A 918,718-nucleotide genomic window follows, 5' to 3' on the forward strand; every position below is an offset into this window, starting at 1 on the left:
GACACGCTGGGGGCGCTGCTCGGCCCGCTGGCCGCGCTCGCCGTCCTGGCCGCGACGGGCGGCGCGTACCGGGCGGTCTTCGGCGTGAGCTTCTGCGTCGCCGTGTTCGGCGTCGGCGTGCTGCTCCTGCACGTCCGGGACAGTCCACAGCGGACCGAGGCACCGGGTCCGATGTGGGCGATCCTGCGCGACCGGTCGCTGCGGCGAATCTGCCTGGCCGCGGCCGGCCTCGGGCTGTTCACCGTCAGCGACTTCTTCGTCTACCTCCTCCTGCAACGCTCCGGCGCGGTGCCCATCCACTATTTCCCGCTGCTCCCGCTGGGCACGGCCGCGATCTACCTCCTGTTCGCGGTACCGCTCGGCAAGCTGGCCGACACCCGTCGCGTGCGGGTCCTGCTCGGCGGCCATCTCGCCCTGGTCGCCGCCACTCTCCTGCTTGCGGGTACGCCCAGCGCAGCGGTCGCGCTGGTCGGTGTGCTGGCCCTCCATGGGCTCTTCTACGCCGCCACCGACGGAGTGCTGATGGCGTTGGCGGCTCCGCAGTTGCCCGCCGATGGGCGTACCACTGGATTGGCGCTGATCCAGACGGTGCAGGCGGCCGCCCGGTTCGTCTCGTCGCTCGCGGTCGGCGCGTTGTGGACCGCGTGGGGTGAGCGGACGGCGCTGCTGGTGATGGCGGTCGGCCTGGTCGGCGCGATCGCGGGCGCGGCGCGGGTGCTGCGATGAGGCGGGCCTGGATCACGGCGGCCGTCGCGCTCGTCCTCGCGGGCGGAGCGACCGCGTATGCCGTGAGCGTCCGGCAGCCCGCCGCTCCGGCTGGGTCCACCGCGTTGGCCGGCGACCGGATCTTCTTCCGGGACTCGGCGGGCCAGGTCGCCTCGGTACGCGCGACCGACCCGAGCGGCCCCAGGCAACCGCTCGGCCTGCGGTGCGACCGCTTCGCCGCCGCCGCGACCAGCGCGATCTGCCTGACCGGGGAGGTCGGCGCGAGCCTGCCGACGGCCACCGCGCTGATCCTGGACCAGGAGCTGCACGAGACCCGGCGCATCCGGCTTGCGGGCGTGCCGAGCCGGGCGCAGGTGTCGCGCAGCGGGCGGATGATCTCGTGGACGGTGTTCGTGACGGGTGACTCCTACCGCACGAGTGGGTTCTCCACCTGGACCGGCATCCTCGACACCCGCACCGGGTACCTCGTGGTCAACATGGAGAACATCCATCTCTATGTCGATGGGCGTCGGTATTACTCCCCCGACGTGAACTACTGGGGCGTGACGTTCGCCGCCGACGACTCGACCTTCTACGCGACGGTGTCTACGCGTGGCCGGACGTACCTGGCCCGGGGCGACTACACGAAGTGGGAAGCGCACACCGTCACCACCGGCGTCGAGTGCCCGTCGCTGTCGCCGGACGGCACCCGGATCGTCTACAAACGACGGGACGACGTCGCGCCGGGAGCGCCGTGGCGGCTGGCGGTGCTGGAGTTGGCGGGCCTGCGGTCGGTCGACCTGGCCGAGACGCAGGGCGTGGACGACCAGGCGGTCTGGCTCGACCCCGCGACCGTGGCGTACGCCCGGGGCGGCCGGATCTTCGCCGTCCCCGCCGACGGCACCGGTACGCCACACGAGCTGATCAGTGGCGGGACGTCTCCGGTACGGCTCCGAGCACCCGGGTGATCCCCTCCGCCTCGACCCGGCTCGCCACCAGGGCCGGGTCGAGGTTGGCGCACAGGACGACGGACGCGCCGACGGTCATCGGGGCCAGCAGCCACTTCACCGGGTGGTCGTGCTCGGCCGCGTCGATCAGCACCCGGTCGCCGGGCTGAATGCCCATCGCCGCCGCCGTTCCCCGGGCCAGCTGTTCCCAGGCCCCGTACGTCGTGCCGTCGACGCTCGCCGGGTCGTTGCCGAGGATCTCCTGATAGGCCGGCGTCACCGCGTCGCGCTGCTCGACGAGCGCGACGAAGTCCAGGTAGCCCTCCGGCACGGGCGACCCGACGACGAACTGCCAGTTCGCCTCGGGCACGTCCTCCAGGATGCTGCGTACGCGATCCGGGGCGGCGAACACGACGTCGTAGGGACCGCCGGGATCACCGAGCCCGGCGGTCGCGTACCCGCGATAGTCGACGCTGACCCCGACCGACCAGACTCCCAGCAGCACGGCGGCGGTCAGCCAGTGCGGTGGGAGCAGTACGCCGGCCCGGTCGCCCCGGCGCAACCGGCACTCGCCGGTGAGCAGATCCGCCGTACGCCCGGCCCAGACCCCGAGGTCGGCCGCCGACAGCGAGACCCGCTCACCGGACTTGTCGTCGTAGTACGTCAGCACATCAGACATCGTCCCACTTGAAGAGCAGGGCGGCCGCGCCGGTCACCACCACGGTGAAGCCGAGGAGGATGCCGATCGCCGGGAGGGTCACCGACGGCGACTGCCCGCGGACCATCACGTCCTGCATCGAGGTGACCAGGTGCTTCAACGGCAGCAGGTTCGAGACCGTCTTCAGCCAGCCGGGCGCGGAGTCGAGCGGGAAGAAGGAGCCCGACAGGAACGCCATCGGCAGCACGACCAGGTTGGCGATGGCGCTGGCCGACTCCGGCGTCTTGGACACCGCCCCGGCGAGCAGCCCGATCGAGAGGAACGCCAGCGTGCCCGCGATCATGATCGGGATGAAGGCCCACCAGTAGGACGACAGTTGTAACCCGAAGACCGGTAGCAGCGCGACGCCGATGAAGATGGCCGACTGGAGCAGCGCGATGCCGATGCTGACGCCGACCCGGGCAGTGACGATCGACGCGACCGAGACCGGCGACAGCCGCAGCCGCCGCAGGATCTTCTTCTGCCGCCAGGACACCAGCGTCAGCGCCGCGCCGAAGGTCGCGCCGCTGGCGATCGCCCAGCCCAGCAGGCCCGGCGTCATGTACTGGATGGCTTTCATCGACTTGTCCTCGACCGGTTCGGCCGACAACGACAGCGCGGGCGTCGAGACCCCGGCCGCGGCCAGGTTGCCCTGCTGGACGATGCTCTCCATGATCCCGCGTACGGTGGCCGCCTTGACCTGGTCGGCCGCCGAGTAGTGCACGACGACCTTGCCGCCCTGCTGCTCGATGGCGGCGTCGGAGTCGCCGGCGCGAACCTTCTCCAGTGCGGCCGCCAGGTCGTCCGTCTTCGTGATCTTGAGAACCTGGTCCACGTCAGCCCGACCCTCGGCCGGGATCTGGTCCAGCAGCGCGACCGAGCCGACCTGGAGCACCTCGGTCTTCGACGTCCCGGTGTCCTTGAACAGCGCGCCGAAGACGATGAGGAACATCAGCGGGAACAGGATGGTGAAGAAGGTGGCGGTCTTGTCGCGCACGAAGCCGAGCGCCATCGCCTTGGAGAGGCTGACGAAACTGGTCACGCGCGGTACTCCCGTCCGGTCAGGTTGAGGAAGACGTCTTCGAGGGTCGCGCCGCGGACGGACAGCCCGCGCAGGGCGTCGCGCTCGGCGAGCGCCGCGAGGATCGGGGCGGGCTGCCGGGTGGCGAACGTCAGCGAGACGCCGTCGTCGTCCAGCTCGGCCCCGTTGGCCAGCGCCTGCGCCTCGGCCAGCGTGATGATGCCGCTCTCGATGGCGATGCGAGTCGGCGCGTCCAGCTCGCGTACCAGCACCGCGGGCGGCCCCGACTGGAGGATCTGGCCGTGGTCCATGATCGCGACCCGGTCGCAGAGCGACTCGGCCTCGTCGAGGTAGTGCGTGGTCAGCACGACCGTCCGGCCCTGCTCGTTGATGCCGCGCAGGACGTCCCACAGATTGCGGCGCGCCTGCGGATCGAGGCCCGAGGTCGGCTCGTCGAGGAACACCACGTCGGGACTGTGGGCCAACGCGCACGCGATCGACAGCCGCTGCTGCTGACCGCCCGAGAGCTTCTCGTGCGGCAGGTTGCCCATGTCTTCGAGGCCCACGATCGCCAGCCACTCGTCGGCCTGCTTCGCCGATACGCCGTACAGCGAGGCGAAGGTCCGGATCTGCTCCCGCGCGGTCAGCCGCTCGAAGAACGCGCTCGCCTGGAGCTGTACGCCGATGCGCGGCAGCAGCTTCGGGTTGCGCGGCCAGGGGCTCTCGCCGAGGACGGCGATCCGGCCGGAGTCCGGCTCCCGGAGACCCTCGATCATCTCCAAGGTGGTGGTCTTGCCAGCGCCGTTCGGGCCGAGGATGCCGAAGAACTCCCCCGACTGGACCTCGAAGGAGACCCCGTCGACGGCTTTCACCTCGCCGTACGCCTTTCGAAGGTCGCTGACCTCGATGGTGGGTGTTGACATGCGGTGCACTCTACTGACTTTGAGCAAACGTTGATCTTTAGAGTGGTGCGGTGCATCTTGAGCTGATCGCCCTCATCGTGGCCGAGTACGACCCGGCCATCGACTTCTTCGTGAACGTGCTCGGATTCGACCTGGTGGAGGACGTTCCTTCGACCACAAACGACGGTCGGCCGAAGCGCTGGGTCGTGGTACGCCCACCCGGTGCGCGTACCGGGATCCTGCTCGCCCAGGCCGACGGCGAACGGCAGGCCGCCGCCGTCGGCGATCAGGTCGCCGGGCGCGTGGGGTTCTTCCTGCGCGTCGACGACTTCGACTCGGCGTACGCCCGCATGACGGCGGCCGGCGTCGAGTTCGTGACGGTGCCGCGCGACGAGGCGTACGGGCGGATCGCGGTGTTCCTCGACATCGCCGGGAACCGCTGGGACCTCCTCGGCCCTAGCTCCCCGAGCGGAGCGTCAGCAGGGTGATCTCGCTCGGCGCGAACACCCGGAACGGCGGTCCCCAGAACCCGGTGCCCCGGCTGGTGTAGAGCTGCGTACGCTCGCCGTGCCGGCTCAGCCCGGCGACGGCCGGCTGGTCGACCCGGACGAGGTAGTGGAACGGCCAGATCTGGCCGCCGTGCGTGTGCCCGGACAGCTGCAGGTCGACGCCGTGCTCGACGGCGTGCCGGATCTGCTTCGGCTGGTGGGCGAGCAGCAGCACCGGCAGCGCCGGGTCGGCCCCGGTGAGGGCGGCGCCGAGGTCCTCGCCGTGGCCCGGTAGCCCCGAACCGGCGGCGGTCACGTCGTCGACGCCCGCGATCACCAGCCGGTCGCCGTCGCGCTCGACGACGACGTGGCGGTTGCGCAGCGCCTCCCAGCCCAGCTCCCGCATCCGCTCGACCCAGCCCTGCGCCTGGCTGTAGTACTCGTGGTTGCCGGTGACGTAGGTGCGCGCCAGCGCAGCGCGGATGCGGCCGAGCGGTTCGGACTGCTCCCGCCGCGCCTCGGCGGTGCCGTCGGCGATGTCGCCGGTGTGGCAGACGACGTCCGCGTCCAGCGCGTTGACCGCCTCGGTCACCCGGCTGGACCAGCGCGCCCGGTCGATCGGGCCGTAGTGCGTGTCGGTGATCAGGACGACCTTGGCCCCGTCGAACCCGGCGCCGAGCCGCGGGATGGCCACGTCGACGCGGCGCACTCGGGGCACGCGCATCGCTTCGGCGTACCCGTAGAGGAGAAGCAGGAGCGCGACGGACGCGACCGACCCGGCGACCACCCGCGCGCCTGTCTGGCTGTCGATCCCACCGAGCGAGAGTGCTCCGCGCAGCAGCGTGCCGAGCACGGACCAGGTGAACAGCACCCAGATCACGCCGAGCATGACGTCGCCGGCGCGGGCGGCCCAGTCGCGGCCGCGGCCGTGCCCGAGGAACATGAAGCCGGGAAACGCCGCGAGCGCGACGACGAAGACGACGCTGCCCAGCACCTCGACCGGAGTCGACCAGCCGGGCGCGGCGACCAGGGTCCACCACGGTACGCCGAACAGCAGCGCGAGCACGACGACCAGGGCGGACACGAAGAAGAGGGCGCGCGAGGACCGGCGGGGCTCGACGGCGGCTTCGCCTGCGGTCATGAGGGCAGCTCCTTAGCGATCAGGTCCCTCGATTGTGGCCGCCTTCGGCGCGATCGCCCACTAAGCCGTCGCCCGATTCCAGTCGAAAGCGCGGACGGGGTCACCCCATCCGCGCCTTCGGCGGGGAGGACTAGCAGCGGTAGGGGCTGCCGTTGTTCTTCAGGTGGTTGTCCCAGATCCAGCCGGAGAGGTCCCGGCCCTTCACCTTGACGTGGGTCCACGTGTTGCCGTAGCTGTTGGTGATGAAGCAGTGGTAGTTGAGCGCCGTCGACGTCGACAGGGTCGTGATGGCCGAGCAGTCCTCGTATGGGCCCGTGCGCAACGGCGCGGACTCTTCGGTGTACTCGTTCGCGTCCGCGGGGTCCTTGTCCGACCACGAGTGGCTGCTACAGGCGGCGGCCGCCGGCGAGCTCACGGCGAACACGACTGCCGTGACGACGGCGGGCACCACGGCCAGGGCGGCGCCGAGCTTTCTTCCGAGCATCGATCCTCCTCGTCAGTGTGGGCGATCACCGACCACACTCACAGCCCGGAGTACATACCACCTACACGAGACATACATATCTGCATGTCTGATCTTGAATCGAGGCGTCGGTCACGGTGACACGGCCAAGACCAGGTACGCCGCCAGGATGGACAGGTGCACCCCGCCCTGCAACGGCGTCGCCCGGCCGGGGATGACGGTCAGCGTCCCGACGACGACCGTCAGCGCCAGCAACACGATGTGCGTCGAGCCGAGCCCGAGCAACAGCCGGTCGTTCAGCCAGAACGAGGCGACCGCGACCGCCGGGATGGTCAGGCCGATGCTGGCCATCGCCGAGCCGAGAGCCAGATTGAGACTGGTCTGTACGCGATCCCGCCGGGCGGCGCGGACGGCTGCGATACTCTCGGGCAGCAGGACCAGCATGGCGATGACGATGCCGACCACGGACGCGGGCAGCCCGGCTTCGGCGACGCCGGACTCGATCGCGGGCGAGATGGACTTGGCCAGGCCGACCACCGCCACCAGGGCGACCAGCAGCAGAACCAGGCTCAGCCAGGTCTGCCGGACGGTCGGCGGCTCGGCATGGCTCTCCTCGTCGATGACCTCGCCCTTGGACGTGATCGGAAGGAAGTAGTCCCGGTGACGGACCGTCTGCGTGGTGACGAACAAGGCGTACAGGATGAGGGCCGAGCCCGCGGCGAAGACGAGTTGTGCGGTCGAGAACTGCGGCCCAGGAGCGCTCGTGGTGAACGTCGGCTCGACCAGGCTCAGCGTGGCCACGGTCGCGACGCTGGCCAGGGCGGCGCCGGTGCCTTCGGGGTTGAAGACCGCGACCCGCCGCCGCAGCGCCCCGACGAGCAGGCACAGCCCGAAGATGCCGTTGCAGGTGATCATCACGGCGGCGAAGACGGTGTCCCGGGCCAGCGCGGCGTTCTTCTCGCCGCCCCCGATCATCAGCGAGATGATCAGCCCGACCTCGATGATCGTGACCGCGACCGCCAGGACGAGCGACCCGAACGGCTCCCCGACCCGGTGCGCGATCACCTCGGCGTGGTGCACCGCGGCCAGGACCGCGCCGGCCAACACCAGTGCGGCGAGTGCCACGGCGAACCCCGGCAGGTCCCGGTGCCACACCCCCGCCAGGACGACGATCGCCACTGGCGGCATGAGCAGCGTCCAGTACTCCATCAGCCGGGTGAACATGCTCCCGAGTCTGACGGATGATCTGCGCCAATTGTGGCAGAAAGGCCGGTAACGAGCAGGTCGAGGCCACCCACGAAAGCCCCCCGGGCGGTCGCCTCCAGCGAGTAGGGCTGGACGTCACGCGTACTGAGCCAGACCGACTCGGGGAACCGGGCGGCGAAGTCGGGCACCTCCGCCAGGAGGCGGGCGCTGCGGGCCGACCACCACTGCTCGTCGGGCGTACCGGTGACCTCGGCGGCCTTGCGGGCCTCGGTGATCGTCTGCGCGCTGCCGCGGACGAGGTGGTAAAGCGCGGTCACCAGCGGGCGGCACCGATCGGCCGGCAGCCCGGTGGCGCGCAGGATCGTCGCCAGGTTCTCCAGCACGACCTGCTCGTTCGGCCCCAGCACCGGCCGGGCGAACGAGACCTGCACGGTCCACGGATGGCGGAGATGGAACTCCAGCAGGTCGCCGGCCCAGGCCGTGATCGCGGTACGCCAGCCGCCGGCGAGGTCGTAGGCGACCGGCAGCTCCGCGTGCGCCCCGTCGTACATGACGTCGATCAGCTCGTTCTTGCCGGGGACATAGGTGTACAGCGACATCGCCGTCCGGCCGAGCCGCTCCCCCACGGCCCGCATCGACAGTCCGGTGAGGCCGTCCCGATCGGCGATCTCGGTCGCGGCTCGCACGATCTCGTCCAGGCTGATCGCCCGCTTCGGACCAGGCTGCGTACGCGCGACCGGCCGTTCCCGCCACAGCGCGGAGATCGACCACGCCGGATCGCCCTGGCCCGCGTACACGCCCACTTGCATCTCCTTACGCCGTAAACTAATCTGGAACACCTTACAGGATAAGGAGATCTTGCCATGGTCGCGTACGAGGTGCACGGAACCGGCCCGGCCGTGCTGATGCCGGTGAATCCGCAGCCCGTCGAAGGAACGCAGGCGGACGAGATGCGCGCCTGGGGCGTGAACCCGGCCAACGGCCGCGATCTCATCGCCGGGCTGACCGACGCCTACCGGGTCGTCGCGTTCGACTACGAGGGGCACCGGCTCGCGCATCCCGTACCGCTGACACCCGATCGCCTGGCCCACGACATCTTGGCGGTCGCCGACGCGGCTGGCGTGGAGCGGTTCGCGTACTACGGCTATTCGTGGCTCGCCCTCGCCGGCCTCCAGCTGGCCTTGCGGACCGACCGGCTCACCGCGCTGGCCATGGGCGGCTTCCCGCCCCTCGACGGCCCGTACGCGTCGATGCTGGCCGTCACGAAGGCGACCCACGACCTAGCCGTCGACCCCTCCTCCCAGCCACCCGCGTCGGACTCGGACTCGGTCTGGGACTCGGCCGAGCTGACCTTGTCGCCCGAGCAGACGGGCCAGTTCGTCGTGCTCTACGAGGCGTTGCAGTCGTTCTCCGACGCCGCCGTCTCACTGTCGGTGCCCCGGCTGTGCTTCGCCGGCTCGAAGGACGTCATCGAATACGGCCCGAAGTGGGGCGGGGTGACCGTCGACATCGCCGGGCCGCTGCTGCGCCGCGGCGACGACCTCGCCACGGCCGGCTGGGACGTACGCGTCCTCGACGGGCTCGACCACACCGGCGCGATGCAGGCCGCGAACGTCCTGCCCGTGCTGCGCCCGTGGCTCGACTCCGTCCTGACGCCCACCCCGCCATCATGATCGTCGGCCGCCGCCATTCATCGGGCTGAGAGCGCCTTGATCGTCGGCCGCCGCCGATCAAGGCACCACCGACCCCCAAGATCGTCGACCACCGCCATTCATCGCGCTCAGAGCGCCTTGATCGTCGGCCGCCGATGATCAAGCGCCGGCAGCTCAGCGGTCGTTCGATCGTTTCCAGGGCACCTTTCCCTCGATCTCGATCTGGAGGGAGAAGCTGAGGAAGGTCCGGATCAGCACGATGATCCCGAGTACCGCCACGTTCTCCACCGTCGGCGACACCGCGACGGTCCGGATGAGGTCGGCGGCGACCAGGATCTCCAGGCCGAGCAACAGCACACCGCCGAAGGTCGCCCGCACCTTCTGGTACGCCGCCGCCCCGCCCTCGCGCCGCCAGGCGTCCACGGCCACCACGACCGACCACAGCAGACCGGCGCAGAGCACCCCGACGCCGATGTACTCGAAGATCTGGGCGACCAGCTCCATCCGGGTCAGCCCAGCAGACGGGCTTTCGCCGCGGCGAACTCCTCATCGGTCAGCGCACCGGCGGTCGCGGTTCCGGCGACGAGGTCCAGCGGTCCTCTGCTCATCTCGGTCCTTCCGGTCAGGCGGTCGGCCGCGGCGCGACGGTCAGCGCCCAGATCACGAAGACGTCGAGCGCGATGATGACCAGCGCCCAGATCGGGTAGTACGGCAGGAAGAAGAACTGCGCGATGGCGGAGAGCACCGCGAGGCCGATGCCGACGCCGCGCGCCCAGTCCGCCCCGGTGAACAGGAAGAAACCGGTGACCGCGACCAGGGCGCCCAGGATCAGGTGGATCCAGCCCCAGGCGGTCGTGTCGAGCTCGTACACATAGTTCGGCGCGACCACATAGAACGAGTCCTTGATGATCGCGGCGAGCCCCTGGAAGAACTGCATGACGCCCAGCAGGACCATCATGCAGGCGGCGAACACCATGCCACCTTCCGACCAGGCCCGCTTGCTAGAGGACATTTCCGTCATTGGCCCACCGTACGGAAATATCTCTCGGGTCGTCGGCGGTTTCGCCAAGATCTGGCAGCATCCCCGAGCATGGAGATCCGTCCTGCCACGACCGCCGACCTCGATGGGCTCTACCGGCTGGCCCAGTCCTTCGACGCGCTCGGGACCCAGCCGACCGCACCGCGAGCGGCGTACGAGGACCGCATGTGCGACCTCTTGAGCGACGCGAACCACCTGGTCCTGCTGGCGGTCGAGGACGCCGCCGAAGCCGGGTACGCCCTCGCCCAGGACTACGGCGCGAACCCGAGACGGCAGTTCACGGTGGGCCGGCTGCACGATCTGTTCGTGGTGCCCGAGCGACGACGGCACGGCATCGCCCGACTGCTGATGGCCGGCGTGACGGAATGGTGCCGTCGGCGGTCTCTGCCGATGATCCTGGACTGGCAGGCCCGCCTCGAGGCCGTGCCGTTCTACGAATCCCTGGGGTTTGTCGCCGACCACATCGGAGACCAGCGCGAGTTCCCCGGCTTCTGCCTCGACCTGCGCGACGGCTCGGCCGGACGGGACGTCCGGGCCACCCGCGACGCCCCAGCCACCCGTGACGCCCGAGCCACCCGTGACATCCACGGCCGCACACGTGACGTGCCCGCGACGCCGGAGTGAGTGAAAGCGCCACGATTCACGGTCGCGATGCTATTCACCGGCGCGCGCCAATGGTCTACTTACAGTCAGTAAGGCGCGACGGTCGGTGATTCACATCGGCGCGGGGACTCTGACAGGGGCGCTTGCGATGACCGATTACGACGGACCCCCGGTCCCGGCCTGGGACCTCGACGGCACCTGGCTGTTCGTCGGCGACGAAGTCGTGCTCGCCGACCATGGCGTGGAGGCGTACGGCCGCATCGTCGGGGTGGACCCCGACGGTTCGGGCCTGCCGATCGTGCTGATCCTGGCGGGGCAGGGCCGGGGCGGCCAGGCCCCGCTGCCGCTGGCCCGGATCAACGGCAAGCGGGTCCCGGCCGACGCCGCCGCGCGGGCGGGCGGCGGCCGGGAGGATCGACTGTGGAGCAGCAGCCTGCGCGACAACGAGGGCCGCGGCTGGCTGTGAGTCAGTCTTCGTCCGGCTCGACCAGCAGCCGGGCGTAGTTGGCCATGGACCGCTGATAGCGCGGCAGGTGCTTGGCGAGCGCGCCGACCGCGAGCGACACCGCCTCGCGTTCCCGGCCGACGCTGGTCAGCGCGAGGGCCAGCGTGGCGCTGAGCGCGTCGTCCAGTTCGTCGGAGCCGCGCGTACGCTCGGCGGTCAGCAGCCGCACGCTCTCCTCGGCCTGCCCCATGTTGCGCAGGGAACTCGACATCTGGATCACCGAACGCCGCCGCCGGATGCCGTCGAGGCCCAGGTCCAATGCCTCGCGGTACAACGGAATGGCCCGGTCGGAATGCCCGGTCGAGTCCCACGCGCAGGCCCGTTCGAACGCGGCGACCGGGTGGCCGGGTCCGAGTTCGTCGGCGAGGTCGCCGACCCGGGCGCGGAACTCCTCCTCGTCCCACTTGTCCGGCGCGGCGTTGAAGTCCGCCCAGAGGGCGTCGCTGCGCTGCTCCCAGTCCCGATTCATCTTCGTTCTCCTCGCTGTCGTTCGTGCGGTGATCACTGTGCGGGGAGGGCTAGAGTGGGCGCCAGTGATTCGGCGATCACCGAATGTCTGCCGGATGTCTGGAGGTCAGAGTGGCGGTCACGCTTCGGTTCAGCCCGGACGACCTGCTGCGCTGCCGCTTCGCCGTCTCGCCCATGCTGGAGACGGTCTCCGCGGTCCGGCTGCTCTCGCCGTCCGAGGACCCCGGGCCGCATCGGCGTTGGCTCAGCACCGTCGACCGCCAGAGCCTCGACCTGCGCCCGCTCCACCTGCTCCTGCCCCGCCGCGGCTACGCGCCGGACTTCCTCTCCCCACCGCCGAGCGGGCGGGCGGCGCGATTCGCCGACGAGCTGCGGGCCGTGGCCACCACTGATCATCAACAGATACGCCGAGAGCTGCGCCGGTCGCTGGCCGACACCCCGGGCGCGATGGAGTCGCCGACCGGACGGCTGCTGCTGGGCGAGCCGGCTCGCGTACTGGCGATGCTGGTCGAGCTGCTCCGGCGGGCCTGGGAGGTGCTGGTCGAACCGGTGTGGCCCCAGGTACGCGGGCTGCTCGACGCCGACGTGAGCTTCCAGTCCCGGCGGCTGGCCGAGGGCGGCCTCGACCGGCTGTTCGCCGAGCTGCATCCCCGGCTGCGCTGGGGCAACGGCGTACTGACCCGGGAGTACGGCGACGACGACCACCGAGATCTGCAGGGTGAGGGCCTGATCCTGGTCCCGAGCGCGTTCAAATGGGATCAGGTCGTCGTCATCGTCGATCCGCCGTGGCAGCCCGCCGTCGTCTACCCCGCCCGCGGACTCGGCACCTTGTGGCAGCCCCCGGCCTCGGATCGGCAGGCCGCGCTCGGCCGGCTGATGGGCAAGACCCGGGCCGCGCTGCTCGCCGATCTGGGCTCACCCACGAGCACGACCGTGCTGGCCCACCGGCACGCGCTGGCCGCCGGGACGATCTCCGAGCATCTGACGGTGCTCCGCGACGCCGGATTCGTCGTCGGCGAGCGGCACCGGCACGAGATCCGCTATCGGCGTACGCCGCTCGGCGAGGACTCGATCGGCTGACGTCCGGTGACGAGGCCGACCGCCTCGGCCAGACTCCTCGGCCGGCGGACCGCCTCCGGCAGGCGTACGCCGTCCCAGCCCGGTCCGCCGGCGAGCACCAGCTTGGGCGCGGGCCGGGCGGCGAGGACGTCGGCGAGCTGGCCGACGTGGGCCGTCTCCCGGGTCTGCGACCACAGCACGACGATGTCGGGCCCGGCTCGGCGGACGGCTTCCCGGAGCGCGTCCGGCGGCACCCGGGCGCCGAGCAGCCGGGTCGCGACGCCGGCTTCGGCGAGGGCCGCGGCCAGCGCTTCCAGTGCCAGACTGTGCTGTTCCTCGTCGGTGCACGCGAGCAGGATCCGGGCCGCCGACGACGGCCACTCGGTCGTGGCCAGTCCCACCGAGATCTCCTTCGAGATGAGATGTTCCACCTCGACCAGTGCGCCGGTCGCCGCATGCTTGCGTCCGATGTGGATGAGCGCGGGCGCCAGCAGCTCGGTCCACGTCGCGAGGACGCCGTCCTGGGCGAGCGCGCCGCCGATGATGCGGCGCAGTTCGGCCGCGTCGAGCCGCAGCGCGGCCCGGGTCAGCCCGCGCACGGCCGGGCCGGCGGAGCCGACCGCCACCGCGTGCCCGCCGCCGTCGCGCCGAGCCGCGGGGATCGGCCGGCCGAGGACCCAGGCGGCGGCCTGCGCCGGTGCCACACCCTGCCCGACGAGGCGCTGCATCTCGGCCAGCCGCCGCAGGTCCGCCGGCCCGTACCGGCGGTGTTTCCCGGTTTGGCGGCTCTCCGGCCCGAGGCCGTAGCGACGGTCCCAGGTACGCAGCGTAGTGACGGCGACGCCGACGAGCCGGGCGGCCTCACTCGCCGTCAGGGCCTCCTCTGCCACCACGCCTCCTCTGCCACCACGATTTCCCCTCTTCAGCCGTTCTGCCAGCCGTTCTTCCAGCCGTCCGGCCGGCTGCCGATCGGGTCGGCGGCCGTGCGCGCACGGAGGAAGCCTAGTTGCCCGCCCGCCGCCGGAATTCCGCTCCCCCGTCCCCTTTTTATGATGCGGATTTCGATGCAACTGATACCGTTAAGAGTATGCGATGCCTGGTCACAGGGGCTACTGGATACATCGGCGGCCGACTGGCACCCCGGCTGCTAGAGGCCGGGCACGAGGTCCGCTGCCTGACCCGATCGGCGACCCGACTGCGCGACGTTCCATGGGCCCGGTACGCCGAAGTGGTCGAGGGCGACCTGCTCGCCGCCGAGTCGCTGACGGACGTCTTCGCCGGTGTCGACGTCGCGTACTACTTGGTGCACTCGCTCGGGACGCCGGACTTCGAGGACCGCGACCGCCGGGCGGCGCGCGCCTTCGCGGAGGCGGCCGCGGCGGCGGGCGTACGCCGGATCGTGTATCTCGGCGGCCCGGCCGTCACCGGCGACTCCGCGGCGTCGGCGCATCTGCGATCGCGATCCGAGGTCGCCACGGTCTTGGCCTCGACCGGTGTGCCGACCGTGACGCTGCGCGCCGCCGTCATCCTCGGCTCCGGCTCGGCGTCCTTCGAGATGCTGCGCTACCTGACCGAGCGGCTGCCGGTGATGGTGACCCCGCGTTGGGTCGGCAACCGCATCCAGCCGATCGCCGTCCGGGACGTGCTGCACTACCTGACCGGCTGGGCGACCGTTCCCGACGAGGTCAGCCGGTCCTTCGACATCGGCGGCCCGGACATCCTCACGTACGCCGCGATGATGCGCCGGTACGCCCGGGTCGCGCAGCTGCCGCCCCGGGTCATCCTGCCGGTGCGTACGCTGTCGCCCTGGCTCAGCTCTCAATGGGTGGGGCTGGTGACCCCCGTTCCCGGAGCGATCGCGAAGCCGCTGGTGGAGAGCCTGATCCACGAGGCGGTCTGCCACGATCACGACATCGCCGACTACGTGCCCGACCCGCCGGGCGGCCTCAAGGGGTTCGACGAGGCGGTACGCCTGGCGCTGGCGAAGATCCGCGACGCTGACGTGGAGACGCGCTGGTCGACGGCGGAGTGGACGCGGGCCCCGGCCGACCCGTTGCCGACCGACCCGGACTGGTCGGGTGGCACGGCGTACGTCGATCGGCGCGAACGCCCGGTGCAGGCGTCGTCCAGCTCGTTGTGGCGGGTCGTCACCGGCATCGGCGGCGAGACCGGGTGGTACTCGTTCCCGCTGGCCTGGTCCGTCCGGGGCTGGCTCGACCGGGCCCTCGGCGGGGTCGGGTTGCGCCGGGGCCGCCGCGACCCGGAGGAGCTTTTCGTCGGCGAAGCGCTGGATTTCTGGCGGGTCGAGGAGATCGAACCGGGGCGGCTGCTGCGGCTGCGCGCCGAGATGTTGTTGCCCGGCCGGGCCTGGCTGGAGATGGCGGTCGACGGCGACGGGTCCGACAGCGTCTACCGCCAGCGCGCGATCTTCCTGCCACGCGGCCTGTCCGGCCACCTCTACTGGCGCGCGATCTCCCCGTTCCACGCGGTGATCTTCGGCGGGATGGCGCGCAACATCGCGAGCACCGCCGAACGGACCGATCATCCGGACTGAGCCCGGGGACCGGTGATCCGCTGGGCGGCGAGCTTGCCGGAGATCAGCACCATCGGTACGCCGACCCCGGGCGTCGTCCCCGACCCGGCGAACACCACGTTCGCCAGGCTCGGATGCCGATTCGGCGACCGGAAGGGGCCGGTCTGCGCCAGCGTGTGCGCGGCGGCGAACGGCGTTCCCGCAGCCATTCCGTCAGCCGCCCAGTCCGCCGGCGTGACGACCTGCCGGGTGACGATCGAGTCGCCGAGTCCGGCGTACCCCCGGGTTTCGAGCACGTTCACCAGCTCGTCGGCGTAGCGCTCGGCCAGGCCGCCCCGCCAGTCCAGCGGGCCGGCGGTCAGGTTGGGCACCGGGGCGAGCACGTAGTACGCCTGCCGAGCGGCGGGCGCCACGGTCGGATCGGTCCGGCTCGGGTTCGTGACCAGCAGCGACGGGTCGCTCATCAGCTCGCCGCGCCGGATCACCTCGGCGAAGGTACGCCGCCAGGCGTGCCCGAAGTGGATGTTGTGATGCGCCGTGTGCGCGTACGCCCGGGTGGAGCCGATGTGCAGCACGACGCACGACGGCGAGTACCGCTGAACCCGCCGCGGACCCGGCCCGGGCAGCAACCGGTACGCCGCCTCGGTGTCCGGGTTGAGGACGACCGCGTCGGCGGGGAAGCGCCGCCCGTCGGCGGTGTGCACGGCGACCGCCCGGCCCGCCCGGACCTCCACTTCCGTCGCCTCGGTCTCGTAGTGGAACTCGACCCCGTGCTTGTCGGCCGCGCCCGCGAGCGCGATCGGCACCGCGTGCATCCCGCCGGCCGGGTAGTACACGCCCGCGATGGTGTCCAGGTACGCGATGACGGCGTACAGCGCCCGGGCGTCCTGCGGGGCGAGCCCGGCGTACATCGCCTGGAACGAGAAGACGCGCCGGGTGCGCTCGTCGCGGAAGAACCGGTCGACCCGGCGCTGCAGCCCGCCGAACGCGCCCTGTCCGAGCAGCCGCAACAGGTTGAGCGTCACCAGGTCGCGCGGCCGGTCGAAGTTCCGGTCGATGAAGTCGGCCCGTTCCAGCTCCCACAGGCGCTGGGCGTACGCGGCGAAGCGGCGGTAGCCGTCGGCCTCCCGCGGCCCGCAGACCCGGGAGATCTCGGCCGCCATGCGATCGGGCTCGGCCGTCACGTCGAGCCGGGAGCCGTCGGCGAACCACGCCCGGTACGCCGGATCGAGCGGCGTCAGGGAGAGCCAGTCCGCAAGGTTCTCACCGACCGCCGCCAGGGGCTCGGCGATCAGGTCGGGCATGGTGAGCACGGTCGGCCCGGTGTCGAAGTCGAACCCCGCCGCCGACCGCCGCCCCGCCCGGCCGCCGGGCTGGTTCGCCTTCTCCAGCACGGTCACCTGGCGACCGGCTCCGGCGAGATGCAGCGCAGCGGCCAGGCCGCCGAGCCCGGCTCCGATGACGACCACGCGATCGGTCGGACCAGTGATCCGCGGGGCGCTCATGCCGACCGCCAGGCGGCCGCGTACGCCAGCGAGGTGAGCGCGGACCGGGCCTCGTCGGTGATCGGGGCCGTGGACAGCGCCTCGACGCCCGTCGTCACCCGCTCGGTGATCATCTCGCGGACGCGCTCGGGCGCCCCGGTGGACTCGATCAGTTCCGTCAGTCGCCGGAGCTGATCGGGGTCCGGCGGAGCTTCGCCTCGGCAGCGGCCGAGCAGGGCGTCGATCTCGGTCCGGCCCGGTCCGCTCGCGGCCGTGCGGGCGAGCTGGATCAGCACCGTGGGCTTGCCCTGGGCCAGGTCGTCCCCGGCGGGTTTGCCGGTCCGCGCCGGTTCCCCGAAAACTCCGAGCAGATCGTCGCGCAGTTGGAACGCCTCGCCGACGGCCACACCGTACCGGCTGAAGGCGGCCGCCGCCGACGAGTCGAGCCGCCCGGCCAGTCCCCCGCCGAAGTGCAACGGACGGACGACGGTGTAGCCGGCGGTCTTGAGCCGGGCGACCCGCAACGCCCGGTCCACCGTCCACTCCGGAGAGTGCTCGCCGAGGACGTCCAGGAACTGCCCGGCGATCGCCTCGACCCGCATCAGGTCGTACGCCTGCCGTGCGGCGGCCAGCGCGGTCGCGGGGACCAGCGCCTGCGCCATCAACCGGTCGGCCCAGACGAGACAGAGGTCGCCGACGAGCACCGCGGTCGAGTCGCCGAACCGCTCCGACGCCCCGGTCAGCCCGGACCGCTCGTGAGCGGCGGCCAGCGCGCGATGGGCGGTCGGCCGGCCGCGCCGGGTCGCCGACCGATCCATGACGTCGTCGTGCACGAGAGCGAACGCGTGCAGCAGCTCGAGCGCGGACAGCGCCGGGAGCACCCGCTCGGTGGGCTCCTGTCCGCCGCAGGCCCGCCACCCCCAGTACGCGAACACGGGCCGCAGTCGTTTGCCGCCGCCCAGCACCGCGTCGCGGGCCGTCGAGGCCAGCAGGTCGAGCCGCGGATCCAGCGCGACGAGCGCCGCCGACTCGGCCGCGATGAAGGCGGCGAGCCGCTCGTCGACGGCTTCGGCGAGCGTCGCGAGCCAGGTCGGACCGGCCGGTCGGGCGACGGTCAGCGTGAGAGTCTCTTCGGCCACCCTCCGAGATTAGCCGATGTCGCAAGTTGCGTCGATTGCTGCGTCGAATTAGCATGAGCGGACGCCTGCGAGAGGGGAAGATCGTGGACGAGCGCCTGGCCGCCGCGTACGAGGAGTGCCGAAAGCTCCATCGCCGCCACGGCCGGACCTACTACCTCGCGACCCGGCTGCTGCCGGCCGAGCTGCGCCCGCACGTGCACGCGCTCTACGGCTTCACGCGCTACGCCGACGAGATCGTCGACTCGACGCCCGACCTGACCGTCGCGCAGCGGGCGTCGCGACTGCGGGCCTGGAGCGCCTCGTTCGCCCTCGGCCTGTCCGGCGCGCCGGTCGACGATCCGATCCTGCCCGCCGTCCTGCATACGATCGCCGTCCAGGACCTCGACCGCACGGACTTCACGGCGTTCCTGCGCAGCATGGAGATGGATCTCGACGTGGCGTCCTACGCCACCTACGCCGACCTGCTGGAGTACATGGAGGGGTCGGCCGCCGTGATCGGCACGATGATGCTGCCGATCCTCGGACCGGCCGACCCGGCGGCGGCCCGGGAACCTGCCCGTCAGCTGGGCCTGGCCTTCCAGCTCACCAACTTCCTGCGGGACGTCGGCGAAGATCTCGATCGCGGCCGGATCTACCTGCCGAAGGACGACCTCGACCGGTTCGGCGTCACCGAGGCCGACCTCGACCACGCCCGCGAGACCGGCCGCAGCGGCGACCGCATCCGCGCGCTCATCCGGTTCGAGGCCGGCCGCGCCCGGCGCCACTACGCTCTCGCCGCGCCCGGCGTACCGATGCTCGCGCCGGCCGCCCAGGCCTGCATCCGCACGGCGTTCCACCTCTACTCCGGCATCCTCGGCGAGATCGAACGCCAGGCGTACGACGTGTTCGCCCGGCGGGCGGTGGTACCCCGGCGTACGCGGGTAATGGTCACCGCACGGAGTCTGCTGACGCCGACCGGCCGGGGCGTCGCCCTGGCGCCCCACTCGATCGCCCTGGGGGCCTGATGCGTACCGCTGTCGTGTTGTTCACCCGCGATCTGCGGGTCGCCGACAATCCCGCGCTGCACGCCGCGTGCGAGATCGCCGACCGGGTCGTGCCCCTGTTCGTGGCCGATCCGAGCGTGCCCAGCTCGCCCTATCGGCAGCGGTTCCTCGCCGAGAGCCTGGCCGACCTCCGGGAATCGTTGCGCCACCTGGGCGGCGAGCTGGTGATCCGGGAGGGTGATCCGGTCACCGAGGCCGTCAAGCTCGCCCGGGAGACGGGTGCGTTCGGCATCGGGCTCGCGGCCGACGTCAGTGGCTTCGCCGCCGCCCGCGAACGCCGGTTGCGCCGGGCCTGCGACGACGAACGGCTGGCGCTGAAGCTTTTCGACTCCGTCACCGTCGTCCCGCCCGGCGCCCTGCGTCCCTCCAGCGGCGGCGATCACTATCGCGTCTTCACGCCGTACTGGCGTGCGTGGCAAGGATTCCGGCACCGGCCGGAGCTGCCCGTCCCTCGAAAGGTATGCATGCCCGGCGGTATCGCGCCCGGACGGCTGCCCGCGGGCGGCGCGGCGACCGGGCTGCTCCCCGGCGGCGAGACCGAAGGCCGTGCCCGGCTGTCGGCCTGGCGCAAGACCAGCGCCGAGTACGCCGAGATCCACGACGACCTGGCCGCCGACCGGACCAGCCGGATGAGCCCTTATCTGCACTTCGGCTGCGTGTCCCCGATCGAGGTGGCGCGCCAGATCGGCGACGTCGAGGCGTACGTGCGACAGGTGTGCTGGCGCGACTTCTATCACCAGGTACTGGCCTACTTTCCCGACCTGCCCCACAAGGCGTATCGCCGGAATGCGGACGAGAAGTGGGCCGACGACCAGCGCGCGCTGGACGCGTGGCGCGAGGGGCGCACCGGCGTGCCGATCGTGGACGCGGGCATGCGGCAGCTCGCGGGCGAGGGGTGGATGCACAATCGCGCGCGACTGATCACGGCGTCGTTCCTGACCAAGCACCTGGGTCTGGACTGGCGCGCGGGCGCCGCCTGGTACGCGAGCCTGTTGCTGGACGCCGACGTGGCCAACAACAACGGGAACTGGCAGTGGGTCGCCGGGACCGGCAACGACACCAAGCCCTATCGGCGGTTCAACCCCGTGCGGCAGGCCGAGCGGTTCGACCCGACCGGCGACTACGTCCGGCGCTGGGTGCCCGAGCTGGCCGGCCTGCCCGGCAAGGCGGTGCATCAGCCGTGGCTGCTGCCGGAGCCCGAGCGGCGGGTGCTGCGCTACGCGGACACGCTCGCACCCGATCCGGGGCGGACGTGATGGACCGCTGGCAGTACGCCGCTGTCCTCGCCGCCTGCGTGGTGATCACACTCCCGCTGGAGGTGATCCTGGGCGCGCGGGTCTATCGGCGGCCCGCCCGGCTGGCGCTCACCCTCGTCCCAGTCGTCCTCGTGTTCGCCGTCTGGGATCTGCTGGCGGCGCGACGCGGCCACTGGTGGTGGAGCCCGGATCAGGTCGTCGGGGTACACCTTGCCGGCCTGCCGATCGAGGAGTTGCTCTTCTTCCTGGTCGTGCCGATCTGCGCCGTGCTGACCTACGAGGTCCTCGGCTCCGGGCGGGAGACCCCGCGTGGCCGCTGAGTACACCATCGCCGCGATCGCCGCGCCGGCCGCCGTCGTCGCGCTCGAACTGCTGATCTTCCGGACCGGCCTGTTCCGGCAGGCGCGCTATTGGATCACGCTCGCGATCGCCCTGGCCTTCCAGCTCCCGGTCGACGGCTGGCTCACCCGCGCCGGACGGCCGATCGTGCGGTACAGCGCCGCCGCGACCTCTGGGCTGCGCTTCCCGTGGCACATCCCGGTCGAGGACTTCGGGTTCGGGTTCGCGCTGGTCACGCTGACCTTGCTGCTGTGGCGACGGCAGGCGGTCCAAGCGGAGCACGACCGTGGCTGACCCGCTCGCCGGCGTCCTGACGACGGGCTTCGACCGGCTGGTCCGCGGCGGCCTGCGCGGCGTCTGGCTGCGCGGCCGCCTGCCCGCCGGACCGTTCGTCTGGGCCGCGAACCACCACAGCTGGTGGGACCCGTTCGTGGCCTCCGCGCTGCTGCGGGACGCCCGGCGAACCGCCTGCCTCGTGATGCTCCAGGACAACATCCAGCGGTACGCCTGCACGCGGCGACTGGGCGTCTTCGGATCGAGTGAGGTACGCACGGGACTGCGGTACCTCGCCGAAGGCCGGGTGTTGGTGGTCTACCCCGAGGGTGAACTGCGTCCGCCCGGACCGCCCGGCCCGCTCGCCGACGGAGCAGCCTGGTACGCCCACCGCGCCGGAGTGCCCCTGGCCGCCGTCGCGGTCCGGGTGGTGCTGCGCGGCCAGCAGTTCCCGGAGGCGTACGTGTCGATCCGCTCGCTTCGATCGACGGTCCCCACGGCGGCTTCCGGCGTGGCTTCCCGGGCTTCCGGCGCGGCTGCCGCGGCCGCTGACGTGGGTGTACTGACTGGCGTGCTCGCTCGGACGCTCCGGGATGAGCTGTCTACAATGGACCTTGAGCTGGCGATGGCCGAGCCGCGGACCGGGCCGACGGGATTCCGTCTTGTCCTGCCCGGCCGGCGCAGCTGGGACGAGCGCATCGACGCGCTGACGAGGCGGCTGCCATGGCGGTCCTGAGCGCGGTCGTCGCCGCCTATCACATCGTCAAGACAGCCGGCCTCGTGATCAACACGGCCAGCTTCCCGGTGCTCCGACCCCAACGTGCAGCGCCGTCGCTTTCGGGGGCCGCGCGGTCTCCGGGCGCTGACCCGGCAGCCTTCTCGCGGTCTACCGGCAATGGCCCGGCAGCCCACTCGCGGTCTCCGGGCGACGGTCCGGCAGCCCACTCGCGGTCTCCGGGCGACGGTCCGGCAGCCTATTCGCGGTCTACCGGCGCTGGTTCGGCGCGGCCTCGGGTGTCGGTGCTGGTGCCGGCTCGGGACGAGGCGCGGCGGTTGCCGAAGCTGCTTCCCGGGCTGCTGGCCCAGCCCGCCGACGAGATCCTCGTCCTCGACGACCAGTCGTCCGACGGCACCGCCGACGTCGTCTGCGCTTATGCCGACCCACGGCTACGGCTGATCCCAGGCCGGCCTCGGCCGGACGGCTGGATCGGCAAGAACTGGGCCTGCCACCAGCTAGCCGAGGCGGCCACCGGCGAACTGCTCGTGTTCTGCGACGCCGACGTGGTGCTCCGGCCGGGCGCGCTGGACGCGATCCTGCACGAGGCGCGGCGGCAACGGGCCGACGTCTTCTCCGTCTTCCCTCGACAGCTCACCGGGAGCCCAGGGCTGGGTGAGCGGCTGTTGGTGCCGTTGATCGACGAGACGCTGCTGGCCTTCCTGCCGCATCGGCTGCTCGACCTGCCCGTTCCCTCGGCGGCCGCAGCCAATGGTCAGCTGCTCGCGTTCTGGCGGGAGGCGTACACGACCATCGGCGGCCACGAGGCGGTCCATGATCGGATCGTCGAGGACGTGGCCCTGGCCCGGCGCGCCCGACGGCTGGGGCTGAAGCTCGGCCTGGCCCTGGGCGGTGATCTGGTCCAAGCCCGGATGTACGACGACTATCGGCAGACCGTGGCCGGGCTGGGCAAGAGTCTGCGCGCGGCCCATCTCAGCAACGACGCGGTGGTGCTGGCGAGCGCCGCGTTCCACGTCACGGCGTACACGGTGCCGTGGTTGCGCTGGCGACACGGGCGCGCCTGGCGGATCGCGGCGGTGCTCGGGTTGGCCGAGCGGGTCCTCGCCAACGCCAAGACCGGGCGCGGTGCGTACGCCGAGGCCGCGTTGGTGCCGATCACGCCGCTCGCGGCGCTGCCGGTGTACGCGACCGCGCTGCGCCGGAAGGCACGGTGGAAGGGCCGGGTCTATCCGTGATCCGCGACCTGTGGCGGTGGGTACGCGACCCGGTCGCCCTGTTGACCGAGCGAGCCGCAGTCGCTCCGGCGTTCGAGCTGAGCCTCTGGCGGCGCGCCGTCGTCGGCTACTGTCCAGAGTGGAATCGGGTGGTCCTCGGCGACCTCGCCACGTTCCGGGCGGCCGGGAGCCTGAGCGGGCTGACCCCTTATCTGGCGGGCGGCGTGGTGCACTCCGACGTCCCCGAGCACGACGAGCGACGGCGCGACCTCAACCCGAGTTTCCACAATCGATCGCTCGCCGTTCTGCTCGATCGGCTGGACGACGTGGCCGCCCGGTGCGCCCCAGCCGCCGAGTTCGAGGCGCTGGCGTGGGCGAGCGACGTCGTCCGACACCTGCTGAACGCCGCCTTCTTCGGGGGACGGCTGCCCGACCGGCTGCTGCGCGCGTTCCTGAGCCCGTTGCATCGGCCGATGCCACATCCGCTGCTGCCCCGCCCTCGGCTGTTCCACCGGATCGACCGGCACATCGAAGCCGTCCTGGCCGACGCGCCACCCGGTACGCTCGCCGCCGCTCTCGCGGGGATGCCCGGCGCTGCCGAAGAGATCCGGGTCGCCCTCGCGGCCGGCTACGACACCACGGCGCACACCTTGGCCTGGGCGGCTTGGCATCTCGCGGGCGCACCCGAGTGGCGTACGCCGGACGTCCTGCCAGCGGTGCTGGACGAGGTGCTCCGGCTCTATCCGGCGGGCTGGATCGGCAGCCGGGTCGCCGCGGCCGACGTCACCGTCGCGGGGACGGACATTCCGGCGGGGACGCTGGTGCTCTACTCCCCCTACCTGACCCATCGCGATCCCGGACTATGGCCCGATCCCGAGGTGTTCCGTCCCGAGCGGTTCACCGCCGCCGGGCCGGGCCGGCCGCCCTGGGGGTTCCTGCCGTTCAGCGCTGGACGGCGTACGTGTCTCGGGGCGCACTTGGCTCGCGCGATGCTGCGCGCCGCCCTGCTGCCCTGCCTGGACGGCCGGCTCACGCAGCTCGGCGGCGATCCGACGCCGCGAGCCGGGCTGACCCTGCGACCGCGCGGTCCCCTGCGCATAGCTCACAACCGGACCTAAGCGGACCTCACGGCAGCCCGACTATCTCGGTACGCGAGATGGCCGGTAGCTGCGGTTATAGTGATCCGCGTGACGGACAGCGTGTTCCAGCGGGCCGACGACCCCCGGGCCAGGCTGATCAGCGAAATCATCAGCGAGCTACGGCTCTACTCGACGCACTCGCAGCACATCGGGGACGCCTTCGCGGCGCGTAACCAGCTCGGTCCCGCCGACCTGCATGCGCTGATCCTGATCATGGAGGCGGAACTCGCCGGGCAGCCGATCACTCCGGGCACCCTGCGGGAGGAGCTGAACTTCTCGTCCGGCTCGGTCACCGGCGTGATCGACCGGCTGGAAGCGGCGGGCCACGTCTACCGCGATCGCGACACCGCCGACCGCCGCAAGATCTTCCTCCGGTACGCCGAACCCGGCGCCGCCGTGGCCCGCGAGTTCTTCCGTCCGCTCGCCGGGCGTACGCAGGACGTCATGAAGCAGTTCACCGACGAGGAACTGGCGACGGTGCATCGCTTCCTCGCCGGGATGGTCGCCGAGATGCGGGAACACCGCGACGAACTGCGTGCTGGCTAGTCCGTCGTCTCTTAGTCCGTCGTACGCGGCCAGTTCTGTAGTAGGAAGTGCAGCGAGTCGACGATGCGCCCCCACGAGTCGTCGAGCCCCCGCGGGTGGTGGAACGCCCCGGACGCCTCCAGGTCGGCGAAACCGTGGAAGAAGCTGCGCAGGAGCCGGACGGCGTCGGTCTGGTCCGGCTCCGGCAACGCGTACGCCCGGAGGACGGCGGCAGTCGCCTCGATGAGCCGGCGAGGGCCGGACGACCGTTCGAGGACGGCCGGTTCGAGCGGCATCTGCGAAGCGGCGTACCGGCCGGGGTGGTGCACCGCGAAATCCCGGTACGCCCCGGCGAACGCGGCGAGCGCGTCGCGCCCGGCCCGGCCGGCGACCGCCGCCGCGATCCGGTCGGCGAACTCCTCGCTGGCCTTCAAGGCGACTCGTTCCCGCAGATCCTGCAGGTTCTTGACGTGCGAGTAGAGGCTGGCGTCCTTGACGCCGAAGCCCCGGGCCAGCGCGGAGACGGACACGGCGTCGAAGCCGACCTGGTCGGCCAGGTCGGCGGCGGCCAGGACCACCCGTTCGGTGCTCAGACCAGCTCTCGGCACTCGGTGCTCCGTTCCTCGGCCGCTGTTGGGCCAGTGTCGGGTCGTTGGTGGGCCGCCATCGGTCAACCTAGAGGGATAAGTCAGTTGCCTAGTATCATACGGTAGAGGCATGAGATCCCTAGCCGAGGCCGAGATCCGGTCGTCCTTCGTCAACTGCACCAAAGGCGAGGCCGTCCGCCTCTCCCTCCCCCGCGACCTCGGCGACCGGCCCTGGGCAGACCTCGACTTCCTCGCCTGGCCCGACATCTCCGCGTCCGATCGGGCGTACGTGGTCACCGAGACCGAGCCGACCGAGCCGACCGAGCCGGCCGCGCCGTCCTCGGCGACGACGCCGGACGGGCAGCTCGTCGGGGTGGCCCTGCGGCTCGCCGCGCAGAAACGCGGGCTGCTGCATCGCAGCATGTGCTCGCTGTGCCTGACGACGCATCCGGGCAACGGCGTCTCCCTCATGACCGCGCGCAAAGCCGGTGTCGCCGGGCGGCAAGGGAACTCCGTCGGCGTCTACATCTGCACCGACCTGGCCTGCTCCCTCTACGTACGCGGACTCAAGAAGCCGCACACCGGCGGGCGGCTGGACGAGACGCTCAGCGTGGACGAGCAGGTCGAGCGGCTGCGCGGCAAGCTCGACGGCTTCCTGGCCAAAATCCTCACCTGACGCGGAGTGGCCTGGCGCCCGAAGTCGATCATCGAGTTACGGAAGTGATCAGGGCGGCGGGGACGCGACACGCCGGTCGATCATGGCCGAAGGTTCATGATCGACGGGATAGTGCCCGCGGGGGCGGAGGGGCGAGCGCGAGCGTGAGCGAGCGGCGGGCGAGCGGCGGGGGCGGGGGTTAGGCGAGGAAGGTGCGGAGGGCTTCCTGGGTGGCCTGGATCAGCGCCACCAGGTCGGGGGTTATCCGGGCCGGGTGCCAGACCAGGGCGTACGTGAGGTGCAGCCGCGTTTCGAAGGGCACGAAGACCACGTCGGGCCGACGTACGGTCTCGGCCAGCAGTCGCGGGACCGGCAGCACTCCGCGTCCGGCCGCGACCAGGTCGCAGCCCGCGTACAGGTCGTCGTCGACGACGGTCACCCGGGGCTGGTGGGGTCCGGGGAACGCGGCGAGCATCGCCGACCACAGCATGCGGGGGATGAGCATCTCGTGACCGAACAGCTGCTCTACGCGTATCCCTGAGGCTGTCGCGAGGCGCTCCCCCGCGCGGACCGCGACGTGCGTCACGGGCATCCGGAAGCGGGCCGCGGACGCGAGGCCGGGCGGGAACGGTGTGGTCATGAGGGCCGCGCCGACGGATCCGCCGGTGAGCGCGGTGGTGGCGGGCTCCCAGTGCGCCGGGACCAGGGTGACCGGTACGCCTGGCTTGCGCTCCCGCAGCCGCCGGGCGATCTTCGCCGCGAGCCCGCCGACGAGCGGCGCATAAGCGAAACGAATAGCGTCCGCGTCCGGGGTCGCGAGCCGGGCGGCGTCGGAGACGAGCAGGTCGGCCTGTTCGAGCAGGGCTTCGGCCCGGGTGAGCAACGCCCGGCCCGCCTCGGTGAGCGTGACCCCGTTGGCGCGGGTCAGCAGGGTCACGCCGAGCGTGCTTTCCAGACGGGCGATGGCTTGGCTCACCGCCGGTTGGGAGATTCCCAGCTCGGCGGCGGCGGCCGAGAACCCCGCGCGGCGCGCGACCACGGTGAAGCACCGGATGTCGCGGAGCGTCGGGTCGGTGCGCACGCCCCAGTATCACTGACCGCACTGCTGGCGGCTCGGGCAAGCCCTCCCCGGCGATCGGAACATAAGCGCAGCGAATAGTGCCGACACCACCGGCCGTGACGCGGTTATCACTTTCGGCATGACTGATTTCCCGGCCTCGACCGTCCTCGGCTATCCCCGCATCGGCCCCCGGCGCGAGCTCAAACGCGCCTTGGAGTCCTATTGGGACGGATCATCCGATCGTCTTCAGGCCACGGCGGCGCAGCTCCGGGCGCAGACCTGGCTGCGGCTGCGGGAACTGGGGTTGGCGGGCATCCCGTCCAACACCTTCTCGCTCTACGACCACGTGCTGGACACGGCGGTGCTCGTGGACGCCGTGCCGGAGCGCTACCGGCATCTGCCGGAGCTGGACCGGTACTTCGCGATGGCCCGAGGCACGCAGGAGCTGCCGCCGCTGCGGATGACGAAGTGGTTCGACACCAACTACCACTATCTCGTGCCGGAGATCGACGCGACCAGCCCGTTCCGGCTCGCCTCCGACAAGCCGGCGGCGGAGTACCGCGAGGCGCTCGCACTCGGCGTCGACACCCGCCCGGTGCTGCTCGGCCCGATCACGTTCCTGCTGCTCGCACAAGCCGCGCCCGGTTCGCCGGAGGGGTTCACTCCACTGTCCCGGTTGGACGATCTGTTGCCGGTCTACACCGCCGTCCTGGCCGAGCTGGCCGAGGCAGGGGCCACCTGGGTCCAGCTCGACGAGCCCGCACTGGTCACCGACCTGACCCCCGGCCAGCTCGCGGCGGTGCGGCGGGCGTACGACCAGCTCGCGTCGGCCGGGCCGAAGATCCTGGTCGCGGGCTACTTCGGCGACCTGGGTGAGGCGTTGCCCGCGTTGTCCGCCGTGCACGGGATCGCGCTCGACCTCGTCCGGGGCGGCCTACCCGACCTGTCGCTGCTGCGCGGCAAGACGGTCGTCGCGGGCGTCGTGTCCGGGCGGGACGTGTGGCGTACCTCGCCGGACGTGCTCACCCTCGTCGACCGGTTGCGCCCGCACGCCGCCGAGGTCGTCATCGGCAGCTCGTGCCCGCTGCTCCACGTGCCGTACGACGTCGAGCAGGAGACCGACCTCGATCCGGATCTGCGCGATCGGCTCGCCTTCGCCGAGCAGAAGGTCCGCGAGATCGTCGCCCTCTCACGCGGGTCGCTCCTCGCGGGCCCGATCTCCGCGCCGGTCCCGGCCGGTTTCGGGATCACAGCCACCGCCACCCGGTCTCCCTATGCGATACGCGCAAAGGCGCAGGCGAGGCTCGGACTGCCGCCGGTGCCCACGACGACGATCGGATCGTTCCCGCAGACGGGCGATCTCCGGGAGGCCCGGGCGGCGCTGGCCGCCGGCACGGTGGACGTGGCCGAGTACGAGACCCGGGTACGCGCCGAGATCGAGCACGTCATCCGGCTGCAGGAACGGCTCGGGCTGGACGTCCTCGTCCACGGCGAACCCGAGCGCAACGACATGGTGCAGTACTTCGCCGAGCACCTCGACGGCTGCGCGGTGACCCGGCACGGCTGGGTTCAGTCGTACGGCTCCCGCTGCACCCGGCCGCCGATCATCCACGCCGACGTCAAGCGCGCCGAGCCGATCACCGTACGCTGGGCGACCCACGCCCAGTCGCTGACCGACCGCCCGGTCAAGGGCATGCTCACCGGCCCGGTGACCATCGTGGCCTGGTCCTTCGTCCGCCGGGACATCCCGCTGCGGGACGTCGTCTGGCAGCTCGCCGACGCGTTGCGGGGCGAGGTCGAGGACCTGGAGGCGGCCGGGATCGGGATCATCCAGGTGGACGAGCCCGCCCTGCGGGAACTGCTGCCACTGCGGCAATCCGCCCAGCCCGAGTACCTCGAATGGTCGGTCGGGGCGTACCGGTGGGCGACGTCCGGGGCGTCGGACGCCACGCAGATCCACACGCACCTGTGCTACTCGAACGCCGGCGAAGTGCTGGCGGCGATCGACGCCCTCGACGCCGACGTCACCACGATCGAGTCGGCCCGGTCAGGCGGGACGCTGCTGACCGCCCCCGGGATCGCCGACTACAGCCGGGGGCTGGGGCCCGGGGTGTACGACATCCACTCGCCCCGCGTCCCGGACGTCGCCGAGATCGAGGAGCACCTGCGGAAGATCCTGCGAGTCCTGCCGGCCGACCGCGTCTGGGCCAACCCCGACTGCGGGCTCAAGACCCGGGCGTACGCCCAGGTGGAGGCGGCACTGGCCAACCTGGTCGCGGCGGCCGCTCGCGTACGCGGCTGATCAGAGGGCGGCGCGGGCGTGCTCGGCGTACGCCCGCGCCGCCGGATCACCCGACGCCGCTGCCTCCACCGACGCGTACGCCGTGACGTAGTCGAGCAACCCGACGATCAGCAACAACCGAAGCAACGCCTCGTCAGCTCCGGCCAGGCGAAGGAATCCGCCCCGGGCGGTGCACGCCTGCTGTGTCGTGATCAGACTGGACAACCCGATGGAGTCGCAGAACCAGAGTCCGCGCGCGTCCACCACGATCCGGGCCCCGCCGTCGCGGACCACCCGGGTCAGGCATTCCCGGAACGCGGGCGCGCTGTCGATGTCGAGCTCCCCGGCGATCTCGACCACGGTCACCCCGAGGTCGGGGCGCTTCACGATCCGCACGCTCATCCGGACAGTCTAGGGAGGACCGGCCGAACCCGCCCGGCTACCGTGTGCCCCATGACCGCTGATCAACGGCTCGACCAGGCTCGTTCCGCGTACGAAAAAGGCACCTTCGGCGGGGATGTCGGTGACCTCGACGCCGCCGAACGAGGTCTCGACGCGCTGGAGGCCGACACCGCGCTGGCGCGTGGCCGCCTGCTGAACGTGCGATTCTTCGCCGACGGGGTCGAGGACCCCCGTGAGCTGGAGCTGTTCGAGCGGGCCGCCTCCCTGTACGCCGGCCTCGGCGACCAGCGCGGCGAAGGCGAGGCGCTCTTCTGGATCGGCATCGTCCACCAGGTCGTCCGCGACGACCGCGCGGCGTCGCTCCCCTGGTTCGAGCGATCGCTGGCGCTGGCCACCGCGACCGGCGACAAGCTGACCCAGTCGTACGCCCTGCGCCACCTCGGCGTGGTGGCGCACGCCGACGGCCGGCTCGAGCAGGCCCGGGAGTTCCTGGAGCAGTCCTCCGCGCTGCGCCGCGAACTCGGCTTCCTGTCCGGCGTCGCGGCGAACCAGGTCGGGTTGGCGTACCTCGCGTTCGGCGATGGCCGGCGCGCCGACGCGCTGTCCATCCTGGACGACGCTGCGGCGCTGGCGCGAGACACGGGCGCCGACGCCATCGCCCGTCAGGTCGCCGAAGCCCGAGCAGTCATCGCCCCCTAGCCGCCGCTCGCCCCCTTCACCGCGCCTCCGGCGCGTTTGGGCGCTGGATCAAGGTTCTGGGTCGGATCTTTCCTCAAGATTCGACCTGGAACCCTGATCCAATCGGGGTTCGGCCTCGGGCCGGCGCGCCCGGGGTGGGCGCACCGCCCGGGGTGGCCGTGGGGGACGGGGTGGGCGTGGGGGACGGGGCGTGGTCCGGCGACGGCTCGGGCCGATGAACACGCCGACCGCCACGAAGAGGTAGCCGGCCCCGGCCAGCCCGGCGCCGATCCCGGGCCGGCCGATCTCGGCGACCGCCGTGAGGAGCGCGCTGACCGCGACGGCGCACGCCATCGTGGCCAGCGTCCGATGCACCCGTCGCCGCTGACCGTAGCGGGACGGCCAGGTTCCGCGTACGCCGAAGATCGCGACCAGCATCATCAGCAGCAGCCCCAGGACCGAGAAGTACAGGTCGGCGAAGGTCTGTGCGGCGACGTCGATCGCCTGCGACATGAGGTCGGCGTACGTGACCGGCGCGGCCGACTCCGCCGAGGCCACCGGGGCCGCCCACGGCAGGGTGAAGGTGCCGATCGCCACGAGCAGCAATCCGGTGAGGACGAAGATCAGCCCGATGGGCGGATCACGGCGAGCCTCGGGCATCGTTCCCTTATACCATCAGGCGGCCGGTGCATTCACGGTGAGGAATTCGGCGATCTTCGCGCGCAGCGGCTGGACGCCCACCGTCGGGTCGCTCAACCAGAGCCCGTGGTTCGCCGAGGCCTCCCCGAGCAGCAGCGTACGCGGAACGCTCTTGGGCGTGGCGTCGTAGAGCTGCTTGGCGGCGTCGGCGAAGGTGCTCTCGTACTCGCCCGCGCTGTAGAACACCGGGCTGGCGAGCTTGCCCGCGCCCGCCAACGCGTCGTCGGCGGCGAACGTCGTCGGGGCGGACAGGCTCACCACGGCCTTCGGCGGCGGGGTGAGCTGCGGGGCGGCGGCCACGGAGGCGGTCGCGCCCATCGACCCGCCGATGAGGACGATGTCGGCCGCGCCGTCCTTACGCAGGAAGGCGGCGGCCGCGACGACCTGGCGCGCCTGCGGAACGGCGGCCGACGCCGGCGACGCCCCGAACCCGGCGAAGTCGAAGACCATCGCCCGGTAGCCGCGTCCGGCCAACTCCTTCGCGTACGGCATGCCCTGGCAGACGTCGCCGCCGTTCATGTGGGCGATGACGATGCCGGTCGAGCCCTCGCCGAAGACCAGCCCGTACAGGTCGGCGCTCTCCTCGGCGCCGAAGTGGACGGCCCGCCCGGCGGCGGCCGCCTCCTCGCAGTTGGCCCCGGCGCGAGGACCGGACGGTTCGGCTGCGGGCTTCGCGCCGCCGCCACAGGCCGCAGCCGCCAGCACCGACAACAGGGCGGCGCAGGAAAACACCTTGGTGAGCTTCATGAGCGAAGGACGCTGGAAGCGCTCCCAGAAGTTGCGTCCACTGCCGAGAATCCCACGATCCGGAACATCAGGCGTTGGCGTGGGCCCGGATGTCCGGCGCCTTGGGCGCGGGCAGTCCCGCCGCGGCCGAGACGAACAGCCGCAACGCCGGGTGGAACGTCCAGCCGTGTTCCTGCCACAGGCGCTGGAACACCGGCGTGTACAGCTGCCGGAGCAGCATGTTCGTCCACTGCTCGGCGGTCGCCGGAGCGATCCCGCCGGACTGCTCGTGCAGCAGCACGGATTCGTGCCAGGTCAGCAGGATCGTCCAGGCCTGCGTCACCCGTACGCGGGAATCGTCGTCGAGCGCGTCCAGGTCTTCGCCCTCGAAGAGCACCCGATGGATGTACGGATATCGGGCGACCAGCTCGTGGTAAGGCTCCCGCGACCGCAGCACCGCCTGATGATTCGCCGTACGCAACGCGCGGCGTACGCCCCGCACATGCAGGGCGAGCAGCACGAGTGCGGTGCTGACCACCACGACCCAGGTCAGCATCAAGAACACGGCCTCTGTCGTCAGCCTCATCCCGGCGTCACCCCCATCGGTGCCACACGATACGACGACCGCACAACGCGCCGCACCGGTGGAGCGTACTGTCGGCAGTCATGACGGACGTGTGGTCGGCGGGCGACGCGTACGAGGCTTATGTGGGCCGCTGGAGCCGGGCGGTCGCTGCGATCTTCGTGCCCTGGCTGGGCGTACGCCCGAACGCCCGATGGCTCGACGTCGGCTGCGGAACGGGCGCGCTGACGGCGGCGGTGCTGATCCTGGCGGAGCCGGCGAGCATCGTCGGGGTGGACTCGTCGGCGGGATTCCTGGGCACCGCCCGGAATCGGGTCACCGACCCCCGGGCGGAGTTCTACCTGGGCGACGCCCGCGAGCTGCGGCTGGCCAGTTCGGCGTACGACGCGGTGATCAGCGGGCTCGCGATCAACTTCGTGCCTGAGCCGGGCGCGGCGCTGACCGAGTTCGCCCGGGTCGCCAAGCCCGGCGGGGTCGTGGCGGCGTATGTCTGGGACTACGCCGAGGGCATGGAGCTGATGCGGCACTTCTGGGCGGCCGCGACCACGGTCGATCCCGGCGCCGAGCGGTTCCATGAGGGCTCCCGGTTCGCGCTCTGCCATCCCGATCCGCTCCGGGCACTGTGGACCGGCGCGGGCCTGAGCGACGTCGTGGTCGACTCCATCGAGATCCCGACCGTGTTCCCGACCTTCGCCGACTACTGGCAGCCCTTCCTCGGCGGGCAGGGCCCCGGCCCCGCGTACGCCATGTCCCTCGACGAACCGCGCCGAGCCGCTCTGCGCGATGAGCTGCGCAGCCGGCTCGGCGAGGGTCCGATCGAACTCACCGCCCGGGCCTGGGCGGTCCGCGGAACCCGCTAGTCCGCGCGTCTACTCCTCCCAGTCGCACTGGATGCGGCGGACGCTCGGCGCGGAGACGAGTTGGGTGCCCGGCCGCCCCGGCACGCGCACGTTGACGAACCCGCCCTCGACCGCGAATCGGATGTCCTCCAGCCGGTCCACCGGCTGGCCGGCCTTGTCGAGCAGGGCGTACCCGCCGACCAGTTCGATGCTGCCCCGTCGCCATTGCCGCTTCATCGCACGACCTCCTCAGCCCGATCCGCCGCCGCGAGCACCGTCGGGAAGTCCGATCCGGGCGCCGCCACGGAGTCCAATGCCGGCGCGGCCGGGAAGTCCAGCTCCGGCTGCGCCAGGTGGTTGAAGTAGTTCGACAGGACGTTGAGCGCGACGTGGGCGACGACTTCGGCGACCTCGGCGTCGGTCACCCCGGCCGCCCGGATCTCGGCGAGGGTCGCGTCGTCCACCTTCCCCCGCGTACGCATGACGTCCCGAGCCAGGCGCAGCACCGCTTCGGCGTGCGGGTCGGCGTCCTCGGCCACCCGGGTGGCCAGCAGTTCGCCGTCGGTCAGCTTCATCAGCTTGCCACGGAAGGTGTGCGCGGCGACGCAGTAGTCACAGCCGTTCTCCTCCGCGACCAGGAGGGCGAGCTGTTCCCGGAGCCGGGCGGTCAGCTTGCCCTTGACCAGGTGGCTCCGTAAGGCGAGGTAGCCGTCGAGCGCCGCCGGGCCGTTGGCCATGGTGGCGTACAGGTTGGGAACCCGGCCGAGCTGTTGACGGACCTTGTCGAGCAGGCCGGTCGGGTCGTCGGTGACTTGAGTCAGACGCGGCATCGCGTGCCTCCAAAACGGTACTGAGTGGTTCCGTTTGCAAGACGGTACTGACCGGTTCCGTTTTCGTCAAGATCCGGTTATGCTCGTCTCATGCCGACCCGAGCCCGCGAACGCCTTCTCGACACCGCGGAGGACCTCTTCTACGCCGACGGCATCCGCGCGGTCGGGCTGGAACGCATCCTGACCACGTCGGGCGTCGGCCGGGCGTCGTTCTATCGGCACTTCACCGGCAAAGACGAGCTGGTCGTCGCGGTGCTCCGACGCCGGGACGAACGATGGCGGCAGTGGCTGACCGAACGAGTGGCGGCTTTGGGGGGCGACCCGCTCGCGGTCTTCGACGCGCTCGCCGAACGGTTCGCCCACGCGGACTTCCGCGGTTGCGCCTTCATCAACACCATGATCGAGACCGCCGACCCGGACAGCCCGGCGCATCAGGTCGCCGCCGAGCACAAGGCGAAGGTGACGGCGTACGTCGAGGGGCTCCTGCGCGAACACGGCGTGGCCGACGCGAAGACCAAGGCGCCGCAGTTCGTGCTGCTCATGGACGGCGCGACGGTGACCGCCCTCCGCGAACGCACGGCCGAGCCCGCGGACCAGGCTCGCGCGCTGGCCCGCGGGCTCGTGCCAGACCTCAGCAGGTCCCGTTGACCGTCCCGTTGCTGCCGGTCCAGATGAAGGCGTCGCTGATCCAGGTGCCGTCGGTGAGCTTGTTCCAGAGGCTGGTCGTGCCCCACCGTCCGGTGTGGCTGGTGCCTGACGCCGAGCACGCGATCGACACGGTCGCGCCGTCGGCCACGCTGCCCACCACGCCGTAGCCCGTGCCAGGCCCGGAGCGCTTGTTGACCGTGCCGCCGCCGTTGGCGTCGATCACGCCCTGGGTCAGGCCGAGCGCGCCGTAGTTGTACAGCGCCCCGCCGACACCGACCTGCGCGCTGCCGTGCAACGCAGACCCCTGGTAGACCGCGCCGCCCGCGCGGATCACCCATTTGCCGAAGTTGTGGTCCGCGATCGGCACGTAGGCGCTGTTCTGCCGCAGGGCGAAGTGCACGTGCGCGCCGGTCGCCGAGCCGCCGCAGGAGACGTCGGTGCCGATGTTGCCGAGGAACGTGCCCTCGCTCACCGACAGCCCGTTGGCCGAGATGTTGTTGAACAGGTGGTAGTAGTCGGTCGAGTAGCCGCGATCGTGGATCACGCGGATCCAGCCCCGGCCGCTGCTGCACATCGTGTAGGCCAACCCGGCCCGCGGGGCCAGCACCCGCCCGTCGCCGCCGGACAGGTCGACCGAACTCCACGGGGCCTCACTGCCGCCCCACCCGTGCGGGCCACCGGTCAGGCTCCAGGACTGGCCGACCGCGTACGGCAGGCGCATGCCCGTCCGGAAATCGCCACCTGCGTACTCCACTCTGGACGGAGTGGTGAAGACCTGGCGCTCGGTCGTCGAGAGAACGGCCGCGCCGCCCGCGAGGTCGGTGAAGCCCTGATCGCCCTCCAGCTCCACGCGCCAGCCGCCGGCTTCGCGGTGAGCCAGGAAGAGCCAGCCCAACGGGTACGCGTCGGGCTGCGCGGACGCCGTCAAGACGGCGCTGCCGAAGGCCCAGCCGGAGCCCTCCCGCCGTTGGACGGTGACCTGCGCGCGGCTCCGGGCGGTCGCGGCCGACGTCGCGGGTGCATGTCCGAGTAGGACGGTCGTGACGGCATCCGACAGCGACGACGCGCTCGCCGGCGCGGCCGCGGCCGGTGCGCCGGACAGCACGCCGCCCAGGACGATCGCGATGAGCAGGGGGTACGCCTTTGCCATGTGCGCTCCTCGGGGACGACCGCCGCAGCCTGGGGTCGGTCGCCCCGGCGGTCTTCTCAGCATCCAGCCCGGATCACGGGGCTGGCCAGGGTGCCGATGTCCATGGACAATCTCGATACCTCGATCTTTGCTGCACGCATCTGGCGGAGGAGCCATGGGACGCGCCGAACGCCCGCTGGACCCGGGCAGCGGCCTGCTCGGCCGGTTCGCCGCCGAACTACGGGAGCTGCGTACCGCCGCCGGCCGCCCGAGCTACCGGACGATGGCCGGGCGCGTGCACTTCTCCCGGTCCGCGCTCGCGCAGGCGGCCGGGGGCCGGGTGCTGCCGACGCTGCCGGTGTTGCTCGGCTACGTCCAGGCGTGCGACGGCGACCCACAGGCTTGGCGTACGCGCTGGGCCGAGGTGCGGGCCGGACTGGAGGTCACGGCGCGGCCGGTGACTCCGGAGCGAGCCGCCTCACCGTGGCCCTACCAGCCGCCCGACGACGGGGTCGATCCCGACGCGGCCGGCTGCGGGCCGGACGCCGTCACCGCACACGCGCGCAAGATCGCCCTCGTCGGCACGCGGACGATTCTCGGCCGGGTCGAGTTGCGGTACTCCCCCACCTTCGGTGCGGCCTGGTCGCGGTTCTGGGGCTTCGGCCCGCTCGACCATCTGGCATCCGAGCGTACGGTCGAGGTCGAGGTGGTGGCCTGCCGGGTCAGCGACGGTGTGGCGGTCTCGTTCCGCACCGAGTACTGCTACGACTACCACTGGAGCGACCTGCTGCGCACCGGCGCGGGTCCGGTGTACGCCCAGGCCCGGCTCTATTGCGACGGCGGTCTGGTCGCGGCCGGCGAGAGCGACCGCATGCCGTTACCGTGACCAGTCGCGCCGCCGCCGCCCGACGATCAGGAAGGCGGCTCCTGCCATCAGCAGGCCGAGGCTTGTAGCTCCGATGTAGACGACCGGCTGCCCGGTGTCGGGCAGCGTCGGCCCGCTCGGCGACGGGACGGGCTCGCTCGAACTCGACCCGCTCGGGATCGGCCCGCTCGAACTCGGCGTGACGCTGCCGCTCGGGGTGGGAAAGTGGCTGGGGGTCGGGCCGGGAATGATGCTGCCGCTGATGGTGGGGCTCGGCGTCGGGCTGACGTCCTCGCATTCGATCGTCGCCGCGAACGGGAAGAGATGCACTTCACCGCCATCGACCCGGCCACTGCCCATGACCAGGGACTTCACCACCACCGCACCCTCGATGTTCGACGGATCCAGGTCGACGAAGTCAGCACGGGGCGCGTACAGCGTGCCTTCGAGCGAGTCTCCGCCGACGTGCTGGAGACTGGTCGCGTCGGGGAAGTTCCACAAGATGTAGGGAGCCTGCAAGCTGTCCACCCCGGGGAGCGTCGGCGAGTCCCAGGCGAAGTCGCCGCCGACGCCCGTGGTGTCCACGTTGACGATCAGCGGCGTATCGGCGGTGGGCTGATTGGTGAAAGTGAGCTCGGTGACGTTGTTCAGGTCCGCCGCCGACACGTTCCAGATGTTCGCCTCGCCCGGCGTCAACGTGACGAACGCACGCGTGCCGGGCGCGTACGGGCTGGTCAAGGGGTTTCCTGCGGAGTTGGTCGGGGTGACGTTCTCCGGGCAGATCGTGGCCAGCTGCGTGGAGATGCTGCGATAGGTCGGAAAGAGACCCGCGACGTCCAGCGGCACCGTCGGCCCGACCGACGACGCCGGTTGATGCACGGCGACCTCGACATCCGGCTTGGCGTTGTAGTCGTCGGCCGGAACGAGCCTCGTCAGCGCCGAGGCGTTGTTGTTGTCGGTGTCCCGGACGACGACTCCGCTCAGATCCCCGATCTTCATGTATCCGCCGCCGGTCACGTGCATCTCGACGCCGGCCGTACTGTTCGCGAGGTCGACCTTGCCGTTGACGATCAACGCGGTCGGCGCGCCGTCACCGGGAATCGTGAACGGGTTGGTGCTCTGGGTCAGCGTGGTGAAGTTTCCACCGACGAGCAGGTCACCACCGACGGCCACGGTGCCCTCGACCTCGTGGGCCCAGAACTGGGCGTCCTGCTCGACGAGCACGAGGAAACCCTCGTTGCCCACCAGCGGATCGATGACGGTGGCGGCCTGACTGCCGGTAGCCGTGAGGCCCAGCATCAGGCCCGCGGTCGCCACGACGACCAGCCGACTACTTACGCGCATGGGTCATTAGTAGCAAAATGCTCATTTCGCGTACTCCAGGCGCGCCGCCGGAATACTCGGTTGTCACTCGCGTACGCCGTCTGATTCGCTGATCTGCGTACCCGTTGCCGAGATTCTGGAGATCCGATGCGAGCTGCGTTCATGTCCATTCAGCTGCCCTTGCCGTTCCCGCAGAAGGACATGCCAGTTCGTGCCTACTCTTCGTCCCACTCTCAATCTCGGAATCCTGGCGCATGTCGACGCCGGTAAGACCAGCCTGACCGAGCGGCTGTTGCTGTCGGCCGGGGTGATCGACGTGCTCGGCAGTGTCGACTCCGGCAGTACGCAGACCGACTCCCTGGAGCTGGAACGCCGCCGGGGCATCACGATCAAGTCGGCGGTGGTGTCGTTCACCGTGCACACACCGGCCGGTGACACGGTCGTGAATCTGATCGACACTCCGGGGCATCCGGATTTCATCGCCGAGGTCGAACGGGTCCTCGGTGTCCTCGACGGTGTCGTGCTGGTCGTGTCGGCGGTCGAGGGCGTGCAGGCGCAGACGCGGGTGTTGTTTCGCACCGTACGCCGCCTCGGCCTGCCGGTGATCGTGTTCGTGAACAAGACCGACCGGGCCGGCGCGGACGTACCGGCCGTGCTGGCGCAGATCCGGGCCCGGCTCGGTGCGCCGGTCGTGCCGATGCCCGTGGGCGACTGCGCTGTGGACGTGCTCACCGGCCAGGACGACGACCTGCTCACGGCGTTCGTCGACGGCAGCTTGTCCGATGCCATGGTGCAGGGGTCGTTGCGGCGGCAGTCACGGGCCGGGACGGTCCTGGCGGCGTACGCGGGGTCGGCGATCACCGGCGACGGCGTGGACGCCCTGCTCGCGGCGTTGCCGGGGTTGCTGCCGTCGCGGTGCCCGACCGTGGACGCCCCGCTGTCGGGGGTGGTGTTCAAGGTCGAGCGCGGCGGCAACGGCGAGAAGATCGCGTACACGCAGATCCTCGCGGGAAGCCTGCGGGTCCGCGACCGGATCCCGGTGCGCGGAGCCGACGCGAAAGTGACCGCGATCCAGGTGTTCGACGACGGCGCCGCGGTCCCACGGAACTCGGTCGAGGCCGGACGCATCGCGAAAGTCTGGGGCCTGACCGACGTCCGCATCGGCGACGCGATCGGCACGGATCCGGCATCGAGCGGCGGCCATTTCGCGCCGCCCACCCTGGAGACGGTGGTCGTTCCGGTGGATCCGGCCCAGCAAGGCCGCCTCCACACCGCGCTGACCCAGCTCGCCGAGCAGGACCCGCTGATCAACCTCCGCAAGGACGACGTACGCCAAGAGTTCTTCCTGTCGCTGTACGGCGAGGTGCAGAAGGAGGTCATTCAGACCACCCTGGCCGAGCAGTACGCCCTGGACGTCGCGTTCCGCGAGACCACCACGCTGTGCATCGAGCGCCCGGTGGCGAACGGAGAATCGGTGGAGTTCATCGCCAAGGACCCGAACCCGTTCCTGGCCACCGTCGGCCTTCGCGTCGACCCCGGCAAGCCCGGCAGCGGCGTGACCTTCCAGCTCGGCGTCGAACTCGGCTCGATGCCCTACTCGTTCTTCAAGGCGGTCGAGGAGACCGTCCACGAGACCCTCGAACAGGGCGTGCACGGCTGGCCGGTGACCGACATCGTCGTGACGATGACGCACTCGGGCTACTGGGCGCGCCAGAGCCACGCCCACGGGTCGTTCGACAAGAGCATGTCGAGCACGGCCGGGGACTTCCGCAACCTCACCCCGCTGATCCTCATGGCAGCCTTGCGGCAGGCGGGAACGGAAGTCCTCGAACCGGTGCACCAGTTCGACCTCGAGTTCCCGGTGGACGTGCTCACCGCGGTCCCGGCCACACTGGCCCGGCTCGGCGCGACCCCCGGTACGCCGTCCCTCCGCGGCGACACCTGCGCGCTCGACGGCGAGATCCCCGCCGCACGAGTGCACGAACTGCAGCTCGCGCTGCCGGGCCTCACCCGAGGCGAAGGCGTGCTGGAGTTCGCGTTCTCCCACTATGAGCCGGTACGCGGCCCGGTCCCCGACCGGCAGCGAACCGACCACAATCCGCTCGACCGCAAGGAGTACCTGCTGCACGTCCAGCGCCGCGTCTAGATGTCCGGAACCGTCCACTCCGGATCCGGCCGCCAGTGCGTCCAGACCTCGCTGAAAGCCCAATGCCCGCCGGCGTACGCCTGCTGCGCCAAGACGGCGCGGGAGCGGATCACCTCGGCCTCTGCTGAGGTGAACCGGCCCGCGCCGGTCGCGGCGACGAGTTCGTCCTCGTCCTTGAGCTGGGCGACGCCGTCGGGTTCGATCCAGACGTCGAGCTCGTGATCACACGTCCAGGTGTCGGCCGCCTCGCGCCGATGCGTCTCCTCCAGGTTGACATACCATCCCAGGAAGTCACCCGACTCCGACCAGAACAGCCATACCGACCAGGGCGTATCGGTCGCGGCGATCATGAGGATGCCGGGACCTCGCCAGCTGACCCGAGCCAGCTCGCGCGGAGATCCGAACAACTCGTCCAGCGGCAGCGAGCGCGGATCACCGCCGCCCGGCAGGAGCGGCACCAGACGGGGTGTACCGGGCGCCAGCCAGACGACGAGGCCCGCTGAGTCGTCCTGGACAACCCGCACCGGCGTGACGCTCCATGGGCTGCCTGGCTGCCAGTCAGGCGCGCGCTCCTGCCACCGGATCACTTCACCGGTACGCCAGAAGGGCGCCTCACCCGCTGCGCGGCTACCGGCCGGAAGCGAATGCCGAATCACGGTTCGCACCATACCTCCCATGAGCGGGGTTCATGGGAGGGTGCGATGCATGAGCGTGCGGGGCTGGGATCGGCCGCCCGCGCGGCCTTAGCGTGGCCACATGCGAGCGATTCACGTACGCCGGTTCGGCGGTCCCGAGGTGCTCACGGTCACGGAGCTGCCGGATCCGGTGGCCGGGCCGGGGCAGCTGTTGGTGCGGGTGCTGGCGGCGGGGGTCAACTATGCGGACACGCATCGGACCGACGGGTCGTATCGGGCGCAGCAGGCGTTGCCGTTCGTGCCGGGGACCGAGGTCGTCGGGCTCGACGCGGACGGGCGGCGGCTGCTCGCGCCGGTGTTCCCGGGCGGCGCGTACGCCGAGCTGGCGGTGGTCGCTGAGGACCAGGCAGTCGAGGTGCCGCCGGCGGTGTCCGACGGGGCGGCGCTGGCCTTGCTGGTGCAGGGGATGACCGCGTGGCACGTGCTGCGGTCGTCTGCGCGGCTGGCTCCGGGCGAATCGGTCGTGGTGACGGCCGCAGCGGGCGGCGTCGGCTCGCTTGCCGTGCAGTTGGCTCGCCGATTCGGGGCCGGGCGGATCATCGCTGCGGCGTCCACGGCGGACAAGCGAGCGCTCGCGGCCGAGTTCGGGGCGCACGCCACGGTGGACAGCTCGCCGGACGGCTTCGCCGATCGCGTGATCGCGGCCAACGGCGGGCGGCCGGTGGACGTCGTCCTGGAGTCGACCGGCGGCCCGCTGTTCACGGAGTCGCTGGCCGCGCTTGGCGCGTTCGGCCGGCTGGTGACCTTCGGCAACGCGTCCCGGCAGGGCCGGCCGCCCGTGGACCCGGCGGTGCTGGCCGAGCACAACCGCGCGGTCGCCGGGTTCTGGCTGCGGCCGGTCCTCGACGACCGGCGTCCGCTGCACGAACTGTTGGCCTTGGCCGCCGACGGAGCGATCCGCCCGGCCATCGGCCGCGAGTACGCCCTCGCCGACGCCCGCCAGGCGCACGAAGACCTGCTCGCCCGACGCACCGTCGGCAAACTGGTTTTGCGGCCCTGACCACGGCTCATCGTGCGCCTCAAGCGATGAGCTCTTGTCCGATTAGGAACATCGGCGTACCGTCGCGAACATGATTGTTCCGACTCGGACGTTGCTCGACATCGCGGCCGAAGTTCTGGTGACTGATCCGGCGGCTTCCCTCGCGCAGGTCGCGCGGGCGGCCGGGATCGGGCGTACGACGCTGCACAAGCACTATGCCACCCGGGACGACCTTCTTTACGCGGTCGCACATCGGGCGCTGGAGCTGTGGGAGGGCGCCGTTTCGTCCATTCCGGACGGTCCGGACGGCGGACTGCGTACGCTCGCCGAGGCGATGATCCCGATCGGGCCGCAGCTGGAATTCCTATGGCGTACGCCGGCCTTCGACCACGTCGTCGAGATCAACGACCGGTGGAAGGCCGTCGAGGCCAGGGGGCTGGCGGTGCTCCAGCGCGCCGAGGCGCACGGCGTGCTGCGTACGGCGCCGCCGTGGTGGCTGCTGCAGACGTTCTACTCCCTGATCTACGTGGCCGCCGAGAGCGTCCTGAACGGCAAGCTCGCCCCGGCCGACGCTCCCGACCTCGTCCTGTCCACCTTCCTGACCGGCCTCGGAAAGGATCCCGCATGAATGCCCTCGCCTTCGCCGCTCAACTGTGGCGGCAACGGGCCGACCTGGTCGCCGCCGGATACCTCAGGCGCGATCCGCTGGCCCGGCTTCGGTTGCGGCCCGGCCGGGAGGACCCGTACGCGATCTACGAGCAGATGCGGGCGGCCGGTCCGCTGCTGCCCACCCGGTTCGGCAACCTGTCGACGACCAGCCACCGGATCTGCGACTCGGTGTTGCGGGACCGGCGGTTCGGCGTACGCCCGGTCGAGCGGGTCGACCGCTACGACGACTTCGATCTGTCCTTCCTCGACATGAATCCGCCGGACCACACCCGGCTGCGGCGGCTCGCCCAGCCCGCGTTCAGCCCGAAGGCGACCGCCGGATATCGCGAGCGCGTCGAGCGCACCGTGCACACGCTGCTGGACCGGGCGGGCGACGAGTTCGACCTCGTCTCGGCGTACGCCGCTCCCCTGCCGATCGCGGTGATCACCGACCTGCTCGGGGTGCCGGACGCGAACGCCGAGGAGTTCGCCCGGTACGGGATGGTCATCGGCAGCGCCCTCGACGGCATCCGCGGACTGCGGCACGCCGCCCGGCTGGAGGCCAACGACGCCAAACTCCGGGCGCTCTTCGAGCACCTGATCGAGCTGCGCCGCCGCGAACCCGCCGACGACATCGTGAGCCGGCTCGTCGCAGTGGAGGGCGATCAGATCAAACCAGCGGAGGTTCAGCCGATGTGCGTACTCTTGCTGATCGCCGGTTTCGAGACCACGACGAATCTGATCGGGAACGCGGTGCTCGCGCTGCAACGGAATCCGGACCAGTGGCGCGCGTTGTGCGACGACCCCGCGGGCCTGGCGCCGAAGGCGGTCGAGGAGGCGCTGCGCTACGACCCGCCGGTGCAGCGGACCTCGCGCGTCGCGCTGGAGCCGGTCGATCTGGACGGCCAGGTCATCCACAAGGGACAGTGGGTGTTCACGCTGATCGGCGGGGCGAACCGGGATCCCGAGGTGTACGACCGGCCGGCCGAGTTCGACCTGGAACGCGAGCGATCCGTCGACCACCTCGCGTTCTCCAGCGGCATCCACTACTGCGTCGGCCAGCCGCTGGCCCGGCTGGAGGCCACGATCGCACTGCAGGTCCTGGCGGAACGCCGTCCCGGGCTGCGCCTGGCCGGGCGGGTACGCCGCCGCAACGCGACGACGATCCGCGGACCGCTGCGGCTGCCGGTGGCGGGCTGAGGCTCAGCCGATGGAGTGGGCACGCAGTTCGTCCATGACCTCGGCGGGCGGCCAGCCGTCGACGCGGAACCGCACCGGTGCGAGCAGCGGCTCGGGTTCGAGGCCGACGCGGTCGACGACCACGTCCCACGGCACCAGCGGGCCGGGTTCGTCGGCCCGCTGGAACAGCACGTAGTGCGCTCGCGGCAGCAGTTGGGCGATGCCGTCCGACCAGGTCGCCACCGTGATCGCGGGCGACTCCGGACGTACGTCGGCGAGCAGGCCGCTGACGAAGACCTCGATGCCGGCGTTCGCGTACTGCGAGCCCAGCCAGGCCGTCTGGGCGGCGTACTCGGTGACGGCGAGGATCACCTCGGCCCGCCGGGCGGGCAGGTGATCCGGCTCGTCCGGCGCGGGCGCGTACGGCACGACCCGGCCGTAGTCGTCGGCGACATAGCCCACCGGCGACAGGCTGCGGACGGCGTCGCCGTACTCCTGCTCGACGATCTCGTAGAGCCGGCCGATGGCGCCGCTGCCGACCGGGCACAGCACCATGTTCGTGTAGTTCGGCACGAACGCCACGACCTTGTCCCCGGCTCGGCGGGTGATCTCGGCGAGCCAGCCCGGCGACAGGAGCAACGAGGTGAAGTAGCCGTCGCCGCTGTCCACCATCCGGATCAGCGCGCCCGCCTCGAACTCGCCGCGCAGCGTACGCTCGGCCAGCGCGGCCAGGTTCTCGTGGGCGGCCCGGAAGATCTCCTCGACCGAGACACCCCAGCGTTCGACGCTCGCGGGCGACACGTACGCCATCGAGTCGGGCATGTCGACGACGATCAACTCCCGCAGATGGGGCAGCGCAGCGCGCGAGATCGGCGGCTGCATCCCCGGCGTACCGGCCTGGCCGAAGGTGGCCGCTCGCAACACCGGGCGCAACCGCGGCCGCACCGCTTCCCAGGTGTCGGGGACCTCGGGCGCGCCTGTGACACCGCGGACGACCATGAGCAGCGCGCGACGGCGTTCGGCCCGGGTCGCGCCCTGCGTCTCGGCGTACACGTTGGCGAGGTAGATCCAGGTCGGGGTGCGCCGGGCGGGACGCTCGACGACCACGGCGAACTGCGCCCGGTCGTACCGCACGCGGGTGACGCCAGGCACTCGCCGCGCGATCCGCACCGCCTTGGCGGCGAACCTGTCCCGCGGCGCTCCGACGAGCCGGTCCAGCAGTCCCATGGGCTCACACCGTAACTCATCTCGCCCAGGGCGCGACCCGGGAGAACCCCCGAGCTTCAGACGCACGGATTCGGGGTCGTCACGGCCGTCGTGCTGGCGCTGCGGCCGTCGGCGCTGGTCACCGTGACCCACCAGGTGATCGGTGCGCGCGGCTTCGCCGACCACACCTCGGTGTACGCGGTGGCCTGGTCGACCGGCATCGTCGCGACGCGGGTGTCCCCCGCCCGCCAGGTCAACGTCGCCGACCGGAGATCGGCGTCGGCCGCCACGGTGACGGACAACACGAACCGGCCCTTATCGCCGCAGGTGGCGCTCTCGGCAGCGCCGACCGTCAGCGGCGGCCGCACGATCGTCGGTGACGGGGACGACGCTGGGGACGACGTCGGCTCCCGCTGCGGCTGCTCGCCGGCTGGGCCACCGGGTGACGGGCTGCCCGGCAGAATCGGCACGACCGCCGGTGAGCCTGTCACGGATCCCGTCGGCGAAATCGAGGCCGACGGCGACGCAGAACCGGCCGCGCTCGGTGTCGCCGTCGCATCCGGCGAGGATGACGCCGACGTCAGCGGCGTCTGCTGCGCGGTCGCGCCGGCCGGCGGACCCCCGGTGAGCCGCAGCGCGCCGCCGGCCAGCCCGATCGCGGCAGCCAACGCCGTCGTCGCGACCAGCACGCGCCGGGTCCGGTTGACCGGCGGCTGGGGAAAACCGGTGCTCCGGCTCCACCGCGGCTCCCAGTCCGGCGTCGCACGGAGCGCCAGCCAGGTCGACGCGTTCACGAACGGCAGGCTCGCGTACTTGGCGAGCAGGTTCGCGCCCGACGGCAGCTCCCGGCGGAGCGCCCGGCAGGCGCCACAGTCCGCCACGTGTTCGACCACCCGGCGGATCCGGTGTCGGCTGAGCGGGCCCGACCAGCCCGACAGGCTGTGCAGCAGGCGGCACCGGCCGTCGGACACCGCGATCAGCGCGTCCACTGCATCTTCCAGGTGCGCCCGCGCCTGCTTCGCCTGGTCGTACGCCCGAGTCGGCGAGATGGACAAGACCGCGCCGATCTCGGCCGCCGCGAGTCCGTGCCGCACCGACAACTCCACGACCTCGTGCTCCCGGCTGGTCAGCGTCGCCATCGCCGTCCGGACGAGTTCCACCGCGTACGCCGATCGCGTGGCGGCAGCCGGATCGATCCCGTCCGCCTCCAGCGGCCGCAGCTCGCCCCCGGCCTGATGAGGCAGCGTACGCACGCGCCGCCGGCACTCCAGCCGGACGATGGCGTAGAGCCAGGCCCGCAGCCGATGCGGGTCGCGCAGCTCGTCGGCATGCCAGCCGACCTGGTCGAACGTGTCCTGGACGACGGCGTCCACGGCCTCGGTGTCGCCGAGCAGGCGCCAGGCGTACGCCTGCAGTCGGCCGGCGTACTTCCGGTACGCGGAACTCAGCGCCTCTCGGTCACCTCGCGATAGCGCCGTGACCAGCGCAGATTCGTCCACAGCGAGCACGGTAGGCCGGGGCCGCCGATGATCGGTACCGCCGTGCGGCCACGCAGGGAGTCGGGTTCCAGCATCGTCCGGATACCCTTCCCCGAATGGGGGAGCCGCCTACGCCGATCCTCGGGCCGGCCCGGACCCGGCTGATCCTGGTACGCCACGCGATGCCGGCCTACGGGCCGGATCAGCCGGCCGAGGAGTGGCCGTTGGACCCGGCCGGGCAGACGGCTGCGATCGCCCTCCGGCGACGGCTCCCACCTGGGGCTCTGCTCGTCGCCAGTGCGGAACCGAAGGCCCGCCAGACGCTGGAGCCGAGCGGCGGCGTCACGGTGGACCCCCGCTTCGGCGAGGTACGCCGGGACGAGCCCTACGACGGAGACTTCCGGGCGCGGCGGCTCGCCTACGTTAAGGGCGTCGCGCATCCGGGCTGGGAGTCGCCCGCCGACGTCGTCACCCGATTCGGTGACGCCGTGGCGGACTGGCGAGCCCGGGCGGGTTCTCGGCCGCTTGTCGTGGCGAGCCACGGCATGGCGCTGACGCTCTGGCTCACCGCCGCGATCGGGCTCGCCGACCCCGGCGGTTTCTGGTCGGCGCTCCAGTTGCCGGACGCCTTCTCGGTGGACCTCACGACACGGCAGGCGGACCGTCTCCCGCCAGCGCCGTAGGCGGGTATGACGCAGCGGGCGGACCGGCTCCCGCCGGAGCGGTAGCCGGGCGTCAGGCGAGTTCGGCGAGGTCGGCGTCGGTGAGGCGGACCCCGGCCACGGCGACGTTCTGGTCCAGATGCGTCAGGTCGGAGGTACCCGGGATCGCCAGCACGTGCTCGCCCTGGTGGAGGGTCCACGCCAGGCGTACCTGATGAGGTGAGAGACCATGGCGGGCCGCGACCGCCGCCACCGCCGCGCTGTGCTCGGACGTCGCGCCGCTCTCCCGCGCGGAGCCGGCGATGGCGAAGAACGGCACGTACGCGACGCCGCGCGAGCCGCAGACCCGCAGCAGCTCGTCGTCACCGTGGTTGTCGATCGCGTAGTTGTTCTGGACGCAGACCACCGGCGCGATCGCCTGGGCCTCGTCGAGGTGATCCACGCGGACGTTGGAGATGCCCAGCTCGCCGATCAGACCTTCGGCCCGCAGCTCGGCCAGGGCGCCGAAGGACTCCGCGATCGAGTCGCGGCCCGGACGCCGGACGATGCGCAGGTTGACCACGTCCAGCCGGTCGCGGCCGAGGCGGCGCAGGTTGTCCTCGACCTGCTCGCGCAGCGCCGCCGGGCTGTTCGCCTCGTGCCAGTCGCCGGCGTCGTCGCGGAAGAAGCCGACCTTCGTCGTGATGACCAGCTCGTCCGGGTACGGCGAGAGCGCAGCCCGGATCAGTTCGGTCGCGTAGTGCGCGTCGAAGTAGTACGCGGCCGTGTCGATGTGGTTGACGCCCAGCTCGACCGCCCGCCGCAGCAGGCCGATCGCCGCTTGCGGATCCGGGTCGGCGGTGAGCCGCATCGAGCCGAAGCCGAGCCGGTTCACGACCCGGTCGCCGAGGGTCCAGGTGCCCGCGTCCGCCGCGTTCACCGCTGAGGTATCCACCATGCCGTGCCTCCCCGTGTCTCCCATGATCGCCAGTCAATCACGCTGGAACTGTCCGATGTTGCCACGGCGTCATCGAGGACGCTTACGGCCAGGCAACATCACCTCCGGTCGAATGGCCGCATGGCAACCTTTCCCATCGTGGCGGCGTACGCGCCGAGCGGGCCGCACGGCTGGCCGGTGACCCCCACGCAGACCGTCGGCGGGCACGTCACCGAGGCCGAAGGAGCCGAACTGGCGGAGCTGGCGTACTCGCAGATCCCGGACGACGAGTTCCGTGCGACGCTGGACCGGGCCTTCCCCGACTTCTCGTTCTTCTACCTCGGCGGGCTGCTCGGCCACTACCGGTTCAAGGTCCGGTCGCACAGCGTCGCCGACGGGCGCGCCGACCTCTACGTCGTGCTCGACGCCGACAAGGAGACCCTCGACCCGGCCACCCTGCGCTGGGTGCAGATCGCCGACGGAACCGTGGACAACGCCGGGCGGTCGCATCCGTTCTACGCCACCGGCGGACTCGCTTCCGACGGGCTGGTCAGCTTCTACGCGACGTGGTCCGGCGTACGTACAGCGAAGGCGTACCTGGCGCATGACACCGGCCATCGCGACCGGATCGGCCGGGACATCGTGACCGTGCTGGGCGGCTTCGCCTACGGCTCGACGCCGGTGGGCGCGCGTTCGGCCAGCGCGGCGACGATCGGGGCCAGCTCGGCGTAGGTGATCCCGCGTTTGGCCAGCGCCCCGATCCGCTGCGCTTCGGCGATCGTCGGCAGCACACCGGCCAGCAACGCCGGGAGGATCGCCCGTCGCGTGAGCACCTCGGTCGGCGAATGGGCGTGCGCCCGGCGTACGACGGCGACGTTGACGCGGATGGCGTGCTCGTTGCCCGGCGGTACGCCCGCCCGGTCGACCTCGATCGCGGCGTACCGGTGGCCGTCGGCCAGATCGCAGGCGGGACAGCCCGCTGGGCCCCGGCTCCACCGGCTCCCGCAGTCGGGGCAGGTCAACCGGTCGAACGCGGCGTCGACGACCCGCCACGGATGCCGGTCCGGCTCCTCCGCGACCATCGCGGCGACGGCGTGCTCGTCCTCCGGCCCGAAACCTGGTCCGAAGCCGGACTCGATGAGGAACCGCTGCCAGCCGTCGGCCACGAGCGCGTCCACGAGGGCTGCGCAACGAGCGCAGTCCGGCGCTCCGGCGTACTCCCAGCAGCCACACTCGGGGCACGTCCGGGTGGTCACGACCAGCCTCGGCGGCCGCTCAACCAGCGCAGAGCGACCTCTCCTTGGGCGCGCTGGAAGTCGCGCAGGGTCGGTAGCAGCGGTACCGGCGGCAACACCGCGCGGGCCAGGAAGTACCCCGCGAGCCCGGCGAGGACCGCGTCGACTGCCTCCGGATCGGGTTCGCGGCTCAGCGGATGCGCCGACCACAGCGCCTCAGGGTCGCCGCCACCGTGCATGGCGACGCTGGGCAGGCTCACGATCAGGTCGAGCCAGCGTGCGCCCAGGCACGCGGCGGGCCAGTCGACCACCACGAACCCGGTGGTCGTGAGCAGGAAGTTGTCGGCACGCAGGTCGCCGTGCAGCAACGCGTCGCCTTCGGTCGCCGCGGCCCAGCCGAACTCCAGCTCGGCCAGTTCGGCCTGCCGGGGATGGGTCAGGTTCGCCCAGTTCTCGGCGAAGTCGGCGTCCTCGGCGAGGGCGGGGGCGTGGAACGGCGCCGGGGTGAGCGAGTCCGCGAGCACGGTCGCCGCGTCGAGGAATCGGCGCAGCTCGTCCGGCTGCCACGGCTGCGCCGGCGTCCAGCCGTCGACGGCCTCGGTGACCATGATCGCCCAGTCGCCGGCCTCGTCGATGTGGTCGCCGCCCCAGATCAGCGCGGGCGAGGGCACCTGCGGCGGCAGTCCGGCGAGGATGTCGGCCTCGCGGCGGATAGCTGCGGCGGCGTACTCGCTGCGTTCCTCGGTCACCGCCTTGGCGAACACCGTGTGTCCGTCCGCCAGCGTCAGCACCGACGCCATCGCCGGGGAGAATCCGCCCGGCTGGCTGACCGCCCCGATCACCCGCGCGCCCGCCGCCTGCTCGATCACGGCGCGAACGCTCTGCGGCAGGTCCTCCCAGCGGGCGCGATTGCCGCCCACGGCCAGCGGTGACGTCATGCGACGATCATGCCCGACCGCTGCGGGAGGGTCAGCTCGTTTTCGCCGTGAGGGCGCTCGCCTGCGCCGCTCGCGCCACGCTCTTCCGCTGCCCGCGCAACGTCAGCAGGTACGCCAAAAGCACGAGCGCGGTGCTCCACGCGGCGGTCAGCAGATGCTCCGCCTCCCCGTACGCCACCGCGGTGATGACGCCCGCACCGAGCCCGGCCGCTGCGATGATCGGGACGAACGCCTTCGCGGCCGCGTACGCCGAGCGGGCCCGGCCGGGGGACGCCCCGGCGGTCAGCCCGATCGCCGCCCAGGCGAGGACGGCGAAGCCGACCGCGCCGATCCCGCACACGAGCAGGGGCGCGATGAGGCCGCCGGGCTTGACGTCGGCGTACGCCGAGGAATCGGTCGCGCCGGTGATCGCGGTGCCGCCGAGGAGCACGACGAAGATCACGGCGACGATGCCGCGCAGGATGTCGCGCATCAGCGCACCCACGCAGGCGAGCCGGCCGGAGAATCAGCCGGGAAGTCGACTCGGAAGTCGTGACGGAGGCCGCCGTAGATATCGAAGAACTGCGCCATGCGTGCGACCGTAGGCGACCTCGGCCGCCGCCGGTACCCCCTGTGGACAACTCGGCCCGAACGCCGATGATCAGCGCGCGACACCACGGCCGAATCCCGCCAGCCATCCGGCCGTGGCAGCCATAACGTTGAAGCATGATGAAGACGCAGAGCACGATGGACAGCCCGCTCGGACCGCTGACCATCACCACCGAGGACGGCGCGCTGATCCGGATCGGCTTCGGTTACCACGGCGAGGCGGCGACTGCGGGCGCCCCCGCCATCGGCACACCGGACGACGTGGTACGGCAGCTCACGGCGTACTTCGCGGGCGACCGGACGACGTTCGACCTGCCGTTCGCCCCGGCCGGAACGGAGTTCCAGCAACGGGTGTGGGCCGCGCTCGACGAGATCGCGTACGGGCAGACGATCAGCTACGGGGAGCTGACCGAGCGGGTCGGCGTACCCCGGGACCGCGTCCGCGCGGTCGCCGCCGCCGTCGGGGCGAATCCGCTGCTGGTCGTACGCCCCTGCCACCGCGTCATCGGCGCGGACGGCTCGCTCACCGGGTACGCCGGCGGCCTGGACCGCAAGCGGGAGTTGCTGACGCTGGAGGGGGCGCTGCAGCCGGCCCTGCTGTAAGGGATCATGCGGGCATGGACGAACGGCTCACCCCGGCCCCACTCGTGCCGAGCTTCGGCGACCGCGTACGCGACCTCGCCGGAGTCGTCGGCCTCTACGTCGGCGGATCGCTGGCGTTCGGGGACTACCGCCCCGGCGTCAGCGACCTCGACGTGATCGCCGTCGTCGACCGGGATCTCGACCGGACTCGCCGCCGTCAGGTGACCGAGCTGCACGAGGCGATCGACGACGAGAAGCTCCACTGTGCGTACCTGGTCCGGGACAAGGCCGCCGACCTGGACCGGAAGCACCACTACTGGGCGTACGGGGAGCTGTATCGGCGGGCGGTCAGCGGGGTCGCCCGGGCCGAGTTGCTTCGCGGCGGGATCACCGTCTACGGTCCCCCGCCGGCCGAGGTGATCCCGCCGGTCGACGACGCCGCGCTCCGGGCGGCCGCCCGCGCCGAACTCACCGGCTACTGGAGCCGGGCGGTCACCAAACCGAAACTGTGGCGGGAAGACCTCTACGTCGACCTCGGGCTGATCACCCTCGCCCGGGTCGAGGCCACCGTCACGGAGAACCGGCTGATCACCAAGCGCGAGGCGATCGAGCGGCTCGCTGCTTTCGGCGTACCAGATGATCTGCGCGAACAGATCGCGCGGCGGCGCGCAGGCGAACCGGTGACCCTGACCGAGGACGAGCGTGCTGCACGCGCGGAACTCGCGCGTGGCCTGATGACCGCCGGTATAGCCGGATTGACCGGCTAGGCGGCCTTGCGCTGCTGGACGATCGCGTTCTCCAGCTCCTGCCGGTTCATCGACGAGCGACCGGAGATGTCCAGGTCACGGGCGATGTCGAGCAGCTCCGCCTTGCTCATGTCCGCCAGCGGCACCTCCGTCGACGCGTCGGGCTCGGCTGAGCCGGAGCGGTCCTTGCGCGCCTTCTCGACGCTGCGGCGCAACGCGTCCATGAGGTCGATGACGTTGGTCGCCTCCGGCGCCTTGGCCTCGGAGACCACCTCGGCCCCGGATCGCTTGGCCTCGACGAGGTCTTTCACCCGATCGGTGTACGTGTCGCGGAAGTCGCCGGCCTGCCACTCGCCGGTCATCGAGTCGATGAGCTGACCGGCCATCCGTAGCTCCTGCGACGTGCTGCGGACCTTGCCGGGTAGCCGTTCGATCACCTCGGCCGGGGCGCGGACCTCGTCGGCGAAGTACATCGTCTCCAGGACCAGCAGATCCTTGTCGACCCGGATCGCGGCCAGGTACTCCTTGCTGCGCATGACGAGGGTGGCGATCGCCGCCCGATTCGTCTCGGCCATCGCATCCCTGAGCAGGGCGTACGTCTTGATCGTCTCGTCGCTGCCCGGCCCGAGGTAGTAGGTCTTCTGGAAGAAGATCGGGTCGATCTCGTCGAGGTCGACGAACTGGTGGATGTCCAGGATCTTCGACCGGCCGGGCGCGATCTCGTCCAGCTCCTTCTTCTCGATCAGGACGTACTCGCCCTCGCCGACGTCCGCGCCCTTGACGATGTCGCCGTATGGCACCTCCTCGCCGGTCCGCTCGTTGACCCGCAGGTAGCGGATCCGGTCGTTGGTGCCCCGCTGGAACTGGTGGAACGAGACCTCGTGCTCCTTGGTCGCCGAGAACAACTCGACCGGGACGGAGACCAGGCCAAAGCTGATGACACCGGTCCAGATGGCACGCGCCACATCGATCACCCCCAAAGGCCCGTGACGGGCCTTCATCATTGTGACCATGATCCTGCGACGATGGACAGCATGAAATCTTGCCCGTGCGGCCTCGGCCCGGCCTACGCCGACTGCTGCGGGCGCTGGCAGCACGCCGACGCGCCGACCGCTGAGCTGCTGATGCGGTCCCGGTACACCGCCTTCGTCCGCGGCGACACCGCGTATCTGCTGCGTACCTGGCATGCGAGCAGCCGGCCGCGACGATTGGACCTGACCGGCGGCCCGCGCTACACCCGGCTGGAGATCCTCGGGCAGACCGGCGGATCGCTGTTCGAGACCACCGCGACCGTGCATTTCAAGGCGCACTACGCCGGTGGGGTTCTGGAGGAGAACAGCGAGTTCCGGCGAGAAGGCGGACAATGGTTCTATCTTTCTGAGCTTCCTTTGAGGTAGAAGGCACAGGTTTCTGAGATGACCGCCCCTGAAGAACCCACCCCGGCCGCCGCCGAGGCACCGGCTCAGCCCGCACCGCCGGCTCAGCCCGCACCTCCGGCCGCGCCCACTCGCTCGCCGCTGCTCGCCAGCCGTCCACTGCAATTCGCCGCGATCGGCGTCGCCGGGCTCGTCCTCGGCGGTGTGATCGGCGTCGGCGTCGGCTTCGCCGCCGGTCATCACCTCGGCGGCCGCGACGACCGGTTCGACCGGCACCACTCCAAGTTCGACGACCGCCACGACCGGCACGAGCGCCAGCGCCAGCGCCGCGACCAGCCGCGCAACGAGCAGCGCCAGTGGCCGCCCGCCCAGCCGACCCAGCCGGCCTCGCCGACGCTTCCAGCGCCGTCGGCTTCCGCGTCCTGACCACCCCGGGCGGGCCGCGCCGATAGGCTCGGTTGCGTGGCTGACCAGGTCGAGAATGCCTCGGCGGTACGCACAACGAGCGACTGGATGGCGGTGATCCGTCACCGGGAGTCCACCGAACCCGACGCTTACCTGGTCGACCCGTACGCCGAACGGCTGGGCGGCTCCGAGGCGCTGGTGGCGTACCTGGCGAAGCTGGGCGGCCCGAACGAGGTGGTGATCACCCGGGGGCGCTTCGGCGACGCCGTGATCGCCGAGGCGCTCGGCTCGGGCGTCGACCAGGTCGCGATCCTCGCCTCCGGTTCGGACACCCGGCCGTGGCGGCTGCCGATGCCGGGTGCCACGGTGTACGAGGCCGACCTGCCGGGCCAGGTCGAGACGAAGATCGCGACCTTGGCCCGGGCCGGCGTCAGCCCGGCCGGGCAGGTCGCGGTCGACGTCGATCTGCGTACGCCGTGGGCGGGGCGGCTCACCGAAGCCGGGCTCGACCCGCGCCGCCCGGCGGTGTTCCTGGTGGAGGGCCTGTTCTACTACTTCCCGGCCGATGAGGCGGATCTGCTGCTCGACCGGCTCGGCTCGATTGCCGCCGAGGGTTCCCGGCTGGCCTTCGACATCCCCGACTCGGCGTACGCCGACGAACCGGCCAACGCGGAGTTCCTCGCGTACATGCTGGACCGGGGTTCGCCGTTCGTCGGGGCCAGTGCCGATCCGGTGCGCTGGCTGGCCGGGCACGGCTGGGACGCGTCGGCGTACCTGGCCGCCGACCTCGGTTCGAGCGGGCTCGTGCCGGCACCGCCGGCTCGGCTGGTCCGGCCCGACCGTCCGATCTGGCACGTCGGTGCCCGCCGCCGGTGATCGCCTCGCTTCCGTGGTCTGTTTGTTATGACGATCTCCGGAAGGCTGGATACCCCACCGCTGCAAGATCAGGTGTCGGGCACTCCGGAGATCCACACCGCACCCGCGGCACGAACTCACCGATTCGCCAGACAAATCGGCAAGTGGCCGAGACACTCGACAGCATGCGGCTGATCTTCGACAACGTCCGTGTCTTCGACGGCGTACAGGAGAACCTGTCAGCGCCGGCACGGGTAGTCGTCGAGGACGGCCTCATCGCCGAGGTCACGGGGCTCGACGCCGCCGACGCCGGAAGCGGTCCGGCTGGGACGGTGATCGACGGCGGCGGCCGGGTGCTCATGCCCGGCCTGATCGACGCCCATTGGCACGCCATGATGGCGAGCCTGCCGATGGCGCAGCTGGCCACGGCCGACCTCGGCTACATCTACCTGGCGGCGGGCCGGGAAGCCGAGCGTACGCTGTTGCGGGGGTTCACCACGGTCCGCGACGCGGGCGGGCCGAGCTTCGGCCTCAAGCAGGCCGTCGACGACGGGCTGATCCACGGCCCCCGGATCTATCCCAGCGGCGCGTTCATCAGCCAGACCTCCGGGCACGGCGACTTCCGTACCCCGCACGACCTGCCCAAGCATGGGCTGACCTTCATCGAGACGGCCGGTGTCACGGCGATCGCCGACGGCGTGGACGAGGTGCTGCGGGCAACCCGGGAACAGCTGATGCGGGGCGCCAGCCAGATCAAGCTGATGGCGGGCGGCGGCGTCGCCTCCCCGCACGATCCGCTCGACGTCACGCAGTTCACGGAGGCCGAACTGCGGGCGGCGGTGGAGGCGGCCGAGAACTGGGGCACCTACGTCATGGTGCACGCGTACACGCCGCGCTCGGTGCAGCAGGCGATCCGGGCCGGGGTGCGGTGCATCGAACACGGGCACCTGCTGGACGACGAGACCGCCGCGCAGATGGCGACCCAAGAGGTCTGGTGGTGCCTGCAACCGTTCCTCGACGACGAGGACGCCATTCCGATGGCCGACCCGGTGAACCGCGCCAAGCAGCTCACCATGGTGCAGGGCACCGACACCGCCTACGAACTCGCGCGCAGGCACGGCGTACGCGTCGCCTGGGGCACCGACACGTTGTTCGACCCGAAGCTGGCCACTCGGCAGGGCGCGCAACTGGCCAAGATGGGGCGCTGGTTCACCCCGGCCGAAGTGCTGCGCATGGCGACCTCCGGCAACGCCGAGCTGCTGGCGTTGTCGGGCGAGCGCAATCCCTATCCCCGGCCGCTGGGCGTGATCGAGCCCGGGGCGTACGCCGATCTGCTGCTCGTCGACGGCGATCCACTCGCCGATCTCGCGGTGCTCGCCGATCCGGCCAACCTCACCGTGATCATGAAGAACGGGGAGATCATCCGCGACGCGCGTACGCCCTGACTGTCGTGGTCCCGGCAGCACTGTCGCGACTGGACACCGCGGGCGATAGCATCCCACGCGGCGGTTCGCCGCCGACCCCGTGAACCACAACGTAAGGAGAGATCCCTTGCTGGGACTCGAGAAGAAGCTCATGAAGCAGTGGGAGGGCAAGAGCGCGCAGGAGCTCGCCGACGCCCCCGTCACCGCGCTGGAGGGTCTGACCAAGGAGGACGCCGAGTACCTCGACAAGGCGTTCGGCATCAAGACGGTCCGCGACCTGGCCAAGCAGAAGCACTTCAAGTGGGCGCAGGCGATCGTCACCCTCGCCGACTGAGGTTGTAGATAGCTCACGCAGCAGGCCCCGCCGATCGGCGGGGCCTGCTGCGTCGTCCGCTGGATGCGGTGTCCGGTGGATGCAGTGTCAGCGTGCCCCGGCGGGCACCGCCTCGGCGGGTTCCCGCTGGCCGCCGACGGCCGGGGCGAGCGCCCGCAGGATGTCGTCGACCCGCTGCTTGGCGTCGCCGAACAGCATCTGCGTGTTCTCCCGGAAGAACAGCGGGTTCTGCACGCCCGCGTACCCGGTGGCCATCGAGCGCTTGAAGACCACGACGTTGGCCGCCTCCCATACCCGCAGCACCGGCATCCCCGCGATGGGGCTGCCCGGGTCGGCCGCGGCCGGGTTGACCGTGTCGTTCGCGCCGATCACGAGGACCACCGTGGTGTCGGCGAGGTCGTCGTTGATCTCGTCCATCTCCAGCACGATGTCGTACGGGACATGGGCCTCGGCGAGCAGCACGTTCATGTGGCCGGGCAGGCGGCCGGCGACCGGGTGGATGCCGAAGCGCACCTCGACGCCGTGCGACCGCAGAATCCGGGTCAGTTCCGCGATCGGGTACTGAGCCTGTGCCACCGCCATGCCGTACCCGGGCGTGATGACCACGGAGGACGCGTTGCGCAGCAGTTCGGCGACCTCCTCGGCGTTCGTCTCGCGGTACTCCCCCAGATCCTCGTCGCCGCCGGTGGCCGCCGCCACGCCGAAGCCGCCCGCGATCACGGAGATGAACGAGCGGTTCATCGCCTGGCACATGATGTAGGACAGGTACGCACCCGACGAGCCGACCAGCGCCCCGGTCACGATCAGGAGGTTGTTGTTGAGCAGGAATCCCGAGGCGGCCGCGGCCCAGCCGGAGTAGCTGTTCAGCATCGAGACCACCACCGGCATGTCCCCGCCGCCGATCGAGGCGACGAGGTGCCAGCCGAGCGCCAGCGCGAGGACGGTCACCGCGGTCAGCAGCCACACGTTCGGGCGTACCACGAAGACGACGGTGAGGACCGCGAACGCGACCAGCGCGCCCAGATTGAGCACGTTGCGGGCCGGGAGCATGAGCGGCGCGGACTTGATGCGGGCGGACAGCTTGAGGTACGCCACGATCGAGCCGGTGAAGGTGACCGCGCCGATGAACACCCCGATGAACACCTCGCCGTGGTGGATACGCAGCAGCGCGCCGGTCATCCCCTCGTGGCCCTCGCCGGACTCGACGCCGAGGTAGCCGTTCCAGCCGACGAGGACGGCGGCCAGGCCGACGAAGCTGTGCATCACGGCGATCAGCTCGGGCATGCCGGTCATCTCGACGACGCGGGCCCGCCAGATGCCGAGGCCGCCGCCGACGAGCAAGGCGACCGCCAGCAGCGCGACGCCCATGGCGCTGATGCTGCGGGAGGCGAGCCCGACGGTGGCGACGAGCGCGATGGTCATCCCGGCGATGCCGAACGCGACGCCGTTACGTGACGTCTCGTGCTTGGACAGTCCGGCGAGGCTCAACACGAAGAGCAACGCCGCGACGATGTACGCCGCCTGCGCGGCGGTGACAGCATTCATCTCGATCAGCCCTTCGAGAACATGCTCAGCATGCGCCGGGTGACGGCGAAGCCGCCGAGGATGTTGACGCTGGCCAGCAGGACGGCGACGAACGACAGCCCGGTGACGACGGCGTCACCCTGGCCGATCTGGAGCAGCGCGCCGACCACGATGATGCCGGAGATCGCGTTCGTGACCGACATCAGCGGGGTGTGCAGCGCGTGGTGGACCTTGCCGACGACGTAGTACCCGATGACGACGGCGAGCGAGAAGACGGTGAAGTTGCCGATCAGCTGGTTCGGCGCGAATGCCGTGACCAGGAACAGCGCGGCTGCCGCCACCCCGACGAGGGTGTAGACGCGACCGGTCGAGACGGGCTTCTTCTCGGGAGCGGCGACGACGGCCACCGGCGCGGCGACCGGGGCCGCCGAGACCTGGACCGGGGGCGGCGGCCACAGCTTCTCGCCGTCGCGCACGACAGTCATGTTCCGCTGCACCACGTCGTCGAAGTCGAGGGTGAACTGGCCGTCCTTGCCGGGCGTCACGAGCTTGAGCAGGTTGACGAGGTTGGTCCCGTACAGCTGAGAGGCCTGCGCGGGCAGCCGGCCCGGCAGGTCGGTGTAGCCGATGATGGTCACGCCGTTCTCGGTCACGACGACCTCGCCGGCCTTCGTCCCGGCGACGTTGCCGCCCTGGGCCGCCGCCATGTCGACGACGACGCTGCCCGGTTTCATGCTCGCCACGTGCTCCTCGGTGAGCAGCCTCGGCGCGGGACGGCCGGGGATCAGCGCGGTGGTGATGACGATGTCGACCTCGGCGGCCTGCTCGCCGTAGATCTCGGCGGCGCGGCGGTCGTAGTCGGCGGAGGTCGCCTTGGCGTACCCGTCCGAGCTGATCTCCTGCTCCACGGTGACCTCGAGGAACTCCCCGCCCAGCGACCGGACCTGCTCGGCGACCTCCGGTCGCGGGTCGGTCGCACGCACGATCGCGCCGAGGCTCTTGGCGGCCCCGATCGCAGCGAGGCCGGCGACTCCGGCGCCGGCCACGAGGACTTTCGCGGGCGGAACCTTGCCGGCGGCGGTCACCTGCCCGGCGAAGAACCGCCCGAAGGCGTGCGCGGCCTCGACGACCGCGCGGTAGCCCGCGATGTTGGCCATCGAGCTGAGCACGTCCATGGACTGCGCCCGGGAGATCCGCGGCACGGCGTCCATCGCCAGCGCGGTCACCGGACGGGCCGCGAGCGCCTCCACCAGCTCCGGCCGCAATGCCGGGCTGAGCAGGCCGATCAGCGTCGCACCGTCTCGCAGTTCGGCGATCTCCGTCTGGGACGGGGCGTTCACCTTCACCACGATGTCGGACTGCCAGCAGTCGTCGTGGCTGCCGATCTTCGCGCCCGCCTCGGCGTACGCGTCATCGGGGAAGCTGGCGCGCGCGCCCGCTCCGGCCTCGACCATGACCTCGTATCCGAGGTTCACGAGCTGGCGCACAGTCGCCGGCGTCGCGGCGACCCGGGTTTCCCCGGCGTCCGCCTCCGCCACCACACCGAGCCGTTGACCCATGTCCGCTCCTGTCTGTCACGCGAAGGTGACCCTTCCGCGAAAGTTACAACAGGTTAGGTCAATCACGCTCGATCGTGAAGCGGGTCGGTGCAAGGTCCACGGCCTGAGAACGCGCAGCTCACGCCGCCAGCAGGCGGGGGGCGCCAGGGTGAAATTGCCCACACGTGCCAGGGACGGCTAACATCAACCTCCAGCGATGCCTCCTCAGTGGAGCGGGTTCGAGGCGTCGCCGACGACACCTGTCAAGCAGGTGCAACCGCACTGGGCAGCGGGCTGCCCCTGCGCGCCCTGCGAAAGGACCCGCATGTCCCGACCCGCTCCGCGCGCGGCGATCGCCGCCGCGCTGGCCGCGCTCGTCGCGCTCCTCGCCGCGATGCTGCTGCATCCGGCCGTCTCCCAGGCCGCCACCCCGGTACGCGTCATGCCGCTCGGCGACTCCATACCGGCTCGCCGGGCTGCTGGCGGGCGCTGCTGTGGAATCGCCTGCAGTCCACCGGGTACACCGACATCGACTTCGTCGGAACGCTGCCGCCGCAGGGCTGCGGAGTGGCGTACGACGGCGACAACGAAGGGCACGGCGGCTATCTCGCCACCAACATCGCCAACCAGAGCCTGCTCCCCGGCTGGCTCAGCGCGACCCAGCCGGACGTCGTCCTGATGCACCTCGGCACCAACGACGTCTGGAGCAACATCCCGCCCGCCACCATCCTGGCCGCGTTCAGCACGCTGGTCGACCAGATGCGGGCGAGCAACGCCTCGATGCGCGTCCTGGTCGCGAAGATCATCCCGATGAACCCGTCGAGCTGCACCGAGTGCGCTCAGCGGGCGATCGACTTCAACGCCGCGATTCCGGCCTGGGCGGCCGGGAAGACGACGGCCCAGTCGCCGATCGTCGTGGTGGACCAGTGGACCGGCTTCAGCACCGCGACGGACACCTACGACGGCGTCCACCCGAACTCGGCCGGCGACCAGAAGATGTCCGACAAGTGGTACCCGCCGCTGATCGCCCAGCTGGGCGGCGCGACGTCGTCGCCGTCGGCGAGCGCCACGGCGTCGGCCAGCACGTCGCCGTCGGCGAGCACGTCGCCGTCGGCCAGTGTTTCGCCGACCGCGTCCAGTGGGAAGAAGTGCACCGCGACCTACCGCGTGTCCAGCCAGTGGCCGGGCGGCTTCGGCGCCGAGGTCACCGTCGCGAACACCGGGACCGTCGCCCTCACCGGATGGACGGTCGTGCTGGTGTTCCCTAACGGCCAAATCGTGACGCAACTCTGGAATGGGACATTCACTCAGAGCGGCGGCACGGTGACGGTGAAGAACGTGAGCTACAACGGCTCCGTCGCACCCGGCGGCACCGCCGGGTTCGGCTTCAACGCCAGCTGGAACAACAGCGTGAACTCTGCGCCAACGGTGAGCTGCACGCCGGTCTGACGCTCGGGATCGCCCGGCTGCCGACGGTACGGTGGCCGGGCGACACGTCCGCCGACCTGCACCTTTACTTGATCGGGCGGGGCGAATAGTACGCTCGGGTGTCCGAGAACAGCCGCCCATCGGCGATGACCGACCAGACGAAGGTGGACATGACCAGCGCGCCCAAGATCACTGTCGTCGTGCCGACGTACAACGAGCGCGACAACCTGCCCAAGCTCGTCAGCCTGCTCGCCGGCCTGAACCTCCCCGAGCTGCACGTCCTGGTGGTCGACGACAACTCCCCCGACGGCACCGGCGAGGTCGCCGAGAAGCTTGCGGTCGAGGCCCCGATCCCGGTCGGCGTGCTGCACCGCACGGTCAAGGACGGGCTCGGCCGGGCGTACGTCGCCGGCATGACGCGCGCGCTCGACGAGGGCGCCGACATCGTGGTGCAGATGGACGCCGACCTGTCGCACCCGGTGACCGCCATCCCGGTGATGATCGACAAGCTCGCGACCACGGACGCGGCCGTCGTCCTCGGCTCCCGCTACGTCGCGGGCGGCGCTACGGCCAGCGAATGGCCGTGGCACCGCAAGGCGCTGTCGGCCTGGGCCAACTTCTACGTCAACACGATCCTGCAGTTGCACGTCAAGGACGCCACCGCCGGCTTCAAGGCCTGGCGCGCCGAGACCCTGCGGGCCATCGACGTCGCGTCCGTGCAGAGCAACGGGTACGCCTTCCAGGTCGAGATGAACTATCGCGTGGTCAGCCGGAAGATGCGGATCGCGGAGGTGCCGATCCGGTTCGAGGAGCGGGTCGAGGGCGCGTCGAAGATGAGCCTCGGCGTACAGCTCGAATCGGCGCTCGTGCCGTGGAAGCTGCGCTTCGGCAAGCGCTGAGCCCGCACGGCCATTCCACTATAGCGGAATTCCGCTATAGTGGATTCCATGATCGCCGACTTGGGCGTACGCGTCCGCGAGGAACGCCGCCTTCGTAACCTCACGCTGGACGAGCTCGCCGCCGCCAGCGGCGTCAGCCGGAGCATGCTGTCTGAAGTGGAACGCGGCAGCCGTACGCCGACCGTGCTGGTCCTCGACCGCATCGCCACCGGCCTGGGCACGAGCGTCGCCCGGCTGCTGCGGCCGGAGTCCCCCGATCGCCGGATCCTGCTGCGGCACGAGAAGCAGGACGTCGCCCAGGCCGACGGCTGGCAACGCCGCATCCTCAGCCCGGTGGTGCCCGGCGTCGAGTTCGAGTTCATGCGTACGGTGATCGAGCCGGGCGTGGACGCCGGAGTCTTCACCCCGCACGGGCCCGGCACCCGGGAGTACCTCGCGGTCGAGTCCGGGACGCTGCGGCTGTCGCTGGACGACGAGGTCACCGAGCTGGAGGCCGGGGACAGCGTCTACTACGCCGGCGACTGCCACCACGGGTTCGCCAATCCCGGCGCCGAGCCCTGCGTCTACTACCTGGTCATGGACGTCCGATGAGCGAGCCGATCACACCCGCCTGGGAGTGGGACGCCGACGAGGTACGCAGCATCGGCCACCGCATCGCCGATCTCGTCGCCGACCACCTGACGGCTTTGCCGGGCAAACCGGTGTGGCAGCCCTATGAGGCCACGGTTCCGCCGGCCGACGGCGGCCCGGTCGGGCTGGACGAGGTGCTGGACGAGATCGCCGAACGCGTCCTGGCGTACCCGTTCGGCAACGGCCATCCCCGGTACGCCGCCTGGGTCAACTCGCCACCGCACGTGCTCGGCGCGTACGCCGAGACGCTGGCCGCCACCCTGAATCCGAGCGTCGCCGGGGGCGACCACGCGGCCGTCCACGTCGAGCGCGAGGTGATCCGGGTCTTCCGCGAGCTGGCGGGCTTCCCCGACACCGGTATGGGTCTCCTGGTGAGTGGCGGTTCGATGGCGACGCTCACCGCGCTCGCGGTCGCCCGGCACCGCGCGGCCGAGCGCCACGGCCTCGACGTCCGGGAGCACGGCCTCGCCGGTCGAACCTTCGTCCTCTACTTGGGAACCGAGGGCCACGGGTCCGCCCGCAAGGCCGCGGAGCTGCTCGGCATCGGCTCGGCGAACATCCGCCTGATTCCCGCCGACGCCGATCACCGGATGCGCCCGGATCTGCTGCGGCAGCAGGTCGAGGCCGATAAGGGGGCTGGCGTCGTCCCCGTCGCCGTCATGGCGAGTGCCGGAACGGTCAACACCGGCGCGATCGATCCACTGACCGAGATCGCCGGAATCTGCGCCGAGCACGAGCTGTGGCTGCACGTCGACGGGTCCTACGGCGGCCCGGCGGTGCTGCTCCTCGACGACCACGCACCGGTCCGGGCAGCTCTGTCCGCTGTGGACAGCATCGCCCTCGATCCCCACAAATGGCTGTACGCCCCGGTCGACGCGGGCCTCGTCCTGCTGCGCGACGCCCAGCTCGCCCGCGACGCGTTCAGCCTTGTCCCGCCGTATCTGCGTACCGACGACGAGCCGTGGTTCAGCGAGTTCGGCTTCGATCAGACCCGCCCGTTCCGGGCCCTGAAGGTCTGGGCGCAGCTGCGGCATCTCGGCCTCGACGGCTACCGGCGGCTGATCGCGCGGGACATCGCGGTCGCCGGGCGGCTCGCGGCGGTCGTGGAAGCCGACCCCGAGCTGGAACTGCTCGCCCATGGGCTGAGTGTGGTCTGCTTCCGCAGCGCCGGGTTGGCCGACGAGCAGAACCGCGAGGTGCTGACCGAGGTTCAGCACGCCGGGCGGGCGTTCCTGGCCGGGACCACGGTGAACGGCGTCTTCGCCCTGCGGGCCTGCGTCGTCAACCCGCGTATGGGCAGTGCCGACGCCGAGGCGATCGTCGCCGAGGTTCGCCGCGCCGCCGGCCTCATCCGGCGGCGAGCGCCACGCCGACCTCCTCCTCCACCAGATCCCCGTTGATCACCATGGCGGCCGCGGCCCCCGCGGCGGCCGCCATCACCACCGAGGCCATCGGCAGCACCACGTTCCCCGCGGCCCACACCCCAGCCACCCTGGTACGCCCGAACGAGTCGACCTGGACCAGCCCGTTCTCGACCGCGCACCCCAGATCGCGAAGCAGCCCGTCGATCGGGACGAAGCGGGGCGCGACGAACAACGCCGACCGCTCCACGATCCGGCCGCTGCGCAGTTCCACGCCCCGGAGCCGACCGCCGTCGATCGTGAGACCGGCGACCGGCCCTTCGATGACGGCGACCTTCCTTGCGTCGAGCTTCCGTCGATCCTCCGCCGTCAGGGCGTACGCGTGCGCGAAGAAAACGACGTCGTCACTCCACTGCTTGACCAGCAACGCCTGGTGCACCGCGCGCTCATCCGTCGCCAGTACGCCGATCGCCTGGTCGCGTACTTCCCAGCCGTGGCAGTAGGGGCAGTGCAGGACGTCGCGGCCCCACAACTCCGGCAGGCCGGGCAGTTCGGGGAGCTCGTCGGTCAGCCCGGTCGCGACCAGGACGCGGCGGGCCTGAAGCGTCGACCCGTCCGTGAGCCGCACGGTGAAGCCCGGCTCGCGCTGATCCCTGTCGATCCCGGCTACCCGGCCGGAGATGATCTCCCCGCCGTATCCGGTGACCTCGGCTCGGCCCACCGCCAGCAGCTCGGCCGGGGGCACCCCGTCTCGCGAGAGGAAGCCCTGCAGGTGGGCGGCGGGTGCGTTGCGGGGCTCGCCCGCGTCCACCACCGCCACCCGGCGGCGGGCCCGGCCCAGCACCAGCGCGGCGTTCAGCCCGGCCGCCCCGCCTCCGATCACCACCACGTCGTACGCGTCCATCGCGCTCACCTCCGCCTCCGATGGTGCGGCGGCCCGTGCGATCTCGACAACCTTTGTTGCCGAAACCGGGATGGCGAGCTGCAATGGACGGGTGGACGAGATCTCGAAGACCCTGGCCCAGGTCGGCCCCCGCCTCCAAGAGGTACGCAAGAAGCGCGGGGTGACGCTGTCCGCCCTCGCCGAGGCGACCGGGATCTCCAAGAGCACCCTGTCCCGCCTGGAGACGGGGCAGCGCAAGCCGAGCCTGGAACTGCTGCTGCCGATCGCCCAGGCGCACAACGTCCCGCTCGACGAACTGGTCGGCGCGCCGGCCGTCGGCGATCCCCGGATCCGGCCGACGCCCATCCGGCAGGGCGGCCGCACCATGATCCCGCTGACCCGGCAACCGGGCGGGCTCCAGGCGTACAAGCTGGTGCTGCCGCCGGGCGAGGAGCCGGACCTGAAGACGCACGAGGGCTACGAGTGGCTCTACGTGCTATCTGGGCGGGCGCGGCTCCGCCTGGCCGAGCACGACCTCGTGCTGCCCGCCGGCGAGGCAGCCGAGTTCGACACGCGGCTGCCGCACTGGTTCGGCAGCGCGACCGACCGGCCGGTGGAACTGCTCAGCCTCTTCGGCCGCCAAGGCGAACGGCTGCACGTCCGCGCGCGCAGCGTGCGAAAGTGAGGGCATGCCGAAGACGCAGTACTACACGGCGACGACGATCGACGGGTTCATCGCCGATCCGGACGACTCGCTCGACTGGCTGTTCGCGGTGGCGGAGGGCGAGAACAGGTTCGCCGAGTTCTTCGCCGGGGTCGGCGCGTTCGCGATGGGCGCGACGACCTACGAGTGGGTCCTCGCCCACGACGACCTCCTCGAGCACCCCGAGAAGTGGAAGTCGTACTACGCCGACGTTCCCTGCTGGGTCTTCACCCATCGCGAGCTGCCACCCATCCCCGGCGTGGATCTGCGGTTCGTGCGGGGCGACGTACGCCCGGTACACGAGCAGATGAGCCGAGCGGCCGGGGAGACGAACATCTGGCTCGTCGGCGGGGGCGAACTGGTCGGCGCCTTCGCCGACGCCGGTCTCCTCGACGAGCTGATCCTCGGCCAGGCCCCGGCGACTCTCGGCGCGGGCAAGCCGCTGCTCCCCCGTCGCCTCGGACCCGACCGGCTCGAACTCGTCTCGGCCGCGCAGAACGGTCAATTCGTGCAGATCACCTACCGGGTGAAGAGCTGACGTCGACCGGCGGGCGACGGCCGAACGCCCCGATGCCGGCGTGGAACAGTCCCATCAGGAGTACGCCGGCCGCCGCGGCGGCGAAGGCCGCGACCGGATGGTCCGCCACGTGTGCGGCGTACGCCACGACACCGGCGAGGACGAACATGATCCAGCCGCTGAGCAGATTGACCACGGGGCCATAGCCGAACAGCGATGGATAGGTGCTCTTCGTGATCCCTCGGACGAAGTGCGGTACGCCGTTCGCTCCCAACACCCCGGCGAGGAAACTCAACAAGACCGTCGATACCACGGGAACTCCTAAGCGGACAGACCTCGGACGACGAGGTCGACGAGCTGACGCAGACGACGGCGAGCCGTTTCGGCGTCCGGCTCCTGGGCGATGCCGGGCAGTGCGTCGGTCAGCACCAACGCCACGTCGCGCGGGCCGATCGTGCGGCCGAGCCCCGGCAGACCGGATTCGGCGAGGACGCGTTCCACGAGGTCGGCGTACCGGTCGTGGAAGCTCGCGATGACGTCCCCGGCGAGCTGCCCGGCCTCGGCGAACAACTCGGCCTTGAAGCCGGCCCCGATGGCGCCGCCGAACAGGTCGAGTTTCTGGGCCAGCACCTCGGTGAGCCGGTCGGCGACGTCGCCGGAACCGGTCGCACCCGCTCTGGCCGCCGCGGCGAGCACCTCGTCGGCGATCTTCTGCCCGACCGCCCGGAAGACGGCTTCCTTACCGGGGAAGTACTGGTACACGGCCGGTCGGGAGATGCGGGCGGCCTGCGCGATCAGGTCCATCGAACTGCGGCGGTAGCCGTAGCGCCCGAACACTTCCAGCGCGGCTGTCACTATCTGGCCTCGGCGATCCTCTGACACGCTGACAATCTAGGCGTATTTTGTCAGACCGTCAACGGTTAAGGTGAGCGCGTGGACGAGATCTGGGGTGAGCTTGCCGTGCCGGACGCCGCGTCGGCTCCCCCGGCCGGGGTCTGCCACCTCTGGCCCATTCCGGTCGCCGCGCGTACAAGTTGGATCTCCGATTGGATCTCCGACGAGGAGCGGGCCCAGGCGGACCGGTTCCTGGCCGAGCACGCCCGCCGGACGTTCCTCACCTCGCGCAGCGCGCAGCGCGAGGTGGCCGCGCGGTATCTGGGCGTGAGGCCGGACGCCGTGCCGATCGACCGGACCTGTCGCCGGTGCGGCGGCCCGCACGGGCGCCCGACCGTCCCCGGGCCGATCGACCTGTCCGTGAGCCACACGCGGGAGTGGGTCGTCCTCGCCGTCGTGGGCGCGGGCCGGGTCGGAGTGGACCTGGAGCACGAGGCCACCGCCCGCGACCTCGACTCCCTGATCGGTACGCTCACCGCCGCCGAACGGGCCGAGTTCGCCGAGGTGCCGCCACCGGACCAAGTGGGGTGGTTCCTCCGTCGGTGGACCCGCAAGGAGGCGGCCGTCAAACTGACCGGACACGGCTTGGCCGTACGCTTCGACGCCCTCGACACTCGCGGGGCGCTCGCGATCGCCGACGGCGTGGCACCGGACTGGCCCACAGAGGACATTCACCTGACCGACGTACGCGCCGGCGGCGGCCTTGTCGTCGCGCTCGCGACCACCGTCCCCCTGCGCTCCGTTCTCCTGTCCGGCCTTTCCGCGCGATCATGAACCATCGGCCATGATCGACCGGCGTGTCGTGTCCCGACTGCCCTGATCGACTCTGCGACGGCGTGATCACCCACCGGCGGGCTAGCGATGGGTACCCGCCGGCGGGTCGGGATCGGACGCCACGGCGACGAACGCCGCCACGCTGATCCCGGCCGCGAGGACGAGCGCCACCGCCGCGACGACCAGGATGGCGACGCGGCGGTGGTTGTACGGCGGCTCCGGGCTGCGGTGCCGGCCCGGAGCGGGTGGTGCGACGGTCGAGGTGGGTGGGGTCACCGGGGTCCTGCCCGGTGCCGCCCGGCGCGGGCGTACCCCTCGATGACGTCGAGGTGACCGCGCCGGGACGGCACCGTGGTCGTGGCAGGACGCCACGGGATCGTCTGCAGGACCTGGGTCACCTCGAACCGCAGGGCCTCGGCCGTCAGGATGTCGTCGGTCATCCGGGGCAGGACGGCCGTCTCGGTCAGATCCTCCTTGGACGGCGTCCACCAGGCGTACACGACCGGCGCCTCGGGCACCTCCTCGAAGCCGTCGGGCAGCGGGTTCAGCGTCGGCAGGGCCCGCCGTTCGGGCCGGGCGTCGGCCCAGCGCCGGATGTGCTCGGCCTGCCGCCGGATCTCACGGTGACGAATGTGGACGACGAACGACGTGGTCACCACCGTCACCAGCGCGGCCGCACCACCGGACAGGCACAGCAGGCCGACCGTCACGTTGTCATGCAGGCTCACCGGGTTCTCCTTCGCGGGGCGGTGCGGAAATTGGGTACGCGAGCCGCCCGCGCGATCGCGACGACCCGGCTGGGCGAGAGGTCGCCGAGGGCGGCGACACCGTGCACGCGGAGTGCTTTGACCTCGCCGGCCGGCAGTTGCACCGCCTGCCGGTAGGGGCCTCGGTCCGGCGGCGGGATCACCGCCCACCCCGGCCGGGGCCCGCCGCCGATCAGCGGTCCGATGGCACGCAACATGGTGCTCACCTCGCCAGGGCGGTGCGTTCGACGCCGACGCTCAGCCGACGGGCCATGGTCCGGCGGGCGCGCATGTTGAGCGCCTTCACCGCGTCCTCGGTGACGCCCATCCGGACAGCCGCCTCGGGACAGGTCAGCCCGGCGAAGTAGGTCAGGGTGATGGCCTGTCGCTGGGCGGATGACAACTCCTGGACCGCTTGGAGCACGATGGCCGACTCCAAGCGGGTTACGGCGATCTGCTCGATGTCGGCGGAGTCGTCGATCTGACCCATGTCCCGGGTCGCGTCGCTGAGCACCTCCATCCGGAATCGGCCCGACCGGAAGTGGTCGATCGCCCGGTTGCGGGCGATCGTCATCAGCCAGGCCAATGGGGGCGCGCCGCGGTAGTTCAGCCGGCCGATGCCGCGCAACGCCCGTTCCCAGACGTCGCCGGCCAGGTCCTGAGCCAGCTGGACGTGGCCGCAACGCTGCCACAGGTAGCGGAAGACCTCGGCGTTGTAGCGCGCGTACAGCTCGCCGAATGCGCTGAGGTCGCCCTGTTGGGCCCGCTCGATCAGCGACCACGGGTCGCCGTCGGAATCGGGCTGGGCCGCCCGGTCGCGTACGCGGCCGGAACCGGAGGGGTGATCGACGGTGCGGGGTGCGGGGTGACGAATGTTCCGCAAGGTCACCTCGTCACCACCGGGCTCAGAAGAGCGTTCTTGTGTTCACGCACGCATGCATAGTAAAGTCATGCATGCATGGATCATATCCACCGTTCGAGTGATACCAGCCCGGGATAACCCGAAATGTCCTGCACACGTGCAAGAAATACGTCACGCTGTCGTGACGAGCGTCTGACCTGGGGCGTAAGATCTTGCATGTGAGCAAGAAGCGCCGTGACCCGCAGACACCCTTCGGGTGGTACCTCCGGGCCCTTATGGAGGCCCACGGTTTCGCCTCCGACGGCGAATTGGCCGCGGCGACGGGCGTCTCCGCTTCGCTCATCTCTCGTTACCAGTCCGGCGACATCGAGCCGAGCGTGCAGAATCTACGGCGGCTCGCCCCCTATCTCGGGGTCAGCCTGGGCGAGCTGATGGTCGAGGCCACGCTCGCCACCTCCGAGGAACTCGGGATGGTGCCGCGGGCGACGGCGACGACCAAACTGGACGCCAGCCTGGCGGAGGCGCAGCGCCTGCTGTCCGACCCCACGCGGCCGGACTCCGCCAAGGAATACCTGCGTGACACCCTGCGGGGGGCTATCGCGTTCTGGCGTCAGCAGACCGGTCTCAAGGCGCCGGCCGAGCCGAGCGCGGCCGACCGTGCCGCCGGCCGCGGCGTACGCGCCGCCTGACTCTTTGGTTGACAGAGCGTTAGCACGTCGTCGCGCGTACGTGTTCACCCGTTCGGCCCATTAGCACCTGGCCGATCAGAAATCCCGGAATGGAACTTCCACGGACGCCACGCGAGTTCTGCCGGTCACGTCGTCCCTGACGTCATGATTCGACGATTGTCCATGCACGCACGTGCGACGCTGGCTTGCAATGTGGAACTTGCATACGCGGCCAACCGGGTACGGAGGCCCGCCCGAAAGTACGATGTCGCACCGGTCCTCTCGTGACGGACTGTGGCTACTCGATCGCGTGGCGGATGCGAACCTTGGCACGAGGGACCGGACGCATCAGTCACGCCGCCGGGAGGAGCCGCTATGGCGGAGGAGCGTAAGGAGTCTTGGGCCGGCGTCGGGCCGGTCATCATCACCCAGGCCCCGGATGTCTCGGGGCGCAGCAGCACCGACACGATCATGCGGATCGCGTACGGAATGGTCTCGGCCGTGGTCGTCAGCCTGGTCTGGATCATCGCCAGCGCGGTCGATCCCGTGGTCAAAGCCTGGTCGGTGATCATCGGACTGTCCGTGACCGCGGCTCTGCTGGCCGGGCACGCCTTGATGGAAGTGGGCCGGGTGCGACGCGAGATCGTCGTGGCCGAGGCCCGCATGCAGACCGCGGTCGCGGCGGTGGCGCACACCGTCTCGGCCCACGCGAGCCTTGTCGCGCCGCAGCAGCGACGGCCGAACCGTCCCCGGCGCCGGCGCCGGACGGCCCAACGGCGTCCGGACGCCGGCACCCCAGGACAGATCCTCTCCGAGGAGTTCCAGATGTACCTGCAGGGGCGCGATTCCCGCTTCAACGAGCCCTGACCGCGCCCTGAGCACCATCGCGAGCCAGGCTGACTCGGAACCCGAGCCGAACCGCGAGCTAGGCAGAACGACGAGTTGAGATGAGAACCGCCGAGTCGGTCAAGCGGGTCTGTCCGACAGACTCTCCTGACCCTGCTCGGTCCCCAGTTGCCGCCGGGACCTCCGTCCCGGACCGACGTCGATACGGCCCCGGCCGAACGCGTCGATCTGGCCCCAGCGGCCGGGGATGTCGAGCAACGCCAGATGGCCCATGCCGGCCGGTAGCGCCGGATCGACCACCAGATGCTCCCCCAGCGGTTCGAGCCCGAGCATCGTACGCAGGAACAGCAGCGGCGCCCCCGTGGACCACGCCTGCGGGCTGCACGCCGTCGGATATTGCACCGGATAGCGGGTCAGGTCGCGTTCGTATCCGCCGAACGCCTCCGGCAGGCGGCCCTCGAAGTACGTCGCGGCGTCCAGGATGCCCGCCGCGATCCGGGCCGCCTCCCGCTTGAATCCGTACCTGCGCAGGCCCCAGGCGATGAACGAGTTGTCGAACGGCCACACCGTGCCGGTGTGGTAACCGATCGGATTGAACCGCTGGGCGTCCGTGGCCAGGGTGCGGACGCCCCAGCCGGAGAACAGCTGTGGACTCATGAGGTGCCCGGCGATCGCCTTGGCCTTGCCGTTGTCGACGATCCCGCTCCACAACAGGTGCCCGATGTTGGACGACAGCGCGTCCACCTGGGAGCCGTCGGCTTCCACCGCCAGGGCGAAGTACTTGCCCTCGGCCACCCAGTAGTCCCGGTTGAACCGCTTCTTCAGATCCGCCGCGGACTTCTCCAGCCGCTCGGCCAGCGCCGGATCGTTCCACACGGTCCGGGCCAGCCGGGCGCCCCGCACCTTCGCGTCGTACGCGTACCCCTGCAGTTCGCAGGTGGCGCGCGGAAAGCCGGGCAGCCGGCCGTCCTGGTAGGAGATGGAGTCCCAGGAGTCCTTCCAGCACTGGTTCTCCAGGCCGGTCTCCTCGTTGCGCCGCTCGTAGGAGATGTACCCGTTGCCCATCAGGTCGGCGTACTCGTCGATCCAGTCGAGCGCGGCGCGGGCCTGGAACTCCAGCGCCTTCACGAGCTTGGTATCGCCCGTCCACCGCTCGTACTCGTCCAGGAGCACCACGAACAGCGGAGTGGCGTCGGCATTGCCGAAGTACGGGCTGTGCGGCTGTTCCTCGAAGGCGGCCGACTCGCCGTACCGGATCTCATGCAGGATGCGTCCGGGGTCCTCGTCCCGGAAGTCGTCCGTCCGGGTGCCCTGCCGGGCGCCGAGTTCCTTCAGCGTCGTCGCCGCCAGCTCCGGCTCGAACGGCAGCGCCTGAAGACTGGTGAAGATGCTGTCCCGGCCGAACATCGTCATGAACCAGGGCAGCCCGGCCGCGGGCAGGCTGCGCCCGCCCGAGGTGAGCGGGGAGAACCGCAGCGCGGCGAGGTCGGTCAGGCTGCGCTGGTAGATGTCGGCCAGCGGCCGCCAGTCGCATTCCGTCCGCGGCGCCTGCCGGATCCAGTGATCGAGGTCCTTCTCGAGGTCGGGCTTGCTCCGATCGCGGGCCAGCGTCGCCGGATGGCCGCCGGGGCCGACGATGGCCGCCGCCAGGTGCAGATCGGTCGTCCACTGCTCGTGCGGCGCGATGTGCAGGAAGAACGACATCCCGTGGTCGTCCACCACGGCGGGGACGGTACTGGAGATGATGGTCTCCCGGTGGTAGGTGTCGCGTTCGTAGCCGCACACCAGCCGGTCGCCGTCGAGGCGCGTGTAGAGCTTGCCCTTCTTCTCCTGCGCGTTCTTGACGTCGAACAGGTCGGCGAAGTCGCACGCCACGTCCATCCGCACGGCGAGGTCGACCGCCTCGTCCGCGTGGTTGAGCAGGGTCAGCTGCTCGTCGAAGCCGCTCGGCGTCACCGTACGCCGCCGGATGACCGACAGCTTCGCGTCGACGTACACCGTGCCGGTCTCCGGAACCAGGAAGAACCGGGTCTCGAAGTACTGCATGTCGTCGGTCGACAAGGCCTGCAGCCGCTGCCCGTCGACGGTCAGCACCCAGCGCGACAGAAACCGGGTGTCCCAGGCGAACAGCCCGTCCGGCTCGGTCGGGCTCGCCTCGATGTCCCCGCGGTCGTCGCTGACCACGAAGGTGTTCCCGTGCAGGATGCTCACGCTCATGACGCACTCCCGCTCGCCTCGAGCGCGGAGACCCGGGAGGCCGGCGGCCCCGGGAAGATCCGCTGCAGTTGGATGGGCAGCTCGATGTCGCCTTGGATGGCCATCGCGCCGCGCAGCACCGAGGCCATCCCGTTGGCCTCGCCGGTGACGAGGCGGTCGAGCAGGTCTTGCGAGATCTGCACGACGCAGTCCGCCGGAGCCTTGCCCCGGGCCACCGCCACTTCGCCGTCGCCGAACGTGATCAGCCAGTGCCCGGCCGGCTTGCCGGACAGGTCGCCATCGGTGTGGACGTCGATCCGCAGGGCGCCTGAGGCCCCGGCCAGTCGCGGGTCGTGCCCGCGATCGGCCAGCTCCGTGAAGAACTCTTCCGTCGGATTGGTCATGCGGTCATCGTCCGAGGATCCCGACACGCGGGTCTTCGCCCGCCATGGGTGAGACACGCCCACATCGTCGCAGGAACAACGCCTCGACCAGGGCCATATCGGCGATCTCGGCCGGATCCACGCTCTCGTCCGGCTCGTGCCGGCGGGCCAGCGGCTCCTCCACCCCGATCAGGAGGATCTCGGCGTCCGGGAAGTGCTCGGCGAGCCCGACACAGAGCGGGTTGGTGCCGCCCCGGCCCAGCTGGGCGGGTTCCTCGCCGTAGACGTCGCGCAGCGACTCCGTCAGGGCGGCGTACGCGGGGCCGCCGGCGCGCGCCAGGAACGGCGGGACGGCGGACTCGCGGTCGACGCGTACGTGGGCTCCCCAGGGCGCGACCGCGTTCAGGTGGCCGACGAGCGCCTGCGCCGCCTTCACCTCGTCCACATGCGGCGGTACGCGCAAGTCCAGCCGAGCCCGCGCCCACGGCTGGATCATGCCGTGCTCTCCGCGTACGGGATAGTCGATGTCGAGCACGGTGATCGCCGGGCGGGCCCACAGGCTGTCCGCGATCCCGCCGTTCCCCAGCAGCGCCACCCCGTCCAGGACGGCCGCGTCCTCCCGGAACCGGGCCGGTGCGTAGATCGCGCCCGCCCACGAACTCATGTTGTCCAGTCCGAGGACGTTCGTGTTGCCGGCCGCGTCCCGGAAGCTCGCCAGCATGAGCAGCAAGGCCGCCAGCGCGTCCGGCGCGGGTCCACCGTACGGGCCGGCCTCGCGCGGTTCGGTCAGCGTCTCCACCGTCACCGACAGCGCCACGTGGCCGCGCAGGCTCACCGTGACGGCCGGTACGCCCACCGCCAGGTTGCCGGCGTCGCCGATGACGAAGACGTCGGCCGCCAGCAGCGACGCGTACTCCCCCAGCGACCGGGCCAGGCTGCCCGCACTCCGTTCGGCCGAGCCCTCGACGACGACCTTCAGGTTCACCGGCAGCTCGTCGCCCAGTGCCCGGATGGCGGTCAGGTGCATGAGCAGGTTGCCCTTGCAGTCGGACGCGCCGCGGCCGTACCACCGGCCGTCCAGCTCGGTCAGCTCGAACGGCGGCGTCTTCCAGACGTCCTCGTCCGGGGCCGGATGAACGTCGTAATGGGCGTACAACAGGACGGTCGGCGCGTCCGGTCCGGCGTCGGAGCGGTCGGCGTAGACCGTCGGACCGGCCTCCGGCACGGGCAGCAGCCGGACATGCGGGAAACCCGCCCCCCGCAACGTTTCGGCCACCCATTCGGCGGCTCGCACGCACTCGGCGGCGGTACGGTCATCGGCTCCGGCCACCGACCGGATGGCGATGAGCTTGGCCAGGTCATCGTGGGCCGACGACATGAGGTCGTCCACCCGGGCGCGCAACTCGACGGCGTTCACTCGCCAACCTTCGCCGTCCGAACGGGTGCCGGCGTCACCCTCGTCAGGTGAAAAAGGTTGTGCAGTAACCAAGTCGAGCAGGCCCCGGCTGGGACCGGATGCGAAAACGCATGACCGGAGTCGCCCACGAAGACGTTTATTTTGGGCTTATGCTACGAAAGCGCCCAGGCTTGGAGCCCGTCGGACTCTTCCAGCCGGGCGGTTTCGCTCCCGCGGGGGGTCGGGGACACATGACTCACGTCATCGACAACGTGGCGCCAGCCACTGTGGACACTTGGCTGCCGCCCGTCGCGGGCGGTCTGCTCCGGCGGCGGCTGCACGAGGCGTTCGACCAGGGGCGTTCCGGAGATCTGCTCGTGGTCACGGGTCCGGCCGGATCCGGGAAGACCACCGCGCTGGCCATGTGGGCCGCCGACGCCGCCGGGGCCGCGCGGATCGCCTGGGTGAGCCTCGGCCCGCTCGACGGCGATCCGGCCGTCTTCTGGACTTCGCTGACGACGGCCGTCCACCGGGCGACGGGCACCACCGGGCGACCGGAGACGGTCGGCCTGCTCGCCCGCTCGTTGGAGCAGCTGGATGAGCAGCTCATCATCGTCCTCGACAACGGCGAGCATCTGCGCCGGTCCGCCGGCATGGTGTCCGCGCTGCTCAGCCACGACATGCCGCAGGTGCGGGTCATCTTCGCCGCGCGCGAGGCGCCGGCCGCGCAGCTGAGCCGGCTGCGGCTCATCGGCCGGCTCACCGAGGTGGGCCCGGACGACCTGGCGTTCAACCCGCGCGAAGCGGCCCAGTTCTGGTCGCTGCGCCAGCGCACCCTGACCCCGACCGAGGCGACCGCGCTGGTCGACCGCACCGGCGGGCTGGCCGCCGGAGTCTGCGCACCCGACGTCCACACCGCCGGATTCACCGACGTCCTCGCCGACTTCCTGCGGGCCGAGCTGCTCGGCCGCCTCCCGGCCGAGCATCGGGACTTCCTGCTGCGGTGCAGCCTGCTCGACGACCTCGACGCGCGGTCCGCGGAGGCGGTCACCGGCCGCCGCGACGCCGCCCGTCTGCTGGATCACCTGCGCCGCGAACATCATCTGCTGGTACGCCCAGCGGAGGAACCGGAGCGGTTACAGCTGCGGCGGCCCTACGCCGCCTTCCTTCGCGACGAGGCGCGGCTGGTGATCGCCGAGCACCTTCCGGACGTGCACGCCCGAGCCGCCCAGCATTACGCCGAGCGCGACCGGCCCGAGGCCGCCCTGCGGCACGCGGCCGCCTCCGGCCGACCCCAGCTGGCCGCGGAGGTGGGCGTACGCGTCGCCGCACCGCTCGTGCTGGGCACCGCCCGGGAGGTGTTCCTGGGCCTGCCCGCCTGGGTTCCCGCCCGCGACGCGGTCCGTCATCCGGAGACGGCGACGGTCCTTGCGCTGGCGGCGGTCGCCCGGGACGACGAGCACACCGCCGGGGCGTACGCGAGACTCGCCCGCGAGCGCTTCGGCGAGGTCGCCACGGAACGCCGGCTGCCCATGCAGGCCGCGTTGTGCCTCGGCGACCTGCTGCTCGCCCGGCAACGCGAGGACGTCGAGGCGATCGGCCGGACGATGACGACCCTGCTGGAGGTGCTCGACGCCACCGTCCCGGGCCTGGTGCCCGCCGCGGACGGGATGCGCGCGATCGCGGCCGAGTGCCTCGGGTACGCCGCCCTATGGACCGGCGATCTGACGCTCGCTCGGTCCAGCCTGGAGGCCGCTGCCGTCCACAGTGGTCAGCAGGAGCTGACGCTGGCCTCCGGAGCGGCGCTGGGCGGGCTCGCCCTGGTGCACGCACTGCGCGGGGACGTCGGGCAGGCCGCCCAGCTCGCGTACGCCCGCGATCCGGCCGCCTCGGACGTGCCGGAGGCGTACCGCCGGCCGGCCCGGCTGGCGCGCGGCTTGGTGCTGTGGCTGCGGGGGGCGGCGTCGGACGCGCTGACCGTGGTCGGCGCCGAACCGGGCGACCGCGACGACCGGCCGAGCGCGTACGCCACTGGACTCGTCCGAGCCCGGATCCTGCTGACGCTCGGCGACGTGCCGGCTGCGCGCGAGGCGCTGGCCGCGGCCGGACCGGCGACCGGACCGTCCCTTCTGGACGATTGGCGCGCGGTGACCACCGCCGAACTGCACCTGGCGGAGGGCCGCCCGGCGAAGGCGGTGACCGCGGCCGGCTACGCCATGCGCGACGGCCGTACGCCGCTGGACAGTCACGCGTGCATCGTGGCGGCCCGCGCGCATCTGGCCGGGGGTGAGCTGAACGCCGCCTCCCGGATCCTGGAGGCGGTCCACCGGACGAGCGCCACGGCCGGTCCCTGGGCGCAGGTGAACGCGTGGCTCGCGGAGAGCCTGATCGCCGACCGGCTGGGCCATGAAGGAGCGGTCCGGATCGCGATCGGGACCGCACTGGTGATCGCCGACGTCGACGGCCTCGTGGCGCCGTTCGGCGAGGTGGGCGGGGAAGCCCGAGCGCTCCTGGACCGCAACCGCGATCTGGTGGCCGACTATCCCCTGCTGAGCGTCCGCCTGGACGCCGTACGCCCGGTCGCCTCGGTCACCGTGAGCGACCGGCTGCTGGAGGATCTGACGGACCGGGAACTGGCGGTGCTGCGCTACCTGCCGAGCCTGCTCACCGTGCGGGACGTGGCCGCCGAACTGTCTGTCTCGCAGAACACCGTGAAGACCCACGTCCGCAGCATCTACCGCAAGCTGTCCGTCGGCACCCGGCGGGACGCCGTCGGACGGGCGCGCCGCCTCGGGCTCCTGTAGAACCCTAGGCGGCGCGCCCGTCCGAATTGTTCACGGCCAGATCATCCCCATCCCGTCGGCCTCCGCCAACGCCTCGATCTCCGAACGGAGGTACCGGCGTTGTCCGCCCAAAGTCCGGCCGCATTGGAACTTGCCCTTCTGCGCCCAGCGGATCACCGTCGACGGGTCGACCCGGAACAGCCGGGCGACCTCGCCGGTACGCATGAGCGGATGCGCGTGGTGCGGCGTCTGCTCGAGCGTTTCTAGCTCCATCATTCCTCCTCCCCCGCCGGTTCCGGCGGGCCGTCGTTCGGGGCGGTGTCATTCGGGGCGGTGTCGTTCCGGCTTTCGCCGTCCATGGCTTCGCCATTCGAGGCGTCGCCGTTCAGGGCCTGCGCATGCGGGGCTTGTCCGTCCGGCGCTTCTCCGTCCGGTGCCTTTCCGTCCGGAGCTTTGCCGTTCGGCGCTTTTCCGTCCGGCGCTTTTCCGTCCGGTGCTTCTCCGTCCGGGGATCCGCTCGGGGACTTGCCTTGCGAATCGGTCAGGAACGCCGGATCCAGCCCGGGCGGCGGCCCGATCGGATCGCCCGCGCCGCTGCGGAAGGCGTACGCGGCCAGATCCGCGGCCGCCACGTCGGCGGCGGCGATGAGCGAGCGCAACGGGCTCAACTCCGGGCAGATGCTGGTCTCCCGGACCGTCTGCATGTACAGGGGCACCGACGTGTCGAAGATGGCGACCGCGTTGCGGCGGCTGCCGGCAAGCTCCTCACGTTCGGCCTGGCCCCGGTCCTCGAGATGAGGCTCCCGGGGCGGCGGGATCTTCGGCTTCCCCCGGGAAGCCGCCGCCGGCGATCCCGCCGCGCTCTTTCCCGTGCGTTTCACGGGAGACTTGCGTTTCCGGCTTTCCGGTGGAGGTGCGGCTGCGGCGTCGGGAGCGCTCGACCGCACCTCCACCTTGCGTACCGCATTCGGCGGGAGAGCCTTCCGGCGGGCCAGATGGGTCCGCTTGGCCGCGCGCGCCGCGCCGCCGGACCGTCGCGCCCGGCTCATCGCAGCGCCGCCCGGTGCCGTGCGGCTTGCCGCGGGTCACTGACCCGGCGACGATCCGGCCCGTGCGGTACGCCGTCCATGAAATTCGAGCCGGCAAGGTCGTCGTCGACCCCGGCCCAGCGGTTGACGTACGTGTACAACTCTTGAATCTCCCGGCCCCGCACATGGGCCAGGAGGGCGGTGGCGGTCGCGACGATGACGACGATCGCGATGAGCGCCAGGCACAGCTGACCGACGGTCAGCGAGGTCAGCCCGTTCACGGCGTACCTCCGGTGAGCATCGCCGCCAGCTTCACCCGGCCGCGTTTGGTCAGCGCCTGAACCATCGCCGGCGTACGCCCCATCACGGCGGCCGCGTCGACCTCGTCGAGCCCGCAGAAGAACGTCAGCGCGATCGCCTCCTGTTGCGGCGGCGACAATCGGCGTACCGCCGCCAGCAGTTCGCGTCCGTCGTCCTCAGGCCCCCGCAGCTCCCCCAGCTCGACCAGGCCCAGCCGATAGCGGCGGGAATGGAAGTGGCGTACCGCCCGGTCCCGGGCCAGGCCCAGCAACCAGCACAAGGGAGAGTCGGCGGTCGCCCGCAGCCCGCCGATGAGCCGCAGCGCCCGGTCCCAGACCTCCCGCACCAACTGCTGAGCGAGCTTCTCCTCACCACACCAGAGCCAGATGTACTTGTAGACCTCCGTGTTGAAGCGGTCGTAGAACTCGCCGACCGCCTCGACATCGCCCCGCTGGATTCGCACCACGAGCTGCCAGGCTTCGGTCCGGCCCGCCGCCGGCGCGGCCCGGCCCCGCCCCGCGCCGGCGACCACGGGCCGGGGCCGCGGACCACCGTTCGGCCTGCGGTGCCGGGAGTCTCCGCCGATCAGGCGGTAGGACCCCGTGGTGCACCTGACCCAATCACTCACGTTGATTGCCTCTCCTTCGAAGTCTCGGCGGCTTCGCCGTCGGTGAATGCGCGCATCGCCTCACCTCCCGCGCCCAGCGCGATCGCCATGCCGGTGAAGATCAGTGCGGCGGCCCACGGGTCCAGCAGTGTCGTCACGACTGCTACCGCGCAGATCGGCACCATCAACAGCAAGACGAGGAGGTGGCGGCGCAGCGCGCGCCTCACCTGGGTCGGCCCACCGCAACCGTGAAAAGCCGGTCGAACCGGGTGTGCTCGGCGGGCAGGCCGCCGAGCTTGGGTTCGGACTTCATCGCGTGCAGCGCGCTCGCGACGAACTGCCCGCCTGGGATCGAGACGCCGCGCCGGATGCGGTTGAAGCTGCTCTCCGCGATGCCCAGGAATCTGGCCTTCTCGGCGTCGGTACGGAGACCCAGCAGCTCGAAGATCTCGTCGAACGCTTTTCCGTTGTACGCCAGGCGTGGAAGCTTGCTAAATTCGTGCACGCATGCACTATAGAGCCATGCATGCACGACGCCTAGTCGCCCGGATGGGTGACAGCCTTCGAACCATTTGGAGGAGCTCCTCTTTCACGGACGCACGAACGGGGCGCACCGCGCCGACCCGGCGGCCCTTACCGGTCGGTACCATGGGATCCGTGAGTCGCCGCCGGAGAGAGCCGCAGAGTCCCTTCGGGTGGTATCTCCGCCGACTCATGGACAGCAATGGATTTCTGTCGGACGGCGATCTCGAAGCGGCCTCGGGCGTGTCGGCCTCGCTGATCTCGCGCTATCAAGCCGGCGAGATCACCCCGACGCCGGACAACCTGCGCAAGCTCGCCCCCGTTCTCGGCGTACGCCTGGGCGAGTTGATGGTCGAGTCCGGACTGGCCACCCGGGAGGAACTCGGCATGGTCGCGCCGCCCTCCCCGAAGCCTCGCGTCGACCCCGTGCTCGCCGACGCGCAGCGGCACCTCGCCGATCCGCGTCTGCCCGGTGACGTTAAGGACTACCTGCGCGCGACCGTCAAAGGCGCGATAGCGTACTGGCGGCAGCAACTCGACCTGAACAGCGTCCCGCCCGAGCCACCGGCACCGGAGCCGGCGCGGATCGCCGTCGCCGTCCGGCCGAAGCCTTCCGGGGTCGGCCGAAGGTAGCCTCGTCCACGACCTATGCCGCCTGGCCGTGCGCCCGGCGGCTGGTTGTGATACCCCAGTCACGTTGACCGATGAGTCAGTACGGAGGCCGGCCATGGCGGAGAGCGACTCCGAACAGGTGCCGCCGATCGTCGTGCCGCCGTCGCGTACGCCGACCGGCCGCGGTGGCGAGTTGCTGATCCGGGTGGCCATCTGCGCCGCCTCCGGGCTGGTGGTGAGTCTGGTGTGGATCCTGGCCGGGCTCGGCGACGGCCACCTCAAGACGGCCAGCCTCGTGATCGGGCTGTCGGCGGCCGCCGTCCTCGCCCTGGTGGTCGGCTACGTCCGGTTCGAGGTGGCCCGGGTCCGTCGGGAGTTGACCGAGACCGAGACCCGGCTCGTCGCCACCGTGGAGACGGCGTTCGCCGGCCTGCAGGCCCAGCTCCACGCGCCGCAAACGCCTGCTCCCGCGTCCCGCAACGGCAAGCGGTCCCAGCCGGTCCAGCGGGGCCTGCGCAAGCGGGAGAAGGACGTCGACTCGGCGATCGCTAACGATCTGCGCATCTTCCTCCAGGGCCGCGAGTCGGCGTACGAGGACGACGACGGGGTCTGACCAAGCCGCCAAATATCGCGAAAGTTCGATAATGTGCCCGTCATGGGTGAGGACGGCGACGTAGCGACACTCCTGGGGACGGCGCTCTGCGCGCTGGCCGCATTCGTCTTTCTCTGGGTGCTGTTCGGCGGCGTCCGGATCGTCAATCAGGTCGAACGGGGCGTCGTCTTCCGGTTCGGCCGGGCCCGGACCCGCGTACGCCCGCCCGGCCTGGCCGTGGTCCTGCCGTTGGTGGACCGCCTCCGGAAAGTCAACGTGCAGATCGTGACGCTGCCGGTCCCCTCGCAAGAGGGCATCACCCGCGACAACGTCTCCGTCAAGGTCGACGCCGTGGTCTACTTCCGCGTCTCCGATCCCTACAAGGCCCTGATCGAGGTGCAGAGTTACATGATCGCGGTGGAGCTGCTGGCGCAGACGTCGCTGCGATCGATCATCGGCAAGAGCGAGCTGGACGACCTGCTGTCCAACCGGGACGAACTGCACCGGGAGCTGCGGCTGCTGCTCGACGCCCCGACGCAGGACTGGGGCGTGCACGTCGACCGGGTCGAGATCAAGGACGTCCAGCTACCCGAGCAGATGAAACGCGCGATGTCCAAGCAGGCCGAGGCCGAACGGGAACGACGTGCCCGGGTCATCACCGCCGACGGCGAGTTCCGCGCCGCACAGAGCCTCGCCGACGCCTCCACGATCATGGCCGAGACGCCCGGCGCGATGCAGCTGCGCCTGCTGCAGACGGTCGTCGAGGTCGCGGCCGAGAAGAACTCGACGCTGGTCATGCCGTTCCCGGTTGAGCTGCTGCGGTTCTTCGACCGGCTGGCGCAGTCGGAGGCCGACACGGGCCGGGTCGGGCGCGAGCCGCCCATCCCGCCGGAGATCCCCCACTCGCGTCCGGCCAGCGACTGACCCACCCACGACGGATTTCGCGCGAATTCGGACTTCGCCGGGAACCGGACCGGACCTTCCGGCGACCTGCATGGCGCACCCTCGCCCGTTCCTGGGCCGAGGGCACGTCGCATGGGATGAGGTCCGATGAGAAGTCTCTTCAAGCGCGCGCTCGTGACGCTGGCCGTCGCCACGGCCGCGGTCGCCGTCTCGGCGAGCGCAGCGTCCGCGCACGTCACGGTGAACCCGAGCCAGGCGGTGCAGGGCGGCTACACCAAGCTGACCTTCCGGGTGCCGAACGAGAAGGACTCGGCCACGACGACAAAGGTGGAGGTGGTCCTCCCGGTCGAGCAGCCCATCGGGCACATCTCGGTCAAGCCGGTGCCCGGCTGGACGGTGGCCACCGAGAAGACCAAGCTCCCCACGCCGGTGCAGGCGGGCGAGAGCACGATCACCGAGGCGGTCACGAAGATCACCTGGACCGCCGCCGGCGACGCCGCGATCAAGCCCGGCCAGTTCCAGGAGTTCGACGTGTCGGCCGGACCGCTGCCCCAGGCCGACCAGATCGTGTTCAAGGCGCTCCAGACCTACTCCGACGGCGACGTCGTCCGCTGGATCGAGGTCCCGGCGGACGGGAAGGCCGAGCCCGACCACCCGGCCCCGGTCCTCAAGCTCACCGGCAAGACCGCGGCCTCGCCGTCCGCTGCCACGGTCGCCGTCGCTTCTGACGACTCCGCCGGCACCGGCCTCGCCGTCGCGGCCCTGGTCGTAGCCGCCCTGGCCGCGGTCTTCGCCGGGCTCGCCTGGCGCCGCCGGCCCTCGGGAAACTGACGAAGATCGCTGCAGTACGCCTGCCCGCCGCCTGCCGCCCGGCTGAACGCACCACCGGACGGAACGGGCGGCGGGTCATGAAACGGGCGGCTGATTGACCGATCTTTGTGGCTCCCATGAGGTTGACCGGGTCGTTCCTTGAGATTTCGCGGCCAGCTTCGACGGCTCACCGATCGCGAGGAGGCGAAGAACATGGTGAAGCTCTCGAAGAAGATGATGGTGACGCTGGGAGCGTCGGGCGTACTGGCGCTCGGCATCGCGACCCCGGTCGCCGCGTGGGCGGCCGACGGATCCCCCAAGCCGACCGGCTCGGCGTCGTCGTCGAGCCAGTCCGGCAAGCCGAAGCCCGCGGAGCACGGCAAGTCCGGTGTGGACCGCACTGCGAAGCTCAAGGAGCGGCTCGACGCCGCCGTGAAGGCCGGCAAGCTGACCCAGGCCGAGGCCGACGCCGTCCTCAAGGCGGGCAAGCTCGGCCTGCTCGGCGGCGGCCCCGGCCGCCACGGCACCCCGCCGTCCGGCACCCCGTCCACCCCCGCCAAGTAAGGACCTACCCACCCTCGCCCCTCAGGGGGTGGGGGTGGGGTCCAGGTAGACGTGACGGATCACCGGATACTTCTCCCGCAAGCGGTTCGCCGCCGCGTCGGCGGCCGCCTCGATCTCGGCGCCCGTGGCCGTGTCGGACACGTCGACCTCGGCCGCCACCAGCACGCTGTCCGGGCCGAGGTACATGGCGTTGAGGGTCAGCACCCGCTGGATCACCGGATCCGCTTCCAGCTCTCGGCGTATCGCCTGTTGCCAGCGCGGCGAGGGTGCCTGACCGACGAGCAGGGACACGTTGGCGCGCGCGAGCGTGAGCGCCACGACGGCCAGGAGCAGCCCGATGGCGACCGAGGCCGCGCCGTCGTAGAACGTGTCGCCGGTGAACTCGGTCAGCAGCAGGCCGATCGCGGCCAGGCCGAGGCCGATCAGCGCGGCCGCATCCTCCAGTACTACCGCCTTGACCGAGGTGTCGGGCGTGAGCCGCAAGTACGCCAACGCCCGCAAGTGCAGCCGGCTCGCCGAACCGCGCACCTGGCGCACCGCCCGAATGAGCGAGGTCCCCTCCAGCACGAACGACACCGCGAGCACGATGTACGCGACGGTGTAGTCCCCCATCTCCTCGCCGTTGCGGATGGTGTGCAGCCCGTGCGTGACGGCGAATCCCGCACCCGCCACGAGGGTCGCCATCGACGCGAGGAAGGCCCAGAAGAATGTGGACTTCCCGTAGCCGAACGGGTGCTCGGCGTCGGCCTCCCGGTCGCCGCGGATGAGCGCGGTGAGCAGCAGCAGTTCGGTGACGGTGTCGGCGACCGAGTGCGCGGCCTCGGAGAGCATGCCGGCCGAGCCCGAGATGATCCCGGCGATCGCCTTGGCGACGGCGATGGCGAGGTTCGCCAGGCCCGCCACGATGACGGTGCCGACGCTCTCCCGCTGGGCCGGGGCGACGGAGTGGTCGGCCTCCGTCATGCCACCGGGTACGCCGGCGGCACGTTTCGCCCGGCGCTCGCGGCGGCGGTCGTGGAGAGCATGACGCCGATGGTCACCCCGACGATCAGGTTGACGGCGGCGGTGGCGAGCTGAACCTCGAACGGCGCGCTCTTGGTGAACGGCACGATCACCGCGATCGCCGTGAGGACGCCGATGATCCAGCCCAGGAAGAAGCGCGGGCGCGGCGTCGTGATCAGCAGGAGATGGGCCAGACCCGTCAGCAGCAAGGTGGCCGCCGCCCCGCCGAAGGCGTACCCGAGCATCGAGGGCAGGAAGACGCCACCGGAGAGGTCGACGCCCAGGACCGGGATGTCGAGGACTCCGCGCACGATCAGAAAGCAGGCGACCACCACGCCAGCGACCACGATCGCGGCGACAACGCCGCCGGTCCACAGTCGGCGCGGATCGACCAGCGGCCGTGCGTGATACACGGACATAGGCCCACGATAGCCGTGATCACGGTTCGATGCGGCCGAACAGGGCGTTGCCCGGCGCGGCCGGATCGCCGCTGGTGAAGAAGTCGACGTACGCGTTGGCGAACTGCGTCACCGACACCATGCCGTCGTGATCGGTGTCAAGCCGGGCGAACGCGGCGGCGCCCTGATCGGGATGCGCGCCGGAGAGCGCCTGCAGGCGGATGAAGGCGGGCTCGTAGAAGTCGCCTTCAGCGCCCGCCACGGCGGCCACGGCCTCGGCGCAGGTCCGCACGAGTTCCGCGAGAAGCCCGGGTTGCTCGGCTTCCCGGAGCCAGGCGTCGACGTACTGCCCCCGGCTGATCAGCCCGTCACGATCGGCGTCGAGCTGGGACAGCTCGCTCCACAGACGGGCGTACGCCCGGCGCAGCGCGACCGCGGTCGGCGCGTCCAGCGGCACGTCGAAGCCCGCGGCGATGCCCATGGCGAGATCGTCCAGCTCCCGTTCCCCGAGGTGGCCGTCGCCGTCCACATCGAGCAGGTCGAACCGGCGGTCCAGTTTGGCGGTCAACAGCCGCCGGCCCTCGGTCGTGAGCATCGCGCCCTCCCGGCGGCGAAAGCAGTCGTCGGGTACGACGCTAACCCGTCGGGGCGGCCGAACCGCCTTAAACCTGTAGATTCTCCTCGATCGTCTTCAGGCTGCGGCGGGCGGGCGCCAACCTGCCCACGGCGATTCCACGACGACGATCGGCAAGGCGGTGCTGACGGCGAGGCGCGTAGCCGCCTAGCACGCCCAGGAATCGCACGTCCCGTCCGTCATCGCGTCACGCCATTGACCAAGTCCATAGTCTCGGGTCTATAAAACCCTCTCCGTTCGACTGACGGCCCGTCCCCGCACGCGCGATCTACCGTGTTGGCGCGACAGGGTTGTCCGTCCGCTGTCCCACCGATGCATCGACATTGAGCACATCGATGCGGCCGACTATAGCCGCGATCCTTGTATCGAGTCACCGTTCGGTAGGGGTTTTGGATGTTGGAGATTTCTCTGCTCGGGCCGACCGAGGTCCGGGTTTCGGGAGTCAGCGTGTCGCTGTCGCCGCTGGAGCGGAACCTGCTCGCGGCGCTGGCCTTGGTCAAGGGAACGGTCGTCTCCACGGAGAGGATCATCGACTGCCTGTGGGACGATCGGCCGCCGGCCTCGCCTCGCTCGCGCGTGCAGGGGCTGGTCTCCTCGTTGCGCCGCAAGGTCGGTGAGGCTCTGGAGACACGCCATCCCGGTTACCTGCTCGTGGTCGAGGAGGTGCGGGTCGACCTCGACGAGTGCGAGGATCTGGCCCGGCGCGCCAGACAGGCCGCGACGCCCGACGCGCGGGCCGCGTGCCTGCGTCAGGCGCTGAGACAGTGGCGCGGCGCGCCGTTGGACGGGGTGACCGCGCCCGGCATCGAGTTCGACCGGGTACGCCTGACCGAGCTGCGTCTCGGATTGCTGGAGGAACGCTTCGACGCCGATCTGGAGCTGGGCCGGCACGCCGAGGTCGTCGCCGAGCTGACCGCCACCGTCTCCGCCCACCCACTGCGGGAACGGCTGGCCGGTCAGCTCATGCTCGCCCTCTATCGCAGCAACCGGCAGGCGGACGCGCTCAAGGCGTACCACTCCTTGCGGGAGCGGCTGGCCGACGAACTCGGCAGCGACCCGTGCGCGGATCTGCGCAATCTGCACGCCACGATCCTTCGGGGCGAGCCGCGCCGAACCGCCGAACCGGCGGTGGAGGCGGGCGAGCCGGGCCCCCGGCATCCCGCGCAGCTGCCGGGGAGCGTCGGGCATTTCACCGGCCGCGACAGCGAGCTGGCCGCGCTGACCCGTGCGATCAGCCGACCCGTCGACGAGCCGCGCGTGCTGATGGTGTCGGGCGCGGGCGGGATCGGCAAGACCGCCCTGGTCGTACGCTGGGCGCACAGCGTCGCCGACCGTTACCCCGACGGGCAGATCTTCGTGCGCCTGCACGGTGAGCGGGTCTCCACCCGCGACGCCTTGGGCTCGGCGCTGGGTGGGCTCGGGGTGCCCCAGCCGGACGTCCCCTCCACCGTGGACGAACGGGCGTCGCTGTACCGGACGCTGCTGAGTGGACGCCGGGTGCTGGTCGTGCTCGACGACGCCGGGGCGCTCGACCAGTTGCTGGCGTTCGTGCCGCCGACGACGGTCAGCCAGCTCGTCGCGACCAGCCGCCGCCGGTTCCTCGCACTCGCCGCACACCATGCCGTCCAGGCGCTTCGGGTCGAACCGATGACACCCCAGGCGACCGCCGATCTGCTCACCCGCATCGTGGGTGCGGACCGGATGCGCGAATCGGCCGCCGAACGCGTCGTGCACTGGTGCGGCGGCTGGCCGCTGACCACCCGGCTCGCCGGGACCAAACTCGCCGCCCGGCCGTGGCAGTCGCTGTCGTCGTTCGCCGACGAACTCGATGAGCACGGCGACCGGCTGCTCGACGACGATCCGCGCAGCGTACGCGCGGCGCTGGTCAGCGCGCACAAGACGCTCAGCCCGGCGGCGGCGTACCTGTTCGGGCGGCTCGGCCTGAACCCGTCGCCGTCGCTGAGCCTCGACGACGCGGGCGGGGCCGGCAGCTCGCTCCGTCGGGTGCGGCGATTACTCGACGAACTGATCTCGGCGCACCTCGTCGTGGAGACCGGTCCCGATCGCTTCCGCCTCTACGACGTGGTACGCCGCTTCGCCCGGCAATGTGGCGCTGAGTTGCTGCTCACCGACTCCGACGTGGAGCGCGTGGCGGATTCGTACCGGATCTGAAGTGAGTTCGCAGTGATCGCTGTGAAACTCCACTCCCACCAACGGCAGCGGTTTGAGGGTGGGATGTGGACACAGACGATCTCGGGGCGGCGTTCCGCCGGGCGGTCACGGCGCATGGCGCCCGGCCGGCGGTGGTGGCCGGGCCCCGCACACTGACGTACGCCGAGCTGGGGGTGCTGGCGCGGGAGACCGCCCAGCGCCTCGGGCCGTCGCCGGGGACGGTCGGCGTACTGGCCCGGCACGATCCCGGAACCGTCGTCGCGATGCTCGGCGTGTGGCTGGCCGGCGGCGCGTACTGCCCGATCGATCCGGCCTTCCCGACCGATCGCCGCGCGGCGCTTCTCGCCCACTGTTCCTTCCTACTGGACCCGGTTTCCGGACTCGTGGACCCGGTTTCCGGACTCGTGGACCCGGTTTCCCGACTCGTGGACCCGGTTTCCCGGCAGATCACGGATCTGGGTCGAATCTTGGCCCAAGATTCGACCCAGATCCCTGATCCGGTCGCTTCCGAGCCGGTGGACCGCGAGCCGGTGGCATACGTGCTGTTCACGTCGGGCTCGACGGGTACGCCGAAGGGCGTGCTGACCCCGCAGCGAGCGATCACCGCCGCCGTGCGGTCCTTGACGGAGCTGTTCGAGATCACCCCCGAAGATCGCGTACTGCAGTTCGCATCGCTCAACTGGGACACCTGTTTCGAGGAGATCCTCCCGACGCTCACCAGCGGTGCGGCCCTCGTCTTCCATCCCGACGCGCACTCCGGCTCGTTCCGGCGCTTCCTGCGGCTGCTGGAGACCGAGCGGATCACGGTGATCGACCTGCCGACGGCGTACTGGCACGAGCTGGTCAACCACCTGACCGAGGAGGAAGCCGCGCTGCCGGAGTGCGTACGCCTCGTGGTGATCGGCGGCGAGGCGGCCAGCCCCGCCCGGGTCGCCGACTGGTCGGGTCCCCGGACGAAGCACGCCCGGCTGCTCAACACCTACGGCTGCACCGAGACCACGCTGATCACGCACGCCGTGGACCTCGACGGGACCGACGGCGTGGTCCCGATCGGCCGGGCGCTCCCCCACGTCGTCGAGCGGGTCACCGAGGACGGCGAACTGGTCGTCGGCGGCCCATCTGTGGCGCTCGGATATCTCGGTGTGCAATCTGAACGCTTCGCCGGCGGCTTCTTCCACACCGGCGACCGGGTCAGCCGCCGGCCCGACGGCGTACTCGTCCACGAAGGACGGATCGACGACGAGATCAAGATCCGGGGCGTACGCGTCCATCCGGCCGAGGTCGAGGCGTACGTCGCCGCCCATCCCGCCGTCGCCGCCGTGGCCGTCGCAGGCGTACGCGTCGCCGACCACACCGCGCTGGTCGCGTACGTGGTGCCCCGGCCGGGTGCGGCGACCACGACGTTAGCCGCCGACGTCCTCGCCCACCTGCGAGGCACTGTTCCCAACCATCTCATCCCCAGCCGCGTCCAGGTCGTCCCGTCGCTCGCCCACACGGCCAGCGGCAAGGTCGACCGGCGGCGAACCAAGGAGGCCGCAGCCATGCCCGTCGACGGAGTGTCCCAGATCTTCGGCCGTGTCCTGGAGCGGCCCGAGGTCGCCGCCGACGCCGACTTCTTCGCCCTCGGCGGCGATTCCCTGCTCGCCACCCGCGTGCTCAGCGCGGTCGCCCGCGAGTACGGCGTGGAGCTGACCTTCGAGGACTTCCTGCTGGCTCCGTCGCCCGCCGCGCTGGCCGGGCGAATCGCGGGCGTGGCCCGATGACCGCCGCCCGGGTGGTGGTGATCGGCGCCGGGCTGGCCGGGTTGACCGCCGCCGACACGCTCCAGCAGCAAGGGGTCGACGTCACCGTCCTGGAGGCGCGCGACCGCGTCGGCGGGCGTACGCACGGAGTCGAGGTCGCGCCGGGCAGCTTCGCCGACGCCGGGGCGGCGTACCTGGGCGAACGACACACCAGCCTGCATCGGCTGCTCGGCCGGCTCGGCCTGAAGACGACGCCGACGACGACCGCCGGGGCGAGCCGGTTCGCCTTCCCGGATCTGTCCGAACAGTCCGGCCGCTTCCCGCCGCTCAACGCGGTCGCGTTGGGCGACCTGTTCGACCGCCTCGACGACCTGACCCGCCGCGTACGCCCGGAGCAACCGTGGGCGAGCCCGGACGCCGAGACGCTCGACGCCGAGACGGCCGCGGACTGGGCCGAGCGGAACCTGCGGCATCCCGACGCCCGCCGGTTCTTCCCGCTGTTCTTGGGCGAGATGATGGCCGCCGACCCGGCCGCGGTATCCGTCCTGCACATGGCCTTCTACCTGCGCTCCGGCGGTGGCCTGAACTACCTCAACGCGTTCGAGGGCGGCGCGCAGGCCGACCGGGTGGACGGCGGCGCGCACCAGATCTGCGTCCAGCTGGCCGCCGGGCTGGACGTGCGGCTCGGCACCTCCGTCGACGCCGTGCACCAGGGCCAGGACACCGTGACCGTCCACAGCGGCGATACTGCATGGGCCGCCGACGCCGTGATCGTGGCGATCCCGCCGCTTCTCGCGGACGCGATCGACTGGCAGCCGGGCCTGCCCGCGCCCCGCGCCGGTACGCGAACCGCGCCGGGCTCGGCGGTCAAGGTGCACCTGGTCTACCCGTCGCCGCTGTGGCGGGCGCACGGCTTGTCGGGCTGGTCGGTCAGCGAACGCGGGCCGCTGCTGTCGACCGTGGACGACTCGCCGGCGGACGGCTCGGTCGGGGTGCTGACCGGATTCGTCACCGGGGCCGAAGCCCACCGGTACGCCGCGCTCCCGTTCGCGGCGCAGCGGGCCGAGGCGACCGAGCAGGCCGCCGCGCTGTTCCCGCAGCTACCGGCGCCGATCGCCGTCCACGTCACGGACTGGGTCACCGACCCGCACAGCCGGGGCTGCTACGCCGCCCTCCTCGGACCGGGCGACTGGATCCGGAACGGCCCCCACCTGACCCGCCCGCACGGCCGCGTCCACTGGGCCGGCACCGAGACGAGCACGGAGTTCTTCGGGCTCATGGAAGGCGCGATCCGCTCCGGGCACCGGGCGGCCGCGGAAGTAATTCACCCCTATTGATCCCACCCTTGGAGGGTCGCGATGAGCGACAGTCCGATCGCCCCGCTCGCGGTGCGCGAGCAGTTCATGACCGAGCCCGGCCTCGGCGCCGGCAACTTCCTCGAGTACGCCGTCCGGCACAACCCGAACCGGGCGGTGCCGGTGGTGTACAGCCACACCACCGATCATCGCGGCGCGGTGGTCCTGCGCGGGCACAGCCTGCAGGACCTCGCCACCCTGCGCGACCGGTACGCCAAGTGGTACCACGCCAACGGCGTACGCCCCGGCGAGCCGGTCGGCATCGTGGTCGCCGAAGGACTGGAACCGTTGCTGCACTACCTGGCGTTGACCGCGCTCGGCGCGATTCCGGCCGCGATCAACGACGCGATGCGGCCGGACGTCATGATCCGGTACCTGAACCACGTCGGCGTGGTCGGCATCGTGGCCGACGACACCACCCGGCTGGCGACGGCGTACCGGGCGGATCCGCAGCGGCGGCCGCGCTTCCTCGCACTCGCCGCCGAGGTCGCCGCGTTCGACGCGGACTCCGTCGCGCTGCCGGAGGCGTACCCGTATCAGCACCAGCCCGACGACGTCTGCGCGTTGATCCACTCCTCCGGCACGACCGGCACGCCCAAGTCCACGACGCTGAGCCACCGCAGTTTCTGGGACGGCAAGCAGGACCGGATGACCCGGTTCCCGGCCGAGCCGTACGACCGGCTCATGTCGCTGATGCCGCACACGCACGCAGGCGGGCTCAGCTACTTCCTCACCGCCGTCCTGATCGGGCTGCCGACCGTGGTCATGGGCGACTGGCGGCGCGCCGCCGTCGAACCCGTGATGGAGGCGTTCCAGCCGACCATGCTGGCCTCGTTCCCGCGTACCTTCGTCGAACTGGCCACCGGTGAACTGCCGGTCAAGGGTGCGGCGAAGGTGCACTCGTGGTTCAACACCGGCGACTCCGCCCACTTCGGACACATCCGCCGCCTGGTGACCCTCGGCGAACGCCCGGCCGGGCTGATCAAGCCGTGGCTGCTGCCCAAGGAGGCGGCCGACGAGGCGGCGCTGCCCGGCTCGCAGTTCGTCGACGGGCTCGGCTCCTCGGAGATGGGGATGGCGCTGTTCGGCGGGCTGTGGACGCCGGAGACGCCCCGCAACGACCGCTGCGTCGGCAAGCCCCAGCCCGCCGTACGCCACGCCACGGTGCTCGACGACGACGGAGCCGAGCTGCCGGTCGGCACGGTCGGGCTGCTGGCCGTCCAGGCGCCCTCGATCACGCCCGGCTACTGGAAGAACGACCGGCTCACCGACAGCTTCCGGCTCAACGGCTATTGGCTGACCGGAGACGTCGCGCGGGTGGACGCCGACGGCAACTTCTATCACCTCGACCGCACGGTCGACGTCATCGACACCCTCGCCGGCCCGGTCTACAGCCTTGGGCTGGAGGAGGTGCTGCTCGCCGACTGCGCCGACGTGGTGCTCGACTGCTCGGTCGTCGGCGTGCCCGCACCCGAAGGCGGCCAGCGCCCGATCGCGGTGGTCCAGCTCCAGGCGGACGCGGACTCGACCGCCGAGGCCCTGCTGGAGAAGGCGAACAAGGAACTCACGGCAGCCGGGCTTCCGCCCCTGGCGGCCGTGCTCATCGCCGACCCGGCGGCCGGCTTCCCGCTCGGACCGACCGGCAAGGTGCTCAAGCGCGAGCTGCGTACGCGGCACGCCACATTGCTCACCGCATGATCCGCACGTCTCCCACCCCCTGACTGGTCAAGGAGGACCAACCATGTCTCGTTACGACTGGGGCGACACGCACCCCGGCATCGAACGACTGAAGGCCGCCATCACCCCCGCTCGCGACAAGGTGGTCGGCCACCCGCTCTACGCGGCGCTCGACAGCCACGCGGCCATCACCACCTTCATGACGCACCACGTGTACGCCGTGTGGGACTTCATGTCGCTGCTCAAGTCGCTCCAGCGGCAGCTCACCTGCGTCGACCTGCCCTGGGTGCCGACTGGCCCGACCGGCAGCCGCCGCCTCATCAACGACATCGTCCTCGTCGAGGAGAGCGACGAGCTGCAGGGCGGCTTCATCAGCCACTTCGAGCTCTACCTCGGCGGGATGTCCCAGTCCGGCGCCGACCGCACCGCCATCGACGCCTTCATCGAGCTGTTGCGCGACGGCAAGGACGTGCTCGACGCGCTGGAGGCGGCCGACGTGCCCGCCTCGTCGGCGGAGTTCGTGCGGACCACCTGGAAGTTCATCCAGGAGGCGCCGGTGCACTGCCAGGCCGCCGCGTTCGCGTTCGGCCGCGAGGACCTCATCCCCGACATGTTCGAGCAGGTCGTGAAGGTCAACGCGCACCAGGACGGCAAGCTGGACACCTTCGTGGACTACCTCGCCCGGCACATCGAGGTCGACGGGGAGGAGCACACCCCGATGGCCATGCAGATGCTCGCCGACCTGTGTGGCGACGACGACACCAAGTGGGCCGAGTGCGCCGAGACGGTGAACAACGCGCTCGCCGCCCGGGTCCGGCTCTGGACGGGAATCCTCGCCGCCATCAAGTAACGCACACCGAAACGGGCTCCGGCAGAACGCCGGAGCCCGTTTCCGTAGGCGGCAACGTCAGCGAAGCCAGGAGCCGGTGAGGTCGAGGATGCTGGCGCCGGACGGGTCGGCGAGCTTGCGAGCGACGTACCGCCGCGCGTACTCGCTGGTCTGGATCCGCAACGGAGGCCGCTCGCAGGTGAGGACGTCGAGCACGACCGATGCGACCTCCGCGGCCTCCTGAGCGCCTTCGATCGCCCCGCTCGCCACCCACCGGCGGTACGCCCGGAACGCCTCGGCGTAGCAGCCGGACCGGGCGAGCAGGGCGAGCGGATCCGCCCCGGCGCTGGCGACGAACGCCGTGTCGAGCACCGCGGCGGGTTCCACAAGGGACACCGCTACGCCGACCTCGGCGGCGACCGGGGCCAGCGCCTCCATGAAGCCTTCGACGGCGAACTTCGCGGCCGAGTAGCACTCGTTGAACGGCTGCCCGATCACGCCCCGGACGCTGCTGATGGTGACGAGCCGCCCCCGGGTGGTACGCAGATGCGGCATCGCCGCGCGGCTGACCGCGACGACGCCGAAGAAATTCACCTCCATGCTCTGCCGCAGGTCGTCGGGCGTACCGAGTTCGAGGGTCGGGGCGATGGCCGCGATCCCGGCGTTGTTGACGACGGCGTCCAGCCGGCCGTGCAGGGCGATGACGGATCGGACGCATTCGGTCACCGACTCGGGGTCGGTCACCTCCAGGCTGACCACGTCGACGCCGACGCCGGCCTGCTCGGCCGCTTCCCGCAGGGCGAGGTCGCCGTCGGGACGGCGGACGGTGGCGACGGTGGCGAACCCGGCCCGGGCGGCGGCGATGGCCGTGGCCAGGCCGATCCCGGAGGACGCCCCGGTGACGAGGACGGTCTTCATCAGGCGCTGGCCTCCACGGTGGAGCGCTGCGGCGGGGCGGCCGCCATCGGCGCGGCGGTCGACAGCAGGCGTTGCATGCCGCCGAGCGGCACGATCGAGGCGATGCCGATGACGGTCGCGGCGAGCATGGCGTACTTGGCCGCGTCGAGGACGCCGATCTGCGCGGCGAGCCGGGTGACCGCCCAGCCGCCGACGAAGGTGCTGATCGGGATGACGCCCCAGGTGATCGTCCGGTACGCCCCATGGATGATCGCCTGGTCGGCGACAGGCACCCGGGCTTGGCGTACGGCCGCGCTGTTGATGTTGTACCAGGCGAAGAAGAAGCCGTACGAGGTGAGCGTCGCCGCCAGCACGATCGCGCCGGGGAACCGGGGCACGAACAGCAGCCCGAGCCCGGAGGCGGAGTGCGCGACCATCGACAGGGCCAGCATCCGCCCTGAGCCGACCCGTCGGCTGACCTTCGGGGCGATCAGTGCGCCGAGGATCGAGCCGCAGGCGGCGACCGACATCACCGCACCGAAGACGCCGGCGCTCATGTGCAGCCCCTGGTACGCCAGCACGGGCATCTGGGTGACGAAGATCGGCCCGCCGATGTTGGCCAGAAGGGTGCCGGCCGTGCTCCGGCGCAGCACGGGATCGCTCCAGTTGCGCCGCATCCCGGTCACCGACCGGGCCAGGATCCGCTGATGCGGACGCTCCCGCTGGGCGAACGGGCGCATCGCCCGGATGGTGACCGCCGACGCCAGGTAAGTGGCCGCGTCCACCAGCAACGAGAACACCCCGAGTCCCTGGTAGAGGGCGCCGGCCAGGGCGGGTCCGCCCAGCTCCGACACCGTACGGCTGGCTTCCATGCGGGCGTTCGCGCGTACCAGCTCGCCTTTGTGGACGATCGTGGCGACCGCGGGCATGTAGCCGATGTTGAAGAAGACCGTGGCCGCGCTGACCACCGCGACGCAGCCGAACAGGAGCGGGACCGACAGCACCCCACGCCAGTACGCGACCGGGATCGCGGCGATGGCCGCGAACCGGATCAGGTCGCAGGCGATCAGCATGCGGCGCATGTCCCACCGGTCCGCCAGCGCGCCCGCGACCAGGCTGAGCAGCGGAATCGCGAGATACTGCGCGGTGCTGACCAGACCGACCTGGAACGCCGACGAGCCGAGCAGGAACACCATCGTCGCCGGGACGACGAACATGGTGACCCGGTCGCCGACGTAACTGACCGTCTGACCGGACCACAACAGGTGGAAGTCCCGGCTCAAGCGAGCCGGGACCTCGACGTCGGCGGCGGACATCAGGCTCGCACCACGAGATCGGAGATCTTTCCGGTGCGATCGTTGCCGATGAGCTTGTCGACGACGGCCACCTCCAGCGCATGCGGATTGCGCTGGAACACGATGCTCGGCCCGAACGCCGACCCGACGACGTGCTCCCGGACCCGGTCGGCCAGCCCGGCGGTCTCCGCCGCGGGCAGGACCAGCACCTCCAGCACCGGCCCGTTGTCCGTCTCGGTGACCATGAGCTGGGCGCGGGCGACGCCCGGCAGCGCGCCGAGGTCGCCGACGAAGTCCGCGACGTTGAGCAGATGTCCGCGGAACTTGATCAGCCCGTCCCGGCGGCCGAGCACCTGGACCGCCGCCCGGGGATCGCCACACGAGCACGTGACGATCCGCCCGGCGTCGCCGGTCCGGTAGCGCAGCACCGGGTTGAGCACCTCCGGGTTGAGGCAGGTGAAGTCGAGCAGGTCGTCCTCGCCGATGCCGACGAGCTGAGTAGGCAGCGGATGCCAGGTGTCGGCGGCGCACTCCGGCGTGTTCGTGCCGATCACCCAGGTCTCGGTGCTGCCGAACATGCCCCACCGGCGCGCGTTCGGCGCGACCACCGGCAGGTCCTCGTCCAGCTGCTTGTCCCAGCCCTCGCCGAGCCACAGCACCGACTTCAGATCCGGCAGCTTGATCCCGGCCTCGCGGGCGTGGCCGAAGACCAGGCGCAGGACGCTGGGCGTACCGCCGAACGAGGTGACCTTGCGCTGGGCGAAGAACTCCAGCCAGGGGGTGTACTCGTCCTTGGTCATCGCGCCGAGGTTCATCGCGACGCACCCGGCGTGGTCCACATAGGAGTTCACGAGGAAGTGCGCGCCCCACATCTTTCCCGCACTCCAGCCGTTGACGAACACGTCGTCGGGGCCGAGCGCCTTCCACTGGGCGTACACGTCGTGCATGTAGAGCCCGGTCGGGGCGTAACCGACCTGCGGCGATCCGGTGCTGCCGCCGCTCTGGAAGACCCACGTCGCGCCGCTCGCGGCGCGCGGCTGAAGCTGCCGCAGGGCGACCTGAAGGTCCTCCTTGAGCATCACCGGAACGCTCTCCAGCTGCTCCAGCGTCGCCACGCTGCTGACACCCCGGTAGCGGGACGCGAGCGGCTCCACCGACCGGAGCTGGGCGACCAGGTCCGCGATGCGGTCCTGGTGCGCGCCGGTCAGGCCGTCACTGACGAACTCAGGCATGGGTGACCTCCTTCAGCTTGTGGCCCAGCCACCTCGTGTGGCCACGCCGGTACGCGCGGAAGCGCGCCTCGATGATCGAGCGCTGCCGGCGGACCACCTGAGGCGAGTCGTGATCCGGGCAGACGATGGCGGCGTCCGGTTCGATCTCGGAGAACCAGAAGCGCTTCCCGTCGTGGAGGAAGTCGACCGCCAGGAACGGGATGGGCACCCGGTCGGCGAAGTACTCCATGGCATCGGCCAGTTCGGTCGGCAGCGGCACGTACTCCTGCCGGCCGCCACGGCCGTAGTTGGCGACATATGTGCCGCTCGCGGGCGTACGCCGGGCGACGGTGTGGGGCTTGCCGTCGATGAGGTAGACCCGGTAGTCGATGGTGTTCGCGCCGAGATAGGGCTGGAGGGCCAGCGTCGTCTCACCGCCCTGCGCCAGCGACAGCAGCCCGCGTAGATCCTCCAGGTTGTGGGCCATGCAGATGCCCCAGCCCGCACACCAGCCCGTGGGCTTGACGATCACCGGAAAGGTCAGGTTCGCCAAAGCCGCCTCGTGGAAGCCGTGCCCCAGATCGCGTCCGGTGCCGATGCGAACGGTGGGAATCGGCGGGATCGGCGAATCCTTGAGATGCATCAGCGTCGCCAGCTTGTCGTTGACCGTCGCCGACAGCCACGGCGGCGACGGCAGGTAGAACCCGGAGTTCTCCAGAACGGCGTAGAGGGCGTACTGGTTGAAGACGTCCATCGCCTGATACGGCAGCGAGTACAACGACGTCACGAACAGCGTGTCGGCCGGCGTCACCGGCTCCCCCGCCACGAACACGCGAAGGTTGCCCGGGTCCGTCCCGTCGACCGCGACGTCGTCCGGCGGATGCGACTCCCAGCTCAGCCCCAACTCGGCGGCGACCTCGGCGTACGCGTCCCAGAACGCCCGGTGCCACTTGGGCGTCGCCCGGGTCGACTCCCGATCCGGGAACAGCCACACCATCCGGCGCAGCGTGCCTTGCTCGTCATGCAGTTCCATCCTCGTCCCCTCTGTCCCTCTCGGACGGCTGTCGGGGTACTACGGGCAGTTGGATGCTCTGCCCGCGGAACTCGGCGACTACCGGTCCACCGAGGCGGCGAACCGTGCAGTCGTAGACCCCCGTACGCCCCTGCCGGGCCCGCTCGACCGCCTCGGCCTCCAGCACGTCGTCCGCGTACGCCGGAAGCAGGAACGTGATCTGGGCGTGCTGCGCCAACGCCACCGGTCCGTGGCTGTTGGCGGCGTACGCGAAGGCGGCGTCGGCGAGCAGGAAGATGTATCCGCCATGGACCACGCCTTGGCGGTTGAGCATGTCGCCCGTGGTGCCGAGACGGAGCCGGGCGTGCCCGGTCCCCAGCTCGATCAGCTCGACACCGAGCGACCGGCCGACCGGGTCCAAAACGTCGGTACGCGACATCGAGCCTCCCCACACCACGTCTCACACGGGTGCGGGGAGTCTCACCGGGAGCGCTACGGATTCACTGCGAATCCGCTACGAAAGCGCAAGAATCCGCATGGGTCAGCCGAACAGGACGCTGACCGACTCGCCGTTGTGGATGCGGCGCATCGCCTCGGCGAGCGCGGGCGCGACGGAGATGACGGTCAGCTTCGGGATGCGCTTCTCCTTCGAGATCGGCACCGTGTTGGTGCAGACGATCTCCTCCACCCCAGGCTCCTCGGCCAGCCGGTCGACGGCGCCCGCCGTGAACAGACCGTGCGTGCAGGCGATCCGGATAGTCCGGACGCCCCGCTGCCGCAGGTGCTTGAGCAGCTCGATGGTCGTGGTGCCCCGGGCGATCTCGTCGTCGAGGACGATCACGTCCCGGTCGGCGACCTCGCCGATGATGGCGCTGATCTCCACCCGATCGTCGCTGAAGCGCTGCTTCGCGCCCGTCGCGACTGGTACGCCCAACAGCCGGGCGAACGCCGCCGCCTCCTTGGCGTTGCCGAGGTCGGGCGAGACCACGACGGTGTTGCTCAGGTCGTAGCCCTGGAAGTGCCGGGCCAACTCCCGAAGGGCGTGCAGATGATCCACCGGCACGCTGAAGAAGCCGTGCACCTGCGGAGAGTGCAACGCCATGGCGAGTACGCGGCTCGCCCCGGCCGCGACGAGCAGGTCCGCCACGAGCCGTCCCCCGATGGAGATCCGCGGCGCGTCCTTCTTGTCCGACCGCGCGTACGCGTAATGCGGGATGACCGCCGTGATCCGGCTCGCCGAGGCGCCCCGGGCGGCGTCGATCATCATCAGCAGTTCGACGAGGTGATCCTGGGTCGGCGGGACGAGTGGCTGGATGAGGAAGACGTCGCGTTCGCGGACGTTCGCCTGCAACTGCACTTCGAGACAGTCGTTGGCGAACCGGGCGAGGCGGGACGGCAGCAGCGGCACTTCGAGTTGATCACAGATCTCCTCGGCCAGCTCGGGATGGGCACTTCCGGAAAAGACCGCGATGTCGCGCACGAGGCCAGCCTAACCGGCGGGCGTACCCCGGTTGAGCAGGACCACCGTGTCGAGGACGCGATGCCAGTCGAGGTCGCTCAGCGGCCGCCCGGCGAGCGCGCCAAGCCCCGCCATCGCGCTCAACAGCCGCTCCCGGGCGGCCGGCGGCAGCTGTCGCGCCTCGGCCCGGAACCGCGGCCCCTGAGCGAACTCGACCAGCGACGACGGCAGCCCAGGGCCGCCCTCATGTTCGTCCTCGACCAGGTCGATTCGAAGCTTCGTCCCCAAGGCCGAGGCCAGCGACGCGATCGCCGACAGCGTCGGGTTACCCCGGCCGTTCTCCAGGTTCGCGATATACGGCACGGACAACCCGGCGTCGGCGGCGACTGACGCGATCGTCCGCCCACCAGCCGCCCGCCGGGCTCGCAGTCGCCCGCCCAGCTCTTCTATCTCCACAAGACATATCTTGCCACAGACTGTCTTGTGAGAATACCCTCCCGGTTATGCGACCGCTCCTCACGCGGCACCCCGGCTTCCGTCTCCTATGGACCTCAGCCACCGTCTCCGCGCTCGGCTCCTGGCTGCTCACCATCGCCGTGCCCGTCCAGGTCTACCGCCTCACCGGCCAGGCGAGCGCGACGGGCCTCGCCCTAGCCCTGGAAGCGGCACCCGCCGTCCTGCTCGCCCCCTGGGCCGGCGTCCTCGCCGACCGCTTCGACCGCCGGCGCCTGCTCGTGGCGGCCCACCTCGCCGCCGCCCTCGCCGTCCTGACGATGCTGCTCCCCGGCGGAACGACCCCGATCTACATCGGACTCCTCCTGGAGACGTCGGTCGTCGCCTTCCTCCAGCCCGCGATCCGCGCCCTCACCCCGCAGGTCGTCCCGGCGGACGCCGACCTGATCGCGGCGACCGCCACGACCTCCGTCACCCAGTCCGTCCTGCGCCTGGCCGCGCCCATGCTGGGCACCGCATTGCTGACCCAGGGCGCGTTCGGCCACGTCGTCCTGCTCGACGCCGCCAGCTATCTCGTCGCCGCCGCGCTACTCGCCCGCCTGCGAGTCAGGTCCGCATCGCCTGCCGTCTCCGGCCCGGTCGGCCTTCGCACTGGTCTCGCCTACCTTGCTCGTACGCCATTGCTGCGGGGCTTGGCGGTGACGACGTGGGCGTACTGGACGGCGAACGCCGCCCTCACGGCATTGCTCATCCCGTTCCTCGCCGAACTGCTCGGTGAACCACCCCAGACGTTGGGCCTCCTCGTCACCGGCCTCGGCCTCGGCTACCTCCTCGGCTCAGCGCTCTCCGGCCGGCTGCTCCCCCGCTACTCCACGCGTACGCTGCTGACGTCCTCTTATCTGGTGGTCGGGGTGTGCTTCCTCATCCTCTTCACCGCACCGAACCTGCCGATCGCGCTCGCTGCCATCACCGCGGCGGGAATACCAGGCGCGATCGCCGTGACGGCCACCCACTACCGGCTCCAAGCAGCAACCCCCGACGCCGTACGCGGCCGGGTCCTCGCGGCGTTCTACGCCACCGACTCCCTGGCGGCCCTGACCGGAGCACTCCTCGGCCCGCTCGTCGTCACTTGGACGGGGCTGTCCGGCGCGCTGACGATCTTCAGCGTCGCGGTGCTCCTGACCACCCTCCTCGCCGCAATCACCCTGCCGGGCGCGGGTCGTCGCGGAGGCGGCTGTAGAGGTAGCCGTCGTGCCATGCGCCGGCCCGGAACTCGCACGCGCGAACGATCCCTTCCAGCTGGAATCCCGCCTTCACCAGGGAGTTCTGCTCCGCCAGGTTCTCCGGATGCGTACCGGCCTGAATGCGTTGCGCGGGAGTGTGAGTGAACAGGTAATCGCACAGCTGCGCTTGGGCGCGCCAGCCGATTCCCTTGCCGCGCCATTCCGGCAGCAGCGCGATGCCGATCTCCCAATACGGTGCCCGGCCGCCGTAGATGCCGGATCGATAGCTGACGAATCCGGCCGTCTTGGCGTCGAACGCTTCGACGATCAGCCGGCCGTCGTGTTCGCCGAGGTAGGAGTCCAGGGCGAAGCGGCGGGCCGGGGCTTCGGGGTCGCGGAAACCGGCCCAGTCCAGCCCGATCAACCCGGGCTCCAGGCAGAACCGCCGGAACATCGCCAGGTCGCCTGCCGCGACCGGGCGTAGGCTCACGTGGGGGTCGCTCATTCTGCGACCGTACGCCGAAAGCCGGGCTCCGCCCGGTAGCCGGGAAATACCGCGTACTCGCGGCTGAACAGGCCGGTAACATCTCCCGCCATGCGCAGCAAGATCGAGCTGGACACCGCGATCCGCCAGGACCGGCGGACGGTGCTGCTCGTCAACACCCGATCCCGTCGGGGACGCGACCACTTCGAGCAGGTCTCGCGCCATCTCGACGAGGCGGGCTTCCAGCTGCTCGCACGGTTCGGCTTGGAGCGGCCGGAGCGGCTGCCGGAGGTGCTGTCCGACGCGCTGGCGCTGGGCCCGGACCTGCTGGTCGCCGGGGGTGGCGACGGGACGATCAGTGAGACCGCGCGGCATCTGGCGCACCGGGATGTGGCGATGGGGCTGCTGCCGCTCGGTACCACCAACAACTTCGCCCGTACGCTCGGCGTGCCGCTCGACGTGACGGGCGCGTTGGCTTTGCTCACCGAGGGCAAGGTGGCCGACGTCGACCTCGGCGAGGCGGCGGGGCGGATCTTCACGAACCTCGTGTCGGTCGGGCTGTCCGCGCAGGTCGCCGAGCATGTCCCGCACCGGCTCAAGCGGCGGCTCGGCCGGGTGGCGTACCCGTTGACCGCGTTGACACGGCTGCCCGCGCACCGGCCGTTCGACGCGGTCGTGACCGCGGGCGGGGAGGTTCGCCGCGTCCGTACGCATCAGCTCAACATCGCCAATGGCAACTCGCACGCGGGCAACCCGATCGCCCGCGACGGAAGTGCGGACGACCGGCTGCTGATGGCGTACGCGCTGGGCCGTCACGGGCGGCGGCATCTGCTCGGGGCGACGCTGCGGCATCTGGTGACCGGTCGGCTTCGGACGGTCGAGGGGTCGCCGTTCCTGGCCGCGCCCGAGGTGCTCGTCGAGACCGATCCGGCGCTCCCGCTGGACATCGACGGCGAGGTGCTGGGGCGTACGCCGGTGCGTGTCCGCATCCTGCCGAACGCCCTCCGCGTCATGGTCGCGCCCGACTTCCCCGACCGCTGATCCCCTTCGCCGTCGCCACACCTCTGGCGCTGCGGCGTTTTGCGCTGGATCAGGGTTCTGCGTCGAATCATGGAGCAAGATTCGACTGAGATCCCTGATCCAGCGCTGAGCGAGCGGGAGGCGGCCCGCGGAGGTCAGGAAGAGGCGAGGTTGCGGGTGGCGGTGTCGCCCGCGTCGTTCGCCCGGGCGAGGAAGTCCGCGATCAGTTTCAGTTCCGCCTCGCTGTAGCCGGCGCAGATGTCGTCCATCGCGGAGTTCATGCCGCTGAACAGGCGGAACATCTCCCGGCCCCGGTCGGGCAGGGCACGGAGGGTCACCGCCCGGCGGTCGGCCGGGTCCCGTTCGCGGGCGATCCAGCCTGCCTTCTCGAGCCGGTCGAGGATGCCTGTCAGGGTGGCCGGGTGCAGCCCGGCGCGGCGGGCGAGCGTACTGGGGGTCAGCGGGCCGTTCCGGCTGATCAGGTCCAGGCAGTCGAGGTCGATCTCCTTCAGCTCGACCTTCCCGCTCACCTGCCGGTTCAGCATCGCCAGCTGATTGCGCAGGTCGCGCAGCGAGTCCTTGACCTGTGCGGTCAGCCGTCGCCGCGTACGCCCCTCGCCCGCCGGCTCGTCGTCGGCGGGATCTTCGCCGCCCGTCCGGGAGCGAGATGTTACGTGACTCATATTGTCTGAACCTCAAACTCAACTAGTATGGTTCTCATATGATACGCCGATGAGAGGAAGTAGCAGCGATGTTCCTGGTCACTGGAGCAACCGGCGTGGTCGGCCGCGCGGCGGTCCGGCTCCTGGTCGAGCGCGGCGTCAAGGTCGCGGCGGTCACCCGCGATCCGCACGCCGCTCTGCCGTCCGAAGCTCAGCTCGTCCATCCTGATGAGGTTACGGCGCTCGGCGGGGTCGACGGCGTCCTGCTCAGCCCTCGTGCCTTCGGCGACCGGCTGGCCGACGTCGCCGCCCTGCGTCCTGAGCGGATCGTCGTCGTCTCCTCGCTGACGATCCCCTACCCGGCCGGGGAGGCCCGGTTCCGCGAGCACTTCATCGCCACGGAGGACGCCGTCCGGGCGATGGGTCCGGAGTGGACGATGCTGCGCTGCGCCGACTTCGCGGCGAACACGTTCGCCTGGGCCGGGCAGATCAAGGCCACTGGCACCGTGCGTGGGGCGTACGCCGCCGCGCGTACCTCGACGGTGGATGAGCGGGATCTGGCCGAGGTCGGCGTGCTGGCGCTGACCGCCGACGGGCACACCGGCGAGGCGTACGTGCTCACCGGCGAGCAGTCGCTGAGCCAGGCCGACAAGGTCGCCGCGATCGGCGCGGCCGTCGGCCGGGAGCTGGCCTTCGTCGAGATGGAACCGGAAGCGGTCCGGCAGGGGATGCTCGCCGCCGGGCTGCCCGCCGAGGTCCCCGCCCGCCTGCTCGGCTCGCAGGCCGACTATGCCCGCGAGGCCGGGCCGACCACCGACACCGTCCGCCGGCTGCTGGGCCGTCCGGCTCGCAGTTTCCAGACTTGGGCCGCGGATCACGCCGCAGCCTTCACCGCGTAGGGGGCACCCGTGAAGCTCACGATCATCGCCGCCACCGGCGGAGTCGGCCGTCACCTGGTCGAGCAGGCCGTCGCGGAGGGCCACGAGGTCACCGCGGTCGCCCGGCGGCCCCGGGATCTGCCGGCGGGCGTACGCACGATGGCAGTCGACTTCGAGCGCCCGGATCCGGTCGCGCTCCGGGCCGCGGTGCGAGGCGCCGACGCCGTGGTGTCCGGTTTGGGTCCCCGCGATCCGAGGGCGGACGCCGGGATCACCTCCCGGGGCACTCAGGCGATCGTCGACGCGATGGCGGCCGAGGGCGTACGCCGCATCGTCGTCGTCAGCGCCGCACCGGTCGGCCCGGTGCCCGTGCCCGGTCAGCGGGTGCTGCCCAAGCACGACCCCGGCGACGGGTTCTTCATGCGGCATGTGGGCACCCGGATCGCGCGTACGCTCTTCGGCACGCACTATGCCGATCTGGCGGTCACCGAGCAGATCCTGCGGGACAGCGGTCTGGAGTGGACGGTGTCCCGGCCGCCGAAGCTGACCGACAAGGCGCTCACCGGCGAGTATCGGACGGCGTTGAACCGCAACGTCCGGGGCGGCTTCTCGATCTCCCGCGCCGACGTCGCCCACCATATGCTCCGCCTGGTCGATCAGCCGGAGACCGTCCGGCAGGTCGTCGGAGTGGCGCACTGACCGTGGCCGCCTACGTCGTGTTCACCCTGCTCGCCGTGGTCGCCAACGGCTGCTCGGCCGTCCTTCATGGAACGCGGCCGGGTGCCGCTGTCCTGGATGACGCCGCTCGGTGCCTGAGTCTGGGCGGCCTGGCGGTAAGCGGCCTGAGCCGGCGTGGCGGATACTGATGCTCATGGAAGCGTTGGCCCGCCTCAGCGGAGTCGCCCTGGAGTGTCGCGATCCTCGCGCGCTCGCCCGGTTCTATGCCCGCCTGACCGGCTGGCGGCTCGTCTACGAGTCGGACGACTGGTGTTCGCTGGGCGAGGACGAGGCGTCGGCGTTCCACCTGTCGTTCCAGCGGGCACCGGGGCATCGGCCGCCGGTCTGGCCCGATCCGGCCTCCTCGATGCAGTTCCACCTGCATCTGCGGGTCGCCGACCTCGACGCGGCCGAGCCGGTGGTGCTCGCGGCGGGCGGGAAGAAGACGGCGTACCAGCCGAATCCGGCCGGGTCGAGGGTGTTCCTCGACCCGGCCGGTCATCCGTTCTGCCTCGTCCGCTGACAGAGCTACTTCAGGGTCAGCGTCCAGGAGTCGATCTTCCCCGTCGAGCCGGACTCCAGGTCGGTCGCCTCCAGCGACCAGGTTCCGTCGGCGGTCTGGCCGGACAGGTCCAGGGTGTAGATCTTGTCGATGTTGTTCATGTCCGCACCGTCGCGGTCGTGAATCGTCACCGCGCCGCCCGGTCCGATCAGCCGGAGTTGCAGGTCACCGATGTTGGTGTGAGCGATGTGGACTTCCAGCCGGGCGGATGCGTTGGCCATCGGGCTCACGAGGCTTCCGCACCCGGCGATGGTGAGCGAACTGGTCACGGGCGTGCCGTCGTCGGGGATGGCGACGTCGGTCGCGTTCGCTCCCTGGCAGGCCGCTGATCCGGTGACCACGATGGTGACCGGAGCCGTCCGCACCGTCCCCGCTGTTCCGTCCCCCCGGACCACGACGGTGTACTCGCCGGGGGTCGTGGTCGCCGCGGTGGAGAACGAGATCGTCTGCGCCGACCCGTCGGTCGGGATCGAGCCCAGCCCGAAGATCGGCGTCATCCCGGCCGGCGCCCCGGTGGCGGTCAGCGAGACCAGCTGGTTCGCGCCAGTCGTCTTGGTCGCGGTGATCGTCGTGGCGACCGTGCCGCCCTGGGCCACCACATAGGTCGCTCCCGGAACGGTCAGCGTGTAGTCGTCGGCCACCGCGCAGTACGTGTTCTCCTTCGAGATCGACCGATAGGGGCAGTCGGCGTACTGGGCGAGCCGGATCAGGGCCTGCCGGTTGCGGCTGGTCTGCGCCGGGATCACCGAGGCCGGCGGATAGAACTGCTCGAACAGGTCCGACCGCTTCGGGTACATCTCGAAGGTGAAGCTGAAGATCTTCTGGTCGGCCCACATCCAGTCGCTGATGATGCCGTCCGCGATGTAGAGGCCGCTGGCCTGGCCGGGCCAGTAGCCGTTGAGGTCGGCCATCTCGGTGCCGATCGCGCGGTGCGCGGCGTACGCGTCCGCGGTCAGCGGAGCCACCACGGTGCTCGTGGTGTACCCGAACGGCCACAGCACCAGCTGCGAGTACGTGTGGATGTCCAGGTGCTCGGTGATCTGCTGGACGCCGGCGACCCGGCGGCTGAGCACGAAGTCCCGGATCACCTGGGTCTCCTTGGCCGAGAAGGCCGCCGACCCCCGGTAGGTGTCGTTCGACTTGACCCCCGACGATCCGGCGCAGCAGCCCCACTTGTAGCCCCAGTTGCGGTTGAGGTCGGTGCCGATCGCCGTGGAGCCGGAGTTCGGCTGCCGGTTCTTGCGCCAGTAGCTGCTGGTGGCGAAGTCGTACGTGGCGCCGTCCGGGTTGGCCATCGGGATGATCCAGATCTCCCGGTTGTCCACGATCTTGGTGATCGCCGGGTCGCTGCCATAGTCGTTGAGCAGCATGTTCGCCAGGTACAGCGCCATGTCCACGGTGAGGTGCTCGCGGGCGTGCTGGTTCGCCGTGAACAGCATCTCCGGCTCGGTCTCGTCGACTCCGACGTTGTCGGAGATCTTGAGGGCGACGATGTCCTTGCCTTCGAAGGACTTGCCGATGACCTGCTGGGAGGCCAGCGTCGGGTAGAGCCCGACGAGCCGGGCCACCTCGGCCTGCATCTCGGGATAGTCGGTGTAGCCGGGATCGACCGGACCGAACGTCGCCGCCAGCGCCGTGGCCGTCATCGTGTCCACTTTGAGGCCCTGCTTGCGCAGTTTGGCCGCCTGATCCGGGCGAGCCTTGACGTACACCGCTCCTTCGTCCACATCGGTCACGACGGCTCCGGCCCGGTCCAGCAGGATCTCCTGGCCCGGCTCCAGTCCGCGTACTCGATAGGTCTGCGCGGCGGGTGCGCCGGCCGCGGGCGTGCTGAACAGGCTGAACGCGGCGCCCAGGGCGAGCACCGACAAGGCGGACGCGACTGTTCGCCGCATTGATTACCTCCGCGAGGGATGGGGTGGCCGGTGGGCGGGGTCCGCCCACCGGCCGTGAGGGTCAGTCGGTGCAGGAGACCGGGTCGGAGAAGTGGCCGGGCGTGCCCGGGTACGCCTTCCCCGCGCCGTGCCCACCGGTGTCGCCGACGTAGGTGAAGGCGAGTTCGCCGAAGGCGGAGGTGCCCGCCGTGCCCACGTCGGCCGCCGTACGCCCGGCGCCGGACGCCCAGGCGAGCCTGGTCAGGAAGTCCTGCATGGCCGGGCTGTGCTGGCGGATGTCGTTGTAGCCGCCGTAGGACGCATTGCAGTGGAGGTAGAGGTTGTAGGCGCCGTTCCAGTCGAACAGCCGGTCGCCGGCGTTCGGCCCGTTCTGCGCCACGTCCGCTTCCAGGACGTCCCGGTCCCAGCCGCCGTAGATCCAGTCGGTGCCCTGGTGGTGCTGGTTGTCGGCGTCCGACGCGTCGGCCATGTCGGTCATCTGGAACCACAGGCACGGGTCCCGGGTGATGCCGTTGACGTCGGTCGGCCACCGGCCGGGCTGGCAGTCCGCGACCACGCCGCGCGGCTTGACGTCGAGCACGTCGGAGCCGAAGCCCTCGTCGTCGCTCTCCCCGGAGCCGCCGAAGACGTGGTCCACGAAGCGGTCGTTCGTGCCCCGGGACGAGGCGGTGAACACCCCGTTGACGAGGCAGTCGGGCGTCGCCGCGTCGAGGGTCGGGTCGCAACCCTTGCCGCCCCAGAGGACGTCCGAGCCCGCCGCGCCGAAGATGTCGTCGCCGCCGCTGTCGCCGTTGATGACGTCGTCGCCCCAGCCGCCGTGGATGTCGTCGTTGCCCGAACCACCGCGGATCAGGTCGAAGCCGCCTTCGGTCAGCCCGTTGTGCGGCATCGCCGGGTCCGTCGGCGACCCGATCCAGACGTCGCCATCGGTGTCGTGCCGCAGGTCCGCCCGCCGGTCGTACGCGCCGAGGCGGAAGCCGGTGAACGTCTCCTGCGGAACACTGGACAGCGTCATGGTGAAGCCGAGCGCAGCCACGTCGTCGGCGTTGAGGTACTGGTTCATCAGGCCACCGCGGTCGCCGACGATGGCGTCCTCACCGGCCTCGCCGTAGATCGTGTCCGAGCCCAGCTCGCCGAACAGGTCGTCGTCGCCGGAGCCGCCCCAGACGGTGTCGTCGCCGTCCTGGCCCCAGATCCCGTCGTTTCCGCCGTCGCCGTAGAGCTGGTCGGCACCCCAGGCGCCGTTCGGCTCACAGGTCGGCTGGGCGGTGGTGCAGAACCGGGTGGACGGGCCGGGCAACGCCGGGTCGTGCGTACGCACCACGGTGGCGTTGGTCAGGTCGGAGCCGGTCGCGTAGCGCTCGGCGTACACCTTCTCCTTGCCGTTGAGCACCGTCCGGATCAGCGACCCGTTGTCGCCGAGGACCACGTCGTCGCCGCCGTCGCCCTCGACCACGTCGGCCCCGTCCCGGAAGCCGGCCGCCGAACTACCGCCGATCAGGTCGTCCTGGCCGTCGGGCGTACCGGTGCCTACGAGGTCTCCGGCCGCACCGGCCGCACCCGGCCACGGCTGCGCCGGCAACGGAGTCACCGTGCTGTGCCCAGCCGCTCCGAGCGGGAGGTCGCCCCGCAAGGTGTCGGTGCCGCCGTTGCCCTCGAGGTAGTCGGCGTCGCCGTCACCGGTGATCGCGTCGTCGCCGTCCTGGCCGTACGCGAGGTCGGCGCCGTCGCCGCCGCTGATCCGGTCACCGCCGTGGCGTACCGGATCGGCGTTGCCCCGGTCGAGCAGCGAGATGATCCTCGGCAGGTACGCCGACCCGTCGGCGTTGAGCCGGCCGGTCACCGCCGACGCCGCTTCCCCGGCCAGCGGGCGCAGGATCGCGCCGTTGTCGCCGAGGATCACGTCGGAGTTCGGCCCGCCGAAGAGGGCGTCCGCCGCGTCCGGCTGACCGGTTCCGCTGACCGCGTTGTCCACGGTGGAGGAACCACCGACCAGATCGTCGTCGCCGAGGTCGCCCTCGACCCAGTCGCTGCCCGGCCCGCCCTCGGCGTAGTCCGCGCCCGCGCCGCCCAGCACGCGGTCCGCCCCGCCCTGCCCGAGCAGGACGTCGTCGGAGCCGAGCCCGGCGAGGTAGTCGCCGGCGCTCGTCCCGGCGGCCGGGGTCAGGCCGAGGTCCAGCAGCACGATGGCGCGCTGCGGAACCGCTCGGCCGGCCACGATCCGGGCGGGCGTGCCGTCGGTGAACCTGGCGTTGTCCCCGGCGATCAGGTCGTCGTCGGCGTCGCCGATCAGCCGGTCGGAGCCGTCGGGCCGGCCCACACCGGGCGACGCCTCTTGCGAGGAGCCGCCGATGATCTGGTCGTCGCCGTCACCGCCGCTGACCGTGTCCGCGCCGTTGTTGCCCTCGATGACGTCGGAGTCGCCGTCGCCGGTGATCAGGTCGTCGCCCAGGCCGCCGTAGATCCGGTCGTCCTGCGCGCCGCCGTGCAGCACGTCGCCCGCTCCGGCGGTCGGGGTGGTCCCGTTCAGATCCAACGGGTACGCCCCGGAGCCGCCGTCGGCCGGCGTGCCGTTGTCGCCGACGATCTGGTCCGCGCCCTCCTCGCCGTAGACGTAGTCGGTGCCCTGGTCGGTCTCACCGGCGGCCCGGCTTCCGCCGTAGAGGACGTCCGCGCCGTCGCCGCCGTAGATCTGGTCACCGCCGTCGTCGCCCTCCACGGTGTCGACGTCGCCGCCGCCGTAGAGACCGTCGTTGCCGGCGTTGCCGTAGACGGTGTCGAGCCCGGCGTCGCCGAAGATCTGGTCGACGCCGTCGCCGCCCCACGCCTTGTCGTCGTCCCCGCCGAGGGCGAGGATGTCGTCGCCGAGCTGGCCGCAGGCGCGGTCGGCTCCGCTGCCGAGGTCTGTGCGGTCGTCACCGCCGCCGGCCGTCACCACATCGGCTCCGGCCCCACCCAGGATCAGGTCGGCCGAACCCTGCACGGCCGGAACCGGCTGGGCGAAGGTGGCGCTGTCGGCGCACGCCTCGGCGGTCAGGTGCTTGTCGCCGAAGATCGTCGCGCCGCCGTCGCCGCCGATGATGTGGTCGCTGCCCAGGCCGCCGACGAGCAGCTTGGTCTGCGACTGCGTACCGGCGGGCAGCGGGTGGTGGCTGACCGGGCGGAACGGCCCGTAGCCGTCGGTGCCGTCCGGTGCGCCGACGTCGGAGGGCTCGGCGATGAGGTAGTCGTCGCCGGGGCCGCCGAAGATCTGGTCGGTGCCGTAGCCGCCGATCAGCACGTCGTTCGCGCCGTAACCCTTGATGGAACCGGTCTGGCCGTTGGCGGAGTGGGAGACGACCAGGTCGACGCCCGCGCTGCCGTAGACCTCGTCCTGACCGCCGCCGGTGTCCACCATGTTCGTCAGGCCGCTGTCGCCCACGCCGTCGGCGTCCGGGTCGGACGGCACGCCTTGGGCGTACGTGTAGATCTTGTCAGGACCGTTGCCGCCGTTGACGCTGTCGGAACCGGCCCCGCCGACCATGACGTTCGTCCCGTTGGTCTTGGTGTCGTCGACCATCGCTGCGAGTGTGTCGTCGCCGCCGTTGCCGTAGACGGTGTTGCCGCCGTGGCCGACCGTCACCGTGTCCACACCCGACCCGCCGTCCGGGTCTTCCGCGGGCGGGGTCAGGCTGGCCCAGTTCACGACGCCGGTGAGGTTCTTGCCGCCGGCGCTCACGTTCTGGGTGGTGTAGCCGAGGCCGTTGTCCCCGGCGACCGTGCCGGTGCCGTCGCCCGTGGTGATGGCGTCGTTGCCGGGACCACCGGCGACCCAGGCGGTCGCGCCGGGCGCCTCGGCGGTGACGATGGTGTCGTCGCCGGGGCCGCCGTCCACGTACGCCGGTCCGGTGCCGGTGCGGATCTGGTCCTTGCCGTCCGAACCGAACACGACGGCGGTCTTGTCGAACGGAGACGCCGTGCCGTTGCCGGACGGGTCGCCGTCACCGAGGAAGATCACCGACATCGCGGTCTTGTCGGCGTCGCTGACCGAGTAGCCCCGGCCGTCGACGACCACCCGCTTCAGGTTCGGGTCCAGGAACTGCTGCGTACGCCCCAGCGCCTCGACCGCGAACCCGTCGAAGTCGTCGCTGCCGCCCGGCTCGTTGGCATCGGCGTAGTGCAGCGCGTACACCTTGACCACGTCACCGGGGTAGGTGCCGGCGGTGTTGTCCCAGGCCGCGTGCCCACGCTCAGCGGACTTGCCGAACTTGCCCGCGAAGACCACCAGGGTGTCCCCGGTGACCCCGCCCAGTTCGGGCGGCGGCGGTGAACAGTCGGGTTGTGCCCGGAAGTCGAGCAGAACCGCGTTGACCAGTGTGAAGCTCCACGTCTTGGAGAACAGGAACAGGTCGATGGTGATGTAGACCCGCAGGAACACCGACAGCTGGCCGCTGGTGGTGAACAGGCAGATCGGGTTCGTCAGCAGGGCCTGCAGGAACTCGCTGAGGCGGAACTTCCCGTCGTTGTCCGGGTCGTTCCAGGCGAACCCGACCGTCAGGCGTACGCCGCCCTCGATGCCGGCCTTCACGATCAGCAAGGTGACCTCGGCCCCGGCCGCGATCTCGCCGCGGAGCGTCACGACGGGAACGGTGACGCCGTTGGCATCGGTCGTCTTGAAGTACAACCCGTCGAGCAGGCTCACGGCATTGATCGCAGTGCCGTCGGTCGCCGCCTCGATCGCGTGGCGGATGCCCTTGGTGTCCAGTCCGGCCATGAACCGGGCGGTCACCGAGGCGCTGCCGGACAGCGTGATCATCACCGGCGGCGGGGCGTACACCGGGCCGAACGACTGGCGCCAGGAGAAGCCCAGCTCCAGCGGGCCGGAGTCGAACCCGACCAGCTCCACGTCCTGGCCCAGCAGCAGGCCGAACAGCGACCCGGGGTTGTCGAAGATCGGGAAGGTGAAGCCGATCTTCGCCGCGTTGCTCTTCTGCCCGGCCGGGGCGTCGAACAGCTTGGCACCGTTGGACGCGCCGTCGACCTTGGACTTGACCTCCTGTGCGCTGACCGGCTGCGGGTTGTCGATCAGGCTCGCCGCCGACGCCGGGGAGGCGAGGGTGGTCAGCGCCTTCGCCGGGTTGACGAAGAACGCGCCGATCGGGATCTTGCAGCTGGCCGTGCAGTCCGGAATGTGGTTGATGAAGTCGATCACGGCCCGGACGGTGTCCACGAAGTCGAGGTTCGGGCCGCCGTTGAGGGTGCTGAACGTCTTCGCCAGCCAGATCAGGGTGATGTCCGGGCCGCCGGCCGCCTTCGAGAGGTCGGACAGGACCGGGATCGGCGCGTACAGGGTGTCGATGACCGGCTGGAGCGGCCCGGTCACGGACTTCACCTTGTCCAGGACCGGCTTCAGGATCTTGCTGAAGAACGCGCCCGCGTCGATGGCGATGTCGGAGAACTCGATGTTCAGGTTGCCGGGCACCAGTTCGCCGGTGTGGTTGCTGATCCCCCAGCCCAGCTTGAACCGGGCGCTGATACCCGGCAAGGCCGAGCCGACCTCCGTGCTCGGATCGACCTTGGCGGTCAGCTGCCAGTCGATGGCGATCGTCGCGGTGAGGTTGGTCTTCATCAGCGAGCCGAGGTCGCCCAGCTCGGACAGGGTCAGCTTGGCGTTCGGGTCGGCGGTGCACGGGCTTGCCGCGAAGCAGCTCTCCTCGCCCGCGGAGCCCTTCAGGTCGATCGCGAAGTACGCGCTCGCCAGCGGCGCCGTCGACTTCTTCTCGGCGAGCACCTGGATGAAGGCCAGCTGCGCCTCCAGGTCGTCCGCGTCGAACTTGGCGCCGATCTGCAGTTCCGGCGACAGATCGCCGCCGGAGTGGGTGGCCACGTAGAAACCCTCGGTTCGGTCGAGGACCAGGTCGAGGTGCAGCTTCCAGCCGAGCGCCACGTGCACGCCGCCGGTGTCGCCCTTCTTCGCCTTCAGCGCCAGCCCCGGTACGCCCAGGTCGAGCGGGACGTCGGTGCCCAGGCAGTCAGGTCCGGTACAGCCGTCCACAGCGGACGGGCTGCCGCGTTGCGTGGTCAGCTGGATGCGTACCGACTGGACTTCGGCGAGCGAGCACGGCTCGGCCACGCCCTGACGGCAGGCGACGTCGACGGCGAGCGCCGGATCGAGTTGCTGCATCGCCGCGGTCAACGCGGTGTCCAGCCCGTCGCTGTTGGCCGGGGCGTTGGCGAGCACCGGGCCGATGGCGGCCTTGATGTCCTCGCGCAGTTGATGGATGAACCGCTGACCCTGCTGGAGGTCGTCACCGACCAAGGGCAGTTTGCCGTCGAAGCTGGCCAGCCGCAGCGCCTCCTCCAGCTTGGCGAGGTAGCCGTCGATGCCGACGTTGAAGTCGGTCAGCTTGAGCACCAGGCTTTGGAGGCAGGGCCCGAGGTCGGGCAGCTGCGGGGTCAGGTCGAAGTCCTTGGTCGCCGTCAGCGACAGCACGTTGCTGCCGGCCGGCGGGTCGCAGTCGTTGAGGAAGATCGGCGCCCGGGCGCACAGGGCGATGTTCGCGCCGCCGACGCCGTTGCCGCAGTCCACGCCGTCGGTGGTCAGCTCCGGGCTGAGCCCCAGGAACCCGTCCAGCACCGGCTTGTCCTCGTCGCCGCCGGTGCCCAGGCCCACCTTCAGGTTGCCCTGGACGCTCGCGTAGTCGCCCGGCTTGCCGAGTTCGAGCGCGAGCGGCCCGACGCGGGCGGCCAGCGCGACCTGGTTGGCGGCGACCGAGACGGTCACCCCGGCGTGCGAGGAGTGGTCGAGCAGCGGGGCCGCGTCCAGCGACAACGGCAGCAGCAGGCCGAGGCTCGCCTCGCCGGTGACGTCCAGCGCCACCGTGCCCGACGAGTCGAGGCTGACCAGGTCGCCCGCACCGGACCAGGCGAAGGTGAGTGGCGCGCCGGTGTGGAACTTGCGCTTCCAGTCCAGCCCGATCCGCAGGTACGGGCCGCCTTCGCGCTGGTCGAGGGCGAAGCTCAGGCCGCTGCCCTCGCCGATGGTCTTGTTGACCATGTCCAGCGCGTCCTGCAGCGTCTCCGGCGGGTTCGCCAACAGCCGGTCGACCGCCTCGGCCAGTTCCGGGCGGACGGCGTACGCCGCACCGGCCTCCGGCGTCGCCGACCCGGCCGCGGCGATCCGCAGGGTCTGGTCGTCGACGACGTCGAGGATCCGGTACGCCTTCGTCCCGATGACGACGGTCCGGTCCTTGAGCCGTTGCGGGAACGCGGAGTTCGCATCCCGGCTCTCGTCCTTCAGCAGGAAGTTCGAGTTCTCCGCGGTGTAGCTGACCGAGGTGCCGACGCCGCTCTCGTCGCTGCCCATCATCTCGCGGGGCGACTTGCCGAGCAGCGGGATCTTCTGGTCCATGATGCCGCTGCCGCCGTTGGCCGCCGCGAGCGCCTGGTTGATCAGCTTGATCGCCTCGACGACCGTGGCGAACAGGGCGTTCGGGTCGTCGGCGTTGAAGTCCAGCGAGTAGAGCCCGTCGAGGTTGGTCGCGTTGATCACCGGGTCGCCGCCGGCGGTCTGGCTGAAGGTGGCGCTGATGCCCTCGCCGAGGATCCCGGTGTCGCCCGGGACGGTCAGCCGCACCGATCCGGTCGTCCGCACGGACGACGTGACGTCGAGCAGGCTCGCCGGGTCGGTCTGCAACTTCTGGAACAGCGCGCCCAGGCTGAGATCCTGGGCCTGCTTGAACTTCACGCTCAGCATGGCGGGCGCGGCCGCGGCCTTGCCCACGGCCAGCGAGCCGTTCACGCGTACCTTGAGGAAGCCGACCTTCGTGTAGAAGTCGATCGCCGAGGTGATCGGGAAGTCGGCGGTGAACAGCGGGGTGTTCGGGTCCGTCCGCAGCAACACCCGGTCGGCGTTCGCGGTGGCGTCGCCGACGTTGTCCCGCAGATCGAGGACCAGCGTGATCGCGGCGGTGTAGGCCGGCTTGACCTGGGCCAGGCTCGCCTGTGCGTTCGCCGTACGCAGACTGGTCTTCTTGCCGTCGTCCAGTGTCTGGGTGAAGGAGTCGCCGAGCTGCACGGCCCCGATGTGCGGGTCGGAGCTGCTGATGACCCAGCTGCTGTCGTCGCCGGGGCGGCCGCCGATCCATTCGCCCGTCAGGGTCACCGTGGTCGCCGTGTTGTCCGCCACGGTGCCGGCGGAGGTGCCGGCCACCACCCGCTGGCCCTTCAACGCACCCGGCGTGAACCGGTTGGTGGGCACCGAGAAGCCGCTGGGGGTGAACGTCGCGCCCTTGCCCGAGACGCTCGCCGCACCCGGGTCCAGCGCGACCGCCGAGCCCGGCGTACGCGCCAACGCAAGCGAGAAGGCGAGCTTGTCCCCGGCGAACGACATCGGCGTCGAGCCGAGCAGTCCCTCGTCCGACAGCAGCTTCAGCAGTTGCTGCAACGAGGTGAACCGAGGCTGGCCCGCCTTGGCCGGATCGTCGGTGCCCGGGACGAAGTCGGGGTCTTCCGGCTTGGGATACGTGTGCTTCTTCAGGAACGCCGTGACCTTCTCGTTGACGGCCACCGCGTCGGCGTACGTGCCGCGCAGGAACGGCAGGTTGAGGTTGCCCGCCGCCTTGCTGCCCTGCACGCCCGACAGGAACGTGGCGAGCTGGGCCAGTCCGGCCGCCAGGTCGAGCGGACTCATGTTCTTGAACTTGGCGATCGTGCCGTCCAGCCCGGACGTGCCGACGGTCGGCTGCCCGGTGCTGACGTCCGGCCAGGCGACCGTGACGGTCGCGTCGAGGGTCGGCAGCCCGACCGGTGCGCCGCTCGCGGCCGCTCCGAGTTTGATCGTGGCGTTGATCGAGCCCGGTCCGGCCTCCGTCGCGTCGTCGGAGATCTTGCCGCCGCCGGCGCCGTCCAACGCCGCCGTGACCAGACCGGTCAGCGAACCGGGAGAGCTGAGTTCACCGCCCGTGCCGAAGGCGAGCTTGCCGTCGCCGTTCGGGTCGTTCACGCGTACCAGTAGGTGTGCCGAGGCAGAGAGCGTCGTGCCCGGCTGGAGCGCGACCTCCAGGATGCCCACGGACGCCGTCGCCTTGTCCAGATCGGGCCGGAAGTGGGCGACGGCGTCGATGTCCAGCCGCGGCGCGTCGGCGTCGCGGACCAGATAGGTGGTCGTCCCGTCGGAGCGGGCTTTGAGCCGCAGCGTGGCCCAGCCGGTGACGGTGACGGCCTGCCCGGCGGTGATCCCCGCGGCCGCGAAGTCCTTCCCGGTGACCTCGCGCTTGGCGGAGAGCTGGAGATCGAGTTCGTGAACCCCGTTGGTCTCGGTGACGGTGCTCGTCAGCCGGACGCCGCCGCCGAGATCGCGGTCGCTGTTGGTCAGCCCGTACGCGGTCAGCCCGTCCGAAGCGGACTGCACCAGGTGATCGGCGTCCACGAGAGATCCCGCGCTGACGCCGAGCATGGGCAGCGGCTGTGCCAGCTGCCCTACCTTGCTCAATCCGTTCGCCCAGCCGGCCGTGTCGGTCACGACCTGCCGGAGGCCCGTCTCCCAGGCGGGTGGATCCGCGTGCGCGGGCGCACCGGTCACCACCACCGCCACCGGAGTCACCAACACCAGTGCCAGCGCCGCCCGGATGGCACTGGCCAGCCGGGATCTGCTCCCCATCCCCATTGTCGACCCGTCCGATCGCCCGCCGGCCAGACAGGACAGTCCACTGAGGCCGGTCAATTCAGTGAGGCATGTGTATGCCTTCGGCGGATCAGATCATCGGCGCGTCGCTGGGAGCCAGCTCCGTGTCGGATGAGAGACAGCAGAACGCGACGTTCGGACCACTCTCTGTCATGACTACTCTCCGGAAACAGGCGGCCGCTCTCTCGAAACAGACGGCCGTCTTCCCGGATCAGACAGTGAAGTCGAACCGGATCAGACGGCGGGGTCGAACCGGTCAGGTGTCAAGGTCCGCCCGACTGGGTACCGGTCGGCCAGCACGGGGGCCGTTCGCAAGAGAGGAGTGCGTCGTGGGTATCGGTGCCAGCATCTTCCTGCTCGCCGTAGGCGCGATTCTGACCTTCGCGCTGGATGTCAGAATCGCCGGAATAGATCTCGACGCCGTCGGCTGGATCCTCATGGCGGCCGGCGCCCTGGGCCTGGTCATCACGACCATCTTCTGGAGCAACCGCCGGTCCCGGACGACGGTGGCCGAGGAGCCGGTCGAGTACCGCCGGGTCGAGGAACGCTCAGACGTTCCGCCGCCTCCGATCAGGTGACGAGGGCGATCCACCGACCGCGGCCGGCGTACCTCGAGGGGAGTGCGCCGGCCGCATCACGTCATCGCTCCGACGTCCCCTCCATACAGGGTGCTCCGAGCGTGTTCGTAGTGTGCCCGTCATGCCACCCGGTCCCGAGCAGTCGTTCCGCGACTACGTGCACGCGCGCGTCGCGGCGCTGTCGCGGTCGGCGTACCTGCTCACCGGCGACGCCCATCTCGCCGAGGATCTCGTGCAGCAGACCCTGGTCCAGGTGGCGTCACGCTGGGAGCGGATCGTCGCCGGCGGCGACCCGGACGCGTACGTGCGGCGGGTCCTCTATCACCAGCACGTGTCCTGGTGGCGGCGGTGGCGGCGGGAAGCCGTACCGGTCGACCGGTTGCCCGACACCGCCGGGCCGCTCCCCGACGTCGCCCTGACCGTCGCCGTCCAGCAGGCCCTGGCCAAACTCACCCCGAAGCAGCGGGCGGTGCTCGTGCTGCGCTACTTCGAAGACCTCACCGAGACCCAGGCCGCCACGGTTCTCGGCGTCGGCGTCGGCACCGTCAAAAGTCAGACCCGCGACGCCCTCGCCCGGCTGCGCGTCCTCGCCCCCGACCTGGCCGAGCTGCAGGAGGTGGCCCGATGACGACCCGGCTGACGCAGGCGCTCCACGACGCCGCGGGCACGGCTCCCGGCGTACGCCTGCCGGACGACCTGTGGCGACGCGGACGGCGTACCCGGCGACGCCGGCGGGTCGTCGCGAGCATCCTCTGCCTGCTCGTGCTCGCGGGCCTGGCCTGGCTCCCCGTACGCGGCCACACCGACACCGGGTTCGCCGGCGGCGGACCGGACGTGCTGCCGAGGTCGGTGGCCGAGCCGTACCTGTGGCAGCAGACCTTCGACGCCGACCCGAACGGGCCGGTCAAGCTCGCCTTCACCACCGGGCACAGCCTCAACTTCGAAACCGCCGTCGTGCTGGTCGGGCGAGACGACTCGTATCGCCTGATCTACCTCAATCCCGGTCAGGACGCCGGCAGCCTCTCCCCCGACGGGCGCTACCTGCTCCGGCAGAACCTGCTGGACCTCACGTCCGGCAAGGTCCGCATGGTGTCGGAGCCGATCTGGGCGCTGAACCTGACGCCGGTCTGGGCTCCGGACAGTCGCACTGCGGTCGCGGTGATCGACCGTGACGACGGTGTCATCACCTACGGGCCGAACAACGAGCAGCTCAACGACCCCTCGCATGCCGACGACATCGTCCTGGTCGACGTCGCGACCGGAAAGCTGCGTACGCTCCTCACCGCCGACACCGATGCCGCTTGGCGAGCGTCGTTCTCGCCGGACGGCCGCCGGATCGCCATGGTCCTGGGCAAGGCGGGAAAGGACTATCGCTTCGTCGTCGTCGACGTGGCCACCGGCGCGTTGCAGGTGGACCTGCCGATCAACGACCGGCAAACGCTGGCCGGGCCAGCCGCGTTCAGCCCGGACGGCTCCTTCGTCTACCTGGCGTACGGTGAACAGTGCGGCTGGTGGATGTACTGCGGCAACCAGACCTTCCACCTCCAGCGGCTGGACCTCGCCGACCGGCGGATCTCCGACGAGGCCGCCCGGTTCACCGGCTGGCCCAGTCTGGTCGCCTGGCGCGACGGTGCGCCGTTCCTGACCACCACCGACGTCGCCACCGACTCCTGCCAAGCCGTCCTTCTCACGCCCGGCCGAGCGCAGCGACTCCCCCTCGCGGTCGCCGGGCACGGCTGCGGCGATTGGGCACGTGACCTGCTCGAACACGGGCGGCTCGACGGTCCCGCCATCGCACCGTCGCCCTGGGCGGCCCAGTGGTGGGCGTACCTGCCGGTCGCCGTCGGCGGGCTGATCCTGGGCTTGTGGTGCTATCGGCGGTACGGCCGCCGCCCGTGGTCCGTCGCATTGAGCAAGTCGCCACGGGACGGCCAGGAACCGACCTGAGGAAGCTGACGCGTTCAGTCCTGGACGGCCTGCGGCCAGGCCCCACCGGGAAACTTGCTCTCGTCCACCCGGTCGGACACGATCTGGCGCACGTTCTCGCCGGCTTCCACGATCCGCGTACCGATCCCGGCCAAGTTGTCCATCCCCGACTGCACCAGCGTCTTCACGATCGAGGCCAGATCCGAGATCGCGAACGGTATGTCGATGACGGTGCCCGCCTTGACGGCCGCCTGCGCGACGTCCCCCGCGATCGCGCTGATCACCTCGGAGAACTTGGCGGCGTACTCCACGTTGGCCTGCGCGATGGCGTACAGCCATTCACTGATGAAACCGGCCTTGGCCGCCAGCTCCCCGGCCGCGCCGACCTGTGGGGGCAGGACCTGCTGTTTGTAGTGATTGGCGGTGCCACCCTCCCAGTAGGCGAGGTTCTCGGTCGCGTACTGCTGGATCATGGGGACCATGCCGGAGACGGGCTGTTTGACGGCGGTCAGCCAGTGGAAGCTGATATTGATCAAGGAGATCACCGGGGTGTAGTGCGCCAGCACCTCCCCCGCGATGTCCAGCACCGCGTCGAGTTCGACCCGGATCTCCTGCAGCGTTTCCTGGAGCAGCCACACCGCGGTCGCGCCGATGACAGGGGTAAGCCACACCACGTTGTCGGCGAACTGCTGGATCAGCGAGTCGAAGTCTTCCACCAGTTGGTCGGCGGTCTCCTCGATCTGCCGGACGGCGGTCTCGACTGCGCTCGTGTGCTGCGTCGGATCGCCGCTGGGCTCACCTGGACTAGTCACTCTGCTGTCCTCCTGCCTGTCCCGTGGGCGGCGGACCCTGCGCGCCGTTCGTCGCCGGTTCGGTGTAGACGGCCTCGAGGTCGGCCTCCGCCGTCTGATCGGTCCGGTCGAACTCGTCGGCCATCCGATCCAACGCCTCCCCGAGTTGCAGCCACTCCTCCTTGGCGCCGCGGATCAGATCCTGGACCTCCGCGTAGAAACCGTTGTAGGCCGAAGAATGCAGTGCCGTGGCGACGAGCTCGGTCGGCCCGATGAAGAACGCGCTGAGGCCGAGCTTCAGCCCGTCGTTACCGACGGGGTTCGAGTCGACGGCCGCCATCTCATCGGACAGGTCCCGCCACTTGTCGGCCTCCAGTCGGAGATTGTCGGTGACAACCTCAGTGGTCGCCGGGCTGGTCATCGGGCGGCCTCCTCTTCGCGCCGCTCGGCCTGCCGGAACAGCTCCAGCGCCAGGTGGCGCAGCTGTTCGGTGTCGGCTCGCGGTGCTCGCATCGCATCGGCGGTGACGCTCACCAGGGTGTGGCCCGCGCACTGGCCGCTCAGCAGTCCCAGCGGGCCGCCGACCGACCGTGGGCGTGCCTCCGCGGCGGCTCGGGCCGCCTTCTGCCGGCGGTAGCGCCGGTCTTCGTTGTCCGACAGCCGCTGCCACACCTGCTCGATGCTCAGTGGTTCGGCGTACGGCACCGGTCGCCACTCGCCGTCGGGATCGGGGCCGGGGGCTGCCACGCGTTCGCGTTCCGCCAGCGCGGCGAGGCCGTGGGCGCGCGCCATCGCGGCTGCCGCGTTCTTCCGGGCCGCCAGCAGGGCTGGGCCTAGTCCGCTCGAGCCGAGCCGATCGCACCAGTCCGAGCTGATGTGGACGTCGACGACCTGGCCGGCCTGATCCACCGCCACCCGGACCAGACCACTGGCGTCGGCCTCCTCCTTCACGACCGGCGTTCGGTAGTCACGGCCCCCGGCTTCGGCCAGTTCGGCCAACGCCTCCTGCCGCAGCTGCGCCCGGTCCCCACCCAGATCCACATCGCTCAATCGCCAGCGGTCCCGGCCTTGCCTGTACATGTCACATTCTCCCTCGTAAATGATCTCCACCTGCACATCCGATGCGGCGGAGGCGGGCCTTGGATGAAGCGCCGCCAGCGTGGCAGGGGCGCCTTGCACCGCGATTGAACAAACCTTGAATCCGCTGGTACCGCCCCGGAGTGCGCTACCGCACACCTCCCGGAAACCCCTGGTCGTCCGGCTCGGCGACAGGCTACAATGATCAGGTTCTACTGCCGTCCCGAGGAGCGCGATCAGTGCTGATCTGAGATCGAGACACCACGACGTCGAGTCGTGCGCCGATCCAGATCGCCCGCCCTTGTGAGCCGGCCTTTTCTCCGCCTGGCCCATCCCGTGGTGTCTCTCCGCATCCCCCGCCGGATCGACCACTGTGGAGTCGCCCTGTGTCTAGTTCCCTTGTCGTACAAGATCTCGGATTCGCCTGGCCCGACGGCGACCGTGTCTTCGACTCCCTCTCGTTCACCGTCGGCCCGGGGCGTACCGGGCTCGTCGGGCTCAACGGCTCCGGCAAGTCGACCTTGCTGCGCCTGATCGCCGGCGTGCTGCGGCCGGCTTCGGGCACCGTGCACACCGCGGGCAGCCTCGGCTACCTGCGGCAGGATCTGACCCTCGACACCCAGATGCCGGTGGACGAGCTGCTCGGCATCGCCGATACCCGGCGGGCGTTGCAGGCGATCGAGCGCGGCGAGACCGACGTGGCGCACTTCACCGCCGTCGGCGACGACTGGGACGTCGACGAACGGGCGCGCGCGGTGCTCGACCGGCTCGGGCTGACCCACGTCGACCTCGACCGGCGCATCGGCCAGGTCTCCGGCGGGGAGGCGATCCTGCTCGGGCTCGCCGCCCAACTGGTCCGGCGACCCGAGGTGCTGCTGCTCGACGAGCCGACCAACAACCTGGACCGCGCTGCGCGTACCAGACTGTATGAAGCCGTCGCGGCGTGGCCGGGAGTCCTGCTCGTGGTCAGCCACGATCGGGCCCTGCTGGAGCTGGTGGACCAGATCGCCGAGCTGCGCGACGGCGAGATCCGATTCTTCGGCGGCGGCTTCAGCGACTACGAGGCCGCCGTCGAGGCCGAGCAGGAGACGGCCGAACGCCTGGTCCGGGTGGCCGAGGCGGACGTCCGGCGGCAGCGCCGGGAGCTGATCGACGCCCGGACGAAGCTCGACCGGCGCGTTCGCTACGGCCAGAAGATGAACGACACCAAGCGCGAGCCGAAGATCGTGATGGGCAACCGCAAGCGCGCGGCGCAGGTGTCCGCGGGCAAGCACAAGACCATGCACCAGGAGAAGCTGGAGCAGGCGCGAGAGCGCCTGGTCGAGGCGGAGGAGGCGGTCCGCGAGGACGACACCATCCGCGTCGATCTCCCGGCCACCGAGGTGCCGGCCGGTCGCACCGTGCTGACGGTCCACGCCCGGCTCGCGCACGTGGGTCATCAGGTGGATCTACTGGTACGCGGACCGGAGCGCATCGGATTGGTGGGCGCGAACGGCGCCGGGAAGTCCACATTGCTCCGGACGGTGACGGGCGAACTGGCTCCCGCCGAAGGTTCGGTGGACGCCGCGGTTCCGTTGCGCTACCTGCCGCAGCGACTCGACCTGCTCGACGATCGGCTGACCATCGTGGAGAACGTCGCCCGGGTGGCGCCGGACGCCACGCCGAATCAGATCCGGTCGCGGCTGGCCCGATTCCTGTTCCGGGGAACGCGAGCCGACCAGGTCGCCGGTACGCTCTCCGGCGGCGAGCGCTTCCGCGCGACGCTGGCTGCGCTGCTGCTGGCCGAACCGGCACCGCAACTGTTGTTGCTGGACGAGCCGACGAACAATCTCGACTTGACCAGCGTCCGGCAGCTGTCGCAGGCGTTGGAGGCCTATCGCGGGGCGCTCGTCGTGGCCAGCCACGACGAGCCGTTCCTGGAGTCGATCGGGATCACCCGCCGCGTAACCCTCCCCACCTGACCGCTTCGCTTTTTGCGCGCTGGCTGCTTTGCGCGCTGGATCAGGGTTCTGGGTCGAATCATGACGCCTGATTCGACCTGGAACCCTGATCCAGTGGGAAGTCTGGGGCGGGCGGCCCGGCGGGACGGCGCTTCGGGGGGTCTGCTGGCGAGGTCAGCGGGACATGCTGCGGCCGCGCGACCGCCAGAGGTCGTTGCTGGGCCGGATCAGGTCCGTCAGTTCGTTGTCCCACCCGTTGTCCACGGCGACGCCCGCCTGGCCGCAGGCGTCGCGGGCGACCTCGATGCTGGTCGTCGGCAGCTGCGTCTCCTCGCCGTCGGCACCGGTCACGATGACCAGTGCGCCACGTTTGCCGAGGTACTCCACGGCGGCTTTGCCTCCGCCGTGCGCCGAAGCGAACGTCTTGACCGCCGCCACTAGGTCCTCAGTGGACAGCAGGATGTTCGCGTTCCGATCTGCCATGAGGCTATTTCTACCGGACGCGCGAGCGCGCGGGAGGGCTCGTCACCCTTTCGCTATCCCGGCCGCAACCTTTTCGCAATCTGTTCAGCGCGTTCACTGAACAGATTGGGCGGTGATCGAGGCAGTAAGCGACGCCCGGCCGGGTGCGCACGGGGGAACACATCCGGAACGGGCGTCGCAGCGCTGAGAGTACTCCGGTTGGTAGGGTTTCGCATCACCCACCGGTGACGCCCGCGCCGCTACAGACCCATCAGCTCGGGCTTCGTCGCGAGGGCGCGGAACCGCCCCGCCGGGTCGGTGACCAGCCGACGCGCGGTCAGGTCGAGCAGTCCGCCGACCCCGGTCAGCTCCGCCACCGGCGTGCCGTCGGGCCGGCGCAGATCCTGCCGGATACGGAAGGTCTTTCCCGCACCCCACTCGAACTCGCAGGTGACGTCGACCACGTCGCCGCCCCGCAGCTCCCGCAGGTATCGCACGGTGACCTCCAGGGCGACCGGCCCGACTCCGCTGGCGATCAGCCGGTCCTGGGACAGCCCGGCCGCCCGCAGGCACTCCCACCGGGCGTGCTCGCCGTATTGCAGATAGACGGCTTGGTTGAGGTGTCCCTGGGTGTCCAGCTCATAGCCGCGCACGGTGACCTGGACCGAGAAAGGCTCCACGTGATCGAGCCTACTCAGCCCCTGTGACAGGTGAGGCCGTTGAGGCGTTTTGCAGCTCGCCCCCAGCGTAAATCACTATCAGTAATGTTTTGTGTTCGCAGGGTGTGGACAACCGGCGTGACCTGCGGTTATGGTCGTAGGCACAAGCGCATATCGCTCGCAGCACCTATCGGGTGCGGACGCCTGGATCAGCAGGTCCCGCTGATCACGTGAGCGCCGGGCACAGCGCATATAGGGGATGGGTGGATGCCTACCGTCAACGGGGGAGGTTGGCGCCGCTCGTCAAGACCGATCGGTCGGCCTCGGCGCTTATGGGGGTGAGCGCCTGAGATGCCGGCCGATCGGCCTGTCCGGAATCTTCTCCGCCACCGGGCGCGGTCTCCGATTGCCCGCAAACGACGCGTGGTCCGCGCCGATCCGGGAAACAATCACCCCATGGCCGCCAACACGAACACCGACGCGCCCGTTCCCGACATCCTGGCCCATGCCGCCGAGACCGCCTCGGCCGCGCCCTCGATCCACAATTCCCAGCCATGGCGCTGGGAGGTCGACGGCGACCGCCTGGAGCTGTACGCCGAACGCTCCCGCCAGCTCACCGCGACCGATCCGGAAGGCCGCATGCTGACGATCAGCTGCGGCACCTCCCTGCACCACGCCCGGCTGGCGTTGGCCGGCTGGGGCTGGCAGGCCGAGGTCGACCGCTTCCCCGACGGCGACGGCGACCTGCTGGCCCGCATCCGGCTGGCGGGCGCGATCCCGATCACGGCCGAGGCCGAGCAGCTGCTCCGAACGATCGGGCATCGGCATACCGACCGGCGGCCGGTCGCGAACCGCCCGGTGCCCTCCGACGCCCTGCAGGCCCTCGCCGCGGCGGCGTACGCCGAAGGCGCCCGGCTCCAGCTGCTGCACGTCGAACAGGTCGACGACCTGGCGAGCGCGACCGCCCACGCGGCGGAGATCGACGCCGCCGACCCGACGATCCAGAACGAGCTGTCCGAGTGGACCGGCGGCGAGCGCAGCCAACTCGGCCTCCCCGACGAGGTCATCCCCTCCCGGCCGCCGCAGACCAACGTCCCGAGTCGGGAGTTCTCCGGTTCGGGGAGCCTCCAGATCGGCGACAACCACGACAAGTCGGCGTCCTACGGGTTGCTCTACGGCGACGAGGACAATCCGCTCGGCTGGCTGCGCGGTGGCGAGGCACTGTCGGCGCTGTGGTTGACCGCCGTCCGCCTCGGCCTCGGGATCATGCCGATCAGCGAACCGGTCGAGGTTCCGGCGGGCCGTCAGATCCTGCGCCGGACGCTGTCCTACCTCGGCTGGCCGTACCTCGCCGTGCGCGTCGGCGTACCGGCGGACGAGACGGAACCGGAGGCGACGCCCCGGCTGCCCGCGTCGGAGACGGTACACAAGCACTGATCATCGCGCCGGCCATGCGCCTTCTCGCGGCGAAATGTCCGCCGAACCAGCATGGCCGGCGCGATGATCAAACGCGGCTGCGGAAGACCTTGCGGTAGGTCTGCGGCGAGACGCTGGTCGCGCGACTGAAGTGCTGGCGCAGGTTGGCCGCCGTGCCGAAGCCGACCGCGCCGGCGATCCGCTCGACGGGCTGGTCCGTCGTCTCCAGCAACTGCTGGGCGAGGCGTACGCGTTCGATGGTGAGCCAGCGCAACGGGCTGGTGCCGGTCGTCTCGGCGAACCGCCGCACGAACGTACGCTGCCCGAGCCGGGCGCGTTCGGCCAGGTCGGCCACGGTCAGCGGGTCGGCGAGGTGTTCCCGGGCCCAGTCCAGCACCGGCCCGAGGCTCGCCTCCCCCGGCGGGACCGAGCGCGTCGCCTGGACGTATTGCGCCTGACCGCCGTCCCGATGCGGCGGCACGACCATCCGGCGGGCCACCGTGTTCGCCACCGTGGCCCCGAAGTCGGTGGCGACCATGTGCAGGCAGAGGTCGATGCCGGCCCCGGTGCCCGCCGAGGTCAGGATCTGGCCGTCGTCGACGTAGAGCACGTCCGGGTCGAGTTTCACCGCCGGATACCGGACGCCGAACTCCTCGGCGTACATCCAGTGCGTGGTCGCCGGGCGGTCGTCGAGCAGGCCAGCCTCGGCCAGCGCGTACGCCCCGCTGCAGATCCCGGCGAGCCGGGCGCCCCGCGCGTACGCCTCCTGCAGGGCGGTCACCAGCGACGGCGGCGGCGTCACCTGGAACGGCCGGTGCATCGCGGCGGCGATCACGGTGTCGGCCGCGACCAGGTCGTCCAGCCCATATGGCGTCTGCACCACCAGGCCCTGCGCCGTGCGGATCGGCCCCGGATGCGCCGCGCACAGCCGGAAGTCGTACCAGGGGTCGGCCAGGTCGGGCCGGGCGATGCCGAAGACCTCGCAGAGGATTGCCAGTTCGAAGATCGGCGCGTGGTCGGTGACGGCCACCGCGACGACGTGCGGTTTGCCCATGGCAGAAATCTATCGCACTATGGCATTCCTGTCACTGGTCCGGCCTGACCAGCGGGCGCGAGGCTGTGCGGGTGACGCTCACCGAAACCAAGGCGGCCCCGGCGGCGACCCCGACCGGCCACCTGTCCACCGTCCAGGGAATCGCCCTCTACGTCGGCGCCGTGCTCGGCACCGGAGTCATCGCCCTGCCCGCCCTCGCCGCCCGGGTCGCCGGGCCCGCGTCGCTGCTGGCCTGGCTCGGCCTGGTGCTGGCATCGATCCCGCTGGCCGCCACGTTCGCCGCGCTCGGCGCGCGTCATCCGGACAGCGGCGGAGTCTCCACGTACGCCCGCCGCGCGTTCGGCCCTCGGGCAGCCGCCCTGGTCGGCTGGTGGTTCTACGCCGCCACCCCGGCCGGCGCGCCCGCCGCCGCTCTGTTCACCGGCGGCTACGTCGAAGCCGCCTTCGGCGGTGGCCGCGTCACCGTGTACGCCACCGCCGTCGGCCTGTTCGCCGTCGTCGGCCTGGCCAACTACTTCGGCGTACGCGTCTCCGGCCGGATGCAGCTGATCCTCGCCGGGGTGTTGCTGACCCTGCTGCTCGTGACGGCCATCGCCGCGCTGCCGCACGCCAAGCTGAGCAACCTGACGCCGTTCGCGCCGCACGGCTGGTTCGCCGTGTTCCCCGCGGCCGCCCTGCTCGTCTGGAGTTTCGCTGGCTGGGAGGCGGTGACGCACCTGGCGGCCGAGTTCCGTAACCCGGCGCGGGCACTCCCCCGCGCGACGGCGGCCGCGATCGTCATCGTCGGCGGCGTCTACCTCCTGATCGCCGCGACCGTGGTGCTGGTTCTGGGCGCGGCGGCGGGCGCGAACGAGGCTCCCCTGTCCGCGCTGCTGGCCGTCGGGTTCGGCGGACCGGCCAAGGCCGCGGCGGCCGTCGTCGCGGTGTTGCTGACCCTCGGCGTCATGAACACGTACACCGCCGGATCGGCGAAGCTCGGCGCCGCGCTCGGCCGTGACGGGGCACTCCCGGCATGGCTGGCCCGGGGCAGTCAGTCGGGCGAGGTGCCCCGCCGCAGCCTGTTCGTGACGATCGCGCTCGGGCTGGGCGGATTCGGTATCGTCGCCGCGACCGGTGTCGGCACGGCGCCGCTGGTGCTCGCGACGACGGGCTGCTTCGTCGCCGTGTACGCCGTCGGCGCGGCGGCGGCGCTCCGGTTGCTGCCGCGGCGTACGGGCGTCTGGTGGACGGCCGTCGTCGCACTGGTGACCGTCCTCGGCCTCAGCCTGACGACCGGGCTCTACCTAGCCTGGCCCCTGCTCGTGGCGCTCGCCGCCCTCCTCTACGTCCGCCGCGTGGCCAACCGCCGCCGCGAGTCCACCCCCGACACAGGCCGGGAAGCGGCCACCGAGCCACAGCCGACTGGCGATATCGCCCGCGTCACTGCGTGACAGTCACCGCGGCGACGGTCAGATCGACCGGCAGCTGGGGTGCGCTGATGACCGACGCCAGCCGTTCGGCCTCCGCCTCGGTGAAGGAGCCGCTGATCACGGCGTCGCCGGTCAGCACCGAGATGATCTCGGGCGCGGAGATCACCTTGTTGTCCAGCACGATCGCGACCAGGCAGTTACCGCTGCCGCCGAGGGCGTCCTGCGCGCACGCCGGCCAGCCCGAGTTCCCGACCGCCTCGCGGCTGAGATCGGTGAACTTGGCCTGGCCGCTGCCGGTGAACTTGATCAGAACGGTCTGCTGCCCGGTCTGATCCCGTTGGTAGGTCGCCGAGGCCACATCGGAGTGGACGACCTTGGCGACGTCGAGGCCGTACCCCACGCCGTCGGCGTCGCACGCGATCATCGACTCGCCGGGCGGGCTGGCCTTCGGCTGCTTGCCGCAGTCCTGGCTGGCCGGCGTCCGGACGACGACCTTGCGGAACTCCAGTACGCCCGGCGCGGTGAGCTGGGCGAAGTCCACCTCGTGCCGATCGCCGGGGACGGTCATGACCAGTCCCTCCGCCGTCCAGGCGAACCCTGGCTTCGGCATCCCCGCCCCGGTGACCCGGTTGCGCAGGATCGTCTCCACCGTCGAATGGTCGGCGTCGCCGCTCACCGACAGGGTGACCCGGGTCTTCGTCTTGTCGCCGAACGGCAGCGAACAGCCCGCCACCGTGGTGGCGGCCAGTACCAGGATCACCAGTACGCGGGCACGCATCATGCCGCGAATCCTAGGCACCGGCCGCCAGCTCGGCAGCGCATCCGACGGCCCCGTCAGGAAAGACCGAGCCAGGATCGGGCCGCCGTCTGCACGGCCGATCCGTCCACGTCGGCCAGCTTGCGGCTCGCGTACTCCTTGGCCCAAGTGCTGGTGAGGACGCGCAGCGGGGGTCGGGGATCGGACAGCGATTCGACGACCACCTCGGCGACCTCGCGCGCGGTCTGCGCGCCCGGATATCCGCCGCTCGCCACCCAATCGAGGTACGGGACGAGGACGTCGGTGTAGGGCCCGCAGTCGGCGATGAGCGAGTCCCGGGTGATGCCGGTGTTCGCCCCGAACGCGGTCTCCAGCACCGGTCCGGGCTCCACGATCGTGACGGTGACGCCCATCCCCGCCGCGGTCGGGGCGAGGCTCTCGAGGAAGCCCTCGACGGCGAACTTGGCCGCCGAGTACGCCTCGTTGAACGGCTGCCCGATGAGTCCACGGGTGCTGCCGAGGGTCACGACGCGGCCTCGGCTGGCCCGCAGGTGCGGCAGCGCGGCCTTCGTCATCGCGACCACGCCGAAGAAGTTGACCTCGATGTTCGCCCGGTACGCGTCCAGCGACGCCATCTCGATGGTCGGCACGGTGTTCCCGACGCCCGCGTTGTTGACCACCGCGTCGAGCCGCCCGTACTTGTCGACGACGGCGGCCATGCAGTCCTGAATGGACTCCCACGAGGTGACGTCGAGTCGCCGGACGTCCACCTCGACCCCGGCCGAAGACGCCGCGTCGAGCAGCGCGTCCTGACGCGAGAGGTCACGCATCGTGGCCACCACGGTCCAGCCCGCCTGCGCCGCCGCCACGGCGGTGTGCAGGCCGATCCCGGTCGAGCAGCCGGTGACGAGCACGATCATGCCGCTTTCACCTTCTCCTGTACTCCGACGGTGGGCTCATCGGTGTCCGCGGCGGCTGCCGCCGTGACCAGTCGATGCACCGCCCACAGCGGAACCGCCGCGAAGAAGGTGCCGATGAGCGTGCCGAAGACCATGGTGATCTTCGTGGCGGCGAGGATGCCGAACCCGTCGTCGAGCAGGTCCACGAGGACGCCGCCGACGAACACGCTCACCGGGATGATGCCCCAGGTGATCGTGCGGAAGGCGGCGTGCGAGACGGCCTGGTCCGAGACCGGTACGCGAGCCTGCCGGACGGCGGCGGTGCTGACGTTGTACCAGACCATGAAGAACCCGTACGCCGCCAGCGTCGCGCCGATGACGATCGCGCCGGGCAGGAGGGGTGCGGCGAGGATGCCGAGCCCGACGAGCGAGTGCAGGAAGATCGACCACGGCATGACCCGGGCCGCCCCGATCCGGCGGCTGATCCGCTGGGCGAAGAAGGTCCCGACGACCGCGCCGACGGCGGCGACCGACATCGCCGCGCCCATCGCGCCGACCGACAACCCCAGTCCCCGGTACGCGAACATCGGCATCACGGTGACGTAGATCGGCCCGCCGATGTTGGCCAGCAGGGTGCCCTGGACCGTCCGGCGCAGCACCGGATCATGCCAGTTCAGCCGGACGCCCTGCTTGAGCCGGGTCCACATCGACTCCTTGCGCTCGACGGCCGAACCGTAGGGCTGCATGGTCCGGATCGCCCCGGCCGACACCAGATACGTAGCCGCGTCGATGACCAGCGACGCCACGCCCAGGAGTTGGTAGAGCACCCCGGCGATGGCCGGTCCGACCACTTCGGACGCCGTCCGGCTGGTCTCCAGGTTCGCGTACGCCTTGACCCGCCCGTCGCCGGGCACGATCGACGCGATCGTGGCGGTGTAGCCGATGTTGAAGAAGACCGAGGTCGCGTTGAGCACGGCGACGGCGGCGAACACCAGCGGGATCGACAGCACGTCGAGCCAGTACGCCACCGGCAGCGAGAGCACGACGATCAGCCGGATCAGATCGCAGGCGACGAGGGTGGCCCGCAGGTTCCACCGGTCGACCAGCATCCCCGCGACCAGGCTGAGCAGCGGGATGGCGAGGTACTGCGCCATCCCGACCAGGCCCACCTGGAACGCCGAGGCGTGCAGCAGCAGGATCATCACCGTCGGCACCACGAACAGGGTGATCTTGTCGCCGACGTTGCTGACCGTCTGCCCGGCCCACAGCAGGTTGAACTGCCGCCCGAGCTTCATGAGCGCCCCTGAGACAGGAATCGGGCGTGAGCGCGCCGGTAGGCGAGGAACCGCGCCAGGATCGTGTCGTGCTGCACCTGGACCCAGTCCGGCCCTGGGCACATGATGGCCCCGTCGAATTCGATCTCCGAGAGCCAGAACCTCTCGCCGTCGTGCAGGAAGTCGACGCACAGGTACGGCACCGGGAACTTCTCGGCGAAGTACGCGACGGCCTCCTCCAGCTCCGGCGGAGTATCCACGTAGGACAGCTTGGCACCGGTACTGAACTGAGGGTAGGGCGCGCCCGGTCCGGGTTGGCGTACCAGGACGGCGGCCACCTCGCCGTCCACCAGGTGCAGCCGGTAGTCGGTGGTCCCGTGGCCTAGGAACGGCTGGAAGACCAGCACCGTGTCGCCGCCCTGGGCGAGGCTGAGCAGTCCGCGTACGTCGTGCGAGTCGCGCGCGATGTTGATGCCGCGCGACGTCGCCCAGCCCGACGGCTTGGCGATCGCCGGGTACGGCAGATCCTGAGTGGCCACTTCGTACTCGTCGTAGACGAGGTCACGACCCGATCCGATGCGGACGGTCGGGATCGGCGGCACGGGCGAGTCCTTGAGCATCAGGATCGTCGCCATCTTGTCGTTGCAGACCGCCGCCAGGTTCGGCGGATGCGGCAGGTAGAAGCCGCCCTGTTCGAGGACGGCGTACAGGGTGAACTGGGTGAAGACGTCGGCGGACTGATAGGGCAGGGAATAGATGGACGAGATGAACAGAGTGTCCTCAGGAGTCACCCGCTCACCGTCGATGTAGAACTTCGCGGCCGTCGGTTCCAGCGCGTCGACGGTCACCGCCTCCGGCGCCACCCGATCCCACGACAGGTCCAAGCTCTTGGCCACGTCGACGTAGGCGTCCCAGAACGCCGCGCCCCACTTGCCGCTCATCCGGGTCGACTCGCGATCCGGGAACAGCCAGACCAGCCGGCGCAATGTGCTCGTGTCAGTCATGGCGGCAGTGTGGAGATCACCGCCATAGATTCACTGCGAATTCGCTCCGGAAGCGGCGACCTCCGCGCGTCTCGCGCTCAGGAAGGCCCGCTCGGTCGGCTGCGTCACCAGGCTCAAGGCCATGTCGTACGCCGAAAGGGCGGCCCGCTTCTGATCGAGCCTTCGCAGCAGATCGGCACGGACGGCGTACCAGAGGTAATGACCGGACAGCGGCAGCGAGTCGATGATGGACAGTGCGACGCGCGGGCCGTCGGTCTCGGCGACCGCAACGGCCCGATGCAGCTCGGCGACGGGGCTGGGCGCGACGATCAGGAGCTGATCGTAGAGCTGGACGATCTGCCGCCAGTCGGTCTGGCCCGCGGTACGCGCGTCACTGTGGACGGCGTTGATCGCCGCCTGGATCTGGTACGCGCCCGGCTGATTCCGCCGCAGGCAACGCCGGACGAGGTCCTGTCCTTCCGCGATCAGCTCGGCGTTCCACAGCCGACGGTCCTGGTCGGGCAGCGGTACGAGCCGATCGGCGCGGGCGGGCCGGCGCGCCTCGGTGAGCAGCATCAACGCCAGCAGCCCGAGCACCTCCGGCTCGTCGGGCATCAGCTCGGCGAGCAGCCGCCCGAGCCGGATCGCCTCGGCGCTCAGCTCGGGCCGGCCGAGGTGGCCCTCGGTGTAGATGAGATAGACGACGGCGAGCACCGACCGCAGGCGATCGGGCAACTCGGCGTCCCCCGGCACCCGGTACGGGATGTGCGCGTCGCGGATCTTGCCCTTCGCCCGGACGAGGCGTTGCGCCATCGTCGGCTCCGGGACGAGGAACGCGGTCGCGATCTCGGCCGTGCTGAGCCCGCCGAGCAGCTTCAGCGTCAACGCGACCTGCGCCGGTTCGGCGAGCGCCGGATGGCAGCACGTGAAGATCAGGCGCAGGCGGTCGTCGTCCACCGGACTCCCCTCTTCCCACTCGTGCTCCGTCCCGGAATCGGCGTGCAGCAGCGCCGCCTCGGTGTGCTTGGCGTCGCGTTGAGCCTCCCGGCGTACGCGGTCGATCGCGCGGTTGCGGGCGGTGGTGATGATCCAGCCGGCCGGGCTGGGTGGCGTACCCGTCTCCGGCCAGCGCCGCACGGCCTCCGCGAACGCGTCCTGCACGGCCTCCTCGGCGAGGTCGATGTCGCCGAAGGCCCGGACGAGAACGGCCACCGCGCGGCCGTACTCCGCCCGGAAGACCGCCTCGACGTCGGCCACTACTTCTCTTCGAACGCGATCGGCCGGACCTCGACGGGCAACGTCAGCACCGCCGCCATCCGCCGGCCCCAGCTCAGCGCCTCGTCCAGGTCGGCGGCCCGGATGACGGTGAACCCGCCGACGTGCTCCTTGCCCTCGGCGTACGGGCCGTCGGTGATCAGGTTCTCCCGGGGCCGCACGACGGTGGCGGAGCTCGCCGGGTGCAGACCCATCGCGAACACCCAGACACCCGTACGCCGCATCTCGTCGTTCAGCGTCGCGAGGTTCTCCATGATCGGGTCGAGCACCTCCGGCGGCGGCGCCTCCCCGTCGGGCTGGTAGATGCTGAGCAGGTACTCCGGCATGTTCGATCACCCCTTCGTGGTTCTTCCTACCCCCTACACGAACGGCGCTGCGGCATTTCGACAAGCCGCGGCATTTCGACGATCAGCGTGCGTACGCGAGCCGGGTGAACTCGGCCGTGCCACCCAGGAGGTAGAAGTCGGCGACCTGGCTCAGGGCGATCCCGATCGAATCCTTGTGCGGATCGGTGAACCACACCGTGCCGGAGCCGCCCTCCCAGCCGTACCGTCCGGGGGCGTCCGTGGCATCGTCCGGCGCCACCGTGACCGACATGCCGTAGCCCCAGCCCCGGCCGCCCAGCAACATCCCCGCCGAGCCGAGTTGTTCGGGGGTGAGGTGGTTCGTCGTCATCCGGCGGACGGAGTCGGCCGACAGCAGCCCGTCGCCGTTCCGGCGCAGCATCTGGGCGAAGGCGAGCAGGTCCGGTGCAGTGGAGAGCAGCCCGGCCGAGCCGGACGGGAAGGCGGGCGGTCGGGTCCACTCGGCCGCACGTGACAGCGGCGACTCCTGCAACGGTCCGCCCTGCAGGTCGCTCAGGTAGGCCGCCGGAATGCGGTGCGCCTCCTCCTCCGGCAGCCAGAATCCGGTGTCGGGCATGTTCAGCGGCGCGAAGAGCCGTTCGGCGAGGAAGTCCCCCAGCGGCTTTGTGGCCGCCCGCGCCACCAGTACGCCGAGCACCAGCGTCCCCGTGTTGTAGCGCCAGCGCGTACCGGGCTGATCCATCAGGGGCAGTTCGCCGAACCGCCGGATCCACTCGTCCGGGTCGAGCGGCGTACGCGGATCGGGCACGTCCAGCACCAGCTCCGCGTCCCGGGCCGCCTCGATGATCGGGTACGCGGGCTGGAACGACGGCTCGGTGATCATCCCGTGCCCGAGCCGGAAGGTGAGCAGGTCCTCCACCGTGATCGGCCGCTCGGCCGGGACCGTGTCGTCGAGCGGCGCGTCGAGCGTACGCAGCACCCGCCGGTCGGCCAGTTCGGGGAGCAGCCGGTCGACCGGCTCGTCGAGGGCGATCGTGCCGTCCTCGACGAGCAGCATCGTGGCAGCCGCCAGAACGGGCTTCGTCAGCGACGCGATCCGGAAGACCGTGTCCGTCCGCATCGCAGTACCGCCGAAGGCGGTGTCACCCATCGCCGTCACCTCGACGTCGTCCCCGTACGCGAGGGCGGTGACCAGGCCAGGCAGCTCCCCCCGGGCCACCCGGCCGGTCATCGCGGCGGTGAGTTTCTCGTTCAGCGGGCTCGCCATGATCGCCTCCAGTCGTGAGTCTTCACCAAGGCGTCGCACGACGGACCCGGGATACGACATCCGCCCGGAATTTCTTCGGCCTCAGTCCGGCAGCCGGGCCTCAGTCCGGAAGATCGGCGATGAAGTCGGAGACGTCGAGGCTCGCCAGCCGCTCGGGGTCGGCGAGGATGTCGATCGCGACGATCCGCCCGTCGACGACGGTCATCCCCATGACCCCGTAGAGCTGGCCGGACGGCGGGATGTTGATCACGCCCATCGCGCCGTTGACCAGCGCCGGGCGGGCGTACTGGGCCATCTTCGAGAACATGAGCGCCTGGCGGGCGACCGCCTCGGCCCCGCGCACGAGCCGGGCCACGTCGAACGGGGCCGCGCCGTAGTCCGCCCGGAGCACCACGTCGGGGTCGAGCAGCGCCACCAGCGCCTCGAAGTCGCCACCCCGCGAGGCCGCGAGGAACGCCTCGACCACCTCCCGCTGCCGGGCCAGGTCGCGGTCGGGAGCCGGGGCGCCACCCTGGATCCGCCGTCGGGCGCGGCTGGCGAGCTGCCGCGTCGCGCCCGGCGCCCGGCCGACGATCGGGGCGATGTCGTCGAACGGCAGCGCGAACATGTCGTGCAGCACGAAGGCCAACCGCTCGGCCGGGGTGAGGGTGTCGAGCACGACCTGCAGGGCCAGCCCGACCGAGTCGGCGAGCATCGCCTCCTGCTCCGGGTCGACGCCGTCGGCCGGGGCCACGATCGGATCGGGCACGTGCACGTCCAGCGGCTCCTCCCGGCGGGAGGTACGCGAGCGCAGCATGTCCAGGCACACTCGGCCGACCACGGTGGTCAGCCAGCCGCCCAGATTGCGTACCTCGGCGGCGTCGGACCGGTTGAGCCGGATCCAGGCTTCCTGAACAGCGTCGTCGGCCTCGGTCAGCGACCCCAGCATCCGGTACGCGACCGCGCGGAGGTGCGAGCGGTGCCCCTCGAATTCGTCGGCGAGCCATTCGGTGTCGTTCATGATCACATTCTTCCTCTCCGTTCATCACCCTGACGAACGGAGCGGCGCGAATGTGACCGGACTACTCGTGCTTGCCGGCGATTACTCGTAGTCGTCGTCCAGCGGAACGACCTGGGCCTGCTCGACGGCGTCGGCCTCGGGCACGTCGTCGCCGATCGCCGGCTCCACGGCGTCGTCGTCCTCGTCGAAGTCGTCGAACACGACGGGGAGGTCCTGTTCCTGGCGGTCGGCGTCGGGCACCTCGGTCACCTGGCCAACGTACCGAGAGTTGCGCCCGGCGTCGCGGCGAACCATCCGATTTCCCGGATCCGGTTGACACGCGTACGCGACCGGGCCCATACTCAACTCATCGGTTGATTAACCGGTCGGTTGAATAAGGTGGTCACGGTGGATCAGCTCAGCACGGTGTTCGCGGCGCTCGCCGACCCGACGAGACGGGCCATCCTCGCCCGGCTCGCCGAGGGCGACGCGACCGTGAACCAGCTGGCCGAACCGTTCCCGATCAGCCTCCAGGCGGTCTCCAAGCATCTGAAGGTGCTGGAGCAGGCCGGGCTGATCACCCGGGGTCGTGACGCTCAATGGCGGCCATGCCGCTTGGCGCCGGCTCCGCTACGGGACGTCACCGAATGGGTAGAGACCTACCGGCGCTTCTGGGAGGCGCGCTACGACCGGCTCGACGATTACCTGCAGGAACTCCAGCAGACACCGAAGGAGAAGTGAGATGTCCTCGAACGCCGTTTTCCAGGTGGCCCCGCGCGGTGACCGTGAGATCGTCATGACCCGCGTCTTCGACGCTCCCCGTGAGCTGGTCTGGGCCGCCTTCACCGATCCCGAGCACCTGAAGCACTGGTGGGGCCGAGGCAATCCGATGACGATCGAGATGGACGCCCGCGTCGGCGGCCGCTACCGCTTCGTCGAGCACTCGCCCGAGGGCGACGAGGCGTTCCGGGGCGAGATCCTGGAGCTGGTTCCGAACGAGAAGGTCGTGCAGACCTTCGAATGGGAGGGCCTGCCCGGCCACATCGCCACCGACACCATGGTGATGACCGAGGAGGGCGGCAAGACGCTCGTCACGACGACGTCCATGTTCATGAGCCAGGAAGACCGGGACGGCATGATCGCCTCCGGCATGGAGACCGGAGCCCGGCAGTCCTACGAGGCGCTGGACGCGTACCTGGCGAAGCTCTGAACCGGCTGGGAGCCGGCCGCAAGTGTGCCGCTCGTCACCGGAAAAGACTTTGCAGAGACTGAAAGATCACTTGTAGCTTCGGCGGGGTGTCCATCACCCCGCCGAAGCCGTCGCTGGGCCGTCGCGATCTCAAGAAGCAGCAGACCCGTGAGGCGCTGCTCACCGTGACGCTCCGGCTCGCCGCCGACCGGGGTCTCGAACACGTCACCGTCGAGGAGATCTGCGCCGAGGTCGGCGTCTCCTCGCGGACGTTCTTCAACTACTTCGCCGCCAAGGACGACGCCGTCCTGGACGACAACGCGGCCGCCGCCGAGGAGATGCTGCGGCGGCTGACCGAAGTGCTCACCGAACTGCCGGTGCTCGCCGCCGTGCACGCGTCCCTCGCCGCGATCATCGGCGAGATGGAGACCGATCGGGACCGCTGGCTGCTGCGGCTCACCGCCATCGAGCGCAGCCCATCGATGCTCCCCCGGCTCATCGCGACCAGCGTGAAGACCGAGCAACAGGCCGCCGAGGTCATCGGCCGGCATCTCGGCGTACCGGCGGACGGCTATCCGGCCCTCGTGATCGGGGTGGCCGGCGCGGCCTTCCGATCCGCGATGCAGCGCTGGGCGGCCGGCGACGGCTCCCGGCCGCTCGCCGCCTTTGTAGACGAAGCTTTCGCAGCCCTGGCCAACGGGCTGGCTGACCCTCAGCAACAACTAGAAGGAAGAGAATGACCACAACCACCGCGCCTGCGGACTCCCCCGAGACGGGCGCCGCGCCGCAACCCATGTCGCGCCGTGAGGTGCTGCAGGCGCTGTCCGGCCTCATGCTGGGCATGTTCGTCTCGATCCTGGCCTCCACGATCGTGTCGAACGCGCTTCCGCGCATCATCGCCGACCTGAAGGGCAGCCAGTCGGTCTACACCTGGATCGTCACGACCGAACTGCTCGCGATGACGGCCACCGTCCCGCTCTGGGGCAAGATGGCCGACCTCTACAGCAAGAAGCTGCTCATCCAGCTGTCGCTGGGCCTGTTCGTGGCCGGCTCGCTCATCGCCGGGTTCACCCCGAACGTCGAGATCCTGCTGCTGAGCCGCGCCGTGCAGGGCGTCGGCGCGGGCGGCATGACCGCGCTCGCGATGATCGTCATGGCGGCCATGATCCCGCCGCGTGAACTGGGCCGCTATTCCGGCATCTTCGGCGCGGTCTTCGGCGTCGGCACCATCGCCGGCCCGCTGATCGGCGGCGTCCTGGTCGACACCTCCTGGCTCGGGTGGCGCTGGTGCTTCCTGATCGGGGTCCCGTTCACCTTGACCGCGATCTTCCTGCTCCAGAAGACCCTGCACCTGCCGGTCGTACGCCGCCAGGTGAAGATCGACTATCTGGGCGCCCTGCTCATCATCGCCGGCGTCTCCACCCTGCTGATCTGGTCGACCCTGGCCGGGCAGAAGTTCGAGTGGGCCTCCGGCTGGACGGCGATCCTCGTCGGGGCCGGCGTGATCCTGCTGGCACTGGCGGTCTTCGTCGAGGCCCGCGCGGCAGAGCCGATCGTGCCGCTGGCCATCTTCCGCCACCGCACGGTCAGCCTCACCGTCCTGACCAGCATCTTCGTCGGCGTCGCGATGTTCGGCGGCACCGTGTTCCTGTCGCAGTACTTCCAGATCTCGCTCGGCAAGTCGCCGACGGTCGCCGGCCTGATGAGCCTGCCCATGATCTTCGGCCTGCTGGTCTCCTCGACCGTCGCCGGTCAGCTGATCACCAAGTACGGCCGCTGGAAGATCTTCCTGGTGGCCGGCGGTCTCGTGATGACGGTCGGCATGCTGCTGCTCAGCCGGATCGACGCGCACACGCACGTCGTCGTGCTGTCGGCGTACATGGCGGTGCTGGGCGTCGGCGTCGGCATGCTCATGCAGAACCTCGTGCTGGCCGCCCAGAACGACGTGCCCGCGCAGGATCTGGGCGCGACGACCTCGGTGCTGACGTTCTTCCGGAGCATGGGCGGCGCCATCGGCGTCAGCGCGCTCGGCGCGGTCCTCGCCAACCGGGTGACGGACATGTTCACCGAGAAGTTCGGGCCGATGGCCGGTGGCGGCGAGGCGGCGGTGCCCGACCTGAAGACGCTCGACCCGGCGATCCTGAAGATCGTGCAGCAGATCTACGGCGACGCCACGGCCGACCTGTTCCTCATCGGTACGCCGTTCGCCGTGCTCGCCCTGCTGACCGTGCTCTTCATCAAGGAGAAGCCGCTGCACACGCTGAGCGGCACCGACCGGCTGGCCCAGGAGCAGACCGACGCTCCGCCGCCGATCGCGGTCCACTAAGGATTCACCAGGAACGCCGCCGGGGCTGCCCCGGCGGCGTTTCACGTTTCCAGGAGCCAGGTCAACAGCGACCCGTCCCGGCCGACGAAGGTCGCTGCGCCGAGCGTACCGTCAGCTTGAAGGCGGCGGATGGTCCGCGCGGCCGGCTGGTTGCCCGCGAGCACATGGGCCAGGATCTTTCCACTGGCCGTGACGGCCAGGCGGTGCGCGAGCAGAGTTCCGATGCCGCGGCGCTGCCAGGCGTCCTCTACCAGGATCGCAGCCTCCGCCGGGTCGCCGGCGAGGCTGGCCATCGCCACAAGCCGCCCGTCGTGTACGCCGCCGGTGGCGACCGCGACGATCGTGCCCGCCGTGAGCAGTCTCGCGAGCAGCGCGGCCGGCGGCGTGCCCGCACCGGAGACGTAGCGGCGGTAGAGGCTCTCCCGTGAGCAGCGACGATGCATCGCCAGCACCTCGTCGAGATCGGCGGCGGTCGCCTCGCGAACCGTCACCACCACCGGTTCTATGTCGAGCATCATAATGCGATCGTGCGTTATGATGGCCGTCATAGTCAAGGGGAGCGAGATGACGACCGACAGCCGCGAAAAGATGATCAAGACCGCCGCCTTCCTCTTCGGCGAGCGGGGCTACGCGGCGACCTCCTTCCAGGACGTCCTCGCGCGCTCCGGAGCGCCGCGCGGCTCGATCTACCACCACTTCCCCGGCGGCAAGGAGCAGCTCGCGGCCGAGGCACTGCGGTGGTACGCGGGCCGCACCCGCGACGCGATGGCCGCCGGCACCGCCGACGGGCCGACCGTGGAAGCCGTCGCGGGCTACTTCGCCGCCACCGCCGCCTGGCTGAAGAAGAGCGACTTCCGCGGCGGCTGCCCGATCGGCAGTGTCGCGCTGGACATGTCCGGCGACGAGCCGCTACGCGAGATCGTGGCCGAGGCCTTCGCCGACTGGCGGCGCATCGTCGAGCGGTCGCTGCTGTCGGAGGGCTGCGCGCCGGACACCGCCCGTTCGCTGGCGGCACTGGTCATCGCCGCGTCCGAAGGCGCGCTGATGCTGGCCCGGACCTCCCGCGACCTGCGCGACTACGAGTCCGTCGCGACTCAGGTGCTCGCCCACCTCCGCACCGTCCTCACCGCGGCCTGACCCGCATCGAGTCCAGCCGTCGCGGCGTCGGACGCGACGGCGGGGCATTGATGGGAGTCTTGTCGCGGGAGCGCTCCCATGCCACACTGTAGCCCCGAACCACCCTCCCCTTGCCTGATCTCCCACCGCCCGGCGAGGTCCCGCCCAGGAAAGGTCGAGGCCACACATGAAACGTGTCGCCCTGGCGAGCATCGCCCTGCTCGCCCTCGTATCGTCCACTCTGCTGACGGCCCAGCCCGCGTACGCCGCCACCGGTCTGCACATCAGCGGCCGGAACATCGTCGAGGCCAACGGCAGCGCCTTCGTGATGCGTGGCGTGTCCCACGCGCACACCTGGTACCCCACCCAGACCAACTCCTTCGCCAACATCAAGGCACTCGGCGCCAACTCCCTTCGCGTAGTGCTCAGCGGCGGGCGCTGGACCCCGAACGCCGCCTCCGACGTCGCCAACGTCATCAGCCTGTGCAAGGCCAGCAAGCTCATCTGCGTACTGGAGAACCACGACACCACCGGGTACGGCGAGCAGAGCGGCGCGTACACGCTGGACCAGGCGGTCGACTACTGGATCGGGCTGAAGAGCGTCCTCGTCGGCCAGGAGGACTACGTCGTCATCAACATCGGCAACGAGCCGGTCGGCAACAACAACGCCGCCCAGTGGACCGACGCCACCAAGAACGCCATCACCCGGTTGCGCAGCAACGGTTTCCAGCACCTCATCATGGTCGACGCGCCGAACTGGGGACAGGACTGGCAGTTCGTGATGCGCGACAACGCCGCCTCGGTGTTCGCCGCCGACACGGCCCGCAACACGGTCTTCTCGATCCACATGTACGGCGTCTTCGACACCGCGGCTGAGATCACGGCGTACCTCGACGCCTTCCAGACGGCTGGGCTACCGCTGGTCATCGGCGAGTTCGGGTTCAACCACTCCGATGGCAACCCGGACGAGGACACGATCATGGCCCAGGCCGTCTCCCGCGGCGTCGGTTATCTCGGCTGGTCGTGGAGCGGCAACGGCGGCGGCGTCGAGTACCTCGACATGGTCACCAACTTCAACCCGAGCGCCCTGACGAGCTGGGGCCAGCGCATCTTCAACGGCGCCAACGGCATCGTGGCGACCGCCAGGGAAGCGGCGATCTACTCCGGCGGCACCAGCGACACCGTCGCGCCCACCACCCCCGGTACGCCCACCGCGTCCGGCGTCACCGCGACCGGCGCCACGCTCAGCTGGACAGCCTCGACCGACAATATCTCGGTCACCAGCTACGACGTGCTGAACGCGTCGAACACCGTCGTCGCGTCGTCGTTGACGAACTCCGTCACGCTGACCGGGCTCACCCCGTCCACCCAGTACGCGCTGCGCGTACGGGCCCGGGACGCGGCCGGCAACCAGTCCGCCGTGTCGAGCGCCGTCACCTTCACCACGACGACCGCCCCGACCGGCACCTGCAAGGTGGTCTACACGGCCAGCCCGTGGACCGAGGGCTCCGGGACCGGCGGCTTCACCGCCAACATCGCCGTCACCAATACGGGCGCCAGCGCGATCTCCGGCTGGACGCTCAAGTTCACGCTCCCTAGTGGACAGACGCTGACCGCGCCGGGCTGGAGCGCGACCTACACCGTGAGCGGGCAAGCGGTGACCGCGACGAACCTCTCCTACAACGGCAACCTCGCCGCGGGCGGCTCCACCGGCATCGGCTTCAACGGCCGCTGGAGCGGCACCTACAGCAGCCCGACGTCGTTCACCCTGAACAACAACCCCTGCACGACGTCCTGACGGCCGGCGGGCGGGCGCGCGACCGGCGAGGGTTTCGCGTCCGCCCGCTTCCGGGTACGCCCATGTCATGACCGATGACCAGACGACCGAGACGGTTCCGACGCGCGGCGACGGCCATGACGAGATCCTCGCGCTCGACACCAACGGGGACGGCAAGCCGGACCTGTGGGCGATCGACACCGACGGGGACGGCAAGCCCGACCTGTTCCAGTCTGATGTGGACGGTGACGGTCAGGTCGAGGTCACCATGGTGGACCTCGATCAGGACGGCACGATGGACATCAAGGTCGACGGCGACGGCGGCCATCCGCCGGTCTAGCGCACCAGCGGCCGGCCCGAGGACCGGGCCGGCCGCTGTTCGACTTCAGGATCAGCCGAGGGTCAGCCTTGCGATCCGGCCGGCCGCGCCGGAGGCCCAGCAGGCGCCGTCGTTCGTGCACTGCACGCCGTGCAGGCTGCCGGTCTCGAACCGGTGCCAGCTCCGGCCGCCGTCCCAGGTGATGTCGCTGCCGGTCGGGCCGACCGCGACGGCCACGCCCGGCACCTTGGTCCAGGCCACTCCCGATCGATACTCCCCTGGTACGCCGTCGGCCGCGACCCAGGTCCGTCCGCCGTCGGCAGTCCACGCCGCCCCGTTCGGCGCCGAGGTCGGGGCGGCGAAGTCGCCGCCGACCGCGATGCCGTGATGCGCGTCGCGGAAGGCCACCGAGTAGACGCCCGCGCTGGGGCCGCTCGGGATCGGCGAATCGGTGACCGTCCAGGTGCGACCCCGGTCGGCGGAGCGGAACACGCGGGCGGTCGCGCCGCCGCCGGTGGCGAACCAGGAGTCCCGCCCGGCGGTGCTGACGATGCACGTGCCGCTCGCGGCGAACGCGAACTCCCCGGCCAGCGCGGCCGGCATGCCGTCGCCCGGCACGATCGACCAGCTACGGCCGCCGTCGTCCGTGGACAGCAGCCGGAAGCGGCCGTCGACCGGGTCGGACAGGGCGAGCCCGTGCCGGTGGTCGAAGAACGTCATGCAGTCGTAGAACGCCGCCGGTTCGGCGTTGCGGAAGCTCTCGGTCCAGCTGGCCCCGCCGTCGGCGGTGGCGTAGATCCGGGAGTCGGTTCCTTCGCCGATCGACAGGATCACGGCGTGGTCGGCGTCGAACGCCTGGATGTCGCGGAACTGCAGTTCGGCCGTGTCCGACGGGCCGACGTGCTGCCAGGTGCGCCCGCCGTCCACGGTACGCAGGACTTCCCCGCCGCTGCCGCTGGCCCAGGCGATCCGGCGGCTGACCGGGGACAGCCCGCGGAGGCTGGACGTGGAACCGGTCGCGAAGTCCTGCCAGCCCGGCTGCGGCCGGTGGCCGCCGGAGGCGTACGCCGAGCCGGGAGCGAGGGAGGTGGTGAGGGTGGCCACCGCCACCAGGGAAACGATCGTCGTCAGACGTCTCATGAACGCCGAACCTACCGCCGGTGATCGAATCCCGCGACCGCCCGGCTCCCCAGACTCAGAGGGGTTTGATGGCGACGCCGCCCCAGAACGCGTCCGGAACCTGCTCCGGCTCCCCGTCCGGCCGCCACTTCGCCACCGGGACGATGCCGTCGATCCGCCATTCGCCGAGCAGCCGGCCGAAGTCGCGGGGATCGCGCATGTGGAACCCGGGACCCATCATGGCCAGCGCGTCCGGGTACGCCGTCAGTTCCAGCCCGTCGAAGTCGACGATGAGGAAGCTGCCCGTCTCGACCTGGGCGTACAGCTGGGACAGGGCGTCGGCGAGCTGGCCGTCGTCGAGGAACGCGGCGAGGCCGAGGAAGACGACGCCGACCGGCCGGACACCCCACCCCGGCAGGTACGCCGAAGGGTCGAACCCGCGCAGCGCGGTGGCGTCGGCCTCCGCGTAGTGCGCGTTGTCGGCCATGGCGAGCAGCGCCGAGCCGTGCGCGACGATCTTCGGGTCGGCGTCGGTGTAGAGGACGTGCGCGTCCGGGACGATCTGGTGGACGTTGCCCTGGCTCGGGATGCCGGCCCCGAACACCAGGAAGTCGGTGATCCCCTGGTCGGCGACGAATCGGACGGTCCGGCCCAGGTAGGCGCGCAGCGACCGGAAGATCTCCGCGCACGGCCCGTACGCCTGCTCGAACGCCTCGGCGGCGGCGATGTCGACCGGAAAGTGGTCGTACCCGCCCAGCCAGAAGTCGATCATGCGGGCGGTGCTGGGCGTCGATGGCTGGACGGTCATAAAAGGCAACCTACCCGGCCAACGCCAGTCATGGAGTGTCCTGTCCCGGCACAATGGAGGCATGAGGCCGGAGGAACCGGAAGACCGCTTCGTCGGCGCCGCCCGGGTGCCGTCCCGGGCTGTCGACCCGGTGACCGCCGTTCCCGCCCCGGCGGCCCGGCCGCCGCGGCCCAACCGGGCGCTCTGGTTCGCTGGAGCGGGCGCGGTCGCCGTCATCGTGCTGTCGATCGGCGTACTGGTGGGGTATGCGCTGCGCCCCGCTCCCGTGGCGAGTCCCGGTGCGGCGGCGAAGACCTCGGCGTCGCCGAAGCCGCCGCCCCGAGACTCCCCCAAGACGGTGACTCAGCGCTATCTGGACGCGGTCGTCGCCGGGGACAAGACGAAGAGCGACAAGGAGCTGTGCGGTCTGTTGCGGGGTACGCCGCAGAACCAGGCCGATCTCTCCCAGTACCACGTCAACGACCTGGTCACGCTGGAGGCCCAGGAGGGCAAGGTCGACGGCAAGCGGGCCACGGTCGAGGTGAAGGTCGCGGTGCCGATCCTGGGCTCGACCAGGTTCACCGTCGATCTGGTCGACGAGAAGGGCGTCTGGAAGGTCTGCGGCTTCGGCGCAGGTCAGTGACGACGGGGTTGATCAAATACGCCGACGGGCGCAAGATGACGCCATGTCCGAGACGACGGGGGTCAAGCCGCCCAGCCTATGGCGGAACAAGGCGTTCACCCTGCTGTGGAGCAGTCAGGCGTTATCCGATCTAGGCAGCTCGATGTCGAGCCTGGCGATGCCGCTGCTCACGCTGGCAATCACCGGCTCGCCGATTCAAGCCGGCGTGGTGGGCACCTCGGCGGCGGTCGTCCGGCTGGTCTGCCAACTCCCGGCCGGCGTCGTCACCGACCGCATCGACCGGAAACGGCTCATGCTCGTCGCCGACGCGGTACGGCTTTGTGCGTACCTGTCGCTTGGCATCCTGGTGCTGGCCGACCGCGTGTCGCTGGCGTGGATCGTGGCGATCAACATGATCGTGACGGTTTTCCATGTGGCGCACGAGAACGCACAGTTCGGCGCGGTCCGCAACGTCGTGCCGCTGGACCGCGTGCCGGAGGCGACCGCGCGGAACGAGGCCCGCGGGGCGGCGGTCTCGCTGATCGGGCCGCCGATCGGCGGCGCACTGTTCGGCCTGGCCCGCGCCTTGCCGTTCTTCACCGACGCGGTGTCCTATCTGCTGTCGTTCATCGGCGTCTCGCTGATCCGTGAGCCGATGCAGCAGGAACGCTCCGAGCCGCGCGAGCACCCGGCCAAAGAGCTGATCGAGGGCGTGAAGTTCACCCTGTCCGAGCCGTTCCTGCGCGCGGTGCTGCTGATCGCGCCGCCGATCAACCTGGCCTTCAACGGCATGATCTTCGCGATGGTCGTCATCTTGCAGCAGCGGGGCACACCGCCCGCGCTGATCGGCACGGTCGAGACCATCATCGGGGCGGGCCTGCTGTTCGGCGCACTGATCGCGCCGAGACTTGCACAGCGCGTTCCGATGCGGCGGCTCATCATCGGGATCACCTGGCTGGGCGCCGCGCTCATGGCGAGCGCCGCGCTGCTGACCGGCTCGATCCTCGTCGCCATTCCGGTGGCGCTCGCGATCATGCTCGGCCCGGCCTGCAACGCGGCACTGTTCGGCTACCAGGCCGCGGTCACGCCGGACCGCATGCAGGGCCGCGTGATGTCCGTGATCATCCTCGTCGCCACCAGCCTCGCCAGCCTGTCCGCACTGCTGGGCGGCTCGCTCGTGCACCTGGCGGGTGGTCCGGTCACGGTGCTGGTTTTCGCGGGACTCATGGCTGTCGCGGCGGTCGCGGCCACCATCAGCCAAGGGGTACGCGGAATGAAGCCGCTGTCGGAGCTGCAACCGGCGACCTAGTTCTGCAGCACTGGACTTAACGGGATGGCGTGGTCCCGACGCGCCTGAGGATCACGCCATCCCGGTCTCACGGCAGCTGTCTCATGGCAGCTGTTTCATGGCAGCTGCCAGACCTGGTTGGCCGAGGCGTAGCAGGTCCAGATCTGCAGCCGGGTGCCGTCGGCCGAGCTCGGCCCGGTCGCGTCCAGGCACTTGCCCGAGTTCGAATTGACGAGGGTGCCGTTGGACTGGGCCTGCCAGACCTGGGCGCCCGTGCCGTTACAGTCCCACAGCTGGATCTTCGTACCGTCCGCCGTGCCCGCGCTGGTGACGTCCATGCACTTGCCGAGCGCCCGGACCGTCCCGTCGGAGCCGACCGTCCACCGTTGAGCATTGGTGCCGTTGCAGGTCCACAACTGGATCGCCGTGCCGTTGGCCGTGGCCGCACCGGAGACGTCGACACACTTGCCGCCATAGCCGGTGATCTGCCCGGTACGCCCAGTCGGCGGAGTGGTGGTGCCGCCCGCCGCGTCGAAGATGGCCGAGACCAGCGACGTCGAGCCGGTGGTGTCCTGGGACAACTCCCAGTTCATGATGCCGCCGGCGTTGGCGACCGCCCACTGCGTCTTCCGCTTGATCGTGGGGATGCCGTTGTAACACTGCTGAGCGCCGCCGACCGTAGTGCAGTCCCGGTTGGCGTTCGCCGGGTCCATCGCCACGAGCTGGGCGTACGTGTAGTAGCCGGGACGGCTGTAGAACGGCACGCCGAGCACGGTCTTCGAGGCCGGCAGACCACGCGACTTCCAGAAGTTCGCCGCCGCGATCGACCAGTCATAGTTGGCGTGCGGGCTCCCCCCGTCGTACGCCATGATGTTCAGGAAGTCGACGTACCCGAAGACGGCCGTCTCCACGCCGTAAGCCGTCGAGCCTTCCGACACGACCGCAGCCGTGAGCAGCTTGCCCCGGCTGTGCATCGCCGAACTGAGCGCCGACATCAGCTGGGTGTAGTTGCTCGCCGAAGTGCCCGGATCGGGGTACTCCCAGTCGATGTCGACGCCGTCGAGAGCGTACTGGTTGATGAGGTTGACGACGCTGTTGACGAAGGTCGTCCGGCCGGTAGAGCTGCCGGCCAGGGTCTCGAACGCCGAGTCGTTGCCGTCGTTCCAACCGCCGATCGAGATCGACACCTTGACGCCGTTGGCGTGCGCCGACGACACCAGCGAGGACAGCTTCGCGGCGTTGTCCACGGCACCCAGCGTGCCGTTCGAGTTCGGCAGGACGAAGGCGTAGTTGATATGCGTCAACTTCGAGTACTGCACGGCGCTGACACTGCCCGACCACGACGGCAGGTAGCCGACGCTCCGGAAACCGGCGGGCAGCGCTGCCTGCGCGGGCGTGGGGGTGGCCAAAGCCGTTGTGGCCAGCGCCGTCGTGACTACCGTCAGGGCTGCGGTGGCGCAGCGGCGCCACCAGGGGACGGATGTGGGCATCGAGGGTTCCCTTTCGCAGAGGGCCGGTGGGGCCGGCGGTCTGAGCGAGAAGCCTCTAAATATTAGGAAACCTTAATTAAAGAATCAAGTTAAGCCCTGAAATAAGTCTCTACATGCGTGTCGTGGTGCGCTTTCGCTCGGCGGCGCTTCGCCTCCGCAGGGCGGCGTCCGCGTACGCCGGGCGGTGTAGCTCCTACGCCGCGCGTTCGCGGGCGGCACCACGCTGTCGCGGAGTGGCGTCGCTCGTTCGCGGGCGGTCCGGGCACCACTGGAACGCTGTGCACCTATCAGCAGTCGTGTTAGGTACCTGGCGTTCCGGAGATCACGGCGCGAGCCCGCGGCACCCGCCGGGCGGTCCGGACGTTCGCGGGCGGCGCCGCGCCATCGCGGGACGGAACCACGCTGTCGCGGGACGGCACCACCGCGGGGCGGCACCACGCGTCGCGGAGCAGCACCACGCGTCGCGGGGCGACGCCACGCACCACTGGAACGCTGTGTACCTATCAGCGGTCGCGTTAGGTACATGGCGTTCCGGAGATCGCGGTGCGAGCCCGCGGCACCCGCCGGGCGGTCCGGACGTTCGCGGGTGGCACCACGCCATCGCAGGACGGAACCACGCTGTCGCGGGACGGCACCACTCTGTCGCGGGGCAGCACCACGCACCACCGGAACGCTGTGTACCTATCAGCGGTCGCGTTAGGTACATGGCGTTCCGGAGATCGCGGTGCGAGCCAGAGGCGCCCGCAGGCGCGAGCTCCTGGCACCTCGCGGCGTGAGCCGGAAGCGCCCGCGGCGGCTGCGACGTGAGCGGGCGGCGCACGCCGCCTGCGAACGCGCGGGCTCAGCGGGGCGGGCGCGCCCCGAGGTTCGGGGGCACGCCCGCCGGCGCTCGGCGTACGACGGTTATTCGGCGGCGACGTGCGGCTGGAGTCCACGCTGCGTCGGGATGAGCCGGCCCAGTTCGTCGCGGTTCGGCCCGTCCTCGTCGGCGGGCAGTTCGTCGTCGGCCAGCTCGGCGTCGACCGTCTCTTCCAGATCCTCGACCTCGTCCACCAGCGCCTCGATGACGGCGGCGGACTCCCGGAGGTCGGCGAGTTCGTCGGTACGCGCAGGGTCGTCCCGGCGCGGCAGCTCCGGCCGGGGTGCGCCCTCGGGCACGACCGCTACGGCGTCGGCAGCCTGCGGTTCGGCGGCGCGTCGGCCTGCGGTGAAACCGTCGAAGGCGTCGCGGTCGAACAGCAGCCGGTCCCGGCCGTTGCGTTCGGCCCCAGCCGGAGCGTGGTTGCCGTTGCGCTCGGAGAACAAACTCGACTCCGGTACGCGCGGCCGTTCCATCGCCCGCTGCTCCGCACCGCCTGGAACGCGTACGTGCTCCTCGGGGGTGCTCTGTACGCGCGGGTGCTCCTCGGTCGGCGCGAACGCCGCGGCGGCCGGCGAAACGGGCGACTCCGCCAGGGGCTCGGCGACCGGCGCGGGCGTGTCGACCGGAATCGTGGTGCCGTCGGGCCGCATCGCGACCATCTGGTACTCGCCGGTCTCGGCGCTCATCGCGGCGGCGGCCATGACCGCCTGCGCGGCGCGGTCGGCCATCCGCTTGGCTTCCCGCTGCAAGCGCGCCCGCACCTCTTCGGCGTGCCGCTCGGTGGCGTCCGCCTCGCGGCGGGCGTCGTTGAGCCGGTTCAGCTCGCTGGACAGCTCTTGCTTCACCTCGACCAGGCGGCGCTGCAACTCGGTCAGCTCGTTCGCGGCGACCGAACCCTGCTGGCGCGCCTCGCCCAGGCGCTGCTGGGCGTTGTCCAGCGCGGCCTGGAGTTGGGCCAGTCCCTGCTGGCGTACCTCGATCTCCTGTTGCACGGCGGCGAGCTGCTGCTGGTGTGCGGCGTTCTGCTCGCCCGCCTTGCGGCGCAGCTCGGAGGCGTATTGCTGGGCTTCTGCCTGCAGGCCGGCGTTCTTCTGCTCGGCCTCGTTGCGCAGCCGGGCCAGATCGGCCTCATGCGCGGTACGCGTCTCGGTCAGCTCCTGCTGAGTCTGCGCACGGGCGGCCTCGATCTCCTGCTGCAGTTCCTTACGCGCCTGCTCCGCCTCTTCGAGGCTGTTCTCGCGGGTCTGCTGCGCGTCCTGGTCGGCCTGCTCCCGCGCCGCCTGGGCGTCGGACCGGATCTTGTCGGCCAGTTCCCGCGCGTCGGCCACCGTCTTGTCGGCCTCGGCCTGGTGATCGGTGGCGCGTTGGGCGGCGGCGTTGACGATCGCTTCGGCCTGCTTCTCGGCCAGTCCGATGATCTGGTCGACCATCGTGCCTAGGTGACCGAACGAGGCCCGCTCGAGTTGTTGCGGCCGCTGGTGCAGCTCGCTCAGTTCCACCCGGGCCTGCTGCAGCTGATTGTTCAGCCGCTGGACCTGGTCGAAGGCGCGCTGCCGCTCGGTGGACAGGGTAGCGAGGTCGCCGGCGACCTGTTCGACGTAATAGTCGACCTGGCGCTTGTCGTACCCGCGCATGACCTGCGCGAACGACGGACGGGACGGCCCATCGCCTCGGTACGACTCCTCGTTCTGGGACATTGCGCGCCACCCTCCCAAACGGCCACGAGCCCGCCGCGGGGTCGTCGGTGGGCTCGGCGACGGACTATACCGCCCGCCTGCGGTTGCGCAACGTTACCGCCGACCGGCGGGACGCCAGCACCCCCCACCCGGACATCATCTCCGCGACTTTCGCGCCCGGCCGCCGGATCGCGTTGCGCTGCGGTGCCGGCCGGACAACGTGGCACACGCCGATCCGCGTACCCCTCGTAGGATGCCCGAGGTGCGCAGACTCGCCCTCCTCCTCTGTCTGTCCCTCGCCGGCTGCGGCTCGGCCGACCCCGCAACGACCTGGGTCGAGTCGAGCGGTTCGCCGTCGCCCGGCGCCGTGACCGCGACTTCGGCGGCGGCCTCGCCGTCGCCGTCGAAGCCGGTCGCCGCGTTCAGCGCGGGTAATCCGAAGGGGACGGCCAAGGTGCCCGCCGAAGCGAAGGCGGTCGACACCGGCAAACCCGATCGGGTGATCGGCAACGGCACCGCGGCGAGCTGCACCTCCGAGGCGGTGGTCGCGGCCGTGGCCAAGGGTGGCGTCATCACCTTCTCCTGCGGCTCCGCGCCGCTCACGATCACCATGAAGAGCACCGCGAGGGTACGCAACACGAGCGCGAAGGTGGTGCTCGACGGCGGCGGCCTGGTGACCCTCAGCGGTGGTGGCAAGCGCCGCATCCTCTACATGAACACGTGCGACAAGTCGCTCGTGTGGACCACGTCGCACTGCAACGACCAGGCCTCGCCGCAGCTGACCGTGCAGAACCTGACCTTCGCCGACGGCAACTCCACTGGGGACGCGACGGAGGGCGGCGGCGGAGGTGCGATGTTCGTCCGCGGCGGCCGGGTGAAGGTGGTCAGCTCCCGTTTCCTGCGGAACAGATGCGACACCACGGGACCGGACCTGGGTGGGGCCGCGCTCCGGGTGCTCGACCAGTACCAGGACAAGCCCGTCTACATCGTGAGCAGCACCTTCGGCGGCGCGTCCGGGCAGGGCGGCGTCTGCTCGAACGGTGGCGCGCTGAGCAGCATCGGCGTGTCCTGGGTGGTGCTCAACAGCCTGCTCACGCACAACCGTGCGATCGGCAAGGGCGCGAACCCGGCCCGCCCCGGTACGCCCGGCGGCGGCAGCGGCGGCGCGATCTACACCGACGGCGACCGGTTCACGGTGACCATCGCCGGCAGCATCGTGCAGGACAATCGGGCCGCCGAAGGCGGTGGAGCCGTGTTCTTCGTCAGCAACGACCGCACCGGGACGATGACGATCGAGAACTCGACCTTGCGCCGCAACAAGAGCGACGGGTTCGAGACCTACCCCGGGATCTTCTTCCTCGGCGCCAAGCCGCCCACGATCATCGGTCCGAAGCCCGCACGCTGACGTCGGTGAGCCCGCGAGCGGCCAGCCGGGCGTCGCGGTCGGCCTGCTGCAGCCGCTTCCGGGCGGCCTGCACCGCGCGGTCGGCCTCGGCCCGTCCCTCGTACGCCTCGTCGAGCCGCTGCCGGAGTGCGTCCACTGTGTCTCGTGCGGTGCGGAGGAGGGCTTCGGCGTCGGCAAGCTCGGCCTCGGCCTGCTTCCGGGCGGCCTCAGCCGCCGCTTGCAGTCGTTTCTCCGCCTTGCGTTCGGTACGCTCCGCCGCCGTTTCCGGCTTCGCGGACTCCCCCGCGACGGCCGCCGCCTTGGATCGCGGCTTGCCCGCCGGCGCGCCCTGCGTACTGGTGTCGACCGCGTCGTCGGTGGGGACTGCGCTGAGCAGGCTGGTGAAGCCGATCCGGGACAGCCCTTCGGACAGCTGCCCGGCGAGCAGTTCGTCGGCGGCGGCCGGGTCGGCCAGCGCGGATCGCAGGGTCTGCTCCAGCCCGCGTTCGGTCGCGTCGGCCACCGGGCGGTCGGCGAGTTCGTGCGCCTGGCGTACGAGGTCGGCGACCACTTCGTGCTGCCGGGTGGACAGCCGCCGGAGCTGCTCGCCGTCGAGCCGCGTGGTGGCCGCACGCAGCTGATCGCCGAGGTCGACGAGCTGCTCGACGGCCTCCCGCCGCTGCCGGACGAGCTGGTTGGCCAGCCAGGCGACCGCGTTCGGCTTGCGCAGCTTGGCAAGCCGGGCGGCCAGCATCTTGTCGCCGGCCGCCTTCGCGTCGCGGGCCGCCGCGTCCCGGGCGGCGGTGAACTCCGCCTGTGGCAGGCCGTAGAGGTCGTCGGCCGGGTCGGTCACGCCTGCCGACCGTCCCAGGACCAGCGCGGCATCGGCGCCCCGGCCGGGACTTCCGCGTCGCGGCTCATGTGGTCCATGACGTTGTCGACGGCCCACCGCATGTACGCCGCCAGCGCGCCCCGGAACTCGGGATCGTCCGGCAGCCCGGCGTCGTCCATCGCCTGGACGAAGCACTCGTAGAACCGCTCCCCCATCTCGGTGGGAGCCTCGTTGCCGCAATGGATCCCGAGCATCTGGGCCTGCCCGCCGAACGGGGTGAACCCCGCCGGGCCGCCGAGCACCTCGGCCCAGTACGCCGCCAGCCGCTCGACGTGCTGCGGATGACCGGGGTGGGAGAAGGGGTGGTTGAGCACGGGATCGTCAAGACACCGCTGATGGTGAGCGGCGGCCAGCGCCAGGATCGCGGGGCTGCCGCCGGCGTACTCGTAGAGGGAGGGCCGGGCCATGCCTGCGACTATTCCACTCCGACCGTGCCGTAGGTGGGATCTCCCGCAAGATCAAATATCCGCGGCTGAACGGCGTCCACCAGACGAGCACCGATTAACGTCGAACTCATCGGTCGCTTGCCGACATTTCCCACTTTCGCGGCGGCTTCGCCCCGTACCGTCGATCTATGACGATGACGCAGGTCAGCGGCTGGCGCAGCGCCACCCCCGCCGGAGCGGTCACCTCGATCGTGCTGGGCCTGGTGCTGCTGGTGTGGCCCGGCCAGACGCTGGAGGTCTTCGGCTGGCTGCTTGCGATCGCCCTGTTCCTGCTCGGGCTCGCCCGAGTCCTGACCGGCGTCACCGGGCATCGGACCGGTCGCGGCCGGGCGTGGCGGATCGTCACCGGCCTGATCTACCTCATCGCCGGGGTGGTCGTGGCAGCCAACCTGCCCGGCTCGATCCGGACGATCGTCGTGCTCGTCGGCATCGGGTGGATCGTCGCCGGGGCGGCCGAGATCGTGGCGGCCTACCAGAATCCGCCCGGCGAGCGGTCCGTGGCCATCGTCATCGCCCTCATGAACGCGTTCTTCGGCCTGATCCTGCTGGTCTTCCCCGAGCCCAGTCTCGTCTTCGTCATCTGGATCGCGGCGATCTGGCTCATCCTGACCGGGGTCCTCCAGCTCGCCTTCGCCTGGTGGCTGTCCCGCTCCGCCTCCCGCTGACCTTCCCCTGACGGCGAAGTCGATCATGCCGTCAGGGGAACGATCACGAACTCTGGTACGCGACACGCCGGTCGATCATGGCCGAAGGTTCATGATCGACCCGACAGGGCGGTGGCGGGGGCGGGGGCGGGGGCCGGGGCCGGGGCTGGGGCTGGGCGGAGCTTGGGTAGCAGGACGGCCGCGAGCACTGCGGCGGCCAGCGAGAAGCCGACGGCGGCCCACGAGCCGAACGACATGGCCTTGATGAAGGCGTCGCGGGCGATGGCGGCGAGCCCGGCGTCGTTGAGCGAGAGCGCGCCCGCGAGTGATTCGCGTGCCACCGCGGGCGCCTCGTCGGGCATCCGGGAGGTGTAGACGCCGGCCAGGACGCTGCCGAGGACCGCCACCGACAGCGCCATGCCGACCTGCTGGACGGTGTCGTTGAGGGCCGAGCCGACGCCGGCGTGTTGCTGCGGGACCGCACCGAGAAGCGTCGCGTACGCCGCCGGCCCGGCGAGGCCGCCGCCGACGCCCATGATCATGAGGCCGGTGATGAGCGCGCCGTAGCTGCTGGACGCGTCGAGGAAGGCGATGACCACGAAGCCCACGGAGATGACGGCCAGCCCGACCATGATGAGCACCTTGTTGCTGACCTTCTGCCCCAGGGCCGCCCCGACCGCGTTGAACAGCGCGGCGGCGACGGCATAAGGCAGCAACGCCAGTCCGGCCTTGATCGGCGTGTAGTCGTGCACGAGCTGGAGGTACTGGGTGAGCATGAGCAGCAACGCGCCGGTGCCGAAGGACAGCAGCACGATCGAGAAGCTCGCGCCGCTGAACCGGCGGTCGCGGAACAGTTCCAGCGGCAGCATCGGCGACGCGCTGCGGGTCTCCCAGAACACGAACGCGCCCAGCCCCAGCACCGCGAGAGCGACGGCGACCAGCACTCTGGGTTCCGACCAGCCGTCGGCCGGCCCGGCGATGATGGCGTACACCAGGGCGGTCATGCCCACTGTGGACAGCACGACGCCGGCCGGGTCCAGCTTGCGGGCCGGGCCGCGCGACTCCGGCATGAGCAGCACCGCCGCGAGGATGGCGACCGCGGCGACGGGCACGTTGAGCAGGAAGATCGAGCCCCACCAGTAGTGGTCGAGGAGGAACCCGCCGACGGTGGGGCCGGCGATGACGCCCAGCATCGCGACCGCGCTCCAGGCGGCGAACGCCTTGCGGCGTTCATGTTCGTCGAAGACCGTGATGAGGATCGAGAGCGTGCTCGGCATCAGCAGCGCGCCGCCCACGCCCATCAGCGCGCGTACGCCGATCAGCTGCCACGGCTCGGTGACGAGCACAGCGAGCGTCGACGCGCCGCCGAACAGGGCGAGCCCGAGGAGCAGCAGCCTGCGGCGGCCGAACCGGTCGGACAGCGAACCTGAGGTCAGCAAAAGCCCGGCGAAGACCAGGATGTACGCGTCCAGCACCCATTGGATGTCGGCGGGGGTCGCCTTCAGGTCGGTCATCAGCGCCGGGATGGCGAGGTTGAGCACGGTGTTGTCGACGACCAGAACCAGCAGGCTGAGGCAGAGGACCGCCAGGATCCACCAGCGCCGCGGGTCCCGCTCGGCCGGGACAGCCGTCTCTCGTACAGTGTTCGAGTCCATTCGCACACTGTACGACAGACTCGCACAGTGTGCGAGACCGATTATGCTTAGGTCCATGCAGACTCCGGTGACCTCGGTGTGGACGCGCGAGAAGCGGCCCGCCAAGTCCTCGAACCTCGACCGCGCCCAGATCGTCCGGGAGACCCTCGCCCTGCTGGACGAGGAGGGACTCGACGCGTTGAGCATGCGGCGCCTCGCCGCCCGGCTCGGCTCCGGCGCGACCAGCGTCTACTGGCACGTGGCGAACAAGGACGAGCTGCTCGAACTCGTGCTCGACGAGGTCTACGGAGAGTTCACCGTCCCGGTCGGCGACGACCTGCGCTGGCGCGACGTGGTCCAGCGGTACGCGTACTCCATGTGGGACACGCTCATCCGGCATCCGTGGGCCGTCCCCCTCATCGGCACGCGCCCCGCCATCGGGCCGAACGCGCTGCGCTCGATGAGCCGGGTCACCAGCACGCTGACCGGAGCCGGGTTCGTCCGCTCGAACATCGACTTCGCGTGGGCGGCGGTCTTCTCCTACGTGCTCGGCACCGTCACCTCCGAGGTCGCGTACCGGGCGATGGTCGCGAAGTCGGGCGGCGACCCCCAGGCTTTGCAGCTCAAGATGCGGCCGCTGCTCGTCGAGGCCGCGGCCGACCACCCCGAGCTGATCGACCGCTACGACTCCTATGAGGACGAGGACCCGGCGGTGGCGCGGGCGCTCAGCTTCGACTTCGGGCTGATCAGCCTGCTCGACGGGCTGACGCTCCGGCTGGAGCGCCAAGAGCGTTGACATCGATCGCACTAGGGGTACAGTGGGGTTATAACCCCACTCTAACCCCAGAGGAGCGGTCGTGATGCCGAAGATCAACGTCTACCTCTCCGACGAGCTGGCCGACGCGGTGAAGCAGGCCAACCTGCCGATCTCCGCGATCTGCCAGCGCGCCCTGGAGCAGGCGGTCCGGCGGGTCACCGCCATGCACGAATCCCTCCACGACGAGGTGGACCTGGAGGCCAACGTGCAGTTCAGCCGATTCACCAAGCGGGCGCAGACCATCGTCTCGCTCGCCATCGACGACGCGCGGGCCGACAACCGTCCCGCCACGACCGCCGACCTGCTGGCCGCCATCGTCGACGAGAACGAGAACCTCGCGTTGCGCGTACTGCGGTCGATGGACATCGAGCCCCAGGAGCTGAGCGCCGCCCTCGCGGCCCGCCACGCGCGGCCGGCCGAGCCGTCCGACCAGCGGTACGAGGACGCCCTCAAGGAGGCGCTGCGCCTGGCGGTCACCGAGGCCATGGGGCTCGGGCACAACTACGTCGGCTCCGAACACCTGCTGCTCGGCTTGATCGCGGAACCTGCCGGCTCCGCGGGCCATCAGCTCCGCAGCGCGGGCGCCGACCTGCGGCTGACCCGTCGCGCGGTCGCGGCCGTGCTGGCCGGCTGGGCCGCGCGCAACGAGTCCGCGGCCACCCCCACCGCCGACGTGGTCACTGCCTTGACCTCGGCGGTACGCGAACAGCTGATCCCGATCACGGAACGCCTCGACCGCCTGGAACAGCGCCTCACCCCCTGACCCCCTTCGCGTTGATCATGGAGTTGACCGCGGTGTCGGTGGCATGTCGCGACCGGAAATCCCATGATCAACGGCCGCGGTTGGGCGGCGCGATAGGGTCGGCGGATGTCGCGCGATCTACCCCGCCCGCCGCTGCCGGAGTTGCTGGCCGGCGGCCAGGCCGGAGCGCTGCTGTTCGGCATCACTCCGCCGCGCAGCAGCGCGACTCCCGAGCAGATCAGTGAGATCGCCGCGGTGACGACCGCCCGGCTGGCCGAGCTCGACGTCGACGGGCTGGTCCTCTACGACATCGACGACGAGAGCGACCGGAATCCGGCCGAGCGGCCGTTCCCCTACCTGCCGACGATGGATCCCGCCGCGTTCCACGCCGAGCATCTGGCCGGCTGGGATCGTCCGGTCGTGATCTACCGCTGCGTCGGCAAGTACGCCGAGGACGAGTTGCGAGGCTGGCTGGCCGACGCGGACCCGCAGCGCGTACTCGGGGTCTTCGTGGGCGCGTCGTCCAGCCAGAAGGCCGTCCGCACCGGGCTGCCGCAGGCGCAGAAGCTTCGCCGCGAGGTCCGGCCCGATCTGCTCCTGGGCGGCGTCGCCATCACCGAGCGCTACGTCGGCGGCCGCGACGAGCACCACCGGCTGCTGGCCAAGCAGGCCGACGGCTGCACCTTCTTCATCTCGCAGGTCGTCTACGACGTGGACTCGACCAAGAGCATGGTGTCCGACTACTTCTACGCCTGCGCCGAGCAGGGCGTCGCGCCTCGGCCACTGCTGTTCACCCTGTCCGTCTGCGGATCGCTGAAGACGCTGGCCTTCCTGAAATGGCTGGGCGTCGGCATCCCGCGATGGCTGGAGAACTCGCTGCGGCACGCGCCCGATCCCCTCGCGGAGTCCTACCGGCACTGCGTCGCGGCCGCCCGGGAGCTGAGCGAGTTCTGCCGGCGGCTCGGCATGCCGTACGGGTTCAATGTGGAGAGCGTGTCCATCCGCAAGGTCGAGATCGAGGCGTCCGTCGCGCTCGCCGCCGAGGTGCGTACGCTGCTCTGACCGACGCCGGCTCTGATCCGGCGCGGCAACGCCCGCCCGGCGGGCGGATACGCCATGATCATGGGGTGGTTCTGGCGGAAGACATCGACACCTCCATCCTCACTCCGCGGCAGCGCGGCATTCTCGGCGTGATCCGGGACTGGGTGGTCCGGCACGGCTATCCGCCGACCGCGCGGGAGATCGCCGACCGCGTCGGACTCAGCTCTACGTCCACGGTCGCGAAGCACCTGCGGGACCTGGAGGACCGCGGGTATCTGCGACGCGGCCGCGCGGCCACCCGGCCCGTCGACGTCCGGATGTTCCTGCAGCCCACCGGGTCAGACGCGCCGGACGCGTCGCCGCCCGCGATGGTGCCGCTGCTCGGCGCGATCGCCGCGGGCGGCCCGATCCTGGCCGAGGAACACCCCGAGGAGATCCTCGCGCTGCCCCGCGAGCTGGTCGGCCGGGGCACGCTGTTCTGCCTCCGGGTCCGCGGCGAGTCCATGATCGACGCGGCCATCTGCGACGGCGACATCGTGGTGGTACGCCAGCAGCCCGACGCGTACAGCGGAGACATCGTCGCCGCGATGATCGACGGCGAGGCGACCGTGAAGGTCTATCGCAAGCGGGGCGGCCATGTTCTGCTGGAACCGCAGAATCCGGCGTACGACGTGATCGACGGCGACGAGGCCGTCATCCTCGGCAAGGTCGTGTCCGTCATGCGGCGGGTCTGACCCTCACTTGTAGCGCGGCACCGCCGTCTTGCGGCCCTTGGCCGAACCAGCCATCTTGGCGTTCCGCAGCCAGAGGAAGCACCGTACGCCCTTGCGCCCGGCGGCGAAGTTCTCCGAGGCCGTGCCCGCAACGTCGAGGTACCGGTCGTCGGCCTGCGAGTAGGACACTCCGACGTACTTCGCCACCAGGCCCATGCACCGGTCGTGGAGCGCCTGCCAGTCGTCCTTGGACACCGGGGGCTGCGTCGCGGTCGCCACGAAGGAGCCGACGTACTCCGTGTTGTGCGTGCTAGCGCAGGCGATCTCGGTCAGGTCGGCCGTGCTGCCGTTGACCTTCGTCTGGTAGCAGCCCATGCGGAGCGCCGAGTCCGGTTTGAGGGCCGCGTCGCGCTTCGAATATGTCTCGTCCTCGTACGACGTCGGTTGCAGCAGGTCGCAGCCGTACCAGCGGGCGCCGCCCAGCCACGCCTCCGCCGTCGGCAGGATCAGCCGCAGCTCCAGCAGGAAGTCGAGCCACGAGGAGCCGAGGAGTTGATCGGCCCGCCCCGAGCACTCCGTGTACGCACCCGCCAGCGCCGGGTTCGTCGCCAGCGGCAGGGACTTCTCGTTCGCGATCGCGCCCGACAACTGCCCTACGTAGATCGTCTCCGACACGTGGGACTCGGCGCACTCGACGACGGCGTAGTCCTTCCGGGAGGCGTTCTCCGCGACCGCTCCGGTGTGGCAACCCAGCTCCGGCACGAACGCTGCGGCCGACGGCATCGGGCGCCAGTCGTCGGCGAGGTCCCCGTCGCCGCCCACCGTGCCGCAGCCCGCCAGCGTCGCCGCCAGTGCCATCGCCACCACCACTGCGGCGCTCTTCCTCATCCGACCATTGTGGATCAATTCCCGCCCGGCTGGATCAGGGTTCCAGGTCGAATCTTGCTTCATGATTCGATCCGGAACCCTGATCCAGCGCACCCTGGGGGACGAACGGCTACTCGGTACGCAAAGCGGTCGCCGTCCGGATCCGCGCCGCCCACCCGGCCGGCAGCAGCGCGCCGACGATCGCGATGACCAGACCGCCCAGCGCCAGCAGCCCCATCAGCCAGGGCTGATAGACGTCCAGGAGCGCCGGAGGCAGGCGTACGCCCGCGCTGTCGCCCATCGCGGGCACCATGACGCCGTGCAACGCCATTCCGGCGGGCACCCCGGCGATGCCGCCGACGAGCCCGATCACGACGACCGAGGCGAGCACCACGGTGACGGCCTGCTTCGGGGTCATCCCGATCGCCTTGTGCACCCCGAGTTCGCGTACGCGTTCCCGGGTCTGCAGGACGACCGCGTTGAGCACGCCGAGCGCCGCCACGGCGACGAGCATCACGGTCAACAGCGCGGTCAGGGCGTTGAGGGCGGCGAGGGTGCTGCTGTTGCCCCCCGGGTTGACGTTGGCGTGGAAGCCGAACGGCTTCAACGCCGTCTCCAGCGAGGTGGCGTACGCGTTCGCGTCGGTGCCCTCGGTCAAACCGACGTAGTACTCCGACGGAGTCACCTGCGGCATGACCGACGTGAGCGTGGCGATGTCGGTGAAGACCTGCATCCCGTTGTTCTGCGTCGAGAAGATCTCGCCGACGACGCGTACGGGGATGTGGAAGTTGTTCACCGTCACCGTGATCGTGTCGCCGATCTTCGCCCCGGTCGCCGTCAGCATCGGCGTCGGCAGGATCGCCTCGCCGGCGCCCGCGTACCAGCGGCCCTCGGTCATCTCGAAGCCGGCCCACCGCGGGTCACCCCGGTACGCGAGCACGTCGACCTCGCCGGTGATGCCGGCGACCGTCGCGGGCGCGGTCAGTAAGCCGTAGCTTTCCTTGGTGCCGGTCACTCCGGCGATCGCCGAGGTCACCGCGGCGGGATCGGGGCCGCCCGCGTCGAACGGGCCGGGCGGCGGCCCCTGGTTGATCGGCGGCGGGCCGGACTGCTCTGCGCCTTCGGGCGGTCCCATCATGAACGGCCCGACGAGGATCTGGGCCTTGTCGTGCGAGCGAGCGGTCTCGACCAGGGTGAGTGACGCGGTCAGGCCGATGGCCAGCGCGACCGAGGCCGCCCCGAAGATCACCGTGGCGAGCATCGCCGCCATCCGGGCGGGCCGGGCGAACGGCTGGGCCAGCCCGAGGCTGACCGGACGCGGCAACGGCAGCCGGGACGCGAGCGAGGCGGCGAACCGGCCGCGGCCGGCAGCCGGTGCTCGCCCGACCGCGAGCGCGTCCACGGTACGCAGCCGCCCGGCCTTCGCCGCGGCGATCAGCGCGGTCAGCGCCACGATGACGAGCGCCGCGACCACCACCAGGACGTCGACCCAGGGCTGCACCGCCGACGGGGCGGTCTCGTAGACCTCGTCCGACTCGGCGAGCACCGGGATGGCCAGCAGGTTGCCCGCGACGACGCCGAGGACGACGCCGACCGCAGCCGGAATGAGCGCCTGCAACACGTACGCCCGGACGACTTGGGCCGGAGTGAAGCCGATGGCCTTCAGCACCCCGATCCGGAAGGTCGCCGCACTCACCGCCCCGGCGACCACGCCACCGACGCTCAGGATCGCCATGATCAGCCCGAGGAGCCCGAAGGCGATCAGGAACGGCACGAACAACGCGGCGGTGCGGTCGGCCCCCTCCTTGACGGTCAGCCAGGACTGGCTGCCGAGCAGCGATTCGCCCGGCGCGGCCGCGGCGATCGCCGCCTTCGCGGTGTCCATGTCGGACGCTGTGGCGGCCGTCGTGAACCGGTAGAGCATCTGGTATTCCGGTTTCGCCCCGGCCGGGGTCAGCGAGGCGATGGCGGCCGGCAGCACCCACGCGTCGGCGGTCCGGCTGACCGACCGGGCGTGCCCGACGACGATGAACGTCGGGCTGCCGGGCAGCGCCTCGAAGGTCAGCTTCGTGTCCAGCGGGATCTGGTCGGTCAGCACGATCTCAGTGGCCGAGGTGGGCCAGTGCCCGTCGCTGAGCGACACCTTGTCTACGCCGGAGGCCGGCTGGGCCCGCCCGGCGATCGTCAACGGTTGCAGCTCGTGCCCGCCTTGGTCCCCGCTGCCACCGAACCGGGGCGTCTGGGTCACGACCTGGAAAGGTCCCGAGCTCTCGGCGACGCCGGACGCGCTCGCCGTGGCCGCCGTCTGGGCCTCGGTCGCCCTGGACCCGTCGAAGAGGGCGCTCAGGTGGGCGCCGTGCTGCTCGGCGAACCCCCGGTCGAACGGAGCGGTCGACACCACGAGCAGCGACCCGGCCAGCACCGCCGCCGCGACCGCCATGAACGTGGCCAGCCCGACGACGGCCGTCTGCACCCGGCGGCGGCCCACCCCGGAGCGCACGACCTTGCTGAGTCCGCTCACCGCGCGGCTCCCATCCGGGTGCGGGTGTCGGAGTCGATCCGTCCGTCCACCAACCGGACCGTACGCGTGGCGCACGCGGCGGCCAGCGACTCGTCGTGGGTGACGAGGACGAGGGTCTGCCCCTCCCCGTTCAGCTCGGTGAGCAGCTTGCGTACGTCGTCGCCGGAGGCGCTGTCGAGGGCGCCGGTCGGCTCGTCGGCGAGCAGCAGCGTCGGCTTGTTCATCAGCGCGCGGGCGACCGCGACCCGCTGACGCTGGCCGCCCGACAGCCGTCCCGGGTACGCCCCCGAGTGGCGGCCGATGCCGAGCGCCTCCAGCAGGGTGGCCGCCCGCTTGCGGGCCTCCGACCGGCTCATCCCGGCCAACTGCGCGGGCAGGACGACGTTGTCGGCGACGGTCAGGTCGTCGAGCAGGTTGAAGAACTGGAAGATCATCCCGACGTGCGCGCGCCGATACCGAGCCGTGGCCGCTTCGCCCAGTTTGTCCAGCCGGACGTCGGCGACCGACACCGTCCCCGCGTCGGGCCGGTCGAGCCCGGCGATCAGATTCAGCATCGTCGACTTGCCACTGCCGGACGGGCCGAGGATGGCGACCGCCTCGCCCGGCTCGACGGTCAGCGTCACGTCGTCGAGCGCGGGCGGTCCCTGGTCGTACCGGCGGCTGACGCCGCGCAGTTCGATCACAGCCATGGTGTGCTCCCTCATATCGAGATCAAGTGACGTCACGGTAGGAACCGGATAGGCCGGCCCGCGTCCGCGTGCGGAGCGATATCGCGTACGCCGCTGGGCGGGGGTCATCCTCGCGGCGTAGTCCCCGGGCTGATGGCAGCGCCGGGACCAGCACGGATAATGGCCGCGTGGCGGAACCCCCGGAGCGTGAGCTGATGGAGCGCGTACGCGCCCTGCTGCGGCCCAGCGGGCCGGCGTGGCCGATGACGGCGCGCAACCAGCTCTTCGACATCGCGCTCGCGCTGGTCTGCGCGTTCGGCGGGCTGGACTACGTCTTCGACAAGGTCTCCGACGAGCCGGCCTTCCTCGGCGCGGACGGCGTGATGCATCTTCGCCAGGAGGGCCCGAACCGGGGCGGTCTGATCTTCGTCACCCTGCTGGCCTGCGTCATCCTGACGCAGCGGCGACGGTACCCGCTGGCCGTGCTCTGGATCATCGCCGCACTGACCGTCCCGGTCATCGACTACGTGCCCCGGGTCTGCTACTACGGCTGCGTGATCGCGGCCTACAGCGCGGCCGCGTACAGCCGCTATCGGGTGCCGACGTTCGCCAGCGTCGGCGTGCTGGCCTTCCTGACCTGGCGCTCCACCAGCCAAGGCATGCCGTCCGTGCCGGATCAGTACGTCGGCATCGTCGTGCTGGCGATGCTGGTGCTCGCGGGACTCGCCCTGCGACTCTGGCGAGCTCAGAGCGACGAGAGCCGGCGCCGACTCGCCGCCGCCGACGAGGAACGGGCCACCGCCCTGCGCCGGGCGGTCGAGTCGGAGCGGTCCCGGATCGCCCGGGAACTGCACGACGTGGTCACCCACAACGTCAGCGTCATGGTCATCCAGGCCGGGGCGGCCCGGCGTACCCTCGACATCTCGCCGGCGCAGTCCCGGCAGGCGCTGCTGGCGGTCGAGGGCGCCGGGCGTACCGCGATGGCGGAGTTGCGGCACGTCATGGGGTTGCTCGCGCCGGCCTCCGGCGAGGCCCCCGACCTCGCCCCGCAGCCCGGTCTCGACCAGTTGGAGACCTTGGTCGGCCGGGTCCGGGACACCGGGATGCCGGTCGCCCTCTCGGTCACCGGCACGGCGCGCGCCGTCGCCAGCGGCGAGGCGCTCGCGGCGTACCGGGTGGTGCAGGAGGCGCTGACCAACGCGGTCAAGCACGCCTCAGGCGGCGCGGCCACCGTCTCGGTCCACTATGGAGAAGAGGAGCTCAGCATCGAGGTCACCGACACCGGCGGCCGGGCATCGGGCGACGGCGGCTCCGGCCGCGGCCTGCTCGGCCTCCGCGAACGTCTCGCGGTCTACGGCGGAACCCTGCGGACCGGGCCGCTGCTCACCGGCGACGGGTGGCGGGTCACCGCCGTCATTCCCATGAGTACGCCATGAGCGCCCCCCGCGTCGTCATCGCCGACGATCAAGCACTGGTACGCGCCGGGTTCCGGATGATCCTCGCCTCCGACGGGATCGAGGTGGTGGCCGAGGCGGTGAACGGGGTCGAGGCGGTGCAGGCCGTCCGGCGTACGCGCCCGGACGTGGTGCTCATGGACATCCGGATGCCGGAGATGGACGGGCTGGAGGCCACCCGGCGCATCCTGACCGGCGACAGTCCGGACCAGCCGCGCGTGGTGATCCTGACGACCTTCGACCTCGACCAGTACGTGTACGCGGCGCTGGCCGCCGGGGCGAGCGGCTTCCTCCTCAAGGACGTGACGCCGGAGCAACTGGTCGCCTCGGTACGCCTGGTGCGGGCGGGCGACGCGCTGCTCGCCCCGAGCATCACCCGCCGTCTCGTGGACCGGTTCGCCCGCCGGGACTCCCCGGCCGCCACGGCCCACCGGGACCTGGCCACGTTGACGCCACGGGAGTTGGAGGTGCTGACCCTGATCGCGCACGGCCACACCAACGCCGAGTTGGCCGGGCAGCTGCACCTGTCGGAGGCGACCGTGAAGACGCACGTCGCCCGGATCCTCGGAAAACTCGGTTTACGCGACCGCGTGCAGGCCGTCATCCTCGCGTACGAAACGGGGATCGTCGGCCCCGGCCGGACCGAAAGCGAGTGACATGCCCGCACCGAGCGGATTCGACTACGTGGTACGCGCGGACGGCACCGTGGTGATCACCCACCACGGCCGGGCCGCCACCACCTTGCGCGGCGGCCGGGCCGCGGAGTTCCTGGCCGAAGTGGACGAGGACCCGCAGGAGATCATGGCCCGCTGGACGGGCAACTATCGGCGCGGCAACGAGCGCACCGCCCGCAACCACCCCCGGAACCGGAGTTAGGGAACGTCCGCCCAGGGACCGGGATGCTGCAGGTCCGGCGGGATGGGCTCGGTGGGCCGGTAGACGGCCGGCGCCTCACCGTCGGCCAACGCCGCCGCCGCGTCGGCGAGCCCGAAACGGTCGCGTACGCGGCCCAAGAAGGAGAACTCGCCGACCCGGGCCAGCCGGGCGGACCGGGGTGCGGCGTACACGGAGACCCAGTCGCCGGGTTCGAGCACGCCACGCAGCTGACCGTCCACTGTGACCGCAACCCGGCCGGACCGTTCGAGCACCAGTACGCCGACGCGCTCCCGCCGGGCGTCCAGCAGGATGCTGCGGTTGAACGCCATGTGCGGGGCGACCGGGGTGAAGACCAGGGCGTCGATGCCGGGTGACACCACCGGCCCGCCCGCCGCGAAGCTGTACGCCGTCGACCCCGTCGGCGACGCGACCACCAGGGCGTCGGCCGAGTACGACGCGAAATGGCGGCCGCTGACGTAGACGGCGACGCTGGCCAGCCGGTCGCGCGCCAGCTTCTCGAAGACGACGTCGTTGAGGGCGGTGATGTCGAGCGCGACGCCCCAGCCGACCTCTTCCGGCGTACCGAGGCGCGGCTCGGGCGGCGGGAGCATCGGCCCCCTGCCGAACTTCAGGTAGGACTTGATGTCGGGCGGGATCGCCAACGGGCGCGAGGCGCGCATCGTCAACGTCAGCCGCTCCTCCACCTCGACGTGCCCCGCATACACCGCGTCGAGCGCCGCGACGACGTCCTGGGGGCGTACCTCGGTGAGGAAGCCGACCCGGCCGACGCTGACGCCGAGCACCAAGGCGTCGGCGTGCATCGCGACGCGTACGCCGCGGAGGAAGGTGCCGTCGCCGCCGATGGTGACGATGAGGTCGGGGTGCCCGGCGCGGGCCGCCTCCTCGGCGCTGTGCAGCCGCCCGTCCCCGGGGGCCGCGTTCCACACGTCGACCTCGACACACGGTATGCCGTGCTCCCCCGCCCAGGCGCGGACCTGAGCGGCGGTGATCGCGGCCTGCTCCCGTCCACCGTGTACGACCAGCCCGATCCGGCTAATCATCGGCCACCCCCTCGGGTCGAGCCTAGGTGACCGGTGGCCGCCGACCGCCGGAACGACACCTATAGACACAGTAAGGAAAGTTTATTAATAATGCACGCATGAGAAAGCTTCGATTCATCGCGCTCGCCCTGGTGCTGGCCGGTTCCCTCGCCGTCGAAGCACAACCGGCGTACGCGGCCAACCTGCTCAGCAATCCCGGATTCGAGACCGGCGCCCTGTCCCCCTGGTCGTGTTCGGGCGGACTCGGCTCGGTCGTCAGCACACCCGTCCACAGTGGCAGCAAGGCGTTGGCCGGAGCCGCGTCGGCCGCCGACAACGCCCAGTGCACCCAGACCGTCACCGTGCAGCCCAACACCGCGTACGCGCTCACCGGCTGGGTCCGGGGCAGCTACGTCTACCTCGGCGTGGTGGGCGGCGCCTCGACCTGGACGCCGTCGGCGGCGGCGTACACCCAGCTCACCGTGAACTTCACCACCGGCGCGTCGCAGACCAGCGTCCAGGTCTTCCTGCACGGCTGGTACGGGACCGGCACCTACTACGCCGACGACGTCTCGCTCGACGGCCCCGGAGGCGGCGGCGGTACGCCCACCGGCCCGGCGACGCCGACCGGCTTGGCCGTCACCGGCACCACGAGCAGCTCGATCTCGCTCGGCTGGGCCGCCTCGACCGGCGCGACGGGCTACCGCGTCTACGAAGGGACCACCCTGCGCGGCACCGTCACCGGCACGACGGCGACCATCAGCGGCCTGGCCACCTGCTCCAGCCACAGCTATGGCGTCGCGGCGTACAACGCCGACGGGGAGTCCACGGCCAGCGCACCCGTGTCGGCCAGCACCTCCGGCTGCCCGACCGCGCCCGGCCTGCCGACCGCGCCCTACGTCGACCTGGGCGCCTGGCCGACTCCGCTGCTCACCGACCTGGCCGGCGGCAGCACACTGAAGAGCTTCACGCTCGCGTTCATCACAGCGTCGGCGTGCAAGGCGATGTGGTTCAACGCGTACGACCCGCGGCTGGCCTGGAACCTCGACCAGATCCAGGCGATCCGGGCAGCCGGCGGCGACGTCAAGGTCTCCTTCGGCGGCGCGACCGGCATCGAACTGGCCCAAGCCTGTTCCACGGTCGCCGCGCTGCAGGCCGAGTACCAGGCCGTCGTGACCGCGTACAACCTGAAGTACATCGACCTCGACATCGAGGGCTCGGCGACCGCCGAACCGACCTCGGTCGCCCGGCGCTCGCAGGCGCTGGCGGCGCTCCAGCAGGCCAATCCCGGCCTCAAGATCTCGCTGACGCTCCCGGTGCTGCCCGAGGGCCTGACCGCCGACGGCCTGAACGTCGTCCGCTCCGCTCGCGACGCCGGGGTCGACCTCGACCTGGTCAACGTGATGGCGATGGACTACTACCGCGCCGGCGACTACGGCGACCTCGCGGTCCAGGCCGCGAACTCGACCTTCGCCCAGCTCAAGACGCTCTATCCGGCCAAGACCGACGCCCAGGTCTGGAAGATGGTCGGGGTCACCCCCATGCTCGGGCAGAACGACGACGGGCACGTCTACGACCAGGCCGACTCGCGCCAGATGGTGACCTTCGCCCAGTCGAAGCATCTGGGGATGCTCTCCTTCTGGGAGACCACCCGCGACCGCAACGACTGCACCGGCGCGCTCTACCGATGCACGAACGTCGCGCAGGCGCCCTACGAGTTCAGCAAGATCTTCGCGGGCTATACCGGCTGATCAGTCACCGGCTGATCGGTGACCGCGGCGGTCGAGTCCTTTCCGCGTACCAGTGTGGAAACCAGCTCGACCGTCGCGACCGTCAGCAGCGCGAGACCCGCGCCCACCCCGGTGATGGCGCTGGGTTCGACGTCGGTCGTCAGGCCGACGATCAGCGCGACCACCGCGACGGCCGTGACGACCACGCCGAGCGGGACCAGGAGCCGGTCCTTGAGCACCGGCGCGAGCGGGATGAAGTGCACGCCGACCACGGCGCAGATCCACACCGGGATGTACGCGGCCTGCCCGGTGACGCCGAGGATCGCGGCACCCACGCCCGCCAGGCCGAACTCGATGCCGACGATGATGCCGTAACGCTTGCCGGACTCCCGGTCGCGGATGGCCGCGGTCGACTTGGGCGCGCGGAAGCCGACGATCGCGCCGACGACGGCGACGGCCAGCGAGACGTAGCTGGCGATGATGAGCAGCGGAGTCAGCCACCCGGGCGGGTTGGCGCCGCCCCAGCTGAACCAGGCCGATCCGAAGAAGCCGAGGACCAGCGCGGTGATGCCGGCGTCCCGCCGTGACTGTTGTTGCATGATCGCCAAAGTACCTCAGCGTTGCATCAGCGTTTGCTGGACTAATTAGCGTAGGTTCACGCCTTGTGTACACTATCTGCCGGATTCGCCCCATCGCTGCCAGCGGGCTCGCCGGGTTGGCGCTGGCCCTGACCATCGCGACGGCGGCGACCGCCGACACCGTCCACAGCCTGCCGGGCGGAAACTGGAGCGTGCTGCCGGACACGACGGCCGGCGGATCGGTCACGATCGTCCCCGGCCCCGGTACGCCGCCCGCCGGAACCGGCAGCCTCAAGCTGCACGTCGACGCGACCACGGACCGGGCGCTGGCCGGGACGGAGTTAGGCGAGCTGACCACCCGGCCCTGGTCGGCACTCTCCGCGTCCTATTCGACCTATGTCGCCGACGGTGATCCGGCGGGCTTCACACCGACCCTCCGCTTCGCCGGGTTCCAGGTCGTGACGCCTTCCCCGGCGAACTTCACCACGTTGAGCTTCGAACCTCGGCACAACGGGACCGTCACACCCGGCCAGTGGCAACAGTGGCCCCTCGGGCCCGACTCGATCGTCTGGCAGTCCAACACCACCGACGGGTTCTGCGTACAGGCCACCCGGTGCACCTTGGCCGAATTCGTCGCCCGATATCCGGCCGGGGCGTGGGGCCAGGCCCAGCTGGGCCTGGGCTCGGGCGTCGCCGGACCGGCCGACGGGTACGCCGACGCGGTCACCATCACCGACGGCGCGACCAGCCAGTTCACCGACTTCGACCCAACCCCGGCACCGTCGGCCAGCCCCTCGGCGAAGCCGTCGCCGACCGGACCGAGCCTGCCGGACACCGGCCTGCGCGCGAGTACGCCGACCCTGGTCGGAGCGGCGCTGCTCGCGGTGGGCGCCGCGCTCACCATCGGCCTGCGACGCCGCCGCCTGCGGTAGCATTTCCGCCCGAGGTCGAGCCGGGCTGGCGGACGCCACCTGGGTAGACGTCAGTTCGCCCAGACGGCGATCTCTACCGTGGCCACCGCCGGCGACGTTCCGGCCGGTGGGCGTACGTCCTGGACGGAGATCATCGCGACCTTGCCCTGGGCGAGGAACAGGCAGAACTGGAAGTGCGCACCCTTGCGCATCTTGGGCAACGCCTTCTCGCGGTTGGTCCACGCTTCCTCACAGGCGGACCGGGTGATCGGGACACCGGCCGAGACCTCTCCGCTGGTGGCACCCGTGCCGATCTCGCCGTCGTAACTCCACCCGACGTCCCGGATGTCTTGCCAATCGCCGCGCTTGGCACCCCAGTTCGCGGCGGACGAATCGAGGTCGATCGCATCTGTCGCCTTCCAGGCGTAGACGTCTCGGCGAATTGGCGCGGGACCGTCGTCACCGCCTTCGGAAACACTCGGGCTGGGGCTCGGACTGTCGCTCGGGCTCGCGGTCAGACCGGCGGACCGGCTGCCCGAGGGATCGGCCGTGACCTTCGAATCCGCGCGGAACGCCACGACTCCCGTCACCAGTGCTCCGACCAACAGGAGGACACCGACGGTCAACGCGACGCGCATCATCCACCGCTCGGCCTCGGGATGCGTATCCAGCCGTCGCTTGAACCAGAAGCCCAGGACGGGTACCGCGAACCCGGCGAGCGCCAAACCGATCGTCAGCCAACTATCCACCGGCGCAGGTTACTGTCGAGAAGGGACTGATCACCTCACGTGACCGGGTGACGCCCGCCGTCCTGACGGGCGTCGTTCCCGGCCACTCAGCGATCCTCGCCGCCGCTCAGCGGACGGCGGACGCCGCCGCTCGGCGAGTTCGGCCGCCGCTCAGCGCACGACGGTCGCCGAACTCTCGATCACCGAGGCGGGGATCTCCGGCGCGGCCGGCAGCTCCAGCGGCTTACGGGCCTTGGTCACCAGCTCGACGACACTGCGGGACAGCTGCTGCGAGCTGGCCGACATCGACTCCTGCGCGGTGACGATCGCGGTCACCACCTCGGCACGGGCCTGCTGGCCGAAGCGTACGGCCTCCTCGATGCCCTTGGCCTGGGCGTCGATGGAGGCGGCCACCTCCAGGATCGTCTCCGGCCGGACGGTCGGGGTCTGGATGATCCGGGCGATCTCCGGGACGGCCTTGCCCGACGCCGACGCGTACGCCGAAAGCACCTCGTTGGCCCCGTCGGCGACCGCCTGCTGCATCTGCGCGGCCTGGTTGGCCTGCAGGAGCAGCCCCCATTGGGCGATCGTCAGCTTCATCGTGGGGATGGTCAGGTTGACCAGCAGGGCCAGCCGCTGCCCCAGCCCGTAGTTGAGCAGCCGGATGTTGCGGACCTGCGGCGACGTCGACCACGCGACGAACAGGCGCTGCTGGTATTCGTTGATGCGTACCTCGATCGCCTGGACGAACTCGGTGACCCGCGACAGGCGCTCTTCCTTGTCGCGCTTGTCGACGTCGTTCGGGTCGATCACGATCGACCGGGCCTCGGCCACGGCGAGGTCGCGTACCAGTTCCATGACGGCGATGGCCCCCACGAGCTGGCCGATCGCGGCCTCGTTGGCCCGGTAGAGCTCGTCGCAGAGCACGACGTTGCGCTTGAGCTGGTGCTGCTTCTCGACCAGCGTGCCGGCGATCCGGTCGAGCTGTTGCTCGACCGAGCGGGCCTCCTCGAAGAGCATCTCGACGAGGTCGCGGCCCTTGCGGAAGATGCCCTTGACCGCGTCCATGAACTTGTCGAAGGTCTCGCGGAGCTTGGGGTCGGTCGGGTCGTACTTGTGCCGGAACTCGCGCATCCGGTCGTTGATCTCGTGCATGATCGCGGTCAGCTCGGGGATCTTGACCGGGCCGACCTCCCGGAAGATTCGCGAGACCTGGGTGTTCACGCCGTCGATCGCGCCGGAGCCGAAGTTCGCCAGCTTGTCGGTGTCGGCGAGCATCTGCGGGTAGAGCTGCTTGGCCAGGGTGGCCGCCTGCTCCCGCTGGCCGGGGGTGAGCATCTCGGCGCAGACCAGCTGCTTCGGCTCACCCGTCGCGACCAGCGCGGTGATGGCCTGATCGGCGGCGCCGACGGCGGGCTCGGCCGGGCCGCCGACGATGCTGCCGAAGTCGATCGCGAGCTCGGTGGGCTGGGACATCAGGAGCACTCCTTCGCGTCCTTGACGCAGGCGAGCAACGCCAGGGTGACCTCGGCGTTGGGCGGGGTGGTGGTACGGATCTGGTCGGCCAGCGGCAGATCCTTGAAGACCGCCGGGTCGTTGATCCCGACCTGGACGCTGGACCGGAAGCCGTACTTCTGCCAGGCGATCTCCTGGATCTGCCGGTCCTTCATCGCGTCGATGAATCGCCCGGCCGCGGCGTCCAGCGCGAGGATCGGGTGATCGCTGTAGATGGTCGGGTCGGGGTAGAGGATGCGCACGTTCTTCAGCACGCCGGCGCTCGACGCGCCCATCTGCACGACCTGCTGGATGAGCTGGTTCTCGTAGCCGGCGTAGAGCGGGGCGTGGAACTCCGCGCCCTGGGTCAGCCACTGCCGGAAACCGGCGTCGGAGCTGGCCGCCTGCAGACCCTGTGCGTCGTACAGCGCGCGGATGGTCGGCAGCACGCTCTTGGCCTGCGCCAGGCTGGGCGCCTGGAAGACGTCGGCCGTGGCGATGATGTTCAGCTCCAACTGGGTCAGCGTGAAGCCGCTGTTGGACCGGGCCGGGTCCGTGCTGGACACGGTGATCGGCCCGTGCAGGTCGGCCGCGCCCAGCGAGTCCCAGGTCTTGCGCTTCAGGACGTATTCCAGGAGCAGCTTCTTCAGGTCGACGATGTAGTACCGCTCCGACCGCTTCACCACCAGCCCGGCCTTGACCAGCGCCTCGGTTCCCTGCGGACCGGCGTACACGACCTCCGGGGACTGGAGCACGGTCTCGGCTCGGTATTCGCCGAACGCACCGGTGTGCTTGGTCTCGAAGACGTTCTGTGCACTGGCGCTGGACGGCCACAAGCAGTCGATCTTGCGGCTCTTCAGGTCCTCGGTGCCCAACTGCACCTGGTCGTAGGAGCCCTGCGGGTTGAATCCGACCGTGACGCCGTACGTGTCCTTCAGGATGCGCTTGACGTCCGGGTCGGCCATCAGCTCGGTCTTCTCCGAACCGCCCACGCAGTTGACGGTGACCGCCTCCGGCGTACCGCCGCCGGTGCCGCCGCCGTCGCCCCGGGTCAGGACCCAGGCCGCGGCGACGCAGACGACCAGGACGAGCACGAGCCCGATCAGGAAGCGGGGACTCGGCATTCTCACTTTCGACAGCTCCTTAGGGTCACAGTGTCGGCAGCTTGGGCGGGGCGACGGTCTCCAGGTTCGCCTGGTACTGGGCGATGTCACCGGAGTTGACCAGCCGGAGGCTGTCCAGAGTGAACTGGGCGAACCGGTCGAACGCCGCCTCACCGCCGGACATCAGGGCCGCCGGGTCGGTGTAGAAGGACGGGTTCCGCTGGATGTCGAGGTACTGCGTGAGCACCCCCGACAGGCTGGTCAGGTGGGCGCCCAACTGGCTGGCGCTGGAGTAGAGACTGTTCGGCGACCGCGCCTTCACCCGGGCCAGCAACTCGGGCACCTGCTCGCAAGCCTGCTGCAGGAGATGCTTCGCGGTCGGCGAGGCCACGTCCTTCAGGCCACGCCGGATCTCCCGGATCGTCCGCAGCGCCTCTTCCATCTTCTTCTCGGCGTCGGCGGCGTACTCGTCGTCGGAGACCTCACTCGGCCGGCGCGAGTCGACCATCAGGTAGAGTCCGACCGCCCCGGCCGCCGCCAGCAGCGGCGACCAGAGCAGGCTCCGCGTCACGACGAAGACTCCGACGAAGATGCCGACCGCGGCCACGAGCGCGGCCCCGGCCGCCAGCTTGCCTCTCACTTGTAGCCCGCCGCCTGCCGCAGCGCGGCCACCAGGTCGTTCTGCTGCACGAACGTCCCGCCGGTGGCGGCCGAGACCTCCTTGAGCTGGTCCGGATCCGCGTCACTGCCGAACGCGATGGAGATCACTGGTACGCCCAGCGCCTTGACCGCGTCCAGTGCCGGTCGCCGGTCGCCACCGCTGTCGGACTTCCCGTCGGACATCACGATGATCAGGCGTTTGCGGCCCGAGTCGGTGATCTTGCCCAGTTCCTCGGCCGCCCGGCGCAGGCAGGCGTACATGTTGGTGCCGCCGCCCGGCGAGTAGTCGGTGATGTGCGTGGTCAGCTCGTGCAGCTTGCCCGCGTCGTTGCCGTCCACACTCCATGGACCCTCGGTGACCTTGCTGTTGAAGATCGCCACGGTGGTCCGGTCCAGCGGCCCGGTCTGCAGGAAGTTCAGGGCGGCCTGGTCGGCGTCGAACACCTGGTGCGCGGCGTCCTGGACGCCCGTCCAGCCGTTGTTGTCCTCCATGGACCCACTGCCGTCGAGGCAGTAGTACGCGTCGACCGGCTTGCGATACTGCGTCTGGTACCGCTCCAGTGCCGCCACGATGACGGCCGCCGAGGGGTACTGGATGCCCTGCTCCTTCAGGTTCGCCTGAATCCCCCAGTCCGGGTTGAACACCGTCAGGTCGGGGTTGTCCAGGGTCAGCCCGATGCTGCTCGCCGGCCGGCGGCCCAGCTGGAGCAACTGCTTCTTGGCCTGCTCGTCGCTCAGCAGGTACGCCTGCAGCTCGGTCAGGATCTGCCGCTTGCCCGCGTCGGCGTCGTTGTCGTGCGGCAGGAAGCCGAGCGGGGCGTCGCTGATCGCGAGGGCACCCCGGGGATACACCGCGTACAGGGGCTCCTTGTTCGCCTTCACCAGTTCCTGGTTCTTCTCGATCACCAGGTCTTCGTAGGTGAACATCGTCCGGCAGGTGTCCGGGTGCGCGACACACTCGTTCATCATCGTGCCGGTCGACGGCGGGGTGGCGTCCATCGCCCGGATGAACCGGGTGATGCCCTGCGCGACCCCGGGCGAGTCGAGCTGCGCCTGAGTGAGCGCCTGGCCCGTGCCGTTGCCCGCGAAGTGGTTCATGAAGGCGAACAACGCCGTCGCGCCCGAGTTGGACTGCGTCGGGTTCGTCGCCCACACCTTGGTCTGTCCGGACTCGACGGCGGTCAGGATGTCGCCGATCTTCACGTCGGGCTTGCCGACGAAGCCCAGCTTCTGCATCTCGCCGCGCCAGCCCGCGTACACGATGGGGGTCAGGAACATCGGCTTGACGTCCTGCAGCGTGCTGGACGCGTCGCCGATCTGCGAGAAGACCGAACTGGCGAACCAGTACGCGTCGTAGTCTTTGTCGCCGGCCTTGAGCAGCCGGGCCTGGTCCACCGAGCCCTTCAAGGTGAACCGGCAGTCGTAGCCCTTGCCCTTGCACCACGGCACGACCACGGTGTCGAGCACCTTCTGCTGCTCGGATCCCGCGACGATGCTCAGCACCTTCGGGTCGGCCGAGTAGCCGTCGCCTTGGGACTCCTTCTCGTCGCCGGTGCACCCGGTCAGCGTCAACGCGGCCACGACCGCTGTGATGAGCAGTGCCCTGAGTCGCACCTGCCACCCCTCCCCATGTCTGCTCGAACGATTCCCTTGGTAGCAGGCCCTGACAAGGGCAAACATGGTGAACGCATAGTGAACGGCAGATGAATCGACACTAGTCACGCGCCCTCACCCCGGACCTCCCTCGGGGCGTTGATCATGGAGTTAACTGCGGCCTCGACGGCGTGTCGACACCGGAAACCCCATGATCAACGCGGCAAGCGGGCGGGCGTGATGTCGAAGCCCTCCTTGAGCGAGAGGATCCTGCGCCGGGCGTTCTCCGTGAGCGCACGTCCGTCCGATGTGGTCATCGGCTTGCCGGACTCGAATCGGGCCATGATCGCGCCGGGCAGCAGGGTCACGCCGCGCTCAGGCAGTCCGCTGACGCCGGGCGGCGGCTCGGGCAGGTCGTGCACCACCCCGGCCGGGCCGTCCCACCGCAGCAGCAGGTGGCTGCCGGGGCGTACCGGGTCAGGCTGCCGAAGCGAGGCACCGAGCGGCACTCCCAGCAGAGCCTCCACATGCGACACCAGGCAGGGCTCGTCCTGAAGCTCGCTCAGCAGCCACGAGGAGCCCTGCACCCGGGGATTGATCTCCAGCAGCGCGAGCTGCGACCCGCCGACCGCGATGTCGATCCCGAAGACGCCCCGGTGACCGAGCGATCGAAGCCACTCCCCCACCACGGCAGCGGCTTCGATCGCGGCGGCCTCCACCGCGCTCTCCGCCAAAGAGCCGAAGGTGCTCCCGCAGTACGCACCGAAGCCGAACCCCAGCTCCCGGATGCCGCTGGACTGGGTGGACACCGGCAGGAGGCGTACGCCGTCGGCGTGGACGACGCCGGCCGCGTTGATCGTCATGTCGCCGGCGTACTGGGAGAACAGCCAGTGCGAGACGTGGGGCTGGCCGGTGAGCGCCTTGGTCACGGCGGACTCGGCCGACACGAGATAGGTGCCCTGCCCACCCGCGCCGCTCGGCGCCTGCATGACGAACGGCGTCCCGAGCTTGCGGGCCACCGTCGCGAAGTCCACGTCGGACGCGTCGAGGATCAGCTCCTCGGGCACGGGCAGGCCCAGCTCACGCAGCTTCGACCGCACCAGGATCTTGTCCTCGGCGATCGGCTCGGCGACCCGCATCGGGCTGGCCGCCAGGCGTACGCGGCCGGGCCAGGCCGTCGCGGCCGACTCCCAGGCGAGGCTGGCCCGGGGTGGGATCAGCAGCACCGGGCGGTCGTCGTCAGCGCTGGTGGCCAGCACCTTCGGGACGAAGTCGGCCAGCCGGGCGACGTCGCCGAACCGCCACCGGCGGCGTACGCCGTCCAGCCGTTCCAGCGACAGGCCCGTCGTTCCCGGGGTGACTCCGGCGTCGCCGGACAGGACGCAGATGCACGACGGGTGCCGGGTCAGCGGCGCCATCATGCCGGGGTACGCACTGGCGGTGACCAGCCGATAGCCGGCCAAGCCAGGACCTGGACCAGTCGATCCAGGGCCGGGACCACTCGACCCGAGGCTTGGGCCACGAAGATCCGATGTCATGGGCGAACTGTGACGCAGACCGCCCCCGATCGTCATCGCAGGTGGGTTGACGACAGGTGAACATTCGCCATCCGGAGGCGGACATTTCGGTCCCGCTTTCGCCGCCGCCGGGTCACCTCGGGCGGGGGTAGAGTCGATCTTCATGGAGCACCGTCACCTGGGCCGAAGCGGCCTGCAGATCAGCGCCATCACGTTCGGCAGCTGGCTCACCCACGACTCGTCGGCCGCCGACTCGGCCAAGGCGACCTTGCGTACGGCGCTCGACGCGGGGATCACCACGTTCGACACCGCCGACGTCTACGGCCGCCCGGAGTTCGGGGCCGCCGAGGAACTGCTCGGCGACACCCTCCACGGCGTACGCCGAGAGTCGCTGGAGATCCTCACGAAGGTCTGCCTGCGTACCGGGCCGGGGGCCAACGACGAGGGCCTGTCCCGCAAGCACATCCTGGAGAGCTGCCACGCCTCGCTGCGCCGGTTGCGCACCGACTACGTGGACCTCTATCAAGCTCACCGGTTCGACCCGAGGACGCCGCTCGAGGAGACCATGACGGCCTTCGCCGACCTGGTACGCCACGGCAAAGCGCTCTACATCGGCGTCTCGGAGTGGACGGCGGCGCAGATCGAGGCGGGCGCGGCGCTCGCCCGGGAGTTGCGCGTACCGCTGATCTCCAACCAGCCGCAGTACTCGATGCTCTGGCGGGTGATCGAGGCCGAGGTCGTTCCGGCGGCCCAGACCGCCGGGCTGGGCCAGATCGTCTTCTCGCCCGTCGCCCAAGGTGTGCTGACGGGCAAATACCTCCCCGGTACGCAGCCGCCCGCCGACTCGCGCGCGGCCTCCGCGAAGGGCTCCGCCTTCGTCGGCCGATACATGTCGGACCCGGTGCTGGCCGCGGTGCAGCGACTCAAGCCGATCGCCGACGAGTTCGGCGTCACCCTCGCCCAGCTCGCCGTGGCCTGGGTGCTGAGCCGGCCAGGTGTCAGCGCGGCGATCATCGGCGCGTCCCGGCCCGAGCAGGTCGCCGAGAACGCGGCCGCCGTCGAGGTCAAGCTCGACGACGACGCGCTCGCGCGGATCGACGCGGCGCTCGTGGACCCCGTCCACGGCGACCTCGTCGAACGCGACCCGGCCAAGACCGCCCGGCCGTTCGACGTCATGCCCGCCTGGCGCTGACCCGAGCGCGCTTCCCCACCTGACGGACTCCTGCAGATCACGGTTATCCATGCCTCAACCGGCGTCGGAAGCATGCGTAACCGTGATCTGCACCCCTACATGAAGGTGCGGGCGGCGGCTTCGACGCGATCCCGGTAGCCGGCCCAGAAGCCGGCGTCGGTCGTCGGCAGGTTCGACACGTCGGCCCGTAGGCCCACCGCGCCGTCGATCAGCTCGCGGACGAGGTCGGCGTGGCCCGCGTGGCGCTGCGCCTCGGCGGTCATGTGGCAGAGGATCTTGTGCAGGGTGACGGCGTTGGTCGCCGGGTTCCACCAGGGCACGTGCCCGATCGCGGTCAGCGGCAGCTCGGTGATGGTGCTGTCGGCGTGCGCCCAGGCCCGCTCCCACAGGCCGAGGATGTCGGCCCGGCTCTCCTCGGGCGTGACCCACATGTCGGCGTTGTCCTCCATGTCGTCGCTCAGCCAGGGCGCGACCTCTGGGAACGGCCGGTCGAAGGTGTTGCCGAAGTATCCGGCGGTGATGATCGCCACGTGCTTGACCAGGCCGAGCAGGTTGGTGCCGGTGGGCACGAGCGGCCGTCGCACGTCGTACTCCGTCAGGCCGTCGAGCTTCCAGATCAGCGCGTCACGGGCGGCGTACAGGTAGTGGACCAGGTCATCCTTGGGGTCGCTCATGCCGACAGCATAGGTTGCAACCGTTCGGGCACCGGACCCGTGTCCATCGGCGAGAAGATCCCTACGGACAGGCGGTACACGTGGATTTCGTCGAGTTCTACCGGGCGACCTCACCCCGGACCCTGCGCTACGCGTACGGTCTCACGGGTGATCTCCCCCAGGCCCAGGACGTGGTCCAGGAGGCTTACGCCCGCGCCTGGCAGCGCTGGCGCAAGGTCAGCGGGTATGACGACGCCGAGGCGTGGTTGCGCCTGGTGGTCACGCGTCTGGTCTTCGACTGGTGGCGGCACTTGGCGGTACGCCGAAAGGCGCCGGCGGCTCGCGTAGGCGTCGTCCCACCGCCCTCCGAGGACACGGTCCTGCTGACCACCGCGCTTCGGCAGTTGCCGGAGCCGCAACGGCGCGCTCTCGCCCTGCATTACCTGCTCGACCTGCCCATCGGCCAGATCGCCGCCGAGACCGGGGTGGCCGAGGGCACGGTGAAGTCGTGGTTGTCGCGGGGCCGGGTGGGGCTGGCCGAGGCGCTCCGGGAGGAGTCCGACGCGGCGAAGATCCCGCCCGTCGAGGACGTCACGCGCCGGGCCCGCCGCCGTACGCGTACCCAGGTGGCCACCGCTGCGGGCCTGGCCGTGCTCGCGATCCTGGTGCTCGCGACGGTGATCTTGCGGGGCACTGCCGCCGACCCGAACCCGCCGCAGCCGGTCGCGCCGACCACGAGCCCGGTCGCGTTCCGCAAGCTGGAGCAGGTCGGCGACGTCGCGGTGACGATGCCGAGCGGCGTCGACTTCGGGATGGCCGAGATCGTGGGCGATCGGGGATTCGTCGCCTGGCGCGGGCCGACCGGGCAGCTCGGCCTGGGCGCGGTCGACGTGCGGACCGGCAAGGCGCTGTGGCCGGTGCGGACGCTGCCGGGCACGTTCGGCGACTGGAACGGCATGATCGCGCTGCCGAACGCGATCGTCAGCATCGGCGAACACGACGACGGCACGAGCCCGGACAAGGAGATGTTCGTCGTCGACCCGGCGACCGGGAAGCTGCGTTGGCATCGGGGCATGGACGTCAACGGGTTCGACATCCTGGCCTACCCGGACGTGATCGTGCTGGCCGATCACGACGCGAAGAAGACCACGGCCTACGACTGGGTGACCGGGCAGCCGAAGTGGAGCTTCGACCGGGCGATCAGCACCACCTTCGGTACGCACACCGCCGGGGATCTCACCTCCCCCGCCGGCTACCGATCCGGGCCGTTCGCCACCCTGGAGAGCGGCAGCACGCTGCTCCAAGTCGACGACGCCGGAACCCTCACCGAGTACGCCGTCGCCACCGGCAAGCCGACCGGGCGCTCCTGGCCGGGTGCTGAGGGCGGCACCGGAACCAACGCCGGCTTCATGGCGTACGACGGCAAGGTCTACACCGTGTCCGGCTCGTCGCTGCGGGTGCTCCGGCTGGAGGCAGGCCAGCAGTGGCAGCCGCTCTACACGGCCGAGGTGCCGGTGGCGTCGCCGGACAACGGCAACCGCCTGCAGAACCTGACTCCGTGCAGGCGGGGACTGATCTGCGTCCTGGACGGCGACCTGTTCCAGGCAGACGTCGTCGCACTCGACGGGTCCAAGGTCGTCTGGCGTACGCGGATCGCCGGCGCCGAGACGATGCTGCCCGCCGGGGAGTACGTCTCCGTCTCGGGGAGCAGCGAGAAGGGCCCGCACAGCGTGCTGCTGGACGGCCGCGGCAAGGACGTGCTGACCGACGCCGAACGGGCCGGGACGGTGACGCGCGTAGCCGGGAACGCGGTGTTCCTCTACCACGACGGGCACCTGTTCGGGCTGGACCTCGGCACCCGGCGCCGGACCGATCTCGGCGCGTTCGAGCAGGCCGGGCTCGGCCCGGGGGTCGGCTCGAAGGTTCTGATCACCCAGTCCGGCAGCGGCTTCAAGCTCTACCGCTTCGCGGGGTGAACCGGCTGACCCGGCTGAGCGGCCTGACCCGGCTGAGCGGCCTGAGCCGGGTGAGTTCCGTCAGGCGGTCCGCGATCCGGCCACCGAGCGGCGGATCAGCGCGCTGAGCCCGGCCCGGGTGCCGACCACGGTCAGTCGATCGTTGGTCCGCATCCGGCGGGCCGGTGCGGGCCGCCACAGCGGCCGGGGTTCGCCGAACTCGTTGAGCGCGATCACCCGTAGGTCGCCCGGATCGTCGGCGTCGGCGATCCGGGCGCCGTCCAGATCGGACCCGGCCGCTACGACCACCTCTGCCAGCAGCAGCACCCGGCGTTCGACTGGGATGGTGCCGATGACCTCGCGGTCCATCAGCGCCTCCGCGAACGCCGGAGCGGCCAGGTAGGAGACGCTGTGCGAGTAGGGCAGGTTGAACGTCCGGCGTACGCGCCGGGCCAGGTCGCCGTCGAACAACCGCAGCACGACGTGCAGGCTGGCGCGCAGGTTCCGCGCCCGCAACGCGGTCTCCAGGTTGGACGCGTCGGAGTTGGTGATGGCGAGCAACGCCCGCGCCTGGTCGACCCCGGCCGCCCGGAGCGTCGACTCCCGGCCGGGATCGCCGATCACGAGCGGAATGCCGAGTTCCCGGGCCAGCGGCACGCCCCGGGACTTCTCCTCGGCGGCGATGGCGACCATGCGTACGCCGCGATCGTGGAGCAGCCGCAGGACGCGGGTTCCCACCCCGCCCAGCCCGGCGACGACCAGGTGGTCGGCGTGCGGCTGGCGCAGGCGTACCTCGGCGACGGCCAGCCGGGCGCGCACCATTCCCTCGACGACCAGCGCGGTGATCAGCGGCACCAGGGCGAGCCCGGCGACGCCGAGGATCAGCTGCAACGTCTTCTGCCACGGCGAGTAGCCGTCGGTCGCCTGTGGTCCACCTAGGACGGTTGCGAGCGCTTGGTAAGACGCCTCGCCGGGGCCGACCTTCAGGCTGACGGCGAGGGCGGCGGTCGCGACGACGATCAGGCCCAGCACCACGCTGATGGCGATCCGGGACTTGCGGGAGACCAGCGTGCCGAGGAACGTCCTGGCGACGCCGATCCGGCGGCCCTTCGCGGGCGCGGGCCGAGCGCCCAAAGTGGACTCCAGGTCGGGGATGCCGCGCAGATCGGCGAGCACCAGATCGGCGGCCTGCTCGTCCCGGGGCAGCATCCGCGGTCCGCCGTCCGCGGCGGTGTCGGCCAGACCGCAGATCACATACCGGTCGCTGACGTCGGCCCGTCGGACCACGACGAGCGTACGCTGCGCGACCTTGACCGGGTTGGCGGCGACCTCCCGCAGCGCGGAGGCGACCAGGGCCGGGGCGGCGATCTCGGAGTCCGACAGCACCTTGCAGTCGCCGAGCAGCGGCTCGATGCTGTGCGCCAGGCTGCTGTTGTACATCCGGATCACGATGCGCATCCGGGCGGACTGCTCCCGGGCCTGCAACGCCAGATGGATGTTGCCGACGTCGTCCTGGGCGGTCAGGGCGAGCCCGGCCGCGTCGGTCAGCCGGGCCAGCTCCAGCGCCTTCTCACTGACCCGTTCGACCACCAGGACGCGTACGCGGTCCAGCTCGGCGAAGTCACGGGCGCCGGGCTGGTGCTGCTGCTCCTCCGTCATGACCACCACGACGTCGGTGTCGTACCGGGTGGTGAGCTGTTCGGCCAGCCGGTACGCGAGACCGTCGAAGCCGCAGACCACGAAGTGCGCCGAGACCGGGGTGCGTTGCGCCGGGGTGGGAAGGGTCACGAGGGGATCGTATAGAGCCCTGTCCCCTCCCGCCCGGCCACACTGGACCGATCTCAGTTGGTCGGCGGGGCACCGCTCGGCGGGGTACCGCCACCGCCGGGAGCACCGCTGGGCGGGGTGCCGCCCGGCCCGCCGGGACCGCCCTCACCGCCGCCGGGCGGGGCCTGACCGCCACCGCCCGCCTTCGTGCCGGTGTCCACGCCGACGTTCAGCGACACGGCGTACCCGCTGGTCACGTCGCCGGTCACCGTGCCGAGCTGCAGCGCGCCCGAGTCGTCGCCGAAGACGTTGTCGGTGCTCAGGCTGACCTTCGACATGTTGGTCACCGACTGCTCGTAGCCCTTGGTCGCGTACGCCGTCTTGCAGACGTCGGCCGGCAGGGCTACCTGGGAGGTCGCGATGGCCTTGGTCGAGTCGGTGATGCTGGCCTGGTCCGGATAGACCTCGAAGTGGATGTGCGGCCACCGCCCGTCGTAGCAGGCGGGAAAGATGCTGGTGTACTTCACCTTCCCGGCGGCGTCGGTGACCTGGACCCCACGCAGGTAGTTCTGATCCGTGATGCCCTCGGAGTACAGCGAGTACCTGCCGTCACGGTTGGCGTGCCACACGTAGACCGCCACGCCCGCGAAGGCGGCGCCTCCGTTGGCCAGGTCCTTGATCGTCAGTTCCAGGGTCATCGGGATGCCCTCGGCGGTCGCGTCGCCGGTGCCGAAGCTCGACCGGATGTCGCTGCGGACGATGCCGCTCTGCTCCAGGACGTCCGGTCCGTTCGAGCCGTCGCCCGGGTAGGGGCCGGCCGTCTCCTCGGGGATCTCCCCGGCCGAGGTCGAGGTGTTCTCGGCCGATGTGCCGCCCGAGCCGCTGTCGTCGGACTTGCCGCACGCGGCGAGCCCGATCCCGGCCACGCCCAGTCCGAAGGCGGCCAGCAGCTTGCGGCGGCCGAGCAGCGTCTGCATGTCGAAGCGCAGACCTTGGTCGTAGATGTCCTCGTCGGGCTTGGCCAGCGGGCGGCCCTCGTAGGTCGGCGGCTGCGCTGACGGCCCCGATGGCGCTGTCTTGCCCATCACACATCTCCTCGTCGTCGGAAACTCTCGCCGGATTCCCAAGTCGGAGTCCTTCGTCGGATATCTCGGCGTTCACCCCATCCTGGGAGCCGTTCCTCGGCGGGGGCCGTGACGAATCTCGAAGCAGCCTGTGAGTCCGCTGCTCAGGCGATGTGCGTACGCGTCAGCGTCGGCGAATTGGCGAGCACCGCCACTCCGGTGCAGATCAGCAGCCCGGACGCGGTCAGCCCGGCGAGCGCGGCGGGCGTCGTCGGCGGGACGGCATCGAACAATACGGCACCCCATAGCCAGGCCGCGATCGGGTCGGCGACGGTCATCGCGGTGAGCGCCGCCGGAAACGAGCCGCTGGCGTACGCGTCCTGGGCGAGGATCGCCGCGACGAGCCCGGACAGCGGCAGGACGTAGGTCGGCCAGCTGGTCAGCGCGGTGGACAAGGAGTGCGTGGTGACCACGATCAGGACGGCGGTGAGGCTGAACCCGATCCCGGCCGCCGTGCCGATCAACGCCGTACGCAGTGTGCTCCGCGCGACGTGGGCCACCCCGACGAGCACCCCCATGAGCACGGCCACGATCACCACGACGTACGGCAGCAGGCGCAGCCGGTCGAAGGTCTGCGGTACACCGCCCCGCGCGGTGACCAGCGTGATGATGCCGAGGCAGGCGGCCGCGCTGCCGAACCAGTCCCGGACCAGCGGGGCGCGCCGCAGTTTCGCCGTCGCGAACGGCAGCGCGAACATCAGCTGTACGCACAGCAGCGCCTGCACGATCGAGATCGACCCCAGGTGCAGGGCGCTGGCGTGGCAGGCGAAGCCGAGGACGTTGAAGAGCATCCCGGTCCACCACAGTCGTGACCGCACGATGCGGGGCAACAGGGCCAGCACCGGAACCACCCGGGCGATGCGATGGGTCGGCGGCTCGGCGGCCACCGCGATCGCCCGGGTCGCGGTCGACTGGGCGGCGGCCGCGGTGGCGAAGGACAACGCGGAGGCCAGCGCGAGAAGGATGCCGGTCAGCATGCCCGCATGATCCAGGGGGTGGGCGGCCTCCTTCCGGCCGTCCGATGAACGCGACGCGAACGGTCCCGATGCGGGACCGAGGCGGAGCGGTAACCGGCGCATCATGCGCGGCTCACCGGCGGGCCGTCCGGCGGTCACGAAAGGCTGGCACCCTGCCGGGGTGCTGACGGCGGGGGAACCAGAGCTGCGGGCGTGGAAGCTGGACGCGGTCACCGGCTACCGCCTGCTCGGAGTAGCGGGTGCGATCCTGGTCGCGGGCACCGGCTGGGCCGCGGGCGCGTTGCCGGTCGAGAACGCGGGATCGTGGCGCGACCACGCCCTGTCGGCCGTCCTCTTCGGATACTGCGGCATCACGATGCTGGTGGCGGCTTGGATCTGGGCCGGGCGCACCCGCGACCGCGCCACTCCGCGCAGTCTGCTCGTCACGCTCGTGCTCTGGTCCGCCCCGCTTGTCGCCGGGCCGCCGCTGTTCAGCCGGGACGTGTACGCGTACCTGGCGCAGGGCGCGATGGCGGTCGCCGGGCTGGACGTCTATTCCAGCGGCGTCGGCAGCCTCGGCGGAATCCTGGGCGCGCAGGTCCCGGCGATGTGGCAGGACACTCCGACGCCGTACGGGCCGGTCTTCGTGGTGCTGGCCGCCGGGATCGCCGCCCTCGTCGGGTCGAAGCTGATCGCCGGGCTGATCGGGATGCGGCTGCTCGCCCTGGCCGGCGTCGTGCTGATGACGGCCTGCCTGCCGACCGTCGCCCGGCGCTGCGGCGTCGACCCGGCGGCGGCGCTCTGGTTGGGCGCGCTCAACCCGCTCGTCCCCCTGCACCTGGTCGCCGGGGCGCACAACGAGGCGGTGATGCTCGGCCTGCTGATCGCCGGGATCGCGCTGGCCCTGCGCGGGCGATTCGCTTTCGCCGCCGTCCTGGTGACCTTGTCCGCCCTGGTCAAGGCCCCGGCGGTGGCCGGGTTGGCGGTGGTGGCCGCGCTGTGGTGGCAGCACCTGCCCGGACGTACGCGTCATGTGCACGCCGTTGTGCGTACAACTGTGATCGGAGCGGTGACGTGCGTGGCCGTGACCGGCGCGACCGGCCTGGGTTACGGCTGGATCGCCTCCCTGAGCACCCCGATCTCGCCGCAGAGCTGGTCGGTGACCAGCGCCCTGGGTCGTGCGTCGCGGCTGGTGCTGGACGCGGACGGCCCGGCGGTGATGCGGTTCTGGGCGTGGTGCGGGCTGGCCGCGACGCTCGCCGTGGCCGCGTGGAGCTGGTGGCGGCGTGACCGGTTCGGGCCGGTGACCGCGGCCGGCCTGAGCCTCGGCGCACTGGCGCTGCTCGGCCCGGCGACCCGCCCCTGGTACGCCCTCTGGGGCCTGGTCCTCATCGCGGCCGCCGCCCCCGCCGGACGAGTACGCCGCTGGTCCGCCGCGACGTGCGGAGTCCTCGCGTTCGCCGTCCTGCCGAGCGGATTCGGCCCGGACGGACCCCAAGCCCTGTACGCCGTCGCCGGAGTCGCGCTCGCGTGCACAGGGCTGATTCTGTTGCGGCGGTTGGCATCGTGAAGCGGTTCCTGCTCGTTCTCGGCCTCGCCATCGGCATCGGCGTCGTCATCGGGGTCGCACCCGGGCATCGCGGCTGGTTCGACATCAGCGTCTACCACGGCGCGGTCGACTACTGGGTCTCCGGCGGCGACCTGTACTCCTACCTGCGGCCGCGCAGCACCTACGGCTTTACCTATCCGCCGTTCGCGGCCGTGTGCATGCTGCCGATGACGCTCGTCGGCTGGCATCCGGCGATCGCGATCAACCTGGTTCTGACCCTGATCGCTTCGGCGTTCCTGCTGTGGTTCTGGGTCGGCCCGGTGACACGGCACTTCGGCTGGCCGCGCTGGTACGCCTTCGGCCTCACCGCGTGCGCGTTCGCCGCGCTCAACCCGGTCCGGGACACCGTCAGCTTCGGCCAGATCAACCTGCTGCTCGTCGCCCTCGTCTACCTCGACCTGCTTTTCCTCACCGGCTTTCGGCTCACCGGCTTTCGGCTCACCGGCTTTCGACTCACCGGCTTTCGGCGGCCCGGTCGCCTCGGTTCTCTCCGCTGGATCAGGGATATGCATGCGATCTTGGGCCGGTTTGGCATGCATAACCGTGATCTGCTGGTAAGAAACCGCGTGGCGGGAGTCGGCATCGGGTTAGCGGCGGCGATCAAGCTGACCCCCGCGATCTTCGTGCTCTATCTGGTGGTGACCCGGCAGTGGCGGGCGGCCGCGACCGCGGTCGGGACCGCGACGGCGGCCACACTGATCACCGCGCTGGCAGTGCCGGACGCGAGCCGGGCGTACTTCACCGACGCGGTCTGGAACACGAGCCGCATCGGGAATCTGGCGTACGTGTCGAACCAGTCGCTGCTCGGGCTCGTGTCGCGGCTGCACCTGGCGCACTCGGTGTGGCTGCTGCTCGTGGTCGCCACGCTGGCGGTGTGGGCCTGGCGGTGTGCCCGCGCCAAGGATCACGTCCACGGCTTCGCCCTCACCGGGGTGGTGTCCTGCCTGATCAGCCCGATCACCTGGGTCCATCACCTGGTGTGGGCGCTCCCGGCGCTCGTCTTGTTCCTCTATGGACGCCGTCGGCTCGGGATCGCCTGCTTCGTGGTGCTGGTCAGCGGACTGGTTTGGCTATGGTCGGTGAACCCGTCGTTCGCCGGGCCACTGGCCGTACTCGGGGCCAATGCGTACGTGCTCGTCACGCTGGTGCTGTTGGTCGCAGCGCCCGTCCCGGCGCCGTCGCCGAACTCGCCAGGCGCATCCGCTCCAGCACCGCCTCGACCTCAGCGGCCGCCCGCGCTTCCCGCTGCGCCGCCTGCCCCCGCCGCGCCAACCGCCACTCGTGCGCCGCGAGACTCACGAGTTGGGGCAGCAGATCGGTAGACCGGCGAAGCACCCATCGCAATCCATCCACGGTGGTACCCAGAAGGCCGCCGACTGCGTCCAGATGGAAGTTCCCCGCAGCGTGACGTCAGCGCCGACGAGGACGAGCTCGAGGTACTTCACGGCAAGTCCTCGTGCACCCGGAGGAAGCCCCGGACGGCGGCCGCCCAGCTGAACTCCTCGGCGCGTCGCCGGGCCCGTTCGCGGGCGTCGGGACGGCCGAGCAGGCTGAGCACCTCGGCCGAGAAGTCCTCCCCCGGAGCGGACGCGCCGGCCGAGCCGAGAACGCCCGAAAGGGCGCTCGAGGCGCTCGCCACGACGGGCGTACCGCAGGCCGATGCCTCCAACGCGGCCAGCCCGAACGTCTCGATCGGCCCGGGGGCGAGCACCACGTCGGCGGTCGCCTGCAACGCCGCCAGCTCCGCCCGGTCACTGATCCATCCCGTGAACGACACCGGCAGGCCCTCCGCCGCCTTCGTGAGCCGGGTACGCAGGGGTCCGTCGCCGACGATCACCAGCCGAGCGGGTACGCCCCGTGCCCGCAACGCAGCCAGCGTCGTGAGCGCCCGCTGCGGCCGCTTCTCCACCGACAACCGTGTCGCGCAGACGAGCAGGATCTCGTCCGGCTCCGCCAACGAGGTACGCAGCTCGGCCGACCGGCGGCCGGGATGGAAATGATCGAGGTCCACGCCGAGGGGAACCTGGACGACGTTGGCCGCCCCGGCGTGGTGGAACTCGTCGGCGGCCCATTCAGTGGTGCAGACGATCCGGTCGTATGCCCGCGCAGTGGCCCGGTTCAGGCTGGTCGCCAGCCTCCGGCGTACGCCACCGGGCAGCCGGGTGACCCGGAGCAGCCCGTTGAGGCTCTCGTGGGAGACCATGACCGAGCCGATCCGCTGCTCTTGCGCCCAGGCCCCGGTCCAGCGCAGCGTCGTCCGGTCGGAGACCTCCAGGCTGTCCGGCTTCAGCTCGGTCAGCGTGCGTACCAGTTCTTTCTTGTTCAGCAGGACGCGGTAGCCGCCGAGGCCGGGCACGACGGGGCCGGGCAGCGTCACCACGCGGCCCTGCGGGTGCTGCTCGTCGGCGGCCCGCTCGCCCGGCACGACCAGGATCGGCTCGTGACCTGCGGCGGCGTAGCCGACCCCCAGCTCGCGCAGGGCGGTACGCAACCCGCCCGAACGTGGCGTGACGAAGTTCGCCAGCCGGACGATCCTCATCGGACAGACTCCTTGACGGCCGTCTGCCCCGCCGGGACCTCATGCCGTGGAGCCTCGCGCCGTGGGACCTCATGCCGTTGAGCCTCGTGCCGTGGAGCCTCATGCCGTTGAGCCTCATGCCGTTGAGCCTCATGCCGTTGAGCCTCATGCCGTGGAGCCTCGTGCCGTTGAGCCTCGCGCCGTGGGACCTCATGCCGTGGGGCTTTGTGCTGTTGGGCGTCGTGCGCCGGGACCGGCCGGCCGAGCACCGCCGAGTAGTGCCCGATCAGCTCGTCGCCCAGCGCCGCCCAGGTACGCTCGGCGACCGCCACCCGAGCCGCCAGCCCCATCCGCTGCCGCAGACTGGGACTGGCCGCCAGCCGGGCCACCGCCTCGACGATCGCGCCGCCGTCGTCGGGCGGCACGAGGAAGCCGGTGACGCCCGGGTCGACGAGATCGATCGGGCCGCCCGAGGCCGGCGCGACGACCGGGACCCCGCTGGCGTGCGCCTCCTGGATCGTCTGGCAGAACGTCTCATGCGGTCCGGTGTGGACGAACACGTCCAGCGCGGCGTAGATCATCGCCAGGTCGAGGCCGCTCTTCGGGCCGAGGAACAGTGCCCGGGGCAGGGCACGTTCGACGGTGCGCCGCGTCGGGCCGTCACCGACCACCACCACGCGTACGCCCTTCATCCGGGTCACCTCGGCGAGCAGGTGCACCCGCTTCTCCTGGGCGAGCCGGCCGACGTAGCCGACGATCAGCTCTCCGTTGGGGGCCAGCAGCTCCCGCAGTTCGTCCGACCGATGCGACGGATGAAACAGTCCACTGTCGACACCTCGGCCCCACAGCTCGACATCGCGCACGCCGTGCGCGGTCAGCTGCTGGGCGGTCGCCGACGAGGGCGCCAGCGTACGCGCCGCCCGGCCGTGGACGGCGGCGATCCAGCGCCAGGCCGCGTCCTGCACAGCGCGTACGCCATAAGCCTCGGCGTAGCCGGGCACGTCGGTCTGGTAGACCGCGACCGCCGGGATCCGCAGCGCCTGGGCCGCGCGCGCACCCCACGCGCCGAGCACGAACGGGCTGGCCAAGTGCACGACGTCGGGTCGGAACTCCCGCAGCGCGGCGGCGATCAGACCGCTCGGCGGCGCGATCCGCACGTTCGTGTAGCCCGGGAACGGCATTGAGGGCACCCGGAACACGGGATACTCGTTCGTGGGCGCGTGCTGCAGCAGCCGGCGGCGCGGACGCGGCGCGACGACCATCGGCTCGTGGCCGCGCGCGAGGAGATGGTCGCAGACCCGCAGCACCGAGTTCGCGACTCCGTTGACGTCCGGGGCATAGGACTCCGTGATGATCGCTACCCGCATGGCCGCAGGCTACGAAGATCACCTGACGGTCAGGAGGACTGCGAGCATCCATCAGCTTCCCTTTGGATGCCCAACAGCCGTCAGGTCGTGGGGAACGGGTCGTCGGGGAAGACCACCGCCCACACCACTTGCTGCTGGTCGCGTACGGGGGAATCGCCGGAGGTCCCGACCGCAGCGCACCACTCCTCGACGCGGTACGCGCCGTCACGGACTGCCTGCGCGAACTCGTCACGGAACCACTGATGCCGACCGGACGCGATGGCGCCCCGCAGATCGGCGAGCGTATGCGGATCGAGGTCGTGGGCGTAGACGCGGAGCACCTGATCGAGGCGGAGACTGACGCCCGCGTGCGAGAACTGCTCAGAAGAGATCATGATTATCGCCGTGAGGGGTCGGCGCCACCGGCGGTACGGCGGCGGAAGTGGCCGGTCCGTAAACGTCCGGTGACACCCTACGCACAAACCCCCGTCTCACGGCAAGACCCGTACGCAAACGGGGTCGCCCGACAGGCCACCTCCCCTTCCGACACCGCTCTACCCGGCCCCTATTCCCAGCGGATCAGGGATATGCCGGGAATCTTGGGCCGGGATCGCAGGCATATCCGTGATCTGCCGCTCAAAGGGCGGCACCGCAAGCGCGAGGGCGGCGGCTCAGGAGGCGGCAGCGAGCCAGGCGGTGACGACCGCGAGCCCGAGCAGCACGATGTTGAGCCCGATCAGCCGCGCCTCACCCCGCGACAGGTGCAGGGCGATGCCGCCGACCTGGATCAGGGCGAGCCCGATCGCCGCCGCGATCGCCAGGCCGGGCAGGATGCCGGTCAGCTTGGGCAGGACGAGACCGATCGCGCCCAGCACCTCCAGCGTCCCGATCGTGCGGACGAGCGGCAGCGGCAGCTGGTCGACCCAGCCCATCATCGGCCGCAGCTGATCCGGCGACTGCGCGATCTTCTTGCCACCGGCGTACGCGTAGAACAGGGCGAGCAGCCCGGCCAGGATCCAGTAGGCGACGTCCATGAGGGGCCCTTCCAGGATGGTTACCGTTGGTAAGTAGCCTCATGATGCGTCAGTTTCGTCAGGCGTACAAAAGGCACACGCATGTACGTAGGGCACAACGCCGTCAGAATCAAGCGGTCAGCATCAGGGAGCGCAATGTCGGACTACGAGCACACCTGCCTGATTCGGGGCGACGGCGGAGCGACGCTGCGCGAGATCCTCGACCAGATCTGCAACAAGTGGACGCTGCTCGTGGTCGCGACGCTCGACCAGGGGCGGCTGCGGTTCACCGATCTGCATCAGCAGATCCCGGGGATCTCGCAGCGCATGCTGACCCTGACGTTGCGCAACCTGGAGCGGGACGGGCTGGTGGCCCGGGAGGCGTACGCCGAGGTGCCGCCGCGCGTCGAGTATTCGCTGACCGCCGTCGGCAAGAGTCTCATCCCGCCCGCGCTGGCGCTGGCCGGCTGGGCCATCGAGCACGTACCGCACATCGAGGCGAGCCGCGCGGTGTACGAGCCCAGAACCAAAGCGGCACAACGAAGCTAAGGCATTCGTACGCTTCGCCGCTACTCTGTGCCGGCGCGTCTGTCCACAGTGATCGCCGAGGTGCTGCTGGGCGCTCGTGAATTCAGCTGGGGTGGATCGCGCAGAACAGTACGCCGTCCGGCGCAGCGAGCACGGTCCATCGATGCGGCTCGTAGACCTCCCAGGCGACCTGCGCCCCCGCATCGATCAGCGCCGGCAACTCGGCCAGGTCGTCGAGACGGATGTCGAGATGCACGAGTCCCCGGCCGCGATCAGGATCACTGGTCGGGCTGATCCACACATCCGGCTGACGGCCGTCCGGATCGCGCAACAACACCGACTCGCCCTCTGCCAGCGTGCGATTCCGCAACGCCGCCGCGTCCTCCGGCACCGGCGGCAAACCCAGCGCCAGCGACCAGAACGGCCCTGCGGCGTACGCGTCCCGGCAGTGGATCACAATCGAGTTCAGCCTGCTCATGGCCGGTCATCGTCGCACATCCACCTCCTCACTACCCGTCATTTATCAGGAGCTGTTTCGCGAATACGACGGGCACGCTGTGACGTCCGTCGCTTGTGGACAGCACGACTGTTGATCGTGGCACATTCTCGTGACCTTGACCCCCTGGAAGGCGCCGGACGGTTGTTCTAACGTTGACTCTGTGAACGGGGTGTTGGCACAGGTGGAAGCAGGTGTGGCCGAGCTGGCCACCGGTCCCCTGTGGACACTTTCGGACACCGAGATCACCGACGAAGTACGCCGTGTCCACGCAACGATCCAAGCCCTGTCAGGCCGGTTCCTGACGTTGATCGGAGCGGCCGACAGCCGCGACATCCCGCACAACGCGGGCGCGACCGGCACGGCGAACTGGCTGTCGTATCTGCTGGCGATGCGCCACCGCGACGCACAGGCGTGGACGAAACTGGCCGGAATGCTGCCCGCGGTCCCGGTGGTCGAAGCGGCCCTGGCAGACGGACGCGTGAACGTCGAACAGGCCCGGGTGATCGCCAAGACCGTGCACGACCTGCCCTCCGGAGTGGGTGAGCTGGGCAAGGCGAAAGCCGCCGAGGTGCTGACCAAACTCGCCACTGATGACCGACTGCTGCCGGAAGTGCTGGAGAAGCATCAGCGGCAGATCCTGGAGACGGTCGCGCCGGAGATCGCCGATGACAAGCTCCGCAGGGATCTGGACCGCGCCGAACGCTCCGCCTACGACCGCCGTGACTTCACCCTCATCCCCTACGGCGAAGGCGAATACCGAGTACGTGGCATCCTCGACACCGAAGCAGCCGCGATCGTGCGCACCGCGCTGGATCCGCTGTCCGGGCCGCGCAAACCCGCCCCGACAGTGGCCGCCGCGATCGGCGCAGATGCGTGCGGCGGTTCAGATGCGGTGAACGATGATTGCGCTGCCGCCCGCGTGGTGCCGGGTGAGCCAGACCCGCGCTCGGCCGGAGCCCGCCGTGCCGACGCCTTGGTCGAGGTATGCCAGCGGATCATGGACGCCGGTGAGCTGCCCGACAACGGCGGCGAGAAGCCACACCTGACGATCACCCTGCCCTGGGACGCCCTCCAAGCCAAGGTCGCCGCAGGACTGCTCGACACCGGCGACCTGCTCACCCCGGAAACCGTGCGACGGCTCGCGTGCGACGCGATGATCATCCCAGCCGTGCTCGGCGGCGACGGTCAGGTCCTCGACGTCGGCCGCGCCCGACGGCTGATCGACGGGCCGTTGCGCCGCGCACTGGTGTTGCGGGACAAGGGCTGCGCCTTCCCCGGTTGCGAGAGACCACCGCAGTGGTGCCACGGCCACCACCTCAAGGCTTGGGCAGACGGCGGAACCACCTGTCTCGCGAATTCCGTGCTGCTTTGCGGCTTTCATCATCGCGAGATCCACCACGGACTCTGGGAAGTCCGCATGAGACCCGACGGTCTCCCCGAATTCCTCCCACCGGCCTTCGTCGACCCGCTCCGAAGAGCAGTCCGCAACACCCTCCACCGGCGCTGCTGAGGTCAAGTGGCTTGAGTGACAAGTACCTGCCGCGACGACACGTGTCGTCAGCCGCGGCGGTCGTACAGCCGGTCGACGTGGCGTACTGCGCCGATCAGCATGCCCGCGAGCAGCCAGCAGCCCGCGCCGAAGAGCACACCCGCCGGGAACTCCATGAAGTAGGCCAGCCCCGCTCCGACCACCAGGAGCAGCAGCGTGTCGAAGACGAGCAGGCTGCGCAGCACGATGAGGGCGTACACGCTCACGCTGACAGGATGCGGCTTCGGGAAACGCCGTGGGCTCAGAGTTTCCTCAGAGCGTGCGATGATCATCGGTATAGCCTGTGACCTATGATCAGCGCACAGGACGAGACCCTGCTCCGGCGGGCCATCGAGATCGCGGCGGAGGCCGTCGACTCAGGCGACGCACCCTACGGTTCGCTGCTGGCCGATGAGAACGGCACGATTCTCATCGAGGAGCACAACACGGTCAGGCGGGACAACGACATCAGCGCCCATCCGGAGTTGAAGCTCGCCCGTTGGGCGGCTCGCGAACTCGACCCGGAGACGGCGGCGCGGACGACGATGTACACGAGTTGCCAGCCGTGCGGCATGTGCTCCGGCGGCATCATCCGGTCCGGGCTCGGCCGCGTCGTGTACGCCCTGTCCGCCGAGCAGCTCGTCGAGTTGAACCCGGGTTCGGCGTGGCCGACGGTGCCCCAGGAGGGCCCAGCTCTCTTCGAGGCGGCCCGCGTCCCGATCGAGACCTATTACCAGTGAGTCAGGGGGCGGCCGGGGCGACCCGGCCGCCCACCCCCCGTTCGACCCGCTAAATGATCTCATGGCCGGCTGGTCAGGGCATCGCTACTAAGATCGACTTCGGCATACCGCAGAAGTTGTAGTCGGGGTAAACCTAGGCTGTAATCCCCTCGGGGGTGGGCAGTGTGAGCACCACCTGAAAACCGCCGCCGGGGCGCGGCCCAGCGGCCAGGCTTCCGCCATAGAGGCGCGCCCGTTCGCGCATGCCGATGAGGCCGTGACCCTCGTGGGAGTTCCCCGGATCCTGCCGAGTGCTCGCCCCGTCGTCGGCGACCGTCGCCAGGAACTCCTCGCCCCGGAAGTCCAGCGTGACCGTGGCGCTGGCCTCGCCGGCGTGCTTGAGCACGTTCGTCAGCGACTCCTGGATGACCCGGTACGCGCACAGATCCAGCCCGGCGGGCAGGGAGCGGCGCGGGCCGAGCACCTCGACCTCGGTGGGTACGCCGGCCGCCCGCATCCGGTCGGCGAGCCGCTCGACCAGTTCGACGCCGGGTGCGGCCTCTTGCGGCGGTTCGGTCGCCCCGGCCGTCGGCGCCCGCAGCAGGCTGAGGATGCGGCGCAGCTCCTCGTTGCCTTCCCGGGCCGCCCCGGCGATCACCGACAACGCCGAGCGCGCGGTTTCGGGTTGGCTGTCGAAGACGTACCCGGCCGTCCCGGCCTGGACGGCGATGACCGACATGTGATGGGCGACGATGTCGTGCAGCTCCCCCGCGATCCGCATCCGCTCGTCCGCCACCGCTCGCCGGGCCCGATCGGCCTGCTCGCGGTGGAGCCGTTCGGTGACCGCGGCCAGCTCGACGTTACGCAGTGTGAGTTTGCGGGCGTTGTCGCCGAACTTCCAGACGGCCATGAAGATGACGACCGCCATCACCATCACGGTCGCCATCGACGAGTCCGGCGTCCGCAGGCCGGAGTAGACCCAGACACCGGCCAGCGCGACGGCCGAGGTCAGGCCCATCCATCGGGGCCGGTCGGCCGTGACGGTGTAGAGCGCCACCAGACTTCCGTACGCGTTGAGCGCCGGAAAATAGCCGAGCCCGATGAAGATCAGCCAAGACAGCCCGCAGACGATCACCACGGCCACCGGGAACCGCCGCCGGAACGCCACGGGCAGGTTGGCCAGCCCGGTCAGCACGTAGCCGGTCGTGTCCAGCGACAGCCACTCGTTGTGCTCCTCGCGCCCGATGAGCACGGCCAGCGTGGTGTAGCCGACCGCGAGCAGGACATCGAGCAGCGGGGGGAACTGGGGCAGCCGAGGAATCGTGAGGCGGCGCCGGGAGCGGGCGTCAGGCACGGCCGAAGCCTACTCGCGGGTCTACTACAGAAGTTGCAGACGATGCGACTCCGCACGGTACTATCCTGCGCGTGGTCCGGGTCCTCGTCGTAGATGATCAGATTCTGATCCGGGCCGGCTTGGTAGCTCTGCTCAACGCCGCTCCGGGGATGGAAGTCGTCGGCGACGCCGCCGACGGCAAGCAGGCGATCGCGATGGCGGCCGAGCACAGTCCCGACGTGGTCGTGATGGACGTGCGGATGCCCGGTCTCGACGGCATCTCCGCGACCCGCCAGATCGTCTCGCAGGGCGACCCGCCGCCGCGGGTCCTGATCCTGACGACGTTCGATCTCGACGAATACGTCTACCAAGCGCTTCGCGAAGGGGCCAGCGGCTTCCTCCTCAAGGACACGCCGCCCGAGCGCCTCCTGGCCGCGGTCACCACGGTCGCCGCGGGCGACATGCTTTTCGCGCCGACCGTCACCCGGCGGCTCATCGAGGCGTACGCGCCGTCGGGGGTGCCCGGCGCCGGCGAGTATGCCGACCAGCTCGCCACGTTGACCGCGCGGGAACTCGAAGTCGTCCGCTGGGTGGCCCGCGGCCTGTCCAATCAGGACATCGCCGATCAGCTCGTCGTCTCCGAGGCGACGGTGAAGACGCACCTCAACCGCGCCATGGTCAAGCTCCGCCTGACCAACCGCGCTCAGGCCGTCGTGTACGCGTACGAGGCGGGCCTCGTGACGCCACGTCGCATGCAGGCGCCCTAGAGCAACCGGCCCGGCCCGAACTTCACCGGTACGCCCGGCGAGTAGAGCACGCTCACCGGCGGCCCGTCCGGCACCGGTACGCCGCTCGCCTCGCGCAGGCCGTCGTCGAGGTCGAGGAGTTCGGCCCGGTGCAACGGCCATTCGGGATGCTCGTTGGGCAGGTAGAGCGTACGGCCGTACCAGGACACGTGCAGACCCCAGCGCGCGGTGACGAACCGCTCCAGCGGACTCGGCTCGGCGATCGGCGCGCCGATCCGTACCGTCACCCGGCTCGGCAGCCCACGCGGGCCGGGCCAGCGGCGGCGAGAGGTGTAGGTGATGAGGTCTTCCGAACGCTGGATGCGCATCGACGACCAGATGTACGGAAGCCGCAGCGCGGCCCGGCCACAGAGGACCGGGATCAGCCGTGCGGCGTCCAATGATCGGAACACCACCCCACGGCGGCCCGCGTCGTCCACGGAGTACAGGCGTACGTTGGTCTCGGGGAACGTGCCGAGGTAGGGCAACCCCGGTCCGGCCAGCAGCCCGACGCGGTACATCTCGAAAGGCACCAGCCCCACGTAGGTGACGCCGTCGAGGGTGTCCGGGCGCGTACCGGCAGGCAGGAGTCCGGCGACCAGCGCGGGGTCGATCGGCCAGTGCAGCAGGGTCAGCCGCCGCCACTCCTGGACCAGCAACCGGCGGCGTACCGGTCGCGGGGTCAGCGGGGTCACCGGTTCGACGGCCACTGCCACGGCCACTCCTCAGAACACGACGTCAGTACACGACGTCAGAACACCACGTTGAGCAGGACGGTCAGCAGGATCGACAGCCCGATCGAGACGGCGATCATGATCAGGCAGCCTGTCGCGCCGCCGAGCGGCCGCACGTCCCAGTTCCCGATGCGCACCCTTTGATCCTCTCACCGATCAGGCCGCCCCGAGGAGGTCGCGGCGTTCCTGTTCCAGCTTCGCCGCCTTGTCGGCCGCCGCGAGCCGGCGGGCATCGAGCCGACCGCGTACCTCGCCGACGGCGTCCGCACAGAGTTCGAGGTCCATCCGGGCTTCCCGGATCTGCTCCCGCACCTTCAGATCGGTGAAGATGTTGTCGAACCAGACGTCGAGGAAACGGGTCATGCCGTCGACGGCTAGATTCGGCAGCTGGACGCGGAACCCGGAGACGTCGTCGAGCTCGGTCCGCAGGACGGCCAGCAGCTCACTCGCCTCCCCCACCGCGCGGGCGGCCGCGTCGAGCCGATCGTGCTTCATCGTGCTGCTGAGCGCGCCGCCGCCGAAGAACGTGTCGTAGGTGGACCAGCCCGACGCGCTGCTCAGCAACGATTGTGCGGCGGCCAGCGCCTGGGCGGCCGCCTCGGCCGCGTCGATCGCCTCGGCCAGCTCCGTGATCTCCCCGTCGAGCCGTCCGCGGTCCGCCGCCAGCGTCAACAGGCGGCGTCCGGCTGGTCCGCCCGCCCGCGCCAGGAGTTCCTCTTTCTCGTCGAGGATCTGCTCGTACGCGTACCGCGCGTCGCCAAGGTCGAGCAGCCGAGCCTCGGCGGCCGAATGTTCACGGTCGACCGCGGCCAGCCTCGCCTCCGCGTCGGCGAGCTTGAACGCGGCGGCCACGGCTTCGGCCTGTTCCCGCGCCAGCGCCTCGTCCCGGCGCCCCCGGAGCGTGGCGAGCACCGAACTCAGCGACAGCCGCCCGAGCGCGTCGACGTCCCGCTGCTCCGTCGTCGCGCGTACGCGCAACTCCGCTACTTGATCGTGCAACGCCTTTTGGCGTACCAGTAGGTCTTCGCGACGGGCCTCGGTGACCTCTTGCTCGCTCAGGGCCGCGGCGGCCGCGGTCAGGCGGGTCTCGATCTCGGTCAGCATTCGGCCAGTGCAGCACGTGTCCGCAAGCGCGGGGGGGTGCGCCGGGGACCGGTGGGCCCGATCCCCGGCGCGGACGCTCACCAACCGACGGCGACCAGAAGGTACTGGGGATTGCCGTGGGAGACGAACGACGACTGCCCTGCGTAGTCGTCGTAGGGGAACCCATACGCGAGCCGGTCGATGGCGTGGTCGTGCCAGAACTTGGCGTAGTAGTTGGCCGGTCCGGCCTGGTAGTACAGGCTGGGCGTCGACCATTGGGCCTGCGGCAGGTGCGCGACGTGCCGGTTCAGCGCCGAGCACATGCCGGCGTCGTTGGCCAGGACGCCGGCGCAGCCGAAGATGTCGGACGTGGGCGCGGAGACCCCGACCGTATTGGCGTAGCTGGTGAAGTAGGCGGCGTTGACGCCGCCGGTCCGGAAGCTGGGGTCGCTGCCGGGTGCGATGATGCGGTAAGGCGCCTGGGTCTGCGCCAGTACCTTGAACTCCTGCGGTACCTCGTTGATGAACTTCTGGAAGGTGACCGCTCGGTCCTCGGCGAAGGTGGCCTGGTCCTCGCCGACCGACACGTCGTACCCGTCGTGAGCGTGCAGGCGCATCGCGAGTTTGACGCCGAACGCGTCGACGCGGGTGGTGTTGCCGTTGAAGACCGACGCGCCCACGGTGAACTCGATGAAGTCGTAGTACTGGCTGGTCGGCGAACCGAGGTAGAAGTACATCCGGCCGGCCGAGTTCACGGGCATGTCGAGGTAGGGCTGCTCGGCGATGGAGTGGGTCTGCCCGTTGAAACTCCAGTACACCTGACTGTCGGGGTACTTGCCGTTGGTGCGGTTGAGCACCTTGACCATGACGACGTTCGTGGCGGGCGGGATGGTGCTGGTGTCGCCCCAGAACGAGTCGCTCGTCGGCGACGGGGTCGGCGTCGGGCTCGGCGAGCTGGTGGATCCCGTCGTGCGGACCGTGAACTCCCACAGCGAATAGCCGTACGCCGTCGCGCGAGCCGTGCCGTAGACCCGGATGTAGCGCCCCGAGCCGTTCACGGTGAGGGTCTGGGTTCCGCCGGTGCCCGTGGTGGTGCTGTAGACGGATGTCCAGGGACCGCTCCCCGAGGCCGCCACCTGCACCTGGTACGCCGTCGCGTACGCCGCCTCCCAGGTCAGCGTGACCTGGCAGACGGTCTGCGTCGAGCCGAGGTCGACCTGGAGCCACTGCGGGTCGGCGAACGCGCTCGACCAGCGCGTACCGGTGTTGCCGTCGACCGCGGCGCTCGCCGGGGTTCCGGCGTTCTCGGTGGAGGAGGCGGTGGCCGGCTTGCTGAGTGCGGCGTTGCCGGTGCCGCAGGCGGAGGTGGTGAACTCCCCGTAGACCTGGAACTCCCACAGCGAATAGCCGTACGCGGTGGCCCGCGCCGTGCCGTTCACCCGCACGTACCGGCCGGAGCCGCTCACGCTCAGGTTCTGCACCCCGCCCGTTCCGGTGGTGGTGCTGTAGATCGTCGTCCAGGGACCGCCTGCGGCGGCGGACACCTGGACCTGGTACGCCGTCGCGTACGCCGCCTCCCAGTTCAGCGTGACCTGGCTGAGGGTCGCGGTGGCGCCCAGGTCGACCTGGAGCCACTGGGGATCGCTGAACGCGCTGGACCAGCGCGTACCGGTGTTGCCGTCGACGGCGGCCGACGCGGGGAAGGTGGCGTTCTCTGTGGACGACGCGGTGGCGGCCTTGCCTTGGGAGATCAGGGTCGGCGCCGCCCCGGCGCGGGTCGCGAGGCCGACGGCCGTCGTCAGCCCGAGCACGAGGGCGAGGGAGGCGAGGAGAGCAAACGTTCTCCGAGAGCGGGCAGGCATGAGCGGCTCCCTGGGGACGGTGGGCAGGACGCGGCGGTGCGTCCTGCCGGGGGACGGATGAGAGAGCGCTCTCTGGCAAGAGACTCGCGACCATCCCGGTCGATGTCAAGACATCGACGCGCGACCGCGCCAACTTGGCACGGCCGCGCATCGGCTCAGCGACGGCTCACTGATAGCTGCGGATCACGGTTACGCAGGCCAAATCAGCCCACCGAAGCATGCACAACCGTGATCCGCAGGGAACCCTCCGGGAGGACCAGGGTCAGCAGCGCCCGAGGTCTTCCCATTGCGCCGTCCAGCCCGGCTCCGAGCCCTGGGTCCACCAGCGCGCCCGCCACAGGTGCAGGCCGTCGCCGGACTTCGGCCCGGACGGGTCGCCGTACTTGCTGCGCTCGTGCACCACCCGGTCGCCGGTGTATCCCTAGTGGACGAAGCTGCCACGGAACTGCTGCGTACGCTCGACGAACTCGGCGCGCCGGCCGGACCGGTGGTCCTCGCCGGCGGCCTGCTCACCGGGCGTACCGCCGTAACCGCCGCCCTCACGCGCGCCCTCACCGAGCGCGGCGTACCACACTCCGTGGCAGGCGACCCCGCCCTATCCGCCGCCCTCCTCACCCTCCCCACCCCGTCGACCCACCACCCCACCCCTCGCGCCGTTGATCATGGAGTTTCCGGAGACGACACACCGGCGACGCCACAGCTAACTCCATGATCAACACGGCTCGCCCCCGGCCCGGAGCGGGCGTCGGGAGCGAGGGCTGGAGCGGGATCGGGAGCGGAGGCGGGGGTCGGGGCGGAGGGGCGGGTGACGAGGGCGACGCCGCCCAGCACCAGGAGCAGGCCGAGTCCCGCGCCGATGGACAGGCGTTCGCCGAGGAACAGTGCGCCCCAAGCCGAGCCGAACACCGGCACCAGGTAGGTCACCGTGAGCGCGCCGGTCGAGCCGAGCTGGGCCACCAGCCGATAGAAGAGCACGAAGCCCAATGCCGTGCACGCCAGTGCCAAGGCCAGCACCGCCGCTGTCACGGACGGGCCGGGCAGCTCCGCGGGCGGCAGCGCCGCCGCGAGTGGCAGCAGCAGCACGGCCGCTGCGAGTTGTTGGCCGGTGGCCACCGAGATGGGCGCGACGCCGCTGAACCGGGTCGCCGCGTAGATCCCGCCGGCGGCGTAGAGCAGGGCGGCGACCAGGCTGGCCGCTACGGATGCCCAGAGGACCGGGCCGGGGTCGATCGGCCCGAGCCCGACGAGCACCGCCACCCCGAGTACGCCGACCATGACCCCGGCCAGTTTGCGTACGGTGAGCGGCTCGCGGAGCCACCAGGCCGACAGCAGCAGGCTGAACATCGGCGTGGTCGCGTTGAGGATCGCCGCCAGGGACGCCGTCAGGTGGAGTTCGGCCGCCGCGATCAGAGTGAACGGGGCGGCTGCCGACAACAGTCCGAGCATCAGGTAACGCCACCGATCGCGCCAGGACGGACGCCGCCGCAGGACAGTGACGATCGCGAGCAACGCCAGGCCGGCGAGGGCGACCCGGGCTTCGATCAGCGCGACCGGGCCGAGATCGCGTACGCCGATCCGGATGAACAGGAACGACGCGCCCCACAGCGCGGCGACGGCGATCAGGGTGAGCAGGCTGGACCGGCGAGGCATCGTCACGCGCATTACTGTGCGGGGACGGGCTAGAACAAGTCCAACATGTACAACTCTGGGAAGCATGAGGCTGAGTCATGAACCTGGCGCAGTTGAGGGCACTGGTCGCGGTCGCCGACGCCGGTGGCTTCACGAAGGCGGCCGTGACGCTCGGCCTGACCCAGTCCGGCGTCAGCCACGTGGTCGCCGCGCTCGAACGGGAGCTGCAGCTGCCGCTCGTCACGCGTACGCGGGGTGGTGTGCGGCTGACCGTGCACGGGCAGCTGATCATCGGGCACGCCCGAGAAGCCGTCGCCCGGGTCGAACGGATCAGCGAAGTCGCCGCCACCGCCACCCGGCGACGCCGACGCCGGATACGCGTGGCCGCCTTTCCCAGCGCGGGTCAGCTCCTGCCCTCGCTGATCGCCGCGTACGCCGTCCGCCTTCCCGAGGTGGCCGTGGTTCTCCTGGAGGGCAGCGACGCCGAGGTCCGGACGTGGCTCGACGACCGGCTCGTCGACGCTGGGGTGGTGGCCGACCTCGACGGCGACCCAGCCGCTGAGGCGTCCGGCGTGGTGCTGCATCGCGATCGGATGCTCGCCGTCGTCGACCCGGGCCATCCGCTCGCGGGGCAGCCGTCGGTCCAGCTCGCCGAGCTGGCCGACGATCCGTTCCTGTTGTCCGACAACGGATGCGAGCCGCTCTTGCACCGTCTGTACGCGGACGCGGGCGAGCCGCTGCGACCGCAGCGCCGGATCCGTGACATGGCGACGTTGCTCGCCCTCGTCCGGGAGCAGCTCGGGGTGACGGTCGTTCCCGAGCTGTCCCTGACCGGAGCCGAGGGCCTGGTCGCGATCCCGCTCGATCCACCGGCGCACCGTGTCCTACGACTGGTCCCGGCCGACCCGGACGACGCAGACCTCGCCGTCCGCACCCTGCTGACGGTCGCCACGGCAACAGCCGTCGAGCAACCTGGCCACTTCGGCAGCGACCGGCCGAAAAAGACCCGGCGACGACCGGACAGCGAAGCGGCCGCCCGGCTGGACGACACGGTCGACCAGCCGGCGGCAGAGAGCTGCTAGACCACCTCGAAGTTGGCCATCATCATCATGTCCTCGTGTTCGAGGTTGTGGCAGTGCAGGACGTACTTGCCGCGATATCCCGCGAACTTCACGAGCAGTTCGGCCCGGCCGCCGTTGTCGAGGTTCACGGTGTCCTTCCATCCCTGCTCCGAGCCGTTCAGGAGTTGGAATCCGGCCAGGTGGATGTGGAACGGGTGCTCGACGTTCAACGCTCGGATCGTCCACTTCTCGACGGTGCCGAGCTTGGGGCGCGCGACGACGTAATCCTCGCTGAACGGCCGGCCGTTCACCGTCCACAATGTCATGCCGTTCATCTCGGCTCCGCCCCGCGCGAAGACGATCTGCCGTTCGGCGACTGCCTGGTCCGGGCTGAGCTGCTCGCGGGCGGCGAGCTTGTCCGGGATCCGGCTGTCGTCCGACGCCGTACGCGTGACGACGAACCGCATCACGTCCGCCGTTCCGCCCCGGCCGTTTCCGTTGCGCAGAGTGATCTGCTTGCCGAGCGGGAAGCCGGAGAAGTCCACGATGACGTCGTACCGCTCGGCCTGGGCTATCTCGATCGTCTTCGTCCGGACGGGACGTTCGAGCAGGCCGAGGTCGCTGCCGATCTGGACGAAGGACGCACCCCCATCGAGGGTGAGCTTGTATCGCCGGGCGTTGGAGGCGTTGAGGACGCGGAACCGGTAGCGAGCCGCCTCGACCTCCAGCACCGGCCACGGAGCCCCGTTCACCAGTACGCAGTCCCCCAGTACGCCGCTGACGTAGTCCTTGGTGACGCCGGGGGTGTTCGCCAGCGACGGGTCGACCGAGGGATACCGGAAGGAGCCGTCGGCTTCGAACGCGCGGTCGGCGATCATCAACGGGATGTCCCGATCGCCGGTGGGCAGCCCGAGCGACTCCTCCAGATCGTCGCGGATCAGGTGGAAGCCTGCCAGCCCCCGATAGACCTGCGGTCCGGTGAAGTCCATGCGATGGTCGTGATACCAGAGCGTGGCGGCCGGCTGGTCCAGCTCGTAGACATAGTCCCGGGGGCCGGTGGTCATCCGCCCGCTGTGACCGTCATGCGGGCCGGTGCCCATGATGAGGTCGGTGGGATAGCCGTCGTGCTCCGGAGCCACCTTGCCACCGTGCAGGTGCACCGACACCGGCACCGGCAGCTCGTTGCGATGGGTGACGACGGTACGCCGGCCGGCCCGGGAAACGAGCGTGGGTCCGGGGAAGATCCCGTTGTAGCCCCACACCGTCGTCGAGACGCCGGGCAGGATCTCGGCCTTCGCCGCCTTCTGCGTGATCTCGTAATAGTCGGTGGTTCCATCGGTGCGTACCGGCTTCAGCACGGGCGGGATCGGCAACGGGACCTGGAACCGGCCCGGCAGATCGAGCTTGCTGGTCAGGAGGCTGCCCGCACTGCCCTGCGCGCTGTTGTTGGCGCCGCCGGAGGCGATGATGCCGTCACATCCGGCGAGCCCAGCCCCGGTGAGGGCGGCGCCACCGGCGGTCAGCAGGGCACGGCGGGAGATGCGGGAGGTCATCGCAGCCCCCGCAGCCGCTGGACGAGCAACGCGAGCAGGCCGGTGAGCGCGCCCCAGATCCCGTTCGTGAGCAGCACCGGAATGAGGGCGAACCCGAGGAGTGACGGGTCGAGCCCGGCCCCCGGGTCGTCGGCGAAGACTCCCACCACGCCGCCGATCGCCAGCTCGATCAGCCCGTACGCTGCCCCGGCCGCCGTCAGTGTGAGTACCGGCCGCTCGATCCGGCTCAGGCCGACGACCGCGATCCAGATCGCCGAGATCGCGGCGAGGACGGACAGGTGGGTGACGGCGTCGCCGAAGGTGTCGGCGAGCCCGGTCACGCTGACCAGCGGATGCACGAGGGCGAGCCCGCCGAGCCCGAGGATCAGTGGCCACGGCAGCCGCCGGAGCCCATCGTTGAACTGCTTGACGTCTTCCATGCGGCCAACGCTAGGAACGAACGGGCGCCCGGCCATCGGACCACGATCGCGACTCTCGACCGGCCTCGCCGCCCCTAAGGGTCGTCACCGGTTGACCCCGGAAGTCGTCGTCAGGCGACGTTCAGCAGGTCGCGGGCGGCCTAGCATCGGGACCATGGAGCAAGCGCGGGCCGATCATCCAGTCGCGCCCTGGGTGGTGGACCTGCTGTTCGGGGCCTTCGTGACGCTGGCGATCGCGCTGATCATCGCCACCGACCGGGTCGACCGGGCGGCGGGGGTCATGCCCGGGATCGCGGCGTACGCGTTCGCGGTGGGCTTCGGCGCGCTGATGCTCATCCGGCGGCGTACGCCCAGGGCGGTGCTCGTCGCGACGACGCTGGGCCTGTTCGCGTACTACACGATGGGGTACCCGGCGATCGGCGTCGCGGTGCCCGTCGCCGCCGCGCTCTATTCGGCGGCCGAGCTGGGGCTGCTGCGGCCCGCGATCGTCACCGCGGTGGTGGTGGTCTCGGTGTCGTGGTACTTCCGCTTCCGCGGCGGCGAGCCGGCCGCGTACCTCCTCGGCTATGAGCTGATCTCCAACGTGGCGCTCCTGGCGGCGGCCATCGCGCTCGGCGACGGCGTACGCTCCCGCCGGGTGATCCGCCGCGACGAACAGGAACGGCTGACCAGGGAGGCCGAGCACCGGATGCAGCGGCAACGCGAGGCGCTCGCTCGCGACCTGCACGACTCGATCGGGCACACGATGTCGGTGATCGCCTTGCAGACGAACGTAGCCGCCGAGGCGATCGAACGGGGCGACGCGGCGGTCGCCGCCAAGGCGGTCGGCATAGTCCGCGACACCGGCGAGCAGACGATGCGCGAACTGCGCGGCACCGTCCGCCTGCTGAGCGCAGACGACCGCGCCACCGACCCGAAACGCGACGGCGCAGACGACCGGGCAGACGACCACACTAGAACCGCTGTCGTGTCGCTGCGCGATCTCGACGGGCTGATCGCGTCGGCAGCGGCGGCCGGCCTCACCATACGCTCCGATGTAGACACCCAGCTCGATCGGATCTCGCCGGCCATCGACGCGGCGGCGTACCGGATCGTCCAGGAGGCGTTGACCAACGTGATCCGCCACGCCCACGCCCGGAACGTCCACATCGCACTGCGTCAGGACGGTGGCACGCTGCGACTGGCGGTCACCGACGACGGCCGGGGCGGGCCGATCGCACCGACCGGCCATGGCATCCGGGGCATGAGCGAACGCGCCCGCCTCCTCGGCGGCAGCGTCACGGCGGCCGAGGAGAAGGCCGGGTTCACCGTGTCCGCCACGCTCCCGGTGAGGCTGACGTGATCCGGATAGTGATCGTCGACGATCAGGAACTCGTCCGCGCCGGTCTGCGTACCCTTGCCGAGAGTGAGGGGGACATCGCGGTCGTGGGCGAGGCCGCGACCGGGAGCGACGCGGTGTCTCTGGTAAGACGAGAGCGACCTGACGTGGCGCTGATGGACATCCGCATGCCCGGCCTGGACGGGCTGGAGGCGACCCGGCGCATCGTCGCGGACCCGGAGCTGCGCGACGTCCGGGTCCTGGTGCTGACCACATTCGACGAGGATGAGCACATCGCGGCGGCGTTGCGGCACGGCGCGTCCGGCTACCTGCTGAAGGACATCCGGCCGGGCGACCTGCGGCACGCGATCCGGGTGGTGGCCGGGGGCGAGGCGCTGCTCTCACCGGCCGTCACGCGCAAGGTCATCGCGAGCTACACGAGCGTACGCACTCGGCCTGAGCTCCTCGGCACATTGACCGACCGCGAACGCGACGTGCTCCGCGAGATCGCCCTGGGCCGATCGAACGCCGAGCTGGCCGCGCGGCTGCACATCAGTGCGGCGACCGCGCGGACCTACGTGAGCCGGCTGCTGGCCAAGCTCGCCGCCCGCGACCGTGCCCAGCTGGTCGTCCTCGGCTACGAGAGCGGGCTGGTGCGGCCGGGCGAGCTGAGCGCCTTGGCGTAGCAGAGGCTCAGCTCCCACTGGTCGTAGGGCGGGTAGTTCGGGATGCGGACGAAGCCCGCCCGCTCGTAGACCGCGATCGCCTCCGGCTGCCGGGGTCCGGTCTCGAGCCGCATGCTTGTCAGTCCATTCGCGACAGCCAGGTCTTCGACCGCGCCCATCAGGCGGCGGCCGATCCCGAGTCCACGGTGGCCCGGCCGCACGTACATCCGCTTCAGCTCCGCGTCGCCGTCGCCGAGCGCCTGCAGCGCGCAACAGCCGGCCGCCTGCCCGTCGACCAGTGCCAGCAGGAACCGCGCCCGTTCCCTCACCTGCGGGTGATCGAACTCGATCTCCTCCGGGTAGCGGGCGTCCAGCTCCGCGCGCAGCTCCCGCACGAGCGGCTCCACCCGCGCGTCCTCGGCGTAGGTCTCCACGATCTCTACAGTGGTCATTCGATTCCCATCCACAACAGACTCAGGTGGGTGTCCAGGACCGCCACGATGAGGTCCGGTGGGTACATCTCAGGTGTGGCGACGGCGCTGAGCGACAGCCCGTCCACCACCGCCACCAGGGCTCGCACGCGCCGTTCCAGATCGCGGGGCACCAGTCCCCCATCCGACTGGTACGCCTGACGCAGCAACCCGGTCAGCCGGGTGAGCCAGGACTGATGGCGTACGTCGTGTTGCCGGCGTAGCTCCGGATCGGTGCGGGCGGCGAGCAGGAAGTACGCCCACACGGTCGAGCCGAGCCGGCGGTCCTCATCGAGCGGCAGCCCTTCCAGCAACACCGACCGCAGATGCCGACGGGGATCGTCGTGCTCCGGCAGCTCGTCGATCCGGGCCGCCATCCGCCGGTGCATGACGTCCCGCGCGTGGATCAGCAGCGCGTTCTTGTTCTCGAAGTAGTGCGCCACCCGCCCGGTCGTGCACTGCGCCGCGGCCGCCACCGTACGCAGTGTCAGCCCGTCGAGCCCGTGGGCGCCGACGACCTCCCAGACCGCGCGGGACAACTCCTCGCGGCGCTGCGCGTGGTCGACCTGCCGGGGCACGCTCACCTCTTTTTCATCACGCCCGTTACGTAACGCCCGTGACGCTACCCCGCCCCCATTACGCCCGCGTTACATGCCTCGCTGGGGCTTTCCGCTGGGCTGCAGATCACGGCTACGCATGCCGCCTCGGCCCGGTTTCGCATGCGTGTCCGCGATCCGCAGGGAATGGAGCCCGGCCGAGGGCTCTGCTACATTAGGGCAGCCTAACCTAAGAGACCGAGAGGCGAGCGTGATCGAGATCTACCGGGACGCCTGGGGCATCCCCCACGTCCGCGCGGGCGGCCATGCGGAGCTGGCCTTCGGGCAGGGTCAGGTGACCGCGCTCGACCGTGGCCCGCAGCTCGAGGTCGAACGGCGGCGCGCCGAGGGCACGAGCGCCGCGCTGCTCGGGCCGGACGCCGTCGAGTGGGACGTCTTCGCCCGGCGTGCCCGGATCGCCGCCACCGCCCGGCGCTGTTTCGACGCCCTCGACGCGGCGACGCGTACCTGGGTTAGGGCCTATGTGGACGGTGTGAACGCCGGTCTGCCGCAGCCGACGTGGCAGCAGTGGACGCCGCTGGCGGTCTGGCTCGGCGGGCACGTCCTGTTCACCGGGCTGCCCGCGAAGCTCTGGCGTGGCCTGGTCCGCGAGCGGATCGGCGAGCACGCCGTCGACCTGTTCGCCATGGACGGCCCCTATGTCGCGGGCAGCAACGGCTGGCTCGCGCGTACTGCGGAGGGGACGACCATCGCCGGGGATCCTCATCGGATCCTGGAGGATCCCGGGGTCTACCAGCAGATTCAGCTGGCCTGTCCCGAGTATGACGTGATCGGGCTGGCCATCCCGGGCTGTCCGGGCATCGGCCACTTCGGACACACCGGCTCCGTCGCGTGGGCCGTCACCAACGCAATGGCCGACTATCAGGACCTGTTCGCCGAGCAGCTCCGGCGCCGCGAGGGCCAGGTCGAGGCGCTCGGCCCCGAAGGCTGGCGCGCGGCCGATGTGCGTACCGAGGTGGTCGAGGTCGCGGGCGGCGATCCCGTGGTGGTCGAGACGATCGAGACCGACCGCGGGCCCGTGGTCACCGCCGAGTCCGCGCCGCTCAGTCTCCGCGATCCCGCGATGGTACGCACAACGATGGGCTTCGCCGCGCTGCCCGCGCTGCTCCGCGCCCGGACGGTCGAGGACGTCGACCGAGCCCTGGACGACTGGGCGTTCCCGGTCAACGTGGTGCTGGCGGCCGACACCGCAGGTGGCACGCTGCATCGCGTCGCGGGCCTCGTGCCGCAGCGCCCGGAGGCAAACCGCCGCTACGTCGTCCCCGCTGACGAGGGCGCGTACGCGTGGACGGGCTGGCAGCCGATGCCGAGCGCCCCGGTCGGTGACGTCGCCGTGATGGCGAACCAGCGCGGGATCGCCGCCGAGCTGGGCGTGGAGTTCGCGCCGGCGCACCGGGCCGACCGCATCCGATCGCTCATCGAGTCCGGGGCAGCCGTCGCCGAGATCCACACCGACACCCACCTGGCCTCGGCCGAGCCGCTGCTGTACCTGGTCGCCAAGCTCGACAAGCTATCCCTCGGCGCGGCCGAGGCCCAGCATCGGCTCGTCGGCTGGGATCGGCGGATGGCGGCCGACAGCACCGACGCCACCCTGTTCGCCGCCGTCCGCGGAGCGGTCGTCAACGGCCTCGCGAGGCATCCGGAGCTGGCCGCCCTGAGCGCGCCGAACGACCACCCCGCGATCTTCCAGCCCTGGCTGGCCGCCCGCCCCCGGATCGCGTACGCCCTGGAGCACCTGCTGCGCAGCGACCTGATCCCGCCGGGCGACCTGCTGGAGATCGTCCGCTCGGCCGTCGAGGACGCCGCCGCCCAGGACTATCCAGTGTGGAGCGCTGTGCACCGGATCGCACCCTGGCAAGCCGTTCCGACTGAGGAGGACTGGCCGGGGGTGGCCGGCGACCACGACTGCGTCCTGGCGACGTCAAGCGTGCCCGGGGTGACCGAGCACTGCTTCCGCGCCCCCGCCGCCCGGTACGCCTGGAACGTGGCCCGCCGCGAGGACAGCGGCTGGGTCGTCCCGTTCGGGTCGTCCGGCGATCCCGGTTCCCGCCACTACCGCGATCAACTGCCGTCCTGGCTGGCCGGGAACCTGCTGCCGGTAGTCGCCGACTGGCGAGAACTGCGCTCGGGACGAGGTACGCGATGACGGTCTTCACGCAGGAAGTGCCCGGCTTCGGCGAGGTGGGTCTGCGTACGGTCGAACCGGTCGCCGACGCTCCCCTGCTCCACCGGTGGGTCACCGAGGAGCGGGCGCGCTTCTGGGGCATGGGCGACGCCGACCTCGCCCGCGTTCAGGAGATCTATGAGTACCTGGACTCGCTCGACACGCATCACGCGTACCTGGCGGTGCTGGGCGGGCAGCCGGTCGCGCTCTTCCAGACCTATGAGCCCGACGCCGACCCGGTCGGCGAGTGCTACCCGGTCGAGCCCGGCGACATCGGCGTACATCTGCTGATCGGGCCACCCGTCGACGGCCGCCGGCCCGGCTTCACCGGAGCGCTCCTGAGCGTCCTGCTCGCCTACCTGTTCGCCGACCCGTCGCGTACGCGTGTCGTCGCCGAGCCCGACGCGCGCAACACCAAAGCGCACGAGCGGCTGATGCGGGCCGGGTTCGTCCTCGGAACCGAGGTCGACCTCCCGGAGAAGCGGGCCCGGCTGGCCTTCCTCACGCGCACTGGATGGGCGCTCTGATCAGAGCGCTGTCAGCCTTTGACCGCGCCCTGCATGATGCCGCCGATGATGTGGCGGCCCAGGATGCCGAACAGCGCCAGCAACGGCACGGTGGCGATGAGCGTGCCGGTCAGCGACAGCGAGTAGTCCTGGACGTAACCACTGGCCAGAGTGGACAGTGCGACCTGCACGGTCGGGTCTTCCGGGGTGAGCACGACCAGCGGCCAGAAGAAGTCGTTCCATGCCGTCATGAAGGTCAGCATGCCCAGGACGGCCGCGGCCGGTCGGGACGCGGGCAGCACGACGTGCCAGAAGATGCGGATGGTGGAGCACCCGTCGGCGCGGGCCGCTTCGAGGAGTTCGGTCGGCACCGCCTCGCGCAGGAACTGCGTCATGAAGAAGACTCCGAACGCGCTCACCAGCGACGGCGCGATCACGGCGTACATCGTGCCCGCGAGATGGGCCTTGATCATGATCAGGTAGAGCGGGATGATGCCGAGCTGCGTCGGCACCATCATCGTCGCCACGATCATGAGCAGCAGCGCATTTCGGCCCCGGAAGCGCAGTTTGGCGAAGGCGAATCCGGCCAAGGTGGAGAACAGGACCACGCTGACCGTGATCGCGCCGGAGACGACGAAGGAGTTGGTCAGCGCGCGCAGGAACGGCACGGTGCCGAAGGCACGGTCCAGGTTCTCGAACAAGTGGCTGCCGATCCCGAACGGCGGCGGGACCGCCCCGAGCACGGAGTTGTCCTGCGAGGCGACCACGAGCGACCAGTAGATCGGGAAGCCGGAGAAGACGGCGAGCCCGGCCAGCGTCAGGTACGCCAGCTTCCCCGGCCGCCGCTCGGCGCGATAAGGCTTGCGGCGTACGCCCCGGACGACGGCGACCCGAGAGCCGGATCGGGTGGGCGTGAACGTCGTCATCAGGACCTCCGCAGACGGCTGGTGAGGAAGTAGTTCGCGATGGCGGCCAGCACGATCACGCCGAACATGGCCCAGGCCGCCGCCGCGGCGTACCCGAAGTCGAACCGGGTGAAGCCGGCCTCGTAGAGATAGAGGCCGAGGGTCTGGAACTGCCGATCGGAGCCGCCGGTGGTCGAGGAGCCGCCGAACAGCAGGGGTTCGGCGAGCACCTGCATGCCGCCGATGGTCGAAACGATGACGGTGAAGATGACGGTGGGCCGGATCGCGGGCAGGGTGATCCGCGTGAGCTGCTGGAAGCCGCTCGCGCCGTCCAGTTCGGCGGCCTGATAGAGGTCGCGCGGCACGGCCTGCATCGCGGCCAGGTAGATGAGGGCGTTGTAGCCGGTCCACCGCCAGATGATCATCACCGAGATGGCCACCTGGGACGACGCCGTCCCGGCCTGCCAGTCGATGTGCCCCGCGCCGAACAGGCCGAGCACCCAGTTCACCAGGCCGTACTCCTTGCCGAAGACCTGGCTGAAGATGAGCGCGACGGCGGCGACCGAGGTGATGTTGGGGAGCAACGCGGTCAGCCGCCAGAACGTCGGTGCTCGCAGCCGTTGGTTGAGGGTGTTGGCGAGGAACAGCGCGGCGACCAGTTGCGGGACGGTCGACAGCACCCAGATCTGGGCGGTGTTGCGCAGCGCGTTCCAGAAGCTGGAGTCGGTGAACAGCGTCGTGTAGTTCGCCAGGCCGATCCACGGGTGGTCGTCTTCGAGCAGGTTCCACTCGTGCAGCGACACCCATCCCGTGTACGCCAACGGGAACAGCCCGAAGCTCGCGAAGATCAGGAAGAACGGCACGACGTACAGGTAGGGCGAGCCCTTGACGTCCAGCCGATACAGGAAAGACCGCATGCGGCTCCTTCGGAGTGAATCGGAGAGCGCTCTCCGAGCGAGCATGCGACGGCTCGCTCCCCCTGTCAAGAGGGCGTCAGGCGGACTGCCGCACCACGAGAGTGGGTTCGAACACGACGGACGTCGTCCGCGCGGCGGGATGCTCCAGGTGGAACATGAGCATCCGGGCCATCTCCGCGGTCATGTCCTCCACCGGCTGGCGTACGGTCGTCAGCGGCGGGCGGCAGGACGAGGCGGCGCTGCTGTCGTCGAAGCCGACGACGGCCACGTCCTCGGGGACGCGCCGGCCCGCCTCGCGCAGCACATGGACGGCTCCCTGCGCCATCACGTCGCTGGCCGCGTACACCCCGTCGAGTTTCGGGTGCTTCTTGAGCAGGCGCTGCATGGCCTGTTCAGCGCCCTCCTGGGTGAACCCGCCCTCCTCGGCGGGCACGTCGGCGATCCCGTGGTCGGCCAGCGCGGCCCGGAACGCGGTCAGCCGGTCGTGCCCGGCCGGCATGTCGAGCGAACCGGCGACCGACACGATGCGCTTGCAGCCCCGGGTCAGCAGGTGCTCGGCGGCGAGCTTGGCGGCCGCGTTCTGGTCGACGTCCACGTAGTCGATGGCGGTCGGCAGCGACGGCCGTCCGAACAGGACTGCCGGGGCCTTCGCCTCGGCCAGCTGGCGCGGCAGCGGGTCCTGCGGCTGCAACGAGATCACCAACGCGCCGTCGAGCTGGCCGCCCCGCAGATCGGAGATCAGCTTGCGCCGGGCGGCGGCAGAGCCCACCAAGGTCAACGGCACGTGTACGCCCAACGGCGCGAGCACGCTGAGCGCCCCGCCCAGCACCCGGCCGAAGAAGGGGTCGCCGAGGAACCGGCTGTAGAAGGGATCGTCGGCGGTCCGGTTCTCGGCCTCGGAGACCACCAGCGCGACGACGTCGGTCCGCCGGGTGACCAGCGATCGGGCCGCCCGGTTGGGGACGTAGCCGGTGGCGGCCACGGCGTCCCAGACGACCGAGTGCAGCGCCGGGTCGACGTTGCGGGTGTTGTTGACGACGCGCGAGACGGTGGCCCGGGACACGCCGGCCACCTTCGCGACGTCCTCCAGCGTCGGGGCGCGCCTCCCCGTGGGCTCTCCCAAGGCCATGCGGTCTTTATAGCATGAGTGGAGAGCGCTCTCCATCGCACTCTCCGACGCGGTCGAGTACGCGGGGGCGCCCGGGCAGGAGCGCCCCCGCGACGGGAGTCACGGCTTGTAGACGCCGAGCTCCCAGAGGGAATAGCCGTAGGCGGTGGCCCGGTCGGTCCCGTTCACCCGGACGTAGCGAGCCGAGGCGTTCAGCGCTATCTCATCGAACCCGCCGTCGCCACTCGTCGTCGAGTAGACGGTGGACCAGGTGCTGCCGTCGGTCGACACCTGCACCTGGTACGCCTTGGCGTACGCGGCTTCCCAGCCCAGCTCGACATGGTTGATCGCGGTGACCGAACCGAGGTCCACCTGGAACCACGCGGTGGCCACCCATTCGGAGGCCCACCGCGTACTCCAGTTCCCGTCGACGGCGTAGGACGGCAGCTGCGGCCCGTTCGCGCCCGTCGGCTGGTAGGAGGAAGCGGTCGCGGTCTTGCCGAGTGCCACGTTCGTCCCCGGGATCGTCGGCGGCACCACCTTGACCGAGCGCTGCTCGATCCCGACGTTGCCGTGGCCGTCGAAGGCGTACACGTAGATCTTCCAGACGCCCAGCGACTCCGGGGCGGTGACGGTGAACTGGCCGTTGCCGGTCTGGGTGAACCGGAGGTTGGTCAGCCCGGTGCCACCGCTGATGTGCTTGTCGCTCGCCATCAGGTTGTACCGGATCGCGTCGCCTTGTGGATCGCTCGCCGCGACGTTCACGGTGAACGTGCCGCCCGCGGGCACGGCGGTCTGGTTCGCCACGGTCATCGAGGTGATCTCCGGTGGCGTGTTCGCCGCCGTCGCCCCGGTGTACGCCTTCTGCAGCGCGTAGAACCCGAGCCGATGCCAGCCGCCGGGATAGGTGTTGAGCCACACTCCGCCGAAGTCGTTCTCCAGTCCGTAGTGGAACTCGGTCGCGCCGAGCGCCACCCCGGGATGGGCCTTCACGGCGGCCCAGCTGGCCGTGTACCCGTCTCGTTTCTGCAGGTCGGACGGCTCGGTCGGGACGCCGTTGACGTCGTTGGGCACCTCCCACTCCCCGGCCGGTCCGCCCTCCGTGATGATGTACGGCTTGGTGTGACCGCCATCGATCCACGCCTGCTTCACGCCGCCGATCGCGCCGTAGGAGTTCACCGCGAGCAGGTCCAGCGCCGGGGCGTACTGCTTGTAGTAGGGCCACGCGCCGGTCCAGGCGTCGGTCGAGGTCACGGGGTGATTCGGGTCCGCGGCATGGATCGCCACCGCGACCTCGTTCACGAACTGGGCGTACGCGACGCGCCGTGCCTCGACCTCGGCGGCGGGCAGGCCGTGGTCCTGCATGGTCAGGATCACCTCGTTGCCGACGTCCCACAACAAGACGCCGGGGTTGTTCTTCAAGGCGTTGACGCGGTTGACGATCTCCGCCTTCGTGTTCGCCTTGTAGGTCGCGTCGTTGACGTAGTCCGCGCCCTGGTTGAGCCAGTGCCCGACGACGACCTTCAGACCTTGCCGAGCCGCCGTGTTCAGCAGCGTCGGCGTGTTGGCGTCGTCCACTCCCCATGTACGCAAAGTGTTGACCCCGGCCGCCTTGAGATCTCGGACGTAGCCGTCGGCCGCGCCCTGCGGCGGCCCGTAGGTCAGCCCGCGTACCTCCCAGGGGGATCCGTTGACCTGCAACTGCCAGTTCCCTTGCGTGCCAACCACTTTGACGACGCTCGGCCCGGCCGGGATCGCCGGATCGGTCATCGCCGGGGCGGACGCGCCGGTCTGCTTCTGCACGGTCACCGAGTCGACGGTCATGACGCCGCCCGACGTCGTGTCCGGGGTCGGCACCGTACGCCCGGCCACCGCGCTCGGCCACGCGCCGCCGATCGGCAACTCCAGCCGGAGGTAGAAGCCGTGGTGGACGGCGGCGTCCCAGGCGGCCACGCCGACCTGGCTCTGTTTGACCACCCACGTCTGCACCCCGTCGAGGTAGAACCGGATCTCCTCGTCGGTCTTGGTGCGGTCGACGACCTGGGCGTACTCGTGCAGGCCGGTCTGGCAGCCGGCACAGGTCGCCAGACCGCTGCTGCGGCCGGTGTACTCGCCGCAGACCCCGTCCGGCGCGGTACCGCAGTGCAGGGTCTGGGCGAGCTGGCTCCGCCCGTTGACCCCGGCCATGATGTCGGTCTCCCCGACTCCCGGCCAGTTGGTGTAGTTCCCGCGGTACGCCGCCCCCGTCGCCCGGAACGCGGGCCAGTAGCCCAGCGCGTTGGCCACATTGGGCTGCTGGATGACGGCGGCGAAGCGGACGAGTTCACCAGGGTTGGCCGCGAAGTCGGTGCGCTGAGTCTCCAAGCGCCCGGAGGTCCAGTTGCCGGATCCGTCGCGGATCGCCTTGATGGCCAGCTTCCCGGTGCCGTCGAGCGAGACGTTCGCCGTCGAGGCGCTGGCCGTCTCGACTTCGCCGGTTCCCCAGTTCGCCGCGCCGCCGGGGTACTGCGTACCGGTGCGGAGCAGCCAGTTGGCCGAACTCGGCGAGGTGTCGGCCGGCCCAGTGAAGTCCTCGCTCCACATGGTGGTCCACGTCCCGCTCGGCGACGTGCTCGGCGTCGGGCTCGGGCTTCCGGTGCCGCCGGAACCGGTGAAGACCTGAAGCTCCCAGATCGAGTAGCCGTAACCGGTCGCCCGGGCGGTGCCGTAGACCCGCAGGTAGCGGCCCGATCCGGCGACGTCGAGCGGCTGGGTGCCGCCGGTGCTCGTCGTCGTGGAGTAGAGCGTCTGCCAATTCGTGCTGCCGTCGGCCGACACCTGCACCTGGTACGCCGACGCGTACGCCGCCTCCCACTGCACGACGACCCGGCAGATCGACTGCGTGCTGCCGAGGTCGACGCGCAGCCATTGTGGATCGGCGAACAGGCTCGACCAGCGGGTGCCGGCGTTGCCGTCGACGGCGGCGGTCGCCGGGTTGGCCTCGTTCTCGGCCGAGGAGGCGGTCGCCGGCTGGTTCAACGCCCGGTTCGTGCCGGTGTCGCAGGCGGACCCGCCGAGCGTGCCGTAGACCTGGAACTCCCACAGCGATACGCCGTACCCGGTCGCCCGGGCGGTCGTGTAGACGCGGACGTACCGGCCGGAGCCGGAGACCGTGAGGGTCTGGGTGCCGCCGGTGCCCGTCGTCGTGGAGTAGATCGTCTGCCAGTTCGTGCTGCCGTCGGCCGACACCTGCACCTGGTACGCCGACGCGTACGCCGCCTCCCATTGGAGGACGACCCGGCTGATCGCCGCGGTCGCGCCGAGGTCGACCCGCAGCCATTGCGGATCGGCGAACAGACTCGACCAGCGGGTGCCGGCGTTGCCGTCGACGGCGGCCTCGGCGGGCGTACCGGCTCCCTCGGCGGACGAGGCGAGCACCGGTCTGCCTTGGGAGAGCAGGGAATCCGCCGCGCTGGCGCGCAACGGGATGATCGCGATCGCGGCGGCCAGCATGGTGGTCAGCGCTGCGGCGGCCACGGATATCAGGGGGATGCGGAGGTTCACGGGCGATCACCTACCGGGATTCGGTGCGTTGATCATGGAGTTTCCGGTCACGACACGCCGCCGAGAGCACGGTCAACTCCATGATCAACGCGCTTGGATGTGGGAGAGCGCTCTCCGTTCGTACGCCGATGTTTCGGCCTTGTCAAGGATCGATGTCTTGACAACACCCCGGATCAGGCGGAACGCTGTGCCCCATGAATGGAGAGCGCTCTCCGGCAGCTGCGGCCGGACCAGCGGAACACTTCCCGGCCGGCTTCTGGTGGGGTGCCGCCACCGCGGCGTACCAGATCGAAGGGGCCGTCGCCGACGACGGGCGTACTCCGTCCATCTGGGACACCTTCTGCGCCCGGCCCGGCATCGTCGCCGACGGGCACACCGGCGAACGCGCCGCCGAGCACTACCACCGGTACGCCGACGACGTCGCACTGATGGCCGAGATCGGGCTGAACGCGTACCGCTTCTCGGTGTCGTGGCCGCGCGTGGTGGCCGACGGGACCGGCCCGGTGACCGAGGCCGGGCTCGCCTTCTACGACCGCCTCGTCGACGCGCTCTGCGACCGCGGGATCATGCCCGTCGCGACCCTCTACCACTGGGACCTCCCCCAGGCGCTGGAAGACCGCGGCGGCTGGCTCGAGCGGGACACCGCGTCCCGGTTCGCCGAGTACGCCGAGGTCGTCGCGAATCGGCTCGGCGACCGCGTCGGCCTGTGGTGCACCCTCAACGAGCCCTGGTGCTCCGCGTTCCTCGGCTACGGCTCGGGCGCGCACGCCCCCGGGCGGGCCGACGGCGCGGCCGCCTTCGAAGCCGTGCACCACCTGCTGCTCGGCCACGGTCTGGCCACGCAGGCGATCCGGGCAGCGGCCCCAGGCTCCCGGGTCTCCGCCGCGCTCAATCAGGGCGCCGTCCGTCCGGTCTCCGGCGATCCGGCCGATCTCGACGCGGCTCGCCGCATCGACGGGCTGCTCAACCGCATCTTCGCTGACCCGATCCTGCGGTGTGCGTACCCGTTGGATGTGCTGGGGGACACCGCGGGCGTTACCGACTGGCGGTTCGTGCGAGACGACGACCTGAAGGTCATCGGTACGCCGATCGACCTGCTGGGCGTGAACTACTACCAGCCGGACCTGGTCGGAGCCGCCGCCGAACCGGCGACCGGGTCGTGGCCGTTCCCCAGCGCGGAGCGGGTGGCGTTCCACAAGCCGCCGGGCCCGGTGACCGCGATGGACTGGACCGTCGACCCCAGCGGGCTCACCGAGATGCTCGTCCGCGTAACCCGCGAGTACGACATCCCGATCGTGGTGACCGAGAACGGCGCCGCTTACGCGGACGACCTGGTCGACGGGCGAGTGCACGACATCGAGCGGACGTCCTATCTGCAGGCGCACGTCTCGGCGCTGACCGAGGCGATGGCGGCGGGCGTGGATCTGCGGGGTTACTTCGTCTGGTCGCTGCTGGACAACTTCGAGTGGGCCCTCGGCTACGGCAAACGATTCGGCATCGTCCACGTCGACTACGCCACCCAGCAGCGGGTGCTGAAGGACAGCGCCCGGTGGTACGCGAACCTGATCGCGCACCACCAAGCGGTCACTCGCCCAGCGGACGACGCATCAGCGCGTTGATCAGCTGACGGTATCGCGCGGCCACGTCCGGCCAGCTCGCGATCGGAGCGGCCGCCGCGTTGTGAGCGCTCATCGCCTTCGCCAAGGCCGGCTCGGAGAGCACGCGGACCAGCGCGTCGGCGGTCGCGGCGGCGTCGCCGGGCGGGACCAGCAGCCCACCGCGCTCACCGTGGAGCACCTCTCGCGCGAACACATTAGACGCGCAGACCAGTGGACGCGCGACGGTCATCGCATCGGCGAACACCGACGAGAAGGTCGGATCACTGCCGCCCTGCGGGAGCAGGACGGCGTCGGCGCCATGCACGAGCGCGGCAAGGCTCGCCGAACCGAGCCGGCCGATGTGGAACTCGACCCGGTCGCTGATGCCCAGGGCACCGGCCAGTTCGAGCAACGAGTGCCGATACCGATCACCGTCCACGGTGCCGAGACTGGGATCGAGCGGCCCCGCGATCGTGTATCTCGGCGCGTGGCCCAGCTTCCCGGCGAGCGCCAGCGCGTGCAGTCCGGTTTCGATGCCGCGGCCCGGGCCGAGCAGCCCCCAGGTGAGAATGTTGGTGCGACGCCGGGGCCGGTCCGGCCGCATGTCCGGTACCGAGGCCGCGGTGAGCTGAGCGCCGTGCCGGATCGTGCTGAGCTTGCGGGGCTCGACGTGATACTGGTCGAGAAGGAGGCGCCGTCCGGTCTCCGACAGCGTCACCACCGCGTCGGCCGAACTCGTGAGCAGTTCCGTGATGAACCGTTGCCGGGCCGTCGGCTGCTGATGAAGATCCTGGATGATCACGATGACCGGGCGGGTGATCCATTCCAGGACGTCCAGGACCTGGTCGCCCTCAGTCCCGCCGTAGACACCGTCCTGGTAATGGATGATCGCGGCATCACCCTGATTCATCACCGCGGCGGCCGCCCGTGCACCGTCCACACCGTCGGCCAGACGATGAACGATCTCGGGCGACGTGGCCCCCTCCGGGGCGGCGAGCGCCTGCACCACGTTCACCGTGAGGTCGGGGCGGTCGGCGAGCAGACCGGCCCGCAGCCCGCCCGCGAAGGTCGACAGGCCACCGATGTCGGCGGCGTAGCCCGCGAGCAGGGTGACCGAGGTCGCGGTCGCCGGCGCGCTGGTCGATCGAGGGGCGAACATGCTGGCCAGCCGGCGGTCCGGCATGGCCGGTCCGGTGTACGGCGACGACGAGGTCCGGGCGCGGATCATGGAGAGGTCTCCGATCGATCAGCCGAAACGACGGGCGTCATGTCGCACCACGACACCCCCGCCGGATGTCGAAACCACCCGGGCGCGCCTCGCAGACGGCTTACCCTCGCCCTGCCGGCACCGGAGAAGTGCTGGGATCGCCGAATGCGACACCGCTTCCGCCGGGCTGCCTCAACCCTACACGAGCACTCGGAATTACCTTGATCGTGCGTGTCCTCCTGATTCGCCGGAAGGATGGGGCCCCGGCGGCCGAACTCGCCGGCCGCCGGACGACCGAGGGGGCGGTTGCCTCAGCAGGAGGTCAGCATCGAGGTCAACGCGGACTTCTCGGAACTGTCGACGGTCAGGCTGTAGTACCACTTCGCCTGGATCCAAGACTTGGCGTAGGTGCACCAGAACGAGGTGAGCGACGGCTTCCAGTGCGCGGGGTCCTGATCGCCCTTGGCCTGGTTCACGTTGTCGGTGACCGCCCACAGCTCGGGACCGCCGAGGTCGTTGGCGTACGCCTGACGCTGCGCGGTCGTCCACGCCCACGCGCCGGAACGCCAGGCCTCGGCCAGCGGCACCATGTGGTCGATGTCGATGTCGGCCGGGTCCGTCCAGGTGGCCCCGTCATACGGGCTGTACCAGGAACCGGAGGTCGGGTAGCAGCTGCTATTGACGACCACGTTGGTACCGTCCCGCTTCAGGACCTGCTCCCGGGTGTTGCAGGCACCCGTGATGGTGATCCAATGCGGGAACAGGTCCCGGTCGTACGTGGACTGATGCGACTCGGCGGCTACGGTGAGGGCCGCGAGGCGGCTGACCGCGTTGGCGTACGTCGGGATGTTGGGCGGGGTGGCCAGCGCCGGCGTGGAAAGGGCGACGACCGTCCCAGCCGCGACGGTGAGAGCGGCTGCCGTGGCGAGCACGGCCCAGAGTGATCTGCGCACGAGGGTTCTCCTGCCTGTCCGCGTACGCGGCCGGGCGGGGGTCTCCGGCAGGGGCGCGACACACGGGTGCATTGATTGTGCGAAATATGTCAGGCTCCCGCACCTTGTCGCCGCCGGCCGTCCGGTGAACTGCTTTCCGCGCGATCATGAACTAACGGTCGTGATCGACCGGCGTGGCGTGTCCGCCAGGTCCTGATCGACTCCGCAGGTCCCTGATCAACTTCCCTTCGGAACGAGCGCGGACCCCACCGTTCGATTGATCCACATGTCACATCCGTGTCACGGAATGGCCCAAAGCTGTGGCTACTGCGTCACCCGGGCAGCCGAAAGATCAGGTCGCCATAGGTGATCACGGCGATAGCGTCAACGGTCTGCGGCCCACCACATGGGAGTGCGGGGCCGCGACTCTCAGGAGGTATACCCCCGTGAATCTCCAGCGCCAGGCGGCCCACCGGCTCGCCGTGGGCGCGCTCGCCGTGGTCACGATGGCCGGTCTGACGGTCATTCTGAACGGCAGCGCCACCGCGGCTCCGGGCGGCGCCACCGACACCGCCACGTACATCATCCAGACGGCCGGTCAGCCGATCGCCACGTACGCCGGTGACCGTACCGGGTTCAAGGCGACCAAGCCCGGCAAGGGCAAGAAGGTCGACGCCCATTCCCCCGAGGCCAAGGCGTACGCCCAGCGCCTGTCGAGCGACCACGACGCCGCGCTGCGCGCCGCCGGGGTCAGCTCCACCCGCAAGGGTTACGACTACCAGACGGTCTTCAACGGGTTCAGCGCGCAGCTGACCAAGGCTGAGGCCGCCCGGCTGGCGAAGACCTCCGGTGTGACCGCCGTGTGGGCGGACGAGACCGTGTACGCCGACACCGTCACCACCCCGTCGTTCCTCGGCCTGACCGGCAGCGACGGCGTATGGCAGCAGCAGTTCGGCGGGACCGGGCACGCGGGCGAGGGCGTCATCGTCGGCATCATCGACTCCGGCGTCTGGCCGGAGAACCCGGCGTTCGCCCCGCTGGCCGAGCCCCGCCCCGACTCCGCGACGATCGCCGCCAAGTGGCACGGCACCTGCGACGCCGGCGTCACCGGTACACCGGTGACCTGCAACAACAAGCTGATCGGCGCGCGGTACTACAAGGCGGCCGGCCAGGGCTCGATCCAGCCGGTGGAGTTCTTCTCCCCGCGCGACTACGACGGCCACGGTACGCACACCGCGTCGACGGCGGCCGGCAACACCAACGTGCCCGCCTCGATCAACGGCAGCCCGGTCGGCTCGATCAGCGGCATGGCCCCGGCGGCTCGCATCGCGGTGTACAAGGCGCTCTGGGAGAACCCGCCCGGCTCCAGCGCCACCGCGGGCGGCAGCTCCGTCGACCTCGTGGCCGCCATCAACCAGGCGGTCGCCGACGGCGTCGACGTCATCAACTACTCGATCTCCGGCTCGACGACGTCGGTCGTCAACGCGGTCGAGGTCGCGTTCTTCAACGCCACCGCGGCGGGCGTCTTCGTCGCCACCTCGGCCGGCAACGAGGGTCCGGGCGCGAGCACCGTGGCGCACAACGCGCCCTGGACGGCGACCGTCGCGGCCAGCACGCACCCGCGGGGCAACCAGAAGACGGCCGTCCTCGGCAACGGCGCCCGATACACGGGTGTCGGCGTCGTCAACGCCGCCGTGCCCAGCTCGCCGCTGGTCGACTCGGCGGCGATCCCGGCGTCCGGCCGGACCGTCGCGGACGCCACGCTCTGCCTGCCCGGCTCCATCAATGCGGCACAGGCCGCCGGGAAGATCGTCATCTGCACCCGGGGCAACAACCCCCGGATCGAGAAGGGCCAGGTCGTCAAGGACGCCGGCGGCGTCGGCATGATCCTCGCCAACACCACGGCCGCGCCTGGCCTGGTCGGCGACTTCCACGCCGTCCCGACGGTCCAGGTCGAGGCGCCCGCGGGCGATGCCATCAAGGCGTACGCGGCGACGGCGGGCGCCACGGCGTCGCTGACCGAGACCGACCCGACCCCGGTCCAGGCCCCGATCATGGCCGGATTCTCCTCGACCGGACCGGCTCTGGCCGGTAGCGGCGACCTGCTCAAGCCGGACATCACCGCGCCCGGCGTCGACGTCATCGCCGCGATCTCCCCGGCGAAGGACGGCAACAACTTCAACGCCGAGTCCGGCACCTCGATGTCGAGCCCGCACATCGCCGGCCTCGCCGCCCTGCTCAAGAGCGCCAACCCCGGCTGGGACCCGATCACCATCAAGTCGGCGCTCATGACGACGGCGTACCAGCTCGACAACAAGGGCAACCCGATCCAGACCGCGACCGGCACCGCCGCGACGCCGCTGAACTTCGGTGCCGGGCACGTCCAGCCGGCCTCCGCGTTCAACCCCGGCCTGGTCTACGAATCCGGCCCGGTGGACTGGCTGGCCTACCTGTGCGCCATCGGCCAGGGCGCCGCCGTCGGCCTCGACTGCTCGGCGCTGCCGGCGATCGACCCCAGCGACCTCAACTACCCGTCGATCTCGGTCGGCGACCTGGTGGGCTCGCAGACGATCACGCGTACGGTCACGAACATCACCAACCGTGACTCGAAGTACACGCCGACCGTCGTCGCCCCGGCCGGCGTCACCGTCTCGGTGAGCCCGTCGATCCTCAAGGTCGACGCGGGCCAGAGCGCCACCTACAAGGTGACGCTGACCCGGTCCACGGCCGCCCTCGGCAGCTGGGCGTTCGGCTCGATCAGCTGGTACGACAAGGCCACCGGTCACCGCGACCACACGGTTCGCAGCCCCATCGCGGTCCGGCCCGTCGCGTACGCCGCGCCGACCGAGGTCGTCGGCACGGGTTCCGCGACCATCCCGGTCAAGGTCGGCTACACCGGTACGCTCAACGCCTCCCTGGCCGGCCTTGTCCCCGCGACGGTCACCACCTACCCGTTGGACATGAGCGGCCCGTCGTTCGTGTCCACCAACCCGGCCGCGTCCTCGCGTACGGCGAAGGTGACGGTCACGGTGCCCGCCGGCTCCATCGGCCGGTTCGGCACGTACGCCGCGGACTACTCCGACACGACCGACCTCGACGTCTTCGCGTACGCCGCGGGGACGAAGACGCTGGTCGGGCAGGCGGCGGACGGTGACTCGGAAGAGCTGATCACGCTCGGGCCGGGCACCTACGACGTCTACTACGACCTGTTCGCAGGCGACCCGATCACCAACGTGAAGGGTCACGTCTACCTGCTCGGGTCGACCGCGACGGGTAACGCGACCATCAGCCCCGCCAGCGTGGGTGTCACCACGGGCCAGACGGTCACCGTGACGGTCGCCGGCAGCGGGCTGACCGCCGGCCTGCGTTACCTGGGCCGCGCCACCCTCACCGACGGAACGTCCACGCTTGCGCGGCCGTTCGTCACCATCACCGGCTAACTCCTCAACCCCATCGGAGCGGCCCGCGAGGTTCATCCTCGCGGGCCGCTCCTCTTTCCGTTCCGACTGCTGTCATGATCGTCGGCTGCCGCCATTCTTGGCGCTCTGACGCTGCTGATCGTCGGCTGCCGCCGATCTTGGATGTCGGCCGGCCCATGATCGTCGGCTGCCGCCGATCATCCCGCTCGAAGCAACCTGATTGTCGGCTGCCGACGATCTTGCTCAGCGCTGCGAACGTCACTTGCGAACCTCGTACCGCAGGTGAGTCACCCGGTCGCCGGGAACGATGGACACTGGACCGTCGAGCAGCACCGGGGCGGTCCCGAGCTGCTCGAAGAACGGCGTACCACTGCCCAGCAGGACCGGGACGAGGTCGACCCAGACCTCGTCGAGCAGCCCGGCGTCCAGGCATTGGCGCGCGATGGTCCCGCCGTTGACCCCGACCACCTGGTCCCCCGCGATCTCGGCCGCCTTGGCGACCGCGGCCTCGATGCCTTCGGTGACGAAGACGAAGTTCTCGTCAGCCGGTGCCCAGCCCTCGGGGACGCTGTGGGTGAGGACGACGACCGTCCGGTCCAGCGGATGCCGCCCACCCCAACCCTTGACCAGGTCGAACAACCGGCGCCCCACGACGAGCGAACCGGTCTGCGAGATGTAGCCGGTGAGATAGTCGGCGCTCGCCCGGCTCAGCTTGAATGTCATGTCCGAGGCGGTCGGCACCTCGACGTCCCCGTTGAAGTACCACTCGAAGAGATGGTCGAAGCCGCTCTCTCCCGGACCGGCGATGTAGCCGTCGAGGGACATGCTCGCGCCGGTGTAGACCTTGCTCATCTCATTGCTCCTTCGGTGTCACGGTGCCTATACCCATGCGTCGGACAGCGCCCGCCGGAAACGACACCCGGGCCGGACTTTTTCCCGGCCACGCCTCACCAGGAGGCAGGCACCGTGCACCAGGCGTCAGGGCCACCGGAACCGGGTGGCAGGCCGCCGTCGCCGAGTCGAGCCGCGAACCGCCGGAATCGGCGACTCCCCGCGTACGCCGCCGGTCCTAGCATCGGCGCATGCAGATGGGCTGGGCATGACCGCGCCCGCCGGTTCACCCTGGCGATTCAATCCGCCGCCGGGCTGGCCGGTGCCGCCGTCGGGCTGGACGCCGCCCCCGGGCTGGAAGCCGGACCCCTCGTGGCCGCCCGCGCCCGCCGGCTGGGCGTTCTGGATCCCGATGCAGCGAGCCCCACTGGCCGCGGCACCGCCGGTCCCCCAACCGCCGCTTGCCGCGCCGCAGACCCCGATCGTCGCCCCGCAGATCCGCCAGGTCCCGTTTGCCGCGCCCCACAGTCCGCCGGCTCCAAAAGCGGCGCCGCCGATCCGCCAAGCCCCGCCGGCCGTCACCTACACGCCCACCACCTACACCTCACCGCGCAAATCGGGGCTCAGTACCGCCGTCAAGATCCTCGCCGGGTTCATCTCCCTGGCAGCCGCGGTCGCCTCGGTCTGGTTCGGCTACCAGGCACTGCCCGAGAAGTACACGGTCGAACAGTGGCGGCAGAAGGCGATGGCCACCTGTGAGCGGGACTTCGCCGACGTCCGGTTCTCCGTCAACGGCGTACTTCTCAAGGTGGGCGCGTCGATGGCGAGCCTGCCGCCGCCCGGTCAGGTGAACCAGGGCATGACAGAGGCGGCCACGGCACTCGGCGACCTGGCCAAGGCGCTGCGCCGGTTCAGCGCCGACCTCCGGGAGATCAAGGTCCCGGAGGATCTGCGGCGGACCGATCTGGACGCGTACCTGACGCTGACCGGGCAGCTGACCGGAGGCATCGAGCAGATGGCCGACCTCCTGGTGCAGTACCAGATCGGCAACGCGACACCGGAGATGATGCAGCAGACCATGACCACCATGGACACGATGTCGCAGACCACGATCCCGCAATGGGGCAAGGCCGCGCAGCGCCTCGGTCTGGATACGTGCGTCCCCACCTCTTGACCACAAGGCGGCAATAATCTTCAATGTGTCTCTGCCGGATGAAATCTGGCACCGTCCGTCAAGGACGGCATCGCGCAACTCCGCCCGCAACCCCCCGGAACAAGGAGTCAACGATGCTCAGACACGCCCTCAAGCTCCTCACCACGCTCGCCCTGGCCGCCGGGTTCTCCGTCACGGCCCTCGTGTTCACCGGCGCGCCCGCACACGCGGACGGCTGCTACACGTGGGGCCGGACGCTGTCGCAGGGAATGTCCGGTGAGGACGTACGACAGCTCCAGATCAGAGTGTCCGGTTACCCCGGCTACGGAGCGGTCATCTCGCTCGACGGCTCGTTCGGGCCGGCGACCGCCGCAGCCGTCACCCGCTTCCAGCAGGCGTACGGGCTCTCCGCGGACGGCGTCGCCGGACCGCAGACGTTCTCGCAGATCTACGCCCTGCAGGACGACGACTGCACACCGATCCACTTCACCTACGGCGAGCTGAACAACTGCAACTCGGACTGGTCGGGCGGCGCCGTCTCAGCGGCTACCGCCAAGTTCAACGCCCGCGTCACCATGTGGAAGCTGGAGGCGCTCCGCAAGGATCTGGGCACTCCGCTGTACATCAGCAGCGGCTTCCGCAGCTACTCCTGCAACTCGGCGGCCGGCGGCTCGTCCACCAGCCGCCATCTCTACGGCGACGCGGCCGATCTGACCGGCGCGCCGTCGTTCTGCACCATGGCTCAGCGCGCTCGCTACCACGGGTTCGCCGAGATTCTCGGTCCCGGCTACCCGGACCACAGCGATCACACGCACGTCGCGAACCGCGCCAGCCAGTTCTGGTCCGCGTCGGTCTGCGGCATCTGATCGCTCGGGTCAAGCAAAGGAGCGGCGGCGCCAGGCCGCCGCTCCTTTCATCATCTAGTACGCCTGACGCCACGGCCCGCCCGGCTGATGCGGCTGGGGGCTGGCCGGCTCATCGGCCGGCACATCCGACTCGGCGGAATCGTCCGCCTCGGCCGCGGGCGGCTGAGCGGGCTGCGGCACGACCGGAGCGCCGTAGACGCCGCCGACCGGAACCGGACCGCCGCCGTGCACCGGAGCGGCCTGGCCGCCGCCATAGACCGTCGGAGTCGGCCGGTACGCCGCCGGAGCAGCACCACTCGGGAAGCTCGGCGGAGTCGGCCGCGCGCCGGGCACCGAAGCGGTCGCGACATACACACCGGTAGCCTTCTCGCCCGGCGCAGCGGACTCAGCCTGCTCACCGGTCTCAGCCTGCTCCGCGGTGTCGGCGATCTCAGCCTGCTCCGCGGCGTCGGCGGTCTGAGCCGGCTCAGCGGTGTCGGCGATCTCAGCCGCGACGGCGGCGTCGCCGTCCCCCTCGGCGGCGGTCTCCACCGCCACCTCCGCGGCCGCTGGCGCGGCCGCGGTGCCGCCAAAATGTGCAGCCTCACCGTCCGTCGAATCCTCGTCGCCAGCCCCGGCGTCTACCGCAACGGGCGTGGCAGCCACTCCCTCAGCCACCTCGCCCTCGCCGGCTACGTCGCCGACTTCCTCACCGGCTTCCGCAGCAGCACCGGCAGCCTCGTCGGCCTCGGCGACCACCTCGGCCTCGGCGTCCTCAGCGTCGTCGCCGTCCGCATCCTCCGCCGCCTCAGTGTCCACTGCTTCAACGGACTCGTCGCCTACCGCAGCCTCGTCAGCCTCCGCGAGCACCTCAGCGTCATCGCCCTCAGCGTCATCGGCGGCCTCGGCGTCATCGGCCGCCTCAGCGTCCACCGCTTCAACGGCCTCATCGCCAGCCTCGGCCTCCTCAGCCACCGCGACCACCTCGGCCTCGCCGTCCTCGTCGGCCTCGCCATCCTGGTCCGCAGCAACGTCATCGGACTCATCGCCTTCAGCCGCATCGGCCTCCGCGACGACCTCAGCGGTGTCACCCGACTCCTCGTCGCCGCCCTCAGCGTCGTCAGCGTCCACTGCCTCAACAGCTTCGTCGCCGACCTCAGCCTCGTCAGCCACCGCGACTACCTCGGCGTCGCCGTCCTCGTCACCCTCGTCGCCCTCAGTGTCACCGGACTCATCACCCTCAGCGGCAACGGCCTCCGCAACGACCTCGGCGGTGTCACCGGACTCTTCGTCGTCACCGTCAACGTCGTCACCTTCGGCGTCATCGGCGGCCTCAGTGTCCACTGCCTCAACAGCTTCGTCGCTGACCTCAGCCTCGTCAGCCTCCGCGACTACCTCGGCGTCGCCGTCCTCGCCGCCTTCGTCGGCCTCAGTGTCACCGGACTCATCACCCTCAGCGGCAACGGCCTCCGCAACGGCCTCGGCGGTGTCACCGGACTCTTCGTCGCCTTCGGCGTCGTCGACCTCAGCGTCATCCGCCTCCGCGACAACGTCAGCGGCGTCATCGGATTCCTCGCCTTCACCGGCGTCGGCTTCCGCGACGACCTCGGCCGCGCCGTCCGACTCATCGGCGTCGTCCTCGCTCTCCTCGACGGCGTCCGTAGCTTCCGCGTCCACCGCTTCAACGGCGGCGTCGTCGGACTCGTGGGCGTCCTCGTCGGCGTCATCGTCAGCGGCGTCGGCTTCCGCGACCAGTTCGGCGTCCTCGTCTGCTTCGGCGGCCACGGCTTCCGCGACGACGGCCTCGGGTGCTCCCTCGAAGTCTTCGTTCGCGTCTTCGTCCGAGGCGACGGCGGTGTCGGCCACCGCATCGGCGGCGAGCTCGGCCGCGCTGTCGATCGCCGGGTCGGACTCGGACGCGGCGGCCTCCTCCGTGGTGTCGGACTCGTCGTCGGCGGCGTCCACAAGGGATGCGACAACGACGGAGGCAGCCACGGGGGCGGCGGCGGCTGCGGCGGTCACGGCGGTGGAGTCTTCGGAGGCCGGGGACTCGGCGGCCTCAGTGGATTCGTCCGATTCGGTGTCCTCGGCGGAATCGCCGGACTCGGCGTCGATTCTGCCCCAGGTCACCTCGATCTCGATGGAGGTCTCCGAGCCTTCGCTCTCGATTTCCAGTTCACAGTGGACGTTGTCGGCGACGGACACGGTGCCACCGGCACCGAAGAACACCTTGCCGCCCGAGTCCAGCTGGTCAGCGATAGCCCGCAACCAGGCTGCCAGATCATGCCGTGAGATGACGCGCGAGTCCTCGAAGATCTCCATGGCGAGCATGCTTGCACAACCGTGCACGTACCGCGTCCACCCAGCGGAGGAACCATGACTGAACAACACGGGACGGCACGATCATGGGGAAACGGGCGCGATCATGAACTGGGGGCGGCGACACACCGTCGAGAGCCTCCATAAGTTCATGATCGCGCCCCAAAGCCCCACAAGCCCAACCGTTAGAGCGGTACGCGTACGATCTGGCCGCCGCCGGCGCACACGCCGCAGTCGCTGATGTAGGCGTACCCGTTGTGGAGAGCGAGACCACCGGGGAGGACGAGGCCGCCGACGATCGTGACCGGCGACCGGCCGGGGCGGATCTTGAGCAGGCGGCCGGACGGTACCGGGCTGAGCAACCCCTCGTGGGCGATCTCCAGGGCGTAGATCGTGCCGTCCGGCGCGACCGCGACGTCGATCAGGTCGGTCAGGCCTTGCGCGACGATCTGCGGCTGCCGGCCGGGGACGACGCGGTAGACGCGCGCCGCGCCGTTGGGGAAGGGGAAGCCGGTGAGCTGTCCGACGTAGTACGCGCCCTGGTGGTACGCGACGCCGGTCGGTACGGCCTGGAAGCCGTCGCGTTCCGGGAAGACCGCGAGGGTCTTGATCGCGCCGGTGGCTGAGATGCCCAGCAGGCTGTTGCCGCCCGCGTCGGTGACGGCGAGGCCGCCCGGTCCGGGCACCACGCTCTGTGGGTTCGAGTCGGTCTCGCCGCCGTCCGGGTTGTGCGCCTTCTCGTACGCCGAAACGTCCGCCACCCGCTTGAGCGTCGGCGTGGTCGAACCAGGGACGAAGGTGTAGAGGCTGCCGAGCTGCTTCCCCGCTGCCGGCAGCTGAGCGCGCAGGTCGGGATTCGCGCCCAGGCCCGTGGTGAGCAAGCCGATCCCGAGGAAGCTGACGTCGGACGGGCCGATCGCACTGGAGCCGTCCGGGGCGGCCAGGGACGGCAGGCCGGTGACGACCCGGGACAGCGTGCCGTTCTTGATTCGGGCGAGCGCGCCGGTCGGGCCGAAGCAGGACTCGCCGCCCTCGGGGCCGGGGAAGCAGGGGCCGGCTCCGCCTTTGCCCGCCTCGGCGACGTAGAGCGCGCCGTCTGGGCCGAACGCGAGTCCGCGAGGATTGTTCAGACCCTGTACGACCACAGTGGCCGGGGCCGCCATCGCGGGTGTGGGGGCGAGCGCGGCCGCCAAGGCGACCGCGCTCGCGACGAGTACGCGCACGAAGTTCCTCTGGGATGTCAGGCCCGCCGGTCCGCAGGCACTATCCCGGATCAAATCGCACTAAAAAGGACTAAGCGCGTCACCACGCCGAACCGCGTCAGCAGTCGTAGAGCGAGTTCGGGTGGATCTTCTCGCAGTACCGGATGTGAATGTGGTTGTCGTGCCCCTCGTACGCCGACGTCAGCCCCTCGCTGATGAGCGTCGGGTCGTTGAACCAGATGGCCATGATGTGGCCCGGCGCCGCCGCCCGGATCATCTGGACGAGCTGCCGGGTGGCCGCCCGGTCGTAGGTGGACGATTGCCAGGTGATGCGCCCGGCGGTGCACTGGGCGTCGTCGGCGCGGATGGGCCAGACGTCGACGTCCAGCCCGACCTCGTGGCTCGCGTGCCCGGCGATGTCGCCGCCGTGCTCGAACCCGGCGTCGCCGAGCGGCAGCTTGCCCTGACCGGTCGCGGCGAAGTCGGCGGCCGCCTTCTCCACCTGGCCGATCGCGGCGGCGGTGGCCCAGTTCGCCGCCGTGCCGTTGCCGTCCGGGTCCTGGTCGCACAGGTTCGTGAAGGCCGGATAGTCGTAATGCCAGACCAGGTTCTTCCAGGTGATCGGCCCGGCGATGCCGTCGACGCCGATCCCGGCGTGGGACTGGAAGGTGCGTACGGCGCTGTCGGTCGCGGCGTCGAACGAGCCGCTGACGGTCAGCGAGAGGTTGCGCTTGGCGTTCAGCTCGACCTGCAACGCCTTCACCGCGTCGCTCGTGGTGCCCTGGCCGATCTGCACGACGAGGGCGCCCCAGGTCGCCGGGCCGACGATGCCGTCGACTCCGAGCCCCTTGGCCGCCTGGAAGGCCTTCACCTTCGTGACGGTCGCGGAGTCGAAGACACCGGTCAGGGTGGTCGCCTGCCCGTGGTACGCCAGCAGGTGCTGGATCGCCAGCACGTCCGCGCCGCGGTTGCCGCTGCTCTGCGTCGGGAAGAACGCGCCGGCGTACGCCTGCGCCGGGGCGGCCGCCGTCAAGGCCGCCGGGACTGCGGCGACGAGCGCCGTCAGGAGGAGAAGGAAGCGTCTCATGGGAGGGATTTTCAGCTCTACTCAACGATATGTAAATGCATAACATTGACGGATGTTTCGGTGCTGGATCAGGGTTCTCGGTCGAGTCCTGGGCCGAGATTCGACCTGGAACCCTGATCCAGCGCCCACGCCGACACACAAGCTCAGGAATCTGCCAGCGACACGCGGTCGCGACGAGCCCTCGATCCGCAGATCGTATGGCTACGATCCACCGCCAATGCCCGATTTGCGAATATCGCACCGGGAGCCGAAGACGCCCAGCCCAAAGGGGGCGTCCCACACGGGGGTGGACATGTCCTTACGAAGAGAGTTCCTGGCGGCCGACCTGCCGGCGTCGATAACGGTGGCGCTGCTGGCGGTGCCGTTGTCGCTCGGCATCGCGGCGGCGTCGGGCGCGCCGCCGATCGCCGGGCTCGTCGCGGCGGTGGTCGGCGGCATCGTGGCGGGCGGCTTGAGCGGCGCGCCCTTGCAGGTCAGCGGCCCGGCGGCGGGGCTGACCGTGATCGTGCTCGGGCTCGTGGGCGACTACGGCTGGGCGACGATGTGCGCGATCACGCTGCTGGCGGGTCTGGTGCAGGTGGCGGCCGGGTTCACCCGGCGTGGCCGGTTGGCGCTGAACCTGCCGCCGGCCGTGGTGCACGGCATGCTCGCCGGGATCGGCGTCGTGATCGTGCTGTCGCAGCTGTGTGTCGTGCTCGGCGTACCGGGGAAGGAGACGCCGCTGCAGAACCTGGTGAGCCTGCCGACGGCGCTGAGCTTCGACCGGATCGAGTCCGCCGCGGTCGGGGCGATCACCGTCGGCGTGCTGCTGGGCTGGCCGCGCCTGCCGTACGTGCGGCGCGTCCCGGCTGCGCTCGTCGCGGTGGCCACCGCGGCCGCTGCGGTGGCGTTGTTCGGCTGGCAGGTGCCGCGCCTGAATCTGCCGAGCGACCCGTTCGCCGCGCTGACCCGCCCGGTGCTGCCGACCGGCGACTGGGGCGGCATCGCGCTCGCCGTCCTCACCGTCGCGCTCATCGCGAGCGTCGAGACCCTGCTGTCGGCGGTCGCGGTGGACAAGCTGCACAGCGGACGGCATGCCGACCTCGACCGCGAACTGCTCGCCCAGGGCGCGGCGAACACGGTCAGCGGGTTGGCCGGCGGGCTGCCGGTCACCGGGGTCATCGTGCGCTCCTCGGCCAACGTGGCCGCCGGTGCGCGTACGCGGGCGTCGACGATCCTCCACGGGGTGTGGGTCGCCGCGTCGGCCCTCGCCGGGGCCGGTCTCCTGGAGCTGGTGCCGCTCGCGGCGTTGTCGGCGTTGCTGGTGGTCGTCGGGGTGCGCCTGGTGAACCCGGGGCACCTGCGCGAGCTACGCCACCATCGGGAGATCCTGCCCTACCTGGTCACAGCGGTCGGCGTGGTCGCGATCAACCTCGTCGCCGGGGTCGCCCTCGGCGTCGCGACGGCGGCGGCGCTCGGGCTCTGGCGGCTCAGCCACAGTCAGATCAGCCTCGACGGCGACCATCTGAAGATCAGCGGCAGCCTGCTGTTCTTCACCACCGCGCGGCTGACTCGCGTACTGCGGGACATCCCGCCCGGCCGCAACGTCCACCTCGATCTGCGGGCGGACTTCCTCGACCACGCGGCGCAGGCCGCGCTGAGCGGCTGGGTCGCCGACTACCGGCGGCGGGGCGGCAACGTCGCCGTCACCGATCCGAGCCACCATCTGACCGCTGGGCGACGGCCCGCCCGCCGCAAGCCGGTGCACCGCTGGCTCGCCCCGCATCACGTCACCCCGCGGCTGGAGACCGGGCTGCGCTCCTATCACGCCCAGCACGCCCCGCCCGCGGTACTCGACCTCCTCTCGGGCGGTCAGCAGCCCAGCCACATGTTCATCGGCTGCGCCGACTCGCACATCGTGCCGCACCTGATCACCGGCAGCGGCCCCGGCGACCAGTTCTGCGTGCGCAACATCGGCAACCTCGTGCCGCGTCACGGCGAGGACCCCGGCATGGACACCGCCGTGGACTACGCCGTCAGCGTCCTCGGCGTGACCACAGTCATCGTCTGCGGGCACTCACCCTGCGGCGGCATCCGCGCCGCGCTGCGTACTCGGCACGGCTGGCTGCGGCACGCGGCGCTCGGTCCGTCCACCTTGGATGACGCGGCGCGGCTCAACATCGTGGCCCAGCTGGACAACCTCGCGACCCATCCGGCCGTGGCCACCGCCGGCTCCGCCGGGCGACTGCGCTTGATCGGCTTGTACGCGGACACCGTGGCCGCGACGGTCGCGCGCGTCGGGCCGGACGGCGTACTGCTCGATCCCGAGCCGCTGCACTAGCGGGGCGCGCACGGGTGGCCCACCGCCAGTGGGTCACCCCGCCGATGTGACGTCGCTCTCCCGCTCCTGGCGGTTGGTTGAATCCTGAACAAAGCTGTACGCATGACGACCTCCGCCGACATGTGGTTCGACCCCGTCTGCCCCTGGGCCTGGATGACCTCGCGCTGGCTGCTGGAGGTGGAACGCGTACGCGACGTGCGCATCCGCTTCCACGTGATGAGCCTGTCGGTCCTCAACGAGGGCCGCGACCTGCCGCCGAAGTACCGCGAGCTGCTGGACGACGCGTGGGGTCCGGTGCGGGTGGCGATCGCCGTCGCCCAGCAGCACGGGGACGAGGCGGTGCGGGCGTTCTACACGGAGATCGGCACCCGCATCCATCTGGAGAAGCAGGAGCGCGGACGCGACCTCTACGTCGCGTCGCTGACCGCCGCCGGGCTGCCCGCGGAGCTGGCCGACGCCGCCGACGACCCGGCGTACGACCAGCCGTTGCGGGTCAGCCACCACGAGGGGATGGACCCGGTCGGCGACGACGTCGGCACGCCCGTCATCCACGTGCCCGGACCGGACGGGCAGCTCATCGCGTTCTTCGGCCCCGTGGTCTCCCCCGCCCCGCAGGGCGAGGCGGCCGGGCGGCTCTGGGACGGCGTCCTGCTCGTCGGCGGGACCGACGGCTTCTTCGAGCTCAAGCGGACGCGTACACGCGATCCAATCTTCTAAAGCAGCCGATCTTCGGCGTACCATCGCGACGTGCTCGACGTAACGATCTTGGGGACGCTGAAGATCTACGTCGACGGCGAGCCGGTCCGCCTGGCTCGCCGCCAGCAACGCCGCATGCTCGGCGCGCTGCTCCTGACCCCGTCCGTGGAGATTCCGGCCGATCGGCTGGCCGGAATCCTCTGGGAGGACGCCGAACAGCCGGTCTCGCCGGCCGCCACGATGTCCACGTACGCCTCCCGCATCCGCCGCGATCTCGGCTCGGCCGGGCCGGTGCTCGGCTCGGGGCCCGACGGCTACGTGATCCGGGTCGATCCGTCGCGAGTGGACGCTAGCCGTTTCCTCGACCAGGTACGCCAGGTGTCGACGGTGGACGATCCCGAGCATCGGGCCGGCCGGCTCCGGCAGGCGCTCGGGCTCTGGCGCGGGCCGGTGCTCGCGGACGCCTTCGACGACCGGTTGCGCGACCGGCTCTGCCTGCACCTCGACAGCGCCCGCGCGGCGGCGTACGAGCTGCTCTTCGAAGCCGAACTCGCCCGCGGCCGGCACGCGGAGGTGCTGGCCGACATCGTCTCGGCGAGCGAGCTGTACCCGGACTCGGAGCGGCTGGTCCGGCACCGGATGGTCGCGCTGGCGCGCTGCGGGCATCGGGCCGAGGCGCTGCGGGTCTACCGCGACACGCGGCAGCGGCTGCGCGACGAGCTGGGCCTCGATCCGTCGGCCGAGCTGGAGCGGCTGCACGAGCAGTTGCTCCGCGAGCAGCCCGCCGACCAGCGGCCGGTGCCCCGGCAGTCCGCGCCCCAGGCCGGGCGGCTCTACGGACGCGGCGGGGTGCTCGGCGAGATCGATGCCTATCTGGATCGGCATCGGGCCGCCGACGACGTGACCGGTCCGGCGGCGATCCTGCTGACCGGACCGCCCGGGATCGGCAAGACGGCGGTGGCACGGGCGGTCGCCGAACGGCGGCGCGCCGCCTTCCCCGACGGCGTCCTGTATGCCCGCCTCACCGCCGCCGATGCCCGGCCGGTCATCGCCGACACCGTGTTGCGGCAGTTCCTCCGCGATCTGGGCTGGCCCGCCGAGCTGCCGATGAGCCGGGCCGAGCTGGCCGAGCGGTGGCGGACGGTGACGGCCGAGTCGGCGATCCTCGTGGTGCTGGACGATGTCCTCGCCGCCGAGCAGGTGCGCGATCTGCTCCCGGGTGGCCGCGGCGGCGCGGTGGTGGCGACGAGCCGGGAGGACTTCGGGCGCCACGATGGAATGCGCGTCGTACCGATGACGCCGCTCGATCCGGCCGCCGCCGCCGAGATGTTGCGCGATCTGGTCGGCGAGGCCCGGCTGCCGAGCGAGACGATCGACGACCTGGCCACGGCGTGCGGACGGCTGCCGCTGGCGTTGCTGACCACCGGGGCGGCCGTCGCCTCCCGTCCGCAGTGGACGGCCGAGGAGGTCCGCGCCCGGCTCGGCCCGCCCGCGCCGTTCGTCCTCGGCGACGCCCTGTCGCGCAGCGTTTCCGGGCTCTCCGGATCGGCCGCCCGCGTCCTGCGCCGGCTGGCCGAACTTCAGTGGACCCGTTATCCGGTGTGGCTCGCGCCGCTGCTCGCGCCCGACACCGCGCGTACGCCGGACGGCGCGTGGCAGGAGCTGGTCGCGGCGAACCTGCTCGACCCGGCCGGGTTCGTCTGCGGCACCCCGACCTACGAGATGCACCCCGCCGTACGCCATTTCGTCCTCGACCGCGGCGACCGCAGCGAGCTGACCGACGCCATCCTCGCCGTGGTGTACGCCACGCTGACCTGGTCGGTGGCGGTCGCCGACGGAGGTTTGACCGCACGGCACTTCCCCACCCCGGTGGTGTCGGCGTACCCGATCGCGGCGGACGAGCGCCAGCTCGCGGCGGACCCGGTGAGCTGGCTCGACGGTCACCTCCCGGCGATCCAGACCGGGCTGGTCCAGCTCGCCAGCCGGGGCCGGTACGCCGACGCGGCCGACCTGGCGACGGTCGCCGTCAACTACGTGACCACTCGTGGCGGCCCGGACGAGTTGCTCGTGCTGACCGAGGCCGCCCAGGAGGCGGCGGCCCAGCCCGGGGTGCCCACGGGGACCCGGGCCGCCGCCATGCTCGCGTACGCCGGGGCGCTGCGCGGCAAGGAGCAGTACGCCGACAGCATGCGAGCCGCCCGATCGGCGCGCCGGATGTACCTGCGGCTCGGCGATCGGCATCGGGCCGCCCTGGCTGCCTCCACAGTGGGCAGTTGCGCCCGCGTACGCGGCGATCGGCGTACCGCGTTGGCCGCCGGAGCCGCAGCGGTGGCCGGGCTCGCCCCGCACGTCACCGGCCAGCACGGCTCGGTCTGGGTGGCGCTGGCCAACTCCGGCCGGGAGTTCGGAGCCGACCCGGCGGCCGTACGCCAGCTGCTCGACGTGGCCGTCTCCGCCTTCCACCTCGGCGGCGACGTCGCCGGGCAGGCCAATGCGCTGGCCGTCGCGGCGGTGATGCTCCTGCACGAGGAGCGGGCCGACGACGCGGTCAAGGCCCTCGAATCCGCCCACGACCTGCTCGCCCCGAGCGGCGACCGGGTGAACCTGCCGTTCATCGCGATGTACCTGGCCGAAGCGCTGCTCGCCGCCGGACACCCCGACCGCGCCCGCCGGTACGCCATGACCGCGCGGCAGCACTTCACCCGCATTGGATTCCACATGGGACTGGCGCGGTGTCTCGGCGTACTGGGGCAGGCCGAGCTGGACCGGGACCGGGCGGATCTGGCGCTGCCCCAACTCCGTCAGGCCCTCGACCACGCCGAGATCGCCGGGAACGCGCACATCATCGGCTGGACACGGTTCCAGCTGGCCCGCGGGCTGCTCGCGGCCGGTTCGCCGGCCGAAGCCCGGACGGTCGGCGAAGCGGCGCTCGCGACGCTGCGCGCGATCTCGTCGTTCCGCCTCCCCCGCGTCGAAGCCTGGCTGCTCACCCTCCCCCCACCTCCTTTGGCGCTGGATCAGGGTTCCCGGTCGAATCTTGGTCCAAGATTCGACGCAGAACCCTGATCCGTGCGAAACCTAGCGGGTGGGGCGGTAGGCGCGCAGAACGCGGCCGAGCGCGGCGCCCTCGGGGACGAACCCGAAGTGCCGCGAATCCAGGCTGCGCGGGTTGTCGCCGCGCACGAGGAAATACCCGGCCGGCACGGTGGCTCCCCACTGCGCGAGGTCCGGCGGCACCGGTTGCCCGGCCGTGGCGACGACCCGTTTGACCAGCCAGTCGACGTCCGTCGGCACCGGTGACGGGCCCTCAGCCGCGGGGACCTCGAAGACGACGGGGGCACCGGCCCGGGGTCGCGAACGCACCACGAGCAAGCGGTCACCGTCCAGATAGGTCGGTTCCATGCTCATGCCGCGCACGGTCAGCCACCGCAGCCGCGACCGGCGGAAGACCAGCAAGAACGCCAGCGGGATCACGCGGGCTCCAGGTAACCGGCCGCCTGCGCGGTGAACAGCTCGGCGTACCGGCCGTCCGCCGCGAGCAGCTCCGCGTGGGTCCCGGCCTCGGCGATCCGGCCGTCCGCGAGGATCACGATCTGGTCGGCGTGGCGCAGGGTCCCCAGGCGGTGCGAGACGAGCAGACTGGTACGCCCAACGGAGTGCTCGCGTACGCGACGTTGGAGGTCCTGCTCGGCGAGCGCGTCAAGCCCCGAGTTGGGTTCGTCGAGGATGAGCAGGTCGTGCGACGTGCGCATCATCGACCGCGCGAGGGCGACCCGTTGCCATTGGCCGCCCGACAGGGACACGCCGGGGTCGGCGTCGTCGTCGAAGAAGATGCGGCTCAACATGGTCCGGGCCCCCTTCGGGAGTCCGTCGACGACCTCCGCCGCACCGGCCGCGTACGCGGCTGCCGACACCGCGGCCTCGTCGTCCACTCGGGACGGATCGCCGATGCCGATGTTCTCCCCAGCGGTCAGCTCGTAGCGGACGAAGTCCTGGAAGGTGGCCCCGATCCGGTTGCGCAGCTCGTCCGGGCGCAGCGCCCGAAGGTCCACGCCGTCCCACAGGACGCTCCCCCGGGTCGGGTCGTACGCCCTGGTCAACAGCTTGACCAGGGTGCTCTTCCCCGCGCCGTTCAATCCGACCAGGGCCGTCGTACGCCCGGCCGGCAGGAACAGGTCGACCCCGCGCAGCACCCACGGGCCGTCGTCGGCGTACCGGAACCACACGTCGCGCAGCTCGATCCCCTGGCGCAGTGGTTCGACGGGGTGTTCGCCGACGGGCAGGTCCGGTGGGGCAGCCATGATCTCGCGGTAGTCGCGGAACAGCAGCATCGCCGCGCTCGTCTCGGCGTACTGGCTGAGCAGGCCGGCGATCGCGCCCTGTACGCCGACGACCGCCGCGGTGAACAGGGTGAGGTCGCCGACCGAGAGACGGTGGTCGAGGACGCCGCGTACGGCGACGATCGTGCCTGCGGCGGCCACTGCGGCGCTGAGCACGGCGACGCCGAGCGCGGCGCGGTTCTGGGTACGCTGCGCCGCCCGGTGCAGCGACGCGGTGGCGGTCAGCCCGTCGAGCAGGCGGGACCGGAGCAGCCGGCCGGAGCCGTAGAGCCGGATCTCGCTCGCCGCCGAGGCGGTCGTAAGCACCTCGGTCAGGAAGTACGCTCGCCGCGCGGCGGCTGCCGAGTCGGTCACCGCCCGCGCCGATCGCCGGGCCGCGTTCCGATAAGCGACGTACGCCGGCACGGCGGCGGCCACCACCACGACGGCCATCGGGGGCCAGAGGGCCAGCAGCACTGAGGCGTACCCGATGGTGGTGACGAGGGCCTGGCCGCCCTCGACGAGCATGGCCGTGGCCGCGGCGGGGGCCTCCTGAGCACCCTGCGCCGCGATCCGCAGTTTGTCCTGAAAGGACGGATCTTCGAACGGCCGGAGCCCGACGAACCGATCGACCCGCGCGTAGAGCGCGTCCTGAGTACGCAACGCGATCCGCTGGCGCGCAAGGAGTCCGGCGTACTCGCCCACCTGCCGCAGCGCGACCATCGCGACGGCTGCGACCGCTCCGGCTGCCGCGAGCCCGATGGCGTGCCGCGCGGTCGTCCCGGCGACGAGCGCCTCGATGAGCAGCTTTGCCAGCCACGCGACGACGACCGGCAGCACTCCGGACAGCAGCGCGACCAGTCCGAGCACGACGGTCGGACCGGCCGCGTGCCGCAGTGCCAGGCCGAGCGCCGCCTTCATGTCAGGCCGCGACCAGCGCCGGGGCGACCGCGTCGACCGATCGGCCCGCGGCGGCTACGACGCCGCCGGCGATCCGGAGCACGGTCGGGAAGCTGGCCACGTCGCCGAACGCCGCCGTGACCTCGCCGCCCTCGGCGACGACGGCGACTCGACCGGCGACTGTGCCGACCTTGCGGGTGAGTTCCTGGGTGGCCTCGTCGGCGGCGTCTCCGGCGACGAACGCCGTCAGCGCACCGACCCGGCGCTCGGCGAGCGCGGCGATCAGCTCGGCGCACGGGCCGCAGCCTGGCATGACGAACAGGACCGTGCTGTCCTCCACATCGGACCTGCCGAGCGGGGTGGCGTCGAGGTCGACGGCGTGGAAATCGGCGATCGCGGTGCCGACCTCGGGCAGCGTGGCTTCGGATCCGGCCAGGCGCTCCTCGATCGCCCGCAGCCGGCGTACCACAGCCGACAGCATGAGCAGGCAGATCGCGGTGAGGACGGTGAGGACGACGACGGCGCCCGTCAGGACGGCGGTCATGGTGTTACCTCCACGGGGGTACGCGAACAGGGAGGTGGGGCCGTCCTACCACGGCCCCACCGGTGTGCCTTGTCAGCAGGCGCCGCGCTTCTTGCTGACGCAGCTCGCGCCGCTGCACGAACCCGTGCAGCTGATGGTGCCGCCGCTGCAGTAGGTCTGGAAGAAGACACCACTCGAACAGTGGCCGTCGCTCTTCCAGTAGCTGCAGGAGTTGCCGTGCTCGGGCACGCAGGCGCCGGCGGTGCCGGTGCCGAGAGCCCGGCTGAGCAGACGGTCGCCCCACTTGCTGATGGTCTTCATCGCGCCTCCTTGTGGCTTTGCGGTGAACTGCCATCAGCCTGGCGGGCGTGCCTTTCCACCGGACTTCCATCCACTGTCCACGCCCGTGTCACGTAGAAAGCGCCGGCTGCCACAGGGAAGGAGTCATACGGACAGCGCCGCGCCCACGATCCCGGCGTCGTTGAGCAACTCGGCCGCGACGATCTCGGTCCGCAGCTTGATGCGCGGCAAGAACTTGTCGGCCTTCTTGCTCACCCCGCCGCCGACGACGATCAGGTCCGGCCACAGCAGCCGCTCGACGAGTTCCAGGTACGCCTGGAGCCGCCGGCTGTACTCGCCCCAGGACAGGTCGTCCTCTTCGCGTACGGAGGCGGCGGCCCAGTCCTCGGCGTCCCCGTGGTGCAGCGGCAGGTGACCGAGTTCGGTGTTCGGCACGAGCGCCCCGTCGACGAACAACGCGCTGCCGATGCCGGTCCCGAGGGTGAGCATGAGGACGACGCCGCGCTTGCCGTGCCCCCGGCCGAAGCGCATCTCGGCGATCCCGGCCGCATCGGCGTCGTTGATCACCGTCACCGTACGCCCGGTCGCCTGCTCGAACAGCTCGACCGCGTTCGTCCCGATCCACTTCTCGTTGATGTTCGCGGCCGTCATCGCGATGCCCTGGCGGACGACGGCGGGCAGGGTGATCCCGACCGGGCCGGCCACGCCGAGCTGATCGAGGACCTGCACGACCGTTTCGGCCACCCCCTCGGGGGTCGCCTTCTCCGGCGTGGGCAGCCGTACGCGGTCGGCGGAGAAGTGCCCGGCGGCGAGGTCGACGGGTGCGCCCTTGATGCCCGATCCCCCGATGTCGATGCCGAGGGCCTGACCTGTCCGGTTCTCAGTCACCATTCCATTCTGGCGCGAACTCGTGCAGGCGTGGGGAAAACCGTCAAGCGCGCGCGAGCGCCGCCTCGATGACGGGGATCGGCGCCGGGGTGCCCGCCGGATCGCTGATCGGGCCATAAGGCAGCCCGTACGCGGGGGTGCCCACCTGGAAGCGTCGGCCACCCTCGCCGAGCGGCCCCGCGTCGACCGCGTCGTAGCCCAGCTCGGCGAGGAAGTCGCTGACGACCTGCTTGGCGAGCCCGTCGTCGCCTGCGATGGGCAACGCCGTCCGATCGGGCGAGCCGGCCGGACGAGGCAGCGACAGCAGATGCCGGAAGTTGATGTTGTTGAACACCTTGACGACCTTCGCCCGGCCGAGGTGCCGTTGCAGCAGCTCGCTGCTGGTGGTCGACCCGTCGTCCAGGGCGGCGATGTCGCCGTCGCGCTGCGGGTAGTAGTTGTTGGTGTCCATCACGGGCTTGTCGGCCAGCGGCTCGACCGGCACCGTGGCGTACGCCCGCAGCGGAATGCTGACCAGTACTAGTTCGCCCCGGTCGGCCGCCTCCTCGACGGTTCCGGCCGAGGCGAGCGGGCCGAGGTCGGCGACCAGGTCGGCCAGCGTGTCCGGGCCACGCGAATTGCTCAGGACGACTTCGTGTCCGGCGGTGACGGCGAGCCGGGCGACGGTGCCGCCGATGTTGCCGCTGCCGATGAGTCCGATGATGGCCACGTTCCCTACGCTATCGCCCGTTTCCTCCCGCCGCGCTGGATCAGGGTTCTGCGTCGAATCTCGGCGCGAGATTCGACCGGGAACCCTGATCCAGCGCCAAAGGCTGAGCGCGGCCGTAGATTTCGCAGGTCAGGCGGAGCAGGTCCGCGAGCAGCTCCGGCGGATCGTCCTTCCACCAGGCGAGCAGGACCGGGATCGGCTGGGCGTCCCGGACCGCCCGGTACGCCACTCCCGGCCGCGGGTTCTGGTGGGCGGTCGCCTCCGAGGTCACGCCGACGGCCTGGCCCGCCGCGATCAGGGTCAGCCACTCGTCCACTCCGTGCGTGGGGCGTACCGAGGCCGGGGCGGTGCCGGGCGGCCAGAGGTCGAGGGTCGTGGTGCCCGTGCGGTCGTCGATCGCCACGGTGTAGCGCGCCAGCTCGGCCAGGCGCACGCTGCGCCGCCGGGCCAGGGCGTTGTCGGTCGCCACCGCCGCCACCCGGGATTCGACGCCGACCAGTGCGGTGGCGAATCGGGGGTCGGTGAGCGGGCGGCGCACCACCGCGACGTCGGCCAGCCCCTCGCTCAGCCCGGCGGTGACCGAGCCGGACTGCACGAAGACGAGCGGGGTCTGCGGATGCTCGGCTGCCCAGGTCTTCTGCAGTCGCCGGGTGTGTTTGCCGAGCGCCGCCCAGGCGTACCCGACGCGCAGTTCGGTCCGGGCCTGCTCGACGAGCCGCTGCAGGTGCCCGACCTCCTCCAGTACGCGTCGCGCGCCGGCGAGCACCTGGACTCCGACGCCGGTCAGCCCGACCTGCCGGGTCGTCCGCTGGACCAGCCGCGTGCCGAGCGCGGCTTCCAGCGCGGCGATCGACCGGGACACCGCGGCCTGCGAAACACCCAGGTCGTAGGCGGCGTCGGTGAACGTGCCGGCGTCCGCCACGGCGACCAGGACCGCGAGATGCCTCAGCTGGAGATCGCCGCGTTCACTCATACGCTCATCGTATAAGTGATGCGGTTGATGCATTTCTCGTATGGACGGGCCGCTCCCACACTGGTCGGCGTGAGTGCACGCAAGGTGATCGGCGGGCTTGCGACGATGGTCGCCAGCGCGGCCAGCAATCAGGTCGGCGCGGCCGTCGGAGCGCACGCCTTCACCGCCATCGGCCCGGCCGGCGTCGTGGCGGTCCGCCAGTTCGTCGCGGTCGCGGTCCTGCTGCCGGCGGCCCGGCCGAACCTGCGCCGATTCACCTGGTCCCAGTGGTGGCCGACGATCCTGCTCGGGCTCGTCTTCGCCACGATGAACCTCAGCCTCTACACCGCGATCAGCCGCGTCGGCCTCGGGCTCGCGGTCACGCTGGAGTTCCTCGGCCCGCTGGCCGTCGCGCTGGCCGGCTCGCGTACCCGGGTGGACCTGCTCTGCGCGGCAGGCGCCAGCCTCGGCGTCTACGTCCTCGTGCTGCCCGACCCGTCCAGCGACTACCTCGGCATCGGGCTCGGTCTGCTCGCGGCCGCCTGCTGGGCGGCGTACATCCTGCTCAATCGCATGATCGGGCAACGCCTGCCCGGCCTGCAGGGCCCGGCGGCGGCCACGTCGGTGTCGGCTCTGCTCTATCTGCCCGTCGCCGGGTTCCTGATCGCGCAGGGCCGGCTCACCGGAATCGCCATCTGGTACGCCGTCGGCGCGGGTGTGCTGAGTTCGGTCGTCCCGTACGCCGCGGACCTGATCGCCCTGCGGCGGGTGCCGACGAAGTTCTTCGGCGTCCTGATGAGCATCCATCCGGTGTTGGCGGCACTGGCCGGGCTCGTCCTGCTGGATCAGGTGCTCGCTCCGCACGTATGGCTCGGCATCGGCATCGTGGTCGGCGCGAACGCCCTCGCCGTCACCGTCGCCACCAGGACGACGACCCGGCTAGCGGCGGACGTTCCAGGCGAAGGACTCGGGGGATCCGGTGAAGAGCGCGCGCGTGAGGGTGTCGAGATACGCCTGAGCGGGCCGGTCGGCGCGGCGGGCGACGGCGACGCCGATGTGCCGGGCCGGGCGCGGGGCTTCCAGCGGCACGACGGCCAGCCCCGGCGGGAGTTGGTCGAGGGCCACCTGCGGAATCAGCGAGACCCCGACACCGGCCGCGACCAGCGAGGCGGCGAAGAAGTAGTCGGTGGCGCTGCACGAGACCCGCAGCTCGAAGCCGGCGAGGGTGGCGTACCGCTGGAGGAGGTCGGCCGTCTTCAGGCAGCCGAGCACCCAGCGTTCGGCGGCTAGGTCGGCCAGGTGCACGGCGGGGGCGTCGGCGTACTTGTGGCCGGCGGGCAGCACGAGCCACAGCGGGTCCTCCGCGAGCGGCGTCCAGATCAGGCCGGAGCGCTCGCCCCGGCCGGGCGGCGGCCCGTCGAAGTGGTACGCCAGCGCGACGTCGGCCCGACCGGATCGCACCAGCGGGAGACTGTCCTCGGGTTCCCGTTCGAGGATGGTCAGCTCGACCTCGGGATGCGCGGCGCACACCTCGGTCAGCGCGGGCGGCAGCAGCCGGCGGCCGCCGCTGGCGAAGGTCGCGACGGTGAAGCGCACCGAGCCGCTGGTGAGCCGGTCGATCCGGGCACGGGCGTGATCCAGTTCGGCCGTGATGTTCTCGGCCGCCTCGACGAGCAGCCGGCCCGACGCCGTAAGCGTGACGCCGCGGGTGCTGCGCTGGACGACCGGCGTACCGAGCGTGCGCTCCAGTGCGGCGATCTGCTGCGACACCGCCGACGGGGTGCAGCGCAGCGCGGTCGCGGCGCGGTTGAAGCTGCCGTGCTGCGCGACTTCGTGCAGTACGCGCAGCCGGTGGACGTCGATCATCAGTTCTCCTTACAACCGGGTTAGCCGATGATCACTTCTGCTGGCGACTGTGGCAAGGCACCGTGAACGGCATGATGGACGTCTTGGTGATCGGCGGCAGCCGGTACTTCGGGAAGCACGTGATCGAGCAGTTGTTGGCCGCGGGCGTACGCGTGACGGTGGTCAACCGCGGATCAGCGGCCGCCCCGGCGGGCACCACCCATCTGGTGGCCGACCGGGACGACGAGGCGGCCCTGCGGGCGGCGCTCGGGTCGCGAACGTTCGACGCCGTGCTGGACCAGGTCTGCTACACCCCGCGGCAGGCCGACATCGCCGCCCGGGTGTTCGACGGGCGTACGGGACGGTAAGTGATGACCTCGACGATCGAGGTCTACGACCCGCTGTCCAGCGCCTGGCTGCTCCCCGCGCCGCTCGGCGTGCCGGTGGCCGAGGAGACGATCGACCTCTCGACCTGGCCGGTCGACCTCAGCGAGCCCTGGTCCGACCCCGCGTTCCGCGATTCGGCGTACGGCGAGGGCAAGCGCCAGGCCGAGGCGGTCCTCGCCGGGGCGGCCTTCCCCGTGGCTTCTGTCCGTTGTGGACATGTGGTCGGCGGTGCGGCAGCCGACTTCACCGGCCGGCTGGCCTACTACGCCGATCGGCTGCGGCGGGACGAGCCCATCGAGGTCCCCACGACCGCGTACGTGTCGTCGTTCATCACGGATCGGCAGATCGCCGACGTTCTGACCTGGGCCGTCGGCGCGGACTTCACCGGACCGGTCAACGCGGCGTCCGCGCGGTTCGACGTCTACGAGCTGTGCGCGGCGCTCGCTGGTGCAACCGCGCCGCGCTACACCTCCGGCACGTCCCCGTACGCCTTCGACCGCTGGTACGCCATGGACACCTCCCGGCTGTCGGCCCTCGGGATGAAGCTGCCGGACGCGGCGGCCTGGCTCCCCGCGGTCGCAGCGGAAGCGATGGCCGCGTGATGCGTACGCGCCGGACCGGAGACATCGAGGTCAGCGCGGTCGGCTTGGGCGCGATGCCGCTGTCGATCGAGAACCGGCCGGACCGGGCTCGGGCGATCGCGACGATCCACGCCGCGCTCGACGCGGGGATCACGCTGATCGACACCGCCGACTCGAACCACTGGCACGCCGACGAGGTGGGCCACAACGAGGAGTTGATCGCCGAGGCGCTCGCCTCCTATGGCGACCCGAGTCATGTCCTGGTGGCGACCAAGGGCGGCCGAGGCCGGCCGGGCGACGGATCATGGACGGTCAACGGCGACCCGAAACACCTGCGGCGGGCTGCCGAAGCCTCGCTGCGCCGGTTGGGCGGCGACACGATCGGCCTCTACCAGTTGCACAAGCCCGACCCCCACATCCCGTATGCCGACTCGGTGGGCGCGCTGCGCGACCTGCTCGACGCGGGAACTGTCCGGACAGTGGGACTGTCCAACGTCGACAACACGCAGATCCTGGAGGCCCGGCAGATCCTCGGCGACGGACTGGTGAGCGTGCAGAACGAATACTCACCCGCCGTACGCGAGTCCGCCGACCAACTCCGGCTGTGCCAGGCGCTCGGACTGGCCTTCCTCCCGTGGAGCCCGCTCGGCGGGGTCACCCGCAGCTCACTCGACGGACCCGCGACGCCACTCTCGGCGTATCCCTTGTTCGGCGAGATCGCCGCGGCGCGTGACGTGACCCCCCAGCAGGTGTGCCTGGCCTGGCATCTGGCCCAGGCGCCAGTGGTGATCCCGATCCCCGGGGCCAGCCGCCCGGAGTCCGCGCGCGGCTCGGCACTGGCGGCGGGCCTGGACTTGACCCCGGCGGAGCTGGCCAGCCTCGGCTGATCGTCCATCGAGGCGGTGGCGGTATTCTTCTCGGCCATGCACGACGGAACGGCGACGCCAATGTGGTTCGGTGTGCTCGGTCCGCTGGAAGTCCGCGTGGGCGAGCATCAGATCACCTTGCCGCGCGCACAGACTCGGGCGTTGCTCGCGCTGCTCGTCCTCGAGGTCGGTCGCGACGTGCCGACCGCCCGGATGATCGAGGCGCTGTGGGCGGGAGCGGCCCCGGCCACCGCCACCACTCAGATCCACAACGGCATCTCCGTGGTACGCCGGACACTTCGCGAGGCGGCCGGCCGGGATCTGGTGCTGCGGCAACCCGGCGGCTACCGGCTGGACGCCCCGGACGAGTGCGTCGACCTCGCCGTTTTTCACGAGCTGACGGCCCGGGCTCGCCGGCAGGCAGGTGCGGAAGCCGCGCGAACGTTCCGCGAGGCGTTGAGCCTGTGGCGCGGCCGGCCGTTGAGCGGGATCAACGGGGCCTTCACGGACCCGGAAGCCGACCGCCTCGCTCAGCTGCGGGCCGACGCGTCGGAGGCGTTGTTCGAGATCGAGTTGAGTCTCGGGCGGCATCGCGAGCTTCAGTCCGACATCGCGGCGCTGCTCAGGGAGCATCCGCTGCGGCAGAAGCTCGCCGCCCAGCTCATGCTCGCGCACTATCGCAGCGGCCGCCAGCCCGAAGCTCTCGCCGTATACCGTGACCTGCGGCAACGGCTCGCCGACGAACTCGGCACCGAGCCGGTCCCCGACATCGTCGTCCTGCATCGCCAGATCCTGGATTCGGACGTCCGGGTCGCGGCGGCGCCGGCCGAGCCTCAGCGCCGGTACTTGCCTCGGGACCTGCCCGACTTCACCGGCCGTGCCGAGGAGATGGCCGAGCTCGACCAGGTGACCGCCGCCGCGGCGGGCGGCGGAGCCGTGGTGATCAGCGCGGTCGCCGGAGTAGGCGGGGTCGGCAAGACGACGCTCGCCGTCCATTGGGCGCATCAGCACGCCGCCGACTACCCCGATGGTCAACTCCATGTCGATCTGCACGGATTCGGGCAGGGGCCACCGACTACCCCGGTGGCCGCACTGAGCGCGCTGCTCCAGGCGCTGGGGGTGCCGCCGGAGAAGATCTCCGCCGATCTGGACACCACTGCCGCGCTGTATCGCGCCACCACCGCCGACCGGCGCCTGCTGGTGATCCTGGACAACGCCCGTTCGGCCGATCAGGTACGCCCGCTGCTGCCGACCGGACGCGGTTCGCTGGCCGTCATCACGAGCCGTGACAGCCTGGCCGGGCTGGTCGTCTCCGACGGCGCTCGGCTCCTGGCCCTGCGCCCGCTGCCGGACGACGATTCGATCGCTCTCCTGACCGCGATCCTCGGGCCGAGCCGGATCGCCGGGCAGGCGGCCGCAGTGGCCGACCTCGCGGCGCTCTGCGGCCACCTGCCACTCGCGTTACGCATCGCGGCGGCGAACCTGCTCGCCGATCCAGCCCGGCCGATCGCCGACATGGCCGCTGAACTGCGTAGCGCCGATCGGCTGCAGCTCCTGTCGCTGGCCGGCACCGACACCTGGGCTGTGGAGGCCGTCTTCGAGCAGTCCTACAGAATGCTCGACGAGCCCGATCAGCGAGTCTTCCACCTGCTCGGGCTGCATCCGGGCACAGACGTGACGGCTGAGGCCGTGGCGGCGTTGACCTCGATCCCGATGGACGAGGCCGAGGCGGCGTTGGGCCGCCTCGTGCAGGCGAGCCTCGTCATCGAAACCTCCCCCGCGCGCTATCTGCTGCACGACCTCGTCAAGGTGTACGCCGCGGCGGTCGCCGACCGGGAGCGAACGCCCGCCGAGCGCGCGACGGCTTTTCGCGCACTCGCCGACTTCTACATCGATACGACCGCCTCGGCCGCGGAGCTGGTGACGCCGTGGTACACGTTCCTCACGATGGCGACCCACCGAAACCCCGCGCACATCGATGTGGCGAGCGCCATGGGATGGATTCAGTCCGAACAGGACAATCTGGTGACGCTCGCCCGGCACACGGCCGACCACGGGCCGGCCGACGTGGCCTGGCGACTGGCCGACTTGTTGCGCGGCTATTTCGTTCTCCGGCGAGATCACGCCGCCTGGCAGGTCATGGGGGCGGCCGGGCTGGCGGCCGCAAGCGCCGAAGGCCACACCGCAGCGCAGGCCGCGATGCATCTGGGTATCGGTACCGACCTTCGGCTCGAAGGCCATCTGGAAAAAGCCGTCGCGCACCTCACTGAGGGCCTCCGACTGACCCGTGCCGCGCGCTGGCGCGGGGGCGAGCTCAGCGCCGTCCTCGCCCTCGCCACCTACTACGGGCAGCATGGAGACCCGCAAGCTGCCATCGAACTGCTGGAGTCGGTGGCGACATCGTCGACGTCCGAACACCCGGCGTTGATGGCCGTCGCCCTGGCCAACCTCGGCGCGATGCGGTTGACCGCCGGTGACCTGCGGCGGGCGGCTGGCGACATGGAACGGGCGCTCGCGCTTCTCGAGGCGACCGGCAACAAGATGGGTGTGGCGTTCACCCGCACCAATCTGGGGCTGGTCCAGCTCGACCTGGGCCGGTTAGACACGGCGGAGACGTACCTCGAACAGGCCATCGCGCTGGACGAGGAGATCGCCAACCCATCCGGGCCGTTGCCGGCGATGGCCGGACTGGCCGACCTGCAGCTGCGGTCGGGGCGACTGCGCGAGGCCGCCCAATCCGCCCGGCGCACGCTCGCGCGAGCCGAGCGCGAGGGAATCCATCGATACCGGTGCGTCGTCCTGATCATCCTCGCACACGTCGAACGGCTGCACAGCCGCCTCGCCGAGGCGCGCAAGCTGGCCGAACAGGCGCTTGAGATCGCACGGGAGATCTCGACCCCATACATGGAAAGCGACGCCCTCGACGCCCTCGCCCAGATCTACCAGGCCCAAAACCGACCGCAGTCGGCGCGCGAGCACGCCCAGGAGTCGCTGGCCATCGCCGAGGCCGAGAACGCTCAGGCGCTCGTCGCGAAGGCACTCACTACCCTGGCCGAACTGGACCTCGCCGCCGGGCGGCGCGATTCGGCTGCCGAGTACGCCCGACGGGCCCGGAAGATCTGTGACGACACGGGCATCGAGCAGTGCCGGCCGCGGCTGACCGCAGTTCTGAGCCAGTGACCACTCGCGTGTGGGTTGTGTATGGGCGGCCGGTGCGAACATGCCCGTGCGGTCGGACGCCACGGGGGCGGCCCGCCCGCACCGACCGGCGCCGGCCGATGCTTCGGGCGGCGCCGGATCATGGTCGGCTGATCAGGGCTCACCGTCGGCTGATCAGGCGAGCGGCAGCACCCGCGCGATCTTGATCGTGGTGCTGCCGCTCCCGGCCGGATAGGCGACGCTGCCGTCGGCGTACGCCTTGAGCGCCAGGTAGTCGTGGTCCTTGACCCCGATCGTGAACCGTACGCCCACCGTCTTGCCGGTGCCGGAGTCATAGACCTGCGCGGCGAGCGATGAGCCGGAGGACCAGGCGAGCAGCATGCGACCGCCGCCGTAGCTCACTAGATGCGGATGCCGGGTGGACGCGGACGTCTTCACGGTCGTGTCGGACGCGCCGGTGGTGAAGTGTTCGAGGCGCGCTTGGCCGCCCTGGCTCCACGCGGTCCAGTAGCCCTTGGACTCGGCGAGCACGAGGTCGCCGCCGAACAGGGTGCCGTCACAGGTTCCCTTGGCGATCGTCCGATAGGGGTTCGGCCGGGCGATGCGGCAGTCGTTGTCGGTGGCGCACACGGTGACGAAGTGGCTCGTCCGCGGATCCCAGACGATCCGGGACGTCCACGCGTGACTGCAGCCGACCTCGAAGCTGTCGTGCCCGGACAGCAGCGACCCGGACGGGCCGACCACCTGCATCCGGTCACCTTCGTGGATGTCCACACAGGAGCCGTTTTGGACGGTGATCGCCACCCCGAAGTACGCCGCGTAGTTCTTGCCGTCCGAGGCCAGCCGCCCGTGATGCTGGTACCACCAGACGAACCGGGCGCCGTCGTCGTACCCGCCACGACTGCCGGTCAAGTTGGTGACCTGCCGCTCCCACACCTGCTTGCCGTTGTTGTCGAAGCGGATCATGTGCATCGTGTTGCACGGGCTCGACGTGCCGCCGCACAGCGGTCCCGTCTTGCAGTCGCCGCGCCGGGTCAACAGCAGTACGCCCCCGGTAGCGTCCGCCTGGACGTCCTGCAGGTCGATACCGGTGAAGCTGGTCGGCGTACCGATCAGTTTGTCGTCGCAGCCGAGCTTGCCCAGGTAGATCTTGCCGTTCGTGCCCAGCCAGGCGAGCCATGACCCGCCCGAGGGGGTCGCGGCGATCGCCATCGGCAACGGCTCGGTGTCCCCTTCGCCGCCGTAACCCTTGACGGATACGCCGACGTTCACCGTCGTGACCTGCACGACCGGCTTCGCCGACGCCACCCGGCCGCACGGACCCGTGCTCGCCGCCGCCGACGGGCTCGGGTTCACTGCGGCGCTCGGGCTCTGGCCAGGGTCGAGCGTTGGCGCGTCGCTCGTCGGGCTCGTCGCACCCTGACTGTCGGAAGCCGGCGTGGCTGCCCCGGACAGCGCTGCGACCAGGGCGAACCCGGTGATGGTAGCGACGGCGGTGGCGGCCAGCGCGAGGAGAAGGGGCTTGCGTACCGGTCGGCGATGCTTCATGCCTGCCTCAAGTCGGTCGACCAACAGGGACGCGGTTCCCGGTTCCGCGTCGGCCACCCTACCGGAAGCGCTCCCACGCGGTCGCTTCCGGCCCGCTCGGCGCCGCGGAGTTGATCTAGGCGGGAAAGGGCGGTCAGAGCAACCGTTTCCCGCCTAGATCAACTCCGCACCAGGAGTGCTAGCCTCGTCGACTATGCCGTCGTACCTCGAAGACCTGTTCTCGCTGGCCGGACGTACTGCGCTCGTCACGGGCGGCAGCTCCGGCATCGGCTTCGCCATGGCGGAGGCCATGGGCCGCGCCGGTGCGGACGTGGTCCTCGTAGCCCGGCGGGAGAAGGAACTGGCGTCGGCGGCAGAGCAGCTCGTGAGCGCCGGGGTCCAGGTGCGCACGATCAGCGCGGACCTCGCGGAGCGTACGGGGGTCGACCGGGTCACGAACGCGGCGCCGGACACGGACATCCTGGTGAACTGCGCGGCGAACAACATCCGCCGCCCGATGGACACGCTGACCGACGCCGACTGGGACGTCTCGGTCGCGCTGAACCTCACCGCGCCGTTCCGGCTCGGGCAGCACTACGGTCCGCGGATGGCCGCGCGTGGCTGGGGCCGGATCGTCAACATCGGCTCGCAGCAGACCATCGCCGCGTTCGGCGACAGCGGCGGCTACGGCGTCACCAAGGCCGGCATCGCGGGCCTCACCAGGTCGCAGGCCGAAGCGTGGAGCCCGCGCGGGGTCTGCGTCAACACGCTCATCCCGGGCTTCGTGGTCACCCCGCTCACCACGCCCGCCATGGCGATTCCCGGCCGCGCCGAAGAACTCGCGCAGCGCTCGATGGCCAAGCGCAACGGGCTGCCGCCGGACTTCGCCGGCGCCGCGGTGTTCCTGGCCGGTGGGGCGTCGGCGTATGTCACGGGGCAGATCCTCTACGTGGACGGCGGCTTCTCCGTCCATTAGCGACTTGTACGCGGTGCCGCGCCGCCCAGCCCTGGCGGGCCGGGCGGCGCGGCGCAGGTCACGGCGTCGGATAGTCCGTGATGAAGACGGGCTGGCCGATCCGGGTCGTGTCGGCCGGACCGCCGACGCCGTTGACGACGTGGTCGATCGTCCCGGCGCTGAGGTTGACGGTCATGATGTGGTGCAGCCGTACGCCGGGCCGGTCCGGCACCTCGAACCCGTTCTCGGTGTGGATCGACGGGTTGTTCTGGTTGAAGACGTAGACCCCGGCGCCGTACAGGTTGTGCGTACGCACGTGGTCGCCGACCTTGTATCCGGCGTAGCCCTCGACCGTGCCGTTCATCCAGTCGGCCTGCGTAGGCGGGTCGTAGGGCAGCTCGTTCTGGTACAGGATCGTCGTGCCGCGCTCGCCGTTCCAGACGGTGTTGTACCGCTGGAAGTGCTCGACGAACAGGCCCGTCGCGGTGACGTCGTCGCCGTTGATCACCGCGCCGTACCGGCCGGTGTTGGTGTTCCAGCGCTCGGTGTCGGTGAAGCCCTCGACGCCGTGGTCGCCGCGCCACACCCAGGTGTGGTCGATGAGCACGTGGTCGCTGTTGACCTCCAGTGCCGTGTCCGTCTTGCCGACGTGTGGCCCGCCCACCCGGAAGTACACATCGGACAGCGTGGTCGGGTCGGCCGCCGAGCCCTTGCTGTGCCCGTGTGGCTTGCCGACCCGCAGCAGCACCGGCGACTCGGTGAGTCCGGCGTCGATGGTGACGCCCGCGACGATCACACCCGGGACGTCGGCGACGTCGAGCGGGATCGCCCCGTCGACCGCCGTGAGGGTGGCGTGCCCGAGCCCGAGGACGACCGTGCCGGGGCGCTTGATCTCGATGCTCCGCGCGATGTCGTAGACGCCCGGCGTGAGCAGCAGGTTCTGGCCGCGGGCCAGGGCGTTGTTGATCTCCTTCACGGAGTCGCCGGGCCGGGCTACGAAGAAGTTCTTGAGCGACGTCGTCCGGCCCGGGGTGATTCCGTCGGCCCACGAGATCCCGCTGCTGTTCGTCCGCGCGGCCGGTACGCGTACCTGGAGGCGGCCCCGCGAGTCCGTGAACAGATAGGGCTTCTCGCGGCTGACCGGAGTGGCCGCCAACGTCGTGTACGGCGGGTCGGGGAATCCGGCCTCGGCGGGCGCGCCGACGACGCCGGAGAAGACCTGGTTCCATACGCCGTTGGACCAGCCGGCGACCTCGCTGTCGCGGATCAGCCACTGCTGCTGCGATCCGTTGACGACGAAGGGCAGTCGCGAGTCGGCGATGAATCCGCCGCTGGCGTACTGGGGCCCGGCGGTGCAGTAGTCCATCAAGGACAGATTCGCGCCGCTGATGTTCAGCCGCCGCATCGAGACCGCCTGGGACACCGCCCAGAAGTCGGCCGACGCGCGGCAGCCGTCCTGCCCCGCCGAGTCGATCGACAGCGACAGGTTCGACAGCGTACGCCAGAAGTTGACCAGGGCCAGGCAATTGCCGGTCCCACCGTCGGCGAGGCAGCGGTTGTAGACCTCGACCTTGCCGTTGATGACGACGTCGGACGGGGACGCGCCGAGGCCGGCGATCTCGGTGTAGTACCCGACCTTGATCTGCAGCGGCTGCTCGGCCGTGCCGTAGACGCCGGGCTGGAACAGGAACGCGTACCGGTCGGTGGTCATCTCGGCGTCCACCTGGGCGGCATGGACGGCGTCGAGGGTGGCCTGGATCTGGCTCACCGGCATGTCCGGGGTGAAGACGGTGACGTTCGGGCCGAGCCAGCCACCGGTCGATCCGGCGGCGGGGGCGGCGGACGCGGTCGCGGCGACCGCGGCCAACGCCGCGAGGCCGAACGCCAGTCTCCGGCGGAGCGGACGTGTGCTCATGGATTCCTCTCTAGTGGACAGCAACGCTCTCTCAGCCGGTGGGCAGGTCAGGACGGCTCGACAGGAGAGCGCTCTCTTGCGAGGGACTACTGGTCCGTGCGACAGGTTCGGGCGGTGTGAATATTTGTACCTTGAGTGGTCGCCTCGCGCCATACGCTGTCGCCGCAAACAAGCGCGTGGCGCAGCTCTCACCGCTCCTCCCCCGAGTGAATCGGATCGCCCGGAGGCGACTACCCTCTGGAAGGATGTCCCCCTCCCCCGCCGAGCCGCGTACCATCGCCGGCCGCTATCGCCTGGAAAACGCTCTCGGCCAGGGCGGCATGGGGCGGGTCTGGAGCGCTCGCGACGAGGTCCTGGGCCGCGACGTGGCCATCAAGGAGATCGTCCCGCCGCCGGGCCTGACCGACACCGAACGCCAGGAGATGCGGGAACGCTCGCTTCGGGAGGCCCGCGCGATCGCGCGGCTCAATCACCCCAATGTGGTACGCGTCTTCGACGTCGTCCGGCCTGATTCCGACGGCGCCAACGGCGATCCGTGGATCGTCATGGAGTACGTGCCGTCGCGGTCCCTTCAGGACACCATCAGCGCCGACGGTCCCCTGTCGGCGGCGCAGGCCGCGCACGTCGGACTCGAAGTCCTGCACGCCTTGCAGGCGGCGCACCGGGCCGGGGTGATGCATCGGGACGTGAAGCCCGGCAACGTGTTGCTCGGCGAGGACGGCCGCGTCGTACTCACCGACTTCGGGCTCGCGACCGTCCCGGGCGACCCCAACGTGACGCGTACCGGACTGGTGCTCGGCTCGCCCGCGTACATCTCGCCGGAGCGGGCCAAAGAGGGGACCTCAGGCCCGGAGGCGGACCTGTGGTCCCTCGGGGCCACGATCTTCGCCGCGGTCGAAGGCCAGTCGCCGTACGCCCGCGCGACGGCGATCGCGACGCTGACCGCACTGGCCAGCGAACCGCCACCACCGCCGAAGAACGCGACGGGCCCGCTGAAGACCGTGCTGACCGGGCTGCTGCGTAAGGACCCGGCCAAGCGGATGACCGCCGAGCAGGCCGAACGGCTGCTCATCCGGGCGGCCGCCCAAGCGGCCCGAGCCGCCGTGCCCGCCGTCGCGGCGCAGCCGGAGCCGACCCGGCTGGACCTGCTGCGCCTCAACCCGGAGACGTCCACTTCAGATGATCCGCCGACGCCTGCGCCACCGGTCACCCCGCCGGTCGCGCCGAAGCCACCGCGGTTCACCCCTCGCCAACGCTGGTACGCCGTCGCCGCGAGCCTGCTGATCGTGCTCGCCGTCGCGGTGGCGGTGCCGATGCTCCGGGACCGGGACAACCCGGCCGGCGCGAACGGAAACCCGTCCGCCACCCCGAAACCGTCGCGGACCGCCTCAGCCTCGGCATCGCCGTCGGCAGCCTCCCCCTCGGCGGCGTCTCCTTCGGCGGCCTCCCCCAGCGCCGCGTCACCCAGCCTCACGGCGTCCGAAAGCGGCGAACTGCCGACGGGGTGGCACCTGTTCAGCGGCGAGGGCTACTCGATCCCCGTACCGGACGGCTGGTCCAAGTCGACCGACGGCGGCATGATCCTGTTCCGCGAGCAGGACGGCCTCGGTCGCGTCCTCAGCGTGATGAGTTCTGAGGTCACCACGAGCGATCCGAAGGCGGCCCTGGCCGAACAGGAAGGCGAGCAGAGCAGCAAGTCGGGGTACGACAAGCTCAAGCTGGACACCGTGGATTATCGCGGCCTCCCCGCCGCCGACTGGGAATGGCTGTACACCACCGGTAACGGCACTCACATGCACGTCCTGCGCCGGGGCGTCATCGCGAACAACCGCTTCTACACCTTCTCCTGGTATGTGCCGGCCGACGCATGGGCCGCCAACCAGGACGGACTCGGCGTCATCGCGGGTGGATTCCAGCCTCGCGGCTGACCCGAGCCAACCCTTCAATGCCCCTTACGCGTTTCTTCTCGGGACGGCAACGGACCGAGAGGAGCCCATGACCAGACGTCGCAAGCCGATCGCGCTCCGCGAACACGCCCGGCTGCGCTCGCCCGAGACTGATCACGTCCTGGTGAACGTCTCCGTCGGCCCGTCCGGCGAGGCGATCGCGCTGTGGTCGTCGGCGGCCGGGCGGGAGGCGCTGACCGCCCGCGTCACCGAGCCGAGCGGGGCGTCGTTCCCCGTCACGACCTCACCGCACGGCGTCCGCGCTCGCGTCATCGCGTACGCCCCGGAGCCGGCGCTCGACCTCACCGTGGCCGACCTGCGGCTGGCCCACTGCCACGTCCAGCCACTGCCGGGCGACCGGATGCTGTTCGTGGCCGCCCGCTGCCGCCTCGGCTCCGAGGGCGCCGAGCCCAACGCGATGATCGTCACCGCCGACGGCCAGGTGGAACGCACCGGAGTCCTCGGCGACGGCATCGAGCACGTCCAGACCACGCCGGCCGGCAAAATCTGGGTCGGCTACTTCGACGAGGGCGTCTACGGCGGCAACGGCTGGCACGCCGGCTCGGTCGAACCCGTCGGCGCGGCCGGGATGGTCCGCTTCAGCGCCCGCCTGCGCCCCGAATGGCGGTTCACCAACGGCGCCGACCCGATCGAGGAGTGCTACGCGCTCAACCTCTCCGGCGAGACCGCGTGGAGCACCTACTACTCCCGGTTCCCCATCGTCCGGGTGGACGGCGACCGGGTCACGTCCTGGCCCGGGACCGGCAGCGCCGCCCAGGCCATCATCGTCGACGGCACCCGCTGCGCCCTCCTCGGCGGGTACGCCGCCGACCGCGACCGCCTCCTCGCCGGCGACCTGACCCGGGGGCACTTCCGGGCGTACCAGCTGATCCTGCCGGGCAACCGGCGCCTGCCGGGCAACGCGTGGGTGATCGGCCGCGGCCCGCACCTGCACGTCTTCGCGGATTCGGTCTGGTACCGCCTCGACCTCGACGACCTCCACTGAGCCTGCTGGATAGGGTTGGCCCATGCGGTTGGCGGTGGGGTGCGCGATGTGGACGCACAAGGCGTGGCAGGGCCATCTGATGCCGGCCGGCGGGGACCGGCTGCGGGCGTACGCGAGCTGGTGTGACGCCGTCGAGGGCAACACCACGTTCTACGCCACCCCGTCCCGGGCGACCGTCGAGACCTGGGCTCGCCAGGTCGGCGAGGATTTCCGGTTCGTGGTGAAGCTGCCGAAGACGATCACGCATGAGCGCCGGTTCCACGGCGTCGACGAGGAGCTGCGCGGGTTCCTGGACGCGATCGAGCCGCTCGGCGGGCGTACGCACGCCTTGTGGTTGCAGTTGCCGGGTTCGTTCGCCCCAGCCGACGTGCCGGCGCTGGAGAGCTTCCTGCGCCGGCTGCCGCCGGATCATCGGTACGCCGTCGAAGTCCGCCACCGCGCCTTCTTCGAAGACGCTCGCGCCTCGGCGGCGCTGGAGGGCGTACTGGCCGGGGTGGACGCGGAGTGGATCCCGTTCGACACGACGGCCTTCTTCCAGGCGGCGCCGACGAGCGAGGCGGAGCGGGACGCGTGGGGGAAGAAGCCGCGGATGCCTAAGCGGGAACGGGCGCTGACCAGCCGTCCCGTCCTCCGGTACCTCGGCCGGGACGACACCGAGCGGACCGTCGAGGGCTGGCAGCCGTGGCTCGACGTGGTCGCCGGGTGGTTGCGGGAAGGCCGGTCGCCGACGGTGTTCCTCCACACGCCGGACAACGCCGACGCCCCCGTGCTCGCCCGGCGTTTCCACGACGAGGTACGCGCCCGCGTACCAGGACTGGAGCCGTTGCCGGAAGCGGAGCCGGTCGAGCAGGGCACGCTGTTCTAGCCTCAGGTGTTTATCTAGCCTCAGGTGTTTACTGAACGCATGCGTACCGGCCCTCAGTTTCCGCCCGAACAGCATGAACCGTCACGTCAGACCGGTGGCGCGCGCTGCTCCTGCGGACATGGAGTCGGATCGCACAGCGCCGCCTCCGGCTCCTGCGAGGAGGTCACCGCGCACTGGCAGGACAGCCACTGGGCGGAGGAGTACGCCGCGACGCCACCGAAATGGGTCGGTGACGAGCCGTGCGCGTGCAGCGGTTATGACGGCCCGGGACTTGATCTGCGGGAGCTGGGGTCCGGTGCCGATCGTCGATCGCCCAGATCCGGCTAGGCTCGGGGCATGGCTCTGACAACGCACGACGTCGACCTGTTCGAGGCGGCGCGGCCGCGGCTCGGGGCCATCGCCTACCGGATGCTGGGGTCGGCCGCTGAGGCCGAGGACGCAGTGCAGGAGACCTACCTGCGGTGGCGGACCGTCGACGTCGACCGCATCGAGGTGCCCGAGGCCTGGCTGACGAAGGTGTTGACCAACATCTGCCTCAACCTGCTAACCTCCGCACGGGCTCGCCGGGAGACCTATGTCGGGCAGTGGCTGCCCGAGCCGCTGCTCGCGGGGGACCCGATGCTCGGCCCGCTCGAGACCGTCGAGCAGCGCGAATCCGTCTCGTACGCCGTCCTGACCTTGATGGAGCGGTTGTCGCCCAACGAGCGCGCGGTGTACGTGCTGCGTGAGGCGTTCGACTACTCACACCGGGAGATCGCCGGCATCCTGGACCTCACCGAGGCCGGCAGCCAGCAGCTGTTCCACCGGGCGAAGCAGCACGTCGCCGAGGGCAAGGCCCGGACGCGGGTGGACGACGCGACCGCCCGGCGGATCGTCGACGAGTTCCTCGCCGCCGCGACCAGCGGCAAGACCGAACCGCTGGTGAAGCTCCTGACGCAGGACGTGGTCTCGATCGGCGACGGCGGCGGGAAGGTCCCTGCCCGGGCGAAGGCGTACGAGGGGGCGGTCGCGGTCGCGAAGTTCCTGCGTGGCCTGTTCAAGCCGAGCCAGGGGATCCGGACCGTGCTCGGCGGCATTCCCGACGTGTACGCGTCGCTGGCGAACGGCGCACCCGCCCTCGTCGCAGTACTCGACGGCCGGGTCATCGGCGTCATGTGCCTGGACGTCACGGCCGACGGCATCACCGCCGTGCGCAACCAGGTGAATCCCGACAAACTGGTCCGCGCGACGGCCCGGTTCACCACGTCCGACCACGGCGAGGCGGCGCTCTGATCATCGTGTGACCTGCTTCACACGGCGTACCTGTCAGGAAACGGCGAGCTGCCCGGTTCAGGGAGCGAATCCGAATCAGACAGGAGCAAGGACATGCAGCATCGCATCGTCGTCCTCGGCGCCGGCTACTCCGGCGCCATCGCCGCCGGCCGCCTCGCCAAGCGGCTGCACCGTGACGAGGTGGCCATCACACTGGTGAACGCCGAGCCCGACTTCGTCGAGCGCGTCCGGATGCACCAGGTCGCGACCGGCCAGACCCTCAAGCACCGGCCGTTCCGCGAGATGTTCGCGGGCAGCGGCGTCGACCTCAAGATCGCCAAGGTCACGAACGTCGACGTCGACCGCAGGACCGTGTCCGTCACCGGCTCCAGCGGCGTCGAGACCCTCTCCTATGACACCCTCGTGTACGCACTGGGCAGCGGCTGGAACGCGCAGGGCGTACCGGGGACCACCGAGTTCGCTGAGGAACTCGCGAGCCGGCCGGGCGCGCTTCGCCTGCGCCAGCGGCTCACCGCGCTCGGGGCCGGGCAGCCCGTCGCAGTCGTCGGCGGCGGCCTGACCAGTGTGGAAGCGGTCACTGAGATCGCCGAGGCTCGGCCGGACCTGGACATCAGCCTGGTGGTCCGGGGCGCTCTCGGCGACTGGCTCTCGGCGAAGGGTCAGGGCCATCTGCGGAAGGTCCTCGGCAAGCTCGGCATCACCGTGCACGAGCACGCACAGGTCACCCAGGTCGCAGCCGACACCGTCGCGACTGCCGACGGACGGTCGATCCCGGCCGCCGTCACCGTGTGGACCGCCGGGTTCGCCGTGCACCCCATCGCCGCGGCGTCCACGCTCGACGTCACCGAGACCGGTCAGATCGTGGTCGACGACACGATGCGCTCGGTCTCCCACCCCGACGTGTACGCCGTCGGCGATGCCGCGTACGCGATGGGCGTGGGCGGCAAGCCGCTGCGCATGTCCTGCGCCTCCGGTTCCCCGATGGCCTGGCAGGCGGCGGACTCGATCGCGGCCCGGCTGACCGGCGGGAAGATGCCGCACGCGCCGCTGAAGTACTTCAACCAGTGCATCTCGCTCGGCCGCAAGGAGGGCCTGATCCAGTACGTCACGGGCGACGACCGGTCGGTGAACGCCGTCCTCACCGGCCGAATCGCCGCCGTGTACAAGGAACTCATCTGCAAGGGCGCTGCCTGGGGCGTGGCGAACCCGATGCTCGGTATGCCCACCCGGCGTCGCCGCCTCGTCCACGAGGCGATCTCGGACAGCCTCGCCGAAGCCCTCGCCTGACCGAGTTGATCATCTGGTGACGGAGTTGATCAGGGCGCTATGGCCACGACACGCCGGTCGATCATGGCCAATAGTTCATGATCGCGCGGAAAGCGGGGTGGGGAGGGGGCGGTGGTGGAGCACGACGAGTCCGGCCACCGCCCGGGTGAGGGACACGTAGAGCCGGGCGTACCCGCGGGGTTCGGCTGCCACGATGTCGGCCGGTTCGACCACCACGACGTGGTCGTATTCCAGGCCCTTGACCAGGCTGGCCGGCACCAGCGCCACCCCGTCCGGGACGACCGGCGCCAGGACGGGAAGCGACGCGTCGGCGGCGATGACGGCCACCGTGCTGCCCTCGGGCGCCGCCGCGACCGCCTCGCGTACGCCGTCCGCCAGGTCGCCGACGGGCTGGATCGTCAGCGATCCACCGTCGCGATAGGACTGTGTCGGGGCGATCCCGGGCGCGAGGAAGCCCGCGGCGTACGAGGAGATCGCCTCCGGGACCCGATATCCGGTGTTCAGCTCCAGGGTGTGCGCCTCCCGGCGGCCCAACCGGAGCAGGAGGTCCGGCCAGGTCGGCGCGGCCAGCGGATGGGTCGCCTGGCCGAGGTCGCCGACGATCGTCATCGAGGCGTACTCGGAGCGGCGGGCGATCATCCGGCACTCCATCGGCGACAGATCCTGCGCCTCGTCGAGGATGACGTGGGCGTACGGCGGTTCCACCGGAGCCTCGTCCGCCTCCTGGACGGGCAGCGGATCGGCGAGCACGGGAACGTAGCCGTCCTCGCCGTACGGGTCGAAGCCGTCGATCCAGCTGACGACCTTGTGCCCCTCGCGCAGAACGACCGCCTCGGCCCAGCGCTGGGCGGCCAGGACCGCGTCGTTGTCGATGCTCGGCCCGGCGTTGGCGATCGGCGTCGGATGGCCTGGGGCGTACAGGTTCCAGCCGTCGTTGAGGCTGATGCTGAGCACGAACGTCTCGACCACCTGCGGTCCCGTGGTCAGTTCGCGCAGCCGGGCGGCGGGCGCGGCGGGCCGAGCCTTGCGCGGCGGCTCACCGAGCATCAGCGACAGTTCGTCGAGCAGCGGGACGTCGTCCACGGACCAGTCGTTGTTCACGTGGTAGGACTCGGACAACGTCGCCGCTTCGGCCGGAGTCAGCCCGGTGATCCGCTCGACGTCGAGCAGCCAGGACAGCACCGGGGCCGGGCGCAGCGGCGGCCACCACGCCGCCAGGAACCGCTGGAACTCGGGCCGGTCGACGACGTCTTCTCCGAAGAGGTCGCGCTCCAGCGCGGGCATGTCCAGTTTGGACCATAACGCCGCCGCCAGCTCGGCTGACGCGATGGCGGCCGCGCCGTTGGGCGGCACCGACTCCGCTTGCCCCTGTCGGCGTACCCGTTGGCGAACGGTATCGAGTTCCGCGGTCGTGAGAGTCAGCACCTGGCCGGAGTAGACGAGTTTGAGCCGGTCGGGAGCCTCGGGCGGGGCCTGCCACATGAGATCGGCGAGGACCGCGAGCATCCGCACGTCGCCCTTGACCGCCGCCACCGCCGCGTTGTCGCGCCGCGTGGCGGTGACCCCCGGGGCCAGCTCGCCCAGCGCCCGCAGATGAACGCTGTCTTCACCCAACGCGGGCAGGACACGGCTGATGTAGTTGGTGAACACAGTGGACGGGCCGACCACCAGGACGCGCCCGTCGGCGAACTTGCCGCGATCGGTGTAGAGCAGGTACGCCGCGCGGTGCAGCGCGACCTGTGTCTTGCCGGTGCCGGGACCGCCGGTGATCAGCGTGACGCCGCGCGCGGGCGCCCGGATCGCCTCGTCCTGCTCCTTCTGGATGGTGGTGACGATGTCGCGCATCTGCGGCCCGCGCGATCGGCGCAGCGCCGCGAGCAACGCGCCTTCGCCGAGTACACGCAGGTCACCGGCCCGGTCGGGGGTCAGCACGTCGTCGTCGAGATCGATCACCTCCGAGCCCCGGCTGATGATCACCCGACGACGCACGACGCCGAGCGGGTCGCCGGTGGTCGCCCGGTAGAACGGCGCGGCCGCCGGGGCGCGCCAGTCCACGAGCAGCGGTTCCATGTCGTCGTCGCGCAGGCCCAGGCGACCGATGTGGTACGCCTCGCCGTCGTCGAAGTCGAGCCGGCCGAAGACCAGCCCTTCGGCCTCGGCGTCCAGTGAGCGCAGTTGCGCGCTGGCGCGATGGACCATGGCGTCCCGTTCGACGAGGCCGGTCTTCGGGCCGGCAGCGGCTCGGCCGTACGCCTCGTGCTCCAGTTCCTTGGCTTGGGCCCGGACGAACTCGACTCGTTCGTAGACCCGATCGACGTGCTTCTGCTCGGCTTCGATCTCCAGTGTTCTGGCGTCAGGCACAGTGCTCCCCGGTGCTGAGATTGCGGGACCTGACGAGCATATGGGCAGTTCACGCGCTAAAAATCGTCATTCGGGGCGATTCGCGAGGCCGCCTCCCTCCCATATACTGAAAAGGGCAGAGGGGATCGCTACCCCCTTTTCACTGCTCGGACGACCGCGTCGTGGAGGGTCACTTCGTTCCCGTCGGGATCGGTGAACGGGCGTCCCGGATTGGTCGCCTCGATCTCCCACTCGTCGGCGTCGAGCGTCGTCGCCAGCTGCTCGGCGGTGTTCATCAAGACGGCCACGTGCGCCGGACGCTGGATCGCCTCGATGTCCGACGGGTGATGCCCGACGATCAAGATCGTCCCGCCCGGCTTGACCGCGTCCGCCAAGCGCCGGTGCAACGCCTGGAGGTCCTCCCACGGCAGGTGTACGAAATGCGCCGCCACCAGGTCGTACGCCGCCTTCTCCGGGGCCCAGGTGAAGATGTCGGCCTGCTGCCAGGTGAGCTGGTCGGCCAGGTCGGGACCCGCCGCCTCGGCCGCCCGTCGCAACGCGACCTCGGAGATGTCGACGCCGGTGACCTGCCAGCCCTGGCGTGCGAGCCAGATGGCGTCGGCACCCTCGCCGCTGCCGACGTCCAGCGCGGTGCCGGGCGTCAGGTCGGACGCGACGGTGACGAGGTGCGGGTTCGGGTTCCCGCTCCACACGCGGTCGGCCGAGCCGTACCGCTCGTCCCAGTACGTCGCCGTGAACATCTCGGCGTGATCGTGATCATGGTCCTGCTGATCGTGATCGTGCCGGCCGTGGTCGTGCTGGCCGCGGTCGTGGTCGTGGTCGTGGCTGTGATCGTGCTCCATGTCTTCAGCGTGCCTGGACCGGAGCCGCCTCGCCACGATTGTTGCCGATTCGGCAACGCAGCCCCTGGAATTCTATTTCGGTCTAGTCCACAACGCCTACGAATGCGTTGACGCGTGCAGTCTTCGGTATTACGGTCATGTCCCAAAATCACATTGGAGGGACGCATGAGGCGTATTGTGGCGCTGATCCTGCTAGCCGGACTGGTGGTCGCCCCAACCCAGGCGGCCGCCGCGGCGTCGGCCTGCGATCCACCGGGGTATCAGACGTTCGGGCCGGCCTCCGTCACCGGCGCCATCGTCGGCGCTGCTGTCCAAGATGGACACGCGTACGTGGTGACCCGGGGACTCAAGCCGCCGATCGTCGCCGAGATCGATCTCGCCACCCGGACGGTGGTCCGCCAGTCGGCGATTCCGGACGGGCCGGCGACCGGCGAACCGGAGGGTGCGTGGGCGACCACCATCTCCGGCGGGCAGCTCTACATCGGCACGTATCCGGTGCCTGACCTCTACCGGATGGACCTGGCGACCGGCGTCGTGACGCGGCTCTTCTCGCTCGGGGTCAACGGCGGCTTCATCTGGAGCCTGACGACCGCACCCGACGGCAAGGTGTACGCCGGAACCTACCCCGACGGCAAGGTCTGGGAGTACGACCCGGCGACCGGGGCCGCGCCGCGGAACTTCGGCGTACTGGCGACGGGTGAACGCTATGTCCGGGCTGTCGCCGCCGACGCCGGCAGCGTGTACGCCGGCCTCCTCGACAAGCACAAGCTGGTGGCGATCGACCGGGCGACCGGGGTGTCCAGGGTGCTCGCCGACGGTGGCACCGGATTCGGCGCGGTCGCCGTGGCCGGGGATCGCGTCCTCGGCGCGAGCGGCGGCGTGCTCTTCGATGTGCGTACCGACGGAGGCGACCTGAGGACCACGGACCTGGCAGCGCTGGGCCTGGACTCGATCGACTCGATCGCGATGGACAGCGACGGCAGCGCGGTGGTCTCCACCCGCCCGAACGGCGTGATCTACCGATACCGCGCGGGCGCGCTGACCCCGATGGGCACGCCGCGGCTCGGCGAGGAGACGCGACTGTTGGTCCCCTCCGCCGGTACGCTCACCGGCTTCTCGGGCAGCGGCGGCTTCTGGACGATGGACCCGGCCACCGGGGCGACCCAGTTCACCGACCTGATCGAGGCGGGCCTGACGCCCGGCTCCGAACGACCGCAGTCGATCCTGCTCCAGCCGAACCGGTACCTGTACGTCGGCGGCCATTTCTCGATCACCGTTCGCGACCTGCGAACGGGCTCCCAGCGACGCGTCTGGGTGCCCGGTGAGCCGAAGGCGCTGGCCCGCCGGGGCAATGAGGTGTTCGCGGCGATCTACCCCAGCGGGCAGCTCATCGCGCTCGATCCGCGCGACGACTCGATCCGGAGCCTGGGTTACCTCGGCGACGGCCAGAAGCGGCCCTGGGACCTGGAGTACGACCCCAAGACCGACAAGCTGCTCGTCGCGACCGCACCGCTGGGCGCGGAACTGCAAGGCGCGCTGTCCATCGTGGATCCCGACACCGGCGAGAAACAGGTCTACAAGAACGTCATCCCGGACGAGAGCCTCTACAGCCTGACCGTCGACTCCGAGGCCGGCATCGTCTACCTCGGCGGGGACGTCCTCGGCGGCGGCGGTACGCCCGCCACGAAGACGGCCGCCTCGGTCGCCGCGTTCGACCTCACCACCCGCAAGGTGCTCTGGCAGGTCGACCCGGTGGCCGGCTACAAGACCCTTCAGGACATCAAGGTCTACGACGGGGTGCTGTACGGGGTCTACAAGCGTACGACCAGCTGGTTCGCGATGGATCTGGCGACCCGGACGGTCATCGGATCCGGGCCGCTGACCACGTACGGCGAGATCGAGGTGCATCGCGGACGGGTGTTCGCCAGCACCTTCAACGCCCAAGGCGCGGGCGAGGTGCACCTGCTCGGGACGACCTCCGCCACCAAGCTCGCCAGCGGGCTCGGAATGGAGTGGTACACGAACCCGCAGCTCGCCTTCGAGCCCGGATCGTGGGACGCCTGGACGCTCGTCGGCCGGGATCTCGCGAAGGTCCGCCTCGACCCCGCCTGCCCCACGTTCACCCCGTAAGCCGCTCCCGCGCTCACCCTGTGAGCCGTGCAGATCACGGTTACGCATGCTACAAACGCCCAAGATCGCATGCGTAACCGTGATCTGCCGGTCACGGCCGAACCCAATCGAAGGCTGCGGCGGCGGGCCGATATCGAGCGACGTCAACCGTGACAAGAGGTGCCCGCCATTAGGGGCTAGATTCGGACCGGACCGTAAGTTACAGTGCCTCCACACCACCCGAGAGGACGCGACATGCAACTTCGCAAGGCTGTGTCGGCCGTCGCCGTCGCATCGTTGACGGCGCTGCTGGCCGCGTGCGGCGGCGGAGGCGACTCCGGCGACGACAAGGCCACGGTCACCATGTGGATCTACCCCGTCGTCGTCGACGAGACCCAGCACCGCGCGTACTGGTCCCAGACGGTCGACGCGTTCAAGGCGCAGAACCCGAATATCGACGTCAAGGTCGAGATCTTCCCGTGGGCCAACCGCGACGAGTCGTTGACCACGGCGATCGCCGGGAACAAGGGTCCCGACGTCGTCTACCTGATCCCGGACCAGATCCCCAAGTACGCCACCGCGATCGAGCCGATGGACTCGCACCTCGACGCCTCGGCCAAGGCCGACTACCTCGAGAACGTGACCAAGTCGGTCACGATCGACAACAAGCTCATGGGCGCGCCGATCCTCACTTCGGCGTTGTCGTTGCTCTGCAACAAGAAGGTGTTCGCGGCGGCCGGGCAGACGGCGTACCCGAAGACCTGGGACGACGTGAAGGCGATGGCCCCGGCGTTCAAGGCCAAGGGCTACGACATGATCTCCTACGACGGCGACGTGAAGACCACCCTGAACGTGACGTTCTACCCGCTGCTCTGGCAGGCCGGCGGGGACGTCTTCGCCGCCGACGGCAAGTCGGTCGCCTTCGACCAGGCGCCCGGCGTACAGGCCCTCACCTTCCTGAAGGACATGGTGGACGGCGGATACATCAACAAGGGCCCGGTCACCACCAGCCCGGCGATCGAGCAGAGCCGGCTGGCCCAGAACAAGGTGGCCTGTTCCTGGAGCGTCACCCCGGCCGACGTCACGAAGTTCTGGGGCAAGGACAACATCCAGGTCCTGCCGCCGCTGACCAACGCCAAGCAGGTCACCTACGGCACCGTCGGCTCGCTGGTGATGCTGAAGGGGTCGAAGAACAAGACGGCCGCGGCCAAGTGGGTCAACTTCGCCACCTCCGCCGCCAACGTGAAGACGTACGACACGGCGTCGGGCTTCTTCTCGCCGATCAAGTCCACCGGCGCCCTGTACGCCAACGACCCGGTGCTCGCCGAGGCCGAGAAGAACACGCAGTACGCCACGGTCGGCCCGCTGCAGGTGAAGTCCCGGGACGTCATGGGCGCCCTGGCCCCGGAGATCCAGGCCGCGCTGCTGGGCCAGAAGACTCCGGAGCAGGCGCTCAAGGACGCGGCGAAGGCCGCCAACGCGATGCTGGGCTAACCGGATGACCACCACCGCCTCGGCGCGCGAGCCTGTCGCGACGAGCCCCGCCCCGGCGCGCAAGCGCGCCGGGGCACGGTTCTTGCGGCCCGAGGCACGCAACGGCCTGCTGCTCGTGCTCCCCGCTTTCCTGCTGTTCGTGCTCTTCCGGTTCGGCCCGGCGATCGCCGGGGGCATCCTGAGCTTCACCGACTACACGCTCGGCGGCGAGACCGAGTGGACCGGTCTGGCCAACTTCGAGCGGCTCGTCCACGACGATCGGTTCTGGGACTCGCTGCGGGTCACCGTCGTCTACTCGTTGCTCGCCGTGCCCGGTTCGATCATCGTCTCCGTCGCGATGGCGATGCTGGTCCGCCGGACCTTCCGGGGCGTACGCCTGTTCCGGTCGATCTTCTTCCTGCCGGTGGTCACCAGCCTGGTGCTCGCCGGCATCATCTTCACCTGGATCTTCAGCGAGGACGGCCCTTGGTCGTCGCTGCTGCGCGCGGTCGGCTTCGAGGGCGGCTCGTGGCTGGCCGACAGCGTCCTCGTGTTGCCGGCGCTGGTCGTGGTCAGCATCTGGACCCGGTTCGGCTACGGCATGCTGATCGTCCTGGCCCGGTTGCAGGACATCCCCCGGGAGCTGGAGGAGGCCGCGCACGTCGACGGGGCGGGCCCATGGCAGACCTTCCGGCACATCATCCTGCCGCAGCTCAAGCCGGCGCTGTTCTTCCTGGGCGTGCTGGAGACGACGGTCGCCTTCCAGGCGTTCGACACGATCTGGGTGATGACCGGCGGCGGCCCCGGCCGGGCCAGCCGGACCCTGGTCATCGAGCTGTACGACCAGGGCTTCCGCAACTTCGACCAGGACTACGCGGCGACCATCGGGGTGGCGCTGTTCGTGATGACCCTGATCGTCGCGCTGATCCAACGCCTGATCATGGGGAGGGACAAGTGAGCGGACTCCGCAAAGCGGGACGGGCGACCGTCCTGTTCCTCGCCGCCGTCGTGACGCTGTTCCCGTTCTACGCGATGCTCGTGCTCTCGTTCAAGCCGATCGGCCCGGTGACGCTGCCGGGCAGCCTGTTGCCGGGCGGGCTGTCGCTGGAGGCGTACGAGCAGGTCCTGGGCACGGCAAGCCTGGCGCGCTGGCTGCTCAACACCGCCGTGTACGCGATCGTCTCCGTGGTCGGCGTCCTCGCGTTGTCGATGCTCGCCGGGTACGCCTTCGCGAAGAAGCGCTTCCCCGGCAAGGAGACCATGTTCTGGTCCTTCGTCGCGATGCTGATGGTGCCCTATCACGTGACCCTGATCCCGCTGTTCATCCTGATCGCGGACTGGGGCGGGGTGGACACCTACTGGGGTCTGATCATCCCGACGCTGGCCAACGCGCAGGCCGTCTTCCTGATGCGCCAGTTCATCAGCACGCTGCCCGACGAGTTGTTCGAGGCGGCCCGCCTCGACGGCTGCGGCGAGCTGCGCATCCTGTGGTCGCTGGTGTTGCCGCTGACCAAACCGATCCTGGCCACCCTCGGCGTGTTCGTCTTCCTGTGGCACTGGAACGACTATCTGTGGCCACTGGTCATCGGGCAGAGCGAGGAGATGCGCACGCTCACCGTCGGCATCGCCTCGCTGCAGGCCGAACGGGTTCCGCTGAACGTCGTCATGGCCGGATCGGTCGTCGCGTTCGTGCCGATCTTCATGGCGTACCTGATCGGGCAGCGGTATTTCGTCGAGGGTGTCACGACCACGGGCATGAAGGGATGATCGCCGTCGACGTCCCGCCAGGACTTCGGGAGCTGTTCTTCCCCGACGACCTGTGGGCTCGGCTGCGCGCGCTGGGGCCGCTCACCGATCGACTCACGGCCGACACGACGGTCGCGGTGACGAGCTGGCCGTCGCCGCCGATCTCGGCCGAACTGCTCGCAGCGTCGCCGCGACTGGGCCTGGTCGCGCATACGGGGGCGACGCTGCGGCCCTACGTCACCGACGAGGCGTTCGCCTACGGCGTGCGCTTCACCCAGGCGGGGGCCGCGATGGCCCACGCCGTCGCGGAGCAGGCGCTCGCGCTCACCTTGGCGCTGCTGCACCGCGTGCACCGGTTCGACCACGCCCTGCGTACCGGGGTCGCCTGGACGGCGGCCAAGCAGGCCCCGCCTCGCCGCGAGCTGCGGGACTGCCCGGTGGGCGTGATCGGAGCGTCGCGCACCGGCCGGGCTTACGTCCGGCTGGTGCGCGCGCTCGGCGCCCGGGTCGTGGTCACCGATCCGTATCTCGGTCCGGCTGAGGCCACCGAGCTGGGCGTGCGGGTGGTTCCGCTGGACGAGCTGCTGACCGGTTCGCGGGTGGTCGCGCTCCACGCTCCCGTGCTCCCAGAGACCCGGGGCATGCTCGGCGTCCGCGAGCTGTCCCTGCTTCAGTCCGGCGCGGTGCTGGTCAACACGGCCCGCTCGGCCTTGGTGGACATGCCGGCTCTCTATCACCTGGTACGCACAGAGCACGTGGACGCGGCGCTGGACGTGTTCGACGAGGAACCCCTGCCGGTGGACCATCCGCTGCGCGGGCTGCCGAACGTGCTCCTGACCCCGCACGAGGCGGGCGGCACCCTGGAAGCCCGGCGGCGGGCGGGCGAGATCGTGATCGGCGAGATCACCCGGTTCCTCGGCGGCCGGCCACTGGAGCACGAGGTCACCTCGGCGGCCCTGGCCCGGATGGGGTGATCGACCAGGCTCGGGCGGGCAGGTAGCGTCGCACCGTGATCGCTCTCGCCGGGCTGGCCACGAGCCACCCCTACACCGACGCCCGTACGCTCGCCACCCGGTCGGCGCTGGCGGTGTGGGAGCCGGACGCGCAGCGACTGGCCCGCTTCCGGGCCGAGCATCCCGACGCCGAGGTCTTCGACGACCTGACGGCGTTGCTGGACGCGAAGCCGGACGGGGTGGTGCTGACGGTGCCGACGCCGCAGGTCGCTCCCGCGCTGGCCGCGGTGCTCGACCGGGACCTGCCGTGCTTCGTGAACAAGCCCGCCGCGGCGACGGCCCGGCAGTTGGCCGTGCTGGATCCGGTCGTCTCCCGGGCGCCGCACCGAGTGCTGTCCAGTTCGGTCCTACGGTTCGCTCCCCAGTTCGAGGAGTTTCGTGCCCGGTACGCCGGCGACTCCGCCGCGATCCTGTCGGTACGCGCGACGGTCCGGCATTCGGTCCAGCCGTGGGCCGAGGGGCTCAATCCGTGGCAGGACGACCCCGCCGAGGGTGGCGGAACCCTGGTCACCATGGGCATTCACGGCGTCGAGCTGCTGGTCGCCCTGCTGGGCCCGGAGGTGACCGTGGCGGGGGCGGTGTCGGCCGTCCGCCGTTATCGGTCGCTGCGCTCGGAGGACACCGGGCTCATCGCGCTGGGCTGGCCGGGTGGCCCGGTCGGCGCGATCGAGGTGCTCGGCGTGACCGACGACGAGGCGTACGCCGTGACGGTGGAGACGGCCGAAGGCCCGCACACCATGACGCTGACCGGCGGTGACGATCCCGAGACGGCGCTGGGCTATCGGGGCACGATCGCGGCGTTCCTCAGCATGGTCGCGGGTGAGCCGAGTCCGGTGCGCTGGACCGAAACCCGGGCGGTGCTGTCGGTCCTGGCGACCGCTCGCGCGATGACCCGGTAGGAAACTTTCGGCTCCCATTGACGGCAGCCACACACTGAGGTTACGGTCGGGACCGTTAATCGGTTGAGGGGAGCGCCATGCGATCGCTGACGGAACTCGAGGAACGGCTGTCGCGGCCGCGCGACGGGCTCGTGGAGGACCTGCGCAAGCTCGACGGCGACCTGCTGATCCTCGGTGCGGGCGGCAAGCTCGGCCCGAGCCTGGTCCGGCTGGCCCTGCGGGGCGTCGCCGCCGCCGGGACCGGCGCCCGGGTGATCGCGGTGTCCCGCTTCACCGAACCCGGTCTGGCCGACGCGCTGCGGTCCGAGGGGGCCGAGGTGATCCCGGCCGACGTCGCCGACGACGCGGCCCTGGCCGCGCTGCCGGACGCCGCCAACGTCGTGTTCCTCGTGGGCGCGAAGTTCGGCACCTCCGGGCGCGAATACGCGACCTGGGCGACGAACGCGTACCTGCCGGGGCGGGTCGCCCAGCGCTACGCCGGATCGCGCCTGGTCGCGCTGTCCACCGGCAACGTCTACCCGCTCGTGCCGGTCACCTCCGGCGGCTGCACCGAGGACACCCCGGTCGACCCGGTCGGCGAGTACGCCATGTCCTGCCTCGGCCGCGAGCGCGTGCTGACGCACTTCGCGTACGAGCACGGCACGCCGACGGCGCTGATCCGGCTGAACTACGCCGTCGAGACGCGGTACGGCGTACTGGTGGACATCGCGCGGGCGGTGCACGCGGGCGAGCCGGTCGACCTGACCACCGGGCACGCCAACATCGTCTGGCAGGGGTACGCCAACGAGGTGACCCTGCGGGCGCTGCACCACACCGGCGTACCGCCGTTCGTGCTGAACGTGACCGGGCCGGAGACGGTCTCGGTCCGCCAGGCCGCGCTAGACCTCGGTACGCGCCTGGGCCGGGAGGTCCGGTTCACGGGGACCGAGTCCCCCACGGCGTTGCTGTCCAACGCCCAGCGCTGCCACGGCCTGTTCGGCTACCCCGACGTGCCGCTCGCCGAATTGCTCGACTTCATCGCCGACTGGGTCGTCGAGGGACTGCCACTGCTCGGCAAGCCGACCCATTTCCAGACGCGCGACGGCAAGTTCTGACCACGAACGGGGAACAAGTGCTCACCGAAACCTCCACCACGTCGACTTCGGTTGCGGCCCAGACCGCGCTCGACGCCTTCCGGCGCGGCTGCGTCATCCCGGCTCATCCGCTGGCCCTCGACGAGCGGCGGACGCTCGACGAACGCCGCCAGCGGGCGCTCACCCGCTACTACCTCGACGCCGGAGCCGGCGGGTTGGCGGTCGGCGTACACACGACGCAGTTCGCCATCCACGATCCGGCCGTCGGGCTGCTGCCGCCGGTGTTGGAGCTGGCCGCCGAGACGGCGAAGGGCGCGGACCGCGAGGTCGTCCTCATCGCGGGCGCGTGCGGCCCGACCGCGCAGGCGGTCGCCGAGGCCGAACTGGCCGCCTCGCTCGGCTACCACCTCGTGCTGCTCTCCCCCACCCCCGAACTGGACGAGGACCAGCTCATCGAGCGAGCCCGCGCGGTCGGCGAGGTGCTGCCGGTCGTCGGCTTCTACCTCCAGCCGGCCGTCGGCGGGCGGACGCTGTCCCGCGACTACTGGACTCGGCTGGCCGCGCTGGACTCGGTCGCCGGGATCAAGGTCGCGCCGTTCGACCGCTACCGCACCCTCGACGTCCTGCACGGTGTGGTGCGCGCTGGCCGCATCGGCGACCTCGCCCTCTACACGGGCAACGACGACCACATCCTGGCTGACCTGATCACGCCGCACCGCGTACGCGTGGACGGCCGGTCGGTGCAGGTCGAGTTCGTCGGCGGACTGCTCGGGCAGTGGGCCGTCTGGGTGCACCGGGCCGTCGAGCTGCTCGCCGACGCCCGCGCCGCCCGGCACGGCGACGATGTGGCGCTGCGCCGGCTGCTGAGTCTCGACGGGCACCTCACCGACGCCAACGCGGCCATCTTCGACGCCGCCCACGGCTTCCACGGCTGCATCCCCGGCATCCACGAGATCCTGCGCCGCCAAGGTCTGCTGGACGGGCGCTGGTGTCTCGACCCCGCCGAGGACCTCTCCCCCGGCCAGCTCGACGAGATCGATCGGATCTGGGCGGCGTATCCGCATCTGAACGACGACGAGTTCGTCGCCGCGAACCTGGACCGATGGCTCGCCTAGAGGGTCAGCCGGTAGAGGGTGAGCGGGCGGCCGCTCGCACCGGACTGGAGGTGGCCCAGCCGCTCGGCGAGCCCGGCCAGCTCCAGCCGGTGCAGCATGCGCCGGGCGGTGCGCTGCTGGACACCCAGCTGCTCGGCCACCTCGCGGGTGGTCAGCGGCTCGGCCCCGGCCGCCGCCTTGACCTCGCGCAGACGCTCCAGTGTGGACACCGACAGGCCGACCCGCTGGGCGATCACCGCCGCCGTGGTACCGCCGCCGGCGCGGGCGGGCGCCTCGGATTCGAGCACCACGTCCATGTCGCTGCGCAACGACAGGACGGCCGCGACCGGACCGATCCGGCGGGCCCGCGACAGGGCCCGGCGAGCCAGGCTCTCCGCCTCGGCGGCGCTGCGGCCGAGGCCGAAGCCCACCCGGACGGTCTCGTGCCGGTCGGCGAGCCGCCGCAGCATCGGCAGCGCCGAGAAGCCCGCGGTCGCGTCGGCGAGCGGACCCCGCGTGGTCACCAGGAGATGTGTGCCGCCGGTGTAGCGCGCGACGCTGCCGCCGAGGGTCGCCGCCTCCCGCATCAGTCCCTCGTCCTCACCGGAGACCTCGACCAGCCCCAGCGCGATCTGGGCGTCCTCGTGCGCCTGGTTGTCCGCCGTCAGCAGCAACTGCCGCAACGCCGTACGCACGGAGTGGGTCGACGGTGCGAGCCGCAGCACCGGCATGTGGGCGTGCAGCGCCTCGTAGACGGAGCGGACGCAGGTGACCGCGACGGTGGTGCCCTGTGGCCCCCGCGCGCTGCGCTTGTGGAACGCGACCAGGTCGTCCGAGGTCAGCCCGGATCGGTACGGCAGCACCTTGATCCGGTCGACGGGCAGGCCCGCCTCGATCAGGGTCGCCGCGACGTCGGCGTTCGGCAGGGTGTCGACCGACATCCGGGTCGGGTCGTGCCCGTCGCGCAGGAGGCGTACCGCCGCCTGAAGGAGCGTCGCGCCCGTGTAGTCGACGAACGCGGCCGGCCGGGACGCCGCCTTGGCCTCCTTGGCCAGTGTGTACGGCACGATGCCGGTGAACAGCCAGGCCCCGATGTGCGCGTCGTGGGCGGCGACCAGACCGGGCGCCTGGGACTCGTGGTCGTAGTCCAGCCGCCGGGCGGTCACGCCGGGCTGCTCCTCGCAGGTCGCCGCGACGTCGTCCACCAGGTCGTGCGGGCCTACCACGCCGATTTCGATCGCCACCGGTCCTCCTTGCCGTTCGCAGCACTACCAGATTACGGTCAGGTCCGGTATTTCGTATGACCCGGGAGGTCACAATGTTCCCCAGCATGGCCGACGCGGCCGGCCGGACGCTCGGCGACGAGGAGATCGCCGCCGTCACGCGGGTGCTCCGCTCGGGCATGCTCAGCTCGGTCTGGGGCACCGAGGTGCGGGCGCTGGAACGGGAAGTGGCGGACCTCCACGGCGTCGCGTACGCCGTCGCGGCCAGCTCGGGGACGGCCGCGTTGCACCTGGCGGTGGCGGCCGCCGCACCCGATCCGGGTGACGAGATCATCACCTCGCCGATCAGCGACTTCGGCACCGTCGCCCCGATCCTGGCGCAGAACGCCGTCCCGGTCTTCGCCGACGTCGACCCGTTCACCGGAAACCTCGACGTCGACGCGGTGGCGCGGGCGATCGGGCCGCGTACGCGCGCGATCCTGGCGGTTCACCTGTTCGGCGCGCCCGCGCCCGTCGCTGAACTGCGGGAGCTGGCCGACCGGCACGGGCTGCTGCTGATCGAGGACTGCGCCCAGGCCTGGCTGACGAAGCTGCCGAACGGGCGGCTCGCCGGCACCGCCGGGTCCATCGGCTGCCTGAGCCTTCAGCAGTGGAAGCACATCACCTGCGGCGACGGCGGGCTCACCCTCACCGACGACGCCGACCTGGCCCGGCGGATGCGGCTGTTCGCCGACAAGGGCTGGCCGCGCGACGTCGGGCGGCACCATGTGAGCTTCGGGCTCAACTACCGGATGACCGAGCTGGCCGGAGCGGTCGCCCGAGCACAGCTCGCCAAGCTGCCCAAGGTGCTGGCCGACCGGCGGCGTACCGCCCGGCGCCTGCTCGACGCCCTCCGCGACCTGCCGGTACGCGTACCGCCCGCCGATGTGGACAGTCATGCCTGGTGGCTGTTCCCGCTGGTGCTGCCGGACGGGGGCGCGCCGGAGGCCGCCGCCAAGCTGCAAGCGGCGGGCATCCCGGCTCGGGCGGGTTACCTCCAGGAAGGGCTGCACTGCGCGCCCGCGCTGACCGAGGCGCCCATCTACGGCGGCTCCCGGTTCCCGCTGACCAGCCCGCCCGCGGATCGGGAACCCCGGTACGGGCGCGGCGCCTGCCCGGTCGCCGAGCGCATGATCGACGAGACTCTGATCGTGATCGACTGGAACGAGAACTACACCGACGACCATGTCGACGCGATCGCCGACGCGATCCGGGGAGTGTTCAGATGATCGACAGCCGGGCGGCGCAGCTGCGGGATCGGCTGCGGGGGCAGCTCGTCGCCGCGACCGCTACTCCGATCGGGCCGGACGGCCTCGACGCCGGGGTCCTCGCCGGCTACCTCGGCGGACTCGTCGCCGACGGCGCGGGCGGGCTGGCCGTGCTGGCCCACACCGGCCGGGGTCCGTTCCAACCCGACCCCGTACGCGACGAGGTGATCCGGATCGCGCTCGGGACCGGCGTACCGGTGATCGTGGGCGTGACCGACGTCCTGCAGGCCGAACGGGCTGCCGAGCTGGGCGCGGACGGGCTGCTCGTCTTCCCGCCCGCACCGGACGAGGCGGTCGCCTTTCACGAGACGCTGTGGCAGGCGGCCGGGGTGCCGCTGCTCGCCTTCGACCTCTACCTGCGGCCGTATCCGCTGCCGGTCCTGCGCGACCTGGTCCGGCTGCCGGGCGTCGCCGGGCTGAAGGTCGCGCTGCTCCGCGACGACGCCGCCTGCAAGGACGCGATCGCGTCGACGGCCGCCGCCGACCGGCTGGCGATCACCGGCGAGGACCTGATGTTCGTGCCGTCGGTGACCTGGGGCGCACAGGCGGCGCTGGTCGGGATCGCGGCGGCCGCGGTTCCGGCGACGGCCCGCGCACTGCGGGCGGCCCTCGCCGGCGAGATCGGCGACACCACCGCCTTCGACCGGTACGCCGAGACGATCTTCGGCGATCCCGTCGACGGTTACGTGCAGCGGATGCTCTGGGTGGCGGCCGCCGAAGGCCGCATCCCACCCGAGTACGCCGTCGACCCGCACGGCCCGGAGTTGCCGGCCGGCGAACGCGAGCGAGTACTGGAGGTCGTCCGTGCCCTTTAGGCAGATCGCGGCGCAGTTGGCGCAGCTGCGGATCACTTTCGATGTCGATGCGCTGCTGGGTGCGTACCCGGGGAAGGAAGGCGGGATCACCGACCCGGGTGAGCTGGGCGCGGTCTTGCGCGGCGCGAACACCGAAGCGGCGGCGGTCGCGAGCCTGCGCGCGGCGCTGTTCGACGTGCGAAGCGGCAATGACGAGGTGCTGGCGACGGGCTTCACGCCGGTCGGCGGACTGGACCTGCGCGACGCGCTCGGCGCGGAGCGGGAGCTGGACCGGCTGGCCGGCCTGGGGGTACGCGCGATCCGGCTGTTCCCGGAGGAACAGCACGCCGAGCCGGACTTCCCGGCCGTCCGGCATCTCGCCCGCCGGGCCACCGAGCTGGGGTTCGTCCTGCTTGCCGGCGGTGACGTACGCCGATTCTGGAAGCCGCTCGCGGGGCTGGGCGCGACCGTGGTCTTCCTGGACACGCACTTCTACCACCTCGGCGACTTCCTGGTGGCGGCCCGGGAGGAGGCGGGGTTCCACACCTCGACGCGGCTGCTGAACTCGCCGGACGCGGTCGAGACGGTCGCCTCCGTCGTCGGGGTCGACCGGCTCGTCTACGGCTCGCGCACCCCGTACGCCGAGTCGGCCGTGCCCCGGCTGCGGCTGGCCCGCTGCGGGCTGAGCGCCGACGAGATCGCCCTGGTCGCCGGGGGCACCGCGATGCGCCTGTTGGGAGTGAAGCCGTGATCATCGACGTGCACGGGCACTGGGGTCCGTGGTTCTTCACCATGGAGATCGGGTCGGTCGAGGCCAACCTCGCCGCGATGGACCGGTACGGCATCGACCTCGCCATCGTCTCGGCCACCGAGGCGGTCTGCTACGACGCCGTCTCCGGCAACGCCGCGATGGCCGCCGCGCTGGCGGACACCGACCGGCTCTACGGCTACGTGACGGTCAACCCGCGACGGCTCGACGACGCTCGGCGGGACCTGGAGCGGTACCTGGGGAACGGCCGGTTCGTCGGCGCGAAGCTGCACACCGACTACACGGAGTCGCCGATCGCCTCGCCGCAGACCCAGGACGCCCTGACGATGCTCGCCGAGCTGGACTGCCCCGTGCTCGTGCACACCTGGGGGCGTACGGTGCTCGACCTGGCACAGGCGTGTGTGGATCGGCCCCGGCTGCGGGCGATCGCCGGGCACATGGGCGCCGACGGCTACCGGTACGCCATCGAAGCGGCCCAGTCCTGCGATCGGCTGTACCTGGAACCGTCGTGGTCGCAGGCCCCGGCCGGGCGTCTTGCTGAGGTGATCGCCGCGGTGGACGACCGCCAGCTGCTGTTCGGCACCGACTCGACCCTCATCGACCCGGCATCGGCGCTCGGCGCGGTCCTCGCCTCCGGCGTCGCCGACCTCACCGCCCCCTCCGCCCCCGCCCACCCGGCCGCACCCACCGCCCCCTCCGCACCCACCGACCCGGCCGCGCTCACCGCCGAGCGCCTCGCTTGGCGCAACGCCGCCGCCCTCTTCTCCCTCCCCACTCCCTGACCGCCCCGCTCGCTCCCCACCCTTCCGGCGATGATCGTCGGCAGCCGCCGATCTTGCGCGGCCCGCCGACCATGATCGTCGGCAGCCGCCGATCGTGGCGATTCGCGCCGCGATGATCGTCGGCAGCCGCCGATCGTGGCCCTCTACGCTCCATGAACGTCGGCAGCCGCCGATCTTGCGCGGCCCGCCGACCATGATCGGCGGCAGCCGACCATCAGCGCTGCGGACGGTGGGTCGTTGGCGAAGCAAGGCCAGCCCGCACTGATCGGCGGCGGCCCGCAACGGCAGGCGAGCCTTGCCGCACCCACCTCCCGCTGGATAAGTTGCGGGAGTGCCATACGTCGATGTCCGGCGCCCAGGTGCCCCGCCGTGCTGATCAGGCTGCTCGGCCCGGTGGAGGTGGAACGGGGTGGCCTGGTCCGGCCGGTACGCCCGCCGCAGGTCGCGTTGGCCCTGGCCGCATTGGCCTGGGAGGCCGGCCGGGTGGTGCCGGTCGACGCGCTGCTCGGCCGGGTCTGGGGTGAGCAGGTGCCGCCGGGGGCACGGCGTACGCTCCAGACCCTGATCACGCGCATCCGGCATGAGGTGCTGGCCGACGACGGGACGGTGATCGGCCGGCTCGGCGGTTACCTGCTCGACGTGGCGGAGTCGGCGGTCGACCTCCTGCGGTTCCGGGAACTGGCCGAGCGTGCCCGCGGCGAGCCCGATCCCGCGTCGACGTTGACCGAGGCGTTGCGGCTCTGGCAGGGCGATCCGATGTGCGGGCTGCCCGGCGAGTGGCCCGACCGCGTACGCCAGCGGCTGCGGGACGAACGCAAGGAGACGCTGCTGCGCTGGGCGCGGGTGTCGACGGAACGGGACGCGGGCGCGGTCGTCGCCGCGGTGACGCCGCTGGTCGCGGAGTATCCGCTGGACGAACCGCTGGCGGCGGTGCTCGTCGCGGCGCTGCACGCGAACGGCCGGACCGCCGAGGCACTGGCCGCCTTCGCCCGCGTACGCCGGACGCTGGTCGACGAGCTGGGCGTGGAACCGGGCAGCGTCCTGCGGCAGACGCATCAGGTGATCCTGCGAGCCGACCACGCTCCGGCGGAGCCGGTGCCGTCGCAGCTGCCGGGCGCGTTGCGCGGGTTCGCCGGGCGTACGGCCGAGCTGACGAAGCTCGATTCGCTCGCCGGCAGCGGAGGGGTCGGGCTGATCTCCGGCCCGCCCGGCGCCGGCAAGTCCACTCTGGCCGCTCAGTGGGCCGCCGGGCAGGCCGCCCGCTTCCCGGACGGGCGGCTGCACGCCGATCTGAGCAGTGCCGATCCGGGCGCGGTCCTTCCCCAGTTCCTCGGCGCGCTGGGTGTGCCGCCGGATCGGGTGCCGGCCGGCCTCGCCGCGCAGACCGGCCTCTACCGCAGCATCCTGAGTGGACGCCGGGTGCTCGTCATGCTCGACGACGCCCGGTCCGAGGAACAGGTCCGGCCGCTGCTCGCCGTCGCGCCCGGCTGCCTGACCCTCGTCACGAGCCGGCTCGATCTGTCCAGCCTCACCGTCACGACCGGCGCGGAGCTGATCCGGCTGGACGTCCTGCCCGAAGGGGACGCGTACCAACTGCTGGCCGCTCGGCTCGGCATGGCGAGGCTGGCGGCGGAACCCACCGCGACCAGCCAGATCGTCCAGCGCTGCGGTCGGTTGCCGCTCGCCCTGGCGATCGTCGCGGCCCGGCTCGCCGCGCATCCGGACCTGCCGCTGTCGGACGTGGCGTCACAGACGGCCGACGCGAACCTGGAGCCCTTCCGGCACAGCGATCCCACTGTGGACCTTCGCGGCGTGTTCGGACGGTCCTATCGCGATCTGTCCACACCGGTCGCCCGGCTGTTCCGTCATCTCGGCTGCCATCCAGGCCCGCACCTGTCGCTGGCCGCTGCGGCAAGCCTTGCCGCCACCACTGTGGACCGCACTCGCGTGGGCGTGCTGGAGCTGGATCGGGCCAACCTCGTCGGGTTGCGGCCCTCCGGCCGGCTCCAGCTGCACAGCCTCCTGCGGGCCTACGCCGCCGAGCAGATCCGCGGCCCCGAGCGCCGCGCGGCACTGCGGCGGCTGCTCGATCACACCCTGCACACCGCTTGCGCGGCCAACGCGCTCTGCTATCCGCATCGCGATCGGCTCAAGATCCCGGCCCCCGCGCGCGGCACGGTGATCGAGCCGCTCACGCCCGGTTCCGCTCTCCAGTGGTACGCCGATGAAGCCGCCCTGCTTCCGGGACTGGTGAGCGCCGCGACCGAGGCCGGTCAGGATCGCCACGCCTGGCAGATCGCGTGGGCGTTCGCCGAGTTCCTCCAGCGTCGCGGGCAGTGGGAGGAGATTCTGCGGGTGCACGCGGTCGCGGTGGCGGCCGCGGAGCGGCTGGCCGACCGGCTGGCCCAGGCCCGCTGCCACAACAGCATCGCCCGGGCGTACGCGAAGCTGGGCCGGGACCACGAGGCGGTCCAGCACTTCGACCGGGCCGTCGAGCTGCACCGCGACCTCGACGAACCAGCTCTGCTGGCGCATGTCTACCTGGGCGCGTCCGGGCCGATGAGCCGGGTCCGGCCAGGCGAACAGATCAAGCAGGCCGTTCGGGCCGGGGAGCTGTTCCAGCGGGCCGGCGACGAGTTGGGCGAGGCCCGGGCGCTGAACACGGCGGGCTGGTGGCGGGCCGAGGCCGGGCAGTACGAACAGGCGCTGGCCGACTGCGGGCGCGCCCAACGCATCCTCGCCGAACTGGGGTTCGCCCAGGGCGAGGGGCACGCCTGGGACAGCATCGCCTACATCCACCACCGCCTAGGCGAGTACGCCGCCGCAGTGGCCGGTTACGAGCGGGCCGCCGAGTTGCTGCACGGTTCCGACGATCTGCACGCCGCCGCGGAGACCCTGGTACGCCTCGGCAGGACCCAGCTCAGCGTCGGCGACACGGCCGCCGGGCTGGACGCCTGGAAGCAGGCGGCCGAGTACTACGAGGTCGTCGGCGACACCCGGGCGGCGACCGGCGTACGCGAGCGCATCGCCGCCCAATACATCGACCGTTGACATTTCATTAAGAATTCACGCAGACCGATACGCCACGCTGCGGCGAGCGGCCGGACGACGGTGTGGGCCGGCGTACCGCTGCCGCTCCGCGCGGGCGTGGTGTCCGCCGGACACGCGAAAGGACGGTTCGATGCGCGTCGTCACCAGAATCGCCGACCGGCTCCTCGAGCTCGTCGCGCCGCACACGGTAGCCCGGGCCACCGACTGCGACTACCAGTGCTGCGGGACCAACAAGTGGAAGTACTGCTGCTACTACCCCAACGGCACCTCGCACTGCGGCAGCTGCATCCAGAGCTCCAGCAGCGAGCAGTGGTGCTGACCGGAGACACCGGCCGCTGAACACCCAGCCCCACCGGCTTCCGCCGCCGTTGGGGCTGGGTCGTCCCGTCCAGATTCGGAGGTCACCCATGCCCGTCCTGATCGCGATCGCCACTTTCGCCGCCGTCCTCGGCCTGCTGAACCTGCTGCTCCTCCTGGGTGTCGTCCGCCGCATCCGGGAACACACCAAGCTCCTCGACGCCCTGTACGAGGTAGTCGGCGCCACTCCTGGCCTGACGAGCCAGGTCGCCGCGACCGCCGTCGGGGACGTCGTCGGCGCGTTCGGCGCCACCGCGACCGACGGCGCGCCGGTCAACCGGGAACTCATCGCCGACGGCACCGTGGTGGCCTTCCTGTCGCCGGACTGCCAGGCCTGCCACGAGCAGCTGCCCGACCTGGTGGCGTGGGCCGCCGCGCAGGACCGCGACCAGGTGCTGGTGGTCGTCGACGGCCGGTCGGGCGATCCGGAGCCGCTGGTCACCATGCTCGAACCGGTGACGCGGGTGGTGGTCGACGACGCGGCCGCGCCATTTGCCGACGCGTTCGGCGTACGCGCGTTCCCGACGTTCTTCCGGCTCGACGCGGGCGGCCGGGTGACGGGCCGCGGCACCCGGCTGTCCCGGTTGCCGGCCAGCGCCGCGGCATGACCGGCGTACCCCGGGCCGGTCTGCTCCGCTCGGCGGCTCGGGCCGCCGGCACCGTCTGGCGGGCGGCCCCGTTCCATGTCACCGGCTATCTCGCGGTGACCCTGGTCGGCGCGGCCACCCCGGTCGCGCTGGCCTGGCTGACCAAGGCGGTCCTCGACGGGGTCGCCGGTGGCCACACCGATGGGCTGCTGTGGCTGGCCGTGGCGGTCGCGGTGGTCGGGACCGCCGCCGCGACCGCCACCCACGCCGGGCAGTATCTACGGGCCGAAGTGGACCGCCGGGCCGCGATGCGTACCAAGGACGAACTGTTCGCAGCGGTGTCGCGGGCGCCCGGACTCGCCCGGTTCGAGAATCCCGCCTTCCTCGACCGGCTGCGGCTGGCCCAGCAGAGCGCCCGCAATCCCGGCCGCCTCGTCGACACCGCGTTGAGCGCCGCCCGCAGTGCGCTCACCCTCGCCGGATTCCTGGCCTCCCTGGCGGTGATCAACGCCGCCTTCGCCGCGATCGTCGTCGCGTCTGCGGTCCCGGCGGTCCTCATCGAACTGCGGCTCTCCCGCCAGCGGGTCACGATGATGTGGCGGATCGGACCGGCCGAACGCCGGGAGATGTTCTACGCCCACCTGATGGCCACCGTCGACGCGGCCAAGGAGATCCGGCTCTTCGACCTCGGCGGATTCCTTCGTGGACGGATGCTCGCGGAGCTGCGTACGGCGAACCGGGAACGCCGCCGGATGGATCGGCGGGAGTTCGCCGTGCAGGCGAGCCTCGCCGGGATCTCCGCCGCCGTCGCCGGCGCCGGGCTCGTCTGGGCGATCGTGGCGGCCGCCGACGGCAGGATCGGCGTCGGCGACGTCTCGATGTTCGTCGCCGCCGTAGCGGGGGTGCAGTCCGCGCTGAACGTGCTGGTCTCGGCCGGGGTGATGGCGTACGAGCAGCTGCTGGTCTTCGGCCATCACGTCGAGGTCGTCACGGCCGGGGACGATCTGCCGGTGGCCCGACCGGGCCGGGCGCTGCCGCCGCTACGCCGGGGCATCGAGTTGCGCGACGTGTGGTTCCGATACGGGCCGGATCTGCCCTGGGTGCTTCAGGGCGTGAACCTGGTCCTCCCGCACGGCCAGACCGTGGCGCTCGTCGGCCACAACGGCGCGGGCAAGAGCACCCTGGTCAAGCTGCTGTGCCGGTTCTACGACCCGACTCGGGGCACGATCCGCTGGGACGGGGTCGACATCCGGGAGATCGCTCCGGAGGAGCTGCGGAAGCGGATCGCGGCGGTGTTCCAGGACTTCGTCGCGTACGAGCTGACCGCGGCGGAGAACATCGCGGTCGGCGACCTCACCGCCGAGCCCGATCGCGTCGAGCAGGCGGCTAGGGACGCCGGCATCCACTCCGTGCTCAGCGCCCTGCCCACCGGGTACGCCACGATGCTCAGCCGGGGCTTCACCGCCGAACCGGCCGAGGACGGCGACGACCCGGCGACGGGGGTGCTGCTGTCGGGCGGCCAATGGCAGCGGCTGGCGCTGGCCCGGGCGTTCCTGCGGCAGGACCGGGATCTGATGATCCTGGACGAGCCGAGTTCGGGTCTCGATCCCGACGCCGAGTACGAGGCGCACCAACGGTTGCGGCGGCTGCGCGCCGGGCGTACCGGGATCTTGATCTCGCACCGGCTCGGCGCGGTCCGGGACGCCGACCGGATCGTGGTGCTGGCCGACGGCAGGGTGTCGGAGGACGGCACGCATCCGGTCCTGCTGGCCAACGGCGCGGCGTACGCCCGCCTGTTCACCCGGCAGGCGGCCGGCTACCGGGACGAGGTCTCGGCGTGATCGCCGTCGCGGCGGCGGTCGTGCTGCTGCTGATCGGCCTCATCCTCCGAGCGCGCCGCCGGCACGTGGTCGTGACGGTGGTCGGCGACAGTATGCTGCCCACGTATCACCCCGGCGATCGGCTCCTCGTACGCCGCGTCGCGCCGGACTCCGTGCGTATCCGCCAGGTCATCGTCCTCAGTGGACTTTCGCGCGAGGGCTGGATCGTGAAGCGGGTGGCCGCCGTGCCGGGGGACCCGATCCCCCGCGACGTGCCCGCGTTGCGGACCGCCGTCGGCGACCGGGTCCCCCAGGGACAGCTGGTCGTACTGGGCGACAACCCCGCCCGCTCGCACGACTCCCGGCACTCCGGCTACTTCGGCGCCGACCGGCTGCTCGGCGTGGTGGTGCGGACGATCTCCGCGCCGAGAGCGCGCTACTTGTCGAGGGCGCGCCCGAAGATGGGCGACCACTCGCGGACGGACACGACGGTCACCCCGGGCGCCCGGTAGTACCCGTCCTCCGCGATGATCTGGTCGGCGCGGGCCCGGTCCACGTCGAAGATCAGCAGCGCGCCACTGTCGTCCGGGAACGGGCCGGACGCCACCACGACGCCTTCGGCGTGCAGCGCGGCCAGGTACTCCCGGTGCGCCGGCCGGGCGGCCAGCCGATCCGGGTTCCCGTCGAAGGAAAGCTCGATCACATGCATGATCGGATGCTAACCCGCCCGCCGAAACCGCTCCCGGGCCGCCGGAGCGCCGATACGCTGGCCGCATGCGGATACTGCTGTTCGGAGCGACCGGGACCCTCGGCAGCCGGATCGCGACCGAACTCGCCGACCGGGGCGAGCGGGTGACCAGCGCCAGCCGGACCGGGCACAGCCCGTCGCCGGACATCCCGGCCGTCACCGTCGACGCGACCGACTCGGACTCGGTCGCCGCCGCGGCCGAGGGCTACGACGTGATCGCCTCGGCCCTGCACATCGACCCCGACAACGTGGTCCCGGTGACCACCGGCCTGCTCGACGGCGCTCGCAAGTCAGGCGTACGCCGCATCGTGTTCGTGGGCGGCGCAGGCAGTCTGAAGGTCCCCGGTGGCGGGGACCTCGTCGACACCCCGACGTTCCCCGCCGAGTGGAAGCCGGTCTCGATGGCGCACCGGGACGCCCTGAACCTCATCCGGAAGGTCGACGACCTCGACTGGTCCTACCTGTCGCCGTCGGCGGCCATCGCGCCCGGTGAGCGTACGGGGAAGTTTCGGATGGGCGGGGACGACCTGCTCGCCGACGCCGACGGCACCAGCTTCGTCAGCGCCGAGGACTACGCCGTCGCGTTCGCCGACGAACTCGAAGAGGGCAACGCGATCCGGCGCCGGATCACCGTCGGCTACTGAGGATCACGCGACGGCCAGAGCCGCGTACCGGCCGCCTCCGGAGATCAGCGTCTCGTGCTGCCCGGCCTCGGCGACGTGCCCGTGGTCGAGCACCACGATCTGGTCGGCGTCGCGAACAGTCGACAGCCGGTGCGCGATGGTGATCGTCGTCCGGCCCTCGGTGAGCCGGTCGAACGCCCGCTGCACGGCCCGCTCGGTCTCGGTGTCCAGCGCGCTCGTCGCCTCGTCGAGCACCAGGATCTTGGGATCGCGCAGCAGCGTACGCGCGATGGCGATGCGCTGCTTCTCCCCGCCGGAGAAGCGGTGGCCCCGGGAGCCGACCACGGTGTCGTAGCCGTCCGGCAGCGACATGATCAGGTCGTGCACCTGGGCGGCCCGGGCGGCGTCGACGATCTCGGCGTCGGTCGCGTCCGGCTTGGCGTACCGCAGGTTCTCGCGGACGGTCGTGTGCAGCAGATAGGTCTCCTGACTGACCACGCCGACGATCCCGGCCAGGTCGGCCAGCGCGATGTCGCGCAGGTCGACGCCGTCGATCATGACGCGGCCGGCGGTCGGGTCGTGCAGGCGCGCGATCAGTCCGGCGAGGGTGCTCTTGCCGGATCCGGTCTCCCCCACCAGGGCCAGCGAGGTGCCCGCCGGGACGTCCAGATCGACTTCGGCGACGGCGTCGGCCGGACTGTCGGCGTACCGGAAGGAGACGTTCTCCAGGCGCAGGTGACCCGCGGGCCGGGACAGCCGGACCGGCTTCGCCGGCTCCCGGATGTCGATCGGCAGGTCCAGGTACTCGAAGATGCGGCCGAACAGCGCCATCGACGCGGTGACCGTGACACCCACGTTGAACAGGCCCATCAGCGGCCGGAAGAGGCTCGACTGCAGGGCGGTGAAGGCGACCAGCGTGCCGATCGTCAGGCGCGACCCGGGCAGCCCGGCGGCCAGGTAGATCACGGCCGGGATCGCCGCGAACACGACCGACATCGAGGCCATCCGCCAGCGCCCGGCCAGCTCCGACCGCAGTTCGAGGTCGATGAGGCGGCGCGAGGAGGAGGTGAACCGGTCGATCAGGGCGGCCGAGGTGCCCATCGTCTTGCTCAGCTGGACGCCGCTGATCGACAGTCCCTCCTCGATGGTCACGTTGAGGTCGGCCAGCTCCCGCTGGCGTTCGGCGGTGATGGCGCGGCGCATCCGGGCGACCCGCCGGGTCAGGTAGATCGCCGGGGGCAGCACGACCAGCGAGACGAGCGAGAGCTGCCACGACAGGGCGGCCATCGCGACGGCGGTGGCGACCACGGTGGTCAGGTTGGCGGCGATCGACGTGGCCGTCGAGGTGACCACGGATTCCATGCCGCCGATGTCGTTGGTGATGCGCGACTGGACCTCGCCGGTCCGCGTACGCGTGAAGAAGGCCATCGACTGCCGCTGCAGGTGGCTGAAGACCTCGGTCCGGAGCCGGTGCATGATCCGCTGGCCGACGGCGGTCGAGATCCAGGTCTGGAGGACGCCGAGGACGGAGGTGACGGCGGCCACGGCGACCATGCCGAGCACGAGCCAGACCAGCAGCGTCAGGTTGGCGTGCGGCAGCGCGACGTCGATGACCTCGCGCAGCAGGAACGGGGAGGCCATCGAGATGACCGAGCTGGCCACGATGATCGCGACGACGACGGCGAGCTTGCCTCGGTCGCCGGTGAACAGGGCACCGACGCGGCGCAGGGACACGGACTGGGCCTGGGCCTTCTCAGCCGCCTTCTCGGCGGCGCTGAGCTTGCCGGGCCTCCGCTGCATGCCGCCACCCCGGCGGCCGGTGTCTACGGGGAAATCCAAGGGGTTGCCTCTCTTCTCAAAGCTCTAGTACTGAGGTTACCACTTACTGAGGCTACCCCACCATGAGGGTGCCGCGCTAGTCGCTGGTACGCTGGTCCCGTGGACTCGGAGAGCCTGTCTGACCTGTTCTGGGCGGTCGCGCGCCAGATGCGGCATCTGTCGAAGCTGGCGCTCGAGCCCTGGAACATCTCCCCGTCGCAGTGGCGCGCGCTGGCCACCCTGCATCGGCACGGTGAGCTGCGACTCAGCTCACTCGCCGACCACCTGCGCATCGCGCCCCGGTCGACCACCGAGGTCGTCGACGATCTGGAGAGCCGTGGCCTCGTCAGCCGCCAGCCCGACCCCACCGACCGGCGGGCCGTCCTGGTCACGCTGACCGACGCGGGCAAAGCCGTCGCCGATGGCGTGGACCGGGCCCGGCAGGCTGAGGGCGAGCGGCTGTTCTCCGCGCTGGACCCGACCGACCGCGCCGACCTGGCCCGCGTACTGCGGAAACTGCAGGACTAGCCGGGGTCAGCCGCCCTGGACGGTGTCCACGAACGCCTTCAAGATCGGGTCGGCGGCCGAGGCGCGTGGCCAGACCAGCGCCCACTCCGTGAGCGGCGCGTCCTCGATCGGCACGAACCTGATGCCGGGATAGCTGTAGTACCGGGAGACGTGCGCGTTGAGCGGGCTGACCAGCCGGCCGGCGGCGATGTGCCCGAGCACCTCGTGGAAGGTCCGGGCCACCTGCCCCCGCCGGATCACCCGGCCCTGCGGCGTACGCTGCGGCAGCATCGACTCGATCCAGTACGCGGGCACAGCGGTCCCCGGATCCAGCACGACGAGGTCGCCGAGGTCCTCCAACGTGACCGAGGCCCGGTCGGCCAGCGGCGACGTGCCGGCCACGGCCAGGACGCGCCCCTCGGTCAGCAGCGACGGGCCGTGGACGAGGTCGGGCTCCCGGATCGGCAGCCACATCAGCTGGACGTCGACTTCGCCCGTGCGCAGCCCGCCGAACGGGTCACTGAAGTGGAACTCGCTGATCAGCACGTCGCATTCGGCGTACCGGGCCTCGAACTTCTCGATGACGGGACGCAGCTCGTTGCCGAGCGCCCCCATGACGCCCAGCCGCAGCGTCCCGTGCAGACCGCTGCCCGCCGCGGCGGCGCGCGCCAGACCGCCTTGGATCAGGTCGTACGCCTGCCGCAGGTCGTCGCGCAGCTTATGCCCGATCGGGGTCAGCTCGACCCGGCGGCTCGTGCGGTCGAACAGCGGGGAGCCGATGCGCCGCTCCTGCTTCCGAATGGCTTGACTGACCCGGGCCTGGGAGACGCGCAACCGTTCCGCCGTCCGCCCGAAGTGCAGCTCCTCGGCCAGCGTCAGAAAGATCTCGATGTCCCGCAGTTCCACGACCAGCCCCTCCATCCGATAACCGGCCGATTATCGGTGTGGCGGCAAATTCTATGTTGTTCATCGGGCGCGCCACCACCAGGCTAGGAGCCATGCCCCCGTACGCGTTGAGGATCTCCGGCCTGCACAAGGTGTTCGGCCGGCAGACCGCGGTCGACCGGCTCGACCTCGAAGTGCCCGCCGGCTCGTTCTTCGGCTTCGTCGGGCCGAACGGAGCGGGCAAGACCACGACCCTGTCGATGGCGGTCGGCCTGCTGCGTCCCGACGGCGGCACGGCGACGATCTTCGGCCACGACGTCTGGCGGGAACCGGCCGAGGCCAAGCGGCTGCTAGGCGTACTGCCGGACGGGGTCGCCCTGCCCGAGCGGCTGACCGGGCGGGAGATGCTGACCTACCTCGGCCTGCTGCGGGGACTGGACCGGCGGGTGGTGGCCGAGCGCGCCGACGAGCTGCTCACGCTGCTGGAACTGGACGGCGCCGACGGCACTCTGGTGGCCGACTACTCGACCGGCATGCGCAAGAAGGTCGCGCTCGCCGCCGCGCTGCTCCACGCGCCCCGGCTCGTCGTGCTGGACGAGCCGCTGGAGGCGGTGGACCCGATCTCGGCCGCGACCGTCAAGACGATCCTGCGCCGGTTCGTCGAAGGTGGCGGGACGGTCGTCTTCTCCAGCCACGTGATGGCCGTCGTCGAGCAGCTCTGCGATCACGTGGCGGTCATCGGCTCCGGCCGGGCCCTGGCCACCGGCCCGGTCAGTGAAGTGACCGCGGGGATCAGTCTCGAAGACCGGTTCGTGAGTCTCGTGGGGGCACCGGAGGCGGCGTCGAAGGGACTGGCATGGCTGGCGTCCTGATCCGGATGAAGCTCGCCGTCCTGCGGAACAGCCTCGGCGGCAAGCAGGCCGAGAACCTGATCGGCGGGCTGTCGGCCGGGCTGCTGCTCGCCGCGGTGACGCTCTACTTCGCCACCCGCGCCGACCTCCTCGGCATCGCCCTGGCGTTCTGGGTGCTCGGCTGGATGATCGGACCGGCGATGTTCGGCGGGGGCGACGACACGCTGCGGCCGGAGATCTTCGCCCAGCTCCCGGTGAGCCCCCGGCGCCTGGCCGCCGGACTGCTCGGCGCGTCCTTCGTCGGCGCCGCCCCGGCCGTGTCGCTGGTCGCGTTCGCCGGCCTCGTCGTGCTGGCGTCCAGACTGGGCACCGTGGCGGTCGTCGTCGCCGTCCCGGCGATGCTGCTCCAGCTGACGCTGGCCGTCCTATTGTCGCGGGTCACCACCGGCGTGATCAACCGCGTCATGCGTACGCGGGCCGGGGCCGCCGCAACCGCGGTGTTCAGCGCCATCGTGATGGCATTGACCGGGTCGGGCTGGGCATTGTTCCCGGCGGCTGGCTCGGTTGCCGGGGCGGGCCTGCCGGACGCGGTGTCGGCTTCGCTTCGGCTCCTGCCGTCGGGCTGGTCGCTGGCGGCCGTCGAGGCGGCGGGCCGGTCGGACTGGCTGATCGTGGCCGTGGCGTTGAGCGGCTTGCTCCTCCTGTGCGGGCTGCTGCTCTGGGCCTGGGCCGCTTTGCTGCGCCAGCGGATGACGACTCGCCCCTCCACCACCGGTACGCGTCGCCGGGCCGAACGGGAGTACCGCGCGCGGGGTCCATTGGCGGCCGTGTTCGTGAAGGAGACCCGAACCTGGCTGCGCGACTTCCGGCGGGTGCACTTCGCCGTCTTCGCGTTCCTCTACGCGGTGTTCTTCTGCGTACTGCCGCTGGCCGCCGGGTCGTCCGACTTCCTGCCGTGGACGGGGCTGCTCTTCGTGCTGATCGCGGCGGCGATGTCGGCCGGCCTCTACGGCGAGGACGGCACCGCGCTGTGGATCACGCTCACCGTCCCGGGTGCGTCCAGTGTGGACGTCCGGGGCCGCCAGCTGGCCTGGCTGGCACTGGTCGCGCCGCCGGCCGTCGGGCTCACCGTGGCGCTGACCGCCGCGACCGGCCACCACGATCAATGGCCGTTGCTGCTGGCGCTCGTGCCGGCCGTGCTCGGCGGCTGCGCCGGACTCGTGGTCCTGTTGTCGCTGGTCCGGCTCGTGCCGATCACCGACCCTCACAAACGGTCCGGCAACCTCCTCGAGAACCCGACCGACTTCGGGCAGGTCCTGCTCTGCCTGGTGCTGGCGGCTGCCGGCGCCGGGCCGGCGTTCCTCGTCGCGCAGCGTGACCCGGTCGGCGGCATCATCACGGGCGTCGTCTCCGGCATCGGACTGTTCTGGCTGCTGGGCCGGCTCGCTCAACGGCGGCTCGACACGCACGGGCCGGAAGTGCTGCACCTCATGCGGTCCGGGCCGACGCGCCGGGTCGCCCCGCCCCTTCGCCCCCTTCGCCCCCTTCGCCCCCTGCATCCGCTGCGCCGCCCGGCTCCGATCAAGACCGCCGGTACGCGTACGGCGGCGATGTTCCTGCTCACGGTCTGCTGGATCCCCCTGTTCCCGCAGGGCCTCGTCCCGATCGTCATGCTGCTGACGGGCAAGGTCGAACGGTCCTGGTTCCTCGCGCTGCACCTGCCGTCGGCGTACCAGTGGCCAGTAGCGCTCGGCATGACCGTGCTCGGCCTGATCATCGCCGGAACCGGCGTGGTCCTGAAACGACGGTCGAGCCCGGCGACGGCCTAGCCGCCGGTCCGATCGCCGGTCAGCCGGGCCACGACCTCAGCCGACCGCCGCCACCAATAGTCGTACCGGCCGGGGAACCGGTCCTTCAGCTCGGTGAACCTCGCGTACGCCTCCTGTGCGTACGCGAGGTCGTCCTCGGCGTCGCCGATGAGCAGGCAGACGTTCGCCAGCGAGCCCGCGACCAGGTCGGGCAGCTCGTCGGCGTACTCGCGCATGATGGGCTCGGCGAGCCGGGCCGACCGGGCGGCGTCGGCCTTGCGGCCCAGCGCCAGCAGGATCTCCGCCTCCGTCGACAGCGGAATCCCCCAGCGGCGGCGCTGGAACGCGGTCGCCGGTTCGCCGTCGATCTCCCGCAGCACGCCCATCGCCGCCCCGACCGAGTCGAGCGCCTCGTCGAGGCGGCGCATCCGGGTCAGTGTGGTGGCGTAGTTGTTGAGGGCGGCCGCCAGCAGATGCCGGGCGGCCCGGCTGGACTGGGCGCGGGCCAGCGTGATCGCCTCGGTCTCGTCCTGTTCGGCCTCGGTGAACCGGCCGAGCAGGGTGTTCGAGGTGCCGCGCAGGACCAGCAGCTCGACTTCCAGCTCCCGGTGGATCGTGCCGCTGGAGCGCAACAGGTCCAGCGCCAGTGTCAGCGGCGTGACCGACTCGGCGGTACGCCCGATGTCGGCCAGCGCCGCGCCCCGGTTGAGCAGGATCGGCACGCGCCCGACGGCGGACAGCGCCTCAGGCGCGACGGCCTCCAGATCGGCGAAGAACAGCAGCGCCTGGTCGGCGGCGGCGATGCTGTCGGCGGCCCGGCCGACCTGCCGGAGCACGAAGCTGCGCAGCGACATGAGTTCCGCGCCGAGCAGGTGCACCATCTCCGAGCGCTGGACGATCGGCGTACGCCAGGTCTGCTCGGCCGCGTCGAGCACGGCGAGCGCGGCCCGCCGGTCCGGCTGCCGTTGCACGGCGAGCCAGCGCGCCAGGTTCAGGCGTACCCAGAGCAGATTCGTCGCGGCTTCGAGATCGTCCGGCGCGGTCGGCGCGTACGCGTCCTCGGCCTCGCGGGCGAGCCGAATGGCGGCGGCGAAGTCGCCGCTGCTCGCGTACTCCTGAGCCCGCGCGAGTGGATCCGGCTGCACAAGGTCATCGTCGCACACCTGGCTGGTCGCCACGCCACGGGAGCAGCACAGACGAGGCGATCAGGAGGACCGAGTACACGATCAGGACGGTACGCGCGCTGGTGGCCGCGGCGAGCGCGCCGGCGGCGGCGATGAAGATCGGCTGAGCGATCTTCGTGCTGATCGACCAGGCCACCGCGACCCGGGACATGTGCTGGTCGTCGGTGGCGTTCATCCGGTAGGTGGCGAAGGTCGGGTTGAACACGCCGACGAACAGCAGCAGCAGGAACTCCGAGACCGTGATCAGGACGAAGCCGCTGGTCCCGGTGGTGGCGAACGGGATGAGACCCAGCCACAGGTTCCGGCCGACTCCGGTGATCAGCAGGACGTGGTGCTGGCTGAACCGGGCCAGGATCGGCTTGACCAGCAGCGACCCGGCGATCCCGGCGATGCCGGACAGGCCGAAGGACACCCCGTACTGCCAGGGTTCGAAGCCGAGGTCGCGCACCATGAAGACGGTGATCAGCGGCGACGTCCCCATGATGCAGCCGCCGAAGAGCAGCGAGTTCCAGAACAGCGCGGCCAGCCCGCGATGATCCAGGATGTAGCGCCAGCCCGCCACCAGGTCCCGCGACCAGCGCTGATCGTGGGCCCGTTGCGGTGGCGGCGGCTCGGGCGTGCGTACGCGACTGACGCCGAACGCGGAGGCGAGGAAGCTGACCGCGTTGACGACCATCGAGGCCGCCGCGCCCAACGCCGAGATCAGCACGCCGCCGACGGGCGGGCCGAGGGTGTACGCCGTCCACAGCGTCGTCTCGAAGCGGCTGTTCGCCTCGGCGCGGAAGGCAGCCGGGACGAGCGTACGCAGATCGGCGGTGCTGGCGGCGTTGAACGCGAGCAGGGCCGCCATCTGCGTGATCGCGACCGCGCAGAGCTGCCAATACGTCAGCCACCCGAAGTACGCCGAGACCGGGATCGAGCCGACGGCCACGAACCGCAGGACGTCGGCCCCGATCATGATCGGCCGTTTGCGGTGGTACTCGATCCACGGCCCGAGCGGGACGGCGAGGATGGCGCTCACCACCGACGACAGCACCGACAGCAGGGACACCCGGAAGTCCGAGGCGTTCAGGACCAGGACGGCGACGATGGGCAACGCCGAGTAGCCGACGGCGCTGCCCGCTTCGCTGGCCGACTGGGCGGCCCACCGCCAGCGGAAATCCCGTCGCCACCGGCCGCTCGTCTCGTCGTCGACCGTTTCCGGAGAGACGAGCGTGCCGGTGATCATTCGGCGTACGTTACACGCGGGCGTCCTCGCGGACGGGCTCCGCCGAAGCCGGGCCGACCGGCGCCCGCCGCCGAACGGAAGCGAGCACCAGGAGCCCAGCTGCGAGGACGGTGATCGCGGCCGCCAACCACGCGGCCCAGTCCCCGATCCGGGTGTACGGCGTGTCGCTCGAACCGGGCCGGACGGGCGCGACCACCACCGTGACGGCGTCGGCCTCGCCCACATGTTCCTCCGCGAGCACCCGGCCGCGCCCGTCGGCGATCATCGCGGTCCCGTAGCGCCCGGCCCAGACGACGGCCAGGCCGTTCTCGACGCCCCGCAGGACCGCGGTGTGGGCATGCTGCCAGCCGTCCTCGTCGTTGTCGGCCGCCGGGATCAGCAGCGTCGTCGCCCCGGCGTCGGCATAGTCCCGAGCGGGGTCGGGGAAGTTCACGTCCCCGCAGATCACCAACGCCGATCGCCCCACACCGCCGTTCGCGCCGGGCACGCTGGGCACGAAGACGAGGTCGTCGCCCAGGACGCTCGTCAGGTCGTGGTGTTTGAGGTAGCTCACCGGCGTCCCGCCGTCGCCCGGCACCGCGAGCGACTCGTTGTACTTGCGGCCGTCCGAGCTGCGCGCGTAACCCACCACGACCGTCGTCCGCCGGCCGGTCGCCAGCGCCGACACCTTGTCCCGCAAGATCGGCAGCGACGCGTCGTCCACCCCGAACGCGGCCTCCGGCAGCACGACCGTGGTCACCTCGGCGGGCAGCGCCGCGATCGCGGCGGCGTACTGGTCGAAGAGGGTCTGACCGTCCGGCGACGTGATGTCCACACCCCACGGTGCGGTGTCGTGGACCATCGCCGCCACGAGCTGCGCCGGGGCCGCCTTGTCGTCGGACAGCCGCAGTACGCCGTACCCGCCGACGGCCAGGGCGAAGGTGAGCAGGACGGCGGCCACGCGGACCGGGGCGAAGCGTAGCGCGGCCAGCAGCGCCGGGCCGAGCATGAGGAGGAACTCCACGCCCCAGGCCCCGGCCACAGCGGCCGTCTGCAGCACGACCGGTACGCCGACCTGCGAGCCGGCGAGCGTGCCGCTGATCCCGGTCGGATTCACCGACGCGGTGAGGTAGAGCAGCGCGACCCAGACCGCCGGGACCGAGAACGCCGCCAGCAGCGGCCACCCGCGTTGCACCCACGCCCGGAACAGCCACACTCCGAGGGCGAAGGCGACGGAGTAGCCGATGCTGATGCCGATGCCCGCCGGCAGCGGCACGTCGTAGGAATGCGCGTAGTACGCCCAGCTGTTCGACGTGCTGACCAGGTACGCCCCGAACGCCACCAGCAGCGCCGTCCGCAGCGAGACCCGCGGTGCCAGCACCAGCGCGGGCAGCGGCGCGAACCAGGTCAGCCAGCCGATCGGCGTCAACCCGGTGCCGAAGTAGAGCATGACGGCCGTCGCCACGAACGCTCCGGCGACGATCCAGCGACTCGGCCTAGCCTCGGATTCCATTCAGGACTCTCCCCACCGTGCGGGCGCACAACGCCCGGAAATCGGCCTCGGGCAGCCCCATGCGGCCGCCGAGGTATTGCTGCACGAGCCCCTGCACGCTGCTGGTCAGGGCCAGCGCCACCTCCAGCGGGTCGTCGGCGCGCAGGACGCCGGTCGCCATCCAGCCGCGGACGGCGGCGACGACCGGATCGAAGGTCGGCGAGCCACCGGCGGCGAAGTCCTCCGGAAACCGGCGCGCGCCGTCGCGTACGTCGGTGAGCAGGAAGCCGTAGAGGTGCGGCTGGCCGAGGGCGAAGTCGAGGAAGTCGTCGAGCATCCCGGCCAGCTGGCTGTCGAAGTCGGACCCGCCGCGCTGCCCCCACTTCGCCGCCACGTCGCGCTGCGCCGCGACGGCGACCGTCCGCAACAGCACCTCGCGGTTCGGGAAATGGCGGTAGGTGGCCATCGTGGTGACGCCCGCGTCGGCGGCGACGCGCCGCATGGTGACGGCCGGCGCCCCCTCGGCGATCAAGATCGCAAGGGCGGCGTCGGCCAGTCGTTGCGCGGTTCCAGAAGCCATGTGTACAACGTACACATCGGCGGCCGTCTTAGGAAGCCCCCACCTCCGCCCGGACCGCCACCCGCTCCACGTCGGACACCGGCTTCCGCGTTCGGAGCAGCGTGTACGCCAAAAGGAAGGCCACGATCAGCAGCCCGGTGCCGATGGCGTACGCGAGGCGGTAGCCGCCCGTGAGCGCCGCCGGCTCGCCGAGCCCGGCGCTCAGCAGATCCCCCGTACGCGCGGCGGCCTGAGTGGACAGCACGGCCACCCCGATCGCCATCCCGATCTGCTGAGTCGTGTTGAACAGGCCGGAGGCGAGCCCGGCGTCGTCGGCCTTCGCGCCGGACATCCCCAGCGTCGTCAGCGCGGGCAGGACCAGCCCGAACCCGGCGGCGAGCAGCATGATCGGCAGCAGGTCGGTGACGTAGTCGGCGTGCACCGGCACCCGGGCCAGCAGGCCGAGCATCACGGTCAACAGCGCGAGACCGGTCAGCAGCACCTTCCGCTCGCCGAACCGGGCGTTGAGCCGGGCGGCCAGGCCGAGCGAGACCGCCCCGATCATCACGGCCGCGGGCAGAATGGCGAGGCCCGTCTCGGTCGCGTCATAACCGGCGACGCGCTGCAGGTAGAGGGCGGTGAGCACCTGGAAGGCGAAGCATGCCGCGACGGTCAGCGCCTGCACCACGTTGGCGACGGAAACCTCACGCGACCGGAAGATCCGCAACGGCATCAACGGGCTCCGTGCGGTCTTCTGGCGTACCACGAAGGACAGCAGCAGCACCGCGGCGAGCGAGCCGGCCCACAGCCAGTGACCCGAGACCACTGCATAGATGCCCAGGATCAGGCCGCCGGTGACCAGCAGCGCGCCCAGCACGTCGGCACCAGCGGCGAGTCCGAGCCCGCGGTCGGCCGGGAGCGTGCGGACGGCGGCGACCAGCGCGGCGACGCCGATCGGCAGGTTGATGAGGAAGATCCAGTGCCAGCCGAGGGCGTCCGTGAGCAGACCCCCGGCGACCTGGCCGATCGCCGCCCCGGCCGCGCCGGTGAAGCTGTAGACGGCGATGGCCCGCGAGCGTTCGCGGACGTCGGTGAACAGCGTGACCAGGATGCCGAGGCTGACGGCGGTGGCCGTGGCGCTGCCGACGCCCTGCAGGAAGCGGGCCGCGATCAGGACGGCCGGGCTGGTCGCGGCGCCCGCGAGCAGCGAGGCCGCGGTGAACAGCGCGATGCCCACGAGGAAGAGGCGGCGACGGCCCAGCAGGTCGCCCAGCCGCCCGGCGAGCAGCAACAGGCTGCCGAAGGCGATGAGGTACGCGTTGACGATCCAGCTCAACCCGGCCGGGGTGAACCCGAGGTCAGCGGAGATGGCGGGCATCGCGACGGTGACGATGCTGCCGTCGAGGATCGTCATGAGCATTGCGGTGGCGAGTACGCCGAGCGCGGTCCAACGGTGAGACATACCTAGGACCGTAGCGGATAGTTCCGTTACAGACAATCTTATTGTGGAGTTTTACTGGCGCGCGCGCCGCGCGGCGTTCTCCACCGGTTGCGCCAGCTGCCCTTCCACCAGGCGTTCCATCGCCCGCAGGAAGACGTCGCGATCTTTGGCGGGCAGCGCGCCGAGCGCCTCCTCGTGCACCCGATCCACGATCTCCTGGCTGCGGTGGGCGAGCTTGGCCCCGGCCGGCGTCACCGCGACGATCCGGGCCCGGCGATCGGTGGACGACGGGCGGCGCTCGGCCAGCCCGGCCTTCTCCAGGGCGTCCACCGTGACGACCATCGTCGTCTTGTCCATGTCGCCCAGCTCCGCCAGCTGGATCTGCGTACGCTCCTCCTCCAGAGCGTGCACGAGGACGCAGTGCATCCGCGCGGTGAGCCCGATCTCCGCCAGCTCGGCCGCCATCCGCGTGCGCAGGACGTGGCTGGTGTGGTCCAGGAAGAACGACAAGTCGGGCGCGGTGCGGTTCGGGGCCATGGCGGTCATGGACCCAGGATAGCCAACTCGATCCGTTGCAGATCTTTTTGCTGCAGATCACGGTTGTGCATGCCTCCGCGGCCCAAGATGGCCTGCAGATCCGTGATCTGCACGGATCAGGTGGCGGGGAGGGTGACGGTGACGCTCAGGCCGCCGCCCGTACGGGGTTCGGCGGTCACCTCGCCGCCGTGGGCGCGCGCCACCGCCCGCACGATCGACAGCCCCAGCCCGAACCCGCGTTCGGCGGTGCGTTCACTGCGTACGCGTTCGCCGCGGAGCCGGCGGAACGGCTGGAACAGCGTCTCGATCTCGTACTTGGGCACGGTCGGGCCGGAGTTGCTCACAACAAGCTGCGCCCGGCCGTCGACCGTCGCCGTGTGCACCGACAGCCAGCCGCCCTCGGCCAGGTTATGCCGGATCGCGTTCTCCACGAGGTTCTGGGTGAGCCGTTCCAGCAGCACCGGATCGCCGGTCGTCGGCGCCGTGCGCAGCTGGGCGGAGACCTTCCGGTCGGTCGGCGGCGCCTGGTCGAGCACGTGCTGGGCCACCTCGGCCAGGTCGACCGGCACGGTCTCCACGATCGCCGTCTCGCTCTCGGCCAAGGTGAGCAGTCCGTCGATGAGGCGCTCGTGCCGTTCGTTGACCGACAGCAGAGACTCGCCGAGCTGACGTGTCTGAGGCACGGTGTCCGGCCGGGCGACCGCCAGCTCCACCAGCGCCCGGTTCAGGGCGAGCGGCGTACGCAGCTCGTGGGAGGCGTTGGCGACGAAGCGCCGCTGCCCGTCGAAGGACCGGTCGAGCCGTTCGATCATCGTGTCGAAGGTGTCGGCCAGCTCCTTGACCTCGTCCTTGGGACCGGCCAGCGCGATGCGTTCGTGCAGCCCGCGATCCGGTGCCGAGGCGATCCGGCGGGCGGTCTCGGTGATCCGGCTCAGCGGCTGCAACGCCCGGCCCGCGACGAGCCAGCCGAATGCGCCCGCGACGACGCCGACCCCGGCCAGCGCGATCGCTCCGCCGGTCACCAGCGAGTCGAGGGTGTCCTTGCGGAACTGCTCCTGCTGGGCGCGGTAGTCGATGATCGCCTGCGGAATGTTGATCTTCTGGCCGTTGACCTCGATCGTGCCCACTCCGTTCAGCTTCTTGGGCAGGACGTCGAGGTTGCCGGCCGACGTTCCCATGCGGCTGTCGAGGCTGCGCTCCACCAGGAAGTAGGTCACCCCGAGCAGCAGCGCCCCGGCGAAGACGAACAGTCCCCCGTAGAGGACCGTCAGGCGTACGCGAAGACTCCAGCGCACCATCACAGCACCCGGTATCCCGCGCCGGCCACCGTCTCGACCAGCGGCGGCTCGCCGAGTTTGCGGCGCAGCTTCATCATCGTGACCCGCAGGACGTTGGTGAACGGGTCGATGTTCTCGTCCCATACCTTCTCCAGCAGGTATTCGGCGCTGACGACGGTGCCCTCGGCCCGCAGCAATTCGGCCAGCAACGCGAACTCCTTGTTCGCCAGTGAGATCGGCTGCCCGTCGCGCCACACCTCCCGCCGCGCCGGATCAAGGCGTACGCCGGACCGGGCCAGCACCGGCGGAGCGGCCGGTCGCGCCCGCCGGGCGAGGGCGTGCACCCGGGCGGACAGCTCGGCGAAGGCGAACGGCTTGGCGAGGTAGTCGTCGGCGCCCAGACGGAGCCCGGCGACCCGGTCACGGACGGCGGCGGCAGCGGTCAGCATCAGAATCCGCGTCGCCGCGTCCGACTCCACGACGGCCCGGCAGACGTCGTCGCCGTGCACCACCGGGAGATCCCGGTCGAGGACGAGCACGTCATAGTCGTTGACCCCGAGCCGCTCCAGCGCCGCGTCCCCGTCGTACGCGACGTCGACCGCGAACGCCTCGCGGCGCAGCCACTCGGCTATGCCGTCGGCGAGGATCGCCTCGTCCTCCACCACCAGAATGCGCATCGTGTCCCCTTTGCCGGACCGGTCGGCCGTCCCCATCGTGCCCGCCCTCCCATAACGCCGCCGTAACGCCCCGGACCCCCACGCTCGCATTCGGGCTCGCGCCGCGATGGCCGCAGATCACGGTTATGCATGCTTCCGACGCCCCGGGAGGCATGCATACCCGTGATCTGCATCCCGAAAGACGCGAGCCCGAAGGGGGCGAGCCCGAAGGGGCGAGCCCGAAGGGGCGAGCCCGAAGGGGGCGAGCCCGAAGGGGGCGAGCCCGAAGGGGGCGAGCCCGAAGGGAGCGGGTTACGCGGGGGTTATCGGGGAGTCGCTCTACTGGCCGGCATGAGACGACTGATCCTGAGCGTGACAGCGGCCGCCGCAATAAGCCTCGCCGCAGTGAGCCTCGCCGCGTGCGGCAAGAGCGACGAGGGTTCCGGCATCGCCACCGTCGGGAACGGCGGTGCGACGCCGACCGCGAGCGCCACCGCGTCCGCCGCCGACATGATGAAGTTCACGCAGTGCATGCGGGACAACGGCGTACCGGTGGGCGATCCGGATCCCTCGACCGGCCGGCCTGAGTTCGGCAAGGACGTGGCGGGGACTCCCCAGTTCCAGGCAGCCGTGAAGAAGTGCCAGGGCCTGTTGCCTGGTGGCGTACTGGGGATGCTGGACGCGAACCAGGTCGAGCAGTTGCGAGTGTTCGCCCAGTGCATGCGCGACCACGGCGTGGACATGCCCGACCCCGATCCCAACGGCGGCTTCGCCGGCGCGATGGGCAAGATCGACCGGAACAGCCCGACGGTCAAGAAGGCCGTGGCGGCCTGCCAGGACAAGCTGACCGCGGTGTTTCCCAGCCTTGGGGCGCGCTCGTGAGCGCCCGACGGCGACGACGCGTACGCACCGCCGCCGGAGCGGGTGGCGTGGCGCTGGTCGCCGGGGTGGCGGTGGCCGCCGCTTTCGGGTTCGGCGGCGGGACGGAGACTCCGGCCGCCGGGGCGCATCAGCCGCCGGCGACCGCCCCGGTCACCCGGGAGACGTTGACAGAGACCAAGACGGTCAGCGGCACGCTCGGCTACGGCGATCCCACGACGGTCAGCGCGAGGGGCGCGGCGGGGACGGTCACCTGGCTGGCCCCGGAGGGCTCCACGGTCGCCCGGGGGAAGCCGGTGTACAAGGTGGACTCCGATCCGGTCGTCCTCCTCTACGGCAGTACGCCGTTCTACCGCACGCTGGCGGCCGGGCTCGACGGCGATGACGTCAATACGTTGGAGAGCAACCTCAAAGCCTTGGGCTACACCGGTTTCACCGTCGACGACGAGTACACCTCGGCGACCGCCGACGCCGTCCGGCAGTGGCAGGAGGATCTCGGCGTACCGGAGACGGGCCGGGTCGAGGTGTCCCGCGTCGTCGTCGCGCCGGGGCAGATCCGCGTCGCCGGGCACAAGACCGATCCGGGCGCGGCGGCCACCGGGCCGCTCCTGGCGTACACGGGGATGACCAGAGTGGTCACCGTGGCGCTGGACGTGGCCGACCAGCAGCTGGTCCACCGGGGGGTGGCCGCCCAGATCACCTTGCCGGACGGCGCGGCGGTGACCGGGACCGTGGCGAGCGTGGGCACGGTCGCGACCAAGGCGACCAGCGGGAGCGGCGCGAGCCAGACCTCCACCACCACGATCGACGTGGTGGTGACCGTCGCCGACCAGCAGAAGCTGGGCGCCCTCGACGAGGCGCCGGTGGATGTCGTGCTGGTCGCCGAGCAGCACCGGAACGTGCTGACGGTGCCGGTCGGCGCGCTCGTCGCACTGCGCGAGGGCGGCTACGGCGTGCTCGTCGTGGACGGCTCCGGCACCCGGTACGCCGCGGTCGAGACGGGGTTGTTCGCGGCTGGGAAGGTGGAGGTGACCGGCGGCGACGTCACCGAGGGCATGACCGTGGGGGTGCCGAAGTGACCGCCACCGCGGATCAGGCGACCTCCGCCGGGGGAGATGCGACCGCCACCGCGGCTCAAGCGGCCTCCGTCGTGGGAGATGCGACGGCCATCGTCGAACTCGACGACGTCTCGAAGACCTATCCCGGCGGCGTCGTCGCGGTGGATCAGGTGAGTCTGCGGATCGATCGAGGCGAGTTCGTGGCGATCGTAGGGCCGTCCGGTTCCGGGAAGTCCACGATGCTGCATCTGATCGGGGCGCTCGACCGGCCGTCGACCGGCGTCGTCGCCATCGACGGTCATCGGCTCGACCAGTTGACCGACCGGCAGCTGTCCGCCTTGCGGGCGCGTACGCTCGGCTTCGTCTTCCAGCAGTTCCACCTCGCCCCCGGAGTGTCCGCTGTGGACAATGTGGCCGACGGACTGCTGTACGCCGGGGTGGCGCTGGCCGAACGACGGCGGCGGGCGACGGCGGCGCTGGTCCGGGTCGGGCTCGGTCATCGGCTGGACCACGAGCCGCACGAGCTGTCCGGTGGTGAGCGGCAGCGGGTGGCGATCGCCCGCGCGGTGGTCGGCGAACCGCCGTTGCTGCTGGCCGACGAGCCGACCGGCAACCTGGACTCGGCCGCCGGAGCCGGCGTGATGACGCTGCTCGGCGACCTGCACGACGCGGGCACGACGATCGTCGTGATCACCCACGATCAGGAGATCGCCGCGTCGCTGCCCCGCCAGGTACGCATGAAGGACGGGCGGGTGGCGGCATGGTGACCCTCGCCCTCTCGCCGGCGCGGCTGCGACCCCGGGACGTACTGCGGGTCGGCGGGGCCGGACTGCGTACGCGGCCGTTGCGGGTGTTCCTGTCGGCCCTCGGGATCGCCATCGGCATCGCGGCGATGATCGCGGTCGTGGGCATCTCGGCATCCAGCCGCGAAGACCTGAACCGGCAGCTCGCCGCCCTCGGCACCAATCTGCTCACGGTCGGTCCCGGGCAGAGCCTGTTCGGCGACGACTCCCACCTGCCGACCGAGGCCGAGGACATGATCGGCCGGATCGCGCCGGTCACCGACGTCTCGGCCACCGGCAGGGTGCCCGGCACGCACGTCTACCGCAACGACAAGATCCCGGCTGGGCAGTCCGGTGGCATCGCGGTGCTCGCCGCGCGTACGGACCTGCCCGCCGCGGTCGGGGCGACGATGTCCGCCGGCGTCTTCCTCAACGACGCCACCGCGGCGTACCCGGCCGTCGTGCTCGGCGCCAAGTCCGCCGAGCGACTCGGCGTCACCGCGCCGGGCGAGCAGGTCTGGCTAGCCGGGGAACGCTTGCGTGAGCCGCCAGGAGTGCAGTCAGCCGGCCAGTGGTTCACGGTGGTCGGGCTGCTCGCCCTGGTCCCGCTCGCCCCCGAACTCGACACGGCCGCCGTCGTCGGGTGGCCGGTCGCGACCACCAGGCTTCACTTCGACGGGTACGCGACCACGGTGTACACCCGCTCGGACGAGCGCTACGTCGCCGAGGTTCAGGCGGTGCTGGCCGCGACGGCGAACCCGGAAGCGCCCAACGAGGTCAACGTGTCGCGGCCGTCGGACGCGCTGGCCGCCAAGCAGGCGACCGACGCCACCCTCAACGGGCTGCTGCTGGGCCTGGGCGCGGTCGCGCTGCTGGTCGGCGGGGTCGGCGTGGCCAACACGATGGTCATCTCCGTCCTCGAACGGCGGGCGGAGATCGGGTTGCGCCGTTCGCTCGGCGCGACCCGGGGGCAGATCCGTACGCAGTTCCTCGCCGAGTCGCTGCTGTTGTCCCTGCTCGGCGGGGCCGGTGGCGTCGTGCTCGGCGTCCTGGTGACCGGGGCGTACGCCGCTTATCAGGACTGGCCGACGGTGGTGCCCGCCTGGGTGTCGCTCGGCGGGGCCGGGGCGACGCTGGTCATCGGCGGGCTCGCCGGGCTCTATCCGGCGATCCGGGCCGCCCGGCTCTCGCCGACCTCGGCGCTCGCCGGCCGCTGACCCTTCGGTGCAGATCACGGTTATGCATGCCTCCGGAGCCCGCGGAGGCATGCATAACCGTGATCTTGTCGTATCGCCATGGCAGGGTGATCCGTATGAGTGACGTGGAAGTACGGCTGGTGCCCTGGTCGGAGCCGGACCTGGAGATCCTCCAGCGGGCGAACACCCCGGAGATGAAGGCGCACCTGGGCGGCCCGGAGACCGAGGAGCAGGTGCTCGCCCGCCACCAGCGCTACCTCAAGCTGGACAACGGCCGGATGTTCCGGGTCGAGCTCGCGCCGGGCGGCGAGGTCGCGGGCAGCATCGGTTACTGGGATCGCGAGTGGGACGGCGAGACCGTCTACGAGTCCGGCTGGCACGTGCTGCCGGAGTTCCAGGGCCGGGGTATCGCGACCGCGGCGGCTCGGGCGATCATCGCCGAGGCGCGGCGCGACGGCCGTCACCGCTGGCTCCACGCCTACCCGGACGTGGACAACCCGCCGTCGAACGGGATCTGCCGCAAGGCCGGGCTCGAACTGGTCGGCCCGGTCGACTTCGAGTTCCCGAAGGGCCGGCCGATGCGCAGCAACGACTGGCGCATCGATCTGACGGCGTAGCGCTCACGCACTGTCGGAGGACTCCGACTGCAGGGCCTTGGCGATCGCGGCCGTCATCCGCCGTTCGGACTCGGCGAGTTCACGGCGGACGTCGGCCGCCGTCAGCAGCACGTGGGCGGCGGTCGTCCCGGTGACGATCAGCAGCGCGGCGGCGACCACGATGCCCCGGACCATGCCGTCCCGGGTCGTGGCGACGATCCAGATCCCGGTCGTCAGCAGCGCGGCGACCACCGCGTACGCGATGCGCAGAGCGATCGTGCGCGCCACCGAACCCCCCAGAAGCAGCCGATCGACAACTACCTTTGTCCATGATGGACATCAGCACCCGCCCGGACCTTCTACAGTGGAGGAACCGGGCGTCCAGAAAGGTTAGTCTGGCAAGCCCGCCGCCTCGATCGATAGGGTCTTAAGTCCCGGCTTGCGCGCCGGGCACGATGACGACCGGGCAGTCGGAGTGGTAGAGCGCCGCCTGACTGACCGAGCCGAGCAGCATCCCCTTGAAGCCGCCGAAGCCCCGGCTGCCGAGCACGATGATTTGCGCGCCGCGCGTCGCCTCCAGGATCGTCCGGCGTACGCGCCCGTGCACGACCTGCGTACGCAGGTCGACGTCGGGGAACTCGGTCCTCCACCTGGCCAGGGCGTCGATGATCAGCCGCTCCTCGTTCTCCCGCGCGACCGACTCGTCGAAGATCAGCGGCTGCATCTCGGTCGCCACGTCGGCCGTCGGGTGCGCCCAGACGTGCAACGCCCACAGCGGCACGTTCCGCAGCGCGGCCTCCTGGAAGGCGAAGCCGACGGCGGCGTCCCCGGCGGGCGATCCGTCCACCGCCAGCAGCACCGGCGTACTCGGGTCGGTCGTGCCGCGGACCACCATCACCGGGCAGGCGGCATGGGCGGCGACGTGGATCGACACCGAACCCGCGAGCAGCCCGGCGAACGCGCCGAGCCCTCGATCGCCCACGACGACGATCGACGCGCCGCCAGACGCCCGGATCAGCGCCTGGGCGGCCGAACCGGTGATCACCTCGCCGGTCACCTCCACCCCGGGCGCGGCGGCCCGCACGGCGGCGACCCCCTCGGCGACGATCTGCCGGGCCTGGTTCTCCAGCCCGCCTTCGGCCGGCCCGAGCGCGGCCGGCCCCAACGGGACGTTGCGCATGGCCGGCCAGATGAATCCGTGCACGATCCGCACGGGTACGCCCCGCAGCACGGCCTCCCGGGCGGCGACCGCGGCGGCGGCCAGGCTCTCCGGCGATCCGTCCACCCCGGCGACGATGGGCAGAGATGTCATGATTTCCCCCTTTACCGTCCCCAACGGTTCCGGGGCTGCCGGGCTACGCCGTCCCGCGCGACCCGTACGCCGGGCCGAACACCACGAGCAGCGCGAGGTCCTCGGTGACGTCGGTGAACCGGTGCTCCTCTCCGGCCGGGACGAAGATCACCGCACCCGGGCCGACCTCGGCCGCGCCGTCCGGGGTGACGATCCGGGCCCGGCCGGCCGTGACGACGTAGATCTCGTCCTCCGTGTGCGGGCTCTGGTCGTCCACTCCCCCGGCGGGAATGCAGTAGGTCCCGACGGACAGGTCGGGCACTCGAAGGTTCTCCACCCAGTCGTTGGCCGTGCCCTGGGCCGGCGGCGCCCACTGCCCCGCTCCGTCGATGATCCGCATCGTCGAAGCGTACGCCGCTGATGATCAGGTGATGATCAACAGGGCGATAGTGTGGACCTCACACCCTGGCGGGCCACGTCGTCGAGCTGACGAGGACCATGCCGGGGAGGGAGGCACCGATGGACCCGAGCGTGCTCATGAGCGAGCGGCGTCAGCTGATCAACCTGGCGTACCGCATGCTCGGATCGCTGGCCGAGGCCGAGGACGTCGTGCAGGAGACGTACGCGCGCTGGTACGGCCTGTCCGCCGCGCAGCAGGACGAGATCCAGAACCCCGCCGCCTGGCTGACCCGGGTGGCCGGCCGGATCTGCCTCGACGTGCTCGGCTCCGCCCGGGTCCGGCGTGAACGCTACGTCGGCGAATGGCTGCCCGAGCCGCTGCCGGAGCAGGCGGACTGGGCGGCTTCGGCCGACCCCGCCGACCGGGTGACGCTGGACGAGTCGGTGAACCTCGCGTTCCTGGTCGTGCTCGAGTCGATGACCCCGGCCGAACGCGTCGCCTTCATCCTCCACGACGTCTTCCGCTACCCGTTCCCCGAAGTCGCCGACATCGTCGGGCGTACGCCGGCCGCCTGCCGGCAACTGGCGTCGTCGGCCCGCCGTCGTGTCCGCGACGCGCGTACGCCCGAGGCCCCGCCGACGTCCCCGGATCGGCGAGCCGACCTCGTCCGGGATTTCCAGGCGGCGTGGGCGGCCAAGGACATCGGCGCGCTGATCGGGCTGCTCGATCCGGCGGCCGTCGCGGTCGCCGACGGCGGCGGGATCGTCACGGCGAAGCTGGAACCGATCGAGGGAGCCGAGCAGATCGCGCGCGGTCTCCTGGAGATCACCACGCAGTTGCCGGGCCTGACGGTCGTCGCCCGGACGGTCAACGGCCAGCCCGGTCTGGTCGTGCAGGAGAACGGCGTGACGACGACGGTGATGGCCTTCGAGTTCGCCGGCGACCGCATCAGCCGCCTCTACGCCGTCCGCAATCCCGACAAGCTGCGCCCGTGGGCCTGACCCGCTGTAGCCGACCTGTAGGAAACGTGTAATCAGCGCACATACATTCCCCTTCATGAGTGCACCGACCGGCGCAACATGAAGGGGAATGTCCTATGAGACGACGGACCCTCGCTGGCGGGCTGGCGATCGCCACGGCCGCCCTCCTGACCGTCCTGATTCCGAGCCCGGCGCACGCCGCGGTCTCCCACAAGTCGCCGTTCGACTGCGGCAAGACGTTCTACGCGAACAACTGGACACCCGGGCACAGCCCGTCGGGCGCGATCGACTGGCAGAGCTACGGCACCGACGCGATCAACCTCGAGACCGTACGCGCGACCGCGGCCGGCACGGCGTACTTCAAGAACGCCGGGAGCACGAGCTACGGCCAGTGGGTGGAGATCATCCACAGCGACGGCACCAGCACCCGGTACGCCCACCTCTCCTCGATGGTGAAGGCGGCCGGCACGAGCATGTCCGTCGGCCAGGGCACGAAGATCGGCAACGTCGGCTCGACCGGCAACTCGAGCGCGCCGCACCTGCACTACGAGCAGCGCACCTCGGGTGGGGCGGTCGACACCAGCCCGACCGTCGAGGGCGTCACCGTGTCGCTGGGCCAGAAGAAGGCCGTCACCAGCACCAACGGCTGCGGCAGCTCGAACCCGTACACCGCCGAGGAGGTCTGCGGCAGCGGGTACGACATCATCGACTCGGCGGCGCTCGGCACCGTGGGCAAGGTCTTCCTGACCTACAACTCGAGCAACGGCTACAACTGCGTCGTCACGCTGAAGTACACGAGCGTCGGCACGGCGAGCGCGGTGTCGGCGTTCCTCGAACCGGAAGGCTCGACGCGGACCACCGACTCCGGCAGCTTCAGCTACTACGCCGGGCCGGTCAAGCGCAGCGCCCCCGGAGTATGCGTGAAGTGGGGCGGCTCCGTCGGCAGCACCAGCTATACCAGCGGTTTCGAGCACTGCGGCTCGTGACGCACACCTTGAGGTAGCGAGGCCGGGCAGGATCAGTCCTGCCCGGCCTCTCGCGGCTCAGTGGTGGAAGTGTTCGCGAACCCCGGGTCGACCGTGCCGAGGAAGTCGAGCCGGTGCAGCCCGCCGTAGGTCACCACCACGATCCCGTCCGCGTTCCAGGAGACGGCCAGGACGGCGTCGGCGAAGCGGAACGCCGCGAGCGGCTGTCTCCCGCGTACGTCCCAGACGGCGACCAGCCCGTAGCGCCCGCCCGCGAGGAGCAGCATCCCGGCCGGGTCGAAGGCCATCGCCACGATCGCCTCGTCGAAGCCTTCGAGGTGACCGCGTCCCTCCGCCCGGGTGAGGTCCAGCCAGACCCAGCCGGCTCCGTCACCCGCCGCCACGATCTCCGTCACCGGTGCGACGGCGACCGCAGTGCTCTCGTACGCGTACGGCCCGTACTCGCCGATGACGGTTCCGTCGAGGCCCACTGCCATCGAAGTGCGATCGGTGGCGGCCAGGAACACCGCCCGCCGGCCGGGGAAGAACGCCGCCGCCGCCACGTCCGGGCGTTCGAATACGAGCTGCCGAGTCTCGCAGTCCCAGACACGCAACCGGGAGGTCTTGTCGACCAGGAGGGCGAGCCGGTGGTCATCGGCGAAACACGCGCGGCCGTCCTCGGCCGTGTCGTCGAGCAGCTCCGGCTCCCCGTAGCCGACGCCGTCCCAGGTCGCCAGCCACAGCCCGGGCTTGTTCCACTTCGTGTAGACGGCCAGCCGCCCGTCGCCGGAGATCGCCAGCGCGTCCGGCCGGCCGAGGTCACGCTGCGACTGCCCCAGATCGGTCGTGTCGTGGACGGTGACCGCGTCGACGAAATGAGTGCCCATCATCGCGGTACGCCCGTCGGGCGAGAGCGCGGCCGACGCGATGGCGTACACCGGCTCGGTTTCCGGCGGCTCAACCGCGGCCCGATCCCAGACGCGTACCGTGCCGTCGACGCTCGAACTGGCCAGCCAGGACCCGTCCGGCCCGACGGCGACGTCGCCCACCCACCGCGAATGTCCACGAAGGACGCCCAGCGGCCGGCCGGACTCGCTCGCCCAGAGCCGGAGCGACCCGTCGTCCCCCGCCGACACGAACCAGCTGCCGTCCGGGGCGAAGGTGATGCAGTAGACGGCGCCACGGTGGCCGGGGAACGAACGGATCTGCTCCCCCGTCAGCGCGTCGAAGCTGCGCAGGCCGCCGTCCAGCGACGCACCGAGTAGAAGGGTGCGGCTGTCGGGCGAGGCCCTGACAGTGGACTCCCAACCGGTGATGCGTGCCCGCTCGGTGGCTGTGGCCAGGTCCCAGACGCGTACCGTCTCATCGCCGCCGACGCTGGCCAGCCAGGTGCCGTCGGGCGCGACCGTGAGCTGGTCGACCCCACCGGTGTGCCCACGCAACGCCGGCTGCTGCCACGGCGTCGGAATCGCCGAGAGCCGGACCTCGCCGTTCGTCCGGCCGAAGGCGAGACGGCCGTCCGGCAACGCCGCCAGGGCGGTGACACCGGTACCCCGCAACAGCACCCGGCCGGTCAGCGGATCCCAGGCCCGCAGCACGTCGTCCACGTCGCACGTCGCGACCCAGCGGCCACCCAGATCGACGGCCAAGTCCCGAATCCGCGCCGCGTGCCCGGTGAACACCGCGATCGGCTGACCCGACGCGACATCCCAGACCCTCGCCGAACCGTCGGCGTACGCGGCGGCGATCCAGCGCCCGTCCGGGCCGATCTGCATCGGCGTGACGAAGTGCTCCTCGTTCGTGAGGGCGGCCCGTTCGAGCCCGGTCGCGGCGTCCCAGACGCGCACGACCCGATTCCGGGCGGCCGCCAGCCACGTGCCGTCCGGGGCGATGCCCAAGGCGTACACGATGGTGCCGGGCCCGGTGAGCGCGAACCGCAAGCCGGGCGGGGCCGGCGGGAACGGATCCCGCAGCCGAAGCCGCGGCCGGTCGGCCCCGCCCACCTGGAGCGTCGCGGCCTGATCCGCCCAATCGGGGTCGGCGGCGAGGATTGCGAGCAGGACGTCGCTCACCGACGCCGGCGGCTTGGTCGGCGCGAGCAGATGGGCGTTGTGCCCCCAAACCTCGCGCATCCGCAGCGCCCGCGGCGTGCCGGCGGTGACCAGGTCCGCCTGCGGCGCCTCGGCCCCGGACCGCAGCAGCCGCGCCGTCGCCCAGCGCAGATCGGTGGCCACCTTCTCGGCCGCCGCCGGCCCGGACGCGCCCCGCACGTGCTCGACCACGTGATCCCACAGGTAACGGTGCTGATGATCGAGCTGCCACCAGGCCGGCTCACCGTCGATCCGAGCCAACTCGGCCGAGACGATCTCCAGCAGCCGCCCGTGCAACCGGGCGAGTTCGTCCGACGCCATCGACTGACGCAGATAGTCGCGCAGCACGTCGTGCATGCCCACCCGACCGCCGTCGTCGGCGTCGAGCGTGATCAACCCGAGCCCGGCCAACCGCCGGCACAAGGCACGAGTGTCCATCTCGGCCAGTCCAGCGCCGACCGCCCACAACCGTCCGATCAGGTCCAGCGGGATCGCCTCGTCCTCGGCGAAGATCGTCAACTCCCGCAACCGCGCCAGCTCGTCGGGCTCCAGCAGCTCGGTACTAGCGGTCACGGTGGCCTGCACAGCCTCCGCGCGCTGCCGCGAGTCGGACACGTCCAGCCCGCGCGCCCCGTCACCGACCGCGTCGACCGCTGCCGGTCCGCGACTCTCGATCCGCGCGCAGAGTTCTGACGCGTACGCCGAAAGATCGCGTACGCCGGTCTGCTCGGCGCTGGCCAGGATGCGGTTGACCAGACTGAGCAGCAGCGCCCACCGGCCCGTCGCGGCCAGCAGCGCGTCCTCGACCGGACCGCCGAGGGGAGCCGTCAGGCCCCCGACGAGCAGCCGCCGAGCCTGCGCGTCGGTCATCTGGTCGACCTTCACCGACAGCCCCCGGCCGACCATCAACTCCTGGTTCCGCGTCGTCACGAGGCGTACGCAGTGCTTGGCACCCAACAGGAAAGGCTCGAGCTGCCGCAGCCGCCACACGTCGTCGATCACCAGCAGCCGGGGCGGTCCCTGCGACAACACGGACGCCAACTGCCGGCCCGCCTCCCCAGCGTCCGACGAGGCGGCGACCACGTCCGGCGGCCCGACCTGCGCGATGACCTCGTTCACCTTCGCGGCGAGATCGCCGGAACCGGCGACGTCCCGGCCGAGCGTCACCCACGTGACATGCTCGCCGAACCGCGATCGGATCCGCGGGTCGGCGCACACCATCCGCGCCAGCGTCGTCTTGCCGAACCCGCCCGCACCGTGCACCCCCGTCGTCAGGCCGACCGTCGTGGCAGCCTTCCCCGCCGGTGCGGGGCCGACCAGACCGGCGACGATCGCCTCCAGCTCGTCCGGCCGCTCCACAGTCGACTGCGTACCGGGTTGGAGCGCCATCGCCTGACGTCGCGCGTACGACCGCCGCCACCGGTCGGTCTCCGCGAAGACCGCCGCCGCGAGGCCGATCGGGCCGAGATCGCTGACCCAGTCGAGCACCAGGCGTACGCCCCGACCAGGGATCATCAGCCCCACGAGGTCCAACCAGATCGGCAGCCACAGCACCGCCGCCACCCCGATCACGACCGACGCCGTAAGGGGGAACGCCCGCTGGATCAGCCAGTGACCGGCCGCTCGCATCATGTCCCGAGTCTGAGACTCCCTTGAGGACGGCGGTACGCCCGGACGCCGCACACCGCGTGGCTGATGCGGTGACGGGCTTGGCCGATGCGGCGACGGCGTCCGGTCGCTCGGCGCTGTCTATGGGCCTGCGGGCGAAATCGCGCATCCGACACGACGCGCACATCCCCTACGGCGTCCTAGGCTACTTGTGTATTGACAAGTCTCTTTCCAGTGGGAGACCATGCCGTGAGAGCGCTCTCATGACCTCCGTCCCTACTCCCGGAGAGGCGCCTTCATGGCCACTCACCTTTCTCGCGTACGGGCCGGCGCGGCCGTCCTCGCGCTGGTCGCCGCGACCCTCGTGTCGGGCTCCGCGGGCTCCGCGACGGCCGCGGCGCACAGAAGTTCGCCCTGTCCTGACCCCTGACCCGTTCCCTGCGGATCACGGTTGTGCATGCCTCCCATGGGCTCGGAGGCATGCACAACCGTGATCCGCAGCCAAAACATCCGGCTGATAGTGTCTAGACAGCTAGATTGGGTGGGAGGAAGGGGGCGGCGGGGAAATGAGCGGGGGCGTGCAGACCGTGCTGGGGACGGTCCCGGCGGACCGGTTGGGCCGAGTCGACGCCCACGAGCACCTGTTCCTGCGTACGCCCGCGCTGCCAGGCGACGAGTTCGACGACCTGGACCGGATGGTCGAGGAAGCCGGCGACGTGCGCTCCGCCGGCATCGGCACGATCGTCGACCTGACCCCGATCGGGCTCGGCCGCGATCCGGTCAAGCTCGCCGCGCTCAGTGAGCGTACCGGGGTGCATGTGGTCGCGGCGTCCGGCTTCCACCGCGACGCCCACTATCCGGCGGGCCACTGGGTCTACCGCGAATCCGTGGAGGTCCTCGCCGAGGTGGTGACGGCCGACCTCACCACCGGCATGGACGCGCGGGACTGGCAAGGGCCGCGCCCGGCGCCGACACCGCATCGGGCCGGCATCGTCAAGCTGGGCGCTTCCTACCAGCGGATCAGCCCGGCCGAAGCACGCCGGCTGGAGGCGGGTGGGCAGGCTGCGGCGCGGGCGGGCGTGCCGGTCGCGGTGCACTGCGAGATCGGCACCATGGCGTACGCGATCCTCGATCGGCTCGCCGCGACCGGGGTTCCGGCTTCTCGCGTACTCCTGGCTCATCTGGATCGGAATCCCGATCCGGAGTTGCACGCGGACCTGGCCGCGCGCGGAGCCTGGCTGCTCTATGACACGGTCGGGCGGGTCAAGCACCGGCCGGAGTCGGCACTGCTGGACCTGATCGAGGCGATGGCCGCGACCGGGCACGGCGATCGGCTGCTGCTGGGCACCGACGTCGGACGGCGGGGCATGCTGCGCGCCTACGGCGGCGGGCCAGGCATGGCGGTGCTGGGCGAGCAGTTCTTGCCGCGCCTCGCCGCGCGACTCGGAAATTCCTTTGTGGAGCAAGTGATGGTCGCGAATCCAGCGGTCGCGCTCGTTCAGTCCTGACGTAGCAACTCGATGTCGAAGCGATAGCGGTCGCCGACGTAGCGCGACTCGGTGTACTCGACCGGCGTGCCGTGCTGGTCCAAAATGGTGCGCTGCTCCACCAGCAGCGGCGCGCCCACGGCGACGTCGAGCTGCTTGGCCTCGGTCGTCCCGGCGGGCGCGGCGGTCAGCGTGCCGAGCGCCCGCGTCGGCACCCGGCCGAGCCCTTCGAGCGCGGTGAACAGCGAGGTCGTCGCCAGGTCGGCGGACAGCACAGCGGCGCAGACGGCGGGCAGCCGCACGTCCTCCACGGCCATCGGGACGTCGTCGGCGAAGCGGATCCGGCGAAGCGTCGCCACCTGCGCCTTGGCCGGCAGTTGCAGGGCACGGCTCTCCTCGTCGAGCGCGGCCCGGACGCCGGAGTCGATGATCTCCGACCGGGCGGTCAACCCGCGGCGGGCCATCTCCTCGGTGAACGACAACAGGCGGTTCATCCGCTGGTGGACGGGATCCTGCGCGACGAACGTGCCCCGGCCGGAGACCCGATAGAGCAATCCCTCGGCGGCCAGCCGCTGCACCGCCTGCCGGGCGGTCATCCGGCTGACCCCGAAACGTTCGCACAGCTCCGCATCGGACGGCAGGGCATCGCCCGGCTGCGCGTCCCGGATGATCCGGCGCAGCTCCTGCTCGATCACGAGGTACGCGGGTGTAGCGGCTCGCATGAGACTCCATCTTGACGGACCGGGCCTGATTCTCAGTAGTCTAGCAGTCTAGACAACCTGCTTGCGCTGGACGGCCGGTTCGCGGCGTACTGGCGGCAGCGGGAGCAGGCGGCCGGGTGGATGCTGACGGCCGCCCGAACCGTCCCGCCGTCCGGGCGGCCGCAAACGCACTCAGAACGTGTACGGCGTCAGGTACTCCGGCACGAGGATGCGCGTACGCGGGGCATTCGCGCGGACGGCTGCGACGAAGAGGTCTAGCCGCCGACGGTCGCTCTCACTGACCGTCGGCGGGTTCTGCAACGCCGTCTCGAAGTCGTCCCAGTGCACCGGGACCACGACCGGCGGATAGTCCAGCGCCGCCAGCAGCCGGGGCACGTACGCGTGAGTCACGTCGGTCGCCGGCACGGCCAGCATCGCCACATCGGGGGCGAGCCCGGTGAGGTTCCGCTCGGCGAAGTCGCTGGCGCCCATGAAGAACACCTTCGGGCCGCCCGCGACGCTCACCTGGTACGCGAGGGTGTCGCCCTCCGGCAGATCCTGCACGGTCCGCGGCCGGGGCGGCACCGCCACGCGTACGCCGGGGAAGGCCAGCGAGTAAGAACCGTTCCGGCTGTGCAGCGAGCCGGCCACCTCCACTGTGTACGCGCCGAAGTCCATCACCTCGCCGCCCTTGACCGGGCTCAGCTGCCCAGCCGGAACCTGGTAAGCCAGCCCGAGGTGGTACGCCGTCAGGGTGCCGAACACGCGGGCGCCGGACCGCTGAGCGATGTGCGGGACGTCGTTGTAGTGGTCCCAGTGCGTGTGGGTGACGAGGATGGTCTCCGGCGTGCCGGGATGGTCGCCGATCCGCCCCTCGTCCACGATCAACTCGGTCGCCGGATCGAAGTGCCCGTCGAACAGGCCCGTCGAGTACCGGCTGAGGTAGGGGTCCACCAGCACCGTCTTGTCTCCGACGTCGATCCGCCAGCCGGAGGTGCCCAGCCAGCGGAACGTCGCCTTCGCTGAAGCGCCGGTCGCGCCGGCGGTACCGGGTGCGGTGCGGCGGGCGGGTGACGGGGCGGCGGCGGCCGGAGCGCCCGCGCCGGTCAGGGCGGCCCCGGTGCCGACGAGGGCGGCGGATCCGATGAACCTGCGGCGAGAAGAAGTCGAAGAAGCCATGGCCCCAGGCAAGCATCGCCGTGGCGGGCGGGTCCAAGACGATCGAACCGCGGCCACGATATCCGTACGCGTATCGGCCCAGCGCCGTCGCGGTGTGCGTACCAGTCGATGAGGCCCTGATCACACGGAGCGCAAGGTGTCGACGGCTGTGCGCGCGGCCTGGCCGATCGCCAGGTCCACGTCGATGCCTCGGGTGTCGGGCCGCCGGGTGCGGGCCCCGATCGCGACCGCGTAGCGCCCGCCGTCGGGGTATTCGACGACGCCCGCCTCCAGGTGCAGGCCGGGCAGGGTGCCGGTCTTGCCCGCGACCCGGACGGAGGGCGGGAAGCCGGACGGCAGCCGGGTTCGCGACAGTTGCCGGGACATCCAGTCACGGACCATCGCGCAGGCCGCCGGCGGTCCGGCCTGGTCGTGCCAGATCAGCGTGAGCAGCCGCGTCAGCTCGCGAGGCGTGCTGGAGTTGGTCCGGGCGGGATCGTAGACGCGCAGCGCGCGGATCTGATCGTCGGGCAGGTCGCCGAAGACGCGCGCGAACTCGTCGGCGTCACGCGCGCCCACGTCGGCGAAGAGCGATTCGAGGACCTGCCGAGGGCTGCCGATGACCTGGGTCCGAGGCAGCCCCAGTTCGGCCGCGAGCACCGGCAGCAGGTCCGGGCCGACCCGCTGGGCGAGGAGGTCGGCGGCGGTGTTGTCGCTGACCGACATCGCGAAGTACGCCAGATCGCGCAGCGACAGCTCGACGTCGTCCGCACAGCCGGCGGTGCCCCAGCCGCCGAGCCGGTCGGCGGCCCGGACGACGACCCGTTCGGCCGGATCGAGCTGGCCCGCCGCGACCTGCCGAGCGAACTCCAGGACCAGCAGCACCTTGACGATCGACGCGATCACCACCGGATCGTCGGCGCCGAACCCGATCTCGCGGCCGGTGCCGAGGTCGACGGCATGCAGCCAGGCGTCCACGTCGAGCTTGTCGAAGATCTCCACCGACGTATTGTCGGGGAATGGATCTCTTCCGGCATCTGCGGTACTTCGTGGTGACCGCTGAGGAGATGCACTTCGGCCGGGCCGCCGACCGGCTGGGCATCGCCCAGCCGCCGCTCAGCCAGTCGATCCAGCGGCTGGAACGGGAGCTGGAGGTCGAGCTGTTCGACCGGTCGCGCCGCCGGATCGAGCTGACCGCGGCCGGCCGGCTGCTCCTCGACGAGGCGCGTACGCTGCTCGCCGGGGAGGAGCGGCTGCGGTCGCTGATGCGGCTGGCCCGCGACGGCCACCTCGGTACGCTGCGCGCCGGAGTGCAGCCGGACACCCCGCCGGCGACGTTGCAGGCGTTGCTGCGTGAACTGAGCGAACAGGCGCCGGGGCTCGACGTCGACCTGCAGGAGCTGACGACCGGCGAACAGGTTCGGCTGCTAACCGAGGCCCGGCTGGACGTCGGCCTGATCAGCCATCCGGTCGACGCGCCGGATCTGCGGTTCGGCCCACCGGTCACGGTGGCGTTGGGTGTACTGGTGCCGCGGTTGTCGCCGCTGGCCCGGCTCGGCACGGTGCGGCTGTCCGATCTGGCCGGTCAGGATCTCGTCCTGCCGCCGCGGGCGACCGCGCCGGGCTGGCACGACCACGTGCTGGAAGTGTGCCGGGACAACGGCTTCGTCCCGAACCGCGTACGCCACGCGAGCAACTCGGAGTTCCTGCTCGGCCTCGTCCTGGCGGGCCGAGGGGTCGCGATCGAGCCCGAGTCGGCCGCCCGCCGGGAACCTCGCGTCGTCTGGCGCGCCCTGGACGGCAGCCCGCTGCGGCGTACGGTGTCGGCGGCCTGGCCGGCGCAGTCGCCGCATCCGGCGGCCGAACGGTTCGGCCGCGTGGCGGCGGAGACGCTGGCGGGGCCGTCCCCGACGGCACAGATCGGGCCGGTCACCGCGCCCCGGCCGTGGACCGTGGTGTTCACGCCGTCTTATCGTTAAGACTATAACCAATTTAGAAATACAAAGTTATCAGTTTCATTCCTAGATTCCAGGAATGGTCAACAGATCCAAGCTGACAACATGTCTGATCGCCGTGGCGGCGGTGGCCGCCGCCATGGTGATCACGTCGGCGGCTGCCGCCGGTCCGGGCGCGCCCGCAACCGTGCCGGTCGCCGCCGACCGCAGCATGGTCGAGCAACTCGCCCGCACCCTGGGCGTCAGTCCCGACCAGGCGCTGGCCCGGCTCGGTCGCCAGGCGGCGTTCGCGCGGGCCGAGGAGCGCCTGCGCCTCGGCCTCGGCGACCGGTTCGGCGGCGCGTACCTCAACGAGGACGCCTCGGTGCTGACCGTCGGCGTGACGAGCGCCGCCGACAGCGCTCGCGTCCGGGCAGACGGGGCCGTCCCCGTCGTGGTCGACCGCAGCGAAGCCCGGCTGCTCACCTACGCCGGGCGGCTTACCGGCCGCGCGGCGTCGGCGCCCAACCAGATTCCCGGCTGGTACGCCGACGTGCGTACCAACCGTGTCGTCGTGCTCTACCGTGACGGCGGCCTCACCGCGGCCCGTGCCTGGGCGGCGGCCAGCGGCGTACCGGCGGACTCGGTGCGCTTCGAGTCCAGTGTGGAGCAGCCTCGGCCGCTGATCGACGTCATCGGCGGCAACGCGTACTACATCGGCGCGGGCACCCGATGCTCGGTCGGGTTCGCGGTGACCGGGGGCTTCGTGTCGGCCGGGCACTGCGGCACGACGGGCGCCACCACGACGCAGCCCAGTGGCACGTTCGCCGGATCGAGCTTCCCCGGCAACGACTACTCGTGGGTGCGTACGGCGGCGGGCAACACGTCGCGGCCGCAGGTCAACCGGTACCCGGGCACGGTCTCGGTGGCCGGTTCGCAGGCCGCCGGGGTCGGCGCGACGGTCTGCCGGTCGGGTTCGACGACCGGCTGGCACTGCGGCACCATCAACGCCCTCAACGCCTCCGTGACCTACTCCCAGGGGACGGTCACGGGGCTGATCCGCACCAACGTCTGCGCCGAGCCCGGCGACTCCGGCGGCTCCCTCATCGCCGGTGACCAGGCGCAGGGCGTGACCTCCGGTGGTTCGGGCGACTGCACCTCCGGCGGCACGACCTACTTCCAGCCGGTCAACGAGATCCTCCAGACCTACGGCCTCACGTTGACCGTCACCGGCACCACCCCGCCGACGAGTTCGCCGACCACCGGTCCGACCGGCGGCCCGACGACTCCGCCGCAGGGCTGCGGCGGCCTGCCCGGCTGGAGTTCCACGACGGGATACGCCCCCGGCGACGACGTGTCCTACAACGGCCGTCGCTGGGAGTCGACCTGGTGGTCCACCGGAGCCGAACCCGGCGCGCCCGGCTCCTGGGCCGCCTGGGCCGACCGCGGCGCCTGCTAGAGACCTCACGGTTTCCTCCCCCCTGCCGGCCTGGGCGTCCACCAGCGCCCAGGCCGGCATCCCCCACCCCCAAAAGGAGAACAACCCCGTGAAGCCCATCCCACTTCGGATCACCCTCGCGGCCACCGCCGCGGTGGCGGGTCTGGCCCTGGTCATGCCAGGCGTCTCGCTCGCCAGCGCCCGGCCGCAGGCGCAGCCGGCGGCCCAGACGGCGTCGACGGCTCAGTCGGCCGCGCTCGCCGCGACGGCTGCCGACCGGGTCGCCGACGGCGGCCTCGACGCGCTGGCCAAGGGTCCGAACGAGTCCTTCGTACGCCGGGACGTCGTCGCCGGATCCGGCGGCCTGCAGTATGTCTCCTACGAACGCAGCTTCCGCGGCCTGCCGGTGCTCGGCGGCGACGCCGTCGTCGTGACCGACAAGGCCGGCACCGTGCGGGACACGGCTTCCGCGCTCGGCCGGGGCGTACGCCTCGCGTCGGTCACGCCGAAGGTCTCGGCGAGCCGGGCGACCGCCGTCGCCCGCAAGCAGCTCAGCAAGATCGAGCAGGCCACCCCGGCGCGGCTGGTCGTGTTCGCCACCCCGAGCGGCGATCGGCTCGCCTACGAGGTCGTGCTGGAGGGCGTACGCGCGAACGCGCCGAGCCGCCTGCACGTCGTCGTGGACGCCGCCGACGCCCAGGTGATCGACCTTCGGGACGACGTCCGGGAGGGCTCCGGCAACGGCTACTACAACGGCCAGGTGACCCTGACGACCAGTGGTTCCGGCAGCTCGTACTCGATGACCGACAACACCCGACCGGGCCTGCAGTGCGGCGGCCAGACCGGCGGCGCGTACACCGGCACCGACGACTCGTGGGGCAACGGGACCGGCACCAGCCTGGAGACGGCCTGCGTCGACGCCCTGTACGCCGTCCAGCGCGAATGGGACATGCTCGGCGCGTGGCTCGGCCGCAGCGGCATCAACGGCAGCGGCGGCGGCTTCCCCGCCCGCGTCGGCCTGAACGAGGTCAACGCGTACTGGAACGGCAGCTACACCAACTTCGGCCACAACCAGTCCAACACCGGTCAGGCCACCTCGATCGACGTCGTGGCGCACGAGTTCGGCCACGCGATCTTCCAGACGACCCCGGGCGGGGCCGGTTCCGGCAACGAGAACGGCGGCCTCAACGAGTCCACGGGGGACATCTTTGGCGCGCTGACCGAGGCGTACGCCAACAACCCGAACGACCCGCCGGATTTCCTCGTCGGCGAAGAGGTCAACCTCACCGGCGCGGGCCCGATCCGCAACATGTACAACCCGTCCGCGCTCAGCGACCCGAACTGCTACTCGTCGGCCATCCCCAACACCGAGGTGCACTCGGCGGCCGGGCCGAACAACCACTGGTTCTACCTGACCGCGATCGGCTCCGCCGGGGGCGGCGGCAACCCGTCGAGCCCCACCTGCAACGGCGGGTCCGTCACTGGCATCGGCATCCAGAAGGCCGGCCAGATCTACATGGGGGCGCTCAACCTGAAGACGTCCGGTTGGCGGTACGTCAACGTGCGTACGGCGACGCTGCGCGCGGCAGTCAACCTGTTCGGGGCGTCGTCGGCCGAGTGCCGCACGGTCAAGGCGGCGTGGGACGCCGTCAGCGTGCCCGCGCAGAGCGGTGAGGCCCAGTGCTCCACGGCCACCAACGACTTCTCGGTGTCGGTCAGCCCGGCCAGTGGCACCGTCCAGCGTGGAGCCACCGGGAGCACGACCGTCTCGACCGCGACGACCTCGGGCAGCGCCCAGTCGGTCGCGCTCTCGGCCAGCGGCCTGCCGTCCGGGGTGACCGCGACGTTCTCCCCGGCGACGGTGACCTCCGGCGGTTCCAGCACGCTGACACTGGCCGCGAGCGCGTCCGCCGCGCTCGGGTCGGCGACGGTCACGGTGACCGGAACCGGCTCGAGCGCGACCCACACCGCCTCGTACACCGTGACGGTCACGAGCCAGCCGGGCGGGAACGACTTCTCGGTCTCGCTCTCGCCCTCGTCCGCCACGGTCGCGCCGGGCAACTCGGCCACCGCGTCGGTCGCGACGGCGACCACGTCCGGGAGCGCCCAGTCGGTGGCCCTCTCCGTCACTGGTACGCCCACCGGTGTCACCGCGTCGGTGAGCCCTGGCACGGTGACCTCGGGCGGCAGCGCGACGCTGTCGATCGCGGTCGCGGCCGGCGCGACGGCGGGCACCTACTCCCTCACCGTCACCGGTGTGGGCACGTCGGCGTCGCACAGTGCGGTGTTCACGCTGACGATCAGCGGCGGCGGTGGCGGCGGCTGTGGCGGCCTGCCGGAGTGGACCGCCACCACGCCGTACGCGCCGGACGACCTCGTGTCGTACAACGGCCACCGCTGGAAGTCGACCTGGTGGTCGACGGGTGCCCAGCCCGGCGCGCCCGGTTCCTGGGCGGTCTGGTCCGACCAGGGCGCCTGCTGAACCGCCCCGGGGACGGTTGCCGCCGGCGGCCGTCCCCGGTCCCCCCTCCCAACCACCGCGAACGGAGAAGTGATGAGCGACGAAGAAAGCCGCACCGAGGAGCCCCGGCCCACCGGAGTGTCCCGGAAGACCCTGCTGCGCGCGGCGATGATCGCGCCCGCCGTCCCGCTGCTGGCCGGCGTGCCCGCCCTCGCGCGTACGCCGTCCGGGCAGCCGCTGGCGGCCACGCCCGAGTCGTGTGACGACGACGATCTCACCCCGCCGCAGATCGAAGGCCCCTACTTCAAGCCGGGATCGCCGCTGCGGACCTCGATCGCCGACGGTCCGGGCACCGCGCTGACCCTGACCGGCTACGTCGTCGGGCTGGCCTGCCAGCCCATCGCCGGGGCGCTGCTGGACTTCTGGCAGGCCGACAACGGCGGCAACTACGACAACGTGGGCAACCGGTTCCGGGGTCACCAGCTCACCGACACGCAGGGCAAGTTCACCCTGACCAGCATCGTGCCGGGGCTGTACCCGGGGCGTACCCGGCACATCCACGTGAAGGTGCAGGCGCCGGGCCGCCCGATCCTGACCACCCAGCTCTACTTCCCGAACGAGCCCCGCAACTCGACCGACACCCTGTACGACCCGGCGCTGCTGATGAACGTGCAGATCGTCGGATCGGGCCGGCAGGCCACGTTCGACTTCGTCCTGAACATCCAGGGCACGCCACCGTCGCCGTCGCCCACTCCCACGAAGACCACCAGTCCCACTCCGCCGACCGGCGGCACCTGGGCGCCCTATGTGGCGTACGCCCTCGGCGCGCAGGTCACCTACGGCGGGCTGAGCTACGCCTGCCAGATCGCGCACACCTCGCTGCCGGGCTGGGAGCCGCCGAACACGCCCGCCTTGTGGCGACGCGTGTAGGACTCTGATCCCGTCAGATTCCTGCTGATCCCTGGGGAGATTCCGCCGTCGACGTCGTGCCTGGCGATGTCGGCGGCCTTCCCGTGTTCATCCACAGGCGACGGTCAGCCGATTGCCGTCCATCGACACAGCTAATACCTTGGCTGCGGACTGTCCGAGTACGGGGGACACGGGGAGGGCTCATGGGATCGAAGCGATCCGTCGGCAAGCTCGCCGGGGAGGCCGCTGAGGGGCTGATGCGGCCGCTGGCGAAGCTCATCAAGAAGGGCGACCGGCTGCCGTCGGTCTCCCGGGCGGTGCGTCCGCCGGTGCACGCGCATCCGGGACTGCACTCCCGCTCCGGCGCGCTGACCAACCGCGAGGTGATGGAGCAGGGCGTCGGCCTGCCGCGGACGCCGGAGACGGTCGACCACTACTCCCGGCTGGCCGGAGTGGACATGCGCGGCAAGCCCGTCGACATCGTCGAGGCGCCGGACGACATCGCGTACCTGGACTATCAGGGAGCCGTGGCGCGGACCGACGACCTGGGCGTCCAGCTCGGCCCGGCCGCGTTCCAGGACGAGGAGACCCTCGTGCGGACCCTCGGCCACGAGAGCGTGCACGTGAAGCAGTACGAGGACGGCCGGGTATCGTCCATGACAGGGCCGCTGGAGGACGAGGCGTACGCCGCGGAGGACGCCTTCGTCGACACCTGGAGGAGGAACACCCGATGAGTTCGCAGCTCACCGTCGAGCGGACGTTCAAGCTGACCGGCCGCCCCTGGCTGCTGGTGACCGGGCGGCTCGACGGCGAACCGCTGAACATCGGCGACCAGGTGACCATCGCCGATCCCGGCCGGCCGGCGGTCGCCGGGGTGGTGCGGTCGATCGAGCTGCACAGCGCGCCCGGGACGACCACCATCGCCGTCGACCTCGAGCTGGACGACCGGATCCAGCCGGGCACCGTCCTCTCCCGCGCCGAATAGATCACGGGACCAGTACGCTCTGTGGGGATGATCGAGCCCGGGATCGACCCCTCCTCCGCCACCACCGCCGCCGAGTTCGTGGAGCTGCTGCGGCGCGTCCGGATCAGCTCCGAGCTGAGCTACCGGCAGATCGCGCAGCGCGCCCGCGCACACGGCGTCGCCCTGCCGATCAGCACTCTCGCGACCGCGCTGAACCGGGATACGATGCCCCGGCCGGAGGTCGTCACGGCGATGCTGCTGGCCTGCGGCTGCAGCCGGGAAGAGCTGGCCCGGTGGCTGACCGTGCGCCGCCGGATCGTCCTCGGCCCGCTCTCCACTGCGGACAGACCGGAGCCGGACCGCGCCGAACCGAACCCACCATCGCCCGATGAAGTGAAGCCCGACGAGGCGGAGTCCCGGGAGACGCTCGCCACGCCGGTCGCGATGGACCTCCAGAACCGATGGCGGCGGCTGCGGGCTCGCGTACCCCTATGGGCGATCTTGGCGGTCGCCATCGCGGTCAGCGCGGGCGGCGCCTTGTGGTCCGCGGACCGCACGCACCATGCCGCGACCTCGCCGCCGGTCGGCTCGCCCCCGGCGACCGGCTCGCCCTCGCCGATCATCGCGGCGGAGTCCATCCGGGTACGCCCGATGACCGGCGCCGGATGCCTGAGCGAGCGCAGCGGAACCACCGGATACCTGTTCATCGAGCCGTGCGAGCAGGCGTTCCCGGCGCTGTCGACGGAGCCCGCCGACGGCGGCGCGTTCCGGATCCGCACCGATCACCCCGAGTTCGGGCCGGGGTGCATGGGCGTCGACCCGGTCGCGACCGACGACCGGCCGTCCGACGGCTACTGCCCCGACGTCAAGCATCAGCTCTTCACGCTGATCGCGGCGGGCGGCGGGATGCTGGTCCGCAATGTCGAACTCGGACAGTGCCTCGTGGTACGCCCGGAGGCCGGATCGCGCGCGGTGATCTTCGCGGACTGCTCGGGTGACGACCCCGCGCAGCTGTTCGTCATCGACCGAGTCTGATCGAGCACACGGCCCTTCACCTGCGCGAACGTTCGGGTCGAACGCCTTCGAACGATGCCGAACGCGTTCAGCGTTGACCTCGATCAACTGCCGCGGCTAACAATCGACCCCGGGACCGCCGGGTTCCGCCGGCCGGCGGTCCCCACATACGGGGGGTGCACACGATGACGATTCTGCTGACCGGGGGCAGCGGGGCTGTGGGCGCGGCCGTGCTGGGGAAGGTGGCGGCCGGAGGGCCGAAGGAGCGAGTCGTCGCGCTGGTGCACCGCGGTGATGTCGCCGCCGCGACTGTCGCAGGCGACATCACCGCACCCCGGCTGGGCTTGGCCGCCGACGTGTACGCCCGGCTCGCCGGACAGATCACCACTGTCGTCCACTGTGCTGGGGCGACCGAGTTCACCGCCGCGGACGAGGTGATCCGGGCGCTGAACGTGGACGGCACCCGGCATGTGCTGGAGTTCGCGGCCGACGCCGGGGCGCGGGTCGTCTTCGCCTCGACCGCGTTCGTGGTCCGGCGGGAGAGCGCCGCGCCGCTGACGCAGTCCTATCTGGAGACCAAGCTGGCGGCCGAGGATCTGGTCCGCTCGGCGGGGCTGCCCGCCTCGATCGCCCGGATCGGCGTCGTCATGGGCGACGCCCGGACCGGGCGGATGAGCCGCTTCCAGGGTCTGCACTCCACCGTGGACGCCGTCCTGCGCAACCTGTTGCCGGTGCTCCCGTTCGCCCGGGACGCCGTGATCGACGCGCTCCCCCGCGACATCGTGGCCGACGAACTCCTCCGGCTCTGCGCCACCGACGACGCGACCGGTGACGGCGTAGCGGGCGCGGCTCACGATGCCGGGGTCGGCGAGCATTGGATCACCGCTGGACGGGACGCGCTCACCATCGGGCGCATGGTGGAGCTGATCGCCGAGCGGGCGCCCCACCTGGGGCGGACCGTCCATCCGCCGCGCTTTGTACGCCCGGCACTCGTCGACCGGGTGGTACGCCCGGCGTACATCGATCCGCTGCCCGCGGCCCAACGCCGCAAGTTCGCCAATCTCATGGCTCTGGCCTCGCTGTTCGACGACGTGCCCGCGTTTCCGAGCACGCTGACGGACCCACCCACCACTCAGCAGCTCGAGGACGCGTTCGTCGCCACCGTCGACTACCTGGCCGCGAGCAAGGGCCTCGTCGCCGCCTGACCGAGTTCCGCCGCCTGACCGAGTTCCGCCGCCTGACCGAGTTCCGCCGCCTGATCGCCTTGGCAAAGCGTCGCCTGACCAACCTGGGGAGTTGCTCATGACCGCCGAAGCACCGTTGTCCTATGCCCAGCAACTGCTCGCCGCGTTCGCCGTGCACGACGGCGGCAGCGTCTTCGGCGGCGGATTCGTCAACTGGTGCGCCCACGAGCTGACCGGCCCGGTCGAGCCGGAGCTGCTCCAGGAGGCGCTGGACGAACTGGTCGTGCGGCACGGCGGGCTGCGTACGGTGGTGGTCCGGGACGAGGGTTTCCCGTTCCAGCGTGTCGTCGCGCCCGCGCCGGTTCCGTTACGCGTCCACGACGCCGCTGTGTCCATACCGGACGAACGGGTCCGCGCGACCGCCCGGATCACGGCCGAGGCCCTGGCCCGGCCGTTGCCACCCGGCCAGGTTCCGTTGATCGCCGCCGACCTCGTCCGGTTCGGCCCGGACGAGTCGGCCCTGATCCTGCTGATCCACCGCACCGTCGCCGACGGCTGGACGATGCAGGTCGCCATCCGCGACGTCGTCACCGCGTACGAACGTCGTCGCCGGGGTTCGGCCGACGCCGTCGAACCACCGCCCCAGTACGCCGATCACGCGCTGACCGAATCCTCCCCGGAACGGGAGAAGCGGATTCAGGAAGCGCTGCCCTACTGGCGGGAGCAGCTGTCCGGCGTACGCCGGGTGGGCATCCCTGCCGACCGGCCCCGCCCGGACGCTGCCGCAGACACCGGTCGAGAGAAGGCGCTGCACACCTTCGAACTGCCCGACGCGGTCGTCGCCGGGCTGCGCGCCCGGGCCCGGACGCTACGGACCACCGAGTTCACCCTGCTGCTGACCGCGTACGCCGTCGCCCTGGCCGGGCACGCGGGCCAGCCGCGGATCGCCCTGCCGGTGCTGTCGGCCGGACGCGGTGCCGGGGACTGGGACGGCATCGGCTTCTACCTCAACGGCCACGTGCTCCGGCTGACCCTGTCCGGTGCGATGACGGCGGCGGAGGCGGCGGCGCACGTGCACCAGGTCAACGCCGAGGCGCTTCAGCATGACGTGCCGCTCATCCGGGTCCTGGAGGAACTGCCGGAGCTGGCCGAGGCGGCGTTCGACGCCCGGGACATCGTGCCCGCGCCGATGCAGTTGTGCCGGCCGATCCCGCGCGCCGACGATCCCGGTGCGGCCGTCCACTATCGACGGCTGACGCTGCCGCCCGACGTCGTCCGCGAGACGCCGGTCATGCCGGTGGACTTCCTCTGGGTGATGGAGCCGTACGACTCCTTCGTCGTCCGGGTGACCTACGACCCCGCGATGTTCGAGGCGGCGTCGGTGGACCGGATCGCCCGCCGGTTCCGTGCGACCGCCGACAGGCTCGTGACCTCGCCGAACACGCCGCTGGCAAGTCTGCTGGCGGCCACACCCGAGGAGGTAGGCGGATGAACCGCCAGGCGCTGGAGCTGAGCACCGACTACACCGCGCCGCGGGACGCGGTCGAACAGCAGCTGGCCGAGTTGTGGTCGGCTCGCCTGGAGGTCGAGCCGATCGGCGTCCACGACGACTTCTTCGAGCTGGGCGGGGACTCCCTGCTCGCCGCCGAGCTGCAACTGGCGATCGACCGGATGTTCGGCGTCGAGGTGCCCACGTGGACGTTGTTCCTGAGTCCCACCGTGGCCGAACTCGCCGCCACCATCGTCGCCGAGCTGGCGTCGGCGTGACCGGTCTCGTCGACCTCGCCGATCCGGGCCTGTACGCCACGGGCGAGGCGCACACGGTGTTCCACGCCTTGCGAGACAGCGACCCGGTGCACTGGCAGCCCCCGGCGGGCGACCGGCCCGGGTTCTGGTCGGTGACCCGGTACGCCGACGTCGACCGGGTGCTCTCGGACTACGAGGCGTTCACCAGTGAGCGCGGTACGCTCCTCAATCTGCTCGGCCGTCCCGATCCGGCCGCCGGACGGCAGCTCGCCGCGACCGATCCGCCCCGGCACGACCGGATGCGCGCGCCGGTGCAGCAGGCGTTGAACGCCCGGGCCGTCGACCGCCATATGTCCGCTGTGGACGCCGCGGTGGACGCCGTCCTCGAACCGGTCCGGGCGTCGGCCGGGTCGGTTGTGGACCTGGTGGAGGTGTTCCGGCTGCTGCCGCTGGCCGCCGTCGGGCCGCTGCTGGGCGTACCGGAGTCGGATCGCGCGCGGCTGGCGGAGCTGGCAGCGATGTGCGCCGCCGAGGACGATCCCGACGTGCGGCTGCCGGGCGGGGTCGCCGCGACCCTCCAGCGCGGCCATCGGGAGCTGTTCGCGTACTTCGCCGACCTGGTCCGCCAGCGGCTCCGGCGGCCCGGCGGCGATCTGCTCAGCGTGCTGGCCACGATGCGGTTCGAGGGTGCTCCGCTGCCCGTCGGAGCCGTCATCGCCAACGCGTACAGCCTGCTCCTCGGCGCGGCGGTGACGCTGCCGTGCGTGCCGGCGGCCGTGCTGGCCCAGGTGGCGAAGACCGGCGCCTTCCGGGTCTGGGCCGAGCGGCCGGACCTGCTGGACAGCGGGGTCGAGGAGGCGTTGCGGTTCGCCACTCCCGGCATGCATTTCGTCCGGCACGCCCGGCGGCCGGTCCGGCTTGGAAACCATTACATCGAGTCCGGCCAGCCCGTCGTCGCATGGCTGACCGCGGCCAACCGCGATCCGGCGGTGTTCGACGACCCGGACGGGTTTCACCCGGACCGGCGGCCCAATCGGCACCTCGCCTTCGGCAGCGGTCGGCATTACTGCATCGGCTCCCACATCGCCCGCCGGACATTGCGCCTGCTCTTCGGCCGGCTCCTCGCCGAGGTGGCCGACCTCGACCTGGCAGGTCCCGCGGTCCGGGTCCACTCGGCGTTCCTCGCCGGATTCAAACACGTGCCGGTCGTGGTCCGGCTGCGCGGAGGTCTCGCATGATCCCCCTCACCTACGCCCAGGAGCTGCTCGACCTGCTCGAACGGCACGATCCGGGCCGCACCACCGGCGATCGGTTCGTCGTCGAACAGTCCTTCCGAGTGACCGGGACGGTCGAGCAGGAGACGCTGCGGGCGGCACTCGGCGACGTGGTGTTCCGGCACGAGGCGCTGCGCAGCGTCCGGGAGCCCGGCGGCAGCCGGGTCGAGCCACCGAGACCGGTCACCGTGGACGGTTACGCCGATCCCTTCCCGGCCGGCGAACTGCCCGCGCTGCGGGCTCGGCTGTGCGACGACCGGCTCGATCTGGCCGCGCACCACAGCGCGGCCGATCCGTGGTCGCTCGCCGTGATCGCGCGCGATCTGGCCACCGCCTATCACGCGCGGCTGCGGGGCGACCGGCTCTCCCCCAAGGTCATGCAGTACGCCGAGATCGCCGCCGACGACCGCTCGCCGCAATGGCAGCAACGCATCGCAGAGGTGCTGCCGAACTGGCGCGCACGGCTGGCCGGGCTCGACGCGGCGGAGCGGCCCGAGTGCGGTCCGGTCGCCGGCCGGTACGCCGAAGTCCCGTTCCGGCTCGGCGACGATCTCTGGCAGGCCGTGGTGGGCAGCGCCCGGCGCGCGCGGAGCACACCGTTCACGGTGCTGCTGTCGGCGTACGCGGCGACGCTGTATCCGGCGGGACGGACGCCGGAGGCGCTGCTGCCGGTCATCACGCCGGGCCGGATCCCGTCGGAGTGGGACACCGTCGGCTTCCTGCTCAACGTGCTCACGATGCGGGTGTCGATCCCGGCCGCCGACGATCCGCCGGAGCTGCTGCGGCGCGTCGACGTGGCGTGCCGTCAGGCGTACGCCGACGACATCCCGCTCGTGCCGGTGTTGGGCGAGGTTCCGGCGCTGCTGACCGCGCTCACCGGTACGCGAGCCGCCCCGGCCTTCCGGTTCGTCGCCCGGCCGTCGATGACCCCGCCGCCCGTCCAGCCACAATGGACAGCTGCGCCGGTCGGGCCGGAGACGTCCCCGTCGGTGGTCCTCGGCTGCCCGCTGCTGTTCACCGTCCATCCGGGCGGCACCGGGATCGTCACGTACGACACCGGGGCGTACTCGGCGGACCGGATCGGCGACCTGGTCTCGGCGTACCTGTCGCGGGTGCCGTTGTTCGCCGGAGCCCGCTGATGTGGCCCGACCATATCCTCAGCCTGGTGGAGCCGCACCTGTTCGGCGACGCTGTGGCGGTCCGCGACCGGGACGGGCAGCTGTCCTATGCCGACCTCGGCGACCTCAGCGCCCGGGTCGCGGCAGCCGTGATCCGCGCGGGGGTGGCCGAGGGCGAGCCGGTGCTCGTGCACGCGAGCCTGTCACGGTGGGCGATCGCCGGCATGCTGGGGGTGCTGCGCGCCGGAGCCTGTTACGTGCCGATCGACGCCGCCTTCCCGGCAGACCGCCAACGCCAGTACGCCGAAGCGTCTGGAGCGCAGGTGGTGCTCACCGAACCTGGGCTGCCGCGGTTGCGGCCTGAGCTGACGCCCATCGACCTGACCACACTGCCACCCGGCCGGGCGGCCCGGCACGGGCGGCTCGCATACACCTGTTACACCAGCGGCTCCACCGGCACACCGAAACCGGTCACCGTGTCGGCGGCGGCGTTGGCGTACTCGACGGCCGCCCGGCTGCGGTACTACCGGGATCGGGTGGGCGGATTCCTGCTGTGCTCGTCGATCTCGTTCGACAGCTCGGTCGCCGGGATCTACTGGACGCTGGCCAGCGGCGGGGCCGTCCTCATCCCGAGCCCACGGCCCGGCGACCTGGTCGCGCTCGGCCGGACGGCCCGGGCGTACCGGCCGACGCATCTACTGCTCGTGCCGTCCCTGTACGCGGTCGCGCTGCGCGGCGGGCTCGCCGACGACCTGCGGAGTCTGCGTACCGTGGTCGTCGCGGGCGAAGCGTGCCCGCCCAGCCTGGTCGGCGAGCACTTCGCGCGGCTGCCCGGCACCCGCATGTTCAACGAGTACGGCCCGACCGAATGCACCGTGTGGTGCACCGTCCACGAGTGCACGCCCGAGGACGCCGGGCAGCGCTCGGTGCCGATCGGCCACCCCATCCCCGGTACGCGCGTCGCCCTCCTCGACGGCGTACTGCACGTGAGCAGTCCCGGCCTGGCCGAGCCGGACACCGTCACTCGGACCACAGTGGACGGCCTTCCGTACTACCGAACCGGCGACCTGGTGACCCAGCGTGCCGACGGGGCGCTGCTGTATCACGGACGCGGCGACGACCAGCTGAAACTCGGTGGGATGCGGATCGAGCGGGCCGAGATCGAACACGCGCTCGCCGGGTCGCCCGGGATCGCGTACGCCGCCGTGGGCATGGCCGGCGGCCACCTGGTCGGCTTCCTCGTCACCGCCGAAGACGCCGTCGACCGCCGGGCCGTACGGCACCATCTGCTGGCGGCGCTGCCCGCGGCCGCGCTGCCGGCGCAGTTGATCGAAGTCGACGAGGTCCCGTCGTTGCCCAACGGCAAAGTCGACCACGGCGAACTGGATCGGCGTGCCGCCGCCGCGCTGGCGGCGCTCACCGGTAGCACGTCGTTGACCTATCGGGTGGCCGGATAGGTCGGCTGCGTACCACCCGCTCGACGCATCAGCCGCGGCCCTGGGCCCTCGCCGCCCAGCACGTCCCGGGGATTCGTCAGGTGGCACGCCCGCAACGACAGGCAGCCGCAGCCGATGCAGCCGGTGAGGTCGTCCCGCAGTGCCTGGAGCTGGGCGATGCGCTCGTCGAGGACGGCCCGCCACCCGCTCGACAGGCGCACCCAGTCCTCCCGGGTCGGCGTCCGTTCGCTGGGCAGTTCGTCGAGGGCTTCCCGGATCGCCGTGAGCGAGATCCCGACGTTCTGCGAGGCCCGGATGAAGGCGACCCGGCGGAGCGTGTCCCGGCTGTACCGCCGCTGGTTGCTCGCCGTCCGGGTGCTGCTGATGAGGCCCTTGCGCTCGTAGAAGTGCAACGCGGAGACGGCCACCCCGCTGCGGTCGGCGACCTGGCCGACGGTCAGCTCGTGGAACGTGGTGCGGGCCCTCGGCATGCCACCGACCGTAGCACTTGACCTGAACCAAGGTTGAGGCCAAAGAATCGCGACGTCCATCACTGCGATCAGGGTCGGCGCTTTCGGGCGCTGGATAAGGGTTCTCGGTCGAATCTTGACCCATGATTCGACCCGGATCCCTGATCCAGCGCTCAGGTACGGGCGAGATGGGGCGAACCGGTCAAAGGCAGATCCAGACGTACATCGCCCGGTCTTCGACTGCGGCCCGCGCCACCGCTCGCAGCTCCGGGATCAGTTTCTCGAGCCAGTCGGGTTCGGGAGCCATCCACTCCTCGGCCTCGCTCCATGTCGCGGCGAGAGCCGGAACACGCTCGTCGGGAATGCCCGCGATCGCGGCCCGGCACTCCTCCCGGATTCGGATGATCCACGGGCCTTCCTCGTCGGCTGGTTCGAGCATCTCGTCGTCGCCGTGGTGTTTGTTCACCTTGTACTTGACCCCGTCGACCGCCGCCCACAACTGTCCGAGCAGGATCGTCGGCTCCAGCCACTTGGCCGCCACCTTCGGCAGTTCGGTCGGAAGCGGGCCATGCTCCCGGCAGGCCGCCGCCTCGGCCGGGGTGGCGGCGAAGTAGTCCGTCAGGATGCCCATCGGCCGACCCTAGCGGCGACCACCGACAGCAAGCCCGACCGGCGAGCCCCACCGACCGACGTCCTCGCCGCTACCGCGCCCGATCAGCTTTACGGCTGGTGGAGCGGCGGTGGCGCGTTCGTCCAGGCGCCCGCGCATCCGCCGATTCTGTCGGATCTGCCGGAGGGCGCTCGCGTCGCTGCCCGTGCTCGCACCGTTCGGTGTGGACAGTCGGCTCGTCGGCGCGGTCACCGCGATCTGGCAGCGCCGGCGACGAGCCCTGACCGCCCCGAACGGCCGAAAACGCAGCCAGAATCCAGATTCAGCTGAGCGCGTTGAAGACCGCCTCGGCCTTGTCGCGCTTGGTGTACAGCTCCCAGGCCGCCTCGGCGAGCTCGTCGGGGTCGAGGATCGGCAGGCCGCCGGTCGCCTGGGCGCTCATGAACGTGTGGATGTCGCCGCGTTCGATCAGGCCGCCGATGGTCAGCGTGCTGGCGTACACGCCTTGGTCGGCGAGCGCGGCGTGCAGGGTCACCGCGTAGTTGCGCAGCGCCGCCGAGGAGAGGGCCAGGCTGCCCAGGGCCGGCATCGGCACTACGGAGCTGAGTCCGCCCGCGAACAGCAGACCGCCGTCGCCGCGCTCGACCATGCCCGGCAGCACCGCGCCGACGAGGTCGACGGCCGCGTAGACCCAGCCCATCGCGTCCCGCACGGAATCGCTGCCGGCCTGGGTGAGAGGCGTCGGCCGGTCGAGCCCGGCCGGGCCGTAGTACACGATGTCCGGTGCGCCGAATCGGTTGGTGATGGCGTCGACGGCGGCGATCAGCTGCGCCCGGTCGCGTACGTCGGCGGTGAAGGCGTCCGCCTCGATGCCCGCCTCGGCGAGCGACTCGAGATATCCGGCGTGCCGGTTCGCCGTACGCGAGACGAGCGCGACCCGGTGGCCCTCCCGTCCGAAGCGGTGCGCGATGGACATGCCGAGCCCGGGTCCGACGCCGAAGACCGCCAGTGTTCCCACGCTTCCTCCTAAAATGAGGTCTCCCTCAGATTGTCTCGACCGTAGCACGAACCTGAGGTGGCCCTCAAGTTTGTAGGATGGTGGGGTGACCACGGGAACGAAGCCGCTCCGGGCGGACGCCGCGCGCAACCGCGACCGGCTCCTCGCCGCCGCGGAACAGGTGTTCGCCGAACGCGGCCTGGACGCGCCGCTGGAGGAGATCGCCCGCCGCGCGGGGGTGAGCATCGGCACGCTCTACAACCACTTCCGCACCCGCGACGACCTGTTCGACGCGATCTTCCCGGCGCGGATGGCCGTGCTGGACGCGGCGGCGGCGAAGGCGGTCGCCGATCCGGACGCCTGGGCGGGATTCGCCGCGTTCACCGAGACGCTGTTCGCGCTGCACGCCGAGGACCGGGGGCTCAACGACGCGCTGGCGCAACGCGTACCGCTGTCACCGGGGGTCGTCGAGGCCTGCCACCGCTGCTTCCGGCACATCGAGGACCTGGTGGCGCGCGCGAAGCAGAGCGGGCAGCTCCGCGACGACTTCGAGGTGGCCGACTACGCCGCCCTGATCTGGGCGATGTCGCAGATCATCCGGGAGAGCGCCGGGGTCGCGCCGCAGGCGTGGCGACGGAGTCTGGCCTTCTTCCTGGACGGGCTGCGATCCGGCGCCGCGCATCCGCTGCCCGTCCCGGCGCTCACCGCGAAGCAGCTCGCGGCCATCATGGCCGCGCCACCCGACTGACGCTATCGAGTCGCTGCGTCCTCGCGTACCAGCTGAAGATGTTCTTGAGGATCCCCGCCCGTGACGAAGGCGCGGCGCGGGTGCTGGACCGAGGCGAGCGAGACGATGTCGCGGCCGAACAGCGCGGCGGTGAGCCAGATCGCCGCGACGCGGACCTTGCGCTCCCAGCTGGGCACGGCGAGCACGTGATACCCGCGATGCATGAACCAGGCGAGCAGGCCGGTGATCACGATGCGGTGGTACTGGAAGATGCCGCGGCCCAGCCCCAGCGTGGCGATCGTGCCCAGGCTGTGGTGCACGTAGGGCTTGGGCGTGCGGCCCCGCAGGCTCGCGACGATGTTCTTGGCCAGCAGCTTGCCCTGCCGGACCGCGTGCTGGGCGTTCGGCACGGTGACCGCGCCGTGGCCCAGCGCCAGGTCGGGCACGGCCGCGTCGTCGCCCGCGCCCCAGGCGTCCGGCACCGGCTCGGCCTCCGTGCCCACGCGCAGGTCCGCACGGACCACGAGCAGGCCCCGGTCGTTGATCGGCAGGTCGGTGTGGCTGCGGACCATCGGGTTCGCGCCGTTGCCCGCGGTCCAGACGATCAGCCCCGAGTCGAACTCCTCGCCGGTCGACAGCACCACATGCCCGCCGGTCGCCGACTGCACCTGGGTGTTCAGATGCACGTGGCCGCCGCGCCGCTCCAGCGAGCGCACGACCCACTCCCCCGGCCCATCGGTGACCTCGGGCAGAATCCGGCCACGGGCCTCCACCAGGTGGAAGGCCAGCTCAGTCTGCTTGATCTCCGGGTACGCCTTGAGCAGCGACGTGGCCAGCGAGAGGAGTTCGCCGAACCCTTCGACTCCCGAGAACCCGCCGCCGACGAAGGTGACGGTGAGCAGCCGCTGTCGTTGCGGTCCCGGCGGCAGCGCCGACGCGCGGTCGAACGAGGTCAGCAGGCGGTCCCGGATGGCGACCGCCTCCTCGACGTGCTTCATGCCGATCGCCTGCTCGGCGACCCCGGGGATGGCGAACTTGCGGGTCACCGCGCCGGCGGTGACCACGATGACGTCGTACGCGAGCGGGAACGGCTCGCCGTCGACCGGCTGCACCGTGACGGTCCGCTCCGCGTGGTCGATCCGGTTCACCGAACCGGCGATCAGCCGCGTCCGGCGCAGGTGGCGCCGCAGCGACACGGCGGCGTGCCGGGCCTCGACCGAGCCGGCCAGCACCTCGGGCAGGAACGGCTGGTAGGTCATGTACGGCCGGGGGTCGACGACGATGATCCGGGCCTCGTCACGCCGGAGCTTCTTCTCCAGTTTCCAGGCGGTGTAGAAGCCGGCGTATCCGCCGCCGACCACCAGAATCGTTCGCATGCGGTCCTCCGAAGTGATGCCGTGTCGCGCAGTCACCGCATAGACCGGACAGCCCTCGGTTTCGTGACAGGAACCGGGCCGGTTGTGACGGACACCGCGTTGATCTTCGACGAGCAGGCCGTGCCCTGCGATGCTGTCACAGACGCCGCCGCCGCGTTGTCTTACCTGGAGGCCGGCGTGAGCCGGCGCCATCGCCGAATCAGGCGCGATCAAGAGGGGCAGGGTGCATGAGAACCAGTCGGCTGGAAGCCTTCAGCGACGGAGTGCTGGCCATCATCATCACGATCATGGTGCTGGAACTGAAGCCGCCGGCCGGGCACAGCCTGTCCGACCTCGTCCACACCACCGGCGTGGGCCTGCTGACCTACCTGCTCAGCTTCGTCTACGTCGGCATCTACTGGAACAACCACCACCACATGTTCCATCTGGTCCAGCGGGTCACCGGCGGCATCCTGTGGGCGAACCTGGCGCTGCTGTTCTGCCTGTCCCTCTTCCCCTTCACCACAGCGTGGATGGACGAGTCGGACTTCGCGCACACCCCCGTCGTGATCTACGGCGTGAACCTGCTGGCCGCGGCGATCGCGTACTTCGTCGTGCAAAATGTGATCATCCGGCACCAGGGTGCTCACTCGCCCCTGCGCAAAGCCGTCGGCCGCGACCTCAAAGGCAAGATCTCCCCGATCTTCTACCTCGCCGGGATCTTCAGCGCGGTGCTCATCGACCCGCACGGCAAGATCGGCGTCGCGATCGCCCTGGCCTGCTTCGTCGCCGTAGCGATCATGTGGATCATCCCCGATCGCCGCATCGACCGGGTGGTCCACCAAATCGAGGAACACTGAGTTCGCGGAACCTCCCAGTCCGTATCAACGCCGAGTTCTAGGGTCGGAACCATGAACAAGCTCTCACTGCTGGCCACCGGACGCGAGCAGCTGGACCGCGCCCAGCGATCCGGGGCCGGCCGGTCCGCCGCCACGGTGTACGGCGGCCACGAGCACGTCCTACGCCAGACGGTCATCGCCATCGCGGCCGGAGCCGAACTCGCCGAGCACGCCAACCCCGGCGAGGCGACCGTCTTCGTCATCGACGGACGCGTACGCCTGACCGGCGCGGCCGCCTCCTGGGAGGGGCTGGCCGGGGATCTGCTGATCGTGCCGGACGAGCCGCATTCGCTGAGCGCGCTGGAGGACGCCGTCGTCCTGCTGACCGTGGCGAAACTCGGCTGAGGCGGACTCAGTGGACGCGTACGCCCTGCTGCCGTTCGACTTCCAGGTCGAGGCGTACGCGTAACTCCGGCCGGTCGAGGGCTTGCCGGGCGTGCGCCACGGCATCTCGCTCGACGCGGTCGCGGATCGCGGCGAGGTCAGCATCGAGGTCGGTGCCCACCCGGAGAGTCAGCACCGGATCGTCCGCTTCGCCGACCAGCCGAGCGCGGACCGACCGCACTCCGCGATAGGTCTCCACTTCGGCGCGGACGGCGTCGCTGACGGCGGGCGCGGCCAGCGTCACCCGGTCGCGGCTGCCCTCGGTTCGCAGCCGCAGGCTCCGGAGCCGATCGGTGCCGAACAGGATGGCGATGAGCCAGCGCACCGCCAGCGCGAGGACGACGAGGGCGAGCACCCCCACCACCGGCCAGAACCAGCGCCCGTTGTCACCGGCGAAGGTCCAGACCCGGTTGGCGGTCAGCAGGCGCCCGGCTCGGGCGTCGCCGAAGCCGCCGAAGGCGGTCAACGCCACGATCACACCCCCGGCGAGCAGCAGGAAGCCGATGATCGTCAGGATGACGCGGTTCGTGCGATCGGCGTGCATCACGTCCTCCGATCGACGGTGACGGACAGGCGTGGGCGGCGGGTCAGCCGGAGCCGGTCGAGATGCGTACCCGCCGTTTCGGCCACTTCATCCCGGAGCCCGGCCTGCTCCGGACCGGCGTCGCGGGCGGTGGCGAGCACCCGGATCTGATTCCGGCCGACCTTGACCCGGCCGGGCGTCACGCCTTCGACCTCCCCGGTCGCCGCCGTCAGATCCTGCGCCACGCCTCGGCGCGTCACGGCCGCATCCATATTGGAATCGGCGCTCTCGACGGGTAGGCGGCGTACGCGCGACGGCCACAGCTCGAACACCAGGAGCCCGAGTCCGACCACGGCGAGCAGCAGCCCGGCCGCCTTCAGCGCGGTGTCGTCCCAGCGCGTACGCCGGGCCCAGTCCAGCGCGCCGGACCAGTCGACCAGCACCGGCGACGCCCCGGCCGCGGCGGCGACGACCTCGACGAGGACCACCACGGAAGCGGCGATCAGCGCCAGGGCGATGACGACCCCGAGCAACCGGTTGACGACCTTCCTCATCGCGATCCCTCCACCTAGGAAACTCTCGCGTGCGGCGCGGCCGTGATCAGGTCGGACACCTCGATCCGGATCTCGCCGACCTCCAGCCCGGTCAGTTCGCGTACGCGTGTGCGCAGGTGCTGCCGCAGGTCGGCGGTCACCTGACCGACCGACGCGGGCCAGCGGACGCTGGCCGTGACGTCGAGGTACGCCTGGCCGCCGTCGACGCGGGCCGACACGGCCGGTCGCCGGTGCAGCTCCGCCCGGCCGCCGATGTCGGGCACCTCGGTCGCCAGGTACGCCGCGAGCTTCGCCACGACGTTCTCCTTGATCTGGATGACTCCGAGTTCCCGGCGATCCCGGCGATCCCGGGTCGGCGCCTGGCCCTGGACGGCATCGAGATCCCGGGTCGGCAGATCCGCGGTGTCGGCCTCGGCGGTCACCGCGTGCTCCGCCGCTGCTGTCCGATGCTGCTCAACGCGCTGAGATCCAGCTCGCGGCCGAGCACCTTGGCGACGGCCCAGCCGATCAGCGCGAACAATCCCACGATCAGCATCTGGCCGAAGCCGACCAGGACGACGACCAGGCCCAGGATCAGGCCGACGGCCGTGCCGAAAATCGTTCTCGTCATCGGGTTCATCGCGTGCCCCTCCCCTTCCGTCCCCCAGCCGAGCCGCCTTCTGGTCCGCTCGGTTCGCTGTCTGATTCGCTGGGCTCGCCGACGAGGTCGGCTACCAGGACGTCTACCGGCCGTCCGCCCGCCAGGGGCGCGACGGCGGTGCGTACCGCCGCCGCGATCTCCGGGATCGGCCGGCCCCAGCGCACTTGGATCTGCACCGACACCGCCGACTCGGCGACGCGTACGCCCACCACGCGGCGACCCGGCAGATACGTGGCCAGTTCGGCCGGCGATCCGGCGTACAGGTCTTCGACGCCCGGGCAGCGGCGTACCGCCTCCGCGATCGCGTCGACGTCCACGTCGTCGGTCAGGTCGCCCGGAGCCACGGCCGGTGCGGTCATCACGACACCCGGGCGGGCGTGCTCTGCTCGTCGTCGGGCAGGTGGACGTCGTCGACGTTCACGTTGACCTCGACGACCTCCAGCCCGGTCATCCGCTCGACCGACTGCTTCACGTTGCGCTGGACGCTGTGCCCGAGTTCGGCGATGCTCGCCCCGTAGTCGACCACGATGTCGAGGTCGACCGCCGCCTGCGTCTCGCCGACCTCCACGCCGACGCCCTGGGAGACGTTGGGCCCGGAGCTGCCGGGGATACGTTCCCTTATGGCGGCGAACGCCCGGGTCGAGCCGGTGCCCATCGAGTAGACCCCGGCGACCTCCCGGCAGGCCATACCGGCGATCTTCTGGACTACCCCTTGCGCCACGTGGATCTTGCCTTCTTGGGTGGTGAGGCGGTCGCTGCCGGCCGTCGGCTGCGTGCCGGTCTCCGACGGGCGGGTCGACGGCCGTTCGGTGGTCTGAGTCATCGCTCGCGCTCCTTCACTCCAGGTGACGGCATGACTACATGTCGTTTACCTGGAACTCGGCAGCCAAACCTCCTCGCCACCGCCACCCGGGCCGCCTGGAGTCGACAAGTACCCGTCTAGGAGCCGTTGTCTCGTTTGAACCATTTATGATCACCCGGGTTTCCGGGCCACCACCAGTTCCCAGGCCGACGGCAGCACCTCGACATGATCGAACCCGGTCTTCTCCAGCAGCTCGGTATAGAACGACACGTCACGGAGCCGGCTGACGCAGCTGTCCACCCCGATCAGGAAGTACGACCAGAAGAACTGCATCGCCAGCCGGTCGGGCGTCCGGAACTCCTCGCAGATCACCAGTCGGCCGCCCAGCTCCAACGCCGCGTACGCCGATTCGACGAGTCGCCGGGCGACGTCGGCGGGCCAGTCGTGCAGGACGCGGACGAACGCCATCGTGTCGTACCCGCCGGGCAGCGGCTCGGCGAAGAAGTCCCCCGCGACGAAGCCCAGCCGGGCCGGATCGGCACAGCGCGTACGCGTCTGCTCGACGAGCGGGCCGACGGCGGCCAGGTTGTAGACGTCGGCGTGAACGTGGGGCGCGTCGGCGACGACGCTCGCGGCCAGCGTCCCCGCGCCGCCGCCCACGTCGAGGAACCGGCGGCGGCCGTCCCACAGGCGGTCGGCGTACCGGTGGAATACCTCCAGCACCGGGCCCAGCCCGAGCGACATGCTGCTCTCGAACGACGCCGTCTGCTCGTCGGTCTGGGGCGGCCAGGCGAAGTCGTCCTCGGTCATGCCGACTTCGCCGCGCAGGCTGTCGGCCAGCCGCCCATGCAGCACCCGCCACGGATACGTGTCGCGATCCCGTTCGATGGCGTCCGGCCCGAGCGCCGCCACCACCGCGTCCCGCAGCCCCGGCACCGCCCGGTACTCGGTGTCGGCTAGGTCGTCGCCGTGATCCTCCCGGCGCAGCATGCCCAGACTCTCCAGACAGTCCAGGAACTTGTACAGCCGCAACGGTTTGAGCCCGTGCCGCTCGGCGAGGTCGGCCAGGCGTACCGGGCCGGGTTCCAGCTCGTCGAGCAGGCCCAGCTCCAGCGCCGTCTCCAGGACGTCAACCGCCTTGGCCCCGTTGAAGAGCAGGCTCATCAGCGCTCGGGGGGACATCTCCGTCATCGGTGCCACTCCTGTTCCAAGGCGTCCATGAACTCGTCGATCTCGTCCAGCGTGTTGTAGACGTGCGGGCCGATCCGCAGGTAGCCGCGCCAGCTGCAGATCAGGTTCCGCTTGGCCAGCCGGTACTTCACCGCCTCGCCGTCCGGAACGTCCAGGCACACCACGCCGCCGCGCTCGGGCCCGGCCGGGCTGACCACCGGGATCCCGGCCGCCGCGGCCCGTTCCAGTACTCGGCCGGTCGCCGTCAGCGAATGGGCGCGGATCGCCTCGATGCCCACGCCGGCCAACAGGTCCAGGCCGACCCGCGAGACGAGCGCCGTAAGCGGGAACGGGGTACCGCCCGCGAAACGCTGCGCGCCGGGCGCCCAGGCGGTCGCGGGCTGGAACGACAACGCGTGTTCGCCCGCCTGCCAGCCGGTCGCGGTGGGCTCCAGCCCGTCCGCCAGCTCCGGCCGCACGTACAGGAACGCGGTGCCCACGCCGCACATCCACTTGTGCGAGCCACCGAGCACGAAGTCCACTCCCAGGGCGGTCACGTCCAACGGCATCACGCCCACGCTCTGGAAGGCGTCGACGATCACCAGCGCGCCCACCTCGCGGGCCCGGCGGACCAGACTCGCCAGATCCAGCGTCGCGCCCGACGAGAAGCTCGCGTGGGGCACGCAGACGATAAGGGTACGCTCATCGATCCGTCGTTCCAGCTCGGCCTGGTCGATCACGGGACCGCCGTCGCCGACGATGTCGACCTCGGCCCCGAGTCGTTGCTGCGCCTGCCAGACGAACGGGATCGTGGGGAACTCGCGGTCGGTGATGACCACGCGGTTCCGGTGCGGCCGGAAGGCGAAGCACGACGCGACCCGGGACAGCAGCGTACTGAGGTTGGCGTCGGTGACGACGCTGCCCGGCGTGGCCCCGATGAACCGCTCCAGAGTGGACACGTACGCGTCCAGCTCCTCGTGCCAGCCGAGCCAGGCGTCGTCGCGCCAGCTTCGCAGGGTGTCCCAGTAGCGTTCCAGCACCGTCTGCGCCCCGCGCGGGATCGCGCCCGTCGAGTTGCTGTTGACGTAGACGCAGCTCTCCAGCAGCGGGAACTCCTGGCGCAGCGAATGACTCACGAGGACTCCTCCTGCTGGGGCTCGAAGACCGGAATGTCCCGGACGGCGGCCAGATACGGGGTGCCCTCGGTGTAGCCGGTGCCGGGACGCGTACCGAGCATTCGCACCGCGATCCGGTAGTGCGTCTGCCGCCATTGCAGCAACACCGTGCTGAACTCGGTCATCCGGCGGTCGAGCAGGTCCCGCTGCGGTCCGGTCAGCTCGGCCGACCCGTACGCCTCGGCCACCGACGGCTGACCGGCCAGCACCGTATCGCGGACCTCCGGCACCGACCGGTACGCCGTCGAGTCGAGCCGGGGCTGGGCCGGCATCCGGCACAGCGACTCGACCCGCTTGTACGACCGGGATTGGATGGCGCTGGCGCCTTCGGTGTAGACGCGGAACGTCCGAAAGGACTCCGGCTGCACCGTGGCCATCAGGGAGAACAACGGAGCCGCCCCGTCCAGCAACTGCCGGGCGTACGCGAGCCGCTCCGCCGCCGAGTCGGCCTGCCCGGTCGTCACGTCCTCGACGGCCTGGCCCAGTTCGGTGGCCAGCGCCGCGAAGGTCGTCTCGTAGCCTTGCAGGACCCGGATGAACAGGTACTCGTCGTGCACCTGGTCGACCGGCAGCATGCTCGCGTCGAGCGCCCGTCGTTCGGTGGTGTCCTGCCGGGTGAGCGCCACCTCGCACAGCTGCGCCGCGGCGGCGGCCGGGTCGGGAGCGGCCGTGGTCAGCAGACCCAGCCGGCTCAGCGCCGGGGCGAACGCCCGGACGCCCAGCCGATACCGCTTGGTCACGAGTGTCACGGCGGGCCGCTGCCGGGGCAGCAACTTGGTCGCGCCCGACGCGGCCGCCAGTTCGAACCGCAGCGCGTCGGCGATCAGCTGCACCGTCAGCTCGTCATGACGACGGCGTACGGTCGCCGGGTCGTCCGGCAGCCGGATCAAGCTCAGCGCCAGATAGGTCTGGTAGTCGTAGCGCCCGTCGTACTTGTCGAGCGTCACGTCGAGGAAATCACGCAGGAAGCGATCGGCCGACTGCGCGCCGGCCGGGGCCACCGCGGTACGCCGGGCCTGGTCGAGCAGCACCAGCAGGTCTTTGGCCACGAAGTGCTTACCGGTTCGCTGGAACTCCGCCACGACGGCGTCATAGGGGAACCTGTCCGGCCGGCGGTCGCCGGACAGCCACGACGCCAGCTCACGCACCCGCGTGGCCGCCCAGCACCCGCAGCTGCCAGAGTTCGGGGAAGAAGCGGTAGTCGATCAACTTGGCCAGCCAGTCGGCCGGACTGTTCGGGGTGCCGATCATCCCGTGCCCGCCGATGCGGATCGCGATCGTGTAGTGGCGTACGCGCCACAGCGCGACCTGTTCGTCCCACTCGATCATGGCCTCGGCCAGCCGGTACGCCGAATCGGTGGCGACCCCTGGATACAGCGTCGCGGGATCGATCTCGCGTTCGCGGAGGTGGGCCTGGAAGGCCAGACCCAATCGGCGGCTCGCCTTCTGCGCGTCGCGCCAGCCTGGCGATTCCGCGCCCGATCCGTTGCCCAAAGCCGGTTTCATCGCCTCGAAGTCGGCCGGCTTGAGATATCGGAACATGTCGAGCTGATCGGTCACCAGCCGGATGGCCAGCGACGCCCGGCCCAGCAGCAGCTCCGCGCCGGGCAGATCGTCCTTGCCGACCAGGACGGCCGCCTCGTCGATCTCGGCGACCGCGAGTTTGAGCCAGAGTTCGCTGGACTGGTGCACTACTTGGAAGAGCAACTCGTCCCGGTGAACCATGTCGTCGGGGTGCCGTTGCAGGCTGAGCAAGGTGTCGAGCCGCATGTAGCGCGCGTAGTCGGTGTCGCCTTCGCCGGGCAGTTCAGGTGAGGTGTGCTTCTTCACCGAGCGTCCTTCCGTCAATCCGGGCGGTTACCCCGGCCAACGTAAGGACACATAGGATCATCGACGTGTCTGCATGTCAACCTTACGGAAACGGTTGTGTTATCAACGATCTGCGTCCGGGTCGCCCGCGGTCAGCCGGATCGTGAAGCCGGTGGCGTCTCGATGCATGCTGACGTGGTCGCACAGTTGGTGGCTCAGCCACAGGCCAAGTCCGCCCGGATCGGCCTCGGCCAACGGCAGCAGCCCGGCGAACGGATCCTTCGGCCCGGCGCCTTGATCGGTGACGGCGAGCACCATCCGCTGTGACGAGATCCACAACCGTACGCGGATCGGCCCGCGGCCATGCCGGAGCGCGTTGGTGACGCCCTCGCTGACGGCGACCATGAAGCCGCCGAGATCGGCGCCCGTCGAGGTCAGCGTGGCCGGGGCGGCGCTGCGCACCGCCTGCCGGACGGCGGCCGGCGTCGGGTCGACCAGGGTCCACGCCGGGGCCTGCCGCAGCAGTGGGTCGGCCGGGGCGGGCTGGGGCTCGCCGAGATAGCTCACCGGGTCCAGGTAGGTCTCGTTCGGGGTGTGCTCCCCGTTCGGCCCGGCCGTCCGGGGATGCGTACGCAGGACGTCGGCCATCACCCCGGGCGGCGTCGTCGCCGTCTCGTACGCGCACATGCTCCACAGCGGGAACTCGTCGTACGCGTGGTTGATCGCCGATTCGTAGCGCGCCCACCAGTCCCAGGTCGCGCCGAACGCCGAGGCGGCCAGCTCGCCGATGATCCGGATCTGCTGCGCTCCCTCGGCGACGAGCCGGGCCAGGAGCTTGCGGTATTCGGCGATGGCCCCGGCGGGGCGGGCGTACATGTCGCCGCCGGCCAGGTAGATGATGCCGGGATCGTCGGCGGTGGCGCGCCGGATCAGGTCGGCGTGCGGACCGCTGAAGGCGACCAGCGTCGGCTCGCCCGCGGCCACCCCGCCGAGCAGGAACGGCACCGCGATGTCGAGCAGCTCCCGTTCCGAGGAGTAGACGGCGGCCTCGTGGAAGTAACCGGTGTGCCCCGCAGCGGCTCCGGTTCTCACACGATCACCTCCAATCCGGCGTCGTTCAGGCTCAGCATGTCGGCCAGGCGCTTGGCCACGGCCGGGCCGCCCCGCAGCACGATCCGGCCGCCCGATTCCTGGGCCAGCCGGGCCAGCGCCACGAGCCCGGCGTGGTGGACGTAGTCCAGACCGGCGCCGTCCAGTTCCACCGCCGATCCGGTGGCCGGCAACCCCATCGACCGCAGCACCTCCGTCAGCAACTCGACGTTGTCGTAGTCGATGTCGCCGGCCAGCCGCAGGCCGCCGGACTCGGCGTACACCCGAAACGGAGCATAACCGGGGCTGGAACTGGGGTGCCGGCACGCCAGCCGACGCAGGTCGGCGGGCGCGATCGCCGCCCGGTCATAGCCGCACATGCCCCGGAACGGGTGGCCGTCCATGTACCCGTCGACGAGGTGCTCGTAGCGGATCAGCCGATCCATCGCCGGGGGCGGCCCGGCGAGGCCGGTCGCGTCAGCGAACGCGCGGAGGCCCCGGAAGCCGTCGCGGATCGCTCGATCGGTCGCGTCGCGATAGACGTCGACCTGGTCCGACGGGTCGGCCAGGTCGTCGGCGTACGCCGTCTTCCGGTGCAGCAGCTCGGCGCGGCCGCTGCGTAAGGCGGCGCCGAGGACGTCGTCGGCTTCCCACCAGCAGTCCTCCCCCGGGTCGGCCACCATCAGCACGCGCTGCTCGGCGGCCAAGCCGGAGACCGCGAACGACCTCGCCGCGGCGCGCCACTCGGCTCGCTCGGTGTAGACGAAGCAGACGTGGTCGTGCGCGCCGACGGAGTCCACCTCGCCGATCACCCCAGTCCGCCGCATGCGGCCCCACCTACCCCGATGCCCGCCGTCGTCAAACAACATCAACAACGGATTCATGATCTCCGCGTCTACGGCGGCACCACCAGCGTCGGAACCCACTCCAGGCGCGCACGAAGGGCGCCCGATGGTCCGGGCGCCCTTCGCGTGACTGCGTCGCCTGCTACCGGCCGACGTCCGACCGTGCGGCGGCGGACACGACGGCATCCTTCTCGGACCCGGTCAGCACCGTTGTGCGTACCAAATCCTCGGTGACCTGGGCGACGTGCGCGACGAACGCGCCGTGGCCCGGCCAGTCCGCCTCGTCGCGGATGAGGTCGTTGACGGTGCAGCCGCTGCCCGCGTAACGATTGGCCACAGTGGAGTCGATGCCGCCGATCGTGACGTGGGCGCGGAGGTCCGAACCCACGCAACTGTCCGGTTCCGGCACGTACCGCAGCAGGTGGGAGCCGTACTGCACCGCGCCGTTGGCCGCCTTCACCCCGTTACGGAACCACAGATTGCCCTGCGAGTCCTGGGTGAGCCGGTAGGTCTCGGCGTCCCGCAGCACCCGGACCTGCCTCGACAGCGGGTCGATCTGCAGCAGGTTGCCGTCGAGTGAGGCGTAGACGTGTTCGTCGGCCGGGTTGACGACCAGCTCGTCCTGGACGCCCGAGGCGCGGCCCGGGATGTCCTGCCGGTGCACGACCGCGCCGGTCGCGGGGTCGAGGATGAACAGCTCGCCGTCGGCGAGGCCCCAGATGAGGCCGTCGGGCCCGGCCACGATCGACGAGATCGAGTCCGCGCCGGGCACCGGGGTGAACTCGTCGAGTTTCTCGCCCGTCGCGAGGTCCGCGGTGAAGACCTTGGCCTCGGTCGCCTTGGGCGTCGTGCCGCCGCCACCGCCGATCGTCGTGCCGGCCCACAGCCGGTCACCGGCCACCGCCAGCGCGATCACGCCCTGGTCCGCGACGATGTCCTTCCTAGTGGTACGCGTGCCGGTGGCAGTGTCGTAGACCGTCAGGGCGCCACCCCAGAGCCCGTAGTCGGGGGTACTGCCGAGGTAGACCTTCGAACCGTTCGCGGCGAACGCCAGCGGCCGGTTCTGTCCATCCGGCTGCAACCGGAACAGCTCGCGTGGGTTGGTCCCGAAGACGTACGCCTTCGCGGGGTCGTATTCCAGCACGCCGCCGTAGGGGTAGACGCCCTGGTACATCTTGCCGTTCAGCCAGCCGAAGCCGTCGGCCTGGCCGAGCCGCCCGAGGTTGGTGGGCGTGCCGGTGGCCGGGTCGAGGACGGACAGGTTTCCGTTGATGTAGAGGTTGGTGTAGATCCGGCCGTCCGGCCCCGCGCTGATGCTGTTGATGTCCAGCGCCTGCGGCGGGAACGGCAGTCGGTACTGCTCACTCGACTTGGTCGCCGGGTCGTAGGAGAGGGCCTGACCGGCGTAGTTGCCGATGGTGGCGTAGAGCCGGTCGCCGAGGAAGCCGAAGCCGATCCCGGCACCACCGGCGGCCACGGGCGATCCGTTCGCGCTGGTGACCGGACCGTAGGCGTCCGTCTGGACGTCGTACCGCCAGAGCTGGTTCGACGTCGAGGTGAAGTAGACCGAGCGGCCGTCCGGTGCCAGCGGCGAGGTGCCGCGCGAGCTGATCACGAAATCGTCGGCCAGGACCGCACCGGTGTCGGGGTCGAGCACCAGCGCCTCGAGCTTGCTGCGCTTGACGAACAGCCGTCCCCCGGCCAGGTTGATGTCGTAGGGGTAGCTGGCGTCGCCGCGCAACGCCGCCGGGAGGATGTCGCGTTTCTCCCCCGTGGTCAGGTCCAGCCGTACGAGGTGCCCGTGGCTGCCGATGGCCGCCCAGAGCACGTTGCGGACCGGGTCGACCGCCACGTCGACGGCGTACTGCTCGCCGGGGAACATCGCGCCGTAGTCGCGGAACCCTTCGGACGGCGAGTACGAGAAGACGTGCGCGCTGGGGTAGGTGCCGCCGTAGATCCGGCCGTCCGCACCCGGCCGCAGCCCGTAGAGGACGGTCTGGTCCGGCACCGGCGCGCCGACGTCGGTCGTGGTCCTCGTCAGCGGGTCGTACGCGTAGATGTGGGCGTTGGGGTAGCTGCCGGCGTACACGGTGCCGTCGGTCGCCTGGGTGATGCCCCACGCGCCGGACGAGTCGGGCAAGTACGCCGTGTCGACCAGTTCGCGGGTGACGGGGTCGACGACGCTGAGCACGCCGGGCGATCCCATTTGGACGCCGTACGCCACCGCGCGGTCGCCGGCGGTGCCGTAGTAGGACTCGAACACGGTCAGGGCGGTCTGCTGCACCCCGAAGTCGGTGACGGTCCCCGCGGTCTTACCGGTCTCCGCGGCGTCGGCTGCGGCTGGGGCGGTGATCGTTGCGGCGGCGAGGGCGAGGGCTAATCCACTTCGGACGATACGGCCGGTCATGTGGCCTCCGATCGGGCAAGGGGTTTCGCCGACTCTATTACGGGTCCGTCCGAAACTCCACCACTCGACGTAGCTTCCCGAATGTGGTGAGCTAGATCCTCATTACGGATCAGGCCGAAATTGAACTCACCGTATCGGAGGAACCGTTGCGACGCCGAACCCTGCCCCTGATTCTGACTTCCCTCACCCTGGCCACCTCCGCGATGGCCGTACCCGCCAATGCCGTGCCCGCCGACGCTGTGGCCGCCGGTGCCGTGGAGCCGACGGCCACGGCTGCCCCGCCCGGGACGGTGACCGATCTGGGTCCCGCCTCCGAGGTCACCTCGGTCAACGGGGCCGAACTGATCGACGGCACCGTCTACACCGCCACCGGCGGCGTCTCGCCGACCATCGTCGGCGCGTACAGCCTGGACAAGCAGACGGTCGACCGGCGCTACGAGCTGCCGACCGGGGGTGGCGCGTGGGCGACCGCCGCCGTCGGCACGGATCTGTACGTCGGCACCTACACCCCCGGTGACCTCTACCGGATCGACACCACCTCGACCACGGTGACGAAGGTCGCCAGCGTCGCGCCCGACTCGTTCATCTGGGCGCTGGCCTCGTCGCCGGACGGCAAACTGTACGGCGGCACCTATCCGAGTGGCCGCGTCGTGGAATACGACCCGGCGACCGGCAAACTGCGGGACTACGGTGCGGCGGTGGCGGGCGAGCAGTACGTCCGCAGCATCGCGGTGGACGCCACGACGATCTACGCCGGCGTCGGCTCGCACGCCCACCTCATCGCCATCGACCGGGTGACCGGGGCGAAGCGGGAGATCCTGCCGGCCGCGTACGCCGACCGCACGTTCGTCGCCACGCTGGCGCTGGAGAACGGCATCCTCGCCGCCGGGCTCTCGGCGACCGGGACGATGCTGCTGATCGACACCGCCGACCCGACGCGGTACGAGGTCGTGCAGACCGCGGACAACTACGTCACCGCGATCGCCGTCGACTCGGCGCGCAACGACGTCTACTTCGGCACCCGGCCGTCTGGCACGCTGCGGAAGTACGACCGCGACACCGGCGAACTCAGCACCCTGGCGATCCCCTACGACGGGGCGGCGTTCGGCCGGATCTTCGTCACCGGCGACAAGCTGCGCGGCGTCGTCACGAACACCGTCGTCACCTACGACCTGACCACCGGCGAGCTGAGCGGGGTCGACCTGACCCAGGCCGGCATGCCGCCCGCGCCGGAGCTGGCCATGGCGATAGCGACCGACGGCCCGCGCGTCTACGTCTCCGGCAAGGCCGGCGTCCAGGTGCACGACCTCGTCGCCGGCACGTCCGAGCGGCGTTTCCTGCCCGGTGAGGCCAAGGCGATGACACCGATCGGCGGGGACATCTGGATGTCGGTGTACACCTTGGCGTACCTGTTCAAGATGGCTCCGGAAGGCGATCCGGCGCGGGTCGCCGCGATCGGGCACGATCAGACCCGCCCGCTCGACGCCGTCTACTCCCCCTCCGACAAGCTCCTCATCGTCGGCACCGAACCGGAATACGGCCGCTACGGGGGCGCGGTGGCGCTCTACGATCCGCGGACCGGTGCGCTGGACGCGTACCGGGATGTGCTCACCGACCAGTCCGTGCGATCGGTCGCGGTCAAGCACGGCACGGCGTACCTCGGCGGGAGCATCAACAACGGCTTCGGCACCACACCGCGTACGACGGAGGCGCACCTGGCCGGATTCGACCTCGCCACCCGGACCAAGACCTGGGACATCGTCCCGGTGCCCGGCGCCACCCAGATCGTGAGCCTGATCGCCACCGGCAACCGCGTCTACGGGCTCACCGAGACCGGCGTGCTGTTCGCCGTCGACCCGGCGCGGCGGACCGTCGTCGCGACCACCACGGTGGCGCCCGGCCAAGGGCGCATGGTCCAGGTCGGCGGCGTCTTCTACGGCACCAGTGGCAAGGACATCTGGCGGTTCGACCCGGCCACGATGACGGCGACCACCTTCGTCGCCGGGCTCAACGCCCAGTGGTACGGCGGATCCGCCCTGCTGACCGCCTCACCTGATGGGTCCGCGCTGTACGCGCTCCGCGGCCGGAACCTGGTCCGCATCCAGCTCTGACCCGCTGTCCCGCCTCTGATGGGCGCTGGATCAGGGATCTCGGTCGAATCTTGGGGAAGATTCGCCTCGGATCCCTGATCCAGCGCCCGTCTTCAGCTGACGGTGACTCGGAAGACCTCGGGGCCGTCGCCGAGGAACAGCCGCCCGTCCGGGTGGACGGCCAGGAACTCCGCCGAGCGGTCCAGCAGCAGCGTGGGCGTACCGGTGGCGAGGTCCACCCTGACGAGCAGGTGACCGTTGACCAGTGCGTACATCACGTTGCGGGTGGCGTCGTAACCGAGGCGGCCCCGGCTGTCGGCCACACCGGGCGCGAGCTGGATGCGCTGCACGACCGTCCGCGAGGCGACGTCGACGGCGAACAACTGCCCGCCGGCCAGACCCCACAGCCGTCCCGCGCCGTCCAGCGCCAGCGCCGGGATCGCGGTCGCACCGGGCACCGGCACGAACTCGAACGCCTTGCTGTCACTGGCGACGTCCCAGCCGAACAGCCGCGCCTCGGTCTGGGTGGGCGGCGGCACGCTGTAGCCGCCGTCCTTCGAGGTGCCGCCCACGATCAATCCCGACTGGTACGCCAGACTGACGATCGAGGAGTCCGTCACGACTGGACGGTGCACTGTGGAGGCACCGGTCGCCTTGTCCACGATGGCCAGCACCCCGCCGAGCGTGGTGTTCGGCATCGTCCCGTACGCCACCTTGTCCCCCGCGTCGGTCAGCGCCCGGGCGCGTACCTGGTCGTAGGACTTGAGGTCGACGAGCTTCACGGGGTTCTCCGGGGTCCCAGCCGGACCGGGCGAGTACTCAGAGCTGCTCCACGCCTTGCCGAGGTCGTACCGGTAGAGCCGCGAATCAGGGTACGCCCCCAGGTACACCTGATCGCCGACTTCCAAGACGCTCTCCACCTGCGAGAACCGCTGGAAGTCGGCCTTGCCGGTGTCGGGGTCGATCTTGGCCAGCCCGCCGTTGAGGTAGCCGCCGGCGTACACGGTGCCGGAGGCTCCCGCGCTCAGCGCGGCGAGCGGGATCGGCTCGCCGGGGACGTCGGTCCGCATGACGTCCGACCGGCCGGTCACGGGGTTGTACCGGAACATCTCGCCACGCCAGAGCAAGCCGACGAGCGTACGCCCCGGCCAGTCCCGGTCGGCCAGCGTCACCCAGCCGATGCCGCGGTTGTTGACCACTCGCCCGGCGAACGACAGTCCGGTGTCGACGAACGTGCGGGTCGCCGGCTGATATCCGGTCAGGTGACCGGCCCGGGTGAGGTAGACCATCCCCTTCGGACCCGGCTCGGACACGTCGAGCCCGGCGACGTCGGGGATCAGGTCGGTCCAGCGACCGGCCCGGGTGTCATAGACGCCCAGCTGGCCGTTGATGGCCGAGCCGTACCGGGCGTACACCCGGCCGTCGTACGCGTTGAGGTCGTAGACCGTCAGACCGGTGCCACTGGCGAGCCCGTCCGGCAACGGCAGCTCCCGGCGCGTACCGGTGACGGCGTCGATCTCGAGCAGATGGGCGTCCGGCTGCGTACCGGCGTAGATCTTGCCGTCCGCGACCGCGATGCTGCGGACGTACTGCACGCCAGGCAGCACCTGGCCGTAGTCGCGGGTGGCGCCGGTCGCCGGGTTGTACGCGAACACGCGAGCCCCGGGATAGGTGCCGCCGTAGACGATGCCGGCCGAGTCCACCGACAGCCGCCAGATGTACGTCTCGGACGGCAACGGGCGGCCGAGGTTCTCGATCGGACTGTTCTTGCCGGGCTTGCGCCGGTAGAGGTCGCCCGTGCCGTACGCGCCGACGTAGATCGTGCCGTCAGGGGCGGCCGCGACCGCGTACGAGCCGGGTGCCCCGGTCAGTTCCTGCACCGACACCGTGGTTCCGGTGGCCGGGTCGATCGCGGCGAGGTGGGCCGGTTCCCCGGAGACGGCCGACCAGAGGACCGGGCGTCCGTCCGGACCGGGCGCGACGATGCCGCCGATCATCAGCACGTCGCGCAACGGGATGCCGAGGGAGTCGACGGTGACCGCCGCCGCGGCCGTGACTGTGCTGGTGGGACTGGCTTGCGCGGCCGGCGGGCCGCCGAGGGTGAGCGCTGTCGCTGCCACCGCCGCGAAGGCGGTGAACCGGCGAACGAGGGACATGAGGGTGCCTGCTTCCTGCCGGTAGGGCCGGCGGCACATGCCGTCGGCTCGGGTTGAGGGCTTTTCCGATATCTGCCGTACGGAGCTGGCCGCAGGTGATCTGTGCACGTGATCGCCATTACGGCCCTGGCCGTAATCAGACTAGCCGCCGGACGCAGACCTGTCGATCATCAGCGGCCGGCCCCGGCTGGTGAGCACCGGGCCGATTCCGGGTAACCGGCGATCATGCCCAACAAGTACGAGCTGAACCCGGACGCGGTGACCTTCGCCCGCGAGCTGATCGACTCCCGCCGGTACGTGCTCGACAGCGACTGGGGCGCGGTCCAGCCGAAAGCCGACGCGCAGAACGCGTACCTGGACAAGCACGACTGGGACGAGTACGCCGCCTGGCACCTCGGGCTGACCGTCGGCGCGGCCGACGAGACCAAGGCCCGGTACGCCTTCGTCTACGGCGACTTCCGGCGGCTGCACCGGACGGGGTTGATCGCCTGCGTCTACCGAGCCGCCGAGTACCGGCACAAGGACGTCGAGCTGGCCGCCCACGACCTGCTGCAATACCTGGACTCGAACAGCGGCTAGTCCAGCAGACGAGGCAGGCCGAACGTGGTCACGTGGCGTCCGCCGACGAACGCGTTGACCTCGGCGATCCGCCCGTCCACGATCCGGAGCACGTCGACCACCAGCGCGTCGTACCGCGATCGGCCCGGCTGGCGCAGATAGTTCGCCGCCGCCGCCCGGCCGTTCGCCGTGACGGGGAACGTCCGCCAATCGAGCGGCCGGGTGAGGAAGGCGGCCACCGCGTCACGCCCGATCACCGGCTCGTCCGGCGGCATCGTGAGGCGTACGTCGGCGGCGAGGAGTTCCCGCATCTCGTCCGGATCGGTCGTGCTGAGGTAGCGGCTCAGGATCTCCTTGTCCGCCTCGGTCAGGTGCGGCCGCCGCCAGTCCGCCGGGTCGGCCGGGGCGTGGCGCCGTACGGTCTCGCGGGCCCGCTGAACGAGACTGTTCGCGGCCGGGACCTCGACCTCCAGCGCCTCGGCGATCTCAGCCGGGGTCCAGCCCGACACGTCCCGCAGGACGAAGGCGGCCCGCTGCCGAGGCGGCAGGTGCATGAGGGCGGCGATGAGGGCCAGTTCGACGATCTCGGCACCGGCCTGATCGGCTTGCGGATCGCCGTCGAGCAGCGTGTCGGGATACGGCCCGATCTCGGTGCACCACTCCAGCGCGTCACCGACCGGCTGCGTACGCCGCTCGGCCGCCTTGCGGCTGTCGAGGAACACATTGGTCGCGATCCGGTAAAGCCAGGTCCGGACGGACGCGCGGCCCTCGAAGGCGTCCCGCGCCTTCCACGCCCGCAGGAACGTCTCCTGCACGAGGTCGTCCGCGTCGGCCACGTTCCCCGCGAGGCGATAGCAGTGCGCGTGCAGCTCACGGCGGTGATCGTCGTACGCGCCCGTCAGCCAGTCGCCGGAGCCGGTCATCGTTCCACGGTAGCGGTCGGCCGACCTCGATCCATGACGGTCCGATGACGGTTGCCGTCGTGTGTCGTCAGTACTCGGGACAGTCCCACTTGAGGAGGAACGATGACCGCACTGCCCGAGATCGTCGACCGAGACATCTGGCTGCGCCGACGCGCCGAGTTGCTCGTCCGGGAGAAGGCGCACACCCGGGCCGGTTCGGCGCTCGCGGCCGCCCGGCGACGGCTGCCGATGACCGAGGTGGACGGAACCGTCGAGCTGACCGGCGTACGCGGGCCGACCCGGGTGCTGGACATGTTCGAGGGGCGTGATCAGCTCCTCGTCTGCAAGCACATGTGGAGTCTCGGCCGGCCGTTCGAGGACCAGTGCCGGGGCTGCACCGCGACCGTGTGGAACTTCCAGGACGCGACCTATCTGGAGGCGCGCGGGGTCACCTTCGCTGTCTGGTGCCAGGGCCCGTACGCCGAGTTCGCGCCGTTCCGGGAGTTCATGGGGTACCAGGCGCCCTGGTATTCGGTGCACGGCGTCGACGCGCCCGGCATCTCCGACGGTTGGATCACCTGCTACCTGCGGGTGGGCGACCGCGTCTTCCAGACCTACGAGACCGACGGGCGCGGGGTCGAGGCGATGATGCCGGCGCTGCAACTGCTCGACCTGACGGTGTACGGGCGTCAGGAGGATTGGGAGGACTCCCCCGAGGGCTGGCCGCAGGACCCCGCCCAGAGCTGGTTCCGGCGGGACGGCCGCCCGATCCCCCAGTGGAAGGTGCTTAAACCCGTCGTGGAGGAAGCCTCACCGGTAGACTTTGTGCGTTAAGTTGACTTGTTCCAGTTAATTCCGTTTCATGCGGTGATCCGCCAACTCGGAGGAAGCAATGAGCGACACCCACGGCAGCGAGAGCGAGAACCCGGCCATCGACTCGCCGACCCCGAAGACCGGCGGCCGTCCGCGTACCAACCGGGACTGGTGGCCCAACCAGCTCGACCTCTCGGTGCTGCACGCCAACTCGTCCAAGAGCAACCCGCTGGGGACGGACTTCAGCTACGCCCAGGAGTTCGCCAAGCTCGACGTCGAGGCGCTCAAGCGGGACATCACCGCGGTCCTCACCACCTCCCAGGACTGGTGGCCGGCCGACTTCGGCCACTACGGCGGCCTCATGATCCGGATGAGCTGGCACGCAGCGGGCACCTACCGCATCCAGGACGGGCGCGGCGGCGCGGGCGAGGGCGGTCAGCGGTTCGCCCCGCTCAACAGCTGGCCGGACAACGCCAACCTCGACAAGGCCCGGCGGCTGCTGTGGCCGGTCAAGCAGAAGTACGGCCAGCAGATCTCCTGGGCCGACCTGCTCGTGCTCGCGGGCAACGTCGCCCTGGAGTCCATGGGCTTCCAGACGTTCGGCTTCGGCTTCGGCCGCGAGGACGTCTGGGAGCCCGAGGAGATCTTCTGGGGACCTGAGGACGCCTGGCTGGGCGACGAGCGTTACGTCTCCGAGAAGGAGATGATCGGCGGGGTCGGCGCGACCGAGATGGGCCTCATCTACGTCAATCCCGAAGGCCCGCAGGGCAACGGGGACCCGGCCGCGGCCGCGCCGTTCATCCGCGAGACGTTCCGCCGCATGGCGATGAACGACGAGGAGACCGTCGCGCTCATCGCCGGTGGGCACACCTTCGGCAAGACGCACGGTGCCGGGGTCGCGGCCGACCACGTCGGCCCGGAGCCCGAAGCCGCTCCACTGACGGCGCAGGGACTCGGCTGGCTGAGCACCAACGGCACCGGCAAGGGCGCCGACACGATCACCAGCGGGCTGGAGGTGACCTGGTCGGACCGGCCGACGCAGTGGAGCAACCGGTTCTTCGAGATCCTCTTCGGGTACGAGTGGGAGCCGTCCACGAGTCCCGGCGGGGCCAAGCAGTGGGTGGCCAAGACCACCGACGCGATCGTTCCCGACGCGTACGATCCGGCGAAGAAGCACCTGCCGACGATGCTCACCACCGACCTGTCGCTGCGCTACGACCCGGTGTACGAGCAGATCTCCCGCCGGTTCCTCGCGAACCCCGACGAGTTCGCGCTGGCCTTCGCCAAGGCCTGGTACAAGCTGCTGCACCGGGACATGGGGCCGGTCAGCCGCTTCCTCGGACCGTGGGTGGCCGAGGCACAGCTGTGGCAGGACCCGGTGCCCGCGGCCGACCAGCCGCTCGTCGGCGACGCCGACATCACCGCCCTCAAGGCGAAGGTGCTGGACTCTGGGCTCTCCACGGCGCAGCTGATCTCGACCGCGTGGGCGGCCGCCGCGAGCTTCCGGTCCACCGACAAACGCGGCGGTGCCAACGGCGGCCGGCTCCGCCTCGACCCGCAGCGCGGCTGGGAGGTCAACCAGCCGGCCCAGCTGGCGACTGTGCTGTCCACTCTGGAGGGCATCCAGCAGGAGTTCAACCAGGCGGGCGGCGTCCGGATCTCGCTCGCCGACCTGATCGTGCTGGCCGGCACGGCCGCCGTCGAGAAGGCCGCCAAGGACGCCGGAGTTCCGGTCACCGTGCCGTTCCGGCCGGGGCGTACCGACGCGACGCAGGAGCAGACCGACGTCGAGTCGTTCTCGGTCCTCGAACCGCGGGCCGACGGGTTCCGCAATTACCTGCGGCCGGGCGAGAAGACCATGCCCGAGGTGCTGCTGATCGACCGGGCCTTCATGCTCGGCCTGACCGCCCCCGAGATGACCGTCCTCGTCGGCGGTCTGCGTGCGCTCGGGAACAACGTCGGCGGCAGCACGCACGGCGTCCTGACCGACCGGCCGGGCGTGCTCACCAACGACTTCTTCGTCAACCTGCTCGCGCCGGGGGCGAAGTGGCAGGCGTCGGCCTCCGACGACCAGGTCTACGAGATCCAGGACGTCGGCTCCGGCCAGGTGAAATGGACCGCCACCGCGGTCGACCTGATCTTCGGCTCCAACTCGCAGCTGCGGGCGCTCGCCGAGGTGTACGCCAGCGGGGACGCGCGCGAGAAGTTCGTCCGCGACTTCGTGGCGGCCTGGACGAAGGTCATGGAACTCGACCGCTTCGACCTCGCCTGAGTCCAGCCTCGGCCCGCTCGGCCCGCTCGGCCGGCTCGGGCACTGGATCAGGGATCTAAGTCGAATCATGCGCCAAGATTCGACCCGGATCCCTGATCCATCGCCAAAGGAGCGTCTGAACGGGAGTCAGCGGCTGAGGACCCAGGCTTCGGTGGTGGCGAGTAGGTCGCGCAGGGGCTCCTCGCGCCAGGCTCCGGCGGTCACCGGGCCGGCGGCGCGGTCGAGGCCCAGCCGCTCGGCCTGGTCCCGGAACCCGACCGGCGCGGGCAGGCCGAGCGGTGTGCGTACGCGATCCCAGGCGTCGGCCAGCCGCTGGGCGGCGGCGGAGTCGCCGAGGTCGGCGGCCAGCGACGCGGCGGTGAGCACCGACGGCGTGGTCCACGAATACGTCGTCCGTGTCCGGGCGGTCGCCAGCCCGTCCCGCAACCCGGCCAGGGCGGCGCCGAGGTTCCCGGCCCGCCGCTGTGCTTCGGCGAGGAGCAGGCGCAAGGCGTACGCCCGGGACAGGGCGGGCGGGTTGGCCTCCGACACCGCCTCGATCAGTCCCGTGATGGTCACCGCTGCCGCCGGTGGCGACTGGGTCACCAGGGCGTACAGGGCCAGTGAGTAGGCCGGGGTGTTGATGGTCAGATAACCGGGCTGGACGAGCTTGTCGCGCAGCCGCCGAGCGGTGACGGCCGCTTCGGTCAGCTCCCCCGCGCCCAGCTCGTTCAGCAGCCGGATCGACCGATACCGCATCTCGTCGCCGTCGTCGAGCACCGTGCGGAGCAGGTCGTCGCCGTCCCACAGGGCGAGTGCCGCCTCGTCGTGCCCCCACTGGTTCAGCGCCTCGGCCGCCATCGTCAGGCTGTGCACGCGAGTGTGCTTGTCGTCCACCACTTGCAACTTGTCGTGCAGGATCGGCGCTTCGTCCGCCGCGGCCGGGTCGAGCAGGTGCACTCCGTTGCGGACGTTGCAGAGGCGGGCGTCGTAGTACATGAGCGTGTGCACCGCCGCCAGGTCGTCCATGATCGGCCGGGCCAGGGCGAGTGCCCCGGCGGGGTCGTCCCGCATGGTCAAGTGGTGCGAGCGGCTCATCTCACCGAGGCACCGGATCGAGGGCGGGCAGTTGGGCAGGTGCGGGGTCAGCTCGTCGAGCCAGCGGCCCTGTTCGGCGTACGCGTTCACCGCCGTCAGGCAGTCGAGCATCATCAGGGCCAGCTCGACCGCTTCGGGGATCCGGTCGGTGGCGTACCCGTCGCTCGCGGCGGCCCGGAGGTCGTCGAGGTCGGCGGCGAGCCGGGTCCAGGCGGCGAACTGCTCGTCGACGTGCGGCCGGGCCATGATCTCCCGCGTCACGTCGAGCCAGTACGCGACGTGCCGCCCGGCGACGGCGTACCGGTCGCCGGATTCGGCGAGCTTGGTCTCGGCGTACTGGCGGACCACTTCGAGCAGCCGGTAGCGCTGGCCGTCCGGGGCCGGATAGGGCTGGACCAGCGAACGGTCCACCAGAAGATTCAGGAGCGACGGTTCCGCACCGCACACCGCTGTCGCGGCGGACGCGGTGAACCCGCCCCGGAAGACGGCCAGCCCGGCGAGCAGCTGTTGTTCGTCCGCGCTGAGCAGCCGGTAGGACCAGTCGATCGTGGCGGCGAGGGTGTTGCCGTGCGATTCGCCGGCCGAGTCCGGCCCCAGTACGCCGAATCCCTGGTCCAGCTGTCGGGCCAGCTCGGGCAACGACAGCGTACGCAGCCGCGCCGCGGCGAGTTCGAGGGCGAGCGGCAGCCCTTCCACCCGGCGGCACACCCGGTCGACGGTGTCGAGATCGGACGCCGACGGGACGAAGCCCGGCACCGCACCGGCTGCCCGGCGCAGGAACAGTGTCGCGGCCGGAGACCCCGGTATGCCGTCCCCCGGCCCGGCGACGCTCAACGGTTCGAGCCGCCACACCGTCTCTTCGGGCAGGTTGAGCCGTTGCCGCGAGGTGGCCAGCACGACCAGTCGCGCACTCCGGGACAGCATTCGGCGTACCAGTTGAGAGATCTCCGTGACCAGGTGCTCGCAGTTGTCCAGGATGAGCAGGTGCGGGCTCTCGGCCAGGCGGCTCTCGACGGACTGGCCGACCTCGGCCATGGTGGCGCCCCCGACGCCGAGCACGCCGGCCAGGGTGAGCACGACGTCGTCGGCGTCGCGCGCGGTCGCGAGCGCCGCGACGACGACCGGCGGTCCGTCCACGATCGCCTCCGCCGCGTGGAGTGCGAGCGTGGTCTTGCCGACGCCGCCGGCGCCCACGACGGTGACGAGCCGATGGTCGAGCAGGAGCCTGGTCAGCTCGGCGACCTGGCGTTCGCGCCCCACGATGCTGGTCAGGTGAGAGCGCGGCCCGCGCCACACCGAAGCCGGCGCCGCAACGGCCAGCGCGGAGGACGGCGGGGCGAGCGGCGGCGAGCCGACGCCGAGCGACGGGTCGTGACTGAGGATCGCCTGTTCGAGCCGGCGCAGGTCGGGCCCGGGTTCGATGCCGAGGTCGTCGATGAGCATTCGGCGCGCGGCCCGGAAGCGTTCCAGCGCCTGCGCCTGCTGGCCGGACCGGTAGAGCGCGAGCATGAGCAGGCCGACGGACCGTTCTCGCAACGGGCGTTGGGCGGCCAGCGCGGTCAGCTCCCCGATCACCTCGCGATGCCGGCCGAGGGCGAGATCGGCCTCGATCCGGTCCTCGGTCGCCGTGGTCCGCAGCTCGTCCAGCCCGACGCAGATCCGTTCGCGGACGCGCTGGGTCGCGACGTCGGCCAGCGCCGGTCCTCGCCACCAGGCCAGCGCGGCGGCGAGCCCGTCGGCCGCGGCGGCGGCGTCGCCCGCCTGCATGGCCTCGCGGGCCTGAAGGACCCGCCGCTGGAAACGATGAAGGTCCACCCGGTCGGGTGGGGCGTCGAGCAGATACCCCGGCCCCCGCGTCACCAGCCGTACGCCGTGCGCCTCGGCCCCGGCATTGCGCAATGTGGACCGGAGTCGCGAGATATGAGTGTGCACGATGGACCGCGCCCGCTCCGGAGGCTCGTCGTCCCAGAGCAGCTCGACGAGGCGGTCGAGCGGCACGACCCGTCCGAGTTCGACCGCGAGGACCGCCAGCAGGCATCGTTCCTGCGGGCGGCCGAGGGGAACCGGAGTTCCGGCGACGGTGCAGTCCACCGGGCCGAGTAGGGAGAACTCCACGAACGAACGCTAGCCGGATCATGCTGCCTGTCAAGCGCCCGTCAAGCAGGTGGCAAGTGCCCGGTGGGCCGCAGGCCGCAAGGTGTCCGCATGTATCCCCCACAGTGGAATCAACGGTCGCGCCGGCGGATGGCGGTCGCGTACGCGACGGCCGTCGTCCTCGCGATCGGCGGCGGGGCGAGCCGGGCAGCGGGCTCGCCCTCTTCGGTACCGGTGCCGGGGCTGGACAAGCTGGCCGGGACCGCCCGGCAGCAGGTGCAGACCCTCACCCTCATCACCGGCGACACCGTGCGGCTCAGCCGCTCCGCCGCTGGTCAGTACCAGACTCAGGTGCGGCTCGCCGCGCGGGCCGACGGGCGTACCGTGACCGTGCGGACGCTCGTCGACTCCGAGCATGTCTATGTGTTTCCGTCCGACGCGCTGGACCTCGTCGCCGCCGGGAAGCTCGACCGCCGCCTCTTCGACGTCCGGGGCCTGGTGGATCAGGGGTACGCCGACGCGGCCACCGCCACCCTGCCGGTCATCGTGTCTTACGGGCGCACCGCACCGGTGAAGACCTTGACGGCCCGGTCGAAGGCCAAGGCCGACCTGCTGGCCCGGGCGAACCGGCTGCCGGCGGGCAAGTCACCTCGGGCGCTCACCGGCATCAACGGCGCGGCCACGGGTGTGACCAAGAAGGACGCGGTTGCGTTCTGGTCGGCGGTCCGGCCGTCGGCGAAGCCGGCCCTGTCCGGCGGGCTCACCAACATCTGGCTCGACGCCAAAGTCAGCGCCTCGCTGGATGTCAGCGTCCCGCTGATCGGTGCGCCGCAGGCCTGGGCCGCCGGCTTCGACGGCGCCGGGGTCAAGGTCGCGGTGCTCGACACCGGCCTCGACGCGACGCATCCCGACTTCGCCGGGAAGACGATCGACAGCAAGAGCTTCATTCCCGGCGTGACGTCCACAGCCGACGGTCACGGGCACGGCACCCACGTGTCGTCGATCGTGCTGGGCTCCGGCGCGGCTTCGGGTGGCCGGTACAAGGGCGTGGCACCCGGCGCTCAGCTCGCCGTGGGCAAGGTGCTGAACGATGCCGGTTCCGGCGAGACGTCCTGGATCCTCGAGGGGATGGAGTGGGCGGCCGTCACCGAGGACGCCGACGTCGTCAACATGAGCATCGGCAGCAACTCCCCCGGCGACGGCACCGACCCGATGAGCCTCGCCGTCGACGAGCTGACCGCGAGCACAGGGGCGCTGTTCGTGATCGCCGCCGGCAACAGCGGTCCGGGCGGCCGGACGGTCACCGCGCCCGGTGCGGCCGCGTCCGCGCTGACCGTGGCCGCCTTCGACAAGCAGGACCACCTCGCCGAGTTCTCCAGTCGTGGCCCGCTGACGGGCAACTACGCACTCAAGCCGGACATCGCCGGGCCGGGCGTCGCCATCGCGGCCGCCCGGGCGGCCGGCACGGAGATCGGCGGCGACGTCGGCAACGACGCGTACACGTCGCTCTCCGGGACCTCGATGGCCGCTCCGCACGTCGCCGGGGCCGCCGCGATCCTGGCTCAGCGGCATCCCGACTGGACGCCCACGCAGCTCAAGGCCGCGCTCACCAGCACCAGCTCCGATGGCGGCTACTCGGCCTACGAGCAAGGCGCGGGCCGGGTGGACGTCGCGGCGGTGGTGGGCGCGTCGGTCGTCGCCGCCACCTCGCAGGCCGACTTCGGCCGGCTGCGCTATCCGCAGACCGGCCCGGCGGTCACACGTACGGTGTCCTATCGCAACACCGGCACGACCGGGGTCACGCTCACGCTCGGCGTCTCGCTGAAGACCAGTGCCGGTGAGGCGGCGCCCGCGGGCATGCTGCAGGTCTCGCCCTCCACTCTGGAGATTCCGGCGGGCGGCGTCGGTGAGGCGGTGCTCACCCTCGATCCGACCATGGGTACGCCCAGCGCCTACTCCGGCGCGGTGACCGCCACGGCGCCCGGCGTCTCGTTACGCATCCCGGTCGGCGCGTACAAGGAGCCGGAGGGCTTCGAGCTCACCACCCAGGTGATCGAGCCCACGACCGCCGCGGCGACCGTGCTGACCCCGGTGGTCATCCGGCGGACGGACAGCCCGGACGGCGATTGGGTCTTCCTCGCCCCCGGCGCGTCGGCTCACCTGGACAAGGGTGTGTACGACGTCAGCACCGGGGTGGTCTGGGCGGATCTGCCGGGGGCGTACGACAACTCGGCGACGCTGGTCGATCCACAGGTCGAGCTGACCGCCGACACGACCGTCACCCTGGACACCAACCAAGCCAGGAGGATCGTGCTCGACACGGGGCGACCGACCGAGCACTACGGGGCCACGTCGAACATCTGGCACACTCCGGCCGGTGCGACCACTCCGTTCGGGGTGATCAACTCGATGCCGTACAACGTACAGCCGTGGGTGACGCCGACCCAGAAGGTCACCGTCGGCAAGTTCTACTACGACCACAGCCACGAGGTGGGCACACCGCAGGTGACCGCGTCCGCCGGCGCGCTCCGGCTGTCCCCGCAATACCAGGACTACTCGGTGCTGGTGGCCAAGCTGTCCGGCCGGACGGAGCTGAAGCTGGTCGACGTCGGGCGCGGCACCGAGGCGGACTTCGCGGGCAAGAACCTCAAGGGCAAGGCGGTCCTGCTCGACATCGGCGACGCCGCCATGCAGTCGGACTACTGGCTGCCGAGCGATCCCTATCAGCTCGCGCTCGGCAAGGGAGCGGCGGCCGTGTTCGCCTACAGCGACGTCGGCCGGGCTCGCGTCCGCCCCGGCGTCGGCGGCCTGCCGAATCTGTGGCCGTTGCCGATGCTGGCGATCACCGCCGCCGAGGGCGCTGCTCTCAAGGCACGCGTGGCCAAGGGGCAGACGACGGTACGCGTCGAGTCGCAGCCCACGATTCCGGAGCTGTTCTCCTTGTCCTATCTGGATGCGGATCAGGTCCCGGCCGATCTACGTTTCCCGATACGCACCAAGGACCTTGTGCAGATCCGACACGAGAGTCACGCGAACGTCGCGGTCGGTCAGTCGCAACTGTGGTCGACGCGATACCCGGTGAAGCTGCCGATCGACGACTTCGCGAACACCTTCCGCTCTCTCTCGCTCTACGATCTGGCCGGCCCGCTGGAGCGGACCGAATACGTCGGGCCGGTAGGCACGGACGCGACCTGGTACCGGTACGTCAACATGGACACCGTTGCCGGGCTGCAGCAGGGTTCGGGCCACACCGTCGACACGTTGTACTCGTACTTCGCCACGCAGGACGTGTTCGGCAAGCCGGGGCGGCGTACCGAGACGTGGGGCAAGGCGCCCACCGTCCCCGGCACGCTGTCGCAGCCCGCCGACGTGCTCGCGATGGGCCCGGAGTACGCCGTCGTCTGCTCGGTGTGCCGCTACACCGGGCTGTTCCCGGGCGGCGACATGTTGTCGTTGTTCACCTTCACCTCCGACAGCGACGGGCACACCGGCGAGCTGACGACCTTCTCGGAGGCCCTGGAAGGGTTCCCCAGCAACGGGCACGACGAGTGGCACCTGTACGCCGGTGACACCGAACTCCCGCAGTCGTACCTCGGTTCGGGGCCCGGGTCGATGCCGTACTACGTGTTGCCCGCGGGCACCCGGACGTATCGGCTGACCCAGGACTTCCGGAACCGGATTCCGGTCGCCGGTACGCCCGGGACGACGTCGAGTACCACGTGGACGTTCACGAGCGCCGATCCGACGGTGAACGACCTCCCGGCCGGGCACAACGGGCTCGGGCTCTGCGTCGACAAGTGCCGTGTCGAACCGCTGCTGTTCCTGCGGTACGACCTAGACGTGGACGGGTTCAACCGCTCGGTCGCGCCGGGGGTGCAGCTGTTCACCGTGACCGCGTACCGGGACGGGTCGACGGCTCGGATGCCGGGAATCGCCGGGATGAAGGTGTCGGCCAGCTTCGACGGCGGGAAGCGGTGGACCTCGGTTCCCCTGGTGCCGCTCGGCAACGGCAAGTACGCCGTCCTGCTCGCTCAGCCCAGCGGCTCCGGTGCGGTCAGTCTGCGTACGGAGGCGTGGGACACGGCCGGGAACCGGGTCGTGCAAACGGTGCCGGACGCGTACCAGTTGATCCGCCGCTGAACCGACCGGCCGGTCAAGCCGGCGGCCCGGGGTGCGCAACGGCGCGCGCCCCGGGCCGCTTCGGCCGCTTCGGCGGGTCGGTCAGCTGGTGATCAGTGCCCCGACGATGGCCGTCGCCTGCTCGATCGCCGCAGGCCCGACGTTGCCGAACGGGTCGCCGAGCGCGGACACCGGAAGCCACTGCACCAGTTCCGGCAGCAGTGTCCCCGGTGGATCGGGCACCGGGACGACCAGCGGAAGGGTGTCATCCGCGACGGTTCCCGGCACGTAGGGACAGCAGACGACCCGGCCGGTGCGGGCCTGCAGGTGCATCGAGTTGGACAGCACCGCAACCATGAGTTCGCTGGTGGTGTCGGCACGGGGCATGCCCCGGCCGCTCTGGTGTGGTCAGGCGTAGGCGACGGTCACCCGGCGCCGGTCGAACCGGCCGGTCTCGGCGGCGTCGACGACGGCCGCGGCGAAGTCCGGGACGCTGACCCGGCTCTCCCCGCTCGCCCCGACGATCGGGGTGTCCCGGGCCTCGACCAGATAGTCGCCGGTACGCGGCCCGTCGACCAGGTGGACCGGGGGCGGGCTGATGTAGGTCCAGCTCACCGGGTCGGCCGACGCGCGCAGCACCTCCAGGGCCTCGGCCTGGTCCCGGGCCGTCTGCAAGTAGATCGCCGGGAACTGGGGCGAGTCCACGAACCGCTGTCCCGACGGATCCTGCAGACTGCCTCCGCCGCCGACGAACACGAGGCGGCGTACGCCCGCCCGGCTCAACCCGTCGAGCAGTGCCTTCGCGCCTCGGGGCACCAGCGAGTCGTCGCCCTTGATCGCGACGACGACGGCGTCGTGCCCGGCGACGGCCGCCGCGATCGAGTCCGGATCGGTGACGTCCATCGTGGACCGTCCCAGCGGAGTGAGCCGGTGTCCGCGCTCGGCGACCTCCCGGGCGACCGCTCCACCGAGCCGTCCGCCCGCGCCGACGACCGCGATGCGCCGGGGCAGCTTAGCCAGGAAGCCGCCGATCAGCGGCACCACCTCGGGCAACGCCTCCTCCAGCGCGAAGTGCCCGGTGTCGAACACGTGCACCTCGGCATCGGGCAGGTCGGCGAGGTACGCGTACGCCCCGGCCTCGGGGAAGAACGCGTCGTTGCGTCCCCAGAGGACGAGCGCCGGAGGCTGGTGGTCCCGCAGGTACTGCTGCCACCGCGGGTACGCCTCGACGTTGCTCCAGTAGTTCAGCGCCAACGCGATCTGCGCCTCCTCGCGCCCTGGCTGGTCGAGGAAGTACTGGTCGAGCGTCCAGCCGGCCGGGTCGACGAGCGAGACGTCAGTGGTGCCGCCTTCGTACTGACCCCGGGTCACCGCGAGGGTCAGGATCCCCCGGACCTGGTCCTCGGCCCCGGGCACGCCCGGCCGGTTGGCGATCATGCCCTGGGCCAGTTCCGACAGGCCGTCGGCGTACGCGTTGGCATTCTGCACGATCAGCCCGGTGACCCGCTCCGGCCGCCGCTCGGCCAGCCGCAGCCCGACGGGGCCGCCGAAGTCGAACAGGTAGAGCGCGTACCGCCGCAGGCCCAGGACGTCGGTGAACCGCTCGACGGTGTCGGCCAGCCCGTCGAAGCTGTACGCGTAGTCCGCGGGCGCCTCGGTGAAGCCGAAGCCGGGGTAGTCCGGGGCGACGACGTGGTAGCGGGCGGCCAGTGCCTCGATGAGCCGCCGGTACTGATGCGAGGCGCTCGGGAAGCCGTGCAACAGCAGCACTGTGGGCGCTTCGGCCGGCCCGGCCTCGCGGTAGAAGACGGTGACTCCGTCGACGTCGGCGTACCGGTGGTGGACCTGCGGGGGGATCGCCAGAGCGGTCATGGCTAATGCCTCTTTCTCGTTGTGATGCATTAGATCCTCGAGCCGCACTACCTAATGCGTCAAGAGGCTGAGGTACCATTAGTCGTGTGATCGAGACGACACCGCCGCCCCTCGTCGGGGAGCCGCTCGCGCTGGACCTGGTCAACACGCTGGCCACCCGGCCGGATGGCGTACCGGTGGATCTGCTGAGCGAGCCCGCGTCGGCTGCCGGCTGGCTCGCCGCCCAGCACGGCCTCGGCCGCCTGGCCGCCGTCCACCCCGGCGACCTGAACCTGGCGGCGCTCCGGACGCTGCGTACGCACGTCGCCGACTGTGTCGAGGCCGCCCGCCACTCGACCGCCCCTGGTCCGGCGGCGCTGGCCGCGCTCAACGACGCGGTCCGGGCGGCTCCGGCGTACGCCCAGCTGAGCTGGCAGGACGGCACGCTCATCCGCCGGACCGAACGCAGTGGCGTACCCGGTCGCGATCTGCTCGCCGAACTGGCCGAAGCCGCCGTGGCCCTGGTGACCGATCCCGCCGTCGTCCGCGTACGCGGTTGCGAGGGTGCGCAGTGCCGGCTGTTGTTCCTGCCCGCCCACCCGCAACGCCGCTGGTGTTCCCCGGCGACCTGCGGCAACCGGGCCCGGGTCGCCCGGCACTACCAACGCCGTCACGGCTGAGCGCCACTTCGATCTGCTGGAGCTAGGTACACCCCAGCGGGTAGCCAGCTGCATTCTGCGAAGGCGGCGTGGGCGGCATCGTCGACCGCATGAAGATCGTCTTCCTCCTCGTCGCGTTCGTCGGCGCCGGTCTGCTGGGCGCCGTCCAGCCCGCCACCGGCCTGCCCACCGAGATCCTTCAGCTCACCCAGTTCGGCCCGGCGCTCGGCGTCGCCGTCGCGCTGATCTTCTGGCCCACGCGGGTCAAGGCGCTGCTCGCCGGAGCCTTCAGCGGACGCGGCGGTACGCGTACCGGGCTGGCGCTGGCCGCGACCGCCGTCGTCGTGGTGACCGGTGCGGCCGCGGTCTACGGCCTGATCGGCGGCGACGCCGGCCCGACGATGCCGCAGCACTCGCTGCTCGTGATCGCCGTCGCGCAGTTCGTCGGCGCGTGTGGCGAGGAGATCGGCTGGCGCTGCTTCCTGCAGCCCGCGGTGCGTACGCGGTGGGGCGTGCTCGCGTCGTCGACGGCGGTCGGCCTGATCTGGGGACTGTGGCACCCCGTGTTCGCCGAGGGCTGGGCGTACGCCACCGCGTTCGTCGTCGCGACGGTGTCGATGTCGATCGTCCTCGGCGTCGCACTGGACGGCGTCCGGGCGCACCGGCTGTGGCTGGCCGGGACCTTCCACACCCTGGTCAACCTCGCCATGCTGCTGTTCATGGACGAGGAGTCCGGCGCCGTCGTGCCGATGGCGCTGCTGGCCGCGACCTGCGCGGTGGCCGCGGTTGGCTGGCTGGCGAGCCGCGCGACTAACATGCCCCGGGTGGAAAGTCAGGCGGGATGAGCTGGGCGGCCGCCGGTCGGAGCCTCGCCCGGGGCGGCCTGGTCGCGGTGACCTGGCTGCTCGGGGCGTACGCCGTCGTCGCCGTCGGGCTGCTGCCGACCGGGCTCGGCTTTCTGCTGCTGCCGTCGGCGGCGAGCGGGCTGCGCCGCTGGTCCGACCGGGCCCGGGGCTGGGTCCGGTCGGAGACCGGCGAGCCGCTCGCTCCGGCTGGACCATCGCCGGCCCGTGGTTCCGCCGACCCGGCGTCGACCGCTGATGCAGCGTTGCGGCGTCCGGTATGGACTACCCGGCTGATTCTGGGCGAGGCTGGTTTCTGGCGCGACCTCCGCTGGGCGATCCTCGATCCGCTGGCCGGCGGCCTGCTGCTGGCGGTTCCCAACGCCTTCCTCCTCTACGGGGTATTCGGGGCGCTTGTCCAGCCGCTGCTCTGGCGGCGGCTCGACGACGGCAACTGGTACGCGTTCATCCCCGTGACCAGTACTACGACGATGCTGCTGGCCGCCCTGCTCGGGATGGGTTTCGCCGTCCTCGGGGCGGTCCTCGCCGCCCCCGTCCTGCGGCTGCACGCGCGCTGGACGCGGCTGCTGCTCACTCCCGGCCGCGTCGAGCTGACCCGCCGCGTCCGCCAGCTCGCCGGCTCGCGCGCCGAGGTGCTCGACGTCCACGCGGCCGAGGTACGCCGCATCGAGCGGGATCTGCACGACGGAGCCCAGGCGCGGTTGGTCGCGCTCGGCATGACCCTCGACGTCGCCACTCGGCTGGTCGAATCCGATCCGGCGCGAGCCCGGCTGCTGCTCCTCGAAGTACGCGAGAACTCCGAACGCGCCCTGCAAGAACTGCGCGACCTGGTCCGGGGCATCCTGCCGCCGGTGCTGGCCGATCGCGGCCTGCCCGACGCCGTACGCTCGCTGGCTTTGGAGAGCCCGCTCGACGTGCACGTGGACTCCACCGTCGCCGGGCGGCCACCCGCGCCGGTGGAGTCCGCGGCGTACTTCGCCGTCGCCGAGCTGCTGGCCAACGCGGGCAAGCATGCCGGCGCGCGTACTGTGACGATCCGGTTCGGCCACGACGGCACGCGGCTGCGAGCCGAGGTGGCCGACGACGGCCGGGGCGGCGCCGACCCCGGCGGGGGCAGCGGACTGCGCGGCATCCTCGGCCGGCTGGCCGCCTTCGACGGCACGCTCGCCCTGCACAGTCCGCCGGGCGGCCCCACCACTGCGACGTTGGAGATCCCGTGCGCGTTGTCCTCGCCGAAGACCTCTTCCTTCTCCGCGACGGGCTCACCCGGACGCTGACGGAGCACGGCTTCGACGTCGTCTCGGTCGACAACGGCCCCGCGCTGCGGCAGGCGCTGCTCGACGAGCGGCCGGACGTCGCCGTCGTCGACGTACGCCTGCCGCCGACCTTCACCGACGAAGGTCTCCAGATCGCGCTGGAGGCCCGGCGGCGGCAGCCCGGCCTGCCCGTCCTCGTCCTGTCGCACTACATCGAGCAGTTGTACGCCAACGAGCTGCTCGCCGGCGGTGAGGGCGCGATCGGCTACCTGCTCAAGGACCGGATCACCAACACCGAGCAGTTCGTCGACGCCGTACGCCGCGTCGCCGCCGGCGGCACCGTGATGGATCCGCAGGTGATCGCCAAGCTCCTCACCCGCAGCGACGCCCGCGGCCGGATCAGCGACCTCACCGCCCGCGAACGGGAGGTGCTCGACCTCATGGCGCAGGGCCGGTCCAACTCCGCCGTCGCCGCCGCCCTGCACTTCAGCGAGAGCGCGGTCGCCAAGCACATCGCCGCCATCTTCGCCAAGCTCCGGCTCGACGCGTCGGACGACGACAACCGGCGGGTGCTCGCGGTGCTGGCGTACATCAAGGGCTGAGCCGCTGTGATCGGATTGTGAACCCCGCGGCCGATCATCCTCCGATGAGGACTTTCCGGGGTGCGGCCGCCGTGTTCGCACTGCTACTTGTGCTGTCGCCACCACAACCGGTCTTCGCCGCGGCCGACGACCCGTGTGTGGCCGCCGAGCACGCGGGCAGCGAGGCCGAGCGCGGCGAGATCCTGGCCGCGATGCCCGACGAGGAGGGCTGCGACGGCCCGATCACGGTGTGGGCCGACCCGACGGTCAGCCCGAAGACCGAGCCGTTGCCGGGATTCGAGCGGGGCACCACCCGCCCGGTGGCCGCCATGCGTGACGCGGACGGCGTGACCACCGAGTTCGTCGAGGACGAGATCGTGGTCGGCTCGGCCGACGAGAGCAAGGTGAAGGATCTCGCGGAGCGGTGGCGGGGCACGATCCTGGCCCAGGCGCGGGCGGACAAGTCCGACATGGCTACCTACACCATCCGCGTGCGCCCCGAGCTGGCCGACCCGAAGTCGCTGAGCGACGACCTGGCCAAGCTCAACGAGGGGCGGCGGAAGGCCGACTCGCTCGCGGTGTCGAGCAAGGAGGCGCTGGGCCTGCTGACGATCGCGGCCCGGGAGGCGGTTGACGCCGACGGCATGGCGGTCGGCGTCAACTGGCTCTTCCGGTCGGCGTCGTACGCCACCCGTTCGCTCGCCGAGGCGAGCTACGGGCCACCCGGGTTCACCGCCGCCGGCCCGTACAACCGCGACCCGTACACCTGGAACTTCTTGAACAACGGCAGCGTGCAGGACATCGGGGTGACCGAGGCGTGGACGCAGCTGGACTCGGTCGGCCTGCTCGGCCCGAACCGCGTCGACATCGCCATCCTCGACAAGGGCTTCTCCCCCGTCGTCAACGGCGACATCCCGCCCGGCTACACGATGAAGAGCATGGTGCCGTTCGCCGACCCGGGCGATCCGTCCCCGGAGTCGTGGGCGCACTGGCACGGCACGAACGTGGCCAACGCGGCGGCGGGCGTGCCCGGCAATTTCTGGGGCGGGGCCGGCCCGGCCGGTCCGGTGGGCCGGATGACCCTGACCTTCACCGGCCAGGATCTGTTCACCATCTCGTCCGCGCTGCTCGGCTCCTGGAACGTCCAGCTGATCAACTTGAGCCTCTACAAGGAGGTGCACTGGTCGTTGTCGTGGACGATGTCGCCGATGGAGAACGTGACCGCCTTCCTGCGGCTCACCGCCAATGTGCTGATCTTCGCCGCGGCCGGCAACGAGGGTGACGACGTCGACCGCGAGACCTGCTTCGGCCTCTGCTGGGAGAAGTACCTCTGGGCGCCGTGCGAGCTGGCCGGCGTCACCTGCGTCGGCGGGCTCAAGAACAACTCGCTCGACCACCATCCGGACTCCAACTACGGCCACGAGGACGTCGACATCTTCGCGCCGTGGACGGTCCTGGTCGGCCCGGACCCGGTGAACTCGGCGAGCGCGACGGCGTTCACAGCCGACGGCACCAGCATGGCCACGCCGTACGCTCTCGGCGTCGCGGCGCTGATCTGGGCGGCCGACCCGGGGCTGGACAACGACGAAGTGCTGGACATCCTCCTCCGGCACATGCGGAACAGCCCTGATCCGAACGTCAAACGGAAGGTGATCAACGCGCTGACCGCCGTCCTGGACGCGATGCCGGCGACGATCCACATCACCACCCCGCATACCGGCTCGATCCTGCCCGCCGGATCGCCGAGCCAGTTCACGGCGACGGTGTTCACGGACGGCAACGGCACCCCGACGGTGACCTGGCGCGCCAACGGCTCCTATCTCGGCACCGGCTCGTCGATCTTCGCGACGCCGCCGCTCGGCGTACAGACGATCACGGCCAAGGCGGTGTTCCCGAACGGCGTGCAGGCGACGGACTCGGTGACCGTGACCGTCTACAACGGAGCGCCGACGATCAGCATCACCAACCCGACGACCGGCTCACCCGCTTTCGGGGTGTCGGAGCCGATCCCGTTCCACGCGGTCACCAACGATGAGGGCGGCCCGCTGGCGGACTCGGCGGTGCAGTGGTTCCTCGACAGCGCCACGACTCCGTTCGCTACCGGGCACAACCCGACCGTGGTCACCGGCGGCGCAGTCGGTACGCACACCGTCAAGGTCCGCGGCTGCGACCCGTACAACGTGTGCGTGTTCGCCACCGTGCCGATCACCCTCGTCACCAACCCGGTGAACCAGCCGCCGGTCGTGCACATCACGAGCCCGGCCAACGGCGCTCACCTGTGGGTCACCGGCCTGGACTCCGCCGGGTACTACTGGTCGGGGACGCTGGCCGGCACCGCCACCGATCCCGAAGGCTTCGCGCTGACCACCCGCTGGTACGACAACGGGACCCTCATCGGCACCGGCACCTCGGTGACCGCCCGGCTGACCGGCGGCTGCGGCATCTCCAGCCACGTGCTGACGCTCACGGCCACCGATCCGGCCGGGAACACCCGGCAGGACACGATCAACACGACGGTGGAGATGGTCTGCTGATCTTCGCCCGGACCTCCTCGGCGCGCGCGTGGCCCAGGCCCTCCAGCCGGTCCACCGCGCGCCGCCAGGAGCGGTCGGCGGCAGCGGTCTCGCCGAGCCGGGCGTACGCGTCGCCGAGGTGGTCGGCGACTTCGGCTTCGTGGTAGGGATCGCCCAGCTCGACGAGCATCGCGACGGCGTGTTCGAGGCAGTCGATCGCCTCGCGTACCTCGTCGAGGGCCAGGTAGGCGTAGGCCAGACTGTCCCAGGTCAACGCCTCGGTACGCCGATCGCCCAGCCGGCGCAGCAGGTCCAGCGCCGACCGGCAATGGGTGACCGCGTCCCACGGCCGTCCCAGCAGGCACTCGTACCAGCCGACGGCGTTGAGCGCGCGGGCCTCGCCCGGTTCGTCGCCGCACTCCCGGAACAGGTGCAGCGCCCAGGCGCTGTGCCGCAACGCCAGGTTCAGGTCGCCGCCCTGCTGTTCGTGGAGGTAGCCGAGGTTGTGGTGGGTACGCGCCAGACCGTCGCGGTCGCCGATCTCCGCGTACCGGGTCAGGGCTTGGCCGAGCCGGTCGTGGGCTTCCTCCCACGCCTGCCGCCACATCGCGGCCCGCCCCGAGCCGGCCAGGCAGCGTGCCTCGGCGGCCCGATCGCCGAGCCGGCGGGCGGCGGCCAGCCCGATCTCGTGCGTCGCCGACCAGTCCTCCCATCGGCCCAGCCGCTCGAACACCTCGGTCAGCACACACGCCAGCTGCCAGGCTTGTCTGTCCAAACCGGACTCGGCGGCGGCCGACACCGCGTTCACCAGGGCGGCGTACTCGTCGGTGAACCAGGCCAGGGCGGCCGCGTCGTCCGGCATGACGTCCAAGGTCACCGCGTCGACCGGCGGCGGCACCGCCACCGGGTCCCGGAACACGTCGAGGACGGCGGCGTTGGCGTTCGCGCTGTGCAGATAGTGATCGAGCAGCCGATGCCGGGCGGCCGATGCGTCCGCATCGGACTCGGCCAGCTCCGTGGCGTACAACATGAGCAGATCGTGGCTGGTGAAGCGCGGGCCGTGACTGAGCAGCTGCGCGGTGCCGAGTTCACGCAGCAGCCGCTGCGCGTCGGCGAGCGGAAGCCCGGCGGCGCTGGCGGCGGCGGCCGCGCTCACGGACGGGCCGGGCCGCAGCCCGAGCAGTCGGAACATCCGCCGCGAAGGCTCGCTCACCGCGCGATACGACCAGGACAGCACCGCCCTGACGTCGGCCGCCGGATCGCCGCCGTCGAACCCGTCCAGGTCGGCCAGGTCCGCGGCCAGCACGCGCAGCGGCAGACCGGTGGTCGCGGCCCGCGCGGCCACCACCGCCAGCGCGAGCGGCAACCGCGCGCACGCGGCGATCAGCTCGTCGGCCGCCCGCGGCTCGCTCTCCACCAGGTTCCCCAGCCGGTACGCCAGAAGCAGCCGGGCGTCGTCCAGCGACGGAAGATCGAGCGGGACGGGGCTCGCACCGTCGACCGCCACGAGACCGGTGAGCCGATGACGGCTGGTGACGAGCACGAAGCACCCCGGCGCGCCCGGCAGCACCGGCCGGACCTGGTCGGCGGCGGCCGCGTTGTCGAGGACGATCAGCATCCGGCGGCCCGCGAGGCGGCTGCGCAACGCGGCGGCCTGCGCGTCGGGTCCGGCCGGATGCGCCACACCGAGCGCGCTGAGGAAGTCGCGGACGACGTCGGCGGCGGGCACCGGACCGGCGGCGTCGAAGCCACGCAGGTTCGCGTGCAGTACGCCGTCCGGGAAGCGATCGGCGACCCGATGCGCCCAGTGCAGTGCGAGCGAGGTCTTGCCGACGCCGGCCGTCCCGCTGATCGCGGCGATCCGCGCCCCTTCGTCGAGCAGCTTGTCGAGAATGGACAGCTCCTCGGCCCGGCCGGCGAACCCGCTGATCGCCGCCGGGACCTGCATCGGCTTGCGCTGCGGCAGATCGATCTGCGGATCGCGGAGGAGGATCTGCTGGCGAAGCCGCCGCAGGTCGGAGCCGGGATCGAGGCCGACCTCCTCAGCGAGCGCCCGCTCGACACCCGCGTACGCGTCCAGCGCCTCCGGCGCGCGCCCGGCCCGATAGAGCGCCAGCATCAACTGCCTCGCCGGACGTTCCCGCAGCGGATCGGCGGCGACCGCCGCGGACAACTCCTCCAGCAGCTCGCCGTGGCGACCCAAGCGCAGCAGCGCGTCGGCCCGATCGTCGGCCGCCGCGATTCGGGCCTGTGCCAGCCCGAGGCAGAGCTGATCGCGTACCTCGGCGGGGACCACCCCGGCCAGCGCCTCCCCATGCCACAACGACAGCGCCTCATCGAGCAGGCGTACCGTCTCGGTGTCGTCGCCGGTCTGCGCGGCCTGGTGGACGAACTGCCGGAAGCGGTACGCGTCCACGGCCAGCGGATCGGCCCGCAACAGATAGCCACCGCCGCGCGCCTCGATCTCAGCCCAGCCCTGCAACGCCGTACGCAGATCCGACGCACACACCCGGACGGCGTGCACAGCCGTCCGCGGCGGAGCCACCGGCCACATCAAGTCGACGATGCGCTCCACCGGCAGCGCCCGGTTGACCTCCAGCGCGAGCAGCCCGAGCAGATAACGTCGTTTGCGCGGGCCCAAGGGGATCGCCGTGCCTTCGGCGTACGCCGCCACCGGCCCGAGCACGCGGATCTCCATACCCGAGATGGTGCCGCAGACCGCACGGCTTCGGCAGGGAAGACCAAGATTCCGGACATCAGCCGACTCTTCCCTTCCCTCGCGCCCGCGCGTTCGGCACGCTGTCTGCGACGGGGTTCTTCGGGGAGGGAGACGGCGATGAGCCGGGTGTCGGACGCGATCGCGGCCGGTGGGACGTGGCGGCGATTCTGGTGGCACTACCTCCAGATGGTGATCGCCATGATGATCGGCATGGCCCTGGCGCCACTGGCCCGGATGCTGTTCACCGCGCTCGGCGCGGAGGACGCGTACGCCCGCGCCGACGTCATGCTGCTCGTCATGGCGACGACCATGGTCATCGGCATGACCGTGTGGATGCTGATCCGCCGCCACGGCTGGCGCCCGATCGCCGAGATGGCGGCGGCGATGTACGTCCCGTTCCTGGTCCTGCTGCCGTTCCTGTGGACCGGCCTGATCGACCGGATGATCCTGTCGACGGCGGGCCACGTGCTGATGTTCCTCGCGATGGCGGGTGTGATGCTGCTGCGCCCGGCGGAGTACATGCTCCCGCACGGCGCACACCATCACGCCGGGCACTTGGAGCACGCCGCTCACGCCGAGCACGCCCCTTCCACCGAATCCTGAGCCACCGCCGGGGCAGCCCGCCGGGAGACGGTGCGGTTGAATCACACGATGGGGACGGCCAAGATTCGCCGGCTCGCCGAGCGAGCCCATCGGGGACAGCTGTACGCGGGCGGCGGGATGTTTGTCCCACATCTCGAACGGGTCGCCCAGTTGGTCGCCGGGCACGGCGGCAGCACGGCCGCGGTGCAGGCCGCTTGGCTGTATGGCATCCCCACGATGGGCGTCTCCACGGACGAGCTTCTCCGGCAGGGCGTTCCGCCTCGAGTCGTCGACATCGTGGACGCGCTCCAGCGGCGTCGCGAGTCTCCATCGATGTTCACCGACCGGCTCCTCCCCAATCGATCAGCGGCGCTGGTGCGGTATGCCGTCCTCGCCGAAATGAGCCAGCACCTGGCGAAGGAACACCGTTACGCGTACTTCCGCGAGCAGCATGTACGCCTGAGCGATCACCTCGGCTTGCCGCGGCCGGCTCAGGTCGACCAGCCACTTGCGCGCGATCTCGGCGACCTGCTCGGGTGGCGGCCCGCAGCCGACGAACACTGGGGTTCATTCGCTCGACAGCTCGCCGTGGATCAGGGGCCGGACGCCTTACCGATCCTGCTCACCGCGTACCGGGAGCGAGCCGACGCCGGACTGGCCGAGTGCTGTGTGCGCGCCGTCATGAGCGCGATCTACCAGATCGCCAGCGCGCCCAAGGATGTCCCGGTCGACCAGCTGATCGACCTCGGCAACCAGTGGTGGTCGTCGGCGGACACCTGGGAGGAAAGAGCGGCCGTCGCGGCCAGGGCGGCCACCGGCGAATCGATGGACTGGGCGACCCTACTTCCCAAGATCGAGGCCGATGACCCGTGGGTCGCCGTCGCCGCGATCAAGTGTCTCACCGGCCATGGCGAGGATGACGAAATCGCGGTGCTCGGTCGTATCGTGGCCAAGCCCGATCCAAAGTGGCGATGGGCTCATCGCGCGGCCGTCCAGCGGCTGATCCAGATCGGCGGCCTCGCCGTCGACGGCGTACTCGATCAGGAGTACCTACACCCGGCGGAGCCACCTTGGCGTCGCGATCCCGACTGGCTTCGCCGTCACGCGACAGGGTTGGTGCCGCTGATGATCGAACGGCTCGCCGACCCCGCCTGGTCCTTCGAAGCGCCTTACCTCCTGGGAAAACTGCGGGCCGAAGAAGCAATCGGTCCCCTCTGCGAAGTTGTCGCCACACGAGATTGGGCAACGCCGCACATCGAGGCGCTCGGCAGGATCGGGCACCCCGATGCTGTCCCGGCACTGCTCGTGAGGACCCGCCATGCGCGATACGAGGTACGCGACGCGGCGCTACGGGCGCTGAATCGAATCGGCGATCTTCGTGTGATCGACGCCGCCGTCGAAGCGTTGGACGATCCACACCCCGCTGTACGCGATCGAGCAGCGCGCGTACTCATTCGCCGGCCTCACGAGCTGACGGTGCCGCAGCTGATCCGGCTTTGTGACGGCCGGCACGCCGCCGGTGCGGCCGAGGCGCTGGCTCGGGTCGGCGACGAACGCGCGGTGCCGACCTTGTGGCAGCTGTTTCGCACCGCACCCGATCGACGGACCCGCCACGCGGCCGGCCGTGCCCTGGCCCGCATCGACGGGCCGCAGTCGTACGTCTTCGGTGACGACATCCGGGTTCGGCGGGCGTACATCTGGCTGCTCGGCCACAAGCCGGAATGGCATCGGGCCTCGATTCTCCGATCAGCCCTGACCGATGAGGACGCCTTGATCCGGGCAAGAGCCGCCGAAGCACTCGCCCGCCTCGGCGATGCCGCCGAGCTGGAGCAGATCCGGGCCCTGCTGACCGACCCGGACCACCGCGTACGCGCCACAGCCGCGACCGCACTGCGCCGGCTCGACCCGACTCCCCATGGCTAAGAGCCTCTCGGTGAGCGACGGTCGCATCCTGATCGGCTCGATCAAGTGCCCGTGGTCTGCGTTTCGACCCCGATTTCGGTGATCATGCGCCTGTCATCTGCGCGGAGAGGCTGTTTTCCGAATACCAACGGCTCACGATCTTGGAAATCGGCCGAAAATCGCAGACAGAGGGCGCACTGCGCCGGAGCCGGGGGCGCTTCAGCGCGGGGGCGCGGTCGAGGCGCGTACCACCAGCTCGGGCTGGAACCGGATCTCGCGATGGTCGTGATCCGGCGCTGACTCCGCCAGCAGCAGTTCCGCCGCCGCCTTACCGACCGAGTACGGGGGCTGCCGCACCGTGGTCAGCGGTGGGGTCAACCGGCGGGCGAAGCTCAGGTCGTCGTAGCCGACTATCGACAGGTCCTGCGGTACGCGTACCCCTTCGGTCTCCAGACCGTCGAGCAGGCCGAGGGCGGCGGTGTCGTTGAGGCAGACGACCGCCGTGACCTCGGGTGAGGCGGACAGGATTTCGCGGGCGGCAGCGGCCGCGGCGTCGACGAGCGACGGCGGGCGCATCCGCAGGCGCAGGTCGAGCAGCGCATCGGCGGGGTCGAGCCCGGCGGCGATGATCGCCTGCCGCAAGCCTTCGCGGCGGCCGGCGACCGGGGCTGGGTCCACTGTGTCCCCCAGGTACGCGATCCGCCGGTGGCCGAGGGCGAGCAGGTGTTCGCCGGCCAGTTGCCCGCCGAGGACGTCGTCGACGGTGACCGCGCAGAGGTCGAGGTCACCGCGCGGGTGGTCGATCAGGACGACCGGCGTGCCTTGGCGGCTCAGCGTCAGCAGCCGAGTCGGGTCGACTTCGATCGGGGAGATGATCACGCCGCGGACGGCCTGGGCCTGGAGCAGCTTGAGTAGCCGGGTCTCCTTGTCCTCCCGCAGGTCGGTGCTGCACGCCAGCAGGAGGCAGCCTTCGGCGGCGAGCCGGTCCTCGATGCCCCGGTTGACCTCGGCGTAGAACGGATTCGCCAGATCCAGCGTGACGCTGCCGACGATCGGACTCGGTACGCCCCGCAGCTGCCGGGCCGGTCCGTGTGGGACGTAGCCGACCCGATTGATCGCCTCCTCGACCCGGCGCCGGGTCTCCGGAGCCACAATGGACGGACGGCTGAGCACGTTGGCCACTGTGGAGACGGAGACTCCGGCCGCTCGCGCGACCTCGCGCATTCCACTGCGACGGCTGCGGTCGCTCATGGCACCTCCCCCGATTGCCACTGGAGAACATAGAAGCGTATCGTTCACGGTCTCCATGGATTTACAAACGTTACAACCGTCGAGGAAGGGTCATGAAGAAAGCACTGCTAGCCCTCAGTGCCGCTGCGCTCACAGCGGCCGCGTCGTTGTTCGTCTTCGCTCCGCCCGCGTACGCCGCCACTGGGCTGCACATCAGCGGACGGAACGTCGTCGAGGCCAACGGCCAGAACTTCATCATGCGCGGGGTCAACCACCCGCACGTCTGGTACACCAGCCAGACCAGCTCGTTCGCCAACATCAAGGCCCTGGGCGCCAACACCATCCGGGTGGTGCTCGGCAGCGGCAAGCGCTGGGGCCCGTCGAGCGACGTCGCCAACGTCATCAACCTCTGCAAGCAGAACAAGATGATCTGCGTCCTGGAGGTGCACGACACCACCGGGTACGGCGAGGACGGCGCGGCCGCGACCCTCGACGAGGCGGTCAACTACTGGATCACGCAGAAGAGCGTGCTGGTGGGCCAGGAGAACTACGTCATCATCAACATCGGCAACGAGCCGATCGGCAACACCAACCCGAGCCAGTGGATCGACGCGACCTCGAACGCCGTGAAGAAGATGCGCAGCAACGGGTTCGAGCACATGCTGATGGTCGACGCCCCGAACTGGGGCCAGGACTGGCAGAACGTCATGCGCGACAACGCGCAGACCATCTGGAACGCGGACACGCTGAAGAACACGCTGTTCTCGATCCACATGTACAGCGTCTACAACCAGGCCGCGACCATCACCTCGTACTTCGACGCCTTCCAGACCAAGGGACTGCCGCTGGTGATCGGCGAGTTCGGCTGGCAGTTCAGCTCCAGCGAGGTCGACCACGAGACGATCCTCGCCCAGGCGCAGGCCCGCGGTCTGGGCTATCTGGGCTGGTCGTGGAGCGGCAACACCGATCCGATCCTGGACATGGCGACCGGCTTCAACCCCGCCACGCTCACCACCTGGGGTCAGCGCATCTTCAACGGCGCCAACGGCATCAAGGCCACCGCGAAGGAGGCCGCCATCTTCAGCGGCACGACGTCTCCGACGTCGTCGACCTCGGCCTCGCCGTCCATCTCGCCGTCGACGTCTCCCTCGGCCTCGACGTCTCCGTCGACCTCGCCGACGACGTCACCCACGTCGGGCGGCGGAAAGACCTGCACGGCGACCTACACGATCGTCAACTCGTGGCCGGGTGGCTTCCAGGCTGACGTCAAGGTCACCGCCGGCAGCGCCGCGATCAGCGGCTGGGCGGTCAGCTGGACGTTCGCCAACGGCCAGACGGTGACGCAGATGTGGGGCGCCACCCCGACCACCAGCGGGGCCACCGTGACCGCCCGGAACGTGAGCTACAACGGCAGCCTCGCCGCGGCGGGCAGCACGAGCTTCGGGTTCCTCGGGTCGTGGAACGGCACCAACACCGCGCCGACGCCGTCCTGCTCGGCGAGCTGAACAGCTCAGCACCACCCTGAACGGCCTGGGCCGGGAGCCATCGCGCACCCGGCCCAGGCCGTTCGCCATCGTGGACGCCGCGTTGGTGAGAGAGTACTCTCTCACCATGACTCACCCCGTCACCGTCCACACGCTCCCGTCCGGCGTACCGGCGCCTGAGCGCCGCCGCTGGCCGGTGCTGGCGCTGATCAGCGTCGCGCAGTTCATGCTCGTCCTCGACATCACCGTCGTGAACGTCGCGCTGCCCGACATCGGCACCGGCCTGACCCTGCCCCGCTCCACCCTGACCTGGGTCGTCACCGCGTACACGGTGTTCTTCGGCGGGCTGATGCTGCTGGGCGGCCGGCTCGCCGACGCGTTCGGCGCCCGGCGGCTCATCCTCACCGGCCTCGCCATATTCACCGCGGCCTCGCTCGCCTCCGGGCTCGCCGGCTCGGCCGGCCTGCTCATCGGCGGCCGGATCGGCCAGGGCATCGGCGCCGCACTGCTGTCACCCGCCGCGCTGGCCACCGTCACCACGACCTTCCACGGCGCCGAACGCACCAAGGCCCTCGGCGTCTGGGCCGCGCTGGGCGGCGCCGGCTCCGCGATCGGCGTACTGGTCGGCGGGGCACTGACCGCGGGCCCCGGCTGGCGGTGGATCTTCTTCGTCAACGTCCCCGTCGGGCTCGCGCTCCTGGCGACGCTCCCGGCCGTGCTCCCCCGGCATCATCAACGGGTACGCACAACGATCGACGTCCCCGGCGCACTGCTCGTCACCAGTGCCACGGCAGCGTTGATCTACGGGATGGTGCGCGCCGGCGACACGGGCTGGTCCGATTCACTGACGCTGATCGCCTTGTCCGCCGCGGTCCTCCTTTATGGCGCGTTCGCGGTCGTTGAGCGTACGGTGGCGACCCCGTTGATCAAGCTGAGCCTGCTCGGCCGGCCGGCCGTCGCCGGTGGCGCGTTCCTGATGTTGGCCGCGACCGGGCTCTTGATCGGCCAGTTCTTCCTCGGCTCGTTCTACCTGCAACATGTACGCGGCTACGGCGCGTTCGGCACCGGCCTGCTGTTCCTGCCGGTCGCCCTCGGCATCGGCCTCGGCGCGCACCTGGGCAGCCGGTTCGTCGGGCACCTCGGCGGCCGGACCACCTCCGTCGGCGGCCTGGTGATCGCGGCGGCCGGGCTGGGCCTGCTCACCCGGCTGGGCATGACCGGCAGCGTCTACACCGGACTGCTCCCGGGGATGACCGTCGCCTCACTCGGCCTGGGCGCGGTCTTCGTCGCCGCCACGACGACCGCGCTCGCCACCGTGGAGCATCACGAGTCCGGGCTGACGTCAGGGCTGATCAACACGTTCCACGAACTCGGCGGGGCGATCGGCGTCGCCGTGCTCTCCACGATCGCGGCGGCCGGGCTCACCGGCGGCAACGTGGCCGGTTTCGCGGACGGCTTCTGGGCCGCCACCGCCACCGCCGCAGTGGCGGCCGTCGTCGCCCTGTTCCTGATGCCCAAGGGCCGGCTGGCGGTGCCCGCCGGGCTACCCGTCCACTGAGAACGCGGACGCGGTCGGGGCCTACGCCGTCAGGGCGGCCGTCCCGACCGCGACCCACGCCTTCAGGAAGCGATCCTGGTCCACCCCGGCCTCCGGCTCGCCCAGCAGGACGCGATAGATCGGATAGTAGGTCAGCGAGCCGACCAGCACGGCCGACGTCGCCTGCGCGTCCACCGCCGGTACGCGTCCCGCCGCCGCCTGCTGCGCGAGCCAGTCGGCGACCTCGGCGTACAGGGGGCGCATCAACCGGGCGTGCAGGATCTCCAGCAGTTCCGGAAACTGGTCGAGTTCGCGGAACGTGATGCGGATGTTCTCCACGCTCAGGTCCAGCCTGGCCAGCACCACGCGGCCCAGCCGCTCGAGCACCGCCGACACATCGTCCAGCCCGTGCACCTCGCCGGACGCGGCGAACGGCAGCGTCTTCTCAGCCTCGTAATGCGCCACATGTTCGTCGACGACCGCGCGCAGCAGCTCTTCCTTGGACCGGAAATGCTTGTACAGCGCACCCGATCCCCCGGTCAGCCCGACGGCGGTCTGGATGTCGGCCACGCTCGTCTTGGCGTACCCGCGCTCGGCGAACAGGCGCGACGCCGCGGCGATGATGCGCTGCCGGGTAGAGGTCTCAGGCATAGCGAGAGAGTACTTACTCCCAGGCCCGGCCCGCTCCGCCGGGCACGGCGGTCGCGAGCCGGACTGGGCCGGACGAAGTCAGGCAGCTTACTGGCAGCAGATGTTGTAGCCGCGGTTCATCCAGAACGTCGTCGGGATCGGGTTGCTCAGCGTGGGGTCGCCGACGCTGACCGCGGCCAGTTCGTGCCGCCCCGGCCGCATCTCCACATGGGTGTGCGCGGCGCTCGCACCCCGGGACGCCTCGGTGGCGATGCGCTGCCCCTTGTCGACGTGCTCGCCGACGCTCAGCCCGTCGAGCGGGTCGGTGTGCAGGTAGATCACGGTCTTGTCCAGCTCGGCGTTGTAGATCGACAGCGTCGACAGCCCGCCGCCGCCCTCGTTCTTGTAGATGACCGTTCCGGCGGTCAGCGCGTACACGGCCGACCCGGCGCTGCGGGCCAGGTCGATGCCCTCATGCCGGCCCGAGGTGTTCAGATACCCGTCGAAGTACGCCGAGATGGCCCCGGCGTCGTCGTGGTAGAGCCCGAACTCGAGGCGGTCGTTGCCGGCCTCGCCGACGACGTGGCTCGCGTTCTCGTTCTTCAACTCCGCTCGCAGGTTGCCCTTGGCCCCGGCGACGAACGAGTCGACCGCGCCGGACCAGTCACTCTTGTAGAAGATCGTGACCGGGACGGACTTGCGGTTCCAGACCGACGCCGCGTTGTTCTTCACGCACTGGCCGCGGCCGTTGCCCGAACTGATGAACGTCACGCAGCCCGAGCCGGTGCCGTAGTCCTGGATCGACCCGGCGAAGTCCACCAACGACCCCGCGTTGTCGCTGTTGTAGTAGAGGCAGACCTCGCCGTCCTCGCACACCCCGTTGCGCGCCGTCGCGGCCTGCGCCGGAGCCGCGCCGATCACGCCACCCAACAGGACGGCGGTCGCCGCCACGATGAGAATCCTCTTCACCGTCACCCTCCTCGGTACGCTCAGCGCCCCATGCGCTGCGACCGAAGGTAGGGCGGTGCCATACATTCGCCCTACACGATCGTTACATGCAAGTTGAGCGATGCTGTCAGGCGGGGTCGACGCCGGTCAGCCGGTCGACGAGGGGCTCGGGGCGGCTGAGCGCCACGAGATGCCCGCCGGGGATCTCCTCGAGGTCGAGGCCCAGGCGCCGCCGGACGATCCGGCGCTGGAACTCCAGCGGGAAGAACCGGTCGTCGATCCCTTGCAGGAAGGTGGTCGGCACGTCCGGCCACGCGTCGAGCGGCCAGGGCTCGGTGAACAGCGTCTCGGACGGGCCGGTGGGCGGACCGGCCGTGGCTTCGGCCGTGACGTCGGCGGGTACGTCGTGGAAGAAGTCGTCCAGCAGGTCGAAGTCCTTGCCGCCCCGGGCTTCGGCGTGCCCGACGTTCGCCCACCATTGCCCGGCGGTCTCCTCCGGCGCGGGCACCATCGCGTTGACGAGCACGATCCGGTCGACCGGCGTACGCGCGGCGACGACCGGCGCGAGGAAACCGGCGAGCGACTGCGCCACCAGGACCGGATTCGGGCGACCGGCGGTGGCACGGAGGACGGCGTCGGCGTACTCGTCGTAGCCGGCGTCGTCCGACTGCGGAAGGTCGACGGCGATCGCGTAGTGCCCTCGCTCGCGCAGCAACGGCACGACGCGATGCCAGTACCAGGCCCGGCCGTCGGCCCCTGGAATGAGGACGAAGTCGGTCATGACAGCGCCGCCGGAAAACGGCTGACGAAGTCGAGCGTGCCGACCCAGTCGGGGACGAGCCCGACGCGCACCATCTTCCGCCCCGACTGTGCCACGTCGGCGATGTTGCGCGCGCCCTGCTCGGGCCCGTAGTAGTGGTGGTGCGCCGCCGCGTACTCGGGGAGGATGCCGTCCACGTCGGTCACCGTGGCCTGGCCGCGGAGCAGCAGCACTTCCGGCGGTGGACCGGCGGTGTCGATGGTCAGCGCGACTGCGGGCCGGGTGCGCAGCGCGGCGATCTTGGCGCTGCCGGCGAAAGTGCCGAACACCAGCTCGTCGCCGGTCCAGTGGAACATCACTGGGAACACCCGGGGCGTGCCGTCCTTCGCCACGTACGCCACCCGTGCCAGCTCGGTCGAGCCGAGCAGCCGCCGGGCGAGGTCGGTCTCCAGCAGCCTGAGGTCTCCTTGCTTCAACTCCATACTCCTAAATTAGGAGTGACTGCTACCAGAATGCAAGAGGAAGACCTATGATTTCTCGGTGGCCGGCAAGCGAAGGTTCGACGATCCGTGCGGCGTGGCGCGCGCGCTCGAGGTCGTCGGTGAGAGGTGGGCACTGCTCGTCGTGCGCGAGCTGCTGCTGGGACCGAAGCGGTTCACCGAGCTGAGCCGGGGCCTGCCCGGCATGAGCCAGAACGTGCTCTCCCAGCGGTTACGCGAGCTGGAGGAGTCCGGCGTCGTACGCAAACGGCGGCTCGGCCCGCCGGTGAGCGCGACGGCGTACGAGCTGTCGGAGGTGGGCCGCCTGCTCGATCCGGTGCTGATCGCGCTGGCGACGTTCGGCAGCCGGTTGCCGTTGCCGCCCACGGATACGCCGATGAGCGCCGACGCGTTCGCCCTCGCACTCCGCACGACCTTCGATTCCCAGACCTCGACGGACGGATCCGTCGAACTGCGGATCGACGACGACGTCTTCCACGCCTCTGTCCACGACGGCCGGTTCGAGATCGCACGCGGATCGGCTACGCAGCCGGATGCCACCCTCACGGGCAGCGTCTCGGCGTTGCGTTCGGCCGTCTTCGGCGGCCGACCCCTCACCGAGGACATCCGGGTTGACGGCGACCGGCGGGCCGCCGAGCGGTTCGTCCGCCTCTTCCCCCGGCCTCAGCCGATGCCCGGCCCGTAACCGGTGGTCGGCCCGCAATCCTCTTGACGTTGGATCAGGGTTCCGGGTCGAATCATCCTTCAAGATTCGACCCGGAACCCTGATCCAACGCGGTAACGCAGCGCATGAAGGCGGGAGCAGGGAGCGGCGAAAGGGGTCCACTGTGGGGCGGCGACAACGCGGGCAGCGGCCCACCCCGGCGGCTCGTACGCCGTACCGCGGTCCGGGCTGGAAGCAGCATCCGACGCTCGGCGTCGACGTCGGCGGCGTGATCGTGGCGCTGGCCGGGCGCGAGGAGGACACCTCGTTCTTCGGCACCCGTCCACTGGAGACGCCCGCGACCGTCGGGGTGTTCGACGCGCTGGCGAAGTTGACCGAGTCACCGTTCGGTGGTCGGGTGCATGTGGTGTCCAAGGCCGGCCCGAAGGTCGAGGCGAACACCCGGGCGTGGCTGGCTCACCAGGACTTCTTCGGGCGTACCGGGGTCGATCCGGGCAACGTGCACTTCGTCCGGGAACGCCGGGACAAGGCCCCGGTGTGCGAGCGCCTGGGCATCACCCACTTCGTGGACGACCGGCTGGACGTGCTGGCGTACCTGGCGACCGTCGACCATCGCTACCTGTTCACCGCCGGGACAGCAGAGGGGGCCGACGGGGAGCTGCCGGACTGGGTCACTGCCGTGGACTCGTGGCCTGCACTCACCGCCCTGCTCGGCGGCGATGCCGGGTCACGATAGCTTCGAGCAGAGCCAGCGCAACTGGCGCCGCACGTGTACGGCCTCGCCGCCCTCATGATGGTTGAACGGGTACACCTGGACCTCGTGCTCGGCGGCGTACTGGTTGGCGGCGGCGAACACCGTGCTCGGCGGGCAGACCGTGTCGCGCAGCCCGACGCCGAACTGCGCTGGGGCGGTCGCGCGCCGGGCGAAGGCCACGCCGTCCATGTAGGACAACGTGCGCCGGACATCGTCCTCGGCCTCCCGGTGGATGGCGAGGAACCGGACGATCTCGGCGTACGGCTCGGCGTCGGTGATGTCGATCGCCCGCTGGACGTGGCACAGGAACGGCGCGGTCGACAGCACCGCTGAGAGGTCGGCGACCAGACCGGCGACGGCGAGGGCCAGCCCGCCGCCTTGGCTGTTCCCGGCGACCGCCACCCGGCTCGGGTCGACGCCTGGCAGCGCGCGTACCGCTTCGACGGCGCGGACGGCGTCGGTGATCAGCCGGCGGTAGTAGTACTCGGCGGGGTCGAGCAGGCCCCGGGTCACCGGCCCGGGTCCCCCGTACGCCGAGCCGCCCGGATCGGGGGTGTCACCGCCGGTGCCGTACTGGCCGCCTTGGCCGCGACTGTCCATCAGCAGGTGGGCGTAGCCGGCGGCGGCGTAGGTCGGGCGCTCGTGGGGCAGCCCGCGTCCTCGGCCGTAGCCCAGGAACTCGACCACGGCCGGAAGCGCCTCGGATCGCCCGGCGGGGCGCGAGTACCAGGCCCGGATCGGGTCGCCGCCGAAGCCGGCGAAGGTGACGTCCCAGCAGTCGATCAGGGCGAGGTCCGACGGCTCCGGCCGGACGTCGATCAGCACGGGCTTGGCTGCGGCCGAGCCGAGCGTCGTCGCCCAGAACTCCGCGAAGTCGGCTGGTTCGGGCACTTCGGGCGCATACCGGCGAAGCTGGTCGAGCGGAAGGTCGAACAAGGCCATGAAACTTTCCCCACGCCGTTCGGAAGTTTCGGGGAACTGTAGCACCCTTGGCAGCATCCTATGTGGTGTCCACATCCTTGGACGGAGTACAGAAGTCCTTGACACTGCAGACTCGGGACGCCTACTGTGCCGCCAAATGTAACGGGCAATTTTCGGAAAATTTTCGAGGATGCGATGGCTGCGCGGACCTGGCGCCAGGCGATACGCCGCGACTGGCAGCTCTACTCACTGGCGATCCTGCCCCTGCTCTTCTTCGTGATCTTCCGCTACCTGCCGATGGTCGGCAACGTGATCGCCTTCCGGCGCTACCAGCCGGGCGGCGACATCTTCGGCGAGCGGTGGGTCGGGCTGCACTACTTCCAGATGTTCTGGGACGACCCGACGTTCTGGCAGGTCTTCACCAACACCCTGATCCTGGGCGCGCTGACGCTGGTGGTGCTGTTCCCGCTGCCCGTCGTGCTGGCCCTGCTGCTCAACGAGGTACGCACCGGCGCGCTCAAGCGTCTGGTGCAGACCGTCTCGTACCTGCCGCACTTCCTGTCCATCGTGGTGGTGGCGGGCATCGTCTTCCAGGTGCTCTCGGTCGACGGCATCGTCAACCAGGGACTGAAGGCGCTCGGCGAACAGACGGTGCCCTTCCTGCAACAGCCGGGCTGGTTCCGCACCATCTACGTGACCTCGGAGGCGTGGCAGACCGTCGGCTGGGGCACCATCCTCTACCTCGCCGCGCTGACCACGATCGACCCGGACCTCTACGAGGCGGCCCGCATCGACGGGGCGAACCGCTGGCGGCAGACCTGGCATGTGACTCTGCCGGGCATCCGCCCGACCATGGTGACGCTGCTGATCCTCAACATCGGCACGTTCATGGCGGTCGGCTTCGAGAAGATCCTGTTGCTCTACAACCCACTGACCTATCCCACCGCCGACGTGGTCTCGACCTACCTCTACCGGGTCGGCGTCGTCTCCGGAAGTTTCAGCTACGCGGCCGCGATCGGCCTGTTCGAGTCGGTGATCGGGCTGATCCTGGTGCTGTCGGCCAACGCGATCTCCCGCCGCACGGTGGGGACGAGCCTGTGGTGACCGTCGAGGCGCCGAAGCGGGACGTGACGCCGACGCCCGCGCGACGGAATCGGGGGCAGCTCACGAGCCGGGGCTACCGCGTCTTCCAGACGGTGAACGCCCTGGTCCTCACCGGCGTGGTCGTCCTGACGCTGTATCCGCTGGTCAACATCGTCGCGCGGTCGTTCAGCGCCGAGGACTACATCCGGTCCGGCCGGGTCAACCTGTGGCCGCGCGGCTTCAACCTCACCACGTACCACCGGGTGATGTCCGACCCGACGTTCTGGACGAACTACCGCAACACCGTGGTCTACACCGTGGTGGCGACCGCGATCTCCATGGTGCTCACGGTCTGCTACGCGTACGTGTTGTCCAAGAAGAACCTGCGCGGACGCGGCGCCCTGGTCGGCATCGCCGTCTTCACGATGTTCTTCAACGGCGGCCTGATCCCCAACTACGTCCTGATCAGCGGGCTCAGCCTGCGTAACACGATCTGGGCGGTCGTGCTGCCGAACGCGATCAGCGTGTTCAACCTGCTCGTCATGAAGTCGTTCTTCGAGTCGATGCCGGCCGAACTGGAGGAGGCGGCGGCCGTCGACGGCCTCAACACGTACCAGACCCTGCTGCGGATCGTGCTGCCGCTGTCGAAGGCGATGCTCGCCACGATGGTGCTGTTCTACGCCGTCTTCTTCTGGAACTCCTGGTTCTCGGCGTACCTCTACCTCGACCGCTCGGAGATGTTCCCCGTCACGATCTATCTGCGCAACCTCATCGCCGGGGCGACCGGCGGATCAGACGTCGGCACGGCCAGCGAGGCCGCGCTGCAGATCGCCGCCAACATCCAGTCGGTGACGATCGTCCTCACCGTTCTACCGATCATGCTCGTCTATCCCTTCATCCAGCGCTACTTCGTCTCCGGCGTGATGCTCGGCGCCGTCAAGGGGTAGCGCCCGACCCGCACGCCTCCACGGACCACACCCCATGAACGCCCCATGAAATGGAGTGACCATGTACCAGCTCTCCCGGCGCCAGGTGCTCCTCGCCGCCGGCGCCGCCGCCTCCACGCTGGCCCTGGCCGGCTGCGGTGACGACGACGAAGGCGACCAGGACCTCTCCGGCAAGAAGGCCGGCGCGATGGACAAGTACGCCGCCGGCGACCAGTTCAAGGCGACCGAGGCGGTCAAGTTCTCGATCATGCTGCTGAGCAACGCCGGATACCCGTACAAGGCCGATTGGCTGTTCTGGTCGGAGCTGACCAAGCGGACCAACGTCACCCTGGAGCCGACGGTCATCCCCGGCAGCGACTACAACCAGAAGCGCAGCGTCATGGTCAGCGCGGGCGACGCACCGATGATCATCCCCAAGACGTACCACCCGGACGAGGAGGCGCTCATCGCCGGCGGCGCGATCCTGCCGGTCAGCGACTACCTCGACCTCATGCCGAACTTCAAGGACAAGGTCGCCAAGTGGAAGCTGGACAGCGACCTCGACACCTACCGGCAGGAGGACGGCAAGTTCTACCTGCTGCCGGGCATCCATGAGACGGTCTACGTCGACTACTCGCTCGCCGTCCGGACCGACATCCTCGCCAAGCTGAACCTGCAGGTCCCGAAGACCTGGGACGACCTGCACGCCGTGCTGAAGGCGATGAAGACGGCGTACCCCGATCAGTATCCGATGTCCGACCGGTGGTCCACGCCGCCGCAGCCCGGTGGCAACAACCTGCTCGCCCTGCTGAGCAACGCGTACGGCACCGGCGCGGGCTGGGATTACCAGAACGCCTGGTTCGACAAGTCCGCCGGCAAGTTCGTGCTCACGGGCGCGATGGATCAGTACAAGCAGATGCTGACCTTCGCCAACACGCTCGTCTCCGAGAAACTGCTCGACCCGGAGAGCTTCACCCAGCAGGACGACCAGGCCCGGCAGAAGTTCGCCAACGGCAAGTCCTTCGTGATCAGCTGCAACGCGCAGACCTTGGTGAACGAGCTGCGTAAGGACATCGCGAAGATCCCGGGCGCGACCGTGGTCAAGATCCCGCGGCCGATCGGCCCGAACGGCGCCAACCGGCCCGGCACCGCCCGGCTGGAGAGCGGCATCATGATCTCCAAGAAGGCGTTGGAGAGCAAGAACTTCGTCGCGATGATGCAGTTCATCGACTGGCTGTGGTACTCCGACGCCGGCCAGGAGTTCGCCAAGTGGGGCGTCGAGGGCACCACCTTCACCAAGGACGCCGCCGGCAAGCGCACGCTCACGCCGGACGTCAACGTCGTCGGGCTGAACCCGTCGGGCTCCAAGCACCTGCAGGTCGACTTCGGCTTCTACAACGGCGTCTTCGCGTACGGCGGCAGCACCGAGTTGCGGGAGTCCTTCTACTCCGACGAGGAGAAGGAGTTCCAGAAGGAGATGAACAGCCGTGAGGCGCTGCCGGTGCCGCCGCCGAAGCCGTTCAGCGTCGATGAGCGGGAGCGGGCCACCCTCTGGGAGACCGGGATCAAGGACTACGTCTTCCAGCAGACCCTGAAGTTCATCCTCAACCAGCGGCCGCTCGGCGACTGGGACAAGTACGTGGCGGAGTTGAAGGGCAAGAACGCCGACCAGTACGTCGAGCTGGTGAACAAGGCGTACGACCGCTACAAGAAGGCGCACCCCTGATCATGGGTGACCACGTTCCCGAGCAGCCCGTCGGTTCGCTCAGCGACGCCTGGCGCTACTGCGTCGGCACCGGGGAGTTGCCGCTCGCGCTGCGGCGGGACTACCAGGACTCGCTGGCGCTGATCCAACGCGAGATCGGCTTCCGGCACATCCGCGGCCACGGGCTGCTCGGGGACGCCGTCGGAGTGCACCGGCCCTACGAATGGGCCGGCCGCCGCGACGTCCGGCACGTGTTCACCTACGTCGATCAGGTCGTGGACGCGTACCGGGAGCTGGGCATCGCGCCCTTCGTCGAGCTGGGCTTCATGCCGTCCACGTTGGCCTCCGGCACGCAGACGATGTTCTGGTGGCAGGGCAACGTCACCCCGCCCAGCTCCTACACCGAGTGGGCCGATCTCGTCCTGGCCACCGTGCGGCACCTCGTCGACCGCTACGGCCTCGACGAGGTGCGTACCTGGCCGATCGAGGTGTGGAACGAGCCGAATCTGAAGGACTTCTGGCTCGACGCCGACGAGGCCGCCTATCACCACCTCTACGAGGTCACCGCGACCACGATCAAGGAGATCGACGCCGGGCTGCAGGTGGGCGGCCCGGCCATCTCCCCCGGGTCGGACGACTGGATGGCGCGCTTCGCCGAGTTCTGCGCCACCCGGGACGTCCCGGTCGACTTCGTCAGCCGGCACGCGTACAGCTCCGGGCCGGCTCAGCACGTCCCCTTCGGCGTGCACCAGACGCTCGCGCCCGCCGCGACGCTCCTCGAACAGTTCGGCAAGCCCCGCGAGCAGCTGCGCGGCACGCCGCTCGCCGGCCTGCCGGTCCACATCACCGAGTTCAACTCGTCCTACCGGCCCGACAACGCCATCCACGACACCGCCTTTCACGCCGCGTACCTCGCGCCGGTGATCGCGCGCGGCGGCGAGCACGCCGACTCGTACTCCTACTGGACGTTCAGCGACATGTTCGAGGAGGCGGGGGTGCCGGCCGCGCTGTTCCACGGCGGCTTCGGGCTGCTCACGCACCGTCAGATCAGGAAACCCACCTTCCACGTGTACGCGTTCATGCGGCGACTCGGCAGCGCGATCCTGCGCCAGGACGACGACTACCTGGTCACGCGGGACGACTCCGGCCGGATCACGGTGCTGGCCTGGGCGCCTGTGGACGTCACCGGTCCGGTCGGCGGCATCGCCGGGCACCGGATCAGTCTGTCGCTTCCCATGGCGGACGCTTCGGCCGACGGCGCGGCGTTCCTGCTTCGGTCGTCGGTCAGCGAGACCATGGGCAACGCCTGGGCGGCCTGGGGTGAGCTGGGCCGCCCAGCCTCCCCCACGGCACGGCAGCTCGACATTCTCCGCGAGACCGCCGAACCCGTACGCCGCCATGCCCGGCTGCCGGTCGTCGGCGGGCGGGTGGAGCTGGACCTGGTGCTCGACGCGAACGAGGTCACCCTCGTGGAACTGAGCATGGTCGCCGACGAGACTCCACAATGGTGGGACGAGCGCCGCTTGCTCGGCGGTACGCCATGACGGTCAGCGCGCGACGCGAGTTCGGCGAGGGTCCGCTGTCGCGGATCACCGCGTTCGTCTACACCGTGCTGGCCGTCGAGGGACTCCTGCTGCTCAGCATCGCTCCCGGGTACGCCCTGCTCATGCTGTTGGACCGGGACGCCAGCAACCTGCCGCTGGCCGCGCTCTGCGCCCTCCCGATCGGACCGGCCGTCGCGGCCGCCCTGTATGCCTTGCATCACCGGCGCGGCGACGTCACCGATCTGCGCCCGGCGGCGGCGTACTGGCGGGGGTTTCGGGCCAACGCGGGCGGCGTGCTGCGCTGGTGGACGCCGCTGCTGGCCTGGCTGACCGTCTTGGGAGTGATCGTCACGCACCGGGCGGCGGCCGGGGTGCCGATCTGGTGGGCGGTACTGCTGCTGGCCCTGGCGGCGATCGCCGTCGCGTGGAGTGTCAACGCCCTGGTGATCACGTCGCTGTTCGCCTTCCGGGTACGCGACGTCGCCCGGCTTTCGGCGTACCACTTGATCAAGAACTGGCGTGGCACGCTGTCGCAGCTGAGCCTGCTGGTCTTGGCCCTCGGCGTCACGATCTTCTTCTCCGAGGCGGCGCTGGCGCTGACCGGGAGTCTGTTCGTGCTGGGCCTGTTGCGCGCGAGCCGCGCGATGACCGACGAGATCCGCGAGGAGTTCACCGAGTGAAGATCCGGTACGGCGGCGACTACAACCCGGAGCAGTGGCCGAAACAAGTGTGGGAGCAGGACTACCGGCTGTTCGACCTGGCCGGCGTCGACACGGTGACGCTGGGCGTGTTCGACTGGGCGCTCACCCAGCCCGCCCCGGACGTCTACGACTTCTCCACACTGGACGCCGTGGTCGGCAAGGCCGTCGCCGAAGGCCGTCGGATCTGCCTCGCGACCGGCACCGGTGCGCACCCGGCCTGGCTGGCCAAAGCCCATCCCGAGGTGACCCGGGTCGATTTCGAGGGGCGCCGGCACCGGTTCGGGCAGCGGCACAACTCGTGCCCGAGTTCGCCGGTCTTCCGGCGGCTGTCGGCCGAGCTGGCCCGCCGGATCGCCCACCGGTACGCCGGGACCGAGGCGATCACCGAGGCGATCCCCGAGGCGATCGTGGCCTGGCACGTCGGCAACGAGTACGGCGGCGCGTGCTACTGCGACCTGTGCGCGGCCGGTTTCCGTGCCTGGCTGCGGACCCGGTACGGCGATCTGGACCGGCTCAACGACGCCTGGTGCACGACCTTCTGGGCGCACACCTTCACCGACTGGGACGAGATCGAACCACCGTCGGCGCTGACCGAGCACTGGCGCGGCCCGGACCACACCGCGTTCCAGGGGATCACCCTGGACTATCTGCGGTTCATGTCGGACGCGATGCTCGCGAACTTCGTGGACGAGAAGGCCGCGATCCGGGAGTCCGATCCGGACACTCCGGTGACGACGAACTTCATGGGCATGTACCGGCCGATCGACTACCACCGCTGGGCCGCGCACCTGGATTTCGTGTCGTGGGACAACTACCCGCCGGACGACAAGTCGGCCGCCCGGATGGCGCTGACCCACGACCTGATGCGCGGGCTGAAGGACGGGCAGCCGTTCTGGCTGATGGAGCAGACCCCGAGCTTCACCGCGAGCCGGGACGTCAACCCGCTCAAACGGCCGGGCGTCCTGCGGCTCTGGAGCTGGCAGGCGGTCGCGCACGGGGCCGACGCCGTGCTGTTCTTCCAGCTGCGGGCCAATCGGGGCGCGTGCGAGAAGTACCACGGCGCGGTCATCGGGCACGCCGGTCGCTCCGACACTCGCGTGTTCACCGAGGTCGCCCAGCTCGGCGCGGAACTCGCCCGGCTCGGCGACGCGACCTTGGGCGCGCGTACGCCGGCCCGGGTCGCGCTGCTGTTCGACTGGGACAGCTGGTGGGCGCTGGAGTTGTCGGACGGGCCGTCGCGGCTGGTGCGCTACCAGGAGGTCGTGCTGGCGTACCACCGGGCGCTGTGGGATCTCGGCGCCGACGTCGACGTGGTCGCGGTCACCGCCGACCTGTCCGGCTATGACGTCGTGCTCGCCCCGGCGTTGCACATGGTCAAGGACGACCTCGCCGCGCGGCTGGAGTCGGTCGCCGAACGCGGCGGCACCGTCGTCACGACGTTCCTGTCCGGCCGGGTCGACTCCGACGACAACGCCTTCCTCATGGACGTCCCCGGTCCCTTGGGCGGACTCATGGGCGTACGCGTGGACGAGTGGGACGCGCGGGAACCGTCGATCGTCAACCCGGTGCTGCTGCCGGACGGTCTGTCGGTCGAGGCCCGGCTGCTCTTCGAACTCGTCATCCCGCAGGGCGCCGAGGTCGTCGGCACCTATCAGGCCGACTGGTACGCCGGCACTCCGGCGGTCACCCGCAACGCGTTCGGCGACGGTCACGGCTGGTACGTCGCGGCCGGGCTGGACCAGGCGGGCGTGTCCTGGGTCGTGCGGCAGGTGCTCGACCGCCATGGCTTGATCGGCCCGTACGCCGAGTTCCCGGATGTAGAGGTGGCGCGCCGGGTGGCCCCCGACGGCACGCCCATGGTGTTCGTGCTCAACCACTCCGGCGACGCCGTCGACCTGCCCGCCGTCGCCACCGGCGTCGACCTGCTCACCGGCGTACGCGTCGAGCACGGGTCACCGCTGCGACTGGAGCCCGGCGGGGTGCTCGTCCTCGCCGAGCCGCGCTCAGGCCCCTGATACGCCCGGCGGCGGGGCTTTCTTGGTGGCCCGCCGGTGACGCTGGATACTGGACGGATGCGTAACCGAGACACGGCCGAACCCGTCGACCGCTCCCCGCGGGAGTCCTTCATCACCGTCTACGGCCGCATGCCGGTGCTGGAGGTTCTCCAGAACCGGGACCTGCAGGTGGACAAGCTCGTCGTGGCCGACTCCGCGCGCGGCGACAACCTCGACCGGATCCTGGATCTGGCCGACCGGCGCGGCGTGCCGATCCAGCACGCCACCGCCCACCGGGTGAAGGTGCTGGCCGGCAACGGCAAGCACGACCAGGGCATCATCGCCGACGTCGTCGCGCCGCGGATGCGCAACATCGCCGAGTTCGCCCGCGACTCCGGCTCCCGGCGGACCAGCCGGGTCCTGGTCCTCGACGGCGTCAACAACCCGTCCAACGTCGGAATGATCATCCGCGCGGCGACCGGAGCCGGGATGTCCGGCATCGTGCTGCCCCGGGTCGGCTCCCCCGGCATCGACCCCCTCGTCATCAAGGCGTCCGCCGGGGTGGCGTACCGGGCGGCAGTGATCTGGGCCCGGACCGGCGCGGAGTCGGTCGAGACGCTGCGGGAGGCCGGTTTCCGGATTTACGGACTCGCCGGGGACGCCCGCCGCAGCCTCTACGACGACCGGGTGTTCGCCCCGAAGGCCGCGTTCGTCCTGGGCAACGAGACTGAGGGGTTGTCCCGGGCGACTGCCGCGCTCGTCGACGAATGGGTGGCCATCCCGCTCGAAGGCGGCGTCGAGTCGCTCAACGTGGCGACCGCCGCCGCGGTGCTCTGCTTCGACCTGCTCCGCCGCAAGCACGCCCCGGTACGCGCGGAGCAGACCGCCCGGCCGCCGAAGCGTCCCCGGTCCCGGTGACGTGGGCTAATAGATACGGCGGCCGCGGGCGTCGGGGACGCCGGACTTCCGGTAGAAGTACGTGTTGACCTGGTCCCGCCATTCCTCGGCCGACCGCAGCTGCTGGGCCAGCCGCTCGTTGATCCGGGCCGCGACCGCCTCGTCGACCAGGCCCGAGACCTGCTGCCAGCGCAGGATCATCGCCTCGACGCGTTCGACCCCGGCGAAGTGCGTGTCGTAGATGTGCTGGACGACGGTCGCGCCGTTGCGCAGCACGTGCGCGTACGGGACGTGGTGGAAGAACAGCAGCAGCTCGTCCGGGCAGTCGGCGAGCGACTCGTACAGGTCGCGCCACGGCGACGGGTACTGCCCGGTGAACCCTGTCCCGGTGGCCCGCGTCCGGTCGACGCCGATGCCGTCGCGGTCGGCGAAGTGGTAGGTGCCCCACGGCGTGTACTCGTAGCCGTCGACGTCCGGCCCGTAGTGGTGGCCCGGCCGGACCATGAAGCCGACGCCGAGCGGCGCGGTGTAGCGCTCGTACGCCTGCCACGACTCGTCCATGATCGCCCGTAGCGCCTCCCGCAGCGCCGGATCGTGACCGGGGAAGGTCAGCGCGATCCACTCGTCGAGCAGGGCGAGCGGATCGAGGGCGGGGTTCCAGCCGAGCCGCGCGGCGGCGTACAGGTTGGCCTGGGCGAGCGGATGCCCGGTCCAGAACGGGTCGTCGCCGACGTTGGCCACGGTCACCATGCCCTGAACGAGGCCGGCCACCGGGCGCCCGAACGGGAAGCGCAGCACCTCGCTCCACATCGGACCGAGATAGCACACGTGCCGCTGCTGGCCGGTGTACTCCTGCGTCGCCTGCACCTCCACCGCCACCGGGGTCGACGGCATCGCGCCGAGCAGCGGCGACACCGGCTCGCGTACCTGGAAGTCCATCGGGCCGTGCTTGACCTGGAGGATCACGTTCGGGGCGAACCGGCCGTCCAGCGGCGTGAAGTGGTCGTACGCCGCCCGCGCCCGATCGGTCGAACGGTCCCGCCAATCCTGACGGTGGTTGTAGACGAACGCCCGCCAGTGCACGACGCCCCCGAACGGGGCCAGCGCCTCGGCGAGCAGGTTCGCCCCGTCGGCGTGGCTGCGGGCGTACGCGGACGGCCCCGGCTGCCCCTCCGAGTCGGCCTTCACGACGTACCCGCCGAAGTCGGGGATGCGCGCGTACACGGCTTGGGTGGCCTGCGCCCACCAGGCCCGAACGCGCTCGTCCAGCGGATCCGCGGTCGGCAGCCCGCCCAGCGTGATCGGGGCGGCGAAGTCGACGCTCAGGTGCACCCGGATCCCGTACGCCCGGAACTGCTCGGCGAGCGCGGCGACCTCCCCGATCCGGTCGGTCAGCAGGTGCGCCTCGGCCTCGTGCACGTTGACGTTGTTGATCGCCACCGCGTTGATCCCACCGGCGGCCAGCAGCCGGGCGTACGCCCGCACCCGGCTCAGGTCCTCGCGCAGGCGGCCCGCCGACCAGAAGATCGAGCCACCGGCGTACCCCCGCTCGACCTGGCCCATCACCGGATGAACGTCCACATTGTCCCAGTGGGACACCAGCCGGATCGGCAGCGCCGGAGCGTGCCGCTCGTCGAAGTCCCCAGCGAACGCGCGCTCACCCTGGCGGACGACGTGGAAGAACCCGTGCAGCAGCCCGGCCGGATCGGCCGCGCGTACCACGGTCACCCCCTCGCCCCGGGCGTAGGTGAACTCCTCGGGTGCCAGGTCGGCCTGCGACGAGACGGCGAACGACACGTCACACAGGCCGGTGTCGGCCGGGGCCCCGCCGAACCGGCGGCACGCGGCCGCCACCTCGGTGCGTACCGTGTCGAGCAGGAGACCGTCGCCGCGGACCTGGACCCGCCGGGAGCCGAGCGCGCGGAAAGCCTCGGCGGGCAGCCACGCCGGATGGAAGTCGGAGATCATCGCCCGGCAATCTACCGGAAGAAGCTAGACCGTGACGGTTTCGGCCGGAGCTTTCGGCTCGGCCTCGACGACGACCGGGCGCCCACCTCGAGGGCCGGATCGGCTGCGCTGCAACAGATACATGAGGCCGCCCGCGACCAGTCCCCAGAACGCCGCGCCGATGCCGAACAGGTTCATCCCGGAGGCCGTCACGACGAGCGTCACGATCGCGGCGTCGCGGCCCTCGACCGGAGTCACCGCGGCGACGAGCGCGCTCGCGAACGCGCCGAGCAGGGCCAGCCCCGCGACCGCCTCGATGAGGACCGCGGGCGACACACTGACCAGCGCCATCGCGAGTCCCCCGGCCAGGCCGAGGCCGATCATGCCCGCTCCGGCGGTGGCCGACGCGATCCAGCGACGCTTCGGATCGGGGCCGGCTTCAGGACCGGCCGCGAGCGCGGCGCTGATCGCCGCCAGGTTGAGCGCGTGCCCGCCGAACAGGGCCGCGCCCATGCTCGCCGCACCGGTCGCGGCCAGCAGCGGGCGTACCGGCGGGTGGTAGCCGAATCCGGCGAGCACCGCGATGCCGGGGATGTTCTGCGCGGCCATCGTGACCAGGAACAGCGGCAAGGCGATGCTGACCAGCGACGCCACCGTGAAGGTGGGCGTGGTGAACACCGGTTCCGGCCAGAGCCCGCCCGAGAGCGGCCGGTCGGTCCCGGTCACCGCGATCGCGACGATCGCCGCGACGAGCGCTCCGGGGACCGCCCACGGCCGCGCCAGCCGGTAGAGCAGGGCCCAGACCAGCACGACGGGCAGGGCCAGCCGGGGCACCTGCACGATCGCGTGGGCCGGGGCCAGGCAGAGATCCAGCAGTACGCCGGCCAGCATGGCCGACGCGATCGGCCCGGGAATCGCCGTGACCCAGCGGCTGAGCACCGGGAACAACGCCGCCACCACGATCAGCGCCCCCGCGACGAGGAACGCGCCCTCGGCGGCGGCGAACCCGCCCGCGACCGGCCCGGTCGAGACGAGCAGCGCGGCGCCCGGTGTCGACCAGGCGATGGTGATCGGCATCCGGCGGCGCAGGGAGAGCAGGATCGCGGTCACCCCGATGCCGACGCACAACGCGAACAGGCCGGAGGCCGCCTGCCGGTCGTCGGCGCCGACCGCGCGCAGCCCGGCGAGCACGACCGCGAAGGAACTCGCGAAGCCGACCAGCGCGGTGACGACTCCGGCCAGCAACGGCTGCACAGACTTCGTCAAGACTCCACCCCTCACCTTGCGTCCAACACTTTCGTTGTTCCGTATACGGAACGCACGACTCTGGCACGATAGCGGCATGACCCCGCCGTCCGCCAGCCCGGACCCGACGAACGTCGCCGTCGGGCAACGTCTGCGGCGGCTACGCGAACAGCAGGGGCTGTCACTGTCGGCCCTCGCGCGGGCGGCCGGGATCGGCAAGGCCACGCTGTCCGGGCTGGAGAACGGCACGCGCAACCCCACCCTGGAGACGCTGTACGCGATCACTGCGCAGCTCGACGTGCCGCTGGCGGCGCTGCTCACCGATCCGGCCGGGCGACAGGCTCCGGCGTTCATCCCCGGCGCGGCCGTCCGGGGGACCCTGCTGGAGGTGTTCACCGATCCCGGGGTCACCTCCGAGCTGTACCGCCTCGAAGTGCACCCGGGCCGGACCCAGACCTCCCCCGCCCACCCTCGGGGCGTCACCGAACACCTCACCGTGTACGCGGGAACGCTGCGTACCGGGCCGGCGGACGATCCCCGCGAGGTCCACGCCGGGGAGCACTTCTCCTGGGTGTCCGACGTGCCTCACGTGTACGCCGCGATCGGCGGCGAGATCGTGCTGGCCGCCCTCCTGATCCGGTATCCCCGGGTCCGCTGAGGAGCAGGGGCGTACGCGCAGCCGCCCGGCGCCCCAGCAGTGCCGGGACACCGGGCAGCCGATGGGTCACACCGTGATACGTCCCGCCCCGGCGCCACCGGTGACGCTGGCCTTGACGTTGCCGGAGGACTCGACCGGGTAGGAGTACGGCAGGCTGCCGCACGCGCTGCCACCGGCCTGCCCGCTCCCGGAGCCGACCAGCGTGTTGTTCCGCGCCGTCAGGCTGCCGGCGGGCGAGTCGCCCTCACCTCGGTGGTAGGGGTCGTCCGTGTTCTCGAAGTAGTTGCCCTCGACGATGACGCAGGCCTCCATGGTGGACGCCACGCCGTAGGAGCCGATGTCGTTGTAGTAGTTGTTCACCACGTGCACCGGGTTGCCGAAGCGTACGCGCGGGTGCCGCTGGTTCGAGCCGTCGAACCAGTTGTGGTGGTACGTGACGCGCAGGTGGCCACGGTCCTCCGCGCCGTTGCCGTCGTCGTGACCGAGGAGCATCGCCTTGTCGTGGCTGGAGATGCGGTTCCAGGAGACGGTCACGTAGTCCGAGGCGCGCTTGATGTCGATGGCGCCGTCGTAGCCGTTCGACAGGCTGTTGTGATCGATCCACACGCGAGTCGAGTACTGCACGTTGATCGCGTCGTCGTTCCAGTCCCGGAACGTGAGGTTGCGGATGATCACGTTACTGGCGTTGGAGACGTTCAGGCCGCAGCCGGCGATGACCGCCCCGGAGTTGCCGAGGATCGTCTTGTTGGAGCCGACGGTGATCATTCCCGAGCACGAGATGGTGCCCGAGACGCGGACCACCCGCGCGGTCGTGCCGGACACGGCACTGGACAGCGCCGAGGAGCTCGTCACGGTCGTCGCCGCCGCGCTTCCGCCACCGGTCGTGCCGCCGCCCTGGGTCGCCCAGCCGGCCAGCCCGGTGGTGCTGCCACCGCCGCCGCCGCCGACAGTCGCCAGCTGCCACTGCTGGTTCCAGCCGTCGAGGTCGGCGTACTGCGAGATCATGGCGCCGTCCGCGGTGGACCACTGCCACACGTCGAGCGCCTTGTTGCTGTGCCGGCTGATGAACCTGACGTAGCCGCTGTCGGAGTCGGCCAGCCGGAAGTGCTGCCGGGTGTTGCCGCCGGCCGCCGCGTTCTGCACCAGCTGCACCCCGTCGTTGGCGTTGGGCAGCTCCAGGACCTTGCCGCTGAACACGGACCGGATCTGGTAGTAACCGCTGCCCACGTCGACGAACTGCCACTGCTGCACGGCCAGGTCGTTGCGGGTGAACTGGTTGATCGGGGCGTTGTCGGCCGTCGCCCAGTTGTACACGTCCATCGCCTTGCCGCTGTTGCGGTTGACGAAGACGTAGACGGCGCTGGTGCTCACCGTCGCGGCGTCGGCGGACCGGGCCATCACGGCGGTGGTCGCGCCGGCCGTCACCAGGGCCAGGCCCGCGGTCAGCGCCAGGCGCCAGCGGCGCCTGAGGTGACGGCTCTCGTGGAGGTGGGACATCGGGCTTCCTCTCGATGGGAGTTCGCCGCGCGGCTGAGGTCTAGGAGGAGACCACTGGGCGAGCCGCCTCGGCATGCGCTTGGAAAGCGCTTACCGGCAAGGTAGACCCAGCTTCGAGCCATGTCAATGTATTCATGCCTTCGGCTGGTTTGCTGGTGTCGACCTCGTAAGATCGTCGCCGTGACGAACCCGGGCCCCATCGAATACGTCGGCCAGCAGCCCCCGAAGAAGCCGAAGTACCCGAAGACTCCGAAGAACTCGAAGACTCCGCAGACCCCGCGGTCACCGAAGAAGCCGTCGCGGTTCGCGGTGCTGGGCGGGATCGCCGGCATCCTCGGCTTCATGGCGGCACTGGCGGCGTACGCGATGCTGGGCCGGGTCGTCCCGTCGACGATCGCGGCGTACGCCTGCGACGCGACGGCCTGCTCGACCGAGGGCATGGTGGTCGCCGGGTGGCTCGTCATCGCCCTGCCCGCCGTCTTGATCGGGGCCACCGCCGCAACGGCCAAGCACGTCGACCGGACGACCCGGCGGATCCTCATCACGCTGTCCGTTCTCGCCGGGCTGGTCGCGCTGATGTTCATCCCGGGCCGTCATCGGGACATGTCCGACGTCGTCCAGGGGCCGGGAGCGGATCAGTTCATCGACGGGATGGGGTGGGCGCTCGGCGCGCTGGGCGCATCCGTCGCGGTGGCGTTGCTCCTGGCGATGATCGGCCGGAAGGCACCCGCCGTCGAACGGCACTATTCGGTCGTCCTCGGGGTCGCGGCAGCCGTGCTGCTGCTGGCCGCCGCGCCGGTGGCGATCGCGAAGACGGGTCCCGGCAGCATGAGCGCCGAGGACGTCTTCCCCGCCGTCCTGGAGATGAACGACGACATCTTGACGCGTACGGCGGTCGGGGATCAGCGGGGCTGCACGGGTGTGCTGGCCGACGAATCGCTGCTCAACCGGGAGAACTGCGTCCTCACGCTGCACGCGGCGTACCGGACGGACGACAGCGACGCGGTCGCCAGCCTGTGGGCGGTGCTCTACCTCGACGACGACACCGCCGACTCCGTACGCGACGGCCTGCCGAAGGTCACGTCCGACACGGCGCTCACCGTCTTCTCGACCTCCCGCTCCTGGGTGCTCGTCGGAATCAGCGAACACGCCGACGGGGCCACCATCACGTCAACGGACCGGCCGTGGGTGATGTGGCCCCTGCGTCAGGTGGCGTACCGGTTCATCGGGTATCAGGGCGGGCTGCTCATCGACCCCGACCCGGGCGACGACATCCATCCCCGGACCGCCGCCTGAGGCGACCGGCCGCGATTGTCACGGTCGCGGTGCCGGGATGGTGCGCTCGATCAGGTCCACCGTCGCCCGCGGATCGTCCACCTGCACGATGAGGCGGGCGTACCGCTCGTCGCGCAGCTCGATGACGACCGCCTTCGCCGGGTCGCGGACATCCCAGAAGATCCGTTCACCGTCCACCCGGAACGTGCCGGCGGTGATGACGCCCGGCATGTAGGTGCCGGCGGTGCGGATGCCCCTGGACTCGCGGACGACGCCGGGATCGGCGGTCGCGCCCCGGACGTTGGCCAGCGGAATCTCCAAGCGGCTCTTGAGCGCCCACAACTTGTCCATGCCCTCGATCTCGACGACCAGGTTGCCGGCGTCGACACTTACCTGTGCCATGGGTCCCCTCACGGTTGTGCCTGAATCTGGTGCAGGAGGACGGCTCCGGCCTCCGGCGGGACGCCACCGGCCCGGGCCCGCAGGCGCAGGCCCAGGATCGTGGCGGTCAGCGCCACCGCGATCGCGTCGTCGGACGGCTGCCCGGGCAGCGCCTTCGCCACGGTGGCGTCCAGGTCCCGGAGCACTCCCCCGACGAGGTCGGCGACCTCCTCATCGACCGGGGCCCGCTCGACCACCGCCAGGAGCAGCAGGTCGAGGTCGTGCCGGTCGACGCCGCCGAGCAGGTCCCGCAGCTCGGCCGCCGGGTCCGGCCCGCTCCGCAGGCCGGCCAGCATCGGCTGGACCCGCTCGGCCAGGTACCAGCGCAACGCCGCCAGATACAGGCCCCGTTTGCTGCCGAACACCTTGTAGAGGCTGTTGCGGTGCACTCCCAGGCTGGTCACCAGGTCGTCGACGGAGACGCCGTCGTAGGCCCGGCCGGCGAACAGCTCGGCCGCCGCCTTGATGACCTCGGTCTCGTCGAACGCTCGTGGCCGTCCCATGCCACGACGGTAGCAAGATTAGGAACGATCAGTCAAGAACGACCGTTCCTCAATTCGGGAGTGGGCGCCGACGGGTGCGGGGTGCCGGCCGTCCACGAGATCGCCCAAGCGCTGGAAGTCCTCGTCCCCGGCGTCCGCGAAGTAGTCGTCGGGCCGGGTGGCGTCCCGCCCGCCCGGTACGCCGATCGCCCGCAGTGCGACGGTCAGGCCGACGGCGACGCCCAGGTTCACGGCGAGCGCCAGCAGTCCTACGTAGACACTGGCGGCCGAGTCGAGGCCGAGCCACCGCAGCGGCCAGCTCGACCCGCCGAAGTGGGCCTTGAGCACGTGACCGTCGGCGGCGCGTTGCGGAATCAGGTAGAGCATCAGCACGCCGGAGCCGAGTCCGGCCAGCAGGCCGGCGATGAGGGCGGCGCGATGCAGCCAGGCGGTGTACAGCCCCAGGAGGGCGGCCGGGACGGTCTGCAGGATCAGGACGCCGCCGATCAGCTGGAGGTCGATCGAGAACGCCGGGTCGAGCAGCAGGATGAACAGCGCCGCGCCGACCTTGGCCAGCAGCGACAGGTAGCGGCTCACCCGCGTCTCCTCGGCCGGTGTCGCGTCCGGTCGCAGGTACTCGCGATAAATGCAGCGGGTGAACAGGTTGGCCGCCGCGATCGACATGACCGCCGCCGGGATGAGGGCGGCGACGGCGATGGTGGCGTACGCGATGCCGGCGATCCAATTCGGGAACACGTCGTGGAAGACCTGCGGGGTGATCGTGTTGACGTCGCCGTCGTGCGGGACGACGCCCTGGCCGATGGCGTACACCCCGAGGAGGGCGAACAGGCCGAGGGCGAGGCAGTAGACCGGGGACGCCGCGGCGTTGTGCTTGATCGCGGTGCGGTCCTTGGCGGCGAGGATCACCGTGACGGCGTGCGGGTAGACGAAGACGGCCAGCGCCGACCCCACGGCCAAGGACAGATACCCGAGGTACGCGTTCTCCGGCAGCAGCAGGTTGCTGACGGCGGACGCGTCCGTGGCGTACCGCTGATTCGCCGCCGTGAACGCGGACTGGAACCCGCCCGTGAGCGCGATCATCGCGAGCATCATGAGGACCAGCCAGACGAGCAGCAGGTCCTTGAGGATGGACAGCAGGGTGGGCGCCCGCAGTCCGGACTTGAACGTGGTGACCGAGGCGACGGTGACCGCGACCAGGAGCGGCCACTCGCCGGAGAAGCCGATGGTGGCGAAGGTCGCCTTGAGGGCGACCAGCTGGACCGCGATGTACGGCATGGTCGCGGCGATGCCGGTGAGGGCGACCAGCGCGCCGAGAGTACGCGAGCCGAACCGCGCGCGGACGAACTCGGCCGAGGTGACGAACCCGTGGGCGTGCGACACCGACCAGGTACGCGTGCTGAGGAAGTACATGAGCGGGCCGCAGACGACGGCGAACGGCACCGCGAAGAAGCCGATCGCGCCGGTGCCGTAGACCACGGCCGGCACGGCGATGTACGTGTACGCGGTGTACATGCTGCCGCCGAGCAGGAACCAGGTGACCCAGTTGCCGAAGGCGCGCCCGCCGACGCCCCACTCCTCCAGCGCGTCGACGGTCTTGGGGCGTCGCCAGCGCGCGGCGTTGTAGCCGAGGGCCAGCATGCCGCCGAGCAGGAGGGCGAACAGCGTGATCTCGGTGATCCGGTCGGCGGTCATGTCAGCGCCGCTCCTTGCCGAGCCGGTGCACGAGGCTGATCACGCCGATGGCGAGCGCGGCACACGCGATCTGGAACCAGTAGAAGAACGGGACTCCCCAGAGCGTGGGGTCGACCCGGTTGTAGAGCGGGATCAGCAGCGGAACGACGATGGGGATCGTGAGCAGCCATTCGGCACGGTTACGGGGACGGAGGCGGGGCGGCGTCACCAACTGTTCCCTTCCGACGGAGGTCTAGGGAGTGAATGTTGATGAACGCCGCGCGCCGCGCATCGGCGAAATCACCAGTCTCGTGCCGGCGTCACCCGTTGAGGTCCGTCGGAAAGCCGACTGTCCTCGGTGCACCGAACGGGCGGGGCGGTATTGCGCTCGGATCGGCGCATGCCGTTTGATCACCGGGTGCCCGAGAAGCAGTCCCGGTTCCTGACCTTCTTCACGACGTTGCCCGGTGTGATCACCGCGGTGGCGACGCTCATCACCGCCGTCGGTGGACTGCTGGTCGCGATCAACGAGTTCGGCGACAACAAGCCCGCCGGCGCCGCCGAGTCTCCCCAGTCGCGCCCGTCGGCTTCCGCGCCGTCGCCGAGGTTCTCGCCGTCACCCTCGTCCCCGCCGTCGCCAGCGGTTTCGACGGCTCCACCGGTCGAGCTGAACCTGGACCTCAGCGGAGCGATCGTGCAGAAGACCATGACGGTGCACCTCAACGACATCGTCTATCTGTCGGACGGAAGCACCGGCTCCGAGTGGGCGAACGGAGACTTCAAACTCGACAGTTCGGATGCCACCGTCTTTCTTCGACTGTATGGCGGACGGCCGATCCTGGACGAGTTCGCTCGCGTCACCGACACCGTGAGCAAGCAGTCGTGCGCCACCGCGCTGAAGCATCCGGCCGGTGAGTTCCGGGCCAAGTCGTCCGATGAGGGCGGCTGGGTGTGCGTCCTCCGGCCAGATGCCTACAACGGTACCTATGGCGCGATCCACTTCGACTGGGTGGATCTCGCCAACCGCCGGCTCACGATCTCCTATGTGATCTGGCGCTGAGGTCGCGCTAGACGAACCGCCACAGGTGGTCGTTGGTGCCGTTGTCGTCCCAGATCACGACCTGCGCGCCCGCAGTGGTCGAGGCGCCGGAGACACCCAGCACCCGGCCGCCGTTGACGCACTGGATGCGGAAGTAGCCGTTCGCGCCGTACCGCAGCCGCCAGCGATGGTCCGTGGTGCCGTTGTCCGCCCACTGCAGCACTCGCGCGCCGTTCGCGGTGCTCGCGCCCTCCACGCCGAGAACCTTGCCGCTGTTGGCGTTGCGCAGCCGCAGATACCCCCCGGTGTCGACGACCGCGGTCCACAGGTGGTCGGCCGTGCCGTTGTCACCCCCTTGCACGACCAGCCCACCGTCCGCAGTGGACATGTTTTGTACGCCGAGGACGAGCCCGCTGCCGAGATTCTGGATGCGCCGAGCGCCGTTGGGAACGAACCGCCACAGGTTGTCGGCCGTGCCGTTGTCCGGGTCCTGGACGGCCTGCGCACCGTTGCCGGTGGAGCCGTTCAGAATGCCCAGCAGCTTGGCGCTGTTGGCGTTGCGGAGCTTGTGCGTACCGTCGCCATTGTCGACGATCGTCCACCGGTGGTCGGCGGTGCCGTTGTCGGTCCACTGCAACACGATCGCGCCGTCGGCTGTGGACATGTTCTGTACGCCGAGCACCTTGCCGCTGTTGATGTTGCGCAGGCGTACGGCTGAACCGTCGACGATCAGCTCCCAATTGTGGTCGGCGGTGCCGCTGTCGGTCCACTGCAAGGCGAGGCCACCGTCGGCGGTCGACATGTCCCGCACGCCGAGCACGAGCCCGCTGGCCGCGTTGACGAGGCGATAGCTCGCGGGGTCCGTACTCCAGTAGACGGTGTAGTTGAAGCCGTGGGCGTCGGAGAACGGGCCGAGGTTGACCGTGGCGCCGTTGGCCGTCGCGGTGAACGCCAGCGAACTGGTACTGGTACGCGTGACCGACGCGGTGGTCAGCGCCGGAAGGGCCGGGAGCGTCGTGCTGCCGTAGTTCCCGGCCAGCACCGACGGGCCGTAGGTCAGCGCGACCACACCCGCGTTGTCGTTCGCCGGGCGTACGGCGAGCTGCATCGGCAGGCGTACGGTCACCGTGTCGCCGGACGTCCAGGACCGGGTGATCGTCGCGTACGCGCCAGGGGTGACGGTGATGTTCTGGACGGTGCCGTTGACGCTGACCGTCGCGCCCGACGCCCACGCCGGAATGCGTACGCGCAACGACCAGGAGCCGCTGACACTGCCGGTGACGGTGAGCGTCGTGGTGTCGCCGACGGGGTAGGTCGTGGTCTGGGTGACCGTGATGCCGCGCTGCGACCAGGTCAGCACGGACGGGACGAACAGGTTCACCGTGAGCGTGGTGCCGTTGTAGAAGTAGATCGAGTCCATCAGCTTGGTGTTGACCTCGACGCCGGTGCCCTGGCAGCACCAGAACGTCGTGTAGTCGGTGCTCCAGGTGCCGCCGCCCCAGGCCGGGCCGACTCCTCGCCGGCCACCGGGGTTGAGCGGGGTGAAGTAGGTGACGTGGCCGTGGCTGTCGGCCGGGTTCTGCGCGCCGACGACGTGGTTGAGCAGGACCCGTTCGAAGAAGTCGAAGTACGCCGCCTGATCCGGGTACAGCTGCCACAGCTCCCGGGTCAGCTTGAGCATGTTGTAGCTGTTGCAGTGTTCGCAGGTGTCCTGGTTCAGGTACGCCGCGATGGCGTTCGCGGGCCGGAAGTGCTCGGCCTGGCTGTTGCCGCCGATGACGTAGCTGTGCGCGGTGACGGTCATCGCCCACGCGTTGACGGCGATGTCGCGATACCGGGTCGTGCCGGTGGCCTTGTACTCCCGGGCGGCCCCGATCCACTTGGGCACCTGGGTGTTGGCGTGCAGGCCGTTGAGCTGATCGGTGTTGGCGGCCAGCGGGGTGAACACGGCGGCGTGGTCGAACCGCTGGGCGGCGGTGAGCCAGCGGCCGTCGCCGGTCTGCTGGTACAGATCGGTCAGGACCTCGTTCATCCCGCCGAACTCGGTGTTGAGCACCGACTGCAACTGCGTCGAGCTGAGCCGCGCGGTACGCGTGTCGACCCAGCCGGCGAGCGCGAGCAGGACGTCGCGGGCCTGCGTGCTGCCGAGGCAGCGCCACACGTCGAGCAGCCCGGCGAGGGTCTTGTGGATGACGTAGTACGGCACGTTGCCGTTGGACAGCGTGCCCGCCTCCAGCGCGGTGAAATCCGACTCCGGGAAGCCGGACAGGTAGCCGGCGGCGAATCCGGCCGTGCCGTTGTTCGCCTGGCACTTGGCCAGTTCGGCCACCATGTACGCGGCCTTGTCCCGGCAGGTCGGGTCGCCGAGGACGGCGTACGCCTGCGCCCAGGCGGTCAGGAAGTGGCCCTGGACGTGGGTGCGGAACGGGAACGTCGGCGCGTCCCAGCCCCCGGTGGCGGCGGCGCCGTTCGTCGAGAGCTTGTGGTTGGCCCGGAAGTTGTACAGCAGCCGGTCGACGTCGACGAACCGCAGATAGGCCAGCGTCCGGTTCTGGTTGTCGAGCAGGCGGCCGGAGGTCAGCTGCACCTGGCCGAGGTCGAAGGCGTACGCGCCGACACCGATGTCGGAACGCGCGGGCGGCACTGTCGCGGCGTGGGCTGCGGTCGCGGCCAGGGCGGGCACGGCGGCGACGGCGGTCACCCCGGCGGCCTGGAACAGACCCCGGCGACTGAGCGGGAACGAGGGCATACGGGAGTGTTAACGCTCACATCCACATCCGTCAACCCCCTTGTTTCGTCGGTACGCGGCTTTGGGCGCTGGATCAGGGTTCTCGGTCGAATCTTGCGCCATGATTCGACCCGGATCCCTGATCCAGCGCCCGGGTGGGGCGGCCGGCGGGTCAGCTGGAGTAGCGGCGGATGCGGAGGAGGCAGAATCCGGCGAGGATCAGCGACAGGCCGCCGAAGAGGATCAGCTCGATCCACTGGAACCGCCAGTACCGATCGGCCGGATGGTACGTGTAGCTGAAGTGGATGTTCTGCGCGACCGTGCAGGCCATGTCCTCCTGCTGGTTGGTCCCATGGCACTTCTCGGACTGCGCGGCGGTGTAGGGCGTACCGTCGGCGCTGTAGAGCTTGCTCGTGGTGGTCAGCGACCACGCCCCCGGTGCGGTGTAGCCGTCGATCCGGGCGCCGTCGGGTCCGACGCCCATGAAGTCCGAGCGCTCCATCGCCGTCTGGTCCAGCTGGACGGTCGTGGTCACCGGCGACATGAGGTGCTGGCGTACGGCGATCGGCAGGACGACCTGGACGACGGCGAAGACGGCGAGGGTCACCGCCATGGCGGGCAGCGTACGCCGGACGAGCAGGCCGATCGTCGTGCCGAGCAGGAACGCGAAGACGGCGTACCCGATGGGCACCAGATTGCGCGACGCGAACGTGAGCGCGGCGAAGCGGCCCCCGATGAGCTGGTCGTAGCGGCTGGCGCTCCAAGTCAGCAGCAGGCTGTAGAGCCCGGTGACCGCCATGCTCGCCAGCGCGAGGAGGGTGAGTTTCACCGCGAGCCAGCGCGTCCGGGTGATGCTCTGGTTCCAGACCATCCGGTCGGTCTTCTCCTCCAGCTCACGCGTGATGAGCGGCGCGCCCCAGAACACCCCGATCAGCGCCGGTACGCCGAGGAGCAGCGCGCCGATCAGCGCGACCGGGGCGCCGTACGCGTCCTCGAAGTCCCGCCGGGCCGCCGTGCACGCCTCAGGCAGGCAGCCGATGATGTCGGCGGTGTACGCGTGCCGCATCTGGTTGCCGAGGATGACGAGATAGATCGCCAGTGCCGCCAGCGCCGCGACCGCGACCGTCGCCTGGGTGCGGAACTGCCGCCAGGTCAGCCAGATCATCGCCGGACCCCCGTTTCCGCCGTTCCCCGGACGGACGCCATGGCCGCCCGGGTCATGTACGCCAGCCCGACGTCTTCGAGGTCGGCGTGGGCCGCGCCGTCGATCGGCTGGGAGCTGCGAACCACGACGGCGGTCTCGCGCGCCGAGTCGTCGGCGTGGACGATCTCCGCACCGGCCGGCAGCATCGCCGGATCCGCTTGGTCGGCGGTGAGCCGGTAGTGCTCGGCGAGCAGGTCGCCGACGTCCCCGGCGAGCTGTACGCGACCGGCGGCCAGCACGATGAGGTGGTCGCAGACCCGTTCGAGGTCGCCGAGCAGGTGCGAGGACAGCACGACGCTGACTCCCAGTTCGGCGACGAACTCCAGCAGATCCCGCAGGAAGGCGCTGCGCGCCAAGGGATCCAGCGAGGCCACCGGCTCGTCGAGGATCAGCAGTTCGGCGCGCTTGGCGGCGGCCACGGTCAGGGCGAGCTGGGCGCGCTGGCCGCCGGACAGCCGGCCCGCCTTCTGCGCGGGGTCGAGGCCCAGCTGTTGCACGCGCCGCTGGGCCAGGCCCATGTCCCAGCGCGGATTGAGCTTCCGGCCCAGCTTCAGATGGTCGGCGACGGACAGCCCGGCGTACACCGGGGCGTCCTGGGCGACGAAGCCGACCTTGGCGAGCTGCGCCGCTCCGGCGGCGGGCCGGTCGCCCAGGACGGCGATGGTTCCAGTGGTGGGGGCGAGCAGGCCACAGGTCAGCCCGAGCAGGGTGGACTTCCCCGCGCCGTTCGGGCCGACCAGGCCCACGATTCGCCCAGCCGGTACGCGCAGCGTGCAGTCGGTCAGCGCCGCCTTGTGGCGGTAGCGCTTGCCGAGATCCCGCGTCTCGATGATGGGTGTCATGGGAGCAGTTCTAGACAGCGGGCGGTCACAGCACGGTCCGCGCCGCTGTGACCGCGTTGTGACGGCCACCCCGATAACCTCGGACGATGAGGGTGCTGGTGGTCGAGGACCAGACGGAGCTGGCCGACTCGGTGGCGCGGGTGCTGCGGCGCGAGGGCATGGCCGTCGACGTCGCGTACGACGGCGCGGCCGCACTGGAGCGCACCGGCGTCGTGGACTATGACGTCGTCGTCCTGGACCGGGATCTGCCGGAGGTCCACGGGGACGACGTCTGCCGCGCCCTCGTCGACCGGGCGGCGCCGACGCGCGTCCTGATGCTCACGGCGTCGAGCACGATCGCCGAACGGGTCGAAGGGCTGGGCCTCGGCGCCGACGACTACCTGCCCAAGCCGTTCGCGTACGCCGAACTCGTGGCCCGCATCCGGGCGGTGGGCCGGCGGACCGCCCCGGCCGCGCCGCCGATCCTCGTGCACGGCGATCTGCGGCTCGACCCGGCGCAGCGCATCGCGACCCGGGCCGGTGCGCGGCTGTCGTTGAGCCCGAAGGAGTTCGCGGTGTTGGAATACCTGCTCACGGGCCAGGGCCGGGTGATCTCGGCGGAGGAGTTGCTCGACCGGGTGTGGGACGAGGCGGCCGATCCGTTCACCACGACCGTGAAGGCGACGATCAACCGGTTGCGGGCCAAGCTCGGCGACCCGCCGGTGATCGAGACTTTGAACCGTTCCGGCTACCGGGTGTCATGACGCCCCGGCACCGGCTTCGCCGCCGCTTCACCGTGCTCTACGGCGTCATGGCCGTCCTGTCCGGCGTGATCCTGCTCGGCATCGTCTTCGTCCTGGCCCAGGACCTGCCCCCGGCGGACGCTCCCGCCCCGGCCGGCGCCCCGCCCGCCGGGTCGGGCCCGATGGGCGTACCACCGGCCGTCTTCCTCGACTTCCGGGCCGACCTGGTACTCGTGTGCGGGATCGCGCTGGCGATCATGGCCGTGCTGTCGCTCGGCCTCGGCTGGCTGTACGCGGGCCGGATGCTGCGGCCGGTGCGGCAGATGACCGGACGCCTCCAGCAGATCTCCGGATCCAATGTGCACGAACGGCTGGCCCTGGCCGGTCCGCGCGACGAGTTCACGGAGCTCGGCGACACCATCGACGGCCTGCTCGCCCGGTTGGAAGCGGCGCTCGACGGGCAGAAACGGTTCGTCGCCAACGCCGCGCACGAACTGCGTACGCCGTTGACGGTCGAGCACGCGCTGATCGAGGAGCCGCTGATCGACCCGGACGCCACCGTGGAGGCGTACCGGGCGAACTTCGAACGCCTGCTCGCCGTCAACCGGCAGCGCGGGCGGCTGCTGGAGTCGCTGCTCACCCTCGCCAGCAGCGAGCACGGACGCGGACCCGGCGGCGGCCCGGACCATGCCGAGCCAGTCGATCTGGCGGCGATCGTGACGCGCGCGATCGAGGACCGGACCCGGCCCGCCGAGCTTCGAGGGCTGCGGATCAAATCCTCCGTCCGCCCGGCTCGGCTCGTCGGCGATCCGGCGCTGCTGGCGCGGCTGGTGGCCAACCTGTGCGACAACGCGTTCCACTACAACGTGGCGGGCGGCGTGATCGAGGTCGCGACGCGGACCGACACCGGGCTGGCGGTGCTCGTCGTCTCGAACACCGGGCCGGTGATCCCGCCGGACGAGGTGCAGCGCCTGTTCGAGCCGTTCCAGCGGCTGCACCGGATCGCCGACGACGATCGGCATGGGCTCGGCCTGTCGATCGTCCGCGCGATCGTGGCCGCGCACGACGGGCAGCTCACCGCGTCCGCGCGACCCGGTGGCGGGCTCATGGTCGAGATCGCGTTCCCGTCCGCCGAGCCGGCGGATCAGCTTTCCGGGCCGTAGACGCGGATCGCCGCCAGGTGCGCCCGTGGTACGCCGTTCGTCGCGGTGACCTCGATCCGCAGCGCGTCGGTGACGATCGCCTCCGGCAGGTCGTACGCCTGACGGCGCTGCCGGTTGCCGGTGACCTCCACGATCACCTGCCACTCGCCGGCCGCGTTCCGCGCCTCGATCCGGTAGTCGCGGACGAGCGTCGGCATGATCGCGTCCGGAGTGCGGTGATGGTGCAGGTTGATGAGGTCCACGTTGACGTCGTCGTCGGCGAGGACGTCCACGCGGGCGACCGTGATCGGCTCCGGCCAGTCCAGCGTGAGCGAGGCGGGCAGCTCGGCCGAGACCCACATGTGCGGGCCGCCGAACGGCCGCTGATAGCCGTCGACCGCCTTCTCCGGCGCGTACGCGGTCGTCGGGCCGGCGTCGACGCAGAAGTGCGGGGCGTCGGTCCACTCACGGAGCAGCTGCGGGGTCTCGTCCTGCGGGCGCAACGGGACTCGCGTCAGGCACAGCACGCCCGGTGTCGGCGTACCGGCCGACCAGAGCGAGACCGCGGGATTCGCCCCGACGACGAGGAACGCGTTGCCGGGTGCGTCCGGCCGCCAGGCCAACGGCACGTCCACCCACTGCTTCTCCCCCGCCGCCACGACAACCTGCGCCGCGGTGACCAGCCGGCGCGGCACGTAGTTCTGGCCCAGCTCCGGGTCGTGGAGTTCCACCCGCAGCTCGGTCGCCTCGGTCGCGGAGACGAGCAGCCGTACGCCGTCGAACGCCGGATCGACGGGGACGACGATCCCCGCGTCGGCAGCGAGCGCCCACGGCTCACCGGGATCGGTTGTCGCCACTGTGGACAGTGTCGAGGAGGCCGTCACCGAAGCGGTGCCCTGCAGCCCGTCCCCCAGGAGCGGCAGGCCCATGATCGAGGCGTCCGCCCGCAGCAGGGTCCGCTGCAGCAGTCCCCGATCGAGCTGCCGAGGACCGACCCCGTCGGCCACGCACAGGGCGGCCGCGGTCCCCGCCGCCTGACCCAGGGTCGCGCAGGTCGCCATGACCCGCGTCGACCCGAACGCGACGTGGCTGGCCGAGATGTCCCGCCCGGCGAACAGCAGATTCGTCGTGTTCACCGAATACAGGCTGCGGTACGGGATGTGGTAGACGCCGTCGGCGTACCGCTGTTTCGCGCCCGCCTCGGTGGCGTACATGCCCTGCGGCGGGTGCAGGTCGATGGACCACCCGCCGAAGGCGATCCGGTCGTCGAAGGGCGTCTGGCCGAGGATGTCGTGCTGGGTGAGCACGTAGTCGCCGACGAACCGGCGGTACTCCCGCTTGCCGGGCAGCGCGCCGACCCATTCGAGGGTCATCGTGTCGGCGTCGAACTTGCCGGAGTTCTTGATGTAGTCCCAGATCCCGTAGATGACCGACCACAGCTCGTCGCGGATGCGGTCGTTGTCGTGCACGGTGTCCAGCTCGCCGCCGTACTCGATCCACCAGTACGCGCAGCCGTTGTCCCCGGCCTTGATGATGCGCCGCTCGGGGATGGAGGTCGTGGTGATGTCCTTGGCGAACGACGGCGGGACGTAGCGGACCGGTTCCCCCGCGTCCTTGGTGTAGAACAGCAGCGTGCTGCCGAGGGTGATGTCGTCGGCCACCTCCGGCGCCCACGGCTCGCCGTACTCGGCGCGGCTCTCGCGGCCGATCCGGTACCGAGCCCCGGCCAGGTGCCCGACGAGACCGTCGCCGGTGCAGTCGAGGAACACCGGCGAGGTGAACCGAATCAGCCGTTCCGAGCCCATCATCCAGCCGGTGACCGCCTCGACGACCCGGGTGTCCTCGGGGCCGCTCGCGTCGACGAGGCGTACGTCGGTGTTGAGGTAGAGCGAGATGTTCGGCTCGGCGCGCACGGCGTCGAGCACCACCGCGTCCCAGAAGTACGGGTTGCCCTCCGGGTTGCGGTACTGGTTCTCCAGGAACAGCTCGCCCATGATGCCGCCCTCGCGGGCGTAGTGGTTCTTGCCGTGCCCGGTGGCCCCGACCACCCACACGCGCACCTCGCTGCTGGAGTTCCCGCCCAGCACCGGCCGGTTCGTGACCAGCGCGACGGTACGCCCGAGCCGGGCGGCGGCGATCGCGGCGCAGACCCCGGCCAGACCTCCCCCGATGATGGTGACGTCGTGGTGCGCGTGTTCGTTTCGCATGATCAGCAGTCCTCACCGAGGTTCGTGCAGAGTCCGTAGTACAGCCGGGGCGCGCCGTCGAGGACGACGCTGACCCGGCCCTGGGTCTTGGGCAGCAGGGTCTCCCGGCCGACGCAGTCGACCTGGCGGACGTGCGTACGGGTGGCGGCCAGCTGCACCGTGGTCTTGGTCTGCCACGTGTCGACCCATGTCTCCTGGGCCGCGTACGCGCTCGTCCCGGCGGCATGGTCGGCGTTCAAGACGTACCCGTCCTTGCGGCTCCACAGCACGTACATCGGCCCGGCCGGGGTGCTGAAGGCCAGCCCGTGCAGGTCCGGATCGTCGAAGGCCACCCAGCGGTCGAAGGTCGCCTCGTCGAGCGCCCGGGCGGCGGTCGCGTACGCCAGCAGCGAGGGCTTGGCGCTGGTGTCGCGGTTCATGAGCCCGTGGTGGAACTCGCCGTTGGCCGGTTCGGCCGCCTGCGGGTGATGGATCGTGCTGTCGTGCAACTGGTACCAGTTGACCCCGCGGACGCCCTCGGCCTTGGCCAGCGCCAGGGACAGCAGGACGTTCTCGGCGGCGTGCCGATAGGTGTCGTTCCACCAAGCGTTGGGCTTCGTGCACGCGTACGCCTCGGTCAGCCACAGCTCGGTCGGCGTCGTCTTGCCGGCCGCCGCGTCGTACTCCGCGACCAGCTCACGCGCCTTGCGGATCGAGCCGAGGAAGTTCCAGTAGCTGCCGGTCGAGCCCTGCGTCCAGGTCGACGGGTCGGGCGCGTAGTCCGGGGTGAAGTTGCCCCGGCCCGGGTGGAAGGCGAGCGCGTCGATGCGCGGCCAGCCGCCGGCCGCCTGGAAGTTCGCCAGCCAGTTGTAGTCCAGCCCGCCGAGCCCGCAGTTCATCACCTTGAAGGTCGCGCCCGTATCGGCCATCGCGGCCCGCAACGGGATCAGCGCGTCGTCGGCGTACTGGGCGGCGCCCTGGCCGGACATCCACGGCTGGTTCAGCTCGTTGCCGGCCTCGTAGTAGCGCGCGCCGGCGGCGGTGCACAGCGCGGTGATCTCGGCCGCCCAGGCCGCCTTGGCCTCGGCGGTGCCGCCGATCGGGATGCCGCCCTTCTGTACATTGTGGAAGATCCCGAGGTCGTCGAGGTCGGCGACCGGGATGCCGGGCGCGCCGTCGTAGGCGATGCGGATCCACTTGACGCCGATGCGCCGCAACAGGTTCGCCACGTCGGCCTGGCTCGGGGCGAGCAGCCACGGGTAGTTGGCGATGCCGAACATGCTGTCCTGACCGGCCTGGTAGGCGTACGGCGGCAGGACCGCCAGCGTGGTGCGGGCCAGCGCCTCGTCCGCCCCGGCCGTCGCGGTGACCTCGGTGAGCAGGATGCCCTGCGGCGGCGCGGTCACCGTGAAGTCCCCGCTCCACGCGGCCCCGGCGGCCAGGTCGGCGGTGACGGTCTGGCTCGCGACCAGCGCACCGTCGAAGTCGCGCGCCCAGAACCCGATGGTGACCGTGCGCGCGGTGGTTCCGCCGTTGACGACCTGCGCGTGCACGGCCATCGGCTGACCGGCCGCGTCCCACAGATTGAAGGCCTGGTCGGTCCAGATCTCCGCGCCCAGCGCGCTCTGATCGGCGACGGTCGCCGCGGCCTGCGGCCGCAACTCCCCCAGGACCAGGGTCGCCTCGGTGGTCGCGCTGCTCGTCCCGGTCGCGGTGCCGGGGGCGTGCAGCCAGGTCGCATTCGTGTACGCCGGCGTAGTGGCCGCCAGCCGGAAGTAGCCGCGGGCGCCGGACCAGGTCTCGGCGTACAGCCCGCCGGCGTTGACCTCGTAGGGGATCCCGCCGCCGGCATCGCGGGTCCAGCGTGTCAACGCCGTGTACGCCTCCGCGGCGGTCGGACTCAGCACGGTACGCCCGATCATGAACCCGGTCGGGGTGAGGGTGGCCGAGCCGCTGACGTCGTACCGCAGGTGCGCCCGATGCCCGGTCACGTCGAACGTGCCGGTGATCGTGAGCGCGGACGCCGACGCGGGCAGCTTGTACGCGACCTTGATGGCCGGGCGGCCGTCGGGCAGCGTGATCAGCGACGGCGTACCGCCGAAGGTGCGCTGGGTGCCCAGGACGGCGTCCTTGAACAGGAAGTGGGTCAGGGTGATCCGGTCGGCGCTTCCGTCGTCGACGGTGATGCTGCCGTCGGCGTTGGCGGTGAGGGTGATGCCGTCGGCGGAGACGGTGATCGGATCGGCGTGCGCGGCGACGGCGGGCAGCACCGCGCCGGTCACGCCGACGGCGGCGCCTTGCAGGAGGGTGCGGCGACGAAGCATCGCTGGTTTCCTTCCAGGGGGACGGCGACTCTTACGGGGACTTTCCTGAGTGGTGCGTCAGCCCTTGACGCCGGTGAAGCCGAGTCCGGCGACGACGTACTTCTGGGCGAAGGCGAACACGATCACCGGCGGGAGCAGCGCCATCGCCATCGCGGCGATGAGCAGGTCCTGTGGCGCCTGTTCGGCGAGGTTGACCAGGGCGACGCTGATCGGCTGACGGGCCGGGTCGGACAGCACGACGAGCGGCCAGACGAAGTCCTTCCAGCTGTGCACCACCGCGAGCAGGCTGATCACGGCGAGCACGGGCCGGCTCATCGGCAGGACGATCCGGCGCAGCAGGGTCCAGGTGGACGCGCCGTCCACCCGGGCGGCGTCGAACAACTCGGCCGGCAGCGCGTCGAAGAAGCGTTTGGCCAGCAGGACGTTGAAGGCGTTGGCCCCGGCCGGCAGCCAGATCGCCCAGTAGGTGTTGGCCAGGTTGAGGTGGAGCACCGGGACGTCGATGACGGTCAGGAACAGGCTGACCATCGACACCGTGTACGGCACGAACATCGTGGCCAGGATGGCGGCGTATACGTAGCGGCCGAAGCGGGGCCGCAGCACCGACAGGGCGAAGCCGGCCGTCACGGCGACGAACAACTGCACCGCCCACGAACCGGCGACGATCCAGAACGTGTTCGCCAGGTACGCGCCCACGCCGAGGTCGCTCAGCGCGGTGCCGAAGTTCTCCGGCCGCGCGTCGGCCGGCCACAGCCGCAGCGGGTCGGCCGACAGCTCGGCGGGCGGCGACACCGCGCCCTTGACCGTCCAGTAGAGCGGGCCGAGTCCGAACAGGACCAACGCCAGCAGGGTGAGCAGCTGGATCGTTCGCAGCCCGAACCGGGTGCCCGGCCGCCGCCGTTCGTGGGTGGAGATGAAGGTGGTCGTGCTCACGAGCGGCTCCAGCTTCGGGTGGCGCGCAGGTACACCGCCGACAGCACGGCCAGCGCGATGGCGAGCAGGAACGACAGCGCGGCGGCCTGGCCGTACGCGCCGTTCTGGAAGGCGTACCGGAAGATCAGCAGCAGCACGGTGACCGTCGAGTCCTGCGGTCCACCACCGGTGAAGACGTAGGGCTCGGTGAACACCTGGATCGTGCTGATCAGCTGCATCAGCAGCAGCAAGCCGATGGTGGGGCGCAACTGGGGCAGCGTCACGTGCCAGATCCGCTTCCAGATGCCGGCGCCGTCGCTCTCGGCCGCCTCGTAGAGTTCGGCCGGGATGCCGACCATCGCGGCGAGGTAGATCAGCACCGCGCCGCCCATGCCGGCCCAGGTGGACTCCAGGACGAGGCTGAGCATCGCGGAGTCCGGCGACTGCAACCACGGGAACGGGCCGAGCCCGACCAGCCCGAAGACCGCGTTGAACAGGCCCGATCCGGGGTCGTAGAACCACTTCCACAGCAGCACCGACACCACCGGCGGGATGACCACCGGCAGGTACGCCAGGAAGCGGTAGATGCCGCCGGCCCGGCGTACCGTCGACATGATCGCGGCGAGGATCAGCGGCGCGGGGAAGCCGATCAGCAACGCCAGGCCGACGAACAGCAGCGTGTTGCCGGCGGCCTTGCCCAGCAGCGGGTCGGCGAAGATCGCGTGGAAGTTGTCCAGGCCGACCCAGCGGGCCGGCTCGACCAGATTGGTCTCCTGGAAGCTGATCAGCAGGCCCCGGATGATCGGCCACCAGGAGAACAGCCCGAACACCACGAACGCCGGGATGAGCAGGACGAACGCGACCGCGTCGGCCCGCCACGCCGACCGGCGGCGCGACCGGGCCGCTCCGGCGGCGATGGCGCCGCCGGAGCGTTCGGTGGACCGGGCCGGGACCTCGGTCAGGTCGGCACTCATTTCTGGGCGGCGGCGAGCTTGGCGTTCACGTCGGACTCGGCCTTCGCCAGCAGGGCGTCGACGTCGGCGTTGCGGTCGGTCAGCACGGCCTGGATCGCGGTGTCGAGGGCGGCGTAGATGGCCTGGGCCTGCACCGCCGGCTCCGCGCGCAGCGCCAGCGCGGGCGTCCCGGTCAGGTACGGCGCGAAGTGCGGCAGCTCGACGTTGACGTACGGCTGGATCGCGGCCGTGATCTTGTCCTGCTGCGCCTGGTTGAACAGCGGCAACGTGGGTACGCCGACTGCCGCCTTCGGGTCGGCCGCCAGCGCCTTGGCGTTGGCCGCGGCGACCGCCGGGTCATACTGCGGCTGGGCGTACGCGAACAGCAGCCACTTGACCGCGGCGGCGCGCTTGGCCGCCGACACCGACGCCGGAACCATGTAGATCTTGCCGCCCGACAGCGTGGCGTTGCCGCCCGCCTGGGGCATCGCGCCGATGCCGTAGTCGCCGGTGTTCGTCATGCCGTAGGTGACCTTGGCCAGCCGGTAGGTGCCCGGCGTGCCGAGGAACATGCCGACCTGGCCGGCGGCGAACGCCTTGATCACGTCGTTCTGGTTGTTGAGCAGGTTGCGGCCCAGCGAGTCGTCGGTCCACCGCATCGTCTTGAGCAGGTTCAGCGCGCTCTTGGTCGGCGCGCTGTTGAAGTCCGCCACGTACTTGCCGTTGTCGAGGCGCTCCATCGAGCCGCCGTGCGCGTACGTGATCATCGTGAGCTGCCAGCCGCCCTGGTTGTCCTTCGACTCCTGGACATAGCCGGGCTTGCCGGTCTTGGCGGCGATCTGCTTCGCGTACGCCTGGACGTCGGCCCACGTCGTCGGCGGCTTGTCCGGGTCGAGCCCGGCCTGGGCGAACAGCGCGCGGTTGTAGACCAGGCCCAGCGCGAACGGAGCCTCCGGTACGCCGTACACCTCGCCGGCGGCGTCGCTGATCGGCTTGAGGACCTGCGGGTTGAACTCCTGGTAGTGGTTCCACCCGCGCAGGTCGCCGGTGATCGACGAGACCTGCTTGCGTTCGATGAGCCCCTGCGGCTCGGTGAGCGGGACGCTGATGACGTCCTCGATGCTGCCGCCGGCCAGCTTGGCCGAGAAGGTCATCGAGTCCCAGACGTTGGTCGAGCCCTCGATCTTGATGCCCGGGTTGGCCTTCTCGAAGTCGGCGACCAGCTTGGCGAACTGGTCCAGGCTCGCCTTCTCGGTGGCCGGCGGCATCCCCTGCACGCGGAGGACGATCGTGTCGCCCGTGCCGTCGCTGGTGGGCTTGAGCGAGTCGCAGCCGGTCAACGCGGCCACCGCCGCGCCGCCGAACAGCGCGAGGGCGGACCGTCGGGTGGTTCTCATGTCGCACTCCCAGGGGTGGGGCGTCCGTACGCGGGACGCGAAGGGCTGCCGGCTCGGGGCCGATGGCCCCTGCCGTTGCGGATGTTCAGATGTCAGGCGGCGGCCGGACCGGTCGACGCCCGGGGAATGAGCCGCGATCCGATCTCGACCTTGCGGGCGGGCTGATCGGGATCGGCGACGGTCTCGGCGAGCAGGTCGCCCGCCTTCGTGGCGATCTCCTCGGCGGAGATGCGGATGGTGGTCAGCGACGGGGTCGCGGTGGTGGCCAGCAGGGTGTCGTCGATGCCGATGACGCTGACGCGGCCGGGCACGTCGATGCCGAGCCGGGACAGTTGGTGCAGGATGCCGAGGGCGACGAGGTCGTTGTGGGCCACGACGGCGGTCGCCTCGTTGGCGGCGACCAGAGTCGCGGCGTGGACGCCGGTCTCGAAGCGCGGTTCGTAGGGGCCGAGTTCGATCAGGGCGAGGTCATGCGCGGCGAACGATTCCCGGATGGACTTGCCCCGCGACAGTTCGGGGCGGGACCCGTCGACGAAGACGCACCGGCGATGCCCATACGCCCGCAGGTGCTCGGCGGCCTGAGTCAGCCCGGCGGCGAGCGACACGTGCACCTCGCTGATCCCGTCGACGTGCCGGTTGCCCAGCACCAGCGGCACCTGCCGGGACAGCTCGACGAGCCGGTCGTCGGGCAATGTGGACGCCCACAGCAGCAGCCCGTCGACCTTCTTCACGACCGCCGCGATCGTCTCGATCTCGTCGGCCTCACGCTCGTCGCTGTCGGCGACCAGCAGGGTGTAGCCCTGACGGCGGGCGCGGGCCTGCATCGCCTTGAAGATCGGCGGGAAGAACGGGTTGGCGATGTCGGGGATGACCAGACCCAGCGTCCCGGTACGCCCGCCGCGCAGCGACCGCGCCGCCGGGTTCGGCGAGTAGCCCAGCCGGGTGGCCGCCTCCAGGATGCGCTGCAACGTACGCTCGCCGACCTGGTCCGGGGCGGTGAACGCCCGCGAGACGGTGGAGATGGATACTCCCGCCGCGCTGGCGACCTCACGAATGGTGACCGCCACCCTCACCCCTCCTCGCATGATCCGATGCCCGAGGATCGTTGCAAACCTTCCCGCAAGTGTCAAGGGCGTTACGCCACGGAAAAATCCCTGCTGTTGACGCCGATCAAGGCTGCCGTTTACCTTGTTCCGCGAACGCTCCCATGATTTGCGGGAACGTTTTCATAGGCGCTCATGGGCCCTCACGGGCTGTCTGGGGAGGACACGGCATGAAGATCACGGGGTGGGAGATCCTGACCCTGCCCGATCACGGCGACAGCATGATGCTCGTCGTGGTCGACACGGACGAGGGCGTCTACGGACTCGGCGAAGTCGGCATCCGGTCCCGGCAACGGGCGGTCGCCGGTGGGATCGACCACCTCGGCGAGCTGCTGATCGGCGAGGACCCGATGCGCGTCGAGCACCTGTGGCAGGTCATGTTCCGCCGCGGCTTCTTCCCGGCCGACCGCATCCTCGGCGCGGCCATCGCCGCCCTCGACGTCGCGCTGTGGGACATCCGGGGCAAGGCTTTGGGCGTACCGATCTATCAATTGCTGGGCGGCGCGAATCGCGACTTCGTGCCCTGCTACACCCACCTCGGTGACGACGTGTCCGTGCTCCTGGACCGGGCCGCGGACCTGGTGGCCAAGGGCTGGCGGCACCTGCGCTTCGCGGTGCCGCAGGAGGGCGACCAGCTGGACCAGCGCGCGAGCATGCGCGCGGGCATCGAGCTGTTCCATCGAGTACGCGACGCGGTCGGCGACGAGATCGAACTGATCCTGGACGTCCACACGCGACTGGATCCGCCGGAGGCGGTGACCCTGTGCCGGGAGATCGAGTCGGCGCGACCGTACTTCGTGGAGGATCCACTTCGGAGCGAAGGGCTGGACAGCTATCGCATGCTCCGGACGCGCACCGGCGTGCCGTTGGCGGCCGGCGAGCAGTTCGGCTCCAAATGGGAGTTCCAGCGGCTGCTCGAACAGGATCTGATCGACTACGCGCGGGTGGACGTCGGCGTGGCGTCCGGGCTGACCGAGGCGAAGAAGATCGCCGCGATGGCCGAAGCCCACTACATCAAGCTCGCCACCCACAATCCGCTTGGGCCGGTGACCGCCGCCTCGTCGCTGCACCTCAATCTGGCCTGCCCGAACGTCGGCGTTCAGGAGCACCAGAACGATCCGGAACCGGTCACCGCGGCGGTCTTCACGCAGCGGCCGGAGGTGCGTCCCGGCCGGGCCGAGATCCCCACCGCGCCGGGCCTCGGCGTCGACATCGACCGGGCCGCCGCCCGGGAGCTGCAGGCGCGGGCAGCCGAACGCCCGCATCTGCGCGCCACCGACGGCGCCTTCACCAACTGGTGAGAGGCTTAGCCGCATGACAATCTCGCGCGTACTGGTGACGGGCGCGGCCGGGCGGATCGGCCGGGCGGTGCTCGCCCGGCTCGCCGAGCAGGGGGTCGCCGCGCACGCCCTGGTCCTCGATGATCCCGGCGACCTGGCCGCCGACCGCGTCTTCACCGGTTCGGCCGCCGATCCCGCGCGCGTGCGTACGGCGCTGGACGGGGTGGACGGCGTGATCCACCTCGCCGCGATCCCGACCCCCGAACGCAACGAGGCGCTGGAGGTGTTCACCGCCAACGTCTCGGCGACCTTCGCCGTCCTCGAGGAGGCGGGCCGGGCCGGCATCCGGCGGGCGGTCATCGCCAGCAGCTACGCCGCGACCGGGCTGCCGTTCGCGCGTACGCTGCTGCATCCGGCGTACGTGCCGATCGATCCGGCGATGCCGACCGAGATCGAGGACCCGTACGCCCTGTCTAAGCAGACCGACGAACTCACCGCGGCGATGATGGCCCACCGACACGGCATGACCGTCGTCGCGCTGCGCTACCCGTTCGTCGGCGGCTTCGACGAACGCCTCCCCGGCTGGGCCGCGAAGATCGCCGAGCGGCCGGAACTGGGCGCCCGGGATCTCTGGTCCTATCTGGAGACGGGGGACGCGGCCCGTGCGGCGCACCTCGCCCTCGGCGCTCCGGTGTCCGGCGCCCCGGTGTTCTACGTCGCCGCACCCCGGACGGTGGTCCCCTACTCGACCGCCGAGCTGCTCGACCGCTTCCATCCCGGCGTACCGCGCCGGGCGGACCTGCCGGGCCGGACCGTGCCGATCGATCTGCGGCCCGCCCGCGAGGTGCTGGGTTTCACCGCCGCATACGAACTCGACCTCGGCGACTGATCACGGGCGAGGTACGCGTCAGCGGGCGATCAGGGTACGCAGGACGGGGCGGGCCGCTTCGACGGGATCGGCGTCCGGCGGCATTCGTAGCGCGCCGCTGATCCACAGGCTCGCGAAGCCGTGTGCGATCGACCACGCGGCCAAGGTGGCGTCCGCCGGCCGTGCCGCCGCGCCCGGCACGGCGACCGAGCCCTTGCGCAGCACTTCGGCCGCCCGGATCTCGGCCGCCTGGAGGGCTTCGTCGTCTTGCCGGTAGAGGGCCGGTTGGAACATCACGGAGAAGTGCACCGGGTGGTGGACGGCGAATCCCACGTACGCCACCCCGGCCGCGAGGAAGTCCGTCTCCGCGGCTTCCAGCGCGTCCGCGAGCAGGCCGAATCCCTCGGCGGCGATGGCGGTGAGCACGCCTGCCTTGTCGCCGAAGTGGTACGCCGGAGCCGCGTGGGAGACCCCGGCCCGGCGGGCCAGCTCCCGCAGGCTCCACCCGTCGAGACCGGATTCGCCGATCGCCGCGACGGCGGCGGTGACGATCGTGCGGCGGAGGTCTCCATGGTGGTATCCGGCCTTGGTCACGGCGTTCTCTCCTCGACATCGACTCAACTTGTCATTGACAAGATAGCGTACCGGAGCTAGTTTTTTCGACCATATCTTGACGTTGACTAGTTCCGGAGGTCCGCCATGACAATCCTCGTCCTGCTGATCGCGCTCGCCGTGTTTCGCGGGCTCGGCGCGCTCGGCGTACGCCGCTTCGCGACCTGGCCCACGGCTGCGGCCCACGCCCTAGCGATCATGCTGTTCATGACGTCCAGCGCACACTTCGTCCCCGGCGACGTCACCGTGATGCCGACCCACGACGATCTGCTGGCGATGGTCCCGCCGGTCGTGCCGTTCCCGTCCGCCATGGTCTACCTCACCGGCGTACTGGAGTTCCTGGGCGCACTCGGCCTGATCATCGGCCGCACCCGCCGGGCGGCCGGATACTGCCTCGCCCTGCTGTTCGTCATCATGCTCCCCGCCAACGTGTACGCCGCCGTCGCCGAAGTCCCGTTCGACGGCGCCCCGGCGACTCCGTTGTGGCAGCGCATCCCGGAGCAGATCCTCTACATCGCGGTGGCGCTGTGGCCCACCCGCGGTGCGCTGCCTCTGCCACGCCTGCCGATGCGGTCGCGCCGTCAGGCGGCCTGACGAGGATCCAGCCGGATGACCGGCAGTACGCGGTCGGTCCGCTCCTGGTACTGCGCGAAACGCGGGGCAGCCGCGACGATCTGCCGCCAGGCGTGCTCGCGTTCGTCACCGTGGAGTTGGCGGGCGACCACCTCGATGGTCCGGCCCCCGACCTCGATCCGGACCTTGTCGGGGTGGGCGGAGAGGTTGTAGTACCAGGCGGGGTTGTCGACAGCGGCATTGGCCGAGGCGACGATGATGCGGCTGCCGTCGGGACCGGGAAACCAGCCGACCGGGTTCGCCCGTTCCTGGCCGCTGCGGCGGCCGACGGTGGTGAGGACAAGGGCGTTGAAGCCCATCATCGTGCCGGTGCCGGACCGACGCAGGCGCCTGGTCATCATCGTGTTGACCCAGCGAAAGAACCGCCCCTTGGGCTGGCGCCGGCCGCGGGTTCCCCGGCGAGTGTCGAATGTCATGGGGCAGCCTCCGATGTCGAGGGGTCCGGTCAGCAGGTGTCGGCCCGGACGGCGGGGGACGTGCCGTCGCCGTGCAGTCGCTCGAGCAACGGGGTCAGCGTCTCGCGCTCGCCGTCCGTGAGCCGATGCAGGATCATGTTGCGCTCGGCCACCGCCTCGGCGATCCGGCCTCGCACCGCCGCCCCCTCGTCCGTCAGGGCGAGCATCTTGACGCGGCGGTCCTCGCCGGGAACCCGGGCCACGAGGCCGCGCTCCTCCAGCTGATCGGCCAGGCTCGTGATGTAGGACCGATCGCAGTGCAAGCGCTCGGCGAGGTCCCGCATCGGGGCCGGGGTGGCCAGCAGCACGACCGCCCGAGCGAGCGGCACGGACAGACCCAGCGCACCGACCGTGGCGGCGAAGTCCACCTTGGCCTGCTCCACGATGCCGACCAGCAGCTCCGCCAATCGGCCCGCCTCAGCGAGTCGCGCCTCCCGATCTGTCATGCGCCCCACATTACTACACAAACTCAATAGTTGACGAACTCATGTATTGCGCTACGGTGGATGCGTGACCCGCTCAACTATCTGGCGGGCCAACGAATGCCTTCGGGAGCGGACAACGATGAACACCCCATTTGAACCATTCGACCTCGGCGGTACGCGGCTGGCGAACCGCATCGCGATGGCGCCGATGACCCGCAGCCGGGCGTACGGCCCCGGCGGCACGCCGACCGATCTCATGGCGACCTACTACGCACAACGGGCGGGCGCCGGACTGATCGTGACGGAGGGCATCCAGCCCTCGGTCGTCGGTCAGGGCTACCCCGACACGCCGGGCCTGCACTCCACGGAGCAGGTCGCCGCCTGGCGAACAGTCACCGACGCCGTCCACGAGCGCGGCGGGGTGATCTTCGCCCAGCTGATGCACACCGGACGGGTGGGCAACCCCGACCTGCTGCCCGGCGACCTGACGCCGGTCAGCGCGTCGGCGGTGGCCGCCCAGGGCCAGGTCTACACGCACGATGGCCCGAAGCCCTTCCCGACGCCACGGCCGCTGACCGAGGCCGAGATCACCGAGACCATCGCCGACTTCGCCGACGCGGCACGCAACGCGATCGACGCCGGGTTCGACGGCGTGGAACTGCACGGCGCCAACGGCTACCTGATCCACCAGTTCCTGTCGTCCAACGCCAACCAGCGCACCGACGGGTGGGGCGGCACGGTCGAGGGCCGGATCCGCTTCGCCGTCGAGGTCACGACGGCGGTGGTGGCCGCCGTCGGCGGCGACAAGGTAGGCCTGCGGATCTCGCCCGGCAACACGCTGCACGACATCGTCGAGGACGACGTGGACCAGACCTACAAGTCGCTGGTCGGCGCGATCGCCGAGCTCGGGCTGGCGTACCTGCACATCATGGAGGCTCCGGCCAAGCGGGAGCTGACCACCGCGCTGCGGGCACAATGGCCGAGCGCCTTGATCCTCAACCCCAACACGTATCCGGAGCCGACCGGGCTCGACGCGCTGTCGCTCCTGCGGGACGGCACCGCCGACCTCATCTCGTTCGGCGCGCTGTTCGTGGCCAACCCCGATCTGCCCGACCGACTGGCCGCCGGCGGTCCGTTCACCTCGCCGGACCGCGGCAGCTTCTTCGGCGGCGACCACCGCGGGTACACCGACTACCCCACCCTCCCCTGAAAGGCGGTCCGGGGCGGCGTCCACCATCGCCTCGGACCGCCCTCGCCCATCGACGTCTCATCTGGAGCAGACATGGCTTTCACCGAAGAAGAGATCGCCTACCTGCGGTCCCAGCCGCTGGCTCGGATCGCCACCGTCGCGGCCGACGGCCAGCCCGACGTCGTCCCGGTGGGCTTCGAGTTCGACGGCACGTACTTCTACATCGGCGGCTTCGACCCGGGCAAGACGCGCCGCACCAAGAACGTGCGAGCGGGCAACATCAAGGTCGCTCTGGTCATCGACGACCTGGCCTCGGTACGCCCATGGTCCCCGCGATACGTGCGTGTGTACGGCACCGCGGAGATCATCGAGCGCCGGACCCGGTTCGGCACGGCCCCGATCCTGAAGATCACTCCGGAGGTCTCCTGGAGCATGAACCTCGGCGGCGAGTGGCATCGCGACAGCGGCGAGCTCACTCCACACAAGACTGTCCACGAACCTCCGGCAGCATCGAGCTGATCACGGTCACGGCTTTCGGCGTACCAGCAGGCCATCGACGCGCTGATGCGGGCGATGGCCGGGTTCGCCCTCGACCGGAAGCGATCCGCCCGCCGGCGATCGCGATCGTCGAAGGCGGACCGGCTACCGGCGGCGCCGGAACGGCGTAGGGGCTCCCTCGACCACGTGGCGCCGGCGGAACGCCGCCCAGCTGATGCCGTCCGGCCGGGCCTCGCGCGGGCCGCCGGTGGAGTCGAAGTGGTAGGGCCCACTCTCCCGCTCGCCGACGAAGCCGTCCATGAACGCGCTGGCCTCGGCCTCGGCGGCCTGGAACGCCTCCTCGGTCGGATAGTCCGCCGAGCGGAGGTGGAAAGCCAGCTGAAGCTCGTCGTACGCCTCGCCCCAGTAGAAGTGGTAGAGCGTCATGTCAGAAGAACGCGCCGGCCACCCCCTCCGGTTGGGCGAAACTCAGGCGAGTGACATGAACAACTTCTCCATCTGCGCGATGTCGGCCGCTTGGTCGGAACCGTCGTTCTTGCCCGACATGCACTGCTGGAGCCCACTGGCGACGATCTTGAATCCGGCCCGGTCGAGGGCGCGGGACACGGCCGCGAGCTGGGTGACCACGTCCGCGCAGTCGCGACCGTCTTCGAGCATCGCGATGACGCCCCGGATCTGGCCTTCGGCGCGGCGTAGGCGGCGAACCACGTCGCCGACGGTGTCGCCTTCGATCTGCATGCGCTTCCCCTCCCGAACCAGCTGCTTGAACGATACATCGGGGGGTATCGGGGGCCGCTATGGCGATCGGCCGTCCAGCCGGGCTATTGTTCCTGGTAGCAATACCCCCGGGGGTATCAAATCAGAGCTGGAGGGAACCACATGTCCGAGATCGATATGTCCGAGATCGATCTGGCGGCCTTCACCGCCGCCCACGCCGCCGGAGCGGTGGTCGTCGACGTCCGCGAGCCGGAGGAGTACGTGCGCGGCCACGTGCCCGGCGCCCGCCTGATCCCGCTCGGCCGGCTGCCCCAGCAGGTCTCCGAGCTGCCCCTGGCCGAGCGGATCTACCTGATCTGCGCGGCTGGCAATCGCAGCAAGGCGGCCGTGAGCCTGCTCACCCGAGCCGGCTTCGACGCGGTCTCGGTCGTCGGCGGCACCAGCGCCTGGCAGCGCGCGGGCCGGGCCACGGTGACCGGCAGCCAGCCGGGCTCGATCTGAGCACGAAGGAGGCCCCGCATGAGTATCACCAAGTGGCTGACCGGCCTGTTCGCCAAGCCGTACCGGACGGTCAGTGCGGCCGAGGCCCAGCAGTTGCAGAGCGGCGGAGCGATCCTGCTCGACGTACGCGAGAAGCACGAGTGGCGAGCGGGACATGCGCCGAAGGCGCGCCACATCCCGCTCGGCCAGCTCTCCGCGCGGTCGTCCGAGCTGCCCGCGGGCCGAACCGTCGTCACCGTCTGCCAGTCGGGGATGCGCTCGGCCCAGGCCGCCCGATACTTGGCCGCCGAGGGCCGGGAGGTCGCCAACCTGTCCGGCGGGATGCACGCCTGGTCGCGGGCCGGGCTGCCGGTCACCCGCTGACGCCCACCGCCGAAGTCGCGACGAAATGACGTCCGGTACGCGTGTTCCCCACCGTTCGCACGGGAGCAACCCCCTAATGTGGGCATATGCGACCAAATCAACCGGAATCAATCTCACGTCCTCGTCGCGTCCTGGTCGGCGGCATCGCGGTGGCGATCGCCGTCCTGACCGGTGGCGGAGTCGGCTGGGCGGCTCCGGCTGAGGGAACGCTGCTGGTGGACGAGCCGTTCACCGGCGCGGCCGCCGACGCCCGGTTCGCCGGGTACGGCTCCGCCTGTCTCACCGGAGCGCCGCCGGTCACCGGCATCGGCGACGGGCCGCATCCGCTGGGCGGTTGCGGGTCCGCAGTCGGGCCGGTCCCCCCGGCGGGCGGGGCGCCGTTCGGTTTCCTCCGGCTCACCGACGACCTCAACGACCAGTCCGGCGCAGTCCTCTTCGAGCAGGCCCTGCCCGCCTCCGAAGGCATCGAGGTCACGTTCGATCAGTATCAGTACGGCTCCACGACCCCAGCGACTCCAGCGGACGGGATCTCGTTCTTCCTCGTCGACGGGTCGGGTGGGCTCAGCGCCCCCGGGGCGTTCGGCGGAAGCCTCGGCTACGGCAAGAAGCTGCCGGACGACGACCCGGCCAACCCGTTCCTGCCCGGCGTCGACCACGGCTACCTCGGCGTCGGATTCGACGTCCTCGGCAACTACTTCGGCGACTGGGAACACCGCGGCAGCGGCTGCGCCCAGCAGTCCCCGGCCGGCACCCCGTTCCGCATACCCGGGCCGGGTCAGAACATGGTGACCGTGCGAGGGCCGGGCAACGGCACCGAGGGGTACTGCTTCCTGACCGCGACGACCAGCAACTTCACCACCACCGGCCCCTGGCCGTCGACGCTGCCCGGACAGTTGCAGGGACCGCTGACCGCGTTCCCGCCCGGAACGACCGCCGAGCAGGCCGCCCAGCTGCTCCAGCCGTCCAAGCGAACGGTCACCATCCAGCTCAGCCCGGGTCCCACACCGCACGTCACCGTCGACATCGACTTCAACGACGGCGCGGGCGCGCGGCGGGTGCTGGACTTCGATGCGCCGACCCCCGTTCCGGACACCTACAAGTTCGGCTTCGGCGCGTCCACCGGCCTGTTCACCGACATCCACCTCATCGGCAACGTGACGGTGCGATCCATGCAGCCGCTCGCGATGCTGGATCTCGCCAAGTCGGCGGACACGAGCCGGGTGTACCGCGAAGGCGACACCGTCGAGTACACCTACACCGTCACCAACGTCACCGGCGTACCGGTGCCGGACATCAAGGTGGCCGACGATCGGGTCACCGGCGTCGTCTGCGAGAGCACCTCGCTCGCCCCGGCCGGGTCGCCCGGCGACAGCACGACCTGCACCGGAAGCTACCTGGTGACGGCCGAGGATGTGCTGGCCGGGACCATCACCAACACCGCGACCGCCACCGGCGACGACGGACGGGTCGTGTCACCCGAGCGAGCCGTGACGGTGGAGACCGAACCCACGCCGTCACCGTCGCCGTCGCTCTCACCGTCCAGCTCACCAGGCCCGGCCGTCTCGCCCGCGCCGTCCGGACCGGCCCTGGCGAACACGGGAACCTCGCTGTCGCCGATGCTCTTCTTCGGCGCGGCCGCGATCCTGCTCGGCGTCATCACGCTGCTGATCAGCCGGCGGCTTTACGGCTCCCGCCACTGAGCGACGCCTTGGCAACCAGGGCTATCCGCGCTCGTCGGCCGAATCGGGCGGCGGCCCGTGCAGCCGCTTCTGAAAGTCGGCCGCCACGCGGGGCAGTCGTTCACCGGTCGCCGGATCCGACGGCGCCAGGTCCGCGCGACCGTGTTCGCGATACTCGAACAGCCAGCGGTGACACGTGCCGTCCTCAGCCTCCGCCCAGTGAATGGCCCGCAGCACCACCGGCCGATACACCAGCTGCGCCCGGAAGCCGCCGAGGTACTTGGCCTTGATGTGCGCCTTGACGGGGCTCCGGCGGCGATGGGCGTACCCGAGAACGGTCAAGGTCTCGTAGCCCATGCCAGCGAAGCCGCCCAGCACGTAGAGCTTGGCTCCGGCCGGAAAGATCTTCTGACTGCGCAGCTCGGCCTGCGGCCCGGTCGGGCTGTACGGGTACGGCAGCAAGGTGCCGACGACGCACCACTCCGGGCCGAGCTCAGTCATCCTGGCCCGCCCGACGGGCCAGCCAGTCCGACGCCCGGCGGGCCGAGGCTCGGGCCAGCCAGGCGTCCTGGACGACCTCGGCCAGCTCGGCCCGGGAGATCTCCCCGAGTCGGCCGGCCCGGATCAGGACCGACGGGTGCCCGTTGAAATGCGGCGTCGTGAAGAACGGCGACTCCTCGTCCTGGACGAGCGCCTGCTTGTCCGCGTCGGAGCCGACCCAGAAGACGATCACGTCGGCGTAGCGCTCCCCGGTCTCCGGGTCGTACGCGTCCGGCCGCGGGTTCCGGAAGAAGATGAACGACTTCCCGCCCACCTGGTAGATCGGATTGTCGCCGGTGCCGTTCTCGACGGTCACGTGCGGCATCGCCAGCGCCAACTCGTGCACGTCGTCCACCTGGGCGGGGCGGCTTTGGTCAACCATGACCTCAGCGTAGGACGGACGCCGCCTTCGCGCGGTCGAATCGCAACCTTCCAATGTAGAGCCATCGTGGCACATTCTCGTGACCTTGACCCCCTGGAAGGTGTCGGACGGTTGTTCTAACGTTGACTCTGTGAGCGGGGTGTTGGCGCAGGTCGAGGCGGATGTCGCCGAGCTGGCGACTAGTCCCCTGTGGACACTTTCGGACACCGAGATCACCGACGAAATCCGCCGGGTCCACGCCGTGATCCAGCAGCTTTCCGGTCGGCTGCTGACGTTGATCGGCACCGCGGACAGTCGCGAGATTCCGTACAACGCGGGCGCGACCGGCACGGCAAACTGGCTGTCCTACCTCCTGGCCATGCGGCACAAGGATGCTGTCGGTTGGACGAAGCTGGCCAAGCTGCTGCCTGAGACTCCGGTGGTCGAGGAAGCCCTCGTTGCGGGGCGGGTCACCGTCGAGCAGGCGCGGGTCATCGCCAAGACGGTGGATGATCTGCCGTCGGCGGTGGGTGCTGTCGGCAAGGCGAAAGCCGCCGAGGTGCTGACCAAGCTTGCTGTGAACGACCGGTTGCGGCCGGAGACGCTGGAGAATCATCGGTCGCAGATCCTGGAGCTGGTCGCGCCGGAGATCGCCGAGGAACGGCTGCGCCGCGACCTCGAGCGTGCCGAACGGTCGGCCTACGACCGGCGCGACTTCACCCTCATCCCCTACGGCGAAGGCGAATACCGGGTCCGCGGCGTCCTGGACGCTGAAATGGCGGCGATCGTGCGGACCGCGTTGGATCCGCTGTCCGCGCCGCGCAAGCCCGCGCCCACCGCGACCGCTGCGGCTGGGCTGGCTGGGGGTCAGGAAGCCGCAGACGGCTCCCACGCGTCGGGCGGCACGGGTGTGGACGCAGCAGACAGCTTCACCATGGCAGGCTGCGCGGGCGCGGGCTGCGTGGGTGTGGACGCAACGGGCGGATTCACCATGGCAGGCTGCACGGACGCGGGCTGCGCGGGCGGGTGCGCGGATGCGAGCGGCGCGGGCGGGTGCGCGGATGCGAGCGGCGCGGGCGGGTGCGCGGATGCGAGCGGCGCGGGCGCGGGACGTGGCGCTGATGCGGCAGACGGCGGTCGCGTTGCAGCCCGGGTGCTGCCGGGGGAACCGGATCTGCGTTCGGCTGGCGCTCGGCGGGCCGATGCGCTGGTCGAGATATGCCAGCGGATCATGAACGCCGGTGAGCTGCCGGACAACGGCGGCGAGAAACCGCACCTGACGATCACCCTGCCGTGGGACGCGCTCCAAGCCAAGGTCGGCGCAGGGCTGCTCGACACCGGTGACCTGCTTACCCCGGAGACGGTGCGACGGTTGGCATGCGACGCGATGATCATTCCCGCGGTGCTCGGCGGCGACGGGCAAGTCCTCGACGTCGGCCGCGCCCGACGCCTCATCGACGGGCCGCTGCGTCGTGCGCTTGTGTTGCGGGACAAGGGATGCGCCTTCCCTGGCTGCGAGAGGCCGCCGCAGTGGTGCCACGGGCATCACGTCCGATCCTGGGCAGACGGTGGTGACACCTGCCTCGCGAACTCAGTCCTGCTCTGCGCGTTCCACCACCGCGAGATCCACCACGGGCACTGGGAAGTCCGCATGAGACCCGACGGCTTCCCCGAATTCCTGCCACCCGCTTTCGTCGACCCACAACGAAGACCGGTACGGAACACTCTCCACCGACGATGCTGATGCGGTGAGCCACGGCGCGCGCCGCAGGCGGCCCATGCGCCCTGCCTTCGCGAACTCAGGCCGGTTCGAGCCGACAATCGCCCTCCGCCTGCGCGAAACGACCGCCGCGCAGACCACGGCTGCGTGAGTCGACCGCCGCACGAGACGACCGCCACGCGAGACGACCGCCACGCGAAACAACCGCCGCGCAAGACGACCGTCATGCGAAACAACCGCCGCACACCGCTGCACGAGACGACCGCTGCACGAACGAGCGACCCGCGAACGACCCGCCCACGAAACGACCGCTGCGCATGCGGAGGGCGAATGACCATCGAATTCCGCGGTTAGACCGCTCGGTCAGCCGGCCACGCGCACCAGCAGGAGGCGGGATCGAGGTAGGGCTGGATCAGCTCGGACAGCTCTGGATGGCTCGACCGGAGCGGGCCACCAGAGGCGATCTTGCGGGTCACCCCGGCGAGGACGTCGGCGACCTGGACGCGGGGCTCGGTACGCGAGTCCGTCTGGCGGAACTGGAGGAACCGGCCTTGGGCAGGCGGGCGAATCAGTTCCAGCGGCGGTTCGGCCAGCACGTGTTCCAGTCGCTGGATCCGTCGTTCGGTCAGCGCCGACTGCTCGTCGTGGACGATTGCGATGGGCTGCGTACCAGCGCTCCAGTGCAGGACGGTGCGCGCCAGCGCCGGGAGCAGCGGCTCCAGCACGGGTTGCAGGACGTGGTTCTCGATCAGCCGGATGCGCGCCGCGTAGCCGCCGGGCCGGGCGTCGGCCAGGTCGCCGAGCAGCCCGGCGAGCCAGCCGTCGGCGGTCGTGCCCACCGTCGCGCGGAGGGCGTCGACCTGGTCGAAGAAGGCGTCCACCGGCCCGTGCACCTTGGGATGGCGGTTCTCGCGCAGCACAAGATTGGTGGCGGACAGGAATGCCTGCCACCGATCGCGGCCGAAGATCTCCTGGCCGGATCGGCACAGCGCGGTCGCCTGGGCCGCCAGCCGTGGATCGGGCCGCAGGCCCAGGCTGACCGTGTCGGCGAAGTCTCCGAGGAAGATGTCGAGGACGCGGCCGATGATGAAGCAGGATTTGTGGGTCAGATGGACCCTGGCCCGGCCGTGCACGGGACCGTCCTGGCCGAGGAACGCGGCGAGGCCGGCTCCGTCGGTGTTCCGGATCAGATGGCCGGCCTTGAATTCGTGGTGCTGCCGTTCGGTTCGGCCGCGCAGCAGCCGTACGCACGCCTCGGCGTCGTCGACGGACAACCGGACGCTGGCGTACGCGATGACGTCGGAATTCGCGGCGGCGAAGTTGCTACCTTCCCAGCCTGACTCGTCGCAGGCGATCTCCAGGGCAGGGTGGCGCGATATGTCTGTGGGGTTCAAAGTCTCTCCTGGCAGTCCAACGGATACGTCGACGGGTGATCACCGAACGACGATCACGTTCACGGAGCTGCCAGTGGTAGTCATAGAGCCATCGTGCCCGCTCGGCCGGGAACGCGCCACCGCTTATCGCGCCTGATGCCGCAGCTCCGTGTACGCCGCGTGCACGCCGAGGACGCGTTGCAGCTCGTCGACGCTGGGGGCGAAGTACTCGGCGCGGTCGTCCGGATCGCTCATCCCGTTGACCATGAAGTTCATCCCGCCGAACCCGGCCAGCAGCATCGCCAGTTTGAACATCGCCAGCGGCTGCCCCGGGAACAGCTTCGAGTACGCCACGGGCGCGTCGATCCACTTCTGGGCGATCGCCGGGTAGACCACGACGAGGCCGAAGACCATGAGGATCGCGAACAGGCCCGCCCCGACGATCGCCGCCCGGACGAGCTGGCGTACGGCGAGGACGAACAGCACGTTGATGCGCTGCCGGGGACGCAGCGGGATCGGGGCCAGGCCGCTGATGCTCGTCGCGCGCTGGGCGAGCGGCGTACCCCGGCAGGCGTCGGCCACTCCGGCCGGGGTGAAGTCGTGTTCGATCCGCGCCGCCTCCTGATTGAGGCGTACGCCGACGGCGAGGCTGGCGATCAGCGCGAACACCCCGACCAGCAGACCGATCCTTGCCCAGCCGAGACGGTTACACGCCTGCCAGAGTTCGTTGGTGAAGAACAGGAACAGGGTCGCGAACATCACCACCGGCAGCGCCCGGCCTTGGAGCCGAACCGTCTGGCGCAGGTCATGCCCGGCATGCCGCAAAGCTCGTAGCGTCAACGCGAACAACCCGTTGCTGGTGATCACGTACCCGATCGCGATGAGCGCCGCGTCGAGGAGCACCCAGGTGGCCGTCACCGTGAGCACGATCGCCCGGAAGTCCGCGTCCGTGAAGTCCTCGTCCGCGCCCACGGTGACCTCGACCAGGCCGCCGAGCAGGGACAGGTTCACCTCGATCCAGCCGAGCATCGCGGCGAGCAGGAACATGGCGGGGGGAATCAGGGCGTGGGCCGCCAGCACCATGACGGCGGTCCGGGTGGAGAGCCGCGGCGAAGGCCGTCGGCCGAACCGGGTCAGCCAGCCCCACACCGCCAGTGCCGCGATCGCGCCGATGAGCCCCGCGATCCACGGGCTGATCGCGGCGAACATGTCCAGCCAGAGCAGCGCGGTGAACGCCAGGAACGGCAGCATCCGCGCGACGACCTGGCGGAAGTCGTAGCCCTCGATGAGTTGCGGCAGGCCCTGCCGGAGGAACCACCGTTCGGTCCGCCACAACAGCCGATCGTCGGCGCGCATCCGTCCCCCGAAGTCCGCTCGCGCGCATCACGACGCGCCCACCAGGGCCAGCATGCGCCCCGGCCGTGCGGCCGACCGGGCCGACACGCGGGCGAACGAATTCGTTCGGCGTCGCTCTTGCATCCGGTACCCAGGTACAGGTTTGCCGTGGGACCATGACCGATCAGATCCCCGCTGACCTGGGGTGGGTTCCGGAGGCGTGCACCTTGCCGACCGCCGAGCAGCCGTTGCGCCTCGCGGAATTCGACGCGCTGTTCACCGGCTCGGTCCGCGCCGGCGACCGGCTCGCGCCTCGGCGCCTGCGCGTCACCCTGGCCGGCGATGCCGGTCTCGCCCAGGTGGTACGCGATCTCGTCGACCGTGAGACGCGATGCTGTTCCTTCTTCACCTTCACCGTCGACACACCCGAGCCAGGAGTGGTACGCCTCGACGTCGAAAGTCCCGGCCGGCTCGCAGATGGCACCTTGTGGTTCTGTTGGTCCTAACAAACCGCCGTCATGAAAGGCCTGGAGCGTCACACGGTGACGAGGACGTGGGTCCAGGTCGCCGTCTCGATGAAGCCGAGCTTCGTGTTCACGGCGATCATCGCCGCGTTCGTGGCGTCGTTGCTGGTGGAGACGGTGGTGACCGCTGGATGGTCGGCGACGAGGAGACGGAGCGACTCGTACTTCACGGCTTGGGCGAGCCCTCGGTTGCGATGCTCGGGGAGCACGGCGGTGTCGTCGACCATCGCCTGAGTGCCGGTCACGCGTAGATCGGTGAAGCCGGCCACCGTTCCGTCGGCGGTGAGGGCGGCGGTGACCCTTACTTCGTTGCCACGGTCGGCGGCGGCTTGTTCGACTTCGCGGAGGCGTTCGGGCGTCCAGACTTCGTCGTCGATCGCGGCGTCGCGGGGCGCGTCGTTGATCGCCGCTCGGGCGCGGACGAAGGAGTCGAGCAGGCCGTCCGGCGTCGCGCCGATCCACGATCGCAGGTGGTAACCCGCTGGCAGGTCGCGGCGCAGGTCCGGGTCCAGCGGCGGGTGCCAGACGCTGCGGCGGCTGCGATTGGACTCGCGCCCGCCGAGGGCGGTGACGAAGGCGCGGCCGGGCTCGGTGAGCACCGAACCGGCCACCGAACGACAGCCCCTGCTTTCGGCGTACCCCTTGACGAGCGTGAACAGCGCGCGGCCGTGCCCCTGGCGGCGGTGCTCAGGCGCGACGATCAGGTCCGAGACCCAGACGGTACGCGCGGAGTGGAGCACGGCCCAGGCGAACGCCACGATATCGCCGGTGGGGGCGCGATGGGCCCAGGCGGCGGCGTGGGCCGAGGGCGGCAGGTGGCTGAGCCGGGCGCGGTAGTCGGCCTCGGTGGTGATGGACTCGGCCGGCGCCGCCTGGGTGCGATGGTTCGCGTGCAGCCGGTAGACGTCCGCCCAGTCGGTGTCGGAGCCGGTCGTCAGATCGAAGGGCGTCATAGCCGCAGCGTAGGTATGCGGACCGCGCCGTGCCAAGGACTTGCGGCGCGTCCTGAGTGGAACTCGTTGCGCGCTCGTCGACATCGAACTCGTTGACGCAGCGCCCCGGCGACACTAGTCTCCAGAAACTATCGGACCGATGTCGAGAAAGTTTCCAGGCATTCTGCCCTAACTGGACACAACGTCGTGCCCCTCGATCGTCCGAAGCCGAGAAACGCCCATTTCTCGTTTGGGAGGCCCCATGTCCGGCTCCACGAACCTCCGAAGGTCCCTCGCTCCCGCCCTCGCCGTCCTGACGATCGCCGCCGGCGCCGCTGCCGCGGTCACGCTGCCCGCCGCCGCCGCGACGGCCGCGACCGTGTCGGTCAACGCCGGCCAGCGGCTGGCCACGATTCCCACCGAAGCCGTCGGCATGAACGTGGCCGTGTGGGACGGCCGGATGAACGATCCGGAGACGACCCAGCTGCTCGCCAACGCGGGCATGAAACTGGTGCGCTACCCCGGCGGCGGGTACGCCGACGGATATCACTGGCAGACGCACACCGTCGAAGGCGGTGGCTACGTCGCGCCGAACACCGAGTTCGACAAGTACGTCGCCACCGTGAAGGCGGCCGGCGCGCAGCCGATCATCACCGCGAACTACGGTTCCGGCACGCCGCAGGAGGCCGCGGACTGGGTGCGCTACGCCAACGTCACCAAGGGCTACGGCATCAGATACTGGGAGATCGGCAACGAGCTGTACGGCAACGGCCACTACGGCGCGCAGTGGGAGACCGACAACCACGCGGACAAGAGCCCGGCGGCGTACGCGACGAACCTGTTGCAGTTCATCACCGCGATGAAGGCGGTCGACCCGACGATCAAGATCGGTGCGGTGCTGACGACGCCGAACAACTGGCCCGACGGAGTGATCGGGTCCGGCGACACGATGGACTGGAACCACACCGTCCTGTCGATCGCCGGGTCCCGCATCGACTACGTGATCGTGCACCACTACCCGTACAGCACCAGCGAAGCCGAGCTGCTCGGCAAGCCGCAGGCGGAGATCCCGGCGATGACGAGCACCCTGCGTGCGCTGATCACCCAGTACGCGGGCACGAACGCGCCCAACGTCGGCATCGCGGTGACCGAGGGCAACTCGCAGTACGCCGTCGACACCTCCCCCGCCGGGCTGTACGCCCCGGACACCTACCTGACCTGGCTGGAGAACGGCGCGTTCACCATCGACTGGTGGAACCTGCGCAACGGCACCGACTGCAGCAAGGTCACCACGATCCAGGGCGCGACCGACTACAACGACGGCGGGGTGGTCTCCAGCGGCGCGTCCTGTGAACCGGCGGCGAACACGCCGTTCGCGCCGTACTACGGCATCCAGCTGATGACGAAGCTGTTCAGTCCGGGCGACTCGCTCGTCCAGGCCACCAGCTCGTCGTCGCTGTTGTCGGCGCACGCGGTCAAGCGGGTCAACGGCGACCTGTCGGTCATGCTGATCAACAAGGACCCGAACAACGACGTGTCGGTGGGCCTCGCCTACAGCGGGTTCACCGCGGCGGCGGGCAGCCCGACGGTCTACTCGTACCTGAAGAACGCGTCCGGCATCGGCTCGGCCACGACCGGCAGCTCCGGGACGCAGACCGTGCCGGCGTACTCGATCGTGGTGGTGCAGTTGCACCCGGGGACGGGGGCGAGTCCCAGCGCGTCGGCGTCCGCGTCCGCGTCGGCATCTGCATCTCCGAGTCCGAGTCCGAGTCAGGGTGGCTCGTGCCGGGTCGCGTACGTGAAGTCGAGCGAGTGGCCGGGCGGCCTCGTGGCGAACGTGACCGTCGCCAACACCGGGAGCAGTGCGGTCACCGGGTGGCGGCTCACCTGGACGTTCCCGGGCGACACCCGGGTCGGCAACGCGTGGAACGCCACGGTCACCCAGTCCGGGGTCGCGGTCACCGCCGTCAACGCCGCCTACAACGCGACCATCCCGGCCGGCGGCTCCCAGTCGTTCGGCTTCACCGGCACCTGGTCCAGCAACGACGCCAGCCCGACAAGCTTCGCCCTCAACGGCGCACTCTGCACGACCGGCTGAACCTCACGGCTCGCCCAGCCAAGTGAGCCAAGCCAAGTGAGCTAAGGCCGACCTCCTCAGCTGCCGGTGGCGGCCCGGCTTGGGTCTTGCCAGGCCGCCACCGGCTCCCCCTCTTCCTCAAGGTGGTTCCCATGACGTCGTTTCCCGAAGCAACGCGACTCTCCCGGCGGGCCGTCCTCACCGGTGCGGCGGCCGCCGCCGGTGCGCTGGCGAGCGGCGGTCTGACCGCCTGCGGTCCGGGCGACAAGACCAACGCCCCCGGCACGACCGGCGCCGACGCGCTCAAGCGGGCCCTGCCCAAGTACATCCCGAGCACCTCGGTCACGCCGGACATCCCCAGCGTCACCGGCGCCACCGGCGCCGCGTCCGATCCGGCCTTCCTCAGCTATCCCGCCACTCCGGCCCAGACGGTCGCCGCGAGGCCCGGGTCCGGCGGCGTCTTCTCCACGCGTACGCCGTTGTGGGGAGCCATTCCACCGTCGAGTGGCAACACATACTACGACGCGGTGAACGCCGCCCTCGGTTCGACGATGACGATGCAGCCCGCCGACGGAAACACCTATGTGGACACCCTGCCGGCGTTGTTCGCGGCGGGCAAACTGCCCGATTGGCTCCAGATTCCGTCCTGGGGCAACCAGAAGCTGAACCTCGGCACGGCGGTCGAGCAGTTCGTCGACCTGACCCCGTATCTGTCCGGCGACAACGTCGCCCAATACCCGAACCTCGCCAACATCCCGTCGGCGGCGTGGCAGGCCGGAGTGTGGAACGGCAAGCTCTACGGCATCCCGTCGTTCTCCTCGCCGAACAACTTCCCGGGGTATCTGTTCTACCGCAAGGACTTGCTTGAAGCCGCCGGAGTCTCGCCGGACGTGAAGTCGGCCGACGACCTCTTCGCGGCCGGTAAACAGCTGACCAATGCGAACGCGGGCCGCTGGGCCTTCGACGACCTGTGGCCGTTCCTGCTGTTCCCGTACGGCGTGGTCAGCACCTGGAATCCCGGCCCGGATGGCAAGCTGGTCCACCAGTACGAGACCGACGGGATCGTCGAGGCGATGTCGTTCGCGGCCCGGCTCGCCAAGGCCGGGTACGTCCACCCGGACGCGCTCGCCGGCAACACCGGCAACGGCCAGCAACGGTTCTGGAGCGGCAAGGTCGCCATCGGCGCGGGCGGCACCGGCGCGATGGACGGCGACGACCACAAGGGCGGCACCGCGGCGAATCCGGCCTACAGCCGCCAGCTGGTCAAGGTCTTCAGCGCCACCGGCGGTACGCCGCAGATCCAGCTCGGTCCCGGCGCGGGCTGGTTCAGCTACCTGAACAGGAAGCTGTCGGACAAGCAGATCCGCGAAGCGCTGGCCATCGCGAACTTCCTCGCCGCGCCGTACGGGTCGAAGGAGTATCTGCTGGTCAACTTCGGTGCCGCAGACGTGGACCATACGATGACCGGCGGCAACCCGGTACTGACCCAGCAGGGTTCCAAGGACGTGGCGACCAGCTACCAGTTCCTCGCCAGCGGGCCGCAGGTGTCGCTGGTCAAGAACGGGTTCACCCAGGTCGTCAAGGACTACGCCGCTTGGCAGGCGGACGCGGTCAAGCACGCGGTCCGGCCGATGTTCTTCGCGATGAACGTCACCGAGCCCGCCCAGTACGCCTCGATCGGCCAGCAGGTCGAGGACACCATCAAGGATGTGCGGTCGGGTCGCAAGTCGATCGACGACTACCGGGCCGCCGTCGCCGCCTGGCGCAAGCAGGGCGGCGACGACCTTCGGAAGTTCTACGAGGGCGTCCGCGAGAAGCACGGCACCGGACAGTGAAAGGAACCCTGCGCGTGAGTTCTACGCCCCAGCCGGCCCCGGCCCCGGCCGTCGCCGCTACCGCGAGCGACTGGCCCGACGAGACCTTCGCGAACCCGGTCATCGCCGGGTTCCACCCCGATCCCAGCGTCTGCCGGGTCGGCGACGACTACTACCTGGCCTGTTCGAGCTTCGAGTACTTCCCGGGCGTACCGGTGTTCCACAGTCGCGACCTGGTGCACTGGGAGCAGATCGGCAACGCCCTGGACCGGCCGAGCCAACTCGTGCTGACGGCGGAGATGCCGTCGTCGGCCGGGGTGTACGCACCGACGCTACGTCACCACGACGGCCGGTTCTGGCTGATCACGACCAACGTCGGGGTCGGCAACCTGCTCGTCACCGCGACCGATCCGGCCGGACCCTGGTCGGAGCCGACGCTGCTGCCCGGCGTGACCGGGATCGATCCCGATCTGGCCTGGGACGAGCAGGGCCGCTGCTTCTGCACCGTTGCCGGGGTGGCGCAGGTGCGGCTCGACCCGGCGACCGGGCAGGCGATCGGCGAGCCGATCCGCTTGTGGTCCGGTACGCCGGGAGCCCAGGCGCCGGAAGCCCCGCATCTCTACCGGATCGGCGACTACTGGTACCTGATGATCGCCGAGGGCGGCACCGAGCGGGGACACGCCGTGTCCATCGCCCGGGGCCCCGCGCCGGACGGGCCGTTCGAGCCGTGCCCGGCCAATCCGATCCTGACGCATCGGGGCACCCACCGGCCGATTCAGAACACGGGCCACGCAGACCTCGTCCAGGCCGCCGACGGGTCGTGGTGGCTGCTGCTGCTCGGCGTACGCCCCCGCGGCGGGACACCCGGGTGGCATGTGCTCGGCCGGGAGACCTTCCTCGCCCCCGTGACCTGGGTCGACGGCTGGCCGGTGGTCGGCGAGGTCGCCCCGGCGACGGCCGTCCCGCCGTGGCCGCCGTCGCCCGTCCCCGAGCCGCCCGTCCGGGACGACTTCGACGCCGAGCGGCTGCACCCGCGCTGGGTGTCCGTACGCTCCCGGCCGGCGGCGTACTGGTCGCTGGCCGAGCGGAGCGGCTGGCTCACGCTGCGAGCCCGAGGCGATTCGCTGGACCACCCGGAGGTGATCTTCGTCGGCCGCCGCCAACAGCACCTGTCGTGCCGGGCGCGGACCCTGATCGACACCGCGGACGGCCGCGGCGGCCTGGCGGTACGCCTGGACGAGCGGCACCACTACGAGATCGAGGCGGGCGACGGCCAGGTGAGCGTGCTCGCCCGGCTCGGCTCGGTACGCACCACCGTCGCGTCGAAGGCCGTGCCGGGCAAGGAGGTCCGGCTGCGGGTCGACGTGCTCGCGACCGACCCGGCCGACTGGAACCCGTGCAAGGAGCCGGATCGGCTACGCCTAGGTGTCGAGTACGCCGACGGCGCCTTCGACGTGCTGGCCGAGCTGGACGGCCGCTACCTGTCGACGGAGGTCGCCGGTGGCTTCACCGGCCGGGTGATCGGCATGTACGCCGCCGCCGGGACGGTGCGGTTCGACTGGTTCGACTACGAGCCCACCGCCGAGCCCACCGCCGAAGCGGCCTAGCGGGGACCGCTTGGCAGTATCCTTTGCGCCGTACGCCGGTCCGCCGCGCAGCCGCGTTCACGAGGACGCCGGCCGGGTGGACCGGTGCACGGCGCGGGAAGGAGGAGAGCCAGGTGCCCGACGCCGAGGATGACGCCCGCCCGGTGACGATCTCCTACATCGCCGAGTCGGCCGGGGTGTCGATCCCGACCGTGTCCAAGGTCATCAACGGCCGCCGGGGCGTCGCGGCCGACACCCGCGCCCGGGTCGAGGCCGTGATCAGCGAGACCGGCTATCGCAAGCCCAGCCTCGGGCCGAACCCGAACAAGCTGATGGAGCTGGTCTTCGACGAGCTGGAACACCAGTGGGGCCTGCAGATCATCCACGGTGTACAGCGGGTCGCCCGGAAGCACCGCATGGGCGTGGTGCTGACCGAGTTCGGGCCGCATCGGGGCGCCATCCGGTACTGGATCGACGATGCCCTGGCCCGCCGTCCGTCCTGTGTGGTCACTGTCGCGCAGCTGTCCGGCGAGCAACGCAGTCAGCTCAAGGCGCAGGGCATCCCGTTCGTGGTGTTCGACCCGAGCGGCGAACTGCCCGAGGACGTGCCGTTCGTGGGAGCCACCAACTGGAACGGCGGGCGTACGGCGACGCGCCATCTCCTCGAACTGGGCCATCGCCAGATCGGCATGATCGCGGGGCCTGGTGACCAGCTCTACTGCCGCGCCCGGCTCGACGGCTACCGCGCGGCGCTGGAGACGGCGGGACGGCTTCTCGTGCCGCATCTGGTGGTGCACGCCGAGCTGACCCGCGAAGGCGGCTACACGGCCGCGCAGACCCTGTTGAGCCGGCCCGACCGGCCCACCGCGATCTTCGCCAGCAACGACCTGCAGGCGCTCGGCGTCTACCAGGCCGCCCGGGTGGCGGGGTTGCGCGTACCGGCGGATCTCAGCGTGGTCGGCTTCGACGACCTGCCGATCGCGGCGCTGACCGATCCCCCGCTGACCACGATCCACCAGCCGCTGACGGAGATGGCGGTCGCCGCGACCGAGTTGGCGCTCGCGCTCGGCCGGGGGGAACGTACGCAGCAGGTCGGGCTCGAACTCGGCACGACGCTGACCGTACGCGAAAGCACCGCCCCGCCCCCGCAGTGATCCTTCAGACGTCGAGATACTCGCCGACCCGCAGGACGTGCGGCCGGACTCCGGTGCCGTAGAGCGCCTCGGCGAACAGCGGCCCCGGCTGAGTCAGCACAGATCCCATGAATCGCCGCAGTCCCAACGGATGCAGCGTTCCCCAGTGCACGGGGATCGCCTGCGACGCCCCGGACAGCACGGCCGCCCGAGCCGCCGTACGCGGATCCATGTGGCCGGGCCCGAGGGTGGGACCCCAGCCCCACACCGGGACGACCGCCACGTCGAGCCGTCCGGTGCGGGTGGCGTACCGGAGATCACGGAAGGACTGGTGCAGCCCGGTGTCGCCGGCCAGCCAGACCGACCCGTCCGGGGTGTCGACGACATGGCCGACGGCCTCGGCGGACGGTCCGCGCGGTTCGCGGCGACCCTGGTGCTCGGCGTGAACAGCGGTGACAGTGACTCCCGCGCCGAGATGCGTACCGTCGCCCACGGTCGCTTCGATCACGCCGTCGACGCCCTGGCGGCGCAGCCACGCGCCCGATCTCGGCGGCGCGAGGACGACCGGCGCACGCAATGCCCGCAAGGACGGCAGGTCGCAGTGGTCGTGATGCAGGTGGGAGACGAGCACGGCGTCGACCGGCGGACCACGCCGAGCCAGGTGCGCCGCCACCTCCGGCAGGGGCTTGGCCCGGACGAGTCCGCCGATCCGGCGGCGGACCAGCGGATCGGCCAGCAGGCGCAGACCGGGGACTTCGATGAGTACCGCCGAGTGCCCCAGCCAGGTGATCCTCATGACTCGTCCGGCTTGGCGCGTACTCCGCACCGTTCGAGCCAGCGCACGAGTTGCCGGTGCACGAGGTCCGCGCCGTAGAGGACGGCCTCACCGTCGACGGACCGGTCCAGCAGGTCGTCGTCCAGCGGCCAGTCGGCCGGGTGCACGAGCGCGGCCCGGTTCTGCCAGCCGCCTAGGCCGCCGTGGCAGCCGACCAGTTCCTCGAAGGCGTGCACCTCGCCGGTCCGCTCGTCGAAGGTCGAGTGGACGATGATGTCGGGCGCGGTCGACATGGCCGCAACCCGGGCAAGGTCCGCGGCGGCGCGCGGCCCGAACGGCACCAGCGGGTCGGTCCCCTCGATCACCGCGTCGGTCAGCACGTGGACGCCCGCGGGTCCGATCGCCAGCGGACCGCGCTCGCTGTCCACGACCACGAATCCGATCCCGGGCTCGGTGAGCAGTCCCGGCACGAGGCCGGGGAACTCGCGCTCCAGCGTCCGCCACGGCACGCGGCCCGGCAGCCGCGGAAACCAGACCAGCCCGAGGTTGCCGGACCCGGCCACCACCAGCTCCGGGCGGCCGATGGCGCTCAGATCGTGGCGAGGTCCGAGCACCATGCCCGCGCCGCCCGCCTGCTGTTCGCGGCGGGCGCTCCACTGCGAGGTGGTACGCGTGACGCTGAGCACCTGAGTGAGCATGGCGTTGACCGGACCCCACGCCTCCACCGCCTGGGTCTCGTCCACCGTGGCCGACGGGGTGGCCCCGATGCGCTCCCGCACGGCGGCTTCGAGGGTTCGGCCGGTGAGTTGGAGGAAGGTGGCGCCCTGGCTCTGACCGTGGTCGGAGAGAACCACGAACCGATAGCGCCGCGGCGCGGCCGCCGCGACCTGCTCCAATGTGCTCAGTACGCGGTCCACCCCGCGCAACGCCGCGAGCGACTCGGCTCGGGCGACCCCGGCGTGGTGGGCGATCTCGTCGTAGTCCACGAAGTCGACATAGATCACGGGCGCGCCCGCCATCATGTGCTCGGCCACCAGCGCCACGTTCAGGTCCCGCAGCACGGCGTTGGTGGCGCCCCGCAGCGCGACGTAGGAACCGTGCCGGCGGATACGTGGTTCGACGCCGCGCAGGCGTTGCTGGCGTCCCTGGTACAGCTCCTTGATCATCTCTCCGACGGTCAGCACCAGCGCCCGGGCGAAGACGAAGGGGCTGGCGAAGAACCGCAGGTATGCCCGGCCGGGGCCGAGGCCCTGCGTACCGGAGACGCGGCTCATCACCATGAGCGAGGTGGCGGCGTCGCCGCTGAACATGTTGGACACGCTGACGCCGCCGCCGGCGAGCAGTCCCCGCCCGTCCGACAGCCGCGACTCCACCAGCGCCGCGTCGGCCGGGCGATTGGTGACCACCAGCCGCCCCAGTTCCTTGTCGTACCAGCGGAAGGCGCAGATGCCGTCGTTGGTGCCGTGCAGGAGAGCGGCCTGGCTGGCCGGCGTCGTCGACGGTACGCGCGCCCACCACTGCGTCATGTCGTGGCTGCCGGACCGGACCCAGCGGGCGAGGGTCGGCAGGTCGCCGGAGAGCACACCGAACCGCAACACGGGATAGGGCATCCCGTCGATCTGCACCACGACGACGCCCTCCGTGTCGTCACCGGAGTCGGTGGGATGACGTCGCCTACCGCGCCGGATCAGGTCCGAGACCAGATAGGAGCTGTCGTTCACGCCGAGCAGCCAGCGGGTCACCGCGAGGATGATCGCCACCACGAAGAACGTGCCGAGGAACGCGCCCACGCCGCTCATCGACGCGCCCGGGACGATCAGCACGGCGACCCAGAGCACGAGGAGCTGAACGACGAGGCCGACCGTGAGCGCCATGACCGCCCCGGCCTTGCCGGCCAGCAGGCGCAGCAGCGGCCGGGCGACCGCGTCGACCACGCCCGTCGCGGCGGCCAGGACGATCGCGGCCCACCACGGAGCCAGCTCGAAGCCCTCCACCAGCCACGACGCCACGAGCAGCGCCACCGCCGTCGGCACCAGGCCCAGCAGTGCGTCGCGTACGTCGCGGGCGCCCGCGCGGTAGCGGAGTCGTCGGCTGGGGTCGGTCACCTCCATATCTTCTCAGCAGATGAGCAGATATACGGCTTATGACCGCAAAGCGGAGGATCAGGCGGCCCGTTCGCGCCCCTCGAACCAGCGCCGCTCGGCCTCGGCGTGCATCTGCTCGGCGTACGCCAGCCCGGCCCGGCTGAGCATGCGGCAGGCCAGGATGTAGCGGCGGTACCCCGAAAACAGCAGGACCAGCATGATCGGGACGGCGACCAGCCACCACCGCGACTGGACCGCCGACAGATACCCGGCCAGCGCCGCCAGCGGCCAGGGCGCCGCCGCGAAGATCTGGACCTGCGTGCACATCCAGCGGAAGTCGTCGACGAACGGGCCGAGGCTGTACAGCTCGGGTGGCACCACCCCGTGCACCACGTATTCGGTGGTCGGCTCCTCGCGGAAGTTGCCGTAGGAGGGTCGCCGGTCGCCCAGCTCCGGCCGGCGCAGATGGATCTCTCGGACCTCCTTCGGCACGGGCAGCACCCGCAGCCCGATCATCACCAGCCAGATCGTCGCCCAGCCGAGCCCGAACGCGATGATCGTCCCGGCGACGAAGCCGAGATATTTGCCCATCGTCTGGGCGACCTCGTAGAGGACGCCGACGACGCCGGTGGCCGCCGACAACGACGGCAGGCCGGGCCGCGCCATGAGGTAGACCAGCACGAGCCAGCTGTAGCCGATCACGATCGGCGCCGCGATCCTCCCGAACGCCCGCGAAAGCACTGTCACGCGAGCCATCGAACGCCGTCATGCTTCACGCGGCCATCCCCCGGGCGGCGGACGGGGCGTCGGATTGCCGATAGTGGATTCCCGGCGGTCGGCTAAGGTCCCCGCCATGGAGCAACCGGACGAGTTCCGGCAGCTTGCCGACTATCTCGGGACGGACAGCGCCGACGCCGTCCGCGGCTGGTGCCGGGCCAACGGCCATCGCGTACGCGTTCCGCGGCCGCCCTGGCGTTCGTCGGACGGCTACTCCGGCGCCTGGCTGCACAGCCTCCTGGTCGACCGGGGCCGGGTCTCCTACAAGGTGCTCGTCAAACGCATCCCGCCGTGGCCGGAGAACCCGTCCTCACCGGGCTGGCCGACGGGCGAACCCGCCCGGCATCGGTTCTTCCTAGACGACGACCCCACTGGTTTCGCCCGGGATCATCTGGTGGGCCAGCGGTTCGACGCGCTCACGACTCAGTCGGGCCATGTGCTGATGTTCCAGGATCTGGCGGCCGACGGCGGCACGACCGTCCCGCTGGCCGAAGTCCCACCCGAGCGCCTTGCCGACGCCTGCGCGCTCGTGCTCGGCGGAGTGACCGGGTCCTGGAACGACTACCGGTTGTCCCGGCCGTCGGTCTCGGTCAGCCGGTTCCTCCACGATGAGGTCGGCGCCACCGTCGCGTCCGGCGGAACGCTGAACGGCTGGGCCCGGCGAGCGGGACTGCTGGACATCCGCGACGCCTGGCTCATGGTCGATCCGGCCGGACCGGTCCTGCCCAATCCACTGCCGTCGGCCGCCGGGCACTGGTGGGACGGGACCCCGCCCCCCATCGACGTGCTGAGCGGGCGTACGCACGGCGACCTGCATCTGCTGAACGTCCTGATCCCGGTGACGCCGGACGGCGTACCCGATCTCGGTGCGTATCGGATCATCGACCTCGCGACCGCCCGGGAGACGGGATCGCTGACCCGGGATCTGGTGACGATGCTGCTGTCGGCCATCGGCGGCGGGCTGGACAGTCTTCCCGAGGACCGTTGGCAACCGCTGATCCGGCATCTGCTGGACCTCGGCCGGGGTGACGGACCGGAGCCGCCGTTCGCGGTGACGACGGCGTTGTGCGAGACCTTCGCCCGGACGGTGTCGCGCACCCGGACCGGGTCCACCGGAGCGTGGCAGCTTCAGTACTGGCTGAGCCTGCAGGCGCTTGGGCTCGCCTTCACCGCGTACGCACGCTTCCGCCCGGCGGTCCGCTGGTGGTTCTTCCAGCTGGCCGCGTACGCGGCGGGCGCGGCGTTGCGGGTGCTGGCCCCCGGCCGCGTCGCGCCGAGAACCGCTCGCCTGGTGCCGAACCCGTTCCAGGTTGGGCAGACCGCGACCGACCAGACCGGTACGCCGCTCTCGGCGTACGACCGGAAGATGCCGGAACCGGACGACGAGGCTGGACTCGTCGCGCTCTTCAACGAGGCGGTCCGGCTGGAGGCGACCGACACCGCGCTGGCCTTGCGGCGGTATCAGCAGGTGTTCGTGCGGGCCAGGTCGGTGCTGGGCGCGGACCATCAGGTCACCGTGCGGGCCGAGGCGGCCCTGCGACGGTGGGATCTGCGCCGCTAGCCTTCCAACGGGTCGAGCTCGCCCCGCTCGTAGAGTTCCAGGGTCTGGTCCACACTGGCCATCAGCTCCTGGTAGGTCATGATCTCCAGGCCCACCAACCGGCTGCTGAAGGTACGCAGGGTGTTGCGGACGCCGTCCTTGACCTTCTCCGTCGCGTAGGCGGGATGTCCGATCAGGACGGTCGCGAGCGCCCGCTTGGACTCGACGCCGAGCTTCTCGCGGATCAGCCCTTCCTGGGCCTCCACCGTGTGCAGGTGGTTCATCGTCTTCTGCACCAGGCTGTCCACCAGCGGCCCGACCCGTAGACCGTCGTCGGCGCGGCCGATCAGGTCGGGCACGTTCGCCGGGCCGATGGTGACGAGGTGGATCGCGCCGTCGGAGCGCATCAGCGCGAGGTCGACCGTCGTCAGGATGTCGATGTCCTGCAGGTCGACCGGCGGCATGTAGCGACCGCCGAAGACCCAGGGCTGCGCGCGGATCGCCGCCCGCATCTCGTCGGCCGTCCGCGTCGCGTCGTTGACCGCCTGATGCAGCGCCTTGGCGCCCTTGCGGCGCCGGGCCAGCTCGATCAGGCTGCCGAACCTAGTCGCGCCCTCCACTTCGGCCAGTGCCTTGGCCAGCGAGTCGTTCTCCACGACCGCTCCGAGGAAGCGCTGGAGCACCGGAAGGTCGCCTCGGCTCGCGGATTCGGCGAGCTGCTGGGTGAGCCCGTGGACGAGATCGGCCGCCGCGCCGTCGCCACCCGGGCCGCCGCCGCTCTGCCCGGTCGACTCGGTGCTCAGCAGGGCCTGCAATCGGCGGATCTCCGGATCGCGCAAGCGATCCACGCTGTCCATTCGGCGGTCGGCGTACCGGCGTCTCCCGGCTCGCGCCGCAACGCCGGGCGGGTCGATCGGAATCATGATTGTCTGCGCGCGCACATCTCCCGGCTGGCGAGGCATGGGCCGCACTCTAGAGCAGAATTCCGCATTCTCTCCAGTCGTCATCACGACTCGCCGCCGCCCCGCCGGGACGAGTGACGCGGTCTACCATACGCGTCGGCATGAGCGTCACCGACGTTCTCTCGGAAGCAGGTTCTCGATGTCCGAAGCAGACCGCGGCCGCGTCCGGATCGGGACCGCCGACGGCTCCCCGTACGCCGCCGCGGGCGTACTGATCGCCCCGCGCATCGTTCTGACCAGCGCGGATGCCTGCCCTCCGGGCGCCGCGCCGACGGTCACGCCGGCCGGCTCGGACCACCGGTACGCCGCCGAACGGATCTGGCCGCGCAGCGGCGCGGAATCCGCGGTCGCGCTATTAGAGATCATCGATCACGAATGGGTGAATAGTGCGTTCGTCACCCGATGGGGCGTACTCACGAGTAGTGACCAATGGATCACGTCGGAGGTGGACGGAGATCATCCGGTCGCGATCGAGATCAATAATTCGGCCACCCTTCCGGACGGTTCGCGAGAATGCCGGCCCGCTCTCACCGATCAATTGCCCGCCGGTACTGCTGTATATAGTGGACAGATCTTGGTGGGCGTGCTGGCCCGCCCCGGTGAGCCCGGGCGCCGGCCCCTGGTGCGGCCGGTCGCCCCGCTCCTGGCCGACGAGGACTTCCGGGCGATCGTCGACCAGGCGGCCGGACGGCGGATCCGCGTCGAACCCGTCGAACTCGCCGGGACGATCCGGCGCTGGCGACCGGACCTGGACGCCAGCCGGGCCGCCACGCTGCTGCTGCCGGAACACGAGGTCGTCCCGCTGCACGGCCGGGAACTGCTGACGCACCAGATCCTTCAGTGGTGCGCCGAACGGCGTCCCAGCTCCGCCGCCCTGCTGGTCGGGCCGGCCGGGCAGGGCAAACGGCGGCTCGCCCGCCACGTCGCGGACAGCCTGCGCGACACCGGGTGGGCCGTGGGCGAACTCGCCGACCGGCCGGCCGAGGATTGGCTGGAGGGCGTGGCGCACTCCCGGATGCCGGTGTTCCTCATCGCCGACGCGGATCGGCACCTGCCGGCGATCACCGCGCTCGCCCGGACGGTGCTGCCGACGGGCGGCCGGGTGCGAGTGCTCCTGCTGGCCGCCGATCCGTCGCTGCCACCCGATCCGGCCCTCGACATCCTGTTCGAGGACCGGGTGCACCGGCTCGACCCGATCGCCGCCGACGCGGAGGCGATGGCGCAGCGGCTCACCGAGGCGACCGTCGCCTTCGGCGGCTTGCTGTCCCTGCCGCCCGAGCCGTGGCTGCCCGGACCCGACGGCTGGCTCGTCGCCGGCGCACGCCGGTACGCCACCACCCCCGACGCCGGCGACGCGCTCCAGCTCCACGTGGCCGCGCTCGCGAGCCTGCTGACCGGGGCGCCGGACGATCGGCGCTCGGCGGTCGGCGTACTGCTCGACGAGGAGGAGTTCCGATGGCGACAAGCGACCGAGACGCTCCCGGCCGACGCGAAGACGTCGTGGTCCGCGGCGTTGGCGGCGGCTCTGCTGTTCGGGGCGGCCGACGAGGCGACCGCCGTGCAGACCCTGCGGATGACGATGCGTGGAGTCGCGGAGTCAGCGATCGGTGAGACGGCGGCCTGGATTCGCGGGCTCTATCCGCCCGACGACGCCGACGGAACGTTCTGGGGCACGCTGCGGCCCCGGCCGCTGCTGCTGGAACACATCGCACAGAGCTGGACGGGGTCGTCGCTGCTGGAGGCGATGCTGCCCTCGGTGGAACCCGAGCAGGCCCGCCGGGCGTTGTCCCTGCTGTTGGCCACGGAGGACGCCGCGTTGCTCGACCGGGTGGCCAAGCTCGCCGGCGACCGCGTACGCGAACTCGGCCCCGCACTGATCGAGGCGGCGTACGCACAGCCGGCCGCACTGACCATCGTGGAGCGGATCGTCGACGACCCGGACAGCGATCTCACCGACGACCTCTGCCGGACGCTGCTCGACCGGGTGCCGCCGACCGCCGGGCCGCTCGCCGAGGTCGCCCGGCGGCTGCACGAACGGCTGATCGCGGCGTACGAGGTCGCCGTGGAGGAGGGCCAGGATCGGGTTCGGCCCGCGCTCGCTGCACAGCTCGCGGCGTACGCCGTGCTCCGATCCGAGGTCGGTTCGGCGACGGCTGCCGCAGATCTCGCCGGTCGGGCCGTCGAGCAGTATCAGTGGCTCGTCGAATCCGGCGACCGCGGCGCGGGCTACGTGATCTCGTTGGCCGAGAGCCGTCAGTTGTACGCCCGGCTGCAGGCCGGGGCCGGGCGGCCGATCGCTGCTGCGGACCTCGCCGGGCAGGCCGCCGGCGTCTACCGCACGCTCGCCGAGGCGACCGGTACGCACGGACGCCCCGAGCTGGCGGACGCGTTGACCACGCAGGCCGCGTACGCCGTCCAGGCAGGCGATCTGCCGGGTGCTGAGGCGGCGCTGCGGGAAGCGGTCGGCGTACTGGATGTGCTGGTCGACGGCGAGTCGACGGCCGACGCACGGTTCGACCTTTCGGGCCGGCTCGTGGACGCCGCGTCCCAGCTGGCCGAGGTGCTCTGGGACGACGGGCAGGCCACAGCCTCGCTGGCCGCGCGCGAGGACGCCGTGCGGGCCGCCCAGCGCATGTACGCCGTCGAACCCGCCACGGCCCGGCCGCTGCTGATCGACTGCCTGGACGCGGTCGCCCGGGCACAGCTCCAGCTGCGGGGAGCCGAAGCCGCCCTGGACGCGCTGCGGCGGTCGCTGCGGTTGTGCCGTGAAGCGGCCGAGGCGGATCCCGCCACGCAGCTGCCGGCCCTGGCATCGGCGGCGATGGCGCTGTCGGTCCGGCTCAGCGAGGCCGGGCAGCCCGCCGCCGCGCTCGACGCCGCCACCGAGGCCATCGAGGCACTGGCCCAGGCGAACAAGGCCGCCCCGGGTTCGGTCCTCGCCGAACTGGCTTTGGCCCAGCACACCTTGAGCCTGCGGCTGGCCGAGGCCGGTCGCTGGCGGGAAGCCGCCCACTCCGCTGATCAGGCGCTGACGGCGTACACCCGGGCGCTCCACGATGGACGGACTGAGCTCCGGACCGAATTCGCCGCCGCACTGGTCAACCGGGCCGCGATCCACGCCACCCGCGACCAGCACACCGAAGCCGCCCAGATCGCGCAGCAGGCGATCGGGTTGCTGTCGACGCAGTCGGCCCCGGGACGGCCGGGCGACGGCGGTGCGGCGAACCGGATCCTGGCCGCCGCCTATACCAACGCGGCCGTGGCGCTCAGCCACCTCGGCCGGCGCGACGAGAGCCTCACCCTCGTCTCCCGCGCGGTGGAGACAGATCCGGCGGACATCCCGGCGACGGACCAGGTCCGGGCCCTCAGCCTGCACCGGGATCTGCTGATGGGCGCGAACCGGCCGAAGGACGCGGCGGACGTCGCGGCCCGAATCGTCGTCCTGTACGACCAGTTCGGTCCCCGCGAACCGGACGTCTACCGAGGCCCGTACGCGGTCGCCCTGCACGAGGCCGCGCGCTGCTTCGCCGCCTTCCGCAACTGGGATACCGCCATCGCGTACGCGCGCCGGGCCACCACCGAGTACGCCGCCGATCAGCGCCCGGCCCGACCGTGGCTCGACGAGCGGACCGCGGTCGCCATGCTCCTGTGCACCTGTTACGCCGAGACGAACCGGGGCGCGGAGGCGGCCGCCGCCGCCGAACGGGCGGTCGCCTTGCATCGGGAGGCGACCGGCGACGGGGACGCCCGCGATCCGGCCGACCTGGCCGACACCCTCGACGCGGTCGCCGATCTGCCGACCGACGCGTTGGGCCGCGACCTGGCCCGCTCGTACGCCGAGCAGGCGGTCGCGCACCGTCGACCGGTCGCGATGGGCGGCAACCCCGAGCAGATGCGCAAACTGGTCCGGGCGTTGCGCCGGTCGGCCAAGCGGCAGGCCGAGGCAGCCGGAGCCGAGGAGGCGTTGCCGGCGGCGCAGGAGTCCGTGGCGCAGGCCCGGCTGCTCAAGGAGTTCTCCCGGGTCGACGGCATGGCGGAGATCGCGGTGTGCCTGCGGGACCTGTCGGAGTACCTCGCGAGCAGCGGCCGTGAAGCGGCCAGCCGGGACGCCGCCGCGGACGCCGCGCGCGAAGCCGCCGACGAGTACCGGCTGCTCGCCGCCGACGACCCGGCCCGCTACCTAACCGAGTACGCGGGTGCGCTGCTCGACCTGTCCCACCGGCAGGCCCGGCTCGACGCGTGGACGGATGCCCTGCTGTCGGCCGAGGCGGCCGCCGAGGCCCTGGAGCGCGTACCACCGGCGACGGTCGCCGACCGGGCACGGCTCGGCCAGATCCTCCTCCAGGCCGCGCTGTGCCTGAACGAGTTGCACCAGAAGGAACGGCAGTACGAGGTGACCCTGCGCCTCGTGGGACTCTACGACTCGATGGCGCGGGACGACCGGCGGTACCAGCACGATCACGCCGTGGCCCTGCGCAACCTCGCCGAGGTGCGCGCCGGCCGCAAGACCCTGCCCGACCGTCGCGATGCGGCCCGGCAGGCCGTCGAGCTCCACCGCATCCTCGCCGAACGCGACTCGGTCCGCTATGACGCGGAATTGAAGGCATCCCGGCGGACGCTGGAGACCCTGCGCCGCTGACCGGCCTACTCATGGATCTGGAGACGCGGTTGACCACACAGCAGCCCACGATTCTGGCTCGGCAGAAAGATCCGGAGATCCACGCCCTGCTCCGGGCGATGTCCGTGTCCCACAAACGGGCGCAGCGGCTCGACCTCGCCCAGACCGTGCTGTCCCTGGGGATCGCGGCGTCCAGCCTCGCCGCCACCTTCGTCGACGTCGCCACCGCCCTCACGATCATCGGCGCGCTGTGGGCCGTGATCTATTCGGTGGGCCTGGTCTCCTGGGCCGACAACGAGTTGCGCCGGGCCGCCGTCCTGCAGGAGATGCTGGACGTACGCCTGTTCCGGCTGCCCTGGAACCCGGTCATCGCCGGCGACCAGGTCGGCCACGAGGAGATCAATCGGCTGAGCACTCGGTATCGGGGCCGCCAGGACATGATCGAGCACTACTACGAGGTCCCCGACCTGCCCGCCCCCTACGACGTGGTGGCCTGCCAGCAGCAGAACCTGGGCTGGGGCATCCGAGTCCGCCGCCGGTACGCGTACGTGGTGCTCAGCGGGGTCGTCGCGTGGTCCGTCCTCGGCGTCGTCATCGGCGCCTGGACCGGGCTGACCGTCGGCGACGTCGTGCTGCGGTGGTACGTGCCGTCGCTGGGCGCGATCCTGCTCGGCCTCGACATCTTCCGCAGCCAGCGGGACGTCGCGGAGGAACGGGGCCGGGCGCTGCGCATCATGCGCGACCGCGTCCGCGAGTCCATCCGCACGCCCGGCGTCGACCTCGCTGGGTTCGCCCGGCAGGTGCAGGACGTCATCTACCTCACCCGGCAGCGGACGCCGCGCGTACCGGACTGGTTCTTCCTGCGGTACCGGGCCGGCGACCGCGCCGATTTCAAGGCGATGATGGACGAGCTGGCGGGCACCCTCGCCACTCGCGTCCCGTAACGCGACCGGGCTGCGTACGATCTTGCCGTGAGCGAGACCCCCACGCCCGCGTACCGTCACCTGCGCATCAGCTTGAGCATCGCGGCCCTGGCCGCGTCCGTGGCTGCCACCGTCGGAGTCGCCCTGGCGGCCGACGACGTCGCCGCGCTCCGCGAGGCCCGCGAGCGATGGCAGGACGTCGGCTTCCTATTGATCAGCTGGTACGCGTTCGCGGTGCCGGTCGGCACGCTCGCGCTGTCACCCTGGGCGCGCCGAGTGGGCCGGTCGGCGCGGCTGGGCTGGCGGAACGCCGGCCTCGTGCTGGGGCATGGGGTGCTGGTGGCCGCGCTCGCCTGGTTCTTCGGCGACATCGTGGCCGACTACTTCAGCGGCAATCGGGGCGGCGGCTCGAAGGGCGCATATCTGACCTGGTTGATCGCGACGCTCCCTGCTTTCGCCGCCGTCGCGCTGGCGGGCGGGCTGTTCCCCCGCCCCGCTGCCCCTAGAACTCACGGCGTCGTCGCCGGAGTCGCCGCCGTGAGCTGGATCTGCGGCGCGCTCCCCTTCCTCTTCCTCATCGTCTACGCCTTCGCCGAGTTCGCGTGATCATTGCGCCAGCCACGTTTCGGGCGGCGATTCGTCGGCCCAAGCAGCATGGCCGGCGCAACTATCACGGTGCTCGCGGCGGCTCACGGTGCGAGCGCGTGGCGTTGGGCGGGAGTGAGGCGGTCCGGTCGCGGGATGAGCGAGTAGGTGGCCCCGATCGCTTGCAGCGCAAAGGGATCGGCGATCGCGGGTTGCCCGTCGATCGCGTCGAGGGCGGCGGTCGCCCGCTCCGGCGGCCAGCCGAGCGCGGCGGCGAGGTCGGCCGGAGTGAGCGGGCGGGCGGCGTACATCAGGGCGGCGAGCACGGTCAGTGCGTCGTAGACGACGGACTCGGCGAGCGTGCTGCCGCTCATGTGCTCGCTGAGGCGGCCGAAGAACTGGCCCATCCGGGCTAGCCGGGCCCCGGCCGTCGTGCCCTCGCCGAAGATCTCGATGCCGCGCCGGGTGGCGGTCGCGATCTCGGTGTGCGCGCCCGTGTCGGCCTGCCACGCCCTGAGCCAGACGTCGTCGTCGATGCCGTACCGCTCACGTCGGCCGCTGACGTCTGGTCGGCGGACGACGAGGTCCATGGTTTCGAGGTAGGCGATCGACTTCGACACCGAGGCCGGGCTCACGTGCAACCGGGCGACCAGGTCCGCCGAGGTCAGACCGGCAGCGTCCGCGGTGAGCAGGCAGACGAACACCCGCGCGGTCATCCGTGGCAGTCCGGTCGCGGCCAGCAGGACCGCGAACTCGTCCACGAACTCGCGGGCTGGTTCCGTCCCGGCGGCGGTGGGCTCGGGCGGTCGCGCGGGCTTGCGCCGCCGCGCCCGGTCGCCGGCGGCTTCCTGCGCGTGGTCGGCCAGATAATCCCCGGGTACGCCGTTGCGCGCGACTTCGCGGCTGATCGTGGAGGTCGGGCGGCCGAGGCGGCGGCCGATCTCGGCGTACCCGAGGTCGTCGGCGAGCCAGAGCGCGATCTGGCGGCGGTCCTCCGGCGTCAGCCTGGCTCCCGGCACTGGCGTCCCCTCTCGTGCGTTCACTCACAGTACAGTGCAACGGCCGTGGCTTGATGTTGCGTTCATCGACAATTCTGTTGCAATGATTGGCTTTCAGCAAGGCTTTTCTTGCTTCCCTGCGTTGCTCACTCCTGAAACGCAACGTAGCTTTTCCGTAGCCGGAAACCTCCGGGGGGAACGTCGGAAAGGAAACCATGATGCATGTGATGGCCGTGTCGACCGTCTCGGACGACGCCAAGTTCTGGGGCGCGCTGAAGAAGGCGCACTCGAAGCTGCCCAAGGGTGCGAAGTGGGTGCTGGCGGTCGCCAGCAAGGACGGGGCCAAGGCGGTGAACGTGATCACGCACGATTCCGTCGCCGGCGTACGGGACTTCTTCGAGAGCTTCACCGGTGCGTACGCGACGACGGAGTATGCCGAGGCGGACGCCGCGAACGCGGTCGGGCTCCCCCGATGACGATCGACCTGCCCGGCCTGTCCGCCCGGATCGGCGACCTGCTCACCGCGTACGCCATCCCGAGCGCGGCGATCGGCGTACTCCGCGAGGGCGAGCTGACCGAGTTCGCGGTCGGCGTCAAGAACGTGGTCACGGGGGAGCCCGCGACGGCGGACACCGTCTACCAGTGCGGATCGATGACGAAGACCTGGACCGCGCTGGCCTTCCTGCAACTCGTCGACGAGGGCGCGGTGGACCTCGACACCCCGGTACGCACCTACCTGCCCGGCTTCGCGGTCGCCGATCCCGAGGTCAGCGCCACGGTGACCCCGCGGCACCTGCTCCAGCACACCAACGGGATCGAGGAGGCGTACGGCGATCCCGGCGAGGACGACGACGTCTACGAGCGAATGGTCGATGCGATCGCCGATGCGCCGCAGGTCTTCCCGCTCGGTCACACGCACGGCTACAGCGCTGCCCTGGGGTACGCCGTCCTCGCCCGCATCCTGGAGGTCCACGACGGCAAGCGCTGGGATGACGTCATGCGCGACCGGGTCTTCGGTCCGCTGGGGCTGACCGGTACCGGCAGCCGGCGCGAGCAGGTCGACGAGAGCCGGGCGGCGACCGGTCACCTCACCGTGTCGTTGACGGAGGACCCGATCGTCACGCCGGTGGACTACCTGCCGCGCGCCTTCGGCCCCGGCGGCAACGTCACCTCGACGGTCCGGGAGGTGCTCGCGATGGCGCACGTCATCCTCACCGAAGGGTTGGCGCCCACCGGAAAGCGCATCCTCTCGGCGGAGCGCGTCCGGGAGATGAAGGAGTCGCGGGTGCCCGTGCCCGACCCCTACATGTTCGGACCGGAGTGGGCGCTCGGGCTCATCGTGTGCGACTGGCACGGCCAGACCGTGTACGCCAGCGACGGCAGCACGATCGGGCAGAACTCCCGGCTGCGCATCCTGCCCGAGGCGGACACGGCCATCGTGCTGCTGACCAACGGCGGACCCCGGGAAAGCTTCTACCGCAAGGCGTTCACCGAGATCCTGGCCGACCTCGGCTTGCCAGGCGTCCCGGATCTCCCGGCCCCCGACCCGGCGCTGATCCTCGACCCGACCCGGTACGCCGGGGTCTACGAGCGCCCCGGCGCGCGGTTCGAGGTGACCGCGGAGGACGGCAGGCTCCACCTGACCCTCGGGATCGATCCGATGCAGGCGGAGTTCCTCGGCAAGCCCGATCGGGTCACGTATGAGCTGCTGGCCGTCAGCGAGACGCATTTCCTGATGCCGCCGACCGACGAACTGGAGGACACCCAGACGGTCGCGATCTACGACTTCGCCAGCGGTACCGGTAGAGCGCAGTACCTGCACACCAACTGCCGGGTGCACCCGCGCGTCGAGTGACTCAGGCTCCCGAATAGGGCTCAGGCCGCGGGAAGCCGACTGTGACGGTGAGCCCACCGTCCGCATTGGGGCGAACCTGGAGGTCGGCGCCGTGGCTGCCGGCGATGGCACGGACGATCGCCAGTCCCAGCCCGGAGTTCGCGGTCTGCGGACGATCGGCCGGCTGCCGATCGGCCTGAAGATGGGGGCTGAGGCGCTGGAACGGCTGCATGATCCGGCCGACCGCGTCGGGCGGCACGATCGGCCCGGTGTTGGCGACGGTGAGGACCGTACGCCCGGCGGCGAAGCGAGTGGCGAGGTCGATCCGACCACCGGCCACGTTGTAGGTGACGGCGTTGTCGAGCAGGTTGCCGATCAGGCTGGACAGCTGGGTCGGATCGGCCCGGGACACCAGTGCCGGCTGGATGTCCGTGCGTACGGTGAGGCCCCGGCTCTCGGCGGCGGAGCGGCGGGCGGCCACCGCGTCGGCGACGAGCCGGGCCAGGTCGACCGGTTCGGCGGCCACCGGGCGCTGCTCTCCCTGCGCCAATGCCAGCAGGGCCCCGACGAGCCGCTCCTGCTGGTCCCCGAGACGGAGCACCTCCTCGCACACCGCGCGGAGGGACGTCGCGTCCGCTTCGGGGTCGGCGAGCTTGACCTGGATCAGGGCACGTTGGACGGTCAACGGCGTACGCAGCTCGTGGGAGGCGTCGGCGACGAACCGCCGCTGGGCGGCGTACGCGCTGTCCAGGCGGGCGTACAAGCTGGTCAACGTGGCGGACAGGTCGGCGTACTCCTGGTATTTGCCGAGTTCGCCGTGGCCGGGCAGCCGATCCGGGGCCGCGCCCCCGGCGGCGGTGGTGAGTTCGTGGAGCGGGCGGACCGCGCGGCCCGCGAGCAGCCACCCGATGGGACCGGCGGCGAGGGCGACCACGAGCAGTCCGAGCAGCGCGGCGAGGAGCACGGCCAGGGTGTTGTCGGGGGGTCCGGGCGGAGCGCCGTATTCCCGCGTGGAGCCGCCGGACCAGGCGCCGAGGCCGGCGACGGCCACCGGTCCCGCGCCGAGGACGACGGCGGTCAGGGCATAGAGCACTGCGAGCCGCGTACGCAGCCGCGGCCGGTCAGCCTGCACGGTAGCCGCCTTCCCGGATCGTGGTGATGATCGGCGGCGGGCCGAGTTTGGCCCGCAGCCGGCCGAGCGTGGTCTTCACCGTGGTGGTGAACGGGTTGGCCGCCTCGTCCCACACGTGGTCGAGCAGTTCCTCCGTGGACACCACCCGGCCGGGCCGGGCCATCAGGTACGCCAGCAGCGTGAACTCCTTGGCGGTGAGCGGCACCGGTCGCCCGGACCGGGTGATCGTCCGGCGGGCCGGATCGAGTTCGACGTCGCCGATCCGCAACACCGGCGGCACCGGCGCGACGGAGCGCCGGCCGAGCGCGCGGACCCGGGCGACCAGTTCCGGGAAGTCGAACGGCTTGGTCAGGTAGTCGTCGGCGCCGAGGTCGAGCCCGGCGACGCGGTCGGTGAGCGTGCCCGCCGCAGTGAGCATCAGGACGCGGGCGGGCAGCCCGCGCGCGCCGACCTGGCGGCAGACGTCGTCGCCGGAGACGACCGGCAGCCCACGGTCGAGCACCAGCACGTCGTACGCCGTGGCGGCCAGCCGGTGCAGCGCTTCGCCGCCGTCGGTCACCACGTCGACCGCCATGCCCTCGCGGCGCAGCCCGGTCCCGATCGTCTCGGCGAGCAGCCGGTGGTCCTCCGCGACCAGTACGCGCATCGGCCCAGCATGCCAGCCCGCAGGTGACACCGAGGTGACAGCGGCCGTGTGACCGGGCTGTCACCCGGCTCCGCGTAGAACTCGACGGCATGATCCTGGAAACCGAGGCCCTCGCCAAGCGTTACCGGCGGCGATGGGCGTTGCACGACTGCACGCTGGCCGTGCCCGAGGGTGCGATCGTCGGTCTGGTCGGGCCGAACGGCGCGGGCAAGTCCACCTTGTTGCAGCTGATCGTCGGCCTGCTGCCGCCGACGTCAGGCGCGGTCCGGGTGTTGGGCGGCCCGCCCGCCACGGTGATGCGCTCCGGCCGGGTCGGGTTCGTCGCGCAGGACGCGCCGACCTACGCCGGCCTCACCGTCGCCGACCACCTGAACCTGGGCGCCGGGCTGAATCCGCACCGCTGGGACGCCGTCGCCGCGGCGAGCCGGATCGACCGGCTGGGTCTGCCGCTGCGGCAGCGGGCCGGCGGGCTCTCCGGAGGTCAGCGGGCTCAACTGGCCCTCACCATCGCCCTGTCGAAACGGCCCGACCTGCTGATCCTCGACGAGCCGGTGGCCGCCCTCGACCCGCTCGCGCGACGGGCGTTCCTGGACGAGACCGCGGCCGCCGCCACGGCCGCGGGCACCGCCGTCGTGCTCTCCACGCACCTGGTCGCCGATCTGGCCCACGTCTGTACGCAGGTCGTGGTGCTCGCGGGCGGCCGGGTTCGGCTTGCCTCCGCCATCGCCGAGCTGTGCGGATCGCCGGCCGAATTGGAGCGCATCGTGCTCGACCAGCTCACCCAGGCCGCCGCGGAAAGGACGCCGAACTCATGATCAGGCTCGCCCTCCGACAGTTCCGCGCGTCGGCGTGGACCGCCGCGATCGGGCTCCTCGCCGTCGCCGCCCTGGTCCTCGCAACGCGGTCGCACCTGGTCGCCGCGGCCGCCGCCGCCCAACGGGCCTGCGGAGACGACCCCGACTGCCCGGCGCTGCTCACCTTCGTGCACGGCAACGCACCGTTGAGCACGGCGGTCGGGCTCATCGTCCTCGTGACGCCCGCTCTGATCGGCGCGTTCTGGGGCGCGCCGATGGTGGCCCGCGAGGTCGAGACCGGTACGCACCGGCTGGTCTGGACGCAGAGCATCAGCCGGACGCGGTGGCTCACGGTGAAGCTGGGCGTCGTCGGGGCCGCGACCGTCGTGCTCACTGGACTGCTGAGCCTGCTCGTCACATGGTGGGCGGAGCCGCTGGACAAGGCGGCAGCCGCCGTCTACGGAACCTTCGACCAGCGCGACCTCGTGCCCGTCGGGTACGCGATGTTCGCCCTCGCCATCGGCCTGACGCTGGGACTGGCGACGCGCCGGACGCTGCCGGCCATGGCCCTGACGTTCGGCGGCGTACTGGCCGTGCGGATCGCGGTGACCAGCCGGATCCGGCCGCTGGCCGCCACGCCGGAGAAGACGGCGTTCGCCCTCGACCCGGATCGCACCGGCTACGGCTCCGGCGGCAACATCCTCCTCGGCATCCCGAAGGCGAGTCTGCAACCGCCGCCACCGGACCTGCCGAACGCGTGGGTCCGGTCGGCCGACGTGGTCGACGGGGCCGGCAAGCCGCTCACCGACGCAGTGTTCCGCTCGACCTGCCCGACCGTTGGACAAGGCGGCGGCGGCAAAGCAGCGGGACCGGTCCCGGCCGAGGCGGCCCAGCAGATGCACGACTGCGTCGTCCGGCTCGGCCAGACCTACCACCAGGCCGTCGCGTACCAGCCGGGCGATCGCTATTGGACGTTCCAGTGGTGGGAGTTCGGCGTGTACGCCGGCATCACGGCCGTGCTGTGCGCGTACGCGTTCCATCGGCTGCGCCGCCACGGCGGCTGACGGTTCTTCTCGCCGGGTCGGACGCTGACCCGACCCGGCGGGCTCAGCCACTCTGGCGCGGCCATCCATTGATCCACTACAGTGCTTCAATGTTGATCTCCCGCCGATCTGTCCTCAACGGACTGATGGCCGCCCCGATCGCCGCCGCCGCCGGAGCCCTGATCGTGCCCGGCTCGGCCGCCGCCGCCCCCGCCTCCATCGACCGGACCGCTTTCAAGCTGCGCCGCCGCGCCGGTGCGTACGCCACCGCCATCGCCGGACTGGACGCCGCCCTGCCGAACGTCACCGTCCAGCACGTCCTCGACGACGCCAACCGCACCGCCACCCGGATCACCGCGAGCGAGGGCGCCGGGCTGGTCACCAACTTCGCCGCGGGATTCCACTTCGACAGCGGCGACGACGGCACCGCCGAGTGGACCCCGCAAGGGATCACGACCAGCTCCGACGCGTACGCCGACGGGCTCTACGAGGACCGCAAGGCGGTGCTCGTCAGCTGGTACTCCACCGGCGTGGACGGGGAGAAGGGCGTACGGGTCAGCTTCGTCGACCGCACCGACCCGCTGACCCCGAAGTATCGCCACGTGCTGCTCGTCGAGCCCTACACCTCGGGCGGCGTGCACTCCTTCCGCGCGATCAACGTGCACGCGGGCGGCATCTTCTGGTACGGCCACCACCTCTACATCGCCGACACCACGAAGGGGCTGCGGGTCTTCGACCTGAACCACCTCTGGCAGACCTCGACGTCCAGCTCCACCGCGTGCGGACGCCAGTCCGACGGCAGCTACCAGGCCTACGGGTACAAGTACGTCCTGCCGCAGGCGCTGGCGTACGACCAGGTCGGGTCGGCCTCGCTGACGTTCTCGTTCGTCTCGCTGGACCGCACCACCGCGCCGGACAGCATCCTGGTCGGCGAGTACGCGTACCCCGGCGCCGGAACCCGGCTGGTGCGGTGGAACATCGACTACACCGATCGCGAACTCGCCTACGACAGCGGTTCCACCACCGACGCGACGGCGAGCTGGGCGTACCGGGTGGACGTCACCTCGATGCAGGGCGCGCTCAGCCTCAACGGCAAGTACTTCCTGTCCACAAGCGACGGCGACGCCAACGAGGGCGACCTGGCGACCTGGAAGCCGGGCGGATCGGTGGCGATGAACTACGACTCGCTGCCGATCGGCAACGAGGATCTGACCTACCGCAGCAGCACCGACGAGCTGTGGACGGTCACCGAGTACGCCGGCAACCGGATGGCGATCTCAGTCACCGCCGGAGCCTTCTGACAGGGTGGTGAGGTCGGTGAAGAGGCGGCGGGCGGCGGCTGCGCACGCGGGCGAGACGAGGTCCATCGTGAGGAACCCGTGGACCAGCCCGGCCTCACACCGGTGCAGGGTCGGCACCCCGGCGCGCTGGAGGCGGTCGGCGTACTCGTCGCCCTCGTCGCGCAGCGGATCGTGTTCGGCCGTGACCACGATCGCGCGCGGCAGCCCGTGCAGATCCGCGTACAGCGGGCTCACCCGCGGGTCGGCCCGCCGCGCGGGGTCGGGGACCCACAGCTCCGCGCCCCACGCCACGTCGTCGGTGGCCAAGGCCCAGCCAGCTGCTTTGGTACGCGTACTGGGCCGGCTGAGCGTGAGATCCGTGTTCGGGTAGGCCAGGATCTGGGCGTCCGGCAACGCGGCGCCCTCGTCCCGCAGCCGCAGGCAGGCCAGCGTGGCGAGGGTGCCGCCCGCACTGTCGCCCATGACGAACACGGGTCCGCCCGCCTCGATCGCCTGACGCAGGACGGTCACGACGTCGTCCACCGCCGCCGGCCAAGGATGCTCTGGTGCGCGGCGGTAGTCGACGGCGATCACCGTCGCGCTCGTGGCCTCGGCGAGCAGCCGGCACGCCCGGTCGTGCGATTCCAGGTCGCCGATCACCCACATGCCGCCGTGCGCGTACACGATGGTGGCCCGGGACTCGGCCGGCCGGTAGACGCGGACGGCGACCTCGTCGATGTTCCGGTCGGAGACCTCGGCCAGGTCCGGGCCGGCCGGCCGGGCGGCGGCCCGCTGCCGTTGCCCGCTGCGGATCGCCGCCGCCCCGGCCGTCCGCGCGGGCGACCCCGGATTCTCCCGGAAGGCCGCCAGCCAGGCGGCGAGTTCGGCGTCGGCGAGCTGATCCATTCGGCCCATCCTGCCACCCGGATCTGCCGCCTTGATCCGTACCACCTGGATCACGGCGTGAAGCGGTACCCCATGCCGGGCTCGGTGAGCAGATGGCGCGGTCGCGACGGATCCGGTTCGAGCTTGCGGCGCAGCTGCGCCAGGTATTGCCGCAGATACTGGGTCTCCGTCGCGTACGTCGGGCCCCACACCTGCTGGAGCAGCTGACGCTGGGTGATCAGCATCCCGGGATTGCGGACCAGGGCCTCCAGCAGCAGCCACTCGGTCCGGGTGAGGTGCACCGTGTCGCCGGTGGCCGCGTCCGTCACGGTGTGGGCGGTCAGATCCACCTCGTACGCACCGATGCGCGCGGTCGCCGGAGCCTCCGTGCCGCCGAGCCGCCGGGTGACGGCGCGAAGGCGGGCAAGCAGCTCATCCATGTTGAACGGCTTGGTGACGTAGTCGTCGGCCCCGGCGTCGAGGGCGTCGACCTTGTCCGCGCTGCCCGCCCGGCCGGACACCACGATGATCGGCACCGGCGACCACGTACGCAGCTTACGGATCACCTCGACGCCGTCGACGTCGGGCAGGCCGAGGTCGAGCACGATGAGATCGGGGTGTTCGTTGGCCGCCGCGTGCAACGCCTGGGTGCCGTCGGCCGCCACCACGACCTCGTACTGCCGGGCGGTCAGGTTGATCCGCAACGCCCGCAGGATCTGCGGCTCGTCGTCGACGATGAGGACCCGGGTCACATATCCCCCTGTGGAAGCGCGATAGGCAGGCTCACGATCATCGTGACACCCCCGCCCGGGGTGGTCTGCGGTTCGACGCTGCCGTCCATCGCCTCGGCGAGTCCACGCGACAGCGCCAGGCCCAGCCCGACGCCGGTGGTGTTGTCCCGGTCGCCCAGCCGCTGGAAGGGCTGGAAGACGTTCGCCCGGTCCTCCGCCCGGATGCCCCGGCCGTGGTCGACGACCCGGATCTCCACCCGGTCGTCGTACTCGCTGGCGTGGACCGACGGCGGCCGGTCCGGCGGGCTGAACCGCAGCGCGTTGGCGAACAGGTTGGCCAGAATGCGTTCCAGCAGCGCCGGGTCGGCGGCGATCTCGGGCAGGTCGTCCGGCAGGTGCACCTCGACGGCGGCGGCAGAGGGGCCGAGATCTCGCAGGGCCAGCCCGGCGACCTCGCCGACGCTCGTCGGCTGAACGGCCATGCCGAGCGCACCGGCCTGCAACCGGCTCATGTCGAGGAGGTTGTCGACGAGCCGGGTCAGCTTGTCCAGCGACTCATCGGCGGCGGCCAGCAGCTCCCGCCGGTCCTCGTCGGCGAACTCCACGTCCGGGCTGCGCAGGCTGCCGACCGCTGCCTTCGCGGACGTCAACGGCGTACGCAGATCGTGGCTGACGGCCTGGAGCAGCGCCGTGCGTACGCGGTCGGCCTCGGCGAGCGGTCCGGCAGCGGCGGCCTGCGCGGCGAGGCGCTCCTGCCGCAGGGCGGTCGCGGCCTGCGCGGCGAACGCCTCCACCACTCGCTGGTCGCCCGCGTCGAGGGGATGTCCCTTGAGGACGAGCGCGAGATCGTCGTCGACCGGCACGTCCACGTCACCGTCGGCCGGGCTGACCGAGGGCTCGTTGCCGACGCTCGCGGCGACCTGCCACTTGGCCGGATCCCGGCGCATGTCCGGGGCGCTGGGCGTGTCCGGGCGGCGTTCCAGGAGGGTGACGCTGGCCAGGGTGAACGTCTCCCGCAGCTGCTCCAGCAGGGCCGGCAGCGGTCGCTCACCGCGCAGGACGCTCCCCGCGACGGTGGCCAGCGTCTGCGCCTCGGCTCGGGCGCGCGCCGCCTCAGCCGTACGCCGGGCGGCCAGGTCGACCGTGGCGCTCACGGCGACGGCGACGAGCACGAAGACGAGCAGCGCGAGCAGGTTCTCGTGCTCGGCGATCGTCCACTCGTGGATCGGCGGAGTGAAGTAGTAGTTGAGCACCAGGAAGCTGGCGACGGCGGCGACCACTGCGGGCCAGATCCCGCCGACGAGGCCGATGAGCACGACCGCCGAGAGGAAGATCAAGATCTCGCTGGGCAGGGACAGCACGCTGCGGGACTCGTCCAACGCGAAGGTGAGGATCGGCATCAGCAATGCCGTCAGGACGAAACCCGCGACCCGGCGTCGCCACGTCAACCCGCTGCCGAAGGTGAGTCGTCCGGAGAATCGGCGGCGACCGCGCTTGGTCTCCTCGTGGGTCACGAGGTGGACGTCGATCGGCCCGGACTCGGCGGTGGTGGTGACGCCGACGCCGGGTGAGAAGATCTGGGCGAACCGGCCTCGGCGGCTCGCGCCGAGCACGAGCTGGGTGGCGTTGACCGCCCGGGCGAAGTCGAGCAGGGCCGTCGGGATGTCGTCGCCGATGACCTGGTGATAACTGCCGCCGACCCCCTCCACCAGTACGCGCTGCCGGGCGAGGTTGGCCGGATCGGTTCCGGAGGCGAGCCCGTCGCTGCGGGCGACGTGGACGGCGAGCAGTTCGGCGCCCTTGGTCCGGTCGGCGATCCGCCCGGCCCGCCGGATCAGGGTGTCGCCTTCGGGGCCGCCGGTCAGCGCCACGACGACCCGTTCCCGGGCTTCCCAGACGCCGCCGATGTTGTGCTCGGCCCGATAGCGTTCGAGCTGGTCGTCCACCTTGTCAGCAAGCCACAGCAGGGCCAGTTCCCGTAGTGCGGTGAGGTTGCCGACCCGGAAGTAGTTGCCGAGCGCGGCGTCGACCTTCTCCGGCCCGTACACGTTGCCGTGGGCCATCCGGCTGCGCAGCGCCTCGGCCGTCATGTCGACCAGCTCGATCTGGGCCGCCTGCCGGACGACGGCGTCGGGGACGGTCTCCTGCTGATGGATCTTGGTGATCGCCTCGACGACGTCGTTCAACGACTCGATGTGCTGGATGTTGAGCGTGGTGATCACCGAGACGCCCGCGTCGAGCAGCTCGGTGATGTCCTGCCAGCGCTTGGCGTTGCGGCTGCCCGGCACGTTGGTGTGGGCGAACTCGTCGATCAACGCGACCGCGGGCCGCCGGGCCAGCACGGCGTCGACGTCCATCTCGGTGAACGTCGCCCCGCGGTACGCCATGGTCTTGCGCGCGACGACCTCCAGGTCGCCGATCATCGCCTCGGTCAGTCTGCGGCCATGCGTCTCCACGAGGCCGACGACGACGTCGGTCCCCCGTTCCCGGCGCCGGTTGCCCTCCTCGAGCATCTTGTAGGTCTTGCCGACCCCCGGCGCGGCCCCGAGATAGATCCGCAGGGTTCCGCGTGGCACCTGATCCTCCTTCTCATGATCATTGCGCCGGCCATGCCGCTTCAGCGGACGTTTCGCCGCGCGAACCCACATGGCTGGCGCAATGATCACGCTACTGCGGGTATGGGTAGTTTGCGTCTAGGGCGAGGTTGAGGAGGAGGACGTTGACGGCGGGTTCCCCCAGGAATCCCAGGGCACGCCCGGTGGTGTTGTCGTCGACGAGCTTCTGCACCTCGACAGGCGTGATGTTGCGGGCCTGGGCGACCCGGCCGATCTGCAGCTTCGCGTACGCCGGGCTGATCTGCGGGTCCAGGCCGCTGCCGCTGGCCGTGACCGCGTCCGCCGGGACCGCCGAGTCGGCCGGGGCGTCGCCCCGGATCGGCACGAGCACGCCCCCGGAGTAGTCCTCGCCGAACGTGGCGCACTCCACGGCCACGCCCTCGTAGGACGAGCGGAAGGGCGTCGCGGGGCAGCGCTGGTTGACGCTGACCACGCGGGTGACCTTGCCGGTCAGGCCGTCGCTGTGAAAGACCCGGAGCACCGCGCCGAGCCCGTCGGCGGTGCAGTACGGCCGGCTGCCGTCCACGCCTTCCAGCTCGCCGACGGCCTTGCTTCGCGAGCAGACCTGCGACAACAGGCTCAGCGAGCTGCCGTCACCGGCCTCGGAGTTCGGGTCCAGGGCCGGGTCGCCGAGGGTGTCCTCGATCGATTCCGGGCCGAGGTTGCTCGCACTGGTCGAGTCCGGGTCGTAGCCGTCGCCCGCGGCCGACGGCCGCGACTGGAAGTACTGCTTCAGCGCGTTGCCCTGATCGTCGGTGAACAGCTGCCCGACGATCTCGCTACCGACCGGCTTGCCGTTCGCGGTCACGACCGAGCCGTTCGCCTTGTCCCGCAACCCGGGCAGCTGGGCCACCCCGGTCACCACCAACGGGTACGCGATGCCGAGGAGCACGGTGAAGGCGAGTACCGCCCGCAGTGCCGCCAAATGTTGTGAAACCCATGAAGGAAGTCGCATTGCCTTACATCCCCGGCAGATTGAGCCAACTGGAGAGGCTCTGAATGAGAAGGTCGATGAGTTTGATGCCGATGAACGGCGCGACGACGCCGCCCAGGCCGTAGATCCACAGGTTGCGCCGCAACATCTCCGCCGCGCCACCGGGCCGATACCGCACACCGCGCAGGGCGAGCGGGATCAGCAGCACGATGATGATGGCGTTGAAGATGACGGCCGACAGGATCGCCGACTGCGGGCTGTGCAGCCGCATGATGTTCAGCGCGTCGAGGGACGGGTAGACCGCCGCGAACATCGCCGGGATGATCGCGAAGTACTTGGCGATGTCGTTGGCGATCGAGAACGTCGTCAGGGCGCCCCGGGTGATCAGCAGTTGCTTGCCGATCTCGACGATCTCGATGAGCTTGGTCGGGTCGGAGTCGAGGTCGACCATGTTGCCGGCCTCTTTCGCCGCGGACGTGCCGGTGTTCATCGCCACCCCGACGTCGGCCTGCGCCAGCGCCGGCGCGTCGTTGGTGCCGTCACCGGTCATCGCGACGAGCTTGCCGCCCTCCTGCTCCTTCTTGATCAGGGCGAGCTTGTCCTCGGGAGTCGCCTCGGCGAGGAAGTCGTCCACCCCGGCCTCGTCCGCGATCGCCCTGGCGGTCAGCGGGTTGTCGCCGGTGATCATGACGGTGCGGATGCCCATGGCGCGCATCTCGTCGAAGCGCTCCCGCATGCCCTGTTTGACGACGTCCTTGAGGTGGATGACGCCCAGGGCCCGGGCCGGCTGCCCGTCGACGTGTTCGGCGACGACCAATGGCGTACCGCCGCTGCCGCTGATCCCGTCGACCATGGGGCCGACCTCGTCGGTCGGGTGGCCGCCGTTATCGCGTACCCACTTCATGACCGCAGTCGCGGCACCCTTGCGGATGCGCCGCGTGGAGCCGTTCTCGGTCACGTCCACGCCGGACATCCGGGTCTGCGCCGTGAACTCCACCCACGTCGCGTGGGTCAGCTCGCCCGGCTCGCGCTCGCGCAGGCCGTACTGCTGCTTGGCGAAGACCACGATGGACCGGCCTTCAGGCGTCTGGTCGGCCAGGCTGGACAGCTGGGCGGCGTCGGCGAGCAGGTCTTCGGAGACGTCGGTGACCGGGGTGAACTCGCCGGCCTGCCGGTTGCCCAGGGTGATGGTGCCGGTCTTGTCCAGCAGCAGGGTGTTGACGTCGCCGGCGGCCTCGACCGCTCGGCCGGACATGGCCAGCACGTTGCGCTGTACGAGCCGGTCCATGCCCGCGATGCCGATCGCGGACAGCAACGCGCCGATCGTGGTCGGGATGAGGCAGACCAGCAGCGAGACGAGCACGATGCCGGTGACGCCGTCGGCGTTGATCGCCAGGGTGTCGGGTGCGGCCCCCTGCCAGTTCTTGGCGTAGATCGCCATCGGCTGCAAGGTGACGGTGGCCAGCAGGAAGATGATCGTCATCGCGGCGAGCAGGATGTTCAGCGCGATCTCGTTCGGCGTCTTCTGCCGGTTGGCCCCCTCGACCAGGGCGATCATCCGGTCGATGAAACTCTCCCCTGGCTTCTGGGTGATCTTCACGACGATCCGGTCCGAGAGGACCTTCGTGCCGCCGGTGACGGCGCTGCGGTCTCCGCCGGACTCCCGGATGACCGGGGCCGACTCGCCGGTGATCGCCGACTCGTCGACGCTGGCGATGCCCTCGACGACGTCGCCGTCACCGGGGATGATCTGGCCCGCCTCGACGACCACGAGGTCGCCGAGCGTCAGGGCGGTCGCGGCGACCGCCTCTTCGCGGGTCTCCGTCTGGCCGGGCTGCCAGCCGATGAGCTTGCGGGCCATCGTCTGGGTCTTGGCCTTGCGCAGGGTGTCGGCCTGCGCCTTGCCTCGGCCCTCGGCGACCGCCTCGGCCAGGTTGGCGAAGACGACGGTCAACCAGAGCCATACGACGATCGCCCAGGCGAAGAAGCTCGGGCCGGCCAGCGCCAGCACGGTGGTGAACACCGCGCCGATCTCGACGATGAGCATGACGGGGTTACGCCACAGCGTGACCGGGTTGAGCTTGCGCAAGGCGTCCGGAAGGGAGTTCAGCATCTGCCGGGGGTCGAGCAGACCGCCGGAGACGCGATTCTTAGCAGACACGGGGTTTCCTTGAAAGCACGGGTGTGGAAGGGAAGGCCGTCAAGGCCTGACCGGTGCGGCGGGAGCAACGGGCGGAACCACCGCGATGGCACGACATGATGTTGATGATCATCAGCGGAGTCCTTCCGCCAGCGGGCCGAGGGCCAACGCGGGGAGGAAGGTGAGCGCGACGAGGATGATCGTCACGCCGGCCACCATGCCGATGAACAGCGGTTTGTGGGTCGGGAGGGTGCCTGCGGAGGCCGGGGTCGGTTTCTGCCGGGCGAGCGATCCGGCCATGCCGAGCACGAAGATGATCGGCAGGAACCGGCCGAACAACATCGCCAGCCCGAGCGCGGTGTTCCACCAGGGGGTGTTGACCGTGATGCCGGCGAACGCGGAGCCGTTGTTGTTGGCCGCCGAGGTGAACGCGTAGAGCACTTCGGAGAAGCCGTGCGGGCCGACGTTGAGCTGGGTCGACCAGTTGCCGGTCGCCATCGCCGCGGCCGTGCCGATGAGCACGATCGCCGGGGTGACGAGGAAGTACAGCGACGCGAACTTCATCTCGCGGGCGCCGATCTTCTTGCCGAGGTACTCCGGGGTGCGCCCGACCATGAGGCCGGCCACGAACACCGTGATCACGGCGAGGACGAGCATGCCGTAGAGGCCCGTGCCCGTGCCGCCGGGCGCGACCTCGCCCAGCATCATGTTGAACAAGGTGACCGCGCCGCCGAGGGACGTGTAGGAATCGTGGAACGAGTCCACGGCACCCGTCGAGGTCAGCGTCGTCGCGGAGGCGAAGGTCGCCGAGTTGGCGACGCCGAACCTGGTCTCGACGCCCTCCAGGGCCGCGCCGACCGCGTTCGGGACGGTGCCGGCGTGCGCCAGCTGCGCCCAGTTGATGAGCACGACGCTGCCGATCGCCAGGATCGCCATGACCGAGACGATGGCCAGGCCCTGCCGCTTGTCGCCGACCATCCGGCCGAAGACCCGCGGAATCGAGAAGCCGATCATCGTGAGCAGGTAGATCTCGATCCAGTTGGTCCAGCTCGTCGGGTTCTCGAACGGATGCGCGCTGTTGACGTTGTAGAAGCCGCCGCCGTTGGTGCCCAGCAGCTTGATGACCTCCTGGCTGGCCACGCCGCCCCCGGTGAGGTGCTGCGACGCCCCGTTCAGCGTGGTCACGTCGGTGCCGTTGCTGAAGTTCTGCACGACGCCTCCGGCGATCAGGATGATCGCGAAGACGACGGCCACCGGCAGCAGCACTCGGATCACCGTCCGGGTCAAGTCGACCCAGAAGTTGCCCAGCTGATCGGTCTTGCTGCGGGCAAAGCCGCGCACGACCGCCAGGGCGACCGCGATGCCGACCGCCGCCGAGACGAAGTTCTGCACCGCCAGGCCGGCCGCCTGCGTCGCGTGCGACATCGTCGACTCGCCGGAGTACGCCTGCCAGTTGGTGTTGGTGGTGAAGCTGACCGCCGTGTTCCAGGCCAGTTCGACCGGCACGGCGGTGAAGTCGGTACCGAACTGCCAGATCTTGTCCTGGAACCGCTCGAAGGCGTACAGGAAGAGCAGGGACAGCGCCGAGAAGGCCAGCACGCTGCGGGCGTACGTGGTCCACTTCTGCTCGGCTGCGGGGTCGACCCCGATCGTCTTGTAGACGCCGCGCTCGACGACCAGGTGCTTGGTCGAGGTCAACGCCCGATACATGTAGTCGCCGAAGAAGCGGTACGACACCGCCAGGGCGGCGATCAGCGAGACGATGAAGACAACGCCCGCCGTAGTTGTGGACATCTAAAACTTCTCCGGTTTGATGAGGGCGAAAACCAGGAATGCCGCCAGCACGACCGCGAGGACCAGGCCGGCCACGTTCGACGCGCTCACAGCCGTTCCACTCCCTTGACCAGCAGACCCATGGCGACGAAAGCCGCCACCGTGATCAGCACGTACGCCACGTCAGGCATCGTGCTCGTCCTCCTCGATGTCAGCGGCCGCTGTTCGGCCGCGCCACCGAAGTCAAGCGCCGGGGGAACCGGGCGGACAGAGGTCCTTACGCGTTCTTGACGCGCGGCCGGGGTTTCTTGACGGTTCGTTGACGACCTGGTGCTCGTGGCTCACTCGGGCGCTTCATGATCAGGGTCAGTTTCGTGGTGCTATAGCACCACAAAAGTTCCCCTGATCATGGGGAGGCGCCGCATCCCCGCTAACGCCGTGTCAAGATCCGCGCCGGAGCCGTTAAGAACGCGTCAAGATCGCCGCTGCCGCACTCCTGACGGCCTTGACTGGAAGCGTGTTCGAGGTGTTCAAGCGCCTGGTGGTGGGCCGGCCCCTCCGCAGCGACCGGCTCGGCGAGCAACTGCTCTCCAAGCGGATCGCGCTGCCGGTCTTCGCCAGCGACCCGCTCTCCTCCGTCGCGTACGCCACGCAGGAGATCCTGCTGGTCCTGACGCTGGGCGGATTGGCGTACCTGTATCTAGCGCCGTGGGTGGGGCTGGGTGTCATCGTGCTGCTGGCCGTCGTCGTGCTGTCGTACCGGCAGGTGGTGCGGGCGTACCCCAGTGGCGGCGGCTCGTATGAGGTGGCGAGCAGCAACCTCGGGCCGTCGGCCGGTCTCGTCGTGGCCGCCGCGCTGCTCGTCGACTACGTGATGACCGTGGCCGTGTCGGTGGCGGCGGGCGTGGACAACATCATCTCGGCGTTCCCGGACCTGAACCCGTGGCGGGTGCCGGTCAATCTCGCCTTCGTCGCCGTGCTCATGGCGTTGAACCTGCGCGGGGTCAAGGAGTCCGGCCGGATCTTCGCGGTGCCGACCTACATGTTCGTCGCCGGCGTCCTGGTCATGATCGTGACCGGTGCCGTACGCGTCGCCTTCGGAGACGCACCGGTCGCCGAGAGCGCTGCGTTCGGCGTCGTGCCCGAACCGGGGCACACCGGGTTGTCCGGACTGGCGTTGCTGTTCCTGGCGTTGCGCGCCTTCTCATCGGGCTGCACCGCGTTGACCGGAGCCGAGGCGATCTCCAACGGCGTACCGGCGTTCAAACCGCCCAAGGGCGACAACGCCGCCCGGACGATGGCCGCCATGGGCCTGCTGTCGATCGTCATGTTCGGCGGCATCACGGCGCTGGCGATGATCTCGAAGGTGCACTACGTCGAGAACACCTGTGACCTCGTCGGATATCCGGGCAACTGCGCTACCGCGGCGCAGCGTACGGTGATCGCCCAGCTCGCCTCGGCGATCTTCGGCGGGTCCGGCTCGATCGGCTTCTACTACATCCAGGCCGCGACCGCGTTGATCCTGATCCTCGCGGCGAACACCGCGTTCAACGGCTTCCCGCTGCTGGGCTCGATCCTCGCCGAACACCGGTATCTGCCGCGTCAGTTGCACACCCGCGGCGACCGGCTGGCGTACTCGAACGGGATCATCCTGCTGGCCGTCGTCGCCGGGGCGCTGATCTACGCGTACGAGGGGTCGGTCACGAGCCTGATCCAGCTCTACATCCTCGGTGTGTTCACTTCGTTCACCCTGTCGCAGACCGGGATGGTCCGGCACTGGAACAAGCTGCTGCGGGTCGAACGCGATCCGGGACAGCGACGGCGGATGCACCGGTCGAAGGCGATCAACGCGGTCGGCGCCTGCTTCACCGGGTTAGTGCTGATCATCGTCACCGTCACCAAGTTCACGCATGGTGCGTACCTCGTGGTCATCGCGATCCCGGTGCTGTTCGCGATGATGCGGGCGATCCGCCGGCACTACGACCGGGTGGCGACGGAGCTGACGCCCGAACCGGGCGGCATGCTGCTGCCGCCGCGCATCCACGCGGTGGTGCTGGTCTCGCGGCTGCACCGGCCGACGATCCGCGCACTGGGTTTCGCCCGCGCGACCCGGCCGGACACGCTGACCGCGCTGACGGTGGCGATCACCCCCGACGAGGTACGCCAGTTGCAGGCCGAATGGGAGGCCCACGACATCCCGGTGCCGCTGACCATCGTGGACTCGCCCTATCGCGACATCACCGGCTCGGTGCTGACGTTCGTCGCACGGCTGCACGCGGAGCATCCGCAGGATCTGATCTCGATCTACATCCCCGAATACGTGGTCGACCGCTGGTGGGAGCATCTGCTGCACAACCAGTCCGCGTTGCGGCTCAAGGCCCGGCTGCTCTACAAGCGCGGGGTGATGGTGACCAGCGTGCCCTGGCAGCTCGACTCGACCGGCGCGCCGACTGCGATCCCGGCCGAGCTGCCTACTCCGGCCGGGCACACGAGTTAACTTGGCGGAGATGAGCGACGCGCAGCCTGGACCACCGCCCGCCGTCCAGGCCCGGCGGCGGGTCCGGACAGGCGCGCTGGTCGCCCTGGTCTGCCTGGCCGCGCTGACGGCGATCCTGCTGCCGATGCGCGATCACGTCTCGCTGGCCGGCGTGATCCTGCTGTACCTGGTGGTGGTCGTCGTGACGGCCATCGTGGGCGGGCTGGCCGTCTCGCTCGCGGCGGCGGTCGCGGCGAATCTGCTGATCAACTTCTTCTTCGTGCCGCCCTACCACACCTTCCGGGTGGCCAGCGGCGACAACGTGATCACCCTGGTCGTGTCGGTCGCGGTCGCGATCACCGTCAGCGTCGCGATGGACCTCGCCGCCCGGCAGCGCGCGGAAGCCGCGCGTACCGGGGTCGAGGCCGCCCTGCTCGCGCGGATCAGTGCGGAGCCGGTGGCCGCCGGATCCACGGACTCTCTTCTTACCCGGGTACGCCAGACGCTGCGCATGGATGCCGCCGCTCTCGTCGAGACCGATCCGGCCGGCATCGATCACGTCGTGGCGCAGTCGGGCCGGGGCCTGACCGGGGAGCCGGTGTTGACCGTGCCCGCCGGACCCGGGCTGAAGCTCGTCGTCGAGGGACCTGAGATCTTCGCCCCCGATCCCCGGTTCCTCGTCCGCATCGCCGCCGCGTCGGCCCGGGTGCTGCAGGCCGAACGCCTGGCGGAGGAGGCCGCCCAGGCCCGGGAACTGGCCGCGATCGACCGGCTGCGGTCGGCGCTGCTCGCGGCGGTCGGCCACGATCTGCGTACGCCGTTGGCCGGGATCAAGGCGGGCGTGTCGAGCCTGCGTGATCCGGAGTTGCGGCTCGGTCCCGGGGAGCAGGCCGAGCTGCTGGAGACGATCGAGGAGTCCGCCGACCGGATGGCCGACCTCGTCGAGAACCTCCTCGCGATGAGCCGTCTTCAGGCGGGTGCGCTCAGCGTCGACGCCCGGCCGACCGCCGTCGACGAGGTGGTGGCGTCCGCCATGTTGCACCAACCCGAGCCGCAGGCGGCGGTGACCGTCGACGTCTCCGACGACCTGCCGTTGGCGTACGCCGATCCCGGTCTGCTCGAACGCGTCGTCGCCAACCTCGTCGTCAACGCCGTGCATCACAGCCCACCCGGTACGCCGATCCTGGTGACCGCGTCGGCTGGGGAACGGACGCTCGACCTTCGGGTGATCGACCATGGGCCGGGCATTCCCGAGGCCGACCGCGATCGGCTGTCCGCGCCGTTCCAGCGGCTCGACGATCGCACCACCACCGGCGGGCTCGGCCTCGGCCTGGCGATCGCCCGCGGTTTCACCGAGGCGATGGGCGGCACGCTGTCCTTCTCGGACACACCCGGCGGCGGTCTCACGGTGACCGTCGGCCTGCCGCTCGCCCGCACTCCGGGCGCCGATGATGGAATCGTTCCGTGACTCGGGTGCTGGTCGTCGACGACGACCGTCAACTGCTGCGGGCGTTGCGCATCGCCTTGTCCGCCCGGGGCTACGAGGTCGTGGTCGCCCCGGACGGCGCGACAGGGCTGGCCGCCGCCCAGCAGAATCCGCCCGACCTGGTGATCGTGGACCTCGGCCTGCCCGACCTGGACGGGGTCGCCGTCGTGGAGGCGATCCGGGGCTGGTCGAGTGTGCCGATCCTGGTGCTGTCGGCCCGGCTCACCGAGCAGTCGAAGATCAACGCGCTGGACGCCGGGGCCGACGACTACGTCACGAAGCCGTTCGGCATGGGCGAGCTGCTCGCTCGTATCCGGGCGGCGATGCGGCGTACGACGCCGGCGGAGTCCCCTGCCGTCGTGACGACGACCGCGTTCTCCGTCGACCTGGCCGCCAGACGAGCCATGGCCGCGGACGGAGCCGAGGTCCGGCTGACGCCGACCGAGTGGCATCTGCTGGAGATGCTGCTGCGCAATCCCGACCGGCTGATCACTCATCAGCAGCTGCTGCAGGAGGTCTGGGGACCGCGCTACCGCACCGAGACCAACTACCTGCGCGTGCACATGGCCAACCTGCGCCGGAAGCTGGAACCGGACCCGAGCCGGCCGCGCTATCTGCGTACGGATCCGGGCCTCGGCTATCGCTTCGTCCCCGACCCGGCCTGATCCAGCCTGATCCGCCCTGATCCGCCCTGACCAGCCCAGCTCAGCGGGGATCAGAACGCTCCCGCGATCCCCTTGCCGACCAGGACCACGCCGATGACCAGCAGCAGGACGAACATGACAGTGGCGTTGTTTTCCTGCAGCCAGACCTTGAGCCGGTCGAGTGGCGCTCGCATCCGGCTGCGCGCCACCGCGTACGCGAGGACCGGGACGGCGACGGTGCAGCCCGCGATGATCGTGAAGACGACGACGGCGACGGCCTGCTGCCCGCCGGACAAGGCGGCCGCGCCGATGGCGACCCCGGCAGCCGCGCACATCGCCAGGTTCTTGGGGTTGATCGCCGACAGGGCGAAGCCGAGACCGAGTGCCTTGGCCGCGGTGAACTCGTCGATCGCGGCCATCCACTTGGGCAGCTCCGCCCGGGTTCCAGGCGCCGGCCGGGACCGCCACTGATTCACGGCGAGCAACAGCATCACCACGCCCAGGAGGAGCTTGACCCACGCCGCGCCGGTCGAACCGCCGCTGTCGGCGTCCAGGTCGGACGCCGTCGCGAGCCACCGGAACACCACGGTGGCGACCACGATCCCGAGCAGCCAGCCGAGCAGAAACCCGAAGCTCGCGCCACCGGCTCGCGGGGCGAACAGCATCAGGATCACGGCGATGATCGGAACGGGGCTGATCGCGACGCCGAGCGCGAGTGGCAGCAGGTCGCCGACCACCTCCCCCACGGCTACGACCGCTTCCCGGCGACCGGCTCGATCTCGCCGGGCCGCCAGGACTTGTCGAACCACGACTCCAGCGGCCCGTACAGCCGCAGCATCACGAACCAGCCTTTGCCCGGGACGGTCTGGATCCAGTTGGGCGATCCATCGGACGGCGGGTTCGGCCCGAAGTAGACGTCCGCGCTGCCGTCCGGATTTGTCGCCGTCTTCGGGTCGAGGCTGGACACTGAGGGGTACGGGTTGTCGGTCCGCAACAGCGACCGGGTCTGGGTGTCGTAGACGCAGACCGACCAGAAGTTCTTCGCCGGTACGCCCGGCGGCAGGTGCAGCCGGTAGTCCTTCGCGCCGTCGAGCCAGCTGCCGTCGCTGTCCTCGGCCGTGTACGCGTACTGCGAACCCGCGCCGACCGAGGCGGCCGCCATCGCCGGGGTGATGACGGTCGCGAAGTAGTGGAAGAGCGCTCGGGCGTCGAGCAGCCGGGCGCCGTCGCGGAGGAACTCGTAGCTGCCGCCGACGAAGGCCTGCTTCCACGAGGAGCCCTCGTAGTAATAGCTGTCCGGGTCTCGGGGCTTGTAGACGAGCGCGCGGGCGATGGCCGCGCCGAGCGGGGCGGCCTTGGCCAGGATGCCGCGCAGTCGCTCATCGGGGGCGAACGGCCGGCCCTTGACGATGCCGATCGCGGCCAGGATGCCGCGGCGCTCCGGGTCCAGGCTGTCCAGCGGCTCCTCCTGGACGATGGCGTCGACTTCCTCGTAGAACGTGAAGTCGTTGGCGTGCACCGTGTTGTGCGGGGTGTCGGTGATGTCGACGAACCGGGTCGGCGGCGGATCGGCGGCCTTGGCGAGCGGATAGATCTTGATCGTCTTGATCGCCGGTACGCCTTCCAGCGCCCGGAACACCGCCCAGTTCGTGAAGGTCGGCGTACGCCGGACGAGGTAGCCGTCCGGCAGCGGTTCGTCGTAGCCCGGCGGCACGATGAGGTACTTCCCGCCCGCGCCCTGGTCCTCGCCCGCGATCCCCATGTCGGTGACGTAGCGGAACCAGAAGTCGTCGACGACGCAGAGCGACTTCGGCGGGGCCTCGATGACCACCGGTCCGTCGGCGTGCAGATCGAGGAACGCGTGGGCGTACGTGGTGTCGGTGTTGGGCGTCAGGTAGAGGCTCGTGGAGTTGGCCCGGGGGTCGGTGATGCCCACCGTCGCCGTGCTCGTCATCCCGATGGCGCGTACGCCGTTGCGCATGGCCGACAGCGCCGCGCCCGGCATCGCGACCAGGAACGCCTCGACGCCGCGCAGCAGGTCCAGGACGTCGTAGAGCGAACGGACGCTGTCGAGCGACGGCACTCCGTCGATGAAGGAGAACTCCCCCACCGCCGTACGCAGCTCGTTCGGCAGCGCGATGCTGTCCAGCGTCTGCTGATCGATGCCAGTACCGACGCTCATGCCGATGCTCATGTCGAAGCCCCCCGGAACACCCGACAAACTGAGCCCTAGATTACGGGCAAATGTCCCTTCTTCGGGGCGTTTCAGGTGCGCTCGGCGACCAGGTGCTCGGCCGGTTCGGTCATTGGCTCCGTCACCGGCTCGGTCACCGCTCTCCGCGTACGAGTGAATCCCCAGCCGACGAGAACCGCCGCCAGCACGGTGAGCGCGAGGCTCGCGAGCGTGGTGGCCGCGCGGAACTCGGCGGTCTGGTGCGGGCTCCAGCCGGACGAGGCGATGTCGCCGGTGAACCAGGCCGCGAGGATGGTGCCGACAACGGCGATGCCGACGCCGGAGGTGACCTCGGTCGCGGTGTCGGTGAGCGCGACGCCGATCGTCGTCCGGCTTTCCGGCAGGCCCCGGAGCACGTTGACCGCCGCGACGACGCCGACCACGCGAATCCCCGCCGCGACGAGCACGAGGGCGAGCGCGACCCAGCCGTAGCCGCTCCGGCCGAGCAGACAGTAGACGGCGAGTCCGGCGACCACGGAGACGGCGCTGAGCCAGCCGGCCCGTTCGAGACCGACACGGCGCACGAGCGGGTTGACGAAGGCGCTGCCCGCGAGGAGGACCACGACCTGCGGCAGCATGCCGAGGGCGGCGAGCACGGGCGGCCAGCCCCAGTCGAGTTGGAGTTGCAGCGTGACCAGGTAGGTCAGGCCCGCCGTCGCCAGCCCGGCGGCGGCCTTGAACGCCAGGCCGCTGGAGACGAGCGGATTGGCCAGCAGCGCCAGGTCGAGCAGTGGGTGGCGCGCCGTACGCTCGCGGCGGACGAAGAGGACCGCGCCGGTGACGGCCGCAGTGGTGACCGCCCAGGGGACCCACGATCCGGCGCCCTCGTCGACGAACAGCGTCGGCGCGAGGAGCGCGAACACGATGGTCACGGTGCCCAATGCCGCGCCCTGGACGTCGATCGGATCGCGGTGCCGGTCGGCCGGGTCGTCCGGCGCGATGCCGAACCGTACGCCGAGGATCGCGAGCGCGGCGATCGGCACATTCACCAGCAGCAGCACCTGCCACGGCGCGACCGCGAGCACCAGACCGCCCACGGTCGGGCCGATCGCCAGCCCGGCCAGGCCGACGGTCGAGATCAGCGTGGTGGCGCTGACGCGGAGGCGGTCCTCGTCGAACAGCCGGAAGGCCAGCGCCATCGAACCTGGGGTGGTCATCGCGGCCGCGATCCCGGTCGCGACACGTACGGCGATCAGCTGTTCGGCGGTGGTGACGAACGCGGTCGCCAGGCTCGCCACGGCGAGCAGGGTCAGCCCGGCGATCATGACGCGCCGGCGGCCGAACCGGTCGGCGATCGCGCCGAAGGCCAGCATCAGCCCGCCGAACACGACGGCGTACGCGCCGGTGACCCACTGCACGGCTGTTGTGGAGGCGTGCAGGTCGCGGCCGATCGTGGGCAGCGCGACAGTCAAGATCGAGTTGTCGAGCATCTCGAAGAGGAAGACCGCGGACAGCCCGGCCAGGGCGACCCAGGCCTCCCGGAGGGATCGAGGTGAGCGGTTCATGTCGCCAGTCTAGAACACCGTTCGTATTCATGCGAACGGTGTTCCTAGTTTTGCCGAACACCGTTCGCCTGTCCGCTAGACTCTCCCCATGTCACCGACTCCGCAGGAACGGCGCGCGGCACGGCATCAGCTCGGCGCCGAGTCGAGTACGCCCAAGGCCCGGCGCGGACCGTCCGGCGGCCGGAAAGCCCCCATCACGGTCGAAACCCTCGTCGACACCGCGTTCGGCATCGTCGCCCAGGAGGGCTACGAAGCACTGACGATGCGACGGCTCGCCACCGCACTGGAGACGGGACCCTCGTCGCTGTACGCCCACGTGGTCAACAAGGAGGATCTGGACGAGCTGCTCATCGGGCGGTTGTGCGCGGAGATCCGCCTGCCGGAGCCGGATCCCGCCGCGTGGCGCGAGCAGATCATCAGCGTCTGCACCCAGCTCCGGGACCAGTATCTGCGGTATCCGGGCGTCTCCCGGGCCGCGTTCGCCGCCGCGCCGTCCAACTTGGAGACGCTGCGGGTCGCCGAGGGCATGCTGGCCATCCTGCTCGCGGGCGGGGTCGAGCCGCAGACGGCCGCCTGGGCGATCGATGCGCTGCTGCTCTACGTCAACGCGTACAGCTTGGAGGTCTCGCTGGTCGACCGGCGGGTGAGCCGCAGTGACGACAACTGGGTAGTCGGCCGGGACGAGCTGCTGCGCCGGTTCGCCGACCTGCCGGACTCCTTCCCGCAGACCAAGCGGTACGCCGCTGAGCTGACCGCTGGAACGGTCGACGACCGGTTCCGCTTCACCCTCGGCCTGATGATCGACGGCCTCTCCAAGGATGAACGAAATAGGTAGTTTGAGCCGGTATCTGCCCGGGTAGCCGCTCAGGCATGACCACACCGCTGCGCCTGGCGTTGATCTCCGAACACGCCAACCCGATGGCCCCGCCCGGCGGCGTGGACGCCGGCGGCCAGAACGTCCACGTCGAGGCGCTGGCCACCGCGCTGGGGCGGCGCGGCCACGAGGTCACGGTCTACACCCGACGCGACGGTCCCCACCTGCCGGAGACCATGACCGCGCCAGGCGGCTTCCGGGTGGTGCACGTCCCCGCCGGCCCCGCCGAACGCATCCCGAGAGACGCCCTGCTGCCGTTCATGGGCGAATTCGGCCGCCGCCTCGCCGAGCGATGGTCCGTCGACGCCCCGGACGTCGTGCACGCGCACTTCTGGATGAGCGGCGTCGCCGCGCTGGAGGCCGCGAAGGTACGCCTGAGCGAGCCGATTCCGCTGGTGGCCACGTTCCACGCGCTCGGCACGGTCAAGCGCCGCATGCAGGGCGCCGCCGACACCAGCCCGGCAGACCGGGTCGGCTTGGAGACCATGGTCGCCACCAGCGCCGACCGCGTCATCGCGCAGAGCGCCGACGAAGTCGCGGAACTCCGGCGCGTAGGCGTACGCCGGAAGCGGATCGCCGTCGTCCCGTCGGGTGTGGACACCGAGCACTTCCGTCCGGCCGACGGCGAACCGGCGGCGCGCACGGACGGGCCGCACGCCCGGCTGCTGAGCGTCGGCCGGCTCGTGCCCCGCAAGGGGTACGCCGACATCATCCGCGCGCTGCGGACGGTGCCCGACGCCGAACTCCTCATCGCCGGCGGTCCGGCCCAAGGGCATCTCGGCCGCGACCCGGAGGCTCGGCGGCTGGTGGAGGCGGCGATCGAGGCGGGCGTCGGCGACCGGCTGCGGCTGCTCGGCGCGGTGGACCGCTGGCGGATGCCGGCCCTGTACCAGGCCGTCGACGTCGTCGTCTGCGCTCCGGCGTACGAGCCGTTCGGGATGACTCCGCTGGAGGCGATGGCCTGCGGCACCCCGGTCGTCGCGTACGCCGTCGGCGGATTGACCGACTCGGTGGTCCACGGCGCGTCCGGGCTGCTCGTCGAACCCGGCAACGTGCCCCGGCTGGCGGGCGCGATCCGGCAGCTGCTCGACGACGAACCACTGCGGTACGCGTACGCGGCGGACGGTCTACGACGCGTACGCGGGCGGTATCCGTGGACGCGGATCGCCGGGCAGGTCGAAGCGGTCTACCGATCGGTGCGAGTCTCCGAAGACAGCCTGGCCACCGCGAGGTGATCGGCACCACGCTTCGGTTGTCGGCATTCGAGGTTTAGGGATTCAAGGCGATTTGGTGCTCTTCCCGATGGGTACAGGACTTGCGTAACAAGCCCAGCCACCTCCGGGCGGCCCGGCCGGATCGGGTGATGACAACGACCCTGACGACGGTGACTCGACAGAACGTGCGGACCGGTGTCTACGAACTCCGGCCCATGGGCTCGCTCGACCTCGCCGGCGCCGCGTCGCTCCGCCGATCCGTCTTGAAGGTGCTGCCGGAACAGCCCCGGGCGCTGCTGCTCGGACTGGATGGAGTGGACGTCGGCAACCCGGTCAACCTGGCCGTCCTGCCCAGCCTCGACAAGCGCGCGATGCTCGACTGCGGCATCCGCCTCCAGTGCTACGCCGACCCCACGTCGGAGACCGGTCGTCTGATTCACGAGGGCATCGGATGGCGTGTCGCCCTGCATGCCGATCGCACGGCGGCGTTGGCGACGGCCGATCGGAAGACCGCCGGCTCGCATCGGGCGTACCGGCATCTGGAGCCCGGTCCGGACGCGGTCCGGCAAGCCCGGGCGATCACCCTCGACTGCTGCCGCCGCTGGGACCTCCCCCACGTCGCCGACACCGCCCAGCTCATCGTCTCCGAACTGGTCACCAACGCGGTCCAGCACGCTCAGACCGAGATGGACCTGGTCCTCACTCATCGTGGGCCACGCCTGCACCTACAGGTACGCGACACCGCCTACGCCCCGGCGCTGTTCCCGATCGAGCCGTTCACCAGTCTCGTCTACCGAGTCGGCGACGACCGGATCGGCGGGCGCGGCCTCATGCTCGTCGCGATGCTCTCGACCGCTTGCGGCACGAATGTCGGAACCAACGCGAAGACCGTGTGGGCTACGTTGCAAGTACGCCCGGCGGCCTAACCACCGTTGAAATGATCCGACTCCATCACGAGAATGGCTCCGATCACCTCCGCGGCGCTGGACACCAGCGGGGTGCAGACGACGCGTACCTCGATCTGCCGGCCCCGCCGGTTGACCGCGGGCAGCTGAGTCTCCTGCGGCTGAGGCTCGCCGTTGAGGACCTTGCGGATCGCCGGGCGGAGTTGTTCGACCGGCAGCCCGATGTCGAGGTTGAGGAAGTGCTCGCCGATCGCCTCCTCCTTTCGCAGCCCCCAGAGATCCTCAGCGCGCCGGTTCCAGACCTGCACCACGAGGTCCCGGCTGAGCACGGTGACCCCCGCCCGGAGGCTGGTCAGCACGGCCTCCAGGAACAGGTTCGCCTCGTCCAGCTCGTTGGTGCTCGAGCGGAGCTGGTCGTTGATGCTCTGCAGCTCGTCGTTGGTGGACTGAAGCTCCTCGTTCATCGTCTCCAGTTCCTCGTTGGTGGACTGAAGCTCCTCGTTGGTCGTCTCCAGCTCCTCCACCGTGGACTGGAGTTCCTCGTTCGTGGTCTCCAGCTCCTCGTTGGTCGACTGCAACTCCTCGTACGCCGTCTCCAGCTGCCGGTTGGCGTGTTCGAGGTCTTCCTGCAACCGCCGGGCCCCGGTCACGTCGTGGAAGACCAGCGCGGTGCCGAGCAACCCGCCGTCGGCGTCGACGAGCGGATGAAGCTGAACCTCCAGGTGCACCGAATCGCCGGGGCCACGCATGTACTCGACGTCGCCGGCGCGCGTCATCCGGCGCTCCACCTGCGTCTGCTCGATGAATCGGCGCAGTTCCAGGGGCCGATAGGAGACGTCGAGGTCCCGGAACGGCCGGCCGATGTCCCGGCTGGTCACCCCGAACAGCGCCTCGGCCTGCCGGTTCGCCAGCGCGACCAGCCCGTCCGCGGTCACCACGATCTGCGCCACCGGGCTGGCCTGGAACGCCTCGTTGCGCAGCTGGTCGATCGGCCCGACCTCGGCCCGCACCGGGACGTGCGGGACGTCGACGAGCATCGCGCCATTGGTCTGCAAGAACCGCGGCACCTTGCGGAACACCCGGCGCTTCAAGTCGATCGGCGCGAACAGGCTCGTGTGGCTCAGCAGCATCTCAGCCTTGCCCAGGAAGAGCACGCCGCCCTCGCCGAGCGCGAAGTGGAACCGGGACAGGATGCGCGCCTGCGTCTCGGCGTTGAAGTACATCAGGGTGTTCCGGCAGACCAGCAGGTCGATCCGGGAGATCGGGGCGTCCTGGATCAGGTCGTTGCGCCCGAAGATCACCGACCGTCGGAGGTCCTTGCGGAAGACGTACCGCCCGCCGGTCACCTCGAAGTAGCGCTCTACCAGCTCGGGCGGAAGGGCGCTCACGTCCTTCTCGGTGTAGCTGGCCTGACGCGCCTGGGCCAGGCCCTCCTCGTCGACGTCGGTCGCGTAGATCTTGACCCGTTGCCGGAACTCGTCCGGTCCGAGCACCTCGGCCAGCATGATCGCCAGCGTGTACGCCTCCTCGCCGGAGGCGCAGCCGGCGCTCCAGACGCGTACGGGAGAGTCGGCGGCCTTGGTCAGCAGCAGCGGGCGAACGACCTCGTTGCGCAGGAACTCCCACGAGTCGGCGTCGCGGAAGAACCCGGTGACATTGATCAAGATAGTGTTGAACAACGCCGTGAACTCGTCCGGATGCAGCTCCAGGTAGTCCTGATACTCGCCGTAGTCCTCGATGTCGACCTGCGTCATCCGCCGGCCGACCCGGCGCATCAGACTGGACCGCTTGTAGCCGGTGAAGTCGAAGCCGCGAGCGTCCTTCAGATACGTCAGCAGCGCTTCGAACTGGGGATCTGCCTGGATCATCATCGCCAACGCCCTTCGGGCATACGCCTTACGCCCGAGTACCGTACTCCATCGACCGGGCCGCGCGCCCTAGCCTGACGTACGCGTCATTCGGTCGATTGCACCGCAGGCCCGTCGGTAGTCGCACCTATCTCCTCGATCAGTCCTTTGATCAGCTCAGCGGCCTGGTCCGCGTCCTGCGCCATCGTCTCGAATCGGCCGACGGCGAACCGGCTGCTCATCCGTTCCTCGAGCGCGCCGGCCATCTGACGGCTCAAGGCCGACTTCTCCGACAGCGACCGCAGTGCCATCCACAGCGCGCTCTCCAACGCCGCCGACTGCTCCTCCAGCAGGCTCTCCGGCGACCATGCGTGGCCGACCCGGCACCGGTAGCGCGGAATCGGCTCACCGCTCACCTCATACAGCGCACCGCCGCAGGCGGGGCAGCCGTAGGTGGCCGGCGAACCCAGCTCGCTCGCCCCGTCCGGGACGGAACTCGACACGTCCACCTCGGCATCCAGCAGCGGATCCTGCCCTGGCACGAAGGGCGGCGCCGGTTGGCGTACCACCTCGCCGAGCAGGGGCCCGATCTTGCCGATCGGCAGCACATGATCCACTTCACACGCATTCATCGCCGCACGCGGCATCGCCGGGTACGCGGCGTCGGCCGGGTCCTGGACCACGGTGATCCCGCCGAGCTGCGAAACGACGGCCAACCCCGACGCGCCGTCGTCTCGCGTACCGGAGAGGACGACGCCGACGACACGCGGGCCGAAACTTCGCGCCGCGGACCGGAAGAGCGGGTCGATCGCGGGCCGGTGACCGTTCTCCGAAGGGCCTCGCGAGAGCCGGATGCGATTATCCAGAATGAGCAGATGCCGATCGACGACCGCGACGTAGACACGACCGTGCCGCAGCATCTCCCCATCCACCGCGGGCCGGACCGGCAGACTGCAGGCGCGGGCGAGAATCGACGCGAGCGCGCTCGGCGCCGACCGGGGCACGTGCAGCACGATCAGGACGGCCGCGGGCAGATCGCCGGGCAATCCGGCGACGAGCGCCCTCAGGGCCTCGACCCCGCCGGCCGACGCCCCGACGACCACCACGTCGCGATGCGCCACACTTCAAACTCTAGGGCTTGGTCACCCGATACGCGATCCGTGACACCGGTTCTGACAGATGCGATTCGCCGGCGCCTGAGATGGGTACGGCAGAGCGCCCATCGCTGAAACTCCCGGATTTCCAGGACTTCCGGAAAAACGGACATTGTACGCGTCGGGGACCGACAACGGAGGCTGGGACGATGGAGGCGGATAGTGACGCCGAGCGATTTCGAGGCGTGGTCCGTCACTGAACCGGGCGGCGAGGTGACCGTGTTCCTTCGGGGCGAGCTGGACCTGCCCGCCGGCGGACGGGCGAGGCAGGCGTTGCTGAGCGCGATCACCCGGGACGGCGGCCACCTGACCGTGGACGTCTCCCAGCTCTCCTTCATCGACGCGGCCGGCGTACGCGGCCTGATGACCGCTCAGCTCGCGGCGGAGGCCGCCGGGCAGCCGATGCGCGTCGTCGGCGCCCAGGGCATCGTCGCGACCGTGCTACGTCTGCTGCACTTCATCGACGCCGAGGATTCCCCACTGCCGGCGCAGCCGTCAGCCGGCCGGCGCGTGGTTTAGCCGGGTGGGTGGATGACTTCGTCCACCCGGCGCCGATAGTCGGGATCGGTGCGGTAGACGAGCAGCATCGCCCGGATCCGCGCGGCGGCGGCGACGCCGTCGGACATGCCGAACTGCTTGAGCGCCAGGTCCTCGTCCTCGCTCAGGCCGACCGTCAGCCGCTCGGATCGCTTCGCGCCGGTCGCCGAACCGTTGGCCGAGCCGTTGGTTGCGGACGACCGGACCGGCGCCGTCGAATGGCCTGGACTGGTCGCCGCCACCGCGAAGCCTCGCAGGTAATCGCGACCATGCCGGGTGGACAGCGCCCGGAGGACGGCCTTCAGCAGGCCGGCCGAATCGGCGGCGCGCTGATGCCACCGTCGGCCGTCCTCAGTGCCGAGCCACGCACGGGCCATGCGGGCTCCGGCTTCGAAGTCGTCGCCGGCCGACCGGCCGGGCTGTCCATCGGAGCCGCGTCGAGGCGGCGACGCCGAATTCCTGGGGGTCGTCATGCCCAGGTGCGCTACCCCTAGCTGATCTTCTCAAAACCTCCTGACCGACCTGTTCGGACTTCGTCGGCCGAACAGGTGTCGCCGATCGGGTACGTGGGTAGCGGAAATCCACAACGAAGCCGAAAGTGTCTCTGTGATGACCCGTGTCCGCATTGGAATCGTCCACCATGGTCAGACCGTCGCCCAGGTGCGCGTACATGGTGCGATGACGCTTGCCACCGTGCCTCAGCTGCGGCTGGCGATCCGCAAATGTGTGGCCGAGGCCCCCCGCTTGATCATCCTGGACCTGGCGGAGGTGACCGAGGCCGATACCGCGGGCCTGCTGGCGCTGCCGGCGCTTCAGCGCTACTGCTGTGACCTGGAGTATCCGATTCCGCTGCTGATTCAAGCCCCGCCGGAGTCGCCGGCGGCTCAGCTGATTCAACGCCACCTGCATGTACGGGCCACGCTCTGCGCGGAGATCGGCCCCGCCGCGACGATCCGGCTGCTCCCGGTCGCGCCCGTGCCCGAGGCCCGGCTGACCATCTGGGCGACCCCGCCGATGGCGGCTCGCGTCCATCGGTTCGCCAGCCGGACCTGCTGGAGCTGGCTGATGCCGTGGATGGCCAACCGGGTGCAGCTGGTCGCCGCGGAGCTGACCGCCAACGCCGTCGCCCACGGGGCCGGTCCGCGTACGCTGCTGGTCACGCTGCGACCGGACATCCTGCGGGTCGTCGTCAGCGACGCGAGCCGGAGCATTCCGCACGCGGTCCTGAGTGAGGAGCCCGACGTCGAGCATGGGCTCGGTGTCGTCGACCTGGTAGCCGAGCGATGGGGAACCGTCCTGTCCGGACCGGGCAAAGAGGTGTGGGCCGACATCCGGCTGGCCCGGATCACCTGACGAGCCGGCCCGGATCGACTTCGGAGCGGCGTCCCCGGGGTCCCGGCCGGACCCCGGGGGTCTGCCGTCAGGCGGCGGCGGTCTCGGGCACCGGCGGGATGGCCTCGGCGATGCCGGGCAGAAGCGCGTCGGTGACCGTGATCCGCTTCGGAAGCAGGCCGTTGGCGTACAGCAGGTCGGCGGCGCGCTGCTGCTCGAGGACGAAGTCCTCGCTGACCGGCAGTACGCCGAACGGCCGGTGGCGCAGGGCGTACTCCCACTCGTCCAGGTCGCCTCCGCCGTCGGCGGCGAACAGCTCGGCCGCCTCGCGCGGGTTGTCACGGATCCACGTGTCCGATTCCTGGAGGGCGGCCACGATGACGGCCAGCTCCTCGGCGCGGTCGACGGCGAAGTCGCGGCGGGTGAACCACAGCGACCGGTGACTGAACAGGCCGTCGGTCGGAATCAGCTCGCGTACGCCGATCTGCTGCTCGACCCGGGTCAGCGACGGGTAGGAGCCGGTCCAGGCGTCGATCTCGCCGTCGAGGAACAACTGGGCGCCGTCGTTGCCGTTGAGGTCCACCGGGGTGACGTCGGACCAGGTCAGGCCGACCTTGTCGAGAGCGAACAACGCCAGCGTCGTCTGCCAGGAGCCGTGGCCGATCCCGATGCGCTTGCCCCGCAGGTCTTCCAACGACGTGATCGGCGAGTCCTCGCGTACCACGAACTTGCTGTTCTCCACGCGCGGTCCGGAGACGCCGACGTAGACGATGTCGTGACCGTGGGCCTGGGCGGTGATCGGCGGGGTGAACCCGGTGCCGATGAAGTCGTACGAGCCGTCGAACAGGCCGTCGCCGTGGCTGGTGGGCAGCCCGGCGGTGACGTCGGGGCGCGGGCCCGGCGGGAGGGTACGGATGTCGATCCACTCGACGTCGGGAATGGTGCGCTCGACGATGCCGCGGTGGCGCAGCACCCAGAGCGAGTTGTTGTGCGGGAAGTAGCCGATGCGCAGAGCCATGAGGCGTCCTCTCGAAAGTCAGGTCAGGTCAGGGAATGGTGATGTCGTGGTCGCGGGCCAGCAGGGGCAGGACGTTCTCGCCGATCCGGTGCGCCTCCTCCAGATGCGGCACGCCGGCGAGGATGAACGCGTCGACGCCGAGGCCGATCAGCTCATCGAGGCGCTGTGCGACCTGGTGATAGCTGCCGACGAGGCCGAAGACCGGGCCGCCGCGCAGCAGGTGGAAACCGCCCCACACGTTGGGCGCGACCTCCAGGCCGCGGTAGCCCTTGCTCGGGTCGCCGGTGAAGCCCCGGCTGCGGGCCGCGCCCACCGAGTCGCCGCCGCCTTCGAAGGCGCGCAGTGCCTCCGGACCCAGATTCTCGAAGCCGCGCCGGATCTCGTCCCAGGCCTGTTCCTCGGTCGGACGGGCCAGCACGTCGAGGCGTACGGCGAAGCGGGGGGTGCGGCCCAGCGCCGCGGCGTCCGTCCGGACCTGGGCGAACTTGGCGGCGAGCGCGTCGAACGGTTCCAGCCAGGACAGGTAGTAGTCGGCATGCCGTCCGGCCGCCTCGATCGCGGCGGGCGAGGAGCCCGAGAAGTAGATCTCGGGAAACGGCTGTCCGGCCAGGTCCTTCGGCAGGCCCGCTCCCTCGACCCGGTAGAACCGGCCCTCGTAGGAGAAGTCCCCTGCCCACACTCCCTTGAGGACGTCGAGGAACTCCGACGTCCGCGCGTACCGGTCGTCGTGGGACACCTTGTCGCCCCACCACAGCTGCGCGGGTCCACCGCCGCCGGAGATGACGTTGTAGACGATGCGCCCGCCGGTCGCGGCCTGCAGGCTCGCGGTCAGTCGCGCGGCCTGCACCGGGTGCAGGAATCCCGGCTGGTACGCGACCATGAACCGGTACGTGCGGCTCTGCTGAGCCAGCGAGGCGGCCAGCGCCCAGGGGTCGTCGGTGCCGGGGAACGACGGCAGCAGACCGCCGACGAAGCCGGCCGCCTCGGACGCCCGGACGACGTCGGCCACGTGGTCGGCGTAGCTGTATCCGTCCGGTACGCCATCGCGTAGTCCCGGGGCGAGCTGACCGGGCACTGGCACGTCGACGAACCCTCCCCGGCTTTGTGTACGCCGTCGCAGGGACGGCTGGTCGCCATGCGTGCCGACCCGCCAGTAGATGTCGATCGACATGGTCAGACTCCTTCCAGCACAGGGTTTTCCAGCAACGGGCGCAGGTGCTCGCCGACGCGATAGGTCTCCTCGATGCGCGGCCGGGCGTCGAACACCACGGTGGACACGCCTTGGGCGGCGTACGCCCGCAGCAGGTCGGCCGCCTCCGCGTAGGTTCCGGCGAAGTCGACCTCGTCACGGAAGGGCGCGTCGGCCAGTTCGGCGGCGTCCTCGCGCAGCAGCACCGACAGCTGTACGCCGAGCTGGACGGTGCGCCCGTGGGCTGTGGCCAGCTCGGTCAGCTGCGCGGCTGCGGCCAGCGTCGGCGGGGCGAAGATGTGCACGTCGCCGTGCCGCGCCGACAGGTCGAGGGCGGCCGGAGACGCCCCGGTCAGCTGCACCTGAGGGAACGGCACGAGGCTCAGCGGGGCCGCGAATCCGCCGTCGAGGACGTCGAAGAACTTGCCCTCGAAAGTGAACTCGCCTTTGACACCACCCGGGCCGGACGCCTTGCCGCCACCCCACACACCACGGGCGATCTGCAGGAACTCGGCTGCCCGCAGGTAGCGGTCGTCGCCGACGGTGAAGTCACCGTGCGCTCGGGCGACGGCCGGGTCGAGGTCGACGGCGAGCCGCCAGGCGAACCGAGCGCCCGAGAAGCGTTGCAGCGACGCCGCCACCTTGGCGGCGTACACCGGGGTGCTGACGCCGGGGTGGAACTCCGCCGCCACTCGCAGCCAGCGGGTGTCCCGCAGCGCGGCGGCGGCGACGCTCCAGCTCTCCAGCCCGTCCGGGTCGAACGGCACGACCGCGCCGGACAGCGTGCCCAGTTCGGCCGCGCGGACCACTTCCCGCAGGTGCCCGAAGCCGTGGCGTACGCCCTCGGCCCGGGTCGGCAGGAGGACCTGAATATCCAGTGTGGTCACGCCGCCACCTCCCGATGGGCGGCTTCGAGAACCTCAGGCGCGGCCCAGGCGTACACGTCGACCTCACCGGCCAGGAATCCGTGCAGGGCGAGGAAGCGCTGCTGCCGGTCGAGCAGGTCGAGCCGGTCGGCGTCCAGCGTCGGATGCAGCGTCCGGTGGAACCCCGACCGGTACGCGGTGAGGACGCCGTCGGCCCCGGACCGGGTCTCCCGGGCGAGGATGGTCCGCAGCTCGTCGAGGTGCCCGGCGGCCCAGTCGGCGGCCCGCAGCGTCTGCACGAGGAACCGGACGACCAACTCCGGCCGCTCCGCCAGGAGTCGTTCGTGGACGGTGATGGGCCGTGGCGTGCCGTTGTTGACCCGGTACCGCCGGTCGGGGTGCTCGTCCAGGTCGACCGCCACGCGCAGGCCCAGCCGGGCGGCGTCCTCGGCCTGCTTGGCGCCCTTGACGTAGACGGCGTCGATCGCACCGTCGGCAACGGCCTGCAGCCCGGGCCACAGCCCTCCCCCGGTCCGGTCGCGGCCGATCTCCGTCGAGAGGCTGGGCACGGTGACGGGGCGTACGTCGTCGAGGGTCAGCCCGGCGAGGCTGAGCGCACCCTTGAAGCCGTGCAACGCCATCGCGCGGGGGAAGCTCTGTCCCCGGGTCGCGCCCCAGCCGGGGAGGGCGACGGTGGCTCCGGCCAGGCCGGCCGGGCCGGTGATCGGCGAGTCCGCCCGGACGAGGACGCTCTGCCACTCGTCGATCCAGGTCAGCCCGATGAGCCTGGTCGCGGCGCCCTCGGACTTCGCCGCGAGCGCGGGCACGTTGCCGCCTTCGCGGAACAGCCCGAGCAGCTGGTGGTCGTAGTGGTGGCGGGCCAACTCCGGCCCGGCGTCCTGCAGCACGCCCACGTCGAGCCCGGCCGTGCCGAACTCCTCGGCCAGCCAGCCCAGGTTGAGGGCCAGGCCGCTGGCGGTCGGCACCGGGCACCGGGTGTACCAAACTTTGTCCACAGTAGATTCCAGAACGGCGGTCATGGGTCAGACCCCTTTCAACGACGGGATGCCTAGCTCGGCGAGGAAGAATCGGCGGTACTCGACGAACCGCGGGTCGGTGCGGTCGCGCGAACCGGGGAGGTCGATGGGCTGGTCGGCGGCGAGCTTCCCGTCGCGCAGCACGGCGACCCGCTCGGCGAGCCGCACGGCCTCCTCGACGTCGTGCGTCACGAGGACGACTGCCGGCCGATGCCGGGTGACGAGGTCGCCGACGAGGTCCTGGGTCTGCAACCGGGTCAGCGCGTCGAGCGCGGCGAACGGCTCGTCCAGCAACAACAGTTGGGGGCGGCGGACGAGGGCTCGGGCCAGCGCGACGCGCTGGGCCTCGCCGCCCGACAGGGTCACCGGCCAGCGCCGGGCGGCGTCGGGCAGCCCGACCTCGGCCAGCGCCGACCGTCCGGCTTCCTCGGCGCTGCGCGGCTGGCCGATCGTGACGTTGGCGAGCACCCGCCGAGCCGAGACGAGGCGCGGCTCCTGGAACACGGTGGTACGCCGCTCGGGCACGAGCACCTCGCCGGAGTCGGGTACCTCCAGCCCGGCCAGGATGCGGAGCAGAGTCGTCTTGCCGGTGCCGCTCGGGCCGAGCAGCGCCAGGAACTCCCCCGCTTTCAGGTCGAGGTCGATCGCGTCCAGCACGGTCTTGGTCCCGAACCGCTTGGTCAGACCACGAAGCTGGACGGCGGGTGGGCGTACGGCGTCGGTCATCGGGCCTCCTGATGCCGCCGCCAGGGCATAGCCAGCCGTTCCAGGCCGCGTACGCCGAGGTCGATGGCGATGCCGAGGACGGCGTACAGCAGGATGCACAGCACCATGTAGTCGTTGCGGTAGTACTGCTGCGCCAGCGTCACCAGGTATCCGATGCCGGCAGTGGCCCCGACCTGCTCGGCGGCGATCAACCCGACGAGGCTGACCGACAGGCTGATCCGCAGCGCCATCAGGATGTTGGGCAGCGCGGTCGGCAGGATCACCCCGGCGACCAGGCGTACGCCGGACAGCCCGAACGTGCGGGCGGCCTCGACGAGCTTGCGGTCGACGCCACGCACCCCGAGATACGTGTACGCGTACATCGGGCTGGCCGTCGCCACCGCGATCAGCACCACCTTGAACAGCTCGTCGACGCCGAACCAGGAGATGAACAGCGGCACCAGAGCGAGGAACGGCACCGCCCGCTTCATCTGCATCACCGGGTCGGCCAGCCGTTCGCCGATCGCCGACAGCCCGGTCCACAGTCCGAGCAGCAGCCCGGCCAGGGTTCCGATGAGGACGCCGGGGGCCGCCCGGCCGAAGGAGGCGAGCAGGTACTCGGCGAGCTGACCGGTCGACGCCAGCTCGCGCAGCGCCCGCACGACCGCGCCCGGCCCCGCGAGCACCTCCTCGGAGATCAGGTCGCGGCTGGTCGCGTACCACCAGAGGAGCAGCAGGAGTCCCGGGACCGCGAGCCGGGCCGCCAGCGAGACCACCCGCCGGGGCCGCCGCGCACCCAGGAACCGGGGTGTGACCAGCGGCGACGTGACCGCGGTGGCGACCGGCGGATCGATGACGGCGGTCATGACAGCACGAGGAAGACGTCGGCCGGCGCGACCTTGTCCTTGACCACGCCGTAGCGGGCGAACAGGTCGGACACCGAGGTGACCGCGGCCCCGTCGGCGTCGGTGACCAGGCGCGGAACCTGCGCGTAGCGCGTCTTCTCGATCTCCAGCCTCAGCCGGTCGCCGGTGACCGCGGTGGGGCCTTGCTGGAGGAAGACGTTCTGGAACTTCTCGGGCTCCTGCTTGGCCTGCTGGGTCAGCTCACGGAGCACGTCGAGATAGACCTTGACCGCCTCCGGGTGCTGCTGGAGCAGTTCCAGCCGCGCGGCCACGATGGACAGATCCTGGTCGGGCAGGTCGCGGCCGTGCACGAGCACGCGCGCGCCCTTCGCCACGACCTGCGGGTACGCGTTGACGATGGCCCACCAGGCGTCCACCTTGCCGGTCGCGAACGCCGACGCCGCCTGGTCGAGTCCGAGGTAGACGCGTTCGACCTGGTCCACCGGGATGTTCGCCTGCTGGAGGGCGAGCAGCAGGAGGTATTCGCCGCGGCCGCCCTTGTTGACGGCGACCCGCTTGCCGACGAGGTCGGCCACGGACTTGATCGGGCTGTCGGCCGCGACGACGAGACCGTCGGTCTGCGGCGCGGCGGCGTCGGTTACCGGGTCGGTGACGGCGAAGACGCGGATGTCCTTGCTGTTGGCGAGGTAGCCGAGCACCGGCGAGATCGCCCCGGCCAGCACGTTCACCGAGCCGGCATGCACGGCGTCTGCGGTCGCCGTGAACGAGGCGTAGGAGCCGCCCCATTCGACCTTCGCATTCACGGCGGCCAGCCGCTTTTCCAGGATTCCCTCGCGTTTGGCGTACGCGAGGGGTCCGGCGTTACCCGGGTCCTGCAACTTCAGCACCGCACCACCGGGGTCGCCGGTGGCGGCGTCCGCATCGGAGCCGCAGGCGCTCAGCCCGACGGCCGCGGCGGACAAGAGGGCGGTCGTGGCCGCGATCAGCAGCCTTCGGGGCACGCGCATGACGAGGAACTCCTTGCGACAGGACGATCACGTGAACCGTGATCACGTAATTCCTATCGTTCCCATGGGAATTATGGGATACAAGGCCGATCCCAAGGGCCAGGATGACCGGATTGTGAACGCCCCACCGATCGCGCGGCGTAGCCTGCTGGCGGGGGAATCGAGCATGAAGACAATCCTGGAACGATGGGGACAGTCAGCGGCACGACGGCATTGGCTGGTGATCGTGCTGTGGCTTGTCGCCGTGGTGGGCCTGCTCCTCGGCCGGCAGTTCTTCGGCGGGGAACTCGCCGACGACTACACGGTGCCGGGCTCGTCCTCCGCGCAGGGCGCGGACCTGCTTACCAAGGAGTTCCCGCAGGCGGGCGGCTACAGCGGGCAGCTCGTCTTCCAAGCGCCGGCCGGTAAACAGGTGTCGGCGTCCTCCTCGGCGGTGAACCAAGCCGTGGGCAACGCCGCCAAACTGCCGCACGTCCTCACCGCCACGAGCCCGTTCGCCGCCGCCAACAGTCCACTGGTGAGCAAGAACGGGCAGATCGCGTACGCGACGATCGCCTTCGACGTGGTGCCCGGCAGTCTCGATCACTCCTACCTCGACCAGCTGGACGCGGCCCTCGCGCCCGCGCGGGCGGCCGGGTTGACCGTGGAATACGGCGGCGGGGCCGGGCAGATCGACGACGCCACCGACGACCGCAGCTCCGAGGCGGTCGGGCTGGCGCTCGCCCTGGTCCTGCTGCTGATCATGTTCCTGTCGCTGGCCGCCGCGGTGATCCCGCTGGTGTCGGCGATTGTGGGCGTCCTCGTCGGGTTGTCGATCCTGGCCCTGCTCGCCAACCTCTTCACCCTGCCGACCACCGCTCCGACGGTGGCCACCCTGCTGGGCCTCGGGGTGGCCATCGACTACGCGCTGTTCATGGTGGCCCGCCATCGCGAGGGCGTCGACGCCCGTCAGCCGATTCTCCAGGCCATCGGCCGGGCGGCGGCCACCTCCGGCGCGGCCGTCGTGGTCGCGGGCAGCACCGTCGTGGTGGCGATCCTCGGCCTCTACCTGTCCGGCGTGCCGTTCGTCGGCGCCCTCGGCGGCTCCTCGGCGATCATGGTCGTGGTCGCGATGTGCGCCGCGCTGACCCTCGTCCCCGCGCTGCTCGGCCTGGTGAAACGGGCGGTCCGGGCCTGGGGCCGGCGCGACGAGTCAGCGGCCGCCCCCGATCACGAGCACGGCCTGTTCGCCCGATGGGGCCGGGCGGTCAGCCGCCACCCCTGGCCGTACGCGGCCGGAGCGACGCTGCTACTCCTGGTGTTCGCCCTCCCACTGCTGAAGATCGAGTTCGGTCAGGTCGACGCCGGGGCCAACCCCACGTCGCAGACCTCGCGCCGGGCGTACGACCTGTTGTCGGAAGGATTCGGGCCGGGCGCCAACGGACCGATCACGGTCGTCGTCGCCGTTCCACAGGGACAGTCCAGTAGTGACACCCAGTCGATGATGAACAGCCTCAGCCAGTCCCTGTCGAAGACCGAGGGCGTCGCCTCGGTGTCGCCCGCGAACGTCAACCCGGCCAACACGGTGGCGGTCATGAACGCCACCCCCACCACCGCGCCCCAGGACGACGCGACGACCGACACGGTCCGGCGGATCCGCGACGACGTGCTGCCGACGGTCGCGGCGACCACCTATCTCACCGGCACCGCCCAGGCGGTCGACTTCACCGACCGCATCGTCCAGCGGCTGCCGCTGATCATCGGCGCGGTGGTGCTGCTGGCCCTGATCCTGCTGACCATGGCGTTCCGGTCGCTCGCCATCGGGATCAAGGCGGCGGTCATGAACCTGCTGTCGGTGGCGGCGTCCTACGGCGTACTCGTGGCGGTGTTCCAATGGGGCTGGGGCTCGTCGTTCATCGGCCTCGACGAGAAGGTGCCCATCCCGGCGTTCGTGCCGATGTTCATGTTCGCGGTCATCTTCGGGCTGTCCATGGACTACGAGGTGTTCCTGCTGTCCCGGGTGCATGAGGCATACGGCCAGACCGGCGACGCGCGCCGCAGCGTCGCGATCGGCATCGGCGCTACCGCAAGGGTCATCACCACCGCCGCCGCGGTGATGATCGTCGTGTTCGCCAGTTTCGTGCTGAACGACCAGCCCATCGTGAAGATGTTGGCGGTCGGCCTGGCGTTCTCGGTGCTCATCGACGCCTCGGTGGTACGCATGATCCTGGTGCCGGCGGTGATGTCGTTGCTGGGCGACCGTGCGTGGTGGATACCGCGGTGGCTGGACCGGATTCTCCCGCGGATCAGCCTGGAGGACTGATTCTGCCGCGCCGATTCAGGAAGCGGCCTGCGGGTTGGAGGCGCAGCCGGTGCCGGTTTCCGGCCAGCCAGATCAGGCCTGACACCGCGACGACGGCGGCGCTCCACCAGCCGAACAACGCGGCCTGTCCCGGCAGGAACGCCGACGGCGTGAACGTGGCCAGCGGCAGCCCGAGCAGATCGCCGAGCCGGCCGAGGACCGAGACCTCCGGATGCAGCTCCCAATTCCAGCGCAGCAGCTTGTCGACGTCGCTCAGCAGGCCGAGCAGCAGCCCAAAGCCGGCCAGCAGGATGGCAGCCGCGACGGCGAGCCAGTGGCTCAGCTGTCGCAGAGCGACCGCGACGAAGATCGACAGCAGCGGCGTGACGGCGACGAGATACCGAGCCGGTGGGCCGAAGCCGGCCCACCAGGTGACGAAGGTGCACACCGAGACCGCGTACGGCACGACCACGGCCGCCACGATCAGACTGGTACGCCGCAGGCCGCCGCCCAGCGCCAGGAGCACTCCCCCGCCGACCAGGAACATGAGCGGAAAGTTGGGCAGCAGCCCGTAGTTCCGGTCCAGGAGCGCGTCGAGCACACCGGTCAGCGGCGAGATCTGGAAGATGCCGTTGCCGGAGGCCGCGTTCGCCGGAGCCGGGTTCGCCGTGCCCCACACGACGAGGTTGTAGAGGGCGTACCCGCCGACCAGGAGAACGCTCGGGACGGTCAGCGCGGCGATCGCCCGGCGGTCACGGAACCGGCTGCGCTGCCAGATCCGCCCGGCCAGGAGCAGCATGACGGGCACGATCAGCAGCAGGAATCGGCCGTGCACCCAGACGAGCGCACCCATGGCTGCGGCGACCGCCGCGACCCGGGCGGCCGTCAGCTCGGCGCGGAGCAGGCCGCGTACGGCGAACACCACCGCGAGGGCGGCGATCGGCTCGATGAACAGCATCGAGGAATACGTGTAGAGCGGTGTCCCGACGGCGAACAGCCCGGCCACGCCGACCGCGTACGCGCGGGCGAAGCCCAGCTCCGACAGCAGCCAGTAGATGTTGAGCACCGTCAGGGTCGACACCAGCACCATGAACAGGTAGACCCCGGCGACGCCCCCTAGCAGGTAGAACGGATGCCACAACAGCGGCCCGCCGAATCCGTGCAGCGGCAGCGGCTGGCCGTCCGGTCCCGGCACGAGATGCGGCTCGATCGGCTGCGGATGGATCGCCAGATAGTCGCCGTTCGCGTACGCGTGGGCCGGGTTGAGGCTGTGGTATTTCCGCAGCGCGACGTTGAACATCAGGTAGTGCGGCTCGTCCCCGCTGCGCATCGGGTTGACGTAGCGCAGCCGGGCGGCCAGCCCGAACACTCCCATCGCCAGGACCGCGAGCAGGCCGGTCCAGCTCCGGGGCGACCAGGTCGGCGACGCGAGCTCGACCGTCGCCGCCTTCTGCGGCTCCTGAGAAGCTTCGATGGTCTTTGTCGCAAATGCCACCTTTACACCGTAGGCCACGACTGCGGCGTACCCCGGCATCCGACACCCGCTGCCTTGGACCGCGGATGCCGGACGCCGGGTACGCGAGGCTTACTTGAGGTACGCGGCCAGGGGTATCTGCTGGTTCCGCAGCGCCGAGGCGACGACACCGGCGATCTGCTTGGCTCCGGCCGCCTCGAAGTGGGTGTGGTCGTCACAGAAGAAGGCGCCGACCGGACCCGAGGTGTAGTCGCCGTTGTTCGGGCAGAACGCGAGCGTGTTGTACAACGTGTAGCTCAGCCGGTGCAGGTCGATGACCGGTACGCCGTTCGCGCTGCCGGCCGCGTTCGTCTCGGTGAGGAATCCGCGATTGCCTACAGCAGTGCTGCCCGAGCAGGTGATCGCGGCGACCGGGGTCAGGAAGACGGGATGGGCTCCTCGCGCCTTGGCCGCGCTGGCCATGACGCCGAGCAGTTGCTGGTACCGCGCGGAGCCGACGTGCCGGGGACAGGTGCTCGTCCCGTCGTTGATGCCGAACTGGATGAGCAGATAGTCGCCGGACTTCATGCCGGTCGTGGCGTCCAGCATGGCCTGCCAGCGGGTGGAGTAGGTCGCCGGGCTGATGACGCATTCGCCGGACGAGTCCGTCGTCGTGGTGACGTTCGGGTCGTAGAGCCAGGTCTGGATGCTGCGGCCCGCGACGCGTTGTTCTTCACCGTGACGCTGCCGGTGAAGTACTGGGCGAACTGGTGCCGGTGTGGTTCGAGTCGATGGTTCCGGTGCAGACAGCGGGGGGCGTCTCGGCTTCGTATCGGGTCACCGCAGCGGTGGCGTGGGTCGTCACGACCACCGTGAGGCCGATCGTCGCCATCGCGGTGCTCGCCGACAGGATCGCAGCGCGGAATCGGGTGGAAGACATGCGGGCTCCTACGCACGAGAGGGTTGACCGTGAGCGCGCCGGTTCGCCCGGACCGGCGCGCCCACGGCGGCGGTCAGCGGACGTAGATGGTGGGTGCGGGTGGGGTGCTCATGCCGTCGCCGAGGAAGTACGACGGATGCGGCGGCTGGTTGTAGGCGGTGTTCTGCCACGCCAACGCGACCCGATATTGGGCGTCGTGCAACAGCGTGTACAGCCGCCGGTCGGTCGGGGTCGGCGTGGCATAGATCCGCAACGCGCTGCTGTCACTGGTGCGCCACACCACCTCTTCGCGCCAGTCGCCGAACAGATCACCCGACAGCGCGGGGGTGGCTTTGGTGCCGTTGTTGGCCGCCACGTTCGCCCCGGTCAACAGCCGGGTGTCGGCCGACGTGCCGTACTTGTCGATATGCGTGGCATCCAGCAGTTCGCGGACCGGGTCGCCGTCCCACCAGACCAGAAAGTTCGTCGACCCCGGCTTACGGCCGATCTCGGCCCCGGTCGCCCCGTTACGCAACCCCGACGGCGACGACGACCACGCCTCCGCACCCGGCGAACCAGCCCACACATCACCGGCGACCGCACGACCGTTGTCACACCCACACGTCGGGTTCGACCAGATGATCTGCCCCGTACGCGCATCACCCATCCACGCCGCGACCTCACTGGTCGTCTCCGACGGTTTGAACACCTCCAACCCCGGCCGCGACGGGATCAGATCCCCCACATGGTAGGCATCCCCATGATGGGTGCCGTTGGTCCACAACCCCACCCCGTTGTCATCCACCGCCATCGACCCATACAAAACCTCGTCCCGCCCATCGGAGTCGACGTCGGCGATCGACAGCTGATGGTTGCCGCGGCCGGTCCACGTCGATCCCGACACGTTCGAATCGAACAACCACCGCTGCGTCAGACTGCCGTTACGGAAATCCCACGCCGCAACCACACTGCGCGTGTAGTAGCCACGGGCCATCACCAGACTCGGCTGCCTGCCATCCAGATACGCGACCCCGGCCAGGAACCGGTCCACCCGATTCCCATACGAATCCCCCCACGAGGACACCGTGCCGCGGGGCACCACATAGTTCGCCGTCGCCCGCACCGCACCATTCGGACCCGCGAACACTGTGAGGTACTCCGGCCCGGACAGGACGTAGCCGGAACTGTTGCGATAGTCCGCCGAACTCGACCCGATCACCTGCCCGGTGCCCGACACGGTCCCGTCGGCGGTCTTCATCGCCACCTCGGCCCGCCCGTCACCGTCCAGGTCATACACCTGGAACTGGGTGTAATGCGCACCCGCGCGAATGTTGCGCCCCAGATCGATGCGCCACAACCGGGTCCCGTCCAGCTTGTATCCGTCGACATATACGTTGCCGGTATAGCCGGACTGCGAGTTGTCCTTCGCATTCGACGGATCCCACTTCACCACGAAATCCAGAACCCCGTCACCGTCGAGGTCACCCACACTGGCGTCGTTGGCCGAATACGTGTACGCCACCCCATCCGGCGTCGTGCCCCCGGCCGGAATCTGCAACGGCACATCCCGATACCCGTTGGCGAACGTGATCCCCGCCGCCGACACCGCCTGCTCCACGCCGCCGACGACGGCGCGGACCGTGTACACCGCATCCGCGGCCGCACCCGCGTCCAGATAATTCGTCAACGCCCCCGAGAACACTCTCGTGCCACCCCGGTACAGGTTGAACGTCACCGACGCCGGATCCGTACCCAGCAACCGCCAACTCACCATGTTTCCCGAACCCGAATGCACACTGGTCACACCCCGGTTCAGCTTCTCCATCTGCCGCCCCTGCTCCACCGGCGGCGTACCGCCGGCTTCGACGTCGAGGTAGTCGATGTTGGCCAGGCCGTCGGCGGAGGTCGGGGTCAACCGGATCGTGTTGCTACCGACGACGAGCGAGACGGACAGCGTCTTGGTCGCCCAGGTGTCCCAGTTCGCGGTGGCGTCGAAGGTCATCGCCGACTGCACGACCGCGCCGTTGACGAGCACGTCGGTCGGCCGTGTCGCGGTGGTGCCGTTGGCGTACCCGATGGTGATCGTCGCCGCCCCGGCCGCCGAGGCCGTCACGGTGAACTGAGCGGCGGCCCCGACGGCGTTCGTGCCGTTGCAGAAGCCGCTGCCGGAGTAGCCGGTGTGGTTCGAGTCGATCGTGCCGTCACAGGTGGACGGCGAGGTCTCTGCTTCGTAGCGGGTCCCCGCCGCGGATGCCGCGGTGACCGTGGTCGTCAGCGCGCCGACCGTCGCCACCGCACAGGCGGTCAGCAACGCGACGCGGCGTTTCGGTGATTGCATGAGGATCTCCCTGAGGTAGATCGCGAGCACAGCGGACTTGAAACGTTAAATGGCTGAATCAAGCGCGGATCATCGCCGTGACCTGGAAAAGTTCCAGGACCGGTGGAGTACGAGCGGGCTCAGCGATCAGCGCGAGGCACGACGGCCGGGTTTGCGCCGGCGACTGGGGTTCGATTCATCCGTGGACTCCTTGTGGGATGGGAGCGGGCCGGACCAGTGGGCGCTGGTTGTTCCGGCTCGGGGACGGCGAGGACGGCACAGGCGATAGACAACCGTGACTGCCACGCCTGGGCTGAAGCTAAAACGTTTCAAGTGAGGCGTCAAGGCTTTCCGCGGTTCCTGGCACATCTCCAGGCCCCACACCGTCCACCCACGAGGCGACAAGCTCACACCACGACGTTGTCGATCTGGAGGGTCTGCACCGACCCGGCCGGGAACGCCAGCGTGACCGTCTTGCCGCTCAGCCGCGTGTCGCTGCGCGCGGCGTAGCGGTCGCCGCCGGACGGCACCGTCGTCCACCGCGGGACCAGGCCGCCGCTGCCACCGCCGACCTGGCTGAACGCGGACAGGTCGAAGGTGAGGTTCTGCGCGGCGCCGGTGTTGACCGCCACCACCACCAACCGCCGGGCCGCCGAGTCGTACGCCGCGGCGGCGTACCCGACGCCGGTGTTCAGGATCCGCATGCCCGGAAGTGGGAATGTATCAATGCGCTAGCAACCTGAGCCACAACCGGCGTAGCCCGCGTGGATATGGGAGGATTTGCTGGGTTACCACCCGATGATGTTGGAGGAACCCATGGCAGAGCTGCTCGTCGACTTCATCACCTCGCTCGACGGCTACGGCGCCGCCGAAGGCTGGCCCGGCCTGTGGGGCATGGGCGGCCCCGAGTACTTCGCCTGGCTGGGCGACCAACCCGAGGCGGACTACACCGTCCTGATGGGCGCGAACACCTATCGCGCCATGTCCGGGCTGGCCGCCGAGGGCGAGGAGGGCACCGAGTCCCTCGCGAGCATGCCGACGGTCGTGTTCTCCCGGTCGCTGACGGCCCCGTTGTCCTGGCCCAACAGCAGCCTCGTGGCCGAGGACGCCGTCGAGGCCGTACGCGGCATGAAGGACAGCGGGACCTCGATGCGGACGATCGGCAGCCTCGCGCTGTGCCGTTCCCTGCTGAAGGCGGGTCTGGTGGACCGTTTCCGGGTCGTCGTCTTCCCGGTGATCAACGGCAGCACCGGCCAGGAGCGGATCTACGACGGGTACCCCGACGTCCGGCTCGACCTGCTGACGAGCCGCACGTTCGACGGCCGCCTCCAGCTCCTCGAGTACGCGCCCACGGTCCTCACTGGACCGCCCGGCGAGCAGGCCGACACCGATCCGCCCGGGGAGCCGGGCGATGCCGTACCGGCCGGCGCGTAAGCCGTAGGGTGACGATCATGCAGTACACACGACTGGGCACCACCGGCATGTCGGTATCCCGGATCTGCCTCGGCATGATGAGCTTCGGCGACCAGGTGAAACGAGCCTGGACGCTCAACCAGGAGCAGGCCGAGCCGCTCGTCCGCCAGGCGGTCGAGGCGGGCGTCACGTTCTTCGACACCGCGGACGTCTACTCCGACGGAGTGAGCGAGCAGATCACCGGCCGGCTGCTCGGCAAGCTGTTCGAACGCCGCGAGGACTACGTCCTGGCGACCAAGGTCTACTCGCCGATGGGCAGCGGCCTGAACGACCGGGGCCTGTCCCGCAAGCACATCCTGGCCGGCATCGACGCCTCGCTGCGCCGGCTCGGCACCGACTACGTCGACCTCTACCAGATCCACCGCTGGGACGACGAGACGCCGATCGAGGAGACCATGCAGGCCCTCCACGACGTCGTCCGGGCCGGCAAGGCCCGCTACATCGGAGCGTCCAGCATGTACGCCTGGCAGTTCGCCAAGGCCCAGCACACCGCCGAACGTCTCGGCCTGACGAGGTTCGTCTCCATGCAGAACCATTACAACCTGGTGTACCGCGAGGAGGAGCGGGAGATGAACCCGCTCTGCGCCGATCAGGGCGTCGGGCTGGTGCCGTGGAGCCCGCTCGCGCGCGGTCTGCTCGCCGGGAACCGGGAACGGGGCGGCCAGACGTTGACGGTACGCGCCGCCAACGACGCGTTCGCCGAAAGCCTGTACGACGACAACGACTTCGACGTGGTGGACGCCGTCCGGGCGGTGGCCGGGGCGCGCGGCGTACCGGCGGCGCAGGTCGCGCTGGCCTGGCTGCTCGGCAAACCTGTGGTCAGCGCGCCGATCGTCGGGGCGACCAAGCCAGGCCACGTGACGGACGCGGTGGCCGCGGTGGATTTGCGGCTCACGACGGACGAGGTGGCGCAGTTGGAGGCGCCGTACCGGCCGCACGCCATCCTCGGCCACAACTGATCGCCGACCGGCGCGATCCAGCCGACGCCTGCCCCCACCGGGCTCGTAAAGGGAAGGCGTCGCCGAAGATCACCGGGCAGAATGTCGGCCGTGATCAGCGCCAGTTCGCTCCGCCAGTCCGTCGACAAGCTCTCCTACCCGCAACGCGTACGCCTGCTGGCCCAGCACGCTCGCCGGACGGCGGGTACGCCGGAGTTGGCGGCGGTGGTGGCCGAGCTGAGCGCCGGCGACAGTTTCAGCCGGGAGATGGCGGTGCTGCTCGCCGGGGTGGCGCAGGACGGGGTGGCCCTGCGTCCCTTCCGCACCGATCCCGACGGCGTCATCCGGGCGCGGGCGACGAAGCTGTGGCTGCTCAGCGGAGCCGCCGGGCACTCGGCGGTGCGGGAGTTGCTCGACGACGCCCCGCTGGCGACGCGGCAGGTGGTCTACGGCCTGCTGCGGCGTAAGCGCAGCCGGGTTCGGCTGCCCGGCTTGGCCGACGCGATCGTCGACGGCGTACGCGCCCGGTTCGGCGACGACGAGGCCAGCCGTCTACTGCCCGCCTGTACGCCGGAGACGGTGGCCCGGCTTCTCCCCGAGATCGGCCCGCGCAGCACGTGGTACGCGACCGTCACGGCGCATCCGTTGCCGGCGCTGGCCGAGGCCCGGCGGCAGCTCGCCGACCTCCCCGAGGCGCAGCGCAAGAGCTGGTGGAACTGGCCCGGCGGGGGCATCCTCAGCGCGTCGGCGACGCAGCCGGAGGCCGTGCTCGACCTGCTGGCCGAGTACGCCCCGGCGGCCGCCCTGCCCGGGGGCGGCATCGATCACGTCCGGCTCGCCAAGGCGTACCCGGAGCGGTTCCTGGCGCTGATGCTGGAGCCGCGGCGCGCCAACTGGTTGCGTCGCGCCACGCTGCCGCGGCCGCTGCTGTCGGCGTTCCGGCGATTGCCCGACGATCAGCTCATCCAGCTCGCGGTACGCCTGCGGGAGGCCGGTCGGCTGCCGGAACTGCTGGCCCGGCTGGCCCCGAGTCGCCGTGGCGCGATCTTCGACGGCGCGTACGCCGGTGTCGACCGGACCCAGCTGATGCTGACCGACGTCCACCTGGAGGTGCTGCCCTGGCAGCGGCGGGTCACCGAGGCGCGGCGCATGCTGGCACTGGAGCGTACTCAGACGACAGTGCTCCGGGTTCGGCTGACCGGGTTCCTGCCCTGGGCCGAAGCCGAACCGAAACTGCTGGCGGCGGCCCGCTCGCCGGTCGCCGACGAGCGCGCGTACGCGTACGAGCATCTCGCGTGGTGTGCGGCCAGGTCGGCGGACCCGGGGGTCGTCACCCAGTTGGTCCAGCATCTGCTGCGGCTGCGCAACGAACAGGACCCGGTCCGGTCGCGCGCCCTCGCGGCGTTCGCGGCCGTCGCACCGCGGTTGATCGAACCGGCCACGATCGACGACTTGACGACCGTCTTCGGTGACGCGCTGGCCGCCCGCGACGCGTCGGCGACCACCCGCTCCGCGATTCAGCAGGTCGCCCTCGGGGTGCTGGTGACGCACGCCGCCGACGCCACGCTGAGCCAAGCCGCGCTGTTGTGGCTGGAGGCGTTGTTCGGCGACGATCGGCTGCCCTACCTCGGCCGGTTGGAGCTGCGGCGCGGGCAGGAGCACCAGGCGTTCGCGGCCGTGCGCGAGTGGATCGACAGCGGTGTGCGTCGCAACAAGTACGCGCTGCTACTCGCTTTCACGACGGCGCTCGGGCGTCGTGCGTACAACCTGGTTGATCTGCAGGCGATGCTGCGCGAGACGATCCGCGTGGCCCGGCCGTCCACTGTGGTGCGGAGCGCGATCGAGCTGTGGCTGGACGATCCCGCGCATCGCGACACACGGGTCGAGGAGGTGCTGCGCGCGGATCTGTCGGCGATCGCGGTGCCGACGGTGTGGTCGATCGTGCAGGGCCGGCGCACCGACCTGCTGGACCTGGTGCTGGGCAAGAAGGCGCCGGCGGGCGCGTTCATCGCGAAGGGCGCGCGATGGGTGCCCGGCTACGCGAGCCACGTGCGGCGCTGGCTGCCGCGGCACCGCGCCCGGTGGGTCGAGCTGTTGAGCGGCATCGTGGCCGACGCCGGCGCGACCGTCAGCGCCCGCTGCTCGGCGATCTGGTCTGCGGCGCGTGTGCCGGACCTCGGCTGGGCGGTCGCCGAGCGCTGGCACGACTCCCCCAACGTCGCGCTCGCCGAGGCCGCGCTCGGCGCGCTGCCGTGGACCGACCGGCCGGCCGAGGCGCTGCCGCTCCTGCTCGCGCACACCGGCGACGATCGCGCGCGGGTCGCCGTCTACGCCCTGCGCCGCGCCGCGCGGTTCGTCACGCCCAGCGCGCTCGGCGAAGTGGTCACGACCGCGCTCGCCGGTCCGCTCAAGGTGACCAGCCGCAAGGAGATCACGCGCCTCGCCGCCGACTTCTCGGTGCCCCAGGCCGGCACCATCTTGTACGCCGAGTGGAGCCGGCCGGACGCGCATCGTGACGTGCGGGCCGCCCTCATCGGGGTGGCGCGCCTTCGCCTGGAGCAGCCGTCCTCGTGGCTGATCCTCACCGAGGCGGCCGAGTCCGGCGAGTACGCCGCAGTGGTGGCGCTCGGCGCCGCCTACCCGATGCTGCTGCCCGACCACGCCCGTACGCGCTACGCCGCGCTGATCCTGGCGGGCTGCCGCAGCTCCGACGAGAAGGCGGCCGACCACGCGTGGGCCCGCGTGCCGACGTGGGCGGCTTGGGCCGACGGTCTCGACGCCACGATCATGGCGGGCCTGACCGACCTGTCCCCGACCGGCCCCGGCCCGGCCGCCATCGCCACGCTCGTCACGTTGCTGCGTACGGGGGCCGGACAATCCACTGCCGACAGTGTCCTGCGCCGGCTCGTCGAACTGGCGGTGGCGGACCCGGACGACGATCCGCAGCGCGACCGCGTACCACTGCGACGCGCCCAGTCGACGCTGTCCGCGATCGCGACCGCCGTCCGCACCGACGACACCGGCTTCGACCGCGACGCTCTGGCCGGCCTCGCCCGATACGCCGCGACCCACGATCCGCTGCTGGTCGACGCCGTGTCGCTGCTCGTCCAGGTCACCGGCGAACACGACGTCGCCGAGATCTGCGACCGCCTGGCCGACCGGCCGGTGGCTGCGGCCGCCGTCGCCGATCTCGTCCGGGCGGCCGGCGTACGCCGAGAGTGGACCCGCGAAGTCGCGCCGCGTCTCGCCGAAAGCCTGCGGCAGCGGGGCGACCTCGCCGGTGGCCTGACCGCCGTCGCGCTGTCCCGGCTCGGCGACACGGTCGGATTCGCCGAGCCGTACCGGGAGCTGGTCCGCAGTCTGCGCTCCCATCCGGTCGCCGACGTCCGGGACGCCGCGTACGCGATCCGCCTCAGCGACCACGTGTGATGATCAACGCGATGACTGCTGTGCTCCTGGCCAAACTGATCCTCGCCCCCACCCTGGTCGTCGGCTCCACGCTCGCCGGCCGCCGGTGGGGCGCCGCGATCGCCGGCGTCCTGGTCTCCCTGCCCATCGTGGCCGGACCCATCCTGCTGTTCAGCTGGCTCGACCACGGCGACCGGTTCGCGGCCGAAGCGGCGAGCGCCTCCCTGCGGGGCATCGCCGTCCTCGGCGGCTTCGCGTTGCTGTTCTCGGTGCTCTGCGCGTACCTGCCGTGGCCGGTCGTGCTGGGCGTGACCTGGGTCGCCTGCCTCACCGGCGGCGTACTCATGGCGCAGGTCCACGTCGGTCCGGTCGGCGGGCTGCTGCTGGCACTGTCGGTCGACGCCGTCTGCTGGTACATCCTCTCCCGACGGCGGGCCGACGCACCGGTCGCGGTCCAGCCTCGCTGGTGGGACCTGCCCAGCCGAGCCGTCGCGACCGGGCTGCTCGTCGTCACGCTGACCACGGCGGCGTCGGCGCTCGGGCCGGAGATGACCGGCGTACTGGCGCCCTTTCCGATCGCGACCAGTGTCGTGGCGGCGTTCGCCCTGGCTCAGGCCGGTCCGGCCACCGCCGTGGCCATCCTCGCGGGAGTCCTGCGCGGCCTGCCCGGGTTCGCGATCTTCTGCTTCGTGGTCGCGCTGCTCGTCGAACGGCTGGGCGGACCGGCGGCCTTCGCGGCGGGCACTGCCGCCGCGTTGGCCACCGCGTTCGTTCTCCGGCCTCGCGTACGCGGGACGATCACGTCGGCGGCGCCGTCGGGTTCGGCGTCTCCGTCGCGCAGTTGACCATCGGGATGCAGGCGGGCGTGGTCGGCGTGATCGGCGTCGGCGACACCCCGTTGGCGAACTGCACGCCGTCCGATCCGTAGCGCGACGGGTCGGCCAGCTTCTGCTTCGGCAGCTTCTTCGCGTCGCTGTAGTCCTTGACGAACTCCGACCAGACCCGATACGGCGTGCTGCCGGAGTTGATGGTCTTGCCGGTCTTCGGGTCGAGCACCGGGTAGGAACCGGCCGCGTTGCCGGTCCAGATGGCGACCGAGAACTGCTTGGTGAAGCCGACGACCCAGGCGTGGGCGTTGGAGGTGCTGGGTTGCCAGTTGCCGTTCTTGTCGACCGTGGCCCCCTCCCACGTGCCGGTCTTGGCGGCGACCTGGCGGCCGTCCTGCGCGCCCGACCAGCCGTGATCGGTGAAGACCTTCTCCATGGCGTAGCTGACGTCGTTGGCGACACGGCGGTTGATGACCTGCTTGGCGTCGAGCTTCTCCCCCTTGCCCTGCACCGGCTCGTACTTGCCGGTGTCCGGGTCCTTCTTCTCGACCTTCAGCACGAAGTGCGGCTTGTTGTAGACCCCGCCGTTGGCGATCGTGGCGACGCCGGTCGCGTGGTCGAGCACCGTGATGCCGTACTGGCCGAAGCCGACCTGGCGGTCGAACGGCGTACGCGACGCGTCGGTCTGGACGCCCTTGGCGGACAGGCTCTCGATGTTGTCGTTGTTCCACATATAGCGGACACCGGCCTGGTACGCCATCTTCACGACCTTGCCGGGGCCGATCTGCCGGGCGACCCAGTAGAACGGCACGTTGTACGACTTCATGAAGCTGAACTCGAGCGTGCAGTAGTCGCCGCAACTCGGGTTGGACCAGCCGGCGTTGCCCAGGTTGAGCGACTTGTCCGGCTTGGCCTTCCACCGGCTCTGCAGCGACGCCCCAGCTTCCAGCGCCGCGGCGAGCGTGTAGATCTTCATCGACGAGCCCGGCGGGTGCCCGCCGACCAGCGCGCCACCCTGAGTGTTCAGCCCGGCCAGGTCGATCGCGGTGCCGTCGAGGCCGCCGTAGTACGCCATCACGCGGCCGTTGGTGTGGTCGATGACCACGCCGGCCGACTCCAGATCCTGCTTCTTCTTCGGATCGGTGACGATCTTGCGGCCGTAGAGTTCGGAGCCCTTCAGATCGGGCCGCGCCGCCGCTTCGAGCCGCTTCTGCGCCTCCGCGTCGATCGTGGTCGTGACCCGGTAGCCGCCCGTCTTGAGTTCCTGCGGCTCGATGCCCTGCGCCTTCAGCTCCTCGTACACGTAATTGATGACATTGCCGGTCGCCGTGCCGGCCGGCGAGCCCGGCTGGACCTTGATCCCCCACTCGGCCGAGGTGGTGACGGTCGCGTACTTGCGGACCTGCGGGAACTGCTGCTGCGCGCGTTCCTCCGGCGTGATCCACTTCTTCTCGACCATGTTGTCGAGCACGTAGCCCCAGCGACCCTTGGCCGTGTCCGGGTGCCCCTCCGGGTCGTAGATGCTCAGCTTGCCGCCGTCGTCGTACGGGTCGCGGATGACCGCGCCGAGCACGGCCGCCTCGGCGACCGTCAAATCCTTGGCGCCCTTGCCGAAGTACGCCTGTGCCGCCTTCTCCACCCCGACGGCGCCCCGGCCGAAGTCGATGGTGTTGAGGTAGAAGCCCATGATCGTGTTCTTGTCGTACTTGTCCTCCAGCTTGCGGGCGAGAACCGCCTCACGCAGCTTCCGGGCGTACGAGATCTGGGCCTGATCGGTCGCGATCTTGATGTACTGCTGGGTGATCGTCGAACCACCCTGCGACTCGTCGCTGGTCAGGTTCTTCCAGGCGGCCCGCATGATGCCCGTGTAGGACACCCCGTGGTGGTCGAAGAAGTCCTTGTCCTCACCGGCGATCAGGGCCAGCCGCGACTTCTCGGGAATGAGGTTCATCGGGACGTTGATCCGGTTCGCGGTGCCGAGCTGGGCGATCTGCTTACCGTCGACATCCATGATCATCGTCGTCTGCGCGGTCTTGAAGTTCTCGGGCAGGAACTCGTCGACGCTGTCGAAGTAGTACGTCGTGGCGATCGCGCCACCGCCGAAGACGATGAGCAGAGCCGCGAACGACGCGAGCAGAATCTTGGTACGCCGGGCCTTCTTCGCCTTCCCGCCCGGCTTTCCCGCCGACTTCCCGTCCGTCCTCCCGTCTGGCTTCCCGTCTGGCGAGGTACGCCGAGACTGGGCGCCGCCCACTCGTTCCCGGTCATCCGGCCCGCCCACCGCACCAGGACCCGCCGGCCGTACGCTCGCCCGGCCGGTCGGGGGGACGGGGGCGGCGGGAACCGAGGCGCGCCCGGCCGATCCGGGTACGTTCGCCCGGCCGACCGAGGCCCGTCCCGTCGCGGCCGGGACGGTACCCGGAACAGAGCCCGGAGGTGAGCCGGGAACTGAGCCCGGGACCGGACCGGGGACGGAAGCTGGGATCGAGCCTGGGACCGAGGCCGACCCTACGTGTGCCTGTCCCCGTGCGGGGCCGTCGTCATCCGCTGGAGTCTGCGAATGATCCTGGTCGCCGTACATCGTCATCTGTCACACCGCTTCCGTTCCTGTGCGGCCTGATTCGCCACCGCCCTTTTCTACGACGCGATTTCGCCGCCGGGAGGTTGCCGCCAAGATCATTATGACAAGGCGCTGGTCACAGCTGGGCGGCGCAACCTGGTCACGCCTCGGTGGCGGACTCGGCGAGCCCGCGTACCGCGGCCAGGTGGGCGGTGAACGCCGTTGTTCCAGCTGGGGAGAGGCGAACCCAGGTACGTGGGCGCCGCCCGACGTATCCCTTCTCCACCTGCAGATAGCCGAGTTCCTCGAGGGCCACGATGGCCTTGGACAGGGTGGGGCCGGCGAGGTCACAGCGCTCGGCGATCGTGAGGAAGTCCGCCTGTTCGCAGCCGGACAGGAAGGCCGCGACCTTCAAGCGCGGGAGCGTCGCGAACGCTTCGTCGAAGCCGGTCACGAGGACGCGCGCCGGATCCCGGTCAGCGCCACCGCGGTCGCGCTGAGCAGGCAGGCCACACCGAGCGCCCAGCCGACCCCGGCCAGCCCGGCGATCAGCGCCACCACCGCCGCGGTCGCCAGCGGAATCGTCACCGCCTGCCGAGCTCGGGGCGCGGCGAGCAGCCCGGCCGGTTGCGCGTCGCGCGGGATGTAACCCTGCCGCCGCCACGTGCGGACGGCGTACAGCGTCAGGGCGATCCAGGCGACGAACAGCGTGATGCCGAGGATGCCGCCCGCCATGCGTACGGGGTTGCGGGCGAACGAGGCCAGCCCGGCTACGGCGACACCACCGACGAGCAGGCCGAGGCTGACCGGCGCGTACCAGTTGGGCGGGTTGAGCGGATCGCCGGCGGCCCGAGCCGAATGGACGGCGTCGAGGGCGGCTTGCGGCGAGAGGGGCTGTTCGTTCATGGCGACAATGTAGCATCTAGTTTCCAGATGGAAACTAGATGCGTTCTGTGACGATGATCATCGGGTGCCCCGGCCGGGTCGGCGGGGGCACCCGAATCGTCCTCAGGCGTCCAGGGCTGCGGTGATCTTGCGGGTCATGTCGGCCACCGTCGGACTGGCCTGCCCGCCGACCGCTGACTCCACCGCCAGCAGCACGATCTCCCGGTAGTTGGCGGCCTCGGCCGGAGCCTGCGCCGTCAGCAGGCTCATCGCCTCGGTCAGCGCCGGCAGCACCCGGTCGGCCAGCTCGGCGACCGACTTGCCACTCAGGTCCATGCCGCCCTTCTTCTCCGCCAGCACATGCCCGACCGGGCCGGTGGCCGAGGCCAAGGCGATCGAACCGTTCGTGGCGATCTTGTGCGGCGAGCCGCCGGCCGCACCGGCCGCCGCCAGCAGCGACACCGCGCCGTACGCGGCGGTCCGCAGGGTCTGCTTGTCCTGAGTGGTGAAGGTGATGGACATTTCGGTGCCTCCTGTGTCGGCGGTTCGTCGTTCTCTGATGCGACTACGATCGGCCGCCGCCCTGTCACCGCTCTGTCGTAGCTCTGTCACGCCTCCTGACACCGATCACCCCGCAGCCGCCGCAGCGGCAACCCCTCGGCAGCCCCGGGCGTCTAGTCGTATGCTGGCGACTCGCGATCTTGAGACGCCCTCATCAGGAGGTATGCACCGGTGATCTCCTCCGTCGCAGCGGCGGCCGTGGCCTTCGTGTTCGCGCTGCTGTGCACCCCGTTCGCGGCCCGGACCCTGGTCAAGCTGCGGGCCGGTCAGCCGATCCGGGACGTGAACCCCGAAGCGCACCAGGTCAAACGGGGTACGCCGACGATGGGCGGCCTCGTCTTCGTGATCGGCACCGTGCTCGCGTACATGGTCGGGCACCTGGTGATGAACGTGCTGCCGGACGCGCAGATCGTCCCGCCAGGTCCCACGATGACGGGTTTCGTGCTGCTGGGCCTGATGGTGTTCTGCGGCGGCATCGGGTTCGTCGACGACTTCCTGAAGGTCACGAAGAAGAACACCGCCGGGCTGAGCGGGCGCTGGAAGCTGGTCCTGCAACTGGCCGTTGGCACCGGGTTCGGCGTCGTCGCACTGGGCTTCCCGAGTACGGCCGGTCTGTCGGTGGGCAGTACGCGGCTGTCGTTCGTCCGCGAGATCAGCTGGCTGGACGTCGGCACGGTCGGCGCAGTCGTCGTGTTCATCGCGATCGTCATGGCGTCGACCAACGCCGTGAACCTCACCGACGGCCTGGACGGCTTGGCCACCGGCACGTCGATCGTGGTGCTGAGCGCGTACGGGTTGATCTCGTTCTGGCAGTATCAGCACTGGTGCGCGGATCCGGCGGCGAACGCGGCCATCTGTTATGAGGCTCGCGATCCGCTGGAGACAGCTCTCGTGGCCGGCGCCGCCGCCGGCGCCTTGCTGGGCTTCCTGTGGTGGAACACGTCACCGGCTCGGATCATCATGGGCGACACCGGTTCCATGGCCCTGGGCGGGCTCATCGCCGGAGAGGCCGTCGCGACGCGGACCGTGCTCCTATTGCCGATCCTGGCCGGACTCTTCGTCATCATCACGATGTCGCGGATCATCCAGTACACGTCGTACAAGACGACCAAGCGTCGGGTGTTCCGCTTGTCGCCGCTGCATCATCACTTCGAGATGGTCGGCTGGCACGAGGTCACCATCGTGACCCGGTTCTGGATCATCGCCGGCGCCGGAGTGGTCGCCGCGCTGGGCCTGTTCTACGGAGAGTTCCTCGGCCGGCTGCCCTGACTCTCTCGCCGGGCCGCGTCCTGGCCGGTCGGGGCCGGGTGTTCGGCGGCCAGGCCGCTAGAGTGGCTCGACATGGACGATCTCGCGCTGGACCGGCTCGTCGCGAAAACCCTGGTCCGGGAGTACGACTGGGACGAGGAGGACGCCGAGGAAGCGGTGGCCGCCTGGCGCGACGGCGGCGGCGAGGGTGGCTGGGACGCCGCCGCCATCGCCGAGGACATCCACCGGGCGGCGGAGGAAGACGACTGACGCCCCTGGCGTACGGTCAACGACCGGCCGGGGCCCACCAGGTCAGGTGGGCGTCCGCCTCGGTCAGCGGCTCGATGATCTCCCAGGCTTCGGCGATGAGTCCGTCCTGGACACGCCAGATGTCGACGACGACGATGCCCGGTTCGTCCCCCGGCAACCGGCGGCGGGAGTGCATCATGACGTGGTCGCCGTCGGCGAACAGGTGCTCGATCTCGACCTGCATGCCGTCGAGCGGGACGAGCGCGGCGCGTACGGCGGCGAGCCATTCCGTCTTGGTGGAGTCGTGTCCGTCCGGCCGGTGATGGACGAAGTCGTCATTGAGGGACTGCGCCAGCGCCTCGACGTCGCCCGTCGCGACGAGCGCGGTCAGCGCCTGCTGGACGATGGTCTTGTTGTCGGCGTACCCGGTCTGTGTGGTCGTCTGTGTGGTCACCTGTGTGGTCGTCTGTGTGGTCATGGCGTGCAGTGTTGCCGTCCCACCGGCGGGCTGTCGATGACATCGCATTTCATGGCGTACGCCCGACGGCGGACGTAGCATCGGCCGTCGTGCACACCGTGGGCGAACTCCTGCGCGAGTGGCGGCATCGGCGACGGCTCAGCCAGCTCGATCTGGCGATCGCGGCAAACGTGTCGTCACGTCACGTGAGCCTGGTGGAGACCGGCAAGTCGCAGCCGAGCGCCGACATGATCATCCGGCTGGCCGAACACCTCGACGTGCCGCTGCGGGAACGCAATCGGCTGCTGCTCGCCGCCGGCTTCGCCCCCCGGTACGCCGAACGCCCGCTCACCGGGGAACGGCTGTCGGCCGCGTGGGAGGCGATCGGCCGGGTGGTGCGGGCGCACGAGCCCTATCCGGCTCTGGTGGTCGACCGCGGCTGGAACATCCTGCTGGCCAATCGGGCACTCGACCCGTTCCTCGCGTACGCCGCCCCGGACCTGCTGCAGCCGCCGGTCAACATGCTGCGACTCGGATTCGACGACCGCGGGCTCGCGCCCTACCTCGTCAACCTGGCCGAGGTCCGGTCGGTGCTCCGGGCGCGGCTGGCCCGTCAGCTCGCCCGTGCCCCGTCACCCGAACTGCTGGCGCTCTTCGAGGAGTACCTCGGGTCCCCGTTCAGTGAAGGGGAGGAACGGACCAGCACTGCCGAGATCGCCATCCCGATGATCTTCCGATTCGGTGGCCGGGAGATCCGTCTGTTCTCCACGACCACCTCCTTCGGCACTCCGCTGGACATCACGCTGGACGAGGTCTCGATCGAGTCGTACTACCCGATGGACGACGACAGCGCGGCGTACTTCACACAGCCGGACACCGCAGGTCGGACCCGCGCGTAGGCCGCTTGTGTAGGCTCTGATCATGGCGGAGACGCAGATCGAGGAACTTGACGACGGCCGCCACCTCGTCGAGATTCCGCACGAGGACGGCCCGGTGACGATCTTGGTGCGGGCTTCGCCCGCCGTCACCGACTTGTTCGCGGCGGACGGCACCCGCGTGGTGACCGCCACCGTGGAGTACCTGCTGGCCCGGCAACGCCCCGACGACCTGCCTCCGCAGCTCGACATCGAGGACGTCCTCGCCGCGTACGACGACTTCGAGGGTGAGATCCGCCGACGCCTCGGCGGTGTGTAGTCCGGCTGGGACGATGGTTGTCCACACGAGAATGATCACCTCATACTCTTAAAGATGTTGATCAGTTTAGGGTTCGACGAGCAATTGGAGGCCCTGTACGAACACATCGTGTGCCACCCGCCGATGACCTTGGAGCAGCTGGCGGCGTCAGCACACGGAGGGCCCAACACGCAGACCATGGTCCGGAGGCTTGTCACGCTCGGGCTCGTCGCCTGGCAGCAGACCTCGCCGGTGCGGATCGCCGCCGTGCCGCCGGACGCTTCGCTCGCGCCGCTCTACCACCGGTACGCCCAAGAGCTGGCCGCTCATCGCCATCAGCTGATCGTGCAGGCGGTCGAGGCCAGCGCCTTGGCCCTGCGGGACGACTTGTTCGAGGTCGTCGAGGACCCCGCCGCCATCCGGCGGCTCAACATCGAATTGCAGTACGAGGCGGTCGAACAGGTACGCGGCTGGGATCGGCCGCCCTATGTCGGCATCGCCACTCCGCCGCTGGACGATCCGGTGCAGAACGCCAACATGGCCGAGGGCATCCGCTATCGCATTCTCTACGATCGTTCGGCGTTCGGCGTACTGCAGGATCCGGTGGAACTCGTGCGTTCGCTGAATCGCGGCGAGGAGGCACGGGTCGGCGACATTCCGCTGAAGATGTATCTGATCGACGAGTCGGTGGCGGTGCTCATCCGGGCCGCCCCGCAGGCGCCCCGCCGGGCGCTCCTCATCCGGGAGCCGACCGTGCTCGCGATGTTGAGCGCGTTGTTCGAGGCGCACTGGGAACAGGCGATTCCACTGTCGAGCTACGCCTCGTGGGCCGCCGAGGCGTCGGAGCCGACCGCCGCCGAGCGGGAACTGGTGTCGCTGCTGGCATTGGGGATGGCCGATCACGAGATCGCCGAACATCTCGGTACGCACGAACGCACGATCCGGGAACGCGTACAGCGGTTGAAGACCAAACTCGGTGCGCAGTCACGGTATGAGGCGGGATACCGGGCGGCGCAGTGGGGCTGGCTCGCCCCGGCGGTCGCGTGATGACGGGCACGTCAGACGGAGCTGAGGGTCTCGCCCCCGAGGTCGCGGCCCATCTGCTCGAAGCCGCCGATGCCGACGAGCTGCGCCGATTGGCTGACCGAATCGAGTCGCTGGCCAAGGCGTACCGCATGCATCTGGACGGAGATTGCGCCGTCAGCGTGGTGACCGGCCCCCGGGTCGTGGCCGAACGCATCGCGCAGGCCCAGGCCAAGGTGCGGACCGAGCTTCGCGCTTTGGTGGGGCCGGGGGCCTGGCGGCCGGGCACGGAGATCGCCCACCGAATCGTGACAGTCGAGCCGGACCCGGCCGATCCCGGCTGCCGGAGTCTGCCGACGGTGCCGGTGACCGCTTACCTCGCGGATCATCGGTTCGCCGTGATCGTGACGAACCCCGAGACCGTCATCGTCTCCTATTCGGGGGCCTTGCTGGACGCGACCGGCGCGTTGTTCGAGGCGCTGTGGTCGCAGGCGGACCCGGATCGGGTGCTGAGCGCCGTCGACCCGGAGGTGGCGGAACTGCTGCTGGCCGGGGCGACCGACGCCGCGATCGCCCGGCACCTCGGGGTCGGGCCGCGGACGGTTCAGCGGCGCATCGCCGAGTTCCATCGGCAGCTCGGCGCGACCACCCGGTTCCAGGCGGGCGTGCAGGCGGCGATGCGTGCCGGGGCGGCCTCTGCACAAGGCCGCCCCGGCTGATCGTGCGTCAGCGCAAGCCGTACGCCGCTGGGATCGTCTGAACGATGGTGTTTCCGTCGGTGTCGGTGGCCGACACCCGCAGCGAGACCGTCCCGTCGGTCTGGTCGAGCTGCGGGTAGCGGACCGTCGCGACCTGCTCCCCCGTACGGGTGGGCGTGGTCGAGGCGGTACGCCACGTCCGGCCGCCGTCATAGCTCAGCTCCACCGTGATCTTCCGGAGCGGAGTCGTGTTGGTGTAGCCGAGATCGTGGTAGCCGGTGATGGTCAGGCGCTGGACGGAGCCGGCCTTGGCCGTGTTGAGGCCGTCCAGGTGACCGTCGTACCGCAGGTACAGCAGGTTCACGCCGGAGCAGGGACCGTAGCCCGCCAGCGTCAGGTTGCAGCTGTTGACCTCCGTCTGGGTCGGCCGGGCCGAGGTGAACGTCCACTCGGTATTCACCGTGCGGGCGTACTTCTGGTATTCGGCCGGCAGATCGGTGGTGTATTCACTGGTCATCCGATAGGTCGCCGACTCCGGCGCGAGCCGGAACAGCGGATCGCTGTAGCCCCGGAGGAGCCAGTCGGGCAGCTTCTCCAAGGCGATCTCCTGGTCACCCCGGAACAGCCGCAGGCGCTCGGTCTGGGTCTGGTTCTCGCCGCGCACCCAGGAGGTCACGGTGTTGCTGCCTTCGACGTCGGCCAGCTGGTGCACCACCGAGATGGCGTCACCGGCCCGGCAGACCGAACAGGCTCCGTTCCAGGGCTCGGTCTTCGGCCCGACCCGGGTGCCCGTGGCGAACGGCTGCGTACCCCAGGTCTCGGCCACCGGGCCCGCGCTCGGGTACACCGTCGTCTTGTACTGCGCGTTGGAGTACTTGAGCGTGGGCGGGTTGGAGTCGCCGGTCGTGTACCGGTGGTAGGTCCGGTTCCAGACGAGGTCCTTACCGACCGGGCCGAAGTACTGCGTGAGGTTCGCGTGCAGGGGCAGGACGAACCGGGTCGGCCAGGCCGACGGGATGTCCTGGTGGCCGGACAGTTGGGCGTAGGTGTAGCCGGTCCACTGACCTTTCGGGTAGTCGTAGCCGAACTGGGCGTTCACCTCGGCCACGTCGCGCTTGGTGACGGTGTAGTGCAGCGGTCCTGGGATCCGCCCCTTCTGGTAGAACTTCAGCTGGTACTGGTACGGGCTGAGCAGCGTGCCGGTGGACTGCACAGTGACGGGGCGCGTACGCGTGGCCTGCTCCAGCGCCTTGCCCTGCTCGGCGTTGACCGTCACGACCGGCACGGCGACCCAGGCGAACGCGCTGTACCACCAGATCGGCCGCAACTGGTCGAGGTAGACCATGATGGCGGTCGCACCGGCCGCGGCGACGCCCTTCAGCCGCTCCGCCGGATCGCCCTCACAGGCTTGAACCGTGCAGAGGTCGGACAGGTTCACCAGGGCGAGCTTGCCTCGGACGTCCACCTTGGACAGATCCTCGGCGGTGCCGTGGCCGGCGACGACCGTGATGAGGGACTGCTTCCCGTCGATCATCGGGACCTCGTCCGGACTCACTGCCGAGTAGTACGGCGTGATCGTCAGCTTGCTCGCGGTCATGGTCAGCAGTGGTACGCCCATCCGCACCTGCACCGACTGGACGAACGAGCCGAGGGTGGCCTTGCCCGACGGCAGTGACCACAGATGCTGGCCGGCGCCGATGTTGCCGCCCAGGTAGACGACGTTGCCACCCGCCGAGACGCGCTCGAAGCCCGGCAGCATCTCGTGCACCACCGCCGTCTTCGGCGTCTTGACGGTCACCTCGGTCGCCTTGCGCAGATCCAGCGTGACCGTCTTGTCGCTGTCGACGGTGATCTCCGGCTCGGCGATCGGCAGGAAGTGCACGTCCCCGGCCGCGTCCCGCCACGAGGCGGTGCCGTTGACGCTCCACTTGCCGGTGTACACGGCGGCGCTCATGGTCTGGGCGCCGTTCAACGGGATCTGGATGTCGAGGTCGGTACGCGCGTCGACCCGCGAGAGCAGGAAACCGCCTGGGCTGAAGTCGACCGCGCCGGCCGGCGGGATGATCCGAACCTGCAGGGTGTTCCGGTCGGGCGCCTTGAGCCCGCCGACGGCCGTACGCACCGTGTCCCCGGACCCGGTCGCCACGATCACGCCGTGGTACCAGGTGTCGAGGCCCGGCTTGGTCACGTCGAAGGTGACGCCGACATCGGCGGTTCCGTGTGCCGGGACCACCACGGTGTCCCGGCCGAGGGTGAGCATCCCGGCCGGGGCAGGTGTCGAGACGCTCATCGAGAACGTCGACGTCAGGCTGAGCGAGACGTCGGTGTCGGTGTCGTTGGTGTAGGTCAGCGTCCGGTTGACCGGAGCGGTGTAGGGAGCGCCGATCGCGCCGAAGTCGAGGTTGCCCGACGCGCGTACGCCTTGCTTGGTGGCGGTCGCGACGTCGACCCGGCCGGCGCCGGTGTCCAGCGCGGTCGCGTCGATGCCCTTGGCGGTGCTGGTGAGCGCCGCCTTGAGCTGCTGACCGGTCCACTCCGGATGCTCCTGGGCGAGGATGGCCACCGCCCCGGCGACGTGCGGGGTCGCCATCGAGGTGCCACTCGCCGAGGTGTAGATCTCGCCGGGCTCGCCCATCATCTCGCCCGTCGACGAGTGCGCGGCGACGATGTCGACGCCGGGTGCCGAGATGTCCGGCTTCGCGTTCAGCTCACCGGGCGCCGGGCCACGGGACGAGAAGTACGCCATCGCGTCCTGCTTGTCGACGGCGGCCACCGTCAGGGCCGCCGGGGATGATCCCGGCGTGCCGATGGTCTTGGCGTACCAGTTGTTGCCGGCCGCGACGACGAACAGGACGCCGTAACGCTGCGACAGGTCGGCGACCGCCTGTTCCAGCGGGTCGTCGCCGGGGGTGTCCGTGCCGCCCAGGCTCATGCTGATGACCTTGGCGCCGTTCGCGGCGGCCCATTCCATCCCCGCGACGATCCACGAGTAGTCGCCGCCGCCGTAGTTGTCGAGCACCTTGCCGATGAGCAGCTGCGCGCCCGGGGCCACGCCCTTGTACTTGCCGCCGGACGCCGCGCCGCTGCCGGTGATGGTCGAGGCGACGTGGGTGCCGTGGCCGTGGCCGTCCTGCACGTCCTCGCCCGGCACGAAGGACTGGCTCGCCAGCACCTTGCCCTGCAGGTCGGGGTGCGTCAGGTCGATCCCGGTGTCCAAGATGGCCACCTTGACACCGGCCCCGGTGAAGCCGGCCGCCCACGCCTCGGGCGCGCCGATCTGCGGCACGCTCTGGTCGAGCGTCGCGGTCGCCTGCGCGTCCAGCCAGACCTTCTGCACCCCGGTGGCCGACCGGAGGCTGCTCCACAGGTCCTTGGACTTCGCACGATCGATCCGGGTGGCCGCGGCGGCGATGCTGGGCATGCCGCGTACCGCCTCGGTGCCGGGCAACGCGTCGGTCTTGGCGGCCAGGGACGCCGCGTCCGGGGAGGACTGCTTGCCCCGGCTGTCGATCGACGGGGACTTCGGGTACTGCAGGATCAGCGGCAGCCCGGAGATCCGGTCGTCGGTGTAGCCGGCCTTCGCCAGATACTCGACGTCGAACAGCCGCGCGTCGAGCAGGCCCGATCCGACCAGTTTGAGCGCGTCCGAGGGGTAGACGTGGAAGGCCCCGTTCTCCCGGCCTTCCAGGAACGTCGTCGGCACGCCGCCGGGGCGCGGCGCGACGTAGCTGACCGTCGGCTTGATCCGGCCGTCGGGTCCGGACTCGACGGTCACGACGTCGCCGGTGATCAGGGTGATCTTCTTGGCGCCGCCCGAAGTGGACGACGTGACGGGAGATGCGGCCGCACCGGTGGGTGCGGCGGACTCGGTGGCGACGGCCACGCCGGGTATGCCGGAGGACAGCAGTAACCCGAGTGTGAGCACGCCGACCGCGTATGCACGCGGTCGCCATCGACGAGGACTCATGGTCGCTCCTTCAACAGACGCTGTGGGGGGTTTGGGCGCCCGCTGAAGAGAGTCGCGCAGTTATCGGAATGTATGGAAGATCTTCACCGCAGCCGGAATACGCCATGACGTAAACCGGCGGTCGGAGAAGCGACGTGGGGTCACGCGGCCTTGGGCGTACGCCCGGCGGTCGCCCGGGTGGCGTCCGGCGCGGTTCGCATGCCCCGGCGTACGACGACCTTGATCAGCTCTTCCACGACGAGCAGGGTGGCGGCGAGGCCGATGCTGATCAGCCATTCCCGGCCGCCGAGCGAGGTCGTGCCGAAGATTCGGTTGAGGATGTCGAACGCGGTGACGGCGATGATCGCGACCAGGGCGATGCCGTAGCGGCGCAGTTGCTGGGCGGCGGGGATGGCCGCCCGGTCGAAGATCGTGCCGACCTGGTCGCGGGACAGCAGCCCGCCCACGAGGTGGAACAGCGACAACGTGGTGAGCAGCATGGTCGCGCCGAGGACCGGTCCGCCCTGCCAGTCGCCGATCTGGTACGCCACCAGCGAACCGATGGTCATGACCGCCCCCTGTACGCACAGCCGGATCCAGTCGGCGCGCGACAGCACGGGTGCGCCGACCGGCCGGGGCGGGCGTTGCATGAGTCCGGGCGTGGGTTTGTCGAAGCCCAGCGCGATCGCGATCGGGATGTCGATGATCATGTTCAGCCACAGGATCTGCATCGGGTTCAGGGGCGAGCCGGCCGCGATGTTCAGGACTCCGGCGGCGAGGAAGATCGCGATGTACGCGACCAGGGTGGACATCTGGAAGCGCAGGTACTTGAGCAGGTTGTCGTAGAGGGACCGGCCGTATTCGACCGCGCCGACGATGGTGGCGAAGTTGTCGTCGGTCAGGATCATGACGGCGGCTTCCTTCGACACCTCGGTGCCGGTGATGCCCATCGCGACGCCGATGTCGGCGGCCTTCAGCGCGGGCGCGTCGTTGACGCCGTCGCCGGTCATCGCCACCACGTTGCCGCTCTCCTGGAGCAGGCGGACGAGGCGGAGTTTGTCCTCGGGGGCCACGCGGGCGATCACACCGATCCCGGGCAGTTCCTTGAGCAGCTGGTCGTCGGTCATCGCCGAGAACTGCGCTCCGGTCAGGGCGCGGCCTTCGATGCCGAGTTCCCGGGCGATCGCCGCAGCGGTCGTCGCATGGTCTCCGGTGATCATCCGTACGCGGATGCCGGCGGCCCGGCATTCGGCGATCGCGGCCTTGGCCTCCGGCCGCGGCGGGTCGACGATGCCGACCATCGCGAGCAACGTCAGATCGCGTACGTGTGGGAGATGATCGGCGGCCGGGTCGAACGTGGCCGGGTCGAAGTCGCGTTGCGCGACCACCATGACCCGCTCCCCCGCCGCGGCGATCCGGTCGTTCGCCGCCGACGCGAGCGTCTTGTTCTCGGCCGTGACCGGCACCACCGCGCCGGACGGGTCGCGGTAGGACGATGCCTTGGCGATCAGGACGTCCGGCGCGCCTTTGACGTAGCAGCGGATCACCGGCTTGCCCGTGTCGTCGGTCATCTCGTGGAAGGTCGCCATGAACTTGTAGTCCGAGTCGAACGGGACTTCGGCGACGCGCGGGAAGCCCGCGCGGGTCTCCTCGATGTTCAGCCCGCCCTTGGCCGCGAGCACGATCAGCGCGCCCTCGGTGGGGTCGCCGATCAGGTTCTCGCCGTCCAGCACGGCGTCGGCGCACAGCGCCATCGGCAGCAGGTAGGGGTCCAGCTCGAAATCGGACCCGCCGACGTGGGTGATCTTGCCGTCGACGCCGTAGCCCTCGCCGCTCACCGTGAACCGTTGCTGCCCGGGAATGACCAGTTCGCGCGCGGTCATCTTGTTCAGCGTCAGGGTTCCGGTCTTATCCGAGCAGATCACCGAGGTCGCGCCGAGCGTCTCGACCGCGGGCAGGCGCTTGACGATCGCGTTGCGTGCGGCGATGTCCCGCGTACCGATCGACAGCAGGGCGGTCACCACCGCGGGCAGGCCCGTGGGAATCGCGGCCACGGCCAGCGCCACGCCCGTGATGAACACGGTGTCGAACGACTGCCCGCGCACCAGCCCCAGCACCACGACGAAGACCAGGGCCACCGCGGCGATCGTCGCGATGATCTTCGACAGGCCGTCGAGCTGCTTCTGCAACGGCGTCTTGCCCGCCTCGGTACCGGCCAGCAGGTGGGCGATATGCCCGATCTCCGTGTCCATCCCGGTCGCGGTCACCACCAGCTCTCCGCGACCTCGCGTCACCGAGGTGTTCATGTACGCCATACAGGTGCGGTCGCCCAGCGCGACGTCGTCGCCGGGGACCACGTCGACCGTCTTGCCGACCGGGAGACTCTCCCCGGTCAGCGCCGCTTCCTCGATCTCCAGGGTGGCCGCGACGCCGACCCGGCCGTCCGCCGGAACCCGGTTGCCCGCCTCCAGCAGCACGACGTCACCGGGGACGAGCTGCTCGGCATCGATCTCGACCGCCTGGCCGTCCCGGCGTACGCGGGCGATCGTCTTCATCATCTGCTGCAGCGCGCGTACGCTCTCCTCCGCCTTGGCCTCCTGCCGCAGCCCGATGACGGCGTTGAACACGGTGAGGCCGGCCAGCACGATCGTCGTGGACCAGCTCTTGGTCACGATCAGGTTCACCACTGCCGCAGCCAGCAGGATGATCTGCATGAAGTCGCGGTACTGCCGGACGAACGCGGCGACCGCCGACTCCTGCTTCCCACCCGCCAGCCGGTTGGGGCCGAATCTCGCCAGCCGCTCCTGCGCCTCGGCCGAACCGAGGCCCTGCTCGGGTCGCACTCCGGCGGCTGCGGCGACGTCGGCATACGACCGGGCGTACGCCGGCCCGCCGGGCTTGCTGTCCACCACCACAGCCCCCACCCCCTCGTCCCTCCAGATCATCACCGGGGCCGGGGTACGCGACCCTCACCCGGCACGGGTGAAACAGCGGGCCGACTGAGAACGATTACAAGAGGTTACGACGTGTAAAAAGCGCCAACCATAAGCTTCCGGCAATCGCCGGGGATACCTGATTTCGGGCGCGCCACCAGCGCAGATCCGTTGGTAAGGATCTGGTAAAACACGCGTTCTAACGTGAAGGACGAAGTCGGTTTCAGCATTGTCCGGGGGAGTGAAATCGTGCGTCCTGAAAAGCAACCAACAAACGAACATCGCGTGGAGCACCACAGCAACGGCTACCGCAGCTTCTACGTCAACGACCGGGTCTTCGCTCGGTTCCGCGCCGCCGTGCACTGGACCAGCCGCCGGCCCGACGCCATCGGCCGGGCGCCGGAGAACATGTCGGCCGCGATCGAGCAGTACATGGAGCAGCTGGCCACCCGCCTGGAGCAGGAGTTCAACAACGGCGAGCAGTTCCCCTCCATCCCACCGCAGCGGCGGCGCCGACTGCGGGAGGCGCGGTGACCGCCGCACCGCAGAACCACCCGCGCCGGTGGGTCGTCCTCGGCGTGCTGATCGTCAGCCTCCTGGCGGTGGTGCTCGACAACACCGTGCTCAACGTCGCCCTGACCACGCTCGCCGATCCGGCCGACGGCCTGGGGGCGAGCCAGAGCGAGCTCGAATGGTCCATCAACTCCTACACCCTCGTGTTCGCCGGATTCCTGCTGTCTCTGGGGACCCTCGGCGACCGGTTCGGCCGCAAGCGGGGAGTCCTGGCCGGGCTGGTGCTGTTCTGCCTCGGCTCGCTGCTGTCGGCGTACGCCCACAGCCCCGCCCAGCTCATCGGGGCCCGGGTGGTGATGGGCCTGGGCGCGGCGGCGATCATGCCGCTGAGCCTGGCCATCGTCACCGGGCTCTTCTCCGAATCGGACCGGCCGCGAGCGATCGCGGTCTGGTCCGGCTCGGTCGGCATCGGCGTGGCGCTGGGCCCCATCGTCGGCGGCCTGCTGCTGGAGCGCTTCTGGTGGGGCTCGGTCTTCCTGATCAACGTCCCGGTGACGGTCGCCGCGTTCGTGGTGATCGCGCTCGTCGTGCCGGAGATGCGGACCCACTCCTCGGCCCGGGTCGACGCCGCCGGCGCGCTATTGTCGATCGTCGCGCTGACGTCGCTCACGTACGGCATCATCGACGGCGGCGACCACGGCTTCGACGACGCCCGGCCGTGGCCTTGGCTGGCCGCCGGGGTGGTGCTGCTGGCGGTGTTCGTCTGGTGGGAGGGCCGGGCCGCCGAACCCGCGCTGGATCTGCGGCTGTTCCGCGACGCCCGGTTCAGCGCCGCCAACACCGCCATCAGCCTCGTATTCTTCGCGGCCATCGGAGCGTTCTTCTTCATCCAGTTCTACCTCCAACTGGTCCGGGGCTTCTCGCCCCTGAAGGCAGGGCTGCTGGTGACGCCGTTCGCGGTGGCCCAGCTCGTCTTCGCCCCGGCCAGCGCCGCCCTGGTCCGCCGGTTCGGCTTCCGCGCGGTGTGCGGGGCCGGGCTGGTGCTGACCGCCGGTGCGCTGGGCGGCACGGTCCAGCTCACGGCCCACACATCCCTGGTGATCGTCGGCGCGGCCTTCTTCGCCGCCGGGATCGGGATGTCGCTGGTGATGGCGCCGTCGATGGCGTCGGTGATGGCCAGCGTGCCCCGCGACCGGGCCAGCGTCGGCTCGGCGACGGCCAACACGGTTCGCCAGGTGGCCAGCGCGCTCGGCATCGCCGTCGCCGGATCGATCCTGACCCCGCTGTACCGGGCCGGGATCGATCCGCACCTGGCGGGGCTGCCCACGGCGGCCCGGGAGGCGGCGGCCGAGGCGCTGGCCGCCGCCCACGCGGTCGCGCCTTCGCTCGGTCCGGCCGGACCGGCGCTGGTGGACGCCGCCGACACCGCCTTCGTCGAGGCGCTGCGGACCACGTTGCTGATCCTCGCCGTCACCGTGCTGGCCGCCACCCCCATCGTCGCCCGCTGGCTACCCGGCCGCCGGCACGAGGACCGGCGGGCGTCCGGCGTACGCCTGAGCGGCGACGGCGGCGGCGACCTCGGCGACACCACCGGGCTCCCGGAGGCGCAGCACGAGGACGCCCACTCCTGAGAGCCAGTCCAGCACCTGTTCGTAGCCCCGCGCGACGGCGGCCAACTGCGCCGCCGACTCGTGGATCTCCGCGCCGCGGCCCCGGCGGTCCAGCCGGGCGATCGCCTGCTCCGGTGGCACGTCGAGCAGCACGACGATGTCCGGCAAGGCGATCGCGAAGGTGTCGGAGAGGTGGCGGACCAGGTCCTCCGGCGGCAACGCGTACATGGCGAGCAGGTCCGCGCCGAGCCGCCACAGATCCGTGTCACAGCCGATGCGGCGCGCCCAGGCGCGTACCCCTAGGAGGACCAGGGGATCCACGGGCAGGACGGCGGGCGGCGGTGCGGGCGGGACCGCGGATCTGGCCAGGGCCTTCGCGTAGAGCGGGAGGTAGACCAGCGAGTCGACCAGCGGATGCCGGTCGGCGACGATCACCCGGGGCCGCCACGCGTCGACCGCCAGCCGCTGCGCCGGGCCGTAGGTGGCCAGTTGCAGGTAGAAGGCCGCGATCTTGAGGTGCGGGCTGTGCAGCCGATCCGCCGCCGCCGACAGCTCCTCGAGCTGCCGGGACAGCTCGTGCAGCGGGCCGTTGGGGGCCTCGTGCGGCCGGATCGTGTGCAGCACGGTGACGTCCTGTTCGCTGCCCGCCTGACGGCGCAGCTCGTGGGCGACGGAGGTCTTGCCGCAGCCGTCGATCCCCACGAGGGCGACGACCAGCGGATCCGTAGCGGCGCTCGTCATCGGTCCCCCGTCAGCTGCAACAGGTGCCGCGCGGTGCGGAAGACTCGCGGCACGAACGGCTGCTCGCGATGGGTGTGGAACATCAAGTACAGCTGGAGCCGGGTCATCAGCAGGTCCTGCACCGCGAAGCGGAAGCCGCGCCGCCACTGGCCGGGGTCGAGGTCGACGCCCGCCACGCCGGCGACCTTGCGCCGATGCCGCTCCAGGTAGTGCTCCAGTTGCTCGGACGTCGCCTGCGGAGTCAGCGTGAAGCACAGCAGTTCGGCCAGGTCACGCTGCGGCAGACCGACCGTCGCCAGCTCCCAGTCGAAGGCCACCAGACCGAGCCCGTTCCGGCGCAGCGCGATGTTGCGCGGGCTGAAGTCGTTGTGGATCAACGTCTTCGGCAGCGCGTCCTGTTCGCGCAGCCAGCCGCCGGCCTCGTCGATGAGCATCGTGATCTGCCGGTGGGCACCGGCGTCCACCACATCGGGGTGCTCGGCGGCGTTGAAGTCACACAGCGCCTGCCACAGTTCGGCCGCCTTCTCGACATGTTCGCTGCCCGGGACGAAGCCCAGCCAGCCGCGGTCGAGCAGGGCGTCGGTGTCGTTGAGCCAGCGGCCGTGAAGTGGGGCGATGCCGTCGACGGCGGCCTCGACCATCGGCGTGGCCCACAACTCGGGCCGGTCGGCGGTGTCGAGGAGCACGACCTCGGTCCGCGTGAGCCGCTCCAGCAGCAGCGCGTACGCCTCCCGCCCGGCGTCTTCGAACACGCCGTAGCATCGCGGGCTGATCGAGGCCAGCTCGGGCAGGTCGGCCCGGTAGAGCGCGAGTTCCCGCAGATGGGCGTCCTTGATGCCGGTGAGGCCGGCGAACCGCTGCCAGGCCTGGGCGACCCGGTCGCCACACAGCGAGGCGACCCGGGCCATCGCGACCACGACCTCGTCGTCCAGTGGCTTGAGCTTGGCCATCAGCGGCAGCTCCCGCTCAGACCGGCCATCGTGGACGATGAGGTCCAGCGGCAGTACGCCGAGCAGCTTGCGCTGCTCCCCCGTCGCGACCGCGTCGGTGATGATGCCCGAGCCCTGCACAGCTGGGCCGAGCGTGACCGAGGTGACCTGCGCGCCGGGCAACGCCGGGGCGAGCAGGGTCTGGAGCAGTCCGGTCGTCACGTCGGCGGGACGCAGCCACCGGACCTCGCGCGGCCGCCCGAGCCGCTGGTGGGCGTCGGCGAACTGCCCGCTGGTGATGGCGGCGGCCGTCGACAGGTCCAGGGCCAGCGCGAACCCGGCGACGATCTCGGCCAGCCGGCCGGCGTTGCCCTCGCCCGCGCAGCCCAGGGCGGTCAGCATGTCCCGCTGCTGGGTCAGCCGCGTACCGCCGCCGACCGTGCCGACGATCAGGTTGGGCAGCAGCATGGTGGCCAGGATCCCGTCGTCGTGCGGCTCGATGCCGAGGATCGCCGTCGACGACTCGTGTACGCAGGCGATGTCCTGCCCGGTCGCGACGAAGAGGGCGGCGATGACGTTGGCGGCGTTGACGGTGTAGCCGTGCATGCCGGCTTGCAGCGCGGCGAGCAGGCCGACGCGATAGGCCCGGTCGAGCGCCTCCGGCGTCGTCTTGAGGACAGCCGCGACGGTGGCCCGGTCGAGGAAGCACTCAGCGGTCACCCGCGCACCGCGTCCGTCGATCATGGACAGTTGGGTGACCTTCTTGTCGCCGCTGAGGTTGCCCTCGATCTGGAACAGCTCCGGCTTCAGCAGCGGGTCGTCGGCCAGGCTGTCGTTGATGAACGTGCAGATGCTCCAGGTCGCCGCAGTCGTCATGTTCTGCCCGGCGGCGTCCCGCGTCTCGAACGCGAAGCGGACGTGCACATAGCGCCCGATCTGGAAGGGCTGGACGTCGACAAGGTTGGCGTGCCTCGACACCAGCCCCACCCGTTGCCGCAGCTGGGACGTGTTCTCGGCGAGCCACCGGGTGAAGGCGTACGCCGCCGCCGTGTCGGCGAACCCGTAGACGGGCGCACGGGTCATCCGCTGCGCGAGCACATGCGTGCGTACGCCGCCGCCGAGGGTGATCGCGCGGGCGCCCCGGGCGACCGAGGCGACCAAGGCCCCCTCCGTGGTGGCCAACGGGGCGACGATCGGCCCCTGGACGTTGCCGCCGTCGAACAGCAGCGGACCGGCCAGCCCGACCGGGATCTCCACGGTCGCGGTGAAGTTCTCGATGTTGCCCGCCAGCGTCCGGGCGTCGATCCGGCCCGGCCCGAGCGAGGCCAGCGCGCTGCCGCTCTGTGCCCGCAACCACTCCAGCCGATCGGCGCGGGCGGCTTCGGTGTGCAGGCCCCGGCCGGGGATCACGTCGAAGGTCGCCTCGGTCATCGCCGCTGTCCCGCCATCGCGACCGGCTGCCCGCCGGTGATCCGCTGCCAGACCTGCGGATCGGTGGTGAACACGCGGTCCTTGACCCGAGGCGGGCGCTCGCCACGGCGTACTCGGCGCTCCCATTCGCGCAGGAACGCGTGCGGATGGGTGGCGACCACGCTGACCGGGTCGAGCCGATCGGCGGCCCGGCCCCGGGCGTACCCCGGCGACTGCGCCCGCAGCCGGGCGTCGAGGGCGACGCCGAGGGTCTCCAGCTCGTCCGCCGTGAAGACCCCGGTCGGCGCGATCGCGACCTCGTAACGCCGTCCGCCGGGCGCCATCCGGCACGTGGCGTTGCGTACCTGGAGGCCGACGTCGCCGAGCGCGCCGGACAGCGCCCGCAACAGCTGCGGCTCCAGCAGGGTGTCCTTCACGTCGGCGGCGGGCAGGCTGCGGCCGGCGTACTCGACTCTGGGCGTACCGGCGACGAAGTCCACGACGCGGACGATGTCGGTGACCGCGCACCGGTAGAGACCGCCGACGTGGGTCAGCACGACGTGGTATTCGCGGCCGGGCTGCAGCTCGTCGGCGAGCAGCGTGGCACTGCCGGGCTTGATCTCCTCCTCGGCCGGGATGAACTCGTAGAGGCAGCCGGTGACGTACAGCGGCCCGGCGGTCGGATGCCGGTCCAGCTGCACCGCGACCGGGCCCTCACAGGACGCGACAGGTCCAGGAAGGACACTCACGTCGGCTCCGTAGGCCGCGCGGGCCTGCGGCAGGTAGAACGACGACAGCGCGGTGTTCCAGGTGACGAGCAGATCGATGTTGGGCCACAGGTGCTCGGGCCGGATCGTGCCGAAGTACGCGGCCAGCCGCTCGATCTCGCGGGCGCGTTCCGGGTTCGGGGACCGGTGCGGCAGACCGCCGAGGGTGCCGGCCGCGATCTCCTCGACCATCCGGGGCCACCACTGTTCCAGCTGATAGGGCAAAGCGGCGGCGATGGCGGGGTTGACCGTGACGACGCAGCGGATGTCGTACTCGGCGGCCAGGCGCACTTTCAGGTAGGTGCGCTCCCAGTGGTCGGCGTCGGTGAACGCGTCGGGCAGCCGGCTCCACGGCGCGGCGTTGCCCGGTCCGACGGCGAGCTGATCGCCGAACTTGCCGAAGTCGACCTGGCTGGGTCCGATGTGCGGCTGGCCGCCGGAGGTCCGCGCGATCGGCGAGTGCGGATCCTGCCACAGATTCAGCACACCGCTCTGCGTCGCGATCGCCTCGGGGTGGTGCTCGACCACTCGGGCGAAGCAGGCGTAGTAGAACGGCAGGAAGCAGTCGCGCATGTACGTCCGGGTCACCGGGATGTGCTTCTCCCGGCCGGTGGTGCCGCTGGACGAGAAGTAGACGACCGGGTCCTCGGCGGTGAGGATCTTCGGCTCACCGGCGATTGCGCGCTCGATCCAGGGCATGTACTCCTCGTGCGTCCGGATCGGCACCCGGCGGCGCAGGTCGTCGACCGAATGGACGGCGGCGAGGTCGTGCTCGGTGCCGAACTCGGTGGCGGAGTTGGCGGTCAGCACTTCCTGCAGGACTTCGTGCTGGGCCAGCATCGGCTCGGCGAGCCGGTTGAGCAGGCGCTGCTTGGCCGCGCGTACGCGGTCGGTGTAATCGATGTCAGTCATCGGCGGTTTCCCTCAAGTGCGTGGGTACGTCGGAGGTGAGGCGGGCGTACAGGCGGCGGTTCCCGGTCTGGTGTGGATCGTCGGAGATCCGCAGGTGGGTCGCCGTGGCGAGGTGTTCGTCGACGGTGAGGCGGTCGACGTGGGCGATGGTCAGCTCGTCGCCGGGGCGCAGTGTCCGGCGAAGGACCGCTTCGCAGAGCACGTGGTGGACGTGCACGAGGTACTCGGCGACGGTGACGCCGCCGACGGCGATGTCCAGGCGATGCCGATTCCCGGTGGCCGCGGTGGGCTCTCCAGGGGGACCCGGCACGGTGATGGTGAGCGTGCCGGGCAGGCTGGTGCAGGGCGCGGGCGCTCGCAGGAGTTTCAGGCCCCGGCTGAGCGCGCTCTTGGGATCGTCGGGGGCCGGGCCGAGCCAGGCGATGCCGTCGGTCACGTGGTCGCACGGGAACCGGCGGGCGACGCTGTCCGGGTTGCCGGCGAAGAAGACCGCGCGGGTGAACGAGCGGTACCACGGGTCACGGGCCGGCTCCGGGACGGCGGCGGCGAAGCCGAGCGCCCCGGTGACGAACGTACGCAGATCGAACGTCCCGATGACCGCGGAGACTCGGTAGCCGGTCATCGTGGGCGCCATGGGCGCCATGGGCACGGTACGCGGCGTGGGCGGCGCGGTGGGTTCGGCGTCGTCGGCGAGCCCACGGCTGACCCGTTCGTAGTGGGCGAGCAGGAGGCGGCCGAGCAGCTGTTGTTCGTCCATGTCAGCCGAACACCGTGGTCAGCAGGCCGGCCGGCACCCGGCGGCGGCGGTCGAGCAAGCCGGTGGTCAGCCGGTACGGGTCGACGTAGCCGCCGTCGGGGACGGCCAGCCGCCGCAGGAACTCGGGACCGCCGCCGTCCGGTTCGGCGTCGCCGGTCTCGCCGAGGATGCGTTCGGCGCGCACCATCGAGCGCCGCAACAGCTCGGGCTGGAACGACTTGGCACAGCCGCGTTCCAGCATGGCGATGAAGTAGATGCGCATGCCGAGGCGGTAGGTCGGCACGTCCACATGTCGCAGGCAGGCGTCCGCCAGGTCGGACAGGGTCTTGCCCTCCCAGCCGCCGTGCCGGCTGGAGGCTACGACGCCGTCGATCGGCACCCGGCCCAGGGCCAGCCGGGTCACGGCGGCTCCGAGCGCGGTCAGCACCTTGTCGAGCAGGATGTAGTCCTGCATGAGTTCCTGGTCGTAGACGAGGACCACGCGCTGATGCCGTGCGCCGATCGGGATGAGTTCCCGCAACACCGGGACGAGGTAGTTGGCGACGCCCTCCTCGTCGACGATCTGCCGCACTGGCAGGCCCCAGATCGTGCCGTCTAGGTAGACCGGCCCGCCGATGCCCCGGTGGTCGATGGTGAGCTGATGCTCACGCAGGACGTCGAGCACGTCGTCGGCGGTCAGCGTCAGCTCGGCCGGGTCGAGCAGACCCGGATCGGCCACGTTGAGCAGGTCGAGCTGCTCCTTCCAGAGGTCGATGAGCCGGACGCTGGCCGGATGAATCCAGCCCTCTTTCTCCACCCGTTCGAAATAAGGTTGCAATGAATCGCCGGTGGGGCGTACGCCCGCCGCATTGGATCGGACGTACAACTCGCCCAGTTCCGATTCGGAGCAGGCCGACCAGTCGACGGCGCCGACCGCTCGGTCGAGGAATTCCCAATAGGCCGCGGTCTGGGCGGTGAGGGTGGACATCCGCGGATTCCACACGTAGGTGACCGGGCGGATCTCCCGGGTGCTCTTGTGGATCACGTCGAGCCACAGCAGCCCCTTGACGTGAGTGGGCGTCAGCGGCTTGGTCGGCGTGATCGTGACCGGCGCCAACGCCAGGTCGGCCGTCACCGGCGCATCGTTCATCTGCCTGCCTCTCCTCGGATCGACCGCCCCTCGGGCGGCCCGCGCCGACGGGCCCGACCGGGCGCGCCGACCGCCGGAAATTAGCAAGGCGATGCGTACGCCAGCAATCACAGAATTGCATTCTAGGTTGTCTTGCGTCTCTTATGAGAGATGCCTCGAATACCTGTCTGACAAAGAAATTCCGGGTAGCCGACAATTGTTGTTCCGGCTATTGTTCACGGCGACCGGATCGCGTGCGACAAAGGAGCCGTAATGGCGGGCATCGCCCACGACGTCACTCTCTTCATTGGAGCCCGACCCAACCTGCCCAAGGCCGCGACGCTCGTCCGCGCGTTCGCCGCGCCACCGCTGCGCGACGCCGGAGCCGGGCTGCGTGTCGTCCACACCGGACAACACGCCGCCGGGCGGATGGGCCTGTCCTACGCCGACACGCTCGGCATACGCGTCGAGGAGGTGCTGCGAGCGCCGGACGCGGAGCGCGACGGCGAGCGGCTCTCCTCACTGGTCGCCGTGATCGACCGCTACCTGGCCCGATCCGGCGACCCGGACCTCGCGGTGGTGGTCGGCGACGTGAACTCGACGCTGGCCGCAGCCGTGGTCGCCGCCCGCAACGGCATCCCGGTCGCGCACGTGGAGGCCGGGCTGCGCTCGCATGTGCGCGACGAGCCCGAGGAACTCAACCGCCGGATGATCACCGCCGTGGCCGACTTCCACCTCGCGCCGTCCCGGCGTGCGGTCGGCAACCTGCTCCGCGAGAACATCTCCGGCGAACGGATCTGGCTGGTGGGCAACGCCCACACCGAGAGCTTCCTGCTCGGAGCCGACGAGCGCCGGGCCGCGGCCGACCCGGCCGACCTCGGCTTGGAGCCCGGCTCCTATGTGCTGCTATCGGTGCACAAGGCGTCGACCATGCAGCATCAGACCTGGCTGGAGGAGCTGGTGCACAAGCTGGCCGGCCAGGAACGCGTGGTGTGGGTGCTGCATCCGGGCTGCCACAAGCTGCTGACCCTGGCCGCGCCGCACCTGCTCGCCGTCGACGGCGTCCGCTACCTGGACCCGTTGCCCTACCACGATTTCGGCCGGCTGCTCACCTCGGCCGCCTGTGTGGTCACCGACTCGGCCGGGATGCAGGAGGAGACCACGGTCTCCGGCGTCGCCTGCGTCACCGTCGGCGTCGACACCGCCCGTCCCGAGACCGTCAGCCACGGCACCAACGCGTTCGCCGGCTTCGACGTCGGGCTCGCCCTCGCGGCCACCGACCAGGCGGTACGCGGGCCGCGGCGCCCGGCGCAGGTGCCCGAGCACTGGGACACGTCGGTCAGCACCCGGATCAGCGAGGTGCTCGCGGGCATCCTCGCCGACTCCGCGGCCGCCCGGCAGAACGCCTCGCTCACCCACCGATAAACGCTCGCACACCGACAAGGGGGCTCGACGATGCGACGGCTGGACCTTCCGAATCTCGTGACCGCCACCCGCTACCCCAGCGCGCTGGTCTTCCTGCTCGCCTGCGCCGCCGGCCGTCCGTCGTGGTCGGCGGCGACCCTGGCGCTGCTCCTCCTGACCTACCTGACCGACCTGCTCGACGGCTTCCTGGCGCGGCGTACGCCCGGACGGGATCCGCGGGCGGGCCAGGTGATGGACAGCGCCGCCGACAGCTACACGTTCGTCATCGTCTTCACCGGCTTGTTCGTCGCCGGCGTGGTCCACCCGATCACGCTGTGCGCGGTGATCGGCGGCCGGGCCGTGCTCGACCTGACCCGCCTGGTCGGGCTGGCCCGGGGCGAAAGCTACCTGCGCCCGACGTTCTACACGAAGGCCAAGGGCTTCGTGTACTGCAGCCTGTCCATCGTCCTGTACGCCAAGACCGTGCCCGTGTTCGCCTGGCTGGGCCGCGATCCGCTGCCCGTGGCCGCCAACACGGCGCTCGTGCTGGCCACGGTGGCGGCGGTGGGCTCCTTCCTCGCCGTGCACCGGCAGCACTTTCTGACCATGTTCGCTCCGGCGACCCCCTCGATCACCGAAAGGTTGGAGCATGTCGAAACCCAATCGCCAAGCCGCGCTTGACCAATACGGGAAGATCGCGAGCTATTACGACTACCAGCTCGTCTTCCGTGGGATGCGGGCCAAGGGCATCGCCGCCCTGGGCCTGCGCCCGGGACAGACGGTGCTGGAGGCCGGTTGCGGCACCGGCGTCAACTTCGCCCGGCTGCGTGCCGGGGTGGGAGCGACCGGGCAGGTCTACGGCATCGACCAGAGCCCGCTGATGCTGCGGCAGGCGCGCGCGAAGATCGCCCGGCGGGGCTGGACGAATGTGGAGGTCTTCGAGTCGCCGTTGGAGGAGGCGGAGCTGCCGTTGCTCGCCGACGCGCTGCTGTTCTCCTTCACGCACGACCTGTCGCAGATCCCGGCGGCGGTCGACAGCGCGATGGCGAAGGTACGCCCCGGCGGCCGGGTCGTGGCCATCTGCACGCACTGGAACGAGAAGACCGCGCCCAAGGCCGCGACGACCGTCATCAAGCGGCTGTCCGACCGCTATATGACCACATACGACGGTTACGACGAGCCCTGGCACCTCATCGTCCGGCATCTGAGCGGAGTACATCGCGCCCGACACTGGTTCGGCACGATGTACATCGTCAGCGGTGAGCGTACCGGCGACCGAGAGGAGACCGCCGTCAGATGAGCGTCACCCAGCCCGTCGCCGAGCTGTTGCGGCCGCTATATGCGTACACCGTGGACGATCTGGTCCAGCGGGTGCGCGCGGCGGCGACCGACCACCAGACCGAGGACGGCGTCAGGTTCGTCACGTTCGGCGCCGCCGACGAGCCGATCGGCGACGCGCTGGTGTGCCTCGGCCCGTTCGGCGGCCGGGTGGACTGGGCCAATCCGCTGCCGATGGTGCGCGGGCACCTCATGCACGAACTCCTCCGGCAGCTCGCCGGACCGAAGGCCCCGGCCGTCGTCGTGCTGCCCGGGCCGACCGGGCTCGCCGGCGTTCGCGACCCGGCGCTGCGTCGCGCGTACCACGCCGGGGACTTCGGCCCGATCGCCGACCGTTATCTGGCGGTGCTCACCCGGGCCGGCGTCGGGCGGGTGTGCCTGCACGGCTTCTCGCAGGGTGCGAGCCTGGCCGGGTTCGTCGCCGCCCGCGCGGCCGCGCACGGTGTCGACGTCGACAGCGTCGCGCTCGGCGATCCGCCCGGACTGCGCAGCACCAACTGGCCGACGATCGCCTGGCGCTACGTACGCGAAGGCGCCAGCATCTCCGACGACGTGTCCCACAATCCGCTGGAGAGCTATCGGAACGCGTACCGGACGCTGGCCGCCAGGGCGCGGACGAACGCGTTGGTGAGCGAGATCCGGCTCAATCTGGCGCTGGCCCGCGGGCACGGCCGCGGACGGCTCAGTGCGGAGCTGCGCGGCGTGCTCGATCGGGGCATCCCGGTCGGCATCACCGTCGGAGAGCATTCGCGGATGTCGCCCGCGGCGGCCGGTCAGGCGTTTCTCCGTACGCTGCCGGACGCCCAGCGCCGCCACTGCGACCTGCTGGTCATCGCCGACCGGCATCACGGCTGGCTGCACGACACCCCGGTGTTGTTGCAGAGCCTGCTGATCCACCTGTGGCACAAGTCCCGGCTCATCGACGCGCCGGCCGACGCGGGCCCGTGGCCGCAGGTGCTCGGGTTGGCGACCGGCCATTCTCAGCAGCACTCCGACAGCTAGGAGAATTTACATGCGTGTGACCAAATCCGTGCTCGCCGTCGTCATCCTGGTGCTCGCGCTCCTAGGTGGACTCTCGTCGCCGGCCCAGGCCGGCCCCGGGACCGGCGACGACTTCATCTGGTGCGGGCTCGATCCGTTCGACGGCGGCAGCAGCTGCTGACGCAACCTACCGGGTAGCCATCGGCGTCTATGGGAAAACGGATTCGCAGCCGACCCCGGCGGCCACAGCCATCTCCTAGTCAACCAGCGGGAGAGGTATGGTTATGACTCCGCCTTGGGGGGAGGCTCGGGAGTGCTCGATGTGCTGGTGCTCGGCCCGGTCGAGGCGCGCTACCAGGGCACTGTCGTCCCGTTCGCCCGCCGCCATCAACGGCTCATTCTGGGCATCCTCGCCTTGGAGTGCAATCGCGAGGTCTCCTGCGACCGGCTGATCGGTCTGCTGTGGGAGCAGCCCGCGCCTCGCCAGGCGCGGGCTGCCGTCCAGAGCCGGATGTCCGAGATCCGGTCCACCCTCGCGCAGTACCACGAGGACGGACCTGTCCCGATCGTCTCCCGAGGCAACAGTTATGTGCTGCAGCTCGATCCCGAGCGGGTCGACGCGCACCGGTTCCGAACGCTCACCGCGGCGGGTCGGCTGCCCGGCGACGACGAACAAGCTCGGCACAACCTGCGTACGGCGCTTGCGCTGTGGCGGGGACCGGCGCTGGGCACCCGGCCGGGCGACGCGCCGCTGAGCGCGCTCTGTCAGCAGCTGGAGGCCGCCCGGCTGACCGCCTGGGAAGACCTGTTCGACCTGGAGCTGCTGCTGGGCCGCCACCACGAGGTCGTCGACGAGATCGTGGAGCTGGCCGCCCGGCATCGCACCCGCGACCGGCTGATGGAACACATGATGCTGGCCCTGCACCGGGTCGGCCGCAGCAGCGAGGCGTTGCAAGGCTATGACCGCTGGCGGCGCTGGCTGGACGCCGAGCTGGGCGCGCTGCCACGCCCGGACCTGCAACGGCTGCACGTGTCCATCCTCAACAATGATCCCGGTCTGCTGGCCGTCCCGGCCGGCGCCGCGGAAGAGGCCGCCGACGTGCCGTTCACCGCGGCCGTGCCGCGTACCCTGCCGCCCGCGCTCATCGACTTCAGCGGCCGCTCGGAACAGCTGGCCACGCTCACCGCCGCGCTGTCCGCCCAGGACCACCGCCCCACTCGGGTCGTCGCGGTCTCCGGGCCGCCCGGGGTGGGCAAGACCGCGTTGGCCTTGCAGGCCGCGCACGCTCTGCGCGACGAGTTCCCCGACGGTCAGTTGTACGCCAATCTGCGCGGCACCGATCCCGAGGAGGCGGTGCCCCCGTTCGACGCGCTCGGCCGGTTCCTGCGCGGGTTCAATGTGGAGGGCCAGGCGCTGCCGAGCACGCTGGACGAACGCGCCGAACTGTTCCGGGACATCCTGGCGACGCGCAAGGTGCTGGTGGTCCTCGACGACGCCGCCGGGGACGACCAACTGCTGCCACTGCTGCCGGGCAGCATCGAATGCGCCGTGCTCGTCACCGGGCGAGCCCGGCTCGGCACCACGCTGGGCGCGCGTACGGTCGCCTTGGATCTGCTGGCGCCGGATCAGGCGCTGGATCTGTTGTCCTGCATCGTCGGAGCCGAACGGGTGGCGGCCGAACCCCGGGCGTCGGCGAGGCTGGCCCGGCTCTGCGGCTACCTGCCGTTGGCGATCCGGGTCGTCGGCGCGCGGCTGGCCGCCAAACCGCACTGGACCATCGAGAAGATGGCCGCCCTGTGCGCCGACGAGCAGAGTCGGCTCGACCAGCTCGCCTACCAGCATCTCGACGTACGCAGCAGCATCGCGCTGAGCTACGAGGGCCTGCCCGAGGAAGCCCGGCGGCTCATGCGGCTGCTCGGCGACGTCGACCTGCCCGATGCCACCGTGTGGATCTCCACCGCGCTGCTCGGCCGGGACGTCGACACGGCCTGGCTCGCGCTGGAGAACCTGTTCGACGCCAACCTCATCGACGTCTCGGGCCGCGACACCGCCGGATATCCCCGGTATCGCATGCACGACCTGGTGCGGCTGTTCGCCAAGGAACGAGCCGCCGCCGAACATCCGCCCGCCGACCTCGCCGCGGCGCGCAGCCGGGCGTACCGGTTCTGCCTGACCTTGGCCGAACGGGAGTATCTGCGGCTGTTCGGCGACGGCGGTCACCGCGTCCGCGGCGACACCCCGCGATGGACTCCGGTCGGCGTACGCGCCGGGTCCGGGGCTCGCTGGTCGCCCGGCCAGGATCTCGTCGGCGAACTGCTGGCCAAGCCGATGCGCTGGTTCGACCACGAGCGGCCGACGGTGATCGCGATGATCCAGAAGGCGGCCCGGGACGAGCTGGCCGGGGTGTGCTGGGAACTCACCAGCACCGTCGCGCCGATGTTCCAGATGCGCCGCGACTTCTGGGATCTGGAGTCGATCCTGTGGGTCGCCCAGCGCGCGACCGAGGCGGCCGGTGACACGCGGGGACGGACCGCCGTGCTGTGCCGGATCGCGCTCAACCACGTCGACCGCAGTCAGCCCGATGCCGCCCTGCGGCTGCTGACCGAGGCCGCCGACACGTTCGTCACGCTCGCCGACACCCACGCGTACGCCACCACGCTGTCCCTGCTGGCCACCGTAGAACGATTCCTCGATCGCAACGACGACGCGCTCATCCACTACACGGAGTCGATGCAGCTGCTGCGCACCAGCGGAGACGAGGTCGCCGTCGCGTGGGTGCTGCGGGGGATGGGCCAGGCACACCTGGACGCCAAGGATCTTCCCCAGGCCCGGGAGCACCTGGCGGAGGCCCTTCGGCGATTCCGGGCGGCGGGCTCGCAGCAGGGCGAGGCGACGGCGCTGTTCTGGCTGGCCCGGCTCGTGTTCGCCGAAGGACGGCCCGAGGAGGCGCTGACCGGATTCGAGCAGGCGTTGCAGATCGCCCGCCACCTCACCGACCGGCCGGGCGAGGCGCAGTGCCTGCGCGGAATCGGCCTGGTCCATCGGGCGCTCGGCGACACCGTCCAGGCCCGCGCCGCCCTCACCCGAGCGCTCGACCTGGTCCGGCAGCCGCGAGCCACGCTGTTGGAGAGCCACATCCGGCGAACCCTCGACGACGTCGAGTAGGTCTCCGCCACGGTGGCGTCAAGGCGATGCCGGTGACTTCCGTCAGCCGGGGATCACCACGGTCGTCGACGGCATCGGCACGACGGACGGCTCCGGCCCCGACGGTGTCGGCGCAGCGCTGGAGGGACCTGGGATCGACGGAGTCGGGCTGGCCGGCCCCGAACCGGACGGGCTGGGGATCGGCGTCGGCGGGCTGGAGACCGTGGCAGACGGCGTCGGTGTGGTCTGGCCGCGCCGAGGCAGCCGAAGCGGAGTGTCGTCGCCGTTCCGACGGAGCGGTGGAATCACCACCTTGCCGCACCAGGCCGGGACCTGCCACGGGATGTAGGAGAACTCGCCGTTGCTGTAGATCGCCACCTTCCCGGTGCCGTACTGCCGGAGAAACGGCAGATCGGAGAGACGAATCGTGGTGTTCTCCCCCGGTTCCAGGGAGACCGCCCGGATCTGGTGCCACAGCGGCCACTCCTCCCGGGGATCGGTCACCACCTCGGCGAAGGCGAGCAGCGCCGGGGTGGTCGCCGTCGGAGCGTTCCAGATGGTCGCGACGATGTCGCCGGTGCAGGCGACGCCCACACTCGCCCCGGAGTTCCGATTGCACACCGGACCGGTCTTCTTCACGTACAGCCCGAGTGGGCCGCTGGAGTGGTTGCCGGGTGCGGCACTGCTCCCGGCAAGATAGTTGGGCTCGAAGAAGGCACCGCCGCCACCGGGGTCCATCACCGCCAGGGCGACCTTGCCCTGGCACGAAGGAACGTTGACGGCGATCGACATCTTGGTCGTGGCGCTGAAGAACTCCGCGTACGCGGAGCTGTAGTCGAACGGCAGGTCACCCGCCTTGGCGGTCAGCCTGAAATCCTGCTCGTCGCCCGCGCAGAGCGGCTTGCCGACCAACTCGATCGTGGCCGTCCCAGCCGCCCCGTCGAATGTGTGCCGGAATCGTGCGGCCGAAGTATGCACACAGCCCGTCCCGGCCGGCAGCGGTGCGCAACCGGCCGGCAGCGGATGCACCCTGGTCAGAGTCAGTTTGGCCGTGCTGTCCACACGTTGGACCACGACGGTGATCCCGACGCGGGTGTCAGTCGCGGGCGCAGTCTGGACATACAGCGCGTTGGGCAGCCAATCCACATAAGTGAAGATCGTCTTGGTCGGGGTGAGGGTGGCTCCGCTGACCGCGTCCCGCAGCGACACGACCTTCACGTCGACCGGGCTGAGGTCCACCAGGCTGTAGGTGATCTGCCATTGCCCGGCGGTGTCGCAGTAGGCGCTGCTCGCGATCGAGATCGCCGGCGCGGTGTCGGCCGTCGCCGGCGACGAGGCGCTCAGCAGTGCTCCGCCGGCCAGCATCGCGACTGCCGCAAGCGCTCTGACGATTCTGGATGTGGCCATGCGTCACCCTCCCCGTAGCTGGCGCACAGTGTAGAGCTTCCGGCGGTGAAGCGACGGCCCGGCCGCAGGTGCTATCGCGACCCGAACAGCTGCGTCCAGTAGTACCGGTACGGGCCGCCCTTGGCCATGCCGATGCCGACGGCCTTGTGCGAGCAGTTGAGGATGTTCGCCTTGTGCCCGGGCGAGTTCATGAACTGGTTCATCGTGCCCTTCGCCGTGGCGTTCCCGGCTGCGATGTTCTCGGCGGAGGCGTACTGGTAGCCGGCCGCCCTCGCCCGGTCCCAGGGCGTACGCCCGTCGAGGGAGGTGTGCGAGAAGTACTCGTTGGCGGCCATGTCGGCACTGTGCAGTTCGGCGGCCTTGGCCAGCTTGTCGTTGAACACGACCGCCTTGCAGCCGGCCTTGGCCCGTTCGGCGTTGATGAGCGCCAGCATCTGCTTCTCCGGGGACAGCTTCGTCGGGCTGCTGCTCGGCGACGGCGTACGGCTGGCCGGGGCGGACGTCGACGGCACGGCCGACGGTGCGACGGACGGGGCGGCCGAAGACTCCGCTGATGAGGACGCGCTGGGTGCGGCGTCGGGCGTCGGCGGGACGTCCGCGGCGTACGCGATGGTGCCGGCCGCGACGCTGGCCAGTACGACGCCGAGGGCCGCCTTCACCGCCAGCCACCGCAGCGGGCTGCCCGCCACTCGGGCCGTCGGCTTGCCGAGCAGCACCGCCAGCGTTCCGGCGTACGCGGGAACGGCCACGTCGACGCGCTTGCACTGCTCGCACCGGCGTACGTGGTGGTCGACGCTGGCCCGCTGCTTGGCCGACAGCGGCGGGCGGGCTCCTTGCAGCAACCGGGTCAGCGGCTGGCAACGGTCGCTTTGGCGTACCATCATGGTCGTCTTGATCGCGTGGCCGAGCGCGGAACGTGCGCGGTGGACGAGCACTGCCGCGTGCGCGCCGCGGACGCCGACCACCTCCCCGATCTCTTTGCTGGACAGGTCCCAGCGCAGGGCGAGTTCGAGGACCGCGCGCTGGCGCGGTTCGAGTCCCATGGCCGCGTCCCAGACGAGCTGACGGGTCTCGCGGCGTTCGGCCGCCGTCTCCGGACTGGCCAGCGGGTCCGGGTCGGCGATGTCGACGCCTTCGCCGAGCGGCACGAACGAGCGGCGGCGGGCCGAGCGCAGCGCGTGCCGGTACGCGATGGAGAACAGCCACGTCTTGATCGCGGCCGGATCCCGCAGCGAGCCGAGGTCGCGCCAGGCGATGAGGAAGCACTCCTGGACGATGTCCTCGGCCTGGTGATGGTCGCCGACCTGCCGGATGACCAGGCCGAGCAGGCTGGGCCGATAGCGGCGGTAGAGCTGTTCGAACGCGTCGCGGTCCCCGGCCGCGGCGGCCTGCGCCAGATACGCGTCGGACGTCATGTTCACTCCCGGGGTCGAGGGCTTGACCTTAGTAGGTGCCTGCGGCGATGGTCACCATTACGACCAGCGGGAGAATTTCTTCGGTTAGCATCGCCGAATGTCTGACCTGCGGGAAACTGTCATCGCCTGGCAACTCGGCTGGGCCGCCAGCCGGGAGCTGCCCTCGGCACAGCCGGTCGACGGCGGCCTGCGCGTCGAATGCCGCCAGCCGTTGCGGGACGTGGAGATCTTCGCGCTGCACGCCGACGACGACCCGGACTCGGTGACGCGTCTCGCCGAGCTGCTGCCGGCGGAGACGGACACCGCCTGGCTGACCGTGGCGACCCGCGAGCCCGACCGGGTCGCGGCCCTGCTGGAGGCGGCCGGGCTGGAGTTCTACTCCCGGGTCGAGGCGCTGATGACGACGGATCTGCGGACGCAGCCGGTCCGCCCGGTGGCCGCGCCGTATCGGCTGCACACCGAGGTCACCGGTCCAGTGGTGCACGTCCGTGTCCTGGCCGACGACGGCACCGAGGCGGCGCACGGGTACGCCGGACTCGCCGGCTCCTACGCGGTGATCGACCGGATCCTGACGGCGCCGGAGCATCGCCGGCGGTCGCTCGGCACCGCCGTGATGACCGCGCTCGCCGAGGCCGCGATCGCCGCGGGCGCTCCGCAGGGCCTGCTCGTCGGCAGTGTCGAGGGTCAGGCGCTGTACGGCTCGCTGGGCTGGTCGAAGGTCGCCGACGTACTGGTCGCGAAGCTGCCCGGCTCGCCTACTGCATGATCATGGTCGTTTCCGCGCTGCCATGGTGGCCCGGAAATGACCATGATCATAGAGAATCATCGAACTGGTCGGGCTACAGTGGACGATGCCTGATGAAGCCGAGCGGCCAATCGTCGTCACCTTCGACAGCCGATACACCCGCGCCGCCATGGCGATGCTGCACTCCTTATCAGCTGTCCGAACTGGACAGAAGACCACGGTCATCGCGCTCGCCGGCGAGCTGCCCCAGCGCCAGGCGTACGCCGTCACCAGCGCAGCCCACGCGGCTGGGCTCGACTTCGAGATCCGCGACATGACGGGCGCGTGCCTGGATCTGCCGTTCGACTCGCACGGCTCACCCGCGGTCTACTACCGCCTGCACATCGCCGAGTTGCTCCCCGAGTACGACAGCGCGCTGTACGTCGACGCGGACACCATCTTCCTGCGCGATCCGGCGGAGCTGCTCACCCTGGACCTCGGACCGCACCCGCTCGCCGCGGTTCAGGACGTGTGCGTACCCACCCTCGGCTCCCCCGACTGCCTGCCCGGCGTGCCGCTCGACGAGGACGAGCGCGCGCTGCCGTACTTCAACTCCGGGCTCCTGGTCATCGACCTCGACCACTGGCGGCGGCTCGGCATCGGCTCGGCCGCGCTGCGCTTCGCCACCACGTCCGCGCAGCACGTGCGGTTCTGGGACCAGGACGCGCTCAACCACGTGGTACGCGGAGACTGGCGTCGGCTCGACCGGCGCTGGAACGTCTTCCCGCTGGAGGACATCTGGCAGGCGGAGGAGTTCCCCTACTACGGCGAGGAATACGTTCCCCGCAGCGGGCTGGCCCGGTTGGCGCGGGAGGCGTACCTCATCCATTTCGTCACCCGTCACAAGCCGTGGACGGACAGCTTTCCGGCGGGTCGTCTACGGGATCTGTGGTGGTCCTACGACGAACCAGCTGTGCGGTGAACTGCGGAGCGAAGGTCGCCCCTCGACGCCCGCGCGCCAAGGCCACGAGATGCCGCCGCCACATGCCGCCGGCCAGGATCGCCGCGACGACGGTCGAGCGAAACGATCGGCCGAGGTAGCGGTGGGTCGACCGCGACCACAGGTTCGCGGTGTCGACCGTGGCCGCCGAGGACTGCGCGCCCGCGTGGTTCACGAGCAGTCGGGGATCGATCAGGACTCGCCATCCGTTGGCGCGCAGGCGATCGGACAGATCGAGGTCCTCGTTGTACAGGAACAGGTCGGGGCGGAAGCCACCGATCGCGTCGAACGCCGTTCGGCGGACGAGGAGGCAGGCGCCGGACGCCCAGCCGACGGCGATCGGAACGCATGCCCGGGTCGCCGTAGCCCAGACGCAGCGGGAACCGAGCAGGACGTCGGGCAGCAGGAGATAGCCCAGCGCGGAGAGCAGGCCCGGTGTCGCGCCGCCGTAGATCTGCCGCCGGCCCAGCCGGGGCGCGCAGGCGGCCGCGTCCGGCCACTCCTCCAGCACCGAGATCAGGCCGTCGATCGTCGACGGGTCGGCTCGGCAGTCCGGGTTGAGGAACAACAGGTACGCCGAGGCACTCTCTCGCGCGCCGACGTTGCAGGCGTACCCGAAGCCGGCGTTGCGCCCGATCGCGATGTACCGGTGCCCAGCGCACACGCGCCGGGTATCGACGTCGACGCGTTCGGCGTTGTCGACGACCGTCACCGGATACCGTCCGGACAGGCCGCCGAGCATCCCGGCCAGCTGGACCGAACTCCAGTAGGAGACGGTCACGACCTGCACGCTTCCCCGAGGTCCGATGTCGCGCCTCCTGTCCACCAGGCGTACGCAGAGCGCTTACTGATTGAGGTACGCCAGAACCGCCAGCACGCGGCGGTGGCCGTCGGCCGACGGGGGCAGGCCGAGCTTGGCGAAGAGGGCGTTGATGTGGTTGCTGACCGACTTCTCGGTGATCGTCAGGTCGGCGGCGATCGCGGCGTTCGACCGGCCCTCGGCCATCAGCCGCAGCACGTCCCGTTCGCGGGGGGTCAGCACGGCCAGGCTGCTGCGCTGCTGGAGCAGCTGGGAGACCACCTCGGGGTCCATCACCGTCGCACCAGCGGCCACCTGGCGCAACGCGTCGATGAACTGCTGTACGTCGCCGATCCGGTCTTTCAGCAGGTAACCCACGCCACCCGCACGGTCGGAGAGCAGCTCCCTCGCGTACAGCTGCTCCACATACTGCGACAAGATCAGCACCGGGAGGCCGGGAACCTCGGTTCGGGCGGCGATGACCGAGCGCAGGCCCTCGTCGGTGAAGCTCGGCGGGAGGCGTACGTCGATGACCGAGACGTCGGGACGGTGCTCCACCAGCGCCTCGGTCAGCTGCGAGCCGTCGTCGAGCGCGACCACCACCTCGAAGCCGTAGGCGGTCAGCATCCTGGTCAGGCCGTCGCGCAGCAGGGGCTGGTCCTCGGCGATCAAGACGCGCACGGCAGCTCCATCTCCAGCGTGGTGGGGCCGCCCGTGGGGCTGCTGATCCGCAGGGAGCCGTCGAACGCCGACAGCCTTCGCTGGATCCCGCGCAGTCCCGTGCCTCGTCCGGCGTGGGCGCCGCCCCGGCCGTTGTCGTGCACGGCCAGACTCAGAAAGTGTCCATGATCGGCGACGGCGACCTGGATCAGGGTCGCGCCGCTGTGACGGATCGCGTTGACCATGGACTCGGCGAGGACGAAGTACGCCGCCGACTCCACGGGGGCGGTCAGTCGCCGGTCGAGCCGCAGGTCGAGCTCCACCGGGATGCTACTGGACAGTGCCAGCGCCTGCGCCGCGCCGGCCAGGCCACGGTCGGCCAGCATCGGCGGGTGGATGCCGCGTACCAGGTCGCGCAGCTCGGTCAGGGCAGAGCCGGCGCTCGCGCTCGCCTCGGCCATCAGCGCCCTCGCCGTGGCCGGGTCGGCGTCGAGCACGTCCTGTGCCATGCCGATGTTCATGCGTACCGCAACGAGGCGCATCTGCGCGCCGTCGTGCAGATCCCGTTCGATCCGGCGCAGCTCCGCGGCGGAGGCGTCGACGGCCGCCGCCCTGGTCGCGGTGAGCCGGTCCACGCGAGCCGACAGCTGTGCCGCGGACGTGGGGCGGAGCAGCGCGGCCGCCAGCCGGGCCTGACCGCTGAGCAGATGCCGGGGCAGGCGGTACGCGAGGAGCGCCAGCCCTGCGCCGACCGGCACCAGCAGCCAGCCCAGCAGGGTCGACCGGCCGGTGAACTCGAGTACCGCCGGGTCGAACCCGGTCCGAGCCGGCAACAGCGCCCGCAGCAGCGGTGCGGTCAGGCATTCCACGGCGGCGAGCCACAGCCCGAGACCTGCCGCGAGGCCGGCGATGCCGAGCCCGAACTGCGACACCAGCCAGGCCAGGTCACGCCAGGTCGCCGTGTCGCTGACCACGGCGCGGGCTCTGGGGAGCAGTCCTTCGGGATGGTCCGCATAGGGCCGTTCGATCGGCCTGCCGAGCAGCGCGGCGGCCCGATCGCGCTGAACGTTCGCCAGCCGGCGCAGCAGTGTCCCGGCGACGCCGAACACCACGATGCCCAAGCCCGCGACGAGACTCGCCGGCACCGAGAGCAGAATCATGGCCAGCAGGAACGGCGCCGGCAGCCCGATGACCGCGCCGACGAGCAGCTGCCCTGACTCGCGAGCACCGCGGGCGAACCTCCACCCCATGGTCACGTCCCTCCCCTGCGTCCGAGTGCCCGGCCGACCGCCGACCACAAGATCGAATCTAGGGAGTCGGACCGGGGGAGTCGACGGAGCAGGCCCCTCACTACGTCCAGGTGCCTGCACCCAGCCGACTTCAGGTGCGTCCGCCGTGGTCCCCGACCTGGTCGACGAGCGAGCCTGTTCGTCATGAGAACGACGTGGAGATGGATTCTAGTGACGCTGCTCGCCCTGGGCGCCGGAGGCCCGTATGCGACGCCGGCGGCAGCTGCGCCCGGGGTGGACGTGGCCGCCACCGTGGTCTCCTTCGAGGGCGATGATGGCGTGGTGCTGCACGGGACCGTGGTGGCACCGGCGGCTTCGGCGGTGCGTCGGCCCGCGATGGTGATGCTCCAGGGCGCGGGTAATCGGGGTCAGCAGGCGCTGCGCGCCGACGCTGAGGCGTTCGCTCGGCAGGGCGTCGTGGTGCTCCTCTACGACAAGCGCACGGACGGCTACTCCCTGCTGCAACGGGACTACTCGGTGCTCGCCGGGGACGCGCTCGCCGGTCTGCGAACGTTGCGCGCTCGGCACGACGTCGACCCGGCCCGGCTGGGGTTGTGGGCCGCCTCGGAGGGCGCCTTCGTGGCGCCGCTCGCCGCCACCCGGTCGGCCGACGTGAAGTTCGTGATCACCGTCGGCGCCGTCGGCGTCGCGCCCGCCGTCCAGACCCGTTGGCAGTGGGGCCAATACCTCCACCACCGTGGGGTGTCGGGCTCGCTGGCGTACGCCATGCGGGAGCCCTCGTTTCAGACGATCATCGCCGCGGGAATGTTCCCCGAGGCCGGCTTCGATCCGGCGCCCGCGTGGCGCGGCGTACGCCAGCCCGTGCTCGCCGAGTGGGGCGAACTCGACTACGACGCCATGCCGGAGTTGAGCAGCCAGACGATCCAGCGGGCGCTGAGCAGCGGCGGCAACACCCACGTCACGGTCCGCAGGGTGCCGGGGGTGCGGCACACTCTGCACCTGACCGCCAACGGCGGCTTCGATCACCTCGACGCCCTTCCGGCCGACTACGGCCGGTACGAGGCGGCCTGGATCGACCGGATGCCGGAGACGACGACCGGCACAGATCAGGACCCCGACGTTCCCACTGTCGCACCGCTGCCCTGGTACGGGTCGACGTGGCTCCAGGCCGCCGGATTCTCGCTGCTCTTGGTGGGCTTCGCCGGCTATCCGCTGACCGCCGGCGTCCGTCGCTTCCGGGGCCGGCGTGGTGCCCCTCCGGTGCGCCGGCCCGCCCGCTGGCTGGCCGCTGCGGGCCTGGCCACCGCGCTCGCCGCGCCCGCGTACCTCTTCTTCATGATGGCCACCGCCGCGAACGTCATCGGACCGGTGATCCTCGGCCGTACGCTGCCGTGGCTGGTCCTGCACCTGCTCGCCGTCGGCACCGTCGCGGCGGCGGCGACGACCCTGGTCTCGTGGCGGCGACGGCGGACCGAGGTGGCACCGGCGGAGCGTGTCCGGCTCGGCCTGCTCGTCACCGCCGGCCTGACGTTCGTCCCGCTGGCCGTCTACTGGGGGCTGTTGCTGCCCTGAACGCAGTGTCCATCCATTCTGGACTCCATCGACGGTTGACCGGTTCTTCGCGGGTTCTTCACAACGTCCCGCCTAGGCTGCCACGATGATCTTGCAACCTTTGATGTGGAGACGTCTGGCCGCACTGGCTTCGACGATCCCGTTAGGACTCGGCGTGGCCGCGGTGGCGGCGGATTCCACCGCCGGCTCCCTGCTTCCGGCCGCCGTGCTGGAGTCTGCGGAGGCCGGGACCGGCACCGTGACCCTGGTGACCGGGGACCGGGTGGAGCTTCCCGGCCCCGGTCGGCAGCCCCGGATAACCCCGGCCGCCGGGCGCAGGTCCATGCCCTTCCAGGTACGCGCGAAGGCCGGCCATCTCCAGGTGATCCCCGGCGACGCCGCCGGACTGATCGCCGCCGGTCGGCTGGACGAGCGGCTGTTCGACGTGACGACGTTGCTGGCGTCCGGTTACGACGACTCACGTCGCGCCGAAGTGCCGGTCATCGTGCAGTCCAAGGACGAGCAGCCGGTGTCGGCCTTCGGCGTTCAGGGCCGGGTGCTGCGCAGCATCGGCGCGACGGCGGTGTCCGTGCCGAAGCGTGGAGCGACCGCCTGGTGGAAGACGACGGCGACCGCGCCGGGCGTACGGAAGGTCTGGCTCAACGGCTTGCGGCGGGTGAGCCTGGACCGCAGCGCGGCGCAGATCAACGCACCGGCCGCGTGGGGACAGGGATTGACCGGAGCCGGGGTGACCGTGGCCGTCGTCGACAGCGGCATCGACGCCGGCCACCCGGACCTCGCGGGAAAGGTGGTGGCCTCGGCGAACTTCACCGCCGACCCGGCTGGTGACGGCCGCGGCCACGGTACGCATGTCGCCTCGACCATCGCCGGTACCGGTGCCGCGTCCAACGGCCGATACCGGGGCATCGCCCCCGACGCACGCCTGCTCGACGCGAAGGTGTGCGACGCCGAAGGCATGTGCGCGGAGGATGCCATCCTGGCCGGGATGGAGTGGGCGGCGGTGACGCAGCACGCCCGCGTCGTGAACCTGAGCCTCGGCGGCGTCGACACCCCGGACGTCGATCCGCTGGAGCAGGCCGTGAACACGCTGTCGGCGCAGTATGGCACCCTGTTCGTCGTGGCCGCCGGCAACTCCGGCCCGAGTGACGGCACCGTGGAGTCGCCCGGCAGCGCCGAGGCGGCGTTGACCGTCGGCGCGGTCGACCGCCAGGACGCCGTCGCCGAGTTCTCCAGTCGTGGCCCCGTCCGCGGCACCGGTGGACTCAAGCCGGACCTGGCGGCTCCCGGGGTGGACATCGTCGCCGCGCTCGCCGCCGGCACGGAGTCCGGGGAGGTCGTGGACGACCGGTACGTGCGGCTGTCCGGCACCTCGATGGCGACGCCCCACGTCGCCGGGGCGGCGGCGATCCTGCTTCAGGCCCATCCGCAGTGGACGGGCGGCCAGCTGAAGTCGACCCTGATGGGCTCGGCTCACCTGACGCCGGACGCGCGGGTCGCCGATCAGGGAGCGGGCCGGGTCGACGTGGCGGCAGCGCTGAAGCTGCCCGTCACGGCTGCCCCGGCGAGCGTCGGCTTCGGCGTCGCCCGCTGGCCGCACACCGACGATCCGCTGCTGTCGACGACGATCACCTACACCAACACGGGCGATGGGGCGATCACCCTTGCCCTGGACTTGCGGGTGACGGGCGCGGACGGCGTACCGGCACCGGCGGGTTCGTTCACGGTCGGCTCCGACCACGTCGTGATCCCCGCCCACGGGTCCACATCGGTGACGGTCACCGCCGACACGAAGTCGGACGTGCTGCCGGTCGGCCGGTACGCGGGCCGGCTGCTCGCCTCGGCCGACGGCGTACAGGTCAGCACGCCGGTCGGGGTGGAGAAGGAAAGCGAGCACTACGACCTGAAGATCCGGCACATCGGCCGGGACGGCGCGGTGCCGGGCTCCTACGTCACCTTCGTCGACCGTGTCGGCGACTGCGGCACCGATCCGGCGTGTGGCGCGGTCGCCTTCGGTGCGGAGGGAGCATCGGCCGGCGTGTCGGTTCTCCGGTTGCCGCCGGGGCGCTACACGGTGGCCGAGTTCAGCACCACCGCCGGGACGAACGACACCAACCTGTTGATGCGCCCCGTTCTCGACCTGACCCGCGACGTCTCCTTGACGGTGGACGCCCGGCGAGCCAAACCGGTGGAGCTGACCGCTCCGCGAGCCTCGGCCCGGTTGATGCAGTGGGACCTGCACGCGGCGCGCGACATGGAGCGTCCCGGCGCGGTGTTCGACTATTCGGTGTCCGGCGACGCGTCCACGCCCCTCTACACCGGCGACCTCGGCGGCCCGCCAGCCTCCGGCGACCTCGTCGCCTTCGTCCAGGGCCGGCTGGCCGAACCCGGACCGGCCGGCGACTTCACCGGCAGCCCGTATGAATACCAACTGGCGTACACGAAGCTGGACAGGTTGTTCACCGGCTTGCGGCTGCGGCCCGCCCAACGCCAGTTCGCCACGGTGTACGCCCAGTACGCCGCCGTGACCGGCGAACCCCGCGACGTGAAGACCGAGCACGGGGCCCGGCCCACCGTCGGACGGGCCGACCTGCTCCAATTCGGACCCGTCTTCGCGACGAACCGCCTGATCGCCACCGCGCCCTTCACCCGCACCGAGTACTACCTGGCCGACGGGCTCGAGTGGAACACGATGATGATGCAGGGCAGCCGGGAGACCGGCGCGACCGACTATCTGCTGTACGACGAGCAGCGGCACCGCTATGAACCGGGCCGGACCTATCGGCAGGGGTGGTCCTCCGGCGTCTTCGGGCCGCATTTCGTCGCGCCGAAGATGCAGCCCAACGGATTGGCGAACGGCGTGATGCGGCAAGGCGACCGGTTCGCCGCCTCGGTGGTGATGTTCGCCGACTCCGACCCGAACCACGCGGGCGAACCCAAAGTGCAGGCCAGGACCGCACGAGCCCGGCTGTACCGCGACGGCGTCCTGCTCCAGGACTGGCAGCCCTTCGTCTACCTGAGTCGCACCCTGCCACCGGCGGAGTCGACCTACCGGCTGGAGGCCACCGTCACGCCGCCCGCCTCGGAGATCTCCACCAGTGTCACGACCGCGTGGACGTTCCGGTCGGCGCACGTGGACGGCGACCAGGCCGTCGCGCTGCCGCTGCTCGGCGTCCGCTATCGGCCCGACCTCGACGCGTACAACCGCGCGGCGGCGGGCGCGTACACCGTTCCGGTCGAGGTGTTCCGGCAGCTGGGAGCGGGAACGCCCGACATCACCCAGATCACCGTGGAGTACTCGGTCGACGACGGTGGCACCTGGCGGTCCGCGCCGCTCACCCGCGACGGCAGCCGCTGGCTGGCAGCCGTGGACAACCCGGCGGGTGGGGCGGTCTCCCTGCGGATCACCGCCGCCGACGCCGACGGCAACCGGCTCGAACAGACCACCACGCACGCGTACCTGGTCCGCTGAGTTCGTCGGCCCGCCACGCCACCAGTGGCGGGCCGACCAGACTCAGGCCGACAGGCGGAGCGTGAGGATCTGGAACGGACGCAGGGCCACGACCGCCTCACGGTCACCGACGGCCACCTCCGCGACATGCCGTTCGAGAAGATCCACAATGGTCGCCGCCCGCATCGGGAAGCCCGCCGTCAGCCGGGTCTCGGCCCGATCACCGCGAGCTTCGTAGAGCCGGACGATCACGTCCCCGCTGCGGTCGTCGGCCAGTTTGACCGCCTCTACGATCACGCCCGAGTGCGAGGACGTCACCAGCGACGGGTACGCCGACTCCGCGGCCGTCACGCGGAGCGGCAGGTTCAGCCGGTAGCCCTCGACGGTGGCGTCTCCGACGCCCGTCCCCGGCATCAGCGCGTACGCGAATCGGTGCACGTCCTGATCGGCCTGCGGATCCGGGCTGTGCGGCGCGCGTACCAGTGTGAGCCGGACTGTGGTGGCTCCGGGGCCGCGCGTGACGTCGTGACCGTACGTGGCGTCGTTGAGGACCGCGACGCCGTAGGACGGCTCGCCCACGTGGAGCCAGCGGTGGGCCCAGATCTCGAACCGGGCGTCGTCCCAGCTCGTGTTGGTGTGGATCGGGCGCCGCAGGTGTCCGAACTGGATCTCGGTCGTGGCCTGATCGGTGTGTACGCCGAGCGGGAACGCGGCCTTGAGTACTTTCTCCGACTCGCGCCAGTCGACGACGGTCTCGACGTCGAGTCGCGGGGAACCGGCGGTGAGCCGGTAGGTCTGGGTGATCGTGGACGCGCCGAAGACGCGGACGACCTCGACCGCGGCGAACAGCGGCCCGTCGGCGACGACGGCGACCGACTGCGCCGCCGTCAGGTCGGTGACCGTGTTGCGGTAGTGCGGGTCGATGTCCCAGGCGTCCCAGTTGTTGGGGTGGTCGGGGTGCAGCTGGAGCAGGTTGCCGCGCTGCCCGGCGGCGATGGCGTCGCGCCCGGACCGGGCGTCCACAGCAGACGTGATCAGGCCGTCGCCGTCGATCACCACTCGCAGCACGCCGTTGTCCACAGTAGTCAGACCGTCGACGGAAGCCACCGTGACCGGCGGTCCCGAGTACGCGCCGAGCATGCCGATCCCGAGGGCGGGTGCGCTCGCCCAGGCGGCGTGCCGGCCGTCGGGCAACGCCTGCCCGTCCGCGAAGACGCCGACCACCACCTCGTCCCGGGCGTGCGGAGCGGCGTTCAAAACTGCGTTCGACGCTGACGGAGCGGACCCCCGCAACGCCGCGGCCGCCTCGGCGATCAGCTCCTCCAGCTCGGCCTGGAGGTGCTCGTACGCCTCCCGCGCCTCCCGGTTGACCCACGCGATCGAGCTGCCCGGCAGGATGTCGTGGAACTGGAGGGTGAGCACCTGCTGCCAGACGCGCTCCAGCCGCTCGTACGGGTAGGGCGATCCCCGGTGCAGTGCCGCGGTCGCCGCCCACAACTCCGCCTCGCGCAGCAGATGTTCGCTGCGCCGGTTGCCCGCCTTCGTCTTCGCCTGCGTCGTGTAGGTGGCGCGGTGCAGTTCGAGATACAGCTCGCCGACCCAGACGGGGGCGTCAGCGTACTCGGCTTGGGCGGCGGCGAAGAACTCCGCCGGGGACCGGATCGTCACGGCCGGGCTGCCGTCGAGGTCCCGCAGACGGCGAGCGCATTCGAGCATGTCGCGGTTGGGACCCCCGCCGCCGTCGCCGTAGCCGAACGGCACCAGCGACATCGTCGCCGGTCCGGCGTCGGCGAACTGCGTCTGCGCCCGGTTGAGCTCCGCCGCCGTCAGCTCGGCGTTGTATGTGTCGACCGGCGGCATGTGGGTGAACACGCGGGTGCCGTCGATGCCCTCCCACCAGAACGTCGAGTGTGGAATGCGGTTCACCGCGTTCCAGGACAACTTCTGCGTCAGGAACCAGTCGTTGCCAGCCAGCCGGGCCAGTTGCGGCAGTGCCGGGCTGTAGCCGAACGAGTCCGGCAGCCACACCTCACGGGTCTCGACGCCGAACGCCTCCAGGAAGAACCGCTTGCCGTGGATCAGCTGCCGTGCCAGTGCCTCGCCGCCGGGCAGGTTGGTGTCGGACTCCACCCACATCCCGCCGACCGGCACGAAGGTCCCGTCGGCGACCGCCTTGGCGATCCGCTGCCACAGCTGCGGCCTGCGCTCGCGGATCCAGGCGTACTGCTGCGCCTGCGAAGCGGCGAAGACCAGCTCGGGATATTCGGTCGCGAGCTGGGTCACCGTGGCGAACGTGCGGGTGGCCTTCCGGACCGTCTCCCGCAGCGGCCACAGCCACGCGGTGTCGATATGGGCATGGCCGACCGCGCTGATCCGGTGCGCGGACGCGTGGGCGGGCCGCGCCAGCACCGGCGCCAGCACCTCGCGGGCGGCCGGCGCGGTCGCGTTCACGGCGTGCAGATCGAGGGCGTCCAGGGCGCGGCCGATCGCGTACCAGATCTCGGCTCGCCGCTGGCCCGGCGGCAGCTGGTCGCCGAGCTGGCTCAGCACGTCCAGATCGTGGATCAGATGCCAGACCGCCTCGTCGCGCACCGCGAGGTCCGCGCCTTCGAACCGATACAGCGGCTCGGTCCCGGCTGTCGTCCGGTCGCCGAGCGGGCTCGGCGGCCAGGCCCGAAAACCCGGCATCGGCATCGGGTTCGCCGCCGCCTCCACGAACAGCTCGATCGGCTCGTTCCCGGCCGCGACGGCGGCGACGGGCACATGGTGGTTGCGCGGCGCGATGCCTTTCACTGGTACGCCGAGAGCGTCGAACGCCAGACCTTCGGCCTGGAATCCCGGCCAGGCGTCGGTGAACCCGAGATCGACCAGCACGTCGACGTGGCGACCGGCCCAGTCGGCGGGCACCGCACCGGTCAGATGCAGCCACATCGTCGACCACGGCGGGCCCCAGGGCGTACCGGGGTCGAAGGGTTCGTAGTCGGCGGCGAAGGCGTGCTCAACGGCCACCGGCTCGCCCGGCACGTGCCACGCGGTGACGGCCAGCGGCCGCCGCAGTGGATAGAGCGCCGGACGGATCCGTTGGGCCAGAACACGTTCGAGCCGGGCGGCGGTGTGACGTTCGCGGTCGTGCACGGCTGCTCCTCGCGAGGGCGGGCGGGTAGGCGATTCGCCGTCATCCTGCGATTAACACGTTAATGTGTCAAGATCTGGAGCTGGGCAACCGGCCGGGCGGCCGTCCGGATCTCGGCCGTGAGCACGATCCGCTGTGGATCGGCGTACGCGTCGCCGGCGTCGACCCGGTCCAGCAGCAGCTCGGCGGCCCGCTCCCCCATCACCCGCGACGGCAGCGCGGCGGCGACCGAGGTCAGCGGCAGGATGTCGTAGGGGCCGGCGTCGTCCAGTCCGGCGAGTTCGACCCGCCGTCGCCCGGTCAGGCTGAGCAGATCCCCGGCCACCGCCGCCACCACGTACGCGTTGGCGCACAACAGGGCCGTCGGCGGTTCGGCGGCGTCGAACAGCCGCGCGAGCGCGGCCCGCCGGACCGCCTCCGGTGCCGGGAAGTAGCTCGACAACGTGGTCAGTTCCGGGAGGATCGGCAATCCGTGCTCGCGCAACGCCTGCTGATGACCGGTGAGCCGATCGCGGACGCTGGTGCTGCGGGTCTCGCTCCACAGTGTGCCGATGCGACGGTGGCCACGGGCGATCAGCTCGGCGGTCAGCCGATGGCCGAGCCCGAAGTCGTCGGTGACCACGGCGTCGGTGGCCAGATCGGTGCGATACCGGTCGACGAGCACGAGCGGAATGCCACTACGGCGTACCTCCTCCAGCAGGTCGGTGTTGGCCTCACCGTCGACGGGATAGAGGATCACCCCGGCCGCCCCGGTCGCGATCGCCTGGCGCAGCGCGCGGGCCTCGCGGGCGGCGGTCCCGTCGGAGTCGGCCAGGAACATGCGGAACCCGCGCTCGGACAGCACCGATTCGACGCCCTGCACGATGCCGGAGACATGCGGGCCGGGCAGCCCGTGGACGATGCAGGCGACTCCTTGCGCGACCTCCTGCTGGAGAACCTCTCGGTGGGAGGCTTCTCGCTGAGGTGCGACATAGGTTCCCTTGCCGCGCCGGCGGAGCAGGACGCCGTCGGTCACCAGGTCGGTGAGGGCGCGCACGGCGGTGGTGGTGCTGACCCCGTAGCGCTCGCACACCTCGCGCTGGGTGATGAACGGCTGATCGAGGCGGTAGTCGCCCCGGGCGACGGCTGCCAGCAGATCCTGCTTGATCTGTTGGTACAGCAGCGGTTCGGGCTGCTCGCTCAGGGCGGGCCTCCTCAGCTCGGGGCGTCGGCAGGACACGGTAACACCGCGTCGAGTCAAGATTGACACGTTAACGCGGTGAAGTTACCGTCGGGCGGCAGATCCGAAGGGGTGAGAGCACGCCGATGACCCTCGCGTCAGCCGAAGTCCACCCGCTGTGGACAGATCCGCCGCGCAGTACCGGAACCGGGCCCGGCCACACCCCGACGCTGACCGCGTACCCGGCGGACACGGAAGACGGTCCGGCCATGATCGTCATCCCCGGCGGCCGGTACGCCCACATCTCCGAGCGCGAAGGCGAACCCGTCGCTCGGTGGCTCGCCGGAATCGGCGTCCACGCCTTCGTCCTGCGCTACCGCGTCGACCCGTACCGGTATCCGATTCCGCTGCTCGACGCCGCTCGCGCGGTCCGGTTCGTGCGCCATCACGCCCGGCGGTTCCACCTGGATCCGGCGCGGGTCGGCGTACTCGGCTTCTCGGCCGGCGGGCATCTGGCCGGACTTCTCGCCACCGGCGCGGCCCCGCCGCCCACGGTCGGCGACGACGTCGACCGCGCCAGTCCCCATCCGGCCCTGGCCGTCCTCGGGTACCCGATCACCAGCCTGACCGACCACCCGCATCTGCCGGCGAACGGCCATCTTCTCGGCCCGCACCCGGAGCCCGAACTGCTGGAAGAGTTGTCGCTGCCCCATCGCGTCGGCCCGGCCGGACCGCCCATGTTCCTCTGGCACACGTCGGACGACACCTCCGTGGACGTACGCCATAGCCTGCTGCTCGCGCGAGCGCTCGCCGAGCGTCATCGAGATTTCGAATTGCACGTCTATCCGCAGGGCGCCCATGGCCTGGGACTCGCCGAGGGCCGGCCGGCCGCGGCGTGGACCACGGCGTGCGCGGCGTACCTGCGTCGGCAAGGTTGGTGAGGTTCGACATGTGGTACGACAAGCGCGTTCTCGTTCTCGCTGGGCGAGGCCGGTATGAGGATCCCTGGCACGACCATGCGGCGACCTCGTACGCCGTGGCCGTCGAGCTGGAGTCGCTCGGCGTCGAGGTCCGGATCCGCAGCACCTTCGCGGCGGCGTTCGCCTTGTTGGACGAGGTCGACCTCCTGGTGGTGAACTGCGGACGGGGCCGGCCCGATCCCGCCTTCGACGGCACCGACGAGCAGTGGCAGCAAGCCCATGCCGACGTCGACCGGTACGCCCGCAGCGGCCGGGCGATTCTCGGCCTGCATCAGGCGGCGAACACCTTCCCCGACAACCCGGGCTGGCGCTCCATCCTGGGTGGACGGTGGATCCCGGGGCACTCGATGCACCCGCCCCAGAGCGTCGCGACGTTCACCCCGGCGGGGGTTCAGCCGGAAGGCGTTGATTCGGCGGGCATTCCTCCGGTGGCCGTTCATCCGGTGGTCGACGGGCTCGGCCCGGTGGTGGCCGACGACGAGCGGTACTGCGCGCTGGACGTCGCCGAGACGTCGCAGATCCTGCTGACGACCCACCACGACGGCGTCGACCAGCCGGTCGCGTGGATCAGTGGCGGCGCGCGGGCGATCTACGACGGGCTCGGCCACGGCGTCGAGTCGTACGCCTCGGCCTCGCGGCGGCGGCTGCTGCGCCGCGAGGCGATGTGGTTGCTGGGTGCCCCGGACAGCGAGGTACGCGCCGCCTGACAGCCGCCGTTGTCCTACGGGTCGCCGACCGCGAGCAGCGCACGGGCCAGGGGTTCCAGAACCGCTGGGGTGTAGGGCGGGCGCAGGTAGACGATGACCAGGTCGGCGCCGAGTACGCCGAGCGCGGCGGCGGCCGCGGCCGTGGCGTGCGGGTCGCCGTCGTGGCGTACCTGGGCCGACACGGTGATCTCGGCAGGGTCGCGACCAAGCGCAGCGCAGTGCCCGTGCAGCACTGCGCGGGCGCGGGTGAACTGCGCCGGGGTCGGGGTGTCGAAGTTGGCGTGCTGGGCGTAGCGGGCAGCGGTCCGCAGCGTGCGTTTCTCGCCGGTGCCGCCGACGCACAGCGGCGGGTGCGGCCGCTGGACGGGTTTGGGCTCGCACAACGCGCCGCGTAGCTGGTAGTAGGCGCCGTCGAAGTCGAAGCGGGTCTGCGTGAACATCCCGATGAGCACTCGGCAGGCCTCTTCGAGGCGGTCGCTCCGCTGCGCGGCGGGGCCCATCGCGATGCCGTACGCGTCGGACTCGTCGGCGTTCCAGCCGGCTCCCAGGCCGACCTCGAGGCGGCCGCCGCTGACGATGTCGACCGCGGCGGCCATGTTGGCCAGGACGGCCGGATGCCGGTAGTGCACGCCGGTGACGAGGGTGCCCAGCCGCAGGCGCCGGGTGGCCTGCGCGAGTGCGGCCAGCGTCGTCCAGCCTTCCAGGCGTGGGGTCAGCGGGTCGGCGGCGTGGGTGGGGTGGAAGTGGTCCGACGTCCACCCGGACTCGAACACGTCGACGTCGTCGGCGGCCTGCCACAGCCGCAGGAGGTCGGTCCAGGTGGTGTCCTGCGGCGAGGTCTTGAAGGCGAAGCGCACCCGTCGAAGGCTAGTGGCCCGTCGTTCCCGCCGCCGGCTCGAATGGCGCGCTGAGGAACAGTTTCTCAGGGCGCGATGAGGCCGCCGTCGAGGCCGCGGACGCCGGCCGCCCAGGCGTCGTGGCCGCTCAACCCGGCGGGGAACCGGGCGGCGGCCTGCTCGTCCAGGTCGATGCCCCAGCCGGGTTGCTCGTTCGGCTTCAGCCAGCCGTCGACGATGCGCAGGGTTCCCGGAAACACCTCGTGCACGGCGTCGGAGTAGACGTGGCCTTCCTGGATGCCGAACGCGGCCGAGGTGACGTCCAGTGCGACATTGGCCGCCGCTCCGACGGGCGAGGTGTCGCCGGGCGCGTGCCACGCGGTCCGCACGCCGACGAGTTCGGCCGCTGCCGCGAGCTTGCGGGCCGGGCTCAGGCCGCCGATCGCCGACACGTGGCACCGGATCAGGTCCACTCCCCCGCCGAGCACCAGCCGCGTGGCATCGCTCAGTGACGTGGCCAGCTCGCCGACCGCGATCGGCACCGGGGACGCCGCCCGCACGGCGGGGAGCGCGTCCCAGTGCTCCGGCGGCAGGACGTCCTCGAGGAAGAACAGCCGGTACGGTTCGACGGACCGGGCCAGCACGACCGCCTGTTTCGGGGTGAGCCGCGAGTGCACGTCGTGCAGCAGCTCGACGTCGTCGCCGAGCCGTTCGCGGGCGGCGGCGAACAACTGCGGGGTGGTACGCAGGTAGTGCCCGACGTTCCAGCCCCGGGCGTATGGGGCACCGGGCAGCGTGTCACGGTCGAGCGGCGGCGCTCCGTAGGCGCCCGTCCCTGGTTGCGAGACCTGGAGCCGGAGGTGCCGCCAGCCCGCGGCCAGGAACCGTTCGGCGTCGTCGAGCGCGCTGTCGATGTCGCGGCCGGCGGCATGGATGTAGGTGTCGGCGGCGGCGCGTACCTTGCCGCCGAGGAGTTCGTGCACGGGACGGCCCGCCCGTTTGCCGGCGATGTCCCAGAGCGCCTGGTCCAGTCCGGAGATCGCGTTGTTGCCGACCGGCCCGTCTCGCCAGTACGCGGAGAACCGTGCGAGCCGCGTCAGATCCTCGATGTCGCCCGGATAGCGGCCGACGACCAGCCGGGCGAGGTGCTCCTCCACGAAGGCGACGACCGATCGCCAGCGTTGGGTGAACGTGGCGCAGCCGAGCCCGAACAGCCCGTCGTCGGAGGTGTCGACGCGGACCACCACGAGCGGGATGCCCTCCGGCGCGGTGACGATCGCCCGCACCCCGGTGATGCGTACGCCGTCGGGCGCCGGCCAGGGCTGGGCGAATGCTGGTTCAGCGGGCACGGTCACGGTTGGCTCCTGCTCGGGGACTCGTCAGTACGCCGGCACCGCCCTGGCCGAGGCGAGGACGGTGCCGGCGGTGGCAGTTCAGCAGCTTATGCCGCCGTACGGAACCGACCAGGTGTCCTCGTACGCGACGCCGTCGACCCGGGCGAACGCCTTGACGGTGACGGTTCCGGCGGCCAGGGACGCCCCGGTCGAGGTGAGGGTCGGCGCGAACGTCGCACCCGCGGCGAGGCCGGTGACCTTGCGTTCGCCGATCGCCGTGGTGAGGCGTACGTCGGTCGGCGCGGTGGAGCCGTTGGTCGCCGCCACGGTGATCGTGGCGAGTCCCGCCGAGGTGCATCCGGTGGTCGCGACGGCGTCCACGTCGAGGGCGTACGCGGGCGGCGCGAGGGTCGCCTTGGCGTACGCGACGGTGGCGTTGAGCCGGTCACCCGCCTCGTAGAACTGGTACAGCGTGCCGTTGTCGGTGACCAGTTCGGGCGAGGCCACCCGGCCGACGTCGTCGCCGACGCCGCTGGCCTGGTACAGCACGACCGGGGCGCCGACCGTCGTCAGGGTGGGATCGATCGTGCGGGCGAAGATCTTCTTCGACGAGGCGTGGTACACGATGTAGAGCTGCCCGTCGAACTCCCACAGGTTCGCCGCCGAGACGTTCCCGGCGTCCAGCGATCCGGGAGTGACGATCGGGGTGGGCCGGACCGTCCAGGTACGCCCGTCCACCGACTCGGCGACCCGGATGCGGCGGCTGTTCGCCGTGGTGTTCTCCATGTAGAACATCCCGTAGTGGTACGCCGACGCCGGATCGGGGTGCCGGAAGACGCGCGCGTAGGACGTCTCGGTGGTGGTCGTGCCGCCCATGGCGTTGTCGACGGCGGTCCCGCCGTAGCTGAACGTGATGCCGTCGGTCGACGTCGCGTACCGGGTCTGGTCGTTGCCGCCGTGGTAGTAGAGGAACAGCTCGCCCGCTTCCTGGTTCCAGATCGCGTCCGGGCTCGACACGTGGTTGACGCTGTAATAGGGCGACCAGACGTTGGCGATCAGCGGGTTCGCGGCGTACTCGGTCCACGGGCCGTCGAGGGAGTCGGCGTACATGAGCGAGATGCCGCCGGGGTTCTCGTGCGGCGCGTAGTACAGGTACCACTCGGCCAGCGGGGCGACGAAGTACTCCGAGGCGTGCAGGATGCTGGGGAAGATGAACTCGCCGGTCGGGTTGTACGACAACTCTTCGGCGACGGTCACCTCACCGGCGTACGCGAGGGTGGGCAGTGTGGTGTCCGCTGCCGCAGGGCGGGCGGCAAGGCCGCTGACGGCGATCAGCGCCGTCGCGGTGGCCAGAGCTGCTCGCCGTAGGCGCGAGCGCCGCGGTCTGGACGGCGATTGAGGGGCCATGCTTTCGCTCCTTCGGGTGGTCACGAAACCGTGGGGCCGGTCTGTTGTGGGGTCACTGTGGGCGAGGAGGTCGTGTCGCCGGCCCGGACATACCAGGCGTGCGGGCCTTTGGGCAGGGTGAGGCTCAACTGGTAGCCGGCGCCGTCGGTGACGTTCGTGTCCGCCGGGTCGACGGCGGTCATCGGCCGCACCACCCCGTCGACGACGAGCTGCACGGCGAACGGCAGCTGGCCGTCGACGTCGGTGTACTGCGCGGAGAAGGTGAAGGTCGTCGTCGTGGACCCGGTGGCGGAGGAGACCGCCAGCCCGCCGAGCGTGGGCGCGGTGCCGGACGCGGTGTTGGTGAAGCTGATCGAGTCCACGTACAGCTCGCCGTCGACGTCGGCGGTCTGTTGTTGCCAAAGCTCCAGCTTCGCGGCTGAGCGGTCGAGGCCGGGGAAGGCGTTGAGGTCGAACTGGTAGGTCGTCCACGCGTCCGGAACGGTGAGGAACGTGGTGCCGGAGACCCGATGGCTGGAGTCGGCGTCGGTCATCTGCAGCCACACCCGGTTGCCCGGCGACGGGCTCCGCATCACGACCGTGACGTAGCGATAGCCGGACAGATCCGCGACGTCGTGCCACGGCTGATATTTCGCCTGGGACGCCGCGGTGGCGGGGTTCTGCACGAATCGGCCGGCGGTACGCCCGTCGTAGACGACCTTGCTCGCCGAGCCGACCCCGGCGTTGTTGTTCCACCAGTTCACCCAGGTAAATCCCTGTGCGCCGAACACGCCGTCGCCGCCGAAGCCATCGTAGAGCAGCGGGGTCTCGGGGCTCGGCAGGGGCGGCGCGATCGTGTAGTGCGTCGACCCGTAGCTGTACGCACCGCTGGCCTGGGCGCCGCGGACGTCCACCCGGGTCGTGGTGTACGGCTGGAGGCCGCTGACGTCGACCACGGCGGTGGAGACGCCGCCGCCGGCGCTGGTCATCGGTTGCCAGTCGGGACCGATCCGGTGGTCGGTCAGCGAGGTCCCGCTCTGGGCGAACACCGTGACGTTGCCGGTGACGTAGTCGCCGATGAGCGGGGACGTGACCGACATGGCGGTGGGCGGCGTGCCGACGGTGGTCGGGGCGTCGTTGATGTCGGCCAGCCCGACGATCGAATACAGCAGACCGGCCTGGATGCTGATCGAGTACTCGTTGTACCGCCACTGCTGACCGCTGTCAGTCCACAAAGGTCGGTCTTCGTACCACGGGCTCGCGCTGCGGGCGTCGAGGGGGTCCTTCGCGTTGGGTCCGCTGACCAGCGCTCCCGGGATGACGACGCCGTCGCCGGTCTCGCTCTGCGCCTGCTCGTCCAGCCGGGTGTGGAGGAACTTGACGGAGTTCTGCCCGATGCCGGAGACCCAGCTGATGTTCCAGGGGTTCGCGCCGAACAGCCAGTACGTCCCGCGCAGGACGGCCTTGAGTGCCCGCTGGTCGCCGAACAGCTCGTAGTAGCGCAGCGCGTCGGCCATGTAGGAGGCGTGCGGTTCGTTGACGCCGAAGTTCTTGAACTGGTTGACGACGCCGTACGGAGTGTCGTCGGTGGACGAGAGGATGTAGTCGAGCTGGTTCTTCAGGAAACGCTGGATGGTGGTCTTCCCCGTCGCCGTCGCGATCGGGTACAGCTCCGCCATCGACAGGGGTGCCATGTCCCAGTAGTTGGTCGAGGACCGGACGCTGAAGGCGGTGGCGGCGATGGTCGTCTCGGCGGCGTCCCGCAGCGTCTGATCGCCGGTCAGCAGGGCGAGTTCCGCTTGGGCGAACAGCAGCGAGTTGGCGATGCCGTCGCGGGTGGAGTACGAGCCGATGGGGTCGGCCTGATGGGCGACCGCGTAGTTGTAGTACACCAAGGCGGTCTGCTCGCATTGGGCGGCGAAGGCTTGGTACGCCGCGACCTGTGCGGGGGCGATGTGCCCGCGCGTGACCGCGGTCTCGATCGCTCGGGCGGTCGCGGCCAGGGTGCCCGCGGCCTTGGCCGAGCCGCCGACGCCGAGCCCGGAGATCCGGCGGTCGTCGGCGGTGCCGATGACTCCGTCGGTCTGGGTCTCCGGGTGGGTGAACCCGCCGCTGCCCTTGATGTCGTACATGGCGCCGCCGAAGGCGACGGCGAACCGCAGCAGGTATTCGCTGCCGAACCGGGCCTCGTCGATCAGATCGGGTACGCCGTTGCCGTCGTTGTCGAACGCGACGGCGGGCGCCGCCGCGTGGCGCAGGTAGCTGATGGCGATCGAGCCGCCCACCCATTGGTTGCCGGCGTACTTGCCGTAGTCGCCGGCGTCGTACCACCCGCCGGTGAGCGCGTAGTGCTCGGTGCCGTCGGCGGACGCGGCGTCGTCGAGGTGCCCGGCCGCGTGGAAGATCTCCGGGCTCGGCGCGATGTCGCTGTATCCGGTCGGATACACGTCGGCGGTGGCCACGCCGGATCGCTGGATCCGGTAGAACGCCGTCATCTCGTCGAGGTAGCTCGTCCAGACGTCGGCCATGATCGCGAACCGGGGTGACGCGACGCCGCCCACCACCAGCGCGTAATCCCCGCCGGCGGTCGTCAGCCCGGCGAACTCCACCACGTACACGTGGTTCCCCCAGGTCACGCCCCGGTCGAGCAGTACGCAACTCGGCACGACGACCGTCGAGCCTTGGACGATCTGGCAGGTCGTCGCGACCGGCAGCTTCGCGTCGGCGACCGCATAGCCGACCTTGTACGCGTTGGAGCTGTAGCCCGCCTGGCTCACGGCGACTTCGAGCACGGTGGCCGCGGCGGCGGGAGCCGCGGTCACTGTGACGGTGAGTGGGATGGCGGCCGCTACCGCTGCGGCGAACGCCCATCCTCGGATCCGGAATGTCTCGAACATGACATCCTCCCCACCCGGACGCCATCGCCCAGGTTGGATCAGTGTCACACCCGATCTCACATTAACACAAGGTTTCGAAACTCGACTGTCGAAACCTTTCAGAAACGAAACTTTTGGTTACCGCGCCACTTCCGGCTTCAGCCGGGCAGGGCAGGGCACGGCGTCTCAGCGCGCCGGGCTCGCCGTCGACGAGCGGACCACGAGACGGGGCTCGACCTCCATGTGCAGCGGTGCCGACGGCTCGTCACCGCGCTCGATGCTGTCGAGCAGCAACCGCGTCGCGAGCGAGCCGACCGTCTCCCGGTCCGGCGCGACCGCCGACAGCGGCGGGTCGGCGAAGACGGAGATCTCGTCGTCGTACGCGATGATCGACAGGTCGCCGGGAACGCTGAGACCGGTGCTCCGTGCCCGATGCACCAGAGTGAGCAGCGAGTTCTCGTCGCCATGGCAGAACAGCGCCGTCGCGCCATGCTGCCGCAGCCGATCGAGCACCAGCTCGACGCCGTCGGGCTTCCAGGTCGGCTCCCCGCCCAGCACGTCGGCCCCGAGCAGGATCGCCTCCTTCTCCAGCCCGGCCTGCCCGATGGCTCGCCGCCACCCGGCTCGGACGAGGTCGGCGGTCTGGGTGCGACCACGGCTGATCATGGCGATCCGGCGATGCCCGAGCCCGACCAGGTGGCGTACCGCGCCGATCGCGCCCCGCTCGTGCGCGGTGCGGACAGTCGACGGCCCGCCGAGCCCGCCGGCCGGCAGCGTACGCTCCACCAGCACGATCGGGACGCCGGCCGATTCGAGGCGCTCCCGCAGCTGCCGGTCGTCGTCGTCCAGCTGGATCGACGGCGCGTACAGCACGCCGCCGACGCCGTCGCGGACGAACTCGCCGAGCAGGTGCAGTTCCCGGTCGAGGCTGTACTCCGACACGACCAGCTGCATCTCGCCGCCGCGCCGGCGTACCGCCGCCGAGACGCCGGCCGCGATGTGCCGGTAGTAGTACGACGTCGGCACGATGAGGCCGATCGTGCCACCGAACGACGGCTGCGACGACGCGGCGGCCGAGTCCGGGCGTACGCGGAGCATCGCTCCGCCGCGTACCTTGTCGAGCACGCGTTCGTCCACGAGGGCGTCGAGGTCCCGGCGGATCGTCACATGGGAGACGCCCAGCTCGGCGACGAGCCGGGTGACCTTGACCGACCCATCCTCCCGGGCACGCGCGAGGATGTGTGCACGTCGTTCCGCGGCGAGCATGGCGAGTCCTTCCGTGACGATCTTCCGTAGCTGACAGCGATGAGTCCGGCACTAATATTAGAGACCGCGGCGGTTTCGAACTCTTACGGTCTCGTGCCTTCTTGCACCGGCGGTGGCCCGCTCAGGCGAGGGTGCTGAGGCCGGCGGCTTCGACCTGGTGCTCCAGCGGCCGGCGGTCGAGGAACCGCTCCAGCTCGTCGAGCGCCGAGTCGGCCAACCGGCGCGTCTCCCCGTGCATCGATCCCGCGATATGCGGAGTGAGCTGAACCGACGGCAGCTCATACAGTGGCGAATCGGCCGGCAGCGGTTCGTCCTCGGTGACGTCGAGGATGGCCCGGATGTGCCCGGCACGGCAGGTGTCGATGAGGGCCGCGGTGTCGATCAACCCGCCGCGTGCGGTGTTGATGAGCACGGCGTCCTTCTTGAGCAGCGCGAGCCGGCGACGGTCGAGCAGATGACGAGTCTCCGGAAGTTCTGGGGCGTGCAGGCTGACGATGTCCGACGAGCGCAGGAGGTCGTCGAGGTCGGCCAGCGTCACGCCAAGCCGCGCCGCCTGGTCGCGGTCCACAATGGGGTCTGCCGCGAGCACGGTGAAGTCGAACGGCTGGAGCAGCTCGGCCACCCGGCGGCCCACCCGCGACAGCCCGACGAGTCCGACCACGGCGCCATGGTTCAGCGTCGGCGGAACGAGGTCCCGCCACGCACTGTCACCGTCGCGGTGTCGCCGGTACCCCTCCACGTAGCGCCAGGTCCGTCTGCCTTCGAGCAGGATGCTGGCCAGGGTGAACTCGGCGACCGGCTTCGCGTTGGCCGCCGCCGCCGAGGTGACGACCAGTCCTCGCTGCCAGGCAGCCGGCGGGATGTTCGCCTTCACCGACCCGGCCGCGTGGAAGACGGCGCGCAGGCGGGGTGCGGCGGCCAGGACCTCGTCGTCGAGCGGTGGACAGCCCCACCCGGTCAGGAGCACCTCGACCTCGCCCAGCTCGGCTCGGACTCGCCCGTCGTGGAAGGAGCCGGCAGGTAGCGGCCCGCGTACGTCGCAGAGGTGGCGCAGCCGATGCAGGCGCGGGGCGTCGAACATGTCGCGGAAGTGTCGTTCTCCCATGACGACGAGGGTCCGTGGCCGGGAAGCGGGGGCCAGCCGGGCGATGCCGGCGTGGTCGTCGCTGGAACTCATGCGGCGATTCGACCACACCTGATCAACTTATCGCAACTATCAGAACGAAATGAGAACCTATCGACACATGGTCTTGCGTTTCTGGACTGTTTCTTTAATCATGGGGGCGTCACACGCCGTGGCGGCCCGTCCGCCGGCCCGAGACGTCCACGGTCGTGGCCCACCCGTCGCGCTGCACCGCGCAGCCGATCCCGAGGAGCCAACATGCTGAGATCGCGCCATAGGCCACTGGCCGCCGCGACGGCAGTCCTCGCCGTCGCCGCCACCCTCGCCGCCTGTTCCGACAAGGACGCGAGCACCGACAAGGTCACCATCACCGTCATGGGCCAGCCGGCCGCCACCAACAAAGCCGCGCTCGCCCTGTTCCAGCAGCAGGTAGCGGAGTTCGAGGCGGCCAACCCGACCATCGACGTCGTCGGCAGCGACGTCCCGTGGGACGCGAAGACCTTCGCCGCCCGGCTGGCCGGCGGCAACGCGCCCGCCGTCATCCGGGTACCCCTGACCGAGCCGCCGTCGCTGATCGAGCGCAAGCAGGTCGCCGACATCACCGCCGAGGCGTCTGAGCTGGCCAGCTTTGCCGAGCTGAACCCGCGGGTCATGGACTTCCTCGTCCGCGACAAGGTCGTATACGGGCTGCCGGAGAAGAGCTACGCGTTCGGCCTCGTCTACAACCGCGAGCTGTTCACCAAGGCCGGGCTCGACCCCGACCACCCGCCGACGACCTGGGACGAGGTCCGGACGGCCGCCAAGCAGATCAGCGAGAAGACCGGCAAGACCGGCTTCGGCGAGATCTCCACCAACAACAGCGGCGGCTGGCACCTCACCGGGTACACGTACACCAACGGCGGCACGATGATCAAGCAGGGCGCCGACGGCAAGTACGTGGCGTCGTTCAACGACGAGCCGACCCGCAAGGTCCTGCAATGGTGGAAGCAGGTCCGGTGGCAGGACGACTCCCTCGGCGACAACATGCTCGGCAAGCAGGAGGACCTGCTCGCGCAGTTCACCGCCGGCAACGTCGGCATGTGGGTCTCCGCACCACCGGACCTCTACCCGAACTACGTCGCCGCCGGCGGAGACCCCGCCAAGTACGGCGCGGCGGCCATGCCGCAGGGCGGCGCGAACGCGACGCTCGCCGGGGCGACCGTGCTCATGGTCAGTGCCAAGGCATCGGCCGCACAACGGGCCGCCGCGGTGAAGTGGATCGAGTTCCGGGCGCTGCGGCCCAACTACGATCCCGACGTCGCCGCCAAGTACGCCAAGGCGTCCGCCGCGGACGGCCTGCCGGTCGGCGTACCGGTGTTGCCGATCTTCAGCCAGGAGCGGTACCAGAAGGTGCAGACCGCGATCTCGGCGTACGTGAACGTGCCCGTCAAGAACTTCGCGTCCTACGTCGACTCCTTGAACCGGTTCACCTACGTCGCAGAACCGGCGGTGTCCTCCCAGGAGATCTACGCCGCACTGGATCCGCTGGTGCAGAAGGTGCTCACCGACAAGAACGCCGACATCAACGCCCTGCTGTCCGACGCCGAGAAGCGCGTCAACACGATCCTGACTCAGGCGCAGCGGTGACATCCGTTCCCACCCGCGTACCGGTGACGGCACGTACGACGCCCGGCGGCACTGCCAGCCGCCGGGCGTCGGCCGCGCGCCGGTCGGCCTGGAGCGCGCTGGCCTTCCTGCTGCCGGCGATCTTCCTGTTCGGATACTTCGCCTGGTGGCCGATCGGCCGCAGCGTCGTGCTCGCCTTCCAGCAGACGAACCTGGTCGACGCCCCCGAGTGGGTCGGCTGGCAGAACTTCCAGGAGCTGTTCGCCGATCCGCTCCTGCCGCAGGCCGTGCTCAATACGCTGTGGTTCGCGGCCCTGTCGCTCGTGATCGGGCTGCCGCTGCCGCTGGCCGTGGCCGTGCTCACCTCCGAGCTGCGCCGCGGCGGCGCTCTCGCCCGCACGCTGGCCTACCTGCCGGTGGTGATCCCGCCGGTGGTCTCGGTGCTGCTCTGGAAGACCTTCTTCAATCCGGGCGAGGAAGGCGTGGTCAACGCCGTGCTCGACCTCGTCGGTCTCGGGCCTTATCCCTGGTTGCAGTCGCCCGACCTCGCCATGCCGAGCCTGGTGATCGTGGCGACCTGGTCCGGCTCCGGCACCGCGATCCTCGTCTACCTCGCGGCGCTGACCGGCGTCAGCACCGAACTCTACGACGCCGCCGAACTCGACGGCGCCTCCGTGTGGCGGCGCGTCTGGCATGTGACGCTGCCGCAACTGCGCGGCGTCATCCTGGTGCTGTTGCTGCTTCAGATCATCGGCGCGCTCCAGGTCTTCACCGAGCCCTACGTCATGACCGACGGTGGGCCGGCGAACGCCACCGTGACCGTCCTGCTGATGATCTACCGGTACGCGTTCCTGTTCGGCGACTACGGCGTCGCCACGGCTCTCAGCGTACTTCTCGCAGTGGCCTTGGTCGTCGTGTCCGCCGCGTATCTGCGCCTCACCCGAGCCTGGAGCACGTCGTGACCGCCCCTGCCCTCGGCCGTGCCCGGCGCGCGGCCCCGGCGCCGCCGCGCCGCATTCTGTCCGAGCGAGACTGGAGCCGGCCCGCGACCAGGGCCGGCTGGCGCGGGATGCACACCGTCCTGTTCATCGGCCTGCTGCTCTTCGGCGCCGTGCCGCTGGTCTGGATGATCCGGGCCGCCGCGTCGACGACGACCGACCTGGTCCAGCGCCCGCTCGCCGTCTGGCCCGAACCGGCCAAGTGGTCGAACATCTCCGACGCGTGGAACCTGCTCGGCATCGACCACTACCTCGTCAACACCCTCTGGCTCGTCGCCGGATCGTGGCTGGTGCAGCTGATCGTCGCGACCACCGCCGGCTTCGCCCTCGCCGTCATTAGGCCCTGGTACGGGCGCTACGTCTACGCGGCGTTGCTCGCGACGCTGTTCGTGCCCGGAACCGTCACCCTCGTCGCCCTCTACATGACCGTGCTCGATCTGCCCGGTCTCGGCGTCTCGATCGCCGACACGCCCTGGGCGATCTGGCTGCCCGCCGGCGCGCACGCCTTCAACATCCTGCTGGCGAAGCAGTTCTTCCAAGCCATCCCGGCCGAGATCTTCGAAGCCGCGCAGGTCGACGGCGCGGGCTGGTTCACCATCTTCCGCCGCATCGTGCTGCCCATGTCCCGTCCCGTATTGGCGGTGATCTCCCTGTTGTCGATCATGACCGCGTGGAAAGACTTCCTCTGGCCCCTCATCGCGCTGTCCGACCCCGAGACGCAGCCGCTGGCGGTCGCGCTGCCCCGGCTCGCGCAGAACACCGATCCCGCCTATCTCGTCGCCGGGCTGCTCATCGCGAGCGTCCCGCCGATCGTGGTCTTCCTGCTGTTCCAGCGGCACATCGTCCGCGGCATCGGCTTCTCGGGGCTCAAGTGAGCGCCCTGTCCGTGCAGCTGTACTCGGTTCGAGATAGTCTGCGGAAGGATCCCGCGGCCACCCTCGAACGGCTGGCCGCGGCAGGCTTCGACGAGGTCGAACCGTTCGACCTCGTCGAATGGGCGCCACGACTCGAAGAACCCTTGCGTACCACCGGTCTGCGGGCCCGGACCGGGCACGCGTCGCTGCTGACCGCGCCGGACCTGCCGGTCATCTTCGACGCGGCGGCCCGGCTGGGCATCACCACCGTGATCGAACCGACCGTACGCGACGGCTGGCAGGACCTTCGTGGCGTGGCGACCATCGCCGACAGCCTCAACCACTGTGCCGAGCGGGCGAGTTCCCACGGGCTGACCATCGGATACCACAACCATTGGTGGGAGTTCACCCGTCTCGCCGGCACCACCGCACTGGAACAACTGGCGGGGATGCTGCACCCGCCGGTCGTACTCGAACTCGACGTCTACTGGGCCGCCGTCGGCGGAGCGGACGTCACGACGCTCGCCACCGGCTTGGCCGGTCAGATTCGGCACCTGCACGTCAAGGACGGCCCGATCGAGCAGGATCCCGCGTCGCAGGTGCCGGCCGGCACCGGACGAGTCGACCTCGCGGGCGTCCTCGCCGCCGTGCCGGGCGCGACCAGGGTGCTCGAATTCGACGCGTACGCCGGCGACGTCTTCGCCGCACTCGCCGAAGGCGCGGCCTGGGTACGCACCCAGACCGAACCCCCGGCCGACGCACAGACGGAGGAAGCGTGAACGGCAGCGGCCGAGTCGGTGTCGGCGTCATCGGCGCCGGCGTGATCAGCGAGCAGTACCTGCGGAACCTGACCCGATTCCCCGACCTCGACGTACGCTTCGTCGCCGACCTCGACGTCGACCGGGCTCACGCCCAGGCCGCTCGGCACGGAGTGGCGCGCTCGGGGTCCGTCGGCGAACTGCTCCACGATCCGGCGATCGAACTCGTCGTCAACCTCACCGTGCCCGCCGCCCACGTCGAGATCGGGCTGCAGGTCCTGGAGAGCGGACGGCATCTGTTCGCCGAGAAGCCCTTCGCGCTCGACCTGGCCGGCGGCAGCCGGCTGTTGGCCGCGGCGCAACGGCGCGGCCTGCGTACCGCCAGCGCACCGGACACCGTCCTGGGCGCCGGCCTGCAAACGGCCGCCCGCATCGTCGCCGACGGAACGATCGGGCAGCCGGTCACGGCGAACGCGCAGTTCCTGGCGGTCGGGCCGGAGTCGTGGCATCCGAACCCCGAGTTCCTCTTCGCGCCCGGCGCCGGGCCCCTGTTCGACATGGGCCCCTACTACCTCACGACGCTCGTCCAGCTCATGGGACCGGTCATGCGGGTGAGCGCGGCAGCCTCGACCGCGCGTACGACGCGGACCATCGGGTCCGGGCCCCGCAAGGGCGTCGAGTTCCCCGTGCTCGTCCCCACCTACCACGCGGCGTTGCTGGAGTTCCGCGACGGCGGCATCGGCCAGGTCGTCTTCAGCTTCCAGGCAGCCCGGTCGAACCGGCCGACGCTGGAGATCACCGGAACCCAGGGCACGATCACCCTGCCCGATCCGAACAGTTTCACCGGAACCACGTCACTGTGGACCGACGACCCGAACACGCCGACCGAGATCGACGCCGGACCAGCCGAACACACCCGTGGCATCGGCGTACTCGAACTCGCCCGCGCCATCCGGGCCGGCGTACCTGAACGCGCGAGCGGCGACCTCGCGTACCACGTCCTGGACATCATGGTGGCCATCGCGTCGTCGGCCGCCTCCCGGCTGCCGGTCGACGTCACCAGCTCAGTCGAACCGGCGCCGCCGCTGCCGGTCGGCTGGGACCCCACTGAGTCCACACTCGACACCGCGCCGGTCACGGCCGGATAGAACATCCCCTGGTACGGGCGGCGGGCCCAACGCTCGCCGCCCTTTCTTGATACCGGCCGTCCTGCTGCGAATCAGTCGCGGGCCAGATCGTAGGCGGCTTGCGGATCCCGGGAGCCTCTGGCCTTGGCGGTGCCGAAGGACTGGTCGCCGCTGCCGGACCGGCCGCGCAGCTCCCGCGGTACGCCTCCAGTCCCGTCGACCGGCTGCTCGCCTCGGCGGGCCCGGCCGGTCGGCGAGGAGGCCGAGACCGGGCGCAGGGTGCCGTCGGCGGCCCTGGCCGCACCCGGCGGGACCATGGGCGGCGTCATCCCGGCCGCCGACGCCGAAGCTCCGGCCGCGGTCGCCGCGACGCTGAGTTCTGGGCCGACGCCGACGGCCCGTCGCCCGGCCAGCGTTCGAACGGCGGCCGGCAGGGTGGGCGTACCGACGGCGGCGCCGAGGGAGCCACCGGGCACGGACACCGTGGGCGCGGAGTCGACGCCGGGCAGCGAACCGCCGGGCAGATTGGGAATGAGGTCGGCACCGGACAGGGATAGCCCGTCGCCGGTCAGCCCGGAGAGGTCCGACAGGTTCGCTGAGACGCCGGCCGCGGAGACAAGGCCCTGCAGACTGGTCACGGCGCTCGTCACGGACTCGACCGCGGTGACGACGTCGTCGGTGGAGTTGCCCTCGCTGGCCGGTCCGATGCTGACGTTCGGCGTCCGGATTCCGGCGGCCGAGCAGACCTGGAGCATGGTCGTGTCGAACAGGCCGCCGAGCGCGGTCATCTCAGCGCCGGAGGCCTGCTGGAATCCCAGGGCAGCCCAGGCGGTCAACGGGTTCGACAGGGCCGCCAGATAGCTCTGGTGCAGCCCGGACACGATCTGGAAGCTGGCGGGGACCGCGGCGGCGAGCGTACCGAGACCGGCGACGACCTGGGAGGCGTCGATCCGCTCGCCCCACATCTTCAGCTCGGCCAGCGTGCGCTGAGTCTCGCGTTCGAGTTCCCGACCGGCCTCGTCCGGCCAGTGCGGCAGCAGGTCGGCGGCGCGTACGTGCAACTCCACCTCGGCGGCCGCGATCCATTCGCGGACCTGGGTCCACATCCGGGCGGCGTCGGTGAGGGCGGCGACGTTGGCGTTCTGCGCGGTCACCATGGCGAGGTGGGTCTCGATCGGCAAGAAGTTGTACGGGACCACGGTGCGCTCCTCAGGCTTGCTGCTGCGGGTCGGTGGAGTGGGCAGCGTCCGTCTTCGCAGCCCCGGACTCGTCCTTGTCGTCCGTGTCGTCCTTATCGGCGCTGTCCGACGAGGTCGAGCCGCTCAGCGACTGGGCCATGCTCACGCCCGCCGTGGCGAGCTTCGCCGTCGCGGCGACGAGTTTGGCCGCGCTCGAGACCTCGGCGGCCGAGTAGGTCACCGCGATCGTGTTGACCTTCGCGGTGTAGGTCAGCAGCTCGTCGGTCACCTGCGTCAGATACGCGGCCGCGGCGACCGTGGCGGCTTTGTCCAGTAAGGACATCGCGATGCCCTCGATCAGCCCGGTCAGGTTCGGCGGTACGCTCGCCCGGCTCATCGAGTCCGGGATCGGCGGGACGGTGAGCTGCTTGGAGAACGCCGCCATCGCGGTGGGGTCGCCGTGGACTTCGTACATCAGCTGCCTCTTCTCGGGGTCCGGCCTTCGGCCACGTCGTCGTGCTGATCGACCTGCCACATCTCCTCGTCGAGGAGGCGGATGGTGTCGTCCTCGGCGTCCCATCGCCGCTGCGCGGCCGGGGCGGGCTTGGTCGCGCCGCTGCGCCGGCCACGCAGAGCCACACCGGGCACACCGGCGGCTCCGGGTGCTGCGGCGGCTCTGCGGTCCCGGGGGCGGCCGGAAACGGGCTGTTCGCTAGTGCCCGGCTTGATCCCACCCGATCGCTTCGCGGCGGCGGCCGCCGCGTGGGGCGGATACATCGGCGGATACCCGCCGGTCGCGGCGGTGGCGGCGGTCAGCCCGGTCGGCAGCGGCGTGACGGCGGGCCCGGCGGTCGTCGTGGGGACCGCCGCCCGCGCCACCGCATCGGCCACGACGCCGCCCTCCACGGCCGATCCGACGCCGGCCAGTCCCGGCAGCCCCGAGGCGACGCCGGGCACGGTGTCCGGGTTGATCACGTCGCCCAGGTCGGTCGGCAGCGGGCTGGTGACCGGATCGGGTGTGGTGCCGCTGCCGGTCAGGGCCTCGGCGAGGTCGCTCAGCGCGCTCGCGACGTCGGACGCGTCCTTCGTCGGATCGGTGGACTCGGTCGGCGTCGTCTCCGGCGTCGTGGCCGGATTCGGCGTCTCCTGCGGGGACTCCGGGGCCGACTCGGGGTCAGGCGTACCGGCTGGACCGTTCGCCGATCCGGCGTCCGGACTCACGCCTCCGTCGGGACCGAGCGTCGTCTCCGACTCACCCGCGCGGGGACCCGGCCAGAGCAGGCCACCGACGGCCAGGGTCATGGCCTTCGCCGCGTTCGCGTACGCCTGCCCCAGCTCGTTCATGGCTCGTACCGAGTCCGCGGTCGCGGTGACCAGTTCCTCGGTCATCTGGGGAGTGCTCAGTTTGCTGACATGGGGATCTGGCCTGGAGCCGGCGGACAGCACGTCGGTGTACCGGTAGCCGCGCAGCGCCCAGTCACGTCGCTGTTTCGCGAACTCGACCTTGCTGTATGTCGTGCTGATCAGGTTCGGGAGATCGGTGAGCTGCTGCACGACTCCCGAGTCCTTGATCTGCGTGACCCACGCCCCCAGCGCGTCGCGGGATCGAACCAGGCGACCGTCGACCTCGGTATGCGCGCCGTCGGTCCAGCCGTCGCCCACGGGCTCGCGCCGATTCTCGATTTCGGCCTGCGCCAGGCCGAGCCAGGTGGAGAACCCCTGCCACATGCTCAGCGCCTGCTGAAGCTGCTCGCGATGACCGAGTTCCGCCTTGACCGCCGCGAGGTGCTGGTCGATCGTCCACGCCTGGTAGTCGAAGGTCATGGCTTGGCTCCCGTCGGAGCGTCGAACCGAGGCTCTCGGTCGGGCAGCCCGTCGGCGGGGGGACGGTTGACGATCGAGTTCAGTTCGTCCTGGCTCATCCCGGCCCCATTCGCGTAGAGATCCGCGCAGTCGGTGATCATCGCCTGGAACCCGGCGAAGCCCTGGCGTACGTAGGTGATGAGCTCCTGAACCTTCTTCGTGCTGTCCACATCGCAGCCGAACAGGCCGGTGCAGTCGGGCATGCCGCCTTCGCAGGCGTGGGTCGGGTGACGGACGAGATCGTCGCCGTAGGACGGAGCGGTGAGCCGGCCGGCCGCCTCCCGCATCTTCTCCGGCTCGCCGTCGGTGAACTCCTTCGCCATGCTCCCTCCCTTGTGGACGTAATCGACAGCCAAGCAGTCCAGCCGGACCGGGTGCGGCAGGCGGCAGGTTCCGGCCATGGCTCACTCCTTGGGCGGCAGCCAGCCGAGCTGGACGAGTCCCTTGTGGCCGCGCCGGTCCACCAGCCAGCCCCGACCCGGGGGCAGCACCCGCGCCCGCATGCCGCCCAGCAGCGGACCTTCGTCCCGGTCGCCGGACATCATCAAGCCGGGCGTGCCGACCTCGCGCAGCCGCGCCAGGAAGGGCTCGAACAGTCCCCGGCCCGCGCCGCCCGTACGCCGGGTCAGGATCACGTGCAGCCCGATGTCGCCGGCCTGCGCGGCCAGGGGCAGCAACGGCATCAGCGGATGGTTCTGATGGGTCGCCACCATGTCGTAGTCGTCGACCAGCACGAAGATCTCCGGCCCACGCCACCAGTTGCGGGCCCGCAACTGCTCCGGCGTGACATCCGCGCCCGGCAGGCGCTTGGACATCGCGGCCGCCACCTCGGCGAGCAGGCCCCGGCTGTGCTCGTCGTTGGTGCCGTAGCCGAGCAGATGTTCCGGGCCGACCTCGCCGAGCAGGCTGCGGCGGTAGTCGAGCAAGACGATCCGGGCCTCGTCCGGCTGGTAGGCCTGGGTGATGCGGCGGGCCAGCAGCCGCAGGAACGACGTCTTTCCGCACTGGGTGTCGGCGAGGAGGAAGAAGTGCGGGTCGGCGGCGAAGTTCAGCCGCATCGGGGACAGATCCTTCTCGTGTACGCCCACCGCCAGTCCCGCCTCGGCACCGGTGAGTTCGTCGGTCGGCGGCAGCTCGTCATGCGGGTGCATGCCCGGCAGGAGGCGTACCGACGGGGCAGGCCGGCCCGGCCACGCCGCCGCGACCGCCTCGACCATGCCGCATACGCCGTCGGCGAGGTCGTCCACGCCGGTTCTGCCGTCGATCCGGGGCAGAGCGGCCAGGACCTGGTGTCCGCTCATCGAGATGCCCCGGCCCGGCGCCCCCGCCGGTACGCTCATCGCGGCCCGCCGGTCGATGAACGAGTCGATCGGGTCGCCGATCTTGAGCTCGACCCGGCTGGCGAACAGGTCCCGGACGTTCATCCGCAGATCGAACGAGCGGGTGCAGCTGGCCGCGAGGTGGATGCCGTAGGACAGGCCACGGGCGGCGATGTCGGCGACGATCTCCTCCATGTCCTCGAAGTCGCCGCGCAGGGTCTGCCAGCCGTCGATCACGAGGAACACGTCGCCGTGCGGGCTGTCGGCGAATCGGCCTTCGGCCCGCAGCCGGCGGTAGGTCGCGATGCCGTCGATGCCGTGCTCGGCGAAGAGCGCCTCCCGCTGGGCGAGCAGGGTGGCGACCTCGGCGACGGTACGCCGGACCGCCCCGGTGTCGAGCCGGCCGTAGACCCCGCCGACGTGCGGCAGGCCCGCGATGGACGCCAGCGTGCCACCGCCGAAGTCCAGGGCGTAGAACTGCACCTCGCGGGGGGTGTGGGTGAGCGCGAGACTGGCGATCAATGTCCTCAGCACGGTGCTCTTGCCCGTCTGCGGGGCGCCGATCACGAGCATGTGCCCCGCCGCGCCCGACAGGTCCAGGTCCAGCGGATCGCGGCGCTGCTCGAACGGGCGGTCCACCAGGCCGAGCACGGCGCGCAGCGGCCGGGCGGCGGGAACCGTCAGGCCGCGTACCGGGTCGGCGGCCAGCCCGGGGAGCAGCTCGTCCAGGCTCGGCGGGTCCGACAGCGGCGGCAGCCACACCTGATGCGCCGGTGCGCCGCGCCCGGCCAGCCGATCGACGAGCACGTCCAGCAGGGTCTCGCCGACAGCGGTGTCTTCGTCGGCCGGCTCAGGGGTCTCGTCGATCGCGAGGTCGGCGGCGACGTAGGAGGTCGTGTACTCCCGCAGCGACAGCCACTCGGTGGCGGCGGCGGGGGCCGGCAGGCCGGTGGGGCGCTGCCGCACGCCGGACACGTACGCCGACCGGAACCGGATCATCTGCTCGGTGCCGACCTTGAGGAAACCGTGGCCGGGCGCGCGGGGCAGCTGGAACGCGTCGGTCACCCCGAGGACGGCCCGGCTCTCCATCTCGGAGAACGTCCGCAGCCCGATCCGATACGACAGGTGCGTCTCCAGGCCGCGCAGTCGCCCCTCGTCGAGCCGCTGCGACGCGAGCAGCAGGTGTACGCCCAACGACCGGCCGACCCGTCCGATCTGGACGAACATGTCGATGAAATCTGGCTTGGCCGACAGCAGCTCGGAGAACTCGTCGCAGATCACCAGCAGGGTCGGCACCTCGGGCAGCGGGGCTCCGGCGGCCCGGGCCTTCTCGTAGTCCCGCAGCGAGGAGAAGTGCCCGGCGGCCCGCAGCAATTCCTGCCGGCGGATCAGCTCGCCGTTGATCGCGTCGGTCATCCGGTCGACGAGGTGTAGTTCCTCGGCGAGGTTGGTGATGACCGCGCTGGTGTGCGGCAGCGAGTCCAGCCGCGTGAACGTCGCGCCGCCCTTGAAGTCGATCAGGGCGAAGTTCAAGGCGTTCGGCGGGTGGGTGACGGCCAGCGCCAGCACCAGCGTCCGCAGCAGCTCCGACTTGCCGGAGCCGGTCGCCCCGATCAGCAGGCCGTGCGGGCCCATGCCGTCCTGGGCCGACTCCTTCAGGTCGATCTCGATCGGGGTGCCGTCGGCCTGGATGCCGAACCTGACCCGGAGCCGGTCGCGATGCGGTCGGGGCACCCAGGTGTCGTCCGGGTCCAGCAGGTACGGGTCGTCCAGTTCCAGCAGCTCGGCCAGGCCCAGTTCGGTGGTCATCGGTGCGTCGCCGTGCAGGCCGGCGCTGAGCCGCAGCGGCGCCAGCTGCCGGGCCAGCCCTTCGGCGGCGACCAGGCCGAGAGAGTCCGCGTGCCCCAGGTGCACGGTGCCGTCGACGGTCTCGCTGATGAGGTCACCGGCGGCGTCGACGTCCAGCACGACCGCCGTGCGGTCCAGTACGCGCGGCGGCGGCGAGCTGAGGTCGACGACGGTGACCCCCTCGACGCCGCCGCCGGTCATCAGATGGCTCGACCCGGCGACCGCGCCGCCGTCGAGGACCACGACCAGGAGCGGGCCGGGCGTCCGCGTGTCGACCTCCGGGTCGAACCGGGGTCGCTTGGTCAGCTCCTCCTCCAGCATCGACTCCAGCGCCGGGATCGTCGGCGCGACCAGCCGGAGCGGGCCGAGCGCGTCGGTCCGCTCCGGGTGCAGCGCGTGCGGCAGCCACTTGGTCCACTCCCAGTCGACGCGGCTGACGTCCTGGGCGCAGACCGCGACCCGCAGGTCGTCCGGCGGGTGCAGGGTGACGAGCTGGGCAAGCATCGCGCGCAGCATGCCCAGCGCCGCCGTCCGATCGCCGCGAAGGTAGATGCGGCTGAAGCCGTTGGTCGCGATCGCCAGCGGCAGCCGCTCGATGGTGGCGTAGGTCGTGATGAACCGGCGCAACGCGAGCGCGGACAACGGCTCCAGTTCTTCGAGCGCCTTGGTCTCCGGGGCGACGATCGTCAACGCAGGACGCTGCGCGCCGCGGCCGATGCGGGCGGTGCCGAAGTCAGGGTCGTCCTTGCGGCGTTCCCAGAGGCGGTAACTCGCCGCGAGCGACCACAACGTGGCCGGGTCCGGATGCAGGTACTCCATCACGTCGCGCTGGCGGCGTACGGCGCGGCGCAGGCGCAGGCGGTGCTGGGCGAGGTGCCGCAGGTACTTGCGCCGGGCGTGGCCCATCTCCCGCTTGCTCGGGCCGCCACCCTGCAACAGACCGGCGATGAGGGTGCCGAGCATGCCGACGCCCATGAGGCCGTAGATCACGTAGCGGACGGAGCCGCCGAGAGCGCCGGAGTACATCAGCATCATCGCGACGGTCATCGCGATCATCGGCAGCACCATCAGCAGCTGGGTCCACTGCATCGCCGCCGGGGGCGGGATCTCCGGCGGGGCCTGCAGGATCAGCTCCCCGGACGGCATCTCCGGCGCCGGCCGGCGAGCTGGTCTCTTCACCACGACAGTCGCCACGGACGCGATCGTGCGCCAGGGCCGGCGGTGGTTGGGCGACGTGGCAGGAACGTGCCGCTCCAGTTCGGGCGGCGGCGGGGCTCCCTAGCGTTGCCCGCAGAGGAACCCGAGCACTGGGAGGACGCGTGCAAGGCGGAGACACTTCACGAATCGACATGACCTACGCGGACGCCGCGTACGCCATCAAGGTCCACGAGGACCGGAGCGACGAGCAGGACCGGGCCACCCGGGCCAACGACGCGCGCAGCAGCCAGACGATCGCCCAGCGGCTGGGCGGCACGGTCCAGGCCCGGGCCTATGACGCGGGCCGGGCGAGCGTCGCCGACTTCACCCGGGTCTACCGGAACGGCCAGGAGACCAACGACAACAACCGGTTGGCGATGAACACGGTCCAGGGCGGGGACGCGCAGACCGTCCACGCGCTGGGCTCGTTCGACTACGGCACGACCGCCGTCATCAACGGCTGAGAGGGGCTTGCAGATGACCGACTCCAACCGCTACTTCGTCGGCATTCCCGACATGTACGCCGAGGGCAGCGACTACTTCCAGCACGCGACGTTCATCCGCGAGACCGCGGAGGACAAGTTCCACGTCGTGGCCCGGTTGGCTTCCGGTGACGCCCTGTCCGAACAGCAGGTCGTCGAGGCTCAGTACGAGATGAAGATGGCCGACGATCACTCCGGCGGCCTGGAGCAGCACGGCACGGTCTTCAACAACGTCGGCGACATCGCCGCGCAGACGTTGAGCACCGCGCTGCGGATCGTCACCCAGCACTGAACGGACGCGGTCCGTGAAGGCCCCTCCCCGCGGGGAAGGGGCCTTCTTCAGATCAAGAACGTCTGCTCCGGCGGCTCGACGATCTCCGGCTCGACCGGCGATGGCGCCGCCCACCCCGCCTGCCAGCGGCGACGGCGTCCGCGGGGCAGCACCAGCGCGGCCACGAAGGCCAGCCCGACGCCGCCGACAGCTGCGCCGGTCAACCACTTGGCCACTGTGGCCACCCGATGCTGCCGGGCCGCCTCGGCGATCCGGGCCTCGTCCGGCGGGTCGGGCACGAACGCGGGCAGCTCTCCAGGGCCGCGAAGATCGAGTCCGTCGGTCACCGCCCGGTAGGGGTCGACCAGTCCGGCACCGTATCGCGTGCTGTGCAGACCGCCCCGGGCCGGGTTCGCCGTCGCGATCAGCCGCTGCGCCACCTGCGCGGCGGTCAGGGCCGGCCAGGCGGCGCGGACCAGGGCGGCGGTACCGGCCACGAACGGCGCCGCGAAGCTGGTGCCGTCGACATAGGCATGCCCGGTCACCCGCGTCGGCGCGAGAACCTTGACCCCGGGGGCCACGATGTCGACGTACTGGCCGGTCCGCGAACCCGACATCAAAGCTCCGTCGATGTCTATCGCCCCCACGCCGAGCACACCGTCGTACGCCGCCGGGAACGAGGGCCACTCGGCGCCGCCGCTCTGCTGACCGTTTCCGGCTGCGGCCACCACCAGCACGTCTTTAGCCACCGCGTACGCGACGGCCGCTCGCACGGCTGGGTAGTCGTCGTAGCCGGCCAGCGACAGGTTCAGCACCTTGGCACCGGCGTCGGCGGCGTACCGGATGCCGTTGGCGAGGATCTGCGGGTCGATCCGCAACGTCTCGCCACGGTCGTCGACGTCGCGGTCGCTGATCCGGACCGGCAGGATCGCCGCGTCCGGCGCGACTCCGTGGAACCCGACGCCCGGCACCTGCGCGGCGGCGACGATGCCCGCCACGGCGGTGCCGTGCGACACGCAGTCGAACGTCGCCGGTCGATTCCGCGTGGTGAAGAAATCCTTGCCGGCCCGCACGCGGCCACGCAGTTGCGGATGATCAGCGTCCACACCGGAATCGACGACGGCGACGAGCACCCCCGCTCCCCTGCTGAACGGCCACACCCGTTGCGGATCCAGCAGCTTCTGCGCCCACGGCAGTTCCCGGACCGGAGCCCGTCCCGGATCGGGATCATGGCAGGCACCGGCCGGTGGAACCGCTCGCGCGGGCGCGACGCCGATCAGCTGGACGGCGGTCAGGGCCGTCACGGCCAGCACGACAGCTGCGAGCCTTGCTTTCACCGCTCTCCTCTCGTCCCGGTGATCGTGCCGCCGGGCCCGGAATCGGCGGCCCACACGGCAGTAACCGGCCACCGGACGATCTCCACGGCGCTCCCGTCGGACACTGGGCCCATGTTCACCGACTACGAGCTACTGGCTGAGGAGATCCGGGCGGTGCAGCGCGACCTGGCCGGGATCCGCGCCACGTACGACTCCCCCGACGGGCTGGTCAGCGCGACCGTCGGCGGGGCCGGGGAACTGATCGAGCTGTGGCTGGATCCGCGGGTCTTCCGGAACCCCGATTCTGTCCTGCTCGCCCGGACCGTCACCGAGACCATCCACGGCGCGGCCGAACTCGCCCAGCGTCAGGGCCTGGCGATCGCGGCCGCCTACCTGCCGCCCGGTGTCGAGTCCGCCGACCTGCGGTTCGACCCGTTGTTGACCGCGCTCGACCAGCAGACCGGCGGAGGTGGCCGGCGATGACCGTCGACCGCGACGGCGACGGATTCGTCGACATGTACCCCGAGGAGACCACGACCCAGTTGGCCCGGGTGCACACCGTCGGCGCGGACTTCGGCCGGTCCTGGGCCAAGGCGCTCGACCGGATCAACAGCCCCGGCAAGATCGGCAACGGCGGCATGGGCCAGTCGTTCATGGCCGGTTACGCCGCGGACAAGGAGACCCTCGTGACCGCGGCCGGCAACGTCCGCGGGGTCTACCAGGCGCTGGCGAACAACGGCTATCAGGGTGTGCAGCTCTACCAGGGCGCGGCGATCGAGTCCACCAAGCTCTTCCCGCCTGAGTAGCCGATGAGCGACGTCCTCGAGCCCGTCGGCCGCCTGTGGGACGCCGTCCTGCGCTACGGCGGCAAAGCCAAGGACGCCATCTGGCCGCCGGACAGCGAATCCGACGTCATCGCCCTCGCCGAGGCCTGGGAGGCGGCGGCCGACGCGCTGCAACAGGCGATCGACACATCGGAAGCGGCCGCCGTCCAGCTCCTCGAAACCTGGCTCGACGGGGCGGGTTTCGAGATGTACTACACGTTGCACAGCCTGAACCAGGGCGCCGGCGATTCCGTGGGGCTCACCCAGCTGGTCGCGGACCTGCGGCAGATCGCCACCAAGTGCCGCAACTACGCCCGGGACCTCGCCGACACCAAGAACCAGGTCCGGGCGGAGATCGCGCTGAACGCCGCGCTGTTCGCGCTGGCCTGCCTCGGCGGTCCGGCCGGCATATCACTGTTCGCGTCGCGGATGGCCAGTCAGATCGCGGCCCGGGTGGCGCTGATGGCCCTGCGGGTGGCCACCGCCGCCAGCAAGATGGGCAAGGTCTCGAAGTTCGCCCTCGGGGTGGCGAAGGAGGGGTTCGAAGAGGTCGGGATCGACTGGACCGGCCAGAAGCTGAGCCAGATGCAGGGATACCGCACCACCATCGACCTCAAGCAGACGGCCACCGCCGGGCTCGCCGGTGCGATCGGCGGGCCGTTGAGCGAAGGTCTGCGCGAGGTCCCCGGCCTCAAGCAGCTCACCCACAAGCCCGGACAAGCCGCCACCGCGGCCAGCTCCTTCATCACGAACGGGGTGACGTCCCCCGTCGCCGGGCACGTCGCGCAGAACGTCATGGACGGCAACCTCGCCGCGATCGGCGACGTCGGCGCGTACGCCAAAGCCGTCCGGGACAACGGATTCGCGGCGGGCGCGATGGCCGTCGGCCGGTCGAACACTGAGTTGGCCGGGCGGCAGATCCACTCCGCGGTCACCGGCGGGCCGAGCACCTGGAGCCAGGTGGCGACAGAGCTGGGTCACGGATCGGGGCCGCCGAACGGGAACCCGCCTACGCCGCTCGCGCCGGACAGCGCCGGGGCGGGAGCCGGGAACGGGGCGGGTGCAGCCAGCGGAAGCGCCGCGGGAGCCGGGGCGGCTGGGGGAAGCGGGGCCGGCGGATCATCCAGCGCGTCAGCGTCAGGCGGCTCGACCTCGGGCAGCGGCACGCCGGGTTCGGGTAGCTCCGGAGGCTCGGGCAGCTCGGGCTCCGGCAGCGGCACGTCCGGCGCGGGCGGATCATCCGGCGCGTCGACCTCGGGTGGCACGTCTAGTTCGGCCGGCACGTCGGGGTCGGGCAGTGGGTCGGGGTCGGGCGGCTCCGCTGGCTCCTCGGGGTCAGGCGGGCCTTCAGGCTCCGGTGACGTGGGTGACGGCGTGGGCGCGGGCGCACCCGACGCCACGACCGACGTCCCGTCCGGTCCGGACGAGAACGGAGCGGATCACCAGACTGCGCAGGAGTCCACACCCGACGGTGCGGACCAGGACCAGGCTTCACCGGAAGCCGGGAACGTGGCTGACCCGACCGGCGGGCAGAATCTCGGCGCGGACGGCTCCGCGACGCAGCAATCCGGCCTGCCGCCAGCCGAATCCACCGAATCCGCTTCGGTCGATCCAGCCGTCACGGGTCCGGTCGCTGCCGCGCCCGCCACCGCTACCAGACCGGCGGCGACCCGTCACACGACGATCGGCGCCACGCCGGCCGCCTCCAACCGATCGGCAACCAACGGGCAGAACCAGAGCGGGACCGACTCGGAGGAGTCCGGCGCAGACGGTCGTGGCGAGAGCACGACTGAGGAGCAGGCCGGCCTCGACCAGGCTCCGGCGTCAGCTCCGACCGGTGCTTCCGCGGAGTCCGAGGTGGTTCCCGAGTCGGCCACCGCCTCGGAGAACTCGCCGACCGGGACGCCCGATTCCACTCGCCCGGACAACCTGCCATCAGAGGTCGACGCTGTGTGGGACGCACTGCCGGCAGGCGCGCGACAGGCGGTCGCCGACCTAGCCGCCGCCAATCAGGCCGCCGCCGACCGCCGGAGCGCCGGGCTCAGCGATCTGGTCACCGCGATGGCTGCCAGCGTGACCGGAGAGTCCGGCCTGTCGCTCGCCGAAACGCTCGACCGGATGAGCGAGGCACAGCGCCGGGCATTCGCCGAGCGGATCGCGGCGTACACCGGACTGGCCAGCCCCACCGCCGCGGATGCCGCAGCCGTCGCCCGGCCGGACGGCCTGCCCCACGACCTGGCCGCGACGTGGGACGCCCTGCCGCCCGCCGTACGCCACGTCGTCAGCCGGCTGGCCGCCGCCCATCCGAAAGCCGCCGCACGGGAGCAGAAAGCACTGGCTAATGCGTTGCTGGGCGCGGCGAAGAGCGTCGTCTCCGGCCGCCGCGACCGGCCGCTTGCCGAGCTGGTCGCCGGCATGACCGAGGCCGAGCGGCAGACCTTCGCCGACCGGATGGCCCGCAAGGTCACCAGCCTCACGACGCAGCAGGCCGCGAAGGACCAGTCCACGGCGACTCAGCGAGAATTGGCTCGCCTCGGCGCTCAGCCTGGCAAGGGCATGGTGCTTGAGGCCGCCGACATCCAAGCGAAGCTCGATCGGCTCGCCGCGCTGGGCGTCGACATCGCCCACGCCGAGGCGACCCTGCGCGACTACCTCAAGAACGCGCGGTCGGTGCAGGCGGGCGACCAGATCAATGCGACCACACTGGACGGTGATGCCACCAACGTCGTGGGTCTGCTCGCGGCGATCGACGCCGCGCTTGCGCTGGCCGAGCTGCCGCCGGAGCTGCTGGCGCAGCTGGGCACGCCCGGACTGACGATCGAAGGACTGCAGGTACCGGTCGCGGATCAGACCGACATCGACATCCTCGGCCGGTTGCCGGACGGCACCGAGGTCCGGTTCGAGGTCAAGGACTACGGGGAGTTCGGTCTCGTCCAGGACCGCGCCAAGATCCTCCAGCAGCTCGGAACGCAGCGCCGGCTGGCCGACGAGGCGTACCAGCGCGGACAAGAGGCGGGTGAGCCGTCGGGGCGGCCGCCGCTCGTCATCGGCCTCTACACCAATCAACTGACCAACGCTCTCCTCGCGCAGCTGCTGGCCAACGGCGCCGACGCGGTCTGGCACTACCACGGTTTCCAGCTCTTCACCTCCGCTGTCGTGCACGAGGGCAGGGGGCAGCGGCCGGCGGCTACCGATCCGAATCCGCCCACTGCCCCGACCGTGCCGAGGGGGAACACCGACGCGGTGGACGTCGTCACCCAGCTGCTCACGTCTGGCTTTCAGGTCGGCGACCCGGTCACCGTCACCACCGATCCCGAGGGCGTCGACGTCGTCTTCGGTGAGAACACCCAGCGCCGGGTGCTGGTCGACCGCGCAGCCCTCCCCCCGGGTACGCAGGTGCGGCTGGGCTACGACCCCGACGCCGGCGCGTTCCGGCTGACCGTCGGCCAGGACGTCGACGTCAACGATCCCGGCGTCCGGGTCGAGCTGGCCCAGGCGTTGGGCCGGGTCGTGCTCGGGCCCTCCGAGTTCCGCGCTGACGACCGCAGTTCCGAGGACATGTTCCTCGACGTGCTCCAGGCGTACAGCTATATGGGCATTTCGGATGTCGGTCACGCGCTGGCGATGAGCCGGCCGGCCGGGCAGACCGGCCGCGAGGCGGACGTGGCCGCAGCGGTACGCCTGACGCAGCAGGCGCGGGCCGACGAGCAGCGCGTCATGCGGGTGTTGCGGGCGGCGCTGGCGGTCGATCCGAGCTTGGCCGACGTCATCGTCCGTTTGACGGCCATCGACGCGACCGTGAGCGGCCACCCGGCCCGTCGGCTCGCGCGGCTGGTGGGCCGGCTCGACGCCCCGGCCAGCGACAGCGCCCCGGCCGGCGACAGCGCGCAGGACGTGCGGCGGCGGGCCGAGGTCGGCCGGATCATGGCCGCGACCCTGGCGGCCACCCGTGGGCAGCTCGATCAGCGGATGTCGGGGTCGGTGGACGTGGCGGACCTGTCGACGATCGCCGACGAGGCAGTGAATCATGCGCTGACTGTCCTCGGCACCGCGCAGGCGAACGGCGATCCGCTCCAGGCGATCGGACCGGACGGCGCTTTCACGTCGGAGACGTCCACAGCAGCGCAGGTTACCGCCGCGGAGTTCCAGTCCGAACTGGACAGCCGGACGGCGCGCGACGGGCAGACCGAGCGGCAGCGTGTGGCGTTGCGGCCACTTGCCGGTGGACCCGCGCGGCTGGACGTCTCGCTGCGAGCCGCGCTGCGCTCAGTCGCCGCGACGCTCGGCTTCGCCACGCCCAGCGAGGAGGTGGCGATGCTGGCCCGCTGGGGCGAGGCGCTGCACGGCCTCGCCGGCGAGGGCACGCCGGAGTCGGCTGCGGCCATCGTGGACACCGCGCGCGATGTGATCCGGCGGACGATCGCGAACCCGGATCGGATGTCCATTCGCGACACTGATCGTGGCGACGCGTACGTGGTGTTTCAGCGTCTCCTGCCGAACGGGCAGGTCGTCGCGGTCACCGTCCAGGTGCACCGGTTCCTGGCCGATCGGGAGGCGATCGTCACCGACGTCGAGGTCCGGCCGGACCTGCGTACCGACGCCGGGCGGCCGATGGCGGGGGCGATGCCGCACCGGGTTCGGCTGGCACCGCGGCGTGGACCGATGCGGAACGACTTCGTGAACGACCTTGGCATGGGCACGCCGTACACCTCGGCCACGGCGATCCGGGCCGCCATGGGAAGGGTGGCGGACGCGCTGGGCTTGACCGTGACCGAGGACGGCGGTCGCACCACGTATGACCTCGGTTGGCGGGACGGCGAGGGCCCTGCGCGGGTCCGCGTCCGGATCGCCGGGGTGGGGGGCGGGCGCGGCGTCGAGGTGCGCCCGCCCCGGCCCGGCCGGGGAGAGCGGGTCTGGGAGTTGCGCGTCGATCCGCGCCAGCTCAACCGCGTCGGGCTGCCGCTCGACATCGCCGAAGCGCTCGGGCTCGCGTACGCGACCCACGCGGAACATGTCGACGGGTGGGTCCGGCCGTCCGCCGACGTGACGCCGCAGGCTGCCCGGCTAGCCGCCATCGCTGCGGTGATGACGGTTCCGCAGCCCGCCTCGGCGACCCCGGCGGGACGGCGGCTGGCGGCCGAAGCGCAGGCGCTCATCGAGAACCTGGGTCTGCGGCTCGACCAGCCCGAGCACGGTCAGCGCCGGGCCGAGCTGGCTTCGACGATCGCGACCTTGTTCGGCGCGGACGCGGCGACCGCGGTCGACACCCTGCTCGCCGACCAGGGTGTCGCGGCGGCCGACCTCAGCAACGCCGAGACCAGGAAGTTCGCGGAGAAGGCTCGCGAGCAGGCCGCCGCGCGTGACCGCGCCCGGACGGTCACCGACCTCCTCCTCGACCAGCAGCCGGGCCAGGCGACGACGCAGACCCCGGAGATCGCCGAGCTTCGCGGGATAGGCCCGACGCTGACGGCGACCGAGATCGCCGAGCAGCTGGCGACCGTGCTGCCGGAAGTGGCGCTGAGCCGTGGTCTGACGCTCACCGCAGTACGCCGGGACGGCTTGGACACCGTGGCCACGGTCACCCACCCCAGCCTCGCGGGCCCGGTGACCGTACGCCTCCGGACCGGATCACCGGCCACCGGCACCTCGGCGCACACGACGATCGACTTCGCCGACCGCTCGGTGACCATCACGGTCGCTCACGGGCAGTCCGCGGACCTCGTCTCGCTGCACCTGGTCGGAGCGCTGACCCAGGCTTTGGAGACCGTTGGGCGTACCGACGACGGCAGACCGGGCCAGCCGGCGGACGCGCTGGGCCATCATCAGCTCAGCTATCGCCAGCGACACGACATCCACGGGGCCAGTCCCGCCGACGTCGCGCTCGCCGCCCAGATTCAATGGCAGGCGGAACGGATGGGCGTCGACCATCGTGCCGCCACGGTCGCCAACCTGATCGTCCTGCTGCATCAGGCCGGCGTACGCGACGGGCAGGTGCATTCCACCTTGCGCCGCCGGTTGCTGGTCCGGCTCATGCCGGCTCCGATCGCGTTCCGGGTGAAGGCGCTGCTGGAGATGGAAAGCGTGCTGGATCCGGCGATCCGGTCCGCGGTGCCGACCATGACGACCGCACCGTCGCGGACGGTCTCGCGGGGGCGACGGCGGTTCACGGTGAACCTGCCGGTGTCGCTGGAGTCGACGGGCTCGCTGAGCACCCCGCCGCATCAGCCACTGCTGCCGTTCGTACGCCGGATCGGCCCTCGCCGGGCGGACCGGTTGGAACGGCGGATCGCCGCACGGCGGTTCCAGATCAGCCGCATGGGCTCGGACTGGGTCGCAGCGCGGCGTACGCCGACGACCGCCGCTCTGGCGCGTAGCGCGCTGTGGCCGGTGAAGTTCCTCCGAGCGAGGCCGTTGGCGCTGCTCACCGGCAAGCTCCGCTACCAGCGCCCGTGGCGGGTCAGCGCGTTCAGCAACCGGACCGGCTTCACCCGGTTGCTGCTGCCCGACGGCTCGCACAAGTGGGTGGCCTACACGAAAACCGCGGCGACCCGGACGATCAACCGGCTCGGCGGGTTGCGGTTCTCCACGTATACGCCGTGGAACGACAACGCCGCTCCCGATCAGGGTCACGGCAACCGATACGGCCCCACCGGTACGCCACCGGCGTGGTTGTTCCCGCTCACGGGCCACGCCGTGATCGACCTGATCGCCGGGATCGTCGGGCACCTCCCCGTCACGGTCAGCACCAAGGACGGCAGTGGCATCGGCACGCCTCTCCCGTTCGGCAACAAGGAGAGCGAGACGCGGCCGACCACGATCCGGGCGATCGGCGACTTCGGCGACGGCACCCGGATCGCGATCGCGCGCATGACGCCGTCGCCGGATCTGACGAACACTCACACCTTCACGGCGTACGTGTTCATCGGGACGTTCCTCGACGTCAAGATCGCCGGGGTGACGAGCTTCTACATCTGGGTCGGCGGCCAAGGCGTCTCGGTCACCGGCAGCCAGGACTACGACGAGCTGGTCCGCAATCTCGCCGAGATCACCGACGAGCATCGGCGCCTGATCGCGGAGGGACACCGCGTGCGGGCCTGGTGGCACCGGCGCAAGGCGGTCAGCACGTACTTCGGTTCGTTCAAGGGCGGTGGCGAGATGCAGCCGCTCGTCTTCGAGATCGGCTACTCCCACCGCTACACGCCTTACCTGGACACCTTCGACCGGCTGGGCTGGGACGTCAGCCAGGTTCACGACATCGCGAGCACGCCGGAGCACGAGCACGCCGACAATTTCCACGACCCGTTCACGCAGGGGAACGACCGCGCGGGCCTGCAGATCAATCCCAACATCTCGATCCTCGCCGGAGCCTTCGACCCGTTCACCGCGAGCCGCCGGTTGCGTACTGTTCTCAATCCCGTCAATTGGGCCCGGGCCTGGTTCCAGCGGCCTGATGTCGCCGAGGCGCTGGGCTTCAGGGACGCTGCCCCCACGCTCGTGCCCGGGACTCCCGGCGAGTCGCACCTGCCCAGCGGCGACCGTACGCCGGGCCTGATCGAGTCGGTGATCAATCCGCCGTCCGACGGCACTCCTGCCCAGCCCTACCGATCGCCGTACAACTTCGACGGACCGGGGGACGATGATGACGACGAGACGCCGGGCCCGATAGTTTGGACTCCGCCGCGAGGGTGATCGGCCCGCCTCGCCGCGTACGGACCTGGCCGACGACGGCAGGAGCCCACGTGCGTCCAAAATGGATCTACGCGGCTCTCGCCGTGCTCGGCGTGCTCGCCGTCGTGCTCGGGCTGTCCTGGTGGCGCGGGCCGGCGCTCATCCCGCTCGATCCGCCGACCGGTCAGGTGACCATCGCGGGCCAGCTCGTCCTCGATCCGGCCGAGCCCGCGTCCGGCGGCCTGGTCACCGCCCGCGCCACCCTCAGCGCCGAACGGGACGTCGTCCTGAGCGCGTTGACCGTGAAGGTACGCGACGAAGCCGGCGCGTTCCATGACTTCCCGACGCTGGTCGACGCCGAGCTGAGCCCGGAGCCTCGGGTGTTCGAGACGCAGCGGGAACTCCCAGCGCCCGGCACCTACACCTACTACCTGGCGTACCAGTTGCACGGGACCTGGGTCAGTCTGCCGCCCTGGCAGCGGGTCACGGTGCGCTGACCGGCAGGCGCAGCTCGAAGATCGCGCCGCCCTCGTCGGCGTTGTAGACCGTCAGAGTGCCCCGGTGCGCCTGGGCGACCCAGCGGACGATCGACAGCCCGAGGCCGGAGGAGCCGCCGGTGCTGGAGAACCGGTCGAACGCCTCGTCGGCGAGCGCCGCGTCGATGCCGGGACCGTGATCGGCGACGGTGACGACGCCGCCGGCCACGGTGATGTGCACGATCGCCGACGCGCCCGGCCGACGTCCATATCGGATCGCGTTGTCGAGCAGATTGCCGATCGCGCGCTGGATCAGGATCGGGTCGGCGTTGACCTTGGTGGGCGCGGCGGTGACGGTGATCTGCGCACCTTCCGGGGCGGTGTCCTCGACGACGGCCGTCACGAGCTGGTCGAGCCACATCGGCTGGATGGCCAGCTTCTCCACGCCCGCGGCGAGCCGAGCCCGGACGAGCAGACCGTCGATGATCCGGCCCATCCGGCCGGCCAGGCGTACGGTGCGCGACAGCAGGTCGGCCTGTCGCTCGGGGTTGTCCAGGGCGGTCTCGGCGAGGGCACGCAACGCCGCGACCGGCGTACGCAGATCGTGTGCGGTCTCGGCGAGCAGCACCTCCTGCTGGTGCAGGGCCGCCGCCACCGGCCGGATCGCCCGGCCCGACAGCGCGTGCGCCGCCGCGCCCAGGCCGGCGAAGAGCACCACGCAGCCGCCGATGACCAGCGCCGTCAGCTTGTTGTGGCGCTTCTGCTCGGCTGCGGTGTCGGCGACGGCGACCACCGCGCCGACGTAGTCGTGTTTGCGGTCGAGCAGCGGCTCGACGCGTACGCGGACCAGCTCGCCGCCGCTGCCCCGCTGGTAGCCGACGACCGCCCCACCGGTCCGGATCGCGGTGGCGGTCAGTCCGCTGAGCACGGCGTTGTCCATCGGTACGCAGAGCTGCCGCGAGATGTGCGCCTGGAAGGTCAGCGCGCCGCCGGGCATGATCGCGAACTGGGGGCAGCGGTCGTTGAGCTCGTCGGTGTTGACGAGGCTGAAGTCGATGGCGTCGTCCAGGATGATCAGCCGGCTGACCGACGAGGTGACCCGATGCAGTTCGGCGTCGAGCCGGGCCTGCCCCTGCCGGCCGTCGGTGCGGACGATCCACCAGGCCAGGCCCACGATCGCGAGCATGTTGGCGGCGGTGACCAGGGCGGTGAGCACCCAGCGCAGTCGGCGCAGCCGCTCGGTGGCCGACGACGTCATGCGATGCCCAGCAGGTAGCCCCGGCCCCGGACGGTGTGGATGAGCTGCGGCTCGTGCAGCTTTCGGCGCAGGCGCTTGACCACCACGTCGACCACATTAGACATCGGGTCGGTGCCGGAGTCCCAGCAGTGCTCGATCACCTCGGCCCGCTCGACGATCTGATCGGCCCTGGTCAGGAGGTATTCCAGCACCGCGTACTCCTTGACCGAGCAGGTGATCAGGACGCCGGCGCGGCGGACCTCCCGGCGTGCGCAGTCTAGCTCCAGATCGGCGTGGCGTAACACCGACGGCCGTCCCGTGCGGCGGCACAGGTTCTCCACCCGGGCGCTGAGTTCGGCGACGGAGAACGGCTTGACCAGGTAGTCGTCGCCGCCGTGCTCGAATCCGGCGACCCGGTCGGCCAACGCGTCGCGGGCGGTGAGGAACAGGACGGGCACGGCCCAGCCCTGCCGGCGGCGGGTGTGCACGTAGCCGATCGAGTCGCCGTCGGGCAGCATCCGGTCGAACACCACGCAGTCGAACTCTTGGCCGCTCAGGGCTTCGTCCGCGGACGCGATGTCCCGGGCGGTGTCGACGAGCAGTCCGTCGGCGCTCAGTTTCGCGGCCACCGCCACGCGAAGATCCTCATCGTCCTCGACGACCAGCACTCGTGTCATCAAAACCTCATGTACGCCGATAGATCGTGTCTGTACCGCAGGTTAGCCGACCTATCCGATGAGGAGGATGCCGTCGTGAACACCTCAGAGCCCGGCGGGATCGAGGCGATCCTGGCCTCGGCGGTCAGCGAGGTCCTGGTCATGAGCACGGGATCCGCGCCGATCGGCCAGTACCGCGCCGTCGACCGGGAGAACCTCGCCCGCGGCGTACGCTATCGCGTCCTGTTCCCCGATTCGATGCGGCTGACCACCAAACTCAGCCGGATGGCGCTGGCCGGCGCCGCTGTGCGTACCAATGTAGAGATCCCGGTGGAAGCGATCGTGATCGACGGCACGACGGCCCTGCTGCCCAATCATCCGACCGGCGTGGCCGCGTTCCGGCTGCCGGGCGTGGTGACCGCGACGCTGGAGCTGTTCGGGTGGATCTGGTCTTCCGCGGTGCCGCTGACCCCGGTGGAGGAGGCCGGCGACGACGGCCCGCTGACCTGGCGGGAGCGGGACCTCATGACCCTGCTGTACACCGGGCACACCGACGAGTCGGCGGCGATGAAGCTGGGCATCTCGGTGCGGACCGTGCGGCGGATGGTCGCCGACATCATGAACCGGCTCGGTGCGCGCAGCCGGTTCCAGGCCGGGGCGAAGGCCGCGGGGCAGGGTTGGTTGATGGCGAGGGCGAGCTGATGTCGCGGACCTTGCTGGTCTCGGGACAGCCCGGCGCCTACCCGACGATCGGGCATGCCCTCGCGGACGCGCCGCCCGATGCGTTGATCTCCATCGCGGCGGGCACCTACCTGGAGACCCTGGAACTGGTGGACGTCACCGTGACCCTGGCCGCCCTGGCCGGGGCGAAGGTGGTGATCGACGGGACGGGCGCGGACCGGCCGGCGTTGCGGGCCAAGAACGGCGCGGTGAGCCTGCACGGGATCGAGGTACGCGCCGGGATCTCGGTCGACGACTCGGCGCTGACCCTGCGGCACTGCACGGTCACCGGCGGCCGCCGGCCGGCGATCAGCATCCGGGGATCGGCCGGCTTCGCCGTGACCGACTGCACCGTCAGCCAGGCTGAGCAGGGCATCGTGGTCGACGGCGCGTCCGGTCGTCTGGAGGGGACCACGATCTCCGACGTCACCGGCGACGGCATCATCATCGGCATGGGCGCGGACCCGGCGATCCGCAACTGCGCCGTCACCGGCGCCGGCCTGCGTGGAATCTACATCTACCAGTACGGCCGCCCGGTCATCGAGGGCTGTGAGGTGTCGCGTACCGGGGCCGAGGGGATCTCGGTCGCGCAGCACAGCACGCCAGTGATCCGGAACTGCTCGGTGACCGACGCGCGCGGGGTCGGGATCGCCGTCGCCGCCGATTGCGCGGGCACTCTGGAGTCCTGCCGAGTCGAGAACACCGCCCAGCCGGGCGTCGCCCTCGCCGACGGTGCCACCACGACGGTGATCGCCGGAGCCGCTTCCGGTGGCGGTCCGGCCGGTCAGGGGCTGGAGGCGCTGCTCGGCGAACTCGACGCCATGACCGGGTTGGCCGAGGTGAAAGCCGAGGTGCGGGCGCTGGTCGACGAGCTGCAGGTGAACGAGTGGCGACGCCGGGCCGGGCTGCCGGTCGGCGCGGCCAGCCATCACCTGATCTTCGCCGGGGCTCCCGGCACCGGGAAGACCACGGTGGCCCGGATCTACGGCCGGCTCCTCAAGGCGCTCGGCGTCCTGCCGCACGGCAAGTTCCGGGAGGTCACGCGGCGGGATCTGGTCGGCCAGTACATCGGGCACACCGCGGAGAAGACGTCGCTGGTGTTCGAGGAGGCCGTCGGCGGTGTGCTGTTCATCGACGAGGCCTACACGCTGTCCCGGGCGGGGGCTTCGGGCGGCGACTTCGGCCAGGAGGCGATCGACACCCTGGTCAAGCTGATGGAGGATCATCGGGACGAGGTCGCGGTGATCGTCGCCGGCTACACCGGGGAGATGGCCGACTTCCTGTCCGCCAACCCCGGCCTCGCCTCACGGTTCGGCAAGACCGTCGAGTTCGGCGACTACACCCCGGACGAGCTGCTCGACATCATCGGCCGGATGGTGTCGGCCGGCGAGTACGAACTCGACCCGGCGGCCGCTCCCGTGCTGATCCGGTACTTCGCCCGCATCTCCGGTGGCCCGAACTTCGGCAACGCTCGCGATGCCCGGCGGCTGTTCGAAGGCGTACGCAAGGCGCAGTCGCAGCGGCTGCGGCAGATCGACCGGCTGCCGACGGTCGACCAGTTGCGCGCCATGCTTGTCGACGATGTCCTGGTGGCCACGGCAGACTAGGTGCCGTGCGGGTGCTGATCACTGAGGACGACGGCAATCTCCGGCTCGCCCTCGAGGTGGCGCTGCGGGGTGCCGGATTCGCGGTGGACAGCGCGGCCGACCTGCCCGCCGCCGACGAGGCGTTGTTCGTGAACACCTATGACTGCGCGGTCTTCGACCGGATGCTGCCGGGCGGGGACGCGCTGACCTATGTCCATCGCCGTCGGGGCGAGGGCTGGCAGTTGCCGGTGCTGTTCCTGACCGCCCGCGACAGCGAGGCCGACCGCATCGACGGGCTGCGCCTCGGCGGCGACGACTACCTGGTCAAGCCGTTCGCGATGGCGGAACTGGTCGCCCGCGTACGCAGTCTGTGCCGGCGCAGCACGTCCGGACGGCCGGCGGTGCTGCGCTGCGGCGATGTGGAGCTGGACGGAAGCCGGCATCGGGTGACCCGGGACGGCGTACTGCTGACCTTGGCCCGCAAGGAATTCCTGATCCTGGAACGGCTGATGGCCGGACCGGGACAGCCCGTTTCGCGGCAGGAGCTGGTCGCGTACGCCTGGGACGAGATGGCGGACCCGGCGTCGAACGTCCTGGACGTGGTGATCGGCCAGCTGCGGCACAAGCTGCGGGAACCCACGGTGATCCATACGGTGCGCGGATTCGGCTATCTGATCGCACCCTGACCGCGCCGTGATCGCACCCGCATAGCACCGTGATGTCAGCCGCTCAGCGACTGCCGCCGGGCGGCCTCCGGGTCGAGTCCCGGCCCGTCGGGCAGTCTCGCCACCAGGCTGGCCGGGAGGCGTACCGCCCGGTCGGCCCGGTAGCCGAGCATGCCGAGCACCTCCGGGCCGGCCACCGGATATCGGCGGCCCAGATCGGTGACCACCGTGAGCGTTCCGGCCGGCGCCTGCGGGGACGGCATCGCCTCCACGACGGCGGCCCAGCCCGGCGGCACGTAGACCCGGTCGGCCAGCGGGGTTCCGGTGCTGGTCCGGCGGATCGTGACGGACATCGGGTCGGCCGGCGGCAACGCCGGGTCCACCGTCAACCGGGGAACCGCTTCGCCCGGCGCGAACGTGGTGCAGACCGTCGCCTCCCGGCCGGGCAGCTGAGCGATCTCCGGCCGCGCTGGAGGAGCGGGGTCGGTGACCGGGCTCGGCTGCGGCGCGGCCGCGGCCGACGACGGCGCCAGGTCGATCGCGTACGGCTCGGCACCGGGGTAGGCGGCCAGCGTCGGCGGGTACGCGCGCTGAATGTCGTACTGCAGCTCGGTGATCGGCCGCAAGGTGTCCCGTTCGGCCAGGTAGTACTGCTTGCCACCGGAGGCTTGCACGACCAGCAGCGCCCCGATCCGCAGATCTGTCCGGCCCGCGACCGCGGTGGACGGCCGGCCCGCGTCGGGTGTCGCGATCGGCTCGATCGGGGCGCCCGACGGCACGACGTCCAGCCACGCCTGGCCGACGCGTACCCAGGGCAGTGTGGTCAGGGCGAGACCGGCGCCGACCGTGGCGTAGTCGTTGATGGGATGCCGGTGGCCGCGCCAGATCAGGAATCGCTCGCCGGAGGGGGCGAGCTGCACCGGCAGGGCCTGGTCGCCGAGACTCCAGCCGCCTGTGGGCGCGGTGCCGACGAGCAGCACGGACTCGTCGACCCGGCCGCCGGTCACGTCGGTCGCGGGCGACGAGCACAGCGACCAGGCTCCGGTGAGGAGCCGATCTGCTCCGGGCAGCGCGTCGGGCGCATCGGGTATGCCGAGCCGCGGACCACGGGGAACGCCGACCAGCGAGTCACGAGACACCCGCTCGGTCTTGCCGTGCGTGCCGACCAGCAGCAGCGCGGAGGCGTAGTTGGTGACCGGATGCAGCCGCCCCTGGGTCCAGACGTAGCGGGTGCCGGTCTCCTTCTCGACGATGACGACGTTGTCCTGCCGCCAGGTGTTCGCCCCACCGGGCACGATCATGCCGTAGACGCCGAAGCAGGCCAGCACGATGATCGCCAGCGCGACACCGGCGTACGAGGCGGCGGCCGGGCGGCGGAACGGAAGCTGCTCGGGATCGGTCTCCCGGAGCACCAGCGCCGAGGTGGCCCGCTGGATCAGGAACTGGTACGCCTGCAGCTGGTCGCGTTTGGACGCCATCAGCCTCAGCCCCCCAGCCCACGCACGTACGCGTACAGGCCGAGCACCGCACAGGTGACCGGCACGATCGCGGCCATCACCAGCATGTCGGCGTACTCGGCGAAGCGGCTCAGGTAGGGACTGTGTTTGCGGGCGACCCCGGTGGCGATCACGGTCGCCCCGAGTGCGAGGACGACCGGTCCGGCGACGGCGAGCAAGGTCGTCCGGTCGCCCATCAGCGGACCGGCGACCAGGCAGCCCAGTCCGAGCACAGCGGCGATCAGCATCGGGATCCGCTGATGCAGGATCGGATACAGCCGAGCCCGGAGCAGCAGCCCGACGCCGACGAGGGCGGCCAGCACCACCCCGGCGGTGCTGCCGCTGCGTACCAGGATGATCTGGCAGGCCACCAGGACCGCACTCGAACCGGCCAGCATCCCGGTGAGCAGGGCGTCGGCGCGTACGACGGCGGCGTGCACGAGTTCCAGGGACGGCTGCGGATCGTCGCGGATCAGGTCGGCGGCCGACCGGGGCAGCATCGGCATGGGCACCCGGCCGAGCCGCAGCGACAGCGGCGCGTACGCCGTCGACAGGGCGAGCACGATCGCGGCCAGGACTGCGGCCGCCTCGGCCGTGGTGAGGGTCTCGGTGCCGGCCAGCCAGGCCCCGGCCACGGTGAGCAGCCCGAGCACGGCCGCCCCGGCGAAGACCGGCGCGGCGGCGGCCACCCCGAGATAGCCGACCAGCGCGGCGAGCAGCAATGCCGCGCCCGCCAGCAGCAGATGCCCGGCGGACAACCCGGTCATCGGGGTGGCCCCGGCGAGCACCAGGCCGCCGCCGGCGAACGCGTACGGCAACGCGGTCGCCGCCAGGACCGCACCCACCCCCGCGTCGCCGACGGCCCGGGCCAGCACGACGGCGGCGGCCAGCAGGATCGCGGCGACCCCGAGCGCCCACAGCGCGGGCGGCGTCCACGGCGATCCGGCGCGTACCACCGCGACGAGGCCGGTCAGCAGTGCCGCCGCGCCGATCGTCAACGCGGCGTGCCGGGTGTGCCGGGGTCCCCACGCGCGGCCGGTGCCCTGCGATCCGGTGGCGATGGCGTCGACGAGATCGTCGTACTCCAGCTCGGGCCACTCGGTCTGGCTGGGCGTCAGCTGCAGGATCTCACCGTCGCGGATCCGATGGGCCGCAAGGGTTCGGTCCAGTTCGCACACCGTGCCGTCGGCCCGTCGCAGCAGCCAGCCGCCGGGCACCCCGTCGTCGGCCAGCCCCTCACCGGCCCGGGCCAGCAGGCCGGGCAGGATCTCACTGATCGCGGCCTGCTCGGGCAACGCCATGTCCAGGCGGCGTCGGGGCGCCGCGATGGTGACCTTGACCAGGCCGGTGGTCTGCATGCGAGCTAGCTTCGACGGTGCCGCCCGGTGCGCGGGCCTCCTGGCAGCAAGCTGCCGCCCCGCGCCCGCGACTTCGCAGGGGGCCTACGGTCGGCGCGTGGCAGTGCCAACGGTGGAGTATGGACTCATGGACATCGGCTCCGTCATCGCCCCGCGTGTGCTGGCTACCGGGCCGGTCGCCACGGTCTACGCGGGCCATTTGGCGGGCGCGGAGGTCGCCGTCAAGGTCTTCGCCGACCGGTTCGACCGGGACACCGCCGCTCGGTTCGACCGGGAGCGACGGGCGCTGGACAGTCTACGGTGCCGGGCGATCCTGGGCGTCGACGACGTAGTCGAGACGTCCGATGGCCGGTCCGGCGTACGCATGGAGCTGTGCTCGGGCTCCCTGGCGGGCACGCTGGGCTCGCTGAGCCTGGCCGACATCGTCGACGCCGGCTCGGCGATCGCCGACGCGCTCGGCGCCGCCCACCGGGTGGGGATCACGCACGGCGCGGTCACCCCGCACAACGTGCTCTATCGGCGCTCCGGCGAGATCGTCGTCGGCGACTTCGGAGTGGTGCTGCGCGACCGGTTCCCGCGCGATCCGGTGCACGCCCTGGAATACACCGCTCCCGAGACGCTTCGCGAGAATCTACGCTCGCCCGCGTCCGATCTGTACGGCCTGGGTGCTGTGCTGTACGCGATGCTGACGGGCGCGCCACCGTTTCCGCGGCGTACCGGGCAGGCGACGAGCGAGCGGATCCTGCAGGTGCTGCGGGAACCGCCGCCGGTCGTGCACGACGCTCCGGGCGTGCTCGCCGAACTGGTCGGGCGGCTGCTGGCCAAGAACCCGGCGGACCGGCCCGCGAACGCGGCCGAGGTGGCCGCGGTGCTGCACGGGTTGCAGGTCCGGCCGGCCGTCCCGGACGACGACTTCGACTTCGACGACTTCGCCGGAAGCACTCCCACCGCGGCGCACCTGAGCCCGGCCGTCCTCACCGCCCCTGCCGTCGCCGTGCCCGCCGTCCCGATCCCCGCCGTCCCGATCCCCGCCGTCCCGATCCCCGCCGTCGCCGTCTCCGACGTCGTCGTCCCCACCGAAGCAGCTCCCCCGCCCATGGTCGGCGGCCGCACGCTCATCCACACCACCGCCGAGCCCCGGACACCACGGCGGCGGTTCAAGCCCCAGCACGGCCTGCTCGTCGGGCTCGGTGCGGTGGCGGTCGGCCTCGTCACCGTCCTGCCGATGGTGCTGGACGATCAGCAGTCGCCCTCGCAGGCGAACCCGTCCACCGTCGCCGCCGGCAGCTCTCCCCAGGTCTCGCCGTCGGCCGCGCCGCGAGTCGTGCTCGCTCCGCCGGCCGATCTGGGCCGCAAGGTGCGGCTGACCTGGAGCGCCGAAGGCGACCTGGATTTCGCGGTGGTGGTCGCGGGTGAGCAGATCGACACGATGGTCCTCGTCGCCCGCCGCGACCGTACGCTGACGGTGCCGGTCGATCCGGATCGCAAATACTGCTTCCAGGTGCGGGCCACCGACGGACGGCAGATCTGGACCAGCGAGGCTCTCCCGATCCGTGGCGCGCGCTGCAAACTCTGACGCGTCACCGGCGCGCAAGCGTACGCGGATCGAGCGCCGCGCGCAGGCGTGCCCGCAGGCTGCGGTGCGCCAGTCCCCGGCGGACGAGGTCGACGGACTCCCAGGCGCTCTTCGCGTCGGCGTGGGGGTCCGGCGACCACAGTGTCCGGTCCATGATGACGCCCAGTCGGCGGACGTGCTGAGCGATGTCTTCATCGGACACTTCGGCGGCCAGGTCGCGGGGTGTCATCCCGGCGCGATAGGGCACTCGGTGTTCGGCCAGGCGGTCGCGTACCTCCGCCCAGGCGGCGAGCACTCCTGCCGCACCCGTCCGGCGACGGCGCAGCCAGGTGCGGACGCGCTTCGTTGTGCGTACCACCAGAATCCACAGTAGAGCCAGGCCGGGCGGCAAAGCCGTGAGCAGCCGCCAGCTCCGCCCTTGATCCTGGACCGGGACCGGCGGTGTCTCCACTGTCTCTTGGGCCGCAGGCAGCTCGTCCTCGGCCGGAAGCTGATCGCGGGCCTTGGCCGCGGCGGCCGCGAGTCCCCCGCTGGACGACGCGGCGGTGGCGCGCGCGGTCGGATCGAGCGGCACCCAGCCGACGCCCTCGACCGCCACCTCCGGCCAGGCCAGCACATCGCCGTTGCGAACGACGTGGAGGCCGCCGCCGGCGTCGACGCCGCCGCGGTAGCCGACGACGAGCCGGGCGGGGATGCCGCTCATCCGGGCCAGCACGACGAAGGCGGCGGCGAACTGCTCGCTCGTGCCGCGCCTGCTGTCGAGCAGGAAGTTCCGCAGTTGGGGCCAGCCGTGCCCGGTCGGCAGGTCGGTACCGGCGGCCAGCTGATAGTTCGCGCTCAAGTAGCGCTCCAGTTGCAGCGCGGCCTGCAGGGTCGGACGCATGCTCCGCGTCGCCACCTGGGCCTGCTGGTCGATGCCGGCCGGCACGACGCCGAGCCCGCCGAACCCGCCGGCGGCCTGCGTGTCCAGTGTGCCCGCGCCGAGCGAGACCGGCTCCGACCAGGTCAACCGGTAGGTGACCGGCCCGGCTCGGTCGAGCAGCAGCGTGCCGGCGGTCTGATCGACCAGCGGGGCGAGCCCGTCCACCCCGCGCGGGATCGCCTGGCTCGGCAGCCACGGCCCGGACAGTCCGCTCACCCGCACGTCGGCGCTTCGGGTGAGATCGCCGTCGGGTGCGCCCCGCGGGGCGCCCATCCGCAGCATCCGCGCGGTCGCGTACCAGTTCGCGCCGTCGAATCCGTCCAGCACCACGAGCCGCCACCGGTCGACCGGCCCGTCGGACCGGTAGCGGAACACCTCCCGATCGGGATCGGCGAGCCGCTGCGCGATCTCGCTCAGCGGGTTGGCCACGCGGGTCGGCGGCGGCGCTACGGCCTGACCTTCCTTCAACTGGTACGCATCACGCCCGGCCGGATCCAGGACACCGAATCCCACCGCGCCGAACAGCATGGCGACCACGGCTGCCCCGATGACGACGGGTGGCGGGCGTCCGGTCCAGAACACGAGGGCGGCCGGCGCGGCGTAGCAGACGACGGCCAGCGCCGCCGATCCGCCGTCGAGCGACTGGTACGCCTGCGCGAGCACGACCAGGGCCAGCCCGGGCAGCACTGCCGCGGTAGGCCCGATGCGCAGCAGGATCTCCACGCCCAGGAGTCCGGCCAGCAACACGGCCAGTGGCACGAACATGAGCAGCTCGGCGTCCGGCCGAGCCGGCCAGGTGGACTCCAGGGTGAGTCGCCAGCTGTCAGTGACGCCGTGGCGCAGTGTCTGCAACGGCGTACTGGACGGCGACACGGTCGCCCACGCCACCAGCCCGCCGGCCGTCATGAGGAGCAGCGGCCGCACCGCCGCCAGCTTCGGCCGGCGCAGAGTGAGCTCGACGCCGCCATAACACACCAGGACCACCGCGAACACCGGCGCTATCAAGGCTCGCAGCCCGAACACCGGCGCGAACAACAGCCCAGCGGTAGCCGTGGACCCCAGCAGTCCCACCAGTGCGAGCTGTGTCGGCCGACCGGACGCTCCGGTCATCCGATCCCCGCGTTCCATCGCGCAACGGCGTCGGCGGCATCCGTCGCCGCGATCACCCCGGCGGCCGGCTCGGTGCCGCTGAACCGGATCACGGTGTCCGGTCGCCACCGCTCGACGACGTCGTCCGGCCCGCCGATCACGACGAGCGCGCCGCCCGGGCGCGTGGCGCCGAGCCGCTCGGGGACCAGCGGTGCGGAGTCCGGTGCGTCCTGATCGGCCAGACACAACGGATCCAGCAACAGCCGGGCTTGACGGAGTCCACCGTCCACAACGGAGTCCACTCCGGAGGAGGTGACCAGGCGGCAGGGTTGGCCGGCGGTCAGGGTCGCGTACACGAGGGACGCGGCGACCTCGACGGCCTCCTCGAACTGCCCAGCGCTCAGCACGCCGGCGCGCGTGTCGAGCAACACCGTCAACCGCGCCTCGACGGGGTCGGCGTACTCGCGGACCATCAGGCGGCCGGTCCGGGCGCTCGCCTTCCAATGCAGGTGGCGTACCTCGTCACCGACCACATACTCCCGGACCGCGCGCAGGTCCACCGATCCGCGTACGAGGCGATCGGCGGCCGGGCCGTCGTGATGGTGCCGCGGATGTCCGGACCGGCCGGCCCGGACCCGATGCCGCCGCGGATCGACCCACAGCTCCGCGTCACCGCCGAGCCGGTGCGCGGCCCGGACCAGGCCGAACGGGTCACTCGAGGAAAAGCTCAGCGGGCCCAGCTCATGACGACCACGCACGCCGGTCGGCAATTCATAGTGGTACGCCGCCAGCGCCCCCGGAGCCAGCGACCTGACCTGGATCCGGCGCGTCTCGGCGCCCACGCGGTCCTCGACGGTGAACGCGGCCAGCCACCGGTGCGCTGGGTTGCGTACGACGAGCGACGCCAACGCGGGCCGCCCCCGCTCGACCCGCTCGGGATCGACGGTCCTGCTGAGCTGGACCGCCGGGCGGAATCGCGCGAGCAGCAACGCCAGCGACACCGCGCCGACGGCGGCACCGCCGATCATCCGCACCACGGCGAACCCTGCGTACTCGCCCAGCAGGTAGCAGCCGATCCCACCGGCGAGCAGGGCCACGCCACGACGCGTGAGCCGCACGGCTACCGGCCGGCCAGGGCCGTCGGCACCGCCGTGTCGGCCAGCAGTTCGGCCACGATGTCGTCGGCCTGCCGCTGCCGCAGCTCCGCCTCCGGGGTGAGCACCAGCCGATGGTGCAGCACCGGCCGGGCCATGTCCTTCACGTCGTCCGGGGTCACGAAGTCGCGCCCGTGCGTGGCGGCGAACGCCTGCGCGGCCCGGATCAGCGCGATGCTTCCCCGGGGACTGGCGCCGTACCGCACATGCGGGTGCTCCCGGCTCGCCGCGGCCAGCCGGACCGCGTACGAGACGACCTCGGGGTCGACGTGACCGGCCCGCACGGTGGTGATCACCTGTTGAAGTTCGTCGAGGGAGAGCACCGGCTCCAGCCGGTGGGGCGAGATCCCGGCTCGGTCGCCCTGGACGGCCCGGGTCTCGGCGTCATGATCGGGGTAGCCGATGGACAGTCGCATCAGGAATCGGTCGAGCTGGGCCTCCGGCAGCCGATAGGTGCCTTCCATCTCGATCGGGTTCTGCGTCGCCACGACCATGAAGGGGCGCGGGACGTCGTGGCCCACCGAGTCGACCGTCACCCGGTTCTCCGCCATCACCTCCAGCAGCGCGGCCTGGGTCTTCGGCGTACCGCGGTTGATCTCGTCGGCCAGCACCACGTGAGCGAAGATCCCGCCCGGGTGGAACTGGAACTGCTCGGTGCTCTGGTGATACACCATCACGCCGGTGATGTCGCTGGGCAGCAGATCCGGGGTGAACTGGATCCGGTTCCACGCGCCGCCGACACTGGCGGCCAGGCACCGGGCGAGCGTGGTCTTGCCGACGCCGGGCACGTCCTCGATGAGCAGGTGGCCCTCGGCGAACAGCGTCGTCACGGCCAGCCGCACCGCGTCCGGCTTGCCGTGCAGCACCTGCTGCACGTTGCCGGCGATCAGGTTGTACGCGTCACCGGGGGCCGTCATGGCATCGGCACGACGGCGGGGATCAGCGCGCTGCCGGTCCCGCCCTTGATCTGCGACCCGGATCCGTAGCGCGTCACCGCGTACACCGTGACCGTGATGGCCGCCGTGGTGTTGAAGATGTTGGCGTAGGCGGCCTTCTCGGTCGTCACCGTCTGATCGGGCTGGTCGGGCACCTTCACAACGTAGTGCACCAGGGTGGCTCCGTGCAGGGCCGGACGGGCCCAGACCACGGTGATCGGCCGGGTTCCGAACCACACGCTGGGCACCTGCACGGTGATCACCGGCTTCCCGGCGGCCGGCGAGGGCATCGCGACTCGGACGCCGGTGCCGGGACCGCGGCCGGACCCGTTCTCCGCGGTCACCGTGATGACGTGGGTCGTCCCGTTGGCCAGGCCGGTCACCGTGGCGGACGTGGCCGAGCCGCCGACCCGGGTCGACCCGCCCGGCCAGGACAGCCGGTACGCCGTCACCGGCGAGCCGTTCGAGGCGGGCGGCGACCATCGGACGGTCGCGGTACGGTCCCCGGCCGTGGCGGTCACGTTGCGAGGCGCGCCCGGCACGGAGGGCCCGCCGGGTTGGCCCGGCGCGGTGGTGGTCCCGGTGGTCGGGGTCTGCCTGGGCGGCGTCGACGTCGTGGTCGGGTGTGGCGACGTGCCGCCCACCGCCACCTTGGTCACGACGCCGTTCTCCCCGTTGACCACCAGCACATGGGTGCCGTCGGCGCCGTCGAGGTAGATGCGGTTGTCCTCGCCCCGGACCGGTTCGGACGTCGTGGCGTCCACCAACGGCACCCGGCCGCGGACGACGCCGGAGCTGTCGTAGGTGGTCAGCTCGTTGTTGACCTGATCGAGCACCGCGATGACCTGCGGCGTCGCGACGGGATCGGCGAAGCGGCCGCCCGGGGGCAGGTCGACGGCCACGGGCTTGGCGACCGGGCGGCTCTGCAGACCGGCCGTGTCGATCAGATGCAGCTTGCCGCGTTCGGGGTCGACGATCGCGAGCCGGCCGGCGGCCACGCCGCTGGCGACCTGCGCCGTCGAGGGCAGGTCGACGCCGATCGGCACCGCCTTGCCGAGCCCCTCCTTGCCGAAGGTCTGCAAGGTGTCCGCGGTGGTGTCGACCAGCACCGGTCGATCGTCCACAATCGTCACCGCGCCGGTGTGGCCCTGAGCCGCCTGCGCCACACAGGTCATCCGGGTCGCGCCGGACGCCAGTTCGCACAGCGAACCGGTGTCGATCCGGTGCAGCCACACCGAACCGTGGCTCGTGACGGCGGGCCGGGACAGCGGGCCGCCCGCCGGGACCGTCGCGGTCGGATCGCCGAGCCGCACGACCTGACCGGCGTTGCGGTAGACCAGATACGGGCCGCCCGCGACCTCGAGGACCTCCGGGCGCTCGGTCGCCGGCGGCGTCTGGCTCGCCTCCACGGTCAGCGTCGACTTGTCGAACTCGGTGATCCGGGACCGCCCCACCACGTAGCCCGACTGGTCGCCCTGCGCCACGAGGCTGCCCGCCTCGCCGCCGGGCACCGAGACCTGGACGTCGACCTGACTGGTCGAGCCGTCGACGTGATACGCGGTCTCCCGGCTGTCGTTGTAGACCCAGTGGCCCGCCTGGGCGAACTGCAGGTTGCTGGCGGCGGGCGACCGGTCGGTCAGTACCAGCCCGAGCAGACCGGCCGACGCGAGGACCAAGACCGCCACCACGAGCCGGGGCCGCATCCCGGCCAGCCTGCCGCGTTCTGGCGTCTCATCCGTGGTCATGGCGGGCCCCCACATCTGCTCCCACAGCCGGAGTCGATCGTAGGTCGAATTGTGCCCACAGTAGATGATCGCCGGCGCGGGGTGGCAGCATCGTGCCATCGTTCGCCCGGTCGCCTGATCCGGCCGGATAGTGTGGTCCGTGACAGGCGCCGGGTGGGCACAGAGCGCGGAGAACCTCGCGGCCGGGCCGCCGCTGCCCGTCCAGCAGGCGCGCCCGGCCACCGATGTGGACGCCGCGCACATCGCTCGGGCGCAGGCGTTGGCCGCACCCAGAGCCGAAGCTCGCGAGGCGGCGTACGCAGCACTGGCCGCCGCTCAGGCCGCTGCCGCTGCCCCGCCCGCTCCCGTCGAACAGCAGCCGGCAGCCACCGTGCGGCCGAGTCCGGCACCTGCCATCGTGTCACCCGGCGTACGCCGTCCCCGCCGGGCGGTGCTGGTCCAGATCATGTGCTGGCAGCTCGGGCTGATCGCCGGGGTCGTCGCACTCCGTCAGCCGTGGCCGCTGGCCATCGCGGTGATCACCGTGGCGGCGGCGTTCATCGCGGTCACCGCGATCCCGGTACGCGGTCGCCGGGCGTACCAGTGGCTTGTGCTTTGGCTCGGTTTCGTACGCCGTGACCGCGACCGTGACCTGACCGATCAGGCCGGAGCGGCGCTGTTGCGGTTCTTGGCGCCCGAGGCGGTGACCGTCCCGGGTGAGCTGTTCATGGTGAGCCGCGCAGCCGGAGCGACCGCCGTCCTCCAGCCGACCGGCGAGCCCGGCGCGATTCCGTCCGCCACCGACCTGCTGCCCGGCGCGGGCGAGGCCGTCGCGTTCGCCGTGCAGGTCGTGCGGCATGCCGGGACCGACCGCAGCCGTCCACCTCGGACCTGGATCGCGCTCGAGGCTAGACGCACGGTCGACGTCCACCGCGATCCGGACGTGCACCGCGTCCTCAGCAACGCGGTTCGGCGGGTCCTGCGCCGGCTTCGCCAGGAGGGCCTGCCCGCACGAGTCCTCGTCGAGCACGAGGTGCTCAGTACGCTCGCGGCGCTGGCGCACGTCAACGCCGGACGCGGCCAGATCCGGGAGACCTGGCGTCATTGGCGCAGCGGGCCGATCACTCAGATCACGTTCCGGATCGGTGATGCCGCAGCGCTCGCCGATCAGCTGCCGGTCCTGGCGCCCGGGGTCGCTGTCACGCTGGCCGTGACGGCGCACCGGCGACCGGGCCGGGCCGAAGCGGCGACGGAAGCGGTGGTACGCCTCGCGGCGCTCGATCACGGCGCGGTGGAGAAGGCGGCCGTCGAGTTTGAACGGATCGCCGGCGAGCGCGGGGTCGAGGTGGAACGTCTGGACGGGCGCCACGGCAAGGGTGTGGCCGCGACGCTGCCGATCGGCGGGCCGGACCGCTGAGGCGGACCGAGTGCCGCGGTCGATCGTGGCGGCTGAAGGCGAAAACCGGGCGACGCCGGGTCGCATCCCCGGGACAATGGTCGCCGTGGATGAGGTCGAAGTCGTCATCGCGCATGACGAGCGCGCGACCTTGCGGGTCGGCGAGGTCTTCCTGAAGATCGACGCCGATCGGGCGCGCCTCGATGCCGAGGTCGAGGCGATGACCTTGGCGCCGATCCCGACTCCCCGGATCCTGTGGCGAAAGCCGCCCGTGCTCGCCCTCGCTGCCCTTCGCGGCACCACCCTCGGCACGTTGGGCCAGCCGTCGACCGCGTCCCCGGCGGCCTGGGCGGCGGCGGGAGCCGCCCTCCGATCGCTGCATGACGCACCGCTTCCGCCGTGGCCCGGCCGGAGCGTCGACAAGCTCGCCGCGGACCTCGAGGACGAATGCGAGTGGCTCCTCGCCAACGAGGTGCTTCCCACCGGCGTGCTTCCCGCAGACGTCGTCACGCACAACCGCCGGATCGCCGAAACCGTGCTGCGGCCGTGGACCCCGGCGTTCACGCACGGCGACCTGCACGTGGCCCACGTGTTCGCCGAGGGCGACACGATCACCGGCGTGATCGACTGGTCCGAGGCCGCTCCGGGCGACGCCCTCTTCGACCTCGCCAGTCTGACCCTCGGACATCCCGAACGCCTGGACGATGTGCTCGCGGGCTACGGCGACGCCGATCGCGACTTGATCCGCGCGTGGTGGTCCATGCGCTGCCTGCTGGCGATCCGCTGGCTGGCCGAGCACGGCTTCGACCCGAACGCGCCCGGCTGCGAGATCGACGTGCTGAGAGCCCAGATGTAGGACGCCTGGCACGACAGGCATTCGGCCGAACCGTGTCACGGGCGTGACACGAGTCAGGCTGCGCAAACGTGCCAGAACGTGCCAGGGCGTCGGGTGCGGACCAAAGTTCGTACGAATAGGTAACCCCTCGGAATTGTTCGGACGTTTCGTCCGAGCTGTCTGACAGCATCGTCTTCCGACCGACCTTGCCTATTTGCGTGTCTCGGGAGTTTTGTCGCCCCACCCAGTCATGGGTGCGATGGCGGCTGCCCGACGAACGTCCTCATCCATGTTCGAAGGAGCCCACGGTGCGATTCAGCCGTGCAGTCATTTCTCGTCCGCGCCGGCACGCGGCCCGATGGCTCACCGTGGCCATCGCGGCGGCGCTGGCGATCGTGTCCACGACGGCCAGCCCCGGTGCCGCACGCCCGAAGTCCCCCACGGGTACGACGGTCGTCGCGCCGTCGATCGTCGGCTATCCGCCGGTCGCCGCACCTCAGACGCCTGCCCCGAACCCGTTGCCCAAGAAGGGCGGCTCCGTCAAGCTCGACAAGTCCGCTCGCGTCAGCCCGAAGGCCGGCGCGTCGACGCTGGCCACCCCGGCCACCGCGAAGGTCGCCCTGCGCGCGCTGGTGGTCGCCACCACCAGCGACGATTTCGGCGTGCCGACATGGACCTCGACGCTGGACCAGGTCGGCGCGGCGTACGACGTGCTCTACACGGCGACCACGCCGCTGGCCGGCACGACGCTGGTGCGGCCGGACGGCACCGGCAAGTACAACGCGATCCTGCTCACCAGCACGATGCTCCTGTACTCCGACGGCGGCGGATACACCGCCGGGCTGACCGGCGACGAGTGGAACCTGCTGTGGGCGTACGAGCGGGACTACGGGGTTCGCCAGGTCTCGCTCTACGGCAGCTACGGCAGCTGGCCGGAGGACTACTGCCTGCGCGCGCGTACCGAGGGCAGCGTCGGCGACACCGCCCTGACCGCGACCCTGACGACCGACGGCGCGGCCGCGCTGGACTACCTCAACCCGGCCGCGAACATCCCGATCCTGCAGTCCTACGTGTATCGCAACCAGCTCGCGGCCGGCTGCGCCGCCCAGCCGGTGCTGCAGATCGGGTCGGACGTCGTCGGCGTACGCAGCACCTCCACCGACGGACGCGAGCGGATGACCCTCACGTTCACCTCGAACCAGTACCTGCTGCAGGCCCGCCTGCTGACCTACGGCCTGTTCCGCTGGGCCAGCAAGGATCTGTTCCTCGGCGATCAGCGCCACTACCTCAACATCGACGTGGACGACTGGTTCAACACCTCCGACGAGATGTTGCCGAACGGTCAGCTCAACAGCGACCCGGGCTACCAGATGAGCGGGCACGACGCGTACAACGCGTACCTCCGGCAGACCGGGCTGCGCAGCTCCTATCCGCTGGCCTCGCAGCTCACCTTCGGCATGGCCATCAACGGCGGCGACGCCAACCTCACGGCCGCTTCCCAGTGCTACCCCACCGGGGGCATCAATCGGTTGACCTCCACCACCCGCTGCCTGCGCAACAACTTCCGGTGGATCAACCACACGCTGACGCATCCGAAGATGAACTCCACGCCGTACGCCACCAACGTGGCCGAGATCAGCCAGAACCTCACCGTCGCCCAGCGGCTCGGGTTGCCGGTCGACCGGACCGTGCTGAAGACGCCCGAGTACTCGGGTCTGGGCGTCTACAACCCGGACGCCACGAACGACGTCGACCCGCCCACCGACTTCGGGCTGAACGCCTCCAACCCCGACCTGTTGCGCGCCGCCACCGATCTCGGGGTGAAGTACCTGCACGGCAACATGTCGTTCCCGAGCCACCAGCCGCCCTGCTTCAACTGCGTGATCGCGCATCCGATGGCGCCGAACCTGAGCATCGTGCCGGACTGGCCCACGAACATCGCGTACTTCTCGACCACGCCCGACGAGGAGACCTACTTCTACAACTCGTTCTACGGGCCGAACGGCAAGTTCCCGTACTGGTCGACCAACCTGACCTACAGCCAGATCATCGCGTACGAGACCGATCAGGCGCTGCTGCGGCTCGCCGCCGGGTCGTCCTACACGACCACGTTCCACATCGGCAATCTGCGCGACTACGGCAGCGGCCAGACGCTGCTCACCGATTGGGCCCAGCAGCTGCTGGCCAAGTACAGCTCGTACTACTCCGTGCCGGTGCTCAGCCCTGGCTGGCCCGCCCTGGCCGCCTACGCCCAGGCCCGCACAGCACACTTCGCGCAGCTCAGAGCCGGTGTGGACGCCGTTTACGACGCCGCGACCGTCACGGTCACGCTGACGTCGCCCACCGCGGGCACCCTCACGCTGTGCGGCGCGCAGACCGCCGGCGCCACCACCTACGGCAACGACGTCTCGGCACAGCTCACGCTCGCGGCGAACACGCCGCTCACCGTGTCGATGCGGCCCCGGCTATGAAGATCGCGCTCGTCTCGGAGGGGACCTACCCGTACGCGGTCGGCGGCGTCAGCACCTGGTGCGACCAGCTGATCCGCGGGTTCCCCGAATACCGGTGGGACATGGTGGCACTCACCGTGGACGGCACCGAACGACCGCTGTGGAGCACCCCGGCCAACCTCGACGCACTGCACCGGATACCGGTCTGGGGCTCGAGGCGGCCGGGGCGGGCTCCGGCCGGCGCCCAGGCCGAGCGGTTCGCCGCCGCGTACGAGACGCTGCTCGCGGCGATGCTGACGCCACCGGAGATCCGCTCCAGCGCGACAGCGGTGTGGCAAAGCCGGTTCCTGCTGGGTTTGCGGGCGGTCTACGACTTCGCGACGGCCGGCGGCGACCCGTACGCCGCCGTCACCACGAACCAGTCCATCAGCCAGCTCCTCGACGCCGCCCGGAAGCTGCGCGGCTGGGAGCTGGAGCTGGCCGAGGCGGCGTACGCCGCCGACGTCCTCGGTCACCTGCTGCGTCCGCTGGCCGCCGCGCCGCCGCGCTGCGATCTCGTCCATGCCTCCATGAACGGGTTGAGCATGCTGGTGGCGATGGCCGCCAAGTGGCGCGACGGCACCCCGGTCGTCATGAGCGAGCACGGCATCTACCTGCGTGAGCGGTATCTCGAGTACATGGACTGCGACGCGCCGCCCGCGGTGCGGACACTGCTGCTGGGGTTCTTCCGCTCGCTGGCCGCGGCCGGTTACCTGATCTCGGACGTGCTCGCCCCGCATTCGGACTACAACCGGCGCTGGCAGCATCAGTTCGGCGCCGACCCGGACCGGATCTGGACCATGTACAACGGCGTCGAACTCGATCAGTTCCCGGTCGCCGAGGGCGAACCGGCCGAGCCGACGGTCGTCTACCTCGGCCGGATCAATCCGCTCAAGGACGTGCACACGCTCATCCGGGCGTTCGCCACCGTGCGTACCCGGGTTCGGGGCGCCCGGCTGCGCATCTTCGGCGCCGCCGGTCCCGGTGACGAGGCGTACGCGGCGAGCTGCCGGCAGCTGGCCGAAGACCTCGGGCTCGCCCGGTGGGTCACGTTCGAGGGTTCGGTGGACTCGCCGGTCACGGCGTACCACGCGGGCACCGTCGTCACCCTGACCAGCATCTCCGAGGGCTTCCCGGTGGCGGTCGTCGAGGCGATGGCGTGCGGCCGGGCGATGGTCTGCACGAACGTCGGCGGCGTGTCGGAGGCGGTGGCCGACGCCGGTTTCGTCGTGGCTCCGCGTGACCCGCTGGCCGTCGCCGACGCGCTGACGAAGCTCCTCACCGATCACGGGCTGCGGCGCCGGATGGCGCGGACGGCCCGGGAACGGGTCACGCAGTGGTTCACGCTGGCCGATTCGCTGCACGCGTATCGGCAGGTATACGAGGCGCTGGTGGCGCAGCCGCATCCGGCTGTCGCGGCACAACAGCGTCAGCTTCCCGTCGCCACGGTCCGGCCGGCGACCCGGTTACGCGTGATCGGCCGGGTGCCGCTGGCACACATCGAGGAGGTCGCATGAGCGCCGGGGCTTTGATGCCGCGGGCGCGCCAGGCCGCCGACGACGCCACGGCCGACGTCGGCTCCGTGCTGGCACGGATCAGCGGGTCCGATCCGGTGGACTACCTGGTGGAGCGCAGCCGCGCGGTCGCCGTACGCGCGGTCGACCCGCTGCAGATCGCCGCCTGGCTGGAGACCGACGGCGTGACCGACCGGGTGGCGCGGGTGGAGTTCGGCTACGCCGACGTGTTCGCGCTCGCCGAGGAGGTCTTTCGCCGGGCCGGTCCGCCGCCCTCGGTCGAGCGGCCCGCTCCCCCGGCGCTGGTCCGGGGTGCCCGCGATCTCGGCCACGGGGCGTTGTACCTGCTGCCCACGGCGATCTTCCCGGCTGTGCTGACGATGCTCGGCGCGAACGCGCTCCTGCGGGGTGTCCTCCTGGTCGGCTGGGTGAGCTGGGTCTTGAGCGGCAGCGCGGCGTGGCTCGGATATCACCTCGTCGGCGTCGGCCGGCCCGAGTCCGCCGGGCGGATTCTGCGGTGGTCGACGCTGGCCTCGCTTCCGGTCAGCGGACTGCTCGGCGCACTCGTCGTCGGGCGGAACGGCGGCGCGATCATCCTCGCGGTGGGGCTGACGGCATACCAGATGAGCGTGACGACGCTGGTGTTCTACCGGCACGAGCAGTGGATCTTCGCCGCCATGGCACCCGCCGCGCTGGCCGGGATCCTCTGCCTGACCGTCGGGCCCCGGCTGCTCGGGCCGGCGGTGGTCCTCGCGATGACGGCGGTCGCGTTCACCCTCGGCGCCGCGCTGCACGCCACGACGCATCCGGAGGCCCGGCCCGAGCCGCCACTGTGGCCGATGATCCGGATGAACCTCCGCCGGCTGACCTTGGTCGTGGCGTTCACCGCCCTGACGGCGGCCTACTTCCTTTATCCACAGGCCTATCTGCTGTCCGGCGACCTGGTCATCGCGCTCGGCGCACTGCCGGTGGTCGCCGGGATGGGCATCGTGGAATGGCAGGCGCATCGCTTCGGCGACCGCGCGCACGCGTTGCTGGCCGAGGTGGGGCGGCCCGACCAGTTCGCGGCCAGGGCCGGCCGGCTCATGCTGATCGGGCTGGGAACCTGCCTGGCCGGCGTCGGCCTGCTCGCGGCCGGGCTGCTGGCGGCACTCGCCGTCGCCGGCAGGCTCAGCCCGCCGGTCCTGGCCATGTCGGCCGCGTCAGTGCTGCTCGCCGGCGCGTACTTCGTGACGTTCCTGCTCGCCAACCTCGGCCGGCAGGCGTGGCTGTGCGTCAGTCTGCTCGGCTGCCTGGTCGCGTTCACCGCCGCGGCCGGCAGCGGCTCGGCGGCTCGGGCCGCGGAGGTCTTCGCCGCCACGACGGCCCTTCTGCTGCTCCTGACGCTGGTCGCCGCGTACCGCCGGATCGGCCAGGTCTGGGGGCACCGGTGACGACGTCCGATCATCCGCACACGACTCAGCCGTACGCGACTCATCCGCACCTGACTCAACCGCACACGGCTCATCCGCACACGACGAAGGAGGTCCGCCGTGCACGCTGTGATCCTGGCGGGCGGTAAGGGAACCCGGCTCCTGCCATACACGACCGTGCTGCCGAAACCTCTGGTACCCATCGGCGACAACCATTCGATTCTCGACATCATCCTGTGCCAGCTGGCCGGCGCCGGCTTCACCTCGGCCACCCTCGCGATCAACCACCTGGGCCGGCTCATCCGGGCGTTCGCCGGGGACGGGTCTCGCTGGGGCATCACCATCGACTACGCCGAGGAGAACAGCCCACTGTCCACAGTGGGACCGCTGTTCGGGCTCAGGGACCGGCTCCCCGAGACGTTCCTGGTGATGAACGGCGACGTGCTGACCGACCTGAACTACGCCGATCTGCTCACCACCCACCAACGCAGCGGTGCTCCGCTGACCGTCGCCACGTCACCACGCACGACCCACATCGAGTTCGGCGTGCTGACCCTGGAGAACCGCAGAGTCGTCGGATTCACCGAGAAGCCGGCGTTCACCTATCGGGTCAGCATGGGCGTCTACGGCATGTCCCGCGACACGTTGCAGCCGTATGCCCTCGGCCAGGCGCTCGGCTTCGACCGGCTGATCCTCGACCTCATCGACCGGCGGCTGTTCCCGGCCACCTACGACTTCGGCGGCTTCTGGCTCGACATCGGCCGGCCCGATGACTACGACGTGGCCAACCGGGACTTCGCCAAGTTGCAGGATCTGCTGCTGCCCGAACCAGTTCGCACGCTGGTGGAGGCGAGATGAACCGAATCCTGCTGCTGGGCGCGTCCGGCTTTCTCGGCGGTCACGTGCACCGGGCGCTGCTGGACCACCCTCGGCTCAACGACGTCAGCTGTCCCGGCCGCGATCGGTGCGACCTGATCACCGCCTCGGTCGGCGACATCACGCGGCTGCTGAACGACGAGCGCCCAGCCGCCGTCGTCAACTGCACCGGGCGGCTGGACGGGGACCTCGCCGACCTGGTGCTCGCCAACACCGTCGTCACGGCCAAGCTGCTCGACGCCATCGCCGTGACGAACGCGCCGATCCGCCTGGTACGCCTCGGCTCGGCCGGCGAGTACGGGCCGATCCCGTTCCATCATTCGGTCACCGAGACCCATCCGGCCCAGCCGGTCGGCGCATACGGGCTCAGCCACCTCACGGCTACGCACCTCGTGTCCATGGCGGCCGCCGCCGGACGAGTCGACGGCGTGACGCTGCGGGTGTTCAACCCGATCGGCACCGGGTCAGGCGATGCCAGCCTGCTCGGACGGGCCACAACGCAACTGCGCCAAGCCGTTTCGGGGGGATGGACGTCGATGACGTTCGGCCCGCTGTCGGCGTACCGCGACTTCGTGGACGCCCGCGACGTGGCGAGTGCGGTCGTCGCCGCGCTCCTCGCGCCCCGGCTGCCGGTCCGGGTGCTCAACGTCGGCAGCGGCCGGGCGGTGCAGACGCGGGCCGCCGTCCAGACGTTGGCTCGCCTGGCCGGGTTCACCGGTGAGATCAAGGAGACCGGTGCGAGTTCCGCGCGCTCCGCCGAGGTGAGCTGGACCTGCGCCGACATCAGCCATGCCGGGTCGATTCTGGACTGGCGACCGGCGCACGACCTGGATGAGTCGCTCAAGGCGTTGTGGGCGGGATCGGCCGGCGCATGAAAGGCATGTGTCCCACCGTCGTGGTGCTGACGCTGACCCTGGTCGCCAGCGGCTGCGGCGAGCCGCCGGCCACCTCGGCTGCCGCCGACAGCGGCTGGATCTACCAGTTGCAGGGTTATCCGGGTGGCAGGCTCGACGAGATCGCGGCCCGCAGACCACCGTACGCCGTGATCGACCTGGCTCGCGACAACTCGACCGGCTACTTCCGAGCCGACGAGATCGCGGCGCTCCGGGCCGCCGGAACGACGGCCTTGGCCTACTTCGAGATCGGCAGCATCGAGAACTTCCGGCCCGACTTCCCGGCCGTGCAGGATCGCGGGCTGCTGCTCAACGAGTGGCCGGACTGGCCCGGCGAGCGGTTCGGCCGCTACTGGGAACCGGCTTGGTGGGACACCGTCGTCCGGCCCCGGTTGGACCGGGCGCTGGCGGCCGGGTTCGACGGCGCCTATCTGGACACCCCGCTCGCCTACGAGGAGATCGACCTCGCGCGCGTACCGGGATGGGATCGCGGACGGCTCGCGCGGGCGATGGCGGACCTCGTCGTGCGCATCAGCCGGTACGCGAAGGCTCACCGCCCCGGGTTCCGCATCGTCCCGCAGAACTCGCCGGAACTGCGTCACCAGGGCGGCTACACCGAGGCGATCGACGGTGTCGGCGTCGAAGAGCTCTTCTATCAGGCCACCGACGTGCCCTGCGAGCAGCGCTACTGCGCCGAGAACCTCGCCGACGTGAAGGCGTTGCGCGACGGCGGCAAGTTCGTGCTCGCCGTCGATTACGCGGTGAAGCCGGAGCACGTCCAGGCGTTGTGCACCCGCTACCGAAAAGAACAGTTCGCCGGCTATGTCGGCGTACGCGAGCTGGACCGCATCGGGGTCAGCTGCTGATCACTGTAGGAGGATCTGGAAAGTGCCGAAGAACATCGGGATCATCGGGCTGGGCTATGTCGGGCTCACCCTCACCGCCGCGCTCGCCCGGGCCGGGCACACCGTTCACGCCGTGGACGTGCAGCCGGACGTCGTCGACGAGCTGGCCCGCGGCCGGACGCACATCTACGAGCCGGGCGTGGACGAGGTGCTCCGCAGGTACGCCGGCACCCGCATCCTCGTGGGCCGGCAGCTGCCCCGGGACGGGCTGGACGCCGCGGTCATCTGCGTCTCGACGCCCGTGGATCCGCTCACCCACGAGCCCGACCTGCGAAACGTCGCCGCCGCGACCGCCGACGTCGCCGAATGGTGTGCACCCGGCACGCTCGTGGTCGTGCGCAGCACGGTGCCGATCGGCGCCTGCCGGCGGGTCGTCCTGCCGATCCTCGCCGCCACCTGGGAGACCCCGTTGCTGGCGATGGCGCCGGAACGGACGATCCAGGGCCAGGCGCTGCGGGAGCTCGTCGAGTTGCCGCAGATCGTCGGCGGCCTCGACGACGGCAGTGTCGCCGCCGCCGTCGAGGTGTTCGGACAGCTCGCCAACGTCGTGGTGCCGGTCTCCAGCCTTGAGGTGGCCGAAATGGTCAAGCTGGCCAACAACTGCCACACCGATCTGATCTACGCCTTCGGCAACGAGGTGGCGCTGATCGCCGAACGGCACGGGATCGATCCGCTGGAGCTGATCCACGCCGCGAACGTCGGCTATCCGAGGCCGGATCTGTCCCGCCCTGGATACGTCGGCGGCGGCTGCCTGTCCAAGGACCCGTACCTGATGCTCGCCAGCTCCGCCGGCGAGGGGACGTTCCTGATCGACCGGGCGCGCGAGCTCAACGAACACCTTCCGCTGCACGTGGCCCGCCAAGTGGTGGAGCTCCTCGCGGAGCGTCACGGCTCCACGGCCGGCAAGCGGCTGGCCGTGCTGGGCTGGGCGTACAAGGGCACCCCGCCGACTGACGACATGCGCGGCACGCCCATCGCGACGATGATTCCGGTGTTCCGCGAGGCTGGGCTGACCGTGCTCGGGCACGATCCGATGGTGACCCCAGAGGTGATCCGGGCCTTCGGCGGCGAGCCGATCAGTCTGGAGAAGGCGTTCAGCGACAGCGACGCCGTTCTGGTCGTCACCGACCATCCGGACTATCGCGCGCTGCGCGTCGAGGACGTGGTCACCTACGGGCAGCCGGAGCTGGTCTACGACTCCTGGCGGGTCCTGAACGAGAAGGCGCTGACGGCGGCGGGCATCCGATACGCCGGGCTCGGCTATCGAGTGGGGGCGCCGGCATGAGGACACTGCTTCTGGGCGGCGCGGGGTTCATCGGGCTGCACCTGGCCCGCCGGCTCGCCGCCGACGGCCACCAGGTCTGCATCGTCGACGACTTCTCTCGCGCCCGCCACGACCAGGATCTCACCGCCGTCTGCGAGCATCCGGCGGTCACGGTGGTCTCGGCCGACCTGACGTCGGCCGAGGCGTGGGCCGACCTTGAGCACGGCTGGGATCAGGTCTACCTGCTCGCGGCGGTGGTGGGCGTACGCAATGTGGAACGCGATCCGGCTCGGGTCATCCGGGTCAACACCATGACGGTGATGAATCTGCTGGACTGGATCCACCCTGTAGAGGACGGCCGGGTGTTCTTCGCCTCGACCAGCGAGGTGTACGCCGGCGGTGTCGAAGCGGGCGTCGTCGGCATCCCGACCGCCGAGAACGTTCCCCTGATGATCTCCGACATCGCCGCGCCGCGGTTCGCGTACGCCGCGAGCAAGCTGCTCGGCGAGGCGGCCCTGCTCCACGCCGCCTCCGCGAAGCGGTTCGACCTGGTCATCGGCCGGTTCCACAATGTATACGGGCCCCGCATGGGCAGCGACCACGTCATTCCCGAGATGCTGATGCGAGCCGTGAACGGGGAGGAGCCGTTCGCCGTCCCGGGTGCCGACCAGTATCGCGCCTTCTGCTACATCGACGACGCGATCGAGGCCATGCTGCGGCTGATGGAGAGCCCCAAGGCGAGCCGGCGGATCGTGCACATCGGCAACGACACCGAGACCACCAAGATCGTCGATCTGGCGGCGCTAGTCCTGGAGGCGACCGGGCACACCGCCACTGTCCACGCCGAGCCCGCGCCGTCGGGATCCGTGAGCCGCCGCTGGCCCGACCTGTCGCTGCTGCGACGGCTGACGGGCTACGAGCCGAAGGTCTCCCTCGCCGAGGGCGTCATCCGCACCCGAGACTGGTACGCGGCATGGATGCGGCCAGGCCGCAAACGTAAGCCGATCGCCTTCTACTACGGCAACGGGCAACTCGACCGGCTGACCGAATACCGCACAGTGGTGCTGCAACCAGACTTCTACCGGGCCCGTGATCTGCTCTACCTCGGCCAGCGGGGCGTACGCACCCTGGCGTACCTGTCGCTGTCGGAGGACCAGGGCCCACCGGCGCCCTGGCAGCGCGACGACCGCAACCCGGACTGGGGCGGCCACTTCGTCCACGTCGATCATCCCGGCTGGGTCGACCATGTCCTGAGCCAGGCGGACACCGCGTTGGCGATGGGCTTCGACGGTCTGTTCCTCGACACGCTCAACGTCGAGCTGACCTATCCGGAGGACGTCCCGCATCTGATCTCCCTGATCACCGCGATGCGGGCGATGGCCGGTTCGGCGTACATCCTGGCCAACCGGGGTTTCGGCATGTTGCCGGAACTCGCCGAACTGGTGGACGGGGTGCTCTTCGAGTCCTTCTCGGTGCGGTGGGTCGAGGACGGGTACGCCCCGTGGCCGCAGGACGTGCTGGAGCACCATGCGCAGATCGCCGAGGGCCTGGCCGACCTGGAACTGGACCTGTACGCGCTCGACTACGCCGACAGCGACGGGCTCGCCGCCTTCGCCGCCCGGCGGGCGGAACAATTCGGATTGGAGGTGTTCGTCAGCGACCGGGCCCTCTCCCAGCTGTGAGTCGGCGGGCACGTCCGGTCGGCGAGTCTCGCCGGGAGCGCACGCAGCGCGCTCCCGGCGCAGACACGCGGGCCGCTCTTGATCGACGATCTTGTGTGCGGAGATTCCCGGCGTCTACTTTGTACAGATCATTTTCCACTTGGGGAGGATCTGTATGGGACACGAGGACCGGGGCGGCTTGAGCCGCCGGGCCCTGACACTCGGGCTGGGCGCGGTCGGCGGTGCGAGCGCCGCCGCGCTGCTGGGCGTCGAGGCCGCCGCCGCCAACACCGACCCCTCGGTCTACACGGTGGACGTGAAGACCTTCGGGGCCAAAGGCGACGGCGTGACCGACGACTCCGCGGCCATCAAGGCAGCGGTGACCGCCGCGATCGCCGGCCGGGCCTCCGGCGTGGCGCAGAAGGAGATCTTCTTCCCGCCGGGCAACTACCGCATCACGCAGAAGGACACCCTCATGTGGTCCCCGACCACCGGCACCGCCGACCAGGTCTTCGGCCTGCGTTACCGCGGCTCCGGCGTACGGGTCACGACGATCACGTTCGACACCACGTTCGCCGCGAACGCCGACCCGCGGGAGAACAATCTCATCACCGCGGCGGTACGCCTGCGCTACACCACGTTCGAGGACATGAGCGTCAGCTCGACCAATCCGAACAACAACTTCGCGTACTACTGGTCGGTGATCTCGGTCGCCGGCGACTCGGTGTATCCGCAGTACGGGGCCGGGCAGAACCAGTACTTCGTCTACCGCAACGTCGAATGGCGTGGAAAGTGGAACCGGGTCATCGGGCTCGACGGCGACAAGTACGCCAACAACAACAGCGAGCACCACTTCCTGCTCTGCTCGACGGACACCGTCTCGGCGTACACCGACGCGTTCCTGCACTGCGGCGTGACCAACCCGGCCGGGAGCAAACAACAGGACCAGTTCCTCAACTACTTCTTCCTGTCCTGCAACTTCGCCCTGGCGGGCGGAGACCTGCTCAAGTTCGACCGGGGCGGCTCCATCAACGTCTTCGGCGGCTCGTGGTCGATGGTCGGCACCGCGCCCGCGCGCTACTTCGCGCTCTCCAACACCGCCGACGGCGACATCACCGACGCGCGTCTCAACGTCAACGGCGTACGGTTCGAACCCAAGAAGGGAGCCGAGCAGAAGGTCATCGACTGCGACTGGAACCGGGGCAACGTCACCTTCACCTCCTGCTCCGACGTCGCCGCGATCCAGGACTCGGCCGGATTCCTGAACTTCCACCGCTACACCGGCGGCGGCACGGGCAGGCTGCCGATCGTGCGCTACCAGGATTGCGTCCTGGGCGGCTATCACGTGGTGGCGGCCGACGGGGCCACCCTCACCAACGGCAAGCTGATCTACGAAGGCTGCCGGTTCCACCACACCTCGACCGCGGTGAGCGCCTCGACCGGGACGGCCTTCCTCCGTTACGACGCCAACCCCAAGCGGTACGCCTTCCGCGACTCCTGGGCGACCGCGGACGTCACGGCGTAACCGAATCGGCCTCGTGGCCGGGCCTGATGTCGCCCGGCCACGAGGAATGACGGCCCCACGCGACCAGCCCACTATTCGGTACTACCGGATAGCGGTATCTGGTGCTACCGTATAGTGGTACCCGGTAGCACGGGATACCGCGGAGACGAAGAAGGGGCCGCGATGGAAGACCTGACGGAGATGTTGAAGGGCACGCTCGAGGGCTGCGTGCTCGAGATCATCGGCCGCGAGGAGACCTACGGGTACGCCATCACGCGCCGGTTGAACGAGCTCGGCTTCGCCGACGTCATCGACGGGACGGTGTACACGATCCTGCTGCGGCTGGAGCGGAACGGGCTCGTCGAGGTGACGAAACGGCCGTCCGATGTGGGCCCGCCGCGCAAGTTCTACGCGCTCAACGACGCTGGGCGTACGGAGCTGGCGACGTTCTGGGCGAAGTGGCAGTACGTCTCATCACGCATCGACAGGCTCAGGGAGGGCGGGAGATGAGCTTCTGGGAGACGATCACAGGCAGCGACCTCACGAGGGACTGGAAGGCGTTCGAGGCTCGGGCGCAGGTGCTGCCGGCCGACTACCAGGCGGCCTGGGAACAGATCAAGGGCAACCTCTTCCCGTACGCGGGCTTCACGGGTCGCGACCTGACGCCGATCGTCGACGCCGCCCTGGGACTCCTGGAGGAGGCTTCGGCGGACGGGCTGAGCATCGGCGAGGTGCTCGGCGACGACATCCCCGGCTTCTGCGCGGCGCTGGCCGGTGGGAAGGGCGCTCGGACCTATCGCGACCGGTGGCGCGAGCAGTTGAACCGGAACGTCGCCCGGAAACTGGGCCGGCTGGGAGGCTGACGTGGGCATTCAGGACATCATCGAGGGCAAGCGGCAGTGGCGGGCGCACGTGGCCCGGGTCAAGGCGCTCCCGCCCGACTACCAGATCGTCTACCAGGAAATGCAGCGGTACTTCTTCAAGGTCGGACCGGTCGACCTGGCGGACGGGAGTCTGCTCCCCGAGCTGGTCGACTTCTTCGAGGAGGGCGTCGTCGCCGGCAAGGGAGTGCTCGAGCTGATCGGCGACGACGTCGCCGCCTTCGCGGACGGTCTGATCAAGGACTCGCGCACCTACGCCGACGCCTATCAGGAGTCCCTGAGCACGAAGCCCGGCGCGGACGGGAAGTAACACCTCGTGAAGGCCGGCGAGCCAGGTTGGCTCGCCGGCGCTTCCGGCATACGGCTCAGGCGGTCAGGACGCGGCGGGTGACCATCTTGCTGACGAGCGCCAACAGTTTGCGTGGGCGGCGCGGCTGAAGGTGGGCGCTGGCGAAGTTGCTCAGGCCCGGCACCAGGTAGCCGCGGTTGCGCTCGAGTGCCTTGAGCGCCTTGCCGACCACCAGTTCAGGGGTGACCATCCGGCCGCTGACGGCCGCGTCGCGGGTGCCGATCACGGTGAAGAACGGCGTTTCCACGGGCCCAGGGCACAGTGCCAGCACCTTGATTCCGCGATCGCGATACTCGCTCCACAGGGCGAGGCTGAAGTTCAGCACGTACGCCTTGGCCGCGCTGTAGACCGCGAAGTACGCCGCCGGTTGGAATCCGGCCGTGGACGCGACGTTGACCACTGCCCCGCTGCCGCGGCGCAGCATGTGCGGCACCAACGCGTGAGTGAGGTCGGTCAGCGCCACCACGTTGACCATCAGTTGATCGTGGTCGCGGTCGGTGTCGATCTGCTCGAACCGGCCACAGGTGCCGAACCCGGCGTTGTTGACGAGCAGATCGACCGCCAGGTTCCGGTCTTCCAGTTCCCGCGCGATCCGGCGGGCGGCATCGGGTTGAGCCAGATCCTGGCCGAGCACCTCCACGCGTACGCCGTGGGCCTGCCGCAACTGTGCGGCGAGTTCCTCCATCGGCGCCACGGATCGGGCGGTGAGGACCAGGTCGTAGTCCTCGGCGGCGAGCTGCCGGGCGAAGGCGGCTCCGATGCCGGAGGAGGCGCCGGTGATCAGTGCGGTCTGGCGTGCCATGCAAACTCCCAAGCTGGAGGGGTAACTGCGATTCAACGTAGCCGTTCGTCGACTTAACCGCAACATCGTGTTGCAGTTCTTCATAGCAACAGTGGCGTCGTGTAGCATCTCCGTCGTGACGGCAACGGGACGGCGGCTTCGAGCGGACGCCGAACGCAGCGTGCAGGCCATCCTGGAGGCGGCCGAACGGGTGCTCAAAGAAGATCCGGCGGCCACCCTGGAGCAGATCGCCGAGGCGGCCGGCGTCGCGCGTACGACGGTCCATCGGCGCTTCGCCAACCGGGACGCGTTACTGGCCGCGCTGGCGGAGTCAGCCTGGCGGCAGATCGCCGGCGCGGTCGAAGGCGCGCGCCCGGCGACCGCGCCGCCCTTGGTGGCGTTGCACCAGGCGACGGCCAACATCCTCGCCATCAAGTCCGGCTGGACGTTCGCACTGGGCCAGCCGGCCACCAATGAGGAGATCGGCCGCCTGCAGCAGGCCGTCTACGCCGCCTGCGACGAGGTGTTCCGGCGCGCCCAGCAGGCCGGCGACATCCGAGCGGGGGTCGACCTGGCCTGGGCCCGGCAGGTCTACCTGGCGCTGATCAACGAGACCGCGCACGGGCCGACCGGCGGCGGCGAGCCCGACGCGGCCGCCGCCCGAATCCTCGACGTGCTCTTCCACGGCATCGGCTGACGGCTGATGGGCCAAGTCACCCGCGGCGATCTGCTCGGCCGCTTGGCCGAGGCAGTCGGATCCATCGCCGTCGCGCACCCGACGCGGGTCGCCGTCGACGGACCGCCCGCCGCCGGCAAGACCACCCTCGCCGACGAACTGGCCGCCGTCTTGCGCGAACGGGGCCGCGACGTCATCCGCGCGACGATCGACGATTTCCTGTTCCCCCGGGCACAGCGCTATCCGCGCGGCGAGTACTCGGCCGAAGGCTGCTACTTCGACGCCCATGACTACGAGGCGCTGAACCGGGTTCTGCTCGATCCGCTCGGTCCGGGCGGCGATCGAAGGTTCCAGCCCGCGGTCTACGACCGGACCACGGATACCGTGCTGTCCCCGCCCGTCACGACCGCGCCAGCGGATGCCGTGCTGGTCTTCGACGGCGTCTTCCTTCTGCGCCCGGAACTGAACGACCGATGGGATCTACGCGTCTTCGTGTCGACGGACCTGGAGAAGACCGTGGATCGCGCCGTGATCCGAGAGCGCCCCGTGTCCGCTCCGGCCGCCGTCGAACGGCGCTGGCGCGAGCGATACATCCCTGCCCAGCAGCTCTATGTCGCCACGGTCCGCCCGGTCGAGCACGCCGACGTCATCGTGCGCAACGACGAGCCCTCTCGGCCGATCTGGGAGACCCGAACCCACTGACGGCACATACGTCGGCGACCGGCACCGGGTGGCATCCGCGCGCGGAATGAAGAACATCGCGGCTGCGGGCGAGTACTGGGTGACCGCTCACCACGGAGGAGCCAATGTCCGTCGACACCGACGCCCATCCCCTCGCCCGGGACGACCCCGAGTGGTTCACCTCGCTGTACGACCGATACGCCGAGGACATCCACCGGTACATAGCCGGACGGCTGGGCTGGGAACCCGCCGGCGACCTGACCGCCGACGTCTTCCTGGTCGCGTTCCGGAAGCGGGCGTCTTTCAACCCCGACCGCGGCGAGATCAAGCCGTGGCTCTTCGGGATCGCGACCAAGGTCGTGTCCCACCACCGGCGTGCTGAGGGACGCCGGCTCAAGGCGCTGTCCCGGGTCAGCGCCGAGCACGCCGCCGACGGCCACGAAGACCATGTGGCCGCGCGGGTGGCGGCCCAGCGAGCCGGGCCGCGGCTGGCCGGCGCCATCAAAGGGCTGGCCCGGGCCGACCGTGACGTGCTGTTCCTGACCGCGCTGGGCGGACTGAGCTACCAGGAGGTCGCCGAGGCCCTCGGCGTTCCCGCCGGGACGGTCGGCTCCCGCCTCAACCGAGCCAAGCGCGAACTGCGCCGGGTGCTGGGCGACGTGAACCCCTTGAAGGAGAACTGATGGACGAGATCGAGATCGTGAAGCGGGTGTTCGCCGAACCCGCGCCCACACCGTCGGCGCTGGCCGACGGCCGGCAGCGGATGATCCGCGGAATACGTGGCCGACGCCCACGCCGGGCACCGCTCCGGGTCGCCGTGCTGGCGCTGGGCGCGGCTGCGGTCGTCGCCGTCGTCGCCGTGGGCGGCATCGGATCCGGCGACCCCAGCAGGCAGCAGGCTCCCCAGCTGAGCGCAGCGCAGCAGGTGCTGACGAACGCGGCGTGGACCGCGGAAGGGCTGCCGGCGCTGACGCCCGAGCCGAACCAGTGGATCCATTACCGGTACGCCGGCTACGACCCCAAGAGCAAGGACCCGGTGTATCGAGGTGAGGCGTGGCAGCGACTCGACGGCCGGCAGGACGCGAGCGTGGTCGGGGGCAGGATCGTCGTCGTCAGTGGACCGGCCGGTTCGGAGCCTGAGGTCTACACGCCGCTGGGCGCGTGGCAGCGGCTCGCGGGGCTGCCGACCGAGCCCGCGGCGATGGTGACAGCCCTCGGCGACCAGCCGGATCTGTCCTCGAACACGACCGGATCGCCCGGCGAGCGAGCCTTCGCCAACGCCGGTGTGCTGCTGTGGAACTCGCCGCTGGGAGCGCCGCCCTCGGTACAGGCGGCTCTGTACCGCGCATTGGCCACCCTGCCCGGCATCCGCGTGGACACCGCGACCGATGTCGTGGGGGAACCCGCCGTCGGGCTCTCGCTGCCCGGTACGCCGGAAATCCTCTTCGATCCGGCGACCTACCGGTACCTCGGCGAGCGCGTGGTGAGCGACGGCGTACGGAAGCAGCGTCCGCAGCCGCCCGCCGGGCTGTCCGCGGACAAGCGCGCGGCCTGGCAGCAGTGGGCCGACGACCCGGCGAACCAGCAGGTCCCGGCGGCGGGATCGCTCGTCAGCTCGCGGCTCCGGCTCATCGTGACCCTTGTCGACGAGCCAGGAAGCCGGTGACGACTGATGAACGCAGCACCGATGTCCACAAAGGAGAAGGGAATCACCATGTCGATCGGACGGCACGCCTTGGGCGTCCTGGCGATCGTGTCGGTCGCCTTGACGGCGGCCGCACCGGCCGCGTCGAGCCACCCACCGAGGAACGGCATTTCCACCGGCACGGCCTCGCCGAGCGGCGAGGAGTCGGCCGGGCCGCGGTGGCAGCCGTTTGACCTGCCCGTCCTGGAACACGCCAACCTGACCGGTGTCACGGCGATCGGCCGAGACGACGCGTGGGCCGTCGGCTTCACCGTCCCGGACAAGACGATCGCCGGCCCCGCCGCCGCCGAGGCGGACCAGTGCGACGCCGGCGGCCTTCCGTCCCTGGCGCTGCACTGGGACGGGGCCTCGTGGAGTCAGGTGCCGGTTCCCAACCTGGGGCGTATCAACTCCGTCAGCGCGTCGGGCCGCCGCAATGTCTGGGCAGCGGCGGACTGCGGTGTGCTGCGCTGGGACGGCCAGACGTGGACGCGGACCACGCCCGTGCCGATCCCGGGCACGGACGGGTACTTCCTCAGCGGGATCAAGGCGATCAGCGCGTACGACGTCTGGTTGTCCGGGTTCGCGTGGGACGGGACGACCGGCGACGACCGTGGCTTCGTGCAGCACTGGGACGGCGTACGGTGGCAGCTCGTCGCCCTGCCCGCGCTCGGCGACAACTTCGACATCAGCAGCGTCGACGCGGGCGGACGGCAGGATGTCTGGATCGCCGGCACCGACTACACCGGCAAGGACACCACTGGCGAGAAGCTGCTGATCCTGCACTGGAACGGTTACGGCTGGAAGCAGTTCCCCGCGCCCGCCATCACCATGGTGATCCAACGGGTGGCCCGCGTACGCGTAGTCGCCGCGAACGACGTGTGGATCGCCGGCCGGGGCCAGCGCGACCCGTACGGCTGGGACATCAACCGTCCGCTCGTCCTCCATTGGGACGGCGCCGCCTGGACCGATACGCACGCGCCGGAGGAGCGCGGCGACCTGCGCGACATCGCATCCGATGGCCGCATGGTCCTGGCGGCCGGTGACACCTATTCGCCGCTCGACGACACCTACGAGGCCTACGCACGCCGCTGGACCGGGGCCGGCTGGATCCCGGCTGCTGTTCCGGCGCCCGGTCTGGCCTCGATCAGCGCGCTCGCACCCAGCCCGGACGGCGGGATGTGGGCAGTCGGATCGGTCGGCGACGAGACCACCATGCGTCCGTTCATCGCCCGCACCGCGCACTGAACCCACGCATCGACCGGGTATCCGCAGGATGCGTCATCTTGCGGATACCCCTACCGGGACGGGCCGACGAATGCTGTGCTGGATTTCATGAACGCGATCGCAGACCAGGACGGCGGGCGTACCCGTGTGTTGTCCGACGGAAACCGGATTCCGGTGCTCGGGCTCGGCGTGTGGCAGGTGCCGAACGGGCCCGATTGCGTCAACGCGGTCCGGTGGGCGCTGGAGGTCGGATACCGCCACATCGACACCGCTCAGGCGTACGGCAACGAGGAATCCGTCGGACAGGCGCTGCGCGAGAGCGAGGTGCCTCGCGACGAGGTGTTCCTGACGACCAAGTTCCATCCGCGCGGCGACGACCCGGTCGAGCAGGCGCGGCGGAGTCTTCGCCGGTTGGGCGTGGATCAGGTCGATCTGTACGTGATCCACTGGCCGGCCGGCGGGCCGACCTGGGCGTGGTCGGGCATGGAACGCACCCGCGAGCTGGGTCTCGCCCGCTCCATCGGCGTCTCCAACTTCAGCGCCGCCGAAGTCGACTCCGTGGTCGCGGCGAGCACCGTCCCACCCGCCCTGAACCAGGTCATGTTCAACCCGTGGCACCGGCGTACGCGCCTGGTCGAGGCGTGCGACCGGCATGGCGTCGCGGTCGAGGCGTACAGCCCGTTGGGCACCGGCCGTTACCTCGACGATCCGACGGTGGCCGAGATCGCCCAGCGGATCGCCCGGACACCTGCGCAGGTGCTGCTGCGATGGGCGGCGCAGCACGGGCTCGTGGTCATCCCCAAGTCCACCCATCGCGACCGTATCGCCCAGAACGCACAGATCTTCGACTTCGTGCTGTCGGCCGCGGATATGGGCGTACTCGACGGGCTGGATCAGACGAGCGGCACCGACCAGGCTCAAGAACACAAGTGGTGGTGACCGGGCCCGGTCTGAGGTCGGCAGGGAAGGCCGCCGGGAATGTCGGCGAAGCCGACCGCCCGGCGACGAGGTCGGCTAACGTTGCCACCGAGGGAGCATCTGCATCCGCCGCCGGCTGACGCGGTGGATGCGTTCCCGTTCTAGGCCGTGCATCACGGCCGAACCTCGACCTTCGCGTGACAAGAAGGGAAGATCATGGCCCAGAAGAATGATACATTTCTACTCGTTGCTACGTATCCCGACGAGGCGGCGGTCCGAGCCGATTACCTCTCCGTCAAGGAACTGCACGACGCCGGGCTGATCGGCTCGTACGACGCGGCCGTCATCACCAGAGACACCAACGGCAAGATCCACGAGAACAAGGACGAGACGGCGACGCGTCACGGCGCTTGGTGGGGCGCTGCGGCCGGGGCCGCCGTCGGCCTGCTCTTCCCACCGGCCATCCTCGCCACGACAGCGGTCGGCGCGAGCGCCGGAGCAGTCAGCGGCCATCTCGCCAAGGGCATGTCCCGCTCCGAGGTCAAGCGGCTCGGCGATCTGATCGAACCCGGCGAGGCAGGTCTGGTCGTAGTCGGCGAGAGCAAGGTCGAGGAGGCGATCCAGAACGCCTTGGCCCGAGCCGAGCGGGAGACCGCGGAGGAACTCGGGGTGAATCCGAAGGACATCGACCGCGCGCTGGATGAGGCTGCGCGAGAGATGTGACGACGGCTGCCGGGTCTGTCCTTCGGACAGGCCCGGCAGATCCGTCTCAGGAGGTGGAGCTGTCGGCCGGTTCGCGCTGGGCGAGGTGGCAGGCCGCCGCCCAGCCGCCGCCGACGCTCAGCATCTGCGGCTGCGTCGTGGCGCATTCGGCGACGGCGATGTGGCAGCGGGTGTGGAACCGGCAGCCGGAGGGTGGGTTGGTGGGGTTGGGCGGGTCGCCGGCGAGGACGATGCGGTCGGCCAGACGCCGGCGGCGGGTGGGGTCGACGACGGGTGAGGCGGACAGCAGCGCCTGGGTGTAGGGGTGCGCCGGTGAGTCGAACACGTCGGCGGTGTCGCCGGTCTCCGCTAGGCGGCCGAGGTACATCACGGCCGTGCGGTCGGCGATGTGGCGGACGACCGACAGATCGTGCGCGATGAACACCAAGGCGATGCCCATCCGGCGTTGCAGGTCGCGGAGCAGGTTGACGACCTGCGCCTGCACCGACACGTCCAGCGCGGACACCGGCTCGTCGCAGATCAGTACGCGCGGCTCCAACGCGAGGGCGCGGGCGATGCCGATCCGTTGCCGCTGGCCGCCGGAGAACTGGTGCGGATAGCGCGCCATCATCTCGGGCGACAGCCCGACGAGCCGGAGCAGCTCGGCGACCCGGTCGCGACGCTCGGCGGCGGTGCCGATCCGGTGCACCGTGAGCGGTTCGGAGATCAGCTCCTGCACCGTCATGCGGGGATCGAGGGACGTGTAGGGGTCCTGGAACACCATCTGGACGTGGCGGCTCAGCTCGCGGCGGTTGTCGCCGATCGGCCGGCCCGCGATCTGTATGTTCCCCGAGTCCGGGCTCTCCAGCCCGACGAGCATCCGGGCCAGGGTGGACTTCCCGCAGCCGGACTCGCCGACGATGCCCAGCGACTCGCCGGCTCGCAGCCGGAGGCTGACCCCGTCGACCGCGCTGACCTTGGTCCGGCGCAGGCCGGCCCGGCCGGTCGCGAAGGTCTTGCGGAGATCGGTCGCTTCGAGCGCCCAGGGCTCGGCGGACGGCGTCGGATCAGGCGACGGCATGCATAACCTCCTCGGCACGGTGGCAGGCGGCGGCACGATCGCCCGGCAGCGAGCGAAGTGCGGGCCGTTCGCTGCGGCACAGGTCGACGACCTGGTCGCAGCGGGGGTGGAACGGGCAGCCCGAGGGCTGGCGGCGCGGGTCCGGCGGGGTGCCGGGGATGGCGTACAGGTCGTCGCCGATCTGCCCGGCCTGCGGAACCGAGCGCAGCAGCGCCTGGGCGTACGGGTGGGCGGGTGCGCCGAGCAGTTGTTCGGTCGTGCTCGCCTCGACGATGCGCCCGGCGTACATGACCATGGTCCGGTCGGCGACCTCGGAGACGACGCCCAGATCGTGGGTGATCAGCAGGACCGCCATGTTCAGCTGGCGGCGCAGGTCGTCGAGCAGTTCCAGGATCTGGGCCTGAACGGTCACGTCCAACGCGGTCGTCGGCTCGTCGGCGATGACGAGTTCGGGCTCCAGCGCGATGGCCATCGCGATCAGGATGCGCTGGCGCATGCCGCCGGAGAACTGGTGGGGATAGTCGCCGACCCGCTGGGTGGGCGCCGGGATGCCGACCAAGCCGAGCAGGTCGGTCGCCTGCTGCCGGGCCGCCCGCCGGGACATGTCGCGATGCTCGCGGAACAGCTCGCCGATCTGGTCGCCGATCGACAGCACCGGGTTGAGGGCCGACAGCGCGTCCTGGAAGACCATGCTCATCCGGCTGCCGCGAAGCGCGCGCAGGTCGCGGTCGGGCAGCGTGCGCAGGTCGGTCCCGGACAGCGCGATGCGGTCGGCCCGGACCTCGGCGGACCCGGTGTGCAGACCCATGACGGCCCGCGCGGTGACCGATTTGCCTGATCCGGACTCGCCGAGCAGGGCGACGAGTTCACCGGGGGCGACGTCGAAGCCGACGTCGGCCACGGCGGGGATGTCGCCGCGGCGGCTGTGGAACGTCACCGACAGCTTCCGGACCGACAGCGCCGGGGTGGGGGTCGGTTCGGTCATGGGCACCTCCTCGCCGTGCTCTCTCGCTGGCCCGTGAAGCGTCTCCGGGGGCGAGCTATGGTCTGACCTGCACCTCTATAAGATCACTGCCTGATCTTCACTCACATCTTGACTTCTACGCCGGATTATTGCAACCCTTGGTTACAGCACGCCGGATCATTGCGAGTCTGTTACGGCGTCGAACCGGTTTCGCGCGGTTGGCACCCCCAAGGACCACTGCGACGGGCCGAAAACGAAGGGAAGTCACTCATGCTCGAACCGGCGAAGCGCTACACCGGATACACCGCGTACGACTATCTGGAAGCCGGCAAGGACTACAAGGAGTTCGCGTACGCCCAGCAGATCGGCCGCGTCGCCCCGTACGCCGGGCTGGACCTCTCGGACAGCCAGAAGGAGCGCACGACGCGTCTGCTGCGGGAGGAGATCGTCATTTCGCTGCACGACCACGTGCAGGTGTTCCCGCAGGACATGACGCAGTTGCGCGACCACATCCGCCAGGGCCGCGAACCCACCGGCTACGAGGGCCTGTCCCGCTCGGGCATGACCGCCGTGTTCGACAACGGGATGGACGGCACCTGCTGCATCTCCAGCGACGCCGGCTGGAAGTACCAGGACGTGCTGTTCGACCTCGGCGTACGCATGGCCGACCTGGCCCACCAGGACTTCGTCGTCAAGGCCGAGACGCTCAAGGACATCTACCGCGCTCACGAGACCGGCCGGGTGGCGCACGTGTTCGCCCTCGAAGCCGCCACGATGATCGAGAACGAGGTCGACCGGCTCGACGTGCTCTACGGATTCGGCGTACGCCAGATCGGCATCGCCTACTCCGAGGCCAACATGCTCGGCAGCGGTCTGAAGGAGCGCGGCGACGGCGGCCTGACCTACTTCGGCGAGAAGGCCGTCGAGCGGATGAACAAGCTCGGCCTGGCCATCGACATCTCCCACTCCGGCGACCGCACCGCGCTGGACGTGGTCAAGCACTCCACCAAGCCGGTCTTCATCACCCACTGCGGCTCCCGCACGGTGTGGCCGATCAACCGCATGAAGCCCGACGACGTCATCAAGGCGTGCGCCGAGCGTGGTGGCGTACTGGGGCTGGAGGCCGCGCCGCACACGACCCTCTCCCACGCCCACCCGGCCCACAGCCTGGAATCGGTGATGGACCACTTCGTGCACTGCGTCGACCTCATCGGGATCGATCACGTCACGTTCGGGCCAGACACGCTGTTCGGTGATCACGTCGGCCTGCACGACGCGTTCGCGGCGAACCTGTCCACCAAGGAGGCGCACGGCGCCGTGCAGTTCCCGAAGGTGGAGTACGTCGACGGCCTGGAGAACCCGGCCGAATGCTTTTTCAACATCATCGGATGGCTGGTCAAGCACGACTACTCCGACGACGAGATCCGCAAGGTCGTCGGCGGCAACACCATCCGGGTCCTCGAGGAGGTCTGGGTCTGATGAGAAGACGTGCCCTCATATTCGGCGTCGCCGCCGTGCCGCTCGCCGCGGTGGTGGGCTGTAGCCCGAGCGCGCCAAGCGAGACGGGCGGCGCCGGCAGCGACACGCTGACCATCGCCACCACCACCGACGTGGTGAACTACAACCCCCTGGTCGGCAACAGCCGGACGGACTACTGGGTCTCCAACCTCATGTATCCCCGGCTGCTGACGATCGACGCGAACGGCGCCAAGTCGCCGATGCTGGCCGCGGAGTACGGCTACGCCGACGACAAGACCGGCTACTACACCATCCGGTCGGACATGAAGTGGAGCGACGGCCAGCCGGTGACGGCCGAGGACGTCGCGTACACGATCAACGCGATCAAGCAGTACAAGCCGACCGGCAACACCACCTACGGGCAGCTGGCGAACGTGGAGTCGGCGACGGCGGCCTCGGCCACCCGGGTCGAGCTGCACCTGAGCAAGCCCGACGCGACCGTCATCCCCGAGGTCGGCTACTGGATGAACGTCGTGCCCAAGCACGTGTTCGAGAAGCAGGGCGACGTCTCCAAGTTCGCCAACAACTCCGCCTGGGTCAGCGCCGGACCGTACAAGCTGGTCAGCGCGGTCAAGGGACAGAGCTACACGCTCGAGCGCGTCACTCCGTACCCGTTCGCCCCCGACAACACGCCGACCCTGGCGAAGGTCGTCTTCCGCGTCTACCCCGACGTCAACACCGAGATCCTCGCGCTCAAGAACGGCGACGTGGACGCGATCGCCAACGCGCTGCCCCCGGCTCAGGTGAAGAACCTCAAGTCGACCAGCGGCATCACGGTGGAAGAGGTTCCCGGCCTCGGGTACGCCCACATGACCTACAACATGTCGCGCAAGCCCCTGGAGAACCTCAAGGTACGCCAGGCTCTCGCGGCCGCCGTCGACTACGAGTCGATCCGCACGGTGGTCCTCCAGGGTCAGGGCGTGACGACCGGGTCGAGCCCGATCCCGCCGGTGCTCAAGGACTTCGTCAACCCGTCGCTCAAGGAGTACGTGTTCGACGTCGACAAGGCCAAGCAGTTGCTGCAGGAGGCCGGGTACAAGGCTGACGGCAGCGGCAGGTTCCCGCTGAACCTCACGATGATCTACTCGCTGCAGGACGCGGTGACGTCGCAGTGGGCGTCCATGGTCAAGGACTCCGCGGCCAAGGCCGGCATCACGATCACCCTTCAGGGCCTGGACCGCAACACCTACCTGGCCAAGACGGCGGCCGGCGAGTACGACATCTACGCCGGCAACTTCGCCATCATGGACGACCCGGCGACCAACATGGCGCTGACGTACCTGCCCAAGGGTGCGATCAACTACACGCTGGTCGACGACCCGGCGCTGTCCGCGCTGATCACCCAGGCGCAGGCCGAGACGGACGAGGCCAAGCAGAAGGACCTGGTCTGGCAGGCGGCGACGCTGGTCCACGACAACGTGTACGACAACGTCATGTACATGCAGAACCTCTACGTCGCACACAGCGCCAAGTGGACGGGGTTCATCGTCAAGCCGAGCGAACTGATGTCGATCATCGACCCGCAGTCGCTGGCGAACGTCAAGAAGACCAGCTGAGGACGGCCACCCCCATGCCACCAGTCATCGGTTTCGCCGTCCGCAGGCTGCTCCGCGGCCTGGTGACGCTGTGGTTCGCCGCATCCGTCACCTTCCTGCTGCTGCGACTGCTGCCCGGTGATCCGGCATTGGCGGTGGCCAGCCCCAACATGACCCCCGAATCCCGGCAGATCCTGCTCCAGCAGTACGGCCTGGACGAGCCTCTGTTCGTCCAGTACGGCAAGTACCTGTGGCAGTTGCTGCACGGCAACCTCGGGATCTCCTTCACCCAGCAGGTGCCGGTGACCACGGTGCTGATGGACCGGCTGCCGTGGACGCTGCTGCTGGCCGTGTCGTCGCTGCTGGTGACGATGGCGGTGGGCATCCCGCTCGGGGTGCTCGCCGCCACCCACCCGCGCGGCCTGCTGGACCGTCTGGTCCAGGTCAGCGGGGTCGTCGGGCAGTCGCTATTCATCCCCAGCGTGGGCATCTTCCTGCTGTTCACGCTGGGCCTGCAACTGCACTGGCTGCCCATCGGCGGCGCGTACTCGCCGGGGGTCTACGGCTCCGCCTGGTACGGCGACGTGGCGCTGCATCTGATCCTGCCGTGCCTGAGCCTGGTCCTGGTGCAGATCGGCACCTATGTGCTGACCTTGCGGGCGACCTTGATCGAGGCGCTCGGCGAGGACTACTGCGCGCTGGCCACGGCCAAGGGACTGCCGAACCGGAAGGTGGTGTGGAAGCACGGGCTGCGCAACGCCCTGCTGCCCACCACCACCCTGGTCGGGCTGCAACTCGGTTTCGTGGTCGGCGGCGCGGTGCTCACCGAGACCGTGTTCGCGTACCCGGGCATCGGGCGCGGCATCTACGAGGCGGTCACCCAGCTCGACTTCCCGGTGCTGCAGGGCGCGTTCGTCCTGCTCGCCGCGACCGTCGTGATCGCCAACATCCTGACCGACCTCGCGTACGGTCTGCTCGACCCGAGGGTGCGTACGTCATGACAGCGACAGCGACAACCCTGGACACCGTCGTCGCCGACCAGCCGACCGCCGCCTCGGCGACCTGGCGGGCGTTCCGGCGCAATCCGCTCGGCCTCGGCGCGGTCCTCATCATGCTGCTGCTCGTCGCGGTGGCGGTGCTGGCTCCGCTCCTCGCCGACTACCCCAGCGGCTACGGGTCGGAAGTGCTGCAACCGCCCTCGGGCGAGCACTGGTTCGGCACCGACAACCTCGGCCGGGACATCTTCGCCGAAGTCGTCTGGGGCACCCGGATCAGCATGATCATCGCGGCCGCGTCGTCGGCGCTGGCCATCGTGATCGGCGTGGTCGTGGCGGTCTTCGGGGCTTACTTCCCGAAGGTCGACGGGGTGATCGGCACGATCGTCGACCTGTGCCTGTCGCTGCCGGTGCTGCCGCTGATGATCCTGGTCGCGGCGCTGGCCGGGCCGAGCCTGCCGACCGTGGTGCTGGTCATCGCGTTCTTCGCCTGGCCCGAGGTCACCCGGGTGGTGCGCTCACAGGCGCTGTCGGTGGTCCAACTGCCCTACATGGACGCCGCCCGGCTCACCGGCGGCTCGCACCTCTGGATCATGCGCAAACACCTGGTCCCGGCGGTCGCCCCGGTCGTCGTCGTGTCGGTCGTGCTGACCGCCTCACGCGCCGTCCTGTCCGCCGCCGGGCTCGCGTTCCTCGGCCTGGGCGACCCCAACAGCTGGTCGTGGGGACGCATCCTCTACGAGGCCCAGCAGTCCGGTGCGATGTCGAGCGCCTGGTGGACCACGTTGTTCCCGTCGCTCGCGATCCTCGCTCTGGTCGTCTCGGCCACCCTCGTCTCCATCGCGTACAACGACGCGCGCAATCCGCGTACCAGAGAGGAATGACCATCATGGGCTTCGCGCAGCGGCTCCCGGTCCACTTCTACACCGATCTTCAAGATGTTGTACGCGCAGCGACCGAACAGGCCGGCTTCGCCGCCCTGCTGACGGACGACCCGGAAGACGTCGCCTACCTGACCGGCTTCTTCCACCACCCCTGCGAACGACCGGTGGCCGTGCTGCTGCCGGTCGACGGGCCGGCCGTCCTGCTGCTGCCCGAGCTGGAGGCCGAGCACGCACAGGTGCAGAACGCGGCCGCCGAGCTGATCGCGTACCCGGAGTTCCCCGGAATCCGCGAGCCGTTCGCCTTCCTGACGGACCGAGCCCACGGGCGGGTCGGTTTTCCCCCGAGCATGTCCGTCGGCCGGCTGGAGCTCGTCCGGGCGGCCCTGCCCGGCGCCGAGCTGAGCCCGACCGATCTGGTCATGCGGATGCGTTACCGCAAGCGGCCGGAGGAGGTCGCGCTGCACCAGGAGGCGGCCCGGATCACCGACCTGATGCTGGTCGAGGGCCGGAAGCTGGTCGAGGACGCGATCGCGGCCGGCGGCGAGCTGCCCAGCGAGGCCGAACTCGCCGCGCACGTCTCCTCGGTCGGGACCGGCACCATGTACGCCGACCATGACGACGTCGTGGTGGTCTCGTTCCTGGCCGGTGGCCTGGTGTACGCGGCGCGCAACAGCGCCCGGCCACACGGCCTGCCGTCGGCCTACCGGTTGCGGCCGGGCGACACCTTCGTTCTGTCGCTCGGTTGCGCGGTGGGTGGCCGGTTCGTCGAAGGCGAGCGGACCTTCGTCCTCGGCGAGCCCACCGCCGAGCAGGAGCGCTACTACACCGCCGTCCAGCAGGCGCAGCAGACCGGAACCGAGGCGCTGCGACCCGGGTTGACCTGCGCGGAGGCGAACAAGATCTGCCTGGACGTCATCCGGTCGGCGGGTCTGGGCCAGTATCTGCGCCACCGTCAGGGCCATGGCATCGGGCTGGGCATGCACGAGCCGCCGTGGCTGGAGGACGGCGATCCGACCGTGCTCGAGCCGGGCATGGTCGTCTCCAACGAGCCGGGCATCTACGTCCCGGACCACGGCGGCTACCGCATCTCCGACTCGATGCTGATCACCGAGGAGGGCGCCCGCCCGTTCACCGCGTACCCGCGCGGCCTCGCCGACGTCATCGTGCCCGTCTAGAACCGTCCACAATCTCAAGGGGGAGCCAATGCGGCTGACCATCAACGACAACGAGCTGGAAGTCGAGACGTTCGGCGACGCCGACGCGCCGGTGCTGATCGCCCACCACGGCGCGCCCGGACTCGGTTCCCGAGCCGAACCGCGGGCCACCTTCGCCCCGTTCGCCGACACCTTTCGGGTCATCGTCTTCGACGCTCGTGGTTCCGGCGTCAGCGAAGGCAACGGGCCGTTCACGCACGAGCAGTGGGTCGCCGACGTCGACGCGCTGCGTGCGTGGGCCGGTGTCGAGACGTTCGTGATGGCCGGCGGCTCCTACGGCGGATTCATCTCGATGGAGTACGCCATCCGCCACCCGGAACGCGTACGCGCTCTCGTGTTGCGGGACACCTCGGCCGATCACGAGAACGAGAAGGCCGCCGAGCAGAACGCGCTCTCCTCGACCCGGGTCACCATCGACCGGGCCAAACTCGACCGGATCAACAGCGGTACCGTGCGCGACGACGCCGATCTGAGAGACTGCTGGCGGGAGATCCTCCCGCTCTACGATCACGTGTACGACCCGGCCGCGGTGGAGGCGAAGGTGGAGGCGACGTACTACCGGTACGCGACGCACAACTTCGCCTTCGCGGTGAACCAGCCGAACTACGACATCAAAGCGCAGTTGTCCCGGATCACCTCCCCCACCCTGGTGACCGTCGGCCGCAGCGACTGGATCACCCCGGTCGCCAGCAGCCAGACGATCGTCGACCTGATCCCGGACAGCCGGCTCGTCGTGTTCGAGAACTCCGGGCACTCACCGCAGATCGAAGAGGCGGACCTGTGGCGCGCGACCGTACGCGAGTTCCTGTCCGAAGTGGGCGCGGACCGGCCGGCAAAGGCATGACATGGAGCGGACCTGTGGCTGACGGCATCGCACGGCTCGACCCGCTGGACCGGCGCATCGTCGCCGCCCTTCAGTCGAACGGCCGGGCAAGCTGGACCGAGATCTCCGAACTGTGCGAGACCTCGGTCGCCACGGCCGCCCGGCGTGGGCAGCAGTTGCTGCGCGACGGCATCGTCCGGGTCGCCGTCGTCCCCGACATCAACCATGCGGGCGCGGCCGACCTGTACGACCTGCGCCTCGGCTGCCGCCCAGGCAGCCAGGTCAAGGTGTGCCTGGAACTGGCCAAGCATCCGGCGATCCGATTCGTCGCGCTGGTGAGCGGGGCGGACGACATCTTCTGCGAACTCAACGTCCGCAAGGATCAGACGCTGCAGGACATGATCAACGAGATCCAGGTCATCGACGGCGTGCAGCGCTGCCGGACCGATCTCAACCTGCACACCTACAAGGTCGCCGCCGACTGGAGCCGGCAGCTGCTGTCGGCCGACGCGGAAGTCGTCGTCCCGGAGCTGCACGAGTGCGACCCGAGCCACTTCGACCCGGTGGACCACCAGATCATCGAGGTGATGCGGGAGGACGGCCGGGCCAGCTTCTCCACCGTGGCCGAGGCGATCGGGGTCAACGAGAGCACCGTGCGCCGCCGGTTCGAGACGTTGCAAGGCCGCGGCTGCATCCTCGTCACGACCCTGGTGCCGGCTCCCGCGCTCGGGTTCGAATCGGAACTGCTGTTCAACATCACCGTGGAGCCGCCGTCGCTCGACGCGGTGGCCCGGAAACTGAGCACCTACCGGGGCGTACGCTTCGTCGCCGCGATGCTCAGCGAGAACACCCTGATGTGCGAGGTCATCCTGCCGACGACCAAGGACATCTTCGATTTCACGACCAACACGCTGGGCCACCTGGAGGGCGTACGCGGCTGGACGGCCAACATGGTCCTGCTGACCTTCCGCCGAGGCTTCGTCGAGACCCCGTGGTGGCCGCGCAGCGTCGTCACATTGTCGCGGCAGAAATAGCCTCGGACGCCGCAAACCCCTGCCGCGCGGTGGCAGGCATCGGATAATCGGAAGGGATACGCCGGGCGCCCGGGGCCGCCCGCACCGGACGACGAGAACGGATCCTGATGTCTTCTTCCGCGCAGCAAACCGGTCAGGCGAACATCGGCGTGGTCGGACTGGCCGTCATGGGGTCGAACCTCGCCCGCAACCTCGCCTCGCGAGAGGGCAACACGGTCGCGGTCTACAACCGTACCTACGCCCGCACCGAGGAGTTGCTGCGAGAGCATGGCGACGCCGGTTTCCTCGCGGCGGAGACGGTCGACGACTTCGTCGCCTCGCTGGCCAAACCGCGTACGGCGATCATCATGGTGCAGGCCGGCGCCGGGACCGACGCCGTGATCGAGCAGCTCGCCGCGCGGTTCGAGCCGGGCGACATCATCGTGGACGGCGGCAACGCCAACTTCCACGACACCATCCGGCGTGAACGGGACCTGCGTGAGCTGGGGCTCAACTTCGTCGGCACCGGCATCTCCGGCGGCGAGGAGGGCGCCCTGCACGGGCCGTCGATCATGCCGGGCGGGTCGGTCGAGGCGTGGGAGACGCTCGGCCCGATCCTGAAGAGCATCGCCGCGGTGGCCGAAGGCGAGCCGTGTGTGACCCATATCGGCACCGACGGCGCCGGTCATTTCGTCAAGATGGTGCACAACGGCATCGAGTACGCCGACATGCAGCTCATCGCCGAGGCGTACGACCTGCTGCGGCGGGTGGGCGGGTTCTCCGTCGAGCAGCTCGTCACGATCTTCCAGCAGTGGAACTCCGGCGACCTGGAGTCGTACCTGATCGAGATCACCGCCGAGGTGCTCGGCAAGACCGATCAGAAGACCGGCAAGCCGCTGGTCGACGTGATCCTCGACCAGGCCGGCTCCAAGGGCACCGGGGTCTGGACCGTGCAGAACGCGGTCGGCCTGGGCATCCCGGTCTCCGGCATCGGCGAGGCGGTCTTCGCCCGGGCGGTCTCCTCCAAACCGGAGCAGCGTGCGGCGGTCCGCTCGACCGTCCACAGCGCCACGTTCGGGCCGAGGCCGACCGAGCAGGCGATGCCGGATTCGTTCGTCGACGACGTACGCGCGGCGCTGTACGCGTCGAAGGTGATCGCGTACGCCCAGGGCTTCGACCTCATCGTGGCCGGGGCGAAGGAGTTCGGCTGGGACATCGACCTCGGTGCGCTCGCCAAGATCTGGCGGGCGGGCTGCATCATCCGGGCCCGGTTCCTCAACCGCATCGTCGACGCGTACGCCCACCAGCCGGACCTGCCGACGTTGCTGGTCGATCCGTACTTCGCCGAGGCGGTCGCCCAGGGCGAGGCCGCCTGGCGGCGGATCGTGGGCATCGCGGCGGCGTCGGCCGTCCCCGCGCCCGGTTTCTCCTCGGCGTTGGCGTACTTCGACTCGCTCGCCTCCGACCGGCTGCCGGCGGCTCTCATCCAGGGCCAGCGCGACTTCTTCGGCGCGCACACGTACAAGCGGGTCGACCAGGACGGGACCTTCCACACCCGGTGGTCGGAGGACGGGCAGGAGGTCGAGGTCGCACCCTCGACCCACTGACCGGCGTATCTCAATTCCTCGGCGAGGCCGTGCTGAACGGGGAAAGAGTCGCATCGGGCAGACTGGCGGCATGGTGCCCGACGTCGACCTGCCCGTACGTGCCGCGCTGCCGGAACTGCTCGCCGCGCTGAGCGGGGCCGGCACCGCCGTCCTCGTCGCGCCGCCGGGCTCCGGCAAGACCACGCTGGTCCCGCTCGCGCTCGCCGAGGAGGTCGACGGCCGCGTGATCGTCGCGGAGCCCCGGCGCATCGCCGCCCGCGCGGCCGCGTCCCGGATGGCTCAGCTGACGGGTACGCGAGTCGGCGAGCTGGTCGGCTACACGGTTCGGGGCGACAGCCGGACCAGCGCCGCCACCAAGGTGGAAGTCGTCACGACGGGCGTCCTGGTCCAGCGGCTGCACCGCGATCCGGAGCTGTCTGGCGTCGCGGCGGTCGTCCTCGACGAATGCCACGAGCGCCATCTCGACACCGACCTCGCCCTCGCCTTCACCCTCGACTCCCGTACGCACCTGCGTCCGGACCTGATGCTGCTCGCCACCTCGGCGACCGCCGAGGCGGAGCGGCTCGCGGCGGCGATGGGCGCCGGCACCCAGATCGTCAGCGCGGCCGGGATCACCCATCCAGTCGAGGTGTTCTGGACCCCGCCCACCGGCCCGGTCGACGCGCCCTACGGGCTGCGGGTCGACCCTCGGCTGCTTGATCATGTCGCGGCCGTCATCCGGCGCGCCCTGGCGGACGGATCCGGCGACATCCTCACTTTCCTGCCGGGGGCGGCGGAGATCGGCGGGGTCGCCCACCGGCTCGGCGGTCTGCGTGAGGTCGACGTCGTGACCCTGCACGGCCGACAGGACTCCTCGAAGCAAGACGACGCGCTGCGCCCCGGCGTACGCCGACGGGTCGTGCTCGCCACTGCCGTCGCGGAGAGCAGCCTCACCGTCCCGGGTGTCCGCATCGTCGTCGACGCTGGACTGGCGCGGGTACCGCGTACCGACCATGGCCGTGGTCTCGGTGCGCTCGTGACCGTGCGGGCTTCGCGGGCCGCCGCCACCCAGCGGGCCGGCCGGGCGGGCCGGGAAGCGCCGGGGCGGGTCTACCGATGCTGGTCCGAGCATGACCATGCGCGGCTCCCGGCGCAGGCCGACCCGGAGATCGCGGGCGCTGACCTGACTGCCTTCGTGCTGCATCTGGCCTGCTGGGGCCGGACCGACGGAGCCGGGCTCGCCCTGCTCGATCAGCCGCCCGCGGCCGCCGCGCAGGTGGCCAGAGAAACCCTGACCGCGATCGGCGCGCTCGACGACGCCGGCCGGGTCACCGTGCGGGGCCGTGACATCGCCGACGTCGGCGCGCATCCGCGGCTGGCCCGGGCCCTGCTCGACGGGTCCAAGATCGTCGGCAGCACGGTCGCCTCGGAAGTGGTCGCGATGCTCTCGGCCGACGTGCGGACGACCACCGATGACCTGCCGGCGGCGCTGCGGCGGTTGCGCGGCAACGCTGAACCGGGGGCCACCGCCGCGTGGCGGACTGAAGCTCGCCGGCTGGCCGGCGGCATCGCCCCCCATCGGCCGGCCGGCAGCTCGTCGGCAGATCTGGCCGCCGCGCTGCTCGTCGGGCTCGCCTTTCCCGAGCGGATCGGACGGGTACGCAAAGCGGGCGGGCGGGTCTACCTGATGACCGGCGGCACCGCCGCGGAACTGGCCGCCGAGACGTCGCTCAGCGGCATGGAATGGCTGGCCATCGCCGATGCGGACCGCCAGCCCGGCAACGCCGCCGCCCGGATCCGGCTCGCCGCCCCGATCGACGCCGAGACGGCGAAGCTCGCCGCCGAATCGCTGTACGCCGACGGCGGCGAGGTGACCTGGACCGGCGGGGACGTGCTCGCCCGGCACCGCACCCGGCTGGGCGCGATCGTGCTCACCGAACGGCCGCTCACCAAACCCGATCCGCAGCAGGTCGCCGCGGCACTCGGCGAAGGGCTACGCCGCCAAGGACTCAAACTGCTGCGCTGGACTCCCGAAGCGACCGGCGTACGCGAACGCCTCGCCTTCCTGCACCACACGCTCGGCGAACCGTGGCCGGCCGTGGACGACGCCGCTCTCCTCGCCGACCTGGGCTGGCTAGGTCCGGCGCTCGTCAACGCGCGCAACCGCGCCGACTTGGCGCGGATCGACGTTGCCACGGCACTGCGCCGATTGTTGCCGTGGGCGCAGGCCGCCCAGTTCGACGAGTACGCACCCGACCGCATCGAGGTCCCGAGCGGTTCGCAGATTCAGGTCGACTACACCGACCCCACCGCGCCGTTCCTCGCCGTGAAGGTTCAGGAGATGTTCGGCACGGCCCAGGCACCTACCCTCGCTGGCGGACGGGTTCCGCTCGTGCTGCACCTGCTGTCGCCGGCACGCCGCCCAGCGGCGGTCACCGCGGACCTCGAATCGTTCTGGCAGAACGGCTACCTGTCCGTACGCTCCGAGCTGCGCGGCCGATACCCGAACCATCCCTGGCCGGACAATCCCCTCAAGGCCAAGCCGTCGGGGCGTACGAAACCTAGTAAGCGTTGAGGCGGGTGACGAACCCGCCGAGCTGCGGCACCCCGCCGGCCATGGGCTACGCCGTTGACCTTCTGAGTTCGCTCAGCCACTCGATGCCGATCCGGCGGCCGTCGGGGAATTGGTCGTCGCGATCCCAGCGCCACGTCGTGACCATCGCCAGCACCAGGGTCCGGCACTCTCGGAGCAGATGATGGTCGACGCCCGGGTAGTGGTCGGCGACCTCGACCGGCGCGTGGGCCAAGTCGAACTCGATCGGTCCCCGACAGCACGTCTCGAAGTCGATGAAGAGCAGGCCGGCCTGGGTCGAGAGCAGGTTGCCCGGATGAGGTTCGCCGTGCAGGAGCTGTTCGGGCCGGCCGCTCTGGCTGAGCGACGTCGACCTCAAGTCGGGCGGACTGATCCGTCGTCGGGGCCACCCGGGCCAGGACGTCGCACGGTCGCAGGCGCACCGCGAGCTTGTTCGAGTTATGGAGTACGACGGCGTCGTGGGCGGCCAGGCCGAGCGACGAGGCGGTCGACACGGCTGCCCTGATCGCGCGTTGGGTCTCGTCCGCATGCATCGGGGCACCTTAACCAGACGTTCGGCCAAGGACGATCTCCTTCACTTCCACAAGGGTATTGATTCGATAGCTGGCCTGCGAGAAGTCGCTCCCCTTCGTGAAGTCGTTGTGGACGATGGCACAGTCGATACCGGCCGCCACGGCCGAATTCAGGCCTCTGGCCGAGTCCTCCACCACCAGCGTCTCCTCTTTGGCCGCTCCGAAGCGCTTCAAGCCGGTCAAGTACGGTTCCGGGTGCGGCTTCGCGAGCTGGTAGTCCTCGCGCACAAGGACGAAGTCCATGAATTTGCGAATGTGCCGCTTCTCGTGAATGAGATCGAAATCCAGCCGCTTCGCCGTCGTCACGATGGCCATGCGGACGTGCCGGGACAGCTCGGCGAGAGCCTCGACGACGCCCGCGATCTCAATGGCTTCCGTGCGCAGATATTCCTGGTAGTAGTCATTTCGAGCCGTACGCTGCCGGTCGATGGTCGCCTCGTCGACACCCGCCGCCCTGGCGTGTGCCCACGTCCCCAGTCCCTGGTTCATGTCCCGCAGGTATTGACCTCTACCCAAGGTCACGCCGACGTCGGCCAGGGCTCGTTCGCCGGCTTTGTAGTACCAGAACTCAGTGTCCACCAGGACCCCGTCATGATCGAAGAGTATGTACTTCTTCATCCTCTTGATCCTCTCCGGCGGCGCAAGATCGAAACTCGCGCGCCCATTGTTCCTCGGCGACGCCGTGCGTCACGAGGCAGGTCTGGTCGCGGACTATGACCGCCGACGGTGATGCCGCACTCACACGGCTGCTTCACGGCCTCGTGGCCGCTCTGCTCACGTGGCTGAGGGACCACCCGGAGGGGGCCCAGTTGGGCCGCGGTAAACCCGGTGACGATGGCCCGACTCCGGCGTTAGAATCTTGAACCATGTTCAGCCTGCGCAGGGAATAGCTGTCGAGTCCGACGCGCAGGTGGAGTCTGCCCTTTTCCGGGCCATTTCTGACGGTGCCGCGCGTCCAGCGATCCCTTTGCCCGGTACTTCTGGACAGGACTCATCATGGACACCCTCATCCCGGCGGAACCCACCGCCGCTGCCCCCGTGCGTGGCCTGTGGCGCCGGCCCGACTTCCGGCTCCTGATCGGCGGTCGGCTCGTCTCCCAGGTGGGCGACCAGCTCCAGTTCCTCGCCCTGCCGTTGGTCGTCGTGGCGCTGACCGGCTCGGCGACCCAAGCCGGTCTGGTGCTCGGCGCGCAGACCATCACCTATCTCGTCTTCGGCCTGGTCGCGGGAGCGCTGGCCGACCGCTGGAACCGCAAGGCCACGATGATCTGGTGCGATCTCGGACGCGGCCTGCTGACCGCGACGATCCCGATCGCCGCGGCCGCCGACGCGTTGACCCTGCCCCAGTTGTACGCGGTCGCGATCCTCAACGGCCTGCTCGGCACGCTGTTCGGGGCGGCCAACAGCTCGGCGCTGCCGAACATCGTCGGCCCGGCTGAGCTGCCCGGCGCACTGGGTGCGGTCGGTGCCCTAGCCAATCTGGTCCGTATCGGGGGCGCCTCCGTCGCCGGTGCCGCGTACGCGTTGGGGCGGATGGTCCCGTTCGGCGTCAACGCCGTGTCGTTCCTGGTGTCGGCGGTGGCGTTGCGATCGATCCGGAGCGGCTTCCAGCAGGCGAATCCGACCGCGTCGGCATCACCACGGCAGCTGCTCGCCGACATCCGCGACGGCCTGGGCTGGCTGTGGCGACGGCGGGTCATCCGTACGCTGGCCCTGCTCGACGCCGGGGACAGCCTGCGGTTCGGTGCCGGGTATCTACTCATCGTGATGCTGGCCCAGCGCCTGCACGCGAACCCGGCCCAGGTCGGCCTGGTGTTCACCGGCGCTGGAGTGGGCGCGTTCGCCGGCAGTCTGCTCGCCGGTCGGCTGGCCCGGCGGTTCCCGCTCGGCAAGCTGTCGATCGCCATGCTGTGGATCGAGGCGCTCGCCTTCCCGTTCTACGCCCTGGTGCCCACCTGGTGGCTGCTGCTGGCCGTCGCGTTCGCCGAATCGGTGGTCACGCCGGTCTACACGGTCGCCTTGGACTCCTATCGGCTCCGGGTCACCCCGGACGACCTGCGCGGCCGCGTGACCAGCGCCGTCGACACCCTCACCACCGGGGCCGGCGCAGTCGGCACGATGGCCGCCGGAGCCTCGATCGCCTTGATCGGCGCCCCGGCGTTGACCTACGCGTTGGCTGGATGGCTTGCCCTGCTGGCCTTGGCGGCGACACTGAGCCGCACCGTACGCGCCGCACGGTAGGCCCGCTTCCGGGTGGCGGCCCACGCCGTCACCCGGAAGATCGTCCGCACCGCTCAGGCGTTGGCGGGCTGCATCGCCTCGGCCAGCAGGGCGACCGAGCGCAGCCGTGCCTCGCCGGTGGCGTGGTGGGCGACGATCAGCTCGTCGGCACCTGACTGCTTCACGAAACCTTCGAGGTACTCGCGAACCTCGGCGGGGGTGCCGAGGGCGGAGTACTTCAGCATCTGGTCGACGTGCGCGCCCGCGCCCTGCGCCAGGAGCTGGTCGGCCTGCTCATCGGTGAAGCTCTGCCCGCGCCCGAACAGACCCGTGGCGAACGTCCGGCGCGTGGCCTGGAACTGCTCGCGGGCCGCGGCGGCGGTGTCCGCGGCCACGACGTTGACGCCGGCGATCACGTAGGGCCGGTCCAGCTGCTCGGACGGCCGGAAATCCCGCCGGTACGCGGCGACGGCCGCCTCCAGCGCCTGTGGTGCGAAGTGCGAGGCGAACGCGTACGGCAGGCCGAGCGCGGCGGCCAGGGTCGCGCCGAACAGCGACGAGCCCAGGATGTACAGCGGGACCTCGGAACCCTTGCCCGGCACCGCGTCCACGCCCGGGATGCGCGACCGCCCAGCGAGGTACGCCTGCAGTTCCTGCACGTCCTGCGGGAACGCCTCGGCCGACTGCGCGTCGCGGCGCAGGGCGCGCATGGTGTTCTGGTCCGAGCCGGGAGCACGGCCCAGGCCGAGGTCGATTCGCCCCGGATACATCGCGTCGAGAGTGCCGAACTGCTCGGCGATGGTCAGCGGCGTGTGGTTGGGCAGCATCACCCCGCCCGCGCCGAGCCGGATCTTGCGGGTGGCCGTGCCGATGTGCGCGATCAGCACAGCGGGCGCCGAGGAGGCGATCGTCGGCATGTTGTGGTGCTCGGCGTACCAGACGCGCGCGTAGCCGTGCTCCTCGGCGGTGCGCGCGAGGTCGACGCTGGCCGCGATGCTCTCGCGCGCGGTCTCGCCGGGGCCGATGCGGGCTAGGTCGAGGATGGACAGCGGAGTGGGCATGCGACGTCCTTCTGGCTCGAGCGAGCACCGCCGTGCGATGCCGGATCGGGCCGACGTGACCACGCTCGGTCCCGGCGGCCGGACCTGGTCGGCCCGCTCGACGTGAAGCGGAACACGTGCTCCGCCTATCTCGACCGTAGCACTGAACCGGAACGAGTGCTCCGGTAGGGTGTGTGTATGACATCACCGGCCATGCGCAGCGACGCCGCCCGCAATCGGGGCCGGCTGCTCGAAACCGCGGCCGGACTGATCGCCGAGCGCGGCAGCGACGTCGACGTACGCGAGATCGCCCGCCGCGCCGAGGTCGGCATGGGCACCCTCTACCGGCACTTCCCCACCAAGGAAGCGCTGCTCGACGCGGCATTGGAGCACGTGTTCACCTCCTGGGCCGAGCAGGCGACCGCCGCCCGGACCGGCCAGGCCTGGCTGGACCTGAGCTACTTCCTCGGCGACGCGCTGACCCGGCAGACAGCCTCCCCCGGCCTGCTCGACGCGTACTGCCAGGCGCTGCCCGGCCAGGCCGGCAACACCGCGCGCCAGCACTGCCGCCAGCAGGTGGGACCGCTGATCTCGGAACTGGTGAACGCCGCACGGGAATCCGGCGAGCTGCGCACCGACGTCACCGCCGAGGACATCTCGCTGCTGCTCGTCGCACTGGGCCGGATCGCACCGGTCGTCCCCGAATCCGACTGGCGCAGGGTGCTTCAGGTCGCCCTCGACGGCCTACGCGCCGGCGCGGCGACACCCATGCCGACCCAACGGTCGTTCGGCATCAGATGACATGGGTTCCAGCCGGCCCGGCGAGGAACTCCCGGAGCACAGCCGCCAGCTGATCGGGCACCTCCTCCGCGAGGTGGTGCCCGGAATCCAGAGCCACGCCGCGTACCGCGTCGGCCCAGCCCTGCCAGACCTCGACCGGATCGCCGTAGAGGTCGCCTAGATCGTCCCGGGTGGACCAGACGACCAGCGTCGGGCAGCTGATCCGGCGCCCCGCCCGGCGATCCGCTTCGTCGGCCGCCCGGTCCACGGTCAGGCCGGCTCGATAGTCCTCACACATCGCGTGGACCGTCGCCGGATCGTGCAGCGCCGACCGCAGATCGGCGTACGCCTCCTCGCCCATCGTCGCCGCGTCGACCTGATACCAGGCGTCGGGATCGGCGTTGATCACGCGTTCGGCTGGTTTGGCGGTCTGGCCGAGGAAGAACCAGTGCCACCACCTCGCGGCGAACCGGGCGTCGCTTCGGGCCAGCGCCTCACCTATCGGCACCGCGTCCATGACCGCGAGACGGCTGACCATCTCCGGATGATCCGCAGCGAGCCGCTGCGCCACGTACGCGCCCCGGTCATGCCCGGCAACGGCGAAGTTCCGGTGACCGAGCTGCGCCATCACCGCCACGCAATCCCAGGCCATGGCGCGCTTGCTGTAGCCGGCGTGATCCTCGCCTGCCGGCGGTTTGCTGGACTGGCCATATCCGCGCAGGTCCAGGCAGACCACGGTGAAGCCGACTGCCAGCAGCGGTGCCACCCGGTGCCACGTCACGTGCGTACGCGGGTGGCCGTGCAACAGCAGGACCGGCGGACCTGAGCCACCGGTCCGTACCCGCAGAGTGACGCCGCCGCCGACATCCACCCGTCGCAGCTCGAATCCGTCGAACACGCCGTGCCCGTTCCCATCCGGGCGCGGTGGGCAAACGAAGCGCAGCCGTCGGCTTCGGAATCGGCGACGCGTTGATCGTGTTGCGCAGCACGGGGACCCGAGGCGATCGCCGGCGGCGTCCCTGCCGCCACCGCCTCGGTGATGGTGGCGACTGCTTATCAAGGAACCGGAAGGAATCATGCTCAGCTTCGAGATCACCCCGATCGGAACCGTCCAGAACGCGCGGACGGACATTCAAGACTCGGACAATTGGGGTGCCGTACGCAGCACCATCACCGTCGACGAGCGCTTCGGCGACAAGTGTCTCCAAGGACTGGAGGATTTCTCCCACGTGGAGGTCCTCTTCCTCTTCGACCAGTTCCCGGACGGCGGCGACTTCCGCGAGCCCCGCCCCAACCGCGGACGCGCGGACCTGCCGCCCGTCGGCGTGTTCGCCGGCCGCGGCCCGCGCAGGCCCAACCGCATCGGGGTGACGTCCTGCCGCATCGAGTCCGTCCAGGGCCGCGAACTGACCGTGGTGGGCCTCGACGCGGTGGCGGGCACCCCGGTCATCGATTTGAAGCCGGTGATGGCCGAGTTCCTGCCGGACGACGTGAAGCAGCCGGAATGGGTCGGCCGTCTGATGTCGGAGTACTTCCAGTCCTGAGGAAGAGTCTCGGCGTCGGCCTTCAGGCCGTGGCGTGCTGTGCCCACGTCGGCAGCCACACCTTCTCGTCGGATGTGTCCGCACGTCTGGAGCCGAGGAAGTCGCGAAGCTCGACGAGCGCGGGATGCGGGTTGTCGCCACGCCAGATGATCGACATCGGGTAGACCGGCGCCGGGTCGAGCACCGGAATACGGCGCAGGTCGTAGCTGTCGGGCCACAGGTATCGCGTGCGTTCACCGGCCAAGGTCGCCAGTTCCGCCGAGTCGGCGATCTCGGCCAGCAGCACCTCGTAGCCGAAGGTCGGCCCGACCCTGTCGATGGTGAGGCCGAACGCGGCGGCCAGTTCGTCGTAATAGGCGGCCCACTCGGTGCCGTCGGCCATGCCGGGCATCCAGATGCGATGTTCGGCGAGTTGGGTGGGCGTCACGGACTGGACGTTGGCGAGCGCATGGCGTGGCCCGACGAGGATCTCGTGGTGCTCGTCGATCACCCGGGCAGCCCTGATGCCGGTCGGCAACCGGCGCGCGGGGACGGTGACGGCGTGGAAGGTGGCGTCGACCGTCCCCGCTTCGACGGCGGCGCTCGCCCCGTGCACGTCGGCGTCGAGGGTCACGACATCCAGCTCGATGCGCGGATGCGTACGGTGGAACTCTTGCAGCAGCACCCCCGGCGCAGTCCGTCGACTATGGACGTCGACCCGCAGCGCCCGCTGGCCCGGCCGCACCGAGGCGTCGGCGCGCGCCTCCACCCGGAGCAGCTCCCAGGCGTGCGGCAAGAACGCCTGGCCGTCGATCGTGAGCTGCGCGCCGCGAGCCGTGCGATGGAACAGCCGCACACCTAAGTCCTTCTCCAGCGCGGCGATGCGCTTGGACACCGCCTGCTGGGTGATGGACAGGGCGGCCGCGGCGTCCTGGAACTGGCCGGCATCCGCGGCGGCGACGAACGTGCGCACAGCGTCGAGATCCACGCCGAGACCCTACTCCCACAACGTTCGGTTGTGGCTCGCCGCCGGTGCAGTTGTTTGATCTGCCCTCTCCAGCCTTGCTTTGATCACCTCGGTCAACGGCGGGTTGTTCAAAGGGGAGGTGTGGGACATGGCGGCCAGACGGTCCCTGGGCCGGCAGTTCGGATGGCTATGGGCCGCGTACGCGGTCAGCGCGTACGGCTCGGGGCTGGGATTCGGCGCGCTGCCGTTGATCGCGGTGCTGGTGCTGCATGCCAGCCCTGGTCAGGTGTCCGCGCTGTCAGCAGTAGGCCCGGCGATGGGCGCGCTGATCGCGGTGCCGCTCGGGCCATGGGTGGAGTTTCACCGCAAGCGGCCGGTCATGATCGCGATGGACCTGGCCCGGTTCGCGGCCATGCTGACGATCCCCGTCGCGTACGCCGTCGGCTGGCTCACCTTCGTTCAGCTGCTGGTCGTCTCGGCGGTGGTCGCCGCCGCCAAGATCGCCTTCACCGCGGCGAGCGGCTCCTACCTCAAGGCGCTGGTCCGGCCGGACGACCTGCTCGTGGCAAACGCGCGATTCGAGTCGACGACGTGGAGCTCCATCGCGGTCGGTCCACCGCTGGGCGGCGCAGCCGTCGGCCTGCTCGGACCGGTGGCCACCGTAGCCACCGACGCGCTGAGCTACCTGCTCTCCGCGCTGGGTCTCACGGCGATTCGCGGCCACGAAGAGCATCCGCGGCGCTCCGACAAGCGCCCGGTCCAACCCGGCGAGCTGCTCGACGGCTGGCGGCACCTCCTGAGCCATCCTGTCCTGCGGGCGCTCTACCTCAACCAACTGCTCGTCGGCGGACTGATCATGGCCACCGAGCCGCTACTGGCCGTGCTGTTGCTGGGCGAGCTTCACTTCCCGCCCTGGCAGTACGGCCTCGCCTTCGCCGCGCCATGTGTCGGCGGGCTGATCGGTTCTCGTCTGTCCCGGCGTGTCGTGGCCCGGTACGGCCGGCATCGGATCCTTCGCACCGTCGGCACGCTGCGGGCGGTCTGGCTCATCGGCCTCGTCATCGTCCAGCCCGGCGTCACCGGACTCGTGACGGTCATCGCGGTCGAACTCGCGATCATCATCAGCATGAGCCTGTACAACCCAGTGCTCGCCACCTACCGGCTGGAACACACCCCCAAAGACCGCACCGCCCGCACCCTGTCCGCCTGGTCGATCAGCAGCAGCGCCGCCATCGCCGTTCTCAGCGCGCTCGGCGGACTGCTCGCCGAAGCCACCAGTCCACGCATCGCCATCGCGGTCGCGGGACTGCTGCTCCTCGCCAGTCCCCTCCTACTGCCCCGCCGCCCGGATCCGCGCGACAACAACACCACTGGCCCCGAACTACTCATCAGACACCGCGGCCGAGCCGCCCAACCGCAAAGGCAGAACTCATGACAGTCTCCGCACTCGACCCGTCCAGCGCGTTGGTCGTCATCGACCTGCAGAACGCCACGGTCAACGCCCCCGTCACGCCCGCCAGCGGCCCCGAGGTGGTCGCCCGCGCAGTCGAACTCGCCCACGCCTTCCGCGACCGCCAAGCGCCCGTCGTCCTGGTCCGGGTCACAGCCCGCGCGGACGGATCGGATGCCGCTCCGGGCCGCAACGAGCTCCCACCCCACCCCGGCTCCCTGCCGGAGAACTGGGATGCCATCGTCGACGACCTCGCCGGGCACCCCGACGACATCGTCGTCACCAAGCGCACCTGGGGCGCCTTCCACGGCACCGATCTCGACCTGCAGCTACGCCGCCGCGGCGTCACCCAGATCATCCTGGCCGGGCTCACCACCAGCATCGGCGTCGAGTCGACCGCCCGCGCCGCGTACGACCACGGCTACCACGTCACGCTCGCGACGGACGCCATGGCGGATCTGAACCCGGAGGCGCACCGCAACAGCGTCGAGCGGATCTTCCCGCTCCTCGGCCAGACCGGCTCCACCACCGAGATCGTCGAACTCCTCGCCAAGGCCCACACCCACGGGTACGCCTGACGCGACGTCAGATGTAGCCCATCGGGCAGCCGTGGCGCAACGCGTGCGCGGCTGCCTGCCGATACACCGCGACGTAGAAGGTGACCGGGTCCTCGATGCTGGTGCTCAACGCCAGCGGGCCGCGCGGCAGGTCGGCAAGCAGGCCGATCTCGGCGGCCATCGGCGCGACCATGTCCAGCAGCCGGTGAGCGCTGACAACCCGGGTGCTCTCCTCGTCGTACGCGTTGCCGACCGGCAGCGTGATCAAGCCGTCGAACACCGCCGGGACGAACAGGGCGGCGTCGAGCACATCCCTGGCCCCGTGTCGGTCGCACAGCTCGGAGAAGCCGTCCAGCTCTGGGGACATCTTCTCCTCGAAGCTCTCCTCAGGCGGCACCTCCCGCGACGACCCGGCGTACGGCCCGACACCCCGCTCGGCGAGGGCGCGGTCGAGCAGCGAGCCGATACCGTACGAGACCTCGTCCTGGGCCCAACTGTCAGCCGAGATGTCGACCAGGTAGATACCCACGCGCGCACGGTACCGACCCGGCAACGCAGGCGCGACCCAGGTCCGCCGGCGATGGTGTGGAGACCTGATCGAGGATGACTCGACAGCCGACAACGAGTCCTCCGCATCGCGGAGGCGTATGGGCCCTAAGGGTGATCAACACCACGCGTGCCTGTCCTATGGTGACTCACCGAGGCACGTCCGGCTGAGAGAGGAACACCCCGTGCGAGTTCGAGGCTATGCCGCAGCGACGCCGTGCTGGGCGGTGCACTACAGCGCCAATGTCGCCGCCACCACGGAGTTCTACGCCGGCCTCTTCGGCTGGACGACGGCGACGAACAACGGCGCCACCGTCTTCCTCCTGCGCGGCTTGGCCGTGGCCGGTCTCGCCGAGATCCGCGACGGCGGAGGCCAGCGGCCGGGTTGGCTGACGCACATCTCCACCGACGACATCGACACCACCTCGCAGCTGGTGCTCGAAGCCGGCGGCAACGTGCTGGGGCCGAGCACCGAGTGGGGCGAGCGAGGCCGGTCCGCGGTGTACGCCGACTCCCTCGGCGCCGTCGTCGGAGCCTGGCAACACGGAACGACCCTCGGCGTCTCGTTCGCCGGCGCCGAAGTCATCGACGAGCCTGGCGCGGTGACCTGGAGCGAGGTCGTCACACGGGACACGGCGGGGACCGCCGCGTTCTACGGCAAGGTTTTCGGCTGGACCCAGCAGGTCGGAACCGCTACCGAGGAGCACGAGTACTACGAGTGGATCTCGGCGAAACGGGTCGTCGGCGGGATCAGCATGATGGACGGCGGGCACTACCCGCCCGGTACGCCGCCGCACTGGCGCACGATCCTGCAGGTCGACGACTGCGCCGAAGTCGTGGCGCGTACGCCTGAGCTGGGCGGGCGAGTGCTCGCCGGGCCGGTGGACGCCGGCATCGGCACGGCGGCGTACATCGCCGACCCGACCGGAGGCACGTTCCTCGTCATCGAACCTCTGCCGGAGCTGATCGCCGCACTACGCGGATAGGCCACCGGCTGATTCGGCAATCGCGGCCGCGCCCGCTGGAACTCCACAGTGGATGGCGATGGGAGGCCCCGACCGGAATCGAACCGGCGTAACACGCTTTGCAGGCGCGCCCCTCACCACTCGGGCACAGGGCCATGGACACCAGCTGGGTTAGTGTCACTCGATGCATCTCTTGGTGACTTTGACGGTAGGGCCACGCGGAGTCCTGGTGACGTGGCGGCTGGACGGTGTCACCTTGAACACCGAGGAGACACTCGGACAACTGCCCCTGTCCATCGCCGGCGCGCCCACACTCCAGCTCGACGACGCGGCCGTGACCGCGAGAGACGCGCTCGGAGCCGTACCGCTCATCATGAGCATTTCTGAGGACGACGACGGCGACCCTCGACGCCGCTGGAGCGTGCGGCGCTCCACTTCCGGACCGATCGAAGTGTCGTATCTGGCGGAGCCCGTGGCGAAAGAACCCCTGCCCGCCACCGCACCGCTCGAACTTCGCGCGGAGGGCGTCGGGCTTTCCGGAGCCCTGAAGTGCTTCCTGATCCTGCCGCCGGGACCGGAGGACCTCACCTTCACGGTGCGATGGGACAGACCTGCCACCTCCGACAGCTGGATGGCTGTCACCAGCCTGGGTGAAGGCGACGGACACGACGGCGAACTGGCGGGTACCGGGCTCGAACTGCTCGGAGACACCTACATCATGTGCGGCGACCTGACGAACCATCATCACCGCGACGGCGAGCTGTCGACCTGGTGGCTGACGCCTCCGGGCATCGACGTCGAAGCCTTCAGCGCGCAGCTGGGAGCGACGTACCAGGTCATGTCCGAGGCGTTCGACGCACCGGCACACCCCTACCGGGTCTTCCTGCGTACCCACCCGCACCAAGGTGCCAACGCCTCTGCTCATCCGGCGTCGTTCGTGATGGCCGTGAACCCGGCCAACCCCCTCGATGAGGCGTCGCTCTACGAAACCATCGCCCACGAACTCGTCCACGAATGGCTACATCTGGACGGACCGGCCGACGAGGTGACCTGGTTCTCCGAAGGGGCCGCCGACTACTACTCCCTCGTCCTTCCCCTCCGCGAAGGAATGCTCGACGAGGAAGCGTTCCTGCGCGCAGTCAACCTCGAAGCCCGGGAGGCCTATGCCAACCTGCGGCGCGACCTGCATCTCCGGCAGGCGCACCAACTGTTCTTCTCGGACTTCCTGGCCCACCGGCTCCCGTACGCACGCGGCATGTTCTATCTCGCAGACCTGGACGCCCGCATCAGGCTCGCGACCTCAGGCGAACAGTCTGTCGACGACGTCGTCCGATACGTCGTGCGAAGCCGCCAGGCCGGCGCACGCGTCGGCGTCGAGCGATGGTGCGCCCGTGTTCAGGAAATCCTCCCTGACGCCGAGATGCCCATCCTCGACCGCATGGTCTTCACCGGCGTAGGCCGACCGGGCAAGGGCTGCTTCGGACCACGGTTCGAGGCGGAGACAGTCCAGGTTCCCATCCTCGACCTCGGGTTCGACCCGTCCACACTCGTGACGCGTCGCGTCCGAGGGCTGGTCCCCGGCGGAGCCGCCGAACGCGCCGGACTCCGCGACGGCGAGCGCATCGAACTTCCCCGATACCCGGACATCATCCGCCTCGACGTCGGCGACATGCTCCGCATCGGGCTGACTCGGGACGGCGAGACAACCCATATCAGCATCCCCTTGATCGGGAAGACAGCACCTGTGCCGCAATGGCGTACGCGATCCGGTGCCGAAACAAATGTGGGTGGGCGCGGAGGGAATCGAACCCCCTAAGCCATGCGGCAACTGGGTTACAGCCAGCCCCGACTCTCCAACGTCGGCGCGCGCCCTTGAACGGCCGATCGTCGACGCTTCATACCGACCGGTTGGTGGCGGGAGCCGGAGTCGAACCGGCGACCTCTGGGTTATGAGCCCAGCGCGCTACCACTGCGCCATCCCGCAAGTACGCCGCCAGGGACTCGAACCCTGAACCATGAGATTAAAGGTCCCGTGCTCTGCCAGTTGAGCTAGCGGCGCGAGGTGTACAACCGAGGGAGATGGTGCGCCGTGCAGCGCGATTCGGAATACGGCCGGCGGGGAGCGAAAGCCCGCCCGCCGGCCGGATCAGTGTGCGTACAGGACAGCCCATGACGGAGCCTGCGGGACGACCCGCAGTGGCATCCGCGCCTCGGCCGGCGTCCTGTCGCCCTTGCGCTGATTGCACGTGCCGCACGCGGCGACCGTGTTCTTCCAGGTGTTCTTGCCGCCACGCGACCGCGGAAGGATGTGGTCGATGGTGGTGGCGTGGCCGCCGCAGTAGCCGCACCGGCCCTCGTCACGGGAGAGGATTCCCGGCCGTGACCAGGCGGGCCCGTGGCTGAAGCGCCACCGGGTCACCACGTAATGCACGAGCCGTACGACCTTCGGCATCGGGTAGACACCGATGAGCCGGTCCGGCTCGGCCTCGTGGATCTCCGCGACCTGCCGGAGCACCATTCGGATCGCGTGTTTCAGGCTGACCCGGTGCAGCGGCCCCAGGTCGGCGTTGACGACGAGTACAGCGTTCACCGGGTCACCTCCTTCAGTCTGTCTGGCCGGTGGATGTGGAGCGGCTGCGGGGAGTCGAACCCCGGTCTTCGCCATGGCAAGGCGATGCACTGACCGTTGTGCTACAGCCGCAAGTAGGGAATGGAGTTACCTGAGTCGGGAACCGGGGAGTCGAACCCCGCACGTCCTGGTCCCAAACCAGGCCCGGTCGCCGAGCCGGTCGTTCCCGAAGTGACCGGTCGCCGGCCGGCGTGAGGCCGGCGACCGGATATGCCATCCACTGTGAAGTTCTCAATGCTCACGACCGCCGGCCGTAGCCGGGGTGATGCGCAGGGGCGACAGGAGTCGAACCTGCAACACGCGGCTTTGGAGACCGCTGCTCTGCCAAGTTGAGCTACGCCCCTATGTGGTTGATGCCGTTGTCCTGCAACGAAAAACCGCCCGGTCCCCTTGCGGGTCGGGCGGCTCCGTGACGTTCTGGGTCAGATCGTCATGGCCGCCTTCGCCGCGAGTCGGGGCTACCGCTCTCCGGCTTTCCACAGAGGACCGATTTGCGATCTACCATGGCGAGCGCAGCAGCGAACACCGGCAGGTGCCGGGTCTGCTTCGCATACCAGGTGTTCACGGTCGGTCTCCTTACGAGTGGATGTTGCTTGTTCGTGAGGGACGATACCGGCCGGACGGTGTGCTGCCGACTGATTTTCTCGGCCAGGTCGGATGGGGGCTTGAGGGGGTGATCGCGCTACCGTGAGGCTGCGATCGCTGACTACGACCCGGCGTGGCCGGTCATGGCGGAGGCGGCCATGACCGAACTCCGGACGGCGTTGCCCGACACCATTCTGGAGCTTGAGCACATCGGCTCGACTGCCGTTCCGGGCCTTGCCGCCAAGCCGGTGATCGATCTGATGGCGGCGGTAGTGTCATTGGACACTGTGGAGGGGGCCACGCTGGGAAGGCTCGGCTATCGGCGCCACTTCAACGGTATGGAGGATCGCCTGCTCTATGTCCGTGAGCGCGACGAGCGGCGTACGCACATTCTGCATGTCGTGACTTCGGCGAGCTGGCCTACGCGCAACCAGCGCATCCTGCGTGACTATCTGCGCGAGCATCCCGCCGACGCGGACCGGTACGCCCAGCTGAAACGGGAGATCGCCGGGCTGCCCGGCTACTCCGGCCGTAAGACCGCACTGATTCAGGAACTCACCGACGGGGCGCGGGCAGAGCGAGGGCTGCCCTCCGTCCCCGTGTGGGAGAAGGGGCGCTGATCTCGCGGCGTCAGCGGGCCACGTCCTGCGGCAGCAGCGTGCCGAGCGGGCCGAGATCCAGGTTCAGGTCCTCCGGCCGCAGTCCGAAGTGATCGCAGAGTGTGGTCATCTGCTCGTCGAGCGCCATCAGCGTCGACCCGATCCGTTCGATCTGGTCGTCGGTGAGGTCGCCTTGGTCGACGCGTCGCAGTGCCTGGCGCTCCATGAGTTGCCGGATCAGTTCGACGATCGTGAGGACGAGTGCGGCGAAGCCTCGCTCGGCGGAGTCGCGATCGAGTTCGATGCGGCCGCTGAGCGGCTGATCGGTGGCGGTCATCGGTGATCCTCGCCGCCGACCGCAGACGCGAGCAGCGCGTTCAGTGATAGGTGGATCAGGTCGACTTCGGCGATGGAGATCGTCACGTCTCCGGTGATGACGACGCCGCTGGCCAGGACGCGGTCCAGGATGTCGACCAGCGACGTCTGCGCGGCCGGAGTGATGATCGATTGTCCGGCGGAATCATAGGGCTGCACGATCCGCCTCCCCTCTCACTTGGGCTTCATCCAGGCTCATTTCGGCGAACGAGTACGCAGGCCAGGGCCCGGTGATGTCGACGCGTACCTCCGGGTTGGCCGCGCGCAGGCCGTCGACCGTGCCCAGGAAGACGCCGATGTCGCGGTCGTAGACGAGGAAGGCTCCGTTGAGTAGCGGTACTTCCGCTCGCGGTACCCGGCCGACCGGATTCTGCTGGGCCCGCTGGCTGTGCCGGGCCAGCACGCGATAGATCGTCTGGGCGGTCGCGGCGGTGCGGGCGGCGGCTCTGCGGCCGGCGTCCAGCTCGGCACGTCGCCGTTGGAGATATCGCGCGCCCGCTCCGGTCGCGGAATCGTCGCCGGCCGGGTCGGTGACGTCGGTTGGCGTGGCTCCCGGAAAGATCTTGACCCCGAGTTCGGTACGCCCGGCGACCTGGTCGAGTGCGGCGTGCAGCCGCGGCCGCCGGTCAGCCAGCAGGCGGTCGAGGCTTTCGTCGTCGGAGATGATCGTGGCCAATCGCGCCGGCAGCGTGGCGCCGGTCCACGCGACGGTGGCGATGACCGCGTGGTGGGCGCGCGCGATGGGCTCGAGGGTCGGCAGGTCGTTCAGTGCCGTCTCCAGGTCCGCCGTCGGCGACTCGTCCAGGTCCAGCATCGTCGTGACCGCGACGAGATCGCCGGCGTCCCGGAGGGTCACCGGCAGGCCCCTGATTCCGCTGGGCATGAGCAGCCCGCTCAACTCCTCGGAGCGCCGGGTGACCGCGTACAGCCAGAGTCCTGATGAGCTAGGCATCGTCCGGCTCCTTGGTGTACCGCTCCTGGGTGATCGGCTCCTGCGGGAGCCGTTCGTCGGCGACATGGTCGCCGTCCGCGATCGCCTCCCGGTGGGCGCCCGTGAGCGGCGTACGCGTCGTGCCTTCGGCGGCCGGGCGGGCGTCGGAGGTGAGCCACGGATCGTGCTGCCACCAATCGATGCCCAGCTGGCGGGCGGTTTCGACCGACGCGACGAGGAGCCGGAGCTTGATGGTGAGCAACTCGATGTCGAGCAGGTTGACCTTGATGTCGCCGACGATCACGATCCCCTTGTCCAGGACCCGCTCCAGAATGTCGCCGAGGTTGGTCGACTGCCCCATCGTGTTGGTGCCCGTGGTTTGTGGCGTCCCGGCGGTCGGTCCGGTCATGAGGTGGTCCCGTCGTCGCCGTGGCCTCGCGAGTAGCGGCGGACGCGCCGGTAGGACAGCAGCTCGCCGTCGAGGTCGATATCGGCCGTGTATAGCGCCAGAACGTCGGTCGAGGAGGGGACACGCCGCTCTTCGACGGTCTCCACGCCGATCACCCAACCCTGGTCGGACGGTTCCACCGAGACGATCCCCACGGTTTCGTTCCCGGTCAAGTCTGCGACGTGCTTCAGGCCCGCCTGGGCGGCCTGGCCCGTGGTCATTTCCTGGTCCGGCTGCTTTCGGCGGCCGGTGGTGGCGTCGGTGTCGTGGTCGGTTCTCATCCTTGGCCCTCCTCACCGTTCTTGGTTTGTGCTTTGCCGGGCGGCGTGGCGACCAGCCGCCCGACGATCTCCCGTTCGGCCCGTTCGCGTTCCTCCGCCGACAGGTCGCCGGACCGCTCGGCGGACTCCAGCTGCTCGAGTTGTCCCCGGGCGGCCCCCGGGTCGTATAGCTGCCGGTCCGCCTCGCTTTGGATGGCCTTGGCCACCGCGAGCAGCCCGCGGAGGGGTGCCAGCGGCAGCGTCGCCAGGGCCGCGAACAGGTCCATGTCAGGTCTCCGGTGCGGCGACGAAGTCGTACGCCGCCATCGGGCCCAGCAGCCGGGGCGTGATCCAGCCGTCCCAGCGGTCCGCGAGGTCCTCCGCGTACTGTTCGAGTTCGTCGGAGCGCCCGGTCTCGGCCAGGACGGCGAGGTAGATCGCGTCGTCCTCATGGGTCGGGTCGCGAACGACCACCTCGCGGGCGTAGGGCTCCAGTTCCCGCTTGATCGTCTCGGTGTCCGCTTGACGCTTGGCCTCGACGGCCTGCTCGATGAACTCCCCCAGCTGTATGCGCGCATCCCGGCTCTGGTCCTCCGGCACGCCGTGGATCGCGTCTCGCAGCCGGGCGGCCGCAGGGTTCTCCTCCAGCACTGCCGCCAGGAGTGCGTCGGGGTCGTAGCGACCGTGCAGGACGTACTCGGCGTACCCCTCGATGTCGTCGAGGTCGGCGGCCAGTTCGTCCTGATGCGCGTCGAGGAACTCGTCGGCGACGACCTCCGCGCTGGACGCCACCGCGCCGAAGCGCATCGGCAGGACCGGAGCCACCGCTGCCACCATGTCCAGAACCTGCTTGTGCGCGACGAGGTCGTCGGGCCGGCCCAGCGGCCGGTCCACACCGACCTCACTGACCAGGCCGGCGACACGGCCGCGACGGATCACCTGTACGCGTGCCGGTGGTTCGGCCACGCCCTGCACGTCCTCGTCGAGTTCGACGTCGGCCGGCACCACGCCGTACACGTAGCAGACGCGTTCGACGCCGGTGTCCCGTTCAGAGTGCGACATGCCTGTCTCCTAGCCTCCTTGGCGCGAGCCGAGCGACTCGGCCAGATGGTCGAGCGCCGAGCTGGCCGCGCCTATCGCGCTGTTGGCCGCGCGGCCCTTCGCCTGACTGGACGTCGCCGACTGGACCATCTCCGGCACACCGGTTCCGCCGGATTCCAGATGAAGCCGATCGGCTCGCTCGGCGAAGCGCAGATAGGTGTCGACGCTGGCGATGACCACCCGGGCGTTGACGGTCAGCAGTTCGATGCCGACGACCGACGCGCTGATGTACGCGTCGATCACCAGGCCCTTGTCGAGAATCGTGTCGACGACGTCGGCCAGCGACGACGAGCCGGAGCCCGAGCCGCCGCCGCCGTCACCGGTGGCGATCGTCATGATCACGCCTCCGTTCGAGTTCGCCCGCCACGATCGTCGCGGGAGCGTTCGCGGGTGCTGGGCCGCTCATCGGTACGCCGGCCGGCAGGCGGCCGGCGGCGCGACTTGTTCTCCTGCGCCTCCCGGCGCTTGCGGCCTTCCGGCTCGGCTTCTTCGTCAGGCTCCGCGCCTTCATCGGCCTCGGTGTCTTCGGGCTCGGTGTCCTCGTCAGGCTCCGTGCCTTCGTCGGGCTCGGTGTCCTGGTCGGCCTCGGCCTGGCCGGGTTCAGCGGTCATCTCACCGTCGTGGATCTCGCCCCGCCAGCCGGTGACGTCCTGCGGATGCAGAATCGTGTCGGTCATGACGTGCCGGGCGAAGTGTTTGAGCTCCAGGCGTACCCGTCTGCCCTGTGCCCGCCACAGATTCCCGGTGTACTCGAAGAATCCCTGCGGGTGGTATTCCAGGACCACGATGATCCGGGTCAGGTTCGGCCCGAGTTCGTGGAAGGTGACCGCCCCGTCGGGGTAGCCCTTCTCTCCCTGCGAATGCCACACGATCCGCTCGTCGGGAACCTGCTCGACGATGTCGGACTCCCAGCTGCGATGCGACCAGAGGATCTGCGCCTTCCAGGAGAGCTTCTGCGGCTCATCGCCCTGTTCGACCGATTCCACCTTCTTCATGAAGCTGGGGAAGTCGGTGAACTGCGTCCACTGGTTGTACGCGACGCTGATGGGCACCCCGACGTCGATGCTCTCCACGATGTTGGTGACCTTGCCCTTGCTCTTGTCGCCACCACTGCCGCCACCGCCGAGCTTCTCCTTGATCTTGCCGACGGCGCCTAGGGCCTTGCCCGCCGGCCCGCTGTTCTCCAGCACGGACTCCGTGACACCACCGGCCGCGTTCTTCGCGTAATCGCCCAGGCGCTCGGTCACCGAACCCATCCGGTCGCCGATCGACGAGACGGCCTTCTTGCCTGCGGCGCTGACGAGGCTCTCGACGGCTTTGCCGAGGACGCCTCCTTGACTGTCGCCGGTCATCGCGGACTACCTTCCCCGCCGTCCGGCCGGTTCGGGCCGGCCTCGGCGTACCGGTTGCCGAGTGCGGGACTGCTCGCGAGGCTGTTCCTCCGGCTCTTCGACGTCCTCGTCCTCGTCGTATTCGTCGGTGTCCTCCTCCGGCTCCGGCTCTTCGCGCCGGCGCGCGGCGGATCGTCCGCGGCGGGTCTCGTCGGACTTCGATCGTTCACGCCGATCCTCGGGCTCCCGATCCTCGGGCTCGCGCTCGTCGGACTCCCGCTCGTCGGGCTCCTCGCCGGCGCCACCAAGGCTCGGCATGCCCTCGGTGAGACGGCCGCTGAGCTGGTTCAGGCGCCCGGTGAGCGCAGTCAGGGCGGCGCCCTTGGCCGCCTCCATGAGCCGTTGCCCAGGTTCGGTCAACTGCTTCAAGTCAGTCGACGATGTCAACGAACGCGCTCCGCGCTGCATCATCTCGTTGGCCGGGCCGGCGTACTTGCCCGCAGCAGCCGCGGCTCCCAGCAGGATGGCGAGCTTCAGCTTGTGAGTTCGTCCCAGTACGTAGCCGACGCCGACGGCGAGCGGAATTGCCACTGACGGTTTCATCGATGTCCTCCCATCAGAAGTACGGCTGGACGCACCGAGAGGAGCTGAGTTTTCGCAGGTGAGAGTCTAGTTAGCGAGCCCAGCCGCCAGATTTGGCGACGCGTACCCGAGCACCTCGCCAGCAAACGGGTCTGGCCCGGCGAACTCGCGGGGATGTGCTGGTTGGTGTGGCCCTGGGGTCAAGTCAGCGGGATATCCCCATCAGGAGGTCACACCGACGATGTCCGCCGACGTTCCGCGCATCAGCCGACCTCGGCATCGCAGGATCCGCGCCGAACCCAGGCACGGCATGCAAAGGGTGCGTCAGCGGTCGTCGTCGGGACGAGCCGAGTGCCAGCCTTGAAGGAAGGCGTTGAGGTCGTCCGGCACCGACGGCTCTGGTGATCGACTGCACTGGAGCCGATCATCGGGCAACTCGCGCACAGCCGCCTCGACCGCTCTCAGCCGATCTTCGATCCGGTCCAGGTCTTGTCGGCGGACAGCCGGCGGTTTGCGGGAAGTCATCCAGCCGAACGCAGCCGCGCCGAACAGGAACAAGACGACCGCGAGCGCCGCCGCTTTCCCGGCGATGTGCGGCCCGGCGAACAGCGCCCAGCTCAGGCAGGCCACCGCACCGGAGGTGGCGCTGATCGTGAACAGAACGGTCGCTTCATCACGCCTGCGGCGTGTGTCGAAAGGGATGTCAGCCTGCTGGCCCATTGATTCCCCGCCCGGCGTCTAGATCGATGTGGCTCGCGCCTACCCGGCGGGCTGACCGGCCAAACACCCGGCGTCGACGGTCAGGCCAGGTCGCGGGGTTCCAGCGGCTGGTTCGCCGGTCCGTGCAGGACTGCACCGTCCACATCGAAGCGCGAACCGTGGCAGGGACAATCCCAGGTGCGTTCCACGTCGTTGAAGCCGACGGTGCAGCCCAGATGCGTACAGGTGGCCGAGACGGCGTGCATCGCGCCGTCGTCGTCGCGATAGACGGCGCAGCGCTGGCCGTGCACTCGCAGCACGGCACCCTGACCGGGGGCCACGTCCGCCGGTTTGTCCACGTGGGACGAACGGAGCCGGCCCGCGACGAACTCCTTCGCGACGAACGCCGTGTTCTTGACGAACGAGGGCGCCTCCGCGAGCAGGTTCAGGCGCTTGGGTGTGTAGAGGCCGGCCCACGGCGGCGGCGCCGCACCGGTGATGAGCGCCGTGAGCAGCCGTGACGCCATGACTCCGTTGCTCATCCCCCAGCCGCCGAAGCCGCCGGCGACCCAGGTGTGCTCGGCGCCGAGCCGCAGCGGCCCCACGAACGGCAGGCCGTCGGTGCTCACGTTGTCCTGCGCGGCCCAGTGGTACGTGATCTCCTCGACGTCGAACATCCGGCGGGTCCAGCCGACCAGCCGCCACAGCCGCTCGGTCACTCCAGAGCTGCCCAGCGCGAACTTCTCGCCGGTGACGATCACCAGCCGCCGTCCGTCGCCGAATGGCGCGGTGCGTACCGAGCGGGTGTCGTCCTCGCGGGTGATGAACATGCCCGCGGGATCGTCGCTGTCCGCGATGGTCCCGGCCACGACCAGCTCCCGGTGCGGGACCAGGCGGGTCATCAACTGGCCTCGGTCGAACACCGGATAGTGGGTCGCCACGACCACGTCGCGCGCGGTCACCGTGTGGCCGGTCTCCGTGGTCACCCGGCAGTCACGATCCTCCGCCAGACCGACCACACGGGTACGCTCAAAGATCATCCCGCCGTGGGCGACGAGGTCGGCGGCGAGCCTGAGCAGGTATTTGCGTGGATGGAACTGGGCCTGCCCGTCCACCCGGACCGCGCCGGCGATCGGGAACGGCAGCGCGGTGGTCGTGACGAACTGTGCCGGGAGTCCTGCGTCGGCCGCCGCCTCGGCCTCGGCCCGCACCGCCTCGACGCCGTCGTCCTCGGTCACATACGTGTACGCCGGACGGATCTCCAGGTCGCAGTCGATCCCCAGCTCGGCGACGACCTCATGGACGCGGCCGAGGGCGTCCTGCTGAGACGTCGCGTAGTGCCGAGCCGCGTCGGCCCCCAGGTCGCCGCTGAGCCGGTCATAGATGAGCGTATGCAGCGAGGTCAGTTTCCCGGTGGTGTAGCCGGTGGTGTTGGCGACGATCCGGTCGGCCTCCAGCAGAGCTACCGAGCGCCCGGTCCTGGCCAGTTCCCACGCCGTGCTGATGCCGACGATGCCCGCACCGATCACGGCGACGTCGACCTGGATGTCCTCACTGAGCGCCGGGTAGCCGGTCGCCGTGGTGGAGTCCATCCAATACGACTCGGCCCGGCCGGGCATGACGGTCATGTGCCGGCCGGTACCCCGATCTGGCCGGGCTACTCCGCGCGTACCAGCCTGCTTGCCGGGTATCCGCCTCATCAGACGCAGCGAAGCTGCGCCCGGAACGGAGGGGTGTGCCATGTCCGAGCCACAACAACAGCCTCCAGGTCTGCTGACCGCGATGCGAACCAAGCCCGATCACGGCGAGGACTCGTATCGTGGCTCCGGCCGTCTGGTGGGGAAGAAGGCGATCATCACCGGCGGTGACAGCGGCATCGGCCGGGCGGTCGCGATCGCCTTCGCCCGGGAAGGCGCCGACGTGCTGATCGCGTACCTGAGTGAGGATGAGGATGCCCGAGACACGGCGAGACTGGTCGAGGAGACGGGGCGGCGTGCGGTCCTGGTCGCCGGGGATCTGGCCGATCGCGGGCAGTGCGAGCAGGTCGTCGCCACCGCCGTGGACGCCTTCGGGGACATCGACGTGCTGGTGAACAACGCGGCGTTCCAGATGACGCACGAGACGATCGAGGAGATCACCGACGAGGAATGGACGCGGACGTTCGACATCAACATCACCGCGATGTTCCGATTGGTGAAGGCAGCCATGCCGCACATGGGCGCCGGCGGGTCGATCATCAATACGAGTTCCATCAACTCCGACATGCCCCGGCCGACACTGCTGCCGTACGCGACGACCAAGGGCGCGATCGCGAACTTCACCGCCGGGCTGGCGCAGTTGCTGGGTGATCGCGGAATCCGGGTCAACGCGGTGGCTCCCGGCCCGATCTGGACGCCGCTGATTCCGTCCACGATGCCACCGGTGCAGGTCGAGGAGTTCGGCAAGAACTCGCCGCTGGGCCGGCCCGGCCAGCCTGCCGAGGTGGCCCCGGCGTACGTGCTGCTGGCCTCGGACGAGGCAAGCTACATGTCGGGTGCGCTCATCCCGGTCACCGGCGGGAAACCGATCTTGTGAGCACTCGCCGCCGCGCCTTCAGCGGCGGCGCTTCAAAGCGGGCAGCCCCGTACCCAGCCGGATCAGCGACCATGCCAGCCGCGTGATCGCTTCACCCGGGAGGACGGTCAATGCTCGGAGCCGGAGAACGGCTGCGGCGGGTCCTGATCCTCACGCGGATCGGAGTTCGGCTCTTGGTCTTCGCGCTCACGGGCCAGATCGCGTTCGGTCTGCTCCTGCTGGTGCTGGAGTTGCGGATCGTCGTGCGGCCCGGCGACGAGGGTCGCCTGCTGCTCCGGTTCCTGGTCGTCCCGGTCCGGTCGTTGCCTGCGGTCAGTCATGAGATCACGCGGTACCCCATGATCCACCGCCGCAAACCGTGATCATGACCGCCACCCGCTCAAGATCGGCTCAGGTTTGCACCCGGCCGTGCGGGGAATACCTCGATCAGAGGGAGGGATCGAGATTATGGAATTCATTCTGTGGCTCCTGGCGGTCATCCTGGTGGTGTCCGGCGTGGTGGCGTTGGTACGCCGCCAGTTCCTGTGGGGCATCGTCCTCATTGTCGTGGGCCTGCTGGTCGGGCCGGGCGGCGTCAGCATCTTCACGTGACGGCCACTGAGCACACACCCCTGATGCGCAACTGAGGCGTTCGCATCCAGGCTGGGCAGGCTGGACTCGGTGAGGAATCGGGAAGGGCTTCGCCTACCTGGATGCGAACGGCCGAACGACTCGCGCCGTGCCCGCCTAGCCGCGATCAGAACGGGTATCAACGCCGCGTGACGGATCGTATTTCGGACATCTGGGGCGATAGAACACCGTACGCACAGGGCGGCGAGTGGCCTGACCGCGTCGACATCCACCTCCTCGACGGGGTCCGCCCGGACGAGGTCCGGTGGGTCCAGTCGGCGTGCGTGCTGTGCTCCAACGGCTGCGGGATGGACACCGGCGTACGCGACGGGAAGATCGTCGGAGTGCGGGGGCGGGCCGTCGATCGGGTCAACCATGGCCGGCTCGGCCCGAAGGGGCTGTTCGGCTGGCAGGCGAACGCCGCAGCGGATCGGCTGACGACGCCGCAGATCCGTCGCGACGGGCGCCTCGTCGACGCGAGCTGGGACGAGGCGATGACCCTGGTCGCCGACCGGTCCCGGCAGATCCTGGCCGAGTCCGGGCCGCTGGCCATGGGTTTCTACACCAGCGGTCAGCTGTTCCTGGAGGATTACTACGCGCTGGCGGTGCTGGCCCGCGGCGGCATCGGCACGCCACACCTGGACGGCAACACTCGCCTGTGCACGGCGACCGCCGGAGCCGCCTTGAAGGAGTCCTTCGGCTGCGACGGCGACCCGGGCTCGCTCACCGACATCGACGCCTGCGACACCCTGTTCGCGGTCGGCCACAACCTGGCCGAGACCCAGACCGTCCTGTGGATGCGACTGCTGGACCGGCTGCACGGTCCGGACCGGCCGAAGCTGGTGGTCGTCGATCCACGCCGGACGAAGGTCGCCGAACTGGCCGACGTGCACCTGGCGATTCGCAGCGGCACCAACGTCGCCCTGCTCAACGCGATCCAGCACGAGCTGATCGAGCACGACTGGATCGACCACGAGTTCGTCGACAGCCACACCGTCGAGGTCGACCGGCTGTCCAAGATGGTCGCGGCGTACCCGCCGGAGCAGGCCGCGCAGATCTGCGGTGTCGACGCGGCCGACATCCGGCGCGCAGCCGAAGTGATCGGCTCAGCCGAGCGCCTGGTGAGCACCTGCCTGCAGGGGGTGTACCAGTCGCATCAGGCGACCGCGGCCGCGTGCCAGGTCAACAACATCACGCTGCTGCGCGGGATGATCGGCAAGCCAGGCTGCACGGTGTTCCAGATGAACGGCCAGCCGACCGCCGAGAACACGCGCGAGACCGGAGCCAACGGCGACCTGACCGCGATGCGCAACTGGCAGAACCCGGCGCACATCGCCGAACTCGCCCGGCTCTGGGGCGTGCCCGAGCAGCAGATCCCCAGCTGGGGGCCGCCGACACACGTCATGCAGATCCTCCGGTACGCCGAACAGGGCTCGCTGCGATTCCTGTGGGTGACCGGCACCAACCCCATGGTGTCGCTGCCCGATCTGGCCCGCATCGGCGACATCCTGCGACGGCCGGAGCTTTTCCTCGTCGTCACCGACGCCTTCCCGACCGAGACCACCGAGCTGGCCGACGTCGTGCTCCCAGCGGCGTTGTGGGGCGAGAAGACCGGCACGTTCACGAACTATGACCGCACCGTGCACCTGTCGGAGCAGGCGGTCGAACCGCCCGGTCAGGCCCGGTCCGACCTGGCGATCTTCCTCGACTACGCCGAACGTCTGGGCTTGAACCGGACCGACGGCAGCCCACTGCTGCCCTGGCGTACGCCGCAAGAGGTGTTCGACGCGTTCGCCGAGGCGACCCGCGGAAGGCTGTGCGACTACACCGGGCTCAGCTACGACAAGCTGCGCGGCGGCAGCGGCGTCCAATGGCCGTGCGACGCCGACCACCCCGACGGCACCGAACGGCTCTACACCGATCACACGTTCTGGTCCGGCGTCGACGTCTGCGAGGACTATGGGCACGATCTGCTCACCGGCGCGACCCAGGAACGCAAGGACTACGCCGCGCTGCACACCGAAGGGCGGGCGATCTTCAAAGCCGCCGACTACGTCGAGCCGGCCGAGCCGGTGAACGACGACTATCCGCTGCTGTTCACGACCGGCCGCACTGCGTACCACTTCCACACCCGGACGAAGACCGCACGCGCGCCGGAACTCCAGCACGCGGCGCCCGAGGCCTGGGTGGAGATCTCGCCCGCGGACGCCGCTCAGCTCGGGGTGGCCGAAGGAGATCTCGTCGCGGTCGAGTCGCGACGCGGCCGCATGCAGGCGCGGGCGCGCGTCAGCGGCGTGCGCGAGGGGGTGGTCTTCGCTCCGTTCCACTACGGATCGCGGGCCGGCGTCGGCCACGCGGCCAACGCGGTCACCCAGCCCACCTGGGATCCGGTCTCGAAACAGCCCCTGTTCAAGACGGCGGCGGTACGCCTGGAGAAGCTCGCGGATTCCGGCGGCGTCCCGGCGCCGGCGCCGTTGACGACCGCCTCAGCGCCGGTGGAGGTGACCGCATGAAGCTGGCCCAGACCATCGAAGACGTGTACGCGGCCGAGACGGGCCTGGCCCGGCAGTTGTTGAGTCTGTCGGCACGGCACGTCGCCGACCCCGACGTGTACGCGATGGGCCGCACCCTGGCGAAGAAGTGCGCCGAGCATCTGGACACGCTGACTCCGCACGCACAGCGCCACGGGGCACCGGCCGCGCCGAAGGATCTCTCCGCTGACTTGACGCCTCGCGCGCTGGACGACGCGGTCGAGATCGTCCCGGCGGCCGGTCTACATCTGCTGCACGATCTGCGGCGGCTCTACCCGATCGCGCACGAGGCCGAGCTGAACTGGGTGATCCTGCTCCAAGGCGCACTGGCCATCCGCGACACCGAACTCGTCGACGTCCTCCGCCCGATTCAGGAGGAGGCTCAACATCGCTGGCAGTGGCTGCGTACCCGGATCAAGGACGCCAGCCCCCAAGTGCTCGCGATGGGATGACCATGAGCCTCGGACTGTCCTATCTCACCTTGACCCGGCTGCGCGAACGGGCCGGATCCGACGCCGTCCGCCTGCCGATTCCCGGCTTCTACGCGATCGGCGGCCCGGACGCCGCCGAGGTCTTCTACAACGCGGCCCGGTTCGACCGGCAGGGAGTCCTTCCCGGGCCGGTCAAGAAGACGCTGTTCGGCGAGAACGGAATCCACGGTCTCGACGGCCGGCCGCATCAGGCACGCAAGGGCCTGTTCCTGGCGGTCAACACTCCGGAGTCGGTCGCCCGCCTGCTCGAGCTGACCGGGGCCGCCTGGCATGCCGCGTTACGGCATCGGCGTCAGTTGGTGCTGTTCGACGAGGCGGCCCGCGTGCTGACCGCTGCCGCCTGTGGCTGGGCCGGAGCGCCGATCCCCGCAGCAGGAGTGGACGAACTGGCTCGCAATCTGGTCGCCATGGTCGACGGCTTCGCGACCCTCGGCCCCCGCCACGTGCTGGCCCGCCTGGCCCGGCGGCGGACCGAACTGTGGGCCGGCCACGTGATCGACGACGTCCGGCGGGGCAACCTCCGGCCGCCGTCCGGCTCGGCGACTGCGATCATCGCCGCTGACCCGACGTTGGATCGGGCCACCGCCGCCGTCGAGCTGCTCAACGTCGTACGCCCGACGGTCGCCGTGAGCTGGATGATCGCGTACGCCGCCCATGCGCTGCACACCATGCCCCAGTGGCGGCGCCGACTCGCCGACGGTGACCCCGGCGACGCCGGCGACTTCGCCGACGAGGTACGCCGCATGTACCCGTTCACCCCGTTCCTCGCCGCCCGCGTACGCACCGGCTTCCGCTGGCACGACCTGGACTTCCCGGCTGATGCCACGGTCCTGCTCGACGTGTACGGAATCGACCACGACCCGCGCGTGTTCCCGAATCCCGATGTCTTCGATCCCGACCGCTACCGGCAGCGGCCGCCTGGACTGTTCGATCTGATCCCACAGGGCGCGGGCGACCGCGAAACCGGGCACCGCTGTCCGGGCGAACCGGTGACCCGGGCGATCATCGAGCAGACCTCGACCATCCTCGCCCGGTCCACCTACCAGATGCCACCGCAGGATCTGACGATCAACCTGCGGCGGATACCGGCCCGCCCGGCCAGCGGCGTCCGAATCACGCCGGTCAGGCCTTGGCCGACATCAGCGCCAGCGGATCGGCCGGCGCCTTCGCCTTCGCCGCCGACATCTGCTCACCCAGCTCGCTGAGCCGATTACGCCCGAGCGTCTTGCGCACCTCGGGGAACCATTCCTGCTCCTCTTCCTCGACGTGATGCTCCACGTTCTCGATCAGCACCGTGACCTTCGCGTCGAACGTCTCGTCGGCCGGGTCGAGCTTCGCCAGCTCCGCCAACAACCACGCGACGACGTGGTGTTCCTCGACCGATTCCAGGACGTGCTCGTCGTTGCCGGGAACCTCGGCTCGCGCCGCCGGATAGAAAATCGTCTCCTCGATGAACGCATGGGTCGTCAGCTCATGGATGATCTTGTCCACCAGTGCCCGCTTCTGCGCCGGCGAAGCGTCCTCGTGGATCCGCTCGTACTCCCGGAACAGCCGCTTGACCGCCTTGTGATCCTCTTTCAGCAGTACGATCCCATCCACAGTGGGCCCCTTGCCTCGATTCGTCCATCCCGCGCACGCGGGCTGCGACGGTGATGCCCGCCCGATGCGAGCCCAAACCCCCACCCCTTACCCGGTCTTCCGGCGACGGCATGGGCCACTGGTCGGCGGGCTGGGCGCCCACGATTTGCCGATACGCGGTTTACCGTGCAGGATCTGCGAGTAGGATCCATAAACAAAGATCAATTCCGTAGCTGGAATCCTCGAGATCCCATCCGCATCGACGTTGGGCGCCCATGACCCAGTTGACCGTTCATCCGTACGCCCGGGGCTCAGATGTGCGCCACGTCGCGATGGCCGGCGAGGTGGACATCAGCACCTGCGCGCAGTTCGCCACCGGCATCACCGACGCCATCCGGCACCCCGAGGTGAACCATGTCGTGGTCGACCTGGATGACGTCACCTTCATCGATGCCCAAGCGGTCCACGCCCTGATGAGATGCCGCTGGGCGGCCGCCCGTCACGGAACGACCCTGACCGTCGCCAACGCTCATGACATCGTCGAACGCGTGCTGGCGGTGACCGGCGTCATGAACGGTGTGACCGACCCCGATGCGAGCGACGACGTGGCGGACCTCGACCCGGACGGCGCCTGACCGGCTCGGCGTCGCCCAGAGTGTCCGCCTGCGGCGGGGCCCGAGCGGCTCAGTGTCCGATGTAGTCGGTTCCGTTCCACTGGTAGCTCGTGTGGTGGATGGTGCCGCCGGCGCAGTCCGGTTCGCAGTCGTTGAGCGCCGAGTCGATCTCGAAACGCCCGTCGTGGTTGGTGTCGACCACGCTCGCGCTGTAGAACCGCTGCGCGTAGTCGCCCGGTGCCGGCAGGGTCTGGTAGGTGTCGAACCCGGCCGGGCTCGGGTTGAGGATGATGACGCCGTTGAGCCGGCCGGGGTCGTAGTTGAGGAAGATGTGCCCGGTGTTGTCGCGGGCCGGGCTGTTGGGGGCCAGCCGGTACCAGTAGCCGGCCCGGTGCTGCCAGCGGACCTTGCCGGCGCCGTCGATCACGGTGATGTACGCCTCGCCGACGCCGACCTCGTTCGGCAGCGTGGTGAACAGCAGACTGTGCCCCCACGCCGGATGGTCGAACCAGACCTGGCCGGTCACCGTACAGGCGGCCGAGCAGGCCCCCAGACGGCGCAGTTGATCACCAGAGGGGACGGCGGCGTACCCGGCGAGCCGGCGGATCTCGTCGGCCACGACGCGGGCGGCCTTCGGGTCGCCCCAGTCACCGGGCAGGTAGTCGGCGAACTTCAGCAGGTACTCGGCCGGGCAGGTTTTCATCGGCTCGATCGCCGTGCGGGCGGACGAACGCCATTGGGAGAACTGCCAGAGCTCCTTGTTCTTGTCGGCGAAGGTGTCCTGCAGGGCGAGGTTGCGATAAAGCCGGTTGGAGTCGGTGTCCCGGTCGGTGCACGACGGCTTCCACTCGCCGAGCTTCTGCGGCTTTCCGTCGCCGCGTACGCTGAACATGAGCGGCCCGACGAGGGTCTCGGCGAGCTGATCGGACAGATAGAACAGCAGATCGGCGTACGCGAGGATCTTGCAGGCTTGGGCGAGCTGGTGGATCAACCGGTCGCCGCGGGCGATCGTCTGCGCGGTGGCGCCGGGGTTGCTGCGGATGATCTGTTGTTCCAGCGATTCCAGGCGTGCTCCGAACTCGCTGTCGGGCCGGACGATCTCGGCGGCGCAGCCGGTGACGGCCTGCACGACGGCCCGCACGATCGCGTCCACTTTCCGTTCGGGCCGGTCGAGCGCCTGCTTGCCACCGCATTCGAACAGCGCCTGCAGCAGGGCGTTGATCAATGGATTGTCGCTGCCACCGACGGGGATCTGATCGAACACGTACGCGACCGCGTCGGTGAGCACCGTCCGAAAGTCGACGACGCCGGTGGCGGTCTGCATCTGGCTGCCCGCTCCGGCCGGTCGGCCGATGCCGACCGCGACTTCGTGCGTGGGCGGCAGCAGATAGCTGGTGTCGGAGTCGAAGACGTCATGTGCGGTGCGGTAGATGACGGCTTTGGGGCCGAACTCTTCCCGTCCTGCCCAGGTCCACGCCCACGCGGCGTCCTTCGGGGTGAGTGTGAGCCGCTGAGTGAACGAGCGGTTGTTCGCCACGCGGGCGGTGACGATGTCGTCGCGGTCCGGTTCGAAGCACACGCGTAGCGCGGCGGCGGACAGGTCCTCGTCCGGATCGACCACGCCACGGACCCAGCCCGGCAACGGCTTGCCGTTGCAGTGCGGCGCGTCGACCCGCTTTCCGGCGATCTGCCCGGTCCACTGGCTGGCACTGGCGGCCCAGTCCCAGAAGGAGAACTCGCTGACGGTGGCGGTCAGGACGTCGCCGTCGACCGTCAACTGCGGACCGGCGACCTTCCACATCCGGCTGTCGGGATCCCACCGGGTCAACACGGCCGAGGCCCGCTGGCGGGCGGTCAGCGCCCCCGCCTTCCACCGTAGGGTCGCCGGCTTGGCCAGGGGCTGACTGTGTTCCACGCCGATGGGGCGGCCGAAGATCTCCCCGTCGTGCGCGCCGATCGACTCGACCGATAACACGGTGACGGTCTCGCCGCTGGGCACGGCTCCGGCCGGGATCACGATCGTGACGTCGCCGTTGTCGACCGTGCCGCCGTCCGGCCCGATCTTCGTCGGCTTGCCGGTCACCTGAGGCGCTGGGTCCGTCTGCGCCTGGCCGCGGTCGCGATGAGTCCACCACCAGCCGCCCGCGCCGCCCGCGATGACCACTGCCAGCGCCGTCACGACGATCAGAACCTGTTTGGTACGCACGCGTCCTCCAGCCGAGCCGTCTCCGCCGTGTGTCATCGACTGTCTCATCGACTGTGGATGGCACCTGGCGTATCGCCGAGGCTAGGAACGCCGGACGGGACGGCGCCTCCCCCACTTGTACTGCGGCGACGACGGAAACCGGACAGTCAGCGGAGCGCCCGTAGGCTGGCCCGGTGATCCACCCACCCCTGCCGATCGACCTCTCCCCACCGTTGCCGCTGGCCGGGTCCGTGAAGGCGAACGGATGAACACGCAGCTGGCACCGCCCCAACGAGCCGAACCCGACACGACCGCACCTGCGCCGTCGCGCCTGACGCGATGGTGCGCCCACATCGTGAAGTCGCGCTGGTTCGACTTGACGATCGTCGTCGTCATCGGCGTCAACGCCCTGCTCCTCGGCGTGGAGACCTACCCCCATGACGGATCGCTCGGCCAGTTGCTGCGGACGCTGGAGTGGTGTTTCCGCGCCGTGTTCGTCATCGAGATCGCCATCCGGGTGCTGGCGTATGGCCGCCGGCCTCAGGACTTCCTCCGCCACGGGTGGAACGTCTTCGATTTGGTGGTGATCGCCGCCGCGTTCGTTCCCGGTCTGCACGGCGAGTCGGCCGCCCTGCGGGTGATCCGCATCGCCCGAGTGCTTCGCCTCGTACGCTTCTCCCCCGGGCTACGCGTCATCGTCGTCGCCCTGCTGCGGAGCCTGCCTGGGATCGGCGGGTTCTTCGCGCTGGCTCTGGTGTCGCTCTACGTCTACGGCATGGCCGGGTGGCTCATCTTCGGCGAGGCGTACCCCGAGCAGTACGGCACGATCGGCCGCGCCGTGCTCACCCTGTTCGTGCTGCTGTCCCTGGAGAACCTGCCGGACCTGATCCAGCAGGGTGTGGAGCTGTCACCATGGACGCTCGTCTATTACATCAGCTATGTGATCGTGACGGCTCACCTGCTGCTGAACATCCTGATCGCGGTGCTCGTGAACTCCATGGAGGAAGCCCGCCGGCTGGAGATGACCGAGCGGATGGCCGTCGACGAGAACCGTGACGGCGTACCGGACGAGATCGATCGGATCATGGTGAGCCAACGGCTCGACGACCTGCGCTCGCTCGTGGCCGACCTCGAACGGGAGTTGAAGATCCACCGCAAGGACGGGCGGCCGGAGCCATAGTCTCAGTGCGGCGGACGCATTCCCGCGCCGCCGATGGCTTCCCCGGCGGTGCACGAGAGTTCGCCCGGCTGGAGGTAAACCGTTGCCGGCCGCCACGCTTCAGTCTTGACGGGTGCGATGCGGATGAGGCGGCAGTCGTAAGAGTGTCCGAAGGTGCGATCGGCTCGCAGCGCCACCCCGACATAGCCGTCTCGGACGAGGACGTCGACGCGCACACGCTGGTCCAACGCAAGCTTCGACAGAATCTCCCGTACGCCCGCCTCGTCGGTGGCCTTGGCGAAGCTCTGCTGGAGGGATTCCGGATCGGGCAGCTTCGGCTCGGGCGCCAGCGGCGGATACGTCATCGGTGCGACCGCGGGGCAGGGCACCTGTTTCGGCTTATGAGCCTCGTATCGGGTGATGCGGACGTCGTAGCAGAACTCGTACGCCGGCCCGTCCTCACGGTCGGGCTCCCACCATCCCGCGTCCGCCACCCCGACGACCTTGATCGTGATGGTGACGCCTTGCTTCGTCCCGGTATCGCTGCCGGCGACGGCGAGCAAGGTGGCATCGTCGCGCCCGGTCACGCGCCGCCCGATCTCCTCGGCGGTCTGGACCGGGTTGAACGTTCCGTGCGCCGCTTCGCCGACCTGCGAAGCCTTCGTCGCTGCGTCGCTCTCGGCCCGATCCTCGGCCGACGAGCAACCGGCCAGGGCGGCCGTAGCGAGCAGACCTGTCAAGGAAACACGAAGGGCCCGGTGCATACCGTCAGGATCCCGGGTGGCGGAGCCCACGAGCATCGTCACTCTTACTCAACTTCGGCTGAGTAGATCAGCGCCGCCGGGCCAGAGTCCGTCTGTCTGCGTAGGGAACCGCACGGTCACCGCCAGACCGCCACCGGGGTTCGGCACGGCCGTGATCGTGGCGTCGTGGGCGCGTGCGATGGCGGCCACGATCGACAGGCCCAGACCAGTGCTGTCGGCCGATCCGGTTCGCTCCGGGTGCAGCCTGCGGAACGGTTCGAAGAGTTCGCCAACACGATCGTCGGGAACGTCCGGGCCAGTGTTGCGAACAGTGAGGCCCGTAGTGGGCTCGACATTGATGTCCGCCACTCCGCCGGGCTGGTTGTAGCGGATCGCGTTGTGCAGCAGGTTGGCGGCCAGCCGATGCAGCAGAACGGGGTCGCCGTCCACCGTGACCGGTTCCAGCTGCCGCCGGATCTGGACGCCTCCGGCCGGGGTCTCGCCGATCACCCGGCGTACCAGGATGTCGAGGCGGACCTGTTCCCTCGTCTCCAGACCGTTGTCGCCCTGGGCGAGGATGAGCAGACTGTCGATCAGCCGCTCGCTGCGGCGATTGACCTCCAGCAGCTCCTCGCGTACTCGAGCGAGCCGTTCGGGCGAAGGATCGTCCAGACCGATCTCGATCGCTGTCCGTTGGATCGCCAGCGGCGTACGCAGCTCGTGCGCGGCGTTCGCGATGAACCGGCGTTGACTGTCCGCGGATCGTTGGAGCCGGTCCAGCATGCTGTCGAAGGTGTCGGCGAGCTCGGAGAGTTCGTCGCGCGGTCCGGCCAGCGCGATGCGGTCGGTGAGGTTGGACAGCGACAGTCGCCGGGCGGTCGCGGTGATCTGATGCACCGGGCGCAGCAGCCGGCCCGCCAGCCACCAGCCGACCACGATCGACACGACTGTCAGGACGGCGATCGTGACGCCCGCGATGCTCCACTGGTAGCCGAGCACGGTGTCGGGCAGATAGCCGATGCCGCTGCTGTCGGAGGGCACAGATCCGCTGGTGGGCCCGGGCGTCGGGGCCGCTGTCGTCGAGGGGGCGGCGGCGCTCCCGATCAGGTTGAACCGCAGGTTGGTGAATCGTTTCTCCAGCTTGAGCTTCAGCAGCAGGTTGGTGATCGCCAGTACGGTGACCGAGGTGACCAGGAACAGCCCGCTGTAGACCGCGGTGAGCCGCACCCGCACGGTACGCCGCTTCACAGGTGGTATCCGACGCCGGCGACGGTGTGGATGCAGGCCGGTTCGCCGAGTTTGGCGCGCAGACGGCTGATGATGACCCGGACCACCGTCGTGAACGGGTCGGCGTGCTCGTCCCAGGCCGACTCCAGCAACGTCTCCGCGCTGACCAGCGCCCCATCGGCCCGCATCAGCACCTCCAGGACCGCGTACTCCTTGACCGACAGCGGCACGTGGCGGCCGTCGCGGAAGACCTGCCGGTGCGGGGTGTCCAGGACGATCCCCGCCCGCTGCAGGACCGGCGGGACGGGCGGCTGACTGCGGCGTCCCAGTGCCTTGACTCGCGCGACGAGTTCGCTGAAGTCGAACGGCTTGGGCAGATAGTCGTCGGCGCCCAGGCTCAGCCCGGCGACTCGATCCGGCACCGACGCGGCAGCGGTCAGCAGCAGAATCCGCGTATGCGCACCGCTGCTCGCCAGTTCCCGGCAGATCACGTCGCCGTGCATCTGAGGCAGGTCGCGATCGAGGACGAGCACGTCGTAGTCGTGCACCGCGAGCCGCTGGGACGCCGCCGGCCCGTCGTAGGCCACATCCACCGCCATCGCCTGCTTACGCAGCCCTTCGGCCACCAGATCGGCGAGCATCCGTTCGTCCTCGGCTACCAGGATTCGCATCCAGCCTCTGTACCAGGGGCCGTGCTTCGTCGGCGTTAACGGCTGCGTTCACACCCCTGCAACGGTCCGACCGCGAGGGTGGGCCGCATGAGGAACAAGCTACGAATCGCAGTCGGAGTAGCGACGACGGCGCTCGTCGGCGGCATTCTGACGGTCGTGATCGTCCCGGCCGGATCCGCCGAGTCGTCCAGCCGTCCACCCGCCTGCACCGCGCCCACCGGGCAGGTCGGGCAGCCGACCACCCCTGCTCCCCCGCAGCCGACCACGATCACCACCATCGGCCAGGCCTACTACTGCATCTTCGACAACTACTACAGCGGACCGGAACTGGACGACCGCACGTTGCTGGTGCCCGCCTTCGCCGCCCTCACCCGGGAGCTGCAACGCCGAGGCATCGATCAACCGCGTGCCACCCTGCCGGCCTTGACCGGCCGCAAGGACGCCGACTGGACCGCGTTCAGCCGCACCTACGACACCATCGCCGCCGCACTGCCCGACGATGCCGCTGTTCGGCAGGCCGTCGCGGAAGCCACCCTGCTCGGCATGGTGTCGGCGCTCGACGACAACCACGCCCGGTGGACCCGCGGGCAGCAGCGCAGCCTGCTTGGCATGAAGTTCTCCGGACTCCGGGTCGACGGCGTCGATCCGGTCGTCACCGCGCCGATCTTCGTCACCACGGTCGCGGCCGGAAGTGGCGCGGCCAGCGCCGGGATCAAGCCCGGCGACGAGGTGGTCGCCGTCAACGGGGTGCCCCTGATTCTCAACGGCAGTGTGTCCGAAGGCGTCGTCCGGTGGCTGACCACAGCGTCGCCGGCCCAGCAGATCACCTTCACGCTGCACCGACCGGCCACCGACACGACCTTCACCACCACGGTGACCCCTGTCGACTTCCCGCAACAGAGCCCGAAGGTCGACGCCACCCTGCTGCCCGGCGACATCGCCGAGGTCACCATCCCGGGCTTCACTCCGGGTGTCGCCGACCAGGTGCTCAACGCCATCGCCGAGCTGCGCGAAACTGCCTCGGTACGCGGTCTCATCCTCGACATGCGTGGCAACGGCGGCGGCGTCGGCGCGGAGCTCCTGCGGCTGCTGGGGGCCTTCGTTCACGGCAAGCCCACGAGTTACTGGTGCGACGTGCGCGACAAGTGCACCGCCAACCACGCCGACGACACGGTGGCACTGGTGAACCTGCCTTTGGTCGTGCTCACCGACCGCAACTGCGCCTCGGCGTGCGACTCGTTCGCCAGTTCCGTCAAAGACCTCCACCTCGGTACGCTCATCGGCACGCGTACCGCGGGCATGGTGTCCGGCCCGACCTTGCCGTACGCGCTCGACGACAACAGCGAACTGACGCTGCCCAGCCACCGCGAGATCGGCGCGAACCGGGAAACGGTCGACATCGTCGGCGTCGCACCTGATCACCTGGCGCCGACGACCGCAGTCGACTTGTCGGCGGGACGAGACGCCGCCGTCACCAAGGCGCTGGCCCTGCTGCGATAGCAGGATTCGGCCACGCCCGGCTTGCTGGGCGTGGCCGTCCGAGCGTCCGACGCCGCCGGGAAGCCGTCAGGGTTCCGACACCGGTCCACCCTGGTACTCCGGCTATGGCCCACCTGGGGGTCGGCGACCTGACAGTCCACTGCTGCACTCGCTTCTACGGTGCCACCTATGACTGAACCGAGTGCCGCGCCATTGGTCGCCCTCGAAGCCTCGGGCCAGGCGACCATTCTCAGCTACAACGTGCCCGAACCGACGTCGTACCCGGGCCGCAACTACATCGAGCTGCCGTTCGACGATCGTTATTTCACCGCGGCAGGCAAGGTGGTCCCGGACCGGGCGAAGCTGGCAGGCCGTCCCCTTACCGAGATCACCTCCGTCGTCGCCGCCTCGCTCGACGGCGCAGCCGATCCGCGGGAGTTCCCGTTAGTCGCGCACGCGGCCCGCGGGCTGGCCGGATTCGCAAGCCGACCGGCACGGACCCGAGGCGGCACGGCGGCCCGGCAATGGAACCCGGACACCGGCGAGTCCACGGACCTGCCCGGCCCGGACGACGAGGACAGCGGTCACCACGGCGGCCAGCACGGCGGCGGTCAGGGCGGTGACCAGGACGACGACCCGGCAGGTCCCGGCACGATCGCGTCCCACATCCAGGCCGGCCTCACTCCGGTGGTCTACACGTCGTTGTGGGGATCGGACGTCTCCACCTGGATTCCGACCGCCCAGACCGCCGAACCGAGGCTCTACCTCGTCGAGGAGTACCGCCTGTCCACCTATCTCGGCTCCTATGGCGCGGGCCGGGTCGTGCAGACGATGACTCTGCTACCGGGCGAGAAGACGACTATCAGCGTCAAGTCCTACACCCAGTCGACCACGACGCAGTCCGAGGCGTCGAGCATCCTGGACTCGTTCTCGGAGCAGAGCGCGACCGATTTCGAGTCGGCGGTGGAGAGCGAGCAGTCCGACCAGTCCACCTACGCCAAGAGCTTCGAGTATAAGGCGGAAGCCTCCGCCTCCTGGGGTTTCGGCATGGTCAAGGTGGGCGGCGGCGTCGCCGGGTCGACGAACTCCAGCCGTGAGGAGGCCGCCAAGAACGTGGCCTCGGCGACCGAGAAGACCTCGGCGAGCGCCTCATCCAAGCGGGACGTGCAGATCAACACGAGCTCCGAGGTGTCCACAGAGGTCGGCTCGGAGACCTCGATCACCCGGGAGATCTCCAACATCAACCTCTCGGCGCCGCTCAACTTCGTGTTCCGGCAGATGAACCAGGAGTTCATCACCATCCTGCATCTTGTCGACGTGCGAGTCGCGTTCTTCAACAACTTCGCTGAGTCCAAACAGGAGCGCCCACTGCCCGAGCTGGGCGCGCTGCTGGACGAGGTGATGGTCGACGACGCCGACAAGCGCCAGGAGGTCCGGGCCGAGATCCTGCACGCGCTGAACACCGTCGCCGACTGGCGCGGCCAGCCCGTGCGCGACGCGATCCGGCAGCGGTCGTACCCGGAACGCGACGGCTCGGTCACCAAAGTGTGGCAGTTCAACCGCGATCTCGTCACCGAGTACGAGGACCCTGCCACCGGCGCGGCCTTCACCGTGCCCGGCGTCATCCTGTCGGTGCAGAAGAACGTCATGCGCACCGAAGGCATCGTCGTGGAGGCGCTCATGGGCGTCGCGCCGGCTCTCGACCCGTACAACACGGCGTTGCAGGAGGAGGCGCTCAAGGAGCGCCGGGCCGCGAACACCGCGGCCGAGCTGTCCAACCGGCGCGAGGAACTCGCTCAGCGCATCGTCAGCAGCGGCGCGACCAACCTCGCCGACACCTACGTCCGCCTCTTCGTCCCGGACCCCGCGCCGGCCACGGACACTCCCGCCCCGCCGGCGACCTGATGGTCGCGTCGGCTCGCGCTTTCGATCAGATGGTACGCACACCGGCCGGGCTGCTCGGTGGGCTGCCCACCGCGGGGCCGACCGGTGCCGATCCCGCCGCCGACCAGGTCACCGGCGACGCCGTGGTCGCAGCGGTCGCCATCCGCCCAGCCGACAGTCTGCCGCCGGGCACGACGGATCCCGCCGCCCGGGCGACGGTGGACGACCTCGGCGAGCTGATCGACCGGACGTTGCTGACCTATCTGGACGGCGAGCCCGACATCGGGCCGTTGGTCGAGGCGATCACCACCCGGCTGTCGCCTGATCCGGGCGCGCTCGCCGACCTCTTCCAGCTCGTTTGGGACAAGTCGACCATCTTGTGGACGCGGGCGAGCGACGATCTGATGCGAGGCCGGGACTGGGCCGAGAGCGGAGCGCTGCAACTGGGCTTCGGTCCGCTCGGCCTGCTCGCCCCGGCCGTCTACGATCTCGCCAAGCCGGTCATGGCCACCTTCGCAGCGTCGCTGCCGCCGCTGTCGGAGTATCCCGACGTGCTGCAGGCGGCGTACCGGGACATGACCGAGTTCGCCGCCGGTATGGAGGAGGGCTTGTCCGGCAGCGGGCTGTGCGAGCTGTCGTTCTACACCGAGATCTTCGACAACCTCACCGCCAGCGTCCAGCAACACCTCGTCGTGGCGAACCCGGTCATCCAGGCCGGCATGGTCGCCGGGCTGGTGGAACGTCTCGTCGGCGACCTGCTCGGCGTGGTGGCACTGGTCCTGTTGCTGTCGTCGGGGCCGATCCTCGTCGCCCTCATCTGCTTCGTCGTCTACTCGATGTGGCAGGCCGGGCAGGAGAAACTGGCGCACGAAGCGGGCGGGATGCTCGCCACCGCCGCCGCACAGCCGTTCGTGACGCTGCATTCCGCCGCGGTCGGCGTCGATCTCCTGTTCCAGCTGGGCCGGATCCTGGGTCCGATCATCTTCGACATCCTGTTGTTCGCCATCGGCGAGGAACCGATAGAGCTCGCGGTGAAGGGAGCACGACAGGCGACGCGGGTGGCCGACATCTTCGAACGACTCAAGCCGTTCCTGCCCGCGACGAAGGAAGCGGAACTGCTCATCGACCGAGTGGCACAGGAGGGCATGGAACTGCTGCAGTGGTTCAAGCCCACACTTCTGCACTACGACACCGCGCTCGACGACGTATTCCTGCGCGTACTGACGCTTGACGGGTCGGACACCATCCTGCGCGACATCCGGGAGTACGTCGAGGCGAACGCCGAGGGCGAAGCCGTCCACGAACTCGTCCGGCGATTGATCACCGCGGTCGACCAGATGACCGAGCAGCGGTTGGAGGGCTTGTTGTTCCTCAGCGAGCACCGGCCGCACACCAACGCCAGCCCGAAGTATCCCGGCCCCATGTTCGGCGAGATCAACTGGACCGACGTCCTCGAATTCGCCCCCGAGACGATGGAGGGCACCCCGGACGAGCTGTTCGACCTGCTGGGCGCGATCGCTCCGCGCGTCCTGCGCAACGACAGCGGCATCACCAAAGTCATCTTCGACTTCGTCATGGGCGGCCACATCTACACGGGCGCGGCCGGGGCACTGCTCGCCGCGAAGAAGCTCATCACCGACAACCCGGCAGCCTTGCTACGGTTCGAGGTCGACGACACCAACCGCGTGATCGACATCATCACGTACCTGATCGAGACCGTCCAACAGGACGATCAGGTCGTCGAGCGGCTGGTCCTCGATCTCATCGCAGAGGTCAAGTCGCTGCCGAGCGGCGTGCTCGACGGACGGCAGCGCTCCAAGCTGATCAAGCAGATGCGCAAAGACCTGCTGCGCCACGCCACAATGGGTGACGCCGACCTCGACCGGCTCGTCTGGCTACTCGATCCCCGCGGGTATCCTGCCCTGCGCGCCAAACTGTGGGTGATGTTCCGGGAGGCGTTGGACGCCGAGCGCGGGAACATCGCCAAGCTCGTCGACCTCAACCGATTCCGGCAGGGCTTGGAGGACAAGATCGCCCGGGGCATTCTCGTCCAGCCCTACCTGTGAGCACATGGTCGCCGAGGCCGGGTGGCTAACTTCAGCCGCATGATCCTCGATTGGGCGGTGCCCAGCTGACGCTCACGGATGCGGCTGCGAGCGAGCAGCGGACCTCGGCTGCCTACCCGGCCAGATGGGCGGTTGCGGCACCTGGTCGGTGGGTAATCCGTGATGGTGCGGGGCTACGGAAGCCTTCCTGATCCCGAGTACGAGATGATCGTGCGCCAGCGGCGGTTGGACACCTGGTTCCAACCGATCGTCGATGGCGATAACGGACAGGTCGTCGGATTCGAGGCACTGGTTCGAGGACCGGCCGGATCGCGGTACGCCGCGCCGGCCGCTCTGTTCGCCGAGGCATATCGCGTCGGCAATGTGGTGGAGTTGGACTGGGCAGCGCGGGCATCCGCATGCCGCGCCGCCCTCGCAGGTGGCCTGCCGCGCCAGGCGATGCTGTTCGTCAACATCGAGCCCTTGGCCCTGGATTCGCCATGCCCACCGGATTTGGCCGCGGACATCGACGAAGCGTTCGCGCACTATCCGATCGTGCTGGAGGTGACCGAGCGGTCGCTGGAACGTGACCCGCGCGCCCTGCTGGTGGGAGTGGACCGGCAGCGTGGCAAGGTAACCGGATTAGCTGTCGACGATGTGGGCTCCAGCATTCGGCAGCTGCCGCTGCTGTCGGCACTCACACCCGACGTGATCAAGCTCGACCTGACGATCACCCAATCGCATACCTCTCCGACCGCAATGTCCTGTCTCGACTTCGCGTTCGAGCAAGCCGAACGCGCCGGCTCCGTGCTGCTGGCCGAAGGCGTGGAGACCCCGGAACACGCACGCGCAGCTCAAGCAATCGGGGCGCGGCTGCTGCAGGGGCACTACCTCGGACGGCCACAGCCGGCCCACGGAGTCCTCGGCGACCAAGCCGACGCATTCGGGGAGCTGGCCGTCTCGAGACCCGATGATGTGGATACGCCATTGCAGGCGGTCACCGGTCAACCGATGCGCCGCGCCGACCGGCGCCTCCTGGTGGCATTGATGCGCCACCTCATCAGCACGAACGTGCCATCCAGCGGGCCGGCGATGCTGCTGCTGCTCGTGCCTGATCCGGCCGCGCTCGCTGCTGTCGACGATGGGTTCCTCACTGCCCTGGCGCACCGGGACGTCCTGACGGCCGCCATCGGCCCAGGGTTGACCAGCCCACCGGCACCCGACGTACGCGGCGGCGCAATCCACGAGCAAGCGCTCGACGGCTGCTGGGCGGCGGTGCTGCTCGCCTCCGGAGTAGCCATAGCCGTCCTCGCCGAGCGGCGCGACGGCGAACCCGAGCACCTCGACTACGCCGTGACGCACGACCGAGACCAGGTCATCACAGCCGCCCGTTGCCTGCTCCGCCAGATCGGGCCATCCTGACGCCCGGCGGCCTGATCAGACGACACACGCACGACGACGCCCGGCTCTCGCCGGGCGTCGCCTTCGCGTTGGCACCCGATCAGAATCGGGTCATCGAGTACCAGGTCGGGCCGAACACCAGCAGGACCACCAAGGCGACCACCACCACCGACAACACCAGCCGGCCTCGGGTCAGGGGCGCCGGCGGGATGGGCCGCTTGGTCCAGCGGCCGACCGCGATGACGGCGGCCACCGCGCCCAGCACGATGTTGTACGGCAGGAGTTCGAACTCACCGCGTACGACGTGGAAGGCACCGGCGAGGATCATCGTCAGCGTCAGACCCGCCGCGGCGAGCGGCGTCAGGCTCGGCCGCACCCGAGTCATCGCCGGGAGGATCAAGCCGAGACCGCCCAGCACCTCGGCGACCCCGATGAACACGATCAACGGCTGCGACACGGCGGCGTACCAGGCCACGGCCTGCGGCGCTGCCGCGTACAGGGTGTCGTCGTAGAGCAGCACCTTGCCGAACCCGCTACCGGCGAAGAAGACACCCCACAGCGCCTGCACCACCCAGAGCACGCCGTTTCCGGTGATCCGCGTACGCCGCTGCCCGGTGCCGGCGGTAACCACATCCGCGCTGATCTGAGAGGTCATGTCCGATCACTCCTTGAGTCGTGGGCCGTGCTGACCCGATGGAGTCAAGGATCTCGGCCGGGCTGCGGTCCGACATCCGTAGCGGCTACGGATCCGGTCACGGAACGGGCCACGGAGCCGCCCCGCAGACCGGAGCAGGCGGCAGGCGATCAGCTGTTCCGCCTCGCCGGACGGCTTTTCGACGACCTCGCGCGACAGCTGGCCGCCTTTGCGCAGACACCGCAGTCAGACCGCTGAGACACCAGCGCTTACCAAGCCCGGACACCTACCGAAGGGTCGACATGTCGAAGAACTCATCTGTCCAGGGCTCACACAAGCTCAAGTAGGCGTTGGCAGCGTCGCGGCCCTTGAGCCGGAACAGGTACGCGGCGATGAGCGCGTCCAGCGGGCGGCCCTGTTTGTCGAGACCGCTGAGGGTCACTGCCGCGGGATCTTTCCGCAGGCGTACCAGTCTGCCGAGGGTGTCCGGTGCCGGCTGTTGGACCTTGTTCAGCTCGTGTAACCCGCGAAAGTAGGCTGCGTCGGGGTGCTCGCCTGCCGTCAGCCGGTCGAGGTCGAAACAGAGCCCGAGCGCCGTCGTCCATTCACCCAGCTGCGCGAGGCGACCACAAGCCCGGGACAGGGCGAGGGATCGATAGAACTCCGGCGCTTGCCGGTCGCCCGGGTATTGCTGTTTGGCGCTGTCGAAGGCTTCGACGAGCGTCATCACATCGGTGAAGTGAAGCATCGGCAGCGCGTCTCGCAGCTGAAAGAACAGCCAGCGCGGATTGTCCGGCTCTCGCCGCCGTGCTGATTCGAGCAGGGCCACATTGCGCTGGATCTTGTCCTTGGCCACCACCACTTCGGAGGAGTAGCCGTCGTGCCACAGAACCAGATCGATACCGATCAGGCCGGGCACCGCATCCGCGTCCGCGGGAATGTAGGGGTACTCGTGCACTTCGCCGCGGAAGCGAAGATGATCGGCGGGCACGATCCTGGCGATTTCGCGATACTCCGCGTCTCGTCCGTCCTCCCGGATCACCGGTGTGAGAGCGCACCAGGTTATTCCGGCGACTGACTCGAAGGCGCGTAGCCGATCGCGTAGCACGTCCGTGCAGTCGCTGTCGATCCACTCGTCGGCGTCGAGAAACATTGCCCAGCCCTCGCCGACGGCGTCCAGCGCGGCATTGCGCGCCTGCGCGAACGAGTCCGCCCAAGCGATCTGCAGCATCTCGACGCGCTGATCGGTATAGCCGGCCACGATCTGAACGGTGGCGTCGGTCGAGCCGGTGTCGACAACGAGCACTCGGTCGACAGAGGTGGCCAGCGCGCTGTCCAAACAGCGAGCGATGGCGCGTTCCTCGTTGAGGGTCAGCACCACTATCGTGACGGGCCAGAGTTCGTCGCTGCCGGCTGGAGCACCGTCCGGGATTGGCTGATAGATCTCGAGTAGACCTGCGATGTCGTCCATGGGCACCTGCAATGTGGACTGTGGGGTGGCAGGTGCCGGGTGGCCGGAGCGGAACGCCCGACCACCCTTGCAACCGCGTACCGGGGAAGGTCAGTAGGTGCGGCAGGAGCTCTTCCGGCCGGCGTAGTAGCGCTCGTAGTAGCCGCACATCCACGCGTAGTGGTCGAAGGTGTAGCAGGTCGTGCGCGCGGAGTAGTAGTTGGTGGTGTAGAGGTAATCGAAGTCCTGCCGCGCGATTCCGCACCACTTCATGTGGTCGTAGTTCTTGAAGTCCGGCTGGTTGCAGGTGACCGCCGCGGCGGGCGAGGCTCCGGCGAAGACGATCGAACCAGACACGGCCATGAGCACGGCCGCGTAGGCGAAGAACTTCGATCGCCGTTGCGTCCGGGGCGCCACCGCGGGAATGGTCACCGGCGCCGAGGAGAACTCGGCGTCGAGATCATCGAGGATACGGCTCTTCAGATCGTTCACAGAACGTATTCCTTCCACGAACGGAGGCCGGGCTCGACGCCGAAGGCCTCGCAATGGTGTGGGAGTGGAACTGATTGCGAGATGGACGATAATCAGTCGACTCAGGCGAGGCAGTCGGCAGAAGTGCCTAGTCAATCAAGTCCTGAGGCGAGGTCGTCCACCACGCAGCGTTCGAGTCACGACGGCGAGCCGGACCGATGAGCCCCGCACCCGAACGGCACCGTGCGATCAAAAAGAGGCCGCCGGCACCTCACTCAATGGGGTGCCGGCGGACGAGAACGGTTCGGTCAGCTGGTGATGATTACCCCGGTCCAGACAATCCACCAACCTGAATCACAGGTGGCCGTTGAAAGACCGCCCGGGTTCTTCCACGCGCCGTATTCGTACGTGTACCGCGGCGACGTCAGGAGACCATCGGTGGAACCATTCGAGGCACAGGTCGCCGATGCGGTACGGCCCGACGTCGCCTTGGCGCGGTCGGGGTACGCCGCCGCAGCTGGCGTCGCGGAAAGCGCGACGACGGCCGCACCCGTGGCCACCATGACCGACGCGGCGACGCCCAGCCGTCTCACCGACCCAGAGATATTCGCATACGCCTCCTATTGCGGGATCGGGCAACGCTTGCTCGATCCGGCATGTGCAATCTGGAATCGGGATGTTCACATGGCATATATGGGCCGCACCTGTTCAACTGCGCGCATGACCCGATTGAAGTCGCGGCGAAAGAGCCGGTATCGATGCTTCGGAATCACTGCCAACCGCGGAGCTTGTCGGGATTTACCACGAGCCACACGACATGCACTCGTCCGGCGGCGACGGTCAGGCTGGCGACGCCCACCACCTGGCCTGCCAGGCGCAGAACCAGGCCCGCGCGCCCGTTCACAGCTTCGGCCGCCACGAAGACGCGGGGTCGGCCGCCCAGGAAGCCCGTGAGGAACCGGGCTATTCGCTCCGATCCGTGGACGGGGTCGGTGGGAACTCGCAGCTTGCCGCCGCCGTCGGCGATGAGGACCGCTTCGGCAATCAGCGCGCGCCGAAGTGCCGCCGAGTCGCCGCCTTCGCACGCCGCCGCGAAGTGGCGGGTGACCATGTCAAAGGGGTCCTCGTGGCGGGGCATCACGAACGCGACGGGGGCCAGACGCGCCGATGCCGGCTGGGTGTCGGTCGCCGGGCCGGGCGTCACGCCCCGGCCGATGGTTTCGACGGTCGCGCTGAGCCAGGCTTCGGGCAGTGCGACAGCGGCGCGTTCCGCGGGAACGAGCAGGTACCAACGGCGGTAGGCCTCGGCGACGATGTGGTCTGCCGTCTCCGGCGAACCGATTCGCGCCGCCAAGGCCATCAGGTGCCGACGTTCGTCGAGCACCTCCGCCAGAGACGTCGTGCGCTCGACTTCAGGATCGAGCACGGTCGACGTCCTCACGTCCGCACGGGATCACATGACCTCATCCAGGTCGCGGGTCGTTGCGCTGATCACTGTTCGGGCGCCTCCTCCCGGAAGCCGATCGCCCGGTGGGTCCCGTCGCAGAGCGGCTTGTTCGCCGAATGTCCGCATCGGCACAGCGTCACGCGGTTCCGCGTCTCGATCGGTGTGCCGTCCGTACGCAGCACCGCGACCGCGCCGGTGACCCATAGCGCACTTGCCAGGCCGTCCTCCTCCTCGAGGACCGACACCGCTGGCGGGAGGTCGGCCTCGATCGTCTCGCCGCCACGTTCCAACGCGTACGAGTAGGACCCGGACGGGCAGTGGTCGATCCGGCTCATGATGTCGGAGCGCACGTCGCTGTCCTGGGAGTCGTCGAGCATCTTGGCGATCGGCCGCGTACGCCCGAAGCAGAACGCGGCGTGGATGCACAGCTCGCCGACGCGTTGCGCCGAGACGCCTACGCCGTCGTGCACATGTTGCAGCTCTCGGTACGGTTTCAGCGGGGCGGCGTCGGAGCCGTCGAAGCCGATCCGGACGTGCGTGCCGTCGCAGAACGGCTTGTTGCTTGATTGACCGCAGCGGCACAGGGCGTAGGTGTCCTCGGTCGGCAGGGGGTCGCCGGTTTTCCAGGTCACCGCCTTGCCTTGGGCCGATACGATCTTCGTCTTGCGTCGCAGGGGGATCCCTCCGTAGACGAGGTAGGGACCGTTGGGGAGTGCGACGATGCGTCGCCCTCCCCCGGCGTGCCAGGCCCGCTGTTCGGGCGGCATGTAGTCGAACGTCGGCCCGGTCGAGGCGCCGCTGCCGCCGGGCGTACCCATAAGATCCTGGGCTTGGGCCTTGAGCTGGAACATGCTTGCGATGGCGACGGTGAGCAACGCCGGGCTGCCGTTGAAGGTCTCGTCCAGCAGGTGAAGGACGGTGCCGTAGGTGTGGTTGAACTTGTCCTGCGCGACCCGTACCGGGCTGCCCAGCGGGTGGTCGGTCAGCCGCGGGTTGGGCCGCATCGGACGAACCGCGGTGAAGTCGACGGTGATCGCCTCGCCGGTGGGGCCCGAGGTCGCGGTGTCGCCTCGCTGGTAGCGGCGGCCCGCCTTGAGTTCCTGAAAGCGGTAGTAGTGCGCGACCTCGTCGCGATCCGGGTGGAAGATGTCCTGGTCGCCGTCCCAGACTTCACCTCGCGAGGTCCCCTCGCCCTGTTCGACGATCTCCGCTACGGCGGCCAACGCGCCGTCCAGGTCCTGGATCGCGTGCAGCCGACCGGCGGTGTGCCGGAACCCGCCGGTCACCTGCCGGGCTGGGTCGCCGGTGAACACCGCGTGCTCCCCAAGCCGGTCACACAGGTCGCGCAGGCCTTGTTCGATCGCGGCGTAGAACTGGCCGATCGTCTCGTAGCGGTCGCCTTCGGCGGGCGCGCCCGCCGCCGCCGGCTGTTCGATGCGCAGGAACATGTCCAGCGCTTGCGGGCCGAACGGCAGCAGGGCCAGTTCCAGCGACGGGTCGCCGTGCGGCAGTCGCCGGGGATGTGGCGGCAGCAGCTCCGGGGTGTCGAGCCGGGGTCGGCCGCCGACCGCGTTGAGCAGGTTGGCGGCCAACGCCAGGTGCAGCATCTCCTCGGCGAAGACGCTGCTGATGACCTCGGCCGCGGCCAGGTTCCGGGTCGCGTCCAGCGAGTACAGGGCGCACAGGTAGGGCGGCAAGGTGGCGTGTTCCAGCTCGATGGCCCATTGCAGATGTACGCGCAGATCGTCGAGCGTGGTGATGCGTGCGGATGATCGCACCGGTGTCTCTTTCACGTGTCGAGCCCGGATTCGGCGGCATCGGCGCGTGGCGCGTCGCGTTCCAGTGCTTCGATCGCGCCCAGCAGACTACGCAGGCCGACCTGTTCGCGCTGGGCGTCGGCCGGGTCGAACTGCCATTCGGTGACCGGCCGGGCCAGGGCGTCCTCGGGGTGGCTCGCCGCTTGCAGGGCCAATTCCGCCGCCACCTGGATCTCCAGGTCGTGCAACGAGTCGCTCATCGCTTCCCACCACCCGCGAGCCAGTCGGAGTAGGTGAGGTGGCCGAGCGCCGCGCCGTCGTCGGGCACCAGGGAGCGCTCCGACAGCTCGGCACCGAAATAGCGTGCGTGCGGATCGGTGACGACCTGACGCGTGTCCCCCCAACTCCTCAGCGCCTTCTGGAAGAAGTCGTCCATCCGGAGCTGCTCCGGGCCGGCGACCTCGGTACGCCCGTTCAGCGGTACGCCTGTCGCGACGCGGGCGACCGCGTCGGCGACCTCCTCACCCGCGATCGGCTGGAAGAGCACCGGTGCCAGGCGTACCTTGTCGCCGTCGGTCGCGGAGTCGGCGATGCCGTGGGCGAACTCGAAGAACTGCGTGGCGTGCACGAGGGAGAACGGGATCGCCGACTGGGCGATGAGCTGTTCCTGCGCAATCTTGGCCCGGAAGTAGCCGCTGTCCGGCAGCCGTTCGGTGCCCACGACCGACAACGCGACGTGGTGGCCCACCCCGGCGGCCGCTTCAGCGGCGAGGATGTTGCCGGTGGACTTCTGGAAGAACTCCAGGACCGCCGCGTCCTCGAACGAGGGCGAGTTCGACACGTCGACGACGACCGAGGCGTTGGCCACCGCGTCGGCGAGCCCTTCTCCGGTCAGCGTGTTCACGCCGGTGTTCGGGGACGCCGCGACGGCTTCGTGGCCGAGCTGCCCTAGTTTCGTCACGACTTTCGAGCCGATCAGTCCGGTACCGCCGATAACCACGATCTTCATGACAGGGCCTTTCTGTTCGCAGCGAACCTCCGGGGACTCGGTCTCCCCGATCAACCAGCTATGACCGGGAAGTCGCCCTACCTGTGACAGGTCCAGACCGACAGATTTCGTGGCGCGGGCCGGGCATGGTCCGTTGTCACAGCTGTCCGGGCTGGGCGGTCATAGCTGGCTGGCAGCGGCGGCATGGGATCGGACCCGCCCCGCGTGAACAGATGAGGAGAAGCCGCATGAGGGACCTGCCGACCCGGTCCGTCGTCACCGATGAGCTTGAGGTGGCCTGTCATGAAGCCGGCCCGGCCGACGGTCAGCCCGTGCTTCTGCTGCACGGGTTCCCGTACGACATTCACAGCTACATCGAGGTATCCGATTCGCTGGCCGCGTCCGGTTATCGAGTCGTGGTGCCTTATCTGCGTGGGCACGGCCTGACGCGGTTCCGGCGGCCGGACACCGTCAGGTCCGGTCAGCAGGCCGCCCTGGGCGCCGATGTGATCGCACTGCTGGACGCGCTGGCGATTCCGCGCGCGATCCTGGCCGGATTCGACTGGGGTGGTCGGGCGGCCTGCGTGGCGGCGGCGTTGCACCCGGAAAGGGTCACCGGCCTGGTCTCGGTCAACAGCTACCTCATCCAGGACATCAGCGTCGCGACGCGCCCGCTTCCGCCCGAGTTGGAGGCGGGATTTTGGTATTTCTTCTACTTCCTGACCGAGCGCGGCCGCGCCGGGCTCACCGCGAATCGCCGTGCGGTCGCCGAGGTGATCTGGCGGCACAACTCGCCGAACTGGGACTTCACTTCGGCCGACCTCGACCGGGCGGCCAAGGCGTTCGACAACTCGGATTACGTCGACGTCGTCATCCACTCCTACCGTCACCGTCTGGGACACGCCGCGGGCGCGCCCGCGTACGCCGCGGCCGAAGCCGCTCTCGCGCTCGCTCCGGCGATCACCGTGCCGGCGGTCACCCTCGACGGCACCGCCGACGGGAACTTCCCGGCGACCGACGGCACCCCCAGCGCCGCGCATTTCGTTGGCCCGCGCGCACATCATCGGGTACGCGACGCGGGCCACAACCTCCCGCAGGAAGCGCCCGAGGAGTTCGCCGACGCCGTCCGGGAGGTCTTCGAAGCCGCGCGGGCGACGCGATGAGGCGTGTCGATCCGGCAATCCATTACATCGAGAACATCGTGGAGGAGAAGTGACCACCAGTCTGACCGAGAAGGTCGTCCTCGTCACCGGGGCGTCGTCCGGCATCGGCGAGGCCACGGCGCTCGCCCTGTCGAAAGCGGGCGCCCGGGTCGCTGTCGGGGCGCGGCGCGCCGACCGGCTCCGGTCCCTCGTGGACGACGCGTCCGGCGAAATGCTCGCCCTGGACCTGGACGTCACCGACCAGCCGGCGGTCGAGGCGGCCATCGAGGCCACCGTCGCCCGGTTCGGCCGACTCGACGTGCTCGTGAACAACGCGGGAGTCATGCTCAGCGGCCCGATCCTGGGCGCCGACACGACCGAGTGGATCCGGATGGTCGAGACCAACCTCCTGGGCTCCATGTTCGCTGTCCACGCCGCGCTTCCGCACCTGTTGGAGACCAAGGGCGCCGTCGTCCAGATCTCCTCGACCTCCGGGCGCACGGCCTCGGCCGCCAGCGCCGTCTACGCGGCGACCAAGTTCGGGATCACCGCATTCTCGGAAGCGCTGCGGCAGGAGGTCACCGCCCAGGGCGTCCGGGTCATCGTCGTCGAACCGGGATTCGTCGCGACGGAACTGGCCGATCACATCACCGATCAGGCCATTCGATCCCTAGCGCAGGACATGGCTCGGTCGATGCGGACCTTGCGGCCCGAGGACATCGCCGGTGCGATCCTCTACGCGCTCGCCCAGCCGGAGCACGTGGCCGTCAACGAGATCCTCATCCGGCCCACCGACCAGACCCGCTGATTCCGCCGCCTCCCATCAGTGGGGCCGGGCCGAGGGCCCGGCCCCACTGATCACTCTGTCCGCTGAGCGACGAGCACGCAGGCGTCGTCGCCCGCCGCGGCGCTGAAGTCGAGCTGGTCGAGCAGGGCTGCCGGATGATGGATGCCCGCGATCCGATCGGCGAGCTGGCTGATGCCGTCATCGAAGCTGCCTCGCCCAATCATGCCGTCGGTGTAGAGGACGAGTGACTGCCCTGGCCGCAAGACACGTACCTCCTGCTCGTACGGCGGTTGCGCGAACATGCCGAGCAACGGCCCGCGCGGGTTGGGTAGCCGCACCCCACGCCGATGATCGGACAGCAGGACCGGTGGATGTCCCGCGCGTGCCCAGACCAACCGGCCACCGCTCGGCCGGTACTTTGCGATGACGGCGGTCGCGGTGACCGAGCCGGCTGCCTGGCACAGCAGGTTGTTCAGTTTCGTCAGCACCACCGCCGGCGGTTCACCGGCGGACGCGTACGCCGCCATGGCGTAGCGCAGGCCGATCATGGATTCGACGGCGGGCAGGCCGTGCCCCTCGACGTCGCCGACGGCGAGCACTACATCGCCGTCGGGCAGCTGCGTGACGAGGTACCAGTCGCCGCCTATGTGGACTTGCGGATCGCCGGCCCGGCAGCGCACGGCGATCCGCAGCCCGCCGAGGTCGGTGATCAGATCGGGTGTCGGCTGGATCGCGTCCTGCAGGACGTGGCTGATCCGTCGGTGGCGGGCCAGCTGCCGGCGCAGCGATCGGTGTTCACGGGCAGCGGGCTGGAAGGTGTCGGTCATTGCGTTCTCCTAGGCGTACGGGTGGCGGCGGCAGCGAGGTGGTCTTCCAGTGCGGTGACGTCGCCGGTCTGCGCGGCGGCCCGGAATCGGGCCAGGAACCGCCGATGTTCGAGCTTGTCGATGGGGTTCGGACGGCCGCCGCTCAGCCGCCGGCCGGCCCGGCTCACGAGCTTGCGCGCGTACACCTCGGTGACCTGCAGGATGTCTGCGATCTGGTCGTACGGGTAGCCGAAGGCCTCCCGCAGAACGTAGGCGGCCCGCTCGACCGCGCTCAGTCGTTCCAGGAGCAGCAGGCAGGCGATCTCCAGGGCCTCCGCGCGTTCGGCTCCGAGCGCCGGGTCGGCCTCTGTGTCGACGGGTTCGGGCAGCCAGGTGCCGACGTAGGTCTCGCGACGCGACCGGGCGGACTGGGCGACGTTGATCGACAGCCGGGTCGTGGTCACTGCGAGGAAGGCCGCCGGGTTGCCGACGCCCTCGTGGTCGGTGCTGTGCCAGCGCACCCAGGCGTCCTGCACGATGTCCTCGGCTTCGGCGACGCTGCCGAGCATCCGGTACGCGATGCCGAAAAGGCGGGGCCGGACCGAGACGAAGGCGGAGACGGCGTGGTCGAGGGTGTTCGTCGAGGTGCTCATCGGCTCCTCGCAGCGTCGTGCCGGCCACGACCGTGGAACGGCCCGATGCTGACGCCGTCGGTGTCTTCCTCCACCACGGCGATGTGCGGATGACGACGCCAGCCACGGCATCGCACGGCGACCACGGCCGCCCAGTAGGGGTCGAAGTCGTCCGACGATCGCATTATGCGTAGCCGGCGCCCCAAGCCGGCGCTGCACCGCTGACAGCGGGACTCGGCGGCGATGACGTCGTACGCGATGTGGATCAGCGTGAGGTCGAGATGGGTGTCCTCGAGCGGGCTCGGCGACGTGGCGTCACTGCGCCAGAACGTCCACGGTGTGGCAACCCAGTCCATGGTTCTCCTTTGGTGGCAGGCGTTTGCGTTTCCTCACCGTCACATCGCCAGTGGCCCGTTCGATCCAGGGAAACTCACTGGGGACGCCGGGCCAGGGCGGGGCCAGGGTGTGTGCCGTCACCAGGTTTGACCGCTGGAGCGGAGCACCATCTCGTTGACGGACACCTGTCGTTGCCTGGTCACGAGGTAGCTGATCGCATCCGCGACGTCGACCGGCCGCAGCGCCCCGCTGTCCTGCGCCGCTCCGGCGGACACGTCGCCGGGCCGCACCTGACCGACCCGTACGCCTTCCGGCCGCAGTTCCTGCCGCAGGGATTCGGTGAATCCGCCGAGCCCGAACTGGGTGAGGCTGTACGCGCTCGACGCGGGGCGGGCGACTCGGCCCGCCGTGGAGCCGACGATCACGAGGTCGGCCACCTGCCGGGGTGCGGTGGCGGCCGCGTCGATCAGGTACGGCACCGCGGCGTGGGTGATGTGCAGCGCCGTGGTCAGGTTGAGGGCGACCATGCGGTCCCACTCCTCGACCGTGGCGTGCAACGCGGTGTTGATCAGCTGATGGCCGGCCGTGATGATCAGGATGTCGAGCCGGCCGAACCGGCGCAGTGTCTCCTGGACGGCGTCGGATGCGCCGTCCGCCGTGGTGAGGTCGGCTTCCAGCGCGGCCGCCTGGCCTCCCCCGCCGATGACGTCCCGCACCGTCGGCTCAAGGTGCTCGCGCCGGTCACCGGCTAGGGCGATCGCTGCGCCTTCTTGGGCCAGGCGGTGGGCCGTGGCGGCGCCGACGCCGCCGGTGGCTCCGGTGACGCCGGTGGCTCCGGTGACGAGCGCGACGGCGGACTGAAGCGGCTGATCGGACATGGTGGTCTCCTCGAGTCACGGACGACGCTGAGGCGCCGTCGCCAACTCGACGAGACTCACGTGGCCAGGCACCCGCCCGCGCCAGGGAAACTCACTGGTGCGGGACCTCCAGGGGCCTGGCGGTCTCGTGCTCGCCGAGCGGCAGGACGTCACGCAACTGCGAGCGCGAGGTGATGGCGAGTTTGGTGAAGATCTTGCGCAGGTGCCACTCGACCGTCCGCGGGCTCAGATACAGCCGAGCGCCGACTTCCGGATTAGACAGTCCGTTTCGGACCAGCACGGCGATCTGCTCCTCCTGAGGCGTCAGCTCGTCGGTGGCGGCGGCGTTGACCGCGCGCTTGCGGACCGTTTCGCCCGTGGCCAGCAGTTCGCGCCGCGCTCGCTCTGCGAACGCCTCCATGCCGATTTCGACGAACATGTCGTACGCCGTGCGCAGGTGGGTTCGCGCTTCGGCCCGCTGACGCTCCCGCCTCAGCCACTCGCCGTACAGCAGATGAGCGCGGGCGAGTTCGGGACGCAGCAACGTCCGGCCCAGCCGCTCGATCGCCTCCCGATACAGCAGATCGGCTTGGGTACCTGCGGTGAGCAGTGCCCGGCATCGGGCCAGCGTTCCCTGTGCCCAATCGGTGTCGCATGGTTCGGCTGCTTCGGCCAGGCGGTCCAAGGCGCGGCGGGCCGCCTGGCCGTCCCCGACTCGTGTCGCCGCTTCGATGATCTCCGGAAGCACCCACACCGACACCCACAGTTCGGCGATCTGCGTACTGGTCTCGGCGGCCGCGGCTGCCTGCTCGTAGCGCCCGAGCCCGTTGTACAGCACAGCGGCCGCCCAGTTCGCGACGGTGACGCCCATCAGCTGGCCGTCTTGCCCCGCCCAGTCGATCGTGGCTGCGATCAGCTCCGCGGCCTCGGTCTGTCTGCCCTGCAACGCCGTGAGGAGTAGCCGGGTGTGCTGGGCGATCGGAATCCGGGCGACGGTCGCGATGGCGTCGGACTCGGCGACGATCGCGGCGGCGCCGGCGAAGTCACCGGTCAGCAAGCTCGAAATCCCCAGCGATGCCAGGTAGATCGGCAGCTCGGTCAACGCTCCGGCCGCGCGTACCTCCTCTGCGGCCCGCGCGTAGGTCTGGCACATCGCGCGGTCGTCCCAGACGACGCAGCTCACCCCGGCGGCGACCCAGCCCCATTTCAGCAGATCCTCCGTGGTGTATGCGGCCGGGTTCGCCAGGGCCACCATCGCCTCCCGCAGCGTGGGGAGGGCAGCTGCCCGGCCCTTCGTCACGAGCAGCGCGTACCCGGACAGCACCAGGTCGATCGGACGCGGGACGCCGGGCGGCGGCGGGACCGACCGCATCGCCTGCGAGACGGCGACCAGGCTGTCGCCGTCGGCGGCGATCAACGAGGACGCACCCCAGGCCAACAGGTAGGTCTCCCGCGCCAGATCCATGTCGTGCGGTTCGAGTCGCTGCGCCGCCGACAGCAACATCGGCGGTGCTTCGTTGTTGAACCCGGCCGCCATCGTGATGTGACTGCGGACCAGGTGTGCGCGTACGCGCAGGAACTCGGTCTGGGCGTCGAGCGCCGCGATGTCGACGAACCGCCGCGCGGCGGCGAGGTCACCCGCCCGGAGGCTGGCGTCGGCCGCGGCGACCGCGCGTTCGGCCCGGCGGGCCCGGTCCACGGTCAGCGCCACCGAACGCTGAAGGAACGCCGCCGCTGCGGCCAGCCCGCCCCGGGACTGGGCCCGCCGGGCCGATCGTTCGAGCTCGGCGGCGACCTGCTCGTCCGGAGCGGCGGCGGCCGACGCCAGATGCCAGGCCCGGCGATCCGGGTCGGCCTGCTGGTCGGTCACCTCGGCCAACGCCAGATGAACCGATCGCCGGTCCGTTTCCGGCGCGGAACGGTAGACGGCCGACCGCACGAGCGGATGGCGGAAGGTGACCCGGACGCCGAACGAAAGCAGACCGTCCATGCCGCCGGTGAGCGCTTCCGCCGGTGTCACCCCGAGTCGATCGGCGGCCCGCCACACCAGGGCGGGATCCCCGACCGGCTCGGCGGCGGCGATCAGCAGCAGCAACCGGGTCGCAAGCGGCATCTCCTCGATGCGATGCAGGAAGCTCTCCTCGATCTTGCCCGGCAGCGTGTCCGCGCGCGGCAGGCCGAAGCCGCCGCCCAACTGGGTGATGGTCAGGCCGCGGTGCAGTTCCAACAGGGCAAGCGGATTGCCGTCGGCCTCCGCGATGATCCGGGCCCGGACATGCCGGTCGAGCCGCGCGTGGGTCACCGAGTCGAGCAGGGCGTGCGCGTCACCGTCCCGCAACCCGGTGACCTCCAGCTCGGGCAGGCCCGTCAGCTCCTGGCCCCGTTCCCGGGCGCCGAAGACCAGCGCGACCGACTCGGCCAGCAGCCGCCGGGCCACGAAACCGAGAACCTGCGCCGATGCCCGATCCATCCACTGCGCGTCGTCGATGACGCAGAGCAGCGGCTGTCCCTCGGACGCCTCCGATAGCAGGCTCAGCACCGCGAGCCCCACCAGGAAACGTTCGGGAGGACTCCCCTCGCGCATGCCGAACACCGTTTCGAGCACCGCGACCTGTGGAGCCGGCAGGTTCTTCGTCCGGTCCAGCAGCGGTGCGCACAACTGATGCAAGGTGGCGTACGCCAGTTCCATCTCCGATTCGACGCCGGCCGCTCGCAGCATGCGCATATCTGTCGCGGAGCCTTCGAGGTAGTCGAGCAGAGCCGACTTCCCGACGCCGGCCGAACCGTGCACGAGCAACACCCGGCTCTCCCCCGCACACGCCGCCTTGATCAGCTGATCAAGGACCTGCCGCTCGGCCGCACGCCCCAGCAGCCGGAGCTTCTTGCCGTGCCGTGAGCTGTAACGCCGCTGATCCACCCGCCACCCCGCCCTCGGTCGGCGGCCACGCGGGCCGCCCGGACTCATTTGCAGCAAGAGACCGGGCAGCCCGCCGATCCGTGACAGCTCAGCCGCGAACCCGCGGCATGAACGGCGTCACACCCACCCGGCTGTCACGGTCCCACCGGCTGCTCGGTCTGAGCTGACACCGGAGCAGAAAGGCAGCCACATGAATCAGCACATCCTCGAACCGGCGGCTCAGGCGTTCGCCGACGCGGTCGCCCAGCCGCCGTTCCTGTACGAGCTCGGGGTGGATGGGGCCCGCAAGATCCTCGACGACGTCCAGGCGGCCCCGATCGCCATGCCAGAAGTCGACGACAAGTGGATCATCGTCCCTGCGGCGGTGGGCGATGTGCGCGTGCGCATCGTCAAGCCCGTCGCCGCGGAGTCGGTCCTGCCGGCGATCCTCTACGTACACGGCGGCGGCTGGATCCTCGGCGACGCCGGTACGCACGACCGCCTGGTCCGCGAGCTGGCCACCGGGGTGCACGCCGCGGTCGTGTTCGTCGAGTACGACCGTTCGCCGGAGGCTCGTTACCCGGTCGCGATCGAGCAGGCGTACGCCACCGCGCAATGGATCACCCAGCACGGTGTCGACGAGGGGCTCGACAGCGCTCGGCTGGCCGTAGCCGGGGACTCCGTCGGCGGCAACATGGCCGCGGTGCAGGCGATCCTGGCCAAACAGCGCGGCGACGTCACCTTTGTCCACCAGTCGTTGTACTACCCCGTCACCGACGCCGGCCAAGACACCGGCAGCTACCGCGAATTCGCGGACGGACCGCACCTGACCGCCAAGGCGATGGCGTGGTTCTGGGACGCGTACCTGCCCGAGCACGACAAGCGCGATGACATCACGGTGTCGCCGTTGCGGGCAACCGTCGACGATCTCGCCGGGCTGCCCGAGGCATTCGTCCTGGTGGACGAGAACGACGTCCTTCGCGACGAAGGCGAAGCCTACGCCCGCAAGCTCACCGCGGCCGGCGTACGCACGACGAGTGCCCGCTACAACGGCACTCTGCACGACTTCATGATGCTCAATCCCGTACGCGAGACCGCCGCCTCGACGGCCGCGATCGAGCAGGCGATCCACGTCCTGCGCAAGGCCCTCGGCCGCGACTAGCGCCCGCCGTCATCCGACTCATCTGAGTAATCCACCGTAGAGGAGAACAACCATGTCCGAGCAGAAGCCGACCATCGTCCTCGTCCACGGCGCGTTCGCCGAGTCCGCCAGCTGGGCCGGGGTCGTCGAAGGGCTCGCCGACCGCGACCTCGACGTCGTCGCGGTCGCGAACCCGTTGCGCAGCCTGCCGGGCGACGCCGCGTACGTGCGTGACGTCGTCGCGAGCATCGACGGGCCGGTCGTGCTCGTCGGCCACTCCTACGGCGGCATGGTCATCACCGAAGCCGCTGCGGGCAACGACAAGGTCGCCGCGCTCGTCTACGTCTGCGCGTTCGCACCGGAGCACGGCGAGACCGCCTTCGAGCTGTCCACCAAGTTCCCGGGCAGCACCCTCGGCGCGGCGCTGGCCGCGTATCCGGTCTCGACCGGCGGCAACGAGTTCGCCATCCGGCCGGAGGCGTTCCACCACCAGTTCGCCGCCGACGTGTCGGCCGAGGTGGCCGCGATGATGTCCGCGACGCAGCGCCCGGTCACGCAGGATGCCCTCACCACTGGGCTGCGGTCGCAGCTGCCCGCGTGGAAGTCGATCCCGTCCTGGTTCGTCTTCAGCGACGCCGATCTCAACATCCCGGTCGCCCTGCACCGTTTCCTGGCCGATCGCGCCGGGGCCAAGGGCGTCCGCGAGGTGCCCGGCGCCTCGCACGCGATCAGCGTCTCCGCCCCCGATGCGGTGACCGAGTCGATCCTCGACGCCGTCTACGCGGTCGCGGCGTAAGCAGAACGCAGCGGAGGTCCCCGGTGTCGCACCGGGGACCTCCGCCGGATGGCGGCACCGTCAGCGGAGACCTTCGACCATCAGCGCGGCGAGTTCACCTCGCGACTTGACGCCGACCTTCGGGAACAGTCGGTAAAGATGAGTGGTCACCGTACGCGGCGACAGGAACAGCCGCTCCGCGATCTCCCGGTTACTCAACCCGTCGCCGGCGAGGCGGGCGATCTGCTGTTCCTGCGGGGTCAACGAGTCGATCGCGTCGATCGGCTTGCGGCGCGACTCCCCCGTGGCCCGCAGCTCTGATCGCGCGCGTTCGGCCCACGGTGTCGCTCCGAGCGCGTCGAACGTAGTGGCCGCGGCACGCAGCAGCGGCCTCGACTCCGCGGCTCGGCGCTTGCGGCGCAGCCAAGCACCGTACGCAAGTTGCAGGCGGGCCCGCTCGAACGGCCAGTCGTGCAGATCTGCCGCCAGCGCCGAGTCGTACGCCTCCGCCGAGTCGGCCAGCACCGCTTCGGCGTAGCGGAGACCGACAGCGAGTGCGGGCGAGCGGCTCGTCGTGGCGAGCGGCGTCAGTTCGGCCACGACGGCGCGTACCTCGTCGAGCGCGCCGCTGTGGGCCGCGGCCTCGGCCAGGTGACCGACGAGGGTGAGCCGGACATACGGGTGGTAGGCCACGTCCGCTGGATCGAACACGCGAAGCAGCTCCTGTACCGCCTCCTCCGGCCGACCCTCGACGAACGCGACCACCCCGCGGATACGCTGCGTCAACGCCAGCATCGGGTGCATGCCGGCCGAGTGCAACACCGTCTCGCCTCGCTCGGCGATCTCAGTAGCGGTCTTTCCGTTGCCGCGCAAAGCCTCCGCCATGCCAAGCTGAAGCTCGGCCTGCAACGCGTACGCGGGCCGGTCGACCTCGCTGGCGAGCGCTATGCCCTCGGTCGCCGTCGGCATGGCTGCCCGCACGTCGCCGGCGGTGGCGGCGTTGTAGGCCAGGCTCGTCAGGGCGTTCGTCAGCGAGACGATCCGGCCCTTCCTCCGCAGAGCGGCCGCACTCGTCGTCAGAAACGCGTTGGAGAGCGCGAACGCGCCGAGCGCCGAGGCGGCGATGCCCAGGTCGCAGCTCTCCCAGGGCTCGAGATCCAGCCGATCCTGCAAGGCGGTCAGACGGTCAAGGCAGTAGGCCCCGCGTTCGACCGGCCCGGCCATCGCCAGCGCGTAGATCACTCGCCAGTCGACCACCTGAGCGCCGACCTGCTCCACCACACGCACGTAGCGCATCCTGGTGTCGTCGTCGGGGTTCGACCAGAAGAATCTCAGGCTGATGCTGTTCATCGTCTCGAGCGCGAGCCCCAGGTCGTCAGCACCTCGCATGCTGTCGATGTGCTCGGCGTAGATGCCCAACCGGCTGCTGCCAGTCCAGCCCGTGGCCAGGTACACCTCCGGGTACCACGTCAGCCGCAACCAGTCCGACGGGCGCAGGTCCGCACCTTCCAGCAGGGCGAGCAGGCGGCGTACGGAATCCATGTCGCCTTGCTCGCCGGCGATCCCAGCCGCCCAAAGCAGCCGGCTGCCCCGCTCCTGCGGATCTTCGCTGAGCTGGGCGGCGCGCTCCATAGCGGCCAGCGCGATCGCACCGGCCTGCCGGTCGGCGGCTCGGATGGCCGCGGCGGCAAGGTCAACGGCGAGCGTCTCGTCGGGGCCGGCAGCCGCTGCCGCCCGATGCCATAGCCGCCGATCGTGGCCGGTCACAATCTCCGCGAGGCAGGCGTGCACCCGCCGCCGCTGAGTGACCGCCGCCGACTGCCGCAGTGCCGAACGCATCAGCGGGTGCCGAAACCGCACCTGGTACTGCTCGTCCACGCTGATCAGCCGACCGGCAACGGCCGGCTCGACGTCGTCGACCGTGGCGGGCCGGTCCAAGAACCGGGCCGTCGCGGCAAGCACCTCATCGAGGTCGTCGCCGTCATCGAGCGCTGCGACCAGCAGTAGCGCACGCGTCTCGGCCGGCAGTTGGTCGGCCAGCCCCACGAACGTCTGCTCGACTCGGGTGCTCAGCGGAAGCGAGGATGGCGACAGTGCGGTATGGCCGGTTCGCGCGGCCAGTCCGCCGAGCTCGACCAGTCCAAGTGGGTTGCCCGCCGCCTCGGCGAGCACGCGATCGCCTAGCGCCGGTGAAAGCTCGGGCGCGATTTGGTCGAGCAGGGCGCGGGCGTCGGATGGTTCCAGCGGTTCCAGCGGCAATTGCGGCAACGCGGCGGCGGCGAGCAGCCGCTCGACATCAGCGCTGTCACGGACCGTCATCACGAGCGCGACCGGATCCGCCGCCAGCCGCCGGGCGACGAAGGCCAGCACGTCCCAGCTCGCCCGGTCCAGCCACTGCGCGTCCTCGACCGCGAGCAGGACGGGTTCGTCGATCGTGCCGAGCAGGCCGAGCACCTCGACGCCGACCTGGAACGGCGACTCACCCGCCGCAGCGCCCAGGCCCGGACGCACCCGATGGAGCAGTTGCTGCACCCCGGCGTACGGCAAGTGGACCTCAGCCTGCACGCCGGTGGTGGTCAGCACACGCATGCCGCGTTCCACGGCTCGCGCACGAGTCTCGCCGAGCAGCGCAGACTTGCCGATACCGGCCTCACCTCGAAGGACGAGCGCGCCGCCGCGGTCATGAACGGCCTCGTCCAGCAGAGTCGTCAGCGCCTCGGTCTGTATCGCCCGGCCGACGATCACCAGATGCCTCGGGCCGATACCGGTTGTGTCCGCGACTCCCGCAGTCCTCGTGCTCCGCCCGCCATCCGGTCCCCCTGCCTGCTGCCGACGATCATGCATCAGGCCCAAGTCCAGGGCAAGAGATGCAGGTCACCGATCGTCCGTGACAGGATCCGGCTGCCCTGGCTACACCTCCGTCTCGACGGCGTTCCGGAGACTTCGGCACGACATCAGCAACTCGCTGAGGCCGACCCTCCGGCCCGCAACCGGTCGCCTGCCTCGGCTTCTTTCCGCGCCACCCGCTACTGCCGTCCGCAGATGCTTGCGGGCCCGGCTCACCAGCTGGCGGGCGTACACGGCGGTGATCTCAAGAACCTCCGCGATCTGCTCATACGGGTACACGAAGGCTTCGCGAAGGACATAGGCCGCCCGCTCCGCGGGAGCGAGTCTCTCCATCAGCAGCAGGCACGCGAACTCGAGTGCCTCGGCCCGTTCCGCCCCCAGCGCCGGGTCGGCACTGGTGTCCACGGGCTCCGGCAGCCATTGCCCGGAGTAGGTCTCCCGCCGCGAACGGGCCGACTGGATGACGTTGATGGACAGGCGCGTGGTCGTCAGCGCCAGGAAGGCCGACGGGTTGGCGATGGCCGAGCGGTCGGTGCGCTGCCAGCGCACCCAAGCTTCCTGAAGCACATCCTCGGCCTCGGTCACACTGCCCAGCATTCGGTAGGCGATGCCGAAGAGACGCGGCCGCGTCTCGACGAAAACGGCGACTGCCTCTTCCAGCGTGTACGCCCGCGTCGGCCGCTCTGAATCGACGCCCATCGAAACTGTATCGGCACCATGAACCATGAACCGAACGTAGGAGCGACCAGCGGTTGCCTGCGTACGTAAGAGTACGTAATTCGGCGGACCATCTGAGCCAGGCGGCGCGTCGGCAGCGACGTCGGGCGTTACTTCTCCGCGGCGCCCGGCTTGGCGAGTCGGCGGCGCAGCCGGGCGACCAGACCGGAGGGGGCCGGCGCGAGCCAGCGCACGATGGTCTCGACGACCTCGGGGTCTATGTTCTGGGGCCGTGCATAGTCCTCTGGTGTGGACGGTCGGCTGCCGGAGAAGAACAGGTGGTCGTCGGCGTCGAGCACGTGGATCGTCACGTCCGCCCGGCCCGCGAGCCCCGCGCGCCAGCGGGTCAGATCGTCGGCGACGGTGACTTGGTAATCCCGGCCGCCCTGCAGGACCAGGATGGGGCGGTCGACTGCGGCCGCGGTCGCGACTTGGTCGTACGCCCGCGCGTCGAGCCAGTACGCCGCCGGCCACCCGAACAGCAGCTCGGTTGCAGGGGTAGCGACCGACAGATCCGGGTCCTCCACGGCGGCCGCCTGGCGGGCGAGCAGGTCGGCCGTCCCCGCCGCGCCGGGATTGAGGCTGACGAGGTGACGAGCGACGCGTACGGCGGCGGTTGGCAGCGGGGCGGCGTCTGCGGCGAGCATGACGAGGCCGGCGATCGCGGGCTCTTCGGCCGCGATCCGGGGCGCTACCTTGCCGCCGCCGCTGTGGCCCAGCACATAGATCCGGCCGGCATCCACACCAGACGTCCGCCGCAAGAGGTCGAGCGCGGCCCGGGTGGGCGGCGCGTACTCGTCCATCATCGTGTACGGATCGGGGCCGAAGACCGGCTTGTCGAAGCGAACGACGGCGACACCCCGGCTGGCGAGCCCCCAGGCGAGATCCTTGAGCGGCTTGTTGGGCCCAGCGGTGCCGTCTCGGTCGAACGGCCCGGCCCCGGCGAGCAGGATGACCGCCGGCCCGGTCGGGGACTTCGGCAGCGTCAGGCTGCCCATGACCTCACCGAGGGCCACCTCGCGCTCGGTGAACCTGCCGGGCTTGGCATAACCGGGCGCCTGCCAGCTCTGCCCTAGTGGTGGCGCCAGCCGCAGGCCCTGCACCTGGCCGGCGTCGTCGACCGACAGCACGAGCGTGAACCCGCCCTGTGCACCGGTCACCGGCACGCTCACCCGAATGCGCCCGTCCACCGACTCGCTCACCGGTTCCCCGACAGTCAGGTGTGGTCCCGCCTTGGCCGCTTCGGCCATCCAGGCCGTCCGTAGGGCCTCCGCCGACACGACTGCCCGGAGCGGGGCTGCGAACAGTGCCTCGATGTCGGCGAAGCCACCCTCGACAGCCAGCGCGGCAACGTGCGCGGCGATGCTCTCCGACTCCAGCCTCATCCCAACTCTCCCTGGCCCGACGCCACCATTCTCACAACATGCGAACGGTAGCACATTATGAGATCATTGCTGGATGGAGACCCTGGAACTGCTCGGCCACCCGGTACGCCTGCGGATCGTGCACGCCCTGCGTGGCGACCGGCTGCTCACCACGACCCAGCTGGCAGCCCTGCTCCCGGATGTGTCGAAGGCGATGGTCTACCGTCATGTCGATCTGCTGACCGAGGGCGGAGTCCTGGAGGTGGCCGAAGAGCGCCGCGTACGCGGTGCGGTCGAACGCCACTACCGGCTACGCCGAGAGCGGGCCGGCATCGACCCGGCCGAGGCGAGCACGTTCACCTCTGACGACCACCGGCGCTGCTTCGCGGCCGCCGTCGCCGCCCTCGTCGCCGAGTTCAACGCCTACCTCGACCGGCCGAAGACCGATCCGGCCGCCGACCCAGTCGGGTACCAGCAGCACGCCATCTGGCTGGACGAGAAGGAACTGCACGCGATGATCCGGGAGCTGCGCGCAGCCATCGTGCCTCGCCTGGGCAACAAGCCCGCCGCAGGCCGGACGCGTTACCTGCTCAGTCCCATCCTCTTCCCCAGCGAGGAATCCCCGCCGTCCTGACCGCAGCGGGGTTCGCCGAACGAAGGGTTTGCCGAACGAAGCCGATGCCTGGCGCGGGATGGCGCACCGCTGGACTGAACCGGCCCTGGTCGCCGTCCAGCGGGAAGCCTGTTCCCCCCGCTGGACGGCGATGCGGCCCAGTAGATGACTCGGCTCAGTACACGTATGTCGGCCGGTTCGACAGATACAGCCGGTACCACGGGTCGTACGGGTAGTCCGTCGACGGATAGGTCGGGATCGGCAGGCCCGTGCTGTCTTCCGCGAACCGCGCCACCCGGACCAATCGCTCGTTCTTGACGTCGTTCATCCAGGTCGTCTGCGGCACTCCCCGGTTGGCCGTGATCGCGGCGAACGGCGCGTTCCACAGCAGCGTCAGGTAGGTCTCGCGGTCCTTCTGATCGTCGTAGCCGACCTCGGTCCCCATGATCTGCGGATAGATGATGCGATGCCACGAATCGCTGGTGATCGGGTTCATGGAGTACTGCAGGACGCCCGCCATCCCGTCGGGGAAGTAGCCGGATTCGACCGTGATGACCTGGCCTTGGCGGTTCTCGGCCTGATCGTTACGATGCCGGGGCCAGCTCGTCGTCTGCGACCCACCCCACAAAATCTTTCCGAGGCTGACCTGCGCAACGCGCTCGATGCGAGTGTTCGGGTCGGACGGATCCTGATGGATCTCGCTGAGGATCCGGGCTCCGGTCCACTTCAGCGACGGGTGGCTCCCCTTCATGAGCGAGGTGCTCGGAACCTGCCAGGTGAGCTGGCCACCGGGCTCCACGTGGCCCAGTCGGTACCAGAGCGCGGCCGCGCTCGGCGATTGGTGGACCTCGACGAGGATGCCGGAGTCGGTCAGCGCCACGACCGGGTTGCTGCCGGTGTCGTAGCGGCCGTGGGTCAGCCAGGTGACGGTCCAGTCGCTTTGGACCTGCCCGGTCCAGTACCAGAGCGTGCCGTGCCCCGAGTCGTGGACCTCTACGACCTGGCCGCTGTCATTGATCGCCACGGCGGGATTCACCCCACGGTCCCGCAGGTACGCCAGCCGCGATTCCACCTGGCCGGAGAGCACGGGGATGATTTTGCCGCGGTAGTCGTAGACCCGGCGGTCGATCCCCGGTAGTGCGAGCCGGCTGCGGCCGAAGACCGAAATGAGGTTGTTGACGAGGACGGCGCTGCTGCCCTGCTCGTTGTTCAGATTGCTGTGGGTCGCGAGCACCAGCGTGATCGGCGCGGCGGTCCGGTTCTGGTCCGACCACTGCTTCACGACGAGCAGCCAATCGGTCAGCTGATTGGTCCGCGGGTTGCCGCCGCCGTGGTACACCTTGTCGCCCGGGGACTCGTCACCCACCTCGAACCGGCCGTGGGCCAGATGGACGTCGAACTCGAGCTGGCGGACGTGGGCGTTCAGCTGTGACCGCAGGTCGCCGCGATCGCCGCCGATGTCGCCGGAGAAGCTGTCGTGAGTGGAGGCGAAGACGGCTTCGCCGAACCTCGGATCGCTGCTCTGGGGCGCCCCCGCTGTCGGTGCCGCCGTGCCCGGCGCCGCCAGAGCGGAGCAGGCGGTCGCCGCGATGAGCGCCGTGACGAGCAGTCGCATGGGTTTGTGCAACAAGACCTCCTTGGTCGTCGACAGAAGGCGACTGCGGGGGTTGCCGCCAAAATGTGACAATATCGCATAAATCACTTACTTCTGGCTATTGCGCAACGTGGCACCCCTGTGCCCACCGGGCTTCCCGATCCCGGCGCGGCTGACGATCCCTCAGCTCACTGCTTACGGGACATCGGGCCACCGTCTCCGGCAATGTCGTCGTGCGGTCCGGCCGAAAGCGCGTACAGCCAGGGACAACCGGAATTCCACATCGGCACCGGCGGGGACGGCCAGAACCTCGGCCTGGTCGACCACGTGACCGCCAGTAACAACAACTCCGGCGGCTTCACCGCCGCGCTGTCCGGCAACAGCTGGCAAGGCGGCGGCACTCCCGGGGCACCATTCGGCGGTACGCCCAGCGCAGTGCCCGGCGTGCTGCAGGCGGAGAACTACACCACGGGTGGGCAAGGCGTCGCCTACAGCGTGAACTCGACGAACGGGACTGGCAACGCCTGCCGCGCCGACGGCGTGGATCTGGAAGCCACCTCCGACAGCAGCGGCTACAGCCTGGGCTGGACGTCGGCCGGTCAGTGGTTCCACTACACCGTCAACGTCGCCACCGCCGGGGCGTACACGCTGAACTTGAGAGTCGCGGCACCCAATGCCGTGACCGGCGCCCTCCACCTGGCCAACGCCTCCGGCGTGAAGCTGACCGGGGCCGTGAGTCTGCCCGCGAGCGGGGGTTGGCAGACCTGGACCACCGCGTCGGCGCGAGTGACCCTGCCGGCCGGAACCCAGACGCTGACCCTCTACCAGGACGCGGGCGGCTGGACTCTCAACAGCCTGCAGTTCACCTCGGGCAGCAGCACGAACCTGGCAGCCGGCAGACCGACCAGCGAATCCGCCCACAACGACGGGTACGCCTCCGGCAACGTCACCGACGGCAACCAGGCCAGCTATTGGGAAGGCCCGAACAACGCCTTCCCGCAATGGGTGCAGGTCGACCTCGGATCCGCCCACGCCGCGAGCCGAGTCGTGCTGCAACTGCCCGCGTCCTGGGGCGCCCGGGAGCGATGGCCCGCCGACACACAACCGCCGGGCCTGACGCGCCCACGCGGCCGACTGGTTTCCGGTCGCCTGGCAGGATGGCACGAGATTCGTACCGGCCGGGGAGATGAGGCGTACACGATGTCGGACCCGCAGGTTGGGGACGTCGGGACCGGCGACGGCTCCGCGCCGACGAGCCAACGCCCTTCCCCGCCCAGCGACCTGCGCGGTTGCCTCGGCATCGTCGGCATGATCGTGTCCATCATCGTTGTGCCGGCCTTCGTCCAGCCGCTGCTCGGCGGGCTGCTCTACCGCGGCCTGGGCCTGGGCGAAACACCTGACTGGTACGACCTCGCACCGCAGTACTGGCTGTTCGTCGCGCTCGGGGCGTTGCCGGGGCTCGTGGGCGTCGTCGTTGCTCTGCTCTCCGCGCAGCCCACCAACCCCCGAGCCGTGTCCAGGGTCTCCGCGTTCGGCATGGTCGGCGTCGGGTGGACACTCCTCTGGGTGGTGGCCATGTTCGGCGGCCGGGTCACCGACGTGACCGCCAGTAAGGTGTCGCACGCTTTCGACGTCAGCCTGACCGGCGCAGAGTTCCTCCGCGACACGACCAAGGCTGCCGCGGCCGCTCTGCCGCTCCTCATCGTCGGACTCGTCCTGTCGGTGCTGCTGACGGCCCGACAGGTACGCCTGCCCTGGCGTGCCGCCGCGGCGGGCGTCATCACCGTCGCCGCTGCCGTCGCGGTCGTCCTAGTCGGCCGGAACGTCGGCGGGGCCTACCTATAGGGAAGCCTTGCTGAGGTAGGCCCGTACTCGCCCTGCGGCACCCGGCAAGGCAACGAGGATCTCAAGCGACGTCTCCAGAAATGGCCTGCGCCGACCGACCTTGCTAGCTGAACCGCTGCTCGTCAAGGCGTGGTCGGGCAAGCGGTTCCCCGGTCGAAGGTGTACTGGGCTTCGATGGTGAACGTGCCGGCGGTGGGCGTCGACAGTTCGGTCCACCTTCCGTGCTGGGTGAGGCAGGCGTGCGGGGCCTGGTCGTCGACGACGCCGCGGATGGCGAGCCACGGTGACCAGGCGATGCGTATGAGCACCGTACCGGGGCGGGGCACGTCGAGGGTGATCGCCGCAGGTCCGCCGGATGTGACCGTGGCCGGTGGCGTGGCCAGGGGTTCGACGCCGTCGACCCGGTACACCCGCCAGTCTGCGTCCGACCACACCAGGCTCAGCCACGGGTGCCCGGAGGTGATGATCTTCGCTTCGGCGATGCCTGCGTCGTCGGGCTCGTCGGCCGACAGGACGACGTATCCGACGCTCCATTCACGCAGCCAAGCCCGGTAGTCCGCGGCCGTCAGCTGGTCCTGGTAGAACAGCGGGTTGCGGGCCACATCCGCCTGCCGGTTCCAGCCGCGGGCCAGGTTGACGTAGGGCGCGAGCCCGGCTGCCTCCCAGTGCGAGCGCAGCGGCACCACCTCGACCCGGAATTGTTGGGCGGCCAGCCGCCGCAGTTCGTCGATCAGCGGCCGGGAGTCGGCCACGCCGGCAGTCACCGGCGCGGTGGTGACGATGTTCACGACCGGATGCGCGACGGTCCAGATGGCCATCGCCGCCACGGCCGCATAGCTCGCCCGCCGGGGCCAGCCGCTGCGTTTGCGGGCAGCCTCGGCGCACATCAGGACGGCCGCACCGGCCAGCATCACCAGGCGCTCGACGTTGCTGCCGATCGGGGTCGGCACCGCCCAGCACAAGGCGACGCCGGCCGCGTAGACCCAGGCTCCGGCCCGTACGGTCGACCAGTCCCGCGGGACCAGCACCGCGACCGCGACGGCCGCGGCGAGCGTGGCCAGCGCCGAATACAGATGAAAAGGCTGCACGCCGGAGAACGGGAACAGCAGGGCGGTCGTCCCGATCACCACCGGCGGGCCTACCGCCATCAGGTAGGCCGGCCGACGCCGGCCGGTCAGGAACAGCGCCGCCGCGAACACCTCGATGAACAGTCCGGCAACCGGGCTGCACAAACTGGCCACGGCGCCCAGCACCGCGGCGAGCACCGGACGTGGCCGGCGATCCAGCAGGACGACCACTGCGAGCAGGGCGACAGCCAAGCCGAGCAGATAGGTGACTCGCCCGGCGGCGAGGTTGAGCCAGATGGCGAAGGACAGCCAAAGGATCGACGGCAGTGGCCGGTGCACGCCCGACCGGGAGAGCAGCCGGGCGGCCAGGGCGGTGCTCGCGACGGCGGCGACGACGCCAGTGGTGCGTACCCCGATCAGGACCATCAGGTACGGCGATATCACGCTGTATGACGCCGGGTGTATCCCCCCGTACCAGGACAGGTTGTACGCCGAACCGGGGTGATCGCGGACGAAGGCCGTCCAGGCGTACTGCGCCGCGAGGTCTCCTGCGTCGCGGGCCATCCACAGCGCCCAAACCAGGCTCAGCACACCGGACAGCAGGGTCGCTGCGACGACCGGCCGGGCCCACCATCGGCTCCAGCCGGGGATGGGGCCGATCGCCATGCTGCCTGGAACCACCATGCGCGTGTGGTGATCCTTTCCTACGGGCCGGCCGCGGGGATGCGGTGCGACGTTGCGTACGGCGGCCGCGGGCTCGCAGCACGGGAGCTCACGGTACGCGAGCAGGTATCTGTCGTCGGCGGCCAGGTCCGTGTCGGGGCGGCGAAGTCGCACGGCCGTCGGTGCGGTTGCACGACATCCACCGCGGCTCGGCCAGTACCGCCGCAGCGGCCGGGCTTGCGTTGAAACAGCCTCGCACGAGCCTTCTCTAGCCGGTGCCGCGGACCGGCGGCGTCGCGCGGTCGCGTACAAGTCTGGCGATGCCGGCGAAGGCTCGATAGCTAGGTTGAGGGAATGGGATGGCACCTGAGCGAGCTCATCGCGAAGCACGGCGTACCGGGCGCACAGATCGCCGTGCTGGCCGACGGGGAGATCCGCGAGGAGACCGCAGGCGTGCTGAGCCTGCACACCCGAGTGGAAGCCACGACCGATTCGGTGTTCAAGATCGGCTCAATCACCAAGGTCTGGACAGCCACGCTGGTCCAGCAGCTGGTGAATGACCGCGTGCTGGACCTCGACCGTCCCGTTCGCGACTACCTGCCCGGCTTTCGGCTGAGCGACCCGGCGGCCACCGAGATTCTGACTGCCCGCCATCTGCTCACCCACACCGGCGGCATAGACGGCAACCACTTCATCGACACCGGTCGCAACGACGACGCGATCGAGAAGTTCGTCGCCACGCTCGCCGACGCGGACCACCCGCTTCTGCCTGGCACCCTTTTCTCCTACTCCAACAGCGGGTATGTGGTGCTCGGCCGGCTCGTGGAGGTGCTCCGGGGCAGACCCTTCCACGACGTGCTCCGCGAGCACCTCGCTACCCCCTTGGGCTTGACGACCGTCGCCACCACGACGTACGAGGCGATCCTGCATCGCGCCGCGATCGGGCACGTCGCGACCGACGGGGAGCTGGCGCCCACGAAGAGCTGGGCGGTCCGCTATTTCTCCACGCCGAGCGGCTCTCATCTCGCAATGAGCGCTCGCGATCTGCTGAAGTTCGTCCACCTGCACCTCACCGACCCGGCGCTCGCGGCGCTGCGGGAACCCCAGCTCGAGTCCGTCCCGGACTTCGGCGGCGGCGTCGTAGGCTGGGGGCTCGGCTGGATGCTCTACCAGGACGGCGTCGTCGGTCACACCGGCGTTTCCAAGGGGCAGACGGCATTCCTGCGCGTCGTGCCCTCGGCCGGCGTGGCCGTAGCTGTGCTGACCAACAGTTCGGGTGCGGCGCCGATGGCCTACGAGATTCTCACCGCCGTCCTGGCAGATCTCACCGACGCGGTGACTACTCCGCTGCCAGTGCCGCCTGCGGAGTCGATCCCCGTCGACGTGGGGCGCATGTGCGGCACCTACCGCAGCACCTTGTACGATCGCACGCTCATCGTCGAGGGCGACCGCGCGTTCCTCATTCGCCGTCCCCGCAGCGAACTCGCGAAGTCCTTCCTCGGCAAGTCTGAGGAACGCGTCGAGGTAGTCCGCCTCAACGACAACGCGATCATCACCGCCACGCCGGGGCTCGACGGCCATCAAGTGCTGTCCCTTGTCGGCACCGACGAGGACGGTCGTGCTCGATTCCTTCACGACGGCGCCGCCGCCTACCGGGTTTCCTGACTGTCCCCAGGGACGATCCCGACCTCGGCGCGGCCCGCCGCTAGGTGTTGGCGGCCTCCCGGACGCGCACTGCAATGCCGTCGAGCATGCAGTCCAGGCCCAGCTCGAACTGCCATTCCCAGTCGTCCTTGCGCCGCCCTTCGCTGACGAAGCGCTGGAAGGCCGGGTAAGCGGCCGAGCGGCTACCGGTGGCGACGCTGCCCGGTCGTGCGATGTCGTGACTGATCCTCACTGTCTGACCACAAGGTCAGCGATGTCTGGGTCGCCGGTCAGTCGATGCCTTCGATGATGCGGAAGTCGCGCTCGACGCCGTCGGGGAAGGCCACGAGCGCCTTCTGGTACGCCTCGCTCTCGTATGCCGCGACCGCCTCTGCAAAGCTGTCGAACTCGATCAGAACCACGCGTTGCGTGATTCCGGCCTCGTGCGCGACGACTCGACCGCCACGGGACAGGGTGCGCCCGCCCCCAGCCCGGACAGCCGGACCGGCCAGCTTGTTGTAGGCGGTCAACCTCTCAGGGTCTGATATTGCGGGGTAGACACTGACCCAGTAGCCCTTAGCCACGGAAACCTCCTGTGTTCGGCCGGACCGGTCCGACTTCGAATTGGCACTCGGATCGACCGATCCCGGCGACGGGTACTACGGTCAGTCGAATCGCCATATGCGCAGGTTAGGGCTTGATGTGCGGTCGAGGGAAAGACCGGTACGGGATAGACTCAGAACGGATCGTTATCAATCGGCAGGGGGGCACGTGGCGCCGGACACGGTGAGCCTGCGGTACTTCCTGGTGCTCGCGCAGGAGTTGAACTTCACCCGCGCGGCCGCACGGATCGGTATCGCACAGCCCGCACTCAGCGCCCGGATGCGCCGATTGGAGGCGGAACTCGGTACGGCCCTGCTGGTCCGCAACACACGTAGCGTCGTATTGACCACGGCCGGTGCGGCTTTGGCGGAGTCCGCGCCGCCCGCGCTGGCGGCGCTGGACCGGGCATGGGGCACCGCCCGGAGCGCGGCGGCCGGTGAACTGGGCGCGCTGCGCATCGGATACAGCCTCAGCGCCGGGGCCGAGACCGCACCGGCCTTAGTGGACAGACTGATTCGCGGCAACAGCGGACTCGAGGTCAGCGCGGTCCCGATGGCGACACCGGAGATCTCCCCCGCAGTCGCCGACGGCCGCATCGATGCCGGGATCACCCGCGGTGAACAATCGGGCCGTGGCGTGCGCCGGTTCCTGCTGCGGCGTGCGCGCATCGGAGTCCAGTTGGCGCAGCACCATCCGCTGGCCGAACACCCGGAGATCGAGATCGCCGACGCAGCCGCGTATCCGCTGCGGCTCCCGGACCGTGCGGCCAACCCTGTGATCCACGATCAGCTGTCCGCACTGTTCCGAGACACCCGGCCACATCCCCGATTCCACACGCCCGCAGTCTCTTTCGACATGTCCCAGCGCGACCTACGCGACGGGGTCACCCTCGCCCCGGCCGGAGAAGCCGCGGCCACGGCACAACCGGCCGGTCTCACCTGGCGACCGCTGCGGGGCGCGCCCACCCTGGCGTTCCACCTGGTCCTCCCACGCGAACAGTCGCCGCTACACCGCCGCATCCGTGCCGTCGCCAAAGCCCTGGCGCACGAGCTGCACTGGCTGCCGGACTGACCCAGAGGTCAAGCGAGACTGATGCCGCAACAGGCGCGAGGGGAGAATGCAAAGGCAGCCCTCACCAGGTGGTGAGTGCCGCTCATGGGGTAACGTGCCCATCCCTCTGCGCAGAGTGGGTCAAGCTCGGGCCAACGTCTTTCGTCATCGCCTGACGAGACGATGTCTGAGTCGTCCAGCGGGACGGCGCGCCACGGCCGACGCGGTCGACGGGCGCGTCAGCCATCAGCCGTCGGCAGGATCTACTCAGCGTCCGCGTCGATATCCCACGAAACCTGCAATGCGCTCATTACGTCAGCCGCTAACTGACGAACCTGTGCCCACTCCGGAAGCTGAAGTCCTGCCTCCGACAAGAAGTTGGGCCGCGTACGATCGTATTCATCGACCTTGGCTATTACGGACCGCAACAGCTCCAGGTCAGCTGTCGGCAGGTCGTCATTTGCCACATGGGCCGTGGCGACGTTGACCATGTCGTCGAGCTGAAGCGCGATCTCATCAACGCCGACGCCGAGGTCCCGCACCTCCCTTAGTTGTCGCTCGGCAGGATAAGCAGCGAGCTGTAAACACTCCAGGACCCACGTCTGGAATGGCGTAGGCGAACTATCTTTCATCGAAGGATTCCTCTGATGTTGCCCTCATGACGGCACCAGCCCTCGCTCCCCCGCAGCTGGTACACAGCTGCACCCAAACAGTGTTACCAGCAGCGCACCACAGAGCTGTGAACGGTATCGCCTTTGCGTGATGCCGAGAACACACCCTGTCCAACCGAAACGCTGCCTGGTGGGGTGGCAGGATCGGGGGCATGGTCACCCGCCGCGTCCTCAACCGGGCTTTGCTCTCCCGCCAGCTTCTGCTGGATCGATCGGCGACGGACCCTCTCACAGCGATCGGGAGGGTCGCCGGGCTTCAGGCACAGTCGCCGAACCCGCCCTACTTTGGACTGTGGTCGCGTCTGGACCAGTTCGCGCTCGCGGACCTCACCGAGCTGATCGAGACTCGGCAGGTCGTCCGCGTGGCTCTCATGCACGGTACCGCGCAGCTCGTGGCCGCCCGCGACGCACCGGGCCTGCGCCACGTCGTCCAGCCCGCCCTCCACGACGCACTGCTGGCAACGCACGGCGAGCGGCTACGTGGGGCGCCCTTGACCGAGGTTGCCCGGGTGACCCGGGAGCTAGTCGAGGACATCCCTCGAACAATCGCCGACCTGGGCGCCGAGCTGGCCGCCCGCTGGCCAGACGTCCCCGTGACATCGCTAACCGCTGCCGCCCGCACCGAGGTGGCGCTGGTCCCAGTGCCGCCAGGCGGCACCTGGGGCGCCGTAGGCCAGCCCGCCTGGACCACGCTGTCCGCGTGGCTCAACCACCCGCATCCCCCGACGTCCACCGTGGCCGACCTCGTCGAGTGGTACCTGTCGGCCTACGGCCCGGCGACCCTCGACGACATACGGGCATGGTCAGGCCTGCTGGGCCTGAGTGAGATCGTTGAGGACGTCAACCTGCGTCTGGTACGCCTGCGGGGCGAGGATGGCGCGGAGCTCTTCGACATCCCCGACGCGAGGCTGCCCGACGAGGATGAACCCGCGCCCGCCCGATACCTGGCCGAGTTCGACAATGCGCTCCAGGCCCACGACGACCGGGCACGCATAATGTATGACGACGACCGGAAGGCCATTTTCGCCACCCCGGGCGTCGTCCCGGGCGTCGTGCTGGTCGACGGTTTCACCCAAGGCACCTGGAAGATCACCCGGTCAGGCAAGTCGGCTTACCTGGTGGTACGGCCGTTCGCCCAGATCCCGACCCGTGACGTTCACGAGCTGACCGAGGAGGGGCTGAGGCTGCTGGCATTCGCCGCCCCGGATGCATCGACCCACGACGTGCGCTTCAACTCCCGCTGACCGCCGTGCCAGAACACCACAAGGTGTCGGCGCACGGAGGACGTTGTGGCGGCCCGATGCCGAAGTGATTCCGACGCGTGAGCGGGTCAGGGCAGGATCGCGTCGATGTACCCGCCGTCGACCCGCACCGCACCACCGGTCGTTGCCGAGGACAGCGGTGAGCTGAGATACGTCACAAGATTGGCGATCTCCTCCGGCTCGATCAATCGCTGCAGCAGCGATTGCGGCCGGTGCTGCCTCATGAAAACGCGCTGCGCTTCATCCCAGGGCAGGTCGCGGTCGACGAGCTGGTAGACGAAGTCTTCCACCCCGCCGGTATGCGTGGGCCCCGCGATGACCGAGTTGACCGTAACGCCAGTGCCGGATGCTTCCTTCGCGAACCCTCGGGAAACGGCGAGCAGCGCCGTCTTCGACATACCGTAGTGGATCATCTCGGTCGGGATGACGACCGCCGAGTCGCTGGCGATGTACAGGATCCGCCCCCAACCGCGGCTCGACATGCGGGGTAGGTGATGCCGGGTCAGCCTCACGGCGGCGAGGACGTTGACCTCGAAAAACTGGCGCCACTCCGCGTCGGTGATCTCCAATGCGGGGCGCGATTCGAAGATGCCCAGGTTGTTGACCAGCACGTCCACCTGGGGCAGCGCTTCGGTCGCTGCCGCGAAGCCCTCGTCGGAAGCGACGTCGGCCACCACCGGCACCAGAGCTGCCTCGGGCAACACCATGCGTAACTCGTCGATCGCCCGGTCGACGGATTCGGTCGACCGGCCGTTGACACCGACGCGCGCTCCGGCAGCGGCCAGGCCGCGGACGATGGCGAGGCCGATGCCCTGGGTTGAGCCGGTCACGAGCGCAGTCCTGCCGGCCAGGTCGATCCTCACAGCTCAAGCGTAGTGGCCGGCCAGCACAGCTCGCTCAAGTTGCGGCCGAATCCGACGCCATCGGGTTGTGCGAGTCCAGCCGGCGGGCACGTCGGGTCAGATAGGTCGCCAAAGGTCCAATGGCAGATCAACGCCGTGGCGGCGTGGCAGGCCCAGGAGCGCTTGGCCCGAACTGGACGCGGCCCGCAAGAGTACCGGCGACAAGGCGTACTCATCGACGCCAACCGCCACATACTGCGTTCGCGGGACATCACAACGGTCATCCCGAGCGGAACGATCAGATCGCCAATCGGAAGCGGCGCGGACGCGTCGGCGGCAGGCCGCCGAACTTCGGCCGCGCCGCCTATCGCAAACGCAGCCAGGTCGACGCGGGTTCAACCGGCGAAAGCACTGGCGTGGACTGGCGACCAGCTTCGACAAGGTCGCCAGCCGCTACCGGGCCACACTCGACCTCGTCGTGACGTTGGACAGGCTACGTGCCGTGCCCGACGGTTGCGATCGGCGAACCCTCTCGTCATCGGTGGCGCTCAACGGCAGCGCCAACGGCCAAGCGCGCCGCTGTCAGAAAGGCTGACACGCTCGAATCGACGTCGTGGGAACGGGCGCTGGTCAGCGTGGCCCGGACTCCTGCGCCTTCAAAGACAGACGACAAGCCTCTGCTTGCCACCTGGCTGTTCAGCTCATCGCGAAGGCCAGCAGCGACTGCGGCAGCGAACTCGGCATGAAGCGGGTCAGCGAGGCTGACGAACTCGAACTCGTTTGTCCTGTTCCCGAGCGGCTCGAGGTCGACCACGATCTCGGCATAGAGCGGCCGCGCCCCAGTACTGGGCGAAAGACGTATACGAATGTCAAGCACCGGTCTGCTGAACAGGGATGACATGGTGCGCTCCTGAGGAGTCGGCGACTTCCAGGAGCCAGTCTTCACCGAACGGCAACACCAGACCACGCACCTGGCGCAGAGTCGGCGACATGCCACCGCCAGCGACCAAGGAACCCCGAGACAGAACGTAATGGCCTCCTAACCAGGGCGGGTTAAACGGTGCTTTCATATGTAGATGGCCGACTGGACGGCGTTGGCGCTCGGCGGGGCGGGTCTCGCCATCACCGCCGCCCCCGCGATCAATCGAGCTCGCCGCCGGTATCGGCTCCGGGCCATGCTCAAGCAGGACCTCGAGCTGGTCGCCGTCGCGGAGCAGGTGAAGCTCCAGGGACCGGGTGTCGGGTTGCTCCGGGAATCCATCGGTTCCCGGTTCGTGGAGTTGGTGGAGCATGAACGTCTGGTGCTGCAACGGGCGGGCATACGCCGGACGTGGGTGCGACGCGGCCTGCGGTGGGCGCTGGCGCTCGGTGGAGCGACGCTGGTGAGCTTGGCCGTCGGGCGGGCCCTCACGGGCGTGACCTCGCTGGCGAACACCGGCATCGGCGTCGGTGCGATCGCCGTGCTGTCCGGGCTCGTCACCGCCTTCTTGTCCTGGCGGAGCAGTCGAGCCGAAATGGATCTGTGGCACGAAGCATCCCAATGAGCGGCCCCGATCAAGCCGGACTGCGGGAAGGTCCAGCATTTGCGTAGCAGGTCGAAGTTGGCTCGGCCGGGACATCTGCACTCCAGGTCGAGCTGCGTGGCGTAGCGGCCGACACCCTTGGCGACCTGACCATTGAGGAGCCAGGTCAGTCGGTGCTGATCGTTGTAGGACGCAACCGGCAGGGGCGGTGACACGGGCCAGCCGTCGGCCCGGACCTTCGCCGCACGGGTTAGGCAGTCGTTGCACTCGAGGTAGCGGACCCAGTCGAAAGGGCAACTGCGCCTGGCGGTACGCCACTACCGGCCGCGCGCTCCATGCGATCACATCTGCGCGACGGGGTTGCGCCGTGGCTGGGTGGCGAGCGTGACCAGGAGCGAGGCGGCCGTCAGTGCCGTGCCGAACCAGAACGCCGCGCGTACGCCGGAGGATGAGTGATCAGCGATCAGCCCGCCGATCAGCGCGCCCATGGCGATGGAGGTGTTGTACGCCATGGTGTTCAGCGACATGGCGGCCTCGAACGTGCCGGGCGCGGCGGCGAGCGTCAGGTTGATCTGGCACAGGTTGATGGCGCCGTACGACAGTCCCCATAGGACGACCGCAGCGATCAGGCCGGCGGGCTGGTCTCCGATGATGAGCATCGCGAGGACAGCTACGACGAGCCCAGCGCAGGCGGCGGTGAAGCTGGCGCGCAGGTTCCGGGTCACGGTGTGGCCGGCGATGAAGTTGCCCGCCGCGCCGCCGAGGCCGTAGATGATCAGCAGCGCGGTGACGAAGCCCGGCGTCGCCGAAGCGGTCGTCTCCGCGAACGGCCGGATGAAGGTGTACGCGCCGAAGTGGCCGAGCACGAACAACATCACGATCAGCATCACCTGGCGTAGTTGGGCGTTGTGGCGGGGCAGTCCGAAGACTTCGCGGACCGGGACGGCGTTTGCCGAGGGCAGGGACGGGACGAGGACCGCGACGGAGAGCAGAGCCAACGCGCTCAAGCCGCTCCAGAGCAGGAACGTGGACCGCCAGTCGGTGATGCTTTCCAGGAGTGTGCCCAGCGGGATGCCCACGACCGTGCCGATCGAGATGCCGGACAGGGTGACGGCCGCCGCCCGGCTTGCCCGGTGTTCGGGTACGAGGCGCATCGCCATGCCCACGCCGATGGCCCAGAACACACCGTTGGCGAATCCCATGACCAGCCGGGTCGTCAGTAACAGGGCGAAGGTGGGCGCGATCGAAGTGATCAAGTTGCCCAGCACCAATACTGCGAGCAGTGCGGTCAGCAGTGTGCGCCGGTTGATCCGGCGCGTCCAGGCGACGATGAACGGTACGCCGAGCCCAGCGGACACGCCGTAGAGCGTCACCGTCAGGCCGGCGATGCCCACGGAGACGTTCAGGCTGGTGCTCACCGGGGTGAGCAGGCCCACGGGCATGAGTTCGGTGGTGATGAAGACGAACAGGCTGGCGGTGATGGCGGCGACTCCCAGCCAGCCGCGAGGCGGCGAGGATGGGCGTACGGGGTGGATCGACATGCTCGCAGTCTTGCCGCGTCATGATCCATGAGTCCAACACATGTTTGTCACCGCATCCATCGTGAAGCAAGATGGATCTATGGAGCTGCAGCAGCTGCGCTACGTCGTCGCGGTCGCCGAGACGAACAGTTTCACCCGGGCCGCGCAACAATGCCGGGTGGTGCAGTCCGCGCTCAGCCACCAGATCGCGCGTCTGGAACGCGAACTGGGCGGGAAGCTGTTCGAGCGGACGAGCCGCCGGGTCCGGCTCACCCCCGCCGGGGACGCGTTCCTGCCGGCTGCCCGCCAATGCCTGGAAGCGGCCGACCGTGCGGCAGCGGAGGTCGCCGCCGCCGTCGGCGTCGTACGCGGTCGGCTGGTCATCGGCCTGATCCCGACCATCGCCGCGGTCGACGTCCCCGCCGCCCTGCGCGACTTTCGCCGCCTGCACCCTTCGGTACACGTACGGCTGCGGGTGGACGCCAGCGAGCGACTGATCGACCAGGTGCGCGAAGGCGTCATCGACGTGGCCTTCCTGGGGTTGCCGACCACGGCCGAACCGATCGGCGTCCAAGCGCGCGAACTCGCCACCGATCGGCTGGTCGCCGTTCTCAGCCCCGACCACCCGCTCGCCCGGGAATCAGTGCTCGACCTGCGCAGACTTTCCGGCGAGCCCTTCGTCGACTTCACCGCGGGCACACCCGGGCGCGCCCAGTCCGATCAGGCATTCGCCGCCGCGGGACTCACCCGTGACGTCGCCTTCGAGGTGACCACACCCGACCTCATGGCCCAGCTCGTCGGCCGGAGCCTCGGCGTGGCCTTGCTGCCCTCGGCGTACGCGCCACGGCTTGCCGGGGTGGTGACGGTCGAAATCCGCGACGCTCCTCTGCGCGTCGAGTACGTCGTCTCCCGCCTCCTCAGCCGTACGCCAGCCGCGTCCGCCTTCCTCGCCCTCCTCGAGAGCTGACCCGCCTGGCTGGCGATCCGGCCCGGCACATATTGACGGTGATCGGCATTCTGGCTACGTGGTTTCGGACATGCGACCGGATCCCAAACCCGCCACGGTGTAGTCATGCCAGCGGCACGGCGACGGCACATTGCAGCCCATCCGCGAGCCGTAGCTGCGAATACACACCGACAAGGGTTCGGCTGACCACGGTTTGTCTCGCAGTGATTGGAGAGATGGATCGTTCGCGGGTTCGTTCTTCCGAGATGCCCGTCGAAAGCACGCCGCCCTCACCCCGGAATGCATGGGTCACCTCAACGGCGAGGTTGAGCACGACACGGCGGTGCTGAGCCGGCCACTGGTCGTCGACTTGCATCCGGTACCTGGGTACAGGCTTACCGTGGAGTCATGACGGATCACGTTGCGCCGGCGCCGAACTGGGTGCCCGACGCCTGCACCTTGCCGACCGCCGAGCAGCCATTGCGGCTGGCCGAGTTCGACGCCTTGTTCGCGGCGTCCGTTCGCGGCGGTGAGCGCTTGTCACAGCTCCGCCTTCGGGTCGACCTGTCGGGCGCCCCTGATCTGGAAGCTTCGGTACGCGATCTCGTCGCGCGGGAGTCCCAGTGCTGCGGGTTCTTCACCTTCACCGTCACCGCTCGCGGGGCTGAACGTGTGCAGCTGGATATCGGGGTGCCGGCTGGCCAGGTCGAGGTGCTCGACGCGTTGCAGCGCCGCGCCGACGCGGTTCGTGGTGCGGCATGAGTTCGGGCCTGCGCAGTGGGCAGCTCGCGGAGGCTGCCGGGGTGAACCTGCAGACGCTGCGCTACTACGAACGTCGCGGTCTACTGGCCGAGCCGCAGCGCAGCCCTGGAGGGCATCGCCTCTACCCGGCGGGTGCGCTGACAACGCTGCGGGTGATCAAGACGGCGCAACGGCTCGGGTTCACCCTCGACGAGGTCGCGGATCTCGTCGATTTGGGCACCCATCGACATGGCCGGCGTACGGACAGCAGCTTGCAGCGGCGCGCCGCGACCAAGCTGGCTGAGATCGAGGCCAAGATCGCCGATTTACAGGTCATCGCGGCCAGCTTGCGGGCGGCGTTGGATGCCGGATGTGACGACCTGGCCACCTGTGCCACCAGTGACTGTTGCCCCTTGCCGTTTGCTGACCTTGACCGAGGAGACCACTCGTGACTTCCCCACTCACACAGTTGCGCAAAGTGCTGCCTGGCAGCCTGGGCAGTCTCGCTGGTCTGGCCTGCTTGTTGTGTTGCGCTATTCCATTCCTGTTGGCGGCCGGCGTTCTCGGCGGGGCAGGTTGGGCGGCGCTCGGCCAGATCCTGCCCGGTATCGCGCTCGTCTTGGCAGCCGCTGCCGGGCTCGCATGGTGGTGGGCCCGGCAGCGGCCGGCTCATGCCGCCGGCTGCGCGGGCGGCGACTGCGGCGGTTCGACGTAGGCCGGGCGTTACGCTGCCGATCATGACGGTTACCCGGTCCATCGCGCTGTTCGTGCTCGCGGCGTTGTTCGAGATCGGCGGCGCGTGGCTGGTGTGGCAGGGCTGGCGTGAGCATCGCGGGCTGTGGTTCATCGCCGCCGGCGTGATCGCGCTGGGCGCGTACGGGTTCGTCGCCACCTTCCAGCCCGACGCGAACTTCGGCCGGATCCTGGCCGCATATGGTGGCGTGTTCGTCGCCGGTTCCCTGGCGTGGGGCGTGGTGGTCGACAAGTTCCGGCCCGACCGTTACGACATCATCGGCGCGCTGGTCTGCCTAGTGGGTGTCGCCGTCATCATGTACGCGCCCCGGCACTGACACACCGGCCACCCGGGCCTGATGCCTGCGGTGGATTCGCGTCGGTACGCCGTGCCAGTCGTAGTTCTCCTGCCAGCTCACGGTTTACGGCGGCACAGCGTCGGCGATCCGCCAGCGTGACGCACCGCCGGGACTCGCCCCTAGCTCGGGCGCTAGCCGATGCCGTGCGGCGTCGGGCAGCTTGTCCGCAACCACACAGCTGCTTAGATATCCGTCTAGGTTGACAGAACTCGAAACAGGATGCAGGATTGCCTTGATCTGATTCGAGAAACATCTAGACAAGGAGTAGGCCGATGTTCACGCTTCGCCGCCGCGCCCGCGCCACCGCCACGTCGGTGGGGGCCGAGTTCTGTGAGAGCTGCGCTCAGGTGTGCACGCCGGCGTGCCGGTCGGAGGCGCAGCGGGAGCGGGTGCAGGTTCAGGCCGCTCAGTGGCATCTGAACATCCGCTGACCCAGCCCCCAAGGCCCGTCCCAGTCAACAGATAGAGGGAGTAGTGCGATGACCACGGAGCAGGTTCAGATCGGCGGGTTCGCCGGTGACCTCGCGCAGGCGTTCACCCCGCCTTCGGCAGGCGGCTGCTGCGGCGGCACCGCCACCAGCGCCGCGGCGGCGGAGACGGCCGGGGCGAGCACGTGTTGCGGCACCACCGAATCGGCGACCGCCTCGAACAGCTGCTGCGGCACGGAAGCCAAGGCGGAGGCGGTCGCGTCTGGTGCGGGGTGCTGTTCGTGACCACGAACATCGCGGGGCCGGCGTACGCCGGCCCCGCCCTCGTTCCAGACGTCGACCGGCTCACGAACACGGTGGTGCAGCTGGCGGCGGATGAGTTCACTGGGCGCCGGGTCGGCACGTCCGGGTCGGCGGCCGCGCGGGCGTGGCTTGCCACGCAGCTGCACGCGGCCGGCGCGAGGGTGTCGACGTCGGAGTTCTCGGCCAAGGCGCGGGATGTGTACGCGACACCGGTCCTGGCCGTCGACGACGGCTCCGGCCGGCAGCACCTGGTCCATCGCCGAGATTTCGCCGAGCATCTCGCGTCGGCGGACCTGGCCGAGCCAGTAGAGGCTGTACTCGGCCACGCGTCGGACGCCGACGTGACCGGCCGGTGGGTGCTCGCTCCGGCGTTCACCGTCGAGGCGGCTGTGACGGCGGCGGCTGCGAGGGCGGTCGGGTTGCTGGTGCCGCGCGGCACCGATGACGCGGGCTGGATGCCGAAGTTGATCGCCGGACCGGCGACCTGCCCCCTGCCGGCGCTGTCGCTGCGCGCTGATCTGCATCAGCGGTGGTCCGGCCTGGTCGCGGACGGGCCGGTGCGCGTGACGGCCAGTGTTCCGCTGTCCACCGTGGACGTGATCGGCGTCAACCTCTACGGCGACTTCTCGGACGCGGCCAAGGGTTGGCCGTCGGTACTGCTGACCGCACATTACGACGGCGTCGGCGACGACCCGGGCGTGCGGCTGCCCTCGGCGGCCGATAACGCCTCCGGCGTCGCGGTCGTCCTGGAAGCCGCCCGCCTCGTCGCTCCCCTGCTGCCATCCGGTGCCAGGCTGCAGGTGGCGCTGCTGGATGCCGAGGAGGTCGGCGCGCGTGGCTCCGAGCATCACGCGTTGACGCTGCCGCCCGGCACGTCGGTGATCAACGTTGATGGGGCGGCCGACATGAACGAGGCCGCATCGGTGGAGGCGGCAGGGCCCGCGCTGCCCGTCCTCGAAGCCCTGGACGCGGCGGGACGGCTGACCGGTGTGCCGCTACGCGCGGGGGCGATGGCGTCGGACAACCGCCGCTACGGTGCCGCGGGGCTGCCGGCGGTCGGGATCGGGATGGGCCTGCCCGGCTATCAGACTCCGGCCGAAACCCCTGACCGCGTTCAGCCCGCGACGCTGATCGCCGCGACTCGCCTGGTCGCCCACACCGTCCTACACCTGGTCGGTGACCGCACCTGACCCGCCGTGCCGCGGCCGGCCGTAGTGCGATACGCTTCTATCGTTCATCGGCGATAGACGATAGAGGTGTGCTGGTGGAGCTTCTCGACCGGACGACCGCGACCGAGTACGCGTCCTGGTTCCGCGCGTTGGCCGATCCGAGCCGGGTGCAGCTGGTGGAACTGCTGGCCCGTCGTGGTGAGCCGATGACGGTCGGACAGATCGTGGCGGCGATGGGCCTGGCGCAGTCGACGGTGTCGCAGCATCTGAAGATCCTGGCCGAGGTGAGGTTTGTGCTCGTGGAGGCGGCCGGGACGGCCCGGCTGTATCGGATCAACACCAACTGCGTGTCGTGTTTCCCGAGCGCCGCCGACGTCGTGATGGGCAAGCCGGCCCCGGCACCGACGGGAGCGTGCTCATGACCCAGACCAGCACTGTTGTGGTGCGGCGGATGACCGTCGCGGATGCCGTGGCCGTGCTGCGGATATACCAGGAAGGCCTCGACGCTGGTCTAGCCAGCTTCGAAACCCAGGCTCCGGCATGGGAGGCGTTCGACGCGGGCAAACTACCCGGACATCGGCACGTCGCCGAGCTGGACGGGCAGGTCGTCGGCTGGGTCGCGGTTTCGGCGGTGTCGGCCCGGCCGGTGTACTCCGGGGTTGTCGAACATTCCGTCTACGTCAGCACCGCCGCGCACGGCCGTGGCGCTGGCACGGCCCTACTCCATGCGTTGTTCGCGTCGACCGAGGCGGCGGGGATCTGGACGATCCAGTCCGGGATCTTCCCGGACAACGAGCCGAGCCTGCGCCTGCACCACAAGGCCGGGTTCCGGGTGATCGGCACCCGGGAGAAAGTCGGCCGCCACCCCAGAGACGGCTGGCGGGACGTGCTGCTGATCGAACGCCGCAGCCCCAACATCCACTAGCCGCATGTACGCGCTGCGCCGCACACCGCACACCACTCAGAAGCGAGGGCAACCACCACGTCAGGCTGATTTGACAGATAACTAATTAGCTGACACTCTAAACAGAGCTGGTTCGAAGAATCTCTAAACAACTCGGCCGCGTCGCCGGACAGGAGATACGCCCATGAACACCACCCCGCAGCATCCGGTCGCGGTGATCGGCGCTGGACCGATCGGCCTGGCCGCCGCCGCCCAGCTCGCTACCCGCGGCCTGGACTTCGTCGTCCTGGAAGCCGGCGACACCGTCGCCGCGTCGATCGCCGAATGGGCGCACGTGCGGCTGTTCTCCCCATGGCGGTTCGACACCGATCCCGCCGCCCGCGCTCTCCTCGAGCAGACGGGCTGGACCGCGCCGGACCCGGAGACGCTGCCCACCGGCGGCGACCTGATCTCCGACTATCTCGCTCCCCTCGCCGCGCATCCAGCGATCGCCCCGCACGTGCGGTTCGGTGCGGCGGTGACCGCGATCGCCCGGCAGGGCTTCGACAAGGTACGCACCACCGGCCGCGACGCTTCTCCGTACCTGATCCGCCTGGCCGACGGCACCGAACTGCTCGCCTCCGCCGTGATCGACGCCTCCGGCACCTGGCGCACCCCGAACCCCCTCGGCGGTAACGGCATCTCCGCCCACGGTGAATCCGTCGCGTACGCCGACGGACGGATCCACAACGGGATGCCCGACGTTCACGGCAGGCTGCGTACGCAGTTCGCGGGCAAGACGATTTCGGTCGTCGGCGCGGGACACTCCGCCACCGGCACCCTCCTCGCACTGGCCGAGCTGGCCGACACCGAGCCCGGCACCGCCGTGCACTGGCTGCTGCGGTCCCCCAGCCCCGACCGCGCCTATGGCGGCGGCGCAGCGGACGCGCTACCCGCCCGGGGAGCGATCGGCACCGGCGTACACGCCCTCGTCGACGCCGGAAAGATCACCGTCCACACCGGATTCCTCGTCGCCGAGGTCACCGACCAAGGCCTGGTGTCCGCCGACGGGCGCAAGGTCGACGCTCAGGTGATCGTCAACTCCACCGGCGCCCGCCCCGACCACACCCCGGCGAGCGAACTGCGCCTGGACCTGGACCCGATCCTCGGCTCCACGCGTACGCTCGCCCCGTTGATCGACCCCAACCAGCACTCCTGCGGCACCGTCCCACCCCATGGCGTCGACGAACTGACCCACCCGGAGAAGGACTTCTACGTCATCGGGGCCAAGTCCTACGGCCGCGCCCCCACGTTCCTCCTCGCCACCGGCTACGAGCAGGCCCGCTCGGTCGTCGCCGCCCTGGCCGGAGACTGGGACGCCGCCCGCGACGTCAAGCTCGAACTGCCCGAGACCGGCGTCTGCAGCTCCAGCAACGCCTTCGACAGCGACCAGGAGGACGGCGGGAGCTGCTGCGGCAGCGCTCCCGTCGCGACCGTGGAGGTCAAGCGCGGCCTGGCGACCGGTGTCACCGGCGGCCTGCTGACCCTGCCCCTGGTCGAAGTGGGCGCCAAGGCTTCCGGCGGGTCGTGCTGCGGCTGACATGAGCACCACCCTCACCCCGGCCACCACCCGCACGGGTGGTGGCCGGGCCCGTCCCCGGCGTCTGGTCGCGGTGTTCGCGGTGACCCAGACCATCGGCTACGGCGTGCTCTACTACACGTTCTCCGTCCTGCTCGCACCGATCGCGGCCGATCTGCACAGCACCGCCGCCCACGTCACCATCGCGTTGACCGTCTCGGTGCTGGCCGCTGCGGGCGCGGCGATCCCGGTCGGCCGATGGCTGGACCGCCACGGCGGACGCGCGCTGATGACCGCCGGCTCCCTGCTCGGCGTACTCGCGGTCGCCGCCTGGTCCCAGGTCCGCACCCTCACCCAGTTGTACGCGGTGTTCGCCGCGATCGGTCTGGCGAGCGCGATGAGTCTCTACGACGCCGCGTTCAGCGTCCTGATCGCCGTCACCGACCCCGCACACCGCGACGGATCGTTGCTCGCGGTCACCGTCGTGGCCGGATTCGCCAGCAGCATCTTCTTCCCCCTCACCGCCGCGCTCACCGAGGCGCTCGGCTGGCGTACCGCCCTGCTTGCGCTCGCCGGGCTGCTCGCCGCCACCGCGGTGCCCGCGCACCTGGCCGCTGTCCCGAGCCGTAGCGTTCACGCCGCCCGAGCCCGCAATCGTCACGGGCGAAGCGCCCGCGAAGCGTTCCGCGACAACGGTTTCTGGCTCCTCGCGGCTGCGTTCGTCCTGCACACCGCCGCAGTGTCCAGCGTGAGCGTGCTCCTGGTCATCTACCTGCGCCAAGCCGGGCATCCGGCGACCGTCGCGGCCAGTCTCGCCGGGCTGCTCGGCGTCCTTTCCGTCACCGGACGGCTCACCACCACCGCCTTGGCCCGGCGGCACGGCATGACCACTGTCACCGCGGCGATCTTCACCGTCCAAGCCTTCGGCGCCGCGGCACTGCCCTACCTCGGCCCGAGCCTCGCCGGAGCCGCCGCCTGTGTCATCGCGTTCGGTATCGGCTTCGGCGTCGCCACCATCGCACGGCCGGCGATCGTCGCCCACCGCTACGGCACAGCCCGCTACGCCACCATCGCCGCCAGCCTCACCCTGCCCACCACCCTCGCCAAAGCCGGCGCACCCCTGACCGCAGCCCTGCTCACCCCCGCCCGAGCCCTGCCCCTGGCCGGGTTGTTCTGCCTCATCTCGGCTGCACTGTTGTACGCGGCAGGACGACGGCCACCAGGATCCACTCACACAAAGCAGTAGCGATACTATATGTAGCGTTGCTACTGTTATTGGTGGAGGTGATGCTCATGCTCGCCGACGACGTTCTCGGGGTGACGATCCCCGACGCCGGACCGGTCTTCGCCACCGCCCTGGCAATCCACATCGGTGCCGGGCTGACCTGCGTGATCACCGGCGCGCTCGCCGCGACCGCCCGCAAACGCCCCGGCCGCCATCCCGCCGCAGGCCGGGTCTACCTATGGGGGTTGGCCGTGGTGTTCGCGACCGCGACCGTGTTGTCCGTGAAACGCTGGCGGCAGGACGCCCACCTGTTCGCGATCGGGCTGGTCGCGTTCACCTTGGGCCTGTTCGGCTGGCAGATGCGCCGCCGCCGGCCCGCAGGCTGGCCACGGTGGCATGCGATCGGCATGGGCGGCTCCTACATCGCCCTGCTCACCGCGTTCTATGTGGACAACGGCCCGCAACTGCCGCTATGGAAACTGTTGCCCACGTGGGCCTTCTGGATACTGCCCACCGTGATCGGTGTACCGCTGATCCGGTCGGCACTGCGCCGCTACCGCCGCGGTGTCAGCACCCAGCCCCGCCGACCGGCAGGGCGCACAGGAGCGGGCACCCTCAGTTCGTAGCCGCCCGGAGGCGGGTCAGCCGCACGGCCGCCACCGCGACCGCGGTCAGCCGCAACCCGCTGACGAGCGCCGCGATGGCCACGGCTCCGGGCAGGCCTGCTGCGGCCGCGTAGGCGAGCAGCAGCGTGTCACCGGCGGCGCAGGCTGCCAGCGCGACCAGCGCCACAGGAACGCTGAACCCGGCCGGCAGCCAGGACGGCGCGTGCATGCCCGCCGCGCTGACCGCTGTGATCGCGCAGGGTATCGCCACAGCAAGGACGACGACCATGAGGGGCGCGGCCGTTAGGACGTGGCCGACCCGGGCCAATGCGTCCCCCGGGCCGCCGAGTGTGGCGACCCACACGGTGCCGACCAACGGGCCGGTCAGAACCAGTCCGATACCGGCGTGCCGGGAACGTGTGACAGCGATTTGGCGCAGCACGCTGCGCGCGATGTCTTCGGGCGGGCCGAATTCGGCGACCGCGCGTGTCGCCGCATCGGGCGGACTGACGCCGACCCGGACGTGGGTTTCGATCGCGCAGCACAAACCGTCGGCGACCTCGTCGACGAGCGCATCGCGGATCGCACGCCGCACAGGCAGAGCCCGGCGCAGGTCGGCCAGGTACGCCGCGGTCGGCGCAAGGCGGGTCAGGTCGCCGGGATCCATGCCTGCCGCCCGCCCAGAACCGCTCCGACCGCGTCGGCGAACGTCTCCCAGGTCGCACGCTGCTCTGTCAGCGCCTTCTGTCCGGCCGTCGTCAGCTGATACGTGCGGCGCTTGCGGCCCTGCCCGTCCGACCAGGCGCCGGCGATCAAACCGAGATCTTCCAGGCGATGCAGCGCTGGGTAGACTGTTCCGGTCGGCAGGTCGAACGCGCCGCCGCTGGCCTGCCGCAGCCTGTCCACGACCGCGTACCCGTGCGCGGGTCCGGCCTCCAGCACCGCCAGGAGTAGACCGTCGAGGTGGCCTTTCAACGCCTCCGCCCTCATACGTAGCAATGCTATACCTATCTGTGGCGGCCACCACCTGCCCTTTGCCATCATGTTCGACATCTGTCAAACTAGAGGCATGTCGAAACAGTTGCTGCCGCTGATCGAGATCGCCGACGACGGCACCTGCTGCGCGCCCCTGGCGGCACAGGCGGTCGACGCGCACGCCGCCGGCGAACTCGCCCCCGCGTTCAAGGCCCTCGGCGACCCGGTCCGGCTGCAGCTGATGTCGATGATCGCCTCGGCCGACGGCGGCGAGGCCTGCGTCTGCGACCTGACCCCTGCGTTCGACCTGTCCGGGCCGACGATCTCCCACCACCTCAAGACGCTGCGCGAAGCCGGACTGGTCTCCTCCGAACGGCGCGGCACCTGGGTCTACTACCGGGCCGACCGCGCCAAGCTCGGCGCCCTGTCCGCCCTCCTCGACGTCGCGACCCCGATCGCCTGACCGCCCGAGACCACTCCCCGGCCATTGCCTTGACACCACGTCATTGCCTCAGTAGTTTTTGAGGCAATGAACGCTGACGCTTTTTCTGTCGAGGCACGGGCGAAGATCCACGCCGCACTCGGTGACGCGGCCCGCCTGGCCATCGCCGACATCCTCGCCACCGGCGATGCGTCCCCCGGCGAGATCGGCGCCCACCTGGGCATGCCCACCAACCTGGTCGCCCACCACCTCGGTGTGCTCGCCGACGCCGGAGTGATCGACCGCCGCCGCTCCGAGCACGACCGACGCCGCAGCTACCTGCAACTGCGGCCCGCCGCGATGGCCGCACTGAACCCGCCTCGTGTTCACGCGCCACGGCGGGTGGTGTTCGTGTGCACCCGCAACTCCGCCCGTTCGCAGTTGGCCGCGGCGCTCTGGGGCCAGCACAGCCCGATCCCCGTCACGTCGGCCGGCACCGAACCGGCCACCCGCGCCAACCCCCGCGCCGTACGCACGGCCAAGCGCCATGGGCTGCGGATCGACCCGGCCGCGACGCATCACCTGGACGAGGTCAGCGCCGACGGGGACCTGCTGATCGCCGTCTGCGATCACGTCCACGAAACCCTGCCCACCGAACAGACCCGGCTGCACTGGTCGGTTCCCGACCCGGTCCCGGTCGACACCGACGACGCGTTCGAAGCCGCCTACATCGATCTGGCCGACCGCATCGAACGGCTGATCCCCACGATCGAGGAGCATCACCCGTGAGCACCATCCGGCCGATTCAGCCCCGACGGCTGATCGCCGAATATCTCGGCACATTGCTACTCGTCGTCGCCGTCGTCGGCTCCGGGATCATGGCCGTCACCCTGTCCCCGGACGACGTCGGCCTGCAGTTGCTGGAGAACTCGATCGCCACCATGCTCGCCCTGGCCGTACTCATCCTGATCCTCGGCCCCGTGTCCGGCGCACATTTCAACCCGGTCGTCACCCTTGCCGACTGGTGGCTGCACCGCCGCGACGACGACACGATCGGCCTGGCCGAGGTGGTCGGATATGTTGGCGCGCAGGTGCTCGGTGCGATCAGTGGCGCGGTCCTCGCGAACCTCATGTTCGGTCTCGACGCGGTGTCATGGTCGGTCACCGCGCGTACGACGCCGCACCTGTGGATCGGTGAAACCGTGGCCACCGGCGGGCTGATCCTGCTCATCTTCGGTCTCGTGCGTACCCACCGCACCCGATACGCCCCGGCCGCCGTCGGCGCATACATCGGCGCAGCCTACTGGTTCACCAGCTCCACCAGCTTTGCCAACCCGGCCGTCACCGTCGGCCGCGCCTTCACCGACACCTTCGCCGGGATCAGCCCCGCCTCCGTGCTCGCGTTCATCGCCTTCCAGATCATCGGTGCGATCGCGGGCCTCGCTCTGGTGGCTGTGTTGTATCCACGACCGCAGACCGTCACCGGCGATATCGCCACCATCGAACCCGCCACCACTTCCGAGCGTGTACCCGCCAGGAGCAGGACATGACCGAACCCGCCGGCTGGCAGATGCCCACCCTGATCAGCCCCGAAGCCACCCTCGCCCGCGCCGCCGAACAACTTGCCGACAAATACAAAGGCGTGTTCTCCCTGGAGACGATCCTGCGTTACCTCGACGAGTCCTACACCCTCCTGGCAGCGACCGCGAAGGTCACCGGCCACCTGCCCAACCTCGCCGTGCACTTCGCCACCGACCGCCTCGCCGCCATCGCCAAGAACGACGGCTCGGTCATCACCGGCATCCCCGAGGTGCTGTTCGTCTGCGTCCACAACGCCGGCCGCTCCCAAATGGCCGCCGCACTGCTCGACCACCACGCCGCAGGCCAGGTGCACGTCCGATCAGCCGGGTCCACCCCCGCCGCCGAGATCAGCCCCGCCGTGGTCGCCGCACTCGCCGAAGTCGGCGTCGACGTGACCAAGGACTTCCCCAAACCGCTCACCGACGAAGTCGTCCGCGCCTCCGATGTGGTGGTGCTGATGGGCTGCGGCGACGCCTGCCCCATCTACCCCGGCAAGCGCTACCTCGACTGGGACCTGCCCGACCCAGCAAGCCTGCCCATCGGCCAAGTCCGTCCCATCCGCGACGAGATCGACCGCCGCGTCCGCGTACTTCTCACCGAGCTGACTGATCAAGGCAAGGAGAGCACCACCCCATGAGCACCGACAAACCGAGCGTGCTGTTCGTCTGCGTCCACAACGCCGGCCGCTCGCAGATGGCCGCCGGCTGGCTGCGGCACCTGGCCGGCGACACCGTCGAGGTCCGCTCCGCCGGCTCCGCACCCGCAGACCAGATCAACCCCGTCGCCGTCGCAGCGATGGCCGAGGTCGGCATCGACATCACCGACCAGAAACCCAAGATCCTCACCCCGGAAGCATCAGAGGCGTCCAATGTGGTCATCACCATGGGCTGCGGCGACGTCTGCCCCTACTTCCCCGGCCAAACCCACCTCGACTGGGAACTCGACGACCCAGCCGGCCAAGGCATCCAAGCCGTACGCCCCATCCGCGACGAGATTCGCAAACGCGTCGAAGCGTTGATGACCGAACTACTGCCGTCGGCGTGACCGCACGTGACGCCTTCCAAAGCCGCTGCGGCGGCCACGGAAACGGTCTGAACAGGAACCACAGTTGCTGAAAATGAACACCCGCCCCCGCCATCACGATGTCCTGGTCATCGGCGGCGGACAAGCCGGCCTCGCGGCCGGGTTCTACCTGCGACGGCACGCCATCGACTTCACCATCCTCGACGCCGGCCACACCCCGGGCGGGCAGTGGCCACACAGCTGGGATTCGCTGCGGCTGTTCTCCCCGGCCCAGTTCAGCTCCCTGCCCGGCTGGCCCATGCCGCCGGTCGCCGGATACCCCGACGCCGCACACGTCGTGGACTACCTGACCCGCTACGAACACCGCTACCAGCTGCCCATCCATCGCAGCACACGCGTGGCCGCGGTCCGACGCGACGACGACGGCTTCCTGGTCGACACCAGCAGCGGACCGTGGACCGCCCGGATAGTGGTCAGCGCCACCGGCACCTGGTGGCGGCCCTTCCTCCCAGCCCTGGCACGTGGCAGCGCGTATGCCGGCGCGCAGTTGCACACCGCCGAATACCGCAAACCGCAGGACTTCACCGGCCAGCGCGTCACCGTGGTGGGCGGCGGCAACTCCGGCGCCCAGATCGCCGCCGACCTCACCGGCCACGCCGCCGAGGTCCGCTGGTGCACGCTGCGGCCGCCTCGGTTTCTACCCGACGACGTCGACGGCCGGATCCTGTTCCAGCTGGCCAACCGCCGCTACCGCGCCCTGCAAGCCGGACAGCCGACGCCGGCCGGGATCGGCGAACTCGGCGACATCGTCGCGGTGGAGGCCGTCCGCGCCGCCCGGGACGGCGGACACCGCACCGCCTGGCCGATGTTCACCAGCCTCGGCACCGACGGACCCCGCTGGGCCGACGGTTCCGCCTGGGCGTGTGACGCGGTCGTCTGGGCCACCGGATTCCGGCCCGCCCTCGCACATCTGGCCCCGCTGAAACTGTCCCGCGAACACGGGCACCCTGTCACCGACGGCACTCGAAGTGTCGACGAACCGCGGCTGCATCTGCTCGGCTACGGCGACTGGACCGGCCCCGCCTCAGCCACCCTGATCGGGGTAGGCCCAGCTGCCCGCACCATGGCCACCCAGATCGCCGCGACCCTAGACCAGTGACCGCAGCGCCGTCAGCGTCGCGTCGACGTCGGCTTCGCTGTGATAGTGCAGGAACCCCACCCGCACCGCCCCACCGGTGATGCCGAGGGCGTCGAACACCGCCGGCGCGTGGAACATGCCCGCACCGGCCGCGATCCCCCGGCTGGCCAAGGCTTTCGCGACCTCGACCGGGGCGTGGCCCGGCACGGTGAGCGCGAACGTCGCGGTACGGCCGTCCATCGCCGGAAGGCCGTGCAACCGGATCCCGTCCGGCAGACCATCGAGGAACCGCTGCCCGAGCCGCCGTTCGTGATCGACGATCGCGGCCCAGCCGACGCTGTCGACATATTCGAGGGCGGCGACCAAGCCGGCGAGGGCTTCGAACGCCAGGGTGCCGTGCTCGAATCGGGCCGCGCCCGGCGCGGCAACGGCGTGGGCCGCCTGATGCGGCCGCCACCGGTCGGCGACCCGCTCACGGACGTAGAACAGACCAAGGTGCGGGCCGAAGAACTTGTACGCCGAGCAGATCGCCACATCCACCCCCAGCTCGCCGACCACGGTCGGGAAGTGCGGTGCCCAGTGAGTGGCGTCGGCCCAGGCGATCGCCCCAGCCGCGTGCGCCAGCTGGACGACGGCAGCCACGTCTACCGCAGTGCCGGTCGCGTTGTTGGCGTACGGGAACGCCACGATCCGCGTCCGCTGCCCGATCGCCGCGGCAAGGGCGACCATGTCGAGCCGGCCGTCACCGTCGAGACCCACTGTCTTCACGACCAGACCCCGGTCGGCGGCGGCCTGCGTCCACGGGGCGATGTTCGCATCATGATCCAGGGCGGTGACCACAATCTCATCGCCCGCGACCACATCCCGGGTCGCCGCCCGCGACAGGTTGAAGTTCACCGAGGTCGCGTTGAACCCGAATCCCACCTCCGCCGGCGATGCGGCGCCCAGGAACGCGGCCGCCGCCGCCCGTGCCCCCGCGACCAGATCACCGGTCGCCTCGCTGGCAGCGAACACCCCACCCAGATTCGCGTTACTGGCCGACAGATATCCGGTGATCGCGTCGAGCACCGGCTGCGGAGTCTGCGAACCACCCGGCCCGTCCAGACGGATCACCCCATTGGCGAACGCCGGGAAAAACACACGCACCGACTCGATCGGCAGCGCACCCATAACCCACACCTTTACCTCGATAGTCTTCAAAACAGCCGTCCGGCAGCGTCCCGCAGGCCACTATCACCTGTCAACCTAGACAGATGTCGAATCAGCGGTGGACCCGCACCACGGGGCGCACCGGCGCTCCCACCCCTCACTGCGGCGGACCAGGCCGGTCGGTCTGGGGACCGCCGTCCGTAGGATCGCGGTCGGCCAGAGATCGCGCGACGATTGCCCTAGCAGCCACTCGCCCCTCGGTGGAGGTGTGCGATGACTGGTGCGGACACGCAGGTGGAGCAGCCTGATCTATTGGGTTGGTGGATCGGTGCGAACGGTCCGGGTCGGCGGACGCGCATCCCCCGGCGGACCGCTCCGAGCACGGTGCTCAGGTTCACGTTCTACGGCTGCGACTCCACCAAGGACTTTCAGGACCGTCTGTCATCGGGCCGGCGGCAACGGGACTTCGCCGGCGAGCTGATCGCCGGGCGGGGCATGATCGTGGCGGAGTTCTTCGACGTCGGTGTCTCCCGGCGCACACCGTGGCATCTTCGCCCGCAGGCCGGCCACCTGCACGGAGCGCTCCCCCAGCCTGGTCGGGGGTTTGATGCGATCGTGGTGGGCGAGTTCGAGCGGGCGTTCTACGCCGGCCAGTACGCACAGCTGGCGCCGGTGTTCGCCGCGCATGGTGTGCGGTTGTGACTGCCGGAGCTCGACGGGCCGGTCGATCCGGCCAATGAGTTGCACATGTAGCTATTGTCGTCGCTGCTCGGGGTGCATTCGAGGCGTGAGGTTCAGCGGGCGCAGCTTCGAGCGAAGGCAGCCATGCGTGCCCAGGCGGCGACGCAAGGGCGACATCTGGGTGGGCGGGCGGTGATATCGGGATACCTGACCGATCATGAGGTCGCCGTCCGCTGCGGTTTCTACACCTGGCAACTGGAGGTTGACGGCGAGTGGGTCTTCGGCGGGTGGCCGCCGCGGCTAGCCCGGGTCGACAACGGCCGCCGGCGACGTCCCCGGAAAGCACAAGACCGCCGTCTTATCGGACAGCGTCGATGCATTTCGGCGGGGGTTCAACGTCCGAGATACAAACCAATACCCAACCGGGCCCGACGCTGTCCACATCGATCCCATTGCTGTAGCAGCTGATCATTCGGCGGCGTTCTGGTCTCGACCCCTTCGCAGGTGGAACGGACTGGGCGCCGCCCCTCAGTCGGTAGATCGTATCGACATGGCTTGACAGTGTCGAAGCAGCTGCGTGGCCCGTTCGGCAGTCAGCTTCGAGCGTTGGGAACCTCATTGACCCACCAACTCATGATCGCCGCTGTGGCAGACGGTGGGGTCGTCGCCGGTACGCACGGCCCGTGCTAGCGGATGCCAACGCCTGCACCGTTCGACGAAGCCTTGCTAGACACAGCCTCTAGTGAGCTATTGGAGTAGCAGGCGCGCGAGGGTGTCGGCGGCCCACTCGGTCCATTCCTCGTTGCTCCAGCCCCGGTCGCGGGTGAGGAGCAGAAAGGTTTCCGGCGTCATGATCGCGAGCGCGGTGTCGGCGGCGCGCAGCGGGCTGACGCCGGGACGAAGGCTGCCCTTGGCGGCGAGCGCTCCAGTGAACACGGCTAGGACGGTGTGGCGCTGGGTGATGTTGGTGCGCCAGATTTCGGCGATCTCCGGGTCGGTGGCGGCGGCGGATCGTACGACTTCCAGTACCGCCGCGACTCGGGAGTGGATCTCGGCGGTCTTCACCGCGAGTAGGCGCAGCATCTCGGCGGATGGGGCGGCTAGGGCTTCGTCGGCCCAGGGTCGTTCGAGGGACGCGATCGGCAGGGTGTCGCCGGCGATCTCGATGTCAAGGAGTTCTTTGAGGATCGCGCGTTTGGTGTCGAAGGTGAAGTAGAGCGTCTGCACGGCGACGCCAGCTTCGGCGGCGATCGCCTGCATCGTCGTGGCCGTGTAGCCGCCTTCAGTGAACAGCTTGCGGGCCGCCTTCAACATGCGTTCGCGGGTGGCGGCCGCCTTCGCCGCGCGCACTCCGGTCTTCGGGCTGCCGGTCATGGGTGACTCTCCTCACGTTGACTAGAGCTTCACTCTAGCGCAATTCTCACTGAAGTCCCACTCTAGTGAGAATTGGAGATCTGATGCGCGAACGCTCATTCATGGGTCGCGGCGGGGCCTTGGTGCTGATCACCGTCGTCGAGCTGCTGGTCTTTCTGGACACCTCGGTGGTCAACATCGCTCTGCCGCAAATCGGCGACGGCCTGCACCTGCGTGAGGCCGGTCTGAGCTGGGTCACCAACGCGTACCTGCTGGCCTTCGGTGGGTGCATGCTGGTCGGTGGCCGGGCGGCCGACCACTTCGGCGCTCGGCGCATGTTCCAGATCGGACTGGCGCTGTTCACGCTGGCATCGGCCGCTGCCGGGCTGGCCGTGGCGCCCTGGCACTTGATCGCCGCCCGCGCCCTGCAAGGCATCGGCGGCGCGGTGCTCATCCCCGCGCAACTCTCTCTGCTCGCACAGACTTTCACCGAGCCGGATGCGCGCCGCCGCGCGTTCGGGGTGTGGAGCGCGATGGGGGCTGCCGGTGCGGCGATCGGCACCTCCGCTGGCGGACTGCTCACGCAGTCTCTGGGCTGGCCCGCGATCTTCCTGATCAACGTGCCGATCGGCGCGGTCGCCCTCGTCGTGAGCCCGCGCCTGCTCACGGCCGACCCGGCACGGACCCGCGGCACGACCGCCCGGCTCGACCTTCCTGGCGCCGTCGTCGGTACCGCAGGACTGCTAACGCTTGGCTACGCCGTCGGTGCGCTGGCCGACCCCGGTACGCGCGTAGCCGGCGCGGGGCTGTTGGCCGTCGCCGTGGTGCTGCTCGTGGTTTTCGCGGTCATCGAGTCGCGTACCCAGGAGCCGCTGGTGCCGTTGCGGCTGTTCGGCGTACGCGAGGTCACCGGGTCGACGCTGGTCAACGCGCTGGTCGGTGCGGCGCATGTCCCGGCATTCGCGCTGCTGGCGCTGTACTTGCAGCAGACGCAGCACTACGGCCCGAACCGCTCGGGCCTGGCCGTCTTGCCTGTCGCGGCCGCTGCCCTGGTCACGTCGCGGACGGTGATCCCCGGGCTGCTTAAACGGCTGGGTGCCCGCCAGGTGCTGGCCATCGGCCTCGCCCTGCAAGCGGCCGGGCTGGCCTGGTTCGCCATGCTGCCCTCCACGGTGGACTACCTGGCGGATGTCCTGCCTGCGACGCTCCTGCTGGGCGTCGGCCTTCCGGCAGCGTTTGTCGGCGTCACCGCCCCGGCGGTCACGGCGGTCGCCTCAGCCGACGCGGGTGTGACGGCGGGAGTCGTCAACACCGCCCAGCGCATCGGCTCCGGGCTCGGAGTCACCGCAGTCCTCGTACTGGCCGCTGCGGTGACTGGTGACGAGACGACCGCTACGAGCCCCGCGTACCTGGCCGGATTGCGGGCCGGGTTCGCCGCGTGCGCGGCGCTCGCTTTGCTTGGCCTGCTGCTCACCCTCATCCTTCTGCGCCCCAATCCATCCAAGGCCGCCGTGACGCTGGCCGTAGCGAAAGGACACCACTGATGACCCTTGCCACTGGCGACGAGCGATGGCTTGCTGAGACCTGGCCGTTCGTCCGCGAACATCTGCCGGCGGCGCCCGCCCGGGTGCTGGAGGTCGGCTGCGGGCCGCTCGGCGGTTTCGTTCCCGCTCTGCACACCGCGGGCTATGCGGCGGCCGGCGTCGATCCGCACGCGCCGCACGCGCCCGGATACCACCGCGAGCGTTTCGAAGACCACGCCATCGACGGCCCGTTCGATGTGATCGTCGCGTGCACGTCGCTGCACCACGTGGACCGTATCGACACCGTCGTCGACCGGATCCACGCTGCGCTGCGTCCCGGCGGGACGCTGATCGTCGTCGAATGGGCATGGGAGCGGTTCGACGAACCGACTGCTCGGTGGTGCTTCGCCCACCTGCGGTCCGAGCCAGTGGAACCAGGATGGCTGCAGCGCCACCACGACCGGTGGCAGGCAGCCGGGATCGACTGGGACACCTATCTACGTGGCTTCGCGGCCGAGGAGGGCTTGCATACCGGCGATGCCATCACCGGAGTTCTGAACTCGACGTTCGCGACAGAACAGCTCACCTTCACTCCGTACTTCGCTGCTGGCCTCGACGCCACGAGCGCGGACGAGCAAGCCGCAATCGAAGAGGGCTCTGTTCGGGCCAGCGGGATCCGCTACGTCGGCCGGCGGGTGTCATGAAGCCGACGGTTGTGGTCATCGGCGCTGGCTCGGCCGGACTGGCCGCAGCGGCCGCCCTGCTGGAACGCGGCGTGAGGAGCGTCGTTCTCGAGCAAGGCGATCGGGTCGCGACTTCATGGCGGCAGCGCCACGAGGACCTGAGGCTCAACACCATCCGGTGGCTGTCGGGCCTGCCGGGGTTGGCCATTCCCCGGCACGCGGGCCGCTGGGTGAGCCGCGACGACTACATTGCCTATCTGGAGCGGTACGCGTTGGAGCAGGCCCTCGACATTCGCTTCGGCGTACGCGCCCAGCGCCTCAACCCGAACGCCCGCGGCTGGCAGGTCGACACGGACTCTGGAGTGTACGAGGCGGCGCATGTCGTCGTCGCCACCGGCAACGACCGGGTTGCCTGGCAGCCCGACCTGCCCGGTCTCGCCGCTTTCGGCCGACCGGTCATGCACGTGGCGCAACTGCGGCGTGCAGCCGACCTCGCCGGGAAGCGTGTCCTGCTGATCGGCGCGGGTAACTCCGCCGTCGAGATCGCCGGGCACCTCGTCGACCACGCCGTCGCTGAGCTGTGGATGTCCGTTCGACGCCCGCCCAACATCCTGCCGCGCCAGCTGTGGGGCATCCCGCTGCACCCTGCCACCGTCGCGCTGCGCTACCTGCCCGAAGGGCTGCGCGACCGCCTGGCCCAGGCGATCTCCCGGCACGTGTTCGGTGATCTGAGCCGCTATGGCCTGCCCACGGCCACGGATGGCCCGTTCCGGCGGATGCGTACCAGCGGGGTGACCGCCGCGATCGACCAGGGCTTCGTCGATCACCTCGCTGCCGGAAGGCTGCGCATCGTCGCCGACGTCGACCACCTCACCGCAGACGAGGCCGTCCTACGTGACGGCACTCGCGTCGAGCCCGACGTCATCGTCACCGCCACCGGCTACCGTTCCGGCCTCACCGACCTCCTCGGCCCCTTGGACGTCCTCGACCAGCACCAGCGGCCACGCACCGGCAAGGGCCGCGAGGCGCTGCCTGGCCTGTGGCTCACCGGTTTCTGGCCCGCGATCGAGGGCAACCTACGCCAGCACGGGCGCGAAGCCGGGCGTATCGCCGATGGCATCACCACAAGCCGGTGCCGTTCCGCCGGTCCACCATCCCGCCCGACCAGCCTCCGACGGCAGTCGCCCACGCCCGATTCCCAGCATCAACCGTTGAGGAGTTCCCTGTGACCATCCGCCACGTCGTACCCGTCGCGCGCAAGGCCGCCACCGGACGCGTCGCCGCCGTCTACACCCAGTCCCTGGCCGACTTCGGCCAGGCCGCCTTCATGATGCTGTCGCCCGCGCCGGAGATCCAGGCCGCCACCTGGGCGCTGCTGCGCGAGGCCGAACTCGTCGGCCGCGCGCCCCGCGTCAGCAAAGAGGTCATCGCCGTCGCCGTATCGCAGGCCAACGGGTGCCGGTTCTGCATCGACGCACATACGATCATGATCCACGCCCACGGTACGCACGATCTCGCCGAAGACCTGCTGCACGACCGGATCCCGGCCGAACCGGCACATGCGGAGCTGGCCGCCTGGGCAGCATCGACGCGACGGCTGGACGCCATTCCGCCGCACGCGCGCCCGTTCCCGGCGGAACACGCCGCCGAATACCTCGGCACCGCACTGGCGACACATTTCACGAACCGGATGTTCTCCGCGTTCACCGATGAGCAGCTGATGCCCGGCAACCTGCAACGCTCCGGGGTCGTACGCCGGGTCGGGGCCATGGCCTACACCCGGGTTATGCAGCGCGAACTCGCGCCCGGCGACAGCTTGCCGCTCCTCGACGGCATCACCGCCGGGTTATCGCCCGCGTGGGCGGCTGGTACGCCGATCGCGGCCGCGTTCGCCGCCCTAGGCGGCGCCACGGCTTCCGGCGGTGATCTACTCAGCACCGCCGCCCGCGAGATCATCTACGCGAGTGTCGCCCGGTGGGACGGTGCACATCTGCCGCCGTCAGGTGCATGGCTCGCCGAGGCGCTCGCCGGGCTGCCCGCCGCCGAGCAGCCTGGGGCGAGACTCGCCCTGCTAGCCTCGATCGACCCGCACCGCATCGATGCCGGAGCAGTCGCGGCCTGGCGCGCCACCGGTCACTCCGACGACGCGGAACTCGTCCGTCTGGTCGCCTACGGAGCCTTCACCGCGGTCCAGCGGATCGCCGACACCATCACCGATCCAGCGACGATGCGATGAACACGACCAAGACAGGCTCGATCCTTGTCGTCGGCGGCTACGGCGCCGTAGGCACGATCGTGTCCCGGACGCTCGACGGATGGTTCCCCGGTCGCGTCCTCGCGGCGGGCCGCCGTCCGCAACAGGCCCGCCTCGAGCCCGGCATCACGGCTGTCCGCCTCGACCTCCACGAACCTGGCAGCCTCGACGAGCTCCTGCGCCAGCACTCGATCAGTACGGTCGTCCTCTGCGTCGAACCACCCGACAGCGCCTTGGCCCGCACCTGCCTGCGCCAAGGAATCCACCTCGTCGACATTGGCGCCTCCGACCAACTCCTGTGCAAGGTGGAGGCGATGGCCGACCTCGCCATCGACAGCGGCGCCACCGCCGTACTGAGCGTCGGCGTCGCACCGGGACTCACCAACCTGCTGGCACAGCAAGTCCACCAGACCCTCGGCGGGACCGACCAGCTCGACATCACCGTGCTTCTCGGTGCCGGCGAACACCACGGCCTCGACGCCGTCGGCTGGACCGTCGGCCAGCTCGGCCAACAGTCCGCGCATGAGGCCCGGCGGTTCAGCGTCGCGCTGGCCGGGTACGGCGCCCGCACCGCCTACCCGTTCGGCTTCTCCGACCAGTACACCCTGCGCCGCACGCTGGGCGTCGGCAATGTCACGACACGACTGTGCCTGGACTCCGCACCGCTCACCGCGCTGCTCTTCGGCTTAAAACGCATCGGGGCTTTCCGCACCGAACCGCTCCGCAAGGCCCTCACCCAGATCCTCGCCCGCATCCATATCGGAACGAGCCGGTTCGCGATCCGCGTCGACGGCCAGCGCGGCGGCAGACACGCCGCCTACAACCTGACCGGCATCGAACAGAGCCGGATCACGGCGCTGGTCGCCGCCCACGTCACCCGAAAGATCGTCACCGGCTCGCTGCCGACAGGAGTCCACCACATCGAACAGCTGCCAGCCCTAGCAGACATCCCCTCTCAGCTCCTCGAACACGGCGTCACGCTCTGGCCTCCCGGCCCTCGGCAGCCAACCGCGGCACGCCGTGACGGCAGCTACAGCGACTCGATGTTGATCACCGCGCCAGTAGTGGACGAAGATTCCGTCAGCACCGCAGGCGGGCGGGAAGTCCTGGAGACCTTCCTCGACTACCACCGCGAAGTCTAAGGGGGCAGACTGCGGAACCTTTCCGAACAACAGGCACGCCAACAGCTGGTGCCCTCACGGACGACACTCATCGGCCTGGTCAAGCACGCGGCCGCAGTCGAGCGGAACTGGTTCGAGCACTACCTGGCGCAGCGGCCCCGCGAAGGCATCACCGGCGACTCGCTCGGCGGCCCCGCCAGCTGGCATGTCGACGACACGCAAACGGTGGCCGACGTCGTATCCGAGTTCGACAACGCTTGCGCCGAGTCCCGGCGCCTGGCCGCCAAGTTCGACCTGGACTACACCGTCCCGCACGAGAAGAACGGCCGGGTTGCGCTGCGCTGGATCTACATTCATCTGATCCGCGAGCACGCCCGGCACGCAGGCCACGCCGACATCCTGCGCGAACTCACCGACGGGACGCTCGGCGACTGAGCCGTACAAACACGGGGTGTAGCAAGGGCCCACGGCCCTGGCTGCACCCCATGTTCGCGGCCTCAGCTAGCTGGGCCGGCTCGGCCAGTCAGAGCCGCTGCTCTCCACACGGCCTTGCATGATCATCAAGGTGCGGCGGTTGGTCGCGTCCCGTTATGCTGACTCGTCGTGATCTATGGCGATGTGGAGTGGCGGGCGGTTTCGCCCGCCCAGGGATGGTCGCGGCGGATGGCCTTCAGCCCCTCGCTAGGTTCGTTGGTGCTCTTCTGCGTGGTGGGCAGCGGGATCGAGCAGTGGGTCTGGGACGACGACCGCTTCGTCCGGAGGCAGCGGCGTCCCTTCGACGGCAAGGGCTTCGCGCTCCTGACCCCCGAGAACGGCGAACCGACGCCCCTCCAGCTGCACGAGGACGGCATCTTTGACGCCTGCGCCCTCGGCACGGACGTCTACGCCGTCCGCCGGGACGGGGCCGTCCTTCGCCTCGATGGGGACTCGTTGTCACCGGTGGCTGACCCGCTGCCCGGTATGGATGACTTCTGGGTTGACCATCTGTCCCTCGTGGTGGCTGATCACGAGAACGGCCGCCTGGTGGCCGTGGCCGACAAGGGGCAGGGTCACCACTTCGTCCCCAGCACGGGATGGGAGCCAGGTCCCCGCATCGGTCCTCTGGGCCATGGTCTGATGTGGAATTCGCTCACCCGGCGGCCCGAGGTGCTGCGTGGCGGTGGAAACGTGGGCCCCTGGGCCGAGCCGGAGCCCTGGGGCGAGGAGCGAGTCCCGACCAAGGTCTACATGCCGGGTGGCTGGTATCGCCTGCCGCTCGCGGTCGACGAGGCGACCGGCCAGTGGGCGCTGCTCGAAGCGCACCGCCTTCTGCGCCGCAGTCCCGGAGGCGAGTGGAGGGAGCAGCTCCTGCCGCTGGCGCTGCCTGATGGTCCCGACATGGTCAGCGTGGGCGGCACCCTCATGGCGCTGTCGGTCAAGGACGTGGGTGACGTTTGGCTCGACGGTGACCGCTGGGTCAAGACCGATGCGCCGACCAGCAGCTTCTACCTTCATGCCGCGGCTAAGCACGGAACCGTCACGCTCGATGAGCGCGGCGCCCTGAGCCATACGATCGACGGCCGCACGGACGAGATCGCCGCCCCTTGCGACGCCCTCACGGGTATCGATGAGATCGACGACGAGCTCGCCCTGATCTGCGACCGTGACCGCGTCGTCCTCTGGCACGGCCGCAAGCACCGGACCTGGGTCGTCCGCCAGGGAGCCTGGACGCAGGTCAACGGAGGCGGCCCTCCGAAGGGCACCGGCGTGTTCTGCTCGACCCCGGTTGGCTTGTTCTATGTGGACGAAGAAGATCGTCCGTTCCTCTTCGACGACTCTGACCGCTGGCAGCGCTTGGCGTCCCTGGGCGAAGGCATCCGCCTCCTGTTCTGCCGTCCAACCGCCCCGGCTTTATGGGCGATGACGCCCGAGGGTCTGGCGGTGTGGCGCGACGACGCCTTCCAGCCCGTTGCAGCCCTCCCTGAGGAGGCGGTGGCCGCTGAGAATGCGCCCTATGGGTCGCCGTGCGACACCTGGTACGACCCGAAGGGCGACCGAGTCCTTCTGACCCTGAGCGGCGGGATGTGGGAGCTGCCAGTCCCCGACGAACGAGGCGGATTTCCTTTCCCGCAGACGCCCTTGGCGGGCGACGAACCCGCTCCCGAGCCGTCGGAAAACCGCAGCTGCTATGTCCTGGAGGCATCCATCCGGCCAGGCGGAGGACGTCAGGGCCTGCTGTTTGCCCTCCCCGACCTCGAAAGTATCCATGGTGTCATTGACGAGCTCGTGCTGGACGACTCCGTCGACGCGAGGATGCAGCGCGACCTGCTCGCCATGGGCGGCACGCTGACGCTATGGATCGTGCAAGAGGGCCTGCTCACCGAGGGCATCGATCTCAAGCCTCACCTGAATCTGGATGAGTTGACGATCGACTGGAACGCGGTGGCCGCCGCTACGCCCACTCTCAGGGGAAACCTGATGGACGTGGACGGGGTGTCGATCCGGATAGGCGACTTCGTCCCCGAATTCACCTACATCCAGGACGACGAATTGCTGGAGTATGGCGCCAACGACCCCGAAGGCGGCGGCATACCCGGAATCTTCGCCCCGATCTAGGCGGAGTGCCTACGGAGGTCGGTGATAGACACCACTGATGTAGATCTTGAAATAGTCGTCACGAATCTCCCTGGTGGCGGAGCGTTGAAGGTTCACGGTGGAAGTACTGGCCGCCGAGAGTGAGCCGGTCGAACAGGTCGTAGGTGTAGGCGGGGTGCTGGCCATCGGGCCAGGTGCGGGAGCTGATGTTGGAGTCCGCGTCAAAGCCGCAGCTGAGCGTCTGCCCCGCGCGGCTGACCGAGGTCAACCGACCAGCCGTCTCGTAGCCCTGCGTGCGTACGCCGGTCGGGTCAGCGAGGCTGACGAGCCGATTCTTGGCGTCGTACCCGAGGTCGTAGACGAGTACTCCGGCGGCCTGCGATTGGCTGGTGAGCCGGTTGAGGATGGTGACGTTGCCCGCCTCGTGATACTCGGTGGCGATGTCACCACCGGCCGGCGCGGTCTTGGCCGTGGGCCGCCCGTCCGCGTCAGCGCGAGATCGAGCCCTCGCCGCCCGGAAGGCATACGTCATACTCTATGTCCCTTGCAAGATGTGGATGCTCATTAACCTGTCGGGTGCACTCGCGCGCGACCTACGTAAGGCGGCATTCCCCGCTCACCGGGCGGTCTGGTCGAGCCACTCCGCGTACGTCGGTCCGGCGAGGGTGGCGTGGGAGCCGGGAAGCAGGCCACCGCCCTCGAACAGCGCACGGTCCGGATTGGCGGCGTCACTGACTTCCTCAACCCGCGAGGGGGAGCCACGCCGGGCGGCGAGCAGGCGGGCTGCCTCCGCCAGGGTTTCGGCACGGGGGCCTGCGATCTCCGGGTGTGGCAGCGTCATGACAAACGGGTCGGCCGCCGTAGCGACGTCGACTAGCCGCTCTGCGACCGCCCGCGCGGCGACGAGCTGCGTGCGCATCTTGGGCACGTACGCAATATCGCCTTGCGTACCCCAGGCGACGAGTTCTTCGACGAACTCGTGGAACTGCGCCGCGCGTACGATCCGCGTCGGGATCGGGCCGGCTAGCGCCGCCCGTTCGTGGGCGAGCTTTGCCGCGTTGTAGCCGGCGACGGAGTCGTCGATGCCGATGATCGACGCCACCACCATCCGGCGTACGCCGGCCTTCTGCCCTGCTTCATGCAGGTTGCGGGCGGTGGCGGTGAAGAACTCGGTCGCGGTCTGCTGATCGGGCGAGGGCGTGCTGGACACATCGATGATGATAATGGCATCTTCCAGTGCCTCGACCAGCCCGGCTCCGGTGACGACGTCCACGCCGGCTGAACGAGACATGGACACGACGCGGTGACCGCGTTCCTGGAGTACCTGCACGACGTGCCGGCCGACACGGCCGGTCGCGCCGGCCACCGCGATGGTTGTCGTCGTCTGCATGATGGTTATCGTCCTTCCGGAATTCTGCGTTCGGGTAGTACCGACATGACGTACCGGGGCGTACGAATGTGACCAGCCATTCATGCGAAGCTCGCGCAGCTCCCGTCCGGAAGCGACGCGAGCTTCGTCCGCGTCCTACCGTTCGTCGATGATGTCGCCGTTTTGGACCGTGGCGTCGTGGGTGAGGGCGAGGGTCTGAGCGACCGGCGGGAATGCTGCGGCCGCGGCGACGGCGGCATCGCGCAGCTCGGCCGTCTCCCACCGCCATACGTCCTGGTAGGTTCCGTCGTCGAGCCGGGTGAGCCGGGTTTCCTGCAGCCCCGGGAAGCCGGACCGGATGCCGGTGATCAGCTCGGCCCGGCGGGCTAGCAGCTGCTCAAGGCCGGCGGGGTCGACGGTGTAGTGGTGTACGCGAACTGCGGTCATGATCTTCTCCTCAGTGGGGATCTGCGGTACGACTAGATCCTGTGGCCGGGAGTCGATACGCCCACGATGTGTTTACGATGCAAACTCCACACTGGTCAGAGGAGGTTCGACGGGTGACGGGGCGGTTCTCGGTGCTCGGACCGGTGGATGTCACGGTCGCCGGTCGCCCGGTGGCCGGATTGGCCCCTCGGCATCGCGCCGTACTCGCGTACCTGCTGCTGCATGCGGGAAAGGTGATCAGCGCTGAGCGCCTGTCGGCGGCGTTGTGGGCGGACTCGCCGCCGGACACCGCCCGCTCGCAGATACACGCGGCGATGACGACGATCCGGCGGGTGTTGCGCTCGGCTGACCTGGACGGCGTGCTCGAGACCCGTACGGCCGGGTATGTGCTCTCGCCCCCGCCGGGCGCGTTTGATCTGGCCGAGTTCGGCGGTCTGCTCGAGGAGGCGCAGAAGTCGGCCGATCATCAGGTGGCCGCCGACCGGCTGCGGGAGGCCCTCGCACTGTGGCCAGGCGATGCCCTCATCGGGGTGAGCGCCGAGTACGCCCCAGGCGCACGGGCCCGGCTGGAGGAGCGCCGGTTGGCGGTGGTCGAACGGCTAGCCGAGGTGGAGCTCGCGTTGGGCCGCCACGAAGAGGTTTCGGCGGAGCTGACCACCTGGGTGGCGACGTACCCGCTCCGGGAGCGGCTGGTCGGGCAGCTCATGCGGGCGTTGTACGCGTCCGACCGGCAGGCCGACGCGCTGGCCGCCGGTCGCCGATATCGAGCCGGTCTCGCCGAGCGGCAGGGCCTCGATCCAGGGCGGTCCTTCCTCCAGCTTGAGCAGGAGATCCTGCGCGACCGGCCGGCCCCGCCCGCGGAGGAGCCGATACGTGGTGCGAACTTCCTGCCGTACGATGTGCCCGATTTCACGGGTCGGGTGGTGGAGCTGGACCGGATCCTGCGCGGGCTCGGGAGCCGGGTGTGTGTCGTCGACGGGATGGCCGGGATCGGGAAGACCACGCTGGCCGTGCACGCCGCACATCGATTCGCCCACCGGTACGCCGATGGTCAGCTGTTCGTCGATCTGCGGGCGCACACCGCCGGGCAGACGCCGGTGACGGCGTCCGACGCCTTGCACGTCCTACTGCGGCAAATCGGCGTACCGGCGGATCACATTCCGTTGGGTGAGGCTGAGCGATCCGCGTTGTGGCGTACCGAGCTCGCCCGCAGATCCGTCCTGATCGTGCTGGACAACGCCGTCGACGCCGAGCATGTGCGCCCGCTCCTGCCGGGAGCCACCCAGAGCCTGTTTCTGATCACCAGCCGCCGCCGGCTGACCGACCTCGACGGCGCGCTCTCGCTCTCGCTCGACGTGCTGCCTGCGTCCGACGCGATCACCCTGTTCAGCAGTGTCGTGGGCGAGCGGGCCTGGACCGAGTACGCCGCGGCCGGTGACGTGCTGCGACTGTGCGGCCACTTGCCGCTGGCCGTACGCATCGCCGCCGCTCGTCTGCACCATCGTCCGCGGTGGACGGTGGCTTACCTCGCGGATCGGCTGCGTGACGAACGCAGAAGACTTGTGGAACTGGCGACCGGGGAACGGGGAGTCGCCGCCGCGTTCACTCTGTCCTATCAGCAGCTGCCGATGTCGCAGCAACGCATGTTCCGGCTGCTCGGGCTGCATCCCGGTCGCGACGTCGACACCTACGCCGCCGCATCGATGGCCGGCATGGAGCCCGCCGACGCGGAGACGGATCTGGAGCACCTGCTGGACGCCCACATGCTCACCCAGCACGAGCCGGGGCGGTACACCTTTCACGATCTGCTTCGCGAACACGCTCGCGCCACCGGAGCCGCTACGGATGTCGAGGCCGACCAGCAGTTGGCGCTGACCCGGCTATTCGATCACTATCTGCATATTGCGGCGGCCGCCATCGATGTGCTCTACCCAGACAGCAAGCATCGCCGACCCGACGTCGTACGCGCGGAGCGCCTGTTCGGGGAGGCCGAGGCCACCGCATGGCTGGACGCCGAACGTGGCAACCTCACTGCCGTCTGCGCCTTCGCGACCGACCACGGCTGGCCCACTCACGCGACAAGTCTCTCGACCATCCTCTACCGCTACCTCTACAACAACGTTCACGACATCGACGCGCGCACCATCTACACGGCGGCGCTGGCGGCTGGTCGGCGTACGGGAGACCACCTGTCGCAGTCGCGCGCCCTGTCCGACCTCGGCTGGCTCTCGTTCGGACGCGGCGGATACGCTGATGCGCTCGACCTCTTCGATCAGGCCATCGCCCAGGCGCGCATGGCCGGCGACGGCACCGCCCAGGCTCGGGCCGAACACGGCTTGGCCAGCGTCCATCAGCAGCATCGCAATGGCGCCGAGGCGTTGCGACGATTCACTGCCGCGCTGGAGTTGTTCCGCGGCCGCGACGATCGGTTCGGTCAGGCGGTCGTCCTCAACAGCCTCGGCGCTGTGCACGAGGAAGCGGGCCGTTTCGCCGAAGGGCTGGCCGCGCTGACTCGGGCGCGAGAGCTCTTCCGAAGTCTTGGCACCGACGGTGGCGAGGCCGACGTACTCAACAACCTGGGCCTGGTACACCGGCGTCAAGGCCGTCTTGTCGACGCCCACCAATGCCACCAGCAGGCCCTCGAAATCTACCGGCGATTCGGAATCCGCCGCGGCGAAGCCCGGTCACTCAACGGGCTGGCGGCTGTGGCCGCGGACGCCGGCGACGTTGATGAAGCGATCGACGGCTACCAGGCCGCTCTCGCCGTCGCCGGCGAGGTCGGCAACCGGCTTGAGACAGCTCGCGCGCACGAGGGCCTAGCCCGCTTGCTCGTCGGCCGCTCACCGGCCGCGCATGACCATGTCCGGGAGGCTCTCAACTTGTACGCGCAGTTCGGCGAGCCCGAGTCGGGAGAACTGCGAAAGCTGCTGGCCGACAACGGATGACATCCGAGCCATCGGCATCCGTCAGGTGGCCGGGCGGGCATAGCGTGGGTCCTGGTTGCCGAGGTAGACCACCGTCATGGTGAGCCGGGCCGGCTCGGCAGCCGGGTTTCGGTAGAGGTGGGCGCGGTCGCCTCGGATGCGTACGGAACCTCCTTCTCCGACGTGGAAGGTGGCTCCGCCGACTTCCACGACCAGCTCTCCCCGGTGCAGATGGATCAACTCGCGAGTGCCGGCGGGATGGGCGTGTGAGCTGATCTCGTCGTGCGGGGCCACGACGAGGTCCCACAGCTCGACGAAAGGCGCCTGTCCGTCGTTGATGAGCAGCCTCGCTTCGCTGGCACGCCCTGCTCGCCGGACGTCGATGTCCTCGGCGGCGGTCACCCGGCCGAGGTCTTCGGGCGGCTCGACAAGCTGTCCGATGGAGACACCGAGGGTGGCGCAGATGCGCGCCACCGTCGCGATGCTGGGATTGGTCTGGCCCGTTTCGATTTGCTGGAGCATGCCGCGGCTGACGCCGCTGCGAGCGGCGAGGTCTTCCAGGCGCCAGCCGCGCTCCTTTCGCCCCGCCCGCAGGTTCGCTGCCAACGTCGCACTGACCGCTTCGGCTGGATCGGTTGACAACGAGCCACCCCCGTGTTCAGGATACTGCATCTGAGTTCCAAGATACTGTACCTACGGGAGAAATCAAGCATGACGAGCCACAACCCGGCCCCACAGCAGGATGTCCAATTCTGCCTCGACGGCATCGGCGTATCCCGGCCTGGCTGGCAGACCCTCATCGTCGCCGCCACCGCCGACAGCATGGCCAGCCCGCAAGACGTCTGGACACTATGGAGTGACCTGGCCAGCTGGCCGTCCTGGTCGCCGCTGCACCGGTCCACTGAGTGGACCGGGCCGCCCGGATTCACCGCCGGGGCGACCTTCGACCAGACCCTCAGCCTGGGCTTCCCCGCCGGGACCACCACCGACCACGTCACCGTCGCCATCGCCGAGCCGACTCAGCGCGCCTCCTGGTCCGGCGACGCCAACGGCGTACGGTCCTGCCACCTGTGGACCTTCACCGCGCTCGCGGGCGGCGGAACCCGCATCGGCAACACGGAAGTGTTCAACGGCACCGTCATCGGACTGACCAAACCGATGCTCGCCGCACGGTGGCGCCGACAGTTCCAGCAGGCCGCCGTAGCGCTTGCCCAGCTGGCAGTGCCGGCCGGTCGTTGACAAGGCTTGCCGGAGTGCGGTGTTCGCTGGGTGTCAGCCGATCGCCCAGCGAACTCAACTACATGTCGTTTCGAGATGGCTGCGGCTAGGAGCTACGAACGCGCTGTGACGCAATGCTTCGCCACAGTCCCAGGTCGATCATCCACGACCTCGGCATGAGAGGCTCGCCGGCCAAACTCGACAACCTTCCGGCACAGAGCGCCGCAACCACAGCATCAGCCGACGCGCCCGCCATCACTATGGATACGGCGACGGCTTGCGCGGCCCTCGGCCCCGCCGCGCGACCTGCCGCCGCAAACGCTGATCGATTAGGTTCCACGGATGGCCGTATCCACTCCAGCAGACCCATCACCTGAAGCACGCGTCCGACTGCAGGCTGGACGTCTCGTAGCCACAACGTTCCACCTGCAGCGTGAGCCCGGCGGCGTGCGTTGACCAGCACGGCGATCCCAGCCGAATCGACGAACGGAACCTGGCTCATCTCGACCACGACGTGGCCACCGCGGTCGACAGCCGCCGCGAGCTGGTCGCGGGTCTGCTGAAACCCCGCGACTTGCGCTGAACCGATCAACGCGTCGTCCTCCTGCGCCCAGGGGTGGGCAGCAACGGTGCGGCTCCGCCTACTCCTCGACGCGGACTCCTTCCGCGTCCGTGTTGCTGTGCGGATCCGGCTGCCCCGATCGAGCCAGAGCTGCACGTACGCTGCGCCAGGCGGCTCGTGCGATGGCTCCCGCCGCCATGGCGGTAAATATCGGCTGCAGCACGGGTGACATCACCAGTGCTCCGCATACGGGGGCGATGCAGGCCACGGCCACCCACCACACAACGGTCCGACGGGGAGCCGCCAGCAGCGATACGCCCACTGCGAAGCCCTCGGCCAGGGCGTGAGCGGCGAATCCCGCGATGGCGGCGGGTGAGATGACCAGGGTCAGCATCGCGCCCTCGACGAACCGGTGTACGCCGATCGCAGTGGCAGCGGAGCCGTACGACAGCGAACCGAGCACGGCTGCCAGGGCGTACCCGGCAACGGCGGCGACGAGGCCTGCGATCGACCAGATCTCGGCGACCAGATCCAGCACCAGCAAGCTCAGCACGACCCCTGCGGCACCGTGTAGCCATCGGGCGGGGAACCGGGTCGAACGGGCCAAGGCGGCCCCGCCCAGGGTCGCACCCGCCAGGAGTGCGACCCCGGCCAGCGTCAGCTGCGGCACGGCCGTCTCAGCAACCGCAGTCGCACGTCTTCGCCGAATTCTCCTCGGTGAAGAACGGAGCGTTGGCGAAGACGGCGACCGAGCGGCCCTTCGGCTCCTCCCACTGCTCCTGGCGGCCGAGCGCAGTCAGATCGAGGAAACCGTAGGCACCGCCGAGATGATCGGTTCCGCGGGCGTACGCGGAGTAGGTGTGGAAGATGCCGTCCGGCGTACGCAGGAAGCAGCTCATGCCTGAGATTTCCGATGCCTGCTCGGCGACCTCGGCCATACCCGCAGCCCGCAGCTCATCCGCGTCGCGATAGTTGAACACCACCGGTGTCACGGCGGGGTCAAGCGAGGCGTGATAGTCGTAGTTGAAGGTGGAGCCGGCCGACGAATACCAAGACAGGAAGTCCCAGCCGCGCTTGTCGCGGTAGTCGGCCAACTTCGGATAAGGCGCCCGGGAGATGGCCGCGAACGCGGTGTTGCGATGCGCCAAGTGGTCGAGGAACTGCGCGTTCAGCTCGTCCAGCCCGCCGGTGCAGCCGGGGCAGGCGTCCTCCCACGCCGGGTCGAACATGACGTGCTGCACTATCAGCTGGGTATGCGGCCCGAACAAGTCGGCCAGCCGCACTTCGCCGTCCGGGCCGGTGAAGACATAGTCGGTCTCCACCCGGACCATCGGCAGGCGCCGCCGGTCGGCGTTGAGCGCGTCGCGCCGCCGGGTGAGTTCCTTCTCCCGAATCAGCAACGTCTTGCGAGCGGTCAACCACTGCTCGCGTGAAACGATCTCGGGCAGGCTCATCGGGTTCCTCCTTCATGGGTTACACCTCAACGACGAACGGGACCCGCTCAGCTGGACAACCGCCGACAGAATTCTTCGTTCGACTCCCGCCGCACCGCACCTGACCCTCGCCCCGTCCCTCGTGCAAGGATTCAGGGATGGCGAAGAAGGAATCTCCCTCGACCTCGGAGCCCTCACTGAGCGCCCGGCTCCTCGACGAGATGTACCGCCAGGCCACGCTGGCCGAACAGGCGATGTCGCTGGCACGCGACGCCCTCGCCGAGGGAGACCTTGCCAAAGGACAGGCCTACGCGCAGATGTCCTGCGCGCTGTCACAGATGGCGACCGTCTACGGACAGCATCTCGTGACGGAAGAAATAGGCACGCTGAGCGACCGGATCACTCAACTGGCCGGGATCGTCGCACGTCGCGGAGCGTTCTAACCGCCGCCTTAGTACGCAATCCATGAGTCGTACGTCGATGTCCGTAGATCCAGCCTCGTGATCGCGGCAAGAGACTGGGAGCAAACATCACCGTCCGCTCTGCATGAACGTCAAGGCCCTGACGGTGGACGGTGTAGCTGCGGTCGGGGCCGAACTCGAAGGTTGCCGAGGCGTCCGACCCCGCAGTGGGTGCGCAGGCGCCGGAATAGCCATCAATGAGACACACCCCCGAGCCGCCCCCCGAACCAGCCCGAAGCGGCCACCCAGACAGTGCCGCCTCCGCCCATCGGCATGAACAGGCACGCGCACACAGCCGGGAGCCGATCTCCACCACGAGATCGCCTCCCGGCCGTCGAACTGCCGATCTTCTCAACTTTCATCGTTCCTGGCGCTCGCACGGCGACCGGAAGCGACGAGCAAGCCGGTCAGAAGGTGCGTCCCCTACTAGAGCGGTCGTTGCCCCAGATCGTGGGGTTCTCTGCGAGCGGGCTCCTGGACACACGTCCTGCAGCCATGTTCGCAGTAAAGCTGTTGAGCGTCGACGTCGCCACCGAGACGACCGCCTTCAAGCAGTCGTTATTCGGTACGCCCTTATAGCCGTAGCAGCCGTTGATCACCTGCATGGAGTTCGCCATCGTGCCGGATATTCCGCACATCAAAGCCTCGCCGGTGGCGCACATGGCGACGTCATAGGAGTCGGACAACGCTCGGCTGTACCCGTTGCATCCCCGGTACTTCTCGGAGCTTTCGCAGGTGCTGTTGGTGCAGGCGTACCCGCCGGCTTGGCAGCCGACGCTGGTGTCCATGCCGCTGCCGCTGCATCCGGCCACCCCCGCACTGCATTGGGTTTCATACAGTTCGCTCGGGTCGGACTTGGCCAGCGGGCTGTTCGACGCGTACGCGTACCCGTTGAGTTGTTGGGGGTTGAGGTAGTTGGCGACCGGGTCCGCGGAGATGAACCGGCCCACAGTCGGGTCGTACTCGCGGGCGCCGACCGTAGTGAGCGCGACGTCGGGGTAGCTTTCGTCGACCTCGTGCTCGCAGGCTCCCACAACGGGCTAGGCGAATTCGACCTCGCGGCCAGATACGCACAGGCTGCAGTCGACGCCTACGGCGCGATGCCGTGGCCGGCCCGGAGCGATCTGGCACTGGTCACTCTCGCCGACGCATACGCCGGCCTCGGCGACATCGCAGCCGCACAGAAACACCGCGCACAAGCAGATCAGATCGCAACAATGATCAACCAACGCGAAGGGCCCAAGTCGAAGTCCTACACCTGCGCGGCTCCCACGCTATGCGCCCCTATGCGTCCAGCACTTCGTCTGGCGAACCCGACCCGTAGCAGCTCGGGCCGATGAGGCAATGGAACACAGCGGTCCAGAGTTCGACGACTCACAGCCCTGTGTGAGGCGGCAAGGGCCTTGGAGAAGGTAAGCGAGCGCAACGACGCCGCCGACGCCGAGGACAAGCTCTGAGGCGACCAGCAATAGCCGGTAGTCAGTTGACTGCTATGGATCGGACCGCGTCATCGGCCAGCTGAGAGCGCTACTGACTCGGCCTGCGTCGATAGGTTCCTGTTGAAGAACCGCGCGGCAGAATCGCGATCCATGCAGGCACGTTGGAGAGACAGGTGGGGCCAACCCACAACGCTGATCCTTTGCCGGGCTCCGGAGGGATGGCGGTATGCGACCTACATGTCCCAGGGGTCATGGATGGGCGCCTCGCGGATCTATCGGCCGAAGCGGACGAGTGTCAGGCGCAAGGCGCTCTGGTGGAGATCGTGCGAAAGCCGGCTGACCAGGTCGGGTTCAAAGTCCTGCACCGTAGATGGGTCGTGGAGAGAACCCTGTCGTGGATCACCCGCTGCCGGCGCACGGTCCGCGACTACGAGCGCCATCCCGAACACCACGCCGCGACGGTCCAGTGGGCCATGGTCATCGTCATGATTCGGCGCCTAGCCCGTTACCAACGCGCCGGTCGACAGCAACCTGACCAGAGGCGATCACCTGTCCGTTGGGGTAAAAGTAAGGATCTCGCCGATCCAGGGCTATCACCCGCGGCATTGGGCTCGCCCTGGTGAACGCTTCGCCCAAGCCTGCGACGAGAACGGACGGGGCGAGCGGACCGTGGATCTAGTAGTGCTGGAGCTTTCCAGTTCCCACGCCGTCGTCACGGGTTCAGGCGGCGACCAGATCCGCCCGGACGACATCGTGTCCCGTGAACGTCGTAGCCGACTTGATCAGGCGTGAGTGGATTGAGATCCGTGAGCCCACGGAGTGTGGAACAACGTCGAGCAGATGACCGCCGAGCAGATCACGGCCACGCCGGCCGATCCGGATGCATGGCTTCGCGATGAGGAGGGCGCCCGGCGGATGATCATGATCATGGCGACCGATCGCTGGGATGACCTGGCCAGCCATTGATCCGCCAGTGCGGTGGCACCCAGCGGTCGCCGTGTATTACTTCTGGAGAGGAAACCCGGTCATGACGGTGAGGTCGAAGGTCGCCCTGCTCGCGGCGATCTGGCCTGACGCCTGCTGGGAAGGCATGTCGGTCGGTCTCCGCGCGGGCCTGGCGCAACCGCCGTGCAGCGGTCACAGCCGCACCGACCGTTGTTACTCCGTGCGGTAGAAGCTTTCGCCGGCGTGTTCGGCGTCGGTGTACACCTTGGTGGTCCCGTCGGGATACACCGCGAACGGCAGAATCACACCATCAGGGCATGGGTGAAGGAACATCAGCGTCGACCCCACGACGACGAACGAGTTCGCCCTCGCGGTGGCATGGTCCTGGCCGTTGGCGGCTCGCCACGCTCCCACGTCGTCGGCCGCACCAGGCTGGTCGGCGGCGCTGCGCACCTTCCCGATGAGATCGTCGATGGCGACCCGGTCCAGGATCTCTATCTGCAGATTCCGGGGCTGTTGCACACCCCACCCCCTTCGGCATGCCAGGCCGCCGTCGCCCCGCTGATCGCTCGGCAGCGGCTGAGATCACCCGATCACACTGTAGAAAATCGAACGGGCGACGGTACGTGGTTCAGGGATTTTGCACCGGCTGCTCCCTACTCGTACACCAGCAGCCGGAAGTGCCCCTGGCCGCCCTGTGATCAGGCCGCCGGCGAGGAACATGATCACCGTCGTACCGTTTTGCTGGCTGCCGAAGCGTACCCAGGAGACCGTCTCAACACCGTTCACGAGAAAGTCTTGCCCAGGTCTCTGGCAACCAGGGGCGTCATCGCCGTGGCAGTGGGTCGGGTGGTGTCACCACGGTGGGCCGCCGTACGAGCGGTGAGGAGGTGGGAAACGTCGGGCCGACCGCTGCGAGGAAGGGCTTGATTTGCTCGACGCGGGCGCGGACGTACGTCTGCTTGGGCAGGGTGAGGTCGATCTCGAAGGAGAACGGCCCGCCCAGCACCTTCGTGCCGTAGGTCTTCCACGTCGAACCGCCGAACGGCATCGTCTCGATCAGGAGCGTCGTGGTAGCCGGATACAAGGAATCCGGGTAGTCGACTGTGCCCATCATCCGAAACACGCCGTCGCTGATGTTCCAGAGCCGGGTGTTCACGAACGTCGCACGATGCCACATGTCCACCGTGGTGCTCGCTTGGGCTGACGCAACGAGGAAATCGCGATCTTGACCCGCGTTGAAGAAGGCCGAGTACTGCCACATGCCAGCGGCCACCACAAACTGGTAGCTGCCGTCGCCGTCGGTGACGGCGGAAAGACTGCTGTCGTCGGGTGTGCGCAACAGGATCGATTGGCCGGAGTACCCGACCCAGGATCCGCTGACGAACATCTCCAGCTTTCCGGCCAGGTGAACCGGATCTCCGAAGACGACGTCTGGCTCGACCTGCGCCAGCGACATGCGGGTCTGCCGGATCGAGCTTCCGACGCTGGCGCTGCCACTGACGAAGATGTACGGCAACTCGTCGTAGAAGTTCAGGCCGATCCTGGCCTCGGTAGGGAACTCCTCGCGGAACTCGAACCTGCCCAACGCGTCGGTCGTCGCCGTCGTCCGCAGGACGTCCAGGTTCGTCCCGCTGCGAAAGCTGACGTCGGCTGCGACGACACGGCCTGGCAACGGAGTGTGCACATGCGTCGCCGGATCCTCCCAGGTCAGCAACCCTGCAATGACCACTTCCCGATGGTCGGCATCGACGATGGGTGGTGTCACGGTGAGGTCGTCGAAGAACGTGTTCGCGTAGTAGATGAACACCTTCGGGAAGCGTGCCGTATAGGGGTCGCCGCCTGCAGCGGCAGTGATCTCGACGGACACGTCGTAGCGGTCGAGCCGCGGTAGTGCCACGTGCTCGTCGCCGTGCCACCGGCTGTCGGTCGGCGTACCGGCGATCATGCTGAACCGGGTCAGGGTGGCCAGCACCGAGCCGTCGGTGTCGTGGATGCGGGCTGTGATCGCCCCGACCGGGTCAGCTCCCATGATGTGCAATGACATGCGGGTCCGGTCACCGGACACGGTGCTGACGGTCACGTCGTACGCGGGCGCGGCTGCCGCTGGCCGTGGTGAGGCCAACGCGGTCGCGGCGGCGACCGCGCCGCCCATCGCGATGACCCGCCGCCTGTTGATCTTCACTCTCGCCCCCATGATCGCCTACTGGAACGGCAGCATACGCACACGCGCGTGCGGCCTGTAGCCCCCTAGACACGTAGGCGAACGGCATGCGGGCAGCCCCAGGTCTGGTGGGATGTGACCCATCCACATCTGCCGGCCGCGATCCGCCGTGTCAGCGCGCCTGTCGGCCGATTGCCGGTCGAACCACTGTGAGCTGGTGTGAGCCACGCGCCGGTATTCACCTGCCCACACTGACCTCGCTGCGAACTGCCCCGACTCTGGTGGAGTCCTCCTGTGAGCGGTTGTGGGTCGCCGGACACGGTTGTGAGCGTGTGAGCCGGCCTTCTAGACGGGTTCGCGTGGTCCCCGAGCCCGAGGAGGTTTGCGATGGCTCGCATCCATGAGACGTCGGCGTTGGCGGTCGTAGAGGCGTCGTTCGCAGCAGCGCTCGCCGCAGACCGGCAGTTGCACGGTTCAGCGCGGTGGCCCCAGCTGGCCTGATGACGGGCGTCAGAGCAGCCCGGCATCCCGGATCATCATCGCCGCCGAGACTCGGTTGTCCACGCCCAGCTTCGTGAAGATACGCGTCACTGTCGTCTTGACCGTGGCGAGGCTTAGATAGAGCGTCCTACCGATCTCCATGTTGGACATTCCCTGCGCGAGGGCCACCGCGACCTCGCGCTCACGTGGCGAAAGCGATGCGGCCGCCGCCGCGATCCGGGGGTCCGTCGCTGGATGTCCGGTGGCGGCGGCGATGACGGTCGCGGTCACCGATGGCGACAGCACCGGCTCTCCACGGTGCGCCGCCCTGATGGCGTTGATCATGTCCGGTGGGTCGGTGTCCTTCAGCAGGAAACCCTGTGCGCCGAGACGCAGTGCCCGCAGGACATAGTCGTCGGCGTGGAACGTTGTGAGCATGATGACGTGAGGCGGCGACGCCAGCCGGGCGAGGCGCTCCATGACGGCCAACCCGTCCAGCCGCGGCATCCGGATGTCGAGCAACACGACGTCAGGTGCCGTCTCGTGAATGACCTGGAGTGCCCGGTCGCCGTCGTCGGCCTCGCCGACGATCTCCAACTCGGCGTCGGCCTGAAGGATCAGGTGCAGTCCGCGGCGTACCAGAGCATCGTCGTCGACGATCACTATCCTGATCATGCGCTTGGCCGCGGGAAGGTCACGGTCAGCTCGAAGCGGCCGTCGACCGGTCCGACTGTGACAGTGCCGCCCAGCAATTGCGCCCGCTCGGTGACGCCCACCAGGCCCAGACCAGCACCCGCCGGCCAATGGTCTTGCTCGCGGCTCAACGGATTACCCACCGTCAGGACGATCGAGTTGTCCGGACCGTCGTCCACGCGTAGCTCCACTGGCGCCTGGGGCGCGTGCTTGCGGGCGTTCGTCAGCCCTTCCTGGAGGATTCGGTACGCCGAGCGGCTCACCTGTGTGGGCAGGTCGTCCAGCCCGGTCGCGGTCAGAGCGAGTCTCACCGGGGTATCGGTCGAGCGGGCCTCCGCGACCAGGACTGGCAGCTCCCGCAGCGTCGGCTGAGGTGGTTCCGGATGGTCGTGGTCGTGGGTGCCGTCCCGGAGGCCGGACAGGATTCCCCGAAGCTCATCGAGGGCCTGCTTGGCGTTGCCGTGGATGACTCGGGCCGTCTCCCGGGTGGTCTTGGGGTCCAGATCGTCCCGATAGACCAGGGCGCCGGCGTGCATGGCGACCAGCGAGATCCGATGGGCGAGCACGTCGTGCATCTCGCGAGAAATCCGCTCCCGCTCCTGCAGGCGTACCTGCTCCATCCGGGCGTGCTCGGCGTCGCGGCGGGCGAGCCGCGCGTCCTCGCGCAGCGTCCGCTCAGCGGAGACGCTGCGCAGCAACCAGCCCGTCAGCGTGGCCGCGGCCAGCCCCGCCACAGCCACGGTCAGCTCCACCGTCGATGCGACGATCCAGCCACGGTGATACGGGCCGAGGAGCAACTGGGCGATCTTCGTCGCCACGAGCCCGACTCCCGTGACGAGCACGACCAGCGACCGGCCGCGCCGCCACGCGGAGGCCGCTTGCACGGCGAACGCCGCGCCGACACCCGCCGGGCTGAGGAACAGGCAGCCAGCGACGATGAGGAGACACCACGCAGCGGATCGCCGCCACAGGGTCAACGCGACGATCGCCGCGAGCCCGGCGACACTCTGCACCACGATCATGTGCCAGGGCCGCTCGACGGGCGAGAGAAAGGCCGTGAGGTGATATAGCCAGAACAGCGCCGCGACGGCACCGCCGAAAGCCACGAACAGCCGCCCCGGGCTGGGCTGATGTACGCGGGCGGGAGGTGTCACTCCGCCAGACTAGCGAGGCTCCGCTGCCGGCTCTTGGAGACCATCGGCTTGATCCCATAGCCGACTGGCCTGTTCCGATGCCCGACCGCGAGCGTCCTGGCCGCCCAGCTGAGCCCTTCGCCCGCAGCGACGGCGCCGCCTCCCGCTGTTTGCTGAACGGCATGATCACCTTTACCGATCTGAGCAAGCGCTATCGGGACACCGTCGCGCTGGACGGGGTCTCCTTCGGGGTGCAAGCGGGCACCATCGTCGGCCTACTGGGTCCCAACGGCGCCGGCAAATCGACCGCCTTACGTATCCTGCTGGGCCTGGGGCGAGCGGACGCGGGCCGGGCCACCATCGCCGGCCGGGCCTACACCGACTGGCCGAACCCGGCGCTGGTGGCCGGATCGCTGCTGGACGCCGACTGCTTTCATCCGGGGCGTACCGCGCGTGAGTCGCTCCGGCTGGCCGCCCGCACCATCGGGCTTGCACCCGGCCGGGTCGACGAGGTCCTCGACGAGGTCGGATTGCCCGGCACGGCAGCCGGCAAACCGGTCCGGGCCTTCTCCCTCGGGATGCGGCAGCGGCTCGGACTGGCGTCGGCACTGCTGGGCCGGCCCCGGGCGCTGATCCTTGACGAGCCGTCCAACGGTCTGGACCCGCAGGGCCAACGGTGGCTCGCCGGCCTCTTGCGAAGCCGCGCCGACCAGGGGTGCGCCGTGCTGCTGTCGAGTCACCAGCTGGCCGACGTCGAGCAGCTGGCGGACCGGCTGGTCATCGTCGGGGCGGGCAAGGTCTTGGCGGACGACACCCCGGACCGGCTGCGTGCTCAGCACGGCAGCATCGCCGACGTCTACTTCACCCTGACCGGCGGCAACGATCGCCCGGCCCACGCTGAAAGCAGGTGGTGACAATGCACACGCCGCCCATCGACCGGCCACGCCCGTTCGGCGTCCTTGTCCTCGTGGAACTCCGCAAGCTCGTCGACACCCGGTCCGGTATGGTCCTCGCCGCGGTCGCCGTGGTCCTGAGCGGGGTCTTCGGCGCCGGCGCGGTGCTGTATCGGCAGCCCGCCACCCTGGGGGACATCGCGCTGCTGGCCGCAGTACCGGCGGGGACACTCGGCCCGGTCATCGCGATCTTGCTGGTAACGGCCGAACGGACGCACCGCACCGCGTTGACCACATACGCCCTGACGCCCCGCCGGCATCGAGTCCTGCTCGCCAAGGCCAGTGCGGTCGTCGCCGTCTCGGCCGCCATCACTCCCCTGGCGCTGGCGGCTGCCGTCGTCATCGGTCCCGTCGGCTCGCTCGCCACTCGCTCGGCGCTGGTCTGGACCGTCGACGCCAGCGACCTCTTCAGATCCATGCTGGTCAACATCGCGCTCGCGTTGACGGGCTACGCCCTCGCCCTGGCGATCGGCAACGCGCCGACGGCGATCGTCGTCGTGCTGACCTGGCCGATGCTGGTGAGCCTGCTGCGAACGGCCAGCCCCACTGCCGGCGAGGTGCTCCAGTGGCTCGACATGGCGGTGGTGGGCGAAGACGTTCCCCGCGCCCTGACCTCCTTCGTCGTCTGGGTAGCGCTCCCCGCGTTGATCGGCTTTCGGCGGGTGATCCAAGCCGAAGTGCGCTGACCTTCGCACCGGCCGCCCGGGTCGGGCCACCGCCGACCCGGGCTAAGGAGTGCAAACAGGCCGAGGCCATTCCCGTGCTCGGGTCCCAGCAGGGCGGGCACGTCTATCACCTCAAGTTATGACGAGCGACGGCGCACACCAGCGTGGATATCGGCGGCTGTCGCTGGGATACGCCCGGACCCGGTCGACCCGCCCGGCCAACACCTCCGCCACCTCCTGAGCGATGGCGGTGGGCGAGATGGTTGGTCGGCCAGCCGAACAACTCGGCTATGCGGTGCGATGTCGACGAACGGCACGAGCATGTCTCGCTCATCGCGTTACGCCCGTGCGCTACTCAAGTCCATCCCGGGAGGTCGGGGGCCCGATTCGAAAGTCGCGGAAGGTGGCCTCCAACCCGGCACGCTCAGGCGAGCAGCACATGACGCCGACGTCTACGGTGGCAGGAAGGGCGAGATAGCCGAGCCGCTGCAGCTGCCACGGACGGTCGCCGCTACGGCAATGCACGGCCACTGCTTCGCCGAAGCGGGTGACTCGCATCGAAACCTCTCCAAGAAATCCTTGGATCGGCGCCATCGACACATCCGAGTACCCGCGGGTGAACACCGTGCTGACCTGCACGGTGCCCGACGTGACCTCCAAGCCGGTTTTCAGCCAGTTACGCCCGTCGGCTCGGACCATCATGCCAGCCTGGTCGAACCGTGTCGTATGCGTAGCGGACACAACCACCTCGGCGGTGAAGTCGCCAGTCGTCGGCTGGTAAAAGAAGTGTCCATTGTCGGTGGTCCAGCCGTAGAACGTCTCGCGCCAGAAGTCAGTCTTCAACTCCGTCACGACGCGCAGTAGGCCGTCCTTCAATGACCACTCGCGCGGCTCGTTGAACCACGACATGTTCGTCAGCACGGCGATGAGTCTAACTATTTACTCGTTCCGCGCATGAGCATCGGGCTACGCGAGGTTCGCAGGGACGTCCGTAGCCCGGGGCAACTCACCGGGTGATCCGCAGCGAGCGGTTTGCCGCAGACCCACCGCGAGCTTCATCCAGCCCTGTCCAGCACACACGGTTGAGCGCTCTCGCATATTGATCTCGGGGTTGCCTAGGCGCGCCGAGTATGAGCGGGTCAGGAGCCCTGCGGGCGACTGCGGTCCGGTCGCATGCGGTGATCTGGAGGAAGCCGTCCTTCAAAGCGCGATCACCAGGACCTGCCGCTCGCCGAGCAGGTGGCGAAAGTCCGGCTTTCTCGGCAGTGTCGTCCGGGATGTGCTGCGCGCGTATGCCCAGCGCGCGCAGCAGCCGGTTAAGCAGTTCGTCGCTGGCGACCGGCCGCCGGCTCATGCCCAGGGCGTCGACGAACAAGACCCCGTCGGGAAACCGGTCACGTAACCGGTGCGCCGCTCGAACCATAAGCGTGGTTTTGCCCAGCCCGGCTCCGCCCGAGACGATCGCGACGTTCGCGCCATCGGCCGCCTGCTCAACCAGACGGTGGATCCAGGCAAGCTCGGCCGCCCGCCCGGTGAGGTCGCCGAGCGACCGGGGCGGCTCACATAGTCCTGGCGCGGCCGCCACGTACGCCGACCGGGCACGGCCCACTTTGGCCAGCGCAACGAACTCCTGGCAGTCGGTGCCCTCCAGCTTCAACGCGTCGGCGATCAACAACACCGGGCGCCGCTGCGATCCCAGCGCCCGCCCGCGCCCATATCGCTCAGCGCCCACACACTGACACCGGACTCCTCTGCGAGTTCCTCAAGCGTCAGTTTGGCGCGATGCCCGGCACTCCGGCGAATGACTCCGACGCTTCCATCCACCCATCTTCACTCAGCCCGCCCCGACATCAAGATCCTCCGATAGTCGTGCAACGTCTGAGCGGGCGGATGACACAGCCCATCAACCGACTACACCGGTTGACCAGCCACCGCCGTCGCAGCCTGCCTTGCTGGGATGATCTGAGCCGTCCCCCACTGGACGGGGTTACCTGTAGCATGATTGACCACCACCGAGTGATGGTCGCTCACCGAATCGGGGCAGGTGCATCAGGTGCGTGACCGCGCACCGTACCGGTAGCGACGCCTCTGTCGGGAGATGCACGATGACGACGGCAACCGTTAACGACTCGGCTGGGGCGACGAGCGCTTCGGCCGGTGACTTGAGATGATCGTGATCGGACTGGTCGCGTCACCGGGGCCGGCTGCCGACCTGGCACAGAGTCTTTTGGCGGACCTCACCGGCCCGATCTCCGTTCGGCTGCCGGACGGCGACTGGCAGATGCGGCTGGCGGTGGACCGGCTGGTCGACGCCCCAGCAGACCTGAACCGGCTGGTCGCCGCCGCCCGGCGCAGGCTGCTAGACGAAGGCTGGCAAATGGCCATCTGCATCACCGATCTACCGTTGGCGACACAGCGCGGGCCGGTGGTCGCCCACGCGAGTGCCACGCACGCTGTCGCTGTGCTGTCCCTGCCTGCGCTGGGCGCCGTGGGTGTGACCCGCCGGGCCGCAGACGCGATCGTGCGCCTGGTTAAGGCGCTGCTGGGCGAGGTCGACAGCGAGAACGCGGACCTAAACGATCGCGCCATTCGGCGGCGTCGGGTGGCTCTGTACCGCCGGACGCGCGAGCTGAACGAGTTGCCGGTATCTGAAAGCCGAGCCGTCGGTCTGATCACCGGCGTAGTGACAGGAAATCTGCGGCTCCTGCTGGGCATGCTGCGAGCCAACCGGCCATGGCGACTGGTTTCGCGGCTCTCCCGAGCTCTGGTCGCGGCCCTGGCCGTCGACATCCTCGCGCTGGTGACGAGCGACATCTGGCGGCTCGCGAACGCGTTGGGGGCGGTGCGGCTGAGCATCCTTACCGTCGGTTCGCTACTCGCGGTGGTACTGAGCCTGATGTTCGGCGCCAGCCTGTGGGAACGGGTGCCGCCCCGGGCTGCCGGTCCCGGGATTCGCCAACAGGTGGCTCTGTTCAACATCGTAACGATTCTCACCGTGGTTATCGGCGCGGTGGCGCTGTACGGCGCGCTGGTGATGCTGACTGCGATGGGGGTGCTCGTCATGGTTCCGGCCGGCCTGATCGCCGCTGTCCTCGGTCATTCGGCCGGTATCGGTGACCAGGTGCAGCTGGCGTGGTTGGCCAGCTCTCTCGGCACACTCGGCGGGGCGTTGGGAGCCGGGTTGGAAAGCGACGAAGCGGTACGTGAAGCTGCGTACCATTATCAACCGGACAATGAGCTGTCCGCCGATCGTTGACCTCCTCCGCCGCTACGGCAGCTGCAGGCTACGTGCTCGCCGTACCGCATCACGCCAGGTGCCTGGGCAGCCTGTCCACCGGCCGGTGGGTGTCCATGTCGATGACAAGTACGGTGGGCCTGCGCGGCAAGGAATGTGGCTGCCTGTCCGGCGGATTTGCCGCCGCCGACCACGGCTACGGAGGCGTGCCGGCATGCGTGGAGTTCGGCGGTGGTCGCGGCGTAGTAGACGCTGGTCTTCTCGAGGTACCGGGCACCGGTGGCGATCAGCACGGCATGGCCTGAGATCTCGGTGCCGTCGCCGAGCGCCGATCCGGTGGTCGCCGTTGCGGCTGTCCAGCGTGACGGCCGAGGCGGGGATGCTGATGCTGGCGCCGAACTTGCGTGCCTGCAACACTGCCCGTTCGGCGACTTCCGCGCCGGAGATGCCTGAGGGGAAGCCGAGGTAGTTTCGATCCGCGAGGAGGTGCACGCCTGTGGCCACCGTCTCGAGGACCGCCACCGTCAGGCCCTTCCTGATGCTTTGACGCCACAAGGGTGACCGTCCCTCACTCGCCAGGAAGGGTCGCTACATCACGATCGGCGGCCTGGTGCCTCGCGGTGATGACCGCTAGCGTGGTCGTGATCCTGCGCGCCTCCCACGACCGGGCCGAGGCCATCGCCAACCTGACGGAGTTCGATACCGGGCCCGCATGTCGGCCAGAACGCCGATCCCTGGACATGACAGGTGAGGCCCGGCCGGGTAACACAGGTCGGGGTCGTAGTCCCTGGCCATCCTTGTACCAGTTGCTGGGTCGAACAGTCCACGACCGCTGTGGGAGGCGACCATGAGCAGGACCTGCTTTGGTGGCGGGGTCCGGCGCGAAGCCCACGCCGATTAGCCCGCCCACGGGGATGGTCGCGTTCGGGGGGAATCCCGACTCACGGCGCCGGTAACGACGCCACTGGCGCGCTGAGGAAACGATCACGCAGTTTCTGCTGGTACTCGTTCACCAACGGCCTGAATATCCCTTCGGGTCACTCTCGATCCATCGGGATTCACAGTCCGGACGGATGAGCTGAGAGCCAGTCGCGGTGACGTTCGCGGATGTGGTCGCGCGCCCCACTCGTGGGCAGGAGGACGTCGGCGCCGCCGTCATACGGGTGGTAGATCCAGCTCAGGTTACCGGGTGCGACCATCACCCCGGCCAAGATGTCGTCGGCGACGGCACGGAGCACGGGATCCAGCACGCCACGCATCCACGACCGCTCGCTGATGTATAGATAGGTCCAGGATTCTCGGTAGTCGTCGGGCGGCAGTGCCTGCCACAGGGTACCCGCCGGGTCCAATGCGCGAAGGCGCTCATCGCGAGGTTCCGGCTGTTCGATCTCGCCCCAGTCGCACGTGATCAATAGCAGGTTCGGGTCGTCTGTGAGCTCCTCGAGGACTGTGTTATGGCGATGCAACACGGTCGCGTACTCGTCATCGCTGGTGGGATACCGCTTGGAACCCGGCAGGCTGTGGAACCGCACCCACCTGGACTGGTAGGCATGCTTGAGCCAATCAGCTCGTGGCGGGCTATCGGACCACCGCTGGTCCCACAGGCTGGTGAGACGAGAGGCCTCGATCACGGCTGGCCCGGGGCGTCGGTCCGGAATTCATGGACGACCTCGATGAGCCCCACGATGTGCTGGTTGAACTCGTCGAGCTCTTCGGCGGGTACCCACAGCTCGAGGATGTCGCGACCGCCGGCCTGCTGGACGGGGTAGCGAGCTGCGAACTCGCGGTTGACTTCGAAACGGGTCACATAGCCGACGCCGGAGGCGGGCACGTTCCAGTCCCGGGCGATCATGATCGCGTATTGCTCGTTGAGGACCGGGTAGAAGATCGGCTGGTCGGGCAGGCGCGGCGGCCACGTCTTCCAACCGGAGGCGCGAACGAGTTCGAGTTCCTGCGGGCCGGTCGGCCGCCACAGGGTCATCGTCTCGGTCATCGCTGCCTCCTTGGTGGTCGAGGCAGGTTACCGGCTCGACTAACGCGATGGCCAGCCGTTTCCGCCGATGCCGTGTACTGCTCCGCGGAGTGAATCCGCATCCACTGCGTCATCGCGTACGAGTCTGGCTGTCTCACTTCCGGAAGATTGGATGGTGGAAGAGGACGGGATGACAATCGACAAGCCCAAATCTAGGTGCATTCGCGGCCTGGCAGCCCAGTGAAGCCCATCGCATCCCGCGCCAACGCCGCTAGCAGCAGATCGATCCGCGGCTTCGGTTTGCGTTCTACGGGCGGATCTCCACCGCGGGATACCAGGATGCTGACACCTCGCGCGAATGGCAGCGTGCGCAGCCATGGAGTTCCTGGTCCAACAGCGCCGTCCGCGTAATCCTTACCAACCCGCGCTACACCGGCAGACAGGTCTGGAACAAGCAGCGCACCGACGAGGTACTCGTTGACGTCGATGATGTGGCACTGGGACACATGCCGGTAATGCGATGGAACCCCCGGAATAAGTGGATCATCTCGCAGGAGTTCGTCCACAAGCCACTCGTCAGCGGCGAGGTCTTCAAGGCAGCTCGGGACCTGCTCGGGTCGCGGACGCACAAGCCCGCCGCCCACAAGCCACATCGCACACGGCATCCGTACGTCCTCAAGAGCCTCATCTACTGCTCGGTGTGCCAGCGGCGCATGCAGGGCCAACACTCCCACAAAGTCGCCTACTACCCGTGCCGCTACCCCTCCGACTACGCCCTAGCCAACCGTGTCGATCACCCCAAGAACGTGATCATGCGCGAGGACCAGGCAATCGGCCCAATCGACGACCGGATCGCTTCGGCTTTCGCCCCTTCTCGACGCGATCAGACGATCGAGCTGCTGGCTCGTCTGCTCAGCACCCCGATCCGGCCGGCGATTCCAAGAAGACGGGCCGCTGGCGACATCGCGGCAGAGTTCGACAAGAAGATCGCGCGATACCGGCAGGCTCTCGATGAGGGAGCTAGCCCTCGGCCGTGGCGGATTGGATCACCGAGGCTGAACAGCTGCGCGACACGGCCCTGGCAAGTCCTCCCGCTGCCTGCGAATCCGACACGGCCGACTCGATGACTGCCGAGGACATCGCCTCGCTGATCGACGGGCTCGGTAACATCGCTGCGGCACTGGAGGAAGCTGAACCCGAGGACAAGCTCGACCTGTACCGGAGCATGCGCCTGAAGCTGACTTACGTCGCAGAAACACAAACGGTGCACGCCGAGATTGATCTTGGCGAACACCGTTGGGATTTGGTTGGTGTCCGAGGGGGGATTTGAACCCCCATTTGTCGCACCCATGAGCCAGATGGGTGTTCATGCGATCGACGCTATGTTCCGATCACGGGCCGCATCAAGCAGCAATCGTCAATGCACTTTCCGTCCCGACCTCGGTGTTTGGCTCGCCTTCTTCGACTCACGGCGACCCGACTCCCCCGTCGAGCAAGCCGTCGCATTCGTGCGCCCGGTGACCACACAGCATCGAGCATCGTCCGAGGCCAGCCGTCCCAGGCATGTCGCGCCAGAGCGGGTTCTAGTGCCATCAGGAACACACTCGCGTTCGAGATCGGCTTTGCCGCTCAATGGATCGCGACTCAGCAAGAGCCCAAGGCCCGCGCGTGGCTTGACTGGTACGCAGAGCAGCGTCCGGCTATCCGGTACGCCTCCAGCGCTAGCCGGGTCGGGCCGACGTCGCCTTACCGGCGCGGGGCGGCTCCCACCCGGGCTGCCCGCCCGGATGGGAGCCATCGAATGACCGCAGATCACTGACAAAGGACCGTTCTCACCTCTGGTGAGTACGCGGATGTCTCTATCCAGGTCCCGTATCCGTCCGTCCACCTCGTGACGGCGTGGGTCAGGTAAGCCCTACATTCGTCGTAGTACATCTTCAGCTGAGCGGTGCTCGTGCCGGCCCGGTACTCCCCGACGGTTCCCCAGTTCTCGATGTTCATCTCCCACATGTTCCACTCGATGATGTCGACGTCGAGCATTCCCAGGATCCGCACGATCACCTGGACGTTGAACACCACTCCGTGGCAACTCGCGGTGTTGGTGGCGGAGATCTGGTACCTTTCGTCGCTGACTTTCCGATAACTCGGAGTGCTTGCGATCGTCGTGCAACCGCCGGTGTGGGTCGTGGCCCGTGCGGTGTTGGACGGACCACTCTCGAACCAGGCGTTGGCCGCGGTGACCCGGAACTCGTACGTCGTGTGAATGTTGAGATAGTTCAGCGTGATCCACGTCGACGGCGTCGGGTACATCGTCCTGAGCCATGCCCCGTTGCGGTCCACGTTGCGGTAGTAGACGTAGTACATTACGTTCGGCGACGGGCTGGACTTCCAGCTCAGGCTGACTGAGTTGTACCTCGCGGCCGCCACGAGATTGGACGGCGGCGCGGGGGTCGGCGGCAACGGACGTGCCGTGGCGACGTTGGAAGGGGCGGAGTCGCCGGACAGGTTGGTCGCCCGCAACCGGAAGTCGTAGGTGACTCCGTTGGTCAGCAACGACACGGTGTTGGTGCAGCAAGTGGTGACGGGAATGCTGATCCGCTGCCACGCGCCGCCGTTGGCGCGGTACTCGATCCAGTAGTACACATTCGCCGTCGGGCTGGCCGACCACCGCAACGTCACCCGGCCGTCCCCCGCCTGCGCGGTCAGACCACTCGGCGGCTGCGGCAACGGCGGCATCGGCCGCGCCGTCGCCACGTTCGACGGCGTCGAATCACCCGTGATGTTGGTCGCCCGCAACCGGAAGTCGTAGGTGACTCCGTTGGTCAGCAACGACACGGTGTTGGTGCAGCAGATGGTGACGGGAATGCTGATCCGCTGCCACGCGCCGCCGTTGGCCCGGTACTCGATCCAGTAGTACACATTCGCCGTCGGGCTGGCCGACCACCGCAACGTCACCCGGCCGTCCCCCGCCTGCGCGGTCAGACCACTCGGCGGCTGCGGCAACGGCGGCATCGGCCGCGCCGTCGCTACGTTCGACGCCGAACTGTTGCCCGAGGCGTTGGTGGCCCGTACGCGGAACTCGTACGTCGTGCCGTTGTCGAGCAGCGACACTGTGTTGGTGCAGCAGGTGGTGTCTGGAACGCTGATCCGCCGCCACGCTCCGCCGGTCGGACGGTACTCGATGAGGTACCAGACGCTGGGCGTAGGACTCGCGGCCCAGCGCAACGTGACCTTGCCGTCACCGGCCTGGGCGCTCAGCCCGCTCGGGGCCAGCGGCAGCCCACCTATCGACCTCACCTGGATGATGGGCGAAGCCGGTCCCTCACCACCCTGGTTGGACGCGGTGACCTTGAATTCGTACTCGTGGTCGTGGACGAGTGGGCCGATCGACACCCACGTCTTCTCGGTCGGCAGACCGAGTTTGATGAACCCGGCCTGCCCAGCCGTCACGTCGCGGTAATAGGCCCAGTAGTAGAAGTCGCCCGCGGCGGGCGGATCCCAGTCCAGGTCGACGTAACCGTCCCCGGCGGCCTGGCCGGTGAGGTTGCGAGGCGCTGCCGGTGGGGCGTACGCCGAGACCGCCTGGATCGGGTCGGACAGCGGCCCGGGTCGGCCGTTGGTGGCGCCCACCTTGAACTCGTACCGGCTGTTGTGGGTCAAGTAGCTGACCGTGAAGGTGCAGCACGTCGTCACCGGCAACCCGATCTTCGTGAACGACGTCTCGCCCGCCGTCACGTCCCGTTGGTAGACGTCGTACCAGTGAGGTCCGTTGGCCGGCTCGCTCCAGGTGAGGACGATCGTGCCGTCCGGCTTCGGTGTCGCGGTCAGCCCGGTCACCTTGCCCGGCAAGGGCTTCTGCGGCGTGGCGCGCACGAGGTTGGTCGGCGCCGACTCGCCACCCTGGCCGGTCGCGGTGAGGGTGAACTCGTACTCGGCACCGTTGTCGAGATATCCGATCGACACGGTGCAGCAATCGGCTACTGGCCAGGGCAGCGGCGTGGTCACGGTCTCGCCTGCGGTCACGTTGCGCCGATACACCCGATACCAGACGGACGGAGTGGGGCTGGCCGTCCAGGTCAGGGTCACCATGCCGTCGCCTGCGGCCGCTGTGAGTCCCGTGGGTGGCTGCGGCACCGGATACCGTGAGACGGCCCGCGCGGTGTTCGACGGCGGGCTCTCGCCGCCGCGGTTGGTGGCCGACACCTGGAACTCGTACTCATGCCCGTGCATCAGGTACTGGGCCGTCATCGTGCAGCACTGCACGACCGGAGACGGCAGCTCGGTGGGGGCGCTCTCGCCTGCGGTGACGTCACGCTGATAGACCTTGTACCAGACGTTGGGCGCGGGGGGATGCCAGTCGAGCCTGATGGTCCCGTCCGGGTTCGCGGCAGCGGTCAGGCCGGTCGGCGGGCCGGGCGGCTGGGTCCGGGCGGTCGCGCCGGCCGGTGTGGAGTCCGGGCCGATGCCGGTGCTGGTGAACGCCGCGACGGTGAACTCGTATGTGTGTCCTTCCTGCAGGCCGTTCGCGATGGCGGTCGTGCCGGTGATCTTCTCGCTGCGCCGGGTGAAGGTGGTCTCGCCCTCGCTCACGTCACGTTGCGAGATCAGATACCGGACGTCCGGCTCGGGCACTGCAGTCCAGGTCAGCTTGATCGTGCCGTCATCAAGCGAAGCGGCCGTCAGGCCGGTGGGCGCATTCGTGGGACGCTGCTCGACGAACACTGACAAGTTGGGGGCACCAACGAGATCGGTCAGCCGATCCCGCGTCGCCGCCAGCCGCAGGGCTTCCTGAATCTCGGCGATCGTGTACGCCGGGTGAGCGTCGAGGATGAGTGCGACGACGCCGGCCACGTGCGGTGCGGCCATCGACGTGCCGGTGAGCACCTTGGGCGGGAAGAGCGCGTCCGTGGCGTAGTCCGCGGATGGAATGTCGGTTCCCGGTGCCCAGATGTCGATGCACGCCCCGTAGTTGCTCGAGGGGTCGCGCGACAGGAGTTTGTTCATGTTGCCGACGGTGATGACATCGTCCGACTGGTAGACCTTGTCGGAGTGCGCGGGTGCCACGTCGCACGCGTCGTCGGCTGCCTGCTGCCCAGAACGGCGGTTGCCGGCCGCGACCACGACCGGAATGCCGCTGGCGGTGGCGTCGCGTACCGCCCGATCCATGCTGGTGCGGCCCGAACCGGCGAACGCCCCGAGGCTCATGTTGATCACTGCCGGCCGCTGAACGGAGGCGATGACCCACCGCACTCCGCGTTCGACGGAGGACGCGGTGGACTTGACCTTGAACTTGCCGTCCACTGGGTCGACATAGCAGTAGAACACCCGCACCGGGTGCAGCTGAACGTCTTTCGCGACGCCCCACTGCGTACCGCCGATGATGCCCGCGACGTGCGTACCGTGGCCCGAGCAGTCCTCGGTGTCCGTCGTGGAGGGATTGCCGGTGGTGTTGATGCCGTTGCCGATGCGCCCGCCGAAGTCGGCCTGCGTCGACCTGATCCCCGTGTCGAGCACGTACGCGTGCACCCCGGTGGCGACGTTCGGATAGTGGTAGCGGCCGTCCAGCGGCAACGTCCGTTGGTCGATGTGATCCAGACCCCACGGTGCTCCCTGCTGTTCGCCTCCTGCGCTGGCGGCCAGTTCGATCTCACGATCTTGTTCGACGTCCTCCACGTCCGGATGCCCGGCGAGATCGATCGCCTGCCGCTCGGTCAGCGTCGCGGAGAACACCAGCGACCGGTCGGGAAAGAAATCGCTGACCGTGCCCCCGGTCTGCGCCACCAGCTCACGAGCCACGGCCTCCACCCCACGCCCGCGTGCCGCGGCGTCGGTCTTGAGCCCGATGATGTACCGGCCCGGCAGCGACTCGGGCAGGTTCGCCAGCCGGATCACGGTGGCGTCGCGTTGCGCCTGCGGCACCACCGCGACTGTGGCCGAGAACGCTCCCTCGCCGACCGAGTTCGCGGCGGTAACCGAGAACTCGTATCGGTGGCCGCTGATCAGCCCAGTGATGTCGGCCGACGGCTGCGTCACCGGCTGCGGCTGACGAGCCGCATGCGTCTGACCGTTGGTCACGTCGCGCCGGTGGACGAAATACCTGGGGGCTCCGTTGACCGCGGGCCACGTGAGGTGGACGACGCCGGCGGCGTCGGAGGTGGCGGTCAGCCCCAGAGGCGCCGCCGGCAAGGAGGAAGGATCCGGCTGGAGCCGGGGCCAATCCAGTTCGACGAACCGCGGCCGGTAGAGGTGGGCGTCGGCGTAGTTGTCGGCATTGTCGAGACTGTTGACGTCGTACGACATCAGCAGCTTGCCCGACCGCGCCAAGTCGGGATGCAGCCGTGCGGTGTACACGATCTTCTGCGTACCGGGCTGCTGTTCCGGCGCGGTCAGCAGCTGTACCGGCCCAGCGAACGAGCCGGTCGGCGACGTCGCCGTGTACGCCACGAACTGCGGGTCGAACACAGCGTTGGTCTCCTGCGTCACCAGCACGTACTGGCCGCCGACCTTCTGTACTGCAAAGGAGTTGCCGACGCCGCTCATCACACGCGTCGCCTCGGCTTCGGCGCCGGACCACCCGGTCCCCGTCCAGTACTGCCAGGCTGCGCCCAAACCGCCGGCCGGAGCCCGGGCGATGTGCGCGAACTTCATTCCGGCCAACCCGGAAGACGTGCCGTAGATGTAGGTGTAGGAGCCGTCGCCGAGCAGCGCCGAACCCCACTGGATCGACCGGCCCACCGGCAGATCGATCAGCGAGGTCTGGGTGAGGCCGGGCAGCGCGAAGGTGGCCAGCGACGTACCCATCAGCTCCACGTCGAGGCTGCCAGCGCCGAACCGGCGGAAGCGGTTGTACAGCACCTTCAACACACCGGACTCCACGACCGCGTCGCCGACCCACGCGAACTCGCCTTCCGACGCGGGCTTCACCAGCGTCTCCGGAAAGGCGGCCGACCCACCGTGCAGCGTGACGGCGAGCGTGGCACCGTCCTGCACCACCATGGTGTTGTTCACCATCGGCGCGCCGTCCGGCCGGGTGCCGTCGGCGTTGACCGTGCCGAGAAACGTGTCCGAGAACAGCCACGCCACACGGCCGTCGGGCAGCAGCACCGACACCGTGCCGTCCCCACCGGTCCAATGCCCGCCCGCGTCCCCGTACTCGGTGAACATGGAGCTCACCTGAGCGGCCGTCATCCCACCGGCGGGAACGCTGGCCGCCGCCGGCCCCGCTGCGCCAGCGATCACCACGACGGCCGTCGTCGACGCCGACAGCAAGGCGCAGACCGCGGCCGCAAAGCGGCGCAGCCTCCGATTCAGTCTCCTCATTGCCGAAGCATGGAGATCGGCTGCTTCAGATCGGCTTCACCGGCGCTTCACGGTCACGGGCAGGGCACGAGATCGCGACCGAACCCTCGGCCAAGGGCGGTATGAACGTCGGCTGGATCGAGAACGGCGATCGGATCAAGGTCAAAGGCGTCGGTCAACCTCGCGGTCGCCGAGCGGCAGATCCGCAAGCGGCCCCGCCGTGGTACCCCCGCGGCGCCGGTCCGGGCGCCACTGCCATGACCGGCCGGATCACGCCGGGCAATGGGATCCCCGGCTACGAGCTCCGGCTGGAGGGACACCCCGACAACCATTGGTACGACAGGGATTCCGGCCTGACCATTCACCACGAGAGCGACAGCACCACCGCGCTACGCAGCCCAGGACTCGACCAGGCGGCCCTCCACGGAGTCCTCGCCCGCGTGCGCGACCTTGGCGCCGCCCTGATCTCGGTCACGACCGGACGAGGCGCACGCCGGTCGCGAGCAGCCAGACGAGCCAGGCGGCGAACCCTAGGAGCCCGACGAAGATCAGCGGCGAGCCGTCGGCGATCGCGAGGTTGCCGAGCCCCACGGCGAGCAGCAGGCTCGCGCCCACCAGGCCCAGCAGGCGCTGCCAAGCCGGAGTCAGCCCACTCGCGTGCGCGGCCAGGGCCGCGCCGATGAAGGTGGTGCCGAGCATCGGCAGCGCCAGCGCGAACGCCGCCGCGTGAGCCCGCCAGACGAACTCGAGCGCGGGCGTCGGCTCGGCGAGCCCGCCGGCGGAAAGCGCGAGCCCGATCTGCAGGACGTTGACAAACACGAAGATGGCCGACAGCGTCGCGCCAGCGGCCAAGGCGAGGCGCGACCAGTCGGCGCCCGCTCCGCCGCGCCGCTCCACGAGGCCGTACAGGCCCGTCACGAACACGAGCAGCAGCGGCAGGTACAGGGCCACCAGACCGGACGCGATCGCGACCGAGTCGCGGTTGGACGCGTAGTAGGCCAGCACTTCCTCGATCGGAGCGCCGTAGCTCGGCGCGCCCGTTACCGCGAACACCGCGTTCTCCATCACCACCGACACCACGAACGCGATCGCCGCGGCGCCGACGAGCCGGCCTCGAACGAACCAACTGCGGGCTTGCGTGGTGGCGGTGTTCTGCGGTGATCTCATCTCTTACTCCTTCGTTTCAGTCGGATGGCGGGTTGTCGAGCAGGTTCGGGGGTTTTCCTTCGGATGGTCATCGGTTCTTCTTTCGATAGAAGCGGTCCCTCCGCCGGAGTGGCGGCAGGATGTACCGAGGCCGCGCCCACCTGGACGAGCACATCGCCTCGACCGGGCAGCGGTAGCCCGACCTCGGACGACTCTTCTTTGGCTGTCCGTCCCCATGATGTGGAACAGATTGCTGGAGCCGCCGGATACGCCGCTACGAACCGAGGTCGAAGGCGGCGGGCCGAAGGTCTACACCGTGGGTTCGACTTTGGTCGGATGCCATGGGGCCTGGACCGGCCGTACCCTTTGATCATGATGGCCCCGGCGGACCCGCAGGATGGGAGCCCGCCACCGGCGGGCGTGATCAGCGATGCTGACCACGACCCGGTACGCCCGGCCGGGCCCACGGCGCGCGGCCGGCTGGTCGACGCCGCGTGTTTCCTGCTGGCCGTTGGCGTGGTGGTGCTGACCCTGGCCGACAGCCGCGGGCAGCACATCGCGCCGGTCCCGCTCACCGTCGACCTCATCCTCGGCGGCCTGTGCAGTCTGGGGGTGTGGCTGCGCCGGCGCTGGCCGGTCGGCCTCGCCGTGGCCGCGGGTCTGGTCAGCGTCTACGCGACGTCCGCCGGGGGCGCGGCGCTCATCGCGCTATTCACCGTCGCGGTGCACCGGCGCTTCGCGGTGGTCGCCCCGATCGCGGCTGGGTGCGCGCTCGTACCGTTCCTGACGCTGCTGGTCCGCCCGGACGTCCCGGTCGGGTCCCCGTCGGAGATCGTGCTGGGCGTCGTCTTCGGCGTCGCGGTGCTCGCCTGGGGCATGTTTGTACGGGCCCGACGCCAGTCGTTGCGGGAGCGGGCTGGGCGGGTCGAGGCCGAACAGGAACTGCGGGTCGCCGAAGCCCGCCAGGGCGAACGCAACCGGATCGCCCGGGAGATGCACGACGTGCTCGCCCACCGCCTGTCCCTGCTGAGCCTGCACGCCGGGGCGCTGGAGCTACGCCCCGACGCCGCGCCCGACGAGGTCGCCCGCGCCGCCGGGGTGGTCCGCGACAGCGCCTACCAAGCGCTGGAGGACCTTCGGGCGGTGATCGGCGTCCTCCGCACCGGTGTCGACCGGTCCGACGAGACGCCAGAACGGCCGCAGCCCACCCTGGCCGACCTCCCCGACCTCGTCGACCAATCGCGGCGCGCCGGGATGCGGGCACGGCTCGACTGGCAGACCGACCCGCTTTCCGCCGTACCGACTGGTGTGGGGCGCAGCGCGTACCGGATCGTGCAAGAAGGGCTGACCAACGCCCGCAAGCACGCCCCCGACGGCGAGGTGGCCGTCACCGTCCGGGCAACTCCGGGCGACGGCGTAACCGTCGAGATCCGCAACCCGTGTCCGATGGGGACCGGCGGCGGTACCGCAATTCCCGGCGCTGGCATCGGTCTCATCGGGCTCACCGAACGGGCCGCCCTCGCCGGCGGACGCCTCGAACACGGACCCACCCCGGCCGGTGAGTTCCGGCTCTGGGTCTGGCTACCGTGGCCTACCCTCTGATCGCGGCCAGGGTCGGTCCGTGGCCCGGCTGGGCAGAGAGAAGGAGCCCAACGTGAACGCAGCGGTGCGGGTCCTCGTCGTCGACGACGACCCGCTCGTGCGGGCCGGCCTGGCGATGGTCATCGGCGGCTCGCCCGACCTGACCGTGGTGGGCGAGGCCGGTGACGGAAGCGAAGTAGCCGCCGCTGTCGACGCCTACGCCCCGGACGTGGTGCTGATGGACATCCGCATGCCCACCCTCGACGGCCTCGCCGCCACCGAACAGCTGCGTGCCCGACCCGACCCACCCGAGGTCATCGTCCTGACCACCTTCGACGCCGACGAGCACGTCCTGCGCGCGCTGCGCGCCGGGGCCAGCGGCTTCCTGCTCAAGCACACCCCACCCGCCGAGATCCTGCGCGCGATCACGCGGGTCGCAGCCGGCGAACCCATCCTGTCGCCGACCGTGACCCGACAGCTCATCGCCCACCTCAGCGACACCGGCGCCGCCGCCAGGCAACGGCACGCCACCACCGCGCTGGATCAGCTCAGCGAACGCGAACGCGAGGTCGCCATCGCCGTCGGGCGGGGCAAGTCCAACGCCGAGATCGCGGGCGAGCTGTTCATGAGCGTGGCCACCGTGAAAGCCCACATCTCCCGCATACTCACCAAACTCAATCTCAACAACCGTACCCAGATCGCCCTACTCGCCCACGACGCCAGCCTCACCAGCTGACACCGGAAGCCTTCTGGCACCCGCCCGCACCCGGCGTGGGCGGGCGAGCCGACCCGCTGGCCGGCGAGCCGGCCCTTCGCGGCTCAGGATGGCTCGTGACTCAGCATGTGCCCGAGGGCGCGGGCACGGGTTCACCTAGTTGATTGGACGCCGTCAACACAAACGATGTTCGCTTGAGTGGTTCGCGACCTCGGCCGGGTTCGGAGCGCCTCACCACGCGCGCTCCTTGCAGCCACTAACCGATTGACTACATATAGAGATAGTCTTTATATTGCGTACGTGTCGATCCGTGAACCCACGTTCTTCATTCTGACCGCGCTGGCGAAGGAGCCGCTGCACGGCTACGGCATCATCAGGACCGTCGACGAACTCTCCGAGGGGCGGGTAAAGCTGCAGGCGGGCACGCTCTACGCCGCCCTGGACCGCCTCTCTGGTGAGGGACACGTGTTCCTCGACCGCGAGGAGGCCGTCGATGGCCGACTCCGCCGGTATTACCGACTCACCGATGGCGGCAGGGCGCTGCTCACCGCCGAGGTGGAATTGCTCCGCAAGAACGCGTCTCTCGCCGCAGCGCGGCTGCGCCCGATTCCGGCTATGTAGGGGCTGAACATGACACAACTGGAAGGCGCTTACCGCAGGCTGTTGCTGTTCTACCCCAGGAGCTTCCGCCGTGAACGCGGCCAGGAGGTCGTCACAACCCTCATGGACGCGGCCAACCCGGGGCGGACCAAGCCGACCAGGTCAGAGGCTGCGGACTTGATCCTGGGCGGACTCAGATGGCGATTCAGACTCCCCGGCGGACCCGCGTACCGGATGGTCGCCATCGTGGTGGCCATGTTCATCGGCCTCGCCGCATCGGCCGCCGCGAGCGAGTTGGTCTGGCGCGCCTCGCCGACCATGCCTGCGGACGCCGACGTGGAAGCGATCGGCAGGTCCGTCACCACGTTGGCGCCGGTCCAAGGTCCGTTCCCCTCGGCGTACTACGACGGTTGTGACCACGCGGATACCAACGAAGCTTGCGAGTCCCTTGTCCCGGCCGGTGCCGACCCGGTGGTCAGACATACGTGGCTGGCGTACCGGGTGCCCGGTGCCGAGGTCAACGCGTGGGTTGAACAGGTCAGAGATCAGTTGATAGCCGACGGTTGGCAGATCGGGCGAACCGTCTCCAGCCAGACCGATCTGGCCGTCGCCAAATATCCCGAGCAGACGATCTTCTGGGCGGTCAAGGACGACCTTGTGGTCCGCGTCAGTGGAGACCCCACCGAGAAGTACGCACCCTCGAACCCGAACGTCAGCATCCAGGTCCACAAGCAGGCACCCCCCATGGTCACGGTCGGAGCCGTGGTGGGACTGTTGTTCGGCGTCATAGTCGGCTGGATGTTCGCCGGATGGGCGCTACGCGGATTCCGGCGGCACACATCCGCAGGGAGGATCGCGATGCTGGTGGTCGCCATACCCGGCTTGGTCGTGGCCGCGCTGACTGGGATAGCGGCGCTGGTCCTGGCGTTCTACTTCGCCACGGCGCTCGGCTGGTCGCATCAGGACTCCCGCTTTCCCTTCCTGGTGCTTTCGTATATTCCGGCGGTCTCGCTCGCGAGCGGCATCAGCCTGTTCCTCGCTGCGGCACTCGCCGCGATGGCACCGCGAGGGTCTGCCCCGGCCACCGAATCGAGCGACAGGCTGGCGGCCTGACCGGCAAGGTGCGCAAGGCGGTCGGGGCGATCGCTCTGGTGGCCGGCAGCTGACGGTTGGGGATCGGCCCACAGCGGCAGCGCTGATTCGGCGCCACCAGCACGTCGACATCGCGCAAGTCGTGATGCACCGCATGCACCTCGACGATCTCTGCCAAGGCATCGCGGCTCAGAACTCGGTACGCGCCGACGAGGAGGTCGCGGGGCTGCCGCCGGCACTCGTCGCGGTCTACCCGTTGCAGCTCACCGTTCACGGCGAGGGCGGGCTTGCCCTCGGCCAGCTCGTGCTCCGGGCGAGCGATCCACACGGCGGCCTCTGGCGCGCCGGCCTGAAACGCCGAGATTCGCTCGTACGACCGCGCCAGACGTGGGTCACCACTGTTGAGTGGCGTGGCCGGAAGAATTGAGATCCCGGTGGATGGCCGGGCCGCGGAGGGTTGTCCGAGGTCAGCAAGTATTAGGTATGTCGAGCTGGAGTGGGTTCCAGTGCATCCAGGAACACGCTCGCGTTCGAGGTTGGGTTTGCTGCTCGGTGCGGATCGTGGCTCATTGAGCATTTTGGAGGAGCTATGCCTTGTGTGCATTGAGGTTCAGGCTCGCTGACCGCGTGCTGGCCTGCCCCAGGTAAGGACCCATGCCGCTGATCGCGCCCGGGGTTGATCGCCTCGGGGATACGCGGGGTCGTGCTCATAGTCACGAGCCGAGATGCCGCGTCCTCCAGCGATCCGGTGTCATCGTATTTGCTGCTCTCGCTTGAGCATTGGGGCGGCCGCGTAGGGCGGCGGGGAACAGTTTGTGCGGCGATAATCGCGTGATGATCAACCGTGAGCCTCGTTGGCTGGAGCGATATCAGGACGGGCAGCACGATCAGGTGTGGCACGAGTTCCGGCAGCTGGGCAGTGCCATCCGCGCGCATCCCGAGCTCATGGAAGAGGCGCAGCTGGTGTGCGACGAGATGGCCCACCGTGCGCGGCGTAACATCGAGCTGACCGTGCAACGCCTGTCGGACGAGGGCTACCGGTTTCACCGCAACGACGCCGAGGAAACACCGTATGTGGCCCACTATCCGCCGACACCTGCCGCGGACGAGCACGCGGTATGGCTGCAGCAGCAGTTCGGTTCCGTGCCCCTGACGCTGCTGTCATGGGTCCGGCTTGTCGGAGACGTGTGGCTCGTTGGAACGCACCCGCAATGGACCAGCTCCGCCAGCGCCGATCCCTTCGTCTTGGAAGTCGAAGGCACCCGGCACGGCAGCGGATCGATTCGTTCCTACTTCGAACGCACCTGGAACAATCGGCGGGAATCCCGGCCGTTCGTTCTTCCGCTAGCGCCGGACAAGTTTCATAAGCAAAACGTCAGCGGTGGCGGACCATATGGTCTCGTGCTGCCCGACGGCTGCGTCGACGGGCTGTTCTCCTGGGAAGCCAACATGCCATTCGTTGCTTACCTCAACTGGGTCTTCAGCGAAGGCGGCTTCCCGCTGCCGTCAGGCGACCGCAACCAGTGGCGTGTTCGGCATCGCTTGATCGGCGACATGCTGCGCTTGTAGAGGTCGGTGGCGTCGGCATCTGGTTCGCCTCTTGGCCGACCGTCCATGGTGCACATGGGGCGCAAGCATGCGCTCGGCCTCACCGACGCCCAGTGGGAGCTGCCGACGCACGACCCGCCGCGTGGAAGGATGCTTCCGAAGGTCTGGCCAGCGTCCTGTGATGATGCAGGCAGCTGCCCGCCGCGGCGACCGAGAGTGGAGGCTCCATACCAGCTGCGTTGACCAGGCGAGCGCGTTCGTTCCTCAGCATTGACGGGCACCGCCTACACACCGAGATGAGCCCGGCCACGCGCGATCACTGGACGAAGCATGGCATTCCGCCATCGGTGATCGAACGGATGGCGGCATACGAGGCACAATGGGGCGGATGGTTGCTGCCCCCGGCGCCGCGCTACAACGGCGGCCCCAAGGTGTTCCGCAGCGACATGCCGGAGACCGACGGCGCGAGTAACTGGTGGTTCGACGCGGGCGATCCGCGGGTTTCGACGTGGTACGGGTTCTTGATCGGCCCCGAGAACGAATTCTGCATCGGCGACCGCGCTCATCGAATCACTCTGCACAGCTCGATCACGGGATGGATCGAGTCGGTGGCGTTGGCGTACCAGGTCCAGCGGTGGGCGCCGCGGAGCGTCACAGTGCGCGGCCCAGCGGTCGACGAAGTCGACCTGTCTGGCATGGAGCCGTTCGTGGAGGTCGAGGGAGTGTCGGACGGATGGTGGCGCAGAGCGGACACGGTGATCGCCGTGTACCAGGCGGAAGCCTGGCTCCTGGGGCGCCCCGAGGAGCAGATCGCCACCATCTACAGCGGCATCACCGAACCTGAGATCTACCTGGATTATTCAACGGGCACTTAAGCCGGGCTTTGTCAGGGTAGCCTCGCGGCCCACCATCGACGGCGTCTGGCCCGATCGACGCATCGCGGCCGCGTGTCGGCGCCGGACAAAACCTGGATCGGCGTCGACACAGACCTCGATGACCCGCCCGTCGTTGACACCGGTGGACGCCAACAATACGGCTGTGGAGCCCGGCCCAGTAGGACAGCGCGTGTGACACCCCTTGTCGGTATGACAGTCCTCGAGGCCGGTGCTACGCGATGGGCGATGGATCGTCGGGAGCCAGAGGCCCGTTGACATCGCGTCACGATCGGCGCGAGTCCGATGTGATCGTCGACGGCAAAGTGTTGCGTTGCAAGCCCTCCGCCGATACCGACGCGCTCGTGAAGACGCTCGTTCAGAACGACGTCATGGAATCGTCCTGCGGGGACCGCGCTGCTGCTCGGCCTTGCGGCGCTCTTCGTGATCGCGGGCACCTGGCGCTATCAGCGACGAGGCCTCGCCGTCTGACCGCCGCATGACCGAGGCCCGCCCGGACGTCGTCGTCCGGGCGGGCCCAACCGGAGGGATCAGCGGATCCGGGCTGGCGCTGGTGGTTGGACCGGCGCGGGCTTCGCCGCCCGGCTGACGTCACCGCGCCCAGGCCACCAGGCGGTGTGGCCGAGCAGCGCGGTGAGCGCCGGCACGAGGAACATCGACATCACGAACGCCGACAGCAGGATGCCCGTCGCGACGGAGAACCCGATCTGCTGCAGGAACGACACCGGCGCGAGGGCCAGCACCGCAAAGGTGCCCGCAAGGATCAAACCAGCCGCGGCGACGGACGGTCCGGCATGTTGTACGCCGAGAGCAGCGGCCGCCCGGGGCTCGTTGCCGGCCCGGGCCTCCTCGCGGAGCCGGGCGATCATGAGGATGTTGTAGTCGGTGCCGATCGCCAGGACGAACAGGTAGAGCACGATCGGCAGCTGGAACGTCACCCCGGGGTGGCCGGCCACGTCCTGGAACAGGTAGATGGCCGCACCCAGCGTGGCCGCGAAGTTGAGCAACACCGCGATCACCAGATACACCGGCGCGACGATGCTGCGCAGCAACAGAGCCAGGATGATCGCGATCAGCAGCGCCGCCACGGGCAGGATCACCGACAGGTCGCGATTGTTGGCCGAGTTGATGTCGGCGTAGATCGCCGTGGTCCCACCGACGAGCACCTTGGTGCCCGGCGGCGCGACGGCGTGCAGATCGCCGCGCAAGTGGTCGTGGACCAGCGTGATCGCGTCGTTCGAGGCCGGGTTGACCGTGAGCAGCAGGCTGAAGACGGCCACCTTGCCGTCGGACGCCTTGGCCGGGGGCTGGACGCCGCCGACTCCGTTCACCTTCCCGGCCGCCGCTGCGAACTGATCGAGCTGGGCCTGCGTCAACTGGCTTCCGTCACTGGTCGTCAGGTATGCCAGCGTCGGGTCCAGCGCCCCCTGCGGGAACCCGCGTTCCAGGTCGGCGGCCGCTTTCGCGGATTCGGTGGTGCTCGGGAAGCCAGCCGCGAAGTCGTAGTCCGCCTTGAACTTCAGCGCCCCACTGGCCAGTGCGATCAGCACCAGGCCGGACAGCGCGGCGGCCACCGCCGGCCGGCGGCCGACCGCCCGGCCGATCCGGGCGAACGCGGTGCCCTTGGGCTCACGCTTCCACGCCTTCGACGGCCAGAACGTCGCCGGGCCGATGAGGCTGACCAGAGCCGGGATGAGGGTCAGGCCGGTGATCATCATGACGAATACGGCGATCGCCAACGCCGGGCCGAGCGAGCCGAACCCGCCGAAGGTGGCCAGCAGCAGCACGAGGAAGGCCACGATGACCGCACCGGCGGCCGACGTGATGACCTCGCCGACCCGGGCGACGGCGTACGCCATCGCGGTCTTCTTGTCGTCGCCGGCCCGCAGTCGTTCCCGGAAACGGAACAGCAGGAACAGGATGTAGTCGGTTCCGATGCCGTAGAGCACGATCAGCAGCAGCGTCTGCAGACTCTGGTCGACGTGGAAGCCGAAAGCCTTGCCGGCCGCCGCGATCAGGTTGGACGATACCTGCAAAACGATGCTGATGACCAGGATCGGCAGCAGAGCCGCGATCGGGCTGCGGAAGATGAGCAGGATCAGCACGATGATCAGCGCGAGGGTGGCCGCGCCGACGACCGCGAACGCCGTCGTGAAGGTGTCGTTGTTGTCCACGACTTGAGCGACCGCGCCGGTCACACCGGCGGTCAGCGCGCTGCCCGCCAGGTTCGTCTTGATGACGTCGCGGGTCTGTTCCACCGCGTCCAGTTGCCCTTGGGCGTCGGTCATCGCCGCGGTGACCGGGACGTTGATCAGCTGCACTAGTTTGTTGGGCGCCACCGCCTGCGGGCCGGTCAAGGGCTGGCCGATCCCGGCGATGTGCGCACTGCCGATCGCGATCGCCAGGGCTCCGATCCGTTCGGAGTCGGCCGTGGTCAGCTCGCCCCCGTCGGACCGTTTCACCACGACGATCGCGTTCGACGTGGCCTGCTCCGGGAAGGCGGTCTTGGCCAGTTCGATCGCCTGCACCGACTCGTACTTGTCCGGCAGGAAGCTGCCCTGGTCACCGCTGGTGATGTCGGACAGGCTTGGCAGCAGGCCGATGACGAGCATCGCGCCCACCAGCCACCCGCCGATGACCCACCAGGCCCGTTTGACGACGAACCTGCCCCATCGGTCGAACATTGGTTTTCCTCCCCTTTATGCCACTTTCACGGTGGTCAGATCGACGCCGAGCCCGCAGGGGGTTGGCGACACGCAGTGCCCCGACACTCAGGGCAGCACATCGCTTGAGCTGCGATCTCAGCCTGGTGCCGTGCCACTCTGGCATCATTATGGCACATCATGGCACCAGAAGCTTAACCTGTGGTGCCACACTTATGCCAAAATGGCACCACGGCGCGCACCACTGGGAACCGACACCCCGGGCAGCGCTACCGACACGGCGACACGATCTCCTGGTGTGGCGAGATGGACAGCGGTATGCGGCCTTGTTCACAGGCCAGGTGCAGCTTTGTCGTCCAGCCGCCACAGGATCAGCCGAAGGCGTGATCGGCTGGTTCGGCGTTGAGCGGATCGGCCTGGTGGTCGAAGTCGCGGCGGGCGCCGGGGGCGTGCTGATGGCCTCGTACTGTCGTGGCGTCGATGCTGATGTCCCAGCCGATCAGCCCGGCTGCGGCGGTCTGTGCCTGTAGTCCGGTGATGATGTGCTGCACACTCCGGCCCTGCTGCCATCGCTGGAACAGTCCGTGCACGGCCTGCCAGAATCCGTAGCGTGCAGGCACGTCACGCCACGGGGGCATCGACCCGGACCCGCCAGCGCACGCCGTCGATGAGTTGCCGTTTGGTCCACGCAGACGGTCGGCCTGGCCGGATACCCGCAGGTGCCAGTGGTTGCAGCAAATGGCATTGCGCGTCGGTCAGGTCGTGCCGCCTGGTCACCATTTCGGGTCTGACGTAGGCAGGATCGATCACTGCATGCTGGGCTTGACTCCTTGGGATCCCGTCAGGACCGGAGCATGAGGACGGCCACTCCGAAGACCAGGAGCGGCGCGAGGGCGAGCGCGAGGCGGGCGTACCGCCAGTGCCGTTCGACGTCGCCGACGCTGGTCGCCGCCGGGATGTCGGTCAGCAGTTGGGCGATGGCATGTGTGTGGTGGGAATGTCGGGACGGTCGGCGGGTGATCGCGCGGACCAGGGCTGGTTCCCAAACCTTGAGGGCGATGCGCCTTCCGTCGTGGAGGCGCATTCGGAGGCTATAGCCGGCCAGTTCCTCGAGCTTGTCGATATGGTGGCGAGGGATGTCGTAGCGCAGGAAGGTGTTGCGTACGACTACCCCAGCGCGAACAACAGCATGATCCCGAAGCATGCGGTTACCAGCAAATTGGCCGACCACATCGGCAGATGATTGAGGCTAAGGGTGTGTCTCATTTGGATGATCGTCACGCTGGGGACATGATCTGCTTCCGTGCATGACGCGATGGTCCGTACGTGGGCGCCTGATGATCTGTGGGAGATAGCGGAGCCGTTGATCCCGCCCGCGCCGGTTCGCCGGCAGGGCGGCGGTCGTCGGCGGGTCGACGACCGGGCGGTACTGGCGGCGATCGTGTATGTGCCCCAGGCGGGTTGTTCATGGTGGAAGCTGCCTGAGTCGTTGTTCGGAGTGACCCGGGCGACCGCGCCCCGCAGGTTCAGTCAGTGGACTGCGGCGGGGTTCTGGCTGCGGCTGCACGAGGCGATCCTGGACCGGCTCGGCAGTGATGCCCGGATCGATTGGTCCAGGGCGGTGGTGGACTCGATCAGTGTGCGGGCGAAAAAAGGGGGCGATCTGACCGGCCCGAATCCGGTCGACCGCGGCTAACCGGGTAGCAAGATCCATGTCATCTGTGACCGGGCTGGTCTGCCCCTGGCCGTCATGGTCACTGCCGCGAACGTCCACAACAGCCAGCTCCTGCTCCCCATGCTCGACAGCGTGCCCGCAATCCGCACCCCGGCCGGCCGTCGCCGGTGGCGGCCGGTCAAGCTCCACGCCGACAAGGCCTACAACAGTCATGAGCTGCGCGCCGAGGTACGCCGCCGGGGCATCGCAGTACGGATCGCACGAAAGGGCATCGAGTCCTCCACCCGTCTGGGCCGTCAACAGTGGATCGTCGAGTCGTGCATGTCCTGGCTCATGCGATACCGGCGACTCGTCCGCCGCTACGACCGCAAAGGCGACCATTATGAAGCCTTCGCCACCATCGCCAGCACCCTGATCCGCTCCCGACGCCTCACCAAATGAGACGCGTCCTAAACCGCCCGCGACTCCGTCGTCATCGGCAGCGGCACGCCTGGGGACAAACCCGTCGCCACGATGCCGACCGTGAACGTCATCGCGTCCGCTCACCGAGCTGCGCAGGACTCGTCACTGGCTAGCGGGCAGGACGCGCGAACGACGAGGACCGTCGATACGGCCCGATCGCATATACCAGTCCATCGAGCGCGACTCGATGGACTCAATCATGTCACTCGAAGCGAATGGAGGTCTCCGCATGACCAAATCACCGTGCGCGAGAGCGCCACCAGTTTCCATTGGGGATCAATCGAGCTGCTGGCTCGTCAGCTCAGCACCCCGATCCGGCCGGCGATTCCAAGAAGACGGGCCGCTGGCGACATCGCGGCAGAGTTCGACAAGAAGATCGCGCGTAACCGGCAGGCTCTCGATGAGGGAGCCAGCCCAGCGGTCGTGGCGGATTGGATCACCGAGGCTGAACAGCAGCGCGACACGGCACTGGCAAGCCCTCCCGCTGCCCGCGAATCCGACACAGTCGGCTCGATGACCGCCGAGGACATCACCTCGCTGATCGACGGGCTCGGTAACATCGCTGCGGCACTGGAGGAAGCTGAACCCGAGGACAAGCTCGACCTGTACCGGAGCATGCGCCTGAAGCTGACTTACGTCGCAGAAACACAAACGGTGCACGCCGGGATTGATCTTGGCAAGCACCGTTGGGATTTGGTTGGTGTCCGAGGGGGGATTTGAACCCCCATTTGCCGCACTTATGAGCCAGATGGGTGTTCATGTGATCGACGTTACGATCCGATCACAGGCCGCATCAAGCAGCAATCATCAATGTACTTCTTGTTCTGACCTCGATGTTTGGCTCGTCCTCTCCGACTAACGGCGACCCGACTCCCCTACCAAGCAAGCCGTCGCATTCGTGCGCCCGGTGACCACACAGCATCGAGCATCGTCCGAGGCCAGCCGCCCCAGGCATGTCGCGCCGGAGCGGGTTCTAGTGCCACCAGGAACACACTCGCGTTCGAGATCGGCTTTGCCGCTCAATGGATTACGACTCAGCAAGAGCCCAGGTGTGCCGCGCGTGGTCCTGCCTCGTTGGTCACCGCGCTCGGTCGGCTTCGGCTTGGCAACCCTGCTCGGCGTACTGATATATCGAGCCGCCAACTCGGTCTTTGGTCGTCGCGGTTCCGCAGGCGCCGGTCCACGCTTCACCGCATGAGCGCATGCTCGCAGACGCTCAGAACTCTGTCGCTCGTCGGATCTTCCCAAGCTACGATCCCCGTGAGCCCGCCCCAAGGCGCACCTACCCGGTAACGGTGCGTCCCGCCCGCCGCATCGTGAGGGTGGCAGCCCGTTCGAGCCGGGCCGGGCCCGGGGAACTCACGCCTCGGCGGGAGGCGTCGGAGTTCCCCCTTTGCAGCACCACGGCACGGGCAGACGGTGACAGGACTGGGCCGTCCGCCGCCGCCGTCGGCATGGCACTGGCCGGCTTCTTGCGGTTCCTTCGTCGTCGGGAAGGCCGATGTTCTCTGCGATGGAGGGCCACACGCAGGCATCACGCCGAAGCTAGGCCCGGCCTAACATACACGACTACCTTTGCGGACTCGTCTTCGTGGTCCCCAAACAGGTCTACTCCGACCCTTTCCGAATCGGTCAAGACCGTGAGCAGAACAGTTTCATTTGGGTCATAGACCACAAACTTCATCGAAGGAAGAATAAGGTCGCCAGAGTAGAGGCTGATCAGGCCCGTTTCGACGCCATTGCCCTCCCGGCATTCGACTTGAACCAAGCCGGATGCCGATTGCCGAACACTCACGTAAATGGAGTCAAGTCCGCCGTGGACTGCTTGCGTTGCAGCGTCCCAGGAATCATGTTCGTCAGTACTCTCGGGTGCGGCAATTATTAGAAGACCGTGAGCAAAGCTCGCCGTGATGCTACCGAGAATCAATTGCTACCTCCTACCTTTCAGCGGGACGATGCCAACCTATTCGAACTGAGACGATCCGCCTACCCGAAACCAGATCGAGTGGGCGGACCACTCAAGCCATTCGTCCTTTACAGGTTGATCAAACCCAGCCTGGTTCCATCTACCAGCCCCGGAAACCTAGGCTCAGCTGGAAAGTCGTACCATTCTCTGTTAATGCCGTTGACAATTCCGCCTTGCTGTTTCGCACATGTCTTGCACTGTGGGTACAACGTCCAGGGACCATTCGGGGCCGCCTTGTTCGGCGGCGTGTGGTCACCCGTCCAGTGTCCGTCAGCATAGCCGGAACTTGTTGCTGGACACGTCGCACAGCCATTGCGGTCGCCGGACTCATTTACCATCTTCTGTTCGTGCGGAAGAACGGTATCGCCACGCTCTGCCGTCACACCTTCCGCTTTACGCGACCCATCCGGGCCTAGTGTCAAATCACATAGGCGCTTCTGGTCAACGTTGTGCACCAGTACTGGCACGTTACCAGCCAGAACATAGTAGGCATGGATGTCATCGACAGTGAGGTCGCGCATCCAGCGGAGCCCGGTCCAGACCTTGACTGCGGCGACGATCTGGGTGGTCTGTCCGTTGGCATCGCGTAGGCGGTCGCCAGTTTTGAGGTCCTTGGCGTCTGTCCACTGGCTATTGGTCGCGTTCCAGAAGGGATGGAACCAAGTCGTGTGCAGGACGGTGGATTTGCCGGTCTTTTGGTCCCTGACAGTGATGTCGGCCAGGTCGCTGTCGTTGTTGTTGTGTAGAACCGTGACAGGCTTTGCTTCGGTCCGTCCGGTTGTCGGGTCAGTGGCGGTGACCTTGTCGCCGATCTTGACGTCCTTGATCGCCTTCGTGGATCCGTTGGCCATCAGGACCCGGGTGGACGGGTCGAAGCTGTGGCATGTCTTGCCGGGCGATCCTTGCGAGCCTTCGGTTCGTGGTTTGGTTAGTGCTCCGCCGATGCCCCCCATAGCTCCGCCGACTGCAGCGCCGGTGAGCGCTGCGGCGCCGGCACGGCCCCAGTCGACGTGGCCGGTTTGGGCGTATTGGGTTGCGGCGTCGCCCAGTCCGCCTCCGACACCGCCGGAGATGGCGCCGCCGATCGCGCCGGTGGCTGCGCGGGCGAGGATGCCGGTGCCGACCTTGCCGGCGACCATGCCGGCGATCTTGCCGCCGATGGCTCCGCCGACGCCGCCGGTGACGGCTCCGATGGTGCCGGTGATGGCCCCGGACAGGACGCTGCGTCCGAGGTCTGCCAGGCTGTGGATCTTACCGGTCGCGGCGTCCTTGGCGACGTTGATCGCGATGCCGACGAGCAGACCACCGACCGGGCCGAGTGCGATCGTCGCTGCCACTGTCGCGACGACTGCGACGACTTCGATGATTGCGTCTTTGTGGTCCTTGATCCACTTTCCGGTGGCTTTGGCCGCGTCCTTGACGTTTTTGACGACCTTGGCCACATGGCGGGCAGCTTTGGCCTTGACCTGTTTGGCCGCCTGCTTGACCTTGTTGTAGGTGTTCTTGACCTTGTGTTTGAGCTGTTGGGCCTTCTTCTGAACGTACTTGCGGCCCTGCTCGACCTTTTTCTTGACGTAGTTCTTGGCTTGGCTGACTTTCTTGTTGACGTAGTTGCTGGCCGCGTCGTATCGGTCTGCTGCCCAGGATCTGGCGGCGCTCATCCGGCTCGACGCGTAGTTCGCGGCGCTGGAGGCGTACGACTTGACCGAGTTGTAGGCGCTGGAGAACGTGTTCGATACGGCCGAGGTCGCCTTCTTGATCCAGCTCGGCCAGTGGCCCGAGGGATCTGTGGCGGTCATCGGGTTGGCGTTGCCGTACTGGTAGCGGTTGGCGTTGATGGAATCCGGCGTCGGGCTGTTCGAGGCGGTGTCGCGCGTGTCGAACTGGCCGGTGTCGGTGTTGTACCAGCGGGCCAGCATGTTGACCCGGCCGGTCACGCTCTCGGTCCACTCCGACTGGTAGCCCAGGTGTCCGATGACGGTGCCGGAGGAGGCGAGGACCTTGCCGAGCGGGTCGTAGTTCACGGAGCCGTCGAGCGTCGCCGAGGTCGCGGTGAGCTGGCCGACGACGTCGTCGTGCAGGTCGGTCAGCGTCAATCGTTTGGTTTGGTCGGCGGTGCGTACCTCGCCCACGAGGTCCGAGGACGGGTCGCGGACGTAGGTGGTCTCGCTGTCCGCGGCGAGGTCGTTGTCCAGCCCTGTGTACGCGAATCCGGTCTTGATCGCCCGGCCGAGCGCGTCGTAGGTGTAGGTCTGCGTGCCGCCGGCCGATCCTTGCGACAGGATCTGGCCGAATGCGTCTGCCGTTGTGGTGTAGGTGGTTGACCCGGTTTGGGTGGACGACAGGGTTCCCCGGGCGGTGTAGTTGTAGGTGGTCGCGCCGTCGCCGACGAGTCGGTTACGTTCGTCGTAGACGAACAGCCGGGTGCCGTTCTGGGTGCGGTTGCCGGACTTGTCGTAGGCGTATGTCGTGCTGGTCGTGCCGTCGTTCCACGTGACGAGCCGGTCGGCCTTGTCATAGGTGTAGGTGTTACTCCTGGTGACGCCGGCGAAGTTCGTCGTCGTCTTGGTCTTCTCGTTGCCGTTCTTGTCCCACCCGTAGACGATCTTCGAAACGGTTGCGCCGCCGGTGGTCTTCACCTCGTCGGAGGTCATGCGGTGCAGGTCGTCGTAGGCGAAGGTGCGGGTGTCAGCCTTGGCGTTGCCGCTGTAGTAGGTCAGCGTCGTCGCCGACCCCATGTCGTTGTAGGGGTCGAACCGGATGTCCACCCCGGCGCTGGTGTTGGCGACCTGGCTGAGCAGTCCGCTGTCTCGGCCGCTGGTGAAGTACGAGTACGTGGTCGTCCCCGCGGCGTCGGTGCGCTTGGTCATCGAACCGTTCAGGTCGTACTCGAACGCCGAGTTGCCCGACGGGCCGCTGATCGTGGACGGCAGGCCACGGTCCTCGTAGCCGATCGTGTTGGTGCCGACGCCCGTGTCGAACGACGTGATCCGCCCGGCAAGGTCGTAGCCGAAGGTACGCGTACCGGTGGCGCCGTCGGCGCCGGTACCCGACTGCGAGGTCATTCGTCCCGCGTCGTCGTAGGCGTAGCTTTGCGTGACCCCGCCAGGTTGCGTCTGCGAAGCGGCCTGGCCCGCGGCGTTGTACGCGGTCGTGTACGTCCGGTCGGCAGCCGCCGAATAGGCGGTCGTCGCCGGTTCGATCTGCGATTCGGGCAGGCCCAGCGTGTTGTAGGTGGTCCAGAACTTGTTGCCGCGCCCGTCGGTGAACCGGGTGCGGTTGCCGGCCAGGTCGTAGCCGAACGTCGTGGCGATCGCGTCGGTGGCGGTGATCGGCTGCGTCTCCGACAGGATCATGCCGGTCGGGTCGTAGGTGTAGGTGATGGTGTTGTTCTCGGCGTCGGTCGAGGTCAGCTGGTTGCCGGCCTTGTCGTAGGTCGCTGAGGTGGATGCCAGCAGGGTCGGCGTCGTACCCGGCTTGTACGAGCTGGTGAGCTTCGCTCGGCCCAGCATGTCGTAGCTGACCTGGGAGTAGGTAAGGTCGGGGTTGGTGGTCTTCACCGGCCTGCCCAGGCCGTCGTAGTCCACCTTTGTGATTCGTGACGAGTTGATGATCGTTGTCAGCGTCTCGCCAGCGGGGTCGTAGGTGTACCCGGTGGTCGAGCCGCCGGGTGTGGTGACGGTTTGCAGCCTGCCGTAGGTGTCGTAGCTGTAGGTGGTGGTGTAGTCGACGTTGGCCGCGTTCATGTGCTGATAGGACGTGGTCTGGCGGCCGAGGTAGTCGTAGGTCGCGCCGGAGATCTTGCTGGTCGGGTCCTTGGACCACGTCTGGTTGCCGAGCAGGTCGTAGGACGCGTAGCTGATTCCGCCGTCCGGGGCTGTGGTCTTCCAGACGCGTCCGAGCTGGTCGTAGTCGTAGTGGGTGGTCTTGCCGAGGGCGTCGGTCGACGTGGTCACCTGGCTGAGGGCGTCGTAGGTCTGCGACGCGACCGGGTTGATCACCGTAGATGAACCGGGTGGGGTGTAGGCCGGCAGGTGCGTCTCGTATTGGCGTCCGGCGCGGTCGAAGACGTGGACTGTCCTGTTGCCGTTGCCGTCGACCGTCTCGGTCTTGTCACCGAAGGTGTCGTATCCGATGTAGGTCACGGGCCGGGCCGACGTCGTGCCGCCCGAGTAGGTTTCGGCCGTCACTGTCGCACCGGTCAGCAGCGCTGGGCGGCCGGCCTCGTCGTTGGAGATGGAGGTGACGTTGCCGTTGGGATCCTTCGAGCTGCGGATCAGGCCGCCTTCGTCGGTCGCCATCATCGCCCGCGACACGCTCGCGCCCGCGGCCGGCGTGGTGCCGCCCTTGACCGTTGCGATCTGCGTTGCGGTCAGAGCGTCCTGGTAGACCTGGACGTCGCGGATAGAACCCGCCATGTAGTACGAGGAGTACTTTCCGATGTAGAAGCTGCCGCGGGCGTCTTGCCGGTTGACGACGCCGGTGGTTGTCGCTTCCAGCGTCCCGTTGACATACATGCTGTAGGTCTGGGCCGCGGCGTCGTACACGACTGCCAGGTGCGTGGCGGTGCCGACGGTCGGGCTGGACGTCGACCGCAGGGCCTTCCAGCTGCCGCCATAGGTGGTCTGTGATCCGGTGGCGTACCACTTGTCGGTGGACTGCTCGTACATCAGGTAGAACGACGACGAGCTTCTCGACGACTTCAAGACGACGGGGTGGTTGGCGTTCTTGTCGGCCAGGGTGACCCAGGCCGACATCGTGAAGGACCTGGAGGTGTCCACGACCGGGTCGGAGACGCTGAGGTAGCCGGTCGAGCCGTCGAAGGTCGCGGCCGTTCCGTTCCAGGTCACCCCGGTACTGCTCATGCCGGCGATGGCGTTGCCGGCCGCGTCGGCAGCGTCGGTTCCGGTCGACTGGTTGAGCTTCCACCACGCGACGGGTGTCGTCGCCGGATCGGTCGCGTACGAGGTCTGGGCCTGGACGTTGCCCTCAGGGTCGTACATCGTGTCCGAGCGCGCCATGAGCGTGCCGGCCGTGCCGGACGACGACCGAGTGGAGACAACGGTGTCATCGGCGGCGAACACGTTCGTGGTGACGCGGTTGAGCCCGTTCGCGTCGAGCGTCGTGCGCCATTGCCGGCCAGCCGCGTCGTATTCGTAGACGGTCGTCGTGGCGCCGTTGTTGGTGACCTGCTGGGTCAAGTTGCCGGCAGGATCGTAGGTGTTCAGTTGGGTGACGAATTTCTTCGAGGTCCCGTTTTCGGGGTCTCCGTCTGCGCGGATCACCTTCGCGACGAGGCCGTTGTTGGTGTAGTCGTACGCGGTGTACCAGCCCGCGGCGTCCTTTTCCCAGGCCAGCCGTCCTGCTGGATCGTACTTCTTCGCCTGGATCAGTATTTCGGCCGCGGTCTGCGGATTGTTGGGATCACCGGTGTAGCCGACCATGTACGCGTTCAGCAGGTTGCCGTTGGCGTCCAGCTCGTATCTGGTCTGCCCGCCGTCGGCCTCGGTCTCCAGCACAACGTTGCCGTATGTGTCGTATCCGAACTGGGTGGTGTTGCCGACCGCGTCGGTCTGCGACTCCTTCTGCCCGTACTTGTTGAAGGCAACCGTCTCAGTGCGGGCGATGTCACCACCGGTGCTGTCGCTGATCGTCTGCGAGGTCATGTTGCCGTCTACGTCGTACACGTTGGTGGTGACGGAGGTGTGGACCGCGCCGGTGACGCGGTTGGTGACCGGCGGATCGGTCTGGGTGAGCACCCGGCCTGCGTCGTCGTACGTGTAGGTCGTGGTCAGCCCCGTCGCGAAGGTCGACGTCACTTCGGCTTCGGAAAGCTTGCGGCCCAGGTTGTCGTATGTGTAGGTGGTGACCTTGCCTGCGGGGGTGGTCACCCTTCCGACGTCGCCGTTGGGGTAGTACTCGATCGTCTCGATCGCTCCGGACGGTTTGGTCACCGATGCCGGCAGCCCAGCCGGGGCGAAACCGCCGCCGTACGCGGCGGTTGTGGTGCCGTCGGTGTACGCCGTCGTGGTGACTCGGCCGAGCGGATCGGTGACCGTGGTGGCGTTCCCCTTGGCGTCGTACGCGTTGGTGGTCTTATATGTGTTGTCGGTGGCTGACGTGGACCGGGCGTCTCGGCTGGACACGATCTGGTCGTTGCGCGGGTCGACCGAGTCTGCGGCGTTGAGGTAGTACTCGAAGTAGACGCTGGAGCACTTGTTCTGATCCTGGTCCTGGCAGCTGATCTGCTGGATGGTGTTGCCCCGGCTGTCTTGGATGGACTGCGTCCAGATCCCGTTCTCGTCGTACTCCAGGCTCGAGAAGCCGCCCGTGTCGTATCCGTAACGGGTGGTCTTGCCGATCGCATCGGTCTGCGACACCATCCTGCTGCCGTTGGCCAGGTCGTAGGCGTACGAGATGGTCTGGCCGCCGGGGTCGGTCACCGTGACGGTCTGTACCGGCATGGAGATCGTGGTGATCGTGGTGTCGACCGTGGTCAGCACCTGTGGCAGCGATGCCTTGCTGGCGGCGAACTGGGCGGCGATCTCGTCGGCGGACAGGGTGCTGCCGAAGAACGCCGCTTCGGCGATCCAGCCCGGGAAGTAGCCCACCGGGTTGGCGGCATTGGACCCGATCCAGCTGGCCCATTTGCCCGCGCCGAGGTACGAGTAGCCGTTGGCCGGCACGGACAGTGCGACGTTCTTGGTGCCGATCGCGACGCCGTCCAGGTAGAGGGTCTGCGACGCGCTGGACGCCGCTAGCGTGGCTTGGTGCCATTTGCCGTCCGCCACTGAGGTGGTGGTGGTGATGGGCGTGCCGCCGGCTGTCGTCCAGAAACCACCGCGCAGCTTGCCGTCGGTGCCGACGTACAGCGCTGGGACAGCGCTAGTCGTTGCCGTCGGGTCGGTGATCGGCCCGTTCTGGTACCCGTACAGAACGCCGCCCGCGGTACTGGCCGACGGCATCTTGAACCAGAGGCTGACGCTGGCGGGTCCGCCGAGGTTGATGTTGGACGTCGGCAGGAGCAGGTTCGCGCTGCTGCCGTCGAGTTTGACTGCGGTACGGTCGGCGAATGGCCCGGTCTCGCTGAAGGTCACTGTGCCGGCGTAGGTGGCGGTGCCGCCCGCTACCTCGTTGACCGCGTCGGTGGTGTCGCCGGGTTCGTCCAGGCGCCAATAGTTCGCCGGTTTGCTGCCCAGCACGGATGCGGCATAGACGTCGCTGTCACCGGCGATGGTCGGCGCGTTGAGGGTCCACGTGCCGCCGTTCTCATCGGTGACTGTGGTCACCTTCGCGCTAGCGGTGTCGTAGGTGACCTGCGCGGTCACCCGACCCGAGGGCCGGGTGATCTTTGTCAGCTCGTACGACGACCAGCGCGCCGCGTCGCGGACGGCCGCGACCTCGGACCGGGCTAGGGCTTTGGTGAAGAACGCGGCGTCGGAGATCTGCCCGGTGAAGTAAGTGGCCTTCGCCGGAGATGCGCCGCTGTTGGCGTGGTCGGGCCAGCCGTGGCCGATGAATCCCGCGCCCAGGTATTCGTACGACGCACCGCCGGTCTGGTACATGCTGATCGTGCCGGCCAGCGTGCCCTGAACGGTGTTGTCGAGGTACATCGTCTGCGTGTCACCGGCGCCGATCAGTGCGACGTGATGCCAGGTGTCATCGGTGACCGTCGTCAGCGACTTGATCGGAGTCGTGGTGCCTTGCCAGAACTCGCCGCGCAGGTAGCCGTTGGCGTCGATGTACAGGGCGGGTGTGTAGTTGCCAGCGGTCGTGCCGCCGCTGATCGCCCCGGCGCTGTAGGAGAACAGCACACCACCGGCAGTGGTGGTCTTGAACCACAGGCTGATCGACTGGTAGGTGCCGTCGGTCACCAGTTTGCCGGGCAACTGCACCGATGATGAGGTGCCGTTGAACGCCGCCGAGGCCGACGCCTGGGTGTACATCTTGTCCGGACCGACGGTGACGTTGTTGTACAGGCCGTTGTCGGTACCGGCACGGGCCAGGACGCTGCTCTTGGCGATTGGCCCAGGAGCGTCACCGAGACGCCAATAGGAGTAAGCGCCACTGTTGAGTACCGTGTTGGCGCCCTGGGAGATGGACGTGTACGCGTACGTGGTGCATTCGCTCGCTACCGGGCCGCAGACTGACGTCAGCTTGACGTTGTCCACGGTGTAGGTCCACGACTTGACCGTCGACGCGTCACCGCTGATGGCGGGGTCGGTGTAGATCCGCGAGATGTAGTCCCGCGTCGAGGAGGAGGTCATCCACTCGACGTGCAACGACCGGCCCGACGCCGATGTCATCGTCTCGAGTTGCCCGCTCGCGTTGTAGGTGAACGTCAGGGTGCGGCCGTTAGCGTCGGTGATCGAACTGATCTTCCACACGGTCGTGCCGCTGGCCTGCGCGAAGGTGTAGGTCGTCGCGTCTTTGTCAGTCAGCGAATAACCCACGACAGTCGTGCCGGACAAGATCGGTTTGAAGACGGCATAGCGGCCCATCGGTGCCGTGAAGGACCCGTCACTGTTGCGGCCGAACGCGACTTCCTGTCCGGTCGGATACCGCACCGACACCGTCTGAAGGGTTCCGGCGAAGTCCTTGACTTGGGTCGCGCGCATGTCGACCACGGATGTCCATCCGGCACCGAAAGCGGCTGTGTCGCTGTTGCGGTTGATGCTGTTGTAGTACCGGGTGATCTCCAGACCCGGGCCGACCCCCGCGATCGAAGCGTCAGTAGCCGAGGTCGTGTAGTTACCGGTGGACGGGTCGAAGCCTTTGCCGGAGTTCTGCGAGAACTGCGATGCGATGGCTGGTTGCGGAACCGGTGTGGTGAACGCGTATGGTCGCTCGGCTGATTTCAAGGAGTAGTCGTCTAGCAGGACGGTGTAGTTGTAGCTCTTGTTCCAGGCCAGGATGCCGGCGGGAACTGTGACGCTGGGAGTCGTCGACCAGGTCGAGGTCCACAGCCGGGTCCACACGTCGTTGTAGACCACGTACTGGTACTTCAAACCCTTGGCCGGCCAGTTGTCCGGGTCGTGGGCCCGCGTGGTCAATTCCGGAGTCAACGTGTCGACGGTGGCGCCGTTGGCCGGGTACCGCGTGTCGACCTGCGGCAGCACGTCGTCGGTGTAGATCGCATAGATGTACGGCGCGCAGGTCCGCCCGCCGCACGCAGTGTCGCCCGTCGGGCCGTTGCGGGAGGTGAATCGCTTCCACTGGGCGTTGGTGGTGTCGGAGTTGGCCGACACGGCCAGACCGTAGTTCGTCGAGCCGCCAGTCGTCCACGCGTTGAACTCGTCGACGCTGAGGATCACCGGAACCCAGTCACCGACTGTCGCGCTGCTGCCGGTGTTGCCACACGCGGCCGCCGAGTTCGGCGACGCTGTGCCCAGTGCCGGGCTACGCAGCGCAGGCCCGCCGTAGGTGGTGCTGCTGCCCCATCGTGCCGACGTGGCCGCCCATGATGCACCGACGGCGTAGACGGAGAACGGCTGCGCGGTGCAGTTGTACTGCCATGTCATGAACAGGTTCAGCGTCACATACGTCAGGTGCTTGCCACCGTAGGTGGTGGCGAAGTCGCCGAAGTGCAGCAGCGATTTCGCCCGCGTCGTCCCACCGTTTGCAGTGCCGATCTTGAGCGTGTCCTCGCCTGAATGATCGACGTCGTCGCCGTACATCACGTAGGTGTCGCCGTCGGTGTCCAGCCGCAGAACCGGATCCACATAGACCGGGAACACCCGGGCCGGATCAGCAAGCCACGCCGCGCTGGCCGTGACACGAACCGCCGGCTGACCGTCCACATCCACCAGCTCGTACGTCACGTCGTGCGAGAACGCCGCCTCGCCGGACTGCGCGTTGAACGACGAGTCCTTCAGGTAGCCGCGCGGCATGCGCGCCACGATCGTGCCCGCCTGGTTGGTGAACACGACCTCACCATCGGCGTTGATGGAGGGGGTGACGCCGGACAGGTTCAGTGGATAGGTCCACGTCGATGGCGCAGACGACGAGTGAAGGATCAACGTCTCCTTCGCCGCCATCGCCTGCGACTCGATACGGACATCCGTCGACGGCAGGACGCCGGTGTACAGGGCGGAGCCGTCCGACACTGCAGGCTCGCCGAGCGTCGCGCCTTCGAGCGAGTACCCGACGATCTCACCCGTCGGAGCTGTCACGGTGACCAGATCCTGGGCGGCCGAGCCGGCCAGGGCGAGCGGCACGGTCCCGCTCGCGTCTTCCGCGGTGCTCGTTGCCGTCGACGTGCCGCCGGCGATTGAGAGTTTCCAGCTGTTCGCGGCGGTTTCCCACCGACCGCTGGCGGTCCGTTTGAAGGTTCCGTCGATGGGCTGCCACGTGCCGTCGGCCGCCTTGTAGTTCACTGGTTCCTGGAACACCTGACGGGCGTAGATCCCGTTACTGTCTCGCCACATCGTCGAGGTCGCCGACGAGGCCTGCGGCACTCGCACCTTCGACTTCTCGTCGAACCCTTTCGGCGACACCACCGTCTGCTTCGTCGGGCTGCTGTCGACCTTGCTCGGCTGGTAACCGTCGAGACCGTTGGCGACCTTCTTCGGCGCCCGCCCGGTGCCGGTGTGCGAGTCCGTCTCCTCGGCCGACACGTAGCCGCCCTTGCCGGCGTGGCCCTGGGCTACGGCAGGTAGGCCTGCCGTAGGCGACCCGTAGGCCCACAGGGGACGCTGCGCCATCCAGGAGGTCAGCCAGCCGAGCGGGAAGCTGCCGTTCTCGGGCACCACGCCGGACGGCACGCCGACCGACAGCCCGAACAGCACCAGCGCCACAAAGACGACACGACGCGGCCAAGATCGCATGACGCGACTCCCCCATGATCAACCAAGACTGGCGGAGGAGATTCTTCGGCCTCATACAGCCGGCGCACAAGACCCGTTCAGGCCGCCGGAGCTACGATTTGATCACGGCTCACTGAGCATCTTCGCAACACTGCTGCTCACTGCCAGTCGCGTCGCATCCGGGTCCAAGGCGGGAATCACGGACACATTGCCGCTAACGGACGATAGGGTCGCGCCCGACACGACGATGAGGCACCTCTGATTCGACCGCTCACGCGCCACCGCAAGAACTGTCTCCACCGGCAGCCTTCCGGCTGCGACGATGACCGCACATTTGCCCAGAATCAGCGTATTAGCATACGAACGCGCATTAGCCACGTCCTGATCGCCCTCAATCGACAGGAACCGCGCCTGACCGAGAGTCTTCAGCGACGCGTCCTGCATACCGGCCCACACCGGCTGCACCTCTGCCGACTGCACCCCGGCAGAATCGGTCAGCAAGCAGGCGGTGACGTCACGATACTGCCGCGCCCGCGGTTCCACCCCCGCATCCGGCCACAGCAGGAAGATGCTGACCACGATGAGGACCACACCCACACCGGCCAGCCAAAACCAACGACGCACACCCTCAAACACATGCGGAAGAGTAAACGAACGCACCGACAACCCGCCCGGGGCGGGTCGTGGTCAGGGGTCAGGGGTCAGGGGTCAGGGGTCAGGGGTCAGGGGTCAGGACAATACCGCCACCCCGCCTGTCGAACGTCCTTCCCGTCGACGCAGGGCGTCCCACCAATAGCGAAATCGCCCAGCTCACCCTGCGATCGGCCATCCACGCGATGAAGCCGGTTGATCGCGCCCCCCGTGGCGAGGACGTCTTCACGCAGATTGTGGACAGCACCCTGATAGCAGCACAGCCGGCCCACGAGAGCGCAAGATCGAGCACCTCGGGATGCTGATCGCAGACCTCGCCTACGAACCCCACATCGACTACGCCGCGGCGCACTCGGCGCTGCAAGCTGCCGGCGAACTCACGGGCTGCCGCAGTGCTGTCTCTCGCGATCGCCACCAGCGCCTACAGGTCGTGAAAACCAACCTCAACGACACTGCGTGCCCCCGCCGCACGCATCATCCACGTCAAAGTGCCGACAGCCGCAGGGTCCTCAAACACCTCGACTTCAATCCAGGGGACTGCCCCGAGTTTGGTTGACTCTCGGGGTTGGGTTGGTCAGACTGCTTTTGCGGTCTTGTGAAGTGTCTCAAACTCGATCGGGGTGAGTCGGCCGAGGCGGGTCTGGCGCCTGCGACGGTGGTAAGTGCGTTCGATCCAGGTCACGATCGCCAGGCGCAGTTCCTGGCGAGTCGCCCAGCGCTGGCGATCGAGAACATTCTTCTGCAGCAGGGCGAAGAACGACTCCATCGCGGCGTTGTCACCACACGCGCCGACACGGCCCATCGATCCGCGAAGTCCATTGCGGCGCAACGCTTTGACGAACTTGTGTGACCGGAATTGGCTGCCGCGGTCGGAGTGGACCACGGTGCCGGCCGGATCGCGCAACGCGATCGCGTTGCGCAGCGCCGCGACGGCGAGGCCGGCCTTCATCCGGGCGTCGACGGAGTAGCCGACGATCCGCCCCGAGAAGGCGTCCTTGATCGCGCACAGATACAGCTTGCCCGCGCCGGTCGGATGTTCGGTGATATCGGTCAACCACAAGGCATCCGGCGTGGTCGCGGTGAACCGGCGTCGGACGAGATCATCATGCACAGGCGGCCCCGAACGGCGATGCAGGCCGCGTTTCTTGGCGAACACCGACCAGATGCGCTGCATCGAGCACAACCTCGCGACCCGGTTGCTGCCTGCCGCGATGCCCTGGGCGTTCAGCTCGTCGGCGATGAACCGGTAGCCGAACGCTGGATCGTCGTGGTGGATGTCGAGGGCGACGTTGATCAGGTGGGCGTCGTCCCAGTCGCGCTGCGAGACCGGGTCGGCCTTCCACTGGTAGAAGGCCTGTTTGGAGAACCCCAGTACCCGGCAGGCGACCGCGACGGGGATGCCGTCGGCGGCCAGGTCCTCAACCAGCGGGTAGGTCATTTTGGGTTGTGCTCGCGGGAGGCGAAGTAGGCTGCGGCACGGCGCAGGATCTCGTTCTCCTGCTCCAGGAGCCGGTTACGTTTGCGCAGCTCACGAAGCTCAGCTGACTCGTCGGCGGTGACGCCGGGCCGCACTCCGTCCTCGATGTCGGCCAGTTTCAGCCAGCGGTGCAGACACGACTCGGATATCCCGAAATCCTTGGCGATCTGCGCCACCGGCGCCTGGCCCTTACGGGCGACCGCGACCACATCACGACGGAACTCCTCGGGGAATGCCTTCGGCACGATCAACTTCCTTCCAGCGAAGAACCTATCCTCGCAGGTCAGGAGTCAAGCAAAGCCGGGGCAGTCCCCAGAACTCCGAATCGTCGTCGGCACCGCCGTTCCACCAGCGCCAGGAGCGCCGCAAGTCGGATGAGTAGTCAAACCATCCGATCCAGCTGGCGAAGGTCCACGGCCGCTCAGCTTCGTAGCGAACCTTCCCCGCTTCGTCGAGCACCCTCCAAGCCCGTAGCTCCTCCTCCGCCTCGGCTGTAGACAGCTCCGGGGCGCACGCACGAACAAACCAGTCCGGTGTGTGGGCCTTCCAGTCCTCGACGCTGACAGGCAGCTCACTTCTTGGCGGGATCCAGTGTGTGACCGCGATCAACAACTCTTTGCAGCGATCGAGCGAGGACTGCGAGTGACCATCGGTCTGACCGACGAAGCGTCGGAGCACACCCTCTGGATTCCCTTGAGGGCCTTGGAAGATGCGGATTCCCTCTACCGTGCGCGTCATGAAGCCAGTCTCCCAGGACGACACGGCAAGACGAGCGACTACCGATCTTGCAGGCACATATTCGACCACCCGGCCGTTGGCCCGTTGGCAGATCTGAATACTCGAGCTGCCAGGTCTATAGCGGACTTGGCTACGTATCCCCCGCTGGCGCAAATTTGCTAACAGCCCGTGTCCATGGACGGGCTTGAACCCGCCTACACCCGCAATGACCAGCCAGTTAGCCCACAAGAGCGGGGCCGCGAGGTGCATCTCTGCACCTTGGCCTTCCGGAGCAGCCTCGGACTACGGCGCTCTCGGTCGTTCGAACAGACTGGGTGGCAGGGGGGATTTGAACCCCCATTTGTCGCACCCATGTGCAAGATGGGTGTTCATGTGGTTGACGCTACGGGTTGATCATGGGCCACATCAAGCAGCAATCATCGATGTCATGCGTGTCCCTACCTCGGTATTTGGCTCCTCCACTCTCGCGAGTCAAGACGTCATGCCACATGGCGCGGACTGTCGCATCTGTGCGCACGCCGGCTGGAGGCAACGCCGAGCGCTGTCCCAGGTCAGCAGGCCTCGGATGTGCCGAGCCGGAGCGGGTTCTAGCGGCTCCAGGAACACTGCCTGGGACTTGACGTCGTGCTCGCTGCGCGGGGCTGCGCCTTGCTGGTTGTCACGCTCGATCTGCTGCGGCGACCGGCTTCTCGTGCTGCAGCAGTCGGCTGCGGTCGGTTCGCAACCTGTCGGGCAGCGACCTGACGAGCCGGCCCTCTGATTGCGGCTCATACTCGTCGGGTGCGATACGAGGATCTTCTGGCGCGAACGGACTGGTCAGCGGTTGAACGCGCGTGGCCGCAGCGTTCGCCGAACACGCCCACACGATCTGACCCGGGCACAGCTTCACGGTCCACCGTGTCCTGCGATCCGACAACGCAACAGCGCCGTTCGAACTGCCCGACCCTCACCGGTCGCGCGGATGCTCTTTCCGCTGATCTATAGGTAAGTGACGGGTGCCGGCTTGCGCTTGGCGTCGTGTCGCCGACAGTTGGTTGTTGACCGTGGGCTGTCTCCGTACGGTGCGGTGATGCCCGCAGCGAACTCCTCACACGGCCGGATCGCGGTTGCGATCGCGGCCGCCTGCGTCGCCGTCGTCGGATGCGCCACCAGCCCCTCGGAGAAGGAGCAGCCCGACGCGTACGCCACGGTGACCGCGAGCGCGACACCGTCGGCATCCGCCTCAGCGTCCGGCTCGCCGTCGGCAACGCTCACGGTTTCACCGACGGCTACCAAGGTCGTTGTCTCGCCGAAACCGACCTTGGTGAGACCACCGAAGACGTCGACCAAGCCGTCTCCGAAACCGTCGCCGAAGACGTCAGCGACTCACAATCACAGTGGGACCGTGGTCCCCGGTGCGTACTGCCCCGACTCCGAGCACGGCTGGTACGGCCTGAGCTCGGCGGGCAACCGCTACCGGTGTTCGTACTACTCCAGCGACGGCCGGTGGCGCTGGAAGCGCGTCTAACCCACTGGGATTGGCGGGGGCAGGATTCACCTGCGGCCTCGAGCTGACGAGGCCGGCGCGCTACCGCGCTGCTATGCCCGCCAGCCATGTCCATGCTGGCACGCCACCTCGCGTCGTGCTGATCGACGCACAGCACCCGGTCCGATTCGGGCCTCGTGCTGCGGCTCCGCATCTCTGCTAGTGCCACTGGTGACCCGACTCCGTCTGCCTGGTGATCTCCGCAGCGCCACAGCCGGCCGACTTGATCAGCCTGGTCCCTAACAGTGGCGCTTCCGGCCGGACGCTATCCGTGCCGCTGCCGCCCGGAAATGTTGTGATGTCGAGCGAACGAGACCTCAATCGACTTGTCTTCTGGCTCAGCGACGGCCCGGCACCGGCGACCATCTGGGCGCGCCTGCACCGTGAACACACACAGTCAGGTCTATGGCCCCTACTCCTGGGCGTTTCTCGCCACGGCCCATCGCGGCCATGGCAGTCAGGAGAGAGGTACCCCGATGACGACGCGGATCCCGGCGCCCACGGTCCGCAGACCCTGCTTGCCGGCTGGTTGCGGGAGTTACTCGTAGACCAGATGGCCGATTACTGGGTTCTGCCGGTATTCAGACCGGCGGATGGCTGATCCCCTGGCTGGACCACCTTGTGGCTGGTGAACGGTCGGGCCGACGAGGTGTACCTTGCTAGCCTAAATGTGACGCGAATCGGTCGTCGGCTGCCTAGACTCGACGGTCGTGGTGGACCTACCGCAGACGCCGGTACCTGTGCTGGATCGCGCCTACTGGCGCGCGGTCGAGCACACCAAAAGGCGGCTTGCCCGCCTGAACCTATCGAACCCGCAGGCCGTAGCCACGGCTCACCGACGAGCAGAAGGACACTTCTGGGGCGCCTTAGCCATGGCGCGACACAACCACCGCATGCTGGTCGCTTCCCGTACCACCGAGCTCATCCCAACCTCCGCGCTCGCCGGGCTCTGTCATGTCAACCGGGCCGACGCGATCCTCAGCCAGTTCGGTGAAATCTGGTCCCTAGCCCCCGATGGATGGATTCACGGGCGGCAAGAGTGGCCCGCCCACGTTCAGTGGGGTGCAGACCGGTACGTGGAAACCATTCGTCACCTCGGCGCAGGAAGAAGCCTAGCGGCCGCCGTCATCGCTCGCAGCCAGCTGGAGCGCTGGACTATCAACGTGGCCGACCACCACGGCGTTGATCCGGATGACGATAGGGACACCGCGGCCTGGATCACTCGCGTCTGGCAGGTTTACAAGCACCACGACCTTGACATGGGCCGAGCTTGGTCGGAGTTGTCGGAGTTCCTGCACGGACGCGGGAGCCTGACTGCAGGTCAACAGTGGGAACGATCCGCAGGAGAGGTCAACCGGGACCGCCTGCCACTGGGTGAAGAGACACGCTACCTCCACCATCGAATTGTCGAAATTGAGGCAGCGACGTTTGCCCAGGTACGAGGATGCGTTTCGACGCTCGCGCTGGAAAACGGCCGTGCCCACTGGGCTCAACTGATGCGAAACGACATCAGCATCCTTTCTGCCACCTGGCATTCACGGCCGGTCGAGATCTTCTCGCACCAGCTGGACGCAACCTACGCCAACGGGCCATGGGCACAGAAGCACGCGGCCGTAGCACGGGGCTATCGCCTAAGCATGAAGCTGGCGGCTGAAACAGACCGAGTAGCGCACATCGAACCGAACGCTGCCATGGGGTGCCTCATCGAACGTCGCATGCGCAGTGTGGAGCGGTTCCGACACTCGCTCGGCAAGGAACAGCGACTCCTCGGCGACGAGTTCGATGTGGGTACACTGCACACCCGCCTATTTCGGTTCATCGCGATCACCGAAGCAGCCGAACTCGCCAGCTACTGGGCGCCTGAAGCTGAGCGCATAGCCCTGCGGCTCGCCGCTGGCGCTCTCCGCAGCGCCTTCCACTTCTGGCTTGAAGATACCGATTTATCCCTGCCCTGCATACGGACCTTGCTCGAACAGACCTGCGTGGCGCACGCCTGGCGCCAAAGGCCCCAGCGTGCCCAGCGGGTCGCCGATAGCACCGGAGCGCGCAGGTCACCAGCACGTTGGATCGACGCCGCAGGCTGGAAACGGGCAGCAATACTAGGCAAGGCGCTGGGCGAGTTCTCCCATGTCAGCCTTCGCTCACGAACCAACGGTGCCCGAGCCCTGCTCACAGCCATCCAACCAGACGAGAACCCCCACAAGGCACTCACCGCGAGACGCCACGCGCTTGAGTCCGCAGCCTATCTACTTGCATTCGAGGTAGCCGAACGCCTCCACGCAGTCGACCCTCGGTTGGCCGATGGCTTCCGTACCGAGGTGACCCTGATGACCGCTGAGGAACACCTGGCCGCGACCGAGGACCTTCTGCAGAGATCCCAGGCACTGCGCGACTACGACTTCGGGTTCCCCGATCACGCCGACTGGACTGAGCTTGGCGAGACATGCGATGAATGAAGGTGATACGTCGCAGTGTGCTGGCGCTTCGGCGCCGCCCACACCCATCATGGCTGCCGAGCGAGTTCGGCAGATCCTGAACCTGCCTTGATCTCGACAGCCTGGTCGATTTGCCGCTGTCTTCGGGTCGGGGGCTACCGCAACCGGACGATCTGCAAGTCGACCGATAGCTTCGTCTTTTGGGCTGCGGGCTTCGCGGCGTGGCTGGTCACCACGGCGGACCAAAGAGCGACGAGTCGTGCGTCGCCTGACGCATCGACGGCATAACCGGGTGGAGGAACTCCATCTCATACCCGCCCGCGTTTCAGGCTGCTGTGCGTCGAAGCCTGCGGCGAGTGGACGTGCGCGCCATGGAAGGCACTGCGTGAGCCTTCCCGCGCGGTGTATGGAGGGATGCACCCAAAGTCAGCCATCCGATATCGTCGATGCGCTCAATACGTCAGCCTGCTTCTGTCCGTCGAGGACTCTGTTGGTCAGCTCGATGGTGGCTAGGTAGGTCCAGAAGATCCAGTCGAGGTAGAAGTCGTCGTAGTCGCGTTTCTGCTTCGCGTCCTGGTGGCGTATGTGGAAGTTGTTGGCGATGTCGAACAGCGCACCCCGGTCGCTCTTGGCAAGCACGTCCGACAAGACGTTGTGCCTGCGCTCCTCCAGCACGAGGGCAAGCGCGACGACCGCGGATCGTTTCTGGTTGCGGTCGGCGCCGCGCTGCCGGTACAGCGCAAGCGCGTGCTTGACTTGATCGGCCGGCTCGCCGTCGTCACGTGCCACGACGGCTGCGACGAGCTCACCGCGAGCGTCGTCAGTGACTGCGACGAGCCGTCCCACATCTTCGCCCTCCTCGGCAAGGCGCAGGCCCAACCCGCTGCGCGCGAGGATTCTGTTGATCCGCCACCGATACGCGATGCGGCCCGAAACGCCGTCGAACGAGCTGTGGTGCCAGCCGCAGCCGGCATAGTTGTGCAGCCATCGCGTAGTGGGACGCGCGACGTGATCATGGAGAAGCTCGACGGCGTCGAGGAACAGATCCAGGTCTGCTGTCAGGCGATCGCGATCAAGCGGCCACAGGTCGTCGACGCCCAGCTCGCGGTGGCTCAGCACGTTAGGTGCATCATCTCGAGGTTCGTCCACGCAGTCCTTGCCGAACCGCTTGTCGAAGTATCCCGCGTAGTCGAACTCGTTAATGAGGCTGATGACTTCGCGGGCGGCAGCCGCGTTGTCAAGGGCGCCACCTTGACGCTGGCCGGCGAGGCGCTCACGCCAATATGGGCGGCGATTCTGGCCAAGCTCCAGGAGGATATCTGCGTTGCCGAGGAGGTCGCGCAGGAACTGTTGCCGGATCGTCAGCGACGTCGTACGTGCGGTAGGGCGCTCCCTGGTGTCCTCACCGAACGTCTGTTGCCCGTCGACAGCGGCGCGAAAGTCGCGAACTGGGCCGCACTGGCTGCCGTCGAGGAATGCCTGCTCTAGCAGCAGTTCGCACCGGTCGTCCCAGTCCTTCAGGCCGCGCTGGTTCAATAGCTTGGCGGCCTCGGCTCGAAAGAGGGCACGAGGCCAGACCAGCTGGTAGTCGGGTTCGGTGAGGCGTGCGGTCACCGATGCATCATCCACCATCCGCATGGGCGTGCCCATCACTCAACGGTTTCGCTCCGGAGACGGAGTACGGTGCCGTCTATACCGACGCCAGATAACGCGAGGCAGGAGGGTCCAGGATGTCGGACGCAAGCGCAGGCCGCGTTCGGCCTGTGCTGGTGAACCGGTATGAGAAGGTCACGGACCATCAGCTGAGTGTCGCTGCGGCCAAGTATGGGGACAGACTACTTGCCAAGGTACGGCTCGCCGATGTTGTCGACGTCGATGCATGGACCGCTGGCGTGAGACGCTACGGGCTGGCATCCCATCTGGACTTCGTGATGGTGACGGCCGAGACGTCCATGCCGAAGTTCGCCGTCGAGCTGGACGGCCGTCAGCATTGGACCGACCCCGCCACGCGACGACGAGACCGGCTGAAAGATCAACTGTGCGAATGGGCTGGTCTTCCCCTGCTGCGCATCACCAGCGAGTTCATCCGCCGCCAGGGCCGCTGGACCGTCCTGAACTATGCGATCGAAGCGTTCTACCTATCCGAGGGCTTCTTCGAGGCACAAGAGGCGGGTCACATCCCGATGGACGAGCCACTTTTCGCGACTTCGTTCCTCGTTCCAACTGCCGACGGAAGCCTGGGACTCAATGCACTCGATCATGAGGCTCGGCTACTGCTCCTGCGCGAGTACCAGGACCTGAGGCTTCCGACCTACGCCCCGGACGTCTTCTGGACCACGGACCCATCTGCCGGAGCTGTGCAGGCACACGCATGGATGGCAGTCGCTCCGAACCGGTATCTCGTTGCCCGGACTCGCGTGCGTGACTGCCGGTTCCAGGGAATCACACCAAGCGAGCTCGCAGGACAGCTCGTGGTGCTCGAGCTCGCCGATCACGCCAAGAAGTGGCTGGCTGGGGAAGCCGTCGCGTGCGACCGCCGGACCCTGCTTTGCTACATGGGGGAAGCTCAGAAATACATCTCGGATGGTGGCTTCCTCGGCTGCGTGACCGGCGGTGCCCTTCGCGCTGGCGGGCCGCCGCCGATGACGATCGACATTGACGCTCAAACGCTTGGCGGGCGATCACCGCGATAAGGACGGCCACGGCGCCGGTGCACTCCACGGCCCTCTCCTGTCTGCCTCGTATGACTTCAGCAGCACCCTGTATGCGCAGGACAGCAGCGCTCATCGAAACGGGTGAAGCCAGGTGCTGACTTTCTTAGCCTTGCCGGCTTGTCGGCTTGTCGCTGCAGCTGGCGAAAATCGGCCGCGCAGCCTTCGGCGATCAGCATCGCTTCTCAAGATCGTCTTCAGCTTCCCAATCAGCGCCAATGGCGGCTTTGATGCACAAGGGAGAAGGTTGGGGAGGCATCAACCCACTGAGCGCCACCTTTCGCCCAAATTTGATCGTGGCCTCGCGCGCATCAGGAGGTCAGCGGCTATGGCTACCTTCCCTGCTGGCGTCAACGCTCAGGTCGGTGGACGACGTCGGCCGGTAGAGGTTGACGATGTTGCCGTCAGGGTCGCGTAACCACACCGAGCGTCGGCCCCAAGGTTGGGTGGTGGGTGGCTTCACGATCGGGATTGCGGCGGCCAGCAGCCGTTCGTAGCAGTTGTCGACGTCGTCGACCTCGAACTCCAGCGTGAAATTGCCGCTTCTGGCACCTGCCATTGAACCGGGCACCATCGTTTCCATGCCGCTGGAGGAGTAGATCGACAGCACAGCGCCGGAGACGGACACGACGGCGAAGGGGTCACCACCGCGGACCGTGGTGTCGAGCACTGTGGCGTAGAACGCGGCGAGGGACGCTACGTCACTGGTGATCAAACAGGTGCCGTGGAATCGTGCCTCCATGGGCGACATCGTACAGATCTTGACGGCGCCTTTCGTCGCTATGGCGGCCATCCGTCGGTGTGGAACGTCCTTGTCGCCCCGACGCCTGGAGCGTTCATGTCTTCGTCCTCCTCGTCTGGGGGCCGGAGCAAGCGTCGCCCCCTGGCCGTCGGTGCGGCTGCGGGAGGCGATCAGGTGCCAGCCGAAAGTGCGTGCGGTGACCGCAGGCAGCATCGAGCATCGTCCTAGGTCAACGGTCTCAGACATGTCGCGGCGGAGCGGCTTCTAATGCCGGCAGCAGCCCAGTGAATCTACGCGGCTTCGGAGACCATCCCCTCGTACTTCACCAGTCGACTGCGGACGAGGCGAAGGGCCGCACGGTGCGCGACAATGCGGCGATGGACCATCACCGGCGCTGCCGTCTTTCGGCCGACGACGGGGAGGTGGAGCTTGCCGGGCCGCCGGCTGCGCTACGCGCGCTCGCCCGCTTGCTACGCCAACATCCCGAGCCCATTGAGGTGGCGATCACCGGTGGGGTTGTCTGTCAAGAGGCGACCGCCGGCCCGCTGCTCGTCCGCCTGCAAGCCGGGACCACGCTGCACTTCTCTGGTGGTCGCGAGTATCTCGATATCATCTGGGATGCGCTCGACGGCGTGGCTGAGCAAACCGAGACCGCCGATGACCAGACAGTGAACCGGCATCAGCACATCGAATACCTTCCTGGGGACCACTACCGGTCGCCGGACTCGGTTCCGCTGGTCATCGTGGCCGACTGGCCCGACGCACCGCTCCCGTAACACACCCTCGGCCGATCCGCGCGAAACATTTTCCAGGAGGCGGTCCATTAACACGACGGCCTGCCCGAGTCTCGACAACGTCCTAGAGTGTGCCAGTGACCGAAGAACCGTCGCGACCAGCCGGCTCCTGCACCTGCCTCGAAATGACGTCCCGCCGACCGCAGAAGCCGACGCGCTTTCACGCCGAAAGGCAGGACGTACGCGCACCAGGCTGGATCCGGTTATTGGAGCTGATCGAGCAGGCGGCCGCTGACGGTCGGGAGGTCTTCACCCCACTGACCGACCTCACCCCGGAACAGCGCAGACAGGTCATAACGTTGCCACCGACGATCGCCAAGCTGACGGCGGTTAGGCACCTCGGGCTCTACGGCAGCAATCTGGTGCGCATCCCGCCGGAGATCGGCGCCATGTCGAGCCTGGAGATGTTCGACCCGTATACGTCCCCGCGGCTGCACTGGTTCCCCTACGAGATCACTCACTGCACCCAGCTCACCGGAAGCAGGGTGAGCACCCGGCGAATCTACGGCAACTACAAATACCGGTCGCACTTCCCGCAATTGACCGATTCTGCGTCGGAGTTCGACCTCGACGACTTGGACCCAGGCGTATGGGGAGCCGCGGCGATCAGAACGTGCAGTGTTTGCGGCCAGGCGGTCACCAGCGCAAATCTACGACAAGTCTGGATCTCCCTCTGGACCTCCGGCGCAGACGTCCTGCCGCTGCTGGTAAACGCCTGCTCACAGGAGTGCGTCGAGACCCTTCCCGAACCCACCAAAGGCTATGTCCCGCAACCACACCGAGGTGGCCCTGACATCAAACAGCCAGCGCCTGGTCACCACCCGTTGACGGAATGAATCGGGCGTCAATGTCGACGTGGGAAGGCGCTCGGCTTCGGCAAGCTCGACAACACACTTACCGTAGGGTGCGCCGATGGGCTACTTCGGTTCCATCCTGCTGACCCGGTCGAGCACTCGTGCCGCCCTCCTGCCTTACATCGACCGCATCGGCGTGCAGCACCGCCACCTGCGCGAACTCCGCGACGGCTGGCAGATCCTGGAGACTTCCAACCTGATCTCGGACCCACCTGACCTCGTGGCGGCTTTGCAAGATCTCACCATCGCGTGGAATGCGCCCGCTCTGGCCGCGTACGTCAACGACGGCGACTGCGCCCAAGTGCACTGGTCGCTGCCCGGCACGCCGGTGTCGTCAGTGCACCTGCCGCAGCCGGCGTCCACCGACGACTGCGGATACATGCACCGCCCCGCTAACATCCTCACCCGAGCCGCCGCCGACGTCGCCGGTGACCTCACCACCTGGGCCGCCGTATGCGGACTCCCGGTCGCCCAGCGCCGACTGGTCCGCACCATTGGCTACGACTATCAGGAGGGCGAATACCTTAGCACCGACGACCAAGTCTTCGAACTGATCCGATCCCTCGGATTCGCCGACATCCCAGTATCTCGGCCCTACACGGTGGACCCCTATGCGCAACCGTTCGACGTCGTGACCCTGAACATGATCGGACTTGCATTCCGTGCGCACAGCCAAGCCGCCGCCCGCCGCCAGGGCTACGCCGAACTCGCCGGCCCCGAACAATCGTGGGAAGCCGAAGCCATCCGCCTGTCGGCGGACGTGTTCGCCGCCGCATTCGCCGACGAAGCCGATCTCCAGGCACTCGCCGAACGTGCCCTGTGGGTTCAAACCGCAGAGACAGCCGCCCGGGAGGGAACGGCTCCGCCGCCTCGCGAAGCCGAACCTGGTGTCACCAACACGATCCGGCTCGCCGCCGACCTCGCCGCATCGCAACTGGCAATGCACCGCCGACGGCCCTCTGTCTTCGACCGCGACTACCACGCGGGCACCGGCAAGTGGCCGGAGTTGACCGGCGATCAGGCATGATGCGTACGGCTGCCCAACATTCGTTGGTTCGCCACAGCCCGGCGCGGAGCAGTGCGCGCTGAACGGCACGAGCGGTTCCCTTGATCGCACGACGGTCAGGGCGCGCCACGGCGCCGAAGGCAAAGGATTAGTCTGCCGCGGTGCCGCTGACGTTCCCCTCGCACGCTGCAATGCCGTTGCCGCTGAAGCTGTGGTGGCCGCGCTGGTTTGATGGGGTGGCACTCGTCGCCGGGGCGGCCTCGCCTGATCTCGCGTACGCCCTGGACGGGTCGGGGCTGCCGGTGTTCCCGTTGTCGCACCAGTGGCCAGGCGTGGTGCTGTTCTGCCTGCCGGTGACGCTGGTCTGCGCGGCAGTGGTGCGCCGGGCGGCGCCGGTGGTCGCCGCACACTTGCCGCGACGACCAGCCGTGTTGGCGCTGCGCGACTACGGCGTGCTCGGCGCGTACCGGCACGCCATCCTGGTAAGCGCTGCGTCAGCGCTGATTGCCGCAGCGAGCCACCTGGTCTGGGACCGGTTGACCGAACACACGCCCGCACTGGACTTGGTCTCCACCGCCGGCGGCGCGCTCGTGACGCTGGCACTGGCCGTGCACCTCGGCAGGCACCGGCTACTACGCCGCTGGCATGGCGCGCCGCCGGCACGGCGGACCAGGCCTGGCCTTGTTCTGGACAGTAGCCGTCGCGGTCACAACCGCTGGAACCGTGCTCACATTCCAGCTACCCGGCGCGTTCCTGCTGCACACCACCGGCGCACGACTACTCGTCAGCCTCGGCCTTGGACTCGCCACCGCAGCGGCCGTGACCGTCGTCGCCCCGCAGCGGCCAGCGCACAGCGAACCCGTAATCGTGCCGAAGTAAGACTTTCACTCGATCCACGGCAGGACAGAGCGTCTCATCCGCGATCGCCACCAGCGCCTACAGGCCGTGAGAACCAACCTCAACGACGCTGCGTGCCCCCGCCGCACGCATCATCCACCTCAACGTGCCGACAGCCGCAGGGTCCTCAAACACCTCGACTTCAATCCAGAACTCCGAATCATCGTCGGCACCGCCGTTCCACCAGCGCCAGGAACGCTGCATGTCGGATGAGTAGTCAAACCATCCGATCCAGCTGGCGAAGGTCCACGGCCGCTCAGCTTCGTAGCGGAGCTTCCCCGCTTCGTCGAGCACCCTCCAAGCTCGTAGCGCCTCCTCCGCCTCGGCCTTAGACAGCTCCGGGGCGCACGCACGCACGAACCAGTCCGGCATGTGGGCCTTCCAGTCCTCAACGCTGACAGGTAGCTCACCTCGCGGCGGGATCCAGTGGGTGACCGCAATCAACAACTCCTTGCAACGATCAAGCGAGGACTGCGAGCGACCATCGGTCTCACCGACAAAGCGTCGGAGCACACCCTCCGGACTCCCTTGAGGACCACGGAGGATACGGACTCCTTCAACCGTGCGCGTCATGCAGCCAGTCTCCCAGGACGACACGGCAAGACTCGCGACTACCAATCTTGGAGGCAATATGTTCGACCACTCGATCGCTGGCAGATCTGCATACTCAAGGGGCCAGGTCTATAGCGGACTTGGCTATGTACCTGCCGCCAGCGCAAATTTGCGAACAGACCGTGTCCATGGACGGGCTTGAACCCACCTACACCCGCAATGACCAGCCAGCTAGCCACAAGAGCGGAAGCCGCGAGGTGCACCTCTGCACCTTGGCCTTCCGGAGCAGCCTCGGAGCTACAGCGCCCTCCACCGTTCGAACAGACTGGGTGGCAGGGGGGATTTGAACCCCCATTTGTCGCACCCATGAGCAAGATGGGTGTTCATGTGATCGACGCTACGGGTCGATCATGGACCACATCAAGCATCAATCGTCGATGCACTTTCCGTGCCGACCTCGGTGTTTGGCTCGTCTTCACCGGCTAGCCGGGACGTTACGACGCATCGAGCCGGCCGTCGCATTCGTGCGCGCGGTGACCGCAGGCAGCATCGAGCATCGTCCGAGGTCAGCCGTCTCAGGCATGTCGCGACGGAGCGGGTTCTAGTGCCTCGAGGAACACAGTCGTGTTCGAGATCGGTTTTGCTGCTCAGGCAATCGCGACTCAGCAGGAGCCCAAGCGTGCGGGGCTTGGTTCCGCCTCATTGGTCACCGCGCTCGGTCGGCTTCGGCTTGGCAACCCTGCGCGGCGCACCGATATGTTGAGCCGCCCTAGGCAGCTTCGAACGCGCTAGCGAGACGAGCGCGAGTTCATTGGCGCCGGGCGAGATATTCCCGCAGCCCTGGGGGCCACAGTTCCAGATCTCGGTCGACCAGATCGGCGGCGTCGGCCGTCGGTCCTTCGATCCGGTGCAGCTCCGGCTTATTCAACGCCCGGCCGGGCAGTACCCGATGCTCGCACTCGCGGCGGAACGGAAAGGACCAGTGCACGAGCCGTCCGCATACCCGGCCGTTGACGACCAGCTCGGACCGCGGCAACCAGCGCCACCGGCCGCCGACCATCGTCATCTCAAGCAGGAAGCTGTCTGGGTAGGCCCACCGCGGATCGGTCACTACGATCGCCGAACCGGACTGCATCAGCATCGGCTGGGTGGTGGCCTCGACCAAGGCCGCTCGCGTCGTGTCGTCCTCGATGGTGATGCGCTGCATCAGTTCGGCTGCTTCGGGTGCGTCGATGTCGCCGTACACGTTGTAGAACGAGGCTGCCATGCCGTGCCCGAGCGCGTCGTGTAGTGCCGGCATCTCTGCGGCGGTCCAGAAGAGGAGCCGCTTCACCGGCCATGCCAACGGCCACGCCGCGCGCAGGAGCCCACCCCAGCGGCTGACCGGAACCTGTGTCAGCAACGTGCCAAGCAGGTCCGCAGCATCGTTGCAGTGCTCGAAGTGGTCCATGGCCAGCCCGTACGTGCCTGATTCGGTGACGGGGTCGGGGCCGTGGACGAGCATGGCGGCGTACTGGCGCAGGATCCAGTCGCGCAGCCGGCGGTCGGCTTGGTTCCAGATGAAGCCCAGGTACATCAGTGCCGAGTACGACGGATACTGCTGATGGAACAGGACCAGGACTGCCGCAGCCTCAGGTGACGCCTCGGTGAGGTACACGTCGTGGCCGTCGGGCTCGACGGTTCCGGACTCGATGACGTCGCCTACGGCCGAGTACAACTCGTTGTCGACGGTCGCGCGGTCGATGCCGAGCACAATGAGCTCTCGATCCCAGTCGGCGCTGCCGATCGGCGGCGGGATGTCAGCGGCCGACGGCAACGCGGGCAACTGCATGGACACCCGGCGAAGGCTATACCGCCATGCCATCAACATCACATGGACTTTTACCGGACCGGAAGTGTCACGGGGTACGCAAACGGCGGCCGGGGACAGGGTCAGGGCGTTGCCGATAGCCTCCACGGGTGACGACCCGAGACGATTGACGTTAATGGTCGTTGTGCCTCGACGGAGTCGGCCAGGGGCATGGGCAGGACGCGTAGCGTTCGGCGTGTTCGTTGCCGTCGGATGCCGTGGTCGGCGGGAATGCCGGGATCAGTAACCCGCGCCCGATGGGAAATGGAGTCCGAGAATGTGTTCGGATCATCGCCGTCCGCGCTCGGCGAGCTCCATGGTAGGACCGATCACAGTCTAGCGTTGGGATCCCTGCTGGTCACTCGGCCATACGAATGTGTTGACCTGCTGTTTCTGTCCGCTAGCCTTGCGCGGCACCTTTGTGGGCAAGGGGGAAGCGGATGACGGTTGGCGGCCAGAAGAACGTTGACTACGAACTGGAATTGTGGGCACGGACCCTCTTGGTCGGCTCACGCATGCCAAGCGTCGCGGAGAAGGTCAGGGCTTTCCGGATTCTTGCGCATGCGAGTCCGCGTTCCTACCAGGCGCGCTTGGCCCGGGCGCTCGTCGAGCTGAGCTGGGACGGCAGGGACAGGTCGCCACATGCACGGTTGGCCCTGCTGGAGGAGGCAGCCTCCGCTGCGCGTGGCGTGCCGCAGGGCGAGCCGGGGAGAGCCGAACTCGTCATCGACGTCCTCGACTCGTACCAGATCACTCTCTACGAGGTGGGCCGCCGGGCCGAAGGGCTCGCTGTCCGGGAAGAGATGGCCGCCGTGAGCCGCATGGCTGTGACGGCCGGAGCGGGTCCGATGGTCAAGGGTCTGCGATCCTTGGCTCACGGGTTTGCTGAGGAGCAGCGCCATCGCGAGGCGGCGGAGCTGCTCGCGGAGGTTGTGGACGCAACGCCCACGAAGGACGTCGGCGGTACGTCGATATGGGACCGGCTGAGCCTATGCGCGGAGCTTGACGCGGGTGGCCAGACGAACGCGGCGGTCACCGCACTCGGCGACATTCTGGACGAGCACCGCGCCGGCCTTCTTGACGACAAGACATCGGTGAGCAACGTGTTCCACATCCTCGTCTGGTACACGGTCTTACTCGATCGCGCATCGCGGCCGCACGACGCCGACCGGGCGCGGCGTGAAGCGCTCGGATTAGCCCGCAGACTGGCCAAGAACGGCGAACCCAAGAACTGGAGCGGCGCTCAGTACACCATGGCCGGCATCCTGCTCGCCGTCCAGGCACAAGATGCGGAACCCGCGGCGCCTGGGCAGCCTCGGCCCGCGTTCGGCTTGGACATGGCCTACTGGTCACGCGACCTGCGCACCCGCTACGTCCAAGACACCGGGGCAGCCCGTTGCGGTGTCGCCGCGACGGATCGGCCTGGCACGCTCCTTCAGACCGCCCAACGTGAGACACGCTTACCTGAGATCGCCGTGCTGCGACGCAGGCTGGCCATCCGCACCGCAGCGTACTGGCTATGGCACCACGGTTACCGGTTCCTGGAGCCGACGCTGCCGGCCTTCAACGACAGCGTCACGGCCGCGCGCATGTGGCACTCCACAGACGCTCCGAGAAGGCGGCCAGCCCTCGCCCGGGCACTTACCGACAGAGCGATGCTGCTCATCACCGGTCACCACTACACCGAGGCGCTCACCGACTATGAGGAAGCGCTGTACCTCATGGGCACGAAATGAGCAGTTCGCACTCGACCGAGAATCGGGTATCTCCGCGTGCCGTTTCTAATCCGAGCCGAATCGTCGTGGCACCGCTTGGGCCGGTACGGGCATCCTGGTCGCCGTGCTAGTCGTGCAACGTGTCCGGGTCCGCTGAGCTGCTCGTGCCCGCGGAACGACCCATGCCCCGTCCGGCGTCGGACGGTGGCGTGTTCGGCATCGCTTGGTCGGCGACACGCTGCGTTTGTAGAGATCGGTGGCGTCGGCATCTGGTTTGCCTCTTGGCCGACCATCCATGGTGCGCATGTGTAGTAAGTACGCGTACTGTTCGGCCTACCGACGCCCAATGGGAGCTGCCGGCGCACGACCAGCCGCGTGGACGGATGCTTCCGAAGGTCCGGCCAGCGACCTGTCATCATGCAGGCAGCCGCCCGCCGCGGCGACCGAGAGTGGAGGCTTCATACCAGCTGCGTTGACCAGGCGAGCACGTTCGTTCCTCGGTGTGCACGGGCACCGCCTACACACCGAGACGAGCCCGGCTGTACGCGATCACTGGACGAAGCATGGCATTCCGCCATCGGTGATCGAACGGATGGCGGCATACGAGGCACAATGGGGCGGATGGCTGCTGCCCCCAGCGCCGCGCTACAACGGCGGCCCCAAGGTGTTCCACAGCGACATGCCCGAGATCGACGACGCGGGCAACTGGTGGTTCGACGCGGGCGATCCGCGGGTCTCGACGTGGTACGGGTTCCAGATCGGCCCTGACAATGAATTCTGCATCGACGACCGCGCTCATCGAATCACTCTGCACAGCTCAATCACGGGATGGATCGAGTCCGCGGCGTTGGCGTACGAGGTTCAGCGGTGGGCGCCGCGCAGTGTCACAGTGCGCGGGCCGGCCGTCGACGAAATCGACCTGTCCAGCATGGAGCCGTTCATAGAGGTCGCAGGAGTGTCGGACGGATGGTGGCGCAGAGCGGACACGGTGATCGCCGTGTACCGGGGCGAAGCCTGGCTCCTGGATCGCCCCGAGGAGCAGATCGCCACCATCTACAGCGGCATCACCGAACCTGAGATCTACCTGGATTACTGACCGCCCGGCAGCGTGAAAGTGGGTCGCGACAATGAATCGCATGCGGGCTGATGCCGTGTGCCTACCTTGGTCGGGCACGGCATGCCGGAAGATGCGTGAGGAGGTTGTGGTGCCGGTGAACCGCGACCAGACGGGCGACGAAACACAGGTCGGCCAGGCGATGGGAACGGTGCATTGCAGAGCAACGATCAGGCTCGTGTGCGTCCTCGCAAGCGTGGCGTTATGGACCTGCCTTGGATCAGTTCGATCCTGGCGACTCGAAGTAAGCGCGTAGCTTGTTCGCGTATGGCAAGCGGTCGTCGGCTGGGGTGAAGTCCTGCTGCGGGTGAGTGAAGTAGAGGTCATCTCCGACGTACCGCGGGAAGACATGCATGTGGTAGTGCCACCGGTCTTGGTTTCCGGCGGGCTCGTTGTGCTGGCGTAGAGAGGTTCCAGCACAGCCGTAGGTCTGCCGAATGGCGATCGCGATCTCGCGCGCGAGGTCGTGGATCGCGTGCCCGTAGCGAGGCGGCAGGTCATACAGGTTCTCGTAGTGGGCGTTTGGCACGATCATCACGTGACCGTGATTCTTCGGCCACCATCGGGGCGAAACAAACGCTGTAGCCAACTCGACGCGCCGCACGACATCACGCTGCGTTCGCCATTCATCCTCACCGCCCATCACCAGTCGGCAGAAGGGACACACATAGTCAGACGGTGCGTGGTTGAACATGACACCTCTCATGATCCGCAGTGGAGAGGAGACGGAGGGCCCACTTTAGCTTCCGGCCCAGACCGAGAACTTACGAGACCAGCTGAGCTCGTCTACCGGTCTGAGCTGCATCCTGCTAGTCACGAACTGGCGGCCAGCCGATCCTCCCGACGCCTGATGTGTATCGGGAGGATAGGCCGCGCGGCAACGTCGACCTGCTCCGCAGAACGCATCCTGTTGCGGGCATGACGTCATGACGTCACAAGATCAGCGCCAGAGCCCGTGCGCACGTATGCATCTGTGCGCATTCGCCCATACGCCGACACCGCCCCGCTTGCGCCCAGGTCAGACACGGGTCGGGTCGAACCACACGTCTTCATAACCGGGTGCGATGACGAACCCCCAGCCCGGCGGCAGCGCGAGATACGGCACGACCTCGGGCCACCGCTCGTGCAGATGCGCGGTATGCCACGGCACGTGGAAGTCGTCCGCCTCCGAGTATTCGCCGGTCCACAGATACCAGCCGGTGGTCCCACCTTCGACGGAGTGGCGAATGCCGTAAACCGGCCAGTCCGCCGACGACAGCCCAATGCGCCACGACCCGCCACCTGGCCCGCGAGACAGCATGCTGCGCGAGACCCCGGTGTTCCGCACCGCGGACGCCGCGACGTGCAGGACCTCGAAGCGGCGGCAGAGCTCTACCTGCTCGAGTGTGACGTCCCCGGATACGGCCATCCGTGGAACCTAACCGATTCAGCGCCTGCGGCGGCGGTCCACCTTGATCCGGTCCGCTGGGCGAAGCGCAACTCCAGCGCCAAGGTGCACGCCAAGCCGGCCCAACCAACGCGCCCCCTCGACGATTTCCGGTCAGGGCGGCTTGACACCTAGACAGCCAATGCTTAGGTTGCCTAGGTATGGACGTGCGAGGTCACCTCGATCTTCTGCTTCTCGCCGTATTGGCCGATACCGGCCCAGCGCACGGATACGCCGTGATCGCGGCGTTGCGTGAGCGCTCGCAGGGCGTCTTCGATCTGCCGGAAGGAACCGTCTATCCGGCGTTGCACCGGTTGGAGAACGCCGGCCTGGTGGTCAGCCGTTGGGAACAGGCAACACCACGCCGACGCCGAGTCTACGAACTGACCGGCGACGGCAGGCACGCACGCGTGGCAAAGCAGCGAGAATGGCACAGCTTCATCCACAGCGTGCAGGCTGTCGTGGGATCGGTAGCCGTCCGGGGGTTGGCATGACGACCGAGATCTCCGACGACGGCCCCGTCGAGCGTTACCTCGATGCCATGTTCGACCGGCTGACCGGCACCGGACCGGCCGGCCGCCGGATGCTCGCCGAGGCCGAGAGCCATCTGCTCGCGGCCACCGCCGAGGGTCGCAGCCGCGGGCTCGACCACGAGAGCGCCGAACGGCAAGCCGTCGAGCGTTTCGGGTCAGCCGACGATCTCGCCCGGCGGGTCCCACGGGCGGCCGGGAACCCGTGGACCACGCTGCGCCGCCTCACCATTGGCACGTGGGCAGTTGCCGGAACCGCCGTGGCCTGGTACGGCCTCAGCGGAATCCTCACCTGGCTGCTCGGATGGCCCTGGATCCGCCTGCTAATCGCGACCGATCGGTTCGGCACTCAACCCGACATGTGCGACCGTCGTTGGTTTCCATCGGACCCAGTGGTTGACTGCGTCGGGCAGTACCACGGCCAGCTCGACATGGTGCCAGCTGGCGGAGATCGCTTTCCCTACATGTCGGTCGCGATCAGCGGTGTGGTGCTGATGGCCGTGCTCATCGTGGTCCGCCGCGTCACCGTTGTGGGCACTGCGAACTGGACGCCAGCTCGTACCTCGCTGGCCTTGGCGTTCGCCGTGTCGTTCGGTCTCACCGGTGCGGTGCTCGTGTTCTACGGAGTCATCGGACTCTTGACATGGGCGCCGGATCGGGCGTTGAGCTATCTCACGGCCGGGCTCTTCGCACTCGTGATCGGCGTCGTCGCCGCATACCGGACCCGCACGCCGTCATATTCCGGGCCACGGCCTACCTGAGGTGAGACCGCAGCCCATTCCGTGGTGTCGTCGTCATGCATCCCTCAAGGGCGGCCAACAGTGGGTGCGGCTCGGCCTACCCTTCGACGTGAAATCTTTCCGCGTCCGTGTTGTTCCGCGAACTGGTGACTGTGCCGGGCCCAGGCAGAGCTTCACGTGCGCCGCGCCATGCGGCTCGTGCGATGGCTCCCGCCGACACTGCGCCCAGAACCTGCCGCAGCGCGGGCGGCATCGCGAGTGCTCCGCATACGGGGGATCCTCGACCGGTTGTTGCACCACTACGAACCCATCGTGATCAACGGGCCTCCCAGCGGCTCAAGAATCGCCTCAAGGCCATCGACAGCTTAGCCATCCCCGCGCAGGCCCACGCCGCGTGAACAATAGCCACGTGCCCAGCGACCCCACGCCTCCCGTCGAGCAAGTCCGCGACGGCATCTGGCTGCGACAGCTCGACAGATCCCGCGACGACTGGTTCACCACACAACTAGTTCGACTACTCACCGCCGCGCAAGCCACACCGCTACGAACGCTGTTCCCCTACACCAGCCATAACAGCCTGCACTTCAGTCGGTGCTCGAACTACCCCTTCACCCACGACTGCCCCTGGATTTGGTTCTCGCCCGAAGGCAAGTTCATCACCTATCCACCCCACACCAGCCTCGTGCTTCAGGGCAACCTCGCCGACCCTTCTCCGGCCTTAGCCGACACCCAAAACCCAGAAATAGCGATCAATGCCGCCGTCGAGGCGCTGCCTGCCAGCTGGCGGCACGTATGGGTAGGCACGGTTGAGGACGACCCCGCCGACAACTCCGGCAGAATCTAGGGCCCTGCGCACGCTCACGCGTACCTAGCTGTGCACTCAACCCCGTACGCCGACACTGGCGGCGTTGAGCAGCCAACCAGCTGAGATCACGGCGAAGGCATCCGCTCCCATCTGCCCAGCCAGCGATGGCGCGCAGCGCCCGGACCGGCGGATGCCGCTGGCCGCTCATGCCGAATAGGGGCGGTTGGAGCGAGCGCCGATATGCGGCGGACTCGGATCGGTTGACGCGCTGCAGGCGGCACGACCATCCCGGTAGCGTGACCGCCGTGCATGTCCTCGATGACCCGAGTGGGCTGAGCGAGCGGGCTCGCGCGTTCCTGGCTGCCAACGCCACCCTGGAGCCGGTCGACATCGGCCCCGATGACGACACCTGCCGGGCGCAGATGCGTGAGTTCCTCGGCAGAGTCGACGAGGAGGCGTTGGCCGCCCTCCGTGCCGTCCAGGACCGATGGTCCGGCCTGACCTACGGGAGCCCAACATTCCGGAGGCCGGTGCGATTCGAGCCCATATTAGACATCGACGAGCCTGACATGCCCATCACATTCTCCTACGCGGTGCTACCGTCGCCGCCGGACGGCGTCTTCGGCGGTGAGCTACGGCCGGACGGCACGCTGCTGTTCGGCATGTTCGCGATCGACGAACCAGCGTTTCCCTCACTAGAGGCGTTCATCGAGTCAGAGGCGCTGCTGGCATGGGCGCGCACCCGCCCATCGGCCGGCCCACCACTGGACGACGCGCATCTAGCCGAACTACTCGCAGAGCGGCCCGGTCTGCGTCGGATCGAACAGGCATGTGGCTACCACGTGAACTGGTGGACCGACGGCGAGATCCTCATCCAGCATCGCACCCCAGCCGAGTACCTGCCCCTCGACGAACCGCAGGCATGGCGCTGGCTGGCCTAGAGCCCTCCGATCAAACTGCCGCCTAAACAAACCGTGTGCCCCTGCGTTCTACGTGGGTGTCCGAGGTAGAGAGCAGGCTTGGCCCGGAGGGACTGCCCCGGCTTTGCTTGACTCCTGACCTGCGAGGATAGGTTCTTCGCTGGAAGGAAGTTGATCGTGCCGAAGGCATTCCCCGAGGAGTTCCGTCGTGATGTGGTCGCGGTCGCCCGTAAGGGCCAGGCGCCGGTGGCGCAGATCGCCAAGGATTTCGGGATATCCGAGTCGTGTCTGCACCGCTGGCTGAAACTGGCCGACATCGAGGACGGAGTGCGGCCCGGCGTCACCGCCGACGAGTCAGCTGAGCTTCGTGAGCTGCGCAAACGTAACCGGCTCCTGGAGCAGGAGAACGAGATCCTGCGCCGTGCCGCAGCCTACTTCGCCTCCCGCGAGCACAACCCAAAATGACCTACCCGCTGGTTGAGGACCTGGCCGCCGACGGCATCCCCGTCGCGGTCGCCTGCCGGGTACTGGGGTTCTCCAAACAGGCCTTCTACCAGTGGAAGGCCGACCCGGTCTCGCAGCGCGACTGGGACGACGCCCACCTGATCAACGTCGCCCTCGACATCCACCACGACGATCCAGCGTTCGGCTACCGGTTCATCGCCGACGAGCTGAACGCCCAGGGCATCGCGGCAGGCAGCAACCGGGTCGCGAGGTTGTGCTCGATGCAGCGCATCTGGTCGGTGTTCGCCAAGAAACGCGGCCTGCATCGCCGTTCGGGGCCGCCTGTGCATGATGATCTCGTCCGACGCCGGTTCACCGCGACCACGCCGGATGCCTTGTGGTTGACCGATATCACCGAACATCCGACCGGCGCGGGCAAGCTGTATCTGTGCGCGATCAAGGACGCCTTCTCGGGGCGGATCGTCGGCTACTCCGTCGACGCCCGGATGAAGGCCGGCCTCGCCGTCGCGGCGCTGCGCAACGCGATCGCGTTGCGCGATCCGGCCGGCACCGTGGTCCACTCCGACCGCGGCAGCCAATTCCGGTCACACAAGTTCGTCAAAGCGTTGCGCCGCAATGGACTTCGCGGATCGATGGGCCGTGTCGGCGCGTGTGGTGACAACGCCGCGATGGAGTCGTTCTTCGCCCTGCTGCAGAAGAATGTTCTCGATCGCCAGCGCTGGGCGACTCGCCAGGAACTGCGCCTGGCGATCGTGACCTGGATCGAACGCACTTACCACCGTCGCAGGCGCCAGACCCGCCTCGGCCGACTCACCCCGATCGAGTTTGAGACACTTCACAAGACCGCAAAAGCAGTCTGACCAACCCAACCCCGAGAGTCAACCAAACTCGGGGCAGTCCCGGACCATGAGCCAGTCGGCTGGTCAGCCGCTGTGCGACGCCAGGCGACTGTGTTGATCAGAAACGACCGTCCGCGCTGCTTGGTTCAGCGGCGGTCGGGGAAGCTACAGCGTGGGCAGTGCAGCTAGTCCAGCGGTCGGCCTTCGAGAGTCGCGATCATGCGTTCTTTGACGTCGTGCTGTGGTTCGACGCTGACCGCTTGGCGCAGCCGTGATTCCGTGTCGGCCGGCCAGGTGCTTCTCGGCCACGCAGCCAACGCGCGCACGGCTAGGTTCCGGTTGCGGATGACCGGGCTGGCCAAGGCTGTGGTGATCAGTGGCCAGCCGGTGCCAGGCCATTTGTCGAGCCCTTGGATCAGGAAGTCCAAGCATTGGTGGGCGGCCCACTGCTGTCCCAGACCTAGTTCCTCACCGGGACCCGTGGCGATCTGCTCCAGCGGCAAGGCTTCGATCGCGAGGTCGACTACCTGATGGATGGTGTCCTGGTCGGCCTGCTCAACGGCGTGGAACCATTTGGTCGGGTCCAAGGGCTGTTGCCGCAACTGTCGTAGCAACGTCGGCAACGTCGAGATCCCAAGGATCGTGCAGGCTCGCTGGCCCAGCCAAGAGTTCGTCTCGTCGGACGCCTCCAGTGCCTCGACAGCCATGGGCGCCCACATTGGGGCGGCGACCAGCTGCTGGCACTGGGCAGTGAACGCGGCACGGGTTGCTTCGTCCCAGCCGTCGGGCCATCCGCGGCGCGGCTGGTCGCCGGTGACGAAGTCCCGGATCGCGCCGATGATGAGCAAGTGCTGCAATCGTGTGGCGTGCTCGCGCATCAGGTTCAGGTAGACGCGGACGACCGCGGCGCCATCGGTGTAGTCGTGGATGTCGCTCGCGGGGCCGCCCCTCAACAAGGCCATCAACAGATCGCCTGCGGCACGGATTAGGTCGTCGTCGACGTCGTCGCCGCTTAGCGCGGATAGCAGGTCACCGCGGGAAGCCGCCAGGTACGCCAGATATTCGTCCATGACCGTGTTGCGGAACCCGTCGCGCAGAATCCAGTCCAGGATGTCACGCCGTTCGGTCTCGGCCAGTCGTTCAACCAAGTTGATGCGGCCCCAGCCGTGCACCTGCTGGGCCAGGCGCCACAGATCCTCAGCTGGATCATCCTGACCATTGCCGAGCGCGACAGCAGCGTAGAGCGTGAACTCGTCATGGCGGCCCAGCGTAAGCAACACCTCGCGGTGCAAGTCCGCCGGGAACAGTCCCAGCAACGCGATCCCGAGCTTCACCGGCCCCCGATGTGCGGACTCTGTGGCCAGGCGCATCGCCACCGGGTGAAGACGCCAGCAGCCGATGCTGCTCGCACGAATGCGGCCCAGAAGAGGGTCGATGGCGCCCAACAGATCAGGATCCTTCGCGCGTTCGTAGAGTCGCTCGAAACGCCGACGCGCCCGCCAGCGGCCCGTGGACGCTGCCTCGACCGCGGCGAACAATTCATCGACGACGGTCTCCCCGCTGCCGGCATGATGGCTGATCACACCATCCCACGCACCCGCGGCGAACTTGACCCGGCCAGCCACGTGCTCCTCATCGGGCAGTTCAACGTCCTCCAGATCGACGCCGTCCCCGATCTGTGCCCGCAAGAAGTCGTAGATAGAACGCTGACCTGGATGCTGAGTCACAGCCGAGCACCCTACCGGCTTGATCACCCAGAATCCGACCCGTTTACCGTTCGGCCCAGCCCCGGCTCAACTGCGACGAAACCGCCTACCCGATCTCGTCGCACAAGATCATCAGCAGCACAGCACCAGCCCTCGCTCCCCCGCAGCTGGTGCACAGCTGCACCCAGACGGTGTTACTGGCCCGGCTTGAACCCACGAACACTCGCATGACCAGCCGATTAGTCCACAAGAGCGGAGGCCGCGAGGTGCACCTCTGCACCTTGGCCTTCCGGCGTAGCCTCGGCGCTACAGCGCCCTCCACCGTTCGAACAGACTGGGTGGCAGGGGGGATTTGAACCCCCATTTGTCGCACCCATGAGCAGGATGGGTGTTCATGTGATCGACCCTAGCGGCGGATCTTGGACCGAATCAAGCCGCAGTCATCAATACATCATCGGTTCTGACATCGCTGTTTGGCTCGCCTCCTCCGCTGAACGGCACCATGGCGACCTGTCGAAGATACCGTCGCATCCGTGCGCGCCGCGACGGCTGGCGGGGTCGAGTGCTATCCGAGGTCAGCAGGTATTTGGTATGTCGGGCCGGAGCGGGTTCTAGTGCCTCCCGGAACACACTCGCGGTCGAGACCGGCTTTGCGGCTCAGCGAGGATCCCGACGCAGCGACGTACCTCGTGTATTGGCGCGGCCCCACCTCATTGGCCATCGCGCTCGATCGGCTTCAGCTTTGGCAACTCAGGCCGATGTGCCGACACGTTGAGTCGCTACTCGGGTCTACAGCCGTCGCACTGTCGCCGACACCGGTACTGAGGTTGCCCCGTTTTGACGGACAGGTGGTGGCTGGTCAGGCTGCCTCGGCCAGGGCCTTGGCTCGGGTAGCGGATTCGAACTCGTTGGGTATTCCCCGTGCGTCGCCTGAGCCGTCAGCCGGGCCCGCGGTGAGCAGGCCCGGCTGGCGTCGAGATCAATGTTCGAGCATCCAGATGATGATGGCGCGTACCGCGCCGGCAATGCCGCCGCGGATGGCGGCGAGGGTGAGCTTCTCGCGCCAGGTCTGGTTGGTGGGTACGTTGGTCATCGGTCGCTCCCGGTGTTTGTCGGGGTGGGGAGCCGGCCGGTCTCCCGCGTTGACGCCTTTAGACAAGCGCCTGGTCGCGGGGTTCGGCACCGGGTGCGAACGAAGCCGAAGAGCGCTGCTGGTCACCGTTCTGGGTGACGTCGGCGTTCGCGTCGAAGCTGGTGGCGGTCTACGGTGGTCCGTCAGCGTTCGGTGCGACCGCCGAACAGTCGGGAGGCGTCCGAATGGCCGACAACAACCCTGCCACCGATCCCCCGGAGATCGGTCTGGACGCGGTGCAGTCCCTGGATGCGTTCGCCCGAGCATGTGACCGGTTGCGCGCCGGGCGTTCCTACAGTGACCTGAGCAAGGCGGCGCGGCCGCGGCCGCTGCCGGCCGCGACATTGAGCGACCTGTTCAACGCGAAGTCCACGCCGACCCGCGACACGGTGATCACCTTCCTGACCGCATGCGACCTCGACAACGAGGCACAGCGGCCTTGGTTGGCCGCGTGGGAGCGGGTAGCCACGGCTCACAAGCCGCATCCGGTCGGTGCGGTCCGGGTCGGTGCGGCCCGACCGCGGCTGCTCGGCGTGCACGCCGCGATCCAGATCCCAGGCACCGCCAAGGAGTTGCCGCCGTACGTGCCGAGGGACCTCGACGCCGACCTGCGCGGCGCGCTAACCGCCGCCGCAGGGCAGGGCGGGTTCGTGCTGCTCATCGGTGGCTCGTCGGTCGGCAAGACCAGAGCCCTGTACGAAGCCGTCCACGCCGAGCTACGTGAATGGTGGATGCTGCACCCGGCCGACACCCCAGCGATCACCGCATACGCCGCGGTTCCGACGCCCCGGACCGTGGTATGGCTGGACGAGCTGCAGCGCTACGTCAACCACGCCGACGGCCTGCCCGTCGGGATCATGCAGCAGCTCATCACCGCCGGGTCGGTCGTGGTCGCCACGCTGTGGCCCGACGAACACAGCATGCGCACCGCCCGGCCCCCTGCCGGGCGGTCCGACCCGTACGCCAGCGACCGCGACCTGCTCCGCCTCGCCCACATCATCCGGGTACCCGACACACTCAGCCCGGCCGAACGACGCCGCGGCGACGCCCTCGCCCCCAACGATCAACGCATCCGTATCGCGCTTAGCGCGACCGACGCCGGCTTCACCCAGGTCCTCGCCGCCGGCCCTGCTCTCATCCAGCACTGGGAGCAGGCCACCGACTGCTACGGCAAAGCCGTCATCACCGCCGCCCTCGACGCCCGCCGCGTCGGAACCCACCAGCCGCTCACTCGCGCGTTCCTAGAGGAATCGGCGCAGGTGTACCTGACCACCGCTCAGCGGGCCACGGCACCCGAAAACTGGCTGGAACAGGCACTGGCGTACGCCTCTATCAAGCTGCACGGTGCCGCCTCTTGCCTCACACCGGTCGCCGCCGGCATGGGCCGTATCGGCGGTTGGAACAGCGCAGATTACCTCCACCAGCACGCTCAGCGGGTCCGGCGCACCGAACCATTGCCCGACGCAGTGTGGCAGGCCCTCGTCACTCATCACCACCCCAACGACAACCATTGGCTTGCCGAGAGTGCACGGTTACGTGGGCTCAGCGCCCACGCCATCGCCCTCTTCCGGCCGCTCGCCGACGCTGGCGACGAAAACGCCTCTCGCTACCTCGCGGAACTGCTTGGAGACCAGAACCATGTCGACGAGCTCCGTGACCGGGCGGGTGCAGGCGACTGGTATGCGTCCAATGAGCTCGCTCGGTGGGTGGCAACGCACGGCGACGTCGAGGAGCTTCGTCTGCGCGCCGAGGCGGGCGACGTCTCGGCCCGCGACCAACTTGATGAAGTCCTTGCTCTACAGGGTGACGTCGATCAGCTCCGCGGAAGGGCACACGCCGGCGACCCCTATGCCTGCTACCTGCTGGTCCACCACCTCGCCGCAACCGGACACGAGGATGAGGCAATCAGCGTCCTCCGTGCATGGTCCACCGTCACCCCCAAGCTCAACTCTGTGCTTGCCGGGCTGCTCGCACGGCGAGGCGAGATCGACGAGGCGATCGCGTTGCTCCGCGAGCGGGCAGCCACCGGTGAGCCCCAGGCCAACTACGTGCTGCCCCAAATGCTCGCTGATCACGGACATCTCGACGAGTCGATCGCAATGTTGCGCGCGCGTGTCGACGCCCTTGGCAGGTTCCAGTCCCACTTCTTGGCGCAGGTGCTCGTCCAACACAACCGCATCGACGAGGCGATCGACGTACTCACCAACGCCGCCAAGCACCCAAACGACCTGCTCAAATCCGATGTCTTCGCCAGCGAGATGCTCGCGCAACTCCTCGTTGAACAGGGACGACTCGAACAACTCCGCCAACAGGCAGACCTCGGCGACAGCTGCGCGGCTACCGCACTGGCCAAGTATCTCGTTGCCGAAGGTCGGCTCGACGAGCTTCGCGAGCGATCCGAAGCCGGCGACGTCGCTGCCGCTGATCATCTGGCTCGGCACCTGGCAGAGCCCGACATCGACACCGCCGTCCTCCAGCTCCGCGCGCAAGTCGACGCTCGAGTACCGGGATCAGCGACCAGTCTTGCGCGTCTGCTCGCCGACCACGGTCGCGTCGACGAGGCAATCGCGCTGCTGCGCGACCTCGTCGGCTCCGGAGGATATGTCGTCGCCGTATGTTTGATCAACATACTTGCCCAGCACGGCCGTCTTGGGGAACTGCGGGAGGAACAGGCCGCTGGCACCCATGACGCTGCGCTGGCCCTGCGCAGCCTCGAACGTGGCGAACCGTGGCCCCGGCGCCCACGGCAACCGGGGGAACCCGTTCGGAAACCGGCGCTGCGATTGGACTTCCTGTTCCTCGACCCGCCGTAGGTTGAGGAATAAATCGGATGCGTGGCTTCGTGTACACACGGCGGCGCCGCTACCGGTGAGCTGCCGTCCGGGGGCCGGGCCCATTTTGCGGACCGATCCACCAGCCCCCTGAACAGCCGCTGGCGGCCGCAGACTCGACGCCGAGCATCGCACGCCCCTCCGACATGCGACGAGCTGCTGTTGCTCGCCGAGCATGTGCCTGAGCTCGGCGCACTCGCCGGGCAGAGCGGTGGGGTTTAACGTGTCCGATCATCCTTGACCCTCGCCAACCGACAACTGATTGGCGACGCCGAACGGCACATGGACGCACGGCGTGACGGACTGGAGGTGCAGTCGCTGATCGTCGAAGAAGATGTGTGGCTTGAGCACGTCAAGGATGCGATGTTTCTCGATTCCGCCGAGGAAGAAGGCATCGTTGACCGTTACGCCCCACTGTTTGAGGCTCGCCATCGGACGTTCGTGCGCAGGCGCGTTGCGCGCGGTCACGATCGATACATGAAGCCGGATCTGGTAGTGCGCGTCCTCGCCCTTCCTCTTCTCCTCCAGAGCCTGGATCTTGTTGATCTCTCTGAGGAGATCGCTGAGAGGGCCACGCTCCAGAGGCGTCGTCGCATTCTCTTGCTCGTGCCGACGGAACTCCGCGAGGCCACGTGTCGAAAAGATCTGCTCGGAGCCATCGTCAGCGAGGACTCCGTCGAAATCGAATGCGATGCGCAGGTCGTCGTCCCCGTCGTCGGTGTAGGTGGAGGGCAGCACCTGCCCGGCGGGAAAGCCTCTCGCAATCGCCTCCTGGACATCTTCCTCGTTGGCAGACAGGAACAACGACATGCTCAAGGCTCGGATGAACTTGAGCGGAGATCGTCCACGCATGAAGATCGCCCTGGATATGGCAAGTCCATGGTCTTCTACCGATCTCATCACCCGGAGGCCGGTGTCCGGGTCGTTCTTGGACATGATGACTACCTCGACGACCGGATCATCCGGAGTGGGGCTCAGGTCGTTCAGAGCCAGGAGTCGCTTGACGAAGGGGAACGCGACGCCTGGGTTTAACGGTTCGGCAAGCTTGGCCTGCTGATAGTCGCGGTAGGCGGCCTCACCGTGAGTGCGGAACACATGGTCGGATTGCGTCAGGTCAAACAGGGCGCTGGAGGCGATACCTATCACCAAGCGCTTTTCAAGGTCATACGGCATGGCTCAGGTTCCTGCCAGTTAGATCAGTTCTTGGCTGGCCGCGGCGAACCAACTCGAGTATCGCCGATGGGGCCGTAACCGCGAGGCTTAACCGAGGATCTGGCCGCTTTCGATCACCTCCCATGCCTAGTTCGGCGTAGTCAGGGGCCGGACTCTGGGCCTACCTGTCGGCGATCGCCGCCGCAGTGATCGGCTTTGGCCGCCCGCTCGCGATCGTCGAGGCAATCGACTCCCCGACAATCTCCGTGCTGCGAAATGCGGAGCGAACTGCTCGGCCTGGTACCTGATCACCGGCTTGGACCGGACTCGCGTAGCTGCACACCACGTTGGCGCAGCTCTACCGGGGGCGGGTGCGTAAACCTCCTGGTCCGCCGAGTCACCACCCAGGGCAGCCGCTCCCCCAAGCGTTTCCACAGATGGTCGGAGCGACTACTCGTCAAAACTCGGCCGTCGCGGTATCGCAGCTGTTTACCCGACGGCAACACTGCTCCCCCTGGCCCCAGCGAAAGCCAGCAAGTGCCGCGCGAAACCGAGGGTGATCGGCTGCCAGCGTTGCGTGCCAGCCTTTTCCGTCAGATGCACCTGCCTGTTGCGCACGTCGAGGTCGGCCGCTCGCAGGCCCAGGGCGCTCCCGCGACGGGAGGCCGTCTCGGTGTGCAGACACAGCAGCAGCACGTCGAGGACCACGTCGTCGCCACTGGCACGGGCGGCTTCGTTGATCTGGTCGGTTTCATCGCAGGTCGGGGCGCGGCGGGGGTTGGGCAGTCGGCGCGGTTTGGCCACCTGATGTGCGGGCTGGCGCCGGGTTCAATGAACCGTCGGCGGTCGTGCGGTTGAACAGGGCACGGGTGGCGGCGATCAGGTGTTCTCCGGCGTGACGGCCGCAGTGGACGCCTCGGGGTGAGCGAGGAGGTCTTGGCAGATGCCTCGCCGAGTCGCTGCGTCGACGGCAGGCAAAGCAGCGATCCAGCTGCCGCCGAGCACAATGGCTGACGCGATCACGCTTGCGATCCGGGCTCCGGATCCCGGGTCGGCGCTCCATACTGTGGCCAGCTCGAGTAGACACTGGGCTTCGACCTCGCGCCTGGGGATTGTTCGGGCGACGCGCTCGGCGTAGTCAGAGTCCGCACGTGCCGTCATTTTCGCGACCTCGGCCAGGCTCTGCGATCGCGCGCTCGCATGGTCGATTGTGCGCGCAATCTGCTCGGCTGCGCGGCGGTCGCCTACTGCGATGATTCGCACCGCGCCCGTTAGGACCATCGTTCTCTGGAACAGCCGGGTGATGGAGCACGCCACTTGCGCGGCCTCGATGCCGACCTGCGCAGCACGCTTCGGATCGTCAGTTACAAGTCCCTGAGCGACCGCGAGCAGTGCGCGGGCTTGGCCTTCTGGATCAGCAAGTGTCCGGGCGAGTTGCTCAGCACGCTCGGGAAGGCTGCTGGCTATCGTCTGTGCGATATTGCCGTAGGCGTCGCTTTGTTGATAGTCGTCGGCGATGCGTCGTGCTGCACGGAGCGCGTCATCCACAAGCTGCAGCGCATGGCCGGGGTCCACCTCGGCAAGCGTCTTGGCGAGCGTGGCCAATGCGTGTGTCAGGTGCCTCGGGTCGGCGATGGCGTTGACGATCTGCAGTGCCCGGGCGGCGTCGTGGGTTGCGATGGCGGTTGCCGATTCGGTGAGCGCTCGGATCTGGGCATCTGAGTCCGGAATCGTTCTGGCGATGTCTTCAGCAGACTGGAGGATCCGCACAGCCCTGGCAAGGTCCGTCGGCGCCACGGTTCGCGCAATCAGGCTGAGTGCTTTGAGCCGGGTTGCTGGTTCGGTGATCGCGTTGGCATGTTCTTCGGCACGTGTGGGATTACGGTCGGCGATTGCAGGCATCAGGTTGGTAAGTGTCTGTGCCTGAGTGTGTAGTTCGGTGATCAATGAGACGGCTTGCTCGGCGTCCTCGAGTAGTCGGACCGCGTGCTGGGGATCGGCACTGGACAGGGCGGCGGCGACGTCTAGCAGCGCTCGGCTGCGGGCGCCGGGATCGGCGATCGTGCGGGCGAGCTGTTCGGCGCGGTGGGGATCGACTAGTCCAATCGTGTGGACGAGATCCGTCAGCAGCTGCGCTCGCTGCTCTGTACTGGCAGCGCTGGGGAGTTCGCTGGCCTCTATTGCGATTGCGACGGCACGCGGCGGGTCGTGGTCAACGACGACTTTCGCGACCATCGCTAACGCTCTGGCGCTGAGTCGTGGGTCAGCGATAATCTTGACCATTTCCAGCGCATTTTCGATGTCAGTCGCCGCGATGGTAGTTGCGGCGCTGGTCAGTGCGTCTACGTGCTCGCTCGAGCCCGTGAGGGTGCGGGCGACCGCGATGGCCTGTTCAGGGTCGCGGTCCGCGATCGTTTGTACGACGGTGGCTCTGGTTCGCGGAGGCAAGGAAGGGTCGGCGATCGTGCGTGCGATCTCTTCTACGATGCCCGCAAGGCGTGCGGCACGGACGGGATCGCTGCGCACCATTGTTTGTGCCAGGCTTGTCAAAACCTGTGCACGTGTTGAGGCGTCCGTGATCGCCAGCGCGGTTTGTTCTGCCTGATCGGGGTCTGTCGCCGCGATGGACTGCGTGATGGCTGTCAGGATTGCCAACCGTCTCGGAGCACCTTTGATGGTGTCAGCCATTCGCAGAGCCCGGTCCGGGTGGATGGCAGCAGTCATGATCGCGGTGGTTGTCAGTGCCTGTTGCTGGGGGCCGTACTGTTCTATCTCCTGGGTCGCACGAAATGCTCGTGCGGCTATCCGCTCGGTGCGGTGACGGTCGTTGCCACCGATCTCCAGTGCCACGGCCTCCAGCGCCCGCACGCGCACGCTCGAGTCCGTGACAGCGCAAGCCATCGCTTCTGCGCGGTCGAGGTCGACGATTGCAGCCGCTTGTATACGCACCATGAGCGCACGCGCTCGAAGATGCGGATACGGCGTCTGGCCGGCAATCTGTTCGGCGTCAACAGCGAGCCGGGCAGCGCGGGCTGTGTCTCCGTGGATGATCGCCTCGGCTGCGTTGATCATCGCCTCGGCTCGGGCGGCTGGCTCGAGGAGACCTGACGCGACTCTTACCGCGCCGTCCGTGTTGAGGACTACGGCTGCTGCCACGATGGCCACGAGGGCACGCGTCTGTTCGCCCGGTTGGCGGACGGCGTGGACGATCTGCTGTGCCCGTTCGACGTCAAACTGCGCGGTCACCTGCGCGATATGTGAGAGGGTTCGCGCTTGTTCGTCTGGGTCGGTCAAGGAGTGTGCGATGCGTTCGGCCTCGGCAATCAGGCGAACAGCGAGTCCTTCGCGGGTCTCCCAGATCGACTGCGCGGCAGAGGCCAAGGCTCGTGCGAGTGGGCCGGGTGTCGTGATGGTCCGCAGGATCTGTTCAGCACGGTCGGGTTCCCCGTGTACGACGATAGTAGCGATAGCGGTCAGGGCTTGAGCCTGTCGATCTGGCTCGAAGATGGCACGGGCAGTCTGTTCGGCGTCATGGAGGAGCCTGGCAGCGTCGGCTGGGCGGGTGGCCAGGATCGTCCGCGCGACCGATGCGAGTGTCTCTGCCTGACTGAGTGGATCGGGACGCGAGCGGATGATCGCCTCGGCGCGGGTTACCTGGCCGAGTTGAGCCCATAGGGCCGGTAGGCCAGCGGGTAGCGCGCCATGGCGCTGCAGCAGCGTTTCCCTGTGGCGAGCTAACCGCACGATGGTTCGAAGATCCGGGTTGGCTGTGGCTGCCAGTTGCGTCAAGGCGGCGTGGATCTCGGAGTATGCGGTGTCGTCGCCACCCGTGCAGGCGAGCATCAGGTCGTGGCGTGCGACATCCTCCGCCAAGGATGTCAGCCGTGCTGTGTCGCCGATTGCTTCGAGTAGCCGCGGGTATCCGGTCAGTAGGAACTGCGGCGTTGTGGCCGGCCAGTGATCTGCGTGGTACTGGTCGGCCCAGTGGTGAATCCGCTGGCGATGGCCGGCCAGCTCCACATCGCCGATCAGGTCAACGGCCTGCTCGCGGAGCACGTCGTGGGCGAATAGGTAGACGTGCTGCGGATCACCAGCTGCCGGGGTAAGTCTCCCGCGCACTGTACGGCCGAACACCGACTTGAGTAGCTCTGCGATGTCATATCGCGGTTGGCCGGTGAGCTTTTCTAGATCGATGAGCGTCAGACCGCCACCGCTGGCCGTTATCAACCCGACCACGTCGCGACGCAGCCCTCGTGCTACCAACAATTCCCGCAGTTCAAGTTGAGCCACCCGCCCGATCTCAGCGGCGTGAGGCGATGCTTCGAGAATCCGCCGTTGGCAGTGCCATAGAGGATGGTCTGCCGGCAGATCTCCAGGCAACTGTGGGTCCGGCCTGCCAGCAACGATCACCTTCAACCCGTCCGGTGGATGTCTCGGCAGGAGCGACGCGATACTACGAAGTCCGGACCCCGCCTCCGTCCCAGTATCTTCGTCCAACCCATCGACGATAAGCACTAGCTGCTGGCCGACGGCATGCGCTTGGCGGACACACTTGCGCAAGAACGAGTGGTACGCATCAGCCATCGTCGTCATATTCGGCAATTCCTCGCCGGCCAACGCGGCCAGATGCCCGGCGACGGCGTGCAGGAAGCCGTTGCTGTCGTTTTCGCCGGCTTGCCGGGCAGTCACGAAGTACGGCACCACAGTCACGCCGGCGGGCGGATGCAATGCAAGCGTCGCCATCAAGGCAGTCTTGCCAGCCCATGGCGGTGCCTGCCAATACGTATATGAGGCATCGCCAGCGCAGAATGAGGCGAGCTCGGCGAGCTCGTCGTCCCGATCCTGGAGTCCGTCGACCGGAACAATCTCAGTCAGCCGATCAGCAAGGGCCTGTAGTTTCCCAGCCGCCCACGGCGGAGCGCCAGCAGTTGGGAGCTGATCCAGCGACTCCCATCCCAGCAAAGCTAGGACTTCGGTACGATCATTCTCGCCAAGCGTGTCCAGGCCCAAATCCAGGCGCGCGGCGGCAAGCCGTGACAAACCTTCGCGTCGATGATGGTCCGTAACGACGGCGACCAACAGACCCGACCTGTCGAAGACCGGCGCCCCAGACATGCCCTCCCACGGCGAACCACCAAATGGCGGATCCGACGGAGGAGCAGCTACCGTAACTTCGCACCGGCCGGTACGCCAATTCCCCTGCGGCGCCAGCCGCAACGGAATCTGCGTCAGCTCGCGAAACTTCGGCTTGCCGTCACCGTCTCGAGGTTCTGTGCCATCGGCATTGCGCATCTTGAACCACGGGAACCCAAACGCTTCGCAATCGATGACCGCGGCGCGTTCGCCGAATCTTCCTACCTGGACTGGGGTCACTACTCCCCAGTCGGCATCCACAGCTACCAGCGCTACGTCCGACGAACCGAGCCGGACGAATGACCGCATCTCCAGCGTCCGGCTTCGCTCCGAACCCGCCTCGAGGACCATCGTCACGCGAGCCGCGCCATCCACGACATGCCACGCGGTTAACACAAGGTCGGCACGAAGAAGGAACCCCGTCCCCCGCATTTCGGCACCATCGGGAAGGTCGGCCAATACCTCGAGAACTCGGCTCGAATCCACTTCCACGCCTGAAAGTCACCCATCTATCGGGACACGAACCGTCCGACCTACCACTCGGCCGTCGTTCACTCGGGCCGCTCCTCGCCGGGCTCGGCAAGACCCGAGATCTGAGACGACTCTCCATCGGGACCGATCGGTTGCAGCGTCAGCTTGATACGGTGCGTAACCTGCGACGAGCGTTCACTCCCAGCCGAGACGTCCACCACCCACAGTGAGGCCTTCCCGCCTGCGGACCGCGACGAGTCCACGACCACGGCAAGTTCCAGCTCAACCGGACCCACTTTGAACTTCAGATCCTTGCCCTCGCCGTGCCAGGCCGCACGCGACAGGTCGCCCCTCAGCTGAAAGATCAGGTCAGCGATCGTCACCTCGTCGGTGCTCACGGCACAGACTCCTTCCGCCAACAACCCAAGAGGCCATTTTGGCTGATCCATGGCAAAACCCGGGACTGATGTCGGCCAACAGACACCGCACGAACAACATCCAGCCCAGCCGTCAGGGATGTTGATCAGGGACTGTAAATTGCTCCTCTGTCAACAGGCTGCGCGGCGCACGATGTCGCTGCGCATTGCCTGGTTAGCGACGTCGGATAGACGGCGTTTGAGGACGCGTAGAGCTTCCATTCCGCCGTCTCCGCCCGGCCTTGCGGCGAGCGGGAGTTGGCGAGCTGGCTCGTGACAGCGCACCTGGCCGAGAACTTGTTCGCTACCAACGAACTGGGCGCGCAAACGTTCAAAATCGCTGTGCGGGACAGCCACCCAACACCCTGGTCCTACGCCCACTTCCGCAAGCAACTCTTCGCGGCCGCAAGAAAGAACCATGAAGACGCCGTCGAATGGCTGGTAGTCGCCGCGTTGAGACGTGAGCCCAGCTACGCGGTCGGCGAGATCCTCACTGGCCTCAGGGGAAATGCGGAGGCGCTGGGATCCGCCGCCGAAGTCGCAGCATTCCAAGCCCAACACCTGGCCGCCGAATCGCCCGAGTTGGCGATCGCCGCACAATTCTGGGAAGCGTTGCTCGCTGCGGACAGCCAGATCATCCCGCGGTCTGCCCTACATCCGCTCGGTCGGAGGGCGTTCGTCGATAGCGTGCCGAACGAGTCTTGGCCCCCAGCGATGGTACGAACACTGGAGCTGACCGGCGGCGAGATCGATATGTGCACGGAAGTCGCCGACCGCTGCTCCTGATCGGATACGGAGACGCTAGGAGCGTGAATACACTGCTCGGTCAGCACTCGAAGTCCTGCGGCAGTTGGCCGACCGGCCACTGATGCCAGAGAAATGCTTGAGACCTATGGATCGGGTCAGGAGGGGCGTACCTTCCCGATGATCGGATCGTAGGTCTCAAGCAAGGCCGACGTTGACGCGTCGGTCGGGAAGGCACGCCTGGTGTTGACTTTAGTCGCGGAGAACGGAGAGCGCCGCGAGGGCGTCCCGCTGCTGGATGACATCGTGCGGGAAGGCACCCGGCGGATGCTGACCGCGGCGTTGGAGGCCGAGGTCGATGCCTACCTGGCCGAGTTGGGGGCCGAGCGTGACGAACGCGGCCGCAAGCTGGTGGTACGCAACGGACACGCCCGGCCTCGGGAGGTGATGACCGCAGCCGGTGCCGTGCAGGTGGCGACGCCGCGGGTTAATGACAAGCGCGTCGACGAGACGACGGGTGAGCGGCGTCGGTTCCGGTCGCAGATCCTGCCGCCGTGGTGTCGCAGGTCGCCGCGGGTAGCCGAGGTACTGCCTCTGTTGTACTTGCACGGCCTGTCGACCGGTGACGTTGTGCCCGCGTTGGAGCAGTTCCTGGGCTCGGCGGCCGGTTGTCGTCGGCGACGATCACCCGGCTGACCAAGCAGTGGACCGACGACTACCACGCCTACAGCGCCCGAGACCTGTCCAGCGTGGGCTACGTGTACGTGTGGGCCGACGGCATCCACGTCAACGTCCGGCTCGTAGAGGACAAGCTGTGCTTGCTCGTTATCGTCGGGGTCCGTGCAGACGGGTCCAAGGAACTCGTCGCGCTGGCTGATGGTTACCGGGAGTCGACCGGGTCGTGGGCCGACCTGCTGCGCGACTGCCACCGTCGGGGCATGCGCGCCCCCGTTCTGGCCGTCGGCGACGGTGCGCTGAGGTTCTGGGCCGCGCTGCGCCAGGTGTTCCTCGACACTCGGGAGCAGCGTGACTGGGTCCACAAGACCACCAACGTCCTGGCCGCGCTGCCCAAGTCCGCGGACCCGGGAGCAAAGTCCGCCCTGGCCGAGATCTACAACGCCGAGGACAAACGCCACGCCCAGGCCGCGGCCAAACAGTTCACCGCCGCGTACGGGACCAAGTTCCCCAAGGCCACCGCGAAGATCACCGACGACCTGGACGTGCTGCTGAGCTTCTACGACTACCCGGCCGAGCACTGGGTGCACCTGCGCACCTCCCACCCGATCGAGTCGACGTTCGCCACCGTCAGGCACCGCACCCGCGTCACCAAAGGCCCCGGCAGCCGCGCCGCGGGCCAGGCCATGGCGTTCAAACTCATCGAATCGGCCCAAGACCGGTGGCGGGCAGTCAACGCACCACACCTAGTCGCCCTTGTCCGTGCAGGCGCGAGCTTCGTCGGCGGTCACCTCGTCGAGCGACCGGCGCAGGCGGTCGCCGCGTGAGCACTCCACCGCACCCGGCCGCCGGTGGGCGGTGGCCCACCGACAAGCTGACCGCGTTGCGGCTCGGCCAGCGGCTGGTCACCGAGGTGCCGGCCTCCGGGCCGGGCCGGCGCGCGTTCGTCGACATCACACCGATGAGAACCCCGGCCGACACCGACGCCTGGCGGCAGGGCTGGAAACGTCCCGACCACGCCCGCACGTTCCGCCTGCGGCACTGGGACTACGACGCCGACCTCATCGACGGCTTCGACTACGACATCAACGCCGTCCTCGTCAGGGAAGCGACCGCCGAAGGCGAACCTGAACTGATCACAACGCTCAAGACCTGGCAACTGGGTCCCGACCAGTTCCTCTACCCCTGGCAAACCGACGATCCGAGATAGGTCAGGCCGGAGAACTCATCCACAGGTCTTGACTATTCCTCCTGATGCCAAACTCCACACGTCTCCGCAATAGACTCCTCGATCTTGGTTTCCATGAGGCCGCCGAAGTTGGGAGATCACCCGGGATTAGGCCCGGAAGTCCAGGTCAGGTGCCACGGTCCCGTGGCACCGCCGTCCAGACCGGGGCCCACGCGCAGACCGCCTACCGGAATGAAGGATCGCGCCGGGACTGGTCAGACCGTTTCGGCGCGCAAGGTCGATCACATCGCGGGCCGATCGGCACGCATGGGGCTCAGCCATGGCGCGCCCCACGACCTTGCGGGAGTAGAGGTCGATCACAGTCGCCTATAGCGCCAGCCCTGCTTTGTCGGCAGGTCCGTGATGTCGCCGACGAACAGCTGCCCAGGTGCGGTGGCGGTGAAGCCGCGCCGAACAGGTCCGTCCGGATGCGACAGCCGGATCGTGCTTTGGTTGGGGTTGCGACGACAGCGGGAGACTCCGGCGATGTATCGTTGGCGCATGATCCGCTCGGCCTTCATGTAGTTGACCGGCTGGCCGCGTCTGCACAGTTCGGTGGCGACCCGCTCGGACCCGTACGCGCCCCTGGTTCTCGGCGTGGCCCGTGTTGATCACTGTGGCGAGCTGGTCTTCAGCGGCCTCGCGCGGGCGCATCGCGTTCCCACGCGTAGAACCCGGAGCCGCCCACATCCCAGGACCTGGCACAGCCACTCCACGCAGTAAGGGCGGTGCTCGGAGATCAAACGCCTGCTCCGGCCCGTGCCATGCATGTGCACAGCCGCTCAGCACCACCTGGTCGGGGCTGCGGAGGGCGCTTCTCGACCGCTCAAAGCGTCCACTGGTCTACGGCAGATAATCGTGCTTAATCTTGCCGCCGAGTAGTCGAATCGCGGCAGACCCAGTTATGTGATCTTCCGCCAAATGGGTTGTGGGAGCGTCGGTTCGGTACGCTTGCCGCGGCTTTGGAGATGCTGGCGAAAGAGGTGTCTGGCTTGCCCGAGGGCAACTGGTGGGTCGATGACCCAATCGACGGGCCGAGCGAGGACCTTTTCGGGCGCGGCCCCTTCGTCGCCCGCGCGGTCGCCCTGCTTAACCAGATCGGCTCCCGACCGAGCAGCACGGTGGTCGGTCTGGTCGGCCCGTGGGGCAGCGGTAAGACCAGCACCATCCGGATGATCGCGGCGGGACTCGACCTTGATAGGTGGGGCGTCACTTGGATCAACCCGTGGGCGCTGTCCGGTCCCGACGCGGTCGTCACCGAGCTACTCGGCGCCATCCGCGCCGCGGTGCCCGCGAAGACCACCGCAGGTACCCGGGTCCGGAAGCAGCTTTCCCGATACGGCGCGCTGGCCACGCCGGCTTTGTCGCTCGTGCCGCTGGTCGGTGGCGCGGCAACCGCGGCGGCCAACGAGGGGATAAAGTTGCTTGCCAGCCAGGGAACTACCCTCGGGGAACAGGCAGACCAGGTTCGCGACGCTCTGCACGCGCTGGCCCGCCCGACGCTGGTCGTCATCGATGACGTCGACCGGCTGCAGCCCGAGCAACTCCTGGCAGTTTTCCGGGCGGTGCGCGTGCTGGGCCGGCTGCCGCACGTGCACTATGTCCTCGCGTACGACCAAGAAACCATCCTCGACGTGCTGTCCACAACCCCGATCGCCGACAAGCACGGCGCCCGGGCCGTCGCGTTCCTGGAGAAAATAGTCACGTTACGCCTCGAGCAGCCGCCGGTCCGCCTCGAGCATGCTGAGTCGCTGTTCAACATCGGCTGCGCTGGCGCGCTCAGCCGGGCGTCCGCGTCGCTGAGCGAGGACGCCCAACGCCGCATGGTCGAAGAGCGAGAGGCGCTGCTGCTGCGGATCCTGACCGAGCCGCGCAGCGTGGCCCGGCTGCTCACCCAGGTCGACATCTACCTGCCGCTGGTCGGCGCCTCCGAGATCGACGTCGTCGACTTCATCACCCTGACATTCCTGCGAATCACCTATCCACGCCTATACCAGGCCATCGCCATGCACCGCAGCGCCCTTGTCGACACCACCGACCCCGCCGACCTCCGCACCGAGTTCGACGAGGCGGCGCTGGTCAGACTCGACGTCCCGGTGCCGCACACCGGTCGGGTCGCGGACGCCCTTCAACGACTCTTCCCGAATCTGACCACCGATCCGGTGAGATCGAAAATGGCCCAGCACTGGCGGCGCGGGCAGCGACGCATCAGCGACCCCGACTACACCGAGCGGTACTTCGCGCTGACATCCATCACCAGCGAGATCAGCGACGATGGCCTCGTCCGGGCCATCCGAGAGTTGACCGAGGGACGCCATGACGTGGCGGCCAAGGAACTCACCCTGGCGTTGCGCCCTGACCTCACCGACGCTCACGCGTGCGCCCGGACAGCCCGTACCCTCCGGCGGGCCGCATCGCTGTCCGCGGAGCTGTCCGGCACCGAGGCCGCAGCGGTGATCCCGTACGTGTTCGAACAGTTCGACCACCTTCGCAATCCCACAGCGGGTGGGTTCGGTCCTGACGAGGAAGCGACCGTTTGGCTCGCCGCGCTGCTGCAACGGGCCGACGGCATGCCGGTGCCCACTACCTCGTCGGGCGATCCCGGTCTGCTGCCGCACTTGTTAAAGGCGATCCGGATGGCGGTCACCGAGCCGGCCGACGCCACCATCGCGCGTCTCGCCGCACAAACTCCCGGCTCGTCGTGGCTCGCGGACCTCGTTCAAGCCACGTATGAAGCGGCGTGGGCGCGAGTCCAGGACCACACACGTCTCGGCGACACCGCCCCCATCGAGCCGGTGAGCCTATACGTCTCAAGGCTGGAGTCAATCTTCGGCCAGGCGGACATCGACCGGCGGATCGCCACTGCCGTCGTCGACGGTCTGCCAATCGCGGATCTCGCGGCCCGCCTGGTCGACACCGAGGTCGTGTTCGCGCCCACTGGCGCTCACACCCGCATCGGTGGGTTCGACGCGACGGCGTTCCTGAGGCGTATCGGACGCCACCGTGTCTCCTCTATGCGAGCGCATCTGGATAGCGCGGCGGCGGGCCCTCAGCCCAGCGCTTTCGACCGCGCAGACGTGTCATGGGCGAACCGGCGGCGGTTCGCCGCCAGCGCTCTCATCGACGCACTCGATGCCGGCAAGGCAGAACCGGGACTGCTGCTGCCGAACCCGCCCGAGGCGCATCACCACCCCTTCACCAACTACCGTCCCTCGTTGATAAACGATGGAGGCGATCCGCTCGACCTAACGCTGCAGGTCGCCGTGCTGCTATCCTCGAGCGAGGAGCTTCCTGCACGCGTTCAGGGCGGATGGGGTCCCTCAGCCGCGAAACGTGAAGAAATAATGCTCGCCGCGATGCGAAGCGCACCGATCAGCGGTTGGCTCCGGGCACGCCACTCCGACTGGGGCATAGATACCGAATCCTGGGCCATCAGCGACGCTGACGGTCGCAATTACACCACTGTCCAGTCCGGTGCTCGGGCCGCCACGCCCGGGACGCTTGGGCTACGTCAGACCCTCCCCGTCAGGATCGGTGCCCAGCTCACCACTGGCCATAACGCACAAAGCCAGCACCAGCAGTCGCTGCTACTGACCGTCGGCATCGGATTCTACCTGGCCGAACTCGACGAACGGCGCCAACCCGCAGTGACGCGGGCCCGCGTCGTCCCCCTTCCTGCAGCGCTCACCCTGCATGGCATGTTTGAACTAGCTGACGCGCTCGTCCGGTGCGCGCAGACGGCGACAGCGCTGTGGATGCAGCTCGACGACCAGTCAACCCCACCCGGAACTGCGCTCCTGAACCTGTCGCTGACAGCTACCGAAGGATTCGCCGCGGTCGTCGACCTCAGCGCCTATTCCCGGCGAGGCACTGCCGTCCGTAGTCAGTACTCCAAGGTCTACCAATACCGGTCCGGATCCAGCGACATCGCGGCGGCGGCGCTGCGGGACTGGCTCAGCGAGGCCGGGTACCGGGACCACGAGCAGGCAATCCTAGACATGTGGGATTCCACGCCCTAACAGTGCGGTGGACCCTCACACGCGCAGGTCGGTTGAGATCGTCCGCTGCCGTGGCATCGTCGGCGAAGGACCTCGCGAGTGCCTATCATGATTACCGGCTACCGCCGCATGGCCCCTGGTACGAACGCAATGCCTATCGTGAAGCGTCTCGAGACGCTAGAATCCCCACTCGGTCTCAGCGGCACCCCGATGACCGTCGACACCTTCCATGCAAAGTCGCAGGGGTGCGCGCAGGCCGTTCACCACTATCAGCCCAAGTCAGGTCCACTGGTGGACTATGTGTACACGTCTTGCCAGATCGAGTCGTTGCCGGGTCGGCTTCACGATGGCGCTTCTACCCCTGCTCGCGGTAGTTGGTTCGCAGATGGCCCATCAGCTCAGTTGTTCGGCGCTCCAGCTCTGCGCGGTCGCCGTCGCTCATGTCCGCCAGCCACTGCTGGAATGCGGTGGCGCGCGCTGCTAGCTCGCTTGTGTAGAAGCCGTGGCCTACTGCTTCTCGAAGGTCCGCTCGGCCGGCGAGGATGTCGTTGGCCATCTCGCGCAGCGTCGGGCCGCCCGCTCCTGCCGCAAGTCGCTTCAGCGCGCCCTCGAGGAGCTTTCTCTGCAGTTGCCGGTCTGGGTCGGGTTCGTGTGCGATAGCCCCGGGGTCTGGGGTGTTGTCTGCCATTGTCTGCCTCATGCGGTGGCCGGGCTGGAGTACGAGCTCAGTGGCAAGGGGTGTTTCGCAAAGTTGGACAAGTGGACTTTCAGAGTGCCGATGACGCCGAGAATGCCATTCATGACGTCGATGGCGATGTCGATGATCTTTTTGGCTTCGCCGACCAGGCGGGTGATCTTCATGGCTTCGTATGCGGCGACTGCCCAGCCTGCCACGAATCCGACGCCGGTCTCGATGGCGGCGGTGCCTGCGCTGGCCGCTACCAGTGCGACCATGGCGGCGTCGACGATGTCCTCGAGAACGCCGTTGAGGACGTTGCCTAGCCGCCAGGTCGACTCAGCGGCGATTCGATACTGCTTGGCCATGTCTTGCAGTGGGATATGCTGATCTTGTGCGGCGACGCCGAGGGCGTAGAAGTAGGCGAAGGCTCCGTCTGCCGCGTTGCCACCCCAGTGGTGATCGAGTGTGAAGTTTCCAGAGCCGATGTTCTGGGCTATCGCGGCGAGGGTGTTGCCGAGCGTGTCGAAGGCGCCGGCTGCTCGCCAGACGAACTCCCAGTCGCCGCCGAAGGTCATCATGGCGTTGCCGATGACGTCGTAGCCGGTCACCTGTTCGACGAACTGGTTGACGATGTGCGTAGGGCTCAGCCAGTCCAGGAGCGAACCGGGGTCGGCGAATGGCTGACCGCCGAACGCCAGGACGTCGTCCTTGTCGGGTGGCGGGACGAGAAGGCTGGACGGCTGGGTCAGATCGTCGAAGTCGCCCATGTCAGTGCTCCTCGCGGAAGCTTGGCCGCGTGACTGGCGGATAGGCGGCATCCAGTCGCGCTGCGGCGGTCGTGTCTGTGCCTGCGTAGTGATCGGCGACCTGGGCGAGTGTGCTGCTGCCGTCGGTGAGGAGTTGGTGGAGGCGGGTCAGAACGTCGTTGACCTCCTCGCGTACGGAGTTGTGTTCGTAGAACAGTTTGTTGATCAGGCCGCCGTCGTCCCAGATGCGTGCCTTGGGCAGGTGGTCGTGGCTGTATGCCTGGCATGCCGCTGTGTCGTGCTGTGCTCGGCTGAGCTGCGCCGCGTATTGGCGTAGTGCTTCTGGCTCGACCTGGAATCCGTCGGTCATGTGCTCTCCCCGATGCTGAGTACGACGATTTGGATCAGGAGCGCGAGGCCGATGCAGGTCCAGGCGATCGCGAGCCGTTTCCGTGCCGTCGGCGGTGGCACGGATGCGGCGATCGACATCGAGCCCAGCACCAGGGCGGCTGCGCCGAGGGCGCCGACGGCGACGGTCGCCAAGCTCGCAAAGGTGTCCAGCCCGTCCAGGAGTCGGGCGATGGCGAAGCCTGTGATGATCAGGCCGAACAGCAGGCTGCCGGAGCCCAGCCGACTGCGGAGCATGGCGGTGGGGTCGTCGCTTGGCTTCATCGTGGACATCATCGGCCCGCCCGGGATGCTCGGAGGATAAGGAAAGCTGCGAGGGCAGCCAGTGTTAGCAGTGCTGCGACGATCAGGGCGATGGCTCCGATCGGCAGCCCGCTGCTGGACGGGCTGGATGCCTGGGCGGTTGAGGTCTTCGCGGCGGTCGGGGCAGTGGCTGATGGCGACTCGGCCACGGGCGGGCGAGCGTGGAGTGCCGCGACCGGGTTGACCACTCCATAACCGAACTGGTCGTCGCGGCCCGCCGCGCCTTTGTCGGTCGCTGTGCTGGTCAGCATCTGAATGATGTCTTGGGCTTTGGCGTCGGGATGTTGGGAGCGCAGGAGGGCAACGGTGCCAGCTACGAGTGCGGCAGCGTTTGAGGTTCCTGTCGTAGACACCCGTGTGTGGTTCTTGTGGGCGACGCTGAGGTGGTCGGATGGTGCCGCTAGCACGACCTGCGGTCCGATGACGGAAGCCGAGGACAGCTGGCTCTGGGCGTCGGTGCCGCTGACGGCGATGACGCCCGCGTACGCGGCGGGGTACATCACTCGGGTGGCGGTCGGTCTATTGCCCGCGGCTGCCACGACGACGACATCCGCTGCGACTGCGGCGGCGATCGCCTGCCGCAGCACGAGGTCGTCCTCGGCGAAGCCTTGTGAGATCGAAATGACGTTGATCTTCTGCGAGATCGCCCACCGTACGGCTTCGCCTGTTTTGGTTGCTGAGCCGGTCAGCCCGAGCGAAGCTCGGATTGCTACTACGGTGGCTTTGGGTGCTACGCCGTGGATGCGGCCGTGGCCGACGATGAGGCTGGCCATCGAGGTGCCGTGCCCGTCGGGGTCGGTCAGGCCGTCTCCGCTGCCGGCGCCGGTCAGGTCGGTGCCGGCCTCGACGGATCCGGCGATGTCGGGGTGGGTGGCGTCGACGCCGGTGTCGATGAGGGCCACCTTGATGCCCTCGCCCTTGCTGATCTTGTTGGCATCGCTGAGGTGCAGAGTATTGGCGTACCACTGGCCGGTGGTGATGGCGTCTGCTGCGTGCGCCGGGGTGGCGGTTGATCCGACGCTGAGGATGACGGCCGCCAGCGTGGCGGCCGCGCACTTGGGAAGCCGAGTCAGGTTCACGCTTGCTCCGTCCGGTCCGGGAGGTTCGGCTTCATGTCTTTGGTCCAGGGCGATGCCAGACTGGCGAACCAGTCTCCGAACACTTCGTCGAGCTGTTGCAGCTCCTGTTGGTCCTCGAGGGCTTGTTCCACCGCCTGGCGGTCAGCCACGTCTCCGATGACCGGCGGGACGCCGCGTGCGACTTCCCATTCGATCTCGCCGGGTCGTCGTGCGGGACGGGTGCCGTCGTCGCTCCGGGCGCCGCCAGTGACGCCCACCGGAGCCATGCCCATGGCACCCCGCCCTTCGGCGGCCCATGCGGTTGTCGTGCGGGCAGCTATCGATCGGGCGATGTCGGCTGCCCTGGTCATGCCTGGCGGGGTCGGCATCCGTTTGATCCAACCACCTGCGCCGACGCCTGGTCCAGCCAGGATGTACGCACCACCGATGGGTGCGGCGGGATGGCCGGGTGGGATCGGGAGCATGGAGATGGGGGTACCGGGGATGGCCGGTACGGCGACGGGGCCACCGGACAGCGTCGGTCCGTCGCCATCGACCACCGGGTTGTAGCCGGGTACTGGCGGCGGGGCAGAGCCGGGCGGCGGCGTGTTCGTCCCGTCGTGGGGGCCACCGATCGTTGCGGTGGTCTTGGTCAGGTCGCCGCCCGGTTCATCGATGGTGGAGGTCTGCGGGTTGCAGTCGTACGCGCCGGGGACGATGACGCGTTTACGTTCGTCTTTGATGCTGGCGTCAGCCTGCACCATGTCGTTGCGGGCACGCTGGTTCAGCTCGTCTGCCGCGTGGTCCCACCATTCCGGCCAGTAGTCGTGGGTGACCTGGTCCCATTCCAGCTTCACCTGCGCGATCGTTGCCCGGTTGGATTTCAAGGTAGTCAGGAGTGCGTGCAGGCCGCGGGCGGTTGACGCGTGTGCGTACGCGTTCTCGCGCAGGGCTAACAGCAGTCCGTCGATGACGGTTACGAACGCGGCGGCCGCTTGGGAGGTTGCTGGGTTCCAGCCGTCGACCAGCGCAGCACGCAGCTTGACGAGGCGGTCGTGGTGGTCGGCTAGCAGTTCGCTCAACGATTCCCAGCCGTTGATCTGTTGCCATGACGACGGGTCGTCCTCGTCGCGGACGGAGTCCCACAGCCGTGGCACATCGAATGCGGTCCAGTCGGTGCACCACGTGGGAAACTCCGGCTGTATGGAGTAGACGGTGCGGATTGGTCCGGTGAACTCGCCACGGATGGTGGCCGCGATCGGGCCGGTCGGCGGTGGAGACGCGGCCGTCATGCCGTGGAGCCCGTGTCCGTCGGCACCGGGTAGAGAGCCTGCGCCTTGTGTGCAGCGGCAGCGAGAATTCGTTCGACGCCGGCGAGCTGTTGCGCTGATGTGAGGTCGGCGTCGGCGTAGCGGGTCGCGATGAGGCGCGCAGCCTCTACGAGGACGTTGGTCGCGGCTGTCATGCGCACCGCATTCATCTGTGCCCGAGCCAGTGACAAGGTCATGGCTTGCTTGGCAGCTTCGACCTCGCCGCTTACCGACTTGGCGCCGAAGCGAACGCCGGTCTGCACTTCGCGATTGGCACGCTCCAGCCCCGGGACGAGTCCCTTGCTGGAGTTTCCTTCAAGCTCATCAGCGAATGCCTTCAACGCACCAAGATCAACGCGCATCGCATCCATGCAATGCCTCCCCCGCCCATGGACTGCGGTCAGTGTAGGGGAGGTCACTTCACGTGTCGACGCCCTGTGGACAGCGGACAGCGGCCGACTGGAAATGCGGCAGCTTGTCCGCCTCCACGCGATGGTTACCCAGATGGTTGTCGAACCGAGTCAGCGGTCGCGGTGTGCGCCGGCGCTGAACCCAGGTCGCCACGCGGAGGCCAGCCGCAACAGTTCGAGGACGTGCGGCCCGGCAACACGCACACTGCCCTGCCGCTACCGGTCGAGGAGCCGTTGCCGCCACCAGCCTTCGGCCGCATGCGCCGGCCTGGCATGAGGATCCCGCGTCGTGCGGGCGAGCAAGCGCGCATCCAGCCGGTCAATCAGGTGCTGCAAGTCGGCGCGCGCACCCGCGGGCAGCCGCCGCAACGTCTCGGCGAGCTCGTCACGAGCCTCCATCGGATCGCAACAGGGGCAGACAGCCCACGGTCTGCGGAGCTCAGGTCCAGGCTGACGTACGAAACGCTCATAGCTGCTCAGCGCCGTAGACACGGCATTCACCCACAGGTGTTGGTCTTCGACGCGACGGATCGCAGCCCGTGTACGCGCCGACACTCCACGAATGCGGTGAACAGCAACGTACTTTAATGGCCTCCACAGCTGAGCTCGGAGGCGACTTGGCCGCCTACGCGGCATTGCCCTTTCGGGTCGTGACCATGATCGCGATTATGCCATCACTAGCCACAGTCGAAGGAGACCGAGCCCACCCTGGGTCGGGGACCACGAGGTCGTTAAGTGGTGACGCCCTGATCCTCAGGCGGACGCACATCTCGTTCCCGGGGCCTGCGCCACCCTGCTGCGGTCGATGCGGGCTGCATTCGGTTTAGCGGATCGGTCGTGCTGGCTCTCGCCGATCGCCACCTACGGGCGGCTCAGGGGAGATTCGGATCCTCCGACAGCCGTTTGGGAATCTCGCCAGCCATGGCCGAGATCAGCGCGGTCGTCTCGTCGTCGGTAAAGCCTGCCGGCACGGCCAGCGGCAGCCCACGAAGTACGTCGTCCAACGCCACTCTCGGACCTTCCCAGCCTTCTAAATGCGGGCTGGTGGATCGCAGGCGGTCCATGTAGTCGGCGAGATGAGCCATCAGTTCGTCGGGGTGATGCATCCACAACCAGGAGACCACGGTGCCGAATGGGTCACCAGGGTGAACCGCCGTCCCGGGTCTATAGCTCCCGGCTGACAGAAGCCAGTCAGCTTCCTTGGCAAGGAATGCTCCGACAAGAAGATGGAACAACGGTGCGGGCACGTCGTACTTGCGCATCTTCTCACCTCTGCCGTGGGCCGCGGTAGCGAACGATGTCCACGTTAATCCACGTTGCGGCACGTCTGGACCTGCTGCGTCCGTGCGGGCTTCGCCATCTTGCCGACCGCTGTCCGTGTGCATCGATGTGACCAACGGCGGCCGCAGCGAGGCGCAGTCGGGTCGTTCACCTCCGCCGGTCAGACCCGCGGATAGCTCCGCGCGAGGGGATGCGGTTCCCCGGTGAGAGCCGCTACTGCTGTAGCGACCTCGTACAGATCGGCGCGGACGTAGGTAGCAGTCGTTCCGCCGTCTCGGCGGCCGTCATGTCCGGCGTACGCACGGGCTACCGCGTAGCCGAAGTTGCGCTCGACCCAGGTCAGGGTCGTGTGACGCAGCCAGTGCATGGTGACTTGCTGAACGGTCACCCAGGGTAGGTTCCGGCCGAGTCGGTTCCACAGATAGTCGTACCGCCGTGTGGTCAGCGGTCGGCCGTCGCGATAGCGCAGGAGAGCTGTTTGAGGATCTTCGTCTCCGCGCTCTGCGGCGTGTGCCCAGAGATGTCTCATGAGGGTTGGCGAAATCGGCTGCCAGCGTTCGGTCTCGCCCTTCTCCCTCAGGCGGATGAGGCAATGGTCTTGGTCTAGGTCGCATCGGCGAAGTGCGAGTGCTCCCCCGCGTCGGCAGGCTGTCTCGGAGTGCAGCCTGATCAGCAGTGCGTCCAGCTCGGGGTCGTTACCCGTCGTTGCTGCAATGTGGTTAACCTGCTCGAGCTGGCCGGCCAGCAACGCTCGGCGACGGCTCGCAAGGCGGCGTGGTTTGCTCACTTGAGCAGCGGGGTTGGCCCAAGGCGTGATGTATCCGTCCAGCTCTGCGTAGTGGTAGAGGCATCGCAGGGCAGAGATCAGGTGCTCCGCTGCTGAGCGCCCGCCACGGGTGTTGCGCCGCACTAGCGCTGTCGCCTTGAACCGCTCCGCGAGCTGGACGATTTCCAGCGGCTTCGGCTCGTCGATCGGCCGGGTTCCCCATTCACGGCGTACCCGGTTCCAGTACGGTTCGTAGGCCCGCAGGCTGCCGCTCGGAACGGCGAGCGCAATCCGGTCGATGTATTGGTCGAACGTCGGCGTTGATGCCGGCCTGGCTGCAGTCGTCAGGAGATGTTCGGCGGTGACGCCCAGGCGTTGCAGCAGAACGCGGGCGGCTTCGACATCGGCGGCGTTAGGTGGCGGGCCGTCAGGCATCGTCCGGTCCGATCTCGGTGACGCCACATGTGGCCAGCATGTGGTGCAACATAGGCATCGTAAGGATGATGAGCGTGTCCTGGTGAGGTTTCGCGCCGACCAGGACCTTGTCTCCGGGTGATAACCGAAGCAGGGCGCGTACGGCGGCAGGCAGCCGGAGGTGACCCTGGCTGGTCAGCGCGTTGGGGCCACCCCGATGGATGTTCAAGGCTCGTGAACGTCGCACGATGATCTCGATTGATTCACCCGGCCGCCAGCCGAGGAAGACAAGGTATGAACGGTCGGCCAGTCGCCCACGCCGGTCGACTCGGGTGATGACGAAGTCGATCGGCGCGGTCGATGTTTGGTTGGTCAGGGTAACCATCGGCAGGCCCGCGGTCGCCCGGTATTGAGGTGGGTTCGCCTGGGGTGAGATGGAGGCGCCGTGGGTGTCATGTACGTTCATGAATCAATCGCCAGCTCGTGCGGGTGCCTCGACTCCAACGGCGCGACTGGTTCGCGTGTGACGTGGTGTGGATAGGCATGGCTGCTCCGTTTCGGTTGGGTGGCGCGGAAGTTCCGCCGGCGAGCTGGCCGACGGATCGGGATGTGTTTGTGCGCTAGGGCCGTTCTCTGGGTAGCTCCAGGAACCGTCCGAGTGTCCCTGGCTGTATTGCGCTGAACGCGATGCTGAGCGTCTTGCGTAGCCACCAGATGGCAGCGGCCGTGAGGTAAATGGTGATGAGGGTGGCGTCGGTGTGGTACGTGTACACGGCGGCGAAGCTGAGTGCGAGCACTGCGGCCAGAATGATTCTGAACAGTCCGGGCCCTAGGAGGGTCCAGGCGACCGCGATGCCGAGGATTCCCGCGCCGGCGTGCCCCTGTACGGTCGGCGAGAGCAGGCTGGTGGTCAATGGCTGCGGCAGCAGTAGGTAATGCGAATCGGCCTGGATCATGCCGGTGATGCCTACTGCGGCCAGCAGTGCGCTGGTGGCGGGCTGGTTCAGCCGTTGCGCCCACGCTGACCTGCTCAATGCGGGCACCAGTGGCACGATGAGTCCAATGGCGATGCACAGCGCTGCCGGGGCGATCGTCCCGGCGACGGAGGCCAGCAGATAGTTGGGTGTCAGGCCAGATCTGTGTCCCAGGATCGTGTCGGTGAGTAGTCCGAGGAAGCCGGCGCCGACGAGTCCGATCGTCGCGGCGAAGGCGATGGCTCGTCCGGCCCTAGTCGCGCTGTGCCCCGGTCGATTTCGATCGATGTCGTCCAGATGCCAGGCGGTCGCCAAGCGCGTCCCGAGCCCGATGATTGGGGCGGCCACCATGAGCCCGGCCGCAGCAAGAGTTGGCCCGTCGAAGAAGTAGCTGACGAGTTCGAGGGAGGTGGTGCCGATCGTGGTTCTTGCGATCCAGGTCAAGCGCTGGATCTCCTGAGACAGGATGAATGGTCCAGCTGCCCCGACCACGATGAAGGGAATGATCTGGCGTAGGCGCAGCGAGCGCCAGGAAGCCGCGTCGCCGCTCGGCTGAACCGGCGGTGGGGCCGCAGGTGAGACGAGGTCGAGTGCTCCGAGCGGCACGGCGAGGATCGGCTCGGCCACTGCCACCGGTTCCACGTTGCAGCGCGCGGCGACAAGGTCGCTGACGCCGATGACCGTTGCCGCATGCCCGAGCACGATAGCGGTGGTCAAGATGGTCATGTCGATGTCTGCGGCGTCGATGACATCGCTGATCGCGGCTCCGAGGTGCTGACGCATTTTCTCGACTACGGGCGTGAGGTCAGCTGGGCCAACGACGACCGGCAGGTAAGGCTCAGGCAGCGCTATCGCCCATCGTTGCCCGGCTGCGATGGCCGGCAGCGCCGCTTCGACATTGCTCGCCGTTTCGTGTCGTGCGGCTTCATCGGCAATGTCGGCGCAGACGAGGTCGGTCAGTTGCGTCAACAGAATGGTCCCCGTCGCTTCAGGCACCGGGCGGGTGGCCAAGATTGACCAGCCAGAGTCCTGCCGCTGTACGACAGTCACTTCCGTACGGCGGGCGCCAACGTCGCACACGACCACACAGTTGCTGGCTTCAACCGGCGCGCGACTTGCGGCGTAGGCGGCGGCCGCGATCGGCTCCGCCACGATGGTCGGTTCCGGGAGGTCGGCTTCGGCCGCCGCTGAGCGCAGCAACTCGTGCCGCCGAGGACCCCACGCAGCGGGCGCGGTCAGGACCAACTGATCAACGGTGCCCGCCGCACGCCTGGCGTACGTGGCGACAAGCCGAAGATGGCGTGCCATCGCCGAGACGGCTGGTCCGACGGTGTCGCCCTGCGCGGATGCCAACGCCGTCTTGATGTCCTCACCAGGTGCAGACCGAAACTCAGGCTGCCCGTCGATGGTGACCGGGAGTCGCCGATCGCCGACCGCCACGACCGCGGTTGTGGTGTGACTTCCGACGTCGATGGCAAGCCGGACTGTGTCCATAGAGGGCAGTCTTGTCGATGTGTGCAACTCCGCGCTATCGAGAATGGTATTGGCACACGTCGACTCTTCGGCCAGGATGGAGGCTAATGGACCTGGGGGAAGGTCGACACGGTGAGTGGAATGCGACGACTTGGAAGTGCGCTCGCGGCTGTGACGCGCGCGCTCATTCTCCTCATCGGCCTTCCGATCGCACTCGTCCGAGTTGGCTGGCCGCTCCCCCAGCCGGTGCCCCTGAGCCAGGGCCAACTCGTCGAACTCTTCCAGATGCCGATGACCGGCACTCGACTGCTCAAGCTGGCCGCATGCGTCGGCTGGGTCATATGGTTGATCCTTTTGTATGCCGCGGCGGTGGAGATCGGAGGCCGGCTGTCGAACACGCGGCTGCCTCGCCTGCAACTGCCCGCACCACTGCAACTCGCAGCCGCAGGACTTGTCGGCGCGACCGCTCTGCCAGCCGCGGCCGTCGCGAGCCCTGGCCACCAGAGTGTCGCGGTCGCCACCGCTACGCCCAACGTCTCGACGACACCACCAGTCAAGATTGTCAAAGGCCGTGCGGATCAGACGGTCACCTTCGTCGTACGCGGGCAGCGCTATCACGCCATCGTCCGCAAACGCGACACACTGTCGAAGATCGCGAAGTTGTGGCTTGGTGACGCCAACCGGTGGCCGGAGATCTGCGCCCTGAATCGGCATCGACATTTCGAACGAGTCGGTGGCACGCTCCGGGACTGCGACCTGATCTACCCCGGCTGGGACTTGCGCCTGCCACACGACGCCGTCGCGCCCCCCGGAGCCCGGATGGCCGGGGCATCGACGACCCGGCCTAGCCCACCGGCAGTGGTCCCGGCACCCATCACACCAGCCCAGCCCAGCCCTGCCAGCTCTACTCCGCCGACCAACACACATGAACAAGCAGATCAGACCGGAGTGACACTGCCGGACGGCAGCTGGATCCCATGGGCCCTCGCGGCCTCGTTGACCGCCGCCGCGGCGATGATCTGGCTTCAGCGCCGACGACGCTATGTCCCAGGGGATCCGGTCGACGACGACCTGCCGCAGCCGATCAGGCAGATAAGACGCCAGGTCTTGAGCCTCCCCCGCGTTGAGGAACCAGCAGAAGACGCGCACGCTCCCGGCGCGGCACCGATTGAGGTCGCGCCGCGGGCAAGCGGCACGGGCCTCGTAGGCGAAGGCGCGTACGCCGCCGCACGCGCCGCCATCGTCGCAGCGCTCGCGTCAGACGCTGCCACGAATGCGCAGCACCGCAGCGAAGTGCTAATCGACGGCGCCACACACTCGCTGCTGTTCGAAGGCGAGGACGCTAACGCCCAGCTGCCCCAGCTACGCGTGGTTGAAAACACCGAGCAAGCCCTCACAGCCATGGAGACCGAACTCCTTCGCCGAAGCCGACTCCTCGATGAACAGTCCGCAGGCATCGCAGATGTCCCGCAAGAAAAGGCATCGGGCACGGCGGTTGTTACGGCACTGCTGCTGGTCATGCAGGCGCCCTCGGAGGGCGCCGCTTTGCGTACGCGGGCGTGCGCAAGCTTGGGGGTCGAGTTGAACGTCTCGACCCTCCTCGTCGGTGAATGGGTACACGGCACCACACTTCACATCGGCGTCGACGGCCATGTGACGGACGGGGCCGCCGGCATGGACCCCGCACGGCCCGACCGGCTCGCGGTGATGAGCCTTGATGCAGCAGTGGCCGCCATGGTCGCACTCCGAGAAGCCCAAACCGGCGAATCTCCCTCGCCGACACCTGGGCACCCAAGGTCGCAAACGCCGCGGATCCATCATTCATCTACGACAGTCCACGAGCCGTCGATCGCGAAAGCGCAACTCAGGATGCTCGGTGCCGTCGAAATACCCGACGCCAGCCGCCCGGTCCGAGCCAAGGCCCTTGAACTTGCTGTCCTGCTCGCCTGCCATCCTGACGGCCTGAGCACGCGGGACATCGGGGAGCACCTCGAACCGGACGCCCGGCTGTCTCAGTCCGATCAACGCGTCCACACAAACGCGAGCAACCTACGGCTCGCCTTGGCACGACCCGGGTTCGACGGGAAGCACTATCTGATCAAGACAGGCGGACGGTACCGGCTCAACCCAGCCACAGTCGACGTTGATCTATGGAAGTTTTACGAACTGGTCAGCGCGGCGAAACGTTCTGATGGCGAGGCGCGAGTAGCACTCCTGCGTGAAGCGGTCGACCTCTCTCACGGTCCGCTCGCCGGCGATCACGCCTACGACTGGATCATGCCTCACCGCGAATCCGCCCGGCGGTCTCTGATCGACGTACACGTGATGCTGGCCGAGCTCCTACTTACTGCGGACCCAGACGGAGCGTCGGACGTCCTCACCGACAGCATCGCGATCGACCCCTACAACGAAGAGCTATATCGGCGGGCGATGCGCGCCCGGCATGGGCTGGGCGACGCCGACGGCGTCCGCCAACTCCTGCGCGCACTGCAAGCGAACCTACGAGACCTGGACGCCGAGCCAACCCCGGAGACCCAGGCTCTTGTCGCTCAGCTACTCCAGGACCGCAAGCGCTGATCGAACTTCACGTCCTACAGCCAACGCGGAGCTTATGCGCAGGCGAACAGGCTGGGCGGGCGCTGTGCTTCGGGAGTTCCAACGGCTGCCGGGCATATCCGCCGACCGAATCGGCAATCCGGGCCGCTCGATTCTTCGGGTCGCACCTTCACATCCCGTAGAGCGTCCTAGGCCGATAAGGCCTAGGGGGTTGCTACCAGATACAACCGCCAGCGGTCTCGATGGTCGCCGCGGCGCAGCCGGCGCCCACTCGGCGAGCGGCTGGCAGCTAGCCGGACGCGATAGGTACGAACTACGGCCGAAGCGGCGTCACGCCCAAGCGGCTATCACCGGATTCCCGACCACCAACGACGTCCATGATCATTTAGTGTGCAGCAACAAAGGCTGGAATGTGCGAGGCCGAGACATACTCGGCCTCGCACATTCGTATCAGGCGCTGGTGACGGTGAACGGTGTCTCTCCGATGACGCGGGCCTTGCCGGTCTTCACGAGTGTGTGGCACGCGTTGGCGACGGCGCCGCTGCTGATCGAGCGACCGAGCTGCGATTCGAGTTCCTTGGTGATGGTCTGTGGGCTGAAGATGTGCCCGGCGTGGGCTCCGAGAAAGCCCTCGACTGCTGTGGCGAGTTCGCCGGGGGCGAACTTGGCGCTGCCGTCGTTGTTGACGCCGGGGGCGCCAGATCCTGCGTGCAGCTGGTTCGTTCGCGCTTGCTTGATGGTCTGACCGCAGGTGGGGCAACGTGGTGGCTCGGGGTTGGGGTCGACTGCAGCGAGGTCACCGGGTCCCATCCGCCACAGCCCTGGGGTTCCGGCTTCGGCATCCTCCGGCTGGTAGATCGCGGCCTCGGCCTGCGCCATGGCTTGCAGCAAGCGCACGACGGTGGCTGGATTGAGGCCGCTGATCGCGGTGATGGTGTCTGAGGTGGCGCCTGCCGGCTGGCTGCCGAGTACGCCCGCCAGGATGAGGACCTTGCGGTCCGGGGTACGTGTGCGGATTCCGGCGACGGGTTGCTCGGTCGCAGATGCGGACTCGTTGACGACGTCGAACTCCCTGGACTCAAGATCCAGGCTGTCGGGGCCGCCGGTCGGATGTTCGTCCGTGACCATTCTCTGCTCCTCGGGCACACCACCTGCGGTCCCAGAGTCGCCGATCTCAGCCTGCTCCTCTGTCGGAGCGCCGTTCGTGTCCGGTCGGTCCTGCTGATCGGGTGAATCGGGCTGGCTCTGGTCGTTAGCTTCGACGGCTTGCCAGCGTTCAGGGGCGTTTTCGTCGGGACCGCGGTCGCCCGGTGCGATGAGGCCGGCGTCGGCGAGTTGGCGGATGGCCCGCTCGACCGAGGTACGGCTCTTGCTGACCCGAGAGGCGAGGTCGTCAACGGTGCTGGTGCCGTGTTCGGCGAGGGCGTCGAGGACTGCTTGTGTCGCTGGTGCGAGTTTGCCCATTGTCTGGTTCCTCCTTGAGACGTGGCTGTGGTCGTGACAAAGCCCGGCGCCATATGGCTGCCGGGCTGGTGTGGTGTGGGTCAGGCGGTGCGGCGCAGGATGTAGGGCTGCCCGTTGGTGGGGCTGATGAAGACCCCCGCTTCGAGGTGCTGCAGGACGATCTGGCTCTCGGCGTCGTCGTCGAGTAGCTCTACCGTGTCGCCGAGCAATCGGGCCGGCACGACCCAACCGGCGATGCCGCGCTTGCGGCAGGCTTCGGTGTGTGGCAGCCGGACGGTGAATCGCTGGCCCTGCTCGACGATGGTTCGTCGCAGGGGCAGCGCTGGATGGTCTGCGGCGTAGTACCGCCGCTCCGGGTCGTCCATCAGCTCGTGGAGCTGGCGGAGGCAGTGGCGGTATTCGGCGGCCGCGTTCGCCAGCCCGTCGAGGAGCCGACCGATGTCGCTCTCATCGCTCAAGTCGCAGGCGCTGATGAGGGCGGATCGAAGGTCGTCCGCCGCGATGACGAGTTCGGCACGCCATCCGCGCACTTTCTCTGCGGCTAGCGGGATGGCAGCGGCTGCTGGGATCGGATCGAAGGCATGCTGGTCTGGTGTCCGGCCTGTGCGTCGGTGGATCAGGCGTTCCACCGGATCCGTCCAGGTGGGAGCGATGCCTGAAGCAGGCATGGTTGAGCTCCTTTCGAGGTGCGAGTGACATGGGGAATGGCCCCGTGAGGCAGGCATCAGCCCGGGTGGCCGAACGGAGAGGTGCGACTGCGACGACGTTGCCAACCGGACGGTGGGCGTTGGTCTCGCATGGCGCGCGAGTTCGGGTGGGCGTATGCCAGAGAAAGATGAACTACCCGCCACGCTAAGAGCGCGACCTGACAAGGCGTTTCGCACGAGGCCCGGTTGAGCTGGGCTGTCAGGACCTGTCGCATGGCAATGACCGCTTGTCAGAGCTGTCAGGTCTGAGTGAGCCTGGCCTAGTCCTCAGGAACATCTACTTCAACAAATGTCAGTGCCCGTCAGATCAGCGATCATGGCCGCGTCGGCCAGAGCACGAGACTGGCGGTTTCGCAGTTGCCGCCGAACTTGGTCGTCTGATCACCGTCGCATGGGCAGCCTGTCAATAACTTCGCCGCCTGCGCTGGGCTGGCTGCGTGTATGTTCACCTGCGTGAAGGCGGATCTGGTCAACGAGATCACGGCTCTGGACGAGCTGACGTCGACTCCAGCGGGGTGGTTCGTCGAGCAGTTGACGCACTCGAGCTCACGGGCAAGGTATTACGCCCTGATGGCGTTGGCGCGTCGCCGGTCCTCGGTGGACCACTCACTCGGCGCGCTGTCGGCATCGTTGATAGCTGATGCGGGCGAAGGGCTACAGCAGTCGGAGGGGCCGTGGGCCGGACGCTGGCCGGCTTGTCGACTCGCCGACCGGTTGGCCGAGTTCCATCCGGAGCAAAGTGCTTGCTTTCTGATGGCTGTCTCCCGACATCGCAGCGCAAAGGTCCGGCACGATGTGCCGCAGGCGGTCGCACGACTGACCTCGTTGTGGCGTGCACCGATGCACGACCTGTGGACCGCGGTCGCAGACGCGCTCGCTGAAGACAATCCACTAATCGGCTGGCAGGCCGCAGAGGCGTTGGCTAACGCCGGCGCGGCGGCTCGTCCTCACGCGGACGCTCTCGTCGCGTATGCCGACAGGTCGGACGACGGTTTCGGCTATGCCGTGGCCGCTCTGGCTCGCATCGGCGATCCAAGGGCGGTCCGGTTCCTTCGTCGTCGTCCGGTGCATCGATGGTGGCCGACCGTTTGTCGGCCGGTGAGCGTGCTGGCAGGCCTGCGCGCGCAGGCTGGCGAGCTGCTGCCGGCGCTCCGGAAGGCGCTCTCACCGGCGACTGAGGCAGATGTGGTGCCTATTCTCGCCGCGTGGGGCCCGGCCAGTGGCGATGCAGTGCCCGAGCTGGTGTCCCTGCTGGACGGCCCGCGGACGTTCCGAGCTTCGGCAGCCCTTGGCTTGATCGGTCCTCAGGCCCAGGCTGCAGCGCCCAGACTCGCGCGCCTGGCGTTGGATCCAGAGGCACGGGTTCGATGCCCGTCCAACCAGGCCGCGGCCTGGGCGCATTGGCGGATTACCGGTGACCCCGAGTTGGCGCTGCATGTGATGGGCGCTGCCGACGATTGCCAGTGCATGAGTCATCCAGCCTTGCGGTACCTTGCCGAGCTCGGGCCGCTCGCTCATGCGAGCAGCGGAAGCGTCCGAGGCTTGCTTGCTTCTGCGGGTGCGTGGACGCAGGTCGAGGCCGCCTACGCATTGTGGCGGATCACGGGCGATCCCGCACCATCCGTGCCCGTGCTCATGGCGGCGCTGGTTCCACGGCCGGTGCACCGCTGGCACGAGCTTGCCATCGCGAGCGCAGGCTACCTGGCCGAGATGGGCGACGCGGCAACAGCCGCGACTCCCCTCTTGGAGCGGCTGTGCGCAGGCGATCGCCGCTTGGTCCACAACATAATCTGGGATGAAGCGCTGACCGAGGCGGCTTCATCAGCGCTGACGATGCTGACCCGACCAGCCTAGGTCCGGTTCCGACTGATCTGCCTCGGGTCCGTGAGGCCACGCGCGATGACCGAACAGTCCGCCCACATCTTTGATGTACGCCGAGCGCTTCGATGGATGCAATGAGACAGTGCCGGGCTCTGGCCTTTTCGTTAATCAGATTCGGTGAGGCGCCGTGGCCCCATGTCCTGCTGGATGTGCGCACAGGACTGGCGTCATCGATCAGATCTGTTGAGACGGGACAGGTGCTGTTCTTCGACCTGGTCTGACAGATCCAAGACGCCGTCGACCCAGTTGGGGTTGCGTATGTGATCGAGGCCGTGGTCACAGTCGATGTCGGCGATGCGCAGCCGACGCTGGGTGGCGGCTGACCACCAGACCCGTTCAGCTGGATCTAGGTCGTGAGTCGAGGTCAGTACCTGGACTCCGGGCTTCGCGTTGGCGACAAGCTTGGCGAGGTGTCGCTCGCGGCGGACATTCGGTAGCCAGAACAACACCGGGTAGACCGGTCCGCCCATGCGGATCATCTGCTCGTACGCGGGCAGCTTGTTGATCAGGCGTGGGAGGTTCTCCGTGCCCATGTCGGTTTCGAGGAAGAAGCCAACGGCGCGCCGATCGTCGTGCCACACACCGTGGCCGTCCGGGCGTATGGCCAGGAAGCGTGCAAGTGTGTCGTTCTCCGGCCACCACCGCAACAGCTCGGTGGCCGAGTCCTGGCGTGTGCGTGCGGCGAGCCGTACGAAGAACTCATTCGTCATCACACGGTGCGTGAGTGTGCTAGTGGCCGACAGGCGCAGGATGCGCTCGCGATGGGAGCGTTCGGTAGGGCTGGCTCGCCCGGTCGCCGCTGCCTGCCATCGTGCGCCGGCCAGGCCGAGCGTCCAATGCCACGGATCGCTGCCCCCGTCGAGCCGGGCGTACCGGAACGCGTCGAGAATCCCGAGCTTGCGCAGTGCTGCAAGCCTGATCTGGCATGTACGGACGGCGTTGAAGAACAGTCGGTGGATTTGCCCGGTGGTGAGCACCTGGTGCCGGTCGAGAAGTCGTATCAGAAGCCGGTCTCGGTCGGTCAGATGCGGCAGGATACCGAGCATATTGAAATTCGCCATGGTTGTCCCCTGAAGAGATGGACTCCCAGCGGGAGTCTGGATGTCCGGAGCTGGCTTGCGTCGTGAGCTGTAGCAGGTGAGCGGCCCCGTGGGCTCCTCGTCTGGCTGCTCGCCTGCTAGCTAGGCGACCCGAGCGAGGACACGAGCACGGCGACGAGCGGCCAAACGAGAATCTTGACCACAATCGGTCTACCGTTCCGGCTGACTCACAGGCGCTGGCTGTGTGCAGGCAGCGGCACGATCTCCCGCACAGGCTGGGCGAATGAGATGCCCTGGTCGTTGATCAGGTTCCCTGGCTGCCGGATCGGCGCTGCAATGCACGGCGGGCGACCTTCTGGAGCGGTGGCTCCTCGCCGATCGCGGCATGTTTCGCGGCGCATGCTTGGCGGATCGCTGTGGCCTCGCCGATGACCGGCGGCGGTGGCGTCGTGACGAAGGTGAACGCAGGCATTTCCCTGCCGGCGACCAGTAGCCGTGCTGCCGCGGTGTAGACGTCGAGACGCGCGAGGTCGTAGGCGTCGATTTCCGGGGTCGTGTGCTGCGCCAACACACGAGCGTCGGATGGGTCGACGTTAAAGATCACTTTCGTGCGGGCGTTTGCCGAGATGGCGGCCGAGGTCTCCCTGGGTAATTGTGCGTCGTTCTGGTGGGCCAGCACGAGGCCGAGCCGGAAGATGCGCGCCTCAGCCAGGACGTCCTCGACGGCGCTGGGCAAGGTGAGGAAGTTTTGCACCTCGTCGATGTAGAGGGTGGCGTCGCGGCGCTGTTCCTCTGGGGTGGCGGCGCGGGCAAGCGCGGTTTGCCACGTGCGGGCGACGATCAGCGATCCGAGGATCTTGGCGGTTTCCTCGCCGAGGACGCCCTTGGGCAGCCGGCAGAGCAGGAGTCCGCCGCCGTTGAGGACGTCGGTCATTCGGAATGAGGAGCTGGGCTGGCCTATGGCGTTCTTGACGAAGTCACGCAAAAGGAAGTGCCGCAGGCGAGCCAATACGGGACCGATGACTTGTGCACGAGTGCCTTCGTTCATCGAGTCGTACCACTGCCAGAAGCCGCCCAGGCCTTCGGGGTCGGCGAGGTCGTGGACGAATCGTGCCCGGAACTGGCGGTCTGACAGCAGCGGAGGAACCAGCGACAGGGTCGGCCGGGCGTGGCGCATGAGCGTCAGCAGGGCGACTCGGAAACAATCGTCCATACGCGGGCCCCAGTGCCGTTGGAAGATCTTCGCAAAGATCCCGACGACGTTATCGACGGTGAGGTTGGGATCGTCGCTGTCCTCGAGCGGATTGAAGTGCGCCGAGTGGGGTTGGTCTGGGTCGATGATGACGATGCGGTCGGCCATAGTGGCGGGTAGCCGGTTGAGGATGTCGGTTACCAGGTCGCCTCGCGGGTCGATGACTACCGCTCCTCGGCCTGCGTGCGCGTCGGAGAGGATCATGTTCAACAACAGGGTGCTCTTCCCCGTGCCCGTTTTGCCAATCAGATGGACGTGTTGACGGGCATCGGCCACTGCGAGTCCGACCGAGTGGCCCCCGATCTGCGCTCTGCCCAGGACTTTCACGGATCGCCCACCGGACGGAATCGCGACCGGAGCTGGCATCGCCTTCGCTCGAGCCCGTTCTAGTCCGGGCACCGCCAGGTCGAGTGGCAGACCCGCGATGGCGGCCAGCTCCTCGGCGGTGGCCAGGAATCCACGCGACAGCCGACGGCTGGCCAGGACTTGCACCGGCCGCCGCATCTTCATCCGGCGTAACCGGTTCGGTCCGGCGTAGATGGCCGCCGCCGATGCCATGGTATGGGCCAGCCCAGCCAGCCGCTCGGTCCGATCGAGCATGTCAGTGCCCACGGCATACCGGATGGCGATCTCGAAATGCGGTCGGCTTACGGCCTTGTCCACACGAGCACGACGATCACGGTCGCCGACTGGGTCTTGGCTTGCCCGCGTCTCTACGACACCTGCTTTCCCCGGCAGCAGCGCATCGACGGCCGCCCACAGCACCTTCAGCACACCGGACACCGTGCTGCCAAACGGGCCGGCTGGTGCCGTCGTACTGGCAGCCACGTTCCGTCGAGCCACTCGAACGCGCCGCGGAGAGGCTGGACGAACCAGTACTTGGAAGCAGCCGTACTCGCGGGTCTGGATCGCGGCGCCCGCCGCGAGCAGAGCGCGGACTGGGTCCGCGTTATGTGCTGATCGAAGTGGCATCGTGTCCACGTAGTGCGGCCAGAGCGCTCCGCCGACAGCCTGGCCGGCCGGCGCGATCGGCGCGGCTGCCTCGGTTGCCGAGATGGTCGCGCCGGGCCATGCCGCGCGTATCGCAGCCTCGACGCTGCTACGTGGGACTACGGCTGGAACCCAGGCGCAGATCGTGAGGGTCCGGCCAGCCCAGGCGTATTCCCAGGCCATGTGCGGCGTGCCGTACAGAATGCGGCGCCACGTTGACGGTGTCAGTGCTCCGGAGATGATTCGCCAGAAGTCAGCAGCAGCTTCGCTGCTGACCTCCGGTGGGGGCGCGATAGTCAGGGTGTATCCGCTGCTGGTCAGTCGTCGCTGACGCCATGAGCGGACGAGGTGCGCCAATGCCAGGCTCACGATCGTCACGGTCAGGATCAGAGAAGCGAGCCACGGCCCAGGCCCTCCGTGATGAGGCATCTGAGGTTCCTTTCCAGCTGTTGCCTGCCTTCATGCCATTCGGTCCAGGCCGAGCTGTTCGGCCTGACCGCTGAAGGTGCGATTCCTAATGGCGTCGTTCGGCGCGACCTTCCAAGCGATGTATTGCCGGCCGTGCGTCGGTCGGAGACCGACGGGCGGCGCCGAGACGTGAGGACGCAGTCGTTGAGGTTGCCTGGACTACGCCCGTGACCGACTTCACACAGGGAGACTTCCGGCGATTGCGGCCAATGACGTTGCTACATGCCGCGATGTCGGCGTGAGTGGCCGTAAGAGGCGGCCCAGATAGGAGGGTGCTCGGGGGCGCATTTCTGACCGCTGAGTCTTTCTCAGGCGGTCGACTCCTTCTGGCTGAGCTGCGTCCTCGCTCGACCCGTCCCTAGCATGTGGCCCACCGTGAGAGGAGAGCCGATGGATCAGAAGGCCTTCTGCCGCCACGCAAAACTCGTCACTCGCGAAGCGCACATAGCTTTCGCGACGACAGACGCCGGTGAAGGGGTACGCGGATGAGCACGACGCGGCCCCTGCCTCGCCGATTGGATGCCACTGATGACGATCTAGCGCGCGCCCACAGCGCCGCTCACACGATCGCCACAGCTACCCAAGGCCGCGACCCCGGCCTCATGACGACCGCCGCAAGCATGTCCCACTACGTCTACATCGGGGCGGACGTTGTTGTGAAGCTCGTCGACGCTGGCGGCCACAACCGGCTGGATCTGGAGATCGCTCTCGCACAGCACCTGCCGACAGGCCTCGGCGCGCCGCTGCTGGCCAGCGGTCGCCGCCGCCTGAAAGACTGCGACGTCCGCTACGCCTGCTTCACCCGCCTGCCGGGAACCTCGCCCGGTGTCGGCCTGCCCGACGCAGACGCTGCAACCGCGCGACGGTGGGCCGAGCAGGCCGTCCAACGGCTTGACGCCCTGCACACCTGGACGCCCACCGGCCCCGCCGAGCAGGCATTGAAGCAGCCGCCGGTCCACGAGGGATTCACCGGCCGCGCCGCACTCCTTGACCATATCGAGGGCGTACTCGCCGCAGACCGCGACACCGTCATTCCCCGAACGCTGACCACCGGGTTAACCACGATCGCTCAGAACGCGCCCCTGCACGCCGAATTTGACACCCCCGTGCACGCCGACTGCGACTGGGGCAACTGGCTCGCCGACGACCAGAACGTCACCGCGTTGCTGGACTTCGAACGGGCGCGCTTCGGCGCACCGGCTGACGACTGGGTGCTCCTGGCTGCCACCAGCGGACCGCACATTGCCCTGGTTCTCGACGTCATCGCCGAGCAGACGGCAAGTTCACCGGAAATCCTCCGCGCCGCGTGCGAACTACGTGACGCGGCCTTCCTCGCCGAGGATCTGCGCTACGCGCTCGAACTGCCCGCGCCGCCGCCATGGATGGCTCGACGCGTACGTGAACTCGAAGGCCTCGTCCTCGGACAGCGCTGGTGGCAGCCCGCCGGGCCGCGTCGGTCGCCGTGACCAAAGGCCCGGACGTGGTACGAGGGCTGCCCGGTATCGCGCGTGATCCAATGCGAGGACATGCCGCACGCCTGGATGGCAGGCCTATTGCAGCAGTACACAAGCGCGGTACTGCAGAAGTTCGTCAGCGAGGTCCTGGGCTGACTCCATGACACCGACCGCCAACAGCGCCCTTTTCACTATGCCCGGCACTTGCCCTGGCACTGTGCTGTCACCCATGGCGGGCAGGGACAGGAGTAGATGGACTGGCTCATCCGGTAGTAACTTCCATGGAAGCCCTGGACCCGCGAAGAAGCCACCCTGTTCCTCGACAAGTCGGTCCACGGCTGCCTCTGCTTCACGGTCGAGCACCCAATCGATTCCGTGGTCGTCTGCCAAGTTGCGCACGACCAGGTGCATCGTGCCGCCACCAAACGGCGTCGAGAACACCGGCCACCTGTCGGGGTCATCGAACCTGTCGAGATACGCATCCAGGTCTGCAAGGTCCGCACCAAACCGATCCGGCGCTGAGCGAGCCAGACCCACTTGAAGGAGAAACGCTGGCCAGAACAGCTCATCCTCGACCCAGGTCATCGCATCAACCAGTGGCGACGACACTAACGGAGGCACGAAGCCGTCCAGATACCCAGGATTGTGCACGACACATGGTAGGTCTCACATAGCCCAGCCACACTCACTTCAGGAGGCGACCGGACAAGGCTTCCGCAGACCAGATGGCTGCGACGCGACAGAGGAAGCTGTGTCTTCGTGCATGATTGGCCGATGCAGGACTGGGCCGACGGAGATCTTCACGCGGAACTCGAGCAGCGGCTCGACGAGCTACTGGCGGAACTATGTCCCGCATGGCAGCCTGCAGAATTGCCCGACCCATACCGCAACAACGAACGCTTCGTGGCATATCACCGCAGGAACCTCAAGCGGATACAAGTCGGAGACCAGCTGACGGCCCAGCCCGATCGGGCCGCGAATCTCGCCGAGCGCGTGCTGGACACGATCGTCTGCGATGAGGACGTGTCCTTCAACAAGCAGCTGATCTACCCGCTACTGGATTCCATCGGGCGGCGCCGTGTTCAGCGCTACCTGATCTCGGTAATCGAGACTGGGCCAGCGTCCAAGAAGGTATGCGCGGTTCGTGCTTGGTACTGGTCCCAGGTCAGTCTGGTCTACAACTCGATGGATGCCCTCCAGCAGGGCTGGCCCACCGATGCCAGCCGCGCGGCCGATGACGATGTTGCTGACCTGCGCGGCCAGTATCGGGCGGCTTGCCTAGCGGCGTTCGTCGCCTGCGATCACGTTCTCACGCGGGAATGGCTGGCCCAAGGATTCATCCTCAAAGATGAGTTCTACCCGCCGAACCTGCTGGACCTCGTGGCCCAGGCTCGGGCAATCGCTGAATCAGACCCCAGTCGATTCAAGGAGCTGCTTGCCAAGAACGAGGATGGGACGAACATGGCACAGGTCGACTTCGGTACCCGTTAGCGGCCGCTTACAGCAGGCCCGGGTCCCGCCCTGCGGAGAGGTCGACGTGAGCCTCATGTTCGGCCAACTCTGGGGCGGGCCTGGCACACCTACCTCGAACCCACCCAGAGTCCGGCCAGGAATTTCGTTAGGCTTCGTTCAGCCCAAGGCCAGTCAGGGCGAGTTGGTGTTCCACGGGTGATGCGACGGCTCGGAAGCCGACCCGCTCTCGCCCCGCTACCAGAAGCCCTTCGCCTCGATCCGCCGTCAGCAGCAGCCGCGCCTCCCGGCCGGTGAGCTGGAAGGCGGACCTGATCGCCTCGATGGCTTGGGGTGCCTGACGCATCAGGATCTGAGTTGCCGCATTGGCGAGCACGATTTGGCCGAGCGGAGAGTCCAGGAAGTCGACGGTGTCTTGGCTGATCACGCTCAGGCCGGCCCTGCGCTTGCGGAAGGACTTTGCCGTTCGCGCGAGGAACTTCGCGCCTTCGACGTCTCGCATGAGCTGCCAGGCCTCGTCAACGACAACCAGGCAGCGTTGCGCTGTCGCGCCGTCGGATGGTTCGTCGATGGAGGACCAGATGTGGGTAAGTGCGAGGAGCATAGCGACTGGCCGCAGTTCGTCGGGCAGGTGTCGCAGCGACCAGACAACGAGGTGGTTATGCGGTATGGCTCTGCCTGGTCCGTCGAAGAGGCTTGAGAGGTTTCCGGTGATCCACGGCGTGAGTCGTCCGGCAAGCTCGCGGCCCGCGGGTTCCGGGTCGCCGGCGAGCACCGCGGCCAGGTCAGCCATAAGGGGAGCAGGGCGGGTCCAGGTGGCCGGGTCAGAAGTGATGCCAGCGCTGGCGTAGGTCGTCGTGATCGCTCGGTCGATGGTGTGGCGTACCGGCTCGTAAGCATGGGCGTCGGACCTGCCGAGCATCGCGGCGAGGATCGCGTGGAGTTCGACGCCTCTACGGGTCAGCGTGTCGGGACGGCGGCGGTCTATGGGCAGGTCGAAAGGGTTGATCTTGACGTCGGTTTCCCCGAGTTGGATGACATTCCCACCGACGTGGTCAGCGAGCGCCCGGTATTCGTCCTCGGGGTCGATGACGATGACTTTGACGCCTTGGTAGAGCGACCGTAGTACTTCGAGTTTGCCGAAGTACGACTTGCCTGCGCCTGATCTGGCGAGGATGACCGAGTTGTGATTGTCGCGACGCCAGCGGTTCCACATCAGGACCCCGGCGGCGCTGCTCGTGACGCCGTACAGGATGGCATCGGTCGGTGGTCGTGTTCCCGGCAGCGGAGTCGTCAGGCCGGGCCCGGCGAACGGGAAGCTCGCCGCGAGCGCTTCGGTGTCGAGCACACGAGTTAGGCCGAGACGGTCGACGCCGAATGGCCTGGTGGATTCCCAGCCTTGCTGGTGTCGGAAGGTCACGGGCTGCAGATCTAGCAACGCTCCGGCAGCTGCCGTCTGCACCGCTGCTGCGGTGGCATTCAGTTCGCCGAGCGACCGAGCGTGGATCGTGATGTAGATGCCCGTGTGGAAGAGCCTGCTGGCGCCACGTGCTACTCGCTCGGCCAGGTCGGCGGCGTCCTCCGCGGCGGCATCGACGCCGGGATCGCCGAGCCGTCCTCGGTCCGCGTCCAGCCGTCGGCTGGATTCCAAACGGGCGCGCTGTCTCTTCAGTAGTTGAGCCGCGATGGGCGCCGTAACGGGTTCGGTGTGGATGGCCACGTCGATTCGCCCTGGCTGGCTGAGCAGCGGATCGAGCCAGCCGGGGTCGACCTCTGCGGGATAACCGCAGACGGCGTAGGTAGCTGTGTAGCTGTCGCCAACGCGTGCGTACTGGCGTGTGCTCTCGATGATCTCGGGGGCGGGCGTGGCCGATGAGGCCGCCTGTGTCCTGGACAAGCCGATAAGGCGTTTCATTGGCTGCTCCGGAGGGTGACGGGCTCGCCGGGCAGCGCCCGCGCGCCGGTGGCCGTAGGTGATCGGAACTGGTCCGCCGACGCTGTGAGGACGGACATCACCTGGGAGCCGTCCAGGACGTCGGCCGAGACGCCAGTCCGCGCAAGCGACCGCGCAGCGTTGTCACCGCCTCGGGTTCCGCTGACGACAGTGATGATCTGCCGGCGGAGTGGCTCACGTTGCTCGTTGAGGTCGAGGAGGAAGGACGCGTAGTCCGCGGCGGCGTTGCGTAGCGCGTGATCGGGCAGGCTCGTCGAGAGCTCCACCACCATCTCGGCAATGGGAGTTAGGTCATCGCGCTGCGTGGAGATCACGATTTGTGCCGGGGCACTAAGGCTGTTGAGGAACTGACCGTGAGCCTCCAGAAGGGCTTCTTGTTCCTCTCCCGTGCGCAGATGGAGGTTGGTGGTGCCGCAGGCGATCATGCGCCGGTCGAGGTTGTCGCTGACGAACGTGCCGGCCGCCGTGATGCCGGTGATCACCGGTTGTAGTAGTTCGGGCATGACTGGATTCGCGGTGCTCGCCGTCAAGGGCAGCTGGGGCCGGCCGGGTGTCTGGATCTTCGGGCTTGCCGCGAAGGTGATGGCGTCGAGCAGCCACGCGTCTAGGGGCCGGCCGTCGCGGCGGCCGAGCGCGATGGTCATGGTGAGTCCGGCGACGGCCACCGCCAGAATGAGCCACACCAGTGGCGGGAGCAGACGGCTGAGCGAGCGATAGATGAGCCAGCAGGGCACGGCGACGCTGCCGACGATCGCAAGCTGGCGGAAGGTGAGACCGAAGGCGATCCGGTCGGGGGTTCCGATGTCGGCTGGCACGCGCGTGCGGGGGATGTCGTCATACATCGCCGTCACCTTGAAGCCTCAGCAGAGCCACGTCCGCCTCGGCTGCTGGCGGGGCCGACGTCGCGGCGTGTCACGCGGGTCCGTGGACTGGGACGGTTGCGACGCAGGATATTTCGGGTCACGGCTTGGAACGTCAGTGCCCTCACGATCCCGGCTGCCGAGTTGCCGCTTGATCGGCGGGCGCCGAGCCGCTGCAGGAATGAGGGGATCTTGATGGTCACCCAGAGGACGATGACCACCATCAGCAGGTTCGGTACGTCGCTGCCGGGCAGGCCGAGGATCACCGGCAGGTTCGCCGCCGGGTCGAGCAGCAGATGTACGCCGAGGGACAGCGAGATCGCCTGCAAGACGGCTGTGCCGAGGCAGCCCACGATGGTGCGCCACCAGAGTTCGGCTATGCCCGCCGTGTATGGCAGGCCGTAGCAGGCGAGCGCGATCGGTGCCACGCCGGCGCAGATGACAAGGATGGCGACCCGGGTCAGCCATGACCCCAGCAGCATGATGAGCAGTGCCAGGATGAGGGATCGGACGAGACCGCCGACGATGAGGGTCGTCGGGTCGGTGATCGAGGCCCATGCGTGTGACCGTGACATCGTGACCATGCCGGGTACCGGAGCGTTCGCGCCGACCATCGCGACGATCAACGAGTTGGCGATCTCGATGAGAGCCGAACACAACGGCAGTGCGAACGCGGACAACACGAATCCGGTGGCCAATCGTGGCAGCAGGTCCTTGGCCTGGTAGCGGACCTCGACGGTGCCGGAGGTCATCACGACGACGCCCGCGACAATGATCGCCAGGACGTACGCCGAGTTGACCACCATCGACGAGGTGCCCGCAATGTCACGCACCTGGGGCAGGACGGTGACATCCGGCGATAGGAACAGCGACGACTGAAGGTACTGGAGAATCAACCCCAGCATGTCGTCGATGCGGTGTGCGGTCCAGGTGAGATAGCTCAGCATGAACAGCTCGATCATCATCGCTAGCTCCCGGACCCTACGATGCCCTGCAGGACGGCCAGGATCAGCGGCGCCAGCACGGCGAGCGCGTATCCGACCAGCGCGTTGCGAAGGTTCGCCTTGGCCTGCTCCACCTGACCGGGATCGCCACCGGCGGTGATGTAACGCAAGCCGCCAATGACCAGGAAGAGGCTCGCGACAGCAGCGAGAATACCGATGATCCACTTTTTGAGGTTGTCGATGACCTGATCGATCGAGGCCGGCGCTTGGGCAGGCACCGAAAGGACGAGGTCGACCGCGTTGTGCAGAACGGGGTTCATGGCGGGACTCCACTTATGAGGTGGTCCGCCGCGGCGAGTTTGTGACACCGTTGGCCAGGGCGGGGGCGCTCCTCCTCGCTCTCGTCAAGGTCGGCTGTCAGTACGCCTTCTCCGGAACCCGGCCTTTGGTGTCACGTGGTGCGGCTCGGCCGCGGCGGGCGCGTCGTAAATGACGCGCACCCGAATAGCCCGACCTGTCAGGTGAATCGAATCGACGTCGGCACACGGAGATCTAACAGCACCTGACACCGCCGCCCAGCACGTCCGGCTGAGCCGCTGTTCTTCCTCAGTTGACCTGCGCCGTTCTCAGTCTTTCTGCTCCGACCGGCGGATTTCTCAGCCAATCTGCTCCGCTTGGTCAGTCCTCGGCGAGGTCGGCAACTCCCCGGCTTTGGCGTAATTGCGCATCTCACGTAGAAAGAGCAAGGTGGCGTCGAAGTCAGCCTGCCCGAGCACCGGCCCGATGTTCTTGCGTATTCCGCCGGTGAACCTGCCTGTCTGGCGTTGCACTGGCGTCTCCAACCTGTCGCCGTTGGCGAGGTTGAGGTAGATCGCGTTGCGCGCCGTTGCCCAACCGCCCAACATCGCAGGCTCGCTGGTGATATCCGCGATGTCGTTCCATGCGACGACCCGGTTCCGCCACGGGTACACGACGCGGACCGCCTCGTCAGAGACGTAGAGGCCGGTGCGGTACAGACGCCACGCGAGTCCGGTCCACAGGGTCAGGAAGCCATAGATGCCCAGGATCCCGACGATGGGGTTGACGACCCAGTGGCCGGTGCCTGCGACGGTAGCGATGGTGATCACGGCTGCGAGCCCGAGGCCGATGATGACGAAAACGAGCGCCATCACCGTGGAGATGCCAACGGGCTCGGCGCGACGCCAGGCTGCCATGACCCACAGTGTGCCGCACGGCGCAAGTCCCAGCGCATCATCGACGATTTTGTAGCCCGCGACCCAAACATCACCCGATGGCAGATCTGGGAACACGTCATCGACCGAACACGGCGCCGAACTCTCTACGGCTCCGTCAGCCATACATCCGCGAGAGAAATCGCAGCCGCACCGTCCCGCGGAGCAGAAAGACTGAGAAACCCCGACGCAAACGCGCCAGCGGAGCAGAACACCTGAGAACATCCGACCCCCCACATTCTCAATCAAACTGATCCGCCCAGCTCAGAGCCTCCCGACCTGGGGCAGGTTAACTGAGAAAGGACAGCCGCCTTGCCGATGTGTTGGGCTACGGGTATTCGGTGCTGCGCCGCCAAAAAGGCGTCTCGATCTTGAAGTCTGCCCCGGGTAGGGTCGCGGAGTGACGACGAGCACGGGTGCCGAGGCTGACCTTCCGCCGGAGCACCGGCGGCCGATGCAGGCGTACTCGGTTGATGCGCGCTGGCTGCTTCTGGGCGATGTTGGCTTCGACTGCACATACGAGGACGACATTCCGCTGGCGCGGTGCGCGGAGATCGAAGGACTGTTTGTCGATCAGCTACCCCGGCCGCGGGAGCGGTTCACGCTGGTCGGCTGCGCCCCGGACGGCGCGCTTGCCAATCTGCTCGACCGCCTGCCGGCCGAGGCACTGGGCACCGAACGAGCCTGGTTGGGGAGCGTCAGTGTGACGGAGCCTGCCCCACCGCAAGGCGTTGCGCCGTCCTGGTGGGGCGAGGACCTCGGTGACGTCGTCGTGCTCGCTCAGCGGCCGAACGTCTCGATACCGGGAACCCTCGACATCGACCTCGACGGCTTCGTCCACGTCTACGACCGCACGGACGCGGTGGTGCGCCCCAGCAGCGTCACCGAGTTCGTCCTGCGGGGCCCGGACGAAATCCCTTACGGCACCTGCCAGGACGTCACTGGCGTGTTCCGTGAGCAAGCCGCGCCACCCGTGCCGCAGGTCCGGCTGCTCGGCTGCCATCCGGAGTCCCCGCTGCTGACCGCGCTCTGTGCTGTCGGGCAGGCGACCGAGGCCGGCCTACGGCGTCGTCGGATCCGCGCGGTGGTCCACCTGATCGCGGCCGATGGATCAGTCAGCGCGGTGACCGGGGCGGTGGTGTCCGGAACAGTCCGCGCAGGCGAACCGTCGCAACACGGTGCCGGGCTCCTCGACATCACGGTCGACAGCGAACCGCAGGAACCGCTGCCGACGGGAGTCCTCGGCATCCTGGAACACTGGCACACCGGACGGGCCGCCGAGAAGAATCTGTGGGCTGGCTACGACCGGGAGCTACGCGACCATTGGGCCGGAATGGCGCTCGCCAACCGATCCGGGACCTCGGACCAGCCAGCCGGCACCACATACAACCTTGACGGCCGGTTCGTGACTGACATCGAAGGTTTCTATTGCGCGATCGGCGAGGCGATCAACGGTCCGGGCGGATACTTCGGCTGCAACCTCGACGCCCTCGACGACTGTCTGCGCGGCAGGTTCGGCGCACAGGCACCGTTTCGGCTCATGTGGCACGACTCGGCGGTGGCCCGCGAGCACCTCGTCGCCGGCTACGATCGGCGTCGGCTGAGCCCCGCGGTCACCCTCGAATACCTGTTGGACATGCTCACGGAGCACGATGTCGAGGTGGACCTGCGTTAAGCCACGAGGCTGCCTGAGCTCGGGTCAAAGCTCGATCCCTTCGGGGCTCGGCGCCGAGGTGTCCCGCCGCGTCAAGGTCATGAAGGACAACGGGCATGGTGTTTCGATGGAGCGGGTGCCCGCAGGGAAGTAGTGGTTGCTGCGATACCGCGATGGTCACCTCGCTGTCGACGGCCTGGCTCCGGCGGCGCAGCCGCCGCGAAGCTGATTCTGCGGAATACTTCCCGAGGCTTGGCGGTCGGCGGCGACCTGGGCGTGCCGGTGCTGCTCACGCCCTGACCGCCGAGGACTGAGTATCCGGTGGAGTACGGACACTGACCTGCGATGCTGTGCCGGTGACCGCCATCCACTCCGTGATCCTCGCGGGACTGTTCCCAGCGAAAGACCGCGACTACGCGGACCGCCTCGACGAGCTGCAAGCACAGGTCACGGCGCTGGGAGGTCAGGTACTGGGCCGATTCGTTCAGCGCCGGGGTGTCTCCGATGGCGGTGTACGACTGATGTCCTCTCCGCTGTCACGCCGTTTCCTCATCGGCCGGGGGAAGCTCGACGAGATCGTCACGACCCGTTCGAGTACGAACGCCGACGCCGTCGTCTTCATCAATGATCTGACCAGCTATCAGCGCCGGTGGCTATCAACCCGCCTCGGGTGCCCGGTGCTCACGCAGGCCGACCTTGCACAAGGCTTGGCCTGCCCAACGGAGTCACAACATCGTGCCAGCCACGGCCATAAGCCCAATCGCCGCCGCGCGTAACAGCATCTCCTGACGAGCCGCGGTGCATCTGACCGCGACTCCTCAAACACTCACTCAGTTCGACATAGATCTCCGGCCCAACGCGACGCTGCCACGCTCTCGACTCCGGCTAGACTCCGTGTCCAGAGGCCTTCCCAACGCTGCGGCGATCTTGAGTTCAGCCCGACGACGGCGCATCCGGAGAACCGCTGGCGAGACCTCGGCGTCGGCCGCGAGCTGTTCGATGTGAACACCGCCGAATCGGGTGGCGGATATGAGTTCAGCCTGTTCAGCCGTCAGGACGCCCGCCGCGACGGCTCGGCCGAGAACAAGGTCGGGATGCCCGTACGGTGGTAGGGGCGTACGCGACCCGCTGTCGCGTTCTGGTGGCAGTTCGCTGGTTTCGTCGGCGCGAACCGCGTTCTTCGCCGATCGCCAAGCCGCCCAGCACCATCGCTGCCACAACCGGGGCCGGTCGAGGTCGCTCATCCTCAACTCGTGCAGGAAGGCCATCAGCAGCTCGGCCTCGATATCGGCGGCGTGCCGCGGATGCGCCGAGCCGAGCCTGCTAGCCATCCGGCGTAGACCCGGCAGCGCGACACCAAGTGCCCCGACCACCCACTGAGGATCCCCGTGTCTGGCGTTGGCGGAAAGGCGGCGCCACACGACGTCAACCGAGTCGGGCGGGATCTTTCCTTCCCTAAGCAGATCGCGGAGCCGGTCGAGTGGCATCGAGGCACCGGGAAGGCCCACGATCGACCTTGTCTCCAGAGCCAGAGGCTTGGGGCCGGTCGTGAGGGCGGTAAATGTGATCTGAAGGCTGGCCATGGCGGATGTGGGACGCATGAGTGTCTCCTGGAGATTGGCTCGCCGAATGGTGAAACGGCCTGGCCCTCAGTGGAGCGCCGTGTCCTGACAGTGAGCCTCTCTGTCAGATTTGATCGACTCGCGCCACCTGACAGAGCTCCGTGCAACACACGCCCTGAACGCTGTCAGGTCGAGACGCAGCTCAGCTGCCTGCGCTGTTAGACCGAACGGCCTGTCCGAGTGTTCGATCCGGCTCACAGACCCGTCTCAGAGGAGTCAGTACGCCAGTCCGGATTCCGGGGGCCATACCGCCGATGGTCCAAGCACGTCGCAACGAGTCCGCACCCATCCCGACTGGAGACGTCATTCCCGGCGATCCACCGGTCCCGATCACCGTCTGGCACGAGGCCAGGGAACCCTCAGGCGAACTGGTTTCGTTCAGCCTCGCCCACCGGCTCATCATCAACATGACCCACCGCGGCCAGCTCATCATCGACATGACCGAGGGCACCCAGCTCGCCCGCGCCGTTCTCATGACCGGCCGGCACAGCACGCTGCATGCCCCAACTGCCCTATCTACCGGAGCCGAACACGCCGCACTCATCGTCACCGGCTGGCCGGTCACCGACGTCGACGCCCGGGACTTCTTCGACGTGGCAGACGATCGGCTTCTACCTGGCGGGTGCGTCGTGGTGGTCCTTCCGCACGCCGATCCGGCAGGGTATGCCGAGATCGTCCGAGCCGCCCACGACGTCGGCCTGCGATATCTGCAACATATCGTCGTCGCGCATCAGCTCGACTCAGCAGGTCAGAGCCTCCAGGATGACGGAAGACATCTCCGTATTCACACCGACCTGCTGCTGCTGACCGCCGAGCGGGAGCAGGACCGCGATGGATGAACCATCCGTCAGCTCGGTCTGGCTCACCTGCCAGCAGCCTGCCCGAGATCAGCGGCGCGGCCGATACGTACCGGAGACGTCGACACATCCCGCCAAGATGTTGCCAGCGCTGGCAGCGCACGCGATCGTCACCTACACAGCTCCTGGGGACCTTGTTCTCGATCCCATGTGCGGATCAGGCACCACGCTCGTCGAAGCCGTGCACGCCGGCCGAAACGCGATAGGCATCGACATCGAGCCCCGCTACACCGCGCTGGCGGAGGCCAACCTCGCGCTCGCCGCCTCGCAGGGTGCAAGCGGTGTTGGCCAGGCGGTAACCGGAGACGCGACGGCAATGCCGTCACTGCTGCCCGCCTCGCTGCAAGGAACTGTCGGGCTCGTCCTGACGTCGCCGCCGTACGGACGCGCCACGCACGGTCTGGTGCGACTCACAGAGACCGGTGTCCGCAAGCACGACCACATGTACGGTGACCGCCAGATCGGTAACCTCGCCTACGCGGGCTGGGATGGTTTGCTTACCGGCTTTGCACAGATCATGAGCGCGTGTGCAGCGCTGCTGCGGCCCGGAGGCACCGTCGTCATCACCTGCCGGCCCGTACGCCGGAAGCCCGACGACTTCATCGACCTGCCAGGCGAGCTACTTCGGATCGCCGCAAACGCCGGCCTCCAAACGGTGGACCGATGCGTGGCGCTGCTTGCCGCGGTTCGAGGAGACAAGATCGTGCACCGCGCATCCATGTTCGGGCTCATGGCCGCGCGGCGGGCACGTGCTGACGGTATCCCCGCAGCGCTCGTCGCCCACGAGGACGTGCTGGTGCTGCGACGCTGACTGAACCCGCAGGTTCGCTCTAACTCCGGGTGACTTCGCCGGAACCTGCGGATCCGTTCAAGCCAGCATGCCTCAACGGAACCGCGGGTTCACGGCAACTCGCCGACCAGCCCCGCTCACCCGACCGCTCCAGCGGCGGGTCAGGTAAGCCAGCCGTTGTCGCGTGACCGCGAGTCGCACGGTCATGCCGATGGGGTGGCCGGTGTTGAGCCGTGTCTTTCACGGTGATGCGGAGGCAGCCGGGATGCCTGCGGCGTCCAGGGTGTACCGGATGACGGGGCGGAACCTTTGTCGTTGCCCGATCAGGGATGATCACGGGGTGGCTGACTTGATCGAACACCTGGAGTCGTTCCTCGGGCCTATCGCAGGTGGAAGCCGAGGAGATGATGCGACGCCTGAGGGCGTTCAAGTGGCGTGGTTCGGCCCTGACGTACCGTTCGGCGGAGTCACGACCCTGGTGACCATCGGGCTGTCGCGGCGCCATCTCGGTCTGCCGAACGGTGAGGCTTTGCATCAGGAGTTGGTGATGCATGTTCCCACCGATGACTACCCGGCCCGCGCGGCAGGATTGATGTTCCAGGTGGCAGGCGAGATGGTTCGCCGTAGGGCCGGGCTGCAGCAGGGGCAGGTGATCGGTCCACGTGGGCACCTCTTCCCGGGCGGTCACACCACCGCCATGGTCGCAACCAGCCCAAGGTACCTGCCGGAGTCCTTCGCCGTCTGCCACACCGAGTCCGTAGCCGTGGTCCTGGCGTGGCTGATTCCCATCACTACCGGCGAGGCCGAGGTGATCCAGGTACTGGGGTGGGAGGCGCTGGAGCAAGCGTTCGCGGCGCAGAATCCAGACCTAGCCGACCCGGCTCGGACGGAAGTCACGCTCGACCAGGCCTCGACTGGCGGCCCGCGTGCCAGCGGCGAACCCACGGCATATCACACAGATTCCACGCTTAGGAGCGTGGCGCATCGGCCGGCGCAGGGACTCGAGGGTTCATCGGGCCGATCAGCGCCCGCCCTCGGGTCTCGCGGTTTCGACGGCTGCGCCGCTACACCGGTTGCGCCAGGTCCTGAATGATGCGTTCGATCTCGGCGAGCGCGTACGCGGCCAGTTGCTGTTGGGCGGTTTCGGCCCGCGCATTGGTCTCTTCAAGGTCGCCGAGGACGACGATGTTCTCGTCGTTGATGGTGTTCGCCGGGTCGGTGTAGTTGAAGCTGCCAATGATGACCAGGCGGCTGTCGATGACCATCAGCTTGTGGTGGACTTTGCGCACACCGGTGCCGGGCCGGTTCGTGAACAGCTCCGCTCCCGCCGCCTTGAGTGGTGCGGTGGCAGCCCAGGTGTGTACCCCCTGGCCGCGGTCCAGGACACCACGGATACGCGCGATCGACGGCAGCAGTCGCAGCATAGTGTCGTCGATGCCGGAGCTTTGCGAGAACGTGTACATCGCGAAGTCGATGCTGTGCTGGGCCTTGAGCATCTGCTTCATGATCTCCATCTCGGGCCCGTGCATCGGCGCGAACAGCGGTTTCACACGCACCCGACCGAGCCGGAACTCCCCCGGTTTCGGTTCGAGGCGCTCATGGAGCTCACCGAACGTGCCCGAGCGCATCCGCATGAACTCCCTCAAGTACTGCCCGGCGGCGGAGTCGCCGCGCAGGATGACTACGTGGTTGAGGTTGTTGCCTTTTGCCAACGCCGGGCTGGTGATCGTGTTGATGCCGGTGTCTGTTTGGGTGAAGTTCGTCGAGCCCGTCAGCACCGCTGCGGTCGACTGGCCAGGATCGCGCACGACGAACTTCTGATGAAAGATCCCCGGGTTAAGGTCACTGACCACATCCAGGCCGGCGCGCAGCAGCGCGGCATGGATGGTGCGGTTGACTTCGTTGGCGCCTCCGGGCTGCCACGGGTCGGCGAGTGGCTCATCTACCTCACGGAGGTAGTCGCCTTCCAGGATCAGCTGCACCCGGACACCGCGGGCTTTGGCGGCGAGGACCGCCCGTCCGATGGGTTCGGAGTCCAGTTCCTGGACGGCGATGAACAGGCTGTGCTTGGCACCGTCGAGGAAGGTGCGGATGACTTGGTCGAGATCATCCGGACCGCCCAGCACGGTCGGGCCAGCGTAGAACTCCAGCGACCCCAGCTTGATGCCCATCGCCCGACCTCGTTTCGATCGACCTGAGATCAGTGTGACGCCGACACGGCAATCAGGGTTGCGAATTGACTGGATTTGGATAGCGAGAGGGTTAGCCCGCACCCGGCGGATCAGAGCAACGTGTCCAGACCCGCGCGCAGGATGTCGCCGATCGGGGTTGAACGAGTCAAGCTTCGACGCCCACGCTGGCAGCGACTTACACGGCTGCGGCCGGGCCGATGCAAAGCCGCCCGGACTGTGCAACGACTAACCTGGTACTTCAACGCGACAGCACGGCCGGGCAGCAGCCCCCAACGAGCGTCACGTCGGACCGCCGCATACAGATGAAGCTTTTACACGGGGGCCTTCGCCAAGCCCGTCCGACCAGCCGATATTCCCGTCCCGCAGGCGAGCCGAAACTCGCGATCCCCCCGACCGGGAACCCCGCCTATGGCGCCCAAACTGTTAAACAACCTCCTGATCAGCGGGCCGCGAGAGAATGCGCGCTGGTCTGACTCGCATCGCCTTCTTGCAAGATGCGGCCTCTAGGTTCTGTCTCGCGGATCATCCGATCACGTCCAGTCGGAGTAGTCTTTCGCCGACATCCTGGACGGCCTGTCTCATGACCGAGCGCCTGACCGACTGGGCTGGATTCGGGTGGGGGCGGCAGCGTGATCGGCATCGACCAGTTCATCGCGGAGATGACGTGTCGCTTCCCCGGACTTCAGGGCGAGGTCGACGCTCACGTTGAGAACAACGATGGCCTGCTGGCGCACGTGCTCTTCTGGGACATCACCAGCGATGTCTTAGTGGCGTTCCGTGGCGATGATGACGGGCTGAGTTGGCGCGATGCGCTCGCGTTCTTCGATGAAAGCTATCTCCGTGGCGACCGGGAAGTGCGGGAAGTCCTCGTCACGTCGTTTCTGCTGAACCTGCCGTGGCCGGATCAACCGGGGTACGAGATCGTTGGTCATCTCGGGCCGGTGCTGGCGGAGAGATTCGTCGCGGTGCGGCCGAATGGCTAGGTTCCCACTCGCGGATCATGAGTCTCGCTCGTTGGACGGACATGGCCCGTGGAGACCTGAGCAACGCCGAGTGGGCTGTGCTGGAGCCGATGCTTCCGGCGCAGGCCGCTCGTGGTGGCCAGTGGCGTGACCACCGGCAGGTCGTCAATGCGATCTGCTGGATCATGCGCACCGGGTCGCCGTGGCGCGACCTGCCCGAACGCTACGGCCCGTGGAAGACCGCGTACCAGCGGTTCCGGCGCTGGGCCGCCGACGGCACGTGGGCCATGCTCAAGAAGCAGGTCATCGCCCTGGCCGAAGCAGACGGCGACATCGACTGGGACGCCCAGATCGACTCCACGATCGTGCGGGTGCACCAGCATGCCGCCGGTGCGCGAAAAGGGGGCTCGACCCCGACGAATCCAAGCACTGGCGCGGCCTGGCCACCCGCTTCGACAAACTGGCCAGCCACTACCGAGCCACACTCGACCTCGTCGAGACTCTGGACTGGCTACGCGCCGTGCCCGACGGACATGATCCGCGAGACAGAACCTAGGCCCAATGGCCATCAGATCTCTATACGTCGCTGCCACCACGGCAGGTCACATGGCGCAAACGGGTCGTTGACAGTCCGCGCTACCACACGCTCGTCGATAGGATCAACCGCAAGGCGCAGCTCTCGACGTGCCTTGCCCCGCAGGTACCAAATCGCTCGTTCCAACAGCGTCCTGACGTGATCCATAGGTGAGTCGCTATATCCGTAACGCCAGCCTTCGGCGTTGCGCGGACGTCGAGCTCGTTGGCTCCAGCGGTTGAAAGTTCGCGCGACATAGCCTGGCGGCAGCTGATGACGGCGCTCGAAGCAAGCGATCTGACGATTGGTGGAAGCCGAAAGGCCGCGAATGACCGGCGGGCGACGCGTAACCGCCGTCGAATGTCGGCTGACGTGGAGCGGCAGGTGTTTCCGAATCTCGCCCGGTGATCGGCGAGGCATGAGTACTTCCTGTTGGCCAGCGGCCTTCGTAGGCGCGCAAAGACTAGTGCCGACCATACTGCAGACCCGCGCCCGTTGACGCCACTCAGACGAGCTGCCCCATTACCGCCATTTCGGCTGTTTAATGCCTCGGGCCGGTAGCGCGCACGGCCAATCGTCAGTGCGGATCAGCATCGATCACGGAAAGTCGGCCAGAACCCCGATCTGACGAACATAATCAAGCAGTCGAGTGTGACCTCGCGATCATGCGAAACGTGTAGGACCCTCCACCGGCCGGCCCTCCCCCTTCCGTTGGCGCTGGTGGCCGTCGCCACCGGCCCCAGCGAGGCGAGAAGGTCGCGGTTCAGCTCGGCTGTCAGAGTCTGTTAGAGCACCTGGCCACGAGCGGAGTGATCCTGTTAGGTGGCGGCGCTACGGTCGCCCCATCTCATCTCTCTAAGCCTCGCGGCCAGCTCATCACCGGTTTGTTCGGTACAACGCCCACCTTCAGGTCGGCTGTCCTCCGTCTACGGAGCACCGGACTCTCCGCGCTTCACCAGCCCGCCGCGCAGGGCTTCCCATCTCCATCACAGGAGGACGTCCATGCTGAAACCTGCCTGGTATCTGGCGGATCTCGACTTCTACGGCGAGACGCGCGCCGTCCCGACGCCAGCTTTCCTGCCCGGTGGACTGCCAGAGTTGCTGTCCGGCGACGAGCAGCCGCTGACACCAGCACGGGTCATCCAGTCCCTGCGCATAGCTGTCGCCGCGGTCGAGCACGTCCACGACGCCACCGGGCACACCGTCCAACTCCTGCGCAAGCCAGAGGACACACGCCGGGTCCTGCTCGGCGTCAACCTGCTGGCGGCGCACCTCGCGCAGCTGCTGCCTGGCCTGGCCGACCACGTCGACCGCCAGCTCCCCGAGAACCATGGACGGCCGGCTGGTCCCGAGTTGCGTCAGGCCGCCGCGATGGCCGAGCAAGTCGCCGCTCACGCCAGCGAGGCTGAGTTGGCGCTGCGGGCTGTCGAGGAACGCCAGCGCTAGCCGACAGCTCTCCCCCACCATCTGCCCGCCCACCTGGTGGGCTTCGTCATTTCCGCCAAAGGGGGCGCACCGACTCGGTGCGCCCCCTTTCGTCGTTTCCGAAGGAGTCATCTGATGACGATCCTTGTGATCTCGCATGCGCACGCGCGTTGGGATCCGCTCGCTCTGGCCACGTGGCCAACCAGGATCCGGCAAGCTGTATCCAACAGCCTCAGCAAACAGCGCGGCCATCGGCCGGCAGCCGAGACGCTTGCGCTCGTTGGTCTCATCGGCGAGTTCGGCGTCCGGACGCTGCCGTGCCCGCCGCACGTGCTGGCTCACGATCTGGTCACTCTCGCCGACACCGTCCCCCTGGGGTTGCTCGAGGACGTTGATGCTGCCCGTGTCGTCGCGGCAGCCGCTCGGGTCATGGGCGCCGATACCCTGGCGCACCCGGACGGGCTTGAACTGGTCGCCGCCCGTGCGCACTTCGCGATCATCGCCGACACGATCGGCCTTCTCCCAAACTGGTTCGCCGATATACGCGTCGTACAACGCCTGCGTTCACGGTTCGCCGACGCCGTGGTTCGTGGACTTCGACGGGCGGCGCTCAGCACCTACGCCGCCGAACTGGATGCACTCGGCAAACCACTCGCAGCGTCGGCGGGCGTTCGCGACCTCGCTGTCGCCCGAGCGGCCGAGGAAGCCGGATGGTGGCGGAGGGCCGGGCGATGATCCAAGCCCTGTGTGGTGCGTGCGCCGGCCAACTCGTCTCGGACCTGGGCCTGGTTCGCGGCTACGGTTTGCCCCAGTGGCGGCATCTAGACGAGACATCCTGCCCCGGGGATCCGGTTGTCGATCTTCAGGCCAGCACGATGGAGCCGAATGAGGATCTACTGCCTGACGAGGTCGCGTCGTTCACCGTCGACTTCGAGCGCGACTTCGGCACCGTCATGACGTCAGCGGCAGTGGCAGCGCAGCTGAGCAGATGGCTTGCCCATGCGACCACGGATGCGTGGGCGCCTCGTATTGATCCGGTGCAGGTTCTTCCCCTGCTCGGGGCGATGCTGCCGCATCTATCGGACCTTGCCATGAACCTCAGCCGACACCTGGCCCGGGAAGACCGCGAACGGCGGCGTACCCAGCTCGCTGGCAACGCCGAAGGGGCACGGCGCGACTCACGGTTGACCGTTGGCGCGCGCCAGGACCTCATCGCGGTCGCCGAGTTGCTCACCGACGCGGCCATCCGAGCCAGTAACGCCTTCACCTTGGCGGCCATCGGCAGCCCTGACCGTCCGTCTCCCTGGGGCACTGACGACGGCATGGCTCCGCGGAGGGAGGACTCATGACCCACACCGAGTTCCGTCTCCTCGTCGTCCACCCAACCGGGCGGGCCGCCTTGCATGTGTACCGCGAGCTTCGCAAGGAAGACATCGGAGCCGTTCTCAACGCCGCAGTCGCCGGGCCGCTGGAGCTGCTCGCCGACGACGGGGCGATCACGACCTGGTGCAACGAGGAGGGAGCACGCCGTGGCCAGGCACCGAACCGGCCCGGGTCGGCGCTCGCTCAGCGCTACGGAGCGTCCGGCGACGTCCGTGCTGGCCTGATCGCGTTCAGCGGGAGCGACGGCAACGAGACGGTCAACCTGACCGACAGGCAGATCGACCTGCTGCTGGACCGGCTCGCAGCTATCAACGCTTGCCACGACAGCCAACAGTAGCGGCTCAGCTCAGGCATTCCAGGCCCGCAGCCTTCATCGGCTGCGGGCCGCTTCTGTTGAAAGGAGTCCCATGTCCACCATCGACACCCTCGCAACCTGGCCCGCAGCGCTGCGCGCACCGGCGCTGGGCCGCCGAATCTGGGCGCGGACGGTTCGCCGTCTCGCGACCCGGCTGTTCGGCCTGTCCTGGCAGCTGCACCTGATCGCCGCAGCCGATGTCGCCCTGCCCACCGGCAACCGCCGCGAGGCTCTCGACCTCCTCACCGCAGCCGGATTCACGATCGAACTCGTCGTCAAAGGCCGGACCCGTCTCGTCCTCACGCCGGCCGCTGCCAGGGCGCGGCGGCTCGGACGCCACGACAACGGCTGGTCCTGGCGAATCATGTTCGACACCCACGTCGCCGTCGATCCCGCCGACCACGTCGACGCGCGCATCCCGATGGACACCATCCGGTCGGACGTCATCTCAGTACTCGGTCCACCAGTCGTGTACGAGCTGGCCAGCGAAGCCGTGATCGACATGGGCAGCACTGCGAGTGCCCCAAAAGGGTGAGGGCAGACGCGGCAACGTCTGCCCTCGAGACCGCCGGAGCGATCGGAGGACTTCAGTGAATCCCTTCCTTGCCATAAGTGCAAGCGGAACTATCGCCGGGCTCATCGCGGCGCTCGCCGTCGCTCTGCACAATCTTCGCCGCCTGCGGGGCGCGCTCGTCGAACTGACCTGGCGAGCCGACCACGACCAGCTCACCCGGCTACCGAACCGGCACGTCCTGCATGCCACGCTCGGCCTGTGGCTGCAACGGCGACGCCCGGTCGCAGTCGCCATGCTTGACCTCGACGACTTCAAACAGATCAATGACGACTACGGGTACGCCGCTGGCGACACCGTCTTGGTCTTCGCCGCCGACCGCGTCGCACGCGCTGCCAGCTACACCGGCGGCGTGGCCGCCCGGCTAGGCGGCGACGAGTTCGTGATCACCTGGTCCGATGTCGACCACGACACTGCCGCTCGGCATGCGGCCGCCGTGCTGGAGACCGTCACACGTGATCCTGTCCTCGTCCGCCACAGGGAGCTCCCGCTACCAGCATCGGTCGGTCTCGTCGTGAGCAACGGGCTCGACGACTACAGCGTCTCGCGCCTCCTCGCGCAAGCCGATGAAGCCCGAAGCCACGCCAAGGCGACAGGCAAGAACCGCCTCGTCGTCTGGCACGGCCAACTACCGGCCGCCGAAGGCCGCATCCGCGGAGGACGCCCCAACATCCGACTCCGCGACACCAACTAAGCCAGCAAGCCAAATGCGCCCAGGACCGTGAGCGGTCCTGGGCGCACCCGTTCGAGAAGAGAGTTCACATGTGGCTGCGTTACGACCTCGCCGACCTTCGCCGTTTCGTCCTGGAAGAGATCGCCGAGTGGGATCCTTCTGACAGCTCCGAGTTCATGGCCGACCTCGACATCATGTTCCACGACCTCCTGCACAACGGGCTTATCCAGATCGACCACCCGTACGTTCGGGACGTCCAGTTCGGTGAGCACGGCGACAACAACGAACGGCTCGAAATCGTCCTGGAACTCGCGAACGAGATCGGCATAGTCAGCACCGCCACACTGCCACTCGACGAGGAAGTAGTTGGGGGGCACACAGGACTCGACGCCCTCATCCACGCCCTCGCGTACATAAGCCACGCAGGCTCAGACCTGCTCCAGCGGCTCGACGCTCTGATCAACTCAGCGCGGTCGACCTGACCTTCCCAGCCAGGGTCACCGCACCCGGGCCGTCACGACTTCAGTCGCGGCTGTCCGGGTGCGGGCGGTCTTCCTCGGCGTACGGACCGGCACAGCGTCCGCCCATGCCAATCGGAACGCATCCGTGAAGGCAGCGAACATCCCGCCGCCCCTGATCCGTTGTAGCCGGAGCACCGGCGACGCGGCAGAATCTGCCTGGTCGTAGAGGACCAGCATCACGCCGCCGAAGATCACCACTCGCGGTCCCGTGAACGGGCCTTCCGGGCGACGTATCGCCACCCTTCGCGGTGTTGGCATCTGATGCTCGACCGCCAGAAGCAGACGAACATCGACCTTCGCGCTCGCCCGTTCCCGCAGCAACGACATCATCCCGCCGAGAACATCGACAATGTGTGGATCGTCAGTGCTGACCCAGATCCGGTCTTCAGCTTCGGCGGCGAATCGCCGCCAGTCTGCTGTCGCTACAGCCGACAAACCCGAATACACGCTAGCTACTTCATTCTGGGCTGGCACTGCGACCATCCCGGGCCAGAGCCAAGTGGGATCCTGCCCGAGCGACGCAGCTGCAGCCGAGCCAGCCCGGCGACGAGGAGTACGCCCCTCGTAGAACCACCGTTGGGCCGTCTTCATGTTGACGTTAGCGAGGTGAGCAAGATCTGAGAAGCTAAGCCCCGCCTCTCTCATCGCCGTGCCGAGCCGTTCATTACGCATATCCACCGTCCTCCGGGCCGCGGAACTCGATCTTTGACGTTGCGGCCCCGCCCAGCAGGACGGAACCGCAACGCAAACCGCGCCCGGGTTGCGGACCAGACGGCGGCAGATCGGAAGTTAGGGCATGTACATGTCCTAAGCAAGCACAACTTTTGCCGCTACTCGCACTACGCGCTTGCACCGTCGGCTGGCCTCGTGATGCACTTCGAGACGCGGACCAGAAGGCAGGGCTTGGGTGGCACCTCTCTCGAAGACTCAGCAGATGATCAACGACCTGACTGGCCAGATCACATCTGGGCAGCTCAAGCCGGGAGACCAGCTTCCGACCAACAACCAGCTAAGGAAGCAGTACGGCGTCTCGATCACCGTTGTCCGAGCCGCTCTCCAGTGGCTCAAAGCGCGCGGGCTCATCGAAGGCGTACATGGCGTCGGCGTATTTGTCACCAACATCCCAGAAGAACCGCCGAGTTCAGGCTAATTCGTCGATTGTCGATGAGCCGGCGTCTGCTGGCCAGTCGCCGCGCGTCGGAGCCCCAAGCTGCCCCGTGGCGTAGGCGCGCAGGTAGCGGCGGTGAAGAAGCTGAACGAAGTCGGCGATTCCTTCGAGCCGCCGGAGATCATCGCTGGTTACAACGATCATCTTGATACCCCGAGGCGCAGCGCCAATCCCCAACGCCTGCGAGTGTCGGCCATTAATGAGATCGCCCGTGACACCATTGGCTGCCACAAGAATGCCAAGTTCAACTGACCGACTAGCAAGAATATTGAAGAAGTATCCCACCGTCTGGCTGTCAGCAGGCTGGTCCCAGTTCTTGCACTCCACGAGGAAAATTGGTGGCAGGAGCCCAAGCCCCTCGGGTACCCGAAGATTGCCCACCGCGATGTCGATCTGTTCGGTATCGAACACACTGGTAAGATCTCGTTCTACTAGGCAGCCCGGCACCTGGCCAAACAGGTAGCACACAAGATCCTCATAGGCTCTACCTTTTGCCTGGCTGTGCGGTGCTTTCTCGGCGGCCTTCAGATGCTCCGCAACGACTTGGGGCTTCACGCTTACGCTCCATGGACAGCGCGGTTGCGGGCGTCGCGCAAGATTGACTCAAGCCTTCCGGCGCGCACCACTTCCTGGAGCTGTGTAAGTGTCAGCAGCACGATTCCGCGTTGCGTCACGGTGGTCGCGTCATGTACGGGCCGGTCGGTAACCAGCAGACCGAGATCGGCGCGGGTCCTCACTACGTGCGATGACAGTTGGCTCACAGCGTGTTCCAGTTGCTGCTCCGGTCTCACCGTCTTGACCTCGACCACCACAACGATGGCTTTTGCGGGATCACCGATCGAGAATGCGAGATCAACTCCGTCGTCGATTCCGAGTCGACGACGCGGTTCGCCTCGGGCCAGCATCGACGCGGATCCTCGCAGTAGATCGGCCACCTGCCATTCGAGCCGAGACCCAGTTTGCTCTGGAGGAGGTGCAGTTTCGAGTTCCGCTGTCCTAGCGTGCCTCTTTAGGTCGAACCAGTGCTCAGCCAGGCGCGGCCGAGGTTGTCGATACTCCGCTGCACGAACGAACATCCCCACGTGCAATCGAAGAGTATCGATATCCGATAGCCCGGCGCGCACGTACTGCTGACCAGACAGAGCCGGCGGAAGCTCGTGGCCCCGAGGAACTATCGTCAGGAGCGGAATGTCGGTGCCAAGGCAGATGCCGGCCTCAACCATCAGAGCAGACCAGCCCGAGGCCTCGTTACCACCGGGCGGCAGAATTGCGATGGCGACGCCGAGGTCCGACGGCATGCCCTTCGCCAAGTAGGCACCCGCACCAAGCATGCCGCTTATCACCACGCCGACGTTCTGCGAGGCCAAGATCTCTACGAGCGGCACCAATTCGGGGTCGTCGACATCTCGAAACGTCGTGACAATTAGCGCTCGCATATAGACAGCTTAGGAGGACGCCTCCACGAGTATCGACGGGACATGCAAGTTTGTAAACGCATCTACCCAGCCAGTCGATGGAGCCCTTCATCAAAATGCTGAGGACACAGGAATCTCGGACGAATCAGACGATTAGCTTGCATAGAGGTGTCCCCAACACGCAACTAACTGAAGCGCCATCCATAACACGAGAAGTAGCTTCGCGGCTCCTACCCGAGGGGTTCGTGCACATTCGCAATGTCCGCCCCGACGTTCCGACGACAGACCAGGCCCAGCAGATACGCCAGCGTGACGGACACTGACGGCTTCTGGTCACCGGACGCCGCCAACGTGGACTGATGCCAACTCCTTCCGAGATGATCATCGCATTCGGCGCACGACGCCGGCCGCCCACATGAGACGATAATCATCGATATTGCAGGTGAGCGCGCGTCGCAGGCACTGGTTTAGATCGATGCGGCGGGGTGAGCCTCATTAGTCAGTGCAGCAAGAGCACCGGCTACCTCCTGAACATCGGCTCTCACGTAGGTAGTGGTCGACCCAGCCTCTCCGCGAGCATCGGTGTGACCTGCGAAGGCCCGAGCGACGGCATATCCGAAGTTCCGCTCAACCCAAGTCAGCACGGTGTGGCGGAGCCAGTGCGCGCTGATTCCCTGCGTGGCGACCCACGGTAAGTGCCGCCCGATCCGCACCCAGAGTCCGTCGTACCGGCGGTAGGTGATCGGGCGTCCGTTGCGATACCGCAGGAGTTGGCCGTCGTGGGGCGCTCCGCGGCGGAGCACGTGCTCTTGGAGATGCGCCATCAAGGTGGGCGACACCGGCTGCCAGCGCTCGGTTCCGCCCTTCTCTCGCAGCCGAATCAAGCACTGCTGTTCGTCGAGGTCCATGGGGCGCAGCTTCAGGGCCCCGCCCCGGCGGCAGGCGGTCTCCAGGTGGATGCGGAGGAGCAGCGAGTCCAGCTCCGGGTCGTCTCCGGTGGTCGCGGCCACGGTGCTGATCTCAGCAAGCCGTGCATCCGGCAACGCCCGCCTCGTGCTGGGCAGCCGACGTGGTTTGGCGACCTTAATCGCCGGGTTGTCCGCCTCGCGGATCAACCCGTTGGCGACGGCACGCCGGTAGAGACAGCGCAGTGCGGCGATGTAGTTTTCCACCGCTCCGCGGCCGTCTCGCCCGTTACGCCGAACGGTACGGCTGCTACGAATGCGTTCGCCGAACTGCTGAATTTCGAGCGGTGTCGGCTCGTCGATCGCCCGACTACCCCACGCATCGACGACTCGATTCCAATAGCTCCCGTACGCTTTCAACGTCCCAGCCGACACGGTCGCAGCGACCTGCGGAACGAACTCGGCGAACGTCGGCACCGCCGTACCGGCGCCAGCGTCGCCGGCCGCGAGATCGCTGGGGCTCACGCCGAGATGCCGCAGCAGCACCAACGCCGCCTCGATCTCTGCCCGTCCCACGTGGCCTGCGCTAGTAACGGTCATCAGAGATCACCCGACTCAGCTTCGGCAAGCGAACCGACGAGGGATTCAAGGAACCCGACCGGAAACAGGACCAGCCGATCGTTGCTGCTATCGGCGGCAAGAAGGACCTGCGTGCCCTCATGTTCGAGACCGAGTCGACGGCGGAGGCCACAGGACAGGAAGAGATGACTGGCAGCGTTGACGGCATGCGGACCGTCAAGTAGCGGCGAGAAGATGGCTGCACCCTGGGTGACACGCAGTCCCAACTGGGTGCCCGGCACCCAGCCGAGGAGCGTCTTGATGGCGCGGAAGGCGATCCGGCCGCGGCGGTCGAGCCTATTCAGGCCGTAGACCACCGAGCTGTCGGTAGAAGCGGTCAGCGCCGGGAGAGTAAGACTCGACGCAGCCACGGCGGTCCGGGCCGAGAGGAGTGGGGGCAACGTCAGGCCCCGAATGACCCGGCTAGTCATGACGACCACCGGCCAGGGTGCTGGATGCGACGTCCAGGTGTTCGAAGGGCATCGAACACGGGACACGGAAATGGTGCATTGGTGCGACAAATTTGTGTCCGAGGGGGGACTTGAACCCCCACGGCCGTGATGCACGCCCCCATGGACGTGTTCATGTGGTGCAATCTATGGGCTGACCTGCAACGACATCAAGTCACTGTCCATAGCAGACAAGGAGCGCCCGGCGGTGGTTCGTCTCCTACTTGAACACCACTCTCTGCTGCGTGAGTCTGACCCCGCGGCTCGGTTCGCCGGCCAGCCGATCACGCGAGCTTGCGGCAGAGCTGCGGTGGGTCGACTGTCCAGTGGGGCGTTCAAGGCCGTCGCACGGGCGTGGCGTGCTTCGAGGAGTTCCCATCCGGCGGCGAGCAGGATCGGCTCGACGCCGCTAGCGCCTGCCGCATGAAGGAGGTCTGCTCCCGCTATGGGCTGTAGGGGCTCTTTACTTCCGTTACGGCGTTGACCAGCGGCAACGTGTGGTAGGTCGGTTGAGGAATGATGGTCTACTGTGTCGCCTCGCCTGCTGTATCTGATCTTCTGCCGGGTGCTCGGTTGGCTCGTGCTGCTCACGCGAACGACTGCCGCGAAGGACGCCGAGATCCTCGTTCTGCGCCACGAGGTAGCGATCCTGCGGCGGCGGCATCCGAGGCCGCGCTTGTCCTGGTCCGATCGTGCCGTCCTCGCGGCGTTGATCCGGCTGCTACCCAGGCAGTTGCAGGCCTGGCGGCTGGTGACCCCGGCGACCGTGCTCGCCTGGCATCGACGACTGGTCGCCAGGAAGTGGACCTACCCCAACCGCGGTGGCCGGCCCCGCCTGAGCGGTGAACTCGCCGACCTGATCGCACGACTCGCGGACGAGAACTCGACCTGGGGCTACGTCCGGATCCAGGGCGAGTTGCGCAAGCACGGGCACCATGTCAGCCGGGCCGCCATCCAGCGACTACTGCGCGGACGGCGCATCCCGCCCGCGCCACAGCGTGCGCAGGCCACGTGGCGGCAGTTCCTGCGTACCCAGGCGGAGACGGTGCTGGCCTGCGACTTCCTGCATGTCGACTGCGCGGTGACGCTCAAGCGGGTGTACGTGTTCTTCGTGATCGAGGTGGCGAGCCGCTATGTCCACGTGCTGGGTGTCACGACGAACCCCGACGGAGCCTGGACCGCGCAGGCTGCCCGCAACCTCCTGATGGACCTCGGCGACCACGCGGACAGGTTCGGGTTCCTTGTTCGCGACCGCGGCGGCCAATTCACCAACATGTTCGACGCGGTCTTCACCGCCGCCGGCATCGAAGTGATCAAGACCCCGCCGCGCTGTCCACGGGCCAACGCCTACGCCGAACGATGGGTCAGGACACTACGCAGCGAGCTCACCGACCGGATGCTCATCTTCGGCCAACGACACCTGCGCCATGTCCTGGCCGAGTACGTGTGACGCACTACAACCACAGTCGGCCGCACCGGGCCCTGGATCTGTCACCGCCACGCCCACCGGCCACCGTCATCGATCTTGATAAGCGGCGGCGGATACGCCGAAGACCGATCCTCGGTGGGCTGATCAACGAGTACGAACGAGCCGCATAGATCATCAAGAAGCCGCAGGTCACCACAGGTACGAGGTTATGAGCCCCTACAGGGCCTCGATGAGGCCCACCCATAGAGCCATTGGGCTCAGTCCATGTCAACGGTGACACCAGTTCGGGCCTACATCCCGGGCACGCCGATGCGCGGTCCTCTATGCGCTGCGATGTTGGCTCAGGTGATCGACCTCGGCCTCGGTCTGCGGGCCGAGTGCCCTTTGACGGCTTTTGCGTGAAGGTTGCCGCCGTGACCGGGGACGTCAAGGGACACTTTTGCCGACGCCGCAGTGGTACAGCGGCGTCGGTGCGCGGCGAGCTGCCGGTGGGCGCGGTCAGCTGGGGTTTTGGGGCTGGTTGAGGCGTAGGGCTTCCTGAAGTTGGTCTTCGAGGATGATGATGCGGCAGGCGGCGTCGAGGGCGGTGCCCTGATCGACGAGTTCGCGGGCGCGGGCTGCGAGGCGCAACTGGTAGCGGGAGTAGCGGCGGTGGCCGCCCTCGGAGCGTTGCGGGGTGATGAGTTCCGCCTCGTCGAGGCTGCGCAGGAAGCCGGGCGTGGTGCCGAGCATTTCGGCGGCGCGGCCCATGGTGTAGGCCGGGTAGTCGTCGTCGTCGAACATTTCCTGAGTGGTCTGACTCATTCTCACCTTCATGACGAGGGCCCCGGCGCGCAAGCGCCGGGGCCCGGGGTTACGGGTAGAACACCATCACCAGCGACATGACGCCGGTTTGTCGTTCCGCGCGGGCTGCCATGAACGGCGCCAGGCGCGGGGATCGCATAAGCGTGACCGAGACCACCTTTCGTGCGGATGGGAACATCGGTGACCGCCAGACTCGAAGCAGCCTGAAACGGGCGATCCAACGGTGTACCAGCCCTCCCTTTCCTCTGCTAACCGGTAATTCCTTACATGGTGCTGTCGTGCTGTCGGATCTTCCGCCGGTGCTGGAACCCCACGCGAATTTCATGGCCCCTGCACGTTCGGCAGATCTTGCTCCGGCGAAGCCCCACTCACCTACATGGCCTCACCGGCGACGCCCGGGTCTATGCAGCAACCCGGTTGGTGCTCGATCCGTACTGCCTTGGGCGGTGCGCTGCCCAGAGCAGCTCCAGCTCGATGTTTCGTGGTCCAGTACCAGCATGGGCTGGCAATGTTACGTCGGCGTCTTCATGTTCCTTTGTTGCTTACTTCAGGAACTCTAACCAACCTCTCTCCGAATGTCTACTCCCGGCACCATAGATTTTCTGAGCAACGTCCTACATGCCCCGTAGCGTGGCGGCCTCGCGGTAGTCGCCGCCCTGCAGCTGTTGGCGAGCACCGCCGCTCACCTGCGGTATGGCGTCGACATTGCCATGGCGATCAAACTGATCGTTCACGACGTGAAGTCCCGCACGCTGGTAGGTGACCTCGGCCGGATCGCACGAGACTGCCAGCTTGATGAGGCAGGTCTGCGTGAATATCTGAGTGAGCAGCACATCCCTGCGGACGTGCGCGACCTGCTGCAGTACGTCCAAGGCGGAGACCGTCACAAGCTTCGCGAAATGGTGAAAACAGGATCCGCGACTGCACAAGCCCGTCTCAGCAGCGTCCGTTGTGGCGCTGACCAGCGGTGACATGGCAGGTCGGGCTGGGGGGATGATGGTGCATTGTGTCGCCTCGTCTGCCGTACCTGATCTTCTGCCGGGTGCTGGGTTGGCTGGTGCTGATCACCCGAACCAGTGCTGCCAAGAACGCCGAGATCCTTGTGCTACGGCACGAGGTGGCGCTCCTACGGCGGCAAGGCGCGAAGCCGCGCTTGAGTTGGCCTGACCGTGCCGTCCTCGCCGCGTTGATCCGGTTGCTGCCCAAGCAGTTGCAAGCGTGGCGGCTGGTGACCCAGGCGATGGTGCTGACCTGGCATCGTCGCCTTGTCGCGAGAAAGTGGACGTATTCCAACTACGCCGGGCGACCGCCGGTGAGCGCGGACCTCGCCGATCTGATCAGACGGCTCGCCGTCGAGAATCCATCCTGGGGCTACGTCCGGATCCAGGGTGAACTGCGTAAGCTCGGCCATCACGTCAGCCGTACCACCATCCAGCGACTACTACGCCGCCGCCGCATCCCACCGGCACCGCAGCGCGCGCAGACCACATGGCAACATTTCCTGCGCACCCAGGCGCAGACGGTGCTGGCCTGCGACCTCCTGCACGTCGACTGCGCGCTCACCCTCAAACGCGTGTATGTGTTCTTTGTGATGGAGGTCGGGACCCGCTACGTTCACGTGCTGGGAGTCACGACCAACCCCGACGGGGCCTGGACCGCGCAGGCGGCCCGCAACGTGCTGATGGACCTCGGTGAGCGCACCGGTAGGTTCCTCATCCGCGACCGCGGCGGCCAGTTCCCGAACGTGTTCGCCGCGATCTTCACCGGTGCCGACATCGAAGTGATCAAGACCCCGGCGCGCTGCCCGCGGGCGAACGCCTACGCCGAACGGTGGGTGAGAACACTACTCAGCGAACTCACCGACCGGATGCTCATCTTCGGGCAGCGACATCTTCGCCACGTCCTGGCCGAGTACGTGCGACACTACAACCACAGCCGGCCGCATCGGGCCCTTGACCTGTCACCGCCACGCCCACCGGCCACCGTCATCGACCTTGCCGAACAGCGGCGGATACGCCGAAAACCGATCCTCGGCGGGCTGATCAACGAGTACGAACGCGCCGCGTAGATCATCAAGAAGCCGCAGGTCACCGCAGGTACGGGGGTATTGAGCCCCTACAGGTTGTAGAAGGCGCGGGCGGCGGCGATCACGTGTTCTCCGGCGTGCCGGCCGTGCCGGCTGTTGCGCCGCGACACCGCCGATTCTGCGGTCTCGTGGCGCAGCGTTTCGATGTCGGTGGCGGTGACCTCGTCCAGGCGCCGGTCGCCCCACATCGCGCCCATCCGTGTCCAGTAGTTGCCGTAGGTGCGCCGTGCGCCCGGTCCGGCCGCCGCCGCGACCACCGGCAGATACTCCTTCACTGTCGGCATCGGGTGCCGGGCCCGCAGGTCGTCACGCAGGTCGGTGATGGTGACGCCGAGGTCGGCGAGCATCCGCCACGCGTCCGCGACCCGGTCAGCCGGGGCGGCCATCGCGTCCCCTGACGATCTGGCCGTGGCGGCGGGCCAACTGCCGGTCGATCCTCGCGATCGGATGGACCACGAGCAGACCAGCGTCGGGCAGCGCGGCGAGAAGAACCTGCGAGCCGGTGAGAATGGCGCACATCCGCCGGGCCGCAATCGGCAGCACCAGGGACCCACCCGCGCCGATCGGGCGGCCGCCGTGATCGGCCAGGGCGGCGACGATGCAGCCGTGCTCGACGGTGAAGGCGACCCGATCGTGCGGCAGCCAGCTGAGTGCGGTGAGGACCTTGCCGGCCCGGATCACGCCGGACGGGGTCAGGCGCGCGCAGGCGTACGCCGTGACATCGCCGTCGCCCTGGGGGGTGGGCGGCAGATCGCCCACCGGGGCAGGTTCAGGCCGCGCTCGCGGCAGGGCTGCGGGGATGAGCGCGGCGATCGGCTGTTCGGGTGGGCAGTCGGATGGTGGCACGCGCCTCATGCTCGCCACCGGCCCATGGGGTCGGCGAGGCGTTTACCGAGGGAGTGACCCTCGATCGGAGTATGACGGCGTGCATCCCGAGTGCTCCACGGTGATGGCCTGCGACCAGCTACGATTCGCGGAAGCCGATGTTCGTTTCGCGTGGATCGTGGTGTCCGAGGGGGGATTGAACCCCCACCGTCGTGATGCACGCCCCGTAGGACGTGTTCATGTGGTGCAATCTATGGGCTGACCTGCAACGCCATCAAGTCACTGTCCATAGCAGACACGCAGCGCCCGGCGGTGGTTCTTCTCCTACTTGAACACCGCTGTTCGCAGTGCGAGCCGCAATGACGCCGTGAGCCATTAGCGAGATCCGCGCAATTGGCATGGCGAAGCGACTGTCGTCACTCGCGCGCAGCCCACGGGTGCGCGTCCACACTGCCCGTCGCCACTCCCACTATTCGTGTCGATGACCTACGAAGGTCGCTCCGCCTTGCCATGGTGCCCGGCCGAAGAATACGCCTGTTTGGTCGCGCTGCCCGCAGTATTTCAGCAGGAAGGAGCTGAAGGAGAGCTCGTCGTGGAAGATCGTGTTGAAGTTCGGGGCGATCATGGCAACTGTCCACAGGTTGGGATCGTTCTGCAGCGTGCGCCAGACGCAGATCCATCCGTCTGCTGTCACTCCCCAGGGAATGACGCCAGCCGGCTGGGGATGGTAGGCAGCCATCACGCCCGCGTGTGACGCGGCGACACGCGCCGCTTCGACGGCGAGGACGGTAGTCAGGTTGAAGTCTGGACACGGGTCGGGTCCAAGAATGCGAATGTCACAGAAGACGCCGACGCCAACGTGGTCGACGATGGTCTGGTAGTCGGTCGGCAGGTCTACGCCGAGGATTTTCGCGACTTGGGTCCAATCGGCGGACGGAGCCGCTGGAGCATCGCCGATCACGGCTAGTAGCTCGGCGGACTCGTTCTGCGGCGGCTGTCTCCCCCAAAGTGGCGCAGCTGTTCCGGGTTGTGTTGGAGTAGCCGCAACTGCAGTCGATGGTTGAGCACCGATCGGCCGGAACGCCGGCGCTGCCGATCCGACGGCTGTCGCAGGATCGAACGGACTAGGGATGGTTCCCTCGACTAGCGCGCTGAGAAAGCGGCACATCGGTCCAGGGTATTCCTGCCATTGCAGGAAGTCGCGATCAGCGGACACGACAGGCCATGCATCTGGATCACCTGAATTGGTCAGCCAGAAGCACATCTCGCCGCCCGGGCCTTCGGCGAATGGAAGTAGGCCAGCCGGCTCTGGGTGGATAGGGTACGGAAAGAGTCCGTCGCCGTCGGCGCGCCATTGGCGCATGTCCTCTAGCCAGTTGGCGTAGAACCCGAGGTAATCGGTTCGAGGACTACCGACGTCGCCCGGGCGTATGATCCTGACGAGGTCCCGGAACTTCCCATCTGGGAACGTCTGTATGAGTCTCTTGTAGTCGCTGGGCAAGGTGAGGCCAGCGAGCGATGTTTCGATCGCGGCCCAGTCGTAGGTTTGAGATGACACAGGTGATATCCCGGCCAGATCGGCTAGCTGGGTCACGCAGTCGTCGCGGCCTTGCACGATGGAAGCCTCCCCATATCGCCCGTTTCTCATACCTTATCCCTCGCGTGGTCCGACACCATCGCCTGCTGCCGGACCACGCGAGGGATTTGGCCAGTTAGGGCATGTTATACACCTGGATGTGAGCGAACCCGCTCGCGCTTAAAATGTAAACATCGATCTTGTACGGCACGTAGTCGACAGCGTTGGAGCTGTATCGGGGAATGGCGGCGTAGAAGACGCGTTCGTTGCGGTCCAGGCGGGCCCTGACTTGCTGTTCTACGCCTTCCATGCCGGTCCAGCCGTTGGCATGGGGATACATGGGGACGATGTTTTCCAGGTCACTGGAGCCGCCGAACTGGCGAGCAATCAGATGTCCGCGCTCGTGGGTGCCTGACAGGTAGCCCCTCGGGGTTCGTGGGGCACGGCTGTCGATGGCGGTGGCGCTGGGCGTTAGGCAGGCGAATGCTCCGCGCGCTCGGCCGTGGTCGTCCAGTGGCAGGTACTCGATCGTCGACAGTGAGTTCGTCTGCCCGGCGCAGCCACGTTCCTTGTCCTCGATCTCGGTATCGGTCACGTAGCGGGGATCGGGTGCCGAATCGCCGCCGAGCATCATCAGCAGAACCAGTGTCGGGGCCATTCGGAGCCACAGGGGTGGGACGGGTGGGGGTTCCACGGGCGCCGCCGGTGGTGGCGCGAACGGCAGCGGTGGCAGAGCGGGCGGGGCGAGCGGCGGAGCAACGAGCTGGGGTCGCTGGCCTTCACAGCTCGCGCTCATCATGTTGGTCGCGGTGCAGAGGGTTGGTCGGCTGCCGCCGGCTCCGCCGTCGTCGAACCGGTGGCCATCGAGTTCAACGTTGGTAATTGGATTGCCGGCCCCGAACGCGTACCGGTTGCCGGTCCAAGGGTCCTGGCAGAGGTTGAGGTCGGATAGCGCACCGTTGTACGCGTCGCGGGTGAGGAACCTGTTGAGGCCCGGGTCATAGTCACGGAAGCCCATGTCGTAGGTCCCGCTTTGCTGGTCCCAACGTTTTGAGTTGAACCGGTACGGGTTGTACGGCTCCTTAGTCGGGTCCGTGGGGTTGGGCTTGTCGATTCCGGTGAATTGGGAGTCGTCGTTGGCTCCGTACGCGGTGTAGCCGTAGGTGGCCTTGGTGTCGCCAGAGTTGTCGGTTAGCTGCTCTACGTCGGTGTGCGGGTTGTATCCGTAGTAGCCGTCTTCGGATCCGCCGCTATCGCTGGTCGTGGTTTGGGAAAGCCGCTCACCCCAGGGCGAGTACTGGTAGGACTTCGAGATCTTCCCGGCGGATTCTTCGTTGAGCACGTCCGTCGTCAGGCCGAGGTAGTTGAATGCGGTGGTCTTCTCCTTCGACGTACCGACATCCGTGGTCTTGGCCGCTGTGCGATCGAGTGGATCGAAGGTCGAGCGGGTGACGGCGGTGCTGGTGCCGAGGTTCTTGCGGTTTTCCACGATGTGGTCGAAGCCGTCGTAAATGTTGCGCTCGATGAGCGTGCCGTTGGCGGTAACGGTGTCGAGCCGCCCGAAGGGGTCGTAGTTGTAGGCAGAGGTCGTGCCGGCGCTTGTGGTGGTGATGAGCCGGTTGCGGTTGTAGGTGGACGTCGTGGTGATGCCCTTGATCGTCTGAGATACCACGTTGTTGTTTGCGTCGTGCACGTACGTCTCGGATCCGGCGCCGTCCCCAGTAGTGGTGGAGTTGGCAATGCGGTCGCGTGGGTCGTAGGTGTAGTCGGCTGTGGTGGTCAGGTACACGCCGTGGTTGTCGGCGTTCATCTTCTTGGTGACCTCGTGCGTTCGGTTGCCGTTGAGGTCGTAGTCGATGGCGTGGTCAGAGACGAGTGTGCCGTCGGGCCTCTTCTCGGTTTGGGTCCTCAGGAGTCCGTCGAAGAAGTATGTGTATGCGACGGTGTTGCCGTTGCCCTTGGCTTCGCTCAGCCGTTCGGTCTTGTCGGTGTAGGTGAACGTAGTGATCTTGGGAGCGGGGTCTGAGGCCGACGTTCCGTTGGTGACTTTGCTCAGCAAGTCGCGCGCATCGTATTCATACGAGTTGTACGCGGTGTCGTGGGTTTGGGTGGCGGGTGCGCCGTTCTCGTTGTAGGTGAACGAGCTTGTGTTCAGAAGTGTCGACCCATGTCTTTCGGCAACGGTCTTGACTTGATTCAGCTGCGTGTAATCGACGGTGTAGGCGTCGACCCGCGCACTGGGGGACGCATCGGCGATCGTGATCAGGTTTCCGTTGGGATCGTAGAGATAGCTGTAGTCGTGCTTCTCGCTGTCGGTCTCCCCGGTGTTGTCGCGCACCAGCTTGACCGCGTCGGCGACGACTGTGCCGCCGGCTTGGTCGGACAGCGTGATCTTCTTGTCTGAGCCCTCATTGAACGGGTACGAGCCGAGGCTGGTCCAGGCGCCGCCGCCGGTGGATTGGTTGACGGTCTTGGCTGTGGTGCCACTCGCGTTCTCGACGGCGAATTTGGCGTCGGTCGCAGCTCCGCTGACCTGTGGGTAGCGTACGAAGACCTCATAGGTGCCGGTCTGCGGGATGTTGAGCTTCCAGGCGAACGTGTTGGTGCCTGAGCCGGCGGCATGCGTCTGGTGGTCGTAGCCGTACTGCCCACCCGTGGCCGCTGTGGGCCAGGTGCCAGTAGCGGTCACATTCTGCGCGTCGGCGTTGTCGACAAGCACAACCTGCTTACCCACCGGGACACCGTCATCTGCCCGGGTCTTCTGCTTCCCGTCTGGGTAGTACTGCCATGTCATCGTGCGCGTAGAGGAACCTCCCGCGCTCGTCAGTTGCCGTAGCGTCTGCTTGCCAAGATTGTCATAGTCGTACGAGGTCACGATGTCCCACGAGTCGGTCGACGTGCGCGTCCATCCGTTGTCGTAGTACGTGAGAGCGGTGTCGTTGCGTACTGCCTGACCGTTAGACGGAGGCGCTGACACTCTGACTAGGCGACCGGCATCGTCGTACGAGTAGAAGGTCGAGTCGGCGGACGCATAGCGAGAGTCGTCCTTGTCGTAGGCCGAGCGGACTTCCTTCTTGCGGTTGAGCTGGTCGTAGACGATGACTTCGGCGAAATCGTCAGGGTCATCCGTCGTGGCGCCCCCGCGTGGCGTGGTGACCTTGACGATGTTGCCCGCCTGGTCGTATTCGGTGCGTGTAGTTCTGTACTGCAAACTGCCCGCGTTGACGTGCGGCACCTTCAATTCGATGGGCTTGCCGCGGGCGTCGAGGATCTTGATGGTTGTGTTGCCAGCCTGATCGGTGGTGGCGATGATCAGGCCGTCCTTGTCATAGGTGTTCGTCGTGAACTTGCCGATCGCGTCGGTGACCTTCGTGCCGCGGTGTGCGGTGTCGTACTCGTACTTGCGGGTGAAGTCGTTGGGATCCGCGGATGCGTTTGTCCTCGCGTCGATCATCGTGGCCACGTTGCCGACGTTGTCGTAGGTGTATGTGAGCTTCTTTCCGTCGGCGTTGGTGATCTCGGTGAGCTGATAGAGCTCGTCGTATGCGTTGATCGTGCTGTAGTCGCCCACGGTTGGAGTCAGGTTTCCCATCGGCTCCGTGGTAGTGATCAAGTTGCCGACCCTGTCGTACGTATAGGAGGTCTTGCGCTCAGGATCGCCGGCATTGTCCAGCGGAGCCGTCGAGGAGGTGACGCGATCTGCGTTGTCGTACACCGCGGTGCTGGTAGCCCCGTTAGCGGCAACGCTGACGGTGACGTTGTCATTGGCGTCGTACGCGGGTGCCGGCGTGGTGATCAATTTGCCAGCAGCTTGATCCTTGGGTTCAGTCTTGACGAGTGGACGGCCGAAGGCGTCGTAGTCTTGCGTCGTCTCCTTGCCCAACGGGTCGGTGACCGTGCGGACGTTGCCTCGCACGTCGTAGGCGAAGTGAGTCGTCTTCGTCAGTGCGTCCGTGATTACCGTCGGGTACCCGTTGGGGTCGAAGCCGCTGTAGCTGGTGGTGTTCCCATTTGGATCCTTCGCTGATTGCAGCTGGCCCCACGAGTCGTAGGTGTTCACGGTGGTGTAGTCGCCGTCAGCGGGGGTGCTGGTGCCGATGGGATCAGTCACTGTGGTGAGGTTGCCCTCGGTGTCATATCCGAAGGTCCAACGCCGGCCCTCCGAGGATTGCTTGGCGATCAGGTCGGCCCAGTGGCCGTTGAGCCCGGTCTGGTACGCGAAGGTGGTGCCGGGCCAGCCGTTCTTGACCTGCTCGGCGTCCTTGATCGCGGTGGGGTAGCCGGTCTTCGGGTCGTACGCCCAGGTAGACACGGCGCCGTTGGCTTCTTCAAGCCGAATGACGTTGTGGTCGGTATCCCAGCCGAGCTTGGTGGTTTCGTTCTTGGCGTTGGTGGTCTGGAACGGCCGTCCGAATCCGTCGGTCAAGCGTGTAGTCGAGTGATGTTCCGGGTCGACGACCGCTGTGGAGATTGTGTCACCGGCCTGCCCGTCGGGATCGGTGTAGGCGAACGAGGTCGGGTTGCCGAGCCGGTCGGAGTAGCTCTTGGTCGCCCAATGGAATTTGGGGTCGTCGTCGGGCAGGTCATAGTAGGCGATGCCCGTGCCATGCCCGCGTGGGTCGGTGACCTTGACGAGCTTGACGTTCTTGTTGCCTTGGGTCATGTCGTATTGGAAGCCGAACACCTTCGGCTGGGCAGCGCCCGCTCCATCGACAATCTCGCCGAGTAGTCCCTTGTCGGTGTAGGTGAGGTTCAGCGTGCGGCCTGATATGTCGGTGATCGCGCGTACATGGTCAATGATCTTGGGGTTGGTCAGATTGTTCTGCCCGGTGACCTTGGTCCACGTTGTGTCGTTGACGTAATCGTAGGTGTCGCCTTTGGCCCAGTAGGCGATGGTGAGGGTCTGCCGTCCGGCGGCGTCGGTGATGTATCGCAGGAACTTTGTGGGTTTGTTCTGCGATCGGCGGACCTCGTATGTGAAGGTCATGAGGTTGCCGTTGTTATCTTCAATCGACGACAGATACCCGTCACAGTCGTAGTAGAAGACGGTCCGGTCCGGCCGGGTGATCGTCCAGGCGCGAGACTGCTCGGTCTGCGGCGTGCATGGTACGAGCTGCTGCAGGTACAGGTGCACGCCCTTGGGTGAGATCCACTCCCCCGCTGTCGCATTCCATGTAAATGTGTGTGTTGTGCCGTCGCCGTCGGTGAGTTTCACCGTCGTCGGGTTCGGGTTGGGGTGGAAGTCCAAGGGGGTGCCTAGGCGCATCAGCGACGACGCCTGAACCGACCATCCGTAACCGGCGACGCTGTCGGTGGTGTCCTGCGAGTTGTAGGCCATCCGCACGAACGTCGACAGTCCGCGCGACGGATTGGTGAACGCATTGTAGGACCATACGGTGTTTCCGGCGTGCAGATTGTTCATCAGCGTGGAGCCCGCGCCGGTGTTGGTCCCGGTGTAGGCGTAAAACTTCTCCAGACCCAACTGGTCTGAGGTCGGCTCTTCCACCGCGACCTTCTGGTCGAGTGGCGCGATGCCGTTACTGGCGGACAACCATTGGCCGGTGGTCTTGTTGTGCAGCTCCCAGCGCAGCACGTAGTCGGTGCGTTTGTTCGCCGGATCCGACGACGCCGGGGTCTTGACGGTGGCGGCGACGTCGGCCGTCGACCCGGCGGTGATGTCGCGGGGCAACGCGGTCGCGACCTGGTTGCCGCTGGTGGTGACGTCGGTGCCGTCGGGCAGCGTCCAGTGGTAGGACAGCTCCCAGTTCGCGGCCGACCACGCCACGCCCGTGGGATTGGATACTGAGACGGTGACGGGGTAGGTGCTGGCGGGTGTCATCAGCCCGGCCGTTGCCGGCGCGTAGTAGGTCGACTCGGCTGTGGGCTCGAGGTAGGTGACCCGCAGTGTGGGGCGCAGCATCGGCTCGGCGGCCTCGCTGGACAGCAGCATGTTGCGCTGGGTCGACACCGACTCGTCGCGCATCTTGAGCAGGAAGCCGTAGTTCGACGTCGGCGTTGTCAGCCAGCTCTTGACGGTGTTGGTGACCGTCCACGACTCCCACTCGGGGTCGTTGGTGAATCCGTCGAAGTAGGACTCGGCGGTCGGGTCGTAGTCGCCACCAGGCGTGGTCCAGGCCGTGCCTGAGGCGGCGCTGTTCCAGGTGGCTGTAGTCTCGTCGAAGGCACGGGTGAGCCGGTGGACGTCGGCCTTGCCGTTGGTAACGTCCCCGGGATACAGATAGGTGTTCCACATCTCCAGTTCGGCGCCGACCACGTTCGCATTCGCCGGGACGCCCGTCAGATTGGTGAATTTCACCAGGCCCCGGGTGTCGCCGTACACGCTGGAGTTGTTGCCCGGGGACACGTATGGATCGCCGTCGTAGACGTTGACGTTGGTGGTCGGCTGCGCCGCCGACAGCGTCGTGTCAGGCACCTGGTTGGCCGACGCTTCCCGGAACACCTTGGTGATGCGACCAGCCTTGGGCAGCAGCACACCCTGGGTCGGCCCGGCGATCACTTGACCGTCGGCGGTCTTCACCGCGATCATGTAGTAGTAGAAGTGCCGCTTGAGCGGATCTGTCTCGTCCGTCGGCGTCGGCGTCGCGGTCGTGTCCTGATAAGCCAGCGACGTCTTGCCCACCGGGGCGACCAAGGTCGCGGCTGACGGGACGAAAGTCTGGTTGACGCTGCGGTGCACCTGGTACTCGACGATGTCGTCCCCGGTCGCCGTCGACGGGTCGGTGTAAGCCGGCCATGTCAAAGCTGCGCCTGTCGCAGTGATGGTGGTCGGTGGATCCACTGCGACGGCCGGTCGGCCGAAGGTCACCACCAGCTTCGGCAGGTTGTAATCACGGCGGTTGTTGTCGTACGCGTACTCCGACGCCTCGTAGACCGGACCACCCCGGCCCTTGTCGGCCTCGTCGACGGCCTTGACCATGAAGCCGTAGTTGGGCTGCGTGCCGTTGACCCAATCCTGCACGACGTTGCGCACGGGGAAGCTGCTCCAGACGCTGGAGACGCCACGCTTCTTGGTGGTGGTGCCCCACTTGGTGAACCGCACGGCGTCGGCGATGACGGACTTGTTCGCCACGTCGCCGAGCACGACCTTGCCGGTGGTGCCCGCCGCGAACGGATGCACCCCAAGAGTCTTCCACACGCCGTCGGCCGCACCGGTCTGGTCCACCGTGTACGCCTTCGACCCGCCGTTGTAGAACACCGTGTACGGGGTCGCGGTCGACCGGTCGGACTCCGACGTGAAGTGCACCTCGACCTGATAGTCCCCGGCCTCGGTGATCGTCGGCGTCCACGTGTGCGTGTTGCCGGCCGTCGCGTCGTTGTTGTACCGGTAGTCCGCGCCGATCGCCTTGGCCGTCAACGCGTTCGCCGAGTACGGCCAGGTGCCCGAGAACGAGGTCCCGGCGTCGCCGTCGTCGACCACGATCACGTTCCCCGCGGGCTGCGCCGCCATCGCCGTGTTGATACTCCCCCAGGTCGCCGTCGACTCGTCCCAGGAACTGGTCACCCGACGCGCTTCGAGAGCCACGTCGTACGACCAGTCCCAGTGCGTCTGCGAGTAGTACAGCTGCAACTGCGCGTCGTCGATCGGCGTACCAGCCGGAATGCCCGTCAGCGGGAACCGCAGCAGCGACCGCCACGTGTTGACCGACTCGGTGCCGACCCGCAACTGGTAGGTGCCGTTATAGTTCGCGTTCTGAGATCCCGAGTAGATCTCGACGTCCTGCCCGTCCGACGGCACCGGCTGGATCTTGACCGTGGGGTCGATCGTCACCGGATACCGCCGCGCCGGGTCGGCCAACCAGGCCGCGTCCGGCACGATCGTGATCTCCGCCGTCGAACCGTGCTGCGTCAGCGTCTGCGCCACGCTGCGCGACATCGTCTTACCGACGTCGGACTTCGCGTCGTCCTTCGAGTCGAACATGTACGGCGCGGGCATCACGAACAGCACCCGGCCGCCGTCCGGCCCGGTGAACTCGATCAACCCATCGGCCGCCTGGCGCGCAATCAAACCGCCGGTCTTGATCGACATCGTCACCGCGAACGGCTCCACCGGCGCCTTCGCCAGGACGAAGTCCTCCTGCAGCGTCGTCGGCGTTACTTCGTAGACCACGTCCGCGCCACTCGCCGCGCCCGGGTACGTGATCGTCGAGCCGGCGACCTTCGGCGTCAGGTCCGCGGGCACTCCCGCCAGACCCAGCTCGAGGTGCCGGCCACCGGACTCGAACCGCACCAGCTTGTCGCTGCGGTCACCGAAACGCGAGGTGAACGCGTTGGCGACATTCTGGTACGCCCAACCGCCCGACCCGGTACGCACGGTGAGGTCGATCGGCTTCCAGGTACGACCGTCGCGGTAGTTCAGCGGAGTCTGCGACACCTCGGCCTGCATCCGGCCGTCCGACAGCTGATAGAACCGCGCGTTCTGCGTACGCCGAGCGGTCAGCTCCTTGACCCGCTTGGCCGGCGCCCACGCCTTGCCCTTCGTCGCCGGGTCGTCGTGCGGCACCCCGTCCAGCTTGAGGTCGACCGACTTCCGCGGCTCCTTCGGCCGAGGCGCGGTGCTCACCCCGAACAAGCGGCGAACCGGATCCCAGAACCCGCCCGGATCATCCGCGGGCTGCTGGGCACTCGACGGTGCGGCGAACGCCGGCACACCCGAACCCATGATCATGACGATGCTCAATGCGCCGGCCAACAGCCAGCGACAGCTCCCGTTTCGCAAGGCCGAATCCTCCCCAGGACCAGGTGCTCAGCACCCGAATCGGCCCACCGCTCACAGAGCCAGACATCGTGCGAACGGCCCCCGTGCCGGTGGAGTCTTCAGTTGTCGCGCCGCCGATCCAGCGTCATCGCATCGACCGGCATGCAACTTGCATGTGTCCGGAGCCTTTCCCTTCCTGCCTGACGTGTCAACCCTGGGGAGGGAGACTCAAACAACGAAGCAGTCCGCCGATCGATTGCCGACCACCTGCAGAAACGTAGCGCGGACCATCGGCCTTCACATCGAGATCCGACGTTATCTGTTCGTTATGCTTGCCACTGCATTGATGTCATGTGGCCCGTGACGCGACAGTCACCTGGCGCGTCACATAAGAGTTGGCCTATGTCGCAGGTACGCCAGCGGGACGTAGTGGTGGCGGCGGGACACGCAGTCGCGCGTGGCACCCTCTGCGCGGACGTGGTCCATGTACACCTGGACTCGGCTCACTATGCGTCGCCCGCCACCGGTCATCGGCATCTGACCCCGAGTTGGGGGCGCCGCCTGTCGCCGGGGAGGGAAAGGGGCGCTTCACCTCAAAGGGCGGCGATAGCGAGAGTGCAGCGAAACCCGCCGAGCGCGGCGCGCTCCTCGGGGCACCGCAGGGGTGGGCGATGACCGTCGCGTTCTCAGTTTGCCGACACGCCCCCGGGTCTCGATCGCGATCTCGTACTACTCGTCGGCGCGGCCAAATGACCGGGCAGTCATGTTTCTCCGGCGAGCCTCACACGCTTTCTTCCCACGTGCTCTTGAGGAATTTGGCCCTGTCGGTGGGTGCGGCTCCGTTCGTCGTTGACAGCCGCGCTCGCCGGGCCATGGCGTGCGGCAGGCGCCGAGGCAGTGGTGCGGATCAGTCGTAGATGGACGCGGCGCAGGTGCCGCACATGTGTGCCGGGCGCTGTGGTGGTGCCGGTTCGCCGTAGGCTGCCACGGCCGTGCCGCAGAAGGCGGTGGCAGCCCCGAACCGGGTCGTGGCGTGTTTGGTGCCGCCAGCGTCGCGGGTGGGTCTGGGCTGGGCGTACGCCAGGACCGCCATCGTGCGTGAATGAGCCATGCCGGTCACCGTACGCCGCGACCTGGGCATGCTCCCCCGCAGCATCATCGCTGGGGCGATGGCTGCGCGTCCTCCGCGTCACGGCGACCGATGCCAACCGTCTCCACAGGGTTCGGCAGGTCGGCCGTTCGTCCACACTACGGATGCTGATGCGTCACGCATGGAATACGTCGCCTCGGCCCCTACCGCGCGAGGGGCATTGGCGGGTCGGCTCGGTCCGGCCAGGGGTTTCACTCAAGGTGCGCTGCGGGCGGCCGATATATCGACGTGTCTCGCTGTCTCGCCGCAAGCGGCCAAGACAGGCGGGTGGATGCGCTTGCTACAGCAGCTCTTGGTCATGAGCGATGTCGAGGGCATGCCGACGGCTACCAGCGCCGAGCTTGGCGTAGAGCCGGGCGATGTATGTACGCACTGTGGATACGCTCAGGTGCAGGTCGGCAGCGATCCCGTCGGTTGGTGTGCCGGCCTGCAGGTGGCACAGGATTTGCGCCTCCCGGCTGGTCAGCGTGGTCAAGCGAACGTCCTCGCGAGCGATGGCCCCCGCTAGGCCGCTGGCGGTGAACCCAGCCGGTGACACAGCGGCATGCCGGACGGTTGCGATGATCTGAGCAGGCGACGCCGACCATGACAGCAGCGCCGACAAGCCAGTCTGCAACGCCCACAGCAGCAGCGCATCGTCGGTGTCACCGATCAGCACGATGCCCAGCTGCGGATGCGCTCGACGCAACCGGACCGCAAGGTCGGCGGCGTCTGGAACAGCGATGGTGCTCAACGCCACCACGTCGGTGGGCTTCTCCGCGATCACCTGCCAGGCCTCGGCCTCGCTAGCCGGCTGAGCGACCAGTTCGATATCCGGCTCGTGGGCGATCATGCTGAGGTATCCCAGGCGTATGAGGGTGTTCGATTCCACTGTGACCAACCGCACGATCATCGCAGCTTTGCCCCTTCCCCCGGCGGTGTCGCACCGTTGTCCGACGACGTGGGCTTCGCGACGGCCGGGGACGCACCCGGGTCGGTGGCCCGGGCATCGGATCGCGCTCCGGGGGGCGGATACGCTCGCACTGATGCCCGGGCCCGGTGAGGGTTCCGATCCGTGGCCGAGCCGTTCGTCCATGGGGGCGCGGACGAACACTCTCGATCTTGGACCCTACGGGTTGTTCTGAAAGCTGCGGGTCGCCCGTTAGGCCGGATGACGCGCATCATCGTGTCGCGAGTTCGTTGCGTGTTGACAGCCGGTGCGTGGCCTCGGCTGCGCGTCGCGATACAGCTGGTGGTATCAGTTGCCGTGCTCGGCAAAGGGGACCTTGCAGTTTTCTTGGCGAGCAAGCGCATCGGCCTACCCGGCGGGCACACCAGCCGAACGGCGTGATGTTCTGCTGCACCGATAGGTGACAGGTGTCGGCTCGCGTGTTCCCCGCTCGGAGACTCGTCCTTCGTATTCTTGCGCCTGTAGGACCGCCAAGGCCCTCACCGCCATTGGCCGGTGCGGCTGGGCCAACTGCTCAACCTGGTTGGCTAGCTCCCGGATCCTAACGGGAGCTCTCGCACGTCGTCGGCCGCCAACGCCGCCGTCGACAAGCCTCCGAATCCACGAATTGAGGTTGAGCCCACGGAACTCATGCACTGGCAGGGCTGCCGCCCTCAGTGAGTGTTTGAGAAGTCGTTCTTGATCGTCCGTATGCCGGTTGTTCGATGCCTGTCGACTCGTCCATAGTGGTCGGGTGCCGCGCTCCCGCCGCTACCCTTCGGACCTGACCGATGCCCAGTGGGCGGTGATCGAGCCGCTGCTGCCGCAGGTGAAGACCGGTGGACGGCCGGAGAAGCACTCACGCCGCGACATCGTGGACGCGATCTTGTACGTGGTCCGGGCAGGGTGCTCATGGCGGCAGTTGCCGTTCGACTTCCCACCCTGGCAAACCGTCTACTGGTACTTCGTGCGCTGGGAAGAAGCCAAGGTCACCGAGCAGATCATGGTTGCGCTGCGCCGGCGGGTCCGCGTTGCACAGGGGCGCCGGGAGGAGCCCTCCGCCGGAGTCATCGACTCCCAGAGTGTCAAGGGCGCCGACACCGTACCGCGTCGGACCAGGGGCTACGACGCGAACAAGAAGATCAACGGCCGCCCAAGCGGGCCCGTGGCTCAGGCGCGGGTAAGCGGTTCATCGTCACCGACACCCTCGGCCTGCTCCTGGTCGTGTGCGTGATGGCCGCCTCGGTCCAGGACCGCGACGGCGCGAAGACCACCCTGCTCAGCGTGTACCTGTTCACCCCGGTTCGGTTCGTCTACGCCGACGCCGGATTCGCCGGGCTGCTGGTCGAGTGGTGCCAGCGCATCCTGCGCACCACCCTGCACATCGTGCGCAAGGCCCCTGGCCAGAAGGGGTTCGCGGTGATCGCCCGCCGCTGGGTTGTCGAGAGGTCTCTGGCGTGGCTGACCTCCCACCGCAGGCTTGCCCGCGACTACGAACGCGACCCGCGTACCTCGGAAGCGATGATCCGCTGGGCCGCGATCAGCGGCATGGTCCGCCGGTTGACTCGGGGCGGTCCGGCCACTCGCCCGCAGGCATGGAACTTCGATTGATCACTGCCTCGTGGCTCACGCGCTGACCGTCGAGGCCTGAATATCAGGTGGCGTGTGGGCGCTGACCTGCGATGCTGTCCCGGTGACCGGCATCCACTCCGTGATCCTCGTGGGCCTGTTCTCGGCGAAAGACCGCGACTACCAGGACCGTCTCGACGCGCTGCAAGCACAGGTCACGGCACTAGGAGGCCAGGTACTGGACCGGTTTGTCCAGCGCCGGGGCGTCTCCGATGGCGGCGTACGACTGATGTCCGCGCCGCTATCGCGCCGCTTCCTCATCGGCCCAGGAAAGCTCGACGAGATCGTCACGACCCGTACGAGTAGGAACGCCGACGCCGTCGTCTTCATCAACGACCTGACCAGCTATCAGCGCCGGTGGCTGTCAACCCGCCTCGGGTGCCCCGTGCTCACCCAGGCCGACCTCATACACGGCCTGACCAGCCCAACCCAGTCACAACATCGCGCCGGCCACGGCCACAAGCCCAACCGCCGCCACGCGTAACCGCATCACCTGACGAGCCGCGGTACATCTCACGACTTCTCAAACACTCACTCAGGGCGTCAAGCACCCTGTAACTGGGCGGATCACGTGTCGGCGGCCAAGATCGCACCGGTGACTACAGCCGAGTCGTGCACGTCTAGTCCCGATAGGAGCTGGAGGATGGCTCGTGGTATCTCGTGCGGAGGTGCCTGAGTACCGCTGCCCACGAGGACTCGTAGTTTGCGAACGGCCACGGGAAGCGGGTCCACTTCGATTTCCGCGGGGGTGTCCGGGGGCAACGCTATGCGGACCGCGTGACGTGCTGCGCCGACGAGTTGGACGCCGAGCCCCTCTTGCTGACCATGTGCAAGCAGGGTGCCGGCGAGCAGAGTTGCCGTCATCTCTACAGCGCTTCTTCCGGAGTTTCGGCTCATCGCGGCGCCGTAGACACCGGAGTAGAACCACTGCGACAGAGCGCTGGGGTTGGAGTCGTGACAATGTCTCAGGAGGGTCCTCAGGATCCCGGCTGTTCGAATGGGGTCTTGCCATGCTTGTGGCCGTGCGAGGGCCGCTGCAGCGGCACCGGCTTGCCAGCCTTCCTCGCTAGCAATGGTGATGAGGTCTGCGATGTCGGGGGCAAAGTCGCCGACGCGCTCGCGAATCATGAGTCGCCGGAGGTCGTTGCGCTCGTGAAGCGAGAGCTGGCCAACACGCAGCAGATGGTCGAGTACTGCGCTGGTTGAGAAGGAGGCGATGCCGATGTTTCGGACGAGCAGCCGTGTCGTCGCGTCGTCGCACCACAGTTGTACCGATGTCATCGCTGCCAGGTGTAGCACCGATGTCTGCACCTTGAGCCTCGGGTTTACCCCGGTGTGGTCGACTCGAATCGACTGCCGTGGCAGTTCGGCGACGAGCTTGCGCAACTGCTGAGTCTGGTCGATGAGGACTTGCCGATCCGCCTCGCTCAGCTCGGCAAGAGCGGGTCGATCGTTGTCGGGATCGTAGTAGAGCGTGCCCGCGTCCTTGGCGAGGCGTTCTTCATAGTCTCTGATGTCCCGGACGATCTCGTTGGTGATCCGGACGCGTCTGAATAGGCCCAGAGCCCTGTTGCGGATCGACTGCGGTAGCAGATTCATGACCACCAGCGCGCTCGTGTCGACGGCTACATCATGGTCGGTTGCCGCGGCGACCGTGGCGATGCATATGCCGTGCTCGCGAGGGTCGGGGTGTTCCGACGGAAGCGTACCCATGCCTCGCCGGATAAGGATCTCGGAGTACGGGCGCCCGGTGTAACCCGCCAGGACGATGAGCGGCTTCTCCCCGCGGCTGAGTTCGCGCGTCAAGCGACGCTGGTCGGCTGCGCGCTCCGGGCTGGGGCGAAGCGACTCGGTAAGAGCTTGGAGCATCGCCTCCTCGTCCTCGGTGCCGATGGCGTGTAGATAGCTGCTATCGGGCCAGCGGGTGAAGAATTCCTCGAACTTGCGCTGGTAGGCGCTCAGCAGGTCTGCGGGCACCTGATCTGAAGCAGCCGGAGTGATCAACGTTGCGCTAAGGACGTAAGCCGAGAACTCCTCGGAGTCGCCGAAACGCGTCAAGAGGGACAGGCAGCCGCGCATCAGAGATTCGGCGTTGGAGAACCGGCGATGCAACTCGATCCACATTTGCGCCGTGCCGACCGTGTCTGGTTCGAATGGCTCTGGTGCTGACGACAACTCCGCCCAGGCGTCGGCGAAGTTGTCCTGAAGCATAAGCGCTTGAATCAGCGCCCACCGCAGTCCTGCGTCTTCCGGTAATGCTGCAAGTGCGGCCTGCGTGAACTCGAAGGCCTTCCTCAGGTCGGACCCATTGAGTGCCAGTTCGGCGGCGAGCTTGAGGGCAGTGGGACGATCGGGCCAGTCCGAGTCCTGGTCCGCCAGCAGCGCGGAGAGAATCGCCTCGGCACGCTCCGTCTGGCCCTCACGAGCCAGGGTATGTGCCGCCCACAGGCGCGGTTGTGGATCATTGAAGTCATCGGCCGCATCAAGCAGTGTCTGCACGGCCGACTCAGTGTCTTCGATGTCACGGTAGGCATCTGCGAGCGTGACGGCGGCAGTGAGCGAGCGACGGCGTTCGGTTCGAAGGGCCGAGATCGCTTCGTTCGCGTTGCCAGCCGCCAACGCGGCGGTAGCTCGCACCTCGGCGGCTTCGTCCGGATGCGCTCGCTCAAGCTCGTCGATTCGAGGCAAGTCCGTCGCTCCGGTCTTCGCCAGCCCGATCAGCGCCAGCAGCAACAGGTAGTGGTCTTCCCCGGCTAGGGATATGGCCTCACGCCACGTCGGGGCCGAAAGGACGGCTTGACGGTCGAGGATCATCGCCCTGATCTGTGTCCGGCAGAACTTTGAGTCGACCTTTCCGGCAGCAGCCTCGGCGATATCGATTCGTCCCAAGAACACGGCAGCGTAGGCGACTTGTTCCGCAACGTCGGAGGCATCGGCCTCTGTCGGTGTGGCCGTTCCGCCGGCCTCCGGGGCAAGGCCGAGGTGGAGGACCATTTTGAGGTCGCCGCGCATGTTCGCCGCCTGGCATGCCAGAGCAGCGGCCTCGCTGCTATCTCCCTGCCAGACTCGACGGTCGTTGCGGGCTCGGAGTGCCAGCGCCTGTGCCTCTGTGAGGTCCCGAAGGAGGGTGCGGGAGCGTCGCTGCCTCGCGCGCGTTATCAGGGCTCGCGACCTCCAGATTGCCAGACCTGCAAACCAGAATCGGCTGAGCCAGGTGACGCTGCGCGACAGCGCGTTGTCGATTACCTCGGGGCTAAACGTCGTCGAGTCTGGATGTCCGAGTGCGACCTGCACGGACAACGTGGCGGCCGTGGCAAGTTCGTCCTTGGGAGGATCCCAGGCATCGAGTAGCTCGTCCGCACGTCGCAGGTCACCCGCGAAGAGCGCGGCCATGGCCCGCGCGTAGGGGTGATCGCTCGCGGCGCAGCCGCTATATGCGGTGAGTGCTCGTTCTCGGGCGGACGAGTCTCCGACGATCGAATAGAGCAGCGCTGCCTTGGCCAGCCAGAGATAGCGGGGCGGGGCGCCCTGATCGGCCATTCGAGTTAGGAGATCTGCTGCCAGTCGTTGCGCGCGGAAGGCGCTGGCAAGTTCGGACGCGGCCAGCTGCACGTCCCAGCCGGCCTGTTCAAGCCAGCCTGGCCGGTGCTGTTGCCAATCGGCAAGAACCGCCGCAGGTTTATCTTCGGAAGTCAGCAGAGTGACGAGTCGGCGTGCGTTGGCGGCGTCCGACTCGAACGCGGCTTCGATGTAGTGATGAAGTACTGGCGGGAACCGGCCGATCCGTCGATCGAGCCATGCCCTCTCTGACGTCGTGTGGTGCGATGGATCGACGGTCGCTGACGAGGCGGCCGGATACACGTCACGGTCGGCCAGGTACGCCCAGATGTCGCCCGGCGAGACCTCCTTATGGACGATCTCGTCGGCGTACTGCATCAAGGCATCTCCGGCTGCCTTGGTGTTCCCGCGGACCATGGTGCGGATGGTGAGTTCGAGCAGCTTGTTGAGGTTTCGCTCATCCATTGTGTGCACGGTGACTAAGCGCAGGAACTCAAATGCCTCCTTCTCCGAAACGCCCCGCCAGATCTTCCGGAGCACAGCGAAGTGCCTCTTCCTCACCTCCGACTTGAGAAATTCGCTCTTGAACTCCGCGAAGTCGGATGCATCGCTGGCTCGTTCGCACAGCTGGTATAGCTGATCGGCGCTGGTCATGGAAGCGAACTCGCACGGCTGAGCAGCACGCAGTTTGTCAACCCATGACTGAAGAAAGCCTTCCTTGCCCAACGATGCCAGGGTCCACACGCCGCTGTCGGTCTGTCGTTTGGACTGGGTCCACGACACCGTCGATCCGACAGTCAGCCGGAACTCTGCGCCGTCGCCGGCCTTGCCCGGTACCTCGACGCGAAGTGACCCGTCGCCGGCGGCCATCAAAGACAGCATCGCCCGAACGGTCCAGCGTCGTTCGTACCGGTTGCCAACCTTGTCGGCGCCACCGCCAGCCAAGGGCATACGTCACGCTCCCAGCCGTAGCCGTCGAAGCATCATTATGCCCCCTTCTGGGAGGCGTCTTGTTCCCCGCCGCTACTCCTTGACTGCGCTGCTGCGCTACAGCACTACTGTGATCATCAGGCCGTCGACTGACGGCGACTTGATGGATCAGGCAGAGACGCGGGTACCGTCGATGGCGAGCTCTGGTCATGCGTCGGCCTTCTCTAGTCGCGCAAGCGTTGCATCGCGTTGCGGATAATCTCGTTGGCGGCCGCGCCAGTGACGACGTCGAGCCAGAGTCTTTCCATGATGCGTAGGTATGCGGCCGACTCCGCGGACTCGAAGTAGGTCTCGCCGGCGAACGTTTCGATGACCGCCACGTTGTCGTAGATCTGGAAGGCGTTCTGCGGCGTCATGCCGAGGTGCCGGTCGAGCGGGACGATTCCGAATCGGACGTTCGGGAGTTCGGTGATCATGAGGAGCCGGTCAAATTGTGGGAGCAGTACGTCGTTGGGGACGGTGCGCCAGCGCAGGACCGGTTCGCACAAGATGAACTCGAACCGCTTGCTTGGGTCGTACAGGTGCGGCTGCCGGGCGAGCCTGGCGGCGACGGCGGAGTCTTCGTTGCGCACGTCGAGCACGTGCATGTTGGCCATCTCGGTGAAGACGGCTCTAGCGTAGGCCGGCGTCTGGAGCAGCCCGGGTATCCACGCGGTTTCGAAGTGGCGAATGATGGATGCGTCCGCGACGAGGTCATTGTTCGTCTTCCAAGTGATCTCGAAACGATACGAGAAGGGCTCGACCCTGCTGACCTCGAACAAGAGCTTCAGTGAGTGGGGCCAGGTCCTCGGCGACGACGTCCTGGCCACCGCGATCCTCGACCGGCTCCTCCATCACTGCGAACCCGTGGTGATCAACGGACCGTCTTACCGGCTCAAGAACCGCCTCAAAGCCATCGACAACAGCCCGGTTCCAGCACAAATCCAAGCCGCGTAACTAATCCCGGTCCACCGACAGCCTTTACGCCACAAGGACAAGGTCGATGGTTGCCGCGTTCACCGGCTCGTCTGCACAGATCTGAAGTCGGTAGGTGCCTGGCTCCAACGCGACCCTCATGACCCTCTCCTGCAACACGTCGCCGATCACGACGACGCCAGAGGGCAGGGAAATCGATGTCACCCCCAACTCGCAGGCGCCATATCGGCCCCAATCCTCCTGAGCCGTCCAGAGGCGTGCCGTCACATCGCCTTCGGACCCATGCTGGACGTTGATCACCGTGGCGTCGACAGAACTGATGAACGACCGACCCTTTCCCGCCCCAGGTGCACCATCGGGTAGATCTTGGAAATTGGCTCGGCTGTCACAGATCACCAGCAATCCGTAGCCCAGATTCTCCGACAAGCTGCCCGCCAACACAGACATCCCCCGTCACTGCGCGACATGCGACATCGCCCGTGAGCCACACAATCCGAATCGACAAAGCCGCAGCATATGCGCCTCGGCACCACCGCTCGACTGCTGTGCACGTCGGCGCGTACCTGCAAGCGCACGCCGTCCTGTACGCCGACAACGAATGCATCGCTGCCTACGGCGCGCCTCTGAGGTCTGCCAACAGATCGTTCATCACGTGCTCTTCCTCTACCCGCCAGCCAACTTCACTCATCGTGGTGGCCAACGTGGGTGCCCACGAAGGCGGTGCGATCTGCGCCACGGGTTCCTCCAGGCGCATGAGCTTCGTCAATGAGAGGGCGGCACCTCGATAGTGCTCGGCGCCCATACGCCAAGGAGTGGCTCCGTATTGCATCATCTGATCAGCGATGGCGAGTCCGTCCCAGTCGAAGTCCCCGTGATAGCCGACGGCGCTTCCGTGCTGGACCAGGTGACTCAGCAACGCTACTGCTGCGTGGCTTGGCCAGCCCTCGATGCAGATCAAAGGCGGGCAGGCGGATCCGAGCTCTCGGGTGGCTTCGGCGGCGACGGCGACGTTTTCACATGCCCAGACGTGGACGTCGGGTGCCAGTAATGGGCCCGGCCGGGTCGCGAGGTAGTCCTCCACGAGGCGCAGGGTGATGACGGCTGGAAGTCCGTGAGCAGAGTGTTCGCCGAGGATGGTCTCCAGCGGTGTCCGTCCGGCCGGGGAAAATCCGGCGAGGAGAACCCGGCTGGATAGGTCGTCGGGTCGCAGCCCGGCCCGTTTCCATAGTCGTCTCGGTTGCAGCGTTGCTGTTGCTGGCTGCTCGTATAGGAAGGTGAGTGCTCGCAGGACGAGGCTTGCCATGGGGCCTTTGTCGAGCGCGTGGGCGGAGCCGAGGACGGTGGCAGCGAACCGGGTGACGGTGATGCCGGTGCTGGGCAGGGCCTCTAGGACGGTGAGGGCGTCGGTGAGCAGGGTCTGCCGCAGGCCAGTTTGGGCCGGAAGTGCGCCGAGGGTGGATTCGGCGGCTATCCACCGCTGCAGCGCCGGTGTACTTGCGACGATTGGGTGTTGAGCGGCGGTGGTCCATAGGTCGGTGGCGGCTTGGCGAGTCTCGCGGCGGCGGGCACGATGGTTGTCCAGCGGACCGTCGAGGGCTTCCAGTAGCGGCCGGGTGCTGAGGCCGCAGTCTGTGCGTTCGAGTAGGGCGCGGTCGAGTTTGCTGATTCCTATGGTGATGCGCTCAGGCAGCGGCGTGGGTAGCTTCAGCAGCCATTGCAGGGTCTGAACGGCGGCAGGAAGGAGGTCGGTGGTGACGATCGTGACTTTGGCCGCGTCAGGGCGCTGTTCGAGCTGTTCTCGAATGTTGGAGCGCAGCCATGACCATCGCGTCCTCGCGAACGCTTCGCCGAGTTCTGTTGGCGATGAGTAGGAGTTCATTGGGCTAGCTCCAGATCATTGTCCAGCAGCGAGATGGCTTCGCTGCCCGTCCAGATGCTGCGTGCGGCCAGAACACCGGGGATTCCTTGGGACTTGATTAGGTGGTAGATCGCAATGCCATCGAGTTCGGCGTACATTCCGGTTTCGGCTTCGCTCGTCGCGACCAGATCCATGTCGAGCGACGTGACCAGGTCGAATAGCTCTCCGCGCATGTCTTCGTCGACGCCGGCGAATACCTCGTCGAGCAGGATGAGTCGCGGGCAGCCAGGCCTCACCGGCTCCATGGTGTCGCGTACGGTCGCCGAGACGGTGTGCGTGGCGGCGGCGGCGAACAGCGGAAGGTGCAGGGCGACAGATTTCTCGCCTCCGGAGAGTTTGTCGAACGCGCTGTTGTCGAGTGTCTCGAAGTCGGTGCCACCCTTGGCGTATTGCAGTTGGAACTGGTACCAACGTCGGTAGTCCAGCATGTCCTCCAGGAGGTCCTGCCAGGTCTGTCCGGTTTTGGTAGCGCGGATGGCCTTGATGCGGTCGGCGAAGAACGCGCGAAGGCGTTCCTTGGCTGACGGGGCCACGTCGAAGTCCGCGTTGAGCAGGTCGACAGCCTGATCGTCGACCTCGGCTCCGGCGGCGGCCTCCCAAGCTAGGGTGAAGCAGTACCCGGCCGAGGTCTTGTGGTGCTGCATGAGGTCGCCCATGGACTTGATCTGCTTGCGTGCGGCTTCGATGTGTCCGGTGACCTGCCTGCGGATGTCTTCGGTGAGGAACTGTTCGAGCAGTTTGGCTTCTTCGCGGTTGAGCAATGCTTCCAGGTGGACTACCTCGTTTTGGAGCGTGTGAATGGTCGCAGGCAGGCTCGCGATGGTGCCATCCCGATCTGCTTCGACGACGAGGATGTCGGTGATGTACCGCTCGATGAGCGTGAGCCGGCCACCGACGCTTACCTCTGCTTTGTGCCGCAATTCGAAGACCTCGCTGGCCAAGTCGGCGTTAAGGTCTCGCACCAGCTCTCGGGTGTCGGTACCCGCAAGATCGAGGACACGCACCGCCTCGGCGAGGGAGACTTCCATATCTAGGTCCGGTGTTGCCGCTGCTCCAAGCGCGGCGTCGTTTGCCGGAGCGTCAGATGGTGCGATCTCCCACTTTGCGGCCCGGGGAAGATCAGCATCGAACGCCGATTGGAGTGCTGCCGCCAAGTGAGGTAGTTCGTTGACCAGCTGTACCCGTGCGGCCTCGTCGCTGTCGGATCGTGTCTTGGCACTGCCCAACTGTCCTGTTGCCGTTAGAAGATCGCTCTGTGCTCTCGTGCGCGCGGCCTCGATGTCGTTGCACTGCTGTTCAAGTTCGGCGATCTCGGCGATCGTTGAGGTGTATTCGCCCCCGATGCGTTCGGCCAAAACGTTGTACCGCTGTCTGACCGCGGCGGCGTTGTCGTGGTCCGTCTTGGCGATCGAAGCCTGACTGACGGCTGCGGCCGCGGTGGCTGCGCTCCGGTCCAGTGCAGTCCGATGTCTCTCGGCGGCTCCGTGGTGTTCGGAAAGGGCGGTAAGCCAGTCTTCAGCGATGCCCACCCAGGAGTTGACCTTGGGCTCTAGCTCGTCCAGCCGGGTGCTCCACGCGGTCAAGTCGACCTGGGCGAGTGCTGCGGTGAGAACCTCGTGCGTATGCTTCTTGAGAGTGTTCGCTTGCTGACTGCGTTCGCTAGCGCCGGCGAACACCTTCTGGGTTGCATTTTGTACTTGCTTGGCTTGCTCGGCGTCGTGTTCGTGTTGGCGCAGGGTCGTGGAGTCTGGAAACGTCGCAAGCTGGCTGTCGGCGGACGCGAGGGCATCTCGCAACGCGTCCAGAGCGCGCTGGTTGGCCGCAGCGATGTTCGCGAGCATCGCTGCGGCCGAGTCTGCGTAGCGGTCCAGTTCGCTCGGGTCTGGCGAGGACTCGAGGTCATCGACGAGATCCACGGCGGGGTGCTCTCCGGGAATCGGGTCGGCTAGGGCAAGGGCGGCAAGGTCATCGCGGTGGTGGTCGTCCAGCAGGACAAGTGAGGCGTGTAGTTCGATCCGCCTGCTCTCGGCAGCACGGACGGCCTCCGCGCGATTGCGATCCGCGCTCTGGACTCGGTCGAAGGCGCGGTCCAGCTCGAGCGTCGCGGGCAGGCTCGCGGCCTCTGCTCGGGACTGTTGCGCGGCGGCGGTGAGGTCTTCGAGCTGCGCCGTGAGCTGATCGTCGATGCGCTTGTCGTCCGCGAGCTGCTGAGCCACGTGGGCGATCTGCTCGTCGAGCTCGGCCAGATGCGCTGTGCGGGCTCGTTCTCGGCTCGCCGCGCCGATCAGGCCGGACGTTTGCTGTCGGTAGGCGCCGTGTAGTGGTCCCGCGATCCAGCTGCCGTCCCAGCCGACCGCGAGATTCGCCTGGCTGTGGTGAGCACTACCGCCTAGCCCGACCGATGCCAGGACTGCGGTGACGGTATCGGCGGAGAGCCCGGCCGCACGAGTAGCATCGAGGTCGACACGCAATGCCTTCGTCAATGGCGCTTTGGCCGGCTCGCCGATGGGGGCGAGCTGGGTGTCGGCCAGGGCGGTGCCGTCGGTTGCGCGCAGCAGACCGTCGGGATGCAGCCAGGCATCTGCGAGGCCGCTTCCGATCAAGGCTGCTTCCAGGCCGGCGAGCCGGGCCGGATCTGTGGTGGGATCCACGAAGTCGACTAGCAGGTAGAGGGGGGCACCGGGGCGATTGTGGCGGCTGTCCAGTCTGGTCCTCGGAGCCGGCGGGGCGAGAGTGGCTTGCGCGGCGACCTTCTCGCGTTCGGTCGTCAGATGTTCATGTTCGGCCCGGCGCTGCTCGGATAGCACGGCATGGTCGCGTTGCTGTTTCCGCAGCCGCCTTTCGGCCTCATCGATATGTTCCAGCCGTCTGGCGAGAGCCGCTTCGGTCCATGTCCCCCAT

822 protein-coding genes, 6 tRNA genes and 12 pseudogenes (2 of these 840 only partly in view) are annotated in these 918,718 nt (G+C 69.5%); 413 read left to right on the plus strand and 427 right to left on the minus strand.

Going from position 1 to position 918,718, the window contains the following annotated elements; all coding sequences use genetic code 11:
- Positions 1-726 carry the 3' portion of an MFS transporter gene (locus HDA40_RS05490; RefSeq protein WP_253752584.1) on the plus strand. It extends 468 nt beyond the left edge of the window, so 726 of the gene's 1,194 nt are visible here — the last part of the coding sequence; its start codon lies off the left edge, out of view; the stop codon is at positions 724-726.
- Positions 723-1,673, plus strand: a complete 951-nt coding sequence (locus HDA40_RS05495) for a hypothetical protein (RefSeq protein WP_253752587.1) — start codon at positions 723-725, stop codon at positions 1,671-1,673. The genes HDA40_RS05490 and HDA40_RS05495 overlap by 4 nt, the downstream gene beginning before the upstream one ends.
- Here the strand turns inward: HDA40_RS05495 and HDA40_RS05500 are convergent.
- Genes HDA40_RS05500 through HDA40_RS05510 form a run of 3 tightly spaced genes read right to left on the minus strand, consistent with a single transcriptional unit; the run spans position 1,630 to position 4,293 of the window.
- Positions 1,630-2,331 (minus strand): TIGR03089 family protein, encoded by a 702-nt coding sequence (locus HDA40_RS05500; protein ID WP_253752590.1) that lies wholly within the window; start codon positions 2,329-2,331, stop codon positions 1,630-1,632. The two genes, HDA40_RS05495 and HDA40_RS05500, sit on opposite strands and share 44 nt — an antisense overlap.
- Positions 2,324-3,391 carry an ABC transporter permease gene (locus tag HDA40_RS05505; RefSeq protein WP_253752592.1) on the minus strand — a complete coding sequence of 356 codons (1,068 nt, stop codon included), beginning with the start codon at positions 3,389-3,391 and terminating at the stop codon, positions 2,324-2,326. The genes HDA40_RS05500 and HDA40_RS05505 overlap by 8 nt, the downstream gene beginning before the upstream one ends.
- On the minus strand, positions 3,388-4,293 hold the full coding sequence (locus HDA40_RS05510) for an ABC transporter ATP-binding protein (protein WP_253752593.1): 906 nt from the start codon (positions 4,291-4,293) through the stop codon (positions 3,388-3,390). The genes HDA40_RS05505 and HDA40_RS05510 overlap by 4 nt, the downstream gene beginning before the upstream one ends.
- Positions 4,294-4,343: 50 nt before the next feature.
- Between HDA40_RS05510 and HDA40_RS05515 the strand changes: the two genes are divergently transcribed.
- Entirely contained in the window at positions 4,344-4,760 is a 417-nt protein-coding gene (locus HDA40_RS05515) for a VOC family protein (RefSeq protein ID WP_253752595.1), read from the plus strand.
- On the opposite strand, the gene HDA40_RS05520 is transcribed toward HDA40_RS05515, so the two are convergent.
- The 4 genes from HDA40_RS05520 to HDA40_RS05535 all read right to left on the minus strand — a co-directional run bounded on the left by HDA40_RS05520 (position 4,729) and on the right by HDA40_RS05535 (position 8,373).
- Entirely contained in the window at positions 4,729-5,901 is a 1,173-nt protein-coding gene (locus HDA40_RS05520; protein WP_253752597.1) for a metallophosphoesterase, read from the minus strand. The genes HDA40_RS05515 and HDA40_RS05520 overlap by 32 nt on opposite strands.
- Positions 5,902-6,031: 130 nt before the next feature.
- Complete coding sequence (locus HDA40_RS05525) at positions 6,032-6,385, minus strand: hypothetical protein (protein ID WP_253752599.1); 354 nt, start codon at positions 6,383-6,385, stop codon at positions 6,032-6,034.
- 111 nt (positions 6,386-6,496) lie between these two features.
- Positions 6,497-7,588, minus strand: a complete 1,092-nt coding sequence (locus tag HDA40_RS05530) for a calcium:cation antiporter (protein WP_253752601.1) — start codon at positions 7,586-7,588, stop codon at positions 6,497-6,499.
- Entirely contained in the window at positions 7,573-8,373 is an 801-nt protein-coding gene (locus tag HDA40_RS05535) for a TetR/AcrR family transcriptional regulator (protein WP_253752603.1), read from the minus strand. Before HDA40_RS05535 ends, HDA40_RS05530 begins: the two co-directional genes overlap by 16 nt.
- 60 nt (positions 8,374-8,433) lie before the next feature.
- Between HDA40_RS05535 and HDA40_RS05540 the strand changes: the two genes are divergently transcribed.
- Entirely contained in the window at positions 8,434-9,243 is an 810-nt protein-coding gene (locus HDA40_RS05540) for an alpha/beta fold hydrolase (RefSeq protein ID WP_253752607.1), read from the plus strand.
- A 153-nt stretch (positions 9,244-9,396) separates the two neighbouring features.
- Here the strand turns inward: HDA40_RS05540 and HDA40_RS05545 are convergent, their stop codons facing one another.
- The 3 genes from HDA40_RS05545 to HDA40_RS05555 are packed head-to-tail and all read right to left on the minus strand — an operon-like array spanning position 9,397 to position 10,243.
- Positions 9,397-9,726 (minus strand): DUF1622 domain-containing protein, encoded by a 330-nt coding sequence (locus HDA40_RS05545; protein ID WP_253752610.1) that lies wholly within the window; start codon positions 9,724-9,726, stop codon positions 9,397-9,399.
- A gap of 5 nt (positions 9,727-9,731) precedes the next feature.
- Positions 9,732-9,830, minus strand: coding sequence for an SHOCT domain-containing protein (locus tag HDA40_RS05550; RefSeq protein ID WP_253752613.1), 99 nt, complete (start codon positions 9,828-9,830; stop codon positions 9,732-9,734).
- Positions 9,831-9,844: 14 nt separating this feature from the next.
- Entirely contained in the window at positions 9,845-10,243 is a 399-nt protein-coding gene (locus tag HDA40_RS05555; protein ID WP_253752616.1) for a DUF7144 family membrane protein, read from the minus strand.
- Positions 10,244-10,312: 69 nt separating this feature from the next.
- On the opposite strand from HDA40_RS05555, the gene HDA40_RS05560 reads away from it, so the two are divergent.
- Both HDA40_RS05560 and HDA40_RS05565 read left to right on the plus strand, forming a co-directional pair.
- Positions 10,313-10,885, plus strand: a complete 573-nt coding sequence (locus tag HDA40_RS05560; RefSeq protein WP_253752619.1) for a GNAT family N-acetyltransferase — start codon at positions 10,313-10,315, stop codon at positions 10,883-10,885.
- A 127-nt stretch (positions 10,886-11,012) separates the two neighbouring features.
- Positions 11,013-11,330: a hypothetical protein gene (locus tag HDA40_RS05565; protein WP_253752622.1), complete on the plus strand. Its 318-nt coding sequence runs from the start codon at positions 11,013-11,015 to the stop codon at positions 11,328-11,330.
- A gap of 1 nt (position 11,331) precedes the next feature.
- Here HDA40_RS05565 and HDA40_RS05570 read toward each other — a convergent pair whose 3' ends face one another.
- A complete protein-coding gene (locus tag HDA40_RS05570; RefSeq protein ID WP_253752624.1) occupies positions 11,332-11,838 on the minus strand; it encodes a tetratricopeptide repeat protein in 507 nt (168 codons plus the stop codon).
- A gap of 110 nt (positions 11,839-11,948) precedes the next feature.
- Here HDA40_RS05570 and HDA40_RS05575 point away from each other — a divergent pair, with 110 nt between their 5' ends.
- On the plus strand, positions 11,949-12,917 hold the full coding sequence (locus tag HDA40_RS05575; RefSeq protein WP_253752626.1) for an ArsR/SmtB family transcription factor: 969 nt from the start codon (positions 11,949-11,951) through the stop codon (positions 12,915-12,917).
- Here HDA40_RS05575 and HDA40_RS05580 read toward each other — a convergent pair.
- Positions 12,878-13,786 (minus strand): MerR family transcriptional regulator, encoded by a 909-nt coding sequence (locus HDA40_RS05580; RefSeq protein ID WP_253752629.1) that lies wholly within the window; start codon positions 13,784-13,786, stop codon positions 12,878-12,880. The genes HDA40_RS05575 and HDA40_RS05580 overlap by 40 nt on opposite strands.
- A gap of 197 nt (positions 13,787-13,983) precedes the next feature.
- Between HDA40_RS05580 and HDA40_RS05585 the strand changes: the two genes are divergently transcribed.
- Positions 13,984-15,450, plus strand: a complete 1,467-nt coding sequence (locus tag HDA40_RS05585; RefSeq protein ID WP_253752632.1) for an SDR family oxidoreductase — start codon at positions 13,984-13,986, stop codon at positions 15,448-15,450.
- Here HDA40_RS05585 and crtI read toward each other — a convergent pair.
- Both crtI and HDA40_RS05595 read right to left on the minus strand, forming a co-directional pair.
- On the minus strand, positions 15,438-16,934 hold the full coding sequence (gene crtI / locus HDA40_RS05590) for a phytoene desaturase family protein (protein WP_253752635.1): 1,497 nt from the start codon (positions 16,932-16,934) through the stop codon (positions 15,438-15,440). The genes HDA40_RS05585 and crtI overlap by 13 nt on opposite strands.
- Positions 16,931-18,052, minus strand: coding sequence for a polyprenyl synthetase family protein (locus HDA40_RS05595; protein ID WP_253752639.1), 1,122 nt, complete (start codon positions 18,050-18,052; stop codon positions 16,931-16,933). Before HDA40_RS05595 ends, crtI begins: the two co-directional genes overlap by 4 nt.
- An 83-nt stretch (positions 18,053-18,135) precedes the next feature.
- On the opposite strand from HDA40_RS05595, the gene HDA40_RS05600 reads away from it, so the two are divergent.
- From HDA40_RS05600 to HDA40_RS05635, 8 genes are all read left to right on the plus strand, one after another.
- Positions 18,136-19,056, plus strand: coding sequence for a phytoene/squalene synthase family protein (locus tag HDA40_RS05600; RefSeq protein WP_253752642.1), 921 nt, complete (start codon positions 18,136-18,138; stop codon positions 19,054-19,056).
- Positions 19,056-20,351, plus strand: coding sequence for a cryptochrome/photolyase family protein (locus HDA40_RS05605; RefSeq protein ID WP_253752645.1), 1,296 nt, complete (start codon positions 19,056-19,058; stop codon positions 20,349-20,351). The genes HDA40_RS05600 and HDA40_RS05605 overlap by 1 nt, the downstream gene beginning before the upstream one ends.
- A complete protein-coding gene (locus tag HDA40_RS05610) occupies positions 20,351-20,671 on the plus strand; it encodes a lycopene cyclase domain-containing protein (protein ID WP_253752649.1) in 321 nt (106 codons plus the stop codon). Before HDA40_RS05605 ends, HDA40_RS05610 begins: the two co-directional genes overlap by 1 nt.
- A complete protein-coding gene (locus HDA40_RS05615) occupies positions 20,661-20,984 on the plus strand; it encodes a lycopene cyclase domain-containing protein (protein ID WP_253752653.1) in 324 nt (107 codons plus the stop codon). The genes HDA40_RS05610 and HDA40_RS05615 overlap by 11 nt, the downstream gene beginning before the upstream one ends.
- Positions 20,977-21,699, plus strand: a complete 723-nt coding sequence (locus HDA40_RS05620) for a lysophospholipid acyltransferase family protein (RefSeq protein ID WP_253752656.1) — start codon at positions 20,977-20,979, stop codon at positions 21,697-21,699. Before HDA40_RS05615 ends, HDA40_RS05620 begins: the two co-directional genes overlap by 8 nt.
- 278 nt (positions 21,700-21,977) lie before the next feature.
- Positions 21,978-22,934, plus strand: a complete 957-nt coding sequence (locus tag HDA40_RS05625; protein WP_253752659.1) for a glycosyltransferase family 2 protein — start codon at positions 21,978-21,980, stop codon at positions 22,932-22,934.
- A complete protein-coding gene (locus HDA40_RS42000) occupies positions 22,931-24,031 on the plus strand; it encodes a cytochrome P450 (RefSeq protein WP_253752662.1) in 1,101 nt (366 codons plus the stop codon). The genes HDA40_RS05625 and HDA40_RS42000 overlap by 4 nt, the downstream gene beginning before the upstream one ends.
- 81 nt (positions 24,032-24,112) lie before the next feature.
- A complete protein-coding gene (locus tag HDA40_RS05635; RefSeq protein WP_253763570.1) occupies positions 24,113-24,598 on the plus strand; it encodes a MarR family winged helix-turn-helix transcriptional regulator in 486 nt (161 codons plus the stop codon).
- An 11-nt stretch (positions 24,599-24,609) separates the two neighbouring features.
- Here the strand turns inward: HDA40_RS05635 and HDA40_RS05640 are convergent, their stop codons facing one another.
- On the minus strand, positions 24,610-25,185 hold the full coding sequence (locus tag HDA40_RS05640) for a TetR/AcrR family transcriptional regulator (protein WP_253752665.1): 576 nt from the start codon (positions 25,183-25,185) through the stop codon (positions 24,610-24,612).
- Between the two features lie 109 nt (positions 25,186-25,294).
- On the opposite strand from HDA40_RS05640, the gene HDA40_RS05645 reads away from it, so the two are divergent.
- The gene (locus HDA40_RS05645) at positions 25,295-25,840 is read left to right on the plus strand and encodes an FBP domain-containing protein (RefSeq protein ID WP_253752668.1); all 546 of its coding nucleotides are present in this window, start codon (positions 25,295-25,297) and stop codon (positions 25,838-25,840) included.
- 178 nt (positions 25,841-26,018) lie between these two features.
- Here the strand turns inward: HDA40_RS05645 and HDA40_RS05650 are convergent, their stop codons facing one another.
- Positions 26,019-26,900: a LysR family transcriptional regulator gene (locus HDA40_RS05650; RefSeq protein WP_253752671.1), complete on the minus strand. Its 882-nt coding sequence runs from the start codon at positions 26,898-26,900 to the stop codon at positions 26,019-26,021.
- Between the two features lie 118 nt (positions 26,901-27,018).
- On the opposite strand from HDA40_RS05650, the gene metE reads away from it, so the two are divergent.
- Entirely contained in the window at positions 27,019-29,181 is a 2,163-nt protein-coding gene (gene metE, locus HDA40_RS05655) for a 5-methyltetrahydropteroyltriglutamate--homocysteine S-methyltransferase (protein ID WP_253752673.1), read from the plus strand.
- Here metE and HDA40_RS05660 read toward each other — a convergent pair whose 3' ends face one another.
- Positions 29,182-29,562: an STAS domain-containing protein gene (locus HDA40_RS05660; RefSeq protein WP_253752676.1), complete on the minus strand. Its 381-nt coding sequence runs from the start codon at positions 29,560-29,562 to the stop codon at positions 29,182-29,184.
- A gap of 51 nt (positions 29,563-29,613) precedes the next feature.
- On the opposite strand from HDA40_RS05660, the gene HDA40_RS05665 reads away from it, so the two are divergent.
- Complete coding sequence (locus tag HDA40_RS05665) at positions 29,614-30,261, plus strand: tetratricopeptide repeat protein (protein ID WP_253752678.1); 648 nt, start codon at positions 29,614-29,616, stop codon at positions 30,259-30,261.
- A 48-nt stretch (positions 30,262-30,309) separates the two neighbouring features.
- Here the strand turns inward: HDA40_RS05665 and HDA40_RS05670 are convergent, their stop codons facing one another.
- The 3 genes from HDA40_RS05670 to HDA40_RS05680 form a co-directional block, all read right to left on the minus strand.
- Positions 30,310-30,900, minus strand: a complete 591-nt coding sequence (locus tag HDA40_RS05670) for a hypothetical protein (RefSeq protein WP_253752680.1) — start codon at positions 30,898-30,900, stop codon at positions 30,310-30,312.
- 15 nt (positions 30,901-30,915) lie between these two features.
- Complete coding sequence (locus HDA40_RS05675; protein ID WP_253752682.1) at positions 30,916-31,686, minus strand: alpha/beta fold hydrolase; 771 nt, start codon at positions 31,684-31,686, stop codon at positions 30,916-30,918.
- Between the two features lie 67 nt (positions 31,687-31,753).
- Positions 31,754-32,251, minus strand: coding sequence for a hypothetical protein (locus tag HDA40_RS05680; RefSeq protein ID WP_253752683.1), 498 nt, complete (start codon positions 32,249-32,251; stop codon positions 31,754-31,756).
- Between the two features lie 80 nt (positions 32,252-32,331).
- Between HDA40_RS05680 and HDA40_RS05685 the strand changes: the two genes are divergently transcribed.
- Entirely contained in the window at positions 32,332-33,108 is a 777-nt protein-coding gene (locus HDA40_RS05685; RefSeq protein WP_253752684.1) for a class I SAM-dependent methyltransferase, read from the plus strand.
- A gap of 9 nt (positions 33,109-33,117) precedes the next feature.
- Here HDA40_RS05685 and HDA40_RS05690 read toward each other — a convergent pair whose 3' ends face one another.
- Both HDA40_RS05690 and HDA40_RS05695 read right to left on the minus strand, forming a co-directional pair.
- A complete protein-coding gene (locus HDA40_RS05690; RefSeq protein ID WP_253752686.1) occupies positions 33,118-33,324 on the minus strand; it encodes a hypothetical protein in 207 nt (68 codons plus the stop codon).
- On the minus strand, positions 33,321-33,917 hold the full coding sequence (locus HDA40_RS05695; RefSeq protein WP_253752688.1) for a carboxymuconolactone decarboxylase family protein: 597 nt from the start codon (positions 33,915-33,917) through the stop codon (positions 33,321-33,323). Before HDA40_RS05695 ends, HDA40_RS05690 begins: the two co-directional genes overlap by 4 nt.
- A 90-nt stretch (positions 33,918-34,007) precedes the next feature.
- Between HDA40_RS05695 and HDA40_RS05700 the strand changes: the two genes are divergently transcribed.
- Entirely contained in the window at positions 34,008-34,565 is a 558-nt protein-coding gene (locus HDA40_RS05700; protein ID WP_253752690.1) for a TetR/AcrR family transcriptional regulator, read from the plus strand.
- Here HDA40_RS05700 and HDA40_RS05705 read toward each other — a convergent pair.
- Positions 34,549-35,715, minus strand: a complete 1,167-nt coding sequence (locus HDA40_RS05705; RefSeq protein ID WP_253752692.1) for a peptidoglycan DD-metalloendopeptidase family protein — start codon at positions 35,713-35,715, stop codon at positions 34,549-34,551. The genes HDA40_RS05700 and HDA40_RS05705 overlap by 17 nt on opposite strands.
- Positions 35,716-35,869: 154 nt before the next feature.
- On the opposite strand from HDA40_RS05705, the gene HDA40_RS05710 reads away from it, so the two are divergent.
- Positions 35,870-36,580: a helix-turn-helix domain-containing protein gene (locus tag HDA40_RS05710; RefSeq protein ID WP_253752694.1), complete on the plus strand. Its 711-nt coding sequence runs from the start codon at positions 35,870-35,872 to the stop codon at positions 36,578-36,580.
- Here the strand turns inward: HDA40_RS05710 and HDA40_RS05715 are convergent.
- Positions 36,572-37,903: a collagen-binding domain-containing protein gene (locus HDA40_RS05715; RefSeq protein ID WP_253752696.1), complete on the minus strand. Its 1,332-nt coding sequence runs from the start codon at positions 37,901-37,903 to the stop codon at positions 36,572-36,574. The genes HDA40_RS05710 and HDA40_RS05715 overlap by 9 nt on opposite strands.
- Before the next feature lie 190 nt (positions 37,904-38,093).
- Between HDA40_RS05715 and HDA40_RS05720 the strand changes: the two genes are divergently transcribed.
- Positions 38,094-40,028, plus strand: a complete 1,935-nt coding sequence (locus HDA40_RS05720) for an elongation factor G (RefSeq protein WP_253752699.1) — start codon at positions 38,094-38,096, stop codon at positions 40,026-40,028.
- Here the strand turns inward: HDA40_RS05720 and HDA40_RS05725 are convergent.
- Complete coding sequence (locus tag HDA40_RS05725) at positions 40,025-40,552, minus strand: ribonuclease FAU-1 family protein (protein WP_253752701.1); 528 nt, start codon at positions 40,550-40,552, stop codon at positions 40,025-40,027. The genes HDA40_RS05720 and HDA40_RS05725 overlap by 4 nt on opposite strands.
- A 232-nt stretch (positions 40,553-40,784) precedes the next feature.
- Between HDA40_RS05725 and HDA40_RS05730 the strand changes: the two genes are divergently transcribed.
- The 3 genes from HDA40_RS05730 to HDA40_RS05740 all read left to right on the plus strand — a co-directional run bounded on the left by HDA40_RS05730 (position 40,785) and on the right by HDA40_RS05740 (position 43,550).
- Positions 40,785-41,723, plus strand: a complete 939-nt coding sequence (locus tag HDA40_RS05730; protein WP_253752703.1) for a quinone oxidoreductase family protein — start codon at positions 40,785-40,787, stop codon at positions 41,721-41,723.
- Between the two features lie 70 nt (positions 41,724-41,793).
- A complete protein-coding gene (locus HDA40_RS05735; RefSeq protein WP_253752705.1) occupies positions 41,794-42,330 on the plus strand; it encodes a TetR/AcrR family transcriptional regulator in 537 nt (178 codons plus the stop codon).
- Complete coding sequence (locus HDA40_RS05740) at positions 42,327-43,550, plus strand: cytochrome P450 (RefSeq protein WP_253752707.1); 1,224 nt, start codon at positions 42,327-42,329, stop codon at positions 43,548-43,550. Before HDA40_RS05735 ends, HDA40_RS05740 begins: the two co-directional genes overlap by 4 nt.
- 3 nt (positions 43,551-43,553) lie before the next feature.
- On the opposite strand, the gene HDA40_RS05745 is transcribed toward HDA40_RS05740, so the two are convergent.
- Together HDA40_RS05745 and HDA40_RS05750 are read right to left on the minus strand one after the other, a co-directional pair.
- Positions 43,554-44,756 (minus strand): DUF1444 domain-containing protein, encoded by a 1,203-nt coding sequence (locus HDA40_RS05745; protein WP_253752709.1) that lies wholly within the window; start codon positions 44,754-44,756, stop codon positions 43,554-43,556.
- A gap of 56 nt (positions 44,757-44,812) precedes the next feature.
- Complete coding sequence (locus tag HDA40_RS05750; RefSeq protein WP_253752710.1) at positions 44,813-46,234, minus strand: RNA polymerase sigma factor; 1,422 nt, start codon at positions 46,232-46,234, stop codon at positions 44,813-44,815.
- A 95-nt stretch (positions 46,235-46,329) separates the two neighbouring features.
- Between HDA40_RS05750 and HDA40_RS05755 the strand changes: the two genes are divergently transcribed.
- The gene (locus HDA40_RS05755; RefSeq protein WP_253752711.1) at positions 46,330-46,896 is read left to right on the plus strand and encodes a histidine phosphatase family protein; all 567 of its coding nucleotides are present in this window, start codon (positions 46,330-46,332) and stop codon (positions 46,894-46,896) included.
- A gap of 52 nt (positions 46,897-46,948) precedes the next feature.
- On the opposite strand, the gene HDA40_RS05760 is transcribed toward HDA40_RS05755, so the two are convergent.
- Positions 46,949-47,812 carry an oxidoreductase gene (locus HDA40_RS05760; RefSeq protein WP_253752712.1) on the minus strand — a complete coding sequence of 288 codons (864 nt, stop codon included), beginning with the start codon at positions 47,810-47,812 and terminating at the stop codon, positions 46,949-46,951.
- A gap of 120 nt (positions 47,813-47,932) precedes the next feature.
- Between HDA40_RS05760 and HDA40_RS05765 the strand changes: the two genes are divergently transcribed.
- Positions 47,933-48,523 (plus strand): hypothetical protein, encoded by a 591-nt coding sequence (locus tag HDA40_RS05765; protein ID WP_253752713.1) that lies wholly within the window; start codon positions 47,933-47,935, stop codon positions 48,521-48,523.
- On the opposite strand, the gene HDA40_RS05770 is transcribed toward HDA40_RS05765, so the two are convergent.
- The 3 genes from HDA40_RS05770 to HDA40_RS05780 are packed head-to-tail and all read right to left on the minus strand — an operon-like array spanning position 48,457 to position 50,436.
- The gene (locus HDA40_RS05770) at positions 48,457-49,047 is read right to left on the minus strand and encodes a hypothetical protein (protein WP_253752714.1); all 591 of its coding nucleotides are present in this window, start codon (positions 49,045-49,047) and stop codon (positions 48,457-48,459) included. The genes HDA40_RS05765 and HDA40_RS05770 overlap by 67 nt on opposite strands.
- A complete protein-coding gene (locus tag HDA40_RS05775) occupies positions 49,044-49,964 on the minus strand; it encodes a phosphotransferase (RefSeq protein WP_253752715.1) in 921 nt (306 codons plus the stop codon). The genes HDA40_RS05770 and HDA40_RS05775 overlap by 4 nt, the downstream gene beginning before the upstream one ends.
- Before the next feature lie 31 nt (positions 49,965-49,995).
- Positions 49,996-50,436, minus strand: a complete 441-nt coding sequence (locus HDA40_RS05780) for a hypothetical protein (protein WP_253752717.1) — start codon at positions 50,434-50,436, stop codon at positions 49,996-49,998.
- 233 nt (positions 50,437-50,669) lie between these two features.
- On the opposite strand from HDA40_RS05780, the gene HDA40_RS05785 reads away from it, so the two are divergent.
- Both HDA40_RS05785 and HDA40_RS05790 read left to right on the plus strand, forming a co-directional pair.
- Entirely contained in the window at positions 50,670-51,155 is a 486-nt protein-coding gene (locus HDA40_RS05785) for a methylated-DNA--[protein]-cysteine S-methyltransferase (RefSeq protein ID WP_253752719.1), read from the plus strand.
- Between the two features lie 14 nt (positions 51,156-51,169).
- Positions 51,170-51,901, plus strand: coding sequence for a nucleotidyltransferase domain-containing protein (locus tag HDA40_RS05790; RefSeq protein WP_253752721.1), 732 nt, complete (start codon positions 51,170-51,172; stop codon positions 51,899-51,901).
- On the opposite strand, the gene ku is transcribed toward HDA40_RS05790, so the two are convergent.
- Entirely contained in the window at positions 51,898-52,845 is a 948-nt protein-coding gene (gene ku, locus HDA40_RS05795) for a non-homologous end joining protein Ku (protein ID WP_253752723.1), read from the minus strand. The two genes, HDA40_RS05790 and ku, sit on opposite strands and share 4 nt — an antisense overlap.
- Before the next feature lie 69 nt (positions 52,846-52,914).
- Here ku and HDA40_RS05800 point away from each other — a divergent pair, with 69 nt between their 5' ends.
- From HDA40_RS05800 to HDA40_RS05820, 5 genes are all read left to right on the plus strand, one after another.
- A complete protein-coding gene (locus HDA40_RS05800) occupies positions 52,915-53,277 on the plus strand; it encodes a YchJ family protein (RefSeq protein WP_253752725.1) in 363 nt (120 codons plus the stop codon).
- 18 nt (positions 53,278-53,295) lie between these two features.
- Positions 53,296-53,682 carry a hypothetical protein gene (locus tag HDA40_RS05805; protein ID WP_253752727.1) on the plus strand — a complete coding sequence of 129 codons (387 nt, stop codon included), beginning with the start codon at positions 53,296-53,298 and terminating at the stop codon, positions 53,680-53,682.
- 36 nt (positions 53,683-53,718) lie between these two features.
- A complete protein-coding gene (locus tag HDA40_RS05810) occupies positions 53,719-54,537 on the plus strand; it encodes a class I SAM-dependent methyltransferase (protein ID WP_253752729.1) in 819 nt (272 codons plus the stop codon).
- A gap of 143 nt (positions 54,538-54,680) precedes the next feature.
- Positions 54,681-55,961 (plus strand): metal-dependent hydrolase family protein, encoded by a 1,281-nt coding sequence (locus HDA40_RS05815; RefSeq protein ID WP_253752731.1) that lies wholly within the window; start codon positions 54,681-54,683, stop codon positions 55,959-55,961.
- A 106-nt stretch (positions 55,962-56,067) separates the two neighbouring features.
- Positions 56,068-56,274 (plus strand): hypothetical protein, encoded by a 207-nt coding sequence (locus HDA40_RS05820; protein ID WP_253752733.1) that lies wholly within the window; start codon positions 56,068-56,070, stop codon positions 56,272-56,274.
- 87 nt (positions 56,275-56,361) lie between these two features.
- Here the strand turns inward: HDA40_RS05820 and pntB are convergent, their stop codons facing one another.
- The 3 genes from pntB to HDA40_RS05835 all read right to left on the minus strand — a co-directional run bounded on the left by pntB (position 56,362) and on the right by HDA40_RS05835 (position 59,798).
- Positions 56,362-57,819, minus strand: coding sequence for a Re/Si-specific NAD(P)(+) transhydrogenase subunit beta (gene pntB / locus HDA40_RS05825; RefSeq protein ID WP_253752735.1), 1,458 nt, complete (start codon positions 57,817-57,819; stop codon positions 56,362-56,364).
- 5 nt (positions 57,820-57,824) lie between these two features.
- On the minus strand, positions 57,825-59,357 hold the full coding sequence (locus HDA40_RS05830) for a Re/Si-specific NAD(P)(+) transhydrogenase subunit alpha (RefSeq protein ID WP_253752737.1): 1,533 nt from the start codon (positions 59,355-59,357) through the stop codon (positions 57,825-57,827).
- Between the two features lie 204 nt (positions 59,358-59,561).
- Entirely contained in the window at positions 59,562-59,798 is a 237-nt protein-coding gene (locus tag HDA40_RS05835) for a hypothetical protein (RefSeq protein ID WP_253763962.1), read from the minus strand.
- A gap of 105 nt (positions 59,799-59,903) precedes the next feature.
- Between HDA40_RS05835 and HDA40_RS05840 the strand changes: the two genes are divergently transcribed.
- From HDA40_RS05840 to HDA40_RS05855, 4 genes are all read left to right on the plus strand, one after another.
- Complete coding sequence (locus tag HDA40_RS05840; protein WP_372502846.1) at positions 59,904-60,785, plus strand: cellulose binding domain-containing protein; 882 nt, start codon at positions 59,904-59,906, stop codon at positions 60,783-60,785.
- Between the two features lie 125 nt (positions 60,786-60,910).
- On the plus strand, positions 60,911-61,663 hold the full coding sequence (locus tag HDA40_RS05845; protein WP_253763572.1) for a polyprenol monophosphomannose synthase: 753 nt from the start codon (positions 60,911-60,913) through the stop codon (positions 61,661-61,663).
- A 48-nt stretch (positions 61,664-61,711) separates the two neighbouring features.
- The gene (locus HDA40_RS05850) at positions 61,712-62,254 is read left to right on the plus strand and encodes a helix-turn-helix domain-containing protein (protein ID WP_253752739.1); all 543 of its coding nucleotides are present in this window, start codon (positions 61,712-61,714) and stop codon (positions 62,252-62,254) included.
- The gene (locus HDA40_RS05855) at positions 62,251-63,693 is read left to right on the plus strand and encodes a pyridoxal phosphate-dependent decarboxylase family protein (protein WP_253752741.1); all 1,443 of its coding nucleotides are present in this window, start codon (positions 62,251-62,253) and stop codon (positions 63,691-63,693) included. Before HDA40_RS05850 ends, HDA40_RS05855 begins: the two co-directional genes overlap by 4 nt.
- Here HDA40_RS05855 and HDA40_RS05860 read toward each other — a convergent pair.
- Complete coding sequence (locus HDA40_RS05860) at positions 63,641-64,558, minus strand: NAD(P)/FAD-dependent oxidoreductase (protein WP_253763573.1); 918 nt, start codon at positions 64,556-64,558, stop codon at positions 63,641-63,643. The two genes, HDA40_RS05855 and HDA40_RS05860, sit on opposite strands and share 53 nt — an antisense overlap.
- A gap of 91 nt (positions 64,559-64,649) precedes the next feature.
- Between HDA40_RS05860 and HDA40_RS05865 the strand changes: the two genes are divergently transcribed.
- Both HDA40_RS05865 and HDA40_RS05870 read left to right on the plus strand, forming a co-directional pair.
- A complete protein-coding gene (locus HDA40_RS05865) occupies positions 64,650-65,222 on the plus strand; it encodes a helix-turn-helix domain-containing protein (RefSeq protein WP_253752743.1) in 573 nt (190 codons plus the stop codon).
- Between the two features lie 4 nt (positions 65,223-65,226).
- Positions 65,227-65,778, plus strand: coding sequence for a dihydrofolate reductase family protein (locus tag HDA40_RS05870; protein WP_253752745.1), 552 nt, complete (start codon positions 65,227-65,229; stop codon positions 65,776-65,778).
- Here the strand turns inward: HDA40_RS05870 and HDA40_RS05875 are convergent.
- A complete protein-coding gene (locus HDA40_RS05875; protein WP_253752747.1) occupies positions 65,756-66,070 on the minus strand; it encodes a hypothetical protein in 315 nt (104 codons plus the stop codon). The genes HDA40_RS05870 and HDA40_RS05875 overlap by 23 nt on opposite strands.
- An 8-nt stretch (positions 66,071-66,078) precedes the next feature.
- Positions 66,079-66,639 (minus strand): TetR/AcrR family transcriptional regulator, encoded by a 561-nt coding sequence (locus HDA40_RS05880; protein WP_253752749.1) that lies wholly within the window; start codon positions 66,637-66,639, stop codon positions 66,079-66,081.
- Between the two features lie 51 nt (positions 66,640-66,690).
- On the opposite strand from HDA40_RS05880, the gene HDA40_RS42005 reads away from it, so the two are divergent.
- Positions 66,691-67,425 (plus strand): 4'-phosphopantetheinyl transferase family protein, encoded by a 735-nt coding sequence (locus HDA40_RS42005; protein ID WP_253752750.1) that lies wholly within the window; start codon positions 66,691-66,693, stop codon positions 67,423-67,425.
- Between the two features lie 81 nt (positions 67,426-67,506).
- On the opposite strand, the gene HDA40_RS05890 is transcribed toward HDA40_RS42005, so the two are convergent.
- From HDA40_RS05890 to HDA40_RS05905, 4 genes are read right to left on the minus strand one after another with little or no spacing between them, the layout of a single operon-like run.
- A complete protein-coding gene (locus tag HDA40_RS05890) occupies positions 67,507-67,701 on the minus strand; it encodes a hypothetical protein (RefSeq protein WP_253752752.1) in 195 nt (64 codons plus the stop codon).
- Positions 67,698-68,153, minus strand: a complete 456-nt coding sequence (locus HDA40_RS05895) for a hypothetical protein (RefSeq protein WP_253752754.1) — start codon at positions 68,151-68,153, stop codon at positions 67,698-67,700. The genes HDA40_RS05890 and HDA40_RS05895 overlap by 4 nt, the downstream gene beginning before the upstream one ends.
- Positions 68,150-68,389, minus strand: coding sequence for a hypothetical protein (locus HDA40_RS05900; protein ID WP_253752756.1), 240 nt, complete (start codon positions 68,387-68,389; stop codon positions 68,150-68,152). The genes HDA40_RS05895 and HDA40_RS05900 overlap by 4 nt, the downstream gene beginning before the upstream one ends.
- Before the next feature lie 5 nt (positions 68,390-68,394).
- Entirely contained in the window at positions 68,395-69,054 is a 660-nt protein-coding gene (locus HDA40_RS05905) for an RNA polymerase sigma factor (protein ID WP_253752758.1), read from the minus strand.
- Positions 69,055-69,251: 197 nt separating this feature from the next.
- Between HDA40_RS05905 and HDA40_RS05910 the strand changes: the two genes are divergently transcribed.
- Together HDA40_RS05910 and HDA40_RS05915 are read left to right on the plus strand one after the other, a co-directional pair.
- Positions 69,252-69,722, plus strand: a complete 471-nt coding sequence (locus tag HDA40_RS05910; protein WP_253752760.1) for a helix-turn-helix domain-containing protein — start codon at positions 69,252-69,254, stop codon at positions 69,720-69,722.
- Between the two features lie 354 nt (positions 69,723-70,076).
- Positions 70,077-70,568, plus strand: a complete 492-nt coding sequence (locus HDA40_RS05915) for a hypothetical protein (protein ID WP_253752762.1) — start codon at positions 70,077-70,079, stop codon at positions 70,566-70,568.
- Positions 70,569-70,742: 174 nt separating this feature from the next.
- Here the strand turns inward: HDA40_RS05915 and HDA40_RS05920 are convergent.
- The 3 genes and pseudogenes from HDA40_RS05920 to HDA40_RS05930 all read right to left on the minus strand — a co-directional run.
- Positions 70,743-72,764 (minus strand): annotated as a pseudogene (locus HDA40_RS05920) (amylo-alpha-1,6-glucosidase); the annotation flags it as partial.
- The gene (locus tag HDA40_RS05925) at positions 72,761-73,147 is read right to left on the minus strand and encodes an SCP2 sterol-binding domain-containing protein (RefSeq protein WP_253752764.1); all 387 of its coding nucleotides are present in this window, start codon (positions 73,145-73,147) and stop codon (positions 72,761-72,763) included. The pseudogene HDA40_RS05920 and the gene HDA40_RS05925, both read right to left, overlap by 4 nt.
- A gap of 4 nt (positions 73,148-73,151) precedes the next feature.
- Positions 73,152-74,543 carry a M20/M25/M40 family metallo-hydrolase gene (locus HDA40_RS05930; RefSeq protein WP_253752767.1) on the minus strand — a complete coding sequence of 464 codons (1,392 nt, stop codon included), beginning with the start codon at positions 74,541-74,543 and terminating at the stop codon, positions 73,152-73,154.
- Between the two features lie 230 nt (positions 74,544-74,773).
- On the opposite strand from HDA40_RS05930, the gene HDA40_RS05935 reads away from it, so the two are divergent.
- Positions 74,774-77,326 carry a winged helix-turn-helix domain-containing protein gene (locus tag HDA40_RS05935; protein WP_253752768.1) on the plus strand — a complete coding sequence of 851 codons (2,553 nt, stop codon included), beginning with the start codon at positions 74,774-74,776 and terminating at the stop codon, positions 77,324-77,326.
- Positions 77,327-77,356: 30 nt separating this feature from the next.
- On the opposite strand, the gene HDA40_RS05940 is transcribed toward HDA40_RS05935, so the two are convergent.
- The 6 genes from HDA40_RS05940 to HDA40_RS05965 form a co-directional block, all read right to left on the minus strand.
- The gene (locus tag HDA40_RS05940) at positions 77,357-77,581 is read right to left on the minus strand and encodes a helix-turn-helix domain-containing protein (RefSeq protein ID WP_275978187.1); all 225 of its coding nucleotides are present in this window, start codon (positions 77,579-77,581) and stop codon (positions 77,357-77,359) included.
- A complete protein-coding gene (locus HDA40_RS05945; protein WP_253752770.1) occupies positions 77,578-78,186 on the minus strand; it encodes a hypothetical protein in 609 nt (202 codons plus the stop codon). The genes HDA40_RS05940 and HDA40_RS05945 overlap by 4 nt, the downstream gene beginning before the upstream one ends.
- Before the next feature lie 164 nt (positions 78,187-78,350).
- The gene (locus HDA40_RS05950; protein ID WP_253752772.1) at positions 78,351-78,614 is read right to left on the minus strand and encodes a hypothetical protein; all 264 of its coding nucleotides are present in this window, start codon (positions 78,612-78,614) and stop codon (positions 78,351-78,353) included.
- A complete protein-coding gene (locus HDA40_RS42010) occupies positions 78,611-79,261 on the minus strand; it encodes an RNA polymerase sigma factor (protein WP_253752774.1) in 651 nt (216 codons plus the stop codon). Before HDA40_RS42010 ends, HDA40_RS05950 begins: the two co-directional genes overlap by 4 nt.
- The gene (locus tag HDA40_RS05960) at positions 79,258-79,467 is read right to left on the minus strand and encodes a hypothetical protein (RefSeq protein WP_253752776.1); all 210 of its coding nucleotides are present in this window, start codon (positions 79,465-79,467) and stop codon (positions 79,258-79,260) included. Before HDA40_RS05960 ends, HDA40_RS42010 begins: the two co-directional genes overlap by 4 nt.
- Positions 79,464-79,745, minus strand: a complete 282-nt coding sequence (locus HDA40_RS05965; protein WP_253752778.1) for a hypothetical protein — start codon at positions 79,743-79,745, stop codon at positions 79,464-79,466. The genes HDA40_RS05960 and HDA40_RS05965 overlap by 4 nt, the downstream gene beginning before the upstream one ends.
- 152 nt (positions 79,746-79,897) lie before the next feature.
- Here HDA40_RS05965 and HDA40_RS05970 point away from each other — a divergent pair, with 152 nt between their 5' ends.
- From HDA40_RS05970 to HDA40_RS05990, 5 genes are all read left to right on the plus strand, one after another.
- Complete coding sequence (locus tag HDA40_RS05970) at positions 79,898-80,395, plus strand: helix-turn-helix domain-containing protein (protein WP_253752780.1); 498 nt, start codon at positions 79,898-79,900, stop codon at positions 80,393-80,395.
- 94 nt (positions 80,396-80,489) lie between these two features.
- Positions 80,490-80,987 (plus strand): hypothetical protein, encoded by a 498-nt coding sequence (locus tag HDA40_RS05975; RefSeq protein WP_253752782.1) that lies wholly within the window; start codon positions 80,490-80,492, stop codon positions 80,985-80,987.
- 42 nt (positions 80,988-81,029) lie between these two features.
- A complete protein-coding gene (locus HDA40_RS05980) occupies positions 81,030-81,890 on the plus strand; it encodes an SPFH domain-containing protein (RefSeq protein ID WP_253752784.1) in 861 nt (286 codons plus the stop codon).
- A gap of 126 nt (positions 81,891-82,016) precedes the next feature.
- Positions 82,017-82,700, plus strand: coding sequence for a YcnI family copper-binding membrane protein (locus tag HDA40_RS05985; RefSeq protein WP_253752786.1), 684 nt, complete (start codon positions 82,017-82,019; stop codon positions 82,698-82,700).
- A gap of 192 nt (positions 82,701-82,892) precedes the next feature.
- A complete protein-coding gene (locus tag HDA40_RS05990) occupies positions 82,893-83,243 on the plus strand; it encodes a hypothetical protein (protein WP_253752788.1) in 351 nt (116 codons plus the stop codon).
- Between the two features lie 21 nt (positions 83,244-83,264).
- Here the strand turns inward: HDA40_RS05990 and HDA40_RS05995 are convergent, their stop codons facing one another.
- From HDA40_RS05995 to HDA40_RS06005, 3 genes are read right to left on the minus strand one after another with little or no spacing between them, the layout of a single operon-like run.
- Positions 83,265-84,206, minus strand: coding sequence for a cation diffusion facilitator family transporter (locus HDA40_RS05995; protein ID WP_253752790.1), 942 nt, complete (start codon positions 84,204-84,206; stop codon positions 83,265-83,267).
- On the minus strand, positions 84,203-84,664 hold the full coding sequence (locus tag HDA40_RS06000; protein WP_253752792.1) for a DUF6069 family protein: 462 nt from the start codon (positions 84,662-84,664) through the stop codon (positions 84,203-84,205). The genes HDA40_RS05995 and HDA40_RS06000 overlap by 4 nt, the downstream gene beginning before the upstream one ends.
- A gap of 19 nt (positions 84,665-84,683) precedes the next feature.
- The gene (locus tag HDA40_RS06005; RefSeq protein WP_253752794.1) at positions 84,684-85,238 is read right to left on the minus strand and encodes an EF-hand domain-containing protein; all 555 of its coding nucleotides are present in this window, start codon (positions 85,236-85,238) and stop codon (positions 84,684-84,686) included.
- A gap of 432 nt (positions 85,239-85,670) precedes the next feature.
- Here HDA40_RS06005 and HDA40_RS06010 point away from each other — a divergent pair, with 432 nt between their 5' ends.
- From HDA40_RS06010 to HDA40_RS06030, 5 genes are all read left to right on the plus strand, one after another.
- Positions 85,671-87,449, plus strand: coding sequence for an AfsR/SARP family transcriptional regulator (locus HDA40_RS06010; protein WP_253752796.1), 1,779 nt, complete (start codon positions 85,671-85,673; stop codon positions 87,447-87,449).
- 65 nt (positions 87,450-87,514) lie between these two features.
- Positions 87,515-89,212 (plus strand): non-ribosomal peptide synthetase, encoded by a 1,698-nt coding sequence (locus tag HDA40_RS06015; RefSeq protein WP_253752798.1) that lies wholly within the window; start codon positions 87,515-87,517, stop codon positions 89,210-89,212.
- On the plus strand, positions 89,209-90,528 hold the full coding sequence (locus HDA40_RS06020) for a flavin monoamine oxidase family protein (RefSeq protein ID WP_253752800.1): 1,320 nt from the start codon (positions 89,209-89,211) through the stop codon (positions 90,526-90,528). The genes HDA40_RS06015 and HDA40_RS06020 overlap by 4 nt, the downstream gene beginning before the upstream one ends.
- Positions 90,529-90,549: 21 nt before the next feature.
- Entirely contained in the window at positions 90,550-92,244 is a 1,695-nt protein-coding gene (locus tag HDA40_RS06025) for a class I adenylate-forming enzyme family protein (RefSeq protein WP_253752802.1), read from the plus strand.
- Positions 92,245-92,287: 43 nt separating this feature from the next.
- The gene (locus HDA40_RS06030) at positions 92,288-93,073 is read left to right on the plus strand and encodes a DUF3050 domain-containing protein (RefSeq protein ID WP_253752804.1); all 786 of its coding nucleotides are present in this window, start codon (positions 92,288-92,290) and stop codon (positions 93,071-93,073) included.
- 57 nt (positions 93,074-93,130) lie between these two features.
- Here HDA40_RS06030 and HDA40_RS06035 read toward each other — a convergent pair whose 3' ends face one another.
- The 7 genes from HDA40_RS06035 to HDA40_RS06065 form a co-directional block, all read right to left on the minus strand.
- Positions 93,131-93,970 carry an SDR family NAD(P)-dependent oxidoreductase gene (locus HDA40_RS06035; RefSeq protein ID WP_253752806.1) on the minus strand — a complete coding sequence of 280 codons (840 nt, stop codon included), beginning with the start codon at positions 93,968-93,970 and terminating at the stop codon, positions 93,131-93,133.
- Positions 93,970-95,265 (minus strand): MFS transporter, encoded by a 1,296-nt coding sequence (locus HDA40_RS06040; protein ID WP_253752808.1) that lies wholly within the window; start codon positions 95,263-95,265, stop codon positions 93,970-93,972. The genes HDA40_RS06035 and HDA40_RS06040 overlap by 1 nt, the downstream gene beginning before the upstream one ends.
- A complete protein-coding gene (locus tag HDA40_RS06045) occupies positions 95,265-96,476 on the minus strand; it encodes an AMP-binding protein (protein WP_253752810.1) in 1,212 nt (403 codons plus the stop codon). Before HDA40_RS06045 ends, HDA40_RS06040 begins: the two co-directional genes overlap by 1 nt.
- Positions 96,469-97,488, minus strand: coding sequence for an ATP-grasp domain-containing protein (locus tag HDA40_RS06050; protein WP_253752812.1), 1,020 nt, complete (start codon positions 97,486-97,488; stop codon positions 96,469-96,471). The genes HDA40_RS06045 and HDA40_RS06050 overlap by 8 nt, the downstream gene beginning before the upstream one ends.
- Positions 97,475-97,906, minus strand: a complete 432-nt coding sequence (gene paaI, locus HDA40_RS06055) for a hydroxyphenylacetyl-CoA thioesterase PaaI (protein WP_253752814.1) — start codon at positions 97,904-97,906, stop codon at positions 97,475-97,477. The genes HDA40_RS06050 and paaI overlap by 14 nt, the downstream gene beginning before the upstream one ends.
- Before the next feature lie 102 nt (positions 97,907-98,008).
- Positions 98,009-98,947, minus strand: coding sequence for a ribose-phosphate diphosphokinase (locus HDA40_RS06060; protein WP_253752816.1), 939 nt, complete (start codon positions 98,945-98,947; stop codon positions 98,009-98,011).
- Positions 98,948-98,956: 9 nt separating this feature from the next.
- Positions 98,957-99,382 carry a helix-turn-helix domain-containing protein gene (locus HDA40_RS06065; RefSeq protein WP_253752818.1) on the minus strand — a complete coding sequence of 142 codons (426 nt, stop codon included), beginning with the start codon at positions 99,380-99,382 and terminating at the stop codon, positions 98,957-98,959.
- Between the two features lie 47 nt (positions 99,383-99,429).
- Here HDA40_RS06065 and HDA40_RS06070 point away from each other — a divergent pair.
- A pseudogene (locus tag HDA40_RS06070) lies at positions 99,430-100,563 on the plus strand (MFS transporter); the annotation flags it as partial.
- Between the two features lie 175 nt (positions 100,564-100,738).
- Here HDA40_RS06070 and HDA40_RS42470 read toward each other — a convergent pair.
- Positions 100,739-101,311 (minus strand): annotated as a pseudogene (locus HDA40_RS42470) (GNAT family N-acetyltransferase); the annotation flags it as partial.
- Here HDA40_RS42470 and HDA40_RS06080 point away from each other — a divergent pair.
- Complete coding sequence (locus HDA40_RS06080; RefSeq protein WP_253752822.1) at positions 101,198-102,127, plus strand: diacylglycerol/lipid kinase family protein; 930 nt, start codon at positions 101,198-101,200, stop codon at positions 102,125-102,127. The pseudogene HDA40_RS42470 and the gene HDA40_RS06080 overlap by 114 nt on opposite strands.
- A 134-nt stretch (positions 102,128-102,261) precedes the next feature.
- Here HDA40_RS06080 and HDA40_RS06085 read toward each other — a convergent pair whose 3' ends face one another.
- Positions 102,262-102,789 carry a MarR family transcriptional regulator gene (locus tag HDA40_RS06085; protein WP_253752824.1) on the minus strand — a complete coding sequence of 176 codons (528 nt, stop codon included), beginning with the start codon at positions 102,787-102,789 and terminating at the stop codon, positions 102,262-102,264.
- Positions 102,790-102,857: 68 nt separating this feature from the next.
- On the opposite strand from HDA40_RS06085, the gene HDA40_RS06090 reads away from it, so the two are divergent.
- The 3 genes from HDA40_RS06090 (at position 102,858) to HDA40_RS06100 (ending at position 104,886) form a co-directional block, all read left to right on the plus strand.
- On the plus strand, positions 102,858-103,667 hold the full coding sequence (locus tag HDA40_RS06090; protein WP_253752826.1) for an NAD-dependent epimerase/dehydratase family protein: 810 nt from the start codon (positions 102,858-102,860) through the stop codon (positions 103,665-103,667).
- 9 nt (positions 103,668-103,676) lie between these two features.
- Positions 103,677-104,345 (plus strand): NAD(P)-dependent oxidoreductase, encoded by a 669-nt coding sequence (locus tag HDA40_RS06095; protein WP_253752827.1) that lies wholly within the window; start codon positions 103,677-103,679, stop codon positions 104,343-104,345.
- Positions 104,346-104,517: 172 nt separating this feature from the next.
- Entirely contained in the window at positions 104,518-104,886 is a 369-nt protein-coding gene (locus HDA40_RS06100) for a VOC family protein (protein ID WP_253752828.1), read from the plus strand.
- Between the two features lie 5 nt (positions 104,887-104,891).
- On the opposite strand, the gene HDA40_RS06105 is transcribed toward HDA40_RS06100, so the two are convergent.
- Both HDA40_RS06105 and HDA40_RS06110 read right to left on the minus strand, forming a co-directional pair.
- Positions 104,892-106,820 carry a M14 family zinc carboxypeptidase gene (locus HDA40_RS06105; protein WP_253752829.1) on the minus strand — a complete coding sequence of 643 codons (1,929 nt, stop codon included), beginning with the start codon at positions 106,818-106,820 and terminating at the stop codon, positions 104,892-104,894.
- Positions 106,821-106,881: 61 nt separating this feature from the next.
- Positions 106,882-116,460 (minus strand): calcium-binding protein, encoded by a 9,579-nt coding sequence (locus HDA40_RS06110; protein WP_253763963.1) that lies wholly within the window; start codon positions 116,458-116,460, stop codon positions 106,882-106,884.
- 353 nt (positions 116,461-116,813) lie between these two features.
- On the opposite strand from HDA40_RS06110, the gene HDA40_RS06115 reads away from it, so the two are divergent.
- From HDA40_RS06115 to HDA40_RS06125, 3 genes are all read left to right on the plus strand, one after another.
- Entirely contained in the window at positions 116,814-117,062 is a 249-nt protein-coding gene (locus HDA40_RS06115) for a DUF6458 family protein (RefSeq protein WP_253763575.1), read from the plus strand.
- 121 nt (positions 117,063-117,183) lie between these two features.
- A complete protein-coding gene (locus tag HDA40_RS06120) occupies positions 117,184-117,690 on the plus strand; it encodes a SigE family RNA polymerase sigma factor (RefSeq protein WP_253752830.1) in 507 nt (168 codons plus the stop codon).
- Complete coding sequence (locus HDA40_RS06125; RefSeq protein ID WP_253752831.1) at positions 117,687-119,009, plus strand: TolB family protein; 1,323 nt, start codon at positions 117,687-117,689, stop codon at positions 119,007-119,009. The genes HDA40_RS06120 and HDA40_RS06125 overlap by 4 nt, the downstream gene beginning before the upstream one ends.
- Before the next feature lie 14 nt (positions 119,010-119,023).
- Here the strand turns inward: HDA40_RS06125 and HDA40_RS06130 are convergent, their stop codons facing one another.
- From HDA40_RS06130 to HDA40_RS06140, 3 genes are read right to left on the minus strand one after another with little or no spacing between them, the layout of a single operon-like run.
- Positions 119,024-119,800, minus strand: a complete 777-nt coding sequence (locus HDA40_RS06130) for a hypothetical protein (RefSeq protein ID WP_253752832.1) — start codon at positions 119,798-119,800, stop codon at positions 119,024-119,026.
- Positions 119,793-120,200 carry a hypothetical protein gene (locus HDA40_RS06135; RefSeq protein ID WP_253752833.1) on the minus strand — a complete coding sequence of 136 codons (408 nt, stop codon included), beginning with the start codon at positions 120,198-120,200 and terminating at the stop codon, positions 119,793-119,795. The genes HDA40_RS06130 and HDA40_RS06135 overlap by 8 nt, the downstream gene beginning before the upstream one ends.
- A complete protein-coding gene (locus HDA40_RS06140; RefSeq protein WP_253752835.1) occupies positions 120,197-120,859 on the minus strand; it encodes a hypothetical protein in 663 nt (220 codons plus the stop codon). The genes HDA40_RS06135 and HDA40_RS06140 overlap by 4 nt, the downstream gene beginning before the upstream one ends.
- A 383-nt stretch (positions 120,860-121,242) precedes the next feature.
- On the opposite strand from HDA40_RS06140, the gene HDA40_RS06145 reads away from it, so the two are divergent.
- Positions 121,243-122,817, plus strand: a complete 1,575-nt coding sequence (locus HDA40_RS06145; protein WP_253752837.1) for an ABC-F family ATP-binding cassette domain-containing protein — start codon at positions 121,243-121,245, stop codon at positions 122,815-122,817.
- A 153-nt stretch (positions 122,818-122,970) separates the two neighbouring features.
- On the opposite strand, the gene HDA40_RS06150 is transcribed toward HDA40_RS06145, so the two are convergent.
- Together HDA40_RS06150 and HDA40_RS06155 are read right to left on the minus strand one after the other, a co-directional pair.
- Positions 122,971-123,279 carry a hypothetical protein gene (locus tag HDA40_RS06150; RefSeq protein ID WP_253752839.1) on the minus strand — a complete coding sequence of 103 codons (309 nt, stop codon included), beginning with the start codon at positions 123,277-123,279 and terminating at the stop codon, positions 122,971-122,973.
- A 239-nt stretch (positions 123,280-123,518) separates the two neighbouring features.
- Positions 123,519-123,938 carry an acyl-CoA thioesterase gene (locus HDA40_RS06155; RefSeq protein WP_253752841.1) on the minus strand — a complete coding sequence of 140 codons (420 nt, stop codon included), beginning with the start codon at positions 123,936-123,938 and terminating at the stop codon, positions 123,519-123,521.
- 435 nt (positions 123,939-124,373) lie between these two features.
- Here HDA40_RS06155 and HDA40_RS06160 point away from each other — a divergent pair, with 435 nt between their 5' ends.
- Positions 124,374-125,354 carry an Acg family FMN-binding oxidoreductase gene (locus tag HDA40_RS06160; protein ID WP_253752843.1) on the plus strand — a complete coding sequence of 327 codons (981 nt, stop codon included), beginning with the start codon at positions 124,374-124,376 and terminating at the stop codon, positions 125,352-125,354.
- A gap of 67 nt (positions 125,355-125,421) precedes the next feature.
- On the opposite strand, the gene HDA40_RS06165 is transcribed toward HDA40_RS06160, so the two are convergent.
- Complete coding sequence (locus HDA40_RS06165) at positions 125,422-126,387, minus strand: helix-turn-helix domain-containing protein (protein WP_253752845.1); 966 nt, start codon at positions 126,385-126,387, stop codon at positions 125,422-125,424.
- Between the two features lie 71 nt (positions 126,388-126,458).
- On the opposite strand from HDA40_RS06165, the gene HDA40_RS06170 reads away from it, so the two are divergent.
- A complete protein-coding gene (locus HDA40_RS06170; RefSeq protein ID WP_253752846.1) occupies positions 126,459-127,817 on the plus strand; it encodes an APC family permease in 1,359 nt (452 codons plus the stop codon).
- Here HDA40_RS06170 and HDA40_RS06175 read toward each other — a convergent pair.
- The 9 genes from HDA40_RS06175 to HDA40_RS06215 all read right to left on the minus strand — a co-directional run bounded on the left by HDA40_RS06175 (position 127,807) and on the right by HDA40_RS06215 (position 135,805).
- On the minus strand, positions 127,807-128,577 hold the full coding sequence (locus HDA40_RS06175; protein WP_253752847.1) for a SecDF P1 head subdomain-containing protein: 771 nt from the start codon (positions 128,575-128,577) through the stop codon (positions 127,807-127,809). The genes HDA40_RS06170 and HDA40_RS06175 overlap by 11 nt on opposite strands.
- 53 nt (positions 128,578-128,630) lie before the next feature.
- A complete protein-coding gene (locus HDA40_RS06180) occupies positions 128,631-129,473 on the minus strand; it encodes an SDR family NAD(P)-dependent oxidoreductase (protein ID WP_253752848.1) in 843 nt (280 codons plus the stop codon).
- The gene (locus HDA40_RS06185) at positions 129,470-130,747 is read right to left on the minus strand and encodes an MFS transporter (RefSeq protein WP_253752849.1); all 1,278 of its coding nucleotides are present in this window, start codon (positions 130,745-130,747) and stop codon (positions 129,470-129,472) included. Before HDA40_RS06185 ends, HDA40_RS06180 begins: the two co-directional genes overlap by 4 nt.
- Entirely contained in the window at positions 130,744-131,730 is a 987-nt protein-coding gene (locus HDA40_RS06190) for an ATP-grasp domain-containing protein (RefSeq protein ID WP_253752850.1), read from the minus strand. Before HDA40_RS06190 ends, HDA40_RS06185 begins: the two co-directional genes overlap by 4 nt.
- Positions 131,731-131,760: 30 nt before the next feature.
- Positions 131,761-132,966, minus strand: coding sequence for an RNA polymerase sigma factor (locus HDA40_RS06195; protein ID WP_253752851.1), 1,206 nt, complete (start codon positions 132,964-132,966; stop codon positions 131,761-131,763).
- The gene (locus HDA40_RS06200; RefSeq protein WP_253752852.1) at positions 132,966-133,310 is read right to left on the minus strand and encodes a YciI family protein; all 345 of its coding nucleotides are present in this window, start codon (positions 133,308-133,310) and stop codon (positions 132,966-132,968) included. Before HDA40_RS06200 ends, HDA40_RS06195 begins: the two co-directional genes overlap by 1 nt.
- Before the next feature lie 82 nt (positions 133,311-133,392).
- Entirely contained in the window at positions 133,393-134,556 is a 1,164-nt protein-coding gene (locus HDA40_RS06205; protein WP_253752853.1) for a serine hydrolase domain-containing protein, read from the minus strand.
- A gap of 100 nt (positions 134,557-134,656) precedes the next feature.
- Entirely contained in the window at positions 134,657-135,556 is a 900-nt protein-coding gene (gene sigJ, locus HDA40_RS06210; protein ID WP_253752855.1) for an RNA polymerase sigma factor SigJ, read from the minus strand.
- Between the two features lie 81 nt (positions 135,557-135,637).
- A complete protein-coding gene (locus tag HDA40_RS06215) occupies positions 135,638-135,805 on the minus strand; it encodes an Rv3202a family protein (RefSeq protein ID WP_253752857.1) in 168 nt (55 codons plus the stop codon).
- Positions 135,806-135,934: 129 nt separating this feature from the next.
- Here HDA40_RS06215 and HDA40_RS06220 point away from each other — a divergent pair, with 129 nt between their 5' ends.
- The 4 genes from HDA40_RS06220 (at position 135,935) to HDA40_RS06235 (ending at position 139,050) form a co-directional block, all read left to right on the plus strand.
- Positions 135,935-136,276 carry an ArsR/SmtB family transcription factor gene (locus tag HDA40_RS06220; protein WP_372502847.1) on the plus strand — a complete coding sequence of 114 codons (342 nt, stop codon included), beginning with the start codon at positions 135,935-135,937 and terminating at the stop codon, positions 136,274-136,276.
- Position 136,277: 1 nt separating this feature from the next.
- Positions 136,278-136,745: an SRPBCC family protein gene (locus tag HDA40_RS06225; protein ID WP_253752861.1), complete on the plus strand. Its 468-nt coding sequence runs from the start codon at positions 136,278-136,280 to the stop codon at positions 136,743-136,745.
- 86 nt (positions 136,746-136,831) lie between these two features.
- Positions 136,832-137,464, plus strand: a complete 633-nt coding sequence (locus HDA40_RS06230; protein ID WP_253752863.1) for a TetR/AcrR family transcriptional regulator — start codon at positions 136,832-136,834, stop codon at positions 137,462-137,464.
- Positions 137,461-139,050 (plus strand): MDR family MFS transporter, encoded by a 1,590-nt coding sequence (locus HDA40_RS06235; protein WP_253752865.1) that lies wholly within the window; start codon positions 137,461-137,463, stop codon positions 139,048-139,050. The genes HDA40_RS06230 and HDA40_RS06235 overlap by 4 nt, the downstream gene beginning before the upstream one ends.
- 41 nt (positions 139,051-139,091) lie before the next feature.
- Here the strand turns inward: HDA40_RS06235 and HDA40_RS06240 are convergent, their stop codons facing one another.
- The gene (locus tag HDA40_RS06240) at positions 139,092-139,568 is read right to left on the minus strand and encodes a GNAT family N-acetyltransferase (RefSeq protein ID WP_253752867.1); all 477 of its coding nucleotides are present in this window, start codon (positions 139,566-139,568) and stop codon (positions 139,092-139,094) included.
- Positions 139,569-139,614: 46 nt separating this feature from the next.
- Here HDA40_RS06240 and HDA40_RS06245 point away from each other — a divergent pair, with 46 nt between their 5' ends.
- The 3 genes from HDA40_RS06245 (at position 139,615) to HDA40_RS06255 (ending at position 142,283) form a co-directional block, all read left to right on the plus strand.
- The gene (locus tag HDA40_RS06245; RefSeq protein WP_253752869.1) at positions 139,615-140,187 is read left to right on the plus strand and encodes a TetR/AcrR family transcriptional regulator; all 573 of its coding nucleotides are present in this window, start codon (positions 139,615-139,617) and stop codon (positions 140,185-140,187) included.
- Between the two features lie 166 nt (positions 140,188-140,353).
- The gene (locus HDA40_RS06250; protein ID WP_253752871.1) at positions 140,354-141,964 is read left to right on the plus strand and encodes a cellulase family glycosylhydrolase; all 1,611 of its coding nucleotides are present in this window, start codon (positions 140,354-140,356) and stop codon (positions 141,962-141,964) included.
- A 67-nt stretch (positions 141,965-142,031) separates the two neighbouring features.
- Positions 142,032-142,283, plus strand: coding sequence for a hypothetical protein (locus HDA40_RS06255; protein WP_253752873.1), 252 nt, complete (start codon positions 142,032-142,034; stop codon positions 142,281-142,283).
- A 51-nt stretch (positions 142,284-142,334) separates the two neighbouring features.
- Here the strand turns inward: HDA40_RS06255 and HDA40_RS06260 are convergent, their stop codons facing one another.
- The gene (locus HDA40_RS06260; RefSeq protein ID WP_253752875.1) at positions 142,335-143,402 is read right to left on the minus strand and encodes a WD40/YVTN/BNR-like repeat-containing protein; all 1,068 of its coding nucleotides are present in this window, start codon (positions 143,400-143,402) and stop codon (positions 142,335-142,337) included.
- 55 nt (positions 143,403-143,457) lie between these two features.
- Positions 143,458-144,189, minus strand: coding sequence for an SAM-dependent methyltransferase (locus tag HDA40_RS06265; RefSeq protein WP_253752877.1), 732 nt, complete (start codon positions 144,187-144,189; stop codon positions 143,458-143,460).
- Between the two features lie 61 nt (positions 144,190-144,250).
- Between HDA40_RS06265 and HDA40_RS06270 the strand changes: the two genes are divergently transcribed.
- Positions 144,251-144,811, plus strand: a complete 561-nt coding sequence (locus HDA40_RS06270) for a hypothetical protein (RefSeq protein WP_253752879.1) — start codon at positions 144,251-144,253, stop codon at positions 144,809-144,811.
- A gap of 43 nt (positions 144,812-144,854) precedes the next feature.
- Complete coding sequence (locus HDA40_RS06275; RefSeq protein ID WP_253752881.1) at positions 144,855-146,099, plus strand: MFS transporter; 1,245 nt, start codon at positions 144,855-144,857, stop codon at positions 146,097-146,099.
- Between the two features lie 95 nt (positions 146,100-146,194).
- Here the strand turns inward: HDA40_RS06275 and HDA40_RS06280 are convergent, their stop codons facing one another.
- Together HDA40_RS06280 and HDA40_RS06285 are read right to left on the minus strand one after the other, a co-directional pair.
- Positions 146,195-147,568 (minus strand): glycosyl hydrolase family 18 protein, encoded by a 1,374-nt coding sequence (locus HDA40_RS06280; RefSeq protein ID WP_253752883.1) that lies wholly within the window; start codon positions 147,566-147,568, stop codon positions 146,195-146,197.
- A gap of 903 nt (positions 147,569-148,471) precedes the next feature.
- Complete coding sequence (locus HDA40_RS06285; protein WP_253752886.1) at positions 148,472-150,127, minus strand: DivIVA domain-containing protein; 1,656 nt, start codon at positions 150,125-150,127, stop codon at positions 148,472-148,474.
- A gap of 232 nt (positions 150,128-150,359) precedes the next feature.
- Between HDA40_RS06285 and HDA40_RS06290 the strand changes: the two genes are divergently transcribed.
- Positions 150,360-151,511: a hypothetical protein gene (locus tag HDA40_RS06290; protein ID WP_372502848.1), complete on the plus strand. Its 1,152-nt coding sequence runs from the start codon at positions 150,360-150,362 to the stop codon at positions 151,509-151,511.
- Here HDA40_RS06290 and HDA40_RS06295 read toward each other — a convergent pair.
- Entirely contained in the window at positions 151,486-152,343 is an 858-nt protein-coding gene (locus tag HDA40_RS06295; protein ID WP_253752889.1) for a hypothetical protein, read from the minus strand. The two genes, HDA40_RS06290 and HDA40_RS06295, sit on opposite strands and share 26 nt — an antisense overlap.
- Positions 152,340-152,789 (minus strand): globin domain-containing protein, encoded by a 450-nt coding sequence (locus HDA40_RS06300; protein ID WP_253752891.1) that lies wholly within the window; start codon positions 152,787-152,789, stop codon positions 152,340-152,342. Before HDA40_RS06300 ends, HDA40_RS06295 begins: the two co-directional genes overlap by 4 nt.
- 167 nt (positions 152,790-152,956) lie before the next feature.
- Between HDA40_RS06300 and HDA40_RS06305 the strand changes: the two genes are divergently transcribed.
- A complete protein-coding gene (locus tag HDA40_RS06305; RefSeq protein WP_253752893.1) occupies positions 152,957-153,493 on the plus strand; it encodes an HdeD family acid-resistance protein in 537 nt (178 codons plus the stop codon).
- Positions 153,494-153,582: 89 nt separating this feature from the next.
- Here HDA40_RS06305 and HDA40_RS06310 read toward each other — a convergent pair whose 3' ends face one another.
- Complete coding sequence (locus HDA40_RS06310; protein WP_253752895.1) at positions 153,583-155,127, minus strand: MFS transporter; 1,545 nt, start codon at positions 155,125-155,127, stop codon at positions 153,583-153,585.
- A 55-nt stretch (positions 155,128-155,182) separates the two neighbouring features.
- Between HDA40_RS06310 and HDA40_RS06315 the strand changes: the two genes are divergently transcribed.
- The 4 genes from HDA40_RS06315 (at position 155,183) to lexA (ending at position 158,440) form a co-directional block, all read left to right on the plus strand.
- On the plus strand, positions 155,183-155,902 hold the full coding sequence (locus HDA40_RS06315) for a TetR/AcrR family transcriptional regulator C-terminal domain-containing protein (RefSeq protein ID WP_253752897.1): 720 nt from the start codon (positions 155,183-155,185) through the stop codon (positions 155,900-155,902).
- Positions 155,903-155,966: 64 nt separating this feature from the next.
- Positions 155,967-156,686, plus strand: coding sequence for a type II toxin-antitoxin system CcdA family antitoxin (locus tag HDA40_RS06320; protein WP_253752899.1), 720 nt, complete (start codon positions 155,967-155,969; stop codon positions 156,684-156,686).
- A 105-nt stretch (positions 156,687-156,791) separates the two neighbouring features.
- Complete coding sequence (locus HDA40_RS06325; RefSeq protein ID WP_253752901.1) at positions 156,792-157,727, plus strand: methylenetetrahydrofolate reductase; 936 nt, start codon at positions 156,792-156,794, stop codon at positions 157,725-157,727.
- 47 nt (positions 157,728-157,774) lie between these two features.
- The gene (gene lexA / locus HDA40_RS06330) at positions 157,775-158,440 is read left to right on the plus strand and encodes a transcriptional repressor LexA (RefSeq protein ID WP_372503151.1); all 666 of its coding nucleotides are present in this window, start codon (positions 157,775-157,777) and stop codon (positions 158,438-158,440) included.
- Between the two features lie 3 nt (positions 158,441-158,443).
- Here lexA and HDA40_RS06335 read toward each other — a convergent pair whose 3' ends face one another.
- From HDA40_RS06335 to HDA40_RS06345, 3 genes are all read right to left on the minus strand, one after another.
- The gene (locus tag HDA40_RS06335; protein ID WP_253752905.1) at positions 158,444-159,307 is read right to left on the minus strand and encodes a septum formation family protein; all 864 of its coding nucleotides are present in this window, start codon (positions 159,305-159,307) and stop codon (positions 158,444-158,446) included.
- Between the two features lie 109 nt (positions 159,308-159,416).
- Positions 159,417-161,807 (minus strand): ABC transporter permease, encoded by a 2,391-nt coding sequence (locus HDA40_RS06340; protein WP_253752907.1) that lies wholly within the window; start codon positions 161,805-161,807, stop codon positions 159,417-159,419.
- Complete coding sequence (locus tag HDA40_RS06345) at positions 161,804-162,496, minus strand: ABC transporter ATP-binding protein (RefSeq protein ID WP_253752909.1); 693 nt, start codon at positions 162,494-162,496, stop codon at positions 161,804-161,806. The genes HDA40_RS06340 and HDA40_RS06345 overlap by 4 nt, the downstream gene beginning before the upstream one ends.
- A gap of 167 nt (positions 162,497-162,663) precedes the next feature.
- Between HDA40_RS06345 and HDA40_RS06350 the strand changes: the two genes are divergently transcribed.
- From HDA40_RS06350 to HDA40_RS06360, 3 genes are read left to right on the plus strand one after another with little or no spacing between them, the layout of a single operon-like run.
- A complete protein-coding gene (locus HDA40_RS06350; protein WP_253752911.1) occupies positions 162,664-163,911 on the plus strand; it encodes a sensor histidine kinase in 1,248 nt (415 codons plus the stop codon).
- The gene (locus HDA40_RS06355) at positions 163,908-164,585 is read left to right on the plus strand and encodes a response regulator (RefSeq protein WP_253752913.1); all 678 of its coding nucleotides are present in this window, start codon (positions 163,908-163,910) and stop codon (positions 164,583-164,585) included. Before HDA40_RS06350 ends, HDA40_RS06355 begins: the two co-directional genes overlap by 4 nt.
- 1 nt (position 164,586) lies before the next feature.
- Positions 164,587-164,805, plus strand: coding sequence for a hypothetical protein (locus HDA40_RS06360; protein ID WP_253752915.1), 219 nt, complete (start codon positions 164,587-164,589; stop codon positions 164,803-164,805).
- Here the strand turns inward: HDA40_RS06360 and HDA40_RS06365 are convergent.
- Positions 164,802-165,866, minus strand: coding sequence for an NAD(+)/NADH kinase (locus HDA40_RS06365; RefSeq protein ID WP_253752917.1), 1,065 nt, complete (start codon positions 165,864-165,866; stop codon positions 164,802-164,804). The genes HDA40_RS06360 and HDA40_RS06365 overlap by 4 nt on opposite strands.
- A 98-nt stretch (positions 165,867-165,964) precedes the next feature.
- Between HDA40_RS06365 and HDA40_RS06370 the strand changes: the two genes are divergently transcribed.
- Positions 165,965-167,596: a carbohydrate binding domain-containing protein gene (locus tag HDA40_RS06370; protein WP_253752919.1), complete on the plus strand. Its 1,632-nt coding sequence runs from the start codon at positions 165,965-165,967 to the stop codon at positions 167,594-167,596.
- Here HDA40_RS06370 and HDA40_RS06375 read toward each other — a convergent pair.
- Positions 167,584-168,174 (minus strand): hypothetical protein, encoded by a 591-nt coding sequence (locus HDA40_RS06375; RefSeq protein ID WP_253752946.1) that lies wholly within the window; start codon positions 168,172-168,174, stop codon positions 167,584-167,586. The two genes, HDA40_RS06370 and HDA40_RS06375, sit on opposite strands and share 13 nt — an antisense overlap.
- Positions 168,175-168,239: 65 nt before the next feature.
- Here HDA40_RS06375 and HDA40_RS42015 point away from each other — a divergent pair, with 65 nt between their 5' ends.
- Positions 168,240-169,085, plus strand: a complete 846-nt coding sequence (locus HDA40_RS42015; protein WP_253752948.1) for an LPXTG cell wall anchor domain-containing protein — start codon at positions 168,240-168,242, stop codon at positions 169,083-169,085.
- Positions 169,086-169,135: 50 nt separating this feature from the next.
- On the opposite strand, the gene HDA40_RS06385 is transcribed toward HDA40_RS42015, so the two are convergent.
- The 6 genes from HDA40_RS06385 to HDA40_RS06410 all read right to left on the minus strand — a co-directional run bounded on the left by HDA40_RS06385 (position 169,136) and on the right by HDA40_RS06410 (position 176,105).
- Positions 169,136-169,813 (minus strand): hypothetical protein, encoded by a 678-nt coding sequence (locus HDA40_RS06385; RefSeq protein ID WP_253752950.1) that lies wholly within the window; start codon positions 169,811-169,813, stop codon positions 169,136-169,138.
- 150 nt (positions 169,814-169,963) lie between these two features.
- On the minus strand, positions 169,964-171,268 hold the full coding sequence (locus HDA40_RS06390) for a toxic anion resistance protein (protein ID WP_253752952.1): 1,305 nt from the start codon (positions 171,266-171,268) through the stop codon (positions 169,964-169,966).
- Complete coding sequence (locus HDA40_RS06395; protein ID WP_253752954.1) at positions 171,268-172,410, minus strand: hypothetical protein; 1,143 nt, start codon at positions 172,408-172,410, stop codon at positions 171,268-171,270. Before HDA40_RS06395 ends, HDA40_RS06390 begins: the two co-directional genes overlap by 1 nt.
- 25 nt (positions 172,411-172,435) lie before the next feature.
- Positions 172,436-173,029 carry a 5-bromo-4-chloroindolyl phosphate hydrolysis family protein gene (locus HDA40_RS06400; protein ID WP_253752955.1) on the minus strand — a complete coding sequence of 198 codons (594 nt, stop codon included), beginning with the start codon at positions 173,027-173,029 and terminating at the stop codon, positions 172,436-172,438.
- A complete protein-coding gene (locus HDA40_RS06405) occupies positions 173,026-174,663 on the minus strand; it encodes a vWA domain-containing protein (RefSeq protein ID WP_253752956.1) in 1,638 nt (545 codons plus the stop codon). The genes HDA40_RS06400 and HDA40_RS06405 overlap by 4 nt, the downstream gene beginning before the upstream one ends.
- Positions 174,664-174,857: 194 nt before the next feature.
- Entirely contained in the window at positions 174,858-176,105 is a 1,248-nt protein-coding gene (locus tag HDA40_RS06410) for an ATP-grasp domain-containing protein (RefSeq protein WP_253752957.1), read from the minus strand.
- 217 nt (positions 176,106-176,322) lie between these two features.
- Between HDA40_RS06410 and HDA40_RS06415 the strand changes: the two genes are divergently transcribed.
- Positions 176,323-177,351 (plus strand): aldo/keto reductase family protein, encoded by a 1,029-nt coding sequence (locus tag HDA40_RS06415; protein ID WP_253752958.1) that lies wholly within the window; start codon positions 176,323-176,325, stop codon positions 177,349-177,351.
- A gap of 95 nt (positions 177,352-177,446) precedes the next feature.
- Here HDA40_RS06415 and HDA40_RS06420 read toward each other — a convergent pair whose 3' ends face one another.
- A complete protein-coding gene (locus tag HDA40_RS06420) occupies positions 177,447-178,025 on the minus strand; it encodes a DinB family protein (RefSeq protein WP_253752959.1) in 579 nt (192 codons plus the stop codon).
- A gap of 80 nt (positions 178,026-178,105) precedes the next feature.
- On the opposite strand from HDA40_RS06420, the pseudogene HDA40_RS06425 reads away from it, so the two are divergent.
- Positions 178,106-178,552, plus strand: a pseudogene (locus HDA40_RS06425) (RNA polymerase sigma factor); the annotation flags it as partial.
- Positions 178,532-179,980, plus strand: a complete 1,449-nt coding sequence (locus HDA40_RS06430; protein ID WP_372503152.1) for an outer membrane protein assembly factor BamB family protein — start codon at positions 178,532-178,534, stop codon at positions 179,978-179,980. The pseudogene HDA40_RS06425 and the gene HDA40_RS06430, both read left to right, overlap by 21 nt.
- 60 nt (positions 179,981-180,040) lie before the next feature.
- Here the strand turns inward: HDA40_RS06430 and HDA40_RS06435 are convergent, their stop codons facing one another.
- From HDA40_RS06435 to HDA40_RS06445, 3 genes are all read right to left on the minus strand, one after another.
- Positions 180,041-181,747 carry an NAD-binding protein gene (locus HDA40_RS06435; RefSeq protein WP_253752960.1) on the minus strand — a complete coding sequence of 569 codons (1,707 nt, stop codon included), beginning with the start codon at positions 181,745-181,747 and terminating at the stop codon, positions 180,041-180,043.
- A 53-nt stretch (positions 181,748-181,800) separates the two neighbouring features.
- Positions 181,801-182,811: a dioxygenase family protein gene (locus tag HDA40_RS06440; protein WP_253752962.1), complete on the minus strand. Its 1,011-nt coding sequence runs from the start codon at positions 182,809-182,811 to the stop codon at positions 181,801-181,803.
- A gap of 143 nt (positions 182,812-182,954) precedes the next feature.
- The gene (locus HDA40_RS06445; RefSeq protein ID WP_253752964.1) at positions 182,955-183,827 is read right to left on the minus strand and encodes a DMT family transporter; all 873 of its coding nucleotides are present in this window, start codon (positions 183,825-183,827) and stop codon (positions 182,955-182,957) included.
- Positions 183,828-183,930: 103 nt separating this feature from the next.
- Between HDA40_RS06445 and mptB the strand changes: the two genes are divergently transcribed.
- Entirely contained in the window at positions 183,931-185,376 is a 1,446-nt protein-coding gene (mptB, locus tag HDA40_RS06450; RefSeq protein ID WP_253752966.1) for a polyprenol phosphomannose-dependent alpha 1,6 mannosyltransferase MptB, read from the plus strand.
- Entirely contained in the window at positions 185,373-186,737 is a 1,365-nt protein-coding gene (locus tag HDA40_RS06455; RefSeq protein ID WP_253752968.1) for a glycosyltransferase 87 family protein, read from the plus strand. Before mptB ends, HDA40_RS06455 begins: the two co-directional genes overlap by 4 nt.
- Before the next feature lie 119 nt (positions 186,738-186,856).
- Here HDA40_RS06455 and HDA40_RS06460 read toward each other — a convergent pair whose 3' ends face one another.
- The 4 genes and pseudogenes from HDA40_RS06460 to HDA40_RS06475 all read right to left on the minus strand — a co-directional run bounded on the left by HDA40_RS06460 (position 186,857) and on the right by HDA40_RS06475 (position 190,313).
- Positions 186,857-187,954, minus strand: a complete 1,098-nt coding sequence (locus HDA40_RS06460) for a glycosyltransferase (RefSeq protein WP_253752970.1) — start codon at positions 187,952-187,954, stop codon at positions 186,857-186,859.
- Between the two features lie 218 nt (positions 187,955-188,172).
- Positions 188,173-189,300 (minus strand): annotated as a pseudogene (locus tag HDA40_RS06465) (glycosyltransferase family 4 protein); the annotation flags it as partial.
- Between the two features lie 80 nt (positions 189,301-189,380).
- Positions 189,381-189,674, minus strand: a complete 294-nt coding sequence (locus HDA40_RS06470; protein WP_253752972.1) for a hypothetical protein — start codon at positions 189,672-189,674, stop codon at positions 189,381-189,383.
- A gap of 276 nt (positions 189,675-189,950) precedes the next feature.
- Positions 189,951-190,313, minus strand: a complete 363-nt coding sequence (locus HDA40_RS06475; RefSeq protein ID WP_253752974.1) for a DoxX family protein — start codon at positions 190,311-190,313, stop codon at positions 189,951-189,953.
- A 135-nt stretch (positions 190,314-190,448) separates the two neighbouring features.
- Here HDA40_RS06475 and HDA40_RS06480 point away from each other — a divergent pair, with 135 nt between their 5' ends.
- A complete protein-coding gene (locus HDA40_RS06480) occupies positions 190,449-190,841 on the plus strand; it encodes a winged helix-turn-helix transcriptional regulator (RefSeq protein WP_253752976.1) in 393 nt (130 codons plus the stop codon).
- 82 nt (positions 190,842-190,923) lie between these two features.
- On the opposite strand, the gene HDA40_RS06485 is transcribed toward HDA40_RS06480, so the two are convergent.
- A complete protein-coding gene (locus tag HDA40_RS06485; RefSeq protein ID WP_253752978.1) occupies positions 190,924-191,298 on the minus strand; it encodes a VOC family protein in 375 nt (124 codons plus the stop codon).
- A 136-nt stretch (positions 191,299-191,434) separates the two neighbouring features.
- Between HDA40_RS06485 and HDA40_RS06490 the strand changes: the two genes are divergently transcribed.
- Positions 191,435-192,829, plus strand: coding sequence for an HNH endonuclease signature motif containing protein (locus tag HDA40_RS06490; protein WP_253752980.1), 1,395 nt, complete (start codon positions 191,435-191,437; stop codon positions 192,827-192,829).
- Between the two features lie 47 nt (positions 192,830-192,876).
- On the opposite strand, the gene HDA40_RS06495 is transcribed toward HDA40_RS06490, so the two are convergent.
- Positions 192,877-193,074 carry a hypothetical protein gene (locus tag HDA40_RS06495; RefSeq protein WP_253752982.1) on the minus strand — a complete coding sequence of 66 codons (198 nt, stop codon included), beginning with the start codon at positions 193,072-193,074 and terminating at the stop codon, positions 192,877-192,879.
- 84 nt (positions 193,075-193,158) lie between these two features.
- Here HDA40_RS06495 and HDA40_RS06500 point away from each other — a divergent pair, with 84 nt between their 5' ends.
- On the plus strand, positions 193,159-193,587 hold the full coding sequence (locus HDA40_RS06500; RefSeq protein WP_253752984.1) for a nucleoside deaminase: 429 nt from the start codon (positions 193,159-193,161) through the stop codon (positions 193,585-193,587).
- A gap of 133 nt (positions 193,588-193,720) precedes the next feature.
- Here HDA40_RS06500 and HDA40_RS42020 read toward each other — a convergent pair whose 3' ends face one another.
- Positions 193,721-194,920: a sensor histidine kinase gene (locus HDA40_RS42020; protein ID WP_253752986.1), complete on the minus strand. Its 1,200-nt coding sequence runs from the start codon at positions 194,918-194,920 to the stop codon at positions 193,721-193,723.
- 71 nt (positions 194,921-194,991) lie between these two features.
- Here HDA40_RS42020 and HDA40_RS06510 point away from each other — a divergent pair, with 71 nt between their 5' ends.
- Positions 194,992-195,666, plus strand: a complete 675-nt coding sequence (locus HDA40_RS06510; protein ID WP_253752988.1) for a response regulator transcription factor — start codon at positions 194,992-194,994, stop codon at positions 195,664-195,666.
- On the opposite strand, the gene HDA40_RS06515 is transcribed toward HDA40_RS06510, so the two are convergent.
- From HDA40_RS06515 to HDA40_RS06540, 6 genes are all read right to left on the minus strand, one after another.
- Positions 195,663-196,400 carry a YqjF family protein gene (locus HDA40_RS06515; protein WP_372502849.1) on the minus strand — a complete coding sequence of 246 codons (738 nt, stop codon included), beginning with the start codon at positions 196,398-196,400 and terminating at the stop codon, positions 195,663-195,665. The genes HDA40_RS06510 and HDA40_RS06515 overlap by 4 nt on opposite strands.
- Before the next feature lie 174 nt (positions 196,401-196,574).
- Positions 196,575-197,522, minus strand: a complete 948-nt coding sequence (locus tag HDA40_RS06520) for a hypothetical protein (protein ID WP_253752990.1) — start codon at positions 197,520-197,522, stop codon at positions 196,575-196,577.
- 77 nt (positions 197,523-197,599) lie between these two features.
- Positions 197,600-199,363, minus strand: coding sequence for a discoidin domain-containing protein (locus tag HDA40_RS06525; RefSeq protein WP_253752992.1), 1,764 nt, complete (start codon positions 199,361-199,363; stop codon positions 197,600-197,602).
- A 262-nt stretch (positions 199,364-199,625) separates the two neighbouring features.
- Positions 199,626-199,766, minus strand: coding sequence for a hypothetical protein (locus HDA40_RS06530; RefSeq protein WP_253752994.1), 141 nt, complete (start codon positions 199,764-199,766; stop codon positions 199,626-199,628).
- An 18-nt stretch (positions 199,767-199,784) separates the two neighbouring features.
- A complete protein-coding gene (locus HDA40_RS06535) occupies positions 199,785-199,937 on the minus strand; it encodes a hypothetical protein (RefSeq protein ID WP_253752996.1) in 153 nt (50 codons plus the stop codon).
- A gap of 86 nt (positions 199,938-200,023) precedes the next feature.
- On the minus strand, positions 200,024-201,013 hold the full coding sequence (locus HDA40_RS06540; RefSeq protein WP_253763578.1) for a DMT family transporter: 990 nt from the start codon (positions 201,011-201,013) through the stop codon (positions 200,024-200,026).
- A 77-nt stretch (positions 201,014-201,090) separates the two neighbouring features.
- Between HDA40_RS06540 and HDA40_RS06545 the strand changes: the two genes are divergently transcribed.
- Positions 201,091-202,074 carry a LysR family transcriptional regulator gene (locus HDA40_RS06545; protein ID WP_253752998.1) on the plus strand — a complete coding sequence of 328 codons (984 nt, stop codon included), beginning with the start codon at positions 201,091-201,093 and terminating at the stop codon, positions 202,072-202,074.
- On the opposite strand, the gene HDA40_RS06550 is transcribed toward HDA40_RS06545, so the two are convergent.
- Complete coding sequence (locus tag HDA40_RS06550) at positions 202,071-203,606, minus strand: multicopper oxidase family protein (RefSeq protein WP_253753000.1); 1,536 nt, start codon at positions 203,604-203,606, stop codon at positions 202,071-202,073. The two genes, HDA40_RS06545 and HDA40_RS06550, sit on opposite strands and share 4 nt — an antisense overlap.
- Positions 203,603-204,025, minus strand: a complete 423-nt coding sequence (locus HDA40_RS06555) for a hypothetical protein (RefSeq protein ID WP_253753002.1) — start codon at positions 204,023-204,025, stop codon at positions 203,603-203,605. Before HDA40_RS06555 ends, HDA40_RS06550 begins: the two co-directional genes overlap by 4 nt.
- Positions 204,026-204,179: 154 nt before the next feature.
- On the opposite strand from HDA40_RS06555, the gene HDA40_RS06560 reads away from it, so the two are divergent.
- Together HDA40_RS06560 and HDA40_RS06565 are read left to right on the plus strand one after the other, a co-directional pair.
- Positions 204,180-205,367 carry a sensor histidine kinase gene (locus tag HDA40_RS06560; protein WP_253753004.1) on the plus strand — a complete coding sequence of 396 codons (1,188 nt, stop codon included), beginning with the start codon at positions 204,180-204,182 and terminating at the stop codon, positions 205,365-205,367.
- A complete protein-coding gene (locus HDA40_RS06565) occupies positions 205,364-206,029 on the plus strand; it encodes a response regulator transcription factor (protein ID WP_253753006.1) in 666 nt (221 codons plus the stop codon). The genes HDA40_RS06560 and HDA40_RS06565 overlap by 4 nt, the downstream gene beginning before the upstream one ends.
- Here the strand turns inward: HDA40_RS06565 and HDA40_RS06570 are convergent.
- Both HDA40_RS06570 and HDA40_RS06575 read right to left on the minus strand, forming a co-directional pair.
- Positions 205,981-206,460 carry a GNAT family N-acetyltransferase gene (locus tag HDA40_RS06570; RefSeq protein ID WP_253753008.1) on the minus strand — a complete coding sequence of 160 codons (480 nt, stop codon included), beginning with the start codon at positions 206,458-206,460 and terminating at the stop codon, positions 205,981-205,983. The genes HDA40_RS06565 and HDA40_RS06570 overlap by 49 nt on opposite strands.
- Entirely contained in the window at positions 206,457-207,062 is a 606-nt protein-coding gene (locus tag HDA40_RS06575; RefSeq protein WP_253753010.1) for a TetR/AcrR family transcriptional regulator, read from the minus strand. The genes HDA40_RS06570 and HDA40_RS06575 overlap by 4 nt, the downstream gene beginning before the upstream one ends.
- Positions 207,063-207,288: 226 nt before the next feature.
- Here HDA40_RS06575 and HDA40_RS06580 point away from each other — a divergent pair, with 226 nt between their 5' ends.
- Positions 207,289-209,241 carry a penicillin acylase family protein gene (locus tag HDA40_RS06580; RefSeq protein WP_253763579.1) on the plus strand — a complete coding sequence of 651 codons (1,953 nt, stop codon included), beginning with the start codon at positions 207,289-207,291 and terminating at the stop codon, positions 209,239-209,241.
- On the plus strand, positions 209,238-209,786 hold the full coding sequence (locus tag HDA40_RS06585; protein ID WP_253753011.1) for a GNAT family N-acetyltransferase: 549 nt from the start codon (positions 209,238-209,240) through the stop codon (positions 209,784-209,786). Before HDA40_RS06580 ends, HDA40_RS06585 begins: the two co-directional genes overlap by 4 nt.
- 11 nt (positions 209,787-209,797) lie before the next feature.
- Here the strand turns inward: HDA40_RS06585 and HDA40_RS06590 are convergent, their stop codons facing one another.
- The 4 genes from HDA40_RS06590 to HDA40_RS06605 form a co-directional block, all read right to left on the minus strand.
- Positions 209,798-210,691 carry a carbohydrate ABC transporter permease gene (locus HDA40_RS06590; protein ID WP_253753012.1) on the minus strand — a complete coding sequence of 298 codons (894 nt, stop codon included), beginning with the start codon at positions 210,689-210,691 and terminating at the stop codon, positions 209,798-209,800.
- On the minus strand, positions 210,691-211,587 hold the full coding sequence (locus HDA40_RS06595; RefSeq protein WP_253753013.1) for a carbohydrate ABC transporter permease: 897 nt from the start codon (positions 211,585-211,587) through the stop codon (positions 210,691-210,693). The genes HDA40_RS06590 and HDA40_RS06595 overlap by 1 nt, the downstream gene beginning before the upstream one ends.
- 76 nt (positions 211,588-211,663) lie before the next feature.
- Complete coding sequence (locus tag HDA40_RS06600; RefSeq protein ID WP_253753014.1) at positions 211,664-212,716, minus strand: LacI family DNA-binding transcriptional regulator; 1,053 nt, start codon at positions 212,714-212,716, stop codon at positions 211,664-211,666.
- Between the two features lie 99 nt (positions 212,717-212,815).
- On the minus strand, positions 212,816-216,187 hold the full coding sequence (locus HDA40_RS06605; protein WP_253763580.1) for a discoidin domain-containing protein: 3,372 nt from the start codon (positions 216,185-216,187) through the stop codon (positions 212,816-212,818).
- Between the two features lie 245 nt (positions 216,188-216,432).
- Between HDA40_RS06605 and HDA40_RS06610 the strand changes: the two genes are divergently transcribed.
- Positions 216,433-217,857, plus strand: a complete 1,425-nt coding sequence (locus HDA40_RS06610) for a GH1 family beta-glucosidase (protein WP_253753015.1) — start codon at positions 216,433-216,435, stop codon at positions 217,855-217,857.
- On the opposite strand, the gene HDA40_RS06615 is transcribed toward HDA40_RS06610, so the two are convergent.
- Together HDA40_RS06615 and HDA40_RS06620 are read right to left on the minus strand one after the other, a co-directional pair.
- A complete protein-coding gene (locus HDA40_RS06615) occupies positions 217,823-219,064 on the minus strand; it encodes a glycosyltransferase (RefSeq protein ID WP_253753016.1) in 1,242 nt (413 codons plus the stop codon). The genes HDA40_RS06610 and HDA40_RS06615 overlap by 35 nt on opposite strands.
- A gap of 290 nt (positions 219,065-219,354) precedes the next feature.
- Positions 219,355-220,047: a GmrSD restriction endonuclease domain-containing protein gene (locus HDA40_RS06620; protein WP_372503153.1), complete on the minus strand. Its 693-nt coding sequence runs from the start codon at positions 220,045-220,047 to the stop codon at positions 219,355-219,357.
- A gap of 374 nt (positions 220,048-220,421) precedes the next feature.
- Here HDA40_RS06620 and HDA40_RS06625 point away from each other — a divergent pair, with 374 nt between their 5' ends.
- Positions 220,422-223,415, plus strand: coding sequence for a S8 family peptidase (locus HDA40_RS06625; RefSeq protein WP_253753018.1), 2,994 nt, complete (start codon positions 220,422-220,424; stop codon positions 223,413-223,415).
- Positions 223,416-223,652: 237 nt separating this feature from the next.
- Here the strand turns inward: HDA40_RS06625 and HDA40_RS06630 are convergent, their stop codons facing one another.
- The gene (locus HDA40_RS06630; RefSeq protein ID WP_253753020.1) at positions 223,653-224,246 is read right to left on the minus strand and encodes a dihydrofolate reductase family protein; all 594 of its coding nucleotides are present in this window, start codon (positions 224,244-224,246) and stop codon (positions 223,653-223,655) included.
- Positions 224,247-224,493: 247 nt separating this feature from the next.
- Between HDA40_RS06630 and HDA40_RS06635 the strand changes: the two genes are divergently transcribed.
- Both HDA40_RS06635 and HDA40_RS06640 read left to right on the plus strand, forming a co-directional pair.
- Positions 224,494-225,399, plus strand: coding sequence for a hypothetical protein (locus HDA40_RS06635; protein WP_253753022.1), 906 nt, complete (start codon positions 224,494-224,496; stop codon positions 225,397-225,399).
- A 113-nt stretch (positions 225,400-225,512) separates the two neighbouring features.
- Positions 225,513-226,244, plus strand: a complete 732-nt coding sequence (locus HDA40_RS06640) for a D-Ala-D-Ala carboxypeptidase family metallohydrolase (RefSeq protein ID WP_253753024.1) — start codon at positions 225,513-225,515, stop codon at positions 226,242-226,244.
- 54 nt (positions 226,245-226,298) lie between these two features.
- Here HDA40_RS06640 and HDA40_RS06645 read toward each other — a convergent pair whose 3' ends face one another.
- From HDA40_RS06645 to HDA40_RS06655, 3 genes are all read right to left on the minus strand, one after another.
- Entirely contained in the window at positions 226,299-228,545 is a 2,247-nt protein-coding gene (locus tag HDA40_RS06645; RefSeq protein ID WP_253753026.1) for an amphi-Trp domain-containing protein, read from the minus strand.
- Positions 228,546-228,727: 182 nt separating this feature from the next.
- Positions 228,728-229,765, minus strand: a complete 1,038-nt coding sequence (locus HDA40_RS06650; protein WP_253753028.1) for a ScyD/ScyE family protein — start codon at positions 229,763-229,765, stop codon at positions 228,728-228,730.
- Between the two features lie 97 nt (positions 229,766-229,862).
- Positions 229,863-230,831, minus strand: a complete 969-nt coding sequence (locus tag HDA40_RS06655) for a penicillin-insensitive murein endopeptidase (RefSeq protein ID WP_253753030.1) — start codon at positions 230,829-230,831, stop codon at positions 229,863-229,865.
- A 292-nt stretch (positions 230,832-231,123) separates the two neighbouring features.
- Here HDA40_RS06655 and HDA40_RS06660 point away from each other — a divergent pair, with 292 nt between their 5' ends.
- The 3 genes from HDA40_RS06660 (at position 231,124) to HDA40_RS06670 (ending at position 236,913) form a co-directional block, all read left to right on the plus strand.
- Complete coding sequence (locus HDA40_RS06660; RefSeq protein ID WP_253753033.1) at positions 231,124-233,151, plus strand: SulP family inorganic anion transporter; 2,028 nt, start codon at positions 231,124-231,126, stop codon at positions 233,149-233,151.
- Between the two features lie 102 nt (positions 233,152-233,253).
- On the plus strand, positions 233,254-233,868 hold the full coding sequence (locus tag HDA40_RS06665) for a mycothiol-dependent nitroreductase Rv2466c family protein (RefSeq protein ID WP_253753035.1): 615 nt from the start codon (positions 233,254-233,256) through the stop codon (positions 233,866-233,868).
- Positions 233,869-233,898: 30 nt separating this feature from the next.
- Entirely contained in the window at positions 233,899-236,913 is a 3,015-nt protein-coding gene (locus HDA40_RS06670) for an AfsR/SARP family transcriptional regulator (RefSeq protein WP_253753036.1), read from the plus strand.
- 12 nt (positions 236,914-236,925) lie between these two features.
- Here the strand turns inward: HDA40_RS06670 and HDA40_RS06675 are convergent, their stop codons facing one another.
- The 7 genes from HDA40_RS06675 to HDA40_RS06705 all read right to left on the minus strand — a co-directional run bounded on the left by HDA40_RS06675 (position 236,926) and on the right by HDA40_RS06705 (position 242,459).
- Positions 236,926-237,321: a S26 family signal peptidase gene (locus HDA40_RS06675; protein WP_253753038.1), complete on the minus strand. Its 396-nt coding sequence runs from the start codon at positions 237,319-237,321 to the stop codon at positions 236,926-236,928.
- On the minus strand, positions 237,318-239,087 hold the full coding sequence (locus HDA40_RS06680; RefSeq protein WP_253753041.1) for an ABC transporter ATP-binding protein: 1,770 nt from the start codon (positions 239,085-239,087) through the stop codon (positions 237,318-237,320). The genes HDA40_RS06675 and HDA40_RS06680 overlap by 4 nt, the downstream gene beginning before the upstream one ends.
- Before the next feature lies 1 nt (position 239,088).
- Positions 239,089-239,610 (minus strand): hypothetical protein, encoded by a 522-nt coding sequence (locus HDA40_RS06685; protein ID WP_253753044.1) that lies wholly within the window; start codon positions 239,608-239,610, stop codon positions 239,089-239,091.
- Between the two features lie 72 nt (positions 239,611-239,682).
- A complete protein-coding gene (locus tag HDA40_RS06690) occupies positions 239,683-239,910 on the minus strand; it encodes a hypothetical protein (protein WP_253753045.1) in 228 nt (75 codons plus the stop codon).
- Positions 239,911-240,033: 123 nt separating this feature from the next.
- Positions 240,034-240,777 (minus strand): polyphosphate--glucose phosphotransferase, encoded by a 744-nt coding sequence (gene ppgK, locus HDA40_RS06695; protein WP_253753047.1) that lies wholly within the window; start codon positions 240,775-240,777, stop codon positions 240,034-240,036.
- 43 nt (positions 240,778-240,820) lie between these two features.
- The gene (locus tag HDA40_RS06700; RefSeq protein WP_253753049.1) at positions 240,821-241,486 is read right to left on the minus strand and encodes an NADPH-dependent F420 reductase; all 666 of its coding nucleotides are present in this window, start codon (positions 241,484-241,486) and stop codon (positions 240,821-240,823) included.
- Positions 241,487-241,526: 40 nt separating this feature from the next.
- Positions 241,527-242,459 (minus strand): LysR family transcriptional regulator, encoded by a 933-nt coding sequence (locus HDA40_RS06705; protein ID WP_253753051.1) that lies wholly within the window; start codon positions 242,457-242,459, stop codon positions 241,527-241,529.
- 306 nt (positions 242,460-242,765) lie between these two features.
- On the opposite strand from HDA40_RS06705, the pseudogene HDA40_RS06710 reads away from it, so the two are divergent.
- Positions 242,766-243,335: pseudogene (locus HDA40_RS06710) on the plus strand (EamA family transporter); the annotation flags it as partial.
- Between the two features lie 42 nt (positions 243,336-243,377).
- Here HDA40_RS06710 and HDA40_RS06715 read toward each other — a convergent pair.
- Positions 243,378-244,304, minus strand: a complete 927-nt coding sequence (locus HDA40_RS06715) for a LysR family transcriptional regulator (protein WP_253753053.1) — start codon at positions 244,302-244,304, stop codon at positions 243,378-243,380.
- A 71-nt stretch (positions 244,305-244,375) separates the two neighbouring features.
- Between HDA40_RS06715 and HDA40_RS06720 the strand changes: the two genes are divergently transcribed.
- From HDA40_RS06720 to HDA40_RS06735, 4 genes are read left to right on the plus strand one after another with little or no spacing between them, the layout of a single operon-like run.
- A complete protein-coding gene (locus HDA40_RS06720; protein ID WP_253753055.1) occupies positions 244,376-244,651 on the plus strand; it encodes an NAD-dependent epimerase/dehydratase family protein in 276 nt (91 codons plus the stop codon).
- Between the two features lie 3 nt (positions 244,652-244,654).
- Entirely contained in the window at positions 244,655-245,272 is a 618-nt protein-coding gene (locus tag HDA40_RS06725; RefSeq protein WP_253753057.1) for a Rossmann-fold NAD(P)-binding domain-containing protein, read from the plus strand.
- The gene (locus tag HDA40_RS06730) at positions 245,272-246,138 is read left to right on the plus strand and encodes an aldo/keto reductase (RefSeq protein WP_253763582.1); all 867 of its coding nucleotides are present in this window, start codon (positions 245,272-245,274) and stop codon (positions 246,136-246,138) included. Before HDA40_RS06725 ends, HDA40_RS06730 begins: the two co-directional genes overlap by 1 nt.
- A 36-nt stretch (positions 246,139-246,174) precedes the next feature.
- A complete protein-coding gene (locus HDA40_RS06735; RefSeq protein WP_253753059.1) occupies positions 246,175-249,297 on the plus strand; it encodes an AfsR/SARP family transcriptional regulator in 3,123 nt (1,040 codons plus the stop codon).
- A gap of 153 nt (positions 249,298-249,450) precedes the next feature.
- On the opposite strand, the gene HDA40_RS06740 is transcribed toward HDA40_RS06735, so the two are convergent.
- Positions 249,451-250,824, minus strand: coding sequence for a hypothetical protein (locus HDA40_RS06740; RefSeq protein ID WP_253753061.1), 1,374 nt, complete (start codon positions 250,822-250,824; stop codon positions 249,451-249,453).
- 193 nt (positions 250,825-251,017) lie between these two features.
- Here HDA40_RS06740 and HDA40_RS06745 point away from each other — a divergent pair, with 193 nt between their 5' ends.
- On the plus strand, positions 251,018-251,779 hold the full coding sequence (locus HDA40_RS06745) for an SDR family NAD(P)-dependent oxidoreductase (RefSeq protein ID WP_253753063.1): 762 nt from the start codon (positions 251,018-251,020) through the stop codon (positions 251,777-251,779).
- Between the two features lie 58 nt (positions 251,780-251,837).
- Here HDA40_RS06745 and HDA40_RS06750 read toward each other — a convergent pair whose 3' ends face one another.
- Positions 251,838-253,673: a pectate lyase-like domain-containing protein gene (locus tag HDA40_RS06750; protein WP_253753065.1), complete on the minus strand. Its 1,836-nt coding sequence runs from the start codon at positions 253,671-253,673 to the stop codon at positions 251,838-251,840.
- A gap of 245 nt (positions 253,674-253,918) precedes the next feature.
- Between HDA40_RS06750 and HDA40_RS06755 the strand changes: the two genes are divergently transcribed.
- From HDA40_RS06755 to HDA40_RS06775, 5 genes are all read left to right on the plus strand, one after another.
- Positions 253,919-255,601 (plus strand): serine/threonine-protein kinase, encoded by a 1,683-nt coding sequence (locus HDA40_RS06755; RefSeq protein WP_253753067.1) that lies wholly within the window; start codon positions 253,919-253,921, stop codon positions 255,599-255,601.
- 67 nt (positions 255,602-255,668) lie between these two features.
- Positions 255,669-256,625, plus strand: a complete 957-nt coding sequence (locus tag HDA40_RS06760; protein ID WP_253753069.1) for a hypothetical protein — start codon at positions 255,669-255,671, stop codon at positions 256,623-256,625.
- Positions 256,626-256,671: 46 nt separating this feature from the next.
- Entirely contained in the window at positions 256,672-257,490 is an 819-nt protein-coding gene (locus HDA40_RS06765; RefSeq protein WP_253763583.1) for a DUF72 domain-containing protein, read from the plus strand.
- A gap of 336 nt (positions 257,491-257,826) precedes the next feature.
- The gene (gene sigJ / locus HDA40_RS06770; RefSeq protein WP_253753071.1) at positions 257,827-258,762 is read left to right on the plus strand and encodes an RNA polymerase sigma factor SigJ; all 936 of its coding nucleotides are present in this window, start codon (positions 257,827-257,829) and stop codon (positions 258,760-258,762) included.
- Between the two features lie 93 nt (positions 258,763-258,855).
- The gene (locus tag HDA40_RS06775; RefSeq protein ID WP_253753073.1) at positions 258,856-260,049 is read left to right on the plus strand and encodes an NAD(P)/FAD-dependent oxidoreductase; all 1,194 of its coding nucleotides are present in this window, start codon (positions 258,856-258,858) and stop codon (positions 260,047-260,049) included.
- 75 nt (positions 260,050-260,124) lie between these two features.
- Here the strand turns inward: HDA40_RS06775 and HDA40_RS06780 are convergent, their stop codons facing one another.
- Positions 260,125-262,410, minus strand: a complete 2,286-nt coding sequence (locus HDA40_RS06780) for a HelD family protein (RefSeq protein WP_253753075.1) — start codon at positions 262,408-262,410, stop codon at positions 260,125-260,127.
- A gap of 128 nt (positions 262,411-262,538) precedes the next feature.
- Complete coding sequence (locus tag HDA40_RS06785) at positions 262,539-263,150, minus strand: class I SAM-dependent methyltransferase (protein ID WP_253763584.1); 612 nt, start codon at positions 263,148-263,150, stop codon at positions 262,539-262,541.
- Positions 263,151-263,417: 267 nt separating this feature from the next.
- Between HDA40_RS06785 and HDA40_RS06790 the strand changes: the two genes are divergently transcribed.
- The 8 genes from HDA40_RS06790 to HDA40_RS06825 all read left to right on the plus strand — a co-directional run bounded on the left by HDA40_RS06790 (position 263,418) and on the right by HDA40_RS06825 (position 272,680).
- Entirely contained in the window at positions 263,418-265,382 is a 1,965-nt protein-coding gene (locus tag HDA40_RS06790) for a YncE family protein (protein WP_253753077.1), read from the plus strand.
- A 234-nt stretch (positions 265,383-265,616) separates the two neighbouring features.
- Positions 265,617-266,855, plus strand: a complete 1,239-nt coding sequence (locus HDA40_RS06795) for an ABC transporter substrate-binding protein (RefSeq protein WP_253753079.1) — start codon at positions 265,617-265,619, stop codon at positions 266,853-266,855.
- 4 nt (positions 266,856-266,859) lie between these two features.
- Positions 266,860-267,792, plus strand: coding sequence for a carbohydrate ABC transporter permease (locus HDA40_RS06800; RefSeq protein WP_253753080.1), 933 nt, complete (start codon positions 266,860-266,862; stop codon positions 267,790-267,792).
- Positions 267,789-268,601 (plus strand): carbohydrate ABC transporter permease, encoded by an 813-nt coding sequence (locus HDA40_RS06805; protein ID WP_253753081.1) that lies wholly within the window; start codon positions 267,789-267,791, stop codon positions 268,599-268,601. The genes HDA40_RS06800 and HDA40_RS06805 overlap by 4 nt, the downstream gene beginning before the upstream one ends.
- The gene (locus tag HDA40_RS06810) at positions 268,598-269,554 is read left to right on the plus strand and encodes a hydroxyacid dehydrogenase (protein ID WP_253753082.1); all 957 of its coding nucleotides are present in this window, start codon (positions 268,598-268,600) and stop codon (positions 269,552-269,554) included. Before HDA40_RS06805 ends, HDA40_RS06810 begins: the two co-directional genes overlap by 4 nt.
- A 35-nt stretch (positions 269,555-269,589) precedes the next feature.
- Positions 269,590-270,492, plus strand: coding sequence for a Gfo/Idh/MocA family protein (locus HDA40_RS06815; protein WP_253753083.1), 903 nt, complete (start codon positions 269,590-269,592; stop codon positions 270,490-270,492).
- Between the two features lie 77 nt (positions 270,493-270,569).
- Positions 270,570-271,586 carry an NAD-dependent epimerase/dehydratase family protein gene (locus tag HDA40_RS06820; RefSeq protein WP_253753084.1) on the plus strand — a complete coding sequence of 339 codons (1,017 nt, stop codon included), beginning with the start codon at positions 270,570-270,572 and terminating at the stop codon, positions 271,584-271,586.
- A gap of 17 nt (positions 271,587-271,603) precedes the next feature.
- Positions 271,604-272,680 carry a dihydrodipicolinate synthase family protein gene (locus HDA40_RS06825; RefSeq protein WP_253753085.1) on the plus strand — a complete coding sequence of 359 codons (1,077 nt, stop codon included), beginning with the start codon at positions 271,604-271,606 and terminating at the stop codon, positions 272,678-272,680.
- On the opposite strand, the gene HDA40_RS06830 is transcribed toward HDA40_RS06825, so the two are convergent.
- Positions 272,677-273,903, minus strand: a complete 1,227-nt coding sequence (locus HDA40_RS06830; protein ID WP_253753086.1) for a helix-turn-helix domain-containing protein — start codon at positions 273,901-273,903, stop codon at positions 272,677-272,679. The two genes, HDA40_RS06825 and HDA40_RS06830, sit on opposite strands and share 4 nt — an antisense overlap.
- Positions 273,904-273,977: 74 nt before the next feature.
- On the opposite strand from HDA40_RS06830, the gene HDA40_RS06835 reads away from it, so the two are divergent.
- The 9 genes from HDA40_RS06835 to HDA40_RS06875 all read left to right on the plus strand — a co-directional run bounded on the left by HDA40_RS06835 (position 273,978) and on the right by HDA40_RS06875 (position 283,861).
- On the plus strand, positions 273,978-275,150 hold the full coding sequence (locus tag HDA40_RS06835) for a DegT/DnrJ/EryC1/StrS family aminotransferase (protein WP_253753087.1): 1,173 nt from the start codon (positions 273,978-273,980) through the stop codon (positions 275,148-275,150).
- Positions 275,147-276,004 (plus strand): dihydrodipicolinate synthase family protein, encoded by an 858-nt coding sequence (locus HDA40_RS06840; RefSeq protein ID WP_253753088.1) that lies wholly within the window; start codon positions 275,147-275,149, stop codon positions 276,002-276,004. The genes HDA40_RS06835 and HDA40_RS06840 overlap by 4 nt, the downstream gene beginning before the upstream one ends.
- Positions 275,994-276,734, plus strand: coding sequence for an amidohydrolase family protein (locus HDA40_RS06845; protein ID WP_253753089.1), 741 nt, complete (start codon positions 275,994-275,996; stop codon positions 276,732-276,734). Before HDA40_RS06840 ends, HDA40_RS06845 begins: the two co-directional genes overlap by 11 nt.
- Positions 276,731-277,534, plus strand: coding sequence for an amidohydrolase family protein (locus tag HDA40_RS06850; RefSeq protein WP_253753090.1), 804 nt, complete (start codon positions 276,731-276,733; stop codon positions 277,532-277,534). Before HDA40_RS06845 ends, HDA40_RS06850 begins: the two co-directional genes overlap by 4 nt.
- A gap of 369 nt (positions 277,535-277,903) precedes the next feature.
- On the plus strand, positions 277,904-280,585 hold the full coding sequence (locus HDA40_RS06855) for an AfsR/SARP family transcriptional regulator (RefSeq protein ID WP_253753091.1): 2,682 nt from the start codon (positions 277,904-277,906) through the stop codon (positions 280,583-280,585).
- A gap of 130 nt (positions 280,586-280,715) precedes the next feature.
- Positions 280,716-280,904: a hypothetical protein gene (locus HDA40_RS06860; RefSeq protein WP_253753092.1), complete on the plus strand. Its 189-nt coding sequence runs from the start codon at positions 280,716-280,718 to the stop codon at positions 280,902-280,904.
- Positions 280,905-280,992: 88 nt separating this feature from the next.
- Positions 280,993-281,550, plus strand: a complete 558-nt coding sequence (locus HDA40_RS06865; protein WP_253753093.1) for a thioredoxin domain-containing protein — start codon at positions 280,993-280,995, stop codon at positions 281,548-281,550.
- Positions 281,547-283,370, plus strand: coding sequence for an ABC transporter ATP-binding protein (locus tag HDA40_RS06870; RefSeq protein WP_253753094.1), 1,824 nt, complete (start codon positions 281,547-281,549; stop codon positions 283,368-283,370). Before HDA40_RS06865 ends, HDA40_RS06870 begins: the two co-directional genes overlap by 4 nt.
- Positions 283,367-283,861 (plus strand): S26 family signal peptidase, encoded by a 495-nt coding sequence (locus HDA40_RS06875; RefSeq protein WP_253753095.1) that lies wholly within the window; start codon positions 283,367-283,369, stop codon positions 283,859-283,861. The genes HDA40_RS06870 and HDA40_RS06875 overlap by 4 nt, the downstream gene beginning before the upstream one ends.
- Here HDA40_RS06875 and HDA40_RS06880 read toward each other — a convergent pair.
- Positions 283,786-284,058, minus strand: a complete 273-nt coding sequence (locus tag HDA40_RS06880; protein ID WP_253753096.1) for a YciI family protein — start codon at positions 284,056-284,058, stop codon at positions 283,786-283,788. The two genes, HDA40_RS06875 and HDA40_RS06880, sit on opposite strands and share 76 nt — an antisense overlap.
- A 65-nt stretch (positions 284,059-284,123) precedes the next feature.
- Between HDA40_RS06880 and HDA40_RS06885 the strand changes: the two genes are divergently transcribed.
- Positions 284,124-284,741, plus strand: coding sequence for an NAD(P)-dependent oxidoreductase (locus HDA40_RS06885; RefSeq protein ID WP_253753097.1), 618 nt, complete (start codon positions 284,124-284,126; stop codon positions 284,739-284,741).
- Positions 284,742-284,744: 3 nt separating this feature from the next.
- Here HDA40_RS06885 and HDA40_RS06890 read toward each other — a convergent pair whose 3' ends face one another.
- Positions 284,745-286,520 (minus strand): ABC transporter ATP-binding protein, encoded by a 1,776-nt coding sequence (locus tag HDA40_RS06890; RefSeq protein WP_253763585.1) that lies wholly within the window; start codon positions 286,518-286,520, stop codon positions 284,745-284,747.
- A gap of 138 nt (positions 286,521-286,658) precedes the next feature.
- Between HDA40_RS06890 and HDA40_RS06895 the strand changes: the two genes are divergently transcribed.
- Positions 286,659-287,066 (plus strand): MarR family winged helix-turn-helix transcriptional regulator, encoded by a 408-nt coding sequence (locus HDA40_RS06895; protein ID WP_253753098.1) that lies wholly within the window; start codon positions 286,659-286,661, stop codon positions 287,064-287,066.
- A 6-nt stretch (positions 287,067-287,072) separates the two neighbouring features.
- Here the strand turns inward: HDA40_RS06895 and HDA40_RS06900 are convergent, their stop codons facing one another.
- Positions 287,073-287,951, minus strand: coding sequence for a LysR family transcriptional regulator (locus tag HDA40_RS06900; RefSeq protein ID WP_253753099.1), 879 nt, complete (start codon positions 287,949-287,951; stop codon positions 287,073-287,075).
- A 92-nt stretch (positions 287,952-288,043) separates the two neighbouring features.
- On the opposite strand from HDA40_RS06900, the gene HDA40_RS06905 reads away from it, so the two are divergent.
- Both HDA40_RS06905 and HDA40_RS06910 read left to right on the plus strand, forming a co-directional pair.
- Positions 288,044-288,802: an ABC transporter ATP-binding protein gene (locus HDA40_RS06905; protein WP_253753100.1), complete on the plus strand. Its 759-nt coding sequence runs from the start codon at positions 288,044-288,046 to the stop codon at positions 288,800-288,802.
- Positions 288,787-290,610: a hypothetical protein gene (locus tag HDA40_RS06910; RefSeq protein ID WP_253753101.1), complete on the plus strand. Its 1,824-nt coding sequence runs from the start codon at positions 288,787-288,789 to the stop codon at positions 290,608-290,610. Before HDA40_RS06905 ends, HDA40_RS06910 begins: the two co-directional genes overlap by 16 nt.
- On the opposite strand, the gene HDA40_RS06915 is transcribed toward HDA40_RS06910, so the two are convergent.
- The 8 genes from HDA40_RS06915 to HDA40_RS06950 all read right to left on the minus strand — a co-directional run bounded on the left by HDA40_RS06915 (position 290,607) and on the right by HDA40_RS06950 (position 298,963).
- Complete coding sequence (locus tag HDA40_RS06915) at positions 290,607-291,734, minus strand: tetratricopeptide repeat-containing protein (protein ID WP_253753102.1); 1,128 nt, start codon at positions 291,732-291,734, stop codon at positions 290,607-290,609. The two genes, HDA40_RS06910 and HDA40_RS06915, sit on opposite strands and share 4 nt — an antisense overlap.
- Before the next feature lie 4 nt (positions 291,735-291,738).
- On the minus strand, positions 291,739-293,001 hold the full coding sequence (locus HDA40_RS06920) for an MFS transporter (RefSeq protein ID WP_253753103.1): 1,263 nt from the start codon (positions 292,999-293,001) through the stop codon (positions 291,739-291,741).
- 10 nt (positions 293,002-293,011) lie between these two features.
- The gene (locus tag HDA40_RS06925) at positions 293,012-294,493 is read right to left on the minus strand and encodes a nitrilase-related carbon-nitrogen hydrolase (protein ID WP_253753104.1); all 1,482 of its coding nucleotides are present in this window, start codon (positions 294,491-294,493) and stop codon (positions 293,012-293,014) included.
- Positions 294,477-295,052 (minus strand): TetR/AcrR family transcriptional regulator, encoded by a 576-nt coding sequence (locus HDA40_RS06930; RefSeq protein WP_253753106.1) that lies wholly within the window; start codon positions 295,050-295,052, stop codon positions 294,477-294,479. The genes HDA40_RS06925 and HDA40_RS06930 overlap by 17 nt, the downstream gene beginning before the upstream one ends.
- 28 nt (positions 295,053-295,080) lie before the next feature.
- Positions 295,081-296,493 carry a DHA2 family efflux MFS transporter permease subunit gene (locus HDA40_RS06935; protein ID WP_253753108.1) on the minus strand — a complete coding sequence of 471 codons (1,413 nt, stop codon included), beginning with the start codon at positions 296,491-296,493 and terminating at the stop codon, positions 295,081-295,083.
- A gap of 51 nt (positions 296,494-296,544) precedes the next feature.
- Complete coding sequence (locus HDA40_RS06940) at positions 296,545-297,018, minus strand: MarR family winged helix-turn-helix transcriptional regulator (protein WP_253753110.1); 474 nt, start codon at positions 297,016-297,018, stop codon at positions 296,545-296,547.
- Between the two features lie 107 nt (positions 297,019-297,125).
- Positions 297,126-298,307 (minus strand): sensor histidine kinase, encoded by a 1,182-nt coding sequence (locus HDA40_RS06945; RefSeq protein WP_253753113.1) that lies wholly within the window; start codon positions 298,305-298,307, stop codon positions 297,126-297,128.
- Positions 298,307-298,963: a response regulator transcription factor gene (locus HDA40_RS06950; RefSeq protein ID WP_253753115.1), complete on the minus strand. Its 657-nt coding sequence runs from the start codon at positions 298,961-298,963 to the stop codon at positions 298,307-298,309. Before HDA40_RS06950 ends, HDA40_RS06945 begins: the two co-directional genes overlap by 1 nt.
- A 330-nt stretch (positions 298,964-299,293) precedes the next feature.
- Between HDA40_RS06950 and HDA40_RS06955 the strand changes: the two genes are divergently transcribed.
- The 5 genes from HDA40_RS06955 to HDA40_RS06975 all read left to right on the plus strand — a co-directional run bounded on the left by HDA40_RS06955 (position 299,294) and on the right by HDA40_RS06975 (position 303,474).
- Complete coding sequence (locus HDA40_RS06955; protein ID WP_253753117.1) at positions 299,294-299,824, plus strand: hypothetical protein; 531 nt, start codon at positions 299,294-299,296, stop codon at positions 299,822-299,824.
- Complete coding sequence (locus tag HDA40_RS06960; RefSeq protein ID WP_253753119.1) at positions 299,821-300,900, plus strand: peptidoglycan-binding protein; 1,080 nt, start codon at positions 299,821-299,823, stop codon at positions 300,898-300,900. Before HDA40_RS06955 ends, HDA40_RS06960 begins: the two co-directional genes overlap by 4 nt.
- 89 nt (positions 300,901-300,989) lie before the next feature.
- The gene (locus HDA40_RS06965; RefSeq protein WP_253763586.1) at positions 300,990-301,646 is read left to right on the plus strand and encodes an ABC transporter ATP-binding protein; all 657 of its coding nucleotides are present in this window, start codon (positions 300,990-300,992) and stop codon (positions 301,644-301,646) included.
- A complete protein-coding gene (locus HDA40_RS06970) occupies positions 301,640-302,878 on the plus strand; it encodes an ABC transporter permease (RefSeq protein WP_253753121.1) in 1,239 nt (412 codons plus the stop codon). Before HDA40_RS06965 ends, HDA40_RS06970 begins: the two co-directional genes overlap by 7 nt.
- A 95-nt stretch (positions 302,879-302,973) precedes the next feature.
- A complete protein-coding gene (locus HDA40_RS06975) occupies positions 302,974-303,474 on the plus strand; it encodes a GNAT family N-acetyltransferase (protein ID WP_253753123.1) in 501 nt (166 codons plus the stop codon).
- A gap of 3 nt (positions 303,475-303,477) precedes the next feature.
- Here HDA40_RS06975 and HDA40_RS06980 read toward each other — a convergent pair whose 3' ends face one another.
- The 3 genes from HDA40_RS06980 to HDA40_RS06990 all read right to left on the minus strand — a co-directional run bounded on the left by HDA40_RS06980 (position 303,478) and on the right by HDA40_RS06990 (position 305,144).
- Complete coding sequence (locus HDA40_RS06980) at positions 303,478-303,741, minus strand: hypothetical protein (RefSeq protein WP_253753125.1); 264 nt, start codon at positions 303,739-303,741, stop codon at positions 303,478-303,480.
- A 139-nt stretch (positions 303,742-303,880) separates the two neighbouring features.
- Positions 303,881-304,765 carry a universal stress protein gene (locus HDA40_RS06985; RefSeq protein WP_253753127.1) on the minus strand — a complete coding sequence of 295 codons (885 nt, stop codon included), beginning with the start codon at positions 304,763-304,765 and terminating at the stop codon, positions 303,881-303,883.
- A gap of 43 nt (positions 304,766-304,808) precedes the next feature.
- Positions 304,809-305,144 (minus strand): cupin domain-containing protein, encoded by a 336-nt coding sequence (locus tag HDA40_RS06990; protein WP_253753129.1) that lies wholly within the window; start codon positions 305,142-305,144, stop codon positions 304,809-304,811.
- Between the two features lie 119 nt (positions 305,145-305,263).
- Here HDA40_RS06990 and sigJ (HDA40_RS06995) point away from each other — a divergent pair, with 119 nt between their 5' ends.
- Together sigJ (HDA40_RS06995) and HDA40_RS07000 are read left to right on the plus strand one after the other, a co-directional pair.
- Positions 305,264-306,145, plus strand: coding sequence for an RNA polymerase sigma factor SigJ (gene sigJ, locus HDA40_RS06995; RefSeq protein WP_253753131.1), 882 nt, complete (start codon positions 305,264-305,266; stop codon positions 306,143-306,145).
- Between the two features lie 95 nt (positions 306,146-306,240).
- Positions 306,241-307,110 carry a M23 family metallopeptidase gene (locus HDA40_RS07000; RefSeq protein WP_253753133.1) on the plus strand — a complete coding sequence of 290 codons (870 nt, stop codon included), beginning with the start codon at positions 306,241-306,243 and terminating at the stop codon, positions 307,108-307,110.
- A gap of 32 nt (positions 307,111-307,142) precedes the next feature.
- Here the strand turns inward: HDA40_RS07000 and HDA40_RS07005 are convergent, their stop codons facing one another.
- Positions 307,143-310,811, minus strand: a complete 3,669-nt coding sequence (locus tag HDA40_RS07005; RefSeq protein ID WP_253753135.1) for an NB-ARC domain-containing protein — start codon at positions 310,809-310,811, stop codon at positions 307,143-307,145.
- Between the two features lie 554 nt (positions 310,812-311,365).
- On the opposite strand from HDA40_RS07005, the gene HDA40_RS07010 reads away from it, so the two are divergent.
- Positions 311,366-312,295, plus strand: coding sequence for a phosphotriesterase family protein (locus tag HDA40_RS07010; protein WP_253753137.1), 930 nt, complete (start codon positions 311,366-311,368; stop codon positions 312,293-312,295).
- On the opposite strand, the gene HDA40_RS07015 is transcribed toward HDA40_RS07010, so the two are convergent.
- From HDA40_RS07015 to HDA40_RS07025, 3 genes are all read right to left on the minus strand, one after another.
- The gene (locus HDA40_RS07015) at positions 312,286-312,996 is read right to left on the minus strand and encodes a GntR family transcriptional regulator (RefSeq protein ID WP_253753139.1); all 711 of its coding nucleotides are present in this window, start codon (positions 312,994-312,996) and stop codon (positions 312,286-312,288) included. The two genes, HDA40_RS07010 and HDA40_RS07015, sit on opposite strands and share 10 nt — an antisense overlap.
- Positions 312,997-313,167: 171 nt before the next feature.
- Positions 313,168-314,154 (minus strand): MBL fold metallo-hydrolase, encoded by a 987-nt coding sequence (locus HDA40_RS07020; protein WP_253753141.1) that lies wholly within the window; start codon positions 314,152-314,154, stop codon positions 313,168-313,170.
- A 120-nt stretch (positions 314,155-314,274) separates the two neighbouring features.
- Complete coding sequence (locus HDA40_RS07025; protein ID WP_253753143.1) at positions 314,275-315,135, minus strand: serine hydrolase; 861 nt, start codon at positions 315,133-315,135, stop codon at positions 314,275-314,277.
- A 17-nt stretch (positions 315,136-315,152) separates the two neighbouring features.
- On the opposite strand from HDA40_RS07025, the gene HDA40_RS07030 reads away from it, so the two are divergent.
- The 13 genes from HDA40_RS07030 (at position 315,153) to HDA40_RS07090 (ending at position 329,632) form a co-directional block, all read left to right on the plus strand.
- Complete coding sequence (locus HDA40_RS07030; protein ID WP_253753145.1) at positions 315,153-316,112, plus strand: LysR family transcriptional regulator; 960 nt, start codon at positions 315,153-315,155, stop codon at positions 316,110-316,112.
- A 55-nt stretch (positions 316,113-316,167) separates the two neighbouring features.
- Positions 316,168-317,526 carry an alpha-lytic protease prodomain-containing protein gene (locus tag HDA40_RS07035; protein ID WP_253753147.1) on the plus strand — a complete coding sequence of 453 codons (1,359 nt, stop codon included), beginning with the start codon at positions 316,168-316,170 and terminating at the stop codon, positions 317,524-317,526.
- An 88-nt stretch (positions 317,527-317,614) separates the two neighbouring features.
- The gene (locus HDA40_RS07040; RefSeq protein WP_308197675.1) at positions 317,615-319,987 is read left to right on the plus strand and encodes a M4 family metallopeptidase; all 2,373 of its coding nucleotides are present in this window, start codon (positions 317,615-317,617) and stop codon (positions 319,985-319,987) included.
- 72 nt (positions 319,988-320,059) lie between these two features.
- Positions 320,060-320,896, plus strand: coding sequence for a dioxygenase family protein (locus tag HDA40_RS07045; RefSeq protein ID WP_253753149.1), 837 nt, complete (start codon positions 320,060-320,062; stop codon positions 320,894-320,896).
- Between the two features lie 182 nt (positions 320,897-321,078).
- Positions 321,079-321,609 (plus strand): hypothetical protein, encoded by a 531-nt coding sequence (locus tag HDA40_RS07050; RefSeq protein ID WP_253753151.1) that lies wholly within the window; start codon positions 321,079-321,081, stop codon positions 321,607-321,609.
- Positions 321,606-321,860 carry a hypothetical protein gene (locus HDA40_RS07055; RefSeq protein WP_253753153.1) on the plus strand — a complete coding sequence of 85 codons (255 nt, stop codon included), beginning with the start codon at positions 321,606-321,608 and terminating at the stop codon, positions 321,858-321,860. Before HDA40_RS07050 ends, HDA40_RS07055 begins: the two co-directional genes overlap by 4 nt.
- 27 nt (positions 321,861-321,887) lie before the next feature.
- Positions 321,888-322,874, plus strand: a complete 987-nt coding sequence (locus HDA40_RS07060) for a helix-turn-helix domain-containing protein (protein WP_253753155.1) — start codon at positions 321,888-321,890, stop codon at positions 322,872-322,874.
- A gap of 164 nt (positions 322,875-323,038) precedes the next feature.
- The gene (locus tag HDA40_RS07065) at positions 323,039-324,058 is read left to right on the plus strand and encodes an SDR family oxidoreductase (protein WP_253753157.1); all 1,020 of its coding nucleotides are present in this window, start codon (positions 323,039-323,041) and stop codon (positions 324,056-324,058) included.
- Positions 324,059-324,155: 97 nt separating this feature from the next.
- On the plus strand, positions 324,156-325,529 hold the full coding sequence (locus HDA40_RS07070; RefSeq protein ID WP_253753159.1) for a condensation domain-containing protein: 1,374 nt from the start codon (positions 324,156-324,158) through the stop codon (positions 325,527-325,529).
- Positions 325,526-325,804 carry a phosphopantetheine-binding protein gene (locus HDA40_RS07075; protein WP_253753161.1) on the plus strand — a complete coding sequence of 93 codons (279 nt, stop codon included), beginning with the start codon at positions 325,526-325,528 and terminating at the stop codon, positions 325,802-325,804. Before HDA40_RS07070 ends, HDA40_RS07075 begins: the two co-directional genes overlap by 4 nt.
- Positions 325,801-327,021 carry a cytochrome P450 gene (locus HDA40_RS07080; RefSeq protein WP_253753163.1) on the plus strand — a complete coding sequence of 407 codons (1,221 nt, stop codon included), beginning with the start codon at positions 325,801-325,803 and terminating at the stop codon, positions 327,019-327,021. Before HDA40_RS07075 ends, HDA40_RS07080 begins: the two co-directional genes overlap by 4 nt.
- Positions 327,018-328,196, plus strand: a complete 1,179-nt coding sequence (locus HDA40_RS07085) for a condensation domain-containing protein (RefSeq protein ID WP_253753165.1) — start codon at positions 327,018-327,020, stop codon at positions 328,194-328,196. The genes HDA40_RS07080 and HDA40_RS07085 overlap by 4 nt, the downstream gene beginning before the upstream one ends.
- A 26-nt stretch (positions 328,197-328,222) precedes the next feature.
- Positions 328,223-329,632 carry an AMP-binding protein gene (locus HDA40_RS07090; RefSeq protein ID WP_253753167.1) on the plus strand — a complete coding sequence of 470 codons (1,410 nt, stop codon included), beginning with the start codon at positions 328,223-328,225 and terminating at the stop codon, positions 329,630-329,632.
- Here HDA40_RS07090 and soxR read toward each other — a convergent pair.
- The 3 genes from soxR to HDA40_RS07105 form a co-directional block, all read right to left on the minus strand.
- Entirely contained in the window at positions 329,614-330,102 is a 489-nt protein-coding gene (gene soxR / locus HDA40_RS07095) for a redox-sensitive transcriptional activator SoxR (RefSeq protein WP_253753169.1), read from the minus strand. The genes HDA40_RS07090 and soxR overlap by 19 nt on opposite strands.
- Before the next feature lie 181 nt (positions 330,103-330,283).
- Positions 330,284-330,712 (minus strand): hypothetical protein, encoded by a 429-nt coding sequence (locus HDA40_RS07100; protein WP_253753171.1) that lies wholly within the window; start codon positions 330,710-330,712, stop codon positions 330,284-330,286.
- A 301-nt stretch (positions 330,713-331,013) separates the two neighbouring features.
- Positions 331,014-331,709 (minus strand): SDR family NAD(P)-dependent oxidoreductase, encoded by a 696-nt coding sequence (locus tag HDA40_RS07105; protein ID WP_253753173.1) that lies wholly within the window; start codon positions 331,707-331,709, stop codon positions 331,014-331,016.
- An 85-nt stretch (positions 331,710-331,794) separates the two neighbouring features.
- Between HDA40_RS07105 and HDA40_RS07110 the strand changes: the two genes are divergently transcribed.
- Positions 331,795-332,436 (plus strand): TetR/AcrR family transcriptional regulator, encoded by a 642-nt coding sequence (locus HDA40_RS07110; protein WP_253753175.1) that lies wholly within the window; start codon positions 331,795-331,797, stop codon positions 332,434-332,436.
- Between the two features lie 2 nt (positions 332,437-332,438).
- On the opposite strand, the gene HDA40_RS07115 is transcribed toward HDA40_RS07110, so the two are convergent.
- Positions 332,439-333,791, minus strand: coding sequence for an NAD(P)/FAD-dependent oxidoreductase (locus HDA40_RS07115; protein ID WP_253753176.1), 1,353 nt, complete (start codon positions 333,789-333,791; stop codon positions 332,439-332,441).
- A gap of 227 nt (positions 333,792-334,018) precedes the next feature.
- On the opposite strand from HDA40_RS07115, the gene HDA40_RS07120 reads away from it, so the two are divergent.
- Entirely contained in the window at positions 334,019-334,630 is a 612-nt protein-coding gene (locus tag HDA40_RS07120) for a TMEM175 family protein (RefSeq protein WP_253753178.1), read from the plus strand.
- A gap of 51 nt (positions 334,631-334,681) precedes the next feature.
- Positions 334,682-335,014, plus strand: coding sequence for a cupin domain-containing protein (locus HDA40_RS07125; RefSeq protein ID WP_253753180.1), 333 nt, complete (start codon positions 334,682-334,684; stop codon positions 335,012-335,014).
- Between the two features lie 7 nt (positions 335,015-335,021).
- Here the strand turns inward: HDA40_RS07125 and amaP are convergent, their stop codons facing one another.
- From amaP to HDA40_RS07190, 13 genes are all read right to left on the minus strand, one after another.
- Entirely contained in the window at positions 335,022-335,597 is a 576-nt protein-coding gene (gene amaP / locus HDA40_RS07130) for an alkaline shock response membrane anchor protein AmaP (protein ID WP_253753182.1), read from the minus strand.
- The gene (locus HDA40_RS07135) at positions 335,597-336,130 is read right to left on the minus strand and encodes a DUF6286 domain-containing protein (protein WP_253753184.1); all 534 of its coding nucleotides are present in this window, start codon (positions 336,128-336,130) and stop codon (positions 335,597-335,599) included. The genes amaP and HDA40_RS07135 overlap by 1 nt, the downstream gene beginning before the upstream one ends.
- A 14-nt stretch (positions 336,131-336,144) precedes the next feature.
- Entirely contained in the window at positions 336,145-336,552 is a 408-nt protein-coding gene (locus HDA40_RS07140; RefSeq protein WP_253753186.1) for an Asp23/Gls24 family envelope stress response protein, read from the minus strand.
- Positions 336,549-336,740, minus strand: a complete 192-nt coding sequence (locus HDA40_RS07145; RefSeq protein WP_253753188.1) for a hypothetical protein — start codon at positions 336,738-336,740, stop codon at positions 336,549-336,551. The genes HDA40_RS07140 and HDA40_RS07145 overlap by 4 nt, the downstream gene beginning before the upstream one ends.
- Positions 336,741-336,745: 5 nt before the next feature.
- Positions 336,746-337,129, minus strand: coding sequence for an Asp23/Gls24 family envelope stress response protein (locus HDA40_RS07150; RefSeq protein ID WP_253753190.1), 384 nt, complete (start codon positions 337,127-337,129; stop codon positions 336,746-336,748).
- The gene (locus HDA40_RS07155) at positions 337,129-337,593 is read right to left on the minus strand and encodes an Asp23/Gls24 family envelope stress response protein (protein WP_253753192.1); all 465 of its coding nucleotides are present in this window, start codon (positions 337,591-337,593) and stop codon (positions 337,129-337,131) included. The genes HDA40_RS07150 and HDA40_RS07155 overlap by 1 nt, the downstream gene beginning before the upstream one ends.
- A gap of 150 nt (positions 337,594-337,743) precedes the next feature.
- Entirely contained in the window at positions 337,744-338,763 is a 1,020-nt protein-coding gene (locus tag HDA40_RS07160; RefSeq protein WP_253753194.1) for a methyltransferase, read from the minus strand.
- Positions 338,760-339,878: an aminotransferase class V-fold PLP-dependent enzyme gene (locus HDA40_RS07165; RefSeq protein ID WP_253753196.1), complete on the minus strand. Its 1,119-nt coding sequence runs from the start codon at positions 339,876-339,878 to the stop codon at positions 338,760-338,762. The genes HDA40_RS07160 and HDA40_RS07165 overlap by 4 nt, the downstream gene beginning before the upstream one ends.
- The gene (locus HDA40_RS07170) at positions 339,875-341,065 is read right to left on the minus strand and encodes a tryptophan 2,3-dioxygenase (RefSeq protein WP_253753198.1); all 1,191 of its coding nucleotides are present in this window, start codon (positions 341,063-341,065) and stop codon (positions 339,875-339,877) included. Before HDA40_RS07170 ends, HDA40_RS07165 begins: the two co-directional genes overlap by 4 nt.
- Entirely contained in the window at positions 341,058-341,747 is a 690-nt protein-coding gene (locus HDA40_RS07175; protein ID WP_253753200.1) for a tryptophan 2,3-dioxygenase family protein, read from the minus strand. Before HDA40_RS07175 ends, HDA40_RS07170 begins: the two co-directional genes overlap by 8 nt.
- A 102-nt stretch (positions 341,748-341,849) precedes the next feature.
- Entirely contained in the window at positions 341,850-342,818 is a 969-nt protein-coding gene (locus HDA40_RS07180; RefSeq protein ID WP_253753202.1) for an anti-sigma factor RsbA family regulatory protein, read from the minus strand.
- Positions 342,815-343,642 carry an MEDS domain-containing protein gene (locus HDA40_RS07185; protein ID WP_253753204.1) on the minus strand — a complete coding sequence of 276 codons (828 nt, stop codon included), beginning with the start codon at positions 343,640-343,642 and terminating at the stop codon, positions 342,815-342,817. The genes HDA40_RS07180 and HDA40_RS07185 overlap by 4 nt, the downstream gene beginning before the upstream one ends.
- Positions 343,643-343,802: 160 nt before the next feature.
- Complete coding sequence (locus HDA40_RS07190; protein ID WP_253753206.1) at positions 343,803-346,067, minus strand: hypothetical protein; 2,265 nt, start codon at positions 346,065-346,067, stop codon at positions 343,803-343,805.
- A 146-nt stretch (positions 346,068-346,213) separates the two neighbouring features.
- On the opposite strand from HDA40_RS07190, the gene HDA40_RS07195 reads away from it, so the two are divergent.
- Positions 346,214-348,178: an NHL repeat-containing protein gene (locus HDA40_RS07195; protein ID WP_253753208.1), complete on the plus strand. Its 1,965-nt coding sequence runs from the start codon at positions 346,214-346,216 to the stop codon at positions 348,176-348,178.
- A gap of 92 nt (positions 348,179-348,270) precedes the next feature.
- Here the strand turns inward: HDA40_RS07195 and HDA40_RS07200 are convergent, their stop codons facing one another.
- Positions 348,271-350,313, minus strand: a complete 2,043-nt coding sequence (locus tag HDA40_RS07200) for a hypothetical protein (RefSeq protein ID WP_253753210.1) — start codon at positions 350,311-350,313, stop codon at positions 348,271-348,273.
- Positions 350,314-350,538: 225 nt separating this feature from the next.
- Here HDA40_RS07200 and HDA40_RS07205 point away from each other — a divergent pair, with 225 nt between their 5' ends.
- Positions 350,539-350,892, plus strand: coding sequence for a hypothetical protein (locus HDA40_RS07205; protein ID WP_253753212.1), 354 nt, complete (start codon positions 350,539-350,541; stop codon positions 350,890-350,892).
- Here the strand turns inward: HDA40_RS07205 and HDA40_RS07210 are convergent.
- Positions 350,889-351,794 (minus strand): RNA polymerase subunit sigma-70, encoded by a 906-nt coding sequence (locus HDA40_RS07210; protein ID WP_253753215.1) that lies wholly within the window; start codon positions 351,792-351,794, stop codon positions 350,889-350,891. The two genes, HDA40_RS07205 and HDA40_RS07210, sit on opposite strands and share 4 nt — an antisense overlap.
- A gap of 102 nt (positions 351,795-351,896) precedes the next feature.
- Between HDA40_RS07210 and HDA40_RS07215 the strand changes: the two genes are divergently transcribed.
- Positions 351,897-352,607, plus strand: a complete 711-nt coding sequence (locus HDA40_RS07215) for a DUF899 family protein (protein WP_253753217.1) — start codon at positions 351,897-351,899, stop codon at positions 352,605-352,607.
- Between the two features lie 58 nt (positions 352,608-352,665).
- The gene (katG, locus tag HDA40_RS07220) at positions 352,666-354,858 is read left to right on the plus strand and encodes a catalase/peroxidase HPI (RefSeq protein WP_253753219.1); all 2,193 of its coding nucleotides are present in this window, start codon (positions 352,666-352,668) and stop codon (positions 354,856-354,858) included.
- Between the two features lie 126 nt (positions 354,859-354,984).
- On the opposite strand, the gene HDA40_RS07225 is transcribed toward katG, so the two are convergent.
- Positions 354,985-358,050, minus strand: coding sequence for an AfsR/SARP family transcriptional regulator (locus HDA40_RS07225; RefSeq protein ID WP_253753221.1), 3,066 nt, complete (start codon positions 358,048-358,050; stop codon positions 354,985-354,987).
- Between the two features lie 90 nt (positions 358,051-358,140).
- Here HDA40_RS07225 and HDA40_RS07230 point away from each other — a divergent pair, with 90 nt between their 5' ends.
- Positions 358,141-362,169, plus strand: coding sequence for a S8 family serine peptidase (locus HDA40_RS07230; RefSeq protein ID WP_253753223.1), 4,029 nt, complete (start codon positions 358,141-358,143; stop codon positions 362,167-362,169).
- Between the two features lie 81 nt (positions 362,170-362,250).
- Here the strand turns inward: HDA40_RS07230 and HDA40_RS07235 are convergent, their stop codons facing one another.
- Positions 362,251-362,535 (minus strand): hypothetical protein, encoded by a 285-nt coding sequence (locus HDA40_RS07235; RefSeq protein WP_253753226.1) that lies wholly within the window; start codon positions 362,533-362,535, stop codon positions 362,251-362,253.
- 21 nt (positions 362,536-362,556) lie between these two features.
- Positions 362,557-364,020, minus strand: a complete 1,464-nt coding sequence (locus tag HDA40_RS07240; RefSeq protein WP_253753227.1) for an alpha/beta fold hydrolase — start codon at positions 364,018-364,020, stop codon at positions 362,557-362,559.
- Between the two features lie 86 nt (positions 364,021-364,106).
- Between HDA40_RS07240 and HDA40_RS07245 the strand changes: the two genes are divergently transcribed.
- The 5 genes from HDA40_RS07245 (at position 364,107) to HDA40_RS07265 (ending at position 369,892) form a co-directional block, all read left to right on the plus strand.
- Positions 364,107-364,679, plus strand: coding sequence for a CGNR zinc finger domain-containing protein (locus HDA40_RS07245; protein WP_253753229.1), 573 nt, complete (start codon positions 364,107-364,109; stop codon positions 364,677-364,679).
- 89 nt (positions 364,680-364,768) lie between these two features.
- Complete coding sequence (locus tag HDA40_RS07250; protein ID WP_253753231.1) at positions 364,769-365,503, plus strand: CPBP family intramembrane glutamic endopeptidase; 735 nt, start codon at positions 364,769-364,771, stop codon at positions 365,501-365,503.
- The gene (locus HDA40_RS07255; RefSeq protein WP_253753233.1) at positions 365,500-366,798 is read left to right on the plus strand and encodes a sensor histidine kinase; all 1,299 of its coding nucleotides are present in this window, start codon (positions 365,500-365,502) and stop codon (positions 366,796-366,798) included. The genes HDA40_RS07250 and HDA40_RS07255 overlap by 4 nt, the downstream gene beginning before the upstream one ends.
- Positions 366,738-367,379, plus strand: a complete 642-nt coding sequence (locus tag HDA40_RS07260) for a response regulator transcription factor (RefSeq protein WP_253753235.1) — start codon at positions 366,738-366,740, stop codon at positions 367,377-367,379. The genes HDA40_RS07255 and HDA40_RS07260 overlap by 61 nt, the downstream gene beginning before the upstream one ends.
- A 44-nt stretch (positions 367,380-367,423) precedes the next feature.
- Complete coding sequence (locus HDA40_RS07265; protein ID WP_253753237.1) at positions 367,424-369,892, plus strand: S8/S53 family peptidase; 2,469 nt, start codon at positions 367,424-367,426, stop codon at positions 369,890-369,892.
- On the opposite strand, the gene HDA40_RS07270 is transcribed toward HDA40_RS07265, so the two are convergent.
- Positions 369,864-372,569, minus strand: a complete 2,706-nt coding sequence (locus HDA40_RS07270) for an AfsR/SARP family transcriptional regulator (protein WP_253753239.1) — start codon at positions 372,567-372,569, stop codon at positions 369,864-369,866. The two genes, HDA40_RS07265 and HDA40_RS07270, sit on opposite strands and share 29 nt — an antisense overlap.
- Before the next feature lie 138 nt (positions 372,570-372,707).
- On the opposite strand from HDA40_RS07270, the gene HDA40_RS07275 reads away from it, so the two are divergent.
- Together HDA40_RS07275 and HDA40_RS07280 are read left to right on the plus strand one after the other, a co-directional pair.
- Complete coding sequence (locus tag HDA40_RS07275) at positions 372,708-373,193, plus strand: hypothetical protein (RefSeq protein ID WP_253753241.1); 486 nt, start codon at positions 372,708-372,710, stop codon at positions 373,191-373,193.
- 48 nt (positions 373,194-373,241) lie between these two features.
- Positions 373,242-375,095 carry a HEAT repeat domain-containing protein gene (locus tag HDA40_RS07280; RefSeq protein WP_253753244.1) on the plus strand — a complete coding sequence of 618 codons (1,854 nt, stop codon included), beginning with the start codon at positions 373,242-373,244 and terminating at the stop codon, positions 375,093-375,095.
- A gap of 198 nt (positions 375,096-375,293) precedes the next feature.
- On the opposite strand, the gene HDA40_RS07285 is transcribed toward HDA40_RS07280, so the two are convergent.
- Entirely contained in the window at positions 375,294-376,325 is a 1,032-nt protein-coding gene (locus HDA40_RS07285; RefSeq protein WP_253753246.1) for a LacI family DNA-binding transcriptional regulator, read from the minus strand.
- A gap of 92 nt (positions 376,326-376,417) precedes the next feature.
- Here HDA40_RS07285 and HDA40_RS07290 point away from each other — a divergent pair, with 92 nt between their 5' ends.
- Positions 376,418-377,809, plus strand: a complete 1,392-nt coding sequence (locus HDA40_RS07290) for a cellulase family glycosylhydrolase (protein ID WP_253753248.1) — start codon at positions 376,418-376,420, stop codon at positions 377,807-377,809.
- A gap of 106 nt (positions 377,810-377,915) precedes the next feature.
- Complete coding sequence (locus tag HDA40_RS07295) at positions 377,916-379,346, plus strand: MFS transporter (RefSeq protein WP_253753250.1); 1,431 nt, start codon at positions 377,916-377,918, stop codon at positions 379,344-379,346.
- Between the two features lie 21 nt (positions 379,347-379,367).
- On the opposite strand, the gene HDA40_RS07300 is transcribed toward HDA40_RS07295, so the two are convergent.
- From HDA40_RS07300 to HDA40_RS07315, 4 genes are all read right to left on the minus strand, one after another.
- Complete coding sequence (locus HDA40_RS07300; protein WP_253753252.1) at positions 379,368-379,976, minus strand: TetR family transcriptional regulator; 609 nt, start codon at positions 379,974-379,976, stop codon at positions 379,368-379,370.
- An 87-nt stretch (positions 379,977-380,063) separates the two neighbouring features.
- On the minus strand, positions 380,064-380,924 hold the full coding sequence (locus HDA40_RS07305; protein ID WP_253753254.1) for a M23 family metallopeptidase: 861 nt from the start codon (positions 380,922-380,924) through the stop codon (positions 380,064-380,066).
- A gap of 106 nt (positions 380,925-381,030) precedes the next feature.
- Positions 381,031-381,684, minus strand: coding sequence for an alpha/beta fold hydrolase (locus tag HDA40_RS07310; protein WP_253753256.1), 654 nt, complete (start codon positions 381,682-381,684; stop codon positions 381,031-381,033).
- Positions 381,681-382,145, minus strand: coding sequence for a pyridoxamine 5'-phosphate oxidase family protein (locus HDA40_RS07315; protein WP_253753258.1), 465 nt, complete (start codon positions 382,143-382,145; stop codon positions 381,681-381,683). The genes HDA40_RS07310 and HDA40_RS07315 overlap by 4 nt, the downstream gene beginning before the upstream one ends.
- 58 nt (positions 382,146-382,203) lie before the next feature.
- On the opposite strand from HDA40_RS07315, the gene HDA40_RS07320 reads away from it, so the two are divergent.
- Both HDA40_RS07320 and HDA40_RS07325 read left to right on the plus strand, forming a co-directional pair.
- Complete coding sequence (locus HDA40_RS07320; protein ID WP_253753260.1) at positions 382,204-382,848, plus strand: winged helix-turn-helix transcriptional regulator; 645 nt, start codon at positions 382,204-382,206, stop codon at positions 382,846-382,848.
- A gap of 142 nt (positions 382,849-382,990) precedes the next feature.
- Positions 382,991-383,563, plus strand: a complete 573-nt coding sequence (locus HDA40_RS07325; RefSeq protein ID WP_253753262.1) for a hypothetical protein — start codon at positions 382,991-382,993, stop codon at positions 383,561-383,563.
- On the opposite strand, the gene HDA40_RS07330 is transcribed toward HDA40_RS07325, so the two are convergent.
- A complete protein-coding gene (locus HDA40_RS07330) occupies positions 383,555-384,523 on the minus strand; it encodes an acetylxylan esterase (RefSeq protein ID WP_253753264.1) in 969 nt (322 codons plus the stop codon). The two genes, HDA40_RS07325 and HDA40_RS07330, sit on opposite strands and share 9 nt — an antisense overlap.
- A gap of 174 nt (positions 384,524-384,697) precedes the next feature.
- On the opposite strand from HDA40_RS07330, the gene HDA40_RS07335 reads away from it, so the two are divergent.
- The 7 genes from HDA40_RS07335 to HDA40_RS07365 all read left to right on the plus strand — a co-directional run bounded on the left by HDA40_RS07335 (position 384,698) and on the right by HDA40_RS07365 (position 393,373).
- A complete protein-coding gene (locus tag HDA40_RS07335) occupies positions 384,698-385,606 on the plus strand; it encodes an ABC transporter permease (RefSeq protein WP_253753266.1) in 909 nt (302 codons plus the stop codon).
- Positions 385,603-386,532 carry a carbohydrate ABC transporter permease gene (locus HDA40_RS07340; protein ID WP_253753268.1) on the plus strand — a complete coding sequence of 310 codons (930 nt, stop codon included), beginning with the start codon at positions 385,603-385,605 and terminating at the stop codon, positions 386,530-386,532. Before HDA40_RS07335 ends, HDA40_RS07340 begins: the two co-directional genes overlap by 4 nt.
- A 61-nt stretch (positions 386,533-386,593) precedes the next feature.
- Complete coding sequence (locus HDA40_RS07345; protein ID WP_253753270.1) at positions 386,594-388,237, plus strand: ABC transporter substrate-binding protein; 1,644 nt, start codon at positions 386,594-386,596, stop codon at positions 388,235-388,237.
- A 2-nt stretch (positions 388,238-388,239) separates the two neighbouring features.
- A complete protein-coding gene (locus HDA40_RS07350) occupies positions 388,240-389,760 on the plus strand; it encodes a GH39 family glycosyl hydrolase (protein ID WP_253753272.1) in 1,521 nt (506 codons plus the stop codon).
- Positions 389,757-390,440 carry a hypothetical protein gene (locus HDA40_RS07355; RefSeq protein ID WP_253753274.1) on the plus strand — a complete coding sequence of 228 codons (684 nt, stop codon included), beginning with the start codon at positions 389,757-389,759 and terminating at the stop codon, positions 390,438-390,440. Before HDA40_RS07350 ends, HDA40_RS07355 begins: the two co-directional genes overlap by 4 nt.
- On the plus strand, positions 390,437-392,476 hold the full coding sequence (locus tag HDA40_RS07360) for a beta-galactosidase (RefSeq protein WP_253753276.1): 2,040 nt from the start codon (positions 390,437-390,439) through the stop codon (positions 392,474-392,476). Before HDA40_RS07355 ends, HDA40_RS07360 begins: the two co-directional genes overlap by 4 nt.
- 57 nt (positions 392,477-392,533) lie before the next feature.
- Positions 392,534-393,373 carry a TrmH family RNA methyltransferase gene (locus HDA40_RS07365; RefSeq protein WP_253753278.1) on the plus strand — a complete coding sequence of 280 codons (840 nt, stop codon included), beginning with the start codon at positions 392,534-392,536 and terminating at the stop codon, positions 393,371-393,373.
- Positions 393,374-393,379: 6 nt separating this feature from the next.
- Here HDA40_RS07365 and HDA40_RS07370 read toward each other — a convergent pair whose 3' ends face one another.
- On the minus strand, positions 393,380-395,320 hold the full coding sequence (locus HDA40_RS07370; protein WP_253753280.1) for an alpha-glucuronidase: 1,941 nt from the start codon (positions 395,318-395,320) through the stop codon (positions 393,380-393,382).
- Positions 395,321-395,344: 24 nt separating this feature from the next.
- Entirely contained in the window at positions 395,345-396,565 is a 1,221-nt protein-coding gene (locus tag HDA40_RS07375) for a benzoate/H(+) symporter BenE family transporter (RefSeq protein WP_253753282.1), read from the minus strand.
- Positions 396,566-396,641: 76 nt separating this feature from the next.
- Here HDA40_RS07375 and HDA40_RS07380 point away from each other — a divergent pair, with 76 nt between their 5' ends.
- On the plus strand, positions 396,642-397,202 hold the full coding sequence (locus HDA40_RS07380; protein WP_253753284.1) for a helix-turn-helix domain-containing protein: 561 nt from the start codon (positions 396,642-396,644) through the stop codon (positions 397,200-397,202).
- A gap of 66 nt (positions 397,203-397,268) precedes the next feature.
- Here HDA40_RS07380 and HDA40_RS07385 read toward each other — a convergent pair whose 3' ends face one another.
- Positions 397,269-398,699, minus strand: coding sequence for a pectate lyase family protein (locus HDA40_RS07385; protein ID WP_372502850.1), 1,431 nt, complete (start codon positions 398,697-398,699; stop codon positions 397,269-397,271).
- 180 nt (positions 398,700-398,879) lie between these two features.
- Between HDA40_RS07385 and HDA40_RS07390 the strand changes: the two genes are divergently transcribed.
- Entirely contained in the window at positions 398,880-399,995 is a 1,116-nt protein-coding gene (locus HDA40_RS07390) for a hypothetical protein (RefSeq protein ID WP_253753286.1), read from the plus strand.
- 18 nt (positions 399,996-400,013) lie between these two features.
- Here HDA40_RS07390 and HDA40_RS07395 read toward each other — a convergent pair whose 3' ends face one another.
- From HDA40_RS07395 to HDA40_RS07410, 4 genes are read right to left on the minus strand one after another with little or no spacing between them, the layout of a single operon-like run.
- Positions 400,014-400,376, minus strand: coding sequence for a hypothetical protein (locus tag HDA40_RS07395; protein ID WP_253753288.1), 363 nt, complete (start codon positions 400,374-400,376; stop codon positions 400,014-400,016).
- Between the two features lie 8 nt (positions 400,377-400,384).
- Positions 400,385-400,918, minus strand: coding sequence for a TetR/AcrR family transcriptional regulator (locus HDA40_RS07400; protein ID WP_253753290.1), 534 nt, complete (start codon positions 400,916-400,918; stop codon positions 400,385-400,387).
- 18 nt (positions 400,919-400,936) lie between these two features.
- Positions 400,937-402,610, minus strand: coding sequence for a sodium:solute symporter family protein (locus tag HDA40_RS07405; protein ID WP_253753292.1), 1,674 nt, complete (start codon positions 402,608-402,610; stop codon positions 400,937-400,939).
- Between the two features lies 1 nt (position 402,611).
- Positions 402,612-402,818 (minus strand): DUF3311 domain-containing protein, encoded by a 207-nt coding sequence (locus HDA40_RS07410; RefSeq protein WP_253753294.1) that lies wholly within the window; start codon positions 402,816-402,818, stop codon positions 402,612-402,614.
- 171 nt (positions 402,819-402,989) lie between these two features.
- On the opposite strand from HDA40_RS07410, the gene HDA40_RS07415 reads away from it, so the two are divergent.
- Positions 402,990-403,649: a hypothetical protein gene (locus HDA40_RS07415; RefSeq protein WP_253753296.1), complete on the plus strand. Its 660-nt coding sequence runs from the start codon at positions 402,990-402,992 to the stop codon at positions 403,647-403,649.
- Between the two features lie 7 nt (positions 403,650-403,656).
- Here HDA40_RS07415 and HDA40_RS07420 read toward each other — a convergent pair whose 3' ends face one another.
- From HDA40_RS07420 to HDA40_RS07430, 3 genes are all read right to left on the minus strand, one after another.
- The gene (locus HDA40_RS07420; protein WP_253753298.1) at positions 403,657-406,377 is read right to left on the minus strand and encodes a beta-L-arabinofuranosidase domain-containing protein; all 2,721 of its coding nucleotides are present in this window, start codon (positions 406,375-406,377) and stop codon (positions 403,657-403,659) included.
- A 151-nt stretch (positions 406,378-406,528) separates the two neighbouring features.
- A complete protein-coding gene (locus tag HDA40_RS07425; protein WP_253753300.1) occupies positions 406,529-407,521 on the minus strand; it encodes an ABC-2 membrane transporter-related protein in 993 nt (330 codons plus the stop codon).
- Positions 407,518-408,402 carry an ABC transporter ATP-binding protein gene (locus HDA40_RS07430; protein ID WP_253753302.1) on the minus strand — a complete coding sequence of 295 codons (885 nt, stop codon included), beginning with the start codon at positions 408,400-408,402 and terminating at the stop codon, positions 407,518-407,520. The genes HDA40_RS07425 and HDA40_RS07430 overlap by 4 nt, the downstream gene beginning before the upstream one ends.
- Positions 408,403-408,488: 86 nt before the next feature.
- On the opposite strand from HDA40_RS07430, the gene HDA40_RS07435 reads away from it, so the two are divergent.
- Positions 408,489-409,145, plus strand: a complete 657-nt coding sequence (locus tag HDA40_RS07435) for a response regulator transcription factor (protein ID WP_253753304.1) — start codon at positions 408,489-408,491, stop codon at positions 409,143-409,145.
- Entirely contained in the window at positions 409,142-410,287 is a 1,146-nt protein-coding gene (locus HDA40_RS07440; RefSeq protein WP_253753306.1) for a sensor histidine kinase, read from the plus strand. The genes HDA40_RS07435 and HDA40_RS07440 overlap by 4 nt, the downstream gene beginning before the upstream one ends.
- On the opposite strand, the gene HDA40_RS07445 is transcribed toward HDA40_RS07440, so the two are convergent.
- From HDA40_RS07445 to HDA40_RS07470, 6 genes are all read right to left on the minus strand, one after another.
- Positions 410,269-412,473 carry an FAD-dependent oxidoreductase gene (locus HDA40_RS07445; protein WP_253753308.1) on the minus strand — a complete coding sequence of 735 codons (2,205 nt, stop codon included), beginning with the start codon at positions 412,471-412,473 and terminating at the stop codon, positions 410,269-410,271. The two genes, HDA40_RS07440 and HDA40_RS07445, sit on opposite strands and share 19 nt — an antisense overlap.
- Before the next feature lie 2 nt (positions 412,474-412,475).
- Entirely contained in the window at positions 412,476-414,776 is a 2,301-nt protein-coding gene (locus HDA40_RS07450; RefSeq protein WP_253753310.1) for a hypothetical protein, read from the minus strand.
- Positions 414,777-414,833: 57 nt separating this feature from the next.
- On the minus strand, positions 414,834-415,709 hold the full coding sequence (locus tag HDA40_RS07455) for a carbohydrate ABC transporter permease (RefSeq protein ID WP_253753312.1): 876 nt from the start codon (positions 415,707-415,709) through the stop codon (positions 414,834-414,836).
- Complete coding sequence (locus HDA40_RS07460) at positions 415,706-416,662, minus strand: carbohydrate ABC transporter permease (RefSeq protein WP_253753314.1); 957 nt, start codon at positions 416,660-416,662, stop codon at positions 415,706-415,708. The genes HDA40_RS07455 and HDA40_RS07460 overlap by 4 nt, the downstream gene beginning before the upstream one ends.
- Positions 416,659-418,038 (minus strand): ABC transporter substrate-binding protein, encoded by a 1,380-nt coding sequence (locus HDA40_RS07465; protein ID WP_253753316.1) that lies wholly within the window; start codon positions 418,036-418,038, stop codon positions 416,659-416,661. The genes HDA40_RS07460 and HDA40_RS07465 overlap by 4 nt, the downstream gene beginning before the upstream one ends.
- Positions 418,039-418,130: 92 nt before the next feature.
- Positions 418,131-419,105 carry a LacI family DNA-binding transcriptional regulator gene (locus HDA40_RS07470; protein WP_253753318.1) on the minus strand — a complete coding sequence of 325 codons (975 nt, stop codon included), beginning with the start codon at positions 419,103-419,105 and terminating at the stop codon, positions 418,131-418,133.
- A gap of 206 nt (positions 419,106-419,311) precedes the next feature.
- Here HDA40_RS07470 and HDA40_RS07475 point away from each other — a divergent pair, with 206 nt between their 5' ends.
- Positions 419,312-420,442 carry a mandelate racemase/muconate lactonizing enzyme family protein gene (locus tag HDA40_RS07475; protein WP_253753319.1) on the plus strand — a complete coding sequence of 377 codons (1,131 nt, stop codon included), beginning with the start codon at positions 419,312-419,314 and terminating at the stop codon, positions 420,440-420,442.
- A 13-nt stretch (positions 420,443-420,455) separates the two neighbouring features.
- Entirely contained in the window at positions 420,456-421,310 is an 855-nt protein-coding gene (locus HDA40_RS07480) for an NAD-dependent epimerase/dehydratase family protein (protein ID WP_253753321.1), read from the plus strand.
- Positions 421,311-421,328: 18 nt separating this feature from the next.
- Here the strand turns inward: HDA40_RS07480 and HDA40_RS07485 are convergent, their stop codons facing one another.
- Positions 421,329-421,883 (minus strand): TetR/AcrR family transcriptional regulator, encoded by a 555-nt coding sequence (locus tag HDA40_RS07485; protein WP_253753322.1) that lies wholly within the window; start codon positions 421,881-421,883, stop codon positions 421,329-421,331.
- Between the two features lie 105 nt (positions 421,884-421,988).
- Here HDA40_RS07485 and HDA40_RS07490 point away from each other — a divergent pair, with 105 nt between their 5' ends.
- Positions 421,989-422,495: a DoxX family protein gene (locus HDA40_RS07490; protein WP_253753323.1), complete on the plus strand. Its 507-nt coding sequence runs from the start codon at positions 421,989-421,991 to the stop codon at positions 422,493-422,495.
- Here HDA40_RS07490 and HDA40_RS07495 read toward each other — a convergent pair.
- Complete coding sequence (locus tag HDA40_RS07495; RefSeq protein WP_253753324.1) at positions 422,483-422,950, minus strand: nitroreductase/quinone reductase family protein; 468 nt, start codon at positions 422,948-422,950, stop codon at positions 422,483-422,485. The two genes, HDA40_RS07490 and HDA40_RS07495, sit on opposite strands and share 13 nt — an antisense overlap.
- A gap of 29 nt (positions 422,951-422,979) precedes the next feature.
- Complete coding sequence (locus HDA40_RS07500; RefSeq protein WP_253753326.1) at positions 422,980-423,435, minus strand: MarR family winged helix-turn-helix transcriptional regulator; 456 nt, start codon at positions 423,433-423,435, stop codon at positions 422,980-422,982.
- Positions 423,436-423,499: 64 nt separating this feature from the next.
- Between HDA40_RS07500 and HDA40_RS07505 the strand changes: the two genes are divergently transcribed.
- A complete protein-coding gene (locus tag HDA40_RS07505; RefSeq protein ID WP_253753327.1) occupies positions 423,500-424,624 on the plus strand; it encodes an alkene reductase in 1,125 nt (374 codons plus the stop codon).
- A gap of 72 nt (positions 424,625-424,696) precedes the next feature.
- Positions 424,697-425,122 carry a PPOX class F420-dependent oxidoreductase gene (locus HDA40_RS07510; RefSeq protein ID WP_253753328.1) on the plus strand — a complete coding sequence of 142 codons (426 nt, stop codon included), beginning with the start codon at positions 424,697-424,699 and terminating at the stop codon, positions 425,120-425,122.
- A 123-nt stretch (positions 425,123-425,245) separates the two neighbouring features.
- Here the strand turns inward: HDA40_RS07510 and HDA40_RS07515 are convergent, their stop codons facing one another.
- Positions 425,246-425,527: a hypothetical protein gene (locus HDA40_RS07515; RefSeq protein ID WP_253753332.1), complete on the minus strand. Its 282-nt coding sequence runs from the start codon at positions 425,525-425,527 to the stop codon at positions 425,246-425,248.
- A gap of 42 nt (positions 425,528-425,569) precedes the next feature.
- A complete protein-coding gene (locus HDA40_RS07520; RefSeq protein WP_253753334.1) occupies positions 425,570-425,839 on the minus strand; it encodes a metal-sensitive transcriptional regulator in 270 nt (89 codons plus the stop codon).
- Between the two features lie 141 nt (positions 425,840-425,980).
- On the opposite strand from HDA40_RS07520, the gene HDA40_RS07525 reads away from it, so the two are divergent.
- The 3 genes from HDA40_RS07525 to HDA40_RS07535 all read left to right on the plus strand — a co-directional run bounded on the left by HDA40_RS07525 (position 425,981) and on the right by HDA40_RS07535 (position 428,382).
- Positions 425,981-426,319, plus strand: coding sequence for a rhodanese-like domain-containing protein (locus HDA40_RS07525; protein ID WP_253753335.1), 339 nt, complete (start codon positions 425,981-425,983; stop codon positions 426,317-426,319).
- Between the two features lie 18 nt (positions 426,320-426,337).
- On the plus strand, positions 426,338-426,682 hold the full coding sequence (locus HDA40_RS07530) for a rhodanese-like domain-containing protein (RefSeq protein ID WP_253753336.1): 345 nt from the start codon (positions 426,338-426,340) through the stop codon (positions 426,680-426,682).
- An 86-nt stretch (positions 426,683-426,768) separates the two neighbouring features.
- On the plus strand, positions 426,769-428,382 hold the full coding sequence (locus HDA40_RS07535; protein ID WP_253753337.1) for a CLIPPER-2 domain-containing protein: 1,614 nt from the start codon (positions 426,769-426,771) through the stop codon (positions 428,380-428,382).
- 21 nt (positions 428,383-428,403) lie between these two features.
- Here HDA40_RS07535 and HDA40_RS07540 read toward each other — a convergent pair whose 3' ends face one another.
- Positions 428,404-428,862: a hypothetical protein gene (locus HDA40_RS07540; RefSeq protein WP_253753338.1), complete on the minus strand. Its 459-nt coding sequence runs from the start codon at positions 428,860-428,862 to the stop codon at positions 428,404-428,406.
- Entirely contained in the window at positions 428,855-429,283 is a 429-nt protein-coding gene (locus tag HDA40_RS07545) for an MmcQ/YjbR family DNA-binding protein (RefSeq protein ID WP_253753339.1), read from the minus strand. Before HDA40_RS07545 ends, HDA40_RS07540 begins: the two co-directional genes overlap by 8 nt.
- Before the next feature lie 85 nt (positions 429,284-429,368).
- On the opposite strand from HDA40_RS07545, the gene HDA40_RS07550 reads away from it, so the two are divergent.
- A complete protein-coding gene (locus tag HDA40_RS07550) occupies positions 429,369-431,006 on the plus strand; it encodes an HNH endonuclease signature motif containing protein (protein ID WP_253753341.1) in 1,638 nt (545 codons plus the stop codon).
- Positions 431,007-431,332: 326 nt separating this feature from the next.
- Here the strand turns inward: HDA40_RS07550 and HDA40_RS07555 are convergent, their stop codons facing one another.
- On the minus strand, positions 431,333-432,376 hold the full coding sequence (locus HDA40_RS07555) for a hypothetical protein (protein WP_253753343.1): 1,044 nt from the start codon (positions 432,374-432,376) through the stop codon (positions 431,333-431,335).
- 123 nt (positions 432,377-432,499) lie between these two features.
- The gene (locus HDA40_RS07560) at positions 432,500-433,711 is read right to left on the minus strand and encodes a hypothetical protein (protein WP_253753345.1); all 1,212 of its coding nucleotides are present in this window, start codon (positions 433,709-433,711) and stop codon (positions 432,500-432,502) included.
- A gap of 155 nt (positions 433,712-433,866) precedes the next feature.
- Here HDA40_RS07560 and HDA40_RS07565 point away from each other — a divergent pair, with 155 nt between their 5' ends.
- Complete coding sequence (locus HDA40_RS07565; protein ID WP_253753347.1) at positions 433,867-434,196, plus strand: hypothetical protein; 330 nt, start codon at positions 433,867-433,869, stop codon at positions 434,194-434,196.
- Positions 434,197-434,225: 29 nt separating this feature from the next.
- Here HDA40_RS07565 and HDA40_RS07570 read toward each other — a convergent pair whose 3' ends face one another.
- Entirely contained in the window at positions 434,226-435,167 is a 942-nt protein-coding gene (locus tag HDA40_RS07570; protein ID WP_253753349.1) for a GNAT family N-acetyltransferase, read from the minus strand.
- A 241-nt stretch (positions 435,168-435,408) separates the two neighbouring features.
- On the opposite strand from HDA40_RS07570, the gene HDA40_RS07575 reads away from it, so the two are divergent.
- From HDA40_RS07575 to HDA40_RS07590, 4 genes are all read left to right on the plus strand, one after another.
- Positions 435,409-437,244 (plus strand): cellulose binding domain-containing protein, encoded by a 1,836-nt coding sequence (locus HDA40_RS07575; RefSeq protein ID WP_253753351.1) that lies wholly within the window; start codon positions 435,409-435,411, stop codon positions 437,242-437,244.
- 131 nt (positions 437,245-437,375) lie between these two features.
- Entirely contained in the window at positions 437,376-439,058 is a 1,683-nt protein-coding gene (locus HDA40_RS07580; protein ID WP_253753353.1) for an ABC transporter substrate-binding protein, read from the plus strand.
- Between the two features lie 14 nt (positions 439,059-439,072).
- Positions 439,073-440,644 carry a glycoside hydrolase family 43 protein gene (locus tag HDA40_RS07585; RefSeq protein WP_253753355.1) on the plus strand — a complete coding sequence of 524 codons (1,572 nt, stop codon included), beginning with the start codon at positions 439,073-439,075 and terminating at the stop codon, positions 440,642-440,644.
- A 113-nt stretch (positions 440,645-440,757) separates the two neighbouring features.
- Entirely contained in the window at positions 440,758-441,777 is a 1,020-nt protein-coding gene (locus tag HDA40_RS07590; RefSeq protein WP_253753357.1) for a LacI family DNA-binding transcriptional regulator, read from the plus strand.
- Between the two features lie 4 nt (positions 441,778-441,781).
- On the opposite strand, the gene HDA40_RS07595 is transcribed toward HDA40_RS07590, so the two are convergent.
- Genes HDA40_RS07595 through HDA40_RS07605 form a run of 3 tightly spaced genes read right to left on the minus strand, consistent with a single transcriptional unit; the run spans position 441,782 to position 445,362 of the window.
- Positions 441,782-442,552, minus strand: a complete 771-nt coding sequence (locus tag HDA40_RS07595) for an MBL fold metallo-hydrolase (protein ID WP_253753360.1) — start codon at positions 442,550-442,552, stop codon at positions 441,782-441,784.
- Positions 442,549-444,636, minus strand: a complete 2,088-nt coding sequence (locus tag HDA40_RS07600) for a phage holin family protein (RefSeq protein ID WP_253753362.1) — start codon at positions 444,634-444,636, stop codon at positions 442,549-442,551. The genes HDA40_RS07595 and HDA40_RS07600 overlap by 4 nt, the downstream gene beginning before the upstream one ends.
- Before the next feature lie 57 nt (positions 444,637-444,693).
- Entirely contained in the window at positions 444,694-445,362 is a 669-nt protein-coding gene (locus tag HDA40_RS07605; protein ID WP_253753364.1) for a hypothetical protein, read from the minus strand.
- 106 nt (positions 445,363-445,468) lie between these two features.
- On the opposite strand from HDA40_RS07605, the gene HDA40_RS07610 reads away from it, so the two are divergent.
- Positions 445,469-446,953 (plus strand): hypothetical protein, encoded by a 1,485-nt coding sequence (locus HDA40_RS07610; protein WP_253753366.1) that lies wholly within the window; start codon positions 445,469-445,471, stop codon positions 446,951-446,953.
- Here the strand turns inward: HDA40_RS07610 and HDA40_RS07615 are convergent.
- Positions 446,950-447,780 (minus strand): hypothetical protein, encoded by an 831-nt coding sequence (locus HDA40_RS07615; protein ID WP_253753367.1) that lies wholly within the window; start codon positions 447,778-447,780, stop codon positions 446,950-446,952. The two genes, HDA40_RS07610 and HDA40_RS07615, sit on opposite strands and share 4 nt — an antisense overlap.
- A 253-nt stretch (positions 447,781-448,033) precedes the next feature.
- Between HDA40_RS07615 and HDA40_RS07620 the strand changes: the two genes are divergently transcribed.
- From HDA40_RS07620 to HDA40_RS07630, 3 genes are read left to right on the plus strand one after another with little or no spacing between them, the layout of a single operon-like run.
- A complete protein-coding gene (locus HDA40_RS07620; RefSeq protein WP_253753369.1) occupies positions 448,034-452,533 on the plus strand; it encodes a hypothetical protein in 4,500 nt (1,499 codons plus the stop codon).
- 11 nt (positions 452,534-452,544) lie between these two features.
- On the plus strand, positions 452,545-453,456 hold the full coding sequence (locus HDA40_RS07625; protein WP_253753372.1) for an S-4TM family putative pore-forming effector: 912 nt from the start codon (positions 452,545-452,547) through the stop codon (positions 453,454-453,456).
- A gap of 27 nt (positions 453,457-453,483) precedes the next feature.
- Positions 453,484-454,041 (plus strand): hypothetical protein, encoded by a 558-nt coding sequence (locus HDA40_RS07630; protein WP_253753374.1) that lies wholly within the window; start codon positions 453,484-453,486, stop codon positions 454,039-454,041.
- A gap of 83 nt (positions 454,042-454,124) precedes the next feature.
- Here the strand turns inward: HDA40_RS07630 and HDA40_RS07635 are convergent, their stop codons facing one another.
- On the minus strand, positions 454,125-455,039 hold the full coding sequence (locus tag HDA40_RS07635; protein WP_253753377.1) for a GbsR/MarR family transcriptional regulator: 915 nt from the start codon (positions 455,037-455,039) through the stop codon (positions 454,125-454,127).
- A 206-nt stretch (positions 455,040-455,245) separates the two neighbouring features.
- On the opposite strand from HDA40_RS07635, the gene HDA40_RS07640 reads away from it, so the two are divergent.
- Positions 455,246-455,494, plus strand: coding sequence for a hypothetical protein (locus tag HDA40_RS07640; RefSeq protein ID WP_253753379.1), 249 nt, complete (start codon positions 455,246-455,248; stop codon positions 455,492-455,494).
- Positions 455,491-456,873, plus strand: coding sequence for a serine hydrolase (locus HDA40_RS07645; protein ID WP_253753382.1), 1,383 nt, complete (start codon positions 455,491-455,493; stop codon positions 456,871-456,873). Before HDA40_RS07640 ends, HDA40_RS07645 begins: the two co-directional genes overlap by 4 nt.
- A 1-nt stretch (position 456,874) precedes the next feature.
- Here HDA40_RS07645 and HDA40_RS07650 read toward each other — a convergent pair whose 3' ends face one another.
- Both HDA40_RS07650 and HDA40_RS07655 read right to left on the minus strand, forming a co-directional pair.
- Positions 456,875-457,984 (minus strand): sensor histidine kinase, encoded by a 1,110-nt coding sequence (locus HDA40_RS07650; protein ID WP_253753384.1) that lies wholly within the window; start codon positions 457,982-457,984, stop codon positions 456,875-456,877.
- Positions 457,974-458,630, minus strand: a complete 657-nt coding sequence (locus HDA40_RS07655; RefSeq protein ID WP_253753386.1) for a response regulator transcription factor — start codon at positions 458,628-458,630, stop codon at positions 457,974-457,976. The genes HDA40_RS07650 and HDA40_RS07655 overlap by 11 nt, the downstream gene beginning before the upstream one ends.
- 89 nt (positions 458,631-458,719) lie before the next feature.
- Between HDA40_RS07655 and HDA40_RS07660 the strand changes: the two genes are divergently transcribed.
- From HDA40_RS07660 to HDA40_RS07670, 3 genes are all read left to right on the plus strand, one after another.
- Entirely contained in the window at positions 458,720-459,445 is a 726-nt protein-coding gene (locus tag HDA40_RS07660; protein WP_253753388.1) for an ABC transporter ATP-binding protein, read from the plus strand.
- Complete coding sequence (locus tag HDA40_RS07665) at positions 459,442-460,488, plus strand: ABC transporter permease (protein ID WP_253753390.1); 1,047 nt, start codon at positions 459,442-459,444, stop codon at positions 460,486-460,488. Before HDA40_RS07660 ends, HDA40_RS07665 begins: the two co-directional genes overlap by 4 nt.
- Positions 460,489-460,577: 89 nt before the next feature.
- Complete coding sequence (locus HDA40_RS07670; RefSeq protein ID WP_253753392.1) at positions 460,578-461,768, plus strand: hypothetical protein; 1,191 nt, start codon at positions 460,578-460,580, stop codon at positions 461,766-461,768.
- Here the strand turns inward: HDA40_RS07670 and HDA40_RS07675 are convergent.
- The 7 genes from HDA40_RS07675 to kdpF form a co-directional block, all read right to left on the minus strand.
- On the minus strand, positions 461,745-462,653 hold the full coding sequence (locus tag HDA40_RS07675) for an alpha/beta hydrolase (RefSeq protein WP_253753394.1): 909 nt from the start codon (positions 462,651-462,653) through the stop codon (positions 461,745-461,747). The genes HDA40_RS07670 and HDA40_RS07675 overlap by 24 nt on opposite strands.
- A gap of 50 nt (positions 462,654-462,703) precedes the next feature.
- Complete coding sequence (locus HDA40_RS07680) at positions 462,704-463,384, minus strand: response regulator (RefSeq protein ID WP_253753396.1); 681 nt, start codon at positions 463,382-463,384, stop codon at positions 462,704-462,706.
- A complete protein-coding gene (locus tag HDA40_RS07685) occupies positions 463,381-465,939 on the minus strand; it encodes a DUF4118 domain-containing protein (RefSeq protein ID WP_253753398.1) in 2,559 nt (852 codons plus the stop codon). The genes HDA40_RS07680 and HDA40_RS07685 overlap by 4 nt, the downstream gene beginning before the upstream one ends.
- Positions 465,940-466,030: 91 nt before the next feature.
- Entirely contained in the window at positions 466,031-466,933 is a 903-nt protein-coding gene (locus HDA40_RS07690) for a potassium-transporting ATPase subunit C (protein ID WP_253753400.1), read from the minus strand.
- 4 nt (positions 466,934-466,937) lie between these two features.
- Positions 466,938-469,025, minus strand: a complete 2,088-nt coding sequence (gene kdpB / locus HDA40_RS07695) for a potassium-transporting ATPase subunit KdpB (protein WP_253763589.1) — start codon at positions 469,023-469,025, stop codon at positions 466,938-466,940.
- 159 nt (positions 469,026-469,184) lie between these two features.
- On the minus strand, positions 469,185-470,846 hold the full coding sequence (kdpA, locus tag HDA40_RS07700) for a potassium-transporting ATPase subunit KdpA (RefSeq protein WP_253753402.1): 1,662 nt from the start codon (positions 470,844-470,846) through the stop codon (positions 469,185-469,187).
- Complete coding sequence (kdpF, locus tag HDA40_RS07705; protein ID WP_253753405.1) at positions 470,847-470,936, minus strand: K(+)-transporting ATPase subunit F; 90 nt, start codon at positions 470,934-470,936, stop codon at positions 470,847-470,849.
- A 406-nt stretch (positions 470,937-471,342) separates the two neighbouring features.
- Here kdpF and HDA40_RS07710 point away from each other — a divergent pair, with 406 nt between their 5' ends.
- From HDA40_RS07710 to HDA40_RS07720, 3 genes are read left to right on the plus strand one after another with little or no spacing between them, the layout of a single operon-like run.
- Entirely contained in the window at positions 471,343-473,322 is a 1,980-nt protein-coding gene (locus HDA40_RS07710) for an APC family permease (protein ID WP_253753407.1), read from the plus strand.
- 10 nt (positions 473,323-473,332) lie between these two features.
- Positions 473,333-474,769, plus strand: coding sequence for a sensor histidine kinase (locus HDA40_RS07715; protein ID WP_253753409.1), 1,437 nt, complete (start codon positions 473,333-473,335; stop codon positions 474,767-474,769).
- A complete protein-coding gene (locus HDA40_RS07720; RefSeq protein ID WP_253753411.1) occupies positions 474,766-475,452 on the plus strand; it encodes a response regulator in 687 nt (228 codons plus the stop codon). The genes HDA40_RS07715 and HDA40_RS07720 overlap by 4 nt, the downstream gene beginning before the upstream one ends.
- A gap of 50 nt (positions 475,453-475,502) precedes the next feature.
- Here HDA40_RS07720 and HDA40_RS07725 read toward each other — a convergent pair whose 3' ends face one another.
- The 3 genes from HDA40_RS07725 to HDA40_RS07735 form a co-directional block, all read right to left on the minus strand.
- Positions 475,503-476,177, minus strand: a complete 675-nt coding sequence (locus HDA40_RS07725) for a GAP family protein (RefSeq protein WP_253753413.1) — start codon at positions 476,175-476,177, stop codon at positions 475,503-475,505.
- A gap of 2 nt (positions 476,178-476,179) precedes the next feature.
- Positions 476,180-477,613 carry a DUF1254 domain-containing protein gene (locus HDA40_RS07730; protein ID WP_253753415.1) on the minus strand — a complete coding sequence of 478 codons (1,434 nt, stop codon included), beginning with the start codon at positions 477,611-477,613 and terminating at the stop codon, positions 476,180-476,182.
- Positions 477,614-477,696: 83 nt separating this feature from the next.
- Positions 477,697-479,169, minus strand: coding sequence for an MFS transporter (locus tag HDA40_RS07735; RefSeq protein ID WP_253753417.1), 1,473 nt, complete (start codon positions 479,167-479,169; stop codon positions 477,697-477,699).
- Between the two features lie 88 nt (positions 479,170-479,257).
- On the opposite strand from HDA40_RS07735, the gene HDA40_RS07740 reads away from it, so the two are divergent.
- The 3 genes from HDA40_RS07740 (at position 479,258) to HDA40_RS07750 (ending at position 482,183) form a co-directional block, all read left to right on the plus strand.
- Positions 479,258-480,004, plus strand: coding sequence for a TetR/AcrR family transcriptional regulator (locus HDA40_RS07740; protein WP_253753419.1), 747 nt, complete (start codon positions 479,258-479,260; stop codon positions 480,002-480,004).
- A gap of 47 nt (positions 480,005-480,051) precedes the next feature.
- Positions 480,052-481,278, plus strand: a complete 1,227-nt coding sequence (locus HDA40_RS07745) for a glycosyltransferase (protein ID WP_253763590.1) — start codon at positions 480,052-480,054, stop codon at positions 481,276-481,278.
- A gap of 128 nt (positions 481,279-481,406) precedes the next feature.
- Positions 481,407-482,183 (plus strand): ATP-binding protein, encoded by a 777-nt coding sequence (locus HDA40_RS07750; protein WP_253753421.1) that lies wholly within the window; start codon positions 481,407-481,409, stop codon positions 482,181-482,183.
- Here HDA40_RS07750 and HDA40_RS07755 read toward each other — a convergent pair.
- Positions 482,180-484,033 carry a CheR family methyltransferase gene (locus HDA40_RS07755; protein WP_253753423.1) on the minus strand — a complete coding sequence of 618 codons (1,854 nt, stop codon included), beginning with the start codon at positions 484,031-484,033 and terminating at the stop codon, positions 482,180-482,182. The genes HDA40_RS07750 and HDA40_RS07755 overlap by 4 nt on opposite strands.
- A gap of 83 nt (positions 484,034-484,116) precedes the next feature.
- Positions 484,117-485,130, minus strand: a complete 1,014-nt coding sequence (locus HDA40_RS07760; RefSeq protein ID WP_253753424.1) for a chemotaxis protein CheB — start codon at positions 485,128-485,130, stop codon at positions 484,117-484,119.
- A gap of 195 nt (positions 485,131-485,325) precedes the next feature.
- Between HDA40_RS07760 and HDA40_RS07765 the strand changes: the two genes are divergently transcribed.
- On the plus strand, positions 485,326-485,682 hold the full coding sequence (locus tag HDA40_RS07765) for an STAS domain-containing protein (protein WP_253753426.1): 357 nt from the start codon (positions 485,326-485,328) through the stop codon (positions 485,680-485,682).
- Here the strand turns inward: HDA40_RS07765 and HDA40_RS07770 are convergent.
- The gene (locus tag HDA40_RS07770; RefSeq protein ID WP_253753428.1) at positions 485,679-486,173 is read right to left on the minus strand and encodes a hypothetical protein; all 495 of its coding nucleotides are present in this window, start codon (positions 486,171-486,173) and stop codon (positions 485,679-485,681) included. The genes HDA40_RS07765 and HDA40_RS07770 overlap by 4 nt on opposite strands.
- 136 nt (positions 486,174-486,309) lie before the next feature.
- On the opposite strand from HDA40_RS07770, the gene HDA40_RS07775 reads away from it, so the two are divergent.
- On the plus strand, positions 486,310-487,053 hold the full coding sequence (locus tag HDA40_RS07775; RefSeq protein WP_253753430.1) for an STAS domain-containing protein: 744 nt from the start codon (positions 486,310-486,312) through the stop codon (positions 487,051-487,053).
- Between the two features lie 67 nt (positions 487,054-487,120).
- Here the strand turns inward: HDA40_RS07775 and HDA40_RS07780 are convergent, their stop codons facing one another.
- The 7 genes from HDA40_RS07780 to HDA40_RS07810 are packed head-to-tail and all read right to left on the minus strand — an operon-like array spanning position 487,121 to position 493,720.
- Positions 487,121-488,050 carry an ABC transporter substrate-binding protein gene (locus HDA40_RS07780; protein WP_253753432.1) on the minus strand — a complete coding sequence of 310 codons (930 nt, stop codon included), beginning with the start codon at positions 488,048-488,050 and terminating at the stop codon, positions 487,121-487,123.
- Between the two features lie 28 nt (positions 488,051-488,078).
- A complete protein-coding gene (locus tag HDA40_RS07785) occupies positions 488,079-489,221 on the minus strand; it encodes an LLM class flavin-dependent oxidoreductase (protein ID WP_253753434.1) in 1,143 nt (380 codons plus the stop codon).
- Between the two features lie 2 nt (positions 489,222-489,223).
- The gene (locus HDA40_RS07790; RefSeq protein ID WP_253753436.1) at positions 489,224-490,126 is read right to left on the minus strand and encodes an LLM class flavin-dependent oxidoreductase; all 903 of its coding nucleotides are present in this window, start codon (positions 490,124-490,126) and stop codon (positions 489,224-489,226) included.
- Positions 490,123-491,145 (minus strand): ABC transporter substrate-binding protein, encoded by a 1,023-nt coding sequence (locus tag HDA40_RS07795; RefSeq protein ID WP_253753438.1) that lies wholly within the window; start codon positions 491,143-491,145, stop codon positions 490,123-490,125. Before HDA40_RS07795 ends, HDA40_RS07790 begins: the two co-directional genes overlap by 4 nt.
- Before the next feature lie 3 nt (positions 491,146-491,148).
- Positions 491,149-491,868: an ABC transporter ATP-binding protein gene (locus HDA40_RS07800; RefSeq protein ID WP_253753440.1), complete on the minus strand. Its 720-nt coding sequence runs from the start codon at positions 491,866-491,868 to the stop codon at positions 491,149-491,151.
- Positions 491,865-492,713: an ABC transporter permease gene (locus HDA40_RS07805; protein ID WP_253753442.1), complete on the minus strand. Its 849-nt coding sequence runs from the start codon at positions 492,711-492,713 to the stop codon at positions 491,865-491,867. Before HDA40_RS07805 ends, HDA40_RS07800 begins: the two co-directional genes overlap by 4 nt.
- On the minus strand, positions 492,710-493,720 hold the full coding sequence (locus tag HDA40_RS07810) for an ABC transporter substrate-binding protein (protein ID WP_253753444.1): 1,011 nt from the start codon (positions 493,718-493,720) through the stop codon (positions 492,710-492,712). The genes HDA40_RS07805 and HDA40_RS07810 overlap by 4 nt, the downstream gene beginning before the upstream one ends.
- Before the next feature lie 166 nt (positions 493,721-493,886).
- Between HDA40_RS07810 and HDA40_RS07815 the strand changes: the two genes are divergently transcribed.
- Entirely contained in the window at positions 493,887-496,022 is a 2,136-nt protein-coding gene (locus HDA40_RS07815) for an MMPL family transporter (RefSeq protein WP_253753446.1), read from the plus strand.
- Here HDA40_RS07815 and HDA40_RS07820 read toward each other — a convergent pair.
- The 5 genes from HDA40_RS07820 to HDA40_RS07840 all read right to left on the minus strand — a co-directional run bounded on the left by HDA40_RS07820 (position 496,006) and on the right by HDA40_RS07840 (position 501,394).
- Complete coding sequence (locus HDA40_RS07820; RefSeq protein WP_253753449.1) at positions 496,006-497,496, minus strand: phospholipid carrier-dependent glycosyltransferase; 1,491 nt, start codon at positions 497,494-497,496, stop codon at positions 496,006-496,008. The two genes, HDA40_RS07815 and HDA40_RS07820, sit on opposite strands and share 17 nt — an antisense overlap.
- A gap of 90 nt (positions 497,497-497,586) precedes the next feature.
- Positions 497,587-498,063 carry an SGNH/GDSL hydrolase family protein gene (locus HDA40_RS07825; RefSeq protein WP_253753451.1) on the minus strand — a complete coding sequence of 159 codons (477 nt, stop codon included), beginning with the start codon at positions 498,061-498,063 and terminating at the stop codon, positions 497,587-497,589.
- 124 nt (positions 498,064-498,187) lie between these two features.
- Positions 498,188-498,394, minus strand: a complete 207-nt coding sequence (locus HDA40_RS07830; RefSeq protein ID WP_253753453.1) for a hypothetical protein — start codon at positions 498,392-498,394, stop codon at positions 498,188-498,190.
- Between the two features lie 73 nt (positions 498,395-498,467).
- Positions 498,468-500,711 (minus strand): rhamnogalacturonan lyase family protein, encoded by a 2,244-nt coding sequence (locus HDA40_RS07835; RefSeq protein ID WP_253753455.1) that lies wholly within the window; start codon positions 500,709-500,711, stop codon positions 498,468-498,470.
- A gap of 386 nt (positions 500,712-501,097) precedes the next feature.
- The gene (locus tag HDA40_RS07840; RefSeq protein ID WP_253753457.1) at positions 501,098-501,394 is read right to left on the minus strand and encodes a hypothetical protein; all 297 of its coding nucleotides are present in this window, start codon (positions 501,392-501,394) and stop codon (positions 501,098-501,100) included.
- A 112-nt stretch (positions 501,395-501,506) separates the two neighbouring features.
- Here HDA40_RS07840 and HDA40_RS07845 point away from each other — a divergent pair, with 112 nt between their 5' ends.
- The 4 genes from HDA40_RS07845 to HDA40_RS07860 all read left to right on the plus strand — a co-directional run bounded on the left by HDA40_RS07845 (position 501,507) and on the right by HDA40_RS07860 (position 507,354).
- Positions 501,507-502,124, plus strand: a complete 618-nt coding sequence (locus HDA40_RS07845; RefSeq protein ID WP_253753459.1) for a dihydrofolate reductase family protein — start codon at positions 501,507-501,509, stop codon at positions 502,122-502,124.
- Between the two features lie 17 nt (positions 502,125-502,141).
- Positions 502,142-503,122: an aldo/keto reductase gene (locus HDA40_RS07850; RefSeq protein WP_253753460.1), complete on the plus strand. Its 981-nt coding sequence runs from the start codon at positions 502,142-502,144 to the stop codon at positions 503,120-503,122.
- Between the two features lie 90 nt (positions 503,123-503,212).
- Entirely contained in the window at positions 503,213-506,530 is a 3,318-nt protein-coding gene (locus HDA40_RS07855) for a hypothetical protein (protein WP_253753461.1), read from the plus strand.
- A gap of 11 nt (positions 506,531-506,541) precedes the next feature.
- Entirely contained in the window at positions 506,542-507,354 is an 813-nt protein-coding gene (locus tag HDA40_RS07860) for a hypothetical protein (RefSeq protein WP_253753462.1), read from the plus strand.
- Here the strand turns inward: HDA40_RS07860 and HDA40_RS07865 are convergent.
- From HDA40_RS07865 to HDA40_RS07880, 4 genes are all read right to left on the minus strand, one after another.
- The gene (locus tag HDA40_RS07865) at positions 507,308-509,617 is read right to left on the minus strand and encodes a transglycosylase domain-containing protein (RefSeq protein ID WP_253753463.1); all 2,310 of its coding nucleotides are present in this window, start codon (positions 509,615-509,617) and stop codon (positions 507,308-507,310) included. The genes HDA40_RS07860 and HDA40_RS07865 overlap by 47 nt on opposite strands.
- 439 nt (positions 509,618-510,056) lie before the next feature.
- The gene (locus HDA40_RS07870; protein ID WP_253753464.1) at positions 510,057-510,350 is read right to left on the minus strand and encodes a transcriptional regulator; all 294 of its coding nucleotides are present in this window, start codon (positions 510,348-510,350) and stop codon (positions 510,057-510,059) included.
- Positions 510,347-510,802 (minus strand): hypothetical protein, encoded by a 456-nt coding sequence (locus HDA40_RS07875; protein ID WP_253753465.1) that lies wholly within the window; start codon positions 510,800-510,802, stop codon positions 510,347-510,349. The genes HDA40_RS07870 and HDA40_RS07875 overlap by 4 nt, the downstream gene beginning before the upstream one ends.
- 102 nt (positions 510,803-510,904) lie before the next feature.
- Positions 510,905-511,303 (minus strand): hypothetical protein, encoded by a 399-nt coding sequence (locus tag HDA40_RS07880; RefSeq protein ID WP_253753466.1) that lies wholly within the window; start codon positions 511,301-511,303, stop codon positions 510,905-510,907.
- 210 nt (positions 511,304-511,513) lie between these two features.
- On the opposite strand from HDA40_RS07880, the gene mraY reads away from it, so the two are divergent.
- Positions 511,514-512,611: a phospho-N-acetylmuramoyl-pentapeptide-transferase gene (gene mraY / locus HDA40_RS07885; protein WP_253753467.1), complete on the plus strand. Its 1,098-nt coding sequence runs from the start codon at positions 511,514-511,516 to the stop codon at positions 512,609-512,611.
- A gap of 72 nt (positions 512,612-512,683) precedes the next feature.
- Positions 512,684-512,860, plus strand: coding sequence for a hypothetical protein (locus HDA40_RS07890; RefSeq protein WP_253753469.1), 177 nt, complete (start codon positions 512,684-512,686; stop codon positions 512,858-512,860).
- Between the two features lie 16 nt (positions 512,861-512,876).
- Here HDA40_RS07890 and HDA40_RS07895 read toward each other — a convergent pair whose 3' ends face one another.
- Positions 512,877-513,317 (minus strand): nuclear transport factor 2 family protein, encoded by a 441-nt coding sequence (locus tag HDA40_RS07895; protein ID WP_253753470.1) that lies wholly within the window; start codon positions 513,315-513,317, stop codon positions 512,877-512,879.
- Positions 513,318-513,406: 89 nt separating this feature from the next.
- On the opposite strand from HDA40_RS07895, the gene HDA40_RS07900 reads away from it, so the two are divergent.
- From HDA40_RS07900 to HDA40_RS07915, 4 genes are read left to right on the plus strand one after another with little or no spacing between them, the layout of a single operon-like run.
- Positions 513,407-514,195 (plus strand): helix-turn-helix domain-containing protein, encoded by a 789-nt coding sequence (locus HDA40_RS07900; RefSeq protein ID WP_253753471.1) that lies wholly within the window; start codon positions 513,407-513,409, stop codon positions 514,193-514,195.
- A 22-nt stretch (positions 514,196-514,217) separates the two neighbouring features.
- Positions 514,218-514,490, plus strand: coding sequence for a hypothetical protein (locus HDA40_RS07905; protein WP_253753472.1), 273 nt, complete (start codon positions 514,218-514,220; stop codon positions 514,488-514,490).
- Between the two features lie 54 nt (positions 514,491-514,544).
- Positions 514,545-515,516 (plus strand): LuxR C-terminal-related transcriptional regulator, encoded by a 972-nt coding sequence (locus HDA40_RS07910; protein WP_253753473.1) that lies wholly within the window; start codon positions 514,545-514,547, stop codon positions 515,514-515,516.
- Entirely contained in the window at positions 515,516-516,211 is a 696-nt protein-coding gene (locus HDA40_RS07915) for a helix-turn-helix domain-containing protein (RefSeq protein ID WP_253753474.1), read from the plus strand. Before HDA40_RS07910 ends, HDA40_RS07915 begins: the two co-directional genes overlap by 1 nt.
- Positions 516,212-516,218: 7 nt before the next feature.
- On the opposite strand, the gene HDA40_RS07920 is transcribed toward HDA40_RS07915, so the two are convergent.
- Positions 516,219-520,157 (minus strand): S8 family serine peptidase, encoded by a 3,939-nt coding sequence (locus HDA40_RS07920; protein WP_253753475.1) that lies wholly within the window; start codon positions 520,155-520,157, stop codon positions 516,219-516,221.
- A gap of 140 nt (positions 520,158-520,297) precedes the next feature.
- Positions 520,298-523,081, minus strand: a complete 2,784-nt coding sequence (locus HDA40_RS07925) for a cation-translocating P-type ATPase (protein ID WP_253763591.1) — start codon at positions 523,079-523,081, stop codon at positions 520,298-520,300.
- Positions 523,082-523,354: 273 nt separating this feature from the next.
- Between HDA40_RS07925 and HDA40_RS07930 the strand changes: the two genes are divergently transcribed.
- Positions 523,355-523,603 (plus strand): hypothetical protein, encoded by a 249-nt coding sequence (locus tag HDA40_RS07930; RefSeq protein ID WP_253753477.1) that lies wholly within the window; start codon positions 523,355-523,357, stop codon positions 523,601-523,603.
- Positions 523,600-525,213, plus strand: coding sequence for an MFS transporter (locus HDA40_RS07935; RefSeq protein WP_253753479.1), 1,614 nt, complete (start codon positions 523,600-523,602; stop codon positions 525,211-525,213). The genes HDA40_RS07930 and HDA40_RS07935 overlap by 4 nt, the downstream gene beginning before the upstream one ends.
- A 716-nt stretch (positions 525,214-525,929) precedes the next feature.
- Here HDA40_RS07935 and HDA40_RS07945 read toward each other — a convergent pair.
- The 4 genes from HDA40_RS07945 to HDA40_RS07960 are packed head-to-tail and all read right to left on the minus strand — an operon-like array spanning position 525,930 to position 531,837.
- Positions 525,930-528,293, minus strand: a complete 2,364-nt coding sequence (locus HDA40_RS07945) for a hydroxymethylglutaryl-coenzyme A reductase family protein (protein WP_253753481.1) — start codon at positions 528,291-528,293, stop codon at positions 525,930-525,932.
- A complete protein-coding gene (locus HDA40_RS07950; protein WP_253753483.1) occupies positions 528,290-529,951 on the minus strand; it encodes a GH3 family acyl-acid amido synthetase in 1,662 nt (553 codons plus the stop codon). The genes HDA40_RS07945 and HDA40_RS07950 overlap by 4 nt, the downstream gene beginning before the upstream one ends.
- Positions 529,944-530,708, minus strand: a complete 765-nt coding sequence (locus HDA40_RS07955; RefSeq protein WP_253753485.1) for a DUF6182 family protein — start codon at positions 530,706-530,708, stop codon at positions 529,944-529,946. Before HDA40_RS07955 ends, HDA40_RS07950 begins: the two co-directional genes overlap by 8 nt.
- Before the next feature lies 1 nt (position 530,709).
- A complete protein-coding gene (locus tag HDA40_RS07960; RefSeq protein WP_253753487.1) occupies positions 530,710-531,837 on the minus strand; it encodes a hypothetical protein in 1,128 nt (375 codons plus the stop codon).
- Between the two features lie 252 nt (positions 531,838-532,089).
- Here HDA40_RS07960 and HDA40_RS07965 point away from each other — a divergent pair, with 252 nt between their 5' ends.
- From HDA40_RS07965 to HDA40_RS07990, 6 genes are all read left to right on the plus strand, one after another.
- A complete protein-coding gene (locus tag HDA40_RS07965; protein WP_253753489.1) occupies positions 532,090-533,241 on the plus strand; it encodes a UDP-N-acetyl glucosamine 2-epimerase in 1,152 nt (383 codons plus the stop codon).
- 30 nt (positions 533,242-533,271) lie between these two features.
- Positions 533,272-533,901 carry a CDP-alcohol phosphatidyltransferase family protein gene (locus HDA40_RS07970; RefSeq protein ID WP_253753491.1) on the plus strand — a complete coding sequence of 210 codons (630 nt, stop codon included), beginning with the start codon at positions 533,272-533,274 and terminating at the stop codon, positions 533,899-533,901.
- Positions 533,870-534,520, plus strand: coding sequence for a class I SAM-dependent methyltransferase (locus tag HDA40_RS07975; protein WP_253753493.1), 651 nt, complete (start codon positions 533,870-533,872; stop codon positions 534,518-534,520). The genes HDA40_RS07970 and HDA40_RS07975 overlap by 32 nt, the downstream gene beginning before the upstream one ends.
- Positions 534,517-535,560, plus strand: coding sequence for a hypothetical protein (locus HDA40_RS07980; protein ID WP_253753495.1), 1,044 nt, complete (start codon positions 534,517-534,519; stop codon positions 535,558-535,560). Before HDA40_RS07975 ends, HDA40_RS07980 begins: the two co-directional genes overlap by 4 nt.
- A gap of 10 nt (positions 535,561-535,570) precedes the next feature.
- Positions 535,571-535,720 (plus strand): hypothetical protein, encoded by a 150-nt coding sequence (locus HDA40_RS07985; protein ID WP_253753497.1) that lies wholly within the window; start codon positions 535,571-535,573, stop codon positions 535,718-535,720.
- 132 nt (positions 535,721-535,852) lie between these two features.
- Positions 535,853-538,705 carry an AfsR/SARP family transcriptional regulator gene (locus HDA40_RS07990; RefSeq protein ID WP_253753499.1) on the plus strand — a complete coding sequence of 951 codons (2,853 nt, stop codon included), beginning with the start codon at positions 535,853-535,855 and terminating at the stop codon, positions 538,703-538,705.
- A 42-nt stretch (positions 538,706-538,747) separates the two neighbouring features.
- On the opposite strand, the gene HDA40_RS07995 is transcribed toward HDA40_RS07990, so the two are convergent.
- Both HDA40_RS07995 and HDA40_RS08000 read right to left on the minus strand, forming a co-directional pair.
- Positions 538,748-540,091: a hypothetical protein gene (locus HDA40_RS07995; protein WP_253753501.1), complete on the minus strand. Its 1,344-nt coding sequence runs from the start codon at positions 540,089-540,091 to the stop codon at positions 538,748-538,750.
- A 71-nt stretch (positions 540,092-540,162) separates the two neighbouring features.
- Positions 540,163-541,506 carry a sigma-70 family RNA polymerase sigma factor gene (locus tag HDA40_RS08000; protein ID WP_253753504.1) on the minus strand — a complete coding sequence of 448 codons (1,344 nt, stop codon included), beginning with the start codon at positions 541,504-541,506 and terminating at the stop codon, positions 540,163-540,165.
- A gap of 97 nt (positions 541,507-541,603) precedes the next feature.
- Here HDA40_RS08000 and HDA40_RS08005 point away from each other — a divergent pair, with 97 nt between their 5' ends.
- Both HDA40_RS08005 and HDA40_RS08010 read left to right on the plus strand, forming a co-directional pair.
- Entirely contained in the window at positions 541,604-542,272 is a 669-nt protein-coding gene (locus HDA40_RS08005) for a GNAT family N-acetyltransferase (protein ID WP_253753506.1), read from the plus strand.
- 85 nt (positions 542,273-542,357) lie between these two features.
- Positions 542,358-543,212, plus strand: a complete 855-nt coding sequence (locus HDA40_RS08010; protein ID WP_253753508.1) for a glycosyltransferase family 8 protein — start codon at positions 542,358-542,360, stop codon at positions 543,210-543,212.
- On the opposite strand, the gene HDA40_RS08015 is transcribed toward HDA40_RS08010, so the two are convergent.
- From HDA40_RS08015 to HDA40_RS08025, 3 genes are read right to left on the minus strand one after another with little or no spacing between them, the layout of a single operon-like run.
- A complete protein-coding gene (locus HDA40_RS08015; protein ID WP_308197677.1) occupies positions 543,124-544,056 on the minus strand; it encodes a glycosyltransferase in 933 nt (310 codons plus the stop codon). The genes HDA40_RS08010 and HDA40_RS08015 overlap by 89 nt on opposite strands.
- 18 nt (positions 544,057-544,074) lie before the next feature.
- Positions 544,075-544,710 carry a LuxR C-terminal-related transcriptional regulator gene (locus HDA40_RS08020; protein ID WP_253753512.1) on the minus strand — a complete coding sequence of 212 codons (636 nt, stop codon included), beginning with the start codon at positions 544,708-544,710 and terminating at the stop codon, positions 544,075-544,077.
- Positions 544,698-545,939, minus strand: coding sequence for a sensor histidine kinase (locus HDA40_RS08025; RefSeq protein ID WP_253763592.1), 1,242 nt, complete (start codon positions 545,937-545,939; stop codon positions 544,698-544,700). Before HDA40_RS08025 ends, HDA40_RS08020 begins: the two co-directional genes overlap by 13 nt.
- A gap of 183 nt (positions 545,940-546,122) precedes the next feature.
- Between HDA40_RS08025 and HDA40_RS08030 the strand changes: the two genes are divergently transcribed.
- Both HDA40_RS08030 and HDA40_RS08035 read left to right on the plus strand, forming a co-directional pair.
- A complete protein-coding gene (locus HDA40_RS08030; protein ID WP_253753514.1) occupies positions 546,123-547,511 on the plus strand; it encodes an alpha/beta hydrolase family protein in 1,389 nt (462 codons plus the stop codon).
- 85 nt (positions 547,512-547,596) lie between these two features.
- Complete coding sequence (locus HDA40_RS08035; RefSeq protein ID WP_253753516.1) at positions 547,597-550,980, plus strand: S8 family peptidase; 3,384 nt, start codon at positions 547,597-547,599, stop codon at positions 550,978-550,980.
- 42 nt (positions 550,981-551,022) lie between these two features.
- Here HDA40_RS08035 and HDA40_RS08040 read toward each other — a convergent pair whose 3' ends face one another.
- Both HDA40_RS08040 and HDA40_RS08045 read right to left on the minus strand, forming a co-directional pair.
- On the minus strand, positions 551,023-554,094 hold the full coding sequence (locus HDA40_RS08040) for an alpha-mannosidase (RefSeq protein ID WP_253753518.1): 3,072 nt from the start codon (positions 554,092-554,094) through the stop codon (positions 551,023-551,025).
- Positions 554,095-554,153: 59 nt separating this feature from the next.
- Positions 554,154-555,332: a GntR family transcriptional regulator gene (locus tag HDA40_RS08045; RefSeq protein WP_253753521.1), complete on the minus strand. Its 1,179-nt coding sequence runs from the start codon at positions 555,330-555,332 to the stop codon at positions 554,154-554,156.
- Between the two features lie 65 nt (positions 555,333-555,397).
- Here HDA40_RS08045 and HDA40_RS08050 point away from each other — a divergent pair, with 65 nt between their 5' ends.
- Together HDA40_RS08050 and HDA40_RS08055 are read left to right on the plus strand one after the other, a co-directional pair.
- Positions 555,398-556,192, plus strand: coding sequence for an alpha/beta hydrolase (locus HDA40_RS08050; protein WP_253753523.1), 795 nt, complete (start codon positions 555,398-555,400; stop codon positions 556,190-556,192).
- Entirely contained in the window at positions 556,189-556,938 is a 750-nt protein-coding gene (locus HDA40_RS08055; protein WP_253753525.1) for a ThuA domain-containing protein, read from the plus strand. Before HDA40_RS08050 ends, HDA40_RS08055 begins: the two co-directional genes overlap by 4 nt.
- A 14-nt stretch (positions 556,939-556,952) precedes the next feature.
- On the opposite strand, the gene HDA40_RS08060 is transcribed toward HDA40_RS08055, so the two are convergent.
- The 6 genes from HDA40_RS08060 to HDA40_RS08085 all read right to left on the minus strand — a co-directional run bounded on the left by HDA40_RS08060 (position 556,953) and on the right by HDA40_RS08085 (position 565,813).
- Positions 556,953-557,795 (minus strand): LLM class F420-dependent oxidoreductase, encoded by an 843-nt coding sequence (locus tag HDA40_RS08060; RefSeq protein WP_253753527.1) that lies wholly within the window; start codon positions 557,793-557,795, stop codon positions 556,953-556,955.
- 65 nt (positions 557,796-557,860) lie between these two features.
- Positions 557,861-559,129: an enolase C-terminal domain-like protein gene (locus tag HDA40_RS42025; protein ID WP_253753529.1), complete on the minus strand. Its 1,269-nt coding sequence runs from the start codon at positions 559,127-559,129 to the stop codon at positions 557,861-557,863.
- 78 nt (positions 559,130-559,207) lie between these two features.
- Complete coding sequence (locus HDA40_RS08070; RefSeq protein ID WP_253753531.1) at positions 559,208-560,515, minus strand: glycoside hydrolase family protein; 1,308 nt, start codon at positions 560,513-560,515, stop codon at positions 559,208-559,210.
- Between the two features lie 20 nt (positions 560,516-560,535).
- Complete coding sequence (locus HDA40_RS08075; RefSeq protein WP_253753533.1) at positions 560,536-563,391, minus strand: glycoside hydrolase family 9 protein; 2,856 nt, start codon at positions 563,389-563,391, stop codon at positions 560,536-560,538.
- Between the two features lie 165 nt (positions 563,392-563,556).
- Positions 563,557-564,636 (minus strand): LacI family DNA-binding transcriptional regulator, encoded by a 1,080-nt coding sequence (locus HDA40_RS08080; RefSeq protein ID WP_253753535.1) that lies wholly within the window; start codon positions 564,634-564,636, stop codon positions 563,557-563,559.
- Between the two features lie 121 nt (positions 564,637-564,757).
- Positions 564,758-565,813, minus strand: a complete 1,056-nt coding sequence (locus tag HDA40_RS08085) for a hydroxyacid dehydrogenase (protein ID WP_253753537.1) — start codon at positions 565,811-565,813, stop codon at positions 564,758-564,760.
- A gap of 204 nt (positions 565,814-566,017) precedes the next feature.
- Here HDA40_RS08085 and HDA40_RS08090 point away from each other — a divergent pair, with 204 nt between their 5' ends.
- Genes HDA40_RS08090 through HDA40_RS08110 form a run of 5 tightly spaced genes read left to right on the plus strand, consistent with a single transcriptional unit; the run spans position 566,018 to position 571,122 of the window.
- Positions 566,018-567,385 (plus strand): ABC transporter substrate-binding protein, encoded by a 1,368-nt coding sequence (locus tag HDA40_RS08090; RefSeq protein ID WP_253753539.1) that lies wholly within the window; start codon positions 566,018-566,020, stop codon positions 567,383-567,385.
- Positions 567,382-568,326, plus strand: coding sequence for a carbohydrate ABC transporter permease (locus HDA40_RS08095; RefSeq protein ID WP_253753541.1), 945 nt, complete (start codon positions 567,382-567,384; stop codon positions 568,324-568,326). Before HDA40_RS08090 ends, HDA40_RS08095 begins: the two co-directional genes overlap by 4 nt.
- Positions 568,323-569,237 (plus strand): carbohydrate ABC transporter permease, encoded by a 915-nt coding sequence (locus HDA40_RS08100; protein ID WP_253753543.1) that lies wholly within the window; start codon positions 568,323-568,325, stop codon positions 569,235-569,237. Before HDA40_RS08095 ends, HDA40_RS08100 begins: the two co-directional genes overlap by 4 nt.
- Positions 569,234-569,995, plus strand: a complete 762-nt coding sequence (locus HDA40_RS08105) for a sugar phosphate isomerase/epimerase family protein (protein ID WP_253753545.1) — start codon at positions 569,234-569,236, stop codon at positions 569,993-569,995. Before HDA40_RS08100 ends, HDA40_RS08105 begins: the two co-directional genes overlap by 4 nt.
- A complete protein-coding gene (locus tag HDA40_RS08110; protein ID WP_253753547.1) occupies positions 569,992-571,122 on the plus strand; it encodes a Gfo/Idh/MocA family protein in 1,131 nt (376 codons plus the stop codon). The genes HDA40_RS08105 and HDA40_RS08110 overlap by 4 nt, the downstream gene beginning before the upstream one ends.
- 71 nt (positions 571,123-571,193) lie before the next feature.
- On the opposite strand, the gene HDA40_RS08115 is transcribed toward HDA40_RS08110, so the two are convergent.
- Genes HDA40_RS08115 through eccCa form a run of 5 tightly spaced genes read right to left on the minus strand, consistent with a single transcriptional unit; the run spans position 571,194 to position 578,503 of the window.
- Complete coding sequence (locus HDA40_RS08115) at positions 571,194-572,300, minus strand: hypothetical protein (protein WP_253753549.1); 1,107 nt, start codon at positions 572,298-572,300, stop codon at positions 571,194-571,196.
- 10 nt (positions 572,301-572,310) lie between these two features.
- A complete protein-coding gene (locus HDA40_RS08120; protein WP_253753551.1) occupies positions 572,311-572,754 on the minus strand; it encodes a hypothetical protein in 444 nt (147 codons plus the stop codon).
- Positions 572,754-574,103 (minus strand): hypothetical protein, encoded by a 1,350-nt coding sequence (locus tag HDA40_RS08125; RefSeq protein WP_253753553.1) that lies wholly within the window; start codon positions 574,101-574,103, stop codon positions 572,754-572,756. The genes HDA40_RS08120 and HDA40_RS08125 overlap by 1 nt, the downstream gene beginning before the upstream one ends.
- Positions 574,100-574,543 carry a hypothetical protein gene (locus tag HDA40_RS08130; RefSeq protein WP_253753555.1) on the minus strand — a complete coding sequence of 148 codons (444 nt, stop codon included), beginning with the start codon at positions 574,541-574,543 and terminating at the stop codon, positions 574,100-574,102. The genes HDA40_RS08125 and HDA40_RS08130 overlap by 4 nt, the downstream gene beginning before the upstream one ends.
- A gap of 3 nt (positions 574,544-574,546) precedes the next feature.
- A complete protein-coding gene (gene eccCa / locus HDA40_RS08135) occupies positions 574,547-578,503 on the minus strand; it encodes a type VII secretion protein EccCa (RefSeq protein ID WP_253753557.1) in 3,957 nt (1,318 codons plus the stop codon).
- A gap of 155 nt (positions 578,504-578,658) precedes the next feature.
- On the opposite strand from eccCa, the gene HDA40_RS08140 reads away from it, so the two are divergent.
- Entirely contained in the window at positions 578,659-578,970 is a 312-nt protein-coding gene (locus HDA40_RS08140) for a hypothetical protein (RefSeq protein ID WP_253753559.1), read from the plus strand.
- A 13-nt stretch (positions 578,971-578,983) separates the two neighbouring features.
- Positions 578,984-579,280: a hypothetical protein gene (locus HDA40_RS08145; protein WP_188991950.1), complete on the plus strand. Its 297-nt coding sequence runs from the start codon at positions 578,984-578,986 to the stop codon at positions 579,278-579,280.
- 47 nt (positions 579,281-579,327) lie between these two features.
- Here HDA40_RS08145 and mycP read toward each other — a convergent pair whose 3' ends face one another.
- Positions 579,328-580,596: a type VII secretion-associated serine protease mycosin gene (gene mycP, locus HDA40_RS08150; protein ID WP_253753561.1), complete on the minus strand. Its 1,269-nt coding sequence runs from the start codon at positions 580,594-580,596 to the stop codon at positions 579,328-579,330.
- Between the two features lie 111 nt (positions 580,597-580,707).
- On the opposite strand from mycP, the gene HDA40_RS08155 reads away from it, so the two are divergent.
- From HDA40_RS08155 to HDA40_RS08170, 4 genes are read left to right on the plus strand one after another with little or no spacing between them, the layout of a single operon-like run.
- The gene (locus tag HDA40_RS08155) at positions 580,708-581,058 is read left to right on the plus strand and encodes a YbaB/EbfC family nucleoid-associated protein (protein ID WP_253753563.1); all 351 of its coding nucleotides are present in this window, start codon (positions 580,708-580,710) and stop codon (positions 581,056-581,058) included.
- Positions 581,055-581,381: a hypothetical protein gene (locus tag HDA40_RS08160; RefSeq protein ID WP_253753565.1), complete on the plus strand. Its 327-nt coding sequence runs from the start codon at positions 581,055-581,057 to the stop codon at positions 581,379-581,381. The genes HDA40_RS08155 and HDA40_RS08160 overlap by 4 nt, the downstream gene beginning before the upstream one ends.
- 3 nt (positions 581,382-581,384) lie before the next feature.
- Positions 581,385-589,088, plus strand: coding sequence for a WXG100-like domain-containing protein (locus tag HDA40_RS08165; protein WP_253753567.1), 7,704 nt, complete (start codon positions 581,385-581,387; stop codon positions 589,086-589,088).
- A gap of 50 nt (positions 589,089-589,138) precedes the next feature.
- Complete coding sequence (locus HDA40_RS08170) at positions 589,139-589,564, plus strand: hypothetical protein (protein WP_253753570.1); 426 nt, start codon at positions 589,139-589,141, stop codon at positions 589,562-589,564.
- Here the strand turns inward: HDA40_RS08170 and HDA40_RS08175 are convergent.
- The gene (locus tag HDA40_RS08175; RefSeq protein WP_253753572.1) at positions 589,551-590,801 is read right to left on the minus strand and encodes a sensor histidine kinase; all 1,251 of its coding nucleotides are present in this window, start codon (positions 590,799-590,801) and stop codon (positions 589,551-589,553) included. The two genes, HDA40_RS08170 and HDA40_RS08175, sit on opposite strands and share 14 nt — an antisense overlap.
- Complete coding sequence (locus HDA40_RS08180; protein ID WP_253753574.1) at positions 590,798-591,457, minus strand: response regulator transcription factor; 660 nt, start codon at positions 591,455-591,457, stop codon at positions 590,798-590,800. Before HDA40_RS08180 ends, HDA40_RS08175 begins: the two co-directional genes overlap by 4 nt.
- Before the next feature lie 75 nt (positions 591,458-591,532).
- Between HDA40_RS08180 and HDA40_RS08185 the strand changes: the two genes are divergently transcribed.
- Genes HDA40_RS08185 through HDA40_RS08195 form a run of 3 tightly spaced genes read left to right on the plus strand, consistent with a single transcriptional unit; the run spans position 591,533 to position 594,428 of the window.
- Complete coding sequence (locus HDA40_RS08185; RefSeq protein ID WP_253753576.1) at positions 591,533-592,138, plus strand: helix-turn-helix transcriptional regulator; 606 nt, start codon at positions 591,533-591,535, stop codon at positions 592,136-592,138.
- Positions 592,138-593,763: a right-handed parallel beta-helix repeat-containing protein gene (locus HDA40_RS08190; RefSeq protein ID WP_253753578.1), complete on the plus strand. Its 1,626-nt coding sequence runs from the start codon at positions 592,138-592,140 to the stop codon at positions 593,761-593,763. The genes HDA40_RS08185 and HDA40_RS08190 overlap by 1 nt, the downstream gene beginning before the upstream one ends.
- A gap of 5 nt (positions 593,764-593,768) precedes the next feature.
- Positions 593,769-594,428, plus strand: a complete 660-nt coding sequence (locus HDA40_RS08195) for a winged helix-turn-helix domain-containing protein (protein ID WP_253753580.1) — start codon at positions 593,769-593,771, stop codon at positions 594,426-594,428.
- Positions 594,429-594,463: 35 nt separating this feature from the next.
- Here HDA40_RS08195 and eccB read toward each other — a convergent pair whose 3' ends face one another.
- Together eccB and eccD are read right to left on the minus strand one after the other, a co-directional pair.
- A complete protein-coding gene (gene eccB / locus HDA40_RS08200; protein WP_253753582.1) occupies positions 594,464-595,885 on the minus strand; it encodes a type VII secretion protein EccB in 1,422 nt (473 codons plus the stop codon).
- Positions 595,886-595,890: 5 nt separating this feature from the next.
- Entirely contained in the window at positions 595,891-597,261 is a 1,371-nt protein-coding gene (gene eccD / locus HDA40_RS08205; protein ID WP_253753584.1) for a type VII secretion integral membrane protein EccD, read from the minus strand.
- 97 nt (positions 597,262-597,358) lie between these two features.
- Between eccD and HDA40_RS08210 the strand changes: the two genes are divergently transcribed.
- A complete protein-coding gene (locus HDA40_RS08210; protein WP_253753587.1) occupies positions 597,359-598,837 on the plus strand; it encodes a serine/threonine-protein kinase in 1,479 nt (492 codons plus the stop codon).
- Between the two features lie 4 nt (positions 598,838-598,841).
- Here HDA40_RS08210 and HDA40_RS08215 read toward each other — a convergent pair whose 3' ends face one another.
- Genes HDA40_RS08215 through HDA40_RS08230 form a run of 4 tightly spaced genes read right to left on the minus strand, consistent with a single transcriptional unit; the run spans position 598,842 to position 604,682 of the window.
- Positions 598,842-600,869: a transglutaminase TgpA family protein gene (locus tag HDA40_RS08215; RefSeq protein WP_253753589.1), complete on the minus strand. Its 2,028-nt coding sequence runs from the start codon at positions 600,867-600,869 to the stop codon at positions 598,842-598,844.
- Positions 600,866-601,966 carry a DUF58 domain-containing protein gene (locus HDA40_RS08220; protein ID WP_253753592.1) on the minus strand — a complete coding sequence of 367 codons (1,101 nt, stop codon included), beginning with the start codon at positions 601,964-601,966 and terminating at the stop codon, positions 600,866-600,868. Before HDA40_RS08220 ends, HDA40_RS08215 begins: the two co-directional genes overlap by 4 nt.
- Positions 601,967-601,968: 2 nt before the next feature.
- Entirely contained in the window at positions 601,969-602,919 is a 951-nt protein-coding gene (locus tag HDA40_RS08225; protein ID WP_253753594.1) for an AAA family ATPase, read from the minus strand.
- Positions 602,916-604,682, minus strand: a complete 1,767-nt coding sequence (locus HDA40_RS08230; RefSeq protein WP_253753596.1) for a fibronectin type III domain-containing protein — start codon at positions 604,680-604,682, stop codon at positions 602,916-602,918. The genes HDA40_RS08225 and HDA40_RS08230 overlap by 4 nt, the downstream gene beginning before the upstream one ends.
- Before the next feature lie 139 nt (positions 604,683-604,821).
- On the opposite strand from HDA40_RS08230, the gene HDA40_RS42030 reads away from it, so the two are divergent.
- From HDA40_RS42030 to HDA40_RS08300, 14 genes are all read left to right on the plus strand, one after another.
- Positions 604,822-606,078, plus strand: coding sequence for a type VII secretion protein EccE (locus HDA40_RS42030; protein WP_253753599.1), 1,257 nt, complete (start codon positions 604,822-604,824; stop codon positions 606,076-606,078).
- A gap of 76 nt (positions 606,079-606,154) precedes the next feature.
- Positions 606,155-606,913 carry an aminoglycoside phosphotransferase family protein gene (locus HDA40_RS08240; protein ID WP_253763593.1) on the plus strand — a complete coding sequence of 253 codons (759 nt, stop codon included), beginning with the start codon at positions 606,155-606,157 and terminating at the stop codon, positions 606,911-606,913.
- Positions 606,914-607,200: 287 nt separating this feature from the next.
- Complete coding sequence (locus HDA40_RS08245) at positions 607,201-609,363, plus strand: Agd3-related carbohydrate-binding protein (RefSeq protein ID WP_253753601.1); 2,163 nt, start codon at positions 607,201-607,203, stop codon at positions 609,361-609,363.
- Positions 609,360-610,898, plus strand: a complete 1,539-nt coding sequence (gene pelF, locus HDA40_RS08250; protein ID WP_253753603.1) for a GT4 family glycosyltransferase PelF — start codon at positions 609,360-609,362, stop codon at positions 610,896-610,898. Before HDA40_RS08245 ends, pelF begins: the two co-directional genes overlap by 4 nt.
- Positions 610,895-612,328: a hypothetical protein gene (locus HDA40_RS08255; protein ID WP_253753605.1), complete on the plus strand. Its 1,434-nt coding sequence runs from the start codon at positions 610,895-610,897 to the stop codon at positions 612,326-612,328. Before pelF ends, HDA40_RS08255 begins: the two co-directional genes overlap by 4 nt.
- A gap of 99 nt (positions 612,329-612,427) precedes the next feature.
- On the plus strand, positions 612,428-613,165 hold the full coding sequence (locus HDA40_RS08260; RefSeq protein ID WP_253753608.1) for a sugar phosphate nucleotidyltransferase: 738 nt from the start codon (positions 612,428-612,430) through the stop codon (positions 613,163-613,165).
- Complete coding sequence (locus HDA40_RS08265; RefSeq protein WP_253753610.1) at positions 613,162-614,058, plus strand: NAD-dependent epimerase/dehydratase family protein; 897 nt, start codon at positions 613,162-613,164, stop codon at positions 614,056-614,058. Before HDA40_RS08260 ends, HDA40_RS08265 begins: the two co-directional genes overlap by 4 nt.
- A 5-nt stretch (positions 614,059-614,063) precedes the next feature.
- Positions 614,064-614,942 (plus strand): glycoside hydrolase family 191 protein, encoded by an 879-nt coding sequence (locus HDA40_RS08270; RefSeq protein WP_253753612.1) that lies wholly within the window; start codon positions 614,064-614,066, stop codon positions 614,940-614,942.
- Between the two features lie 22 nt (positions 614,943-614,964).
- The gene (locus HDA40_RS08275; protein WP_253753614.1) at positions 614,965-616,266 is read left to right on the plus strand and encodes a nucleotide sugar dehydrogenase; all 1,302 of its coding nucleotides are present in this window, start codon (positions 614,965-614,967) and stop codon (positions 616,264-616,266) included.
- Positions 616,263-617,927 (plus strand): NAD-dependent epimerase/dehydratase family protein, encoded by a 1,665-nt coding sequence (locus tag HDA40_RS08280; RefSeq protein ID WP_253753616.1) that lies wholly within the window; start codon positions 616,263-616,265, stop codon positions 617,925-617,927. The genes HDA40_RS08275 and HDA40_RS08280 overlap by 4 nt, the downstream gene beginning before the upstream one ends.
- 154 nt (positions 617,928-618,081) lie before the next feature.
- Positions 618,082-619,431: a glycosyl hydrolase family 28-related protein gene (locus HDA40_RS08285; RefSeq protein ID WP_253753618.1), complete on the plus strand. Its 1,350-nt coding sequence runs from the start codon at positions 618,082-618,084 to the stop codon at positions 619,429-619,431.
- A 162-nt stretch (positions 619,432-619,593) separates the two neighbouring features.
- Positions 619,594-619,920 (plus strand): PadR family transcriptional regulator, encoded by a 327-nt coding sequence (locus tag HDA40_RS08290; RefSeq protein ID WP_253753620.1) that lies wholly within the window; start codon positions 619,594-619,596, stop codon positions 619,918-619,920.
- Entirely contained in the window at positions 619,917-620,273 is a 357-nt protein-coding gene (locus HDA40_RS08295; protein WP_253753622.1) for a DUF1048 domain-containing protein, read from the plus strand. Before HDA40_RS08290 ends, HDA40_RS08295 begins: the two co-directional genes overlap by 4 nt.
- 1 nt (position 620,274) lies before the next feature.
- Positions 620,275-620,601, plus strand: coding sequence for a DUF1048 domain-containing protein (locus HDA40_RS08300; protein ID WP_253753624.1), 327 nt, complete (start codon positions 620,275-620,277; stop codon positions 620,599-620,601).
- A gap of 55 nt (positions 620,602-620,656) precedes the next feature.
- On the opposite strand, the gene HDA40_RS08305 is transcribed toward HDA40_RS08300, so the two are convergent.
- A complete protein-coding gene (locus tag HDA40_RS08305) occupies positions 620,657-621,442 on the minus strand; it encodes an SDR family NAD(P)-dependent oxidoreductase (protein WP_253753625.1) in 786 nt (261 codons plus the stop codon).
- A gap of 115 nt (positions 621,443-621,557) precedes the next feature.
- Here HDA40_RS08305 and HDA40_RS08310 point away from each other — a divergent pair, with 115 nt between their 5' ends.
- The 7 genes from HDA40_RS08310 to HDA40_RS08340 all read left to right on the plus strand — a co-directional run bounded on the left by HDA40_RS08310 (position 621,558) and on the right by HDA40_RS08340 (position 627,330).
- Positions 621,558-622,118 (plus strand): TetR/AcrR family transcriptional regulator, encoded by a 561-nt coding sequence (locus tag HDA40_RS08310; RefSeq protein WP_253753627.1) that lies wholly within the window; start codon positions 621,558-621,560, stop codon positions 622,116-622,118.
- A 6-nt stretch (positions 622,119-622,124) separates the two neighbouring features.
- Positions 622,125-622,799 (plus strand): cytidylate kinase family protein, encoded by a 675-nt coding sequence (locus tag HDA40_RS08315; RefSeq protein ID WP_253753629.1) that lies wholly within the window; start codon positions 622,125-622,127, stop codon positions 622,797-622,799.
- A gap of 104 nt (positions 622,800-622,903) precedes the next feature.
- On the plus strand, positions 622,904-623,461 hold the full coding sequence (locus tag HDA40_RS08320) for an RNA polymerase sigma factor (protein WP_253753631.1): 558 nt from the start codon (positions 622,904-622,906) through the stop codon (positions 623,459-623,461).
- Positions 623,461-624,444 carry a CU044_5270 family protein gene (locus HDA40_RS08325; RefSeq protein ID WP_253753633.1) on the plus strand — a complete coding sequence of 328 codons (984 nt, stop codon included), beginning with the start codon at positions 623,461-623,463 and terminating at the stop codon, positions 624,442-624,444. Before HDA40_RS08320 ends, HDA40_RS08325 begins: the two co-directional genes overlap by 1 nt.
- A 48-nt stretch (positions 624,445-624,492) precedes the next feature.
- Positions 624,493-625,710, plus strand: a complete 1,218-nt coding sequence (locus tag HDA40_RS08330; RefSeq protein ID WP_253753635.1) for a hypothetical protein — start codon at positions 624,493-624,495, stop codon at positions 625,708-625,710.
- An 87-nt stretch (positions 625,711-625,797) separates the two neighbouring features.
- Entirely contained in the window at positions 625,798-626,628 is an 831-nt protein-coding gene (locus HDA40_RS08335; RefSeq protein WP_253753637.1) for an aldo/keto reductase, read from the plus strand.
- A gap of 195 nt (positions 626,629-626,823) precedes the next feature.
- Positions 626,824-627,330 carry a DUF1269 domain-containing protein gene (locus HDA40_RS08340; protein ID WP_253753639.1) on the plus strand — a complete coding sequence of 169 codons (507 nt, stop codon included), beginning with the start codon at positions 626,824-626,826 and terminating at the stop codon, positions 627,328-627,330.
- A gap of 46 nt (positions 627,331-627,376) precedes the next feature.
- Here the strand turns inward: HDA40_RS08340 and HDA40_RS08345 are convergent, their stop codons facing one another.
- Both HDA40_RS08345 and HDA40_RS08350 read right to left on the minus strand, forming a co-directional pair.
- Positions 627,377-628,390, minus strand: coding sequence for an ABC transporter ATP-binding protein (locus HDA40_RS08345; RefSeq protein ID WP_253753641.1), 1,014 nt, complete (start codon positions 628,388-628,390; stop codon positions 627,377-627,379).
- On the minus strand, positions 628,377-629,375 hold the full coding sequence (locus HDA40_RS08350; RefSeq protein WP_253753643.1) for an ABC transporter ATP-binding protein: 999 nt from the start codon (positions 629,373-629,375) through the stop codon (positions 628,377-628,379). Before HDA40_RS08350 ends, HDA40_RS08345 begins: the two co-directional genes overlap by 14 nt.
- 249 nt (positions 629,376-629,624) lie before the next feature.
- On the opposite strand from HDA40_RS08350, the gene HDA40_RS08355 reads away from it, so the two are divergent.
- The 9 genes from HDA40_RS08355 to hrpB all read left to right on the plus strand — a co-directional run bounded on the left by HDA40_RS08355 (position 629,625) and on the right by hrpB (position 641,497).
- Positions 629,625-630,833: a dipeptidase gene (locus HDA40_RS08355; protein ID WP_253753645.1), complete on the plus strand. Its 1,209-nt coding sequence runs from the start codon at positions 629,625-629,627 to the stop codon at positions 630,831-630,833.
- The gene (locus tag HDA40_RS08360) at positions 630,833-632,428 is read left to right on the plus strand and encodes an ABC transporter substrate-binding protein (protein WP_253753647.1); all 1,596 of its coding nucleotides are present in this window, start codon (positions 630,833-630,835) and stop codon (positions 632,426-632,428) included. The genes HDA40_RS08355 and HDA40_RS08360 overlap by 1 nt, the downstream gene beginning before the upstream one ends.
- Before the next feature lie 14 nt (positions 632,429-632,442).
- A complete protein-coding gene (locus tag HDA40_RS08365) occupies positions 632,443-633,408 on the plus strand; it encodes an ABC transporter permease (protein WP_253753649.1) in 966 nt (321 codons plus the stop codon).
- On the plus strand, positions 633,405-634,286 hold the full coding sequence (locus HDA40_RS08370) for an ABC transporter permease (RefSeq protein ID WP_253753651.1): 882 nt from the start codon (positions 633,405-633,407) through the stop codon (positions 634,284-634,286). Before HDA40_RS08365 ends, HDA40_RS08370 begins: the two co-directional genes overlap by 4 nt.
- Entirely contained in the window at positions 634,283-635,461 is a 1,179-nt protein-coding gene (locus HDA40_RS08375) for a M24 family metallopeptidase (protein WP_253753653.1), read from the plus strand. Before HDA40_RS08370 ends, HDA40_RS08375 begins: the two co-directional genes overlap by 4 nt.
- Positions 635,462-635,489: 28 nt before the next feature.
- On the plus strand, positions 635,490-636,344 hold the full coding sequence (locus HDA40_RS08380; protein ID WP_253753655.1) for an alpha/beta fold hydrolase: 855 nt from the start codon (positions 635,490-635,492) through the stop codon (positions 636,342-636,344).
- A 14-nt stretch (positions 636,345-636,358) separates the two neighbouring features.
- Positions 636,359-637,357, plus strand: coding sequence for an Lrp/AsnC family transcriptional regulator (locus HDA40_RS08385; protein WP_253753657.1), 999 nt, complete (start codon positions 636,359-636,361; stop codon positions 637,355-637,357).
- A gap of 107 nt (positions 637,358-637,464) precedes the next feature.
- Positions 637,465-638,943: an NADP-dependent phosphogluconate dehydrogenase gene (gene gnd, locus HDA40_RS08390; protein ID WP_253753660.1), complete on the plus strand. Its 1,479-nt coding sequence runs from the start codon at positions 637,465-637,467 to the stop codon at positions 638,941-638,943.
- A gap of 70 nt (positions 638,944-639,013) precedes the next feature.
- Entirely contained in the window at positions 639,014-641,497 is a 2,484-nt protein-coding gene (gene hrpB, locus HDA40_RS08395) for an ATP-dependent helicase HrpB (protein WP_253753662.1), read from the plus strand.
- 46 nt (positions 641,498-641,543) lie between these two features.
- Here the strand turns inward: hrpB and HDA40_RS08400 are convergent, their stop codons facing one another.
- Together HDA40_RS08400 and HDA40_RS08405 are read right to left on the minus strand one after the other, a co-directional pair.
- The gene (locus tag HDA40_RS08400) at positions 641,544-641,873 is read right to left on the minus strand and encodes a phosphotransferase family protein (RefSeq protein ID WP_253753664.1); all 330 of its coding nucleotides are present in this window, start codon (positions 641,871-641,873) and stop codon (positions 641,544-641,546) included.
- A 184-nt stretch (positions 641,874-642,057) separates the two neighbouring features.
- Positions 642,058-642,705 carry an HAD family hydrolase gene (locus HDA40_RS08405; RefSeq protein WP_253753666.1) on the minus strand — a complete coding sequence of 216 codons (648 nt, stop codon included), beginning with the start codon at positions 642,703-642,705 and terminating at the stop codon, positions 642,058-642,060.
- Between the two features lie 378 nt (positions 642,706-643,083).
- Here HDA40_RS08405 and HDA40_RS08410 point away from each other — a divergent pair, with 378 nt between their 5' ends.
- On the plus strand, positions 643,084-644,328 hold the full coding sequence (locus tag HDA40_RS08410; RefSeq protein WP_253753668.1) for an MFS transporter: 1,245 nt from the start codon (positions 643,084-643,086) through the stop codon (positions 644,326-644,328).
- A 53-nt stretch (positions 644,329-644,381) separates the two neighbouring features.
- Here HDA40_RS08410 and HDA40_RS08415 read toward each other — a convergent pair whose 3' ends face one another.
- A complete protein-coding gene (locus HDA40_RS08415; RefSeq protein WP_253753670.1) occupies positions 644,382-645,368 on the minus strand; it encodes an LLM class flavin-dependent oxidoreductase in 987 nt (328 codons plus the stop codon).
- Positions 645,369-645,545: 177 nt separating this feature from the next.
- On the opposite strand from HDA40_RS08415, the gene HDA40_RS08420 reads away from it, so the two are divergent.
- Positions 645,546-646,148 carry a TetR/AcrR family transcriptional regulator gene (locus HDA40_RS08420; protein WP_253753672.1) on the plus strand — a complete coding sequence of 201 codons (603 nt, stop codon included), beginning with the start codon at positions 645,546-645,548 and terminating at the stop codon, positions 646,146-646,148.
- On the opposite strand, the gene HDA40_RS08425 is transcribed toward HDA40_RS08420, so the two are convergent.
- On the minus strand, positions 646,141-647,025 hold the full coding sequence (locus tag HDA40_RS08425; protein ID WP_253753674.1) for an alpha/beta fold hydrolase: 885 nt from the start codon (positions 647,023-647,025) through the stop codon (positions 646,141-646,143). The genes HDA40_RS08420 and HDA40_RS08425 overlap by 8 nt on opposite strands.
- Before the next feature lie 178 nt (positions 647,026-647,203).
- Between HDA40_RS08425 and HDA40_RS08430 the strand changes: the two genes are divergently transcribed.
- Positions 647,204-647,671, plus strand: a complete 468-nt coding sequence (locus HDA40_RS08430) for an SAM-dependent methyltransferase (RefSeq protein WP_253753677.1) — start codon at positions 647,204-647,206, stop codon at positions 647,669-647,671.
- Between the two features lie 22 nt (positions 647,672-647,693).
- Here HDA40_RS08430 and HDA40_RS08435 read toward each other — a convergent pair whose 3' ends face one another.
- Positions 647,694-648,638, minus strand: a complete 945-nt coding sequence (locus HDA40_RS08435; RefSeq protein WP_253753679.1) for a LysR family transcriptional regulator — start codon at positions 648,636-648,638, stop codon at positions 647,694-647,696.
- A 127-nt stretch (positions 648,639-648,765) separates the two neighbouring features.
- Between HDA40_RS08435 and HDA40_RS08440 the strand changes: the two genes are divergently transcribed.
- Positions 648,766-650,052 (plus strand): MFS transporter, encoded by a 1,287-nt coding sequence (locus HDA40_RS08440; protein ID WP_253753680.1) that lies wholly within the window; start codon positions 648,766-648,768, stop codon positions 650,050-650,052.
- Positions 650,049-650,645, plus strand: a complete 597-nt coding sequence (locus tag HDA40_RS08445) for an isochorismatase family protein (protein WP_253753682.1) — start codon at positions 650,049-650,051, stop codon at positions 650,643-650,645. The genes HDA40_RS08440 and HDA40_RS08445 overlap by 4 nt, the downstream gene beginning before the upstream one ends.
- Before the next feature lie 7 nt (positions 650,646-650,652).
- On the opposite strand, the gene HDA40_RS08450 is transcribed toward HDA40_RS08445, so the two are convergent.
- Entirely contained in the window at positions 650,653-651,153 is a 501-nt protein-coding gene (locus HDA40_RS08450) for a hypothetical protein (RefSeq protein ID WP_253753684.1), read from the minus strand.
- Positions 651,154-651,355: 202 nt separating this feature from the next.
- On the opposite strand from HDA40_RS08450, the gene HDA40_RS08455 reads away from it, so the two are divergent.
- Positions 651,356-652,156: a VOC family protein gene (locus HDA40_RS08455; protein ID WP_253753686.1), complete on the plus strand. Its 801-nt coding sequence runs from the start codon at positions 651,356-651,358 to the stop codon at positions 652,154-652,156.
- A gap of 63 nt (positions 652,157-652,219) precedes the next feature.
- Here the strand turns inward: HDA40_RS08455 and HDA40_RS08460 are convergent.
- Positions 652,220-652,290 (minus strand) — tRNA-Cys (locus HDA40_RS08460).
- Positions 652,291-652,319: 29 nt separating this feature from the next.
- Between HDA40_RS08460 and HDA40_RS08465 the strand changes: the two genes are divergently transcribed.
- Complete coding sequence (locus HDA40_RS08465) at positions 652,320-653,951, plus strand: hypothetical protein (protein ID WP_253753688.1); 1,632 nt, start codon at positions 652,320-652,322, stop codon at positions 653,949-653,951.
- Here the strand turns inward: HDA40_RS08465 and HDA40_RS08470 are convergent.
- From HDA40_RS08470 to HDA40_RS08495, 6 genes are all read right to left on the minus strand, one after another.
- Positions 653,924-654,007 (minus strand) — tRNA-Tyr (locus HDA40_RS08470). The two genes, HDA40_RS08465 and HDA40_RS08470, sit on opposite strands and share 28 nt — an antisense overlap.
- Positions 654,008-654,044: 37 nt before the next feature.
- Positions 654,045-654,119: transfer RNA gene (locus HDA40_RS08475), tRNA-Met, on the minus strand.
- Positions 654,120-654,121: 2 nt separating this feature from the next.
- Positions 654,122-654,194, minus strand: a tRNA-Lys gene (locus tag HDA40_RS08480).
- Positions 654,195-654,281: 87 nt separating this feature from the next.
- Entirely contained in the window at positions 654,282-654,725 is a 444-nt protein-coding gene (locus HDA40_RS08485) for an HNH endonuclease (protein WP_253753690.1), read from the minus strand.
- A gap of 36 nt (positions 654,726-654,761) precedes the next feature.
- A tRNA-Gly gene (locus HDA40_RS08490) sits at positions 654,762-654,836 on the minus strand.
- A 198-nt stretch (positions 654,837-655,034) separates the two neighbouring features.
- Positions 655,035-655,108, minus strand: a tRNA-Trp gene (locus tag HDA40_RS08495).
- A 354-nt stretch (positions 655,109-655,462) separates the two neighbouring features.
- On the opposite strand from HDA40_RS08495, the gene HDA40_RS08500 reads away from it, so the two are divergent.
- Positions 655,463-655,969 carry a GrpB family protein gene (locus tag HDA40_RS08500; protein WP_308197820.1) on the plus strand — a complete coding sequence of 169 codons (507 nt, stop codon included), beginning with the start codon at positions 655,463-655,465 and terminating at the stop codon, positions 655,967-655,969.
- Between the two features lie 10 nt (positions 655,970-655,979).
- On the opposite strand, the gene HDA40_RS08505 is transcribed toward HDA40_RS08500, so the two are convergent.
- From HDA40_RS08505 to HDA40_RS08560, 12 genes are all read right to left on the minus strand, one after another.
- Positions 655,980-656,285 carry a gas vesicle protein K gene (locus HDA40_RS08505; RefSeq protein WP_253753694.1) on the minus strand — a complete coding sequence of 102 codons (306 nt, stop codon included), beginning with the start codon at positions 656,283-656,285 and terminating at the stop codon, positions 655,980-655,982.
- The gene (locus tag HDA40_RS08510) at positions 656,282-656,482 is read right to left on the minus strand and encodes a gas vesicle protein (RefSeq protein WP_253753696.1); all 201 of its coding nucleotides are present in this window, start codon (positions 656,480-656,482) and stop codon (positions 656,282-656,284) included. Before HDA40_RS08510 ends, HDA40_RS08505 begins: the two co-directional genes overlap by 4 nt.
- Entirely contained in the window at positions 656,469-657,275 is an 807-nt protein-coding gene (locus HDA40_RS08515) for a GvpL/GvpF family gas vesicle protein (protein ID WP_253753698.1), read from the minus strand. Before HDA40_RS08515 ends, HDA40_RS08510 begins: the two co-directional genes overlap by 14 nt.
- Entirely contained in the window at positions 657,268-657,663 is a 396-nt protein-coding gene (locus tag HDA40_RS08520) for a gas vesicle protein (RefSeq protein ID WP_253753700.1), read from the minus strand. The genes HDA40_RS08515 and HDA40_RS08520 overlap by 8 nt, the downstream gene beginning before the upstream one ends.
- Positions 657,660-657,983 (minus strand): gas vesicle protein GvpO, encoded by a 324-nt coding sequence (gene gvpO, locus HDA40_RS08525; RefSeq protein ID WP_253753702.1) that lies wholly within the window; start codon positions 657,981-657,983, stop codon positions 657,660-657,662. The genes HDA40_RS08520 and gvpO overlap by 4 nt, the downstream gene beginning before the upstream one ends.
- On the minus strand, positions 657,980-658,249 hold the full coding sequence (locus HDA40_RS08530) for a gas vesicle protein GvpG (RefSeq protein ID WP_253753704.1): 270 nt from the start codon (positions 658,247-658,249) through the stop codon (positions 657,980-657,982). The genes gvpO and HDA40_RS08530 overlap by 4 nt, the downstream gene beginning before the upstream one ends.
- 1 nt (position 658,250) lies before the next feature.
- Positions 658,251-659,024 (minus strand): GvpL/GvpF family gas vesicle protein, encoded by a 774-nt coding sequence (locus HDA40_RS08535; protein WP_253753706.1) that lies wholly within the window; start codon positions 659,022-659,024, stop codon positions 658,251-658,253.
- Between the two features lie 9 nt (positions 659,025-659,033).
- On the minus strand, positions 659,034-659,399 hold the full coding sequence (gene gvpJ / locus HDA40_RS42685; RefSeq protein ID WP_253753708.1) for a gas vesicle protein GvpJ: 366 nt from the start codon (positions 659,397-659,399) through the stop codon (positions 659,034-659,036).
- 2 nt (positions 659,400-659,401) lie between these two features.
- Positions 659,402-660,415 carry an SRPBCC family protein gene (locus tag HDA40_RS08545; protein WP_253753710.1) on the minus strand — a complete coding sequence of 338 codons (1,014 nt, stop codon included), beginning with the start codon at positions 660,413-660,415 and terminating at the stop codon, positions 659,402-659,404.
- 6 nt (positions 660,416-660,421) lie between these two features.
- Positions 660,422-660,985 carry a hypothetical protein gene (locus tag HDA40_RS08550; protein WP_253753712.1) on the minus strand — a complete coding sequence of 188 codons (564 nt, stop codon included), beginning with the start codon at positions 660,983-660,985 and terminating at the stop codon, positions 660,422-660,424.
- Positions 660,986-661,300: 315 nt separating this feature from the next.
- Positions 661,301-661,696 carry a hypothetical protein gene (locus tag HDA40_RS08555; RefSeq protein WP_253753714.1) on the minus strand — a complete coding sequence of 132 codons (396 nt, stop codon included), beginning with the start codon at positions 661,694-661,696 and terminating at the stop codon, positions 661,301-661,303.
- 80 nt (positions 661,697-661,776) lie between these two features.
- Complete coding sequence (locus HDA40_RS08560; RefSeq protein WP_253753716.1) at positions 661,777-663,303, minus strand: FAD-dependent oxidoreductase; 1,527 nt, start codon at positions 663,301-663,303, stop codon at positions 661,777-661,779.
- 112 nt (positions 663,304-663,415) lie between these two features.
- Between HDA40_RS08560 and HDA40_RS08565 the strand changes: the two genes are divergently transcribed.
- From HDA40_RS08565 to HDA40_RS08590, 6 genes are all read left to right on the plus strand, one after another.
- Complete coding sequence (locus tag HDA40_RS08565) at positions 663,416-664,249, plus strand: glucose 1-dehydrogenase (RefSeq protein ID WP_253753718.1); 834 nt, start codon at positions 663,416-663,418, stop codon at positions 664,247-664,249.
- Between the two features lie 110 nt (positions 664,250-664,359).
- A complete protein-coding gene (locus HDA40_RS08570; protein ID WP_253753719.1) occupies positions 664,360-664,611 on the plus strand; it encodes a hypothetical protein in 252 nt (83 codons plus the stop codon).
- Positions 664,612-664,696: 85 nt separating this feature from the next.
- On the plus strand, positions 664,697-664,840 hold the full coding sequence (locus tag HDA40_RS08575; protein ID WP_253753721.1) for a GPGG-motif small membrane protein: 144 nt from the start codon (positions 664,697-664,699) through the stop codon (positions 664,838-664,840).
- Positions 664,841-665,007: 167 nt separating this feature from the next.
- Positions 665,008-667,371: a molybdopterin oxidoreductase family protein gene (locus HDA40_RS08580; protein WP_253753723.1), complete on the plus strand. Its 2,364-nt coding sequence runs from the start codon at positions 665,008-665,010 to the stop codon at positions 667,369-667,371.
- Positions 667,368-667,841, plus strand: coding sequence for a hypothetical protein (locus tag HDA40_RS08585; RefSeq protein ID WP_253753725.1), 474 nt, complete (start codon positions 667,368-667,370; stop codon positions 667,839-667,841). The genes HDA40_RS08580 and HDA40_RS08585 overlap by 4 nt, the downstream gene beginning before the upstream one ends.
- Before the next feature lie 2 nt (positions 667,842-667,843).
- Positions 667,844-669,085 carry a cytochrome P450 gene (locus tag HDA40_RS08590; protein ID WP_253753727.1) on the plus strand — a complete coding sequence of 414 codons (1,242 nt, stop codon included), beginning with the start codon at positions 667,844-667,846 and terminating at the stop codon, positions 669,083-669,085.
- On the opposite strand, the gene HDA40_RS08595 is transcribed toward HDA40_RS08590, so the two are convergent.
- Positions 669,003-669,479 (minus strand): hemerythrin domain-containing protein, encoded by a 477-nt coding sequence (locus HDA40_RS08595; RefSeq protein ID WP_253753729.1) that lies wholly within the window; start codon positions 669,477-669,479, stop codon positions 669,003-669,005. The two genes, HDA40_RS08590 and HDA40_RS08595, sit on opposite strands and share 83 nt — an antisense overlap.
- A gap of 254 nt (positions 669,480-669,733) precedes the next feature.
- Between HDA40_RS08595 and HDA40_RS08600 the strand changes: the two genes are divergently transcribed.
- A complete protein-coding gene (locus HDA40_RS08600) occupies positions 669,734-670,093 on the plus strand; it encodes an STAS domain-containing protein (RefSeq protein WP_253753731.1) in 360 nt (119 codons plus the stop codon).
- A gap of 49 nt (positions 670,094-670,142) precedes the next feature.
- Here the strand turns inward: HDA40_RS08600 and HDA40_RS08605 are convergent, their stop codons facing one another.
- Positions 670,143-672,314, minus strand: coding sequence for a hypothetical protein (locus tag HDA40_RS08605; protein WP_253753733.1), 2,172 nt, complete (start codon positions 672,312-672,314; stop codon positions 670,143-670,145).
- Between the two features lie 208 nt (positions 672,315-672,522).
- Here HDA40_RS08605 and HDA40_RS08610 point away from each other — a divergent pair, with 208 nt between their 5' ends.
- Positions 672,523-673,437 carry an ion transporter gene (locus HDA40_RS08610; protein ID WP_253753735.1) on the plus strand — a complete coding sequence of 305 codons (915 nt, stop codon included), beginning with the start codon at positions 672,523-672,525 and terminating at the stop codon, positions 673,435-673,437.
- A gap of 2 nt (positions 673,438-673,439) precedes the next feature.
- Here the strand turns inward: HDA40_RS08610 and HDA40_RS08615 are convergent, their stop codons facing one another.
- The 3 genes from HDA40_RS08615 to HDA40_RS08625 form a co-directional block, all read right to left on the minus strand.
- On the minus strand, positions 673,440-674,156 hold the full coding sequence (locus tag HDA40_RS08615; protein ID WP_253753737.1) for a hypothetical protein: 717 nt from the start codon (positions 674,154-674,156) through the stop codon (positions 673,440-673,442).
- A 72-nt stretch (positions 674,157-674,228) separates the two neighbouring features.
- The gene (locus HDA40_RS08620; protein ID WP_253753739.1) at positions 674,229-675,407 is read right to left on the minus strand and encodes a sensor histidine kinase; all 1,179 of its coding nucleotides are present in this window, start codon (positions 675,405-675,407) and stop codon (positions 674,229-674,231) included.
- The gene (locus HDA40_RS08625; protein WP_253753741.1) at positions 675,404-676,057 is read right to left on the minus strand and encodes a response regulator transcription factor; all 654 of its coding nucleotides are present in this window, start codon (positions 676,055-676,057) and stop codon (positions 675,404-675,406) included. The genes HDA40_RS08620 and HDA40_RS08625 overlap by 4 nt, the downstream gene beginning before the upstream one ends.
- 87 nt (positions 676,058-676,144) lie before the next feature.
- On the opposite strand from HDA40_RS08625, the gene HDA40_RS08630 reads away from it, so the two are divergent.
- The 4 genes from HDA40_RS08630 to HDA40_RS08645 all read left to right on the plus strand — a co-directional run bounded on the left by HDA40_RS08630 (position 676,145) and on the right by HDA40_RS08645 (position 682,887).
- Positions 676,145-677,557 carry a S41 family peptidase gene (locus tag HDA40_RS08630; protein ID WP_253753743.1) on the plus strand — a complete coding sequence of 471 codons (1,413 nt, stop codon included), beginning with the start codon at positions 676,145-676,147 and terminating at the stop codon, positions 677,555-677,557.
- Between the two features lie 168 nt (positions 677,558-677,725).
- A complete protein-coding gene (locus HDA40_RS08635) occupies positions 677,726-679,441 on the plus strand; it encodes a hypothetical protein (RefSeq protein ID WP_253753745.1) in 1,716 nt (571 codons plus the stop codon).
- Positions 679,442-679,470: 29 nt separating this feature from the next.
- A complete protein-coding gene (locus HDA40_RS08640; RefSeq protein WP_253753747.1) occupies positions 679,471-681,486 on the plus strand; it encodes a hypothetical protein in 2,016 nt (671 codons plus the stop codon).
- 162 nt (positions 681,487-681,648) lie between these two features.
- The gene (locus HDA40_RS08645; protein ID WP_253753749.1) at positions 681,649-682,887 is read left to right on the plus strand and encodes an EAL domain-containing protein; all 1,239 of its coding nucleotides are present in this window, start codon (positions 681,649-681,651) and stop codon (positions 682,885-682,887) included.
- Positions 682,888-682,966: 79 nt separating this feature from the next.
- Here the strand turns inward: HDA40_RS08645 and HDA40_RS08650 are convergent, their stop codons facing one another.
- From HDA40_RS08650 to HDA40_RS08685, 8 genes are all read right to left on the minus strand, one after another.
- Entirely contained in the window at positions 682,967-683,521 is a 555-nt protein-coding gene (locus tag HDA40_RS08650; protein ID WP_253753751.1) for a DoxX family protein, read from the minus strand.
- A gap of 265 nt (positions 683,522-683,786) precedes the next feature.
- A complete protein-coding gene (locus tag HDA40_RS08655; RefSeq protein ID WP_253753753.1) occupies positions 683,787-684,971 on the minus strand; it encodes a glycosyltransferase in 1,185 nt (394 codons plus the stop codon).
- Between the two features lie 90 nt (positions 684,972-685,061).
- Positions 685,062-685,442 carry a hypothetical protein gene (locus HDA40_RS08660; RefSeq protein WP_253753755.1) on the minus strand — a complete coding sequence of 127 codons (381 nt, stop codon included), beginning with the start codon at positions 685,440-685,442 and terminating at the stop codon, positions 685,062-685,064.
- Positions 685,443-685,729: 287 nt separating this feature from the next.
- On the minus strand, positions 685,730-686,014 hold the full coding sequence (locus tag HDA40_RS08665; RefSeq protein WP_253753757.1) for a hypothetical protein: 285 nt from the start codon (positions 686,012-686,014) through the stop codon (positions 685,730-685,732).
- A gap of 176 nt (positions 686,015-686,190) precedes the next feature.
- Complete coding sequence (locus HDA40_RS08670; protein ID WP_253753758.1) at positions 686,191-686,862, minus strand: sigma-70 family RNA polymerase sigma factor family protein; 672 nt, start codon at positions 686,860-686,862, stop codon at positions 686,191-686,193.
- Positions 686,863-686,912: 50 nt separating this feature from the next.
- Positions 686,913-688,646 (minus strand): ferritin-like domain-containing protein, encoded by a 1,734-nt coding sequence (locus HDA40_RS08675; protein ID WP_253753759.1) that lies wholly within the window; start codon positions 688,644-688,646, stop codon positions 686,913-686,915.
- Between the two features lie 11 nt (positions 688,647-688,657).
- Positions 688,658-688,885, minus strand: a complete 228-nt coding sequence (locus HDA40_RS08680; protein ID WP_253753760.1) for a hypothetical protein — start codon at positions 688,883-688,885, stop codon at positions 688,658-688,660.
- Complete coding sequence (locus HDA40_RS08685) at positions 688,882-689,634, minus strand: SDR family oxidoreductase (protein ID WP_253753761.1); 753 nt, start codon at positions 689,632-689,634, stop codon at positions 688,882-688,884. The genes HDA40_RS08680 and HDA40_RS08685 overlap by 4 nt, the downstream gene beginning before the upstream one ends.
- Positions 689,635-689,861: 227 nt before the next feature.
- Here HDA40_RS08685 and HDA40_RS08690 point away from each other — a divergent pair, with 227 nt between their 5' ends.
- Positions 689,862-690,776: an alpha/beta fold hydrolase gene (locus HDA40_RS08690; protein ID WP_253753762.1), complete on the plus strand. Its 915-nt coding sequence runs from the start codon at positions 689,862-689,864 to the stop codon at positions 690,774-690,776.
- 49 nt (positions 690,777-690,825) lie between these two features.
- Positions 690,826-691,563, plus strand: a complete 738-nt coding sequence (locus HDA40_RS08695) for an SDR family NAD(P)-dependent oxidoreductase (RefSeq protein WP_253753763.1) — start codon at positions 690,826-690,828, stop codon at positions 691,561-691,563.
- A 50-nt stretch (positions 691,564-691,613) separates the two neighbouring features.
- Here HDA40_RS08695 and HDA40_RS08700 read toward each other — a convergent pair whose 3' ends face one another.
- The 5 genes from HDA40_RS08700 to HDA40_RS08720 all read right to left on the minus strand — a co-directional run bounded on the left by HDA40_RS08700 (position 691,614) and on the right by HDA40_RS08720 (position 697,090).
- Positions 691,614-692,369, minus strand: coding sequence for a PP2C family protein-serine/threonine phosphatase (locus tag HDA40_RS08700; protein ID WP_253753764.1), 756 nt, complete (start codon positions 692,367-692,369; stop codon positions 691,614-691,616).
- Entirely contained in the window at positions 692,366-693,001 is a 636-nt protein-coding gene (locus HDA40_RS08705) for a sigma-70 family RNA polymerase sigma factor (protein WP_253753766.1), read from the minus strand. The genes HDA40_RS08700 and HDA40_RS08705 overlap by 4 nt, the downstream gene beginning before the upstream one ends.
- Entirely contained in the window at positions 692,998-693,336 is a 339-nt protein-coding gene (locus tag HDA40_RS08710; protein ID WP_253753768.1) for a hypothetical protein, read from the minus strand. Before HDA40_RS08710 ends, HDA40_RS08705 begins: the two co-directional genes overlap by 4 nt.
- Positions 693,337-693,453: 117 nt before the next feature.
- Positions 693,454-694,194, minus strand: coding sequence for an SDR family oxidoreductase (locus HDA40_RS08715; protein WP_253753770.1), 741 nt, complete (start codon positions 694,192-694,194; stop codon positions 693,454-693,456).
- 91 nt (positions 694,195-694,285) lie between these two features.
- A complete protein-coding gene (locus HDA40_RS08720) occupies positions 694,286-697,090 on the minus strand; it encodes an ATP-binding protein (RefSeq protein WP_253753772.1) in 2,805 nt (934 codons plus the stop codon).
- A gap of 190 nt (positions 697,091-697,280) precedes the next feature.
- On the opposite strand from HDA40_RS08720, the gene HDA40_RS08725 reads away from it, so the two are divergent.
- Positions 697,281-698,231: an alpha/beta hydrolase gene (locus HDA40_RS08725; RefSeq protein WP_253753774.1), complete on the plus strand. Its 951-nt coding sequence runs from the start codon at positions 697,281-697,283 to the stop codon at positions 698,229-698,231.
- 52 nt (positions 698,232-698,283) lie between these two features.
- Complete coding sequence (locus HDA40_RS08730; protein WP_253753777.1) at positions 698,284-699,006, plus strand: alpha/beta fold hydrolase; 723 nt, start codon at positions 698,284-698,286, stop codon at positions 699,004-699,006.
- A 60-nt stretch (positions 699,007-699,066) separates the two neighbouring features.
- On the opposite strand, the gene HDA40_RS08735 is transcribed toward HDA40_RS08730, so the two are convergent.
- From HDA40_RS08735 to HDA40_RS08745, 3 genes are all read right to left on the minus strand, one after another.
- Positions 699,067-701,730: a helix-turn-helix transcriptional regulator gene (locus tag HDA40_RS08735; protein ID WP_253753779.1), complete on the minus strand. Its 2,664-nt coding sequence runs from the start codon at positions 701,728-701,730 to the stop codon at positions 699,067-699,069.
- A gap of 165 nt (positions 701,731-701,895) precedes the next feature.
- Positions 701,896-702,558: a sigma-70 family RNA polymerase sigma factor gene (locus HDA40_RS08740; protein WP_253753781.1), complete on the minus strand. Its 663-nt coding sequence runs from the start codon at positions 702,556-702,558 to the stop codon at positions 701,896-701,898.
- A 101-nt stretch (positions 702,559-702,659) separates the two neighbouring features.
- A complete protein-coding gene (locus HDA40_RS08745; protein ID WP_253753783.1) occupies positions 702,660-703,934 on the minus strand; it encodes an alpha/beta hydrolase family protein in 1,275 nt (424 codons plus the stop codon).
- A gap of 73 nt (positions 703,935-704,007) precedes the next feature.
- Between HDA40_RS08745 and HDA40_RS08750 the strand changes: the two genes are divergently transcribed.
- A complete protein-coding gene (locus tag HDA40_RS08750) occupies positions 704,008-704,547 on the plus strand; it encodes a helix-turn-helix domain-containing protein (protein WP_253753785.1) in 540 nt (179 codons plus the stop codon).
- 154 nt (positions 704,548-704,701) lie between these two features.
- Here the strand turns inward: HDA40_RS08750 and HDA40_RS08755 are convergent, their stop codons facing one another.
- Positions 704,702-706,153 (minus strand): PI-PLC domain-containing protein, encoded by a 1,452-nt coding sequence (locus tag HDA40_RS08755; RefSeq protein ID WP_253753787.1) that lies wholly within the window; start codon positions 706,151-706,153, stop codon positions 704,702-704,704.
- A gap of 192 nt (positions 706,154-706,345) precedes the next feature.
- Between HDA40_RS08755 and HDA40_RS08760 the strand changes: the two genes are divergently transcribed.
- Positions 706,346-707,965 (plus strand): carbohydrate-binding protein, encoded by a 1,620-nt coding sequence (locus HDA40_RS08760; protein WP_253753789.1) that lies wholly within the window; start codon positions 706,346-706,348, stop codon positions 707,963-707,965.
- A gap of 122 nt (positions 707,966-708,087) precedes the next feature.
- Here HDA40_RS08760 and HDA40_RS08765 read toward each other — a convergent pair whose 3' ends face one another.
- Complete coding sequence (locus HDA40_RS08765; RefSeq protein WP_253753791.1) at positions 708,088-709,716, minus strand: DUF8823 domain-containing protein; 1,629 nt, start codon at positions 709,714-709,716, stop codon at positions 708,088-708,090.
- 333 nt (positions 709,717-710,049) lie between these two features.
- Between HDA40_RS08765 and HDA40_RS08770 the strand changes: the two genes are divergently transcribed.
- Positions 710,050-711,360: a serine hydrolase domain-containing protein gene (locus HDA40_RS08770; RefSeq protein WP_253753793.1), complete on the plus strand. Its 1,311-nt coding sequence runs from the start codon at positions 710,050-710,052 to the stop codon at positions 711,358-711,360.
- A 40-nt stretch (positions 711,361-711,400) separates the two neighbouring features.
- Here HDA40_RS08770 and HDA40_RS08775 read toward each other — a convergent pair whose 3' ends face one another.
- Both HDA40_RS08775 and HDA40_RS08780 read right to left on the minus strand, forming a co-directional pair.
- Positions 711,401-711,592, minus strand: a complete 192-nt coding sequence (locus HDA40_RS08775) for a TetR/AcrR family transcriptional regulator C-terminal domain-containing protein (protein ID WP_253753795.1) — start codon at positions 711,590-711,592, stop codon at positions 711,401-711,403.
- 37 nt (positions 711,593-711,629) lie between these two features.
- Positions 711,630-711,923 (minus strand): DUF1330 domain-containing protein, encoded by a 294-nt coding sequence (locus tag HDA40_RS08780; RefSeq protein ID WP_308197678.1) that lies wholly within the window; start codon positions 711,921-711,923, stop codon positions 711,630-711,632.
- A 187-nt stretch (positions 711,924-712,110) separates the two neighbouring features.
- On the opposite strand from HDA40_RS08780, the gene HDA40_RS08785 reads away from it, so the two are divergent.
- Positions 712,111-713,013, plus strand: coding sequence for a LysR family transcriptional regulator (locus HDA40_RS08785; RefSeq protein WP_253753798.1), 903 nt, complete (start codon positions 712,111-712,113; stop codon positions 713,011-713,013).
- A 242-nt stretch (positions 713,014-713,255) separates the two neighbouring features.
- Here HDA40_RS08785 and HDA40_RS08790 read toward each other — a convergent pair whose 3' ends face one another.
- A complete protein-coding gene (locus HDA40_RS08790) occupies positions 713,256-713,624 on the minus strand; it encodes a hypothetical protein (RefSeq protein ID WP_253753800.1) in 369 nt (122 codons plus the stop codon).
- Between the two features lie 191 nt (positions 713,625-713,815).
- Between HDA40_RS08790 and HDA40_RS08795 the strand changes: the two genes are divergently transcribed.
- On the plus strand, positions 713,816-714,907 hold the full coding sequence (locus tag HDA40_RS08795; protein ID WP_253753802.1) for a winged helix DNA-binding domain-containing protein: 1,092 nt from the start codon (positions 713,816-713,818) through the stop codon (positions 714,905-714,907).
- A gap of 86 nt (positions 714,908-714,993) precedes the next feature.
- On the opposite strand, the gene HDA40_RS08800 is transcribed toward HDA40_RS08795, so the two are convergent.
- Both HDA40_RS08800 and HDA40_RS08805 read right to left on the minus strand, forming a co-directional pair.
- Positions 714,994-715,788, minus strand: coding sequence for an SDR family NAD(P)-dependent oxidoreductase (locus HDA40_RS08800; RefSeq protein WP_253753805.1), 795 nt, complete (start codon positions 715,786-715,788; stop codon positions 714,994-714,996).
- Between the two features lie 514 nt (positions 715,789-716,302).
- Positions 716,303-716,668, minus strand: a complete 366-nt coding sequence (locus tag HDA40_RS08805; protein ID WP_253753807.1) for a hypothetical protein — start codon at positions 716,666-716,668, stop codon at positions 716,303-716,305.
- Positions 716,669-716,843: 175 nt separating this feature from the next.
- Between HDA40_RS08805 and HDA40_RS08810 the strand changes: the two genes are divergently transcribed.
- A complete protein-coding gene (locus HDA40_RS08810; protein ID WP_253753809.1) occupies positions 716,844-717,311 on the plus strand; it encodes a hypothetical protein in 468 nt (155 codons plus the stop codon).
- Positions 717,312-717,631: 320 nt separating this feature from the next.
- On the opposite strand, the gene HDA40_RS08815 is transcribed toward HDA40_RS08810, so the two are convergent.
- Positions 717,632-718,831, minus strand: coding sequence for an MFS transporter (locus HDA40_RS08815; protein WP_253753811.1), 1,200 nt, complete (start codon positions 718,829-718,831; stop codon positions 717,632-717,634).
- Positions 718,832-718,910: 79 nt separating this feature from the next.
- On the opposite strand from HDA40_RS08815, the gene HDA40_RS08820 reads away from it, so the two are divergent.
- Positions 718,911-719,777, plus strand: coding sequence for a LysR family transcriptional regulator (locus HDA40_RS08820; RefSeq protein WP_253753813.1), 867 nt, complete (start codon positions 718,911-718,913; stop codon positions 719,775-719,777).
- A gap of 103 nt (positions 719,778-719,880) precedes the next feature.
- On the opposite strand, the gene HDA40_RS08825 is transcribed toward HDA40_RS08820, so the two are convergent.
- Entirely contained in the window at positions 719,881-720,132 is a 252-nt protein-coding gene (locus HDA40_RS08825) for a hypothetical protein (protein WP_253753815.1), read from the minus strand.
- Between the two features lie 32 nt (positions 720,133-720,164).
- Here HDA40_RS08825 and HDA40_RS08830 point away from each other — a divergent pair, with 32 nt between their 5' ends.
- From HDA40_RS08830 to HDA40_RS08885, 12 genes are all read left to right on the plus strand, one after another.
- Entirely contained in the window at positions 720,165-720,518 is a 354-nt protein-coding gene (locus tag HDA40_RS08830) for a hypothetical protein (protein WP_253753817.1), read from the plus strand.
- A complete protein-coding gene (locus tag HDA40_RS08835; RefSeq protein WP_275978205.1) occupies positions 720,515-720,949 on the plus strand; it encodes a MerR family transcriptional regulator in 435 nt (144 codons plus the stop codon). The genes HDA40_RS08830 and HDA40_RS08835 overlap by 4 nt, the downstream gene beginning before the upstream one ends.
- The gene (locus HDA40_RS08840) at positions 720,946-721,212 is read left to right on the plus strand and encodes a hypothetical protein (protein WP_253753821.1); all 267 of its coding nucleotides are present in this window, start codon (positions 720,946-720,948) and stop codon (positions 721,210-721,212) included. The genes HDA40_RS08835 and HDA40_RS08840 overlap by 4 nt, the downstream gene beginning before the upstream one ends.
- Before the next feature lie 22 nt (positions 721,213-721,234).
- Positions 721,235-721,567: a YnfA family protein gene (locus tag HDA40_RS08845; RefSeq protein WP_253753823.1), complete on the plus strand. Its 333-nt coding sequence runs from the start codon at positions 721,235-721,237 to the stop codon at positions 721,565-721,567.
- A gap of 293 nt (positions 721,568-721,860) precedes the next feature.
- Positions 721,861-722,019 (plus strand): hypothetical protein, encoded by a 159-nt coding sequence (locus HDA40_RS08850; protein ID WP_253753825.1) that lies wholly within the window; start codon positions 721,861-721,863, stop codon positions 722,017-722,019.
- A 48-nt stretch (positions 722,020-722,067) separates the two neighbouring features.
- Positions 722,068-722,301: a hypothetical protein gene (locus HDA40_RS08855; protein ID WP_253753827.1), complete on the plus strand. Its 234-nt coding sequence runs from the start codon at positions 722,068-722,070 to the stop codon at positions 722,299-722,301.
- On the plus strand, positions 722,298-723,509 hold the full coding sequence (locus HDA40_RS42035) for a M28 family metallopeptidase (RefSeq protein WP_253753829.1): 1,212 nt from the start codon (positions 722,298-722,300) through the stop codon (positions 723,507-723,509). The genes HDA40_RS08855 and HDA40_RS42035 overlap by 4 nt, the downstream gene beginning before the upstream one ends.
- A 68-nt stretch (positions 723,510-723,577) precedes the next feature.
- Positions 723,578-723,910 carry an ArsR/SmtB family transcription factor gene (locus tag HDA40_RS08865; protein ID WP_253753832.1) on the plus strand — a complete coding sequence of 111 codons (333 nt, stop codon included), beginning with the start codon at positions 723,578-723,580 and terminating at the stop codon, positions 723,908-723,910.
- Positions 723,907-724,413 carry a GNAT family N-acetyltransferase gene (locus tag HDA40_RS08870; protein ID WP_253753833.1) on the plus strand — a complete coding sequence of 169 codons (507 nt, stop codon included), beginning with the start codon at positions 723,907-723,909 and terminating at the stop codon, positions 724,411-724,413. The genes HDA40_RS08865 and HDA40_RS08870 overlap by 4 nt, the downstream gene beginning before the upstream one ends.
- Before the next feature lie 163 nt (positions 724,414-724,576).
- The gene (locus HDA40_RS08875) at positions 724,577-725,971 is read left to right on the plus strand and encodes an FAD-dependent oxidoreductase (RefSeq protein WP_253753835.1); all 1,395 of its coding nucleotides are present in this window, start codon (positions 724,577-724,579) and stop codon (positions 725,969-725,971) included.
- 1 nt (position 725,972) lies between these two features.
- Positions 725,973-727,196, plus strand: a complete 1,224-nt coding sequence (locus HDA40_RS08880; protein WP_253753837.1) for an MFS transporter — start codon at positions 725,973-725,975, stop codon at positions 727,194-727,196.
- A gap of 17 nt (positions 727,197-727,213) precedes the next feature.
- On the plus strand, positions 727,214-727,801 hold the full coding sequence (locus tag HDA40_RS08885) for a hypothetical protein (protein ID WP_253753839.1): 588 nt from the start codon (positions 727,214-727,216) through the stop codon (positions 727,799-727,801).
- Here the strand turns inward: HDA40_RS08885 and HDA40_RS08890 are convergent.
- Complete coding sequence (locus HDA40_RS08890; RefSeq protein ID WP_253753841.1) at positions 727,791-728,447, minus strand: permease prefix domain 1-containing protein; 657 nt, start codon at positions 728,445-728,447, stop codon at positions 727,791-727,793. The genes HDA40_RS08885 and HDA40_RS08890 overlap by 11 nt on opposite strands.
- Positions 728,429-728,770 carry a PadR family transcriptional regulator gene (locus tag HDA40_RS08895; protein ID WP_253753842.1) on the minus strand — a complete coding sequence of 114 codons (342 nt, stop codon included), beginning with the start codon at positions 728,768-728,770 and terminating at the stop codon, positions 728,429-728,431. Before HDA40_RS08895 ends, HDA40_RS08890 begins: the two co-directional genes overlap by 19 nt.
- 79 nt (positions 728,771-728,849) lie before the next feature.
- Between HDA40_RS08895 and HDA40_RS08900 the strand changes: the two genes are divergently transcribed.
- The 6 genes from HDA40_RS08900 (at position 728,850) to HDA40_RS08925 (ending at position 732,939) form a co-directional block, all read left to right on the plus strand.
- Complete coding sequence (locus tag HDA40_RS08900; protein WP_253753844.1) at positions 728,850-729,218, plus strand: ArsR/SmtB family transcription factor; 369 nt, start codon at positions 728,850-728,852, stop codon at positions 729,216-729,218.
- 66 nt (positions 729,219-729,284) lie between these two features.
- On the plus strand, positions 729,285-729,965 hold the full coding sequence (locus HDA40_RS08905; protein WP_253753846.1) for an arsenate reductase/protein-tyrosine-phosphatase family protein: 681 nt from the start codon (positions 729,285-729,287) through the stop codon (positions 729,963-729,965).
- Positions 729,962-730,726 (plus strand): aquaporin, encoded by a 765-nt coding sequence (locus HDA40_RS08910; RefSeq protein ID WP_308197679.1) that lies wholly within the window; start codon positions 729,962-729,964, stop codon positions 730,724-730,726. Before HDA40_RS08905 ends, HDA40_RS08910 begins: the two co-directional genes overlap by 4 nt.
- The gene (locus tag HDA40_RS08915) at positions 730,723-731,394 is read left to right on the plus strand and encodes an arsenate reductase/protein-tyrosine-phosphatase family protein (protein ID WP_275978206.1); all 672 of its coding nucleotides are present in this window, start codon (positions 730,723-730,725) and stop codon (positions 731,392-731,394) included. Before HDA40_RS08910 ends, HDA40_RS08915 begins: the two co-directional genes overlap by 4 nt.
- Complete coding sequence (locus tag HDA40_RS08920) at positions 731,391-731,801, plus strand: arsenate reductase ArsC (protein ID WP_253753848.1); 411 nt, start codon at positions 731,391-731,393, stop codon at positions 731,799-731,801. Before HDA40_RS08915 ends, HDA40_RS08920 begins: the two co-directional genes overlap by 4 nt.
- A gap of 73 nt (positions 731,802-731,874) precedes the next feature.
- Positions 731,875-732,939: an ArsO family NAD(P)H-dependent flavin-containing monooxygenase gene (locus HDA40_RS08925; protein WP_253753850.1), complete on the plus strand. Its 1,065-nt coding sequence runs from the start codon at positions 731,875-731,877 to the stop codon at positions 732,937-732,939.
- Here HDA40_RS08925 and HDA40_RS08930 read toward each other — a convergent pair.
- Entirely contained in the window at positions 732,928-734,088 is a 1,161-nt protein-coding gene (locus HDA40_RS08930; protein ID WP_253753852.1) for a cysteine desulfurase-like protein, read from the minus strand. The genes HDA40_RS08925 and HDA40_RS08930 overlap by 12 nt on opposite strands.
- A gap of 252 nt (positions 734,089-734,340) precedes the next feature.
- Here HDA40_RS08930 and HDA40_RS08935 point away from each other — a divergent pair, with 252 nt between their 5' ends.
- On the plus strand, positions 734,341-734,769 hold the full coding sequence (locus HDA40_RS08935; protein WP_253753854.1) for a hypothetical protein: 429 nt from the start codon (positions 734,341-734,343) through the stop codon (positions 734,767-734,769).
- A 726-nt stretch (positions 734,770-735,495) separates the two neighbouring features.
- Here HDA40_RS08935 and HDA40_RS08940 read toward each other — a convergent pair.
- Positions 735,496-736,122 (minus strand): TetR/AcrR family transcriptional regulator, encoded by a 627-nt coding sequence (locus HDA40_RS08940; RefSeq protein ID WP_253753856.1) that lies wholly within the window; start codon positions 736,120-736,122, stop codon positions 735,496-735,498.
- An 83-nt stretch (positions 736,123-736,205) separates the two neighbouring features.
- Between HDA40_RS08940 and HDA40_RS08945 the strand changes: the two genes are divergently transcribed.
- From HDA40_RS08945 to HDA40_RS08975, 7 genes are all read left to right on the plus strand, one after another.
- Positions 736,206-737,645, plus strand: coding sequence for an MFS transporter (locus tag HDA40_RS08945; RefSeq protein WP_253753858.1), 1,440 nt, complete (start codon positions 736,206-736,208; stop codon positions 737,643-737,645).
- The gene (locus tag HDA40_RS08950) at positions 737,645-738,328 is read left to right on the plus strand and encodes a class I SAM-dependent methyltransferase (RefSeq protein WP_253753860.1); all 684 of its coding nucleotides are present in this window, start codon (positions 737,645-737,647) and stop codon (positions 738,326-738,328) included. Before HDA40_RS08945 ends, HDA40_RS08950 begins: the two co-directional genes overlap by 1 nt.
- Complete coding sequence (locus HDA40_RS08955) at positions 738,325-739,536, plus strand: flavin-containing monooxygenase (RefSeq protein WP_253753862.1); 1,212 nt, start codon at positions 738,325-738,327, stop codon at positions 739,534-739,536. The genes HDA40_RS08950 and HDA40_RS08955 overlap by 4 nt, the downstream gene beginning before the upstream one ends.
- The gene (locus HDA40_RS08960; RefSeq protein WP_253753864.1) at positions 739,533-740,543 is read left to right on the plus strand and encodes a carboxymuconolactone decarboxylase family protein; all 1,011 of its coding nucleotides are present in this window, start codon (positions 739,533-739,535) and stop codon (positions 740,541-740,543) included. The genes HDA40_RS08955 and HDA40_RS08960 overlap by 4 nt, the downstream gene beginning before the upstream one ends.
- Complete coding sequence (locus HDA40_RS08965) at positions 740,540-741,703, plus strand: saccharopine dehydrogenase family protein (RefSeq protein WP_253753866.1); 1,164 nt, start codon at positions 740,540-740,542, stop codon at positions 741,701-741,703. The genes HDA40_RS08960 and HDA40_RS08965 overlap by 4 nt, the downstream gene beginning before the upstream one ends.
- A 9-nt stretch (positions 741,704-741,712) precedes the next feature.
- The gene (locus HDA40_RS08970; protein ID WP_275978749.1) at positions 741,713-742,117 is read left to right on the plus strand and encodes a DinB family protein; all 405 of its coding nucleotides are present in this window, start codon (positions 741,713-741,715) and stop codon (positions 742,115-742,117) included.
- 168 nt (positions 742,118-742,285) lie between these two features.
- Positions 742,286-744,277, plus strand: a complete 1,992-nt coding sequence (locus HDA40_RS08975; protein ID WP_253753870.1) for a hypothetical protein — start codon at positions 742,286-742,288, stop codon at positions 744,275-744,277.
- A gap of 58 nt (positions 744,278-744,335) precedes the next feature.
- Here the strand turns inward: HDA40_RS08975 and HDA40_RS08980 are convergent, their stop codons facing one another.
- The 3 genes from HDA40_RS08980 to HDA40_RS08990 all read right to left on the minus strand — a co-directional run bounded on the left by HDA40_RS08980 (position 744,336) and on the right by HDA40_RS08990 (position 746,072).
- Positions 744,336-744,788: a hypothetical protein gene (locus tag HDA40_RS08980; protein ID WP_253753872.1), complete on the minus strand. Its 453-nt coding sequence runs from the start codon at positions 744,786-744,788 to the stop codon at positions 744,336-744,338.
- An 84-nt stretch (positions 744,789-744,872) separates the two neighbouring features.
- Positions 744,873-745,730, minus strand: a complete 858-nt coding sequence (locus HDA40_RS08985) for an SDR family oxidoreductase (RefSeq protein ID WP_253753874.1) — start codon at positions 745,728-745,730, stop codon at positions 744,873-744,875.
- A gap of 51 nt (positions 745,731-745,781) precedes the next feature.
- Positions 745,782-746,072 (minus strand): hypothetical protein, encoded by a 291-nt coding sequence (locus tag HDA40_RS08990; RefSeq protein WP_253753876.1) that lies wholly within the window; start codon positions 746,070-746,072, stop codon positions 745,782-745,784.
- Positions 746,073-746,185: 113 nt separating this feature from the next.
- Here HDA40_RS08990 and HDA40_RS08995 point away from each other — a divergent pair, with 113 nt between their 5' ends.
- Positions 746,186-749,017 carry an AfsR/SARP family transcriptional regulator gene (locus HDA40_RS08995; protein ID WP_253753878.1) on the plus strand — a complete coding sequence of 944 codons (2,832 nt, stop codon included), beginning with the start codon at positions 746,186-746,188 and terminating at the stop codon, positions 749,015-749,017.
- Between the two features lie 21 nt (positions 749,018-749,038).
- Here HDA40_RS08995 and HDA40_RS09000 read toward each other — a convergent pair whose 3' ends face one another.
- A complete protein-coding gene (locus HDA40_RS09000) occupies positions 749,039-749,638 on the minus strand; it encodes a helix-turn-helix domain-containing protein (protein ID WP_253753880.1) in 600 nt (199 codons plus the stop codon).
- 69 nt (positions 749,639-749,707) lie between these two features.
- On the opposite strand from HDA40_RS09000, the gene HDA40_RS09005 reads away from it, so the two are divergent.
- Positions 749,708-750,235: an SRPBCC family protein gene (locus HDA40_RS09005; RefSeq protein ID WP_253753882.1), complete on the plus strand. Its 528-nt coding sequence runs from the start codon at positions 749,708-749,710 to the stop codon at positions 750,233-750,235.
- Positions 750,236-750,320: 85 nt separating this feature from the next.
- Here the strand turns inward: HDA40_RS09005 and HDA40_RS42480 are convergent, their stop codons facing one another.
- From HDA40_RS42480 to HDA40_RS09020, 3 genes are read right to left on the minus strand one after another with little or no spacing between them, the layout of a single operon-like run.
- Positions 750,321-750,932, minus strand: a complete 612-nt coding sequence (locus HDA40_RS42480) for an STAS domain-containing protein (protein WP_253753884.1) — start codon at positions 750,930-750,932, stop codon at positions 750,321-750,323.
- Positions 750,856-751,446 (minus strand): hypothetical protein, encoded by a 591-nt coding sequence (locus HDA40_RS09015; RefSeq protein WP_253753886.1) that lies wholly within the window; start codon positions 751,444-751,446, stop codon positions 750,856-750,858. Before HDA40_RS09015 ends, HDA40_RS42480 begins: the two co-directional genes overlap by 77 nt.
- A gap of 7 nt (positions 751,447-751,453) precedes the next feature.
- Positions 751,454-752,230 (minus strand): DUF899 domain-containing protein, encoded by a 777-nt coding sequence (locus tag HDA40_RS09020; RefSeq protein WP_253753888.1) that lies wholly within the window; start codon positions 752,228-752,230, stop codon positions 751,454-751,456.
- Between the two features lie 137 nt (positions 752,231-752,367).
- Here HDA40_RS09020 and HDA40_RS09025 point away from each other — a divergent pair, with 137 nt between their 5' ends.
- Positions 752,368-752,652 carry a hypothetical protein gene (locus HDA40_RS09025; RefSeq protein WP_253753890.1) on the plus strand — a complete coding sequence of 95 codons (285 nt, stop codon included), beginning with the start codon at positions 752,368-752,370 and terminating at the stop codon, positions 752,650-752,652.
- A gap of 425 nt (positions 752,653-753,077) precedes the next feature.
- Here HDA40_RS09025 and HDA40_RS09030 read toward each other — a convergent pair whose 3' ends face one another.
- Positions 753,078-753,704, minus strand: coding sequence for an RHS repeat-associated core domain-containing protein (locus tag HDA40_RS09030; RefSeq protein ID WP_253753892.1), 627 nt, complete (start codon positions 753,702-753,704; stop codon positions 753,078-753,080).
- 1,245 nt (positions 753,705-754,949) lie between these two features.
- On the opposite strand from HDA40_RS09030, the gene HDA40_RS41360 reads away from it, so the two are divergent.
- On the plus strand, positions 754,950-755,075 hold the full coding sequence (locus HDA40_RS41360; protein WP_275978207.1) for a hypothetical protein: 126 nt from the start codon (positions 754,950-754,952) through the stop codon (positions 755,073-755,075).
- A 192-nt stretch (positions 755,076-755,267) separates the two neighbouring features.
- Here the strand turns inward: HDA40_RS41360 and HDA40_RS09040 are convergent, their stop codons facing one another.
- The 4 genes from HDA40_RS09040 to HDA40_RS42040 all read right to left on the minus strand — a co-directional run bounded on the left by HDA40_RS09040 (position 755,268) and on the right by HDA40_RS42040 (position 759,545).
- Positions 755,268-755,576, minus strand: coding sequence for a hypothetical protein (locus HDA40_RS09040; protein ID WP_253753894.1), 309 nt, complete (start codon positions 755,574-755,576; stop codon positions 755,268-755,270).
- 304 nt (positions 755,577-755,880) lie between these two features.
- Positions 755,881-757,239, minus strand: coding sequence for a hypothetical protein (locus HDA40_RS09045; RefSeq protein WP_253753896.1), 1,359 nt, complete (start codon positions 757,237-757,239; stop codon positions 755,881-755,883).
- Between the two features lie 489 nt (positions 757,240-757,728).
- On the minus strand, positions 757,729-758,364 hold the full coding sequence (locus HDA40_RS09050) for a response regulator (protein WP_443671305.1): 636 nt from the start codon (positions 758,362-758,364) through the stop codon (positions 757,729-757,731).
- Between the two features lie 5 nt (positions 758,365-758,369).
- The gene (locus HDA40_RS42040) at positions 758,370-759,545 is read right to left on the minus strand and encodes a sensor histidine kinase (RefSeq protein ID WP_253753900.1); all 1,176 of its coding nucleotides are present in this window, start codon (positions 759,543-759,545) and stop codon (positions 758,370-758,372) included.
- Positions 759,546-759,706: 161 nt separating this feature from the next.
- Here HDA40_RS42040 and HDA40_RS09060 point away from each other — a divergent pair, with 161 nt between their 5' ends.
- Together HDA40_RS09060 and HDA40_RS09065 are read left to right on the plus strand one after the other, a co-directional pair.
- Positions 759,707-760,438 carry an ABC transporter ATP-binding protein gene (locus HDA40_RS09060; protein ID WP_253753902.1) on the plus strand — a complete coding sequence of 244 codons (732 nt, stop codon included), beginning with the start codon at positions 759,707-759,709 and terminating at the stop codon, positions 760,436-760,438.
- Positions 760,439-760,440: 2 nt separating this feature from the next.
- Positions 760,441-761,163, plus strand: a complete 723-nt coding sequence (locus HDA40_RS09065; protein WP_253753904.1) for a hypothetical protein — start codon at positions 760,441-760,443, stop codon at positions 761,161-761,163.
- A 330-nt stretch (positions 761,164-761,493) separates the two neighbouring features.
- Here HDA40_RS09065 and HDA40_RS09070 read toward each other — a convergent pair whose 3' ends face one another.
- Both HDA40_RS09070 and HDA40_RS09075 read right to left on the minus strand, forming a co-directional pair.
- On the minus strand, positions 761,494-762,063 hold the full coding sequence (locus HDA40_RS09070) for a DUF1349 domain-containing protein (protein ID WP_253753906.1): 570 nt from the start codon (positions 762,061-762,063) through the stop codon (positions 761,494-761,496).
- 85 nt (positions 762,064-762,148) lie between these two features.
- Positions 762,149-762,817 carry an AAA family ATPase gene (locus HDA40_RS09075; protein ID WP_253753908.1) on the minus strand — a complete coding sequence of 223 codons (669 nt, stop codon included), beginning with the start codon at positions 762,815-762,817 and terminating at the stop codon, positions 762,149-762,151.
- A 492-nt stretch (positions 762,818-763,309) separates the two neighbouring features.
- On the opposite strand from HDA40_RS09075, the gene HDA40_RS09080 reads away from it, so the two are divergent.
- Entirely contained in the window at positions 763,310-764,398 is a 1,089-nt protein-coding gene (locus HDA40_RS09080; RefSeq protein WP_253753910.1) for a hypothetical protein, read from the plus strand.
- A gap of 1,037 nt (positions 764,399-765,435) precedes the next feature.
- Here HDA40_RS09080 and HDA40_RS09085 read toward each other — a convergent pair.
- A complete protein-coding gene (locus tag HDA40_RS09085; protein ID WP_443671300.1) occupies positions 765,436-766,008 on the minus strand; it encodes a DUF3885 domain-containing protein in 573 nt (190 codons plus the stop codon).
- Entirely contained in the window at positions 766,005-766,370 is a 366-nt protein-coding gene (locus HDA40_RS09090; protein WP_253753914.1) for an ADP-ribosylation/crystallin J1, read from the minus strand. The genes HDA40_RS09085 and HDA40_RS09090 overlap by 4 nt, the downstream gene beginning before the upstream one ends.
- Before the next feature lie 389 nt (positions 766,371-766,759).
- On the opposite strand from HDA40_RS09090, the gene HDA40_RS42485 reads away from it, so the two are divergent.
- Positions 766,760-767,476, plus strand: a complete 717-nt coding sequence (locus tag HDA40_RS42485; RefSeq protein ID WP_372503155.1) for a recombinase family protein — start codon at positions 766,760-766,762, stop codon at positions 767,474-767,476.
- Positions 767,383-767,679 carry a hypothetical protein gene (locus tag HDA40_RS09100; RefSeq protein ID WP_253753918.1) on the plus strand — a complete coding sequence of 99 codons (297 nt, stop codon included), beginning with the start codon at positions 767,383-767,385 and terminating at the stop codon, positions 767,677-767,679. The genes HDA40_RS42485 and HDA40_RS09100 overlap by 94 nt, the downstream gene beginning before the upstream one ends.
- Before the next feature lie 482 nt (positions 767,680-768,161).
- Here HDA40_RS09100 and HDA40_RS09105 read toward each other — a convergent pair whose 3' ends face one another.
- Positions 768,162-773,669 carry a DUF5005 domain-containing protein gene (locus HDA40_RS09105; protein WP_253753920.1) on the minus strand — a complete coding sequence of 1,836 codons (5,508 nt, stop codon included), beginning with the start codon at positions 773,667-773,669 and terminating at the stop codon, positions 768,162-768,164.
- Positions 773,670-773,905: 236 nt separating this feature from the next.
- On the opposite strand from HDA40_RS09105, the pseudogene HDA40_RS42710 reads away from it, so the two are divergent.
- Positions 773,906-774,064, plus strand: a pseudogene (locus HDA40_RS42710) (hypothetical protein); the annotation flags it as partial.
- Between the two features lie 55 nt (positions 774,065-774,119).
- On the opposite strand, the gene HDA40_RS09110 reads toward HDA40_RS42710, so the two are convergent.
- A complete protein-coding gene (locus tag HDA40_RS09110) occupies positions 774,120-774,815 on the minus strand; it encodes a hypothetical protein (protein ID WP_253753922.1) in 696 nt (231 codons plus the stop codon).
- A gap of 351 nt (positions 774,816-775,166) precedes the next feature.
- Here HDA40_RS09110 and HDA40_RS09115 point away from each other — a divergent pair, with 351 nt between their 5' ends.
- From HDA40_RS09115 to HDA40_RS09145, 7 genes are all read left to right on the plus strand, one after another.
- Complete coding sequence (locus tag HDA40_RS09115; RefSeq protein ID WP_253753924.1) at positions 775,167-776,396, plus strand: sensor histidine kinase; 1,230 nt, start codon at positions 775,167-775,169, stop codon at positions 776,394-776,396.
- 52 nt (positions 776,397-776,448) lie between these two features.
- Positions 776,449-777,111, plus strand: a complete 663-nt coding sequence (locus HDA40_RS09120) for a response regulator (protein ID WP_308197680.1) — start codon at positions 776,449-776,451, stop codon at positions 777,109-777,111.
- Between the two features lie 279 nt (positions 777,112-777,390).
- Positions 777,391-777,711: a PadR family transcriptional regulator gene (locus HDA40_RS09125; protein ID WP_253753926.1), complete on the plus strand. Its 321-nt coding sequence runs from the start codon at positions 777,391-777,393 to the stop codon at positions 777,709-777,711.
- Between the two features lie 9 nt (positions 777,712-777,720).
- Positions 777,721-778,803 (plus strand): hypothetical protein, encoded by a 1,083-nt coding sequence (locus tag HDA40_RS09130; RefSeq protein ID WP_253753928.1) that lies wholly within the window; start codon positions 777,721-777,723, stop codon positions 778,801-778,803.
- A 133-nt stretch (positions 778,804-778,936) separates the two neighbouring features.
- Positions 778,937-779,209 (plus strand): hypothetical protein, encoded by a 273-nt coding sequence (locus HDA40_RS09135; RefSeq protein WP_253753930.1) that lies wholly within the window; start codon positions 778,937-778,939, stop codon positions 779,207-779,209.
- A gap of 407 nt (positions 779,210-779,616) precedes the next feature.
- Complete coding sequence (locus HDA40_RS09140) at positions 779,617-780,351, plus strand: hypothetical protein (protein WP_253753933.1); 735 nt, start codon at positions 779,617-779,619, stop codon at positions 780,349-780,351.
- A gap of 338 nt (positions 780,352-780,689) precedes the next feature.
- Complete coding sequence (locus HDA40_RS09145; RefSeq protein ID WP_253753934.1) at positions 780,690-781,205, plus strand: hypothetical protein; 516 nt, start codon at positions 780,690-780,692, stop codon at positions 781,203-781,205.
- Positions 781,206-781,753: 548 nt separating this feature from the next.
- Here HDA40_RS09145 and HDA40_RS09150 read toward each other — a convergent pair.
- From HDA40_RS09150 to HDA40_RS09160, 3 genes are all read right to left on the minus strand, one after another.
- The gene (locus tag HDA40_RS09150; RefSeq protein ID WP_253753936.1) at positions 781,754-783,907 is read right to left on the minus strand and encodes an MMPL family transporter; all 2,154 of its coding nucleotides are present in this window, start codon (positions 783,905-783,907) and stop codon (positions 781,754-781,756) included.
- 350 nt (positions 783,908-784,257) lie between these two features.
- On the minus strand, positions 784,258-784,506 hold the full coding sequence (locus HDA40_RS09155; protein WP_253753938.1) for a hypothetical protein: 249 nt from the start codon (positions 784,504-784,506) through the stop codon (positions 784,258-784,260).
- 221 nt (positions 784,507-784,727) lie between these two features.
- The gene (locus HDA40_RS09160; RefSeq protein WP_253753939.1) at positions 784,728-784,970 is read right to left on the minus strand and encodes a hypothetical protein; all 243 of its coding nucleotides are present in this window, start codon (positions 784,968-784,970) and stop codon (positions 784,728-784,730) included.
- Positions 784,971-785,201: 231 nt separating this feature from the next.
- On the opposite strand from HDA40_RS09160, the pseudogene HDA40_RS09165 reads away from it, so the two are divergent.
- Positions 785,202-786,002 (plus strand): annotated as a pseudogene (locus HDA40_RS09165) (IS5 family transposase).
- A 264-nt stretch (positions 786,003-786,266) separates the two neighbouring features.
- Complete coding sequence (locus tag HDA40_RS09170; protein ID WP_253753941.1) at positions 786,267-786,743, plus strand: hypothetical protein; 477 nt, start codon at positions 786,267-786,269, stop codon at positions 786,741-786,743.
- A gap of 1,314 nt (positions 786,744-788,057) precedes the next feature.
- Here the strand turns inward: HDA40_RS09170 and HDA40_RS09175 are convergent.
- Both HDA40_RS09175 and HDA40_RS09180 read right to left on the minus strand, forming a co-directional pair.
- On the minus strand, positions 788,058-798,815 hold the full coding sequence (locus tag HDA40_RS09175; protein ID WP_253753943.1) for a LamG-like jellyroll fold domain-containing protein: 10,758 nt from the start codon (positions 798,813-798,815) through the stop codon (positions 788,058-788,060).
- A gap of 102 nt (positions 798,816-798,917) precedes the next feature.
- The gene (locus HDA40_RS09180; protein ID WP_253753945.1) at positions 798,918-799,430 is read right to left on the minus strand and encodes a hypothetical protein; all 513 of its coding nucleotides are present in this window, start codon (positions 799,428-799,430) and stop codon (positions 798,918-798,920) included.
- A gap of 313 nt (positions 799,431-799,743) precedes the next feature.
- Between HDA40_RS09180 and HDA40_RS09185 the strand changes: the two genes are divergently transcribed.
- Positions 799,744-800,001 carry a hypothetical protein gene (locus HDA40_RS09185; RefSeq protein ID WP_253753947.1) on the plus strand — a complete coding sequence of 86 codons (258 nt, stop codon included), beginning with the start codon at positions 799,744-799,746 and terminating at the stop codon, positions 799,999-800,001.
- Between the two features lie 18 nt (positions 800,002-800,019).
- Here HDA40_RS09185 and HDA40_RS09190 read toward each other — a convergent pair.
- From HDA40_RS09190 to HDA40_RS09200, 3 genes are all read right to left on the minus strand, one after another.
- Positions 800,020-801,167 (minus strand): IS3 family transposase gene (locus tag HDA40_RS09190; protein ID WP_372503156.1). Its coding sequence is split into 2 segments (ribosomal slippage): positions 800,020-800,898 and positions 800,901-801,167, totalling 1,146 coding nucleotides; the frame shifts between segments, so codons are not numbered across the junction.
- A 25-nt stretch (positions 801,168-801,192) separates the two neighbouring features.
- Positions 801,193-801,660 (minus strand): hypothetical protein, encoded by a 468-nt coding sequence (locus HDA40_RS09195; RefSeq protein WP_253753949.1) that lies wholly within the window; start codon positions 801,658-801,660, stop codon positions 801,193-801,195.
- A gap of 978 nt (positions 801,661-802,638) precedes the next feature.
- A complete protein-coding gene (locus tag HDA40_RS09200; RefSeq protein ID WP_253753951.1) occupies positions 802,639-802,989 on the minus strand; it encodes a hypothetical protein in 351 nt (116 codons plus the stop codon).
- Between the two features lie 55 nt (positions 802,990-803,044).
- Between HDA40_RS09200 and HDA40_RS41370 the strand changes: the two genes are divergently transcribed.
- Both HDA40_RS41370 and HDA40_RS09205 read left to right on the plus strand, forming a co-directional pair.
- Positions 803,045-803,167, plus strand: coding sequence for a hypothetical protein (locus HDA40_RS41370; protein ID WP_275978209.1), 123 nt, complete (start codon positions 803,045-803,047; stop codon positions 803,165-803,167).
- Positions 803,168-803,895: 728 nt separating this feature from the next.
- Positions 803,896-805,641 (plus strand): hypothetical protein, encoded by a 1,746-nt coding sequence (locus HDA40_RS09205; RefSeq protein ID WP_253753953.1) that lies wholly within the window; start codon positions 803,896-803,898, stop codon positions 805,639-805,641.
- A 405-nt stretch (positions 805,642-806,046) separates the two neighbouring features.
- Here the strand turns inward: HDA40_RS09205 and HDA40_RS09210 are convergent, their stop codons facing one another.
- Positions 806,047-807,270, minus strand: coding sequence for a hypothetical protein (locus HDA40_RS09210; protein ID WP_253753955.1), 1,224 nt, complete (start codon positions 807,268-807,270; stop codon positions 806,047-806,049).
- 80 nt (positions 807,271-807,350) lie between these two features.
- On the opposite strand from HDA40_RS09210, the gene HDA40_RS09215 reads away from it, so the two are divergent.
- Positions 807,351-808,313: a DUF2726 domain-containing protein gene (locus tag HDA40_RS09215; RefSeq protein WP_253753957.1), complete on the plus strand. Its 963-nt coding sequence runs from the start codon at positions 807,351-807,353 to the stop codon at positions 808,311-808,313.
- 337 nt (positions 808,314-808,650) lie between these two features.
- On the opposite strand, the gene HDA40_RS09220 is transcribed toward HDA40_RS09215, so the two are convergent.
- Positions 808,651-809,073, minus strand: a complete 423-nt coding sequence (locus HDA40_RS09220) for a VOC family protein (RefSeq protein WP_253753959.1) — start codon at positions 809,071-809,073, stop codon at positions 808,651-808,653.
- 359 nt (positions 809,074-809,432) lie between these two features.
- On the opposite strand from HDA40_RS09220, the gene HDA40_RS09225 reads away from it, so the two are divergent.
- The 5 genes and pseudogenes from HDA40_RS09225 to HDA40_RS09240 all read left to right on the plus strand — a co-directional run bounded on the left by HDA40_RS09225 (position 809,433) and on the right by HDA40_RS09240 (position 812,606).
- Positions 809,433-809,849: an Imm32 family immunity protein gene (locus HDA40_RS09225; protein WP_253753961.1), complete on the plus strand. Its 417-nt coding sequence runs from the start codon at positions 809,433-809,435 to the stop codon at positions 809,847-809,849.
- A 95-nt stretch (positions 809,850-809,944) separates the two neighbouring features.
- Positions 809,945-810,703 (plus strand): leucine-rich repeat domain-containing protein, encoded by a 759-nt coding sequence (locus HDA40_RS09230; RefSeq protein WP_253753963.1) that lies wholly within the window; start codon positions 809,945-809,947, stop codon positions 810,701-810,703.
- 76 nt (positions 810,704-810,779) lie between these two features.
- Entirely contained in the window at positions 810,780-811,748 is a 969-nt protein-coding gene (locus HDA40_RS09235; protein WP_253753965.1) for a hypothetical protein, read from the plus strand.
- A 140-nt stretch (positions 811,749-811,888) separates the two neighbouring features.
- A pseudogene (locus HDA40_RS42490) lies at positions 811,889-812,263 on the plus strand (DUF4184 family protein); the annotation flags it as partial.
- A gap of 109 nt (positions 812,264-812,372) precedes the next feature.
- Positions 812,373-812,606, plus strand: a complete 234-nt coding sequence (locus HDA40_RS09240) for a hypothetical protein (RefSeq protein WP_253753967.1) — start codon at positions 812,373-812,375, stop codon at positions 812,604-812,606.
- Between the two features lie 57 nt (positions 812,607-812,663).
- Here the strand turns inward: HDA40_RS09240 and HDA40_RS09245 are convergent, their stop codons facing one another.
- A complete protein-coding gene (locus HDA40_RS09245; protein ID WP_253753969.1) occupies positions 812,664-813,197 on the minus strand; it encodes a hypothetical protein in 534 nt (177 codons plus the stop codon).
- 787 nt (positions 813,198-813,984) lie between these two features.
- The gene (locus tag HDA40_RS09250) at positions 813,985-815,013 is read right to left on the minus strand and encodes a hypothetical protein (RefSeq protein WP_253753972.1); all 1,029 of its coding nucleotides are present in this window, start codon (positions 815,011-815,013) and stop codon (positions 813,985-813,987) included.
- Between the two features lie 452 nt (positions 815,014-815,465).
- On the opposite strand from HDA40_RS09250, the gene HDA40_RS09255 reads away from it, so the two are divergent.
- Positions 815,466-816,761 carry a hypothetical protein gene (locus HDA40_RS09255; protein ID WP_253753974.1) on the plus strand — a complete coding sequence of 432 codons (1,296 nt, stop codon included), beginning with the start codon at positions 815,466-815,468 and terminating at the stop codon, positions 816,759-816,761.
- Positions 816,762-817,332: 571 nt separating this feature from the next.
- Complete coding sequence (locus HDA40_RS09260; protein WP_253753976.1) at positions 817,333-817,836, plus strand: hypothetical protein; 504 nt, start codon at positions 817,333-817,335, stop codon at positions 817,834-817,836.
- A 238-nt stretch (positions 817,837-818,074) separates the two neighbouring features.
- Here HDA40_RS09260 and HDA40_RS09265 read toward each other — a convergent pair whose 3' ends face one another.
- Together HDA40_RS09265 and HDA40_RS09270 are read right to left on the minus strand one after the other, a co-directional pair.
- A complete protein-coding gene (locus HDA40_RS09265; protein ID WP_253753977.1) occupies positions 818,075-818,548 on the minus strand; it encodes an HIT family protein in 474 nt (157 codons plus the stop codon).
- A 324-nt stretch (positions 818,549-818,872) separates the two neighbouring features.
- Positions 818,873-819,262, minus strand: a complete 390-nt coding sequence (locus HDA40_RS09270) for an immunity protein Imm33 domain-containing protein (protein WP_253753979.1) — start codon at positions 819,260-819,262, stop codon at positions 818,873-818,875.
- Between the two features lie 179 nt (positions 819,263-819,441).
- On the opposite strand from HDA40_RS09270, the gene HDA40_RS09275 reads away from it, so the two are divergent.
- From HDA40_RS09275 to HDA40_RS09295, 5 genes are all read left to right on the plus strand, one after another.
- Positions 819,442-819,774: a PadR family transcriptional regulator gene (locus HDA40_RS09275; RefSeq protein WP_253753981.1), complete on the plus strand. Its 333-nt coding sequence runs from the start codon at positions 819,442-819,444 to the stop codon at positions 819,772-819,774.
- Positions 819,771-820,571: a permease prefix domain 1-containing protein gene (locus tag HDA40_RS09280; protein WP_253753983.1), complete on the plus strand. Its 801-nt coding sequence runs from the start codon at positions 819,771-819,773 to the stop codon at positions 820,569-820,571. Before HDA40_RS09275 ends, HDA40_RS09280 begins: the two co-directional genes overlap by 4 nt.
- Positions 820,572-820,959: 388 nt before the next feature.
- Positions 820,960-821,394: a DUF6193 family natural product biosynthesis protein gene (locus tag HDA40_RS09285; protein ID WP_253753984.1), complete on the plus strand. Its 435-nt coding sequence runs from the start codon at positions 820,960-820,962 to the stop codon at positions 821,392-821,394.
- 266 nt (positions 821,395-821,660) lie between these two features.
- Positions 821,661-822,296, plus strand: a complete 636-nt coding sequence (locus HDA40_RS09290) for a hypothetical protein (RefSeq protein ID WP_253753985.1) — start codon at positions 821,661-821,663, stop codon at positions 822,294-822,296.
- A 156-nt stretch (positions 822,297-822,452) separates the two neighbouring features.
- Positions 822,453-823,600 (plus strand): IS3 family transposase gene (locus HDA40_RS09295; protein ID WP_372503156.1). Its coding sequence is split into 2 segments (ribosomal slippage): positions 822,453-822,719 and positions 822,722-823,600, totalling 1,146 coding nucleotides; the frame shifts between segments, so codons are not numbered across the junction.
- Positions 823,601-823,764: 164 nt separating this feature from the next.
- On the opposite strand, the gene HDA40_RS09300 is transcribed toward HDA40_RS09295, so the two are convergent.
- Complete coding sequence (locus HDA40_RS09300) at positions 823,765-825,306, minus strand: hypothetical protein (protein WP_253753986.1); 1,542 nt, start codon at positions 825,304-825,306, stop codon at positions 823,765-823,767.
- A 1,296-nt stretch (positions 825,307-826,602) separates the two neighbouring features.
- Between HDA40_RS09300 and HDA40_RS09305 the strand changes: the two genes are divergently transcribed.
- Positions 826,603-829,230: a hypothetical protein gene (locus HDA40_RS09305; protein WP_253753987.1), complete on the plus strand. Its 2,628-nt coding sequence runs from the start codon at positions 826,603-826,605 to the stop codon at positions 829,228-829,230.
- A 249-nt stretch (positions 829,231-829,479) separates the two neighbouring features.
- On the opposite strand, the gene HDA40_RS09310 is transcribed toward HDA40_RS09305, so the two are convergent.
- The 4 genes from HDA40_RS09310 to HDA40_RS09325 all read right to left on the minus strand — a co-directional run bounded on the left by HDA40_RS09310 (position 829,480) and on the right by HDA40_RS09325 (position 836,402).
- Positions 829,480-830,421: a 5'-nucleotidase gene (locus HDA40_RS09310; RefSeq protein WP_253753988.1), complete on the minus strand. Its 942-nt coding sequence runs from the start codon at positions 830,419-830,421 to the stop codon at positions 829,480-829,482.
- A gap of 468 nt (positions 830,422-830,889) precedes the next feature.
- Positions 830,890-831,204 carry a hypothetical protein gene (locus HDA40_RS09315; RefSeq protein ID WP_253753990.1) on the minus strand — a complete coding sequence of 105 codons (315 nt, stop codon included), beginning with the start codon at positions 831,202-831,204 and terminating at the stop codon, positions 830,890-830,892.
- Positions 831,205-831,279: 75 nt separating this feature from the next.
- Positions 831,280-836,025, minus strand: coding sequence for a S1 family peptidase (locus HDA40_RS09320; RefSeq protein ID WP_253753992.1), 4,746 nt, complete (start codon positions 836,023-836,025; stop codon positions 831,280-831,282).
- Between the two features lie 59 nt (positions 836,026-836,084).
- On the minus strand, positions 836,085-836,402 hold the full coding sequence (locus HDA40_RS09325; protein ID WP_253753994.1) for a trypco2 family protein: 318 nt from the start codon (positions 836,400-836,402) through the stop codon (positions 836,085-836,087).
- A gap of 291 nt (positions 836,403-836,693) precedes the next feature.
- Between HDA40_RS09325 and HDA40_RS09330 the strand changes: the two genes are divergently transcribed.
- The 3 genes and pseudogenes from HDA40_RS09330 (at position 836,694) to HDA40_RS09340 (ending at position 839,049) form a co-directional block, all read left to right on the plus strand.
- Positions 836,694-837,206, plus strand: coding sequence for a hypothetical protein (locus tag HDA40_RS09330; protein WP_253753997.1), 513 nt, complete (start codon positions 836,694-836,696; stop codon positions 837,204-837,206).
- A gap of 201 nt (positions 837,207-837,407) precedes the next feature.
- Positions 837,408-838,666: pseudogene (locus tag HDA40_RS09335) on the plus strand (IS256 family transposase).
- Positions 838,663-839,049, plus strand: a complete 387-nt coding sequence (locus tag HDA40_RS09340) for a hypothetical protein (protein ID WP_253753999.1) — start codon at positions 838,663-838,665, stop codon at positions 839,047-839,049. The pseudogene HDA40_RS09335 and the gene HDA40_RS09340 overlap by 4 nt, the downstream one beginning before the upstream one ends.
- A 335-nt stretch (positions 839,050-839,384) precedes the next feature.
- On the opposite strand, the gene HDA40_RS42495 is transcribed toward HDA40_RS09340, so the two are convergent.
- Positions 839,385-839,570 (minus strand): hypothetical protein, encoded by a 186-nt coding sequence (locus HDA40_RS42495; protein ID WP_253763964.1) that lies wholly within the window; start codon positions 839,568-839,570, stop codon positions 839,385-839,387.
- Positions 839,571-840,035: 465 nt separating this feature from the next.
- Between HDA40_RS42495 and HDA40_RS09350 the strand changes: the two genes are divergently transcribed.
- Complete coding sequence (locus HDA40_RS09350; protein WP_253763596.1) at positions 840,036-843,086, plus strand: KAP family P-loop NTPase fold protein; 3,051 nt, start codon at positions 840,036-840,038, stop codon at positions 843,084-843,086.
- Between the two features lie 334 nt (positions 843,087-843,420).
- Here HDA40_RS09350 and HDA40_RS09355 read toward each other — a convergent pair whose 3' ends face one another.
- The 11 genes from HDA40_RS09355 to HDA40_RS09405 all read right to left on the minus strand — a co-directional run bounded on the left by HDA40_RS09355 (position 843,421) and on the right by HDA40_RS09405 (position 852,908).
- Positions 843,421-843,753: a hypothetical protein gene (locus tag HDA40_RS09355; RefSeq protein WP_253754000.1), complete on the minus strand. Its 333-nt coding sequence runs from the start codon at positions 843,751-843,753 to the stop codon at positions 843,421-843,423.
- A gap of 8 nt (positions 843,754-843,761) precedes the next feature.
- A complete protein-coding gene (locus tag HDA40_RS09360; RefSeq protein ID WP_253754001.1) occupies positions 843,762-844,511 on the minus strand; it encodes a hypothetical protein in 750 nt (249 codons plus the stop codon).
- A 1-nt stretch (position 844,512) separates the two neighbouring features.
- Positions 844,513-844,860 carry a hypothetical protein gene (locus HDA40_RS09365; protein ID WP_253754002.1) on the minus strand — a complete coding sequence of 116 codons (348 nt, stop codon included), beginning with the start codon at positions 844,858-844,860 and terminating at the stop codon, positions 844,513-844,515.
- The gene (locus tag HDA40_RS09370; RefSeq protein ID WP_253754004.1) at positions 844,857-845,162 is read right to left on the minus strand and encodes a hypothetical protein; all 306 of its coding nucleotides are present in this window, start codon (positions 845,160-845,162) and stop codon (positions 844,857-844,859) included. The genes HDA40_RS09365 and HDA40_RS09370 overlap by 4 nt, the downstream gene beginning before the upstream one ends.
- Before the next feature lie 8 nt (positions 845,163-845,170).
- Positions 845,171-846,280 carry a S8 family serine peptidase gene (locus HDA40_RS09375; protein WP_253754006.1) on the minus strand — a complete coding sequence of 370 codons (1,110 nt, stop codon included), beginning with the start codon at positions 846,278-846,280 and terminating at the stop codon, positions 845,171-845,173.
- Positions 846,277-847,551: a hypothetical protein gene (locus HDA40_RS09380; protein WP_253754008.1), complete on the minus strand. Its 1,275-nt coding sequence runs from the start codon at positions 847,549-847,551 to the stop codon at positions 846,277-846,279. The genes HDA40_RS09375 and HDA40_RS09380 overlap by 4 nt, the downstream gene beginning before the upstream one ends.
- Positions 847,548-847,940: a hypothetical protein gene (locus HDA40_RS09385; RefSeq protein WP_253754010.1), complete on the minus strand. Its 393-nt coding sequence runs from the start codon at positions 847,938-847,940 to the stop codon at positions 847,548-847,550. The genes HDA40_RS09380 and HDA40_RS09385 overlap by 4 nt, the downstream gene beginning before the upstream one ends.
- A 911-nt stretch (positions 847,941-848,851) precedes the next feature.
- Positions 848,852-849,241, minus strand: a complete 390-nt coding sequence (locus HDA40_RS09390; protein WP_253754012.1) for a hypothetical protein — start codon at positions 849,239-849,241, stop codon at positions 848,852-848,854.
- Between the two features lie 179 nt (positions 849,242-849,420).
- Positions 849,421-850,461: a tyrosine-type recombinase/integrase gene (locus tag HDA40_RS09395; RefSeq protein ID WP_253754014.1), complete on the minus strand. Its 1,041-nt coding sequence runs from the start codon at positions 850,459-850,461 to the stop codon at positions 849,421-849,423.
- Positions 850,454-850,906, minus strand: coding sequence for an AbrB/MazE/SpoVT family DNA-binding domain-containing protein (locus HDA40_RS09400; protein WP_253754016.1), 453 nt, complete (start codon positions 850,904-850,906; stop codon positions 850,454-850,456). Before HDA40_RS09400 ends, HDA40_RS09395 begins: the two co-directional genes overlap by 8 nt.
- A gap of 154 nt (positions 850,907-851,060) precedes the next feature.
- A complete protein-coding gene (locus tag HDA40_RS09405; protein ID WP_253754018.1) occupies positions 851,061-852,908 on the minus strand; it encodes an acetate and sugar kinases/Hsc70/actin family protein in 1,848 nt (615 codons plus the stop codon).
- A gap of 150 nt (positions 852,909-853,058) precedes the next feature.
- On the opposite strand from HDA40_RS09405, the gene HDA40_RS09410 reads away from it, so the two are divergent.
- Positions 853,059-855,464: an AfsR/SARP family transcriptional regulator gene (locus tag HDA40_RS09410; protein ID WP_253754020.1), complete on the plus strand. Its 2,406-nt coding sequence runs from the start codon at positions 853,059-853,061 to the stop codon at positions 855,462-855,464.
- A 429-nt stretch (positions 855,465-855,893) separates the two neighbouring features.
- Here HDA40_RS09410 and HDA40_RS09415 read toward each other — a convergent pair whose 3' ends face one another.
- Both HDA40_RS09415 and HDA40_RS09420 read right to left on the minus strand, forming a co-directional pair.
- Positions 855,894-856,907 carry an HVO_A0114 family putative DNA-binding protein gene (locus HDA40_RS09415; RefSeq protein ID WP_253754022.1) on the minus strand — a complete coding sequence of 338 codons (1,014 nt, stop codon included), beginning with the start codon at positions 856,905-856,907 and terminating at the stop codon, positions 855,894-855,896.
- An 80-nt stretch (positions 856,908-856,987) separates the two neighbouring features.
- Entirely contained in the window at positions 856,988-857,437 is a 450-nt protein-coding gene (locus tag HDA40_RS09420) for a hypothetical protein (RefSeq protein WP_253754024.1), read from the minus strand.
- A gap of 630 nt (positions 857,438-858,067) precedes the next feature.
- On the opposite strand from HDA40_RS09420, the gene HDA40_RS09425 reads away from it, so the two are divergent.
- Positions 858,068-859,468: a hypothetical protein gene (locus HDA40_RS09425; protein WP_253754027.1), complete on the plus strand. Its 1,401-nt coding sequence runs from the start codon at positions 858,068-858,070 to the stop codon at positions 859,466-859,468.
- A gap of 194 nt (positions 859,469-859,662) precedes the next feature.
- On the opposite strand, the gene HDA40_RS09430 is transcribed toward HDA40_RS09425, so the two are convergent.
- Positions 859,663-860,541 carry a replication-relaxation family protein gene (locus HDA40_RS09430; RefSeq protein ID WP_253754029.1) on the minus strand — a complete coding sequence of 293 codons (879 nt, stop codon included), beginning with the start codon at positions 860,539-860,541 and terminating at the stop codon, positions 859,663-859,665.
- Between the two features lie 298 nt (positions 860,542-860,839).
- Positions 860,840-863,155, minus strand: a complete 2,316-nt coding sequence (locus HDA40_RS09435) for a type IV secretory system conjugative DNA transfer family protein (protein WP_253754031.1) — start codon at positions 863,153-863,155, stop codon at positions 860,840-860,842.
- Positions 863,156-863,730: 575 nt separating this feature from the next.
- On the opposite strand from HDA40_RS09435, the gene HDA40_RS09440 reads away from it, so the two are divergent.
- On the plus strand, positions 863,731-864,711 hold the full coding sequence (locus HDA40_RS09440; RefSeq protein WP_253754033.1) for a phosphotransferase family protein: 981 nt from the start codon (positions 863,731-863,733) through the stop codon (positions 864,709-864,711).
- Between the two features lie 84 nt (positions 864,712-864,795).
- Here HDA40_RS09440 and HDA40_RS09445 read toward each other — a convergent pair whose 3' ends face one another.
- Positions 864,796-865,284, minus strand: coding sequence for a hypothetical protein (locus HDA40_RS09445; protein WP_253754035.1), 489 nt, complete (start codon positions 865,282-865,284; stop codon positions 864,796-864,798).
- Positions 865,285-865,473: 189 nt separating this feature from the next.
- Here HDA40_RS09445 and HDA40_RS09450 point away from each other — a divergent pair, with 189 nt between their 5' ends.
- Positions 865,474-866,190 (plus strand): hypothetical protein, encoded by a 717-nt coding sequence (locus HDA40_RS09450; protein ID WP_253754037.1) that lies wholly within the window; start codon positions 865,474-865,476, stop codon positions 866,188-866,190.
- 127 nt (positions 866,191-866,317) lie between these two features.
- On the opposite strand, the gene HDA40_RS09455 is transcribed toward HDA40_RS09450, so the two are convergent.
- The 5 genes from HDA40_RS09455 to HDA40_RS09475 all read right to left on the minus strand — a co-directional run bounded on the left by HDA40_RS09455 (position 866,318) and on the right by HDA40_RS09475 (position 871,237).
- Positions 866,318-868,084, minus strand: a complete 1,767-nt coding sequence (locus tag HDA40_RS09455; RefSeq protein ID WP_253754039.1) for a VirB4 family type IV secretion system protein — start codon at positions 868,082-868,084, stop codon at positions 866,318-866,320.
- Complete coding sequence (locus HDA40_RS09460) at positions 868,081-868,965, minus strand: PrgI family protein (RefSeq protein WP_253754041.1); 885 nt, start codon at positions 868,963-868,965, stop codon at positions 868,081-868,083. Before HDA40_RS09460 ends, HDA40_RS09455 begins: the two co-directional genes overlap by 4 nt.
- A gap of 5 nt (positions 868,966-868,970) precedes the next feature.
- Positions 868,971-869,948, minus strand: coding sequence for a conjugal transfer protein TrbL family protein (locus HDA40_RS09465; protein WP_253754044.1), 978 nt, complete (start codon positions 869,946-869,948; stop codon positions 868,971-868,973).
- A 2-nt stretch (positions 869,949-869,950) separates the two neighbouring features.
- Positions 869,951-870,247, minus strand: coding sequence for a pilin (locus HDA40_RS09470; protein WP_253754046.1), 297 nt, complete (start codon positions 870,245-870,247; stop codon positions 869,951-869,953).
- 336 nt (positions 870,248-870,583) lie between these two features.
- Entirely contained in the window at positions 870,584-871,237 is a 654-nt protein-coding gene (locus HDA40_RS09475) for a hypothetical protein (RefSeq protein ID WP_253754048.1), read from the minus strand.
- A gap of 322 nt (positions 871,238-871,559) precedes the next feature.
- Between HDA40_RS09475 and HDA40_RS09480 the strand changes: the two genes are divergently transcribed.
- Complete coding sequence (locus tag HDA40_RS09480; RefSeq protein ID WP_253754050.1) at positions 871,560-872,834, plus strand: barstar family protein; 1,275 nt, start codon at positions 871,560-871,562, stop codon at positions 872,832-872,834.
- Positions 872,835-873,169: 335 nt separating this feature from the next.
- The gene (locus HDA40_RS09485; RefSeq protein ID WP_253754052.1) at positions 873,170-873,589 is read left to right on the plus strand and encodes an HflX-like GTP-binding protein; all 420 of its coding nucleotides are present in this window, start codon (positions 873,170-873,172) and stop codon (positions 873,587-873,589) included.
- 54 nt (positions 873,590-873,643) lie between these two features.
- On the opposite strand, the gene HDA40_RS09490 is transcribed toward HDA40_RS09485, so the two are convergent.
- On the minus strand, positions 873,644-874,414 hold the full coding sequence (locus HDA40_RS09490) for a hypothetical protein (RefSeq protein ID WP_253754053.1): 771 nt from the start codon (positions 874,412-874,414) through the stop codon (positions 873,644-873,646).
- Between the two features lie 275 nt (positions 874,415-874,689).
- Here HDA40_RS09490 and HDA40_RS09495 point away from each other — a divergent pair, with 275 nt between their 5' ends.
- The 3 genes from HDA40_RS09495 to HDA40_RS09505 all read left to right on the plus strand — a co-directional run bounded on the left by HDA40_RS09495 (position 874,690) and on the right by HDA40_RS09505 (position 877,175).
- Entirely contained in the window at positions 874,690-875,274 is a 585-nt protein-coding gene (locus HDA40_RS09495) for a hypothetical protein (protein WP_253754056.1), read from the plus strand.
- Positions 875,267-876,103 carry a TRM11 family SAM-dependent methyltransferase gene (locus tag HDA40_RS09500; protein WP_253754058.1) on the plus strand — a complete coding sequence of 279 codons (837 nt, stop codon included), beginning with the start codon at positions 875,267-875,269 and terminating at the stop codon, positions 876,101-876,103. The genes HDA40_RS09495 and HDA40_RS09500 overlap by 8 nt, the downstream gene beginning before the upstream one ends.
- A 319-nt stretch (positions 876,104-876,422) precedes the next feature.
- The gene (locus HDA40_RS09505; RefSeq protein WP_253754060.1) at positions 876,423-877,175 is read left to right on the plus strand and encodes a suppressor of fused domain protein; all 753 of its coding nucleotides are present in this window, start codon (positions 876,423-876,425) and stop codon (positions 877,173-877,175) included.
- On the opposite strand, the gene HDA40_RS09510 is transcribed toward HDA40_RS09505, so the two are convergent.
- Entirely contained in the window at positions 877,147-878,253 is a 1,107-nt protein-coding gene (locus tag HDA40_RS09510; protein ID WP_253754062.1) for a phospholipase D-like domain-containing protein, read from the minus strand. The genes HDA40_RS09505 and HDA40_RS09510 overlap by 29 nt on opposite strands.
- 650 nt (positions 878,254-878,903) lie before the next feature.
- Between HDA40_RS09510 and HDA40_RS09515 the strand changes: the two genes are divergently transcribed.
- The 9 genes from HDA40_RS09515 to HDA40_RS09555 all read left to right on the plus strand — a co-directional run bounded on the left by HDA40_RS09515 (position 878,904) and on the right by HDA40_RS09555 (position 884,699).
- Positions 878,904-879,257 carry a DUF7674 family protein gene (locus tag HDA40_RS09515; protein WP_253754064.1) on the plus strand — a complete coding sequence of 118 codons (354 nt, stop codon included), beginning with the start codon at positions 878,904-878,906 and terminating at the stop codon, positions 879,255-879,257.
- Positions 879,258-879,298: 41 nt separating this feature from the next.
- Positions 879,299-879,973 (plus strand): IS5 family transposase, encoded by a 675-nt coding sequence (locus tag HDA40_RS41380; protein ID WP_275978764.1) that lies wholly within the window; start codon positions 879,299-879,301, stop codon positions 879,971-879,973.
- An 839-nt stretch (positions 879,974-880,812) separates the two neighbouring features.
- Positions 880,813-881,256 (plus strand): hypothetical protein, encoded by a 444-nt coding sequence (locus tag HDA40_RS09525; RefSeq protein ID WP_253754066.1) that lies wholly within the window; start codon positions 880,813-880,815, stop codon positions 881,254-881,256.
- Positions 881,257-881,370: 114 nt separating this feature from the next.
- The gene (locus HDA40_RS09530) at positions 881,371-881,970 is read left to right on the plus strand and encodes a hypothetical protein (RefSeq protein WP_253754069.1); all 600 of its coding nucleotides are present in this window, start codon (positions 881,371-881,373) and stop codon (positions 881,968-881,970) included.
- A complete protein-coding gene (locus HDA40_RS09535; protein ID WP_253754071.1) occupies positions 881,967-882,584 on the plus strand; it encodes a hypothetical protein in 618 nt (205 codons plus the stop codon). Before HDA40_RS09530 ends, HDA40_RS09535 begins: the two co-directional genes overlap by 4 nt.
- Entirely contained in the window at positions 882,581-882,955 is a 375-nt protein-coding gene (locus HDA40_RS09540) for a DUF3846 domain-containing protein (protein ID WP_253754073.1), read from the plus strand. The genes HDA40_RS09535 and HDA40_RS09540 overlap by 4 nt, the downstream gene beginning before the upstream one ends.
- Positions 882,956-883,025: 70 nt before the next feature.
- The gene (locus tag HDA40_RS09545; RefSeq protein WP_253754076.1) at positions 883,026-883,508 is read left to right on the plus strand and encodes a hypothetical protein; all 483 of its coding nucleotides are present in this window, start codon (positions 883,026-883,028) and stop codon (positions 883,506-883,508) included.
- A 55-nt stretch (positions 883,509-883,563) separates the two neighbouring features.
- On the plus strand, positions 883,564-884,238 hold the full coding sequence (locus HDA40_RS09550) for a GGDEF domain-containing protein (RefSeq protein ID WP_253754079.1): 675 nt from the start codon (positions 883,564-883,566) through the stop codon (positions 884,236-884,238).
- A 68-nt stretch (positions 884,239-884,306) separates the two neighbouring features.
- The gene (locus HDA40_RS09555) at positions 884,307-884,699 is read left to right on the plus strand and encodes a hypothetical protein (protein WP_253754081.1); all 393 of its coding nucleotides are present in this window, start codon (positions 884,307-884,309) and stop codon (positions 884,697-884,699) included.
- Positions 884,700-884,714: 15 nt separating this feature from the next.
- Here HDA40_RS09555 and HDA40_RS09560 read toward each other — a convergent pair whose 3' ends face one another.
- Positions 884,715-885,185: a hypothetical protein gene (locus HDA40_RS09560; protein WP_253754083.1), complete on the minus strand. Its 471-nt coding sequence runs from the start codon at positions 885,183-885,185 to the stop codon at positions 884,715-884,717.
- Between the two features lie 487 nt (positions 885,186-885,672).
- Here HDA40_RS09560 and HDA40_RS09565 point away from each other — a divergent pair, with 487 nt between their 5' ends.
- Positions 885,673-885,888: a winged helix-turn-helix domain-containing protein gene (locus tag HDA40_RS09565; protein WP_253754085.1), complete on the plus strand. Its 216-nt coding sequence runs from the start codon at positions 885,673-885,675 to the stop codon at positions 885,886-885,888.
- On the opposite strand, the gene HDA40_RS09570 is transcribed toward HDA40_RS09565, so the two are convergent.
- From HDA40_RS09570 to HDA40_RS09585, 4 genes are all read right to left on the minus strand, one after another.
- Positions 885,880-886,461, minus strand: coding sequence for a hypothetical protein (locus HDA40_RS09570; RefSeq protein WP_253754087.1), 582 nt, complete (start codon positions 886,459-886,461; stop codon positions 885,880-885,882). The genes HDA40_RS09565 and HDA40_RS09570 overlap by 9 nt on opposite strands.
- Positions 886,462-886,463: 2 nt before the next feature.
- A complete protein-coding gene (locus tag HDA40_RS09575) occupies positions 886,464-887,342 on the minus strand; it encodes a hypothetical protein (protein WP_253754089.1) in 879 nt (292 codons plus the stop codon).
- Positions 887,343-887,788: 446 nt separating this feature from the next.
- A complete protein-coding gene (locus HDA40_RS09580; RefSeq protein ID WP_253754092.1) occupies positions 887,789-888,802 on the minus strand; it encodes a tyrosine-type recombinase/integrase in 1,014 nt (337 codons plus the stop codon).
- A gap of 23 nt (positions 888,803-888,825) precedes the next feature.
- Complete coding sequence (locus HDA40_RS09585; RefSeq protein ID WP_253754094.1) at positions 888,826-889,161, minus strand: hypothetical protein; 336 nt, start codon at positions 889,159-889,161, stop codon at positions 888,826-888,828.
- Positions 889,162-889,822: 661 nt separating this feature from the next.
- Between HDA40_RS09585 and HDA40_RS09590 the strand changes: the two genes are divergently transcribed.
- Entirely contained in the window at positions 889,823-890,743 is a 921-nt protein-coding gene (locus HDA40_RS09590; RefSeq protein ID WP_253754097.1) for an IS3 family transposase, read from the plus strand.
- A gap of 477 nt (positions 890,744-891,220) precedes the next feature.
- Here the strand turns inward: HDA40_RS09590 and HDA40_RS09595 are convergent, their stop codons facing one another.
- Together HDA40_RS09595 and HDA40_RS09600 are read right to left on the minus strand one after the other, a co-directional pair.
- Positions 891,221-891,505 carry a helix-turn-helix domain-containing protein gene (locus HDA40_RS09595; protein ID WP_372502851.1) on the minus strand — a complete coding sequence of 95 codons (285 nt, stop codon included), beginning with the start codon at positions 891,503-891,505 and terminating at the stop codon, positions 891,221-891,223.
- Between the two features lie 635 nt (positions 891,506-892,140).
- Complete coding sequence (locus HDA40_RS09600) at positions 892,141-892,398, minus strand: hypothetical protein (protein ID WP_253754102.1); 258 nt, start codon at positions 892,396-892,398, stop codon at positions 892,141-892,143.
- A 134-nt stretch (positions 892,399-892,532) separates the two neighbouring features.
- Between HDA40_RS09600 and HDA40_RS09605 the strand changes: the two genes are divergently transcribed.
- Entirely contained in the window at positions 892,533-893,594 is a 1,062-nt protein-coding gene (locus HDA40_RS09605; protein WP_253754105.1) for an integrase core domain-containing protein, read from the plus strand.
- A 47-nt stretch (positions 893,595-893,641) separates the two neighbouring features.
- On the opposite strand, the gene HDA40_RS09610 is transcribed toward HDA40_RS09605, so the two are convergent.
- The 6 genes from HDA40_RS09610 to HDA40_RS09635 all read right to left on the minus strand — a co-directional run bounded on the left by HDA40_RS09610 (position 893,642) and on the right by HDA40_RS09635 (position 906,711).
- Complete coding sequence (locus tag HDA40_RS09610; protein WP_253754107.1) at positions 893,642-893,998, minus strand: integrase; 357 nt, start codon at positions 893,996-893,998, stop codon at positions 893,642-893,644.
- Positions 893,982-894,458, minus strand: a complete 477-nt coding sequence (locus HDA40_RS09615) for a hypothetical protein (RefSeq protein WP_253754109.1) — start codon at positions 894,456-894,458, stop codon at positions 893,982-893,984. The genes HDA40_RS09610 and HDA40_RS09615 overlap by 17 nt, the downstream gene beginning before the upstream one ends.
- Positions 894,459-894,906: 448 nt before the next feature.
- A complete protein-coding gene (locus HDA40_RS09620; RefSeq protein WP_253754111.1) occupies positions 894,907-896,052 on the minus strand; it encodes a hypothetical protein in 1,146 nt (381 codons plus the stop codon).
- 97 nt (positions 896,053-896,149) lie between these two features.
- On the minus strand, positions 896,150-904,750 hold the full coding sequence (locus HDA40_RS09625) for a golvesin C-terminal-like domain-containing protein (protein ID WP_253754113.1): 8,601 nt from the start codon (positions 904,748-904,750) through the stop codon (positions 896,150-896,152).
- Between the two features lie 886 nt (positions 904,751-905,636).
- Positions 905,637-905,840, minus strand: a complete 204-nt coding sequence (locus HDA40_RS09630) for a hypothetical protein (RefSeq protein ID WP_253754116.1) — start codon at positions 905,838-905,840, stop codon at positions 905,637-905,639.
- A gap of 319 nt (positions 905,841-906,159) precedes the next feature.
- Positions 906,160-906,711, minus strand: coding sequence for a response regulator transcription factor (locus HDA40_RS09635; protein WP_253754119.1), 552 nt, complete (start codon positions 906,709-906,711; stop codon positions 906,160-906,162).
- Between the two features lie 814 nt (positions 906,712-907,525).
- Here HDA40_RS09635 and HDA40_RS42500 point away from each other — a divergent pair.
- Together HDA40_RS42500 and HDA40_RS09650 are read left to right on the plus strand one after the other, a co-directional pair.
- A pseudogene (locus HDA40_RS42500) lies at positions 907,526-908,418 on the plus strand (IS5 family transposase).
- Between the two features lie 82 nt (positions 908,419-908,500).
- A complete protein-coding gene (locus HDA40_RS09650; protein ID WP_253754123.1) occupies positions 908,501-908,920 on the plus strand; it encodes an HflX-like GTP-binding protein in 420 nt (139 codons plus the stop codon).
- An 83-nt stretch (positions 908,921-909,003) separates the two neighbouring features.
- On the opposite strand, the gene HDA40_RS09655 is transcribed toward HDA40_RS09650, so the two are convergent.
- Positions 909,004-912,945: a tetratricopeptide repeat protein gene (locus tag HDA40_RS09655; RefSeq protein WP_253754125.1), complete on the minus strand. Its 3,942-nt coding sequence runs from the start codon at positions 912,943-912,945 to the stop codon at positions 909,004-909,006.
- A 203-nt stretch (positions 912,946-913,148) separates the two neighbouring features.
- Positions 913,149-913,793: a DUF5753 domain-containing protein gene (locus HDA40_RS09660; RefSeq protein WP_253754127.1), complete on the minus strand. Its 645-nt coding sequence runs from the start codon at positions 913,791-913,793 to the stop codon at positions 913,149-913,151.
- Between HDA40_RS09660 and HDA40_RS09665 the strand changes: the two are divergent.
- Positions 913,678-913,920, plus strand: a pseudogene (locus HDA40_RS09665) (ATP-binding protein); the annotation flags it as partial. The gene HDA40_RS09660 and the pseudogene HDA40_RS09665 overlap by 116 nt on opposite strands.
- A gap of 24 nt (positions 913,921-913,944) precedes the next feature.
- Here HDA40_RS09665 and HDA40_RS09670 read toward each other — a convergent pair.
- From HDA40_RS09670 to HDA40_RS09680, 3 genes are all read right to left on the minus strand, one after another.
- A complete protein-coding gene (locus tag HDA40_RS09670; RefSeq protein ID WP_253754129.1) occupies positions 913,945-914,325 on the minus strand; it encodes a hypothetical protein in 381 nt (126 codons plus the stop codon).
- A gap of 184 nt (positions 914,326-914,509) precedes the next feature.
- The gene (locus HDA40_RS09675) at positions 914,510-915,778 is read right to left on the minus strand and encodes a TIGR02679 family protein (protein WP_253754131.1); all 1,269 of its coding nucleotides are present in this window, start codon (positions 915,776-915,778) and stop codon (positions 914,510-914,512) included.
- Positions 915,775-918,718 carry the 3' portion of an SbcC/MukB-like Walker B domain-containing protein gene (locus tag HDA40_RS09680; protein WP_253754133.1) on the minus strand. Its footprint extends 1,949 nt past the window's final position, so the window shows 2,944 of its 4,893 coding nt (coding positions 1,950-4,893); its start codon lies beyond the right edge, outside the window — the gene reads right to left on this strand; it ends in the stop codon at positions 915,775-915,777. Before HDA40_RS09680 ends, HDA40_RS09675 begins: the two co-directional genes overlap by 4 nt.

The sequence above is a fragment of the Hamadaea flava genome, from assembly GCF_024172085.1.
Classification (GTDB): Bacteria; Actinomycetota; Actinomycetes; order Mycobacteriales; family Micromonosporaceae; genus Hamadaea; species Hamadaea flava.

What these genes read in the sequence shown, in the direction of transcription:
- HDA40_RS06525 (WP_253752992.1), bottom strand. Translation starts at nt 199,363, where the DNA reads ATGCCTGCCCGCTCTCGGAGAACGTTTGCTCTCCTCGCCTCCCTCGCC.
- HDA40_RS08765 (WP_253753791.1), bottom strand. Translation starts at nt 709,716, where the DNA reads ATGGTGGTTCCAGGCAGCATGGCGATCGGCCCCATCCCCGGCTGGAGC.
- HDA40_RS06110 (WP_253763963.1), bottom strand. Translation starts at nt 116,460, where the DNA reads ATGGGGAGCAGATCCCGGCTGGCCAGTGCCATCCGGGCGGCGCTGGCA.
- HDA40_RS09430 (WP_253754029.1), bottom strand. Translation starts at nt 860,541, where the DNA reads ATGCTCGGTATCCTGCCGCATCTGACCGACCGAGACCGGCTTCTGATA.
- HDA40_RS08290 (WP_253753620.1), top strand. Translation starts at nt 619,594, where the DNA reads ATGGAAGACCTGACGGAGATGTTGAAGGGCACGCTCGAGGGCTGCGTG.
- HDA40_RS05645 (WP_253752668.1), top strand. Translation starts at nt 25,295, where the DNA reads ATGAGATCCCTAGCCGAGGCCGAGATCCGGTCGTCCTTCGTCAACTGC.
- HDA40_RS08080 (WP_253753535.1), bottom strand. Translation starts at nt 564,636, where the DNA reads ATGCTCGCCGCGGAACGACGTGCACACATCCTCGCGCGTGCCCGGGAG.
- HDA40_RS07920 (WP_253753475.1), bottom strand. Translation starts at nt 520,157, where the DNA reads ATGAGTCCTCGTCGATGGCGACCGCGTGCATACGCGGTCGGCGTGCTC.
- HDA40_RS06645 (WP_253753026.1), bottom strand. Translation starts at nt 228,545, where the DNA reads ATGGAGATCTTCGAGGACTCGCGCGTCATCTCACGGCATGATCTGGCA.
- HDA40_RS08745 (WP_253753783.1), bottom strand. Translation starts at nt 703,934, where the DNA reads ATGAGGCTGGAGTCGGAGAGCATCGCCGCGCACGTTGCCGCGCTGGCT.
- HDA40_RS05570 (WP_253752624.1), bottom strand. Translation starts at nt 11,838, where the DNA reads ATGAATCGGGACTGGGAGCAGCGCAGCGACGCCCTCTGGGCGGACTTC.
- HDA40_RS05925 (WP_253752764.1), bottom strand. Translation starts at nt 73,147, where the DNA reads ATGACCAATCCGACGGAAGAGTTCTTCACGGAGCTGGCCGATCGCGGG.
- HDA40_RS06090 (WP_253752826.1), top strand. Translation starts at nt 102,858, where the DNA reads ATGTTCCTGGTCACTGGAGCAACCGGCGTGGTCGGCCGCGCGGCGGTC.
- HDA40_RS09610 (WP_253754107.1), bottom strand. Translation starts at nt 893,998, where the DNA reads ATGGCCGCCCCGGCTGACCGGGTCGCGGACGCGTGGCGGATGCTCGCC.
- HDA40_RS08240 (WP_253763593.1), top strand. Translation starts at nt 606,155, where the DNA reads ATGGTCGCCGTGGATGAGGTCGAAGTCGTCATCGCGCATGACGAGCGC.
- HDA40_RS08880 (WP_253753837.1), top strand. Translation starts at nt 725,973, where the DNA reads ATGAGCACCACCCTCACCCCGGCCACCACCCGCACGGGTGGTGGCCGG.
- HDA40_RS07450 (WP_253753310.1), bottom strand. Translation starts at nt 414,776, where the DNA reads ATGCTTCGTCGCCGCACCCTCCTGCAAGGCGCCGCCGTCGGCGTGACC.
- HDA40_RS08845 (WP_253753823.1), top strand. Translation starts at nt 721,235, where the DNA reads ATGACGGTTACCCGGTCCATCGCGCTGTTCGTGCTCGCGGCGTTGTTC.
- HDA40_RS06085 (WP_253752824.1), bottom strand. Translation starts at nt 102,789, where the DNA reads ATGAGTCACGTAACATCTCGCTCCCGGACGGGCGGCGAAGATCCCGCC.
- HDA40_RS07955 (WP_253753485.1), bottom strand. Translation starts at nt 530,708, where the DNA reads ATGGACGAACAACAGCTGCTCGGCCGCCTCCTGCTCGCCCACTACGAA.
- HDA40_RS07405 (WP_253753292.1), bottom strand. Translation starts at nt 402,610, where the DNA reads ATGACCGCCGACCGGATCACCGAGATCACGCTGTTCGCCCTCCTGCTC.
- HDA40_RS05660 (WP_253752676.1), bottom strand. Translation starts at nt 29,562, where the DNA reads ATGAGCGTGCGGATCGTGAAGCGCCCCGACCTCGGGGTGACCGTGGTC.
- HDA40_RS09220 (WP_253753959.1), bottom strand. Translation starts at nt 809,073, where the DNA reads ATGGAGGCACGATTCCACGGCACCTGTTTGATCACCAGTGACGTAGCG.
- HDA40_RS07315 (WP_253753258.1), bottom strand. Translation starts at nt 382,145, where the DNA reads ATGGAGTTGAAGCAAGGAGACCTCAGGCTGCTGGAGACCGACCTCGCC.
- HDA40_RS09130 (WP_253753928.1), top strand. Translation starts at nt 777,721, where the DNA reads ATGACACAACTGGAAGGCGCTTACCGCAGGCTGTTGCTGTTCTACCCC.
- HDA40_RS08255 (WP_253753605.1), top strand. Translation starts at nt 610,895, where the DNA reads ATGAGCGCCGGGGCTTTGATGCCGCGGGCGCGCCAGGCCGCCGACGAC.
- HDA40_RS07525 (WP_253753335.1), top strand. Translation starts at nt 425,981, where the DNA reads ATGTCCGAGATCGATATGTCCGAGATCGATCTGGCGGCCTTCACCGCC.
- HDA40_RS09405 (WP_253754018.1), bottom strand. Translation starts at nt 852,908, where the DNA reads ATGGACACAGTCCGGCTTGCCATCGACGTCGGAAGTCACACCACAACC.
- HDA40_RS09140 (WP_253753933.1), top strand. Translation starts at nt 779,617, where the DNA reads ATGATCAACCGTGAGCCTCGTTGGCTGGAGCGATATCAGGACGGGCAG.
- HDA40_RS06185 (WP_253752849.1), bottom strand. Translation starts at nt 130,747, where the DNA reads ATGAAGCTCGGGCGGCAGTTCAACCTGCTGTGGGCCGGGCAGACGGTC.
- HDA40_RS07005 (WP_253753135.1), bottom strand. Translation starts at nt 310,811, where the DNA reads ATGATGCGAGCGGCCGGTCACTGGCTGATCCAGCGGGCGTTCCCCCTT.
- HDA40_RS06905 (WP_253753100.1), top strand. Translation starts at nt 288,044, where the DNA reads ATGCCCCCGTACGCGTTGAGGATCTCCGGCCTGCACAAGGTGTTCGGC.
- HDA40_RS09270 (WP_253753979.1), bottom strand. Translation starts at nt 819,262, where the DNA reads ATGGCCGTATCCGGGGACGTCACACTCGAGCAGGTAGAGCTCTGCCGC.
- HDA40_RS06740 (WP_253753061.1), bottom strand. Translation starts at nt 250,824, where the DNA reads ATGAAGCATCGCCGACCGGTACGCAAGCCCCTTCTCCTCGCGCTGGCC.
- HDA40_RS06100 (WP_253752828.1), top strand. Translation starts at nt 104,518, where the DNA reads ATGGAAGCGTTGGCCCGCCTCAGCGGAGTCGCCCTGGAGTGTCGCGAT.
- HDA40_RS05685 (WP_253752684.1), top strand. Translation starts at nt 32,332, where the DNA reads ATGACGGACGTGTGGTCGGCGGGCGACGCGTACGAGGCTTATGTGGGC.
- HDA40_RS05775 (WP_253752715.1), bottom strand. Translation starts at nt 49,964, where the DNA reads ATGACGTCACCGCTGGCCGTGGGCGGCAATCGCGCCCGCTGGGAGGAC.
- HDA40_RS09395 (WP_253754014.1), bottom strand. Translation starts at nt 850,461, where the DNA reads ATGCCTGACGGCCCGCCACCTAACGCCGCCGATGTCGAAGCCGCCCGC.
- HDA40_RS07800 (WP_253753440.1), bottom strand. Translation starts at nt 491,868, where the DNA reads ATGACCGACGCCGTACGCCCACCCGCCGTCCAGCTTCGTGGTCTGACC.
- HDA40_RS09195 (WP_253753949.1), bottom strand. Translation starts at nt 801,660, where the DNA reads ATGACGCGCACGGTAGAGGGAATCCGCATCTTCCAAGGCCCTCAAGGG.
- HDA40_RS07465 (WP_253753316.1), bottom strand. Translation starts at nt 418,038, where the DNA reads ATGAGAACCACCCGACGGTCCGCCCTCGCGCTGTTCGGCGGCGCGGCG.
- HDA40_RS07125 (WP_253753180.1), top strand. Translation starts at nt 334,682, where the DNA reads ATGAACAAGCTCTCACTGCTGGCCACCGGACGCGAGCAGCTGGACCGC.
- HDA40_RS07380 (WP_253753284.1), top strand. Translation starts at nt 396,642, where the DNA reads ATGACCCCGCCGTCCGCCAGCCCGGACCCGACGAACGTCGCCGTCGGG.
- HDA40_RS07925 (WP_253763591.1), bottom strand. Translation starts at nt 523,081, where the DNA reads ATGATCTGGAGGGACGAGGGGGTGGGGGCTGTGGTGGTGGACAGCAAG.
- HDA40_RS07750 (WP_253753421.1), top strand. Translation starts at nt 481,407, where the DNA reads ATGACAACGACCCTGACGACGGTGACTCGACAGAACGTGCGGACCGGT.
- HDA40_RS07270 (WP_253753239.1), bottom strand. Translation starts at nt 372,569, where the DNA reads ATGGAGATCCGCGTGCTCGGGCCGGTGGCGGCGTACGCCGAAGGCACG.
- HDA40_RS06660 (WP_253753033.1), top strand. Translation starts at nt 231,124, where the DNA reads ATGTCCTTACGAAGAGAGTTCCTGGCGGCCGACCTGCCGGCGTCGATA.
- HDA40_RS08140 (WP_253753559.1), top strand. Translation starts at nt 578,659, where the DNA reads ATGACCTACGCGGACGCCGCGTACGCCATCAAGGTCCACGAGGACCGG.
- HDA40_RS08180 (WP_253753574.1), bottom strand. Translation starts at nt 591,457, where the DNA reads ATGACACGAGTGCTGGTCGTCGAGGACGATGAGGATCTTCGCGTGGCG.
- HDA40_RS07205 (WP_253753212.1), top strand. Translation starts at nt 350,539, where the DNA reads ATGCCCAACAAGTACGAGCTGAACCCGGACGCGGTGACCTTCGCCCGC.
- HDA40_RS07495 (WP_253753324.1), bottom strand. Translation starts at nt 422,950, where the DNA reads ATGACATTCGACACTCGCCGGGGAACCCGCGGCCGGCGCCAGCCCAAG.
- HDA40_RS09415 (WP_253754022.1), bottom strand. Translation starts at nt 856,907, where the DNA reads ATGGGCAAACTCGCACCAGCGACACAAGCAGTCCTCGACGCCCTCGCC.
- HDA40_RS07050 (WP_253753151.1), top strand. Translation starts at nt 321,079, where the DNA reads ATGGGATCGAAGCGATCCGTCGGCAAGCTCGCCGGGGAGGCCGCTGAG.
- HDA40_RS05835 (WP_253763962.1), bottom strand. Translation starts at nt 59,798, where the DNA reads ATGGAGTCGCCGAGCGGCATGACGCGTACCGGGGTGGCGGCCTGGGAG.
- HDA40_RS06550 (WP_253753000.1), bottom strand. Translation starts at nt 203,606, where the DNA reads ATGACCTCCCGCATCTCCCGCCGTGCCCTGCTGACCGCCGGTGGCGCC.
- HDA40_RS08270 (WP_253753612.1), top strand. Translation starts at nt 614,064, where the DNA reads ATGTGTCCCACCGTCGTGGTGCTGACGCTGACCCTGGTCGCCAGCGGC.
- HDA40_RS06160 (WP_253752843.1), top strand. Translation starts at nt 124,374, where the DNA reads ATGGCCGCCAACACGAACACCGACGCGCCCGTTCCCGACATCCTGGCC.
- HDA40_RS07420 (WP_253753298.1), bottom strand. Translation starts at nt 406,377, where the DNA reads ATGCCCTCGTTCCCGCTCAGTCGCCGGGGTCTGTTCCAGGCCGCCGGG.
- HDA40_RS09025 (WP_253753890.1), top strand. Translation starts at nt 752,368, where the DNA reads ATGGCGAAGAAGGAATCTCCCTCGACCTCGGAGCCCTCACTGAGCGCC.
- HDA40_RS07070 (WP_253753159.1), top strand. Translation starts at nt 324,156, where the DNA reads ATGACCGCCGAAGCACCGTTGTCCTATGCCCAGCAACTGCTCGCCGCG.
- HDA40_RS06970 (WP_253753121.1), top strand. Translation starts at nt 301,640, where the DNA reads ATGGTGACCCTCGCCCTCTCGCCGGCGCGGCTGCGACCCCGGGACGTA.
- HDA40_RS06365 (WP_253752917.1), bottom strand. Translation starts at nt 165,866, where the DNA reads ATGATTAGCCGGATCGGGCTGGTCGTACACGGTGGACGGGAGCAGGCC.
- HDA40_RS06935 (WP_253753108.1), bottom strand. Translation starts at nt 296,493, where the DNA reads ATGTCTCACCGTTGGACCGCGCTCGGCGTACTCGCCACCGCAATGCTC.
- HDA40_RS07595 (WP_253753360.1), bottom strand. Translation starts at nt 442,552, where the DNA reads ATGAGGATCACCTGGCTGGGGCACTCGGCGGTACTCATCGAAGTCCCC.
- HDA40_RS07770 (WP_253753428.1), bottom strand. Translation starts at nt 486,173, where the DNA reads ATGACGACCCCCAGGAATTCGGCGTCGCCGCCTCGACGCGGCTCCGAT.
- HDA40_RS06370 (WP_253752919.1), top strand. Translation starts at nt 165,965, where the DNA reads ATGAGAAAGCTTCGATTCATCGCGCTCGCCCTGGTGCTGGCCGGTTCC.
- HDA40_RS05790 (WP_253752721.1), top strand. Translation starts at nt 51,170, where the DNA reads ATGGACGAACGGCTCACCCCGGCCCCACTCGTGCCGAGCTTCGGCGAC.
- HDA40_RS07815 (WP_253753446.1), top strand. Translation starts at nt 493,887, where the DNA reads ATGAAGACAATCCTGGAACGATGGGGACAGTCAGCGGCACGACGGCAT.
- HDA40_RS07330 (WP_253753264.1), bottom strand. Translation starts at nt 384,523, where the DNA reads ATGGCCTTGTTCGACCTTCCGCTCGACCAGCTTCGCCGGTATGCGCCC.
- HDA40_RS07280 (WP_253753244.1), top strand. Translation starts at nt 373,242, where the DNA reads ATGGGGACGGCCAAGATTCGCCGGCTCGCCGAGCGAGCCCATCGGGGA.
- HDA40_RS08125 (WP_253753553.1), bottom strand. Translation starts at nt 574,103, where the DNA reads ATGACCTTCGACTACCAGGCGTGGACGATCGACCAGCACCTCGCGGCG.
- HDA40_RS09460 (WP_253754041.1), bottom strand. Translation starts at nt 868,965, where the DNA reads ATGTATGACGACATCCCCCGCACGCGCGTGCCAGCCGACATCGGAACC.
- HDA40_RS06860 (WP_253753092.1), top strand. Translation starts at nt 280,716, where the DNA reads ATGCGCGTCGTCACCAGAATCGCCGACCGGCTCCTCGAGCTCGTCGCG.
- HDA40_RS06290 (WP_372502848.1), top strand. Translation starts at nt 150,360, where the DNA reads ATGCCCGAGGTGCGCAGACTCGCCCTCCTCCTCTGTCTGTCCCTCGCC.
- HDA40_RS06500 (WP_253752984.1), top strand. Translation starts at nt 193,159, where the DNA reads ATGATCAGCGCACAGGACGAGACCCTGCTCCGGCGGGCCATCGAGATC.
- HDA40_RS06200 (WP_253752852.1), bottom strand. Translation starts at nt 133,310, where the DNA reads ATGCCGGAGTACCTGCTCAGCATCTACCAGCCCGACGGGGAGGCGCCG.
- HDA40_RS07670 (WP_253753392.1), top strand. Translation starts at nt 460,578, where the DNA reads ATGTTGATCTCCCGCCGATCTGTCCTCAACGGACTGATGGCCGCCCCG.
- HDA40_RS07825 (WP_253753451.1), bottom strand. Translation starts at nt 498,063, where the DNA reads ATGCTGGACGCCACGACCGGCATGAAGTCCGGCGACTATCTGCTCATC.
- HDA40_RS07915 (WP_253753474.1), top strand. Translation starts at nt 515,516, where the DNA reads ATGACGGGCACGTCAGACGGAGCTGAGGGTCTCGCCCCCGAGGTCGCG.
- HDA40_RS06390 (WP_253752952.1), bottom strand. Translation starts at nt 171,268, where the DNA reads ATGTCCCAGCCCACCGAGCTCGCGATCGACTTCGGCAGCATCGTCGGC.
- HDA40_RS07645 (WP_253753382.1), top strand. Translation starts at nt 455,491, where the DNA reads ATGACGATCGACCTGCCCGGCCTGTCCGCCCGGATCGGCGACCTGCTC.
- HDA40_RS08795 (WP_253753802.1), top strand. Translation starts at nt 713,816, where the DNA reads ATGGTCACCCGCCGCGTCCTCAACCGGGCTTTGCTCTCCCGCCAGCTT.
- HDA40_RS06880 (WP_253753096.1), bottom strand. Translation starts at nt 284,058, where the DNA reads ATGCATGTGATCGAGCTTTCCTTCGACGGGAACCCGGATCGGCTGGCC.
- HDA40_RS08645 (WP_253753749.1), top strand. Translation starts at nt 681,649, where the DNA reads ATGGTGCGGGGCTACGGAAGCCTTCCTGATCCCGAGTACGAGATGATC.
- HDA40_RS06245 (WP_253752869.1), top strand. Translation starts at nt 139,615, where the DNA reads ATGACGACCGACAGCCGCGAAAAGATGATCAAGACCGCCGCCTTCCTC.
- HDA40_RS07890 (WP_253753469.1), top strand. Translation starts at nt 512,684, where the DNA reads ATGGACGATCTCGCGCTGGACCGGCTCGTCGCGAAAACCCTGGTCCGG.
- HDA40_RS09060 (WP_253753902.1), top strand. Translation starts at nt 759,707, where the DNA reads ATGATCACCTTTACCGATCTGAGCAAGCGCTATCGGGACACCGTCGCG.
- eccD (WP_253753584.1), bottom strand. Translation starts at nt 597,261, where the DNA reads ATGCAGACCACCGGCCTGGTCAAGGTCACCATCGCGGCGCCCCGACGC.
- HDA40_RS08820 (WP_253753813.1), top strand. Translation starts at nt 718,911, where the DNA reads ATGGAGCTGCAGCAGCTGCGCTACGTCGTCGCGGTCGCCGAGACGAAC.
- HDA40_RS05870 (WP_253752745.1), top strand. Translation starts at nt 65,227, where the DNA reads ATGCCGAAGACGCAGTACTACACGGCGACGACGATCGACGGGTTCATC.
- HDA40_RS06190 (WP_253752850.1), bottom strand. Translation starts at nt 131,730, where the DNA reads ATGACTGACACGAGCACATTGCGCCGGCTGGTCTGGCTGTTCCCGGAT.
- HDA40_RS06590 (WP_253753012.1), bottom strand. Translation starts at nt 210,691, where the DNA reads ATGACGACGTTCACGCCCACCCGATCCGGCTCTCGGGTCGCCGTCGTC.
- HDA40_RS06420 (WP_253752959.1), bottom strand. Translation starts at nt 178,025, where the DNA reads ATGAGCGACCCCAAGGATGACCTGGTCCACTACCTGTACGCCGCCCGT.
- sigJ (WP_253753131.1), top strand. Translation starts at nt 305,264, where the DNA reads ATGGACCCGAGCGTGCTCATGAGCGAGCGGCGTCAGCTGATCAACCTG.
- HDA40_RS08345 (WP_253753641.1), bottom strand. Translation starts at nt 628,390, where the DNA reads ATGCCGTCGCCTGATCCGACGCCGTCCGCCGAGCCCTGGGCGCTCGAA.
- HDA40_RS06480 (WP_253752976.1), top strand. Translation starts at nt 190,449, where the DNA reads ATGTCGGACTACGAGCACACCTGCCTGATTCGGGGCGACGGCGGAGCG.
- HDA40_RS07285 (WP_253753246.1), bottom strand. Translation starts at nt 376,325, where the DNA reads ATGAGCGACCGCAGCCGTCGCAGTGGAATGCGCGAGGTCGCGCGAGCG.
- HDA40_RS08715 (WP_253753770.1), bottom strand. Translation starts at nt 694,194, where the DNA reads ATGTCCGATCAGCCGCTTCAGTCCGCCGTCGCGCTCGTCACCGGAGCC.
- HDA40_RS05940 (WP_275978187.1), bottom strand. Translation starts at nt 77,581, where the DNA reads ATGATGGAGCTAGAAACGCTCGAGCAGACGCCGCACCACGCGCATCCG.
- HDA40_RS09160 (WP_253753939.1), bottom strand. Translation starts at nt 784,970, where the DNA reads ATGCGCCTCCACGACGGAAGGCGCATCGCCCTCAAGGTTTGGGAACCA.
- HDA40_RS06320 (WP_253752899.1), top strand. Translation starts at nt 155,967, where the DNA reads ATGCCGAAGATCAACGTCTACCTCTCCGACGAGCTGGCCGACGCGGTG.
- HDA40_RS06560 (WP_253753004.1), top strand. Translation starts at nt 204,180, where the DNA reads ATGGAGCAAGCGCGGGCCGATCATCCAGTCGCGCCCTGGGTGGTGGAC.
- HDA40_RS07150 (WP_253753190.1), bottom strand. Translation starts at nt 337,129, where the DNA reads ATGACCGCACCGGCCGTGGCTCCGGGCGACCTGACCGACGACGTGGAC.
- HDA40_RS08520 (WP_253753700.1), bottom strand. Translation starts at nt 657,663, where the DNA reads ATGACCGGACCGACCGCCGGGACGCCACAAACCACGGGCACCAACACG.
- HDA40_RS09370 (WP_253754004.1), bottom strand. Translation starts at nt 845,162, where the DNA reads ATGAAGCCAAGCGACGACCCCACCGCCATGCTCCGCAGTCGGCTGGGC.
- HDA40_RS07250 (WP_253753231.1), top strand. Translation starts at nt 364,769, where the DNA reads ATGAAGATCGTCTTCCTCCTCGTCGCGTTCGTCGGCGCCGGTCTGCTG.
- HDA40_RS09575 (WP_253754089.1), bottom strand. Translation starts at nt 887,342, where the DNA reads ATGCGAGCGCTAATTGTCACGACGTTTCGAGATGTCGACGACCCCGAA.
- HDA40_RS08890 (WP_253753841.1), bottom strand. Translation starts at nt 728,447, where the DNA reads ATGGATCCCGGCGACCTGACCCGCCTTGCGCCGACCGCGGCGTACCTG.
- HDA40_RS08690 (WP_253753762.1), top strand. Translation starts at nt 689,862, where the DNA reads ATGAGGGACCTGCCGACCCGGTCCGTCGTCACCGATGAGCTTGAGGTG.
- HDA40_RS06325 (WP_253752901.1), top strand. Translation starts at nt 156,792, where the DNA reads ATGTCGCGCGATCTACCCCGCCCGCCGCTGCCGGAGTTGCTGGCCGGC.
- HDA40_RS08700 (WP_253753764.1), bottom strand. Translation starts at nt 692,369, where the DNA reads ATGACCGACACCTTCCAGCCCGCTGCCCGTGAACACCGATCGCTGCGC.
- HDA40_RS07230 (WP_253753223.1), top strand. Translation starts at nt 358,141, where the DNA reads ATGTATCCCCCACAGTGGAATCAACGGTCGCGCCGGCGGATGGCGGTC.
- HDA40_RS06540 (WP_253763578.1), bottom strand. Translation starts at nt 201,013, where the DNA reads ATGCCTCGCCGGTCCAGCCTGCTCACCCTGATCGCCGTCGCCGCGCTG.
- HDA40_RS06415 (WP_253752958.1), top strand. Translation starts at nt 176,323, where the DNA reads ATGGAGCACCGTCACCTGGGCCGAAGCGGCCTGCAGATCAGCGCCATC.
- HDA40_RS08410 (WP_253753668.1), top strand. Translation starts at nt 643,084, where the DNA reads ATGGACACCCTCATCCCGGCGGAACCCACCGCCGCTGCCCCCGTGCGT.
- HDA40_RS06265 (WP_253752877.1), bottom strand. Translation starts at nt 144,189, where the DNA reads ATGACCGTCCAGCCATCGACGCCCAGCACCGCCCGCATGATCGACTTC.
- HDA40_RS06665 (WP_253753035.1), top strand. Translation starts at nt 233,254, where the DNA reads ATGACGACCTCCGCCGACATGTGGTTCGACCCCGTCTGCCCCTGGGCC.
- HDA40_RS08685 (WP_253753761.1), bottom strand. Translation starts at nt 689,634, where the DNA reads ATGAAGATCGTGGTTATCGGCGGTACCGGACTGATCGGCTCGAAAGTC.
- HDA40_RS06775 (WP_253753073.1), top strand. Translation starts at nt 258,856, where the DNA reads ATGCAGCATCGCATCGTCGTCCTCGGCGCCGGCTACTCCGGCGCCATC.
- HDA40_RS08010 (WP_253753508.1), top strand. Translation starts at nt 542,358, where the DNA reads ATGCCTGATGAAGCCGAGCGGCCAATCGTCGTCACCTTCGACAGCCGA.
- HDA40_RS06870 (WP_253753094.1), top strand. Translation starts at nt 281,547, where the DNA reads ATGACCGGCGTACCCCGGGCCGGTCTGCTCCGCTCGGCGGCTCGGGCC.
- HDA40_RS08085 (WP_253753537.1), bottom strand. Translation starts at nt 565,813, where the DNA reads ATGAGTTCCAGCGACGACCACGCCGGCATCGCCCGGCTGGCCCCCGCT.
- HDA40_RS09490 (WP_253754053.1), bottom strand. Translation starts at nt 874,414, where the DNA reads ATGCGTCCCACATCCGCCATGGCCAGCCTTCAGATCACATTTACCGCC.
- HDA40_RS09525 (WP_253754066.1), top strand. Translation starts at nt 880,813, where the DNA reads ATGCTGAAACCTGCCTGGTATCTGGCGGATCTCGACTTCTACGGCGAG.
- HDA40_RS09440 (WP_253754033.1), top strand. Translation starts at nt 863,731, where the DNA reads ATGAGCACGACGCGGCCCCTGCCTCGCCGATTGGATGCCACTGATGAC.
- HDA40_RS07620 (WP_253753369.1), top strand. Translation starts at nt 448,034, where the DNA reads ATGTCCGAAGCAGACCGCGGCCGCGTCCGGATCGGGACCGCCGACGGC.
- kdpA (WP_253753402.1), bottom strand. Translation starts at nt 470,846, where the DNA reads ATGTCCACAACTACGGCGGGCGTTGTCTTCATCGTCTCGCTGATCGCC.
- HDA40_RS06445 (WP_253752964.1), bottom strand. Translation starts at nt 183,827, where the DNA reads ATGCTGACCGGCATCCTTCTCGCGCTGGCCTCCGCGTTGTCCTTCGCC.
- HDA40_RS07290 (WP_253753248.1), top strand. Translation starts at nt 376,418, where the DNA reads ATGAAGAAAGCACTGCTAGCCCTCAGTGCCGCTGCGCTCACAGCGGCC.
- HDA40_RS09135 (WP_253753930.1), top strand. Translation starts at nt 778,937, where the DNA reads ATGCACCTCGACGATCTCTGCCAAGGCATCGCGGCTCAGAACTCGGTA.
- HDA40_RS09360 (WP_253754001.1), bottom strand. Translation starts at nt 844,511, where the DNA reads ATGGGCGACTTCGACGATCTGACCCAGCCGTCCAGCCTTCTCGTCCCG.
- HDA40_RS07200 (WP_253753210.1), bottom strand. Translation starts at nt 350,313, where the DNA reads ATGTCCCTCGTTCGCCGGTTCACCGCCTTCGCGGCGGTGGCAGCGACA.
- HDA40_RS08295 (WP_253753622.1), top strand. Translation starts at nt 619,917, where the DNA reads ATGAGCTTCTGGGAGACGATCACAGGCAGCGACCTCACGAGGGACTGG.
- HDA40_RS06920 (WP_253753103.1), bottom strand. Translation starts at nt 293,001, where the DNA reads ATGATCACCGGCACGCTCGTCTCTCCGGAAACGGTCGACGACGAGACG.
- HDA40_RS06655 (WP_253753030.1), bottom strand. Translation starts at nt 230,831, where the DNA reads ATGAGACGCTTCCTTCTCCTCCTGACGGCGCTCGTCGCCGCAGTCCCG.
- HDA40_RS05785 (WP_253752719.1), top strand. Translation starts at nt 50,670, where the DNA reads ATGATGAAGACGCAGAGCACGATGGACAGCCCGCTCGGACCGCTGACC.
- HDA40_RS05695 (WP_253752688.1), bottom strand. Translation starts at nt 33,917, where the DNA reads ATGCCGCGTCTGACTCAAGTCACCGACGACCCGACCGGCCTGCTCGAC.
- HDA40_RS07910 (WP_253753473.1), top strand. Translation starts at nt 514,545, where the DNA reads ATGTTGATCAGTTTAGGGTTCGACGAGCAATTGGAGGCCCTGTACGAA.
- HDA40_RS08320 (WP_253753631.1), top strand. Translation starts at nt 622,904, where the DNA reads ATGTCCGTCGACACCGACGCCCATCCCCTCGCCCGGGACGACCCCGAG.
- HDA40_RS07490 (WP_253753323.1), top strand. Translation starts at nt 421,989, where the DNA reads ATGACAATCCTCGTCCTGCTGATCGCGCTCGCCGTGTTTCGCGGGCTC.
- HDA40_RS08005 (WP_253753506.1), top strand. Translation starts at nt 541,604, where the DNA reads ATGTCTGACCTGCGGGAAACTGTCATCGCCTGGCAACTCGGCTGGGCC.
- HDA40_RS08430 (WP_253753677.1), top strand. Translation starts at nt 647,204, where the DNA reads ATGCTCAGCTTCGAGATCACCCCGATCGGAACCGTCCAGAACGCGCGG.
- HDA40_RS08870 (WP_253753833.1), top strand. Translation starts at nt 723,907, where the DNA reads ATGACCCAGACCAGCACTGTTGTGGTGCGGCGGATGACCGTCGCGGAT.
- HDA40_RS09090 (WP_253753914.1), bottom strand. Translation starts at nt 766,370, where the DNA reads ATGACCGAGACGATGACCCTGTGGCGGCCGACCGGCCCGCAGGAACTC.
- HDA40_RS08160 (WP_253753565.1), top strand. Translation starts at nt 581,055, where the DNA reads ATGACCGTCGACCGCGACGGCGACGGATTCGTCGACATGTACCCCGAG.
- HDA40_RS06240 (WP_253752867.1), bottom strand. Translation starts at nt 139,568, where the DNA reads ATGATGCTCGACATAGAACCGGTGGTGGTGACGGTTCGCGAGGCGACC.
- HDA40_RS06950 (WP_253753115.1), bottom strand. Translation starts at nt 298,963, where the DNA reads ATGCGCATTCTGGTGGTGGAGGACGAGGCGATCCTCGCCGACGGCATA.
- HDA40_RS06305 (WP_253752893.1), top strand. Translation starts at nt 152,957, where the DNA reads ATGACGATGACGCAGGTCAGCGGCTGGCGCAGCGCCACCCCCGCCGGA.
- HDA40_RS05510 (WP_253752593.1), bottom strand. Translation starts at nt 4,293, where the DNA reads ATGTCAACACCCACCATCGAGGTCAGCGACCTTCGAAAGGCGTACGGC.
- HDA40_RS08740 (WP_253753781.1), bottom strand. Translation starts at nt 702,558, where the DNA reads ATGGTTCATGGTGCCGATACAGTTTCGATGGGCGTCGATTCAGAGCGG.
- HDA40_RS06865 (WP_253753093.1), top strand. Translation starts at nt 280,993, where the DNA reads ATGCCCGTCCTGATCGCGATCGCCACTTTCGCCGCCGTCCTCGGCCTG.
- HDA40_RS08145 (WP_188991950.1), top strand. Translation starts at nt 578,984, where the DNA reads ATGACCGACTCCAACCGCTACTTCGTCGGCATTCCCGACATGTACGCC.
- HDA40_RS06765 (WP_253763583.1), top strand. Translation starts at nt 256,672, where the DNA reads ATGTGGACGCACAAGGCGTGGCAGGGCCATCTGATGCCGGCCGGCGGG.
- HDA40_RS07060 (WP_253753155.1), top strand. Translation starts at nt 321,888, where the DNA reads ATGATCGAGCCCGGGATCGACCCCTCCTCCGCCACCACCGCCGCCGAG.
- HDA40_RS08035 (WP_253753516.1), top strand. Translation starts at nt 547,597, where the DNA reads ATGATCTTGCAACCTTTGATGTGGAGACGTCTGGCCGCACTGGCTTCG.
- HDA40_RS06890 (WP_253763585.1), bottom strand. Translation starts at nt 286,520, where the DNA reads ATGCAGCGGAGGCCCGGCAAGCTCAGCGCCGCCGAGAAGGCGGCTGAG.
- HDA40_RS05545 (WP_253752610.1), bottom strand. Translation starts at nt 9,726, where the DNA reads ATGGAGCTGGTCGCCCAGATCTTCGAGTACATCGGCGTCGGGGTGCTC.
- HDA40_RS08465 (WP_253753688.1), top strand. Translation starts at nt 652,320, where the DNA reads ATGCATCTCTTGGTGACTTTGACGGTAGGGCCACGCGGAGTCCTGGTG.
- HDA40_RS05740 (WP_253752707.1), top strand. Translation starts at nt 42,327, where the DNA reads ATGAATGCCCTCGCCTTCGCCGCTCAACTGTGGCGGCAACGGGCCGAC.
- HDA40_RS06030 (WP_253752804.1), top strand. Translation starts at nt 92,288, where the DNA reads ATGTCTCGTTACGACTGGGGCGACACGCACCCCGGCATCGAACGACTG.
- HDA40_RS06835 (WP_253753087.1), top strand. Translation starts at nt 273,978, where the DNA reads ATGTTCCCCAGCATGGCCGACGCGGCCGGCCGGACGCTCGGCGACGAG.
- HDA40_RS07365 (WP_253753278.1), top strand. Translation starts at nt 392,534, where the DNA reads ATGCGTAACCGAGACACGGCCGAACCCGTCGACCGCTCCCCGCGGGAG.
- HDA40_RS05530 (WP_253752601.1), bottom strand. Translation starts at nt 7,588, where the DNA reads ATGTTCACCCGGCTGATGGAGTACTGGACGCTGCTCATGCCGCCAGTG.
- HDA40_RS06610 (WP_253753015.1), top strand. Translation starts at nt 216,433, where the DNA reads ATGAATGGAGAGCGCTCTCCGGCAGCTGCGGCCGGACCAGCGGAACAC.
- HDA40_RS07510 (WP_253753328.1), top strand. Translation starts at nt 424,697, where the DNA reads ATGGCTTTCACCGAAGAAGAGATCGCCTACCTGCGGTCCCAGCCGCTG.
- HDA40_RS07000 (WP_253753133.1), top strand. Translation starts at nt 306,241, where the DNA reads ATGAGACGACGGACCCTCGCTGGCGGGCTGGCGATCGCCACGGCCGCC.
- HDA40_RS05520 (WP_253752597.1), bottom strand. Translation starts at nt 5,901, where the DNA reads ATGACCGCAGGCGAAGCCGCCGTCGAGCCCCGCCGGTCCTCGCGCGCC.
- amaP (WP_253753182.1), bottom strand. Translation starts at nt 335,597, where the DNA reads ATGCACGCCGATCGCACGAACCGCGTCATCCTGACGATCATCGGCTTC.
- HDA40_RS07545 (WP_253753339.1), bottom strand. Translation starts at nt 429,283, where the DNA reads ATGGTTGACCAAAGCCGCCCCGCCCAGGTGGACGACGTGCACGAGTTG.
- HDA40_RS06005 (WP_253752794.1), bottom strand. Translation starts at nt 85,238, where the DNA reads ATGCTCACGACCGAGGGCCGGCGGCTGTTGACCGCCAAACTGGACCGC.
- HDA40_RS07535 (WP_253753337.1), top strand. Translation starts at nt 426,769, where the DNA reads ATGCGACCAAATCAACCGGAATCAATCTCACGTCCTCGTCGCGTCCTG.
- HDA40_RS06925 (WP_253753104.1), bottom strand. Translation starts at nt 294,493, where the DNA reads ATGGAATCCGAGGCTAGGCCGAGTCGCTGGATCGTCGCCGGAGCGTTC.
- HDA40_RS07785 (WP_253753434.1), bottom strand. Translation starts at nt 489,221, where the DNA reads ATGTCGATCGACATCTACTGGCGGGTCGGCACGCATGGCGACCAGCCG.
- HDA40_RS06080 (WP_253752822.1), top strand. Translation starts at nt 101,198, where the DNA reads ATGCGCAGCAAGATCGAGCTGGACACCGCGATCCGCCAGGACCGGCGG.
- HDA40_RS05610 (WP_253752649.1), top strand. Translation starts at nt 20,351, where the DNA reads ATGGACCGCTGGCAGTACGCCGCTGTCCTCGCCGCCTGCGTGGTGATC.
- HDA40_RS09355 (WP_253754000.1), bottom strand. Translation starts at nt 843,753, where the DNA reads ATGGCAGACAACACCCCAGACCCCGGGGCTATCGCACACGAACCCGAC.
- HDA40_RS06440 (WP_253752962.1), bottom strand. Translation starts at nt 182,811, where the DNA reads ATGGGCAAGACAGCGCCATCGGGGCCGTCAGCGCAGCCGCCGACCTAC.
- HDA40_RS09455 (WP_253754039.1), bottom strand. Translation starts at nt 868,084, where the DNA reads ATGAAACGCCTTATCGGCTTGTCCAGGACACAGGCGGCCTCATCGGCC.
- HDA40_RS08825 (WP_253753815.1), bottom strand. Translation starts at nt 720,132, where the DNA reads ATGCAAGTCGACGACCAGTGGCCGGCTCAGCACCGCCGTGTCGTGCTC.
- HDA40_RS08575 (WP_253753721.1), top strand. Translation starts at nt 664,697, where the DNA reads ATGGAATTCATTCTGTGGCTCCTGGCGGTCATCCTGGTGGTGTCCGGC.
- HDA40_RS08750 (WP_253753785.1), top strand. Translation starts at nt 704,008, where the DNA reads ATGGAGACCCTGGAACTGCTCGGCCACCCGGTACGCCTGCGGATCGTG.
- HDA40_RS05540 (WP_253752607.1), top strand. Translation starts at nt 8,434, where the DNA reads ATGGTCGCGTACGAGGTGCACGGAACCGGCCCGGCCGTGCTGATGCCG.
- HDA40_RS07335 (WP_253753266.1), top strand. Translation starts at nt 384,698, where the DNA reads ATGGCTGCGCGGACCTGGCGCCAGGCGATACGCCGCGACTGGCAGCTC.
- HDA40_RS06165 (WP_253752845.1), bottom strand. Translation starts at nt 126,387, where the DNA reads ATGGGCAAACCGCACGTCGTCGCGGTGGCCGTCACCGACCACGCGCCG.
- HDA40_RS08340 (WP_253753639.1), top strand. Translation starts at nt 626,824, where the DNA reads ATGGCCCAGAAGAATGATACATTTCTACTCGTTGCTACGTATCCCGAC.
- HDA40_RS05550 (WP_253752613.1), bottom strand. Translation starts at nt 9,830, where the DNA reads ATGAGCAGAGGACCGCTGGACCTCGTCGCCGGAACCGCGACCGCCGGT.
- HDA40_RS06790 (WP_253753077.1), top strand. Translation starts at nt 263,418, where the DNA reads ATGAGGCGTATTGTGGCGCTGATCCTGCTAGCCGGACTGGTGGTCGCC.
- HDA40_RS08025 (WP_253763592.1), bottom strand. Translation starts at nt 545,939, where the DNA reads ATGGGGTGGAGGTTCGCCCGCGGTGCTCGCGAGTCAGGGCAGCTGCTC.
- HDA40_RS05495 (WP_253752587.1), top strand. Translation starts at nt 723, where the DNA reads ATGAGGCGGGCCTGGATCACGGCGGCCGTCGCGCTCGTCCTCGCGGGC.
- HDA40_RS08335 (WP_253753637.1), top strand. Translation starts at nt 625,798, where the DNA reads ATGAACGCGATCGCAGACCAGGACGGCGGGCGTACCCGTGTGTTGTCC.
- HDA40_RS07355 (WP_253753274.1), top strand. Translation starts at nt 389,757, where the DNA reads ATGACGGTCAGCGCGCGACGCGAGTTCGGCGAGGGTCCGCTGTCGCGG.
- HDA40_RS06750 (WP_253753065.1), bottom strand. Translation starts at nt 253,673, where the DNA reads ATGAGCACACGTCCGCTCCGCCGGAGACTGGCGTTCGGCCTCGCGGCG.
- HDA40_RS08215 (WP_253753589.1), bottom strand. Translation starts at nt 600,869, where the DNA reads ATGACCGGAGCGTCCGGTCGGCCGACACAGCTCGCACTGGTGGGACTG.
- HDA40_RS07660 (WP_253753388.1), top strand. Translation starts at nt 458,720, where the DNA reads ATGATCCTGGAAACCGAGGCCCTCGCCAAGCGTTACCGGCGGCGATGG.
- sigJ (WP_253752855.1), bottom strand. Translation starts at nt 135,556, where the DNA reads ATGAACGACACCGAATGGCTCGCCGACGAATTCGAGGGGCACCGCTCG.
- HDA40_RS09385 (WP_253754010.1), bottom strand. Translation starts at nt 847,940, where the DNA reads ATGGATGCGATGCGCGTTGATCTTGGTGCGTTGAAGGCATTCGCTGAT.
- HDA40_RS07540 (WP_253753338.1), bottom strand. Translation starts at nt 428,862, where the DNA reads ATGACTGAGCTCGGCCCGGAGTGGTGCGTCGTCGGCACCTTGCTGCCG.
- HDA40_RS06135 (WP_253752833.1), bottom strand. Translation starts at nt 120,200, where the DNA reads ATGACCAGCCCGGCGACCACTGAGGTTGTCACCGACAATCTCCGACTG.
- HDA40_RS08305 (WP_253753625.1), bottom strand. Translation starts at nt 621,442, where the DNA reads ATGGCACGCCAGACCGCACTGATCACCGGCGCCTCCTCCGGCATCGGA.
- HDA40_RS06105 (WP_253752829.1), bottom strand. Translation starts at nt 106,820, where the DNA reads ATGCGGCGAACAGTCGCGTCCGCCTTGTCGGTGCTCGCCCTGGGCGCC.
- HDA40_RS05830 (WP_253752737.1), bottom strand. Translation starts at nt 59,357, where the DNA reads ATGGGTCAACGGCTCGGTGTGGTGGCGGAGGCGGACGCCGGGGAAACC.
- HDA40_RS05665 (WP_253752678.1), top strand. Translation starts at nt 29,614, where the DNA reads ATGACCGCTGATCAACGGCTCGACCAGGCTCGTTCCGCGTACGAAAAA.
- HDA40_RS07975 (WP_253753493.1), top strand. Translation starts at nt 533,870, where the DNA reads ATGTCGAAACCCAATCGCCAAGCCGCGCTTGACCAATACGGGAAGATC.
- HDA40_RS07965 (WP_253753489.1), top strand. Translation starts at nt 532,090, where the DNA reads ATGGCGGGCATCGCCCACGACGTCACTCTCTTCATTGGAGCCCGACCC.
- HDA40_RS05705 (WP_253752692.1), bottom strand. Translation starts at nt 35,715, where the DNA reads ATGGCAAAGGCGTACCCCCTGCTCATCGCGATCGTCCTGGGCGGCGTG.
- HDA40_RS08230 (WP_253753596.1), bottom strand. Translation starts at nt 604,682, where the DNA reads ATGACCACGGATGAGACGCCAGAACGCGGCAGGCTGGCCGGGATGCGG.
- HDA40_RS05805 (WP_253752727.1), top strand. Translation starts at nt 53,296, where the DNA reads ATGACCGCCCCTGAAGAACCCACCCCGGCCGCCGCCGAGGCACCGGCT.
- HDA40_RS06615 (WP_253753016.1), bottom strand. Translation starts at nt 219,064, where the DNA reads ATGATCCGCGCCCGGACCTCGTCGTCGCCGTACACCGGACCGGCCATG.
- HDA40_RS07945 (WP_253753481.1), bottom strand. Translation starts at nt 528,293, where the DNA reads ATGACCGAGGCGACCTTCGACGTGATCCCCGGCCGGGGCCTGCACACC.
- HDA40_RS06910 (WP_253753101.1), top strand. Translation starts at nt 288,787, where the DNA reads ATGGCTGGCGTCCTGATCCGGATGAAGCTCGCCGTCCTGCGGAACAGC.
- HDA40_RS05915 (WP_253752762.1), top strand. Translation starts at nt 70,077, where the DNA reads ATGGCGGAGGAGCGTAAGGAGTCTTGGGCCGGCGTCGGGCCGGTCATC.
- HDA40_RS07905 (WP_253753472.1), top strand. Translation starts at nt 514,218, where the DNA reads ATGGCGGAGACGCAGATCGAGGAACTTGACGACGGCCGCCACCTCGTC.
- HDA40_RS05585 (WP_253752632.1), top strand. Translation starts at nt 13,984, where the DNA reads ATGCGATGCCTGGTCACAGGGGCTACTGGATACATCGGCGGCCGACTG.
- HDA40_RS08355 (WP_253753645.1), top strand. Translation starts at nt 629,625, where the DNA reads ATGCTCGAACCGGCGAAGCGCTACACCGGATACACCGCGTACGACTAT.
- HDA40_RS06125 (WP_253752831.1), top strand. Translation starts at nt 117,687, where the DNA reads ATGACGACCCGGCTGACGCAGGCGCTCCACGACGCCGCGGGCACGGCT.
- HDA40_RS05995 (WP_253752790.1), bottom strand. Translation starts at nt 84,206, where the DNA reads ATGACGGAGGCCGACCACTCCGTCGCCCCGGCCCAGCGGGAGAGCGTC.
- HDA40_RS07895 (WP_253753470.1), bottom strand. Translation starts at nt 513,317, where the DNA reads ATGACCACACAGACGACCACACAGGTGACCACACAGACGACCACACAG.
- HDA40_RS09235 (WP_253753965.1), top strand. Translation starts at nt 810,780, where the DNA reads ATGGGCTACTTCGGTTCCATCCTGCTGACCCGGTCGAGCACTCGTGCC.
- HDA40_RS06585 (WP_253753011.1), top strand. Translation starts at nt 209,238, where the DNA reads ATGACGGTCTTCACGCAGGAAGTGCCCGGCTTCGGCGAGGTGGGTCTG.
- HDA40_RS06470 (WP_253752972.1), bottom strand. Translation starts at nt 189,674, where the DNA reads ATGATCTCTTCTGAGCAGTTCTCGCACGCGGGCGTCAGTCTCCGCCTC.
- HDA40_RS09540 (WP_253754073.1), top strand. Translation starts at nt 882,581, where the DNA reads ATGACCCACACCGAGTTCCGTCTCCTCGTCGTCCACCCAACCGGGCGG.
- HDA40_RS09020 (WP_253753888.1), bottom strand. Translation starts at nt 752,230, where the DNA reads ATGAGCCTGCCCGAGATCGTTTCACGCGAGCAGTGGTTGACCGCTCGC.
- HDA40_RS06250 (WP_253752871.1), top strand. Translation starts at nt 140,354, where the DNA reads ATGAAACGTGTCGCCCTGGCGAGCATCGCCCTGCTCGCCCTCGTATCG.
- HDA40_RS07065 (WP_253753157.1), top strand. Translation starts at nt 323,039, where the DNA reads ATGACGATTCTGCTGACCGGGGGCAGCGGGGCTGTGGGCGCGGCCGTG.
- HDA40_RS06255 (WP_253752873.1), top strand. Translation starts at nt 142,032, where the DNA reads ATGACCGATGACCAGACGACCGAGACGGTTCCGACGCGCGGCGACGGC.
- HDA40_RS07425 (WP_253753300.1), bottom strand. Translation starts at nt 407,521, where the DNA reads ATGATCTGGCTGACCTGGCGGCAGTTCCGCACCCAGGCGACGGTCGCG.
- HDA40_RS06520 (WP_253752990.1), bottom strand. Translation starts at nt 197,522, where the DNA reads ATGCTGACCGAGATCGAGACCCGCCTGACCGCGGCCGCCGCGGCCCTG.
- HDA40_RS09655 (WP_253754125.1), bottom strand. Translation starts at nt 912,945, where the DNA reads ATGCCCTTGGCTGGCGGTGGCGCCGACAAGGTTGGCAACCGGTACGAA.
- HDA40_RS06975 (WP_253753123.1), top strand. Translation starts at nt 302,974, where the DNA reads ATGAGTGACGTGGAAGTACGGCTGGTGCCCTGGTCGGAGCCGGACCTG.
- HDA40_RS07805 (WP_253753442.1), bottom strand. Translation starts at nt 492,713, where the DNA reads ATGACCGCCGTCATCGATCCGCCGGTCGCCACCGCGGTCACGTCGCCG.
- eccB (WP_253753582.1), bottom strand. Translation starts at nt 595,885, where the DNA reads ATGGCGTCCAAACGCGACCAGCTGCAGGCGTACCAGTTCCTGATCCAG.
- hrpB (WP_253753662.1), top strand. Translation starts at nt 639,014, where the DNA reads ATGGTGCCCGACGTCGACCTGCCCGTACGTGCCGCGCTGCCGGAACTG.
- HDA40_RS09275 (WP_253753981.1), top strand. Translation starts at nt 819,442, where the DNA reads ATGGACGTGCGAGGTCACCTCGATCTTCTGCTTCTCGCCGTATTGGCC.
- HDA40_RS07075 (WP_253753161.1), top strand. Translation starts at nt 325,526, where the DNA reads ATGAACCGCCAGGCGCTGGAGCTGAGCACCGACTACACCGCGCCGCGG.
- HDA40_RS08850 (WP_253753825.1), top strand. Translation starts at nt 721,861, where the DNA reads ATGTTCACGCTTCGCCGCCGCGCCCGCGCCACCGCCACGTCGGTGGGG.
- HDA40_RS09305 (WP_253753987.1), top strand. Translation starts at nt 826,603, where the DNA reads ATGGCCGACAACAACCCTGCCACCGATCCCCCGGAGATCGGTCTGGAC.
- HDA40_RS08175 (WP_253753572.1), bottom strand. Translation starts at nt 590,801, where the DNA reads ATGACGTCGTCGGCCACCGAGCGGCTGCGCCGACTGCGCTGGGTGCTC.
- HDA40_RS06150 (WP_253752839.1), bottom strand. Translation starts at nt 123,279, where the DNA reads ATGGCAGATCGGAACGCGAACATCCTGCTGTCCACTGAGGACCTAGTG.
- HDA40_RS06680 (WP_253753041.1), bottom strand. Translation starts at nt 239,087, where the DNA reads ATGAAGGCGGCGCTCGGCCTGGCACTGCGGCACGCGGCCGGTCCGACC.
- HDA40_RS06985 (WP_253753127.1), bottom strand. Translation starts at nt 304,765, where the DNA reads ATGACATCTCTGCCCATCGTCGCCGGGGTGGACGGATCGCCGGAGAGC.
- HDA40_RS07480 (WP_253753321.1), top strand. Translation starts at nt 420,456, where the DNA reads ATGACAATCTCGCGCGTACTGGTGACGGGCGCGGCCGGGCGGATCGGC.
- HDA40_RS08445 (WP_253753682.1), top strand. Translation starts at nt 650,049, where the DNA reads ATGACAGTCTCCGCACTCGACCCGTCCAGCGCGTTGGTCGTCATCGAC.
- HDA40_RS06820 (WP_253753084.1), top strand. Translation starts at nt 270,570, where the DNA reads ATGCGATCGCTGACGGAACTCGAGGAACGGCTGTCGCGGCCGCGCGAC.
- HDA40_RS05760 (WP_253752712.1), bottom strand. Translation starts at nt 47,812, where the DNA reads ATGGTGGATACCTCAGCGGTGAACGCGGCGGACGCGGGCACCTGGACC.
- HDA40_RS06735 (WP_253753059.1), top strand. Translation starts at nt 246,175, where the DNA reads ATGCACGACGGAACGGCGACGCCAATGTGGTTCGGTGTGCTCGGTCCG.
- HDA40_RS07120 (WP_253753178.1), top strand. Translation starts at nt 334,019, where the DNA reads ATGAGAACCAGTCGGCTGGAAGCCTTCAGCGACGGAGTGCTGGCCATC.
- HDA40_RS07310 (WP_253753256.1), bottom strand. Translation starts at nt 381,684, where the DNA reads ATGACCGACTTCGTCCTCATTCCAGGGGCCGACGGCCGGGCCTGGTAC.
- HDA40_RS07795 (WP_253753438.1), bottom strand. Translation starts at nt 491,145, where the DNA reads ATGACCGCCGTTCTGGAATCTACTGTGGACAAAGTTTGGTACACCCGG.
- HDA40_RS07850 (WP_253753460.1), top strand. Translation starts at nt 502,142, where the DNA reads ATGCAGTACACACGACTGGGCACCACCGGCATGTCGGTATCCCGGATC.
- HDA40_RS08875 (WP_253753835.1), top strand. Translation starts at nt 724,577, where the DNA reads ATGAACACCACCCCGCAGCATCCGGTCGCGGTGATCGGCGCTGGACCG.
- HDA40_RS07560 (WP_253753345.1), bottom strand. Translation starts at nt 433,711, where the DNA reads ATGCGCGCCGACGATCGGCTGTTGTGGCGGACCGAACGGTGGTTCCTC.
- HDA40_RS08805 (WP_253753807.1), bottom strand. Translation starts at nt 716,668, where the DNA reads ATGTCATCCCTGTTCAGCAGACCGGTGCTTGACATTCGTATACGTCTT.
- HDA40_RS07565 (WP_253753347.1), top strand. Translation starts at nt 433,867, where the DNA reads ATGACCGATCAGATCCCCGCTGACCTGGGGTGGGTTCCGGAGGCGTGC.
- HDA40_RS09185 (WP_253753947.1), top strand. Translation starts at nt 799,744, where the DNA reads ATGCTGATCGCAGACCTCGCCTACGAACCCCACATCGACTACGCCGCG.
- HDA40_RS06840 (WP_253753088.1), top strand. Translation starts at nt 275,147, where the DNA reads ATGATCGACAGCCGGGCGGCGCAGCTGCGGGATCGGCTGCGGGGGCAG.
- HDA40_RS08905 (WP_253753846.1), top strand. Translation starts at nt 729,285, where the DNA reads ATGAACGCTGACGCTTTTTCTGTCGAGGCACGGGCGAAGATCCACGCC.
- HDA40_RS07860 (WP_253753462.1), top strand. Translation starts at nt 506,542, where the DNA reads ATGACTGCTGTGCTCCTGGCCAAACTGATCCTCGCCCCCACCCTGGTC.
- HDA40_RS08605 (WP_253753733.1), bottom strand. Translation starts at nt 672,314, where the DNA reads ATGACACACGGCGGAGACGGCTCGGCTGGAGGACGCGTGCGTACCAAA.
- HDA40_RS07240 (WP_253753227.1), bottom strand. Translation starts at nt 364,020, where the DNA reads ATGACCGCTCTGGCGATCCCCCCGCAGGTCCACCACCGGTACGCCGAC.
- HDA40_RS08280 (WP_253753616.1), top strand. Translation starts at nt 616,263, where the DNA reads ATGAGGACACTGCTTCTGGGCGGCGCGGGGTTCATCGGGCTGCACCTG.
- HDA40_RS08555 (WP_253753714.1), bottom strand. Translation starts at nt 661,696, where the DNA reads ATGGGCCAGCAGGCTGACATCCCTTTCGACACACGCCGCAGGCGTGAT.
- HDA40_RS09005 (WP_253753882.1), top strand. Translation starts at nt 749,708, where the DNA reads ATGACGAGCCACAACCCGGCCCCACAGCAGGATGTCCAATTCTGCCTC.
- HDA40_RS08315 (WP_253753629.1), top strand. Translation starts at nt 622,125, where the DNA reads ATGGGCCAAGTCACCCGCGGCGATCTGCTCGGCCGCTTGGCCGAGGCA.
- HDA40_RS07430 (WP_253753302.1), bottom strand. Translation starts at nt 408,402, where the DNA reads ATGACACCCATCATCGAGACGCGGGATCTCGGCAAGCGCTACCGCCAC.
- HDA40_RS08940 (WP_253753856.1), bottom strand. Translation starts at nt 736,122, where the DNA reads ATGACCGGCAGCCCGAAGACCGGAGTGCGCGCGGCGAAGGCGGCCGCC.
- metE (WP_253752673.1), top strand. Translation starts at nt 27,019, where the DNA reads ATGACTGATTTCCCGGCCTCGACCGTCCTCGGCTATCCCCGCATCGGC.
- HDA40_RS08650 (WP_253753751.1), bottom strand. Translation starts at nt 683,521, where the DNA reads ATGACCTCTCAGATCAGCGCGGATGTGGTTACCGCCGGCACCGGGCAG.
- HDA40_RS06955 (WP_253753117.1), top strand. Translation starts at nt 299,294, where the DNA reads ATGAGACGACTGATCCTGAGCGTGACAGCGGCCGCCGCAATAAGCCTC.
- HDA40_RS09260 (WP_253753976.1), top strand. Translation starts at nt 817,333, where the DNA reads ATGGCGGCATACGAGGCACAATGGGGCGGATGGCTGCTGCCCCCAGCG.
- HDA40_RS05555 (WP_253752616.1), bottom strand. Translation starts at nt 10,243, where the DNA reads ATGACGGAAATGTCCTCTAGCAAGCGGGCCTGGTCGGAAGGTGGCATG.
- HDA40_RS08405 (WP_253753666.1), bottom strand. Translation starts at nt 642,705, where the DNA reads ATGAAGAAGTACATACTCTTCGATCATGACGGGGTCCTGGTGGACACT.
- HDA40_RS08515 (WP_253753698.1), bottom strand. Translation starts at nt 657,275, where the DNA reads ATGCCTAGCTCATCAGGACTCTGGCTGTACGCGGTCACCCGGCGCTCC.
- HDA40_RS08505 (WP_253753694.1), bottom strand. Translation starts at nt 656,285, where the DNA reads ATGACCGCCACCGATCAGCCGCTCAGCGGCCGCATCGAACTCGATCGC.
- HDA40_RS08165 (WP_253753567.1), top strand. Translation starts at nt 581,385, where the DNA reads ATGAGCGACGTCCTCGAGCCCGTCGGCCGCCTGTGGGACGCCGTCCTG.
- HDA40_RS07030 (WP_253753145.1), top strand. Translation starts at nt 315,153, where the DNA reads ATGGATCTCTTCCGGCATCTGCGGTACTTCGTGGTGACCGCTGAGGAG.
- HDA40_RS05735 (WP_253752705.1), top strand. Translation starts at nt 41,794, where the DNA reads ATGATTGTTCCGACTCGGACGTTGCTCGACATCGCGGCCGAAGTTCTG.
- soxR (WP_253753169.1), bottom strand. Translation starts at nt 330,102, where the DNA reads ATGCCGAGGGCCCGCACCACGTTCCACGAGCTGACCGTCGGCCAGGTC.
- HDA40_RS06175 (WP_253752847.1), bottom strand. Translation starts at nt 128,577, where the DNA reads ATGATGCGTGCCCGCGTACTGGTGATCCTGGTACTGGCCGCCACCACG.
- HDA40_RS08925 (WP_253753850.1), top strand. Translation starts at nt 731,875, where the DNA reads ATGAACACCCGCCCCCGCCATCACGATGTCCTGGTCATCGGCGGCGGA.
- HDA40_RS06760 (WP_253753069.1), top strand. Translation starts at nt 255,669, where the DNA reads ATGACCAGACGTCGCAAGCCGATCGCGCTCCGCGAACACGCCCGGCTG.
- HDA40_RS09495 (WP_253754056.1), top strand. Translation starts at nt 874,690, where the DNA reads ATGGTCCAAGCACGTCGCAACGAGTCCGCACCCATCCCGACTGGAGAC.
- HDA40_RS09080 (WP_253753910.1), top strand. Translation starts at nt 763,310, where the DNA reads ATGATCGTGATCGGACTGGTCGCGTCACCGGGGCCGGCTGCCGACCTG.
- HDA40_RS09210 (WP_253753955.1), bottom strand. Translation starts at nt 807,270, where the DNA reads ATGGGCACGCCCATGCGGATGGTGGATGATGCATCGGTGACCGCACGC.
- HDA40_RS42495 (WP_253763964.1), bottom strand. Translation starts at nt 839,570, where the DNA reads ATGCGCCAACGATACATCGCCGGAGTCTCCCGCTGTCGTCGCAACCCC.
- HDA40_RS06795 (WP_253753079.1), top strand. Translation starts at nt 265,617, where the DNA reads ATGCAACTTCGCAAGGCTGTGTCGGCCGTCGCCGTCGCATCGTTGACG.
- HDA40_RS08440 (WP_253753680.1), top strand. Translation starts at nt 648,766, where the DNA reads ATGGCGGCCAGACGGTCCCTGGGCCGGCAGTTCGGATGGCTATGGGCC.
- HDA40_RS07530 (WP_253753336.1), top strand. Translation starts at nt 426,338, where the DNA reads ATGAGTATCACCAAGTGGCTGACCGGCCTGTTCGCCAAGCCGTACCGG.
- HDA40_RS09535 (WP_253754071.1), top strand. Translation starts at nt 881,967, where the DNA reads ATGATCCAAGCCCTGTGTGGTGCGTGCGCCGGCCAACTCGTCTCGGAC.
- HDA40_RS05560 (WP_253752619.1), top strand. Translation starts at nt 10,313, where the DNA reads ATGGAGATCCGTCCTGCCACGACCGCCGACCTCGATGGGCTCTACCGG.
- HDA40_RS08710 (WP_253753768.1), bottom strand. Translation starts at nt 693,336, where the DNA reads ATGGACTGGGTTGCCACACCGTGGACGTTCTGGCGCAGTGACGCCACG.
- HDA40_RS08070 (WP_253753531.1), bottom strand. Translation starts at nt 560,515, where the DNA reads ATGGCCCCTCAATCGCCGTCCAGACCGCGGCGCTCGCGCCTACGGCGA.
- HDA40_RS08375 (WP_253753653.1), top strand. Translation starts at nt 634,283, where the DNA reads ATGACCATCATGGGCTTCGCGCAGCGGCTCCCGGTCCACTTCTACACC.
- HDA40_RS06000 (WP_253752792.1), bottom strand. Translation starts at nt 84,664, where the DNA reads ATGTCCGTGTATCACGCACGGCCGCTGGTCGATCCGCGCCGACTGTGG.
- HDA40_RS09470 (WP_253754046.1), bottom strand. Translation starts at nt 870,247, where the DNA reads ATGAACCCCGTTCTGCACAACGCGGTCGACCTCGTCCTTTCGGTGCCT.
- HDA40_RS08585 (WP_253753725.1), top strand. Translation starts at nt 667,368, where the DNA reads ATGAAGCTGGCCCAGACCATCGAAGACGTGTACGCGGCCGAGACGGGC.
- HDA40_RS08900 (WP_253753844.1), top strand. Translation starts at nt 728,850, where the DNA reads ATGTCGAAACAGTTGCTGCCGCTGATCGAGATCGCCGACGACGGCACC.
- HDA40_RS07275 (WP_253753241.1), top strand. Translation starts at nt 372,708, where the DNA reads ATGAGCCGGGTGTCGGACGCGATCGCGGCCGGTGGGACGTGGCGGCGA.
- HDA40_RS07735 (WP_253753417.1), bottom strand. Translation starts at nt 479,169, where the DNA reads ATGAACCGCTCACCTCGATCCCTCCGGGAGGCCTGGGTCGCCCTGGCC.
- HDA40_RS08950 (WP_253753860.1), top strand. Translation starts at nt 737,645, where the DNA reads ATGACCCTTGCCACTGGCGACGAGCGATGGCTTGCTGAGACCTGGCCG.
- HDA40_RS07350 (WP_253753272.1), top strand. Translation starts at nt 388,240, where the DNA reads ATGGGTGACCACGTTCCCGAGCAGCCCGTCGGTTCGCTCAGCGACGCC.
- HDA40_RS41380 (WP_275978764.1), top strand. Translation starts at nt 879,299, where the DNA reads ATGGCCCGTGGAGACCTGAGCAACGCCGAGTGGGCTGTGCTGGAGCCG.
- HDA40_RS08965 (WP_253753866.1), top strand. Translation starts at nt 740,540, where the DNA reads ATGAACACGACCAAGACAGGCTCGATCCTTGTCGTCGGCGGCTACGGC.
- HDA40_RS08985 (WP_253753874.1), bottom strand. Translation starts at nt 745,730, where the DNA reads ATGAATGGCTGGTCACATTCGTACGCCCCGGTACGTCATGTCGGTACT.
- crtI (WP_253752635.1), bottom strand. Translation starts at nt 16,934, where the DNA reads ATGAGCGCCCCGCGGATCACTGGTCCGACCGATCGCGTGGTCGTCATC.
- HDA40_RS09630 (WP_253754116.1), bottom strand. Translation starts at nt 905,840, where the DNA reads ATGGCTCATTCACGCACGATGGCGGTCCTGGCGTACGCCCAGCCCAGA.
- HDA40_RS07610 (WP_253753366.1), top strand. Translation starts at nt 445,469, where the DNA reads ATGGAGCAACCGGACGAGTTCCGGCAGCTTGCCGACTATCTCGGGACG.
- HDA40_RS07840 (WP_253753457.1), bottom strand. Translation starts at nt 501,394, where the DNA reads ATGCGGATCCTGAACACCGGCGTCGGGTACGCCGCCGCGGCGTACGAC.
- HDA40_RS06570 (WP_253753008.1), bottom strand. Translation starts at nt 206,460, where the DNA reads ATGACCACTGTAGAGATCGTGGAGACCTACGCCGAGGACGCGCGGGTG.
- HDA40_RS09545 (WP_253754076.1), top strand. Translation starts at nt 883,026, where the DNA reads ATGTCCACCATCGACACCCTCGCAACCTGGCCCGCAGCGCTGCGCGCA.
- HDA40_RS07580 (WP_253753353.1), top strand. Translation starts at nt 437,376, where the DNA reads ATGACGTCGTTTCCCGAAGCAACGCGACTCTCCCGGCGGGCCGTCCTC.
- HDA40_RS09240 (WP_253753967.1), top strand. Translation starts at nt 812,373, where the DNA reads ATGGCGCGCCGCCGGCACGGCGGACCAGGCCTGGCCTTGTTCTGGACA.
- HDA40_RS07100 (WP_253753171.1), bottom strand. Translation starts at nt 330,712, where the DNA reads ATGGGCATCCTGACGGACTACTTCGCCGCCACCCCGGCCGAGGCGGCG.
- HDA40_RS07970 (WP_253753491.1), top strand. Translation starts at nt 533,272, where the DNA reads ATGCGACGGCTGGACCTTCCGAATCTCGTGACCGCCACCCGCTACCCC.
- HDA40_RS06395 (WP_253752954.1), bottom strand. Translation starts at nt 172,410, where the DNA reads ATGCCGAGTCCCCGCTTCCTGATCGGGCTCGTGCTCGTCCTGGTCGTC.
- HDA40_RS07155 (WP_253753192.1), bottom strand. Translation starts at nt 337,593, where the DNA reads ATGACTCAGACCACCGAACGGCCGTCGACCCGCCCGTCGGAGACCGGC.
- HDA40_RS08360 (WP_253753647.1), top strand. Translation starts at nt 630,833, where the DNA reads ATGAGAAGACGTGCCCTCATATTCGGCGTCGCCGCCGTGCCGCTCGCC.
- HDA40_RS08155 (WP_253753563.1), top strand. Translation starts at nt 580,708, where the DNA reads ATGTTCACCGACTACGAGCTACTGGCTGAGGAGATCCGGGCGGTGCAG.
- HDA40_RS06630 (WP_253753020.1), bottom strand. Translation starts at nt 224,246, where the DNA reads ATGAGCAAGGTCTACACCGGCGCGAGCATGTCCCTCGACGGCTACATC.
- HDA40_RS08630 (WP_253753743.1), top strand. Translation starts at nt 676,145, where the DNA reads ATGAGGAACAAGCTACGAATCGCAGTCGGAGTAGCGACGACGGCGCTC.
- HDA40_RS05765 (WP_253752713.1), top strand. Translation starts at nt 47,933, where the DNA reads ATGGCAACCTTTCCCATCGTGGCGGCGTACGCGCCGAGCGGGCCGCAC.
- HDA40_RS05860 (WP_253763573.1), bottom strand. Translation starts at nt 64,558, where the DNA reads ATGGACGCGTACGACGTGGTGGTGATCGGAGGCGGGGCGGCCGGGCTG.
- HDA40_RS05730 (WP_253752703.1), top strand. Translation starts at nt 40,785, where the DNA reads ATGCGAGCGATTCACGTACGCCGGTTCGGCGGTCCCGAGGTGCTCACG.
- HDA40_RS08855 (WP_253753827.1), top strand. Translation starts at nt 722,068, where the DNA reads ATGACCACGGAGCAGGTTCAGATCGGCGGGTTCGCCGGTGACCTCGCG.
- HDA40_RS08600 (WP_253753731.1), top strand. Translation starts at nt 669,734, where the DNA reads ATGACCCAGTTGACCGTTCATCCGTACGCCCGGGGCTCAGATGTGCGC.
- HDA40_RS07520 (WP_253753334.1), bottom strand. Translation starts at nt 425,839, where the DNA reads ATGCAGATCGAAGGCGACACCGTCGGCGACGTGGTTCGCCGCCTACGC.
- HDA40_RS07215 (WP_253753217.1), top strand. Translation starts at nt 351,897, where the DNA reads ATGACCGCACTGCCCGAGATCGTCGACCGAGACATCTGGCTGCGCCGA.
- HDA40_RS05980 (WP_253752784.1), top strand. Translation starts at nt 81,030, where the DNA reads ATGGGTGAGGACGGCGACGTAGCGACACTCCTGGGGACGGCGCTCTGC.
- HDA40_RS06800 (WP_253753080.1), top strand. Translation starts at nt 266,860, where the DNA reads ATGACCACCACCGCCTCGGCGCGCGAGCCTGTCGCGACGAGCCCCGCC.
- HDA40_RS07415 (WP_253753296.1), top strand. Translation starts at nt 402,990, where the DNA reads ATGCCGTTTGATCACCGGGTGCCCGAGAAGCAGTCCCGGTTCCTGACC.
- HDA40_RS05935 (WP_253752768.1), top strand. Translation starts at nt 74,774, where the DNA reads ATGACTCACGTCATCGACAACGTGGCGCCAGCCACTGTGGACACTTGG.
- HDA40_RS08560 (WP_253753716.1), bottom strand. Translation starts at nt 663,303, where the DNA reads ATGACCGTCATGCCCGGCCGGGCCGAGTCGTATTGGATGGACTCCACC.
- HDA40_RS05855 (WP_253752741.1), top strand. Translation starts at nt 62,251, where the DNA reads ATGAGCGAGCCGATCACACCCGCCTGGGAGTGGGACGCCGACGAGGTA.
- HDA40_RS06300 (WP_253752891.1), bottom strand. Translation starts at nt 152,789, where the DNA reads ATGGCCCGGCCCTCCCTCTACGAGTACGCCGGCGGCAGCCCCGCGATC.
- HDA40_RS08730 (WP_253753777.1), top strand. Translation starts at nt 698,284, where the DNA reads ATGTCCGAGCAGAAGCCGACCATCGTCCTCGTCCACGGCGCGTTCGCC.
- HDA40_RS07370 (WP_253753280.1), bottom strand. Translation starts at nt 395,320, where the DNA reads ATGATCTCCGACTTCCATCCGGCGTGGCTGCCCGCCGAGGCTTTCCGC.
- HDA40_RS06345 (WP_253752909.1), bottom strand. Translation starts at nt 162,496, where the DNA reads ATGGCTGTGATCGAACTGCGCGGCGTCAGCCGCCGGTACGACCAGGGA.
- HDA40_RS06755 (WP_253753067.1), top strand. Translation starts at nt 253,919, where the DNA reads ATGTCCCCCTCCCCCGCCGAGCCGCGTACCATCGCCGGCCGCTATCGC.
- HDA40_RS06545 (WP_253752998.1), top strand. Translation starts at nt 201,091, where the DNA reads ATGAACCTGGCGCAGTTGAGGGCACTGGTCGCGGTCGCCGACGCCGGT.
- HDA40_RS05745 (WP_253752709.1), bottom strand. Translation starts at nt 44,756, where the DNA reads ATGGGACTGCTGGACCGGCTCGTCGGAGCGCCGCGGGACAGGTTCGCC.
- HDA40_RS09280 (WP_253753983.1), top strand. Translation starts at nt 819,771, where the DNA reads ATGACGACCGAGATCTCCGACGACGGCCCCGTCGAGCGTTACCTCGAT.
- HDA40_RS05780 (WP_253752717.1), bottom strand. Translation starts at nt 50,436, where the DNA reads ATGCGCGACATCCTGCGCGGCATCGTCGCCGTGATCTTCGTCGTGCTC.
- HDA40_RS08705 (WP_253753766.1), bottom strand. Translation starts at nt 693,001, where the DNA reads ATGAGCACCTCGACGAACACCCTCGACCACGCCGTCTCCGCCTTCGTC.
- HDA40_RS06635 (WP_253753022.1), top strand. Translation starts at nt 224,494, where the DNA reads ATGACCGCGCCCGCCGGTTCACCCTGGCGATTCAATCCGCCGCCGGGC.
- HDA40_RS07300 (WP_253753252.1), bottom strand. Translation starts at nt 379,976, where the DNA reads ATGCCTGAGACCTCTACCCGGCAGCGCATCATCGCCGCGGCGTCGCGC.
- paaI (WP_253752814.1), bottom strand. Translation starts at nt 97,906, where the DNA reads ATGTCGCGTACCGACGTTTTGGACCCGGTCGGCCGGTCGCTCGGTGTC.
- HDA40_RS08380 (WP_253753655.1), top strand. Translation starts at nt 635,490, where the DNA reads ATGCGGCTGACCATCAACGACAACGAGCTGGAAGTCGAGACGTTCGGC.
- HDA40_RS08545 (WP_253753710.1), bottom strand. Translation starts at nt 660,415, where the DNA reads ATGACCGGCGACAGTCAAGGAGGCGTCCTCGGCAAAGCCGTCGAGAGC.
- HDA40_RS09110 (WP_253753922.1), bottom strand. Translation starts at nt 774,815, where the DNA reads ATGAGATCACCGCAGAACACCGCCACCACGCAAGCCCGCAGTTGGTTC.
- HDA40_RS07730 (WP_253753415.1), bottom strand. Translation starts at nt 477,613, where the DNA reads ATGAGCGTCGGTACTGGCATCGATCAGCAGACGCTGGACAGCATCGCG.
- HDA40_RS07625 (WP_253753372.1), top strand. Translation starts at nt 452,545, where the DNA reads ATGGATCTGGAGACGCGGTTGACCACACAGCAGCCCACGATTCTGGCT.
- HDA40_RS06595 (WP_253753013.1), bottom strand. Translation starts at nt 211,587, where the DNA reads ATGCGGTCTTTCCTGTATCGGCTGGACGTCAAGGGCTCGCCCTACCTG.
- HDA40_RS07145 (WP_253753188.1), bottom strand. Translation starts at nt 336,740, where the DNA reads ATGACGAGAACGATTTTCGGCACGGCCGTCGGCCTGATCCTGGGCCTG.
- HDA40_RS07665 (WP_253753390.1), top strand. Translation starts at nt 459,442, where the DNA reads ATGATCAGGCTCGCCCTCCGACAGTTCCGCGCGTCGGCGTGGACCGCC.
- HDA40_RS09365 (WP_253754002.1), bottom strand. Translation starts at nt 844,860, where the DNA reads ATGACCGACGGATTCCAGGTCGAGCCAGAAGCACTACGCCAATACGCG.
- HDA40_RS07435 (WP_253753304.1), top strand. Translation starts at nt 408,489, where the DNA reads ATGAGGGTGCTGGTGGTCGAGGACCAGACGGAGCTGGCCGACTCGGTG.
- HDA40_RS05990 (WP_253752788.1), top strand. Translation starts at nt 82,893, where the DNA reads ATGGTGAAGCTCTCGAAGAAGATGATGGTGACGCTGGGAGCGTCGGGC.
- HDA40_RS07475 (WP_253753319.1), top strand. Translation starts at nt 419,312, where the DNA reads ATGAAGATCACGGGGTGGGAGATCCTGACCCTGCCCGATCACGGCGAC.
- HDA40_RS06715 (WP_253753053.1), bottom strand. Translation starts at nt 244,304, where the DNA reads ATGATCGACGTCCACCGGCTGCGCGTACTGCACGAAGTCGCGCAGCAC.
- HDA40_RS09555 (WP_253754081.1), top strand. Translation starts at nt 884,307, where the DNA reads ATGTGGCTGCGTTACGACCTCGCCGACCTTCGCCGTTTCGTCCTGGAA.
- HDA40_RS06315 (WP_253752897.1), top strand. Translation starts at nt 155,183, where the DNA reads ATGCAGACTCCGGTGACCTCGGTGTGGACGCGCGAGAAGCGGCCCGCC.
- HDA40_RS07135 (WP_253753184.1), bottom strand. Translation starts at nt 336,130, where the DNA reads ATGAGGAAGGTCGTCAACCGGTTGCTCGGGGTCGTCATCGCCCTGGCG.
- HDA40_RS08415 (WP_253753670.1), bottom strand. Translation starts at nt 645,368, where the DNA reads ATGCCCACTCCGCTGTCCATCCTCGACCTAGCCCGCATCGGCCCCGGC.
- sigJ (WP_253753071.1), top strand. Translation starts at nt 257,827, where the DNA reads ATGGCTCTGACAACGCACGACGTCGACCTGTTCGAGGCGGCGCGGCCG.
- kdpB (WP_253763589.1), bottom strand. Translation starts at nt 469,025, where the DNA reads ATGCTGAACTCCCTTCCGGACGCCTTGCGCAAGCTCAACCCGGTCACG.
- HDA40_RS08050 (WP_253753523.1), top strand. Translation starts at nt 555,398, where the DNA reads ATGACCCTCGCGTCAGCCGAAGTCCACCCGCTGTGGACAGATCCGCCG.
- HDA40_RS08420 (WP_253753672.1), top strand. Translation starts at nt 645,546, where the DNA reads ATGACATCACCGGCCATGCGCAGCGACGCCGCCCGCAATCGGGGCCGG.
- HDA40_RS09175 (WP_253753943.1), bottom strand. Translation starts at nt 798,815, where the DNA reads ATGCGATCTTGGCCGCGTCGTGTCGTCTTTGTGGCGCTGGTGCTGTTC.
- HDA40_RS06335 (WP_253752905.1), bottom strand. Translation starts at nt 159,307, where the DNA reads ATGAGGAAGAGCGCCGCAGTGGTGGTGGCGATGGCACTGGCGGCGACG.
- HDA40_RS09635 (WP_253754119.1), bottom strand. Translation starts at nt 906,711, where the DNA reads ATGATCGCCCACGAGCCGGATATCGAACTGGTCGCTCAGCCGGCTAGC.
- HDA40_RS08915 (WP_275978206.1), top strand. Translation starts at nt 730,723, where the DNA reads ATGACCGAACCCGCCGGCTGGCAGATGCCCACCCTGATCAGCCCCGAA.
- HDA40_RS09255 (WP_253753974.1), top strand. Translation starts at nt 815,466, where the DNA reads ATGACGGTTGGCGGCCAGAAGAACGTTGACTACGAACTGGAATTGTGG.
- HDA40_RS09145 (WP_253753934.1), top strand. Translation starts at nt 780,690, where the DNA reads ATGGCGGCATACGAGGCACAATGGGGCGGATGGTTGCTGCCCCCGGCG.
- HDA40_RS09595 (WP_372502851.1), bottom strand. Translation starts at nt 891,505, where the DNA reads ATGTTCGACGACGACGACTACCCGGCCTACACCATGGGCCGCGCCGCC.
- HDA40_RS08285 (WP_253753618.1), top strand. Translation starts at nt 618,082, where the DNA reads ATGGGACACGAGGACCGGGGCGGCTTGAGCCGCCGGGCCCTGACACTC.
- HDA40_RS09465 (WP_253754044.1), bottom strand. Translation starts at nt 869,948, where the DNA reads ATGATGATCGAGCTGTTCATGCTGAGCTATCTCACCTGGACCGCACAC.
- HDA40_RS07835 (WP_253753455.1), bottom strand. Translation starts at nt 500,711, where the DNA reads ATGCAATCACCGAAACGCCGCGTCGCGTTGCTGACCGCCTGTGCGGTG.
- HDA40_RS06600 (WP_253753014.1), bottom strand. Translation starts at nt 212,716, where the DNA reads ATGGCCTTGGGAGAGCCCACGGGGAGGCGCGCCCCGACGCTGGAGGAC.
- HDA40_RS07190 (WP_253753206.1), bottom strand. Translation starts at nt 346,067, where the DNA reads ATGACCGGCCGTATCGTCCGAAGTGGATTAGCCCTCGCCCTCGCCGCC.
- HDA40_RS05985 (WP_253752786.1), top strand. Translation starts at nt 82,017, where the DNA reads ATGAGAAGTCTCTTCAAGCGCGCGCTCGTGACGCTGGCCGTCGCCACG.
- HDA40_RS08935 (WP_253753854.1), top strand. Translation starts at nt 734,341, where the DNA reads ATGACTGGTGCGGACACGCAGGTGGAGCAGCCTGATCTATTGGGTTGG.
- HDA40_RS07395 (WP_253753288.1), bottom strand. Translation starts at nt 400,376, where the DNA reads ATGGCACAGGTAAGTGTCGACGCCGGCAACCTGGTCGTCGAGATCGAG.
- HDA40_RS07810 (WP_253753444.1), bottom strand. Translation starts at nt 493,720, where the DNA reads ATGCGCGTGCCCCGAAGGCTGCTGATCGCGGCCACGACCGCCCTCTTG.
- gvpJ (WP_253753708.1), bottom strand. Translation starts at nt 659,399, where the DNA reads ATGACGATCGCCACCGGTGACGGCGGCGGCGGCTCGGGCTCCGGCTCG.
- HDA40_RS09265 (WP_253753977.1), bottom strand. Translation starts at nt 818,548, where the DNA reads ATGTTCAACCACGCACCGTCTGACTATGTGTGTCCCTTCTGCCGACTG.
- HDA40_RS08725 (WP_253753774.1), top strand. Translation starts at nt 697,281, where the DNA reads ATGAATCAGCACATCCTCGAACCGGCGGCTCAGGCGTTCGCCGACGCG.
- HDA40_RS06690 (WP_253753045.1), bottom strand. Translation starts at nt 239,910, where the DNA reads ATGAAGACCATCAGCAAGTGGGGCGACCGTCTGCTCAGCCGGGCTCTC.
- HDA40_RS08265 (WP_253753610.1), top strand. Translation starts at nt 613,162, where the DNA reads ATGAACCGAATCCTGCTGCTGGGCGCGTCCGGCTTTCTCGGCGGTCAC.
- HDA40_RS06140 (WP_253752835.1), bottom strand. Translation starts at nt 120,859, where the DNA reads ATGTACAGGCAAGGCCGGGACCGCTGGCGATTGAGCGATGTGGATCTG.
- pelF (WP_253753603.1), top strand. Translation starts at nt 609,360, where the DNA reads ATGAAGATCGCGCTCGTCTCGGAGGGGACCTACCCGTACGCGGTCGGC.
- HDA40_RS07460 (WP_253753314.1), bottom strand. Translation starts at nt 416,662, where the DNA reads ATGAGTGCCGACCTGACCGAGGTCCCGGCCCGGTCCACCGAACGCTCC.
- HDA40_RS07675 (WP_253753394.1), bottom strand. Translation starts at nt 462,653, where the DNA reads ATGGATCAGCTCGCCGACGCCGAACTCGCCGCCTGGCTGGCGGCCTTC.
- HDA40_RS06640 (WP_253753024.1), top strand. Translation starts at nt 225,513, where the DNA reads ATGCTCAGACACGCCCTCAAGCTCCTCACCACGCTCGCCCTGGCCGCC.
- HDA40_RS06040 (WP_253752808.1), bottom strand. Translation starts at nt 95,265, where the DNA reads ATGTCCGCCGCCGACGTCGAGGTCCCGGCTCGCTTGAGCCGGGACTTC.
- HDA40_RS08330 (WP_253753635.1), top strand. Translation starts at nt 624,493, where the DNA reads ATGTCGATCGGACGGCACGCCTTGGGCGTCCTGGCGATCGTGTCGGTC.
- HDA40_RS06810 (WP_253753082.1), top strand. Translation starts at nt 268,598, where the DNA reads ATGATCGCCGTCGACGTCCCGCCAGGACTTCGGGAGCTGTTCTTCCCC.
- HDA40_RS07960 (WP_253753487.1), bottom strand. Translation starts at nt 531,837, where the DNA reads ATGAACGATGCGCCGGTGACGGCCGACCTGGCGTTGGCGCCGGTCACG.
- HDA40_RS06460 (WP_253752970.1), bottom strand. Translation starts at nt 187,954, where the DNA reads ATGAGGATCGTCCGGCTGGCGAACTTCGTCACGCCACGTTCGGGCGGG.
- HDA40_RS06785 (WP_253763584.1), bottom strand. Translation starts at nt 263,150, where the DNA reads ATGTTCACGGCGACGTACTGGGACGAGCGGTACGGCTCGGCCGACCGC.
- pntB (WP_253752735.1), bottom strand. Translation starts at nt 57,819, where the DNA reads ATGAATGCTGTCACCGCCGCGCAGGCGGCGTACATCGTCGCGGCGTTG.
- HDA40_RS08000 (WP_253753504.1), bottom strand. Translation starts at nt 541,506, where the DNA reads ATGACGTCCGACGCGTATCTGGCGCAGGCCGCCGCGGCCGGGGACCGC.
- HDA40_RS07655 (WP_253753386.1), bottom strand. Translation starts at nt 458,630, where the DNA reads ATGCGCGTACTGGTCGCGGAGGACCACCGGCTGCTCGCCGAGACGATC.
- HDA40_RS08190 (WP_253753578.1), top strand. Translation starts at nt 592,138, where the DNA reads ATGTCGCGGACCTTGCTGGTCTCGGGACAGCCCGGCGCCTACCCGACG.
- HDA40_RS06260 (WP_253752875.1), bottom strand. Translation starts at nt 143,402, where the DNA reads ATGAGACGTCTGACGACGATCGTTTCCCTGGTGGCGGTGGCCACCCTC.
- gvpO (WP_253753702.1), bottom strand. Translation starts at nt 657,983, where the DNA reads ATGAGAACCGACCACGACACCGACGCCACCACCGGCCGCCGAAAGCAG.
- HDA40_RS08955 (WP_253753862.1), top strand. Translation starts at nt 738,325, where the DNA reads ATGAAGCCGACGGTTGTGGTCATCGGCGCTGGCTCGGCCGGACTGGCC.
- HDA40_RS09245 (WP_253753969.1), bottom strand. Translation starts at nt 813,197, where the DNA reads ATGACGCGCACGGTTGAAGGAGTCCGTATCCTCCGTGGTCCTCAAGGG.
- HDA40_RS07055 (WP_253753153.1), top strand. Translation starts at nt 321,606, where the DNA reads ATGAGTTCGCAGCTCACCGTCGAGCGGACGTTCAAGCTGACCGGCCGC.
- HDA40_RS41360 (WP_275978207.1), top strand. Translation starts at nt 754,950, where the DNA reads ATGACCGCCGAGCAGATCACGGCCACGCCGGCCGATCCGGATGCATGG.
- HDA40_RS06940 (WP_253753110.1), bottom strand. Translation starts at nt 297,018, where the DNA reads ATGACCGCCATGGCCCCGAACCGCACCGCGCCCGACTTGTCGTTCTTC.
- HDA40_RS08570 (WP_253753719.1), top strand. Translation starts at nt 664,360, where the DNA reads ATGCTCGGAGCCGGAGAACGGCTGCGGCGGGTCCTGATCCTCACGCGG.
- HDA40_RS09350 (WP_253763596.1), top strand. Translation starts at nt 840,036, where the DNA reads ATGCTGGCGAAAGAGGTGTCTGGCTTGCCCGAGGGCAACTGGTGGGTC.
- HDA40_RS08920 (WP_253753848.1), top strand. Translation starts at nt 731,391, where the DNA reads ATGAGCACCGACAAACCGAGCGTGCTGTTCGTCTGCGTCCACAACGCC.
- HDA40_RS06475 (WP_253752974.1), bottom strand. Translation starts at nt 190,313, where the DNA reads ATGGACGTCGCCTACTGGATCCTGGCCGGGCTGCTCGCCCTGTTCTAC.
- HDA40_RS05755 (WP_253752711.1), top strand. Translation starts at nt 46,330, where the DNA reads ATGGGGGAGCCGCCTACGCCGATCCTCGGGCCGGCCCGGACCCGGCTG.
- HDA40_RS05675 (WP_253752682.1), bottom strand. Translation starts at nt 31,686, where the DNA reads ATGAAGCTCACCAAGGTGTTTTCCTGCGCCGCCCTGTTGTCGGTGCTG.
- HDA40_RS07445 (WP_253753308.1), bottom strand. Translation starts at nt 412,473, where the DNA reads ATGCGAAACGAACACGCGCACCACGACGTCACCATCATCGGGGGAGGT.
- HDA40_RS08130 (WP_253753555.1), bottom strand. Translation starts at nt 574,543, where the DNA reads ATGGCCGGAACCTGCCGCCTGCCGCACCCGGTCCGGCTGGACTGCTTG.
- HDA40_RS09400 (WP_253754016.1), bottom strand. Translation starts at nt 850,906, where the DNA reads ATGAACGTACATGACACCCACGGCGCCTCCATCTCACCCCAGGCGAAC.
- katG (WP_253753219.1), top strand. Translation starts at nt 352,666, where the DNA reads ATGAGCGACACCCACGGCAGCGAGAGCGAGAACCCGGCCATCGACTCG.
- HDA40_RS09105 (WP_253753920.1), bottom strand. Translation starts at nt 773,669, where the DNA reads ATGAGGAGACTGAATCGGAGGCTGCGCCGCTTTGCGGCCGCGGTCTGC.
- HDA40_RS07775 (WP_253753430.1), top strand. Translation starts at nt 486,310, where the DNA reads ATGACCCGTGTCCGCATTGGAATCGTCCACCATGGTCAGACCGTCGCC.
- HDA40_RS08980 (WP_253753872.1), bottom strand. Translation starts at nt 744,788, where the DNA reads ATGACGTATGCCTTCCGGGCGGCGAGGGCTCGATCTCGCGCTGACGCG.
- HDA40_RS08640 (WP_253753747.1), top strand. Translation starts at nt 679,471, where the DNA reads ATGGTACGCACACCGGCCGGGCTGCTCGGTGGGCTGCCCACCGCGGGG.
- HDA40_RS07715 (WP_253753409.1), top strand. Translation starts at nt 473,333, where the DNA reads ATGAGCGACGCGCAGCCTGGACCACCGCCCGCCGTCCAGGCCCGGCGG.
- HDA40_RS05525 (WP_253752599.1), bottom strand. Translation starts at nt 6,385, where the DNA reads ATGCTCGGAAGAAAGCTCGGCGCCGCCCTGGCCGTGGTGCCCGCCGTC.
- HDA40_RS06725 (WP_253753057.1), top strand. Translation starts at nt 244,655, where the DNA reads ATGACCTCGACGATCGAGGTCTACGACCCGCTGTCCAGCGCCTGGCTG.
- HDA40_RS07570 (WP_253753349.1), bottom strand. Translation starts at nt 435,167, where the DNA reads ATGACGCCCTTCGATCTGACGACCGGCTCCGACACCGACTGGGCGGAC.
- HDA40_RS07980 (WP_253753495.1), top strand. Translation starts at nt 534,517, where the DNA reads ATGAGCGTCACCCAGCCCGTCGCCGAGCTGTTGCGGCCGCTATATGCG.
- HDA40_RS09150 (WP_253753936.1), bottom strand. Translation starts at nt 783,907, where the DNA reads ATGTTCGACCGATGGGGCAGGTTCGTCGTCAAACGGGCCTGGTGGGTC.
- HDA40_RS07740 (WP_253753419.1), top strand. Translation starts at nt 479,258, where the DNA reads ATGTCACCGACTCCGCAGGAACGGCGCGCGGCACGGCATCAGCTCGGC.
- HDA40_RS08535 (WP_253753706.1), bottom strand. Translation starts at nt 659,024, where the DNA reads ATGTCGCACTCTGAACGGGACACCGGCGTCGAACGCGTCTGCTACGTG.
- HDA40_RS06235 (WP_253752865.1), top strand. Translation starts at nt 137,461, where the DNA reads ATGACCACAACCACCGCGCCTGCGGACTCCCCCGAGACGGGCGCCGCG.
- HDA40_RS06355 (WP_253752913.1), top strand. Translation starts at nt 163,908, where the DNA reads ATGAGCGCCCCCCGCGTCGTCATCGCCGACGATCAAGCACTGGTACGC.
- HDA40_RS07265 (WP_253753237.1), top strand. Translation starts at nt 367,424, where the DNA reads ATGAGGACTTTCCGGGGTGCGGCCGCCGTGTTCGCACTGCTACTTGTG.
- HDA40_RS07640 (WP_253753379.1), top strand. Translation starts at nt 455,246, where the DNA reads ATGGCCGTGTCGACCGTCTCGGACGACGCCAAGTTCTGGGGCGCGCTG.
- gnd (WP_253753660.1), top strand. Translation starts at nt 637,465, where the DNA reads ATGTCTTCTTCCGCGCAGCAAACCGGTCAGGCGAACATCGGCGTGGTC.
- HDA40_RS06285 (WP_253752886.1), bottom strand. Translation starts at nt 150,127, where the DNA reads ATGTCCCAGAACGAGGAGTCGTACCGAGGCGATGGGCCGTCCCGTCCG.
- HDA40_RS07160 (WP_253753194.1), bottom strand. Translation starts at nt 338,763, where the DNA reads ATGACGGAGATGTCCCCCCGAGCGCTGATGAGCCTGCTCTTCAACGGG.
- HDA40_RS09310 (WP_253753988.1), bottom strand. Translation starts at nt 830,421, where the DNA reads ATGCCGTATGACCTTGAAAAGCGCTTGGTGATAGGTATCGCCTCCAGC.
- HDA40_RS07440 (WP_253753306.1), top strand. Translation starts at nt 409,142, where the DNA reads ATGACGCCCCGGCACCGGCTTCGCCGCCGCTTCACCGTGCTCTACGGC.
- HDA40_RS05690 (WP_253752686.1), bottom strand. Translation starts at nt 33,324, where the DNA reads ATGAAGCGGCAATGGCGACGGGGCAGCATCGAACTGGTCGGCGGGTAC.
- HDA40_RS07690 (WP_253753400.1), bottom strand. Translation starts at nt 466,933, where the DNA reads ATGCGACTTCCTTCATGGGTTTCACAACATTTGGCGGCACTGCGGGCG.
- HDA40_RS09530 (WP_253754069.1), top strand. Translation starts at nt 881,371, where the DNA reads ATGACGATCCTTGTGATCTCGCATGCGCACGCGCGTTGGGATCCGCTC.
- HDA40_RS07985 (WP_253753497.1), top strand. Translation starts at nt 535,571, where the DNA reads ATGCGTGTGACCAAATCCGTGCTCGCCGTCGTCATCCTGGTGCTCGCG.
- HDA40_RS06310 (WP_253752895.1), bottom strand. Translation starts at nt 155,127, where the DNA reads ATGGACTCGAACACTGTACGAGAGACGGCTGTCCCGGCCGAGCGGGAC.
- HDA40_RS05800 (WP_253752725.1), top strand. Translation starts at nt 52,915, where the DNA reads ATGAAATCTTGCCCGTGCGGCCTCGGCCCGGCCTACGCCGACTGCTGC.
- HDA40_RS09115 (WP_253753924.1), top strand. Translation starts at nt 775,167, where the DNA reads ATGATGGCCCCGGCGGACCCGCAGGATGGGAGCCCGCCACCGGCGGGC.
- HDA40_RS05700 (WP_253752690.1), top strand. Translation starts at nt 34,008, where the DNA reads ATGCCGACCCGAGCCCGCGAACGCCTTCTCGACACCGCGGAGGACCTC.
- HDA40_RS09390 (WP_253754012.1), bottom strand. Translation starts at nt 849,241, where the DNA reads ATGCGCAAGTACGACGTGCCCGCACCGTTGTTCCATCTTCTTGTCGGA.
- HDA40_RS06555 (WP_253753002.1), bottom strand. Translation starts at nt 204,025, where the DNA reads ATGGAAGACGTCAAGCAGTTCAACGATGGGCTCCGGCGGCTGCCGTGG.
- HDA40_RS07830 (WP_253753453.1), bottom strand. Translation starts at nt 498,394, where the DNA reads ATGTCTTCCACCCGATTCCGCGCTGCGATCCTGTCGGCGAGCACCGCG.
- HDA40_RS07085 (WP_253753165.1), top strand. Translation starts at nt 327,018, where the DNA reads ATGATCCCCCTCACCTACGCCCAGGAGCTGCTCGACCTGCTCGAACGG.
- HDA40_RS08655 (WP_253753753.1), bottom strand. Translation starts at nt 684,971, where the DNA reads ATGGACGACATCGCAGGTCTACTCGAGATCTATCAGCCAATCCCGGAC.
- HDA40_RS05680 (WP_253752683.1), bottom strand. Translation starts at nt 32,251, where the DNA reads ATGAGGCTGACGACAGAGGCCGTGTTCTTGATGCTGACCTGGGTCGTG.
- HDA40_RS08810 (WP_253753809.1), top strand. Translation starts at nt 716,844, where the DNA reads ATGGCCGACTGGACGGCGTTGGCGCTCGGCGGGGCGGGTCTCGCCATC.
- HDA40_RS06280 (WP_253752883.1), bottom strand. Translation starts at nt 147,568, where the DNA reads ATGCCCACATCCGTCCCCTGGTGGCGCCGCTGCGCCACCGCAGCCCTG.
- HDA40_RS07345 (WP_253753270.1), top strand. Translation starts at nt 386,594, where the DNA reads ATGTACCAGCTCTCCCGGCGCCAGGTGCTCCTCGCCGCCGGCGCCGCC.
- HDA40_RS09215 (WP_253753957.1), top strand. Translation starts at nt 807,351, where the DNA reads ATGTCGGACGCAAGCGCAGGCCGCGTTCGGCCTGTGCTGGTGAACCGG.
- HDA40_RS08610 (WP_253753735.1), top strand. Translation starts at nt 672,523, where the DNA reads ATGAACACGCAGCTGGCACCGCCCCAACGAGCCGAACCCGACACGACC.
- HDA40_RS07235 (WP_253753226.1), bottom strand. Translation starts at nt 362,535, where the DNA reads ATGCCCCGTGCCGACACCACCAGCGAACTCATGGTTGCGGTGCTGTCC.
- HDA40_RS06930 (WP_253753106.1), bottom strand. Translation starts at nt 295,052, where the DNA reads ATGGCTTCTGGAACCGCGCAACGACTGGCCGACGCCGCCCTTGCGATC.
- HDA40_RS09675 (WP_253754131.1), bottom strand. Translation starts at nt 915,778, where the DNA reads ATGAACTCCTACTCATCGCCAACAGAACTCGGCGAAGCGTTCGCGAGG.
- HDA40_RS07185 (WP_253753204.1), bottom strand. Translation starts at nt 343,642, where the DNA reads ATGCGGCGGACTGGGGTGATCGGCGAGGTGGACTCCGTCGGCGCGCAC.
- HDA40_RS05670 (WP_253752680.1), bottom strand. Translation starts at nt 30,900, where the DNA reads ATGCCCGAGGCTCGCCGTGATCCGCCCATCGGGCTGATCTTCGTCCTC.
- HDA40_RS09065 (WP_253753904.1), top strand. Translation starts at nt 760,441, where the DNA reads ATGCACACGCCGCCCATCGACCGGCCACGCCCGTTCGGCGTCCTTGTC.
- HDA40_RS07385 (WP_372502850.1), bottom strand. Translation starts at nt 398,699, where the DNA reads ATGTCCCACCTCCACGAGAGCCGTCACCTCAGGCGCCGCTGGCGCCTG.
- HDA40_RS07515 (WP_253753332.1), bottom strand. Translation starts at nt 425,527, where the DNA reads ATGACGCTCTACCACTTCTACTGGGGCGAGGCGTACGACGAGCTTCAG.
- HDA40_RS08030 (WP_253753514.1), top strand. Translation starts at nt 546,123, where the DNA reads ATGAGAACGACGTGGAGATGGATTCTAGTGACGCTGCTCGCCCTGGGC.
- HDA40_RS05975 (WP_253752782.1), top strand. Translation starts at nt 80,490, where the DNA reads ATGGCGGAGAGCGACTCCGAACAGGTGCCGCCGATCGTCGTGCCGCCG.
- HDA40_RS06035 (WP_253752806.1), bottom strand. Translation starts at nt 93,970, where the DNA reads ATGAAGACCGTCCTCGTCACCGGGGCGTCCTCCGGGATCGGCCTGGCC.
- HDA40_RS08225 (WP_253753594.1), bottom strand. Translation starts at nt 602,919, where the DNA reads ATGACGGCCCCCGGTGACGCGTACAACCTGATCGCCGGCAACGTGCAG.
- HDA40_RS07500 (WP_253753326.1), bottom strand. Translation starts at nt 423,435, where the DNA reads ATGACAGATCGGGAGGCGCGACTCGCTGAGGCGGGCCGATTGGCGGAG.
- HDA40_RS06050 (WP_253752812.1), bottom strand. Translation starts at nt 97,488, where the DNA reads ATGGAACTGCATGACGAGCAAGGCACGCTGCGCCGGATGGTGTGGCTG.
- HDA40_RS05605 (WP_253752645.1), top strand. Translation starts at nt 19,056, where the DNA reads ATGCGTACCGCTGTCGTGTTGTTCACCCGCGATCTGCGGGTCGCCGAC.
- HDA40_RS07755 (WP_253753423.1), bottom strand. Translation starts at nt 484,033, where the DNA reads ATGATGATCCAGGCAGATCCCCAGTTCGAAGCGCTGCTGACGTATCTG.
- HDA40_RS08350 (WP_253753643.1), bottom strand. Translation starts at nt 629,375, where the DNA reads ATGACCGAACCGACCCCCACCCCGGCGCTGTCGGTCCGGAAGCTGTCG.
- HDA40_RS06945 (WP_253753113.1), bottom strand. Translation starts at nt 298,307, where the DNA reads ATGGTGCGCTGGAGTCTTCGCGTACGCCTGACGGTCCTCTACGGGGGA.
- HDA40_RS09380 (WP_253754008.1), bottom strand. Translation starts at nt 847,551, where the DNA reads ATGACGGCCGCGTCTCCACCGCCGACCGGCCCGATCGCGGCCACCATC.
- HDA40_RS07995 (WP_253753501.1), bottom strand. Translation starts at nt 540,091, where the DNA reads ATGGCCACATCCAGAATCGTCAGAGCGCTTGCGGCAGTCGCGATGCTG.
- HDA40_RS07035 (WP_253753147.1), top strand. Translation starts at nt 316,168, where the DNA reads ATGGTCAACAGATCCAAGCTGACAACATGTCTGATCGCCGTGGCGGCG.
- HDA40_RS08930 (WP_253753852.1), bottom strand. Translation starts at nt 734,088, where the DNA reads ATGGGTGCGCTGCCGATCGAGTCGGTGCGTGTGTTTTTCCCGGCGTTC.
- HDA40_RS07255 (WP_253753233.1), top strand. Translation starts at nt 365,500, where the DNA reads ATGAGCTGGGCGGCCGCCGGTCGGAGCCTCGCCCGGGGCGGCCTGGTC.
- HDA40_RS08945 (WP_253753858.1), top strand. Translation starts at nt 736,206, where the DNA reads ATGCGCGAACGCTCATTCATGGGTCGCGGCGGGGCCTTGGTGCTGATC.
- HDA40_RS06225 (WP_253752861.1), top strand. Translation starts at nt 136,278, where the DNA reads ATGTCCTCGAACGCCGTTTTCCAGGTGGCCCCGCGCGGTGACCGTGAG.
- HDA40_RS06730 (WP_253763582.1), top strand. Translation starts at nt 245,272, where the DNA reads ATGCGTACGCGCCGGACCGGAGACATCGAGGTCAGCGCGGTCGGCTTG.
- HDA40_RS06045 (WP_253752810.1), bottom strand. Translation starts at nt 96,476, where the DNA reads ATGCCTGAGTTCGTCAGTGACGGCCTGACCGGCGCGCACCAGGACCGC.
- HDA40_RS08530 (WP_253753704.1), bottom strand. Translation starts at nt 658,249, where the DNA reads ATGGACCTGTTCGCGGCCCTGGCGACGCTGCCGCTGGCACCCCTCCGC.
- HDA40_RS06275 (WP_253752881.1), top strand. Translation starts at nt 144,855, where the DNA reads ATGTCCGAGACGACGGGGGTCAAGCCGCCCAGCCTATGGCGGAACAAG.
- HDA40_RS06720 (WP_253753055.1), top strand. Translation starts at nt 244,376, where the DNA reads ATGATGGACGTCTTGGTGATCGGCGGCAGCCGGTACTTCGGGAAGCAC.
- HDA40_RS08565 (WP_253753718.1), top strand. Translation starts at nt 663,416, where the DNA reads ATGTCCGAGCCACAACAACAGCCTCCAGGTCTGCTGACCGCGATGCGA.
- HDA40_RS09565 (WP_253754085.1), top strand. Translation starts at nt 885,673, where the DNA reads ATGATCAACGACCTGACTGGCCAGATCACATCTGGGCAGCTCAAGCCG.
- HDA40_RS07875 (WP_253753465.1), bottom strand. Translation starts at nt 510,802, where the DNA reads ATGAACGAACAGCCCCTCTCGCCGCAAGCCGCCCTCGACGCCGTCCAT.
- HDA40_RS09445 (WP_253754035.1), bottom strand. Translation starts at nt 865,284, where the DNA reads ATGACCTGGGTCGAGGATGAGCTGTTCTGGCCAGCGTTTCTCCTTCAA.
- HDA40_RS06205 (WP_253752853.1), bottom strand. Translation starts at nt 134,556, where the DNA reads ATGGCGAGCCCGCTGAACGAGAAACTCACCGCCGCGATGACCGGCCGG.
- HDA40_RS09450 (WP_253754037.1), top strand. Translation starts at nt 865,474, where the DNA reads ATGCAGGACTGGGCCGACGGAGATCTTCACGCGGAACTCGAGCAGCGG.
- HDA40_RS07295 (WP_253753250.1), top strand. Translation starts at nt 377,916, where the DNA reads ATGACTCACCCCGTCACCGTCCACACGCTCCCGTCCGGCGTACCGGCG.
- HDA40_RS05850 (WP_253752739.1), top strand. Translation starts at nt 61,712, where the DNA reads ATGATCGCCGACTTGGGCGTACGCGTCCGCGAGGAACGCCGCCTTCGT.
- HDA40_RS08635 (WP_253753745.1), top strand. Translation starts at nt 677,726, where the DNA reads ATGACTGAACCGAGTGCCGCGCCATTGGTCGCCCTCGAAGCCTCGGGC.
- HDA40_RS08770 (WP_253753793.1), top strand. Translation starts at nt 710,050, where the DNA reads ATGGGATGGCACCTGAGCGAGCTCATCGCGAAGCACGGCGTACCGGGC.
- HDA40_RS06885 (WP_253753097.1), top strand. Translation starts at nt 284,124, where the DNA reads ATGCGGATACTGCTGTTCGGAGCGACCGGGACCCTCGGCAGCCGGATC.
- HDA40_RS08120 (WP_253753551.1), bottom strand. Translation starts at nt 572,754, where the DNA reads ATGTACGAAGTCCACGGCGACCCCACCGCGATGGCGGCGTTCTCCAAG.
- HDA40_RS06990 (WP_253753129.1), bottom strand. Translation starts at nt 305,144, where the DNA reads ATGCGGATCATCGACGGAGCGGGGCAGTGGGCGCCGCCGGCCCAGGGC.
- HDA40_RS08815 (WP_253753811.1), bottom strand. Translation starts at nt 718,831, where the DNA reads ATGTCGATCCACCCCGTACGCCCATCCTCGCCGCCTCGCGGCTGGCTG.
- HDA40_RS07400 (WP_253753290.1), bottom strand. Translation starts at nt 400,918, where the DNA reads ATGGGACGGCCACGAGCGTTCGACGAGACCGAGGTCATCAAGGCGGCG.
- HDA40_RS05710 (WP_253752694.1), top strand. Translation starts at nt 35,870, where the DNA reads ATGGGACGCGCCGAACGCCCGCTGGACCCGGGCAGCGGCCTGCTCGGC.
- HDA40_RS06120 (WP_253752830.1), top strand. Translation starts at nt 117,184, where the DNA reads ATGCCACCCGGTCCCGAGCAGTCGTTCCGCGACTACGTGCACGCGCGC.
- HDA40_RS06745 (WP_253753063.1), top strand. Translation starts at nt 251,018, where the DNA reads ATGCCGTCGTACCTCGAAGACCTGTTCTCGCTGGCCGGACGTACTGCG.
- HDA40_RS05900 (WP_253752756.1), bottom strand. Translation starts at nt 68,389, where the DNA reads ATGTTGCGTGCCATCGGACCGCTGATCGGCGGCGGGCCCCGGCCGGGG.
- HDA40_RS07950 (WP_253753483.1), bottom strand. Translation starts at nt 529,951, where the DNA reads ATGACTGACATCGATTACACCGACCGCGTACGCGCGGCCAAGCAGCGC.
- HDA40_RS08370 (WP_253753651.1), top strand. Translation starts at nt 633,405, where the DNA reads ATGACAGCGACAGCGACAACCCTGGACACCGTCGTCGCCGACCAGCCG.
- HDA40_RS06180 (WP_253752848.1), bottom strand. Translation starts at nt 129,473, where the DNA reads ATGATCGTGCTCGTCACCGGCTGCTCGACCGGGATCGGCCTGCACACC.
- HDA40_RS08830 (WP_253753817.1), top strand. Translation starts at nt 720,165, where the DNA reads ATGACGGATCACGTTGCGCCGGCGCCGAACTGGGTGCCCGACGCCTGC.
- HDA40_RS08990 (WP_253753876.1), bottom strand. Translation starts at nt 746,072, where the DNA reads ATGACCGCAGTTCGCGTACACCACTACACCGTCGACCCCGCCGGCCTT.
- HDA40_RS08365 (WP_253753649.1), top strand. Translation starts at nt 632,443, where the DNA reads ATGCCACCAGTCATCGGTTTCGCCGTCCGCAGGCTGCTCCGCGGCCTG.
- HDA40_RS06485 (WP_253752978.1), bottom strand. Translation starts at nt 191,298, where the DNA reads ATGAGCAGGCTGAACTCGATTGTGATCCACTGCCGGGACGCGTACGCC.
- HDA40_RS09510 (WP_253754062.1), bottom strand. Translation starts at nt 878,253, where the DNA reads ATGGGCATCAAGCTGGGGTCGCTGGAGTTCTACGCTGGCCCGACCGTG.
- HDA40_RS07780 (WP_253753432.1), bottom strand. Translation starts at nt 488,050, where the DNA reads ATGGCTCTGCGCATCGGCTACTTCCCGCACAACAACTCGCTCTGGGTG.
- HDA40_RS07045 (WP_253753149.1), top strand. Translation starts at nt 320,060, where the DNA reads ATGAGCGACGAAGAAAGCCGCACCGAGGAGCCCCGGCCCACCGGAGTG.
- HDA40_RS07020 (WP_253753141.1), bottom strand. Translation starts at nt 314,154, where the DNA reads ATGGCTTCTTCGACTTCTTCTCGCCGCAGGTTCATCGGATCCGCCGCC.
- HDA40_RS08590 (WP_253753727.1), top strand. Translation starts at nt 667,844, where the DNA reads ATGAGCCTCGGACTGTCCTATCTCACCTTGACCCGGCTGCGCGAACGG.
- HDA40_RS08680 (WP_253753760.1), bottom strand. Translation starts at nt 688,885, where the DNA reads ATGAGCGACTCGTTGCACGACCTGGAGATCCAGGTGGCGGCGGAATTG.
- HDA40_RS07880 (WP_253753466.1), bottom strand. Translation starts at nt 511,303, where the DNA reads ATGTCCATCACCTTCACCACTCAGGACAAGCAGACCCTGCGGACCGCC.
- HDA40_RS06270 (WP_253752879.1), top strand. Translation starts at nt 144,251, where the DNA reads ATGAGGCCGGAGGAACCGGAAGACCGCTTCGTCGGCGCCGCCCGGGTG.
- HDA40_RS07115 (WP_253753176.1), bottom strand. Translation starts at nt 333,791, where the DNA reads ATGCGAACGATTCTGGTGGTCGGCGGCGGATACGCCGGCTTCTACACC.
- HDA40_RS06010 (WP_253752796.1), top strand. Translation starts at nt 85,671, where the DNA reads ATGTTGGAGATTTCTCTGCTCGGGCCGACCGAGGTCCGGGTTTCGGGA.
- HDA40_RS08790 (WP_253753800.1), bottom strand. Translation starts at nt 713,624, where the DNA reads ATGAAAGATAGTTCGCCTACGCCATTCCAGACGTGGGTCCTGGAGTGT.
- HDA40_RS06360 (WP_253752915.1), top strand. Translation starts at nt 164,587, where the DNA reads ATGCCCGCACCGAGCGGATTCGACTACGTGGTACGCGCGGACGGCACC.
- HDA40_RS05500 (WP_253752590.1), bottom strand. Translation starts at nt 2,331, where the DNA reads ATGTCTGATGTGCTGACGTACTACGACGACAAGTCCGGTGAGCGGGTC.
- HDA40_RS05715 (WP_253752696.1), bottom strand. Translation starts at nt 37,903, where the DNA reads ATGCGCGTAAGTAGTCGGCTGGTCGTCGTGGCGACCGCGGGCCTGATG.
- HDA40_RS07015 (WP_253753139.1), bottom strand. Translation starts at nt 312,996, where the DNA reads ATGCGAGCCGCTACACCCGCGTACCTCGTGATCGAGCAGGAGCTGCGC.
- HDA40_RS06375 (WP_253752946.1), bottom strand. Translation starts at nt 168,174, where the DNA reads ATGCAACAACAGTCACGGCGGGACGCCGGCATCACCGCGCTGGTCCTC.
- HDA40_RS06605 (WP_253763580.1), bottom strand. Translation starts at nt 216,187, where the DNA reads ATGCTGGCCGCCGCGATCGCGATCATCCCGTTGCGCGCCAGCGCGGCG.
- HDA40_RS07575 (WP_253753351.1), top strand. Translation starts at nt 435,409, where the DNA reads ATGTCCGGCTCCACGAACCTCCGAAGGTCCCTCGCTCCCGCCCTCGCC.
- HDA40_RS05565 (WP_253752622.1), top strand. Translation starts at nt 11,013, where the DNA reads ATGACCGATTACGACGGACCCCCGGTCCCGGCCTGGGACCTCGACGGC.
- HDA40_RS07845 (WP_253753459.1), top strand. Translation starts at nt 501,507, where the DNA reads ATGGCAGAGCTGCTCGTCGACTTCATCACCTCGCTCGACGGCTACGGC.
- mptB (WP_253752966.1), top strand. Translation starts at nt 183,931, where the DNA reads ATGCGCGGCTCACCGGCGGGCCGTCCGGCGGTCACGAAAGGCTGGCAC.
- HDA40_RS08625 (WP_253753741.1), bottom strand. Translation starts at nt 676,057, where the DNA reads ATGCGAATCCTGGTAGCCGAGGACGAACGGATGCTCGCCGATCTGGTG.
- HDA40_RS08895 (WP_253753842.1), bottom strand. Translation starts at nt 728,770, where the DNA reads ATGAGGGCGGAGGCGTTGAAAGGCCACCTCGACGGTCTACTCCTGGCG.
- HDA40_RS09500 (WP_253754058.1), top strand. Translation starts at nt 875,267, where the DNA reads ATGGATGAACCATCCGTCAGCTCGGTCTGGCTCACCTGCCAGCAGCCT.
- HDA40_RS08760 (WP_253753789.1), top strand. Translation starts at nt 706,346, where the DNA reads ATGTCGTCGTGCGGTCCGGCCGAAAGCGCGTACAGCCAGGGACAACCG.
- HDA40_RS08835 (WP_275978205.1), top strand. Translation starts at nt 720,515, where the DNA reads ATGAGTTCGGGCCTGCGCAGTGGGCAGCTCGCGGAGGCTGCCGGGGTG.
- HDA40_RS08090 (WP_253753539.1), top strand. Translation starts at nt 566,018, where the DNA reads ATGCTGAGATCGCGCCATAGGCCACTGGCCGCCGCGACGGCAGTCCTC.
- HDA40_RS06020 (WP_253752800.1), top strand. Translation starts at nt 89,209, where the DNA reads ATGACCGCCGCCCGGGTGGTGGTGATCGGCGCCGGGCTGGCCGGGTTG.
- HDA40_RS06705 (WP_253753051.1), bottom strand. Translation starts at nt 242,459, where the DNA reads ATGAGTGAACGCGGCGATCTCCAGCTGAGGCATCTCGCGGTCCTGGTC.
- HDA40_RS08075 (WP_253753533.1), bottom strand. Translation starts at nt 563,391, where the DNA reads ATGTTCGAGACATTCCGGATCCGAGGATGGGCGTTCGCCGCAGCGGTA.
- HDA40_RS06685 (WP_253753044.1), bottom strand. Translation starts at nt 239,610, where the DNA reads ATGACCGCCGTCCTGACGGGCGCCGTCGTCGTCCTCACCGTCCTCACC.
- HDA40_RS08325 (WP_253753633.1), top strand. Translation starts at nt 623,461, where the DNA reads ATGGACGAGATCGAGATCGTGAAGCGGGTGTTCGCCGAACCCGCGCCC.
- HDA40_RS05845 (WP_253763572.1), top strand. Translation starts at nt 60,911, where the DNA reads ATGACCGACCAGACGAAGGTGGACATGACCAGCGCGCCCAAGATCACT.
- HDA40_RS07210 (WP_253753215.1), bottom strand. Translation starts at nt 351,794, where the DNA reads ATGACCGGCTCCGGCGACTGGCTGACGGGCGCGTACGACGATCACCGC.
- HDA40_RS06025 (WP_253752802.1), top strand. Translation starts at nt 90,550, where the DNA reads ATGAGCGACAGTCCGATCGCCCCGCTCGCGGTGCGCGAGCAGTTCATG.